General features: G+C 70.3%; 836 protein-coding genes, 7 tRNA genes, 3 rRNA genes, 28 pseudogenes and 3 riboswitches (2 of these 877 only partly in view). Of the genes and pseudogenes, 531 read left to right on the top strand and 343 right to left on the bottom strand.

Annotated features, from left to right (window positions below; all coding sequences use genetic code 11):
- Nucleotides 1-510, top strand: the end of a protein-coding gene (locus tag M2157_RS23000; protein WP_280863540.1) for a right-handed parallel beta-helix repeat-containing protein. The gene continues 552 nt to the left of window position 1, outside the view; 510 of the gene's 1062 nt are visible here — the last part of the coding sequence; the start codon falls outside the window, past its left edge; it ends in the stop codon at nt 508-510.
- Between the two features lie 42 nt (nt 511-552).
- The gene (locus M2157_RS22995) at nt 553-1581 is read left to right on the top strand and encodes a methyltransferase (protein WP_280863539.1); all 1029 of its coding nucleotides are present in this window, start codon (nt 553-555) and stop codon (nt 1579-1581) included.
- A 58-nt stretch (nt 1582-1639) separates the two neighbouring features.
- Here the strand turns inward: M2157_RS22995 and M2157_RS22990 are convergent, their stop codons facing one another.
- The 10 genes from M2157_RS22990 to M2157_RS22945 form a co-directional block, all read right to left on the bottom strand.
- Nucleotides 1640-1972: a TcmI family type II polyketide cyclase gene (locus tag M2157_RS22990; protein ID WP_280863859.1), complete on the bottom strand. Its 333-nt coding sequence runs from the start codon at nt 1970-1972 to the stop codon at nt 1640-1642.
- Between the two features lie 20 nt (nt 1973-1992).
- Nucleotides 1993-2472, bottom strand: a complete 480-nt coding sequence (locus M2157_RS22985; protein WP_062040616.1) for an SRPBCC family protein — start codon at nt 2470-2472, stop codon at nt 1993-1995.
- A gap of 1 nt (nt 2473) precedes the next feature.
- Nucleotides 2474-2731: an acyl carrier protein gene (locus M2157_RS22980; protein ID WP_280863538.1), complete on the bottom strand. Its 258-nt coding sequence runs from the start codon at nt 2729-2731 to the stop codon at nt 2474-2476.
- 42 nt (nt 2732-2773) lie between these two features.
- Entirely contained in the window at nt 2774-4024 is a 1251-nt protein-coding gene (locus M2157_RS22975) for a ketosynthase chain-length factor (protein WP_280863537.1), read from the bottom strand.
- Nucleotides 4021-5289: a beta-ketoacyl-[acyl-carrier-protein] synthase family protein gene (locus M2157_RS22970; RefSeq protein WP_280863536.1), complete on the bottom strand. Its 1269-nt coding sequence runs from the start codon at nt 5287-5289 to the stop codon at nt 4021-4023. The genes M2157_RS22975 and M2157_RS22970 overlap by 4 nt, the downstream gene beginning before the upstream one ends.
- A complete protein-coding gene (locus tag M2157_RS22965; RefSeq protein WP_280863535.1) occupies nt 5286-5747 on the bottom strand; it encodes a cupin domain-containing protein in 462 nt (153 codons plus the stop codon). The genes M2157_RS22970 and M2157_RS22965 overlap by 4 nt, the downstream gene beginning before the upstream one ends.
- Nucleotides 5748-5818: 71 nt before the next feature.
- The gene (locus tag M2157_RS22960) at nt 5819-6976 is read right to left on the bottom strand and encodes a SchA/CurD-like domain-containing protein (RefSeq protein ID WP_280866097.1); all 1158 of its coding nucleotides are present in this window, start codon (nt 6974-6976) and stop codon (nt 5819-5821) included.
- Nucleotides 6977-7129: 153 nt separating this feature from the next.
- Nucleotides 7130-7822 carry a class F sortase gene (locus M2157_RS22955; protein ID WP_280866096.1) on the bottom strand — a complete coding sequence of 231 codons (693 nt, stop codon included), beginning with the start codon at nt 7820-7822 and terminating at the stop codon, nt 7130-7132.
- A 118-nt stretch (nt 7823-7940) separates the two neighbouring features.
- Nucleotides 7941-8306 carry a hypothetical protein gene (locus M2157_RS22950; protein WP_280866095.1) on the bottom strand — a complete coding sequence of 122 codons (366 nt, stop codon included), beginning with the start codon at nt 8304-8306 and terminating at the stop codon, nt 7941-7943.
- A gap of 147 nt (nt 8307-8453) precedes the next feature.
- Nucleotides 8454-10115 (bottom strand): FAD-dependent monooxygenase, encoded by a 1662-nt coding sequence (locus M2157_RS22945; RefSeq protein WP_280866094.1) that lies wholly within the window; start codon nt 10113-10115, stop codon nt 8454-8456.
- 265 nt (nt 10116-10380) lie between these two features.
- On the opposite strand from M2157_RS22945, the gene M2157_RS22940 reads away from it, so the two are divergent.
- From M2157_RS22940 to M2157_RS22860, 17 genes are all read left to right on the top strand, one after another.
- The gene (locus tag M2157_RS22940) at nt 10381-11667 is read left to right on the top strand and encodes an alpha/beta hydrolase-fold protein (protein ID WP_280863858.1); all 1287 of its coding nucleotides are present in this window, start codon (nt 10381-10383) and stop codon (nt 11665-11667) included.
- A gap of 79 nt (nt 11668-11746) precedes the next feature.
- On the top strand, nt 11747-13567 hold the full coding sequence (locus M2157_RS22935; protein WP_280866093.1) for a fatty acyl-AMP ligase: 1821 nt from the start codon (nt 11747-11749) through the stop codon (nt 13565-13567).
- A 106-nt stretch (nt 13568-13673) separates the two neighbouring features.
- On the top strand, nt 13674-15398 hold the full coding sequence (locus M2157_RS22930; RefSeq protein ID WP_280866092.1) for an acyl-CoA dehydrogenase family protein: 1725 nt from the start codon (nt 13674-13676) through the stop codon (nt 15396-15398).
- Nucleotides 15395-17119 (top strand): acyl-CoA dehydrogenase, encoded by a 1725-nt coding sequence (locus M2157_RS22925; RefSeq protein ID WP_280863528.1) that lies wholly within the window; start codon nt 15395-15397, stop codon nt 17117-17119. The genes M2157_RS22930 and M2157_RS22925 overlap by 4 nt, the downstream gene beginning before the upstream one ends.
- Nucleotides 17120-17166: 47 nt before the next feature.
- Nucleotides 17167-17433, top strand: a complete 267-nt coding sequence (locus M2157_RS22920) for an acyl carrier protein (RefSeq protein WP_280863527.1) — start codon at nt 17167-17169, stop codon at nt 17431-17433.
- Nucleotides 17430-18362 (top strand): 3-oxoacyl-[acyl-carrier-protein] synthase III C-terminal domain-containing protein, encoded by a 933-nt coding sequence (locus tag M2157_RS22915; RefSeq protein ID WP_280863526.1) that lies wholly within the window; start codon nt 17430-17432, stop codon nt 18360-18362. The genes M2157_RS22920 and M2157_RS22915 overlap by 4 nt, the downstream gene beginning before the upstream one ends.
- A gap of 16 nt (nt 18363-18378) precedes the next feature.
- Complete coding sequence (locus M2157_RS22910; RefSeq protein WP_280863525.1) at nt 18379-19776, top strand: ATP-grasp domain-containing protein; 1398 nt, start codon at nt 18379-18381, stop codon at nt 19774-19776.
- Nucleotides 19773-21068 carry a type III PLP-dependent enzyme gene (locus M2157_RS22905; protein WP_280863524.1) on the top strand — a complete coding sequence of 432 codons (1296 nt, stop codon included), beginning with the start codon at nt 19773-19775 and terminating at the stop codon, nt 21066-21068. Before M2157_RS22910 ends, M2157_RS22905 begins: the two co-directional genes overlap by 4 nt.
- 34 nt (nt 21069-21102) lie before the next feature.
- Entirely contained in the window at nt 21103-21411 is a 309-nt protein-coding gene (locus M2157_RS22900) for an acyl carrier protein (protein ID WP_280863523.1), read from the top strand.
- Between the two features lie 6 nt (nt 21412-21417).
- Nucleotides 21418-22314, top strand: a complete 897-nt coding sequence (locus M2157_RS22895) for a hypothetical protein (protein ID WP_280866091.1) — start codon at nt 21418-21420, stop codon at nt 22312-22314.
- A complete protein-coding gene (locus M2157_RS22890; protein WP_280863521.1) occupies nt 22311-22970 on the top strand; it encodes a hypothetical protein in 660 nt (219 codons plus the stop codon). The genes M2157_RS22895 and M2157_RS22890 overlap by 4 nt, the downstream gene beginning before the upstream one ends.
- Entirely contained in the window at nt 22967-24127 is a 1161-nt protein-coding gene (locus tag M2157_RS22885; protein WP_280866090.1) for an acyl-CoA dehydrogenase family protein, read from the top strand. The genes M2157_RS22890 and M2157_RS22885 overlap by 4 nt, the downstream gene beginning before the upstream one ends.
- Nucleotides 24120-24836 carry a 4'-phosphopantetheinyl transferase superfamily protein gene (locus M2157_RS22880; protein WP_280866089.1) on the top strand — a complete coding sequence of 239 codons (717 nt, stop codon included), beginning with the start codon at nt 24120-24122 and terminating at the stop codon, nt 24834-24836. The genes M2157_RS22885 and M2157_RS22880 overlap by 8 nt, the downstream gene beginning before the upstream one ends.
- Nucleotides 24837-24963: 127 nt before the next feature.
- Nucleotides 24964-25287, top strand: coding sequence for a hypothetical protein (locus M2157_RS22875; RefSeq protein WP_280863518.1), 324 nt, complete (start codon nt 24964-24966; stop codon nt 25285-25287).
- A gap of 3 nt (nt 25288-25290) precedes the next feature.
- Nucleotides 25291-26577, top strand: a complete 1287-nt coding sequence (locus tag M2157_RS22870) for a WXG100 family type VII secretion target (protein ID WP_280863517.1) — start codon at nt 25291-25293, stop codon at nt 26575-26577.
- Nucleotides 26574-27269 (top strand): hypothetical protein, encoded by a 696-nt coding sequence (locus M2157_RS22865; protein ID WP_280863516.1) that lies wholly within the window; start codon nt 26574-26576, stop codon nt 27267-27269. The genes M2157_RS22870 and M2157_RS22865 overlap by 4 nt, the downstream gene beginning before the upstream one ends.
- Nucleotides 27266-27892, top strand: coding sequence for a hypothetical protein (locus tag M2157_RS22860; protein WP_280863515.1), 627 nt, complete (start codon nt 27266-27268; stop codon nt 27890-27892). Before M2157_RS22865 ends, M2157_RS22860 begins: the two co-directional genes overlap by 4 nt.
- 29 nt (nt 27893-27921) lie before the next feature.
- Here M2157_RS22860 and M2157_RS22855 read toward each other — a convergent pair whose 3' ends face one another.
- Both M2157_RS22855 and M2157_RS22850 read right to left on the bottom strand, forming a co-directional pair.
- Entirely contained in the window at nt 27922-30714 is a 2793-nt protein-coding gene (locus M2157_RS22855) for a PKD domain-containing protein (protein WP_280866088.1), read from the bottom strand.
- Nucleotides 30715-30943: 229 nt separating this feature from the next.
- Nucleotides 30944-31153: a hypothetical protein gene (locus tag M2157_RS22850; RefSeq protein WP_280866087.1), complete on the bottom strand. Its 210-nt coding sequence runs from the start codon at nt 31151-31153 to the stop codon at nt 30944-30946.
- A gap of 86 nt (nt 31154-31239) precedes the next feature.
- Here M2157_RS22850 and M2157_RS49160 point away from each other — a divergent pair.
- Nucleotides 31240-31311, top strand: a pseudogene (locus M2157_RS49160) (VapC toxin family PIN domain ribonuclease); the annotation flags it as partial.
- Between the two features lie 23 nt (nt 31312-31334).
- Here the strand turns inward: M2157_RS49160 and M2157_RS22845 are convergent.
- Together M2157_RS22845 and M2157_RS22840 are read right to left on the bottom strand one after the other, a co-directional pair.
- Entirely contained in the window at nt 31335-31619 is a 285-nt protein-coding gene (locus tag M2157_RS22845; protein WP_280863512.1) for an SHOCT domain-containing protein, read from the bottom strand.
- A gap of 37 nt (nt 31620-31656) precedes the next feature.
- Nucleotides 31657-32082: a DUF6325 family protein gene (locus M2157_RS22840; protein ID WP_280863856.1), complete on the bottom strand. Its 426-nt coding sequence runs from the start codon at nt 32080-32082 to the stop codon at nt 31657-31659.
- A 176-nt stretch (nt 32083-32258) separates the two neighbouring features.
- On the opposite strand from M2157_RS22840, the gene M2157_RS22835 reads away from it, so the two are divergent.
- Entirely contained in the window at nt 32259-33596 is a 1338-nt protein-coding gene (locus M2157_RS22835) for a hypothetical protein (RefSeq protein WP_280866086.1), read from the top strand.
- Nucleotides 33597-33607: 11 nt separating this feature from the next.
- On the opposite strand, the gene M2157_RS22830 is transcribed toward M2157_RS22835, so the two are convergent.
- From M2157_RS22830 to M2157_RS22805, 6 genes are all read right to left on the bottom strand, one after another.
- Nucleotides 33608-34099 carry a hypothetical protein gene (locus M2157_RS22830; RefSeq protein WP_266516236.1) on the bottom strand — a complete coding sequence of 164 codons (492 nt, stop codon included), beginning with the start codon at nt 34097-34099 and terminating at the stop codon, nt 33608-33610.
- A gap of 30 nt (nt 34100-34129) precedes the next feature.
- Nucleotides 34130-34597 carry an SHOCT domain-containing protein gene (locus M2157_RS22825; protein ID WP_280863510.1) on the bottom strand — a complete coding sequence of 156 codons (468 nt, stop codon included), beginning with the start codon at nt 34595-34597 and terminating at the stop codon, nt 34130-34132.
- A gap of 129 nt (nt 34598-34726) precedes the next feature.
- A complete protein-coding gene (locus tag M2157_RS22820; RefSeq protein WP_280866085.1) occupies nt 34727-35371 on the bottom strand; it encodes a DUF308 domain-containing protein in 645 nt (214 codons plus the stop codon).
- 135 nt (nt 35372-35506) lie between these two features.
- A complete protein-coding gene (locus M2157_RS22815) occupies nt 35507-35704 on the bottom strand; it encodes a hypothetical protein (RefSeq protein ID WP_280863855.1) in 198 nt (65 codons plus the stop codon).
- A gap of 109 nt (nt 35705-35813) precedes the next feature.
- Nucleotides 35814-36347 (bottom strand): hypothetical protein, encoded by a 534-nt coding sequence (locus M2157_RS22810; protein ID WP_280863508.1) that lies wholly within the window; start codon nt 36345-36347, stop codon nt 35814-35816.
- Nucleotides 36348-36409: 62 nt separating this feature from the next.
- The gene (locus tag M2157_RS22805) at nt 36410-39085 is read right to left on the bottom strand and encodes a LuxR C-terminal-related transcriptional regulator (RefSeq protein WP_280866084.1); all 2676 of its coding nucleotides are present in this window, start codon (nt 39083-39085) and stop codon (nt 36410-36412) included.
- Nucleotides 39086-39264: 179 nt separating this feature from the next.
- Between M2157_RS22805 and M2157_RS22800 the strand changes: the two genes are divergently transcribed.
- Entirely contained in the window at nt 39265-39567 is a 303-nt protein-coding gene (locus M2157_RS22800) for an amphi-Trp domain-containing protein (RefSeq protein WP_280863506.1), read from the top strand.
- 12 nt (nt 39568-39579) lie between these two features.
- Here the strand turns inward: M2157_RS22800 and M2157_RS22795 are convergent, their stop codons facing one another.
- From M2157_RS22795 to M2157_RS22770, 6 genes and pseudogenes are all read right to left on the bottom strand, one after another.
- Nucleotides 39580-40416, bottom strand: coding sequence for a class II glutamine amidotransferase (locus M2157_RS22795; RefSeq protein ID WP_280863505.1), 837 nt, complete (start codon nt 40414-40416; stop codon nt 39580-39582).
- Nucleotides 40417-40491: 75 nt separating this feature from the next.
- Nucleotides 40492-41907 (bottom strand): MFS transporter, encoded by a 1416-nt coding sequence (locus M2157_RS22790; RefSeq protein WP_280866083.1) that lies wholly within the window; start codon nt 41905-41907, stop codon nt 40492-40494.
- 255 nt (nt 41908-42162) lie between these two features.
- Complete coding sequence (locus M2157_RS22785; RefSeq protein WP_280863503.1) at nt 42163-42942, bottom strand: hypothetical protein; 780 nt, start codon at nt 42940-42942, stop codon at nt 42163-42165.
- Nucleotides 42935-43558, bottom strand: a pseudogene (locus tag M2157_RS22780) (RNA polymerase sigma factor); the annotation flags it as partial. The gene M2157_RS22785 and the pseudogene M2157_RS22780, both read right to left, overlap by 8 nt.
- A gap of 164 nt (nt 43559-43722) precedes the next feature.
- Nucleotides 43723-43902: a hypothetical protein gene (locus M2157_RS22775; RefSeq protein WP_280866082.1), complete on the bottom strand. Its 180-nt coding sequence runs from the start codon at nt 43900-43902 to the stop codon at nt 43723-43725.
- Nucleotides 43903-44552: 650 nt separating this feature from the next.
- A pseudogene (locus M2157_RS22770) lies at nt 44553-44867 on the bottom strand (hypothetical protein); the annotation flags it as partial.
- Here M2157_RS22770 and M2157_RS22765 point away from each other — a divergent pair.
- The 3 genes from M2157_RS22765 (at nt 44837) to M2157_RS22755 (ending at nt 47314) form a co-directional block, all read left to right on the top strand.
- Complete coding sequence (locus tag M2157_RS22765; protein WP_280866081.1) at nt 44837-44977, top strand: hypothetical protein; 141 nt, start codon at nt 44837-44839, stop codon at nt 44975-44977. The pseudogene M2157_RS22770 and the gene M2157_RS22765 overlap by 31 nt on opposite strands.
- Nucleotides 44978-45569: 592 nt before the next feature.
- On the top strand, nt 45570-46376 hold the full coding sequence (locus M2157_RS22760; protein WP_348541801.1) for a sigma-70 family RNA polymerase sigma factor: 807 nt from the start codon (nt 45570-45572) through the stop codon (nt 46374-46376).
- Nucleotides 46373-47314 carry a CU044_5270 family protein gene (locus M2157_RS22755; protein ID WP_280863497.1) on the top strand — a complete coding sequence of 314 codons (942 nt, stop codon included), beginning with the start codon at nt 46373-46375 and terminating at the stop codon, nt 47312-47314. Before M2157_RS22760 ends, M2157_RS22755 begins: the two co-directional genes overlap by 4 nt.
- A gap of 361 nt (nt 47315-47675) precedes the next feature.
- On the opposite strand, the gene M2157_RS22750 is transcribed toward M2157_RS22755, so the two are convergent.
- Nucleotides 47676-50741 carry an FG-GAP-like repeat-containing protein gene (locus M2157_RS22750; RefSeq protein WP_280866080.1) on the bottom strand — a complete coding sequence of 1022 codons (3066 nt, stop codon included), beginning with the start codon at nt 50739-50741 and terminating at the stop codon, nt 47676-47678.
- Between the two features lie 490 nt (nt 50742-51231).
- On the opposite strand from M2157_RS22750, the pseudogene M2157_RS22745 reads away from it, so the two are divergent.
- A pseudogene (locus M2157_RS22745) lies at nt 51232-51673 on the top strand (PIN domain-containing protein).
- A 256-nt stretch (nt 51674-51929) separates the two neighbouring features.
- Here M2157_RS22745 and M2157_RS22740 read toward each other — a convergent pair.
- Nucleotides 51930-52000 (bottom strand) — tRNA-Gly (locus M2157_RS22740).
- 499 nt (nt 52001-52499) lie between these two features.
- Between M2157_RS22740 and dcd the strand changes: the two genes are divergently transcribed.
- The 5 genes from dcd to M2157_RS22715 all read left to right on the top strand — a co-directional run bounded on the left by dcd (nt 52500) and on the right by M2157_RS22715 (nt 55950).
- A complete protein-coding gene (gene dcd, locus M2157_RS22735; RefSeq protein WP_037735257.1) occupies nt 52500-53075 on the top strand; it encodes a dCTP deaminase in 576 nt (191 codons plus the stop codon).
- Nucleotides 53072-53581 carry a phosphoribosyltransferase gene (locus tag M2157_RS22730; protein WP_280866079.1) on the top strand — a complete coding sequence of 170 codons (510 nt, stop codon included), beginning with the start codon at nt 53072-53074 and terminating at the stop codon, nt 53579-53581. Before dcd ends, M2157_RS22730 begins: the two co-directional genes overlap by 4 nt.
- A 372-nt stretch (nt 53582-53953) precedes the next feature.
- The gene (locus M2157_RS22725; RefSeq protein ID WP_280863494.1) at nt 53954-54166 is read left to right on the top strand and encodes a hypothetical protein; all 213 of its coding nucleotides are present in this window, start codon (nt 53954-53956) and stop codon (nt 54164-54166) included.
- Nucleotides 54156-54938 carry a DUF2637 domain-containing protein gene (locus tag M2157_RS22720; protein ID WP_280863493.1) on the top strand — a complete coding sequence of 261 codons (783 nt, stop codon included), beginning with the start codon at nt 54156-54158 and terminating at the stop codon, nt 54936-54938. Before M2157_RS22725 ends, M2157_RS22720 begins: the two co-directional genes overlap by 11 nt.
- Before the next feature lie 535 nt (nt 54939-55473).
- Entirely contained in the window at nt 55474-55950 is a 477-nt protein-coding gene (locus M2157_RS22715; RefSeq protein ID WP_280866078.1) for a hypothetical protein, read from the top strand.
- Between the two features lie 79 nt (nt 55951-56029).
- On the opposite strand, the pseudogene M2157_RS22710 reads toward M2157_RS22715, so the two are convergent.
- The 3 genes and pseudogenes from M2157_RS22710 to M2157_RS22705 all read right to left on the bottom strand — a co-directional run bounded on the left by M2157_RS22710 (nt 56030) and on the right by M2157_RS22705 (nt 58746).
- A pseudogene (locus M2157_RS22710) lies at nt 56030-56910 on the bottom strand (YIP1 family protein).
- A gap of 140 nt (nt 56911-57050) precedes the next feature.
- The gene (locus M2157_RS49155; protein ID WP_348541832.1) at nt 57051-57230 is read right to left on the bottom strand and encodes a hypothetical protein; all 180 of its coding nucleotides are present in this window, start codon (nt 57228-57230) and stop codon (nt 57051-57053) included.
- Nucleotides 57231-57446: 216 nt separating this feature from the next.
- Nucleotides 57447-58746 (bottom strand): annotated as a pseudogene (locus tag M2157_RS22705) (VCBS repeat-containing protein).
- 135 nt (nt 58747-58881) lie between these two features.
- Between M2157_RS22705 and M2157_RS22700 the strand changes: the two are divergent.
- Both M2157_RS22700 and M2157_RS22695 read left to right on the top strand, forming a co-directional pair.
- Nucleotides 58882-59847, top strand: coding sequence for a hypothetical protein (locus M2157_RS22700; RefSeq protein WP_280866077.1), 966 nt, complete (start codon nt 58882-58884; stop codon nt 59845-59847).
- Between the two features lie 13 nt (nt 59848-59860).
- Nucleotides 59861-60353, top strand: a pseudogene (locus M2157_RS22695) (amino acid transporter).
- Nucleotides 60354-60443: 90 nt separating this feature from the next.
- On the opposite strand, the gene M2157_RS22690 reads toward M2157_RS22695, so the two are convergent.
- Nucleotides 60444-62726 (bottom strand): 4Fe-4S dicluster domain-containing protein, encoded by a 2283-nt coding sequence (locus M2157_RS22690; RefSeq protein WP_280863488.1) that lies wholly within the window; start codon nt 62724-62726, stop codon nt 60444-60446.
- Nucleotides 62727-62921: 195 nt separating this feature from the next.
- Between M2157_RS22690 and M2157_RS22685 the strand changes: the two genes are divergently transcribed.
- The 5 genes from M2157_RS22685 (at nt 62922) to M2157_RS22665 (ending at nt 68218) form a co-directional block, all read left to right on the top strand.
- Nucleotides 62922-63953, top strand: coding sequence for an MraY family glycosyltransferase (locus tag M2157_RS22685; protein ID WP_280866076.1), 1032 nt, complete (start codon nt 62922-62924; stop codon nt 63951-63953).
- Nucleotides 63954-64047: 94 nt separating this feature from the next.
- Entirely contained in the window at nt 64048-65895 is a 1848-nt protein-coding gene (gene dnaK, locus M2157_RS22680) for a molecular chaperone DnaK (protein ID WP_280863486.1), read from the top strand.
- Nucleotides 65892-66539, top strand: coding sequence for a nucleotide exchange factor GrpE (gene grpE, locus M2157_RS22675; RefSeq protein ID WP_280863485.1), 648 nt, complete (start codon nt 65892-65894; stop codon nt 66537-66539). Before dnaK ends, grpE begins: the two co-directional genes overlap by 4 nt.
- A 45-nt stretch (nt 66540-66584) precedes the next feature.
- Nucleotides 66585-67766: a molecular chaperone DnaJ gene (gene dnaJ, locus M2157_RS22670; protein ID WP_280863484.1), complete on the top strand. Its 1182-nt coding sequence runs from the start codon at nt 66585-66587 to the stop codon at nt 67764-67766.
- Nucleotides 67767-67771: 5 nt separating this feature from the next.
- Nucleotides 67772-68218: a helix-turn-helix domain-containing protein gene (locus tag M2157_RS22665; protein WP_123762115.1), complete on the top strand. Its 447-nt coding sequence runs from the start codon at nt 67772-67774 to the stop codon at nt 68216-68218.
- 89 nt (nt 68219-68307) lie between these two features.
- Here M2157_RS22665 and M2157_RS22660 read toward each other — a convergent pair whose 3' ends face one another.
- Nucleotides 68308-69963, bottom strand: coding sequence for a PA14 domain-containing protein (locus M2157_RS22660; RefSeq protein WP_280863483.1), 1656 nt, complete (start codon nt 69961-69963; stop codon nt 68308-68310).
- 240 nt (nt 69964-70203) lie between these two features.
- Here M2157_RS22660 and M2157_RS22655 point away from each other — a divergent pair, with 240 nt between their 5' ends.
- Nucleotides 70204-71307: a substrate-binding domain-containing protein gene (locus M2157_RS22655; protein ID WP_280863482.1), complete on the top strand. Its 1104-nt coding sequence runs from the start codon at nt 70204-70206 to the stop codon at nt 71305-71307.
- A gap of 39 nt (nt 71308-71346) precedes the next feature.
- Here M2157_RS22655 and M2157_RS22650 read toward each other — a convergent pair whose 3' ends face one another.
- The 3 genes from M2157_RS22650 to M2157_RS22640 are packed head-to-tail and all read right to left on the bottom strand — an operon-like array spanning nt 71347 to nt 74677.
- Nucleotides 71347-72204 carry a transglutaminase family protein gene (locus tag M2157_RS22650; protein ID WP_280863481.1) on the bottom strand — a complete coding sequence of 286 codons (858 nt, stop codon included), beginning with the start codon at nt 72202-72204 and terminating at the stop codon, nt 71347-71349.
- A gap of 2 nt (nt 72205-72206) precedes the next feature.
- Nucleotides 72207-73139, bottom strand: coding sequence for an alpha-E domain-containing protein (locus tag M2157_RS22645; RefSeq protein WP_266516157.1), 933 nt, complete (start codon nt 73137-73139; stop codon nt 72207-72209).
- Nucleotides 73136-74677, bottom strand: coding sequence for a circularly permuted type 2 ATP-grasp protein (locus M2157_RS22640; protein WP_280863480.1), 1542 nt, complete (start codon nt 74675-74677; stop codon nt 73136-73138). The genes M2157_RS22645 and M2157_RS22640 overlap by 4 nt, the downstream gene beginning before the upstream one ends.
- 307 nt (nt 74678-74984) lie before the next feature.
- Between M2157_RS22640 and M2157_RS22635 the strand changes: the two genes are divergently transcribed.
- Nucleotides 74985-76013, top strand: coding sequence for a LuxR C-terminal-related transcriptional regulator (locus M2157_RS22635; RefSeq protein ID WP_280866075.1), 1029 nt, complete (start codon nt 74985-74987; stop codon nt 76011-76013).
- Here M2157_RS22635 and M2157_RS22630 read toward each other — a convergent pair.
- The 3 genes from M2157_RS22630 to M2157_RS22620 are packed head-to-tail and all read right to left on the bottom strand — an operon-like array spanning nt 75976 to nt 79017.
- Nucleotides 75976-76968 carry a LuxR family transcriptional regulator gene (locus M2157_RS22630; RefSeq protein WP_280866074.1) on the bottom strand — a complete coding sequence of 331 codons (993 nt, stop codon included), beginning with the start codon at nt 76966-76968 and terminating at the stop codon, nt 75976-75978. The two genes, M2157_RS22635 and M2157_RS22630, sit on opposite strands and share 38 nt — an antisense overlap.
- Nucleotides 76965-77963: a helix-turn-helix transcriptional regulator gene (locus tag M2157_RS22625; RefSeq protein WP_280866073.1), complete on the bottom strand. Its 999-nt coding sequence runs from the start codon at nt 77961-77963 to the stop codon at nt 76965-76967. The genes M2157_RS22630 and M2157_RS22625 overlap by 4 nt, the downstream gene beginning before the upstream one ends.
- Nucleotides 77964-77967: 4 nt before the next feature.
- On the bottom strand, nt 77968-79017 hold the full coding sequence (locus M2157_RS22620) for a helix-turn-helix transcriptional regulator (RefSeq protein WP_280863476.1): 1050 nt from the start codon (nt 79015-79017) through the stop codon (nt 77968-77970).
- Nucleotides 79018-79121: 104 nt separating this feature from the next.
- Between M2157_RS22620 and M2157_RS22615 the strand changes: the two genes are divergently transcribed.
- Together M2157_RS22615 and M2157_RS22610 are read left to right on the top strand one after the other, a co-directional pair.
- Nucleotides 79122-79307, top strand: a complete 186-nt coding sequence (locus tag M2157_RS22615; RefSeq protein ID WP_280863878.1) for a hypothetical protein — start codon at nt 79122-79124, stop codon at nt 79305-79307.
- Between the two features lies 1 nt (nt 79308).
- Nucleotides 79309-79644: a hypothetical protein gene (locus tag M2157_RS22610; protein ID WP_028809089.1), complete on the top strand. Its 336-nt coding sequence runs from the start codon at nt 79309-79311 to the stop codon at nt 79642-79644.
- 128 nt (nt 79645-79772) lie between these two features.
- Here M2157_RS22610 and M2157_RS22605 read toward each other — a convergent pair whose 3' ends face one another.
- Nucleotides 79773-80186 carry a TIGR03618 family F420-dependent PPOX class oxidoreductase gene (locus M2157_RS22605; RefSeq protein ID WP_059209025.1) on the bottom strand — a complete coding sequence of 138 codons (414 nt, stop codon included), beginning with the start codon at nt 80184-80186 and terminating at the stop codon, nt 79773-79775.
- Between the two features lie 128 nt (nt 80187-80314).
- On the opposite strand from M2157_RS22605, the gene clpB reads away from it, so the two are divergent.
- Nucleotides 80315-82912 (top strand): ATP-dependent chaperone ClpB, encoded by a 2598-nt coding sequence (gene clpB, locus M2157_RS22600; RefSeq protein ID WP_280863475.1) that lies wholly within the window; start codon nt 80315-80317, stop codon nt 82910-82912.
- A 36-nt stretch (nt 82913-82948) separates the two neighbouring features.
- Here clpB and M2157_RS22595 read toward each other — a convergent pair whose 3' ends face one another.
- Entirely contained in the window at nt 82949-83440 is a 492-nt protein-coding gene (locus M2157_RS22595; protein WP_280866072.1) for a hypothetical protein, read from the bottom strand.
- 140 nt (nt 83441-83580) lie between these two features.
- Here M2157_RS22595 and M2157_RS22590 point away from each other — a divergent pair, with 140 nt between their 5' ends.
- Complete coding sequence (locus tag M2157_RS22590; RefSeq protein WP_059209028.1) at nt 83581-84105, top strand: YbjN domain-containing protein; 525 nt, start codon at nt 83581-83583, stop codon at nt 84103-84105.
- Between the two features lie 432 nt (nt 84106-84537).
- Here M2157_RS22590 and M2157_RS22585 read toward each other — a convergent pair whose 3' ends face one another.
- Nucleotides 84538-85740, bottom strand: a complete 1203-nt coding sequence (locus M2157_RS22585) for a pyridoxal phosphate-dependent aminotransferase (protein WP_280866071.1) — start codon at nt 85738-85740, stop codon at nt 84538-84540.
- Nucleotides 85741-86065: 325 nt separating this feature from the next.
- Between M2157_RS22585 and M2157_RS22580 the strand changes: the two genes are divergently transcribed.
- From M2157_RS22580 to M2157_RS22490, 19 genes and pseudogenes are all read left to right on the top strand, one after another.
- Nucleotides 86066-86602 carry a hypothetical protein gene (locus M2157_RS22580; RefSeq protein ID WP_280863472.1) on the top strand — a complete coding sequence of 179 codons (537 nt, stop codon included), beginning with the start codon at nt 86066-86068 and terminating at the stop codon, nt 86600-86602.
- 237 nt (nt 86603-86839) lie between these two features.
- A complete protein-coding gene (locus M2157_RS22575) occupies nt 86840-87118 on the top strand; it encodes a hypothetical protein (RefSeq protein WP_280866070.1) in 279 nt (92 codons plus the stop codon).
- Nucleotides 87119-87546: 428 nt separating this feature from the next.
- Nucleotides 87547-88071, top strand: a complete 525-nt coding sequence (locus M2157_RS22570) for a DUF2617 family protein (protein ID WP_280863470.1) — start codon at nt 87547-87549, stop codon at nt 88069-88071.
- Nucleotides 88072-88184: 113 nt separating this feature from the next.
- Complete coding sequence (locus M2157_RS22565; protein ID WP_280863469.1) at nt 88185-89825, top strand: polyamine aminopropyltransferase; 1641 nt, start codon at nt 88185-88187, stop codon at nt 89823-89825.
- A gap of 70 nt (nt 89826-89895) precedes the next feature.
- Nucleotides 89896-90669, top strand: coding sequence for an SRPBCC domain-containing protein (locus tag M2157_RS22560; protein WP_280863468.1), 774 nt, complete (start codon nt 89896-89898; stop codon nt 90667-90669).
- A 13-nt stretch (nt 90670-90682) separates the two neighbouring features.
- Nucleotides 90683-91474 carry an aldose 1-epimerase gene (locus M2157_RS22555; RefSeq protein WP_280863467.1) on the top strand — a complete coding sequence of 264 codons (792 nt, stop codon included), beginning with the start codon at nt 90683-90685 and terminating at the stop codon, nt 91472-91474.
- A gap of 10 nt (nt 91475-91484) precedes the next feature.
- Nucleotides 91485-92057: an orotate phosphoribosyltransferase gene (gene pyrE, locus M2157_RS22550; RefSeq protein ID WP_280863466.1), complete on the top strand. Its 573-nt coding sequence runs from the start codon at nt 91485-91487 to the stop codon at nt 92055-92057.
- A 128-nt stretch (nt 92058-92185) separates the two neighbouring features.
- A complete protein-coding gene (gene fbaA / locus M2157_RS22545) occupies nt 92186-93217 on the top strand; it encodes a class II fructose-bisphosphate aldolase (protein ID WP_280863465.1) in 1032 nt (343 codons plus the stop codon).
- A 66-nt stretch (nt 93218-93283) separates the two neighbouring features.
- The gene (locus tag M2157_RS22540; RefSeq protein WP_280866069.1) at nt 93284-94753 is read left to right on the top strand and encodes an MFS transporter; all 1470 of its coding nucleotides are present in this window, start codon (nt 93284-93286) and stop codon (nt 94751-94753) included.
- Nucleotides 94754-94819: 66 nt separating this feature from the next.
- The gene (locus M2157_RS22535) at nt 94820-95233 is read left to right on the top strand and encodes a DUF3151 domain-containing protein (RefSeq protein ID WP_057614715.1); all 414 of its coding nucleotides are present in this window, start codon (nt 94820-94822) and stop codon (nt 95231-95233) included.
- 149 nt (nt 95234-95382) lie between these two features.
- Entirely contained in the window at nt 95383-96225 is an 843-nt protein-coding gene (locus M2157_RS22530) for a tryptophan 2,3-dioxygenase family protein (protein WP_280863463.1), read from the top strand.
- A complete protein-coding gene (gene kynU / locus M2157_RS22525) occupies nt 96218-97414 on the top strand; it encodes a kynureninase (protein ID WP_280866068.1) in 1197 nt (398 codons plus the stop codon). Before M2157_RS22530 ends, kynU begins: the two co-directional genes overlap by 8 nt.
- A gap of 195 nt (nt 97415-97609) precedes the next feature.
- Nucleotides 97610-98533 (top strand): alpha/beta hydrolase, encoded by a 924-nt coding sequence (locus tag M2157_RS22520; RefSeq protein ID WP_280863461.1) that lies wholly within the window; start codon nt 97610-97612, stop codon nt 98531-98533.
- Between the two features lie 329 nt (nt 98534-98862).
- The gene (locus M2157_RS22515) at nt 98863-99765 is read left to right on the top strand and encodes an alpha/beta hydrolase (protein ID WP_280866067.1); all 903 of its coding nucleotides are present in this window, start codon (nt 98863-98865) and stop codon (nt 99763-99765) included.
- A gap of 34 nt (nt 99766-99799) precedes the next feature.
- Nucleotides 99800-101000, top strand: a pseudogene (locus M2157_RS22510) (acyltransferase).
- Between the two features lie 34 nt (nt 101001-101034).
- Nucleotides 101035-102363, top strand: a complete 1329-nt coding sequence (locus M2157_RS22505) for a sensor histidine kinase (protein ID WP_280863458.1) — start codon at nt 101035-101037, stop codon at nt 102361-102363.
- Nucleotides 102360-103043 (top strand): response regulator transcription factor, encoded by a 684-nt coding sequence (locus M2157_RS22500; RefSeq protein ID WP_280863457.1) that lies wholly within the window; start codon nt 102360-102362, stop codon nt 103041-103043. Before M2157_RS22505 ends, M2157_RS22500 begins: the two co-directional genes overlap by 4 nt.
- A gap of 99 nt (nt 103044-103142) precedes the next feature.
- A complete protein-coding gene (locus M2157_RS22495; RefSeq protein WP_280866066.1) occupies nt 103143-104513 on the top strand; it encodes a histidine kinase in 1371 nt (456 codons plus the stop codon).
- Nucleotides 104510-105175, top strand: coding sequence for a response regulator transcription factor (locus tag M2157_RS22490; protein WP_280866065.1), 666 nt, complete (start codon nt 104510-104512; stop codon nt 105173-105175). The genes M2157_RS22495 and M2157_RS22490 overlap by 4 nt, the downstream gene beginning before the upstream one ends.
- Nucleotides 105176-105254: 79 nt before the next feature.
- Here the strand turns inward: M2157_RS22490 and M2157_RS22485 are convergent, their stop codons facing one another.
- Nucleotides 105255-105476, bottom strand: a complete 222-nt coding sequence (locus M2157_RS22485; protein ID WP_280863454.1) for a hypothetical protein — start codon at nt 105474-105476, stop codon at nt 105255-105257.
- 41 nt (nt 105477-105517) lie between these two features.
- Between M2157_RS22485 and M2157_RS22480 the strand changes: the two genes are divergently transcribed.
- From M2157_RS22480 to M2157_RS22470, 3 genes are all read left to right on the top strand, one after another.
- Nucleotides 105518-105718, top strand: a complete 201-nt coding sequence (locus M2157_RS22480) for a DUF397 domain-containing protein (protein WP_280866064.1) — start codon at nt 105518-105520, stop codon at nt 105716-105718.
- Between the two features lie 9 nt (nt 105719-105727).
- A complete protein-coding gene (locus M2157_RS22475) occupies nt 105728-106933 on the top strand; it encodes a cytochrome P450 (RefSeq protein ID WP_280866063.1) in 1206 nt (401 codons plus the stop codon).
- Nucleotides 106934-107019: 86 nt separating this feature from the next.
- Nucleotides 107020-107622: a Uma2 family endonuclease gene (locus tag M2157_RS22470; protein ID WP_280866062.1), complete on the top strand. Its 603-nt coding sequence runs from the start codon at nt 107020-107022 to the stop codon at nt 107620-107622.
- Between the two features lie 11 nt (nt 107623-107633).
- Here the strand turns inward: M2157_RS22470 and M2157_RS22465 are convergent, their stop codons facing one another.
- The 3 genes from M2157_RS22465 to M2157_RS22455 are packed head-to-tail and all read right to left on the bottom strand — an operon-like array spanning nt 107634 to nt 110383.
- Entirely contained in the window at nt 107634-107888 is a 255-nt protein-coding gene (locus M2157_RS22465; protein ID WP_280866061.1) for a hypothetical protein, read from the bottom strand.
- Between the two features lie 33 nt (nt 107889-107921).
- Nucleotides 107922-109490, bottom strand: coding sequence for an ABC transporter permease (locus M2157_RS22460; RefSeq protein WP_280866060.1), 1569 nt, complete (start codon nt 109488-109490; stop codon nt 107922-107924).
- Nucleotides 109487-110383, bottom strand: a complete 897-nt coding sequence (locus M2157_RS22455) for an ABC transporter ATP-binding protein (RefSeq protein ID WP_280863449.1) — start codon at nt 110381-110383, stop codon at nt 109487-109489. The genes M2157_RS22460 and M2157_RS22455 overlap by 4 nt, the downstream gene beginning before the upstream one ends.
- A 74-nt stretch (nt 110384-110457) precedes the next feature.
- Between M2157_RS22455 and M2157_RS22450 the strand changes: the two genes are divergently transcribed.
- The gene (locus tag M2157_RS22450) at nt 110458-110946 is read left to right on the top strand and encodes a MarR family transcriptional regulator (RefSeq protein WP_280866059.1); all 489 of its coding nucleotides are present in this window, start codon (nt 110458-110460) and stop codon (nt 110944-110946) included.
- On the opposite strand, the gene M2157_RS22445 is transcribed toward M2157_RS22450, so the two are convergent.
- Nucleotides 110943-112451, bottom strand: a complete 1509-nt coding sequence (locus tag M2157_RS22445) for an APC family permease (protein WP_280866058.1) — start codon at nt 112449-112451, stop codon at nt 110943-110945. The genes M2157_RS22450 and M2157_RS22445 overlap by 4 nt on opposite strands.
- A 149-nt stretch (nt 112452-112600) precedes the next feature.
- Here M2157_RS22445 and M2157_RS22440 point away from each other — a divergent pair, with 149 nt between their 5' ends.
- On the top strand, nt 112601-113992 hold the full coding sequence (locus M2157_RS22440) for an ethanolamine ammonia-lyase subunit EutB (RefSeq protein ID WP_280863446.1): 1392 nt from the start codon (nt 112601-112603) through the stop codon (nt 113990-113992).
- Nucleotides 113989-114732 (top strand): ethanolamine ammonia-lyase subunit EutC, encoded by a 744-nt coding sequence (eutC, locus tag M2157_RS22435; protein WP_280863445.1) that lies wholly within the window; start codon nt 113989-113991, stop codon nt 114730-114732. Before M2157_RS22440 ends, eutC begins: the two co-directional genes overlap by 4 nt.
- 43 nt (nt 114733-114775) lie before the next feature.
- On the opposite strand, the gene M2157_RS22430 is transcribed toward eutC, so the two are convergent.
- Nucleotides 114776-115624 carry a diacylglycerol kinase family protein gene (locus tag M2157_RS22430; protein WP_280863444.1) on the bottom strand — a complete coding sequence of 283 codons (849 nt, stop codon included), beginning with the start codon at nt 115622-115624 and terminating at the stop codon, nt 114776-114778.
- Between the two features lie 188 nt (nt 115625-115812).
- Here M2157_RS22430 and M2157_RS22425 point away from each other — a divergent pair, with 188 nt between their 5' ends.
- Nucleotides 115813-117096 (top strand): adenylosuccinate synthase, encoded by a 1284-nt coding sequence (locus M2157_RS22425; RefSeq protein WP_280863443.1) that lies wholly within the window; start codon nt 115813-115815, stop codon nt 117094-117096.
- Between the two features lie 148 nt (nt 117097-117244).
- Nucleotides 117245-119053 carry a 5'-nucleotidase C-terminal domain-containing protein gene (locus M2157_RS22420; protein ID WP_280866057.1) on the top strand — a complete coding sequence of 603 codons (1809 nt, stop codon included), beginning with the start codon at nt 117245-117247 and terminating at the stop codon, nt 119051-119053.
- A 102-nt stretch (nt 119054-119155) separates the two neighbouring features.
- On the opposite strand, the gene M2157_RS22415 is transcribed toward M2157_RS22420, so the two are convergent.
- Entirely contained in the window at nt 119156-119443 is a 288-nt protein-coding gene (locus tag M2157_RS22415; protein WP_280863441.1) for a hypothetical protein, read from the bottom strand.
- 101 nt (nt 119444-119544) lie between these two features.
- Entirely contained in the window at nt 119545-120405 is an 861-nt protein-coding gene (locus tag M2157_RS22410; RefSeq protein WP_280866056.1) for an NAD(P)H-binding protein, read from the bottom strand.
- 183 nt (nt 120406-120588) lie between these two features.
- Between M2157_RS22410 and M2157_RS22405 the strand changes: the two genes are divergently transcribed.
- On the top strand, nt 120589-120882 hold the full coding sequence (locus tag M2157_RS22405) for a hypothetical protein (protein ID WP_007383593.1): 294 nt from the start codon (nt 120589-120591) through the stop codon (nt 120880-120882).
- A 3-nt stretch (nt 120883-120885) separates the two neighbouring features.
- Here M2157_RS22405 and M2157_RS22400 read toward each other — a convergent pair whose 3' ends face one another.
- The 3 genes from M2157_RS22400 to M2157_RS22390 form a co-directional block, all read right to left on the bottom strand.
- Complete coding sequence (locus M2157_RS22400; RefSeq protein WP_280863439.1) at nt 120886-121536, bottom strand: hypothetical protein; 651 nt, start codon at nt 121534-121536, stop codon at nt 120886-120888.
- A gap of 130 nt (nt 121537-121666) precedes the next feature.
- On the bottom strand, nt 121667-122368 hold the full coding sequence (locus tag M2157_RS22395; protein WP_280863438.1) for a GntR family transcriptional regulator: 702 nt from the start codon (nt 122366-122368) through the stop codon (nt 121667-121669).
- A 91-nt stretch (nt 122369-122459) separates the two neighbouring features.
- Entirely contained in the window at nt 122460-123815 is a 1356-nt protein-coding gene (locus tag M2157_RS22390) for an aspartate aminotransferase family protein (RefSeq protein WP_280863437.1), read from the bottom strand.
- A gap of 171 nt (nt 123816-123986) precedes the next feature.
- Here M2157_RS22390 and M2157_RS22385 point away from each other — a divergent pair, with 171 nt between their 5' ends.
- The 4 genes from M2157_RS22385 (at nt 123987) to M2157_RS22370 (ending at nt 127051) form a co-directional block, all read left to right on the top strand.
- Nucleotides 123987-124595: a type 1 glutamine amidotransferase family protein gene (locus tag M2157_RS22385; RefSeq protein WP_280863436.1), complete on the top strand. Its 609-nt coding sequence runs from the start codon at nt 123987-123989 to the stop codon at nt 124593-124595.
- Nucleotides 124592-125050: a helix-turn-helix domain-containing protein gene (locus tag M2157_RS22380; RefSeq protein WP_280863435.1), complete on the top strand. Its 459-nt coding sequence runs from the start codon at nt 124592-124594 to the stop codon at nt 125048-125050. The genes M2157_RS22385 and M2157_RS22380 overlap by 4 nt, the downstream gene beginning before the upstream one ends.
- A gap of 50 nt (nt 125051-125100) precedes the next feature.
- Nucleotides 125101-125364 (top strand): hypothetical protein, encoded by a 264-nt coding sequence (locus M2157_RS22375; protein WP_280866055.1) that lies wholly within the window; start codon nt 125101-125103, stop codon nt 125362-125364.
- A gap of 124 nt (nt 125365-125488) precedes the next feature.
- On the top strand, nt 125489-127051 hold the full coding sequence (locus tag M2157_RS22370; protein ID WP_280866054.1) for a substrate-binding domain-containing protein: 1563 nt from the start codon (nt 125489-125491) through the stop codon (nt 127049-127051).
- Nucleotides 127052-127072: 21 nt separating this feature from the next.
- On the opposite strand, the gene M2157_RS22365 is transcribed toward M2157_RS22370, so the two are convergent.
- The gene (locus M2157_RS22365; protein WP_280863432.1) at nt 127073-127798 is read right to left on the bottom strand and encodes an SLATT domain-containing protein; all 726 of its coding nucleotides are present in this window, start codon (nt 127796-127798) and stop codon (nt 127073-127075) included.
- Between the two features lie 240 nt (nt 127799-128038).
- Between M2157_RS22365 and M2157_RS22360 the strand changes: the two genes are divergently transcribed.
- From M2157_RS22360 to M2157_RS22345, 4 genes are all read left to right on the top strand, one after another.
- Nucleotides 128039-128383, top strand: coding sequence for a YbaB/EbfC family nucleoid-associated protein (locus M2157_RS22360; protein WP_069764530.1), 345 nt, complete (start codon nt 128039-128041; stop codon nt 128381-128383).
- A gap of 98 nt (nt 128384-128481) precedes the next feature.
- Complete coding sequence (recR, locus tag M2157_RS22355) at nt 128482-129081, top strand: recombination mediator RecR (protein WP_020124031.1); 600 nt, start codon at nt 128482-128484, stop codon at nt 129079-129081.
- On the top strand, nt 129074-129733 hold the full coding sequence (locus tag M2157_RS22350; RefSeq protein WP_266515966.1) for a DUF5063 domain-containing protein: 660 nt from the start codon (nt 129074-129076) through the stop codon (nt 129731-129733). Before recR ends, M2157_RS22350 begins: the two co-directional genes overlap by 8 nt.
- A 121-nt stretch (nt 129734-129854) precedes the next feature.
- Nucleotides 129855-130292, top strand: coding sequence for an SsgA family sporulation/cell division regulator (locus tag M2157_RS22345; RefSeq protein WP_280863431.1), 438 nt, complete (start codon nt 129855-129857; stop codon nt 130290-130292).
- Between the two features lie 509 nt (nt 130293-130801).
- On the opposite strand, the gene M2157_RS22340 is transcribed toward M2157_RS22345, so the two are convergent.
- Nucleotides 130802-131533 (bottom strand): sulfite exporter TauE/SafE family protein, encoded by a 732-nt coding sequence (locus M2157_RS22340; RefSeq protein ID WP_280863430.1) that lies wholly within the window; start codon nt 131531-131533, stop codon nt 130802-130804.
- Between the two features lie 174 nt (nt 131534-131707).
- Here M2157_RS22340 and M2157_RS22335 point away from each other — a divergent pair, with 174 nt between their 5' ends.
- The 4 genes from M2157_RS22335 (at nt 131708) to M2157_RS22320 (ending at nt 134967) form a co-directional block, all read left to right on the top strand.
- Nucleotides 131708-131947, top strand: a complete 240-nt coding sequence (locus M2157_RS22335; protein ID WP_280863429.1) for a hypothetical protein — start codon at nt 131708-131710, stop codon at nt 131945-131947.
- Nucleotides 131944-134058, top strand: coding sequence for a tetratricopeptide repeat protein (locus M2157_RS22330; protein WP_280866053.1), 2115 nt, complete (start codon nt 131944-131946; stop codon nt 134056-134058). The genes M2157_RS22335 and M2157_RS22330 overlap by 4 nt, the downstream gene beginning before the upstream one ends.
- Before the next feature lie 105 nt (nt 134059-134163).
- Complete coding sequence (locus M2157_RS22325; protein WP_280863427.1) at nt 134164-134355, top strand: hypothetical protein; 192 nt, start codon at nt 134164-134166, stop codon at nt 134353-134355.
- 111 nt (nt 134356-134466) lie between these two features.
- Entirely contained in the window at nt 134467-134967 is a 501-nt protein-coding gene (locus M2157_RS22320) for an SgcJ/EcaC family oxidoreductase (RefSeq protein WP_280863426.1), read from the top strand.
- Here the strand turns inward: M2157_RS22320 and M2157_RS22315 are convergent.
- Both M2157_RS22315 and M2157_RS22310 read right to left on the bottom strand, forming a co-directional pair.
- Nucleotides 134933-136274: pseudogene (locus tag M2157_RS22315) on the bottom strand (HAMP domain-containing sensor histidine kinase). The gene M2157_RS22320 and the pseudogene M2157_RS22315 overlap by 35 nt on opposite strands.
- On the bottom strand, nt 136271-136957 hold the full coding sequence (locus M2157_RS22310) for a response regulator transcription factor (RefSeq protein WP_280863424.1): 687 nt from the start codon (nt 136955-136957) through the stop codon (nt 136271-136273). Before M2157_RS22310 ends, M2157_RS22315 begins: the two are co-directional and overlap by 4 nt.
- 186 nt (nt 136958-137143) lie before the next feature.
- Here M2157_RS22310 and M2157_RS22305 point away from each other — a divergent pair, with 186 nt between their 5' ends.
- The 4 genes from M2157_RS22305 to M2157_RS22290 all read left to right on the top strand — a co-directional run bounded on the left by M2157_RS22305 (nt 137144) and on the right by M2157_RS22290 (nt 141639).
- Nucleotides 137144-138421 (top strand): aspartate kinase, encoded by a 1278-nt coding sequence (locus M2157_RS22305; RefSeq protein ID WP_280863423.1) that lies wholly within the window; start codon nt 137144-137146, stop codon nt 138419-138421.
- Nucleotides 138418-139470 (top strand): aspartate-semialdehyde dehydrogenase, encoded by a 1053-nt coding sequence (locus tag M2157_RS22300; RefSeq protein ID WP_280863422.1) that lies wholly within the window; start codon nt 138418-138420, stop codon nt 139468-139470. Before M2157_RS22305 ends, M2157_RS22300 begins: the two co-directional genes overlap by 4 nt.
- A gap of 457 nt (nt 139471-139927) precedes the next feature.
- Nucleotides 139928-140503, top strand: a complete 576-nt coding sequence (locus tag M2157_RS22295; RefSeq protein WP_057612332.1) for a SigE family RNA polymerase sigma factor — start codon at nt 139928-139930, stop codon at nt 140501-140503.
- Between the two features lie 107 nt (nt 140504-140610).
- A complete protein-coding gene (locus M2157_RS22290) occupies nt 140611-141639 on the top strand; it encodes a hypothetical protein (protein WP_348541800.1) in 1029 nt (342 codons plus the stop codon).
- 51 nt (nt 141640-141690) lie between these two features.
- Here M2157_RS22290 and M2157_RS22285 read toward each other — a convergent pair whose 3' ends face one another.
- On the bottom strand, nt 141691-142503 hold the full coding sequence (locus M2157_RS22285; RefSeq protein WP_280866051.1) for an SURF1 family protein: 813 nt from the start codon (nt 142501-142503) through the stop codon (nt 141691-141693).
- 43 nt (nt 142504-142546) lie between these two features.
- The gene (locus tag M2157_RS22280) at nt 142547-142921 is read right to left on the bottom strand and encodes a nuclear transport factor 2 family protein (RefSeq protein WP_280863419.1); all 375 of its coding nucleotides are present in this window, start codon (nt 142919-142921) and stop codon (nt 142547-142549) included.
- Between the two features lie 150 nt (nt 142922-143071).
- On the opposite strand from M2157_RS22280, the gene M2157_RS22275 reads away from it, so the two are divergent.
- Complete coding sequence (locus tag M2157_RS22275; protein ID WP_280863418.1) at nt 143072-144886, top strand: prolyl oligopeptidase family serine peptidase; 1815 nt, start codon at nt 143072-143074, stop codon at nt 144884-144886.
- 154 nt (nt 144887-145040) lie between these two features.
- Here the strand turns inward: M2157_RS22275 and M2157_RS22270 are convergent, their stop codons facing one another.
- Nucleotides 145041-146903: an NAD-binding protein gene (locus tag M2157_RS22270; protein WP_280863853.1), complete on the bottom strand. Its 1863-nt coding sequence runs from the start codon at nt 146901-146903 to the stop codon at nt 145041-145043.
- A gap of 235 nt (nt 146904-147138) precedes the next feature.
- On the opposite strand from M2157_RS22270, the gene M2157_RS22265 reads away from it, so the two are divergent.
- Nucleotides 147139-148161 (top strand): permease, encoded by a 1023-nt coding sequence (locus tag M2157_RS22265; RefSeq protein WP_280863417.1) that lies wholly within the window; start codon nt 147139-147141, stop codon nt 148159-148161.
- Nucleotides 148158-148868 carry a TIGR03943 family protein gene (locus M2157_RS22260; protein ID WP_280866050.1) on the top strand — a complete coding sequence of 237 codons (711 nt, stop codon included), beginning with the start codon at nt 148158-148160 and terminating at the stop codon, nt 148866-148868. Before M2157_RS22265 ends, M2157_RS22260 begins: the two co-directional genes overlap by 4 nt.
- Before the next feature lie 7 nt (nt 148869-148875).
- On the opposite strand, the gene M2157_RS22255 is transcribed toward M2157_RS22260, so the two are convergent.
- The 5 genes from M2157_RS22255 to M2157_RS22235 form a co-directional block, all read right to left on the bottom strand.
- Complete coding sequence (locus M2157_RS22255) at nt 148876-151974, bottom strand: SAV_2336 N-terminal domain-related protein (protein WP_280866049.1); 3099 nt, start codon at nt 151972-151974, stop codon at nt 148876-148878.
- On the bottom strand, nt 151967-152932 hold the full coding sequence (locus M2157_RS22250; RefSeq protein ID WP_280863414.1) for a MoxR family ATPase: 966 nt from the start codon (nt 152930-152932) through the stop codon (nt 151967-151969). The genes M2157_RS22255 and M2157_RS22250 overlap by 8 nt, the downstream gene beginning before the upstream one ends.
- Nucleotides 152929-155025, bottom strand: coding sequence for a hypothetical protein (locus M2157_RS22245; protein WP_280866048.1), 2097 nt, complete (start codon nt 155023-155025; stop codon nt 152929-152931). The genes M2157_RS22250 and M2157_RS22245 overlap by 4 nt, the downstream gene beginning before the upstream one ends.
- Nucleotides 155022-155996 carry a hypothetical protein gene (locus tag M2157_RS22240; RefSeq protein ID WP_280866047.1) on the bottom strand — a complete coding sequence of 325 codons (975 nt, stop codon included), beginning with the start codon at nt 155994-155996 and terminating at the stop codon, nt 155022-155024. Before M2157_RS22240 ends, M2157_RS22245 begins: the two co-directional genes overlap by 4 nt.
- Before the next feature lie 155 nt (nt 155997-156151).
- Nucleotides 156152-156739, bottom strand: a complete 588-nt coding sequence (locus M2157_RS22235; RefSeq protein WP_280863411.1) for a TetR/AcrR family transcriptional regulator — start codon at nt 156737-156739, stop codon at nt 156152-156154.
- A gap of 108 nt (nt 156740-156847) precedes the next feature.
- Between M2157_RS22235 and M2157_RS22230 the strand changes: the two genes are divergently transcribed.
- The 3 genes from M2157_RS22230 to M2157_RS22220 all read left to right on the top strand — a co-directional run bounded on the left by M2157_RS22230 (nt 156848) and on the right by M2157_RS22220 (nt 159683).
- Nucleotides 156848-157558 carry an NAD(P)-binding domain-containing protein gene (locus tag M2157_RS22230; RefSeq protein WP_280866046.1) on the top strand — a complete coding sequence of 237 codons (711 nt, stop codon included), beginning with the start codon at nt 156848-156850 and terminating at the stop codon, nt 157556-157558.
- A gap of 23 nt (nt 157559-157581) precedes the next feature.
- Nucleotides 157582-158328, top strand: coding sequence for a dienelactone hydrolase family protein (locus M2157_RS22225; RefSeq protein WP_280866045.1), 747 nt, complete (start codon nt 157582-157584; stop codon nt 158326-158328).
- 137 nt (nt 158329-158465) lie between these two features.
- A complete protein-coding gene (locus tag M2157_RS22220; protein ID WP_280866044.1) occupies nt 158466-159683 on the top strand; it encodes an amidohydrolase family protein in 1218 nt (405 codons plus the stop codon).
- Between the two features lie 528 nt (nt 159684-160211).
- On the opposite strand, the gene M2157_RS22210 is transcribed toward M2157_RS22220, so the two are convergent.
- Entirely contained in the window at nt 160212-164201 is a 3990-nt protein-coding gene (locus M2157_RS22210) for an AAA family ATPase (protein WP_280866043.1), read from the bottom strand.
- A gap of 374 nt (nt 164202-164575) precedes the next feature.
- Here M2157_RS22210 and M2157_RS22205 point away from each other — a divergent pair, with 374 nt between their 5' ends.
- Nucleotides 164576-164935 carry a metalloregulator ArsR/SmtB family transcription factor gene (locus M2157_RS22205; protein ID WP_266515913.1) on the top strand — a complete coding sequence of 120 codons (360 nt, stop codon included), beginning with the start codon at nt 164576-164578 and terminating at the stop codon, nt 164933-164935.
- Nucleotides 164936-165704: 769 nt separating this feature from the next.
- Entirely contained in the window at nt 165705-168500 is a 2796-nt protein-coding gene (gene mgtA / locus M2157_RS22200) for a magnesium-translocating P-type ATPase (protein WP_280866042.1), read from the top strand.
- Nucleotides 168501-168506: 6 nt separating this feature from the next.
- Here mgtA and M2157_RS22195 read toward each other — a convergent pair whose 3' ends face one another.
- Nucleotides 168507-168737 carry a hypothetical protein gene (locus M2157_RS22195; protein ID WP_266518621.1) on the bottom strand — a complete coding sequence of 77 codons (231 nt, stop codon included), beginning with the start codon at nt 168735-168737 and terminating at the stop codon, nt 168507-168509.
- 120 nt (nt 168738-168857) lie between these two features.
- Here M2157_RS22195 and M2157_RS22190 point away from each other — a divergent pair, with 120 nt between their 5' ends.
- From M2157_RS22190 to M2157_RS22180, 3 genes are read left to right on the top strand one after another with little or no spacing between them, the layout of a single operon-like run.
- A complete protein-coding gene (locus M2157_RS22190) occupies nt 168858-169184 on the top strand; it encodes a hypothetical protein (protein WP_280863852.1) in 327 nt (108 codons plus the stop codon).
- Nucleotides 169184-170434, top strand: a complete 1251-nt coding sequence (locus M2157_RS22185) for a putative T7SS-secreted protein (protein ID WP_280866041.1) — start codon at nt 169184-169186, stop codon at nt 170432-170434. The genes M2157_RS22190 and M2157_RS22185 overlap by 1 nt, the downstream gene beginning before the upstream one ends.
- A complete protein-coding gene (locus M2157_RS22180; protein WP_280866040.1) occupies nt 170431-170934 on the top strand; it encodes a hypothetical protein in 504 nt (167 codons plus the stop codon). Before M2157_RS22185 ends, M2157_RS22180 begins: the two co-directional genes overlap by 4 nt.
- A gap of 20 nt (nt 170935-170954) precedes the next feature.
- Here the strand turns inward: M2157_RS22180 and M2157_RS22175 are convergent, their stop codons facing one another.
- The 4 genes from M2157_RS22175 to M2157_RS22160 form a co-directional block, all read right to left on the bottom strand.
- The gene (locus M2157_RS22175) at nt 170955-171161 is read right to left on the bottom strand and encodes a hypothetical protein (protein ID WP_280866039.1); all 207 of its coding nucleotides are present in this window, start codon (nt 171159-171161) and stop codon (nt 170955-170957) included.
- A gap of 10 nt (nt 171162-171171) precedes the next feature.
- A complete protein-coding gene (locus M2157_RS22170; RefSeq protein WP_280866038.1) occupies nt 171172-171897 on the bottom strand; it encodes a DUF5994 family protein in 726 nt (241 codons plus the stop codon).
- 39 nt (nt 171898-171936) lie between these two features.
- Nucleotides 171937-172284, bottom strand: coding sequence for a hypothetical protein (locus tag M2157_RS22165; RefSeq protein ID WP_280866037.1), 348 nt, complete (start codon nt 172282-172284; stop codon nt 171937-171939).
- Nucleotides 172285-172497: 213 nt separating this feature from the next.
- Complete coding sequence (locus M2157_RS22160; protein WP_280866036.1) at nt 172498-172758, bottom strand: hypothetical protein; 261 nt, start codon at nt 172756-172758, stop codon at nt 172498-172500.
- Between the two features lie 333 nt (nt 172759-173091).
- Here M2157_RS22160 and M2157_RS22155 point away from each other — a divergent pair.
- Nucleotides 173092-173382 (top strand): annotated as a pseudogene (locus tag M2157_RS22155) (DUF5994 family protein); the annotation flags it as partial.
- Between the two features lie 460 nt (nt 173383-173842).
- Entirely contained in the window at nt 173843-174715 is an 873-nt protein-coding gene (locus M2157_RS22150) for a trypsin-like serine protease (protein WP_280863400.1), read from the top strand.
- Between the two features lie 280 nt (nt 174716-174995).
- Here the strand turns inward: M2157_RS22150 and M2157_RS22145 are convergent, their stop codons facing one another.
- Together M2157_RS22145 and M2157_RS22140 are read right to left on the bottom strand one after the other, a co-directional pair.
- Nucleotides 174996-175532 (bottom strand): transposase, encoded by a 537-nt coding sequence (locus tag M2157_RS22145; RefSeq protein ID WP_280866035.1) that lies wholly within the window; start codon nt 175530-175532, stop codon nt 174996-174998.
- Nucleotides 175529-176067 (bottom strand): annotated as a pseudogene (locus tag M2157_RS22140) (winged helix-turn-helix domain-containing protein). The gene M2157_RS22145 and the pseudogene M2157_RS22140 overlap by 4 nt, the downstream one beginning before the upstream one ends.
- Before the next feature lie 108 nt (nt 176068-176175).
- On the opposite strand from M2157_RS22140, the gene M2157_RS22135 reads away from it, so the two are divergent.
- Complete coding sequence (locus M2157_RS22135; RefSeq protein ID WP_280866034.1) at nt 176176-176778, top strand: hypothetical protein; 603 nt, start codon at nt 176176-176178, stop codon at nt 176776-176778.
- A gap of 454 nt (nt 176779-177232) precedes the next feature.
- Here M2157_RS22135 and M2157_RS22130 read toward each other — a convergent pair whose 3' ends face one another.
- On the bottom strand, nt 177233-177538 hold the full coding sequence (locus tag M2157_RS22130; RefSeq protein ID WP_280863396.1) for a hypothetical protein: 306 nt from the start codon (nt 177536-177538) through the stop codon (nt 177233-177235).
- A 526-nt stretch (nt 177539-178064) separates the two neighbouring features.
- Between M2157_RS22130 and M2157_RS22125 the strand changes: the two genes are divergently transcribed.
- Nucleotides 178065-178343 (top strand): tyrosine-type recombinase/integrase, encoded by a 279-nt coding sequence (locus tag M2157_RS22125; protein WP_280866033.1) that lies wholly within the window; start codon nt 178065-178067, stop codon nt 178341-178343.
- A gap of 47 nt (nt 178344-178390) precedes the next feature.
- Here M2157_RS22125 and M2157_RS22120 read toward each other — a convergent pair.
- From M2157_RS22120 to M2157_RS22110, 3 genes are all read right to left on the bottom strand, one after another.
- Nucleotides 178391-178464 (bottom strand) — tRNA-Pro (locus M2157_RS22120).
- 34 nt (nt 178465-178498) lie between these two features.
- Nucleotides 178499-179284 (bottom strand): Pr6Pr family membrane protein, encoded by a 786-nt coding sequence (locus M2157_RS22115; protein WP_280863395.1) that lies wholly within the window; start codon nt 179282-179284, stop codon nt 178499-178501.
- Nucleotides 179285-179379: 95 nt separating this feature from the next.
- Nucleotides 179380-180306 carry a metallophosphoesterase gene (locus M2157_RS22110; RefSeq protein ID WP_280863394.1) on the bottom strand — a complete coding sequence of 309 codons (927 nt, stop codon included), beginning with the start codon at nt 180304-180306 and terminating at the stop codon, nt 179380-179382.
- A gap of 504 nt (nt 180307-180810) precedes the next feature.
- Between M2157_RS22110 and M2157_RS22105 the strand changes: the two genes are divergently transcribed.
- Nucleotides 180811-181275 carry a GatB/YqeY domain-containing protein gene (locus M2157_RS22105; RefSeq protein ID WP_280863393.1) on the top strand — a complete coding sequence of 155 codons (465 nt, stop codon included), beginning with the start codon at nt 180811-180813 and terminating at the stop codon, nt 181273-181275.
- A gap of 105 nt (nt 181276-181380) precedes the next feature.
- On the opposite strand, the gene M2157_RS22100 is transcribed toward M2157_RS22105, so the two are convergent.
- Nucleotides 181381-183648 carry a transglycosylase domain-containing protein gene (locus tag M2157_RS22100; protein ID WP_280866032.1) on the bottom strand — a complete coding sequence of 756 codons (2268 nt, stop codon included), beginning with the start codon at nt 183646-183648 and terminating at the stop codon, nt 181381-181383.
- Between the two features lie 507 nt (nt 183649-184155).
- Between M2157_RS22100 and wblA the strand changes: the two genes are divergently transcribed.
- Nucleotides 184156-184494 (top strand): transcriptional regulator WblA, encoded by a 339-nt coding sequence (gene wblA / locus M2157_RS22095; protein WP_031043210.1) that lies wholly within the window; start codon nt 184156-184158, stop codon nt 184492-184494.
- Between the two features lie 17 nt (nt 184495-184511).
- Here wblA and M2157_RS22090 read toward each other — a convergent pair whose 3' ends face one another.
- Both M2157_RS22090 and M2157_RS22085 read right to left on the bottom strand, forming a co-directional pair.
- Nucleotides 184512-185909, bottom strand: coding sequence for an ArsA family ATPase (locus tag M2157_RS22090; RefSeq protein WP_280866031.1), 1398 nt, complete (start codon nt 185907-185909; stop codon nt 184512-184514).
- Nucleotides 185906-186883 (bottom strand): ArsA-related P-loop ATPase, encoded by a 978-nt coding sequence (locus tag M2157_RS22085; protein WP_280863390.1) that lies wholly within the window; start codon nt 186881-186883, stop codon nt 185906-185908. Before M2157_RS22085 ends, M2157_RS22090 begins: the two co-directional genes overlap by 4 nt.
- A gap of 118 nt (nt 186884-187001) precedes the next feature.
- Between M2157_RS22085 and M2157_RS22080 the strand changes: the two genes are divergently transcribed.
- From M2157_RS22080 to M2157_RS22065, 4 genes are all read left to right on the top strand, one after another.
- On the top strand, nt 187002-187166 hold the full coding sequence (locus M2157_RS22080; protein ID WP_007383662.1) for a DUF4177 domain-containing protein: 165 nt from the start codon (nt 187002-187004) through the stop codon (nt 187164-187166).
- Complete coding sequence (locus M2157_RS22075) at nt 187163-187633, top strand: RidA family protein (protein ID WP_280866030.1); 471 nt, start codon at nt 187163-187165, stop codon at nt 187631-187633. Before M2157_RS22080 ends, M2157_RS22075 begins: the two co-directional genes overlap by 4 nt.
- A gap of 185 nt (nt 187634-187818) precedes the next feature.
- A complete protein-coding gene (locus M2157_RS22070; RefSeq protein ID WP_280866029.1) occupies nt 187819-188688 on the top strand; it encodes an NUDIX hydrolase in 870 nt (289 codons plus the stop codon).
- A complete protein-coding gene (locus tag M2157_RS22065) occupies nt 188685-189515 on the top strand; it encodes an MBL fold metallo-hydrolase (protein WP_280863388.1) in 831 nt (276 codons plus the stop codon). The genes M2157_RS22070 and M2157_RS22065 overlap by 4 nt, the downstream gene beginning before the upstream one ends.
- Here the strand turns inward: M2157_RS22065 and M2157_RS22060 are convergent.
- The gene (locus M2157_RS22060; RefSeq protein WP_280866028.1) at nt 189508-190332 is read right to left on the bottom strand and encodes a nucleotidyltransferase domain-containing protein; all 825 of its coding nucleotides are present in this window, start codon (nt 190330-190332) and stop codon (nt 189508-189510) included. The two genes, M2157_RS22065 and M2157_RS22060, sit on opposite strands and share 8 nt — an antisense overlap.
- Nucleotides 190333-190694: 362 nt before the next feature.
- Entirely contained in the window at nt 190695-191369 is a 675-nt protein-coding gene (locus M2157_RS22055; protein WP_015658871.1) for a Crp/Fnr family transcriptional regulator, read from the bottom strand.
- Between the two features lie 336 nt (nt 191370-191705).
- Here M2157_RS22055 and nth point away from each other — a divergent pair, with 336 nt between their 5' ends.
- The 3 genes from nth (at nt 191706) to M2157_RS22040 (ending at nt 194777) form a co-directional block, all read left to right on the top strand.
- A complete protein-coding gene (nth, locus tag M2157_RS22050) occupies nt 191706-192626 on the top strand; it encodes an endonuclease III (protein ID WP_280866027.1) in 921 nt (306 codons plus the stop codon).
- Between the two features lie 172 nt (nt 192627-192798).
- Nucleotides 192799-193488, top strand: a complete 690-nt coding sequence (locus M2157_RS22045; RefSeq protein ID WP_280863851.1) for a CoA pyrophosphatase — start codon at nt 192799-192801, stop codon at nt 193486-193488.
- A gap of 89 nt (nt 193489-193577) precedes the next feature.
- Nucleotides 193578-194777 (top strand): MarP family serine protease, encoded by a 1200-nt coding sequence (locus M2157_RS22040; protein ID WP_280863385.1) that lies wholly within the window; start codon nt 193578-193580, stop codon nt 194775-194777.
- A 22-nt stretch (nt 194778-194799) separates the two neighbouring features.
- On the opposite strand, the gene M2157_RS22035 is transcribed toward M2157_RS22040, so the two are convergent.
- From M2157_RS22035 to M2157_RS22010, 6 genes are all read right to left on the bottom strand, one after another.
- On the bottom strand, nt 194800-194985 hold the full coding sequence (locus tag M2157_RS22035; protein ID WP_079072518.1) for a hypothetical protein: 186 nt from the start codon (nt 194983-194985) through the stop codon (nt 194800-194802).
- Between the two features lie 127 nt (nt 194986-195112).
- Nucleotides 195113-196054 (bottom strand): alpha/beta hydrolase, encoded by a 942-nt coding sequence (locus tag M2157_RS22030; RefSeq protein ID WP_280866026.1) that lies wholly within the window; start codon nt 196052-196054, stop codon nt 195113-195115.
- Nucleotides 196051-196554 (bottom strand): phage holin family protein, encoded by a 504-nt coding sequence (locus M2157_RS22025; protein ID WP_280863383.1) that lies wholly within the window; start codon nt 196552-196554, stop codon nt 196051-196053. The genes M2157_RS22030 and M2157_RS22025 overlap by 4 nt, the downstream gene beginning before the upstream one ends.
- A 64-nt stretch (nt 196555-196618) precedes the next feature.
- Nucleotides 196619-198037, bottom strand: a complete 1419-nt coding sequence (nhaA, locus tag M2157_RS22020; protein WP_280866025.1) for a Na+/H+ antiporter NhaA — start codon at nt 198035-198037, stop codon at nt 196619-196621.
- Nucleotides 198038-198183: 146 nt separating this feature from the next.
- Nucleotides 198184-200142 (bottom strand): acetate--CoA ligase, encoded by a 1959-nt coding sequence (gene acs / locus M2157_RS22015; protein WP_280863381.1) that lies wholly within the window; start codon nt 200140-200142, stop codon nt 198184-198186.
- 298 nt (nt 200143-200440) lie between these two features.
- Nucleotides 200441-202852 (bottom strand): SulP family inorganic anion transporter, encoded by a 2412-nt coding sequence (locus M2157_RS22010; protein WP_280866024.1) that lies wholly within the window; start codon nt 202850-202852, stop codon nt 200441-200443.
- A gap of 297 nt (nt 202853-203149) precedes the next feature.
- Here M2157_RS22010 and M2157_RS22005 point away from each other — a divergent pair.
- Nucleotides 203150-204422, top strand: a pseudogene (locus M2157_RS22005) (hypothetical protein).
- Between the two features lie 42 nt (nt 204423-204464).
- Here the strand turns inward: M2157_RS22005 and M2157_RS22000 are convergent.
- Nucleotides 204465-205451, bottom strand: coding sequence for an ATP-binding protein (locus M2157_RS22000; RefSeq protein WP_280866023.1), 987 nt, complete (start codon nt 205449-205451; stop codon nt 204465-204467).
- A gap of 101 nt (nt 205452-205552) precedes the next feature.
- Here M2157_RS22000 and M2157_RS21995 point away from each other — a divergent pair, with 101 nt between their 5' ends.
- The gene (locus M2157_RS21995; RefSeq protein WP_280866022.1) at nt 205553-206377 is read left to right on the top strand and encodes an oxidoreductase; all 825 of its coding nucleotides are present in this window, start codon (nt 205553-205555) and stop codon (nt 206375-206377) included.
- Nucleotides 206378-206713: 336 nt separating this feature from the next.
- Here M2157_RS21995 and M2157_RS21990 read toward each other — a convergent pair whose 3' ends face one another.
- Nucleotides 206714-207547: an HAD family hydrolase gene (locus M2157_RS21990; protein WP_280863376.1), complete on the bottom strand. Its 834-nt coding sequence runs from the start codon at nt 207545-207547 to the stop codon at nt 206714-206716.
- A 609-nt stretch (nt 207548-208156) separates the two neighbouring features.
- Here M2157_RS21990 and ssd point away from each other — a divergent pair.
- From ssd to M2157_RS21955, 7 genes and pseudogenes are all read left to right on the top strand, one after another.
- The gene (ssd, locus tag M2157_RS21985) at nt 208157-209269 is read left to right on the top strand and encodes a septum site-determining protein Ssd (protein ID WP_266561712.1); all 1113 of its coding nucleotides are present in this window, start codon (nt 208157-208159) and stop codon (nt 209267-209269) included.
- A 227-nt stretch (nt 209270-209496) separates the two neighbouring features.
- Nucleotides 209497-210669: a TadA family conjugal transfer-associated ATPase gene (locus M2157_RS21980; protein ID WP_280863850.1), complete on the top strand. Its 1173-nt coding sequence runs from the start codon at nt 209497-209499 to the stop codon at nt 210667-210669.
- A 69-nt stretch (nt 210670-210738) separates the two neighbouring features.
- Nucleotides 210739-211668, top strand: coding sequence for a type II secretion system F family protein (locus M2157_RS21975; RefSeq protein WP_280868262.1), 930 nt, complete (start codon nt 210739-210741; stop codon nt 211666-211668).
- The gene (locus tag M2157_RS21970) at nt 211665-212453 is read left to right on the top strand and encodes a type II secretion system F family protein (protein WP_280866021.1); all 789 of its coding nucleotides are present in this window, start codon (nt 211665-211667) and stop codon (nt 212451-212453) included. The genes M2157_RS21975 and M2157_RS21970 overlap by 4 nt, the downstream gene beginning before the upstream one ends.
- A gap of 76 nt (nt 212454-212529) precedes the next feature.
- Nucleotides 212530-212751 (top strand): DUF4244 domain-containing protein, encoded by a 222-nt coding sequence (locus M2157_RS21965; protein WP_280863374.1) that lies wholly within the window; start codon nt 212530-212532, stop codon nt 212749-212751.
- The gene (locus M2157_RS21960) at nt 212738-213103 is read left to right on the top strand and encodes a TadE family type IV pilus minor pilin (RefSeq protein ID WP_280863373.1); all 366 of its coding nucleotides are present in this window, start codon (nt 212738-212740) and stop codon (nt 213101-213103) included. The genes M2157_RS21965 and M2157_RS21960 overlap by 14 nt, the downstream gene beginning before the upstream one ends.
- Nucleotides 213104-213261: 158 nt before the next feature.
- Nucleotides 213262-213723: pseudogene (locus M2157_RS21955) on the top strand (Rv3654c family TadE-like protein); the annotation flags it as partial.
- A 245-nt stretch (nt 213724-213968) separates the two neighbouring features.
- On the opposite strand, the gene M2157_RS21950 reads toward M2157_RS21955, so the two are convergent.
- Nucleotides 213969-216563, bottom strand: coding sequence for a DEAD/DEAH box helicase (locus tag M2157_RS21950; protein WP_280866020.1), 2595 nt, complete (start codon nt 216561-216563; stop codon nt 213969-213971).
- An 81-nt stretch (nt 216564-216644) separates the two neighbouring features.
- Here M2157_RS21950 and bldG point away from each other — a divergent pair, with 81 nt between their 5' ends.
- From bldG to tmk, 9 genes are all read left to right on the top strand, one after another.
- Nucleotides 216645-216986 (top strand): anti-sigma factor antagonist BldG, encoded by a 342-nt coding sequence (bldG, locus tag M2157_RS21945; RefSeq protein ID WP_024885807.1) that lies wholly within the window; start codon nt 216645-216647, stop codon nt 216984-216986.
- Between the two features lie 119 nt (nt 216987-217105).
- Entirely contained in the window at nt 217106-217543 is a 438-nt protein-coding gene (locus tag M2157_RS21940) for an ATP-binding protein (RefSeq protein ID WP_062049147.1), read from the top strand.
- A 287-nt stretch (nt 217544-217830) separates the two neighbouring features.
- Nucleotides 217831-220239 carry a sodium-translocating pyrophosphatase gene (locus M2157_RS21935; RefSeq protein WP_280863370.1) on the top strand — a complete coding sequence of 803 codons (2409 nt, stop codon included), beginning with the start codon at nt 217831-217833 and terminating at the stop codon, nt 220237-220239.
- A gap of 214 nt (nt 220240-220453) precedes the next feature.
- Entirely contained in the window at nt 220454-221053 is a 600-nt protein-coding gene (locus M2157_RS21930; protein WP_280863369.1) for a small secreted protein, read from the top strand.
- Nucleotides 221054-221236: 183 nt separating this feature from the next.
- Nucleotides 221237-222763 (top strand): class I SAM-dependent methyltransferase, encoded by a 1527-nt coding sequence (locus M2157_RS21925; RefSeq protein WP_280866019.1) that lies wholly within the window; start codon nt 221237-221239, stop codon nt 222761-222763.
- Nucleotides 222764-222956: 193 nt separating this feature from the next.
- Nucleotides 222957-225461 carry a serine/threonine-protein kinase gene (locus M2157_RS21920; protein WP_280866018.1) on the top strand — a complete coding sequence of 835 codons (2505 nt, stop codon included), beginning with the start codon at nt 222957-222959 and terminating at the stop codon, nt 225459-225461.
- A 279-nt stretch (nt 225462-225740) separates the two neighbouring features.
- Complete coding sequence (locus M2157_RS21915; RefSeq protein WP_280866017.1) at nt 225741-225938, top strand: hypothetical protein; 198 nt, start codon at nt 225741-225743, stop codon at nt 225936-225938.
- Between the two features lie 258 nt (nt 225939-226196).
- Entirely contained in the window at nt 226197-229016 is a 2820-nt protein-coding gene (topA, locus tag M2157_RS21910) for a type I DNA topoisomerase (protein WP_280866016.1), read from the top strand.
- Between the two features lie 137 nt (nt 229017-229153).
- The gene (gene tmk, locus M2157_RS21905) at nt 229154-232342 is read left to right on the top strand and encodes a dTMP kinase (RefSeq protein ID WP_280866015.1); all 3189 of its coding nucleotides are present in this window, start codon (nt 229154-229156) and stop codon (nt 232340-232342) included.
- A gap of 18 nt (nt 232343-232360) precedes the next feature.
- On the opposite strand, the gene M2157_RS21900 is transcribed toward tmk, so the two are convergent.
- On the bottom strand, nt 232361-232705 hold the full coding sequence (locus M2157_RS21900; RefSeq protein ID WP_280866014.1) for a hypothetical protein: 345 nt from the start codon (nt 232703-232705) through the stop codon (nt 232361-232363).
- Nucleotides 232706-232909: 204 nt separating this feature from the next.
- Here M2157_RS21900 and M2157_RS21895 point away from each other — a divergent pair, with 204 nt between their 5' ends.
- The 3 genes from M2157_RS21895 (at nt 232910) to M2157_RS21885 (ending at nt 235997) form a co-directional block, all read left to right on the top strand.
- Nucleotides 232910-234106 (top strand): DNA polymerase III subunit delta', encoded by a 1197-nt coding sequence (locus M2157_RS21895; protein WP_280866013.1) that lies wholly within the window; start codon nt 232910-232912, stop codon nt 234104-234106.
- Between the two features lie 96 nt (nt 234107-234202).
- Nucleotides 234203-235816 carry an alpha/beta hydrolase gene (locus tag M2157_RS21890; RefSeq protein WP_280866012.1) on the top strand — a complete coding sequence of 538 codons (1614 nt, stop codon included), beginning with the start codon at nt 234203-234205 and terminating at the stop codon, nt 235814-235816.
- A gap of 107 nt (nt 235817-235923) precedes the next feature.
- Nucleotides 235924-235997 (top strand) — tRNA-Thr (locus M2157_RS21885).
- Nucleotides 235998-236044: 47 nt separating this feature from the next.
- Here the strand turns inward: M2157_RS21885 and M2157_RS21880 are convergent.
- The 14 genes from M2157_RS21880 to M2157_RS21815 all read right to left on the bottom strand — a co-directional run bounded on the left by M2157_RS21880 (nt 236045) and on the right by M2157_RS21815 (nt 247557).
- Complete coding sequence (locus M2157_RS21880) at nt 236045-237442, bottom strand: tyrosine-type recombinase/integrase (RefSeq protein WP_280866011.1); 1398 nt, start codon at nt 237440-237442, stop codon at nt 236045-236047.
- Between the two features lie 64 nt (nt 237443-237506).
- Nucleotides 237507-237692 carry a helix-turn-helix domain-containing protein gene (locus tag M2157_RS21875; protein WP_190171268.1) on the bottom strand — a complete coding sequence of 62 codons (186 nt, stop codon included), beginning with the start codon at nt 237690-237692 and terminating at the stop codon, nt 237507-237509.
- Nucleotides 237693-237992: 300 nt separating this feature from the next.
- Nucleotides 237993-239540, bottom strand: coding sequence for a YfjI family protein (locus tag M2157_RS21870; protein ID WP_280866010.1), 1548 nt, complete (start codon nt 239538-239540; stop codon nt 237993-237995).
- Entirely contained in the window at nt 239537-239728 is a 192-nt protein-coding gene (locus M2157_RS21865) for a hypothetical protein (RefSeq protein ID WP_280866009.1), read from the bottom strand. The genes M2157_RS21870 and M2157_RS21865 overlap by 4 nt, the downstream gene beginning before the upstream one ends.
- 167 nt (nt 239729-239895) lie before the next feature.
- Entirely contained in the window at nt 239896-240789 is an 894-nt protein-coding gene (locus M2157_RS21860; RefSeq protein WP_280866008.1) for a bifunctional DNA primase/polymerase, read from the bottom strand.
- The gene (locus tag M2157_RS21855; protein ID WP_280866007.1) at nt 240786-241481 is read right to left on the bottom strand and encodes an SAM-dependent methyltransferase; all 696 of its coding nucleotides are present in this window, start codon (nt 241479-241481) and stop codon (nt 240786-240788) included. Before M2157_RS21855 ends, M2157_RS21860 begins: the two co-directional genes overlap by 4 nt.
- 689 nt (nt 241482-242170) lie before the next feature.
- Nucleotides 242171-242635: a hypothetical protein gene (locus M2157_RS21850; RefSeq protein WP_280866006.1), complete on the bottom strand. Its 465-nt coding sequence runs from the start codon at nt 242633-242635 to the stop codon at nt 242171-242173.
- Nucleotides 242636-242842: 207 nt separating this feature from the next.
- The gene (locus M2157_RS21845; RefSeq protein WP_280866005.1) at nt 242843-244957 is read right to left on the bottom strand and encodes an ATP-binding protein; all 2115 of its coding nucleotides are present in this window, start codon (nt 244955-244957) and stop codon (nt 242843-242845) included.
- Between the two features lie 146 nt (nt 244958-245103).
- Nucleotides 245104-245271, bottom strand: a complete 168-nt coding sequence (locus M2157_RS21840; RefSeq protein WP_280866004.1) for a pRL2-8 — start codon at nt 245269-245271, stop codon at nt 245104-245106.
- 2 nt (nt 245272-245273) lie between these two features.
- Nucleotides 245274-245591: a hypothetical protein gene (locus M2157_RS21835; RefSeq protein ID WP_280866003.1), complete on the bottom strand. Its 318-nt coding sequence runs from the start codon at nt 245589-245591 to the stop codon at nt 245274-245276.
- A 1-nt stretch (nt 245592) separates the two neighbouring features.
- Complete coding sequence (locus M2157_RS21830; protein ID WP_280866002.1) at nt 245593-245982, bottom strand: RRQRL motif-containing zinc-binding protein; 390 nt, start codon at nt 245980-245982, stop codon at nt 245593-245595.
- On the bottom strand, nt 245982-246848 hold the full coding sequence (locus M2157_RS21825; RefSeq protein WP_280866001.1) for a protein spdB: 867 nt from the start codon (nt 246846-246848) through the stop codon (nt 245982-245984). The genes M2157_RS21830 and M2157_RS21825 overlap by 1 nt, the downstream gene beginning before the upstream one ends.
- The gene (locus M2157_RS21820) at nt 246845-247291 is read right to left on the bottom strand and encodes a Pycsar system effector family protein (RefSeq protein WP_280866000.1); all 447 of its coding nucleotides are present in this window, start codon (nt 247289-247291) and stop codon (nt 246845-246847) included. Before M2157_RS21820 ends, M2157_RS21825 begins: the two co-directional genes overlap by 4 nt.
- Entirely contained in the window at nt 247288-247557 is a 270-nt protein-coding gene (locus M2157_RS21815; RefSeq protein WP_280865999.1) for a DUF6284 family protein, read from the bottom strand. The genes M2157_RS21820 and M2157_RS21815 overlap by 4 nt, the downstream gene beginning before the upstream one ends.
- Before the next feature lie 507 nt (nt 247558-248064).
- Between M2157_RS21815 and M2157_RS21810 the strand changes: the two genes are divergently transcribed.
- The 3 genes from M2157_RS21810 to M2157_RS21800 all read left to right on the top strand — a co-directional run bounded on the left by M2157_RS21810 (nt 248065) and on the right by M2157_RS21800 (nt 250705).
- On the top strand, nt 248065-248832 hold the full coding sequence (locus M2157_RS21810; protein ID WP_280865998.1) for a GntR family transcriptional regulator: 768 nt from the start codon (nt 248065-248067) through the stop codon (nt 248830-248832).
- A complete protein-coding gene (locus M2157_RS21805; RefSeq protein ID WP_280865997.1) occupies nt 248829-249398 on the top strand; it encodes a GNAT family N-acetyltransferase in 570 nt (189 codons plus the stop codon). The genes M2157_RS21810 and M2157_RS21805 overlap by 4 nt, the downstream gene beginning before the upstream one ends.
- Before the next feature lie 203 nt (nt 249399-249601).
- On the top strand, nt 249602-250705 hold the full coding sequence (locus tag M2157_RS21800; protein WP_280865996.1) for a toll/interleukin-1 receptor domain-containing protein: 1104 nt from the start codon (nt 249602-249604) through the stop codon (nt 250703-250705).
- A gap of 524 nt (nt 250706-251229) precedes the next feature.
- Here M2157_RS21800 and M2157_RS21795 read toward each other — a convergent pair.
- Entirely contained in the window at nt 251230-251379 is a 150-nt protein-coding gene (locus tag M2157_RS21795) for a hypothetical protein (RefSeq protein ID WP_280865995.1), read from the bottom strand.
- 459 nt (nt 251380-251838) lie between these two features.
- Nucleotides 251839-252060, bottom strand: a pseudogene (locus tag M2157_RS21790) (hypothetical protein); the annotation flags it as partial.
- A gap of 17 nt (nt 252061-252077) precedes the next feature.
- Between M2157_RS21790 and M2157_RS21785 the strand changes: the two are divergent.
- From M2157_RS21785 to M2157_RS21765, 5 genes are all read left to right on the top strand, one after another.
- On the top strand, nt 252078-252284 hold the full coding sequence (locus tag M2157_RS21785; RefSeq protein ID WP_280865994.1) for a hypothetical protein: 207 nt from the start codon (nt 252078-252080) through the stop codon (nt 252282-252284).
- A 144-nt stretch (nt 252285-252428) separates the two neighbouring features.
- The gene (locus M2157_RS21780; protein WP_280863357.1) at nt 252429-252623 is read left to right on the top strand and encodes a hypothetical protein; all 195 of its coding nucleotides are present in this window, start codon (nt 252429-252431) and stop codon (nt 252621-252623) included.
- Between the two features lie 120 nt (nt 252624-252743).
- Nucleotides 252744-253166, top strand: coding sequence for a DUF3052 domain-containing protein (locus M2157_RS21775; RefSeq protein ID WP_280863355.1), 423 nt, complete (start codon nt 252744-252746; stop codon nt 253164-253166).
- 166 nt (nt 253167-253332) lie between these two features.
- Nucleotides 253333-254226, top strand: coding sequence for a glycosyltransferase (locus M2157_RS21770; protein ID WP_280863354.1), 894 nt, complete (start codon nt 253333-253335; stop codon nt 254224-254226).
- 363 nt (nt 254227-254589) lie between these two features.
- Nucleotides 254590-257919: a BTAD domain-containing putative transcriptional regulator gene (locus tag M2157_RS21765; protein ID WP_280865993.1), complete on the top strand. Its 3330-nt coding sequence runs from the start codon at nt 254590-254592 to the stop codon at nt 257917-257919.
- Here the strand turns inward: M2157_RS21765 and M2157_RS21760 are convergent.
- The 3 genes and pseudogenes from M2157_RS21760 to M2157_RS21750 form a co-directional block, all read right to left on the bottom strand.
- Nucleotides 257920-259606 (bottom strand): annotated as a pseudogene (locus tag M2157_RS21760) (bifunctional 3'-5' exonuclease/DNA polymerase).
- A 74-nt stretch (nt 259607-259680) separates the two neighbouring features.
- Nucleotides 259681-260416: pseudogene (locus tag M2157_RS21755) on the bottom strand (Clp protease N-terminal domain-containing protein).
- 81 nt (nt 260417-260497) lie between these two features.
- On the bottom strand, nt 260498-261127 hold the full coding sequence (locus tag M2157_RS21750) for a LysE family translocator (RefSeq protein ID WP_059209145.1): 630 nt from the start codon (nt 261125-261127) through the stop codon (nt 260498-260500).
- A 66-nt stretch (nt 261128-261193) separates the two neighbouring features.
- Between M2157_RS21750 and M2157_RS21745 the strand changes: the two genes are divergently transcribed.
- On the top strand, nt 261194-262351 hold the full coding sequence (locus M2157_RS21745) for a DUF2786 domain-containing protein (RefSeq protein WP_280865992.1): 1158 nt from the start codon (nt 261194-261196) through the stop codon (nt 262349-262351).
- On the opposite strand, the gene M2157_RS21740 is transcribed toward M2157_RS21745, so the two are convergent.
- The 4 genes from M2157_RS21740 to rpmB all read right to left on the bottom strand — a co-directional run bounded on the left by M2157_RS21740 (nt 262323) and on the right by rpmB (nt 264089).
- Complete coding sequence (locus M2157_RS21740; RefSeq protein ID WP_280865991.1) at nt 262323-262865, bottom strand: DUF4232 domain-containing protein; 543 nt, start codon at nt 262863-262865, stop codon at nt 262323-262325. The genes M2157_RS21745 and M2157_RS21740 overlap by 29 nt on opposite strands.
- Nucleotides 262866-262953: 88 nt before the next feature.
- Entirely contained in the window at nt 262954-263466 is a 513-nt protein-coding gene (locus tag M2157_RS21735; protein ID WP_280865990.1) for a hypothetical protein, read from the bottom strand.
- Between the two features lie 67 nt (nt 263467-263533).
- Complete coding sequence (gene rpsN / locus M2157_RS21730) at nt 263534-263839, bottom strand: 30S ribosomal protein S14 (protein ID WP_280863346.1); 306 nt, start codon at nt 263837-263839, stop codon at nt 263534-263536.
- Between the two features lie 13 nt (nt 263840-263852).
- Entirely contained in the window at nt 263853-264089 is a 237-nt protein-coding gene (gene rpmB, locus M2157_RS21725) for a 50S ribosomal protein L28 (protein WP_280863345.1), read from the bottom strand.
- 62 nt (nt 264090-264151) lie between these two features.
- Between rpmB and rpmG (M2157_RS21720) the strand changes: the two genes are divergently transcribed.
- The 8 genes from rpmG (M2157_RS21720) (at nt 264152) to M2157_RS21685 (ending at nt 267646) form a co-directional block, all read left to right on the top strand.
- Nucleotides 264152-264316, top strand: coding sequence for a 50S ribosomal protein L33 (gene rpmG / locus M2157_RS21720; protein WP_046260352.1), 165 nt, complete (start codon nt 264152-264154; stop codon nt 264314-264316).
- Between the two features lie 5 nt (nt 264317-264321).
- Nucleotides 264322-264570, top strand: a complete 249-nt coding sequence (locus M2157_RS21715; protein WP_266561247.1) for a type B 50S ribosomal protein L31 — start codon at nt 264322-264324, stop codon at nt 264568-264570.
- Nucleotides 264570-265748 (top strand): GTP-binding protein, encoded by a 1179-nt coding sequence (locus tag M2157_RS21710; RefSeq protein WP_280863343.1) that lies wholly within the window; start codon nt 264570-264572, stop codon nt 265746-265748. The genes M2157_RS21715 and M2157_RS21710 overlap by 1 nt, the downstream gene beginning before the upstream one ends.
- The gene (gene rpsR / locus M2157_RS21705; RefSeq protein ID WP_280865989.1) at nt 265748-265981 is read left to right on the top strand and encodes a 30S ribosomal protein S18; all 234 of its coding nucleotides are present in this window, start codon (nt 265748-265750) and stop codon (nt 265979-265981) included. Before M2157_RS21710 ends, rpsR begins: the two co-directional genes overlap by 1 nt.
- Before the next feature lie 65 nt (nt 265982-266046).
- Nucleotides 266047-266418 carry a VOC family protein gene (locus M2157_RS21700; protein ID WP_280863342.1) on the top strand — a complete coding sequence of 124 codons (372 nt, stop codon included), beginning with the start codon at nt 266047-266049 and terminating at the stop codon, nt 266416-266418.
- Between the two features lie 10 nt (nt 266419-266428).
- Nucleotides 266429-266797 carry a metalloregulator ArsR/SmtB family transcription factor gene (locus M2157_RS21695; protein ID WP_057612402.1) on the top strand — a complete coding sequence of 123 codons (369 nt, stop codon included), beginning with the start codon at nt 266429-266431 and terminating at the stop codon, nt 266795-266797.
- Nucleotides 266794-267255, top strand: a complete 462-nt coding sequence (locus M2157_RS21690) for an SRPBCC domain-containing protein (protein WP_280865988.1) — start codon at nt 266794-266796, stop codon at nt 267253-267255. Before M2157_RS21695 ends, M2157_RS21690 begins: the two co-directional genes overlap by 4 nt.
- Nucleotides 267256-267403: 148 nt before the next feature.
- The gene (locus tag M2157_RS21685; protein ID WP_176742548.1) at nt 267404-267646 is read left to right on the top strand and encodes a DUF397 domain-containing protein; all 243 of its coding nucleotides are present in this window, start codon (nt 267404-267406) and stop codon (nt 267644-267646) included.
- 91 nt (nt 267647-267737) lie between these two features.
- Here the strand turns inward: M2157_RS21685 and M2157_RS21680 are convergent, their stop codons facing one another.
- Entirely contained in the window at nt 267738-268238 is a 501-nt protein-coding gene (locus tag M2157_RS21680) for an ATP-binding protein (protein WP_280863339.1), read from the bottom strand.
- Between the two features lie 365 nt (nt 268239-268603).
- Here M2157_RS21680 and M2157_RS21675 point away from each other — a divergent pair, with 365 nt between their 5' ends.
- The 6 genes from M2157_RS21675 (at nt 268604) to M2157_RS21650 (ending at nt 274139) form a co-directional block, all read left to right on the top strand.
- On the top strand, nt 268604-269428 hold the full coding sequence (locus M2157_RS21675; RefSeq protein ID WP_266518607.1) for a helix-turn-helix transcriptional regulator: 825 nt from the start codon (nt 268604-268606) through the stop codon (nt 269426-269428).
- Between the two features lie 141 nt (nt 269429-269569).
- The gene (locus M2157_RS21670; RefSeq protein WP_280865987.1) at nt 269570-271030 is read left to right on the top strand and encodes an aldehyde dehydrogenase family protein; all 1461 of its coding nucleotides are present in this window, start codon (nt 269570-269572) and stop codon (nt 271028-271030) included.
- 117 nt (nt 271031-271147) lie between these two features.
- Entirely contained in the window at nt 271148-271684 is a 537-nt protein-coding gene (locus tag M2157_RS21665; protein ID WP_280863337.1) for a DinB family protein, read from the top strand.
- An 18-nt stretch (nt 271685-271702) separates the two neighbouring features.
- Nucleotides 271703-272344, top strand: coding sequence for a PadR family transcriptional regulator (locus M2157_RS21660; protein WP_280865986.1), 642 nt, complete (start codon nt 271703-271705; stop codon nt 272342-272344).
- Between the two features lie 83 nt (nt 272345-272427).
- Nucleotides 272428-273381 carry an ATP-binding cassette domain-containing protein gene (locus M2157_RS21655; protein ID WP_280868261.1) on the top strand — a complete coding sequence of 318 codons (954 nt, stop codon included), beginning with the start codon at nt 272428-272430 and terminating at the stop codon, nt 273379-273381.
- Complete coding sequence (locus M2157_RS21650; protein ID WP_280863335.1) at nt 273378-274139, top strand: ABC transporter permease; 762 nt, start codon at nt 273378-273380, stop codon at nt 274137-274139. Before M2157_RS21655 ends, M2157_RS21650 begins: the two co-directional genes overlap by 4 nt.
- Before the next feature lie 26 nt (nt 274140-274165).
- Here M2157_RS21650 and M2157_RS49150 read toward each other — a convergent pair whose 3' ends face one another.
- Nucleotides 274166-274549, bottom strand: coding sequence for a hypothetical protein (locus tag M2157_RS49150; RefSeq protein WP_348541840.1), 384 nt, complete (start codon nt 274547-274549; stop codon nt 274166-274168).
- Nucleotides 274550-274763: 214 nt separating this feature from the next.
- Here M2157_RS49150 and M2157_RS21640 point away from each other — a divergent pair, with 214 nt between their 5' ends.
- Nucleotides 274764-275525 carry a MerR family transcriptional regulator gene (locus M2157_RS21640; protein ID WP_280863334.1) on the top strand — a complete coding sequence of 254 codons (762 nt, stop codon included), beginning with the start codon at nt 274764-274766 and terminating at the stop codon, nt 275523-275525.
- A gap of 16 nt (nt 275526-275541) precedes the next feature.
- Here M2157_RS21640 and M2157_RS21635 read toward each other — a convergent pair whose 3' ends face one another.
- Nucleotides 275542-275907 (bottom strand): YbjQ family protein, encoded by a 366-nt coding sequence (locus M2157_RS21635; RefSeq protein WP_266561228.1) that lies wholly within the window; start codon nt 275905-275907, stop codon nt 275542-275544.
- Between the two features lie 132 nt (nt 275908-276039).
- Here M2157_RS21635 and M2157_RS21630 point away from each other — a divergent pair, with 132 nt between their 5' ends.
- Nucleotides 276040-276921, top strand: coding sequence for a VTT domain-containing protein (locus tag M2157_RS21630; protein WP_280865985.1), 882 nt, complete (start codon nt 276040-276042; stop codon nt 276919-276921).
- Between the two features lie 19 nt (nt 276922-276940).
- Here the strand turns inward: M2157_RS21630 and M2157_RS21625 are convergent, their stop codons facing one another.
- Both M2157_RS21625 and M2157_RS21620 read right to left on the bottom strand, forming a co-directional pair.
- Nucleotides 276941-278608 carry a threonine/serine exporter family protein gene (locus M2157_RS21625; RefSeq protein WP_280863332.1) on the bottom strand — a complete coding sequence of 556 codons (1668 nt, stop codon included), beginning with the start codon at nt 278606-278608 and terminating at the stop codon, nt 276941-276943.
- A 101-nt stretch (nt 278609-278709) separates the two neighbouring features.
- The gene (locus M2157_RS21620) at nt 278710-279201 is read right to left on the bottom strand and encodes an inorganic diphosphatase (protein ID WP_059209164.1); all 492 of its coding nucleotides are present in this window, start codon (nt 279199-279201) and stop codon (nt 278710-278712) included.
- 79 nt (nt 279202-279280) lie between these two features.
- Between M2157_RS21620 and dacB the strand changes: the two genes are divergently transcribed.
- The 6 genes from dacB (at nt 279281) to folE (ending at nt 286908) form a co-directional block, all read left to right on the top strand.
- Nucleotides 279281-280918, top strand: a complete 1638-nt coding sequence (gene dacB / locus M2157_RS21615; RefSeq protein WP_280865984.1) for a D-alanyl-D-alanine carboxypeptidase/D-alanyl-D-alanine-endopeptidase — start codon at nt 279281-279283, stop codon at nt 280916-280918.
- Nucleotides 280919-280984: 66 nt separating this feature from the next.
- Complete coding sequence (locus tag M2157_RS21610; protein ID WP_266515601.1) at nt 280985-282112, top strand: zinc-dependent metalloprotease; 1128 nt, start codon at nt 280985-280987, stop codon at nt 282110-282112.
- A gap of 193 nt (nt 282113-282305) precedes the next feature.
- Nucleotides 282306-283349, top strand: coding sequence for a tRNA lysidine(34) synthetase TilS (gene tilS, locus M2157_RS21605; protein ID WP_280865983.1), 1044 nt, complete (start codon nt 282306-282308; stop codon nt 283347-283349).
- A gap of 73 nt (nt 283350-283422) precedes the next feature.
- Nucleotides 283423-283962: a hypoxanthine phosphoribosyltransferase gene (gene hpt / locus M2157_RS21600; RefSeq protein WP_280868260.1), complete on the top strand. Its 540-nt coding sequence runs from the start codon at nt 283423-283425 to the stop codon at nt 283960-283962.
- Nucleotides 283963-284146: 184 nt separating this feature from the next.
- Nucleotides 284147-286180: an ATP-dependent zinc metalloprotease FtsH gene (ftsH, locus tag M2157_RS21595; protein ID WP_280863329.1), complete on the top strand. Its 2034-nt coding sequence runs from the start codon at nt 284147-284149 to the stop codon at nt 286178-286180.
- Between the two features lie 122 nt (nt 286181-286302).
- Nucleotides 286303-286908: a GTP cyclohydrolase I FolE gene (folE, locus tag M2157_RS21590; RefSeq protein ID WP_266561215.1), complete on the top strand. Its 606-nt coding sequence runs from the start codon at nt 286303-286305 to the stop codon at nt 286906-286908.
- Nucleotides 286909-286951: 43 nt separating this feature from the next.
- Here folE and M2157_RS21585 read toward each other — a convergent pair whose 3' ends face one another.
- From M2157_RS21585 to M2157_RS21560, 6 genes are all read right to left on the bottom strand, one after another.
- Complete coding sequence (locus M2157_RS21585; RefSeq protein ID WP_280863328.1) at nt 286952-287437, bottom strand: DUF3180 domain-containing protein; 486 nt, start codon at nt 287435-287437, stop codon at nt 286952-286954.
- 68 nt (nt 287438-287505) lie between these two features.
- Nucleotides 287506-288117, bottom strand: a complete 612-nt coding sequence (gene folK, locus M2157_RS21580) for a 2-amino-4-hydroxy-6-hydroxymethyldihydropteridine diphosphokinase (protein WP_280865982.1) — start codon at nt 288115-288117, stop codon at nt 287506-287508.
- Nucleotides 288114-288473 carry a dihydroneopterin aldolase gene (gene folB, locus M2157_RS21575; RefSeq protein WP_057612423.1) on the bottom strand — a complete coding sequence of 120 codons (360 nt, stop codon included), beginning with the start codon at nt 288471-288473 and terminating at the stop codon, nt 288114-288116. The genes folK and folB overlap by 4 nt, the downstream gene beginning before the upstream one ends.
- Nucleotides 288474-288710: 237 nt before the next feature.
- Nucleotides 288711-289214: a nuclear transport factor 2 family protein gene (locus M2157_RS21570; RefSeq protein ID WP_280863326.1), complete on the bottom strand. Its 504-nt coding sequence runs from the start codon at nt 289212-289214 to the stop codon at nt 288711-288713.
- Nucleotides 289211-290071, bottom strand: coding sequence for a dihydropteroate synthase (gene folP, locus M2157_RS21565; RefSeq protein ID WP_280863325.1), 861 nt, complete (start codon nt 290069-290071; stop codon nt 289211-289213). The genes M2157_RS21570 and folP overlap by 4 nt, the downstream gene beginning before the upstream one ends.
- 50 nt (nt 290072-290121) lie before the next feature.
- Nucleotides 290122-291933, bottom strand: a complete 1812-nt coding sequence (locus M2157_RS21560; RefSeq protein ID WP_280863846.1) for a phosphatidylglycerol lysyltransferase domain-containing protein — start codon at nt 291931-291933, stop codon at nt 290122-290124.
- A gap of 174 nt (nt 291934-292107) precedes the next feature.
- Here M2157_RS21560 and M2157_RS21555 point away from each other — a divergent pair, with 174 nt between their 5' ends.
- Complete coding sequence (locus tag M2157_RS21555) at nt 292108-293235, top strand: alpha/beta hydrolase-fold protein (protein WP_280865981.1); 1128 nt, start codon at nt 292108-292110, stop codon at nt 293233-293235.
- Nucleotides 293236-293356: 121 nt separating this feature from the next.
- A complete protein-coding gene (locus M2157_RS21550) occupies nt 293357-294697 on the top strand; it encodes a hypothetical protein (RefSeq protein WP_280865980.1) in 1341 nt (446 codons plus the stop codon).
- A gap of 30 nt (nt 294698-294727) precedes the next feature.
- Here M2157_RS21550 and M2157_RS21545 read toward each other — a convergent pair whose 3' ends face one another.
- Nucleotides 294728-296071 carry a PH domain-containing protein gene (locus M2157_RS21545; RefSeq protein WP_280865979.1) on the bottom strand — a complete coding sequence of 448 codons (1344 nt, stop codon included), beginning with the start codon at nt 296069-296071 and terminating at the stop codon, nt 294728-294730.
- Nucleotides 296068-296571: a PH domain-containing protein gene (locus M2157_RS21540; RefSeq protein ID WP_280865978.1), complete on the bottom strand. Its 504-nt coding sequence runs from the start codon at nt 296569-296571 to the stop codon at nt 296068-296070. Before M2157_RS21540 ends, M2157_RS21545 begins: the two co-directional genes overlap by 4 nt.
- Before the next feature lie 31 nt (nt 296572-296602).
- On the opposite strand from M2157_RS21540, the gene M2157_RS21535 reads away from it, so the two are divergent.
- The gene (locus M2157_RS21535) at nt 296603-297754 is read left to right on the top strand and encodes an NADH-quinone oxidoreductase subunit D (protein WP_057612431.1); all 1152 of its coding nucleotides are present in this window, start codon (nt 296603-296605) and stop codon (nt 297752-297754) included.
- On the opposite strand, the gene M2157_RS21530 is transcribed toward M2157_RS21535, so the two are convergent.
- Nucleotides 297719-298792 (bottom strand): SAM-dependent methyltransferase, encoded by a 1074-nt coding sequence (locus tag M2157_RS21530; RefSeq protein ID WP_280865977.1) that lies wholly within the window; start codon nt 298790-298792, stop codon nt 297719-297721. The genes M2157_RS21535 and M2157_RS21530 overlap by 36 nt on opposite strands.
- A gap of 118 nt (nt 298793-298910) precedes the next feature.
- Here M2157_RS21530 and M2157_RS21525 point away from each other — a divergent pair, with 118 nt between their 5' ends.
- Complete coding sequence (locus M2157_RS21525; protein ID WP_280863318.1) at nt 298911-300113, top strand: sensor histidine kinase; 1203 nt, start codon at nt 298911-298913, stop codon at nt 300111-300113.
- A gap of 81 nt (nt 300114-300194) precedes the next feature.
- Nucleotides 300195-300866: a response regulator transcription factor gene (locus M2157_RS21520; RefSeq protein WP_057612434.1), complete on the top strand. Its 672-nt coding sequence runs from the start codon at nt 300195-300197 to the stop codon at nt 300864-300866.
- An 18-nt stretch (nt 300867-300884) separates the two neighbouring features.
- Here M2157_RS21520 and M2157_RS21515 read toward each other — a convergent pair whose 3' ends face one another.
- Both M2157_RS21515 and M2157_RS21510 read right to left on the bottom strand, forming a co-directional pair.
- Entirely contained in the window at nt 300885-301991 is a 1107-nt protein-coding gene (locus M2157_RS21515) for a DUF5937 family protein (protein ID WP_280865976.1), read from the bottom strand.
- Nucleotides 301992-302109: 118 nt separating this feature from the next.
- The gene (locus M2157_RS21510) at nt 302110-303321 is read right to left on the bottom strand and encodes a beta-eliminating lyase-related protein (protein WP_280863316.1); all 1212 of its coding nucleotides are present in this window, start codon (nt 303319-303321) and stop codon (nt 302110-302112) included.
- Between the two features lie 173 nt (nt 303322-303494).
- On the opposite strand from M2157_RS21510, the gene M2157_RS21505 reads away from it, so the two are divergent.
- The 10 genes from M2157_RS21505 to M2157_RS21460 all read left to right on the top strand — a co-directional run bounded on the left by M2157_RS21505 (nt 303495) and on the right by M2157_RS21460 (nt 311656).
- A complete protein-coding gene (locus tag M2157_RS21505) occupies nt 303495-304424 on the top strand; it encodes a DUF2520 domain-containing protein (protein WP_280863315.1) in 930 nt (309 codons plus the stop codon).
- On the top strand, nt 304421-305413 hold the full coding sequence (gene panC / locus M2157_RS21500; protein ID WP_280863314.1) for a pantoate--beta-alanine ligase: 993 nt from the start codon (nt 304421-304423) through the stop codon (nt 305411-305413). Before M2157_RS21505 ends, panC begins: the two co-directional genes overlap by 4 nt.
- Entirely contained in the window at nt 305410-307119 is a 1710-nt protein-coding gene (locus M2157_RS21495; RefSeq protein WP_280863313.1) for an L-aspartate oxidase, read from the top strand. Before panC ends, M2157_RS21495 begins: the two co-directional genes overlap by 4 nt.
- A 5-nt stretch (nt 307120-307124) precedes the next feature.
- Nucleotides 307125-308111, top strand: a complete 987-nt coding sequence (gene nadC, locus M2157_RS21490; protein WP_280863312.1) for a carboxylating nicotinate-nucleotide diphosphorylase — start codon at nt 307125-307127, stop codon at nt 308109-308111.
- Nucleotides 308112-308116: 5 nt separating this feature from the next.
- On the top strand, nt 308117-308914 hold the full coding sequence (locus tag M2157_RS21485) for a type III pantothenate kinase (RefSeq protein WP_059209184.1): 798 nt from the start codon (nt 308117-308119) through the stop codon (nt 308912-308914).
- A 147-nt stretch (nt 308915-309061) separates the two neighbouring features.
- Nucleotides 309062-309757, top strand: coding sequence for a hypothetical protein (locus M2157_RS21480; RefSeq protein WP_280863845.1), 696 nt, complete (start codon nt 309062-309064; stop codon nt 309755-309757).
- Between the two features lie 56 nt (nt 309758-309813).
- The gene (locus M2157_RS21475) at nt 309814-309996 is read left to right on the top strand and encodes a hypothetical protein (protein WP_266515543.1); all 183 of its coding nucleotides are present in this window, start codon (nt 309814-309816) and stop codon (nt 309994-309996) included.
- A 152-nt stretch (nt 309997-310148) separates the two neighbouring features.
- Nucleotides 310149-310541, top strand: a complete 393-nt coding sequence (locus tag M2157_RS21470; protein ID WP_328640124.1) for a BlaI/MecI/CopY family transcriptional regulator — start codon at nt 310149-310151, stop codon at nt 310539-310541.
- A 9-nt stretch (nt 310542-310550) separates the two neighbouring features.
- The gene (locus M2157_RS21465; RefSeq protein ID WP_057612446.1) at nt 310551-311099 is read left to right on the top strand and encodes an amino-acid N-acetyltransferase; all 549 of its coding nucleotides are present in this window, start codon (nt 310551-310553) and stop codon (nt 311097-311099) included.
- A gap of 221 nt (nt 311100-311320) precedes the next feature.
- Nucleotides 311321-311656, top strand: coding sequence for an Lsr2 family protein (locus M2157_RS21460; protein WP_280863311.1), 336 nt, complete (start codon nt 311321-311323; stop codon nt 311654-311656).
- A gap of 35 nt (nt 311657-311691) precedes the next feature.
- Here M2157_RS21460 and M2157_RS21455 read toward each other — a convergent pair whose 3' ends face one another.
- The gene (locus M2157_RS21455) at nt 311692-312372 is read right to left on the bottom strand and encodes an SCO3374 family protein (protein WP_280865975.1); all 681 of its coding nucleotides are present in this window, start codon (nt 312370-312372) and stop codon (nt 311692-311694) included.
- A 429-nt stretch (nt 312373-312801) separates the two neighbouring features.
- Between M2157_RS21455 and M2157_RS21450 the strand changes: the two are divergent.
- Nucleotides 312802-315328: pseudogene (locus M2157_RS21450) on the top strand (ATP-dependent Clp protease ATP-binding subunit).
- A 53-nt stretch (nt 315329-315381) separates the two neighbouring features.
- On the opposite strand, the gene M2157_RS21445 reads toward M2157_RS21450, so the two are convergent.
- A complete protein-coding gene (locus M2157_RS21445) occupies nt 315382-318423 on the bottom strand; it encodes an NACHT domain-containing protein (protein ID WP_280865974.1) in 3042 nt (1013 codons plus the stop codon).
- 138 nt (nt 318424-318561) lie between these two features.
- Entirely contained in the window at nt 318562-319194 is a 633-nt protein-coding gene (locus M2157_RS21440; RefSeq protein ID WP_280865973.1) for an HAD family acid phosphatase, read from the bottom strand.
- Nucleotides 319195-319566: 372 nt separating this feature from the next.
- Between M2157_RS21440 and M2157_RS21435 the strand changes: the two genes are divergently transcribed.
- Entirely contained in the window at nt 319567-320115 is a 549-nt protein-coding gene (locus M2157_RS21435; RefSeq protein WP_266515528.1) for a M23 family metallopeptidase, read from the top strand.
- Between the two features lie 12 nt (nt 320116-320127).
- On the opposite strand, the gene M2157_RS21430 is transcribed toward M2157_RS21435, so the two are convergent.
- On the bottom strand, nt 320128-320724 hold the full coding sequence (locus M2157_RS21430) for a TetR/AcrR family transcriptional regulator (RefSeq protein WP_280863308.1): 597 nt from the start codon (nt 320722-320724) through the stop codon (nt 320128-320130).
- A gap of 143 nt (nt 320725-320867) precedes the next feature.
- Between M2157_RS21430 and M2157_RS21425 the strand changes: the two genes are divergently transcribed.
- The 4 genes from M2157_RS21425 to M2157_RS21410 all read left to right on the top strand — a co-directional run bounded on the left by M2157_RS21425 (nt 320868) and on the right by M2157_RS21410 (nt 324357).
- Nucleotides 320868-322433 (top strand): MDR family MFS transporter, encoded by a 1566-nt coding sequence (locus M2157_RS21425; protein WP_280863307.1) that lies wholly within the window; start codon nt 320868-320870, stop codon nt 322431-322433.
- 105 nt (nt 322434-322538) lie between these two features.
- Nucleotides 322539-323033, top strand: coding sequence for a helix-turn-helix transcriptional regulator (locus tag M2157_RS21420; RefSeq protein ID WP_280865972.1), 495 nt, complete (start codon nt 322539-322541; stop codon nt 323031-323033).
- The gene (locus M2157_RS21415; protein ID WP_280863305.1) at nt 323030-323467 is read left to right on the top strand and encodes a VOC family protein; all 438 of its coding nucleotides are present in this window, start codon (nt 323030-323032) and stop codon (nt 323465-323467) included. The genes M2157_RS21420 and M2157_RS21415 overlap by 4 nt, the downstream gene beginning before the upstream one ends.
- Nucleotides 323458-324357, top strand: a complete 900-nt coding sequence (locus M2157_RS21410) for a class I SAM-dependent methyltransferase (RefSeq protein ID WP_280868259.1) — start codon at nt 323458-323460, stop codon at nt 324355-324357. Before M2157_RS21415 ends, M2157_RS21410 begins: the two co-directional genes overlap by 10 nt.
- A gap of 114 nt (nt 324358-324471) precedes the next feature.
- Here the strand turns inward: M2157_RS21410 and cseC are convergent, their stop codons facing one another.
- The 5 genes from cseC to M2157_RS21385 all read right to left on the bottom strand — a co-directional run bounded on the left by cseC (nt 324472) and on the right by M2157_RS21385 (nt 328987).
- Nucleotides 324472-325806 carry a two-component system sensor histidine kinase CseC gene (cseC, locus tag M2157_RS21405; protein WP_280863304.1) on the bottom strand — a complete coding sequence of 445 codons (1335 nt, stop codon included), beginning with the start codon at nt 325804-325806 and terminating at the stop codon, nt 324472-324474.
- A gap of 16 nt (nt 325807-325822) precedes the next feature.
- The gene (cseB, locus tag M2157_RS21400) at nt 325823-326527 is read right to left on the bottom strand and encodes a two-component system response regulator CseB (RefSeq protein WP_280863303.1); all 705 of its coding nucleotides are present in this window, start codon (nt 326525-326527) and stop codon (nt 325823-325825) included.
- Nucleotides 326528-326593: 66 nt separating this feature from the next.
- Nucleotides 326594-327271 (bottom strand): hypothetical protein, encoded by a 678-nt coding sequence (locus M2157_RS21395; protein WP_280863302.1) that lies wholly within the window; start codon nt 327269-327271, stop codon nt 326594-326596.
- On the bottom strand, nt 327256-327798 hold the full coding sequence (locus M2157_RS21390; RefSeq protein WP_069764672.1) for a SigE family RNA polymerase sigma factor: 543 nt from the start codon (nt 327796-327798) through the stop codon (nt 327256-327258). Before M2157_RS21390 ends, M2157_RS21395 begins: the two co-directional genes overlap by 16 nt.
- A 235-nt stretch (nt 327799-328033) precedes the next feature.
- A complete protein-coding gene (locus M2157_RS21385) occupies nt 328034-328987 on the bottom strand; it encodes an A/G-specific adenine glycosylase (protein ID WP_280863301.1) in 954 nt (317 codons plus the stop codon).
- Nucleotides 328988-329333: 346 nt separating this feature from the next.
- Here M2157_RS21385 and M2157_RS21380 point away from each other — a divergent pair, with 346 nt between their 5' ends.
- The gene (locus M2157_RS21380; RefSeq protein ID WP_280865971.1) at nt 329334-330197 is read left to right on the top strand and encodes a hypothetical protein; all 864 of its coding nucleotides are present in this window, start codon (nt 329334-329336) and stop codon (nt 330195-330197) included.
- 45 nt (nt 330198-330242) lie between these two features.
- Here the strand turns inward: M2157_RS21380 and disA are convergent, their stop codons facing one another.
- The gene (gene disA, locus M2157_RS21375) at nt 330243-331367 is read right to left on the bottom strand and encodes a DNA integrity scanning diadenylate cyclase DisA (protein ID WP_037717494.1); all 1125 of its coding nucleotides are present in this window, start codon (nt 331365-331367) and stop codon (nt 330243-330245) included.
- A gap of 80 nt (nt 331368-331447) precedes the next feature.
- The gene (gene radA / locus M2157_RS21370; RefSeq protein WP_266515495.1) at nt 331448-332857 is read right to left on the bottom strand and encodes a DNA repair protein RadA; all 1410 of its coding nucleotides are present in this window, start codon (nt 332855-332857) and stop codon (nt 331448-331450) included.
- 275 nt (nt 332858-333132) lie between these two features.
- Here radA and M2157_RS21365 point away from each other — a divergent pair, with 275 nt between their 5' ends.
- A complete protein-coding gene (locus M2157_RS21365) occupies nt 333133-334809 on the top strand; it encodes a hypothetical protein (RefSeq protein WP_280865970.1) in 1677 nt (558 codons plus the stop codon).
- Nucleotides 334810-334855: 46 nt separating this feature from the next.
- On the opposite strand, the gene M2157_RS21360 is transcribed toward M2157_RS21365, so the two are convergent.
- The gene (locus M2157_RS21360) at nt 334856-335713 is read right to left on the bottom strand and encodes a hypothetical protein (protein ID WP_280863298.1); all 858 of its coding nucleotides are present in this window, start codon (nt 335711-335713) and stop codon (nt 334856-334858) included.
- A gap of 71 nt (nt 335714-335784) precedes the next feature.
- Here M2157_RS21360 and M2157_RS21355 point away from each other — a divergent pair, with 71 nt between their 5' ends.
- From M2157_RS21355 to ilvD, 4 genes are all read left to right on the top strand, one after another.
- Nucleotides 335785-336726 carry a Ppx/GppA phosphatase family protein gene (locus tag M2157_RS21355; protein WP_280863297.1) on the top strand — a complete coding sequence of 314 codons (942 nt, stop codon included), beginning with the start codon at nt 335785-335787 and terminating at the stop codon, nt 336724-336726.
- A gap of 116 nt (nt 336727-336842) precedes the next feature.
- Complete coding sequence (locus tag M2157_RS21350; RefSeq protein ID WP_280863296.1) at nt 336843-337667, top strand: sugar phosphate isomerase/epimerase; 825 nt, start codon at nt 336843-336845, stop codon at nt 337665-337667.
- Nucleotides 337668-337698: 31 nt separating this feature from the next.
- Complete coding sequence (locus tag M2157_RS21345) at nt 337699-338337, top strand: TetR family transcriptional regulator (protein WP_280865969.1); 639 nt, start codon at nt 337699-337701, stop codon at nt 338335-338337.
- Between the two features lie 136 nt (nt 338338-338473).
- Nucleotides 338474-340327, top strand: a complete 1854-nt coding sequence (gene ilvD, locus M2157_RS21340; RefSeq protein ID WP_280865968.1) for a dihydroxy-acid dehydratase — start codon at nt 338474-338476, stop codon at nt 340325-340327.
- Nucleotides 340328-340408: 81 nt separating this feature from the next.
- On the opposite strand, the gene M2157_RS21335 is transcribed toward ilvD, so the two are convergent.
- Nucleotides 340409-342502, bottom strand: a complete 2094-nt coding sequence (locus tag M2157_RS21335; protein ID WP_280865967.1) for a serine/threonine-protein kinase — start codon at nt 342500-342502, stop codon at nt 340409-340411.
- A 182-nt stretch (nt 342503-342684) separates the two neighbouring features.
- Here M2157_RS21335 and M2157_RS21330 point away from each other — a divergent pair, with 182 nt between their 5' ends.
- The 7 genes from M2157_RS21330 (at nt 342685) to proC (ending at nt 347418) form a co-directional block, all read left to right on the top strand.
- Entirely contained in the window at nt 342685-343002 is a 318-nt protein-coding gene (locus M2157_RS21330; protein ID WP_280865966.1) for an SH3 domain-containing protein, read from the top strand.
- 47 nt (nt 343003-343049) lie between these two features.
- The gene (locus M2157_RS21325) at nt 343050-343358 is read left to right on the top strand and encodes an SH3 domain-containing protein (protein WP_280863843.1); all 309 of its coding nucleotides are present in this window, start codon (nt 343050-343052) and stop codon (nt 343356-343358) included.
- Between the two features lie 44 nt (nt 343359-343402).
- Complete coding sequence (locus tag M2157_RS21320; RefSeq protein ID WP_280863291.1) at nt 343403-343912, top strand: EamA/RhaT family transporter; 510 nt, start codon at nt 343403-343405, stop codon at nt 343910-343912.
- A 126-nt stretch (nt 343913-344038) separates the two neighbouring features.
- Nucleotides 344039-344818, top strand: a complete 780-nt coding sequence (locus M2157_RS21315) for a class I SAM-dependent methyltransferase (protein WP_280863290.1) — start codon at nt 344039-344041, stop codon at nt 344816-344818.
- 64 nt (nt 344819-344882) lie between these two features.
- Entirely contained in the window at nt 344883-345716 is an 834-nt protein-coding gene (locus M2157_RS21310) for an ABC transporter ATP-binding protein (protein ID WP_280863289.1), read from the top strand.
- Nucleotides 345713-346498 carry an ABC transporter permease gene (locus tag M2157_RS21305; RefSeq protein ID WP_266515471.1) on the top strand — a complete coding sequence of 262 codons (786 nt, stop codon included), beginning with the start codon at nt 345713-345715 and terminating at the stop codon, nt 346496-346498. Before M2157_RS21310 ends, M2157_RS21305 begins: the two co-directional genes overlap by 4 nt.
- A gap of 107 nt (nt 346499-346605) precedes the next feature.
- The gene (gene proC, locus M2157_RS21300) at nt 346606-347418 is read left to right on the top strand and encodes a pyrroline-5-carboxylate reductase (protein WP_280863288.1); all 813 of its coding nucleotides are present in this window, start codon (nt 346606-346608) and stop codon (nt 347416-347418) included.
- A 16-nt stretch (nt 347419-347434) separates the two neighbouring features.
- Here the strand turns inward: proC and M2157_RS21295 are convergent, their stop codons facing one another.
- Nucleotides 347435-348022, bottom strand: coding sequence for a cysteine hydrolase family protein (locus M2157_RS21295; RefSeq protein ID WP_280865965.1), 588 nt, complete (start codon nt 348020-348022; stop codon nt 347435-347437).
- A gap of 75 nt (nt 348023-348097) precedes the next feature.
- Between M2157_RS21295 and M2157_RS21290 the strand changes: the two genes are divergently transcribed.
- A complete protein-coding gene (locus tag M2157_RS21290; protein ID WP_280865964.1) occupies nt 348098-349147 on the top strand; it encodes a helix-turn-helix domain-containing protein in 1050 nt (349 codons plus the stop codon).
- On the opposite strand, the gene trpS (M2157_RS21285) is transcribed toward M2157_RS21290, so the two are convergent.
- Nucleotides 349051-350112 (bottom strand): tryptophan--tRNA ligase, encoded by a 1062-nt coding sequence (gene trpS / locus M2157_RS21285; protein WP_280865963.1) that lies wholly within the window; start codon nt 350110-350112, stop codon nt 349051-349053. The genes M2157_RS21290 and trpS (M2157_RS21285) overlap by 97 nt on opposite strands.
- Nucleotides 350113-350948: 836 nt before the next feature.
- On the opposite strand from trpS (M2157_RS21285), the gene M2157_RS21280 reads away from it, so the two are divergent.
- The 12 genes from M2157_RS21280 (at nt 350949) to M2157_RS21225 (ending at nt 363837) form a co-directional block, all read left to right on the top strand.
- Nucleotides 350949-352474 (top strand): 16S ribosomal RNA (locus M2157_RS21280).
- A gap of 299 nt (nt 352475-352773) precedes the next feature.
- Nucleotides 352774-355896 (top strand): 23S ribosomal RNA (locus M2157_RS21275).
- A gap of 71 nt (nt 355897-355967) precedes the next feature.
- A 5S ribosomal RNA gene (gene rrf / locus M2157_RS21270) occupies nt 355968-356084 on the top strand.
- The 16S, 23S and 5S rRNA genes sit together here, the layout of an rRNA operon.
- A gap of 62 nt (nt 356085-356146) precedes the next feature.
- A complete protein-coding gene (locus tag M2157_RS21265) occupies nt 356147-356791 on the top strand; it encodes an HAD family hydrolase (protein ID WP_280865962.1) in 645 nt (214 codons plus the stop codon).
- 69 nt (nt 356792-356860) lie between these two features.
- Nucleotides 356861-357544 carry a VC0807 family protein gene (locus tag M2157_RS21260; RefSeq protein WP_280865961.1) on the top strand — a complete coding sequence of 228 codons (684 nt, stop codon included), beginning with the start codon at nt 356861-356863 and terminating at the stop codon, nt 357542-357544.
- Nucleotides 357545-357610: 66 nt separating this feature from the next.
- Nucleotides 357611-358822, top strand: a complete 1212-nt coding sequence (locus M2157_RS21255; RefSeq protein WP_280863282.1) for an MFS transporter — start codon at nt 357611-357613, stop codon at nt 358820-358822.
- The gene (locus tag M2157_RS21250; protein WP_266515454.1) at nt 358773-359945 is read left to right on the top strand and encodes an acetoin utilization protein AcuC; all 1173 of its coding nucleotides are present in this window, start codon (nt 358773-358775) and stop codon (nt 359943-359945) included. Before M2157_RS21255 ends, M2157_RS21250 begins: the two co-directional genes overlap by 50 nt.
- A gap of 104 nt (nt 359946-360049) precedes the next feature.
- On the top strand, nt 360050-360865 hold the full coding sequence (locus M2157_RS21245) for a phosphatase (RefSeq protein WP_280863281.1): 816 nt from the start codon (nt 360050-360052) through the stop codon (nt 360863-360865).
- Between the two features lie 129 nt (nt 360866-360994).
- The gene (locus M2157_RS21240; protein WP_016437488.1) at nt 360995-361204 is read left to right on the top strand and encodes a helix-turn-helix domain-containing protein; all 210 of its coding nucleotides are present in this window, start codon (nt 360995-360997) and stop codon (nt 361202-361204) included.
- A 177-nt stretch (nt 361205-361381) separates the two neighbouring features.
- Nucleotides 361382-361480: an AURKAIP1/COX24 domain-containing protein gene (locus M2157_RS21235; RefSeq protein ID WP_003948845.1), complete on the top strand. Its 99-nt coding sequence runs from the start codon at nt 361382-361384 to the stop codon at nt 361478-361480.
- A 228-nt stretch (nt 361481-361708) separates the two neighbouring features.
- Nucleotides 361709-362770 carry an NAD-dependent epimerase/dehydratase family protein gene (locus tag M2157_RS21230; RefSeq protein WP_069762640.1) on the top strand — a complete coding sequence of 354 codons (1062 nt, stop codon included), beginning with the start codon at nt 361709-361711 and terminating at the stop codon, nt 362768-362770.
- A gap of 14 nt (nt 362771-362784) precedes the next feature.
- Nucleotides 362785-363837, top strand: a complete 1053-nt coding sequence (locus M2157_RS21225) for a lysophospholipid acyltransferase family protein (protein ID WP_280863280.1) — start codon at nt 362785-362787, stop codon at nt 363835-363837.
- Between the two features lie 204 nt (nt 363838-364041).
- On the opposite strand, the gene M2157_RS21220 is transcribed toward M2157_RS21225, so the two are convergent.
- The 3 genes from M2157_RS21220 to M2157_RS21210 form a co-directional block, all read right to left on the bottom strand.
- Complete coding sequence (locus tag M2157_RS21220) at nt 364042-365253, bottom strand: DUF5667 domain-containing protein (RefSeq protein WP_280863279.1); 1212 nt, start codon at nt 365251-365253, stop codon at nt 364042-364044.
- A gap of 233 nt (nt 365254-365486) precedes the next feature.
- Nucleotides 365487-366260 carry an ECF subfamily RNA polymerase sigma factor, BldN family gene (locus M2157_RS21215; RefSeq protein WP_280863278.1) on the bottom strand — a complete coding sequence of 258 codons (774 nt, stop codon included), beginning with the start codon at nt 366258-366260 and terminating at the stop codon, nt 365487-365489.
- 315 nt (nt 366261-366575) lie between these two features.
- Nucleotides 366576-367502, bottom strand: coding sequence for an HAD-IB family hydrolase (locus M2157_RS21210; RefSeq protein ID WP_280863277.1), 927 nt, complete (start codon nt 367500-367502; stop codon nt 366576-366578).
- A gap of 94 nt (nt 367503-367596) precedes the next feature.
- Between M2157_RS21210 and M2157_RS21205 the strand changes: the two genes are divergently transcribed.
- The 5 genes from M2157_RS21205 (at nt 367597) to M2157_RS21185 (ending at nt 373255) form a co-directional block, all read left to right on the top strand.
- Nucleotides 367597-367884: a glutaredoxin family protein gene (locus M2157_RS21205; RefSeq protein ID WP_280863276.1), complete on the top strand. Its 288-nt coding sequence runs from the start codon at nt 367597-367599 to the stop codon at nt 367882-367884.
- 235 nt (nt 367885-368119) lie between these two features.
- The gene (locus M2157_RS21200) at nt 368120-368887 is read left to right on the top strand and encodes a redox-sensing transcriptional repressor Rex (RefSeq protein ID WP_280863275.1); all 768 of its coding nucleotides are present in this window, start codon (nt 368120-368122) and stop codon (nt 368885-368887) included.
- Nucleotides 368884-370596: a glutamyl-tRNA reductase gene (locus tag M2157_RS21195; protein ID WP_280863274.1), complete on the top strand. Its 1713-nt coding sequence runs from the start codon at nt 368884-368886 to the stop codon at nt 370594-370596. Before M2157_RS21200 ends, M2157_RS21195 begins: the two co-directional genes overlap by 4 nt.
- Nucleotides 370593-371552 (top strand): hydroxymethylbilane synthase, encoded by a 960-nt coding sequence (gene hemC, locus M2157_RS21190; protein ID WP_266515427.1) that lies wholly within the window; start codon nt 370593-370595, stop codon nt 371550-371552. The genes M2157_RS21195 and hemC overlap by 4 nt, the downstream gene beginning before the upstream one ends.
- Nucleotides 371549-373255 (top strand): bifunctional uroporphyrinogen-III C-methyltransferase/uroporphyrinogen-III synthase, encoded by a 1707-nt coding sequence (locus M2157_RS21185; RefSeq protein WP_280863272.1) that lies wholly within the window; start codon nt 371549-371551, stop codon nt 373253-373255. Before hemC ends, M2157_RS21185 begins: the two co-directional genes overlap by 4 nt.
- A 64-nt stretch (nt 373256-373319) precedes the next feature.
- On the opposite strand, the gene M2157_RS21180 is transcribed toward M2157_RS21185, so the two are convergent.
- The gene (locus M2157_RS21180) at nt 373320-374723 is read right to left on the bottom strand and encodes an FAD-binding oxidoreductase (protein WP_280865960.1); all 1404 of its coding nucleotides are present in this window, start codon (nt 374721-374723) and stop codon (nt 373320-373322) included.
- Between the two features lie 998 nt (nt 374724-375721).
- Here M2157_RS21180 and hemB point away from each other — a divergent pair.
- On the top strand, nt 375722-376714 hold the full coding sequence (hemB, locus tag M2157_RS21175) for a porphobilinogen synthase (RefSeq protein WP_280863270.1): 993 nt from the start codon (nt 375722-375724) through the stop codon (nt 376712-376714).
- A gap of 293 nt (nt 376715-377007) precedes the next feature.
- Nucleotides 377008-377367 carry a DUF805 domain-containing protein gene (locus M2157_RS21170; protein ID WP_280863269.1) on the top strand — a complete coding sequence of 120 codons (360 nt, stop codon included), beginning with the start codon at nt 377008-377010 and terminating at the stop codon, nt 377365-377367.
- Nucleotides 377368-377397: 30 nt separating this feature from the next.
- Here M2157_RS21170 and M2157_RS21165 read toward each other — a convergent pair whose 3' ends face one another.
- Entirely contained in the window at nt 377398-377565 is a 168-nt protein-coding gene (locus tag M2157_RS21165; protein WP_280863268.1) for a hypothetical protein, read from the bottom strand.
- Between the two features lie 234 nt (nt 377566-377799).
- On the opposite strand from M2157_RS21165, the gene M2157_RS21160 reads away from it, so the two are divergent.
- From M2157_RS21160 to M2157_RS21150, 3 genes are all read left to right on the top strand, one after another.
- Entirely contained in the window at nt 377800-378702 is a 903-nt protein-coding gene (locus M2157_RS21160) for an SAM-dependent methyltransferase (protein WP_280865959.1), read from the top strand.
- Between the two features lie 115 nt (nt 378703-378817).
- Nucleotides 378818-380035 (top strand): PLP-dependent aminotransferase family protein, encoded by a 1218-nt coding sequence (locus M2157_RS21155; protein ID WP_280865958.1) that lies wholly within the window; start codon nt 378818-378820, stop codon nt 380033-380035.
- A gap of 71 nt (nt 380036-380106) precedes the next feature.
- Nucleotides 380107-380946 (top strand): arylamine N-acetyltransferase, encoded by an 840-nt coding sequence (locus M2157_RS21150; protein WP_280865957.1) that lies wholly within the window; start codon nt 380107-380109, stop codon nt 380944-380946.
- A 21-nt stretch (nt 380947-380967) separates the two neighbouring features.
- Here the strand turns inward: M2157_RS21150 and M2157_RS21145 are convergent, their stop codons facing one another.
- Genes M2157_RS21145 through M2157_RS21135 form a run of 3 tightly spaced genes read right to left on the bottom strand, consistent with a single transcriptional unit; the run spans nt 380968 to nt 382829 of the window.
- Nucleotides 380968-381792 (bottom strand): DUF4253 domain-containing protein, encoded by an 825-nt coding sequence (locus tag M2157_RS21145; RefSeq protein ID WP_280863264.1) that lies wholly within the window; start codon nt 381790-381792, stop codon nt 380968-380970.
- A gap of 39 nt (nt 381793-381831) precedes the next feature.
- Nucleotides 381832-382005: a DUF397 domain-containing protein gene (locus tag M2157_RS21140; RefSeq protein WP_280865956.1), complete on the bottom strand. Its 174-nt coding sequence runs from the start codon at nt 382003-382005 to the stop codon at nt 381832-381834.
- Nucleotides 382002-382829, bottom strand: a complete 828-nt coding sequence (locus M2157_RS21135; protein ID WP_280865955.1) for a helix-turn-helix transcriptional regulator — start codon at nt 382827-382829, stop codon at nt 382002-382004. Before M2157_RS21135 ends, M2157_RS21140 begins: the two co-directional genes overlap by 4 nt.
- A 113-nt stretch (nt 382830-382942) precedes the next feature.
- On the opposite strand from M2157_RS21135, the gene M2157_RS21130 reads away from it, so the two are divergent.
- A complete protein-coding gene (locus tag M2157_RS21130; RefSeq protein WP_280865954.1) occupies nt 382943-383344 on the top strand; it encodes an ATP-binding protein in 402 nt (133 codons plus the stop codon).
- Between the two features lie 29 nt (nt 383345-383373).
- Here M2157_RS21130 and argS read toward each other — a convergent pair whose 3' ends face one another.
- Nucleotides 383374-385140: an arginine--tRNA ligase gene (argS, locus tag M2157_RS21125; protein WP_280863260.1), complete on the bottom strand. Its 1767-nt coding sequence runs from the start codon at nt 385138-385140 to the stop codon at nt 383374-383376.
- A 140-nt stretch (nt 385141-385280) separates the two neighbouring features.
- Between argS and lysS the strand changes: the two genes are divergently transcribed.
- Complete coding sequence (gene lysS, locus M2157_RS21120) at nt 385281-387020, top strand: lysine--tRNA ligase (protein WP_280863259.1); 1740 nt, start codon at nt 385281-385283, stop codon at nt 387018-387020.
- A gap of 44 nt (nt 387021-387064) precedes the next feature.
- Here lysS and M2157_RS21115 read toward each other — a convergent pair whose 3' ends face one another.
- The 3 genes from M2157_RS21115 to M2157_RS21105 all read right to left on the bottom strand — a co-directional run bounded on the left by M2157_RS21115 (nt 387065) and on the right by M2157_RS21105 (nt 390283).
- Nucleotides 387065-388330 carry a DUF2637 domain-containing protein gene (locus M2157_RS21115; protein WP_280863258.1) on the bottom strand — a complete coding sequence of 422 codons (1266 nt, stop codon included), beginning with the start codon at nt 388328-388330 and terminating at the stop codon, nt 387065-387067.
- Between the two features lie 104 nt (nt 388331-388434).
- Nucleotides 388435-389328, bottom strand: a complete 894-nt coding sequence (locus M2157_RS21110) for a DUF3558 domain-containing protein (RefSeq protein ID WP_280868258.1) — start codon at nt 389326-389328, stop codon at nt 388435-388437.
- Nucleotides 389329-389461: 133 nt separating this feature from the next.
- Nucleotides 389462-390283 (bottom strand): DUF3558 domain-containing protein, encoded by an 822-nt coding sequence (locus M2157_RS21105; protein ID WP_280865953.1) that lies wholly within the window; start codon nt 390281-390283, stop codon nt 389462-389464.
- A gap of 205 nt (nt 390284-390488) precedes the next feature.
- Here M2157_RS21105 and M2157_RS21100 point away from each other — a divergent pair, with 205 nt between their 5' ends.
- Nucleotides 390489-391682 (top strand): RtcB family protein, encoded by a 1194-nt coding sequence (locus M2157_RS21100; RefSeq protein WP_280865952.1) that lies wholly within the window; start codon nt 390489-390491, stop codon nt 391680-391682.
- 43 nt (nt 391683-391725) lie between these two features.
- On the opposite strand, the gene M2157_RS21095 is transcribed toward M2157_RS21100, so the two are convergent.
- From M2157_RS21095 to M2157_RS21085, 3 genes are all read right to left on the bottom strand, one after another.
- A complete protein-coding gene (locus tag M2157_RS21095) occupies nt 391726-392526 on the bottom strand; it encodes an LAGLIDADG family homing endonuclease (RefSeq protein ID WP_280865951.1) in 801 nt (266 codons plus the stop codon).
- Nucleotides 392527-392722: 196 nt separating this feature from the next.
- Complete coding sequence (locus tag M2157_RS21090; RefSeq protein ID WP_263972861.1) at nt 392723-392848, bottom strand: hypothetical protein; 126 nt, start codon at nt 392846-392848, stop codon at nt 392723-392725.
- Nucleotides 392845-393621: an SDR family NAD(P)-dependent oxidoreductase gene (locus M2157_RS21085; protein WP_280863254.1), complete on the bottom strand. Its 777-nt coding sequence runs from the start codon at nt 393619-393621 to the stop codon at nt 392845-392847. Before M2157_RS21085 ends, M2157_RS21090 begins: the two co-directional genes overlap by 4 nt.
- Before the next feature lie 135 nt (nt 393622-393756).
- Here M2157_RS21085 and M2157_RS21080 point away from each other — a divergent pair, with 135 nt between their 5' ends.
- On the top strand, nt 393757-394194 hold the full coding sequence (locus M2157_RS21080) for a nuclear transport factor 2 family protein (protein ID WP_280863253.1): 438 nt from the start codon (nt 393757-393759) through the stop codon (nt 394192-394194).
- A 10-nt stretch (nt 394195-394204) separates the two neighbouring features.
- Here the strand turns inward: M2157_RS21080 and M2157_RS21075 are convergent, their stop codons facing one another.
- Together M2157_RS21075 and M2157_RS21070 are read right to left on the bottom strand one after the other, a co-directional pair.
- Complete coding sequence (locus tag M2157_RS21075) at nt 394205-394540, bottom strand: YnfA family protein (RefSeq protein ID WP_057608101.1); 336 nt, start codon at nt 394538-394540, stop codon at nt 394205-394207.
- Between the two features lie 62 nt (nt 394541-394602).
- Nucleotides 394603-395418, bottom strand: a complete 816-nt coding sequence (locus M2157_RS21070) for a helix-turn-helix domain-containing protein (RefSeq protein WP_280865950.1) — start codon at nt 395416-395418, stop codon at nt 394603-394605.
- Nucleotides 395419-395497: 79 nt separating this feature from the next.
- On the opposite strand from M2157_RS21070, the gene M2157_RS21065 reads away from it, so the two are divergent.
- The 5 genes and pseudogenes from M2157_RS21065 (at nt 395498) to M2157_RS21045 (ending at nt 400360) form a co-directional block, all read left to right on the top strand.
- A complete protein-coding gene (locus M2157_RS21065; RefSeq protein WP_280865949.1) occupies nt 395498-396094 on the top strand; it encodes a TIGR03086 family metal-binding protein in 597 nt (198 codons plus the stop codon).
- 344 nt (nt 396095-396438) lie between these two features.
- Nucleotides 396439-397531, top strand: a pseudogene (locus tag M2157_RS21060) (LLM class flavin-dependent oxidoreductase).
- Nucleotides 397528-398133: an FMN reductase gene (locus tag M2157_RS21055; RefSeq protein ID WP_280863250.1), complete on the top strand. Its 606-nt coding sequence runs from the start codon at nt 397528-397530 to the stop codon at nt 398131-398133. Before M2157_RS21060 ends, M2157_RS21055 begins: the two are co-directional and overlap by 4 nt.
- Nucleotides 398134-398206: 73 nt before the next feature.
- The gene (locus tag M2157_RS21050) at nt 398207-398935 is read left to right on the top strand and encodes a response regulator transcription factor (protein WP_280863249.1); all 729 of its coding nucleotides are present in this window, start codon (nt 398207-398209) and stop codon (nt 398933-398935) included.
- Complete coding sequence (locus M2157_RS21045; RefSeq protein WP_280865948.1) at nt 398936-400360, top strand: HAMP domain-containing sensor histidine kinase; 1425 nt, start codon at nt 398936-398938, stop codon at nt 400358-400360. It abuts the gene before it with no gap.
- A gap of 503 nt (nt 400361-400863) precedes the next feature.
- On the opposite strand, the gene M2157_RS21040 is transcribed toward M2157_RS21045, so the two are convergent.
- From M2157_RS21040 to M2157_RS21030, 3 genes are all read right to left on the bottom strand, one after another.
- Nucleotides 400864-401727 (bottom strand): PaaX family transcriptional regulator C-terminal domain-containing protein, encoded by an 864-nt coding sequence (locus M2157_RS21040; protein ID WP_280865947.1) that lies wholly within the window; start codon nt 401725-401727, stop codon nt 400864-400866.
- A 62-nt stretch (nt 401728-401789) separates the two neighbouring features.
- Nucleotides 401790-403160: a prolyl oligopeptidase family serine peptidase gene (locus tag M2157_RS21035; protein ID WP_280865946.1), complete on the bottom strand. Its 1371-nt coding sequence runs from the start codon at nt 403158-403160 to the stop codon at nt 401790-401792.
- The gene (locus M2157_RS21030) at nt 403157-404497 is read right to left on the bottom strand and encodes an MFS transporter (protein ID WP_280865945.1); all 1341 of its coding nucleotides are present in this window, start codon (nt 404495-404497) and stop codon (nt 403157-403159) included. The genes M2157_RS21035 and M2157_RS21030 overlap by 4 nt, the downstream gene beginning before the upstream one ends.
- A 149-nt stretch (nt 404498-404646) precedes the next feature.
- On the opposite strand from M2157_RS21030, the gene M2157_RS21025 reads away from it, so the two are divergent.
- On the top strand, nt 404647-405285 hold the full coding sequence (locus tag M2157_RS21025; RefSeq protein WP_280865944.1) for an RNA polymerase sigma factor: 639 nt from the start codon (nt 404647-404649) through the stop codon (nt 405283-405285).
- On the top strand, nt 405282-406328 hold the full coding sequence (locus tag M2157_RS21020) for a CU044_5270 family protein (RefSeq protein WP_280865943.1): 1047 nt from the start codon (nt 405282-405284) through the stop codon (nt 406326-406328). The genes M2157_RS21025 and M2157_RS21020 overlap by 4 nt, the downstream gene beginning before the upstream one ends.
- Before the next feature lie 4 nt (nt 406329-406332).
- Here the strand turns inward: M2157_RS21020 and M2157_RS21015 are convergent, their stop codons facing one another.
- From M2157_RS21015 to M2157_RS21000, 4 genes are all read right to left on the bottom strand, one after another.
- Nucleotides 406333-407364: a LacI family DNA-binding transcriptional regulator gene (locus tag M2157_RS21015; RefSeq protein ID WP_280863242.1), complete on the bottom strand. Its 1032-nt coding sequence runs from the start codon at nt 407362-407364 to the stop codon at nt 406333-406335.
- A 76-nt stretch (nt 407365-407440) separates the two neighbouring features.
- Entirely contained in the window at nt 407441-408277 is an 837-nt protein-coding gene (locus M2157_RS21010; protein ID WP_280863241.1) for an ATP-binding cassette domain-containing protein, read from the bottom strand.
- Nucleotides 408274-409287 carry an ABC transporter permease gene (locus tag M2157_RS21005; protein WP_280863240.1) on the bottom strand — a complete coding sequence of 338 codons (1014 nt, stop codon included), beginning with the start codon at nt 409285-409287 and terminating at the stop codon, nt 408274-408276. The genes M2157_RS21010 and M2157_RS21005 overlap by 4 nt, the downstream gene beginning before the upstream one ends.
- A gap of 129 nt (nt 409288-409416) precedes the next feature.
- Nucleotides 409417-410433 (bottom strand): sugar ABC transporter substrate-binding protein, encoded by a 1017-nt coding sequence (locus tag M2157_RS21000; protein ID WP_280863239.1) that lies wholly within the window; start codon nt 410431-410433, stop codon nt 409417-409419.
- Between the two features lie 215 nt (nt 410434-410648).
- On the opposite strand from M2157_RS21000, the gene M2157_RS20995 reads away from it, so the two are divergent.
- Nucleotides 410649-410969: a putative quinol monooxygenase gene (locus tag M2157_RS20995; RefSeq protein WP_280865942.1), complete on the top strand. Its 321-nt coding sequence runs from the start codon at nt 410649-410651 to the stop codon at nt 410967-410969.
- Nucleotides 410970-411399: 430 nt separating this feature from the next.
- Here M2157_RS20995 and M2157_RS20990 read toward each other — a convergent pair whose 3' ends face one another.
- The gene (locus tag M2157_RS20990) at nt 411400-412659 is read right to left on the bottom strand and encodes an ROK family transcriptional regulator (protein ID WP_280863237.1); all 1260 of its coding nucleotides are present in this window, start codon (nt 412657-412659) and stop codon (nt 411400-411402) included.
- Between the two features lie 159 nt (nt 412660-412818).
- Here M2157_RS20990 and M2157_RS20985 point away from each other — a divergent pair, with 159 nt between their 5' ends.
- The 4 genes from M2157_RS20985 to M2157_RS20970 are packed head-to-tail and all read left to right on the top strand — an operon-like array spanning nt 412819 to nt 417365.
- On the top strand, nt 412819-414135 hold the full coding sequence (locus M2157_RS20985; RefSeq protein ID WP_280865941.1) for a sugar ABC transporter substrate-binding protein: 1317 nt from the start codon (nt 412819-412821) through the stop codon (nt 414133-414135).
- Nucleotides 414136-414140: 5 nt separating this feature from the next.
- Nucleotides 414141-415133, top strand: a complete 993-nt coding sequence (locus M2157_RS20980; RefSeq protein ID WP_280865940.1) for a sugar ABC transporter permease — start codon at nt 414141-414143, stop codon at nt 415131-415133.
- 13 nt (nt 415134-415146) lie between these two features.
- A complete protein-coding gene (locus M2157_RS20975) occupies nt 415147-415986 on the top strand; it encodes a carbohydrate ABC transporter permease (protein ID WP_280868257.1) in 840 nt (279 codons plus the stop codon).
- 20 nt (nt 415987-416006) lie between these two features.
- Entirely contained in the window at nt 416007-417365 is a 1359-nt protein-coding gene (locus tag M2157_RS20970; protein ID WP_280865939.1) for a GH1 family beta-glucosidase, read from the top strand.
- Between the two features lie 25 nt (nt 417366-417390).
- On the opposite strand, the gene M2157_RS20965 is transcribed toward M2157_RS20970, so the two are convergent.
- The gene (locus tag M2157_RS20965) at nt 417391-418422 is read right to left on the bottom strand and encodes an Lrp/AsnC family transcriptional regulator (RefSeq protein ID WP_280865938.1); all 1032 of its coding nucleotides are present in this window, start codon (nt 418420-418422) and stop codon (nt 417391-417393) included.
- A gap of 137 nt (nt 418423-418559) precedes the next feature.
- Between M2157_RS20965 and M2157_RS20960 the strand changes: the two genes are divergently transcribed.
- Nucleotides 418560-420113 carry an AbgT family transporter gene (locus M2157_RS20960; protein WP_280865937.1) on the top strand — a complete coding sequence of 518 codons (1554 nt, stop codon included), beginning with the start codon at nt 418560-418562 and terminating at the stop codon, nt 420111-420113.
- Nucleotides 420114-420163: 50 nt separating this feature from the next.
- On the top strand, nt 420164-421345 hold the full coding sequence (locus M2157_RS20955; RefSeq protein ID WP_280863231.1) for a M20 family metallopeptidase: 1182 nt from the start codon (nt 420164-420166) through the stop codon (nt 421343-421345).
- Nucleotides 421346-421396: 51 nt separating this feature from the next.
- On the opposite strand, the gene M2157_RS20950 is transcribed toward M2157_RS20955, so the two are convergent.
- Nucleotides 421397-422053 carry a hypothetical protein gene (locus M2157_RS20950; RefSeq protein WP_266515282.1) on the bottom strand — a complete coding sequence of 219 codons (657 nt, stop codon included), beginning with the start codon at nt 422051-422053 and terminating at the stop codon, nt 421397-421399.
- Nucleotides 422054-422356: 303 nt separating this feature from the next.
- Between M2157_RS20950 and hemL the strand changes: the two genes are divergently transcribed.
- The 9 genes from hemL (at nt 422357) to M2157_RS20905 (ending at nt 431653) form a co-directional block, all read left to right on the top strand.
- Nucleotides 422357-423676 carry a glutamate-1-semialdehyde 2,1-aminomutase gene (gene hemL, locus M2157_RS20945; protein WP_280863230.1) on the top strand — a complete coding sequence of 440 codons (1320 nt, stop codon included), beginning with the start codon at nt 422357-422359 and terminating at the stop codon, nt 423674-423676.
- Nucleotides 423673-424362, top strand: coding sequence for a histidine phosphatase family protein (locus tag M2157_RS20940; protein WP_280865936.1), 690 nt, complete (start codon nt 423673-423675; stop codon nt 424360-424362). Before hemL ends, M2157_RS20940 begins: the two co-directional genes overlap by 4 nt.
- 175 nt (nt 424363-424537) lie before the next feature.
- Nucleotides 424538-425800, top strand: coding sequence for a hypothetical protein (locus M2157_RS20935; RefSeq protein WP_280865935.1), 1263 nt, complete (start codon nt 424538-424540; stop codon nt 425798-425800).
- A gap of 66 nt (nt 425801-425866) precedes the next feature.
- Nucleotides 425867-426475 carry a TlpA disulfide reductase family protein gene (locus M2157_RS20930; RefSeq protein WP_280863227.1) on the top strand — a complete coding sequence of 203 codons (609 nt, stop codon included), beginning with the start codon at nt 425867-425869 and terminating at the stop codon, nt 426473-426475.
- 1 nt (nt 426476) lies between these two features.
- Entirely contained in the window at nt 426477-427250 is a 774-nt protein-coding gene (locus M2157_RS20925; protein ID WP_280863226.1) for a cytochrome c biogenesis protein CcdA, read from the top strand.
- Nucleotides 427251-427253: 3 nt separating this feature from the next.
- The gene (locus M2157_RS20920) at nt 427254-429032 is read left to right on the top strand and encodes a cytochrome c biogenesis protein ResB (RefSeq protein WP_280863225.1); all 1779 of its coding nucleotides are present in this window, start codon (nt 427254-427256) and stop codon (nt 429030-429032) included.
- A complete protein-coding gene (gene ccsB, locus M2157_RS20915; RefSeq protein ID WP_280865934.1) occupies nt 429029-430129 on the top strand; it encodes a c-type cytochrome biogenesis protein CcsB in 1101 nt (366 codons plus the stop codon). The genes M2157_RS20920 and ccsB overlap by 4 nt, the downstream gene beginning before the upstream one ends.
- A 95-nt stretch (nt 430130-430224) precedes the next feature.
- Complete coding sequence (locus tag M2157_RS20910; RefSeq protein ID WP_280865933.1) at nt 430225-430623, top strand: SRPBCC domain-containing protein; 399 nt, start codon at nt 430225-430227, stop codon at nt 430621-430623.
- A gap of 130 nt (nt 430624-430753) precedes the next feature.
- Complete coding sequence (locus M2157_RS20905; RefSeq protein ID WP_280865932.1) at nt 430754-431653, top strand: transglutaminase domain-containing protein; 900 nt, start codon at nt 430754-430756, stop codon at nt 431651-431653.
- On the opposite strand, the gene M2157_RS20900 is transcribed toward M2157_RS20905, so the two are convergent.
- Complete coding sequence (locus M2157_RS20900; RefSeq protein ID WP_280865931.1) at nt 431650-432924, bottom strand: PucR family transcriptional regulator; 1275 nt, start codon at nt 432922-432924, stop codon at nt 431650-431652. The two genes, M2157_RS20905 and M2157_RS20900, sit on opposite strands and share 4 nt — an antisense overlap.
- A gap of 93 nt (nt 432925-433017) precedes the next feature.
- On the opposite strand from M2157_RS20900, the gene M2157_RS20895 reads away from it, so the two are divergent.
- The 3 genes from M2157_RS20895 to M2157_RS20885 all read left to right on the top strand — a co-directional run bounded on the left by M2157_RS20895 (nt 433018) and on the right by M2157_RS20885 (nt 435353).
- A complete protein-coding gene (locus M2157_RS20895) occupies nt 433018-433467 on the top strand; it encodes a nucleoside deaminase (protein WP_280863221.1) in 450 nt (149 codons plus the stop codon).
- Nucleotides 433460-434434, top strand: coding sequence for a 2-oxoglutarate and iron-dependent oxygenase domain-containing protein (locus tag M2157_RS20890; protein WP_280863220.1), 975 nt, complete (start codon nt 433460-433462; stop codon nt 434432-434434). The genes M2157_RS20895 and M2157_RS20890 overlap by 8 nt, the downstream gene beginning before the upstream one ends.
- Before the next feature lie 91 nt (nt 434435-434525).
- Entirely contained in the window at nt 434526-435353 is an 828-nt protein-coding gene (locus M2157_RS20885) for a hypothetical protein (protein ID WP_280865930.1), read from the top strand.
- Nucleotides 435354-435422: 69 nt separating this feature from the next.
- Here the strand turns inward: M2157_RS20885 and M2157_RS20880 are convergent, their stop codons facing one another.
- From M2157_RS20880 to M2157_RS20870, 3 genes are all read right to left on the bottom strand, one after another.
- Nucleotides 435423-436484, bottom strand: a complete 1062-nt coding sequence (locus M2157_RS20880; protein ID WP_280865929.1) for a hypothetical protein — start codon at nt 436482-436484, stop codon at nt 435423-435425.
- Between the two features lie 29 nt (nt 436485-436513).
- Nucleotides 436514-437935 carry a cytosine permease gene (locus M2157_RS20875; RefSeq protein ID WP_280865928.1) on the bottom strand — a complete coding sequence of 474 codons (1422 nt, stop codon included), beginning with the start codon at nt 437933-437935 and terminating at the stop codon, nt 436514-436516.
- 81 nt (nt 437936-438016) lie between these two features.
- On the bottom strand, nt 438017-438409 hold the full coding sequence (locus M2157_RS20870) for a PLD nuclease N-terminal domain-containing protein (RefSeq protein ID WP_280863216.1): 393 nt from the start codon (nt 438407-438409) through the stop codon (nt 438017-438019).
- Nucleotides 438410-438496: 87 nt separating this feature from the next.
- On the opposite strand from M2157_RS20870, the gene M2157_RS20865 reads away from it, so the two are divergent.
- Both M2157_RS20865 and mqnP read left to right on the top strand, forming a co-directional pair.
- Nucleotides 438497-439948: a menaquinone biosynthesis decarboxylase gene (locus M2157_RS20865; RefSeq protein ID WP_280863215.1), complete on the top strand. Its 1452-nt coding sequence runs from the start codon at nt 438497-438499 to the stop codon at nt 439946-439948.
- Nucleotides 439945-440847: a menaquinone biosynthesis prenyltransferase MqnP gene (gene mqnP, locus M2157_RS20860; protein WP_280863214.1), complete on the top strand. Its 903-nt coding sequence runs from the start codon at nt 439945-439947 to the stop codon at nt 440845-440847. The genes M2157_RS20865 and mqnP overlap by 4 nt, the downstream gene beginning before the upstream one ends.
- 15 nt (nt 440848-440862) lie before the next feature.
- Here mqnP and M2157_RS20855 read toward each other — a convergent pair whose 3' ends face one another.
- Nucleotides 440863-441456 (bottom strand): rhomboid family intramembrane serine protease, encoded by a 594-nt coding sequence (locus M2157_RS20855; protein ID WP_280865927.1) that lies wholly within the window; start codon nt 441454-441456, stop codon nt 440863-440865.
- Nucleotides 441457-441547: 91 nt separating this feature from the next.
- Here M2157_RS20855 and M2157_RS20850 point away from each other — a divergent pair, with 91 nt between their 5' ends.
- From M2157_RS20850 to M2157_RS20820, 7 genes are all read left to right on the top strand, one after another.
- Nucleotides 441548-442231 (top strand): UbiX family flavin prenyltransferase, encoded by a 684-nt coding sequence (locus M2157_RS20850; protein WP_266515232.1) that lies wholly within the window; start codon nt 441548-441550, stop codon nt 442229-442231.
- Between the two features lie 90 nt (nt 442232-442321).
- Entirely contained in the window at nt 442322-442777 is a 456-nt protein-coding gene (locus M2157_RS20845) for an Lrp/AsnC family transcriptional regulator (RefSeq protein WP_057608043.1), read from the top strand.
- Nucleotides 442778-442824: 47 nt separating this feature from the next.
- Nucleotides 442825-443988 carry an aminofutalosine synthase MqnE gene (mqnE, locus tag M2157_RS20840; RefSeq protein ID WP_057608042.1) on the top strand — a complete coding sequence of 388 codons (1164 nt, stop codon included), beginning with the start codon at nt 442825-442827 and terminating at the stop codon, nt 443986-443988.
- 406 nt (nt 443989-444394) lie between these two features.
- Nucleotides 444395-445045, top strand: coding sequence for a UdgX family uracil-DNA binding protein (locus M2157_RS20835; RefSeq protein WP_280865926.1), 651 nt, complete (start codon nt 444395-444397; stop codon nt 445043-445045).
- 58 nt (nt 445046-445103) lie between these two features.
- Nucleotides 445104-445628 carry a GNAT family N-acetyltransferase gene (locus M2157_RS20830; protein ID WP_280863211.1) on the top strand — a complete coding sequence of 175 codons (525 nt, stop codon included), beginning with the start codon at nt 445104-445106 and terminating at the stop codon, nt 445626-445628.
- Between the two features lie 96 nt (nt 445629-445724).
- Entirely contained in the window at nt 445725-446036 is a 312-nt protein-coding gene (locus M2157_RS20825; RefSeq protein WP_280863210.1) for a DUF4229 domain-containing protein, read from the top strand.
- A 46-nt stretch (nt 446037-446082) separates the two neighbouring features.
- A complete protein-coding gene (locus tag M2157_RS20820; RefSeq protein WP_280863209.1) occupies nt 446083-446757 on the top strand; it encodes a TetR/AcrR family transcriptional regulator in 675 nt (224 codons plus the stop codon).
- Nucleotides 446758-446794: 37 nt separating this feature from the next.
- Here M2157_RS20820 and M2157_RS20815 read toward each other — a convergent pair whose 3' ends face one another.
- Both M2157_RS20815 and M2157_RS20810 read right to left on the bottom strand, forming a co-directional pair.
- Complete coding sequence (locus M2157_RS20815) at nt 446795-447733, bottom strand: MaoC/PaaZ C-terminal domain-containing protein (RefSeq protein WP_280865925.1); 939 nt, start codon at nt 447731-447733, stop codon at nt 446795-446797.
- A complete protein-coding gene (locus M2157_RS20810) occupies nt 447733-449013 on the bottom strand; it encodes a 3-oxoacyl-ACP reductase (protein WP_280865924.1) in 1281 nt (426 codons plus the stop codon). Before M2157_RS20810 ends, M2157_RS20815 begins: the two co-directional genes overlap by 1 nt.
- A gap of 88 nt (nt 449014-449101) precedes the next feature.
- Here M2157_RS20810 and M2157_RS20805 point away from each other — a divergent pair, with 88 nt between their 5' ends.
- The 3 genes from M2157_RS20805 (at nt 449102) to M2157_RS20795 (ending at nt 454968) form a co-directional block, all read left to right on the top strand.
- Nucleotides 449102-450388, top strand: coding sequence for an acetyl-CoA C-acetyltransferase (locus tag M2157_RS20805; RefSeq protein ID WP_280865923.1), 1287 nt, complete (start codon nt 449102-449104; stop codon nt 450386-450388).
- A gap of 221 nt (nt 450389-450609) precedes the next feature.
- Nucleotides 450610-452526: an AMP-dependent synthetase/ligase gene (locus M2157_RS20800; protein ID WP_280863205.1), complete on the top strand. Its 1917-nt coding sequence runs from the start codon at nt 450610-450612 to the stop codon at nt 452524-452526.
- A gap of 141 nt (nt 452527-452667) precedes the next feature.
- A complete protein-coding gene (locus tag M2157_RS20795) occupies nt 452668-454968 on the top strand; it encodes an MFS transporter (protein ID WP_280868256.1) in 2301 nt (766 codons plus the stop codon).
- A gap of 44 nt (nt 454969-455012) precedes the next feature.
- Here the strand turns inward: M2157_RS20795 and M2157_RS20790 are convergent, their stop codons facing one another.
- From M2157_RS20790 to M2157_RS20770, 5 genes are all read right to left on the bottom strand, one after another.
- Nucleotides 455013-456605, bottom strand: a complete 1593-nt coding sequence (locus tag M2157_RS20790; RefSeq protein ID WP_280865922.1) for a peptide-N4-asparagine amidase — start codon at nt 456603-456605, stop codon at nt 455013-455015.
- 102 nt (nt 456606-456707) lie between these two features.
- Entirely contained in the window at nt 456708-457805 is a 1098-nt protein-coding gene (locus M2157_RS20785) for a hypothetical protein (RefSeq protein ID WP_280865921.1), read from the bottom strand.
- The gene (locus M2157_RS20780) at nt 457802-458191 is read right to left on the bottom strand and encodes a hypothetical protein (RefSeq protein WP_280863202.1); all 390 of its coding nucleotides are present in this window, start codon (nt 458189-458191) and stop codon (nt 457802-457804) included. The genes M2157_RS20785 and M2157_RS20780 overlap by 4 nt, the downstream gene beginning before the upstream one ends.
- Before the next feature lie 119 nt (nt 458192-458310).
- Nucleotides 458311-458490 carry a DUF397 domain-containing protein gene (locus tag M2157_RS20775; RefSeq protein ID WP_280865920.1) on the bottom strand — a complete coding sequence of 60 codons (180 nt, stop codon included), beginning with the start codon at nt 458488-458490 and terminating at the stop codon, nt 458311-458313.
- Nucleotides 458487-459341, bottom strand: coding sequence for a helix-turn-helix transcriptional regulator (locus M2157_RS20770; RefSeq protein ID WP_280868255.1), 855 nt, complete (start codon nt 459339-459341; stop codon nt 458487-458489). The genes M2157_RS20775 and M2157_RS20770 overlap by 4 nt, the downstream gene beginning before the upstream one ends.
- 117 nt (nt 459342-459458) lie before the next feature.
- Here M2157_RS20770 and M2157_RS20765 point away from each other — a divergent pair, with 117 nt between their 5' ends.
- Together M2157_RS20765 and M2157_RS20760 are read left to right on the top strand one after the other, a co-directional pair.
- Nucleotides 459459-459878, top strand: a complete 420-nt coding sequence (locus M2157_RS20765) for an ATP-binding protein (protein WP_280865919.1) — start codon at nt 459459-459461, stop codon at nt 459876-459878.
- A gap of 37 nt (nt 459879-459915) precedes the next feature.
- Nucleotides 459916-460500, top strand: coding sequence for an SMI1/KNR4 family protein (locus M2157_RS20760; protein WP_280865918.1), 585 nt, complete (start codon nt 459916-459918; stop codon nt 460498-460500).
- Here M2157_RS20760 and M2157_RS20755 read toward each other — a convergent pair.
- Entirely contained in the window at nt 460469-461395 is a 927-nt protein-coding gene (locus M2157_RS20755; protein WP_280863198.1) for a LysR family transcriptional regulator, read from the bottom strand. The two genes, M2157_RS20760 and M2157_RS20755, sit on opposite strands and share 32 nt — an antisense overlap.
- Nucleotides 461396-461551: 156 nt before the next feature.
- Here M2157_RS20755 and M2157_RS20750 point away from each other — a divergent pair, with 156 nt between their 5' ends.
- Both M2157_RS20750 and kstD read left to right on the top strand, forming a co-directional pair.
- A complete protein-coding gene (locus M2157_RS20750) occupies nt 461552-462085 on the top strand; it encodes a DUF6817 domain-containing protein (protein WP_280865917.1) in 534 nt (177 codons plus the stop codon).
- Between the two features lie 66 nt (nt 462086-462151).
- Entirely contained in the window at nt 462152-463882 is a 1731-nt protein-coding gene (gene kstD, locus M2157_RS20745) for a 3-oxosteroid 1-dehydrogenase (protein ID WP_280865916.1), read from the top strand.
- On the opposite strand, the gene M2157_RS20740 is transcribed toward kstD, so the two are convergent.
- Genes M2157_RS20740 through M2157_RS20715 form a run of 6 tightly spaced genes read right to left on the bottom strand, consistent with a single transcriptional unit; the run spans nt 463879 to nt 465885 of the window.
- Complete coding sequence (locus M2157_RS20740; protein WP_280863195.1) at nt 463879-464517, bottom strand: class I SAM-dependent methyltransferase; 639 nt, start codon at nt 464515-464517, stop codon at nt 463879-463881. The genes kstD and M2157_RS20740 overlap by 4 nt on opposite strands.
- Before the next feature lie 31 nt (nt 464518-464548).
- Nucleotides 464549-464863, bottom strand: coding sequence for an AzlD domain-containing protein (locus M2157_RS20735; protein ID WP_280865915.1), 315 nt, complete (start codon nt 464861-464863; stop codon nt 464549-464551).
- Complete coding sequence (locus M2157_RS20730) at nt 464860-464982, bottom strand: hypothetical protein (RefSeq protein ID WP_280863193.1); 123 nt, start codon at nt 464980-464982, stop codon at nt 464860-464862. The genes M2157_RS20735 and M2157_RS20730 overlap by 4 nt, the downstream gene beginning before the upstream one ends.
- Nucleotides 464979-465101 carry a hypothetical protein gene (locus M2157_RS20725; RefSeq protein ID WP_280865914.1) on the bottom strand — a complete coding sequence of 41 codons (123 nt, stop codon included), beginning with the start codon at nt 465099-465101 and terminating at the stop codon, nt 464979-464981. The genes M2157_RS20730 and M2157_RS20725 overlap by 4 nt, the downstream gene beginning before the upstream one ends.
- Complete coding sequence (locus M2157_RS20720) at nt 465098-465220, bottom strand: hypothetical protein (protein WP_280865913.1); 123 nt, start codon at nt 465218-465220, stop codon at nt 465098-465100. Before M2157_RS20720 ends, M2157_RS20725 begins: the two co-directional genes overlap by 4 nt.
- On the bottom strand, nt 465217-465885 hold the full coding sequence (locus M2157_RS20715; RefSeq protein WP_280865912.1) for an AzlC family ABC transporter permease: 669 nt from the start codon (nt 465883-465885) through the stop codon (nt 465217-465219). Before M2157_RS20715 ends, M2157_RS20720 begins: the two co-directional genes overlap by 4 nt.
- A 67-nt stretch (nt 465886-465952) precedes the next feature.
- On the opposite strand from M2157_RS20715, the gene M2157_RS20710 reads away from it, so the two are divergent.
- Complete coding sequence (locus tag M2157_RS20710; protein WP_280863191.1) at nt 465953-466519, top strand: XRE family transcriptional regulator; 567 nt, start codon at nt 465953-465955, stop codon at nt 466517-466519.
- Between the two features lie 95 nt (nt 466520-466614).
- Here M2157_RS20710 and M2157_RS20705 read toward each other — a convergent pair whose 3' ends face one another.
- The gene (locus M2157_RS20705) at nt 466615-466818 is read right to left on the bottom strand and encodes a cold-shock protein (protein ID WP_003992177.1); all 204 of its coding nucleotides are present in this window, start codon (nt 466816-466818) and stop codon (nt 466615-466617) included.
- A gap of 285 nt (nt 466819-467103) precedes the next feature.
- Between M2157_RS20705 and M2157_RS20700 the strand changes: the two genes are divergently transcribed.
- The 5 genes from M2157_RS20700 to M2157_RS20680 all read left to right on the top strand — a co-directional run bounded on the left by M2157_RS20700 (nt 467104) and on the right by M2157_RS20680 (nt 472383).
- Nucleotides 467104-467952 carry a menaquinone biosynthesis protein gene (locus tag M2157_RS20700; protein ID WP_280863190.1) on the top strand — a complete coding sequence of 283 codons (849 nt, stop codon included), beginning with the start codon at nt 467104-467106 and terminating at the stop codon, nt 467950-467952.
- 31 nt (nt 467953-467983) lie between these two features.
- Nucleotides 467984-469792: a serine/threonine-protein kinase gene (locus tag M2157_RS20695; protein ID WP_280865911.1), complete on the top strand. Its 1809-nt coding sequence runs from the start codon at nt 467984-467986 to the stop codon at nt 469790-469792.
- A complete protein-coding gene (locus M2157_RS20690) occupies nt 469789-470517 on the top strand; it encodes an A24 family peptidase (protein ID WP_280865910.1) in 729 nt (242 codons plus the stop codon). Before M2157_RS20695 ends, M2157_RS20690 begins: the two co-directional genes overlap by 4 nt.
- A 71-nt stretch (nt 470518-470588) precedes the next feature.
- Nucleotides 470589-471788, top strand: a complete 1200-nt coding sequence (gene mqnC, locus M2157_RS20685; protein WP_057608017.1) for a cyclic dehypoxanthinyl futalosine synthase — start codon at nt 470589-470591, stop codon at nt 471786-471788.
- Between the two features lie 7 nt (nt 471789-471795).
- On the top strand, nt 471796-472383 hold the full coding sequence (locus M2157_RS20680; protein WP_280863187.1) for a hypothetical protein: 588 nt from the start codon (nt 471796-471798) through the stop codon (nt 472381-472383).
- A 58-nt stretch (nt 472384-472441) separates the two neighbouring features.
- On the opposite strand, the gene M2157_RS20675 is transcribed toward M2157_RS20680, so the two are convergent.
- The gene (locus M2157_RS20675) at nt 472442-473473 is read right to left on the bottom strand and encodes a chitinase (RefSeq protein ID WP_280868254.1); all 1032 of its coding nucleotides are present in this window, start codon (nt 473471-473473) and stop codon (nt 472442-472444) included.
- Between the two features lie 279 nt (nt 473474-473752).
- On the opposite strand from M2157_RS20675, the gene M2157_RS20670 reads away from it, so the two are divergent.
- Genes M2157_RS20670 through M2157_RS20655 form a run of 4 tightly spaced genes read left to right on the top strand, consistent with a single transcriptional unit; the run spans nt 473753 to nt 478351 of the window.
- Complete coding sequence (locus M2157_RS20670; protein WP_348541799.1) at nt 473753-474067, top strand: hypothetical protein; 315 nt, start codon at nt 473753-473755, stop codon at nt 474065-474067.
- 17 nt (nt 474068-474084) lie between these two features.
- Nucleotides 474085-476364: a bifunctional polysaccharide deacetylase/glycosyltransferase family 2 protein gene (locus M2157_RS20665; protein WP_280863185.1), complete on the top strand. Its 2280-nt coding sequence runs from the start codon at nt 474085-474087 to the stop codon at nt 476362-476364.
- Nucleotides 476364-477659, top strand: a complete 1296-nt coding sequence (locus M2157_RS20660) for an acyltransferase (protein ID WP_280865909.1) — start codon at nt 476364-476366, stop codon at nt 477657-477659. Before M2157_RS20665 ends, M2157_RS20660 begins: the two co-directional genes overlap by 1 nt.
- On the top strand, nt 477656-478351 hold the full coding sequence (locus tag M2157_RS20655) for a demethylmenaquinone methyltransferase (RefSeq protein WP_280863183.1): 696 nt from the start codon (nt 477656-477658) through the stop codon (nt 478349-478351). Before M2157_RS20660 ends, M2157_RS20655 begins: the two co-directional genes overlap by 4 nt.
- A gap of 18 nt (nt 478352-478369) precedes the next feature.
- On the opposite strand, the gene M2157_RS20650 is transcribed toward M2157_RS20655, so the two are convergent.
- Nucleotides 478370-478687, bottom strand: coding sequence for a PASTA domain-containing protein (locus M2157_RS20650; RefSeq protein ID WP_280863838.1), 318 nt, complete (start codon nt 478685-478687; stop codon nt 478370-478372).
- 109 nt (nt 478688-478796) lie between these two features.
- Nucleotides 478797-479321, bottom strand: coding sequence for a GNAT family N-acetyltransferase (locus M2157_RS20645; RefSeq protein ID WP_280863182.1), 525 nt, complete (start codon nt 479319-479321; stop codon nt 478797-478799).
- Between the two features lie 122 nt (nt 479322-479443).
- On the opposite strand from M2157_RS20645, the gene M2157_RS20640 reads away from it, so the two are divergent.
- Complete coding sequence (locus tag M2157_RS20640) at nt 479444-480730, top strand: geranylgeranyl reductase family protein (protein ID WP_280863181.1); 1287 nt, start codon at nt 479444-479446, stop codon at nt 480728-480730.
- Between the two features lie 105 nt (nt 480731-480835).
- Here the strand turns inward: M2157_RS20640 and def are convergent, their stop codons facing one another.
- Together def and M2157_RS20630 are read right to left on the bottom strand one after the other, a co-directional pair.
- The gene (gene def, locus M2157_RS20635) at nt 480836-481483 is read right to left on the bottom strand and encodes a peptide deformylase (protein ID WP_280863180.1); all 648 of its coding nucleotides are present in this window, start codon (nt 481481-481483) and stop codon (nt 480836-480838) included.
- Nucleotides 481484-481710: 227 nt separating this feature from the next.
- Nucleotides 481711-482517 (bottom strand): C40 family peptidase, encoded by an 807-nt coding sequence (locus tag M2157_RS20630; protein ID WP_280863179.1) that lies wholly within the window; start codon nt 482515-482517, stop codon nt 481711-481713.
- A 734-nt stretch (nt 482518-483251) separates the two neighbouring features.
- Between M2157_RS20630 and M2157_RS20625 the strand changes: the two genes are divergently transcribed.
- From M2157_RS20625 to recQ, 15 genes and pseudogenes are all read left to right on the top strand, one after another.
- Entirely contained in the window at nt 483252-483611 is a 360-nt protein-coding gene (locus tag M2157_RS20625) for an NADH-quinone oxidoreductase subunit A (RefSeq protein ID WP_007383963.1), read from the top strand.
- Nucleotides 483612-483625: 14 nt separating this feature from the next.
- Nucleotides 483626-484180 (top strand): NADH-quinone oxidoreductase subunit B, encoded by a 555-nt coding sequence (locus M2157_RS20620; RefSeq protein ID WP_018528252.1) that lies wholly within the window; start codon nt 483626-483628, stop codon nt 484178-484180.
- Nucleotides 484177-484944 carry an NADH-quinone oxidoreductase subunit C gene (locus M2157_RS20615; protein ID WP_059204991.1) on the top strand — a complete coding sequence of 256 codons (768 nt, stop codon included), beginning with the start codon at nt 484177-484179 and terminating at the stop codon, nt 484942-484944. Before M2157_RS20620 ends, M2157_RS20615 begins: the two co-directional genes overlap by 4 nt.
- Nucleotides 484941-486263 carry an NADH-quinone oxidoreductase subunit D gene (locus M2157_RS20610; protein WP_280863178.1) on the top strand — a complete coding sequence of 441 codons (1323 nt, stop codon included), beginning with the start codon at nt 484941-484943 and terminating at the stop codon, nt 486261-486263. Before M2157_RS20615 ends, M2157_RS20610 begins: the two co-directional genes overlap by 4 nt.
- Nucleotides 486260-487132 carry an NADH-quinone oxidoreductase subunit NuoE gene (gene nuoE / locus M2157_RS20605; RefSeq protein ID WP_280865908.1) on the top strand — a complete coding sequence of 291 codons (873 nt, stop codon included), beginning with the start codon at nt 486260-486262 and terminating at the stop codon, nt 487130-487132. The genes M2157_RS20610 and nuoE overlap by 4 nt, the downstream gene beginning before the upstream one ends.
- Nucleotides 487129-488479 (top strand): annotated as a pseudogene (nuoF, locus tag M2157_RS20600) (NADH-quinone oxidoreductase subunit NuoF). Before nuoE ends, nuoF begins: the two are co-directional and overlap by 4 nt.
- Nucleotides 488476-490980, top strand: coding sequence for an NADH-quinone oxidoreductase subunit G (locus M2157_RS20595; RefSeq protein WP_280865907.1), 2505 nt, complete (start codon nt 488476-488478; stop codon nt 490978-490980). Before nuoF ends, M2157_RS20595 begins: the two are co-directional and overlap by 4 nt.
- Nucleotides 490977-492341: an NADH-quinone oxidoreductase subunit NuoH gene (gene nuoH / locus M2157_RS20590; RefSeq protein ID WP_266515120.1), complete on the top strand. Its 1365-nt coding sequence runs from the start codon at nt 490977-490979 to the stop codon at nt 492339-492341. Before M2157_RS20595 ends, nuoH begins: the two co-directional genes overlap by 4 nt.
- Nucleotides 492334-492985 (top strand): annotated as a pseudogene (gene nuoI / locus M2157_RS20585) (NADH-quinone oxidoreductase subunit NuoI). Before nuoH ends, nuoI begins: the two are co-directional and overlap by 8 nt.
- Nucleotides 492982-493833 (top strand): NADH-quinone oxidoreductase subunit J, encoded by an 852-nt coding sequence (locus M2157_RS20580; RefSeq protein WP_280863174.1) that lies wholly within the window; start codon nt 492982-492984, stop codon nt 493831-493833. The pseudogene nuoI and the gene M2157_RS20580 overlap by 4 nt, the downstream one beginning before the upstream one ends.
- The gene (gene nuoK / locus M2157_RS20575; protein ID WP_003974374.1) at nt 493830-494129 is read left to right on the top strand and encodes an NADH-quinone oxidoreductase subunit NuoK; all 300 of its coding nucleotides are present in this window, start codon (nt 493830-493832) and stop codon (nt 494127-494129) included. The genes M2157_RS20580 and nuoK (M2157_RS20575) overlap by 4 nt, the downstream gene beginning before the upstream one ends.
- 14 nt (nt 494130-494143) lie before the next feature.
- Entirely contained in the window at nt 494144-496057 is a 1914-nt protein-coding gene (nuoL, locus tag M2157_RS20570) for an NADH-quinone oxidoreductase subunit L (protein ID WP_280865906.1), read from the top strand.
- Between the two features lie 5 nt (nt 496058-496062).
- On the top strand, nt 496063-497634 hold the full coding sequence (locus M2157_RS20565) for an NADH-quinone oxidoreductase subunit M (RefSeq protein WP_280863172.1): 1572 nt from the start codon (nt 496063-496065) through the stop codon (nt 497632-497634).
- Nucleotides 497631-499280, top strand: a complete 1650-nt coding sequence (gene nuoN / locus M2157_RS20560) for an NADH-quinone oxidoreductase subunit NuoN (protein WP_266515105.1) — start codon at nt 497631-497633, stop codon at nt 499278-499280. The genes M2157_RS20565 and nuoN overlap by 4 nt, the downstream gene beginning before the upstream one ends.
- A 234-nt stretch (nt 499281-499514) precedes the next feature.
- On the top strand, nt 499515-501521 hold the full coding sequence (recQ, locus tag M2157_RS20555; RefSeq protein WP_280868253.1) for a DNA helicase RecQ: 2007 nt from the start codon (nt 499515-499517) through the stop codon (nt 501519-501521).
- A gap of 55 nt (nt 501522-501576) precedes the next feature.
- Here recQ and M2157_RS20550 read toward each other — a convergent pair whose 3' ends face one another.
- From M2157_RS20550 to fahA, 8 genes are all read right to left on the bottom strand, one after another.
- Nucleotides 501577-504399: a fumarate reductase/succinate dehydrogenase flavoprotein subunit gene (locus tag M2157_RS20550; protein WP_280865905.1), complete on the bottom strand. Its 2823-nt coding sequence runs from the start codon at nt 504397-504399 to the stop codon at nt 501577-501579.
- On the bottom strand, nt 504396-505163 hold the full coding sequence (locus M2157_RS20545; protein ID WP_280865904.1) for an ABC transporter ATP-binding protein: 768 nt from the start codon (nt 505161-505163) through the stop codon (nt 504396-504398). Before M2157_RS20545 ends, M2157_RS20550 begins: the two co-directional genes overlap by 4 nt.
- Nucleotides 505147-506055 (bottom strand): ABC transporter permease, encoded by a 909-nt coding sequence (locus M2157_RS20540; protein ID WP_280865903.1) that lies wholly within the window; start codon nt 506053-506055, stop codon nt 505147-505149. Before M2157_RS20540 ends, M2157_RS20545 begins: the two co-directional genes overlap by 17 nt.
- Nucleotides 506052-507389 carry an ABC transporter substrate-binding protein gene (locus tag M2157_RS20535; RefSeq protein WP_280865902.1) on the bottom strand — a complete coding sequence of 446 codons (1338 nt, stop codon included), beginning with the start codon at nt 507387-507389 and terminating at the stop codon, nt 506052-506054. Before M2157_RS20535 ends, M2157_RS20540 begins: the two co-directional genes overlap by 4 nt.
- A gap of 16 nt (nt 507390-507405) precedes the next feature.
- Nucleotides 507406-507633 carry a ferredoxin family protein gene (locus M2157_RS20530; RefSeq protein WP_010986276.1) on the bottom strand — a complete coding sequence of 76 codons (228 nt, stop codon included), beginning with the start codon at nt 507631-507633 and terminating at the stop codon, nt 507406-507408.
- Between the two features lie 31 nt (nt 507634-507664).
- Complete coding sequence (locus tag M2157_RS20525; RefSeq protein WP_280865901.1) at nt 507665-508450, bottom strand: GntR family transcriptional regulator; 786 nt, start codon at nt 508448-508450, stop codon at nt 507665-507667.
- A 213-nt stretch (nt 508451-508663) separates the two neighbouring features.
- A complete protein-coding gene (locus tag M2157_RS20520) occupies nt 508664-509605 on the bottom strand; it encodes a M56 family metallopeptidase (protein ID WP_280863166.1) in 942 nt (313 codons plus the stop codon).
- A gap of 154 nt (nt 509606-509759) precedes the next feature.
- Nucleotides 509760-510995 carry a fumarylacetoacetase gene (gene fahA / locus M2157_RS20515; RefSeq protein ID WP_280865900.1) on the bottom strand — a complete coding sequence of 412 codons (1236 nt, stop codon included), beginning with the start codon at nt 510993-510995 and terminating at the stop codon, nt 509760-509762.
- Nucleotides 510996-511242: 247 nt separating this feature from the next.
- Here fahA and M2157_RS20510 point away from each other — a divergent pair, with 247 nt between their 5' ends.
- Both M2157_RS20510 and M2157_RS20505 read left to right on the top strand, forming a co-directional pair.
- Entirely contained in the window at nt 511243-512481 is a 1239-nt protein-coding gene (locus tag M2157_RS20510) for an ATP-grasp domain-containing protein (protein ID WP_280865899.1), read from the top strand.
- A gap of 50 nt (nt 512482-512531) precedes the next feature.
- A complete protein-coding gene (locus M2157_RS20505) occupies nt 512532-513734 on the top strand; it encodes an FAD-dependent oxidoreductase (protein WP_280863163.1) in 1203 nt (400 codons plus the stop codon).
- A 2-nt stretch (nt 513735-513736) separates the two neighbouring features.
- On the opposite strand, the gene M2157_RS20500 is transcribed toward M2157_RS20505, so the two are convergent.
- Both M2157_RS20500 and M2157_RS20495 read right to left on the bottom strand, forming a co-directional pair.
- Nucleotides 513737-514135 carry a hypothetical protein gene (locus M2157_RS20500; RefSeq protein WP_280865898.1) on the bottom strand — a complete coding sequence of 133 codons (399 nt, stop codon included), beginning with the start codon at nt 514133-514135 and terminating at the stop codon, nt 513737-513739.
- 334 nt (nt 514136-514469) lie between these two features.
- Nucleotides 514470-515609, bottom strand: coding sequence for an arabinogalactan endo-1,4-beta-galactosidase (locus M2157_RS20495; protein ID WP_280863161.1), 1140 nt, complete (start codon nt 515607-515609; stop codon nt 514470-514472).
- A 356-nt stretch (nt 515610-515965) separates the two neighbouring features.
- Here M2157_RS20495 and M2157_RS20490 point away from each other — a divergent pair, with 356 nt between their 5' ends.
- From M2157_RS20490 to M2157_RS20470, 5 genes are all read left to right on the top strand, one after another.
- Nucleotides 515966-517303 carry a sugar ABC transporter substrate-binding protein gene (locus M2157_RS20490; protein ID WP_280863160.1) on the top strand — a complete coding sequence of 446 codons (1338 nt, stop codon included), beginning with the start codon at nt 515966-515968 and terminating at the stop codon, nt 517301-517303.
- Nucleotides 517300-518295 carry a sugar ABC transporter permease gene (locus tag M2157_RS20485; RefSeq protein WP_280865897.1) on the top strand — a complete coding sequence of 332 codons (996 nt, stop codon included), beginning with the start codon at nt 517300-517302 and terminating at the stop codon, nt 518293-518295. Before M2157_RS20490 ends, M2157_RS20485 begins: the two co-directional genes overlap by 4 nt.
- Nucleotides 518292-519170, top strand: coding sequence for a carbohydrate ABC transporter permease (locus tag M2157_RS20480; RefSeq protein ID WP_280865896.1), 879 nt, complete (start codon nt 518292-518294; stop codon nt 519168-519170). The genes M2157_RS20485 and M2157_RS20480 overlap by 4 nt, the downstream gene beginning before the upstream one ends.
- Before the next feature lie 31 nt (nt 519171-519201).
- Nucleotides 519202-520230, top strand: a complete 1029-nt coding sequence (locus M2157_RS20475) for a LacI family DNA-binding transcriptional regulator (RefSeq protein ID WP_280863157.1) — start codon at nt 519202-519204, stop codon at nt 520228-520230.
- 236 nt (nt 520231-520466) lie between these two features.
- Complete coding sequence (locus tag M2157_RS20470; RefSeq protein WP_280863156.1) at nt 520467-521279, top strand: HAD family hydrolase; 813 nt, start codon at nt 520467-520469, stop codon at nt 521277-521279.
- On the opposite strand, the gene M2157_RS20465 is transcribed toward M2157_RS20470, so the two are convergent.
- On the bottom strand, nt 521276-521758 hold the full coding sequence (locus tag M2157_RS20465) for a transglycosylase SLT domain-containing protein (RefSeq protein WP_280865895.1): 483 nt from the start codon (nt 521756-521758) through the stop codon (nt 521276-521278). The genes M2157_RS20470 and M2157_RS20465 overlap by 4 nt on opposite strands.
- A 5-nt stretch (nt 521759-521763) precedes the next feature.
- Nucleotides 521764-521937, bottom strand: a riboswitch (cyclic di-AMP (ydaO/yuaA leader).
- Nucleotides 521938-522206: 269 nt separating this feature from the next.
- The gene (locus tag M2157_RS20460; RefSeq protein ID WP_280865894.1) at nt 522207-524201 is read right to left on the bottom strand and encodes a CocE/NonD family hydrolase; all 1995 of its coding nucleotides are present in this window, start codon (nt 524199-524201) and stop codon (nt 522207-522209) included.
- A gap of 306 nt (nt 524202-524507) precedes the next feature.
- Here M2157_RS20460 and M2157_RS20455 point away from each other — a divergent pair, with 306 nt between their 5' ends.
- The 4 genes and pseudogenes from M2157_RS20455 (at nt 524508) to M2157_RS20440 (ending at nt 528883) form a co-directional block, all read left to right on the top strand.
- Entirely contained in the window at nt 524508-525518 is a 1011-nt protein-coding gene (locus tag M2157_RS20455) for a polyprenyl synthetase family protein (protein WP_280863153.1), read from the top strand.
- A gap of 239 nt (nt 525519-525757) precedes the next feature.
- Nucleotides 525758-526994: pseudogene (locus tag M2157_RS20450) on the top strand (sigma-E factor regulatory protein RseB domain-containing protein).
- Between the two features lie 28 nt (nt 526995-527022).
- Nucleotides 527023-528009, top strand: a complete 987-nt coding sequence (locus tag M2157_RS20445; RefSeq protein WP_280865893.1) for an ABC transporter ATP-binding protein — start codon at nt 527023-527025, stop codon at nt 528007-528009.
- Nucleotides 527996-528883, top strand: coding sequence for an ABC transporter permease (locus M2157_RS20440; RefSeq protein ID WP_280863150.1), 888 nt, complete (start codon nt 527996-527998; stop codon nt 528881-528883). Before M2157_RS20445 ends, M2157_RS20440 begins: the two co-directional genes overlap by 14 nt.
- Here the strand turns inward: M2157_RS20440 and M2157_RS20435 are convergent.
- The 3 genes from M2157_RS20435 to M2157_RS20425 form a co-directional block, all read right to left on the bottom strand.
- Nucleotides 528873-529463, bottom strand: coding sequence for an NAD(P)H-dependent oxidoreductase (locus tag M2157_RS20435; protein ID WP_280863149.1), 591 nt, complete (start codon nt 529461-529463; stop codon nt 528873-528875). The genes M2157_RS20440 and M2157_RS20435 overlap by 11 nt on opposite strands.
- A gap of 102 nt (nt 529464-529565) precedes the next feature.
- Entirely contained in the window at nt 529566-530852 is a 1287-nt protein-coding gene (locus M2157_RS20430) for an amidase (RefSeq protein WP_280865892.1), read from the bottom strand.
- Nucleotides 530849-531307 carry a DUF6668 family protein gene (locus M2157_RS20425; protein WP_280865891.1) on the bottom strand — a complete coding sequence of 153 codons (459 nt, stop codon included), beginning with the start codon at nt 531305-531307 and terminating at the stop codon, nt 530849-530851. Before M2157_RS20425 ends, M2157_RS20430 begins: the two co-directional genes overlap by 4 nt.
- Before the next feature lie 162 nt (nt 531308-531469).
- Here M2157_RS20425 and M2157_RS20420 point away from each other — a divergent pair, with 162 nt between their 5' ends.
- Nucleotides 531470-532936, top strand: a complete 1467-nt coding sequence (locus M2157_RS20420) for a hypothetical protein (RefSeq protein ID WP_280865890.1) — start codon at nt 531470-531472, stop codon at nt 532934-532936.
- Between the two features lie 14 nt (nt 532937-532950).
- Here the strand turns inward: M2157_RS20420 and M2157_RS20415 are convergent, their stop codons facing one another.
- Nucleotides 532951-533901 carry a M28 family metallopeptidase gene (locus tag M2157_RS20415; protein WP_280863146.1) on the bottom strand — a complete coding sequence of 317 codons (951 nt, stop codon included), beginning with the start codon at nt 533899-533901 and terminating at the stop codon, nt 532951-532953.
- Between the two features lie 151 nt (nt 533902-534052).
- Nucleotides 534053-534520 carry a VOC family protein gene (locus M2157_RS20410; RefSeq protein ID WP_280863145.1) on the bottom strand — a complete coding sequence of 156 codons (468 nt, stop codon included), beginning with the start codon at nt 534518-534520 and terminating at the stop codon, nt 534053-534055.
- 97 nt (nt 534521-534617) lie between these two features.
- Between M2157_RS20410 and M2157_RS20405 the strand changes: the two genes are divergently transcribed.
- Nucleotides 534618-536078, top strand: a complete 1461-nt coding sequence (locus M2157_RS20405; RefSeq protein WP_280865889.1) for an MFS transporter — start codon at nt 534618-534620, stop codon at nt 536076-536078.
- Between the two features lie 56 nt (nt 536079-536134).
- Here M2157_RS20405 and rarD read toward each other — a convergent pair.
- Nucleotides 536135-536800, bottom strand: a pseudogene (gene rarD, locus M2157_RS20400) (EamA family transporter RarD); the annotation flags it as partial.
- A 184-nt stretch (nt 536801-536984) separates the two neighbouring features.
- The gene (locus M2157_RS20395) at nt 536985-537839 is read right to left on the bottom strand and encodes an SDR family oxidoreductase (protein WP_280863143.1); all 855 of its coding nucleotides are present in this window, start codon (nt 537837-537839) and stop codon (nt 536985-536987) included.
- Between the two features lie 91 nt (nt 537840-537930).
- Here M2157_RS20395 and M2157_RS20390 point away from each other — a divergent pair, with 91 nt between their 5' ends.
- The 5 genes from M2157_RS20390 to M2157_RS20370 all read left to right on the top strand — a co-directional run bounded on the left by M2157_RS20390 (nt 537931) and on the right by M2157_RS20370 (nt 541021).
- The gene (locus M2157_RS20390; protein ID WP_280863142.1) at nt 537931-538341 is read left to right on the top strand and encodes a helix-turn-helix domain-containing protein; all 411 of its coding nucleotides are present in this window, start codon (nt 537931-537933) and stop codon (nt 538339-538341) included.
- Nucleotides 538342-538847: 506 nt separating this feature from the next.
- Entirely contained in the window at nt 538848-539144 is a 297-nt protein-coding gene (locus M2157_RS20385) for a DUF6082 family protein (RefSeq protein WP_348541798.1), read from the top strand.
- A gap of 306 nt (nt 539145-539450) precedes the next feature.
- A complete protein-coding gene (locus tag M2157_RS20380; RefSeq protein WP_280863834.1) occupies nt 539451-539687 on the top strand; it encodes a hypothetical protein in 237 nt (78 codons plus the stop codon).
- Nucleotides 539688-540153: 466 nt separating this feature from the next.
- Nucleotides 540154-540396 carry a hypothetical protein gene (locus tag M2157_RS20375; RefSeq protein WP_280863141.1) on the top strand — a complete coding sequence of 81 codons (243 nt, stop codon included), beginning with the start codon at nt 540154-540156 and terminating at the stop codon, nt 540394-540396.
- A 130-nt stretch (nt 540397-540526) separates the two neighbouring features.
- A complete protein-coding gene (locus M2157_RS20370; protein WP_280865888.1) occupies nt 540527-541021 on the top strand; it encodes a DUF6082 family protein in 495 nt (164 codons plus the stop codon).
- A gap of 73 nt (nt 541022-541094) precedes the next feature.
- Here the strand turns inward: M2157_RS20370 and M2157_RS20365 are convergent, their stop codons facing one another.
- The 5 genes from M2157_RS20365 to M2157_RS20345 form a co-directional block, all read right to left on the bottom strand.
- A complete protein-coding gene (locus tag M2157_RS20365; RefSeq protein WP_280863139.1) occupies nt 541095-542174 on the bottom strand; it encodes a 2-oxoacid:ferredoxin oxidoreductase subunit beta in 1080 nt (359 codons plus the stop codon).
- Entirely contained in the window at nt 542167-544095 is a 1929-nt protein-coding gene (locus tag M2157_RS20360) for a 2-oxoacid:acceptor oxidoreductase subunit alpha (RefSeq protein ID WP_280865887.1), read from the bottom strand. The genes M2157_RS20365 and M2157_RS20360 overlap by 8 nt, the downstream gene beginning before the upstream one ends.
- A 275-nt stretch (nt 544096-544370) precedes the next feature.
- The gene (locus tag M2157_RS20355) at nt 544371-545030 is read right to left on the bottom strand and encodes a response regulator transcription factor (RefSeq protein ID WP_280863833.1); all 660 of its coding nucleotides are present in this window, start codon (nt 545028-545030) and stop codon (nt 544371-544373) included.
- Nucleotides 545031-545721: 691 nt separating this feature from the next.
- A complete protein-coding gene (locus M2157_RS20350; protein WP_280865886.1) occupies nt 545722-547065 on the bottom strand; it encodes a sensor histidine kinase in 1344 nt (447 codons plus the stop codon).
- Between the two features lie 112 nt (nt 547066-547177).
- The gene (locus M2157_RS20345; protein WP_280863136.1) at nt 547178-548401 is read right to left on the bottom strand and encodes a sensor domain-containing protein; all 1224 of its coding nucleotides are present in this window, start codon (nt 548399-548401) and stop codon (nt 547178-547180) included.
- A 221-nt stretch (nt 548402-548622) separates the two neighbouring features.
- Between M2157_RS20345 and M2157_RS20340 the strand changes: the two genes are divergently transcribed.
- The 14 genes from M2157_RS20340 to M2157_RS20275 all read left to right on the top strand — a co-directional run bounded on the left by M2157_RS20340 (nt 548623) and on the right by M2157_RS20275 (nt 563071).
- Nucleotides 548623-549045, top strand: a complete 423-nt coding sequence (locus tag M2157_RS20340; RefSeq protein WP_057607955.1) for an NADH-quinone oxidoreductase subunit A — start codon at nt 548623-548625, stop codon at nt 549043-549045.
- On the top strand, nt 549036-549698 hold the full coding sequence (locus M2157_RS20335; RefSeq protein WP_280865885.1) for an NADH-quinone oxidoreductase subunit B family protein: 663 nt from the start codon (nt 549036-549038) through the stop codon (nt 549696-549698). The genes M2157_RS20340 and M2157_RS20335 overlap by 10 nt, the downstream gene beginning before the upstream one ends.
- On the top strand, nt 549695-551992 hold the full coding sequence (locus M2157_RS20330) for an NADH-quinone oxidoreductase subunit C (RefSeq protein ID WP_280865884.1): 2298 nt from the start codon (nt 549695-549697) through the stop codon (nt 551990-551992). The genes M2157_RS20335 and M2157_RS20330 overlap by 4 nt, the downstream gene beginning before the upstream one ends.
- Nucleotides 551989-552957, top strand: coding sequence for a complex I subunit 1 family protein (locus M2157_RS20325; protein WP_280865883.1), 969 nt, complete (start codon nt 551989-551991; stop codon nt 552955-552957). The genes M2157_RS20330 and M2157_RS20325 overlap by 4 nt, the downstream gene beginning before the upstream one ends.
- Before the next feature lie 2 nt (nt 552958-552959).
- A complete protein-coding gene (locus M2157_RS20320) occupies nt 552960-553529 on the top strand; it encodes an NADH-quinone oxidoreductase subunit I (RefSeq protein ID WP_280865882.1) in 570 nt (189 codons plus the stop codon).
- Entirely contained in the window at nt 553526-554236 is a 711-nt protein-coding gene (locus tag M2157_RS20315) for an NADH-quinone oxidoreductase subunit J (protein WP_280865881.1), read from the top strand. The genes M2157_RS20320 and M2157_RS20315 overlap by 4 nt, the downstream gene beginning before the upstream one ends.
- The gene (gene nuoK, locus M2157_RS20310; protein WP_059204951.1) at nt 554236-554643 is read left to right on the top strand and encodes an NADH-quinone oxidoreductase subunit NuoK; all 408 of its coding nucleotides are present in this window, start codon (nt 554236-554238) and stop codon (nt 554641-554643) included. Before M2157_RS20315 ends, nuoK (M2157_RS20310) begins: the two co-directional genes overlap by 1 nt.
- On the top strand, nt 554640-556634 hold the full coding sequence (locus tag M2157_RS20305) for an NADH-quinone oxidoreductase subunit L (RefSeq protein ID WP_280865880.1): 1995 nt from the start codon (nt 554640-554642) through the stop codon (nt 556632-556634). The genes nuoK (M2157_RS20310) and M2157_RS20305 overlap by 4 nt, the downstream gene beginning before the upstream one ends.
- A gap of 6 nt (nt 556635-556640) precedes the next feature.
- Nucleotides 556641-558215 carry an NADH-quinone oxidoreductase subunit M gene (locus M2157_RS20300; protein WP_280863129.1) on the top strand — a complete coding sequence of 525 codons (1575 nt, stop codon included), beginning with the start codon at nt 556641-556643 and terminating at the stop codon, nt 558213-558215.
- Between the two features lie 14 nt (nt 558216-558229).
- Nucleotides 558230-559774, top strand: coding sequence for an NADH-quinone oxidoreductase subunit N (locus M2157_RS20295; protein ID WP_280868250.1), 1545 nt, complete (start codon nt 558230-558232; stop codon nt 559772-559774).
- A 212-nt stretch (nt 559775-559986) separates the two neighbouring features.
- Nucleotides 559987-560850 carry a zinc metalloprotease HtpX gene (gene htpX, locus M2157_RS20290; protein WP_280863128.1) on the top strand — a complete coding sequence of 288 codons (864 nt, stop codon included), beginning with the start codon at nt 559987-559989 and terminating at the stop codon, nt 560848-560850.
- Nucleotides 560847-561239 (top strand): YccF domain-containing protein, encoded by a 393-nt coding sequence (locus M2157_RS20285; protein WP_266560833.1) that lies wholly within the window; start codon nt 560847-560849, stop codon nt 561237-561239. The genes htpX and M2157_RS20285 overlap by 4 nt, the downstream gene beginning before the upstream one ends.
- A gap of 16 nt (nt 561240-561255) precedes the next feature.
- Nucleotides 561256-562416, top strand: coding sequence for a barstar family protein (locus tag M2157_RS20280; RefSeq protein ID WP_280865879.1), 1161 nt, complete (start codon nt 561256-561258; stop codon nt 562414-562416).
- 85 nt (nt 562417-562501) lie between these two features.
- Nucleotides 562502-563071 carry an SMI1/KNR4 family protein gene (locus tag M2157_RS20275; protein ID WP_280863126.1) on the top strand — a complete coding sequence of 190 codons (570 nt, stop codon included), beginning with the start codon at nt 562502-562504 and terminating at the stop codon, nt 563069-563071.
- Nucleotides 563072-563101: 30 nt separating this feature from the next.
- Here the strand turns inward: M2157_RS20275 and M2157_RS20270 are convergent, their stop codons facing one another.
- Nucleotides 563102-564346 carry an APC family permease gene (locus M2157_RS20270; protein WP_280865878.1) on the bottom strand — a complete coding sequence of 415 codons (1245 nt, stop codon included), beginning with the start codon at nt 564344-564346 and terminating at the stop codon, nt 563102-563104.
- Between the two features lie 211 nt (nt 564347-564557).
- Between M2157_RS20270 and M2157_RS20265 the strand changes: the two genes are divergently transcribed.
- A complete protein-coding gene (locus M2157_RS20265; RefSeq protein ID WP_057607941.1) occupies nt 564558-564824 on the top strand; it encodes a GlsB/YeaQ/YmgE family stress response membrane protein in 267 nt (88 codons plus the stop codon).
- 82 nt (nt 564825-564906) lie between these two features.
- Here the strand turns inward: M2157_RS20265 and M2157_RS20260 are convergent, their stop codons facing one another.
- Nucleotides 564907-565395: a YajQ family cyclic di-GMP-binding protein gene (locus tag M2157_RS20260; protein WP_280863124.1), complete on the bottom strand. Its 489-nt coding sequence runs from the start codon at nt 565393-565395 to the stop codon at nt 564907-564909.
- Between the two features lie 236 nt (nt 565396-565631).
- Here M2157_RS20260 and M2157_RS20255 point away from each other — a divergent pair.
- Nucleotides 565632-565713 (top strand) — tRNA-Tyr (locus M2157_RS20255).
- A gap of 563 nt (nt 565714-566276) precedes the next feature.
- Nucleotides 566277-566489 carry a hypothetical protein gene (locus M2157_RS20250; protein ID WP_280863123.1) on the top strand — a complete coding sequence of 71 codons (213 nt, stop codon included), beginning with the start codon at nt 566277-566279 and terminating at the stop codon, nt 566487-566489.
- Nucleotides 566490-566534: 45 nt separating this feature from the next.
- Here the strand turns inward: M2157_RS20250 and M2157_RS20245 are convergent, their stop codons facing one another.
- From M2157_RS20245 to M2157_RS20235, 3 genes are all read right to left on the bottom strand, one after another.
- On the bottom strand, nt 566535-566921 hold the full coding sequence (locus M2157_RS20245) for a nuclear transport factor 2 family protein (RefSeq protein ID WP_280865877.1): 387 nt from the start codon (nt 566919-566921) through the stop codon (nt 566535-566537).
- A gap of 17 nt (nt 566922-566938) precedes the next feature.
- Complete coding sequence (locus tag M2157_RS20240; protein ID WP_280863831.1) at nt 566939-567595, bottom strand: NAD(P)H-binding protein; 657 nt, start codon at nt 567593-567595, stop codon at nt 566939-566941.
- 219 nt (nt 567596-567814) lie between these two features.
- On the bottom strand, nt 567815-569089 hold the full coding sequence (locus M2157_RS20235) for an amidohydrolase family protein (RefSeq protein WP_280865876.1): 1275 nt from the start codon (nt 569087-569089) through the stop codon (nt 567815-567817).
- Nucleotides 569090-569352: 263 nt separating this feature from the next.
- On the opposite strand from M2157_RS20235, the gene M2157_RS20230 reads away from it, so the two are divergent.
- The 8 genes from M2157_RS20230 (at nt 569353) to M2157_RS20195 (ending at nt 574942) form a co-directional block, all read left to right on the top strand.
- Nucleotides 569353-569425: transfer RNA gene (locus M2157_RS20230), tRNA-Thr, on the top strand.
- Between the two features lie 46 nt (nt 569426-569471).
- Nucleotides 569472-569544, top strand: a tRNA-Met gene (locus tag M2157_RS20225).
- A gap of 90 nt (nt 569545-569634) precedes the next feature.
- The gene (rpmG, locus tag M2157_RS20220; protein WP_018834916.1) at nt 569635-569799 is read left to right on the top strand and encodes a 50S ribosomal protein L33; all 165 of its coding nucleotides are present in this window, start codon (nt 569635-569637) and stop codon (nt 569797-569799) included.
- 102 nt (nt 569800-569901) lie between these two features.
- Nucleotides 569902-570354, top strand: coding sequence for a MaoC family dehydratase N-terminal domain-containing protein (locus M2157_RS20215; RefSeq protein ID WP_057607938.1), 453 nt, complete (start codon nt 569902-569904; stop codon nt 570352-570354).
- Nucleotides 570355-570362: 8 nt separating this feature from the next.
- Complete coding sequence (locus tag M2157_RS20210; RefSeq protein ID WP_280868249.1) at nt 570363-570791, top strand: MaoC family dehydratase; 429 nt, start codon at nt 570363-570365, stop codon at nt 570789-570791.
- 184 nt (nt 570792-570975) lie between these two features.
- Complete coding sequence (locus tag M2157_RS20205) at nt 570976-571545, top strand: TetR/AcrR family transcriptional regulator (protein ID WP_280865875.1); 570 nt, start codon at nt 570976-570978, stop codon at nt 571543-571545.
- Between the two features lie 87 nt (nt 571546-571632).
- Nucleotides 571633-573081, top strand: a complete 1449-nt coding sequence (locus M2157_RS20200; RefSeq protein WP_280865874.1) for an MFS transporter — start codon at nt 571633-571635, stop codon at nt 573079-573081.
- 805 nt (nt 573082-573886) lie between these two features.
- On the top strand, nt 573887-574942 hold the full coding sequence (locus M2157_RS20195) for a UDP-N-acetylmuramate dehydrogenase (protein WP_280865873.1): 1056 nt from the start codon (nt 573887-573889) through the stop codon (nt 574940-574942).
- Between the two features lie 63 nt (nt 574943-575005).
- On the opposite strand, the gene M2157_RS20190 is transcribed toward M2157_RS20195, so the two are convergent.
- Nucleotides 575006-575638: an NAD(P)H-binding protein gene (locus M2157_RS20190; protein WP_280865872.1), complete on the bottom strand. Its 633-nt coding sequence runs from the start codon at nt 575636-575638 to the stop codon at nt 575006-575008.
- A gap of 120 nt (nt 575639-575758) precedes the next feature.
- Here M2157_RS20190 and M2157_RS20185 point away from each other — a divergent pair, with 120 nt between their 5' ends.
- Together M2157_RS20185 and M2157_RS20180 are read left to right on the top strand one after the other, a co-directional pair.
- Complete coding sequence (locus tag M2157_RS20185; protein WP_280865871.1) at nt 575759-576376, top strand: helix-turn-helix domain-containing protein; 618 nt, start codon at nt 575759-575761, stop codon at nt 576374-576376.
- A gap of 36 nt (nt 576377-576412) precedes the next feature.
- A pseudogene (locus M2157_RS20180) lies at nt 576413-577083 on the top strand (hypothetical protein).
- Here M2157_RS20180 and M2157_RS20175 read toward each other — a convergent pair.
- Both M2157_RS20175 and M2157_RS20170 read right to left on the bottom strand, forming a co-directional pair.
- On the bottom strand, nt 577064-578104 hold the full coding sequence (locus tag M2157_RS20175; RefSeq protein WP_266521113.1) for an adenosine deaminase: 1041 nt from the start codon (nt 578102-578104) through the stop codon (nt 577064-577066). The pseudogene M2157_RS20180 and the gene M2157_RS20175 sit on opposite strands and share 20 nt — an antisense overlap.
- A gap of 111 nt (nt 578105-578215) precedes the next feature.
- A complete protein-coding gene (locus M2157_RS20170) occupies nt 578216-579442 on the bottom strand; it encodes a pyridoxal phosphate-dependent aminotransferase (RefSeq protein WP_280863114.1) in 1227 nt (408 codons plus the stop codon).
- Nucleotides 579443-579690: 248 nt separating this feature from the next.
- Between M2157_RS20170 and M2157_RS20165 the strand changes: the two genes are divergently transcribed.
- From M2157_RS20165 to tuf, 16 genes are all read left to right on the top strand, one after another.
- A tRNA-Trp gene (locus M2157_RS20165) sits at nt 579691-579763 on the top strand.
- Nucleotides 579764-579871: 108 nt separating this feature from the next.
- Nucleotides 579872-580156: a preprotein translocase subunit SecE gene (secE, locus tag M2157_RS20160; RefSeq protein ID WP_266521117.1), complete on the top strand. Its 285-nt coding sequence runs from the start codon at nt 579872-579874 to the stop codon at nt 580154-580156.
- Nucleotides 580157-580237: 81 nt separating this feature from the next.
- Nucleotides 580238-581086 carry a transcription termination/antitermination protein NusG gene (gene nusG, locus M2157_RS20155; RefSeq protein WP_266521119.1) on the top strand — a complete coding sequence of 283 codons (849 nt, stop codon included), beginning with the start codon at nt 580238-580240 and terminating at the stop codon, nt 581084-581086.
- Nucleotides 581087-581254: 168 nt separating this feature from the next.
- Nucleotides 581255-581689, top strand: coding sequence for a 50S ribosomal protein L11 (gene rplK, locus M2157_RS20150; RefSeq protein WP_007384044.1), 435 nt, complete (start codon nt 581255-581257; stop codon nt 581687-581689).
- An 83-nt stretch (nt 581690-581772) separates the two neighbouring features.
- On the top strand, nt 581773-582498 hold the full coding sequence (gene rplA / locus M2157_RS20145; protein ID WP_057607926.1) for a 50S ribosomal protein L1: 726 nt from the start codon (nt 581773-581775) through the stop codon (nt 582496-582498).
- A 113-nt stretch (nt 582499-582611) separates the two neighbouring features.
- Nucleotides 582612-583451 carry a hypothetical protein gene (locus tag M2157_RS20140; RefSeq protein ID WP_280865870.1) on the top strand — a complete coding sequence of 280 codons (840 nt, stop codon included), beginning with the start codon at nt 582612-582614 and terminating at the stop codon, nt 583449-583451.
- 90 nt (nt 583452-583541) lie between these two features.
- Nucleotides 583542-584393 carry a DUF1396 domain-containing protein gene (locus M2157_RS20135; RefSeq protein WP_280865869.1) on the top strand — a complete coding sequence of 284 codons (852 nt, stop codon included), beginning with the start codon at nt 583542-583544 and terminating at the stop codon, nt 584391-584393.
- Between the two features lie 284 nt (nt 584394-584677).
- Nucleotides 584678-585208, top strand: coding sequence for a 50S ribosomal protein L10 (gene rplJ, locus M2157_RS20130; RefSeq protein ID WP_266521127.1), 531 nt, complete (start codon nt 584678-584680; stop codon nt 585206-585208).
- Between the two features lie 126 nt (nt 585209-585334).
- Nucleotides 585335-585718 (top strand): 50S ribosomal protein L7/L12, encoded by a 384-nt coding sequence (rplL, locus tag M2157_RS20125; RefSeq protein ID WP_266560781.1) that lies wholly within the window; start codon nt 585335-585337, stop codon nt 585716-585718.
- Between the two features lie 561 nt (nt 585719-586279).
- On the top strand, nt 586280-589765 hold the full coding sequence (gene rpoB / locus M2157_RS20120) for a DNA-directed RNA polymerase subunit beta (protein ID WP_280863111.1): 3486 nt from the start codon (nt 586280-586282) through the stop codon (nt 589763-589765).
- Nucleotides 589766-589865: 100 nt separating this feature from the next.
- Nucleotides 589866-593765, top strand: a complete 3900-nt coding sequence (locus tag M2157_RS20115) for a DNA-directed RNA polymerase subunit beta' (RefSeq protein WP_280863110.1) — start codon at nt 589866-589868, stop codon at nt 593763-593765.
- 386 nt (nt 593766-594151) lie between these two features.
- Nucleotides 594152-594616: a DUF1707 and DUF4190 domain-containing protein gene (locus tag M2157_RS20110; protein ID WP_280868248.1), complete on the top strand. Its 465-nt coding sequence runs from the start codon at nt 594152-594154 to the stop codon at nt 594614-594616.
- Nucleotides 594617-594951: 335 nt separating this feature from the next.
- Nucleotides 594952-595323 (top strand): 30S ribosomal protein S12, encoded by a 372-nt coding sequence (gene rpsL, locus M2157_RS20105; RefSeq protein ID WP_003948652.1) that lies wholly within the window; start codon nt 594952-594954, stop codon nt 595321-595323.
- Between the two features lie 2 nt (nt 595324-595325).
- Nucleotides 595326-595796 (top strand): 30S ribosomal protein S7, encoded by a 471-nt coding sequence (rpsG, locus tag M2157_RS20100; RefSeq protein ID WP_005481264.1) that lies wholly within the window; start codon nt 595326-595328, stop codon nt 595794-595796.
- A 39-nt stretch (nt 595797-595835) separates the two neighbouring features.
- Nucleotides 595836-597962 (top strand): elongation factor G, encoded by a 2127-nt coding sequence (fusA, locus tag M2157_RS20095; RefSeq protein WP_057607918.1) that lies wholly within the window; start codon nt 595836-595838, stop codon nt 597960-597962.
- 155 nt (nt 597963-598117) lie between these two features.
- Nucleotides 598118-599311 (top strand): elongation factor Tu, encoded by a 1194-nt coding sequence (gene tuf / locus M2157_RS20090; RefSeq protein ID WP_057607917.1) that lies wholly within the window; start codon nt 598118-598120, stop codon nt 599309-599311.
- A gap of 70 nt (nt 599312-599381) precedes the next feature.
- Here tuf and M2157_RS20085 read toward each other — a convergent pair whose 3' ends face one another.
- Nucleotides 599382-599762, bottom strand: coding sequence for a phage holin family protein (locus M2157_RS20085; protein WP_280863109.1), 381 nt, complete (start codon nt 599760-599762; stop codon nt 599382-599384).
- A gap of 223 nt (nt 599763-599985) precedes the next feature.
- On the opposite strand from M2157_RS20085, the gene M2157_RS20080 reads away from it, so the two are divergent.
- The 33 genes from M2157_RS20080 to truA all read left to right on the top strand — a co-directional run bounded on the left by M2157_RS20080 (nt 599986) and on the right by truA (nt 620488).
- Nucleotides 599986-601194 (top strand): acyltransferase, encoded by a 1209-nt coding sequence (locus M2157_RS20080; RefSeq protein WP_280865868.1) that lies wholly within the window; start codon nt 599986-599988, stop codon nt 601192-601194.
- A gap of 419 nt (nt 601195-601613) precedes the next feature.
- Nucleotides 601614-601922 carry a 30S ribosomal protein S10 gene (gene rpsJ / locus M2157_RS20075; protein WP_003948644.1) on the top strand — a complete coding sequence of 103 codons (309 nt, stop codon included), beginning with the start codon at nt 601614-601616 and terminating at the stop codon, nt 601920-601922.
- A 17-nt stretch (nt 601923-601939) separates the two neighbouring features.
- On the top strand, nt 601940-602584 hold the full coding sequence (gene rplC, locus M2157_RS20070; protein ID WP_020135811.1) for a 50S ribosomal protein L3: 645 nt from the start codon (nt 601940-601942) through the stop codon (nt 602582-602584).
- Between the two features lie 5 nt (nt 602585-602589).
- Nucleotides 602590-603249 carry a 50S ribosomal protein L4 gene (gene rplD, locus M2157_RS20065; protein ID WP_280865867.1) on the top strand — a complete coding sequence of 220 codons (660 nt, stop codon included), beginning with the start codon at nt 602590-602592 and terminating at the stop codon, nt 603247-603249.
- On the top strand, nt 603249-603668 hold the full coding sequence (gene rplW / locus M2157_RS20060; protein WP_053846787.1) for a 50S ribosomal protein L23: 420 nt from the start codon (nt 603249-603251) through the stop codon (nt 603666-603668). The genes rplD and rplW overlap by 1 nt, the downstream gene beginning before the upstream one ends.
- Nucleotides 603669-603706: 38 nt before the next feature.
- The gene (rplB, locus tag M2157_RS20055; protein ID WP_280863107.1) at nt 603707-604543 is read left to right on the top strand and encodes a 50S ribosomal protein L2; all 837 of its coding nucleotides are present in this window, start codon (nt 603707-603709) and stop codon (nt 604541-604543) included.
- Between the two features lie 12 nt (nt 604544-604555).
- Nucleotides 604556-604837: a 30S ribosomal protein S19 gene (gene rpsS / locus M2157_RS20050; protein ID WP_057607913.1), complete on the top strand. Its 282-nt coding sequence runs from the start codon at nt 604556-604558 to the stop codon at nt 604835-604837.
- A 44-nt stretch (nt 604838-604881) separates the two neighbouring features.
- The gene (gene rplV / locus M2157_RS20045) at nt 604882-605229 is read left to right on the top strand and encodes a 50S ribosomal protein L22 (protein WP_006604878.1); all 348 of its coding nucleotides are present in this window, start codon (nt 604882-604884) and stop codon (nt 605227-605229) included.
- On the top strand, nt 605229-606053 hold the full coding sequence (rpsC, locus tag M2157_RS20040) for a 30S ribosomal protein S3 (RefSeq protein WP_037719146.1): 825 nt from the start codon (nt 605229-605231) through the stop codon (nt 606051-606053). Before rplV ends, rpsC begins: the two co-directional genes overlap by 1 nt.
- A 5-nt stretch (nt 606054-606058) precedes the next feature.
- Entirely contained in the window at nt 606059-606478 is a 420-nt protein-coding gene (gene rplP / locus M2157_RS20035) for a 50S ribosomal protein L16 (protein WP_006140905.1), read from the top strand.
- On the top strand, nt 606478-606702 hold the full coding sequence (rpmC, locus tag M2157_RS20030) for a 50S ribosomal protein L29 (RefSeq protein ID WP_005481220.1): 225 nt from the start codon (nt 606478-606480) through the stop codon (nt 606700-606702). Before rplP ends, rpmC begins: the two co-directional genes overlap by 1 nt.
- Complete coding sequence (gene rpsQ, locus M2157_RS20025) at nt 606702-606989, top strand: 30S ribosomal protein S17 (protein WP_007384073.1); 288 nt, start codon at nt 606702-606704, stop codon at nt 606987-606989. Before rpmC ends, rpsQ begins: the two co-directional genes overlap by 1 nt.
- A gap of 97 nt (nt 606990-607086) precedes the next feature.
- Complete coding sequence (gene rplN / locus M2157_RS20020) at nt 607087-607455, top strand: 50S ribosomal protein L14 (RefSeq protein WP_003998823.1); 369 nt, start codon at nt 607087-607089, stop codon at nt 607453-607455.
- A gap of 2 nt (nt 607456-607457) precedes the next feature.
- Nucleotides 607458-607781 carry a 50S ribosomal protein L24 gene (rplX, locus tag M2157_RS20015; protein WP_003992365.1) on the top strand — a complete coding sequence of 108 codons (324 nt, stop codon included), beginning with the start codon at nt 607458-607460 and terminating at the stop codon, nt 607779-607781.
- Nucleotides 607781-608338, top strand: a complete 558-nt coding sequence (gene rplE, locus M2157_RS20010; RefSeq protein WP_020135807.1) for a 50S ribosomal protein L5 — start codon at nt 607781-607783, stop codon at nt 608336-608338. Before rplX ends, rplE begins: the two co-directional genes overlap by 1 nt.
- Nucleotides 608339-608343: 5 nt before the next feature.
- Nucleotides 608344-608529: a type Z 30S ribosomal protein S14 gene (locus M2157_RS20005; RefSeq protein WP_003948630.1), complete on the top strand. Its 186-nt coding sequence runs from the start codon at nt 608344-608346 to the stop codon at nt 608527-608529.
- Between the two features lie 208 nt (nt 608530-608737).
- Nucleotides 608738-609136, top strand: coding sequence for a 30S ribosomal protein S8 (gene rpsH / locus M2157_RS20000; RefSeq protein ID WP_266521146.1), 399 nt, complete (start codon nt 608738-608740; stop codon nt 609134-609136).
- 24 nt (nt 609137-609160) lie between these two features.
- On the top strand, nt 609161-609700 hold the full coding sequence (gene rplF / locus M2157_RS19995; RefSeq protein WP_280865866.1) for a 50S ribosomal protein L6: 540 nt from the start codon (nt 609161-609163) through the stop codon (nt 609698-609700).
- A gap of 3 nt (nt 609701-609703) precedes the next feature.
- The gene (gene rplR, locus M2157_RS19990) at nt 609704-610087 is read left to right on the top strand and encodes a 50S ribosomal protein L18 (RefSeq protein ID WP_057607911.1); all 384 of its coding nucleotides are present in this window, start codon (nt 609704-609706) and stop codon (nt 610085-610087) included.
- A 38-nt stretch (nt 610088-610125) separates the two neighbouring features.
- Nucleotides 610126-610734: a 30S ribosomal protein S5 gene (gene rpsE, locus M2157_RS19985; protein WP_010354225.1), complete on the top strand. Its 609-nt coding sequence runs from the start codon at nt 610126-610128 to the stop codon at nt 610732-610734.
- Nucleotides 610734-610916, top strand: a complete 183-nt coding sequence (gene rpmD, locus M2157_RS19980; protein WP_005481207.1) for a 50S ribosomal protein L30 — start codon at nt 610734-610736, stop codon at nt 610914-610916. The genes rpsE and rpmD overlap by 1 nt, the downstream gene beginning before the upstream one ends.
- 2 nt (nt 610917-610918) lie before the next feature.
- A complete protein-coding gene (gene rplO / locus M2157_RS19975; protein ID WP_007384079.1) occupies nt 610919-611374 on the top strand; it encodes a 50S ribosomal protein L15 in 456 nt (151 codons plus the stop codon).
- 187 nt (nt 611375-611561) lie between these two features.
- Entirely contained in the window at nt 611562-612875 is a 1314-nt protein-coding gene (gene secY / locus M2157_RS19970; RefSeq protein WP_266521148.1) for a preprotein translocase subunit SecY, read from the top strand.
- Nucleotides 612875-613537 (top strand): adenylate kinase, encoded by a 663-nt coding sequence (locus M2157_RS19965; protein ID WP_057607909.1) that lies wholly within the window; start codon nt 612875-612877, stop codon nt 613535-613537. The genes secY and M2157_RS19965 overlap by 1 nt, the downstream gene beginning before the upstream one ends.
- A gap of 127 nt (nt 613538-613664) precedes the next feature.
- A complete protein-coding gene (map, locus tag M2157_RS19960) occupies nt 613665-614501 on the top strand; it encodes a type I methionyl aminopeptidase (RefSeq protein WP_280863106.1) in 837 nt (278 codons plus the stop codon).
- 154 nt (nt 614502-614655) lie between these two features.
- Nucleotides 614656-614877 carry a translation initiation factor IF-1 gene (infA, locus tag M2157_RS19955; protein ID WP_003948620.1) on the top strand — a complete coding sequence of 74 codons (222 nt, stop codon included), beginning with the start codon at nt 614656-614658 and terminating at the stop codon, nt 614875-614877.
- Nucleotides 614878-614936: 59 nt separating this feature from the next.
- On the top strand, nt 614937-615050 hold the full coding sequence (gene rpmJ / locus M2157_RS19950; RefSeq protein WP_003998809.1) for a 50S ribosomal protein L36: 114 nt from the start codon (nt 614937-614939) through the stop codon (nt 615048-615050).
- A gap of 184 nt (nt 615051-615234) precedes the next feature.
- On the top strand, nt 615235-615615 hold the full coding sequence (gene rpsM, locus M2157_RS19945; protein ID WP_037680379.1) for a 30S ribosomal protein S13: 381 nt from the start codon (nt 615235-615237) through the stop codon (nt 615613-615615).
- Nucleotides 615616-615684: 69 nt separating this feature from the next.
- Entirely contained in the window at nt 615685-616089 is a 405-nt protein-coding gene (gene rpsK, locus M2157_RS19940; protein ID WP_003956432.1) for a 30S ribosomal protein S11, read from the top strand.
- 143 nt (nt 616090-616232) lie between these two features.
- Nucleotides 616233-617255, top strand: coding sequence for a DNA-directed RNA polymerase subunit alpha (locus M2157_RS19935; RefSeq protein ID WP_003966937.1), 1023 nt, complete (start codon nt 616233-616235; stop codon nt 617253-617255).
- A gap of 188 nt (nt 617256-617443) precedes the next feature.
- Nucleotides 617444-617965, top strand: a complete 522-nt coding sequence (rplQ, locus tag M2157_RS19930) for a 50S ribosomal protein L17 (RefSeq protein WP_280863105.1) — start codon at nt 617444-617446, stop codon at nt 617963-617965.
- A 182-nt stretch (nt 617966-618147) separates the two neighbouring features.
- Nucleotides 618148-619569: a hypothetical protein gene (locus M2157_RS19925; RefSeq protein WP_280863104.1), complete on the top strand. Its 1422-nt coding sequence runs from the start codon at nt 618148-618150 to the stop codon at nt 619567-619569.
- Nucleotides 619570-619642: 73 nt separating this feature from the next.
- Nucleotides 619643-620488: a tRNA pseudouridine(38-40) synthase TruA gene (truA, locus tag M2157_RS19920; protein WP_280863103.1), complete on the top strand. Its 846-nt coding sequence runs from the start codon at nt 619643-619645 to the stop codon at nt 620486-620488.
- Between the two features lie 43 nt (nt 620489-620531).
- Here truA and M2157_RS19915 read toward each other — a convergent pair whose 3' ends face one another.
- The 7 genes from M2157_RS19915 to M2157_RS19885 all read right to left on the bottom strand — a co-directional run bounded on the left by M2157_RS19915 (nt 620532) and on the right by M2157_RS19885 (nt 631064).
- Nucleotides 620532-622574, bottom strand: a complete 2043-nt coding sequence (locus M2157_RS19915; protein ID WP_280865865.1) for an acyltransferase family protein — start codon at nt 622572-622574, stop codon at nt 620532-620534.
- 38 nt (nt 622575-622612) lie between these two features.
- Nucleotides 622613-623713 (bottom strand): NDP-sugar synthase, encoded by a 1101-nt coding sequence (locus M2157_RS19910; protein ID WP_280865864.1) that lies wholly within the window; start codon nt 623711-623713, stop codon nt 622613-622615.
- Nucleotides 623714-623728: 15 nt separating this feature from the next.
- The gene (locus M2157_RS19905) at nt 623729-624967 is read right to left on the bottom strand and encodes a hypothetical protein (protein ID WP_280865863.1); all 1239 of its coding nucleotides are present in this window, start codon (nt 624965-624967) and stop codon (nt 623729-623731) included.
- Nucleotides 624968-624989: 22 nt separating this feature from the next.
- Complete coding sequence (locus M2157_RS19900) at nt 624990-626441, bottom strand: glycosyltransferase family 2 protein (RefSeq protein ID WP_280863099.1); 1452 nt, start codon at nt 626439-626441, stop codon at nt 624990-624992.
- A 290-nt stretch (nt 626442-626731) separates the two neighbouring features.
- Entirely contained in the window at nt 626732-628069 is a 1338-nt protein-coding gene (locus M2157_RS19895; protein WP_280865862.1) for a glycosyl hydrolase, read from the bottom strand.
- A gap of 10 nt (nt 628070-628079) precedes the next feature.
- Entirely contained in the window at nt 628080-630098 is a 2019-nt protein-coding gene (locus tag M2157_RS19890; protein WP_280863097.1) for a glycosyl hydrolase family 28-related protein, read from the bottom strand.
- 75 nt (nt 630099-630173) lie between these two features.
- The gene (locus M2157_RS19885; RefSeq protein WP_280865861.1) at nt 630174-631064 is read right to left on the bottom strand and encodes a hypothetical protein; all 891 of its coding nucleotides are present in this window, start codon (nt 631062-631064) and stop codon (nt 630174-630176) included.
- A 339-nt stretch (nt 631065-631403) separates the two neighbouring features.
- On the opposite strand from M2157_RS19885, the gene rplM reads away from it, so the two are divergent.
- From rplM to glmM, 3 genes are all read left to right on the top strand, one after another.
- The gene (gene rplM / locus M2157_RS19880) at nt 631404-631847 is read left to right on the top strand and encodes a 50S ribosomal protein L13 (protein WP_057607896.1); all 444 of its coding nucleotides are present in this window, start codon (nt 631404-631406) and stop codon (nt 631845-631847) included.
- A 42-nt stretch (nt 631848-631889) separates the two neighbouring features.
- Nucleotides 631890-632417: a 30S ribosomal protein S9 gene (gene rpsI, locus M2157_RS19875; RefSeq protein WP_057607895.1), complete on the top strand. Its 528-nt coding sequence runs from the start codon at nt 631890-631892 to the stop codon at nt 632415-632417.
- Nucleotides 632418-632608: 191 nt separating this feature from the next.
- The gene (glmM, locus tag M2157_RS19870) at nt 632609-633967 is read left to right on the top strand and encodes a phosphoglucosamine mutase (RefSeq protein ID WP_280865860.1); all 1359 of its coding nucleotides are present in this window, start codon (nt 632609-632611) and stop codon (nt 633965-633967) included.
- 105 nt (nt 633968-634072) lie between these two features.
- Here glmM and M2157_RS19865 read toward each other — a convergent pair whose 3' ends face one another.
- The 6 genes from M2157_RS19865 to M2157_RS19840 all read right to left on the bottom strand — a co-directional run bounded on the left by M2157_RS19865 (nt 634073) and on the right by M2157_RS19840 (nt 642206).
- Complete coding sequence (locus tag M2157_RS19865; protein ID WP_280865859.1) at nt 634073-634990, bottom strand: DUF389 domain-containing protein; 918 nt, start codon at nt 634988-634990, stop codon at nt 634073-634075.
- A gap of 31 nt (nt 634991-635021) precedes the next feature.
- Nucleotides 635022-635990 carry a type I pantothenate kinase gene (gene coaA, locus M2157_RS19860; RefSeq protein ID WP_167363041.1) on the bottom strand — a complete coding sequence of 323 codons (969 nt, stop codon included), beginning with the start codon at nt 635988-635990 and terminating at the stop codon, nt 635022-635024.
- Nucleotides 635991-636090: 100 nt separating this feature from the next.
- Nucleotides 636091-637035, bottom strand: a complete 945-nt coding sequence (locus M2157_RS19855; RefSeq protein ID WP_280865858.1) for a CbrC family protein — start codon at nt 637033-637035, stop codon at nt 636091-636093.
- Nucleotides 637036-637130: 95 nt separating this feature from the next.
- Entirely contained in the window at nt 637131-637379 is a 249-nt protein-coding gene (locus M2157_RS19850) for a hypothetical protein (protein ID WP_280863092.1), read from the bottom strand.
- Nucleotides 637380-637449: 70 nt separating this feature from the next.
- The gene (locus M2157_RS19845; protein WP_280863091.1) at nt 637450-637884 is read right to left on the bottom strand and encodes an SMI1/KNR4 family protein; all 435 of its coding nucleotides are present in this window, start codon (nt 637882-637884) and stop codon (nt 637450-637452) included.
- Nucleotides 637885-637919: 35 nt separating this feature from the next.
- Nucleotides 637920-642206, bottom strand: coding sequence for an RICIN domain-containing protein (locus tag M2157_RS19840; RefSeq protein ID WP_280868247.1), 4287 nt, complete (start codon nt 642204-642206; stop codon nt 637920-637922).
- Between the two features lie 724 nt (nt 642207-642930).
- Between M2157_RS19840 and glmS the strand changes: the two genes are divergently transcribed.
- Complete coding sequence (gene glmS / locus M2157_RS19835; RefSeq protein WP_280865857.1) at nt 642931-644778, top strand: glutamine--fructose-6-phosphate transaminase (isomerizing); 1848 nt, start codon at nt 642931-642933, stop codon at nt 644776-644778.
- On the opposite strand, the gene M2157_RS19830 is transcribed toward glmS, so the two are convergent.
- The 4 genes from M2157_RS19830 to M2157_RS19815 all read right to left on the bottom strand — a co-directional run bounded on the left by M2157_RS19830 (nt 644779) and on the right by M2157_RS19815 (nt 648619).
- Complete coding sequence (locus M2157_RS19830) at nt 644779-646551, bottom strand: insulinase family protein (protein ID WP_280865856.1); 1773 nt, start codon at nt 646549-646551, stop codon at nt 644779-644781. It abuts the gene before it with no gap.
- Between the two features lie 14 nt (nt 646552-646565).
- Entirely contained in the window at nt 646566-647519 is a 954-nt protein-coding gene (locus M2157_RS19825) for a hypothetical protein (RefSeq protein ID WP_280865855.1), read from the bottom strand.
- A 66-nt stretch (nt 647520-647585) separates the two neighbouring features.
- Nucleotides 647586-647774, bottom strand: coding sequence for a DUF397 domain-containing protein (locus tag M2157_RS19820; protein WP_280863086.1), 189 nt, complete (start codon nt 647772-647774; stop codon nt 647586-647588).
- Between the two features lie 8 nt (nt 647775-647782).
- Nucleotides 647783-648619: a helix-turn-helix transcriptional regulator gene (locus M2157_RS19815; RefSeq protein WP_280863085.1), complete on the bottom strand. Its 837-nt coding sequence runs from the start codon at nt 648617-648619 to the stop codon at nt 647783-647785.
- 201 nt (nt 648620-648820) lie between these two features.
- On the opposite strand from M2157_RS19815, the gene M2157_RS19810 reads away from it, so the two are divergent.
- On the top strand, nt 648821-649222 hold the full coding sequence (locus M2157_RS19810; RefSeq protein WP_280865854.1) for an ATP-binding protein: 402 nt from the start codon (nt 648821-648823) through the stop codon (nt 649220-649222).
- 9 nt (nt 649223-649231) lie between these two features.
- Here the strand turns inward: M2157_RS19810 and M2157_RS19805 are convergent, their stop codons facing one another.
- Entirely contained in the window at nt 649232-649855 is a 624-nt protein-coding gene (locus tag M2157_RS19805) for a histidine phosphatase family protein (RefSeq protein ID WP_280863083.1), read from the bottom strand.
- A 129-nt stretch (nt 649856-649984) separates the two neighbouring features.
- Here M2157_RS19805 and M2157_RS19800 point away from each other — a divergent pair, with 129 nt between their 5' ends.
- Nucleotides 649985-650356: a holo-ACP synthase gene (locus tag M2157_RS19800; RefSeq protein WP_266388044.1), complete on the top strand. Its 372-nt coding sequence runs from the start codon at nt 649985-649987 to the stop codon at nt 650354-650356.
- A 67-nt stretch (nt 650357-650423) separates the two neighbouring features.
- Here the strand turns inward: M2157_RS19800 and M2157_RS19795 are convergent, their stop codons facing one another.
- Nucleotides 650424-650714, bottom strand: coding sequence for a hypothetical protein (locus tag M2157_RS19795; protein ID WP_280863082.1), 291 nt, complete (start codon nt 650712-650714; stop codon nt 650424-650426).
- Nucleotides 650715-651245: 531 nt separating this feature from the next.
- On the opposite strand from M2157_RS19795, the pseudogene M2157_RS49145 reads away from it, so the two are divergent.
- From M2157_RS49145 to M2157_RS19760, 8 genes and pseudogenes are all read left to right on the top strand, one after another.
- Nucleotides 651246-653324: pseudogene (locus M2157_RS49145) on the top strand (DUF6531 domain-containing protein); the annotation flags it as partial.
- A gap of 733 nt (nt 653325-654057) precedes the next feature.
- On the top strand, nt 654058-654636 hold the full coding sequence (locus M2157_RS49140) for an RHS repeat-associated core domain-containing protein (protein WP_348541797.1): 579 nt from the start codon (nt 654058-654060) through the stop codon (nt 654634-654636).
- Between the two features lie 359 nt (nt 654637-654995).
- Nucleotides 654996-656429 carry an NAD(P)H-hydrate dehydratase gene (locus M2157_RS19785; protein WP_280865853.1) on the top strand — a complete coding sequence of 478 codons (1434 nt, stop codon included), beginning with the start codon at nt 654996-654998 and terminating at the stop codon, nt 656427-656429.
- A gap of 122 nt (nt 656430-656551) precedes the next feature.
- Nucleotides 656552-657175, top strand: a complete 624-nt coding sequence (locus tag M2157_RS19780; protein WP_280863079.1) for a M23 family metallopeptidase — start codon at nt 656552-656554, stop codon at nt 657173-657175.
- 76 nt (nt 657176-657251) lie between these two features.
- Complete coding sequence (gene alr, locus M2157_RS19775) at nt 657252-658421, top strand: alanine racemase (RefSeq protein ID WP_280863078.1); 1170 nt, start codon at nt 657252-657254, stop codon at nt 658419-658421.
- Between the two features lie 73 nt (nt 658422-658494).
- A complete protein-coding gene (locus tag M2157_RS19770) occupies nt 658495-659745 on the top strand; it encodes an alpha/beta hydrolase (RefSeq protein ID WP_280863077.1) in 1251 nt (416 codons plus the stop codon).
- A complete protein-coding gene (gene tsaE, locus M2157_RS19765; RefSeq protein ID WP_069762847.1) occupies nt 659720-660223 on the top strand; it encodes a tRNA (adenosine(37)-N6)-threonylcarbamoyltransferase complex ATPase subunit type 1 TsaE in 504 nt (167 codons plus the stop codon). Before M2157_RS19770 ends, tsaE begins: the two co-directional genes overlap by 26 nt.
- 155 nt (nt 660224-660378) lie before the next feature.
- Nucleotides 660379-660549 carry a hypothetical protein gene (locus tag M2157_RS19760; protein ID WP_280863076.1) on the top strand — a complete coding sequence of 57 codons (171 nt, stop codon included), beginning with the start codon at nt 660379-660381 and terminating at the stop codon, nt 660547-660549.
- Nucleotides 660550-660553: 4 nt separating this feature from the next.
- Here M2157_RS19760 and M2157_RS19755 read toward each other — a convergent pair whose 3' ends face one another.
- On the bottom strand, nt 660554-661117 hold the full coding sequence (locus M2157_RS19755) for a hypothetical protein (RefSeq protein ID WP_280863075.1): 564 nt from the start codon (nt 661115-661117) through the stop codon (nt 660554-660556).
- 179 nt (nt 661118-661296) lie between these two features.
- On the opposite strand from M2157_RS19755, the gene tsaB reads away from it, so the two are divergent.
- From tsaB to M2157_RS19735, 4 genes are read left to right on the top strand one after another with little or no spacing between them, the layout of a single operon-like run.
- Entirely contained in the window at nt 661297-661953 is a 657-nt protein-coding gene (gene tsaB / locus M2157_RS19750; protein ID WP_280863074.1) for a tRNA (adenosine(37)-N6)-threonylcarbamoyltransferase complex dimerization subunit type 1 TsaB, read from the top strand.
- Nucleotides 661950-662504 carry a ribosomal protein S18-alanine N-acetyltransferase gene (gene rimI / locus M2157_RS19745; protein WP_280863073.1) on the top strand — a complete coding sequence of 185 codons (555 nt, stop codon included), beginning with the start codon at nt 661950-661952 and terminating at the stop codon, nt 662502-662504. The genes tsaB and rimI overlap by 4 nt, the downstream gene beginning before the upstream one ends.
- Nucleotides 662497-663582: a tRNA (adenosine(37)-N6)-threonylcarbamoyltransferase complex transferase subunit TsaD gene (gene tsaD, locus M2157_RS19740; protein ID WP_280863072.1), complete on the top strand. Its 1086-nt coding sequence runs from the start codon at nt 662497-662499 to the stop codon at nt 663580-663582. Before rimI ends, tsaD begins: the two co-directional genes overlap by 8 nt.
- Nucleotides 663579-663836, top strand: a complete 258-nt coding sequence (locus M2157_RS19735; RefSeq protein ID WP_280865852.1) for a hypothetical protein — start codon at nt 663579-663581, stop codon at nt 663834-663836. The genes tsaD and M2157_RS19735 overlap by 4 nt, the downstream gene beginning before the upstream one ends.
- A 110-nt stretch (nt 663837-663946) precedes the next feature.
- Here M2157_RS19735 and M2157_RS19730 read toward each other — a convergent pair whose 3' ends face one another.
- A complete protein-coding gene (locus M2157_RS19730; protein WP_280863071.1) occupies nt 663947-666259 on the bottom strand; it encodes a glycoside hydrolase family 3 N-terminal domain-containing protein in 2313 nt (770 codons plus the stop codon).
- A 128-nt stretch (nt 666260-666387) separates the two neighbouring features.
- Here M2157_RS19730 and M2157_RS19725 point away from each other — a divergent pair, with 128 nt between their 5' ends.
- The 6 genes from M2157_RS19725 to M2157_RS19700 all read left to right on the top strand — a co-directional run bounded on the left by M2157_RS19725 (nt 666388) and on the right by M2157_RS19700 (nt 673260).
- Complete coding sequence (locus M2157_RS19725; protein ID WP_280863070.1) at nt 666388-667458, top strand: LacI family DNA-binding transcriptional regulator; 1071 nt, start codon at nt 666388-666390, stop codon at nt 667456-667458.
- Between the two features lie 82 nt (nt 667459-667540).
- Nucleotides 667541-668884, top strand: a complete 1344-nt coding sequence (locus M2157_RS19720) for an endo-1,4-beta-xylanase (RefSeq protein WP_280865851.1) — start codon at nt 667541-667543, stop codon at nt 668882-668884.
- A gap of 73 nt (nt 668885-668957) precedes the next feature.
- Nucleotides 668958-669992 (top strand): LCP family protein, encoded by a 1035-nt coding sequence (locus M2157_RS19715; RefSeq protein ID WP_280865850.1) that lies wholly within the window; start codon nt 668958-668960, stop codon nt 669990-669992.
- An 81-nt stretch (nt 669993-670073) separates the two neighbouring features.
- Entirely contained in the window at nt 670074-671465 is a 1392-nt protein-coding gene (locus M2157_RS19710; protein WP_280865849.1) for an FG-GAP-like repeat-containing protein, read from the top strand.
- 125 nt (nt 671466-671590) lie between these two features.
- Nucleotides 671591-671947, top strand: coding sequence for a YciI family protein (locus M2157_RS19705; protein WP_037719081.1), 357 nt, complete (start codon nt 671591-671593; stop codon nt 671945-671947).
- A 104-nt stretch (nt 671948-672051) separates the two neighbouring features.
- Entirely contained in the window at nt 672052-673260 is a 1209-nt protein-coding gene (locus M2157_RS19700) for a sigma-70 family RNA polymerase sigma factor (RefSeq protein WP_280868246.1), read from the top strand.
- A 222-nt stretch (nt 673261-673482) separates the two neighbouring features.
- On the opposite strand, the gene M2157_RS19695 is transcribed toward M2157_RS19700, so the two are convergent.
- On the bottom strand, nt 673483-674676 hold the full coding sequence (locus tag M2157_RS19695) for a class I SAM-dependent methyltransferase (protein WP_280865847.1): 1194 nt from the start codon (nt 674674-674676) through the stop codon (nt 673483-673485).
- A gap of 138 nt (nt 674677-674814) precedes the next feature.
- On the opposite strand from M2157_RS19695, the gene M2157_RS19690 reads away from it, so the two are divergent.
- The 4 genes from M2157_RS19690 (at nt 674815) to groL (ending at nt 678761) form a co-directional block, all read left to right on the top strand.
- Nucleotides 674815-675708 carry a polysaccharide deacetylase family protein gene (locus M2157_RS19690; RefSeq protein WP_280868244.1) on the top strand — a complete coding sequence of 298 codons (894 nt, stop codon included), beginning with the start codon at nt 674815-674817 and terminating at the stop codon, nt 675706-675708.
- Nucleotides 675705-676514 carry a polysaccharide deacetylase family protein gene (locus M2157_RS19685; RefSeq protein WP_280865846.1) on the top strand — a complete coding sequence of 270 codons (810 nt, stop codon included), beginning with the start codon at nt 675705-675707 and terminating at the stop codon, nt 676512-676514. Before M2157_RS19690 ends, M2157_RS19685 begins: the two co-directional genes overlap by 4 nt.
- A gap of 200 nt (nt 676515-676714) precedes the next feature.
- Complete coding sequence (gene groES / locus M2157_RS19680) at nt 676715-677023, top strand: co-chaperone GroES (RefSeq protein ID WP_028807844.1); 309 nt, start codon at nt 676715-676717, stop codon at nt 677021-677023.
- A 112-nt stretch (nt 677024-677135) separates the two neighbouring features.
- On the top strand, nt 677136-678761 hold the full coding sequence (groL, locus tag M2157_RS19675; protein WP_057607862.1) for a chaperonin GroEL: 1626 nt from the start codon (nt 677136-677138) through the stop codon (nt 678759-678761).
- An 80-nt stretch (nt 678762-678841) separates the two neighbouring features.
- Here groL and M2157_RS19670 read toward each other — a convergent pair whose 3' ends face one another.
- The 3 genes from M2157_RS19670 to M2157_RS19660 form a co-directional block, all read right to left on the bottom strand.
- Nucleotides 678842-679531: an ester cyclase gene (locus tag M2157_RS19670; protein ID WP_280863064.1), complete on the bottom strand. Its 690-nt coding sequence runs from the start codon at nt 679529-679531 to the stop codon at nt 678842-678844.
- A 220-nt stretch (nt 679532-679751) separates the two neighbouring features.
- The gene (locus M2157_RS19665; protein WP_280863063.1) at nt 679752-680525 is read right to left on the bottom strand and encodes an SDR family oxidoreductase; all 774 of its coding nucleotides are present in this window, start codon (nt 680523-680525) and stop codon (nt 679752-679754) included.
- Between the two features lie 51 nt (nt 680526-680576).
- Nucleotides 680577-681245, bottom strand: a complete 669-nt coding sequence (locus tag M2157_RS19660; RefSeq protein WP_280863062.1) for an MOSC domain-containing protein — start codon at nt 681243-681245, stop codon at nt 680577-680579.
- A gap of 80 nt (nt 681246-681325) precedes the next feature.
- Here M2157_RS19660 and M2157_RS19655 point away from each other — a divergent pair, with 80 nt between their 5' ends.
- Nucleotides 681326-682222, top strand: coding sequence for a LysR family transcriptional regulator (locus M2157_RS19655; RefSeq protein ID WP_280863061.1), 897 nt, complete (start codon nt 681326-681328; stop codon nt 682220-682222).
- A gap of 56 nt (nt 682223-682278) precedes the next feature.
- On the opposite strand, the gene M2157_RS19650 is transcribed toward M2157_RS19655, so the two are convergent.
- Nucleotides 682279-682605, bottom strand: a complete 327-nt coding sequence (locus M2157_RS19650; protein ID WP_007384136.1) for a WhiB family transcriptional regulator — start codon at nt 682603-682605, stop codon at nt 682279-682281.
- A 381-nt stretch (nt 682606-682986) separates the two neighbouring features.
- Between M2157_RS19650 and M2157_RS19645 the strand changes: the two genes are divergently transcribed.
- From M2157_RS19645 to M2157_RS19630, 4 genes are all read left to right on the top strand, one after another.
- The gene (locus M2157_RS19645; RefSeq protein WP_003948568.1) at nt 682987-683598 is read left to right on the top strand and encodes a response regulator transcription factor; all 612 of its coding nucleotides are present in this window, start codon (nt 682987-682989) and stop codon (nt 683596-683598) included.
- Between the two features lie 311 nt (nt 683599-683909).
- Entirely contained in the window at nt 683910-684497 is a 588-nt protein-coding gene (locus tag M2157_RS19640) for a sigma-70 family RNA polymerase sigma factor (protein WP_007384137.1), read from the top strand.
- 149 nt (nt 684498-684646) lie between these two features.
- On the top strand, nt 684647-686149 hold the full coding sequence (guaB, locus tag M2157_RS19635) for an IMP dehydrogenase (protein ID WP_280863060.1): 1503 nt from the start codon (nt 684647-684649) through the stop codon (nt 686147-686149).
- 106 nt (nt 686150-686255) lie between these two features.
- Nucleotides 686256-687380, top strand: a complete 1125-nt coding sequence (locus M2157_RS19630) for a GuaB3 family IMP dehydrogenase-related protein (protein ID WP_057607856.1) — start codon at nt 686256-686258, stop codon at nt 687378-687380.
- 581 nt (nt 687381-687961) lie between these two features.
- Here the strand turns inward: M2157_RS19630 and M2157_RS19625 are convergent.
- A complete protein-coding gene (locus M2157_RS19625; protein WP_266521226.1) occupies nt 687962-689179 on the bottom strand; it encodes a nucleotide sugar dehydrogenase in 1218 nt (405 codons plus the stop codon).
- A gap of 285 nt (nt 689180-689464) precedes the next feature.
- Between M2157_RS19625 and M2157_RS19620 the strand changes: the two genes are divergently transcribed.
- Entirely contained in the window at nt 689465-691171 is a 1707-nt protein-coding gene (locus tag M2157_RS19620) for a glycerol-3-phosphate dehydrogenase/oxidase (RefSeq protein WP_280863058.1), read from the top strand.
- A 101-nt stretch (nt 691172-691272) separates the two neighbouring features.
- On the opposite strand, the gene M2157_RS19615 is transcribed toward M2157_RS19620, so the two are convergent.
- Nucleotides 691273-692316, bottom strand: a complete 1044-nt coding sequence (locus M2157_RS19615; protein WP_280865845.1) for a serine hydrolase domain-containing protein — start codon at nt 692314-692316, stop codon at nt 691273-691275.
- Nucleotides 692317-692628: 312 nt separating this feature from the next.
- On the opposite strand from M2157_RS19615, the gene M2157_RS19610 reads away from it, so the two are divergent.
- The 9 genes from M2157_RS19610 (at nt 692629) to M2157_RS19570 (ending at nt 708036) form a co-directional block, all read left to right on the top strand.
- Nucleotides 692629-694728 (top strand): serine/threonine-protein kinase, encoded by a 2100-nt coding sequence (locus M2157_RS19610; RefSeq protein WP_280865844.1) that lies wholly within the window; start codon nt 692629-692631, stop codon nt 694726-694728.
- 174 nt (nt 694729-694902) lie between these two features.
- Nucleotides 694903-697743: a protein kinase gene (locus M2157_RS19605; protein ID WP_280865843.1), complete on the top strand. Its 2841-nt coding sequence runs from the start codon at nt 694903-694905 to the stop codon at nt 697741-697743.
- A 188-nt stretch (nt 697744-697931) separates the two neighbouring features.
- Entirely contained in the window at nt 697932-699665 is a 1734-nt protein-coding gene (locus M2157_RS19600; protein ID WP_280868243.1) for a serine/threonine-protein kinase, read from the top strand.
- 58 nt (nt 699666-699723) lie between these two features.
- Nucleotides 699724-701307 (top strand): serine/threonine-protein kinase, encoded by a 1584-nt coding sequence (locus M2157_RS19595; RefSeq protein ID WP_280865842.1) that lies wholly within the window; start codon nt 699724-699726, stop codon nt 701305-701307.
- 75 nt (nt 701308-701382) lie between these two features.
- Nucleotides 701383-702954, top strand: coding sequence for a serine/threonine-protein kinase (locus M2157_RS19590; protein ID WP_280863053.1), 1572 nt, complete (start codon nt 701383-701385; stop codon nt 702952-702954).
- A gap of 21 nt (nt 702955-702975) precedes the next feature.
- A complete protein-coding gene (locus tag M2157_RS19585) occupies nt 702976-703467 on the top strand; it encodes a DUF3710 domain-containing protein (RefSeq protein ID WP_280863052.1) in 492 nt (163 codons plus the stop codon).
- A gap of 75 nt (nt 703468-703542) precedes the next feature.
- Nucleotides 703543-704481 carry a serine/threonine-protein kinase gene (locus M2157_RS19580; RefSeq protein WP_280865841.1) on the top strand — a complete coding sequence of 313 codons (939 nt, stop codon included), beginning with the start codon at nt 703543-703545 and terminating at the stop codon, nt 704479-704481.
- 125 nt (nt 704482-704606) lie between these two features.
- Nucleotides 704607-706220 carry a succinic semialdehyde dehydrogenase gene (locus M2157_RS19575; protein ID WP_280863050.1) on the top strand — a complete coding sequence of 538 codons (1614 nt, stop codon included), beginning with the start codon at nt 704607-704609 and terminating at the stop codon, nt 706218-706220.
- Between the two features lie 40 nt (nt 706221-706260).
- Nucleotides 706261-708036 carry a GMC family oxidoreductase gene (locus M2157_RS19570; protein WP_280865839.1) on the top strand — a complete coding sequence of 592 codons (1776 nt, stop codon included), beginning with the start codon at nt 706261-706263 and terminating at the stop codon, nt 708034-708036.
- A 103-nt stretch (nt 708037-708139) separates the two neighbouring features.
- Here the strand turns inward: M2157_RS19570 and M2157_RS19565 are convergent, their stop codons facing one another.
- Nucleotides 708140-709171 carry an LPXTG cell wall anchor domain-containing protein gene (locus M2157_RS19565; protein WP_280863048.1) on the bottom strand — a complete coding sequence of 344 codons (1032 nt, stop codon included), beginning with the start codon at nt 709169-709171 and terminating at the stop codon, nt 708140-708142.
- 214 nt (nt 709172-709385) lie between these two features.
- Here M2157_RS19565 and M2157_RS19560 point away from each other — a divergent pair, with 214 nt between their 5' ends.
- Nucleotides 709386-710492 carry a hypothetical protein gene (locus tag M2157_RS19560; protein ID WP_280863047.1) on the top strand — a complete coding sequence of 369 codons (1107 nt, stop codon included), beginning with the start codon at nt 709386-709388 and terminating at the stop codon, nt 710490-710492.
- A gap of 576 nt (nt 710493-711068) precedes the next feature.
- Here M2157_RS19560 and M2157_RS19555 read toward each other — a convergent pair.
- Nucleotides 711069-711323 carry a chorismate mutase gene (locus tag M2157_RS19555; protein WP_280865837.1) on the bottom strand — a complete coding sequence of 85 codons (255 nt, stop codon included), beginning with the start codon at nt 711321-711323 and terminating at the stop codon, nt 711069-711071.
- Between the two features lie 315 nt (nt 711324-711638).
- Here M2157_RS19555 and guaA point away from each other — a divergent pair, with 315 nt between their 5' ends.
- Nucleotides 711639-713216, top strand: coding sequence for a glutamine-hydrolyzing GMP synthase (guaA, locus tag M2157_RS19550; RefSeq protein ID WP_266521258.1), 1578 nt, complete (start codon nt 711639-711641; stop codon nt 713214-713216).
- Nucleotides 713217-713219: 3 nt separating this feature from the next.
- Here guaA and M2157_RS19545 read toward each other — a convergent pair whose 3' ends face one another.
- A complete protein-coding gene (locus M2157_RS19545; RefSeq protein WP_280865836.1) occupies nt 713220-713687 on the bottom strand; it encodes a pyridoxamine 5'-phosphate oxidase family protein in 468 nt (155 codons plus the stop codon).
- Nucleotides 713688-713827: 140 nt separating this feature from the next.
- Here M2157_RS19545 and M2157_RS19540 point away from each other — a divergent pair, with 140 nt between their 5' ends.
- Complete coding sequence (locus M2157_RS19540) at nt 713828-714634, top strand: class II aldolase/adducin family protein (RefSeq protein ID WP_280863044.1); 807 nt, start codon at nt 713828-713830, stop codon at nt 714632-714634.
- Here the strand turns inward: M2157_RS19540 and M2157_RS19535 are convergent.
- Nucleotides 714631-715530 carry a DUF4429 domain-containing protein gene (locus tag M2157_RS19535; protein ID WP_280863043.1) on the bottom strand — a complete coding sequence of 300 codons (900 nt, stop codon included), beginning with the start codon at nt 715528-715530 and terminating at the stop codon, nt 714631-714633. The two genes, M2157_RS19540 and M2157_RS19535, sit on opposite strands and share 4 nt — an antisense overlap.
- Before the next feature lie 218 nt (nt 715531-715748).
- On the opposite strand from M2157_RS19535, the gene M2157_RS19530 reads away from it, so the two are divergent.
- Nucleotides 715749-717038, top strand: a complete 1290-nt coding sequence (locus M2157_RS19530) for a hypothetical protein (RefSeq protein WP_280865835.1) — start codon at nt 715749-715751, stop codon at nt 717036-717038.
- Nucleotides 717039-717170: 132 nt separating this feature from the next.
- Entirely contained in the window at nt 717171-717701 is a 531-nt protein-coding gene (locus M2157_RS19525) for a DoxX family protein (RefSeq protein WP_280863041.1), read from the top strand.
- A 99-nt stretch (nt 717702-717800) separates the two neighbouring features.
- On the opposite strand, the gene M2157_RS19520 is transcribed toward M2157_RS19525, so the two are convergent.
- The gene (locus tag M2157_RS19520; protein ID WP_280865834.1) at nt 717801-718058 is read right to left on the bottom strand and encodes a hypothetical protein; all 258 of its coding nucleotides are present in this window, start codon (nt 718056-718058) and stop codon (nt 717801-717803) included.
- Nucleotides 718045-719523 carry a PspC domain-containing protein gene (locus M2157_RS19515; RefSeq protein WP_280863039.1) on the bottom strand — a complete coding sequence of 493 codons (1479 nt, stop codon included), beginning with the start codon at nt 719521-719523 and terminating at the stop codon, nt 718045-718047. The genes M2157_RS19520 and M2157_RS19515 overlap by 14 nt, the downstream gene beginning before the upstream one ends.
- 179 nt (nt 719524-719702) lie before the next feature.
- On the opposite strand from M2157_RS19515, the gene M2157_RS19510 reads away from it, so the two are divergent.
- Together M2157_RS19510 and M2157_RS19505 are read left to right on the top strand one after the other, a co-directional pair.
- Nucleotides 719703-720995 carry an ATP-binding protein gene (locus M2157_RS19510; protein ID WP_280863038.1) on the top strand — a complete coding sequence of 431 codons (1293 nt, stop codon included), beginning with the start codon at nt 719703-719705 and terminating at the stop codon, nt 720993-720995.
- Nucleotides 720992-721717: a response regulator transcription factor gene (locus M2157_RS19505; RefSeq protein ID WP_266560579.1), complete on the top strand. Its 726-nt coding sequence runs from the start codon at nt 720992-720994 to the stop codon at nt 721715-721717. Before M2157_RS19510 ends, M2157_RS19505 begins: the two co-directional genes overlap by 4 nt.
- A 14-nt stretch (nt 721718-721731) precedes the next feature.
- Here the strand turns inward: M2157_RS19505 and M2157_RS19500 are convergent, their stop codons facing one another.
- Complete coding sequence (locus tag M2157_RS19500) at nt 721732-722793, bottom strand: C40 family peptidase (RefSeq protein ID WP_280865833.1); 1062 nt, start codon at nt 722791-722793, stop codon at nt 721732-721734.
- 458 nt (nt 722794-723251) lie between these two features.
- Here M2157_RS19500 and M2157_RS19495 point away from each other — a divergent pair, with 458 nt between their 5' ends.
- The gene (locus M2157_RS19495; RefSeq protein ID WP_266521274.1) at nt 723252-723605 is read left to right on the top strand and encodes a hypothetical protein; all 354 of its coding nucleotides are present in this window, start codon (nt 723252-723254) and stop codon (nt 723603-723605) included.
- Here M2157_RS19495 and M2157_RS19490 read toward each other — a convergent pair.
- Nucleotides 723583-724566, bottom strand: a complete 984-nt coding sequence (locus M2157_RS19490) for a tellurite resistance/C4-dicarboxylate transporter family protein (RefSeq protein WP_280865832.1) — start codon at nt 724564-724566, stop codon at nt 723583-723585. The two genes, M2157_RS19495 and M2157_RS19490, sit on opposite strands and share 23 nt — an antisense overlap.
- A 103-nt stretch (nt 724567-724669) precedes the next feature.
- Nucleotides 724670-725803, bottom strand: a complete 1134-nt coding sequence (locus tag M2157_RS19485) for a C40 family peptidase (protein ID WP_280865831.1) — start codon at nt 725801-725803, stop codon at nt 724670-724672.
- Nucleotides 725804-725811: 8 nt separating this feature from the next.
- Nucleotides 725812-725980: riboswitch (cyclic di-AMP (ydaO/yuaA leader) on the bottom strand.
- Nucleotides 725981-726242: 262 nt separating this feature from the next.
- Here M2157_RS19485 and M2157_RS19480 point away from each other — a divergent pair.
- Nucleotides 726243-727322, top strand: a complete 1080-nt coding sequence (locus M2157_RS19480) for a ScyD/ScyE family protein (RefSeq protein WP_280865830.1) — start codon at nt 726243-726245, stop codon at nt 727320-727322.
- Nucleotides 727323-727385: 63 nt separating this feature from the next.
- Nucleotides 727386-729890 carry a DNA helicase PcrA gene (gene pcrA / locus M2157_RS19475; protein ID WP_280863034.1) on the top strand — a complete coding sequence of 835 codons (2505 nt, stop codon included), beginning with the start codon at nt 727386-727388 and terminating at the stop codon, nt 729888-729890.
- A gap of 23 nt (nt 729891-729913) precedes the next feature.
- On the opposite strand, the gene M2157_RS19470 is transcribed toward pcrA, so the two are convergent.
- Complete coding sequence (locus M2157_RS19470; RefSeq protein ID WP_280868242.1) at nt 729914-731467, bottom strand: M23 family metallopeptidase; 1554 nt, start codon at nt 731465-731467, stop codon at nt 729914-729916.
- Between the two features lie 269 nt (nt 731468-731736).
- Entirely contained in the window at nt 731737-732606 is an 870-nt protein-coding gene (locus M2157_RS19465; protein WP_280863033.1) for an alpha/beta fold hydrolase, read from the bottom strand.
- Nucleotides 732607-732650: 44 nt separating this feature from the next.
- Between M2157_RS19465 and M2157_RS19460 the strand changes: the two genes are divergently transcribed.
- Both M2157_RS19460 and M2157_RS19455 read left to right on the top strand, forming a co-directional pair.
- Nucleotides 732651-732818 (top strand): hypothetical protein, encoded by a 168-nt coding sequence (locus M2157_RS19460; RefSeq protein WP_280863032.1) that lies wholly within the window; start codon nt 732651-732653, stop codon nt 732816-732818.
- Between the two features lie 326 nt (nt 732819-733144).
- Nucleotides 733145-733561, top strand: a complete 417-nt coding sequence (locus M2157_RS19455; protein ID WP_266521285.1) for a cobalamin B12-binding domain-containing protein — start codon at nt 733145-733147, stop codon at nt 733559-733561.
- 199 nt (nt 733562-733760) lie between these two features.
- On the opposite strand, the gene M2157_RS19450 is transcribed toward M2157_RS19455, so the two are convergent.
- Nucleotides 733761-735380: a DUF5691 domain-containing protein gene (locus tag M2157_RS19450; protein ID WP_280868241.1), complete on the bottom strand. Its 1620-nt coding sequence runs from the start codon at nt 735378-735380 to the stop codon at nt 733761-733763.
- 50 nt (nt 735381-735430) lie between these two features.
- Entirely contained in the window at nt 735431-736786 is a 1356-nt protein-coding gene (locus M2157_RS19445; RefSeq protein ID WP_280865829.1) for an SWIM zinc finger family protein, read from the bottom strand.
- A gap of 145 nt (nt 736787-736931) precedes the next feature.
- On the opposite strand from M2157_RS19445, the gene M2157_RS19440 reads away from it, so the two are divergent.
- The 7 genes from M2157_RS19440 to sucD all read left to right on the top strand — a co-directional run bounded on the left by M2157_RS19440 (nt 736932) and on the right by sucD (nt 748639).
- The gene (locus M2157_RS19440) at nt 736932-738062 is read left to right on the top strand and encodes an AAA family ATPase (RefSeq protein ID WP_280865828.1); all 1131 of its coding nucleotides are present in this window, start codon (nt 736932-736934) and stop codon (nt 738060-738062) included.
- A gap of 462 nt (nt 738063-738524) precedes the next feature.
- Complete coding sequence (locus tag M2157_RS19435) at nt 738525-741203, top strand: DUF5682 family protein (RefSeq protein WP_280865827.1); 2679 nt, start codon at nt 738525-738527, stop codon at nt 741201-741203.
- 172 nt (nt 741204-741375) lie between these two features.
- Nucleotides 741376-742752, top strand: coding sequence for a VWA domain-containing protein (locus M2157_RS19430; RefSeq protein ID WP_280865826.1), 1377 nt, complete (start codon nt 741376-741378; stop codon nt 742750-742752).
- Between the two features lie 249 nt (nt 742753-743001).
- Complete coding sequence (locus M2157_RS19425) at nt 743002-744006, top strand: hypothetical protein (RefSeq protein WP_280865825.1); 1005 nt, start codon at nt 743002-743004, stop codon at nt 744004-744006.
- A 182-nt stretch (nt 744007-744188) separates the two neighbouring features.
- Nucleotides 744189-746096 (top strand): hypothetical protein, encoded by a 1908-nt coding sequence (locus tag M2157_RS19420; protein ID WP_280865824.1) that lies wholly within the window; start codon nt 744189-744191, stop codon nt 746094-746096.
- Nucleotides 746097-746554: 458 nt separating this feature from the next.
- Nucleotides 746555-747733, top strand: coding sequence for an ADP-forming succinate--CoA ligase subunit beta (gene sucC, locus M2157_RS19415; protein WP_280863026.1), 1179 nt, complete (start codon nt 746555-746557; stop codon nt 747731-747733).
- A gap of 21 nt (nt 747734-747754) precedes the next feature.
- The gene (gene sucD / locus M2157_RS19410) at nt 747755-748639 is read left to right on the top strand and encodes a succinate--CoA ligase subunit alpha (protein ID WP_046261564.1); all 885 of its coding nucleotides are present in this window, start codon (nt 747755-747757) and stop codon (nt 748637-748639) included.
- 122 nt (nt 748640-748761) lie between these two features.
- Here sucD and M2157_RS19405 read toward each other — a convergent pair whose 3' ends face one another.
- Nucleotides 748762-749652, bottom strand: a complete 891-nt coding sequence (locus M2157_RS19405; RefSeq protein WP_280863025.1) for a sigma factor-like helix-turn-helix DNA-binding protein — start codon at nt 749650-749652, stop codon at nt 748762-748764.
- A gap of 45 nt (nt 749653-749697) precedes the next feature.
- Between M2157_RS19405 and M2157_RS49135 the strand changes: the two are divergent.
- Nucleotides 749698-750976, top strand: a pseudogene (locus M2157_RS49135) (DUF6350 family protein); the annotation flags it as partial.
- Nucleotides 750977-751646: 670 nt separating this feature from the next.
- Here M2157_RS49135 and M2157_RS19395 read toward each other — a convergent pair.
- Nucleotides 751647-752435 carry a hypothetical protein gene (locus M2157_RS19395; RefSeq protein WP_280863023.1) on the bottom strand — a complete coding sequence of 263 codons (789 nt, stop codon included), beginning with the start codon at nt 752433-752435 and terminating at the stop codon, nt 751647-751649.
- Nucleotides 752436-752726: 291 nt separating this feature from the next.
- On the opposite strand from M2157_RS19395, the gene purN reads away from it, so the two are divergent.
- A complete protein-coding gene (purN, locus tag M2157_RS19390) occupies nt 752727-753374 on the top strand; it encodes a phosphoribosylglycinamide formyltransferase (protein WP_266521313.1) in 648 nt (215 codons plus the stop codon).
- Nucleotides 753371-754945 (top strand): bifunctional phosphoribosylaminoimidazolecarboxamide formyltransferase/IMP cyclohydrolase, encoded by a 1575-nt coding sequence (gene purH / locus M2157_RS19385; RefSeq protein ID WP_280865822.1) that lies wholly within the window; start codon nt 753371-753373, stop codon nt 754943-754945. Before purN ends, purH begins: the two co-directional genes overlap by 4 nt.
- Nucleotides 754946-754980: 35 nt before the next feature.
- Here purH and M2157_RS19380 read toward each other — a convergent pair whose 3' ends face one another.
- From M2157_RS19380 to M2157_RS19360, 5 genes are all read right to left on the bottom strand, one after another.
- Nucleotides 754981-756648, bottom strand: a complete 1668-nt coding sequence (locus M2157_RS19380) for a serine/threonine-protein kinase (protein ID WP_280865821.1) — start codon at nt 756646-756648, stop codon at nt 754981-754983.
- Between the two features lie 183 nt (nt 756649-756831).
- On the bottom strand, nt 756832-757137 hold the full coding sequence (locus tag M2157_RS19375; RefSeq protein ID WP_280865820.1) for a hypothetical protein: 306 nt from the start codon (nt 757135-757137) through the stop codon (nt 756832-756834).
- A 100-nt stretch (nt 757138-757237) separates the two neighbouring features.
- Nucleotides 757238-758761: a protein kinase gene (locus M2157_RS19370; RefSeq protein ID WP_280865819.1), complete on the bottom strand. Its 1524-nt coding sequence runs from the start codon at nt 758759-758761 to the stop codon at nt 757238-757240.
- Nucleotides 758758-759498, bottom strand: a complete 741-nt coding sequence (locus M2157_RS19365; protein ID WP_280863018.1) for an FHA domain-containing protein — start codon at nt 759496-759498, stop codon at nt 758758-758760. The genes M2157_RS19370 and M2157_RS19365 overlap by 4 nt, the downstream gene beginning before the upstream one ends.
- Before the next feature lie 140 nt (nt 759499-759638).
- Nucleotides 759639-760298 (bottom strand): RDD family protein, encoded by a 660-nt coding sequence (locus M2157_RS19360; protein WP_280863017.1) that lies wholly within the window; start codon nt 760296-760298, stop codon nt 759639-759641.
- Nucleotides 760299-760538: 240 nt separating this feature from the next.
- Here M2157_RS19360 and M2157_RS19355 point away from each other — a divergent pair, with 240 nt between their 5' ends.
- The 6 genes from M2157_RS19355 to M2157_RS19330 all read left to right on the top strand — a co-directional run bounded on the left by M2157_RS19355 (nt 760539) and on the right by M2157_RS19330 (nt 767025).
- Nucleotides 760539-761393, top strand: a complete 855-nt coding sequence (locus M2157_RS19355; protein ID WP_280863016.1) for a bifunctional methylenetetrahydrofolate dehydrogenase/methenyltetrahydrofolate cyclohydrolase — start codon at nt 760539-760541, stop codon at nt 761391-761393.
- Nucleotides 761394-761952: 559 nt separating this feature from the next.
- Entirely contained in the window at nt 761953-762573 is a 621-nt protein-coding gene (locus M2157_RS19350; protein WP_280865818.1) for a DUF3017 domain-containing protein, read from the top strand.
- A 242-nt stretch (nt 762574-762815) separates the two neighbouring features.
- Entirely contained in the window at nt 762816-763274 is a 459-nt protein-coding gene (locus M2157_RS19345) for a helix-turn-helix transcriptional regulator (protein WP_280863015.1), read from the top strand.
- A gap of 251 nt (nt 763275-763525) precedes the next feature.
- Nucleotides 763526-764710 (top strand): XRE family transcriptional regulator, encoded by a 1185-nt coding sequence (locus M2157_RS19340; protein ID WP_280863014.1) that lies wholly within the window; start codon nt 763526-763528, stop codon nt 764708-764710.
- Nucleotides 764711-765044: 334 nt separating this feature from the next.
- A complete protein-coding gene (locus tag M2157_RS19335) occupies nt 765045-766034 on the top strand; it encodes a malate dehydrogenase (RefSeq protein WP_059204831.1) in 990 nt (329 codons plus the stop codon).
- A gap of 127 nt (nt 766035-766161) precedes the next feature.
- Nucleotides 766162-767025, top strand: coding sequence for a hypothetical protein (locus M2157_RS19330; RefSeq protein WP_280863013.1), 864 nt, complete (start codon nt 766162-766164; stop codon nt 767023-767025).
- A 45-nt stretch (nt 767026-767070) separates the two neighbouring features.
- Here the strand turns inward: M2157_RS19330 and M2157_RS19325 are convergent, their stop codons facing one another.
- Entirely contained in the window at nt 767071-767958 is an 888-nt protein-coding gene (locus tag M2157_RS19325; RefSeq protein ID WP_280865817.1) for a helix-turn-helix domain-containing GNAT family N-acetyltransferase, read from the bottom strand.
- Between the two features lie 140 nt (nt 767959-768098).
- Here M2157_RS19325 and M2157_RS19320 point away from each other — a divergent pair, with 140 nt between their 5' ends.
- The 8 genes from M2157_RS19320 (at nt 768099) to M2157_RS19285 (ending at nt 778816) form a co-directional block, all read left to right on the top strand.
- Entirely contained in the window at nt 768099-769901 is a 1803-nt protein-coding gene (locus tag M2157_RS19320) for a hypothetical protein (RefSeq protein WP_280865816.1), read from the top strand.
- Nucleotides 769888-770244, top strand: coding sequence for a hypothetical protein (locus tag M2157_RS19315; RefSeq protein ID WP_280865815.1), 357 nt, complete (start codon nt 769888-769890; stop codon nt 770242-770244). The genes M2157_RS19320 and M2157_RS19315 overlap by 14 nt, the downstream gene beginning before the upstream one ends.
- A gap of 61 nt (nt 770245-770305) precedes the next feature.
- Entirely contained in the window at nt 770306-771535 is a 1230-nt protein-coding gene (locus M2157_RS19310) for a hypothetical protein (protein ID WP_280865814.1), read from the top strand.
- 187 nt (nt 771536-771722) lie between these two features.
- Nucleotides 771723-773249, top strand: a complete 1527-nt coding sequence (locus M2157_RS19305; RefSeq protein WP_280863008.1) for an aldehyde dehydrogenase family protein — start codon at nt 771723-771725, stop codon at nt 773247-773249.
- A 45-nt stretch (nt 773250-773294) separates the two neighbouring features.
- Nucleotides 773295-774824 carry a GMC oxidoreductase gene (locus M2157_RS19300; protein WP_280865813.1) on the top strand — a complete coding sequence of 510 codons (1530 nt, stop codon included), beginning with the start codon at nt 773295-773297 and terminating at the stop codon, nt 774822-774824.
- On the top strand, nt 774824-775930 hold the full coding sequence (locus tag M2157_RS19295; RefSeq protein ID WP_280863006.1) for a glycine betaine/L-proline ABC transporter ATP-binding protein: 1107 nt from the start codon (nt 774824-774826) through the stop codon (nt 775928-775930). The genes M2157_RS19300 and M2157_RS19295 overlap by 1 nt, the downstream gene beginning before the upstream one ends.
- The gene (locus M2157_RS19290) at nt 775930-777867 is read left to right on the top strand and encodes an ABC transporter permease subunit (protein ID WP_280863005.1); all 1938 of its coding nucleotides are present in this window, start codon (nt 775930-775932) and stop codon (nt 777865-777867) included. Before M2157_RS19295 ends, M2157_RS19290 begins: the two co-directional genes overlap by 1 nt.
- 1 nt (nt 777868) lies before the next feature.
- On the top strand, nt 777869-778816 hold the full coding sequence (locus tag M2157_RS19285) for an ABC transporter substrate-binding protein (protein WP_280863004.1): 948 nt from the start codon (nt 777869-777871) through the stop codon (nt 778814-778816).
- Between the two features lie 6 nt (nt 778817-778822).
- On the opposite strand, the gene M2157_RS19280 is transcribed toward M2157_RS19285, so the two are convergent.
- From M2157_RS19280 to M2157_RS19270, 3 genes are read right to left on the bottom strand one after another with little or no spacing between them, the layout of a single operon-like run.
- The gene (locus tag M2157_RS19280) at nt 778823-779545 is read right to left on the bottom strand and encodes an isocitrate lyase/phosphoenolpyruvate mutase family protein (protein WP_280865812.1); all 723 of its coding nucleotides are present in this window, start codon (nt 779543-779545) and stop codon (nt 778823-778825) included.
- Complete coding sequence (locus tag M2157_RS19275) at nt 779542-779985, bottom strand: carboxymuconolactone decarboxylase family protein (RefSeq protein WP_280863002.1); 444 nt, start codon at nt 779983-779985, stop codon at nt 779542-779544. Before M2157_RS19275 ends, M2157_RS19280 begins: the two co-directional genes overlap by 4 nt.
- Nucleotides 779982-780479, bottom strand: coding sequence for a carboxymuconolactone decarboxylase family protein (locus tag M2157_RS19270; RefSeq protein ID WP_280863001.1), 498 nt, complete (start codon nt 780477-780479; stop codon nt 779982-779984). The genes M2157_RS19275 and M2157_RS19270 overlap by 4 nt, the downstream gene beginning before the upstream one ends.
- A 46-nt stretch (nt 780480-780525) precedes the next feature.
- Here M2157_RS19270 and M2157_RS19265 point away from each other — a divergent pair, with 46 nt between their 5' ends.
- A complete protein-coding gene (locus tag M2157_RS19265; RefSeq protein WP_280865811.1) occupies nt 780526-781914 on the top strand; it encodes a PLP-dependent aminotransferase family protein in 1389 nt (462 codons plus the stop codon).
- A gap of 59 nt (nt 781915-781973) precedes the next feature.
- A complete protein-coding gene (locus tag M2157_RS19260) occupies nt 781974-782462 on the top strand; it encodes a carboxymuconolactone decarboxylase family protein (RefSeq protein ID WP_280862999.1) in 489 nt (162 codons plus the stop codon).
- 61 nt (nt 782463-782523) lie between these two features.
- On the opposite strand, the gene M2157_RS19255 is transcribed toward M2157_RS19260, so the two are convergent.
- From M2157_RS19255 to M2157_RS19225, 7 genes are all read right to left on the bottom strand, one after another.
- A complete protein-coding gene (locus tag M2157_RS19255) occupies nt 782524-783318 on the bottom strand; it encodes an aminotransferase class IV (RefSeq protein WP_280865810.1) in 795 nt (264 codons plus the stop codon).
- Between the two features lie 13 nt (nt 783319-783331).
- The gene (locus tag M2157_RS19250; protein WP_280865808.1) at nt 783332-784501 is read right to left on the bottom strand and encodes an FAD-dependent oxidoreductase; all 1170 of its coding nucleotides are present in this window, start codon (nt 784499-784501) and stop codon (nt 783332-783334) included.
- Nucleotides 784498-786060: an AMP-binding protein gene (locus tag M2157_RS19245; protein WP_280862996.1), complete on the bottom strand. Its 1563-nt coding sequence runs from the start codon at nt 786058-786060 to the stop codon at nt 784498-784500. Before M2157_RS19245 ends, M2157_RS19250 begins: the two co-directional genes overlap by 4 nt.
- Before the next feature lie 80 nt (nt 786061-786140).
- Nucleotides 786141-787667, bottom strand: coding sequence for a benzoate-CoA ligase family protein (locus M2157_RS19240; protein WP_280865807.1), 1527 nt, complete (start codon nt 787665-787667; stop codon nt 786141-786143).
- Nucleotides 787664-789898: an aminodeoxychorismate synthase component I gene (gene pabB / locus M2157_RS19235; RefSeq protein ID WP_280865806.1), complete on the bottom strand. Its 2235-nt coding sequence runs from the start codon at nt 789896-789898 to the stop codon at nt 787664-787666. Before pabB ends, M2157_RS19240 begins: the two co-directional genes overlap by 4 nt.
- Nucleotides 789899-789927: 29 nt before the next feature.
- Nucleotides 789928-790506, bottom strand: coding sequence for an antibiotic biosynthesis monooxygenase (locus M2157_RS19230; RefSeq protein ID WP_280862993.1), 579 nt, complete (start codon nt 790504-790506; stop codon nt 789928-789930).
- 144 nt (nt 790507-790650) lie between these two features.
- Nucleotides 790651-791514 (bottom strand): hypothetical protein, encoded by an 864-nt coding sequence (locus M2157_RS19225; protein WP_280863821.1) that lies wholly within the window; start codon nt 791512-791514, stop codon nt 790651-790653.
- A gap of 222 nt (nt 791515-791736) precedes the next feature.
- Between M2157_RS19225 and M2157_RS19220 the strand changes: the two are divergent.
- From M2157_RS19220 to M2157_RS19210, 3 genes and pseudogenes are all read left to right on the top strand, one after another.
- A pseudogene (locus M2157_RS19220) lies at nt 791737-792031 on the top strand (IS200/IS605 family accessory protein TnpB-related protein); the annotation flags it as partial.
- A 275-nt stretch (nt 792032-792306) separates the two neighbouring features.
- Entirely contained in the window at nt 792307-793158 is an 852-nt protein-coding gene (locus tag M2157_RS19215; RefSeq protein WP_280865805.1) for an LLM class flavin-dependent oxidoreductase, read from the top strand.
- 110 nt (nt 793159-793268) lie between these two features.
- Nucleotides 793269-793358, top strand: a riboswitch (ZMP/ZTP riboswitch).
- 41 nt (nt 793359-793399) lie between these two features.
- Complete coding sequence (locus M2157_RS19210) at nt 793400-794851, top strand: glycine hydroxymethyltransferase (protein WP_280862991.1); 1452 nt, start codon at nt 793400-793402, stop codon at nt 794849-794851.
- A 38-nt stretch (nt 794852-794889) separates the two neighbouring features.
- On the opposite strand, the gene M2157_RS19205 is transcribed toward M2157_RS19210, so the two are convergent.
- From M2157_RS19205 to M2157_RS19190, 4 genes are all read right to left on the bottom strand, one after another.
- Nucleotides 794890-795531, bottom strand: a complete 642-nt coding sequence (locus M2157_RS19205; protein ID WP_280868240.1) for a hypothetical protein — start codon at nt 795529-795531, stop codon at nt 794890-794892.
- A 139-nt stretch (nt 795532-795670) separates the two neighbouring features.
- Nucleotides 795671-796378 carry a hypothetical protein gene (locus M2157_RS19200; protein ID WP_280862990.1) on the bottom strand — a complete coding sequence of 236 codons (708 nt, stop codon included), beginning with the start codon at nt 796376-796378 and terminating at the stop codon, nt 795671-795673.
- A gap of 110 nt (nt 796379-796488) precedes the next feature.
- Entirely contained in the window at nt 796489-797403 is a 915-nt protein-coding gene (locus tag M2157_RS19195) for a hypothetical protein (RefSeq protein ID WP_280865804.1), read from the bottom strand.
- Nucleotides 797396-797956 (bottom strand): RNA polymerase sigma factor, encoded by a 561-nt coding sequence (locus M2157_RS19190; RefSeq protein WP_225886395.1) that lies wholly within the window; start codon nt 797954-797956, stop codon nt 797396-797398. The genes M2157_RS19195 and M2157_RS19190 overlap by 8 nt, the downstream gene beginning before the upstream one ends.
- Before the next feature lie 142 nt (nt 797957-798098).
- Between M2157_RS19190 and trpS (M2157_RS19185) the strand changes: the two genes are divergently transcribed.
- Entirely contained in the window at nt 798099-799112 is a 1014-nt protein-coding gene (gene trpS, locus M2157_RS19185; RefSeq protein WP_057608143.1) for a tryptophan--tRNA ligase, read from the top strand.
- Nucleotides 799113-799297: 185 nt separating this feature from the next.
- Entirely contained in the window at nt 799298-799882 is a 585-nt protein-coding gene (locus M2157_RS19180) for a 2'-5' RNA ligase family protein (protein WP_280862988.1), read from the top strand.
- A gap of 6 nt (nt 799883-799888) precedes the next feature.
- On the opposite strand, the gene M2157_RS19175 is transcribed toward M2157_RS19180, so the two are convergent.
- Both M2157_RS19175 and M2157_RS19170 read right to left on the bottom strand, forming a co-directional pair.
- Nucleotides 799889-800644, bottom strand: coding sequence for a decaprenylphospho-beta-D-erythro-pentofuranosid-2-ulose 2-reductase (locus M2157_RS19175; RefSeq protein WP_280862987.1), 756 nt, complete (start codon nt 800642-800644; stop codon nt 799889-799891).
- 28 nt (nt 800645-800672) lie between these two features.
- Entirely contained in the window at nt 800673-802055 is a 1383-nt protein-coding gene (locus M2157_RS19170) for an FAD-binding oxidoreductase (protein WP_280865803.1), read from the bottom strand.
- Nucleotides 802056-802202: 147 nt separating this feature from the next.
- Between M2157_RS19170 and M2157_RS19165 the strand changes: the two genes are divergently transcribed.
- On the top strand, nt 802203-803114 hold the full coding sequence (locus M2157_RS19165) for a YihY/virulence factor BrkB family protein (protein ID WP_280865801.1): 912 nt from the start codon (nt 802203-802205) through the stop codon (nt 803112-803114).
- Here the strand turns inward: M2157_RS19165 and M2157_RS19160 are convergent.
- Nucleotides 803059-804360, bottom strand: a complete 1302-nt coding sequence (locus M2157_RS19160; protein ID WP_348541796.1) for a D-alanyl-D-alanine carboxypeptidase — start codon at nt 804358-804360, stop codon at nt 803059-803061. The two genes, M2157_RS19165 and M2157_RS19160, sit on opposite strands and share 56 nt — an antisense overlap.
- A gap of 91 nt (nt 804361-804451) precedes the next feature.
- On the opposite strand from M2157_RS19160, the gene M2157_RS19155 reads away from it, so the two are divergent.
- From M2157_RS19155 to M2157_RS19135, 5 genes are all read left to right on the top strand, one after another.
- A complete protein-coding gene (locus M2157_RS19155; RefSeq protein WP_280862983.1) occupies nt 804452-804712 on the top strand; it encodes a hypothetical protein in 261 nt (86 codons plus the stop codon).
- A 6-nt stretch (nt 804713-804718) separates the two neighbouring features.
- Complete coding sequence (locus M2157_RS19150) at nt 804719-806026, top strand: metallophosphoesterase (RefSeq protein ID WP_280865799.1); 1308 nt, start codon at nt 804719-804721, stop codon at nt 806024-806026.
- A gap of 119 nt (nt 806027-806145) precedes the next feature.
- Complete coding sequence (locus M2157_RS19145) at nt 806146-806490, top strand: hypothetical protein (protein WP_280865798.1); 345 nt, start codon at nt 806146-806148, stop codon at nt 806488-806490.
- Between the two features lie 178 nt (nt 806491-806668).
- Nucleotides 806669-808222: an ABC transporter substrate-binding protein gene (locus M2157_RS19140; protein ID WP_280862980.1), complete on the top strand. Its 1554-nt coding sequence runs from the start codon at nt 806669-806671 to the stop codon at nt 808220-808222.
- A 161-nt stretch (nt 808223-808383) separates the two neighbouring features.
- Nucleotides 808384-808782, top strand: coding sequence for an ATP-binding protein (locus M2157_RS19135; RefSeq protein WP_280862979.1), 399 nt, complete (start codon nt 808384-808386; stop codon nt 808780-808782).
- 18 nt (nt 808783-808800) lie between these two features.
- On the opposite strand, the gene M2157_RS19130 is transcribed toward M2157_RS19135, so the two are convergent.
- The gene (locus M2157_RS19130; RefSeq protein WP_280862978.1) at nt 808801-810261 is read right to left on the bottom strand and encodes a HAMP domain-containing sensor histidine kinase; all 1461 of its coding nucleotides are present in this window, start codon (nt 810259-810261) and stop codon (nt 808801-808803) included.
- Nucleotides 810258-810959: a response regulator transcription factor gene (locus tag M2157_RS19125; protein ID WP_280862977.1), complete on the bottom strand. Its 702-nt coding sequence runs from the start codon at nt 810957-810959 to the stop codon at nt 810258-810260. Before M2157_RS19125 ends, M2157_RS19130 begins: the two co-directional genes overlap by 4 nt.
- Nucleotides 810960-811125: 166 nt before the next feature.
- Here M2157_RS19125 and M2157_RS19120 point away from each other — a divergent pair, with 166 nt between their 5' ends.
- Nucleotides 811126-813537, top strand: coding sequence for an MMPL family transporter (locus tag M2157_RS19120; RefSeq protein WP_280868239.1), 2412 nt, complete (start codon nt 811126-811128; stop codon nt 813535-813537).
- Nucleotides 813538-813542: 5 nt separating this feature from the next.
- On the opposite strand, the gene M2157_RS19115 is transcribed toward M2157_RS19120, so the two are convergent.
- The 4 genes from M2157_RS19115 to M2157_RS19100 form a co-directional block, all read right to left on the bottom strand.
- Nucleotides 813543-814295, bottom strand: coding sequence for a TetR family transcriptional regulator (locus tag M2157_RS19115; protein ID WP_280862976.1), 753 nt, complete (start codon nt 814293-814295; stop codon nt 813543-813545).
- An 11-nt stretch (nt 814296-814306) separates the two neighbouring features.
- Nucleotides 814307-814825, bottom strand: coding sequence for a DCC1-like thiol-disulfide oxidoreductase family protein (locus M2157_RS19110; RefSeq protein ID WP_280865797.1), 519 nt, complete (start codon nt 814823-814825; stop codon nt 814307-814309).
- Complete coding sequence (locus M2157_RS19105) at nt 814822-815217, bottom strand: hypothetical protein (RefSeq protein ID WP_020118685.1); 396 nt, start codon at nt 815215-815217, stop codon at nt 814822-814824. Before M2157_RS19105 ends, M2157_RS19110 begins: the two co-directional genes overlap by 4 nt.
- Nucleotides 815218-815334: 117 nt before the next feature.
- Nucleotides 815335-815745: a VOC family protein gene (locus M2157_RS19100; RefSeq protein WP_280862974.1), complete on the bottom strand. Its 411-nt coding sequence runs from the start codon at nt 815743-815745 to the stop codon at nt 815335-815337.
- 126 nt (nt 815746-815871) lie between these two features.
- On the opposite strand from M2157_RS19100, the gene M2157_RS19095 reads away from it, so the two are divergent.
- The 4 genes from M2157_RS19095 to M2157_RS19080 are packed head-to-tail and all read left to right on the top strand — an operon-like array spanning nt 815872 to nt 819626.
- Nucleotides 815872-816306 carry a TM2 domain-containing protein gene (locus M2157_RS19095; RefSeq protein WP_280862973.1) on the top strand — a complete coding sequence of 145 codons (435 nt, stop codon included), beginning with the start codon at nt 815872-815874 and terminating at the stop codon, nt 816304-816306.
- Nucleotides 816278-816718, top strand: a complete 441-nt coding sequence (locus M2157_RS19090) for a DUF2752 domain-containing protein (RefSeq protein WP_280862972.1) — start codon at nt 816278-816280, stop codon at nt 816716-816718. Before M2157_RS19095 ends, M2157_RS19090 begins: the two co-directional genes overlap by 29 nt.
- 50 nt (nt 816719-816768) lie before the next feature.
- On the top strand, nt 816769-817161 hold the full coding sequence (locus tag M2157_RS19085) for a hypothetical protein (RefSeq protein WP_123991239.1): 393 nt from the start codon (nt 816769-816771) through the stop codon (nt 817159-817161).
- Between the two features lie 2 nt (nt 817162-817163).
- The gene (locus M2157_RS19080) at nt 817164-819626 is read left to right on the top strand and encodes a DUF4132 domain-containing protein (RefSeq protein ID WP_280865796.1); all 2463 of its coding nucleotides are present in this window, start codon (nt 817164-817166) and stop codon (nt 819624-819626) included.
- Nucleotides 819627-819645: 19 nt separating this feature from the next.
- On the opposite strand, the gene M2157_RS19075 is transcribed toward M2157_RS19080, so the two are convergent.
- From M2157_RS19075 to M2157_RS19045, 7 genes are all read right to left on the bottom strand, one after another.
- Nucleotides 819646-820926, bottom strand: a complete 1281-nt coding sequence (locus M2157_RS19075; protein WP_280862970.1) for a M48 family metallopeptidase — start codon at nt 820924-820926, stop codon at nt 819646-819648.
- 94 nt (nt 820927-821020) lie between these two features.
- On the bottom strand, nt 821021-821806 hold the full coding sequence (locus tag M2157_RS19070) for a hypothetical protein (protein WP_280865795.1): 786 nt from the start codon (nt 821804-821806) through the stop codon (nt 821021-821023).
- A gap of 126 nt (nt 821807-821932) precedes the next feature.
- Nucleotides 821933-822712 (bottom strand): succinate dehydrogenase iron-sulfur subunit, encoded by a 780-nt coding sequence (locus M2157_RS19065; RefSeq protein WP_280862968.1) that lies wholly within the window; start codon nt 822710-822712, stop codon nt 821933-821935.
- Nucleotides 822712-824466, bottom strand: coding sequence for a succinate dehydrogenase flavoprotein subunit (gene sdhA / locus M2157_RS19060; protein ID WP_280862967.1), 1755 nt, complete (start codon nt 824464-824466; stop codon nt 822712-822714). The genes M2157_RS19065 and sdhA overlap by 1 nt, the downstream gene beginning before the upstream one ends.
- Before the next feature lie 19 nt (nt 824467-824485).
- The gene (locus M2157_RS19055; protein ID WP_057607755.1) at nt 824486-824968 is read right to left on the bottom strand and encodes a succinate dehydrogenase hydrophobic membrane anchor subunit; all 483 of its coding nucleotides are present in this window, start codon (nt 824966-824968) and stop codon (nt 824486-824488) included.
- Nucleotides 824969-824973: 5 nt separating this feature from the next.
- Nucleotides 824974-825354: a succinate dehydrogenase, cytochrome b556 subunit gene (gene sdhC / locus M2157_RS19050; protein WP_280862966.1), complete on the bottom strand. Its 381-nt coding sequence runs from the start codon at nt 825352-825354 to the stop codon at nt 824974-824976.
- Nucleotides 825355-825554: 200 nt separating this feature from the next.
- Nucleotides 825555-826067: a 2-oxo-4-hydroxy-4-carboxy-5-ureidoimidazoline decarboxylase gene (locus M2157_RS19045; protein ID WP_280862965.1), complete on the bottom strand. Its 513-nt coding sequence runs from the start codon at nt 826065-826067 to the stop codon at nt 825555-825557.
- A 155-nt stretch (nt 826068-826222) separates the two neighbouring features.
- Here M2157_RS19045 and M2157_RS19040 point away from each other — a divergent pair, with 155 nt between their 5' ends.
- From M2157_RS19040 to M2157_RS19025, 4 genes are all read left to right on the top strand, one after another.
- Complete coding sequence (locus M2157_RS19040; RefSeq protein WP_280865794.1) at nt 826223-827875, top strand: glycoside hydrolase family 20 protein; 1653 nt, start codon at nt 826223-826225, stop codon at nt 827873-827875.
- 122 nt (nt 827876-827997) lie between these two features.
- Nucleotides 827998-828765 carry a DUF4328 domain-containing protein gene (locus tag M2157_RS19035; protein WP_280862963.1) on the top strand — a complete coding sequence of 256 codons (768 nt, stop codon included), beginning with the start codon at nt 827998-828000 and terminating at the stop codon, nt 828763-828765.
- 86 nt (nt 828766-828851) lie between these two features.
- Entirely contained in the window at nt 828852-829355 is a 504-nt protein-coding gene (locus tag M2157_RS19030) for a hypothetical protein (protein ID WP_280862962.1), read from the top strand.
- 76 nt (nt 829356-829431) lie between these two features.
- Nucleotides 829432-830073, top strand: coding sequence for a hypothetical protein (locus M2157_RS19025; protein ID WP_280865793.1), 642 nt, complete (start codon nt 829432-829434; stop codon nt 830071-830073).
- 27 nt (nt 830074-830100) lie between these two features.
- On the opposite strand, the gene M2157_RS19020 is transcribed toward M2157_RS19025, so the two are convergent.
- The gene (locus M2157_RS19020) at nt 830101-830562 is read right to left on the bottom strand and encodes a DUF1877 domain-containing protein (RefSeq protein ID WP_280862960.1); all 462 of its coding nucleotides are present in this window, start codon (nt 830560-830562) and stop codon (nt 830101-830103) included.
- A gap of 210 nt (nt 830563-830772) precedes the next feature.
- Between M2157_RS19020 and M2157_RS19015 the strand changes: the two genes are divergently transcribed.
- Complete coding sequence (locus tag M2157_RS19015; RefSeq protein ID WP_280865792.1) at nt 830773-831195, top strand: hypothetical protein; 423 nt, start codon at nt 830773-830775, stop codon at nt 831193-831195.
- 89 nt (nt 831196-831284) lie between these two features.
- Nucleotides 831285-832757 (top strand): MFS transporter, encoded by a 1473-nt coding sequence (locus M2157_RS19010; protein ID WP_280865791.1) that lies wholly within the window; start codon nt 831285-831287, stop codon nt 832755-832757.
- A 4-nt stretch (nt 832758-832761) separates the two neighbouring features.
- On the opposite strand, the gene M2157_RS19005 is transcribed toward M2157_RS19010, so the two are convergent.
- Nucleotides 832762-835020 (bottom strand): peptidoglycan recognition protein, encoded by a 2259-nt coding sequence (locus tag M2157_RS19005; protein WP_280865790.1) that lies wholly within the window; start codon nt 835018-835020, stop codon nt 832762-832764.
- Between the two features lie 272 nt (nt 835021-835292).
- Here M2157_RS19005 and M2157_RS19000 point away from each other — a divergent pair, with 272 nt between their 5' ends.
- From M2157_RS19000 to M2157_RS18985, 4 genes are all read left to right on the top strand, one after another.
- Nucleotides 835293-835910, top strand: a complete 618-nt coding sequence (locus tag M2157_RS19000) for an RNA polymerase sigma factor (protein WP_280862956.1) — start codon at nt 835293-835295, stop codon at nt 835908-835910.
- A gap of 38 nt (nt 835911-835948) precedes the next feature.
- Entirely contained in the window at nt 835949-836746 is a 798-nt protein-coding gene (locus M2157_RS18995) for a hypothetical protein (RefSeq protein WP_280865789.1), read from the top strand.
- Nucleotides 836747-837175: 429 nt separating this feature from the next.
- Complete coding sequence (locus tag M2157_RS18990; protein ID WP_280862954.1) at nt 837176-837838, top strand: RNA polymerase sigma factor; 663 nt, start codon at nt 837176-837178, stop codon at nt 837836-837838.
- Entirely contained in the window at nt 837838-838881 is a 1044-nt protein-coding gene (locus M2157_RS18985) for a hypothetical protein (RefSeq protein ID WP_280865788.1), read from the top strand. Before M2157_RS18990 ends, M2157_RS18985 begins: the two co-directional genes overlap by 1 nt.
- A 222-nt stretch (nt 838882-839103) precedes the next feature.
- Here M2157_RS18985 and M2157_RS18980 read toward each other — a convergent pair whose 3' ends face one another.
- Nucleotides 839104-839925 (bottom strand): L,D-transpeptidase family protein, encoded by an 822-nt coding sequence (locus M2157_RS18980; RefSeq protein ID WP_280865787.1) that lies wholly within the window; start codon nt 839923-839925, stop codon nt 839104-839106.
- 123 nt (nt 839926-840048) lie between these two features.
- Here M2157_RS18980 and M2157_RS18975 point away from each other — a divergent pair, with 123 nt between their 5' ends.
- Together M2157_RS18975 and leuE are read left to right on the top strand one after the other, a co-directional pair.
- On the top strand, nt 840049-841629 hold the full coding sequence (locus M2157_RS18975) for a methylmalonyl-CoA mutase family protein (RefSeq protein WP_280862951.1): 1581 nt from the start codon (nt 840049-840051) through the stop codon (nt 841627-841629).
- 17 nt (nt 841630-841646) lie between these two features.
- Nucleotides 841647-842297, top strand: coding sequence for a leucine efflux protein LeuE (gene leuE, locus M2157_RS18970; protein ID WP_280865786.1), 651 nt, complete (start codon nt 841647-841649; stop codon nt 842295-842297).
- Here leuE and M2157_RS18965 read toward each other — a convergent pair.
- Entirely contained in the window at nt 842287-843684 is a 1398-nt protein-coding gene (locus tag M2157_RS18965; protein ID WP_280865785.1) for an FAD-dependent oxidoreductase, read from the bottom strand. The genes leuE and M2157_RS18965 overlap by 11 nt on opposite strands.
- A gap of 70 nt (nt 843685-843754) precedes the next feature.
- On the opposite strand from M2157_RS18965, the gene M2157_RS18960 reads away from it, so the two are divergent.
- Nucleotides 843755-844432, top strand: coding sequence for a TetR/AcrR family transcriptional regulator (locus tag M2157_RS18960; RefSeq protein ID WP_280862948.1), 678 nt, complete (start codon nt 843755-843757; stop codon nt 844430-844432).
- Here the strand turns inward: M2157_RS18960 and M2157_RS18955 are convergent.
- Entirely contained in the window at nt 844398-845279 is an 882-nt protein-coding gene (locus tag M2157_RS18955; RefSeq protein WP_280865784.1) for a class I SAM-dependent methyltransferase, read from the bottom strand. The genes M2157_RS18960 and M2157_RS18955 overlap by 35 nt on opposite strands.
- Nucleotides 845280-845702: 423 nt before the next feature.
- Between M2157_RS18955 and M2157_RS18950 the strand changes: the two genes are divergently transcribed.
- From M2157_RS18950 to M2157_RS18940, 3 genes are all read left to right on the top strand, one after another.
- Nucleotides 845703-846203 (top strand): hypothetical protein, encoded by a 501-nt coding sequence (locus M2157_RS18950; protein WP_280862946.1) that lies wholly within the window; start codon nt 845703-845705, stop codon nt 846201-846203.
- A 97-nt stretch (nt 846204-846300) separates the two neighbouring features.
- Complete coding sequence (locus M2157_RS18945; protein ID WP_280865783.1) at nt 846301-848502, top strand: S1 family peptidase; 2202 nt, start codon at nt 846301-846303, stop codon at nt 848500-848502.
- A gap of 182 nt (nt 848503-848684) precedes the next feature.
- On the top strand, nt 848685-852032 hold the full coding sequence (locus M2157_RS18940) for an ALF repeat-containing protein (RefSeq protein WP_280865782.1): 3348 nt from the start codon (nt 848685-848687) through the stop codon (nt 852030-852032).
- A gap of 48 nt (nt 852033-852080) precedes the next feature.
- Here M2157_RS18940 and M2157_RS18935 read toward each other — a convergent pair whose 3' ends face one another.
- The 4 genes from M2157_RS18935 to M2157_RS18920 form a co-directional block, all read right to left on the bottom strand.
- Entirely contained in the window at nt 852081-853214 is a 1134-nt protein-coding gene (locus M2157_RS18935) for an acyltransferase (protein WP_280862943.1), read from the bottom strand.
- 168 nt (nt 853215-853382) lie between these two features.
- Complete coding sequence (locus M2157_RS18930; RefSeq protein WP_280865781.1) at nt 853383-856046, bottom strand: glycosyltransferase family 4 protein; 2664 nt, start codon at nt 856044-856046, stop codon at nt 853383-853385.
- A 173-nt stretch (nt 856047-856219) separates the two neighbouring features.
- The gene (locus M2157_RS18925; protein ID WP_280862941.1) at nt 856220-857560 is read right to left on the bottom strand and encodes an alpha-2,8-polysialyltransferase family protein; all 1341 of its coding nucleotides are present in this window, start codon (nt 857558-857560) and stop codon (nt 856220-856222) included.
- Nucleotides 857560-858546 (bottom strand): glycosyltransferase family 2 protein, encoded by a 987-nt coding sequence (locus tag M2157_RS18920; RefSeq protein WP_280862940.1) that lies wholly within the window; start codon nt 858544-858546, stop codon nt 857560-857562. Before M2157_RS18920 ends, M2157_RS18925 begins: the two co-directional genes overlap by 1 nt.
- A gap of 198 nt (nt 858547-858744) precedes the next feature.
- On the opposite strand from M2157_RS18920, the gene M2157_RS18915 reads away from it, so the two are divergent.
- The 9 genes from M2157_RS18915 to M2157_RS49130 all read left to right on the top strand — a co-directional run bounded on the left by M2157_RS18915 (nt 858745) and on the right by M2157_RS49130 (nt 870946).
- The gene (locus M2157_RS18915; protein ID WP_280862939.1) at nt 858745-860088 is read left to right on the top strand and encodes a DUF6716 putative glycosyltransferase; all 1344 of its coding nucleotides are present in this window, start codon (nt 858745-858747) and stop codon (nt 860086-860088) included.
- Between the two features lie 35 nt (nt 860089-860123).
- Entirely contained in the window at nt 860124-861374 is a 1251-nt protein-coding gene (locus tag M2157_RS18910) for an acylneuraminate cytidylyltransferase (RefSeq protein WP_280862938.1), read from the top strand.
- A gap of 14 nt (nt 861375-861388) precedes the next feature.
- Nucleotides 861389-862330: an N-acetylneuraminate synthase family protein gene (locus tag M2157_RS18905; protein ID WP_280862937.1), complete on the top strand. Its 942-nt coding sequence runs from the start codon at nt 861389-861391 to the stop codon at nt 862328-862330.
- 119 nt (nt 862331-862449) lie between these two features.
- Nucleotides 862450-863514, top strand: a complete 1065-nt coding sequence (locus M2157_RS18900) for a hypothetical protein (protein WP_280863818.1) — start codon at nt 862450-862452, stop codon at nt 863512-863514.
- A gap of 74 nt (nt 863515-863588) precedes the next feature.
- On the top strand, nt 863589-863987 hold the full coding sequence (locus M2157_RS18895; protein ID WP_280862936.1) for an SseB family protein: 399 nt from the start codon (nt 863589-863591) through the stop codon (nt 863985-863987).
- Nucleotides 863984-864583, top strand: coding sequence for a hypothetical protein (locus M2157_RS18890; RefSeq protein WP_280865780.1), 600 nt, complete (start codon nt 863984-863986; stop codon nt 864581-864583). The genes M2157_RS18895 and M2157_RS18890 overlap by 4 nt, the downstream gene beginning before the upstream one ends.
- A complete protein-coding gene (locus M2157_RS18885; protein WP_280865779.1) occupies nt 864583-869247 on the top strand; it encodes a putative T7SS-secreted protein in 4665 nt (1554 codons plus the stop codon). The genes M2157_RS18890 and M2157_RS18885 overlap by 1 nt, the downstream gene beginning before the upstream one ends.
- Complete coding sequence (locus M2157_RS18880; RefSeq protein WP_280865777.1) at nt 869244-869525, top strand: hypothetical protein; 282 nt, start codon at nt 869244-869246, stop codon at nt 869523-869525. Before M2157_RS18885 ends, M2157_RS18880 begins: the two co-directional genes overlap by 4 nt.
- 770 nt (nt 869526-870295) lie before the next feature.
- Nucleotides 870296-870946: a DUF1266 domain-containing protein gene (locus M2157_RS49130; protein WP_348541795.1), complete on the top strand. Its 651-nt coding sequence runs from the start codon at nt 870296-870298 to the stop codon at nt 870944-870946.
- A 2-nt stretch (nt 870947-870948) separates the two neighbouring features.
- Here the strand turns inward: M2157_RS49130 and M2157_RS18870 are convergent, their stop codons facing one another.
- Entirely contained in the window at nt 870949-872388 is a 1440-nt protein-coding gene (locus M2157_RS18870) for a DUF234 domain-containing protein (protein WP_280865775.1), read from the bottom strand.
- A 270-nt stretch (nt 872389-872658) separates the two neighbouring features.
- Between M2157_RS18870 and M2157_RS18865 the strand changes: the two genes are divergently transcribed.
- Nucleotides 872659-873477, top strand: a complete 819-nt coding sequence (locus M2157_RS18865) for an oxidoreductase (RefSeq protein WP_280865774.1) — start codon at nt 872659-872661, stop codon at nt 873475-873477.
- A gap of 68 nt (nt 873478-873545) precedes the next feature.
- On the opposite strand, the gene M2157_RS18860 is transcribed toward M2157_RS18865, so the two are convergent.
- From M2157_RS18860 to M2157_RS18845, 4 genes and pseudogenes are all read right to left on the bottom strand, one after another.
- Nucleotides 873546-874208 (bottom strand): class I SAM-dependent methyltransferase, encoded by a 663-nt coding sequence (locus tag M2157_RS18860; protein WP_280862929.1) that lies wholly within the window; start codon nt 874206-874208, stop codon nt 873546-873548.
- A 75-nt stretch (nt 874209-874283) separates the two neighbouring features.
- A pseudogene (locus M2157_RS18855) lies at nt 874284-874478 on the bottom strand (DUF397 domain-containing protein); the annotation flags it as partial.
- Between the two features lie 73 nt (nt 874479-874551).
- Nucleotides 874552-874749, bottom strand: coding sequence for a DUF397 domain-containing protein (locus tag M2157_RS18850; RefSeq protein ID WP_280862928.1), 198 nt, complete (start codon nt 874747-874749; stop codon nt 874552-874554).
- A gap of 8 nt (nt 874750-874757) precedes the next feature.
- Nucleotides 874758-875612 carry a helix-turn-helix transcriptional regulator gene (locus M2157_RS18845; protein WP_280865773.1) on the bottom strand — a complete coding sequence of 285 codons (855 nt, stop codon included), beginning with the start codon at nt 875610-875612 and terminating at the stop codon, nt 874758-874760.
- Nucleotides 875613-875827: 215 nt separating this feature from the next.
- Here M2157_RS18845 and M2157_RS18840 point away from each other — a divergent pair, with 215 nt between their 5' ends.
- The 9 genes from M2157_RS18840 to M2157_RS18800 all read left to right on the top strand — a co-directional run bounded on the left by M2157_RS18840 (nt 875828) and on the right by M2157_RS18800 (nt 886055).
- Complete coding sequence (locus tag M2157_RS18840; protein WP_280865771.1) at nt 875828-876235, top strand: ATP-binding protein; 408 nt, start codon at nt 875828-875830, stop codon at nt 876233-876235.
- Between the two features lie 714 nt (nt 876236-876949).
- Nucleotides 876950-878170 (top strand): M20 family metallopeptidase, encoded by a 1221-nt coding sequence (locus tag M2157_RS18835; protein WP_280863817.1) that lies wholly within the window; start codon nt 876950-876952, stop codon nt 878168-878170.
- A 288-nt stretch (nt 878171-878458) separates the two neighbouring features.
- Nucleotides 878459-879517 (top strand): BMP family ABC transporter substrate-binding protein, encoded by a 1059-nt coding sequence (locus tag M2157_RS18830; protein WP_280862925.1) that lies wholly within the window; start codon nt 878459-878461, stop codon nt 879515-879517.
- 200 nt (nt 879518-879717) lie between these two features.
- Entirely contained in the window at nt 879718-881265 is a 1548-nt protein-coding gene (locus M2157_RS18825; protein WP_280868238.1) for an ABC transporter ATP-binding protein, read from the top strand.
- A complete protein-coding gene (locus M2157_RS18820; RefSeq protein ID WP_280862924.1) occupies nt 881262-882389 on the top strand; it encodes an ABC transporter permease in 1128 nt (375 codons plus the stop codon). Before M2157_RS18825 ends, M2157_RS18820 begins: the two co-directional genes overlap by 4 nt.
- Entirely contained in the window at nt 882389-883672 is a 1284-nt protein-coding gene (locus M2157_RS18815) for an ABC transporter permease (protein ID WP_280862923.1), read from the top strand. Before M2157_RS18820 ends, M2157_RS18815 begins: the two co-directional genes overlap by 1 nt.
- Entirely contained in the window at nt 883669-884070 is a 402-nt protein-coding gene (locus M2157_RS18810; RefSeq protein WP_280865770.1) for a cytidine deaminase, read from the top strand. Before M2157_RS18815 ends, M2157_RS18810 begins: the two co-directional genes overlap by 4 nt.
- A 27-nt stretch (nt 884071-884097) precedes the next feature.
- Nucleotides 884098-885375 carry a thymidine phosphorylase gene (locus tag M2157_RS18805; protein WP_280868237.1) on the top strand — a complete coding sequence of 426 codons (1278 nt, stop codon included), beginning with the start codon at nt 884098-884100 and terminating at the stop codon, nt 885373-885375.
- Nucleotides 885376-885470: 95 nt separating this feature from the next.
- Complete coding sequence (locus tag M2157_RS18800) at nt 885471-886055, top strand: Uma2 family endonuclease (RefSeq protein ID WP_280865769.1); 585 nt, start codon at nt 885471-885473, stop codon at nt 886053-886055.
- Between the two features lies 1 nt (nt 886056).
- Here the strand turns inward: M2157_RS18800 and M2157_RS18795 are convergent, their stop codons facing one another.
- Nucleotides 886057-886980, bottom strand: a complete 924-nt coding sequence (locus M2157_RS18795; RefSeq protein ID WP_280865768.1) for an AEC family transporter — start codon at nt 886978-886980, stop codon at nt 886057-886059.
- Between the two features lie 133 nt (nt 886981-887113).
- Between M2157_RS18795 and M2157_RS18790 the strand changes: the two genes are divergently transcribed.
- A complete protein-coding gene (locus tag M2157_RS18790) occupies nt 887114-887500 on the top strand; it encodes an STAS domain-containing protein (protein ID WP_280868236.1) in 387 nt (128 codons plus the stop codon).
- On the opposite strand, the gene M2157_RS18785 is transcribed toward M2157_RS18790, so the two are convergent.
- Nucleotides 887384-888400 carry a sigma-70 family RNA polymerase sigma factor gene (locus M2157_RS18785; protein WP_280865767.1) on the bottom strand — a complete coding sequence of 339 codons (1017 nt, stop codon included), beginning with the start codon at nt 888398-888400 and terminating at the stop codon, nt 887384-887386. The two genes, M2157_RS18790 and M2157_RS18785, sit on opposite strands and share 117 nt — an antisense overlap.
- Before the next feature lie 518 nt (nt 888401-888918).
- Complete coding sequence (locus M2157_RS18780) at nt 888919-890196, bottom strand: MFS transporter (protein ID WP_280862920.1); 1278 nt, start codon at nt 890194-890196, stop codon at nt 888919-888921.
- Between the two features lie 63 nt (nt 890197-890259).
- Here M2157_RS18780 and M2157_RS18775 point away from each other — a divergent pair, with 63 nt between their 5' ends.
- Nucleotides 890260-891210, top strand: a complete 951-nt coding sequence (locus M2157_RS18775) for a LysR family transcriptional regulator (RefSeq protein WP_280862919.1) — start codon at nt 890260-890262, stop codon at nt 891208-891210.
- A gap of 1 nt (nt 891211) precedes the next feature.
- Here M2157_RS18775 and M2157_RS18770 read toward each other — a convergent pair whose 3' ends face one another.
- Nucleotides 891212-891967, bottom strand: a complete 756-nt coding sequence (locus tag M2157_RS18770; RefSeq protein ID WP_059204742.1) for an alpha/beta hydrolase — start codon at nt 891965-891967, stop codon at nt 891212-891214.
- Nucleotides 891968-892080: 113 nt separating this feature from the next.
- Here M2157_RS18770 and M2157_RS18765 point away from each other — a divergent pair, with 113 nt between their 5' ends.
- Both M2157_RS18765 and M2157_RS18760 read left to right on the top strand, forming a co-directional pair.
- A complete protein-coding gene (locus M2157_RS18765; RefSeq protein ID WP_280862918.1) occupies nt 892081-893244 on the top strand; it encodes an adenosine deaminase in 1164 nt (387 codons plus the stop codon).
- 138 nt (nt 893245-893382) lie between these two features.
- Nucleotides 893383-893739 carry an ATP-binding protein gene (locus M2157_RS18760; protein ID WP_280862917.1) on the top strand — a complete coding sequence of 119 codons (357 nt, stop codon included), beginning with the start codon at nt 893383-893385 and terminating at the stop codon, nt 893737-893739.
- An 84-nt stretch (nt 893740-893823) separates the two neighbouring features.
- On the opposite strand, the gene M2157_RS18755 is transcribed toward M2157_RS18760, so the two are convergent.
- The 5 genes from M2157_RS18755 to afsQ1 form a co-directional block, all read right to left on the bottom strand.
- The gene (locus M2157_RS18755) at nt 893824-894024 is read right to left on the bottom strand and encodes a PspC domain-containing protein (RefSeq protein WP_037718826.1); all 201 of its coding nucleotides are present in this window, start codon (nt 894022-894024) and stop codon (nt 893824-893826) included.
- Between the two features lie 92 nt (nt 894025-894116).
- On the bottom strand, nt 894117-894668 hold the full coding sequence (locus tag M2157_RS18750; protein ID WP_280862916.1) for a VanZ family protein: 552 nt from the start codon (nt 894666-894668) through the stop codon (nt 894117-894119).
- A 93-nt stretch (nt 894669-894761) separates the two neighbouring features.
- Entirely contained in the window at nt 894762-895364 is a 603-nt protein-coding gene (locus M2157_RS18745; RefSeq protein WP_280863812.1) for a hypothetical protein, read from the bottom strand.
- Between the two features lie 62 nt (nt 895365-895426).
- Nucleotides 895427-897019: a HAMP domain-containing sensor histidine kinase gene (locus tag M2157_RS18740; RefSeq protein ID WP_280862915.1), complete on the bottom strand. Its 1593-nt coding sequence runs from the start codon at nt 897017-897019 to the stop codon at nt 895427-895429.
- Nucleotides 897016-897693, bottom strand: coding sequence for a two-component system response regulator AfsQ1 (gene afsQ1 / locus M2157_RS18735; RefSeq protein ID WP_037718821.1), 678 nt, complete (start codon nt 897691-897693; stop codon nt 897016-897018). Before afsQ1 ends, M2157_RS18740 begins: the two co-directional genes overlap by 4 nt.
- 229 nt (nt 897694-897922) lie before the next feature.
- On the opposite strand from afsQ1, the gene M2157_RS18730 reads away from it, so the two are divergent.
- Nucleotides 897923-898660 carry a SigE family RNA polymerase sigma factor gene (locus M2157_RS18730; protein WP_280862914.1) on the top strand — a complete coding sequence of 246 codons (738 nt, stop codon included), beginning with the start codon at nt 897923-897925 and terminating at the stop codon, nt 898658-898660.
- Between the two features lie 161 nt (nt 898661-898821).
- On the opposite strand, the gene M2157_RS18725 is transcribed toward M2157_RS18730, so the two are convergent.
- On the bottom strand, nt 898822-899145 hold the full coding sequence (locus M2157_RS18725; protein ID WP_280865766.1) for a DUF6281 family protein: 324 nt from the start codon (nt 899143-899145) through the stop codon (nt 898822-898824).
- A gap of 73 nt (nt 899146-899218) precedes the next feature.
- Complete coding sequence (locus tag M2157_RS18720) at nt 899219-899821, bottom strand: uridine kinase (protein WP_280863811.1); 603 nt, start codon at nt 899819-899821, stop codon at nt 899219-899221.
- Nucleotides 899822-899984: 163 nt separating this feature from the next.
- On the opposite strand from M2157_RS18720, the gene M2157_RS18715 reads away from it, so the two are divergent.
- Nucleotides 899985-900380, top strand: a complete 396-nt coding sequence (locus tag M2157_RS18715; protein ID WP_280865765.1) for a hypothetical protein — start codon at nt 899985-899987, stop codon at nt 900378-900380.
- Between the two features lie 72 nt (nt 900381-900452).
- On the opposite strand, the gene M2157_RS18710 is transcribed toward M2157_RS18715, so the two are convergent.
- From M2157_RS18710 to deoC, 3 genes are read right to left on the bottom strand one after another with little or no spacing between them, the layout of a single operon-like run.
- A complete protein-coding gene (locus tag M2157_RS18710; RefSeq protein WP_280865764.1) occupies nt 900453-901340 on the bottom strand; it encodes an aldehyde dehydrogenase family protein in 888 nt (295 codons plus the stop codon).
- On the bottom strand, nt 901333-902796 hold the full coding sequence (locus M2157_RS18705; RefSeq protein WP_280865763.1) for an aldehyde dehydrogenase family protein: 1464 nt from the start codon (nt 902794-902796) through the stop codon (nt 901333-901335). The genes M2157_RS18710 and M2157_RS18705 overlap by 8 nt, the downstream gene beginning before the upstream one ends.
- Nucleotides 902797-902801: 5 nt before the next feature.
- Nucleotides 902802-903761: a deoxyribose-phosphate aldolase gene (deoC, locus tag M2157_RS18700; RefSeq protein WP_280868235.1), complete on the bottom strand. Its 960-nt coding sequence runs from the start codon at nt 903759-903761 to the stop codon at nt 902802-902804.
- A 110-nt stretch (nt 903762-903871) separates the two neighbouring features.
- Here deoC and M2157_RS18695 point away from each other — a divergent pair.
- Nucleotides 903872-904544 (top strand): annotated as a pseudogene (locus M2157_RS18695) (PH domain-containing protein).
- A 424-nt stretch (nt 904545-904968) separates the two neighbouring features.
- On the opposite strand, the gene M2157_RS18690 reads toward M2157_RS18695, so the two are convergent.
- The 3 genes from M2157_RS18690 to M2157_RS18680 form a co-directional block, all read right to left on the bottom strand.
- Nucleotides 904969-906600, bottom strand: coding sequence for a phospho-sugar mutase (locus M2157_RS18690; protein WP_280862908.1), 1632 nt, complete (start codon nt 906598-906600; stop codon nt 904969-904971).
- Nucleotides 906601-907107: 507 nt separating this feature from the next.
- Complete coding sequence (locus tag M2157_RS18685; protein ID WP_280862907.1) at nt 907108-907932, bottom strand: purine-nucleoside phosphorylase; 825 nt, start codon at nt 907930-907932, stop codon at nt 907108-907110.
- Between the two features lie 120 nt (nt 907933-908052).
- Nucleotides 908053-908490: a gamma-glutamylcyclotransferase gene (locus tag M2157_RS18680; RefSeq protein ID WP_266521562.1), complete on the bottom strand. Its 438-nt coding sequence runs from the start codon at nt 908488-908490 to the stop codon at nt 908053-908055.
- A 96-nt stretch (nt 908491-908586) separates the two neighbouring features.
- Between M2157_RS18680 and M2157_RS18675 the strand changes: the two genes are divergently transcribed.
- The 4 genes from M2157_RS18675 to M2157_RS18660 all read left to right on the top strand — a co-directional run bounded on the left by M2157_RS18675 (nt 908587) and on the right by M2157_RS18660 (nt 913444).
- Nucleotides 908587-910035, top strand: a complete 1449-nt coding sequence (locus M2157_RS18675) for an NAD(P)H-quinone dehydrogenase (protein WP_280862906.1) — start codon at nt 908587-908589, stop codon at nt 910033-910035.
- Nucleotides 910036-910201: 166 nt separating this feature from the next.
- Nucleotides 910202-911164 carry a DeoR/GlpR family DNA-binding transcription regulator gene (locus tag M2157_RS18670; RefSeq protein WP_280862905.1) on the top strand — a complete coding sequence of 321 codons (963 nt, stop codon included), beginning with the start codon at nt 910202-910204 and terminating at the stop codon, nt 911162-911164.
- A 472-nt stretch (nt 911165-911636) separates the two neighbouring features.
- Entirely contained in the window at nt 911637-912665 is a 1029-nt protein-coding gene (locus M2157_RS18665) for a helix-turn-helix transcriptional regulator (protein ID WP_280862904.1), read from the top strand.
- Between the two features lie 80 nt (nt 912666-912745).
- Nucleotides 912746-913444: a hypothetical protein gene (locus tag M2157_RS18660; protein ID WP_280865762.1), complete on the top strand. Its 699-nt coding sequence runs from the start codon at nt 912746-912748 to the stop codon at nt 913442-913444.
- Nucleotides 913445-913531: 87 nt separating this feature from the next.
- On the opposite strand, the gene M2157_RS18655 is transcribed toward M2157_RS18660, so the two are convergent.
- Nucleotides 913532-915304: a biotin carboxylase N-terminal domain-containing protein gene (locus M2157_RS18655; RefSeq protein ID WP_280865761.1), complete on the bottom strand. Its 1773-nt coding sequence runs from the start codon at nt 915302-915304 to the stop codon at nt 913532-913534.
- A gap of 364 nt (nt 915305-915668) precedes the next feature.
- Here M2157_RS18655 and M2157_RS18650 point away from each other — a divergent pair, with 364 nt between their 5' ends.
- Nucleotides 915669-916190, top strand: a complete 522-nt coding sequence (locus M2157_RS18650; protein WP_280862901.1) for a hypothetical protein — start codon at nt 915669-915671, stop codon at nt 916188-916190.
- On the opposite strand, the gene M2157_RS18645 is transcribed toward M2157_RS18650, so the two are convergent.
- Nucleotides 916159-916511 carry the 3' portion of a nucleoside triphosphate pyrophosphatase gene (locus tag M2157_RS18645; protein WP_280865760.1) on the bottom strand. 268 nt of this gene lie beyond the right edge of the window, so only the last 353 of its 621 coding nucleotides appear in the window; its start codon lies beyond the right edge, outside the window — the gene reads right to left on this strand; the stop codon is at nt 916159-916161. The two genes, M2157_RS18650 and M2157_RS18645, sit on opposite strands and share 32 nt — an antisense overlap.

The following is a 916511-nucleotide window of genomic DNA, read 5'->3' as shown; positions in this document are numbered from 1 at the left end:
GCGGGCGCCGCGGACACCGGGGGAACCGTGGTCGAACGCAACCGCCTGGAGGGCAACCGGATCGGCATCACCGTCCGGCGCCTGAGGAACCTCACCGTCGCGGGCAACCACCTCACCGGAAACTGCGCGGGCGTCTTCGTCGTGGGCGACGAGAACAAGCCGAGGGCCGGCGCGCTGACCGTGCGCGACAACATCATCGCGAGAAACAACAAGTCCTGCCCGAAGACGGCACGGCTGGACGCGCTGCAGGGCTCCGGCATCGTGCTGACCGGTGCCGAGGACACCCTGGTGACGGGCAACCGCGTCACCGGCAACGTCGGTGCCTCCCCGCTGTCGGGCGGCATCGTCCTGTTCAAGAGCTTCGTGGGCACCTCGAGCGAGCGGAACCGGATCGCCGACAACGTGCTCGAGGGCAACGCCCCGGCGGACCTCGTCAACACGGACACCGCCAAGAGCAACACCTTCGAAGGCAACACCTGCCGGGCGTCCAGCCCCGCGGGACTGTGCTGACCGGCCGTGGCCACTCATGAACTCGAAGAAGGAAGAGGGCACATGACAACCGCACAGACCGCCCCGCCGCCGTCCATGCGGCTCAGGGAACTCGTGTTCGGGGCGGCATGTGCGGCCGCCGTCCGCGCGGCCGCCCGGCTGGGGGTCGCCGACGCCCTCGAGGACACCCCGCTGGCCGTGGAGGACCTCGCGGCCGCGGTGAAGACCGAGCCGAAGACGCTGCGCCGGCTGTTGCGTGCGCTGTCCTGCTACGGCGTCTTCGCCGAGCGGCCCGACGGGACGTTCGCGCACACCGACATGTCCCGGCTGCTGCGCGAGGACGACCCGAACAGCCTGCGCGCCATCGCGCTGTGGTGCACCGAGCCGTGGACCTGGGACGCCTGGCCGATGCTGGACGAGGCGGTGCGCTCCGGCCGTAACGTCGTACAGGATCTGTACGGCAAGGAGTTCTTCCACTACCTCAACGAGGACGCCCCGGAATCGGCCGACGTCTTCAACCGCGCCATGACGACCTCCAGCGTGCAGTCCGCGCGGGACGTGGCGGAGTTCCTCGACCTGTCGGGGAGCACCTCGGTCGCCGACATCGGGGGTGGCCAGGGGCATGTGGTGGCGAGCCTGCTGGAGAAGTATCCGGCGCTCCACGGCACCCTGCTCGACCTGCCGCGCGTGGTGGAGAACGTCGACCCACGGCTGCGCGCGGGAGGGGCGCTCGCGGACCGGACGCGCCTGGTGCCCGGTGACTGCCGCGAGGCCGTTCCGGTCCGGGCCGACGTGTACATCATCAAGAACATCCTGGAGTGGGACGACGACAGCACCACCCGGGCCCTGCGCAACGTCATCGCGGCGGGCGGCCCGGGAGCGCGGGTCGTGGTCATCGAGAACCTCGTCGACAACTCGCCGTCGATGCGGTTCAGCACCGCCATGGACCTGCTGCTGCTCCTGAACGTCGGAGGGGCCAAGCACACCACCGAGAGCATGACGGGCAGGCTGACGGAGGCGGGTCTGGTCATCGACGACGTCCGCCCGGTCAACCCTTACCTGCACGCGTTCGACTGCACGATCCCCGCCTGACCGACGCTCGCCGGGCACGCGAACACTGCGTGCCCGGCGAGCGGAGGTCCGCGGCGGTTCAGGAGACGGCGTCCCGCTCCCAGCGGTAGAAGCACCGCGCCATCGCGTCCTTCGGTGAACGCCAGGTCGCCGGGTCGTACGCGGTGACGTACGCCGCCAGCCGTTCGCTGATGTCCCGGAACTCGGGGTGTCCGGCCGCCTTCGCGATGGCCGGCCCGGGGTCCCGCTCGGACTCGATGAGGTGCAGGTACACGTCGTCGAACTGGAAGAGACTGCGCCGGGCGACCCCGACGAGGTGCGGCAGTTCTCCCCGGTCCGACTCCTCGAACACCTTGGCGATGTCCAGGGCCGACTCCGGGGCCATCCGGGCGACGATCAGGGACTGATGCATCGTCATGTCCTCCGTCCCGCTCAGTCGGACATCATCGACACGGGCCGGCGTTCTCCGGCGGCCTGCTCGATGCGGTCCCGGATCAGCGCCATCTGGACCTTGGAGTTCCGGTTGATGTTGTCCGTCATCCAGGCGTCGTCGACCGGCGCGTCAGGCCGCATCGCGAAGTCCTGCGTCCACACCATCCGGGTGCCCTCCGGCACCTTCTCGTACTGCCACACGATGTTCATGTAGGCGAAGGGCCCGGTCTCGACACGGCGAGCCCGCACGGTGAGCGTGTCGCGGTCCGGCTCCCGCTCCGAGACCCAGCTCCACACCTTGCCGTCCTGGTCGGGGTGCATGGTCAGCCGGAAGGTGGTCCGGTTGCCCTCCCGGGAGATGATCTCGGCGGAGGCGTACTCGCTGAACAGCTGCGGCCAGCTCTCGACGTCGTTGGTCATGTCCCAGACCAGGTCCAACGGGGCCGCGATGGTGACGTCGTTCTGCGTGTGTCCGGGCATCTCAGGCTCCCGCCAGAAGCGCGCTGTTGACGAGGTCGAGGAACTGCCGGGGGCTCTTGCTCTTCTCCGCGTCGGGAGGCATCGGCGTGCCGTACCGGTTCTCCAGCTCGCCCACGATGCCGAGCAGACCGAGCGAGTCGAGGCCGAAGGCGTCGAAGCCGGACTCCTGCCGCTGCTGGAGCTCCTCCGGGGCGACGGTGATCCCGGCGGCCTTCTTCATGAGCTCGGCCAGCTCTTCCACGGTGATTCGGTCACTCATGCGGTTCCTCTCCTTGCTGGGTGATGTGTGTGTGACGCCCCGCTACGAGGCGTCCGCGGCACCGCGCCGTAGCACCAGCGCCGCGTTCGACCCCATGAGTCCTCGGCTGAGGACCAGCGCCGTGCGCATCTCGGTGGCTCGCGCGCGGGCGGTGACGAGGTCGAGGTCGTGGCAGATGTCGAAGACGTTGGGGGTGGGTGGGATCACCCCGTGCTCCATCGCGAGCACCGCGGCGGCGACGTCCAGCACGGGCGCCGCGCCGCAGGCCCGGCCGATGGCGGTCTTGGGCGCCGTGACGGGGACGCGGGTGCCGTGCGGGCCCAGCGCGTCCGCGATGGCCAGCGCCTCGGCACGGTCGGCCTCCGGGACACCGAGGGCGTCGGCGAAGACCACGTCGATCTCCTCGGGCGCGCACCCGGCCTCGTCCAGGGCGCCCCGGATCGCCTGGGCCAGTCCCTCCCGGGACTGGTCCCAGCGGGAGGCGCCGGTGAACGTCGCCGCGTGTCCCGCCAGGGTGGCCCGCACCGGCACGCCGCGTTCCCGGGCCGAGGTCTCGGCCTCCACGACGACCATGGCACCGCCCTCGGCGGGCACGAATCCGCAGGCCGCGGTGGTGAACGGGCGGTAGGCGCGGTCCGGTTCGGCGACGGTGCTCAGCTCCTCGTAGCCGAGCTGGCAGACCATCGAGTAAGGGGCCAGCGGCGCCTCGGTCGCGCCGGCCACCATCACGTCGGTGCCGCGCCGCACGGCCCGCGCCGCATGCGCCAGGGCGTCCAGACCGCCGGCCTCGTCGGCGGCGACCACCCCGCAGGGGCCCTTCAAGCCGCGCCGGATGGAGATCTGGCCGGTGCTCGCGGCGTAGAACCACGCGATGGACTGGTACGGCCCGACGAAGCGGCTTCCCTTGCCCCACAGTTGCTGCAGCTCGCGCTGCCCGAACTCGCCGCCGCCGGATCCGGCAGCGGTGACCACGCCCACGGAGAACGGCGCGGCGTCGGTTTCGGACCGGGTGAGCCCGGCGTCATCCAGTGCCAGGTCGGCCGCTGCCATCGCGAAGTGCGTGAACCGGTCGGTCTGGACGAGGTAGCGCTCCTCGATCGCCGCCGACGGGTCGAAGTCCCGGATCTGGCCGGCCACCCGCAGCGGCAGGTGCTCGCACCCCTCACGGGTGATCCGGTCCAGGACGACGACACCCTCGCTGGTGGCCTTCCAGAAGGCCTCGGTGCTGTTTCCGTTGGGCGCGACCACGCCGATTCCGGTGATGGCCGCGCGCCGGGGATGCGGTGCGCTCATTCGGTCCTCTCCCTCGGCAGGGTCATGATCACCGCGGACTGGAAGCCGCCGAACCCACTGCCCACGGAGAGCACGCTGCGCAGTTTGCGCTCGCGGGCGACGCGCGGGACGTAGTCCAGGTCGCACTCGGGGTCCGGGGTCTCGTAGTTCGCGGTGGGCGGGACGACCTGGCGGGCCAGGGCCAGGGTGCAGGCGACGACCTCGATCGCCCCGATCGCGCCGAGGGAATGACCCACCATGGATTTGATGGAGCTCATGGGCGTGTCGTAGGCGTGCGCGCCCAGAGCCCGTTTGACCGCTGCCGTCTCGTGCCGGTCGTTCTGCTGGGTGCCCGACCCGTGCGCGTTGACGTAGTCGATCGCCGTGGCGTCGAGCCGGGCCTGGCCGAGGGCGTCCTCGATGGCCCGGGCCATTTCCAGGCCCTCACGGGTCAGACCGGTCATGTGGTAGGCGTTGCCGAAGGTGGCGTAGCCGCCTATCTCGCAGTACACGTGCGCACCGCGGGCCCGGGCGTGCTCCAGCTCCTCCAGGACGAGCACCGCGCCGCCCTCGCCCATGACGAACCCGTTGCGGCGGGCGTCGAAGGGGCGCGAGGCGTGGGCGGGGTCGTCGTTGCTCGGGGAAGTGGCCTTGATCGCGTCGAAGCAGGCCATGGTGATCGGTGAGATCGGCGAGTCCGAGGCGCCGGTGATGCAGACGTCGGCCCTGCCCTCCTCGATCGTGTGGAAGGCGTACCCGACCGCGTCGAGCCCCGAGGTGCAGCCCGTGGAGACGGTCTGCACCGGCCCGCGTGCCTCGAACCGCTCCGCCACCGCCGAGGCGAGGGTGCTGGGCGTGAACGCCCGGTGCAGGTGCGGGTCGGCCTTGCGGTGGTCCACGTCCCAGTGCTGCCCGCGGTCGCTGACCAGGACGTAGTCGTGTTCCAGCCGGGTGGTTCCGCCGACCGCGGTGCCCAGGGAGACCCCGACCCGCCACGGGTTCTCCCCGGCCAGGTCGAGGCCGGAGTCCGCTATCGCCTCCTCCCCGGCGACCAGGGCGAACTGGAGGTAGCGGTCGCTCCGTGCGATCTGTTCCGCGTCCAGTCCGTGGGCCGCCGGGTCGAAGTCGCACTCGGCGGCGATCTGCGAACGCAGCCCGGACGGGTCGAAGAACGTGATGCCGCGGGTCGCCGTACGACCGCTGGTCAGCAGATCCCAGAACGCCGGGACACCGATGCCTCCCGGGGCGACGATTCCTATGCCGGTGACCGCCACGCGCCTCCTCATGAGCGCAGCCGGGATCGTTCGGCCGGCCCGCCCGCACCCGCGTGGGCCGCCTCCGCCGGGATCGGCACGCCGTCGGCGTCCTCGGTGTCGACGTGCCCGAGCGGTGGGCTGGGGGCCAGCGGGCCGAGGTGGAAGACCATGCGGGCCTCCACATTGCCGACGTTGCGGAAGCGGTGCCGCATGTGGGACGGGATCAGGAGCCCCTGCTCGGGTTGGAGCGGGTGGGGCTCGCCGTCCAGGTCCACCTCGAGCTGTCCGCAGACGACGTAGATGAACTCCTCGGAGTACGGGTGGTAGTGCTCGGCGATGCGGTCGCCGGGCTGCACGATGGCCACGCCCATGAAACCGCTGGTGGAGCCGACCGTGGTGGGGGTGAGCATGGCGCGCAGATCGCCTCCGCGCCGGGTGTTGGGCTCGACCTCGCTGAGATCCACCACTCCGGGATGACGTTTGATCACGACGTTCCTCCGAACATGTGCTGCTTCGACATGAGGGCGTGGCCGCCGGTCACGGCCCGGTGGCCGGCGAATCAGGCGCCGGGCGCGCGGCGGTCGGTGACGAGATCCATGCGGGAGACCGCGAGGAGGTCGGCGGGGGTGCTGTCCTTCAGCGCCCGAGCGTCAAGTCCGAGGGCTTCGCCGTCGAGCAGTGCCGTCAGCTCGGCCGCCCGGCCGTGGTCCGTGAGACCGAGCACGGGGCCGGGGTCGCTGTCGAGGGCGCCGCGCACGTCGACCAGCCGCATCACGACGTCGTCGCGCTGGAAGATCGTGCTGCGCAGCACCGGTCCCCGCGGATCGTCCGCCGCCGCCTCGTCCTGCCGGGCGAGCAGCTCGGCCAGCTGCATACCGCGTCCTTCACGGGCCGGGTAGTACAGCGCGTGCCGCTCCGCCTCCGGGCTCTCCTGACCGGTGGTCACATGGTGTACGGCGGGCAGCGCCGCGCGGGTGAAGAAGAGCCGGGCGGACTCGGGGTCGTCGAGGTCCCGGTCCTGCTCGAGATAGGGGTTGATGGCTTCCTCGACGGCCCGTACCTCGGGCTGCCGGGCGACGTGGCGCAGCGCGGCGAGCAGGTCGCCCCGCACCTCGATGGCCCGGACCACCCGGTTGCCGTGCATGAAGAGAGAGGTGCGGCACAGCTGGGTGGAGTCGTCGACCCGCGGCTCCGGTGAGGTGTAGCCGGCGAGGATCTTGGCGACCTTGTCCTCACTGCCCGGCTTGACCGTGAAGGTGAGCGCGTGCCGGATCAGGCCGTCACCGATCCTGGGGGACGCCTGGAGCCGGCGTTTGCCGGGCCCGGTCTGCACCGCCGGGCCGCCGGTCTCGCGGACGATGTGGAAGCGCAGCGACCTGGTGTCCCGGACGCAACTGTGCAGCGGCTCCACCATCCGCACGTGTTCCTCGCTGTTCACCCAGGTGAGGAACGGCGGTGCGCTCTCCCACTCACTGGTGATGAGCCACTGGGAGGGGTTCTCGATGGACTGGCACAGCTGGTCGCTGACATGTCCGGGAACGGAGGCGACCTGGCTGCACAGACTCTCGTACGCCTCGAGGAACTGCTGCTGGGCCCCGTCGTAGACGTCCACCAACAGGACGACACGGAGCCTGGAGCCGTCGAACACGGACTGGGAGACTCGCTGCGAGGCCTGTTGCTCGGGCGCTTTCGAAACACGGTCGGACGTGGTGGTCATCCTGTGTACAACTCCTTCGGGGACAGAGGCGGACGGACGCCGGTCACGGGGGATGACGTCGGCGTTCCTCGATCGTCAGGCCGCCTCCGCGAGCGCGCGACTCGTATGCACCGTGGGGGTGACCGGCGGGCCCGGCGGCCGGGCGGGGCGGGCTCAGAGCAGGTGGGCGAAGACCACGAGGTTGTCGGTGTAGTCCCTGGCCGTACGGTCGTAATCGCCCGCGCAGGTGATGAGCCGGACCTGGGCCGCGGCCGTGTCCTCGTACACGCGCCGACTGGGGAAGTGGCCCTTGTCGAACGTCTCCACGCTGTCGACCAGGAAGGACGCTCTGCGCCCGTCGGCCCGGTCGACGTGGAAGACGTCCCCTTTCTCGAGTTCTCCGAGATCAACGAAGACGGCCGCCGACGTCGCCGTGTCCACATGCCCGGCGATGATCGCCGTGCCCGTCTCCCCCGGGGAGGCGCCCTTGGCATGCCAGCCGACGAGGTTGACGTCGTGGGCGGGAGGCGGCTCGAGACGGCCCGAGGGACCGATGGCGAGGTCCGTGAAGGGGGCGTCGACCGAGATCTTCGGAATCAGCAGACGTACGGGCCTCGATCGCGGCAGATGCCGGCCGGCCGGTTGCCCGGCCGCCTGCCGGGGCGGCGGAGCCGACGCGGACACGGGTGCGGCCCGCGGCGGCACAGGGGCGTCGGACGACGACTCGTCCTGACCGCCGAACAGTCCGAGGGCCAGCACCATGATCGCCACGGCGCCCAGCATCATCTTGGTGTGGGATCCCTGCCCGGTCGGGGCGGGCTCCTCGTGGCCGGGGTTGTCTGCGGGGGTAGGGGGAGGGACTGCCATCGGACACCACCTCACCAGGGGACGGCAGCAGATCGGACGTACGGGCACGGGGAGGGCCGGCCGGGCCGCCACGGCGCACGCGTGTGGCGGCCACGGCGGCTATCGCGTCCGGCATGGCTCAGGCCATGCTTCCGGCGACCTTCTTACGGCGCGTCGCGTACAGACCGGTTCCGGCGACCGCCAGCACGGCGAGCCCGCCCGCGGTCATCGCCGGGGAGGCCAGCCCGCCGCCCCCGGTGTGCATCCCGCCGTGGGGCTTCTCGTGGCTGCCGCTCCAGCCGCCGCCGTCCTGCTTGCTGCCGGAGTCCTGGCCGTGCTCCTTGTCCTTGTAGGTCTCCGGGTCGTACTTGGGGTCCCTGTTCTCCTTGCTGTAGGAGGAGCCCGACGAGTCCCAGTCGTCGCCGGCCGCGTAAGCGCCGGGAGCGCCGAGAGCAAGGACGGCCGAGGCCGCCGCAGTGGTCAGGAGGATGCGAGCAGAGCGCATAAGACGTTCCTTCCGTCGGCGGCCGGGCAGCTGGTGCTTCGTCAGCTGAATTGGGCCCTCCCCCGACGTGATCCACCGTCAGTCAGCCCCGCGCCCGCCACCACTCGGGACGGTCACCCGGGTGAACGCGCCTGGATCGGGCGGGAGTCAGACCGCCCCCAGCAGCGTGGTCAGGACCTGGCGCAGCGCCGACCCGGCATCCGGGACCGGCCCGGGTGATCGCCAGGCCACGAACCCGTCGGGCCTGACGAGTACGGCGCCCTCACGCGTCGTACCGTGGGCGGCCGACCAGTCCGCGTCGCCCTCGGGTGTCAGCTCGGCACCGGAACCGTCGCCCACCCGGTACGAGGTCAGCGGGACGGATGTCTCTTCGGCGAGGCGGACGGCGGCCTCGTGCCAGCCACTTGGGTCATCGGCGTCACTGAGCAGGACGAACGACGTCTCGTAGAGGTCCAGGGTGGAGATCCGTTCACCCCGGTGCCGTACCGCCAGGTGGGGCGCCCTGCTGCCGGGTTCTCCGGACAGGTCGAGGCGTTCCGGGACGACCGGCGTCGCGGGGTCGGTGCCGACGACGGCGCCCTGCGGATAGCGGTAGCCGAGGGCCACGTTGAGGATGCCGCGCTGCGGGCCGGTGCCGCCGCCCGCGCCGGGCGACGGGGCGAAACCGGGATGGCTGTGCTCGACCGACCGTGCGGCGGCGCGGGCGCTGGTCGCCTCCGCGACCGGGCGGCGCTCGGCGTCGTAGGTGTCCAGCAGCGCCTCCCCGGCCCAGCCGCCGATCACCGCGGCGAGCTTCCAGGCGAGGTTGTGCGCGTCCTGGATGCCGGTGTTGGAGCCGAACGCCCCGGTGGGGGACATCTCGTGGGCCGAGTCGCCGGCCAGGAAGACGCGTCCCGCCCGGTAGCTCCGGGCGACCCGCTGGGCGGCGTGCCAGGGGGCCCTGCCGGTGATCTCCACGTCGAGGTCGGCGACGCCGATCGCGCGACGGATGTGTTCGACACACCGCTCGTCGGTGAACTCCTCCAGCGTTTCGCCGCGTTCGGGGTGCCAGGGGGCGTGGAAGACCCAGTTCTCCCGGTTGTCCACGGGGAGCAGGGCACCGTCGGCCGCCGGGTCGGTCAGATAGCAGACGATGAAACGGCGTTCGCCCACGACCTCGGCGAGGCGGCGGGAGCGGAAGGTGATGCTGACGTTGCTGAACAGGTCGCCGGGACCGCTCTGGCCGATGCCGAGCTGCTCGCGGACGGGGCTGCGGGGGCCGTCGGCGGCGACGAGGTAGTCCGCGAGGAAGGTGGTGTGCTCGCCGGTCTCCCGGCTCTTGACCACCGCGGTGACGCCGGAGGGCCCGCTCTCGAACGACAGCAGTTCGGTGCCGTACCGCAGGTCGCCGCCGAGCCGCCCGGCGTGTTCGAGGAGCACCGGCTCCAGGTCGTTCTGGCTGCACAGGCACCATGAGCTGGGGCTGAAGCGGGCCAGTCCGCCGCCCGGGTCGATCTCCCTGAAGAGCCACTCGCCCGCGTCGCCGACCAGGGTGGGTGTCTGCAGGATCCCGTGGTTGCCGGCCAGCGTGGCGGCGGCGTCCCGGATCCCCGCTTCCACGCCGGCCGTCCGGAACAGCTCCATCGTGCGGACGTTGTTGCCCCGTCCGCGGGGGTGGATGGAGGTGCCGGCGTGCCGCTCCACCAGGGTGTGCCGTACGCCCAACCGGCCCAGGAACAGCGAGGTCGACAGGCCGACGAGGGAACCGCCGACGATGAGGACAGGGACCCGGTGGGTCGTGTTGCCGGTCTGGACCTGTTTGTGGTTCATCACTCGCCTCCAGCGCGTCGTGTCCGCCGACTCGTCCGGATGCGGCGGGGAGCTTCATCCATGCCCCGCGGCGCGAACGCGGGCCCAAGCTTCACCCGCTCAACACGCCCGGTTCGCCGACTCGGCAGCTCCACTCCTGTCCCGGGCATGGCCGAGTGGGCGGTTTGACCACCCCTTTTGCGCTAATTGGGGAACGCGGAGGATTCCACACCCCTCCTTCTGTGTGAAGGAAACCGCACAGGTGAGGAAATCGGGGATCAACCGGATGGGTCTGACCAGCGAGACGACCGTGTATGTGATGGCGGCACTCGCCGCCGTGTGTGTGGGACTGCTGGTCTGGTCGTGGCCACGGTTCGCCCGGCAGGGACTGTGGCAGGTGCTCGGACGCCTGCTGGCCATCGGCACGACGCAGGTGGTGATCATCGCGGCGTTCGCGTGCTGGCTGAACTCGTCGTACCAGTTCTTCGGCTCGTGGGGTGAACTCTTCGGCCGTGTCGAGACGGCCCCCGTCGGGGTGACACAGGCGGGGGATGGCGGCATTGGCACGGTGAGCGGCGTCGCCGTGAAGGGGGCGCTGGTACAGCCCGCCGGCGACGAGCAGCTGAGCCGGGTCAGCGGACTGCCCACCGGCCCCGCCGCGGTGAACGGGCGAGTGGAGTCCGTGAAGGTCATCGGCCGCCGCACGGGAGTGGTCGACCCGGCCTTCGTCTACCTGCCGCCGCAGTACTTCCAGAAGGCGTACCAGCGGCAGCGCTTCCCGGTGATCGTCGCGCTCAGCGGTTACCCGGGAAGCATCTTCAACCTCGCGCAGCATCTGCGGGTGTCACAGACCGCCGGTGAACTGCAGAAGAGCGGTCAGATGCAGCCGACCGTCATGGTGATGATCCGGCCGACGATCGCCCCGCCGCGTGACACCGAGTGCGTGAACGTGCCGGGCGGTCCGCAGACCGAGACCTTCCTGGCCAGGGATCTCCCCGACGCCCTGAAGTCCGCCTACCGGGTGGGCCACGACGCCAGTGCCTGGGGTGTCATGGGCTACTCCTCCGGCGGCAGCTGTGCCCTCCAGCTGACGATGCGCGATCCGCACGTGTACACGACGGCCGCCGCACTGTCGCCCGACTACCGGGTCAAGGACGATCCGACGACCGGCAGTCTCTTCGGCAGCGGACCGGACCGCACCGAGCGGATGAACGGCCACGATCTGATGTGGAGGCTCAAGCACCTGCCCGTCCCCCAGGTCTCCGTCCTGGTGGCCGAGAGCAAGCACGGCGAGCGTGGTTATCCGCAGACGCAGGCCTTCATCAAGGCGGTGAAGGCACCCATGCGGGTCGCGTCGATCCTGCCCGAGCACGGCAGCCACAACTTCCCGACCTGGGTCCAGGAGATGCCACCCGCCCTGAAGTGGATGAACCAGCAGCTGACATTCCCTCAGGACGTCGTGCCCCGCCACCACAAGAAGGGCACCGTGGTCGCCGATCCCCCGAAGCCCGGTTCCGACCCGCTGCGCGCCGACGGCCCGGAGCCCACGCCCACCGCCAGGACCCGCAGGTGACTGGCGCAAGCCTCAACTCACCTACAAGTCTTGCCAATTACTCATCCGGCGGCGCCAGAGTGCCGTTTAGGGTGGGGCGATGGAGCACGAGCACGGAAGCTTCGTCGACCTCATGTGTGCGAGGGCGGCGCAGCACGGTGACCGGACCGCCCTGATCTTCAGCGCGGATCCGCTCCGCGCCGAGGCCGACGAGACGGTGACGTACGGGGAACTCGACCGGTCCGCCCGTCAGGTCGCCGCGCTGTTGCAGGATCGGTTCTCCGCCGGTGACCGGCTGCTCGTCCTGCATCCCTCCGGGCCGGGGTTCGCACGGTCCCTCCTGGGCTGCATGTACGCGGGCATGGTCCCGGTGCCCGCGCCGCCGCCCGACGGCCGTCAGCGGCGGCAGGCCGACCGGCTCGCCGCGATCGCCCGGGACGCGGGAGCGGCCGGTGCCCTGGCCGACGGCACGGATCGGGCAGCGCTCGTGTCCTGGACCGAGGAGCAGGACCTCGGGGGCGTGACCGTGCTCGCGCCCCATTCCGTCGCGGACGAACCGCCTCCGCCGAACCGGTGGCGGCCGCCTCCGGCCGACCCGCACGCGCTGGCCTTCCTCCAGTACACCTCGGGGTCCACCGACGACCCCAAGGGCGTCATGGTCGACCACGCCAACCTGCTGGCCAACGCCGGGATCCTCGCGGCGATCGCCGGCATGAACGCCGACCGCCCGGTGGGCGGCTGGCTGCCGCTCTACCACGACTTCGGCCTGATCGGGCTGCTGCTCACCCCCCTCGTCCTGGGCGGTCACAGCGTGCTGATGCCACCGACGGCCTTCCTCAAGCGTCCGCACACATGGCTGACGCTGATCGACCGGCACGACATCGACTTCTCTCCCGCGCCGAACTTCGCCTACGACCTCTGCCTCCAGCGGATCACCGACGAGCAGCTGGCACGGCTGGACCTCTCGCGCTGGCGGTGCGCGGTGAACGGCGCCGAGCCCGTCCAGGCAGCCACCGTCGAGGCGTTCACCCGGCGGTTCGCCGCCGCCGGGCTGCGTCCCGAGGCGATGCTCCCCGGCTACGGCATGGCCGAGACGACCCTGGTCGTCTCCGGTGACCGGCCTGCCCGCCGCGCCGTGATCACCGAGGTGGACACCGCCGCGTTCGAGCGCGGCGAGCTGCTGCCCCCGGCCCCCGGCGCGCCCGTGCACCGCATCGTCAGCAGCGGCCCCGCCGAGCACCTCGACGTCCGGATCATCGACGCCGACGCGGGCCGGACGCTGCCGGACGGCCGGGTCGGCGAGATCTGGGTGCGCGGCCCGAACGTCGCCCGGGGCTACTGGGGGCGGCCCGCCGAGACCCGGCGCGTCTTCGACGCCGTCACACCCGACGGGGAGAGCGGCTTCCTGCGCACCGGGGATCTGGGGATCCTGCACGAGGGCGAGCTGTACGTCACGGGCCGCACCAAGGAGCTGATCATCGTCCGCGGCCGCAACCTCTACCCGCAGGACCTGGAGGCGGCGACGCGGGAGGCCCACCCTGCACTGGAACGCGGGGTCGGCGCGGCCTTCTCCGTCCCGGTGCCCGAGGAGGAGGTCGTGGTCGTCCGCGAGTGCCGGGCCGACCGGGTCACGCCGGACGAGCTGGCCCACGTCGCCGCGCGTGTCCGCGACCGCCTCACCCGGGACGCCGGGGTGCCCGCCCAGAACGTCGTACTCGTACCTCCCGGCACGGTGGCGCGGACCACCAGCGGCAAGATCCAGCGACGGCTGCTGCGCCGGCGGTTCCTCGGCGGCGAACTCCCGATCCTGCACGCGGAACTGTCACCGGCCGTGCGCGCCCGGCTGGGCGGGGCGGCGGGCGGTGACGCCTCGACGGTGACCGCCCGGCTGGGCAACGCGGCCGGGGGTGACGCCTCGTGACGGTGGCCGACCTGCTGATCGACGGGGGCCGTGTCCGCTTCGACGGCTTCGACGGCTTCGACGGCTTCGACGGCTTCGACGGCTGCGGCGCGGGCGGTGGCGTCTCGTGAAAGTCACCGACCCGCTGATCGACGCCGGCCGGGCCGACCTCCGCGGCTTCGAGCGGGCGCTCGGTGATCCCGCCGACCCCGCGGCGCTCCTCTCCTACGCCCGCAGCGCCGAGCTGGACCGCGGCGAGTCGTTCCCCGACGACATCTGCCGGGAGCTCGACCGGATGGGGCTGCCGCGCCTCTACGTGCCGGCCGAGTTCGGTGGGGCGCTGACCCGCTACGACGAGCTCGTCGCGGCCCTGCGGGCGGTGGCGCGCCGCGATCTGACCGTCGCGATCGGGCACGGCAAAACGTTTCTCGGGGGCGTCTGCATGTGGCTGGCGGGCCGTGCGGAGCAGGCGCGCGAGCTCGGCGCCGACATCATCGCCGGGGCACCGGTGGCGTGGGGACTGACCGAGCGCGGCCACGGCAGTGATCTGCTCGCCGGCGAGACGACCGCCACGCCGGAGCCCGGCGAGCCCGGCGGCTTCCGTGTGCACGGCGAGAAATGGCTCATCAACAACGCCACCCGCGGCACGCTCCTCTGCCTTCTCGTACGCACCCGGCCGGAGGGCGGCCCGCGCGGCTTCAGCCTGCTGCTGGCCGACAAACGGCGCCTCCCCGCGGACCGCTGGCGCCCCCTGCCCAAGGTGCCCACGCACGGCATCCGGGGCGCCGACATCAGCGGGATCGCGCTGGAGGACTGCCCGTTCCCGGCCGACGCCCTGATCGGCGAGCAGGGCGCAGGGCTGGAGATCGTGCTCAAGGCGCTGCAGCTCACCCGGACCGCCTGCACGGCCCTGTCGCTGGGCGCCGCCGACCAGGCGGTGCGGCTGGCCGAGGAGTTCGCCGCGGGGCGCGAGCTCTACGGCCGTCGGCTGATCGACCTGCCGCACGTACGCCGCGTGCTCGGAGAGGCGTACGCCGCGCTCCACGCCGCCGAGATCGTGAGCGTGCTGGCGGCCCGCAGCGTGCACACCCTGCCGCAGGAGATGACCGTCATCTCCGCGGTGGCCAAGTCCTACGTCCCGACCCGCGCCGACGAGCTGATCGCCGCGTGCGGCGAGCTGCTGGGCGCCCGCGCGTTCCTCACCGAGGTCCACGAGCACGGCGCGTTCCAGAAGCTGGAACGCGACCACCGGGTGGTCGGCATCTTCGACGGGAGCACCTTCGTCAACCAGCACGTCCTGATCAACCACTTTCCGGTGCTGGTCCGCGGCCATCAGGAGGGCACCGCCGACGAGGAGGCCGTCCGCCGTACCGCCGACCTGTCGGCCCCACTGCCCCCGGCCCGGCTCGACCGGCTGAGCCTGCTGGCGCGCGGCGGGTGCAGCCTCACGCAGAGCCTGCACACCGCGAGCGGTGAACTGCGTGCGCTGGCGTCCACCGGCCGGGCGCCCGCACGCGTGGCCGAACTCGCCGAGGAGCTCACCGACAGCTGCGAACGGCTCCACCACGAGCTGGCGCTGAGCCCGCCCGCCTCCCAGTACGCACAGCCGGAGGCCTTCGCGCTGGCCCGCCGCTACGAGGACTGCTTCGCGGGTGCGGCCGCCCTGAGGGTGTGGCTGCACCACCGCACGCCCGGCGAGGACCCGCTGTGGCTGGAGGCCGTCCTCACCTACGTGCTGCGGTCGCTGCGACCGCCGGGACGGCCCACCGACGGCGAGGTGTTCGACCGGCTCTTCGACGCTCGTACGGCAGGCCGTCCCAGCGCTCCTCCGACCTCGGTGGTCACCTCGTGATCGACGGAACCGGGTCGCGCGACGCCCCTGCGGCCGCCTCCCTCGCCGACCTCGAACGCCGGTTCGGCGACCCCTGGGATCCGGGCAATCCGACCGGCCACGCCGCGGTGCTGGCGGCCGACGAGGCGGGCGAGATGCTCGCCGCGGGCGAACGGCTGCTGGACGACCACGGGTTGAACGCCGAATTCGTCCCGCCCGAACTGGGCGGGCGGCTGACCCGGCTCGACCACCTCATCGAGGTCATGCGGGTCGTCTTCCGGCATGACCCCTGCCTGGGCCTCGGATACGGAGCGAGCAGCCTCATCCCCGCTGTCAACGTCTGGACCGCGGGCGACGAACGGCAGCGCCGCCGGATGGCCGACGTGCTGCTGGCGGGTGGCCGGGCCGTCTCCGGCTACCACGAGCTGGCACACGGCAACGACTTCGCGCGGGCCGAGTTCTCGGCGCTGCCGGGCGCCGACGGGCGGCTACGGCTCAACGGGCGCAAGGAAGTGATCGCCAACGCCCGGCGCGCCGAGGCCATGGTGCTCTTCGCGCGCACGTCCACCGCGCCGGGCAGCCGCAGCCACTCGCAGCTGTTCGTGGAGAAGGCCGACCTGCCCGAAGGCGCGCCGGTCCACCTGCCGCGGTTCCACAGCGCGGGGATGCGCGGGGTCCAGCTCGGCGGGCTGGAGTTCCGGGACTGCCCGATCCCGGCGGACGCCGTGCTGGGGGCGCCCGGGCTCGGCGTGGAGACGGCGCTGCGTTCCTTCCAGGTCACCCGCACCGCACTGCCGGCGATGACCGCGGGCATCCTGGACACCGGCCTGGAGGTCACGGCCCGGTTCGCGGAGGAGCGCGTCCTGTACGGGCGGTCGCTGGCCGAGATGCCGTACATCCGCTCGATCCTCGCCGACGCCTTCACCGACCTGCTGATCTGCGACTGCCTGGCCACCGTGACCGCGCGCTCGGTGCATCTGCTCCCCGGCGAGACCAGCCTGTACGCCTCGGCCGCCAAGTACTTCGTGGCCACCCTCCTGATGGACGCCATGGACGCGCTGTCGCGGGTGCTGGGCGCTCAGTTCTACCTCCGTGACGGCGGCTACGGGATCTTCCAGAAGCACCTGCGCGACCTGGCGCCGGCCGGCTTCGGCCACACCGCACGCGTGGCCTGCCTCAGCACGGTGCTGCCGCAGCTGCCCCGGCTGGCCCGCAAGGGGTGGCTGGACGACACCCAGCCGCCCGCCGGGGTGTTCCGCCTCGGCGCCGACCTGCCACCGCTGCCCTTCGAGCGGCTGTCGGTCGGCTCGGGCGGGCGTGACAGCCTCAGCGCCTCGCTCGCGGCGGCCCTCGGCTCCCCCCAACTGGACGGCGAGCTGCGCCGCCTGGTCTCCGTCATCGCGGCCGAGCAGGCCGACGTACGACGCGAATGCGCCGCGCTGACCCCCGCGGACCTCAGCGTCACCGCCCGGCCCGAGGCGCTGCGGCTGGCGGCGCGGTACGCCGCGGTGCTCGCTGCGACCGCCTGTGTGAACGTCTGGCTCCACAACCGGGAGCGGCACGACGCGTTCCTCAGCGACCCCCACTGGGCCGTCGCGGCGCTGGGCCGGATCGCCGAACGGGTGGGCCGCGACCCCGGGCAGCGATCCCGGCACCTCACCGAACGGCTGTCGGCGGAGGTCCTCGCCCGGCACCGCGACCGCCGCGGGTTCGGACTGTCGAACCGGCGCCTGCCCGGATAGCGCCGCCATGTGACGACGCCGCCGCCATCGATGACAAGGAGAATGGGATGGACAGCCCTGAACTGCGGAGTTGGCTGCGCGCGCGGGTCGCCCACTACGCGCAACTCGACGCCGCCGCCATCGACACCACCGCCACGCTGACGACGTACGGTCTCGACTCGGTCTACGCGCTGATCCTCTGCGGCGACATCGAGGACCACCTCGGCCTGGCTCTGGAGCCGACCGTGGCCTGGGACCATCCGACGATCGACGCCCTGGCGCGGCACCTGGAGGAGACGCTCGCCCAGGCGTCCCCGTCGGGGGAGAGCCGATGACGTCGCTGGAGGAGGTGGCGGCCCACCTGCCGTCGGCACGCATACCCATCGGCGAGCTGAGCGACGAACTGGGCCTCAGCGCCGCGGAGATGAAGGTGTACCGGCGTTTCTACGGCCTGGCGGAGGTCTGCCGCGAGCCCGGCGGCACGCTCACCGATCTGCTGCTGGCCGCCGCGGGCAAGCTCGACGGACTGCGCGGCAGGGAGGAGCGGGTGCGGTACGTCGTCCAGGCGCGGACCATGCCCGTGGTCGTCCCCCATCCGGTCAACCCCGTGCACGAGGTGCGTGACGCGCTCGGGCTCGGGCACGCCACGGCGTTCGCGGTGACCCACCACGCGTGCGCCTCGGGGCTGCTGGCGGTGGACCTGGTCGGCAAGCTGCTGGCGAGCGACGGTGATCCGGACGCGCTGGCCTTGGTCCTCACCGGCGAGAAGACCTTCACCCTGGCCGCACAGACGGTGCCGGGCACGGCCGCCAACAGCGAGGGCGCGGCCGCGGTGCTCGTCGGCACCCGCGACGACCGGGACCGGATGCTGAGCTACGCCGCCCGCACCCACGGCCGTTTCTACGAGTGCCTGTCGCTCGACGACGAACTGGCCGGCGAGTACCAGCAGATCTACACCGAGGCGCTGGCCGAGGTCATGCTGGCGGCCGTCGCGAAGGCGGGCCTGGCGCTGGACGACGTCTCCGTGGTCTTCCCGCACAACGTCAACCGGCTGTCGTGGGCGCGGCTCGCCAGACATCTCGGGCTTCCGCTGGAGCGCATCTTCCTGGACAACGTGCCGGTCACCGGTCACTGCTTCTGCGCGGACCCCTTCATCAACTACCGGACCGCCCTCGATCTCGGCCGGCTGCGCCCGGGGGACCGCTATCTGCTCGCCACGGTCGGTCTCGGCTCGACCTTCTCGGCGATGCTCTTCGAGCACTGAAAGGGGCACGGGCGAGATGACCGGGAACTTCACCGGCCGCCTGAAGGCGGCCCTGACCGGGACCTGCGACGCGGAGCTGGTGTTCCTCGGCAACTTCGAGGTCGAGGACCAGTGGGCCCGCGGCGAACCCGGGCTGCCGAGGCTGACGTTCGGCTCCGGCAGCGTCATCGTCAACCGGATGGACGAGTTCGCCCTGCTGCTCGCGGGCAAGGGCGACCACGTCGTGCTGAAGGGCGAACCCGACCCCGACTACCTGAGCCATCTGGAGGAACTCGGCTTCGACCTGCCGGGGATGCTCGTGGTGGAGCGCCAGGACCCGGGCAGCACCGTCACCCAGGACGCGCTGGAGGACCGGCCGGTGCTGCGCGAACTGGGCAGACTCGGTGCGCGCGGTGGCGTCGTCTGCGCGCACGGGGTCAGCGAGCTGGAGGAGCGGCTGGCCGAACGGGCCGGGATCGCGCTGGCCGCCCCGCCGGCGGCGATCTGCAAGGCGGTCAACAGCAAGATCTACAGCCGGCGGCTGGCCGGTGAGCTGGGCATCCGGCAGGCCCGCGGCTGGACCTGCGCGAGCCTGGCCGAGCTCGACGCGGCGGTCGAGGCCGCCCGCGCGCTGCTCGCCGACGGCCGCCGGGTCGTGTTCAAGGACGCCTTCGGTGTCTCCGGCAAGGGCATCGAGGTGGTCGCGGACGAACGCCGCCTGGACCGGCTGCACCGCATGATCCGCAGCCGGGCGCGGAAGGCCGGGAACGACCGGGCCGGCCTGGTGGTGGAGGAGTGGGTGGCCAAGCGCGCCGACCTCAACTACCAGTTCACCGTCGGCCGGGACGGCCGCGTGCACTTCGACTTCGTCAAGGAGGCCCTGACCGAGGACGGCGTCCACCTGGGCCACCGGATCCCGGCGCGGCTCACCGAGCGGCAGACGGCCGAACTGACGGAGGTCTCCCGGCTGCTGGGCGCGCGGCTGGCCGACGACGGCTACTTCGGGGTCGTCGGCGTCGACGCGATGGTCGATCCCGACGACGGCCTCTACCCGGTCGTCGAGATCAACGCGCGCCACAACATGTCCACCTACCAGGCCTCGATCCAGGAGGCCTTCATCGGGTCAGGCAGCACGGCGCTGGTGCGCAGATATCCCCTGCGGCTCGGCGCGCCGCTGCCGTTCGGGTCGCTCCGCCGGGCCCTGGCGGACCTGCTGTTCGACCCCGCCCGGGGCACCGGGCTGCTGATCAACAACCACGCCACCGTCAACGCGGCCGCGCCGCCCGGCGACCGGGCCCCGGAGACGGACTTCGCCGGGCGTCTCCACGGGGTCGTCGTCGCCGACTCGCCGGACCGGACGGCGGCACTGGACGACGAGGTCGGCCGCAGGCTGGCGGCTCTCGCGGCAATCACCAGGGGAGAGGAACGAGGATGACGGTTGAGTTCCAGGTCCAGGGCGTGCCGGTGTCCGAGCTGGCCCGGCGGTACGGCACCCCGTTGTTCGTCTACGACGGGACGGTGCTGCGGGACCGGTTCCACGGGCTGCGCGACCGGCTGCACCCGGCCATGGAGATCTTCTACTCCCTCAAGGCCAACCCGAACATCTCGATCTGCGCCCTGCTGCACTCGTTCGGCGCGCGGGCCGAGGTCTCGTCACTGGTGGAACTGACGACCGCACTCCGGGCCGGCGTGCCACCGCAGAACGTGATCTTCCTCGGTCCCGGCAAGAGCCGCCAGGAGCTGGCCGCCTGCCTGGACACCGGGATCCACGCCGTCGTATGCGAGTCGATTCCGGAGGTGGCCCTGGTGGACGAGCTGGCCCGGGAGCGGGGCGTGAAGGCGCCGGTCGCACTGCGCGTCAACCCGCGCTTCGCGGTCAAGCGCTCCGGGCTGGCGATGGGCGGCAAGCCGCGCCAGTTCGGTATCGACGAGGAGGAGTTGTTCAGCCAGAACGACCTGGTGAAACGGTTCCCCGACGTCGACCTGATGGGGGTCCAGGTGTACATGGGCACCCGGATTCTCCATGAGAGCGTCATCGTCGAGAACACCACCCGCATCCTCGATCTGGCCGAGCGGCTCTCGGCCGCGCTGAACCTCGAGTTGCGGATGGTCGATGTGGGCGGCGGCCTGGGCGTGTCCTATTTCGACGGCGAGAGCGACCTGGACGCCCAGGTGCTGACCGACGGACTCAACCCCGTCATCGAGGCCTTCACGGCCCGGCACCCCGGCACCAGGTTGATCATGGAGCTGGGCCGCTATCTCACCGCCGAGGCCGGCACCTACGTCATGGGCGTCCGCTACACCAAGACCTCGATGGGGGAGCGCTTCGCGGTCGCCGACGGCGGCACCCACCACCACATGGCGGCCGTGGGCATCGGCTCGTTCGTCAAGCGCAACTTCCCGATGTCGGTGCTCAACCGGCTCGGCGAACTCCCGACCGAGGAGTGGAACGTCACCGGGCCGCTGTGCACCCCGGGCGACACGATCGGCAGGAAGGTCCCGCTGCCGCCGGTGCGTCCCGGCGACCTGATCGGCGTGCACCGTTCCGGGGCCTACGGCCCGACCGCCTCGCCGGGGCTGTTCCTCAGCCATGGCTACCCGGCCGAGGTGCTGGTCCACGAGGGGCGGTGCCATCTGGTCCGGGAACGGGACAGTCCCGACGACCTCCTGCAGCGGCAGCGACTCTACGACCCGACCGCGCACGACGCGGCCGACGTCCCCCACTGACCCCCAGGACCACACGACACACGCGAGGTGAACGATGCAGCACACCACACCGGACCCCGACACCGCCGACCTGTACGGCCGGGCCGTCGCCACGATCACCGGCTCGCTCGCCAAGTCGATGAAGCTCGACCCCGACACCATCGCTGAGGACAGCCGGTTGTTCGACGAACTCGGCCTGGACTCCACGACCGTGCTGGAGCTGCTGATGACGATAGAGGAGGAGCTCGAGATGGAGTTCGACACCGACATTCTCGAGCAGCACCACTTCAAGACCGTGGGGACGCTGGCCACGTTCGTCCAGGAGCAGGCCGCCGAACAGGCCGACGCGCAGGCCGGGGCCTGACCGCCGATGTACCTCACCACGTCTCCCGGCCCGGTCGGCACAACCGCGCCCGCCCGGCGGGCACCGCTGCGCCTGTCGCGGCCGGTCGTCCGGACCTTCACCGGTGGCAGGCCCTTCCTGCCCGATCCGGTGGAGCCGAGCCTGGCCCAGATGCAGGCCGACCTCGTACGCCCGTACCCGGTGGAGTTCCGCCCGGAGCTCCTGGAGCGGGGCGAGCGCAACACCTTCCTCGAGATGACCCGGGAACTGCTCGTGGACCTGCCGCCGCTTCAGGAGCCCCTGGATCTGGTGCTGGTGGCCCACACGGTCCCGGACGCCGACCCGCGCCGCTCCCCGTCCTGCCATCTGGCCGACGTACTGCCCGGCGATCCGCTGGCCTTCAACCTCTCGGACCAGGGGACCGCCGCCGGGTTCACGGCCCTGCGTCTGGTCTCGGAGTACGCCGCCGCCGACGCCTTCCGGCGCGCTCTGGTCGTCCTCCTCGATCAGCGGACCTTCCTGTACGACACCACGGGTGCGCGGGACGTGCCCCGGCAGGACTGCGCGGTGGCGCTGCTCTTCGGCCCCGAGGGCCGCACGGGCGAACCGGTGACGCGGCAGTTCGCCGGCGTCGCGCCGGACGAGGTCAGCCCGACGCTCGAGGCGATGTGGAACGACGGCGGCGGTGCCGGTCGGCCCGTCACCCTCATCACCGGCCAGGGACTCGACGCCGAACGGTTCGGGCCGGCCGTCGACGTGCGCCCCGCGCCGCCGGGCCTTCCGTGCACCGGCCCCTGGTCGGCCCTGGCCGACGTGCTCCCCGAGTTCGAGGGAGCCGGGCCCCGCCGTCTGGTCGTCGCCGAATACGACAGCACGCTGCGGTACCTGTGCACGAGCACCCTGGATCTCGAGGAGGGGACATGACCGGCCGTACGGCCGCCGCCGAGGCATGGATCCGGTACCGGACGACCGCTCGCCGGGACGGCCTCGTCCCGGCGTTGACCCTGCTGTGCGAGACCGTCGGCGACGGTGGGCCGCCCCGCGGTCCGGGCGGGCACATGGTGGTGCCCGCAGGCGTCGCCGGTGCCGGCACCGGGGACGTCGTGACGACCTTGACGGTGGAGGGCGGCACCGTCGTCGCGTTGCGAAGCCGGGCCGAATCGGGCGGGTCCATGACTCCTCGGCGGGAACGGGCGGCATGGGCGCTGGGACTGACCTGCCTGCGCTTCGGCCTCTCGGAGCGGCTGCTCGACGCCGTGCTCGCCCACCTCGGCGGCCGTACCGTCGGCGACGCGAAACTGCTCCACCAGCAGATGGTCAAGGGCGGCGTCGCGGAGGCGGTGATCGAGCAGTTGGAGATCGAGACCATGCTGACCGGCGCCACGCCCGGTGACCTCGACGACGGCGTCCTGGCCGGCCTGAACGCCCAGATCACCGAGACCGACCGGATGCTGCTGCGGCTGCTCGGCGCCGTGAGCTTCCTGGCGGACGGGCCGGGCCAGGTCGCCCGGGTGTCCGAACTGATCGCCGACGTCCACTTCGGGCCGGCCCGCGCGGGGGAGCACGGGGGAGCCGCATGATCGAGCTGGACGACAGGACACGGGCGATCCAGCGCCAGGCCCGTGCGTGGGCGCAGGAGCTCAAGCCCCTCGCCCTGGAACTCGACCAGGACCCGGACGCGATCCACCGCCATCTGGACGTGGCCATCGTGTCGTACCTGACGAGGATGACGGTGCCGCCCGAGTTCAATCCGGACCCGGTGGTCGTCGACGGGCGTCCCTTCTACGGCACCGGGACCCTGGAGCGGGTCGTCTTCGCCGAGGAGGTGGCGGTCGGCGACGCCGGCATGCTGCTCGCGGCGCCCGGGCCGGTGATGTCGGGTGTGCTGGTCGACGCCATGGGCGACGAGCAGCAGAAGAAGTGGTTCTACAGCCGGATCATGGAGAAGCCCACGTGGACCTTCTTCGCGCTGACCGAGCCGGACCGCGGTTCGGACGCGGGGGCGATGAGCACCACCCTGACCCCGGACGGCGACGACCACTTCGTGCTCCGGGGAGCCAAGCGCTACATCGGCAACGCGGCCCGCGCCGACCTGGGCATCGTCTTCGCCCGCACCCGTCCGGGGCCGCTCGGGGTGACCGCGGTCCTCACCGAGACCTCGGCCGCCGGATTCACCGCCGAGCCCCTGGAGACCATCGGGCTGCGCGGCCTGCGCATCACCGCCGTCACCCTCGACGACGTACGCGTGCCCGCCGGCCAGGTCCTCGGCAGGCATCTGCGGGCCACCCAGCGGGGCATGTGGAGCGCGGTGCAGGGGCTGAACCGCCTGCGCCCCGGCGTCGCCGCGTTCGGTCTGGGCATCGCGCGGGCCGCGTACGAGTACGTCCTGGACAACCGGCGCACCCTGAACACAGCCGAACGTCACCGGCTCGACCGGCTCGGCCTCCGCCTGACGGAGCTCAGGCAGCTCATCTGGCGGTCGGCGATCGCCGTGGACGACAACGATCCGGCGGCCGGCTCCCTGGCGTCGGCGGCGAAGGCACGCGCGTCACGCCTCGCCGAGGAGGCCACGCTCGAAGCACTCGCCTTCTTCGGCCCCGGCGCCCGACTTGAACACCCCCTGCTGGACAAGCTCGCCCGGGACGCCCGTGGTGTGGAGTTCATGGAGGGGACCGGCAACATCCAGAAACTCAACCTGTTCACCGGCCTGGTCCAGGGACATCTCCGCCGTGACTGACGGCATCGACGCCCCCGGGGTGGATGTCTGGACGGTGCCGCTGGACGGCCCGCCGGCCACCGTGGCGAGGCTGTCCCGGATCCTGTCGGAGGGTGAGGCCGAGCGCGGCGACCGCTGTCGTTTCGAGAACGACCGCAGGCGTTTCATCGTCGCGCATGGAGCGCTCCGGCTGATTCTGGCCGGCTACCTCGATGTTCCTCCCGACGAACTGCGCCTGCAGCGAGGGCGTCATGGCAAACCACGGCTCGCGGGCAGCTCCGATCTGCGGTTCAACCTCTCCCACTCCGGCGAGCTCGCTCTGGTGGCGGTGACCCGGCACCAGGAGATCGGGGTCGATGTGGACCGGCTGCGGCCGGACCTGCCGGTCGAGCCGTTCGCCGAGCGTTTCTTCCCCGCGTCCGACGCCCGTTTCGTGGCTGCGGCCGCCGGACCCACCGAACGCGCCGAACGCTTCCTGCGGCTGTGGACCCGGAAGGAGGCCGTGGTCAAGGCCGCCGGCGCGCGCCTCGCCCAGGGCCTGGGCCTGAAGGTGCTCACCGACACCGACACCGACACAGACGCCGACGTCGTACGCGATCCGTCCGGGCAGATCCCGGGCGCCTGGTCGGTGTGTGATCTGCCGGTACCGGACGGCTGTCTGGCGGCGCTGGCGGTCGCGGGGCCGTTGGCCCCCAGAATCTCAGGCTCCCACTCCGTGGACGAGTTGTAAGGACCTGAAGAAGCAGATGTGCCTTGTTCGACTCGGTGTCATCGTCCCGGACTTTGCCCGTATTTTAGTCTGATCGCGCGCGCCGGCGGCACGGGCCGGGCTCGCAGTCGAAGAAGGGGGTCGCCACATGGCGGATGAATTTAAGGTCGACCTAAGCCAACTGAACTCTTTTGGCAGGGTGTTGAAGCAGTCCGTGACGGATCTGGAGGAAGCGCGCACAGCGCTCTCCGCCGTCGGTGCCGACCAGATCGGCACTCCCCGGCTGGACGAGGCGTGTGAGTCCTTCCAGAACAGATGGAAGTACGGAACGGGCCAGTTGAAGGACATGATCAAAGCGGTTGACGAAGGTGTGGAGAAAACCGCGCTGAGCTACCAGAAGTTTGAGGAGAACCTCTCGAAGGCCCTCAAAAAGATGGAGGAGACCAACGCCGCGAATACCGGGGGGAAGTAGCAGGTGGCCAACAATCCGTATCCGAGCCTCGGCTGGAACCCGGTACCCGGAATTCCCGAGCAGGTCAGCTCCCTCTACCGCAAGGTGAAGTCCGCGGCCGACACGCTCAACAACTGCCACCGGCAGATCGAATATCTGCTCGGGGCGAGCTCCAGCTGGCAGGGAGACGCGGCGAGCGCGTTCCGGGACACGCTGGACGGCGACCTCAAGACCGCCATGATGAACGCCGGGAACTCGCTCGGCAAAGCCGCCGCGGCGCTGGGCACATGGGAAGGCGATCTGACCTCCCACCGCGACCTGGCCAAGAAGTACGACGATGCCGCGCGCGAGAACAAGGGTGACGTCGACAAGGCCCGGACCCGCTACGACCAGGCCAAGGGAAACCCGGACCTCAAGCTCGCCGGCAAGGAGTACCCCAGCCAGGCGGAGGCGGATGCCGCGACGGAGCGCCTGCGTACCGCCGAGCGCGAACTGAACGAGGCCACCACCCACCTCAACAACGCCAACTCGGCCTACAACGACGTCATCGCGAAGGCGAAGGAGCTGGAGGGCACCCACACCGACGCGGCCGAGGCCGTGGCCCGCAGCCTCGACGAGGCCGACGACAAGCTGGCCCCCAAGGAGCCGGGGTGGTTCAGCAAGGCCCTCAGTGCCATCGGTGAGGGCCTCAAGGCAGTCGGCGAATTCCTCGTGGAGCACGCCGGAACCATCGGAGCCATCGCGGGACTGCTGGCCCTTCTCCCCACCCCGCTGGCGCCGGTCTTCGCCGGTATCGCGGTCGCGGCGAGCGCGGTGTCCATGGCCAAGAACCTGGCCAGCGAGGACTTCAGAGACTCGTTGGCGGGCGAGTACGGCTTGAAGGAAGGCGTGTTCGCCTGGGCCTCGCTGGTCGGTGACGGCCTCGGCATGGTGCCCGGCGTCGGTGCCCTCGCCAAGGCCGGCAGTGAGGCGGGTCTCGCGGCGGCCGTTGCCCGCGAAGGAGGCGAAGCCCTGTCGCTGGGCTCGAAGCTGGGCACGTTCGGCAAGGAGATCGTGCCCGCCTTCAGCTACAAGGCTCTCGACGTGGCGACCTCCCCCACCACCGGAGCCCTCCAGTACGGCATCAACGGCGTCAACGTGGCGGCGAACATGGCGTCGTCCCTGGAAAGCCTGGGCGTGTTGCCGAAGAACGGCCCCGGACATGACGCGTCCGAGATCACGAAGGGTGCGGCTGCCGCGACCGGTCTGAAGGGCGCAAGGGCCGACATCATCACAGGCATCGGCGAACTGATGGGGGCCGTCCGGCTGTGAACGCATTCCTTGACACGGTGGATGCCGAGCCGAAGCCGGAATTCTGGTACGGGCTGCCCTACGGATACCTCCAGCTGGACCTCCAGCCAACACCCGAGGGCATCCAGGAGGTGGCCCGGCAGATCAACGCACTTCCCGAAGACGTCCGGGACCGTGCCGACCAGGTGTTCCGGCTGTACGCCGGCGTCCTGACGATGCTGCGGAGCCAGGAGGTCATGGGGTGCGCGCTCGGTATGCATCCCGACGAACACGGCGGGGCCAACCTGTCCGTCCTCACGGTCTCCACCGTCCCCACGTCGGGAGCGCACCCTGAAGCCGTGCTTCTCCAGATGCTGGGGGACGGGACCGGTCCTGCCGACGGCATCGTGCCCGTGGAACTGCCCGTGGGTACCGGATACGTGCTGGAGACGGAGCGGACCACGCCCGCGCCGACCGCTCCCCCCGAGGGGCAGGACGAGCCCGCGCAGGGGACCGTCTGGCAGGGCACGGTGGCGATCCCGGTTCCTCGCACCTCGTCGATCATCACCGTGCAGCTGGTCACCCCGGCGGTTGAGCTCGCCGACGACTACCGCGGCGTGCTGCTCGGCGTCGCGCGTACGGTGACGTTCGACGACCCGGCGGCGCCGGACCCTGCCGAGGTCCCTTTCCCGGATTCCGGCTCAGGGGCAGACGAAAGGAGCCCGTTCGGATGACAGTGCCAGAACGATGGAAAGACGGTCTGGAGTCGGACACCCCGCCCGCGCCGTACGCGACCGACGGAACGGACTTCCGGGGCGCGGTGCGCTACCACTACGGCGTCGCCCTGAAGAAATTCCTCAAGTTCTTCCCGGTGTTCCTGCTGCTGTGGGTCCAGCTGTTCGTGTTCCACCTCGACTATTTGCTGCCGGTGGCCATCGTCGGAATGTTCGGCATGGTGTGGACGCTGTTCCTTTTTTCCGACCGTCTGAATTTTACCCGGAAGTGCTCGAAGGTGTTCCGGACCTACCCGCTCGAATTCCGCACCCCGGTCGAGAAGATCGGCATGGAGTCGACCCACACGCTCTACCTGCGCTTCGGAGATCAGGACGGCGCCCCCTTCACCCTGCGTGCGAAGCACGCGTTGGGGCGTCGTCGGTGGCCGGCCGGCATCACGGACGGCGTCTGGTTCGCCGGCGACGAGCCCTTCGGCGGCGCGATCATCGTGCCGGGCAGCGGTGAGCTGCTCTTCCTCCAGCCCAGGGACTGGGCCGCGAGGAACGAGGATCGCGAGACCGCCGGACCCGAGCGAACCGAGAAGGCGGGGCGCGCGGGCATCAAGCGTCCCGCTCGTCGCTAGTGGTCCGCTGAGCGGGACCTGCTTTTGCCTCAGCCGTAGTAGCCCTCCAGGTCGGCGACGACATCGACCGAGCCGAGCGCGTTGTGGATGCGGAGGGAGCCGTCGGCCCCGACCGGGACCACGGCGAGGACCGGGCGGGTCTGGCCCGCGGTGAGGTTGTCGTTCGACACGGTCGGCAGGGCGCCGTCGCCGTAGGCCGTCAGGTGGGTGTTGGCGGTCGGGGCGACGCCCGTGAGGTTGACCAGTACGGCGGTGGCTCCCGCCGGGACCTTCGTGAGCTTCACGGTGAGGGTGCCGTTCGCGCCCAGCGGCTTCGCGGACGCGCCCAGGCCCGTGCGGGTGTCGAGGAAACGGGTGGGCGCGGTCGCCACGAACGGTCCGCCGGAGGGGGCGACCCAGTCGTCGGCCGTTCCCGCCTGCTCGTTGGTGTACACCCCCTGGAGGTCGGCGATCAGCTGGACGTGCCCGGCGCTGTTGTAGATGTGGACCTTGCCGGCGTTCACACAGGGGACGGCGAGGTTGGAGGCGGTCTGTCCGGCCCGGTAGTTGAGAGTGGACGTGGCCGGCGTGGGGCTGCTGCAGCTGACGGTGATGTAGCCGCCGCTGGTGCCGCCGGTCACGGTGACGTTGAGGACGGCACCGACCGTCGCCCAGCCGCGGGCGTACTTCGGCAGGGTGAAGGTCGTGGTACTGCCGGGACCGACCGCGCCCTTGGCCGCGCCGGTGCCGTTGCGGGTGTCCAGCACCCGGGTCGGGGCCATGGTGGCCAGGCCGGACATGTGGAGGTCGTCGGTGCCGGACCTGGTGGTGGTGTAGTAGCCCTCCAGGTCCGCGATGAGGTTCACCTTGCCGTGCGCGTTGTACAGGTCGACGTAGCCGTCGCCGCCCACCCGGACGGTGACCAGGTTCGGATTGTCCTGCCCCGCACGGAAGTTGAGGTTCGAGGAGCTCGGGCGGGCAGTGCCGTCCGGGTAGACCGACACATAACTGGACGCCGTGGCGCCCGCGTCGGTGACGTTCAGGGTCACCGCCGTCACCCCGGACGCCGGGACGTAGCCCACGCCGAGGACCTTCAGCCGGACCACACCACCGGCGCCGACAGGCCGCTCGGGCGCGCCCGTCCCGTTCCGGGTGTCCAGCATCCGTACGGGACCGGCGGCGACGAAGGCCGCGCCGACCGTGGCCTTGGCGGTCGCGGTGGTGGTCCGCCCGTCGGAGTCGGTGACCGTCTGCGTGACGGTGTACGTGCCGGGCGCCTTGTAGGTGTGCGGCACCGGGTCACCGGCGGTGGGCACGGAGAGCGCCGCCGAGCCGTCGCCGAAGGTGATCCGGTCACTGGTGATCGAGTAGGGGTCGAGCGAGGTCTCGTACCCGCAGGCGGCGGTGTCGGGCTGAACGGGGCTGGTGGGCCCGCAGCCGATCGTCGTGGTCAGGTCCGGCACCGGCTCGACCCGTTCCCAGTGGTCGGCCGCACCGACCCGCGTGCCGTCGGACCTGTTCACCACCACCGAGGCCTGGACGCCGGTGCTCGACGTGACCTGGGTGTAGGTGTGGGTGGCCGAGCCGGTGGTGGAGGTGACCGTCGTACCGTCCGCGAAGTCGAAGGTGTACGTGAGCCCGGCGAGCGAGTCCGACCACGGGTTGCTCAGCCGTGCGGTGGCGGTGACCGGGACGCCGACGTACCCGGCGCTCATGTCGAGCGCGTTCACCGTGAAAGGGTCCTGGAACTCGGTGGCGCCCCGGTCGACGTGGCCGGTGCCGGTGTCGGCGACCAGGGGGTCGTCGACCCGGGGATGGCCGTCGATGTCCGTGGCAGGTTCCCCGGGGGCGCCGACGTCGCCCGAGTCGACGAGCGCTGAGTGCTCCACGGGCAGGCCGGCCGCGGGGATCGTCAGATCCGTCTGGTCCAGGTCGTGGGTGGCCTGGCCGGTGGCCGCCCGCAACGCTTGGGCCGTGGCGTACGCGGTGCCGGCCCAGTCGTAGTCGGTGCCGGCCGACGACGGGTTGACGGCGTTGTAGTCCACGGTGACCTGGGGAGCGGAAGCGGCGTCCACGGTGATCTCGGCCGGGGTGGTGGTGCACGTCGTGCCGTAGGGCAGCGCGACGGAGTTCTCCACCGACCCGGAACTGCCGTCGGTCAGGCCGACCGCGTCGCCGCAGGCCGTCCAGAAGGTGTCGCCCGCGAGGTCGATGCCCGTGGTGCCCGCGGCGAAGACGCCGCCGTCCTCGAAAAGGTCGTCGGCGAGCGTGACGTTCCGCGCGCCGGCAGCGCTGCGGAAGTCCGGCCCCGACCCGTCGCTCACCCGGAGGCGGAGGAGCGAGATGTCCGAGGAGGCTCCGTCGACCGCGATCGCCGCAGTGGTGGCATCGAGGAGGGTGCTCTGCACGGAGGCGACGCGGTAGGTGATGTGCTGCGATGCCACGACGGCCACCGCGGACGTCTTGGCCGTGCGGGCGAGGATCCCGGCCGTGTCGACGTACTGGGCACCGGAGTACGTGATCCCGCCCGCGACAATGACGGACGAGCCGTCGCCGTACGCGGAGAGGAAGGAGATGGGTGCGTCCGCGGTGCCCATGGACCTGATGGTCACGGGCGCGTAGGCCGTGCTGTTGCCCGCGATGCGCACGGTGTCCCCGGGCACCGCGGCGTCCGCGGCCGGCTGGATCTGGCAGAAGGGCTCCGCCGCCGAGCCGGGGCCGGTGTCGTTGCACCCGGCGGCCTCGTCGTCGACGTAGAGCGTCGTGCCGGCGGCGGTGTCCGCGTGGGCGACGCCCGCGCCGAGGCAGCCGACGAGCAGGACCGAGAGAGCGGCGCAGGCCACCAGCGGTTGTCTCCGCAGTGGTTGTCTCCGCAGTGGTCGTCTCCACCCCACGAACAAGCCCATGTTCATGTCCCCCTCCGGACCCTCGCTGCAACTGGCGGGAGCGTAGGTCAGGTCGGGGACGGCAGATGTCGATGGTGGGCCCAAATTTCTCCAAACCTCGAAAGTTTGCGCGAAGTTTGGCTGGAGCGATGACCACGCAGACCAGCGCATCGACAGGCTTTGACGATCACTTGATGTTCGACAGGAGATCGGCCGCCCATTGGTCGGCGACGACGGCAAGATGCGGGTGCCACTCGACCGGGACGACGTGGACGCCGTGCTCCAGACCCTCACCGACGGCCGGATCTCCACCGCCGCCGGTGATGCCACCCTCGTCCCCGCAGGCCCCGCCCGGCTGGACGCCCTGGCGCTGTCTGCCGGCGCGCTCTACACGCACCAGACGCTGGAGGACAGCGCCTACGGGCCGAGCCAGGTCCAGGTGTCCGACGAGGAGTCGGTCCGTGTCCGCTACCGCGCGCTGGAGACTTCCGGGCCGTACGCCCGTTGGGCCGCCACAAGGCGTTCCGGGTACTCCCCGACAACCTCCCGATCTGACGCGGGCCTGCTGCCGGAGCGGGTCAGGAAGCGAGGAGCCTGCGCTTCTGGTCCTCGAACTCCGCTTCCGTGAGGAGGCCCTGGCTCTTGAGGTCGCCCAGCTGCTTCAGCTGTTCGATCTTGCTGGTCATGTCGGAGGCCGCCGGAGCGGACGGCTCGGCAGGAGGCGCCGGCTGCGGTGCCGGCTCCTGGTATCCCTGCTGGGCCGCCCATCGGCCCTGCTGCCGGCGGGACACGCGGTTCGACACGGCGGTAGCGGTTCCGGCGACGACGGCCGTTCGGGCAACCCCTCGGAGGAGTCCAGGCATGGTGATCTCCCTTCTCGTTTCCCCGTGCCCTCGCTCTTCAGGGCGCGGTTTCCGCCGCGTCGAGCGCGGCCAGAACCGCGGGCACCGGGATTCTCCCGGAGGCGACCAGCTCGGCACCGCCGCGTCGCAGGGCGGCGGCGAAGGGCGCGGCCCAGAGGTTCTCGTAGATCAGGACGCCGGCGGAGTTGCCGGGTTCCAGGGCGGCGGCCGCCTCCACGAGGTCGTCCTGACCCAGCAGGCCGGAGGACGCTCCCTCGAAGACGGCCAGGTCGAGTTCGCCGTCGCCGGTGAGATCGCCGATCTCCAGGCCGGTCACGGATCCGTCGATGTCCTTCCGGATGAACGTCAGGTCGAGGATCCGGATGAGGCCGCGGTCCACCAGATCGACCAGGAGGGGGAAGCCCTCGCCGGTCATTCGGTTGCCGGGGAACTCGACGACCAGATAGTCGATCGGTCCCACCATCTCGCCGGGTGTGTCGACTTCGTCGAATGTGTCGCTCACGGCGTCACCTTCTGAGCTCGTGCGTGCTCCCCCATGCCATTGCATCACCGCACCGGGACGGCCGCACGTCGTGCGCGGTTCACCCGTCGGGCGCACACGGGTCGCGCGTTCGGCACCGCACGGATCTTCTGGTGTCCATGGCCCACACAGGAGACGAGCCGCTCTCGAACCGGGAACGCAGCGAACTGGACGAACTGCGGCACCGCGTAGGTGCCCTGGAGAGCGGCGCGCGCCCGCGGGAGGCACGGCATCACCCTCTCCGGACCACGGGATCCGTCCTGCTGATCCTCTTCGCGGCCCTGCTGTCGCTGCTGTCCGTCATCGCGGTCTGGGCGAACAGCATCGTGCGGGACACGGACCGCTACGTCGCCACGGTGGGACCGCTGGCGTCCGATCCGGATGTGCAGAAGGCCGTCACCAACCGGGTCACCGACGTGGTGCTGGCGCGGATCGACGTGGACGCGTTGGTCAAGCAGTTGCAGGACGCCGTGTCGGAGAAGGGCGTGCCGCCGAAGGCGGCCCAGCTGGTCGGCAACCTGGACGGGCCGATCACGAGCGGTCTGAAGCAGCTGGTCAGCGGCACCGTGGAGCGAGTGGTCAGCAGCAGTGCCTTCGAGAAGGTCTGGGTGGAGGCCAACCGCAGGGTGCACTCGTCCGTCGACAAGGCCCTGACGGGCGAGGCCGAGGGCGCGGTCTCGCTGAAGGACGACGAGGTGGCCATCGACGTGGCCCCGATCGTGGCCCAGGTCAAGGAGCGGTTGGTCGGCGCCGGCCTCGGCGTCGCCGCGAAGATCCCGGACGTCCACACGGACTTCGTGGTGGTCCAGTCGAAGGACATCGGGAAGATCAAGACCTATATGAGGGTCCTGGAGATCCTGGGCAGCTGGCTGCCCCTCATCGCCCTGCTGGTGGCCGCGGCGGGCGTGTACACCGCGTTCAACCGCCGGCACGCGCTGATCGGGGCCGGGTTGGCGGTGTTCCTTGCCATGCTGGTCCTCGGGATCACCCTCACCGTCTTCCGGGACGTCTACCTCGACCATCTGCCCTCCGGCGCGTCCCCGGCCGCCGCCGGAGCGGTGTACGACGCGCTGATCAGGTTCCTGCGCGCCGGTGTACGGGCGCTCGGTGCCGTCGCCCTCATCATCGCGGTCGGCGCTTTCCTCAGCGGCCCGTCCCGGATCGCCGTCCTCGTCCGCAACGGCTGCCGCAGGAGCATCGGCGCCCTGCGCGACGTGGCGGTCTCCGGAGGACTCCGACTCGGGGCGGTCGGGCGGTTCGTGCACCGCTTCAAGCGCTGGATCGGGGTCGCGATCCTGGTGGTCGCCGCGATCGTCCTGTTCACCTGGACCTACCCCACCACGATGGTCGTGGTGTGGACCACGGTCATCGTGCTGGTGGGCTTCGCGATCCGTGAGTTCCTGGACACCGGCTCCGCGCCGGCCGCCCCCGAGTCCCGGACCGCCGCGGCTCCCTGAGACCGCTGTGCTCATGCGGGTCCGTGCGGCGGAGGCGACATCCTGTGCGACTGACGGTCATCGGACAGCGGCTGCTCGTCGGACACGGTGAAGAGGTTGTCGCGCTGGACCACGCACAGGGCCCAGATGATGAAGCCCGAGATCGCGATCATCACGACCGACCACACCGGGTAGTACGGCAGGGAGAGGAAGTTGGCGATGATGACGAGCCCGGCGATGGCCACGCCGAGGACGCGCGCCCATGTCGAGGTCCGGAGCAGCCCGATGCTGACGAGCACGGCGACCGCGCCCAGCGCGAGGTGGATCCAGCCCCAGCCGGTCAGGTCGAACTCGAACGCATAGTTGCGCGTCGTGACGAAGATGTCGTCCTCGGCGATGGCCATGATGCCCCGGAAGATGTCGAGCAGGCCGACGAGGAAGAGCATCACGGCACCGAAGGCGGTCAGGCCGGTTGCCCATTCCTGCTTCGCCGTGTGTGCCGGCTGAGAGTGTGTCGCAGTCATCTTGTGCCTCGATTCTTGGTGTACGTACGCTCAGCGACCGGTCATGCCGGTGGTGGTGGAGCCGGCTTGCTCCGCCGGGCCGTGGCCGGCCAGGACCAGTTCCTTGGCCCTGCGGAACTCCTCGTCCGTGATGTCGCCGCGGGCGCGGATGTCGGACAGCTTGGCGAGCTCGTCGATGCTGCTGGACCGGTTGGTGCCCGCGGCCTCCCTGATGCGGGCGTCGAAGGCTTCCTGCTGTGCTCGGGCCTGGGAGATCTCCCGGCGGCCCATGTTCTTGCCGCGTGCGATCACGTAGACGAAGACGCCCAGGAAGGGCAGCAGGATGGTGAACGCCAGCCAGCCGGCCTTCCCCCAGCCGCTCATGTCGTCGTCACGGAAGATGTCGACGACGACGCGGAAGAGCAGGACGAACCACATGATCCACAGGAAGAACCAGAGCATGCTCCAGAAGACGCTCAGCAGTGGATAGTCGTACGCGAGGTACGTCTGCGCGCTCATGTCACTCCTCCGTCCCGGGCGCTCGCCCGGTCGCCGTTGCGTGCAGTCTCAGCGTGGACACGACCGGGGCCGGGTGGCCTCACCCGACGCGGGTGACCTTGCGGGCGACCCGGCGCTCGTTGGACACAGTCACGCGAGACGATCAGGGTTCGTCCTTCGCAGCGCGGCCCGCCACGCGAGGGCGACCGCCGCCTCGGCCAGGCCGAGCAGGACGAGCCACAGGCCGAGCAGCCGGGTCAGGGCGCGGGCCGACTCCGCCGGCAGGGCGAGCACCACGATTCCCGCGACGATGCCCAGCACCGCGGCGCCCAGGAGGACCCCGCGGTGCGGCAGGTCCTTGGCGGCGATGGCCGTGTAGAGGGTGAGGATGCCGGAAACGAGCCAGACGACGCCGACGATCAGCGAGAGGGCGGCGATGGTCTGCAGCGGGTTCCGCAGGCTCAGAACCCCGGCCAGGAAGTACAGCACGGCCAGAAGCAGCCCTGGGAGCCGTTCACCGTGCTCCTCCCGGCCGAAGACGGCCACGAACCGGAACGCCCCGGTCACCAGCAGGTACAGCCCGATGAGGACGGCCAGGACGTGCAGGGTTTCGTCCGGCCAGACCAGTACCAGGACGCCCGGCACCACGGTCGCGACCGCCGAGCACAGGATCCAGGTCCACGAACGGCCCAGTTTCGCCAGCACGTCCGCGGGATCACTCACCGGGAGGGGGGCCGCCCCGGCGGCAGGGGGTTCTGGCCCGGGGGGCGGCGCCGGATCACGCGACATGGTCATGGCTCCTCCTCACGTGATCGAGCGGGTCGCCCGCGGACCGCCGACGGGGCGGTGTCCGAGGAACGGTGTTCCGGACCGCTTCAGGGTCGCGCCTGTCACCGGGTGCCGGGATCACCCACCACGGGTGATCCCTCGTCACTCCGGCAGCTGCCTCATCTCCAGGACCCGCAGGCCCAGTGACTGGCAGCGTGCCAGCAGTCCGTACAGGTGCGCCTCGTCCACGACCGGACCGAACAGGACGGTCTGGCCGGACATCACCACGTGGCCCAGCTCCGGAAACGCTTTGGCCAGCGTGTCCGACAGGTGTCCCTCGACGCGGATCTCGTAGCGCACGAACTGTCCTCCCATGGGCTGCCTGGGACAGGCGGACGGCGCCCTTCCCTGCGATCGTGCGCCTTCGTGCCGCTGCGGGCCTCACCCGGTACAGGTGACCGCCCCCTGCTCAATGCGTCAGAACGATCTTGAAGGAGACGATCAGCAGACCCAGCAGCAAGTTGACCGACGCCGTGATGGCCAGGAGCCGCCGCGTAGCACCGGCGCGGAGTGCCGCGGCCACGGACCAGCCCACCTGCCCGGCCACGGCGACGGAGAGCGCCAGCCACAGGGCACCTCGCACGTCGAGGCCCAGGAGCGGGCTGACGGCCACCGCGACAGCCGGCGGGACGGCGGCATTGACGATCGGCCACTCGTCACGGCACACGTGGAGTACGACACGGCGGTCCAGAGCCTGTTGCGCCAGCCGCGCCCCGAACAACTGGGCATGCACATGCGCGATCCAGAACGCCAGGCCGGTGAGCAACAGCAGCAGCACCAGCTCGACGCGCGGGAAGGAGCCCAGGGAGCCGGCGCCGATCACCACGGAGGCCGCGAGCATGGATCCGTAGACGCCGCCCGTGTAGTCGGCGTGGGCGCGGCGCTCGGCACGACGCTCCCCGCGGGCCGTGGCCGGGACGGTCCTGGTTCTGGTTCTGGACACCGACGACTCCCTCCGGACTCAGCGCGCCGGATCACAGCAATGGCGCTCTCACCGACGCGCGTTCACAGCAGCCGGAGGTCGCGCGCGCGGCGCACCGCGTCGCCTCGCCGGTTCACCGCCAGCTTCCGGTAGACGCTCTTGAGGTGGGTCTTCACCGTGTTCACCGACACGTAGAGATCGGCGGCGACCTCCTCCGTCGACATCATCCGGGCCAGCCGCTCCAGGACGTCGCGCTCGCGTGCGCTCAGCTCCACCGCGACGAGCGGCGGGGGCTGCGCCTCCGGCCGGGGTCCCTCACCGTGGCGCTGCGGGCCGGGCGTGAGCCAGCCTGCCAGCTCGTGGAGCGGAGCCGTGGCCAGGAGGGGCCGCAGCCACGCCCCCGCGTCGAGGAACGGGCGCCGCAGCCGCTCCCGCCGAGCGTCGAGGAGCGCATGGGCCACGAGCCTGCGGGCCGTGGCGGTGTCTCCCGCCCCCTCCGCGGCCTGAGCCCGCACCAGCGCGGCCCGCACGGTCACCGCCGGCCCGGCGCGGCTCCCGGCGCGGATGCCGTCGAGCAGGTCGATGGCCGCCGCTGTACGGCCGGTGGCGAGCTGGATCGCCGCGGCCTCCACGGCACACGCCGGCTGGTCGGCGGACAGCCCCTGCAGCACCTCGGCCGCCGCGTCCGGCCGCCCCTCGGCCAGGTGGGCGGCAGAGGTGACGAGGGCTTCCTGGCTTGTCGCCCAGGGTGAGGCCTCGGCGGCGGAGACGTCCGGGTCAGCGGCAGCCACGGCGGCTTGGGTCCTGCCCCTGGCCAGCAGCAGGCGAGCCGTGGTGAGGGCTCGTCCCGCCGCCGGGACCGGGTCATGTGTTCCTGTCGGGGTCTGGGCCGTCTCGTCGAGGAGGGCCTGGGCCCGGCCCAGCTCATGGCGGTCGACGGCCACGGCGGCGAGGACCAGCTGCCCGATGCCGGAGCCGGACGGCTGGGGAAGGCCGACCCGCTCCATCTCGGACACCGCCGCCAAGGCCTTGCGCTCCGCCCGGCCGAGCCAGCCGTCCAGATAGTCGAGCAGGGCCAGGTGCTCCAGGGCGTCCTCTCGGGGCAGCACGGTGGAGGCTCCGCCGGGAGCGGCGGCCGCCGTGGTCAGGACAGCGCGCGCGTCCTCGAAACGTCCGGCCCACAGGCGGGCCGAGCCCAGATGGGTCAGCAGGAGAGCGGTGAGTTCGGGATGCTTGTCCAGGAGGCGCGCCGGGACCTCCTGCCGCAGGTCATCGGCCGCTACGGCGGCCCTTTCGGCCCGTGGGGGGCATCCGGCCAGCCGGGCGGCCAGTGCCTCAAGGAGCGCACAGCTCAATCGGGCCGCCGCCACGTCGGGCGCGTCGTCGGCCAGCCGCTCCTCGGCGCGGCGCAGATGTGCCAGACCATGATCGAGGTCGTGCCGGGACAGGTCACGGGCGGCGCGTACGACGTCCGTCGCGGGGCTTCGGGCCTCGGGCCCCATGGGGGAGAACAACTGGGTCAGGTCGTCCGAGCGCAGGCCGGTGAGGAGCTGTCCGATCGCCAGGTCGTCTACGAGGGCGCCGGCGGCGGCATCCCAGTCGCCCGCGGCGGCACAGTGGGCGAGCGTCTCCGGCAGGAATCCGGAACGACGCAGCCACCGCGCGGCCCGCCGGTGGAGTTCCGGCTCCAGGCCTGGCAGACGTACGCGCAGATGGGCCCGGAGTATCTCCCGGAACAGCGGATGGAGCTGGTACGAGGAGTGCCCGAGAAACTCGACGAACGCGTTGTCGCGGTGCAGTCCGGCGAGAAGGGGCTCGGCATCGGTCCGGAGGGTCAGCGCGTTGGCCAGATCGGGGGAGAAACGCTCCAGGACGCTGACACGCAGCAGGAGGCCCTGGGTCTCCTCCGGCTGTCCCCTGAGGACCTCGGCCAGCAGGAAGTCCGCGACCGTACTGCGGTCCGCCTCGAACTCCTTCAGGTAGAGCTCCGGGTCGGCGCTCTCCAGGGCGGCCAGGGCGGACAGGCGCAGACCGGCGGCCCAGCCCCGGGTGCGGTCCACCAGGGCGCGCGCGGCCGGAACCGGGAGGCTCAGACCGTGCAGCTCCAGCAGTGCGACGGCCTCCTCGGAGGTGAACGCGAGCTCGGCGGCGCGGATCTCCGTCAGCTCGCCGGCCGCCCGGTAACGGTGCAGCGGCAGCAGCGGTTCGGTGCGGGTGACGAGGACGAGATGCAGGCCACGCCCGCCGTGGTGCAGGACGAACTCCAGCTGCTCCGTGACCTCCGGATCGGTCACGCGGTCGTACTCGTCGAGCACGAGGACCACGGGCCGGTCGCGATCGTTCAGCTCGGCGGCGAGCGCTGCCAGCAGCTTGCGATCCACCAGGGAAGCGTCCGCGGGGGCCCCGACCGCGTCGGACACCGACGCCCCGCAGGCGCGCAGTGCCTGAAGGACGTACGCCCAGAACACCCCGGGACGCCGGTCCCCCGCTTCGACGGTGAGCCAGGCGACCGGCCGGCGCAGTCCGGCGGCCCAGTCGGCGGCCAGCAGGGTCTTGCCGGCCCCGGCCGGGCCGTTGACCAGCGTCAACGGCGTCACGAGAGCCTGATCGAGGTGCTGGACGAGCCGCTGCCGCCGCAGGAACGTGGCGGGTCGCGCGGGGAGGGCGAACCGGGTGCGCAGGAACGGGTCTCCCTGGGGATCGGCGTACGGTACGGCCGGAACGGTCGTTCCGCGGGCGTTCTCGTAGGTCTCGGCCACGGTCGCTCACCCCTGTCTGCCAGGGTCACGTCACGGGCGGCGCTTCCTCCACCAGCATCCCAGCCTCTCCGCCATGACGCGCGTCACGCCGGTCACCCCGACATGCGCAGCGGACCCGAGAGGACGAGATTGGAGGTAGCCCGACCGCCGAACGTGCCGTATCCGGATCGGAGACATCCATGAAGGACCTCAAGTTCGAACAGAAGCGTTCCCTGTCCCGCCTTGAGGCGGCTGATCAGCTCACGGCGCTCGCAGCCGCGCTGAGGGAAGGTGGCGATGCCGAACTGGATCTCGGTCCCGGAACGCTGAGCCTGCGGATTCCCGACGACCTTCGCAGCGAGCTGGAGGTCGAAATCGGCGAGGGGGAGATCGAGTTGGAGCTCGAGTTCAAGTGGCCGACGGCAGGGCGCAAGAGCGTGCCGGCAAAGACAGGGCGCAGCGCTACGAGCACCAGCAGGAGCAAAGGCGCGAAGCGCCCGTGATCCGCTGACGCGTCACGCCGGTTCCGGGACGAAGCGATGCATCTCGTCGGCTCCGGCATGTACGACGCTGTAGCTGCTCTCCGGCACCTCGTTCCAGGCACCCGGCAGATCACCGAGGGGCTCGGACACGATGAGACGGGTCTCGTCGGACACTTCCCGCAGGAACGCCAGGTCGGGGTGCAGCTCTCTCAGTGTGTCCACGCGGGTGCTGTAGAACAACGACCGGGAAGCGCCCTGGCTCGAGTAGCGGAAGGCCCACAGGCGTTCGCCGTCGGTCACGGCGATCGTCATCTGGACCGGGAACTCCACACCGTGGTCACGGCCGCTGCGCTCCACCACTCCCACCATCCTGGCCACGGCGCTCGGCGGATCCTCGTCCAGGCCGAAGGTGATCGCCAGGTAGAACATCATCTCCGAGTCCGTCGTCCCCTCGATGTCGGAGTACAGCCCGGGGTCGACGAGCAGGGACAGGTCGCGGCGCATGAGGTGGAAATCCGCGATGGCACCGTTGTGCATCCACATCCAGCGGCCGTGCCGGAACGGGTGGCAGTTCGTCTGCTGCACCGCAGTTCCGGTCGACGCCCGTATGTGGGCGAAGAACAACGGGGAGCGGACATGATCCGCGATCTCCCTCAGGTTGCGGTTGTTCCAGGCGGGGCCGATGTCCTTGAGCAGAGCCGGGGTGTCGATGTCTTCCTCCGAGTACCACCCGACGCCGAAACCGTCGCCGTTCGTCGTCTCGACTCCCAGTCTGGAGTGGAGGCTCTGATCGATCAGAGAGTGGGTCGGTCGGTAGAGGATGGTGTCGAGCAGCAGGGGTGTTCCCGAGTAAGCGAGCCATCGGCACATGAGCGCTCACCTCCGTCAGTCCCATTTTCGTCTCCCTCGCCGCGCGTCGCCATGCGGGCGTCGTGTGCAGACACCTCACGTGGGTTCGTGCGGCAGCGAAGGAGTGGTGCTCGATACCGGGCCCCGGGGGAGGAACACCGCGGAAGCGAGGCCGACGAGCCCGAGGACGGCCAGTGTGATCATCGCGGCTCCGTAGGCATGGGTGGTGAGGCCGGCGACGAGGATGGTGCCGGCGATCGCGGTGCCGAGTGAGGAACCGAGGTTGGAGACGCTGCGCGACAGCCCGGAGATCTCGCCCTGCTGCTCGTCGGGGAAGCTCGACTGCACGACGTTGACCGAGGGGGTCAGAGCCAGACCGAGGCCCAGGCCGATCAGCAGCAGCCCGGGCGCGAAGGCCCAGGCACTCGGAGAGCCGCTCGCCAGGGCCAGCAGGACGCCGACTCCGGCGATCGCCACGACGAAGCCCGTCACGATGAGGGTGCGCTGTGCCCACCGCCTCGCCAGACGTTCGGCGGCCAGTGAGGACGCGAGCAGACCGAGCGTGGCGGCGGTGAAGATCACGCCGGTCTGGATCGCGTCGTATCCGCGGACGACCTGGAGATAGGTCGCGACGACGAACGACGTCCCCATGAGCAGGAGCCACTGGATGTTCTGCGTGACGAGACCGAGATTGGAGGTGCGGTTGCGGAACAGGCTCGTCGAGAGGAGTGGCTGTTCGCCGGCCCGCTCCTTGGCGCGTACCGACCGGAAGAACCACCACAGCACGAGCGCACCGAGGACGATCAGGCCGATCATCAGCCAGACGTTGTTGTCGGCTGCCAGGATCCCCGTGACGAGGAGGATGAGGCCGACGGCCGAGAGGATCGCTCCGGCGGTGTCGAAGGGGCTCGTGGGATCCGGTGGCAGGGGGTCCTTGATCCGGCGGCTCAGGATGATGATCAACACGATCACCAGGGCCTGGAACGCGAAGGCCGCCCGCCAGCTGATGGCCGAGGTGATGAGTCCCCCGATCAACGGCCCGGCGGCGGCGCCGATGCCTCCCAGCGCCATGACGGTCCCGAACGCGCGGGCACGGGAGGTCACTTCGGTGAAGAGGAGCGTCGTGAGGATGTAGACGGGCGGGATGAGCAGCGCGGTGCCGACGCCTTCCAGGATCGAGTTGCCGAGGATGAGGACGCCCAGGCCCGGGGCGACCGCGCTCAGCAGGGCGCCGACGCCGTACACGGCGAGACCGGCCAGGAAGCACCGCTTGCGGCCGTAGCGGTCGGTCAGCTTGCCGCCGGGGATCATCAGGGCCGCCATGACGAGGAGAAAGATCGTGATCGCGAGCTGCACTCCCTGCACGCTCGTGTCCAGGTCCTCGCTGATGTCGTTGATCATCACGTTCATGTTCGAACCGGCGAAGCTGCAGATGAACTGGGCCAGGGCGAGGGGCGCCAGCACGCCGTGCGTCGCACCGGACGGGCGTTCGGAGGCAGCCGCATCAGACACCGGCGCCGCTCCTTTCCGGACGCCTGGGGGAAGTCTTGTGCCTGGGCCCCCGGCTTCCGGGTCGCCACTGTGGTTCCCCTGCCCCAAGCGTGCGCTGCGGCGGAGCTCACCGCACTCCGGCCGCGGAGACACCGGACCAGGCCGGCGAGTAGACCTACAGATCGACATGGACGCTGCGAACGTGACAGAAACACGCCTCGTGCCCCCGAACGGCGAACGGCGAACGGCGAGCGGCGCGGCCGATGGTCGCGGGTGCTACTCGCCCTTCCCGCCGCTGGTCTGGCCGTTGCCGGCCGCATTGCCCGCGCCGCCGGAGCCGTTGCCGGGATCCCCGTTGCCCGACGTGCCGGTGTTCCCCGCCGTTCCCGTGCCGGCGTCTGCGGTCCCCTTGCCGGGGGCGCCCGCGTCGACGGACCTGCTGGGCACGGCTGTCGCCCGCGCGAGTTGTTCGGAGCAGTATGCGGCGACCTTGCCCTCGCCGCCCGAGGCCGCGACGAGCCGCTGCCAGGCCGCCGCGTCGAGCGCCTTGCCGCGGTCCTTCGCCTGTTCGTAGGCGCGGCAGTGGGCCTCGATGTCCTGGGCGGTGGCTGGGCCGTTCGCCGTTGCGAGGCCACCGGAGGACGCTGCCGAGGTCTCACCGCCCGGCGGGAGCGGGGCGACAACCGAGGGGTGCGCAGTCCTCCGCCCGGCACCGTCCGCGGACGAGCCGACCGAACCGATGGCCGCGACCGCGACACCGCCCAGGGCGAGACTGGCGAACACGGCGCCGAACGTCGCCTTCACAGGGCGTCCGGCACGCCGCTGGGCGGGCAGCCGCCAGTCGTCCCGGCGCCGGGTACGCGCCCGGTGCAGGCCCGTGCCGCGGGCGTCCCGGAAGGCGGCCGCGGCCCGCTGCTCGGTTTCGGGGTCGAGAGCGCGTGCTCGCAGGACGGCGGCCAGCACCGTCTCCAGCGCGACGTCGTGACGTACGCCCCCCGGGCCGGACACGGCATCGCCAGGGCCCGGAACTCCGTTGCCGCTCAGCCGTTCACCCATGTCCGCTTCCGTTCCTGTCCGACAGGTTCCATTCGTACGGCCTGCCGGACCCTCGGGCCGGTCCTCCGGTCCGCTGCCGCTGTTGTCGTTCATTCCGACTCCCCAGCGTCCGGGAAGCCTCATCCGTCACGCTCCCTCTCCCCTCGCTCTCGACGCCCAGTTGGCGGGCGAGGCGTTTCAGACCTCGGTGGGCGGCCGTGCGCACCGCTCCTGGGCGCTTGCCGAGGACGCGTGCGGCAGCGGGACCGTCCAGGCCGACGACGACCCGCAGGAGCACGGCCTCGGCCTGGTCCTGCGGCAGTCCGCGGACCAGTTCGAGGGCCCGCTCGGTGGAGAGGGTTTCCAGGGCTTGTTCATGGGTGCTGTGCGGGCCGGGCAGGTCCAGCACGTCCTGTTCGTTCGCCCCCGACCGGGGCCGCACACGCTGTCGGCGCAGGTGGTCCACTGCCCAGTGCCGGGCGATCGTCGCGGTCCAGCCGCGGAAACCGGCCCCGTCCCCCTTGAACCGTCCGAGGTTGCGGGCGATCTCCAGCCAGGCGTCGGAGGCCACGTCCTCCGCGTCCTCGCCGACGATTCCGCGCAGATAGCCGAGCAGTCCCGGCTGCATGATCCGGTGACGTTTTGCGCCGGCCGTGCGCTGTGTGAGTCACGGGTCCGCGAACCTCTCTCCGCGCCGCCCGACTCCCCCCGGGAGCGGCGTGGAGAGGGACGAGGCGGCCGGGGCCCAGCCACGCACGGGCCCCGGCCGCCCTGCACGCCCTTCGAACCGACGGCGGCCGGTCAGTCCTTTTCCCCGATGCCTACCGGTCTGTCGTCCCTCAGCTCGGTGAAGAGCCGCTTCGCCTTCGCCGCGTCCCACTTCACGGCGCTGCCCTCCGGCGTGCTGATTCCGAGGCCGGCCACGGGGACGGTGAGCTGCCTGCCGGCTCCGGACGAGACCTGGCTCTTGGGCCGGTACATGGCTGCTGACCTGCACAGATTCATTGTTCCACTGAAGGCGGAAGCGCTTGGTGGCACCGCTGTTGACCGTGGTTGTCCGCTCTGAAGGGCACGGTATGGGCACGACGCGGTGCGGTAGAGGAGTGCCGTGCCCATGTCGCTTTCTCGGTGCCGGGGCTTGTCGATGCGCAGGTCGACCGAGCGGAGTCGTCGCGATTGCACATGGGTGCCGCCTTCGGCCTGGTTCGGAAGATCACAAAATGCCGGTTCGAGCTGCAGGCTTCGATCTCCATGACGGGCAGCCTGGTGCCCAAGGCGGTGAGCGTGGCGCAATACCGCGACTCGAGATCGAGAGACCCTGCAGGATCCGCTCAACCGAGTTTCGACGCTCCCGCTCCTGCTGACCACGGACTCCATGCACTCGTGCGTACGAGTCCTGAGCAGGTGTCGACGGCGCGGCCGGCTCGGAGCCGCCCGGGTCGTCAGACGGGCCCGACATCAGGTGGCCCCAGCGCACGGGTGTCAGACCTGGGCTGGGCAACACTCTCGCTGCTGTTGAAGTGGAAAGTCACCCGCCACACAGGCGAGCACCAGCATCGCTGGGGCGCGACCGGGCCGTGAGCAGTCGGCGATGAAGCGCGTCTTCATCGCCGGCGGCGCCTTTGCAGTCTTCAGTCTTCGTGCGGAGGCTCCAGCTCCTGGGTTCGTTCACCGATATCGTCGGCCCAAGATTGTGCCCACCGACGCAGCTCGGTGATCGCTGGCTCGTCGAGCCCGTAGGCGGCAAACTCCGTGTCGTCGATCCAGTCGGCCCCGACCAACCGTGCTTGAAGCTCGCGGAGGTCGAACGAGTCGCGGGCGTGGCGCCGTCCAAGCTCTTCCAGCTCGATGGGGCTCCAGCGGTCGGCCGCGGCCTGTACGTCGACCAGATCCCTGGCCAGTCCGCGGTCGGCCAGTGCGCGAACCTTGGTGCCGACGACATCTTCTTGCCCTGGACGCGCAGATCACCGCGCACCGCGAACTCATCCAGGCCGCGACTCACCACCGCAGCACACTCGCCGCGCATCTGCTGACCGGCGTTCTGGTCCCCGAATGACGCACTCCTCTCCTTTCAGTCCGTCCGCGAAGGAACCTTCTGTGAATGCTCCGCCGTCCGAGCCACGATCCGGAACGAGGTACCTGTGGCTACTCGTGGCAGCGCTGTTCTCGCTCGTGGTGGCTCTTCTCGCCGGGATCCTGAAGACCAGCACCGGAGCCGCATTCGCTGAGGCAGTCCTTTACGGCGGCGCTGCTTTTGCCACGTCGATGGGCCTCTGCGTGCTTGTCCTGTCTGCAGCCGGCCAACTCTGAACGAGCTGACATGCCTTTCGGGGAAACACCCATACGCGGGCCACAGCTCGACGTCGGACAGAGTGTACGAACGGTGCGAGTTCTCTGGTCGGTCCAGACAACAAAGAAGGCCCGGGGCTTTCGACCTGGGCCTTCTCCATGGAGCGGGTGACGAGAATCGAACTCGCGCTCTCAGCTTGGGAAGCGACGGCGCTTTCGAGGTGAGACAGCCGCTGACCTGGCCGTATGTGCTCTGGCGTGGCGGTCGGGAGTGCGGGATCGCACCGTAGTCGACCGTGGTTGACCGCTCTTAAGAGCACGCCATGGGCACGCGGCCGGTCGGAGGATCCGCTCGTGATGTGATCGTTGCCACAGAGACGACGGGTGCCGAGCGGACAGGGCTGGTTGTGGAACTTTCCCTGCGTGACCGGATACGCGCCGGCGATACGGAAGCCTTCGCCGAACTGTTCGGCGCGCATGCCCGGGCCGTCTACAGCCATGCCGCCCGCCTGTCGGCAGACCGGGGCACCGCGGAGGACGTGGTGTCCCTGACCTTCCTGGAAGCCTGGCGGCTCAGGGAGAAGCTGAGACCCGAAGCCGCGGCCCTGGATGAAGACGCCGACGTGCCCGAAGGCGACGGACTGCGCCCCTGGTTGTACGGCATCGCCACCAACGTCCTGCGTAACACGCGCCGCGCCGCCCGCCGGCACAGCGCAGCGCTGGCCCGGCTCCCCGACCGCCCGGCGGACCGTGACACCCTGCCCGACTTCGCCGACGACCTCGTGGGCCGCATGGAGCACGCCGAGCGGCTCGCTGCCGCGCGTACCGCGCTCGGTCGGCTGCGCAAAGCCGAGCGTGACGTGTTCGCACTGTGCGTCTGGTCGGGACTGAGCTACGCGGACGCAGGTGAGGCCCTCGGCGTGCCGGCGAGCACCGTACGGTCGCGGCTCGCCCGGGCAAGGCAGCGCTTACGGACGTTGTCGGAGGCGGAGTTGGCCCGGCGCACGTCCGCCGGAAGGACGGCCGGGTCCCGAGGCAGGCCGAGTACCGCCGCGACACCGGATGTTCCACCCCCGCAGGAAAGGCCGGGACTCGGCACGCGCACCGGACAGGTACCCGGTGGCCGCCCCGAAACGGCCCGTTCGACACAGGAGAAGGACCGATGAACCCCGAAGAGCGCGAGGAACTGGCCAGGCTGCTGCCGAGCCCGGGTGAGCCGGTCCTGACGAGCGACCGCCACGACCTGCTGAAGGACCATCTGATGAGAGAGCTCACCGAGCAAGCCCCGGAACTCCCCGACACCGCGACGGCTCCCGGCCGGCGAGCGCGCGCCCCCCGCCGCTTCGCCGTCATCGCCGTACCCCTCGCCATGGCGGCGGCGGTCGTCGCCGCGGTTCTCGCCGGCGCCGTCGGGCCCGAGACCGCCACGACCGATGCGGACGCGGTCGACCTCCTCAACCGGATCGCCGAGGTCGCCGCCGCGAAGAAGACCGTGCCCGTCAGGGACGACCAGTACATCTATGTCCGCACTCAGGGCTCCATGAAGTTCTCCGAGAAGGACGTCCGCATCCTGCGCGAAGCGACTTGGACCGCCGTCGACGGCGAGCGTGCGGGACTGCGCCGGGTCACGGTGCTGGTGGGCCCGCCGTTCCGGCCCCGGGACCCGTTCTCCTCGTACTCCAAGGGCACTCACGACATGAGGCTGAGCCCCGACCCGAACGTCACCACGTTCCGTGAACTTCAGGCGCTGCCCACCGACCCCGACGCGCTGCTGGAGGAGATCTACGCCGGCACGAAGGGGGAGGGACAGACCAAGCAGAGCGCGGCGCTGGAGAAGATCGGCGACATGCTGCCCGACGCCACGCTCCTGCCCGAACTGGACGCCGCGCTCTACCGCGCGGCCGCCAAGATCCCGGGCGTCTCGGTCGTCACCGACGCCAAGGACTACACCGGCCGCTCCGGCATCGGCCTGAGTTTCAAGGAGCGCGACGGCCGCACGGTCTGGGTCTTCGACAAGAAGTCCCTCGACTTCCTGGGCTCGGCGGACGAGGCGCTGCTGGATGTCGGGGTCGCGGACAAGGCAGGCGAGACGCCGGCCACATGATTGCTTGTTCCTGGAGAGCAGCCCCCTCTCGCAATTTTCGAGATCGCACCCTTGGAGACCGCTGTGCCCGCTCTGAACGGTACGGCTGGGGCAGGCGAGGTGAGCGGGCGGCTTCTGGGGCGTAGCGTGCCAAGGCCCGTGAAGACTCGATCTCCACCAGAACCGAACTCGTCCATCCGGTCTCCGCCCGTTCGTCGAGCCAGTCGCGCAATGCCTGTGACTCGGACTCGGCGTGGACGAGTTTTGTCGATGCGCGGGGCGACCGAGCGGAGCCGTCGCGACTGCACACGAGAGTCACCTGCGGCGCGGCCGAGGCCGGAGGGCCTCGCGCGGACATCACGTCACGAGCCCACGAGGGGGGTCAGTACATGGCCTTGTAGCCCTGCCACCCAGCGGCGATCCCGGTGCGAGGACCGAAGGAGCCCTTGCCGTCGCCGTTGTTGCGCCACAGCTTGCCGGAGGTGTCGCGGGAGACGACGTCCGTCCTCCCGTCTCCAGTGATGTCGCCGGCGCCCACCACGACGTTGTAGGAGGCACCCCAGTTGTCGGCCACCTTGACCCGCGCCCTGAAGCCGCCGGTCGCCGTGCCCATGTACCGCCACAGCTCGTTCGACGTGTCCTGCGCCAGCAGATCTCCGTACCCGTCACCGTTGAGGTCGCCGACGCCGATGATCTTCTTGTAACCGGACCACTTGGAGAAGATCTTCACCCGTGCCGAGAGCTTTCCGCTGCTTGTGGCCTTGTACAGGTAGACGTCACCGGTGGACGCCTGGCGGGCGATCAGGTCCGCCCGGCCATCACCGGTGATGTCGCCCGGTGAGGTCAGCACGTTGTACTGGTTCCAGCCCGACGTTCCCAGCGCGGTGTACGGCGTGGACGTCGTCAGGGCCTTGCCGCACCCCGGGCGGTACGCCCGCAGCGCACCGCTGCTGAACCGCACGAGCACGTCATTGCAGCGATCACCGTTCAGGTCTCCGAACGGCACCACCGCGATCGAGGCCGGCCATCCCGAAGCCGAGGTCTTCGTCGAGAACTTCCCGGCTCCGTCACCCCGGTGGAAGGAGAGTGCACCCTGGGAGGTGAGCGTGAGCAGGTCACCGATGCCGTCGGACCCGACATGGTCGCGTCTCACCGCAGCACCACCGGTCAGCTTCAGTGAGCCGGACGCCGTCGCCGGCGCACCCTGCTTGTCGGCCGGGGCCACCGTCAGCGTCCAGCTGTACGTGCCGTTCGGCACATACGCGCCCGTCGACGTCCTGCCGTTCCAGGACGTATGGATCGCGTCGTGCGCGGCGCCATCGGACAGCGTGCGCACAGTGGCCCCGGTCGCCTTGTTCCTGAGGACCAGCGTCCATGACGCGGCCGGCTTCGACAGCCACCACGTGCCGTCCCACGAGGACGACGAGTCCACCAGGCTGACCGAGGGTTCCGTCCTCGCTCCCAGGAGCGCGATGTCCGTGGCGGAGACGCCGCTCCGCAGGACGTGGATGTCCTGGGAGGCCGGGTCCACGTAGCCGACCAGGCCGGTGTACGGATCGACGTCCCACCTTCCGGCCTTGGCCGCCAGGGTTCGGCTCACCGCGGAGCCGCTGGTGACGTCCGTGAGGATCAGCGCTCCGGATGTGGAGTCACGCGTGACCAGGAAGCCGTCGCCCAGGTGCGCCTCTCCGCCGGTGGGCACGGCGATGAGCGTCTTCCTGCGGGTGTCGTACACGAAGGCTTTCTGCACGCTGCCCTGGGGAAGATCGCACGAGCCGGACCAGTACACCCAGCGTCCCACCGCCTGGAAGTCGCCCGGACCGCAGCCGCTGCCGCTGCCGACCACCCGGAACGACGTGATCGGGTTGCCCGAACGCACCTCCGTGGCCGTGACACTGCCGTCCCCGGCCGCCGTCCACAGCGTTTCCCCCCACAGGGCGGAGGGGACCGCACCGGCTGCGCCCGTACGGGTGAGCACGACCTTCCGTGTGTCCAGATCCGCCACGACCAGGCCGTCTCCCGCGGGCGAGGGCCCCTGCCAGGCCGCATACCGGCCCTCGACGTCCGCGAGGCCATGGTGGTCCTGGAGGCCGGAGGTCACCACGGTGCCGGGAAGGGACTGACCCCGGTCCAGGACGGAGATCTCCCCGGCCGTGTTCCGGATGACCGCCCGGCCGTCACCCGTACCCATCAGGTCGGGACATCTCCCGTAGTCCCCGGCCATGATCCCGCACCTCCGGGTCGCTCCCCGGTCCGTGCGCGTGCCCGCCGTCAGAGCCTCCGCCGCGGCCGGCGAGCGGCTGTACAGGTGCGTCGCCCCGTCGCCGGACTCGTAGGTCATCAGCTCACCGCCGCTCAGGTCGAGCGACTCGATCCCCATGGGCACGGCCGGAAGGTCCACGATCCGGTGGACCCGGGGCAGACCGTCGGCCCCCGCCTGGACCTTGGCGATGCCGTAGTCCAGAGAGGACTCCCCGCCGGCGAGGACCAGGCCGCCGTCGGGGGTCATGACGGTAGCGGGATCCGCCCGCTTGAACAGGGGCAGCTCCGCGGAGCCGTCGAAGGGCAGTGCAGACACACTCCAGACGGAGGAGCCGCTGCGCCGCGCGACGACGAGCGCGTCACCGACGACGCCGAGGATCGTGTTCTCAGAGGTGCGGGGGAACGCGACCTCGTGCGTGGGCGAGTCGTAGGCACCCTTGGCATACACCCGCACCCGGGACGTGCCGAACCAGCTGACCAGGTAGTCGGATCCGACCACGGCGTCCGAGTTCACCAGTGGAGGCAAGATCGTGGCCGCACCCGTCTCGGCATCCACCCAGGCGTAATGGAGGACATGGTCCGGGCCGTTGTAGTTGACGAGGATGCCGGAGGCGGAACCCCTGGGAAAGAAGGGGAAGACCGTCCCGTCCGGGAATCCGGTCACGGGCTTCTGCACCGTGCTGCCGTTCTCGTTGTGCAGCAGGAACAGCTGAGTCCGTTCCCCACCGGTCGACGTGCTGGTCAGGACAGTACGTCCGTACGTCTGCAGATAGCTCTGGCCTGCTGGGATGGCCACGGTCTCCGTCGTACCGGTTCCCATGTCCCGGAGCATGACCTGCCCACCACTGCCCTGGGTCGGGCGAAGGGCGACGACGTCCGAACCGGTGCCGTACGAACCCGCAGTGCGCGGCCCGAGTCCCTCGCCACCTTCCACCGGCTTCCGGCTGCCGTCGTAGCTGGTCCACCAGAGGCCGGAACCCTCGGCGGTGGAGCGGTACTCGAGGAAACCGGAAGCCCCCGCGCTCTGCAGATACGCCGTGCGCGGGGTCGTGCGCATGGTGGCCGGAACGATGATCTCCGTTGCGGTCTCCGCGTGCGCCGGCGCCACCAGCGGCACGGCGGACACAGAGAGCGCCAACCCGATGATCGTGGCAAGGGAGCCACGCATGAAGGTACGACGAGTCACTTGCTTCCCCTCCCCGACGGAGGGCCCCATCCCCCCCGAACAAGCGGGCGAATACTAGCAGTTGTTCAAGAACGGATGACCTTGCCGAGCCGGTTGGCCGGCCCGTGTGCGGATGGCACGGCCGCCCGCGCGTACAAGCCGCGGAAGATTCCCGCACGGCGCGGTGGGACACGTATTCCCAACACACGGTGCAACCTTCGGCAAAACACAAACCCCAGGCCACTGACCTGGGGATTCTCTCTGAGTGGGTGACGAGAATCTTGGCCGATTCGGCTGTGTGACTGCGAGCGCGCACGCGGGACCGGACCGGGTTGGCTGTTGACGGTATGTCCGTCCAGCCCGACCCATCTCGCGGCCATGGCGAACCGGGTCTGGGACGAGCCGTTTTTCTCGCGGACGTTCGAGGGGCGGGTCGTACGCCGTCCAAGGCTGAGATCCGTGACTGGATCGCTGACGCGGTCCGCCGCGAGACGGACTCCGGAACTGCCGCGTGATCATCGTTGTCGCGGGCACGTCCGGCCTCCTGGCCGTTCTCGACTCGACGCATCCGGAGCACGCAGCGGCGAACGAGGGGATCATGACGGCCGATCTTCTGGTCATGTCCCCGCTCCTGCTGGCGGAACTCGATCACGTGGCCACGCGCGAGCTGGGGCGCGGGGCCGCCGTCAGCGCGGTCGACGACCTGCGGCGCTGGATGAGTGGGGGTCGGGTCGTCCTGCCGGAGGTCATGGAGGACCACTTGGGGCGCCGCAGTCCGTCCGAGTCCGCTACGGCGCGCTCGACCTGGATCTCGCGGACGCGGTGAACGTGGCGCTCGCCGCCGACTACGACACCGACGCGATCCTCACCCTCGACCGCCGGGATTTCGGGCGGTACGACCGTTGGGCCGTCACAAGGCGTTCCGCGTACTGCCTGACGACCTCCCGCTCTGACAGGAGATTCTCTGCGGCCAAGTGCCTGCGCCCACAAGGGACTTGTGTCTCTTCCGTGCGCGCTCCGCGGGGTTCGTCCGGCGCCGTGCGGGACGGGTGGGCTGAGTGCTCTGACCGCCCGAGCCTTCCGATGGTCGACGTGACCTCGCAGTCACCCCCGTCCGGCAACGTGATTCGGGTCCAGGGGTGCCATCAAAACGCCGAAACGGCTTACCAATACACAAGCCCCAGGCCGCTGACCTGGGGCTTCAAGAAGAGCGGGTGACGAGAATCGAACTCGCGCTCTCAGCTTGGGAAGCTGATGTTCTACCATTAAACTACACCCGCGTAACACGCCGGATGGAACCGGTGTCGAACGCAACGTTACCTTACCTCATCCCAGGTCCCCGGCGCTGAAGCCGTGGGGCCTGAGTGCGTTTCAGGGGTGGGACAGGGCTGCGGGCAGCGGGAGTTGGGGCGTACGGTGGAGGCGTGGAAGAGGGTCCGGGCGGGATCGGAGTGCCGCCTGGAGGGCCGTCCCGTTCATCCCGTAACGTGGCTTTTGTCGTCAGGTGAGCAGTAGCCCGACGCGGCTCTTGGGGAAGGGACTCTTGGACTTGATGGAGCGCACCGTCGTCCGTTGTGCCGATGGGCACGTGTTCAGCACCGCTTCGTTCCCGATGCAGCAGGCCGAGCGACTCGGCCCCGGACGGCTCGTCCGCTGTCCTCGCTGTGCGCGGCTCCGGAGCGTCGTTCCGGTGGCCTTGGAGAAGCACTGAGAGATCGGTACCAGGCGCGCGGTCCGTCCGATGGTGGTCGGTTCGCGCGCCTTGCGTATCCTCGGGGCGTGCTTCTCTCAGACAAGGACATCCGGGCCGAGATCGACGCCGGGCGGGTACGGATCGATCCCTACGACGAATCCATGGTGCAGCCGTCCAGCGTCGACGTGCGCCTCGATCGCTTCTTCCGGGTGTTCGAGAACCACCGCTACCCCCACATCGACCCCTCCGTCGAGCAGGCCGACCTCACGCGGCTCGTGGAGCCGGAGGGCGACGAGCCGTTCATCCTGCACCCCGGGGAGTTCGTCCTCGCCTCGACGTACGAGGTCATCACCCTCCCCGACGACCTGGCCTCCCGCCTGGAGGGCAAGTCCTCCCTCGGCCGGCTCGGCCTCGTCACCCACTCCACGGCCGGCTTCATCGACCCCGGCTTCAGCGGACACGTGACGCTCGAACTCTCCAACCTGGCCACGCTCCCCATCAAGCTCTGGCCGGGAATGAAGATCGGCCAGCTGTGCATGTTCCGGCTCTCCTCGCCGGCCGAGTTCCCCTACGGCAGTGAGCGCTACGGTTCCCGCTACCAGGGCCAGCGAGGCCCCACCGCCTCCCGCTCCTTCCTCAACTTCCACCGGACCCAGGTATGAGCGCCGTACGGGAGAACCTGACCTACGAGGCGTTCGGCACCGCCGTCCGTGAGCTCGCGCAGACCATCGCCGACGACGGCTACGAGCCCGATGTCGTGCTCTCGATCGCCCGCGGCGGAGTCTTCGTCGCCGGCGGCCTCGCGTACGCCCTCGACTGCAAGAACATCCACCTGGTGAACGTCGAGTTCTACACCGGCGTGGGGACCACCCTGGAAATGCCGGTCATGCTGGCCCCCGTCCCCAACACCATCGACTTCTCCGACAAGAAGGTCCTCATCACCGACGACGTCGCCGACACCGGCAAGACACTCAAACTGGTGCGCGACTTCTGCCTCGACGCCGTCGCCGAGGTCCGCTCGGCGGTCATCTACGAGAAGTCCCAGTCCCTGGTGAAGTGCGAGTACGTCTGGAAGCGCACGGACGACTGGATCAACTTTCCGTGGAGTGTTCTGCCCGTAGTACGTAGGTCGGGCGAGCCGCTCATGCCCTCGAAGGAAGCGCTCTGACCCAGTCGTGGGTCAACACACACGTGAACGGCCCCTGACCAGGCGATACGGTCAGGGGCCGACGTGCTGCGCCCTGCCGGTTGCGGCCTGTCGTGTCCGGCCCAGGGATCGACATGACTACTCATCCAGTTACACCGGCGGCGAATCCTATTTACTCCTAAAGTGGAGTCGAGAAGAAGAATTTATCGACCAATAGGGTGCAGAGTTAGATGTGTAGCATAATTGATTGAGAACCCATTTCTCAGGTTTTCTGCCTTCGCAGCTCACTCTTTTGCCGCACGCCCTGAAGGAGGGGAGTCGCGTTATCAAGCTATGACGACATCAAGGACCCATGGCCTGCCTCGGCGCACCACGAGGACGGATAATATTTCTGTGGTCCGCGATCTGACAGTGGGGAAGTACACTTTCCAGCCTGGTGCGGAGTACGCGGCGCTGACGTCCGAGCGTCAGGTCACCGAGCCATTGCTTCGCGAGTTCCTCGCCCTGCTGGAGGAAGTCCAGGAGGAACTCAATTCACGATGGAACGGTCAGGAGAACTCCGGCCGCCGCGGACAGCCTGACGGGTCGCATTTTCGTGAATCATGACTATGCCGATCCTGCCTTTGCGCAGCGTGACTACTACTCCGAGGCGTACTCCGACGCGTACTCCTACGGGCCGAGTACCGGCTGGAACGGCGGACATGCCGACAGCGTCCACTCAGGAGTTCCCCTGACCGCACCCGCCGGAGGCTGGGACCCGGTCGAGGAACTCGCCTATCTCCTGCAGGAGTCCGTTCCGCCGGAGCAGACGGCCAGAATCCCGCAACCTCGCAGCGAGCCCGCATCCGGTGGAACCTTCACCGACCCGATGGAGAACCTGGCGCAGATCACCGCTCAGCTGCCGCCCATCCGACGCTCCTCCGCCGGGCACCGGAAGCTGAACGCCCGCAAGACCCGGCTCAAGTGGTTGCAGACCGGCAGCTTCTTCATCGTCGCGCTCGTCGCCGTCATCGTGGCGATGGTCAGCGTCTTCGGCGGCATGGTGGCCTACAGGCCTCTGCAGAACATCACCACCGGGACGGGAGGCGCCATGGTCCCGTCGTGGCCTCTTCTCGTGTACGGCCCCTGGATGGTGGCCTCGCTCTCCATCCTCCGGACCGCCCTGCACCAGCGGCGAGCCGTGCACTCGTGGTTCATCGTCCTGCTGTTCTCCTCCGTCGCGATAATGCTGTGCGTGGCTCAGGCGGACAGAACCGTCACTGGTATCGCCGGAGCATGCCTGCCGGCCCTCGCCTCCCTCGCCTGCTTCCAGCAACTCGTCCGCCAAATCACGCTGACGCTGCCCCCGCGCCAGGGCACGCGGCGCCACCGCCGGTAGCAGTATCGTCCTCGGCGCACGGGTGCCCGTTTCTCCCCGCACGTTTTTGGCGCGACTGAGCACCCCGGTCGGCTCGTCCAGCGAGGCCGTGCCGGTCCGTATGCAGTTTCGCTGCCCAGCAGTAGCCGATGGCGCTACCTCGGTGGACCCTTCGTGATCGGGCAGGCCGGCATCCCAGCAACCACGGGGCCGTCAACCTCGAACAGCGGATCGGTTCTGAGCTGACCTTGAGCCACGTTCGCGGTTTGATCACTATGACGAGACGGTGCTCGGGCGGCCCCGCCCCCCGGTCCGCGTCAGCGGTGGCACCGCCCACTCACGCGGCCCTCGCCGGCCAGTCCTACCGGGGTGGCTGCCACGGCATCGACACCACCGTGACCAGCACCGGTCGGGCACGTTCTGACACCGCCGGAGAAGACGTTCGACTGGAAGATCGACGGCACCCAGGCCAAAGGATTCGCCAAGACGGTCAACAGGGCAAGATCCTGAGTTCGATGGTGCCGGATGCCAAGAACATGACGAAGTGGGGACTGCGGTGACTTCTCTCAAGGAGGCCCTCACGTGGAGCGGACCGGCGGTCGTTGTGCTCTTCACCCTCGGGCGGGCCGAATCCGCCCTGGCTGAGGGTGCGTTCGACCTCGTCGGCACGCGTCCGGACGAAGTCGGCCACTTTCCGGTCTCCACCGAGTCCTGGGACCGGCCCGCGGTCGTCCAGGCCTACGACCTCACCTTCGAGGAAGGACGGGTGGACGATCCGGAGCTCCCCGGCTACCTCCGAGAGTGTCTGCGGAAGGCGTCGGAACACGCCGAGGGAATCGCGTGGCTGACGTTCGAGGGGGCCTTCCACTTCGACCATCTCTTCGCGGACGACATCGCGGACCAGGTCTACGGCTACTGCGTGGCCGGGAGCGAGCCTGTGGTCGTCTGGGATCGCGAGATCATGAAGAGCGATCGATGGAAGCGTGAGATCAGGGAAGTGCGGTCGGTTCTGGACCGGGATTTCCCGGCGTAGCGGACGGCACGAAAGAGAATGGGCTCCCGGTCGGTACCGGGAGCCCATTCTCGTCGTACGTCCGGAGAAGTCCGGAACGCTAGAACGTGCCCAGCTTCACGATCGACAGCAGTGCGATCAGCTGGATCGCGGAGGCACCCAGTGCCTTCGGCCAGGGGAGGTCGTGGGACCTGGACACCATCAGGGTGAGCAGGGCGCCGGCCGCCACCCAGGTCGCCCAGCCCAGGAGCTGGACGAAGGACGCGTCGCCGCCGAAGAACATGGCCACGATCAGGCGGGGGGCGTCGGTCAGGGACATGATCAGCATGGAGAGGCCGACCGTGGGCTGCCACGCGCCGTCGCCGCCCAGCTGGCGGGCCAGGGCGTGGGTGACGACGCCCAGGACGAAGGCCGACAGGACCATGGCGACGGCCGTGGTGAGGACGATCGGGATCGCGTTCGACAGGGTGGCGTTGATCGCGTCCTCGCGGGCGCCCTCGAAGCCGAACACCGCGAGCAGGCCGTAGAGGAAGGTCACGATGAGGGCCGGGCCCCACATCGTGTAGTCCCGCATCTGGAGGAAGGTCTGCTTGGGGGAGAACAGGATCCCCTTCAGGAGTTCCTTCCAGTGCAGGCGGGGGCCCGCCGGGGCCACCGGGGCCGAGCCCGCGCGGTAGGTGCCGCCCTGGTTGTAGGGGTCCTCGCCGACCGAGAACGCCTGGGTGTGGCCCGGGTTGTTGGCCGCGTACGGGTCATGGCCGCCCTGCGGGTGCGGGGCACCACCGGCACCGTCGCCGAAGTACTCCGGCTCGTCGTAACCCCCGCCGCCGCCCTGGGTCCACTGGCCCGGGTGTGGGGCTGCGGCGCGGGGGGATAGCCGTACGGCTGTCCCTGGGGCGCCTGCTGCCCGTACGGAGGTTGTTGCGGTCGCGCGTGAGGAGCGCCGTTGTCCCGGCCGCGTCCGATCCTGAATCCAGCCACGTCTTCGAACGTACCTGGTCCCGGGGAGCGGCGTGCGCGGCCCGGCGTTTCGGGGACGGCTTTGCTGCCGAGCTGTGACATCCCTTAAGGGAGTTCTCATCCGTCCCCTACGGGGCTTCCGCGCTCCGGGGCGAGGTCCGTCAGTCGGCCAGTGCGGCGCCGAAGACGGCACGGTTGCCCAGGCCCAGACCACTCACGGTCAGCGGGGCCGAGCCCGTGCCCGTCGGGCAGGAGGCGGTGCCGGGGAAGAGGTGCAGCCAGCCGATGGCCGGTGCGGCGGCGACGAGTTCGGCGCGGCCGTCGCGGTCGTAGTCACGCAGCAGGACCGAGGTGCCGAACCAGGAGTCGCTTTCGGCGGCCGGGCGCTGGAAGCCGGGCGTGGTGTAGTCGATCTGGCGGGCGTTCGTGCCGGTGAGCCCGGACTTCCCGCCACGCAGGACGGTGACGGCGCCCGCGCGCCAGAACTCGCTGCCGAGCGTTTCCGACGGGAGTTGGGCGACGCCCCCGGCGACACCACCCTGACGCCCCCGCTGACGTCAGGGGCTGAGGAACGCGGACGTGGAGAAGGTGACGGCCGGTTCGGGGCTCACGAGCCCCTTCTTCGCGCCGGGGAAGACGGCGACCGTGTCCTTCGTCTCGCTCCGGTACGTCCGTACCGCCAGGTCCGCCCGGCCGTCGCCGTCGAAGTCGCCGACCGCGAGGACCCGGCTGGTGCCGGTGGCGGGGGGTTCGACGGTGGCCGTCGTCCGAGTGGAGAGCCCTGTCGTACGGCCTGGGAAGATGCGCAGGCGCGAGCCGCTGGAGACCAGGTCGCTCAGGCCGTCGCCGTCGAAGTCGGCGGCGTCCAGGACCGAGCCGGGGGAGTCCAGGGAGCCCCTTCGACGCGGTGGGGAGGTCGTAGCGCAGTGACGTTCCGCCCATGGCGCCGACCGCCGCGTCCAGGGCCTTGCCGCGGCCGAAGGAGCCGAGGGCCACGTCGATGCCGGACGGCAGGACGGCTCCGGTGCGGGTCGGGCCGGCCGGACCGCCGAGGACCACGGCGGAGGGGCCGGTGCCCTGTGCCGTACGGACGATCAGGTCGTCGTGGCCGTCGCGGTCGACGTCGGCGGCAGGACCCGTGGGGACCTCGCCGGGCGACTGGATCGGGGCGTCTGCCTTGCGCGGAGTGCCCTTGCGGGTGAACGGGCCGCGCAGATAGGAGAGATGGCCGCCGGTGGCGTGCAGGACCAGGTCCTTGGCGCCGTCGCCGTCGAAGTCGCCGCAGACCGGCTGGTCGGGCCAGTCGTTGCCGACGCGGGCGGCGGGCGGGACGGTGAGGTGAACGGCCTTGCCCGACAGGCCGGTCGGGGAGCCGAAGAGGATCTGGAGCGGGACCGGGGGCCGGCCCTGGCCGTCGTAGGGCGGGTCGGTGGAGACGACGAGGTCCGTGAAGCCGTCCTTGTCCAGGTCGCAGGTGGCCTCCGCGTCGAACAGGGCGGGGAGTTGGCCGTCGGTGGCCGCGCCCTGTCCGCTCGGGGTGATCAACTGCCGTGCGCCCGGGACCAGTCCGCGCTCGCTGCCGTAGACGATGCCGATGCCGGGGTCGTCGGCGTGGGCCTGTGCCTTGACCAGGTCGCCCAGGACGAGGTCGCGGTGGCCGTCGCCGTTGAAGTCGTCCGGGGTCCTGCTGCCCTGGCCCTTCGGCACCGGGAGCCGGGCCGGGGCGTCGGCGATCGGTACGGGAGTGCGGTCCGCCGATCCGGTGTGCTGGGTGGGGCCGCAGGCGGCGAGGAGGAGGGTGGTGGCGAGGGCGGCGACGGCGGTGACCAGGGTGCCGCCCGGGGGCGCCGTACACATCACGTCTCTCCGCACGATCCGCACGCGCACCGCTCACCTCGTCAGCATCATTGACAACGACCCCGGCAATGATGCACTTGTTCGACATACGGCGACAGCCCTGCGTGCGCCGTCGACGGGGGAGAGGCGGAAAGCGTGCGGTTCGCGCTGGTCTGGACGGTCCGGCTGGGCGGGCTGGTGGGGTGGGTCGCGGCGGCGGTGGCCTGCTGGTGGCTGCTGGGAGTGGCGTCCACGCCCCGGCCGTGGACGGGGCCGCTGGTGTGGGGCGCGGTCGCGGCCGGATGCGCGGTGCTGCGGGCGGGGGCGCTGTGGGGACTGCGGCGCGGGTCCGCGCGTGTGGTCCTGGAGAAGTCCGGGTCCGGCGGCGCTCTCGAGGAGGCGCTGGGGTTCTCCTTCGACTCGGCGGGCTGGATCCGGGCCCGCGGCGGTGCCGTCTGGCTGCTGGTGACCTTCGCGTGCGGTGCCCTCTTCGTCGGGCTCATGACGGCCACGGCGGCGAACGAACGGGTGGCCGAACTGCGGGACGCGGGCGCCGAGGTGAGCACGGCGAGGGTGGTGGAGCGTCCGCGGGCGGTCCGCGCGGACCTGAGCGAGGACGTCGTACGGGGATACATGTCCCGTCTGGTGATCGCCGTACCGGACGGCCCCGCACGGCTCGCCACACGCGCGTACACCCACGACGAGCCGCGCGCCGGTACCGAGGTGGAGGTGCTGTGGGCCCGGTCGGCGCCGGAACTCGGCGGGTACGTCCATGAGCGCGAGGACCTGCGGACGCTCGCCGCGGGGCGCTGGGAGGCGTTCCCGGACGGGGCGAACGGCCGGGACGCGCTGCTCGCGTTCGTGCTGGCCATGGTCACCGTCGGCGTTTTCGCCCTGCTCTTCACCTTCACGCCGGGCCCCCGGGCCCTTCAGGAGCTGGCCTGGTCCGCGCCGGTCCAGACGGTGTACGCCGTCCTGATCACCGCGGTCTTCGCCGGCTGGCGCCCCTTGCTGCTGGGCGACGAGGTGAGCGTGGCGGAGGGGCTCCTCGGGGCGGGCGGCTTCGGGCTCCTGGTGCTGACGTACATGCTGGTGGCGGGCCGGAGTATCGATGAGAGCTGAGGGCGGGCGAGCGGTGGACGCTGACGATGTGCTGCATGTCCTGGACCTGTTGCGGCGGGCCGGCGCGGAGGTCTGGGTCGGTGGCGGCTGGGGGATCGACGCGCTGGTCGGCAGGCGGACCCGGGATCACCGTGACCTGGATCTGATGCACCGGCAGGAGCAGGAGCCGTCCGTCGTGGCGGCGCTGGCCGCCGACGGGTTCGTGGAAAGCCTGGACTGGCGGCCGGTCCGGTTCGTGCTCACCGCCCCCGACGGGCGGGAGATCGATCTGCATCCGCTGGTCTTCGCCGAGGACGGCTCCGCCGTGCAGGCGTCCGGGGAGCCGGAGCGGCCCTTCGGCTATCCGGCCTCCTGTTTTGTGACGGGGACCGTCGGCGGGACGACCGTTCCGTGTCTGTCCGCCGAGCAGCAGGTCTACTTCCACCACGGGTACGAGCCCCTCGGAGCGCGACCGGCACGACATGGCTCAGCTCCGGCGGGTCTTCGGGATCGCCACCCACTTCTGAGCGGAGACCTGAAAAACGCGGCGCCCCCGGGCCCAGTGGGACCCGAGGGCGCCGAAAAGCACCGTCGTATGACCGCTACTTCACCGGCTCCTACTTCACCGGCTCGGGTTCCGGCTCGTTCGCCGTCTCCGCCGCGTCCTCCGGGTCGACCGGGGTCCGCACGGACTCCAGCAGCAACTGGGCGACATCCACGACCTGGATGGACTCCTTGGCCTTGCCGTCGTTCTTCTTGCCGTTCACGGAGTCCGTGAGCATCACCAGGCAGAACGGGCAGGCCGTCGACACGATGTCGGGGTTCAGCGAAAGGGCTTCGTCGACACGCTCGTTGTTGATGCGCTTGCCGATCCGCTCCTCCATCCACATCCGCGCGCCACCGGCGCCACAGCAGAAGCCGCGCTCCTTGTGGCGGTGCATCTCCTCGTTCCGCAGGCCCGGGACGTTGGCGATGATCTCGCGCGGCGGTGTGTAGATCTTGTTGTGGCGGCCCAGGTAGCACGGGTCGTGGTAGGTGATGATGCCCTCGACCGGCGTGACCGGGACCAGCTTGCCCTCGTCCACCAGGTGCTGGAGCAGCTGGGTGTGGTGGATGACCTCGTAGTCGCCGCCGAGCTGCGGGTACTCGTTGCCGATGGTGTTGAGGCAGTGCGGGCAGGTCGCGACGATCTTCTTGGCCGACTTCGGCTTGGCGGACTCCGGGACCACCTTCCCGTCGTCGTCGAGCTCCTCGCCGAACGCCATGTTCAGCGCCATGACGTTCTCCATGCCGAGCTCCTGGAACAGGGGCTCGTTGCCGAGGCGGCGGGCCGAGTCACCGGTGCACTTCTCGTCGCCGCCCATGATCGCGAACTTGACGCCCGCGATGTGGAGCAGCTCGGCGAAGGCCTTCGTGGTCTTCTTGGCCCGGTCCTCCAGGGCACCGGCGCAGCCGACCCAGTACAGGTACTCGACCTCGGTGAGGTCCTCGATGTCCTGGCCGACGACCGGGACCTCGAACTCGACCTCCTTGAGCCACTCCAGGCGCTGCTTCTTCGCCAGGCCCCAGGGGTTGCCCTTCTTCTCCAGGTTCTTGAGCATGGTGCCCGCCTCGGACGGGAACGCGCTCTCGATCATCACCTGGTAGCGGCGCATGTCGACGATGTGGTCGACGTGCTCGATGTCGACGGGGCACTGCTCGACGCAGGCGCCGCAGGTGGTGCAGGACCACAGGACGTCCGGGTCGATGACGCCGTTCTCGTCGGCGGTGCCGATCAGCGGGCGCTCGGCCTCGGCGAGGGCGGACGCGGGCACACCGGCCAGCTGCTCCTCGGACGCCTTCTCCTCGCCCTCCATGGTCTTGCCGCCGCCGGCCAGCAGGTACGGGGCCTTGGCGTGCGCGTGGTCGCGCAGGGACATGATCAGGAGCTTGGGGGAGAGCGGCTTGCCGGTGTTCCACGCGGGGCACTGCGACTGGCAGCGGCCGCACTCGGTGCAGGTGGAGAAGTCCAGCAGGCCCTTCCAGGAGAACTGCTCGACCTGGGAGACGCCGAAGACGTCGTCGTCACCGGGGTCGGTGAAGTCGATCGGCTTGCCGCCGGACGTCATCGGCTGGAGGGCACCCAGGGCGGTGGAACCGTCCGCGTTGCGCTTGAACCAGATGTTCGGGAAGGCCAGGAAGCGGTGCCAGGCCACACCCATGTTGGTGTTGAGAGAGACGACGATCATCCACACGAAGGACGTGCCGATCTTGATCGTCGCGACGAGGTAGACGAGGTTCTGCAGCGCGGAGACGCTCAGGCCCTTGAAGGCCAGCACCAGCGGGTACGAGGCGAAGTACCCGGCCTCGTAGCCCTCCACGTGGTGCAGCGCGCCCTCGAGGCCGCGCAGCACGTAGATGGCGAGGCCGATGGTGAGGATGACGTACTCGACGAAGTACGCCTGACCCGCCTTGGAGCCCGCGAAGCGGGACTTGCGGCCGGGGCGGGAGGGCAGGCTCAGCAGGCGGATCACGATGAGCGCGGCGATGCCGAGCACGGTCATGACACCGATGAACTCGATGTACATCTCGAACGGCAGGAACTCGCCGATGACCGGCAGCACCCAGTCGGCCTTGAAGAGCTGGCCGAACGCCTGCGCGAGGGTCGGCGGCAGCGTCAGGAAGCCGACCGCCACGAACCAGTGGGCGAAGCCGACGATGCCCCACCGGTTCATCCGGGTGTGGCCGAGGAACTCCTTCACCAGCGTCACACTGCGGGCGTAGGGGTTGTCGGTCCTGCTTCCGGCGGGCACGGGCTGGCCCAGCTTGAAGTACCGGACGAACTGGCCGATGGCGCGTGCGAGCAGTGCCACGCCGACCACGGTCAGTACCAGCGACACGATGATCGCGGCGAGTTGCATTTCGGGGCTCCTCGGGCCTGCGAGGGTTCTACGAGCGAGATTACTAAGCGGTAACTTATGCAGTCCGTCTGAGACTACCCCCATCTTCTGCCGCACTGTAGCCGGGCACAGGGTGATCTGAATCGCTGAGGGTTACCTTAAAACCCGATCGTGTTATTCGTGATGAATTGGTGCATACACCGCTAATTTGGGCTTGTGCTCTACGGGATCCTCGCCGCCACCTCCGCCCTGCTCCTCGCCGCCGTGCTCACCGCCGTGCTGCGGGTGGTCGCCCTGCGTCTCGGGATCGTCGACCGGCGATGGCGGCGACCCATGCCGCTGTCCGGCGGCGTGGCGGTGGTCGCCGCCACCTGTCTGGTCGCGGCGGTCGGGGACTGGAAGGGGGTCACCCCCCTGGGGCCCGAGGTCACGCGGCTGCTCGTCGCCGGGGCCGCCGTCGCCCTCCTTGGGCTCGTCGCCGACGTACGGCGGGTCAAGGCGCGGTTCCTCGTGGGCGGTACGGCGGTGGCGGCGGTGTGTGTCGTGCCGTACGAGCAGACGGGGGTGCCCGCCGGGCTGCTCGCGGCCGGCTGGATCGTCTTCGTCGCCCTCGGGTTCAAGGCGCTGGACCACGCCGACGGGCTCGCCGGGACCGTCGGGGTCGTCACCGCCTTCGGGGCCGGGGCCTGTGCGGCGGCCGGGGTGATGGACGGGGTGGCCGTCCTGCTGAGCGTGCTGGCCGCCGCGCTGACCGGGTTCCTGATGCACAACTGGCATCCGGCGCGGGTGGGACTCGGCGCGTGCGGGGCCCTGTTCACCGGGTTCGTGCTGGCCTCCGCGGCCGTGGCGACCCGCGCGGGGCAGGAACTCGGCTCCGGTGCGGGGGTGTTGTTCGCGCTGAACGTGGTGGTGGCCGCCGACGTCGTACTCGTCGTGCTCGCCCGCGGGCTGTCTGGGCGGCCGCTGCTGCGTGCCGCCCCCGACCATCTCGCCCACCGGCTGCGACGGCTCGGGCTCACTCCGCAGGGGGCGTCCGTCGTCCTGGGTGTCGCGGCCTTCGGCGGGGTACTCGTCGGGGCCCTCGTGCACCTCGGGTGGATCGCCGCGACCGCGGCCCTGTGGGTCGCCGGGATCGCCCTGGTCGTCGTGCTCGTACTGCTTCGCGTCAAGCCGAACGTGAAGTCCAACCTGGCGCCGCGCCGGGTATCGCCGCAGGTCACGACCCAGTTGCGTGTAAGGAACGGATAAGAGTTGAGCCCGTACGACTCAGGTCTGTTGACCGAGCCGGGGCGGTCGTGCACACTTGAGTCCGTTCCACTCAAGTCAGCTGGAGGAATCAACCATGGCACGTGCGGTCGGCATCGACCTGGGCACGACTAACTCCGTCGTCAGCGTTCTCGAAGGCGGCGAGCCCACCGTCATCACCAACGCCGAGGGTGCCAGGACCACGCCGTCCGTCGTCGCCTTCGCGAAGAACGGCGAAGTGCTGGTCGGCGAGGTGGCCAAGCGCCAGGCGGTCACCAACGTGGACCGGACCATCCGTTCGGTGAAGCGTCACATGGGCACCGACTGGAAGATGGAGCTGGACGGGAAGCCCTTCAACCCGCAGCAGATCTCCGCGTTCATCCTCCAGAAGCTGAAGCGGGACGCCGAGTCCTACCTGGGCGAGAAGGTGACCGACGCGGTCATCACCGTCCCGGCGTACTTCAACGACTCCGAGCGTCAGGCGACCAAGGAGGCCGGCGAGATCGCGGGCCTGAACGTCCTGCGTATCGTCAACGAGCCCACCGCGGCCGCGCTCGCGTACGGCCTCGACAAGGACGACCAGACGATCCTCGTCTTCGACCTCGGTGGCGGCACCTTCGACGTGTCCCTCCTCGAGATCGGCGACGGCGTCGTCGAGGTGAAGGCCACCAACGGTGACAACCACCTCGGTGGTGACGACTGGGACCAGCGCGTCGTCGACTACCTGGTGCAGCAGTTCAAGTCCGGTCACGGCGTGGACCTCGCCAAGGACAAGATGGCCCTCCAGCGCCTCCGCGAGGCCGCCGAGAAGGCCAAGATCGAGCTGTCCAGCTCCACCGAGACCTCGATCAACCTGCCCTACATCACGGCCTCCGCCGAGGGCCCGCTGCACCTGGACGAGAAGCTCACCCGGGCTCAGTTCCAGCAGCTGACCGCGGACCTCCTGGAGCGCTGCAAGACCCCGTTCTTCAACGTCATGAAGGACGCCGGCGTCTCCATCAACGAGATCGACCACGTCGTCCTCGTCGGTGGCTCCACCCGTATGCCCGCCGTCGCCGAGCTCGTCAAGGAGCTCACCGGCGGCAAGGACGCCAACAAGGGCGTCAACCCGGACGAGGTCGTCGCCATCGGCGCCGCCCTCCAGGCCGGTGTCCTCAAGGGTGAGGTCAAGGACGTCCTGCTCCTCGACGTGACCCCGCTGTCCCTGGGTATCGAGACCAAGGGCGGCATCATGACCAAGCTCATCGAGCGGAACACGACGATCCCGACCAAGCGGTCCGAGATCTTCACCACCGCCGAGGACAACCAGCCCTCCGTCCAGATCCAGGTCTACCAGGGCGAGCGCGAGATCGCGGCGTACAACAAGAAGCTCGGGATGTTCGAGCTGACCGGTCTGCCGCCGGCCCCGCGCGGTGTCCCGCAGATCGAGGTCGCCTTCGACATCGACGCCAACGGCATCATGCACGTGACCGCGAAGGACCTGGGCACGGGCAAGGAGCAGAAGATGACCGTCACCGGCGGCTCCTCGCTGCCGAAGGACGAGGTCGACCGGATGCGCCAGGAGGCCGAGCAGTACGCGGAGGAGGACCACCGCCGCCGCGAGGCCGCCGAGACCCGCAACCAGGGCGAGCAGCTCGTCTACCAGACGGAGAAGTTCCTCAAGGACAACGAGGACAAGGTCCCCGGCGAGGTCAAGACCGAGGTCGAGTCCGCCGTCGAGGAGCTGAAGGCCGCGCTCAAGGGCGAGGACACCGCGGAGATCCGCACCGCCACCGAGAAGGTCGCCGCGGTCTCCCAGAAGGTCGGCCAGGCCATGTACGCCGACGCCCAGGCCGCGCAGGGCGCGGGTGACGCCGACGACGCCGGGGCCTCCCAGGCCAAGGCGGACGACGACGTCGTGGACGCCGAGATCGTGGACGACGAGCGCAAGGACGGTGCCGCGTGACGGAGGAGACCCCGGGCTTCGACGAGAAGCCCGACGTCCCCTCCGGCGCCACCCCCGACGACGCCGAGCCGAAGGCCGCCCCCGAGGAAGGGGCGGCCCCGGCCGGGGACGCAAGTGCCCAGATCGCCGGCCTGACGGCCCAGCTGGACCAGGTGCGCAAGGCGCTCGAAGAGCGCACCGCGGACCTCCAGCGGCTCCAGGCCGAGTTCCAGAACTACCGCCGCCGTGTGGAGCGGGACCGGATCACGGTCAAGGAGATCGCCATCGCGAACCTCCTGACCGAACTCCTGCCCGTGCTCGACGACATCGGCCGCGCGCGGGAACACGGTGAACTTCTCGGCGGGTTCAAGTCCGTCGCGGAGTCCCTGGAGACCGTCGCGGCGAAGATGGGCCTGCAGCAGTTCGGCAAGGAGGGCGAGCCCTTCGACCCGACGATCCACGAGGCCTTGATGCACAGTTACGCGCCCGATGTCACCGAGACGACGTGCGTGGCGATTCTGCAGCCTGGGTATCGCATCGGCGAGCGCACCATCCGCCCCGCGCGGGTGGCCGTGGCCGAACCGCAGCCGGGTGCGCAGACGGTCAAGGCCGAGGACGGATCCGAGGCCGGCGACGACAAGGACAACGGCCCTGAGGAGGGCTGAGGTCGAAGAGAACCATCGGGACACCGGAAAGGGGGCGCGTCGAGGATGAGCACCAAGGACTTCATCGAGAAGGACTACTACAAGGTCCTCGGCGTCCCCAAGGACGCCACCGAGGCCGAGATCAAGAAGGCGTACCGGAAGCTCGCCCGCGAGTTCCACCCGGACGCCAACAAGGGCAACACCAAGGCCGAGGAGCGCTTCAAGGAGATCTCCGAGGCGAACGACATCCTCGGTGACCCCAAGAAGCGCAAGGAGTACGACGAGGCCCGCGCCCTGTTCGGCAACGGCGGCTTCCGCCCGGGGCCGGGCGGCGCGGGCGGCTCCTTCAACTTCGACCTGGGCGACCTCTTCGGAGGCGGCGCCCAGGGCGGGGGCCAGGGAGCCGGCGGCTTCGGCGGCGGACTCGGAGACGTCTTCGGGGGCCTGTTCAACCGGGGCAGCTCCGGAACTACGCGCGTCCAGCCCAGGCGCGGCCAGGACATCGACACCGAGGTCACCCTCAGCTTCACCGAGGCGATCGAGGGCGCGACGGTCCCGCTCAGGATGTCCTCGCAGGCCCCCTGCAAGGCCTGCTCGGGCACCGGCGACGCCAACGGCAACCCGCGCGTGTGCCCGACGTGCGTGGGCACCGGCCAGGTGGCGAGGGGCTCCGGCGGAGGGTTCTCCCTCACGGACCCCTGCCCGGACTGCAAGGGTCGCGGCCTGATCGCGGAGAACCCCTGTGAGATCTGCAAGGGTTCCGGGCGGGCGAAGTCCTCCCGCACCATGCAGGTCCGCATCCCGGCCGGGGTGTCGGACAGCCAGCGGATCCGGCTGCGCGGAAAGGGGGCGCCCGGTGAACGCGGCGGCCCCGCGGGCGACTTGTACGTCACCGTGCACGTCGACACGCACCCCGTCTTCGGCCGCAAGGGCGACAACCTCACGGTGACGGTCCCGGTGACCTTCTCGGAGGCGGCGCTCGGCGGCGAGGTCAGGGTGCCGACGCTGGGCGGCCCTTCGGTGACGCTGAAACTGCCCCCGGGCACGCCCAACGGCCGCACCATGCGGGCGCGGGGCAAGGGCGCGGTCCGCAAGGACGGCACCCGGGGCGATCTGCTGGTCACCGTCGAGGTGAGTGTCCCGACCGAGCTGTCGGGGAAGGCTCGTGACGCGCTCGAGGCGTATCGCGAGGCGACCGTGGGTGAGGATCCACGGGCGGAGCTGTTCCAGGCCGCGAAGGGAGCTTGATCGAGATGGACGGCCGTCGACGCAACCCGTATGAACTGACCGAGGAGACCCCGGTCTACGTCATCTCGGTGGCGGCCCAGCTCTCCGGCCTGCACCCGCAGACACTGCGCCAGTACGACCGTCTGGGCCTGGTGTCACCGGACCGCACCGCGGGCCGGGGCCGGCGCTACTCGGCCCGCGACATCGAACTGCTGCGCACCGTCCAGCAGTTGTCGCAGGACGAGGGCATCAACCTCGCCGGCATCAAGCGCATCATCGAACTGGAGAACCAGGTCGCCGCGCTCCAGTCGAGGGTGGCCGAGCTCCAGGCCGCCGTCGAGGGGGCCGCGGCGGCCATGCAGCAGCGCGAGGCGGCGGTGCACGCGTCGTACCGCCGTGACCTGGTGCCGTACCAGGAGGTCCAGCAGACCAGCGCGCTGGTGGTGTGGCGGCCCAAGCGGGCCAAGGACTAGGCACAGCCACGAGAAGCCACGAGAAGGGGCCCGGAGATCTCTCCGGGCCCCTTCCGCATGTTTCTTCATGCGCCGTCAGCGGCGGTGCGTCAGCGGCCGCTGAAGAACTCCACCGAGGCGCTCTGCGTGCCCTGGCGGCCGTAGGCGTCCACGGCGTACACCTCGGCGACGCAGGGGCCGTTCCAGGGGGCCGTCCAGGAGAGGGTGCCGGTGGTGGAGAACTGGGTGCCGCTGGATCCGCAGGCGCCCGAGATCTCCCACGAATAGCCCTTCAGGACGCGTCCCTCGTCACCCGTGCCGGGAGCTGCCGTGACCTGGATGGGGGAGCGCGCCGGCACCCCGTTCGTGACCAGGGTCAGCTTCGGCGCGGCCGGGCCGGTCGCGGTGGCCGGGGTGAGCCGGTCGACGGTGACCTCGGTGGAGGGCACCGAGTCGGCGCCCTGGGCGTCGACGGCGGCCACGTAGTAGAAGGCCTTGCCCTTCGGGGCGGAGGTGTCCTCGTACGACGTGCCGGACGCGGTGCCCACCAGGCTCCAGGCGCCGTTGACGTCGGTACGGCGGTAGACGCGGTAGCCGGTGGCGTCGGCCGGCGTCCACGTCACCTCGGTGGACGCGTCGGCGGGCGTGCCGGTGACTCCGGTCGGGGCGGGCACCGCCGAGGCGACGGGACGGGTGACGGTGGCCGGGTCGGAGACCGGCGCGAAGTTCCCGGCCGTGTCGACGGCCTGCACCTTGTACGCGTACGCCGTCCCGGCGTCCGCCGTCACGTCCGTCCAGGAGATACCCCAGACCGGATGGGGCCCGTCGGGGTCGGACTGTCCCACGGGCGCGCCCCACACCTCGTAGTGGTCGACGTCCGTGGACGAGGACGCCTGCCACGTCACCGAGTTGCCCGCCGTGGTGCCCAGCGCCGTCGCCCCGGTGGCCGCCGCAGGTGCGGTCCGGTCGGCGGTCACCGCGGCCTGGTCGGGGGTGCCGCCCGACTCGTTGCCGGCCTTGTCGTAGGCGCGGACCTCGTAGTAGTAGGTGTCGCCGGTCGCCGGCAGGGTGCTGTCGGTGTACGACGTGGAGGTGGTCGTCGTGAGCGGCTTGGTGCCGAAGGGGGTGCCCTTCAGGCGCCGGTAGACCCGGTAGCCGGCGAGGTCCATTTCCTTGTTCTTCGCCCAGGTTGCCTTGGCCTTGCCGGTGGCCTTGTCGTACGAGACCGAAGTGCCGGTGGGGACCAGCGGCTTGACCTTGTCGACGTCTGCGGAGGTGCGGGGCGCGTAGGTGACCTTGACCTTGGCGGCGCCGGTCCAGTTGGCGTAGTCGACGCGGAGGGTGTGCCTGCCGGACGGGATCGTCACGTTGGCGGTCTTCTTGACCGTGGTGGAGACGTTCTTCCACAGGTCGATCTTGCGGACGCCGTCGACGTACACGCGCATGCCGTCCAGGCCGGTGGCGCTGAGCGCGAACGGCCCGCCGGAGCCGAAGTCGCGGGTCACGGTCCAGCGGACGCCGAAGTTGTCCTTCGGCAGCCCGGAGACGGGAGCGCCGCTCCAGCTCTGGTCGATCGCGTTGTCGCAGTCGGTCTTCTTCGGCGTGCCGGAAAAGGACGTGTTCGCGTAGAACTGCCGCTTGAACACGGGGGAGGCGCAGCTGACGGCCGCGGAGGCGGGGGCCGTCGTCACGGCGAGCAGGCCGCCGGCGGTGGCGAGCACGACCGCGGCCGCGGCCGCTGGGGTCGTGCGTCTGGCTGACTTCATTCGGTCCTCTGGTCGTACGGGGAACAGCAGTTGTGCGGCTGCTGTGATCACGACTCGCGAGGTGTGAAGTTGGTTGTACTAGTGTTCGCGCCAAGTCTTCACACCATCGGCGGAGAGTGGCGTTGCGCACTCGTTAAGTGATTCCGCTTGACGTCGGTGGGCGGCCCCGCGTTGGCTTTTCAGTCACATGGGCCGCAATGCCGCGCCCGCGTCCTGAATGCACCAGAAGTGAGCAGCCCCATGCGTCGTATCGCCATAGCCGTGGCCGCGTCCACGATGACCCTCTCGCTGGCCGCCTGCGGCGCGCTCGGCGCCGCGAGCGGGAGCGAGGCGAGCCCGACCAAGGGTGACGACATCACCGTGGGTGTGCTGATGCCGGAGAAGACGAACACCCGCTACGAGGAGTTCGACTACCCGATCATCCAGCGGAAGGTCGCCGAGCTCACGGACAAGAAGGGCAAGACCCTCTACGCCAACGGTGAGGCCGACGCCAAGAAGCAGGCCACCCAGATGCAGCAGATGATCGACGAGAAGGTCGACGTCATCCTGCTGGACGCCGTGGACTCGCACGCCATCGCGGGCATGGTGACGAAGGCCAAGGACGCGGGCATTCCGGTCATCGCCTACGACCGCCTCGCCGAGGGCCCGATCGACGCGTACGTCTCCTTCGACAACGAACTCGTCGGCGAGGTGCAGGGCCGCTCCCTCGTCGAGGCGATCGGCTCGGGCATCGACACCTCCGACAAGATCGTCATGATCAACGGCTCGCCCTCCGACCCGAACGCCGGACAGTTCAAGGCGGGCGCGATGTCCGAGCTCAACGGCAAGGTGACGATCGCCAAGACCTACGACGTCGACGGCTGGAAGCCGGAGACCGCCCAGAAGGACATGGCCGAGGCGATCAGCGCGATCGGCAAGGGCAACATCAAGGCCGTCTACTCCGCCAACGACGCCATGGCAGGCGCCGCCATCCAGGCGATGGTGGACGCGGGCATGACGAAGCTCCCGCCGATCACCGGCCAGGACGCCGAGCTGGCCGCGGTGCAGCGGATCGTCGCGGGCGAGCAGTACATGAGCGTCTACAAGCCGTACCCGGGCGAGGCCGAGGCCGCCGCCGAGATGGCCGTCATGAAGGTCCAGGGCAAGGGCATCCAGTTCGACGCCCTCGCCACGGACAGCGTCGACAGCCCCACGAACAAGGGCATCCCGGCCCAGCTCGTCCAGGTCGTCGCCCTGACGAAGGACAACATCAAGAGCACGGTCGTCAAGGACGGCATCTACACGATCAAGGACATCTGCACCGCGCAGTTCAAGAGCGACTGCGCGGCGGCGGGCCTGAAGTAGCCGTGCCGGGGCGGAGGGAACCCCCCTCCGCCCGCCCGCTCACGCCACCCGCGTGAACTCCACCGTGACCTCCGGCGATCCTCCGGGCACGCCCCGGTAGATGCCCTTGTGGGGCGTCACGTCGTCGTAGTCGCGCCCCCGTGCCACCACCACGTGGGACTCGTCGGCGCGGACGCGGTTGGTGGGGTCGTAGCCGCACCAGTCGCCCGCCCAGTACTCGATCCAGGCGTGGCTCTCCCCGGCGACGGGCCGGTGGAGTTCGGCGTCGCGTTCCGGGTGGAGGTAGCCGGAGACATAGCGGGCCGGGAGGCCGGCACCCCGCAGCAGGGCGACGGTGAGATGGGTGATGTCCTGGCAGACGCCGGCGCCCTGCTCCCAGGCCTCCGCGGGGGAGGTGTTCACGCTGGTCGCGCCGGGGAGGTACGACACCCGGTCGGCGACCAGCGCCGACACCGCGACCGCCGTCTCGTGCGGGTCGAGACCGGCCGCCGCCTTCCGGGCCTTCTTGATCAGTTTGGGCGGGACCGTCGTACGGCCCGTCGGGTTCGCGAACTCCAGCAGGCGGGACCCCGCGATGCGTTCGGCCACCTCGTCCCACGTGGGCGCGGCCGGCAGCGGCCCCGGCCGGGACGTCTCGACCAGGCTGGAGGCCGTGATGGTGAGATGGCCGTGCGGGTCCATCAGATCGAAGCCGGTGACCTGGGTGCCCCAATAGTCCCAGTAGGACCAGGTGGGCGTGGTGGGGTTGACGGTGACCCGGGCGTCCAGGGTGGTCTGGGCGGGCAGGGTCAGCGGGGTCATGCGGACCTCGTTGTGGGACGAGGCCGCGGGCTGGGCGTACGAGACCTTCGTGGTGTGCTTGATCCGGAGGCGTCGGGACGCGGGGGTGGTGGTCATGTTCACGCTCCTTCCTGGGCCCACTCGACGGGCCCCTGGTACGGGAAGAACCGCTCCGCCACCGCCTCCGCGGAGGCCATGCAGGCGGTTTGCAGGTCCCCGAGCAGCAAAGGGAGTTGCTCCTCCAGGGCGTGCAGGTCGAGGTATTCGAGACGGGTGCGCATCCGGCCGATCGGGCGGCGCGCGGGGTCCTGGCGGGGCCGGCCGAGCGCGGTCAGGCACTCCTCCGCCGTCGTCAGCGCGTGCAGCGCGGAGCGCGGGAAGTCGCGGTCCAGGAGCAGGAACTCGGCGACGCGCGGGGTGTCGCCGAAGCCGCCGTACACGCGCGCGTACGCCTCGTCGGCGCCCGAGGCGCTCAGCAGGGTCGGCCAGTCGGGCGCGTGGGCCGCGTCCAGGACCCGGACCGACAGCAGCCGTACGGTCATGTCCACCCGCTCCAGGCTGCGGCCCAGCACGACGAACCGCCAGCTGTCGTCGCGGCTCATGGTGGAGTCGGCGAGCCCGAAGAACAGCGCCGCGCGCCGCCGTACCAGTTCCAGATAGGCGTAGGGGCCCGTACGGCGGGCCGCGAGCCGCTGGTCGGCCAGCGCGTGCCAGGTGGAGTTCAGGCACTCCCACATCTCCGAGGAGACGGCCTCACGGGCGCTGCGGGCGTTCAGCCGGGCCGCGCCGAGGGCGCCCTCGATGGAGCAGGTCGAGCGGGCGTCGAAGGCGAGCTGGTCCAGGACCTGCTGCATGTCGACCCGGGCGCCGCCCGCGTCGACGCCGAGGATCGCGTACAGCGACCGGCAGGCCACGTCCTCGTCGCGCCACGGGTCCTCCAGCAGCCGGTGGAGGTAGGCGTCGAGAATGCGGCCGGTGTTGTCCGCCCGCTCGACGTAACGGCCGGTCCAGGTCAGTGCCTCGGCTATCCGCGAGAGGATCACGTCGTTCACTGCTGGGCCCCTTCCTGTACGACGGTGGGGTTGCCGTCGGGACCGTGCTGACGTGGGGCGATGTCCAGGAGGGCGGTCCCGTTCGCGGGCGTGGGCGGCTCCGCGGGACCCTCGGCGAGCACCCAGGTGTCCTTGGAGCCGCCGCCCTGGCTGGAGTTGACGATCAGGTTGCCCTCCTGGAGGGCGACCCGGGTCAGGCCGCCGGGCAGGACCCAGATGTCGTTGCCGTCGTTGACGGCGAAGGGACGCAGGTCGATGTGGCGGGGCGCCATGCGCTCGCCCGCCAGGGTGGGGGAGGTGGACAGGGCGACGGGGCGCTGGGCGATGAAACCGCGGGGGTCCTTGCGAACGGCCTCGCGGGTCTTCTCCAGGGTTGCGCGGTCGGCCTTCGGCCCGATGACGATGCCCTGGCCGCCGGCCCCGTCGACGGGCTTCACGACGAGCCGGTCGATCTGGTCGAGGACGGCCTCGAGCTGGCCGGGTTCGTCGGGCCGGAAGGACTCCACATTGGGAAGAATCGGTTCCTCGGAGAGGTAGTAACGGATCAGGTCCGGGACGTAGGTGTAGAGCAGCTTGTCGTCCGCGATGCCGTTGCCGACCGCGTTGGCGAGGGTGACATGGCCCGCCGTGGCCGCGCCGAGGATGCCCGGGCAGCCGATCACCGAGTCGGGGCGGAAGTGGAGCGGATCGAGGAAGTCGTCGTCCAGGCGCCGGTATACGACGTGGACGGGCACTTCTCCGCGGGTCGTGCGCATCCACACCCGGTTGCTCCGGCACACCAGGTCGTGCCCCTCGACCAGCTGCACGCCCATCAGCCGGGCGAGCAGGGCGTGTTCGAAGTAGGCGGCGTTGCTGGGCCCGGGGGTCAGGACCACGACCCGCGGGTCCTGGACGCCGTCGGGCGCGGCGGCGCGCAGGGCGGCGAGCAGCTTCTGCGCGTAGCCGTCGACGGGAACCACGTGCTGCTCGGCGAAGAGGGACGGGAAGACTCGGGTCATGGCGCGCCGGTTCTCGATGACGTACGACACGCCGCTGGGAACCCGGACGTTGTCCTCCAGGACCCGGAAGTCCCCCTGTTCGTCGCGGACCAGGTCGATGCCGGCGACGTGGATGCGTACGCCGCCCGTGGGCTCGAGCCCGTGCGCGGCGCGGTGGAAGTGCGGGGAGTTCAGCAGCAGCCGCCAGGGCACGACTCCGTCCTCGAAGGCACGGGCGGGTCCGTAGGCGTCGGCGAGGTAGGCCTCCAGGGCTCTGACTCTCTGGCTCACCCCGCGTTGTATGAGATCCCATTCGAGGGCGTCGAGGATCCTGGGCACGAGGTCCAGCGGCCAGGGCCGCTCCTCGCCCGCGAAGGCGTAGGTCACGCCCCGGTCGGTGAAGGCCCGGGCCATCTGGTCGGCCCGGAACCTGAGTTCACTCGGTTCGATCGGCTGGAGTGCGGCCAGCACCGGCTCGTAGGCGGTCCTGACCTCACCCGGCCGCTCGAACATCTCGTCCCACGCGTCGGCCAACGCGTATGCGTCAAATATGTCCGCCATGGCCTGACGTTAAGTGCGGCACGTAACGGGATGATCACTGCGTGATTTCCGGGAGTTGACGCGCGGAGCGGGTTGTTCCGCACGGGGACGGCCCTGGCCGGGCGGGGGAGCAGCTTGTTGCAGACGGACCGACGGAGGCCCGGAGGTAACGGGGTATACCGGCCGTTTTTCCCGGCGTCGGCCCGAGTAGCCGTGTTGCGGAGCGGGTCGGGGCCGCGCATAGTTGCGGAGCCTGGGGGCTTCTGCGCCCCGATGGGGAAACAGCACAAGAGGGCGGTAGACGCGGGAACCGGGGGTGGGATGGGCAATGGCCGGGCTCAGGGCGGACGACCATCCCCACGGTGCCGACCGGCTGTGCGAGGCCGGGGATCGGGTGTACTCCCGGGCCGTACGGCGCGGCCGCGTGCCACGCGCCGACGCCGAGCCGGTGCCCTGTCTGCTGGAACTGGCCCTGCTGCACCCGGACCCCGACGACATGGACTGGCTGGTGCCGACGGCACCGCAGGAGGTCATGACCCGGCTGCTGCGCGGCGTCTACGACGAGGTCAGCACGAGTCAGCAGCGGGTGGGGGACGCGGTCGCGGCGGTGGAGCGGTACGCGGGCCTGGGGCCCAGTGTCGTGCCGGGCGCCGGTGAGGGGACCGCGATCCGGGTCCTCGACGGCCTCTCGCGGATCCAGGCCGCGATGGACGAGGCGACCGAGGCGTGCACGACGGAGGTCCTCACCGTCCAGCCCGGCGGCATCCGCCCCGAGCACGAGCTGACGGAGGGCCTGCACCGGGCGCTGGCGCTGCGCGGCCGGGGCGTGCGGATGCGCGACCTGTACACCCATGTGGCCCGGCACGGCCAAGGGCTGCTGAACTACCTGGAGTTGATGGGCGGCTCGGTCCAGGCGCGGACGCTGGACGAGGTCATCGACCGGCTGATCCTCTTCGACCGCACGGTGGCCTTCATCCCCGCGAACGCCGACCGCACCCTCGCCCTGGAGCTGCGGCACCCGGCGCTGGTGGAGTACCTGCTGACGGTCTTCGAGCGGCTGTGGCGCCTGGCGATCCCCCTCACGGCCCCGCTCCCGGACACCGGCATCGAGGGCATCTCCCACCGCGAGCAGTCCATCGCCGCACTGCTGGCCGAGGGCCACCAGGACGCGGTGATCGCGGAACGGCTGGGGATCAGCGTGCGCACCTGCCGGGCCCATATCGCGCGGCTGTCGGAGACGCTCGGGGCGGCCAGTCGTACGCAACTGGGTGTCCGGATAGCGCAGGTGGGCCTGGACGGCCCGACGGCCGTGCCCTCGATCACGCTTCCCGGTCAAGAATCCCGGACCGTCCGATGAGGTAGCCCAGTTGGGCGCGGCTCTCGCTGCCGAGGGTGGCGGCGAGTTTGGCGATGTGGACGCGGGCGGTGCGGATGTTCATGCCGAGGCGGTCGGCGATGACGGCGTCGGTGTGGCCCTCGACGAGCAGTCCGGCGATGGCCCGTTGGCGGGGAGTGATGCCGTTGAGGCTCGGCCGGTGGACGGTCTGCGGATACATGGGCGTGGCCTGCCACCACAGCCGGTCGAAGGTGGCGGCCAGGAACTCCACCAGGGCCGGGTGCCTCACTTCCAGCGCGACGGTGCCGTCCCCGTCGGCGGGGATGAACGCCACGTCCCGGTCGGCGACGATGAGCCGGTCGGTGACCTCGTCCAGGGAGCGGGCCTCGGCGTCGCCGCGGAGTTGCTCGTAGCGGGCGAGGACGAGCGGCATATGGCGCTGGGTGTGCTGGTACAGGGTGCGGATACGGGCACCGCGGTCCAGGAGCGCCTGGTCCCGGTCCATCGCCACGACCTGGGCGGCGGCGCCCCGCCGGTCGCTGTAGTGGACGTTGGGCTGCACACACAGGAGTTCGTGGACGGCGCCGGCCATGGCCTCGGTGATGGCCTTGTTGATGGGGCCGGTACCGCTGACGACTCTGATCGCCGGGTTCTCCGCGATCGCCGAATCGCGCCCGTCGATCCGCAGGAGCGGCGCGAACGCCTCGGCCAGCCGTTGCTCACGCCGCCGCTCGTGCGCCATGCGGTCCGTGGTGGCGCGGAGCATGCGGTGCAGGGCGAGGGCGGGCGGTACGGCTTCCAGCCGGGCGGGGTCCCGGGCGTCGGGCCGCAGCAGCCCGGTGTCGAGGAGACAGGGGACGGGCGAGGCGTCCTGCCTGTCGATGCCGCCCGCGCGCAGGGCGCGTGCGTAGACCTCGATGCCTTCCGGGCACGGGTCTTCCGGGCCGTGCTCCGGATGGGCTGCCGCCGTGCTCACTCCGCCGTGTCCTCCTGGCCGAGAATCCCGGACTGCCCTATGAGATAGCCGAGTTGGGCGCGGCTCTCGCTGCCGAGGGTGGCGGCGAGTTTGGCGATGTGGACGCGGGCGGTGCGGATGTTCATGCCGAGGCGGTCGGCGATGACGGCGTCGGTGTGGCCCTCGACGAGGAGGGCGGCGATGGCTCGTTGGCGGGGGGTGATGCCGTTGCGCGTGGGCTGCTGCACCGCTTGGGGGTACATCGGGGTGGCCAGCCGCCACAGCCGGTCGAAGGCGGTGACGAAGAAGGAGATCAGGGCGGGGTGACGGATCTCCAGGGCGAGGGTGCGGTCCTTGTTGGCGGGGATGAAGGCCACGGTCCGGTCGACGATGATCAGACGCTCCGTCACCTCGTCCAGGCTGCGGGCCTCCACGTCGCCGTGCAGTCGCTCGTAGCGGGCCACGACGCTGGGCGCGTGGCGCAGGGTGTGCTGGTAGAGCGTGCGGATCCGGCCGCCGCGGTCGAGCAGGGCCTGGTCGCGGTCGAAGGCCTCGACATGCACGGGCGGGGGCGGCTGGGCGTGTCTGTCGCTGGTGTTCGGCTGGACGGCCAGCAGTTCGGAGCCGGCGGCCACGGCCTGACCGATGACCCGGCTGATCATGTCGAGCCCGCTGAGGACGCTGATCATCGAGGAGTCGTCGGTTCCCGTACGGCGGCCGTCGATCCGCATCAGGGGCTCGAACGTCTCGGTCAGCCGTGCCTCACGCTGTCGTTCGTCCGCGATGCGTTCCTCCGCGATCCGCAGCATGCGGTGCAGGGCGACGGCCGGGGCGACCGGCTCCAGCCTGTCCAGGTCCGTGACGGCGGGATGCAGGAGACCGAAGTCGAGCAGGCAGGGCGCTTCCTTGGCGTCGACACCGAGCACGTACCCCTCGCGCAGGGCACGTGCGTACAGCTCGGTCCCTGCCGCGCACAGGTTCTCCACGCCGTGCTCCGGATGTGGCACCGGGATCACTCGTTCACTCCCTCCTGCCTGAGGATTCCTGACTCCGCGTGAGGCTCGCTTGGTCGAGGAGCCCCGACTGCGCGATCAGGAAGCCGAGCTGGGCGCGGCTGCCGCTGCCCAAGGCCGTCGCGAGCTTCGCTATGTGGGCTCGGCACGTGCGCACGTTCATGCCCAGCCGCCGGGCTATCGCCTCGTCCACATGTCCCTCGACGAGGAGCTTGGCTATGGAGTGCTGGATGTCGGTGATGCCGTCCGGCGCCGTTTCGTAGGGAGCGCCGGCGCTCAGCGGGACCGCACGGCTCCACATGAACTCGAAGACCTTGATCAGATAGCCGACGAGGCCGGGGTGCCGGAGCTCCAGTGCGACCTGGCGGTCGTCCCGGACGGGAATGAAGGCCACGGCCTCGTCACAGATGATGAGCCGCTCCACCAGTTCGTCGATGGTGCGGTACTCCACTTTTCCGTCGGCGAACTGCTCCATGTAGGCCAGTCGCTCGGGGCTGTACCGGGCGACGTGCTGGTACAGGGTCCGGATCCGGACGCCCCGGTCGATGAGGGTCCTGTCGCGTTCCAGCCCCTCGATGAGCCGGTTCTCGGGGCGCTGGCCTCGACTCGGCTGGACCGTGAGCACCTCGGACTGAGCCTGGGACGTGGCCAGGTCGAGCGCCGTGTTGATCCGGTCGAGCCCCTCCAGGACAGTGATCGAGTGCGCCGGGGCCACCTGCTGGGCGCTCAGTGCCATGAACGGCTCGAAGGCGTCGGCCAGCTCGATCGACATCCGTCTGCGCTCGGTGATCTCGTGTTCCAGCGGGTTGAGCCGCTGGGCGAGCGCGACCGACGGTGGAACCGGAAGCATCCAGTTCGCGTCGTCCGGGTCGGGGTGCAGGAGGGCGAAGTCCAGCAGACAGGGAACCGACTCCGCGTCCGCGCGGGAGACGCGTCCTGTCCGCAGAGCGTTGGCGTAAAGACGGCCACCTTCCTCACACAACTCGGTCACCGCATGGGGATGTGTCGCCTTAGTCCCATTCGCTACCAAATTTCCACCCCCCAGGGTCCTGAACATGCAGGAACATGATGCACCGTTCGTGTGGCCATGACGTGCCCGAATGAGCCATCGTCTTACTCGACGGGGGAAAAGGGGACCTTCAAGTGAGGACGAAGCCGACTATGCGTAACAGAATGCTTCGCTCGGTGCTTGTCGCCGCCTTCTCCGCCGTTCTGGCTCTCGGCGCACTCGCCGGCCTCTCCGGCGCGAAGAGCGACGTTCATGGAGTGGGTGGCGCCGAGGCCGCAGAGACCGTGGTCGTCGGTGACGAGGCGCAGACATTCCCGGCGGACACGGTCTGGGACTGACATGACTACTCCACCCGACGACCGCTCCTTCCGCAGAGAAATGGCTACCGCCTACCGCTCCGGCTGGCACTTCATCGACCTCGTCACCGCGATCCCCCACCCCGGTGACTCGTTGATGGTGACCGTCTTCGGCGAACCGGTGGTCGTCACGCGGGACGAGGACGAGGACGTGCGGGCGTACCGGTGTCTGCGGCGGCCTCGGGGGGCGCCGCAGCCCGTTCGGTGTGCCATTCGGTACGGAATGATCTTTGTGAATCTGGACCAACGAGACCATCGGCTGGTGGAACCGGAAACCCCCACCCCGCGGACCATCTCAGCCACCCCCCGCAGTGCCTGACGCGATTCCCCCGTCGTAACAGATCGCGCAGGTGCTTCCCCCCGCAGCGGCGTCACCGTGACCTGAACACGGTGACGCCGCTGCAGTTTTTGGGGACATTTCCGGGTATCGGATGGTCGGCCCCTGGCTCAGAAACGTCCCATCGCACCCGTCAGCGAGATCTCGATGACCACCCGCAGCGGGTTCGGCGCCGGGGTCCGTTCGTAGCGCTCGGCGTATCGCCGCACCGCCTCCGCGACCCGTTCCGGCTCCGTGCGGACCCGCGCCCGCCCCTCCAGCGTCGCCCACCGCGGCCCCGCCACCTGGCACACCGCCACCGCCGCCCCGCCCTCGCCGGCCGCCAGCACGTGCCGTACCTTCGCGCTCGTCCGGCTCGCGATCACCCGAGCAAGACGGGCCTCCGGGTCGTATGTCACCCCGACGGGCACCACGTGCGGGCTCCCGTCCGGGCGCGGTGTCGTCAGTGTGCACAGATGCCGTTCCCGCCAGAAGCTGAGGAACGACGGGTCCGGGGCACCCGGATCCTGGGTGTAGGAGGTCATGCCGGGAAGCTAGTCCCCCATTCCTCCCGCACACTGCCTTGAGTGGAATAGACTCAACTTTATGTACGCTGACTGAGTCAGTAACAGGAGTCGGTACAGGAGCTGACACCGAGGAGGAGTACGGACACGTGGATGCCGAGCTGACCAACCGGAGCCGGGACGCGATCAACGCGGCCAGCAACCGGGCCGTGACCGAGGGACACCCGGACCTCACCCCCGCCCACCTGCTCCTCGCTCTGCTCCAGGGGCAGGACAACGAGAACATCGTCGATCTGCTCGCCGCCGTCGACGCCGACCAGGCCGCCGTGCGGGCCGGGGCCGAGAAGGTGCTCGGCTCGCTGCCCAGCGTGGCCGGGTCCACCGTCGCGCCGCCGCAGCCCAACCGCGACCTGCTCTCCGTCATCGCCGACGCGCAGGCCCGCGCCAACGACCTCGGTGACGAGTACCTCTCCACCGAACACCTGCTCGTCGGCATCGCCGCCAAGGGCGGACCGGCCGCCGACGTGCTCACCCAGCAGGGGGCCACCCCGAAGAAGCTGGTCGACGCCTTCCAGAAGGCCAGAGGAGGGCGCAGGGTGACCACCGCCGACCCCGAGGGGCAGTACAAGGCCCTGGAGAAGTTCGGGACCGACTTCACCGCCGCCGCACGGGAGGGCAAGCTCGACCCCGTCATCGGCCGCGACCAGGAGATCCGCCGGGTCGTGCAGGTGCTCAGCCGCCGTACGAAGAACAATCCCGTCCTCATCGGTGAGCCCGGCGTCGGCAAGACCGCCGTCGTCGAGGGGCTCGCCCAGCGGATCGTCAAGGGGGACGTGCCCGAGTCGCTCAAGGACAAGCGGCTGGTGTCGCTCGACCTGAGCGCCATGGTCGCCGGCGCCAAGTACCGCGGTGAGTTCGAGGAGCGGCTGAAGACCGTCCTCGCCGAGATCAAGGACTCCGACGGGCAGATCATCACCTTCATCGACGAGCTGCACACGGTCGTGGGTGCGGGCGCCGGCGGGGACTCCTCCATGGACGCCGGCAACATGCTCAAGCCCATGCTGGCCCGCGGTGAGCTGCGGATGGTGGGTGCGACGACCCTCGACGAGTACCGCGAGCGGATCGAGAAGGACCCCGCCCTGGAGCGGCGCTTCCAGCAGGTGCTGGTGGCCGAGCCGACGGTCGAGGACACCATCGCCATCCTGCGCGGGCTCAAGGGGCGCTACGAGGCCCACCACAAGGTCCAGATCGCCGACAGCGCGCTGGTGGCCGCGGCGGCCCTCTCCGACCGGTACATCACCTCCCGCTTCCTGCCCGACAAGGCCATCGACCTCGTGGACGAGGCGGCCTCCCGCCTCCGAATGGAGATCGACTCCTCGCCCCTGGAGATCGACGAACTCCAGCGCGGTGTCGACCGGTTGAAGATGGAGGAGCTCGCGCTGGTCAAGGAGACCGACCCGGCCTCCCGCGAGCGCCTGGAGCGGCTGCGCCGCGACCTCGCCGACAAGGAGGAGGAGCTGCGGGGCCTGACCGCCCGCTGGGAGAAGGAGAAGCAGTCCCTCAACCGGGTCGGTGAACTGAAGGAAAAGCTGGACGAGTTGCGCGGCCAGGCCGAACGCGCCCAGCGCGACGGCGACTTCGACACCGCCAGCAAGCTGCTCTACGGCGAGATCCCCACCCTGGAACGGGACTTGGAGGCCGCCTCCGAGGCCGAGGAGGAAGTCTCCAAGGACACCATGGTCAAGGAGGAGGTCGGCTCCGACGACATCGCCGACACCGTCGCCGCCTGGACCGGCATCCCGGCGGGCCGCCTGCTGGAGGGCGAGACGCAGAAGCTGCTGCGCATGGAGGAGGAGCTGGGCAAGCGGCTCATCGGCCAGAGCGAGGCCGTGCGGGCCGTCTCCGACGCCGTACGGCGCACCCGGGCCGGTATCTCCGACCCCGACCGGCCGACCGGCTCCTTCCTCTTCCTCGGCCCCACCGGCGTCGGCAAGACCGAACTCGCCAAGGCGCTCGCCGACTTCCTCTTCGACGACGAGCGGGCGATGGTCCGCATCGACATGAGCGAGTACGGCGAGAAGCACACCGTCTCCCGGCTCGTCGGCGCGCCCCCCGGCTACGTCGGCTACGAGGAGGGCGGTCAGCTGACCGAGGCGGTGCGCAGGCGGCCGTACAGCGTCGTGCTCCTCGACGAGGTGGAGAAGGCGCACCCGGAGGTCTTCGACATCCTGCTCCAGGTGCTGGACGACGGGCGCCTGACTGACGGTCAGGGCCGTACGGTCGACTTCCGCAACGCCATCCTGGTGCTGACGTCCAACCTCGGCAGCCAGTTCCTGGTCGACCCCATCACCAGCGAGACGGAGAAGAAGGAACAGGTCCTGGAGGTGGTCCGGGCCTCCTTCAAGCCGGAGTTCCTCAACCGGCTCGACGACCTGGTCGTCTTCTCGGCCCTCACCAAGGACGAGCTGGGCCGGATCGCGCGTCTCCAGATCGACCGGCTCGCCAAGCGTCTCGCCGAGCGCCGGCTCACCCTGGAGGTCACCGACGCGGCCCTGGACTGGCTCGCCGTCGAGGGCATGGATCCGGCCTACGGGGCCCGCCCGCTGCGCCGCCTGGTCCAGACCGCCATCGGCGACCGCCTCGCCAAGGAGATCCTGTCCGGCGAGGTCAAGGACGGCGACACGGTCCGGGTGGACGCCTTCGGCGACGGCCTGATCGTGGGACCGGCGACCGGCAAGACGCTCTGAGCGTCATGGTGACGAGGGGGCGGCGGCGCCCCCTCGTCACAGCGTGAACGCCACGAACCGCACCTCGGACCAGTTCGACCCGTCGTAGGTGACCTCCACCTGTACGGAGGAGCTCTGCCCGGCGACCGGACCCCGGTTCATGCACGCCTCGATGTCGGCGCCGCCGCCGCACTGCACGTTCCGCAGTCCCGGACCGTCCGGGTAGCTGGCCGCCACCCAGGCGCTCACCTCGTCGCGCCGCAGCCGGAAGCGGGCCTCGTACCGGGGGTCCTGCGCGGCCTCCAGCACACACGTGAGGTCGCGCGCCCCGGTCGGCGGCTTCGCCCCGCCGTAGGCGAACGCCTCGGCGCACGAGACCTTCCGGACGCCCGCGTCGACCGAGTCGTCCGTGAACAGCCAGGCGACGAGCAGCGCGATCAGGCCCGCCACCACCAGTGCCGGCACGGCCAGGATCGCCGTGAACACGCCCCATCTGGTCCTGCCCGGCCGGACCTCTTCCGTCACCGTCTCGGTCTGCGCCTGTGCCATGTGTTCCCCGTTTCTTCGACCTCTGTTTTCTGTGGCTGACCGGATCATGTCAGCCCTGGGGGGACCGGTTCCGTCTGGGCTTGCCACCCCCCTCCCCGGATGGGGGAGGATGGCGTAATCCGTACGAAGGGAAATTCACGGTGACCATCGACCCGTCCTCGATTCCGAACTTCGGGGGCCAGCCCGAGCCGCAGCAAGGACCGGCGGGCCCCGTCGTCCCGGATCAGGATCTTGTGAAGCAGCTCCTCGACCAGATGGAGCTGAAGTATGTCGTCGACGACGAGGGTGACCTCGCGGCGCCGTGGGAGCAGTTCCGTACGTATTTCATGTTCCGCGGCGAGGGCGACCAGCAGGTCTTCTCGGTGCGGACGTTCTACGACCGGCCCCACCAGATCGACGAGAAGCCGCTGCTCCTGGAGTCCATCGACGACTGGAACCGGCGCACCCTGTGGCCCAAGGTCTATAGCCACACCCATGACGACGGCACCGTCCGTCTGATCGGCGAGGCGCAGATGCTCATCGGCACCGGCGTCAGCCTGGAGCACTTCGTCTCCTCGACCGTCAGCTGGGTGCGCGCCGCCATCGAGTTCGACAAGTGGCTCGTCGAACAGCTCGGCCTCGAGGAGGACGTCAACGACGCGGAGAAGCCCGAGGACGACGAGTAGGCGTCCTCCCGCTACCGGGGCGTATCGGCGCGACCAGGTACGCACCGTGGGCGAACGACAGCCCGGCCAGGGCGCGCGGCCACCACGGCGGCGTGCCGGGCCGGGCTGTGGCCGTCCGTATCAGCGTTCGCGCTAGCGGCGGCAGCAGCGGGAAGGGTGCGGTACGGGGCGCAGGGAGCCCGGCCGACATCGAGGCGCGAGCCCCAGCGGCGCACGCACAGCACGTAGGCGAGCCGGCCGAGCGGGCCGCCCGCGGGCCCCATCCACAGCCTGTGGGTAACTTTTCGGTTTTCTCGAAGCCACCGTGGGGCCTGACGGGCCCGGCGAGGGCAGCCGCGGGTACAGCGGGAAGGACGCCGTAGAGCTGCGGTCGTACATGTACCGGGAGGCGTTTCCGGGCTGGTCGCGGACGAGAGGGCGGCCTCAGGGGCGTCAATGCGCGAACGCCTTGCGGAGCCGATCCGCCGCGTCCGCCAGGACCTCCGTGCGCTTGCAGAACGCGAACCGCACGAACGGCGCCCCCTCCTCCCGGTGGTCGTAGAAGACCGCGTTCGGGATGGCGACGACGCCCGCGCGCTCGGGCAACGCGCGGCAGAAGGCGAAGCCGTCGCTCTCGCCCAGGGGGCGGATGTCGGTGGTGATGAAGTAGGTGCCGGCCGGCTTGAAGACCCCGAAACCGGCCTCCGCCAGGCCGCCCGCCAGCAGGTCCCGCTTGGCGAGCATGTCGTCGCGGAAGGCGGTGAAGTAGCTGTCCGGGAGGGCGAGCGCCTCGGCGACCGCGTACTGGAACGGTCCGGAGGAGACGTAGGTCAGGAACTGCTTCGCCGAGCGGACCGCCGAGACCAGGCCGGGTGCCGCCGTGATCCAGCCGACCTTCCAGCCGGTGAAGGAGAAGGTCTTGCCGGCGGAACCGATGGAGACCGTGCGCTCCCGCATCCCGGGGAAGGTCGCCAGGGGCAGGTGTTCGGCCTCGTCGAAGACCAGGTGCTCGTACACCTCGTCCGTGACCACCAGCAGATCCCGCTCCACGGCCAGTTCGGCGATCGCCGTCAGCTCCTCGCGGGTGAGGACGGTGCCGGTGGGGTTGTGCGGGGTGTTGATGAGCAGGAGCCGGGTCCGGTCGGTCACCGCGGCGCGCAGCTCGTCGAGGTCGAGACGGAAGCCGGCACCCCCGTCGAAGTGCGGCCGCAGGGTGACCGGGACCCTGGTCCCGCCCGCCATCGCGATGCAGGCCGCGTAGGAGTCGTAGTACGGCTCCAGGGCGACGACCTCGTCACCGGGCTCGACCAGGGCGAGCAGTGCGGCGGCGATGGCCTCCGTGGCTCCGGCGGTGACCAGGACCTCGGTGTCGGGGTCGTAGACCAGGCCGTAGCGGCGCTCCTGGTGCGTGGCGACCGCCGTGCGCAGCTCCGGGACGCCCGGGCCCGGCGGGTACTGGTTGCCCCGCCCGTCCCGCAGCGCCCGTACGGCCGCCTCCCTGATCTCCTCGGGGCCGTCCGTGTCGGGAAAGCCCTGGCCCAGGTTGATCGATCCGGTCTGCAGGGCCAGGGCGGACATCTCGGCGAAGATCGTCGTCCCGAACTCGGCGAGACGGCGGTTGAGCAGGGGGCGCGCGCTGGAGGTCATGCCGGTCATCCTGCGCCCAAGCGCCGCAGTTCCTCAACAACTGTCGTCGTCTGATGGCATCGGCCGCCCTCGGACGGCCCCCATACGGCCCGACGCGGCCCTGCGACGTCGGAGGCCGGTGCCGACAGAAGGCGCGGACAGCCGGCGGTCGAAGATCGACGTCGACCACTGGACGAGCGAGCGCAGCGAGCCTTGTTCGCGTCGGAGCGCTGCGTAGAGTACCTGCGGTCATCGATTGGAGAACACGTTGGACGCGGTCGAGTTCCCTCTCAGCGCTCGGGTGCGTGGGGCCCGGCGGTGGCTCGTGGTCACGAGCGCGGCGGGTGTCGTATGCGTGGGAGCCGCCGTGGCGTCCGTGGTCGCCGACGCCTCCGGCTGGGTGTCGGTGTCGCGGGCGATCCAGGCGGGTTCGGTGCTGGTGACGCTGTTCGTGCTGCCCGTCGTATGGGTGGGAGTGCACGCGGTGTGGGCGCTGCGTGGGCGGGCCGAGCTGTTCCTTGCCGCGGGAGAGCACCCGCGGCGGCGTCCCACCGACCGGCAGTTGGTCGACCACCTGCGCGACGAGCACCCGCTCACGCCACTGTGGTGGATGGTTTCCGTCCTCGGCGGCCTCGGCACGCTCTGCCTCGGGGTCGCGCTTCCGTTCGCCCTGGCGGACGGCGGCGTACTCGCCGGTGCACTCCTCGGGACCGGGCTCGCCGTGTCCCTGGCCGCCCTGGTCCTGGCCGTGTCCGGTATCCGCCGCGCCGCCCGCCAGGGCTCGGAGGACCGAAGGCGGCGTGCCGAGCTGTGGTCCCTGCCCTCCGCTGTCGAACGCCGGCTCACGAACTCCCTTCTCGGCTCCGGCGACGGGGGACACCTCGGAGTTTGAACAATCGTTGGGCAAGATCACGGCCCAGACGGCCCAGACGGCCCAGACGGCCCAGTGACACACGGACGGCCCCTGAACTGCCCTTATGTGCAGGTCAGGGGCCGTTGGCCTGAGAGAAGCCTCTGAAGTTCCTCAACTCTGCTTTGGCCCGTGAGGCAGAGGGGCATCTCCAGCTCACGCAACCGGCGAGGCGCCCACGGGGGGTCGCTTCGGGGGGTAACGGAAGGAGGGTGAGCCATGGTCATCGGCATCATCCTGGCGGTGTTCCTGGTCCTGGTCCTGTGCCTCGTGGGCGTGGTGGCCACGGTGTTCCGGAACGGCTCGACGCGTCGGCGTATGCGGGCCCACAGCGGCGGCGCCGGCGCGGCCGGCAGCAGCTGGTGGGCCGGGGGAGACGGGGGCGGATCGGACTCCGGTGGCGGCGGCCACCACGGTGGGCACTCCTGCGGCGGTGGGTCGTCCTGTGGTGGCGGGTCGTCCTGCGGCGGCGGGGGCGGATGCGGGGGAGGCAGCTGACACGGGGCAGCTGAGCTCCGGCAGGGGGGAACCGCATCCGGAGACGGGGGAGCGGGGGAACGCGGGGGTGTGGGTCCGGACCTGGGTCGGGACGCGCACCCCCGCTTGTCGCGTTGACGCGCGCCCCCGCTTGTCGCTTTTTCACTCCGGTGCTCCGGCGCACGCTCTGGCCGCCGTGGCGCACGCCGTAGTTGAACAGATGAGCTGGGGAGCCCACGGAGGGATGGAAACGCCACGAAGTTGGGTAAAAACGCTGTGGTGGCGCCACCGTTCATGATTCCCTCTAAATCACCAACGCAGCCCCCTCGGACGTCCTACGGACCCGTCCTGACCTCCCGACTGCGCTGACCGGGCCGATCCCCCCACAGTCGCCCGGGTGTGCCGGAACCCCACACCACCCTTTCTTTGCGTGCTAGCGGAGCCGACCCATGCTCACGACCCTGAACACCTCGTACACCGACACGCGCGCGGCCGACCTCGCCTGGGCCCTGGGGCGCGAGCCGCTGCCCGCCCTGGCCACGCTCGACCTCGAAATCGGCGGGGCGAAGCTTCAGTTGAGACTCCTCGGCGCGTCCCACCAAGTGCTCCTGGAGGAGGATCGGGGCATGTGTTCGGAGACGGTCGCGTGCATCGCAGGCAGCAGTACGCCGCTGCCGCTGGGCGTGGCCAAGCGGGTGGGGGACTGGGAGTACGAGTTCGCCGCACGCGTCGAGGCGCTGTCACCGGGTCAGTTCTCGGGACGCGCACAGGAGTTGCTGGCGCTGGTGTCCGACCATCCGAACGGGCTGGCGGGGGTTTTCCCGGGTAGCCCGCTCGCGTTCACGGCGCTGCTCGCCCAGCAGTACGACGGGCAGGTGCACTGGCGGACCTGGCACGCGTATCCGCAGGACGGGCAGTTGGTGGCCACGCGGACGCGGGTCGGTGTCCGGGTCCCGGTCGGGACATCGGGTTGAGCCACGCAAACCCGCCTTCCCCCGGCTGCTCCAAACCCGTGTTCCCCGGTTGCTCCTCAGTTCCACACGTGTGGGTGACGAAGCGTGCCGCATCCGTGACGTACCGTCGCAACGTGATCGAGCCGCACGCCCCCGCCCCGCCCGGCGCTCCGCCGCCCTGGGCCGGGCCTGCGCGGCTGCCCGTCCGCCCCGGCACGGGCCGCTTCCTCGTCCTCGCCTGTGTCTTCGTCTGCGCGGCCTGCGGACTGGTGTACGAGCTCGAACTGGTCGCTCTCGCCTCGTACTTGATCGGCGACTCGGTCACCCAGGCCTCCGTGGTGCTGTCCGTCATGGTCTTCGCGATGGGCATCGGCTCGCTCGTCGCCAAGCGGCTGCGCTGGCACGCGGCGGCCGCCTTCGGCGCGATCGAGGCGCTGCTCGCGCTGGTCGGCGGGTGCAGCGCGATGGCGCTGTACGCCGTCTTCGCGTGGACCGGCGACTGGGGCGGACTGTGGGCGAGCGGTCCGCGCTGGCTCCTGGTCGCCTTCTCCCTCGCCATCGGTCTGCTCATCGGCGCCGAAGTCCCCTTGCTGATGGAGCTGATCCAGCGCATCCGCCGCCAGGACGCGGGCGGCGCGGTGGCCGACCTGTTCGCAGCGGACTACGTCGGCGCGCTGGTCGGCGGCCTGGCCTTCCCCTTCCTCCTGCTGCCGCTGCTGGGCCAGTTGACCGGCGCGATGCTCACCGGCGCGGTCAACGCGGTCGCGGGCGGCGCCCTGGTCCTCGGCCTGTTCCGCCGCGACCTGACCCGCCGGGCCCGCTGGCTGCTGCTGGCCGCCAACCTCGCCGTGCTCGGCGTCCTCGCCACCGCCGCCGTCCTCGTCGACGACTTCGAGCGGGCCGCGCGCGAGGCGGTCTACGGCACGGACGTGCGCGTCGCCCTCCAGACCGGCATCCAGGAGGTCGTCCTCACCGGTGGCACCGACGGCCGCCCCCTCGACCTCTACCTCGACGGCCGCCTGAGGGTCAGCGGTCGTGACGAGCACCGCTACCACGAGGCCCTCGTCGCCCCCGCGATGGACGGTCCACACGCGCGCGTGCTCATCCTCGGCGGCGGCGACGGCCTCGCCGCCCGCGAGGTGCTGAGGTACCCGGACGTACGGCGGGCCGACATCGTCGAGATCGACCCCGCGGTGGTGGACCTGGCCCGCCGCGACCCGGCGCTGTCCCGGCTCAACGGCCATGTGTACGGCGACGCGCGCGTGCGGGTGACCACCGCGGACGCGTTCCGCCGGCTGCGGACGGCGGCGCCCGTGCCGTCGTACGACGTGGTGATCGCCGATCTGCCCGACCCCGGCATCACCGCCAGCACCAAGCTGTACGCGGAGGAGTTCTACGGCCTGGTCCGCCGCGTCCTGGCCCCCGAGGGCCGTCTCGTCGTGCACGCGGGACCGGTCTCCTCCCGCCCCCGGGTCTTCTGGACGGTGGAGTCGACGATGCGTGCGGCGGGTCTGCACACCACCCCCTACCGCGTCGGCGGCCGCGACTCCGGCTTCGCCGCGGGCCCCGACCGCACGGCCCGCGCCTCCCGCGCACCGCGCGACTGGGGCTTCGTGCTCGCCTCGGAGAGAGCACGCCCGGCACTGGGCCTGGCCGCCCGGGGGCCGCGGCCGGTGACCCTGACGCGGGAGTCCCTGGGGGCGGCGCGGAGGGCGGCGGAGGCGACCCGGATCGCAGGGCTGCCGGCGTCGACGTTGGTGCATCCGCGCTACTGAGACCGAAGGGCACGGTCACTTTCCACCAACGGGGGCGCATGACCGTCCCCCCTGGGTAGGCTCGGCAACCATGGAGCATGAGGTGTTCGTTCCGGTTACGGTCGAGCGGCTGAGGGAGGCCCTGGGGGATCCCGTCAGGGTCGCCCGGGCGGTTCCCGGGCTCCAGCAGGACGCCGGCGCGGATCCCGTCGCCGGGCGCCTGAAGGTGCGGGTCGGCAGCCACTCCGTCACCTACCGCGGCTCGGTACGCGTCACCGGCCGTGACGACGGCTCCTACGCCGTCGAGGGCGACGCCACCGAGACCCGCGGCACCGGCTCGGTCACCCTCGCCCTCACCCTCCGCCTGCGCGACACGGAGGGTGGCACGACCCTGACCTTCGACGGCACGGCCACAGCGGACGGCCGCGTCACGGAACTCCCGCAGGACGCGGTGGGCTCCGCGGTCGTACGGCTGCTGAACCGTTTCGCGGAGGCCCTGGGCGAGACGGAAGAGCAGACTGAGGAGAAGCCCGACCAATCGGAGGAGACGCCCGAGCAATCGGAGGAGGATCCGGAGACACCGGAGGCCGTGGAGACTCCCGAGCCCGTGGAGCCCCCGGCACCCCCGGCCGACGACTTCACGGAACCCGCCAACCCCCCGGCCGAAGCGGCCCACGCCCGTCGCACGATGATCGGCCGCAGCGCGGAGGAGGTCGACCACGCGCCGCCGAGGGGCCGCTACGCCCCCGTCCCGGCCCCCCAGACCGTGGCCTCGGGAGCGGCCCTCCGCTGGGCGGCCCCGGCGGCGGCAGTGGTCCTGGCATCGGCGATCGTGGTCACCCGGGTACTGAGAAAACGCCGTTGAGTAGTGTCGTCCCGTGAGCCAAGAAGACATCACACTGACCGCGGGCGACGCGGAAGTGACCTTGCAGCCGGGAAACGGTGGACGGGTCGGGGGACTTCGGGTCGGAGGCGTCGAACTGCTGCGGCAGGGAGAGCGCTTCGGCTGCTTCCCCATGGTCCCCTGGTGCGGCCGCATCCGGGACGGACGGTTCCGTGACGGCGCCGACGTCCACCAGATGCCGCTCAACTCTCCCCCGCACGCCATCCACGGCACGGCCCGCGACGGCGCGTGGAGCATCGCCCGCGCGTCCACCGACGAGGCCGTCCTCACGTACGACCTCGTCAAGCCCTGGCCCTACGCGGGCCGCGTCACCCAGATCGCGGCGCTCACCCCGGACGCCCTGACGCTCACGATGTCCGTGGAGACGTACGACTCCTCCTTCCCGGCCCAGATCGGCTGGCACCCCTGGTTCAACCGCACCCTCGAAGGCGGCGAGCCGGTCCGGCTCGACTTCACCGCCGCCTGGCAGGAGGAGCGCGGCGACGACCACCTGCCCACCGGCAACCGCGTCGAGCCGAAGCCGAGCCCCTGGGACGACTGCTTCGGCATGCCCGGCGGCGTCGACGTCACGCTCACCTGGCCCGGGCAGCTGGAGCTGAAGGTCGCCAGCCGCGAGGAATGGGTCGTGGTGTACGACGAGCAGGAGGCCGCCGTCTGCGTGGAGCCGCAGACCGGGCCGCCCAACGGCCTGAACACCCTGCCGCGCCTGGTCACGCCGCTGGAGCCGCTGGAAGCCACGACCACGTGGACCTGGCGCCGCATCTAAGCTGACAGGCATGACGGACGTCAACGAAGTAATGCCGCCAGGCACACGCGGCGAGCTGCTGCAGCAGATCAAGGACAAGGCCGTGGTGCACGGCAAGGTGACCCTGTCGTCGGGTCTGGAGGCCGACTACTACGTCGACCTGCGCCGCGTCACCCTCGACGGTGAGGCGGCGCCGCTGGTCGGACAGGTGCTCCTGGACCTGACCGCGGACCTGGAGTTCGACGCGGTGGGCGGACTGACCATGGGCGCCGACCCGGTCGCCGGCGCCATGCTGCACGCGGCCGCCGCGCGCGGCAGGCGCCTGGACGCCTTCGTCGTCCGCAAGGCCGCCAAGGCGCACGGCCTGCAGCGCCGGGTCGAGGGCCCGGAGATCGCGGGCCGCCGGGTGCTGGTCGTCGAGGACACCTCCACCACCGGCGGCTCCCCGCTCGCCGCGGTCGAGGCGGTGCGCGAGGCGGGCGCCGAGGTCGTCGCCGTCGCCACGATCGTCGACCGGGCCACCGGCGCCGCCGAGAAGATCGAGCAGGGCGCGGGAGTGCCGTACCGCTTCGCGTACTCGAAGGACGAGCTGGGCCTGGACTGACCGCGGGATGGACCATCCGGCCAAGTCTGGAAAGATGAGGCCGACGATGACGTCGAACCCCCACACAAGGTCTAGGTCAGGGCCGTAAGCACGCAGTACGCCAACCCGCAGATACAAGGAGCGGACAGATGCCCATCGCAACCCCTGAGGTCTACAACGAAATGCTCGACCGGGCGAAGGCGGGCAAGTTCGCCTACCCGGCCATCAACGTGACCTCGACCCAGACCCTGCACGCTGCGCTGCGCGGCTTCGCGGAGGCCGAGAGCGACGGCATCATCCAGATCTCGACCGGTGGTGCCGAGTTCCTGGGCGGCCAGTACAGCAAGGAGATGGTCACGGGTTCCGTGGCCCTCGCGGAGTTCGCGCACATCGTCGCCGAGAAGTACCCGGTCACCGTCGCGCTGCACACCGACCACTGCCCCAAGGACAAGCTCGACGGGTACGTACGCCCGCTGCTCGCCGTGTCCGAGGAGCGCGTGAAGGCCGGCGGCAACCCGCTGTTCCAGTCGCACATGTGGGACGGCTCGGCGGAGACCCTCGCCGACAACCTCTCCATCGCCCAGGAGCTCCTGGAGCGCGCCCGCGCCGCCAGGATCATCCTCGAGGTCGAGATCACCCCGACCGGCGGCGAGGAGGACGGTGTCTCGCACGAGATCAACGACTCCCTGTACACGACCGTCGACGACGCGATCCGTACGGCCGAGGCCCTCGGGCTCGGTGAGAAGGGGCGCTACCTGCTGGCCGCCTCCTTCGGCAACGTCCACGGTGTGTACAAGCCGGGCAACGTCGTCCTCCGCCCCGACCTGCTGAAGCAGCTGAACGACGGCGTGGCCGCCAAGTTCGGCAAGCCGGCCGGGTCCCAGCCGTTCGACTTCGTCTTCCACGGCGGCTCCGGCTCCACGGAGGAGGAGATCCGCACCGCGCTGGAGAACGGCGTCGTCAAGATGAACATCGACACCGACACGCAGTACGCCTTCACGCGTCCGGTCGCCGACCACATGTTCCGCAACTACGACGGCGTCCTGAAGGTCGACGGCGAGGTCGGCTCCAAGAAGACCTACGACCCGCGCACCTGGGGCAAGCTGGCCGAGGCTTCGATGGCCGCCCGTGTCGTCGAGGCGACGCAGAACCTGCGCTCGGCGGGCACGAAGATCAAGTAAGGCCCGTTGCGGCTGTTTACGGTGAGCCCGGTGCTACGGCACCGGGCTCGCTGTATACCTGGGGGCATGCCCGATGTCCGGCTGGCCTCGCCGCAAGGCAAGTGGATCCTGCTCACCACCGTCCTCGGCTCCAGCATGGCGCTGCTGGACTCGACCGTCGTCAACGTCGCCCTGCCGGCCATCGGCCGCGACCTGGACGCCGACCTCGCCGCCCTCCAGTGGACGGTCAACGCGTACATGCTGACGCTGGCCGGGCTCATCCTGCTCGGCGGCTCCCTCGGGGACCGGTACGGCCGCCGCAAGGTCTTCGTCGTCGGGGTGGTGTGGTTCGCGGCCGCCTCCCTGCTGTGCGGCCTCGCTCCGAACGCGCCCGTCCTCGTCGCCGCCCGTGCCCTCCAGGGGGTGGGCGGCGCCCTGCTCACACCGGGTTCGCTGGCGTTGATCCAGGCCTCCTTCCACCCCGACGACCGGGGCCGGGCCGTCGGCCTGTGGTCCGGGTTCGGCGGTGTCGGGGCGGCCGTCGGCCCCTTCGTGGGCGGCTGGCTGGTGGACGGTCCGGGCTGGCGCTGGGTGTTCCTGCTCAACGTCCCGCTGGCCCTGCTGTGCGCGCCGATCGCCGTACGGCATGTTCCCGAGTCCGCGGACGGCCGCGGCGACCACGGGCGCTTCGACGTGCTCGGCGCGGTCCTGGGCGCGCTGGCGCTCGCGCTGGTGACGTACGCGCTGATCGAGGCGCGTTCCGGGTCCCTGCTGGTCGCTGTCACGGCGGTCGCGGGCGTGGCCGCCGGGGTGGCCTTCGTCGCCGTCGAGAAACGCCGTCCCGACCCGATGATGCCGCTCGGGATCTTCGCGTCCCGCCAGTTCACCGCGGTCAACCTGGTGACCCTGTGTGTGTACGGGGCCTTCGGCGGGTTCTTCTTCCTGGGCGCCGTCCAGCTCCAGGTGGTGGTGGGCTACTCGGCTCTCCAGGCCGGTACGGCCCTGCTGCCGACGACCGTCCTGATGCTGCTGTTCTCCGCCCGCTCGGGCGCCCTGGCCGACCGCATCGGGCCGCGCATCCCGCTCACCGTCGGCCCGCTGCTGTGCGCCGCCGGGATGCTGCTGATGCTGCGGGTCGGCCCGGACGCCTCGTACCTGGCCGACATCCTGCCCGCGCTGATGGTCCTGGGCACCGGCATGGTCACGCTGGTCGCCCCGCTGACGGCGACCGTGCTGGGCTCGGTGGACGCCTCGCGGGCCGGGCTGGCCAGCGGCATCAACAACGCGGCCGCCCGGGCGGCGGGGCTGATCGCGGTGGCCGCGCTGCCACTGGTCACGGGGATGGGGGAGGAGGCGTACCGATCGCCTACGGCGTTCGACAATGCGTTCGGGCGGGCGATGACGGTGTGCGCGGGGGTGCTGGTGGTGGGGTCCGTGGTGGCCTTCGCGACGGTACGGTCGCTTCCGGCGGGGTGTCGTCGGCCGGAGTGCCGCACGTACGGGGCCGTGCTGTCGCCGCCGCTGGAGGGCGAGCGGACACGGGGGCGACTGTCGTAGGCCGTCTGCGACCAGCCGAACGCACCCGCAGACGAAACACCGCCTTCCGCGAGGGAGACTGGACCCATGTCGATTCACGAGAACCTTCTCGGGGGCCCGCCCCCGACCCACCTCCCCGACGACCCGGAGCCCCGTGAGCTCCTGGCGAACGGCACCGCCCCCGCGGATGTCGCCGCGAAGTACCCGACCTCCTCGCTGGCCTGGGCCCAGCTGGCCGACGAGGCGTTCGAGCGGGGCAGCGTCGTGGAGTCGTACGCCTATGCCCGTACGGGCTACCACCGCGGCCTGGACTCGCTGCGCCGCAACGGCTGGAAGGGCCATGGGCCGGTCCCGTGGGAGCACGAGCCGAACCGCGGCTTCCTGCGCGCCCTGCACGGCCTCGCCCGTGCCGCCGGTGCCATCGGTGAGCAGGCCGAGTACGAGCGCTGCTCGCAGTTCCTGAAGGACTCCTCGCTCACGGCGGCCGAGACGCTGGGCTGATCCGTCACCGCTTTCCGGGCCCGCCTGTGTGACCAGGCGGGCCTTGCCTTTTCCACGGAGCATGGAAGAAGATGCCCGGCGGGGACCGGGGCCCCGTGTCGGTAACGGCAGGGCGGACCGCTACCCGGAGTACACAACAGGAGACAGCGATGTCGTCCCATGAGGCTCATGAAGCGCAGGAGCCGGAGACCCCGCATCTCGACTTCCAAGGCACGACGCCGTACGAGGACTACGTCAAGGCGGACGTGCTCACCCACCTCCAGCACACCCTCTCCGACGATCCCGGAGAGATGGTCTTCCTGGTCACGACCCAGGTCATGGAGCTGTGGTTCACCGTCATCGTGCACGAGTGGGAGACCGCGGCGGGTGCGCTGCGCTCCGACGACGTGCCCACGGCCGTTGCCGCGCTGAAGCGTTCCGTACGGGAGCTGGAGGCGCTGAACGCCTCCTGGAAGCCGCTCGGCCAGCTGACGCCCGCGCAGTTCAACTCCTACCGCTCGGCGCTCGGCGAGGGCTCCGGCTTCCAGTCGGCGATGTACCGCCGCATGGAGTTCCTGCTCGGCGACAAGTCCGCGTCCATGCTCGTCCCGCACCGGGGCGCGCCCCGGGTCCACGCCGAGCTGGAGAAGGCGCTGCACGAGCCGAGCCTGTACGACGAGGTGCTGCGGCTGCTCGCGCGGCGCGGGCACGCGATCCCTTCCGCTGTCCTGGACCGGGACGTCTCGCGCCGGTACGAGCCGTCGGAGGAGGTCGAGGCCGCCTGGACGGCCCTCTACTCCGGCCCCGAGAACGACGAACTGGCCCGCCTGGGTGAGGCGTTGACCGATGTCGCCGAGCTGGTGTGGCGCTGGCGCAACGACCATCTCGTCGCCACCCGGCGCGCGATGGGCGCCAAGGCCGGCACGGGCGGCTCCGCCGGGGTGGCCTGGCTGGAGAAGCGCGCGCAGAAGAACGTGTTCCCGGAGCTGTGGACGGCCCGGTCCCATGTCTGACCTCACTTTCAAGGCCCAGGAGTTGGACGCGGGTGATGAGCTGGCGGGCGTGCGCTCCCGGTTCGTGCTCGACGACGTGGTGTATCTCGACGGGAACTCACTGGGCGCGCTCCCTGCCGCCGTCCCGGGGCGGGTCGAGGACGTCGTACGCCGTCAGTGGGGCTCACTCAGGATCCGGTCCTGGGACGAGAGCGGCTGGTGGACCGCGCCCGAGCGGATCGGTGACCTCGTCGCCCCGCTGGTCGGGGCGGCGGCCGGGCAGATCGTGGTCGGCGACTCGACAAGTGTCAACGTGTTCAAGGCACTTGTGGGTGCCGTGCGGCTCGCGGGCGGCCCGGACTCCGGTCGCGACGAGGTGATCGTGGACGCGACCACCTTCCCCACGGACGGGTACATCGCCGAGTCCGCGGCCCGGATGACGGGCTGCACCCTGCGGGCGGTGACCCCGGCGGGGGTGCCGGGCGTGCTGAGCGGCCGTACGGCGGCCGTTCTGCTCAACCACGTCGACTACCGCACCGGGCGCCTGCACGACCTGCCCGGTCTCACGGCCGCCGTGCACGCGGCGGGCGCGGTCGCCGTCTGGGACCTGTGCCACAGCGCGGGCGCCCTGCCGGTCGGTCTCGACGCGCACGGCGTCGACCTCGCGGTCGGCTGCACCTACAAGTACCTGAACGGAGGCCCGGGGTCACCGGCGTACCTCTATGTGCGCCGCGAGCTCCAGGACCGCTTCGACTCCCCGCTGCCGGGCTGGACCTCGCACGCCGACCCCTTCGGCATGAGTCCGTCCTACGCACCTGCCGAGGGCGCGCTGCGGGGCCGCGTGGGCACACCCGACATCCTCTCCATGCTCGCCCTGGAGGCCGCCCTCGAGGTCTGGGACGGGGTCTCGGTCGAGGCGGTGCGCGCCAAGTCCCTCGCCCTGACGGACTTCTTCCTGGAGTGCGTCTCGTCGTACGTCGGTGAGGGCCGCGTCGAGTGTGTGACGCCCCTGGCCCACGGGGAGCGGGGCAGCCAGGTCGCGCTGCGCTGCGAGGACGCGGGCGAGGTGATGAAGCGGCTCATCGAGCGGGGCGTGGTGGGCGACTTCCGGCACCCGGACGTGCTGCGGTTCGGGTTCACGCCGTTGTACGTCGGGTTCGCGGACGTGGAGCGGGCGGCGCGGGTGCTGGGGGAGACGCTCGTCCGCTGATCGCTCGGCGTGGCGCGGGCCGGGGGGGCCGTTCCGGTGGTGAGGAGGGCGTGGAACCGTTTGACCCTCACCGAGCGTGACATCCCCGTGTCCGCGCACGTCATCGGCCTGATAGCGTCCCGGCCAACGGCCGGATTCCCTTCCAGGATGCTTTCACGGTCCGTCAGATCCGTTTCACCGCTGAGAGGTTGGAGCATGCCGGACGACGCCGCAGCCCGTGCCGCCGCAGAAGCCCGTGCCGCGGCCGAGGAGGAGTCGGCCTTCTCGCACGCGGCGGTCGCTCCCGACGCCACCGCGGCGTACGGCGCCGACCCCGACCAGGTGATCGACTTCTACGCCCCGCGCGAGGCGCTGTCTCCCGGGGGCGGCCTCGCGCCGCTGGTCGTCGTCCTGCACGGCGGGGCGTGGCGGGCGCCGTACGACCGGCGCCATGTGACTCCGTTCGCGGACTTCCTGGCGCGGCGTGGGTTCGCGGTGGCCAATGTGGAGTACCGGCGGGGCGGGGTGTCCATTCCGGGACAGGGCGCTGCCGCCGGGACCGGTGACGTCGGCCCCGTCGCCGGGCGCTGGCCGGAGACCTTCGACGACGTGGCCGCCGCGATGGACGCGCTTCCGGCGCTCGTACGGGAGTTCCTGCCGCAGGCCGACCCGCGCCGCATGGTGGTCACCGGTCACTCCGCGGGCGGTCACCTCGCGCTGTGGGCCGCGGCCCGGCATCTCCTGCCGGAGGACGCCGCCTGGCGCACCGACCGCCCCGCTCCCCTGCGCGGGGTCGTCGCCCTGGCCCCGATCGCCGACTTCACGGTCGCCGAGAAGCTGGACGTGTGCGGCGGGGCGTGCCGTCAACTCCTCGGCGGGGAAGAGGTGTTCACCGCCCGCTTGCCGTACGCCGACCCCGCCCTGCTGCTCCCCACGGGCATCGCGACCACGCTCGTCCAGGGCCGTGCCGACACGGTCGTCCCGCAGGCGGTCGCCGAGGCGTACGCGGACGCGGCGGCCAAGGCGGGCGAGGTGGTGGGCCTGACGCTGCTGGAGGACGTCGGCCACTTCCCCCTGATCGACCCGGCGGCGGACGCGTGCGCGGTGGTGGCGGAGGAGATCGCTCAGTTGGCGTGGTGACGTCGGATTCCGGGGCCTGGCCGCCCCCTCCGGGCGCTTGTCCGCCCCCTCAACGGCGCCTGTCTGTCCCCTCCCGGTGATACCCGTAATACCTGAGAGCTACGACTCCGAAGAGCTCCCTGGCGTGACGCGGACGACAGCCTCCGCTCCGTAACTTCCCTTCCAGACACGCCCGATGGCCGGGCGGACGGGGAGGGACGGGGACTGTGGGGAGCAGCTGGAGGGGTTGGCGCGAGGGCCGCGGTGACGCGCGGCGGCACAGGGGGGACGGCCGGCGCTCCCACAGATGGCGCCGGGCCCTCCTCGCCACCCTCATCACCGTGGCGGTGGTGGCCCCTCTCTCCGCAGCGGCCCGCCCCGAGATCCCGGCCCCGCCCCCTGCCGCCCTCCCGAAGCCCACCGCCACCAACCTCGACGAGATCTACGCCGCCAACAGCGCCAACGCCACCGAGGCCGCCCGCATGGCCGCGGCCCACGGCGACAACCACCGCGCCGCGATGGACAAGAAGTTGGCCGCCCCCACCCGCCACCTGCTCACCTTCGACGGCCGGGGCCCGGGAAGGGCGACAGAGGTCTTCGGTGACCTCGCCCGCGCCGACCACGTGGCCGTCCTGGTGCCCGGCTCCGACACCTCCCTGGACACCTACGACCGCTTCCGGGCGACGGCGGCTGCCCTGCAGCGGCAACTCACCCGCACCGCCCCCCACGGCACCCGGACCGCGGTGGTCGCCTGGCTCGGCTACCGCACCCCGGACACGGTCAGCACCACGGTCCTGACCACGGACAGGGCGGACGAAGCGGCCCCCCACCTGCGGGCGTTCATACGCCGGCTCCAGGGCGTCGTAGGCCGCCCCACCACCGTCTCCCTCGTCTGCCACTCCTACGGCACGGTCGTGTGCGCCAGGGCCGCGAGCCACCTGGACATCGACGACCTGGCCCTCGTCGGCAGCCCCGGCACCGGCGCGGACACCGCCGCTGCCCTGCACACCCCCGCCCGGATCTGGGCGGCCAGGGGCGTGGACGACTGGGTCGGCGAGGTCCCCCATGTGAGGACCGATCTCTTCGGCGTCACCGTCGGCTTCGGCACCGACCCGGTCTCCCCGGCCTTCGGCGCCCACGTCTTCGCCGCCGGCGAGGGCGGCCACAGCGACTACTTCAGACCGGGCTCGGTCTCCCTGACCAACCTCGCCCGGATCGTCCTCGGAGACACCGTGGAGGTGACCCGTGCCTGAGACCCACCGCACCCGGGGCGGCGTACGCGACGGCATAAGCCACGGCGCGGACGGCATACGCAGGGCCGCCGACCGGATCGACGCGGCGACACCCCCCGAGCGGGACCGTGCCGTCGACGCCCTGCGCGCCTTCGCGATCCTCGGCGTCGTCCTCGGCCACTGGCTGGTGACGGCCCTCGTCGCCGACGGTGGCGCCCTGCACACCGCGAGCCCGCTGCAGCAGATGCCCTGGCTGGCCCCGATCTCCTGGGCCTTCCAGACCCTGGCCGTGTTCTTCCTGGTGGGCGGCCATGTGGCGACACGCGGCTACACCTCGGCACGGGCCCGCGGGACGACGTACGGACAGTGGCTGACGAGCCGTCTTTCGCGGCTCTTCAAGCCGGTGGCCGTCCTTCTCGCCCTGTGGACGGTGGCGGCGACGGCCCTGCTGCTGACGGGAGCTCAGTTCGAGACGGTCCGCACGCTGGTCAAACTCGCCCTGTCCCCGATGTGGTTCCTCCTGGTCTTCAGCGCTCTGACGGCGGCGACCCCGCTGCTGCTGCGGCTCCACCCGCTGTGGCCGCTGGCCGTCGTCCTGCACGTGGACATCGTGCGCTTCGGGCTCGGCGGCCCGGACTGGCTCGGCTGGGTGAACCTGGCGGCCGGCTGGCTGGTGCCGTACACCCTGGGAGCCGCGTGGACGCGGGGCGAGCTGGAGGGGCGGCGCGTCGGATGGCTGCTGTTCGGGGGCGGTGCGGTGGTGACCGCGGTGCTCGTCGGGTGGGCGGGATATCCGGCGTCGATGGTCGGGGTGCCGGGCGCCTCCGTCTCCAACCTGAACCCGCCGACGCTGGCCGCCGTCACCTTCGGGCTGGCCCAGTGCGGCCTCGCTCTGCTGCTGCGCGACCGGTTGCGCCGGGGTATGCGACGTCCTCCGGTCTGGGCGGCGGTGGCGTTCGTCAACCTCTCCGCGATGACGATCTTCCTCTGGCATCAGACGGCGCTGATGGCCACCACGGCCACCGGCCTCGCCGCGGGCCCGGCTGCCCGGCCTGCACACCGTCCCCGACGGACTGGGCTGGGTGGCGGCCCGGTTGGCCTGGCTCCCGGTGTTCGTCCTCGCCCTGGCGGTGTGTTGGTCGGCCTTCCGGTCCTTCGAGCAGGGGCCGCGCAGGGTCGGCGGCCGTCCGTCACGAGTGATCCGTGTCCACCGCCGTACGGAGGCGGCCGCAGCGAAGGAGGCGCGTCGTGCCTAGGGTGGTCGGCGTGAGGGGTACGGGGGTTCAACAGATGGTCGTGGGGCGTCTTCTGCGCTGGCTGCGGGTGCTGCGCACCGACCTGTGCACGCTGCGGGTCGATCCGCTGCCTCCGTCGGTGTGGCTGCGGTGGTTGCCGCACGGTGTGGTGTGCATGGTGGCCTTCGGGGTCACGGTCGGCGCCGTGGGGGAACTCTCGGACAACGGCGGGGTGGGGCTCACGCTCGCCTTCGCGATCGGTCTCGCACAGGGCTTCGCCGTCGTGTTCGCACTGTGGCGGCCCGTCCCGGCGTGGTGGTTCTCGACCATCGCCATGGTGGTCGGCGCCATCGAGGTGCGCCGCCAGCTGCTGGCCGGCGGCGCGCACGACTTCACCTGGCCCTGGAGTTCCGCCGGACTCATCGGGCACATGGCCGTGCTGCTGCTGCTCGCCCTGCGGGTGCCCACGCGCGTGGCCGTCGAGGCGCTGGCGGTGACCCTGCTTCTCACGTACCTCATCGAGGGCGTGCTGGGCGCGGCCGACTTCCAGCCCACCGGGGTGCTCGCAGTCATCCTGTTCACCGTGGTGGTGGTGCTCGGCACCGCCCTGCGCGGCCGACGGGAGGCCAGCACGGCGCTCGTCGAGCAGACCACCCTCACCGCCGAGGAGCGGGCCCGCCGCACCCTGCTGGAGGAGCGCAGCCGTATCGCGCGCGAACTGCACGACGTCGTCGCCCACCACATGTCCGTCATCTCGATCCAGGCCCAGGTCGCCCCGCACCTCGTCGAGAACCCGTCCGCGGAACTCCAGGAGAACCTCGACGGCATCCGGCAGAACGCGCTGGAGGCGCTGACCGAACTGCGCCGGGTCCTGGGCGTGCTGCGGGCCGAGCACCCCGAGACGCCGGAGCAGTCAGCCGACCCCGCCACCGGCACCGCGCCGCACGCCCCGCAGCCCACCCTCGACCGGCTCGACGCGCTGGTGGAGAACACCCGGGCGGCCGGAACGGCCGTCGAGGTCGACGTGCGAGGTGCCCGGCGGCCGCTGCCGCCCGGCGTGGACCTGTCGGCGTACCGGATCGTGCAGGAGGCGCTGAGCAACGTCCTGCGCCACGCGCCCGGCGCGACCGCCTCCGTAGCGCTCGTCCACTACGTGCACGGGGTGGACGTGCGGGTCGTCAACTCACGGCCCACCCGCAGCGTGCCGTCCTCCCCGGGCGCGGGGCACGGCCTGCTCGGCATGCGGGAGCGGGCCGCGATGCTCGGCGGCACCCTGCGCGCCGGCCCCCGGCCCGACGGCGGCTACGAGGTGGCCGCGTATCTTCCGACGGCACCCCCGGGCGTGCCCGCCCAGCTCACCGACCCGAAGGACGACACCGCATGACGAGTGGCACGAGCGACAGCATCCGCGTACTGATCGCCGACGACCAGCAGATGGTCCGGCAGGGCTTCAGCGTGCTGCTGGGCGCGCAGCCCGGCATCGAGGTGATCGGGCAGGCGGTCGACGGGCTCGACGCGATCGCCAAGGTCACCGAACTCGTCCCGGACGTGGTCCTGATGGACATCCGGATGCCTGAGCTGGGCGGCATCGAGGCCACCCGCCGCATCACGGGTGAGCGCCCGGAGATCAGGGTCCTGGTGCTGACCACCTTCGACCTCGACGAGTACGTCTACGAGGCGCTGCGGGCCGGCGCGTCCGGGTTCCTGCTGAAGGACGCCTCCGCGGAGCAGCTCGCCGAGGCCGTGCGGGTGGTGGCGGCCGGGGACGCCCTGCTCGCGCCCGGCATCACCCGGCGGCTGCTCGCCGAGTTCTCCCGCCTGGACAACCGGCCCCGCTCCCCGCTCAAGAGCCGGGTCGGCGAGCTGACCGAGCGGGAGACGGAGGTCCTCGCCCTGATCGCGCAGGGCCTGTCGAACGCGGAGATCGCCGGCCGGCTCGTGGTGGCCGAGCAGACGGTGAAGACCCACGTGGGCCGCATCCTGGTGAAACTGGGCCTCAGGGACCGTACGCAGGCGGCGGTGTTCGCGTACGAGTCGGGGCTGGTGCGGCCGTCGGGCTACTGATCGGCCGCCCTCCGGTACCCGTAGTACCTGAGAGGGACGCCGAAGGACCCGTCTCGTTGGTGACGACGGTGACCGCCGCCCGCGCCTACCTTTCTGACTGTGACCGAGACGACCGAGACATACATGACACCCCCGCACGGCGACAGCGGCGAGTTCGACGCGTACCAGCCCCGCAGCCCGGAGTTCAGGGCCGCCGTGGACGCCCTGCGTGGCCTGCGGCACGACTTGATCAGCGATGCCTTCGCCTATCGCCCGCTGCCCCCGATGCGCGTCGACAGGGGGCTCTCCCGCAGGTTGCCCGGCCGAGCGCGGGAGTACGTGGCCTGGACACCGCACGTGCTGATCACCGCGGCCGGCCTGCTCGCGATGCTCATCGGCTCGGCCAACAGTGACACCGGCGAGGTCACCAGTCTCTTCGTCGGCGTGCTCGCCCTGGCCCCGGTACTGCTGACCATGGTGCGGCCGGTCCTGGCCTTCTGGGTCTCGATGGGCGCGACTGCGGCCACCTACGCGGTGGCTTTCACCGCCTGGGACGAGTGGCCCTGGCTGGACGGCAGCTTCGCCTGCCACCTCATGGTGCTCACGCTGGTTGCCATACGCACCAGGCCGCGCACAGCGGCGTGGATGTGGCTGCTGACCGGGGTCTACGGCCTGGTGTGGGAGGGAGCCTTCAGCGGCGGGCACTACAACAGCTCCGACACGGTGCAGCTGCTGTTCGTCTCCGCCCTGTCCCTGCTCGCCGTCAGCGTCTGGCACATACGCCGTGACGCCCAGGAGACGGTGACCGCCCAGCAGACGGTGACCGCGCACGAGCGCTCCCGCCGCACGCTCCTGGAGGAGCGCACGACCATCGCCCGCGAGCTGCACGACGTGGTCGCCCACCACATGTCGGTCGTCGCCATCCAGGCGGAGGCCGCGCCCTACCGGGTGGAGAACCCGCCCCCGGAGCTGGAGAAGGCGTTCGCCACCATCCGGGAGAACGCGGTGGCGGCCCTGACCGAGCTGCGCCGGGTCCTCGGAGTGGTCCGCGCCGAGGACTACGTAGCACCGGACGCCCCGCAGCCCACCCTCGCCGACCTGGACGCACTGCTCGACAATGTGCGGGAGGCGGGTCTGAGCGTCGACAAGGCGGTCACCGGGGCGGTGCGCGAACTCCCGCAGGGCGTCGAGCTGTCGGCGTACCGGATCGTCCAGGAGGCACTGAGCAACACCCTGCGCCATGCCCCCGGGGCGAGCGCACGGGTCGAGATCGGATACGTCCTCGGCGGTCTGGGCCTGCGCATAGTCAACGGCCCGCGGCCCGAGCTGTCGCTGCTGAAGCCCTCGCCCGGAGCGGGCCACGGCATCACCGGCATGCGGGAGCGGGTCTCCATGCTGAACGGCGAGATGACGGCGGGTGTCACGGACGAGGGAGGGTACGAGGTGGCGGTGTTCCTCCCTGTGCCGCTCAGGGACGAGGGTGAGGCATGACGATCCGGGTCCTGGTCGCGGACGACCAGATGATGGTCCGCGAGGGCTTCTCGGTGCTGCTGAACGCGATGCCGGGCATCGAGGTGGTCGGCGAGGCCGTCAACGGCCGCGAGGCGGTCGACCGGGTCCGTGAACTCGCCCCCGACGTGGTCCTGATGGACATCCGGATGCCGGAGCTGAACGGCATCGAGGCGACCAGGGAGATCGTCGCGGCGGACGGCACGGCGAAGGTCCTGGTCCTGACCACCTTCGACCTTGACGAGTACGTCTACCAGGCCCTGCGTGCGGGAGCCTCGGGCTTCCTCCTCAAGGACGCCTCGGCCGGTCAACTCGCCGAGGGGGTGAGGGTGGTGGCCTCCGGCGAGGCACTCCTCGCACCCTCGATCACCAGGCGCCTGATCACGGAGTTCTCCAAACTCTCCGAGTCCCCGCGCCTCATGACTTTGGCGCACTCGGCCTACGGCGATCTCACCGACCGCGAGACCGAGGTCCTGATTCTGATCGCGCAGGGCCTGTCGAACTCGGAGATGGCCGAGCGGCTGATGGTCGCCGAGTCGACGATCAAGACCCACGTCAGCCGCATCCTGGTGAAGCTGGGCCTCAGGGACCGTACGCAGGCGGCGGTGTTCGCGTACGAGGCGCGGCTGGTGACGCCGGGGTGACGAGGGCGGCCGGCACCGCCGCGTCAGAAATCGGTGCCACCCCCGGCGAAGCGCACGGGTGACACGAGCGCGATGCGGATCAGGCCGGGCTCTGGAGGCGGACGTCCGTGCCTTCGAGGCGGGTCGTATAGACCTTCATGCCTCCGACCGCACTTTGTGCTCGCCGGCCGAGTGTCGGGTTCTTCTCCAGTTCGGCTCGCAATGCCTCGACGGCCTCGAGTGTTCCGCGGCCGATGGCGAGGCAGCGGGCGTGGGCCTCACGGGTGATCTCGGCGACGACCGGCTGCTGGTGGTCGCTCACCGATCGTTGCCCCGAGCGGTACGGATTAAAAAGGAGCTGTGATGCACTGGCGTAAGTCCACGTACTCCGGCGGCGGCGACGGCGACACCTGCGTCGAGATCGCGGAGGCGGGCCCCCGAATAGCCGTCCGCGACTCCAAGGCCCCCGCCCGGGCCGCCCTCTCCTTCTCGGCCCCCGCCTTCACCGCCCTCGTCGACCACCTGAAAGAACACCCCTGGTCAGAAGCACGTCTCCCGGGCTAGCGTCCCCGCATGGCAGCCTTCGATCCCTGGGACCCGGCGTTTCTCGCCGACCCCTACCCCGCCTACGCCGAGCTCCGCGCCAACGGCCGTGTGCAGTACTACGAGCCCACGAACCAGTGGCTCGTCCCTCACCACGCGGACGTCTCCGCGCTGCTCAGGGAGCGCAGGCTCGGGCGGACGTATCAGCACCGGTTCACGCACGAGGACTTCGGGCGGACCGCGCCGCCCGCCGCGCACGAGCCGTTCCACACGCTCAACGACCACGGGATGCTCGACCTGGAGCCGCCGGACCACACCCGGATCCGGCGCCTGGTGTCGAAGGCGTTCACGCCGCGCACGGTCGAGCAGCTGAGGCCGTATGTGACCAAGCTGGCCGGTGAGCTGGTGGACCGGCTCGTCGCGGAGGGCGGCGGTGATCTGCTCACCGATGTCGCCGAGCCCCTGCCCGTCGCGGTGATCGCGGAGATGCTGGGGATCCCGGAGGCGGACCGGGCTCCGCTCAGGCCCTGGTCGGCCGACATCTGCGGGATGTACGAGCTCAACCCGCCGGAGGACGTGGCCGCCAGAGCGGTACGGGCGTCGGTCGAGTTCTCCGACTACCTCCGCGACCTGATCGCCGAGCGCCGCAAGAACCCCGGCGACGACCTCATCTCCGGGCTCATCGCCGCGCACGACGAGGGCGACCGGCTCACCGAGCAGGAGATGATCTCCACCTGCGTCCTGCTGCTCAACGCCGGCCACGAGGCCACCGTGAACGCCACGGTCAACGGCTGGTGGGCGCTGTTCCGCAACCCTGACCAGCTCGCCGAACTGCGCGCGGACCACTCCCTCGTCCCGCGGGCCGTCGAAGAGCTCATGCGCTACGACACCCCGCTCCAGCTCTTCGAACGCTGGGTCCTGGACGAGATCGAGATCGACGGGACGACCATCCCGCGCGGCGCCGAGATCGCCCTGCTCTTCGGCTCCGCCAACCATGACCCGGCCACTTTCCCGAACCCCGAGCGCCTTGACCTCACCCGCACGGACAACCCGCACATCTCCTTCAGCGCCGGCATCCACTACTGCATCGGCGCACCCCTGGCCCGTATCGAACTGGCCGCCTCCATGACGGCCGTACTGGAGAAGGCCCCGACGCTGAGCCTGGCGGCGGAGCCGCAGAGGAAGCCGAACTTCGTGATCCGGGGGTTGGAAGGGCTGAACGTGGAAGTGAGGTGATCACCCGTTCGGATGATCACTCGGAGATCCGGCCCACGTCGGCCGACGGATCGCCACACTGGCCATGACCCGAGAGGGGGTGCACGATGACGGTTATGGCAGAGCGCACGTCGCAGACGTCCCAGATGTCGGTGGAGGAGTTCGAGAGGATCGCCGAGTTCGCGGCCAAGGAGACCGACGACGCCGTCAGGTTCGAGTTCATCAACGGGCGGATCGGGGTCAAGAAGGTGGCCGACGGGGACCACGACACCATCGTGATGTGGCTGGCGCGAAGGTGTATGCGGACGAGGCCCGATCTCGATCTGTATCAGGGCCGCGGCCTGCACGTAGAGAGGTATCGCGACGGCCGGGCGCGTCCTGATGCGACTCTCGTGCCAGAAGCGCACTTCGCCGGTCATGGCGAGTGGGCGGAACCTGATGGAGTGCTCATGGTTGTCGAGGTCACGTCTTACGACTCCGACACCGACCAACGAGATCGTCAGGCGAAGCCTGTTGCGTACGGGGCTGCGGGCATTCCCCTTTACCTATTGATCGACCGCGACGCCTGCACGGTCACGCTGTACGGCGATCCAGATCCTGATGTCGGGTACCGCAGTAGCCGCAAGGAGCCTTTCGGGGCCAAGCTCCTGCTCCCCGAGCCCCTCGGAATCGAACTCGACACCGAGGAACTGAAGCAGTACGTCGATTGACCGCCCCTCGCTCAGCGCGCATTCCGTCGCCGTTCCCGCAGCCGGGCCGACACGGTGAAGGCGAGCAGGGGCAGAAACGCTCCCCCGAGGATCACGAACGGCAGCTCCGTCAGCAGGACCGTGAAGTCCATGCCCTCGTTCTCGAAGCCGCCGCCCAGGTGGCGCTGGGTGCGGGACATGGACAGCCACAGCAGCGGGGCCGCGGTCGCCCCCGCCGCCGACAGCGCACAGCCCCCGCAGGTCACTCCGTCCACATGCCGTTTCATGTCTGAAGGGACGTGCGTTCCCGGACCTGCGGTTCAGGTCGTCAGGTCGCGTCGTCGCAGCCCCGCCAAGCCCCCGGTCACCAGGACCGCCGCAAGAACGAGCAGCACCAGCACCGGCCCCCACTCCATCCCCCCGCCCGGCAGCTTCGGCAGGTGGCCGAAGGGGGACAGGTCCAGGACCGTTCGCGGGACGTCGAGGGCCGGGCCGACCCAGCCGATCAGCAGCACCGCCCCGGCGACCCCCCAGGCCAGGGGAGCGACGCGCGGGGCCAGGCCGTACAGCAGGACCGCCAGTCCGCCGACCACCCACACCGCGGCCACCTGCACCAGGCACGCGCCCAGGACGGGGCCGACCTCCTTGCCGTAGCCCACGGCGAAGCCGAGACCCGCGAGCAGCATGATGAGCGCCGAGCCTCCGAAGGCGATCACCAGGTGGCCGGAGGCCCATCGCAGGCGGCCCACCGCGTTCGCCAGCACCGGTTCCGCCCGCATCGACGTCTCCTCGCCGTGCAGCCGCAGCACCGACGCGACCACGTACAGCGCGGCCACCAGCCCCAGCATCCCGGTCATCGAGGCGAGGAAGGCGTCCGTGATCCCGGACTGTCCGCCCATCCGCTCGAAGATCTCGCGCGCCTTGTCGTTGTCGCCCACCAGGTCGGCCACGCCGTCCGTCAGCCCGCCGTAGACCACCCCGGCCACGAAGAAGCCGATCGACCAGCCGAGCACACCGCCCCGCTGCAGCCGCCAGGCCAGGGCGCCCGCCGTGCCCAGGCGGCCGACAGGGGGTCCGGGGCGCGTCGGCACGAAGCTCATGCCCACGTCCCTGCGGCCCGCCAGGACGTAGGCCAGCGCGCCCTGACCCGCCACCGCCGCCGCGAACAGCGCCAGCACCCACCAGCGTTCGCCCGCGAAGGGGCGCAACTGCGACAGCCAACCGAGCGGCGACAGCCAGGTCAGGACGGACGACCCGTCGGTGGCCGCCGAGTCCCCCGCCGCCCGCAGCGCGAAGGCCACGCCCAACACTCCCGCCGTCAGGCCCCGCGCCAGCCGCGCGCTCTCCGTCAACTGGGCGACGATCGCGGCCATCGTGGCGAAGAGCATGCCCACGGCGGCAAGGCCCAGGCCGAACGCCAGCGCGCCCAGCACTCCCTGGCCCGCCAGACCCGCTGTCACCAGCAGGGCCAGCACACCGCTCGCCACCGCCGCCGCCAGCAGCGCGGCCGTCAGTGAGGCGCGGCGGCCCACCACGCCGGAGGCGATCAGCTCCTGCCGGCCGGTCTCCTCCTCGTCACGGGTGTGGCGTACGACGACCAGGAGACCGGTGACGGCGGCGAGCGCCCCCGCGTAGACGCCGACGCGCCAGGCGGTGAGGGCGCCGAGCGAGTCGTCGAAGACGGGGCCGATCAGCGCGCGGAAGGAGGAGTTGGTGGCCACCTGGTGCAGCAGGTCGGCACGCTCGGCCCCGGTGCCGTACATCCCCTTGAGGGTGTTCGGCATGGACAGGATCATCAGGGTGTTCACCGCCACCCACACCGGGATCATCAGCCGGTCGCGGCGCAGGTTGAAGCGGAGCAGGACGCCCGTGCCCACCAGGGAGGTCATGACGTCTCCTCCTCGTTCTGGTAGTGCCGCAGGAACAGTTCCTCCAGCGTCGGCGGCGTCGACGTCAGCGAGCGCACTCCGGACTCGCTCAACTGCCTCAGCACCGCGTCAAGTTGCTCGGTGTCCACCTGAAGCCGGACCCGATGGCCCTGGACGTCGAGGTCGTGGACGCCCGGCAGATGTGCCAACCCGTTGGGGGCGCCCGCGAGTTCGGCCGTGACGCTGGTGCGGGTCAGGTGGCGCAGGTCGGCGAGGGAGCCCGTCTCGACCGTGCGGCCGCGCCTGATGATGCTCACCCGGTCGCACAACTCCTCGACCTCGCTGAGGATGTGGGACGACAGCAGGACCGTACGGCCGCGCTCCCGCTCCTCCTCGACACAGCGCTGGAAGACCTCCTCCATCAGCGGGTCCAGGCCCGATGTCGGCTCGTCCAGGATCAGCAGGTCCACGTCCGAGGCGAACGCGGCGACCAGGGCGACCTTCTGGCGGTTGCCCTTCGAATAGGTGCGGCCCTTCTTGGTGGGGTCCAGCTCGAAGCGTTCGATCAGCTCGGCTCGCCGGTCACGATCCAGTCCGCCGCGCAGACGGCCGTAGAGGTCGATGACCTCGCCGCCGGAGAGGTTGCGCCAGAGCGTCACGTCCCCGGGGACGTAGGCGATCCGGCGGTGCACCTCGACCGCGTCGGCCCACGGGTCGCGGCCGAGCACCTGCGCGGCGCCGGAGTCGGCGCGCAGCAGGCCGAGCAGGACGCGGATGGCGGTGGACTTGCCGGCGCCGTTGGGACCGAGGAAGCCGTGCACCTCGCCGGTCTCGACGTCCAGGTCGAGGCCGTCGAGGGCGTGGGTCTTCCCGAACGACTTGTGGAGTCCGGAGACGGTGATTGCCTTCGTCATGCTTCAGAACGTACGCTTCCTTCAGAATTTTGTGAAGATAAGGAAGCGCATGAAGTCCCGTTAGGGTGGTGACCATGACGGATGCGGTGGAGCGGGACCCCGAGGTGGTCTCACGGTTCGTGGAGCGGTTCGCGGCGCAGCTCGTCGAGGCGGGGCTGCCGCGTATGCCGGCGCGGGTCTTCTCCGCGCTGCTCGCGTCCGACAGCGGTGCTCTGACCTCCGCGGAGCTGGGCGGGCAGCTTCAGGTCAGCCCCGCGGCCGTCTCGGGGGCGGTGCGCTACCTGGCGCAGGTGCACATGCTGTCGCGCGAGCGGGAGCCCGGCTCACGACGGGAGCGGTACCGGGTCCACGCCGACCAGTGGTACCAGGCGATCACCAACCGCGAGGCGATCATCAAACGCTGGGAGGACGCCCTGCGCGAGGGGGTGGCCGGCCTGGGCGCCGAGACTCCGGCGGGACACAGGCTGGCCGAGACCCTCGCGTTCTTCGAGTTCATCGAGAAGGACGTGGCGGAGATGATGGAACGCTGGAAGTCCCACCGTGCCAGGCTCTTCGGGGCCTAACGCTCCTTCGTCTCCTCCAGCACCGTCCGCCCCAGCAGCAGGTACCGCTCGGGCGACCGCCGCTTCAGGTACTGCGCGTACCCGATGCCCAGCGCCGCGACGGCCGCCACCAGCCACGGCGTGGCCTTCAGCACCAGCGAACCGGACTCCGTGCCGGCCGCCGCGCTCATGTTGGAGACCAGCAGGACGACCACGGCGAGCATGGCGATGCCGCCGATCAGCGGGGCCGTGAGGGTCCGGAACCAGTGGCGGCTCTCCGGGTGGTGCTTGCGGAAGTACGCCAGCACCGCGAAGGAGCACACGGCCTGCACGATCAGGATCGCCATGGTGCCGAGGATGGCGAGCAGGACGTACGTGCCGCTGTACGGGTCCTTGCCCGCCGCCCAGAACGCCAGCAGGAGTACGGCGGTCACGACCGTCTGCACCAGGCCCGCGACGTGCGGAGAGCCGTGCCGGGGGTGGGTGCGGCCGACCGTGTTCTTCAGTACGGGCAGGACACCCTCGCGGCCCAGCGCGTACATGTAGCGGGCGGCGCAGTTGTGGAAGGCCATGCCGCAGGCCAGCGAGCCGGTGATCATCAGCCACTGCATGACGTCGACCGCCCAGTGGCCGACGTACTGCTCGGTGGGGCCGAAGAAGAGCTGGAGGGGGTTGGCGGTGGCGACCTCGACTGCCTTGGACTCGCCGGTGCCCGAGATGGCCATCCAGGAGACGAAGACGTAGAAGACGCCGACGCCCAGGACGGAGATCATCGTCGCCTTGGGGATGATCTTCTTCGGGTTGCGGGACTCCTCGCCGTACATCGCCGTCGATTCGAAGCCGACCCACGACCAGAAGGCGAAGAAGAGACCGAGGCCGGCCGACGTGCCCTTGAAGGCGTTGACCGGGTTGACCGGGTCGAGGCTGAAACCGTCCGGGCCGCCGCCGTGGAAGGCGACCGAGACCGCCATCGCGGCGAGGATCGTCACCTCGGTGGCCAGGAGTACGACGAGGAGCTTCTCGGCGACCGAGACACCGAACCAGGTGCCCGTCGCGTTGACCGCGAGCATCAGGATCGCGAAGGCCCACCAGGGGATGTGCACGCCGGTCTGGTCCTTCAGCGTGCCCGTCGCGAACGTCGAGAAGATGCCGATGAGCGCCGGTTCGAAGACGACGTACGCGAAGGTGGCGAGCAGTCCCGACGCGAGACCCGCTGTGCGGCCGAGGCCGTAGGAGATGAAGCCGTAGAAGGCGCCGGTCGAGGTGATGTGCTTCGCCATCGAGGTGAAGCCGACGGAAAAGATTGCCAGGACGACCATTGCGACGAGGTAGCTCGCCGGCGCGCCGATGCCGTTGCCCGCCGACACCATGAAGGGCACGTTGCCCGTCATCGCGGTGATCGGCGCGGCGGTCGCCACGGCCATGAAGACCACGCCGAGCAGGCCGATGGCGTTGGGCTTCAGCCGGTGAACCGTGCCTTCCTCGTCCGTCTTCGCCGCCGGGGCGACTCCCTCGTCCACTGCCATCGGGTGGCCCCTCTCCTTGTCCGTCCACTACGTGCCGAACCGGAACTCTGTAGACCAAATGAGTCGAGCAAGGGTCTCGGGGCGTTAAATGTTTGTCAACCAGACCTTTAGAAATCTGACGGCAACACGCGGCTCGTAGCGTCGTCGGCATGAGTTACACGTCCGTTCTCGGCGGTCGACACCACCGCTTCGACACCCTCGCCCGTCTGCTCGCCGCCGCGAGTCCCGAACGCTCCGGCGACCGGCTGGCGGGACTCGCGGCCGCGTCCGAACGGGAGCGGGTGGCCGCGCGCTGGGCGCTGGCGGACGTGCCGCTCGCGGAGTTTCTGGCCGAGCCGCTGATCCCGTACGAGACGGACGACGTGACGCGGCTGATCCTAGACATGCACGACGCGGCGGCCTTCGCCCCGGTGGCGGGGCTGACGGTGGGCGAGTTCCGGGAGTGGCTGCTGTCTCCAGGAGCCGACGCGGGGACGCTGGCCGCCCTCGCGCCCGGGCTGACGCCCGAGATGGTCGCCGCGGTCTCCAAGCTGATGGGCAACGCGGACCTGGTCGCCGTGGCCCGCAAGGTGCGCGTGGTCACCGCGTTCCGCTCGACGATCGGGCTGCCGGGACGGCTGGCGACCCGGCTCCAGCCCAACCATCCGACCGACGACCCGGCGGGCGTGGCGGCGGCCCTCCTCGACGGACTGCTGCTGGGCTCCGGCGACGCGGTGATCGGCATCAACCCGGCGACCGACAGCCCCAAGGCCGTACGGGACCTGCTGGAACTGCTCGACGGGGTGATCCAGAGGTACGCGATCCCCACCCAGTCCTGTGTGCTGTGCCATGTCACGACGAGCGTGGACCTGATGTCCCGGGGCGCCCCGGTGGACCTGGTCTTCCAGTCGATCGCGGGGACACAGGCGGCGAACGCGTCCTTCGGGGTGACGCTGGGGCTGCTCGACGAGGCGTACGAGGCCGCCCTCGCCCTGGAGCGGGGCACGGTCGGCCACAACGTCATGTACTTCGAGACCGGGCAGGGCAGCGCCCTGTCGGCGGGCGCGCACCACGGGGTGGACCAGCAGACGGTGGAGGCCCGGGCGTACGCGGTGGCGCGGCGCTACGACCCGCTGCTCGTGAACACGGTCGTCGGCTTCATCGGCCCGGAGTACCTCTACGACGGCCGGCAGATCCTGCGGGCCGCCCTGGAGGACCACTTCTGCGGCAAACTCCTCGGCCTGCCCATGGGGCTGGACATCTGCTACACCAACCACGCCGACGCGGACGACGACGACATCGCCACGATGCTCACGATGCTCGGCGTGGCCGGAGCCTCCTTCGTGATCTGCACACCGGGCGGCGACGACATCATGCTCAACTACCAGTCCGCCTCGTACCACGACGCGTTGTACCTCCGGGAGGTCCTGGGCCTGCGCCCGGCACCGGAGTTCGAGACCTGGCTCGACTCGATCGGGCTGCTGGACGAGAAGGGCGGGATCCGCGAGACCACCGGAGCGGCCCACCCGCTGACGGCCATCGGGAAGGAGCTGGCGGCATGAGCGAAGTGGCCGTACAGGCAAATGAGTTGTGGTCGTCGCTGCGGCAGCGCACCCAGGCCCGCATCGGCCTCGGCCGCGCCGGTTCCGCCCTCCCCACCCGGCACCGCCTGGAACTGCAGGCGGCGCACGCGGCCGCCCGGGACGCCGTGCACTCGCCGTTCGAGCCCGAGGTGATCGCGGCGGGGCTGGCCGGGACGCCGACGGTACGGGTCCGCAGTTCGGCTCCGGACCGGCTCACCTACCTCCAGCGACCGGACCTGGGACGCCGCCTCGACCCCACGGACCGGGCCCATCTGCCCATGGGGGAGTGGGACGCGGTCTTCGTGGTCGCCGACGGGCTGTCCAGCCGGGCGGTGCACGAGCACGCGGCGGCTGTGGTCCGGGAGACGGCGGCCCGCCTCGAGGACTGGCACCTCGCTCCCGTCGTCCTCGCCGAACAGGCCCGCGTGGCCCTCGGCGACGACGTCGCGCAGGCGATGGGCGCCGCGATGGTCGTCGTCCTGGTCGGTGAACGGCCCGGTATGTCGGCGGCGGACTCCCTGGGCGCGTATCTGACGTACCGGCCGACCCCGGGCGTGACGACGGACGCCGACCGCAACTGCCTGTCCAACATCCGCCCTCCGCTGGGCCTGTCGTACGCGGGGGCGGCGGGAAAGCTGGCGGGGCTGATGACCAGGGCCCGGGAGCTGGGCCTGACCGGGGTGGACCTCAAGGACGAGACGGACGCACTGCCGGGGTAGCCCCGACCAGGACGGGGATACATGGCTCCCCCTGGCTCCCCCCTCACCGTCCCGGCAACACCAACCCCAACGCCCCCTCCCGCACGGTCCACGTCCGTCTCCGGACCGGTCCCGCCACCCCCGCGTCCGCCCGGTACCGGAAATCCGCCCCGGTGACGGTCACCGTCCTGCCGGTGGCCAGCAGCGGGGACGCCTCCGCGCCCACCGACAGCCGGCGTACCTCCACCGAGGCCAGGCCGTCGCCGGAGCCGGGGGTCACCGAGACCGCCTCCAGGGGCTGGTCCAGGTCCACCAGCGTGACCCCGTCGACCTCCACCCGCAGCCGCGAGGGCCCGGGAAGGGCGGGCGCGGTCTCCCGGGCGGGACGGGCCGGTACCAGGGTCCGTACGAGGGACTGGCAGGTCCGCAGCCAGGGCCGCGCGGCCTCCCCGGGCTCCTCCCGGCCGACCAGCGCGGGTATCCGCAGTGCGCCGAGGACCACCCCGTCGCTGTCGTCCACCAGCATGTCCAGCCGCCGCTCGGTCCCGTCCAGGACCGCCCGAGCGGCCGCCACCGCTCCCGTCGGCACCCCGAGGGCGTGGGCGACACCGAGCATCGGCCCCACCGGCACCACCGACAGCACACATTCGGCCAGCTCCCGCTGCCGGTGCAGCAGCACCACCGCCCGCATCAGCGCACGGTCGTCGCCGACGACCACCGGCCGCCGCGAGCCGCGGCGTGCCAGCGCCCGGGCGAACTCCTCGGGCCCCTCCGGCAGACACACCTTCGTCGCCGCACCCGCGCTGAGCACGTCTTTCACGATTCGTACGGACTCGCCGTCCGTCTGCCGGGCGACCGGGTCGATCACCACCAGCAGGTGATCGGAAGTCGTGGAAGTCGCCACCTCGGCCATGCCTCGCTTCCTCGGGTAGCATCTTTGTGCAAGAGCCCCTTGCGCTATTGCGCCAGGGGCTTCGTCTATTCCGGGGCATCCGGGTCCGACGGGCAGCGGCCGACGACGGCCGTGGTGCACGCGACGGAGGAACCGTACGCGTACGCCCCCGACCTTGGACATGCCCCGCCCGGAAGGGGTGTACGCGCGTGCCCGCACTTGTGCTGCTCGGTGCTCAGTGGGGTGACGAAGGCAAGGGAAAGGCAACCGACCTGCTCGGTGGCTCGGTGGACTATGTGGTGCGCTACCAGGGCGGCAACAACGCCGGCCACACGGTAGTCGTGGGCGATCAGAAGTACGCCCTCCACCTCCTCCCTTCCGGAATCCTGTCTCCGGGGTGCACCCCGGTCATCGGCAACGGTGTCGTCGTCGATCCGTCGGTCCTGTTCTCCGAGCTGAACGGACTGAACGACCGCGGCGTCGACACCTCCAAGCTCCTGATCAGCGGCAACGCCCACATCATCACGCCCTACAACGTCACCGTCGACAAGGTGACGGAACGCTTCCTCGGAAAGCGCAAGATCGGCACGACGGGGCGCGGCATCGGACCGACCTACGCCGACAAGATCAACCGCGTGGGCATCCGCATCCAGGACCTGTACGACGAGTCGATCCTGACCCAGAAGGTCGAGGCGGCCCTCGACGGCAAGAACCAGCTCCTGACCAAGGTCTTCAATCGCCGGGCCATCGAGGTCGGCCAGGTCGTCGAGGAACTGCTGAGCTACGCGGACCGGCTCAAGCCCTACGTCGCCGACACGGTCCTGGTCCTCAACCAGGCCCTGGAGCAGGACAAGGTCGTCCTGTTCGAGGGCGGCCAGGGCACGCTCCTGGACATCGACCACGGCACCTACCCCTTCGTCACCTCCAGCAACCCCACCGCGGGCGGTGCCTGCACGGGTGCGGGCGTCGGCCCCACGAAGATCAGCCGGGTCATCGGCATCCTCAAGGCCTACACGACCCGGGTCGGCTCGGGCCCGTTCCCGACCGAACTGTTCGACGAGGACGGCGAGGCGCTGCGCCGCATCGGCGGTGAGCGGGGTGTCACCACCGGCCGTGACCGTCGCTGCGGCTGGTTCGACGCGGTGATCGCCCGGTACGCGACCCGCGTCAACGGCCTCACCGACTTCTTCCTCACCAAGCTCGACGTCCTCACCGGCTGGGAACAGATCCCGGTCTGCGTGGCGTACGAGATCGACGGCCGCCGCGTCGAGGAACTCCCCTACTCCCAGACCGACTTCCACCACGCGAAGCCGGTCTATGAGTACCTCCCGGGCTGGAGCGAGGACATCACCAAGGCGAAGTCCTTCTCCGACCTCCCGAAGAACGCCCAGGACTACGTGAAGGCGCTGGAGGAGATGTCCGGCGCCCCGATCTCCGCGATCGGCGTGGGCCCGGGCCGGGACGAGACGATCGAGATCAACTCGTTCCTGTAATTCCCTTTTGTTCGTCAGCTGTTGGGCCGGTCATGGACTTCCTTGACCGGCCCATGGCTTGCTCCTGGTTCCGCGTGCAACCGGCGGGACGGGACTATCTACGCGGGTAGTTCCGTCTCTCCTCCCTCCCTCTTCCAGGAGCCCTGCCATGCCCGTCAGTCCCCTGAACCGTCGCGCGTTCGTGAAGAAGTCAGCGGTCACCGGTGCGGCCGTGGCCGTCGCGGGGACGGCGGGAGCTCCCGCCGCCCAGGCCGCCGAGCGCGAGCCGGTGAAGAAGAACCGCACCTGGTCGTTCTCCGTCCTCGGCACCACCGACCTGCACAGCCACGTCTTCGACTGGGACTACTACCTGGACAAGGCCTACTCCGACAGCAAGGGCAACTCCGTCGGTGTCGCCCGGGTCGCCACGCTCATCAAGCAGCAGCGCGCGGCCAAGGGCGAGGAGCACGTGCTGCTCGTCGACGCCGGCGACATCATCCAGGGCACCTCACTGGCGTACTACTTCGCGCGCGTGCAGCCCATCACCGACGAGGGCGCGCCGAAGCACCCGATGGCCGTCGCCATGAATTACATGCGCTACGACGCCGCCGCCCTCGGCAACCACGAGTTCAACTACGGCATCGAAGTGCTCAGGAAGTTCGAGAGCCAGTGCCGCTTCCCGCTGCTTGCCGCCAACGCCCTGGACGCGAAGACGCTGAAGCCCGCCTTCCAGCCGTACACCGTGAAGCGGATCTGTGTGCCGGGCGCCCCCGACATCAAGGTCGGCATCCTCGGCCTCACCAATCCCGGAATCGCCCTGTGGGACAAGGACAACGTCAGCGGGAAGATGGTCTTCCCCGGCCTGGTCGAGCAGGCGAAGAAGTACGTGCCCCGGCTGCGCGCGCTCGGCTGTGACGTGGTCTTCCTGACCGACCACTCGGGGCTCGACGGTTCCTCGTCGTACGGCGACGAACTGCCGTACGTCGAGAACGCCTCGAACCTCGTCGCCCAGCAGGTCCCCGGCATCGACGCGATCCTCGTCGGTCACACCCACGTCGAGGTGCCGTCGTACACGGTCAAGAACGAGGAGACCGGCGAGGACGTGCTGCTGTCCGAGCCGTACTGCTGGGGCTACCGGCTCAGCGTCTTCGACTTCGAGCTGGAACTCGTGCGCGGGCAGTGGAAGGTGACCAGGAAGACCGCCCAGACCCTGAACCCCAACACGGTCGACGAGGACCCGGAGATCAAGAAGCTCCTGGAGGCCGACCACGAGCTGGTCGTGAAGTACGTCAACACGCCCGTCGGCACCTGCACCGAGGACCTCTCCGCGGCGGACTCCTGCTGGCAGGACGTCCCCATCATGGACTTCATCCACCAGGTCCAGACGGACACCGTCAAGGCGGGCCTGTCGGCATCCGACGCGGCCCTCCCGCTGATCTCGGTCGCCGCCCCCTTCTCCCGCACCGCCGACATCCCCGCGGGCAGCGTCACCATCAAGGACATCGCCGGGCTCTACATCTACGACAACACCCTCTACGGCAAGAAGCTCACCGGCGCCCAGCTGAGGGACTACCTGGAGTACGCGGCGAAGTACTACCACCAGGTGCCGGCGGGCACGGCCGTGGACACCTCGACGCTGACCAACGCCAACAGCTTCTGGGACTACATGTACGACACCGCCGCAGGCGTCTCGTACGACATCGACATCGCGCAGCCGGAGGGCTCGCGGATCAAGAACCTGGCCTGCAACGGGACTCCGGTCACCGACGACCAGGTCTTCGTCGTCGCCGTCAACAACTACCGCGCCAACGGCGGCTCCGGCTACCCGCACATCGCCGCCGCGGACATCGCCTACAGCTCCACCAACGAGATCCGCCAGCTGATGATCGACTACGTGACCTCGAAGGCCACGCTGGACCCGAAGGACTTCGCGGTCACCAACTGGCAGCTGACCCAGGACGGTACGCCCGTGTTCTGACGGGACTCCGGTCGGCGGGCCGGAGTCTGCGGAGGCGTACTCCTTGACGTGGCCCTTGATACCGGGGCCCGAGATGCCGTGGTGGGCCGGTGTAAGGGTGGTTCAGGCGTGGGGGCGCAGGCGGTGGCCGGAGACCTTCTGGTACGCCGCCCCGAGCACCGCCGCGTTCACCACGGCCCCGACGACGATCCCGGCCCAAGCCAGTGCGCCCGGCAGCATCACGAACAGCAGCGAGGCCGGGGCCGTGACCAGGAACGCCCAGACCCCGGCGAGGCTCGCGTCGGCGTGCTCGACGAACAGCGCGTCCACACCGACCCAGCCGACGACGGCGGCCACGACGAGCAGGTAGCCGAGAGCGAGCGGGTTGAGGAAGTAGCGCGAGCCGTTCATGTGGACCCCCAGGTATCGGTCGGTGCGTCTGTGGTCCCCACGATGCCCGGCCCCCGCGACCACCGCCTGAGTCGCGGTACTCAACTCTTCGCGGGACGTACCTAGGCCCTCGGGAACTCCCCCGCGTGCGCTCGCGCCCACTGGGCGAACGTCCGCGCCGGCCGCCCCAGCACCTTCTCGACCGTCGGCAGCACCTCCGAGCCCCGGTCGCCGTCCAGGGTGCGCCGCATGATGGCGTCGACGACCTCGGGAGGGAAGCCGTAGCCCGACATCCCGGCACGGGCGGCTTCGACCGGGACGGAACGTACGCGCATGCCCCGGCCCAGGACCTCGCCGAGGATCGCCAGCTCCTCCGTCGGGGTGAGGGACTGCGGGCCGCTCAACTCGTGGACGGTACCCGCGTGTTCGCCGGAGCTGAGGGCCAGTGCCGCGATCTCCGCCAGGTCCGCCGGGTCGATGCTCGCCGCCGGGCGGTCCGCGAAGGGGATCGCCACCTCGTCGCCGGCCCGCAACTGCCCGGCCCACTGAAGGGCGTTGGACATGAAGCGGCCGGGGCGCAGCAGGGTCCAGTCGAAACCGCGGGCCGGGTCGGTCACCGCCGCCTCCGCCGTTCGCTGCCAGCGGGCGATCGGGTCGTCGCCCGTCCCGCCGTCCAGCGTGGACAGCTTCACGACCCGCCGTACCCCCGCCCGTTCCGCCGCCGCGGCGAGCGCGAGGTCATGGGTGGGCTCGGGGACCGTACCCACCGGCTGCGCCGACATCAGGAAGGCCCCGTCCGCGCCCGCGAAGGCGGCGGCAAGGCTCTCGGGGTCCGCCGCGTCGCCGTACACCGACTCCGCGCCATCGGGGAACCGGGCCTTCGCCGGCCGCCGGGTCATCGCGCGCACCGGCTCCCCGGCCGCCGTGAGCCGCCGTACCAACTCGCTCCCCACATGGCCCGTCGCTCCGGTCACCAGGATCATCGCGGTCTCCCCTCATGGATGACTCGTGGATGACCCCAGCCTGCGCGCGGAGGCGGCGGCCCGACGTCGCACCGGGGGAGGCCGTGCCGTTGCTCCCACGGGAGTAGCCAGGCAGAAAAGCCCTATACCGGACTATTCTGGAAGCGTGCATCTCTGCGTGTCGATCCGGAGAAGGTGAGTGCGATGCGCGTACTGCTCAAGGTGTCCATGGACACGGAGAAGGCGAACGAGGCCATCAGCCACGGCACCCTGCCGAAGCTGATCGAGCAGTCGATGGAACAGATCAAGCCCGAAGCCGCCTACTTCACCTCCGAGAACGGTCAGCGCACCGCCTACATGGTCTTCGACATGCAGGACAGCTCACAGATGCCGGTGATCAGTGAGCCGTTCTTCATGAACCTGGGAGCCAAGATCACCTACACCCCGGTGATGAACTACGAGGACGTGCAGAAGGGGCTTTCTCAGCTGGGGCGCTGACCCTCAGCTGAAGATGATCATCGAGCCCTGGGCGAGGCTCCGGGTCGCCGCCGCGTGCAGGCCCAGCCAGACATGGCGTTCACGGGCGAAGGGGCTGGGGTCGTACGGCGCGGGGACGGCCGGCTCCTCCAGCTCCGTGGGAGCGCGCGGCGGCTCGGGGGGCGCCGGGGGGTTGGCCGGATCGATGCCGATCACGGGGGCCACGAACTCCAGTTCCCGCAGCAGGGCCTGCGAGGAGCCCAACGGGCCGCCGCCCGCGAGGAGTTCGTCGCTCGCCAGCGGGTGCGGGAAGTCGACGGGGACGTACGCGCCCGCATGGTCGTAGTGCCAGACCAGATGGGACTGCTGGGCCGTCGCCTCGAACATCTCCAGCAACTGCTCGTAGTCACCGCCGAGTTCGTCGACCGGGGTGACCGGGAGCCCGCAGACCTGGAGCAGATAGGCGCGGCGCAGGAAGTGCAGGGCGTCGTAGTCGAACCCGGCCACCGGGGCGACCTCGCCGGACAGGCCCGGCATGTACTGGTACACCGGCACCGGCGGCAACCCGGCCTCGGCGAGCACCTTGTTGTATTGCGCGAGTTCCTCGGCGAACGGGTTGTCAGGGGTGTGGCACAACACGTCGACGAGCGGGACCAGCCACAGGTCACAGGCCAAAAGACAGCTCCTCGGATACTCGCGGTGCGCGGATGTCCTCACACGGTGGTCAGGGCAGGGTAATCGCTGGGGCCCCCGGGCGGGGCCCCTTGTGCGGGTCGTGGTGGTCCCTTACCCGTGCCGGAGACCGTCAGTCGGCGGTGAGGCCCTCGATGAGGGTCAGATAGTGGCCGTTGTAGGCGGTGAGGAGCTTGCGAGCGGTCGCGGTGTCCCGTCGGTACAGGGCGTCGGCGACCTCGGGGTGCCCGGACCACAGGCTGCCGCGCAGATCGGTGAGCCGGCGCAGGTGCTGGACCGTGCACACCCAGGTCTGGACGCGCAGCCGGTGCAGGAAGTCGGCGAGGTACGGGTTGCCGAACAGGACGCTCAGCTCGCGCCAGAAGCGCAGGTCGTAGCCGATCAGTACGGTCAGGTCGCCCGCGGTGGCGGCCCGCTGGGCCTCCTCGCCGCGCCGCCGTACGCCCGCCACGGCCGCGGCGGTCCTGGGCTCGTCGAGCTCCTGGAAGATGCGGTGGCCGGCGTCGAGCGCCTGGAACATGCCGTCCGTGACCAGGCTGCGGGCTTCGATCATGCCGCGGAAGTCGTCGAGGGAGTACTCGTGCACATGGAAGCCGCGGTGCTGGTCGGCCTCCAGGAGCCCCTGTGCCGACAGGTCGACGAGGGCCTCGCGCACCGGGGTGGCGGAGACGCCGTACTGCTCGGCGATCTCCTTCACCGTGAACTCCTGCCCCGGCTGGAGCCGCCCGGCCAGCACCTCGTCCCGCAACGCGTCCGCGATCTGCTGCCGCAGCGTACTGCGGGTGACGGCACCGTTGCTGCTGCTGCCGGGCATCGTCGGGCGCCTCCCTCGCGCAGGTGCAGATGGCGTGCTCGTACATATGTCTACGAGCACGCCACCTTACGCGTTCGAAGGCCCGGGGGGTTTACTCCGTGTACTCGTCGGCCACGGAGAGCGCGCTGTCCAGCGCGGCCAGCCCCTCCTTCAGCTCCGCCTCGCTGACGTTGCACGGCGGCACCACATGCGTCCGGTTCATGTTGACGAACGGCCAGATGCCCTGCTTCTTCGCGGCGGCCCCGAACGCGGCCATCGGCGCGTTCGCCTCACCCGCCGCGTTGTAGGGCACGAGCGGCTCGCGGGTCTCCCTGTTCTTCACGAGCTCCAGCGCCCAGAACATGCCGACACCGCGCACCTCGCCGACGCTCGGGTGCCGCTCGGCGAGCTCCCGGAGCGCGGGCTCCAGGACGGCCGTACCGAGGTGCTCGGCGTTGTCGACGACGCCCTCCTCCGCCATGACGTTGATCGTCGCGACGGCGGCGGCACAGGCCAGAGGATGCCCGGAGTAGGTGAGGCCGCCGGGGTACGGCCGTTTGCCGAAGGTCTCCGCGACGGCGCCGGAGATGGCGACCCCGCCGAGCGGCACGTATCCGCTGTTGACGCCCTTGGCGAAGGTCATCAGGTCGGGGGTGACGTCGAACAGGTCGGCGGCGAACCACTCACCGGTGCGCCCGAACCCGGCCATGACCTCGTCCAGGATGAAGACGATCCCGTACTTGTCGCAGATCTCGCGGACACCGGCGAGGTAGCCGGGCGGCGGGACCATGATCCCCGCGGTGCCGGGGATGGTCTCCAGGATGATCGCGGCGACGGTGGCCGGACCCTCGAAGGCGATGGTCGTCTCCAGGTGCTCCAGCGCCCGCGCGGTCTCCTGCTCCTCCGTCTCGGCGTAGAAGCGGGACCGGTACAGGAAGGGCGCCCAGAAGTGCACGACCCCGGCGGAGGCGCTGTCGGAGGCCCAGCGCCGCGGATCCCCGGTGAGGTTGACGGCCTGCTGGGTGCCACCGTGATACGACCGGTAGGCGGACAGCACCTTGGCCCGCCCGGTGTGCAGCCGTGCCATCCGGACGGCGTGCTCGACGGCGTCGGCACCGCCGTTGGTGAAGAAGATCTTGTCCAGGTCCCCGGGCGTCCGCTCGGCGATCAGCCGGGCCGCCTCCGACCGCGCCTCGATCGCGAAGGCGGGCGCGAAGGTCGTCAGCGTGGCCGCCTGCTCCTGTATCGCGGCGACGACCTTCGGGTGCTGGTAGCCGAGGTTGGTGTAGACGAGCCCGCTGGTGAAGTCGAGATAGCGGTTCCCGTCGTAGTCCCAGAAGTACGACCCCTCCGCACCGGCGACGGCGAGCGGGTCGATGAGCTCCTGCGCGGACCAGGAGTGGAACACATGAGCACGGTCCGCGGCCTTCACGGCGGCGCCGACCTCGGGGTGTGGCTGAGGGGTCATACGAGTGAGCGTAAATGTCCGCGATGCGGAAGCGGTATCGGCGTCCTGTCTGTGGACGGCGGCTTTCCACGACAGGTTGTCCAGGGCCTGACCATTGACAGTTTGCTGTCGAAATGACAGCATGTTGTCATCTGGCCGGAACGCAAGGACCCAGGGTCCGAGGAGGAAGCCATGAGCCGCAAGCCCGTGCATCTCGCCGTGTACGACACCTACGCCGACTGGGAGACGGGGCACGCCACCGCCTATCTCGCCCGCGCCGGATACGAGATCCGGACGGCCGGGCCCTCGCGCGAGCCGGTGAGCTCCATCGGGGGCCTGCGGGTGCAGCCCGCGTGCGCCCTGGACGACGTACGGCCGTCCGAGAGCTCCCTGCTGATCCTGCCGGGCGCCGATCTCTGGGACACCAGTGACGACCTCGCCCCCTTCGCCCGCAAGGCGCGGGAGTTCCTCGACGCCGGGGTTCCCGTCGCCGCGATCTGCGGGGCCACCGCGGGGCTCGCGCGCGAAGGGCTGCTGGACGACCGGGAGCACACCAGCGCCGTGTCCTTCTACCTGGCGGCCACGGGGTACGGCGGCGGCGAGCGGTACGTCGACGCGGACGCCGTGACCGACCGCGGGCTGATCACCGCCGGGCCCACCGAGCCCGTGGCGTTCGCCCGGGAGATCTTCCGGTTGCTCGGGGTGTACGAGGGTGAGGTGCTGGACGCCTGGTACCGGCTGTTCCACGACTCCGACGCCGAGGCGTACGCCGTGCTGGAGAAGGCGCAGGCGTCCGGGTGAGCCGGGAGCGGCAGGATCTGCTCAGCCGCAGCGCCCTCGGGGTGTTCCGGCTCAACGGCCAGTTCCTCACCGTCGCCGAGGAGCTGGCCGGTCCGTCCGGGCTCACCGCCGCCTGGTGGCAGGTGCTCGGCGCGGTGCTCGGTCAGCCGCTGCCGGTAGCCGGGATCGCCCGGGAGATGGGCATCACCCGGCAGAGCGTGCAGCGGATCGCCGATCTGCTGGTGGAGCGGGGGCTGGCCGAGTACCGGCCCAACCCCGCCCACCGGCGCGCCAAGCTCCTCGCGCCGACGGAGCAGGGGCTGGCCGCTGTGCGGCGGATCGGGCCGGGCCACGAGGCCTTCGCCGACCGGCTCGCGGAGGCCTTCGGTGAGTCCGAACTCGCCGAGGCCGTAGGGATGTTGGAGCGGCTGTCCAAGGTGCTCGACCAGATCTCGACGGGGGACGGACGGACGTAGACACTGGTCTTCTGGTCGGGCAGGTGTGCGGTCTCGGGGGAGGGCCTGCGATGGACGAGCCGGAGGAACACGCCTCTGCCGAACCCGAACACCACCACTCGCGGGAACGCCACTCGCCCCGTACGTACCTGACCCCCTACGTGCCGGAGCCGGAGCCGGAGGGGGAAGCGGCGCACCGCAGTCGTTCCGTCACGGCCGCCCTCGTCGCCGTCGCGCTGGTGGTCGCCGTGGGTGCCGGCGGCACCGTCTACGCCGTCCTGGGCGACGGCTCCCACGAGACACCGACCGCTCCTTCGGCGCCCGCCTCGCCCTGAAGTCCCCTCCCGCGTACGCCGGTTGAACGTCGGACGAACTTCGTCCCACCGGCCCACCAGGGGCACTCGCACAGTCGTACGGTGATCGTACGAGCGAACTGCGGGAGTTGCGGGGGCACCCACAGTGGAGTGGTTGAGCGCGGAGAACTTCGTGGCGGTGGGTACCGCCTTCCTCGGCATCGTCGCGTCCGGGGTCATGGTCTGGTATGAGCGCCGGGTGCCGCGCCGAAAGCGCATCGGCTACCGCGTCCAGATGGACAACCCGATCGGGGACGACGTGCGGCGGGGGCGGGCCAACGTCAGACTCGGCCTCTTCGACGAGGCACCGGACATGTCGGACGCCACCCTCGTCCTCCTGCGCATCGAGAACGACGGCTCGCAGGGCATCGACCGCGACGACTACACGGGCCCCGAACGGCACGGCCTCACCGCGGTGTTCAGCGACCGCACGGTCCGCGGGGTCTCGGTCACCCAGCCGATCGACACCGACCACCTCATGGACCACTTCACCCCCGACCGGGGCTTCGGCTACGAGGACAACCGGCTGCGCATCCCCCGCGTCCCGCTCAACCGCGGCGAGCACTACAAGCTGCTCGTGCTGCTGTCCGGCGGCGACGTGGGCCGTCCGATCCGGATGATCGGCGGCATCCGGGACGGCGAGGTGCACCCCAACCGCAGCGCCACCCCGGACGAGATCCCGCCCGTCCTCAGTCCGGCGGCACGGATCTTCACCGGGCTGCTCACCCTCTCCGTCCTCGTCCTCGCCACGATCGTCGTCGCCCGTGACGACACCCCGCCCCCGCTCGGCTGCGAGAAGGGCACTCTGACGGTGACCGGCTCCACCGCCTTCGCCCCGGTCATCGAGACCCTCGCGAAGGAGTACGAGCAGGACTGCGAGGGCGCCGACATCACCGTCGAGGCGCGCGGCAGCGAGGCCGGGGTGTCCGCGCTCGCCGCGACCGGTGCCCGGTCGGCGAAGGACGCGCGGTCCGTGATCGCCTTCTCGGACGGCCCGATGGGCGACCGGCTGGGCCTGCACGGCGAGAAGATCGCCCTCTCGGTCTTCACCCTCGTCGTCAACGCCGGCATCGACCTCGGCCCACGCGGCCTGACCCGGGCCGAGGTGGAGCGCCTCTACCGGGGCGAGGTCAGGCGCTGGAGCGACCTGAACGCCTCCCGCCCCGCCGGTCTCCCGCGCCTGCCCGACCTGCCTGTCGTCCTGGTCAGCCGGGACGCGTACTCGGGGACCCGGCAGATCTTCCAGGACCGGGTGCTGGCGGGCGCCTGGGAGATGACCCCCACGACGTCCCTGGACTGCGACCCGCTGACGGACAAGGCGGTGGCCGCCGCCGCCCGCGCCCCCGTCACGCGCTGCGAACTCGCCTCCACGGAGGACGTGCTGGACAAGGTCGCCGCCCAGCCCGGCGCCCTCGGCTACAGCGAGCTCACCCTGGCCACCGGTCACGAGGGCGTACGCCGGGTGCCGCTGGACGGCGAGGCGGCCTCGGCCGACCACCTCGACCAGTACCCCTACCGAGGTGTCGAGTACGCCTACACCCACCGCTCCCCGGCCCCCGGTTCTCTCGCCGCCGGCTTCCTCGCCTACCTCGACGAGGGCACGAGCCAGGACGTGATCCGCGAACAGGGACATCTGCCGTGCGGGCGGGCGGTGGGGCTGTGCGACTGAGCCCGTGCGACCGAGCGAGGGTCACCTGGGCTCGGGCGGCCGCTGCCGGGGCATGTTCGGGCGGGCGGGCGGACCCGGGGGCAGGGGGAACCGGCCCTGGGCGGCACCCGGGTCCTGCCGTCCCCCGGACGTCACCGCCCCCTGGATACCCATAGGAGTGGACCCGTTCCGGAACTCCACGATCCAGTCCGCCGTCTCGACGCGGATCAGCTCCGTCACGTCCTCCGAGAAGCGGCGCAGAACCCCCAGACAGCGCTCGGTCGCCTCCGCCGCCGTGCCCTCCGTCGGCCCGAGCACCTCCCGCACGCTCTCCGAGGCCCAGTCGAACTGCAACGCCAGGAGACGGCGCTGGACGGCCTGTGCGGTGGCCACGTCCCTTATCCAGCCGGAGGTCACCCCGAAGTACCGGTCGACGCCGACACAGGCCACCGCGAGCAGCAGTCCGAGATAACCCCAGGCCGCGACCCCGGCCCCCGCCACCCCCGTCAGATCCAGCAGCGGCAGCACGGCCCCGGTCACCGCCCCCGCCGCGGCCCCGCCCCGCAGGGCCCGCGCGCCCCGTCGCTTCCACACCCGGTCCGCGAGATACCAGGCCGCCGTCTCCAGCGCCCCGTGCTCCACCCACCGGTACAGCTCGTCCAGCCGCACGGCGGGCTCGCCCCAGTCCCCGAGCGGAAACGTCCGCCCGGCCAGATCGGCCCGCCCGTCCTGGGGCAGGCCCTCGGGCTGCATCTCCGGCTGACCCACCCGGCGCTCCCTACTGATCGGTCACCCTGCGTGACGCCTGATGCTGATGTGCCGGACCCTTCCTACCGCCCAATGGGTGGCGAAGGGGGTTCTTTGGTGTCTTTTCCGCTCGGAAGAGGGCCTTGATCAGGTATAGGCCTGTACGCCGACTCACTCGAAAGAGTGCTGGGGCGACGGCCACGTGGAACACGTAGGCTCGTCACAGACGGAAGACCAAGGCGGAAAGCACAGGAGCTGATCGTGATCCCCGGTGGTGGCCAGCCCAACATGCAGCAGCTGCTCCAGCAGGCCCAGAAGATGCAGCAGGACCTGGCGAACGCGCAGGAGGAACTCGGCAGGACCGAGGTCGACGGCCAGGCGGGCGGCGGTCTGGTGAAGGCCACCGTCACCGGCGCCGGAGAACTGCGCGCGCTGAAGATCGACCCGAAGGCGGTGGACCCCGAGGACACCGAGACCCTCGCCGACCTGATCGTGGCGGCGGTCCAGGCGGCCAACGAGAACGCCCAGACCCTCCAGCAGCAGAAGCTCGGCCCGCTCGCCCAGGGCCTCGGCGGCGGCAGCGGTATCCCCGGGCTGCCTTTCTAGGCGAGGGGCGTGTCTTTACCCAGTGCCCGTCTTTCTTTGGCGGGCATCGGCCAACTAGCGTACGTACTGCAAGGAACCCCAGGAAGGACGGCAGTCCGTTGTACGAAGGCGTGGTTCAGGACCTCATCGACGAACTGGGGCGGCTCCCCGGCGTCGGTCCCAAGAGCGCCCAGCGGATCGCCTTCCACATCCTCCAGGCGGAGCCGACGGACGTACGGCGCCTCGCGCAGTGCCTGATGGAAGTCAAGGCGAAGGTCCGCTTCTGCGCGACCTGCGGCAACGTGGCCCAGGAAGAGCTGTGCAACATCTGCCGCGACACCCGCCGCGACCTCTCCGTCATCTGTGTGGTGGAGGAGCCGAAGGACGTGGTCGCCATCGAGCGCACCCGTGAGTTCCGTGGCAAGTACCACGTCCTGGGCGGCGCGATCAGCCCGATCGAGGGTGTCGGTCCGGACGACCTGCGGATACGAGAACTTCTCGCGCGGTTGGCCGACGGGACGGTCACGGAGCTGATCCTGGCCACCGACCCGAACCTGGAGGGCGAGGCCACGGCGACGTACCTCGCCCGCATGATCAAGCCCATGGGCCTCAAGGTCACCCGCCTGGCCAGCGGCCTCCCGGTGGGTGGCGACCTGGAATACGCGGACGAGGTGACCCTCGGCCGCGCCTTCGAGGGGAGACGACTCCTAGATGTCTGACGCCACACTGCACGCGACTGCCCAGGACCCCGACGACTTCGCGGTCCAGATCGCCGACCAGGTCGAGAGCTTCCTGGTGGCCGTCATGGAGGTGGCGAAGGGCGACGAACCCGACTCGGCCGTCCCCTTCCTCCTCCTGGAGGTCTCCCAGCTCCTGCTGGCCGGCGGCCGCCTGGGCGCCCACGAGGACATCGTCCCCGACGAGCGCTACGAGCCCGACACGGGCCCGGACGCCGACGTGGACGAACTCCGCGAGAACCTCGCCCGGCTGCTGGAGCCGATCGACGTCTACTCCGAGGTCTTCGACCCCTACGAGCCCCGCAAGGCCCCGGTCCCGGCCCGGATCTCCGACGACCTGACCGACGTCATCACCGACCTGCGCCACGGCATGGCCCACTACCGCGCGGGCCGCACCTCGGAGGCGCTGTGGTGGTGGCAGTTCTCGTACTTCTCCAACTGGGGCTCCACGGCGTCGGCGACGCTGCGCGCGCTCCAGTCGGTCGTGGCCCATGTCCGCCTGAACCAGCCCCTGGAGGAACTGGACGGCCTCGACACCGACCAGGCGATGGGCGACGAGACGCTGGAGTTCGAGGCGGGCAAGGTGATGGTGGAGGAGATCGCGGCTCCGCTGGGGCTGCGATCCCCGAAGTAGCCTCTGTGTGACGGGAGTCATACGAGAGGGCTTCTGAAACGGCGTAATGCACGGGCACCTGGGGTGGTCTCACGCACAACGGCCACCCCAGGCCCGTGCCCCCGCCGACTTGGAGCCCCTCATGCACGTCACCCTCCAGCAGCCCACAGGCGCCCGCCTGATCACGGCCACGGACCAGGAGCTCGCGATACCCGCGACCCTGCGCTACACCTCCGCCGACCCGCCGGCCGCGCACATCGACTTCCCACCCCATGTCACGGTCGACGGCGAGGCCACGACGTGGACCTTCGCGAGAGAGCTGCTGGGCGAGGGACTGCGCGCCCCGGCGGGCATCGGCAACGTCCGTGTCCGCCCGGCCGGTTCGGCCCACACGTACGTCGAGTTCCACGCATCGCAGGGCAGGGCCGTGCTCAGATTCGCCACGTCGGACCTGACGCGCTTCCTGGCCCGCACGTACACGATCGTCGCCGCGGGCGAGGAGACCGTGGGCGCGGAACCGGACCAGGGGCTGGTGGCGCTGTTCGGGGAGGCGAGGACTGCGCGCGTACGGCGTTCATGACCCCGGCGCCTTCGCGCTCGTCCATGATGGCGGTATGGCGAATCGGTCAAAGGCATTGGTGTGGACGGGAGTCGGGCTCTGCGTCGCGGGGTCCGTGGGGTTGCTGATCGGCGCTGTGCTGGACGTCGACGCCGCGGATCCCTGGGCGAGTGTGGCCGGGGGAGCGGCGGGGCTGATCGGGTTGGCGGTGACGTTGTACGCCTTCCTGGGACCGGGGCCGGGCGCCCCCGCCGGGGCTGCCGCCGTGACGGCGAGCGGGGCGCGTTCGGTTGCCGCGGGCGGCAGCATCGGGTCGGTAGCTACGGGGGACGGGGTCTCTGTGGCGCCGCCGCCCCCGATGCCCTCGTCTTCGCCTTCACGACCGGCGAGCGGACCCGTCACCGCCTCCGGGGAGCGTTCCGTCGCGGCCGGGGGTGACATCGGGTCGGTGTCGACGGGGGATGCGTGAGCGGGGCGGAGGACGCTTCAACCAGCCCGAGGGCGGCAGGTACCGCCACGAGGAGCGGCTTTCACAGGCCCCACAGTCCCTTTCCCACGGCCGTGATCCCGCCCGTCAGGGCAAGCAACAGCACCAGCAGGCGGGCCCGCCTCTCCGGTATCCGGGACGCGAGCCCCCTGCCGACCAGCCCACCCGCCCCCATCGCCCCGATCACCAGAGCCCACTGCACCCCACTGAGCCCCGGGACCCCGTTCGACGCCACCGAGAAGGCGTTCACGATCACCCCGTAGAACATCGCGTTCGGGACGAACTCCCGTACCGTCCAGCCCGCGTTGACGGCGTAGAGCGAGAACGGCGGGCCGCCCACCCCCGCAGCGGAGTTCATGAGCCCGCCCGCCGCACCCGCGAACACCGCGCCGTGGGTGCCGCGCAGAGCGGCGACCCGGGCACCCCTCATGACGAGGAGCACCGCTGCCGTCACCAGGCCGCCCATGACCAACAGGAGCCAGGGCTGGGGGAGCCGGCGGGTCACCCAGGTGCCCGCCGGGACCGTGCAGGCCGCCGCCGCGCACAGGGGCACCATCGCCCGCGGCCTTACCAGCCGCCAATCACCGGCCAGTCCCACGAGGCAGATCGCCCCGGCCGCGCAGTTGGCCAGGACGACTCCTTGTGCCGGGCCGAGCAGCAGGATCAGCGCGGGCACGGCGACCAGGGCGAAGCCCATCCCCGTGAGCCACTGCACCGAGGAGCCGAGCAGCACGATTCCCGCCAGCAGCAGATTGCCTGTCCAACCACCTGTCACAGGTCCGCATCCTCCTGTCGCCGACCCGACACGATCAATGGAGTGGTGCGAGATCCTGGACGGCATGACGGGGGAACACGCCGAGGCGTCGGGAGGGCGGTCGGTCCCTGCGGGGCGGTCGATCGGTCCTCGGACTCCTGACCGATGGTCACCGGTCTCGTACATGATGGTCGGATGGCGAGTAGGTCAAAGGCGTGGACGGGGATCGGACTCTGTGTCGCGGGGGCCGCGGGGCTGATCGGGCCGGCGCTGACGCTGCACGCGTTGCGCAGGGCGGCGGTGACGACGCCCCCGCCGCCCGCCCCCGCTCCCACACCGACGAACGTCACCCCTCCCGCGCGCAACGCCGCCTCCGGTGATCGTTCGATCGCCGCCGGAGGTGACCTCGGGTCGGCGTCCACGGGCGACTCGTGACGGGGGCCTCGAGCGGGGTCGGCGAGGAGGGCTCGGCCGCGGAGCCCTCGGTTTCGGCAGCCGCCTCGGGTGAACGGTCCATCGCCGCCGGTCGGTCCATCCGGCAGGCGATCAGCGGGGACGGCTCGGTCGGGATGTACGCCGAGACCGCGCTGGCGCTGCCCGCGGAGGCGTACGTGCTGCCGACCGCCGCTCCGGAGGGCGTGGTCAACCTGCCCGACGACACGACTCTGTTCGTCGGGCGCGAGCTTGAACTCGCGCGGCTGGACGAGGCGTTCACGGAGTCGGGCGGAGTCGTGGTGCAGGCGGTGCACGGGCTGGGCGGAATCGGCAAGTCCACGCTCGCCGCGCACTGGGCAGCCGGACGCGTGCATTCGTACAACCCGGTGTGGTGGATCACTGCCGAGACCCCGCCCGATCTCGAAGCGGGCCTCGCCGACCTCGCGGCCGCACTCCAGCCGGTGCTGAGGGACGTACTGTCCCGGGAAGCACTGCGGGAAAGAGCCGTCCAGTGGCTGGCCACACACGAGGGATGGCTACTGGTCCTCGACAACGTGTCCGATCCCGCGCAGGTGAAGCCGCTGCTCGGACGGGCTCCGCAGGGACGGTTCCTGATCACGACCCGGCGGGCGAGCGGGTGGCATGGGATCGCCGAGACGTTGTCGCTGGACGTGCTGCCCCTTCCTGAGGCGGTGCGGCTGTTCAGCCGGATCCGCCTGGCCGGGCCGGACGACGAAGTGGGCGCTCTGTGCGCGGAGTTGGGGTGCCTTCCGCTGGCCGTGGAGCAGGCCGCGGCCTACTGCGCCGAGGCCGGCATCTCGGCGGGGCGGTACCGGGAGTTGCTCGCCGCGTATCCGGAGGCGCTGTTCGCGCAGTCGGCGGAGGGGACCGACCGGGCGCGTACGGTCGCCCGGGTCTGGCGGGTGTCGTTGGACCGGCTGGCCGATACGCCGTTGGCCGGGCGGATTCTGGGAATCATCGCCTGGTGGGCGCCGGACGGCATTCCGCGGGCCTATCTCGACGGGCTGGGCACTCCGATCGAGGTCACGGAGGCGCTGCGGCGGCTGGCGGCGCACAGCCTGGTCAAGTTGCACGACGATGCCACGATCTCGGTCCATCGGCTGGTGCAGGCGGTGGCGCGGGCGGAGAGCGGTGACGGGCATGTGGCTGCCGCGGTGCTGGAGCGCAACGCCCCCAGGCGCCTGGGGATCGACCAGGAGCTGATGTGGCTCGCGCACATGGAGGCGCTGGCGGGACACGCCGATCCGGGGGCCGACACCATGGACGAGGCCTGGCTGTTCAACCTGGGCGGGCACAGGTACGGCAGTGACAGGGCCCAGCGTGCGATCGAGCTCCACGAGCGGGCCGTGGCTGCCACGGAACGCGCTCATGGGCCCGACGGCTGGGCAACTCTCCTCATGCACAGGAATCTGGCGCGGTCGCACGGCTATGCCGGTGATCACGAGCAAGCGATCGACCTGCTTGAAGAGAATCTGGCCGACTACGTGCGGACGTTCGGGCCTGACGACCGCCGCAGCTTCGACGCCCGCACCGAACTGGCCAAAGAGGTGATGAAAGCCGGTCGGGTGGCCGACGCGCGGGCGCTGGCCGAGCAGAACGCCGAGAGAGCCGAAGAGGTACTGGGCGATGAGGACCGTACGACCTTGGATGCCCGCGCGGTCTGGACCGACGCGCTCACCGAACTGGCCCTGGAGGGAGAGAGCACTCTCTCGGCCGAAGTTGTGTGCACCATAGAGGATTTGATGGACAAGGCGGCCAGGGCGGAGGGCGAGGACAGCGACATCTTCGACAAATTTCACCGACAGCTCGCCACGGCCCGGGAGGCAGCGGGCGACATCCCCGGTGCCCTGGCACTCCTGGAGGAGAACATCGCGCGCAGGTCGCGGGTCTACGGCGAGACGGACTGGACGACCATGCTGACCCGCACCACCTTCGTGACGTTCGTCTGGAAGCAGGCCGCGGATCCGGACCGGGCCCGGGAATTGGCGATCGCCCTGGTCGCCGACTGGAAACGCCTGCTCGGCAACGACCCTTACGTCCGGCAGTTGCAACAGGACTTCGCTCCCCTCCTCGACCCGCCCGGGGTGTAGCGCCCTACACCATCGGTTCGGGAGAGCACTCCCTCGTGACGGCCCCCGGGAAACGGGATCGTTGATCTCACCAGGTCAGCCACTCCGTACCGAAGGAAAACCGCCATGAAGACCCTGCTCTCCTCCACCCCCGTCCTCTGGTTCCTCTTCCTCTTCAACCTGGCCGTCGCCGCGGCCGCGCCGTTCGTCGTGGACGGAGCGCAGGGCGTCATGACCGCCGTCGGAATGGGCGTGGTGTCGCTCGGTGCCGGGGTCGGCCTCCTTCGCGGAAAGCGACCGAGCGGGCACGGTGCGTGAATTGGGGATCCCCTGTCTCTCCCCTGTATCTCGGCTGCACGGGCCCTAACCAGCGCAAAGAGAGTCTGGAGTCAGTTCAGAGCACAGCCTCTCACCGCACTGGAGACAGCGATGACCCGTCGTTCCATGACCAAGCGCGCAGCCATAGTCACCGCGACCGCGATCGTCGCCGTGGGAACGGTCGGTACCGTCGCCGCCACCGCCGGCACGGACGCCCCGAAGAAGCCCACCAGGACGGCGATCACGGGCCTGTTCAACACCTGGAACGCCGCCCTGCGGACCGGCGACGCCGAGAAGGTGGCGGACCTGTACGCCGAGGACGCGGTCCTCCTGCCCACCGTCTCCAACAAGGTCCGCACCGACCGCGCCGGCATCGTCGACTACTTCCAGCACTTCCTGGAGAACAAGCCGGTCGGCAAGAAGGTCCAGACGATCGTCAAGGTCCTCGACAGCGACTCCGCGATCGACACCGGCGTCTACGAGTTCACGCTCACCGACCCGGACACCGGCGCCAAGCGCGTCGTCGAGGCCCGCTACACGTACGAGTACGAGAAGCGGGGCGGCCAGTGGAAGATCGTCAACCACCACTCCTCGGCGATGCCCGAAGGCTGATCTCCACCTTCAGCCCGCCGCCCGGCGCGTCCGCCAGTGCCACGGTTCCGCCGTCGTCGGTCACCAGCTGTTTGACGACGGCGAGGCCAAGACCCGAGCCGGAGCGTCCGGTCAGGCCCTGACCGCGCCAGAAGCGGTCGAAGGCCCGGGACTTGTCGGCGTCGGACATGCCGGGTCCCTCGTCGAGCACCGACAGCACCACCGTGTCCGCCCGGGACTCGACCTCGACGGTGATCCGCCCGCCGTCCGGCGAGACCTCCAGGGCGTTCGAGAGCACGTTGTCCAGCACCTGGTCGAGGTGACCGGGGCTGGCCAGCACAGACGGCCGGTCGTCGACAACACTCCCCCTGAGCGCGATGGTGACTCCGCGCTCGTCGGCGGCCGGCCTCCACACCGTCAGCCGTTCGTCCACGATCTCCCTGAGCGGCAACGGCTCCGCGGCCGTCACCTTCGCCTCGGCACGGGCCAGGACGAGAAGTCCGTTGACCAGGCGGCTCATACGGACCACTTCCGCCGTCGCCTGCTCCACGTCCTCCCGTACGAACTCGTCGTCGACGCCGTCCGCGATGTTGTCCAGCGACAGCCGCAACGCGGTCAAGGGCGTCCGCAGTTGATGAGACGCGTCCGCCACGAAGATGCGCTGCGAGGCCACCAGCGTGTCCAGGCGTTCGGCGCCCTGGTTCAGGGTGCGGGCGAGCGTCTGTGTCTCCGGCGGGCCCGTCACGGGGGAGCGCGCGGTCAGGTCGCCGTCGCTGAACTTGCTGGCCATCGCGTTGAGTTCGCGCAGGGGAGCGGTGATACGGCGGGCGGCGAACGCCCCCGATCGCGGCGGCCGCGGCCAGCACCAGGACGGCGAGAGCGGCCCGGAAGCCCCAGATCTGCCAGAGCCGCTTGGTCATGTCGGAGGTCGAGTAGACGATCCGTACGGCCGCGTCGCCCTCGGCGGGCACGGTGACCTGCAGGTGCTTGCCCCAGACGAAGTCCGAACCCCAGTCGGTCGTCGGCTCGTTCTTCTCCATGGCCCGGGTCAGCGCCGCGTCCGGGGTGGGAGTCGGCAGCTTCGGGTCACAGTCGGCGGTGGGGGTCACCTCGACGTCGCGGTACGCCTTGGCCACCTTGGTCAGCGCCTCGCACGAGGCCCTGTCACCGTTGCCCAGCAGCAGCGCCATGGTGTTCGCCTCGCGCAGGACCGACTGTCTGGTGTCGTCCCGCAACTGCTTGGTGAGCGTGAAGGCGACCGGGACGGTGAACAGGAAGATGGCCACCGCGACCAGCAGGATGTAGCTCTGGATGAGCTGCCGGTTCATGAAGCTCCGTCGTCCTCGGCGATCTCCAGCCGGAAGCCCACTCCCCGGACCGCCTCGATGACGACCGCCCCGGCGAGCTTGCGCCGCAGGGCCGCCACATGCACGTCCAGCGTCTTGGTCGGCCCGAACCAGTTCGCGTCCCAGACCGCCTCCATGATCTGCTCGCGCGACATCAGCGCACCCGGCTCCTCGGTGAGGAAGGACAGCAGGCCGTACTCCTTGGGAGCCAGGGACACCTCCTCGCCGTCGAGGCGGACCCGGGCGGCCTTGCGGTCGATGGTGAGGCGCGAGCCGTACGCGTCCGGGCCCGCCGCGGCGACCTCGCCGCGGGGCTGGGCGCGCCGCATCACGGCTCGTATCCGCGCGATGACCTCACGGACCCCGAACGGCTTGGACACGTAGTCGTCGGCGCCGAGCTCAAGGCCGACCACCCGGTCCGTCTCGTCGCTGCGCGCGCTGATCACGATGATCGGCACGTCACCGCGCTCGCGCAGTGCCCTGCACACGTCGAGACCGTCGGTGTCGGGCAGACCGAGATCGAGGAGTACGACGTCGTAGGGGCCCTCGTGGCTCAGCGCGGCACCACCGGTGGAGACCCACTCGACCTCGAACCCGTACCGGGTCAGGCCACGTCTCAGGGACTGGGCGACCGGCTCATCGTCTTCCACCAGGAGTACGCGCACAGTCGCACCTTAGTGCTTGAAACTTAATTCACAGGCGCCCCTTGTGACGCTTGGCACTTTTCCCGGAGCCGCTCGGTGGGCATGCGCTGACCTGGGCGCCTGAATCTCACCATGCGATACCGCAAAGGTGGATTTCTTGCGCTCGTTAAACTGAGCCGACACACACGGACTGAGCGAGGAGCGCACGTGGGCCTTGTCGTGCAGAAGTACGGAGGCTCCTCCGTAGCCGATGCCGAGGGCATCAAGCGCGTCGCCAAGCGAATCGTCGAAGCGAAGAAGAACGGCCACCAGGTGGTCGTCGTCGTTTCCGCGATGGGCGACACGACGGACGAGCTGATCGATCTCGCCGAGCAGGTATCTCCCATGCCTGCCGGGCGTGAGTTCGACATGCTGCTGACCGCCGGAGAGCGTATCTCCATGGCGCTGCTGGCCATGGCGATCAAAAACCTGGGCCACGAGGCCCAGTCGTTCACCGGCAGCCAGGCAGGCGTCATCACCGACTCGGTCCACAACAAAGCCCGGATCATCGACGTCACGCCCGGCCGTATCCGCACCGCGCTCGACGAGGGCAACATCGCCATCGTCGCCGGCTTCCAGGGCGTCAGCCAGGACAAGAAGGACATCACCACCCTGGGGCGCGGTGGCTCCGACACCACGGCCGTCGCGCTCGCCGCGGCGCTCGACGCCGAGGTGTGCGAGATCTACACCGACGTCGACGGCGTGTTCACCGCCGACCCGCGGGTGGTGAAGAAGGCGAAGAAGATCGACTGGATCTCCTTCGAGGACATGCTGGAGCTCGCCGCCTCCGGCTCGAAGGTGCTGCTCCACCGCTGTGTGGAGTACGCCCGCCGCTACAACATCCCGATCCATGTGCGGTCGTCCTTCAGCGGACTTCAGGGCACGTGGGTCAGCAGTGAGCCGATCGAGCAAGGGGACAAGAAGGTGGAGCAGGCCATCATCTCCGGTGTCGCGCACGACACCTCCGAGGCCAAGATCACGGTCGTCGGCGTGCCCGACAAGCCGGGCGAGGCCGCGGTCATCTTCCGCACGATCGCGGACGCCGAGATCAACATCGACATGATCGTGCAGAACGTCTCCGCCGCCTCCACCGGGCTGACGGACATCTCCTTCACGCTCCCCAAGGCCGAGGGCCGCAAGGCCATCGACGCCCTGGAGAAGAACAAGGCCGGCATCGGCTTCGACTCGCTGCGCTACGACGACCAGATCGGCAAGATCTCGCTCGTGGGCGCGGGCATGAAGACCAACCCGGGTGTCACGGCCGACTTCTTCACCGCCCTGTCCGAAGCCGGCGTGAACATCGAGCTGATCTCGACCTCCGAGATCCGCATCTCGGTCGTCACCCGCGCCGACGACGTGCCCGAGGCTGTCCGTGCCGTGCACAGCGCCTTCGGACTGGACTCCGACAGCGACGAGGCCGTGGTCTACGGGGGCACCGGGCGATGACCCTTCGTCCGACGCTCGCGGTCGTGGGCGCGACCGGAGCCGTCGGCACCGTCATGCTCCAGATCCTGTCCCAGCACGCGGACATCTGGGGCGAGATCCGACTGATCGCCTCCCCGCGCTCGGCCGGCCGCAAGCTGGCCGTGCGCGGGGAGCAGGTCGAGGTGGTGGCCCTGTCGGAGGAGGCCTTCGACGGGGTCGACGTCGCCATGTTCGACGTACCCGACGAGGTGGCCGCGCAGTGGGCGCCGGTCGCCGCCGCCCACGGTGCCGTCGTCGTGGACAACTCCGGCGCCTTCCGGATGGACCCGGACGTGCCCCTCGTCGTGCCGGAGGTCAATGGGCACGCGGCCCGGATGCGGCCGCGCGGGATCATCGCCAACCCCAACTGCACGACCCTCTCCATGATCGTGGCCCTGGGCGCGCTGCACGCCGAGTTCGGGCTGCGGGAGCTGGTGGTGTCCTCGTACCAGGCGGTGAGCGGTGCGGGCCGGGCCGGTGTCGAGACCCTGAGGCGGCAGCTGTCCATGGTCGCGGGCACCGAGCTCGGCACGCACCCCGGTGACGTACGGCGGGCCGTCGGCGACCACACCGGGCCGTTCCCGGAGCCGGTCGCCCTCAACGTCGTACCGTGGGCCGGTTCCCTGCGCGAGGACGGCTGGTCCTCGGAGGAGATGAAGGTGCGGGACGAGTCCCGCAAGATCCTGGGCCTGCCCGCGCTGCCGGTCGCGGTGACCTGTGTGCGGGTCCCGGTGGTCACCGTGCACTCCCTCACCGTCCACGCCCGCTTCGAGGGCGAGGTCACCGTCCGCAAGGCGCGCGAGATCCTCGCGACCGCTCCCGGGGTCGTCCTCTTCGACGATCCGGCGGCCGGGGAGTTCCCCACGCCCGCCGATGTCGTCGGCACTGATCCCACCTGGGTGGGGCGGGTGCGGCGGGCACTCGACGACCCCACCGCGCTGGAGCTCTTCGTGTGCGGAGACAACCTGCGCAAGGGTGCCGCGCTCAACACCGCGCAGATCGCGGAACTCGTGGCGGCCGAGCTGGTGTGACCCTCGTCCGGCGGCGGATTTGTCGTACGCAGGTCTGCCTACGGTAAAAGTCCTGGCCGTGCCCGGAACCCTTTGTAGGATCTATGTGCGACATGTGGTGCGACTAATGGTCCGTACCACTTGATCCCGGCGCCTTGGCGTCCGAAGATTTTCCTCCCCGCTCTCCGCAACCGTGCGAAGGGCGGGGAGCGTCTTTGCGAACGCCCTTTCAGGGGGCGCGGGGATGCATGCGGGGCGTGGGGACGCCTCGGCCATTCAGGACACAGGGGAAGAGCGGGTAGGGCATGAGCGCGTTCGACGCACGGTCAGTTGTGCTGCCTGAGAGAAGATGGACGGTTGCGTACAACCCTCACCGGGGTGAGCGTGTCCAACTGTCGTGGCTCAGGTACTCGACTTCCCTGCCGCGCCGAGCGGCGCGGCTGTCCTCCGGCCCCGCAGGTCCGGGGCGCCCGGTGGCATGCCGGTGATCGCGCCCATGCCCGCAGCGCGGCCCGCCCGCATACCCAGTCAGCGTGACGGCGCCGAGGAAGCGGCGGCAGCCGGTACCACCGTCGACCACCTCACCGAGACCTACCGGGCGCACTACCGCTCGCTGCTGGGTCTCGCCGCTCTCCTGCTCGACGACACCGCCTCCTGCGAGGACGTCGTCCAGGAGGCCTTCATCCGCGTCCACTCGGCACGCAAACGCGTCCGCGACCCGGAGAAGACCCTCGCGTACCTGCGTCAGACGGTCGTCAACCTCTCCCGCTCGGCCCTGCGCCGGCGCATCCTCGGACTCAAGCTGCTGTCCAAGCCGATGCCCGACATGGCGAGCGCCGAGGAGGGGGCGTACGACCAGCTGGAGCGCGACTCGCTCATCAAGGCGATGAAGGGTCTGCAGCGCCGCCAGCGCGAGGTCCTGGTCCTGCGCTACTTCGCGGACATGACCGAGGCCCAGGTCGCCGATACTCTCGGCATCTCCCTGGGTTCTGTGAAGGCGTACGGCTCCCGGGGGATCGCGGCGCTTCGGATCGCCATGGAGGAGCCGGTATGAGTGGCGAGGGTGACTCCGAGGAACGGCGCCATGAACCGTACGAGTGGCATGAGCCGACGTGGGTCGGCAAGCAAGAGCCGAAGCAATCGCACGCTGGGAACGGAACTGTGAACAACGGCCCCGACGATCTGAGCTCCACGGGGGAGTTCGACTCGGACGAGCTGGCACTGCGACGGATGCTGCAGCAGGCGGTCCAGGAGATGGAGCCGCGTGACGGCACCCTGGACCATCTGCGCAAGGCGGTACCCGCCCGGCGGGCGCGCAAGCGACAGGCCGTCGTCGGCATGGCGGCCGCCGCCCTCTTCATCGGCACCGCGATCCCCGCCGTCGTGCACGTCTCCTCCACCGGCACCAGTGCCAACACCTCCAACGCCGGGCACGCCTCCCAGAGTCAGGGCGGCGTCGACCAGGGCAAGCAGGAGGAGGGCGGCGAGTCCACCTCCGGCGGTTCCGCGGGCAAGACCGAGGACAAGGGCAAGGGCGAGTCCAAGGACGCCGACAAGGGCAAGTCCGCGGGCGCGAGCACCGGAGCGAGCAGCGGCACCGACCCCTCCACCACGACCGCCGCGAGCGCCCCGGTCTGTACGGCCGCACAGCTCGGCACGCCGACGGCGAGCACCGCGGTGCCCGACGCCTCCGGGACGGTCTACGGCACGTTCCACATCACCAACGGCTCCACCGCCGCCTGTACGGTCACCGGTCCCGGCATCGTGACCCCGACCGCTCAGGGCGCGGCCGACGCGAGCAAGATCGGCAGCGCGCGGCATGTCTCCGGCGACGCGGCGTCGGCGGGGCTGCCCGACCCGTCCCAGGAGGTCTCCCAGCTGCTGCTGCAGCCGGGTTCCTCCTACGACGTGAAGTTCGCCTGGGTGCCGTCCGAGACGTGCCCCACCACGGAACCCTCGACCGACCCCAGCCCCGACCCCTCGACCTCCCCGGACGCCTCCACCGGCGAGGGCTCCTCCACCGGCGGCGACACCGGCACCTCCACCCAGCTCGTCACGGAGGACGGCACCGCCGACGGGAGCGTCCTGGTGACGAACACGGCGGAGGGCGGCGGACCGTCGGTGTCGACGACGGTGTCCAACGCGTGCGCGGGGGTCGTGTACTGGACGGGCCTGCTCACGTCGTCGTGACGGCCTGAACGGGCTTCGCCGGGGTGAACGGGCGTCGGGGGACGCCCGGGTTCAGGCGCTCGCCTTCTCCTGGGGCTGCTCCTGGTCCCGCTCTCGCTCTTCGTCGTCCGGGAGGATCCCCAGTTCCGCGTCCCGAATGAACTCCACCTCGCGGCGCAGCAGGCGGAACCACATGAAGACCACGAAGCCGGCGAAGACGAACCACTCACCGGTGTAGCCGAGGTTCTGGAAGGCCTTGAGGTCCAGCCCGCTGTCGGCGGGAGCGGTCGCCGGTACGGCGTTCATCCCGGAGTCACCGGTGTTGAGGGTGACCCACGCGTCGTACACGCCGTACGGCACGAGGTTGATCAGCGAGGCAGCGCTGATCGCCGCGGTCTGCCCGGCCGGAAGACCGCCCTGGGCACTGACGCCGTTGTCGCCGGGGGTCTCCGACGCCTGCAGCGCACCGGTGACGGTGACCTCGCCCTTCGGCGCGGCCGGGACCTTCGCCGGATCGGGGGTGCCGGGCAGCCAGCCCCGGACCACGGGCAGGGCCTTGCCGCTGTCCGTGCGCAGCAGCGTCAGGACGTAGTAACCCTCGCGGTCGCCCAGTTGCCGGTCGGGGACGAGCAACTGCTTGTCGTAGCGCCCGGTCGCGGTGACCTGCTTGCCGGAGGTCACCTTGTCCACCGGCAGCAGCTCGGCCAGCGGTCGCGCGGCCTCCCGCTCGTCCGTGCTGACCTGCTGCTTGGCGTCCCGGCTCTCCGTCATCCGGTCTTCGAACCGGCTCAGCTGCCACGACCCCATGAAGATGCAGAACGGGATGGCGAGCAGCACGAAGACGTTGATGCCAAACCAGCGGGGCGTCAGCAGAAACCGGTACACACTCCCACGGTACGGGGCCGCCCCGGGGCGGTGGGGCGCGGGGTCAGAACCTCTCCGTCAGGTGGTCCCGGCCCGCCGGGGGCTCGTACGGCTCCGGCCAGAAGTCGGTGATGACGGATATACGGCCGCTCTCGTCCCCGGTGAAGAACGTGATGGCGTACATCTCCTCCAGACCCACCGTGAAGTGCGCCCAGGTGACGACCTGGCCCGGTTCGGCGACGATCCGCTCGACCCGCAGATGCCAGTCGCCCGGGTACTCACGGTTGAACTCGACGAACCGCTCCCGTCCACTGATGCGCTCGCGGGTCTGCGGCAGGGTGTAGACGACGTCCTCGGCCAGGGTCTCCGCGAACGCAGTCCAGTCGCGGGCCTCGGCGAAGCCCCAGAAACTCTCGACGGTCTTGCGCAGATCGGTCATGGGGACGAGTCTGCACCCCGCCACTGACAACGGGCCCGGGCCGGCCTTTTCGACCTGGTCGGAAGGGGTTCGGGTAAGCGGCTGGTGAAGTTTTCCACAGGCTGGGGACCTTGTCTGCGCATTGTCTGTGAAGGCAGGCAGTATGGGGTCATGACTGAGAGCAACGGGTCCGCCGCGGCCGAGCGGAAGAACGACATGCCGGACTGGGAGAAGCGCTTCCGGGCGCCCCGGGTGTCCCTCCCCGACTGGGCGGAGGACGCCCCCGACCGCTCCTTGTTCGTCTCCAACGCCACGGGGACGTACGAGCTGTACGCCTGGGACAGAGCGACGGGCGGACAGCGCCAGGTGACGGACCGGCCGAACGGCACCACGGACGGCGTGCTCTCCCCGGACGGCGCCTGGATCTGGTGGTTCGACGACAAGGACGGCGACGAGTTCGGCGTCTGGCGCCGCCAGCCCTTCGAGGGCGGCGCGGACGAGCTCGCCGCGCCCGGTCTCGACGCCTCCTACCCGGCGGGCCTGGCCCTGGGCCGGGACGGCCGTACGGCGGTCGTGGGCTGCTCGACCGACGACGAGGGCACCTCCATCCACCTCGTGCGCACCGGCGAGGACCCGGTGGAGATCTACCGGCACCGCGAGTCGGCGGGCGTCGGCGACCTCTCCCACGACGGCTCGCTGATCGCGGTCGAGCACACCGAGCACGGCGACGCGATGCACTCGGCGCTGCGTGTGCTGCGCCCCGACGGCACGGCGGTGGCCGAGCTCGACGACACCAAGGGCGGCAGCGAGGAACTGGGCCTGGAGGTCCTGGGCTTCGCCCCGGTCGACGGCGACACCCGGCTGCTCATCGGCCATCAGCGACGCGGCCGTTGGGAGCCGCTGGTGTGGGACGTGGCCACGTGCGAGGAGACCGATCTCGACCTGGACCTCCCCGGTGACGTGGGCGCCGAGTGGTATCCGGACGGCACGGGCCTGCTCATCGCGCACAGCTTCGAGGCGCGCAGCGAACTCTTCCGGTACGACCTGGCGAGCGGCGAGCTCGAGAAGGTCCCGACCCCGCCCGGGTCGGTCTCCGGGGCGACGGCCCGCCCCGACGGCAGCGTGGAGTATCTGTGGTCCTCGGCCGCCGAGCCGTCGGCGGTGCGCTCGACGACGGGTGAGGTGGTTCTGGACCCGCCGGGTCTGAAGTCCCCTGGTTCGGTGCCGGTGGAGGACGTGTGGGTGGACGGCCCGGGTGGCCGGATCCACGCCCTGGTCCAGAGGCCCGCGGGCACGACGGGGCCGCTGCCGACGGTCTTCGACATCCACGGCGGCCCGACCTGGCACGACAGCGACTCGTTCGCGGCGGGCCCGGCGGCGTGGGTGGACCACGGGTACGCGGTGGTCCGGGTCAACTACCGCGGCTCCACGGGGTACGGGCGTGCGTGGACCGACGCGCTCAAGCACCGGGTCGGTCTGATCGAGCTGGAGGACATCGCGGCGGTCAGGGAATGGGCGATCGGCTCCGGCCTCGCCGACCCCGAGCGGCTGATCCTCACCGGGGGTTCCTGGGGCGGCTACCTCACGCTCCTCGGCCTGGGCACCCAGCCGGAGGCGTGGGCCCTGGGGATCGCCGCGGTGCCGGTCGCGGACTATGTCACGGCGTTCCACGACGAGATGGAAGCGCTGAAGGCGATGGACCGTACGTTGCTGGGCGGCACGCCGGAGGAGGTGCCGGAGCGCTTCGAGGCGTCGTCCCCTTTGACGTACGTGGACCAGGTCAAGGCCCCGGTGTACATCTCGGCGGGTGTCAACGACCCGCGGTGCCCGATCCGTCAGGTCGACAACTATGTGAAGCGGCTGGAGTCGAGGGGGGCGGTGCACGAGGTGTACCGGTACGACGCGGGCCACGGGTCGCTGGTGGTCGATGAGCGGATCAAGCAGGTGAGGCTGGAACTGGACTTCGTGGCGAGGCACTTGGGGTAGGCGGGAGCGGTTTCGGGTGCGGGGTCGCGCCCCTCAGGTGGGTACAGCTCGGCCGACTTCAGGTGCACCTACCCAGGGGCGCGGGGCTGTGACATCAGCGGCTCCGCCGCGCGGGCGCGCCCAGCCCCCACCGCGCCGCAGCCGCAACGAACGGCTATGTCCCCGCCCGCTCCCGTCCTCTGCGCCCCAGCAACTCCGCGAGCCCCCGCCGGGTCGCCGCCAGCACCACCCGGTCCGTCGCCTGAAGCACATACGTGTCCGGCAGGTCCCACGCCAGTCCCGGAGCGTCCCCGGACTCCTCCCGCGCCAGCACCCGCCAGGACCCCGCCCGGAACGCCTCGCCGACCGTCCTTCCCTCCAGCTGTGGATGCCCGCCCACATCCACCGCCGCGAACAGCAGCACCCGCCGCTCGACCGGAAACGCCCCCAGGATCTGCCGCCCCATCATCGCCCCGGCGAAGGCGGGAGCCGCCAGATGGGAGACACTCCGGCTCCGTGTGGAGGCCCGGGGGTGGGCGGCCCGCAGGGTCCGGTACACCGCCGTCGCGAAGTCGTCGTCGTACAGCCGCAGCACCACCCGCAGATCGGGCCGCACGGCCCGCGCGTACAGCACGGCCTCGAGATTCGTGGTGTCCGCGCTGGTCACCGCGAGCAGCGCATGGGCACGGTGGATCTTGGCGGCCTCCAGGACCCCTTCCTGGGTGACGTCACCGAGCACCACCGGCACCCGCAGCCGTCGGGCCGTGGCGAGTCCGCGGGCCTCGGGATCGGACTCGACGCAGACCACGGGGATGTTCAGCTCCCGCAGCCGCGTCAGGACCCGGGTGCCGATCTTGCCGAGCCCGAGCAGCACGACGTGTCCGCCGAGGCCTCGGGGCGGTTTGCGCAGGGAGGACGCGGTGCGGAAGGTGCCGAGCGCTTCCAGGACCGCCGCGAGGAGCACCGGCAGGAGCAGCAACCCGGCGAGCCCGGACAGCAGTTGGAGGATCTGCCGCCCGACGGACTCCCCGATCGCGGGGTCGTCGATGGCGAACAGATCGAGCAGCGTCAGATAGAAGGCGCGCAGGGGATGGATCCCGGTCACCAGCCAGAGGGCGACGGCGAGCGCGACCACGCATCCCACCATGCCCGCCAGCGACCATCGCAGCCGCCGCGAGAACAGCGAGGCGAACCACGGCATCACACCCCGCCCGTCGGGCAAGGAGGGCCCGGCGTAGGACACCTGCTCCAGCACGACGGTCGCGCGCCCGCCGCCGTCCCGTACCGCCGCCGCGTCCGGCAGCAGCGTCGGCCCCTGGTCGCCGCCGGGCCCGGCACTGTCGGTCGGGGAGAGCAGGGCGAGCGTGGCAAGACCGGGGTCGGCGCTGGTCCCGGCCCCGGACGGCGGCCGTTCGACCGCCCGCAGCAGCAGGCCGCCGGTCTGGAGCACCTTGCTGGTGCCGGTCAGGGCGGTGGCGGCCAGCGCGGGCGCGGCCGTGTCGGCGTCGGAGAGCACGGTCGTGGAGGCGTCGAAGCCGGGACCGTCGGCCGAGCCGCCCGCCCCGTCGCCGGAGGCCAACGCGGCGGCCTGGTCGAGGAGTTCCTCGATGTGCTGGCCGAGGCGCCGGTTGTAGAGCCGCAGCACGAGCCGCAGCCGGGGGTTGAGGCGGCGGGCGGTGAGGGCGGCACGGATGTTGGTCTCGTCGTCGTCGTACACGAGCGCCAGCGCGTGCGCCCGCTCCACGCCCGCCTCGGCGAGCGCGGCCTCGTTGGGCTCGGCGGCCTCCATCAGACGTACGCCGCCCGGGGGTTCGGCGGCAGGGGCGGGGCCGCTGGTGCCGCCACCGTTGCCGGTCAGGCCGGCGGCCGCCGTGACCACTCGGTCGAGCAGCGCGGACGCGGCTCGGGCCCGCACGACCACCGGTGGCCGCACGGACCGTTCGGAGGCCGGCACGACGAGCGTGACCTGTTCGCCGTAGACCCCTCTGAGCTCGGCCGCCAGCCGGTGCGCGAGCCCGTCGTCCCCGCACACGACCATGTGCGCGGCCGCGTCGCCCGGCAGCCCTGGACTCTGGTTCGGAACGCTCCCCACAAGGGAGAAGAGTGCCCCACTGTGACGGTTGGTGCCACGGCCGGGGTCCCGGGTGGTGTCATGTGATGGCCAACCTTCCCCAAGGAATCCCCAAACCCCCGCGCACACTGAACAAACGGACCTGCACCGCCGTACGCACCAGCAGGGGAACCAGCACCTCACCACCGGAGGGAACCCGGCCGTGGCCGTCACCAAAGCACCTCCGCGCACGCGGGACACCGGCGAGGACCCGCGCCCGGCACCGGACCCGGAGGCGCGGCGCCTCAACTCCCCCCTCATGCTGACCCTGCTGATGATCCTGGTGGTGCTGTGCCAGGGCCCGATCCGCGAGGCGCTGGGCGCGCCGGTCATGCAGAGCTGGATGACGGTGTTCGTCGCTGTGCTCGTCCAGGCGCTGCCCTTCCTGGTGCTCGGGGTGCTGCTGTCGGCGGCGATCGCGGTGTTCGTGCCGCCGTCGTTCTTCGCCCGCGCCCTGCCGAAGAACCCCACCCTCGCGGTGCCGGTGGCCGGGATGGCGGGCGTGGTGCTGCCGGGCTGCGAGTGCGCGTCCGTGCCGGTGGCCGGAGCGCTGGTGCGCAGGGGTGTCACCCCGGCCGCGGCGCTCGCCTTCCTGCTCTCCGCCCCGGCGATCAACCCGATCGTGCTGACGGCGACCGCCGTCGCCTTCCCGCGCAACCCGGAGATGGTCGTGGCCCGGCTCGTCGCGAGCCTGATGGTGGCCTGCGCGATGGGCTGGCTCTGGCTGCGCCTCGGCCGCACCGACCTGCTCAAGACCCCGGCCCGGCACGCGTACGAGGGCCAGGGCAAGGGTGCCGCCTTCTGGGGCTCGGTGCGGCACGACGTGATGCACGCGGGCGGCTTCCTGGTCGTCGGCGCGATGGCGGCGGCGACCCTGAAGGCCGTGGTCCCGCAGACGTGGCTGCGTACGGCGGCGGAGAACCCGGTGATCGCCGTGCTGGCCCTCGCGGCCCTCGCCGTGGTGCTGTCGATCTGCTCGGAGGCGGACGCGTTCGTGGCGGCCTCGCTCACCCAGTTCTCGCTCACCGCGCGGCTGACCTTCCTGGTCGTCGGCCCGATGATCGACCTCAAGCTGTTCGCCATGCAGACGGGCACCTTCGGCCGTGCCTTCGCCCTGCGGTTCGCCCCCGCCACCCTCGCGCTGGCGATCGTGGTCTCGGTCCTGACCGGGCTGGTGATGCTGTGAACCGGCAGGCACAGTCGGCGGTCCTGTTCGTCCTCGGCGCGGCCCTCCTGCACGCGGGCCTCACCGACCTCTATCTGCGCTACGTCAAGGCGGGCCTGCGCCCGCTGGTCCTGGCGGCCGGTGTCGTCCTCATCGCGACGGCGCTGGCGACGGCCTGGTACGAGTGGCGGGCCAAGGCCAAGGAGCAGGAGCACGCCCACCGCGAACCCCGGGTCTCCTGGCTGCTGGTCCTCCCCCTCTTCGCCCTGATCCTCGTGGCCCCGCCCGCCCTCGGGTCCTACAGCGCGATGCGCACGGGTACGGCCCTGCAGCAGTCGTACGGCTATGCGAAGCTCCCGCAGAGCGGACCTGTGCGGCTCAGCCTCGCCGACTACGCGGGCCGTGCCGTCTACGAGCACGGCCGGGGCCTCGAGGGACGGCAGATCGTCATCACCGGGTTCGTCGCCCTGGACCACTCCGGCGCGCCCTACCTGGTCCGCATGGCCCTCAACTGCTGTGCGGCGGACGCCCAGCCGGTCAAGGTCGGGCTGACCGGGCAGATCCCGCCGGTCCTCAAGCCGGACGGCTGGCTCCAGGTCACCGGCACCTACACGGCCAAGCGGACCAAGGACACGGTGAACGGCGGCCCGATCCCGTACCTCAAGGTCACCGTCGCCAAGCCGGTCCCGTCGCCGCACGACCCGTACGACGAGACCTGGAACAACTGACCGGCGGTCACCAGGGTCGAGGGTGCGGTGTGAAGTCTTCCGCGACCATCGCCGCCAGGTCGACGTACGCCTGTCGTGTCTTGGGGCGCAGCAGGTCCAGATCGATCTCGGAACCGGCCGCGAGGTGCTCGTCGAAGGGCACCGCGATCGCGCCGCGGCAGCGCTGTTGGAAGTGCGTCACGATGTCCTCGACCTTGATCATCTTGCCGGTCTCGCGGACACCTGAGATGACTGTTATGGACCGCGACACCAGAACCGCGTACCCATGCGCCGACAGCCAGTCCAGCGTGGTGCTGGCGCTGGACGCGCCGTCCACCGACGGCGTCGAGACGATGATCAGCTGGTCGGCGAGGTCGAGGATTCCGCGCATCGAGCTGTAGAGCAGGCCTGTGCCGGGGTCGGTGAGGATGATCGGGTACTGGCGGCCCAGGACGTCGATCGCGCGCCGGTAGTCCTGGTCGTTGAAGGTCGCGGAGACGTAAGGGTCAACGTCGTTGGCGATGATTTCCAGACCGGAGGGGGCCTTCGAGGTGAACCGCCGGATGTCCATGTAGGACTTGAGGTACGGGATCGCTTGGACGACGTCACGGATGGTGGCCCCGGTCTCGCGACGCACCCGGCGGCCGAGGGTTCCGCCGTCCGGGTTGGCGTCGATGGCGAGGATCTTGTCCTGGCGCTCGGTGGCGAACGTGGCGCCCAGCGCGGTGGCCGTGGTCGTCTTGCCCACGCCGCCCTTGAGGCTGATCACCGCGATCCGGTAGCAGGAGAGGACCGGCGTGCGGATCAGTTCCAGCTTGCGCTGTTGCTCGACCCTCCTGGCGGTGCGACCGAAACGGCTGGTCTTCCGTGGCGGTCCGGCCGGCACGTCCGCGGCTACGGGCGCGAGGCCTTCCTTCTTGAGGGCGTTGTCCAGAGTGCTGCGGAGCGCCGGCCACTCCCTTTCCGGAATCCCATCCGCTACGAAGGCCCAATGCACCGTGAAGTCGGTGAGGCGACCCGTGGCCCGGGCTTGCCGGATCAGCTTGTTCACCTGCTCGCGGTGGGCCAGTTCGGGCGGGGGGAACGCGTCCTGCGTGGGCAGTGGACCCCCGGCCGAAACGTCGGTCTCGGTGCGCACGAGCACCTGGATGCCCTCCGACGCCAGCCACTCGCCGAGTGGGCGCCGAATGTTCGACCGGTCGGCGCGCGGGATCGCATCCGCATCGAGCGCACGTTCCAGGTCGGCATTCTCGATGTAGCCCCTGATCTCCCCCGCTCTCACGAGAGCCGCCAGGTGTTCGAACTGGAGGATGTCGGTCACGGACGGCGCGGTTCCGATCACGGATCTCACGGTGGCCGGAGCCCCCGGCTCGGACGTGATGATGCCCCGCTCCTCCAGATGGCTCAGCGCGTTTCCCACGGTCTCCGACGAAACACCGAACCGCTCCGCGAGCGTCGCCTGCGCGGGCAGGGGGGCTCCCACGGCCGGGACACCCGCCCTGATCTCGGCCCACAGCGTCTGCACCACACGCAGTTGGTCGATGTCGATCGGGACAGTCGGATCCTCTTCCGTGTCGGCGTAGGCGAAGGGCTCCTGGTGGGCGGGGAAGTCCTGGACGGACGTGGGGTCGTGCCGTACCGCCAGGATGCCGTCCGGTGCGTAGGGGTGGGTGTCGAGGTAGCGGCTCAGGGCGCGGTGGGCCTGCCGTGTGTCGTAAGTGGTCGCCTCGTCGCGAAGCCGTTCGCGCGCGCCGGGATGCAAGGCCATCACCGGGTCGTGTCCGCTGGTGTCACTGATGGTCAGCAGGCCGCTGGTGAGCAGTTCGGCGAGGTCGGCCACGTCGGCCTCGGCCACCGCCTGTTCGCGGAGCGCGTGCAGGAGCGGCAGGGTGAGCGCGGGCAGCTCCGAGCAGAGGACGGCAAGGCGTACGGCATGGGTGGAGGCGGTGCGCAGGAAGGCGTCCGCGAGGGCGGTGGGCTCCCCGCGGTCGGTGCGCGGGGCGTGGCCGCCCGGCGCCGAGGCGGTCGCGGTGGGGCGCCCGGAGGCCGGGACGAGAATGGCGTCGCAGCCGTGCGGATCCGACCGCATCAGCGCACGCGACCAGGTGCTCAGCGACGTCGGTGTGCAGGAGATGACGGGGAGGGCCGTCCAGCGCTCCCGCTCCGAAGCTCGTCCGGGAAGGCGGCGCAACCGCGCCGGAAGACGGTAGTGCAGCCCGCTGTTGTGCGCACCGGCTTCCGCGGCGGTCACACGGACGGCGGGCAGATTGAGCGCGGAGCGCCTCCACAGGCGACGGGGAAGGGGGTTGGCGAGAGCCACCGGCACCTGGTGCCCCCACGCGTTGAGCAACCGCCACACCTCGGGCTGCTGCCAGCCGGGGGCGGCGCAGTCCGAGAAGACGAGAATCAACCTTCGCCCACGGGATCCGCTGCCGTGGTGCGGTACCCGTGCGGCCTCGACCGGCCGGCCGAGGTGATCCTGGGCGTGCGGCTCCTCGTCCCGCCAGTCCAGCCGCCAGTCGTGCACGGCGCGGAACACACCGAGACCGCGCATCAGTTTCGTCAGTGACCGTGCCGTCTCCTCCCACACCCGCATCGACAGGGAGGTGTCCACCACGACGACGATCTCGAACCACACCTCCGGTGCCGTACCGAACACGGGCACCAGCGGCCCGCCCCGGGCGTAGTGGTCGACGGTCGCGTCGACGTCCAGGCGGGTACGGCTGCCCTGGAGCCAGGGGCGTTGGAACGGCTGGAGCGACCGGCCGATCGACAGTGTCCCACCCAGGGGCTCGGAGCGGCCGATGGACAGCGCGTCACCGCGGACACGGGTGTCCGCGTCGGGATGGCGTACCGACACCGCGGTGCCGGTGGTGGTGTGCTCGTCCCGCGGCTGCGGCTGCGGGAGCGGTTCGGTCCCGGCGGGGTAGACCGTGCTGTCGGGCGCGGCGTCGGCGGAGCCCGGTGGGGAGGGGCTCTCGCCGGGGCCGAAAGGGTCCGCGACGCCGTCGCCCTCGGTGGCGCGGGCAGCTGCCAGCCAGATGGCGTCGGCGAGTGTTCGCGCGTCCGTGTCCGGAGGGGCGGCCGCGACCGCCGCCTCCAGAAGCCGACGGACGGCACTATGCACGAGAGAGCTCGCGGGTGAGCAACTCGTGGAGGCGCTCGCGCTGTTCACCCTCGATTCCCTGGCCGTCCGCCAGCAGGGATACGGCGTTCAGCAGTTGGTCGACGGCGAGATGGTCCCCTCCGGCGACCCGGTCCGCGAACCGCTGGATCAGCTGTTCGCCCGCCTCGCCGAGTTCGCCCTCGAAGTGGGCCTCGACGATGCTGTGGAGGAGGGGGCGGGTCAGCTGCGGCATCGTGTAGCGGATGCAGCGGCGCAGGAAGGGCGGCGGGAAGTCCCGTTCGCCGTTGCTGGTGAGCACGATGAACGGGAACTGGGTGCACTGAACCCTGCCCATCTCGACGGCATGGGCGCTGCGGCTGTCCCAGAGGCGGATCTCCACGCGCGGGCGTCGGTACCGTACGAGTTCGGGAATCTCGTACTCACCGCGCTCCAGCACTTCCAGGAGGTCGCTGGGCAGGTCCAGGTCGCTCTTGTCGATCTCGTCGATGAGGAGGGCCCGGGGGCGCTCCGCGGGCAGCAGGGCGGTGCCGAGCGGCCCCAGCTGCAGGAAGGGCGCGATGTCGTCCCGGCTGCGGGTACCGCCCCTGCCGGTCCGCGGGCCCGGGCGCCGGCCGAGCGCGCTCTGCAGGTTCTGCGCGTGGATCCGGCCCAGGGCGTCGTAGCGGTAGAGGGCTTCGCCGAGGGTGCTGCGCGAGGTGATGTGCCAGCGCAGCACGTCTCCCAGGCCGAGTTCGTGGGCCACCTGCTCGATGACCGTGGACTTGCCCGAGCCGGCGGGGCCGGTCACCAGGAGCGGGCGGCGCAGGTGGATCGCGGCGTTGACGGCGTCGATCAGGTCCGCCGGCGGCTGGTACTGGCGGTGTTGCGGCCTCCGCGGGAAAGTGCGCCACGGGGGCGGTGGGGCCAGGGGCACCTCCCGCTGTTCGCCGTCACCCCGGTAGTAGGGCCTCCAGGTCATGCTTCCTCCTCGGGCGCGGTGACCACACGGTGTTCGAAGGGGCGGCAGAACTCCAGCCAGGCCTCGTCGTGCCAGACCGCGCGAAGGTCGCCGAGGCATGCCGTGCAGTCGTGGTGGGCCTGCCAGCGGCTGCGGTAGGCGGCGGCCAGGCCGTCCGGCAGTTCGTGCCAGCGCTCCCGCACCAGTTCCGGCAGCCGGTGCGCCGCCGGACGGGCGTCGCCGCGGGGCCACAGGACGATGGGGGCGAACGGCAGGAACAGTTCCAGTACCTCTTCGAGGTCCTGGGGGCAGTGATCGACGCCGACGGCCGTGTCGTACTGGCCGATGGACAACCGGTACTCCAGGGCCGAGCGGTCGTCCAGTGCGGCAGGGCCGATCCACTTCACCTGTGCCGGAGCCGCGGCCAGCTTCCTGAGCGCCTTGCGGGCGGCGTCGTTGATCTCCGCGTTGTCCTCGGCTTCGTCGAGGCGGCCGCTCCAGCGCGGGACGACCGAGTACCTGGCGCCGAGCAGGTACCGGCCGACCTTCTCCTCCTCGGGGTGCCAGCGCGCCAGGAGGTGTGCCGGAGCCGCTATGTCGATGTGTTCCAGGAGTTCCGGGTGCGGAAGTTCCCGACGGGCCCAGCGCAGCGCGGCCCCGATGGCCTGCGCCGTACTGTGCGAGCCGCTTGTCTCGCACCGGAAGCGCTGGTGCAGCGGGAGGTCGTCGCCGCCCCGCAGCAGCCACGCGTCCACCTCTTCGGGCCATTCGGTCCAGGCCCCGGCCAGGCTGATGACCAGACGCAGGGCCCGGCGCCGTTGGTCCGTCGCGAACTCGGCGTACGCGTCGGTGACTTCGGTGTGCACGTCCAGGCGCCGGGCCCAGGCCTGGAGGCCGGGATGAGTCCTGGGCAGGCCCGCCTCGTGGAACAGCGCGGTGACGAATCGGGCCAGTCCCTTCCACTGTGCCTCGCGGCGGCGCCTGGTGCGCAGTACGGCGTGCTCCAGCAGGTCGCGCAGCGGGACCGAGCTTTCCACGGCGCCCTCCGTCGCGCCGTCCACGGTGCCTGCCGCGAGGGAGGGGAAGCCGGCGAGCCGGCGGGCGGAACGCAGCAGGTCGCTGGAGAGGGAGTCGGCGAGGGCGTCGGTCAGGAACTCCTTCGTCCGGAACACCTCCAGGAGGCCGGTGACCACGTCCTCCACGTCCTCCCGCGCGTCCGGTCGCCGCTCGTCGTCGACCTGGCCGGAGGTGACGAAGTCCCGTAGTTCGCGAAGGGCGGTGCGGGTGACGCGGCGGGGGGAGCGGTGCGGCCCCCGCCACAGTTCCACGCTGTCCCGCAGGTCCTGGAGCCCCAGCGAACCGACGGTGTCCGCCCGGGAGTTAGCGGTGTGTGCCGGGTTGCGGGCCAGCCACAGCCCCTCCAGCGGGAACGGGTCCTGGTCGTACTCGGCCCGTCCGATCACCTGTCCGCTCACCTGGTCGCGGAGGGTCTCGGCCAGGGTCCGGTCGACGTAGACGGCGGGGCCGGCTCCCGGCACGCCCGTCTTGAGCGTTCTGGTCAGCGACCGGCTGAGGCTCAGGTCGCGGGCCGGCTGGTCGGCGGCCGCGGCGGTGAGCATGGCCAGCCGGGACCGCCCCGCGCGGACGCCGCCCGCCAACCGGGCCGCGTTCGGTACCGCGCCGCCCGCGTGGCAGGTGTCGACGATGGCGATCAGACCGTCCACTCCCGGTTCGTCGGCGGCCTGGGTGAGCAGGTGCCCGACGTCCAGCGCGGAGCGGGGGCTCTGCGGCGTCGAACCGCCGACCATGAAATATAGCTCGGAACTCTGCGGCGGGGTGAAGCCGTGTCCCAGCAGGGCCAGGACGAGCACCGCGCCGTCGGCCCGGGCCTGCTGAAGCGCCGCGTTCACCGACTTGTCCACGTCCTCGGGCGCCAGGTCGTCCCCGGTCAGCAAGGAGGGGTACGCACCGGTGCGGGCCCGGCAGCCGCCCAGGTCCGGGTCGGTCAAGGCGTCGTGCAGTTCCCGGGCGGCTTCGTTCAACCGGGTGAGCTCACCCATCGCGGCGCACTGTGCCGCGATCACCAGTACATGGCGTACGGCCGCGGTGGTCACTGCTTCAGTGCTTCGACGATCGGTCCGGCGACAGCCGGCTGTCTGAGGTACTTGGTCGCCGTGTGCACCCAGAGACCGTCGGAGTCCACCCTGCGCGACAGGGGCAGCACACCGGAGGAGTTGGGCGCCATCCAGTCCTTGATCCGTGGGCGGCACACGACGATGTCGTCGCGATCCCAGAAGTTCAGCCACCGCTCTACGGACCCGGGCGTGCGGGCGGGGTGTGGTCGCACCCGGTGCAGGACCACCCCGGCGGTGGCCAGCGGCGATCCCAGCGTGACGAACAGCCGGGCGGGTTGGGGCAGTTGGTGCAGTGCCTCGTAGGCGACGACGCTGCCGAGCGAGTGGCCGACGACGACCAGCGGCAGCCGCGGATCCACCGCGTCCAGGACGCGGGAGGTGATCCGTGCGTTGAGGGTCGTGCTCTGCGGGGCCGTCACCCGGCGGTCCAGATACCGGCTTACCTGTGCGAGATGCCCCAACAGGGGCCATCCGCTGGCCCATTGCCCGGCCGACCGCAGCCCGGGAAGCTGGAGCAGCGTGGTCAGGATCCGTGCGATTACGCGTAACGGCTCCGCCGCGCCCTGGAGTTCGCGTCGGCCGTCCATGAACTGCTCCCGCGCGTCCTCGACCACGCGCATCGCACGAAGGTCACCGTGCTCCCGTGCCTGTGACCACAGTTCGTCCGTCGTCTCGTGCAGGAGAGCGGCCAGGAAGTCGGTTTGCCCGTCGTCGAGTTGCGCCTGTACGGCCGCACCCTGTTCGTCGGGCTCTGCGAACAGGTCGCTGTAGTTCACGAACCGGATCTCCGCCAGCCACCCCTGGACGATGCCGGAGACGGAGTCGGCGTGCCCGGCGTCACGGGCGCCGTGGGCCAACGCCTCCAGCCAGTCGCGCTTCTCGCGTTCGGTGTTCCGTAGGCCGCCGATGCCGTGCACCAACAGCAACTGAGCTCTGCCAGGAATGCTCATGCGGCGTTCCCCGTCCTGGCCCCCCGGCCCCACGTCAGCGACCGACTCCGTCTACGAAGAGCCGCTGTTTGCCTGATCGCTTCAGAGAACCATAACCAAGTGATCGGCCCCCGGGTGAGGAAACCGGAGGAGCTTGGTGAACGCCTGAGGCACCGTCACCCGAGCGCGGCGAACGCCTCGTCCAGGAGGGCGACCAGGTCGAGGCGGCCGTCCGAGGCGGTCCAGTGTTCCAGGGCGAGGTTCAGGCAGTTCAGGGCGGCGCCGGCGCGCGCGGACTGGGCGAGGGTGGGCGGCTCGTCGGAGCCGGCGCGGTCGGCGAGGGCCTGCGCCAGGGCGGGCCGCCAGCTGTGCTGTTTCTCCAGGTGACGGGCGCACAGGGGCGGGGTGTCGTAGACGAGCCGGGTGGTGGCGAGGGCGCCGGCCGGGTCCTCGTGGTAGCGCCCGACGATGGCGTCCAGGGCGTGCCGCAGCGCCGTCCACTCGTCCTCGTCCGCCGGGCGGGCGCGCAGGGCGTCGGCGACCCGTAGGTCGTGGCCCTCGAAGGCGCCCAGCACGGCGTCCTCCTTGGTGCCGAAGTAGCGCAGGAAGGTGCTGCGCGAGACCCCGGCGGCCGCGGCCAGGTCGTCGAGCGTCACCTTCTCGAAGCCCTCGCGGCGGAACAGCTCGAAGGCCACGGTCGCCAGTTCTGCGCGTACGGCGGCCCGGGCGATGTCTCTCGTGGTCGTACGTCCTGCTTCGGTCACCCGCCGATCGTAACGCCCGGATCGGATCGCACTTGCAGGAGTGGATCTCAGTGGCTAGCATGACACTCAGTTTCACATCCAGCACTTACCTCCAGAAGGCCGTACCTCATGCTCCAGACTGTCGGCATCATCGGCAGCGGAATGGTCGGCGGCGCGGTGGCCCGGCTCGCCGTCGCCGCAGGACTGGACGTGGTGGTGAGCAACTCCCGCGGCCCCGAGACGCTCGCCGACCTCGTCGCGGAACTCGGCGAACGGGCCCGCGCGGCCACCGTCGCGGAGGCCGCGCTCGCCGGTGACCTGGTCGTGGTGGCCGTACCGCTGAAGGCCTACGACCGTCTGCCCGTCGCCGAGCTGGCCGGGAAGACGGTGATCGACGCGATGAACTACTACCCGGACCGGGACGGCGGCCTCGCCGAGCTGGAGGCGGGGGAGCTGACCTCCAGCGCGCTGGTGCAGCGGCGGCTCGCCGGGGCCCGGGTGGTGAAGGCCTTCAACAACATCGACTTCCGCCGTCTGTTCACCAGCGCCCGCCCGGCCGGCGCCCCCGACCGCAGCGCCCTGCCCGTCGCCGGCGACGACGGCTCCGCGAAGGCCGAGGCGATCGCGCTGCTCGACGTTCTCGGGTACGACGCCGTCGACATCGGCACCCTCGCGGACAGCCGGTTCAGCCAGCCGGGCACCCCGGTCCATGTGCAGCCCTATATGGGCGAGCGGCCGGAGGGGCTGGGTCAGGAGGACGCGCAGCGCTGGTTCTTCGAGACGCCCGGTATCCCGGTGCCGGCCGCGCAGGTCAAGCAGCTCGTCGACGCCGCCCGCTGAACCCCCCGTAGGAGACCCCTCGCATGCCCATGATCGACATCCCCACCCGGGACGGCACCGCCGACGCCTACCTGGCGCACCCCGGCGACGGCGCCCCGCACCCGGCGGTCCTCTTCTGCATGGACGCCTTCGGGCTGCGCCCGCACCTGAAGTCGATGGCGGACCGGCTCGCCTCCGAGGGCTACACCGTTCTCGTGCCCAACGTCTTCTACCGGTACGGCCGCGCCCCCGTCGTCGAGCTCCCCGAGTTCATCAACCCCGCCGAGCGGCCGGAGCTCGTCCAGGCCGTGGGTCCGGCCGCGCGGACCCTCACCCCCGAGGGCGCGATGCGGGACGCCGCCGTCTACCTCGACTGGCTGGCCGCGTCCCCGCTGACCGGTGACGGCCCTGTCGGTGTCACCGGCTACTGCATGGGTGCCGGTCTCGCCCTGCGCACCGCGGGCGCCCACCCCGAGCGGATCGCCGCGGCGGCCGGGTTCCACGGGGCCCGCCTCGCCACGGACGCCCCCGACAGTCCTCACCTTCTCGCCGGGCGCATCACCGCCGAGCTCTACTTCGGTCACGCCGACCAGGACTCCGCCAACCCCGCCGACCAGATCGCCCGCCTGGAGAAGGCCCTCACCGAGGCGGGCGTCGAGCACCGCAGCGAGGTCTACGAAGGCGCCCTCCACGGCTTCACCCAGGCCGACACGGCGATGTACGGCGCGGAGCCGACGGACCGCCACTGGGTCGCGCTGCTGGACCTGTTCGCCCGCAGGCTCACCGGCTGAACCCTTCGGGCGCCGAGCCAGGGGCCAGGGCGCGATGGCGGCGGCGTCACGCCGACCCGCCTGGCCCTTGCCCCTGCGGGAACCTCCCCCTAGCCTGCAATCTGACGATCCATCAGATACCGGCTAGGGGGCAGGCAATGGCCGTCACCACCGAGAGCGGAACCCGGGACATCCCCAAAGTCATCAGCGTGGACGATCACGTGATCGAGCCCGCGCACCTCTTCGATACCTGGCTTCCGGCCAAGTACCGGGACAGGGGGCCGAAGCCGCTCACCGCCGGCATCGGGGACCTCGCGTACGTCGGCGGGAAGTACCGGTTCACCACCGATCCCGAAGGCCAGATGACGGACTGGTGGGAGTACGAGGGCGACCTCTTCCCGTACAAGCGGATCATCGCGGCCGTCGGCTTCTCGCGGGACGAGATGACCCTCGACGGGATCACCCGCGAGCAGATGCGGCGGGGCTGCTGGGACCCCAAGGCGCGCATCGAGGACATGGAGATGAACCATGTCGAGGCCTCCCTGTGCTTCCCGACCTTCCCGCGGTTCTGCGGGCAGACCTTCGCCGAGGCCAAGGACAAGGAGGTCGGGCTCGCCTGTGTGCGCGCCTACAACGACTGGATGGTGGAGGAGTGGTGCGGGGACAGCGGGGGGCGGCTGATCCCGCTGTGCCTCATCCCGCTGTGGGACATCGAACTCGCGGTCGCGGAGATCCACCGCAACGCCGCACGGGGCGTACGGGCCGTCACCTTCAGCGAGATCCCGACCCACCTGGGGCTGCCGTCCATCCACTCCGGCTACTGGGACCCGTTCTTCGCCGTCTGCGAGGAGACCGGGACGGTCGTCAACATGCACATCGGCAGCAGCTCCCAGATGCCGGCCGCGTCCCCCGACGCCCCGCCGGCCGTGCAGGCCTCCCTCTCCTTCAACAACGCCATGGCCTCGATGATGGACTTCCTCTTCTCCGGGGTCCTGGTGAAGTTCCCGCGGCTCAAACTGGCGTACAGCGAGGGCCAGATGGGCTGGATCCCGTACGCCCTGGAACGCGCCGACGACGTCTGGGAGGAGCACCGGGCCTGGGGTGGCGTCAAGGACCTGATCCCGGAGCCGCCGTCGACGTACTACTACCGGCAGATCTTCTGCTGCTTCTTCCGCGACAAGCACGGCATCGAGGCCATCGAGACCGTCGGCGTGGACAACGCGACCTTCGAGACCGACTATCCGCACGTCGACTCGACCTGGCCGCACACCAAGAAGGTCGCGTGGGAGCACGTGGCCGGGCTGTCCGAGGACGTGACCTACAAGCTGCTGCGAGGGAACGCGATCCGGATGCTGGAGCTCGGCTTCGACAAGTGACAGGTGAGCCACGAGGTCCACTTCAACGGGCCGGCGCCCGTGCCGGCGGCTGAACGCTCCCATGTGCGGTACGGACCAGCCGCCGAGACTGAGGGAGTTCACGACGGACGCAGAGGGTCGCCGGGTGTGCGCCTGCGTGCGGAGGTCGTTCGCCGCCCGGTGGTCGAGTACGGCGCCCCGCTCGACGTAGCCCTCCGCGGGGTCCCGGGGAAGTCCGGCAGCCGGTCCAGTGACCGCGAGGTCGCCCGGTCGAGCGTGGGATCCGTGTCCAGCGCGGCCAGGTCGCGGGCGGGCGCGATCAGCCGGTGCCACCCATCCCGCGGGTGACTCCTGCGCGCACAGGGAGCCGTGGGCTTTCGGCAGGAGGCGCGGGCGCGGGGTGTGCCCGGGCATGAGAAGGCCCGACCGCTGGCGACGGGGGATGCACCAGCGGTCGGGCTGTGGCCAAGACTAACAAGGCAAATGGAACAGCGGGAGCGGACTGCTCAGCCGGGGGGAGAAGTTGTGATCGGGATCACGTAATGCGCTTCAGTCGCAGGGAGGATCGTACGAGAGCCGCGGCAGGTACTCCTCCCACTCCTGGCGGGTCAGGACGTTCCGGGTCGTGGCGCAGACGCGGCTGATCGCGGCGTCGACGTCCAGGTCCCACAGCCGGATGGTGTCCGCGCCGCTGGAGATCCCGAGCATGCGGCTGTCGGGGCTGAAGGAGAGGAAGCTGCCGGTCTTGGCGCTGGGGCTCATCGACTGCCCGATGGGGCCGGCCGCGGACGGGTCGGTCACGTCCCAGAGCCGGACCGTGTTGTCGTTGCCGCCGCTGGCCAGCGTGGAGCCGTCACGGCTGTACGTCAGCGACACGACCGCCTCGGTGTGCCCGGTGAGCGCCGCGCCCGTCTGCTCGGCGTGCGTGGGGTCGGTCACGTCCCAGAGCCGGACCGTGTCGTCGTTGCCGCCGCTGGCCAGGGTGTGCCCGTCCGGGCTGAAGACGAGCACGTTGACGGGCCCGGTGTGCCCGGTGAGCGGCTCGCGGAGCAGGGTCGGACGGGCCGGGTCCGTCACCTTCCACAGCCGGATCGTGCCGTCCGCGCTGCCACTGGCCAGGGTCCGGCCGTCCGGGCTGAAGGCAAGGCCGTCGATGTACCCCTTGTGGCCGGCGATCGGGCCGTGGGAGACCGGGTGGGCCGGGTCGGTGACGTCCCACAGCTGAAGGTTGCGGCTGTCGTAGGCGGTGGCCAGGGCGCGTCCGTCCGGGCTGAACGCCAGTGCGTCCGGACCCATGAACCGGGAGCGCAGGACGAGCGCCGGACCGTAGGGGACGGGGTGGGCCGGGTCGGTGACGTTCCACAGATGGACCCGGCCGGTGGTGAGCACCGCGAGGGTGTGGCCGTCGGGGGAGAAGAGCACCTGGGAGTCCGGGTCCCGCGCCACCGGTGTGAACGGCTTGCCCAGGGCCACGGGCCGGGCCGGGTCCGTCACGTTCCACAGCCGGATCCGCCCGTCCCGCCCGGCCGTGGCGAGCACCTCGCCGTCCCGCCGGAACGCCCCGCTGCTGCCCACCAGGTCTCCCGCCGGGATCGACCACAGGCGCACCTTGCTGTCGCCGCTGCCGGTCGCGAGCGTACGGCCGTCGGGGCTGAAGCCCAGCGCGTACATCTCGCCGCTCGCCCCGGCCAGTGGCTCACCGACCTGTGAGGGGTACGCCGGATCGCTCACGTTCCACAGACTCGCCGTGCTGTCCGCGCTGGCGGCGGCGAGCGTGTTCCCGTCCGGACTGAAGGCCACGGACCAGATGGGGCCGGTGTGGCCGGTGAGCGGCGAGCCGACAGGGCGCGGGTCGGCCGGTTCGCTCACGTCCCACAGCCGGACGCTGTCGTCCGCGCTGCCGCTGGCGAGTTCGGTGCCGTCCGGGCTGAAGGCGACCGAGTGCACGAGACCCGTGTGACCGGTCAGCACCCTGTCGTACGCCCGGGGCCGCCGCGGATCGGTCGTGTTCCACAGCCGGATCGTGTTGTCGTCACCTCCGGCCGCCAGCGTGTGCCCGTCCGGACTCCACGCCACGGACCGCACGGCGGCCCCGGCACCGGTCAGCGTGGTGGGCGGCCTCTTCGAGCCGTGCGTGTTCCACAGCCGTACGGTCCTGTCCTCACCGGCGGAGGCCAGGGTCCTGCCGTCCGGGCTGAAGGCGATCAGATAGATCGTGCCGCGATGGCCGGTCAGGGGAGCGCCGAGGGGCCTCGGGTGGCCCGGGTCGCTCACGTCCCACCGGCGGATCCTCCCGTCGTCCCCGGCGCTCGCCAGTGTCCTGCCGTCGGGGCTGAAGACCGCGCTGCTCACCCAGCTCGTGCCGCCGGCGAGGGGCTTGCCCAGCGCCTTGGGGCGGGACCGGTCGCTGAGGTCCCACAGTCGTACGGTCCGGTCGTAGCTGGCGGTGGCGAGGAGCTTGCCGTCCGGGCTGAACGAGGTGAGGTAGACGGCCCCGGTGTGGCCGGTGAGCGGGGTGGCCAGCGGCGCGTTGACGATGGAGATCAGCCGGGAGTTGGTGCCCTCGTCGTCGGGCCTGAGGCCGTGTGCGACCAGGTCGATCCGGGCCGACAGCGACGGATCCGTGTACTGGACGCGGTCCGCCTCGGCGACGACCTGCTCGAACACGGCGTCGTTGCGCTGCTGCCAGGCGACCACCGCCGAACCGACGGCCACCATCGCGAGGACCACCAGGGCCGACACCGCGCCCCGGGTGATCAGGAGCGTACGCCGGCGCAGCCGGACCGAGGCGGCCAGGAACTCCACCGCGCTGCGGGTCAGGTAGGTGTCCCCGGCGGACTTCGCCCACGTGCGCGCCTGTTCGAGCCGCGACCCCCGGTACAGCAGCGACGAGTCGCGGTTCGAGCCCTCCCAGGAGCGGCCGTCCTCCTCGATGCGCTGGCGCAGCAGATGGTCGCTGCGGTCCTCGTCGATCCACTCGCGCAGCCGCGGCCAGGCCGTCAGCAGGGCCTCGTGGGTGATCTCCACGGTCTCCGCGTCCAGCGTCACCAGCCGGGCCCGGACCAGGGCTTCGAGGGACTCCTCCGTCTTGCCGGGGTCCGTCGACTCCGCGGCCAGCCGGCGCCGGCTGCCGCGCCTGCGGGTTGCCTGGGTGTCCTCACCCAGGCGTACCAGGCGGAGCAGCAGCAGCCGGGCCGCCGTACGCGCCGCCGGGTCCAGGGCGGACCAGGCCCGCTCGGCGGTCGCCGCGACCGCGCCCTGGATACCGCCGGCCGCGCGATAGCCGGCCAGGGTCAGCCGGCCCGCCTTGCGGCGCTGCCAGGTCGCGAGCAGGGCGTGCGAGAGCAGCGGCAGCACGCCCGCGCCGTGCTCCCCCACGGCCCGAAAGGCAGGGGAGGGGCCCCCACCGCGCGGACCGTCGGCGCTCACCTCGCGGACGATCAGCTCCGCGAGCCCCGGTTCCAGCTCCAGGCCCACGGCCCGGGCCGGACCGGTCACGGCCTCGCGCAGCTCCCCGCTGGTCAGCGGCCCGAGCACCATGTGCCGGTGCTGGAGCGCGTCGGCCAGCTCGGGGTGGTCGAGGCAGCGCTCGTAGAAGTCGGCGCGGATGCCGAGGAGAACGAGGGCGGGCGCGGCCGTGTCCGGGCCGGCGGGCGTGCAGGCGGCGTGCAGTACCTGGACGAACGTACGCCTGGCCGTCTCGTCCGTGCAGAGCGTGAACGCCTCCTCGAACTGATCCACGATCACCACCGGCCGGGCGGTGGCGGCCTCGTGCTGAGCCCACGAGGCGACCGCTTCCCGGACGGCGGGCGCGAATTCAGGAGGATGGTCGGGTTCATGGGCTTCCGTGCCGGCCACGGCGGCTTCCAGCCCGGGTATTCGACGGGTCAGTTCCGCGAGCGGATCGGCGCCCGGCACGAGCTGAAGGATCGGGCGGCGGCCGGCATCGCCGTCACCGTCGAGCGCGCCCTCCTCCAGGGCCGTCACCAGACCGGCGTTGAGCAGCGAGGACTTGCCCGCGCCCGAGGCGCCCACGAGCATCACCAGACCGCCCGTGCCGGTCTCGGCCGCCGAGCGCAGAAGCTTGACGAGTGCCTCGGTGCTCCGCTCCCGGCCGAAGAACCAGCGGGCGTCCTCCTGCCGGTAGGAGGCCAGGCCCCGGTACGGGCAGACCCCGGCGGGGGCTTCCGGCTGGGGCCCCTCGTCCTCGTCCGGAGCCAGCGCGCGCTCCCACAGCCGCTGCCACTGGCCGAGGTCGTACAGTCCGGCCGAGACGGGAGTGGGACTGATTCGCCGTGCTTCGGGAATGAGGATGTGCAGCACGGCCGCGAGGGCGGTGAACTGAGCGGGCACGTTCCGGGCCCGCCGCCAGTCGCTGATCCGCTGTGCGGACACCCGGACGGGACGCCCCCGCTCGTCGACACGCTGGAGCCGGCCGACGCCTTCGGACACCCGCTTGAGGGGCGGATTTCCCGCCTCTCTGTACAGCAGGGCGAGACGTTCCGCGAAGGCCGTGCGTGCCCCTGAGTCGGAACTCAAGGTTCCACCCCTTACTTCCCTCGCGGTTGAATCCGGACCGGAAAACTCACTTTATATGGCTGACCTGCGGTAACGCACTGCTCCTGGCACCGGAACCTCCTCTGTGGGCCCCTTGGCTGGCAGGATCACGACCCTGCGGTTCAGCCATCGGGCGACGCCAATACAGGCCACCAGCCCGGCGCCCCGCATTCCACCCAGCGCGCCGCACGTTCTCGGTCCATTTCCGTCCACGGTCACTCGCTTCCTCCGGTACCGGTCCCCACGAGGGGAGGGACCGGTACCGGACGAAGCGGGACGATCACTGCGCCGCCCCTACACTTGGTCGGGCGGTTCGGTGTGATCGATTCGGTTCGACCCGGGAGGACGAGAGGGCTGTGGCGAAGATCGTCGGCGGTTTCCAGGACCCGTCGTCGGAGGTGCTCGCCGAGGCGGCCGCCGCGTTCGGACTGCTCGCCTCCGCCGCCCGGCTGCACATCATGTGGGCGCTGTCCCAGGGCGAGAGCGATGTCACCCACCTCGCCGACCGGGTCGGCGGCGCGCTGCCCGCGGTCAGCCAGCACCTGGCGAAACTGAAACTCGCCGGGCTCGTCCGCTCCCGCCGTGAGGGCCGCCGGCAGGTCTACTACGTCGACGACCCCGACATCGTGACCGTGGTCCGCGTCATGGTCGGCCAGCTCACGGCCCGGGAAACCTCCTCCGGAACCCCGGACCGACTGCGCGAGGCCGGTGTCTGAGGCGCCGGAGGCGCGGGGGGAGGACGGAACACCGTCTGCCGCGCCTGCTGTGTCGGACGGGGCGGTGGCTGGGGGTGCCGTTCCGGGTGGGCCGATATCTGAGGCCGACGGTTCTTCTGCGTCTGCGTCTGCGTGTGCGTCTGTTGTTCCGGGTCGCTCGGGGTCTGGGTCTGTTGATTCCGCTGGGGTTGGTGGGGCGGCGTCTGTGGGTGGCGGGCGGTTGTCGTCTGGGGCCGCTGGTTCTGGTGGGCGGTCGACTGCGAGTGGTGGGGTGGGCGGGTCGGCGTCTGTTGTTGAAGGGCAGCTGTCGCCTGGGGCCGCTGGTTCCCCTGAGCAGGCGTCTGCGAGTGGTGGGCTGGCCGAGCCGGCGTCTGTGGGTGGCGGGCGGTTGTCGTCTGGGCCCACTGGTTCCGCTGGGCGGTCGTCTGTGCCCGGTGCGGTGGACGGGCCGATGCCTGCGTCTGCTGTTCCGGGTCGGGCGACGACTGGGCCGACTGACCAGGCTGCACCTGAAGGTCCGGCAAGGCCTACGCCTGGGGCCCTCGCCGGGGCTTCACCAACGCCTGCGCCTGTTCTTGAGGTCGGACTGACGGGTGATCCTGCCGTTCCTGGTCCCCCGGCGTCCGCGCCTGGGTTTCGGGTCAGGGCGATGGGTGATCCTGCCGCTGCCGACCCTTTGCTTCCCGCGCCTGTTCTTGAGGCCGGGCTGATGGGTGATCGTGCCGCTGCAGATCCTTCGCTTCCCGCGCTCGTTCTTGAGGCCGGGCTGATGGGTGATCGTGCCGCTGCAGATCCTTCGTCCCTCGCGCCTGTTCTTGAGGCCGGGGCGACGGACGACGCCGCTGCTCCCGACCCTCCGCCCCCCGCGCCCGCGGCCCCCGCACTTCCGCTCGCCCCCGGCACTCCTGCCGCTTCCCCCTCGCCCGCCCCGCCGGTCCTGCGCGCCCTCCCTTCTGTGGTCGGCGAGGACGAGGACGGCGGCGGCCCGGCCGACCCCGGTTCCAGCCCTGGCCCTCGCCCTCACCCCGGCCCGGCCGCCCCCGCCGCCGGCCTCCTCGAAGTGTTCCGCCGACTCGGCACCGGCCCGCGAGGGCTGACCGAGGCACAGGCGGGGGAGCGGTTGGCGCGGTTCGGGGAGAACACGGTTCCGGACGCCCGGGATCCCTCCTGGCCCCGCCTGTTCGCCCGCAGTGTGCGTGACCCGTTCACCGCGGTGCTGCTCTGTCTGGGACTGGTGTCGGCCGCCGTCTTCGCCTGGGGCACCGCGTCGGTGATCCTCCTGCTCGTCGTCGTGAGCTGCGTCCTGCGCGCCTCCGGCGAACACCGCGCCGCCCGCTCCACGGCAGGACTCCGTCGCCTGGTGGCGACCACCGTCACAGTCCAGCGCCGGCTGCACGAGGACACGGCCCCGGTCACCCGTGAGATCCCGGTCGAGGAACTCGTCCCCGGCGACGTCGTACGGCTCGGCCCCGGGGACCTGATCCCCGCGGACGTACGACTGCTGCGGTCCACCGGACTCACGGTCCACCAGGCCGTACTCACCGGAGAGTCCGCGCCGGTGCAGAAGTCCGCGGTCGAGGACCCGCGGGACGACGGCGTCTTCCAGGACCCCCGGCTCTGCTTCCAAGGCGGCAGTGTCGCGTCCGGCAGCGCCACCGCCGTGGTCACCGAGACCGGCGGCGACACCCGTTTCGCCGCCGCCCACCGCCGTACCGGAAGACCCCCGGCGACCACCTTCGAACGCTCCGTCCAGGGCGTCTCCTGGATCCTGATCCGCTTCGCCCTGCTGACCCCGCCCCTGGTCCTCATGGCCAACGCCGCCCTCCGCGGCCGTGGCCTGGAGACCCTCCCCTTCGCCGTCGCCGTGGCGGTCGGTCTGACGCCGGAGATGCTGCCGGTCCTCGTCACCACCTGCCTGGCCCGTGGCGCCGCGCTCCTCGCCCGTACCCACGGCGTCATCGTGCGACGGCTCCCCGCCCTGCACGACATCGGCGCCATGGACGTCCTGTGCGTGGACAAGACCGGCACCCTCACCCAGGACCGCCCGGTCGTCCACCGCGCGCTGGACGCCGAGGGCCACGACGACCCAGAGGTACTGCGCTGGGCGGCGGCCGCCGCCTGGTGGTCGCTCCAACTCGCCGACCTCCCGGCCCCCGACGCCCTGGACGACGCCCTCCTCGCGGCCGCCGACGAGGACGCCCTCATGTCGTACGACGGCATCACGGCCCGCCCCTTCGACCCGGCGCGCCGCCTGGCCACCGTGGTCGTCCGCACCCCCGGCCGGCTCGGCACGCACACCCAGATCACCCAGGGCGCCGTGGAAGCCGTACTGCAACGCTGTGCCCTGTCCGACGACGAGCGCTCCCGCCTGCGTGACCTCGCCGACACGCAAACCACGGACGGTCTGCGCGTCCTCGCGGTCGCCACCACCGCCCGCCCGGCCGGGGCCCGCCCCCAGGAACGCGGCCTCACCTTCCGCGGCCTGGTCACCCTCCGGGACGACCTCGCCCCCACCGCCGCCGAGGCCCTCGCCCACCTCGCCGGACAGGGCGTCACCGTCAAGGTCCTCACCGGGGACCACCCGGGCACCGCGGTCAGGGCCTGCCGTGATCTGGGGGTCCCGGTGGCCGGTGTCCTCACCGCCGACCGCCTCGACACCCTCACCGACCCCGAACTCACCGAACTGGCCCGCCGTACGACCGTCTTCGCCCGCTGCACCCCCGAGCACAAGACCCGGATCACCCGAGCCCTCCAGGCCCGCGGCCACACGGTCGGCTTCCTCGGCGACGGCGTCAACGACCTGCCCGCCCTGCGCACCGCCGACGTGGGCATCGCCCCACGCGACGCGGCCGGGGTGAGCAGGGAGAACGCGGACCTGGTCCTCGCCGGGAAGGACCTCACCGCGATCGGCCACGCGGTCACCGCCGGCCGTCACGCGGGCGGCAACATCGCCACGTATCTGCGCATCACGCTCTCGTCCAACCTCGGCAACGTGATCGCGATGCTCTCCGCGGGCCTTCTCCTGCCCTTCCTGCCGATGCTCCCGGCCCAGGTCCTCGTCCAGAACCTGTGCTTCGACGCGGCCCAACTGGCCTTCGCCCACGACCGTCCCGCCCCGTCCGCCCTGCGCCGGCCGAGCGCCCTGGACCCCCGGGAGCTGCTCCGGTTCATCGTCGGATTCGGTGCCCTGAACGCCGTGGCGGACCTGGCGACCTTCGGTGTCCTGGCGTTCGCGCTGCGGGGCCCGGGCGACGACGAGGCGCTGTTCCACTCGGGCTGGTTCACGGAGAACCTGATGACGCAGGCCGTGGTGATGGTGCTGCTGTCGTTCGGCAGGGGTGGGAGGCGGCCCGGCCCGGTCACCTGGTCGGCCGCCGGACTGACCGGAGTGGGTCTGCTGGTCCCCGCGTCCCCGTTGGGCGCGGCCCTGGGCCTGAGTCCCCTGCCCGGCGTGTACTACGGACTGCTCGCCGTCGTCCTGGCCCTGTACGCCGTAGCCCTGACGGTGGCGAGGACGCGCCACGAGCGCGTCTCGGCAGCCCCAGTTGCGCAACCCGGCGACTGACAGGCCTCAGGGGCAGGCGATGTCGAACCCGTACCGCAGGGGTTCGTCCGGCACCCCGTGATCGAGCCGGTAGACGTAGACCCCCTCCACCCGCACTCCGGGCGGCGCGCCGTCGGCCCGGCAGGGGTACGTCACCTGCACCACCCGCGGCCGATCGGCAACCTTGACCCGCATGCCGTCGGCCGGACCGCCATCGAGAACGGCGACTTCCCACCCGGTCACGTCGGCCGTCTCCACTGTCTCCGTTGCGTCCACGCCGACAGTTTAAAGCTTGCGCAATCATCCGATCCGTGCCCTCTTTGGGTCATGGGGCCCGTTGCTACTCTCCCAGCACTGAGCAGGGAGAGGGTGTTGAGCATGCCGGACGGGTTCTCCGTGGACCTCGACGCGCTCCGCAAGGCCGCCTCCGGGATCAGCACCACCCTGGACGCGATGGCCACCAAGAAGGTGAGCGACATCGACGCTCCCAAGGACGCCTTCGGACACGACTCGCTGGCCTCGGCGGTCGTCGACTTCTGCGACCGGTGGAACATCGGCGTCTCCCACCTGGCCACCGACGGCGCGGAGGTCTCCGACCGGCTGAACCACTGCGTCCAGAGCTATGAGGCGGCCGAGAAGCACATCCAGCTCTCGGCCGAGGGCATTCTTAAGTCCTCGTCGGGAACCGATCCGGGGGCATCCTGATGGCGGCCGGACTCGGAGAGACGTCGGACCCCCGCGAACTCGTCCCCGGCGCACCGGACGCCCTGACCGCGACGGCGCAGTCCCTGCTCGCCTACGGTGACGTCCTCGTCGAGGCCGGCGAAGGACTAGCGAAGATCGACACCGAGAACGGCTGGAGCGGCGACGCCGCCGACGCCTTCCGTGACCGTTTCCACGGTCAGCCGGCCCGATGGGTCGAGGCGGGCGACAACTTCCACGCCGCCGCGAACGCCCTGTACGACTACATCGCCGCCCTGCGCGCGGCCCAGCAGCGTGCGGGCGAGGCCATCACGCAGTACGCGCGCGGGCAGTCGGCCACCGCGACCGCCAAGAACGCCCACGACCAGCAGGTCAACGAGGCACGCGGCAAGGGGGACAACACCGAGATCCCCTTCAACGACCCCGGCGAGGCCGACCGTGCCGCCGCCCGCGGGAGTCTCGACACAGCTCGCGGAAACGTGGACAGCGCGGGACACACCGCGGCCGCGCTGGTGAAGAAGGCCACGGAGTCCGCCCCCGAACGCCCGGGATTCTGGTCCAAGGTCGGCGACTTCGTCGGCGATGTGGGTGAGGACCTGCTGGACGGCGGCAAGACGGTCGTCAACGACCTCGCCTCCTTCGGAAACGCCATGGTCCAGCACCCGGGCGACAGCGCGGCGATGCTCGGCGGCATGCTCCTGGCCGGGGTCAGCGCCGGGGGTGAAGGGCTCGGCGTGGCTCTGGACGCCACGGGTGTCGGGGCGGTCGCCGGCGTACCGCTCAACGTCGTCTCCGCCGCCGGGATCGCCACGGGGGTCGGCCTGGCGGGTGCCGGGGCGGTGGACCTGGCCCAGCACGCCACGAACGACTCCAAGGTCGAACCCCTCCGGATGAACAGCGAGGGGTCGGGAACCGGCGGCTCCGCCCAGCAGCCGGCCTCCGACCTGATCAAGAACGGGCAGCAGTACAAGGGCACCGGCGGTCGCGCGGGGAACAACCTGCCGGTGGAGAACGGTCCCAAGGACGGAACCCTCTTCAAGACGGACCCGCAGACCGGAAAAGTCACCAACTACACGACATACGACTCCGAGGGCCGCGCGGTCAAGCGCGTGGACCTGGAGGGCCGTCCGCACGGCGGGGTGGACACACCGCACGTCGTAGAGTACGTGCGTAACACCAACCCGAAGACCGGTGAGGTCTTCGTGCGCCCATCGAACGACGTGCGCGCCGCGTTCCCCTGGGAGATCCCGTGAGCAGCAGCAGGCCGTCGTGGTCCGACCGGAAGCTGCCGGCCTTCTTCACCCGGTGGCGCGCGGACTGGAAGGACGAGGAACTCACCCCCGCCAACTACCTCGACTTCGAGGGCGGCCTGCGCTTCGTCCTGGCCGCGGCCTGGCTGTTCTGCCCCGAGACGGTCGAGTACCGGGGCTGTGTGTTCCTCAAGGACCGCTTCGGCCAGGACAACATCGACAACTGGTTCACGACCCTCGACGGCGACCGGGAACGCATCGAGGCGGTGGCCAACCACATCGAACTCTGGGCCCTGTTCGGCAACACCCCCCTCACAGCCGACGACCACCTCGGTGAAGAACTCCCCCAACTCGCCCTGGCCCTGGGGGAGTCCTGGCAGGGTGTCCTCTCCACGCGCTATCCCGACCGCGAGGTCACGGTCGAGGTGAGCGACGAGGAGGACGGCTCCTACGGGCCGACGGTGACGTTCTGGACGTCTCCGGCGGCGTCGGTCTTCGGCTAGCGCAGCCGGTCAGCTGCCGCTCACCTGTGGTGAGCAGTGTGGCTGTGGTGCTCCCGCCGTTCGCCGGCGGTCGGCGTCGGCGAGACGCGTCCGCGGCGGCCGGGTCGGGCCGTGCTGTATCGATGCACGGCGATTCTGTCGGCGTGCTGGATGTTGAGCCGGTGGATCACGTATGCCGCAGCCGCGATGAGGAAGATGAAGGCGGTGACCGTCAGGAAGGCGTTCATGGCGGCGGCCTCACAGACCGTCGATCAAGCGGCTGGCCCGACCGGCCGCCTGACCGGCACGACCGGGCTGTCGCGGGACGGCTGTGACGATGGCGGGGGCGCCGCCTTCGTACTCCCATGCCTCGTCCGGGTCCAGTGGCTCCTCGGTCGCGGCGATCGCGTCGACGCCGTGCCGGGCCTCGTCCGCGGCGATGAGCGCGCTCGCGGTCAGAGGCGGGCCGTCGGGGTCGGACGCGGCAGCCATCAGCCGGGCCGCCGACTCCGCCCCGGTCTCCGGCGGGATGATCAGCAGGTCCCAGCGGCCGGTGCCGTAGGAGAGCAGCAGCAGCTTGTGCGGGTCGATTTCCGGGGTGAACCAGCCGACCCTGACGACATGCCCGTCCACGGGAACATGACGGGGGATGACCGGCCAGTACTTCGGGTTGACGGCGACGCGCGTGATGCGCCCCCACAAGGGGTCCAACACGTCGGTCAGGAGGGGCAGTTCACTCAGCAGATCCCGGGAGCGGGGCCACCAGGCACCGTCCAGGAGCCCACGAGAGGTGCCGTCGGTCTTCAGGGCGAGACGAGCGGCCGGGGCTGCGACGGGCTCGGGGTGCGCCAGGGTGGGATGCAAGGTCGCCGACATGATGCGGACCCGTCTCCGGGCCGCCTCTGCGGCGGCCCGGGTTTCATCTCTCGCCGAGAACGACCCGGCGTGAAAGCCGGTGTGCGAAATGCCCTCGGTACCCTCCACACTACTCCGCGCCCCGCTGCGACGCGGAGCAGTGACCGCCTAGAGGTGGAGCAGCCGCTGGGTGATCTCCCGGTACTGCCTCAGCGCGTGCCGGAGTTCGTCGGACTGCGTGTCGGGATCCTGTTCCTGCCAGCCGGCGCGCAGGAGACGCTTGCGTTCCGCGAGGGCGTTCACGAGCTGAGCGGTGGCTTCGTCGAAGGCGCTTTCGGCCTCTTCCAGCGCCTCGATCGGGGTGTCCGCGAAAGTGTTGAGAGCGTGCCCGAGACGTACGGCGATCGCGTCCCGCTCGGTCGACGGGAGCAGCGGCTCCGGCCCCTGAGCGCGGCGTTCGGCGCGGCCCCGGGGTTGGCCCTCGGGCTGCTGGGCGCGTGTCTGGTCGTACATCATCGAGGGCCGCTTCCGTTCCGCCTGAAGGCGTCTTTTGTCCTCCGGACAGCCTCTTTCAGGCTTCCGGAGACTTCCGTGATCCCGCTTGTCATCGTCTGCGCCTGGTTTCTGATGGTCCGTGAAACGGTCATGGCAGGCCTCACTGTCGGAGTTCGCCTCACGGTAGTGCTGCTGCTCGTGCAGTGTCACTCGTGCAGTGTCAGGGGCATCTCCTCACATGTCGTCCAGCTGTGTGTGATCCTCCCGGGAGGACTGGCTGGTCAACAGCCAGGAGCGCACCGGCTCCGCGATGCGTGTGGTGTCCACGGTGAGCTGGAGGCGGGTTCCGCCGTCAGCGCCTGCGGGGTAGCTGCGCGCCTCGGTGGTGGCGAAACAACCACGGAGAATCTCCGCGACATGACGAGCCGCCTCAGGATCCGCGGCGACGATACGAACCTCGGCGTGCCCGGCCGACGGCAGTTCCGGTGACTTCATGGTGACCCCTTGCAGCTCTGTGGACCATGGGCAGCCGGCCCGACGCCGACGGCAGGTGCTCTTCGATCATCGAAGGTTCGATGATCGCGGTCATGAGGCGGACCTGTCCCGACGTGGGTGCCCGGTATGCGAAGTACTCCCGGTTCGTTTCACTCTACGCCGCTCGGCGGCCCCGGGAGCTGGAACGTGCTCGTGAGCAGGCCTTTTGCCGAGAGACCACGAGTCAGACACCGTCGGCGAGCCTGACCGGTGCGCACCGCACGACATACGGTGAGAGGACGAGGGTCCCGGGTTCGGTGGCGACACCGAGTCCCGCAGACAGGCGGACACACCATCACCGAATCCGACCACTCCCGCGCGCCCAGGCTCCTGCCGGACGCGATCCACCGGCCCGCTGAACGCGTAACAGTCCTTCTGCGGCTGGAGACGGCACCATCCCGGGAAGGCAATCCCGACCGCGCGTGGCGGCCGCGTTCCCACGACATCGGCGCGGAGCTGCCCGACCTCATCCACGTGCTGACCGAACACCTCGGCCCCATCACGCGCGTCGGCCTGGACGCCACCGCGTGGGACAACACCGTCCTGATCACCCGTGGCGACCAGGACCACTTCTCCCTTCTCGTGACGGTGGGGTGTGTGCGGGGCGGGTCTCCCTTGAATGTCGAATGAGACGGAGCTCGCGCCTACTGAACTTGAACTCGTGATGTCGGTCGGCTCCTGGTGTCGTACAGATCGGAGACCGCTGGACGCTCGCCGTTCGGGATCAAGAGCGTGGCTGCAGCCAGTGACATGCGGAGGCCAGTGTCCCCTCGATGTCGTCGCTCCATGAACAGACTTCCAGCCACGACACGTAGCCGCCCTGCGCGAAGACCAGAAAGCACACTGCTGCTGCGTGGCTGGTCGAAGTCGGTTTGCCCTCAGGGTGTTCGGCCGCATCGCGCGGCGAGCTGCCCCCCATAGCCCGTACATAGGGAAAACCCTGGAAAGGCGGGCGTGCTCTTGTCGCTGCCGCCTTCAGAGCGCTTCACTGGCGCTGCTCCACCCCCACAGGAGAACACCCGTCCCGTCAGTAGAAGGGTTTCTCTTGACCGCCCTACGCGCCTCCGCCGTCACCGCCGCGGCCTGTGCCGCCGTGCTCGCCACCGCGCTGCCGTCCTCGGCCATCAACTCGTACAACGCGACACCCGCACCCGAGCGCACCGAGGTCGGCGCGCTCGTCGCGACCTGGGACAACGACGGCGACCCCACGACACCCGACCGGGTCGACTGGGTCTGCTCCGGCACCATGATCGACGCGGACACGTTCCTGACCGCCGCGCACTGCACCACCGACTGGCCCGACAACGTGAAGTTCTACGTGTCCCTGGACCAGGACGTGCAGGCCGGCCTCGACGCCGCCGCGAAGAAGTACCCCGGCGATCCGGCCGCGCAGGCAGGCACCGTCGCCGTGCAGGGCACCGCGCACAGCCATCCCGACTACCCTGGGCCCGCGTCCGACCCGCACGACATCTCGGTGATCGAGCTGCCCACGACAAAGGTCAAGGCCCGCTGGACCTTCACCCCGGCCACTCTGCCCACCGCGAACCAGCTCGGCGCGCTCGGCCCGCAGGCGCTGAACTCCACCGACTGGTTCGTCGCCGGATACGGCACCCAGGAGGCCCAGCGCGGCCCCGGCGGCCAGACCCACCCCGGCGGCGGTGTCCGGATGAAGGCGCCTGTCACCTTCAACGCCCTCAACGACGCGTGGGTCCGCCTGGCGATGACCGAACCCCAGGGCAACGGCGGCGCCTGCTACGGCGACTCCGGCGGCCCCAACTTCGCCGTGATCGGCGGCCGTAACGTGCTCGCGGCTACCACGATCACCGGCGACGGCCCGTGCTACGCGACGAACGTGTCGTACCGCCTGGACACCCCGGGCGCCCGCGCCTTCCTGGCGCCGTTCGTGAAGCTGCCGTAGCCCCCTGCCGGGCAGAGCGCGCCACCTCCGCAGCGCCTTGCCGCGCTGCCGGGCCCGCCGTCGACCACGGCTCGGACGAGCCGTGGTCGACGGCGGGCTGATCTCGGACGGTGACGGTGCAGTTCGGCGGGCTGGGCTGCGAGCGCCGTTTTGCTGCCTGACGTGTCGAGTTGACCCAGCCGGCCGCGATGGAGCTGAGACGGACGGGCGGCCCCTTGACCAGGGCGCGAGGCGTGGGGCCGCCCATGCCCTGCCAGTCCTGTCACTACCGAGCTTGAACTCATGAAGTCGTAGGGGTGAGGGACAGCCCGGTTCCGGCGAGGCATCCGTCGATGAGGTGGGGCCGGTACTGGATCTTCCTCATCCCGTGACGGATGGTCTGGATGAGGTGCTCGGGTGTGGTGAAGGCGGTGCTGGACAGCCAGCCGCGCCGCAGCAGCGACCAGATGCCCTCGACGGGGTTGAGGTCGGGTGCGTAGGAGGGCAGCTGGTAGACGGTCAGCCAGTCCTGCCGGTCGATGAACTGTCGCATCCCGTAGGCGAGATGGACGTTGAGGTTGTCCCAGATGAGCACGATCGGTCCGCCGAGCTGCTGATGTGCGGTGATGAGCAGGTCGCGGTAGTCGGTCCAGGCGAAGCTCTTGCGTCCGTCACGTCGGCCGTCGTCACGGCGCGGCCGGTAGATCAGCCGGGCTCGTTGGCCTGGCTTGTAGCAGGTCGGTGCGGCGATCGAGATACGGCGGCGAGAGCGGCCGCGGACCCGGATGACGGGTGTCTGCCCGCGACGGGCCCAGGTGCGGGCGATGGGCGGCGTCATCGAGAAGCCGGCCTCGTCCTCAAAGACGATCCAGGCGTCGAGCGCCGCCGCGGTGCTTCCACCTGCGGCCAGGTCTCCTTCACCCAGCCGGTGACCTGGTCCTCGTTGCGTTCGACAGCACGTCTGGTCGGGATCTGGCAGGAGAAGCCGTGCCGGATCAGCAGCTTGCGCACTCCTTGCAGGGTGTAGCTCTTGTGGAAGCGGCGGCCGGTCACGGTCTTGATCCGCGACAGCGTCCACCGCTGATCCGGCCAGCCATGCGCGACCGGTCCCTTCGCCAACTCCGCTTCCAGCTGGGCGAACTGGGCCTCGCTCAGCCTGGGCGGCGAGGCCGAACCTACCGAGCGCATGCCCGCGGCCCACCCTTGTCCCAGGCCCGCCGCCACCGCTGCACGGACCGGACGCTCACCCGTAACTCCTTGGCGATCGCCGAGCTCGGCTCGCCCCGGGCGAACCCCTCGGCCGCGTTCATCCGGATCCCCTCGCGGAACCGCCGGCGCTCGTCCGACAGACCGCCGCCCAGCGCATACCTCATGACAACGGCCTACCGCGAGGATCAAGCTCTGTCAGCGGCTACGACAACTCGAGTTCAAGCTCAGTAACTCGGGTGACGGTTGGCTGAGGTCGGCGCTAGCGTGCGGCGGTGATCAGCAATGAAGGTGTACGCCTGGGCGCGGAGGCCGCACGTCGCCTGGCACAGACAGGTCTCTATGAGTTCGAGCCGGGTCTGACGGACGCCGAGTTCGCGCGCATCGAGCGCGAGTACGGTTTCGAGTTCGCGGATGATCACCGGGCATTCCTTGCGGCCGGGCTCCCGGTGAATGTCCCTCCCGAGGACGGGCAGACCTGGTCCAGGCCCTGGCCGGAGTGGCGGGGCGGCGATCTGGACAGCTTGCGTCGACAGCTCGACTGGCCGGTCGAGGGTGTTCTGCTCAGCGTTGAGCACAACGGGTTCTGGTACGAGGGCTGGGGTGAGCGTCCAGCCGACGGTACGGCGGCCCTGGCTACGGCGCGGCATCATCTGGCGGAGGCTCCGGTGCTGGTGCCCGTGTATGCCCACCGATACCTGCCTGCCGGCCGGGGAAACTTCGGGCATCCGGTGCTCTCGATGTGGCAGACCGACATCATCTGCTACGGCGTGGACCTGGCCGACTACATGCATCGGGAGTTCGACGAGGTGCGGGGCGAGGTCGACGAGAGCAGGAATCCGCGAGCAACGATCCGCTTCTGGCGGGACCTTCTCTGACTCCTCGGGGGTACGCGGGACAAGCGCCGGACGCGCTCAGCCTGGGAAGCTGTGGGCCTTTGCGACCAGTTGAGAGTGCTGACCTGGGCGAACGGTCGGGCTGGCGCTTCGTCGGGCCCTACTGGCTACACGTAACGGTCGATCACTGGCGGGTCCGTTGTCAGTGCCTGCACTTACGATCTCAACCGCGCGGTCGGCTTCCGGGGGTTCCAGCTCTGTAGGGAATGGTTGCATCCCTGGCCTGTCTGGGGGCGGCCCGGAGCTTCGTCCGGGGCCTAACCGACGGCTGGGCTTCGTCGATGGCCAAGCGGTGACCTGCCAGCGCCGGCCGCGCACGCTTTCCAACAGTGGTGGTGGGACGGTGGGCGTCAGTCAGGCGTCGGCCGTCGCTGTTCGCGCTTGTTGGTGTCAGCTGCTGGTGTCTGCCGCCCACGCGGCCTGACGAGCATTGCCGTCACTCAGCGGATGGCCCAGAGCTGGCCCGATGCCTCACCTGTACAGCCAAGATCAGTGTCGTCGTGACCGCCAGCACAAGGTTCAACGTGTCAGCAGCCATGACGATGGCGAAGGGTGCGCCGACCATGTGCGGCACCTTGGCGACGATCATGCCAAGACCCATGAGCAGGGGCATCCATATCGAGTAGAAGCGCATGCCCTGGCGGGGGCGCGCTCCTTTGCGGATCTTTGCCTGCTCCCACCAGCGGCAGCCGAAACTGAGAAGAACCAGCAAGCAGCCCATCACGATGACGGACCAGTCCATGAACCTGAGCATCGATACCCCTCGTCGGCATGGATCTGCGTGTCACGACATCACCGCGACTCGTTCCCTCAGTGCAGAGAGCCTGTCAGGCCAGTCATCCGACGGGAATGAACCGGTCAGCTCCTTAGTGTGATCTTTACCCCTCTCGCAGAAGTTGCCGAGTGTCCTCCCATCCCGGACGCCATGGACCACGTCTGCTCGGCACTGCCTGGGTCGGCGCTGGACGGCAGGGGAGCTATCCGCGCACGCCGACCACGATGTACGCGTATCGTGCTCACGCTGCTGACGGGAGCCCGCACGGAGGAGCTCAGGGCCGGGCCCTCACCTGGGACCACGTTTTCCTCAGAGGCCGCCCCGATGGACCCGCCGCAACCTCCGCACATCGCCGTGTGGCGCTCGGTCCGGCGCAGCGGGGACACCAAGGCCCGAAAGTCCCGCCGCACCCTCGCCCTGCCGCGCGCTGCGTCGAAGCTCTCTGGCAGCAGTTCGAAGATCAGGGCTGGGACCGACTTGCCGCCGACGACGCATGGGAGGAACACGGCGTCGTCTTCTCCTCGCCCGTCGGCAAGCCGCTCGACGCAGCCAACATCGCCGCGCCTTCCGCCAGGCGCTCAGGGACATAGACGGAGTCAACGCCGACGAGTGGACGCCCCGGGAGCTCCGGCACGGCTTCGTATCCCTGCTCTCCGACCGTGGTGTCCCGCTGGAGGAGATCTCCCGGCTCGTCGGGCACTCCGGTACGGCCGTCACCGAGGAGGTCTACAGGAAGCAGATCCGGCCCGAGATAGACACGCACAACGAGTGAGGACCACTTCCGAAATTTCGGAAGTGGTCCTCACTCGTATTTCACTGTCGGGGTGGCGGGATTTGAACCCACGACCTCTTCGTCCCGAACGAAGCGCGCTGCCAAGCTGCGCTACACCCCGATCGTCGCTGCTCGTCGCGGCGACGTCGTTTACTTTAGCCCACCGGTGGCTTGAGACGAAATCCGGTTTTGCCGCGGTGGCGGGTGGGGTTCGGGCGGGCGTGGTCGAGGGCGATCAGGAGGATCGCGAGGGCGTAGAAGGAGAGGCCGAGGAGGAGGGCGTTGCCGAGGACGTTCTTGTAGCCGTGGAGGTCCACGTCCAGGAAGGGGTAGAGGTAGCGGCCGCCCGTGCCCGGAGGGATCAGTTCGCCTCGGGTGAAGGAGAACAGCAGGTACGCCATGGGGTACAGCAGCCACGACGCCGCCTGGCGCAGGTGCAGGCGGCCGGGGGCCGTCAGCAGGAGCCAGTCCGCCAGTGCCGCCGCGGGGATCACCGTGTTCAGGAGGTGGGTGGTCACCGCGTGCCAGCCCGTCGGGTTCGCCGCCGCGCCCGTCAGAGGAAAGGGGCTCGCCGCGTTCGCCAGCAGCAGGTGGTACACCAGGGCTGTGATCGTGGTGTACAGGAGAGCCGCGCCTGTCACGGACGACGGCAGGGGGTGGCGGGCGGTCCACGCCCTGCGGGCCGACAGCAGGAGCACCATCGCCAGCAGGATCGTGCTCTGGATCGAGAAGTGGCTCAGCGCGCGGATCGGGCTGCTCAGGAGCACTTCGATGGTCACGGCCGCGGCGGCTGTCAGGACGACCAGTACGCGGTAGACGGCGGCCATGGGGTGGCGTGCGGGAGCCACCACCGCCCTGGCGGGGACGGGGGAGCGCAGGAATGCGGGCATGCCCGGGACAGCGGGGAGGTCCGGCATGTCCCTCGGTATCGGCGCGGTCATGCCCTCACGTTAGGCAGAACCGGCAAAACGGGCGATATGGACGGGCCGTGTGGGTTAATCCCCCGGCACGGCCCCAGTCGTACGGCAGCCGGCCCCTACTCCCGGCCCACCAGCGTCAGCAGCGTCACCTCGGGCGGGCACGCGAACCGCACCGGCGTATAACGGCTCGCCCCGCATCCCGCCGACACGTGAAGGTACGACCTGCGGCCCTCCGCCTCGTGCGTGGACAGGCCCTTCACGCGGTCCGTGTCCAGGTCGCAGTTGGTGACGAAGGCGCCGTAGAAGGGGAGGCAGATCTGGCCGCCGTGCGTGTGGCCGGCGAGGATCAGCGGGTAGCCGTCGGCCGCGAAGGCGTCCAGGGCGCGGAGATACGGGGCGTGTACGACGCCCATGGAGAAGTCGGCAGCGCCCGACGGGCCGCCGGCCACCTCCGCATAGCGGTCCCGCTTGATGTGCGGGTCGTCAAGGCCCGTGAGCTCCACCGACACACCCTCGATCTTCAGCATGCCGCGCGTGTTCGTGAGGTTCTGCCAGCCCGCCGCCTCGAAACCGTCCCGCAGGTCCTCCCACGGGTTGTGGACGACCCCCACGGCGGGCGCGTTGCCGTTCAGGCCGTGGCGGCCCTGGGTCTTCTCGAACAGGTAGCGGACGGGGTTACGGAATTTGGGGCCGTAGTAGTCGTTGGAGCCGAAGACGTACGCGCCCGGGAACTCCATCAGCGGGCCCAGCGCGTCCAGGACCTCGGGCACGCCCTCCGGGTCCGACAGGTTGTCGCCCGTGTTGATCACGAAGTCCGGGCGCAGGCCCGCCAGCGAGCGCAGCCAGCGCTGCTTCTTGCGCTGGCCGCCGACCATGTGGATGTCGGAGACCTGGAGCACCCGCAACGGGCGCATGCCGGACGGCAGGACGGGGACCGTCACTCGTCGCAGCCGGAAGGAACGGGCTTCGAAACCAGCCGAGTAGACGAGACCGGCGGCGCCAACCGCCGCGATCCCCAAGGGAACTCCGTATCGCGCGCGCATGCCTCCATCGTGTCAGATCACGAAGCCATCCTTGACCGGGCACCCGCCGCCCCGTAGAGCAGGGCACCCGCCGTCCCGCTAAGCCCAGCGCCCGCCGCCGCCCCGTACAGGCCCGGCCCCCGCCCTCCACAAAGCCACCCTCTGTCCCGCAGAGCCGCCCGCCCTCCGTCCCGTCGAGCCCCCGCACCTCCGCAGAGCCGCCCGCCCTTCGTCCCGTAGACCCCCCGCACCTCCGCAGAGCCGCCCGCCCTCCGTCCCGTAGAGCCCCCGCACCTCCGCAGAGCCGCCCGCCCTTCGTCCCGTAGACCCCCCGCACCTCCACAAAGTCGCCGGCCCTCCATCCCGTAGAGCCCGGCGCCCCCACGAAGCCGCACGCCCCGCCTTCCCGTAGAGCCCGGCGCCCCTCCCCAAAGCCGCACCCCCGCCTTCCCATACAGCCCGGCGCGCCCACCGCCCCGTAAATGCGCGGGCACCCCCCACCCCGCACCTGCGACAATCACACCCATGACCACGCTCAAGTCGAAGCTGCAGGAAGACCTCACCGCCGCCGTGAAGGAGCGCGACGAGCTCCGCTCCTCGACGCTCCGGCTGACGCTCGCCGCGATCACCAAGGAGGAGGTCGCGGGCAAGGCGAAGCGCGAGCTCTCCGATGACGAGGTCCTGAAGGTGATCACCAAGGAGGCGAAGAAGCGCCGCGAGGCCGCGGACGCGTTCGCTCAGGGTGGTCGTGCCGAGTCCGCCGAGCGGGAGAAGGCGGAGGGCGAGGTCCTCGCCGGGTACCTGCCCAAGCAGCTCAGCGACGACGAGCTGAACGACATCGTCGCCCAAGCCGTCGCGGAGGCCAGGGCGGCGGGCGCCGAGGGGCCCCGGGCCATGGGCGCCGTCATGAAGATCGTGAACCCGAAGGTGGCCGGCCTGGCCGAGGGCGGCCGGGTCGCCGCGGTCGTGAAGAAGCTCCTGGCCGGCTGAGACGAGCTCCTGGTCGGCTGAGACCAGCACCTCGCAGTCGTACGAGAGCCCGGTCCCGCGCATTCAGCGGGACCGGGCTCTCATCTGTGTGTACGCCTGAGGGCGTCAGCCGCGCCCGCCCCCGTTGCCGTTCCCGTTGGTCGTGCCCTGGATGAAGTTCTCCGGGATGGAGAAGGTCGGCGTCGGGAAGGTGGTGTTGCCGTTGTCTCCGCCGTTGTTCCCACCGTTGTCGTTGCCGCCGTTGTCATTCCCGCGGTTGTCACCGTCGTCGTTGCCGTCCCCGTCGTCCTTTTCCTTCGGCGGGTCCGGGATGTAGACGAGGTTGAACTGGGGGGCCTCCTTGCCCTCCAGCGCGCCGCTCATCATGTCGCGCCAGATCGGGCCGGGAACCTTGCCACCGAAGACCTTGCTGTACGACACGCCACCGATGCTGATGTTCTGCATCTTGCGCTTGTGCGCGGGGTCGCCGACCCAGACCGCGCCGGACATGTTCGGCGTGTAGCCCACGAACCAGGCCGCGTAGCGCTCGTCGGTCGTACCGGTCTTGCCGGCGCTGGCGCGGCCGCCGCCGAGGCCTGCCTCCGAACCGGTGCCGTCCTCGACCACGCCCTTCAGGAGGGTGTTGATGGTGTCCGCGGTGGTCTCCGACATCGCCCGCGAGCAGGTCGACTTCGGCACCTGGAGGGACTTCGACTGCTCACCGACCCGCTGGGTGATCGACTCGATGGCGACCGGGGTGCAGTACATACCGCGCGAGGCGAAGGTCGCGTACGCGTTGGCCATCGTCAGCGGGGACATCTCCTGCGTGCCCAGGGCGATCGAGGGGGCCTGCTGCATCTTGCCGCCGTCGGCGCGCGCCACGCCCATCTTCGCGGCCATCTCCGTCACCGGGCAGATGCCGATGTCGCTGATCATCGACACGTAGTAGGTGTTGACCGACTTCGCGGTCGCGGTCTTCATGTCGTACGGGCCGACCTCGGAGGTGTTCTCGTTGGTGACCGGGACGCCCTTCTCGTTCCAGATCTTGCCGTTGCACGCCTGGACCGGGGCCGGGTAGTCCATCTTGTACGGCGAGGGGTACATCTTCGTCGCCGGCATACCGCCCTCGATGGCGGCCGCGGCCACGATCGGCTTGAACGTCGAACCGGGCTGGTAGCCGGCCCCGCCGCCCATGGACGCGTTGACCGAGAGGTTGAGCGTCGTCTCGTTCTTCTTGTTGTTGATGCCGTACGGCCGCGACTGGCCCATCGCCAGGATCTTGCCGGTGCCGGGCTGGACGATGGTCGCGGCGGTGGCCACGTCGTCGTCCTGGTAGACGTGCTCCTTGATGGATTTCTGGGCCGACTTCTGGGCCTGCGGGTCCATCGTGGTCTTGATCGTCAGACCGCCCTGGTTCCAGACCTTGGCCCGGGCCTCCTTGGTCTTGCCGAAGACCGGGTCGGTCAGGAAGACCTCACGGACGTAGTCGCAGAAGAAGCCCGCGCCCTTGACCGCCGTGATGCAGCCGTTCTTGGGCTTGCTGACCTTGAGGCCCAGCGGCTGCTCCTTGGCCTTGTCGGCCTCCGCCTGCGAGACGTCACCGACCTCGGCCATGCGCTGGAGCACGGTGTTGCGCCGCTTGGTCGCCTCGGCCTCGTCGTTGACGGGGTCGTAGCGGCTCGGGGACTGGACGATGCCCGCGAGCAGGGCCGACTGCTCGAGGTTGAGGTCCTTGGCGTGCGTGGAGAAGTAGCGCTGCGAGGCGGCCTCGACGCCGTAGGCCTGCTGGCCGAAGAAGGTGATGTTGAGGTAGTTCTCGAGGATCTTCTTCTTGCCGAGTTCCTCTTCGAGCTGGATCGCGTACTTCAGCTCGCGGATCTTGCGGCCGATGGTCTGCTGGGTGGCCTGGGCGACCTTCGTCGGGTCGTCACCGGCCTCCTCCACCGCGACGTTCTTCACGAGCTGCTGCGTCAGCGTGGAGGCACCCTGGGAGACACCACCGCTCTGGGCGTTCTTGTTGAGCGCGCGCAGGACGCCCTTCAGGTCGACCGCGCCGTGCTGGTAGAAGCGCGAGTCCTCGATCGCGACGATCGCCTTCTGCATGTACGGCGAGATGCTCTTGAGATCGACCACCGTGCGGTCGCGCGAGTACACCGTGGCGATGGTGCCGCCCTCGCTGTCGAGGATCGTGGTGCGCTGGCTCAGCGGCGGGGTCTTCAGGTTCGTCGGGAGTTCGTCGAAACTCTCCACCGTCCCCTTGGCCGCGAGCCCCAGCGCGCCGGCCGCGGGCAGCGCGATGCCGGCCATCACCGCTCCCGCGAGAACACTGACACCGAGGAACTTGGCGGCCTGCTGCGTGGGCGACAGACCGCCGCCCGAGCGCTTCTTCGACATAGGGGGCAGCCTAATCCGTACTCATGAGCGTTCAGAGGGAGCCCATGTCACGGCATGGCGACGGAAGGGGGCACGACCGCGTCGGAGCGGGCATGGCGACAGGAGCGCCTACCTTCTCATTCGCCGGACACGCGCACAGGCCTTGGCCTAAGCTGCTCTCAACTGTCACAGCAGTAGGGCCACGTATCAATACGTCCGGCGACCCCGAATCGTTCCGGAGGTTCCCCAACTTTTTTGGTGGGGGCGTGTCCGAATCCGCCTCGTGTGTCATCAGGTGCCCGTTGTGACGCAAGACAAGTGTCCTGGTTTGCCGGGATAGTCATGTATGTCGCGGGCTCACTCCCCCGGGTGATCTGCCGCTTACGCATAGTCCGTTCGGGCCATTCAAGATTGGGCCCGAAGGGGGTGTTGCGCTGTGCCTCCCTTCCGTAACGTCCTCAACTGGCGGCGGTGAATATGCCGCTGCCGCCGTGGGGGAGCCTCGATTCGGGAGAGGACGGCGCCGGTATGGGCTGGGTAGTCGACTGGAGTGCGCAGGCGGCCTGCCGCACTACCGATCCGGATGAACTGTTCGTTCAAGGAGCAGCGCAGAACCGGGCGAAGGCGGTGTGCACCGGATGTCCGGTGCGCACGGAGTGCCTCGCCGATGCGCTGGACAACCGCGTCGAGTTCGGCGTGTGGGGAGGCATGACGGAGCGCGAGCGCCGCGCACTGCTGCGCCGGCGGCCGACCGTCACTTCGTGGCGCAGGCTGCTGGAGACCGCGCGCACGGAGTACGAGAGGGGCGTCGGCATCCTGCCACTCGAGGACGACGAACTCTACGAGAACTACGCGGCGGTGAGCTGAGGAGGACACTCCTCGGGTCAGTCCACGGCAGCCTCGGGCAGCTCCGGCTGCCCGGCCGCGAGCCGGTTTCCGATGTTCCGCAGCCCCGCGAGGTCGTGCACATCGCCGGGCAGCGCGGCCACTTCGGCCACCGCCACCTCGGGGTGGAGCGCGGTGAAGCGGTCACGCGTGCGCTGCTCGCGGGAGAGCAGCTGCATACGGTCGGCGTGCAGTCTCAGCAGGCCTGCGGTGAGCTGGTCGACGGACCGGTCAGCGGGGTCGGCGGACCGCCCCTTCTCCGTGCGCTCCGAGCTCGGGTTCTTCGCGTCGGCGGGGGAGCCTTCGTCAGGAGCCGGTGCCTCGGAAGCGGGAGATTCTGAACTGCCGTACGTGTCGGGAGAGTTACGAAGTCCAGCTTTCCCGCCCTCCTGATCGACAATGCGGGGCTCTTCAAGATTTTCCGCGGCCTCGAGATTTTCCGCGGCGGCGAGCGCCCGCTCGGCCGAGAGCCGGTCTGCGCCGCTGCCGTGGACCCGGTTGAGCACCAGACCGGCGAGCGGCATGTCCTCCGCGGCCAGCCGCTCCACGAAGTACGCGGCCTCGCGCAGTGCGTCCCGCTCCGGGGCCGCGACCACCAGGAACGCCGTCCCGGGGGCCTGGAGCAGCTTGTACGTCGCGTCCGCGCGGGTGCGGAACCCGCCGAAGGTCGTGTCCATAGCGGCGACGAACGTCTGGACGTCCTTGAGGAGTTGACCGCCCAGAAGTTTGCCGAGCGTGCCGGTCATCATCGACATCCCGACGTTCAGGAACTTCATGCCCGCCCGTCCGCCGAGCTTGGCCGGGGCGGTGAGCAGCCGGATGAGCCTTCCGTCGAGGAAGGAACCGAGCCGCTTGGGCGCGTCCAGGAAGTCGAGGGCGGAGCGGGAGGGGGGTGTGTCGACGACGATCAGGTCCCACTCGTCCCGGGCCCGCAACTGCCCGAGCTTCTCCATCGCCATGTACTCCTGCGTGCCCGCGAAGCCCGCCGACAGCGACTGGTAGAAGGGGTTGTTCAGGATCGTGGCCGCCCGCTCGGCGTCCGCGTGCGCCTCGACGATCTCGTCGAAGGTGCGCTTCATGTCGAGCATCATGGCGTGCAACTCGCCGCTCGCGGAGTCGTCGAGACCCTTCACCCGGCGTGGGACGTTGTCCAGCGAGTCGATGCCCATCGACTGGGCGAGCCGGCGGGCCGGGTCGATGGTGAGCACGACGACCTTGCGGCCCCGCTCGGCGGCCCGCAGGCCGAGAGCCGCCGCGGTCGTGGTCTTTCCGACGCCTCCCGAGCCGCAGCAGACCACGATGCGGGTGCCCGGATCGTCGATCAGCGGATCGAGATCGAGCACGGGGGCCGGGGAAAGACGGCGGTGCCGGTCGTGCGCGTCGGCGTCCGGGCTCATGACATTCCCTGCTTCCGCAGCTCGGTGGCCAGTTCGTACAGACCTGCCAGGTCCATGCCCTCGGTCAGCAAGGGCAGTTCGTGCAGCGGCAGACCCAGTTCGCCGAGGGCCGCGCGCTGTTCGTGCTCCAGGTCGTACCGCTCGGCGTACTCCTCGGCCTGCCGGATCAGCGGGTCGACCAGCTTCTCGGCGTTGCCCCCGCGACGGGCGCCGCCGAGTCCGGCCGAGGACAGCGCCTTCGCCACGGCTGAACGCTGTGCGGTCCGTACGAGTTCCAGGTCGGTGCCGTCCAACACCTCCGGACGCACCATGTTCACGACGATCCGGCCCACCGGGAGGTGGGCGGCCTTCAACTCGGCGATGCCGTCCGCGGTCTCCTGGACCGGCATCTCCTCCAGGAGCGTCACCAGGTGGACGGCCGTCTCCTTGGACTTCAGCACCCGCATCACGGCCTGCGCCTGATTGTGTATCGGGCCGATCTTGGCGAGCCCCGCGACCTCGTCGTTGACGTTCAGGAAGCGGGTGATACGGCCGGTGGGGGGCGCGTCCATCACGACGTAGTCGTAGGCGAAGCGGCCGGACTTGTCCTTGCGGCGGACCGCCTCGCACGCCTTGCCCGTCAGGAGGACGTCTCTGAGGCCGGGCGCGATGGTGGTCGCGAAGTCGATGGCGCCGAGCTTCTTCAGGGCGCGCCCCGCCCCGCCGAGTTTGTAGAACATCTGGAGGTAGTCCAGGAGGGCCAGTTCGGGGTCGATGGCCAGTGCGTACACCTCCCCGCCCCCTGGAGCGACGGCGATCTTCCGCTCCTCATAGGGCAGCGTCTCCGTTTCGAAGAGCTGCGCGATTCCCTGGCGGCCCTCTACCTCGACGAGAAGCGTCCGCTTCCCCTCGGTGGCGAGGGCCAGCGCGAGGGCTGCGGCGACCGTGGTCTTTCCGGTCCCGCCCTTGCCGCTGACGACCTGGAGCCTGCTCACGTATTCGAGCGTAACCAGTCGGCGGCGAAGCTAAGCAGGAGGCTGTGGATAACGCCGCACGGACCGTGGGGAGCAGCGGCTGAAAAGCCGGGGGTGAGCAGCGGCTAAAGTCGGCCGCATGACCAAGAAGTGGGAATACGCGACCGTGCCGCTGCTCGTCCACGCCACGAAGCAGATTCTGGACACCTGGGGCGAGGACGGGTGGGAGCTCGTGCAGGTCGTGCCCGGGCCGAACAACCCCGAGCAGCTGGTGGCCTACCTGAAGCGGGAGAAGGCGGCGTGAGCGGGGCGGTCGAGGCGCGGCTCGCGGAGCTGGGGCTGACGCTGCCGTCGGTCGTGCCGCCGCTGGCCGCGTATCAGCCGGCCGTGCAGTCCGGCGTGTACGTGTACACCTCGGGGCAGTTGCCCATGGTCGAGGGCAAGCTTCCGGTCACCGGAAAGGTGGGCGCGGAGGTCACGGCCGAGGAGGCGAAGGCGCTGGCCCGGACCTGCGCGCTGAACGCGCTGGCGGCGGTGAAGTCGGTCGCGGGTGACCTCGACCGGATCGCGCGCGTGGTGAAGGTCGTGGGGTTCGTGGCGTCGGCCTCGGACTTCACGGGGCAGCCCGGTGTGATCAACGGCGCGAGTGAGCTGCTGGGCGAGGTGCTGGGCGACAAGGGCGTGCACGCGCGCAGTGCGGTGGGTGTCGCTGTGCTGCCGCTGGACGCGCCGGTCGAGGTCGAGGTGCAAGTGGAGCTGGGTTCTGCTTGAGGCGGGTGCGTGCGGGGGCGCTGCGGGTTCGGTGGGGGCGGGCGTAGCGCCTGCGGTTTCGTTCGTGGGTTGGCTGCGGCTACCGCCGCGCGGGCACGACCCGCGCCCGCCCGACCACCTGACCTGGCGCCCCCGCCGGGCGCCCGGCCCTCGAACATCCGCTCCCCAAGAGTTAGCCTCCGCCCATGGCAAACGGGCAGTGGTACCCAGCGGAATGGCCGGACCGCATCCGCGCGCTCGCGGACGGCTCGCTTCAGCCGGCCGTGCCCAGACGCGCCGCCACGGTGATGCTGCTGAAGGACGGGCCGGCCGGAACCGTTGTGCACATGTTGCGCAGGCGGACCTCCATGGCCTTCGCGGGAGGCGCCTACGCCTATCCCGGCGGCGGAGTCGACCCTCGTGACGACGAGCACCACATCCACTGGGCGGGCCCCACACGCGCGTGGTGGGCGGCTCGGCTCGGGGTGGACGAGACGACGGCTCAGGCGATCGTCTGCGCGGCTGTGCGCGAGACGTACGAGGAGGCGGGTGTCCTGCTCGCCGGGCCGACGCCCGAGTCGGTGGTCGGTGACACCACGGGCGCCGAGTGGGAGGCGGACCGTGCCGCTCTCGTGGCCCGTGATCTCTCCTTCGCCGAGTTCCTGGAGCGCCGGGGGCTGGTCCTGCGGTCGGATCTGCTCGGGGCCTGGACACGCTGGATCACCCCCGAGTTCGAACCCCGCCGTTACGACACCTGGTTCTTCGTCGCCGCCCTCCCCGAGGGGCAGCGCACACGCAACGCCTCCACGGAGGCCGACCGCACGGTGTGGATCCGGCCCCAGGACGCGGCGGACGGCTACGACAAGGGCGAGCTGCTCATGATGCCGCCCACCATCGCCACGCTGCGGCAGCTCACCGCGTACGGCACCGCCGCCGACGCGCTCGCCGTCGCGCCCGACCGTGACCTCACGCCTGTGCTCGCGCAGGCCCGGCTGGTGGACGGCGAGATCGTGCTCTCCTGGCCGGGGCACGACGAGTTCACCAAACACATCCCGACCGGTGGAGCCTCCGCATGACCGACGCCGCAGCCCTCCCCGGCCAGCCGCGGGGCGGGGTCCTCTCGGGCCCGGCCACCCCGCGGGCCGTCAACGTCCTCGCGCCCAACGCCTCCGCGATGACCCTGGACGGGACCAACACCTGGATCCTGTCGGAGCCGGACTCGGAGCTGGCGGTCGTCGTCGACCCCGGTCCGCTCGACGAGGGGCATCTCCGTGCGGTCGTCGACACGGCCGAGGCCGCCGGCAGGCGCGTCGCCCTCACCCTGCTCACCCACGGCCACCCCGACCACGCCGAAGGCGCCGCCCGCTTCGCTGAGCTGACCGGCACGAAAGTGCGGGCCCTCGACCCGGCGCTGCGGCTGGGGGACGAAGGGCTCGGCGCCGGGAACGTGGTGCGCGTCGGTGGGCTGGAACTCAGGGTCGTGCCCACTCCCGGGCACACCGCCGACTCGCTGTGCTTCCATCTCCCGGCCGATCAGGCGGTCCTGACCGGTGACACCGTCCTGGGGCGCGGCACGACCGTCGTGGCCCATCCCGACGGCCGTCTGGGCGACTATCTGGACTCGCTACGGCGGCTGCGGTCCCTGACGGTCGACGACGGCGTCCACACCGTCCTGCCGGGCCACGGGCCCGTCCTGGAGGACGCCCAGGGTGTCGTCGAGTTCTATCTCGCCCACCGGGCCCATCGGCTCGCCCAGGTCGAGACGGCCGTGGAGAACGGATACCGCACGCCCGGTGCCGTCGTAGAACATGTGTACGCGGATGTGAACCGGGCGCTCTGGCCCGCCGCCGAGCTGTCGGTGCGGGCTCAGCTGGAGTATCTCGAGGAGCACGGGCTCATCTAGGGCTCTTTGTGCCGTGCACGCGCGTGTACTCGTCCGCCAGCCAGGGGCCCAGATCGTCGACGTACGTCCGCAGTACGGCCGTGTCGGCGGTCGGGGCGTGTCCCAGGACGGCTGCCGCCCGTAGCTGCTCGGCGCGCTCCGGGTAGTACGCGCCGAAGACCTCCGCCATCTCTCCCAGATCGCTCGTCCAGCCGTTCCAGAGGGGCATGACCAGGGTGAACGCGGTGCGGACCAGGTGGCGTGACATGAAGCGGACGAGGCGGGTCCGGGTCTCGTCGGAGTCCGCCTCGGCGATCCGTTCGCTCCAGCGGGGGAGCAGGAGGGTGAGGTCGCCGTTCGTCTCGCGGGCCAGGAGGGCGTCGGGACGGTAGCGGGGGAGGTACTCCGCCAGGTCGTCGCCGAGCAGCGGGGTGCACAGGCAGGCCACGAACCAGCCCAGGTCGTGCCGCTCCGGCTCGCTCAGCAGGAGATCCCGGCTGTACAGCAGCGTTCCGACGCCGTCGATCTGCGGGAACTCCTTGTCGAGCGCCTCCCCGAGCTCCCGCACGCCCTCCCGGTCCGCGTCGGTCGGTTCGTCCCGCAGGGCGAGCAGGAGGTCGAGGTCGCTGCGGCCCACCCGCGCGGTGCCGCGCGGAATCGAGCCGTAGAGGTACGCGCTGTGCAGCCTCGGCCCGAACAGATCCAGCACCCGGTCGCGGGCGGCGGCGACGACCGCCCGGAAGGGCTGTGGGATCCGTCCGAGTGATCCCTCGCGTTCGATGTAGCCCTGGGCGTCGAGCCCCTTGCGGGCGGTCGGGGGAACGGTTTCGGCGGCCATGGGATCACTGTGCCCGGGGGCGGGCCGGGGGACAGCTCATTTACGGCCCTGGGCGGGCCGTGTGGGGCCGAACGTGGTCAGCGCCGGTGGAAGGACGCGCAGGCGGCGTGAGGCGGCGTGTAAGCGGCAGGCGGTGGCGATCACGTCATGGACGGCGGCGGCCGGGCAGGCCGGATCCGACACCGACGGCGGGACGGTCGCCCCGGCGATGCACGAGCTGCCTGGGGGGGCGGGCCGGTCCCGGGTCCGGTTCCAGGCGACCGTGTCCATGGCTCGCCTGCCCTCGTGGATGCCCACCCCGGCGACACGAGAAGGGCCCTGCCGCACGGCAGGGCCCTTCGAAGTCGTACGACGATCCGCGCTCAGCGCGAGCGCTTGGCGAGCCTCTCGACGTCCAGGAGGATCACCGCGCGGGCCTCCAGACGCAGCCAGCCGCGCTGGGCGAAGTCCGCGAGGGCCTTGTTGACCGTCTCGCGGGAGGCGCCGACCAGTTGGGCGAGCTCCTCCTGCGTGAGGTCGTGGACGACGTGGATGCCCTCCTCGGACTGCACGCCGAAGCGGCGCGAGAGGTCGAGCAGGGCGCGGGCCACGCGGCCGGGGACGTCCGAGAAGACCAGGTCGGACATCGCGTCGTTGGTGCGGCGCAGACGGCGGGCGACGGCGCGCAGGAGCGCGGTGGCCACCTCGGGGCGGGCGTTCAGCCAGGGCTGGAGGTCGCCGTGGCCGAGGCCCAGCAGCTTGACCTCGGTCAGCGCGGTGGCGGTCGCGGTGCGCGGGCCCGGGTCGAACAGGGACAGTTCGCCGATGAGTTCGCCGGGGCCGACCACGGCGAGCATGTTCTCGCGGCCGTCGGGCGAGGTGCGGTGGAGCTTGACCTTGCCCTCGGTGACGACGTAGAGCCGGTCTCCCGGGTCTCCCTCGTGGAACAGCGAGTCGCCGCGCGCGAGGGTCACCTCACTCATGGAGGCGCGGAGCTCCGCGGACTGCTCGTCGTCGAGAGCCGCGAAGAGCGGGTTGCGCCGGAGGACGTCGTCCACGAGTTCTCTCCTTGTCGACCTGCTCAGGGGATCTTGCTCCCCCTTGGTACCAGGGGACCGTGGTGCCCATTTTGCCGGACGGTCCAAACAGTGTGATCTGTCACAAGGATGCCGCACACATGTCCCGGGGTAAGCGGCAGGGGTCCAATTGGGGGCCGGTCCCCGAGGTCCGGGGCGGATGTCAGTGCCGGGCCCTAGGCTGGCCGGGTGTCCAAAACGCCGGTGAGAGCACAGTCCGAGGGGGCTGGACGGGTGGTTGCACGTCGAGATTCCGCTGTGGGCGAACAGGGCGCCGGGGGCGGAAAGAAAACGGCAAAAGCGGCAGGGAAGGCTCCGGTGGAGAAGAGGACTTCGGCGAAGAAGGCGGCTCCCGTGCGGAAGGCCGCCGCCGTGAAGAAGGCGACCGTCGCTCCCAAGAAGGCGGCGGCCCCGGTGAAGAAGGCCTCGGCCACGAAGACGGTCGCCGTGAAGTCCCCGCGGAACGAGTCGCGGACGGCCCTCGTCCGCCGCGCCCGGCGCATCAACCGCGAGCTCGCGGAGGTGTTTCCGTACGCCCACCCCGAGTTGGACTTCGAGAACCCCTTCCAGCTGATCGTGGCGACGGTCCTGTCCGCGCAGACCACCGACCTGAGGGTCAATCAGACGACCCCCGCGCTGTTCGCCACGTACCCGACTCCCGAGGATCTGGCCGCGGCCAACCCCGAGGAGGTCGAGGAGATCCTCCGGCCGACCGGGTTCTTCCGGGCCAAGACCAAGTCGGTGATAGGGCTGTCCAAGGCCATCGTGGAGAACTTCGGCGGTGAGGTCCCGGGGCGGCTCGAAGACCTCGTCACGCTCCCCGGCGTGGGCCGCAAGACCGCCTTCGTCGTCCTCGGCAACGCCTTCGGGCGGCCCGGCGTCACCGTCGACACGCACTTCATGCGGCTGGTCAGGCGCTGGCAGTGGACCGATGAGACCGACCCCGACAAGATCGAGGCCGCCGTCACCGCGCTCTTCCCGAAGAGCGACTGGACGGACCTGTCGCACCACGTCATCTGGCACGGCCGCCGCATCTGCCACGCCCGCAAGCCCGCCTGCGGCGCCTGTCCCATCACCCCGCTCTGCCCGGCCTACGGCGAGGGCGAGACGGACCCGGAGAAGGCGAAGAAGCTCCTCAAGTACGAGAAGGGCGGCTTCCCGGGACAGCGGCTGAACCCGCCGCAGGCCTATCTGGACGCCGGCGGCAAGGCCGCACCGCCACTGGGGGCCACCGAGTGAGGATGCGGACGGCGCGGCCGGGAGGACCGGCGCGGGTCGGCGGGCCGGACCGGGAGGCCGGGGCCGCCCGCGCGGTGCGAACGGTCGGGCAACCCCGGCACCACCGAGCGGCGCGGCCGGAACGATCTAGGGCCCCTCGGGCGTTGAGCGATGCAGGACGACGGGGGTGGCGATGACACGGGCGAGCCATACGAAGGGCGTGACGCTCAGCAAGGACGGCCTGCCGAGCTGGCTGGACCCGGTGGTGCACGCCGTGGAGACGGTCGAGCCGCGGCAGCTGAGCCGCTTCCTGCCGCCGGCGAACGGCGCGGGCCGGCAGTCGGCCGTGCTGATCCTGTTCGGCGAGGGCGAGCGCGGCCCCGAGCTGCTCCTCATGGAGCGGGCGAGCTCGCTCAGGTCGCACGCCGGGCAGCCGTCGTTCCCCGGCGGCGCGCTCGACCCGGAGGACGGCGATCCCCAGGGCGACGGGCCGCTGCGGGCCGCCCTGCGCGAGGCGGAGGAGGAGACCGGTCTCGACCCCTCCGGCGTCCAGCTGTTCGGCGTGCTCCCCAAGCTGTACATCCCGGTCAGTGGCTTCGTGGTGACCCCGGTGCTGGGCTGGTGGCGCGAGCCGACCCCCGTCGGGGTCGTCGATCCGAATGAAACCGCCCGCGTCTTCACCGTTCCCGTGGCGGATCTCACGGACCCCGACAACCGTGCGACGACCGTCCATCCCAGCGGTCACCGAGGTCCGGCATTCCTGGTCGAATCGGCCCTTGTCTGGGGCTTCACGGCCGGAATCATCGACCGGATCCTGCACTACGCGGACTGGGAGCTGCCCTGGGACCGGGAGAAGCAGGTCCCGCTCGACTGGCGCGCATGACAGGGTGGCGTCCGTGCTGTGTCTTCCCGGGCAGCCCCCGGCCGGCCGACCTGTGGTGAACGCGAAGTGATGAGGCGAGGCTCGAACCGGTGAACGTGCTGGACATCCTGTTGCTGGTCGCCGCCGTGTGGTTCGCGATCGTCGGCTATCGCCAGGGCTTCGTCGTCGGCATCCTGTCGGTGATCGGATTCCTGGGCGGCGGTCTCGTCGCCGTCTACACCCTCCCGGTCATCTGGGACGCGCTGACCGACCAAGCGGAGGTCGGCACGGTCGCCGCCGTCGTCGCCGTGGTCGTCGTCATCGTCTGCGCCTCCATCGGCCAGGCCCTGACCACCCACCTCGGCAACAAGCTGCGCCGGTACATCACCTGGTCCCCGGCCCGCGCCCTGGACGCGACCGGCGGCGCCCTCGTCAACGTCCTCGCGATGCTCCTGGTCGCCTGGCTCATCGGCTCCGCCCTCGCCCAGACCACCATGCCGACGGTAGGCAAGGAGGTCCGTAGCTCCAAGGTGCTCCTGGGCGTGCAGGAGGCGCTGCCGGGCGCTGCCGACACCTGGTTCAAGGACTTCACCTCGGTCCTCGCGCAGAACGGCTTCCCGCAGGTCTTCAGCCCGTTCTCCAACGAGCCCATCAAGGAAGTCCAGCCGCCCGACCCCAAGCTCGCCAACAGTGCCGTCGCCACCCGCGCCCAGCGCTCCATCGTCAAGGTCATGGGCACCGCGCAGAGCTGCGGCAAGGTCCTGGAGGGCTCCGGCTTCGTCTTCGGCGACCGCCGCGTCATGACCAACGCCCACGTCGTCGGCGGCGTCGACGAGCCCACGGTCCAGATAGGCGGCGAGGGCCGCAAGTACGACGCCACGGTCGTCCTCTACGACTGGGAGCGCGACATCGCCGTACTGGACGTCCCCGATCTGGACGCGCCCGCGCTGCAGTTCACGTCCGAGGACGCCGCCAGCGGGGACAGCGCGATCGTCGCGGGCTTCCCGGAGAACGGCTCGTACGACGTCCGCTCCGCGCGGGTACGCGGGCGCATCGACGCCCACGGACCGGACATCTACCACCGCGGCACGGTCAGCCGCGATGTCTACTCCCTCTACGCGACCGTCCGCCAGGGCAACTCCGGCGGCCCGCTGCTGACCCCGGACGGCAAGGTGTACGGCGTGGTCTTCGCCAAGTCGCTCGACGACGCCGACACCGGGTACGCGCTCACCGCGGACGAGATCCAGGAGGACATCGCCAAGGGGCGCACCGCGAACCAGCAGGTGGACAGCGACAGCTGCGCGCTGTGAGGGGTGTCAGGGCGAAGGCGCGTCAGCCTCGGGGATGACGCAGGCGTACCGAGACCCAGCGGGCCCGGCGGCGCAGGATGCGCGGAATGCCCACCCTCAGGTCCGTGCCGCCCGGCAGTTGCGGGGCACCGCCCTGATGGTGGGAGCTCAGGCCACCGCCGGAGCGTCGATTGCGTGCTGCGTCACTGTAGTCGTGCGTCCAGCCCATACCCGGACGTGTGCCCCTGCCCCAAGGTCGATAACCGCCCCCACGCCCCCCAATTGGCCTATGCGCCGGGCAAGTGGCCGTTCGTAGGACACGTGTTCAGGTCCGGGTACCGGACGCGACGAAACGGTCACCGATCGGGTTCGGGATCCTTCAGCCAGTTGATCAGTTCCGTCGAGAAGGCGACCGGGTCCTCTTCGTGCGGGAAGTGCCCCAGACCGTCGAACAGGCGCCAGCGGTACGGCGCTTCGACGTACTCCCCGGACCCGGCGGCACTGCGCGTGCGCATCACCGGGTCGAGCGAGCCGTGCAGATGAAGAGTCGGCACGCGGACCGGCCGCTTCATGCGCCGGTTGAACTGGATCCCGTCGGGACGGGCCATCGAACGCACCATCCAGCGGTACGGCTCGACCGAACAGTGCGCCGTCGAGGGGATGCACATCGCCCTGCGGTACGTCTCCACCGCCTTGTCGTCCGGCTGGCGCGGGCCGGACCAGTCCCGGATCAGCTCGGCGACCAGCGCGCCGTCGTCGGCGGTCAGCTGCCGCTCCGGGACCCAGGGCCGCTGGAACCCCCAGATGTAGGAGCCGGCCCGTGTCTGCCTGACGTCCGACAGCATCGCCGAGCGCCAGCGCCGGGGATGCGGCATCGAGGCGACCGCGAGCCGTCGTACGAGCTTGGGACGCATCGCGGCCGCCGTCCACGCCAGATAGCCGCCCAGGTCATGGCCGACCAGGGCGGCGTCCGGCTCGCCGAGCGAGCGGATCACGCCGGTCACGTCGAGGGCCAGGTTGGCGGGGTCGTAGCCGCGCGGGGTGCGGTCGCTGCCGCCGACGCCGCGCAGATCCATGGCCACGGCCCGGAAGCCGGCGTCGGCGAGCGCCTCCAGCTGGTGGCGCCAGGTCCACCAGAACTGCGGGAAGCCGTGCAGGAACATCACGAGCGGTCCGTCGCCCAGTTCGGCGATGTGGAAGCGCGCGCCGTTGGCGGCCACGTCCCGGTGCGTCCAGGGACCGGCGGGCCGTACGAGAGACGCGGGCTGCTGCGCCGAAGGGGTGGCGGGATCGGTCATGACGACGAGCGTGCCACAGCCTCGATGGCCTTCGTGTTTCGGACCCGCTCCTCCAGGACCTTGGTGTCGTCGGGTCGCGGGTGGGGCTTGGCGTTCTGCAGCACGCCCGCCGTCTCCTTCATCGACGCGGCGACCTTCTGCGGGCCCTTGCTCTTCTGTGCCTTCTTCGCGAAGACGACGCCGATCAGCGCGAGGACGAGCGCGACCAGGACGTTGGCCGCGAAGGACAGCAGGAAGCAGACCGCGAGGTTCCAGTCGCTCCAGGTCCGGATGCCGTACGCCAGCGCGAAGTTCAGCATCGGCAGGGAGAACAGCAGGACTGCGCCGGCCGCGCTGAACGCGCCGCCGCTCGTCGCGCCCCGTTTGAGGTCCTGCTTGAGCTGCGCCTTCGCCAGCGCGATCTCGTCGTGCACCAGCGCAGACATCTCGGTCGTCGCCGAGGCGAACAGCTGGCCGATGCTGCGTTCGGCGCCGACCGGGCTGCCGTCGGGTGCGCTCATCGCGGTCTCTCCCTATTCACTGGGACGCTTGTGTGTGGCGTGTCTTTTGTACCGTCCCGTCAGATCATGCCCGACGGTCGTCCTCCTCGCCTGCCCCGCCCGCTACTTCGGCAAGCCGCTCGGCGGTCTTGAGCTCGGCGATCCGGCGGTGTTCGGCGGCCTTGCGCTCGTGGATGGCCGCCATGCGCAGGTGGTACGCCGGGTCGTCCTCCTCGTAGATGTCCGGGATGCCGGAGTGGTCCTCGTCGCGCTCCTCTGCCTCGTACAGCCTGCGGTACTCGGCGTTGCGCAGCTTCAGCAGCACGGTCGCGAGGGTGGCCGCGATGAGCGAGCCGAAGAGTACGGCGGCCTTGACCTCGTCGGTCAGCGTGGCGTCGCCGGTGAAGGCGAGCTCCCCGATGAGCAGCGAGACGGTGAAGCCGATGCCGGCCAGGGTCGCCACCGCGAACACGTCGGCCCATGCGAGGTCGTCGCTGAGCGAGGCCCGGGTGAAGCGGGCCGTGAGCCACGTCCCGCCGAAGATGCCGAGCGCCTTGCCGACGACCAGCCCGAGCACCACGCCGAGCGTCTCCGGCTCGGTGAAGACGTCGCCGAGCGCGCCGCCGGAGACGGAGACACCCGCGCTGAAGAGGGCGAACAGGGGGACGGCCAGGCCCGCCGAGAGCGGCCGTACGAGATGCTCGATGTGCTCGCCCGGGGAGTGCTCCTCGCCCTCCCGCGTGCTGCAGCGCAGCATCAGGCCCATCGCGACACCCGCGATGGTGGCGTGGATGCCGCTGTTGTACATCAGTGCCCAGATCACCAGCGCGAGCGGGACGTAGACGTACCACCCGCGCACGCCCTTGCGCAGCAGGAACCAGAAGACCGCGAGGCCGAGGGCCGCGCCGCCGAGCGCGGCGAAGTCGATGTCGGCGGTGAAGAAGACCGCGATGATCAGGATCGCGAAGAGGTCGTCGACGACGGCGAGGGTCAGCAGGAAGGCGCGCAGCGCGCTCGGCAGCCAGGTGCCGATGACGGCGAGCACGGCGAGCGCGAAGGCGATGTCGGTGGCGGTGGGCACGGCCCAGCCGGCCAGGGAGCCGCCGCCGGTGAGGTTGGTGAGCGTGTAGACGAGCGCCGGTACGGCCATGCCGCACAGGGCCGCGACCACCGGCAGCGCGGCCGCCTTGGGGTCCTTCAGATCACCGGCGACCAGTTCGCGCTTGAGTTCGATGCCGGCCACGAAGAAGAAGATCGCGAGGAGTCCGTCGGCGGCCCAGTGTTCGACCGACAGGTCGAGTCCGAGGGCCGCGGGGCCCAGGTGGTAGTGGCTGACGCTTTCGTAGCTGCTGTGCAGCGCGGGGACGTTCGCCCAGATCAGCGCGGTGACCGCGGCGATGAGCAGCAGCACACCGCCGACCGTCTCGGTGCGCAGTGCGTCCGCGACGAAGGTCCGCTCGGGGAGGGAGAGGCGTCCGAGGACCTTGCGAGGGGGCGCGGACATGGGGGAGACCTCCGGTCGGTGGGCAGGGCTGAGCTGTTCGCCGACCAGACTTCCCGGCACACCTTGAGGGTCACGCTGTTTTGTTTACTTTAGCTAAAAGGGGCGCCCGGCGCGTTCTCGCGCCGGGCGCCCCCCTCTTTTGAAGGTCAGTCCTCGCTGGGCGCAGCCGGCAGCTTGGCCTGGATGAGGTCCATGACCGTCGAGTCCGTCAGCGTGGTCACGTCACCGAGCTGGCGGTTCTCGGCCACGTCCCGCAGCAGACGGCGCATGATCTTGCCGGAACGGGTCTTGGGCAGCTCGGCCACCGGCAGGACCCGCTTGGGCTTGGCGATCGGGCCGAGGGTGGCGCCGACGTGGTTGCGCAGGTCGGCGACGAGCTTCTCGTCCTCGGCGTTCGCCGTGCCGCGCAGGATCACGAACGCGACGATGGCCTGGCCGGTCGTCTCGTCCGCGGCACCGACGACGGCCGCCTCGGCGACCGACGGGTGGGAGACGAGCGCCGACTCGACCTCGGTGGTCGAGATGTTGTGACCGGAGACCAGCATGACGTCGTCGACGCGGCCCAGCAGCCAGATGTCGCCGTCGTCGTCCTTCTTCGCGCCGTCACCGGCGAAGTACCTGCCCTCGAAGCGCGACCAGTACGTGTCGAGGAAGCGCTGGTCGTCGCCCCAGATGGTGCGCAGCATCGACGGCCACGGCTCGGTCAGGACGAGATAGCCGCCCCCGCCGTTCGGGACCTCGTTCGCCTCGTCGTCGACGACCGTGGCGGAGATGCCGGGCAGCGGCGTCTGCGCGGAACCGGGCTTGGTGGCGGTCACACCCGGCAGCGGAGAGATCATCATCGCGCCGGTCTCGGTCTGCCACCAGGTGTCCACGATCGGCGTCCGGTCGGCGCCGATGTGCTTGCGGTACCAGATCCACGCCTCGGGGTTGATCGGCTCACCCACGGACCCCAGCACCCGCAGGCTGCTGAGGTCGAACTTCGCGGGGATGTCGTCGCCCCACTTCATGAACGTACGAATGGCGGTGGGCGCCGTGTAGAGGATCGTCACCCCGTACTTCTGCACGATCTCCCAGAAGCGGCCCTGGTGCGGGGTGTCCGGGGTGCCCTCGTACATGACCTGTGTGGCGCCGTTGGCGAGCGGGCCGTAGACGATGTACGAGTGCCCGGTGACCCAGCCGACGTCGGCCGTGCACCAGTAGACGTCGGTCTCCGGCTTGAGGTCGAAGACGGCGTGGTGGGTGTACGCGGTCTGGGTGAGGTAGCCGCCGGAGGTGTGCAGGATGCCCTTGGGCTTACCCGTCGTGCCGGACGTGTAGAGGATGAAGAGCGGCTGCTCGGCGTTGAAGGGCTCGGGGGTGTGCTCGGCCGGCTGCCGATCGACGATCTCGTGCCACCACACGTCACGGCTGTCGTCCCAGGCGACCTCCTGGCCGGTACGGCGTACGACCAGCACGTGCTCGACGTTGTCGACCTTGCCGACCGCCTCGTCGACGGCGGGCTTGAGCGCGGACGGCTTGCCGCGCCGGTAGCCGCCGTCGGTGGTGATGACCACCTTGGCGTCGGCGTCCTGGATGCGGGTGGCGAGCGCGTCCGCCGAGAAGCCACCGAAGACCACGGAGTGCGCGGCGCCGATCCGGGCGCACGCGAGCATCGCGACGGCGGTCTCGGGGATCATCGGCATGTAGACGGCGACCCGGTCGCCCTTCTGAACTCCCAGCTCCAGCAGGGCGTTCGCGGCCTTGGAGACCTCGTCCTTGAGCTCGGCGTAGGTGATGGCGCGGCTGTCGCCGGGCTCGCCCTCGAAGTGGATGGCGACCCGGTCGCCGTTCCCCGCTTCGACGTGCCGGTCGACGCAGTTGTACGCCACATTGAGCTCGCCGTCCTTGAACCACTTGGCGAACGGCGGGTTCGACCAGTCCAGGGTCTCGGTCGGCTCCTTGGCCCAGCTCAGTCGGCGGGCCTGATCGGCCCAGAAACCGAGTCGGTCAGCCTTGGCCTGCTCATACGCCTCCGCCGTGACGTTGGCATTTGCGGCCAGGTCGGCGGGGGGTGCGAACCTGCGCTCTTCCTTGAGCAGGTTGGCCAGGCTTTCGTTGCTCACGGCATCTGCCTTTCCCAGGGTGTCCGTTGTGTCCCAGGCCACAGCTCATCACCCCGGGGGCGTGATGACAAGGGTCGACCTGGAATTGGTTTAGACCTGTTGGATGTCGAAGTCCGGCGGCCCCGGTCATCCGTACCCACGTACGCCGACCAGGCGGAGTTCAGCGTCTGTAACGCCTTTCACACTCCCGGGGCGGCGGTGCGTCGACGCGGACCGCACACTGTGGCCGGTCCCAGCGCTCGTGGTGTCCCTCCGCGGGTGTGCGGCCCCTTCAGGACGGGCCGCACACCCCCGAGGCTCACGTCGGGAGGTCCGCTGCCGCTTCCACATGGTCGAACAGCCCGTCCCCGTCCGTCCCCGTGAGCAGATACGCCTGCGCCTCGCCCACGTGGAAGTACATCCCGTGCAGCTCCAGCTCCCCCACGCGCAGGGCCCGGGCGACCGACTCATGGGTGCTCAGATGCTCCAACTGCTGCACCACGTTGGTCAGACAGAGCTGCTCGACCGCGTCGGCGGGCGCCCGCCCGGCGAGTCTCGCCCAGGGCCGGGTGTCGTCGGCCATCCGCTCCAGGCTGGGCAGTCCGTGCCGCAGCCACCGCTGCAGCGGGGTCTGGGCGCCACCCGGCTCGGAGTTGAGCAGCGCCTGCATGGCCCCGCAACCGGAGTGCCCGCACACCGTGATGGAGCGCACCTTCAGCACATCCACCGCGTACTCGATCGCGGCCGCCACCGAGTCGTCCCCGCTCTCCTCGCCGGGCAACGGCACGAGGTTGCCCACGTTGCGCACCACGAAGAGGTCGCCCGGACCACTGGAGGTGATCATCGAGGTGACAAGCCGCGAGTCGGCGCAGGTGAGGAAGAGCTGGTCCGGCTGCTGGCCTTCACGCGCCAGTCGGGCCAGCTCGCCCCGCACGATCGGTGCGGTGTTGCGCTGGAACGCGCTGATGCCACGGGCCAGTTCGTGCCCGCTCGACTCGCGGCCCGCGCTCGGACCCTGGGCCGCACCGGACTCGCCGGACGCACCGGGATGTCCGGCGGCCGACGCGGTGTACGGGCGCTCGCACTGGTGGTTGCGCCAGGGCGTCCAGGGACGGCAGCGGCAGTGGGCGGAATCGGACGGCTCGGCGATGCGCGTGCCCGGTCTGCGCCCGGTCAGCTCGACGGAGCCGCCCTGCGCGGTGTGCGTCTTCTGCCAGTCCTGCAGCGATTCGTACGCCGCGTGGTCCATGAACGACCCGTCCAACTCCACGACCGCGTCCGCCCCGTGGGGGATGAGGTGCAGGGCCCGGCTCAGCCGGGGTACCGCGAGGAACGTCAATTGCCCTCGCACATGTACGTGATGGACCCCTTCCCTCTCGTGGTGCGTGATGCGGGTGCGGGTGAGGCGGTGCAGGGCGACTCCGACGGCGACGGCGACGCCCAGCGTCACGCCCTCCAGGACGCCGAACAGGACCACGCCGAGGGTGGTGACGGCGTAGACCGGGACCTCTCGGTGCCGTGTCACCGTGCGGATGTGGTGCAGGGACACCATCTGGATGCCGACGGCCATCACCAGGGCGGCGAGCGAGGCGAGCGGGATGAACTCCAGGACCGGGACCATCAGCAGTGCGGCGATCACTACGAGAACGCCGTGCAGCACGGTGGAGTTCCGGCTGACGGCACCGGCTTGGACATTGGCTGAACTCCGCACCGCCACACCGGCGACGGGCAGTCCGCCGAGCGTGCCGGAGACGATGTTGGCGGCGCCCTGACCGAGCAGTTCGCGGTTCAGGTCGGAGCGGCCGACGCGGGCACTGCGGCCGGAGCCGGGGGCGCCGGAGATCAGGTCGGGGCGTCCGGCCACCAGCTTGTCGACGGCGACCGCGCCGAGCAGCGACTGCACGCTGCACACCAGGGTGGTGGTGAGCACGGCGGCGGCGAGACCGAGCAGGGGCCCCTCGGGCAGTCCGGCCAGGGCGTGACTGCTCCAGGACGGCAGATCGACCTTGGGCAGGCTCAGTCCGGCGAACGAGGCGGCGGCGGTGGCTCCGGCGACGGCCACGAGCGCGGCCGGGATTCTGCGCAGGAGCTGTCCTGCCCGGCCCGGGAGACGTGGCCAGAGGAAGAGCAGGGCCAGGGTCAGCACGCTCACCGACACCGCGGCGAGCTGCAGGCGCGCCAACTGCGCGGGCAGGCCGTGGAGGTTGTCGAGGACGGAGCTCTGCGGGGTGCCGCCGAGGACGATGTGCAGCTGGGCGACGGCGATGGTCACACCGATGCCGGCGAGCATGCCGTGCACGATCGCCGGGCTGACGGCGAGCGCGGTGCGGGCCACGCGCAGGCAGCCGAGGCCGAGTTGGACCACTCCGGCAAGGACGGTGATGGCGCAGGTGGTGCGCCAGCCGTAGCGGTGGATCAGGTCGGCGGTGACCACGGTGAGTCCGGCGGCGGGCCCACTGACCTGGAGCGGGGATCCGCCGAGCCGGCCGGCGACGATCCCTCCGACGGCGGCGGCCACGAGGCCCGCCTGGAGGGGCGCGCCGGTGGCGAGGGCGATGCCCAGGGACAGGGGCAGGGCGATCAGGAAGACCGCGATCGAAGCCGACACGTCGGCGCCCGCGATGCGGAAGCGGCAGGGCGGGGTCGGCGGTGGGCTGTGGGGTCGGTGGACGCGCCTTGTTCGGTTCGGGTCGCTCGGGTCGGTGGCGCGGGTGGGAACACAGGCTGACATTTTCCCGTCTCCTCCGGGGCAGCGCGGTCGCGGAACAGGTGGTCCCCCGTCGATGGCGGGGGTCGGGTCGCGGCCGTGGGTCACGGCGTGCAGCGGCGGGATGATTCAACGCTTTGTAAACGGATCGTAATGCAGAGTAAAGGACAGGCATAGACTTTCCGGGCAAATGGGTGAACAGCTCACCTAGATGGGTGAAGTGGCAATTTCATCGGCTTGTCGTACTAATTCCTTCTCGAGCCCATGCGAACTTGGCGGCGCTGTCGTTGGCCCCGAGAGAAGGAAGAAGGTGGGCGGAACATGGCCGCCACCCACAGGATTGCCGCGGGAGCCGTGGTCGCCGCGGTCTGCGCCGCCTCGCTCGCCGGTTGCGCGACCGACGTCCCCGAGGGAGGAGCCGCCGGCCCGCAGAAGGCGAAGCCCGGACAGGCCCCGCCCCAAGCGGGTGTTCCGCCTGATCGGCGACGGCTCCACCGCGTACACCGGAGCGCAGCCCCACCTGCCGAGAGCCGAACGCCTCAAGCCCGGCGAAAAGCCCCCGCAGTTCGTGGTGTTCTCCTGGGACGGCGCCGGCGAGGACAGCCAGAAGCTGTTCTCCCACTTCCGTGAGGTCGCCAAGGCGAACCACGCGACGATGACGTACTTCCTGAGCGGCGTGTACATGCTGCCGGAGGACAAGCGCGACGAGTACAAGCCGCCGCAGCACTCCCCGGGCCGCTCCGACATCGGCTTCAACGACGAGCAGGGCATCGCCGACACCGTCAAGCAGCTGCGCCTCGCGTGGCTGGAGGGCAACGAGATCGGGACCCACTTCAACGGCCACTTCTGCGGCAGCGGCGGCGGGGTCGGCCAGTGGTCGGTCGCGGAGTGGAAGGACGAGATCGCCCAGGCGAAGAAGTTCGTGAAGTCCTGGAAGACCAACACCGGGATGACGAAGGCCTCCCCGCTGCCCTTCGACTACGACAAGGAGCTCATCGGCGCCCGCACCCCTTGCCTGGAAGGCCAGAAGAACTTCATGCAGGCCGCCCGCGAGCTGGGCTTCCGCTATGACACCAGCGGTGTCAACGACCAGGTCTGGCCGAAGAAGAAGCAGGGTCTGTGGGACCTGTCGATGCAGCTCGTGCCCTTCCCCGGGCACTCCTACGAGCAGCTCACGATGGACTACAACTTCATGGTCAACCAGTCCGGCACCGCGACCCAGGGCGACCCCAACAAGCACGAGTTCTGGGGCGACCAGATGCGGGACGGCCTGCTCAAGGGCTTCCATCGGGCCTACGACGGCAACCGCGCGCCTCTGATCATCGGCAACCACTTCGAGTCCTGGAACGGCGGCACCTACATGCGCGCCGTCGAGGAGACCGTCGAGCAGGTGTGCAACAAGCCCGACGTGCGCTGTGTCTCCTTCCGGCAGCTGGCCGACTGGCTGGACGCTCAGGACCCCAAGACACTGGAGAAGCTGGGCGCCCTGGGCGTCGGCGAGGCACCGAAGCAGGGCTGGCCGGCGTTCCTGTCGGACCGGCCGGCCCCGGCACCGAAGGGTGTGCCGGGGGCGCCGGCTGCCAAGCGGCAGTAGGCGTCGGTCGGTTGCCGCTTGGCAGCCGGCGGTGCGGCCGCTTCAGACGGTCGCGGCCGCCACCGCACTCTCGCCGAGCACGAACGAGGGGTCGATCTGCGCCGCCAGGTCGGCCCCCGTGCGCTCATTGCCCCAGGACTGGGCGTTCTTCAGGTGAAAATGCACCATCTGCCGGGTGTAGCGCTCCCCGTCACGCAGCTGGTACGTCGCGTCGACGGCCGTCCGCAACTGGTGCAGGGCGCGGCGGTTGACGTCCTCCAGGAGCGCGAACCGGGGCGGTCGGCCCTTCTCCAGGGCACGCACCCAGTCGGAGTGCCCGACCGTCACCAGCAGGTCGTCCCCGACTTCGGCGCGGAGGAACTCGAGGTCGTCCCGGCCCTGCACCTTGTTGCCGACGACCTTCAGGACGACGCCGAAGTCGCGGGCGTACTCCTTGTACTGGCGATAGACGGAGACCCCCTTCCGGGTCGGCTCGGCCACGAGGAACGTGATGTCGAAGCGGGTGAACATGCCGGAGGCGAAGGAGTCGGAGCCCGCCGTCATGTCCACCACGACGTACTCGCCCTGCCCGTCCACGAGGTGGTTCAGGCACAGCTCCACCGCTCCCGTCTTGGAGTGGTAGCAGGCGACCCCCAGGTCGGCGTCCGTGAAGGGGCCGGTGACCATCAAACGGACGATGTCGCCGTCGAGTTCCACCGCCCGTGCGCAGGCCTCGTAGACCGGGTTGTTCTCGCGCACCCGCAGCAGTCGCGAACCCTCGCCGGGCGGAGTGGTCTTGATCATCTCCGCGGCCGAGGCGATCCGCGGGTTCGTGCCGCGCAGGTACTCCTTGATCAGCGGCAGCCGCTCACCCAGGGCGGGCAATGCGGCCGCCTGTGCCTCGTCCAGGCCGAGCGCCGGCCCCAGGTGCTGGTTGATGTCGGCGTCGACGGCGATCACCGGTGCTCCGGTGGCCGCGAGATGGCGGATGAACAGGGAGGACAGGGTGGTCTTGCCGCTGCCGCCCTTCCCGACGAAAGCAATTTTCATGTTCACCAAGCGTAGTCGGCTGATAGCTGTATGTGGCAGGCGTGCGTGAAGAAGACCACTCCATCGAGGGGTGCGGGCCTGGGTTGCGTAGGGTCGTACTCATGAGTACGACAGGCGCGAACGCCGATCCGCTCGCGGCCCTGGGCTCGCTGCCCGGCGTGGCCGAGTCCGTGGAGTCCGTGCGCAAGTCCGTGGACCGGGTCTACGGACACCGTGTCATGCGGCGCCGCAGCAATGAGATCACCTCCGAGGCGGCCCTGCGCGGCGCCCGCGGCTCGGCCGCGCTGTCCGGCGCGGACTGGGCCCTCGAAGAGGTGCGCCGACGCTCCGACTTCGGCGTCGACGGCGAAGCGCGGGTCATGGGTGCCGCGCTGCGGCTGACCGCCGAGGCCGGCCAACTGCTGTCCATCTGGCGGCAGTCGCCCCTGCGGGTGCTGGCCCGGCTGCACCTGGTCGCCGCGGCGACCGACGAGGACGAGATCGGCCGTCCCCGTCAGGCCGGCGAGACCGCCGACGAGCCGCTCATCGAGCTGCCCCTGCCGGGCGCGGCCGAGGTCTCGGGCCGGCTGGAGGGCCTGTCCGAGCTGATCATCGCGGGCAGTTCGGCCCCCGCCCTGGTCTCGGCCGCCGTCGTGCAGGGAGAGCTTCTCGCCCTCAGGCCCTTCGTGTCCCACAACGGCCTGGTCGCGCGCGCGGCCGCGCGGATCGTCCTGGTCGGCAGCGGTCTCGACCCGAAGTCGGTCTGCCCGGCGGAGGTCGGGCACGCCGAACTGGGGCGTGCGGCCTATCTGGCGGCGCTCGACGGATACGTCTCCGGCACCCCCGAGGGCATGGCCGCCTGGATCGCCCACTGCGGCCGTGCGATCGAACTGGGTGCGCGCGAGTCGACGGCGGTGTGCGAGGCGCTCCAGCGCGGGGCGGCGTAAAACCCCCTGGAACAGAGTTGCGGCGGTACGAGGACTCGTACCGCCGCTGGCATGTTCACCGGGTTACCAAGCGTCCTCGATGTATTGCCCATCAGGTCGGGAACTTTGCCCGTCACCTGGTGCGGCTGGCCCGTAATCGACGGGTCGACGTCGCGTGGGTGCTCGATGTCCATGCTCGGTCCGTGGGGCCAAATGCGTTTCTAAGGTGATCCTCTCGGATGTCCTTGGTCTCGCGGGCCGTTAACCCCTTTGTACTCCTGGACCGGAGCAAGCGGAACCCCTGGCCGCCGTTCTTTACTATTATCCGCAAATAGGGGTCAAGTAGGTGGAATCACCTCAGGCCACTGTCGCCCGCCGCCGATTCGCGTACCAGACGAGGCCTGCCGTCGCTGCCGCCGCTCCTATCGCGGCGACCGCGACGAGCGCCGGGCGGTGCGGTACGGCGAATCCGGGCAGCCGTTGCTTCAGCCGGACCGGCCGGTGGAAATCGAGAATCGGCCACCCGCGTGCGAGAGCCTCGCGGCGCAGTGCCCGGTCCGGATTGACGGCGTGTGCGTGACCCACGGCCTCGAGCATCGGCAGGTCGGTCGCCGAGTCGCTGTAGGCGTAGCAGCGCTCCAGGTCGTACCCCTCGGACTCCGCCAGCTCCTTGATCGCCTCGGCCTTGGTCGGGCCGTACGCGTAGTACTCCACCTCCCCGGTGAAGCAGCCGTCCTCGCCCACGACCATCCGGGTCGCCACCACCCGGTCGGCGCCCAGGAGTTCGCCGATCGGCTCGACGACCTCGGCGCCGGACGTGGAGACGATGACGACGTCGCGGCCGGCGGTGTGGTGCTCCTCGATCAGGGAGGCGGCCTCGTCGTAGATGATCGGGTCGATCAGGTCGTGGAGCGTTTCGGCCACGATCTCCTTGACGTGCTGGACGTTCCAGCCGCGCACGAGCGCGGAGAGGTACTCGCGGGTGCGTTCCATCTGGTCGTGGTCCATACCGCCGACGAGGAAGACGAACTGGGCATATGCGGTCCGCAAGGCGGCCCTGCGGTTGATCAGCCCGCCTTGGTAGAACGACTTGCTGAACGTGAGTGTGCTCGACTTCGCAATGACCGTCTTGTCCAGGTCGAAGAAGGCTGCTGTGCGAGGCAAGGAGTGGTTTTCCACGACCCCGAGCATAGGTGCAGCCCATTCGGCGTAAGGTGAGGCGCGTGGGTTTGCCTGAGAGGGGTCTCGGGTACACCATGGAAGTCACGGATCGTTCGCGACCGTGCTAACCCGGTCCGGCTCCTCCCCCCCCGAGTCGGCCGTGGAGACGACCCCCACTCTCCCCCCCGGTGGGGGTCGTCGCATGTCCGGGTGGGTTTTTCCTCTTCCGTTCGCGGTCTCGCGACCGCTCCGAGGCGGCTTCGGCCGCCTCTTCCGGCTGCCCATGATCCGTCACTGTGCGTAGCCGCCGCGCTGCTCTGCGGAAGTTTTGCACAGGCGCTGCGGGACTCACCGGTATGGGTGACGGTGATATTCACAACCGCCGAGTTGTCCACAGTTATCGACCAAGATCCACACGATTTCCGGGATCGCTGCACCGTGATTCCCACACGCCCCGCTCCAGCCGACTTCATGGCCGGTTCTGGTTAGTCGGGTGTGTTTGGCCGGTTCGTATCGGCCGTTCATATGGAGGCCGGTTGCCGGTTCTTCACATGTTTGGGAATCGCGGGGCCGAGGGGCCGCGTGAGAGAGGCGTCGCGTGGGGCCCTGAGTAGGCCTCGCGCGGCGCGGCGAAGGGGGATGGAAACCGTGACCGCAGCCGTCACACACGAGGGACAGCCCGCCGCCGGAGGGCGACCGGGCCGTCCGTTGATCGTCACGGAGGACGAGGACCTGCTCGACGACCTGCTGCGACTGTGCGCGGCGGCCGGGGCCAAGGCCGAGGTGCATCACGGAGTGCCGGAGCCCAGAGGAAGCTGGGAGGCCGCCCCCCTCGTCCTGGTCGGCGACGACGCCGCACGGCGCGTGCGCGGGGCCGCACGCCGGCGCGGAGTGGTGCTCGTGGGCCGGGACCAGGACGACTCCGGGGTGTGGAAGCGGGCCGTCGAGATCGGCGCCGATCACGTCCTGATGCTGCCCGACGGCGAGCAGTGGCTGGTCGACCGCATCGCCGACGTCACCGAAGGTGTCGGTCGGCCGGCCCTCACCGTCGGCGTCATCGGCGGCCGCGGCGGGGCCGGAGCCTCCACGCTCGCGTGTGCCCTCGCCGTCACCTCCGCGCGGGAGGGACTGCGCACCCTCCTGGTGGACGCCGATCCGCTGGGCGGCGGACTCGACGTGCTCCTCGGCGGCGAGAGCACCGAGGGGCTGCGCTGGCCCGCGTTCGCCGCCTCACGCGGGCGGGTCGGTGGCGGTGCCCTGGAGGAGTCGCTGCCGCGGCTGCACTCGCTGCGGGTGCTCAGCTGGGACCGCGGCGACCGCATCGCCGTTCCGCCCCAGGCCGTGCGGGCGGTGCTCGCCGCGGCCCGGCGCCGGGGCGGCACCGTCGTGGTCGACCTGCCCCGCCGCCTCGACGACGGCGTCGCCGAGGTCCTCTCCCAGCTGGACCTCGGGATCCTCGTGGTCCCCGCGGAACTGCGCGCCGTCGCCGCGGCCGGCCGCGTGGCCTCCGCCGTCGGCATGGTCCTGCGCGACCTGCGGGTGGCGGTACGAGGCCCCTACGCACCTGGACTCGACGACCGGGAGGTGGCCCGCCTGCTGGGACTTCCCCTGGTGGGCGAGGTGCCGGTCGAGTCGGCGCTCCAGCGGCCGCGGGGCAGCGACTCGCCTCCGGGGGCGGCCGTAAGAGGGCCGCTCGCGCGCTTCTGCAAGGAGTTCTGGGAGCGGGCGTTGGCGGAGGCGGGAGCGGCATGAGCGTGTTCTCGGGGTTCGAGCGGGCGGATGGCGCGGGGGACGGTGCTGCCGAGGAGTGGCGGTCGGGTGATCCGGTAGCCGGATCCGTTGAGCGGCGGCATTCGGGTGATCCGGTAGCGGGTTCCGTTGAGTGGCGACGGCGGTCGGGTGAGGCGCCGGTCGGTGCCGTCGGGCTGCGGGCCGCCGCGGTGGGTGCCCGTACGGCTTCCTCGGCGCCTGGTGCGGACATGGCTCCCGGGCTGCTGGACGGCGTACGGCAGTGGCTGGCCGAGAGCGGGGCCGAACCGACGCCCGCCCGCGTGGCGCAGGCACTGCGGGAGCAGGGACGGGTTCTCGGGGACGCCGAAGTGCTGGGCGCGGCCGAGCGGTTGCGCTCCGAGCTGGTCGGCAGCGGGCCCCTGGAGCCGTTGCTCGCCGACCCGTCGGTGACGGATGTCCTGGTGTCGGCGCCGGACCGGGTCTGGGTGGACCGGGGCGGCGGACTCGAACTGACCGCTGTCTCCTTCCCGGACGCGGCCGCCGTACGACGACTGGCGCAGAGGCTCGCCGCGGTGGCGGGGCGGCGCCTCGACGACGCGCGGCCCTGGGTGGACGCGCGGCTGCCGGACGGGACCCGGCTGCACGCGGTGCTTCCCCCGGTCGCCGTCGGCTGCGCCTGTCTGTCGCTGCGGGTCGTACGCCCGCGTGCGTTCACGCTGGACGAGCTGGTCGCGGCCGGCACGGTGCCGCCGGGCGGAGACCGGGTGCTGCGGGCACTGCTCGAGGCGCGGCTGTCCTTCCTCATCAGCGGCGGGACCGGCACCGGAAAGACGACGTTGCTGAGCGCGCTGCTGGGGCTGGTCGGGCCGGGCGAGCGGATCGTGCTCGCGGAGGACTCGGCGGAGCTCAGGCCGGACCATCCGCACGTCGTACGGCTGGAGACGAGACCCGCCAACCAGGAGGGCGCAGGACTCGTCACGCTCGAGGACCTGGTGCGACAGGCGCTGCGGATGCGGCCCGACCGGCTGGTCGTGGGTGAGGTGCGCGGGCCCGAAGTCGTGCATCTGCTGGCCGCGTTGAACACGGGCCATGAGGGCGGCTGCGGGACCGTGCACGCCAACGCGGCGGCTGACGTACCGGCTCGCCTCGAGGCGCTGGGCACGGCGGCAGGGCTCGACAGGGCTGCTCTGCACAGCCAGTTGGCGGCCGCGCTGTCGGTCGTACTGCATCTCGTGCGGGACCGGGCCGGGCGGCGCCGGATCGCCGAGGTGCGGGTGCTGGAGCGGGACTCCTCGGGGCTGGTGCGGACGGTGCCGGCGCTGCGCTGGGGAGCGGAGGCGTTCGCGTACGAGCCGGGGTGGGAGCGGCTGCGAGAGCTGCTCGGGGCCGCGATGCGGGGGCCGTCGGGGGAGGGCGGGTGACGTGGGCGGGCTCAATGCGAGGTGACGACGACGAGATGGCTCGGACGACGGGAGGACGCGGTGATCGGGATGGGGGAGATGTCGGTGGGGTCGACGGGTGTGGCCGTGGGGTGCCTCGGGGCGGCCGTGTGGCTGTGGAGCGGGCGACGTTCCGGGGCACGGCGGGCGCAGGTGCTGCTGGCGGGCGGCGGGGTGGTGGGCGTCGGGCCTCCGCCGTGGCGGCGACTGGTGGGGGAGCTGCGGCAGCTTCGTGGGCGACTCGGGTTCGAGTGGTGGGCGGCGGTCGCAGGGCTGGTGATCGCCGTACTGGGAGCCTCGGCGCTGCCGGTCCTCGCGGGGGCCGCCGCGGTGCCGTTGCTGCGGCGGGTGCGGCTGGCGCGGATGGAGCGCCGGGTGCGTGAGCGGCGGGCGGACGAGGTGATCGCGCTGTGCGCGATGGTCGCCGGGGAGGTGCGGGCGGGGCGGCAGCCGGGGGAGGCGCTGGTGCGGGCTGTGCGGGAGTTCGAGGGCGCGGGTGTCGGTGGGGCCGGATCGGGTGCGTTCGGTTCAGGAGCGCCGGAGTTCGGTGGTCTCGGGGAGACGCAGGCCGCTGTGTTGGCGGCGGCCCGGTTCGGCGGGGATGTTCCGGGGGCGCTCGCGGCGGCGGCCCGGCGGCCTGGGGCCGAGGGGCTGTTGGGGCTCGCCGCGTGCTGGCGGGTGGCCGTGGACCAGGGCGCGGGGCTCGCGGCCGGGCTCGATCGGCTCGAAGGTGCGCTGCGGGCCGATCGGGACCAACGAGCCGACCTGCGCGCCCAGTTGGCCGGAGCCCGGTCCACGGCGTGGATGCTCGCCGCGTTGCCGGTGCTCGGGCTGGGCCTCGGTGCCGCCCTCGGCGCCGATCCCCTGCACGTCCTACTGCACACCGGCTCCGGGCTGGGCTGCCTGCTGGTCGGGGGCCTGCTGGAGGGCGTCGGGATGTGGTGGGCGACGCGGATCGTGCGGGGAGCCGAGGCGGCATGAGCGCGGAAGTTGTCCACAGGCTGGGGGCGGTTGCGGGGGCGGCACTGGTGATCACCTGGCTCGCCCGGTGGGCCGCGGCCGTGCGGCACGAGCGCAGGGTGCGGCGGCGGCTCGGAGAGTTGCTGCCCGCTGCGCAGGCCACTCCCGAGGGCCCGCGGTTCGAGGCTCGGGATCACGTGCGGCGCTGGCTGCCCGTGGTCGGCGTCGGGTGTGCCGGGTGGGTGCTGGTCGGCGGAGTCGCCGGTGTCGTGGTCGGGATGGTCGTCGCGACGGGCCTGTGGCGGTGGCGGCTACGGCAGGCGGCCGGCGTGGGTGCCGAGGAGGCCGACGCGCGCGAGGCGGCCCGGCAGCTGCCGCTCGCCGCCGACCTGCTGGCCGCCTGTATCGCGGCGGGCGCCGGTCCCGTGATCGCGGCACAGGCCGTGGGTGAGGCGCTGGGCGGTCCCGTGGGTGAAGGGCTCGCGCGCGGGGCGGCGGAGGTACGGCTCGGCGGCGAACCGGGCGACGCCTGGCGGAGGCTCGCCTCGACACCGGGCGCCGGGGCGCTGGCGCGGCTGCTGGAACGCGCCGATGTGACCGGGCTGCCCGCGGCCGGACCGGCTGCCGCGCTCGCGGCGGACGCCCGAGCCGACTGGGGGCGCACCGCGACGGCACGGGCCCGGCGGGCGGCCGTGCTGGTCACCGCGCCGGTGGGGCTGTGTTTCCTTCCCGCGTTCATCGCCGTCGGCGTGCTGCCGATCGTGATCGGACTCGCGGGTGGAGTGCTGGGAGGGGGTGGGCGATGACGGTCGGCGGCCGGTGACCCGGCGGACGAGCAATTCAGGCGGTACTTCAACAGGACTGATCCTTACGGGGGTTGAGATGTACAAGGCGGTATGGGCGCGGGTGCGTGCCCTGGTGTGCAGGACGACGAGCGGGGCGCGGTCGATGCGCGGGGACAGGGGGATGGTGACGTCCGAGTACGCGATGGGGATCGTCGCGGCGGTGGCGTTCGCGGTGGTGCTCTACAAGGTGGTGACGAGCGGGGCCGTCAGCGCGGAACTCCAGGCCATCGTGAAACGGGCGCTCGATGCGAAGGCGTGAACGGGCGGGAGACCAGGGGTTCGTGACGGCTGAGTCGGCCATGGTGCTGCCCGTGCTGGTGATGTTCGCGATGGCGCTGGTGTGGGGGCTGCTCGTGGTCGCCGCGCAGATCCAGTGCGTGGACGCCGCCAGGACCGGGGCCCGCGCGGCGGCCCGCCAGGACCCCGCCGAGGCGGTCGTCCGGGTGGCCCGGGACACGGCACCGCGCGACGCGCAGGTGACGGTAGCCCGGGAGGGTGACCGGGTCCGCGTGGTGGTCGTGGCCAAGCCGCCCGCGTTGCACGGCCTGCCCTTCGAGGTGCGTGAGGAGGCCGTCGCATGGGCCGAGGAGACGGTGGGGGAAGGAGGATGAGCGGCGGTTCGACGAGGAGCGGATCCTCGGAGCGCGGGGTTGCGGTTGCGCGGCCCCCCGTCCCGCGGCCGGCGAGAGCCCGGTTCGCGGAAGCCGACCTCACCGGCGCACGCCGCGCTGTTGCCCGGTTCGCCGGCGTCCATCCCGCCGGCGCCCGTTCGGACCGTGGCTCCGCCACCGTCTGGAGTGTCGGGGCCATCGCGGTGCTGTGCGTGGTGTTCGGGGTCGTGCTGGCCCTCGGGCAGGCCGTCGTCGTACGGCATCGGGCGTCCGGGGGCGCGGATCTCGCGGCGCTCGCGGCGGCGGACCACTGGGCCGACGGGCCCGAGGTGGCCTGCGCCCTGGCGGAGGGCGTGGCTCGGGACCAGGGCGCGCGGCTCGTGCGGTGCGCGATCGTCGGAGAGATCTCGGATGTGACGGCGGCCGCGGGGCGGGGGCCGTTCACTGCGGAGGTCAGGGCACGGGCGGGACCTGCGGGACCGGTCACGTCGCAGGCTCCGCTTCCGCCTCCTCCGGAATCCCAGGGGACGCCACGTCCTGGAGGTCCGGCGGCTCCTGGAGCCGCGGTCCCGGGGCCTCTGGGAGGTCAGACGCAGTTGGCTCGGCTGGTGCCCGGGTGAGGCTGGGGTCCGGGGTGTCCGTGGGCGTCCGGGTGAGGTCGGGGTCCGGGGCGTCTGTCGGCGTCCGGGTGAGACGAGGGCCGGGGTCGTCTGTCGGCGTCCGGGTGAGACCAGGGCCCGGCGGCTCCGTCGACACCCCGGTGCAGCCAGGGCCCGGGCCCTCCGTCGGCATCCCAAAGGCCCCCGACGCCGTTCGCTCCATCGGCACCCTGGCGGGGCCGGGGCCACGGTTCTCCGTCGGCGTCCTAGGGTGCTCTCGGCGCTGTTCGGTCGGCTGGCGCACCCGTGAGGCCAGGCTGGGCCCTCTCCTCCGGCGGTCCGGGAAGCTCCTCCTCCTCCTCCTCCTCCTCCTCCTCCTCCGGCGGTCCGGGAAGCTCCGCCTCCGCCCCCTCCTCCGGCGCCCCCCGCAACAGCACGGTGAGCAGCCGTACCGCCCCCCTCTTGTGCAGTGGGTCGTTGCCGTTGCCGCACTTGGGGGACTGGATGCAGGACGGACAGCCGGCGTCGCACTCGCAGGAGGCGATGGCCTGGCGGGTGGCGGTGAGCCAGGCGCGGGCGGTGTGGAAGGCGCGCTCCGCGAAGCCCGCGCCGCCCGGGTGACCGTCGTAGACGAAGACCGTGGGGAGCAGCGTGTCGGGGTGGAGGGGGATCGACACGCCGCCGATGTCCCAGCGGTCGCAGGTCGCGAAGAGGGGCAGCAGGCCGATCGAGGCGTGCTCGGCGGCGTGCAGCGCGCCGCCGAGGATCTCCGGGTTGATCCGGGCCTCGTCGAGCTGGTCCTCGGTGACCGTCCACCACACCGCGCGCGTGCGGAGCGTACGAGGAGGGAGGTCGAGTTTCGTCTCGCCGAGTACTTCACCTGTGATCAGACGTCTGCGGAGGAAGGAGACCACCTGGTTGGTGACCTCGACGGAGCCGTAGCACAACCTGCCCTCGCCCCAGGGGACTTCGACGTCCGTCTCCAGGACGGCGATGGACGTCGTGTCGCGGGCGACCGTCGAATACGACGGGCTGGCCTCCTCGACCAGCGCCACCGAGTCCTCCAGGTCCAACGACCGGACCAGATACGTACGGCCCTGATGGAGGTGAACCGCGCCCTCGTGGACGCTGGTGTGGGCGGAACCCGCGTCGACCGTGCCGAGGAGGCGGCCCGTGCCCGACTCGACGATCTGGATGGGACGACCGCCCTCCCCGCGGATGTCGGTGAGGTCGGCGGCCCGCTCCCGGCGGGTCCAGTGCCAGGCCTTGGTGCGGCGGCGCAGGAGCTTCGCGGACTCCAGTTGCCCCAACAAGTTCTCGGTCTCCGGTCCGAACAACTCCATGTCCTCGTCCGTCAACGGCAGTTCCGCCGCGGCCGCGCACAGATGCGGGGCGAGGACGTACGGGTTGTCGGGGTCGAGGACCGTGGACTCCACCGGCTGGTCGAAGAGGGCCTCGGGGTGGTGGACGAGGAAGGTGTCCAGGGGGTCGTCGCGGGCCACCAGGATCGCCAGCGCCCCCTGGCCGGCTCGTCCCGCCCGGCCCGCCTGCTGCCACAGGGACGCGCGGGTGCCGGGGTAGCCGGAGATCAGTACCGCGTCCAGCCCCGAGACGTCGATGCCGAGTTCCAGGGCGGTCGTGGCGGCCAGGCCCAGCAACTCTCCTGAATGCAGGGCCTGTTCCAGGGCGCGGCGCTCCTCCGGGAGATAGCCGCCGCGGTACGCCGCCACACGGCGGGCCAGGGAGCGGCCGACCTCCGCCAGCCGCTCCTGGGCGATCACGGAGATCAGCTCGGCGCCGCGCCGGGAGCGGACGAAGGCGACCGAGCGCACGCCCTGTACGGCGAGATCGGTGAGGAGATCCGCCGTCTCGGCGGTGGCCGTACGGCGGACCGGGGCGCCCTTCTCGCCCTGCATCTCGGTGAGCGGGGGCTCCCAGAGGGCAAACACCAGTTCGCCACGCGGTGAGGCGTCGTCGGCGACCTCGACCACGGGGAGGCCGGTGAGGCGGCGGGCGGCCACCGACGGTTCGGCGGCGGTCGCGGAGGCCAGCAGGAAGACGGGGGAGGCGCCGTAGCGGGCGCAGAGGCGGCGCAGCCGGCGCAGCACCTGGGCGACGTGGGAGCCGAACACGCCCCGGTAGGTGTGGCACTCGTCGATGACGACGTACTTGAGCGCCTTCAGGAAGGAGGACCAGCGGGAGTGGGACGGGAGTATCCCGCGGTGCAGCATGTCCGGGTTGGTCAGCACGTAGTTGGCGTACTGGCGGATCCATTCACGTTCCTCGAACGGCGTGTCGCCGTCGTAGACCGCAGGGCGTACGGAATTGCCCAGCGGTTGTGAAAGTTCCTTCACCGAGCGGCACTGGTCCGCCGCCAGGGCCTTCGTCGGGGACAGGTAGAGCGTGGTGGCGCCGCGGCCGTTCGGGGCCTCCGAGCCGTCCAGGAGCGTGGAGAGGACCGGCACGAGGTACGCCAGGGACTTGCCGGAGGCGGTGCCGGTGGCGACGACGACCGACTCGCCGTCCAGGGCGTGTTCGGCCGCGCGTGCCTGATGGGCCCAGGGGTGCTCGATGCCGCAGGCCTGGACGGCCGCGATGATCTCCGAGCGGATCCGGTCGGGCCAGACGGCATGGCGACCCTCACGTGGGGGCAAGTGCTCCGTATGAGTGATGCGCGCAGCCCGGCTCGGCCCGGCGGCGAGCCGGTCCAGGACCGTGCTCGGCGTGGGGCGGGGACCGGCGTCCGTCGAGGGTCGATCGGATCGGAGATTCTTGGCCATCGGCACCGAGTGTGTCACTGGCGTGACGGACAATGGGACCAAGGCGTCGTGCACGCCTGCCGGTAAGTGATTGAATGCCATCGCGGCTGGCGAACCGTCCGGGGGCTTCAAGCCGAGGTGTCCCGAGGGGCGACCGCTCGATAGCAAGGTGCTGGAGGATCCGTGGACCTGTCTCTGTCGACCGAAACCATCGGCGATCGCACGATCGTCAGGGTCGGTGGCGAAATCGACGTATATACCGCGCCCAAGCTGCGCGAGCAGCTGGTCGAGCTGGTGAATGACGGCAGTTTCCACCTTGTCGTCGACATGGAGGGCGTGGACTTCCTCGACTCCACCGGGCTCGGCGTACTGGTCGGCGGACTGAAGCGCGTGCGTGCCCATGAGGGCTCGCTGCGCCTGGTCTGCAACCAGGAGCGCATTCTCAAGATCTTTCGTATCACCGGCCTCACCAAGGTGTTCCCGATCCACACCTCGGTCGAGGAAGCGGTGGCGGCGACCGACTGACCCGTTCCCGGGCCCGTGCCCGGGTCGGCATCAGGACGCCGGCAGAAGCAAAAAGAAGGGGTCCGGGCTTTCGGCGGCCCGGTCCCCCGACAGCACGCCCGTAGTTCCGAGGGGGACGCATGGCCACCGTTGAACTCCGTTTCAGCGCGCTGCCCGAGCACGTCAGGACCGCCCGACTGGTGGCGGCAGCGGTGGCGCGCAGGTCCGGAGTGGACGAGGCCGTCCTCGACGAGGTCAGACTCGCTGTCGGCGAGGCCTGCTCTCGTGCTGTCGGACTGCACCAGAGCGGCGGCATCAGCGCGCCGGTCCAGGTGCTGCTGATCGATGAGGAGAAGCAGTTCTCCATCGAGGTCGGCGACGAGGCGCCGCGTTCGGCCCCGGGCGACCGGGCTCCGGGCGCCCTGGGTGAGGACCCCGACATGGAGACCGAGGAGGACGAGATGGGCCTCGCGGTCATCAGCGGTCTCGTCGACGATGTCGAGGTCACCGCGGGAGAGCACGGCGGACAGATCCGTATGACCTGGCCGACCACGCCGCCGGCCGCAGTGCTCCCCTGATTTTCACCCGTTCGAATCAGTTTTCTGTTCGACATGCGGAAGGGCCCCACCACACTGGTGGGGCCCTTCCGCATGTCGGCATGAGCTTTCTGTGCCTACAGTGGTCTGGTGCGATGCATATCGTGAATTTGTTCACGATCTAGATATCGGTCTTGAATGCCCCCGGGGCATTACTGCTTTCAGGTTCTGTAAAGGTGAATTCCGTTTACCGCGCACTGTTTTGATCAGGACGTGGTACCTACAATCCGTCCACATCTTGAGCTCAGCCCAAGCGTCAAGGAGGACGAATGGCGGGGCTTTCTACCCCTGATCAGTTGGACCAGCCCACAACAACCCTCGCGGCCGCGGTGCTCACCGACGACAACCGGGTGCTGATCGCGGTCATCGCGGTCGTCGCCCTGGCGGCGCTCGTGGTGGCGGGGGTCCTGGTACGCCAGGTGCTCGCGGCCGGCGAGGGCACCGACAGCATGAAGAAGATCGCGAAGGCCATCCAGGAAGGCGCGAACGCCTATCTGGCACGCCAGTTGCGCACGCTCGGCGTATTCGCCGTCGTCGTGTTCTTCCTGCTCATGCTGCTGCCCGCGGACGACTGGAATCAGCGCGCAGGCCGATCCGTGTTCTTCTTGATCGGCGCCGCGTTCTCGGCGGCCACCGGCTATATCGGCATGTGGCTCGCCGTGCGCAGCAATGTGCGTGTGGCCGCGGCGGCGCGAGAAGCCACTCCGGCGGAAGGTGAGCCGGAAAAGGATCTCACCGCCGTCTCCCACAAAGCCATGAAGATCGCTTTCCGTACGGGTGGCGTGGTCGGCATGTTCACGGTGGGGCTCGGTCTGCTGGGCGCCTCCTGTGTGGTGCTGGTCTACGCGGCCGACGCGCCGAAGGTCCTGGAGGGTTTCGGTCTCGGCGCGGCGCTCATCGCGATGTTCATGAGGGTCGGCGGCGGCATCTTCACCAAGGCCGCCGACGTCGGCGCCGACCTGGTCGGCAAGGTCGAGCAGGGCATCCCGGAGGACGACCCGCGCAACGCCGCGACCATCGCCGACAACGTGGGCGACAACGTCGGCGACTGCGCGGGCATGGCGGCCGACCTCTTCGAGTCGTACGCCGTGACCCTGGTCGCCGCGCTGATCCTCGGCAAGGCGGCCTTCGGCGACGCCGGACTCGCCTTCCCGTTGCTCGTCCCGGCGATCGGCGTGATCACCGCGATGATCGGCATCTTCGCGGTCGCGCCGCGCCGCTCCGACCGCAGCGGCATGTCCGCGATCAACCGCGGGTTCTTCATCTCCGCGGTGATCTCGCTCGTGCTGGTGGCGATCGCCGTCTTCGTCTACCTCCCGGGGACGTACGCCGACCTCGACGGCGTCACCGACACGGCGATCAGCGGAAGGGACGGCGATCCGCGGATCCTCGCGCTCGTCGCCGTGGCGATCGGCATCCTGCTCGCCGCCGTCATCCAGCAGCTGACCGGCTACTTCACCGAGACCAACCGCCGCCCGGTCCAGGACATCGGCAAGAGCTCGCTCACAGGGCCCGCCACCGTCGTCCTCGCCGGTATCTCGATCGGTCTCGAGTCGGCCGTCTACACCGCCCTGCTGATCGGCCTCGGCGTGTACGGGGCGTTCCTGCTCGGCGGTACCTCGATCATGCTGGCGCTGTTCGCGGTCGCGCTGGCCGGCACCGGCCTGCTCACCACGGTCGGTGTGATCGTCGCCATGGACACCTTCGGGCCGGTCTCCGACAACGCGCAGGGCATCGCCGAGATGTCCGGCGACGTCGAAGGCGCGGGCGCACAGGTGCTCACCAACCTGGACGCCGTCGGCAACACCACCAAGGCCATCACCAAGGGCATCGCCATCGCCACCGCGGTCCTCGCGGCATCGGCGCTCTTCGGGTCGTACCGCGACGCGATCACGACCGGCGCGCAGGACGTCGGCGAGAAGCTCAGCGGGGACGGCGCGCCGATGAGCCTGATGATGGACATCTCGCAGCCCAACAACCTCGTCGGCCTGATCGCCGGCGCGGCGGTCGTCTTCCTCTTCTCGGGGCTGGCGATCAACGCGGTGTCGAGGTCGGCGGGTTCCGTTGTGTACGAGGTGCGGCGGCAGTTCCGCGACCATCCCGGGATCATGGACTACAGCGAGGAGCCGGAATACGGCAAGGTCGTCGACATCTGCACCAAGGACGCCCTGCGCGAACTCACCACGCCCGGTCTGCTCGCCGTGCTGGCGCCGATCTTCATCGGGTTCACCCTCGGTGTCGGCGCGCTCGGCGCGTTCCTCGCCGGCGCGATCGGCGCGGGCACCCTGATGGCTGTCTTCCTGGCCAACTCCGGCGGTGCCTGGGACAACGCCAAGAAGCTCGTCGAGGACGGTCACCACGGCGGCAAGGGCAGCGAGGCCCATGCCGCGACGGTGATCGGCGACACCGTCGGCGACCCCTTCAAGGACACCGCAGGGCCCGCGATCAACCCGCTGCTGAAGGTGATGAACCTGGTGGCACTGCTGATCGCCCCGGCGGTGATCAAGTTCAGCTACGGCGAGGACAAGAGCATCGGCGTACGGATCTTCATCGCCGTCGTCGCCTTCCTCGTGATCGCCGGTGCGGTCTACGTCTCCAAGCGGCGCGGCATCGCCGTGGGTGACGAAGACAACGAGAAGAAGGTGGCCAAGTCGGTGGATCCCGCGGTGGTTTCGTAGGTCCTGGCACGAGGCCCAGCTCAAGGGGCGGGCGGGCGGCGCGCGTTCATGCGCCGCACGCCCGCCCTGTGCGTGCGCGCTCCTCGGCCGTGAGGCTTCTCTCTCCTGGGGCGAACGTGGATGAAAGTTATCAATATCTGACATTAAGTGCGTGGGTGTGGTGCGTGTGCTGTGTAAGGTCCGGGGGCTGAGAGCCACGGAAGGGACCGATCCGGTGAACACGAAGCTCGCGGCCGCACTGTCCGGCGGTGCGGTACTGGTACTGGCACTGACGGGATGCGGTGGCAGCGAGGACAACAAGGAACTCGACGCCTGGGCCAAGAAGGTCTGTGACCTGGTGCCGGCCCAGAACAAGAAGATCACGGCGGCCTACGACGCGATCACCAAGGCGGCCGAGGACACCGAGAGCACCCCGGCGGAGCTCCAGAAGGCCGACTCCCAGGCCTTCCAGGACCTTGCCGACGGCTACAAGGCGCGCGCCACGGTCATCAGCACCGCCGGGGCGCCTCCCGGTGCCGAGGACGGTGAGAAGAAGCTCCAGGCCGCCGTCAAGCAGCTCACGGCTCTCTCGGCCGCCTATGCCGACATGAAGACGCAGGTGGACGGGCTCAACACCAAGGACCAGGCGAAGTTCGCGACCGGCCTCAAGGAGGTCTCGGCCGAGATGAACAAGGTGGAGACGCAGCGCCAGACCGCGCTCGCCGCGCTGAAGGACCTGGAGTCGGGCGACACCAAGCAGGCACTGTCCGAGCAGTCCGGCTGCAAGCAGGCCTCGACGTCTCCGGGGGCGTCCGCGTCGGCGACGGACAGCTGAGCGCGCTCGGGGCTGCCGACCACTGAGCGGCCGCGCCGTGGTGCGCCCGCGTACGAGGCGCCGCACGAGGGCGGGCGTCGGCTTCGCCACTGACCCACGGCTCGGCGTCCGCGGTGGCTGAGCGGCGCCGCGAGTGGCTCGGTGAGGCGTGCGGCGCGGCGGGCGCGGGCCACAATGGAGGGCGTGAGTACCTCCAGCCTGCCCCCGCTGCCCGCCGCCCCCGCCCCCGGCCGTCCCGACGTCACCGCCCGGCTGCGGGACGCCCTGATCGGGGCCTCCTTCACCGCCGACGGCCTGCTAGAGCTGCTCGGCGCGCCCGCGTACGCGGCACTTGCGCGCAGCGAGACCGTGCCCGCGCTCCGGGCGACCCGCGGGGACACCCCGCTGGCGGTGCTCGTACGCCTGTTCCTCCTCCAGGAGCCGGTGCCCCACGCGCGCGTGGCGGACGTCGTGCCGGTCGACGCGTGTCTGGAGAGCGGCTGGCTGGTCCGTGTCGGCAGCTCTGAGGTGGCCGCGACGGTGGACGTACGGCCGTACGGCGGACCCGGCGGCGAGGACTGGTTCATCGTGTCGGACCTCGGCTGTGCCGTCGGCGGCGCCGGCGGCATCGGCAGCCGTGACGAGGGTGTCGTCCTCGGGGTCGGCGGTGCCTCCACGACCCTGGCCGGCCTCACCGTCCGTACCCCCGTCGCCTCCGCCCTCGACCTCGGTACCGGCTCCGGGATCCAGGCCCTGCACGCCGTACAGCACGCCACGCGCGTGACGGCGACCGATCTCAACCCCCGCGCACTGCACATCACCGCGCTCACGCTGGCGCTGTCCGGAGCCCCGGCGGCCGATCTGCGGAAGGGTTCCCTGTTCGAGCCGCTCAAACAGGGGGAGACGTACGACCTGATCGTGTCGAACCCGCCCTTCGTGATCTCTCCGGGCGCGCGGCTGACGTATCGCGACGGCGGGATGGGCGGGGACGATCTGTGCCGCTCGGTCGTTCAGGGGGCGGGGGCGTTGCTGAACGAGGGCGGGTTCGCGCAGTTCCTCGCCAACTGGCAGCACGTCGAGGGGGAGGACTGGCAGGACAGGCTCAGGTCGTGGCTGCCGCGCGGGTGCGACGCGTGGGTCGTGCAGCGCGAGGTGCAGGACGTCACGCAGTACGCCGAGCTGTGGCTCAGGGACGCCGGTGACCACCGGGCCGACCCGGCCGAGTACCAGGCGCTCTACGACGCCTGGCTGGACGAGTTCGAGGCACGCAAGGTGCGGGCCGTCGGCTTCGGCTGGATCACCCTGCGCAGGACGGGATCCGCCGAGCCCTCGGTCACCGTGGAGGAGTGGCCGCACCCGGTCGAGCAGCCCCTCGGCGACACCGTCAGGGAGCACTTCGAACGCCTCGACTACCTGCGCGCCCACGACGACGCGGCCCTGCTGGAGGCGCACTTCAGGCTCGCGCCCGAGATCATCCAGGAGCAGGTCGGGCTGCCCGGCGCGGAGGACCCGGAGCACGTGGTGCTGCGCCAGCACCGCGGGATGCGCCGGGCCACCAAGGTGGACACCGTCGGCGCGGGCTTCGCCGGGGTGTGCGACGGCTCGCTGAGCGCGGGCCGCATTCTCGACGCGATCGCCCAGCTCATGAGCGAGGACCCGGTCATGCTGCGCGACCGTACGCCCGCGCAGATCCGGCTGCTGGTGGAGCAGGGGTTCCTGGAGCCCGCGTGACCTGACACCGGCCGGCCACTGCTGAGGCGGGGTCGGCCTCCTGAGGCCCCTGTGTCCGCTCTGGCGGGATTGCTCCGGAAAAGGGCTCCTGTCAGTGGCAGGTGCGAAGCTACCTTCGAGAGACAGAGCTGACGCGTTCTCGGGGGAGGCGCGCTGTCTCGGACCCGGTGCTCGGGTCTCGGGGGGAGGCGTGATGGCGGGGGAGACGCCGGATCAGGGTGAAGGCAGGACCATCAACGGCCGGTACCGGCTGCTGCGGACGCTCGGCGCGGGCGGCATGGGCCGTGTCTGGCTGGCGTACGACGACGAGCTGGCCTGCGAGGTCGCGATGAAGGAGATCGCGCTTCCGGACGCGCCGATGGACGCGGGCGAGACGGCACAGCGCATTGCCCGGGCCCGCAGCGAGGCCCGGCACGCGGCCCGGCTGCGCGGCCATCCCCATGTGGCGACGGTGCACGATGTGGTGGTCCACGAGGGGCTGCCGTGGATCGTCATGGAGTACGTGCCGGACGCGGTCGACCTCCAGGCGGTCGTACGGCGTTCGGGGCCGCTGTCGCCCGAGCAGGCGGCCCGCATCGGCCTCGCCGTCCTCGACGCCCTCACCGCGGGACACCGCGTCGGCATCCTCCACAGGGATGTGAAACCGGCCAACATCCTTCTGGCGCCGGACGCTTCGGGCGACCCCCACGCGCGCGTGCTGCTCACCGACTACGGCATCGCCCTCCAGCCCGAGTCCCGCGAGCCCCGTCTCACCGCGACCGCGGGCATCCTCGGCACCCCGGGCTATCTCGCGCCGGAGCGCGCCCGGGGCGAACCGCCCACCCCGGCCGCCGACCTGTTCTCCCTGGGCGCCACGCTGTACGCCACTGTCGAGGGCCGCGGCCCCTTCGACCGCCACGGCGAGTTCGCCACGCTGACGGCCCTGCTGGGCGAGGATCCCACCCCGCCCGCCCGGGCCGGTGAACTCACGCCGGTGCTGCTGGGGTTGCTGGTCAAGGACCCCGTGCGCAGGTTCTCGCCGGAGACGGTGAAGCGGGGGCTGGAGCGGGTCTTGCAGGGGGGCTGGGGCGCCGGGGGTGCGGCGGGGCCGGGGTACGGCTTCTCGGCGGGAGGGTTCGGGCCGCCTGGCGGTGGCTGGGGGCCGGCGCCGGGTACTCCGCAGACACCGGGGACTCCACAGACGCCGCACACTCCGGTGGGCGCGGCCGATGGCGGTGGCCCGGCCGACGCGACCCCTGCTGGAGCAGGTGCGGCCGACACGCCCCCCGGCCCCGGGGAACCGGCCACACCGGCGGTGACACCCGGCTCGGCGCCGCCGTACAGCGCATGGCCGCCCGCGGCAGGGCAAGCGCCGGAACCGGGCAACCCCTATGCGCAGGGGGCGGGTTCGCCGTATGCAGGCGGCGAGGGCTCGGCCGGGCAACATGTGCGGGGTGAGGCTTCGGCGGATCCGTACGCGCGTGGCGAAGCCAATGCGGGGCCGTATGCGAGCGAGGGCTCCTCGCCACCGTACGGCGGCGGTGGCCCAAGCTCCCCGTACGGCGGCCGTGGCCCAAGCTCCCCGTACGGCAACGGTCGTCCGGGCTCCCCCTACGGCGGTGGAGGTTCGGCACCGTATTCGGGCGGTGGCTCCGCGCAGCCGTACGGGAGCGGGACGCCCGCCGGATACGGCGGCCCGGGTGCGCACGGCAGCCCCACCGTCGCCGGCGCACCCACCGCCTTCGGCGGACCCGTCGGTCCTGGCGGACCCGGAGGCCAGGCGCCGTTCTCGCCGGCCCCACCCCCGCCGCCGCGTCCCGGCGCCAGGAAACGCCTCGCTCTCGTCGCTCTCGTCGTCGGTGTTCTCCTCGTCGTCGCGGGCGGTGCGTGGGGAGTCATGTCGCTGACCGGGGACGACGGCAAGAAGGACACGGCGACCAAGTCCTCGCCGAGCACGAGCGCCCGTTCGTCACAGGGAGCGTCGCCCACCGGGCCCGTGCTGCCGTACGGCGAGGTGGTCGGGTTCGACGAGCCCCTGGAGACCGGGGACTGCGTGCAGGCGGTCTGGTCGGGGACGCCGTTCAAGTCGGCGCCGAACCTGGGGGTCGTGGACTGCGCGGACGACTGGCCGGACGGCCAGGTGGTGGCCGTCGACACGGCCGCCGACTTCGCCGACGCCAGGGCCCAGGGCGCGAAACGCTGCGCGAACCTGAGCAGGGCCGTCGTGGACGCGCTGCCGGACGCGGCCGGGTACGCCGTTCTGCCGACCGAGGAGGGCTTCGGTGCGGCGGGCAGCGGTACGGCATGTCTCGTACTCGGCCGCCATGCCGCGATAGGCGGTGAGGTGGGCCGCTTCCGGGACCTGGGCACCGACTTGTGGGTGGGACAGATGAGCGTCGGCGACTGCTGGGTCTACCAGCAGCTCGACGACGGCTACAAGGCTCCGCTCACCGACTGCTCGAAAGCCCACACCGACCAGGTGATCGGCACTGTTCAGGCCCCGGCCGGAATGGGTTACAAGAAGGGCACCGACAACGCGACCAAGTTGTGCGGCAACAAATTCGAGTCGAGCTGGGCGCCTGACCAGGAGCGTCTCGTGTACGGCTGGGTGGCCGACGAGGACGACTGGAAGAAGGGATTCAACAAGATCGTGTGCACGGTCAGCCTGACCGACAACAAGAAGTCGAGCGGGAAGATACCCCCGCCCGGCGCGGTCTGAATCCGGTCGGTTTCCGCGCGGAATCCGGTCGTGCCCCCTCGGGGAAGCGCGGGATTCGGGTGAGAAGCGAGCGTGAACCGGCCGGACGAGAACCGGACGGGTTCCGTGGCCGACCGGGACGGCCGGAGTGGCGATCGGGCGGTCGGCCGGGGGCCGGTCGGGGGAGTCCGCGGTCGTGTCGGTGCGGCGTTCACCCGGGGTTCGTCTGTCCGCCGCCCGCGCGTGCCAGTCTCCATCGAAGGTGCACGCGCGGGCAGGAGAAAAGGGGCACGGGGAGCCATGGAGAGCGGACCGGCGATCTTCGCGGGAATGATGTTCGCCCTGTTCGGAGGAGGGCTGCTGGTGTGGACCGCGGCCCGGGTGTGCCATCGCGAACCCGTCGCCCACGGTGTGAGTCCCGTCGCATCCGCGACCGTCGCGACCCTCGCCGCGCTCATCACGCTGGCCCTCGCCGCATGGTGCTTCACCCGTCTCTAGGACGGCTCCCGGGACGTCTGTGCGAGCGGGTCGACCGGTAATGGGGAGATCACCCTCCGGATGAGCTCGAAAAGGCCGGTGGGCACTCGAGGCGGCAGGAATGGCGGTAGTCGGGTTACCGTTCGAGTGGCCGTTGCGGGCTTTTCCCGTTTGACACGGGGGCGGGATGTACCGTCACACTCCGCAGCGTCAGCATGACCCGACCCCGGGAACCAAGGCCTGGGGAGACCCCAGTGTCGACCGGAGAGAAGAGCGAAGTTGTCCCCGACCAGCGAGACCGCAAAGGGCGGCCGCCGACTCGTCATCGTCGAGTCGCCTGCCAAGGCGAAGACGATCAAGGGCTATCTCGGCCCCGGATACGTCGTCGAGGCGAGCGTCGGGCACATCCGCGACCTCCCCAACGGCGCCGCGGAAGTGCCGGAGAAGTACACCGGAGAGGTCCGCCGCCTCGGCGTGGACGTCGAGCACGACTTCGCGCCGATCTATGTCGTCAACGCCGACAAGCGGGCCCAGGTCAAGAAGCTCAAGGATCTACTGAAGGACTCCGACGAGCTCTTCCTCGCCACCGATGAGGACCGCGAGGGCGAGGCGATCGCCTGGCACCTCCAGGAGGTGCTCAAGCCCAAGGTCCCGGTCAAGCGGATGGTCTTCCACGAGATCACCAAGGCCGCGATCCAGGCTGCCGTCGCCAACCCGCGCGAGCTGAACCAGAAGCTGGTCGACGCACAGGAGACCCGCCGCATCCTCGACCGCCTCTACGGCTACGAGGTCTCGCCGGTCCTGTGGAAGAAGGTCATGCCGCGCCTGTCGGCCGGCCGTGTCCAGTCGGTCGCGACCCGGCTCGTGGTGGAGCGGGAACGCGAGCGCATCGCGTTTCGTTCTGCCGAGTACTGGGACCTGACGGGCACCTTCGCGACCGGCCGCGCGGGGGACTCCTCGGACCCGTCGTCGCTGGTCGCCCGCCTCCAAACCGTCGACGGCAGGCGGGTCGCGCAGGGCCGCGACTTCGACTCCGTGGGACAACTGAAGAGCGCGAACACCCTTCACCTCGACGAGGCGAACGCCCGCGCCCTGGCCGCGGCCCTGGACCAGACGCGGTTCGCGGTCCGCTCGGTCGAGTCCAAGCCGTACCGCCGCTCGCCGTACGCCCCGTTCCGTACGACGACCCTCCAGCAGGAGGCCTCGCGCAAGCTCGGCTTCGGCGCGAAGGCGACCATGCAGGTGGCCCAGAAGCTGTACGAGAACGGCTTCATCACTTATATGCGTACGGACTCCACAACCCTGAGCGACACCGCCATCACCGCGGCCCGCGCCCAGGTCACGCAGTTGTACGGCGCCGACTACCTGCCGTCGTCCCCGCGCACCTACGCCGGGAAGGTCAAGAACGCGCAGGAGGCGCACGAGGCGATCCGCCCCTCGGGTGATCGTTTCCGTACGCCCGCCGAGACCGGTCTGACCGGCGACCAGTTCAAGCTCTACGAGTTGATCTGGAAGCGCACGGTCGCCTCGCAGATGAAGGACGCGACCGGCAACAGCGTGACCGTGAAGATCGGTGGCACCGCCGCCGACGGGCGGGACGTCGAGTTCAGCGCCTCCGGCAAGACGATCACCTTCCACGGCTTCCTCAAGGCCTACGTCGAAGGCGCCGACGACCCGAACGCCGAGCTGGACGACCGCGAGCGCAGGCTGCCCCAGGTCGCCGAGGGCGACGCCCTGAGCGCCGAGGAGATCACGGTCGACGGGCACGCCACCAAGCCCCCGGCCCGCTACACCGAGGCCAGCCTGGTCAAGGAGCTCGAGGAGCGCGAGATCGGCCGCCCGTCGACATACGCGTCGATCATCGGCACGATCCTCGACCGCGGCTATGTCTTCAAGAAGGGCACGGCACTGGTGCCGTCCTTCCTGTCCTTCGCCGTGGTCAATCTCCTGGAGAAGCACTTCGGCAGGCTCGTCGACTACGACTTCACCGCCCGGATGGAGGACGACCTCGACCGCATCGCGGCCGGTCAGGCGCAGTCCGTGCCATGGCTGAGGCGCTTCTACTTCGGCGAGGGCGCAGCCGCGGGCGGCGCGGCCGACGCCGGCAACGGCGACGGGGACCACCTCGGCGGTCTCAAGGAGCTGGTGACCGACCTGGGCGCGATCGACGCGCGCGAGGTGTCGTCCTTCCCGGTGGGCAACGACATCGTGCTCAGGGTCGGCCGCTACGGCCCGTACATCGAGCGCGGCGAGAAGGACTCCGAGAACCACCAGCGGGCGGACGTGCCCGAGGACCTGGCGCCCGACGAGCTGTCCGTGGAGCTCGCGGAGGAGCTGCTCGCCAAGCCGAGCGGTGACTTCGAGCTCGGTGCCGACCCGGTGACGGGTCATCAGATCATCGCCCGCGACGGCCGCTACGGCCCGTACGTCACCGAGGTGCTCCCCGAGGGCACCCCGAAGACCGGCAAGAACGCCGTGAAGCCGCGTACGGCCTCGCTGTTCAAGTCGATGTCCCTGGACACGGTGACGCTCGAGGACGCGCTCAAGCTGATGTCGCTGCCGCGGGTCGTGGGCGCCGACGCGGAGGGCCAGGAGATCACCGCGCAGAACGGCCGCTATGGGCCGTATCTGAAGAAGGGCACGGACTCGCGCTCGCTGCAGACCGAGGACCAGCTCTTCACGATCACCCTCGAAGAGGCGCTGGCGATCTACGCCCAGCCCAAGCAGCGCGGCCGGGCCGCCGCCAAGCCGCCGCTGAAGGAGCTGGGCACCGACCCGGTCAGCGAGAAGCCGGTCGTGGTCAAGGACGGCCGCTTCGGACCGTACGTGACCGACGGGGAGACCAACGCGACCCTGCGCTCCGGCGACAGCGTCGAGGAGATCACCCCGGAGCGCGGTTTCGAACTGCTCGCCGAGAAGCGGGCCAAGACGCCCGCCAAGAAGACGGCCAAGAAGGCGCCCGCCAAGAAGGCCCCGGCCAAGAAGGCGACGCCCGCCAAGACCGCGGCGAAGAAGACGACCACGGCCGCGAAGAAGACGACAGCGAAGAAGACCACCGCCAAGAAGGCGACAGCTTCCAAAACGGCGTCCGAGGACTGAGTCCGGCCCTGTTTTCGGGCCCGAATCCTCCACTGAGGCTTCGCAATGCGAACGCCCCGGCATCACTTTGGTGTCGGGGCGTGCGCACCTGCGGACGCGCTCCCCGGGCTGTCGGTGGCTCCCGATAGGCTGAATGCATGACCCGTGCCCAGCAGCCAACGGCCCTTGACCCGGCCCCCGACGACGCCCTGGTCGCGGACTCCCGCGAGCGCGCCGTCCGCGCCCTGCTGCGCAGGCCCCAGCTCAAACGCCTGTGGAGCGCCCAGCTCGTCGGCGGGATCGGCGACACCCTCGCACTCCTGGTGCTGGTGCTGCTGGCCCTTCAGGCGGCCATCGCCCAGGGCTCGTTCGGCGGCGGCTACCGGGGCGTGGCGTTCGCAGTGGCGACCGTCTTCGGTACGCGCATCCTGGCGACGCTGCTCTTCGGCGCCGTCCTGCTCGGCCCGCTGACCTCGCTCACTTCGCACGAGGGGCCGCTCGACCGCCGCTGGACCATGGTCGGCGCGGACGGAGTCAGGCTCGCCCTGTTCATCGTCGCGCCGCTGTGGATCGACTGGACGCCGGACAACGCCCTCGCGATGCTCCTGGTGACCGCCTTCGTGACCGGGGTCGCCGAGCGCTTCTGGACCGTGTGCCGCGAGAGCGCGGCGCCCGCCCTGCTGCCGGAACCTCCCCCGGAGGGGGCGACGGTACGACCGCTGCCCGACCACCTGGACGCACTGCGCCGCCTGTCGCTGCGGACGACCTTCCTGGCGATCCCGCTGGCCGGTGCCGCGCTCGTCGCCGCAGGCCTGCTCAACAACCTGCTGGGCTCCGGCCTCGACTGGTTCGGCCAGCACCAGGCGGCCCTCGCCTCGTACGTCGCGGCAGGTCTGTTCGCCGCGTCCCTGTCCGTGCTGACCTTCCTGGAACTGCCCGGCACACGCACCCCGCGCGCGCGTTCGCCGCTGGAGGGGCTGCGCCGGCCCAAGACGGGCACCGGCGTCGACAAGGGCCGTACCGGCGCGATTCCGCTGCTGGTGGCGGCCTGCGTGGCCGTAGCCGGAGCGATCGCGGCCGCCGTGGCCGTCGCCGTGCTGCACGCCAAGGACCTGGGCGGCGGCCCGGTGATGTACGGCCTGATGGTGGCCGCGCTGACCGGCGGTGTCGTGGTCGGTGTCCGTACGGCACCCAAGGTGCTGGTCTCGCTGTCGCGGCGCCGGCTGCTCGCGCTGGCGATCGCCTTCACCGGCATCGCCCTGCTGGCCGCCGGGCTCGTCCCGGACGTCACCACCGTGCTGCTGATCGACGCGCTGGCCGGTGTCGGCGCGGGTGTGGCCGCCAACACCGGGCACACCCTGCTCGACCAGGAGACCGAGGAGTACCGGCGGGCGCGGACCACCGAGCATCTGCACGCGGTCGTGCGGGTCGGCGTGGCGCTCGGCGCGCTCGTCGCCCCCGTGGTGGCCGCGGCGATCGGTCCGCACCGGCTGGTGAACGGCAAGTTCGTGTTCGCGCACGGCGGTGCCGCGTTCACCCTGATGCTGGTCGGCGCGCTCCTGCTGCCGGTCGCCGCGCTGGTGCTGGCCAAGGTCGACGACCGGTCCGGCGTCCCCCTGCGGCACGACCTGCGGGACGCGCTGCTCGGCGGCGACGACCCGGTGACCGTGCCCGCCGACAATGGCTTCTTCATCGCGCTCGAGGGCGGCGACGGGGCCGGGAAGTCCACCCAGGCCGAGGCGCTCGCCGAGTGGATCCGGGCCAAGGGCCACGAGGTCGTGGTGACACGCGAGCCGGGGGCGACCCCGGTGGGCAAGCGGCTGCGGTCGATCCTGCTGGACGTGTCGAGCGCCGGGCTCTCGCACCGGGCGGAGGCGCTGCTGTACGCGGCGGACCGCGCGGAGCACGTGGACACCGTGGTCAGGCCCGCACTGGAGCGCGGTGCGGTCGTGATCTCCGACCGGTACATCGACTCCTCCGTGGCTTACCAGGGCGCCGGGCGCGACCTGTCCCCGACGGAGATCGCCCGCATCAACCGCTGGGCGACGGACGGTCTGGTGCCTCATCTGACCGTCCTGCTGGATGTGTCCCCGGAGATCGCCCGTGAGCGGTTCACCGAGGCGCCGGACCGGCTGGAGTCGGAGCCGGCGGAGTTCCACGCGCGCGTGCGGTCCGGATTCCTCACGCTGGCCGCCGCCGACGCCGGGCGGTACCTGGTCGTGGACGCGGGGCAGGAACCCGAGGCCGTCACCACCGTCGTACGGCATCGGCTCGACCAGATGCTGCCGCTGTCCGAGCAGGAGATCCGGGAGCAGGAAGAGGCCCGGCGCAAGGCCGAGGAGGAAGCGCGCCGCAAGGCCGAGGAAGAGGCCGCGCGCAAGGCCGAGGAGGAGCGCCTGGAGCGTGAGCGCCAGGAGCAGCTGGCCCGGCTGAAGGCCGAGGAGGAGGAGCGCAAGCGGCGCGAGCTGGAGGAGGCCCAGCGACGCGAGGCCGAGCGGCAGGCGGAGGAAGCCCGGCTGCGGGCCGAGGAAGCGCGCAGGCGGGCAGAGGAGGAGCGGGTACGCCTTCTCGCCGAGGAGAAGGCGCGCGCCGAGGAAGAGGCACGGCGCAAGGCCCAGGAAGAGGCCGCCCGCAAGCGGGCCGAGGAGGAGGCGCGACTGCGTGCCGAGGCCGAGGAGCGGCGGCTGGAGAAGCAGCGCAAGGCCGAGGAGGCATTGCTGCGGGCGGAGGAGGCCAGGCGGCTCGCCGAGTCGGCGGCCGCGGCGGCGGAGGCGGGGCCCAAGAAGGCCGCCGCTCCCGCGGCGGGGATGGACGCGGCGACCGTGCCCACGCCTGTGGTGACGCCGACGAACGCGTCGGGCGGGCCGGTGGACGAGACGGCTGTGCTGCCCCGGGTGTCCATGGAGAAGGACGACGAGGATGCGTCCGCAGGTGAGGCTTCCGATGGCTCCGCCTCCGACTCCGACGTGACGGCCGAGCTGCCTCAGCCGCCGGTGCCTCCGGGGGCGGCGGATGAGACGGCGGTGCTGCCGCCGGTGCCTTCGGGTGCGGCCGACGAGACCGCGGTGCTGCCGCCGGTGCCTCCGGGTGCGGCGGACGAGACGGCTGTGCTGCCTCCTGTGACGGGGGACGGGCCCTCGGATCGGGTGCCTCCGGGGTACTTCCGCGACGAGGAGCGGACGCGGGAGCTGCCGCAGGTCGACGAGACGGGGACGCCTCGGCGGAGGGCGCGGTCGGACTGGGCCGAGGAGACGCCGTTGGACGATCTGCCCACGCTCGCCGACGAGCTGCTCGGGCCACATGACGACGAGTACGGGGACGAGCGCGGCCGACGTCGGGGGCGCTAGTGCTCTGACCGCAAAGGTTCACCTGGTTTGCTGCACTCCTGGCGGGGACGACTTCTTGCGCTGGCTCTCGATCTCGGCAGACAGCACGACCATGTTGTGCAGATGCGTGTAGTACTTGGCCGCGTACTCGTCGTCGATCGCCGGAAGGACCTCCCCGAACGCCGACGTCAGCCGCGTCAGTCGTGCGTGGGCCTGTTCGCTGAGCAGGTCTTCGTGTACGCAGGCGGCGTAGGCATAGGCGTCCGAGTCGAGCATCACCATGTCCCGGCCCTCGATGTCCAGGCCGCGGAAGCCGGGCGGGAACGGCCTGACCATGTGCTCTGCCATCATCTGCGCAAGCGCGTCGAGCTTCTCATCAAGCATGGGGAGATCCTGCCAGGCAACCCGGCGAACCTTTGCGGTCACAGCACTAGCGGTTGTTCTGTGGGTGTGGGTGTGGGTGCTGGTGCGTTGTGGCCGGCCCCCCCACCGGCCCGCGGCCGACAACCGACCGTCGGCCGCGTTGTCAGTGGTCGCCCCCACAATGGATCCCGTAGCGCGAAACGTGACGAAAGGGCGGCGTGACCCATGACCGTATGGGACGACCTGGTCGGCCAGGAGCGGGTGAGCGAGCAGCTCGCGGCCGCCGCTCGGGACGCCGACGCCCAGGTCACCACCGGCACCCCGCCGCCCGAGGCGTCGAAGATGACGCATGCCTGGCTGTTCACGGGGCCGCCCGGAGCGGGCCGGAACCAGGCGGCGAGGGCCTTCGCGGCCGCACTGCAGTGCGTCAGTCCGGACCGGGCTCTCGGGGGAATCCCCGGCTGCGGGTTCTGCGACGGGTGTCATACGTCACTCATCGGCACCCACGCCGACGTCACCTCCGTGGCCGCCGTCGGCAGCCAGATCCTCGCCGACGACATGCGGGACACCGTCAGGAAATCGTTCACCTCGCCGGCGACCGGCCGCTGGCAGATCATCCTGGTGGAAGACGCCGAGCGGCTCAACGAGAAGTCGGCCAACGCGGTCCTCAAGGCCGTGGAGGAGCCGGCCCCCCGTACCGTCTGGCTGCTGTGCGCGCCGTCCATCGAGGACGTCCTGCCGACGATCCGCTCCCGCTGCCGCCACCTGAACCTGAGCACCCCCTCCGTGGAAGCCGTCGCCGACATGCTCGTGCGCCGGGAGGGCGTCGAGCCCGCCGCCGCGATGGCCGCCGCCCGTGCCACCCAGGGCCATGTCGACCGGGCCCGCCGCCTCGCCACCGACCCGGCCGCCCGCGAGCGCCGCGCCGCTGTACTGAAGCTGCCCCTGCGCGTCGAGGACGTCGGCGGCTGTCTCAGGGCGGCACAGGAACTCGTCGACGCGGCGGCCGACGACGCCAAACAGCTCGCCGAGGAGATGGACGGCAAGGAGACGGAGGAGCTGAAGGCGGCGATGGGCGCCTCCCAGGGCGGCAGGATGCCCCGTGGCACGGCGGGCGTGATGAAGGACCTGGAGGACAGACAGAAGCGCCGCCGCACCCGCACCCAGCGCGACAGCCTCGACCTGGCCCTGACCGACCTCACCGCCTTCTACCGCGATGTCCTCGCCCTCCAGCTCGGCTCACGGGTGGCGATCGCCAACGCGGACGCCGAGGACGCCCTGGAGCGGCTCGCCCGCGGCAGCTCCCCGGAGACCACGCTCCGCCGTATCGAGGCGATCGGCGCCTGCCGGGAGGCCCTCGACCGCAATGTGGCCCCGCTGCTCGCGGTGGAGGCGATGACGATGGCGCTCAGAGCGGGCTGAGCTCCGGCGGGTGATCACGCGTTGACGGCGTCACTCGTACGGGCCCTCTCGTTCACTGACGGCATGTGATCCAACGCGGAGAGTTAGGCTCGCTCGATGCACATCAGGCGAAACCCCCGCCACGTCGGCCGGAAGCTTCCCGTTCGCAAGGCGCGCACGGCCCGTACCGGCGGCGCCCTCCTGGCCGTCGCCGCGCTGCTCACCTCCGCCTGCTCCGCGGGTGCTTCGACGAATGCGGCCACCTCGGCCGCCGACGTGGCGCTGTCCGCGCTGCCGCGGTCGACACCGGCCGCCCTCACGCCGTACTACGGACAGAAGGCGCGCTGGCACAGCTGCGGGGACCCCGGTTTCGAGTGCGCCACGCTGAAGGTGCCGCTCGACTACGACAAGCCGGCCGACGGGGACGTCCGGCTCGCCGTCTCCCGCACGAAGGCCACCGGGCCGGGCAAGCGCCTCGGGTCGCTGTTCGTGAACCCGGGCGGACCGGGCGGCTCGGCGATCGGCTACCTCCAGGCGTACGCCGGGATCGGCTACCCGGCCGAGGTGCGGGCCCGCTACGACATGGTCGCGGTGGATCCGCGCGGAGTCGCCCGCAGCGAGCCCGTCAAGTGCCTCGACGGGCGGGACATGGACACGTACGCCCAGACGGACATCACCCCCGACGACCCACACGAGACCACCGAACTCGTCGACGCCTACAAGAAGTTCGCGGAAGGGTGCGGCGCGCACTCGGCGAAGCTGCTGCGGCATGTGTCGACGGTCGAGACGGCCCGGGACATGGACATCGTGCGGGCGGCACTCGGTGACGCGAAGCTGAACTACGTGGGGGCGTCGTACGGGACGTTCCTCGGGGCGACCTACGCGGGACTGTTCCCCGGCCGCTCGGGACGGCTGGTGCTGGACGGCGCGATGGACCCCTCGCTGCCCGCGAGCCGGCTGAACCTCGACCAGACGACGGGCTTCGAGACGGCGTTCCAGTCGTTCGCGAAGGACTGCGCGCAGCAGCCGGACTGCCCGCTCGGCACGAAGACCACGACGACCGCGCAGGCCGGACAGAACCTCAAAACCTTCTTCGCCAAGCTGGACGCACACCCGATCCCCACCGGTGACGCGGACCGCCGCAGCCTCGGCGAGGCCCTCGCCACGACCGGCGTGATCGCCGCGATGTACGACGAGAGCTCCTGGGCCCAGCTGCGGGAGGCGCTCGGTTCGGCGATGAAGGAGAAGGACGGCGCCGGGCTGCTGGTCCTCGCCGACAGCTACTACGCGCGGGGCGCCGACGGCCGCTACAGCAACCTGATGTCCGCCAACGCGGCCGTGAACTGCCTCGACCTCCCGCCCGCCTACGACAGCCCTGAGGAGGTCGAGAAGGCCGTCCCGACCTTCGAGAAGGCGTCCCCCGTCTTCGGCGAGGGCCTCGCCTGGGCCTCCCTCAACTGCGCGTACTGGCCGGTCGGGCCCACGGGTGAGCCGCACCGCATCGAGGCGGAGGGCGCCGCCCCGATCGTCGTGGTCGGCACCACCCGCGACCCGGCCACCCCCTACCGCTGGGCCCGCGCCCTGGCCGCCCAGCTCTCCTCGGCCCGCCTGCTCACCTACGAGGGCGACGGCCACACCGCCTACGGCCGCGGCAGCACCTGCATCGACTCCGCGATCGACGCGTATCTGCTTCGCGGTACCCCTCCCGTGGACGGGAAACGCTGCTTTTAGCCTGGTCGCCGGACCGTCCGTGGGTGCCCCGAGGGCTGGTGCGGAGCACCCCCGGAAACTGTGTAGACTTACCGACGTTGCTGATCGCACCATGGTGCGGACGGCGCGCCGCCTTAGCTCAGATGGCCAGAGCAACGCACTCGTAATGCGTAGGTCTCGGGTTCGAATCCCGAAGGCGGCTCTGTGAAAGCCCTGGGACTCACTCGCCGTGACCTGGGGCTTTTGCTTTTACTGGATACGGCGGCGACGCCGGGCGCGTGCCGCGCGGCGGTCCCCAGTCTCAGTTCTAGTCTCAGTCGCGGGCTCAGGTGCCGTCGCTTGGGCGGGCAGGAAGGCGTCTCCCATCCGGCGCATCGCGTCCTTCGAGAGGTGCGAGCGCCCCTTGACGTAGCGGCGGGTCTGGCTGATCTGGGTGTGCCGCAGGATCTCCATGATCGTGGGCATGTCCACCCCCAGCTCGTTCAGGATCGTGCCGGCTGTGTGGCGGCTCCCGTCGTAGAGGCGACGGTCGGCAATGCCTGCCTCCGCCAGTAGTTCCTTGAACTCCTCCCAGTCGTCGCGCGGGTCGATGGGTCGACCGTCGACCCGGGTGAACACGGCCTCGTGCTCCTGCCACAGTTCGCCGGCCGTCTCCCGTAGTTCGTCCTGCTGCGCCTTGTGCGCGAGCAGGTAGGGGATGAACGCGGGCGGGATCGGCACCGGGTTCGTGCTCTTCTTCGTCTTGGGGCGCGTGAAGGCCAGACCACCGCCCTTGCGCTCGGGGCAGATGCTCGCGTGCTTGACGCACGTCTTGGTGCACGGCTTCGGGCAACCGCGCTTGTACCCCTTGTGGGTGGCGCAGTCCGGCGGGCAGGGCTCGAAGCGGTGCAGGCGTGCCCCGCACGCGTGCGCGTTCCCGCAGCCGTGCCGCCACGTGAGCCGCTGAAGTTGCCACCTGGGGTGGAACAGCTCCGCCTGGAGGTCGACGTATGGCCACCGCAGTCCCAGGGTCTCGCCCTGCCGGAAGCCCATCCCGACGCCGACGATCCAGCGCATGAACGTGGGCCGCTTGGCCGCCGCTTCCAGGAAGGCTTTCGCCTCTTCCTGGGTGAAGGGGTTGGTCTCGGTCTCGTCGATGCTGGGCGGGTCGACCAGCATGGCGACGTTCTCGCCGATCATCCGCCGGCGGTGGGCAATCTTCAGTGCCCGCGACAGGATGCGGTGCACCTTGACCACGTGGGACGGGGCCCGCCCGGCGTCGAGCATGGCCCGGTACATCTGCTCAAGGTGCTCGGGGGCGAGCTTGTCGATGCGGTGCTTCCCGACGCCAGGGATGATGTCGTTGCGGGTCTTGGACCAATAGTCGTCCAGCGAGCGGGGCTTGAGCTTCAGGCTCGCGATATCGGTCAGGTAGGTCTCCATCCACTGGCCGACCGTGGGCTTACGGCCCGCCTTTGTCGCGCGGCCCTCATCGCGGAGCTTCTCCAGTTCACGGACTTTGCGCCGCACGGCGGGCTCGGTGCGGGCCATGCGGTGTCGGCGGTCGGGGCTCCCGTCGGGGAGCACGCCCATGGTGACGCGGCCGTGCCACCAGCCGTCATCGCCGAAGTAGATGGTGGATTCCAGGTTCGACTTGCGGGGGCTCATGTGTTTCTCCAAGACAGAGGCGGCCCCGGACGAAAGGTCCGGGGCCGCCTTGAGGGGGCTGGGGTTACAGGCTGTCGACGTAGGCCTTGAGGACGGCCACCTTGATGCGGCGGCACCGACCCTGCTTCACGAAGGCCAGCACGCCATCGGCCATGAGTTCGTAGACCGTGGACCGACCCAGCCGCAGGGCTTCGGCGGCTTCTTCGGGGGTGTAGAGAAGGGGCTCAACGGGGCGAACGGCGGTGCTCATGCTGCTTGCCTCCTCGGCGCTTTCTGACGGCAGGGCCGCAATCCGCTGACAGAACTGACAGAACCTCCCCGACAAGCCGCTGACCTGCTGTTTTGGTACGTTTTGGATCTCTGACAGAACTGAATTAAAACCTGACAGAACCTCTTGGGGGGAGGTTCTGTCACAGGACCCCGGGCGGGGCTGCCGGGAGTTCTGTCAGGTTTTAATTCAGTTCTGTCAGAACTGCGATCACGGTCGTTAGTGCAGGTCAGCGGCTTGGGCGGGGGTTGTGTCAGTTCTGTCAGCGGTCTGGGGGTTCTGTCAGGCTCCGCGTGCGATGCGCGGGTGGGTCTCGTAGCGGGGCGAGGGCGGCCGGCCGCCCTTTCCGGAGCGGGGCGGGGGCGGAAGCTGGCGGATCCATCCGTGTTCTTCGAGCAGGGCGAGGGCGGGGTCAAGGTCGCTGATGGCGGGGAAGTCGGCCGGGCGCAGTGTGCGGAACAGGTCGCGCTTGGTGAACTGTGCGGGGTTGGTGGAGACGAGTTGCGCGAGGACGGTCACCGCGGATTCGTGGGCGGGGTCGGCGCTCATGACGCTGAACACGTCCAGGGCGTGCGTGGTGAAGTAGTCGCCCAGTTCGGTGGCGGCGGCCATGGTGGACGCCTCGATGGGCTTGTGCCATCCGTCCTCGGGGTGGGCGGCGAGGTGCAGGAGTCCGGCCATGCGGGCCACGGCGCCGTCCCGCTTGGACGCCCATTTCACGATCGGCGCGAAACTCCCGTCCGGACCCAGACGCGACTCGGTGACCTTCTGAAAGGCCAGGAGGACCGCGTCGGCTTCCGGGGTGAGCTGGATGAGGGCGGGGTCGGTCCAATCCGCCAGCGCGAGCGTGAGGCCAGCCAGGTGCTTGGCGTAAGTGGCGGCGACCTGCTCGTCCAGCAGGGCGGGGGTCAGGCTGCGGGAGCCGACCAGGGACAGGGGCTTGGAGTAGAGGAAGCGGGCGAGCAGACCGCGCCCGTCAGCCCCGTCGATGCGGCTGAGCGCGTCCAAGACTTCCGGCTGCACCGCGAGGCCGATCGTGACGGCCGGCGAGTCGACGTGCTGGGCGCTGCGGCCCTGCCGGTTGACCCTGAGCATGTCTCCCGCGTGGCCCTTGAGGAACATGCCCATGTTGGGCTTGCCCGTGTAGCGGCCGGCGATGATGTCGAACAGTTCCCCTTCGGCGCTCAGGCAGGAGATGCGTCCGCCCTGCTCGTCCAGGAGAGTCCCGACGTTTTCCGGCGTCACGTCGTCCGCGACGAGTTGAGGTTCGGCGGGAATCCTCATCTTGTCGGCGTCCTGGGCCAGTTGGACGGCTTCGGCGGTCAGGGTGTCGCGGTGTTCGGGCTCCGCGTTGGCCGCCTTGCCAGCGGCTTTCTCGGCTGCGGACTTGGCCAGCCTCGCCAGGGTCTCTGCCTCCGCCCTCACGGGTCCGGAGAGTTCGATGAGGGCCTTCTCCGCATCGAGCAGCGGCTGAACCATGAGGTCGAATACGGCGGACTTGCGGTTACCGGGGGGCAGGGCGATGGCGGTGTAGATGTTCACGGGTTCACGCCAGTGGCCGCGTACGCATACCTTGACCCGCCCGCCGGCGGCGGTGGCGAGGACCGCCAGGGCCAGGCATCCGGCGAGGTCCGCCGGGGTCTGGGTCTCCTCGGCGACACCGCACACCATGCTGCCCAACCAGTCGGGGAGGGTATCCACGGGGAAGCCAGGGAGAGGCGGGCGTACCCGGAGGGGAACGGGTTCGTCCCAGGCGGGGCCGGTGATCTGCTCGGGTTCGATGTGCTCGAACCCTTCCCACAGATCCGCCTTCGCGTCGTTGGTCGTCATGCGGCGGTCCTGCCTTCCGGGGTGGGGTTCAACAGCGGGCATGAGGTGCGGTGTTCGCCGTGCGCGGTGACCAATTGCAGGACGGCGGCACGGCCGATGGCGTTTCGCTCGTAGCCGCAGGTGCACCAGGAGCGGGCGGAGGGGGTGACGCTGAAGGATGGCGGCGCGACGATGTCGAGCCAGGCCACGGGGCGGCGCCCGTCGTCTCGGTGCGGGTCAGGGCGAACAGCAAGGGGGACGCCTTCGGCGACGCCCTTTGGCTCGCCCACGGCTGGCGTGTCCACAGGCTGTGGAGCGACAGACTGCCCGGACGGGGTGCTGGTGATGCTCTTCAGGTGGGGGCGGGAGGGGGCGTTCATGCCGCATCCCGGCGGCGCTGGTTATGGGCAATGGACCAGTTGAGTGCGCTGCGCAGGGTGGAGCGGCACTCGGCGACGGTGAGGCCGGCCGCCTCCCCCGCCTCCTGAAGAGCCTGCTCAACTACATGCCGGGGGAGGTCGCCCCACGCGACGAACCGGCCCAGGGCGCGCGCGGCCCGGAACAACGCGGCCTCCCGTCCGCCGTGTTGGGCCGAGGCGACGGCGCGTGCCTCACTGGCAAGCGCAGTGTCCGCGTATCGACTTGATTGCCCCGATACGGCCACCGAGGGCGCCTGTACGGCCCTAGGGGCCGGTTTCAGGATGCTCAGCAACCACGAGGGCATAGCGGCCGTCATGCGGGCGCCTATGGCTTCGTAGCGTCCGGCGAGTGTGATGCTGCCCGCCGCGACGACGTAGCCGCCCCACGCGCGGGTGTCGACCAGCGGTGCGAGGGTCCCGGCGGTGTTGGCCAGCTGGATCCCGAACGGGCCTTGGAGGTAGAGGTGTTGGCCTCCGCTCGCGGTCCGCACCCGGTAGGTGTCGGGGACGGTGTGCCCGGTGCGCTCGCAGAGCGACTCAAAGGCCGTCACGCCGTCAGGCGTGCCCTCACTGCCCTTCTCCTTGGGCATGTCGAGGTCGACGACGACCAGCCCGGAGGGGCCGGTGGCGATGCCGACGTTGTACGGAGCCCTTGTCCAGGCGGCACCGATGAGGTCGGGGTTGGTGGTGGCGCGCTGTTCCCACTTGGCGTGACCGCTCTCGCACGGGCCGGTGCGGGGGCAGGCGGCCTCACCATGCAGTGCGGGCCGCTTGGTGCCGGGCCGGAGGGGGAAGACGTGCCAGCCGTGGGCGGCGGCGGTCAGGGCGGCTTTCAGCAGGTGCTCGTTCATGCGACGACCCCCAGACGGGCCGGGGTGAGCTGGATGAGGGCGGGCCGGCCGATCCATTCGGTGTAGGCCGGGGGGATGCACTCGCGGATGCCGTCGCGGTTCATCCACGGCACCCCCAGCACGCGGCGGGCGAGGTCGACGCCAGAGAAGTTGCCGACGAACTGGCCGTAGTGGCCGGGCGGGACGGGGCGGCCCATCTTGGCCTGCGGGACCTTGTGAGCAGGATGCTGCGGCTGGTTGAGGGTGAGGCCGCCGCCGGTCTCGAAGTACCGGTGACGGTAGTTGGCCAGGCGGAACATCTGTCCGCACAGCATCACCGGGGCGTGCAGCTTGGGCACCGCGCCGCCGACGTTCTCCATCACCCACGGGCGCCCGGTGGTTTCCAGGGCGGTGCGGGTGGGGCCGATCAGGTCCGGGTGGGCGTTGTTCTGGATGCGCTGGCAGTCGGTGTCGTGCTGGCACGGCGGAGAGGCGTGGATGAAGTCGAACGCGGCTCCGTGGGAGAGGACGAACGCGATCGCGTCCGCCTGCACGAACCGGAACGGGTAGCGGGGCTGCGGATCGATGTCGACGCCGGTCACATCGAACCCGGCGTCGGCGTAGCCCTTGGCCGCGCCGCCCTGGCAGCAGAACAGGTCCAGGAGCGTAGGCCGACGGCCATGCGCTCGTCGGATCAGGGTCGGGTGGGTCATGCTGGAGACCTCCACAGGTCAGGTGATGGCAGGTGGGCAAGGGCGGACCCGTGATCTTTGGCGAGATGAGGGGGTCCGCCTTTGGCGTTTCGGCTTCGTGGGGTGAGTCCTGGCTCCATTGGCACGCGGAGGTGCGTGAGCCGTATCCGCAGGTGCACTCAGGCCGTCCGTGACCGACGCGGCGGAGTCTGGGACGGAGTTCCTTCGGTACGGAAAAATCTACGCAGGAATGCAGGCTTGTCAGCCTGCAGAGTCATGCAATCGTCGTAGCGATCGGTAAATTATGCCCGAAATGTGCGAATGCGAGATACTCGATCAAGCGAACAGGTTAAATCGGTCTTGCCAAGAGACTGCCCGCACTTCCTATAATTTCCCCGGCGTCCGGCTCATGGGCACTTGCTATTCGAGGGTAATCCTGGAATAGTGCTCCTTGTCGTGCGCGCCAACAGCTCCTACCGTTCTCGGTATGGAGCCATTCGCGTTGTACTCGCCCGCTGTTATTTTTATGACGCTTGTCGCTGCGGTCGCGGCCGTTGCCACAGGTCATGACAACCCTCAGGTCCGAGCCGCTGCGCTTCGCGTCTTGGAGATTCTGTGCGGGGGTGGGGCACGCTAAAGAGCTACTAAGAGGGCTCCGGGTGAATAACCCGGAGCCCTCTTCTTTGCTCTTTCTGCCTCAATTTCCACGCCTAGCCGTGGAAGTGGTTGCGCTTGAAGATCGCTTTGCGGATGTTGACCGTGCTCCCGCCCTGCCCGCCGTGCGGCCTGAAGACCTGCACGGCGATCCAGCCGCCGAAGATCACGGCAGCGAGCGTGATGAGCTGAGTGATCAGCGCAGTCAGGGCGGTGATGAAGGTGGTGAGCAGGAGCAGGCCGCCGCACACCGCGAGGAACCCCACGCCCCCGAGGGCGACGTTCACGGCCGCTCGGGAGACGGGCGGCTTGGCCGCGAGGGGTTCGGGCTGTGCGGGGTTGATGGCGTAGCCGGTGACGACACGGCCGTCCGGGAGGACGATGCTCGCGACCGACGGGACGGCACCCGGCTGCACGGCGACCATCGGCGCCGGCGCCATGACGGCGGGGTGAAGTGGGGTCGGCTGGTGGACTTCCACGGCCCGCTCAGCGGACGCGCGGCGGGTGTGCTCGGGGTACATGCGGAATCCCTTCCGGCGGACAGCCAGGGAGGCAGGGACACCCCCTTCAGGGGGTGCTGTGGAGGGGGTTTTCGGGGTCTGACCAGCGGTGCCTCCCTGCCTCCCTGGTTGATCGTTTGTGCAGGTCAGGGCCAGGGAGGCGGGTCAGGGAGGGGATCAGGGAGTTCTCCCTGCCTCCCTGACCCGGGCGGGGTCGGCTCCCTGCCCTCAGGAGGCGGAAGCGGAACCGTCGTCGTCGCGGTTGGCGAGGGCGGCGGTGAGACGGTCACGGCTGACGACCATGACGCCATCGGACTTGTAGGGCTCGGCCCCGGTGCCGTCCAGGACGCGCTTGAGGTCGAGGAACGTCCACCTGCCGTAGGCGCCCTCGTCCAGCGCGGTGAGCCGCTTCAGCACGTCCTGAGTGCGCACCCGGTTCGCGTCGCCGACCACGGAGGCGATGTCGGCGAGCCGGTCGCGCTCCTTGCCCCGCTCGATGACGGTGAGGGTGGTGACGCCGTCGCGCATGGCCTTGGCGCGGTCGGTGATGGCTTCGGCCGCGTCGTCGTCGATGTAGTGCGTGCGCACCGTGATGGACGCCTGTCCGGCCGGGATGTCGATACCGGAGGACGCGAGAACCAACGTGCCCTGATCCAGCCCCGGACGCAGCAGATTGGGGGCGGCGCCGCCATCGACGGCTTTGTCCCCCAGTGCCATGCGGGCCTGGGACTCCGTGCCCAGCGCGAGGGAGGCGCGGGTGTGGGCGCCCTCGCGGACCAGCTTGGGCAGGTTCTCGTTGGTCGGGTCCTGAGTTCCCTGCCACATCAGCACGTTGACCGCACGGCCCTGGTTGTGAATCTTACGAACGGCCATGAAGTACCGGGAGTTGGCCCGTGAGCCGCCGTAGGGGCGCTTCTCGTCGTCCTTGGCCGGGCACATGAACGCCACCTGCGCCTCGTCGACCAGCACGATCAGCGGCGGGAACTGCGTTCCGGGCGGGGACATCAGGCGCCGGTTCATCTCGTCCACGGCGCCCTCGGCCATCTCGGTCACCTGGATCACGTGCTCATCCGTCGGCCCCTGGATCAGGGTGGTGGCGAGCCCGTGGAACATCTTCCAGTCGCCGGCGCCCTTGAGGTCGCCGATGAGGAACTGCACCGACCGGTCCAGGGCGAGCCACAGCGCGAGGGAGCGCAGAGCAACGGTCTTGCCCTGGTTGGACAGGCCGGTGATGAGCAGGTGCCGCTGATACAGGCTCAGCATGGCCGCGTCGCCGCGCAGGTCCTGGCCCCACGGGGCCTTTCCCTTGGCGTAGTCGGCGGTCATCGTGTCGTCGGTGACCAGCGGAGACGGGCCGATCGGCTCGTCCAGCGCACCCGAGTCGGCCACCCACAGCCGCACGGTACGGGCGGCCGTGGGGATCGTGATGAACACCTCGTGCTCGTGCCGGGTCAGGTTCTCCGCCAGCTTGCGGCGCCGCTGCTGCACCTCGTTCGTCGACACCCCCGAGGGCAGGGTGACGTCAACCTCCACACCGCATCCGGCGATCGTGATCGGTCCCAGCATGCTCGCGCCGGCGTCGCCCATCTCCTTGATGGCGTTGCGCATCGCGGGGATGCCGAGATCCCGCAGGGCCTTGACGACGATGGACGGGGTGATCGGTTCACCCTCGCCGGAACGCACGTTGGCCGGCAGAGCCCACTGCGGGGCGGCCTGCTGCTTGCTGCCGACCGTCCACACGGCGAGCAGGGCGAACAGCGAGCCGAGAACCAGCGCTGACGGCCACACGATCTGCACGATGCGGATCAGAGTGGCGATGAAGTCGATGGTCGCCTTCAGCGGGGTGATGACGTCGGTGATGTCGTGGTTGTTGATGGCCATCACGACCCCGAGTGCGACCAGCACGCCGATGCCCATGCCAACGCCGACCCCAACGCTCTTCGCTGCGTCCACCGGGGAGTGGAGCAGGTCCATGCGGCGGCGGTGACGGGCCTCGCGGAAGCGCTGCAGCCGCTCTTCCCACTCCGCCGCGAGTTCCATGTTTCCCGCGGCTTCGGCGGCGCGCATGTAGCGCTCGTAGCGGGAGCCGGTACGGCCGTCCCAGGCGCGGCGGGCCACGATCCGGCCCCCGTTGAACGTGTAGAGGCCATGTCGGACCACCGCGCGCCCGGTGGACTTGGTGCGCTCGTCGGTGGCGATCCGCTTGATGGCGCGCCCCGAGCGCACCCACAGCGGCACGATCGGCGCGGGCGGGGCGTCCGGGACCACCGTCAACGTGGTCACGGACGCGTCCTCATCAGGGGTTTCGGTGGTCTTGCGGAGACTCACGACGTTCTCGGACATGCTGGAAGTACTCCTGACTGCCCCGATCGGGGCGGGAGTTGCGGGAGGGTGCCGGGGTGGCCGGGTCCGTGGCAGGGACGACCACCCCGGCAGGCGAGGCGTACGGGCCGCGCTTCAGGCGGAGGGAAGAGCGCTGGTGGGTGCGGTCACCACCAGCGGGACGGCTTCTTGGGCACGAGGCTCGGGCAGCCGTTGCGCATGTGGTCCACGCACGGCTTGCAGTCCTCGCGCGGCTTGAGGCGGCGGTGGATGCGCGGGTTGTGGGCGTGCTCCCAGCACTGCGGGCACTCACCCGGAGGCGTCTCGCGGGCCATGCTCACCACCACCCCGAGGACTTCTTGGCGGCCTTGGTCTTGGCGGCCTCGGTCACGATGCGCTGCCGCTCGCCCTGAAGCGCGGTGAGTTCGGCGATCAGCCGGGTCTCAGCAGACGTCGAGACCCTGTCCATCTGCTGTTCGGCACGGGCGGCACTCTTGCCACGGGCCACCTTGTAGGAGCCTCCGGCCAGCGCACGCAGCACCTGGCGGCGCTCCTGTCCGGTCAGCGGCCACATCTCACCGTTGCGGACCGCTTCCAACTTGCGCTCCGTCAGCCTGATCTCCTTGTCCAGGCGACGGGTATCGGGCTTACCCATGTCAACTCCCTGTCTGAACAGCGTGGTTGGCGTCGATACACATCCCGCACAGGCCGTAGCGGCGGGAAATGCAGTAACTGAAGGTGATGCCGCACGAGGGGCAGGTGCGGCGGGCGAGCATCGCCAGGGCGAGGGCGCCCCACTTGCGTGAGGTCATCGGCCGTACCGGCAGCGCGAGGTCCTCGCGATACAGGTAGGCGACGCGCGGTGTGCCGGTACGGCGGTTGATCCGCATGGCCTGCGCCGCGATCGGCTGACCGCCCGGACGCAGCCCACGGGCCCGTAACTGCCGGCGCGTAGCGAGCCCGTCCGGGGCCAGGCGCCATGGGTACGTCGGTATCCCGTGGCGGGTCCCGGTGGGGTCGAAGCACTTGCCGTAGGCGCCCGACATCACGCCACTCGCTTCCAGGCCGCCCGCAGGCGGACCTCGGAGGCGGAGTGACCGGACGCGCGGAAGCGGGCCGCCATCTCCCGGTACGACAGGGCCGGTGTCTGGCTGTGCCGGATCCGGTCGACGAGCGCGTCCAGCTCGTTATCGGTGAGCGGGGGCGGCGCGGACTCCAGCGCGGCAACCGACTCGACAGGACCCCACACGGGCAACTCCCAGCGGGGCGTGACGCCGGGTGTGACGCGGCTCGTCACGCTGGTCAGCGCCCTGCCGGTGTCCTCGCCCTGGCGCGCTTCCTCCAGCGTCGACCACGCCCCCGCGAGGGTCTTGGCAGTCTTGGCCTGGACGCGTGCGACGCGGGCTCCGGCGCCCGTCACGGCCGCAAGCCGGGTCTCCTCGGAGGTCGCCTCCGCCCGCAGGCGGGCGCGGGCCACGGCGGCTTCATCGCGGGCCTCCTGCTGAATGCCCCGGATCGCGTCCAGGGCGGCGGTGGTCAGCGCCGTGCGCTCCCACAGGCTGTGGACCAACCACAGGGCCTTGGCCGCGATCGGCAGCCACGCCACCGCCAACCACGCCCCGGCAGACGCCTCAGCGGTCAGCGCATGGGCGATGAGGAAGCCGGTGGCGATCAGGCCGAACAACCAGCCCACGGCGGTCACGACACGGCTGTGGTCGCCCTGGGCGGCCAGGCGCCGTTCGTAGGCGAGGGTGGCCAACCATCCCCCGTCGATCCCGAGACCGACGACCAGGGCGACCAGCCACGGCACGGCCGTGCCCAGCCACATCATGACCACAGCGAGGGTGAGCACCATCGAGACGGCCGTCATCGCTACGGCGGGCAGCACGGTCTTGGTGGTCTTGGTGTTCATGCCGCACCCCCGATCACGATCAGGAGGGCGAGGGCGAGCAGGGCACCACCGGTCAGGGTCAGGTCGACCGCGCGGCGCAGGCCGGCGAATTTGACCACCGCGAGGCGGGACAGGCCCGCGATGTCGGCGGCGAGATCGCTGGAGACGGCCTGGCTGATCTGGTCGGGGGTGAGGGTGGCCCACAGTGGGAAGCCGTGCCGGCCGGACAGGTTGGGCCGTACGGAGCGCAGCAGCAGACCGGCCGCCGCGATCAGCAGCGTCATGCCGAGTCCGCCCACGGCGCAGGCGAGCGGGTTCAGGGGCAGGTCGCGGGCGAGCGTCCATGCTCCGGCCAGCACCGCGCCGACGAACGCCAGCAACAGGGCCGTCTTGTTGTCGGTCCGCGCGATCTCCGCCTTCACCTCAGCGTGCGCGGCCGTCAGCTTCGGGTCGGTGGTGCTCATGCGCCTACCTCCGGCAGCGTGACGCCGGGGGTGCGGTTGGCCAGGGCCCGACGCTCGCTCAGAACGCGGTTGCGGGCGCGGCGGATGCGGCGGGTGTCCAGCTCGTTGGGCAGGCGGTCAAGCATGATGATCTGCGCGTCGATCAGGTCGACGTCCGCCAGGATCAGCGGCATCTCCGCCTCGATGGCGTCCAGCTCACCGTTGGTCGGTTCGATCCAGTCGGCGAACGCGGTAACAGCGTCCTGAACAGTAACGATGTGGTCCATTGGGTCGTGGTCTCCCTTGCAGGTGGAACGGCCCGAACAGCGGCCCCGGAGTTGCACCTCCGGGGCCGCGCGCCGTTGAAGTCGGTCATTCCGGCTCCCCTCAGCGCCGCTCGTTCGAGACGAGCGACGGAGGCAACCGGTCGCAGGAGTGCTGCGAAGAGTTGCGGTCGCGCTGTACCGCGCACGGGACAGAACCCATGCGCGCCCGCCCGCTTGCTTGCGGAGGTGGGACGGGCTCCCCTCAGGACCCATCGACCACCCGTGTGCAGGTAGCTGGGTCCGCACGCTGTTGAGTTCTCAACCAATGCGCGCTCACTTCGTACTCGCCCCTGCGGGCTTTCCTCCGGGCGCTGTCGGCGCAGGCAGGCACACTCAATGGTGTTGCACCACCTGCTCAGCTTGTTGGTACAAGCTGATGCAGTGATGCTGCACCCACGGACAGTGAGTCGTCAAGGGGGTTGGGCCTGCATGTACCAACAAGTTGCGCGAGTGCGTCATGATGAGGGCATGAGCAAGCAGCCGAAGTACCGACAGGTCGCGGACGTCCTACGCCGCGAGATCGCTAACGGCACCTACGCGCCCGGCGCTCGGCTGCCTTCGGAGAACGACCTACAGCAGCGGTTCGACGCGTCGCGGAACACCATCAGGAACGGCCTAAGCCTGCTGGTCGGCGAGGGCCTCATCTCGTCCAGCCAGGGACTTGGCTACGAGGTGAAGTCACAAGAGGTGTTCGAGCTCAACGCGTCCCGCTTCGAGAACCTGACCTTCCCGCAGAACGGTGACGCCTACAGCACGGACGTGACCAACGCGGGGCGACGGCCGCACCAGACGTTCCGAGTCGAGATGCTGCCGGCGCCCCAAGAGGTCGCTGAGCGCTTGAAGGTCGCGCCCGGTACGACGGCAGTATTGCGGTTTTGTCATCGCTACGTGGACGACGTTCCTTGGTCCACTCAGGCGACCTACTATCCATCGTGGCTGGTGGACGCATCACCGCGACTGGCTGAGCCTGGAGACATTGCGGAGGGCACAACCCGATACCTGGCTGCTCAAGGCATCGAGCAGATCGGGTACTTCGACGAAATTGCCGCGCGGATGCCGACCCCGGAGGAGGCACGGCTGTTGGAGGTCGGAGCAGGCGTACCGGTCCTGCTCTGGACGCGAACCGGCTACTCGGCTGACCGCCCGATCCGGTGCACCATCACCACCTTCCGGGGCGACCTGAACCGGATGAACTACGAGATCGGCGATCTGGCCGCCCGGAGCGAGAACACGTGATCATCACGCTTGCTGAGCCGCACGACGTAGCCAAGCTGCTGGCCTTCCGCGAGGAGGCCGCCGCTTGGCTACGCGGTCTCGGCTCTGACCAATGGAGCCGTCCGTATCCGGCTGACAAGCTGCTCGCCACGATCGAATCGGGCACCGTGTTCATGCTCCGCGACGGACACACCACCGCCGGCACTATCACGCTCACCCCGGACGCCGAAGACGGCCTCTGGACTGACGATGAACTGACCGAGCCGTCGATGTTCATCAACAAGCTCACTGTCGCCCGCGAGTACGCCGGGCAGAACCTTGGCGGTCGACTGCTCGACTGGGCGGGCGATCGGGCGAAGCGTGCGGGGGCCCGGTGGATTCGGCTGGACGCATGGACGACGAATGACGCACTCCAGCGGTACTACCTAGAGCAGGGATTCACGCACCTTCGTACGGTACGGGAGGGCTCGGCGGTGAACGGTGGCCCACGGGTCTCCGGTTGGCTCGCACAGCGACCGGCACGGTTGGCAGATCACGGATTCACAGATCGCACGCCGCCCCCATCACGGCTCCCATTCGCGGCCTGAGCGGGAAAGACACCCTGCTGCGAGCTCTCCCTGCCTCGTTGATAGCCACGCACTGAACGGTCGCCCACCGTCTCAACGGTGCGACCTGCTTTTTGCGGAGCCACAACCACTCGCGCTAAAGCAAGCCCTCATCCCGCAGACACTCCACCTGACTTGGCCAAAAGAGCCATTCGATCACGCGCAGTCCCATAGTGTATGACGCTATGAACGCTACAGGGCCTGCCGGTTTTTGGAGCTACACTCATCGCGACGACGAGCTTGACAGAGGGCGCATTCGGCGCCTCGCCGAAGCCATCGCGCACGCTTTCGAGATTACAACAGGTGACGAGCTCCATGTATTCGTGGACAACAACTCAATCGCCTGGGGGGACCAATGGCGAGCGCGACTGGATTCCGCTCTCACCAGTACGACTTTTCTGATCCCAATCATTACTCCCAAATTCCTGAAGAGCCAGGAATGTCGCCGCGAAATCATCACCTTCAGCAGCCACGCCGCGAGCCTTGGCCTCGATGATCTGATCCTTCCAATTCACTACGTTGACGTTCCTCAGCTAACTGCGGATAATCCTACCGATGAGGTTGTCCAGCTAATCTCGCGCCGCCAGTGGGAGGATTGGCGTGAACTTCGCCTAGAAGATGAGGATTCCCCAGCCTATCGTCAAGCGGTTAACCAGCTCGCCCTGCGCTTGAAAGAAATTCTGGAAACGCCTCCTCCCGCCGGCCCCATCACGATCCCCTCAAGCGACTCAGGAGCTGACCAGCCGGGATTCCTCGATTCGCTCGCCGAAATGGAGGTCTCACTACCCCAGTGGGCGAAGACGGTAAACGAGTTCGGCGAGGTCCTTAATTCCCTAAACCAAACAACGCTAGACGCTGCAAGTGAATTGCAGCGGTCCGATGCCAGCGGGGGAGGATTCGCGGGTCGATTGCGTGTAACAAACGCACTAGCGGCAGACCTGAGCGAACCGGTCGACCGCCTGACCGAGCTAGGCAGGAGGTACTCAGCAGAGCTATCACGAATCGATCCGGGGATTATTACGATGATTCGCATGATTGGCGAGGGCGAGACCACACAAGAGGAAGAGGCCACGGCTCGCACGACTTTCGATCAGCTAACGGCGATGATCGGGGCATCGCGAGAGGCCGTTTCAAATTTGCAAGGCCTAAGCGAGGCAACGAAAGTTATGGCCTCTGGGAGCCGGTCCTTGCGCCCTCTGATGAACTCAATCCAGACGTCAGTGCAACAGGTGGTCGATGGGCAGACCATGATCGAAGAGTGGGCGCGGATGATCGCCGAGCTCGATTGACTCGGTACCGCGAGGTGCTACCCGCCACTCGGATCCGGAGGATTGACCACCGGTCGTGAGGCACAACCCACCCTTGTTCGGGCCGTCTGTGGGCCGTCCGAGGGGGGCCGACGACGACAAACGAAGACCGGGAACGACAGGTACCCGGTGCAGCCTCAGATGTTCCACCGCAGGCCGGACCCCATCGACCATGCGGGACTCCCCCGCGAGGAAGCCGCGCCACGAGATGTTAGCGATCTGTTCTCGACCTCAGGCCACAGATGGACGCAGCCCGCTGTACATCTGCCGCCTGCTCTCCTCGTCGGTGGGAGCCATACGGCTGGAGCCAGTCTCAGTTCTAGTCTCGATTGCTGCCCGATCTGGCACAGTACAAGCACGTCCATGGACGTCCGGCACGTCGCCTGACCTGCAATGCGAACCCTGTGGCGGACGCTCATGGACTAGTGCGGAACAAGATCGGACAGCTCGTAATGCGTAGGTCTCGGGTTCGAATCCCGAAGGCGGCTCTGTGAAAGCCCTGGGACTCACTCGCCGTGACCTGGGGCTTTTGCTTTTGCCGCGCGTCCTTGGAGAGGTGTGATCTGCCCTTCACGTACCTGCCGGGCGCGCGGGTCGCAGATCACGCTGGGCTGGTCGAGGTCGAGCAGGTGCTGGGCCGCCGCGTCGGCGCTCATGTGGGGTCGCCGCACAGTCCTGGGGGGCGGGGCCGTGGTCGGCGGTGAGGTAGAGGTGGGTGCGCTTGCCGTCCCGGGTCGGTCGGGTACTGGCATACCTCACCGGTCGTGACGCGTTCCATGTCGGCCGGATTGCAAGTGACGCGGATCTCGAACACAGGCTGGGCTTTCGGGGTAATGGTTGGCCATGACGGATGAACGGCAGGCGGGCGTCCCGATGCGTCCCCGGTGGGTACGCCGCACGGGGCTGTTGGCCATCGCGCTGCTCTGGTTCGCCTGCGCCGCTGTTGGATCCCATCTCTGGACAGGGCAACCATGGGGCTCCGCTCTGCTGTTGGCCGCTCTGATGGCGGTTGCATGGACGCTCTCCATGGAGGCCTGGGAACGCAGGAAGTTCGATCGGAAAGACCGTTGACGGTCAGCCGTGGAAGTGGTTGCGCTTGAAGACCTGCACGGGTGTATGAGCGCGGCGAGCGCGGCAATGAAGGTGGTAACGAGTCCGCCGCACACGGCGCCGAACCCGATGCCCCCGAGGGCGATGTTCACCGTCGCGCGCGAGACGGCCGGCTTGGTCGCGACCGGTTCGGGCTTGGCGGGTTCGAGGGTGTAGCCAGTGACGACCCGGCCGTCCGGCAACACGATGCTCGTCACGGCCGGGATGGTGCCCGGCTGCACGGGCACGAGCGGCGCGGCGTGCGGTGCGGCCCACCGGTTCGAAACTCGACCCGACCGAGGCGGAGTTGTGGTCCGCGCAGAGCGCCGCGTGGGAGAGCGGAACCTACGCCCTGAACGTCACCGAGGCCGACGCCGCCGATCTGACCGAGGGCACCGGCCAGCTACGGCACCCTGCCGTGGATCGCCGTGGATCGCCGTGGATCGCCGTGGATCACCGTGGATCACCGTGATCGGAGCGTCGGCGATGTGACGGCACGGAAGCCCCCGCAGGACCGTCCCGGGCCGTTGTTTACGCGTTACCGCCAATAACCGCCCGCCCGCTTTGGCGGTCCGCTGCCCTGCGCCGCCGATCGGGACCCGGCTAACGTCCCGGCATGAGGCGACGCAAGCGCATCGGAACGAGCCGTGCCGTGTCCTTACGACGCGTGCGGGACAGGTCGATACAGCGCCGGGAGGGCTGCCGGCCCGGCGGCTGGCGCAGACGGTTCGGGCGCCGGGCCGAGCAGGCCCGGCCCTGGCTCCAGTTCCTCGCGGATCTCGCCACGCTGCTCGCGCGCGTGGTGCGGTAGCCGGTTCGGGGACGTCTGGTTCGGGACGCCTGGTCCTGACGCCGTGTCCGGACGGACATCCTCCACCCTGGCCGTCACCATGGGGTGGACGGGGATGGACCAGTACGCGGAGGGTGCCGTATGTCAGGAACCGGGCCGGCGGGCGGCTACTCCGCCACGCCCCTCGCCAAGAAGCTCGGCATCAAGGCGGGGCACCGGGTACGGCTCGACGGCGCGCCCGACGGGTGGGACATCCCCGGGCTGCCCGACGACTGCGATGTGGCCGCAGGCGGCTCACATGGTGCGGATGTCGTCCTCGCCTTCCGTCGCGAGTACGCGCGGCTCGCAGCCGAGGCGGACGGACTGGTCGCCGGCCTCGCGGACGATGCCGCACTGTGGATCGCCTGGCCTCGAAGGGCCGCCGGGCACGTCAGTGACATCACTGAGAACGCCCTGCGGGAGGTCTTCCTTCCGCTCGGTGTCGTCGACGTGAAGGTCGCGGCGCTGGGGGAGCACTGGTCGGGGCTGAAGTTCGTGCGGCGGAGGGAGAACCGGCGGGGGTGAGACGCGGTGGGCTGTTCGAGGGTTTCTGGCACCCGTGCCGAGCGAACCGGCCTACCCCACCCGCCCCGCACCCCGCCCCCACATCCCCATACCTGAGAAGTCCTTACCGTGAACGGCTAGCATCGCGCCGGTTGATGCCCGTCGGACGAGGGGACGAGGTGGGGACATGGGCGCGCCGAGGATCGCCGTCGCCGTGGTGACCATGGGGAACCGGCCCGACGAGGTCGACGCCCTGCTGCGCTCCGTGGCCAAGCAGGACATCGTCCCGGCCCGCATCGTGATCGTGGGCAACGGCTGCCGGCTGCCCGAGTTCGCCGAGCGGCTCTCCCTGCCCGGCGAGGTCACCACCCTCGACATCGAGGAGAACCTCGGCTGCCCCGGCGGCCGGAACGTGGCGCTCGCCCGGCTGCGCGACTTCGGCGACGTGGACGTCGTAGTGGAACTCGACGACGACGGCATGCTCGTGGACGCCGATGTGCTGCGCCGCGTACAGGAGTTGTTCGCGGCCGACGACCGTCTCGGCATCGTCGGCTTCCGTATCGCCGACGAGAGCGGCGAGACCCAGCAGCGGCACGTGCCCCGCGTCGGCGCCTCCGATCCGATGCGCGGCGGCTATGTCACCGGTTTCCTGGGCGGCGGGCACGCCTTCCGCATGGCCATGCTCGCCGAAACGGGGGACTGGCCCGCCGAGTTCTTCTTCGCCCACGAGGAGATCGACCTGGCCTGGCGGGCCGCCGACCGCGGCTGGCACATCCTGTACGCGCCCGAACTGCTGCTGCAGCACCCGAGGACCTCACCGGCCCGGCACGCCATCTACTACCGGGTCAACGCCCGCAACCGCGTCTGGCTGGTGCGCCGCCGGCTTCCTCTGCCGCTCATCCCCGTGCACCTCGGTGTGTGGACGGCGCTCACCCTGCTGCGGACCCGGTCGGCGAGTGGACTGCGCGCCTGGTTCGGCGGGTTCGTCGAGGGCCTGCGGGAACCGGCCGGCGAGCGGCGGCCGATGCGGTGGCGAACGGTGTGGCACCTCACCCGGCTGGGACGCCCGCCCGTGATCTGAGGGCTCATCGTCCCGAGGACAGGACGAGGGTCCCGGTCGTTCACCTCCGCCGACCGGGACCCTCTCGCGTCCCACGGATCCGGCCGCGACGGCGACACTCCCCCGAGTTGCGCGTCGTACGCGCGCGCCCTCGGGCCAGATCCGATGTAGTGATCACATCAGGTTGCGCCAACAAATCGCTAACATTGGCCATTGCATCTACGTTTTGTGGTTCGCCGATTGGCGGGAAGTCGACGGCAGCGATGGGGAACTGACTGTGTGCAGGGCCGGGGGCGGTAGCGGATTCCGGCAGCGGCCTGCGTCGGACGGCTGGCGGGAAACCGCCGTGGAGAGGGCGGAAATCCGCCAGAAGTGGGCGGCGTGATGGGGCGCGGATCGCAGTCGGGGCTGCGGTTCGGACTGCTCGGGCCGCCGATTCTGTACGACGGCCAGGGCGGGGCCGGGGTGCGTGTCGTCGGCAGCCGCAAGCAGCGGATCCTGCTGGCCGCGCTGCTCCTCGAAGCCGGCCGGGTCGTCTCCGCCGAGACCCTCAAGGACGCCCTGTGGGGCGGCACCCCGCCTGCCTCGGCGAAGGCCTCCCTGCACAATCACGTCTCCCGGTTGCGGCGGCTGCTCGACGACCCCGAGCGACTGCAGGCGATGGCCCCCGGATATCTGCTGCGCGTCGCGCCGGGGGAGCTCGACGTCCAGGTCTTCGAGAGCCACGCCGCCCGGGCCCGCGGCGCGCACGCCGAGGGGAACTGGACCGAGACCGTCCAGGCGTGCGCGGCGGCGCTCGCGCTGTGGCGGGGCGCGCCGCTCAGCGGGGTCCCGTCCGAACTCGCCGGATACGCCCTGGTCCAGCGCCTGGAGGAGGCCCGACTGCTCCTCCTGGAGTGGCACTACGACGCCGAGCTCGCCCTCGCCGACACCCGGCCGGGCGCCCTCGTCCCAGAACTCTCCGCGCTCGCCGCCGAGCACCCCCTGCGCGAGTCCTACCACCGCCAGCTGATGCTCGCCCTCCACCGTACCGGCCGCCAGGCCGAGGCCCTCGCCGTCCACCGCGATCTGCGCACCCGCCTGGTCGAGGAACTCGGCGTGGAGCCGGGCCCGGCGGTCCGCGAGACACATGTGGAGGTGCTGCGCGGGGGAGACGGCGCAGGGAGGGCCGAGGCCGGGACTCGGGGGGCGGGTGCTGTTCGGGACGACGGGGCCGACCGGACCGGGGGCGAGGGCTCAGGAGGCCGTTCGGGAAGGGCCGTTGGCTTCGGCGAGCCCCGCGAGGAAAGCCGGTCGACCCCTCCCGGTGCGCTGCACCCAGGCGCTACGCGCGAAGACGCCCCGCCCGCCCACCATTCGTCGCGCCCCGCCGCCGATCCGCCGACCCCCGCCCACACCCCCGAGGCCGCCCCCGCCCCCGAGGCCGAGACCCCCCTCCCCCTGCCCCGCCCCGCCCAACTACCCCCACCCCCCGGCCACTTCACCGGCCGCGCCACCGCCCGCGACGACCTGCGCGATGTCCTCACCCTCGGCGGCGGCCCGGCAGTCGGTGTCATCAGCGGCATGGCGGGCGTCGGCAAGAGCGCGCTCGCGCTGCACGTCGCCCATGGGCTGCGGGAACGTTTCCCTGACGGCCAGCTCTACGTCAATCTCCAGGGCGCCACCCCTGGAATGACCCCCCTCACCCCGGCCCAGGCCCTCACCGCCCTGCTCCGCGACCTCGGCGCCGACCCGCGCAGCATTCCCGAACACCCGGACGCGGCAGCCGCGTTGCTGCGCTCACTGCTCGCGCCCACCCGCACGCTCATGGTGCTGGACGACGCCGCGAGCGCCGCGCAGGTACGGCCGCTGCTGCCGGCCGGCGCCGGCTGCGCGGTGATCGTCACCAGCAGGTCCCCCCTGACCGCCCTCGACGACGCCCACCGCTTCCCGCTCACGCCGCTCTCGGCCGAGGAGAGCGCGGAGTTGCTGCGCGCGGTGTCGGGACGGGACGGCCGGGACGGTTCCGGCGCCGACGGCGGCTCCGCTGACCGCATCAGCCCCGTCACTCCCGTCACCCCCCTCCCTCCCGTCACCCCCGATGCCGATGGCGTCACCCCCGCCACCCCGATAGACGCCACCCACCCCCTCATAGAGCTCACCGGCCGCCTCCCCCTGGCCCTCCGCGTCGTAGCCGCGCGCCTGGCCGCCCGTCAGGCCCTCACCCCCGACGTGCTCGCCGACCAACTGGCCGCCACCGAGGACCGGTTGCGGCACCTGGAGTACGACGACCTCTCCGTCCGCCGCTCCCTGGCCGTCGCCCACGACGCCCTCGCCGCCTCCGGTCGCCGGTCCGACCGCGACGCCGCCCTCGCCCTGTGCCGCATCGGCGCCCTCGACCTGCCCACCTACGGCGTCCCCCTCGTCGCCCGCCTCCTCGGCACCGACGCCACCGACGAGACCCGTGCCGAGGACGCGCTCGACCGCCTCGTCGACGTGGCCCTCCTGGAGGAGACGGCGTACGGCCGCTACGCCCCGCACGGCCTGGTCCGCGACTTCGCGCGGGAACTCGCGGGCTCCGGGCACGCCCCCGACATCGCCCGCACCGCCCTGCGCTGGTACGCGGCCGTCGCCGAACGCGCCCTGACCGCGATCGTCGAGCCCGGCCTCGACCTGGAGGACCGCCGCCGCCCGACCGCCGCGCAGCCGCCGGAGCACGCGGCACATGTGCTGGCCATCCCGCCGTTCCCGTCCTCCGAGAAGGCCTTCGCCTGGGGCGAGTCGGAGCTGGAGAACATCGTCGTCCTGGCCGAACGGCACACGGACACCCCCGACGAGCGCACCGCCGCCCATGTCTCCACCCTGCTGCGTCTGCTCTCGCCCTTCCTCCAGCGCAGCGGCCGGGTGGCCGAGACGGAGGTACTCGGCCGGGCCGCGCTCACGGTGGCGCGGCGGCTCGGTGACGAGGCGGCCGAGGCGTGTGCCCTGGGCGACCTCGCCGGACTGCACTTCCTGACTGGACGGCACAGTGAGGCCCTGGCCCTCAACGACCACGCCCTCGTGATCTGGCGGCGGCTCGGCGCGGACTCCTGGACCCGCCGCTGCCTCAACAACCGGGGTCTCCTGCTCGAAGGCCTGGGCCGGTACGCCGAGTCGGGCGAGGCACTGCGGCAGAGCCTCGCCTACTCACGGCAGTTGAACGACCCCTTCGGCGAGGCAGTGGCCCACAGCAACCTGGGCAACCTGTACGAGCACACCGACCCGCGCGCCGCCGTCGAGCAGCACCGGCGTTCGCTCGCCATCGGCGAGGAGACCGGCAGCGTGGTCGTCCGGCACTCGGCACACTGCAACATCGGCTACGCCCACCTCACCCTCGGCGAACCGGCCGCGGCGATGGCGCACTTCGAGGAGAGCCTGCGCATCCTCGGCAGCCCCGGCGACTGGCACGGCGAGTCGCAGAGCCGCCTCGGCCTGGTCCGCGCCCTGCGCCTGATCGGCCACGGCGAACGCGCCGCCGCCGAGTGCGCGGAACTGCTGCGCCGAGCGGACGCCCGCGCCGACCGCTACACCGGCGCCCTCGCCCGCCACCAGCACGGCCTCCTGCTGCGTGAGCGGGGGAGAGCGGAGGAGGCCCACGAGCAGTGGCGGGCCGCTCTCGACGCGCTGGACGGGACGGACGAGAAGACGGTGCTCCAGGAGCTCATCGCGCTGCTCGACGACTCCGGTTTACGGTGATCACTTCGCGTCCGCATAGCACTCCACCACCGCCGTCGTGAACGGAAACCGCACCGGTGTCTCGCCGAACGTCAGCCGCCCGGCCAGGTCCGACGCCTCCCTGATCGCCGCGACGACCGCCTCGGTCTCCTCCTCGGGACAGTGCACGATCACCTCGTCGTGCTGGAAGAAGACCAGCTCGGCCGCCATCGGAGCACAGGCCTGCCGCAGCGCCGCGAGCAGCAGCAGGGCCCAGTCGGCGGCGCTGCCCTGCACCACGAAGTTCCGGGCGAAGCGGCCGCGGGCGCGGGTGTTGGTGGAGGCGTACCCGGGCCCCCAGCCGTCCTCCACGGGTCGCTCGACCGGGTCGTCCTGCGGGATGCCCGCCTCCTCCGCGTCGCCCGCGCCGGCCGCCGGCGGGCACGTCCGCCCCAGCCAGGTCCGCACCAGTCGGCCCTCCTCGCCCGCGCGGGCCGCGTCGTCGACGTACGCCACCGCCTTCGGGAAGCGGCGTCTGAGCGCGGCGAGGTTCTTGAGGCCGTCGCCGGAGGTCTGGCCGTAGACCGCGCCGAGCACGGCGAGCTTGGCCTGGCCGCGGTCGCCGGAGAAGGCCCGGTCGGAGACGGACTGGTAGAGGTCGGTCTCGCGTCCCGCCACCTCCATGAGCCCGGGGTCGCGGGAGATGGCCGCCAGCACCCGCGGCTCCATCTGGTCGGCGTCGGCGACGACGAGCCGCCAGCCGGGGTCGGCGACCACCGCACGCCGAATGACCTTGGGGATCTGCAGGGCACCGCCGCCATTGGTGACCCATCTGCCCGTGACGGTCCCGCCTGCCAGGAACTCGGGCCGGAACCGCCCGTCCCGTACCCAGTCCTGGAGCCAGGGACCAGCCGTGGGCGACCCAGATGCGGTACAGCTTCTTGTACTCGATCAGCGGCTTCACGGCCGGATGGTCGAGGGACTCGATCTCCCACCGCCGGGTCGACTTCACCTTGATGCCGGCCTGCGCGAACGCCTTGATGACGTCAGCGGGCAGATCGGGCCGCACCCGGCGCCCGAAGGCCTCGGACACCTGGTCGGCCAGCTCGGCGAGACGCCGGGGCTCGCCGCCGCCGGCATACCGCTCACCGAGCAGTTCGTGCAGCACCCGGCGGTGGGTCTCGGCGCTCCACGGCAGCCCGGCGCGGTTCATCTCGGCGGCCACCAGCATCCCCGCCGACTCGGCGGCGGTCAGCAGGTGCATCCGGTCGGGGTGGTCGGTGGTGTCGTGCCGTCGCTGCTGGTCGGCGTAGACCTCGACGAGGTCGGTCAGCGGCAGATGGACGCTCTGCGGCTCGAACAGGGGCGACTGGGAGCCCGGTTCGGCCGCGCGCTGGGGCGGGTCGGGCGGTACGGGGCCGCCGCGCAGCCGGGCCAGGGCGGCCGCGGCCGAGCGGGGCTCGCCGTATCGCCCCGCGTGGCCGAGCAGGAGGGTCTCGGCGTCCTCGATGTCGTAGCACCGCTCCACCCGCACCCCGGCGGCGAGCAGCCGCGGATAGACCTCGGCGGTGGACCGCCACACCCACCGGGCCACCTCCGGCCGCCCCCGCACGGCCGCAGCCGGATCCGCCTCCCACCGCACCGGCCCGGCAGGCAGCCCGTCGGGACCGAGGGCGGCGACCTCCACACCACCGTCCTCGGCCGCAGCGAGAGCCCAGCGGTCGGTCATGGTTGCGAGTGTGACACCGGGGTCTGACAACCGACCTCACCGGCCGCACAGGACCGGTGACGGACCGGGTCTCCTCAGCCCTGCTCCCCCGGCAGCTTCACATACGCGTCCAGCTCCTTGGCGATGACAGCCTCCACCGGCCCCTTCTCGATGCCGAGGCCGGACAGGACCCCCGTGCCGTGTTCGAACTCCAGCAGGGCCAGCAGGATGTGTTCGGTGCCGATGTAGTTGTGGCCCAGCCGCAGAGCCTCGCGGAAGGTGAGTTCCAGGACCTTCTTGGCGTCGGAGCCGTAGGGGATGAGCTCGGGGACCTCGTCGGCGGCCGGCGGGAGCGCCTCGGTCGCGGCCTGGCGGACGGCGTCGAGGGTGACGCCCTGCGCGACGAGCGCCTTCGCGGCGAGGCCCTCCGGATCGGCCAGTAGTCCGAGGACGAGGTGCTCGGGACGGCCCTCGGGGTTGCGGGCGGTGATGGCCGCGTTGTGGGCCGACATCACCACGTTGCGGGCCCGCAGGGTGTACCGGCTGAAGCCCTGGTCGGCCGCCAGGTCCGTCGACTCCTTCGGCACGAACCGCTTCTGCGCCGCCTGCCGGGTGACTCCCATGCTCCGTCCGATGTCCGTCCAGGAGGCACCCGAACGCCGGGCCTGGTCCACGAAGTGGCCGATCAGATGGTCGAGCCACCTCTCCGAGGTGATCGGCGGCGATCACCGCGTCCTGGAGCTGGTCGAGGGGCTCGACATGGACCTTCTTGATGGCCGTGATGAGGTCGTCGAGCCGTACGGATGACGTGATGTTGGGGTTGGTCGTCATGCGTCAACCGTAGGTTGACACATGCGGGGCGTCAACCCTCGGTTGACGTCGGGAGGCGTCCACGCGCGTGTGCCGCTGCCGCTACTTCGGTGAGGACACCACCAACCGCACCGCCAGCCCCGTGAACACCGACCCGCTGAAGATGTTGAGCCCTCGCGCCACCCGCCGACTACGCCGCAGCAGCGCCGAGAGCTTCCCGGAGAGCAGCCCGGTCAGGCCGTCCACCACGACGCCCATCACGGTGATCGTGAGCCCGAGCACCAGGAACTGCCCCCACACGTGGCCCATCTCCGGCGCCACGAACTGGGGCAGGAACGCCACGTTGAACAGGATCACCTTGGGGTTGAGCAGATTGGTGACGGCCCCCTGCCAGAAGGCCCGCCGCATCCCGGGACCGGCCGGCGCCCCGTCCTCACCCGGCACCGAACGGTCCCGGAACGCCTTCACCGCGAGGTACAGCAGATAGGCCGCGCCCGCCCAGCGCAGCACGTGGTACAGCGTCGGCAGGGCCTGGAACAGTGCCGAAAGACCGAGCGCCGCCGCGACCGTGTGCACGAACATCGCCGAGGCCACCCCGAGCGCCGCCATCACCCCCGCGGCGGGCCCGCCCCGTCCGCCCATCGCCACGATGAACATCATGTCGGGACCGGGAGTGACACAGAGCGCGAAGGCGGCGACGAGAAAGGCCGCGTAGAGAGACATGTCCACCATGCCGCCATGCTTGAAGCAGCACGCGCGCGTGGGCGACCGATTTTCGGGGAGTGAGACGATCGCCCCGTGAGCAGCAGTAAAAGCAACAGCGCGAGCGACAGCCCGAGCGGCACCGTCGATCGCGCCTTCCGGGCCGCCCTCTACGCCGACGACGACACCGCCCTGGACACCGGCGCCTCCCTCCTCGCCGCCGACCCCGAGGCGGACACCGAACTGGTGCGGCGCGGCACCGAGTTCGTGGCGCAGGCCTGGCGGCGCGGCTGGCAGCCCGCCGATGTCGTACGGATGGTGCGACGCGAACTGGACGACCCGCACGTGCGCCTCGCCACGTCCCTGATCAGGGCGCAGGCCCCGGACGACCGCCCGCGCGGCCATCGCTGGGCCGCTCAGCTGGCCCAGCTGGAGGATCCCGGCGAGAACACCCCCCGCTCCGACCGCTTCACGCACGCCGCCGCCGTACTCGAGCTGTACCGCCTGCTGCTGCGCCTGCCCGCGCTGGAACCGCTGGAGGAGCCCCGGCGCGAGCACCAGGGCGACACCCGCATGCTCGGCCGTATCCGTGCCCTGCTGGCCAAGGCGGAGGCGACCGGCTTCCCCGAGGAGGCGGAGGCCCTTACCGCCAAGGCGCAGGAGCTGATGGCCCGGCACAGCGTCGACGAGGCGCTGCTCGATGCCCAGGCGCCCGCGAATCACGCCCCCGGCGCCTGCCGGATCGGGGTCGAGCCGCCGTACGAGCAGGCAAAGGCGGTGCTGCTCGACGCGGTCGCCACCGCCAACCACTGCCGGGCCGTGTGGAACGAACCGTTCGCCTTCTCCACGGTCGTCGGCTTCGAGGGCGACCTGGCGGCGGTCGAACTCCTGTACACCTCGCTGCTGGTGCAGGCGCAGTCCGCGATGGCGAAGGCCGAGGCGGCCCAGCGGGCGGGCGGCCGGGGGCGTACCAAGACCTTCCGGCAGTCCTTCCTCGCGGCCTACGCGCACCGCGTCGGCGACCGCCTGCGCACCGCCGCAGAGGCCCCGGTGACCGACGACCTGCTGCCGGTCCTCGCCTCCCGCGAGGTCGCCGTCACCGACCGCATGGACCGGATGTTCCCGCAGACCACCACGACCCGCCTGCGCGGTGTCAGCGACGAGGCGGGCTGGACCGAGGGCGCCCGGGCGGCCGACCGGGCGCAGGTCGGAAACCGGCCCCGGCTCAGTCCCCGGCCTGGGAGAAGGCGCTGACCGAGGCGTTCGGGTCACCGGCGTTGTCGCTCCGGCCCTGGACCGGGCCGTACGACCACTTGTAGCTCTTCGCGGTCCCGGCTCCCGGCAGGGCGATGTTCAGCGTCTTCACGTCGAGGCTCGCCTTGGCGCCGGCCTCGCCGCGCGTGTACGTGAGGGTGAAGGTGGCGGCCGTGCCCTTGGCCAGGGTGAGCTTCGTGGACTTCGCGCCTTGCGCGGGCGAGACGCTCGCCGACGAGTCCGTGGCGTTCAGGTCGATGCCGGGGAAGCCGTCCAGCATGCACTCGGCGCTCTGGTTGGTGAGCGTGACGGGGATGTTGCCGGTGTCCCCGGCGGTGGGGGCCACGTTGGCGGGTCCGACCTCCACGTCCATGGCACCGATGCGGCACGTGGTGCCGTTGCTCGGGCTCCCGGCGGCGCTGTCACCACCACCGGAACCGGAGCTGTCACTGGAGCAGCCGGTCAGGAGCAGGGCCGCGGCGAGGGCGGTGACGGCGAGGGGGGCGGCGCGCATGTGAAGTCCTCTGATGTGAGCGATCCGGTGCATGGATCATCACGCATGCCGGGACGCCACGGTTGCCCGCCCCCACCGAGGTCTTGCGCTACGACCCCGAGCCCACCGTCGGGAACCCGCTCGGCAGGTTGGCGCCCTCGGCCCGGGTGTAGGTCTCGGCGCCGATGCCGCCCTCCCAGTTCACCCTGAGGGTGTTCTTGCCGACCGACTCGACCGTCCCGTCCGCCCGGTCCTTGCTGCCGTCCGTGCACTTCAGCCGGATCGTGTCGGCACTCGCGGAGCCGCTGCACACGGTGCCGCCGGTGACGAAGAGCCCGGCCTGGTCGCCGTTGACCAGCAGTGCCACGGCCTTGCCGCCCGTGGTCGCCAGCCAGCTGCCCGCCACCTTGCCGGACGCGGACGAGGAGGACGTACCGCCGGTCCCCCCGGAAGCGGAGGCCGAGGCGGACGCCGACGAGCCGGTCGTACCGGAGCTCGGCGACGGCTCGTCGTCCGAGCCCCCGCCGCTGCACGCGGTCAGGACGAGCGCGCCCACCAGTCCCGCGGCCGCGAGCCCGGCCCGCCGACGCGGCACAGTGCGCGAGAGGATCGCCGTAGTCACTGGAGGCTCCAAGCTGTAGCGGTCGGCCGGGCGGACCGCAGCAAGCTACCAGCACCACCCGTGAGAGCTACCAGGACGACTTGCGAACACCTGGCAGATATCCCGCGTGCGCCTGCTCCCGCAGTCCCACCCGGGACAGCCCGAAGGCCCGGAAGTAGCCGCGCGGCCGCCCGTCGACCTGGTCGCGGTTGCGCACGCGTGTGGCGCTCGCGTCCCGCGGCTGCCGTCGCAACTCCTCCTGTGCGGCCAGCCGTTCGGCGTCCGTGGAGGAGGGCCGGCGGACGATCTCCTTCAGCTCGGCCCGCCGCTCGGCGTACCGCGCGACGATCTCCTGGCGCTTCTCGTTCTTCGCGATCTTGCTCTTCTTCGCCATACCGGTTCTCCCCTCAGATCCGCACACCGCGCGCGCGGATCCGCGCCACGGCCGCCTCGACGCCGATCGTGTCGACGGTCTTGATGCCCTTCGTGCTCAGCCGCAGCCGCACATGCCGCCCCTCGCTGGGCAGCCAGTAGCGCCTGGACTGGATGTTGGGGTCGAAGCGGCGCGAAGTGCGCCGGTGGGAGCGGGAGATGCGGTTGCCGAAGCCCGGCTGGGCCCCGGTCAGCATGCAGTGGGCGGACACGGGTGATGCACCTCTCTCGGAGCGGATGTGTAAATGGAATTCATTTTCAGTAAGATACCAGCATGGCACGCAACGAACTCCGCCCGGTCATCAAGCTCCGGTCCACCGCCGGGACCGGTTTCACCTATGTGACCCGCAAGAACCGCCGCAACGACCCGGACCGCATGACCCTGCGGAAGTACGACCCGGTCGCCCGCCGTCACGTCGACTTCCGAGAGGAGCGCTGATCCTCGTGCGCCAGGGAATCCACCCCGCCTACGGCCCCGTCGTCTTCCGCGACCGTGCCGCGAACCACGCCTTCCTGACCCGCTCGACGATGACGAGCGAGAAGACGGTCGAGTGGGAGGACGGCAACACCTACCCGGTCGTCGACGTCGAGATCTCGAACGTCAGCCACCCCTTCTACACCGGCACGGCCCGCGTCCTGGACACCGCCGGCCGCGTGGAGCGCTTCGAGCGCCGGTACGGAAAGAAGGGCTGATGCTCTCCGTCGTGATCGTCGGCGGGCTGCACGCCGACGCCCGCAAGGCGGCCGTCGGGCAGCTGCTCGCCGACGTGCCGGGCAGTGTCGCCCTCCACCACGACCTGGCGACGGCCGCGGCCGGCACCGTCGTACGGACGATCCGCGACGCCACCGGCATCCAGTCCGCCGGCGAGACACCCCTGGTCAACGACTGCGCGTGCTGCGCGCTCCGGGAGGACCTGGTCCCGGAACTGCGCCGCCTGGACGCGGCCGGCACGCTCCGCCTCGCGGTCGTCGAGCTGTGGGACTCCGTCGAGCCCAAGGCGATGGCAGAGGTGGTCGCGGCCGGCGGCCTGACGGTCACCGGCGTGATCACCGCAGTCGACCCGGCACTCGTCCTGCCCTGCCTCGGCAACGGCGACGACCTCGCCGAGCGCGGCCTGGCCGCCGCGGCCACCGACCAGCGCACGGTCGCCGACACCTTCGCCCGCCAGCTGGAGTACGCCCCCGTCCTCGCCGTCCTCGACTCCCCGGAGGCCGACGAGGAGGACCGCGAGCTGCTCGTCCAGCTCCATCCGACGGCCCGCCAGGTCCCGATCGGGAGCGGCCGGCCGACGGACCCGGCGGGCACCGCATATCCGGTACGGAACTCCGCGCACTCTCCGCTGGCCCGGGCCGCCCTCGCCGGATTCGACGTGGAGTCCGCCGCGGCGGCCCAGCATCCCGCCTGTGCCCTGCTGCCCGCCGAGGCCGACGCGCACGGTGTGTCCACGCTCGTCTGGCACCGCCGCCGGCCCTTCCACCCGGAGCGGCTGTACGAGGCCCTGGAGGACATCACCTGCGCTGCGGCCCGCAGCCGGGGCCGGTTCTGGCTCGCCGACAAGCCGGACGTGCTGCTGCACTGGGACGCGGCCGGCGGTGCCCTGTGCGTGGAGAGCGTGGGCCCCTGGCTCGCCTCGCTGCCGGACGCGGCCTGGGAGATGGTCCCGCCGGTGCGCCGGGCGGCCGCCGCCATGGACTGGCACCCCGAGCACGGCGACTGCTGCCAGCACCTCGTCTTCACCTCGCCAGGTCTCGACCGCGACGGACTCGAACGGCTCCTGGAGTCCTGCCTGCTGACCGACGCCGAGTACTCCGCGGGGCGCGACGCCTGGAAACGACTCCCGCCCGCCTTCGACACCCTCCTGGAGGTCTGATGCCTCGCAAGCCCGAACGCAAGCCCGTCAAGAACCGGCCCAACCCGCTGGACGCGGCCCAGGTCACCTACATCGACTACAAGGACACCGACCTGCTGCGGAAGTTCATCTCCGACCGGGGCAAGATCCGCAGCCGCCGTGTCACCCGTGTGTCGGCCCAGCAGCAGCGACTGCTCGCCCGTGCCATCAAGAACGCCCGCGAGATGGCACTGCTGCCCTACTCCAGCAGGTGAAGACCTATAGGTAGGAGTTTCCCTACGCTTGACTCGTAGGGAAACTCCTACCTATTCTCCTCTGCATGACCATCACCCACGCCTCCTTCGTCACCCTCCCCGTCTCCGACCAGGACCGCGCCCTGCGCTTCTACACCGACGTCCTCGGTCTGACCGTCACCGCCGACCGGGACCTGCCGCAGGGGCGCTGGCTCCAGGTCGCCCCCGAGGGCGCGCAGACCGTCTTCACGCTCTCCGGTCCGGGCATGGGCGGCTTCGAGCCCGGCTCGGCCCGGGGGATCATGTTGGTCACGACCGACGTCGACGCGGACTGTGAGCGGCTCACGGAGGCCGGGACCCCCGTGCAGGGACCCGACGAGCTCCCGTGGGGCCGCATGGCCTCCTTCACGGACCCCGACGGCAATGGTCTGATGCTGCTGACGGAGGCACACCAGTAGGAAGGCCGGCATGACCGCATCCGGGGCCGTCGAGGCCGGGACCACCGAGGCCGACGCGGACCGCGTCTTCGCCGCGCTCGCGAGCGCCGTGCGCCGCGAGGTGCTGCGGCTGCTGCGCGACGGCGGGCCGCAGCCCGTCCAGGCCCTGGCCGACCACTTCGACATGCGGCGCCCGAGCCTGTCCGAGCATCTGAGGGTGCTGCGGGAGGCGGGCCTCGTCTCCGAGCAGCGCTCCGGGCGGCAGCGCATCTACCGCCTGGAGGCGGCCCCGCTCGCCGAGGTGCAGGACTGGCTCCATCCGTACGAGCGGTTCTGGCGCGGTCGGCTCAAGGACCTGGGCGCGCTGCTGGACCGTATGCCCGACGATGACGTGACATGAGCAACGCACCCGACGAGGACCTCACGGTCATCCGCGTCGACCAGTTCTTCCCGCACCCGCCCGCCAAGGTCTGGCGCGCCCTCACCGAGCCCGGACTGCTCGTGCAGTGGCAGATGCAGGGGGCGGAGGCGTTCCGGCTCGAGGTCGGACACCGGTACACCATGACCTCCGTCCCGCGGCCCAACTCGAACTTCTCCGGAACCGTCGACGTGGAGGTCCTCGCGTTCGAGCCGCAGCGGATGCTGAGCCTCCGGTGGACCGACGTCGATCCGGCCAACTCCGCGGACTGGACCGTCACATGGAAGGTGGAACAGGAAGGGCGCGGAACGCGTCTCTTTCTAGTGCACGAGGGTTTCGATCCCGACGATCCCGCTCAGCTGATGGCCCGGACGATCATGGACGGGGGCTGGCGGACGCATGTGATGCGAGCTCTGGGGCACACGATGGAACGTATCTAGTGCCCCACACGTCACATCTGTAACCACAGGAACACCCCTCGTGCACGTGCATCTGCTCATGCATCTGCACGTGAACAGAGCTATGATCCGGACCAGTTGACCGCTGCATCACTGGCCACAAGGCCACCGCACCACCGGGGAGCGACCTGTGGACCTCGACGTGTACAACGGCATGACGGCCACGGCTCTGCGCGGGGTGGCCTGGCAGAAGAGCCGGCACAGCAACTCGCAGGGTTCCTGCGTGGAGTTCGCGCGCCTGCCCGACGGGGGGGTTGCGGTTCGCAACTCCCGCTTCCCGGACGGCCCGGCGCTCGTCTACACGCGCGCGGAGATCGAGGCGATGCTCCTCGGTATCAAGGACGGCGAGTTCGACCACCTGATAGCGGGCTGAGCCCCGGTCACCTGTGTGTGACCGGGGGTAACTGTGACAGTGCACCGTGTAACGCGCGTAGAACTGTGGCGTCGTAAAAGCCCGCGATGTATCACTCGGTGGAAGCCGCGGCCGGACCGGCGTGCGGCTGGAGCCGGAACAGCGCCCAGACCAGCTTGCCGCCCAGCGCCCCGGTCATCGGATGCCAGCCCCAGCTGTCGCTGAAGGAGTCGACGAGGAACAGCCCGCGCCCGGACTCCGCCGAGAAGTCGTCGGAATCACGCGCGACCGGACTGTCCTGGCTGGGGTCGCGCACCGCGCACACCAGCCGCTCGGTCCACCGCATCAAGTGCAGCCGTACGGGCGGATTCTGGTCCCCGGAGTGCACGCCGTTCACCGGCACCGCGTGCCGCAGCGCGTTGGTGACCAGTTCGGAGACCACCAGACAGATGTCGTCGAACTGGTCGCCCAGCTCCCACTGGTCGAGCGTTCTGCGGGTGAACCTCCGTGCGTCGCCCACCGCTTCGTAGCGGGCGGGCAGAGAACAGGAGGCGGCGTCGGACACGGCCGCAGGATCCAGCGGCGGAAGGCCCTGCCGTAACGGCTCGAGCATGGTCGATCCATTCATCCCCATGCGAGGCACTCCCGGGAACTCGCGGTCGTTGCGATGCAGCGGTTGCGCGGGACCATGGTTTCGGATGAGCGATGCAGATGCAAGGTGCAGATGCACGTGCAGCTGACCGAATTGGACCCACCCGTACCGCTTGTTGGTCATTTTTTCCGCCATCTTCTCCACGACTTCTTGCCTCTTCCTCCTCTCTACCTGTCTCGGGGCTGTGCAGAATCTTTGGCTTCTTTCCATATCTGTAATCGGACGAGTACTGCTCGGAGTGTTTTAGTGGCAGACTTCGGCCCCTGAAGACGTTGGGGAGGCTGGCGAACGTGAGCGCGGGAGAGCCCGGATCGGTGGTGCGGCGGATGCTGCTCGGCTCGCAACTCAGGCGACTGCGTGAAGCGCGGGGCATCACGCGCGAGGCGGCGGGCTACTCGATCCGCGCGTCCGAGTCGAAGATCAGCCGGATGGAGTTGGGCCGGGTGAGCTTCAAGACGCGCGACGTGGAGGACCTGCTGACGCTCTACGGCATCACGGACGAGCAGGAGCGCAACTCCCTCCTGTCTCTCGCCCGCGAGGCCAACGTCGCGGGGTGGTGGCACAGTTACTCCGACGTCCTGCCGAGCTGGTTCCCCACCTATGTGGGCCTGGAGGGCGCCGCGTCCCTCATCCGCGCCTACGAAGTCCAGTTCATCCACGGTCTGTTGCAGACCGAGGCGTATGCACGTGCAGTGGTGCGGCGCGGTATGAAGGGCGCGAGCGAGGCGGACGTCGAGAAGCGTGTGGCGCTGCGCCTGGAGCGGCAGAAGTACCTGGCCGACGACGGCGGTCCCGAGTTCCATGTGGTGCTCGACGAGGCGTCCCTGCGCCGGCCCTACGGCGACCGCCAGGTGATGCGCGGGCAGCTCCAGCACCTCATCGAGATCTCCGAACGCCCCAACATACGGCTGCAGGTCATGCCGTTCGGCTTCGGCGGCCACTCCGGCGAGAGCGGCGCCTTCACGATCCTCAGCTTCACGGAGTCCGATCTGACGGACGTCGTCTACCTGGAGCAGCTCACCAGCGCGCTCTACCTGGACAAGCGCGAGGACGTCACGCAGTACGAGAAGGCGCTCAAGGAACTCCAGCAGGACAGCCCGGGCCCGGACGAGAGCCGGGATCTGCTCCGCGGTCTCCTCCAGCTGTCCTGAACACGCAGGATCTCCGCCAACCCTCCTAGGGTTCTCCCCAGAAGATTGCTCAGCGTGCCCAACTGGCGTGCCGCGCAAGTACGATGACGTGTGATCAGACCGTGACGTTGATCGTGTGTCTGCTAGTGATTTGGGGATCACATGTCGTCGTACTTCACCGACCTGGCCCAGCAGTACATCGACGGTGAGTGGCGCCCGGGTACGGGTTCCTGGGACATCATCGACTTCAACCCGTACGACGACGAGAAGCTGGCGTCGATCACGATAGCCACGGTCGACGAGGTCGACGAGGCGTACCAGGCCGCCGCCCGCGCGCAGAAGAAGTGGGCCGAGACCAACCCCTACGCCCGCCGTGCGGTGTTCGAGAAGGCGCTCCGGCTGATCGAGGAGCGCGAGGGGGAGATCGCCGAGGCGATCATCGCGGAGCTCGGCGGCACCCGTCTGAAGGCCGGCTTCGAACTTCACCTCGCCAAGGAGTTCCTGCGCGAGGCGGTCAACCTCTCGCTGCGCCCCGAGGGCAGGATCATCCCCTCGCCGGTGGACGGCAAGGAGAACCGCGTCTACCGCGTCCCGGTCGGCGTCGTGGGCGTGATCAGCCCCTTCAACTTCCCCTTCCTGCTGTCGATCAAGTCGGTCGCCCCCGCCCTCGCGCTCGGCAACGCCGTCGTCCTCAAGCCGCACCAGAACACGCCGATCGTCGGCGGCTCCCTGGTCGCGAAGATCTTCGAGGACGCGGGACTGCCCGCCGGTCTGCTCAACGTCGTCATCACCGACATCGCCGAGATCGGCGACGCCTTCCTCGAGCACCCGATCCCGAAGGTCATCTCCTTCACCGGCTCCGACAAGGTCGGCCGCCACGTGGCCACCGTCTGCGCCTCCCACTTCAAGCGCTCGGTCCTCGAACTCGGCGGCAACAGCGCCCTGGTGGTCCTCGACGACGCCGACCTCGACTACGCGGTCGACGCCGCCGTCTTCAGCCGTTACGTCCACCAGGGCCAGGTCTGCATGGCCGCCAACCGTGTCCTGGTCGACCGTACGGTCGCAGAGGAGTTCACCGAGAAGTTCGTCGCCAAGGTGCGGACGCTGAAGGCCGGCGACCCGCGCGACCCCGAGACGATCATCGGTCCGGTCATCAACTCCTCGCAGGCGGACGCCATTTCGAGTGCCGTCGAGCAGGCGCTCGCCGACGGCGCGACGGCCCTGGTGCACGGCACAAGGACGGACAACCTGGTCGAGCCGTCCGTCCTGACGGACCTGCCCGCGAACTCGCCCCTCCTCAAGCAGGAGCTCTTCGGCCCGGTCGCCCTCCTCGTCACCTTCGACGGCGAGGAGGAGGCCGTCCGTCTGGTCAACGACACCCCGTACGGCCTCAGCGGCGCCGTCCACACCGCGAACATCGAGCGCGGTGTCGCCTTCGCCAAGCAGATCGACACCGGCATGTTCCACGTCAACGACGGCACCGTCCACGACGAGCCGATCGTCCCCTTCGGCGGCGAGAAGCGGTCCGGTATCGGCCGCCTGAACGGCGACACCATGCTGGACTCCTTCACCACCACCAAGTGGATCTCGGTCCAGCACGGCCGGAGCGGCTTCCCCTTCTGATTTCTCGCGTACGACCGCTGCCGCGCGGGCCCTTGAGGACCGGAACTGTCCGCAAGGGCCCGTAGCTTCGTGGGTGTCGGGGGGAAGGCCCCTCGAGCCCGACGAAAGGCGGCGGTCATGGTCACTCACGTTCCCGCGGAGGAGTACGGCGACGAGCGCGGAGCGCTGCTGTCCTTCCTGGAGGAGCAGCGCGGCGGGATCCGGCGGGCGGTGCTCGGGCTGACGCACGAGCAGGCCGTGAGCCGGCCGAGCGTGAGCGAGCTCTCCCTGGCCGGGCTGGTCAAGCATGTCGCAGAGACCGAGCAGGGCTGGATCGCCCGCGCCAGGGGCGAGGAGCCGGCCGTGCAGCGGGACCCGTCGAACTGGCACGAGTGTTTCGCCCTGGTCGACGACGAGACCGTCGAGTCGCAGCTGGCGTACTGGGAGAAGGTCGCCGCCGAGACGGAGGCGTTCGCCCGCTCGGTGCCGAGCCTCGACGACACCTTCCCGCTGCCGGACCAGCCCTGGTTCCCGCCGGAGGGCCGGGCCTCCGTGCGCTGGGTGCTGCTGCACCTGATCCGTGAGACGGCCCGTCATGCCGGGCACGCCGACATCATCCGCGAGTCCCTCGACGGGAAGACCGCGTTCGAGCTGGTTGCGCTCGCCGGAAAGTGACGTCCTAACCTGGACCGCATGTCAGCGATCCGTCTTCTCGTGCTCGGCGCGGTGCGCCAGCACGGGCGGGCCCACGGCTACCAGGTGCGCAACGACCTGGAGTACTGGGGCGCGCACGAGTGGTCCAACGCCAAGCCCGGCTCGATCTACCACGCCCTGAAGCAGATGGCGAAGCAGGGGCTGCTGATCGAGCACGAGACGGCGCCGTCCACCGCGGGCGGTCCGCCGCGCACGGAGTACGAGATCACCGAGGCCGGCACCGAGGAGTGCTTCAGGCTGGTGCGCGAGGCCCTGACCTCGTACGACCAGAAGATGGACGTCAAGTCGGCGGCCATCGGCTTCATCGTCGAACTGCCGCGCGCCGAGGCCGTGGCGCTGCTGAAGGAGCGGATCCGCGGGATCGAGGCGTGGCGTTCCTCCGTCACCGAGCACTACGTGCCCGAGGACGGCCCGGAACAGCTCGGCCACATCGGCGAGATCATGAACCTCTGGATCCACACGGCCGACGCCGAGGCCGAGTGGACCCAGGGGCTCATCGCCCGTATCGAGGACGGGGCGTACACCTTCGCGGGAGAGGGAGAGCCGTTCGTCGGCGTCCTCAGCGAGGGCGAGGAGAACCCGTACGCGACGGGGGAGCGGCACCCCGGGGACGCTCGCTAATCAAGTTTGACGAATGCGCTCCGCGGCGTTACTTTGAGAGGGTAGTCAAGTTTGACTACATGCTGATCCTGGAGGATGCCTCGATGACCGACGTGATCGTCGCGGAAGGCCTGCGGAAGCGATACGGCGACAAGGCCGCCCTGGACGGGCTCGACCTGAGGGTCGCGCGCGGCAGCGTCCATGGCGTGCTCGGCCCCAACGGCGCGGGAAAGACCACCCTGGTCCGCGTCCTGTCCACCCTGTTGCGCCCGGACGAGGGCCGCGCCGAGGTGGCGGGCCAGGACGTGGAGCGCGAGGCCTATGACGTACGGCTGCGTATCGGCCTGCTCGGCCAGCACGCGGCCCTGGACGAGGAGCTCGGCGGCCGCCAGAACCTGGAGATGTTCGGCCGCCTCTACCACCTGGGCGCCCGCCACGCGCGCGTGCGCGCCGACGAACTCCTGGAGCGCTTCGGCCTGGCCGACACCGGACGCAAGCCGGTCCGCGCCTACAGCGGCGGCATGCGGCGCCGCCTGGACCTCGCGGCCTCCCTGATCCGTGACCCGGAGGTGCTGTTCCTGGACGAACCCACGACCGGCCTGGACCCGCGCGGCCGCGCCGAGGTGTGGGCCGCGGTCCGCTCCCTGGTCGGCGGCGGTACGACGGTCCTGCTGACCACGCAGTACCTGGAGGAGGCCGACCAGCTCGCCGACCGCATCTCCCTCGTCGACCGGGGCCGGGTCGTCGCCGACGGCACGGCGGACGAGCTGAAGGCGCGGACCGGCGGCGACCGCATCGACGTGGTCCTGCGGGACGGGGGTCAACTGGGCGCCGCGGTCGCCCTGTTGCCGCTCGACGCGTCCGGGGTCTCGGTCGACCCCGACCGCCGGCTGCTCAGCGCCCCGGTCACCGACCGGATGGCGGCGCTCTCCGGCGTCGTACGGGCCCTGGAGGCGGCCGGAATCGAGGCGGAGGACGTGGTCCTGCGCCGCCCCACGCTGGACGAGGTGTTCCTGCACCTCACCGGAGACGACCACCGAGTGAAGGAGGCCGTGTGAGCACGTACGCGCTGACCGATTCCTGGACCATGACCCGGCGCGAACTCGCCCACTGGGCACGGCAGCCGGTGCGGGTCCTGGTCGGGCTGGTCTTCCCCGTGATGCTGCTGCTGATGTTCGGCTATCTCGTCGGCGGCGGCCGGGGCGTCGAGGGGGAGTACGTCGACTATCTGGTCCCGGGGATGCTCGCGCTGACCATGGCGTTCGGGCTGGAGGCGACCATGATCGCCGTCACCCAGGATCTCAACAAGGGAGTGATCGACCGCTTCCGGTCCATGCCGATGGCCAACGGGGCCGTCCTGGTGGGCCGTTCGGCCGCCGACATGCTCCAGTCCGTGCTGAGCCTGGCCGCGATGATCGGTGTCGGCCTCGCGATCGGCTGGCGGGTCCACGGAGGTGTCGGCGGACTCCTGGCCGCGGTGGGCCTGTTGCTGCTCTTCCGGTTCGCCATGCTCTGGATCGGCATCCATCTGGCGATGGTCGCCGGGAAGCCGGAGATGGTGCAGGCCGTGCAGATCCTGGTCTGGCCGGTCGGCTTCCTGTCCAACGCCTTCGCGACCCCGGAGTCCATGCCCGGCTGGCTGGGCACGGTCGTCGACTGGAACCCGATGTCCCAGACGGCGACGGCCGTGCGGGACCAGCTGGGCGGCCCCGGCGGCGAACCAGGTCACGTATGGGCCGCCGTCCTCTGGCCGCTGGCCCTTCTGGCGGTGTTCTTCCCGCTGGCCCTACGGCGGTTCGCGCGCCTGAGCCGCTAGAGCCGCAGTGGCACCGGCGTGCCGCCTCACGCGATCAACGTCGGCCGGCGGACCGGGGTTCCGTCCTCGTGCACCTGCATCTGCGGACGCCCGGTCACCAGCAGCCAGGCCGGCAGGGAGGCGATGCACAGCAGCGCGAGGATCGCGGGCGAAGCCACCAGCACGGCGGCGACGAACAGACTCACCGGCGTCCCGAACAGCGCGCCGATCGTCGCCGCCGCCGCCGGCGCCGGCCAGTGGGACAACGTCTTCGGGCCGCTGGCGGCGGCAGCTTCCGGGGCGGGCGGATCTTCCCGGCCGTGTTCGTCGGCGTCGCCTTCGGGCTGTGCGCCCACGCGCTCGTGGACGCCGTGCACCCGGCCCTCGGGGTGGGGGCCGGGGTGCTGGGCATACTGCTCGCCGTCACCCACCCACCCCGACGACGAGAGCAGGGAGGATCAGCGGCAGCAGGGCGCGGGCCGGGGTCGCCGGGGCGGCGGATGCCTGCTGCGCGGTGTCCTGGGCCACGGGCTCACGATAAGCGGACGAAACGGACGGGACATCCGGAGATGTTCCTGCCGGGCTTGCACCTCACGTGGCGTGAGGAGCCACCGTGGAGCGCGTACCGAGAAGGGAGCGGACGAAGTGAGCTACTCCGTGGGACAGGTCGCGGGCTTCGCCGGCGTGACGGTGCGCACGCTGCACCACTACGACGACATCGGCCTGCTCGTGCCCAGCGAGCGCAGTCACGCGGGTCACCGGCGCTACAGCGACGCCGACCTCGACCGGCTGCAGCAGATCCTGTTCTACCGCGAGCTCGGCTTCCCGCTCGACGAGGTCGCCACCCTGCTCGACGACCCGGCCACGGACCCGCGCGCGCATCTGCGCCGCCAGCACGAGCTGCTGACCGCCCGGATCGAGAAGCTGCAGAAGATGGCGGCGGCCGTGGAGCACGCCATGGAGGCACGCACGATGGGGATCAATCTCACACCGGAGGAGAAGTTCGAGGTGTTCGGGGACAAGGACCCGGAGCAGTACGCCGAGGAGGCGGAACAGCGCTGGGGCGGCACGGAGGCGTACGCCGAGTCGCAGCGCCGCGCGGCCCGCTACACCAAGGACGACTGGAAACGCATGCAGGCCGAGGTCGCCGACTGGGGCGAGCGCTACGACGCGCTGATGGCCGCCGGCGACGCGCCGACCTCCGCGGCGGCCATGGACATGGCCGAGGAACACCGGCGGCACATCTGCGCCTGGTTCTACGACTGCCCGTACGAGATGCACCAGGGCCTGGCCGAGATGTACGTGTCGGACGAGCGCTTCAAGGCGTTCTACGACTCCATGCGCCCCGGTCTCGCCGAGCACCTCAGGGACGCGATCGGGGCGAACGCCGCGCGGCACACCTCCTGATCACCTGACCCGGGGTCTACTCCCGGGTCAGGACCACCGCCGTGCCGTAGGCGCACACCTCCGTGCCGACGTCCGCCGCCTCCGTCACGTCGAAGCGGAACATCAGCACGGCGTTCGCCCCACGCGCGCGTGCCTGCTCGACGAGCCGCTCCATGGCCTGGTTACGGGTCTGCACGAGCGTCTTCGTGAGCCCCTTGAGCTCACCGCCGACCATCGACTTCAGCCCGGCACCGATCTGGCTGCCGAGGTGCCGGGAGCGCACGGTCAACCCGAAGACCTCGCCCAGTACTTCCTGGACCCGGTGGCCGGGCACGTCGTTCGTCGTCACCACGAGCACGTCTGGCTGGGGCCCCTGGCCACCGCCGTATTCGTCAATACCCATGGCTCACAGCTTTGTCCCAGACCGAGCACAGTGCATCCTGGGGAGCCGCATGGAACCTGGGCCACCACGGCTGCGTTGATACTTTTGGGCAGCCAGTCCCAGCCCGCACCCACACGCAGGAGCCACAATCCCGTGACCACGCTCGCGCTCGGCCCCGAGTGGCTCAGCCCCGACTATCTGATCGAGACCTTCAGCCTGCCAGGCATCCTGCTGATCGTCTTCGCCGAGTCGGGCCTCTTCGCGTTCCTGCCGGGCGACTCCCTGCTGTTCACGGCGGGTCTCTTCGTGGCCGAGGGGAACTTCATCAGCCAGCCCCTGTGGCTGGTCTGCACGCTCATCGTGCTGGCCGCCGTCCTCGGCGACCAGGTCGGCTACATGATCGGCAAGTTCTTCGGGCCGAGGCTCTTCAGCCGTCCCAACTCCAAGCTCTTCAAGCAGGAGAACCTGGAGAAGGCCCACGAGTTCATGGAGAAGTTCGGCCCCAAGGCCATCGTCCTGGCCCGCTTCGTCCCGATCGTGCGCACCTTCGCCCCGATCGTGGCCGGCGCCGGCCGGATGAAGTACCGCACCTTCCTGACGTACAACGTGATCGGCGGCGTGGCCTGGGGCACGGGCGTCACCCTCGCCGGCTACTGGCTCGGTCAGATCGACGCCATCAAGAAGAACGTCGAGGCGATCCTCGTCCTGATCGTCCTGGTCTCGGTGGTCCCGATCATCATCGAGTACCTCCGGGAGCGCGGAAAGAAGAAGCGGGCGGCGGCCCAGGCCCCGCCCCAGCAGCAGCCGTACCAGCCCATGGACGACGCGACCACCCAGCTCCGCCGCATCCCGTCGGACGACCAGCAGCAGCCCCCTCAGCAGCAGAACGGCTACGACCAGTACTACGGCCAGCAGCAGCAGCCGCAGCAGCAACAGCAGCCGTACGCCCAGCAGTACCCGCAGAACTACGGCAACCAGCAGTACGGCCGGCAAAACCAGCAGAACCAGCAGGACCCCTACAACCAGGGGTACTGAGCCTTGCCGGGGGCGCGGGTCAGAACCCCCGCGTCCTCTTGGCGGCCCGCCGCTTCCCCGCGGAACCGACCCTCAGGAACAACCGGGAGATCTCGGATCCCAGGTTGACCCCGATGGCGATGGCCATGGCGAGCGCCGCCGCCTTCGACAGGGACACCAGCCCTTCGTCGACGTCGTTCCCGGCGATCGACAACAACCCGAAGTACGTGGCGGAACCCGGCAGCAGGGGTCCGATCGCCGCTGTCGTGTACGGCAGCGCGGACGCGAACCGGTACCGGGACAGCAGCTGCCCGAACAGACCGACGAGCCCCGCCGCGACGGCCGTGGAGGCAACCGGGGAGAACTCGCCGGTGTAGTGCATCGCGCCGTAGACACACCAGGCCACGCCGCCGTTCAACGTGACGGCCAGCACGGTGGATCGTTCCTGCTGCAGCAGCACGGCGAAGGTCAGCGACAGCAGCATCGACGCCGCGATCTGCCACAGCGGCCGCGGGTCCGTCGACAGCGCCTCGTCGGGGTTGAGATGCGCCCCCAGCTGCACCCCGACGTAGAGCATCACCAGCACGCCGACCACGATGCCCACGAAGAAGTACATGACCTCGAGGAGCCGGGCCGACGCCGTGATGTAGAAGCCGGTCAGCCCGTCCTGGACGCCCGCCACCAGCGCCCGCCCGGGCAGCAGCGCGAACAGCCCACCGGTGATGACCGCGGACGCCTTCACGTCCACGTGGGCCAGCGTCAGCGCGATCCCGATCGCGGCGGGCGGCATCGCGGCGACCGTGAACTGGTAGAACTCCGGCAGCCCGCGCCCCGCGCACAGCCACGCCAGCCGGTCGCCGAGCATCGCGCCCAGCATGGCCGCGACGAAGACGAGCAGGTCACCGCCGACCAGCACCGAGGCCGCCCCCGCGAGCAGCCCGCTCGCCGAGGTGAGCACCCAGGTCGGATAGGGGTGCCGGTTGCGGCGGATCTCCGCGAGCCGCCGGTAGGCATCCTCCAGGGAGATGGCCGTCTCGGGGTCGCTGAGGTCGTCCACGAGCTGGAACACGGCCGCCAGGCGCGTGTAGTCGGTGCCGCGCCGTCGTACGGTCCTGGAGGCCGTCACGGGATCGTCCACGAGCGACGGCTGGTAGGTGATCGACAGCAGGGTGAAGGTGACGTTGGGCTCGCAGCGGTCCAGGCCGTAGGACCGGCAGACGGCGAACATCGCCGCTTCCACGTCCTCCGCGCCCTCACCGCCCGCGAGCAGCAGCTCGCCGATACGCAGGGTCAGGTCGAGCACGCGCGGGACGGCCGGACCGGCGTCGTCCTCGGACTTGTGCACCGGCTCCGGCGCGGGCCGCTCGGCCACCGGCATCCGCAGCATCGTGCGCATCCGGTCCTGCCAGGGCACGTCCTTGGTGAGGCTGACCACCGGTATGCCGGTCGGCGGGGTGAACGCGGGCGGCGCGTCCTTCGCGCTGTAGGTGCGGGGCGTACTGAACGCCGACCCCTCGGGCTCCGCGGCCGACGGCTGCGGGACGTCCAGCCCCTTCGGGAGCGCGAACTCGGACGTCGTCTCCGGCTCGCCGCCGACGGTTCTGGGCATGGCGAGCCCGTCAGGAACGGCGAACTCCGACGTGATCTCGGAGTCGTAGAAACTCCTCGCCTCGTCCGACTGCGGCTTGCGGTGCTCCGCCTCCGTCACTCCGTAACGCTCCCTGAACGACACATTCCGTAAGCCTCAGTATGCGCGGGCATGCTGACGGGCCGCACGCGTGCGCGTGCGGCCCGTCAGCAGCACAGGGCTCAGTGGCCGCCCGAGTCCTTGAAGCGCTTGTAGGACCGCTCGATCTCGGCCTCGGCGTCGACGCGGCCGACCCAGTCGGCGCCCTCGACGGACTTGCCGGGCTCCAGGTCCTTGTAGACCTCGAAGAAGTGCTGGATCTCCAGGCGGTCGAACTCGGAGACGTGGTGGATGTCGCGCAGGTGCTCCACCCGCGGGTCCGTCGCCGGGACGCACAGCAGCTTGTCGTCACCGCCGGCCTCGTCCGTCATGCGGAACATGCCGATCGCACGGCACTTGATGAGGCAGCCCGGGAACGTCGGCTCGTCAAGAATGACCAGCGCGTCCAGCGGGTCGCCGTCCTCGCCGAGGGTGTTCTCGACGAAGCCGTAGTCGGTCGGGTAGGCGGTCGAGGTGAAGAGTCGACGGTCCAGGCGGATCCGACCGGTCTCGTGGTCCACCTCGTACTTGTTCCGCGAACCCTTCGGGATCTCGATCGTGACGTCGAACTCCACCGGTGGCTCCTCCATGATCAACACATAGTTCTGGTGGTTAAGTGTCCCTCACGCTGGTGTGTGATCGCGAAAGGGGCTGTTGGTCGTGCCTGAACTGAGGCCTTGGCGGGCCGCGAGACCGCATGTGACGCGGGTCGCGAACGCCGTACGACCGCGTCTGGCACGTGCCGCGGGCGCCGTACGTCCAGGACTGACCCGGGCCACGGACGCGGTACAGCCGTATCTCGAACGGACCGCCGCCGCCATGAAACCGCAGGTCACACGGCTTGCACGGATTCGTCGCCCGAAGACCGTCAAGACCTGGCAGTACACCGCGGGCGCCGCCACCGCCGGTCTGGCGCTGGCCGCCACCGTGGCGACCGCCGCCGGTCCGTGGGACTCCTCGGGTCAGCGTACGGCCGAGCGGGACCAGGCGGTCGCCCTCGAGCGGACGGGTGGCACAGATCACGAAGGTGATTCCGGTACGACGGCCGCCGGGCCGCGCCCCGCTCCGAGCGCCCCGTCCGTGCTCGCCGGACTGGGCGCCGCGGCCAACACGGTGAAGTCCGCCCCGACCGGCAAGGCGCTCGCCACCGTCCTCGACCCGCTCCTCGGCAACACCGCACTCGGCCCCCGCCACACGGCGGCCGTCGTGGACGTCGCCACCGGCAAGCGGCTCTACGGCGCGGGTGCCGGCACGGCCCTGACCCCCGCCTCCACCACGAAGATCGCCACCGCCGTCGCCGCCCTGTCCGCCCTCGGCGCCGACCACCGCCTCGTCACGCGCGCGGCCCTGGAAGCCGACACCAAGGAACTCGTCCTCGTCGGCGGCGGCGATCCCACGCTCACCGCCCGCGCGGACGCCGGGGGCTGGGCGAGCCTGCGCGAGCTGGCCGAGGAGACCGCCACGGCCCTGAAGAAGCGGGACATCGCGACGGTCACGCTGTCCTACGACAAGACCCTCTACGCGGGCTCCGAGATCCACCCGATCGGGGTCAACGACAACCTGGCCCCCGTCAGCGCCCTGATGGTGGACGAGGCCCGCACCGACAACACGGCCAGTGGACCGGCGCCGCGTACGACGGACCCGGCGGCGGACGCGACCCGCACGTTCGCCCGCTTCCTGTCGGACAACGGCATCAAAACGACCGCACCGGGGCCCTCCAAGGCGACCGGCCGTTCCGAGAACCTCGCCGAGGTCTACTCGCCGCCCCTGTCGGCCCTGGTCGAACGCATGCTGACCAACAGCGACAACGACATCGCCGAGGCTCTCGCCCGCCAGACCGCCGTGGCGGACCGGCAGCGCGCCGACTTCGCGGGCGGCGGCAAGGCGATCCGTGACCAGCTGAAGAAGCTCGGACTCCCGCTCGCGGGCGCCGACTTCCACGACGGGAGCGGACTCGACCGCGCCGACCGGCTCACCGCGGACCTGCTGACGTCCCTGCTGGTGAAGGCGGCCGACCCGGCCCACCCGGACCTGCGACCCGCCCTCACAGGACTCCCGGTGGCCGGCTTCACCGGCACCCTGACCAGCCGTTACACGGACGGCGCAGCAGGCGTCGTACGGGCGAAGACGGGCACCCTGACCGGGGTGAACACCCTGGCCGGGACGGTCGTGGACCAGGACGGCCGGCTGCTGGCCTTCGCTTTCCTGACCTCGGACACGACCGACCCGGGGGCGGCGCAGAGCGCGCTGGATCGCACCGCCTCGGCGCTGGCGGCCTGCGGCTGTGGCTGACCCGGCGCCCGCCTTGCCCTCCCGCGCGGCCTGCCCCAAGTGGGACCGCTCACGTACGGTTGACGCATGACGAGCATCGGTGGTGCCGAGATGGTCGACTGGAATCTCGCGGTGGCGACCGCGACCCGGCTCGTGCGGCCGGGCCCCGACGTGAGCCGCGACGAGGCCCGGGCCGTCGTCGCGGAACTGCGCCGGCACGCCAAGGCCTCGGAGGAACACGTCCGCGGCTTCACCCGGATGGGGACGGAAGGCGTCCACGACACCCCCGTACTCGTCGTCGACCGCCCCGGCTGGGTCCGGGCGAACGTCGCCGGGTTCAGGGAGATCCTCAAACCGCTCCTGGAGAAGATGCAGGAGCGGCGCGGCAACACCCCCGGCGGCGCGGTCCTCGGGGCCGTCGGCGGCAAGGTGACGGGCGTCGAGCTCGGGATGCTCCTGTCGTTCCTGTCCTCCCGCGTCCTCGGCCAGTACGAGACCTTCGCCCCGGCCACCCGCGAGCTCCCGGCGGGGGAGAACGGCGGCGGCCGACTCCTCCTGGTCGCCCCGAACATCGTGCACGTGGAGCGCGAACTCGACGTCCAGCCCCACGACTTCCGCCTCTGGGTGTGTCTGCACGAGGAGACGCACCGCACGCAGTTCACGGCCGTGCCCTGGCTGCGTGACCATCTGGAGGGCGAAATCCAGTCGTTCCTCGGGGAGACCGAGGTCGACCCCATGACCGTCCTGGAGCGCATCCGGGAGGCCGCCCAGTCGCTGGCCGGCGGGCGTCCCGAGGGCGAGGAGGACGACGACGGCGGACGCTCCCTCGTGGAGATCGTGCAGACGCCGGCCCAGCGGGAGATCCTCGGCCGCCTCACCGCCGTGATGTCCCTTCTGGAGGGTCATGCCGACTTCGTCATGGACGGAGTGGGTCCGGCCGTCGTGCCGAGCGTCGCCGAGATCCGCGAGAAGTTCCAGCAGCGGCGGGCCAAGGGTGCCTCCCGCCTGGACATGGCCCTGCGCAAGCTGCTCGGCCTGGACGCCAAGCTCCGGCAGTACCGCGACGGCGAACGCTTCGTGCGGGCCGTCGTCGACCAGGTCGGCATGGACGGCTTCAACCGCGTGTGGACCTCCCCGAACACGCTCCCGACCAAGACGGAGATCGCCAAACCGGCGGACTGGGTCGCGCGGGTGCACCGCAAGGCCGAGTCGTGAACCGCGTACGGACGTCGTGAGAGGAATCCGGCCGACGGCAGGCGAACGCCCCTTCAATCACCCGTCCGAGGGACCGTGAGCGATGGGTAGGCGTGCAATGCTCGGGGAACGCCCCGGTTCTGTCACCATCTACACACTCTGAGTGACCGAACCTCGGGCTCACCCCCCGAAAACTTCATGAAGGGAACCGGACATGGGTCCCCATCCTGCGGTCGCGGCGATACGCCTGGCGGTCCGCCGCGTCCTCCACGACATCCTCAACGACCATCACGCTTCCGCCGGCCGTCCCGCTTCCGGCGAGCAGAGCCCCGACGAGCGCCCGCCGTCGCCGCTCGTGCTCGTGGCCTGCTCCGGCGGTGCCGACTCCATGGCCCTCGCCTCCGCCCTCGCCTTCGAGGCTCCCAAGCTCGGCATCCGCGCCGGCGGCGTCACCGTCGACCACGGCCTCCAGCCCGGCTCCGACCTGCGCGCCGAGGAAGTCGCCCTCAGGCTGCGCGAACTCGGCCTGGACCCCGTCGAGTCCACCGCCGTGACCGTCGGCCGCGAAGGCGGCCCCGAGGCCGCCGCGCGCGACGCCCGCTACGCCGCCCTCGACGCGGCGGCCGAACGCCACGGCGCCGCCGCCGTCCTGCTCGGCCACACCCGCGACGACCAGGCCGAAACCGTCCTGCTCGGTCTCGCCCGCGGCTCCGGCACCCGCTCGCTGTCCGGCATGGCCGCGGTCTCGGGGGCCGACGGCCGCTATCGCCGGCCCTTCCTCGAACTCGACCGGCAGATCGCCCGCAAGGCCTGCATGGTCCAGTCCCTGCCCGTCTGGGACGACCCGCACAACACCGACCCCGCCTACACGCGCTCCCGGCTGCGCCACGAAGGCCTGCCCGCCCTGGAGAAGGCGCTCGGCAAAGGAGTCGTCGAGGCCCTCGCCCGCACGGCCCAGCTCTCCCGCGACGACGCCGACGCCCTCGACGCCTGGGCCCGCCGGGCCGAGGCCTCCGTACGCGACGCCGCAGGCCTCCTGGAGTGCGCCAAGCTCTACGCCCTGCCGCCCGCCGTGCGCCGCCGCATCCTGCGCCAGGCGGCCATCGAGGCAGGCGCCCCGGCCGGTTCGCTCTTCGCCCGTCACATCGAGGAAGTCGACCGTCTGATCACCGGCTGGCGCGGCCAGGGAGCCATCAATCTCCCGGGCAAGGTCGTCGCCCAGCGGCAGGGTGGCAGACTGGTGATTCGGCAAGGCTGAACGCTTTGCTCCCCTCGGGGAGCGACGGACGGCTGGTGTGACGACCGAAAGTGATGCGGTGGACGCGAAAGACATGGGTGCCGACCTCAAAGAGGTACTCATCACCAAGGAAGAGATCGACGCGAAGCTCGTGGAGCTCGCCGCGAAGATCGACGCGGAGTACGCGGGCAAGGACCTGCTGATCGTCGGCGTCCTCAAGGGCGCGGTGATGGTCATGGCCGACCTCGCCCGGGCGTTGTCCACCCCTGTCACCATGGACTGGATGGCCGTGTCGTCGTACGGCGCGGGCACCCAGTCCTCCGGCGTGGTGCGGATCCTCAAGGACCTCGACACCGACATCAAGGGCAAGCACGTCCTGATCGTCGAGGACATCATCGACTCCGGCCTGACGCTGTCCTGGCTGCTGTCCAACCTGGGCTCCCGCGAGCCGGAGTCGCTCAAGGTGTGCACCCTGCTGCGCAAGCCGGACGCCTCCAAGGTCGCCATCGACGTCGAGTGGGTCGGCTTCGACATCCCCAACGAGTTCGTCGTCGGATACGGTCTCGACTACGCCGAGAAGTACCGCAACCTCCCGTTCGTCGGTACGCTCGCGCCCCACGTCTACGGCGGCTGAGCCACACGGCTCAAGCCCTGTAAGACGATCGGGAACCCCAGCGGGTTTCGCGCCGTTGGAGCATGCAGACGGGTTCGACAGCTCTCCCGTGCGGCTTCGGCCCACAATGCTGGGGTACCGTCAGAAGAACTGTCTTATCAAACTCACTATGGCAGGAGGGACGGGGCGACACCGCTCCGTATGGATGGACGTGAAGCGATACTTCCGTGGGCCGGTCATGTGGATCGTGCTGGCCGTCCTTGCCGTGGTCGTGTTGATGCAGGTCGTCGGCTCGTCCGGCGGCTACAAGACGGTGGACACCGGCCAGGTCGTCCAGGCGATCAATGACAACAAGGTCGAACAAGCCAAGCTGACCACCGGCGACGAGAACACCATCAAGGTGCAGCTCAAGGACGGCGAAAAGGTCGAGGGCAGCTCGAAGATCCAGGCGAGCTACATCGGCGACCAGGGCGTGACCATCGCCAACACGCTGCAGACCAAGTACCAGGACAAGCAGATCCCCGACGGGTACACCGTCTCGCCGACGAAGCAGAACGCCTTCGTCGGGATCCTGCTCTCCCTGCTCCCCTTCGTCCTCATCGTGGTCGTCTTCCTGTTCCTGATGAATCAGATGCAGGGCGGCGGCTCCCGGGTCATGAACTTCGGGAAGTCCAAGGCGAAGCTCATCACCAAGGACACCCCGAAGACGACGTTCTCGGACGTCGCAGGCTCGGACGAGGCGGTCGAGGAGCTCCAGGAGATCAAGGAGTTCCTCCAGGAACCGGCGAAGTTCCAGGCGGTCGGGGCCAAGATCCCCAAGGGCGTACTGCTGTACGGCCCTCCCGGCACCGGCAAGACCCTGCTCGCGCGCGCCGTCGCGGGCGAGGCCGGTGTCCCCTTCTACTCGATCTCGGGTTCCGACTTCGTCGAGATGTTCGTCGGTGTCGGTGCCTCCCGAGTCCGTGACCTCTTCGAGCAGGCCAAGGCGAACGCCCCGGCGATCGTCTTCGTCGACGAGATCGACGCGGTCGGCCGCCATCGCGGCGCCGGCCTCGGCGGCGGTCACGACGAGCGCGAGCAGACGCTGAACCAGCTGCTCGTCGAGATGGACGGCTTCGACGTCAAGGGCGGTGTGATTCTCATCGCCGCGACGAACCGGCCCGACATCCTCGACCCGGCCCTCCTGCGCCCCGGCCGCTTCGACCGCCAGATCGCGGTCGACCGCCCGGACATGCAGGGCCGTCTGGAGATCCTCAAGGTCCACCAGAAGGGCAAGCCGGTTGCTCCGGACGTCGACCTCTCGGCCGTCGCCCGCCGCACCCCGGGCTTCACCGGCGCGGACCTGTCGAACGTGCTGAACGAAGCGGCGCTCCTCACGGCGCGCAGCGACAAGAAGCTCATCGACAACCACTCGCTGGACGAGGCCATCGACCGTGTCGTGGCGGGCCCGCAGAAGCGGACCCGGATCATGTCGGACAAGGAAAAGAAGATCACCGCGTACCACGAGGGCGGACACGCCCTGGTCGCGGCGGCCTCCCCGAACTCCGACCCGGTCCACAAGATCACGATCCTCTCCAGAGGCCGTGCTCTGGGCTACACGATGGTCCTGCCGGACGAGGACAAGTACTCGACCACGCGCAACGAGATGCTGGACCAGCTGGCCTACATGCTGGGCGGCCGCGCGGCCGAGGAACTGGTCTTCCACGACCCGACGACCGGCGCTGCGAACGACATCGAGAAGGCCACCGCAACGGCCCGCGCGATGGTCACGCAGTACGGCATGACCGAGCGTCTCGGAGCCATCAAGTTCGGTGGCGACAACACCGAGCCGTTCCTGGGCCGGGAGATGTCGCACCCGCGTGACTACTCGGAAGAGGTCGCCGCGCTGGTCGACGAAGAGGTCAAGAAGCTGATCGAGACGGCGCACAACGAGGCCTGGGAAATCCTGGTCGAGAACCGCGACGTCCTCGACCAGCTGGTCCTCCAGCTGCTGGAGAAGGAGACGCTGAACAAGGAGCAGATCGCCGAGATCTTCGCTCCCATCGTCAAGCGTCCCCCGCGACCGGCCTGGACCGGCTCCTCCCGCCGTACACCGTCCACCCGTCCGCCGGTGCTCTCCCCCAGGGAGCTCGCACTGACGAACGGTGCCAACGGTGCGACGCCGGCGATCTCCACCGCCAAGGCCACCGCCTCGGAGCCGGTCACGGACGCGGTTCCCGAGGAGCGCCCCGAGAGCTGACGCTCACCCGTCCCGCCCCGGTGACCTCACCGGACCCGGAATGGATGCCGTGCCCCCCAGGGTTTTAGCCTGGGGGGCACGGCGTTTTTCGGCCGTAAGGGACTCTAGGAACGAGGCACCAGATGACCGACCCCGTGACGCTGGACGGCGAGGGCTCCATCGGCGAGTTCGACGAGAAGCGTGCCGAGAACGCCGTCCGCGAGCTGTTGATCGCGGTCGGTGAGGACCCGGACCGGGAGGGCCTGCGGGAGACGCCGGGGCGGGTGGCCCGGGCGTACAAGGAGATCTTCGCGGGGCTGTGGCAGCGGCCCGAGGACGTGCTGACCACGACGTTCGACCTGGGGCACGACGAGATGGTGCTCGTGAAGGACATCGAGGTGTACTCGACCTGTGAGCATCACCTGGTGCCGTTCCGGGGCGTCGCCCATGTCGGGTACATCCCGGCCACCACCGGCAAGATCACGGGACTGTCGAAGCTGGCCCGGCTCGTGGACGTCTATGCCCGCCGGCCGCAGGTGCAGGAACGACTCACCACGCAGATAGCGGATTCCCTGATGGAGATCCTGGAGCCGCGGGGCGTGATCGTCGTCGTGGAGTGCGAGCACATGTGCATGTCGATGCGGGGTATCCGCAAGCCCGGTGCGAAGACGCTCACGTCGGCCGTGCGCGGTCAGCTGCGGGACGCGGCGACGCGCAACGAGGCGATGAGCCTCATCATGGCGCGCTGACCGGCCGGGCTTGTTCCCGGGCCTCTGTTCCTGCGTCGGGGCCTCACGCCGTCGACGCGGCGCCCGTGTTGCGGTCGTCGTCCTCCGGGAGCTTGCACACGCGCTCCAGGAAGATGGCCGCCGCTATCACCGCGATCCCCGCCAGGACCGAGAAGCCGGCGTAGATGGCCTGGTCGCGGCGGGCGGGGATGTCGAGGGATTCCAGAAGGAAGACGCCGGTGCCGCCGTACATGCCGGAGACAAGGGCGGCGACCAGGGCGCTGGCCTGGCCGAAGACGACCGCGCGGGCGGCCATCAGCGGGTCGACGCCCTTCGCCTCGGGGACGCGCTCGCGCTGGGCCTTCAGGCGGGCGCGGATGGAGAGCGCCGTGGCCATGAGCACCACGGCGATCAGGGCGAGAACGATGGGGGCGGCCAACGGGACGCTGGGCAGGGTCCCGACCGAATTCCACAGGCGGGCGCCCGCCCAGGAGAGGACCCCGGCCACGGCGAAGACGCCGGCCAGCAACCTGATGCGCAGCTCTCTCACGGTGCCCCTTCAGCTCCCCCGAGGTCCTTGGGCTGTCCCACGGACTGTGGTCGTCTTGACCTTAACGGCTATTCGGGCAGCTGGAGTTCCAGGTCCTTGCGGGGTTCCACGCCGTTTCGCGTGACGGTGTCGAGGAGTTCGGCGACCGGGCCGCGGCCGGGCAACTGGGCCTCGGGTTCCACGTCGTGCCACGGGACGAGCACGAACGCGCGCTCATGGGCGCGGGGGTGGGGCAGGGTCAGGACCGGATCGTCGGAGACCACCTCGGCGTACGCGACGATGTCGACGTCGAGCGTGCGCGGGCCCCAGCGCTCGTCCCGTACCCGGTTGAAGGCCTCCTCGACCGCGTGCGCCCGCTCCAGCAGGGAGGACGGGGGGAGCGTGGTCTTCAGCACGACGACCGCGTTGAAGTACGACGGCTGGCTGTCGGCCGGCACGCCCCACGGCTGCGTCTCGTAGACGGGGGAGACGGCCTTGATGCGGACCCCGGGCGTGTCCTCGAGGGCGTCGATGGCCCCCTGGAGGGTCTCCAGGCGGTTGCCGAGGTTGGAACCGAGGGAGAGCACGGCCCGTTTCGGGTTGTGGAGGGTGGTGTCGGCGGCGTCCACCTGCTGCACGACGGAGGCGGGCACCGGCTGTACGGTCGGGTCGCTGTGACCCGCGGCGAAGAACGCGGTCATACTCGGCTCCGGGTGATGGTGACGGTCACGTCGTCGAAGGGCACGGTGATCGGTGCGTCGGGTTTGTGGACCCTGACCTCGACCTCCTCTACCCCCTCGTGCTTCAGACAGGCCTGGGCGATGCGCTCGGCGAGTGTCTCGATGAGGTTGACGGGTTCGCCCTCGACGACGGCCACGACCTCCTCCGCCACGATGCCGTAGTGCACGGTCTTCGTCAGGTCGTCGTCGGCGGCGGCCGGCCGGGTGTCCAGTCCCAGGACGATGTCCACGATGAAGGTCTGGCCCTCCTCGCGTTCCTTGGGGAACACACCGTGGTGCCCGCGGGCCTTCAGGCCGCGCAGCGCGACACGATCCACGCGAATCACTCCTGCAATCGTCGGTGACGGCCGGTCCGTACCGCGTGCGGGCGGTACACCGGCCTCGAACGAATCTACCTGCGAGCACTGACAAGGCAGGGCCACGGGGGCGCGCGCCGGTGCCGGGGTCTGGAGTCTTCACCGTGTGTTTCCCCTGGGGAACCCGGCGGCTCACGGGTTGGTAGCCGCCCATACCCAGGGGTTCGTGATTCCAACCACTTCTTGGTTCCGACGGGTTCAGGAAGGGGTTTCCCCGTCCTCGTCCTCGTCGTTCTCGGCCAGCACCGGAGAGGCGTGGTGGGACCACATCTTCCAGCCCTCGGGAGTGCGGCGGAACACGTTCGTGGCGACCACCAGCTGGCCGACGAGCGGTCCGAGCTCCTCGCCGCCCTCGGGTGCCGGGCCGCCGCTGAGGATGTTCTCGGTGCAGGTCACCAGGGCGGTGTCGCCGGTGACGGAGACGTGCACGTCCGTGAGGAAGAACTGGATGTAGTCCGTGTTCGCCATGATCAGTGCGTACGACCTGAGGACCTCGCCACGACCGGTCAGCACGGGCCAGCCGGGGTGCACGCAGGAGACCACGCCGACGTCGGCCGGGTCGTGGTACTCCTCGTCGACGCCCAGGTCGGCAGGGGTGAGCCAGAACGAGGACAGCTCCTCGAAGTCACCGCGCTCCAGCGCCTCGTAGAAGGCGGTGTTGGCGGCTTCCACCTGTTCGACGTCGGTGTGGGGGGCGCTCACCGGGCTCCTTCCACGGCGCGGGCGACCCGTACCGCGTCCGCCGTGGCGCGCACCTCGTGCACGCGCACCGCCCACGCGCCGGCGTGCGCCGCGAGGGCGGAGACGGCGGCCGTGGCGGCGTCGCGCTCGCGCGCGGGCGGCGGGGCGCCTTCCGGACCGGCCAGGACACGGCCGAGGAACCGCTTGCGGGAGGCGGCGACGAGGAGGGGGTGGCCGAGGCCGAGGAGGCGGTCGAGGTGGGAGAGGAGGACCAGGTCGTGCTCGGCGTCCTTGGAGAAGCCGAGGCCCGGGTCGACGACGACACGGTCGGGGGAGATGCCGCCGGCGAGGACGGCCTCCACACGCGCGTGGAGCTCGGCGACGACCTCGGCGACGACGTCGGCGTAGACGCCCTTGACGTTGCCGCCCTCCAGGAAGCCGCGCCAGTGCATGACGACGAAGGGGGCGCCCGCGTCGGCGACGACCGGGATCATCGCGGGGTCGGCGAGGCCGCCGCTGACGTCGTTGACGAGGGCAGCGCCGGCGGCGAGGGCCTGTTCGGCGACGGAGGCGCGCATGGTGTCGACCGAGACGGTGACGCCTTCGGAGGCGAGGCCGCGGACGACGGGGATGACGCGCCGGAGCTCCTCGTCCTCGTCCACCCGGGTGGCTCCGGGGCGGGTGGACTCGCCGCCGACGTCGACGAGGTCGGCGCCCTCCTCGACGAGGGCGAGGCCGTGCTTGACGGCGGCCGTCGTGTCGAACCAGCGGCCGCCGTCGGAGAAGGAGTCGGGGGTGACGTTCACGACTCCCATGACCGCGCAGCGGTCCCATTCCGGAAGACCGGCGACGCGCCCGCGTCCGCTCTGCTTGCTCATGCGTTCAGCCTAGGCCCAGCGTGGGGCGCCGGGACCGCGCGCCGTGTGGCTCAGGCCGCTCTGACGTCCCGCTCCGCGATCGCGTGGGCACACGCGCGTGCGGTGTGCGAGCGGCGGCGCAGGAAGCGCGGCAACGGAAGGGCGAGGTTGACGAAGCCCTCCGCCTGCATGGCGGCGAAGCCGATCCGCGGAAGGTCGCCGGAGGCCCGGTAGACGACGAACCGGGGTTCCCAGCGGGGCTGGAACTTGGCGTTGAACTTGTACAGGGACTCGATCTGGAACCAGCGGGACAGGAAGACCAGCAGGCCCCGCCAGGCGCGCAGCACCGGACCCGCGCCGATCTTCTCGCCGCGCGCGAGCGCCGCGCGGAACATCGCGAAGTTGAGCGACACGCGTGTGATGTCGAGTTTCGGGGCGGCCTGGAGGGCGGCCACGATCAGCAGTTCGTTCATGCCGGGGTCCGCCGAGCGGTCCCGCCGCATCAGGTCCAGGGAGACGCCGTCCGTGCCCCACGGAACGAAGTGCAGGATCGCCTTGAGATCGCCGTAGGGGCCGGGCTGGTCGTCGGCCTTGTGGGCGGTCGCGATGAGGCAGTCGCCGTCGGCCAGGTCGCCGATGCGGCCCAGGGCCATCGAGAAGCCGCGCTCGGTGTCCGTACCGCGCCAGTCGTCGGCGGCCTGCCTCACGCGCTCCAGCTCGCTCTCCCCGAGGTCACGGACGCGCCGCACCCGGGTCTCGTAACCGGCCCGCTCGATGCGCTTGACCATCTGGCGGACATTGCGCATCGCGCGGCCGGCGAGCGAGAAATCCGCGACGTCCACCACCGCCTCGTCGCCCAGCTCGAGGGCGTCCAGGCCGGTCTCGCGGGTCCACACCTCGCCGCCGGTCTCCGAACAGCCCATGACGGCGGGTGTCCAGGAGTGCGCCTGGGCCTCGTCCATGAAGCGCTCGATCGCGCCCGGCCAGGCCTCGACGTCGCCGATCGGGTCGCCGCTGGCGAGCATCACGCCGGAGACGACGCGGTAGGTCACGGCCGCCTTGCCGCTGGGGGAGAAGACGACGGCCTTGTCGCGGCGCAGCGCGAAGTGACCGAGGGAGTCACGGCCGCCGTGCTTGGCCAGCAGGGCCCGCAGGCGGCTCTCGTCCTCCTCCGTGAGCCGGGCGGCCGGGTGCTCGGGGCGGAAGGCGAGGTAGATCGTGGTGATCGCCGTGAGCAGGCCCAGGGCGCCCAGGGAGGCGCCGACGGTCCAGGAGGTGTCGCCCTGGTAGTCGACGGGGCCCTCGAAGCCGAAGAGGCCGTACAGGACGTGCGTGATGCGGTCGGCCAGGCTCGGGTTTCCGACCATGCGGTTCGGGTGTGCGCTGACGATGATCAGCCCGAGCGCGAGTGAACCGGCGCCCATGAGCACGAAGTTGGCCAGCGCGCGCCAGCGGCTGCGCGGGTCGGGCAGCGCCCTGAACTGGTCGCGGTGGCGCAGCAGCGGAGCGAGCAGGGCGAGCGAGATGGCCGCCCCTACGAGTGAGTGGCGGTACGTGAACTGCGCGAGCGCGCCCGCCGGCAGCAGTGCCACGGCCGCCCGCCAGGCCCGGCGCTTGCGGCGCCTGAGGCCGTGGGCGAGCAGCAGCAACAGCACGCCGGTGCTGAGCGAGAGCGCGGCCGCGAACGGGCCGAGCGCGCCGGGCAGTACCTCGGCCATGGTGTGCATACGACTGTGCCGGAAGCGCGGAAAGACGCCGGCGGCGATGTCCAGAAGACCTACTAGGGCGCAGGCTCTGGCGACGAGGACGGGGACGGCCTCGGGGCGCGGTCCGTGCAGTGCACGCCGCAGCCGTGTTGATCGGATCGGAACCCCGCCCGACATTTCCTCATCTGTCCTGACAGACATCGCATCCCATGGTTCTGCGAGTGACTCTGGATCCGGAGCCCAGATTCGGGCATCCGGCGACATTGCGCCCTCTAGGACGGTGTCTCGTGAGGAGAGGTTCACTCATCTCCTCAAAGCCGTTTCAAAGGCCGAGGAAAGCGAAAGCAAGCAATGGGTCTCACGAGCAACAACACGCTGGTGCTGGCGGTCCTTTCCGCCGTGGCGCTGTTCGCCGGCACGGTGTGGCTCTGGCCGCGTCTGGCGCGGCGTGGCTGGCGGCAAGTCGGCGGCCGTATCGGGCTGCTGCTCGCGACGCAGCTCTCGCTCTTCGTGTCGGTGGGGCTCCTTGCCAACCAGACCTTCGGGTTCTACGCCTCCTGGGCCGACCTGTTCGGCCGGGAGACCGACCAGGGCGTGGTGGTCGACCACACCCCCGGCGACCGTTCGCGCGGTCCCCTGAGGGTGACCGAGATCGGGGACGTGCCGGGCAGGGGCGGCTTTCGGCCGTCATCGGTCGGGCAGGTCCAGAAGGTCGACATCGTCGGTCCCACGTCACACATCGCCAGCCCCGCGTACGTCTATCTGCCGCCGGAGTATTTCCAGGAGCGCTATCGCGCGCGCACCTTCCCCGCGGCCGTCGTGCTCACCGGTTATCCGGGCACCGCGCGGGCTCTGGTGGACAAACTCCACTATCCGCGCACCGCTCTTCAACTGACCAAGGACGGCCGTATGCGGCCGATGATCCTGGTGATGCTGCGTCCGACGGTGGCACCGCCGCGGGACACCGAGTGCGCGGACGTTCCGGATGGTCCGCAGACCGAGTCGTTCTTCGCGAAGGACCTTCCGGAAGCGGTGACCGCGCACTACCGGGTGGGCAGGGAACCGGGGAGCTGGGGGATCATCGGCGACTCCACGGGCGGCTACTGCGCGCTGAAGCTCGCCATGCACCATCCCAAGGTGTACGCCGCGGGGGCGGGTCTCTCCCCGTACTACAACGCTCCCGTCGACCCCACCACGGGCGATCTCTTCCAGGGTGACAAGGCGCTGCGCGACCGCGCGAACCTGTGGTGGTGCCTCAAACACCTGCCCGCGCCCGACACCTCACTGCTCGTCAGCAGCAGCAAGGTGGGCGAGGCGAACTACAAGGACACGTTGAAGTTCATAGAGCGGGTGAAGGCCACGGAAACGACCCGGATCTCGTCGATCATCCTGGAAAGCGGCGGGCACAACTTCAACACCTGGCGACGGGAGATCCCGGCGACCTTGCAGTGGGTCAGCGAGCGGCTGAGTGATCGATGAGTGATCAATACGCCGAATTCGGCGCCGTTCCGATTCCTGATGTCGTGTGAAGGCAACGGGGTGGCTGTGTTTTTACGGGGCGGGGCACCACGATTCGCCTACGCGCGGTAAGTTTCTGGCCATGCCACGTGGACGTCACCGCCATTCCCCGCCCTTGCACAGGCTGCTGCCTCCGTCGGCGATCGCTGGCGTCTCCCTCGTCTGTGCCTTCGGCCCCTGGGTGTTCTCGCAAGAGGCCGTGCTGCGCGTGATAGCCGCGGTCGCCGCGGCGGTCGCGGTCGTGGGGGCTGCCGTCATGCGCCGTTGGGACGCGCAGGCGGGCAAGCAGGTCGCGGATCTCACGCGCGCGCGTGCCGGCGACGAGTGGCGGCACGAGGAGCGGGTCGCCGAACTCGAGACCGATCTCGAGGAGTCGCGCGAGCTGCGCGTGAAGCTGGAGCAGCGGCTGCGGGCGAAGCGCGCGGAGCTGGCGGGGCTGCGCAACGAACACGCGGCACTGCTGCGGCGGTACGCCACGGCGGAGACCGAGCGGGCGACCGCCCTGGAGGGCCGTCGGCTGCTGGAGATAGAGGCCGCCCCGGCGCGTGCGCTCCCGGCGGCGCAGGCCGACGCGGAGGCCGTGGCGTTGGCTGCCGAGGACGGGCCCGAGGCCGCGGTCGAGGCGGAGACCGAGATCTCCGGGACGGCGGAGACGGCCTCGGAGACTGCGGGGACTTCGGAGGCCACGGAGGCCACGGAGGAGACTCCGGAACGGCCCGCGATCTTCTCCCCGGAGGGGTCCCGGCTGTTCCTGCGGGCGAACGCGGCGCTCAAGCGGCTCGACGAGGACGGCGACGGGGCCACCACGACGAAGACCGAGCCGAAGACCGAGCCGGAGGCCAAGCCCGGGACCAAGGCCAAGGCCAAGGCTGAGCCCAAGGCTGCCGCGAAGAGCGATCCCAAGGCCGATTCCAAGGCCGATCCCAAGGTCAAGGCCGACTCCAACGGGCAGCCGGTGAACGCGGCTTCCGGCGCGGCGGACGCCGTCGGCACCGAGGCGGAGGCCGCGCAGGAGGACGAGGCGCGGGGGAAGCCCGAGGCGGCCGACGGGCATGAGCGCGCGGCCGCCACCACCACGGGCAGAGCCGTCCAGCCGCAGCAGCAGCCCGCCGGGCACTTCATCGCACCGACCGCGGTCGCGGTCGTGCCCGCGGCTCCCGCGCGGCGCCCCCGGATCGAGGGCGGGTTCGACTTCTTCGGCACGAAGGCGGGTACCTCGCAGGACGCCCTGGAGGCCGTGCAGAACGAGGATCTCGCCGACGTCGTCGGTCAGGAGGCCCTCGCCCTGCACAAGGCCGAGGCGGAGTCGGAGTTCAAGCCGGCCGACGAGGAGTCGCGGGGCGTCGGCCAGGTCATCGACCTGACGGCCCACGACGAGACGGAACAGATCGACCTGAAGGGACTGCGCAGCGCGGTCTCCTGACGGACGCACAGGCGCTCACCAGGGGCACGGTCAGACCATCCAGCGGTCGGGCCGTGCCCCTTTCCGTCCCGTCCGCGACCTCTCCGCCTGCGCCTTGAGCAGCTCCGCGGCCTCCTGGGCGTCCCTCAGGCGGGCCGTGACGGTCTTGTTCGCTCCCGTGTCCACATGGACGTCGGCGACCCGCCACAGCCGCTCCCAGGGCCCTTGCGCGAGCCGTACGCTCTGGACCTTCGCGTGCGGGACGAGTGCCAGGCTGCGCCGCAGCAGCCCCTGCCGCGCCGCGAACACCGCGTCGGTGACGGCGAGTCCGTAGCCGCGCCACCACAGGGGCACGCACCGGCCGGCCCGCCGCGGGGGCCGCGACAGCGCCGAGAGCGGCGGCACGGTCACGCCGGGCAGCACGCGCGCGACGACCGCCTCGGCGACCTCGCGGGGAGCGACCGGCACCAGCACGGAGTTGGACGAACCGGCCACGTCCAGCTCGACCCGAACCCAGCCGCGCCGCCGCCACAGCAGCGGCTCCACGATCCGTACGGTCTGCACCCGCCCCGGTGGCACCGTCTCGTGGCTGCGGTCCAGGAGCCCGTGGTCGATGCGCAGCCCGTCCGGGGACTCGCCGACCGTCCAGTCGTACTCGGTGACGAACCGCCCCACGCTGCTCGCCCCCGCCGCGCCGAGCAGCGGCAGGGCGGTCGCGAGTACCGTCCAGACGCTGTGGGTGGCCATCCACAGCAGCGGCGGTACGACGAGGGCGGCGACCAGGCTGCCCCAGGTGGCGCCCGTCAGCACGAGGGAGAGCGCGAGATCGCGCGGAGGCGTGTGCAGCAGCTCGCGCGCCGGTGCCTCGCCCACCTCGTGCGCCGTCTCGGGGGCGAACCCGGCGGCGCGCGCGAGGAGTTCCGCGCGCAGCGCCCGCGCCTCGCGCTCCCCGAGGAAGGCCAGTTCGTCCTTCTTGTCGGTGCCCACGACGTCGAGCCTGAGCTTCGCGACGCCCGCCACGCGCGCGAGGAGCGGCTGGGTGACGTCGATCGCCTGGATCCGCTCGAGCCGGATGTGCGCGGTACGCCGGAACAGCAGACCGGTCCGGATGCGCAGTTCCGTGTCGGTCACCGCGAAGTGGGTGAACCACCAGGTGAGAAAGCCGTACAGGGCGGCGGCCGGGACGATGACGGCGAGCGCGATCAGCAGCGTGGTGGTCGTCAGCCGGGTCAGCTGGCGCTGCGTCTGGTCGGGGTCGTGCACGGCCCACCCGATGACGACGGCGACCGGCGCCCACGCCCGCCTGAGGGGCGTTATGGGATGCAGCCGCCGCTCGGTGACGGGTTCCTTCTCCGGCTTGTCCTCCACGGCGTCGTCGACGCCCGGCGCCGTCACAGGCCCGCCGATCGGGCCTCGCCGAGTTCGGTGAGCCGGTCGCGCAGCCGCTCGGCCTCGGCCGGGTCGAGGCCGGGGATGGTCGCGTCGGTCGCCGCGGCCGCCGTGTGCAGCTGGACGCTGGCCAGCCCGAAGTGCCGCTCCACGGGCCCGGAGGTGACCTCGACCAGCTGCATGCGGCCGTACGGCACGACGGTCTCCTCACGCCACAGCACGCCCCGGCTGATCAGCAGGTCGTCGGAGCGCTCGGCATAGCGCCAGGAGCGCCAGTTGCGGCCGATCATCACCCAGCCCCAGCCGATGAGGGCGAGCGGCAGCAGCGCGAAGGCCGCCCATACCGGCCCGCACAGCAGCCCGAGCAGCAGCCCCAGGGCCACGGCGAGCAGTCCCAGCCACACCACCAGCAACAGCCGGCGCATCCGCAGCAGCCCCGGCGGCAGCCCGATCCACACCGGTTCGTCGTCGGCGACCTCGGTGTTCTGCCCGCTCCCCGTCTCCATGGGGCCAGCGTACGTAGGAGAGACTGTGTCCATGACTCCTACGACGGAGACCACGGTCGGCATCGGCGGCGCCGCGGAGAGCACCGACATGGTGCTCAACATCGGACCGCAGCACCCGTCCACCCATGGTGTGCTGCGCCTGAGGCTCGTCCTGGACGGCGAGCGCATCATGAGCGCGGAGCCGGTGATCGGCTATATGCACCGCGGTGCGGAGAAGCTCTTCGAGGCGCGCGACTACCGCCAGATCATCATGCTCGCCAACCGCCACGACTGGCTGTCGGCCTTCTCCAACGAGCTGGGCGTGGTCCTCGCCGTGGAGCGGATGCTCGGCATGGAGGTCCCCACGCGCGCGGTGTGGACGCGCACGCTGCTCGCCGAGCTCAACCGGGTGCTGAACCACCTGATGTTCCTGGGCTCGTATCCGCTGGAGCTCGGCGGCATCACCCCGGTCTTCTACGCGTTCCGGGAGCGGGAGGTCCTCCAGAACGTCATGGAGGAGGTCTCCGGCGGCCGGATGCACTACATGTTCAACCGCGTCGGCGGCCTCAAGGAGGACCTGCCGGCCGGCTGGTCCACGCGCGCGCGTGCCGCCGTCTCCGCCGTGCGGTCGCGCATGGACCGCTTCGACGACCTGGTGCTCGGCAACGAGATCTTCCGGGGTCGCACCCGGGACGTGGGCGTCCTCGCGCCTGAGGCCGTCCACGCGTACGGCGTCAGCGGGCCCATCGCGCGTGCCTCGGGTGTCGACTTCGACCTGCGCCGCGACGAGCCGTACCTCGGCTACGGAGAGCTCCAGGACACGCTGAAGGTGGTCACGCGCGAGGAGGGCGACTGCCTCGCCCGCTTCGAGGTCCTGCTGGAGCAGACCCACAACGCCCTCGACCTCGCCGACGCCTGCCTGGACCGGCTCGCCGAGCTGCCGCCCGGACCGATCAACCAGCGGCTCCCCAAGGTCCTGAAGGCGCCCGAGGGGCACACGTACGCGTGGACCGAGAACCCGCTCGGCATCAACGGCTACTACCTCGTCAGCAAGGGCGAGAAGACTCCGTACCGGCTGAAGCTGCGCTCGGCCTCATACAACAACATCCAGGCCCTGGTGGAGCTGTTGCCGGGCACGCTGGTCGCGGACATGGTGGCGATCCTGGGGTCACTGTTCTTCGTGGTCGGGGACATCGACAAGTAGGTCGGCGAGCGGCCCGTCGAGGGTTGCGTGGGGTGCGTCCGGAATCCCGACGGACAGGCCCGCGGGCTGGAGCAGCCAGCCGAAGTCGCCGAGGCCGCCCGCCGCGCTGAGCTCGGCGGCCTCTCCGGCACGCGCGAGGGCGCGCACGTACTCCGCGGGCCGCGTGGTCGCGAGCGTGAGCGGGGGGCGTGCGCCAGCGATGCCCAGGGCGCGCAGCGCGTCGCGTTGGGTCAGCACGCGCCCTCCGGGAAGCGCGCACGCGTCCAGCGCCACATGGGCCGTGAGGTCGCACGACCCGTCCGGTACGGGTGCCGTCTCGCGCCCCTCACGGAAACCGGTGAGCGTCCCGAACAGGGGGCGTGAGGATGCCGTGTGCGCGTAGTCGACGGCGACCGCGAGCCCCCGCTCCACCGTGGTGACCGCCGACGCCCACGCCTCGTCCCGGGGCAGGCCGATCTCGGCCCGCAGCCCCTCCTCGGGCGGCAGCGGCCACCACCGGTCCAGCCACTCTGCCTCCGCCCCGGCGACCGGTTCTCCGAGACGCTCGCGACCGTCCCGTCGTACGAGCACCCGTCGTGGGACGCCCGAGGAGTCCGTCTCGGTGATCTCCACGGGTACGTTGTCCAGCCATTCGTTGGCGAACAGCAGCCCCGTGATGTTCTCCGGCGGCCCGGTCAGCCACTCGATCCGGTGATCGAGGGCATCGGGGCGGTCGGCGATCTCGACGGCGTACGCGCGCGTGCGGGCGGCCACGTCGGCGGGCAGGGCGGCGAGGACGCCGGTGGCCAACTCGCCCCGCCCCGCGGCCATGTCGACGAAGTCGAGCCGTGCCGGCCGCCCCAACGCCTCGTCGACGCGGCACAGCAGCCGGGCCACGGCCTCGGCGAACAACGGCGAGGCGTGCACGGACGTACGGAAGTGCCCGGCCGGGCCCTCCGGCCTGCGGTAGAAGCCGTCGGGGCCGTAGAGGGCGGCCTCGGTGGCGGCCCGCCAGCCGGTCCAGTCGCCCGCCGGCCCGGCCGTCGTGTCATCGGTCACGCCGCCAGGCTAGGCGCACAGGGGAAGAGGGCCTCCACCTTGGGGAGTACGTGCGGGCGGTACGGATCGGTCCTCCGGTTGACCCCTGCACACATCACGCTTCCCTACGCTGGGTTACGTGCAGCGCCTCTATGACTTCCTCCGCAGGCACCCGACAGGGGTCGACGTCTTCTGGGCCGTCTTCCTGTTCGGGATCTCGCTCGCGAGCGAAACCGCCCGTGGGGAGTCCCAGGGGACCGAGTCCCCGTTGGCGATCGTTCCGATTGTCCTGCTGTTGTGCCTGGTGATAGCGCTGCGCAGACGCATGCCGGAGCGCATGCTGCTGCTGGCCATCGCGCTCGGCGTGGTGCAGCTCGCGCTGGACGTGGAGACCACGAGCGCCGACTTCGCCTTCCTGGTGATCGTCTACACGGTGGCCGCCACCGGCACCCGCTGGGCCTCCCGGCTGGCGCTGACGATCGGCCTGTGCGCGGCCCCCGTCGCGCAGCTGCGCTGGCCGAACGAGAACTCCGGTGCGCTCGGCAATGTCGCGATCATGATCTTCCAGACCGTGCCGTTCGCCCTGGCCTGGGTGCTCGGCGACTCGATCCGCACCCGGCGCGCGTACTTCGCGCAGCTGGAGGAGCGCAACGCGCGCCTGGAGAAGGAGCGCGAGGCGCAGGCGAAGGTCGCCGTCGCCGCCGAGCGCGCCCGGATCGCCCGCGAGCTGCACGACGTCGTCGCGCACAACGTGTCCGTCATGGTCGTCCAGGCCGACGGCGCCGCCTATGTCCTCGACGCCGCGCCCGACCAGGCCAAGAAGGCACTGGAGACCATCTCCTCCACCGGCCGCCAGGCCCTCGCCGAGATGCGCCGCCTGCTGGGCGTGCTGCGCACCGGCGAGCACCAGGAGGGCGGCGAGTACGTCCCGCAGCCCGACGTCGAGCAGATCGAGGACCTCGTCGAGCAGTGCCGCGGCTCCGGTCTCCCCGTCGACTTCAAGATCGAGGGCACCCCGCGCCCGCTGCCCAGCGGCGTCGAGCTCACGGCGTACCGCATCGTGCAGGAGGCGCTCACCAACACCCGCAAGCACGGCGGCCCGAACGCGGGCGCGAGCGTGCGCCTGGTCTACTTCGACGACGGCCTCGGCCTGCTCGTCGAGGACGACGGCAAGGGCGCTCCGCACGAGCTGTACGAGGAGGGCGGCGCCGACGGCGCGGGCCACGGCCTGATCGGCATGCGCGAGCGCGTCGGCATGGTCGGCGGCACCCTGGACGCGGGTCCCCGCCCCGGCGGAGGATTCCGCATCAGTGCGCTGCTGCCGCTCAAACCAGCGCATTGACGCCGACGCACGCCCCCTGTTGACACCTGTCACGCCCCCTGGCGACCTGCCGCACGACCCCGAGGAAACGGAAGAGGCCCGATGACGATCCGCGTGATGCTCGTCGATGACCAGGTGCTGCTGCGCACCGGGTTCCGGATGGTGCTCGCAGCCCAGCCGGACATGGAGGTCGTCGCGGAGGCGGGGGACGGCGTGGAGGCACTCCAGGTGCTGCGCTCGACCGCCGTGGACGTCGTCCTGATGGACGTCCGCATGCCGAAGCTCGACGGTGTGGAGGCCACCCGCCGCATCTGCTCGGAGCCCGAACCGCCGAAGGTGCTGATCCTGACCACCTTCGACCTGGACGAGTACGCCTTCTCCGGGCTGAAGGCGGGGGCCTCCGGCTTCATGCTCAAGGACGTGCCGCCCGGCGAACTGCTCACCGCGATCCGCTCCGTGCACAGCGGCGACGCCGTGGTCGCCCCCTCGACGACCCGGCGCCTGCTCGACCGGTTCGCGCCCATGCTGCCCGCCACCGGCAAGGAGCCCCAGCACAAGGAGCTGGAGCGGCTCACCGGCCGCGAGCGCGAGGTCATGGTGCTGGTCGCACAGGGGCTCTCCAACGGCGAGATCGCGGCCCGGCTGGTGCTGTCCGAGGCGACGGTGAAGACCCATGTCGGCCGCATCCTGACCAAGCTGGGCCTCAGGGACCGGGTGCAGGTGGTGGTCCTCGCCTACGAGACGGGGCTGGTGCGCGCGGGCGGGCACGGCTGAGCCACGGCTCGGTCGGGGCTACCTCAATATCCCTTCCAGGAAGTCGCTGCCGAGCCGCGCCACCACGGTGACGTCCAGCTGGTGCAGGACGTACCGGCCGCGGCGGCGGGTGGTGAGCAGGCCCGCCTTCTTCAGGACGCTCAGGTGCCGGGATATCTCCGGGGCGGTCATGCCGTGCACCTGGGCGAGCTCGCTCGTGGTGTAGGCGCTGCGGGCCAGGTGGCGGCACAGCCGCATCCGGACGGGGTGGGAGAGCGCGGTCAGCCGCAGGGTCAGCTGTTCGACCGAGGGCGGGGAGGCGAGCTCGGGGGAGCCGACGGGGTAGTGCAGGGCGGGCTGCCAGCCGTACCGGTGCAGGACGCTCAGGTGCGGCCAGCCCAGGCTCGTGGGGATCAGCAGCAGACCGCCCTCCGCCGTGGCGCTGTGTCCGATGCCCAGCTTGTCGACCGTGATGCGGCCCTGCGCCTCGTCGAGCGTGACCGCCGACGACACCGCGGTGAGCGCCTCCGCGAGGCCCTTGCGGCGCAAGAGGTCCGTCTTGTGGCGGGCGTCCGCCGCGAGCTGGTGGCGCAGCCGCGACCAGGTGTCCGCGAAGAACGCTTCGTCGCAGTCCTCCACGAACTGCCGGAACCAGGCCCGGATCCGCGGCGGGTCGGACAGCAGCCGCTCGGCGAACCGCACCTGTTGCGGTCCGCGCGACGCGGCCAGCTCCAGGGCGCGCCGGTGCAACGCGGCGTCGGAGAGCACACTCGGGCCGTGCGAGGAGTACGGCAGCGCGCAGGTGAACTCCAGGGCCGCGTCCACGAACTGCTCGTCCGTCAGCTTGTCGAGCAGGTCCAGATCCTCGGCGATGGAGGCCCCGGGGAGCGTTGTCCGGCCCGCGATGCCGGCGAAGGGCATGAACAGGTCCGAGAACGTCGTCCGCCACAGGAAGTCCGCCTCGCACATCCGGTCGGCCAGATGCGGGTCGAGCCGGGCGGTCACGCCGGTCACCCAGGCCTGCAGCCCCGGATGGTGCCCCGGTTCGGCCAGCGCGTGCAGCGCCATGCCGAGCTCGGCCAAGGGCGAGGGCACGACGGCGACCCTCTGCGGCCGCAGCCCCGCGATGTCGATGCGCACGCTCATGACCTCATGGTGCACCCCGCCACTGACAACGCCGTCCTCGATTGACGGCGGCCGTCAATCGACGCGACGCGGCCGTCATTCGAGGCGACACGGCTGTCACTTGCGGCGCAGCCTGGGCTCAGCCGCTGACCTCCCTCAGCCGGGCGACGAAGTCCGCGGCCGCCGTCCTCACGTCCGCCGCCGTCCACTCCAGGGCCGCGCCGCGGACGGCGACCTCGGTCATGGACAGGCCGGGGCCCTTCTCGTCCCAGGGGTGGATGAACAGGGCCGTCCCCGTCTCCTCCGACTGCCGGATCGCCGCCTCGGAGAGTTCGTCGACGCCGTACGGCAGCCAGACCTGGAAGTCGAAGGTGTGCGGCACCTCGGGGTGGACCCGCGCCCACGGCACCCCGGCCTCCGCGAGCCCCTCGCGCAGCGCGGCGGCCACCACGCGCGCGTGGGTGACGTACTCGGGCAGCCTGGGCAGTTCCCGCTCCAGCCCGGCGAGGGCCGACAGGACGGTCGGGAACTGCTGGAAGACCGCGCCGCCGTACCGGTGCCGCCAGGTCTTCGCCTCGTCGATCAGGGTCTTCGGGCCGGCGAGTGCGGCCCCGCCGAAGGCTTGGAAGGACTTGTAGAACGACACGTACACGCTGTCCGCGAGGTCCGCGATCTCGGCCAGGGGGCGGCCGAAGTGGACGGTGGTCTCCCACAGACGCGCCCCGTCGAAGTGCACCACGGCGTCGCGCTCGCGAGCCGCCTCCACGACCTCGGTGAGCTCCTCCCAGGTGGGCAGCACGAAACCGGCGTCCCTGAGGGGCAGTTCCAGCATCAGCGCCCCGAAGGGCTCCTCGAAGCCGCGTATCTCGTCGGCCGTGGGCTGCCGTGGCTCGCTCGTCACATGGACCGGGCGCAGACCGGAGACCTCCCGGAAGGCGTCGCGCTCGTGCACCTCGGGATGGGCCAGGGCGTGCAGGGCGACGGTGGGGTTGCCGGTCCGGCCCGCCCAGCAGCGCAGCGCCACCTGCTGGGCCATCGTGCCGGTCGGGAAGAAGGCGGCGGCCTCCTTGCCGAGGAGTCCTGCGACCTTCTCCTCCAGGGCCTCGACGATGCCGTTCCCGTAGAGGTCGGACGGCTCGTCCAGGTCGTAGAGCGCGTCCGCCCCGTCGAGCAGCGACAGGCGCTCGCGGAGAGGTGCGAGCAACCCCAGGCGCGCCAGCGTGCGCGTCGCGCTCCGATACGCGCTGATGCGCCGTGCGCGGCGGCGCAGAAGCCGTTCCGCCTCCGTGAGCTGCTCCGGTCGCGCCTCGTCCGCCGCCTGCCCCGCGCTCTGCTCCGCTGTGTCACTCATGCCCGGATCATCTCGTGCGCCCCGGGCGCGGGCACACGGATTTCCGCACTCCCCGGCCCACAGGGAAACCCACAGCCTGTGGACAACCGAACGCCCCTCGAACCGATCGCGTTAACATGACGAGAAATCGTCCGGTACCCAGATGCGGACTGGAACGGGAAGGCCGCCGTCGCGTGAGTACAGCCCAACAGCCAGACAACAAGGACCGCCCCGCGCGGCTCACCGTAGGCGTCGTCGGCGCCGGCCGGGTGGGGCCGACGCTCGCCGTGTCCCTCCAACTCGCCGGGCACCGGCCGGTGGCCGTCTCCGGGGTCTCCGACGCCTCCCGGCGGCGGGCCGCGCAGATGCTCCCGGACGTCCCGATCGTCACCCCCGCGGACGTCCTGCAGCGTGCCGACCTGGTGCTGCTCACCGTCCCCGACGACACCCTGCCCGGTCTCGTCGAGGGACTCGCCGAGACCGGTGCCGTGCGGCCGGGGCAGCTGCTCGTGCACACCTCCGGGCGGTACGGCGCGAAGGTCCTGGACCCTGCCCTGCGCGCGGGCGCGCTGCCGCTGGCCCTGCACCCGGCGATGACCTTCACCGGCAGCCCCGTGGACGTCGAGCGCCTGGCCGGCTGCTCCTTCGGCGTCACCGCTCCCGAGGAACTGCGGCTGGCCGCCGAGGCCCTCGTCATCGAGATGGGCGGCGAACCCGAGTGGATCGAAGAGGAGAAGCGGCCGCTGTACCACGCGGCCCTAGCCCTCGGCGCCAACCACCTGGTCACGCTGGTCGCCCAGGCCATGGAGCTGCTGCGCTCGGCCGGAGTCGGGGCCCCGGACCGGATGCTCGGCCCGCTGCTCGGCGCCGCCCTCGACAACGCCCTGCGCTCCGGTGACGCGGCCCTCACAGGACCCGTCGCGCGCGGGGACGCCGGCACGGTCGCCGCGCACGTCACGGAGCTGCGCAGGCACGCCCCGCAGACCGTCGCGGGCTATCTCGCGATGGCCCGCGCGACCGCCGACCGGGCGCTCGCCCACGGACTGCTGAAGCCGGAGCTCGCCGAGGACCTCCTCGGGGTACTCGCCACGGGTAGCAACGGCGCCGAGGGAGACGCCCGATGACCACGACCCTGCTGCGCACCGCCGGTGAACTGCACGCACGCGCGCGCGTGGGCCGCCGGGCCGTCGTGATGACCATGGGCGCCCTGCACGAGGGCCACGCCACCCTCATCCGCACCGCGCGCGAGATCGCCGGACCCGACGGCGAGGTCGTCGTCACCGTTTTCGTGAACCCCCTCCAGTTCGGCGCGGGCGAGGACCTGGACCGCTACCCGCGCACCCTGGACGCCGACCTCAAGATCGCCGAGGACGCCGGCGCGGACGCCGTCTTCGCACCCTCCGTCGACGAGGTCTACCCCGGCGGCGAGCCCCAGGTGCGCATCAGCGCGGGCCCGATGGGAGGGCGCCTGGAGGGCGCCTCGCGGCCCGGCCACTTCGACGGCATGCTCACCGTCGTCGCCAAGCTGCTGCACCTCACCCGCCCCGACATCGCCCTCTACGGCCAGAAGGACGCCCAGCAGCTCGCTCTGATCCGCCGGATGGTGCGCGACCTGAACTTCGGCGTCGAGATCGTCGGCGTGCCCACCGTGCGCGAGGACGACGGCCTTGCCCTCTCCAGCCGCAACCGCTACCTCAAGCCGCAGGAGCGGCGCACGGCGCTCGCCCTGTCGCGCGCGCTGTTCGCGGGCCGCGACCGGCACGCGGCACAGGAGGCGCTGCGCGCGCGGGCCCGCGAAGTGCCCGCCACGCACGCGCGTGCCGAGGCACTGAGCGCCCTCGGCGAGTCCCGCGCGGCCGCCGACGCGCACGCCGTCGCCAAAGCCCTTCCCGGTTCGCCCTCGACCGTCCGCGCGGCCGCCCGTCTGATCCTGGACGACGCCGCGCGCCAGGACCCGCCGCTGGCCCTGGACTACCTCGCGCTCGTCGACCCGTCCGACTTCAGCGAGATCGACGACGACTTCACCGGCGAGGCCGTCCTCGCCGTCGCCGCCCGGGTGGGGACGACCCGGCTGATCGACAACATCCCCCTGACCTTCGGAGCCGCCTCGTGACCAGCACAGGCATACGACTGCACGCGCCCGCGCCCGGGTGGTCCATCGAAGCGGACGTCGTGGTCGTCGGCTCCGGGGTCGCGGGCCTGACCGCGGCCCTGCGCTGCGAGGCCGAGGGCCTCAGGACCGTCGTCGTCACCAAGGCCCGCCTCGACGACGGCTCCACCCGCTGGGCTCAGGGCGGCATCGCCGCGGCCCTCGGCGAGGGCGACACCCCCGAACAGCACCTGGACGACACGCTGGTGGCGGGCGCGGGCCTGTGCGACGAGGAAGCCGTACGGATCCTCGTCACCGAGGGACCGGAAGCCGTACGCCGCCTGATCGCGACCGGCGCGCACTTCGACGAGTCCGAAGAGGGCGACCTGGAGCTCACCCGGGAGGGCGGCCACCACCGCCGCCGGATCGCGCATGCGGGCGGTGACGCCACCGGCGCGGAGATCTCCCGGGCGCTCGTCGAGGCCGTACGCGCGCGTGGACTGCGCACGATCGAGAACGCGCTCGTGCTCGACCTGCTGACGGACGCGCACGGCCGGACGGCGGGCGTCACCCTGCACGTCATGGGCGAGGGCCAGCACGACGGCGTGGGCGCGGTCCACGCCCCCGCGGTCGTCCTCGCGACCGGCGGCATGGGCCAGGTCTTCTCGGCGACCACCAACCCGTCCGTGTCCACCGGCGACGGCGTGGCGCTCGCCCTGCGGGCCGGTGCGGAGGTCTCGGACCTCGAATTCGTGCAGTTCCACCCGACCGTGCTGTTCCTGGGTGCGGACGCGGAGGGGCAGCAGCCCCTGGTCTCCGAGGCGGTACGCGGCGAGGGCGCCCACCTGGTCGACGCGGAGGGCGTGCGCTTCATGGTCGGGCAGCACGAACTCGCCGAACTCGCGCCCCGCGACATCGTCGCCAAGGGCATCACACGGCGCATGCAGGAGCAGGACGCCGAGCACATGTTCCTCGACGCCCGGCACTTCGGCGCCGACATGTGGGAGCACCGCTTCCCGACGATCCTCGCCGCCTGCCGCGCCCACGGCATCGACCCGGTCGCCGAGCCCATCCCGATCGCGCCGGCCGCCCACTACGCCTCCGGCGGCGTGCGCACCGACTCCCAGGGGCGTACGACCGTCCCGGGCCTGTACGCGTGCGGCGAGGTCGCCTGCACGGGCGTGCACGGCGCGAACCGGCTCGCCTCCAACTCCCTCCTGGAGGGACTGGTGTACGCCGAGCGCATCTCCGCCGACATCGTGGCGAGCCGTGCCGGGCTCCACGCGCGCGTGCCCGCCCCCGTCGAGCGGCCCGAGAGGCCCGCGCATCCCCTGCTCGCGCCCGAGGCGCGGTTCGCGATCCAGCGGATCATGACCCAGGGCGCGGGAGTGCTGCGCTCGGCCGGGTCCCTGTCCAAGGCCGCCGGTCTCCTGCAGCAGCTGCATTCCGACGCCCGCGACGCCCTCGCCGAGAACGGCAAGACGGCCGAGCCCGGCGTCGACACCTGGGAGGCCACCAACCTCCTGTGCGTGGCCCGTGTCCTGGTCGCCGCCGCCCTGCAGCGCGAGGAGACGCGCGGCTGCCACTGGCGCGAGGACCAGCCCGACCGGGACGACACGGCATGGCGCCGCCACATCGTCGTACGGCTCAATCCCGACCGGACCCTCGCCGTACACACCACCGATACCGCAGACTTCCCCCCGACCCGGCAGCCCCTTCAGGAGCAGTGACAGCAGTGAGCACCGACGACCTTCCCCTCGCCTCCTCCGGCGGCTGCGGCGACGGCTGCGCCTGTGGCGCCGCCTCCGACGCTCCCGACGAGGAATATCTGGAGTGCGGGCTCGACCCCGCGCTCGCGCAGCTCCTGGCCGACGCCGGACTCGACCCCGTGGAGGTCGAGGACATCGCCAACGTCGCCATCCAGGAGGACCTCGACCACGGCGTGGACGTGACGACCGTCGCGACCATCCCCGAGGACGCCGTCGCCACCGCCGACTTCGTCGCGCGGGAGGCGGGCGTCGTGGCCGGCCTGCGGGTCGCCGAGGCGGTCGTCTCGGTGGTCTGCGAGGACGAGTTCGAGGTCGAGCGGCACGTGGAGGACGGCGACCGGGTGGAGGCCGGACAGAAGCTCCTGTCGGTCACCACACGCACGCGTGACCTCCTCACCGCCGAACGCAGCGCGCTCAACCTGCTGTGCCGGCTCTCGGGCATCGCGACCGCCACGCGCGCGTGGGCGGACGCACTGGAGGGCACCAAGGCACGCGTGCGCGACACCCGGAAGACGACCCCGGGGCTCAGGTCGCTGGAGAAGTTCGCCGTGCGGTGCGGGGGCGGGGTCAACCACCGGATGTCGCTGTCCGACGCGGCGCTGGTGAAGGACAACCACGTGATCGCCGCCGGTGGCGTCGCGTCGGCCTTCAAGGCCGTACGGGAGGCCTTCCCGGACGTGCCGATCGAGGTCGAGGTCGACACCCTGCACCAGCTGCGGGAGGTCGTGGACGCGGGCGCCGATCTGATCCTGCTGGACAACTTCACGCCCGGGGAGTGCGAGGAGGCGGTCGCGGTCGTGCACGGGCGGGCCGCGCTGGAGGCCTCCGGGCGGCTGACGCTGGACAACGCGCGCGCGTACGCCGACACCGGGGTCGACTACCTCGCCGTCGGGGCGCTCACCCACTCCTCGCCGATCCTCGACATCGGCCTCGATCTGCGCGAGGCGGAGTAGTCGCGATGCTCCTCACGATCGACGTAGGCAACACGCACACCGTCCTCGGGCTGTTCGACGGCGAGGACATCGTCGAGCACTGGCGGATCTCCACGGACGCGCGCCGGACGGCGGACGAGCTGGCGGTACTGCTGCAGGGGCTGATGGGCATGCATCCGCTCCTCGGCGACGAACTGGGCGACGGGATCGACGGGATCGCGATCTGCGCGACCGTGCCGTCCGTGCTGCACGAGCTGCGTGAGGTGACGCGGCGGTACTACGGCGACGTGCCGGCCGTGCTGGTCGAGCCCGGGGTGAAGACGGGGGTGCCGATCCTCACCGACAACCCCAAGGAGGTCGGGGCGGACCGGATCATCAACGCGGTGGCCGCCGTCGAGCTGTTCGGCGGCCCTGCGATCGTCGTGGACTTCGGTACGGCGACGACGTTCGACGCGGTGTCCGCGCGCGGGGAGTACGTCGGCGGAGTCATCGCGCCCGGTATCGAGATCTCCGTGGAGGCGCTCGGCGTGAAGGGCGCGCAGCTGCGGAAGATCGAGGTGGCCCGGCCTCGGAGCGTGATCGGCAAGAACACGGTCGAGGCGATGCAGTCCGGGATCGTGTACGGCTTCGCCGGGCAGGTCGACGGGGTCGTCGGCCGGATGGCCCGGGAGCTCGCGGACGATCCGGACGAGGTGACGGTGATCGCCACGGGTGGACTGGCGCCGATGGTCCTGGGCGAGTCGTCGGTGATCGACGAGCACGAGCCGTGGTTGACGCTGGTGGGGTTGCGGCTGGTGTACGAGCGGAACGTATCGCGGATGTGACGCCGCCGTCGGCCGCCCGGCAGCCCGGTGACCGGCCGCGCGTCCGGGCGGGTGGCCTGGTCGCGCCACACCCGTCCGCTATGACGAATTTGTCTGATTAGCGCGTACTGTCGCCGCATGCCCACGCCATACGGATCCCGCGGCGGCATGGCGTTCGGCGTGGAGGAGCTGCGCGTGCTCCGCCGCGCTCTCGCCCTCGCCCTGCACCCCGCCCCCGCCTCGGCCGAGGACATCAAGGACTGCCATCGCCTCGCCGAGTCCCTCGACGAGGCGGTGCGTGAGGGTGCCCGGTTGCGCGCCTTCCTGGTGGCCGACCTCGCCCGGTACCGAGCCGCGCTGCCCGGCACCGCCGCCGGTTACCTCACCCTGCTGGAGGAGGCGCTGGGTGCCGGGTACCGGCCCGAGCCCGACGATCTCGCCGCGCTGAGGGCGCTGCGCGGCAACCCGGTCGCGGCAGCGCTGCTGAGCCGCTGCCAGGTGCTGGCCGAGCGGGCCGTACGGGCCCGTCTGGCGGGCTCCACGGCCACCCGGCGTGCACGGGTCGCCCCAGCGGTCCCCGCCTCCCGTACACGCCTCCTGGCGCTGCCCGGTGGCCTTTCCGGATCTCTTTCCGGTGGCTCTTCCGGAGGCCCTTCCGAGATCGCCCGGGGCGGCCCCGCGGACCAGAACGCCAAGGAGCCGGCGAAGCGTCCGGCGCAGCCGCCGGCGAAACCCGCGGAGAAACCCGCCCCCGCCGCCCCCCAGCCCTCCCGGCGGCCCATCCCCACCCCGGGCGAGGTCTTCCCCCGCCGCAAACCGGCCCCGCCCCCGGCGAACCCGCCACAGCACCTGGCCGCGGGCTGACGCGACGGACCGCACCCCGCCCGAGTTGTCCCCGTGCGCCTGGCTACTCTGGACGCATGGACTATGTCTCCGCGCTCGTGCCCCCGGTCGTCATGGCCGTGTTCTTCATCGGCCTGATCCGGGTGATCGTGAAGACCCAGGGCGGGGCCAACAAGGCCAAGGAGGACGCGGCCGTCGACGCGGCGCTCGCGCGCGCGGAGGGGGCCAAGCAGGCCTCCGGGTCCGCGGGCGACGCCTGAGCGATCCGCGGCGCCCTCGTCGGCGTACGACTCACCGAGCCATCGCGCTTTCCGAGTCGTACGCCCTTTTTGTTGCTGTTTGGTGTTGAAAGGGCCGTCCGTCACGCCGATAGCCGGATCTCCCACTATTGTGCTGAGCTGTGCCTCGCCCATTGGGAGAACTCGAAGACGCGGTCATGACGCGGGTGTGGAAGTGGAACCGCCCGGTCACCGTTCGGGAAGTCCTGGAAGACCTTCAGCAGGAACGGTCCATCGCCTACACCACGGTGATGACCGTTTTGGACAATCTCCATCAGAAGGGCTGGGTGCGCCGTGAGGCGGAAGGCCGGGCCTATCGATATGAGGCGGTCTCCACACGGGCCGCCTACGCCGCCGCACTGATGAACGACGCCTGGTCCCAGAGTGACAACCCCGCCGCCGCTCTCGTCGCCTTCTTCGGCATGATGAGCGAGGAACAGCGACTGGCACTCCAGGACGCCGTGCGGATGGTCCAGGGGCCGCCCGCGGAGAACCCCGACTCGGCATCGCGGGGCGGCGGGCGATAGCGTCCGCTCATGTCCGCGAAGAGTCCCTCCGCCGAGAACCCCGAAGTCACCGCAAAAGCCATCACCGTCCGGCGGGCCCGTACCAGCGATGTCGCCGGCATCCGTCGGCTCCTCGACTCCTACGTCCACGACCGCATCCTGCTCGACAAAGCGACCGTGACGCTTTACGAGGACATCCAGGAGTTCTGGGTCGCCGAGCGCGACGACAACGCCGAGCTGGTCGGCTTCGGTGCCCTGCATGTGATGTGGGAAGACCTCGCGGAAGTGCGCACTCTCGCCGTGAAGCCCGGACTCAAGGGCGCCGGGGTCGGCCATCAGTTGCTGGAGAAGTTGTTGCAGACGGCCCGCTGGCTCGGTGTTCGCCGCGTTTTCTGTCTCACCTTCGAAGTGGACTTCTTCGGCAAGCACGGCTTCGTCGAGATCGGTGAGACGCCCGTTGACACCGATGTCTACGCGGAGCTACTGCGTTCCTATGACGAAGGCGTGGCGGAGTTCCTCGGTCTCGAACGGGTGAAACCGAACACCTTGGGCAACAGCCGGATGCTTCTGCATCTGTGATCGCCAGGATTCCGGCGCTCGGCCCTGCCCAGGTTCCCTATGTCCGAAACGCGCATGTTTCCGGACGAGGAGAGCCCTGTCGGTCTCTCCCGGGGGTTTGTGTTTTCCCAGCAAAAGCGGTTTGCTTTCCGACGTACTGCAGTACTGCATATAACAGGGGACGGCGAAACGGCGGACGCCGCAGACCCCCGGCCCTCAAGTATTGGATGAAAGGAAATCCGGTGGCACAGAAGGTTCAGGTCCTTCTTGTCGATGACATCGACGGCGGCGAGGCGGACGAGACCGTCACGTTCGCGTTGGACGGCAAGACGTACGAGATCGATCTCACGACTGCCAATGCGGACAAGCTCCGTGGCCTTCTCGACCCTTACGTGAAGGGCGGTCGCCGTACCGGAGGCCGAGCTGCGGGTGGGCGCGGAAAGGCGCGGGCCACTTCCGGCGGCAGTCAGGACACCGCTCAGATCCGTGCCTGGGCGAAGGAGAACGGTTACGAGGTCAATGACCGCGGCCGAGTTCCGGCGAGCATTCGCGAGGCTTACGAGAAGGCCAACGCCTGATCGAAAGGTCCACGGCGGCCGGGGCCTGCGAATGCTTATGGCCGGGCGCGCCGCAGGCGCAGCCGGTGGCAGTGCGTCGCCACCGTGTTCACGACGCGTACGAGATCGGGGGCGCCCCCATCGCCCCCAAGCGCCGACAAAGTCGGCAGCGAGGCCTCGACCTCGCACCCAGGCTCGGGGGGCCGCAGCCACACGGCGGCCCCCTGCAGGGCGCCCGGTTCCGGACGCGCCGGCAGGGCGAGGGATTCGTCTTCGCCGGGCCCGGTGGGCCGCCCCGACGGCATCTTCCCGAGTCCGCTCACCGCGGGCTCCGGTGGAAGCGGTGCCCGCATCACGCCGCCCGTGCCGATCGCCCGCAGGTCGAGCGCCAGGGTGCCCCACTCCAGCCAGTCCAGCAGGCCCGGCAGCTCCTCCGCGCTGCCCGCGGCCACCAGGAGTTCCATGCGGTCGCCCCGCATCGCCACCGGCGAGGGCCCGGCGAGATGGCGCAGGGCCGCGCGGCCGGCCTCGGCCGGAATGTCCAGGACGTCGAAGCGCAGCCCCAGACGCAGTCGTAGGGGAGATTCCGCGGTGCTGGCGGGCACCGTGGGCCAGCCCAGTTCGTTCTCGTACCAGCGGCGGACCGGATCGTCGCCGAAGACGGCCAGGTCGAGGGGCCGACGGGGGAGCGGGACCGCGGTGAGATCCGTGGCGAGAGAGGGGTGGCTGCCGGACATGCCAAGTGCAACCGCCGAAAGGCACGGGAGTTACGTTGGGTGCACCGGCGTGTGCGAAGAGTGGCCGAAATGGGGGCGTGCGGGGGTGCGCGGTGGTGCAAGGTTGTTCGCCCATAGCGGAGGGACGGGGGGCGTGCGGCATGGAGTGTCGGTCCGCGCGGGTAAGACATCCCTAGTGGGAGGGGGCGACACGCAGGAAAGGCCGTCTCACGTTCGCCATCGGCGTACTGGCGACTGGGGTAACTGCCTGGCCTGCGGGAACATCGTCTCGCACCATCGGGTTGGAGCAGATGTCGGCGTTCGGGGTCAGGAGGCCAAGGACGGTGTCGGCAGTTGGAATGAGCGGTCCCCGCTTGCGGGACTAAGCTGCGGAAGGACAGGGAGGGGAAGTTCCCCCCACTGCCTGACCGCTCTGAGGAGCGATTAACGATGTTCGAGAGGTTCACCGACCGCGCGCGGCGGGTTGTCGTCCTGGCTCAGGAAGAAGCCCGGATGCTCAACCACAACTACATCGGCACCGAGCACATCCTCCTGGGCCTGATCCACGAGGGTGAGGGTGTCGCCGCCAAGGCCCTTGAGAGCCTCGGGATTTCGCTCGAGGCGGTCCGCCAGCAGGTGGAGGAGATCATCGGGCAGGGGCAGCAGGCCCCGTCCGGGCACATCCCCTTCACCCCCCGTGCCAAGAAGGTCCTGGAGCTGTCGCTCCGCGAGGCCCTTCAGCTGGGCCACAACTACATCGGCACGGAGCACATCCTGCTCGGCCTGATCCGTGAGGGCGAGGGCGTCGCCGCCCAGGTCCTGGTCAAGCTGGGCGCAGATCTCAACCGGGTGCGGCAGCAGGTCATCCAGCTGCTCTCCGGTTACCAGGGCAAGGAGACCGCCACCGCCGGCGGGCCTGCCGAGGGCACCACCCTCGACGTCCCTGGTCCTCGACCAGTTCGGCCGGAACCTCACCCAGGCCGCTCGTGAGTCCAAGCTCGACCCGGTCATCGGGCGCGAGAAGGAGATCGAGCGGGTCATGCAGGTGCTGTCCCGCCGTACCAAGAACAACCCGGTCCTGATCGGTGAGCCCGGCGTCGGCAAGACCGCCGTCGTCGAGGGCCTCGCCCAGGCCATCGTCAAGGGCGAGGTGCCCGAGACGCTGAAGGACAAGCACCTCTACACGCTTGACCTCGGCGCGCTGGTCGCCGGTTCCCGCTACCGCGGTGACTTCGAGGAGCGCCTGAAGAAGGTCCTCAAGGAGATCCGCACCCGCGGCGACATCATCCTGTTCATCGACGAGCTGCACACGCTGGTCGGTGCGGGTGCCGCCGAGGGCGCCATCGACGCGGCTTCGATCCTGAAGCCGATGCTGGCCCGCGGCGAGCTGCAGACCATCGGTGCGACCACGCTGGACGAGTACCGCAAGCACCTGGAGAAGGACGCGGCCCTCGAGCGCCGTTTCCAGCCCATCCAGGTCGCGGAGCCGTCCCTGCCGCACACGATCGAGATCCTCAAGGGTCTGCGTGACCGGTACGAGGCCCACCACCGGGTCTCCATCACGGACGAGGCGCTGGTCCAGGCCGCCACCCTGGCCGACCGGTACATCTCGGACCGCTTCCTGCCGGACAAGGCGATCGACCTGATCGACGAGGCCGGCTCCCGGATGCGCATCCGCCGGATGACTGCGCCGCCGGACCTGCGCGAGTTCGACGAGAAGATCGCGGGCGTGCGCCGCGACAAGGAGTCCGCGATCGACTCGCAGGACTTCGAGAAGGCCGCCTCCCTCCGCGACAAGGAGAAGCAGCTCCTGGCCGCCAAGGCCAAGCGGGAGAAGGAGTGGAAGGCCGGCGACATGGACGTCGTCGCCGAGGTCGACGGCGAGCTGATCGCCGAGGTCCTCGCGACCGCCACCGGCATCCCGGTCTTCAAGCTGACCGAGGAGGAGTCCTCGCGTCTGCTGCGCATGGAGGACGAGCTCCACAAGCGGGTCATCGGCCAGGTCGACGCCGTCAAGGCGCTGTCGAAGGCGATCCGCCGTACGCGTGCCGGTCTGAAGGACCCGAAGCGTCCCGGTGGTTCGTTCATCTTCGCCGGCCCGTCCGGTGTCGGTAAGACCGAGCTGTCCAAGGCCCTCGCCGAGTTCCTCTTCGGTGACGAGGACGCGCTGATCTCCCTCGACATGTCGGAGTTCAGCGAGAAGCACACGGTCTCGCGGCTCTTCGGTTCGCCCCCCGGCTACGTGGGCTACGAAGAGGGCGGCCAGCTGACGGAGAAGGTGCGGCGCAAGCCGTTCTCGGTGGTCCTCTTCGACGAGGTCGAGAAGGCCCACCCGGACATCTTCAACTCGCTGCTGCAGATCCTGGAGGACGGTCGCCTGACCGACTCCCAGGGCCGGGTCGTGGACTTCAAGAACACGGTCATCATCATGACGACCAACCTCGGCACCCGGGACATCTCCAAGGGCTTCAACCTGGGCTTCGCGGCCTCGGGTGACAAGAAGACCAACTACGAGCGCATGAAGAACAAGGTCTCGGACGAGCTCAAGCAGCACTTCCGGCCCGAGTTCCTCAACCGCGTCGACGACGTGGTCGTCTTCCCGCAGCTGACCCAGGCCGACATCCTCCAGATCGTCGACCTGATGATCGGCAAGGTGGACGAGCGCCTCAAGGACCGGGACATGGGCATCGAGCTCTCCCAGTCCGCCAAGGAGCTGCTGTCCACGAAGGGTTACGACCAGGTGCTGGGTGCGCGACCGCTGCGTCGCACGATCCAGCGCGAGATCGAGGACACGCTGTCGGAGAAGATCCTCTTCGGCGAGCTGCGTCCCGGTCACATCGTGGTCGTCGACACGGAAGGCGAGGGCGAGACCCAGACCTTCACCTTCCGCGGCGAGGAGAAGGCGGCACTGCCCGACGTCCCGCCGATCGAGCAGGCGGCCGGCGGTGCGGGGCCGAACCTGAGCAAGGAGGCGTAAGCCTCAGGGCGACGCCAGAAGGGGCCGGTGCTTTTCGAAGCGCCGGCCCTTTCTCAGCGCTCGACCAGGGCCACCTCGACTCCGGGGAAGTGCTTCGCCAAGGGGGCGAGCGAGACGGAGAACCCGGTCAGGCTCACCAGGGTCACCGAGCGCAGTGCCGGCAGCCTGCGCGCCAGCGAGGAGAAGTCCTCGGTGCCGTCCAGCCCCGAGATGCGCAGGCTCTCGACGGCCCCCAGCTCCGGTATGGGAGCGACGACGCCCTGCGCGTCCCCCAAGGTCCACGCCTGCAGCTGCAGCTCCGTCAGCCGGGGCAATGCGGCCACCGCCTGCCAGTCGGCGGCTGTCAGCGCGTTCGTCAGCGTCAGACACAGTTCCCGCAGACTCGTCCAGTGCTCCAGCCCGCGCAGACCCGTGTGGTTCGTGCTCAGCCTGCCCAGGGAGAGCCGTTCCAGCGGGGAGCCGACCGGCAGGACATCGGTGAGGCGGCCACCGGGAAGCTCCCGTTCGACCCCGAGCCGTCGTAGCGAGCGCAGTGCCGCCATCCCCTTGAGGCTGGCGATCTCCGCGCAGAAGAGGTCGACGAGAGGCAGCGGGGCGAGCCGGTCGAGGCCGTACGCCCACGGGCAGTCGAGCCACAGCACCTCGAGGGAGCGGAAGGCCAGCAGGGCGCCAAGATCGTCGAACTCCCGATTGTCGATCAGGCGGAGGTGCGTCACCGCCTCGGGTGCCGCCACCGCGGCCACGATCTCCTCGGCGCGGTGGTCGTCCCGGAAGGACAGGTTGCTCCAGGGGCGCATCCCGGCCAGCGCCGCCCGCTGCTCGGCCGACTCGCAGGTGATGTAGAGGTCCTCGTGATCAAGGTGGTCCAGCACCTCCGCCGCGTACTGGTCCGTGGGGAACCGGCCCCAGGTGCCGACCAGTTGCCGCAGCACATCGAGATGCGGGTGCCCGCGGAACTGACGCAGGACCCCCAGCGCCCCTTCCGGTTCCTCCGAACCCAGCGCCGAGGCGGTGATCGTGATGTTCAGTGCTTCCTCGTCCGTCAGGCCCGCGGGGCCGGGCAGCAGTTCGAGGACCAGCGGTCCCGCCTCCGCCAGCGCCTTCGCATCCTCCGCCGACCGCGGCGGGATCAGGGCTCCGGCCCGCTGCTCCACCTCCGCCCGCACCTGCGGATCCAGCGTCGCCGCGTGTTCCAGGCAGGCCAGGGCCAGCAGCGTCAGACGCGGGGTGTCCCAGAGGAGCAACTGCCGTATCAGAGAGGCCCGTTCCCGGGGCCGGGCGTGCGCCACCGCCATGCGGATCACGTCCTCCCATTGGGTGTCGTCCGCGTGGCTGGTGAGGACGTCGAGGTGGCCTTCCTCCACGGCATAACGGGCGCCCAGATAGTCCTGGAAGGTGCGGTGGACGAAGTCCACGGTCCCGTCGGCGGGTTGGCGGAGCAGGCCGCTGCGCAGGAGCAGCGATCGAAGCACCGTCGCGGCGTCCCCCGGCCGGCCGATCGTCGGCAGGCAGCGGTCCACCATCCCCTCGGCCGTGGCGCGGTCCATCTCGGTACGGCCGCTCAGCACCAGCGCGTACGCCAGGCGCTGCAGCAGCTCCAGCTGGGCCTCCGCACCCAGTTCCACCTCGGCCACCGCGCCCATGCCCCGCTCCCGGTCGCGGCGCGAGAGCAGCATCGTGAGGGCGGCGTCGTACAGCTCCTTGCGGCCGGTGGGGAGGTAGCCCCGCCGCTCCCGGTGCAGGGCGCAGATCAGGCCGCACATCAGGGGGTTGGTGGCGAGGCGGGCGAGGTCGCGTTTGGTGCGGAGGCTGTCGAGGAGCGGGCCCTCGTACTCCGGGGCCCGGGCCGCCGTGTGCCAGCGGTGGACGAAGGTGGACACGTCCGCGCGGCGCATCGGGGCCAGGGTCAGTTCGCGAAAGCCCTCCGTGGCCAGCCAGTCGGGGCGTACGGCGGTGGGCCGGGAGGTCAGGAGCCAGCGGTTGCCGGGGTAGGCGTGGATGAGGGCGAGCAGCCAGTCGCGGGTGCGGTGGCGGTCGGCGGCCGGGATCTCGTCCAGGCCGTCGACGAGGATCAGGCCGCGGCCCGCGGTCAGGACCCGTTCCGTCCAGCCTTCGGGAGCGGACAGGGGGCAGCTCACCTGCGTCAGGAAGTCGGCGGGTGCGGGGAGCGAGCCGGTGCGGATCAGGGTGCGCAGGGGGAGGACGTACGGGATGTGCGTGGCCTCGCGCGCGGCTGTGACCGCCAGCCATTGGACCAGCGTCGTCTTGCCGGAGCCCGCGTCGCCGCGCAGCAGGACGCGGTCGTGGGTCAGGAGGGCTTCCTCGGCGGGGAGTTGGACGGTGACGCGGACGGCTCCGGGACGGTCCTCCGGGAGGGCGCGGTCGTCCGGGGCCGTCGCCTCCAGGCTGAGGTAGGCGACTTCGAGGGGCCAGCGGTCCGGGGAGTCGCGCAGGTCGATGCCGTAGATGGTGATGTGGTTGTGGCGGTCGGTGACGTACGGCAGATAGCGGCGTTCGAAGGTGCGGTCCTGGGCGCCGGGGCGGGGGCTGCGGGCGAGCAACTCGTCGATCTTCGCGATGAGTTCGGTCTGGGCGCGGGTCTGCTCGACGAGTGTGCGGGCTACAAAGGTGGAACGCCGGGTGAAGAACTCCAGGATCTGCAGGCAGGCCCACTCGATCGCGTTGTCGAGGAAGTAGCAGGCGTCGGCGGAGAGCCCGGCGGTGGGAGGCGCCTGGTGGCGCAGCTTCCTGGCGAGCTCGCGGTAGCCGAGGCGTACGGCCTGCACGTCGTTCATGTCCAGGTCGCCCAGGGCGAGCAGTTGGCGCGTGAGGGCGTCGGTGACGGCGGCTTCCTCTTCGGCCGGGAAGGGCGGCTCGCCCGGGGAGTCCACGGCCGCGCGGACCATGCTGCGGGCCAGGGCGTGGACCTGCTTCTCGCCGAGGGTGCGCTGCTCGCCTCGGAAGGAGACGAGGGCGGAGAGCCGGACGGGTTTGTCCACCAGGCCGGCGCCGGGACCGTCCGGCCGGAAGAGTTTCCTCACCAGTTGGCCGACCAGTCCGGACGCCAGTTTGCTGCCGAGTACCGCCGGCTCCATCCGCCACCCCCGTGTGCGCTGCGACGGATGGAGCCTAAGGCCGGTCCGGCGGATCAGGCCGACTTCAAGCCACGGTGCCCGATCGGTGCGGGTGAGCGGGGCCGCAGAAGTGCGGTCCGGATTCCGCGCCGTCGGAGGTCAGGACAACTGACCGTTGTAGTCCGGGAGTTTGAAGGTCTTCTCGGCGTGGCCGCCCGACAGGTCGGTGGCGCTGTTGCCGATGTTCGCGATGATCGTGTAGCCCTTGTTCTCGATGGCGACGCGCTGGGCGGTCTTGTAGGCGGCGACGTCCTTGAAGAGGTCGATGAAGTTGCGGACGTAGAGGCCGCTGACCTGGTAGCCGACGTGCTTGAGGTTGTAGTCGGTCACCGAGGCGATGATGTCGGGGCGGGCGGTCACGAAGAACAGGGATACCCCGTGCTCCTGGGCGTACTTCGCGACGTCCAGGACGGGCTTGTTGGCCGGCGCGGGGTAGCTGAAGCCGAAGTCCGTCTCCAGGGTGGTGTTGTCGATGTCGAAGACGATCGCCTGCTTCTCGCCGGGCCTGGTGGCGGCGATACGTGTCTTCAGGTAGGGGAGGGCCTGGCCCATCACGGCCTGGCAGTCGGTCTGCCAGGTGGCGTAGTCGACGTCTTCGGCGGCGGCCGTCGCGGTCGGGGAAGCGCTGGTGGTCGTCGTCGCGGCCTCGGCGGGGACGGCCAGGGCGACGAGTGCGGCTGCGGAGACGGTGCTCACGGCTATGCGGTGCGCCCAGGGGCGTCGGCTTGTCACGGTGGTGGGGGTCCTCTCACGTCCGGAAACGCTGCAGTTGTCCCGTGCATGTTTGTTGGTGAGGGTGGCGCGAGGGGAACCGTAGGGTTACTGATTGGTAGGAAGCCAGAGGCGTGCGTCACATGACATGGCTTTCGCCTTCGGGCTGCCGGTGACTTGCCGCACAGGCGATTTGTCCGTTACTAGGCGGAATAGTGGAGACATTCAGGGCAAGAGGGGGGCTTCTGGCGCAGCCCGCCGAGGCCTATTACTACAGTCCGTCGTAGATGTGCTGTTTGGGGGTTTTTGAACCCCGGGGGTACCAAGGGTTGTCCCATCCGGCCGCCGCTGTGCGCCGGATGGTTTCCTGTCCCCGGCTTTCATGAGGTTCTGATGTTCCAGCGCGCCTTCAACCGCTCTTCCCGTACGTCCCTGCTCCGCACCCGTGTTGCCGTCGTGGCCGCGTCCGTCGGGACGACGGTCGCGCTGGGCGCCGGAGTCGCCTCGGCCGCGTCCTCCTCGGCCTCCTGGGTCGACCCGGTGAAGAAGTACACGCTCAGCGCCAGCTACGCGCAGGCCGGGAGCATGTGGCACTCCACCCACAGCGGGCAGGACTTCGCCGTGCCGAGCGGTACGGCCGTCGTCGCCGCGCACGGCGGTACCGTCGTCAAGGCCGGCCCGAGGGGTGCCGGTGACGGTTCCGCCTACGGCAACGCCATCGTGATCAAGCACGGCAAGGGGAAGTACTCGCAGTACGCCCACCTTTCCCGGATCAAGGTCAAGGTCGGCCAGGTCGTCAAGACCGGCCAGCGCATCGCCCTGTCCGGCAACACCGGCAACTCCAGCGGCCCGCACCTGCACTTCGAGATCCGCACGACCGCCAACTACGGCTCCGCCATAGACCCGGTCGCCTTCCTGCGGGCCAAGGGCGTCAAGGTCTGAGCGGCTGACCGGCTACGCCTTCGCGCTGCTCCGGTGGGCCTGGGTGACCAGGTCCGTCGCCACCTCCAGGACCGCCTTGCGCTTGGCCTCCGGGTCGGCGGTGATGTCCTGGAGGAAGAACATCCCGGCGTGCATGGTGAAGATCGCGCTGACGCAGCGGACCTGGTCGGTCAGGTCCGCTTCCGGATCGATGATGATCTCGCGCAGCCCCTGCATGCGCTCCTTGAAGGTCTCGCCGACGCGCAGTTCGCGGACCGCCGCCTGGTTCTCCTGCATGAAGCGGAACAGCGGTGCCGCGCCGGCCAGGGTCTCGCTGTAGCGCCGGACGATCTCCTGCTTGGTCTCCAGCGTGTGCGGCTGCTTCCTGCCCCACTCGATCAGGTCGAGGATCGGCTGCGTCAGATCGTCGAAGATGCTGACGAGGATCTCTTCCTTGGTCTTGAAGTGGTAGTAGAGCGCCGCCTTGGTCACGTCCAGGTGCTCGGCGATCTCCCGCAGTGACGTCTTCTCGTACCCCTGCTCCGCGAAGAGTCCGAGGGCTACGTCCTGGATGCGCTGGCGCGTGTTGCCGCGCCTCTGCTGCTTCGTGACGTCCATGGTGCCGCCCATCCTCTTGCTCCTCGGCTTTCCATAAAACTTACTTGACGCCCGGCTAGTTACGCCTCTACCTTCCCCAGTGTAGACAACTAGCCGGGCGGCAAGTAAGTGCCCCGGCGGGGGCAGTACCGCAGGACCTCAGGGGAGTGGGAACGATGGCGGACACACAGACGGTCGAGACGGAGCCGGAAAAGAAACAGCGCAGCGTGCGGGTCGTCCTGCTCGCGCTGATGATCACCATGATGCTCGCGATGCTCGACAACATGATCGTGGGCACCGCCATGCCGACGATCGTGGGCGAGCTCGGCGGACTCGAACACCTCTCGTGGGTCGTCACGGCCTACACGCTGGCCACCGCGGCCGCCACCCCGCTCTGGGGCAAGCTCGGCGACATGTACGGCCGCAAGGGCGTCTTCATGACGTCGATCGTGCTCTTCCTGATCGGCTCCGCGCTCAGCGGAATGGCCCAGGACATGGGGCAGCTCATCGGTTTCCGGGCTGTGCAGGGCCTCGGCGCCGGCGGTCTGATGGTCGGCGTCATGGCGATCATCGGTGACCTGATCCCGCCCCGGGAGCGCGGCAAGTACCAGGGCATGATGGCCGGCGTCATGGCGCTCGCGATGATCGGCGGTCCGCTGGTCGGCGGCACCATCACCGACAACTGGGGCTGGCGCTGGTCCTTCTACATCAACCTGCCGCTCGGCGTGGTGGCGCTCGGCCTCATCAGCGTCGTACTGCACCTGCCGGCGAAGCGCGCGCAGGCGCGGATCGACTATCTCGGCGCCGCGCTGCTGACCGTCGGCATCACCTCCATCGTGCTCGTGACCACCTGGGGCGGCACGCAGTACGCCTGGACGTCCGCGCGGATCATGGAGCTGATCGGGATCGGCGTCGCCGCGCTCGTCGGGTTCGTGTTCTGGCAGACCAAGGCCGCCGAGCCGGTCGTGCCCCTGCACATCTTCCGCAGCCGCAACTTCACCCTGATGTCGATCATCGGCTTCATCACCGGATTCGTGATGTTCGGCGCCACCCTCTTCCTGCCGCTGTACCAGCAGTCCGTGCAGGGCGCCTCCGCCACCAACTCCGGGCTGCTGCTCCTGCCGATGCTCGGCGCGATGCTGGTGACCTCCATGGTCGCGGGCCGGGTCACCACCAACAGCGGGCGGTACTACGTCTTCCCGGTCCTCGGCAGCGTCCTGATGGTCATCGGGCTGTACCTGCTGTCGACGATGGACACGGGGACCTCGCGGCTCACCTCCGGCATCTTCATGGCCGTCGTCGGTCTCGGCATGGGCTGCCTGATGCAGATCACCATGCTGGTCGCGCAGAACAGCGTGGAGATGAAGGACATGGGCGTCGCGTCCTCGTCCACCACCCTGTTCCGTACCCTCGGCTCCTCCTTCGGTGTCGCCATCATGGGCGCGCTGTTCAACCAGCGGGTCCAGGACACCATGGCCGAGCGGGGCGGGGCGCTGGGTTCCAAGGTGACCGAGCAGTCCGCGCAGCTGGACGCGAAGAGCCTGGAGAAGCTGCCGGACGCGGTGCGCGAGGCGTACCAGTACGCGGTGTCGGCCGGCACGCACTCGGCGTTCCTGCTCGGCTCGATCGTCGCCGTGGTCGCGCTGGTGGCGGCGGTGTTCGTCAAGGAGGTGCCGCTGAAGGGCGCGGGACCGCAGAAGTCGGCGGACGACGCGGCGCCGGCTCCGCTGGTCGAGGTCTGAGCCGACCCTCCTGAACCGAAGGCCCCCGGACGGTGTCCGCCCCGGGGGCCTTCTTCGTGCGCGCTCGCGGGGTCGATGTCAGTGCCGCGTGCCACCATCGGCCTCATGGACAAGGTGCGGCAGATCCGGCTCGCCAAGGACGCCATGGACCGGGACTGGGCCGATCCGGACCTGGACCTGGACGCCGTGGCGGCGCATGCCGGGTACTCGCGGTATCACTTCCTCCGGGCCTTCAAGGAGGCGTACGGCGAGACGCCCGGGCAGTACCTCACGCACCGGCGGATCGAGCGGGCCGAGGAGATGCTGAGAGGTGCCGATCTGAGCGTGACCGAGATCTGCCACCTGGTCGGCTTCAGCAGCCTCGGCACCTTCTCCGCCCGCTTCAAGGCGCGGACCGGGCTCACCCCGAGCGAGTACCGCACCAAGCACGTGGGCCGCGGCGCCTCCCTGATCCCCGGGTGCTACGCCATGCTCTGGGCCGGCGGATTCCCCACCGCGAGAGACGCGAAGAGGACCGCAACTTTGAAGAAGCGGCCCGGTCCCGGCCCTGCCTACGGTGACGGAGAGGAACCCCCGCACGACAGGAGAGCAGAGTCATGATCCAGGGACTGGGCATCGCCACCGTATGGACCTTCGACCAGCAACGCACGAAGGCCTTCTTCACCGAGAAGCTCGACTTCGAGGTGCGCAGCGAGGTCTCGATGGGTGAGATGACATGGGTCACCGTCAGCGCCAAGGAGCAGCAGGGCGGCGTCGAGCTGGCGCTGATGAGCCTCGACGGCCCGGGTCTGGACCCGGAGTCCGCCGAGGCGCTGAAGAAGCTCGTCGGCAAGGGCGTGATGGGCGCCGGAGCGTTCCGTACGGACGACTGCCGCGGTGACTACGAGACGTTCCGGGCGCGCGGGGTGGAGTTCATCCAGGAACCGCAGGAGCGGCCGTACGGCATCGAGGCGATCTTCCGCGACGACAACGGCAACTGGTACTCGCTGACCCAGCGCCGCGAGGAGCTCGACTTCTCGAAGGACTGGGCGTGACGGAGACCGGGGAGGAACTGGCCGCGGCGGACCACACGGCCGTGCGGGTCGCCCTCTGGCGGGCCCTGCACGTCCGCGCGGATCCGCCGCCGCATGTCCTGGAGGACGAGATCGGGCTGCGGCTCGCGGACCCGGACGACGGCTGGCGCGACCGCCCCGACATGGACGTGGACGCCACGCGTCGCACCCGCGCGTCGATCGTGGCCCGGGCCCGGTTCGTCGAGGACCTGGTCGTCGGGGCGGTCGGACGAGGGGTGGACCAGTACGTCGTCCTCGGCGCCGGTCTCGACACGTTCGCCCAGCGCAGGCCCGAGGTCGCCGCGTCGAGCGGGCTGCGGGTCTTCGAGGTCGACCGGCCCGGCCCGCAGGCCTGGAAGCGGCGGCGGCTCATGGACCTCGGGCTCGGCGTGCCCGAGTGGCTGCGGCTCGTGCCGGTCGACTTCGAGGGGGACTGGTGGGGGCGGCTCGTCGAGGCGGGGCTCGATCCCGCGCGGCCCGCGGTGGTCGCCTCCACGGGCGTCACGATGTACCTCACCCGGGAGGCGGTCGCGGCCACGTTCCGCCTGGTCGCCGGGCTCGCCCCGGGTTCCATGCTGGTCACGACCTTCCTGCGGCCCATGGAGGACGTCGAGCCGGACCAGCGGCCACAGCTCGAGGCCGCCGTCGCGGGCGCACGGGCCGCGGGGACGCCGTTCCTGAGCTTCTTCCGGCCCTCCGAGATCCTGGCCCTGGCCCGCGAGTCCGGCTTCCGCGAGGCCCGGCACGTGCCGTCGGAGGAGCTGGACCGGCGCTACTTCGCGGGGCGGGCGGACGGGGTGCGACCGTCCAGGGGAGAGGAGCTGGTGCTGGCGCGGGTCACGGCAGCATCGGATGGCTTCCGGTGGCCGTAGGGGCGTGCTCCGGCAGCCACAGTACGGCCACCGTGACTTTCGCCGGGGCGTCCTTCGGGGGGCGGGCGGACGGGGTGCGACGGTCCAGGGGAGAGGAGCTGGTGCTGGCGCAGGTCACGGCAGCATCGGATGGCTTCCGGTGGCCGTAGGGGCGTGCTCCGGCAGCCACAGTACGGCCACCGCGCCCTCTGCCGGGGTGCCCTCCGGGGTGCCGACCGGACGGACGTTGCGGAACGTCAGCCGTGCCCCCAGCACCCGTGCCTGCCCAGCCGCGATGGTCAGTCCGAGCCCGTGGCCGTGACCCGCGCGGTCCGCGCTGCCCGTGCGGAAGCGGCTCGGGCCGTCCGCGAGGAGGTCCTCGGGGAAGCCGGGTCCGTGGTCGCGAACGCGGATGACCCGGCCCTCGACGGTGACCTGGACGGGCGGCTTGCCGTGCCGGGCGGCATTGGCCAGGAGGTTGAACAGGACGCGCTCCAGGCGGCGCGGGTCGGTCATGACCTCCGACTCGTGCACCACGCGCACCTCGATCTCCGGGTCCTTGGCCGCCACCCGCCGGGCGACGAACTCCCCGAGCAGGATGTCCTGGAGCTCCGCCCGCTCGGAGGCGCCGTCGAGGCGGGCCACCTCCAGGACGTCCTCGACGAGGGTGCGCATGGCTTTCGCCCGGTCCAGGACCAGTTCCGTGGGCCGGCCCGGGGGCAGCAGCTCCGCCGCCGTCAGCAGGCCCGTCACCGGTGTCCGCAGTTCGTGCGCGATGTCCGCGGTGACCCGGCGCTCGGCTTCCAGCCGCTGCTGGAGAGCGTCCGCCATGGCGTCCACCGCACTGGCGAGGTCGTCGGTCTCGTCCCGTACGACCCCGCCGATCGCGTCCCGCACCCGTACGTCCGTCTCGCCCTTGGCCATCTGGTTGGCCGCGGCCGCCGCCTTCCGCAGCCGCCGCGACAGCTGCCCGCCGATGAGCACGCCGAGCGCGCTGCCGCCGAGGACGACCGCGATGGAGCCGATCACCAGGGCCTGGTCGAGGTCGTTGAGGATGTCGGTGCTGCGGTCGGTGAACCCGGTGTGCAGGGACAGCACATGGCCGCCCTTGACCGGGACGGCCGCCCAGATGTCCGGGCCGCGGTCGGGCCGGTCGGAGACGTAGGTCGCCCGGCGGCCCTCCTCGACCTTCTCGCGCAGCGCGGGCGGCAGATGACGGTCGTCGACCGCGATGCTGGGGAAGTTCGGCTTGCCGGTCAGCTCGTAGTTGCGCTGGGCGATCTGGATCCGTTCGTCCGCGAGGTCGCGCGCGTTGTCCAGCATCGAGACGCGCGCCGCGTTGTGCACGACCAGACTGAGCGCGACCGCCACGAGCGCGCCGACCAGCGCGATGGCCGCGCTCAGCTTCCACCTCAGCCCGGTCCGCACGGCCAGCCGGTCCGCCACCGGGCCCCGAAGGATCCCCCGCATACCCCAGGTCCCCCGCTCAGGCCTTCAACTTGTAGCCGAAGCCACGGACCGTCTCGATCCGGTCCTGGCCGATCTTCGTCCGCAGCCGCTGCACATGAACGTCGACGACCCGGGTGTCACCGCCCCAGCCGTAGTCCCACACCCGCTCCAGGAGTTTGTCGCGGGACAGGACCGTGCCGGGCGCGGAGGAGAACTCGAGGAGCAGCCGCATCTCCGTCGGGGTGAGCGCGACCGGCTGCCCGGCCCTGCGCACCTCCATGCCCTCGGTGTCGATCTCCAGCTCGCCGAAGGACAGCACGCCCCCGGCGGCCGCGCCCGCGCTCTCCTCGCCCCGGTCGGCCCCGCCCGCGTGCCCGAAGCGGCGCAGCACCGCACGGATCCGGGCGACCAGGACGGCACCGTCGAACGGCTTGGTCACGTAGTCGTCGGCGCCGGCCTCCAGACCGAGCACCACGTCGATCGAGTCGGCGCGCGCCGACAGCATGATCACCGGCACGGTGGACTCGTCGCGGATACGGCGGCACAGGCTGACGCCGTCCAGGCCCGGGACCATGACGTCCAGCAGGGCGATGTCGGGGCGGTCCGCCCGGAACGCCTCCAGGCCGGACAGTCCGTCGGGCATGGCGGTGACCGCGAAGCCGTCCCGCTCCAGGGCGAGTTGGGTGGCCTCGCGGATGACGTCGTCGTCCTCGACGAACAGCACGTGGGTCTGGTCTGCCATCCGGGCGCTCTCACTCTTCGGTGTCGATGCGGTCACTGGGGGATCGTTCCGGGCGGCCCGATCGGTTCAGTTGTCGGGCACCGGCGTCGGGTCCGTGCCGACGACATTGCTGTAGTCGCTGTGCGTCTTGTACACGGCGGCGAACTTCCCCGAGGCCCAGCGGTACGTGATCACGTTCTCGCCGGACGGGTCCGACACCGCGTCACCCTTCTCATACACCTGTTTGGTGACCACCAGGTCGCCGCGGTCGATCTCGGCGTAGACCGGAGGCTCCTCGGTCTGGAAGACATTCTGGTACGAACCGCCCTGCTCGCGATACACGTACGAGCCGACGCCCACCAGATCCGCACAGGTCACGACGTTGACGACGACGTCGTCGGCCGAGCCGCCGGTGAGGTCGCCGTAGAACATGTCGACCGGGTACTGGTCGGTGCCACAGGGCTCCAGATCGCGCTTGACCGCCGCGGAGACCTTCGGGTCCGACCTGAGGAGAGCGACCGCGCCCTTCCGGTCCAGACGCGGGGAGGCCAGGGCGGACGGCAGGGCGGAGGGTGAGGCGCCGGCCTCCGCGACCGCGTGTGCCGGACCCTCGTCACGGGTGCCGGTGCCGCCGGTGGCGCAGGCGGAGACGAAAAGGGCGAGGGCGGCCAGCACGACCGCCGCCGTGCTCGCCGCCTGGAAGATCCCCCGGACCGGAGTGAGGTCCGGCCGGGTGGGCCCGGGCTCGGTCAGGCCGCCGTGCAACGCTCCCGCTCCTCACGCTCCAGCGCGCGTGCGTCCAGGTCGCGGGCCTCAAGCTCCTCGCGGAGCCGGGCGAGCGCCCGGTGCAGCGTGCTCTTGACCGTTCCGGCCGACATGCCGAGGGCTGCGGCCGTCTCCTCCGTGGACATCTGCTCCCAGTGTCGCAGCACCACGACACTGCGCTGCTTGGGGGCGAGCACCTTCATGACGTCCATCAGCAGGGCGCGGTCCGCGTGCTGCTCGGTGGAGTCGTCGACCGAGGCGTCCGGGAGCTGCTCGGTCGGCACCTCCTCCAGCTTGCGCGCCCGCCACCACTCCGTGCGGGTGTTGATCATCACCCGGCGCAGATAGGCGTCCGCGAGCCGCTTGTCCTCGATGGTCTCCCAGCGGCCGTACGTCCGCACGAGCGCCGTCTGGAGCAGGTCCTGCGCGTCGACCGGGTCCGGGACCAGACGGCGTGCGCTGCGCAGCAGCGCGTCCTGCCGGGTGCGGACGTACTCCTCGAACTCGAGCACCTCGCCCTGCGCCATGTAGACCGCCTCCTGATCCCCGTTCCGGCAGTCCCTGCCGGTTCTCATCGCATGTGCGCCGCCTGGTGTGCGGCATGGCAATCAAGCTACGGAGCAGTTGTCACGGGGCTGTGCGGAGCAGCGCGCGGCTGGCAATAGGCTGTCCGTCGGTTGTGTAACGGAAGCCGAAAAGGGGTAAACCGGCGCGGTCATTCGCGCCGGTTCAGGGGGATTTGCCGGTTGGCTCCTTGTTGGGCTACGTCAACGGCAGCCGATACAAACCACCCGGCAGGGGCTCCACGAGCCCGTCCGCGACCAGACCGTCCAGCGCCCGTGCCCGCTGTACCGGTTCGTGCCACACCCGGTCGAGAACCGCCTGCGGCACCGGTGCATGGGCCTCCCGCAGCACGGCGAGCAGCTTGCCGCGGACCTGGCGGTCGGTACCGGCGTACGTCTGCCCGCGCCGCGGCGGCCCGTCGTGCTCGGGCTTGCCCGCGAGCCGCCAGGCGCACTGGGCGGCGATGGGACAGCGCACACAGCTCTCGTTCCTGGACGTGCACACCAGCGCGCCCAGCTCCATCGAGGCCGCGGCCCAGCGTGCGGCGGTGCTCTCGTCCTCCGGCAGCAGCGCGCGGGCGAGCTTGCGCTCGGCGGCGGTCGTGGCGTTCGGCGGGTACTGAACGCCGGCCACCGCCCGCGCGAACACCCGCCGCACATTGGTGTCCAGCACCGCGTGCCGCTGCCCGTACGCGAAGGAGGCGACGGCGGCGGCCGTGTACTCGCCGATCCCGGGCAGCGCGAGCAGCTGCGCGTGGCCCGTCGGTACGTCACCGCCGTGCCGTTCCGTTATGGCGACCGCGGCGCCGTGCAGCCGCAGTGCCCGGCGCGGATAGCCGAGCCGGCCCCAGGCACGCACGGCCTCGCCGGGCGCCTCCGCGGCCAGATCGGCGGGCCGCGGCCACCGCGCGAGCCACTGCTCGTATACCGGCAGCACCCGGTTCACGGGCGTCTGCTGGAGCATGAACTCACTGACCATCACCCCCCACGGCCCGGCCTCGGGCCGCCGCCACGGCAGATCCCGGGCGTGCTCGTCGAACCAGTCGATGACGGGGGAGTGCAGGCCTGCTCCGGGAGCAGCGTCGATGATGCCGTCGGCGGGGCTGCTGTGCGGGGGCCTGGGCTGGGGCTGGGGCTTCGTGGGCGCAGTCATGGCCTTCCGATCCTGCCATGCCGGAGGTGGTGGACGAGTGTTCTGAGGGACGGGTCGCTCGGACCGGATGGCCGCCACAGTCGTGGCCAGAGGTGCAAGGCTGCGATCGCGAACATGCCGTACGTCCACGTTCCGGCCGGGGGCCGTCACCCCCGCGGGGGTGACCCTCATGGTCACGGACCGTGAGGAGCGGGCCGGTTCGGTCACGATCCGCTGTCGGCACGTGTCAGGCCTGGCGGAAGTCCCGGGCGGGACTGCCGTTTCCGGAATGATGATCCTGAAAAGTTGTGACGCTCGGCGGCGGGTGAGGGCGGTGAACTCGCCGATCTCTCGTACAGTTTGCGCCGTGGGATCTCTGCGCAATCCGGTCGGGCCGCTTCCCTCCTCCATCTACTGGCGACGGAGGGCCGTCATGCTGTCCGTCCTCGCCGTGCTGGCGCTGCTGATCGCATGGATCGTCAGCTCCGGCGGCGGAGGCGGCAGGAACGGCGCGGACGGGTCCAACGGCAAGAATCCCACCCCCTCGACGATCACCCCCGGGCCGTCCGGTTCCGGTCCCGCGATCAGTCAAGCGCCGGGCGGGCGCGACGAGTCGACGACCGGTGGGGACACCGGCGGCGGTTCGGGATCGAGCTCCGGTTCAGGTTCCGGGGCCGGAACGGGGGGCAGCTCGGGTGCCGGTGGTCAGACCGGTACGGGCGGCTCCGCCGGGGCGGCCGGGGCCGGCGGGTCCGGTGGCGCGGGGAGTGGCGGCGGTACGGGTACCGGAGTGGGAGGGGGCGACACTCTCCCGGCCGGCTCCACGCTGCCCAACTGCACCGCCGGTGCGGTGAAGTTGAGCGTGCGGAGCCTGCGCAACGCCTACGACCCCGGCCAGACGCCCACGCTGTTGCTGACCGCGACCAACTCCTCCGGCAGTGACTGCAAGGTCGATCTCGGGCCGAAGAACGCGGTGTTGACGATCACTCAGGCCGGCGAGGACGACGCTTTCTGGTCGTCCGCCGACTGCCCTGTGACCGCGGGCAACCTCGTCTACCGCGCCCCTGCCGGCAGCAGCATCACGTACACCGTGAAGTGGGACCGCAAGCCGAGTGCGCCGCAGTGTGCGACGCCTGCGGCCGGGTCGGCCGGAGCGGGGACGTACCTGGTGGAGGTCAAGGCGCCGGGGTATCCGACTGGGCAGGCTTCGTTCGTGCTGGAGAACGACTAGCCGGCGAACGGCTTGCCGGCGAACGGCTGAGGGGGTGCCGGCCCCCTAGACGTACCGCTCCAGGATCGAGCTCTCCGCCAGGCGGGACAGGCCCTCTCGGACGCTCCTTGCCCTTGCCTCGCCCACGCCGTCCACCGTCTGGAGGTCGTCCACGCTGGCAGCGAGGAGCTTCTGGAGGCCGCCGAAGTGCTCCACCAGGCGGTCGATGATCGCGCCCGGCAGGCGGGGCACCTTGGCCAGCAGGCGGAAGCCCCGGGGGGACACGCCCGAGTCGATCGCCTCGGGGGAACCGGTGTAGCCCAGGGCGCGGGCGACCGTGGGGAGTTCGAGGAGCTCCGCGTGGGTCAGGGCGTCCAGTTCGTACAGCGCCTCGTCGACCGTGCGGGAGCGCTTCGCCGTGGGTTCGGGGACGTAGTCCCGGACCACCAGTTCGCGTTCCGGCTCCACGCCCGCGATCAACTCGTCCAGCTGGAGGGCGAGGAGGCGGCCGTCCGTGCCGAGTTCGACCACGTACTCGGCGATCTCCGTGGCGATACGGCGGACCATCTCCAGGCGCTGGGCCACGGCCGAGACGTCCCGGACCGTCACGAGGTCCTCGATCTCCAGCGCGGAGAGCGTGCCCGCGACCTCGTCCAGGCGGAGCTTGTAGCGCTCCAGGGTCGCCAGGGCCTGGTTCGCGCGGGACAGGATCGCCGCCGAGTCCTCCAGGACACGGCGCTGGCCGTCGACGTACAGGGCGATGAGGCGCATCGACTGGGAGACGGAGACGACCGGGAAGCCGACCTGCTTGCTCACACGGTCCGCGGTGCGGTGCCGGGTGCCCGTCTCCTCCGTCGGGATCGTCGCGTCGGGCACGAACTGCACGCCCGCCCGCAGGATCTTCGACAGGTCGGACGAGAGCACGATGCCGCCGTCCAGCTTGCACAGCTCACGCAGACGCGTGGCCGCGAACTCGACGTCCAGGACGAAACCGCCCGTGCACATCGTCTCCACCGTCTTGTCGAAGCCGAGCACGATGAGTCCGCCGGTGTTGCCGCGCAACACCCGCTCGAGGCCGTCGCGCAGAGCGGTGCCGGGGGCCACGGCGCTCAGGGAGGCGCGCATCAGGCCATCGGAACCGGCACTCCCACCGGACTTTCCGGGAGCTGCCGCCCGGTCGTTGGCTGCCACTGCTCTCCTCCGGTCGCGGGGTCTTGGACGCTCCCGTGTCGTCATTCGGTTCGTACGGACGGGCGAGACCAGGGCAAAGTCTACCGGCGGTCCTCGTCGTCCCGTGGGGCCTCTCGCCGACGCGAGCGCGGAAGGACCCTCAGGGCGTCCCCTATGTCCGCGACTTCCAGCACCTTCATGCCGGACGGGATCTTGCCGGGATCGCCCGGTACGAGTGCATGGGTGAAGCCCAGACGGTGTGCCTCGGAGAGCCTGCGCTGGACGCCCGTGACCCGTCTGACCTCGCCTGCGAGGCCGACTTCGCCGATCGCGACGAGGTTCTTGGGCAGCGGGGTGTCGCTGGCGGCCGACGCCAGGGCGAGGGCGATCGCCAGGTCCGCGGCAGGTTCCGAAAGCTTTACACCACCGACCGTCGCGGAGTAGATGTCCCGCTTGCCGAGTGCGCTGATCCGGCCTCGCTGCTCCAGGACGGCGAGCATCATCGAGACGCGTGAGGTCTCAAGGCCGGAGGTGGTGCGCCGGGGCGAGGGGATCTGTGAGTCGACGGTGAGCGCCTGGACCTCGGCCACCAGGGGGCGGCGGCCTTCAAGGGTGACGGTGAGACAGGTGCCGGGGACCGGTTCGGCACGACGTGTCAGGAAAAGTCCGCTCGGGTCCGCGAGGCCCGTGATGCCCTCGTCGTGCAGTTCGAAGCAGCCGACCTCGTCGGTGGCGCCGTAGCGGTTCTTGACGCCTCGTACGAGCCTGAGGCGCGCGTGCCTGTCGCCCTCGAAGCTGAGGACCACGTCCACGAGGTGCTCGAGCAGGCGCGGGCCCGCGATCGCGCCGTCCTTGGTGACATGGCCCACCAGGAGGGTGGACATCCCGCGCTCCTTGGACGCCCGGATCAGTGCCCCGGCCACCTCGCGCACCTGGGCCATGCCGCCCGGGGCGCCGTCGATCTCGGGGGACGCCACCGTCTGCACCGAGTCGAGGATCAGCAGGGACGGCTTCACCGCGTCCAGGTGTCCGAGGACCGCGGACAGGTCGGTCTCGGCGGCCAGATACAGGTGGTCGTCGATAGCGCGGATGCGGTCGGCGCGCATCCGGACCTGGCTCGCCGACTCCTCGCCGGTCACATAGAGCGTGCGGTGCTCGTCGCTCGCCGACTTGGCCGCCACGTCCAGCAGCAGCGTGGACTTGCCGACGCCGGGCTCGCCCGCGAGGAGCACCACGGCGCCGGGCACGAGACCGCCGCCGAGCACCCGGTCCAGCTCGGGCACGCCGGTGGAGCGGGCGGTGGCCTGACGGCCGTCGACCTGGCCGATGGGCACGGCGGAGGTGGTGACGCGGCCGGGTGTCGTCGTACGCACCGCGGGCGCGCCGTACTCCTCGATCGTCCCCCAGGCCTGGCACTCGGGGCAGCGGCCGAGCCACTTGGCCGTCTGCCAGCCGCACTCGGTGCAGCGGTAGGACGGACGCTCCTTGGCGGACTTCGTACGGGCAGCCATGCACGAACCGTAACCGCCGCCACTGACAGCCCGGCCGCCGCCCGCCGGACGGCAGGGCCCCGGCATCCGGCCGACCCGGTCTTCGGCATCCGGGCCAACCCCGTCCCCGGCATCCGAATCACCCCACGCCCCGCACGCGAACCGGCCACGTCACGACGGGAACGAGCCACGGAATCCGGGGTTCCTGTCCCCTATTGAGGGATCGTTTCACCCGTACGGAGTAAATGTGCTCGAGGTGCCGGAAGGGGCCATCTTCCGCCCCCTACGGTCCACGGATGATGAGCAGCAGTCCGGAGACCTCGACCCGCACCACCGGCGCGCACCGGGCGCAACGGGAGGAGCGCGACCGCGGTGCCGCGCGCACGCCGGCGCAGGCACCGCCCGCGCTCTACGAGCCGTACCTGGACGGCCTGTTCACCTACTGCCTGTCCGTGCTGTGCGACCACGACGCGGCGACCGCGGCCCTCGGCGACGTCCTCGCGCTCGCCGAGAGGCGCGGCGGCCCTGTCGCGCCCGGCGACCGCAGGGCCTGGCTGTACGCGCTGGCCCGCTGGGCCTGTCTGCGCAAGCTGGCCGAGGCCAAGCAGAAACGTCAGGCCACCCATGCGGCCGGACGTCACGGAGCGTCCCGGAAGTCCGCCGAACCCCCGGTCGCCGAGGACCTGCAGGAGGAGCGCCGCCGCGAACTCGCCCTGCTGGCCTGGCCGGAGGCGGCCGGTACGACCCCCGAGCAGCGCGAGGCGCTCGAACTCGCCGTACGGCACCACCTCGCCGCCCACGAGGTCGCCGCCGTCCTCGGCATGGACCTCGCCGGCGCCCGCGAACTGCTCGCCTCCGCGGCCTGCGAGGTCGAGCGCACCCGCGCGGCCCTCGCCGTCGTCGAGACCGGCGACTGCCCGGGCGTGGTCCGGCTCACCGGCGACAGCCAGTTCGTGCTCAGCTCCGCCCTGCGCCGCGAACTCGTGCGCCATGTCGACGACTGCCCGCGCTGCCGCCGCGGAGCCGAGCGCGCGATTCCCGGACGCTGGCCCGGAGTCATGACCACGCCCGCCGAGCTGCCCGTGCTCGAAGCGCCGCGCGCGGCGCTGCACATGGCGCCGACGCACCCGCCACGCGCGCGTGGCGCCGCCGTGCCCCGCTTCGACCGGCGCGGCTTCCCGATGGATCCCAAGGACCGGGCCGCCCGCCGCGACCGCCTGCGCGCGCGTGCCGTCACCACGACCGTCGTCGCCACCGTCGTCGCCGCTCCCGTGCTCGCCCTGTGGGCCGCCTACCGGGGCGGCCCCGGCGAGGGGGTCGACGGCCACTCCGCGAGCGCCAGCGAGGCGCACGGACCCGGCAGCCTCGACGGGGAGACGGCGAGCGGCGGCTACGAGAACGCCGGCAACGCCCGCACCCAACCCGGCAGCCGCTTCGCCAAGGGCGGCCGCCCCGACGTCTCCGTGGAGGTCGTCAGCGTCGCCGGGGCCGGCAGGAAGGGCGCCGGGCACCTGGAGGTCGGCGCCGACAACAGCGGCGACACCACGCTGATCACCCTCACCGCGACCGGCGACGCCCCGGTCCGCTGGTCGGCCACCACGGGAGCCCCCTGGCTCTACCTCAGCCAGTCCTCGGGAACCCTGAGACACGGCGAGTCGTTGACGATCAAGGTGTACGTCGACCATCTGCGCGAGCCCTCCGGCCCCTGGAGCGCGCGCGTGGCGATCGCACCGGCCGGCGCGGTAGTGACCATCCAGGGCTACGGCACGGCGCCCGCACCCTCGGCCTCCGGCGAGCCGACGACACCCCCGCTCAGCCCCAGCCCCACGTCCTCGGCGCCCTCGGATCCCACGCCGAGCGGCCCTCCGTCCCCGTCTCCCACCCCGACTCCACCCGACCCCACCCCGTCCGACCCGGCAAGCCCCACGCCCCCACCCACGGACAGCGGCGACCCGATGCCGTCCGCGTCGTAGCGGACAGACAGGGACCGGCGTGCGTGGGGCCGAGGGAGCCGGGCGCTCAGTCGGTCGGGTCCGCCGGATGCGGTGCCAGTAGGGGCAGCTGGGAGGCCAGGCGCTCCTCGCAGAGCTCGACGAGGCGGTCGTAGCCCGCCTTGCCCATCAGTTCGATCAGTTCGGGCCGGTAGGAGACGTACACCGGGTCACCGGCGCCGTGTGCCGAGGTCGCCGACGTGCACCACCAGTGCAGGTCGTGACCGCCCGGACCCCAGCCGCGCCGGTCGTACTCGCCGATCGACACCTGGAGCACACGGGTGTCGTCGGGCCTGTCGATCCAGTCGTACGTCCGCCGCACCGGAAGCTGCCAGCAGACGTCCGGCTTGGTCTCCAGCGGCTCACGGCCCTCCTTCAGGGCCAGGATGTGCAGCGAGCAGCCCGCGCCGCCCGCGAAGCCGGGCCGGTTCTGGAAGATGCAGGAGCCCTGGAAGGGCCGGGTCTGCCGGTCGCCGTCCTCGTCCTCCGAGACCCAGCCGTTCGCCGTGCCCTCGTCGTGGTGCTGCCAGAGGTCCGGAGTGAGTCGCGCCACATGCTCGGCGACCCGCTTCTCGTCGTCCTCGTCGGAGAAGTGGGCACCCAGCGTGCAGCACCCGTCGTCCGCCCGGCCCGCCTGGATGCCCTGGCAGCCGCTGCCGAAGATGCAGTTCCAGCGAGAGGTCAGCCATGTCAGATCGCAGCGGAAGACCTGCTCCTCGTCCGCCGGATCCGGGAACTCCACCCACGCGCGCGCGAAGTCGAGCCCCTTCTCGTCGGCCTTCAGAGCCTTCGTGGCCTTCCGTGACTGCTTGGGTGGCTTCACCCGCGAAGGACCGCCGGCAGATTCGGCCGTTTTGTCGTCCTTCACCTTTTTCGTCTTTGGCACGTGTCCAGGGTAAGTCGCCCGAGGCCCCTCCGGAGACAGTCGAACGCCCAGCTGGCAGTAGCGTTCCCTACATGAGACTCGGTGTCCTCGACGTGGGATCGAACACGGTGCATCTGCTGGTGGTGGACGCGCACCCCGGCGCCCGCCCCCTGCCCGCGCATTCGCACAAGGCGGAACTGCGCCTTGCCCAACTCCTCGACGAGGCCGGGGCGATCGGTCCCGAAGGCGTCGAGAAGCTGGTCTCGGTCGTCAATGACGCGCTCCAGGCCGCCGAGGACAAGGGCGTCGAGGACCTGCTCCCGTTCGCCACCTCCGCCGTCCGCGAGGCCAGCAACGCCGACGACGTCCTCGCGCGCGTGCAGGCCGAGACCGGCGTCGAGCTCCAGGTCCTCACCGGCGCCGAAGAGGCCCGGCTCACCTTCCTCGCCGCCCGCCGCTGGTTCGGCTGGTCGGCAGGTAAGCTCCTGGTCCTCGACATCGGCGGCGGCTCCCTGGAGATCGCCTACGGCATCGACGAGGAACCGGACGCGGTGGCCTCCCTCCCGCTGGGTGCGGGCCGCCTCACGGCAGGCTGGCTCCCCGGCGACCCCCCGGATCCGGACGCCATACGGGCCCTGCGACGCCACGTACGCGCCCAGATCGCCCGCACGGTCGGCGAGTTCGCCCGCTTCGGCGCTCCCGATCACGTGGTCGCCACCTCCAAGACCTTCAAGCAGCTGGCCCGCCTGGCAGGCGCGGCCCGCTCGACGGAGGGCCTCTACGTCCAGCGCGAACTGAAGCGCGAGTCCCTGGAGGCCTGGGTCCCGAGGCTGGCCGGCATGACGACGGACCAGCGGGCGGAACTGCCGGGCGTCTCGGAGGGCCGGGCGAACCAGCTCCTGGCGGGCGCCCTGGTGGCCGAGGGCGCGATGGATCTGTTCGGTGTGGAGAAGGTGGAAATCTGCCCCTGGGCGCTGAGGGAGGGCGTCATCCTGCGCAGACTTGACCATATGGGCTCAGCGCAGGGCATGTAGGGGCGCGAGGAATGGCGCGAACAACCCCCACGCACCCGTTCCCGCCCAGTGGCAATCACCACAACGGCGAATAGGCACCCCGCACCCCACCCACGGCAACCCGTAATCTGTCCCCCATGGCAGAGCCAGTCGTACGGATCCCGGATGCGAAGGTCGCCCTGTCGACGGCCTCCGTCTACCCGGAGTCGACGGCGACGGCCTTCGAGATCGCCGCACGCCTCGGATACGACGGCGTCGAGGTCATGGTGTGGACCGACCCGGTCAGCCAGGACATCGAGGCCCTGCGCCGCCTCTCCGACTACCACGGCATCCCCATACTCGCCGTGCACGCCCCCTGCCTGCTCATCACGCAGCGCGTGTGGTCGACGGACCCCTGGGTCAAGCTCCAGCGCGCCCGGGCGGCAGCCGAGAAGCTGGGCGCGAGCACGGTCGTCGTGCACCCGCCGTTCCGCTGGCAGCGCCAGTACGCCCGTGACTTCGTCAGCGGGATCTGGCGGATGGCGAACGAGACGGACGTACGGTTCGCCGTCGAGAACATGTACCCCTGGCGCTACCGCGACCGCGAGATGCTCGCCTACGCCCCCGACTGGGACGTCACCAAGGACGACTACCGGCACTTCACGATCGACCTCAGCCACGCGGCGACCTCCAGGACCGACGCGATGCAGATGGTCGACCGGATGGGAGACCGTCTCGGCCATGTGCACCTCGCCGACGGCAAGGGCTCCGCGAAGGACGAGCACCTCGTGCCCGGCCGCGGGTCCCAGCCCTGCGCCGAGCTCCTGGAGCGCCTCGCACTGAGCGGCTTCGACGGCCATGTCGTCATCGAGGTCAACACCCGGCGCGCGATGTCCGGCGCCGAACGTGAGGCCGATCTCGCCGAGGCCCTGGCCTTCACCCGCCTCCATCTGGCCTCAGCGGTGCAGGTGCCCCGGCGATGAGGAACCGAGCGACCGTGCAGGTGCCCCGCCCGTGAGCGACCTCGAAAGCGCCCCGGCGAACGGCGACGTCACCGCCCGCAGACGCGGCCGGCCCCGCCGTACGGATTCGGACGCGGCCGGGACCCGCGACCGGATCCTCCTCGCGGCCCGTGAGGAGTTCTCCGAGCGGGGCTACGAGAAGACGTCCGTGCGCGGGATCGCCAAGGCCGCCGGGGTCGACCCGGCCCTGGTCCACCACTACTTCGGCACCAAGGAGCAGGTCTTCGAGGCGGCCGTGGAAGTCGCCGCCGCGCCTGCGCTGAGTGCGCCCGACGCGCTCGCCGAGGGTTCGCTGGAGGACGTCGGAGAGCGCCTCACCCGCTTCATCTTCGGCGTCTGGGAGAACCCGGCGACGCGCATGCCGATCCTGGCGATCGTCCGTTCCGCCGTGACCAACGAGACCGCGGCGACCGTCTTCCGCCGGCTCGTCGCCGCCCAGCTGCTGCGCCGCATCGCCGACCAGCTGGACCTGCCGGACGCCGAGCTGCGGGCCGAACTGGCGGCAGCGCAGCTCGTGGGGACGGCCATGCTGCGGTATGTGATCAAGGTGGAGCCGCTGGCGTCGACGGACATCGAGCAGATCATCGCGCGGGTGGCCCCGGTGGTGCAGAGCCATCTGACCGGGCCCTGACTCCGAGACGGCCGTCCCGCATTCCGGACGCCCTGTCCCGACCCCTGGATGACCGGCGTACGCTCGTTAGCAGTCAGAAGTCTCATACGACCGTCTCTGAAGTCTCTGACGACCGTCTCTGAAGGAGCGAGCGACGATGCCCGAGCTGAGGTCCCGCACAGTCACCCACGGCCGCAACATGGCGGGCGCCCGCGCCCTTATGCGCGCCTCCGGTGTACCCGGTGCGGACATCGGCCGCAAGCCGATCATCGCGGTCGCCAACTCCTTCACGGAGTTCGTGCCGGGCCACACCCACCTGCAGCCCGTCGGCCGCATCGTCTCCGAGGCGATCGTCGAGGCCGGCGGCATCCCGCGCGAGTTCAACACCATCGCCGTCGACGACGGCATCGCGATGGGCCACGGCGGCATGCTGTACTCCCTCCCCTCCCGCGACCTGATCGCGGACTCGGTGGAGTACATGGTCGAGGCCCACTGCGCCGACGCCCTGATCTGCATCTCCAACTGCGACAAGATCACCCCGGGCATGCTGAACGCCGCGCTGCGGCTGAACATCCCCACGGTCTTCGTCTCGGGCGGCCCGATGGAGTCCGGCCGCGCGACCCTCGTGGACGGCACGGTCCGCACTCTCGACCTGGTCGACGCGATGTCCGAGGCCGTGAACGAGAAGATCTCGGACGCGGACATGCTCCGTATCGAGGAGAACGCCTGCCCGACCTGCGGCAGCTGTTCCGGCATGTTCACGGCCAACTCGATGAACTGCCTCACGGAGGCCATCGGCCTCTCGCTCCCCGGCAACGGCTCGGTCCTGGCGACGCACACGGCCCGCAAGCAGCTGTACGTCGACGCGGCCGACACGGTCATGGACATCACCCGCCGCTACTACGAGCAGGACGACGAGACGGTTCTGCCGCGCAACGTCGCCACCTTCGCGGCCTTCGAGAACGCCATGGCCCTCGACATCGCCATGGGCGGCTCGACCAACACGATCCTGCACCTGCTGGCGGCGGCCCAGGAGGCGGAGGTCCCCTTCGGCCTCGCCGAGATCGACGCGGTCTCCCGCCGGGTCCCGTGCCTGGCGAAGGTCGCCCCGAACGTCGCGAAGAACCGCACGTACTACATGGAGGACGTGCACCGGGCGGGCGGCATCCCGGCCCTGCTCGGCGAACTGCACCGCGCGGGCCTGCTCAACGAGGACGTGCACTCGGTCCACAGCCCGTCGCTGGCGGACTGGCTGAAGACGTGGGACGTCCGCGGAGGCTCGCCTTCCGCGAAGGCGCTCGAGCTGTGGCACGCGGCCCCCGGCTGTGTCCGCTCCGCCGAGGCCTTCTCCCAGTCGGAGCGCTGGGAGGCGCTGGACGAGGACGCCGCCGACGGCTGCATCCGCAGCGCCGAGCACGCGTACTCCAAGGACGGCGGCCTGGCGGTCCTCAAGGGCAACCTGGCGGTCGACGGCTGCGTCGTGAAGACGGCCGGCGTGGACGAGTCGATCTGGCGGTTCGAGGGCCCGGCGGTGGTCTGCGAGTCGCAGGAGGACGCCGTCCAGAAGATCCTCACCCAGCAGGTCAAGGAGGGCGACGTCGTCGTCATCCGCTACGAGGGCCCCAAGGGCGGACCCGGTATGCAGGAGATGCTCTATCCGACCTCGTACCTGAAGGGCCGCGGTCTCGGCAAGGCCTGCGCCCTGATCACCGACGGCCGCTTCTCCGGCGGCACGTCCGGCCTGTCCATCGGCCACGCCTCCCCGGAGGCCGCGGCCGGCGGCACCATCGCCCTCGTCGAGGACGGCGACCGCATCCGCATCGACATCCCCGGGCGGTCGATCGAGCTCCTGGTCGACGAGGAGGAGCTGGCCCGTCGCGAGGCATCGCTGGGCGGGGCCTACGCCCCGAAGAACCGCGAGCGCAAGGTCTCGGCGGCGCTGCGGGCCTACGCGGCGATGGCCACGAGCGCCGACAAGGGCGCGGTGCGGGACGTGTCGAAGCTGGGCTGAGGTCCGCTCCTCCGCTCCGCGAGAACGTGGGGCCGTCCCTTCGGGGGCGGCCCCTTTTGTTCTGTGCGCTTGTCCTGTGCGCTACCAGTCCGAGGGCTTGCGGGCGTCCACGGCGAAGACGGTGCCGTCGGGGGCGGTGGCGTAGACGTGACCGTCGGCGAGGACGGGCTTGGGCAGCGCGCCGGCGACGGTACCGGAGTTCGAGCCGAGGCGCGCCGGGGTCTGCCCGACGAGGCGCCCCTCGGCGGCGTCGACGGCTAGCAGCCGTCCGTCGGCCGCGGTGAAGTACACATGGCGGGCGTCGGCGACCGGCACGGAGCCGCGGCTCACGGAGGTCTCAAGAGTCCAGAGTCGCTTGCCCGCGTCCGTGTCCACGGCGTCCAGGGAACCGTTCGTCGCCAGCACGTAGACCACGTTCCCGTGCACAGTGGCCTGGGCGTCGGAGCGCGCCACCGGGAGCCTCACCCGGTCCGACGACCTGCTTGCCGGGGTGTAGCGGACGACGGCCTCCGTGTCGCCGTACAGGTTGTCCGTGGCGAGGAAGAAGACCGATCCGTCCCGCACGCCCACGGGGGTCAGGTTTCCGCTCAGCCGCGCGTCCCAGCGCACTGCTCCGGTGGCAGGGTCCACCGCGGTCACCCGGGTGGTCGAGGCGTCCGCGGAGAGGTTCATGCTGTAGACCAGCGGGTCGCCGGGGAACGAGGCGAACGTCGGCATGGGCTGCCCCGGCACCCGTCGGCTCCACTTGGGCGCGCCCGTCGCCGCGTCCACCCCGGTGACCGTCCCGTCGAGGAGGGTCAGCATGAGCATTCCCCTCGCGATCTGCAGGGCGTGATGTGCGGGGAGGGCCCGTCGCCAACGCACCTTGCCCGAGGCGGGATCGAGCGCCTCCAGGCGTCGCCCCTCGTCCACCATGGGCTGTACGAGACCGCCCCCGACGGCCGGTGCCTTGCTCGGGCTCGACTCGGCGACGGAGCGCTGCCACAGCAGGGTGCCGTCCGACGGATCCAGGGCGAAAACCGTACCGGGCCGCGCACAGACCAACTGACGTGCTCCGTACGAGCATTGCACCGCACCCGTACCCTTCGGAACCGGGTTCGCCTGCCAGCCGACGAACCCGGAAGCCGCGGCCGTGGGCTTGTCGCCGCCCTTCGCCGCGGTGCCGCCACCGTCGCCGAGCCCCTGGACACAGGCGAGGATCCCGGCCAGGACGAGCACGGCCGCGACGGCGGCGAGGGCGGCCTTTCTGGGCGGACGCCTCCGGGGCCGTGACGCCGGCTTCCTCGGCCCCGGCTCTGGCTCGTCACCCGTGCGCTGCGCCGGTATGAACGCCTGGGTGTCGTACGAGGCCGCGACCGACCGCAGCTCCCGCATCAACTCGTCCGGCGTGGGCCGGTCCTCGGGCTCCTTGGCGAGGCACCGCACGATGAGCGGTGCGAGGTTCTGCGGTACGCCCGTCAGGTCCGGCTCGTCGTGCACGACCTGGTAGGCGACGACATACGGACTGTCGGAGTCGAACGGCCCGCGCCCGGTGGCCGCATGCACCATCACCGATCCGAGCGCGAAGATGTCCGCGGCGGGTCCCACCTCCCTGGGCCGCCGGAACTGCTCCGGCGCCATGAACGGCGGCGTCCCGATCAACTTCCCGGTCTCGGTGCGAAGTTCGCTGTCCTTTGGCCGAGAAATACCGAAGTCGATGACCTTGGGACCGTCCTCGGCGAGCAGCACATTGCTCGGCTTGAGATCCCGGTGGACCACACCCACCCGATGGATGTCGCGCAGCGCCTCGGCGAGCCCGGCCATCAGCCGCCGCAACTGGGCAGGAGGCATGGGCCCGTTCCGCTTCACCTCGTCCGAGAGGGTCGGTCCGGGAATGAACAGCGTGGCCATCCAGGGCCGTTCGGCATCGGGATCGGCATCGACGACGGACGCGGTGAACGCCCCGCTCACCTTCCGGGCCGCGGCCACCTCCTGCCGAAAACGCCCCCTGAACTCGGGGTCCTTGGCGAACTCGGCATGGACGACCTTCACCGCGAGCTTCATCCCCGAGGCGCTGCGCGCGACGTGCACGACGCCCATCCCACCGGAGCCGAGGCACGACTCCAGCCGATAGTGACCGGCGTACTCGGGAAGTTCCGCTTCCGCGCCCGCTCCGGTGTTGCCCTGTGGCGCCATGGAACCACCCCCGTGCTGATCTTCCGCGCGCGCGACGCACGGAGCCTAGTCGATGACTCGTACGGGACAGAGGCGGCTTGCTAGTCTCCGCGTGCGAGTTGCGTACATGTGTTTCATGGCGTGATTCAGGGGAATCAACGGGGCCCCATGGCAGTCATGGGGACCAACGGGGGAGGATTTTCATGTCTGTTGAGCGCGTGGAAGAGACCGAGGGCATCAAGGAGACCGAAGCCCTGACGGCGACAGCGTCGGTCCGCTACTACTCGATCGCACCCGGCGTCCGTCTCAACGTCCGCAGCGGCCCCGGCACGAGCTACAGCGTCGTGCGGGTACTGCCCGAGGGTTCGAAGGTGCCGATCTACTGCCAGACGCCCGGCACCTCGGTGACCGGCCCCTACGGCACCAGCAACATCTGGGACAACATCAGCAACAGCCAATACATCTCCGACGCCTACGTGCTGACCGGAAGCGACGGCTACGTCGCCGACCGCTGCTCCTGAATCTCCCTGGGGGGATCCTCATGACATCCGTGAAACGCAGATCAGTCATGCTCCTGGCCCTTGCCGGCGCCTTCCTCATGGTGGGCGCCGCCCACGCCGAGGCGGCCGTCCACTACTACGACGTTGCCCCGGATCTCCGACTGAACGTCCGCCGTGGTCCCGGAACGCAGTACGGCATCGTCCGTGTCCTGCCCGAGGGCGCGAAGGTGGCGATCTACTGCCAGACGCCGGGTGAGACGGTGTCGGGCTACTACGGCACGTCGAACATCTGGGACAACATCGCCAACGGCGAGTTCGTCTCGGACACCTACGTCAAGACCGGCAGCGACGGCTACGTGGCGTCACGCTGCGGCTGATCCCCGAAGGGAGCCCGCCCCCGCCCCGGAGCCATAATCGTCCCGTGAGCGACGAATCCGGCACCCAGGACAACCCCGCGGGCTCCCCAGAGGACGGCCCCCGCCCCGAACCGATCCGCTTCTTCGGCACGGCCTGGGTGAACCACGACAACGGCTACCCCCTCCGCCGCGTCGGCGCGGCCACCGGTTCCCTCGCCGCCGCCGTCGCCTCCTGCCTGATCCTCCGCTTCGCCTACGAGGGCCTCCAGATCGCCGACACCGGCAGCTTCGTGACCGTCCTTGTCATCGCGATGTTCGCGATCTGCAGTGCGCTGGCCTTCCGCAACACATGGGACGGCTTCGGCAGGCGCCCCGACCCGGACCGCCAGGCCTCCCTCCGCGGTCTGCTGGCCATCGGGTTCGTCGGGTCGCTCCTGGCCTACTTCTTCCGCTCCCTCATCGAGGCACCGGGCGAGAAGCTGCACCGCGAGGAGTACGAGGCGGCTCGGAGGGAGCACGAGAAGCGGGGCGCCCGCCGCACGGGGAACCCCTCGAAGAAGAAGCGCCGCCGCTGACGCGCTTGGGCAGCCGCAGCATCGCCGCGGATCTACACAGATCCGCGCCCCTTCAGGTATCCCCGCACCTCCCTCTCTCACCGAAAACTCACCGCGCTCCACCCGCACCCCGGCCACCATGTCCCTATGACGGCTTCCTTCCACACCACCCGAGCCCACTCCTTCAACACCGTCGCAGCCCAGTACGCCGCCAACCGCCCCTCCTACCCACCCGCCCTCTTCGACGCCGTCGAAGAGCTCGCCGGCCGGCCACTCGCGGGTGCGCAGGTCGCCGACATCGGGGCCGGTACGGGGATCGCGACCGCTCTGCTGCAGGCCCGGGGCGCCGAGGTCGTCGCGGTCGAACCCGGGGACGGCATGGCGGCGCAGTTCCGCCGCACGCACCCCGCCATCCCGATCCTCAGGGGCGACGGCAACGACCTCCCCCTCCTCACGGACTCCTTCGACTTCGTGACCTATGCCCAGTCCTGGCACTGGACCGACCCCGCCCGCGCGGTCCCCGAAGCCCTCCGCGTCCTGCGCCCCGGCGGCGCGCTCGCCCTGTGGTGGAACACCCACGCCCTCGACGTGCCGTGGATCACCGGTCAACTGGACCGCATCGGGGAGCACTTCAAGCCCTACGGCGCCCACCCGGCCGTCGAGGTGAACGGCAACGGAGCCCGGTCGGCCCTGGCCGACCCCACCGGACGCCTGGACTTCGCCCACCGCGTGGTCCGCTGGAGCCGCAGCGTCCCCGTCGACACCCACCTCGCCAACATCGGCAGCCACTCGCTGTTCCTGGTCGCGGGCGAGGAGCACGCGGGCGCCTTCCTCACCGAGGAGCGGCGGATCCTGCTGGAACTCTTCCCGGACGAAACCGTCGAGGAGACCTACGACGTCGAGCTGCTGCTCGCCGTCAACGCCTGACCCAACGAGCTCCAGGGGGGTGACTCGCTTGACGGTCGGAGCCCGCGAGAGCATTATTCATCGCATGGTGAATAAAGAGTCCGGGCCACCCCACGACAGCGATGACAGCGACGACAGCACGAACCAAGGGGCCGCCATCCCCGCCGTCCACGCCGACGGCCTCACCGTCGTCCGAGGCCCCCGGACCGTCCTGCGCGGCCTCGCCTTCGACGTCCCACGCGGCCAGATCACCGGCCTCCTCGGCCCCTCGGGCTGCGGCAAGTCCACGCTGATGCGCTCGATCGTCGGCACCCAGGCCAAGGTCACCGGCACCCTCGACGTCCTCGGCCGGCCCGCGGGCCACCCCACTCTCCGCACCCGCATCGGCTACGTCACCCAGGCCCCCTCCGTCTACGACGACCTGACCGTCCGCCAGAACCTCGACTACTTCGCCGCGATCCTCGCCCCCGGCCGCGCCGCCGCCGACCGCCGCCACTCCGACGTCACCCAGGCCATCACCGACGTCGACCTCACCACCCACGCCGACTCCCTCGCCGGCAACCTCTCCGGCGGCCAGCGCAGTCGCGTCTCCCTCGCCGTGGCCCTCCTCGGCACCCCCGAACTCCTCGTCCTCGACGAACCCACCGTCGGCCTCGACCCCGTCCTGCGCCGCGACCTCTGGAACCTCTTCCACGACATCGCCGCCCGCCGCGGCGCCACCCTCCTCATCTCCTCCCACGTCATGGACGAGGCCGAGCGCTGCCACCGCCTCCTCCTGATGCGCGAGGGCGAGATCCTCGCCGACGACACCCCCGAGGCCCTCCGCACCCGCACACACTCCGACACCGTCGAGGAGGCCTTCCTCCACCTGGTCGACCAGGCCGTCGAGGCAAGCCGCACCAAGGAGCACACGCGATGACCACGACCACCACGCCGAACCTCGCGCCCGCTCCCACCAGCGCCCTCAGCCTCTCCCGCACCACCGCCACCGCGGCCAGGGTCCTGCGCCAGCTCCGCCACGACCCGCGCACCATCGCGATGATGATCCTGATCCCCTGCGTGATGCTCTTCCTGCTGCGCTACGTCTTCGACGGCAGCCCGCGCACCTTCGACAGCATCGGCGCCTCCCTCCTCGGGATCTTCCCGCTGATCACGATGTTCCTGGTCACCTCCATCGCCACCCTGCGCGAACGCACCTCAGGCACCCTCGAACGCCTCCTCGCCATGCCGCTGGGCAAAGGCGACCTCATCGCCGGCTACGCCCTGGCCTTCGGCGTCCTCGCGATCATCCAGTCCGCCCTCGCGACCGGCCTCGCCGTCTGGTTCCTCGGCCTCGACGTCATCGGCAGCCCCTGGCTCCTGCTGCTGGTCGCCCTGCTCGACGCCCTGCTCGGCACCGCCCTCGGCCTGTTCGTCTCGGCCTTCGCGGCCTCCGAGTTCCAGGCCGTCCAGTTCATGCCGGCCGTGATCTTCCCCCAACTCCTCCTCTGCGGGCTCTTCACCCCCCGCGACAACATGCACCCCGTCCTGGAGACCATCTCCGACGTCCTCCCCATGTCCTACGCCGTCGACGGCATGAACGAAGTCCTCAGGCACACGGACATGACAGCGACCTTCGTACGCGACGCGTTGATCGTGGCGGGCTGCGCACTGCTGGTCCTGGGACTGGGGGCGGCCACCCTCAGGCGCAGGACGGCGTAGCGGCACACAAGGACGCCTTGGTGCTGCGCAAGGTCGGCGACCTCACCCGTGTTCCGCCCACCGGACACCCGCCCTGCACGCTCCAACCCGGTGCCAGACTGAACCGCATGAGTCAGAAAGTCGCAGTCCTCGGCACCGGCAAGATCGGCGAAGCCCTGCTCAGCGGAATGATCCGCGCCGGCTGGGCCCCGGCCGACCTCCTGGTCACCGCCCGCCGCCCCGAGCGAGCCGACGAACTCCGCAGCCGCTACGGAGTCACCCCGGTCACCAACCCGGAAGCCGCGAAGACCGCCGACACCCTGATCCTCACGGTCAAACCACAGGACATGGGCACCCTCCTCGACGAACTCGCCCCGCACGTCCCGGCCGACCGCCTGGTCATCAGCGGCGCCGCCGGCATCCCCACCTCCTTCTTCGAGGAGCGCCTCGCCACCGGCACCCCCGTCGTCCGCGTCATGACCAACACGCCCGCCCTGGTCGACGAGGCCATGTCGGTCATCTCCGCCGGCACCCACGCCACCGCCGACCACCTCGCCCACACCGAGGAGATCTTCGGCGCCGTCGGCAAGACGCTCCGCGTCCCCGAGTCCCAGCAGGACGCCTGCACCGCCCTCTCCGGCTCCGGACCGGCGTACTTCTTCTACCTGGTCGAAGCCATGACGGACGCCGGCATCCTGCTCGGCCTGCCCCGCGACAAGGCCCACGACCTGATCGTCCAGTCCGCGATCGGCGCCGCGACGATGCTCCGCGACAGCGGCGAGCACCCGGTCAAGCTCCGCGAGAACGTCACCTCCCCCGCGGGCACCACCATCAACGCCATCCGCGAACTCGAGAACCACGGCGTACGCGCTGCCCTCATCGCCGCCCTCGAAGCCGCCCGCGACCGCAGCCGCGCCCTGGCCTCCGGCAAGAAGGACTGACGCCCACCGGGGGCGGTCACCCCGCCGCGTCCACCACTTCCTTCGTGGCCACCACACGAGCGAAGCCGCCCCCGTGCAGCGAGACCGCCGACGCCTGTGCCACCTCGTCCGCACTCCGCCGCCAGCCGAACGGGCCCTCCAGATCGAACGTGTGCGTCGCGTCATAGGCGACCACCACGTCGTACCCCAGGTTCCCGCCCATCCGAGCCGTCGTCTCCACGCACATGTTGGTCTGGATCCCGGCCACCACGAACTGCGGGATCCCCTCGCCCTTCAGCCAGGCATCCAGATCCGGCGTCCCGTAGAAGGCCGAGTTCACGGTCTTCGTGACCAACAGCTCAGCCCCACCGACCCCCTTCCCGCGCCGCCGCTCCACGTACTCCTTGAAGCCGTTCCCCTCATAGCCCGTCCGCAGCGGCGACTCGGGCTGCCGTGAGTCATGCCGTACGAACACCACCGGCCGCCCCGTCGCCTGCCATACGTCGATGAGCGAAGCGATGTTGTCATCGGCCTCCGGGTTGTTCCGCGGCCCCCAGAAGTCGGCCTCGTCGAAGCCCTTCTGGACGTCCACGACCACCAGCGCTGCGTTCTCTGTGATCTCCATGCCAACGATCCTGCCGCCGGGAGCCCATCCCACCCAGGGGGTGAAAAGACAGCGATCGATGGTTTACTGCCATCCATGGAGAACACTGGAGAGAAGGAGCATGCGTACCGCGTCGCGCTGGTCGCCTTCCCCGGGATCCGCGCCTTCGACGTCTCCGTCATCACCGAGGTCTGGGGCACCGACCGCACCGATCGCGGAGCCCCCGCCTTCGACCTTCGCCGAGTCGCCCCCGACACCACACCGGTCCCCATGCGCGGCGGCCTCACCCTCCTTCCCGACCGCACCCTCGACTGGCTGCCCCACGCCGATCTCATCGTGATCCCCGGCCTCGACGACCACCTCACCTCCGCACCCACCCCCGTCCTCGACGCCCTTCGCCACGCGCACACCCGCGGCACCACCATCGCGGCCCTGTGCGGAGGCGCCTTCACCCTCGCTCAGGCCTGCCTCCTCGACGGCCGCCGCGCCATCACCCACTGGAACCTGATCGACCTCCTGCGCGCGCACCACCCCCAGGTCACCGTCGTCCCCGACGCCCTCTTCATCGAGGACGACAACATCTGGACCGCGGCCGGCACCGCGGCAGGCATCGACCTCTGTCTCCACCTCGTCCGTCAGGCCCACGGCGCCGAGGCCGCGGCCACCATCGCCCGCTCGATGGTCACCGCGCCCTTCCGCACCGGAACCCAGGCGCAGTTCATCGAGCACCCCACCCCGCGCGCCGACCGCGACTCCGACACCCTCGCCGCCGTACGCGAGCACGCCCTACGCCACCTCCACGAACCGCTCACCGTCGCCGACCTGGCCGCCCGCGCAGGCATGTCCGCCCGCAGCTTCGCCCGCCACTTCACCGCGGAGACCGGCACGACCCCGCTCCGCTGGCTCCTCGACCAGCGCATCGCCGCAGCCCAGAAACTGCTCGAGCGCACCGACCTGCCGATGCCCGAGGTCGCGCGCCGCGCCGGCTTCGGCAGCGAGGTCACGATGCGCCAGCACTTCGCATCGCGCCTCGCCACCAGCCCACGCGCCTACCGGGCAGCGTTCAGCACGACCCCGTGGTCGGCCGCGCCGGTATCCACCGCGACCGGATCGGATGTGGCCGGAAGCAGCCCGATCGCGCGATAAGCGGCATCCACGGTCGGCCGCGCCATCGCCCGCGCTCTCTCCGCGCCATCCCGCAGCACCCCCTCCACATAGCCAGGATCCGCGCACAACTCCTTGTGCCTCTCCTGCACGGGCCTCAAGACCTCGACCACGGCCTCGGCGGTGTCCTTCTTCAAGGCGCCGTACGACTCATATACACCGCTCAGCTCCGATGGGTTCCCACCCGTGCAGGACGCGAGGATCTCCAGCAGATTCGCCAGGCCGGGCCGCGCCTCCAGGTCGTACACGACCTCCTGCCCGCTGTCGGTCACGGCCCGCATCACCTTCTTCCGCACGACATCCGGCTCGTCGAGCAGATAGACGATCCCCGGCCCGGAGTCGTCGGACTTCCCCATCTTCGACAGGGGGTCCTGAAGGTTCATGACCCGCGCGCCCACCTTGGGCAGGGTGGCCCTGGGCACCACGAACGTGTAGCCGTACCGCTGGTTGAACCGAGCCGCGAGATCCCGCGTCAGCTCCACGTGCTGGGCCTGGTCGTCCCCGACCGGCACCTCGTCGGCCCCGTACGCCAGGATGTCCGCCGCCATCAGCACGGGATACGTCAGCAACGAGAGCCGAACACTCCCGCCCCGCGCCCGCTCCCGAGCGGCCTTCTCCTTGTACTGGACCATCCGCCGCATCTCGCCGTCCGTGGCCACACACTCCAGCACGTACGACAGCCGCGCATGCTCGTCCACATGACTCTGTACGAACACGGTGCACAGCTCGGGATCCAGCCCCGCCGCGAGCAGCAGCGTCGCCGCCTGCCGACTCAGCCGGCGTACCCGCGCCGGATCATGGTCGACGGTCAGGGCGTGCAGGTCGACGATGCAGAACAGCGACTCGGCCCGGTGCTGGTCCACCGTGACCCACTGCCGCATGGCTCCCAGGTAGTTCCCCAGCGTCAGATGCCCCGTCGGCTTGACCCCGCTGAAGACCCGCGTCATCTCTCCACCTCCTGGTCGAGGCCGCCGTCCTCGGCCGGCCGACCCTCAGGAGTCCTGGAGGGAGATACGCGAACGGCCGCCGAGGCGGCGGCCGTTGAGTGCATACGTGAGCACGGCCGCCGTCAGGCGGCCCACCACTGCTGGGTGCACGTACGCGTTGTCATGCCTGCCAGCGTACGCCTCCGAGGGTCCGGCCGGACCCGGGTTGACACTCCCCACCCCGGTACGTAGTGTTCTCCGAGTTGTCCGACGTGAGCGCCGACCTCGGTCGGTCCCCGGACAGCCATTCCGCAGGTACCAGCCAAACAAACGACGGCAGTCGCTCTGTCTGCCGTCGCTGCATTGGCGTGCGTATTAGCGAAATGAGGAATCCGCGTTCGAAAGGACGGTGGCCCCCGATTAGCTCGGGAGCCGGGAATCCGCTAAAGTCTCACTCGTCGGAACGGCCCAAGGGCCGGGAAGGCAAGCCCCGCTGACTGGGAATCAGGCCCGAAAGGATCTGATAGAGTCGGAACCGCCGGAAAGGGAAACGCGAGAGCGGGAACCTGGAAAGCACCGAGGAAATCGGAACCGGAAACGGTCTGATAGAGTCGGAAACGCAAGACCGAAGGGAAAAGCCCGGAGGAAAGCCCGAGAGGGTGAGTACAAAGGAAGCGTCCGTTCCTTGAGAACTCAACAGCGTGCCAAAAATCAACGCCAGATATGTTGATACCCCGTCTCCAGCATCTGCTGGGGCGAGGTTCCTTTGAAAAAACACAGCGAGGACGCTGTGAGCGACTGCCTTATTCCGGTGGTCGCTCCGCTCTCGTGTGTGTCGACCGGATTACCGGTAAACATTCACGGAGAGTTTGATCCTGGCTCAGGACGAACGCTGGCGGCGTGCTTAACACATGCAAGTCGAACGATGAACCACTTCGGTGGGGATTAGTGGCGAACGGGTGAGTAACACGTGGGCAATCTGCCCTTCACTCTGGGACAAGCCCTGGAAACGGGGTCTAATACCGGATACCACTACCGCAGGCATCTGTGGTGGTTGAAAGCTCCGGCGGTGAAGGATGAGCCCGCGGCCTATCAGCTTGTTGGTGAGGTAATGGCTCACCAAGGCGACGACGGGTAGCCGGCCTGAGAGGGCGACCGGCCACACTGGGACTGAGACACGGCCCAGACTCCTACGGGAGGCAGCAGTGGGGAATATTGCACAATGGGCGAAAGCCTGATGCAGCGACGCCGCGTGAGGGATGACGGCCTTCGGGTTGTAAACCTCTTTCAGCAGGGAAGAAGCGAAAGTGACGGTACCTGCAGAAGAAGCGCCGGCTAACTACGTGCCAGCAGCCGCGGTAATACGTAGGGCGCAAGCGTTGTCCGGAATTATTGGGCGTAAAGAGCTCGTAGGCGGCTTGTCACGTCGGGTGTGAAAGCCCGGGGCTTAACCCCGGGTCTGCATTCGATACGGGCTAGCTAGAGTGTGGTAGGGGAGATCGGAATTCCTGGTGTAGCGGTGAAATGCGCAGATATCAGGAGGAACACCGGTGGCGAAGGCGGATCTCTGGGCCATTACTGACGCTGAGGAGCGAAAGCGTGGGGAGCGAACAGGATTAGATACCCTGGTAGTCCACGCCGTAAACGGTGGGAACTAGGTGTTGGCGACATTCCACGTCGTCGGTGCCGCAGCTAACGCATTAAGTTCCCCGCCTGGGGAGTACGGCCGCAAGGCTAAAACTCAAAGGAATTGACGGGGGCCCGCACAAGCAGCGGAGCATGTGGCTTAATTCGACGCAACGCGAAGAACCTTACCAAGGCTTGACATACGCCGGAAAGCATCAGAGATGGTGCCCCCCTTGTGGTCGGTGTACAGGTGGTGCATGGCTGTCGTCAGCTCGTGTCGTGAGATGTTGGGTTAAGTCCCGCAACGAGCGCAACCCTTGTCCTGTGTTGCCAGCATGCCCTTCGGGGTGATGGGGACTCACAGGAGACCGCCGGGGTCAACTCGGAGGAAGGTGGGGACGACGTCAAGTCATCATGCCCCTTATGTCTTGGGCTGCACACGTGCTACAATGGCAGGTACAATGAGCTGCGATACCGTGAGGTGGAGCGAATCTCAAAAAGCCTGTCTCAGTTCGGATTGGGGTCTGCAACTCGACCCCATGAAGTCGGAGTTGCTAGTAATCGCAGATCAGCATTGCTGCGGTGAATACGTTCCCGGGCCTTGTACACACCGCCCGTCACGTCACGAAAGTCGGTAACACCCGAAGCCGGTGGCCCAACCCCTTGTGGGAGGGAGCTGTCGAAGGTGGGACTGGCGATTGGGACGAAGTCGTAACAAGGTAGCCGTACCGGAAGGTGCGGCTGGATCACCTCCTTTCTAAGGAGCACTTCTTACCGAGTTCGCTCGGTCAGAGGCCAGTACATCAGCGACTGTCTGATGCTGGTTGCTCATGGGTGGAACGTTGATTATTCGGCACTTTCAGTCATCTCGGGCTGCCAGTACTGCTCTTCGGAGCGTGGAAAGCTGATCACGAGTGGCGAGGGTGTCGGGCACGCTGTTGGGTGTCTGAGGGAATGAACCCCCTCGATGCCGGCCCCAGTGAACTCGCCTGTGAGGGCGGGGTGATGGGTGGCTGGTCGTTGTTTGAGAACTGCACAGTGGACGCGAGCATCTGTGGCCAAGTTTTTAAGGGCGCACGGTGGATGCCTTGGCACCAGGAACCGATGAAGGACGTGGGAGGCCACGATAGTCCCCGGGGAGTCGTCAACCAGGCTTTGATCCGGGGGTTTCCGAATGGGGAAACCCGGCAGTCGTCATGGGCTGTCACCCATACCTGAACACATAGGGTATGTGGAGGGAACGCGGGGAAGTGAAACATCTCAGTACCCGCAGGAAGAGAAAACAACCGTGATTCCGGGAGTAGTGGCGAGCGAAACCGGATGAGGCCAAACCGTATGCGTGTGAGACCCGGCAGGGGTTGCGCATTCGGGGTTGTGGGATCTCTCTTTCACAGTCTGCCGGCTGTGAGACGAGTCAGAAACCGTTGATGTAGGCGAAGGACATGCGAAAGGTCCGGCGTAGAGGGTAAGACCCCCGTAGTCGAAACATCAGCGGCTCGTTTGAGAGACACCCAAGTAGCACGGGGCCCGAGAAATCCCGTGTGAATCTGGCGGGACCACCCGCTAAGCCTAAATATTCCCTGGTGACCGATAGCGGATAGTACCGTGAGGGAATGGTGAAAAGTACCGCGGGAGCGGAGTGAAATAGTACCTGAAACCGTGTGCCTACAAGCCGTGGGAGCGTCGCGTGCAGAGTTTACTCTGTGCGTCGTGACTGCGTGCCTTTTGAAGAATGAGCCTGCGAGTTTGCGGTGTGTTGCGAGGTTAACCCGGGTGGGGTAGCCGTAGCGAAAGCGAGTCCTAATAGGGCGTTTGAGTAGCACGCTCAAGACCCGAAGCGGAGTGATCTAGCCATGGGCAGGTTGAAGCGGAGGTAAGACTTCGTGGAGGACCGAACCCACCAGGGTTGAAAACCTGGGGGATGACCTGTGGTTAGGGGTGAAAGGCCAATCAAACTCCGTGATAGCTGGTTCTCCCCGAAATGCATTTAGGTGCAGCGTCGTGTGTTTCTTGCCGGAGGTAGAGCACTGGATAGGCGATGGGCCCTACCGGGTTACTGACCTTAGCCAAACTCCGAATGCCGGTAAGTGAGAGCGCGGCAGTGAGACTGTGGGGGATAAGCTCCATGGTCGAGAGGGAAACAGCCCAGAGCATCGACTAAGGCCCCTAAGCGTACGCTAAGTGGGAAAGGATGTGGAGTCGCAGAGACAACCAGGAGGTTGGCTTAGAAGCAGCCACCCTTGAAAGAGTGCGTAATAGCTCACTGGTCTAGTGATTCCGCGCCGACAATGTAGCGGGGCTCAAGCGTACCGCCGAAGTCGTGTCATTGCAGCAATACGCCCAACGGCGGCTGTGATGGGTAGGGGAGCGTCGTGTGCCGGGTGAAGCCGCGCCGGAAGGCAGTGGTGGACGGTTCACGAGTGAGAATGCAGGCATGAGTAGCGATACACACGTGGGAAACGTGTGCGCCGATTGACTAAGGGTTCCTGGGTCAAGCTGATCTGCCCAGGGTAAGTCGGGACCTAAGGCGAGGCCGACAGGCGTAGTCGATGGATAACCGGTTGATATTCCGGTACCCGCTGTGAAGCGTCAAACATCGAACCAGGCGATGCTAAGTCCGTGAAGCCGTTCCGGACCCTTCGGGGAATGGAAAGTGGTGGAGCCGGCGAACCAGACTTGTAGTAGGTGAGTGATGGGGTGACGCAGGAAGGTAGTCCAGCCCGGGCGGTGGTTGTCCCGGGGTAAGGGTGTAGGACGTCAGGTAGGTAAATCCGCCTGGCAATAGTCTGAGACCTGATGCCGAGCCGATTGTGGTGAAGTGGATGATCCTATGCTGTCGAGAAAAGCCTCTAGCGAGTTTCATGGCGGCCCGTACCCTAAACCGACTCAGGTGGTCAGGTAGAGAATACCGAGGCGTTCGGGTGAACTATGGTTAAGGAACTCGGCAAAATGCCCCCGTAACTTCGGGAGAAGGGGGGCCATCACTGGTGAGAGGACTTGCTCCTCGAGCTGGGGGTGGCCGCAGAGACCAGCGAGAAGCGACTGTTTACTAAAAACACAGGTCCGTGCGAAGCCGTAAGGCGATGTATACGGACTGACGCCTGCCCGGTGCTGGAACGTTAAGGGGACCGGTTAGTCACATTTCGGTGTGGCGAAGCTGAGAACTTAAGCGCCAGTAAACGGCGGTGGTAACTATAACCATCCTAAGGTAGCGAAATTCCTTGTCGGGTAAGTTCCGACCTGCACGAATGGCGTAACGACTTCTCGACTGTCTCAACCATAGGCCCGGTGAAATTGCACTACGAGTAAAGATGCTCGTTTCGCGCAGCAGGACGGAAAGACCCCGGGACCTTTACTACAGTTTGATATTGGTGTTCGGTTCGGCTTGTGTAGGATAGCTGGGAGACTTTGAACTCCGGACGCCAGTTCGGGGGGAGTCGTCGTTGAAATACCAGTCTGGTCGTGCTGGATGTCTAACCTGGGTCCGTGATCCGGATCAGGGACAGTGTCTGATGGGTAGTTTAACTGGGGCGGTTGCCTCCTAAAGAGTAACGGAGGCGCCCAAAGGTTCCCTCAGCCTGGTTGGTAATCAGGTGTTGAGTGTAAGTGCACAAGGGAGCTTGACTGTGAGACCGACGGGTCGAGCAGGGACGAAAGTCGGGACTAGTGATCCGGCGGTGGCTTGTGGAAGCGCCGTCGCTCAACGGATAAAAGGTACCCCGGGGATAACAGGCTGATCTTCCCCAAGAGTCCATATCGACGGGATGGTTTGGCACCTCGATGTCGGCTCGTCGCATCCTGGGGCTGGAGTCGGTCCCAAGGGTTGGGCTGTTCGCCCATTAAAGCGGTACGCGAGCTGGGTTTAGAACGTCGTGAGACAGTTCGGTCCCTATCCGCTGCGCGCGCAGGAATATTGAGAAGGGCTGTCCCTAGTACGAGAGGACCGGGACGGACGAACCTCTGGTGTGCCAGTTGTTCTGCCAAGGGCATGGCTGGTTGGCTACGTTCGGGAGGGATAACCGCTGAAAGCATCTAAGCGGGAAGCCTGCTTCGAGATGAGTATTCCCACCCCCTTTGAGGGGTTAAGGCTCCCAGTAGACGACTGGGTTGATAGGCCGGATCTGGAAGCCCAGTAATGGGTGGAGGTGACCGGTACTAATAGGCCGAGGGCTTGTCCATATTTGCTCGCGTCCACTGTGTTAGTTCTGAGGCAACGACCGTGTTGTGTTTCCGGTCTAACTTCATAGTGTTTCGGTGGTCATAGCGTGAGGGAAACGCCCGGTTACATTCCGAACCCGGAAGCTAAGCCTTACAGCGCCGATGGTACTGCAGGGGGGACCCTGTGGGAGAGTAGGACACCGCCGAACAATTTTTGAGAAAACCCCCGTTCCATTCGGAACGGGGGTTTTCTGCGTTTAGGCTCGAGACCATGCGCTACGACCTCGTCATCTTCGACAACGACGGTGTTCTCGTCGACAGTGAGCCGATTTCCAATCGGCATCTCGCCGCGTATCTGACGGAGCTCGGGCACCCGACCTCCTACGAGGACTCCATCCGTGACTACATGGGCTCCGCCATGCACCGGATCCACGACCTCGTCCTCGAACGGACCGGGCGGCCGTTGCCGGAGGACTTCGACGACGTCTTCCATGCCCGGGTGTTCGCCGCGTTCGAGCGGGAGTTGCAGCCGGTGGCCGGCATAGCGGGCGTACTGGAGAAGCTGGCGGCGGACGGGGTGCCGTACTGCGTCGCGTCCTCCGGGAGCCATGAGCGGATCCGGGTGGGGCATCGGGCGACCGGGCTCGACCGGTGGTTCGCGGACGAGCGGATCTTCAGTTCGCAGGATGTGGGGCGGGGGAAGCCGGCGCCGGATCTGTTCCTGTACGCCGCCGAGCGGATGGGAGTCGAGCCCGGGCGGTGTGTCGTGGTCGAGGACAGTCCGCTGGGCGTGCAGGCGGCTGTCGCGGCCGGGATGGACGTGTACGGCTTCACCGCCATGACGCCTGCCACCAGGTTGGCGGGTGCCACCCAACTCTTCTCCGACATGGGGGAGTTGGCGGACCTGCTCGTCTGACATTTGTCATGCCGAGGTCCGGACGATCGTTTCTACTGGCACTCCTACGCCGGACGAGACGCTGAGGGCATGACGACGAAGACGAACTCGAAGCGCGCGAACCTGGTTCCTCTGATCGTGGACGTGGCTGTGCCGATCGGGGCGTACTACCTGCTCAAGGAAGGGCTCGGGACGAGCACGCTGATGGCGCTGGGCCTCAGCAGTGTCGTGCCCGCGGTGCGGACCGGCTGGAGTGTGGTGAAGGAGCGAGCGGTCAACGGTCTCGCCGCGCTCATCCTCGTCGTCAATGTCGTGGGGCTGCTGCTCAGCCTCGTCGCCGGCGACCCGCGGGTGATGCTCGCCAAGGACAGCGGGGTCAGCAGTGTGATCGGGATCGGCATCCTCGTCTCCGTCGCGCTCGGGAGGCCGATGATGACCGCGGGGATGAAACCCTGGCTGGTGAAGGGGATCGCGGAGCGGGAGGCCGCCTGGGCGCGGCTCCAGGAAGGGTCGGCGGACTTCCGGCGGGCCGAGCGGCGGTTCTCCGTGGTGTGGGGGGTCGTTCTGCTCGCGGAGTGCGTGCTGCGGGTCGTGGGGGCCTACACGCTGCCCGTGGACACGATGGTCTGGCTCGGGTCCGTCGTCATGATCGTGGCAATGGCGGTGGCCTTCCTGGTCAGCGGGGCGGTGGGCGCCGGACCCATGGCCCGGATGCTGTGCGCCGAGACGAAGGCGGGGGCCGTATCGAGGCCCGAGGTCGCCCTCGCCCGATAAAGCTGAGTTAAATTCATCTTTGGCTGGATCTACCCACGAGTACGCCGGGGCCCTACGCTCACCGCCATGACAGATGTGCTGCGGCGCGGTAGGGCCTCGCTGGCGTTCAGCTTCTTCGCGCAAGGTGTCGCCTTTGCTCTGCTGGTGACGCGGATCCCCGCCATCCAGGACCGGTACGGCGTCTCCGACGCGCTGCTGCCGGCTTTCCTGGCCGCCGTGCCGATCCTCGCCGGGGTCGGGAGCGTCTCGACCGAGCACCTGGTGAAGCGGATCCGGCCCAGCCGGCTGCTGCGATTCGCCCAGCCGGTCGTGCTCCTGGCGCTGCTCGGGGTGGGGGCCGGGGACTCGACGTTCGAGCTGGGCGTCTCGCTCGGCGCCTTCGGGCTCGCCGTGGGCATGCTCGACGCGTCCATGAACATGCTCGGGGTGAGCCTGCAGCGGGCGTACGGGCGCAGCATCATGCTGAGCTTCCACGCGGTGTTCAGTCTCGGCGGGATAGCCGGGGCCTCGCTCGCCTGGGTGGGGGCGCACTGGCATCTCGCGCTGTTCGTGTCCTATCTGCCGGTCGTGGTCGTGCTGTTGCCGCTGTGCCTGGTGGGGAGTCGGTGGTACGTCGACGGGGGCGCCACCGCCGTGGAGGAGAAGGCACAGGGCGGGCAGCCGGTGGTCTTCAAGCTGCTGCTGCCGCTGTGTCTGGTGATGACCTTCGCGTACATCGGGGACTCCACCGTCTCCAACTGGAGTGCGAAGTACCTGGACGATGTGCTGGGGAGTTCGGAGCAGCTGGCCACCGTGCCGTACAACGTGTACATGGTGACCACGCTCATCGGGCGGACCATCGGGGACTTCGGGGTGCGGCGGTTCGGGGCCGCGACGGTCGTACGGCTGGGGTCGCTGGTGGCGGCCGGGGGGTTCGCGGTGGTGGCCGTGGCGCCCGGACCGTGGGTCGGGATGCTCGGGTTCACGCTGCTGGGGCTGGGGTTGTGTGTGCTGGTGCCGCAGACCTTCGCGGCGGCGGGGCGGTTGTTCCCGGGGGCGTCGGATGCTGCGGTCGCCCGGCTCAATGTCTTCAATTACGTGGGATTCCTGGTCGGTTCGCCGTTGGTGGGGGCCTTGGGGGACGCGTGGAGCTATCGCGGGGCCATGCTCGTGCCGATGGTGTTGGTGCTGGTGACGCTGGTGTACGCCAAGTCGTTCGAGGCTCAACCGGACCGATACGGTGGCGGGCATGAGCGGCCGCGCACAGCTGATGTGGGACGAGGCAGTAACGGGCTATGACTTCGGTCCGGACCATCCGATGGATCCGGTCCGGCTCGACCTGACCCGGCGACTGGTGGATGCCTTCGGACTGGACCGGGACGTGGAGGTCGTGTCCGCGAAGGCGGCGGGCGAGTCGACCTTGCGGCTCGTGCACCGGGAGGACTACGTCGAGGCCGTGAAGGCGGCTTCCGTGGACCCGGAGGCGGCCGACCAGTCGTACGGGCTGGGGACCATGGACGATCCGGCCTTCCCGCGCATGCACGACGTGTCCGCGCTGATCGCCGGGCAGTCGGTGGGGGCGGCGGAGGCCGTGTGGCGGGGGCAGGCGCTGCATGCGGTGAACTTCGCGGGTGGGCTCCATCATGCGATGCCCGGCGGCGCCTCGGGGTTCTGTATCTACAACGACGCCTCGCTCGCCATCGCGCGGCTGCTGGAGCTGGGGGCCGAACGGGTCGCCTATGTGGATGTCGACGTGCATCACGGGGACGGGGTGCAGGCGGCGTTCTGGGAGGATCCCCGGGTTCTGACGATCTCGTTGCACGAGCATCCTCGGACGTTGTTTCCGCAGACCGGATGGCCGGAGGAGACGGGGGCGGACTCCGCCGAGGGCAGCGCCGTGAATGTGGCGTTGCCGGCGGGGACCGGGGACGCGGGGTGGTTGCGGGCGTTCCATGCGGTGGTGCCGGAGCTGATCGCCGACTTCCGGCCGGATGTGCTGGTGACGCAGCACGGCGCCGATACGCACTTCGAGGATCCGCTGGCTCATCTCGCGGTGTCGTTGGATGCGCAGCGGGCTGTGCAGGTGGCGTGTCATGAGCTGGCGCACGAGTACGCCGGGGGGAAGTGGATCGCGCTCGGGGGCGGGGGGTACGCCGTGGTGGATGTCGTGCCCCGGTCCTGGACGCATCTGGTGGGGATCGCCGCGGGGCGGCCGGTCGAGCCCGAGGCGATGATTCCCGAGGGGTGGCGGCAGGAAGTGTTCGCCCGGACCCGGCAGTTGGCGCCGGCGCGGATGACGGACGGCCGGTGGCCGGTGGCCTATGCGGAGTGGGATGCGGGGTACGACCCCGCGGATCGGCTGGATCAGGCTGTGCTGGCCACTCGGCGGGCGGTGTTCCCGTTGCGGGGCTTGCTGGCGTAGTAGATCAGCGGCTGCCCGCAGCTGTGCAGGGTCCGTTACGCCAACTGTGCGGTGTTTCCCTGTTCCCATCCCTCCTTCGCCACCCCTCCGCCACCATCACTCACGTGTTGAGCACCGGTGCCCTCCGCGCCCATCTGCTGGCCGCTCGCCTGGCCGGGCCCGTGGCCACCTCCCGGGAGGAGAGTCTGCGGAGTTATCGGTTGTTCGCGGCTCGCGATCCGAGGGTGCTTATCGGAATCGATCCCGAGTGGTCGTGGAATGAACGGGATTTGATCGGTCTCATGGCCGACAAGTGCGGAGTTTCGGGCGATCCGCGGCACACAAGTGGCCATGATGTGATCGATCCTGAGCGAACCCTCGTCGCGCTCGACGCCTTCGCGGAGCGGCTCGAGGCAGTTGCCCAGCGCAAGGGGGCCGTGCTCCTCGGCACCGGCCATCCGCACCGACTGCTCGGCTTCTACGCCGCCGTCGCGGACGCCCTCTCGGCGGCGGGATGTACCGTCCTCACCCCTGCGCATGGTCGCTGTGTCGACATAACGACCCGGTTCGGTCTACGCACGTACAACCTTGACTACGTACGAGGAGTCGCGCTCGTGCGGGAACCCGAGGCGAAGAGCTCCGGTTGTGAGACCGGCGCACACTCGCATTCACCGCTCCCGGTTCGTACCGTGCTGGCGGCCGCGGCGGAGAGCGGCGGGCTGCTTCCCGAGCTCGTGGTCGGGGATCACGGTTGGGTCTGCGGAGCAGGTCAGCTGGGGTTTGAGGCCATTGGGCTCGCGGATACGGATGACCCCGCGCTCTTTGTGGGGGAGGCCGAGGGGGCCGTGTCCGTCGTCGTTCCACTTGATGACGCTGTGCGGTCTGATTACTACCGGCCGCTGACCCGCTACGTACTCAATCGAGCGTGTCTGTCACAGTAGGCCGTTGATGGGTGCACCTCTTCCCCACTTGCATCACCCGCCCCTACATTGGGGAGTGAGCACGCAGCGACGAAGAGTCACCGGAAGGGGAAGCCGGTGGCCGTCGAGTGCGGAAGGTTCAGGTGTGTCATGGCTGCTGAACAGAGGCCTCTGAGCGAGGTTCAGTTCCTTACCGTGGCGGAAGTCGCCTCGGTGATGCGAGTGTCGAAGATGACCGTGTACCGGCTGGTGCACAGCGGTCATCTGCCCGCGATCAGGGTGGGGCGGTCCTTCCGCGTCCCCGAGAACGCGGTTCACGAGTACCTCCGCGAGAGTTATGTGGGGGTGGAGACGGCCTGACGACTACGGACCCGGGGAGGTCCCGAGGGGGCCTCAGGGCACTCGTGGACCCCTGCCTGATCTCCCCGGATCACCTCGATTACGACCTCAGCGCTCGGGCGGGTAGGCTAGCCCGTCGAAGGTCGTATGGGCCCATGGCGCCCAGCACCGAGTGATGAGAAGTGAGCGAGGGTAGTCGTGGGCTCTGTTATCAAGAAGCGGCGCAAGCGGATGGCCAAGAAGAAGCACCGCAAGCTGCTCAAGCGCACGCGCGTTCAGCGTCGCAACAAGAAGTAGGCGACGCCGCGGAAGCGTGTTTGTGGCCCCCCACCCAATGCCGGTGGGGGGCCATACGCGTGTCAGGACGTGCGCGTGGGCTGAATGTCGTCACTTCGCGCAGTGGGCAGTCATCACAGCGCAACATCGAACCGCTAAGTTGGCGGCACACGGGGAACGCGGCACAGGACCAGTGCCGTATCAGGGCGGCACCAGGGCTGGACCACGGGTGGAAGGAAGGCGCTGATCTTGGGAAAGGTCGTGCTCGTGACCGGAGTGGCCCGACAGCTGGGGGGCCGGTTCGTGCGACGCATCCAGCGTGACCCGCAGGTGGACCGGGTGATCGCCGTGGACGCGGTGACGCCGGAGCACCATCTGGGCGGCGCCGACTTCGTCCAGGCGGACATCAGGCAGCCCGGCATCGCGCGGGTACTGGCCGAGACGGCCGCCGACACCGTCGTACACCTGGATGTGACGGCGATGGCGCTCGGCAGCGGGAGCCGGACCACGGTCAAGGAGACCAACGTCATCGGCACCATGCAGCTGCTCGGGGCCTGTCAGAAGTCGCCGAACGTCAAGCGGCTCGTGGTGAAGTCCAGTACGAACGTGTACGGATCGGCGCCGCGTGATCCCGCCGTGTTCACGGAGACCACGCCGCCCAAGTCCCTGCCCTCGGGCGGCTTCGCCAAGGACACTGTCGAGGTCGAGGGGTATGTGCGGGGCTTCGCGCGGCGGCGGCCGGACGTGGCCGTGTGCGTGCTGAGGTTCGCCAACATCCTGGGGCCGACTGCGGACACCCCGCTCGCCTCGTACTTCACGCTGCCGGTGCTGCCGACCGTGTTCGGGTACGACCCCCGGTTGCAGTTCGTGCACGAGGACGATGTGATCGAGGTGCTCAGGATCGCCTCGCACGAACCCGAGCGGGGCACGCTCAACAGCGGCACCTTCAACATCGCGGGCGACGGGGTCCTGTTGCTGTCGCAGTGTTCCCGGCGGCTCGGCAGGCCCACTGTGCCCCTGCTGCTGCCCGCCGTCACCTGGGCCGGGTCGCTGGTGCGGACGCTCGGCATGACGGACTTCTCGCCCGAGCAGATCCGGCTGCTCACCCACGGCCGGGTCGTGTCGACGGTCCAGATGCGTGAGACGCTCGGATTCCGGCCGAAGTACACGACGGCGGAGACCTTCGCGGAGTTCGCGCGCAGCCAGGGACCCGGGCTGCTGCCGCCGGAGGCCCTCGCGGGGGCCGTCGACAGGATCGCCGCGCTGCCCCTCGCGGGCGGCGGCCACCCCCCGACGCAGAGCGCCAACTGAGGAGCGCATCAACGATGGCGGACGCCAAGGTCATTCCGTTCGACGACGACCGGTCCCGCGCAGGCGCCGTACAGCGGCCGGCGCGGCGCCGTAGTGCGGGGAGTCGGCGCAAGGGCTCCGAGCCCTCGCTGGTCCGTGAGGTCCAGCCCCTGCCCAGCAGGGCCTCCGCGCAGGATGATGTTCCTGTGACGCGTGAGGAAGAGCCGCCGCAGCAGGCGAACGACGAAGGCGGCCTTGAGCGGCGGATCGCTGGAGGCCTCAGCTTCCTGCGCCGCCGGCTCACCGGGGACTACGAGGTCGATGACTTCGGCTACGACGAGGAACTCACCGACCAGGTCCTGATGTCCCTGCTGCGGCCGGTGTACGAGAAGTACTTCCGGGTCGAGGTGAAGGGCGTCGAGAACATCCCGGCGGAGGGCGGCGCGCTGATCGTCGCCAACCACTCCGGGACGCTGCCGCTGGACGGCCTGATGATGCAGGTCGCCGTGCACGACCAGCACCCCGCGAACCGGCATCTGCGGCTGTTGGCGGCGGACCTGGTGTTCATGCTGCCGGTGGTCAACGAACTCGCCCGCAAGGCCGGTCACACCCTCGCCTGCGCGGAGGACGCCGAGCGGCTCCTGGGGCGCGGTGAACTGGTCGGTGTGATGCCGGAGGGCTTCAAGGGCATCGGCAAGCCGTTCAGCGAGCGCTACAAGCTCCAGCGCTTCGGCCGGGGCGGGTTCGTCTCCACGGCCCTGCGTCAGCGCACCCCGATCATTCCGTGCTCGATCGTGGGCGCGGAGGAGATCTACCCGATGATCGGCAATGCGAAGACGCTGGCTCGTCTGCTGGGGTTCCCGTACTTCCCGTTGACGCCGACCTTCCCGTGGCTGGGTCCGCTGGGCGCGGTTCCGCTGCCGACGAAGTGGACGATTCAGTTCGGTGAGCCGATCCTGACGGACGGCTATCCGCCGGAGGCGGCGGAGGATCCGATGCTGATGTTCAACTTGACCGACCAGGTCAGGGAGCAGATCCAGCACACGCTGTACAAGTTGCTGGTGCAGCGGCGGTCGGTGTTCTTCTGAGTCGGCGTGCGGACGTGGCTGCCGACGCGGGTTGTCGCCGCGAGGATCGCCCCGCTGCGTGAAGCCGCTGGACGGAGCCCGGCGCAGCCGTGCGAAGCCTGCGCAGCGGGGCAGCGGCGGTCCGTCTTCTTCTGATCTTTTCTGTCGTACGACGACGGGGGCGCCCTTCGTGGGAAGGGTGCCCCCGTCGTCGTACCGGAAGAGTTAGTTCGTGTTCTCGCCGTCGATTCCCAGGCCGGGCAGGAGGCCCGGGAGGAGGGGCGGGAGGGTGACGTCCGGGTCGGACGACGGGGCGGGGGAGGTCGGGGTGGCGGTGCCGGTGGCCTTCGGTGGGTCGAGCAGGCCGCCGGTGTTGCCGCCGAGCAGGCCGTCGTCCTCGCCAGAGGACGTGGCCGACTTGCTGGGGCTGCTGCCGCCGCTGTGCTCGGAGCCGCCGCCGGTGCCCGGAGCCGTGGACCGGCCGGAACCGGTCGAGGTGTCCGAGGACGCCGTCCCGGAGCGCTGCCGCTGTCCCGGGTCACCGCCCCGGGCAGGGGGTTCGGGCAGGAGGGACTGCAGCGGGGCGACCTCTTCGTCTATGGCGTCGAAGACCGAGGACACCTGGCTGCTGACGTCGCCGAGCTGCACGGGCAGCCGCTCGCGGAGCGCACCCCAGGCCTCGCGGTGCGAGCGCGAGAAGCTGGAGAGGGCCTGGATGGGGCCCAGGGACTTCGGGTCGCGGTCGTACGCCTCGTGCAGCAGGCGGTGGCCTTCGGCGGCGTCGTGCTGCATGCCGGACAGGGCGCGGCGGATCTCGCTCAGGGACTCGTGGTCGAGGTGACCGCCCCGGCCGCGCTCCATCAGGCGGCGGGCCTCGCTCAGCCGGGTGGAGGCCTGGTCGAGGTAGGCGACACCGCGCTCGTCGTCACCGTCGGACAGGTAGCTGAGCTTGAAGTCCTCGATGCCGCGCTTGAGGCCGTACAGCGAGTCCCCGGGCAGGGCGTCCGAGCTGGCCGCGGCCACTCCGCCGAAGGCTCCGGCGGCGACTCCGACGCTCAGGCCGCCCGCGGCCAGGCCCTTGGTGAGCCGGGAACGCGGTCGCAGTTTCCCGAGCGGACTCGCCCGGTGGGCGGCGCCCGCCCGATGGGAGCGCTGCTCGGGGACCGCGGTTTCCACCCCGTCGCCCTCCAGCAGCATGGCCTCCATCGCGGCCACCAGCTGGGCGCGCTGGACGACCTTGACCTCGGGGTCCAGCTCAGGCCTGGGCAGCTCGCCAAGACACTCCGCGAGGGTCAACAGGCGGTCCTGACCGGTGTGTTCCCCAGCGGCCGGCTGGTGTCCTTCGGACTGCTCGGCCGCCGGGTCCCGGTCGGACTGCTCCTCCAGGGCCTGGGCGAAGGCGTTCGCCCGCCGGTGCGCCGATACGTTCGCGATCACTGGCGGCACCTCCTCTCGTCATGACGGTCGACTCCCCAGGGGGTCCTGAGGGTTGCACACCCTGACCACAAGCACTCGATCGAGTGATCGAAGTCGGCCAGGGAGTGACCACAGGGAGCCTGCATCCCGCACAACGAGCGGCGTGGCACTTGGGTTACGGACGGCGGATGATCGGATCGGGAAGGCAACGGACTTTCACCGAGAGCGAGTTGACGGTTACCGGGCGTGCGCTCTCAGCGGACGTCGTCCGGGAGAAGGCGGGCCAGGGTGCGTACGGCCCGGTACTGGAGGGTCTTGATGGCGCCTTCGTTCTTGCCCATCACCCGGGCGGTCTCGGCGACGGAGAGGCCCTGGAGGAAACGGAGGGTCACGCACTCCTGCTGCTGCGGGTTGAGCCGGCGGACGGCGTCCAGCAGCGCGGCGTTGGAGAGCGACTCCAGGACGGAGTCCTCGGGAGAGCGCTCGACCTCGTTGGCGTCGAGCATCTCGCCGGTGGTGACCTCGAGACGGAACCGGCTCGACTTGAAGTGGTCGGCGACGAGGTTGCGCGCGATGGTGACGAGCCAGGCGCCGAAGTCGCGGCCCTGCCAGGTGAACGTGCCGATTCTTCTGAGCGCGCGCAGGAATGTCTCGCTCGTCAGGTCCTCGGCGGTGGCCTTACCTCCTACCCGGTAATAGATGTACCGGTACACCGTGTCGCTGTACTGGTCGTACAGGCGGCCGAAGGCGTCGGCCTCGCCGGCCTGGGCGCGTTCGACCAGGTCCATCATGCGGGCGCTGTCGCTGTCCGCAGCCGGACGGCGGGCGGGGGCGGCGCCGGTCGAACGCCCTCGTCTGCCGACGGCCGCGGAACCGTCGGCCAGTGCATAGCACGGGCCGATCGGTGCCGCGGCTGCGGCGAGGGCGGGGACGGCGTACGCGGTGGGGACGAAGCCGCGCAACAGGTCTTGGACCGTTGCGCGCAGCGTAGCCAGGCCCGAGGCGTCAACCCCGACGTGTGGGTACACGGGACTCCCAGAGGCAGAGCTTCCATCACGTGCAGTACGGGACCGTTCACCCGTCGTAGCGACGGAAGGGGTACCGGATTGCGTCTGAGGAGAATAACGCTTAGTGCAGGCCCTGCTACACCCAGTTGCTCTATTCATCGATTACGTCGCATCTGTAACCGATTGGGAGCAGTTCAAGTGCCGGAGAGTGACCGGTTGTTGATCGAAACCGGTCGCGTTCTGCCAGGGAACAGGGCGTGTTGTGGCCGTGTGCAGCCAATGTGCCTGCACACGGGGTTACGCCCGTAAAACCGGTGGATTGGCGTGTTCGCCCGGCTACCGGCGGCGTTTGTGCAGGGCGATCGCCGCCGCCGTACCGCCTGCCACCGCTCCCACGCCGGCCGCCGCCGGGATGCCGACCTTCGCCGCCTTGCGGCCCGTGCGGTAGTCGCGCAGACGCCAGTCCAGTTGCCGGGCGTGCTTGCGGAGCTTGGTGTCCGGGTTGATCGCGTAGGGGTGGCCGACCAGCGAGAGCATCGGGATGTCGTTGTGGCTGTCGCTGTACGCCGCGCAGCGGGACAGGTCGAGGCCCTCCGCCGCTGCCAGGGCCCGGACCGCCTCCGCCTTCGCGGGGCCGTGCAGGGGTTCACCCACGAGCTTGCCCGTGTAGACGCCGTCCACCGACTCCGCCACGGTGCCGAGGGCGCCGGTGAGGCCGAGGCGGCGGGCGATCACCTGGGCGATCTCCACCGGGGCCGCTGTGACCAACCACACCTTCTGGCCCGCGTCCAGGTGCGCCTGTGCCAACGCACGCGTGCCCGGCCAGATGCGCTCGGCCATGTACTCGTCGTAGATCTCCTCGCCGATCGACTGGAGCTCGGCGACGCGATGGCCCTTCACGATGGACAGCGCCGAGTCCCGGGCCTCCTGCATGTGTTCCGGGTCCTCGACGCCGGCGAGGCGGAACCATGCCTGCTGCCAGGCGAACCTCGCGAGGTCGCGGGTCTCGAAGAACTTCCGTTTGTACAGGCCACGGCCGAAGTGGAAGAGGGCGGCGCCCTGCATCACCGTGTTGTCCAGGTCGAAGAAGGCGGCGGCCTTGTCGTCGCCCAGGACCGGGAACTGTGACTCCGGTTCCGTACCAGCGGTCTCCTCGACCTCCTGGGAGGACTTGCGCGCAGCCTCCGCCGAGGCCTCGCCTGCCAACACGCTCCGCGCCGTGGCGGAGCGCCTACGGGGAGTGAGCCATCCGAGAGCGGCCATGGCGTGAGCATAGCCAGTCTGTTCGGTGGTTCCGGAGTCGTGAGGTTTGAAGGGTGTGAACTCTCCGCGACTGTGCCGTTAAGCAAGGGCGAGAATGGCCGACATGAGTCCCATCTTTCGCCGCAGGGCGGCCAGGCTTCCCGGGGAACGGCTCGTCACCCTCATCCGCAAGCCGGGCTGTCATCTGTGTGACGACGCTCAGTCCGTGATCGAGAAGGTGTGTGGAGATCTCGGGGTTCCGTGGGAGCAGAAGAGCATTGACGAGGATCCTCGACTCCACGATCAGTACTGGGAGCAGATCCCGGTGGTACTCGTCGACGGTGAACAGCACACCTTCTGGCGGGTGAACGAAGATCGCCTCCGCAAGGCCCTGACCGACTAGTCCAACTGGCCCGGCAGGTCGCTTAGGATCGATGGCGACTTGGTCTTGGGGGCGGGATTGATGAGGGAAGTGTCTTGTTTTGCCTCCGAGAGGGACGCGCGTGACGCCGGTCACGTTGGCCGGGCAAATCGGACACCATCTTTGTGCACGCGTTCACAAAGACATAGCCTGCATTCGACGGGGCGGTCTGGGGACGCATGACCGCCTACAGCCCCGCTCTACCCGCAGGAGCACCGTGGCAACTGGCCGAACTCACCGACCGGCGACCCGTAGCCGAGGGATTCCCGAGGCCACCGTCGCCAGGCTTCCGCTGTACCTACGAGCCCTGACCGCACTGTCGGAGCGCTCGGTACCCACGGTCTCCTCCGAGGAGCTCGCGGCCGCCGCGGGGGTCAATTCCGCGAAGCTGCGCAAGGACTTCTCCTACCTGGGTTCTTACGGAACGCGCGGTGTCGGCTACGACGTCGAGTATCTCGTCTACCAGATCTCCCGCGAACTCGGCCTGACCCAGGACTGGCCGGTTGTGATCGTCGGTATCGGTAATCTCGGCGCCGCTCTCGCCAACTACGGCGGGTTCGCGTCCCGTGGATTCCGTGTCGCGGCGCTGATCGACGCCGATCCGGCGATGGCCGGAAAGCCCGTCGCGGGCATTCCGGTGCAGCACTCGGACGACCTGGAAAAGATCATCGAGGACAACGGCGTGTCCATCGGTGTCATCGCGACCCCCGCCGGTGCCGCCCAGCCGGTCTGCGACCGGCTCGTGGCCGCCGGGGTCACCTCCATCCTGAACTTCGCGCCGACCGTGCTGTCCGTGCCGGACGGCGTCGACGTGCGCAAGGTCGACCTCTCCATCGAGCTGCAGATCCTCGCCTTCCACGAGCAGCGCAAGGCCGGTGAGGAGGCCGCCGCCGCTGCCGACGGCGCCGGTCCGGTCGTCGCCGGCCGCAGAGACTCCGCCGACAAAGGACCCGACGGGGACGTACCCGCCGTGATGCCGGCATGAGTCTCCTCGTCGTCGGGCTGAGCCACCGCAGCGCGCCGGTCAGCGTGCTGGAGCGGGCGGCTCTCCATGCCGATGCGCAGGTGAAGTTGCTCCAGGACACCGTCGCCGCCGACCCGGCCACGGAGGCCGCGGTGCTGGCCACCTGCAACCGGATCGAGCTGTACGCCGACGTGGACAAGTTCCACGCCGGAGTGGCCGAGCTGTCCACGCTGCTCGCGCAGCACAGTGGGGTGGGGCTCGACGAGCTCACTCCGTATCTCTACGTGCACTACGAGGACCGGGCCGTTCATCACCTCTTCTCCGTGGCCTGTGGGCTGGACTCCATGGTCGTCGGGGAGGGGCAGATCCTCGGGCAGATCAAGGACTCGCTGGCGCGGGCGCAGGAACTGCACACCGCCGGACGCCTGCTCAACGACCTGTTCCAGCAGGCGCTGCGGGTCGGTAAGCGGGCGCACTCCGAGACCGGGATCGATCGGGCGGGACAGTCGCTGGTCACCTTCGGGCTGGAGCAGCTGGCTCTCGGCGCTGAGGTGTCGGACTGGGCGCGAGGGAAGAAGGCGCTGGTCATCGGGGCCGGGTCGATGTCCTCGCTGGCCGCGGCGACGCTGGCGCGGGTCGGGGTCACGGAGATCGTCATCGCCAACCGGACGGCCGACCGGGCCGAGCGGCTTGCCGAGATCCTCAACGAAGGCGGGGACGTGCTCGCCCGCCCGGTACCGATGGACTCGGTGTCGGACGAGCTGACACGTGCAGATGTCGTGGTGTCCTGTACGGGGGCCACGGGGCTCGTACTCAGCGCTGAGGCTGTTGCCGCGGCGCGGGGGTCGGTCGCGCAGCCCGGCGCTGACGAGGTGCCGCCCTTGCGTGGGCCGGGAGCCGGCCAGGCGGCACGACTGCCCGCAAGCTCTGGGACCGACGAGAACTGTCCGCTCGACCTGGCCCCCATGCAGACCACCCCCGGTTTCTCCGTGCTCGGCGAAGCCGCTGTCGCCGGGATGGCCGCCTCCGAGCTGGAGCAGCACGCCGCCTGGGTGGACAACGCGCCCCGGCCGCAGAGTTCCGGGTCGGTCGCGACCGTGCTCGATCCCGTCGCGGAAGCCGACGCCATCGCCGCGCTCGCCGCCACCGCCGCTGTGATCGGGCGCGTGCCGGAGCGGCGCAGGCCCGAGCCCGTCGCCGAGATTCCGCGGCCCACCCCCTCGCTCTTCCTGCTCGACCTCGCCATGCCCCGGGACATCGACGCCGCCGTGCACCGGCTGGGCGGGGTGCGACTCGTCGACATCGAGTCCCTCGCCGACGCTTCGGCCGACGCTCCCATGGCGGCCGACGTCGACCAGGTCCGCCGTATCGTGGCCGACGAGGTCGCCGCCTTCGGGGCCGCGCTCAGGGCCGCGCACATCACGCCGACCGTCGTCGCGCTGCGGTCCATGGCCGCCGAGGTCGTCGCCGGTGAGATCGCCCGGCTCGACGGGCGGCTGCCGGGGCTGGACGACAAGCAGCGCGGTGAGATCACGCAGACCGTGCGGCGCGTGGTCGACAAGCTGCTCCACGCGCCGACCGTACGGGTCAAGCAACTCGCGGCCGAGCCCGGCGGTGCCGGGTACGCGGACGCGTTGAGGACTCTGTTCGACCTCGACCCCGAGACGGTGGCCGCCGTCTCCCGCGCCGAGGACAGCACCACCGATGAGAAAGACCGAGGCTCGTCATGAGTACCAAGGCGCTACGACTAGGGACCAGGCGGAGCAAACTCGCCATGGCCCAGTCGCGGCAGGTGGCGGACGCCGTGAGCCAGGTGACCGGGCGGCCCGTCGAGCTCGTGGAGATCACCACGTACGGCGATGTGTCCAAGGAGGCGCTCGCGCAGATCGGCGGCACCGGTGTCTTCGTGACCGCGCTGCGCGAAGCCCTGCTCAAGGGCGAGGTCGACTTCGCGGTGCACTCGCTCAAGGACCTGCCGACCGGGCAGCCGGACGAGCTGGCGCTGGCCGCGATACCCGAGCGCGAGGACCCGCGGGACGTCATTGTCGCCCGGGATGCCCTGAAGTTCACCGACCTGCCCCGCGGTGCCCGCATCGGTACCGGTTCGCCCCGGCGCATGGCGCAGCTCAACGCGTACGCCCGCGCGCACGGACTTGATATCGAGACGGTTGCGATCCGGGGGAACATCGACACCCGGGTGCGGTTCGTGCGCGATGGTGAGCTTGATGCGGTGGTGCTGGCCGCGGCAGGGCTCACACGCATCGGCCGTATCGACGAAGTGACCGATTTCCTCTCGGTCGACACAGTTTTGCCCGCTCCCGGCCAGGGAGCACTCGCGATCGAATGCACCGCGGACAACGCGGACCTGATCGCAGCGCTCGGCGAGCTCGACGACCCGTTCACGCGGGTCGCCGTGACCGCCGAACGGTCACTGCTCGCCGCCCTGGAGGCCGGCTGCTCCGCCCCTGTGGGCGCGCTGGCCGACCTGCTGGCCGACGGGCAGATTGTCAAGGAAATGCGCCTGCGGGCCGTCGTCGGCACCACCGACGGCTCTCGCACGGTGCAGTTGTCCACCACCGGTCCCGTGCCCGAGACGTACGACCAAGCAATGGCGCTCGGCCGTGAACTCGCGGCCGAGATGCTTGCCCAGGGCGCGGCCGGTCTGATGGGGGAGCGAGCACAGTGAGCCCCACCACCCTTCCCGTCGGTCCTGAACACGGGCACGTCACCTTCCTCGGTGCCGGACCCGGAGATCCGGGACTGCTGACTCTGCGCGCCGTCGAGGCGCTCACGAACGCGGACGTTCTCGTCGCCGGGCACGAGGTGCTCGACGTCGTACGCGTCCACGCTCGATCGGGCGTCGCCGTCGTGGACACGGACACGGAGTCGCCTTCGACTCCGGTTCCGGGCACGGGCGCGCCCCAACTAACGATCGTTGACGGCTCGTCAACAACCGCAGCTGCCCCCGCTGTACGGGATGCCGCACATCTTGTCATGGAGGCCGCGCGGGGCGGCAGGCGGGTCGTACGTGCGGTGTCCGGGGACCCCGGGCTCGACGCGTACGCCGCCGAGGAGATGCTGGCCTGCGCCCGCGCGGGCGTGCCCTTCGAGGTCGTGCCCGGTGTCGCCGCCGCGGTCGGTGTACCCGCGTACGCCGGTGTGCCGCTGCGCGACGCCCAGGGCGCGGACGTGCGGTTCGTGGACGCGCGGACGGCCTCCGACCGGTGCTGGACGGAGGTGGGGGCGTCGGACGGGACCGTGGTCGTGTCGACGACCCTGGACTCCGTGGGTGCCGCCGCCGGGGAGCTGGTCGCCGCCGGGCGCAAGCCCGATACCCCGATGACGGTGACGGTCGCCGGTACGACCACCCGCCAGCGCACGTGGACGGCCACCCTGGGCACCATCGCCCAGACGCTCAAGCAGGCCAAGGTGCTGCCCTCGCCCGAGGGCGGGCGGCCGGTGATAGTCGTGGTCGGTGAGCGTTCGGCCGCCGCGCAGCGCGACCAGCTGTCGTGGTTCGAGAACAAGCCGCTGTTCGGCTGGAAGGTTCTCGTGCCGCGTACGAAGGAGCAGGCGGCCTCGCTCTCCGACCAGCTGCGGTCCTACGGGGCCGTGCCGCACGAGGTGCCGACGATCGCCGTCGAGCCGCCGAGAACGCCCCAGCAGATGGAGCGGGCGGTCAAGGGGCTCGTGACCGGGCGCTACGAGTGGATCGCCTTCACCTCGGTCAACGCCGTCAAGGCCGTACGCGAGAAGTTCGAGGAGTACGGGCTCGACGCGCGTGCCTTCGCGGGGATCAAGGTCGCCGCGGTCGGTGAGCAGACCGCCAAGGCGCTGATCGCCTTCGGTGTGAAGCCCGATCTGGTGCCGAGCGGTGAGCAGTCGGCCGCGGGTCTGCTCGAGGACTGGCCGCCGTACGACCCCGTTTTCGACCCGATCGACCGGGTGTTCCTGCCGCGGGCCGACATCGCGACCGAGACCCTGGTCGCCGGGCTCATCGAGCTCGGGTGGGAGGTCGACGACGTCACGGCCTATCGGACCGTGCGGGCCTCGCCGCCGCCCGCGGAGACGCGGGAGGCGATCAAGGGCGGTGGGTTCGACGCCGTTCTCTTCACGTCCTCGTCGACCGTGCGGAACCTGGTGGGTATCGCCGGGAAGCCGCACAACGTGACCGTGATCGCGTGCATCGGGCCCGCCACGGCCAAGACCGCCGAGGAGCACGGGCTGCGGGTGGATGTGATGGCTCCCGAGCCGTCCGTGCACAAGCTGGCCGAGGCCCTCGCCGACTTCGGGCTGAAGCGGCGGGCGGCGGCGCTCGAGGCCGGGGATCCGGTGACACGGCCGAGCGAGCGGCGGCCGGGGGCTCGGCGGCGGCGGTCGACGACCTGAGCGTGGTGACGATCTGAGTGTTGTGCGGCGCGGTGTCGGTGTGCGGTGGCTGCGGGGGCCTGGTTCAGGCTGACGGAGCCACCGTGTGGCCGTAGCGCAGGAGGTTCTCCGGGTCGTACGTCGACTTCGCGCGTCGCAGGCGGTCGTAGACCTCCGGGGTCCAGGCGCGGGCGCGGTCCTTCTCGTCGCCCGGGGTGCCGTGCAGGTTGACCAGGGTGCGGCCGGTGCCGTACGCGGCCATCGCGGAGTTGAGAGCGTTCGTGGCGCGTTCGACGGCCTCGGCCATGGGGGGTGCCGCCAGGACGCCCACCGCCTCCAGGAGGTACTCGGCGTCCCGGGCGCAGACCGCGTCCGCCACGGCTGCGGGGCGGGACAGAGCCGCGCCCATGTGCCGGATCTCGACCATGAGGAGCGGGAAGTCGCCGGCTCCCGCCGCCGGGCCCACCTGGTCCAGGAACGTCTCGATCGCCTCGGGTGTCAGCTCGCGCAGCAGGGCGCAGGACTCGCGGGCCGGGAGCGGGTCCTGGGGGTCCAGATAGATGCGGTCCACCGCCGAGTAGTCCATCTCCTCCACCGTGTCGATCACGACCGGTGCGGCCTCGCGGAGCGGGGTGAGGAGGTCCTGGCCCGCTGTCGTCTCGCCGGTCCAGGCGAGGCAGACCCTTGACCAGAAGCCGCCCCGGAAGGGTTCGGGGATCTCCGGGAAGGGCGGTAGGCGCAGGATGCTGAAGGTGCTGTTCATCTCCGGCGGGATGTCCTGGGTCCAGGCCGCCCAGGTGGTCAGCAGGGCCTCGGCGTCCTCGCCGGCGCAGTAGATGCCGCCGCCGAGGAGGCGGGGGAGCGGGAGGAGCTCGGTGACCAGGGAGGTCACCACTCCTACGTTGCCCTTGCCGCCGCGCAGGGCCCAGAAGAGGTCGGGTTCCGTGTCGGCGTCGGCGTGGTGGGGCGTGCCGTCGGGGGTGACGACCTCGAAGGAGCGGACCTTGTCGGCGGCGTAGCCGTAGGTCCGGCCGAGGACGGGGAGGCCGCCGCCGAGGGTGTAGCCGACGACGCCTGCGTCGGTGGAGGAGCCGTTCAGGGTGGCGAGGCCGTGGGGGGTGGCGGCGGCCAGGACGTGCCGCCACTTCGCGCCGGCGTCGATTCTCGCGGTGCGGGTTTCTTCGTCGACGTGTACGCCGGTCATGCGGGCGGTGTTGATCAGCAGGCCGTTCTGTATGGGGAAGTTGGCGCCGTGGCCGGTGGCCTGGACGGTGACGGGGGTGTGGGTGGCCGAGGCCCAGCGCAGGGCGGTGACGATGTCCTCGGCGCGGGTGGCGCCGACGACCACGTCGGGGGTGTGCAGGGCGGCCAGGTTGAACCCGGTGACTTCGTCGGCGTAGCCGGGTTCGCCGGGGTGGATGACGGGGCCGTGGATCTCGTTGAGGGTGGGGTGGGTGTCGGGCGTGTCGTGGGTGGGGGTGGCAGCCATGGTGTCCTCCTGCCTTGTTCTTTCAGATTGGACCTGGGGGTGGGGTGGCGCATGTGGGGGTGCGTTCGGCGGTTGAGCGGGTGCGGGTGCGGTTTCGGGTGCGGGTTCGGGTGCGGGTTCGGTGGGGGCGGGCGTTGTGCGCAGTTCCCCGCGCCCCTGGGTGCCTGCGGCGGCCCGTGCCGGTTCGGTGGGGGCTGGTGTAGCGCGTGCGGGTGCGTTGTGGGTCGGGGCCGGGGTGGGGGGTATCCGTCCTCGGTCCGGCGGCTCGGTCCCTTGAGTGGTGCCGCCCGGTAATGGACGCCGGCCGCTGCGGGCGGACACCCCCCACCCCGTCCCCTGCGCGCCGTACGCGGCTACCGGCCCGTCGGGGCGGGCGACTCCCCGCCACGGCCCGTCGGGGCGCGCGAGGTGGCGAACGGTCCGTCGTGGCGCGTGAAGTGGGGATCGGTCCGTTGTGGCGCGTGAGGTGGGGATCGGTCCGTTGTGGCGCGGGGTGTGGCTGACGGTCCACCGGGCGGGCGGTGCGGCGAACGGCCCGTCGTGGCGCAGGTGACTGCAACTTCCCAGGGGCGCGGGGAACTGCGCGACCAGCCACAACGGACCCGCAGCCGCCCGACAACCCGACCCGGCACCCCCATAGGCGCCCTGCCCAAGCCCAGCGCAGCTGCCCGCGGGGAACTGCGCGACCAGCCACAACGGACCCGCAGCCGCCCGACAACCCGACCCGGCACCCCCATAGGCGCCCTGCCCAAGCCCAGCGCAGCTGCCCGCGGGGAACTGCGCGACCAGCCACAACGGACCCGCAGCCGCCCGACGACATGGTGAGGCACTCTCATAGGCGCCCTGCCCAAGCCCAGCGCAGCTGCCCGCGGGGAACTGCGCGACCAGCCCCCACCGGCCCGCAGACGCGCGAGGACCTGGTGTGGCACCCCCGTAGGCGTCTCCCTCCCGACGGGGCGTCGGCAAAGGGGCCCACGAGGCGGGCGTAGCTTAGGTGTATGACGATGTACGGATCTTTTCCCGGCGCGCGGCCCCGGCGGCTGCGGACCAACCCCGTCATGCGCCGCATGGTTGCCGAGACCCGGCTGCACCCCGCTGACTTCATCCTCCCGGCGTTCGTGCTGGAGGGAGCCAGTGAGCCGGTGCCGATCTCGGCGATGCCCGGGGTCGTGCAGCACACGCGGGACAGTCTGAAGAAGGCGGCCGCGGAGGCCGTGGCGGCCGGGGTGTCCGGGATCATGCTCTTCGGGGTGCCGGAGGCGTCGAAGAAGGACGCTCTCGGGACGCCGGGCACCGATCCCGACGGGATTCTGCAGGTCGCCATCCGGGACGTACGGGCCGAGGTCGGGGACGACCTGCTCGTCATGTCCGATGTGTGTCTCGACGAGACCATCGATCACGGGCACTGCGGGGTGCTCGACGCGCAGGGGCGTGTCGACAATGACGCCACCCTGGAGCGGTACGCCGAGATGGCCCAGGTCCAGGCCGACGCCGGCGCCCATGTCGTGGCGCCCAGCGGGATGATGGACGGGCAGGTGGGGGTCATCCGGGACGCGCTCGACCAGATCGGGCGGGAGGACGTGGCCATCCTGGCGTACACGGCCAAGTACGCCTCCGCGTTCTACGGGCCCTTCCGGGAGGCCGTCGCGTCGTCGCTGCAGGGCGACCGCAAGACGTATCAGCAGGACCCCGCCAACGCGCGGGAGTCGCTGCGCGAGCTCGCCCTCGATCTGGAGGAGGGTGCCGACATGGTGATGGTCAAGCCGGCCGGGCCCTACCTCGACATCCTCGCGCGGGTCGCGGACGCCGTCGACGTGCCCGTCGCCGCGTACCAGATCTCCGGTGAGTACTCGATGATCGAGGCCGCCGCCGAGAAGGGCTGGATCGACCGGGACCGGGCGATCCTGGAGACGCTGACCGGAATCAAGCGGGCCGGGGCGCAGAACATCCTCACCTACTGGGCGACCGAGGTGGCTCAGAAGCTCGGCTGACGAAGCCGCCGGACGGCGTGTTGCGGCAACGGTTCGAGCTCGGTCCGGATACGGGCGGAGCTCGTTCCGGCCAACGTCCGGACAACGGCCCCCAGTTCGGACGGTGATCTTCTGGTGATCTGTCCGGAATCCGGCCTGTGGCGTGGTGGATTTGTCGGGGTGCGTCAGGTGCACGACTTGATGGACCGCTTACATCCGTCGAATTGACGAGTTCTCGACATCCTTCATATCTTCTGCGCCTGGCCTGATCCATTCGGAACAGTTCCGAACGTCGATCCCTGGGGGACACCACCATGAACTACTTCCTCGATGTGCTGAAGAAGTACGCTGTGTTCAGCGGCCGCGCGCGCCGCAAGGAATACTGGATGTACACCCTGTTCGTCACGATCATCTACATCGTGCTGGCCGTCATCGGCGTCGTGGCCAAGCAGACGTGGATCCCGATCGTCTTCTACGTCGCCATCCTGCTCCCCAGCCTCGCCGTCCTCGTGCGCCGCCTGCACGACACCGGCCGCAGCGGCTGGTGGGTCCTGTTCGGTCTGGTTCCGCTCGCCGGTGGCATCACCCTCCTCGTCTTCACCTGCCTCGACGGTGAGCCGAGCGACAACAAGTACGGCGCCAACCCGAAGGGCCTCGCCCCGGCGCACGTGTGATGCCGTAGCTCTGCTTCGAAGGCCGCCCGGTCAGTGCCGGGCGGCCTTTTGGTTCTCCACGGGGCTCACCGCGGCCGCCTTGTTCGTGGCCGGGCCCTCGTCGCGTACGCCCTGGCCGTCGTTGCAGCCCGTGAGGGTGAGGAGCACGAGGAGGGTCAACAGGGCGAGGGCGGTGGGGGTGTGGGGTCGGGTGGGCATGGGATCAGGCTGCGGGGGAGCGGGGGCGTTCGCCAGCCCTGGCGGGGGATTCGGGACGGCCATCTGTCGGGGGCTGTGCTGACCTGCGGAGATGCGGCTTCCCGAGTCCCCTTCGTGGGATGCGGGACGGGGCATCTCGGGCACCGGGCACCATCAAGTCGCCCGGGGAGTTAGGTTCTTGACGATCGCGGCGGTTGTCCGTTGAAGGACCGACACATTCACAGGGGAGACGCCATGTCCGGTGACGCGCTGAGCCAGGACCCGGCCGAGCTGGCCAGGAGGATCGACACCACCAGGGCACATCCGGCCCGCGTCTACGACGTCTTCCTCGGCGGCAAGGACAACTACCCCGCCGACCGTGAGGCGGCCGCCGCCGCGCTCGCCGCCAACCCCCGCGGCTACCTCGACGTACGCCACAACCGTGACTTCATGCGCCGGGCCGTCGACAGGCTCGCCGAGCGGGACGGGATCCGGCAGTTCCTCGACATCGGCACCGGGCTGCCCACCGCGGAGAACGTCCACCAGATCGCCCAGCGGATCCGGCCCGACTCCCGGGTCGTGTACGTCGACAACGACCCGGTGGTGCTGGCGCACGCCCGCGCGCTGCTCACCAGCGGGCCCGAGGGGCGTACGGACTACATCGACGCCGACTTCACGAGCCCCGCGCAGATCCTCGAACAGGCCGCCAAGACCCTGGACTTCGACCAGCCGATCGCGCTGTGCCTGGTCGCGATCCTGCACTTCGTCGAGGACGACGAGGCCTATCCGATCGTGCGGGAGCTCGTGGAGGCCCTGCCCGCGGGCAGCCGGATCGTCCTCAGCCATCTGACCGACGAGATGCATCCCGAGCCCACCCGCGCGGTCCAGCGGACCTACACCGAGCGCGGGTTCACCTTCGTGTTCCGGTCCAAGGGGGAGGTGGAGCGGTTCTTCACCGAGGTGCCGGGTGTCTCCCTGGACGAGCCCGGTGTGGTGCCCGCGCATCTGTGGCACCCCGGGCCCGCGCCCGCGCCGCCGGCCATCGACGCCGAGGACTTCGAGTCCCTCGACGACATCGAGAAGATCCGCTACCGGGACATCAACGACGTCACGGACGACGACATCAACGTCTACGGGGCGACCGGCACCAAGGCGTGAGCGGGGTGCGTGACGTCCGTATCGCGGAAAGGTGCTTGTAGGCGGCATTCATTTGCTTAGGCTGCGCTGGACCCAGTCGTCGCAGTCCGCAGTCCGCAGTTGAAGGAGCCGTGCCATGACGGTGCCCACGTTCGCTTCCGTGCCGCCGCTCGCCGCCCGGGCCCGGTCGGTCGGTGGGTCGCCCGTGCGGGACATCCTCGCCGTCACCGCCCGCCCCGAGGTCATCAACTTCGCGGGCGGGCTGCCGGCGCCCGAACTGTTCGACGCCGAGGGGATCGCGGACGCCTTCCGTGCGGTGCTGGAGGAGATGCCCGAGCGGGCGCTCCAGTACTCGACCACCGAGGGTGAGCCCGTGCTGCGGGCGGCTCTGGCGGAGCGGATGTCGGTCCGCGGGCTCGCCACCGGCGCTGACGACGTCCTCGTCACCACCGGATCGCAGCAGGCGCTGTCGCTGCTCGCCACCGCGCTGATCGAGCCCGGGGACACGGTGCTCGTGGAGAGTCCCTGCTATCTGGCGGCCCTCCAGGCCTTCGGGTTCGCGGGCGCCCGGGTGGTGGCCGTGCCGGGGGACGACGAGGGACCCGATCCCGTGGCTCTGGAGGAACTCGTCGTGCGGGAGCGGCCCAAGCTGCTCTACACCGTGCCCACCTTCCAGAATCCGACCGGGCGGACCATGTCCGCGGGGCGCCGGGCCGCCGTCGCGTCCGTGGCCGCGCGGTGCGGGCTGTGGATCGTCGAGGACGACCCGTACGGCGAACTCCGCTTCGAGGGAGAGCGGGTGCCGTGGATCGCCTCCCACGAGGAGGTCCGTGACCGGGTGGTGCTGCTCGGTTCCTTCTCCAAGGTCATGGCCCCCGGGCTGCGGCTCGGCTGGCTGCGGGCGCCCGGCGAGCTGCGGCGGGCCTGCGCGGTCGCCAAGCAGGCCGCCGATCTGCACACCCCGACCGTCAACCAGCTCGCCGCGGCACGCTACTTGGCCGACCGGGACCTCGACGCGCATGTGCGGCGCGTCGCCGGGGTCTACGGGGAGCGGCGGGACGCCATGCTGGCGGGGCTGGCCGACGCCCTGCCCGAGGGATCGACCTGGACCCGGCCCGAGGGCGGCATGTTCCTCTGGGCTCGGCTTCCGTCGTCGTACGACACGACCGCGCTGCTTCCGCAGGTCGTGACGCGGGATGTCGCCTACGTCCCGGGGGCGCCCTTCTATGCCGGTGAACCCGACCGCTCGACCCTGCGGCTGTGCTTCGTGACGCAGACGCCGCAGGAGATCGGGGAGGGGCTGCGGAGGCTGGGGGAGGCGTTCCGGGCGGCTCAGGTCCCGGCCCAGGCCTAGGGCGAAGGTCGGAGAGCTGGTGCTGCTGTGGTCGGCGGACGTGGGACGGGGCGTCTGCCTACGGTGGGGGCATGGCCGATGACACTGTGCGCGACCCGGGGTTCGATCTTGGTGAGTATCTGGCGCGGATCGGGTGGGAGGGGGAGCGGCGGGCCGACCTCACGACTCTCGCCGGGGTGCACCTGGCGCACCTGCGGGGCATCCCCTTCGAGAACCTCGACGCCCTGAGCCGCAGCGCACCCTCCCTCGAACCCGGTGACCTGATGGCGAAGCTGGTGCGGAGCCGTCGCGGGGGGTACTGCTACGAGCACAACACGCTGCTCCTGCTCGCCCTGGAGGAGCTCGGTTTCCGCGTGACCCGGCTGACGGCCCGTGTCGTCATCGGTGCGGACACCGTCGAGAGCCGGCCGCGTACCCACATGGCGCTGCTCGTGGAGATCCCCGGCGACCCGCAGCCCTATCTCGCCGACGTCGGGTTCGGGGCGATCGGCGCGCTGCTGGAACCGGTGCCGCTCCGGACGGACACCGAGTTCCTCGACGCCGGGCGTCTGCACCGGCTGGTGCGGGTGCCGCACCGGGGGCCGCTGGAGCTGTGGGTGCTCCAGGCCCACCAGGAGCAGAGGTGGACGGATCAGTACGCCTTCACCCTGGAGCCGTTCGAGAAGCCCGACTTCGAGGTCATCAACTGGCACATCGGGACCAACCCGCGCTCACCCTTCACCCAGCGGATCTACGTCCAGAGCGTCACCGCCGAACGCCATCTCCTCCTCCACGGCAGCCTGCTCACGGAGACCCGCGCCGACGGCACCGTGAAGAAGCGGGAGCTGACCGGCGAGGCGGAGGCACGGCGGCTCCTGGAGGAGGAGTTCGGGATCAGCGCGCCGGAGGGAGCGCGGCTGCTCCCCGGCTGACTTCGGTCGGTCCCACCAGTTTCAGTCCCACCAGAAGGACCACACCCGCTGCCCCAGCACCGCGTGCTCGGCGTACTCGCGCAGCGTTTCGTGATCCCCCTGGGCGATGTTGTCCGGGCAGAACGCGAAGTGCTCGGCGGCGACGGCCTCCGCCTCGGCCTTCGTCGTGGGCGGGGCGGCGACGGACAGCACCAGCTGGTCGAAGGTGAGCGCGATCACGCGTATGCCGAAGCGGTCCTCCCAGGAGCGGAGGACCGCGCAGAGGCGGGCCACGTCGTTCTCGTAGTTCATCGGTCCCGTCCAGCCGATGGCCGCCGGGATGTCCGCGCTGCGGCGGGCCGGGACCAGTGCGAGGCGCGGCTCCTTGAACCACGAGCCCTCGTCCAGGAGCGCGTCGGCCGTCTCGGCGGCGCGGCGGTCGGGGTCGCTGCTCAGGGACGCGGGGGCCGGGGCAGTGCCGGGCCATGCCTCGTTGTAGGGGGCGATCGTCTCGTCGAGGTCGTCGGGCTCCTCGATCGCGTACGCCCAGTACTCCGCCAGCAGCTCCTCCGGGTCGTGGTCCCCGGGGTACGACATCTCCCCGGGCATCAACTCCCACTCGTCCGGCCCGCCCTGGCTGCCGCCGACCTCTATCAGCACCGGCAGCAGGCCCGTTCGTGCGGCCGGGGTGCCCAGAGCGGTCCACGCGCCGGAGGACGCGGCGTACTCGGCATGCCACAGCAACGGTTCGTGCCACGGACCGTCGTCCGTCTCGTCGATCAGTCTCCCGAGGGGGAGCCCGAGTCCGAGCGAACGACCGCTCGGGTCTGCCGCCAGGGTGGGCAGCGGGTTGGGAAGAGTCGCCATGTCAGTGACTGTAGGGGGCGCCACTGACAATCGCGGTCGCTACTTGAGGGTGGTGGTGAAGGCGGTCCAGGTGGCGGGCGTTACCCGGAGGGTGGGCTCGGGGTTCTTGGAGTCGCGGATGTGGATGGCCTGGGGGCAGAGGGCCACTTCGAGACACTGGCCGCCCTCGCTGCTGCTGTAGGTCGACTTGAACCACTGAAGTGCCGTGCTCATTGCTCTCCTAGCAGACGGTCCAACAGGCGTCTGGAGTCCTCGATGGTGAGGGCCTGAGTTCGCAGCATCGCATATTTGCGCGCGAGGATGGACACCTCATTTGCGTCGGATACCCACTGGCTGCCGCGCTGGGACTCGGTGTAGGCGAGGTGCTGGTGGTCGGGGGTCTCCAGGAGTGTGAAGGGGCCTGCGTCTCCGGCGTGAGAGGTGCGGCCCAGGGGCAGGATCTGCAGGGACAGGCAAGGGAGTTCGGCGCACTCGCGCAGGAAGCGCAACTGATCCAGGTGCGTCTCGCGGCCGCCTGTGGGCATGAGGAGCGCGGGCTCCCAGACGACGAAGCTCAGCGTCGGCGGGACCTTGCGGCCCAGGATCTCCCGTCGGCCGACGCGCGCCGCGACCTTCGTCTCCAACTCGTCCGAGTCGTACGCCGGAACACGTCCACTCAGCAACGCCCGCACGTACGGCTCGGTCTGGAGCAGGCCCGGCACTACCAGGGCGTCGTACCAGGACAGGGCGATGGCCTCGCGCTCGTGCTCGACGTACACCTCGGCCCACATCGGGAACTGGTCGATGTCCGGCAGGTTGGCCACGCCCGCCGCCAACATCCCCTTCGTCTCCAGGACTTCGTCCAGCAGCGTGGCCAGGTCCGGTTTCAGGGTCCGCCTGCCCTGCTCGATCGACGCGATGGTCTCCTCGTCGACGCGGACCAGGTCGGCGAGGGCGGTCTGGGTGTGGCCCGCGGCGCGGCGTGCGGTGCCGAGTTGCTTGCCCAGCATCTTCATGGACGTGAGGTTCTTCGGCCGCGGCGGCTTCCTGGCGCTCATGAAGGTCTCCCTCCCCCTCCGGACACGTACGTCACCGGGTACGAGCCCGTACAAAAAATCTGTACGGGTTCACCGAGTGATCCACGGTAGTCACTCTCCGCAACTATCGTCCCGTGAACGAGACGACCCGACCACCGCTCCTGCGCGAGAGGTTCTTCCGCCGCGAACGCCGATCCGCGCAGGCCGCACGCCGGTTCACGGCCGAGGCCCTGGCCGGCTGGGGCCTCGCCGAGACCGCGCAGGCGGACGACGTACTGCTCTGCGTGAGCGAACTGGTGACCAACGCGCTGCTGCACGGCGTACCGCCCGGGCGGCAGTTGAGGCTGTTCCTGCGATACGACGTGAGCGCTCTGGTCGTGGAGGTGCACGACAGCGGGGGCGGTGTGCCGCAGGTCGTCCACGACGGGGACGAGGGTGGGCGGGGGTTGTTGCTGGTGGCCGCGCTGAGTGACAAGTGGGGGGTGCGGGAGCGGGAGTTGGGGAAGGCGGTGTGGTGCGAGTTCGGGCTGCCGTAGAACACGCGGCCACACCGCCCACGGGACGGTCAGAGGCGCTCGGGCGTCCTGATGCCCAGCAGGGCCATGCCCTGGTGCAGGGTGCGGGCGGTCAGGTCGCACAGGAGCAGGCGGTTCTCGGCGATGTCCTTGGGCGGTGCCGGCTTGATCACCGGGCACTTGTCGTAGAACGACGTGAACAGCGAGGCCAGTTGGTACAGGTATGCCGCCAGCTTGTGCGGGGCGTACTCCGCGGCCGCCTCGAAGACCGTGCTGCCGAACGCGTCCAGGTGCAGGCCCAACGCCCGCTCCGCGTCCGCCAGTTCGAGCTCCGGGTGGGCGGCCGGCCGTACCTCTCCCGCCTTGCGGAGGATCGACTGGATACGGGCGTACGCGTACTGGAGGTACACGCTCGTGTCACCGTTCAGCGAGACCATCTGGTCCAGGTCGAACTTGTAGTCACGGTTCGGCGAGGTCGACAGGTCCGCGTACTTCACGGCGCCGATGCCGACGTACCGGCCGTTCTCGACGATCTCCTCCTCGGTCAGGCCCACCTTCTCGGCCTTCTCGCGGACCACGGCCGTGGCGCGCTCCACCGCCTCGTCCAGCAGGTCCTCAAGGCGTACGGTCTCGCCCTCACGGGTCTTGAACGGCTTGCCGTCCGCGCCCAGGACCGTGCCGTAGCCCATGTTGTGCGCGGTGACGCCGTCGGTCAGCCAGCCCGCCCTCCGGGCCGCCTCGAAGACCATCTTGAAGTGCAGCGACTGGCGCACGTCCACGACGTACAGCAGCGACGTCGCGTGCAGGTCGACCACGCGGTTGCGGATCGCGGTCAGGTCGGAGGCCGCGTAGCCGAAGCCGCCGTCGGCCTTCTGCACGATCAGCGGGACCGGCTGGTCGTCCTTGCCGCGGATCTCGTCGAAGAAGACGACGAGCGCGCCCTCGGAACGCTCCGCGACGCCCATCTCCTCCAGGAGGCGGGCGGTCTCGGGCATGCCCTCGTTGTACGCCGACTCGCCGACGATCTCGTCGTCGCGGATCTCCATGTCCAGCTTCTCGAAGACCGAGTAGAAGTAGACCTTCGACTCGTCCACGAACTGCTGCCAGAGCTCGAGCGTCTCCTTGTCGCCGGACTGCAGGGCGACGACCCTCTTCCTGGCCCGCTCCTTGAACTCCTCGTCCGCGTCGAAGAGCACACGCGACGCCTTGTACACCCGGTTCAGGTTCGACATGGCCTGCTCGCCGTCGACGTCGGACGCGGGGGCCAGCTCGCCGGGGTTCTCGACCAGGTACTGGATCAGCATGCCGAACTGGGTGCCCCAGTCGCCGATGTGATGCCGGCCGATCGTCTTCTCGCCGGTGAAGTCGAGCATCGCGCGCAGCGCGTCACCGATGACGGCGGAGCGCAGATGGCCGACGTGCATCTCCTTCGCCACGTTCGGCTGGGCGTAGTCGACGACCGTGATGCCCGGGTCGGGGGCGTACGGCACGCCCAGGCGGCCCGTCTCGTCCGCGTACCGGGCGGCCAGGGTCTCCGTGATCGCACGGTCGGTGATCGTGACGTTCAGGAAGCCGGGGCCGGAGACCTCGATGTCCTTGATCATGTCGCCCGACTCGACCTTCGCCACGACCTGCGTCGCCAGCTCCCTCGGGTTCGCCTTCGCCTTCTTGGCGAGCGCCAGGATGCCGTTCGCCTGGAAGTCGGCCCGGTCGCTACGTCGCAGCAGTGGGTCCGCGGAGGCCTCCGGCAGGGTGGCGGAGATCGCGGAGCTGAGCTGCTGGTTGACGGAGTCGCTGAGGGACGTGACCGGGGCCATGGGAGTGGGTGCCGTTCTCCTCGGGGGATCAGATAGACACCGTCAGTATCCCACGGGGGGTAAAGCGGTTTTCTCCGGCGCGGGGCTGTCTGGGAGAATGGGGCGTCCATCAAACCTTCAGTACTTCAGTTAAAGAGGACGTGCCGATCGTGGCTCAGAGCACCGAGACCACCGACTGGGTCTCCCGTTTCGCGGATGAGGTCATCGAGGAGTCGGAGCGTCGGGCCCCCGGCAAACCCGTGGTCGTCGCCTCTGGGCTCTCCCCGTCCGGCCCCATCCACCTGGGGAACCTCCGCGAGGTCATGACCCCCCACCTCGTCGCCGACGAGATCCGGCGCCGGGGACACCAGGTGCGCCACCTCATCTCCTGGGACGACTACGACCGGTACCGCAAGGTGCCGGCGGGCGTCGCGGGCGTCGACGAGTCGTGGGGCGAGCACATCGGCAAGCCGCTGACCTCCGTGCCCGCGCCCAGGGGGTCCGCACACCCGAACTGGGCCGAGCACTTCAAGGCCGCCATGGTCGACGCGCTGGCCGAGCTCGGCGTCGAGTTCGACGGGATCAGCCAGACCGCGCAGTACACCTCGGGCGTCTACCGCGAGCAGATCCTGCACGCGATGGCACACCGCGGGGACATCGACGCGATCCTCGACCAGTACCGGACCAAGAAGGCCCCGGCCAAGAAGCAGCAGAAGCCGGTGGACGAGGCCGAGGTCGAGGCCGCCGAGGGGTCCGGCGCGGCCGCCGAGGACGACGGGTCCTCCGGGTCCGCCGGCTACTTCCCGTACAAGCCCTACTGCGGCAACTGCGAGAAGGACCTCACCACCGTCACCTCCTACGACGACGCCACGACCGAGCTGTCGTACACCTGCAACGCCTGCGGGTTCTCCGAGACCGTCCGGCTGAACGAGTTCAACCGCGGCAAGCTGGTCTGGAAGGTCGACTGGCCGATGCGGTGGGCGTACGAGGGTGTCGTCTTCGAGCCCTCCGGTGTCGACCACTCCTCTCCCGGGTCGTCCTTCCAGGTCGGCGGGCAGATCGTCGGGATCTTCGGCGGGAAGCAGCCGATCGGGCCGATGTACGCGTTCGTCGGGATCTCCGGGATGGCCAAGATGTCGTCCTCCCGGGGCGGGGTGCCCACACCGGGTGACGCGCTGAAGATCATGGAGCCGCAGCTCCTGCGGTGGCTCTACGCCCGCCGCAGGCCCAACCAGTCCTTCAAGATCGCCTTCGACCAGGAGATCCAGCGGCTCTACGACGAGTGGGACAAGCTGGACGCCAAGGTCGCCGAGGGGGCCGCCCTGCCGGGCGATGTCGCCGGGCACTCCCGTGCGGTGCGGACCGCCGGCGGTGAGCTGCCCCGGACGGCGCGCGTGCTGCCGTACCGGACGCTCGCGTCCGTCGCCGACATCACCGCGGGCCACGAGGACCAGGCGTTGCGGATCCTCAGCGAGCTGGACCCCGACAACCCGCTCTCGGCGCTGGACGAAGCCCGGCCCCGGTACGACAAGGCCGAGGCCTGGATCAACACCCAGGTGCCCGCCGACCAGCGGACCATCGTGCGCGGCGAGCCCGACGCCGAGCTGCTGAAGTCCCTCGACGAGGCCTCCCAGCAGTCGCTACGACTGCTGCTGGACGGGCTGGCCTCGCACTGGTCGCTCGACGGGCTCACCCACCTCGTGTACGGCGTGCCCAAGGTGCAGGCCGGGTTCTCCGCGGACGCCACGCCCAAGGAGCTGCCGGCCGAGATCAAGACCTCTCAGCGGGCGTTCTTCGCCCTGCTGTACCAGCTGCTGGTCTCCCGGGACACCGGGCCCCGGCTGCCCACGCTGCTGCTGGCCGTGGGACAGGAGCGGGTCCGGGCGCTGCTCGGGGAGTAGACGGTGACGGCAAGGGGCCCTCGCTTTCGGCGAGGGCCCCTTCGCTATGCGATGTGGTCTTCCTGCAGTTCCGCCGTGTGGCGGTTGGTGAATCGCTTGACCATGCGCTCGGCCTCGCGCTGCGGGAGCGTGACGCCGTAGGTCGCCTCCACGTCTCCCCTGAGCTGGCCGGGGGAGGGATAGCTGCCGTCGATCGACTTCTTGAAGACCTGGTAGAAGTCCTCCTCGGTCGGCTCCGGAGTACCGCCGCCCTCGCCCAGTTCACGGGTGCGGCCAGTGGTCACCGGGATCGGGAAGCTGCCGGTCTCCTCCATCGAGGGCTCCCTGGGGGGCTCCTCGTACTGGATCTGCTGCAACGCGTACTGCTCTGCCTCGAGTTGTTCCTCGTACCAGCGCTCGTACTGCTCGGCGGGGTCGTAGTTGGGGTTGTAGCCGCCCTGGTACTCGATCTGCTGGGGTGCCTCGAACCAGGGGCTCGACTCGGGGTCGGGCGCGGTCTCGGCCTGCGGCGGCTGCGGGTTGCCGTTCAGCTCCAGGCGCTGCTCGCCCGGAGCCGCCGCCCGCTGCGGTTCGGAAGCCGCCCCGGCGACACTGCCCGCGACCGCCTGGGGCGCCGGCGGGAGCAGGGCCGGTTCGATTCCCGCCGCTGCCAGGCCCGCCGGAGCCGTCTCCGCCAGCGGGACGCCGTAGCGGGCCAGGCGCAACGGCATCAGGGACTCCACCGGCGCCTTCCTGCGCCAGGCCCGGCCGAAGCGGGAGTGGAGGCGGGCCTGGTAAACCAGCCGGTCCTGCTCGAGCTTGATGACCTGCTCGTAGGAGCGCAGCTCCCACAGCTTCATACGGCGCCACAGGAGAAACGTGGGGATGGGGGACAGGAGCCAGCGGGTGAGGCGGACCCCCTCCATGTGCTTGTCCGCCGTGATGTCCGCGATCCGGCCGATCGCGTGACGGGCAGCCTCCACCGACACCACGAACAGGATCGGGATCACCGCGTGCATGCCCACACCCAGCGGATCCGGCCAGGCCGCCGCGCCGTTGAAGGCGATCGTCGCGGCCGTCAGGAGCCACGCCGTCTGGCGCAGCAGCGGGAACGGGATGCGGATCCACGTCAGAAGCAGGTCCAGGGCGAGCAGGACACAGATACCCGCGTCGATGCCGATCGGGAAGACATAACTGAAGTTCCCGAAGCCCTTTTGGATGGCGAGCTCACGGACGGCCGCGTACGACCCCGCGAAGCCGATGCCGGCGATGATCACGGCGCCGAACACGACCACGCCTATGAGAATGCGGTGCATTCGAGTCAGCTGCATGGGCGCGGACACCCGTACTCCCCTCCCTGTGCATGTTGTTGCGCGCAACAGAGTGGCACATGTGTGCTGCGCACGGGTGACCGGTACGTACCGTCAGTTCTTCTTCAGCTCGTCTTCGCGGCCGACTTGGACGGGGAGGCCGACTTCGACGGCGACGCGGACTGGGACGGAGACGCCGACTTCGACGGGGCCTTCGAACCCGAGGCGGAGTCCGACGGGGCCGGGGTCGCAGCACCCTCGCCGTTCGCCGCCGACACCGCCCTCACCGTCTCCTTGGCGGCCTGCCCCGCGAGCTTCGCGAGGGTGTCCGCACTCGGCGCCTTGTCACCGGCGAGACCCGCGCCGTTGTAGTCGACGGTGACGACGACGTTCTCCACGCGCGTGACGACCGTCTGCTGCTTGAAGGCGCCTTCCTTCTTCTTCAGGTCGTAACGCACCAGCGTCGCCGCGTCACCCGTGCCGGAAACCGGCTGCGACTTGGTGTTCTTCGCACCGGCCACCGACTGGGCGTCCTGGATCTGCTGGTCGTAATACTTCTGCGCCTGCGCCTCGCCGGTACCGCGCGAGGTGTCCGACTCGAAGCGGAGCAGCGAGACGTTGAGCCAGCGGAACTGCGAGCCCTTCACACCGTTGTTGTCCAGGCTGCTCCAGGAGCAACTGCCGCGCGTACCCGCCTCCGCCGTGCCCTTCTTGCCGGACTTCGGAGCCTCCGGGACGAGCGACTCCAGCGTCTTCTTCGACAGCACGTCGCACGCCTCGGGAAGCGACTTGTACGCCGCCGCCTGCACCGTGGGAGCCGCGCTCTCGGAGGCCGACACCGTCGCACCGGCGCCCGCGGCCTTCTCGCCACCGCTGCCGGAGCCGGAGTCGCCGGAGCCGGAGTCGGAGGAGCAGCCAGAGGCGATCAGCATCACGGGGACTGCGGCCGCGCAGACAAGGACGCGGTGAAGACGCTTCGCTCGCTGGGCACCTTGGTCACGCTCTGCTCGTCGCTGCATGGTTCCTTCACTCATGACGCTTGTGGTTCCTGCCGTCGGATCGGGTCCGAGGGGCCACGGTACGCGGTGAGGATGCCGTGCGGTCCAGCTTCGAATGTCCTGTGCGCGCGGGTGAGGGGTGTGTGGAGAGCGCTCAGCCGGACAGCGACCCGGCCAGCTGAGAGGCCAGTTTCCGGGCGTTGTCCTGCATTTCCTTGCTGTCCGGAGTGACGCCGATCGTCGTCGGCTGCTCCTCGTACTCGATGGTCACGATCACGTTGGACGTGCGGAACGCCACAGTCACCTTGCGCTGCTGAGCCGTCGAACCCGAGTTGCTCAACACGTCGTCCAGGAACGCCTCGTCGCCCAGATCGTCCAGAACGCGGGGCTGCAGATCGGTCGGAGTGGCCGAGGCCGAGGCCGAACCGCTCGGACTCGCGGAACCACTCGCGGTGGCCGTAGGGGAGGCCGTCGGACCGGCGGTGCCGGACTCCTCCACGTCCGACGTGGCGCTCGACGTCGCCGCAACCGGCAGATCGGCCTTCAACTCGGTCTGCGCGAAGAGCTGCTCCGCCTGACTGTCGTCGCTGACCGCGTTGTCGTACGACACCACACGCTCGAAGTCGACCGCCAGGTACTCCGTGGAGTCCGTGCCTTCCACCTTCCAACGGCAGCCGACCTTGCGGTCCGTGTCGTAGGTGAGCGTGGCCTGGCCCTCGTAGGCCTTGGCGCGCTGATCCTCGTCGGCGATCTGCTGGATGCCGGGCAGGAGCGCGTCGAGGCTGCTCTGGCCGACCACGCCACACGGCTCGGGGAGAGTGCGGTACTTGCCGGGCTGCGCGGCGGGGGAGGCGGTGCCGGCGGCGCCCGGATTGGCGTCGTCCGTCGGGCCGCCACCGCCCGAACTGCCGGTGCAGCCGGCCAACAGCGCCGCGAGGAGAGCGGCGACGCCGGGTACGTAGGCCTTCCGCTGCACGGTGGGGCTCCTCTCGGAATGTCTCCGACTCGTGGGGAACTCAGTGTCCCCGCAGGTTATTCGCTTGCCGCAACTGGGTGCGCCCTGGAGACAATGTGTATCGCACGCACTGCCGTGAACGCCGGTCCGTCATCCCATTCGTCGACCTTGGCACCGGTTTTGCTATTCGATACTTCTGTTTGTTTTCCGGGGGAATGAGGACGATATGTCGTACGTGGAGATGCCGGGCGCCAAGGTCCCGATCCGTATGTGGACCGACCCGGCGACGGTCGAGGACGTGGCCCTGCAGCAGCTGCGCAACGTCGCGACCCTGCCCTGGATCAAGGGCCTCGCGGTGATGCCGGACGTCCACTACGGCAAGGGCGCGACGGTCGGGTCCGTGATCGCCATGCAGGGCGCGGTGTGCCCGGCGGCGGTGGGCGTGGACATCGGCTGCGGAATGTCTGCGGTGAAGACGTCTCTGACGGCGAACGATCTGCCGGGGGATCTGTCCCGGCTGCGGTCGAAGATCGAGCAGGCGATTCCGGTGGGGCGGGGGATGCATGACAGTCCCGTCGAGCCGGGGCGGTTCCATGGGTTGGGTACTGCGGGGTGGGACGACTTCTGGGGGCGGTTCGATGGGGTCGCTGATGCGGTGAAGTTTCGTGGGGAGCGGGCGGCGAAGCAGATGGGGACGCTCGGCGGGGGAAATCACTATATCGAACTGCTGTTCGATTCCGAGGGTTCGGTATGGCTCACGCTGCACTCCGGTTCCCGGAACATCGGCAAGGAACTGGCGGAGTATCACATTGGGGTCGCCCAGAAGCTGCCGCACAATCAGGGCCTGGTCGACCGCGATCTCGCCGTCTTCGTCTCGGACACTCCTCAGATGGCGGAGTACCGAAATGACCTGTACTGGGCCCAGGAGTACGCCAAGTACAACCGCACGATCATGATGGCGCTCCTGAAGGACGTGGTCCGCAAGGAGTTCAAGAAGGCGAAGCCGACCTTCGAGACGGAGATCTCCTGCCACCACAACTACGTGATGGAGGAGCGCTACGAGGGCATGGACCTGCTGGTCACTCGTAAGGGAGCGATCCGTGCGGGCTCCGGTGAGTACGGGATCATTCCCGGCTCGATGGGCACTAGTTCGTACATCGTGAAGGGGCTCGGAAACGAGAAGGCCTTCAACTCAGCTTCCCACGGGGCGGGTCGGCGTATGAGCCGGAACGCTGCCAAGAGGCGGTTCTCGACGCGCGATCTGGAGGAGCAGACGCGGGGCGTGGAGTGCCGCAAGGACTCCGGTGTCGTGGACGAGATCCCGGGTGCCTACAAGAACATCGACCAGGTGATGGAGCAGCAGCGCGATCTCGTAGAGGTCGTGGCGAAGCTGAAGCAGTTCATCTGTGTGAAGGGCTGAGGCAAAAGGCCTCCGGCGGAGACCGGAGGCCTTACTCAGTGGGTCATCGATCGCTTGGCCGAGGAGCCAGGCCGTTGCGCAGACGCCAGAGGCGGAGATTGCAGCTCTGGGTGGTTCTGCCCAGCACTTCGGCGGCTGCCTTCGGGCTGTTGAGCTCCAGCAGGACCTGGTCCTCGTGCTCGTTCCAACGCTGCCGCGTGTGGGCGACCCGCATGCTCGCAGGGCGAACCCAGGTGGCGAGGGCATTGGCTGCTGTCAGCTTGCGCTCCAGGGACAGGCAACCGGGGTAATAGAGATGGGCGGCCAGCTTCTGGGCCGTCTCCATCGCGTAGAGCACGTTGTAGATCCCATCCCGTGCGTTGCGCTTGAGGATCCGTTCGGCGCCGGTGATCTCCCGCGCGTATTCGCTCAGACGCGTGCCGATGGAAGTGCTGGCGGTGGCGAGGGAGACGAAGGGGAAGCCCTTGGCGGTGTAACCCACCGAACCATCGGCGTCGATGAGGCCTCGCAAATAATCGCGATGTGAGACCTCGACGCTGGGCGGGGCGATCGTCTTCGACTTGCGGCCGTAGGGCAGGCCGAGTTCGTTGAGCTTGGTCCTGGCTTCGAGGGAGCACAGGGTCCAGGTAGCCGAGGTGTGGATCTCGGCGAAGTTCGTGGAGCGGGTGCGCTCTGTGATGCTGCTGTTGTACGGCGTCAGCGTCTGGAACCTGCGCAGGAGATCGACATCCCGTGCGTTGATCTCGACGGTCAACCGTCCCCGCTGCCGGGACTGTTGAGACAGATGTCCGTCCGCCTGCAAGAAGCCGAACATGTACGCGTACTCGGGGACCCTCAGGTCCATGAACTGGGGGGCGTTAGGCTCGCATTCAGCCACAGGGAAGCGCCTACTTCCTTGTCGGTCAGGCCCTCGGCCGGGTTGCCGCCCGGACGAGGGCCGTCGTGTTGATGTTGTGGCTTGAGCCTAGGACGCCAGTTCAGGGGGCGTTCGGGTGATCGAAGAGGTTCATCCCTCTGGGTGACCGCGCTTCAGTTTCCGCTCACTTCGGGGCGTGCATCACCGCGTAGATCATGACGAAGGCCACGATGTGGATGCCGAAGAGGAAGTAGGCGAGCCACCACCACATCTGGCGTTCGTCGTGCGGGTCCTTCTCGTCCCGGGTCACAGTTCGCGGTGGAGCTTCGTGTTGGACGCCTGGGCGCGGGGGCGCAGGACCAGGAGGTCGACGTTGACGTGGCTGGGGCGGGTCACCGCCCAGGCGATGGTGTCGGCCACGTCGTCGGCGGTCAGTGGCTCCGCGACGCCCTGGTAGACCTTCTCCGCCTTCTCCTGGTCGCCGCCGAAGCGGGTCAGGGCGAACTCGTCGGTCTTGACCATGCCGGGCGCGATCTCGATCACGCGGATGGGGCGGCCGACGATCTCCAGGCGGAGGGTCTCCGCCAGGACGTGGGCGCCGTGCTTGGCGGCGACATAGCCCGCGCCGCCCTCGTAGGTGCCGTGGCCCGCCGTGGAGGAGACGACGACGACCGTGCCGTCGCCGCTCGCGTCGAGCTTGGGGAGCAGGGCCTGGGTGAGGTTCAGGGTGCCGATGACGTTCGTTTCGTACATCGAGCGCCAGTCGGCGGGATCGCCGGTGGCGACCGGGTCGGCGCCGAGGGCTCCGCCGGCGTTGTTCACGAGCACGCCGACCGTCTTGAAGGCGGAGGCGAACTCGTCGACCGCGGGCCGGTCCGTCACGTCCAGCTGGTAGGCCGTCGCCTGGTGGCCCGCCGCGTTGATCTCCTCCGCCAGCGCCTCGATACGGTCCTTGCGGCGGGCGGTCAGGACCACGCGGTAGCCGGCCGCGGCGAGCTGCCGCGCGGTCGCCGCGCCGATTCCGCTGCTCGCCCCGGTGACGATCGCGATCCGGGACGCGGGGGACGGGGCGGCGGATGCCATGGCTGCTCCTCGGGCGTGCGTGGGTACGGGCTCCCGCCAGGATAGGTGGGCCGCGGTCCGACGCTCCGGGCGGTCCGGATCGCGGGCCGGTGCGAAGATTGAGGTGGGTGATCCCCTGACATACGGAGGTGGATCATGGGAGAAGCGCGTGAGGTCATGGACCGGCTCACCGATGCGCTCACCACGCACCCGGACCTGAAGGTCATCGCCGAGCTGTACGCGGAGGACGCGGTCGCGCAGACCCCCGACGAGGGCGAGGTCCGCGGTCGCGACAACATCGTCGAGTACTGGCGGCAGATGACGGAGGCGGTGCCCGAGGCCACGTTCGAGACGCTGCACGCCTACGAGGCCGGGGACACGGCCATCGACGAGGGCTTCTTCAGCGGACGCAACACCGGGCCGATCCAGCTGCCCACCGGGGAGACGCTCCCGGCGACGCAGAAGGAGGTCAGGATCCGTGGGGTGGACATCGCCACGGTGAAGGACGGGCGGATCGTGGACTACCGGCTCTACTTCGACGAGATGGAGTTCCTGGGGCAGCTGGGGCTGCTGCCCGACGACGAGACGTCCTGAGTACGGCCGCTCAGTCGCCCCGCGGGGCGTACATGATGACCGCCATGCCCGCGAGGCAGATGAGTGCGCCCGTGATGTCCCAGCGGTCCGGGCGGTAGCCGTCGGCCGCCATGCCCCACAGGATGGACCCGGCCACGAAGATGCCGCCGTACGCGGCGAGGATGCGGCCGAAGTGGGCGTCGGGCTGGAAGGTGGCGACGAAGCCATAGGCGCCGAGGGCGAGGATGCCGCCCGCGGTCCACATCCAGCCCCGGTGCTCCCGTACGCCCTGCCAGACCAGCCACGCTCCGCCGATCTCGAAGAGGGCGGCGACGACGAAGAGGGCGGCGGACCGGGCTACGAGCATGGGGATCAGCCTCGCATGCCCGTCCGCGGGCACCGGTGTCACCTCAAGGACTTCTTTTCAGGTCAGCCCGCGGTCGCTTGTGCGTACGCCGTCGGCGGGACCCCGATCGTCGCCGTGAAGTCCCGGACCAGATGGGCCTGGTCGGCGTAGCCGAGGTCGGCGGCGAGGGTGGCCCAGTCGACCTCGCTGCGGGTGCCGGCGAGCTCGAGGGCCTCGTGGATGCGGTAGCGGAGGATGACCCACTTCGGGCTCACGCCGACGTAGGCGGAGAAGAGGCGTTGCAGCGCTCGTACCGAGAGTCCTGCCGTGTGTGCGAAGTCGTCGACGCGGCGGACGGTGCGGTCGTCGTGGACGCGGTCGACGAGGGCCGTGGCGAGGTCGGCCTGCGGGTCGGGTTCGGCCGGGGTGAGGGGGAGGAGGAAGGCGTCGAGGGCGGCGACGCGGGCCTCGTCGGTGGCGGGGGCCACGACCTCGCTGGCGGTGTCCGTCGTGATCTGCGGGAACACGTCCCGGGCGGCGAGCGTCTCGCCCGTCCAGTGGGACACCGGGTGCTCGGGGGCGTACGGCCGGAACCCGCCGGGGCGGAACTTCACTCCGCAGACCCGGCCCCGGCCGGTGAGCTTCCTGGTGTAGAGGCCGTCGGGGATGCCCGTCAGCTCGGCGTAGGGCGACCCCTCGTCCTGCTGGAAGGTGAGGTGGACGGAGGGGTGCGGGACGACGTGGGAGGCGTAGGGCTCGGGCAGGTCCCAGTCGATGAACCAGTACCGCTCGATGTACCGGCGCAGCGGCTCGGCGGGCTCGTGGCGGCGGAACCTCACCCGGGTCAGCAGCCCGGCCGGGTCGACGATCCCGCGGGTGTCTCGGCGGGGGGCGGCCATGAGGGGATCGTACGTCCGGGTCAGTCGGGCGTCGCGTTTCTTCAAGAAGGGCGGGCTGCGGTCTTCGTACGGTCGGGGCATGGACACGAACGCGGTGAAGAAGACGTACGGCATCGGTGAGCTGCTGGGGATGGCCCGGGAGCGGGCGGTTCCGGTGTTCCGGGGGATCCCGGACGCGGCACTCGGGGCTGCGACGCCCTGTGCGGAGTACGACGTGAAGGCGCTGGTCAACCATGTCTTCCAGGTGATCGTGCAGTTCCAGCGGCTGGCCGTGAAGGAGCCCTCGGAGTTCGGCGAGGCCACCCCGGACCGGGTGGCGGAGGGCCCGGACTGGCGGGAGCGGCTCGCGCGGGAGGCGGACCGGCTGGTGTCGGCCTGGTCCGCGCCCGGCGCGGAGGAGGGCACGACCGGGGCGATGGACATGCCGGCGCGGCTGGTCGGCTCGATGGCGCTGCTCGATCTGACGTTGCATGTGTGGGACCTGGCACGGGCGACGGGACAGGAGTACGGGCCGGCCGACGAGGCGGTCGTGGCGGAGCTGATGGCCGCGGTGGCTCAACTGGCGCCCACGGCTCGGAAGATGGGGATGTTCGGGGAGCCGGTGCCGGTGGGCGAGAACGCGTCGGCGTTCGAGCGGCTGCTGGCGGGGACGGGGCGGGATCCTCGCTGGGGGTGAGGTGCGGGGCGGTCGGGGTGGGGGTGCGGGGTTGTGGCGCGACGGGGGCTAGGAACTCGGAGGGGGTCGGGCTTGTGAGGGCCGGCCGGTTGGAGTGGTGGCGGCTCGGGGGTTGGGGTGATGGTGATCGTGGGTCAGCGGGGTGGGGGGGCAGCGGGCCGGGGTGCGGAGTGAGGGTGGGGCGGCTGGTGGGTGGGTGGGATGGGGTCGGTGGGGCCGCAGGGCGAGGGCGTCGGGTTGTGCTCGGGCCGTGGGGTTCTGTTCGGGAATAGGTCGGCGTGGGGTGTCGTTCTCCGGGTACGCAGTTATAGTTGAACGGTAAACAACCTGGAGGGTGAGCGACCATGCAGTTCGGGATCTTCAGCGTCGGCGATGTCACGCCGGACCCGACGACCGGCCGTACGCCGAGTGAGCGTGAGCGGATCAAGGCCATGGTCGCGATCGCCCTGAAGGCCGAGGAGGTCGGGCTCGACGTCTTCGCGACCGGCGAGCACCACAACCCCCCGTTCGTGCCGTCGTCGCCGACCACCATGCTCGGGTACATCGCCGCGCAGACCGAGAGGCTGATCCTCTCCACCTCGACCACGCTGATCACCACGAACGACCCGGTGAAGATCGCCGAGGACTTCGCGATGCTCCAGCACCTGGCCGACGGCCGGGTCGACCTCATGATGGGCCGCGGGAACACGCGGGCCGGTCTACCCCTGGTTCGGACAGGACATCCGCGAGGGCATCAACCTCGCGATCGAGAACTACGCCCTGTTGCGCCGGCTGTGGCGCGAGGACGTCGTGAACTGGGAGGGCAAGTTCCGTACGCCGCTCCAGGGCTTCACGTCCACGCCCCGGCCGCTCGACGGCGTCGCGCCGTTCGTCTGGCACGGCTCCATCCGCTCCCCGGAGATCGCCGAGCAGGCCGCCTTCTACGGCGACGGGTTCTTCCACAACAACATCTTCTGGCCGGCCGACCACACCAAGAGGATGGTCGAGCTGTACCGGGCCCGGTACGCCCACTACGGGCACGGGACGGCCGAGCAGGCGATCGTGGGCCTCGGCGGTCAGGTGTTCATGCGCCGCAACTCCCAGGACGCGGTGAAGGAGTTCCGGCCGTACTTCGACGTCGCGCCGGTGTACGGGCACGGGCCCTCCCTGGAGGACTTCACCGACCAGACCCCGCTGACCGTCGGCTCCCCGGAGCAGGTCATCGAGAAGACGCTGAAGTTCCGCGAGTACGCCGGGGACTACCAGCGCCAGCTGTTCCTCCTCGACCACGCCGGACTGCCCCTGAAGACCGTCCTGGAGCAGATCGACCTGCTCGGCGAGGAGGTCGTACCGGTGCTCCGCAAGGAGTTCGCGGCGGGGCGGCCCGCGGACGTCCCGGAGGCTCCCACCCACGCGTCCCTGCTGGCCGCCGAGCAGAACAAGGAGGTCGTCGCATGAAGCTCGTCGTCGTGTCCGCGGGCCTGAGCGTCCCGTCGTCCACCCGTCTGCTGGGAGACCGGCTCGCCGCGGCCGTGGGTCGTGCGGCCGAGGTGGACGTGCAGGTCGTGGAGTTGCGGGAACTCGCCGTGGAGATCGCGCAGAACTTCACGAACGGCTTTCCGGGACGGGCGCTGGCCGCCGCGCAGGAGGCGGTGGCCGGGGCCGACGGACTGATCGTGGTGACCCCGGTGTTCTCGGCGTCGTACAGCGGACTCTTCAAGTCGTTCTTCGACGTGCTCGAGCCGGAGGCCCTGGAGGGCAAGCCGGTGCTGATCGCGGCGACCGGTGGCTCGGCCCGGCATTCGCTGGTGCTGGAGCACGCGCTGCGGCCGCTCTTCGCCTATCTGAAGGCCGTCGTCGTGCCGACCGGGGTGTACGCCGCGTCGGAGGACTGGGGTGCCGAGGGGCTGGACGGACGGATCGAGCGGGCGGCCGGGGAACTGGCCGCGCTGATGGCGGGACTGTCGGTCGGACGCGGGCCGCGTGCGGCCCGGGCCGACTCGTTCTCGGCGGTGGTGCCGTTCGAGCAGCAGCTCGCCGCGTTGCGTGCCACGGGGTGAGAGGGCAGTAAGAAGGGCACGAGGTGAGCAGCTCATCACGTCGTACGACTCGGCGGGACGGCACACTGAGGGTGTGCCCCAAAATGTGCTGCTCGCCGAAGACGACCGCGCCATCCGTCACGCCCTGGAGCGCGCCCTGACCCTGGAGGGCTACCAGGTCACCGCGGTCGCCGACGGCGTCGAGGCGCTGGCGCAGGCCCACAAGACGCCGCCGGACGTGCTCGTCCTCGACGTGATGATGCCCGGGATCGACGGACTCCAGGTCTGCCGGGTGCTGCGCGCCGAGGGCGACCGGACGCCGATCCTCATGCTGACGGCGCTCGTGGAGACCCAGGACCGGATCGCCGGTCTGGACGCGGGCGCCGACGACTATGTGGTCAAGCCGTTCGACGTCGAGGAGGTCTTCGCCCGGCTGAGGGCCTTGCTGCGGCGGACCAGCCCGGACGGGATGGCCCCGGCGGCGGGCACGGTGGCGAAGGCTCCCGCGGCCGTACCGCCCGAGGGGCGGATCGAGGCGGCCGGACTGCGCATGGACATCCAGGCACGGCGGGCCTGGCGGGGGACGCGCGAGCTGGAGCTGACCCGTACCGAGTTCGAGCTGCTCGAACTGCTCGTGCGGAACGCGGGCATCGTGCTCGATCATTCGACGATCTACGACCGCATCTGGGGCTACGACTTCGGGCCCGGCTCCAAGAACCTCGCCGTCTACGTCGGCTATCTGCGCCGCAAGCTCGACGACCCCGGTGCCCCGCAGCTGATCCACACGGTGCGCGGCGTGGGTTACGTGCTCCGGGAGGACTGAGTGGGGCGGCTGGCTCGGCTGTGGGCCCGGCCGCGGCCCCGGCTGCTGTCCCTGCGGACCACGTTCGCGGTGTCCTTCGCCGCGGTGACGGCCGCGGTGACCGTGCTGGTCGGTGTGCTGTCCTACAGCGCCGCCGCGCGGCTGGTGCGGGTGGACCAGGAGTCCGTGTTCGACCAGGTCGTGCAGGACCTCCGCGACGAGGTGAGCCAGCACCGGATGACACCGGAGGACTTCTCGTCCTCGGCGCCCGGGCACGACCTGGTGCGTCCCGCCCGTACGGACGTGCAGGTGCTGGGGCCCACCGGGGCGGTCGCCGATCCCGGGCGGCCCGGGCTGCCGGTGATCTCCGGGGACCGGCGGGTCGCGGCCGCCGGTGGGGCCGGGCGGATGGTCCTGCACAAGGAGGTCTCGGTCGGCAGCGACGTGTACCGGATCGCCACCGTCTCGCTGGGTGGCGGGCGGGGCGCCGTGCAGGTCGCCCAGGAGTTCAGTGACACCGAGGATCTGTTGCGGGCGCTTCAGCAGCGGACGTTTCTGCTCATGGTGGCGGTCGTGGTGGGCGCCGGGTTGTTCGGATGGTGGCTGGCCCGGCGGATCACCCGGCGGCTGGTGATCCTCACGTCCGCCGCGGAGGACGTGGCCCGGACCCGGCGGCTGGGCATCGAGGTGCCGGTCACCGGTTATGACGAGGTGGGGCGGCTGGGGCGGGCCTTCGACCGGATGCTGGGGCGGCTCGCGCAGTCGGAGGAGGATCAGCGGCGGCTGGTGCAGGACGCGGGGCACGAGCTTCGGACGCCGCTCACGTCGTTGCGTACGAACATCTCGCTGCTGCGGCGGATCGACGAACTGCCGCCCGCCACCCGCGACGAGCTGGTCGCCGATCTCTCGCAGGAGGCAAGGGAGTTGACCGACCTGGTCAACGAGCTGGTCGACCTCGCGGCGGGACAGTCGGACAACGAGCCGCCGCAGCGGGTGGACCTCGCCGATGTCGCGGAGGACGTGGCGGGGCTGGCCCGGCGGCGGATCGGGCGGGAGGTCGTGGTGCACGCCAGCGGGTCGACGGTGACGGACGGGCGGCCGGGGATGCTGCAGCGGGCCCTGTCGAACCTCGTCGAGAACGCGGCGAAGTTCGACCGCGACGGCACCGCTCCGATCGAGATCTCGGTGTCCGGGTTCACGTTGGCCGGGCCGGTGCGGGTGGAGGTGCTGGACCGGGGCCCGGGGATCGCCGACGCCGATCTTGTGCGGGTGTTCGACCGGTTCTACCGGGCGGCGGACGCGCGGTCGTTGCCGGGGTCGGGCCTGGGGTTGTCGATCGTGCGGGAGGTGGCGCTGTCGCACGGGGGCGCGCCGTTCGCGTTTCCCCGGGAGGGGGGCGGGACGGTGATCGGCTTCACCGTGGGCGGGGATGCCTCCGGCGGTTGAGCGTTTTCGGGTGCGGGTTCGGTGGGGGCGGGCGTTGTGCGCGGTTCCCCGCGCCCCTGATGCCTGCGGCGCAGCTGCGGCCTCGGTGGGGGCGGGTGTAGCGCGGTTCGGTTCGGTGGTTGGGTCGGGGCCGAGGTGGGGGGTGTCCGTCCTCGGCCCGGCGGCTCGGCCTCTTGAGCAGGGCTCGGTGACGGACGCCGGCCGCTGCGGGCGGACACCCCCCACCCCGTCCCCTTGCCGCCGTACGCGGCCAACGGCCCGTCGAGGCGCGCCGTACGGCCGACGGCCCGTCGTGGGGCGGGGTGCGGCGAGCGGCCCGTCGAGGCGCGCCGTACGGCTGACGGCCCGTCGTGGGGCGGGGTGCGGTGCTGGGTCCGTCGTGTGGGCGAGGTGGTGATCGGTCCGTCGTGGCGTGGGTGACTGCAACTCCCCAGGGGCGCGGGGAACTGCGCGACCAGCCACAACGCACCCGCACTCGCACGACAACCCGTCCCGGCACCCCCTCAGGCGCCCTGCCCAAGCCCAGCGCAGCGCAGTGGTGTCGTTTCCAGAGTTGCTCGGGCCGCCTCCAGGGCCGGGTGGGTCTGTTCCGCGACCCGGTGGAAGGTCTCCTGGGCGGTGCGGGCCGGCCAGGCCGGGGGGAGGTGGCGGGCCGGGAGTCTCGGGTCCGTGCGGATGGTCCGGAGCCACTCGCTGACCAGGCGCAGACGGGTGCCGATGGGGTCGTCGTCGGCGCCGTTGCCCAAGTTTACGCTCCAGCGCTTGTCGAAGGTGACGTAGTGGGCCGCGATGGACTCCAGGTCCCAGGTCTCGCGGATCATCCGCTCGATGTCGGTCACCTCCGAGGCCTGGGCGTGGAAGATCTTGACGTGGGCCGTGAGGCCGAGCTCGGTGACCACGGCGGAGACGTCCACGTGGCCGGGGGCGATCCACAGGCCGCTGTACAGGGCCCCGAATCCCGACCAGGTGAGCCGTGAGCGCAGGTCGTGGCGCTGGCGTTTCCAGGAGTCGGGCAGGGAGAAGCCGAGCAGGGTCCAGGAGCCGTCCCAGTCGTCGTTGACGGCGCCCTGCTTCCAGATGCGGGTGCGGCCGTCGATGAGGACACGGGTGGCCTGCGGGGTCAGGCCGAAGAACATCTTGCGGCCCTCGCGCTGACGCTGGAGCAGACCCCGGTTGACCATGCGGGTGAGGGTGGAACGCACGGCCTGCTCGCCCACGCCCACGCGGCCCAGGACGTCGATGATGCTGCCCGAGTAGACGCCCAGGTCCCCCTCCTCCAGGACGTGGTTGCCGAAGAAGGTGAGCATGAGCGACTGCGGGCGCGGCTGCGGCCCGTCCGCGGTGTCCAGGATGTCGTCGTCCTCCACGGGGGCAAGGGTACGACCGCCCGCCGACGGCACGGCGGGCGGTCGTGGAAGGTCGTGGGAGGTCACCGGCCGTCGGCGGGGTGCGCGAGGTCGTACGGGCGGAGGTAGGGGGTGGGGCGGTACGAGACGTAGCGGGTGGGGGTGGTGGGGTCGGCCGCGGTGGCGCGGGCGTTGAGGGACGCCGGGTCGGTGCCCTGCCAGCTGCCGGTGGTCAGGCGGTCCTCCAGGGTGTGGAGCGCGGCCAGTTGTTCGGCGGGGCTGAAGGTGCAGTGGCCGGCGTTGTCGACGTACGCCTGGCGGAGCAGGGGAGCGGAGCCCGCGGCGGACACCGCACGGCGCAGGGCACTCTCCGTCTGGACGGGGACCAGGGGGTCGCCGATCGTGTGGACGGAGAGCTGGGGCTTGGCCAGGCGGCCGGTGAAGGAACTCGTGCCGCTCATCCAGGCGACGGCGGACGGGTCCGCGGTGACGCGCGGGGCGCGGTTGAGGGCGGCGAGGTCCTTGCCCAGGGAGAGGCCGGCCTTCTTGTAGAGCTCGGTGACCTCCTTGCGGACGGAGGACCGGCCGAGCAGTCGCGTGTAGTCGACGCCGGTGTTCCAGGACATGTTGCCGCCCGCCCGGACCTCGGCCTCCTGGCGCCGGTTGAAGGCGGCGATCTTCAGCAGGCCCTTGACGGCGTCGTACTGGTTGGCCTGCTGGGCGTCCCAGTCGGTCGCGGCGGGGCGGGTCTGGGTGGTCGCGTTCCAGACCGGGATGTTGTGGAGGGCGGCGGCGAGGGCGATCCGGGCCCGGCCCTCGGCCGTCGACTGGGCGGAGTCGACCCTTTCGGTGAGGGTGTTCGCCGCGTCGGTGGCGGCCTGCTGGCTCGGGAGGTTCACCAGGGGGACGTCGGAGCCGAGGAGCGTCTTGAGGGCGAACACCGGGTCGAGGGTGTTGTTCCAGTTGGCGACTCCGCCGTGGACCAGGCCGCACATGGAGAGCGAGCCGTCGATCGCGTCCGGGTGGCGCTCGGCGATCGCCGTGGTGACCAGGCCGCCGTACGACCGTCCCCAGGCGAGGGTGCGGGAGGCCTGCCCGAAGCGGGTGGTGAAGGCCTTCAGGGTGGCCATCTGGTCGGGGACCGCGTCGGTGACCGCCCAGCCGGTGGACGCGTACGAGGAGCCGATGAGGGCGTAACCCTGCTGGAGGAGAAGGGGCTTGGTGGCCGCGTCCGGAGCGTCCTGGGCGGGGTTGGCGGGGCCCGCGTTGTAGCCGTGGCTGAACAGGAGGACGGTGCCGTTCCAGTTGGTGGGGACGTCCATCATGTACGTGGCGCCGGAGGGAAGTTGGCCGTCCACGTGGGTGGTGGTGTCGGTGGTGGCCGTCGCCGCGGGTGCGGCGGTCAGGGTGAGCAGAAGCGCCGTCGCGCAGGCGATGCGGGTGCCGTGCCTCATGCGGTGATCTCCTCCGTGCGGGCGGGGGTGGGGAGTTCGGAAGCGGGGTCGGTCAGGGACGTACGGCTCGTCTCACGGACGAACCACACGGTCAGCGCGGTGATCAGCGAGCCGCCGCACAGCAGGAGGGCGACCGGGGTGCCGTTGCCGCTGCTCGCGACCAGGCTGCCGGCGATCATCGGGGAGAAGCCGGCGCCGACCAGCGTGGCGCCCTGGTAGCCGAGCGAGGCGCCGGTGTAGCGGACCTTGGTGCCGAACATCTCGCTGAACAGGGCGCCCAGCGGGCCGTACATCAGCGACTGGGAGATGCCGTGGCCGATGACCACGGCCAGGATCAGGGCCCCCGACGACTTGGAGTCGACCAGTGCGAGGACGGGGAAGGCGGTGGCGGCGGACAGGATCGCGCCGGTGAGGACGACCGGGCGGCGGCCGATCCGGTCGGAGAGCATGGAGGCGCAGGGCAGCACGACCAGGGCGACCGCGGCGGAGACGGTGAGTGCGGTGAGCACCTGCGGCCGGGCGTAGCCGATGCCGGTGGCGTACGAGATCAGGTAACTGGTCAGCAGGGACTGCGCGGTGAAGGCGCCGATGCCGACGCAGCAGGCCAGCAGCACCGGGCGTGGGCGGCGCAGGACGTCGAGGATGGGGAGCCTCGACTCGGCGCGGTCCTTCTTCACCTCGGCGAACAGCGGGCTCTCGACCACCTTGAGACGGACGAACAGGCCGACGCCGAGCAGCAGCACGCTCAGCAGGAACGGCACGCGCCAGCCCCAGGCCGCGAACTGGTCCTTGGGGAGGGTGGAGACCAGGGCGACCACAGCGGCGGAGATCAGGGAGCCGAGAGGGGCTCCCATCTGCGTGAAGCTCGACCACAGGCCGCGGCGGCGCTCGCCCGCGTGCTCCACGACCATCAGGGTCGCGCCGCCCCATTCACCGCCGATGGCGATGCCCTGGACCACGCGCAGGGTGATCAGCAGGACCGGCGCCCAGACGCCGATGGTGTCGTACGTGGGCAGCAGGCCGATGAGGAAACTGGCGCCGCCCATCAGACCCATGGTGAGCAGCAGCATGTTCTTGCGGCCGAGGCGGTCGCCGAAGTGCCCGAAGACGATGCCGCCGATCGGGCGGGCCACATATCCGGCGGCGAAGGTGCCGAACGCGGCGATCGTGCCCACGGCGGGGTCGGCGCCGGGGAAGAACAGTTCGCCGAAGACCAGGGCGGCGACGGTGCCGTAGACGAGGAAGTCGTAGAACTCGACGGCGGTGCCGAGCAGTCCGGAGAGGGCGACTCGGCGGAGTTGGCGGGTGCGTTCTGATGCGGTGGGGGACGGGGGCATCGCGGGCTCCCTTGAGCGGGGGAAGGACACCGTGAAATTAGGCTGTCTGGTGACTGCCGTCAATAAAGTGCACAACATTGACAGGGGAGTGATGGGGGAGTGTGACGTGTGTCACTGGAACTCGGTGATCCCGTCGGGCAGTTGAGTGCGTGACCACAGATATGCGAACCCGGATACGGGCCGGGAATCCGGACGCCTTCGCGGAGCTCTACGACGAGTGCGCCCGCTCGGTGTACAACCACGCCTTCCGGCTGACCGCCGACTGGTCCGTGGCCGAGGACGTCATGTCGGCGACGTTCATGGAGGCCTGGCGGCGCCGGACGTCGATCGAGGCCGACGGGGGCTCGCTGCGGCCCTGGCTGCTCGGCATCGCCACGAACGTCGCCCGGTCCCACTACCGCAGCAACCGCCGCTACCGGGCCGCGGCCGGCGCGGCGGCCGGAGCGGGGATGGCCGAGGTCGCCGACCATGCCGAGGAGACCGCCGGGCGGGTGGACGACCGGCGCCGGATCGCCGCCACGCTGACCGCGCTCGGCACGCTGAGGCGCCCCGAACGCGAGGTCCTGGTGCTGTGTCTGTGGGAGGGGCTGGAGTACGCCGACGCCGCCCGCGCCCTCGGCATCCCCGTCGGCACCGTCCGCTCCCGGCTGTCCCGGGCGCGCGGCAGGCTGCGCAAGCTCGCCGAGGTCGAACTGGCAAGAAAAAGACGGGAACTCATCCCATCGAACCGGCAGATAACAGGTGATCGCGACTACGTGATCCGGTCCGCACAGGAAGGAAACCGATGAACGCCACCCCCTCCCAGCCGCACCCGGCCGAGTGGACGGAGACCCAGGGTCTTCTGCCCTCCGTGGAGCGGGATCTGCCGGCGGGCCGCCACCAGTTCCACAAGGAGCAGATGATGGTCCAGATCCGCGAAGACCTCCGTACCACCGCTGTCGCCCCCGTACGCCGCAACGCGTTCCTGCGCCGGGCGGTCCTGCTGCCCGCGCTGGCCTGCGCCCTGGCCGGCGCGGTCGTGGGCGGCCTCGCCCTGACCGGCGGCGATGACGCGAACACCTCCCTGGCCACCGGGCCCGCCCTGACGACCCGCATCGGCGCCGCCGACGCCCAGGGTGCCGACCGGCTGCTCGACCACATCTCCCTGGCCGCCGCCGACACCTCCGAACACGCCGTGCGCGACGACCAGTTCCTCTACATCGCCTCCAAGGTCGCCAGCACCTATCCGAAGACGGTCGACGACAAGACCACGGTGGTCAGCGAGAAGCTGCACTCCCGCCAGGTCTGGCAGTCCCCCGACGGCAGGAACGGCTGGCTGATCGAGCCGGGCAACACGAGCGAGGACGGCATCACCCTGGCCGGACCGAACCCGCTCACCTCCGCCTACCACCGGCTCACCCAGCTGCCCACCGAACCCGGGGCCCTGCTGCGGAAGATCTACCAGGAGTCGGACGCCGACCGGGACCCCGAAGTCCCCCGCGACCAGGCCGCCTTCGTCGCCATCGGCGACCTGCTGACCGAGAGCTACCCGCCCGCGAACCTCACCGCCGCGCTCTACAAGGCCGCCGCCGAGATCCCCGGCGTCGTCGCGGTGGACGACGCGGTCGACGCGGTGGGGCGCCACGGGGTCGCGATCGCGCGGCTCGACGAGCAGAGCGGGCAGCGCACGGAGTGGATCTTCGACAAGAAGACGTACGCGTTCCTCGGCGAGCGCAATGTGCAGGTCGAGCCGAGCGAGACCTTCAAGAAGGGCACCGTGACCTTCACGATCGCGATCACTCAGCGGGCGGTCGTGAACGAGATGAAGGAGGTGCCGGGGCAGGCGGGCTGACGGGTCAGGCCCGCTGCAGCTCCGGGGCGGGCCGCTCGCCCGAGCCGCGCACGATCAGCCGCGTCGGCACGGTGATGGTCCGGGCCCGGGTGCGGTCGCCGTCGAGGCGGGACAGCGCCGTCGTCGCCGCCGTTCTGCCGATCTCCTCGGGGGCCTGGGCGACGACGGTCAGCGCCGGTTCGAGCGCCTCGGCGAGCGCGACGTCGTCGAAGGAGACGACGGCGACGTCCTTGCGTCTGCTGCGGGCGAGTTCGGCCACTATCCCCAGGGCGACGATGTTGTTGCCGGCGAACAGGGCCGTGGGGGGATCGGCCAGGCCGAGCAGCCGGGAGGTCGCGGCTGAAGCCCCCTGCTGGTCATGGGCGTTGGTGACCAGGGAACGGTCGTACGGCAGGCCGGCCCGCTCGAGGGCCTCGCGGTATCCGGCGAAGCGCTCACGGCGGGTGTAGAGCTTGACCGGCAGGTCGCCGACGAAGCCGATCCGCCGGTGGCCGTGGGCGATCAGATGGGCGACACCGTCGTGGGCGCCGGTGCGGTTGGAGCTGACGACGCTGTCGGCGGCCAGGCCCACTCCGGGACGGTCGATGAACACGACGGGCAGCCCCGTGGCGCGGTGGGTCTTGAGGTGGGAGTGGTCGGCGCCGACGGACGGCACGACCAGCAGGATGCTGACGCGGCGGGCGAGGAACTTGTCCGTCAGGGCGCGTTCCCGGTCCGGGTCGTCCGCCGAGGAGCCCATGAGCAGGGTCAGTCCGCGGTCGCGGACCGTGTCCTCGATACTGCGGGCCACCGCTCCGAAGAACGGGTTGCCGAGGTCGGGGACGACCAGACCGATGGTGGTGTCGGGCCCGCCGACGCGGATGTTGCGCGCCATCAGGTTCGGCTGGAAGCCGAGTTTGGCGACGGCGGCGAGCACCTGTTCCCTGGTCTCGGCCGACGCGGGTCCGTCCTCGTTGAGAACGCGGGAGACCGTCTTGGCGCTGACGCCCACTTCGCGGGCGACGTCGGCCAGGGTCGGGCGGCGGTTCGCTGCCATGGAGGAAACCGTCTCCTGTGCTCGTCGGTTCCGGCCGCGGCCTCGGCCGGATGCCGTCGAGTGTCGAGTGCTGTGGTCAGGTGGCCTGGACGCCCGCGGCCTTCGCGGCCTCGGAATCCGTTACGACAGTACCTCCGGCCTCGTCCACGGTGAGCGCGCCGGTCATGATGGCGACGACCTCCGCCATGGAGTAGTCGGAGGGCTTGATCAGGGCGGCCCGCCGGCCCAGCCGGTGCACATGGATCCGGTCGGCGATCTCGAAGACGTGCGGCATGTTGTGGCTGATCAGGACGACCGGCATGCCCTTGTCCCGGACCCGCCGGATGAGGTCGAGGACCTGTCCGGACTCCTTGACGCCGAGCGCGGCGGTGGGTTCGTCCATGACGACGACACTGCGGGCCCAGGCGACGGAACGGGCGACCGCCACGGCCTGCCGCTGGCCTCCGGAGAGGGTCTCGACCGACTGGGTCAGCGAGCGCAGTCCGATCTTCAGGTCGGCCATGTGCTCGGCGGCCTCCTGGCGCATGCGCTTCTTGTCGAGCATGCGGAAGACACTGCCGAGGACACCGGGCCGGCGCAGCTCGCGGCCGAGGAACACGTTCGAGGCGATGTCCATCGAGGCGGCCACGGCCAGGTCCTGATAGACCGTCTCGATGCCGTGGGCGCGGGCACTTTGCGGTCCGGAGAACTGGATGGGTTCGCCGTTGAGGCGGATCTCGCCCGCGTCGGGCGTCACCGCACCGGTGAGCGCCTTGATGAGGCTGGTCTTTCCGGCGCCGTTGTCGCCGATCACGGCGAGCACCTCGCCGGGCAGCAGGTCGAAGTCGGCACCGTCGATGGCGACGACCTGGCCGTAGCGCTTGACGAGACCGCGGGCCTGGAGGACGGGGGTGGCGGAGGCGATGGCGGTCATCGGGCCTTCTTCCGGGAGATCTGGTCGACGGTCACCGCGAGGATGACCAGGACTCCGGTGATCAGGGTCTGGTAGATCGAGGCGACGCCCATCAGCTGGAGCCCGTTGCGGAAGACCCCGACGATCAGGACGCCGATGAAGGTGCCGAGGACCGAACCGCGGCCTCCGAAGAGGCTGGTGCCGCCGAGGACCACGGCGGTGATGCTGTCGAGGTTGTCGGTCTGTCCGGCCTGCGGGTCGCCGACTCCGGTGCGCGAGATGAGGAGCAGGGCGGCGACGCCGTAGAGGAGACCGGCGACGGTGTAGACGCCGATGGTCAGCCGGGAGGTGCGGATGCCGTTCAGCCGCGCGGCTTCCTGGCTGTTGCCCAGGGCGTAGACGTGCCGGCCCCAGCCGGTGCTGCTCAGCGCGTAGGCGAGCAGGAGGAACAGGGCGATGGTGACGAGGGAGCCGTAGGTGATGTCGGTGTGGCCCATCGGGAAGGTCTGCCCCAGGGCCGTCAGCGGGCCGGGCAGGTTGGTGACCGTCTGCTCCTCGGAGTAGATGTGGGTCAGCGCGAACGCCACGTTGAGCATGCCGAGCGTGACGATGAACGGCGGCAGCGGGATCTTCTGCACCAGCAGCCCGTTCACCAGCCCGAAGCCGCCGCAGACCACCAGGCCGAGCGCGATGGCGACCAGCGGGGGCAGTGAGCCCTCGGCGGCCATCTTGGCGATCACGATGCTGCCGAACGCCATCACCGCGCCGCACGACAGGTCGATGCCCGCGGTGAGGATGATCAGGGTCTGGCCGATGGCGAGGGTGCCGACGACCATGACCTGCTGCACGATCAGCGAGAAGTTCCCGCCGGTGAGGAACTGGTCGGAAGAGACGGCGAAGAAGACACAGGCGAGAAGAAGGGCGACGAGCGGGCCGGTGGTCGGTGCCGTGAGCAGCCTGCGTGCCGTGGTCGGCGCTTTGAGCTCGGCGTACGGCGAGGAGGTGCTCGGAGGCGTGGACGTGGCGGTCATGCGAAGTCCTTGTCGGAAGACAGAAGTCCTGGTGGGACAAGGGGGCGGCCGTCCCCGGGTCGGGGAGGTGCGGGGCCGGCCGCCCCGCTCAGGGGGAGAGGCGAAGTGTTACGTCCGCTGGAGCCGGACTCAGCCCCAGCAGTTCTCCAGGCCGAAGGCGGTGTCCTTGGACGTGACGCCGGTCTGGGCCTTGTCGGTGATCAGGGTGACGCCGGTGTCGGTGTAACCGGACGCCTTCTTGCCGTCCTTGGCGTACGTCACGACGGCGTTGACGCCCTCGGCGGCCATCTTCAGCGGGTACTGCTGCGAAGTGGCCGCGATCTTGCCGTCCTTGACGGCCTGGGTGCCGGTGCAGCCGCCGTCGACGGAGACGATCAGCACGTCCTTCTCCCGGCCCTTGGCCTTCAGCGCGGTGTACGCGCCCAGGGCGGCCGGCTCGTTGATGGTGTAGACGACGTTGATGCCGGGTTCCTTCTGGAGGCAGTTCTCCATCGCCGTCTGGCCCTTGGCCTGGTCGCCGCCCGTGTCCTGGGCGCACGCCACGTCCTTCTCGGTGGCGCCGAAGCCCTTGAGGAACCCGTTGTGCCGCTGGACGCCGACGGAGACGCCGGGCGCGAGGTCGAGGGCGGCGATCTTCGCCGTCTTGCCCTTCATCGCGGCCTTGGCGTACTCGCCGATCAGCTCGCCGGCCTTGAGGTTGTCGGTGGCGAAGAGGGCGTCGACCGCGCTCTCCGGCTCGGTCGGCGTGTCCAGGGCGATGACCAGCACGCCCTTGGCCTTGGCCTTCGCTACCGCGGGCACGATCGCCTTGGAGTCGCTCGGGGTGATCAGGATGCCCTTCACACCGGCGGCGACCATGTTCTCGATGGCGGTGACCTGACCGGCGTTGTCTCCGTCGAACTTGCCCGCCGCGGTCATGAGCTGGACGCCGTCCTCCTTGGCGGCCTTCTCCGCGCCCTCCTTCATCTTCACGAAGAACGGGTTGGTGTCGGTCTTGGTGATCAGCCCGACCTTCACCGTGCCCGATCCGGAGCTCGTGGAGCCCGATCCGGAGCCGGAACCGCAGGCCGTCAGGGCGAGGGCCGCGACCGAGGTGCACGCGGCGACTCTGAGCAGGGAGGAAGGCACTCGAGGGGTGCGAGACATGAACGACTCCAGCGGGATTGCGGGCGAGCGGCGGCATCGGAGCATGCCGCCCCTAGGTGTCATCGTTGACTTATGTCATCGTTGACACTGCCGAGGATGATGACCCCGTCTCCCGGCAACGTCAATGCCCCGCGCTCGTCACAAGTCCGCAACGGTGGCGGCGGGCGCCCGCTTCGTGCCCGTTAGGGGCGCACGTTCGCAGAGAAGAGCAGCTCATGAGCCCACGTCAGACCGCCGTGAATGCGAAGAAGACCCTGCTCGCCGAGTTCACCGCCCGTGAGGGAGCGCAGGACGAGGTCGCCCGCATGATCGTGGAGTACGCCGACAAGGTGCGTGCGGAGGAAGGCAACCTCGCCTTCGACGTCTACACCAAGGCCTCGCACCCACGCGCCTTCTGGATCTTCGAGGTGTACCGGGACGAGGACGCCTTCCAGGCGCACCTGAACGCCCCGTACGGCGGCCCCTTCAACGCCGCGCTGACCCCGCTGATCGAGGAGACCGCGTCCGTACTGACGTTCCTCGACCCGGTGGTCTGACCGGGCCGGCGCAGTGCCGGGGAGGGGGTGTTGATCCGCCGGTGACGCCGACGGCCGTGTCCCGGCCGCTCGCGCTCCGGGGCCGGTCGGCCTCGCCCCGACGTGCTTCAGTCCTGTTGGACCGGTGGTCCCCGTCGCGCTTCAGCTTCGGTCGGCCGGCAGTGTCCCCGGGCTCCGGCTCCGGGTCGGTTCGCTGGCGTCCTCGCGATCCGGCTCCGGTCAGCCGGTCGCGCTCTCGCGGTCCTGCCCGGGTGCGGCGGGCCGTCCGCCCCGGGCGAAGAGGTCGGCGAGGGGTAGGCTCGCCGCGCCGACGGTGACCGCTTGGACCCGTGGTCCCCGTCGCGCTTCAGCTTCGGTCGGCCGGCAGTGTCCTCCGGCTCCGGCGCCGGCTCCGGGTCGGTTCGCTGGCGTCCTCGCGATCCGGCTCCGGTCAGCCGGTCGCGCTCTCGCGGTCCTGCCCGGGTGCGGCGGGCCGTCCGCCCCGGGCGAAGAGGTCGGCGAGGGGCAGGCTCGCCGCGCCGACCGTGACCGCGTCCGGGCCGAGCCTGCCGAGGTCGATGGAGACGCGTTCGGCCGGGTGGCGCAGGGCGTACGCGTCGGCGTACCGGCGTACGGCGGGCAGGAAGCGGGTGCCGAGCTGGAGGCCTGCCCAGCCGCCGATGAGGATGCGTTCGGGCTGGAAGAGGTTGACCAGGTCGGACAGGCCCGCGCCGACGTACTCGGCGGTCTCCTCCAGGACGGTGAGGGCCACCGGGTCGGCCTCGGCGTCCTCGGCCGGGTGGGCGGCGGCGAGCAGCGCGGACAGCGCGGTCTCCTCGTCGGCGCCCACGGGCGGCCGGCCGCCCGCCTCACGCCAGCGGTCGACGATCGCCCCCGCCCCCGCGTAGGCCTCAAGACAGCCCAGGGCACCGCAGCGGCAGCGGCGTCCCCTGACCTGCACGGTCACATGGCCCCACTCCAGAGGGCGGCCGTATTGCACCTCCTCGGTGACGAGACAGGCGCCGATGCCCGAGCCGAAGAGGACGACCACCGCGTTGTGGGAGCCCCGGCCGGCGCCGAACCACAGCTCGGCCTGGCCGAGCGTGCGGGCGCCGTTGTCGATGAAGTACGGGACGGAGTCGGGGAGTTCACAGGTCGAACGCAGCAGGGACTCGAGCGGGACGGCGTCCCAGCCGATCGTCTGGCCGTGCACCACCGCGCCCTGCCCGGGGGTGCGGGCCACGATGCCGGGGACTCCGATGCCGACGCCGAGGAGCTGTTCGGGGGCGATGTCCGTGTCGGCGAGCACCTCGGCGATGCCGTCCCGGATGTGGCCGACGACGACCTCGACGTCGTAGCCGTGATGTTCCAGCGGCCGTTCGGTGCGGGCGAGTTCGGTGAGGGTGAGGTCGAAGAGCTCGACGCGCACGCGGGTCTCGCCGACATCGACGCCGATCATGTGGCCGCCGGAGGGGGCGACGCGCAGCAGGGTGCGGGGGCGGCCGCCGTCGGACTCGACGGTGCCGGCCTCCTCGACGAGGTGGTCCTCGACCAGTTCCGCGACCACGTTGCTGATGGAGCCGCCACTCAGACCGGTGGCCGGGCCCAGCTCGAAGCGGCTCATCGGCCCGTCGAAATACAGCCGTCGCAGTACGGCGGCCCGGTTGCCCCGTCGCAGGTCACGCACCGTCCGCCCGTTACGCCCCGCCATGTGGATCCTTTCCGACGCCGCCTCGACCTGCAAGATACCGCTGCGCCGACCCTTGACGCGACTTTCCTTCGCGTCTTAAATCACACCATAAATTAACTCCGGGACGGCGTTCGAGAAGCGAACGCACCCGGGGTCTCCCCTGGAAGGGACACCAGAGCCATGCGCAGAACCCGAGCCGCGGCCGCCGGTGCGGTCACCGTTTCCCTCATGACCCTTGTGACCGCCTGCGGCGGCGGCTCGTCGACGAGCGGCGGGTCCAACGACTCGCCGAAGACCCTGACCTACTGGGCCTCCAACCAGGGCGCCAGCATCGAGGTCGACAAGAAGGTCCTCCAGCCCGAGCTCGACAAGTTCGAGAAGCAGACCGGGATCAAGGTCAAGCTCGAGGTCGTCCCCTGGTCCGACCTGCTCAACCGGATCCTCACCGCGACCACCTCGGGCCAGGGCCCCGACGTCCTCAACATCGGCAACACCTGGAGCGCCTCCCTCCAGGCCACCGGCGCGCTGCTGCCCTGGGACACCAAGAACTTCGCCGCGATCGGCGGCAAGGACCGCTTCGTCGACTCCGCGCTCGGCTCCACCGGCGCCGAGGGCCAGGACCCGGCCGCGGTCCCGCTCTACTCGATGGCCTACGCCCTCTACTACAACAAAGAGATCTTCGCCGACGCCGGCATCACGAAGCCCCCGGCCACCTGGGACGAACTGATCGCCGACGGCAAGAAGATCCAGGCCAAGGGCAAGTCGGCGCTCGGCGCGGAGGGCGCGAACCTGTCGGAGAACATCCACCACGTCTTCGTCTTCGCCAAGCAGCACGGCGGCGAGTTCTTCACCGCCGACGGCAAGCCCGACTTCACCAACGACAACGTGGTCGCCGCGGTCAAGCAGTACGTCGACCTCATGGCCAAGGACAAGGTCATACCGACCGGCGACGCCGAGTACGCCCAGAACCAGTCGGTGAGCGACTTCGCCAAGGGCAACCAGGCCATGCTGCTGTGGCAGTCCGCCGCCGCCAACCTCAAGTCCCAGGGCATGAGCGAGGACAAGTACGGCATCGCACCGGTGCCCGTGCAGTCCGGCACACCGGGTCCCGGCACCCAGGTCAACTCGGCCGTCATGGGCATCAACCTGGCCGTCTTCAAGAACACCGACAACATCGACGGCGCCAAGAAGTTCGTGAAGTTCATGACCGGCGACGCCGAGCAGAAGATCCTCAACACCGCCTACAGTTCCATCCCGCCGGTCAAGAGCGTGCAGGCGGAGAGCGTGTTCAGCTCGGGCCCCAACGAGGTCCTCAAGAACACCCTCGCCACCAGCGCGGCCGCGCTGCCGCAGGTCGCCGACGAGTCGCAGTTCGAGACGGCCGTGGGAACCGCCGTCAAGGACCTGTTCGCCGACGCGGCCGCCGGACGCGCGGTCACCACCGACTCGGTGAGGGCGGCGCTGGAGAAGGCCCAGCAGCAGATGCCGGCGAAGTGAGCACGATGACCACCACCGCGCCCGCGGAGGCCGCCGTGCACCAGAACCCTTCCGGGGCGGCGCACCCGGGTCCCCGCCGCCGCCCCGGAAGGATCCGCCGCGTCGGCCTGCCGTACCTGCTCCTGCTCCCGGCCCTGCTCCTCGAACTCCTGGTCCACCTGGTGCCGATGGTGATCGGCATCGTGATGAGCTTCAAGGAGCTCACGCAGTTCTACATCCGGGACTGGGGCACCGCGCCCTGGTCCGGCCTCGACAACTACCAGGTGTCGGTGGACTTCGACGCCCCGGTCGGCGAGGCGCTGCTGCACTCGTTCCTGGTCACGGTGGCCTTCACGCTGCTGTCGGTCGCCCTGTGCTGGATCGTCGGGACGGCGGCGGCGGTCTATTTGCAGGACACCTTCCGCGGCCGGGGCCTGCTGCGCGCCCTGTTCCTGGTGCCGTACGCCCTGCCGGTCTACGCGGCCGTCATCACCTGGGTGTTCATGTTCCAGCACGACAACGGCCTGGTGAACCATGTCCTGCACGACCAGCTCCACCTCACCGACAAGCCGTCCTTCTGGCTCATCGGCGACAACAGCTTCTGGGCGCTGCTGACCGTCTCGGTGTGGAAGGGCTGGCCGTTCGCCTTCCTCATCGTCATGGCCGGCCTCCAGAACATCCCCGGCGAGCTGTACGAGGCGGCGGCCCTGGACGGCGCCGGGATCTGGCAGCAGATCCGGCGGATCACGCTCCCGTCCCTGCGGCCCGTCAACCAGGTGCTGCTCCTGGTGCTGTTCCTGTGGACGTTCAACGACTTCAACACGCCGTTCGTCCTGTTCGGCAAGTCGGCTCCGGAGGCCGCGGACCTGATCTCGGTCCACATCTACCAGGCGTCCTTCGTGACCTGGAACTTCGGCACCGGCTCCGCGATGTCCGTCCTGCTGCTGCTGTTCCTGCTCGTGGTGACGGGCGTCTACCTCCTGCTGACCTCCCGGGGAAGGAAGCCGGCCGATGTCTAGCCCCCGCTCGCCCATGGCACCGCCGCGTACATTCTTCTGGTCCCGGCGGATCTTCCTCACCCTGCTCACCGGCTTCGTCCTGGTGCCGGTCTACGTGATGGTCTCCAGCTCACTGAAGCCGCTGGCGGACGTGACGGGCGAGTTCCACTGGCTGCCGAGCCGGCTGACGATCCGGCCGTACATCGACATCTGGTCGACGATCCCGCTCGCGCGGTACTTCGTGAACTCGCTGATCGTGGCGGGCGCGGCGACCGTCTGCTCGGTGGTGATCGCGGTGTTCGCCGCGTACGCCGTCAGCCGCTACGAGTTCCGCGGCAAGCGCGTCTTCACGGTCACCGTGCTGTCCACGCAGATGTTCCCGGGCATCCTCTTCCTGCTGCCGCTCTTCCTGATCTACGTCAACATCGGCAACGCCACCGGAATCGCCCTGTTCGGCTCGCGGGGCGGGCTGATCCTGACGTATCTGACCTTCTCCCTGCCGTTCTCGATCTGGATGCTGATCGGGTACTTCGACTCGGTGCCGCGCGATCTGGACGAGGCCGCGCTGGTGGACGGCTGCGGGCCGTTCGGCGCGCTCTTCCGGGTCGTCGTGCCCGCCGCGATCCCCGGGATCGTCGCGGTCGCCGTCTACGCCTTCATGACCGCCTGGGGCGAGGTGCTCTTCGCGTCGGTGATGACCAACGACGCCACCCGCACGCTCGCCGTCGGCCTCCAGGGCTACTCCACGCTCAACAACGTGTACTGGAACCAGATCATGGCCGCCTCGCTGGTGGTGAGCGTCCCCGTGGTCGCCGGGTTCCTGCTGCTCCAGCGCTATCTCGTCGCCGGGCTGACGGCGGGCGCCGTCAAGTGACCGACCGTGAAAGGACTTTCGTGAGCATCGACCTCGCCGCACTCCCGCACGACTTTCTGTGGGGGACGGCCACGGCGGCCTACCAGATCGAGGGAGCGGTGGCGGAGGACGGCCGTTCGCCGTCGATCTGGGACACCTTCTCGCACACCCCCGGCCAGGTGGCGGGCGGCGACACCGGCGACGTCGCCTGCGACCACTACCACCGCTGGCGCGAGGACATCGACCTGATGCGCCGACTCGGCACCAACGCCTACCGGTTGTCCATCGCCTGGCCGCGCGTGATGCCGGGAGGGGACGGCCCGGTCAACCCCAAGGGCCTCGACTTCTACGACGAGTTGATCGACGCCCTGCTGGCCGCCGGCATCACCCCGTCCGTCACCCTCTACCACTGGGACCTGCCCCAGGTGCTCCAGGACCGCGGCGGCTGGCCCGCACGCGACACCGCGGAGCACTTCGCCGCGTACGCCTCGGTCGTGGCCGGCCGGCTGGGCGACCGGGTGAACCACTGGGCCACGCTCAACGAACCGCTGTGCTCGGCCTGGATCGGCCACCTGGAGGGCACGATGGCCCCCGGTCTGACCGACCTCACGGCCGCCGTCCGCGCCTCCTACCACCTCCTGCTCGGCCACGGCCTGGCCACCCGGGCGATCCGCGCCGCGTCCCCGTCCGCCCAGGTCGGCATCGTCACCAACCTCTCGACAGTCCACGCGGCCACCGACAGGCCGGAAGACCTCGACGCCGCCCGCCGCATGGACGGCCACACCAACCGCTGGTGGCTCGACCCGGTCCACGGCCGCGGCTTCCCGGCGGACATGCGCGAGGTCTACGGCGTCGAACTCCCGGAAAGGGCAGGCGACTCGGCGGCGATCGCGGCACCCCTGGACTGGCTCGGCCTCAACTACTACATGCCGGTCACCGTCGCCGACGACCCCACCGGACCGGCCCCACGGGCCCGCCAGGTGCCCCGCCCCGGCGTGCCCCGCACCGGCATGGACTGGGAGATCGACGCCAACGGCATCGAGACCCTCCTGCTCCGCCTCACGCACGAGTACGGCGCCCGCAAGCTCTACGTCACCGAGAACGGCTCCGCCTACCCCGACGTCGTACGCCCCGACGGGACGATCGACGACCCGGAACGCCAGGAGTACCTGACCGCCCACCTGGCCGCCTGCGCCTCCGCCGCCCGCAAGGGCGCCCCACTGGCCGGCTACTTCGCCTGGTCCCTGCTGGACAACTTCGAGTGGGCCTACGGCTACGACAAGCGCTTCGGCCTGGTCCACGTCGACTACAAGACACAGCGGCGCACGATCAAGGGCACGGGGTACCGGTACGCGGACGTCATCCGGGCGCATGGGGAGAGGGGGCGCAAGGCTGCCTGAGCGGCCGTCGGCCTCTTTCTGCGACTCAGAGCAACGTCGGCGCGTGGAACTCCCCGAGCCCCGACACCCGGTCCCGGTCCAGCCAGTAGCGGCGCGGCTCCGCGAGCATGACGTCGACGCTGACGGTGATGATGCCGGGGATCTTCGCCAACTCGTCGTCGATGAAGCGTGCCAGTGCGGAGCGGTCGGTGACCAGACCGGTGGCCAGGACGGACATGTCGCTGGCCACGTGGGCGGCCAGTCGGGTCTGGGCGAGCTGATCGAGGCGGCGCATGACCTCGGGGGTCTCGCCGGGGGCGACCCGCAGGCGCAGCATGAACGGGGTCTGGAAGCCCAGCCACTCCGACACGATCTCCAGGCGCGGCTGGACCCAGCGTTCGTCCAGGACGCGGCGTACGACGCGGTGGGCGGTCGAGGTGGCGAGGTCGGCGGCCCGGGCGATGCTCGCGGCGGAGGCCCGGCCGTCCTGGATCAGCTGGGCGACGACCGTGCGCTCGGCCTCGCTCAGGGATTTCGCGGGGGGCGTCGCGGTCGCGGTCGCGGTGCCTGCCGCCGGCGCGCCGGTCAGCTTCAGCAGCTCGGCCCGTTCGGTGTCGGTCAGGAACTGAGGGTCCCAGGTGATGCCCCGGCGCAGCGTGCTGAGCGCGGGCAGGGCCTTGACGTGGCGGACGCCGGGGACCGAGAACATCCGGTCGATCGCCTCGCTGGTGGCCGCCTCCGAGGGGGCGTGGACGACGGCGTAGAGCGGATGGTCGCCGGAGATCTGGGCCAGGAGCTGCAGATGGGGCAGGCCACGGAGCCGGTCGAGGACGGCCAGCGGCGTCTCGCCCGCGATGTCCAGGAAAACGTGCACCGGCATCGCCGTGGAGTGCATTCCCCAGTCGGACTGCCCGATCACGCGGACCATCCGGGCCTCCTGCAGCCGGTCGTAACGGCGCTTCAGCGTGCTGGCGTCGGCGGACAGGATCGCGCCGATGTCGTCCCAGGTGGCCCGGGGCGCCAGGTGTAGTGCCCCGATGAGGCGCCGGTCGAGCTCGTCGAGGAGAGGACGGGTCATGGTGTCCCACCTTAGACTGCCGAGGCTTGCCGGTTAATCCCACTGTTACACACCGAGACTGGAGAATCTCTCAATTGGCTGCCATGGTTTGCAGGAACATCCCCGGCAGTCCCCTCTGAATGCACGAAGAGGTACCCATGAGTGCCACCACGACCCAACCCCAGCCGACCGAGCCTCCCTCAAGAGCCCTGCGCACCGCGTTCCGCGCCTTCGCCGCGATCGAGAAGGTCGGCAACAAGCTGCCCAACCCGTTCTGGCTGTTCTGGATCCTCGCGGGGGTCGTGATCGTCCTCAGCGCGATCCTGGCGGCGGCCGGGGTCAGCACCGCGCATCCCGGAACGCACGAGACCATCAAGGTGCAGAGCCTGCTCAGCAAGGCCGGCGTCACGACGATGGTCGAGGGGGCCGTCGACAACTTCGCGACCTTCCCGCCGCTGGCCACGATCCTCATCGTGGGCTTCGGTATCGCGGTCGCCGAGGCGAGTGGCCTGTTCACGACCCTGCTGCGCCGCATGGTCGCCCGCGTGCCGGGCAGGTACCTCACCTTCGCGCTGTCGATGACGGCGATGGTCGCCCACGTCGCGGGCGACGCCGCGTACGTCACCCTCATACCGCTCGGGGCTCTCGTCTTCCGCGCCGCCGGACGCAGTCCCGTCCTCGGCTGCATCGTCGCCTACGTCTCCATCTCCGCCGGCTACGACGCTTCCCCGTCCCTCACCACCACCGACGTATTGCTGTCGTCGATATCCACGGCTGCCGCGCACACCATCGACCCGCACCTCACCGTCACTCCGGTCGCGAACTACTTCTTCGGCCTCGCCTCGTCCGTCCTCGTCGCCCTGGTCATCACGCTCGTCGTGGACAAGGTCATCTCCCAGCGCTCGGACCTGGCCCCCGACGAGCCGGTGCAGGCGCTGAGCGCCGAGGAGCTGAAGGCGGTCGAGGTCACCCCGGTGCAGCGCCGCGCCCTGCGGATGACCGGCCTGGCCGCCGTCGGCTTCATCGCGGTCCTGACCGCGGCCATGATCCCGGTGAACTCCCCGCTGCGCGGCGAGCACGGCTCCCTGGTCGAGTCTCCGGTGATCTCGGGCATGTCGATCGTGCTGTTCCTGTTCTTCTCCCTGCTCGGCTGGGTCCACGGCCGCAGCGCCGGGACCTTCCGCACGGCCGGTGACATCGTCGACGCGCTGGTCGAGGGCACGCGCACCTATGCCCCGATCCTCGTCCTGTTCTTCGCGATCTCCCAGTTCCTCGCTTATTTCAAGTGGACGAACATCGGCAACGTCATCGCCGTCGAGGGCGCGGAGACCCTGAAGGAGATGCACCTGAGCGGCTGGACCGTGCTGGTCGGCATCGCCGTACTGATCACCTTCATGAATCTCGTGATCACCAGCGGCTCCGCCCTGTGGGCGCTGGCCGCCCCGGTGCTCATCCCCATGCTGATGCTCATCGGCATCGAGCCCCAGACCACTCAGGCCGTCTACCGCGTCGCCGACTCGGTCACCAACTGCGTCACCCCGATGAGCCCGTACTTCGCGATGGCGCTGGGCTTCATCCAGCAGCACAAGAAGTCCGCCGGCATCGGCACGCTGGCCTCCTTCACCATCCCGATCGCCGCCGTCGTCTGGGTCGTCTGGGTCGCGTTCTTCGTGGCCTGGTACCTGCTCGGCCTTCCCTTCGGCATCAGCTGACCCGGCCCCGCCGCGACAGCGCCCCGCACCTTCGTACGAGAAAGCAGACCATGACCGCATCGCCCGTCGCCGCCCTCACCGCCCGCGCCCAGGACGTCTCGTCGGAGATCGTCACCGACATCCTGACACTCGTCCGTCAGGAGACCGGCAGTTACGACCTGGCCGCCCTCGCGGAGGGCCTCGATCTCCTCCGTGAGCTGGCCGTGCACCGGCTCGGCCACCCCGACCACGAACACCGGTACCCGGGCGGCGAGTGCGGGGACACCCTCACCCTGACCTACACCGGCACGGGCTCCGGCCACGTCATGCTGGTGGGGCACTACGACACCGTGTGGCCGACCGGCACGCTCGCGGACTGGGAGCAGCCGGAGCCGGACGGCGACGGGCGGGTCAGACTCAGCGCGCCCGGCATCTTCGACATGAAGACCGGTCTCGCACAGGGAATCTGGGCTCTGAAACTGGCCCGCGAGACCGGCACCGGACTCCCCACCGTCACCTTCCTCTTCAACGGCGACGAGGAGATCGGTTCCCTGTCCTCGCGCCCGGTGATCGAGGAGGTCGCCCAGAAGGCCGACGTGACGCTGGTACTGGAGCCGACCGCCCACGGTGCCGTCAAGACCGGCCGCAAGGGCACCGGGATCTTCGAGGTCACGGTCACCGGCGTCGAGGCGCACGCCGGGCTCGCGCCCCAGGACGGGGCGAGCGCGATCACCGCGCTGTCCGAGTTCGTCGTCGCGGCGGCGGGCGTCGCCGCGCCCGACAAGGGCACCACGATCAACACGGGCCTCATCAAGGGCGGCTCCGCCACCAACGTCGTCGCCGGGCGGGCCACCGCGAGCGTCGACATCCGGGTCAGCAGCCAGGCCGAGCAGGACCGCGTCGACGCCGAACTGGACGCCATCGACGTCAGCGACCCCCGCGTACGCGTCAAGGTCGACCACGCCTGGAACCGGCCGCCGATGACCCTGAACGCCGCCTCCGCCCCGCTCCTGGACCTCGCCCGCGAGGTCGCCCGCGAACAAGGCCGTGCGGAGCTGCCCACCGCCGCCGTCGGCGGCGCCAGCGACGCCAACTTCGTCGCCGCCCTCGGCCTGCCGGTGCTGTGCGGCATGGGCGCGGTCGGCGACGGCGCCCACGCCCAGGGCGAGTTCGTCTACCCCGACACCGTGCCCGCCCAGACCGCCCTGGTCGCGGGGCTGCTGGTACGGCTGGCGGAGCCCCTGCGCGGCTGAACACGAAAAGGGCGAGGCCCGAAGACCCCGCCCGCTACCGGTGAGACCCGGTCACGGCCACACAAGGCAATACGGCTGATGTCCCGCCTCGTGCAGCCGATGGCTGAAGTCCTGCCACTCGTGCAGCAGTTGGTACACGTTGAACGCGTCCCTCGGGCCGCCCCGGTCCGGGACCGTCGACCAGATGAAAGCCGCCGCGCCGACCGCTTCCTCGCCTATGCCGCGCAGCGGGTCCACGACCGTCATGGGGAGTTTGACCACCGCGTAGTCGGGGTGCAGGACGACCAGTTCGAGCGGGGGGACCTTGTGCAGGGGGACGCCTTCGATGCCGGTGAGGACCATCGCTGCCATGGTCTCCGGCTTGATCTTGGTGAACATGCCGTTCATCCCGAGCTCGTCGCCGCCGAGTTCCTCGGGGCGCATCGAGATCGGGACGCGGGCCGCGGTCGCGCCGTCGGGCGCGCCGAAGTACTTGTACGTCACCCCCACCCGACCACCATTCCTGCTTCCCGCCCTCAACGGATCGATCCGACGTTCGATACGTCGCTCGTCGCGTTCCGACTCATCCGGGGTGCCCGAGGCGCCCGAGGCGCCCCGCCCCTGACGTGTCTCGGCCGCTTCCTCCGCCTCGCGCCGGTGCCTTCCCCGCCGGGCACGTCGAGGACCCAGGTCATCGGTCCCCTCGCCCAGTCCGCCACCGCGATGCATATCTCCACCCGACTGCTTTTCTAGGACGCGCGACCCCCGCCGCGCAACCCGATCATCGTGTCAGTGACCTCCCCCACGGCCGCCCGCCGAAACGTGCGCTGAAACACCTGTCCGCAGGATCTTCGCAGCCCCTGAACAAACGGCTCCGTGCCATCGTCTCCGTGAGCTGTGTGTATCTGCATCCAGTTTCGCAGATCGCCGGGGACCGGGGGCTTTCGAGGCCTGGCCTACCCTGAGGTAGTCACCGGCAATGGAGTTTGAGAAAGCCGAACGCACCGGAGAAGGTCGGAGTAGTCGCAGGATATGAGTGAATTGCCCTATTCGTACGATGCGCCTGTCTCGCAGGCCCTGTTCGACCGCGCGTCCGCCGTCACGCCCGGCGGCGTGAACTCCCCCGTCCGCGCCTTCCGTGCCGTGGGCGGCACTCCCCGCTTCATGGTGTCCGGCACCGGCCCGTACCTGACGGACGCCGACGGGCGCGAGTACGTCGACCTCGTCTGCTCCTGGGGCCCCATGATCCTCGGGCACTCCCACCCCGAGGTGATCGCCGCCGTCCAGGAGGCGGTGTCGAAGGGCACCTCCTTCGGCACCCCCGGTGAGGGCGAGGTCGCGCTCGCCGAGGAGATGGTCGCCCGCGTCGAACCGCTCGAGCAGGTGCGGCTCGTCTCCAGCGGGACCGAGGCCACCATGTCCGCGATCCGGCTCGCCCGCGGCTTCACCCGGCGCACCAAGGTCATCAAGTTCGCCGGGTGTTACCACGGTCACGTCGACTCGCTGCTGGCCGCGGCGGGCAGCGGCGTGGCCACCTTCGCGCTTCCCGACACCCCGGGCGTCACCGGTGCCCAGGCCGGGGACACGATCGTGCTGCCGTACAACGATCTCGAAGCCGTCCACGAGGCCTTCCACCGGCACCCCGGTGAGATCGCCTGTGTGATCACCGAGGCCTCGCCCGGCAACATGGGCGTCGTGCCGCCGCTGCCCGGGTTCAACCAGGGGCTGAAGGACGCCTGCGCGCAGAACGGCGCCCTCTACATCTCCGACGAGGTCATGACCGGGTTCCGGACCAGCCGCAGTGGTTGGTACGGCATCGACGGCGTCCGGCCCGATCTCCTGACCTTCGGGAAGGTCATGGGGGGCGGGTTCCCCGCCGCCGCCTTCGGGGGGCGCGCGGACGTCATGGCCCACCTCGCCCCCGCCGGGCCCGTCTACCAGGCCGGCACCCTCTCCGGGAACCCCGTCGCCACCGCCGCCGGCCTCGCCCAGCTGCGGCTGCTCGACGACGCCGCCTACGTCAGGATCGACGCCGTCTCCCAGCAGATCCAGTCGCTGGTCTCCGAGGCGCTCGGCAAGGAAGGCGTCGCGCACACCGTGCAGAACGCCTCCAACATGTTCTCGGTGTTCTTCACCGACCGGCCGGTGCGCAACTACGAGGACGCCAAGGCGCAGGAGTCCTTCCGGTTCACCGCCTTCTTCCACTCCCTACTGGAGAACGGCGTCTACCTGCCGCCGTCCTCCTTCGAGTCGTGGTTCGTGTCCACGGCCCATGACGAGCAGGCGGTTCAGCGGATCGCCGACGCCCTTCCGGCGGCGGCCCGAGCGGCGGCGGAGGCCACGGCAGCATGAGCACCTCGACCAACAGCGACATCACCGTCGTCCACCTCATGCGGCACGGCGAGGTCGCCAACCCCGACGGGGTGCTGTACGGCCGTCTCGGCGGGTACCACCTGTCCGAGCTCGGGCGGCAGATGGCCGACCGGGTCGCCGAGCACCTCGCCGCCCGGGACGTCACCTACGTCTGCGCCTCCCCGCTGGAGCGGGCGCAGGAGACCGCCACGCCGATCGCCAAGGCCCACGGCCTCGACATCGCGACCGACGAGCGGCTCATCGAGGCCGAGAACGTCTTCCAGGGCAAGACCTTCGGGGTGGGCGACGGGGCGCTGAAGAACCCCGAGAACTGGAAGCACCTCGTCAACCCGTTCAAGCCGTCCTGGGGCGAGCCGTACGTCGACCAGGTCGTCCGGATGAAGGGCGCGCTGGACGCTGCGCGGGACCGGGCGCGGGGGCATGAGGCTGTGCTCGTCAGCCATCAGCTGCCGATCTGGATCGTGCGCTCGTACGTCGAGAAGCGGCGGCTGTGGCACGACCCGCGCAAGCGGCAGTGCACGCTCGCCTCGCTCACGTCCTTCACCTACCAGGGCGACCGGATCGTCTCCGTCGGCTACAGCGAGCCCGCGATCGATCTTGTGCCGGTTCATCTCCGGGCGGGCGCCAGGCCGGTGAAGGGCAAGAGCAAAGCGTTCGGAGCCTAGCGGTTCGCGGGGAACTGCCGGTCCGTTGTGGCTGGTCGCGCAGTTCCCCGCGCCCCTGAAGGGGCGCGGCGGCGCGGCCCCTCTGTTACCGAATCCGCAAATTGTGCCGGAACCCTCCCCCTCCTCGTCTCCTCTGACTGGGTGACCACCAGAGAACGTGACGAATCGGGGAAGCATGCACTCTCTCACCCGAAGGGGAGCAATAGGTATCGGTGCGGGCGCCGCGGCCGCCGTGGGGCTCTCGGGCTGCGGAACCCTCACCGGGTCGGACGGGGTGACCCACACCTCGGGTTCCAAGCCCACGCACGCGCCGACGCCGACGGCCCGGCCCATCGGTGACGGCTCCACCTCCTTCACCGGCAAGCAGCCCCGCCAGCCCGGCAAACCGGTGCCGCTGGAGCCCGGTCAGACCCCGCCGCAGTTCGTGATCTTCTCCTGGGACGGCGCCGGCGAGGTCGGCAACGGCCTCTTCCCGCGCTTCCTCGACCTCGCCAAGAAGCACGACGCGCACATGACCTTCTTCCTCTCCGGGCTGTATCTGCTGCCCGAGTCGAAGAAGCGGCTCTACGACCCCCCGAACAACCCCCGTGGCGCCTCGGACATCGGCTACCTCACCGACGAGCACGTCAAGGCGACCCTCACCAACGTCCGCCGGGCCTGGCTCGAGGGGCACGAGATAGGCACCCACTTCAACGGCCACTTCTGCTCCGGCTACGGCACCGTGGGCAACTGGACGCCGGCTCAATGGCGCTCGGAGATCGCGCAGGCGAAAGCTTTCGTCAAGGAGTGGCGGACCAACACCGGCTGGACCGACCTGCCCGCGCTGCCCTTCGACTACGAGAAGGAACTCGTCGGCGGCCGCACCCCCTGTCTGCTCGGCCAGAACAACCTGCTGCCGACCGCCCGCGAGCTCGGCTGGCGCTACGACGCCTCCTCGCCCGGCGGCCGTCAGGTCTGGCCCGAGAAGAAGAACGGCATCTGGGACCTCCCCCTGCAGGCGATACCTTTCCCCGGCCGCAGCTTCGAGGTCCTGTCCATGGACTACAACATGCTCGCCAACCAGTCGATCAACTCGACCAACGCGCCCGCCTACAACTACCCGGCCTGGCGCGAGCAGTCCGCCGACGCCTACATCTCCGGCTTCAAGCGGGCCTACGAGACCAACCGCGCCCCCTTCTTCGTCGGCAACCACTTCGAGCACTGGAACGGCGGCATCTACATGGACGCCGTCGAGCGGGCCTTCACCCACATCGCGCAGGAGAAGGAGAAGGGCGCGGACATCCGCATGGTCTCCTTCCGGCAGTTCGTCGACTGGATGGACGTCCAGAAGCCGGAGGTCCTCGCCAAGCTCCGTACGCTCGACGTCGGCCAGGAGCCGGTGGGTGGCTGGAACGGGTTCCTCAAGGACACCTCGGCGACCTCGTCGAACGCCGCCTGAAATGCGGGTTTCCGCCCACAAGGGGGGTGGGCAAGATCCCCAGAACGGGCATGCGAAACTTTTCACATGAGTGCCGCCAGTCGTAGCCGCTCCCGAGTCCGTACCACCCTGCTCACCGCGGGTGCCGCAGCCGCAGCGCTGACCCTGTCCGCCTGCAGCTCGGGCGGCACCTCGGGCGGAGGCGGCGACACCAACTTCATCATGGGCGCGGACGGCATCTCCACCGCCGAGCCGGGGGACCGGGGCACCGCCCCCGACCTGTCCGGCAAGACCGTCGACGGGGGACAGCTCGACGTCGCCGACTTCAAGGGCAAGGTCGTCGTCCTGAACATGTGGGGTTCCTGGTGCGCCCCCTGCCGGGCCGAGGCGCCCAACCTCGAGGCGGTCTCCAAGCAGCTCAAGGGCCAGGACGTGCAGTTCGTCGGGGTCAACACCCGCGACACCAGCGTCCAGAACGCCCGCGCCTTCGAGAAGGACATGGGCATCACCTTCCCCAGCCTGTACGACCCGACGGGCAAGCTGATGCTCCGTTTCGCCAAGGGCACCCTCAACCCGCAGGCCGTGCCCTCCACGCTCGTCATCGACCGGGACGGCAAGATCGCCGCCCGCTCGCTGGCCGCGCTCAGCGAGAGCAAGCTGCGCAAGATGATCAACCCGGTCCTCGCGGAGAAGTGACGTGAGCGCAGTCGTCACGCTCGCCGCCGAAACGGGCTACAACGGCACCGTCCTCAACGGCGCGATGCTCCTCGCCCTGCCCATCGCGGTCCTCGGCGGCCTGGTCTCCTTCTTCTCGCCCTGCGTCCTGCCGCTGGTCCCGGGCTATCTGTCCTACGTCACCGGCGTCACCGGCACCGACCTGGCCGAGGCCCGGCGCGGCCGGATGGTCGCGGGCGCCTCCCTGTTCGTGCTCGGCTTCACCGCGGTGTTCGTCTCCAGCGGGGCGCTGTTCGGCTACTTCGGCCAGACGCTCCAGGAGAACCAGAGCGTGCTGTCCAAGGTGCTGGGCGGGCTCATGATCCTCATGGGCGTCTTCTTCATGGGCCTGATGCCCTGGATGACCCAGCGGGAGTTCCGCTTCCACAACCGGCCCACCATGGGCCTGGTCGGTGCCCCGCTGCTCGGCGCGCTGTTCGGCATCGGCTGGACCCCCTGCATCGGCCCCACGCTCGCCTCGGTGATCGCCCTGTCCTCCCAGCAGGGCAGCGCGGGCCGCGGTGCCATACTGACCGTCGCCTACTGCCTCGGCCTCGGCCTGCCCTTCGTGCTCGCCGCGGTCGCCTTCCGCAAGGCGCTCGGCGCCTTCGGCTGGGTCAAGCGCCACTACGTCTGGGTCATGCGCATCGGCGGCACCATGATGATCGTGACCGGACTGCTGCTGCTGACCGGCGCGTGGGACCGCCTCGTGCAGGACGTCCAGTCCTGGTCCGCCGGCTTCACTGTGGGGATCTGATCCATGAGCAAGACCACACCTGCCACCCGCGCCACCCCCGACGCTCCCGTCGGCGACCAGGACCTCGGCGCCGCGGGCTCCCAGTTGTCCACCGCGCCCGCGGAGAGCCTGAGCATGCCCGCCCTGGGGGTCGTCGGCTGGGCCCGCTGGTTCTGGCGCCAGCTGACCTCCATGCGGGTCGCGCTGCTGCTGCTCCTGCTGGTGGCGCTCGGTGCCATCCCCGGCTCGCTGATCCCGCAGAGCGGGACCGACGCCACGAAGGTCGCCGACTTCGTCAAGAACAACCCCACCCTCGGGGACGTCTACGACAAGCTCGGCCTCTTCCACGTCTACAGCTCGGTGTGGTTCTCCGCGATCTACATCCTGCTGTTCGTCTCCCTCATCGGCTGCATCGTGCCCCGGACCTGGCAGTTCGTCGGGCAGCTGCGCAGCCGTCCGCCGGGCGCCCCGAAGCGGCTGACCCGGCTGCCCGCCTACACCACCTGGCGCACCACGGCCGAGCCCGAGCAGGTCCGCGAGGCAGCGCTCGCCCTGCTGAAGAAGAAGCGCTTCCGCGCCCACCTCACCGGTGACAACGCCGCCGGTGAGAAGGGCTATCTGCGCGAGGTCGGCAACCTCGCCTTCCACATCGCGCTCATCGTGATGCTGACCGCCTTCGCCTGGGGCCAGCTCTTCAAGTCCGAGGGCAACAAACTCGTCGTCGAGGGCGACGGCTTCTCCAACACCCTCACCCAGTACGACGACTTCAAGTCCGGGAACCTCTTCGACACCGGCGATCTGGTGCCGCTCAGCTTCACTCTGAACAAGTTCACCGGCACCTACGAGACCTCCGGCCCCAACAAGGGCACCCCGCGCCTCTACCAGGCCGCCATCACCTACAGCGAGGGCGCCTACGGCAAGGACCACAAGACCCTCGTCAAGGTCAACGAGCCGCTGGAGATCGGCGACGCGAAGGTCTACCTCACCGCCCACGGCTACGCGCCCCTCATCACCGTGCGGGACGGCAAGGGCAACGTCGTCTTCCACGACGCCGTGGCGATGCTGCCGCTCGACTCCAACGTCACCTCCACCGGTGTGATCAAGGTCCTCGACGGCTACAGGAACCCCAAGGGCGTCAGCGAACAGCTGGGCATCTCGGCCTTCTTCCTGCCGACCTACACCAAGGGCAGCGAGACGGCCTCCACCTTCCCCGCGCTGAACAACCCGGTGCTCAACCTCGCGCCGTACCACGGTGACCTCGGCGTCGACTCCGGCATCCCGCAGAGCGTGTACCAGCTCGACAAGTCGCATGTGAAGGAGTTCAAGGACTCCAAGGGCGCGCAGCTCAGGGAGAACCTGAAGCCCGGCCAGACCATGCAGCTCCCGGGCGGCGCCGGTTCGGTCACTTACGAGGGCACCAAGCAGTGGGCGAACTTCCAGGTCGTCCAGCAGCCCGCCAGCGGCTGGGCCCTCGCCGGCGCCCTCACCGCGATCTTCGGCCTCGCCGCGTCCCTGTTCATCCAGCGCCGCCGGGTGTGGGTACGTGCGGTGCGCGGCGCCGACGGGGTGACGGTCGTGGAGATGGCCGGCCTCGGCCGCAGCGAGTCGGCGAAGGTGCCGGAGGAACTGGGCGAACTGGCGGGGGTTCTCTACGACCAGGCGCCCGGGGCACCCGACTCCGACGCAGCCCCCGACACCCCGCCCTCCGCCAAGTCCCCGGTCGCCGACCCCGCCCCGGAGCCGAGCACCGAGCCAACCACCCCCGACCCTCAAGTCGTACCTGCCGAAAGGCCTGAGAAATGACTCTCGCCGCCGCAACCGAGTTGGCCACCGCCACCAACGAGCACCTCGCCAACATCAGCAACACGCTGATCTACTCGTCGATGGCCGTCTACACGCTGGCCTTCTTCGCCTACATCGCCGAATGGCTCCTCGGCAGTCGCAGCAAGGTCGGCCGGACCGCCGCCGCGCTCACCGCCGACGCGAAGGCCAAGGCCGAGGCGCCGGCCGTCACCGTGAACAAGGGCGGCAGCACCGCCGTACTGGAGCGGCCGCAGGTCGTGGTGCGGTCCGCGGCCGGCTCGCGGAACGTGCCCGACGGGCCCGGTGCGCACGGCGGGGACGAGCAGGGCGACCTCTACGGGCGTATCGCCATCTCCCTCACGGTGCTCGCCTTTCTCGTCGAGCTCGCCGGGGTCGTCGCCCGCGCGGCCTCGGTGGAGCGGGCGCCCTGGGGCAACATGTACGAGTTCAACATCACCTTCTCCACGGTGGCCGTCGCCGTGTACCTGGGGCTGCTGACCCTGAAGAAGAACGTGCGCTGGCTCGGGCTGTTCCTGATCACCACGGTCCTCCTCGATCTCGGCCTGGCCGTCACTGTCTTGTACACCGCCAGCGACCAGTTGGTTCCCGCCCTCCACTCGTACTGGCTGTACATCCACGTCTCCACCGCGATCTTCTGCGGCGCGGTCTTCTACGTCGGCGCGGTCGCCACGATCCTGTACCTCTTCAAGGACAGCTACGAGAACAAGATCGCGTCCGGCGGCACCCCCGGCAGGTTCGCGAACTCCGTCCTGGACCGGCTGCCCGCCTCCGCGAGCCTCGACAAGTTCGCCTACCGCGTCAACGCGGCCGTCTTCCCGCTGTGGACGTTCACGATCATCGCGGGCGCGATCTGGGCCGGTGACGCATGGGGCCGCTACTGGGGCTGGGACCCCAAGGAGACCTGGTCGTTCATCACCTGGGTCGCCTACGCCTGCTACCTGCACGCCCGCGCCACCGCCGGCTGGAAGGGCCGCAAGGCCGCCTACCTGGCGATGCTCGCCTTCGGCTGCTGGCTGTTCAACTACTACGGCGTCAACATCTTCGTCACCGGCAAGCACTCCTACGCCGGCGTCTGAACCCACGTGCGGCGAAGGCCGGTTTCCCGTGACCCAGGTCATGGGAAACCGGCCTTCGCCGTGCGGGCAACCGGGCTCCGCGCCACCCTGGTGTCATGAGCGGTTCCGTCGAGCAGGGCAGCAGCCAGACCCACGGCAGCACCCGCATCCTGCACTTCCTGGTGCGGCTGCCGGCCCCCATGGAGACGGTCTGGCCGGCGGTGGCCACCGTGGAGGGGCTGGGGGCCTGGTGGACCGGGGTGGAGGTGCTCGAGCCGCGGCTCGGCGGCGCGGTCGTGCTGCCGGTCCTGGGGGAGGGGGAGGTCACGGCGTGGGACGTGGACCGGGTCGCGGAGTACACCCTGGAGCGGGGCGACCGGGTCCGGTTCCATCTGGAGCGGGACGGGGAGACCGGGGCCGTACTGCGCTTCACGCACGAGTACGAGGGGGAGGGCGAGACCGAGCCCGGGTGGCGGGCGCGCTTCGAACGGCTGCTGGACATCCTGGACGCATAGAAGCGTCCGGTCGGCACGGGAACGGTCAGGGATCCGCGCCGTCTGGACATTCGGCGGCGGATTTTGACACGGTGGGGTGCGCCGGCCCGTAATCGAACACGTGGTCGATGACGCCTTTCGGGAGGCCGTCGTGTCCCTTTCCTTCTACGCCGCCCAGAGCACGTTCTCCGACCCGGGCGATCTCGCTCATCTCTACGGCGACCTGCCGCGCGACGCCGGTCGACTGGCCCGTGTCGTACGGGATGTGATGATCCATCGCGTCGAGGGCGAGCTCTTCGGACACACCCATCCGGCCGACCGCCTGCACAACGACGCGGAGTCCCGCTACATCGACGACGTCCTGCGGATCATCGTCGAGCGGAACGACGCCCCGCTGACCGTGCGCCGCGAGCCCGACGACCGGTTCGTCGGGATCTGCCGCGACTTCACGCTGCTGCACGTCTCGTTGCTGCGCCATGTCGGCATCCCGGCCCGGCTGCGGTCCGGGTTCGCCGACTACTTCTGGCCGACCCGCTTCCACGGTGACCACGTGGTCACCGAGTACTGGGACGAGAAGCGGGGCTGGCTGCTCGCGGACGCGCAGCTGACCGACCCCGGGATCACCGCCAACTGGCCCGTGGACTTCGACCCGATGGATGTCCCCCGGTCACGTTTTCTCGTCGCCGGGGAGGCCTGGCGGGCGATCCGGGAGGACGGGGCGGACGAGACGGAGTTCGGGCTGCACCGGCCGACCGAGGGGCCCTTCTTCGGTGAGCGGTTCGTGGCCGGGAACATCCGGCTCGACCTCGCCGCGCTGAACAAGGTGGAGACGCTGTTGTGGGACGTCTGGGGTGAGGACGACGGCGAGCCGGGGACGCCGTTGCCCGAGGCGTCGCGGGAGTTCTACGACCGGGTGGCGCCTGTGGTGAGCGGGGACGTGTCGTACGAGGCCGCGCGGAAGCTGTTCGCCGAGGAGGATGTGCTGCGGACGCCGTCGACGGTCACGTGTTACGCGCCCTTCAACGGGACGCACCTGGTCACACTGCGTTAAGCGGTTCGTTTGAAGTGCGGCGCCGTGGTGGCTGAACGCGCCCACTCGGAACGCTCCACCACCCGGTGGGCGCATGTCGCCGTCAGCAACTCGCCCAGCAGGTCCGAGTCGTTGATGTCCAGTCCCAGCAACGTCTCTATGCGTTCCAGGCGTTGGTACAGGGACTGGCGGCCGATGTGGAGCAGCGCCGCCGTTCGGGTCGGGGAGCAGCCGTTGCGGAGGTGGGTCTCCAGGGTGCGGACCAGGTCGCTCGGGTGAGCCGCCTCCCAGGCCAGCAACGGCCCCAGGGTGTGCTGCACCAGCGCCGCGAGGCGTTCCCGGTTGGCGTCCACCCCGCCCCGCGTCAGTTCGCGTTCCAGCGCCAGGGCCCGGGACGAGGTCACCAACGGGCCGTCGGGGGAGGCCGGTTCGGCCGCGGGGACCGTCAGCGCCAGCTCCAGTGTCGTACGAGCCGCCCGCAGTGTGTCGCTCCAGCGCAGCCAGCCGCCCTGGGAGACGGAGACGGCGTGTCCCACCGCCACGGTCAGCCCGGGATCGGCGGCCTTGCGGAACGCTTCCTGCACCGCTTTCACGGGGTCACCGGGGCGCGCCCCGGGCAGGGACAGCAGCGCCAGGACGTCACCCGGGAACGCGGCCCGCAGCACGCCCGCACCGCCGAGCAGCCGTACCGCGCGGTCGACCGTCCCGACCTCCCGCGTGCCGTGCAGGGACACCCCGATCAGCCGGGCGCCGGGGCCGGGATGGAAGCCCGCGAGCGCCGCCCGCGCCTCCACCTCCGGCTGATTCAGCGCCGCCCGGTCGGCCAGGTCGGCGAGCAGTGCCGCCGTATGGTCGTCGCCCCATGGCCGTACGACCGAACGGCCCGACAGCCCGCGAGCCACGATCGCCCGGTTGGCGGCCTCCGTGATCCGGACGAAGGGCACGACCCGGTGCATGGCCAGCAGCGGCAGCTCACGGCGGCGGGCCTCGTCGACCACCTCGGCGGGCATCGCCGGCAGGGACCGCCCGACCTCCACGGCCAGCCCGGCGACGCCCCGGGAGGCCAGCTCGCGGACGTAACGACGACGGACCTCCTCGGCGGCGTCCATCAGCCCGAAACCGTTGGTGAGCAGCAGCTCACCGCCGTCCAGGAAGTTCGCGCCCTCGTAGACCTCGCTGGAATGGACCCAGCGCACCGGGCGGTCCAGAGCGGTGTGTCCGGCCAGCAGCTCGGGCTCGGCGGCGCGGACGGGATCGAGGGCGAGGATCTCGCGAAGGGTGAGTGCGGGCATGCGCGCCTCCCGACAGTTCGTCCGGATGTGGGCTGCCGGGAGAGTACTTTCCGCACGTTGCCCTCGTGTTTCGGCCACAGGAGAGTGAGAGACATGGATCAGGCACAGGCTCACACGTGGCTCGCCACCGCCGTCGAGGAGGCCCGCGCCGGGCTCGCCGAGGGCGGCATCCCCATCGGGGCCGCGCTCTACGGCGCCGACGGCACCCTCCTCGGGCGCGGCCACAACCGGCGCGTCCAGGACGACGACCCCTCCATGCACGCGGAGACGGCCGCTTTCCGGGCGGCGGGACGGCAGCGGTCGTATCGCGGTACGACGATGGTGACCACCCTCTCGCCCTGCTGGTACTGCTCCGGTCTGGTCCGGCAGTTCGGGATCGGCCGGGTCGTCGTCGGGGAGGCCACCACCTTCCACGGCGGGCACGACTGGCTGGCCGAGCACGGTGTGGAGATCGTGCTCGTCGACGATCCCGAGTGCGTCCGGATGATGCGCGACTTCATCGAGAAGAACCCGGCACTGTGGAACGAGGACATCGGTGATTGACACCCCCCAGCCCCGCATCCCGACCATCGACCTGCGGCCCTGGCTCTCCGGGGACCCCGACGCCCGCGCCGCCATGGCCCGCACCCTGGACGAGGCCCTCCAGACCGCCGGGTTCTTCCTGGTCACCGGACACGGCGTCGACCCGGCGCTGCGCTCCCGGATCCGGGAGGCCGCGCGGACGTTCTTCCGGATGCCCGCGGACGTCAAGCAGCCGTACTCCGCGAAGGTCGGCGGCCGCGGCTGGCTCGGTCCCGGCGCCGAGGCCAACGGCTACTCGGAGGGCACCGAGACCCCGCCGGACCTGAAGGAGTCGCTGACCTTCGCCACCCACGAGCCCTTCGAGGACCCGGTCGTCGACGCGGAGTGGTACGCGCCGAACGTCTGGCCCGCCGAGGTGCCCGAGCTCCAGACGCTGTGCGAGGAGTACCTGGAGCGGATGGGCGAGCTGGAGAAGCGGCTGCTGTCGCTCCTGGGCGAGGCCCTCGGGCTCGAACCCGACTTCTTCTCCCGGCACATGGACCATCCGACGTACGGCTTCAACATCAACTGGTACCCGGGCACGGAGGTGATCGGGGAGCCGCAGCCGGGCCAGTTCCGCATCGGCCCGCACACCGACTTCGGCACGGTGACGATCCTGGACCGGCAGGCCGGCAAGGGCGGGCTCCAGGTGTTCACGGACGAGGGCGGCTGGGAGGACGCGCCCTTCGACCCGGACGCCTTCACCATCAACATCGGTGACCTGATGGCCCGTTGGACGGGAGACCGGTGGCGGTCCGGACGGCACCGGGTGCTGCCGCCGCCGGCCGACGCGCCCGCCGAGGAGCTGATGTCCCTCGTCTACTTCGGTGAGTGCACCCCGGGCACGACCGTGGAGTCCGTACCGGCACCGATCGGGCGGGTGGCGCACGAACCCGTCGACTCCCACGTGTACTTGAGGGCGAAGCTGGACTCGATCACGGTCGACTGAAGCGATACCAGGGTCCCCCGTAGGCCTTCCGGCTACGGGGGATACAGTGCGACGGCCGTTTTCCGGGGCGGCCGTCGCAGCTGGGGGAGACATGAGGAAGCGCACCGCCGTACAGGGACTGCTGTTCACGGCGACCGCCCTCGTCGCCGCGGCCGCCGGAGTCGGCGGCACCCTGCTCCACCAGCGGATCACCGCCCCGGACACCTCGGCCGTCGACGCGCAGGCCGCCGCGCTCGCCCAGGACCTGCGCCAGGACCTGACCGCCGGCTTCTACTCGGCGGGCGGCGGCACCTACGGCGGGCAGTTCACCGAGGGCACGATCGTCGCGCAGGTCGAGGAACACGGCGGAGCGCTGCTGAGCATCGACGCGGACGGCGCCCTCGGCCACACCGCCGAGGTGATGCTGGGCCTGGTGCCGCCCACCGGCACGACCGTCTCCGCCCGTGCCTACCCCGTCCGCTGCTACCGCTTCACCTTCGCCCGCGGCTCCTTCAGCGTGAAACACACCGACATGACCTGCCCGAACGTCCAGGCCGACGGCCGCCCCGGCAGCCTGGCGGCGGAGATGGGCGGGCTGCTCGCGCGACAGCCCGCCGGCGCCGGCGCCCACCGCAAGATGTCGGCCACCGGCTACGACCACACCCCGGACGGCGCCACACGGTTCCTCAACGACAAGGGCCTGGTCGCCACCAAGGACACCGTGACCGACCTCGCCGGCAAGGAGGCGAGCACCGACGTCTACGCCGTCGCCCTACGCGTCAACGGCGTCTGCCACTACCTGCGCATGGACGCCTCGTCCGGCGCCGCCGACCTGGTTCCGTTGTGGGCGGCCCCGGCCGACGAGCAGAAGAGGTGCCGGGTAGGCCAGGCGGTGACAGCTTCGGCCCTGTACGGAACGGATCCGGCAAAGGAAGGCTGAGCCCAACGCCTTTAGGGGTGCGGGGAACTGCGCGACCAGCCCCCACCAACCCGCACCCGGCAGACAGCCTCAGCCGACCAGCCCGCTCCGCTGTTCGGAAAGATGCTCCACCGCACCACCGTGGAAGTTCTCCCGAGCCACGGCAATCGCATCGTCCAGCACCTGAAGCGCCTCATCGACACGCCCCCGCTCCGCCAGCAGATCGGCCAGCTCGGCAGGCGCGTCCGCATACGCCCGCAGCACGTCGATCGCATCCTCCTGACGCCCCTGCACATCCAACAGGTGCGCCACCTTCTGCCCGGCGAGCCGCAGGCTGTCCTCCGGCTCGTCCGCAGGCACCGCCCGCACCGCGCCCACGGCCAGCAAGGCCACCGCCTCGTCGGCCCGGCCGTCCGCCACGAGCAGGTCGATCAGCAGCCGGAAGACGTGCGCCTCGCCGGCGTCGACGCGGGCGCGGACCACGGCGACGGCCTCGTCCACATGGCCCAGGCGCTCCAGCGTGAGCGCGAGTTGGCGCGCGTGCAATGAGATGTCCTGCTCGGCCAGCCGGCGCAGCTCGTCGAGCATGTCGTGTTCGGCGAAGATCTGCGCCACCATCTGATCGGCCGGAGCGGGCCGGTCCTCGAGGGCCATGGCGTGAACCTCCTCGATCCGCCCCTGCGCGAGGAGCAGATGGGCGCGCAGGGCCCACTCCCGCCACGTGTCGCCCGGGGCGGCCAGCACCGTGACGGCCCGGCCGAGGAGTTCCCGGGACCGCAGCAGCTCGGTCAACTCCTCGCGTACGTCCGGGTCCTGCGCGTACAGCCCGATCTTCAGGAGGGCGGCCGTGACCCAGGCGTCCGCCCGCCCGGCGAGAGCCCCGGCGAGGACGGCGTCCAGGCGCGGGAGTGCGAGGTCCGCGTCCGCCAAGTCCCGTAGCTCGTCCAGTAGTCCGTTCTCCGCGCAGTACCGGGCCAGGTACAGCCGGGCGTACGGCTCGTGGCGGACCTCGGCCCGCAGCGTGTCCCGGCCCTCGTTCAGGAGCCTTTGGGGGTACAGCCCCGGGGGCTGTCTGTCGAGGACGGGCACCAGCGGCAGCCGCCACCGGGGTTCCAGTCGTCCTGCCCCCGCGTTTCGTACGTCCTCATCCATGACGGGAGTCTCCCCGGTCCGAGGGGTGGTCAGTCGGCGTCAGGAACCACTCGAACACCGGCCGCGGGACGGAACCGCCCCCGCAGCGCCGCGTACAGCACCGCGCTCAGCGCGAAGCCGACCACGGGGGTGATGTCCCCGAACGACGGCCAGTGCTCCGGTACATAGCCGACGTAGTCCTCCTGGTTGGAGAAGAGCGGCACGGAGACCGCCACGCCGATCAACAGGGCAGCCAGCCCCGGCCAGTTGGTGAAGGAGCGGTCGGTCAGACGGGCCGCCGACTGCTCCTGGGGCACCCGCGCCCGCAGCCACCGCTCCACCAGGACCACGCCCAGCCACGGCGCCACCCAGTACGCGATCACCAGCAGGAACGCCTCGTACGCCGCCCCCGCGTCCGAGAGCGACGCCCACGCCGCCGCCGTACCGGCGACCCCGGACACCACGACCAGCACGCTCCGGCTCAGCCAGGCGGGCAGGTTGAGGCCGAAGGAGGCGATCGAGATCGCGCCGGAGTACACGTTGAGGGCGTTCGCCGAGACCGCGCCCAGGATGATCGCGAGGAGCACCAGGTCGCCCAGCCAGCCCGGGAGATGGCCGGTGAAGGCCGCCGTCGGGGTCGCGTCCTTCGGGGCCACGATGGTCGCCGAGGCCGCGCCGATCACGGCGACGACGGTGACCGACAGGAACAGGCCGAGCGCCGGGTACAGGACAGTCCTGGCCTTGTTCGCCGTACGGGGGAGATAGCGCGAGTAGTCCGAGGCGTACGGGTTCCAGCCCGCCGCGTAGCCCCAGGCCGCGCTGAACGCGAGCAGGAAGCCGCCGATGCCGCCGCCGGTGCCGCCCCCGCCGAGGTGCGCGTCCTTGAAGGTCCACACCCCGGCCAGCAGGAAGATCACCGCGAGGGCGGGGAAGGCGTACTTCTCGAAGACGTGGACGAAGTTGTGGCCGATGAAACCGATCAGGATCTCGGCGGCCACCACGAGGAGGAGGGACGGCAGCGGCCGCAGCCCGGTCAGGGTGTTGAGCGCGAAGGCCGCGCTCACGCTGTTCACCGCGAACCAGCCGACGCCCGCCACCAGACCGTTGGCCGCGGCGGGCAGGATGTTGCCGCGGTGGCCGAAGGAGAGACGGCCGATCACCATCTGCGGCACCCCGAACCGCGGCCCGTCCAGCGACAGCACGCCCTGGGTGAGCGCGCCGAGCGCGGTGCCGAGCACGATGGCGGCCGTGGCCTGCCAGAAGCTCAGACCGAAGAAGAGGACCGCGATCACACCGATGAAGACGGTCGCGAACTCGATGTTCGGAGATGCCCAGGTCCACAGCAGTTGCAGCGGACCGCCGTGGCGTTCGGACTCGGGGATGGGTTCCGAGCCCGCCGACTCGACGGCGATGACCTTGTCACCATAGGCGGGGGCGAGCGTGCCGGCGGAGTCGGCGGGAGCTGTCGTCATGCGAGGTAAGTGTCCGGTCCGTACCGGCCTGCGCCCAGGGGCGCATTGTCCGTTTCGGGGGGCCCGCCGACGTACACCTTGTCAGGAGGCGTCCTTGGGGTCCTCGCCCGTCTCCCGGCGCTTCAGCTCCTCCTCGCGGCGGCGCAGGTCGGCCTCCCAGTCCTTCAGCAGGGCCTCGTCCTTCTTGTTGTCCGCCTTCAGGGAGTTCAGGAACTCCGGGTTGTCGTCGGGAGCGACGTACTCCATGCGGTGGTTGCGGTGCCACTCCGAGGGGGTGCGGCCGTTCACCGGCGGGGTGCGCAGCTTGCCGGCCGCGAGCCACGCGACGGGGCCGACGATCCAGAACAGCAGGATGATGAAGACCCAGGCGATCTTGGGAAGGTGCTTGGCCTCGTCCTCGGGGGTGTTGAGGCAGTCGATGAACGCGTAGATCGTCAGCGCCAGCGGGATCAGGTACATCAGCAGCCGGAACATGTGCTTTTGGCCCCCAGGGAACGTTGTGTGGAGCCTGTGACAGGCCCCTGACGGGGCCAGGGTAGCGGCTCGGGGATACTGGACCCCATGGCTTACGACGATCTTCGCTCCCTGCTCAGGGCACTGGAACGCGAGGGAGACCTCAAGCGGATCAAGGCCGAGGTCGACCCGTATCTCGAGGTCGGGGAGATCGTCGACCGGGTGCAGAAGGCGGGCGGTCCCGCGCTGCTCTTCGAGAACGTCCGCGGGTCCGCGATGCCGCTCGCCATGAACGTCTTCGGGACCGACCGGCGGCTCCTGAAGGCCCTCGGCCTGAAGTCGTACGGCGACATCTCCGAGAAGATCGGCGGACTGCTGCGGCCCGAGCTGCCGCACGGCTTCGTGGGCGTGCGCGAGGCCTTCGGCAAGCTCGGCGCGATGACCCACGTGCCGCCGAAGAAGGTCAAGGAGGCGCCGGTCCAGGAGGTCGTCCTCACCGGGGACGACGTCGATCTCGACCAGCTCCCGGCCCTGTTCACCTGGCCGCAGGACGGCGGTTCCTTCTTCAACCTGGGCCTGACCCACACCAAGGACCCGGAGTCCGGGATCCGCAACCTCGGTCTGTACCGCCTGCAGCGCCACGACAAGCGCACGATCGGCATGCACTGGCAGATCCACAAGGACAGCCGCAACCACTACCAGGTCGCGGCCCGGCGCGGCGAACGCCTCCCGGTGGCCATCGCCTTCGGCTGCCCGCCCGCGGTCACCTACGCCTCCACGGCACCCCTCCCCGGCGACATCGACGAGTACCTCTTCGCCGGGTTCATCGCCGGCAAGCGGATCGAGATGGTGGACTGCAAGACGGTCCCGCTCCAGGTCCCGGCGCAGGCCGAGGTGGTCATCGAGGGGTGGCTGGAGCCGGGCGAGATGCTGCCGGAGGGACCCTTCGGCGACCACACCGGGTTCTACACCCCGCAGGAGCCGTTCCCGGCACTGAAGATCGACTGCGTGACGATGCGGAAGCGGCCGCTGCTTCAGTCGATCGTCGTAGGCCGCCCCCCGACGGAGGACGGACCGCTGGGCCGTGCGACGGAACGGTTCTTTCTTCCGTTGCTGAAGATCATCGTGCCGGACATCGTGGACTACCACCTGCCCGAGGCCGGCGGCTTCCACAACTGCGCGATCGTCTCGATCGACAAGAAGTACCCGAAGCACGCGCAGAAGGTGATGCACGCGGTCTGGGGGGCACACATGATGTCCCTGACCAAGCTGATCGTGGTCGTCGACGCCGACTGCGACGTGCACGATCTGCACGAGGTCGCCTGGCGGGCGCTGGGCAACACGGACTACGCCCGTGACCTCTCGGTCGTCGAGGGACCCGTCGATCACCTCGACCATGCCTCCTACCAGCAGTTCTGGGGCGGCAAGGCGGGCATCGACGCGACGAGGAAGTGGCCCGAGGAGGGCTACACGCGCGACGGCGGCTGGCCCGACATGGTGCTGTCCGACCCGGAGACGGCGGCGAAGGTCGACCGCCGGTGGAAGGAGTACGGACTGTGAGCAGCGCCTCCGCGGCACTACCGCAACCGGGACGCACGAAAGCCTTCCTGCGGCTGGTGATGATCGAGCACTCGGTCTTCGCGCTGCCGTTCGCGTACATCGCCGCGCTCACCGCGATGTTCGAGTGGGACAAGAACATCCACTGGGGGCGGCTGCTCCTGGTCACGATCTGCATGGTGGGGCTGCGGACCTTCGCGATGGCGGTCAACCGGATCATCGACCGGGAGATCGACGCGCGGAACCCCCGGACGGCACAGCGGGAGCTGGTCACCGGTGCGATGTCCGTGAAGCACGCCTGGACCGGTGCGCTGGTCGCTGTCGTGGTCTTCCTCGGCTCGGCCGCGCTGCTGAACCCGCTGTGCCTGGCGCTGGCCCCGGTCGCCGTCATCCCGATGGTGGTCTACCCGTACGGCAAGCGGTTCACGAACTTCCCCCAGGCCATCCTGGGTCTCGCCCAGGCGATGGGGCCGGTGGGCGGCTGGCTCGCGATCACGGGCTCCTGGTCCTGGGACGCGGTCGTCCTGGGCCTCGCCGTCGGCATCTGGATCGGCGGGTTCGACCTGATCTACGCCTGCCAGGACGTGGAGACGGACCGGGAGATCGGCGTCATGTCGGTGCCGGCGCGCTTCGGTATCCCCGCGGCGATCTGGGGTGCCCGGGTCTGTCACTTCCTGACGATGTCCCTCCTCATCTGGTACGCCGTCGCCACGGAGGCGGGCGGGTTCTTCTGGGTGGGGCTGATGATCGTGGCGAGTGCGTTCGTGTACGAGCACTCGATCGTGCGGCCGCATGATCTGTCCCGCCTGAACCGGGCGTTCTTCAGCGTCAACGGCTTCATCGGGATTGCCCTGTTCGTGTGTGCGTTGCTGGATCTGCTGGTGCGGGGACTGACGGTCTGACCCGGCCCCGCGCCGCTAGGCGGGTTCAGGCGTCCGGCGCTTGAACACGAACGCCGTCACCACTCCCGCCACCAGTCCCAGCAGGTGCCCCTGCCAGCTGACCCCCGACTGCGTGGGCGCCAGGCCCACCAGTATCGACGTGCCCCAGACCGCACCGACCAGCAGGCCCACCAGCACCCCCAGGGGGCGCCGCTCCACGAAGCCGGTGACCAGCAGGTAGCCGAACAGGCCGAAGATCAGGCCCGACGCGCCCGCCGTGTTGGTGTGGGCCGGGGCTATGAGCCAGACGCCCAGACCGTCGGCCACGATGATCAGTGCGCAGACGGCGGCGAACCGGCGCAGGCCGCCGAGGGCCGCGAGGAAACCCATGACCAGCAGCGGGACGCTGTTCGCGGCCACGTGGGCGAAGCCGAAGTGGATGAAGGCGGCCGGGACGACGTCGACCAGCTCGGACGGGGTGCGTGGTGTGATGCCGAGGCCGTCGAGCGCGTGGCCGCTCGCCACGTCCACGACTTCCAGCAGCCACAGCAGCGCGACCCAGCCCACCATCAGCTTGGCCGCGGCCTTCGCACGATCACCGCGCGAGTACTCGAGTTCCCTGCCCGTCATGGCAACCCCCACCACTCACCCGTCCCCCTCCAGGGAACGACCGGCCCCCTTGGCCGGTTCCCACCCTGTGACGCCGGATAGGCTCGGGGGTGTGAACCCAGTCAAGCCAGGAGAGACACGGCGTACGCCTTGGATCGTAGGGGTGTCCGGCGCCTCCGGCACCCCGTATGCCGCGTCCGTGCTGCGTGCGCTCCTCGCCGCCGGTGAGAGCGTCGACCTGGTGGTCTCCCGTGCCTCGCGGCTCACCCTCCTCGACGAGACGGGGATCTCCTTCCGGGACGCGCACTGGCGCGAGGACCTGCGGGAATGGCTGGACCGGGGGGCCGACGGCAAGCCCGGCACCTTCGAGGCGGACATCACCGACGTGCGGTACTGGCACCCCGGGGACCTGGCCGCGGGGCCGTCCTCGGGGTCGTATCCGAGCAAGGGGATGCTGATCGTCCCCGCCTCCACCGCCTGCGTCGCCGGAGTCGCCCTCGGCCTCTCCAAGGACCTGCTGCAGCGGGCCGCGAGCGTCACTCTCAAGGAGCGCCGCAAGCTGGTCGTGGCCGTACGGGAAACCCCCTTGAACGGCCAGACCCTCCGGCACCTCGTCACGCTCGACGACGCGGGCGCGACCGTCGTCCCCGCCTCGCCCGCCTTCTACGCGGGGGCGACCCACATCCAGGACCTGGTGGACTTCGTCGCCGGGCGGGTGCTGGACGCGGCGGGGGTCGGGCACGGGCTGTACCGCCGCTGGGAGGGCGAACTGGGCGGCGGCACGTCGGGTCGGTAAGGCAAGCGGTCAGTAAGGCAAGCGGTCACTAAGGCACGTGGCAGTACCTCTCATCACTTCAGGCACTTTTCAGCGGAAGGCTTCGATCGCATGGACGCGGTGGACAGGCAGCTCATCCAGGCCCTGAGGGAGAACGGCCGGGCCTCCTACGCGGAGCTGGGACGCCTCGTCGGTCTGTCGGGACCCAGTGTCACCGACCGCATCAACCGGCTGGAGGCGGCCGGGGTCATCACCGGTTACCGCGCCACCGTCGACGCCGCCTCGCTCGGCCTCGGCGTCACCGCGCTGATCGGTATCTCGCTGGGGGACGCGGTCGACCACGAGGACGTGGCGCGCCGGCTGAGGGACCTCGGCGAGATCGAGGACTGCTGGTTCATCGCGGGCGACGACTCGTACATGCTGAAGGTCCGGGCGTCGGACGTCGACGGTCTGGAGAAGATCATCCGGCGGCTGTCCGGGACCAAGGGCGTCTCCCGGACTCGTACCACGATCGTGCTCTCCACGAAGTGGGAGAACCGGGTCGGAGAGCTGCCCGAAGAGGCGTAGACGTACGGTTGTCGGAGTCGTTCGGGGTCGTCGGAAGAGGTGTGGGCATGGATGTCGGGCTCAAGCGCGAGCTGGAGGAGAAGGTCGGGGCCGGTGAACGGCTGACCCGTGAGGACGGCATCGCACTGTACGAGTCGGACGACCTGGCCTGGCTCGGCGGCCTCGCGCACGAGGTGCGGACGCGGAAGAACGGCGACGTCGTCCACTTCAACGTCAACCGCCACCTCAACATGACCAACGTGTGCACGGCGTCCTGCGCCTACTGCTCCTTCCAGCGCAAGCCGGGCGAGAAGGACGCGTACACGATGCGCATCGAGGAGGCGGTGAAGCTCGCCAAGGCGATGGAGGGCGAGAACCTCACCGAGCTGCACATCGTCAACGGCCTGCACCCGAACCTGCCGTGGCGCTACTACCCGCGGTCGCTGCGCGAGCTGAAGGCCGCGCTTCCGGACGTCTCCCTGAAGGCCTTCACCGCGACGGAGATCCACCACTTCGAGACCATCTCGGGTCTGTCGGCTTCGGAGATCCTGGACGAGCTGATCGACGCGGGCCTGGAGTCCCTCACCGGCGGTGGCGCGGAGATCTTCGACTGGGAGGTCCGGCAGCACATCGTGGACCACCGGACCCACTGGGAGGACTGGTCCCGGATCCACCGCCTGGCGCACGAGAAGGGTCTCAAGACCCCGAGCACCATGCTGTACGGCCACATCGAGGAGCACCGGCACCGCGTGGACCACGTCCTGCGCCTGCGCGAGCTCCAGGACGAGACCGGTGGCTTCCAGGTCTTCATCCCGCTGCGCTACCAGCACGACTTCGTGGACGTGAAGGACGGCAAGGTCAGGAACCGCCTCCAGGCGCGGACGCGGATGGCGACGGGCGCCGAGGCCCTGAAGACCTTCGCGGTCTCCCGGCTGCTGTTCGACAACGTCCCGCACGTCAAGGTCTTCTGGGTGATGCACGGCGTCCAGACCGCCCAGCTGGCCCTCCAGCACGGCGCGGACGACATGGATGGCTCGGTGGTCGAGTACAAGATCACCCACGACGCCGACAACTACGGCACCCCGAACAAGCTGACCCGCGAGGACCTGCTGGACCTGATCCGCGACGCGGGCTTCCGCCCGGTGGAGCGGAACACCCGGTACGAGATCATTCGCGAGTACGACGGCCCGGACGCGGGCCGCCGGGAGGAGCCGCAGCCGATGCGGCTCTGACCCCGAGGCCGGAGCCCCAGCGGCGCGGAGAACCGCGCGACCGGCCCCCCGCGCCTCCGGCGAAGTGGCTCCCTCCGGTCGCGCGGGCCCCCGGCGGACGGCAGCTGCAGCCCCCTAGGGGCGCGGGGCTGTATCGATGTGCGGCTACCGCCGCGCGGGCGCGGCCGGCCCCCACCGGCCCGCAGCCGCGCTTCCGGCGCAAGTGGTCCCCTCCGGTCGCGCGGGCCCGCCCGCAGCGACGCCGCCCCCTGGCGGACGGCAGCTGCGGCCACTCAGGGGCGCGGGGCTGTATCGATGTGCGGCTACCGCCGCGCGGGCGCGACCGGCCCCCACCGGCCCGCAGCCGCGCTTCCGGCGCAAGTCGTCCCCGTCGTTCGCGTTCCCCGACCCTGGGTACTCGCCCAGCATGGTGAGCACCAAGTCACCCGAAGACGCCTACACCGCTGAACCCTTCGTTCCCGGCCGCGGCGGTCTGGCCGCCCTGCGCGAGGCCGCCGCCGGCTGCCGTGGCTGTCCGCTGCACCGGGACGCCACGCAGACCGTCTTCGGTGAGGGCGCCGCACACGCGCGCGTGATGCTTGTCGGGGAGCAGCCCGGTGACCAGGAGGACCGGCAGGGGAAGCCCTTCGTCGGTCCCGCAGGCAAGCTGCTCGACCGTGCCCTCGCGGAGGCCGGTATCGAACCGGCGGACGCCTATGTCACCAACGCGGTGAAGCACTTCAAGTTCACCCAGGCCGAGCCCCGCAAGCGCCGTATCCACAAGGCGCCCAGCCTCCGGGAGATGACGGCCTGCGGCCCCTGGCTCGCCAAGGAGCTGGAGCTCGTCGAACCGGAGTTGATCGTCGTCCTCGGCGCCACCGCGGGCAAGGCGCTGCTCGGCTCGTCGTTCCGGGTGACGCAGGTGCGCGGCACCGTGCTGGAGGAGGAGATCCACGGCAGACGGGAGCGGCTCGTGCCGACCGTGCATCCGTCGGCCGTGCTGCGGGCCGAGGACAGGGAGGGCGCGTACCGGGGCCTGGTGTCGGACCTGGAGGTGGCGGCCCGGGCGCTGGGGTGACGCATGTGACGCCGGAACCGGGTTGAGGCGCCAGATACGTAATGTCTAACCTTTGCCCATGCCCCTTACCTTCACCCTCGACCCGGCCGTCACCCCCGCCCTCCGCGACGGGATCCTCGACCTGTGGACGGACGTCTCCAACGCGGGCGGCGCCGTCGGTTTCGTGGCGCCGGTGGAACGGGAGACGATCCGCCCCGAACTGGTGAAGCACTTCGTGGAGATGGCGGAGGGACGGACGCGGCTGCTCGTCGGACACGACGAGGACGGACAGGTCGCCGCCACCGCCTTCTTCAGCTTCAACACGCACCGGCTCATGACCCACTGGGTGTGGCTGTACACGGTGATGGTCCACCCCCGCCACCAGGGCAGGGGCTACGGCCGCGACCTCCTCACCGCGGCGGCCGACGCGGGCCGCACCTTCGAGGACATCGAGGCGATACGGCTCACCTGCCGCGGCGGCCTGGGTCTGGAGCGTTTCTACGGCTCCTGCGGCTACAAGGAGGTCGGCCGCATACCCGGCGCGATCCGCGTCGCACCGGGTGACGACCGGGACGACGTGATCATGCTGCTGCCGCTCACCTGACCCGCTTCGGAGATCGGGTGCCCGGCGTGCTTCACTGGACGGTGCCCCTTTGGGGTGTTCGAGCCGTTCGATACGGATACGGAAGAGTGGATTGACATGCTCCGCTACACGCTGATGCGCCTCGGGATCCTGGTGGGCTGCCTCGTGGTCGTCTGGGGCCTCGTCTACTCCGGCCTCGCCCCGCGCGGCCTCGGCGCCTCCAACGGCATGTGGATCGTCCTGCTCTCGCTGCTGCTCTCGGCTCCGATCAGCTTCGTCGTCCTGCGCAAGGAGCGTGACCGCGCCTCCATCAAGGTCGTGCAGCGGGTCGACCGGATGAAGGCCAACCTGGAGGCGAACCGCAACCAGGAGGACGAGGCCGCCGACGAGGCGAGCCGTCCCCAGGGTCAGGCCCCGCAGACCTCCTGAGGTCAACGCCCGCGCTGCCGTGCCCGCGTGACCGTAGGCTTTGGGCATGGGTGTCGTGAAGAGCAAGCGGATGCCGCGTGCCGTGCGGGAGCAGCAGATGCTGGACGCCGCTGTGGAGATCTTCGGGCAGCGTGGGTACATGGCCGCCTCGATGGACGAGATCGCCGAACTCGCCGGTGTGTCGAAGCCGTTGGTGTATCTGTACCTGAACTCCAAGGAAGACCTCTTCACCGCGTGCATCCGCCGGGAGGCGGCCGCGCTCACGGAGGCGGTGCGGACGGGCGTGCGAACCGATCTGCCCGCCGACCGTCAGCTCTGGGACGGGCTGCTGGCGTTCTTCACCCACACCTCGCGGAACCCGCACGCCTGGTCCGTGCTGCATCTCCAGGCCCGTATCCACGGTGAGGCGTTCGCCGCCGAGGTCACCGCGATGCGCGAGGAGATCGTGGAGTTCGTGACCCACCTGATCGTGGTCGCGGCCCGCGAGGCGCACCGCGATCCCGATCTGCCCGAGCGCGAGGTCGCCGGCCTCGCCGAGGCGCTCGTCGGCGCCGCCGAGTCCCTCGCGGCCTGGGCCAACGCGACCGAGGGCGTGACCGCGAGGCAGTCGGCGGCCACCCTGATGAACTTCGCGTGGGCGGGCCTCGGAAACCTGATGGACGGCCGTCCGTGGACCCTCCGGGACACCCCCTCGGAGGGCGATCCCCTTCAGGTCGGCTGACAGCGGCGTCCGCGGCGCGACGAGGCCTGCGCCCGCTTCACGTCAGGGGATGGACGCCCCCGGTCACATGCACGCGGTCCCCGCCGCACAGTTCGAAGCGCTCGCCGTTCGATGCGTACGTCACCGTCCCCGGCAGCAGCACCGGAGCTCTGAACTCCGCCCGCACCAGCACCGCCTGGGGCGTGCCGTGGGCAGCCAGGCAGCGGGCCGCCGTCCACATGCCGTGCGCGATCGCCCTCGGGAAGCCGAAGAGGCGGGCCGTGAGCGGGTACAGGTGGATCGGGTTGCGGTCGCCGGACGCGGCGGCGTAACGCCGGCCGATGTCCCCGGCCAGCCGCCACTCGTCGACTCCGGGCAGCGGTTCATGCCGCTCGCGGTCCCGCTCCCGGTCGGTCTCCGTCGTGCGGTGCCGGGCCAGATACGTGCTCACCGACTCCCACACGACCTCCTCGCCCACCCGCAGCTCGGTGACGACCGCGGCCTCCGTACCGCGCCGGTGCGGTGCCAACCCGTCGACGTACACGCTGAGTTCGTACTCGCCCGTCGCCGCCAGCTCCCGGTACCGCGTGATCTCGATCGACGTGTGCACCAGTCCGAGCAACGGCAGCGGGAAGTCCCGCCCGCTCATCAGACTCATGGCCAGCGGAAAGCCCAGCACGTGCGGGTACGTCACCGGCAACGCGTCCTCCCCGGTCGGGAACCCGCACACCCGCTCGTAGGCGGCGAGCCGCGCGAGGTCCACCCGCAGCCCGGGCAGCACCAGCCGGGTGCGGGAGAAGTCCGCCGTCGCAGCGGGCCGCTTGAAGGGGGAGCGCAGGGCGCCCACGGCCAGGAGGGGAGTGAGGGAGGGAGGTCGAGACAGGACGGTGAGGGGGTGCGCGCCCTCCGGGTGGGAGTTCCCGGGGCGTACCTCCGCGCCCTTCGCCCCCTCGCCGCACGCCCCCCCGGCCTGCCTGTCGTCCGAGTGCATCCCCACTACGCCCCCAGCAGACTCTGGCCGCAGACCCGCACGACCTGCCCGTTCACCGCGCCGGACGCCGGGTGCGCCAGCCACGCCGTCGTCTCGGCCACGTCGGACGGCAGCCCGCCCTGTCCGAGGGAGTTCATCCGCCGCCCCGCCTCCCGGATGAACAGCGGGATCGCCGCCGTCATCTTCGTCTCGATGAACCCTGGAGCGACCGCGTTCACCGTGACCCCGTGCTTGGCCAGCGCCCGGGGCGCCAGGGAGCGCACCAGCCCGACGACACCGGCCTTGCTCGCGCCGTAGTTCGTCTGCCCGGCGTTCCCCGCGAGCCCCGCGATGGACGCGGTGGCGACGATCCGCCCGCCCCGCCGCAGCGTGCCCGCCTCCAGCAGCGCGTCCGTCGTGCGCAGCACGCTCGCCAGGTTCACCTCGAGCACCGAACTCCAGCGCTCCGCGGGCATGTTGACCAGCCGTCGGTCCCGGGTGATCCCCGCGTTGTGGACCAGCACGTCCAGCCCCTCGGGCAGCGCCTGCGCGATCCGCGCGCCCGCGTCCGCGGCCGTGATGTCCAGCGCGAGGGCACTGCCCCCGAGCCGCGCGGCAAGCCGTTGGGCATCCGCCGACGTCCCCAGCACATCGAGTACGACCACCCGGGCCCCGTCCCTGGCCAGCGTCTCGGCGACCGCCGCACCGATGCCCCGCGCCCCGCCGGTCACCAGGGCCGTCCGTCCGGCGAGCGGGAGGGACCAGTCGACGTCGGCCTCCTGCGCCTCCCCGACCTCGATCACCTGACCGCTGACGTACGCCGACTTGGGGGAGAGCAGGAAACGCAGCGTCGACTCGGCCGCGGACGCGTCGGTGAGCCGTACGAGATTGACCGTTCTGCCCCGCCCGATCTCCTTGCCCAGCGAGCGCGTGAACCCCTCCAACGCCTGCTGGGCGGCGGCCTGGTGATGGTCGACGGGGTCGAGCGGCGCCCCCAGGACGACGACCCGCCCGCTCTCGGCGACCGACCGCACGACCGGGTGCAGTGCCGCGTGCACCTCCGCGAGCCCCTCGACGTCCCGCACCCCGGTGGCGTCGAGGAGAATCGCGGCCGGTGTGTCCGACGGGGACGAGAACCCCGGCCCGGAAAGCTGTGACTTCCCCGCGGTGAGATGCAGCACGCCGCCCTCGAACCCCGGGGACCCCTCCGCCCACCGCCGCAGAACAGCAGGCTGCGGAAGCCCCAGGCGGCGGGTGAGGAACCGACCCGGCGCGGTACCGGTGAAGCTCAGATAGCGGTCGGCCATGTCCATCTCCCGGGTCGGTCGCAGATTCCTTACTCTGGAGTAAGGTTACCGTAGGTAAGCCGTTGTCCGAGGTGAGGAGCTGGTGGAAATGAGCCCCCTGAAGCCGCCGGTCGCCCGGCGCGTGGCGATCGTCGCCGGTGCCCGCGTCCCCTTCGCCCGCTCGGACGGCCCGTACGCCACCGCCTCGAACCAGGACATGCTCACCGCCGTCCTCGACGCCCTCGTCGAACGCCAGGGGCTCCAGGGCCCCGGCGCGGTCGGGGAGTTCGTCGCGGGTGCCGTCCTCAAGCACAGCCGCGACTTCAACCTCGCCCGTGAGACGGTCCTCGGCTCGAAACTGGACCCGCGCACCCCGGCGTACGACATCCAGCAGGCCTGTGGGACCGGTCTCCAGGCCGTTGTCGCCGCAGCGAACAAGATCGCTCTGGGGCAGACGGAATCCGCGATCGCGGGCGGCGCGGACACCGCGAGCGACGCGCCCCTCGGCGTCAACGACGACCTGCGCCGCATCCTGCTGGAGGCCCGGCGCGCGAAGTCGGCCGGTGCCCGCCTGAAGGCGCTCGCGCGGATCCGTCCGACCCACCTCGTCCCCGACATCCCCCGCAACGCCGAACCCCGCACCGGGCTGTCGATGGGCGAGCACGCGGCCGTCACCGCCCGCGCCTGGGGCGTGACCCGGGAGGCCCAGGACGAGCTGGCGGCGACGAGTCACCAGCGGCTCGCGGCGGCGTACGAACGGGGCTTCTTCCGCGAGTTGGTGGTCCCCTTCCGCGGGCTGGACCGCGACCAGAACCTCCGCCCCGACTCGACGGCCGGCAAACTCGCCACGCTCAAGCCGGTGTTCGGGCTCAAGGACCCCGACCCGACCATGACGGCCGGTAATTCGACCCCGCTGACGGACGGCGCGGCGGTCGTGCTGCTGGCGTCGGAGGAGTGGGCCGAGGCGCGCGGTCTGGAGGTGCTGGCCTACCTCACGGCGTACGAGACGGCGGCCGTGGACTTCGTACAAGGGGATGTCGTACAGGGGGAGGACGGCCTGCTCATGGCCCCCGCCCACGCCGTCCCCCGCATGCTGGAGCGAGCCGGTCTCGGCATGGACGACTTCGACCTGGTCGAGATCCACGAGGCCTTCGCCTCCCAGGTCCTGGCGACCCTCGCGGCCTGGGAGAAGCAGGGGCTGGCCCCGGTGGACCGGGCCCGTCTCAACGTCACCGGATCCTCCCTCGCCACCGGGCATCCCTTCGCCGCGACCGGTGCGCGGATCGTCGCCACCCTCGCGAAACTGCTGGCCGAACGGGACGGCCCGGGCCGCGGTCTGATCTCGGTGTGCGCGGCGGGCGGGCAGGGGGTGACGGCGATTCTGGAGCGGCCGTAAGCACCGACAGCTGACGAAGTCTCACTTTGCGGTCGAGGTTGCACAGTCCCGGCTCCGGACCATCAACGAACCCGCACAGACCCCCCACTTGGGCCACTTAGGATCACCGTCCTAACCCCAGGTAACCCTTCCAGGCGCACTCGCGGGTGAACGCCCCGGTACGTCCCCTGCGTACCTCATGCAGCGGAACGCTACCGAGCTGCACGTCCCAGGAGCTGACCATGTCCCTCTCGTACGTGTCCGGCCACGACTACGACGGCGCACCCGTGCTCGTGGAACCCGAGATCGTGCGGCTGGACGGTGAGGTCCGCGAGGTGTCGGTGCCGCCGCTGGTCCCGCCGCTGACCCATGGCTCGCTCGCCGACCTGCCCTTCGACAACGCCGAGGCGGCGCCGGAGCAGCGGGTGATGAGCCGCCGTACGGATGACGGCCGCTGGATCGATCTGACGGCGGCGGAGTTCGCCGGGCAGGTGCTGGCCGTGGCGAAGGGCCTGATCTCGGAGGGCCTGATGCCGGGCGACCGGGTCGCGATCATGGCGCGCACGACGTACGAGTGGACGCTCCTCGACTTCGCCGCCTGGGCCGCGGGCCTGGTGACGGTCCCCATCTACCCCACGTCCTCCGTCTTCCAGACCCGTTTCATCCTCCAGGACTCCGGCGCGGTCGCCCTGGTGACGGAGACGGCCGGCCAGGCCGCCGCCCTCGGTCCCGAGCTCAGCCGCCTTCCCGACCTGCGGCACATGTGGATCATGGAGAAGGGTCATGTGGAGCGTCTGGGAGAGCTCGGCCAGGCCGTCCCCGACCAGGAGATCGGCGTACGGCGCGGCATGCTGGGCCCGGGCACGGTCGCCACCGTCGTCTACACCTCCGGCACCACCGGCCGCCCCAAGGGCTGTGTGCTCAGCCACGGCAACTTCCTCGCCGAGGTCGACAACGCGATCGAACTCCTCTACCCGGTCTTCAAGTCGAAGTCGGACGAGGCGGACCTCGCGACCCTCCTCTTCCTGCCCATCTCGCACGTCTTCGGCCGCATGGTGGCCGTCGCCTGCGTCCGCGCCCGCGTCCGCCTCGGCCACGCGCCGAGTCTCCAGGCCGAGGACCTGCTGGCCGACCTGAGCAGCTTCAAGCCGACCTTCCTCCTCGTGATCCCCTACATGCTGGAGAAGGTCTTCAACAACGCCCGCGCCAAGGCGGAGAGCGGCGGCCGGGTGACGGTCTTCGACCGCGCGACCAATGTCGCCGTCCGCTACGGCGAGGCGATGGAGACCCGCCACGCGGGCACCGGCTCCGGCCCTGGCGCGGCCCTCAGAGCCGCCCGCACCTTCTACGACCCGCTCGTGTACCGCCGTATCCGCAACGCCATGGGCGGCAGGATCCGGCACATCATCTCCGGCGGCTCCCCGCTCGGCCGCCGGCTCGCCGCGTTCTACGCGGGCGCGGGCATGGAGATCTACGAGGGCTACGGGCTGACGGAGTCCACGGGGGCCGCGACCTGTACGCCTCCCCTGAAGCCCCGCCTGGGCACGGTCGGCTGGCCCATTCCGGGCACCCGGGTCCGCATCGCGGCCGACGGCGAGATCCTGCTGAACGGCGGTCAGGTGTTCCGGGGTTACTGGGACCCGTACGGCGACGGGGTGGCCCCCGCCTCGGCCGACGGCTGGTTCCCGACCGGCGACATCGGACAGCTGGACGACGAGGGCTACCTCACGATCACGGGCCGCAAGAAGGAGATCCTGATCACGGCCGGCGGCAAGAACGTCGCCCCGGCCCCGCTGGAGAACTGGCTCCGCTCGCACCCCCTGATCTCGCAGTGCATGGTCCTCGGTGACCGCCGCCCCTACATCTCGGCCCTGATCAGCCTGGACATGGACGGCGTCAACCACTGGCGCCAGATGAACGGCAAGCACCCTGTTCCCGCCGAACTCCTCATCAACGACGAGGAGTTGAGGGCGGTCCTGCAACGCGCGGTGGACGAGGCCAACAAGATGGTCTCCCGCCCCGAGTCCATCCGCCGCTTCACCGTCCTGCCGACCGACCTCACCGAGGCGGCGGGCCATCTGACCCCGTCGATGAAACTTCGCCGGGAGGCGGTCATGCGGGACTTCGCGGGGGAGATCGAGGGGCTCTACGAGCGCTGAGCGCCGGGGTCGGTGGAGACCCCATGAAGACATTTGCGTTTCGCTGCAAGTGTGACCTAGGTTTGGTGTACGAAACGGTTTCGGACCGATGTGGGGTCCGAGCAATCCGAGCCCCATGAGGGGAGCACCATCGTGGAAGCCATTCCGGCAGCCACCGCCCAGGTCGTGCCGTCCGGTCAGTCCCAGACCCCGTCGAAACACCGATGGTGGGCACTGGCCGTGATCGGACTCGCCCAGCTCATGGTCGTGCTCGACGCCACGATCGTGAACATCGCGCTGCCGTCCGCGCAGCAGGACCTGGGCTTCGACAACAACGGCCGGCAGTGGATCGTCACCGCCTACTCCCTGGCCTTCGGAAGCCTGCTGCTGCTCGGCGGCCGCCTCGCCGACCTCTTCGGCCGCAAGACGACCTTCATCATCGGCATCGTCGGCTTCGCCGCCGCCTCCGCGGTCGGCGGCGCGGCGAACGGCTTCACCATGCTGGTCGTCGCGCGCGCGGTGCAGGGCCTGTTCGGCGCCCTGCTCGCCCCGGCGGCCCTCTCCCTCCTGACGACGACGTTCACCGAACCCAAGGAACGCGCCAGGGCGTTCGGCATCTTCGGTGCCATCGCCGGTTCCGGCGCCGCCGTCGGCCTGGTCCTCGGCGGTCTGCTCACCGAGTACCTGGACTGGCGCTGGACGCTGTACGTCAACGACGTCATCGCCGTTCTCGCGCTGGTCGGCGCGGTCGTCTTCATCGGCCGCTCCGTACCGGCCGAACGGCCCCGGCTGGACATCCCCGGCGTGGTCCTGGTCTCCGGCGGCCTGTTCGGCGTCGTCTACGGCTTCGCCAACGCGGAGACGCACGACTGGGACAACTGGATGACGTGGGGCTTCCTCGCCGCGGGCGGGGTCCTGCTGGTGGCGTTCTTCCTCTGGCAGGCGCGGGCGAAGCACCCCGTGCTGCCGCTGCGGGTCCTCGCCGACCGCGACCGCGCCGCCGCCCTGTCGACCATCCTCATCTCGTCCGCCGGGATGTTCGGCGTCTTCCTCTTCCTCACCTATTACCTCCAGTCGACGCTGGGCTATTCACCGGTCAAGAACGGCGTGGCCTTCCTGCCGATGGTGGGCGCGCTGATGGTGATGGCGCAGCTGTCCACCAACTGGCTGGTACCGAAGATCGGCCCCAAGATCGTCGTACCCCTCGGCATGCTGGTGGCCGCGGGCGGCATGGTCTGGCTGACCCGCCTCGGCCTCGACAGCAGCTACGCCTCCCACGTGCTGCCGCCGCTTCTGCTGCTCGGCGCGGGGCTCGGCATGTCGATGCCCGCGGCGATGAGTTACGCCACCCTCGGGGTGCAGGCGAACGACCAGGGCGTGGCCTCGGCGGCCCTCAACACCACCCAGCAGGTGGGCGGTTCGATCAGCACCGCGCTGCTGAACACCCTGGCCGCCACCGCCGCCACCCACTACGCCGAGGACCACCTGTCCGACCCGCTGGTCAAGGCGAACGCGGCGCTGCACAGCTACGAGGTCGCCTACTGGTGGTCGGCGGGCTTCTTCGCGGTCGGCGTGATCATCACGGCGCTGCTGTTCCGTGCGAAGAGGAGGCAGACCGCGCCCGCGGAGCAGGTCGAGGCACCGGCCGAGGCCGCGCCCACCGCGCCCATCGCCCCGACGGTCACCGCTCCCGCCGTGGGCACGGCGGCGCCCGTCATCCGCGGGCAGGTGCGCAACGGCACGGGCGTCCCCGTACCCCGCACCGCGATCACCCTGCTCGACGGCTCCGGCCGCCAACTGGCCCGCGCCACCTCCGGCGAGGACGGCACGTACGCCCTGGCCACCGCCGAGCGCGGCAGCCTGGTCCTCATCGGCTCGGCGCCCGGCCACCAGCCCCAGGTCGTCACCCTCAGCGTGAACGGCGCGCCCGTCTCCCACGACCTGGTGATCCTGCCCAGCCCCGGCGGCCTCGCCGGTACCGTGCGCGGCGGGGACGGCGAGCCCCTGCCCGCCGCGCTGGTCGTGGCCACCGACCAGCACGGTGACGTGACAGCCTCCGCCACCGCCGGGACGGACGGCGGGTACCGGCTCGCTGAACTGCTGCCCGGCGACTACACGCTGAGCGTCAGCGCACCCGGCCACCGCCCGGTCGCAGTACCCGCCACCGTCTCCGCCGAGACCGCCCGCCTCGACATCGAGCTGACCGCCGCGGCGACCCTGCGGGGCACGGTCCACACCCCGGACGGACGCGCCCTGGACGACGCCCGGGTCACCCTGATCGACGCCGCGGGCAACGTCGTCGGGACGCGCACCACGAGCGTCGACGGCGGCTACGCCTTCACCGACCTCGCGAGCGAGCAGTACACGGTGATCGCGAGCGGGTACCCGCCGGTGGCCACCCAGGTCACCGTGAACGGCAGCCAGGACGGAGTCGACCTCCGGCTGAGCCACAAGGAGGCGTAGGGGGGTCGTAGGGAGGCGTAGGGACGTACGCGGCTGCCGGGTCCTCAGCAGTCGCGTACGTCCTTTGTCAGCACCCCCTGCTCCGTCGCGAGCGTGTGGTCGTAGCAGGTGCCGGGGGCGCTGAGCCGGTACCGCTCGCTCGTGGTGGCGACCGCGTGCCGGTCCTCGCGGGCCACGCCGAGGGTGAACGTGGCGTCGCCCTGGTAGGTGTCGTCGATGCGGGTGGCGCCCGACCGGGCGTGGTCACCCACGGACATCAGGACCCGCAGCCGGTTGTCGCTGTCGATGGTGGCGCGGCCGTCGAGGGTGTAGGTGCGGTCGGTGCGGGACAAGTGGCCGTCGGACGTGACGAGTTGGTGATCGGTCCACGTGCCGGTCTGGTCGTCCGTGTTCTCGTCGGGCGTCCACTGGTGGTCGATCGCCGTGGTCAGGGTCCGCTCGACGGTCGTGGTGACCCGGCCGTGGGAGGTGTTCAGATACCCGCTGACCTTCAGATGGTCCTTGCCAGAGGTCACGAGGTGCCGCAACGAGCCGTCGGTGAAGGTGTTGCCCACTGCGGGAGCGTCCTTCTTGTACGACGTCACAGCCCCCGTCACCACCGACTTGTGGGCGTCCTGCCACACCAGGACGTTGGTCGGCGCGCTCCACCCGGTCTGCCCGGCCGGCACTCCGATCACCTTGACGTCCACGGTGTGCGCCTTGCCGTCGTTGAGGAGGCCCGCGAACGGGGTCAGGTCGAAGGTGAGCGGACGTACGTCGAAGGCGGTCGGGGACGGAATCACCGACCACAGATACGGCGACCAGCCGCCGGTCCACACGTTCGGGTACGGAGACGCGATCCCCGCGACCTTCCCGTCCACGCTCACCTGCACCTCGCGGTACGGCCCGTCGTCCCCGCCCTGGCAGGAGTACGACGCGGAGGGCGTGGTCGCCGAGTACCAGAACTCCTCGCAGCCGCCACCCGACCCGGTCGCGTACACCTCGGCGAGGATGCGCTCGGAGTTGCGGGGGACGGTGAGGGAGGCGCCGGTGGTGACGCTGTCCTGGTCGCTGAGAGGGATGACCTGGTCGGGGGCGGACGAGGTGCGGCCGGGCCCGGGGGCGTAGAAGGTGAGCGTCACCTTGACGTCCAGCACGCCCGTGTAGGTGTCGTTGACAACGTTGCCGATGAGCATGTCGACGGACTGCGCGCTGCTCAGCGTCTTCGCGTACTCGGTGACGTCCTTCTCGACGGACCAGTCGATCCCGTCCTGCGACGGCTCCGGGGTGGACGTCCGGAACACCTGCACCCCGCCGATGTCGAGGTATCCCAGCCGGTCGTACTGCCGCCCCTTCACGTTGCCGTCCATCCGCAGCACGACCTTCGACCACTGCCCCGGGGCCCCGCAGCCGGTCGGCGGGGTGTACGTCCCCGTGTACGGCGTGAAGTCCTTGAACTGCGCCTGCGCGACCGTGACCGAACACGCCTTGGTGTGGGGGGTGCTGATCGGCGGGGCGGCGGTGACGGGGTCGTGGTAGTCGGTGCCGAACTCGACGGGGACCGTGGTGGCGGACGCCGTGCCCGCGGCCAGGCCCAGGGAGGCGAGGACCGCGGTGAGGAGCACGGCGGTCCGCCGCAATGGGGTGGGAGGTCTCATGCGGCGCAGTGAACACACAGGTCCGCCCGCCCCGCCAGGGGCTTTGGGGGAGGTATGGGCGAGGAATGGGAAGGCCTTGACCTTCCGCGCGCAGCGAGAGTGTCAGAGCTTCGGAGTGCTCTGCTCGGCCCAGTCGACCAGGAGCGGGGTCGCGCAGAAGAGGCCGAGGACGACCGGGAGGCCGATCCACCAGGGGGCGCCGACGCGGAACAGGCCGATCGCGGCCGCCAGGGAGGCCAGGAGTCCGACCGGCCCGATGACGGCCGCGAGCGTCTTTCCGTGCCGTTCCCGGAAACAGCGGGGGCACCAGCGCGACGAGCAGGTTTTCATCGCGACGATCAGCTTCATGCCGCCGACCTTCTTGTAGGTGAAATGCGTACGCTGCAGCCCGCGATGGGAGGGGCGAACGGTGTGGCGGCGCTTGAGCACCCGGCCCGGGGCGTACCCACCCTGATGTCCGGCGGCGGCCGGGGACTGCTGGGTACGGGACAGCGCGGCGACCGGCTCACCCTCCTCCCGCGGTGGCTGTGCGGCGAGCCGGCGGTGGGCCTCGTCGCGTTCGGCGGCGTACTGGTCGGCGCGGGCCCGAGCGGCGGCCGACTCCTGGTCGGCGCGCAGGCGTTCGGCTTCGGCGGCTTCGCGGCGCAGGCGTTCGTCGCGGTGCTCGGCCTCGGAGGCGGCGGCGGAGGCGTAGGCGGCGTCACGCTGACGTTCGAGTGCGGTGAGCTGGTCGGCCTGGGTGGCGAACTGGGCGGTGAGTTCGGCGTTCCGGTGCTGGAGGTCCGTGAGGGCCGTGGCGGAGGAGAGGGCTTGTCTGTCTTCGAGTCTGTCTTCGACAGCGCGGAGCCGTTCGGCCTGGGTCTCGAGCCGGCTGGTGAGTTCGGCGTTGTGCTGCCGGAGGTCGGCCAGGGCGGTGGTGGGGCCGGTGGTCTGCCGGTGTTCGAGTGCGGCCAGCCGCTTGGCCTGCGCGATCTGTTCGGCGGCCAGTTCGGCGGTGCGGTCTCCGAGGTCGGCGAGGATCACCGCGATGTCCGGCAGCGACGGCCCCTCCACCGTCGCGCCGGACGCGGGGTGGATGTGCACCGCCTGGATGTGCGTGACGTGGCTGTCCGAGGAGATCCTGGAGTCCTGGATGTTGCCGTCGGCCGCGACGCTCTTGCGGTCCGCCCGTACGCGGCGCGACCAGCGCCGGGAGGTCATCGGCGGCTGCCGTCGCCGAAGGCGTTGTCCGTGACGTCCCCGCCGGCGGCCACCCCGCCGGGGCCGGCGTGCACCTCGTCCGTGCCGTGCCGGGCGGTCGTCCCGCGCGCGGGAGTACGGGGACCGGACACCTGGGACCGGGCGCCGATGGCGTTGCCGGTGATGTCCCCGCCCGCCGCGATCCCGCCCCGCTCGGCCCGTACGCCCCGCCCCGAGCCGCCGTTCAGGGCAAGCACCGAGAGCACCGCACCGGCCAGCCCGACCACCGCGCCGACGATGCTCGCCGCCTGTCCGGCGGTGTCCAGATCGCCGACCGCGGCGAGCGTCACCAGCCCGGCCGAACCGGCGCCCGCGAGCACCACCGCGGACCACACCGCACCCCTCATCGAACACCCTCCCCGCGCCTCCGCCATGGAGGAGCGGACCCAGGGTGTCATCGCGGGGCCCCAACTGCTGTCAGAACAACGCGATATCGCTCAGATCGGTCAGTAGGTGCCGCTTGCGGTCACTTCCGGGCGCCGACGAGAAAGGCGGACCAGGCGGACGGGGTGACCTGGAGGGTGGGGGCGGGGTGCTTGGAGTCGCGGAGGTGGATGGTGTGGGGGGTGACGGCGACTTCGAGGCATTCGCCGCCCTCGCCACCGCTGTAGCTGGACTTGAACCAGTTGAGCTGCTCGACGGTCATAGCTCCTCCAGCTTCTGCTCGATCAACTTCCGGGACTCCGAGGGGGAGAGCGCCATCGCTCGCATGATCCCATAGCGGTCAGCGATCTTCCTGACCTCTTCCGAGTCGGTGATCAATCGGGGGTACCCCTGTACCTCTGTGTACGCCACCTGCCCATGTCCCTTGGGCGTCAGCAGGTTGAACGCGCCGTCCATGTTGGGGTGTTCCTCCAGCCCGGACGGCATGACCTGAATCTCGATGTTCCGCATACGTCCGACGCGCAGCAGGTGTCGAAGCTGGTCCGGATGTACGCGGCTCCCGCCGATCGGCCGGTCCAGCACGATCTCTTCGAGGACGTAGCTCACCATCGGCGACGGCCAACGCTCGAAGACCTGTTGGCGGGAGAGCCGGTCCGCGACACGCTTCTCGATCGTCTCCTCGTCGAGGAGCGGACGTCGTCTGGCGAACACGGCCCGCGCGTAGTCCTCGGTCTGCAACAGGCCCGGCACCCCATGGTTGGCGTAGAAGTGCAGCTCGACCGCCTCCGCCTCCAACCCGGCATAACTCCGGTACCACTCCGGATGCCGCGTCCGAGTCTTTGCCATCGCCTCCTCGACCTCCGGGAGGACCTCCTTCAACAGGCCCCCGGCGTCCAGCAGTTCGTCCGCCTTGATCAGGACCTCCGGCCGAAGTGTCCGCACCCCCCTCTCCATGGAGGAGACCGCGTCCGGGCCGTATCCCACGAGCTCCCCGAACTCCTTCTGCGTGAGCCCCTTCCGCTCCCGCAAAAGCTTCACCATCTTGCCCAGCGCGACGAACAACCCCGCCGTACCGTCGGCCTCCGCAGGCGTCTCCGCCCTCCGCTCACCCACGCGCCTCACCCCTCCCACGCGACAACCCGTACACCGAACCGACCGCACTCGTACAGCTACTCAGCGTCGCCGAGTCGCACCTGGTCAGCGTAGAGAGAACCCAGCACGCTCAGTGACGTGAACGCCGAAATCTCCACCCCCACCGACGAACTGACCCAGCGTCTGAGCGCCACTCCGCGAGGCGCTCGCCTGGCCCGCAGACTCACCGGCGCCCAGCTCGCCGAATGGGGGCACCCCCACGACACCGACGTCAACGACACCGCGCAGCACCTCGTCGCCGAGCTCGCCGCCAACGCGGTGACCCATGGCCGCGTACCCGGGAGGGACTTCGAGCTGCGTCTCCTCCGGCTCCCGGGGAACACGCTGCGTATCGAGGTGAGCGACGCGCGAGGCGACCGCCGGCTCCGATACGTCGACGACAAGGACGGCGAACACGGCCGGGGCCTGATCCTCGTCACCCTCCTCGCCGACACCTGGGGCGTCACGGAGCGGGACGTCGGCAAAACGGTGTGGGCCGAGATCGGGCTCGGGCGATGATGTGGGGCGAGACAGGGAACGGAAAGGGTGTGCCGCCATGCCACAGGCCGACGAGGTTGGCGCTGCGTGGGAGCGCATCGTCGGGTGGCTCCACAGGCACGCTCCGGCCAGTGCGGAGGCGCTTCGTCCGGGGGCTTCGGATGAGGAGATCGCGCGCCTGAACGAGAGTCTGGGCTTTGAGATTCCGGACGTTCTCGAGGTCTGGCTCCGCATGAACAACGGCAGTACGGCGAAGGATTCCGAGAAACCCATACCCGGCGGGGGGATCGCCCGCCTCCCGCACCGTGACTCGATCATCTTCCCGGACGGTATGAGGTTCCTCGGCTGCAAGGAAATCGCCGGCCGGCACGCGGAGTATCTGCACATCGCCGGGGACATCGGGGACGGCGACTACTGGAAGACGCCGTGGATCCCGATCATGGAGACGAGTGACGGGCCGTACGGAATCCTTCTGGACACGCAGAACCCTCCTGGCTCCTCCTCCCTCCTGAGCTTCAGCGAGGGCGACTACCCGAGTCCCTACCTGCCGTCCCTCGGTGCGTTCCTCCAGCCCTTGGCCGACCTGCTGGAGTCCGGCGGGGCGCCCTCCGTCACCGAGGGAAGGGTCTGCTGGCCGGACTGACCGGCAGTTCGTTGCGACATGTGTCCGTCACGGTGTCCGCGAACGCCCGCGCCGACGGCGACAGCGCGTCCCAGCGGCGTACCGCCCAGCCGACGGAGAGGGGGCGCAGGGCGGGCACGGGAACCAGCCGCACGTTCCCCCGGCCCGGTACGTCGAGGCCCGGCAACGCCGGCACCACCGCCCGCCCCAGCCCCAGCTCGGCCAGCATCAGCGCCGTGTCCCAGTCGGCCACGCTCGTGTCGAAGGCGAACCTGACCCCCAACTCCGCGCACGCCGCGTCCAGATGGGCGGCGGAGGTGGAGTTCGGGGGCAGGCGAATGAGCCGTAGGCCGGACAGGTCGGCGGCGTCGACGTAGGGGCGTCTCGCGAGCGGGTCGTCGGCCCGTACCGCCAGAACCCACGGCAGTTCCCTCACCGGCCGCTGCTCGATGCCCCGCACCGGCGCGCCCAGCGTGATCCACGCCAGGTCGAGACTGCTGTCGGCCAGCGCGTCGAAGCAGGCCCGGCTGGAGCTCTCGGTCCTGAACTCCAGGCTGACGTCCGGGTGTTGCTGCCGGAAGGACACCACCGCGTCCGACATGAAGTGCCGTACGGTCGTCGCGCCCGTCGCCACCCGGACCGACCCGCTCTCCCCGTCGACCAGCTCGCGCAGGCGGCGCAGGGCGAGATCCAGACCCGCGATGCCCTCCGCCGCGGCCGCCTCCAGCACCCGACCGGCCTGCGTCGGTACGACTCCTCGAGGCTGCCGCTCCAGCAGGCTGACCCCCGTCTCCCGCTCCAGCCGCTTCACATGCTGGCTCACCGCGGACTGCGTGCAGTCCAGCTCACGGGCCACCGCACTGAGGCTTCCGGCGCGGCACACGGCCACGAAGACACGCAGGTCGTCGAGGGTCATGACCCCCAAGCTAGCACTTGGGTCAGATGACAAATTCTTAGGATTGACTGGGGCGAGCGCCCGTACGACGATCTCCTCAGGGCCCGGGCGGCAACCCGCTCCCAACCCGGGAGGAGCGGGTGCCGACCCAACCCACGCCCACTGCCGAGGAGTCCGGTGTCCACCACAGACGAAGCCAGAGCCCTCTTACGGCGGCTCGGTGCCGACCGCACGCCCCACCCCGGCGGCACCCTCCTCGCCCACCTCGAACGCGTCCGCATCCAACTCGCCCTCTGGGAGGCCCGCCCCGCCCTCCAGGTGGCCGGCCTCTGCCACGCCTTCTACGGCACCGACGGCTTCCCCACCGGCCTGCTCCCGCTCGACGGGCGTACCGAACTCGCCTCCGTGATCGGCCCGGAGGCGGAGGCGATCGTGCACTTCTACGCGAGCTGCGACCGCGGGGCGACCTACCCCCACCTCCTGGAACCCCGCTTCCGGGACCGGTTCACCGGGCGGACCTACGCCCCCGACCCCCTCCTGCGCAGGGACTTCGCCGAGCTCACCGCCGCCAACGAACTCGACCTCGCCCGCCGGGACCCACTCTTCCGCGAGCGCTGGGGCCCCGAACTCCTCGCCCTGCTGACCCGGTTCAGGCCGCTCCTGAGCCAACTCGCCTGGCGGGACACCCTTTCCGTCCTGCACGCCCCTTGACTTCTCAAGAGCCCCGCGCGACGTTCCGGACCCTTCGTCCATACCAACCGCAGGGGGGACCCGACCATGAGTGTGACCCGAAGACACCTGCTGGCCGCCGGTGCCGGGGCGGCCGTCGCCGCCGGGGTGCAACAGGGTGCGAGCGCCGCCGACTTGCCGACGATCGGGACGTACGACGTCGTCGTCATCGGCTCCGGCGCCGCCGGCATGACCGCCGCGCTCGCCGCCGCCAAGCAGGGCCTCAGCACCGTGGTTCTCGAGAAGGCGCCCACCTTCGGCGGATCCGCCGCCCGTTCGGGGGCCGGGATCTGGATCCCCAACAACCCCGTCATCCTCGCCGCGGGCGTCCCGGACACCCCGGCCAAGGCGGCCGCCTACCTCGCCGCCGTCGTCGGCCCGGACGTTCCCCTCAGCCGCCAACGGGCCTTCCTCGCGCACGGACCCGCCATGATCTCCTTCGTCACGGCCAACAGCCCGCTCCGCTTCCGCTGGATGGAGGGGTACAGCGACTACTACCCGGAGCTTCCGGGCGGTCTGCCGAACGGCCGCTCCATCGAGCCCGACCAGCTCGACGGCAAACTCCTCGGGGCCGAACTCGCCCGCCTGAACCCGCCGTACCTCGAAGTCCCCGCCGGACTGGTCGTGTTCAGCGCCGACTACAAGTGGCTCGCCCTGTCCGCCGTCAGCGTCAAGGGCGCCGCCGTCGCCGCCGAGTGCCTGGCGCGCGGCACGAAGGCGGCCGTACTCGGGCAGACGCCGCTCACCATGGGACAGTCGCTGGCGGCGGGGCTGCGAAAGGGACTCCAGGACGCCGGAGTCGCCGTCCGGCTCAACACCCCCCTCACCGAGCTCCACGTCGAGAAGGGCACCGTCGCCGGAGCGGTGACCCCAGGTGGCCTCTACCGTGCCCGCCGGGGCGTGATCGTCGGCTCCGGCGGCTTCGAGCACAACGCGGCGATGCGGGCGCAGTACCAGCGGCAGCCCATCGGTACCGAGTGGACCGTCGGCGCGAAGGAGAACACCGGGGACGGCATCCGGGCGGGACAGCGGCTCGGTGCCGACGTCGCGCTGATGGACGACGCCTGGTGGGGGCCGGTCATCCCGCTCCCCGACGAGCCGTACTTCTGCCTCGCCGAACGCACCCTCCCCGGCGGCCTCATCGTCAACGCGGCCGGTCGGCGGTACGTCAACGAGGCCGCCCCGTACGGCGACGTCGTCCACACCATGTACGAGCGCAACCCGACCGACCCCGACATCCCGTCCTGGCTGGTCGTCGACCAGAACTACCGCAACCGGTACCTCTTCAAGGACGTCGCCCCGACCTTCGTCCTCCCCGACGACTGGTACGGCTCCGGCGCCGCCCACAAGGCCTGGACGTTCGACGCCCTGGCCGCCTCCATCGGCGTCCCCGCCGCGGCCCTCCGCGCCACCGTGGACCGCTTCAACTCCCTTGCCCTGAAGGGCGACGACACGGACTTCAGACGCGGCGACAGCGCCTACGACCACTACTACACGGACCCGTCGGTCCTCCCGAACTCCTGCCTGGCCCCGCTCTGGCTGCCCCCGTACTACGCCTTCCGGCTCGTCCCGGGAGACCTGGGCACCAAGGGCGGCCTGGTGACCGACGCCCGCGCGCGCGTCCTGCGGCCCGACGGCTCCGTCGTCCCCGGCCTGTACGCCGCCGGGAACGCCAGCGCGGCCGTCATGGGCCACAGCTACGCGGGCGCGGGCTCGACGATCGGTCCCGCGATGACCTTCGGGTACATCGCGGCCCGGGATCTCGCGGGGGTGCTCTAGTCGCGGCGAGCGATCAGAATCGCCTGCTGCGAGACCTCCTCGGGGGCGGGTTCGCGCACTGTCCGCGAGACGAGCGCGAACCCGGCCGCCCGGAGCAACCCGATGATCTGCTCCGGCTGCCGCCTCAGGAAGGTCAGCGCGACGGGGCGCCCCCAGGGCCGGTCGTGATGCCGGTCCTCGTCGCCGGCCTGGAAGGCGACGAGGAGGTGCCCGCCCGGCGCCAGCACGCGGTGGAACTGGGCGAACAGACGGGGGAGTTCCTCCACAGGGGTGTGGATGGACGAGTAATAGGACAGGGCACCGGAGAGCGCCCCGTCCGGAAGATCCAGTTCCAGCATCGAGCCCTGCTCGAATCGCAGCCCAGGGTTCTCCCGCCGGGCGATCGCAAGCATCGACTCCGAGAGATCGAGCCCGAAGACGGACAGCCCGAGGGAGGCGAGGTATCCCGTGACCCGCCCGGGTCCGCAGCCCAGGTCGGCCACCGTCCCGTCCTTGCCCACGAGTTCAGCGAACCCGGCGATCACCGCCCGGTCCAGGGGCGCCTCGGCGAGCCCGTCCCGGAACTGCTCGGCGTAGTCCTCGGCGACGGTGTCGTAGAAGGTGCGGGTGGCGGTCACGAAGTCGGTGTCGGTCATGGCCGTGGACCCTAGCGGCCCCCACTGACACTCAGGCGACTCCGGCCGCCCGCAGTACGGCAGTTGCCGCCGCCGCCCCCAGCACCACCACCACGAACGGCGCCCTCCGCCACGCCAGCACGGCCCCCACCAGGACCCCGGCCGGCCGCGCCCACCCCGCGAAACCGCCGCCCTCCGTCAGCGCCCCCGTCGCCAGCAGCGCCACCAGCAGGACGACCGCACCCGCGCTCATCAACTCCCGCACCCGCTCCGGCAGTTCCACCCGCCCGTGCAGCACCGGCCCGACCAGCCGGAAGGCGTACGTCCCGACCGCCAGCGCCAGAATCATGACGACCGTCGCGCTCACGCCGCCCTCCTGCCACCGTGGAGGACCAGCCCTGCGAGCGCCACCGGCACCGGCCCGACCAGCCGGAAGGCGTACGTCCCGACCGCCAGCGCCAGAATCATGACGACCGTCGCGCTCACGCCGCCCTCCTGCCACCGTGGAGGACCAGCCCTGCGAGCGCCACCGGCACCGGCCCGACCAGCCGGAAGGCGTACGTCCCGACCGCCGGCGCCAGATTCACGGCGACCGTCGCGCTCACGCCGCCCTCCTGCCACCGTGGAGGACCAGCCCCGCGAGCGCCACCGGCACCGGCCCGACCAGCCGGAAGGCGTACGTCCCGACCGCCGGCGCCAGAATCATGACGACCGTCGCGCTCACGCCGCCCTCCTGCCACCGTGGAGGACCAGCCCCGCGAGCGCCACCAGCACCGGCACCCCCGCCGGGACAGCCGGTGTCACCGCCAGGGCCAGCCCGGCGCCGAGCAGCGCGGACCGTCGTATCGCCTCGGACTCGCGCAGGGCGGGCAGCACCAGGGCGACGAGGACGGCAGGGAAGGCCGCGTCCAGCCCGTAGGTGCCGGTGTCGCCCAGGGCGTCCCCGGCCAGGGCCCCGGCCAGGACGCCGGTGTTCCACACGGCGAACAGGCCGAGCCCGGAGACCCAGAAGGCGGCCCTGCGCCGCGCCGGATCGGGCTGGGCGAGGGCGAAGGCCACCGTCTCGTCGGTGACCAGGTGCGCGCCGAGGAGGCGGGCGACCCGCCCCGGGCCGAGGATGTCCGCGACCGCGAGACTGAAGGCGGCCGTACGGGTGTTGAGCAGCAGGCCGGTGACCGCCGCGGCGACCGGACCGCCCCCGGCCAGCAGCACCCCGACCGCGCTGAACTGGGCGGATCCCGCGTACACCACCAGGGACATCACCACCGGCACCCACACCGGCAGGCCACCGGTGACGGCGATCGCGCCGAAGGAGACGCCCACGACTCCGCTCGCGAGCCAGACGAGCGCACTGTCACGGATCAAGGCTGTTCGCTCTGCCGTACGCATGTTCACTACACTGGACGGTAGCCGCCTGTTCGTCAAGGCGAACGATCGTACCGATGGAGCGAACGCCATGTCCGACAGCCTCCCACCCCGGCTCCCCCTGGACTGGATCGCCGCCTCCTTGCGCCGCGAACGCACCCGCGCCGGGATCTCCCTCTCCGAGCTGGCCAAGCGTGCCGGAATCGCGAAGTCCACGCTGTCCCAGCTGGAGGCGGCCAGCGGAAATCCGAGCGTGGAGACGCTGTGGGCGCTGGGGGTGGCGCTCGGGGTGCCGTTCAGTGCCCTGGTGGAGCCGCCGGCGCCGTCCGTGCGGGTGATCAGGGCGGGACAGGGGCCGACCGTGGCCTCGGAAAAGGCCGAGTTCGCGGCCACCCTGCTCTCCGCGAGCCCGCCCGGAGCGCGACGGGACATCTACCACCTGCGAGCCGAACCAGGCGCCGTACGGGAATCGGAGCCGCACATTCCGGGCTCGGTCGAGCATCTGATCGTGGGCACGGGGCGGGTGAAGGCCGGACCGGTGGGGGAGCAGGTCGAATTGGAGCCCGGCGACTACATGACGTATCGGGGAGATGTGGCCCATTCCTACGAGGCGCTCAGCCCCGGCACGACGTTCGTGCTGGTCATGCAGCACATGTAAAAGCAAAGGCAGGAGCCCCGCTACCGTGCGGCGCGGGGCTCCTTGGGTACTGCTTTCAGGTCCGGATCAGAGGCTGGATCGCCAATGAGTCGGGATCAGACGGGGGTGACGTTCTCCGCCTGCGGGCCCTTCGGGCCCTGGGTCACGTCGAAGGAGACCTGCTGGTTCTCCTCCAGCGAACGGAAGCCGCTCGCGTTGATCGCGGAGTAGTGGACGAAGACGTCGGGGCCGCCGCCCTCCTGGGCGATGAAGCCAAAGCCCTTTTCGGCGTTGAACCACTTCACGGTTCCGGTAGCCATAAGCCCTCCTTGGGCCCAAAAGGGTTGCCCTGCTCCAGAACCTGCAAGTGTGAAAACAGTGCCGCACAACTGCATATGTCTGAAAACGACTAGAGCCTGCGGTTACATGCTCCGCAGGCTCTGTACTGCAAGGGAAACCAAACTGCAACTTGCGGCGAGCGTAGCATGCAGGCAGCCGAAAGCAATAGAGGCCAAGATCACGTCACCCGGACGTTTGAAGGTCGTGTGGGGGTTGACTGTGGGGCCGAAGTCCGAAGCGTACCCCAAGGGGTCTACTGTCGCGATGTGGACAATTCTCGCACCCGGCCGCGCGTCGGCCACATCCAGTTCCTGAACTGCCTGCCCCTGTACTGGGGGCTCGCGAGGACGGGCACGCTCCTCGACTTCGAGCTCACGAAGGACACCCCGGAGAAGCTCAGCGAGAAGCTGGTGCAGGGAGACCTCGACATCGGGCCCATCACCCTCGTCGAGTTCCTCAAGAACGCGGACGACCTGGTCGCCTTCCCCGACATCGCCGTCGGCTGCGACGGACCGGTCATGTCCTGCGTCATCGTCTCGCAGGTCCCGCTGAACGAGCTGGACGGCGCCAGGGTGGCCCTCGGGTCGACCTCGCGTACCTCCGTACGCCTCGCCCAGCTCCTCCTCGCCGAGCGCTACGGCGTCCGGCCCGACTACTACACCTGCCCGCCCGACCTCAGCCTGATGATGCAGGAGGCGGAGGCGGCCGTACTCATCGGAGACGCGGCCCTGCGGGCGAACCTCCTGGACGGCCCGCGCTTCGGCCTCGAGGTGCACGACCTCGGCTCACTCTGGAAGGAGTGGACGGGACTGCCGTTCGTCTTCGCGGTGTGGGCCGCCCGCCGGGACTACCTCGAACGCGAGCCGGTCATCACCCGCAAGGTCCACGAGGCCTTCCTCGCCTCCCGGAACCTCTCCCTGGAGGAGGTCGGCAAGGTCGCGGAACAGGCGGCCCGCTGGGAGGACTTCGACGAGAAGGTCCTGGAGAAGTACTTCACGACGCTGGACTTCCGGTTCGGAGGCCCGCAGTTGGCGGCGGTCACGGAGTTCGCGCGAAGGGTGGGGCCGACGACGGGTTTCCCCGGGGACGTGAAGGTGGAACTGCTTCAGCCCTAATCTGCATCTGCACCTTATGGGGGAGGCCGGTATGCAGCCGCTGGGAGTCGACGAGCCCACCGCCGTGGGGCCCTACCGGCTGCTCGGCCGACTGGGTTCCGGCGGCATGGGCCGGGTCTATCTCGGCCGCAGCGCCGGGGGCCGCACGGTCGCGGTCAAGATCGTGCACCCGCACTTCGCGCTCGACGAGGAGTTCCGCGCCCGCTTCCGCCGCGAGGTCGACGCGGCGCGCAGGGTGGGCGGGGCCTGGACCGCGCCGGTCCTCGACGCGGACCCGGAGGCGGCGGTGCCGTGGGTCGCCACGGGGTACGCGGCGGGCCCTTCCCTGGCCTCGGCGGTCACGGACGGGGGTCCGCTGCCCGAGCATTCCGTACGCGTCCTGGGGGCGGGCCTCGCCGAGGCGCTCGCGGCCGTGCACGGACTAGGGCTCGTTCACCGGGACGTGAAGCCCTCCAACGTCCTGCTCACCGTCGACGGCCCCCTCCTCATCGACTTCGGCATCGCACGCGCCACCGACGGCACCGCGTCCCTGACCTCCACGGGCGTCTCCATCGGCTCGCCGGGTTACATGTCCCCCGAACAGATCCTGAGCAAGGGCGTCTCGGGGGCGGCGGACGTCTTCTCCCTGGGTGCGGTGCTGGCGTACGCGGCCACGGGGGTACCGCCCTTCCCGGGGGACTCCTCGGCCTCCCTCCTCTACAAGGTGGTCCACGAGGAGCCCGAACTCGGATCGCTGACCGGCGAGTTGCGGGACCTCGTGGGGGCCTGCCTGTCCAAGTCGGCGCAGGACCGCCCGACTCCGGGGGAGCTGGCCCGACGGCTCGCCCCTGAGGGGGCGGCCCGGCTGGTGGCGGCGGGATGGCTGCCGGGAGCGCTGGTCGAGCAGGTGGGGCGTAGTGCCGTACAGCTGCTGAATCTCGAGGCGACGGGGGAGCAGTCGTCGGGGGTGGTGGGGTTCAGCAGCCCTTCGGTGGGTGGGGGTTCGGCGGGGACGGTGGGGGCGTTCGGGCCGCCGCCGGTGATGCCGGCGGTGTCCGCGGGGGCGCCTCCCGCTGCCGCGGCCGGGCCCCCGGCGTTCCCGGTCACGCCGACGGCACCCACGGGCCCGCCCGCCGTGCCCTCCGTGCCCGAGCCCCGGGACGCGGTGCCGCACGAGACGGTGGTGCCCTCCGACCGCCCCGGACCCGGGCGGCTCTCCGTCTCCGTGGCCGCCACCTCCACGGCGGGCGACAACGGACGCGGGCGCCGGATGAGTTGCACCGTGGCCCTCGCGGTCGCGGGAGCGCTGGCCGCGGTGACCGTGGGGTCGGTGTTCGTGTTCGACCTGCTGCCCGGGCAGGGCGAGGACGACTCGGCGAGTTCCGGACCCGGCAACGACGCCTACTCCTCGGCCCCGACCTCCGTACCGTCGGCCTCCGCGCCGTCCGCGTCCTCCGTGCCGTCCGCGTCCTCCCCACCGTCCAGCGCGGCGCCGAGCGGGCCTTCCGAGGTCCCCGCCCGCTATCTCGGCACCTGGGAGGGGCAGGGCAGCGGTCTCGGCGGGAGCCTGCCGATGGGGACCTTCCGGATCACCGTCAAGAAGGTGAGCCTCGGCGAGGAGTTGGGCAGGCTGCAGCAGACCGACGCGATCGGGGCCGAGTGCACCGACGTCCTCACGCTGAAGCGGGTCACCGAGACGGAGCTCGTCACCACGGCCGTCGGCGCGAAGGACAACCACGCCGGCTGCAACCCCACGGCCCACACCGTCCGCCTCACCGCGGTGGGCGACGACCTGAAGTACACGTCGGAGAGCGAGGCCGAGGGGTACCCCGAGGCGCGGATGTCGAAGGTGGCGCGGTGACGGAGCTGCTCGTCGTCGTCGCGGCACTGTGGGGAGCGGCGGCGGGTTCGCTGCTGCCGCGCGCGGCCTACCGCTACTCCGTCCCGCCCGAGCAACCGTGGCGGGAGACCTGCCCCGCCGGGCACCCGCTGGGCGGCCGGCTCGGGCGGGCGAGGTGCGGGACATGCGGCACACAGCAGTCGTACGGCCCCGGCACTCCTGTCCTCTCCACCGTGACCGCCCTCCTCTGCGCCGCCCTCGCCGCCGCCACCGGCACCCACCCGGAGATCGCCGTCTGGCTGCTGCTCGCCCCCGTGGGTGTCCTGCTCGCCGTCGTCGACCTGCGCGTACGACGACTGCCCGACCCGCTCACCCTTCCCCTCGCGGCGGCCGCACTCGCGCTGCTCGGGGCGGTCTCGCTGGTGCCCGAGCACGCCGGGAACTGGCTGAACTCCCTGTTCGGCGCCCTCGCGCTCGGCGCCGGCTACTGGGTGCTGTGGCGGATCAACCCCGGCGGCATGGGCTTCGGCGATGTGAAGCTGGCGCTCGGGGCGGGGGCGGTCCTGGGCTGGTACGGCTGGGACACCGTGCTCCTCGGCACCTTCGCCGGCTTCCTGCTCGGCGCGCTATACGGCGGTGTCCTGGTCCTGGTGGGCAGGGCGGGACGCAAGACGGCGATCCCGTTCGGGCCGTTCCTGATCACCGGGGCGTACGCGGGGCTGCTGATCGGCGCGTACACGTCCTGAGGTCGGGCTCGTCGGAGGGCTGGCGTAGGCTGGCCGGGACCGCCCGAACCCTTGACGAAAGGCACGCCCCGGTGACCGAGAAGGCCGACCTTCAGTCCGTCCTCGACCGTGCCGCAGAGGGTGGGCGGATCACTCCGGAGGAGGCGCTCGACCTCTACCGCGACGCCCCGCTGCACGCACTGGGCTCCGCCGCGGACGCCGTGCGCCGCCGTCGGTACGCGGGCACGGAGCACATCGCGACGTACATCATCGAGCGGAACATCAACTACACCAACGTGTGCGTCACGGCGTGCAAGTTCTGCGCCTTCTACGCCCCGCCGACCGCCAAGGACAAGGGCTGGACCCGCGACCTGGACGACATCCTGCGCCGGTGCGCGGAGACCGTCGAACTCGGCGGCACGCAGATCATGTTCCAGGGCGGCCACCACCCGGACTACGGCGTCGAGTACTACGAGAAGCACTTCGCGGCCATCAAGAAGGAATTCCCCCAGCTGGTGATCCACTCGCTGGGCGCGTCCGAGGTCGAGCACATGGCCCGGATCTCCAAGGTGAGCGTGGAGGAGGCCATCCAGCGCATCCACGCGGCCGGCCTCGACTCCTTCGCGGGCGCCGGTGCCGAGATGCTCCCCGAGCGCCCCCGCAAGGCCATCGCGCCCCTCAAGGAGTCCGGCGAGCGCTGGCTGGAGATCATGGAGACGGCGCACAACCTGGGCGTGGAGTCCACCTCCACGATGCTCATGGGCACCGGTGAGACCAACGCCGAGCGCATCGAGCACCTGCGGATGATCCGTGACGTACAGGACCGCACGGGCGGCTTCCGGGCCTTCATCCCGTACCTCTACCAGCCGATGAACAACCACCTGAAGGGCCGCACGCAGGCCACGATCTTCGAGTACCTGCGGATGATCGCGATCTCCCGGCTCTTCATGGACAACATCGCCCACATCCAGGGCTCCTGGCTGACCACCGGCCAGGACGCGGGCCAGCTGACGCTGCACTACGGCGCGGACGACCTCGGCTCGGTCATGCTGGAGGAGAACGTCGTCTCGGCGGCCGGTGCCAAGCACCGCTCCAACCTCCAGGAAATGATCGACATGATCCGTACGGCGGGACGGGTTCCGGCCCAGCGCGCCACCACGTACGAGCACCTAGTCGTCCACGACGACCCGGCGAACGACCCGGTCGACGCGCGCGTGATGTCCCACATCTCCTCCACGGCGATCGCGGGCGGCACGGCGCATCCCGAGCTGAAGATCCTCGCGTCCAACTAGGCCTGTCTTGCTGACGATCCACACCGCCGACCTGCTGATCCCGGGCGACGGAAGGTCACCGCTGCCCGGCGGAGCGGTACTGGTCGAGGGGCGGCAGATCGCGGCCGTAGAGGTCTACGAGGAACTGGCCGCCGCACATCCGACGGCAAGGGTGCGCCGCTGGCCGGGAGTTCTCACCCCGGGCCTGGTGAACCCGTACGGCCCGGAGCTGTTGGAGCAGTCCTACCACCCGGACCCACGTGAGGACCTGGGCAGCGAGCCCCTCACGGGGGAGGCGCTGGAGTCCCTGGACATGACGGACACTCGGTGGGGTGCGAGCGCGAGGCGCGGTGTGCAACGGATGCTGGCGCACGGGGTGGTGGCGGTGAGGGGTGAGCTGCGACGCCCCGCGGTGATCGACGCCGTCCACCGATCGGGGCTGACGATCGAGCACCGGTTCACGGATCCGGAGGGCCTGCCTTCACTGACCCCTGGGTCATTCGCCACCCCGTTGCTGCCCCACGGCGAGGCCACCTTCGCGATCTTCGAAACGGCCGAGCTGACCACCTGCGTGGCAACCGTGATCAAGGGCCGCCTGTTGCACCGGCGCAGGTAAGCGCCTTCAGGGGCGCGGGGAACTGCGCGACCAGCCACAACGCACCCGCACCCGAAACTCAACCGGAGAACGCCTCCCCAAACGCCCCCGAACTCTGAGAAACCCCACTGCAATTGGTCAACGGATCATCCTCGTCCGACTTTCCCGCATCGCACTCCTGATCCCGAAACGTCGACCACATCGAGACCCACGCCACCTCCTTGGACTCCGCGAACTCCCGCACCTGAGCCGCGTCGGACAACGTGAACGTCTCCCCGTCCACATCATTCGTCCCGATCATCGAGGTGAGCGCCATGGCCCGCCACGCAGTGGAACCGGACGTACCGAAAACGTCCCGCAACTGAGCCTGCGCCGCCTTCGCCGAAGTGATCGCGTAATCCCCCATGTCCCCGTCGTACGACTCCCCGTAGTTCATCGTCATGATGTTGACGGTCGACACCTGAACCGACTCGTTGTTCGCCGACTCCAGCAACGCCACACTGTCGTCGTCGAGCCCGGACGGCATCACGGGAAGCGTGAACGAGACGGCGAGGTCACTCCGTTCCTCCTGGAGCAACGCGATCGCCTCGGACCGCAGTTCCACCGAGTCGGAGTCGGTCAGCGCGTCCCCCTCGATGTCGAAGTCGGCGAGTGAGGAACCTGCGGCGTCCAGCGCCTTTCCATAGGCCGCAGCCAGTTCCGCCGCGGTGGAGCAGGTCTCGGCCAGCTCCTTCCCGGACGCCCCGCCGAAGGAGACCCGCACCTGAGCCCCGTCCTCCTTCAGCGCACTGATCCGGGACGCGACCGATGAGTCGCCGATGGCGGACGTGCCGTTCCAGGAGGGCGTGCAGGCACTGCCGTCGGCGATCACGAACGCGAGGTTGTACACGGAGGGCGAGCCCGCGGAGTCGTTGCCGGAGGCCTCGGTCGCGCTGACGTACGGCGCGTACGAAGTGACCGACGACGAGGCCGCCGACGTGGCCGACGGTGACGTACTGCTCTGTTTCGCAGGCTCCGCGTCCGAGGCGCTGTCCGATTCGGAGGAGCACCCCGCCGTGGTCAGGGCGAACAGACAAATGACCCCGGCCGTCGGCTTCAGGAAACTCCGCATGCGCATGCACCCGCTCTCTCGTGATTTCTCTTTCCGGAGGGGCGAATGTCTCACACCCGCCTGAGCCTCATGAGGACGAATCGGTCAGGCAAGGCGGACACTCTCAGGAAACGGACAGCATAAGAGGTTTCTCATATGCGCCTCACAAGAAAGTCAAATCCGGACACATAAAGACTGCCTAATGTCTGGGGAATGCATTCCGAGCCTGCCATCGAAAACCGCGCCGACATGCGCGGTCGCCGCCGTAAACGCGGTGGTAACGGGTCCGCCGAGGGCCCGGTGTTCGTTGACAATTCCGGACGCCGCTCCAAGTTGCTGCGCCGGATCGGCCTTCTCCTCGGCGTCCTGTCCCTCGGGTACGCCGTCGTGCTGGGCCTGGCCTTCATGGGCATCGGCGTCTCCAGCACGACGCTGCTGCCCTTCGCGGGCGGCGGTCCCGGCGGTTCCTCGAACTTTGGCCCCGAGGGCATCCAGCCGCAGGGCGGTATCGGCACCCCGCCGTCGAGGCCATCCGGCACTCCGCCCACGGGCACCGCCACCGGCGCTCCGCCGAGCGCCGCCCCGACCGTGACCGCCTCCGCTGCCTCCAACTGACCGGAACGGCCCACCACATGACCACGACGACGCCCTCCCGCGGCCGCCGGCGTGCCCCCACCCGCATTGAGCGGGCGGCGGGCAAGGCCGCGGCGTTGCAGAAACCCCGGGTCATCCTCGCCCTGCTGCTCCTGCTCGGCCTGACCAGCGTGATGCTGCTCGACGGCTATCTGCGCGCCGAGGTCGGCGGCGACGAGCGGGTGCGCGACGGCGCCAGCTCCAGCAAGGTCCCCGACAAGATCCTCAACGGCGGGCCGATCATCAGCTTCCGGGGCGGCCAGGCCACCACGACCTCCGTGCCGGCCAAGACGATCGCGCTCACCTTCGACGACGGCCCGAACCCGACGTACACGCCCCAGGTCCTGAAGATCCTTGAGAAGTACGACGTCCCGGCCACCTTCTTCCTGGTCGGCTCGATGGTCTCGCGCTACCCGGGGATCGTGAAGGACATGGTCGACCAGGGCAATGAGGTGGGCATCCACACCTTCACCCACGTCGACCTCTCCTACCAGAGCGACGCCCGCATCCGGCGCGAGATGACCCAGACGCAGCTCGCCCTCGCGGGCGCGGCCGGCATCACCACCACGTTGTTCCGGGCGCCGTACTCCTCGGAGACGGACGCGATCGACAACTACAGCTGGCCCGTGTACGAGAAGCTCGGCGAGGAGGGCTACACCAGCGTCTTCGTCGACACCGACAGCGACGACTGGAAGAAGCCGGGCGTCTCGAAGATCGTCAAGTGGGCCATGCCGTCCGGGACTTCGGGTGCCTCCGTGCTGATGCACGACGCCGGCGGCGACCGTGAGCAGACGATCAAGGCGCTGCCGGAGTACATCGAGAAGATGCGGGCGAAGGGCTACACCTTCACCACCATCAGCGGGGTCATCGAGGCGCAGAACACGGCTGCCCGCGCGGGACAGCAGACGAACGCCCCCGCGGGCACCGGGGGCGGACAGCTCCGGGGCGGGGACCAGAACGGCACCGACCGCCTCCAGGCCGCGCACCGCGAGGCCACCGGCACCACCCTCTACGAGGGCAAGGCGCTCGTCATGGCCGTCGCCGTCGCCGAGTACACCGTCCCCACGCTGTCGGTCGGACTCGTGATCGTGGGTGTGGCCGTCATGGGCCGGTTCGGGATGATGCTGATCCTCGCCCGCCGCCACTACCGACTGCGCAACAAACGCCGCTTCAGCTGGGGACCCACGGTCACCATGCCGGTGACCGTGATCGTGCCGGCGTACAACGAGAAGGAGTGCATCGCCAACACCCTGGAGTCGCTGGCGAAGAGCACCCATCCGATCGAGGTCATCGTCGTCGACGACGGCTCCTCCGACGGCACCTCCGAGATCGCCCGCGAGGCGGCCCGCACGCTGGGGATGACGAACGTCCGGGTCATCCGCCAGGAGAACGCGGGCAAGCCGGCCGCCCTCAACAACGGTGTCCGCAGCGCCAGTCACGACATCGTCGTGATGATGGACGGCGACACCGTCTTCGAACCGGACACCGTACGGCAGCTGGTGCAGCCCTTCGCGAACCCGGAGGTCGGCGCGGTCGCCGGCAACGCCAAGGTCGGCAACCGCGACACCGTCATCGGCGCCTGGCAGCACATCGAGTACGTGATGGGCTTCAACCTCGACCGCCGGATGTACGACCTGCTGCGCTGCATGCCCACCATCCCGGGCGCGATCGGCGCGTTCCGCCGCGAGGCGGTCCTCCAGGTCGGCGGGATGAGCGAGGACACCCTCGCCGAGGACACCGACATCACCATCGCGATGCACCGCGCGGGCTGGCGGGTCGTCTACCAGGAGCACGCGCGCGCGTGGACCGAGGCGCCGGGCTCCCTGAAGCAGCTGTGGTCGCAGCGCTACCGGTGGTCGTACGGCACCATGCAGGCGCTGTGGAAACACCGCAAGTCCCTCACGGACAAGGGCCCCTCGGGCCGTTTCGGCCGCGTCGGCATGCCGCTGGTGGTGATCTTCCAGATCGTCACGCCGGTGTTCGCCCCGCTGATCGACGTGTTCACCGCATACTCGATGGTCTTCGTCGACTTCCGGGCGGCGCTGTACGCCTGGCTCGCGGTCCTCGGCGTCCAGCTCGTGTGCGCGGCGTACGCCTTCAAGCTGGACAAGGAGAAGTACCGCTATCTGCTGATGATGCCGCTCCAGCAGCTGGCCTACCGCCAGATGATGTACCTCGTCCTGATCCACTCCTGCATCACCGCGCTCACCGGCGGCCGGCTGCGCTGGCAGAAACTGAAGCGAACCGGCGAGGTCGGGACCCCGGCGGGGGTGGGCTGATGAGCTGGGAACAGCAGGGGTATCAGCAGCAGGGCCATCAGGAGCAGGGGTACGGCTATGGGTACGGGTACTCGGGGTACGTAGAGCAGCCGCAGCCGTATACGCAGCCGTATCCGCAGGAGTACGTCGAGTACGGCTACTACGGACAGGGCACGGAGCCGGAGGCGCCGGAGCCGCCGGTTCCCGGAGCCCCCGCTGACGCCGAGGCGGAGGAGGAGAAGCCTCCGTCTCGGCCCCCGGGCCGCGACCGCTACTTCGACACCCTCCGGGCCGTCGCCCTGATCCGGGTCGTCACCTATCACACCTTCGGCTGGGCCTGGGCGGGCATGGTCTTCCCCTCCATGGGGATCATGTTCGCCCTGGCCGGCACGCTGATGGCGAAGTCCCTGGAGCGGCCCGCCCTCACGGTGGTCGGAAGCCGGATGCGCCGCCTGCTGCCGCCGTTCTGGTTCTGGGGCGTCTTCGTGGTCCTCGCGATGATGGTCCACGACTGGATGCCGGGCTGGCAGATCGTCTACTGGATCGTGCCGCTCGGCGATCCGCCGGGCAACGCGTGGGGCGAGCAGGCCTGGGAGATTCTCTGGTACCTGCGGACGTACCTGTGGTTCGTCCTGCTGTCGCCGGTGCTGCTGAAGGTGTTCCGGCTGGCTCCGGTGCCGGTCCTGCTGCTGGCGCTGGCCCCGATCGTGGTCTTCCAGTTCCTGTGGGAGCCGCCCGACAACCGCCTCGGCAGCGCGCTGACGGACCTGGCCACCTTCCTGTTCTGCTGGATCCTGGGCTTCGCCCACCGGGACGGGGTCCTCGAGCGGCTGAAGGCGCCGGCCGTCGTCGCTCTCTCGCTCGCCGCGATCGGGTTCGGCGGCTGGTACGCCTTCACTCATCAGGGTGAGACGGGCTCGTACGACCTTGACGACATCCCCCTCGCGCAGGCCTTCTGGTCGGCCGGGTACGTGACGCTCCTGATGTGGGCCAAGTCGCGCTTCGGGATCGACTTCGGCCGGCTGACCCGCTTCCGGCGGACCGACCGGGTCGTCACGATCTTCAACTCCCGCGCGGTGACGATCTACCTGTGGCACGAGATCGCGCTGATCCTCGCCGTGCCGCTGATCGACCAGTTCTGGAACGTGCCCGCGTTCGAGAAGTGGCTGCCCCTGGAGAGCCAGTGGTTCATGTTCGGCATCGGCTGGATCCTGATCGGGGTGTTCGTGCTGCTGTGCGGATGGGTGGAGGACGTGGCCGGGAAGAAGAAGCCGCAGCTTCTTCCGGGAGGGCGGCCTGCAAGAATGGAGACGTGACCCGCGCTTCCCTGAACAAGCAGCCGCACGAAGTCGCCTCGATGTTCGACGACGTGGCGGAACGGTACGACCTGACGAACGACGTGCTGTCGCTCGGTCAGGACCGGGTGTGGCGCAAGGAGGTCGCCAGGGCCGTCGACGCCCGCCCCGCCCAGAAGATCCTGGACCTGGCGGCGGGCACGGCCACCTCGTCGCTGCCCTTCGCCCGCACCGGCGCCTATGTCGTGCCCTGCGACTTCTCGATCGGCATGCTCCAGGTCGGCAAGCGGAAGCACACCTGGCTGCCGTTCACCGCGGGCGACGCGACGAAGCTGCCCTTCAGGGACGACACCTTCGACGCCGTCACCATCTCCTTCGGGCTGCGCAACGTCCAGGACACCGACACCGCGCTGCGCGAGATGTACCGGGTGACCAGGCCCGGCGGCCGGGTCGTGATCTGCGAGTTCTCGCACCCGACCTGGGCGCCCTTCCGCACGGTCTACACCGAGTACCTGATGCGCGCCCTGCCTCCGGTCGCCCGCGCGGTCTCCTCCAACCCCGACGCCTACGTCTACCTCGCCGAGTCCATCCGCGCCTGGCCGAACCAGCCGGCCCTGGCGGAACGACTCCAGAAGGCCGGCTGGTCGAAGGTGGCGTGGCGGAACCTGACGGGTGGGATCGTGGCCCTGCACCGGGGTGTCAAGGAGAGCTGAGCGGCCCGGCGCGCTCCGTCAGAGTCCCGTGACGCACCGGACCACGTACGGGTCTCCCGGCTCGTCCAGCTCGCGCTGGAGGCCGCCGCTCGGGGGTCTGGGGATGCGGGGCTCGCGGCTGCCCCCGCCACCCTCACCGGGACCGAGGTCGAACCACACGTACACCACCGAGTCCCGCGGCACCTCCGCGCCTGCCTGCGGGTACTGGCGTACGACATAGTCGACGACGGCCTGGTGGAAGTCCTTCCGATCCGGCGCATTGACGAACAGGCCCTGCGCCTGGGCCGTCTCGCGTGCGTCGACGGCCATGAGTCCGACCAGACGCGGTACGCGCACTTCGGGCGTCTTGGGTGTTATGCGCACAGATGTCACCCCCAGCGGTACTGGAAGGGTAACTCCGGCCCGTGGCGGCAGGAAGTGCCGAGTGTCTTTCTGTAGCAGACCGCTACCCTGAGTGACCGCTCTGGAGGGAGAGACGGAAGCAGAGCGCCTCTTCGTTCAACCGGGGGTGCGGGAAGGTCTCCGCGAGTTCCATTCCGAGACGCTTGGCGACCGAGATCGACCGTTCGTTGCCGGGTCTGACCATCGCCACCACGTCCGTGACGCCCGCCGCCCTGAGCCGCTCCAGGGTCATCTGCGCGGCCGCCGTGGCGTATCCCTGGCCCCAGTACGTCCGTCCGAGCCGCCACCCGATCTCGATCTCACCCGTGGGCCCCCAGTCCTGCGGCCACGGCTGGGCACCGGTGAAGCCGACGACCTGCCCGCTCTCGTCGACCATGGTCCACAGACAGAAGCCCCGCTCGGCGTCGTGCCGGCGCTGGCGCGCGGTGAGCTCCTCGTAGACGTACAGCTCAGCGGACCTGCCGCCGTGGAACTCCATGACGTCCGGGTCGTCGAAGATCCGGTGCCAGGCGACGGCGTCCTCGTCGGTGGGGACGCGCAGCCGTACAAGGGGCAGAGCTCGGTTCACTGGGGCAGCCCTTCAGCCGGGTGATCAATTCTGCTGAATAGACTGCCCATGTCCAGTGCCGGTCGGCACGCGGATTCAGAACTTGATTCCGAACTAGATTCCGAGCCTGGGGAGATCCCGCCGTGACCGAGCCCCTGTCCGAGAACACCGCCGATGTCATCGTCGTCGGCGCGGGGCCGGCCGGCTCCACGACCGCGTACCACCTCGCCAAGTCCGGACTCGACGTGCTCCTGCTGGAGAAGACCGAGTTCCCGCGCGAGAAGGTCTGCGGCGACGGCCTCACCCCGCGTGCCACCAAACAGCTCGTGGCGATGGGCATCGACATCTCCGAAGAGGCCGGCTGGCTGCGGAACAAGGGTCTTCGGATCATCGGCGGTGGCGTACGCCTCCAGCTCGACTGGCCGGATCTCGCCTCCTTCCCCGACTACGGCCTCGTCCGCAAGCGCGACGACTTCGACGAGCAGCTCGCCCGCCAGGCCCAGAAGGCCGGGGCGCGGCTGTTCGAGCGCTGCAACGTCGGTGCCCCGATCGTCGACGACCGCACGGGCCGCATCACCGGCGTCCACGCGAAACTCGGTGAGGACAAGCGCGAAGTCACCTTCCACGCGCCCCTCGTGGTCGCCGCCGACGGCAACTCCACCCGGCTCTCCCTCGCGATGGGCCTGCACCGCCGCGAGGACCGCCCCATGGGCGTGGCCGTACGGACGTACTTCGAGTCCCCGCGGCACGAGGACGACTACCTGGAGTCCTGGCTGGAGCTGTGGGACCGCCGCGGCCCCGGCGAGGACCGGCTGCTGCCCGGCTACGGCTGGATCTTCGGCATGGGCGACGGCACCTCCAACGTCGGCCTCGGCGTCCTGAACACCTCCGACTCCTTCAAGGAGCTCGACTGGCGCGAGGTGCTGAAGGCCTGGTGCGCCTCGATGCCGGAGGAGTGGGGCTACACCCCGGACAACATGACCGGCCCGATCCGCGGCGCCGCCCTGCCGATGGCCTTCAACCGCCAGCCGCACTACACCAAGGGCCTGCTCCTGGTCGGCGACGCCGGCGGCATGGTGAACCCCTTCAACGGCGAAGGCATCGCCTACGCCATGGAGTCCGGCCAGATCGCCGCCGACGTCATCGTCCAGGCCCACGCCCGCTCCACCCCCGCGGGGCGTGAGATGGCCCTGCAGCGCTACCCGCGCGTCCTCAAGGACACCTACGGCGGCTACTACACGCTGGGCCGCGCCTTCGTGAAGCTCATCGGCAACCCGAAGGTCATGAAGATCGCGGCCCAGCGCGGCCTGACCCACCCGCTGCTCATGAAGTTCACCCTCAAGATGCTCGCCAACCTCACCGACCCCACGGGCGGCGACGCGATGGACCGGATCATCAACGGGCTGAGCAAGGTGGCGCCGAAGGCGTGACGGGAGCCCCTCGGACGGAGCACCGTGGAGGGATGGACGTAGGGGTCGCGTTACCCGTGTTCGTCATCCTCATCGCGGTGTCGGTGTGGGCGCTGGTCCACTCCCTCAGGCGCTGACGGTGCCCTGACCGCCGTTCAGCGCCTCGATGTTGGCCGCCCGGCGGGCGAACACCTCGTCCCGCCGGTCCGCCACCTGCCGCAGCGCCTCCTTGCGGTCCCGCTTGGACAGCCGGTCCAGATACACGTGTCCGTTCACATGGTCGGTCTCGTGTGCCAGGCAGCGCGCGAAGTACCCGGTCCCCTCGATCACGAGCGGTTCGCCGTCCTTGTCGAACCCGCGGACCACGGCCCGGTCCGGACGCGGTACGTCCATGACGGCGCCCGGCACCGACAGGCACCCCTCGCTGTCGTCGAGCAGCCTGCGTTCGGCCGGGTCGAACTGCTCGAGCACCGGGTTGACGATGTGCCCGACATGCCGGACCCCGTTGTCGTCCGGGCAGTCGTAGACGAAAAGCCGCAGACCGACGTCGACCTGGTTGGCCGCGAGGCCCGCCCCTTCCGCGATGTACATCGTCAGGAACATGTCGTCGATCAGCGCGGCGAGATCGGGCCCGAACTCGGTCACGTCCCGGCACGGCTTGTGCAGCACCTCCTCGCCGACCTCGGTGATGCGCCGGACCTGCCCGCGCCGGGCCTCGGGGGCGAGACGCGGATACGAGTCGGTGGGCCTGCCCTGAACGAACACACTGGGCATGGTGGTGTCTCCTGTTCGATGTGGGTGGTGAGGATGCTGTGGGCGGTGGGTCCGAGAGGTTCACCGGAACCTCTCCTTTCCCTCCGTTGCCCATGACAACAGCACACATCGAACAGCCCCAGGAGCAGACCGGCCAGACCCGCCCCGGGCAAGCGCGAGCAACTCCTGGATGAACCAGTGGGGCCGCAGCCCCCGAGCGGCTGCGGCCCCATCAAGCTGTTCAGGTGTCAGAGCACCCGCACCGCTCCGGTCGGCGGGTCGTAGGACAGCGGCTTCTCGGCGACGCCCGTCGAGGGGTTCTGCGCGCCGACGAACATGCCGTCGCCGACGTACACCGCCACGTGGTACGCGCTGCCGGCGCCGCCCCAGTACAGGATGTCGCCCGGCTGGAGGTTGCTCAGCGAGACCTGGGTACCCGCGGTCGACTGGTCCTGCGAGACACGCGGCAGGTCGACGCCGATCTGGCTGAACGCGGCCTGGACGAGGCCGGAGCAGTCCCAGGAGTTGGGGCCGGTGCCGCCGGAGACGTAGGCGTCACCGACCTGAGCCTTCACGAAGGCGATGACGGCCGCGGCCGAACCGGTGGCCGTGGACGAGCTCGTGGAGACGCTGGCGCTCGCCGAGGCGGACAGCGTGGCCCGCTCGGTGCTGCGCGAGGCGGCTTCCTCGGCGGCGGCCCTGCGGGCTTCCTCAGCCTTCTTCTTGGCCTCAGCCTTCTTCTTGGCCTCCGCGAGGTCCGCCTTGGCCTGCTTCGCGGCCTTTGCGGCGGCCGCGTCGCGCTCGGCCTGCAGCTGGTAGTTGGCGGCTGCCTGCTGCATCGCGTCGGCGGACTCGGCGACCTGGCTGCCCAGATCGGCCGACAGGGTGGGCAGTTCGAGGGTCTGCGTCGTCGACTCGGCGGCGAACGCCGAAGCCGACGCGCCCGCCGCTGCCATGCTGAGCACGCCACCGGCGACGCCAGCGCGGACGGCGATCGAAGTCGTCGCGCTGCGGCGGGGTTTCCGGTGACTGCGTATGTGAGCGGTGTGGGACATGAGACCAACTGGTATCAGGGGCTCCTCCATACCTTCAAGAAACGTGTGCTGCGCCACAGTTGTTCAATCGGTGGCCCGAATCCCCGGCGGCTCACTCTTTATTGACGCCGTAACGGACATTGCGGACGCTCGTGATCAAGCCTGTGATCATGGCCTTTCGCTGTTACGCCCTAATTGCCCCGCATCTACCATCGGTTGAGGCCGATGGCCAAGCCCCCTTCTTAGGAACCTCTCATATGTGTGGCGGAGGTCACGCAACGGTTACGGCGGTGGCTGCGTCCGGAGGTGGCCGGCGCTCGTGAATGTGTGCACGCGTCCACATCCGCCCTCCCGGGTCCCTCCGAGGTGTGAATGCGGTCCACTACCAAGCAGTCGCGTCCAGCACCAATTTGCATGCAGGAGAAGTCTCTTGATATGGAGACGCCTCTCCCGACCTGCGCCGACTAGCGGAAATGTCACCTCTGGTGATCACTCGGACGCTTCTCGTGTGAAGATCACCGCTGATCCGACTTCATGATCCTTCGCCTGGTGGTGGAGATCACAAAGCTTGTGCAATACCCCGTGTCGCAGATCACAGACCGGCAGGCATAGGATGCGGGTCAGTTGGGCTTGTGACCTGCTTCACATGTTCGCGATCTTCGTCGAGGCAGACGGAGGTCAGAGGGACGTATGAGTCGGGTGTGAGTCCGATGCCATCGCCAGCAGTCAGTGCCGACTGAGAGGAGCGAGGAGCGGTGAACGCTTATGCGCCCATCCTCGTACTGGGAGCCCTCGGGGCAGGCTTTGCGATCTTCTCCGTGGTCATGGCCACGCTGATCGGTCCGAAGCGGTACAACCGGGCCAAGCTCGAGGCCTACGAGTGCGGGATCGAGCCGACCCCCACGCCGGCCGGCGGCGGGCGCTTCCCCATCAAGTACTACCTGACGGCGATGCTCTTCATCGTCTTCGACATCGAGATCGTCTTCCTCTACCCCTGGGCCGTCACCTTCGACGCCCTGGGTGTTTTCGGGCTCGTGGAGATGCTGCTCTTCGTGCTCACCGTCTTCGTCGCGTACGCGTACGTATGGCGGCGCGGCGGCCTGGAATGGGACTGAGGGGCCTTTAACTCATGGGACTCGAAGAAAAGCTGCCGAGCGGCTTCCTGCTGACCACCGTCGAGCAGGCCGCGGGCTGGGTGCGTAAGTCGTCCGTCTTCCCGGCCACCTTCGGCCTGGCCTGCTGTGCCATCGAGATGATGACCACGGGCGCCGGACGCTACGACCTGGCCCGCTTCGGGATGGAGGTCTTCCGCGGCTCACCCCGCCAGGCGGACCTCATGATCGTCGCAGGCCGGGTCAGCCAGAAGATGGCGCCGGTGCTCAGGCAGGTCTACGACCAGATGCCGAACCCCAAGTGGGTCATCTCCATGGGGGTCTGCGCCTCCTCGGGCGGCATGTTCAACAACTACGCGATCGTGCAGGGCGTCGACCACATCGTCCCGGTCGACATCTATCTGCCCGGCTGCCCGCCACGGCCCGAGATGCTGATGGACGCGATCCTCAAGCTCCACCAGAAGATCCAGTCCTCCAAGCTCGGCGTGAACGCCGAGGAGGCCGCCCGCGAGGCGGAGGAGGCGGCGCTCAAGGCCCTGCCCACGATCGAGATGAAGGGGCTGCTGCGGTGAGCGACGCGAACGGCACGAGCAACGGCGCGGGCGGGGCGTCGAACGGGGTGAACCCCGAGAAGGATCTCGCCGCCTCCAACCTCCCCGGCCAGCGCGGCGACGGCGGTGAGGAGATCCGCGTCCAGCGCGGCATGTTCGGCGCCAACAACGGCGGCGACACCTCCGGCTACGGCGGCCTGGTCCGCTCGGTCCGCCTCCCGGGACCGGCGGCCCGCCCCTACGGCGGATGGTTCGACGAGGTCGCCGACGAGTTGGAAGGCGCCCTGGAGGAGCAGGGACTGCTCCCCGGCAACGCGATCGAGAAGACGGTCGTCGACCGCGACGAGATCACCTTCCACATCGAGCGCGAGCACCTGCTCCGCGTCGCCCGCACCCTGCGCGACGACCCGGCCCTGCGCTTCGAGCTCTGCACCGGAGTCAGTGGCGTCCACTACCTCCACGACAAGGGCCGCGAGCTGCACGCCGTCTACCACCTGCGCTCGATCACCCACAACCGGCTGATCCGCCTGGAGGTCAGCGCGCCGGACGCCGACCCGCACATCCCGTCGCTGGTCTCCGTGTATCCGACCAACGACTGGCACGAGCGCGAGACCTACGACTTCTTCGGGATCGTCTTCGACGGTCACCCGGCTCTGACGCGGATCATGATGCCGGACGACTGGCAGGGCCACCCGCAGCGCAAGGACTACCCCCTCGGCGGCATCCCCGTCGAGTACAAGGGCGCCCAGATCCCGGCTCCGGACCAGCGGAGGTCGTACTCATGAGCACGCAGCACGCAACTCCGCGTGAGACCACCGAAGGCACCGTGTACACGGTCACCGGTGGCGACTGGGACGAGGTCGTCCAGTCCGCGGCCCGCGCCGACGACGAGCGCATCGTCGTCAACATGGGCCCCCAGCACCCCTCCACCCACGGAGTGCTCCGCCTGATCCTGGAGATCGACGGCGAGACGGTCACCGAGGCCCGCTGCGGCATCGGCTACCTCCACACCGGCATCGAGAAGAACCTCGAGTTCCGCACGTGGACGCAGGGCACCACGTTCGTGACGCGCATGGACTACCTGACGTCCTTCTTCAACGAGACTGCCTACTGTCTCGCCGTCGAGAAGCTCCTCGGCATCGAGGACCAGATCACCGAGCGGGCCGAGATCATCCGGGTGCTCCTGATGGAGCTGAACCGGCTCTCCTCGCACCTGGTGTGCATCGCCACCGGCGGCATGGAACTCGGCGCCACCACGATCATGATCTACGGATTCCGTGATCGTGAAATGATTCTCGACATCTACGAGCTCATCACGGGCCTGCGGATGAACCACGCGTACATCCGCCCCGGCGGACTCGCGCAGGACCTGCCGCCCGGCGCGGTGGACCACATCCGCGAGTTCGTGAAGAAGATGAAGAAGAACCTCCCGGAGTACGACAAGCTCGCCACCGGGAACCCCATCTTCAAGGCCCGTATGCAGGACGTCGGCTACCTCGACCTGGCGGGCTGCATGGCCCTCGGTGCCACCGGCCCGATCCTGCGCTCCACCGGCCTGCCGCACGACCTGCGCAAGTCACAGCCGTACTGCGGCTACGACACATACGAGTTCGACATCCCGACCGCCGACACCTGCGACTCCTACGGCCGCTTCCTCATCCGGCTCGAGGAGATGCGCCAGTCGCTCAGGATCGTCGAGCAGTGCCTGGACCGGCTGCAGCCCGGCCCGGTCATGGTCGCCGACAAGAAGATCGCCTGGCCCGCCCAGCTCGCCCTGGGTCCCGACGGGCTCGGCAACTCCCTCGACCACATCAAGAAGATCATGGGCACCTCCATGGAGGCCCTGATCCACCACTTCAAGCTGGTCACCGAGGGCTTCCGCGTCCCGCCGGGACAGGCGTACGCGGCCGTCGAGTCGCCCAAGGGCGAACTCGGAGTGCACGCCGTGTCCGACGGCGGCACCCGCCCCTTCCGGGTCCACTTCCGCGACCCGTCCTTCACCAACCTTCAGGCCATGGCGGCGATGTGCGAGGGCGGCCAGGTCGCCGACGTCATCGTCGCTGTCGCGTCCATCGACCCCGTGATGGGAGGCGTCGACCGGTGACCACCAGTTCTTCCGAGCGGGGCGTCAGCCTGGGCATGCCCGAACTGCCCGCGCCCGCGTACCCGGACGACGTTCGAGAGAGGCTCGAGAGGGACGCGCGCGAGATCATCGCCCGCTACCCGGACTCCCGCTCGGCGCTCCTGCCGTTGCTGCACCTCGTGCAGTCGGAGGAGGGACACGTCACGCGCACCGGGATGCGGTTCTGCGCGGACGTGCTGGAGCTGACCACGGCCGAGGTGACCGCGGTGGCCACCTTCTACACCATGTACCGGCGCAAGCCCTCGGGTGACTACCAGGTGGGTGTCTGCACCAACACCCTCTGCGCGGTGATGGGCGGCGACGCGATCTTCGCGGAGCTCCAGGAGCACCTGGGCGTCGGCAACGGCGAGACCACCGACGACGGCAAGGTCACTCTGGAGCACATCGAGTGCAACGCGGCCTGCGACTTCGCGCCGGTCGTGATGGTCAACTGGGAGTTCTTCGACAACCAGACCCCGGCGAGCGCGAAGGCCATGGTCGACGACCTGCGCGCGGGCCGTCCGGTGGAGCCCACGCGCGGGGCGCCGCTGTGCACCTTCAAGGAGACCGCGCGGATCCTCGCCGGCTTCCCCGACGAGCGGCCGGGGGCCGTCGAGGCGAGCGGCGGAGCGGGACCCGCGTCGCTGGTGGGCCTCCGCCTGGCCAGGGGAGAGACCGCACCCGCGCGCGTGGTCCATCCGCGCGACGGCGGACCGCACGACGAGCCGCACGACAAGGCCGTCCACGAGCCGTCACCGACGGAGCACCTGAGCTCACACGACGCGCCACAGGACACGTCGGCCTCCGACCCGGCCCACCCGGCCGGGCCCGCCGCCGAGGAGGGGGAGTGATGACCTTGGCACCCGAACTGAAGGACACCAGTCCCGAGAAGCTGCTGGCACCCGTGCTGTCGGCCTTCTGGGACGAGGACAAGTCCTGGTCGCTGGACGTCTACAAGAGGCACGAGGGGTACGAGGGGCTCCGCAAGGCGCTCGCCATGTCGCCGGACGACCTGATCGCGTACGTCAAGGACTCCGGTCTGCGCGGCCGCGGTGGTGCGGGATTCCCGACCGGAATGAAATGGCAGTTCATTCCGCAGGGAGATGGAAAGCCGCACTATCTAGTTGTCAACGCCGACGAGTCGGAGCCCGGGACGTGCAAGGACATCCCGCTCCTCTTCGCGAACCCACACAGCCTCATCGAGGGCATTGTCATCGCGTGTTATGCCATCAGGTCGTCGCATGCCTTCATCTATCTGCGTGGTGAGGTCGTCCCAGTACTGCGGCGGCTGCACGCGGCCGTGAGCGAGGCCTACGCGGCCGGCTACCTCGGACAGAACATCCTGGGCAGCGGCCTCGATCTCGAACTCACCGTGCACGCGGGCGCGGGCGCGTACATCTGCGGTGAGGAGACCGCACTTCTCGACTCGCTCGAAGGCCGCCGGGGTCAACCGCGGCTCCGTCCCCCTTTCCCTGCGGTCGCGGGCCTGTATGCATGCCCGGACTGTGGTGAACAACGTGGAGTCGATCGCGTCGGTTCCCGCGATTCTGACCCGGGGCAAGGAATGGTTCCGGTCGATGGGCAGCGAGAAGTCCCCGGGCTTCACGCTCTACTCGCTCAGCGGCCACGTCGCCAGTCCCGGCCAGTTCGAGGCCCCGCTCGGCATCACTCTCCGCCAGCTGCTTGAGATGAGCGGCGGGATGCGGCCGGGGCACCGGCTGAAGTTCTGGACGCCCGGCGGTTCCTCGACGCCGATGTTCACCGACGAGCACCTCGACGTCCCCCTCGACTACGAGGGTGTCGGCGCCGCCGGTTCGATGCTCGGCACCAAGGCCCTGCAGTGCTTCGACGAGACGACCTGTGTCGTGCGCGCCGTCACCCGCTGGACCGAGTTCTACGCCCACGAGTCCTGCGGCAAGTGCACCCCGTGCCGAGAAGGGACGTACTGGCTCGTGCAGTTGCTGCGCGACATCGAGGCCGGCAAGGGCGTCATGTCCGACCTCGACAAGCTGAACGACATCGCCGACAACATCAACGGCAAGTCGTTCTGCGCCCTCGGTGACGGCGCCGCCTCGCCGATCTTCTCCTCGCTCAAGTACTTCCGCGAGGAGTACGAGCAGCACATCACGGGCCGCGGCTGCCCCTTCGACCCGGCCAAGTCGACGGCCTGGGCCGACCGCACGGAGGTGAACGCATGACTGTGACCACCAACGCTCCCGCAGGCGGGGGAGAGGCGGCGGTCCCGCCGGAGGATCTCGTCACGCTGACGATCGACGGCGCCGAGATCAGCGTGCCCAAGGGCACCCTGGTCATCCGGGCCGCCGAAGAACTCGGCATCGAGATCCCCCGGTTCTGCGACCACCCCCTCCTCGACCCGGCCGGCGCCTGCCGCCAGTGCATCGTCGAGGTCGAGGGCCAGCGCAAGCCGATGGCCTCCTGCACCATCACCTGCACCGACGGGATGGTGGTGAAGACGCACCTCACCTCGCCGGTGGCCGAGAAGGCCCAGCACGGTGTGATGGAGCTCCTCCTCATCAACCACCCGCTGGACTGCCCGGTCTGCGACAAGGGCGGCGAGTGCCCCCTGCAGAACCAGGCGATGTCCCACGGCCAGGCAGAGTCCCGGTTCGAGGGCAAGAAGCGGACGTACGAGAAGCCCGTCCCGATCTCCACACAGGTGCTGCTCGACCGCGAGCGGTGCGTGCTGTGCGCCCGCTGCACCCGCTTCTCCAACCAGATCGCGGGCGACCCCATGATCGAACTGGTCGAGCGGGGCGCGCTCCAGCAGGTCGGCACCGGTGAGGGCGACCCCTTCGAGTCGTACTTCTCCGGCAACACCATCCAGATCTGCCCGGTCGGCGCGCTGACATCGGCGGCGTACCGGTTCCGCTCCCGCCCCTTCGACCTGGTGTCCTCCCCGAGCGTGTGCGAGCACTGCTCCGGCGGCTGTGCCACCCGCACGGACCACCGGCGCGGCAAGGTCATGCGCAAGCTCGCGGCCAACGACCCCGAGGTCAACGAGGAGTGGATCTGCGACAAGGGGCGCTTCGCCTTCCGGTACGCGCAGCAGCGGGACCGGCTGGAGCACCCGCTGGTCCGCAACCCCGAGGGTGAGCTGGTGCCGGCCTCCTGGCCGGAAGCCCTCCAGATCGCCGCCCAGGGACTGCTCGCCTCGCGCGGCCGGGCGGGAGTCCTCACCGGCGGCCGCCTCACCATCGAGGACGCCTACGCGTACAGCAAGTTCGCGCGCGTGGCGCTCGACACCAACGACATCGACTTCCGCGCGCGTGTGCACAGCAGCGAGGAGGCCGACTTCCTGGCCGCGCGGATCGCGGGCCGCGGCCGTGACCTCGACGGTACGGGCGTCACGTACTCCGCTCTGGAGAAGGCACCGGCGGTCCTCCTTGTCGGGTTCGAGGCCGAGGAGGAGGCGCCCGGCGTCTTCCTGAGGCTGCGCAAGGCCTGGCGCAAGCACGGACAGAAGGTCTTCTCGCTCGCCACCCACGCCACCCGCGGCCTGGAGAAGGCCGGCGGCACGCTGCTGCCCGCCGCTCCCGGCACCGAGACCGAGTGGCTGGACGCGCTGGCCGGCGAAGTCGGGCTGGAGGGCGACGGCAGCAGGGCAGCCGAGGCGCTGCGCACGGCGGGCGCGGTGATCGTCGTCGGTGAACGGCTCGTCGCGGCGAAGGGCGGACTGACCGCCGCCGTACGGGCCGCCTCCGCGACCGGCGCGCAGCTGGTGTGGATTCCGCGGCGGGCCGGAGAGCGCGGCGCCCTCGAGGCGGGCGCGCTGCCCTCGCTCCTGCCGGGCGGCCGTCCGGCCACCGACCCGCGCGCACGTGAGGAGGTCGCCGCGGTCTGGGGCGTGGCCGATCTCCCGCACCGCTACGGGCGGGACACCGGTCAGATCGTCGAGGCCGCCGCATCCGGCGAGCTCCAGGCCCTGCTTGTCTCGGGCGTCGAGATCGCCGACCTGCCCGATCCGGCACGCGCGCGTGAGGCGCTCCAGGAGGTCGGGTTCGTGGTGTCGCTGGAACTGCGGCCCGGTGAGGTCACCGAGCTCGCGGACGTCGTCCTGCCGGTGGCCGCGGTCGCCGAGAAGGCCGGCACCTTCCTCAACTGGGAAGGCAGGGTGCGCTTCTTCGAGGCCGCGCTCAAGCCCGACCAGATGACCCGCAACCTGGCGCCCACCGACGCACGGGTCCTGCAGATGGTGGCCGACGCCATGGACGTGCACCTGGGCCTGCCCGATCTGCGCACCACGCGCGCGGAGATCGACCGGCTCGGTCCCTGGGACGGGCCGCGTGGCACCGACCCCCTGGAGACCGGGGCGCAGTTGCCGCGGCCCGCCGCCGGAGAGGCCGTACTGGCCGGGCATCGGCTGCTGCTCGACCAGGGTCTCCTCCAGCAGGGCGACGAGGCGCTCGCCGGGACCCGGCACGCGGCACGCGCGCGTGTGTCGGCCGCGACGGCCGCCGAGGTGGGCGTCAAGGAAGGCGACCTCCTCGCCGTGACCGGCAAGACCGGAGTCGTCGAGCTGCCGTTGCAGATCACTGAGATGCCCGACCGCGTGGTCTGGCTCCCGCTGAACTCCACCGGCGGCGGCGTCGCCTCCGACGCCGGGGTGCTGCCCGGTTCCCTCGTCCGCATCGGCCCGGCCACGCTCGCCGCCGAAGCCCCCAAGGAGGTGGAGGCATGAGCCCGTACCTCGCTGCGGAAGACCTCTCGATGTTCGGCACCGACCCCTGGTGGCTCGTCGTCATCAAGGCCGTCTTCTGCTTCGCCTTCCTGATGGTGACCGTGCTGTTCTCCATCGTGTGGGAGCGCAAGGTCGTCGCCTGGATGCAGCTGCGCATCGGCCCCAACCGGCACGGCCCCTGGGGCATGCTCCAGTCGCTCGCCGACGGCATCAAGCTGATGCTCAAGGAAGACGTCATCGTCAAGCGCGCGGACAAGGTCGTCTACATCCTCGCGCCGATCGTCGCGGCCATCCCGGCCTTCATGGCGATCGCGGTGATCCCCTTCGGCCCGTCCGGCAACGAGGTCTCGATCTTCGGGCACCGCACGGCGATGCAGCTCACCGACCTGCCGATCGCGATGCTCTACATCCTCGCGGTCGCCTCGGTCGGCATCTACGGCATCGTCCTGGCGGGCTGGAGCTCCGGGTCGACGTATCCGCTGCTCGGCGGTCTGCGCTCCTGCGCGCAGATGATCTCGTACGAGATCGCCATGGGTGCCGCTTTCGCCTCGGTGTTCCTCTACTCCGGGTCGATGTCCACCTCGGCGATCGTCGAGGCCCAGCAGGACCGCTGGTACATCGTCCTGCTGCCGGTCTCCTTCATCATCTACGTCATCACGATGGTCGGCGAGACCAACCGCGCCCCCTTCGACATGCCGGAGTCCGAGGGCGACCTGGTCGGCGGCTTCAACACCGAGTACTCGTCGATCAAGTTCGCGCTGTTCATGCTCGCCGAGTACGTGAACATGGTGACGGTCTCGGCCGTGACGACCACGCTCTTCCTCGGCGGCTGGCGGGCTCCCTGGCCCATCAGCACCTTCTGGGAGGGCGCCAACCACGGCTGGTGGCCGCTCCTCTGGTTCGTGATCAAGGTGCAGCTGCTGCTGTTCTTCTTCATCTGGCTGCGCGGCACGCTCCCGCGGGTCCGCTACGACCAGCTGATGAAGCTCGGCTGGAAGGTCCTCATCCCGGTCTCCGTGGTGTGGCTGATGCTCGTCGCGACCGTGCGGACCCTGCGCAACGAGAACTACGACTTCGCCGACATCGCCCTCTACGTCGGTGGCGGGGTCCTGGTCCTGCTGCTGCTCTCCTTCGTCGCCGACATGTTCCGCGAGAAGTCGAAGGCGGCAGCGCAGCCCGCCGAACAGCCGGCCGGATTCGACCCGATGGCCGGCGGATTCCCCGTCCCGCCGCTGCCCGGACAGGAGTTGCCGCCGGTACCGCGGCGCCCCTCGCGCCAGGAGCGGGAGCTGATTGTCAGTGGCGGGCCCGATACTCAGAGTGACGGATCTCTGGATGGAAAGGAGGCGTCCGATGGCTGAGGAACCCAAGGAGGCCGGGCCGATGAAGCCCGGCTTCATGAACCCAGTCGCCGGCTTCGGCGTGACCTTCAAGGCCATGTTCAAGAAGCGGCTGACCGAGCAGTACCCGGAGCAGCAGAAGACCACCGCTCCGCGGTTCCACGGACGGCACCAGCTCAACCGCCATCCGGACGGCCTGGAGAAGTGCGTCGGCTGCGAGCTGTGCGCCTGGGCCTGCCCCGCCGACGCCATCTATGTGGAGGGCGCCGACAACACCGACGAGGAGCGCTACTCGCCGGGCGAGCGGTACGGCCGCGTCTACCAGATCAACTACGCCCGCTGCATCCTGTGCGGCCTGTGCATCGAGGCGTGCCCCACGCGCGCGCTCACGATGACCAACGAGTTCGAGCTGGCCGACAGCAGCCGCGCCAACCTCATCTTCACCAAGGAGCAGCTGCTCGCCCGGCCTCGAGGACGGCATGGTCGACTCGCCGCACGCCATCTATCCCGGCACGGACGAGCAGGACTACTACCGGGGCCTGGTGACCGAGGCCGCGCCCGGCACCGTCCCCCAGGTCGCCGTCTCCAAGGGCGAGGTGGTCCAGGAGTCCGACTCCACCTTCGGTGAGGACGAACCGGCGTCGGAGAAGGTGATCGGGCGATGACCGCACCCCTTCAGCTCGCCACCACTCTGTCCGCCGGCACCTCCACCGGCGAGGCCTTCCAGTTCTGGGTCCTCGGCACCGTCGCCGTGATCGGCGCCCTGTGCACCGTCTTCATGAGGAAGGCCGTGCACAGCGCGCTCTGTCTCGCCGGCACCATGATCATCCTGGCGGTGTTCTACCTCGCCAACGGCGCCTACTTCCTCGGCGTCGTGCAGATCGTCGTCTACACCGGCGCGATCATGATGCTGTTCCTGTTCGTGGTGATGCTCGTCGGCGTGACCGCGGCGGACTCCCTGAAGGAGACCATCAAGGGGCAGCGCTGGCTGGCCCTGCTGTGCGGGCTCGGCTTCGGCATCCTGCTGTTCGCGGGCATCGGCAACGCCTCCCTCAATCAGTTCAACGGCCTCACCCAGGCCAACTCCGGCGGCAATGTGGAGGGCCTCGCCACCCTCATCTTCACCAAGTACGTCTTCGCCTTCGAAATCACCGGCGCCCTGCTGATCACGGCCGCCGTCGGCGCCATGGTGCTCACCCACCGCGAGCGCACCGAGCGCGCCCTGACCCAGCGTGAGATGGCCGAGAAGCGCGTCCGCGACGGCAAGCACCTCCCGCCGCTGCCCGCGCCCGGCGTCTACGCCCGGCACAACGCGGTGGACATCGCGGGCCTGCTGCCCGACGGCACCCCCTCCGAGCTCACGGTCAGCAAGACACTGCGCCAGCGCGGTCAGATCCGTGACGTGTCCGCCGAAGCTCTCAACGACCTCAAGGCGTTGGAGCAGCGCGCGGAGGAGCGCCTGGAGCGGACCGAGATCGAACCGGCCACCTTCAAGAGGGAGGCGTCGAAGTGAACCCGGTCAACTACCTCTACCTCGCCGCCCTGTTGTTCACGATCGGCGCCACCGGCGTGCTGATCAGGCGCAACGCCATCGTCGTGTTCATGTGCATCGAGCTCATGCTCAACGCCTGCAACCTCGCGTTCGTCGCCTTCTCCCGGATGCACGGCAATCTCGACGGCCAGATCATCGCCTTCTTCACGATGGTCGTCGCCGCCGCGGAGGTCGTGGTCGGGCTCGCGATCATCGTGTCGCTGTTCCGCTCCCGCCACTCGGCCTCGGTCGACGACGCCAGCCTGATGAAGCTGTAAGGGGTCGCTGAATCGTGGAGAACCTGATCGCGCTGCTCATCGCGGCGCCCCTGCTCGGAGCGGCGGTCCTGCTGACCGGCGGCCGGCGGCTGGACGCCGTCGGCCACTGGATCGGCACGATCCTCGCCGCCGCCTCCTTCGTGTTCGGTGCCATCCTCTTCGCCGACCTGCTCGGCAAGAGCGCCGAAGACCGCACGCTCATCCAGCATTTGTGGACCTGGATCCCGGTCGAGGGCTTCCAGGCGGACGTCACCTTCCGCCTCGACCAGCTGTCGATGACGTTCGTGCTGCTGATCACGGGTGTCGGCTCGCTGATCCACCTGTACTCGATCGGGTACATGGAACACGACGAGCGCCGCCGCCGCTTCTTCGGCTATCTGAACCTGTTCCTCGCGGCGATGCTGCTGCTCGTCCTCGCCGACAACTACCTTCTGCTGTACGTCGGCTGGGAGGGCGTCGGTCTCGCCTCCTACCTGCTGATCGGCTTCTGGCAGCACAAGCCCAGCGCGGCCACCGCGGCGAAGAAGGCCTTCCTGGTCAACCGCGTCGGCGACATGGGCCTGTCGATCGCGATCATGCTGATGTTCACGACGTTCGGCACCTTCGCCTTCGGCCCGGTCCTCGGCAGCCACGAGAAGCCCGGACTCGTCGAGGGCGCCTCCGAGGCCACGCTCACCGGCATCGCCCTGATGCTGCTGCTGGCCGCCTGCGGCAAGTCCGCCCAGGTGCCGCTGCAGTCCTGGCTCGGGGACGCGATGGAGGGCCCAACCCCGGTCTCGGCCCTCATCCACGCGGCGACCATGGTGACCGCGGGTGTCTACCTGATCGTCCGCTCCGCCAACATCTTCAACCTCGCTCCGGACGCCCAGCTCGTCGTCACCGTCGTCGGTGCCGTCACGCTCCTGTTCGGTGCGATCGTCGGTTGCGCGAAGGACGACATCAAGAAGGCACTGGCCGGATCGACCATGTCGCAGATCGGCTACATGGTCCTCGCCGCGGGCCTCGGCCCCATCGGCTACGTCTTCGCGATCATGCACCTGGTGACGCACGGCTTCTTCAAGGCCGGGCTCTTCCTCGGCGCCGGTTCGGTCATGCACGGCATGAACGACGAGGTCGACATGAGGAAGTACGGCGGCCTGCGCAAGTACATGCCGGTCACCTTCGTCACCTTCGGCCTCGGCTACCTCGCCATCATCGGCTTCCCGGGCCTGTCCGGCTTCTTCTCCAAGGACAAGATCATCGAGGCGGCCTTCGCCAAGGGCGGCACCGAGGGCTGGATCCTGGGCGGCGCGGCCCTGCTGGGCGCGGCCATCACCGCCTTCTACATGACGCGCGTGATGCTGATGACGTTCTTCGGCGAGAAGCGCTGGCAGCCGGACGCCGAGGGCCACGAGCCGCACCCGCACGAGTCCCCGAAGTCCATGACGATCCCGATGATCGTGCTGGCGTTCGGATCGGTCTTCGCCGGTGGGTTCTTCAGCATCGGCGACCGCTTCCTGCACTGGCTGGAGCCGGTCACCGGGCACTCTCACGGCGACTCCCCGGTCAGCGCCCTCACGGTCACCCTCGCCACGATGGTGGTCCTGGTGATCGGCGTGGCGATCGCCTACGCCCAGTACGGCCGCCGCCCGGTCCCGGTCGTCGCCCCGCGCGGGTCGCTGCTCACCCGGGCCGCCCGGCGCGACCTGCTCCAGGACGACTTCAACCACGTCGTCCTGGTCCGCGGCGGAGAGCACCTCACCCGCTCCCTGGTCTACGTCGACCACACCCTGGTCGACGGCGTGGTCAACGGCACGGCGGCCTCGGTCGGCGGCCTCTCCGGGCGGATGCGCAAGCTGCAGAACGGCTACGCGCGGTCGTACGCGGTCTCGATGTTCGGCGGCGCGGCGATCCTCGTCGCCGCGACCCTGCTGATGAGGGCGGTCTGATACCGATGTCCTTTCCTCTGCTGACAGCGACGGCGGCGCTCCCGGCGATCGGGGCGATCGCCACGGCCGCCGTGCCGGCCGCGCGACGCACCGCCGCCAAATGGCTGGCGCTGCTCGTCTCACTCGCCACACTCGCCCTCGCGATCACCGTCCTGGTCCGCTTCGACCCGGACGGCGCCCGCTACCAGCTCACCGAATCGCACGCCTGGATCGCTGACTTCGGGGTGCGGTACGAACTGGGCGTGGACGGCATCGGAGTGGCGCTTCTCGCGCTGACCGCGCTGCTGATCCCGTTCATCATCCTGGCGGGCTGGCACGACGCCGACCCGCTGGAGACCGGAAGCAGGCGGTGGCGGCCGACACAGGGCTTCTTCGCCCTGATCCTGGCCGTCGAGGCGATGGTGATCATCTCCTTCGAGGCCACCGACGTCTTCCTCTTCTACATCTTCTTCGAAGCCATGCTCATCCCGATGTACTTCCTCATCGGCGGCTTCGGGGACCGTGCCCACGCGGGCTCCGACGAGAAGGCGGCGGCCCAACGCTCGTACGCCGCCGTGAAGTTCCTCCTCTACAACCTGGTCGGCGGTCTGATCATGCTGGCCGCGGTGATCGGCCTCTACGTGGTCGCCGGGAACTTCAGCCTCCAGGAGATCGCCGAAGCGCGCGCCAACGGCTCGCTCGACATGGCGACCAACACCGAACGCTGGCTGTTCCTCGGGTTCTTCTTCGCCTTCGCGGTGAAGGCGCCCCTGTGGCCGCTGCACACCTGGCTGCCCAACGCGATGGGGGAGGCCACCGCCCCGGTCGCCGTGCTCATCACGGCGGTCGTCGACAAGGTGGGCACCTTCGCGATGCTCCGCTTCTGCCTCCAGCTCTTCCCGGAGGCCAGCAAGTGGGCGACGCCCGCGATCCTGGTCCTGGCGGTGATCAGCATCATCTACGGGGCGCTGCTCGCGGTCGGCCAGCGGGACATCAAGCGACTGGTGGCCTACGCGTCGATCTCGCACTTCGGCTTCATCATCATGGGCATCTTCGCGATGACCAGCCAGGGTCAGTCCGGCGCGACGCTCTACATGGTCAACCACGGGATCTCGACGGCCGCGCTGATGCTGGTGGCCGGCTTCCTGATCTCGCGGCGCGGCTCGCGGCTCATCGCCGACTACGGCGGAGTCCAGAAGGTCGCCCCGGTGCTCGCCGGCACGTTCCTGATCGGCGGTCTGGCGACCCTGTCCCTGCCGGGACTCGCGCCCTTCGTGAGTGAGTTCCTGGTCCTGGTCGGCACGTTCGCGCGCTACCCGGTGATCGGCATCATCGCGACCTTCGGCATCGTGCTCGCCGCGCTCTACACCCTCGTCCTCTACCAGCGGACGATGACGGGACCGGTGAAGCCCGAGGTTTCCGCGATGCCCGACCTGCGCGCGCGTGAGCTCCTGGTCGTCGCCCCGCTGGTCGTCCTGTTGATCTTCCTGGGCGTCTACCCGAAGCCCGTCACGGACATCGTGAACCCGGCGGTGAAGTCGACCATGTCCGACGTACATGAGAAGGACCCCAAGCCCGAGGTGGAGGCGGCCAAGTGAGCGCAGTAGCCGTCCACAGCCTGTGGACAACCGCGGCCGACCCGATCTCCAAGATCGACGCGCCGAAGATCGAATACGGACAGTTGTCGCCCACCCTGATCGTCGTGGGCGCGGCGATCATCGGAGTGCTGGTCGAGGCGTTCGTCCCGCGCAAGTCCCGTTACTACGCCCAGCTGTTCGTGTCCGTCGTGGCGCTGTGCGCCGCCTTCGCGGCGGTCGTCGCGCTCGCGAGCGACGGGTACGCCACCACCAAGGCGGGCATCGCGGCGATGGGCGCGATCGCCGTCGACGGACCGGCCCTGTTCCTCCAGGGCACGATCCTGCTGGCGGGACTGGTCGGCCTGTTCACCTTCGCCGAGCGCCGGCTCGACCCCGAGACACACGGCAACCGCGTCGACTCGTTCGCCGCGCAGGCCGCGTCCGTGCCGGGCAGTGACAGCGAGAAGGCCGCCGTGAAGGCCGGGTTCACCACCACCGAGGTGTTCCCGCTGCTGCTCTTCGCGGTCGCCGGCATGCTGATCTTCCCGGCGGCCAACGACCTGCTGACGCTGTTCGTGGCCCTGGAGGTCTTCTCGCTGCCGCTGTACCTGCTGTGCGCGCTGGCCCGCCGCAAGCGGCTCATGTCGCAGGAGGCCGCGGTCAAGTACTTCCTGCTGGGCTCGTTCGCCTCCGCGTTCACCCTGTTCGGCATCGCGCTGCTGTACGGCTACGCGGGCTCGGTGTCGTACGGCACCATCGCCAAGGTCGTCGACGGCACGATCACCACCGTGGACCCGGCGCTCGTGGACACCATGGGCAACGACGCGCTGCTGCTGATCGGCGCCGCGATGATCGTCATGGGCCTGCTGTTCAAGGTCGGCGCCGTCCCGTTCCACATGTGGACGCCGGACGTCTACCAGGGCGCGCCGACCCCGGTCACCGGCTTCATGGCGGCGGCGACCAAGGTGGCCGCCTTCGGCGCGCTGCTGCGCCTGCTGTACGTCGTCCTGCCGGGCCTGCGCTGGGACTGGCGGCCGGTCATGTGGGCGGTCGCGATCGTCACCATGCTCGGCGGTGCGATCGTCGCGATCACGCAGACCGACATCAAGCGGCTGCTGGCGTACTCGTCGATCGCGCACGCGGGGTTCATCCTCGCGGGTGTCATCGCGACCACGCCGGACGGGGTGTCGTCCGTCCTCTTCTACCTGGCGGCGTACTCGTTCGTGACGATCGGCGCGTTCGCCGTGGTGACGCTCGTGCGCGACGCCGGCGGTGAGGCGACGCACCTGTCCAAGTGGGCGGGCCTGGGCCGTCGTTCGCCGCTGGTGGCCGCCGTCTTCGCGGTGTTCCTGCTGGCCTTCGCCGGTATCCCGCTGACCTCCGGCTTCGCCGGGAAGTTCGCCGTGTTCAAGGCGGCGGCGGAAGGCGGCGCGGCGCCGCTCGTCGTGGTCGGTGTGATCTCTTCGGCCATCGCCGCGTTCTTCTACATCCGGGTGATCGTGCTGATGTTCTTCAGCGAGCCGCGCCCGGAGGGGCCGACGGTCGCCGTGCCGTCACCGCTGACGATGACGGCGATCGGGGTCGGCGTGGCGGTCACGCTGGTGCTCGGTGTGGCACCGCAGTACTTCCTGGACCTGGCGAACCAGGCGGGAGTGTTCGTGCGCTGATCCGCCCTGCCTGAACCGCGTTCATGCGGCGGGCCCCGGTTCCCCGCGAGGGAGCCGGGGCCCGTTGCGTACGGGGGCGCCGGTCCGTGGCCCGGGGGCGGGCCTCGTATGACAGCGGCCGATCGAATGGCCACGGAACGTCACGGTCCCGGCCTGTGGATAACTCCGACGCTGTCGGTCCCGGCACCTATCGTGGAGGCAGTGGTCGAGGGACGACGTACGGGGGACGGGACTATGGGCGGGATGGGCGGTATCAGCGAGATGCCAGGGATCACCGGGACACCGGGCGCGAGCGACAGCGAGGCACTGGCCACGCTGCACCGGGTCTTCGGATACGACGCCTTCCGCGGCGAGCAGGAAGAGATCATCGAGCACGTGGTGGCCGGCGGCGACGCCGTCGTGCTCATGCCGACCGGCGGCGGCAAGTCGCTGTGCTACCAGATTCCGTCCCTGGTCAGACCCGGCACGGGCATCGTCGTCTCACCGCTCATCGCGCTGATGCAGGACCAGGTGAACGCGCTCAGGGCGCTCGGCGTGCGCGCCGGGTTCATGAACTCCACGCAGGACTTCGACGAGCGCCGCGTGGTGGAGGCCGAGTTCCTGGCCGGAGAGCTGGACCTGCTCTACCTCGCACCGGAGCGGCTGCGGCTGGACGCCACCCAGGACCTGCTCTCCCGCGGCAAGATCGCGGTCTTCGCCATCGACGAGGCGCACTGCGTCTCGCAGTGGGGCCACGACTTCCGTCCCGACTATCTGACGCTGTCGGTGCTCGGCGAGCGCTGGCCCGACGTCCCGCGGATCGCGCTCACCGCGACGGCCACGCGTGCCACGCACAACGAGCTCACCCAGCGGCTGAACATGCCGACGGCCCGGCACTTCGAGGCGAGCTTCGACCGGCCCAACATCCAGTACCGGATCGTGCCGAAGGCCGACCCCAAGAAGCAGCTGCTGGCCTTCCTGCGCGAGGAGCACGCGGGCGACGCGGGCATCGTGTACTGCCTCTCCCGCAAGTCGGTGGAGGCCACGGCCGAGTTCCTCTCCCGCAACGGCATCGAGGCGGTCCCGTACCACGCGGGCCTGGACGCGGGCACCCGTGCCGCCCACCAGTCCCGCTTCCTGCGCGAGGACGGCCTGGTGGTGGTGGCGACCATCGCCTTCGGCATGGGCATCGACAAGCCGGACGTCCGCTTCGTGGCCCACCTCGACCTGCCCAAGTCGGTCGAGGGCTACTACCAGGAGACGGGCCGCGCGGGGCGTGACGGCCTGGCGTCCACGGCCTGGATGGCCTACGGCCTCAACGACGTCATACAGCAGCGCAAGATGATCCAGTCGAGCGAGGGCGACGAGGCGTTCCGGCGCCGGGCCGCCGCCCACCTGGACTCGATGCTCGCGCTGTGCGAGACCGCCCAGTGCAGGCGCGGACAGCTCCTGAACTACTTCGGCCAGGAACCGGAGCCGACGGGCTGCGGCAACTGCGACACCTGCCTCACACCGCCGGAGACCTGGGACGGCACGGTCGCGGCCCAGAAGGTGCTCTCGACGGTGGTGCGGCTGCAGCGGGAGCGCGGGCAGAAGTTCGGGGCGGTGCAGATCGTCGACATCCTGCTCGGCAAGCGCACCGCCAAGGTCATCCAGTTCGACCACGACCAGCTGTCGGTGTTCGGCATCGGCGAGGATCTCTCCGAGGGCGAATGGCGAGGCGTCGTACGGCAGTTGCTGGCCCAGGGGCTGCTCGCGGTCGAGGGGGACTACGGCACGCTGGTGCTGACCGAGGCGAGCGGCGCGGTGCTGCGGCGGGAGCGGGAGGTGCCGCTGCGCAAGGAACCGAAGAAGCCGGTGAGCGCCAAGTCGGGCTCCTCGTCCTCTTCCGGTCGGGGCAAGGCCAAGGCCGTGGTGGCCGAGCTGCCCGAGGCGCTGGTGCCGGCGTTCGAGGCACTACGGGCCTGGCGCGCCGAGCAGGCCCGTGAACAGGGAGTTCCGGCGTACGTCATCTTCCACGACGCCACACTCAGGGAGATCGTCACGGTGTGGCCCACGTCCGTGGCGCAGCTCGGAAGCGTCGGCGGGGTCGGTGAGAAGAAGCTCGTTACCTACGGGGAGGGTGTGATCGAGGTACTCGCCGGGCTGGCCGACGGCGGTGCGGCCGCGAAGACACCGGACCAGGCCGGTGACGCGGATCCCGGCGCGGACCACTGGCCCGAGATGGACGCGGAGTCGGCGCCCGAGGACGACTGGATATAGCCGCCACCGGGCGCCGGCGCGGGGGCGACGGCTGTGGCGCGGGCCTTACATCACGTCACAGGGCCCGCGCCGCATACGCCCTCACGTCCGCGTCCGAGTCCGTCGTCGCCGTGGCCAGGGCCGCGCGGGCGTCGTCGGCGCTCGTGTGCCGGGTCAGGGCGAGGACGGCGGCCTTGCGGACGTCGGCGTTCGGGTCGGCGAGGGCCATGGCGAGGGCGGGGACGGCCACATCGGGTTCGGCGGCGGACAGCGCCGTCGCGGCACCCGACCGGACCTGCCAGGCGGCGGCCGACAGGGCGGCGACGGCGCGGGAGGCGAGGGGGGCGGGGCAGCCGGTGGTGCCCAGCGCTGCGTAAGCGGCCCCCCGTACCAGGGCGTCGGGGTCCTCGGTGAGACGGGACAAGGCGTCGAGGACGACGTCGAGCGGGCGTTCCGCCGACACCGTGGCCAGTGCCTTGGCGATCGTCACGCGGACCTCGCGGGAGGGGTCGGTGGTCGCCGCGCGGGCGAGTTCCACGGCGGCGTCCACGGAGACGAGGGCGCGGACGGCCTCGATGCGGACGGCGATGTCCGAGTCGCTCAGGGAGCCGGCGAACAGTTCCGTGTCGCCGAGGTGCAGGGCACGCAGCACGTCCAGGGCGGCGGCGCGGACGACCGGGTCGGACTCGGCCAGGGCGGCGGCGAGACCCTCGCGGAGGGCGGGTTCCGGCGGGAGCGTCTCGACGAGTTCGCGCAGGGACGCCGCCGCGGCGGCGCGGACGCCGGGGTCGCGGTCGGTGAGGGCCGTGGCGAGGACCGGTCCGGTCCCTGGTGGCGCGGTCTCCGTCAGGACGGTGACGGCCGTACGGCGGACAGCGGGCTCGGGATCGGACAAGTAGGTCCGGATGACGGCGAGTTCGGGTTCCTGCTCGGCGAGAGCGAGGAGTCCGAGCAGACGGGGTGAGACCGGGGCGGAGGAGACGGGGGCGGAGGAGACCGGGGCGGGTGAGTCCGGGGCGTCCGTCACGGTGTCGGCACCGGGACGGTCGGCGGCCGTGTCGTTCGTGGCACCGAACTGCCCGACCGCGACCGGGGCCACCTCCCGCGCCCCCGCCGTCGCCACCACCTCGGCGTGCACCTCGCCGAGGTACCGGGAGGCGCCGCCGACGGGGGTGAACTCGTCGATGGGGACCAGATAGGGAGCCACGGGACGAGCCGTGAACTCCATCGCACCGGAGGGGGACTTGTGCAGGTCGAGATGGTGGAACCAGGAGGTGTCGTCGCGATGGGGGTGGTCGAGACGGTCGTGGTACAGGCCCCAGCGGGACTCCGTTCGGGCGAGGGAGGCGCGCGCGGCCATCTCGGCGCAGTCGCGGATGAAGGAGACCTCGGCGCAGCGCATCAACTCGTGCGCGGTGCGGGCACCCATCGAGGCGATGTCGGTGCGCATCCGCTCGAAGGACTCCAGAGCCAGCGACAGCCGCGCCCCCGACTTCGGCGGGGCCACGTAGTCGTTCACGAAGCGACGGAGCTTGTACTCGACCTGTGGCTGCGGCGGGCCGTCCGGGTTGCGCAGCGGGCGGTAGATCAGTTCGTGCGCCTCGCGGAGCTGGTCGGGCGGCAACTCCCCTTCGTACGGCGAGTACCGGGAGGCGTCCGCGCCGGCCAGGTCACCGAAGACGAAGGCGCCGATCATGTAGTTGTGCGGGACGCAGGCCAGGTCGCCGGCGGCGTAGAGGCGGGGGACGGTCGTACGGGCGTGGTCGTCGACGCGGACCCCGGAGGCCGAGTGGCCGCCGCACAGGCCGATCTCGGAGATGTGCATCTCGATGTCGTGAGTGCGGTAGTCGTGACCGCGGCCCTCATGGAACGTCCCCCGCGTGGGCCGTTCCGTGGAGTGCAGGATCGCCTCCAGGGACGAGATCGACTCCTCGGGGAGGTGGCTCAGCTTCAGGTACACCGGCCCCCGGTCGGACGCGATCTCCGCCGCGAACTCGGCCATCATCTGGCCGGACCAGTAGTCCGAGTCGACGAAGCGCTCGCCGTGCCGGTTGACCTGGTAGCCGCCGAAGGGGTTGGCGACGTACGCGCAGGCCGGCCCGTTGTAGTCCTTGATCAGCGGATTGATCTGGAAGCACTCGATACCGGTGAGCTCGGCGCCCGCGTGGTAGGCCATGGCGTAGCCGTCGCCCGCGTTGGTCGGGTTCTCGTAGGTGCCGTACAGGTAGCCCGAGGCGGGCAGGCCCAGGCGGCCGCAGGCACCGGTCGCCAGGATCACCGCGCCCGCGCGGACCGTGACGAACGCGCCCGTACGCGTGTTGAAGCCGACCGCGCCCACCGCACGCCCGTCCTCGGGAGCGGTCAGCACCCGCACCGGCATCACCCGGTTCTCGATGCGGATCCGCTCCCGCATCTCGCGCCGCCGCAGCTGCCGGTACAGGACCTTCTTGACGTCCTTGCCCTCCGGCATCGGCAGCACGTACGAACCGGAGCGATGGACCTGGCGGACCGCGTAGTCGCCGTGCTCGTCCTTCTCGAACTTCACGCCGTACGACTCCAGACGCTGCACCATCCCGAAACCGCGGGTGGCGGTCTGGCGGACGGTGGACTGGTCGACGATGCCGTCGTTGGCGCGGGTGATCTCGGCGACGTAGTCGTCCGGTTCGGCGCGGCCGGGGATGACCGCGTTGTTGACGCCGTCCATGCCCATGGCGAGGGCGCCGGAGTGCCGGACGTGGGCCTTCTCCAGCAGGATGACGTCCGCGCCGTGCTCGGCGGCGGTCAGGGCGGCCATGGTGCCGGCGGTGCCGCCGCCGATGACAAGGACGTCGCAGGTGAGTTCCTCGGCCTCGTCGAGGGCCGGAATCTGCAGAGGGGTGTCCACCAGGGTGCCTTTCACGTACCGAGCGAGGAGAGGACGTCGCGCCGCAGCGCCAGGTGTGCCTGGTCGTCGTGGGCCGCGCGGTCACGCGGGCGGGGCACGTCACGTACGGCGACCAGGCGGCCGGAGCCGATGAGCGCGACCCGGTCGCCCAGGAAGAGGGCCTCGTCCACGTCGTGGGTGACGAAGACGACGGTGGCCCCGGTGCCCCGCAGCACCTCGACGAGGAGGTCCTGCATTCCGGCGCGGGTCTGGGCGTCCAGGGCGCCGAAGGGTTCGTCCATGAGGACGGCGCGCGGCGCTCCCGCGAGGGCGCGGGCCAGCTGGGCGCGCTGGCGCTGTCCGCCGGAGACACGGTGCGGCAACTGCCCGGCCTGGTCGGCAAGTCCGACGCGCTCCAGCCACGCCTGTGCCTGCCGCCTGCGCTCCGCACGCGGCAACCCCTTGATCGCGAGCGGCAGTTCGACGTTCGAGCGCAGGGTGCGCCAGGGCAGGAGGGCGTCCTCCTGGAAGATCAGGGCGCGGTGGGCGGCGGGGCCCGTCAGCGGGCGTCCGTCCTGGCTGACCTCTCCGGCAAGCGGCGACAACAGTCCGGCGAGCGTGCGCAGCAGCGTCGACTTGCCGCATCCGGAGGGCCCGACGAGGGTCAGGATCTCGCCGGGAGCCACCACGAGGTCCACTCCGTCGAGCACGGGCACGTCGGGCCGCCCGAGAGCGGCGCCGCGCAGCGCCAGTGCCGCGCCGGCGCGGGCGGGCGAACGGACGTCAGACGAGCTGGTCATGGGGCACGCCCTCCCGAGTCGTGGGGCTCACCGGCACCGCGGCCGCGGCACGGTCCACCCGCCGCGCCGGCCGGCCGGCAGCGACGTACGACGTCCTCGGCAGCCATCGCGTCAGGCGGCGCCCCAGGAGTTCCACGGCCGTGGAGGTGAGCCAGCCGAGGACGCCGATGGTGACCATGCCGACGAAGACGCCCGCGTAGTTGACGACGGTGTAGTCCTGCCAGGTGCGGTAGCCGACGCCGTACTGGCCGGAGATCATCTCGGCGGAGATCACACAGATCCACGAGACGCCGATGCCGACGGACAGGCCGCCGAAGATGCCGGGCAGGGCGCCCGGCAGCACGACCGAGGCGAGGATCCACCAGCGGCCGCCGCCCATGGTCAGCACCGCCTCCTCCCATCCGGGGGTCAGCGCGCGGACCGCGTGCCGGGTGGAGACCAGGACGGGGAAGAAGGCGGCGGTGAAGGTGATGAAGACGATGCCCTGTTCGTTGGAGGGGAACAGCAGGATCGCGACGGGGACGAGGGCGATCGCCGGGATCGGGCGGACGACCTCCAGGACCGGGCCGAGCAGGTCCTCGGCGAGACGGGAGCGCGCCACGAGCACGCCCGCCGCCACACCGAGCACCGCGGCCAGCAGGAAACCGGTGAGGATGCGGGTGAGGCTGTCGGTGAGGTCCGTCCAGTAGTCCGGGCCGGACAGCCGGTCGGCGAAGGTGCGGGCCACGTCGGCGACCGTGGGGAACTGCGAGAAGCGCAGCCACATATCGATGTCGAGGCTGGTCAGCAGCTGCCACCCGCCGAGGGCGACCGCGAGCGAGCCCGCCCGCAGCGCGTACCGGCCGAGCCGGGGCACCCCCCGGCCCCGGCTTGCGCGCGCCTTCCCGCTCACGACGCCCGCTCCAGCGCCTCGGCGTACGTGACGACCCGGGCGCCGCCGTGCGCGGAGACGTAGGCCTGCGCGGTCTCCGGCGCCACGAAGGGCAGCAGTTCGTCGCCGTCGGCCACCCAGACCGCCTTGTCGGCGAACCAGAGGGTGCCGGTGGTGGCGTCGGGGACGTAGGCGGCGCGGACGCCGTCCTTGTGCGCGGAGACGTACGCGAGGAGTTCGGCGGGCGTCTTGAAGCTCTGCGTCCTGGAGGCGCCCTTGGGCCAGACCTCGCTCGCGGAGGCGGGCGGATTCAGGGCGAGGCGACCCGCGTAGTCGGACCCGAGGGCCTTCTTGACGTACTGGTCGTCGACGAAGGAGTCCACGTCCACGTCACCGGTCAGCTTGGCCGCCTTCAGGACCGAGACGTCCTTCTTCAGGGCGGAGACCAGTTGGGGCTTGATCGCCGGGTCGAAGGTGGCGATGCCGTGGGCGCCGTTGTAGAGGTAGACGACCTCGGCGGGCAGGCCGGTGGCCTTGGCGACCGACTCGGCGGCGCCGACCGGGTGGGCGTTGAGGTAGTCGGTGGCCTCGGCCTGGGCCTTCAGGAACGCCTCCAGGACCGGCGGCCGCCGCTTCGCGAAGTCCTCGCGGGCGGTGACGCCGTGGAAGGTGGGGAGGTCGAGCTCGGCACCGTCGTAGAGCGCCTTCGCCTTGCCCTGGTAGGCGAGCAGACCGGGCCAGGCGACGAACTGCGACAGGGCGTCCGCGCTGCCCGCCGACAGGGCCGAAGCACCCACCGCGGGCTGCTGGTTGAGCTTCTCGATGCCCTTGTCGGGGTCGATGCCGGCGCGCTGCAGGGCCCGTACGAGAGTGCCGTCGGCGGCGGAGCCGACGCTCGTGGAGACCTTCTTGCCGCGCAGGTCGTCGAGTGAGGCGAGGTCCGAGCCGGGGGAGGTGACGATCGTGTTGAGGCCGCCGCGCAGGTTGTAGCCGGTGACCGAGACCAGGCGGGTGGGCTTGCCGAGCTGCTTGCCGCGGGCCGCGTTGATGAGCAGCGGGAAGTCGCCCATCGAGCCGATGTCGATCTTCCCGGCGGTCATCTGCGCGGTGATGGGGGCGCCGGTGGCGTAGTCCTGCCAGTCGACCTTGTAGGTGTGGCCGTCGTGGAGGGAGTTGAGCTGCTTCTCGAAGTAGCCGAGCGAGCGAAGCAGCGTTCCGGCCGTGACCGTGTTGATGGTCTTGGACTGGTAGCCGACGGTGACGGTGACCGTGGAACTGTCGCCCGCCTGGGCACTGCCGCAGGCCGTCAGTGGCGCGAACAGCAGCAGAGCGGCGACAACCGGTTTGTGTTTCATGGGAGTTCTGGACCTCTCACCGGAGCAGATAGGGCATGTTGACCGTGACGGCTCCGGTGGGACAGCGGGCCGCGCACGGGCCGCAGTACCAGCACTCGTCGACGTGCATGTAGGCCTTGCCGTTGCTCTCGTCGATGGCGAGGGAGTCCAGCGGGCACATGTCCACGCAGAGCGTGCAGCCGTCGATGCACTTCGACTCGTCGATGGTCACGGGCACGTCGGCCCGCTGGGGCGCCAAGGGCATGGCTGTCTCCAGGAAACGGCTCGGAAAGAGGTCAGAGGGAGCGGTGCAGCAGGCCGCTCATCGTGATGCGGTCGCCGCGGAAGCGGATGAACTCCAGGTCGACGGGTCGGCCGTCGGCGAGGTGGGTGAGGCGTTCCAGCATCAGGACGGCCGCGCCGCGCGGGGCTTCCAGTACGGCGGCGGAGTGGGCGTCCGCGTTCACCGCCTCCAGGGTGATCTCGGCGTGGCCGAGGCCCTGGCCGGTGATCGTCTCCAGGAGGCGGAAGACGTCGGTGTTCTCGAGGTCGGCGCCGAGCAGGGCGGTGCCGATGTCGAGGGGGAGGTAGGTGAGGTCGAGGGAGAGGGGGAGGCCATTCAGGCGGCGCAGGCGTTCGATGTAGAGGACGTCGGTGCCGGGGGCGATCTGGAGGCGCCGGGCGACCGGGTGGGGGGCGGCGGCCGGGCCCATGGTGCGGACCTCGTTGGTGACCGTGCCGTGTTCGTGCAGGGTTTCCGCGAGACCCATCAGACGGTCCAGGCCATGGGGGTACTTCTGGCCCACGACCACGGTGCCGACGCCGGGGAGGCGTTCGACCAGGCCTTCGGCGCGAAGCAGGTCCAGGGCTTGGCGGACCGTGTTGCGGGAGGCGCGGTAGTCGGTGGCGAGGGTCGTCTCGTGGGGGAGGGTGCCGTCCTCGAAGCCGCCGGTCAGGAGCTGGTGGCGCAGAAGGTCGGCGAGCTGTCGTGCCTGGTCCGCACGCAGCCGGCGCCGGGCGCGGGCGGCGACGGTGGTCGCGCCTTGGCCGGCGTGGTCCCGGACACGGTCGGTGGATGGCATGGCCGGAACCATACCGAGCCGGTAGGAAAAGCTGTGTTGCTGGATTGTTGCGCCACCTGACGCAGTGACGGATCCGTGTCTGACCTGCGGTTTCAGGCGCCGTGGGGTGACATGTGCCACCTGCCGAAGAAAGCGAGGGCGGCTGCAACCCACCCAGGGGCGCGGGGAACTGCGCGACCAGCCCCACCGGGCCCGCGGCCGACAACCGACCGCCTACACCAGCGCCGACAACCCCGGCCCGAAAACGATCAGCAGCGGCAGCAACGGCACCAGCGCCGCCGTCGCGGACGTGAGCGCCCGCTGCCGCCGCAACAACCGCGGCGGCGGCTCCAGCAACCGGTCCACCCGCTCACCCAGCAGCCGATGACTGGAGGCGCACGACAGCACCCCCCGATGCTGGTTCAGCTCGATCAGCGCCAGCGCCGTCGTCAGGTGACCGCACCGCCGCGACGCCGTGTCGTCCGCCGCCAGTTCCACCAAGCGGTGCGTCTGGTCGCAGAAGTGGGCGAAGAGCGGCACCCGGGGAAATCCCGTGGCCAGCGCCGTCGACAGATGGAGCAGCCAGTCGTGGCGGGCCCGCGCATGCCCGCGCTCGTGGGTGAGGACGGCGTCCAGCTGGTGATCGGTCAGCCGGTGCAGCGCACCGGTCGTCACGATCAGCTGCGGCGGATTCCCCGGCATCCACCAGGCGTCCGGGTACTCGTCCTCCAACACCAGCAGCGGACCGCGCGCGACCGCACCCAGCCCGGCCGGCAGATCCGGCGCCCGCTCCCGCAGATGCTCACGGGCGAGCCCCTGGCGCCGACGGGCCTCGACCAGTTCACGGGCCAGCATCGCCGTGGTCCACGCGGCCCCGCCCGCCAGCAGCAGGGTCAGGGTGACCGCCCAGACCGGCGCCGCCGAGAGGTCGTACGCCGCGGTCACGGCCGGCGGCGCCGGGGCGAACACATGGTCGCGGACGGTGTGGAAGACCGCCGCCGCTCCCAGCACCAGCGCCGTCAGGCAGCACAGCAGCACCGTGGCGACCAGGCACTGCCACACCCACAGCCCGACCACCGGTTCCCGTTCGGGCCACGCGGACCGGGTGAGCGCGCGCGGCACCGGCACGGCGGCCGCTACGGCGACGGTGCTCAGCAGGAGCAGGCAGAGAGTCATGCCACGGGCTCCGCATCCTGATCGGAGACAGGGAAGGTGGGGCTGGGTGGTGAGGTGCCGCAGGGCGGTCGGTACGTCGTCCCACGTATGCCGCCCGCCGCCAGTATGCCGTGAGCGGACGCCCAACGGCAGGACTCGAACAGCACCGGACGCCTCACACCTCCCCGGAGACCACCCGCCCCACCACCTCCCCCAGCCCCACCCGGACCCCGCCCGGACCGGGAGCCCACGCCGACAGCGTCACCACGTCCCCGTCCTCCAGGAAGGTCCGCTTGCCGTCGGGGAGTTCGAGCGCGTCCCGGCCGTTCCAGGTCAGCTCCAGCAGCGACCCCCGCTCGCCCGCCGAGGGCCCGCTCACCGTTCCCGAGCCGTACAGGTCACCCGTCCTCAGCGAGGCCCCGTTCACCGTCATGTGGGCCAACTGCTGGGCCGCCGTCCAGTACATGGAGGAGAACGGCGGCTCCGACACCACGTGGCCGTTGACCGCGACGGAGATCCGCAGGTCGTAGCCACCCGGTTCCACGTCGGAAGCGGTGTCGTCCAGATACGGCAGCAGCTCGTGCGTCCGCTCCGGCGGCGCCACCCGCGCCTCCTCCAGGGCGTCCAGCGGGGTGATCCATGCCGACACCGACGTGGCGAAGGACTTGCCGAGGAACGGGCCGAGAGGGACGTACTCCCAGGCCTGGATGTCCCGTGCGGACCAGTCGTTGAGCAGGCACAGCCCGAAGACGTGCTCCCGGAAGTCGCCGAGCCCGACGGGCCGGCCCAGCTCCGAGGGCGTCCCGACCACGAAACCGACCTCCGCCTCGATGTCGAGCCGCACGGACGGCCCGAAGACGGGAGAGGCGTCGGCGGCGGCCTTCCGCTGTCCCGACGGCCGTACGACATCCGTCCCCGACACCACCACCGTGCCCGCGCGGCCGTGGTACCCGATCGGCAGGTGCTTCCAGTTGGGGGTCAGGGAGTCGGCGGCGTCGGGCCGGAACATCTGGCCGACGTTTCGCGCGTGGTTCTCGGAGGCGTAGAAGTCGACGTAGTCCGCGACCTCGAAGGGGAGATGGAGGTCGACCGACGACAGCGGATGGAAGAACCCCGCCACGGCCTCCTGGTGCGCCGGCACGGTCACCCACGCGGTGAGCGCGCGCCGCACGTCCGACCAGGCCGTGCGGCCGGCGGCGAGGAGCGGGCCCAGGGAGGGCCGGGCGAGCAGGGAGACGTACGGAGAACCGAGGGCGGCGGCCGCCGCGCCCGCGTCGAGGACCTGGTCACCGAGGCGGACGCCGACGGTCCGGTCGGACGAACCCGGAGGCGAGAACACTCCGTAGGGAAGGTTGTGCGGGCCGAAGGGGTCGCCCTCGGGCACGTCGAAGGGGACATCGAAGGGGGGCATGGGGTGCTGCCTCACTCTCGCGCATGCCGTGCGGTGCAGGTGGTCGCGGCACACGTTACGTCCGAGTCGTCTGTCGCGGCAGTGCCTCGAGGGACAGCAGAGTGACTAAAGAGTTCGCAATGTCCCGTTACGGGATACTCGGAGGCTTCCATTCCGGCTTAGCGTCCTTTGCGAGTACGGACGGGATGGGTGGGATCGCGTCCGTTGGGGGACGCGTGGGGGGACCGTGGCCAGAAGCGCGAGCAGTGTGCCATTCGAGGCCGATCGTGAGGTGCCGGCCCTGATCGTCAAGTTCGGCGACTACCCGCTGCACCACGGCGGAGTCGGCGCGATCCGCAGTCTGGGCCGCCTGGGCGTGCCCATGTACGCCATCACGGAGGACCGCTACACGCCCGCGGCCGCCTCCCGGTACCTCACCCGCGCGTTCGTCTGGCCGACGACCGGCACCGAGGACCCGGGCCGGCTGATCGAGGGACTGATCCGGATCGGGCGCCGCATCGGCCGCCCCGCCGTCCTGGTACCGACCGACGAGGAGGCGGCGGTCCTGATCGCCGAGCACCAGAACGACCTCTTCGGCCGCTTCCTCTTCCCGCGCGTGGAGCCCGGCCTGCCCCGCCGGCTGGCCAGCAAACAGGGCCTGCACGAACTGTGCGTGGAACACGGGATCGCGAGCCCGGAGGCCGCCTTCCCGCAGTCGTACGAAGACATCGTGGACTTCGCCGAGAAGGCCCGTTTCCCGGTGGTGGCCAAGAACCGCGAGGCGTTCGTACGGCGCCGGCGGCCCGCGGTCAGCGGCACCACGCGCATCGCCACCCGTGAAGGGCTGCTCGCCCTCGCCCGTGACTGGGGTGAGCGGCCCGGGGTGATCCTCCAGGAGTACCTGCCGCGAGAGGAGGCCGAGGACTGGATCGTGCACGCCTACTTCGACCGCGACTCCACACCGCTGGCCATCTTCACCGGCGTCAAGGTCCGCTCCTGGCCGCCGCACGCGGGCATGACGGCCAACGCGTACGTCGTCGACAACCCGGAACTCGCGGACCTCGCCGCACGGTTCATCAAACAGATCGGCTACACCGGCATCATCGACCTCGACCTGCGCTTCGACCGGCGCGACGGTCAGTACAAACTGCTCGACTTCAACCCCCGCATGGGCGCCCAGTTCCGGCTCTTCGAGAGCGAGTCGGCGGTGGACGTCGTCCGCGCCATGCACCTGGATCTGACCGGACGTGCCGTTCCGGAGGGGGAACAGCGGGCCGGTCACCGCTATGTCGTGGAGAACATCGACCTGCCCGCCCTGCTCGCCTACCGCCGCAGCGGCTATACGACACCGCACGCGCCGAAGCGGCCCAGCGGGACCGAGCTGGCCTGGCTCGCGGGTGACGACCCGCTGCCGTTCCTCACGATGCTCGGGCGCTTCGTGCGGCCGGGTGCCAAGCACCTCTACCAGCTGTGGCGGGCCAACCGCCGCGGCGGCACGACCAACTGAACAGCGGAACCACCACGAAGTGACGAAGTGACGTCCTGGGGAGGGACTTCGTGATCCATCCGGTAGCAGTCATCGGTGCCGGGCCCTTCGGCCTGTCGACCGCGGCCCATCTGCGGGCGCGCGGCATACCCGTGCGCGTCTTCGGCGACCCCATGGTCAGCTGGCGCGACCACATGCCCGCGGGCATGCTCCTCAAGTCGACCCCGGCCGCCTCCAACCTCGACGCGCCCCAGCACGGGCACACCCTCGTCGACTACTGCGACGCGGCGGGGATCCCCCGGCTGGTCACGGACGAGGACATCGTCCCCGTGGAGACCTTCATCGCCTACGGCCAGTGGTTCCAGCAGAAGCTGGTGCCCGAGCTGGAGCAGGTGCGGGTGGTGGCCGTGGACCGGAGCGAGCAGGGGGGTTTCCAGCTCAAGCTCGACTCGGGGGAGTCGTTCACCGCGCGGGCGGTCGTCGTCGCCACCGGTCTGTCGGGGCTCTCCCACCTGCCCCCGGAGCTGGCCGCCGCCGCACCCGACGGACCCGCCCCGACCGGCCCGGTCTCCCACAGCTCCCAGCACCACGACCTCACCCGCTACTCCGGCAAGGAGCTGATCGTCGTCGGCGCCGGCCAGTCGGCGCTGGAGACGGCCGCCCTGGCGGCGGAGGCGGGCGCGCAGGTCAGGGTGGTCGCCCGCGGCCGCGGCAGCGTGGCCTTCGGCGCACCGCCGTGGAAGCAGCCCAGGCTGCGCCCCGAGTCGCCCTTCGGCCGGGCCTGGTCGCTGTGGGCCCTGACCTACTACCCGCACTCCTACCGCCACCTCCCGGCCGGCGCCCGCCACTTCCTGGTCCGACGGGTCCTCGGCCCGCTCGGCGCGTGGTGGCTGCGCGACCGCTTCGAGGGGAAGGTGCAGGTCACCGAGGTGGACCGCATCCTCAAGGCGGACGCCTCACAGGGGCACCCGAGCCTGGAGGTCCTCACCGGCACCGGGGCCATGGACCGCCTCGCCGCCGACCACGTCATCGCGGCCACCGGCTACCGCGTCGACCTCGCCGCGATGGACTTCCTCGGGCATGAACTGCGCACCGCCCTCGCCGTCAGCCGGGGCACGCCCAGGCTCGGCGCCGGATACGTCTCCTCCGTTCCGGGCCTGTACTTCACCGGCCTGCCGGCGGCGGCGTCCTACGGCCCGGTGATGCGCTTCGTGTGCGGCACGGAATTCGCCTCCCCGAGGCTCGCCCGCCACCTGGCGGCGGCCCACGGCTAGCCTCACGAGGTGCAGACGTCCTTCAGCCGGTCGGCCGCCGCGTCGATCCTGCCGGTGTCCGGGTGGGTGTCTCCGTCGAGGATGGACTTGTTGTAGTCCTCGATCGCCTGGTCGAGGTCCTTGACGGCCTTGTCGACCTCGCTGCCGGCCGAGTCGCCTTGGGCCTTGTTGATCTCGTCGACGTTCTTGTCGATCGTGGCGATGGATTCGTCGGTCCTCGAGGGGTCCTTCACCGCGTCCCAGCCGGCCTCGTGGATGGCCTTGACGCTGTCGGCGATGGTGTCGGCGTTCGACACGCAGTCCAGGGAGTTGTCCACGTCGTCGGGGTCGCAGCCGGTGGCGAGGACGGCGGTGAGGGCGACGGCGGTCAGGGCGGTGGCGATGGTGAGGCTACGGCGCATGGCTGTGGCCAACCCTTTCTCGGGGCGGATTCGATACCGTCCACGATTCCGCCGCCCGCCGACCGCCACGAGGGAGCTGCCCGGCGTATGCGGGGTGTAGCCCACTACACCTTTCCTCCTGACTGAGCAGGAGTGAGTCCGGCTCGGCCGCACGCCCCGAACGGTCCATATGGGTACGGCCAGAGGCGACGGGGAAGCCCCGAACCATCACTGCGGTGGAGCGGGGGCCCCGCACGCAGGCGCCGTACCGGCGTCCCAGATCGCACGATCGCCGTCGAGCCAGTACGGCGCCATGTACGTTCTTCAACGAACCGTTGTAACCCCGTGGCCCGTCCTACGACCGGTAGCGCCCCAGCGTCCGCAGCCCCGGCAGCGCCCGGTCCTGGAAGTCGAACAGCGCCAGGTTCTCCCATGCGTTGCCCGAGGAGGAGTCCGTCGGGTCCCAGCCGCTGCCCGCGCGGTAGGTCCACAGGCCCTCCCAGTAGCAGTAGCCCAGCCCCTGCCCGTCCGGCACACCGGCCGCGAGGTCGGCCACCTCGCGCAGCCACGCGGCCTGGCCCGCCGGCGTGGCGGGGAAGCCCTCGGTCAGCTGCGAGGGGTCGTTCAGGATGTCGTTGACGTCGTCCTCGCTCTCCAGCGTGAACGGGTACGCCGTCTCGGCTATCACGCACGGCTTGCCGTAACGCGCGGTGATGTCCGCCATGTTGGCGGCCGCGTTCGTGATCGGGCCGTGCCAGAACGGGTAGTACGAGAGCCCGATGATGTCGAAGTCGACGCCGTACGCCACCATGTTGTCGAACCACCAGCGGTACAGCCCGTTGTCGCCGCCGTTCGCCAGGTGCAGGATCGTGCGGATCCGCGGGGTGGTGTCGCGGGCCGCGCTCAGACCGGCCTTGAGGAAGGCGGTCATGGTGTCGAAGTGCTCCCAGTTGCCCTCGGGCCAGATCAGGCCGCCGTTCAACTCGTTGCCGATCTGCACGAGTTGAGCCGGGGTGCCCTGCCGCTTCAGCGCTCCCAGGACGTCGGCCGTGTGGTCGTACACCGCGCGCGTCAGGCCCGCCACGTCCAGGTCCGCCCAGGCGGCCGGCTTGGTCTGGTGGGCGGGGTCGGCCCAGCTGTCCGAGTAGTGGAAGTCGATCCAGATGCCGACCCCGGCCCGCTTGAGGCGCCGGGCGAGCGGCAGGATGTGCGCCTTGTTGTTGTAGCCGTCGGCCGGGTTCACCCACACCTTGAGGCGGGCGTGGGTGACGCCTGACTGAGCGAGCAGGCGGACCGGGTCTTCGCGGCGGCCGTCGGCCGTGCGGTACACGGCGCCGTGGTCCTCGTTCTTCGGCAGCGAGGAGATGTCCACGCCCCGGATCTCCAGACGGCCCCGCCGGACGGTGGCCGGTGCGGCGACGGCCGGTGCCGCCCCCAGCACGGGAACGGCGAGCGCGGCGGCTCCGGCAGCGGAGAGGACAGTACGTCTGCGCATGTCAAAGGGTCCTTTCGCGGACGGTCACGGGGATACCGGCCCGGTGGTGACCTCGGCGGCCGGGGGGAGGCCTGGGAGCGGGGCGAGGGGAGTCGGCGTAACGCCTGACGATCACAAAAAACCCTCATTTTCTGTGATCGTGCACAGCTCCCCTCGCCCCTGTCATCGGCGAGCAACAAGTAGGTAACCCCACGCCCCCGCCATTGACAAGGGGCGGAAACAATTCTCTACTGTGCACGATCACAGAGCCGCGCGGCCCTCGCGCACAGCCTCTCGGTCACGTCCGCAGAACCTCCCCCCACGGCGGTTGCCGCGTACGCGGGACGTGCGGGACGGCTGGTTCCAAGTCAGGGGAGATGAAGATGTCGATCAACCGCCGCCAGATCAGCAGGCGCAGCATCCTTGCCGGGGCCACAGCCCTCGGCCTCACGAGCACCCTCGCCGCCTGCGGCGGTTCCGACGACAAGGACTCCGGCGGGAGCAGCGGGCCGGTCAAGCTGACCTACTGGTCGTGGGCTCCGAACATGGAGAAGGTCGCCGCGATCTGGAACAAGAAGAACCCGGACATCACGGTGACCGTGTCCAAGCAGGCCAGCGGCGGCGAGATCGTCTCCAAGCTGATCACCGCGAAGAAGGCCGGCAACGCCCCCGACCTCATCCAGGTCGAGTACCAGTCCCTGCCGACCCTGGTCTCCAACGACGTCCTGGCCGACATCACCAAGTACGCGGGCGACACCAAGTCCAGCTTCGCCGAGGGCCTGTGGGGCATGGTCACCCTCGGCACGGACGCGCTCTACGCGATCCCGCAGGACGCCGGGCCGCTGATGTTCTACTACCGCGAGGACCTCTTCAAGAAGCACGGACTCAGCGTCCCGAAGACCTGGACGGAGTTCGCCGAGACCGCCCGCGCCGCCAAGAAGGCCGTCCCGGACGCCTACTTGACCACGTTCTCCTCCAACGACCCCGGTCTGTTCGCGGGCCTCGCCCAGCAGGCCGGCGGCAAGTGGTGGACCGTCGACTCGGCCGGCAAGTGGAGCGTCGGCATCGACGACGCGGCCACCAAGCAGGTCGCCGAGTTCTGGGGCGGCCTGGTGCAGGAGGGCGTCATCGACAACCAGCCGATGTACACCCCGGCCTGGAACAACGCCCTCAACAAGGGCACCCACCTGGCCTGGGTCTCCGCCGTCTGGGCGCCCGGTGTGCTGGTCTCCTCCGCCCCCGACACCAAGGGCAAGTGGCGCATGGCCCCGCTGCCGCAGTGGAAGTCCGGCGAGAACGTCACCGGCAGCTGGGGCGGTTCCTCCACCGGTGTCTCCACCGACTCCCAGCACGCCGAGGCCGCCGCCAAGTTCGCCACCTGGCTGAACACCGACCCGGAGGCGCTGGCCGCCCTGGTCAAGGAGGTCGCGATCTACCCGGCCGCCACGAAGGGCCAGTCCGGGAACGTCCTCACCACGCCGGAGTTCTTCTCCAACCAGGCGGACTTCTACACGACGGCCGGCGAGATCGCCGCGACCACCGCCGCCGCAGCCTGGGGCCCCAACGTCAACACGGCCTACACCACCTTCCAGGACGCGTTCGGCAAGGCCACCAAGGCGAAGAAGGAGTCCCAGTTCGACTCGGCCCTGGCCACCGTGCAGTCGAAGACCTTCGCCGACATGAAGAAGCAGGGCTTCGAGGTGACCGAGGCATGACCAGCGCTCCGCTCAAGGGCTCCGACCTCACCGAGGTCGGGCCCTTGGCGGACGGCACCGGCGCCGCCCAGTCCGTCCGCCCCAGCCGCCCCCGCCGCCGTGGCCGCAGCGCACCGTACTGGTTCCTGGTGCCCACCCTGACCCTTTTCGCCGCCTTCACCGTGGTGCCCATCGGGTACGCGATCTGGCTGAGCCTGCACAGGGTCCAGGTCAAGGGCATCGGCCTCGGCAAGGGTGCCCGCTCACAGGTCTGGAACGGCATCGGCAACTACACCGACGTCCTCAAGGACTCCGAGTTCGGCGACAGCGTGCTGCGCGCCGCCGGCTACGGCCTCATCGTCATCCCGACCATGCTGGGCCTCGCGCTGCTGTTCGCGCTGATGCTGGACACCCCGAAGGCGCGCAGCGCGCCCTTCGCCCGGCTGATGATCTTCCTGCCCTACGCGGTGCCGGGCATCATCGCCGCCCTGATGTGGGGCTTCCTCTACCTGCCGGACGTCAGCCCCTTCTACTACCTGCTCGACAAGTTCGGCCTCCCGCAGCCCGACCTGTTCGACGGCGGCAACCTCTACCTCTCCTTCGCGAACATCGCGGTCTGGGGCGGCACCGGCTTCAACATGATCGTCATCTACACCGCCCTGCGGGCGATCCCGCCGGACATCTACGAGGCGGCCAGGATCGACGGCGCGTCGAACCTCGACATCGCCCTGAAGATCAAGATCCCGATCGTGATGCCCTCCCTGGTGCTCACCTTCTTCTTCTCGGTGATCGCCACCCTCCAGGTCTTCACCGAGCCGATGGCCCTCAAGCCCCTGACCAACGGTCTGCCCAGCTCGTGGAGCCCCCTGATGGCCATCTACGACAAGGCCTTCCTGCAGTCCGACATCTACGGTGCCTCCGCCACCGCGGTCGTCCTGGCCCTGGCCACGTTCGTCCTCTCCTTCACCCTGCTGCGCATCTCCGACCGCTACACCCGGGAGGACCGGGCATGACCCCCCTCACCCTCACCGCCGACACCACCGGCAGGGCCGCCAAAGCACGGCGTACGGCCTGGGTACCGACGATCGTGCTCGTCCTCGGCGCCCTGTACTGCCTGATCCCCATCGCCTGGGTGGTCATCGCGGCGACCAAGGACCGGTCGGAACTCTTCTCCACCTTCACCTTCGCCCCCGGCAGCGGCTTCCTCCAGAACCTGAGCGACCTGACGGACTACCGCGACGGCATCTTCTGGAAGTGGATGGCCAACTCGGCCTTCTACGCCGGTTTCGGCGCCCTGCTCTCGGCCGCGGTCTCCGCCGCCGGCGGCTACGCGCTCGGCCGGTTCGCCTTCCGGGGCCGTGAGGCCATCTTCAAGATGATCCTGGCCGGCGTCCTGGTGCCGTCCATCGTGCTCGCCGTACCGCAGTACCTGCTGCTGTCGAAGCTGGGCATGGCCGACTCGTACTGGTCGATGCTGCTGCCGTCGATCCTCTCGCCGTACGGCGTCTACCTGGTCCGCATCTACGCGTCCGCCTCGGTGCCCGCCGAGCTGATGGAGGCGGCCCGCATGGACGGCGCGAGCGAGTGGAGGATCTTCTCGCGGATCGCCGTACCGATGATGATGCCGGGCCTGATCACGGTGTTCCTCTTCCAGTTCGTCGGCATCTGGAACAACTTCCTGCTGCCCTACGTGATGCTCGCCGACGACGAGAAGTTCCCGATCACCCTCGGCCTCTACACGCTGCTCGCGCAGGGCGCCTCGCAGCCGGCCCTCTACACCCTGGTCATCACCGGCTGTCTGCTCGCGATCCTCCCGTTGATCGGGCTCTTCCTGGTGATCCAGCGGTTCTGGTCCCTGGACCTGCTCAGCGGCTCGGTCAAGGCCTGAGGCCCCGGACCCCCTTTCACGAACGAGGAACATGACCACCAGCGCGAACGGACGCCGAAGGCCTCCGACCATCCACGACGTGGCCCGGGAGGCGGGCGTCTCGCGGGGCACCGTCTCCCGCTTCCTGAACGGCGGCCACTACGTCTCGCCCGCCGCCCGGCGGGCCGTGGAGGCCGCCATCAGGAAGACCGGTTACGTGGTCAACCGGCATGCGCGCAGCCTCAGTACCGGCCGGTCGGACTCGGTGGCGTTCCTGCTGACGGAGCCCCAGGAGAAGTTCTTCGAGGACCCCAACTTCAACGTCCTGCTGCGGGGTTGCACCGAGCGGCTCGCCCAGCACGACATCCCGCTGCTGCTGATGCTGGCCGAGAGCGACGACGACCGGCGCCGGCTGACCCGGTACATCACTTCGGGTCATGTCGACGGCGTGCTGCTGCTCTCCAACCACAGCGGCGACCCGGTCGCCGCCGAACTCCACGACGCCGGGATCCCGTTGGTGGTCTGCGGCAAGCCGATAGGGCTCGGCTCCAAGGTGAGTTACGTGGCGGCCGCCGACCGCGAGGGCGCGCAGGAGATGGTCCGCCATCTGCTCACGGGGGGCCGGCGCCGTATCGGCATGGTCACCGGGCCGCTGGACATGCCGGGCGGCCCCGACCGGCTGGCCGGCTACCGGGACGTGCTCGCGGAGGCGGGCCTGCCCTACGACCCGGCGCTCGTGGTCGAGGGCGACTTCCGGCGCAGCGGCGGTGAACGGGCGGCCCGCCGCCTGCTGGCCCAGGCCCCCGACATGGACGCCGTCTTCGTCGCCTCCGACCTCATGGCCCTGGGTGTCGTCAACGTCCTTCAGCAGGCCGGGCGTTCGGTCCCCGGCGACATCACCGTGGGCGGCTTCGACGACTCACCCGCGGCCACCGCCGGCGCCCCCGCCCTCACCACCATGCGCCAGCCCTTCGACCGCATCAGTGCCGAGATGGTCCGCATGCTCCTCGCCCAGATCGCCGGCGAGGACACGGCCGGGGTGATCCTCCCGACCGAACTGGTGGTCCGGGACTCGGCGTAGGCGTTCCGCCGGCGGCGCGGTGTGACGGGTGAGCCGTACGACGCAGGTGGGGGCACGGCGACGCGGCGCACGCCGGCCTGGCCGTTCCGCACCGCTCCCCGGCCGGCCGCCGCGTCAACAGGGCGGAGCCGCACGGGACATGCCCAGGAACCGGAACTGCGGTCAACGGATGTGAAAGCAGCAGCCGTCCGGTTCGCGTCGAGTCGCAGGGGGCCAACCATCCGTATTCTCTGATCATGGCCGCCTCCCCCGCATATTCACTCATCGCCACCGACCTGGACGGCACGCTGCTGCGCGCCGACGACACCCTCTCCGACCGGTCGTTGGCCGCGCTCGCACGGGTGGCCGCGGGTGGGGCCCAGCATCTCGTCGTGACGGGACGGCCGGCACCCAGAGTGCGGCCGCTGCTCGACGACCTGGGCAGCACGGGGCTCGCGGTGTGCGGGCAGGGCGCGCAGGTGTACGACGCCGGCGCCGACCGTCTGCTGTGGTCGGTGACCCTGGACCGGGAGCTGGCCGAGACCGCGCTCGGCAAGATCGAGGCCGAGGTCGGACAGGTGTACGCGGCCGTCGACCAGGACGGTGTCGACGGGCTCACGCTCATCGAGCCGGGATATCTGATGCCCCATCCGACCCTGCCGGCCGTGCGGGTGGGCCGGCGCGACGACCTGTGGTGCGAGCCGATCAGCAAGGTGCTGCTGCGCCATCCCTACCTGTCCGACGACGAGTTGGCGGTGACGGCGCGCTCGGTGGTGGGCTCGCTGGCCACGGTCACCATGTCGGGGCCCGGGACCGTCGAACTCCAGCCATGTGGCATCACCAAGGCGACGGGCCTCGCGCTGGCCGCCGAACACCTGGGCCTGGGGCCGGAGATGACGATCGCCTTCGGGGACATGCCCAACGACATCCCCATGTTCGACTGGGCGGCCCACGGCGTCGCGATGGCCAACGGGCACCCCGAACTCCGGGCCGTGGCCGACGAGGTGACCCTGTCGAACGAGGACGACGGCATCGCCGTCGTCCTCGAAAGACTGTTTCCCGAGGCCTAGTAGGCGCCCCAGACATTGTCGATGGACCCGTACCGCTGGGCCGCGTAGTTGCAGGCCGCGGTGATGTTCGCGACCGGGTCGTACGGGTCCCACGACGTGTTGGCCACGTGGTAGGCGTTGAAGGTCGGGTCGATCACCTGGAGCAGGCCCTTGGAGGGGGTGCCGGCGGCCGCGTTGGAGTCCCAGTTGTTGATGGCCCAGGGGTTGCCGGAGGACTCACGGATGATGTTGCGGTAGATGCCGTCGTAGGAGCCGGGAATCCCGTGCTCCGCCATGACGGCGAGGGAGGCGCGGATCCAGCCGTCCAGGGTGTTGGGGTAGCCGAGCGTGGCCGCGGTCTGCATGGGCGGGGTGGCCGCCGACGCGCTGGTCGCGCCGATGAGGGGGAGCGCGAGTACGGCGGCTCCGGTGCCGGCGACGGCGAGCTTGCGGACGAGACGGCTGGTACGGGTACGTCGGTGCTGAGCGGCAGCGGACATGGCGAAGTTCCTCTCCGGCGCCTGCGAGGTGAGCTGTCGGGTTCGGGCTGGAGTTGCCCGGACACGCCTACGAAAGGCGTGACTTCACCCCAAGCCGTACCGGTATGTCCGAAGACGCCCGGTCCGGCGGCTTACCTGGGTCCCCCGCTCCTGCCCTGGTTTCTCGGTGGGTGTACGGGCGGTGGCAGGATTCGGCGTCCGCCCGACAGGCCGGGAACGTATGCGAGAGCACATGTCCGGAACAAGTGGCGAATTCACATGCGATGCCTATTGACCTTGGTAGGAGGCATTTGGGGCACTTGATCCTTTGCGGTCGCCAAGCCTCAACTGAGGTTTCGGCAAAGGTGGATCGGCAGATTCCGGATCGGCGTCCGTCCGCCTGTCCGCGTGGGCCAAGTCACAGCCGAGCGCAAGAGGTGTAAAACGGTCAAGAGTGCCCAACTCGTGGTCAACCGGCCGTCCGTGGGATCCGCTTCTCCCATGTCCGGTGGAAGACCACCTCGCCGCCGTCGGTGCAGACGACCTCGTTCGAGGTGTGGAAGTCCGTCGCGTCGCAGGTGATCTCCGAGCGGGTCCGGACGGTCGCGTCCCAGCCGAGCTCCGGGCGGTGCAGCCGGATCGACCAGTCCGAGCGGGTGCGGGCGGACAGCGGGTCGTTCTCGTCGATCGTGTACGTCTCCAGCGCGTCCTCGGTGCACTCCAGACCGTCGGGGTACACGCGCGTGCCGCCGTACCGCGGGTCGACCTCGAGACGCCACTCACCCTTGGCCACGTCACGGACGACCAGGCGCTCGGGGCGCGGCTCGTCGAAGGTCGCGGGGTGGCTCACGCCGAGCGGCTCGGACTGCTCCGGCTCCTCGAACGCGATGTCCGAGGAGGCTTCACGCGCGCGTACCGGCAGTTCGAGGAAGCTCCCCGCAGGCTCCAGCGCGAATCCCGCCTGCGAACCGGGCTGCGGCCAGATCCACGGCCAGTACGCCGAGGAGACGGCGAGCCGGATGCGGTGGCCGGGCGGGAAGGCGTGCCCGACGCCGTTCAGTTCAAAGCTCACCTCCTGCGTCGCGCCCGGCTCCCAGGGCACGGCCCGGTCCCGCCCATGGCGTGCCGAGAGGTTCAGCACGCCCCGCGTGACCAAGGTCGACGACCCGTCCGGGGCGACATCGCACAGCCGCGCGACGACCTGCCCGCGCGTCACCTCCGAGGTCACCCTGAGCCGCACCCGCGGCCGTCCGAGGACCCACGTCTCCACACCCACCGCGAACTCGAAGCAGGCCGAACGCGCGTCCTCCTCCCGCTGGTCCGGCGGCAGGTCGGCGTCGTTCCCGACCGGGAAGAAACGGCCTGCGTCCACGCCCGTGTGCTGCGGGGAGCGGACCAGGACGGGGGGACCCTGGAGGCCGTACGACACCGTCGTCACGTTCGGGGAAGGCCACGCCGGCTCGCCGACCCAGCGGCCGGGCAGGGTGTCGTAGACCGTGGCCGGGGGGTGGGAGTCGCTCACGTAGGCCCTCAGGAGCGGTTCCCGCATGACGCCGGTGTCGACGCCCTTCAGGTGCTGGTCCCACCAGCGCAGGGTCTCCTGGAGGAAGCCGATCGCCGGGCCGGGCGGCAGGCCGCGGTCCGGGTACTGGTGGGACCACGGACCGATGAGCCCCCGTACGCGCTCGACGGGCAGGTGCTCGACGAGTCTGAGGACCGTGTCGCGGTACGGGTCGTGCCAGCCGCCCACCGCGAGGACGGCCGCGACGATCGCGCCGTAGTCCTCGCAGACGCTGCCGGCGCGCCAGTAGACGTCGCGCGTCTGGTGGTCGAGCCAGGTGTGGAGGAACGGGTCGACCTGTTCGAGCCGTCCCAGCCACATGTCCCGCCACACGTCGCCGACATGGAGCGGATCCGGCGGCCGGGAGGCGAAGGCGAGCATCGTCGCCGCCCAGGCGTGCATGTCCACCGCGAGGACGGAACCTCCCATGTAGTGCGCGTCGTTGTCGTAGCGGTCGTCGGTGGAGCAGACCGTGACGACCGCCTTGAGCGGCTCGGGTGCCAGGGCCGCGACCTGGAGGGAGTTGAAGCCGCCCCAGGAGATGCCGAACATGCCGACCCGGCCGTCGCACCAGGGCTGCGCGGCCAGCCAGCCGACGACCTCGGCCCCGTCGGCGAGCTCGGTCGCGGAGTACTCGTCGCCCGGCACGCCCTCGCTGTTGCCGTGCCCGCGCACATCGACACGCACGGAGGCGTAACCGTGGCCCGCGTACCAGGGGTGGCGCTGCCAGTCGCGGGGAGCGGTCCAGTCGGTGAGGCGGTACGGCAGGTATTCGAGGATCGCGGGTACCGGTTCGGGGGTGAGGGGCCGCCACACGCGTGCGTACAGGAGCGTCCCGTCCGGCAGCGGGATGCGGACGTCGTCGTGGGTCGTCTCGTAGGGGAAGGACGTACGGATGTGCATCGGTGGAGTCCCGTCGGTTTCAGAGCACCGGGTGCATGGTGCGGCGCAGCCAGGCCGCGGCGGCCGTCGTCGCGATCTCGACCTCGGTTCGGGACACGGGCGGCTACTTCCCTACAAGTCGATAGATATCCCTTCTTTTCAGGTGATCAAAAACATACCGGTCGTGATCCGATACCGCCTGGCATGGACGGGGCGGGCGCTATCGGTGATCCAAAGATGACCGGATACGCTGACTTGAGTGATGGCAGCGACGTATCGACATTCCGTATAACCGCCAGTGGGACACCAGCAGACAGGAGACCCCTCGTGACCGTCGTCGGGCCGTTCGGGCTGAGCGTGCGGGACCAGGCTCTGGAAGCCGATGTCCAGGCCGCAATGGCGGCTGTCGAGGAGGGATTGCTCGAGGCCACCAAGAGTGAGGTTCCCTTCATCACGGAGGCCGCCCAGCATCTGGTGCGCGCGGGTGGAAAGCGGTTCCGTCCGCTCCTCGTGATGCTCGCCGCCCAGTTCGGGGACCCCTATGCGCCGGGCGTGGTGCCGTCGGCCGTGGTGGTGGAGCTGACCCACCTCGCGACGCTGTACCACGACGACGTCATGGACGAGGCCGAGGTCCGACGGGGTGTCGACAGCGCCAACACCCGCTGGGGCAACTCGGTGGCCGTGCTGACCGGCGACTTCCTGTTCGCCCGCGCCTCGCACATCCTGGCCGACCTCGGGCCGGAGGCGGTCCGGGTGCAGGCGGAGGCGTTCGAGCGCCTGGTCACCGGCCAGATCCTGGAGACCGCCGGGCCGCAGGACGGCCGGGACCCGGTCGAGCACTACCTCGACGTGCTCGGCGGCAAGACGGGCTCGCTGGTCGCGGTCTCGTGCCGCTTCGGGGCGATGATGTCCGGCGCCGACGAGACGGTCGTGGACGTCCTGACCCAGTACGGCGAGCGCCTCGGCGTCGCCTTCCAGCTCGCCGACGACGTCCTGGACATCGCCTCCGACTCCCACGAGTCCGGCAAGACGCCGGGCACGGACCTGCGCGAGGGCATCCCCACGATGCCGGTGCTGCGGCTGCGCGAGCGGGCCGCCCGCCTCGGTCTGGCCGAGGACATCGCCCTGTGCGAGCTGCTCGACTCCGACCTCACGGACGACGCCCGGCACGCGGAGGCGCTGGCCGCCCTGCGTACGCACCCCGCACTGGAGCAGGCCCGCAAGGACACCGTGCGGTACGCCGAGGACGCGCGCGCGGCCCTGGCCCCGCTGCGGGAGTGCGATGCGAAGGCGGCGCTGATGGAGCTGTGCGACGCGGTGGTGCATCGCGCGGGCTGAGGCCTGCTGACCTTTCGGCAGAGCGGCGCCCCCTACGGGTAGTAGGGGGCGTCCGCATGTCGTGTCATACCCCAGGTGTACATGGAGTTGGCCCCGAGGGCTGACGCATGCTCATGGCCGATTTGGTCAGATGGACATCACAGAAAACACCACTCCTCACCGATTCGGGTGAGAATGGCGGCTACAGGGTGGACGCACGGGAGTTGACAGCCGCCGCCGACGACGGAGGTAAGGCACACATGGCACCGTACGAATCCGACGACAACGCGACCGCCGCGGACGCCGAAGAGCTGCGCTCCGCGCGCCGCCGCAAGGCCGCGCGATACGTCGTGCCGGCCACGGTGGTGGGCATCGCGGCGGCGACGATCGGGCTCGTCCCGGCGCTCGCCGACTCCGGCGATCCCGACCTGCCGAAGATCAGCGCACAGGAACTCATCGAGAAGATCGCCGCATCGGACGTACAGCAGCTGTCCGGCACGGTGAAGATCACCACGGATCTGGGGCTGCCGGACCTCGGCGGCCTGGAGAGCTCGCTCGGCTCCGCCGCCGGGCCCTCCGGCTCGGGCGACGGCTCCTCCGCCGACCCCTCCACCAAGCTGACCGAGCTGGCCTCCGGCACGCACACGCTGCGTGTCGCGGCCGACGGCGAGAACAAGCAGAAGGTCTCGCTGCTGGAGAACGCGGCCGAGTACAGCCTCATCCACAACGGCAAGGACGTCTGGGGCTACGACAGCAAGTCCAACTCGGTCTTCCACACCACGGCCTCTCGAGCGCGACGGGAAGCAGAAGGAAGAGCTCCCGGCCACGCCCAAGGACCTCGCCGAGGAGGCTCTCAAGGCCGCCGACAAGACCACGTCGGTGACGGTGGAGGGCACCGCGCAGGTCGCGGGGCGGGACGCCTACCGGCTCGTCATCAAGCCCAAGGACGAAGGGTCGACGGTCGGCCAGATCACCGTGGCCGTGGACTCGAAGACCGGGCTGCCGCTGAAGTTCACGCTGACGCCGGCGAGCGGCGGTTCCGCCGTCGTGGACGCGGGCTTCACCCAGGTCAGCTTCGCCAAGCCGGCCGCCTCGACCTTCGACTTCACTCCGCCGAAGGGCGCGAAGGTCGAGGAGGGGGACGCCGCGAAGGCGCCCGAGCACTCCGAGCGTTCCGAGCGCCCCGGGGACTTCGGCAAGGGTTCGGCCCCCGAGCTCGGCAAGGAGGGCCCCGAGGGTCTGAACGTCATCGGGGACGGCTGGGACTCCATCGCCACCTTCGACACCGGCGGCCAGGGCGTCCCGTCCGGCTCCGAGGTCGGCGGTGACGTCGGCGGCTTCCTGGACTCGCTCGGCGACAAGGTCTCCGGCAAGTTCGGCGAGGGCACCGTCTTCAAGACCCGCCTGATCAACGCCCTGATCACGGACGACGGCAAGGTCTACGTCGGCGCGGTCACCAAGGACGCGCTGGTGAAGGCGGCCGACGCGGCGAAGTAGGACTCGGCACGACGAATCGAGGGAGCCGATGGACCAGCCGTCCGCCACGGAGCCGGATCCGGAGGGGGCGGGCGAGGGCGCGGGTGACGGCGTCATCCACACCCACGCCCTCACCAAGCGCTACCGCGGCGGACAGCTCGCCGTGGACGGTCTCGACCTGACCGTCCCGGCGGGCAGCGTCTTCGGCTTCCTCGGCCCTAACGGCTCCGGCAAGACCACCACCATCCGCATGCTGATGGGCCTCATCGCACCGACCTCCGGCTCGGCGCGTGTCCTGGGCCACCCCATGCCGCGCGCCTCCCGGACCGTACTCCCGCACGTCGGCGCGCTCATCGAGGGCCCGGCCCTCTACGGCTTCCTCTCCGGCCGCGACAACCTCATCCGCTACGACGCCGCGGACCCGACCGCCGACCCCCGCACCCGGGGCGCCCGCGTGGCAGCGGCCCTGGACCGGGTGGGCCTGGCGGCCGCCGCCGGCAAGAAGGCGAAGGCGTACTCGCTGGGCATGAAACAGCGCCTCGGCCTGGCGGCGGCCCTGCTCCAGCCCCGCAGACTCCTGGTGCTGGACGAACCGACCAACGGCCTGGACCCGCAGGGCATGCGCGAGATCCGTTCCCTGGTGAGGGAGCTGGCCTCGGACGGCACCACCGTCTTCCTCTCCTCCCACCTCCTCGACGAGATCGAACAGGTCTGCACCCACGCAGCCGTGATGGCCCAGGGCCGCCTGATCACCCAGGGTTCGGTGAGCGACCTGGCGGCGGGGGCGAGGGGCAGGCTGGTGGTCACGACACCGGACACGGCGGACGCGGCGCGGGTTCTCAAGGAACAGGGGGTCGGTGACGTGGTCATCGACGAGGACCGGGTGACGTCCGACCCTCCGGAAGGCGAACCGGCCGCGATCAACGCCGCGTTGGTGACAGCGGGAGTACGGGTACGGGGCTTCGGTGTCGAGCGAGCCTCCCTGGAGGACGCCTTCGTGGCACTGACGGGGGAGGGCTTCGATGTCGCAGGCTGAAGCAGGGGCTTTTCATCCACAACCGGCCCGCAGCCGCCGTACGACCTTCCGGGCCACCCTCTTCCGCAACGAACTGCTCACCACCTTCCGCCGCTGGCGAACCCTCGCCCTGCTGGCCGTACTCGCAGCCGTCCCGATCCTCGTAGGCATCGCGGTGAAGATCGAGACCGGCGACGGCGGCTCGGCCGGCGGTGGTGGTGGCGGCCCCGCCTTCATCTCGCAGATCACGAACAACGGCCTCTTCCTGGTCTTCACCGCCCTCGCCGCGACCCTCCCCTTCTTCCTCCCGATGTCCATCGGCGTCATCGCGGGCGACGCGATCGCGGGCGAGGCCAACGCCGGCACCCTGCGCTATCTCCTGGTCGCCCCGGCGGGCCGCACCCGTCTGCTCCTCACCAAGTACACGACGGTGATGGCCTTCTGCCTGGTCGCCACCCTCGTGGTCGCCCTCTCGGCGCTGGCGGTAGGGGCGATCCTCTTCCCGCTCGGCGACCTGACGACGATCTCCGGCACCCGGATCACCTTCGCGGAGGGCCTGGGAAGAGCCCTGCTGATCGCCCTGGTGGTGGCCGCGTCACTGACCGGGGTGGCGGCACTGGGACTGTTCGTCTCCACGCTCACCAACAGCGGCATCGCGGCGATGGCCACGACGGTCGGCCTGCTGATCACGGTCCAGATCCTCGACCAGATCCCCCAGCTGCACGCTCTTCAGCCGTACTTCTTCTCCCACTACTGGCTGTCCTTCGCCGACCTGATGCGCGAACCGGTCTACTGGGACGACCTGGTGAAGAACCTCGGCCTGCAGGCCCTGTACGCGGCGGTGTTCGGCTCGGCGGCGTGGGCGAGGTTCATGGCGAAGGACATCACGGCGTGAGCTGTTCATAGGGGAACCGCGCGAGCGGGGCCTCCTGCTCGAAGAACGTCTTCGCGCGGGCGAGGGCCTCGGTGTCCCTCAGCACGTCACCGGGCTTGCTGCCGTTGCCGAGCAGCACCCCGCCGAAGCGCATGCCCATGTACGCGGCCGAGTTGTTGAGGGTGCCGACCAGCGGGTCGGCGACCTCGGCCTCCTCGTGGGCCAGCGCGGTGACCCCCCACAGCGTGCGCCCCGCCATGGTCGCCTTGAACTCGACGCCCGGAGTGCGCAGCCAGCCGGCCCAGTGGTCCAGGTAGCGCTTGACGTGGGCGGAGACCGAGTACCAGTACAGCGGAGAAGCGATCACGATGTCCGTCGCCGCGAGCGTCGCATCGAACAGCAGCGCCGTGTTGCCGATCGTCGGACGCACGTGGTCGGTGTCGTGGCGGAGGTCCTCGAAGTCGGGCAACGGGCGCTCCGTGAGGTCGATCCACTGCTGCTCGACATCAGGGGGCAGTTGCTCGGCGGCCCGGCGGGCCAGCAGCTCGGTGTTGCCGTCGCTGCGGCTGCTGCCGAGCACGAACAGGAAACGGCGTGTCATGGAGATCCCTCGGATGATCGGCGGAGATGGCGGTGATCGGCGTACGTCAAATACTCGCACATGCATTATATGCGTGCGCAATTACCTGTCCAGGGGTGAGCCTCAGATGTACGCCGGTGCCGCCCGCGCCACCTCCAGCAGCAGCGCTTCGCCGCCGTGCCGGGCCACGAGCTGCAGTCCGACCGGGCAGCCGTCGGGGCCGAGGCCGGCCGGGAGGCTGAGTGCCGGGTGCCCGCTGAGGTTGAACGCCCAGGTGAGGGCGGTGGAGTAGCGCTCACCAGGGCCTTCGTGACCGTGCGGCGGATGGGGGGTCGTGGGCGTCAGCAGCAGGTCGGTGTGGTCGAAGAGCTCGTGGAGGCGATGGTCGTTGGCGGCCCGGATCCGGTCGGCGTCCCGCAGGTCGGAACCGGGGGTGCGCAGGGCGAGCCAGGCGGGGGCGGGGTCGTGCAGGCGGAGGGGGGTGCGGGGCGGAGCCAGCCGTACGACACCGGCGTCGGCCAGCCGCCCGGCCGCCGCGCGGGTGATCCGGACGATGTCGGGGTCGGGGTCGGCGAAGCCGAGATCGGGGGACCAGACGGCGGTGAAGGGAAGGGCGGCGGGGGGTTCGGTGAGGCCCCCGTCCCCGTAAATGGCCCCGTGGCCATACAGGTCCCCGTCCCCGTCCCCCTCCCCGTCGGCAGAGATCGCGTGCCAGTAGGCGGCGGCGTCGGCGGCGTGGCGGGCGAGGATGCCGGGGGTGGTGAGGTTGGGCCGGCCGGAGTTGGCGCCGAGGGAGCCTGAGCGGGTGATCGTGCGGTCGTTATCGGCGTCCGACTCGGTATCGGCATCGGTATCGGTAGCCAAGCGGCCGGAGTTCGTGGTCTTCAGGCCGATCACCCCGCACCACGCCGCCGGGATCCGTACCGACCCCGCCCCGTCGCTCCCCGTCGCCATCGGGACGAGTCCCGCGGCCACCGCGGCCGCGGAGCCCGCCGAGGAGCCGCCCGGGGTACGGTCGGCGCGCCAGGGGTTCACGGTACGGCCGTGGGCGCCGAGTCCCCAGGTCTGCCAGGGAGTTCCGGGACCGGGCACGGAGGTCGCGCCGACCGGGACGCATCCGGCCGCGAGGAGCGGTGCCGCGCCGCGCAGCCCGTGCCGACCCTTCACCCCGAGCGGCACCCCGGCGAGCGGCGGCCGCTCACCCGCGTCGACACGGAGGTCGACCTCGCGTGCCCGCCGTAGCCCCTCCTCCTCCCACACCTCGGCGAACGCGCACAGCTGCGGATCCACCCGCCGGATCCGCTCCAGGGCCAGGGCGACGACGTCGACGGCCCGCAGCGAGCGGGCACGTACCGCTGAAGCGATGTCCCGGGCGGAGAGGAAGGCCAGGTCGGAGTCGTCGGCCGTCACGGGGAGGCGGCCCGGGTGAGCCGGATCAGCGCCTCGGTTCCGCGAGGCGGGGTTCCGCTCACGTCACCGAGGCGCCACGCGGGGACCCAGGGCACGCGGTACACGTCCACCGTGGACTCGATCTCCTTGAGCTGCCGGGCGAGCGGGCGCGGGAGTCGGCCCGGTGCGTCCGCGACGAGGACGACGGCGTCGAGGTCGAGCCCGGGCGGGTGCTCACCGCGCCGGAAGAGCTCCAGGCCGCGGCGGGCGGCGAGCAGACCCGCGGCGTGCGTGCGGGCGACGAGCAGGACGGAGGTCGGAGCACCGGGGCCCGGCCAGTCGCGTCCGCTGTCGTGGCCGCCGTAGACGGCCGCCAGGGTGGAGACGCCCGCGCCGCCATGGGTGCCGACCCACGCGAACCGCCTCCCGGGCGGGGCCACCGGCCCCCGGATCCAGATCTCCGGCCCCTGCTGCACACTCTCCGCCTCTCGCCGCACGTCGGTCCGCCTGCCCGCGCCCCGACCCTGTCATCCCACTCGCCCTCCACCTGCTGGGACAGGCCTGTGACATCACGGTGACGTGAGAACCGGGGGCGAGCGGAGAGACTCGACAGTACGTGCACGACCGTGAGGGATGAGATGTCTCGACTCAGCCGCGAAAAGAAGCGCGACCAGCAGCGGGGTGCGACCCCGATCGACGTCCGCGTCCCCCTGACGGGTGAGTCCGCGACGGTGGCCGGAACAGCGGTCACCGCCCCGCCCGGCGAGGAACTCCACCAGACCGTCCTGACCCACCTCCACCATCTCGCCCTCTCCAGTGGCCGGCCCGTCCACGCCACGGTCCACGACGCCCGCATCGGGTACGTGGTCCCGCTGGAGGTCACGACGGACGGCTCCAGCCGCTTCACCGCGGAGCCGGTACTGATGGCTGCCCCGGAGGGTCCGCCGCTCGCCGGGAGCGAGGAGCCCGCGGAGAAGCCCTGGCCGTCCGCGGGCGCCGGCCCGCACGAGGAGTCCCCTCAGCTCCCGGGGTCACTCGACGAGCCCGCGCGGGATCCGGCTCCCACGTTCCGGCTGCGGAACCTGCCCGAGCCGCAGCCGGCGGACGCCGAACCGTCCCCGACCCAGGTCCTACGACAGTTGCCGCACCCTCGGCGCACCGGCCCGGCTCCGGCTCAGCCCCCCGGGACGGTCGCACCCCCGACGGGCGAGTTCGGCCCGCCGCCCGTCATGGACACGAGCCCGACCCCCGCCCCGCTGTCACCGACCGACTTCGCCTACGCCCCCAGGTCCCTGCCGGAGCCCGGCCCCGGCCCGACACCGGCCCCGCCGTCGGACGCCGTCCCCACTTCCGACCCGCCGCCGTCGGACACAGTCCCGACCCCCGTACCGCCGCCGTCGGACGCCGTCCCCACCCCACAGCCGACAAGCGACTCGGCGCCGGTGTCCGCGCCCAAGCCCCTGCCCTCGGCCGGTTTCGCCGCTGTTCCGCAGCCGCTCCCGTCGGCGTCGCCCGCCTCTCGTCCCGCCGCCCCGCTCATCGATCCCGTCCCCCTCCTGGACGACCCCGGTCCCAAGCCGACCCCCGTGCGAGGGTTCGACGCCGTGGCCGAGGCCGTGCTGGGGGAGGGGCTGGTGGTGGAGGACGGCGCCGTTCTCGCGGAACCCGTCGGGCGGATCAGTGAGGCGGTGCGGGAGGGGCGGACGGACGTTGCCGCCGAGTTGGCCGAGCGGGTGGTCGGTGAGGCGTCCGAGACCCTGGGCGCCGAGCATCCCGACGTGCTGCGGGTGCGTGAACTCGCCGCGTACATCGCCTACTTGGGCGGAGAGCCGGTCCGGGCCGCGGAGATCTCCCTCGAACTGGCCGACATCCACCACCGCGCCGGAGACGCCGAGGCGGCCTACGGCAACGTGCACAGCGCGGCCACCGCGTGGAAGGCCGTACGGGATCCGCTGCGGGGTCTGGAACTCGGACGCGACCTGCTCACCCTGTGGACGGACCTGGCCGCCGGAGAAGGCCCGGCGGCCGAGGACCCCGACAAGCTGGAGTCGGCCCGCGCCCGCATGCTCCGCCTCGCGGAACGCGCACGGAAGGCCGACCAGTAGCCCGGGAAGCCGTGTTACCGGGACAGCTCCCACACCGCGTACGCCACCGCGTCACTGTTGCGGTCCAGGGCCGTGTCGTTGATGTTGGCCGTGGTGTCGCACGACGAGTGGTAGCAGCGGTCGAAGGCCAGCCCCGAGGTACCGCCCCACTTGGCCGCCTGCGCCGCCGTCTTGACGTAGTCCGCCCCGCTGAACAGCCCGCCCACCGGCACGCCCGCGTTCTTGAAGGGCGCGTGGTCGGAGCGGCCGTCGCCCTCGGTCTCGATCTCGGTCGCCACGCCGAGGCCGGCGTAGTACGTCTTGAAGGTCTTCTCGATGGCCGGGTCGTCGTCGTAGACGAAGTACCCGGGGTTCGGCGAGCCGATCATGTCGAAGTTGAGGTAGCCGCTGATCCGTGAACGGGCGGCGGTGGAGAGGCTGTTGACGTAGTAGCGGGAGCCGACCAGGCCCAGCTCCTCCGCGCCCCACCAGGCGAATCTCAGATGCTTGGTGGGCTGGTAGCCGGCCCGGGACACGGCGAGCGCGGTCTCCAGAACGGCCGCCGAACCGGACCCGTTGTCGTTGATGCCCGCGCCCGACGTCACGCTGTCGAGGTGCGAGCCGGACATGACCACCTGGTTGGTGTCGCCGCCCGGCCAGTCGGCGACCAGGTTGTATCCGGTGCGGCCGGACGAGGTGAACTGCTGGACCGTCGTGGTGAATCCGGCGGCGTCCAGCTTGGCCTTCACATAGTCGAGCGAGGCCTTGTAACCGGCGCGGCCGTGCGCGCGGTTGCCGCCGTTGGCGGTGGCGATGGACTGCAGCTGCGTCAGATGCGCCTTCACGTTGGCCACCGGGATGTCCGGGGCCGCGGCCACCGCGGGCTGTCCCGCGGGGGCCGCGCCGGCTATGGATCCGCCGGCCAGGAGGGACACGGTGGCGACGACGGCGGTGGCCGTGACGCGTCCGGGAACCGAGAGCTTCATGTGGGGGGCTCCGAATTCCATGGGAATCCCTGAAGTCACAGGGATTCCACAGCGAATGGGTGCCTGGATCGTGAAGCTGAGGCTGACTCACCGTCAAGGGCGGAATCCGGTCACGCCTGTTCGCATAACGGACCCCATCGCTCTCAAGGGCTCATTGCACGCAGAACTCGTTCCCCTCGGGATCCGCCATCACCACCCATTCGCCGCCCTGCTCCTTCACCTCCCGCAGCACGCTCGCCCCGAGTCCCGTCAGCCGCTCGACCTCGGCCGCCCGCTGTCCGTCGGCGGCGTGCACGTCGAGATGGAGCCGGTTCTTGACCGTCTTCGCCTCAGGCACCCGCTGGAACAGCAGCCGCCGGCCGAGGCCCGTGCCGCTGTCCTTGTCGTACGGGTCGTCGGGATGCCGTACGGCGATCAGGTCCCGGAAGGCGAGGCGCGCGTGGTACTCGACGGTGGCCTCGCGCGGCAGCGCGCCGAGCTCCAGCAGCCGCTGGATGAGCGCGTCGTTGTCCTCAACCACGTAGTGCAGAGCGGCGGCCCAGAAGTCGGCCTGTGCGTGCGGGGCGCCGGCGTCGACGACCAGTTTCCAGTGCAGGGGTGTGGGTGTGGTCTGCGTCATGGAGCCACTTATAGCCGCGGATCAGGTCCCGTAGTGTCCTGAATGGCTTCCGCCGCCCGTCTGCAGTCGAGTAAGCCCCTACCGAGGGAGCGTGGTCATGGGTGCACGCGCCTGGGCGCTGTTGCTCGTCCTGTGCGGAACGATCTTCCTGGAGGGCGCCGACATCGCGATGATGGCCGTCGCGATCCCGTCGATCCGGTCCGATCTGGGGCTCGCGACCGACACCGCGGCCTGGGTGGTGAGCGCCTATGTGCTCGGCTACGCCGGTTTCACCCTCCTGGGCGGGCGCGCGGCCGACCTGCTCGGCCGCCGCCGGATGTTCCTGATCTGGCTGACGGTCTTCCTCGCCTTCTCGGGCCTCGGGGGCCTGGCGACCGAGGGCTGGATGCTGGTGGTCGCCCGCTTCGTCACCGGCGTCTCCTCCGCCTTCATGACCCCGGCCGCGCTGTCCCTGATCACCACCTCCTACGAGGAGGGCCCGCGGCGCACCAAGGCCCTGCTGGTCTTCGCCGGCACCGGAGCCGGCGGTTTCTCCCTCGGCCTGGTGATCGGCGGCCTGCTCACCGCGCTCGGCTGGCGCTGGGTGTTCTTCGCGCCCGTGCTGATGGCCGCTGCCCTGCTCCTCGCGGCCTTCCGCCTGATCCCGCGCCGGCCCGTCCCGACGCCGACCGGGCACGGCTTCGACCTGCTCGGCGCCCTGACCGCCGCCGGCGCCATGCTGCTGGCCGCCTACACCGTCGTACGCCTGGAACACGGCCTGGACGCATGGTGGTCGACGACGGCGTCCGGGCTCGGGGCGCTGCTGCTCGGGGCCGCCTTCGTCGGTGTGGAACGCAGGGCCGCGAACCCCCTGGTCCGGCTCGGGATCCTGCGCACGGGACCGGTCGTACGGGCCGACCTCGGGGCGCTGCTGTTCGTCGGCGCCTTCTTCGGCTTCCAGTTCGTGGTGACGCTCTATCTCCAGGAACTGCGCGGCTGGTCCTCGGTGCAGACCGCGATCGCCCTGGTGATCATGGGCTGTGACGCGGTCCTCGCGCCCACCCTCACGCCGCGGCTCGTCGCCCGCTTCGGCAACACGCGCGTGATCGTCGGCGGTTTCCTGCTGGCGGTGCTCGCCTACGGCCTCTTCCTGCCGGTCGGCATGGACTGGCCCTACCTGGCGATGTTCCCGACGCTGATCATCGCGGGCACCGCCTTCGCGCTGGCGTACGGGCCGCTGACGATCGCGGCGACGGACGGGGTGGCCGAGTCCGAGCAGGGCCTGGCCGGCGGGCTGCTGCACACGGCGACACAGTTCGGCTCGGCGATCGGTATCTCCGCGGTGACGGCGGTCTACGGCCTGGCGCTGGGCGAGGCCGGCGACTCCGGACCCGAGGCCAGACTCTCCGCCTTCCGTACGGCGCTGACGGTGCCCGTCGTCATGGTGGTGCTGGGCCTGGTGATCTCCCTCCTGAGCGTCCGCGCGGTGCGCAGGGCGTCCCAGGTGAGCAGCGTCAACGCCAGCCAGACCAGTGCGAACCCGGCCCAGCGCTCGGGTGGCATGGCCTCGCCGAAGTAGAAGATGCCGAGCAGGAACTGGAAGACCGGGGCCAGGTACTGGAGCAGTCCCAGCGTGGACAGCGGCACGCGGATCGCCGCCGCGCCGAAGCAGACCAGGGGGAGCGCGGTGACGATGCCGGTCGAGGCGAGCAGCGCCGCGTGCCCCGGCCCCTCGGAGGCGAAGCTGAGGTTGCCGTGCGAACTCAGCCACAGCAGATAGCCGAGCGCGGGCAGGAACTGGATCGCGGTCTCGGCGGCCAGCGACTCCACGCCGCCGAGGTTCACCTTCTTCTTGACCAGTCCGTAGGTGGCGAAGGAGAAGGCGAGGGTGAGGGAGATCCACGGGGGCCGGCCGTATCCGACGGTGAGGACGAGCACGGCGGCGGCGCCCACCCCGACCGCCGTCCACTGCACGGGCCGCAGCCGCTCCTTGAGCAGCAGCACGCCCATGGCGATGGTGACGAGCGGGTTGATGAAGTACCCGAGGGATGCCTCGACGACATGTCCGCTGTTCACGGACCAGATGTAGACGCCCCAGTTGACGGTGATGACGGTGGCGGCCACGGCGACCAGCGCCAGCCGACGCGGCTGCCGCAGCAGCTCACCGGCCCACGCCCAGCGCCGTACGACGATGAGCGCGACGGCGACGAAGACGAGCGACCACACCATCCGGTGGGCGAGGATCTCCGCGGCCCCGGCGGGCTTGAGCAGCGGCCAGAAGAGCGGGACGAGACCCCACATGCCATACGCGGCGAAGCCGTTCAGCAGACCTATGTGCCGCTCGCCCCTCGACTTCACGGACTCTCCTCCTCGCACCGCCCTCGCCTGCAAGAAGGTAACGCCGAGTACCCCCGGCTGTCATGCCCGTATCGCTATACGGTCATGACAGCCGGGGGTGCCGGCCCCAGGGGCCCGCTGGGGAGTGTCAGCCCTTGAGCGCGACCGCGATCGACTCGGCGATCGGGGTGGCCGGACGGCCGGTCAGCCGGGACAGGTCACCGGAGGAGACGACCAGCTCACCCTTCTCGATGGAGGCGTCGACACCCGCGAGGGTCGCGGCGAGCGGGGCCGGCAGTCCTACGCCCGTCAGGATCCCGGTGTAGGCCTCGACGGAGACGGCGTTGTAGGCGATCTCCTTGCCGGTCTGCTTGCTGAGCTCGGCCGCGTACTCCGCGAAGCCCCAGGGCTCGTCGCCGCCCAGCTCGTACGTCGTGTTCTCGTGTCCCTCGCCGGTCAGCACGGCCACGGCGGCGGCCGCGTAGTCGGCGCGCGAGGCGGAGGAGACGCGACCGTCGCCGGCGGCCTGTACCACGGCACCGTGCTCCAGGACGGGGGCGAGGTTCTCGGTGTAGTTCTCGTTGTACCAGCCGTTGCGCAGCAGCGAGTAGGTCACGCCGGAGGCGAGGAGGGCCTCCTCGGTGGCCCGGTGGTCGTCCGCGAGCGCGGCCGTGAGGCTGCCCGGGGCGCTGGTGTACGCGAGGAGGGCCACGTCCGCGGCCTTGGCGGCGTCGATGACGACCTGGTGCTGGGCGGGGCGTCCCTTGTCGAACTCGTTGCCGGAGATCAGCAGCACCTTGTCGCCGGCCGCGAAGACCTTGTCGAAGGTCTCGGGGCTGTTGTAGTCGGCGACCGCTATCTTCACGCCCTTGGCGGCGAGGCCGGCGGCCTTCTCCGGGGTGCGGACGACGGCGGTGATCTGCTCGGCCGGGACCTTCTCGAGCAGCTGCTCGACGACGTGGCGGCCGAGGTGTCCGGTGGCTCCGGTGACGACGATGCTCATGATGTGCGATCTCCTTGTGGGGTGCGGTGCCACTAACCATAGGTGAAGCGCTAACTCTGCGAAAGTACCCACTTTGAAGTAAGGTACTGGCATGGCAGTAAGTGCTCAGATGAAGACCCTGGAGATGTCGGGCGAGGCGATGTGCCCCCACCGCCTCGTCCTGGAACACGTGACGAGCCGATGGGGCGTCCTGGTCCTGATCCAGCTCCTCGACCGCCCGCACCGCTTCAGCGAACTCCGCCGGGCGATCGGCGGCTTCGGCCGCGACGTCAGCGAGAAGATGCTGACCCAGACCCTCCAGACCCTGGAGCGGGACGGCCTGGTCCACCGGGACGCCAAGCCGGTGATCCCCCCGAGGGTCGACTACTCGCTGACCGACCTCGGCCGCGAGGCGGCGGAACAGGTGCGCGGGCTGGCGGAGTGGACCGCGAGGAGGATGGCTGCGGTGCAGGAGGCGCGGGAGGTGTACGACGCGCGGAAGAGGGGCTCTGAGCAGGGGTGATACGCCGGACTCGGACCGGCTGAAGGCATGTACACGGCGCCAGGGGGCACACATGTATCAGGGCGTCGGTCGACATGCGAGGCCCGTCCACCCATGCGCCCCCTCTCCGCCTCCCGCGCCGACTTGAGTCGGCGGGCACGCTGGATGCGGAGTGCCCACGCCCACCGTGTACCGACCCGCCACGCCACTTCTCGGCGCACGGTCACCGGATCCAGGGGGATGCCTTGACATGGCCACACAGACTCCGGCCGTCCATCACAGCAGGATCGGTTCTGCTGTCGCCTCGGGGCGCGGCCTGATGCGAGCCTTCTTCACTCGGGGCTCACGCCGCCGACGTCAGGAGGACATCTTGCTGGAGTTACTCGGCCAACTCACGCTGATGACGGAGGAGATCCATCGGGCGAATCTGATCCAGCAGTATCGGCTGACGCTGGATCAGATGGAGCCGGGCGATCGACGATCCCGCTCTGGCCGACGCGGCGAGCACGCTGACCGGTCTCTCCGAGGTGAAGCGCCGTCAGATGATCTTCGCCAATCGGCAGTACGGGAATCTGCTCATGGCTCACCGGGTCGGTGTGTACAACTGGGACGAACTCGTCGGGCATCTGCGAGTGCTCTGCCGCAACGAACTGTTCGCAGAGTACTGGGACCGCACAGATGAGCATCGCAGGTCGCTGCCTACGGACTCGACGGAGGCGAGGGTCGGAGCGGTGGTGGACGTGATGATCGAAGAACTGGGCGACGATCCTGAGCGGTGGTGGGTGGTGGGGCCAGGGCCGCAGGGGTCAGGGCTGGGGCCCTGAACGGCGCGTCGGGAAACTGTCGACCTGCCGACTTGGCCATCGAGGGTTGACATGCCGACATGGTTACAGGTAGTTACGAAATTTCGTCGACGTGTGGCAGGGTGTCACGGGTCGAACGTCTAGGGGCGTGAGCCACCGCCGACGCGGAAGGCCCTCCTGCGCGTGCCGACGCTTCGTCAGATTCAGTGGTCCTTCTCCGCTGTGTGCTGCCTGCTTTGTTGCTCAGCGGACCAGGATGTGCCGCTGCGTCAACGTCCGTAGCGGCCCAGGGTGAGGAGGGGTGAAAGAGGGAGTCCCCGCGTGTCGTTGAACATCGCTCGTCGTCTCGGAGATCCACCCAAGGTGCGGGGCAGTGGATCGATGGAGACCTGTCCGGACATCTTCGAACTCAGTGACGGCCGTTTCGCCGTTATCGGTACTGAGGCCACCGTGGATCTCGACCCCCTCCTTCCCCCGGATGCAGCGCGCGCCGACTATGAGCGAATCGTCGTCATCGATCGCCAGACACTTGTCCGTGCCAAACGAGATATTCCCGACGCTTGACATCATCCCCCGTCGACATGCATGTGAAAAGGGTGGGGCATGCGTGCTGGTTGCCCCATCCATCCAAGCATCCCTTTTCCGCATCGTGATGCCCTGCAAAGGTGTAGGAAGAATGGACCGTCTGGCCTGCTCAGAGGCCTGTGGCGGTCGCCGATCATCACGTAGGGGCTGAGGTCTGGTCAGATCTACCCGAACAGAGGCTCCGGCTTTTCCCGAATTCTAATCCGCGGTACTAGCTCATCTTTATCGCCCGCGGCGTCGATATGATCGACCGGAGTGAACTGGTTCAGCATTTGAACGTATTGCGTGCCGATGCTGTTTTCAAGAAGTACTGGCAACGGTCGGGCGCAGCTCGGCAGGGACATCAACGCCACCATTTAGGGGTTTCATCGAGACGGAAGAGCGATTCCTGCTAGCTTCTGTGCCCACGCTTCGCAACTAGGGAGAATTCGTGTTCAAGGAGCTCATGCCCCCTCACATAGCCCGCCGTCTCGGGGACTCGCCCCACCAACGCGGGTGCGGGACGGGCGAGACGTGTCCTGACCTCTTCGAGTTGAGTGACGGCAGCTTCGCGGTCATCGGAACTGACCGCACCGCCGAGCTCGAGGCGCAGCTCCCGGTCGACACCGCCCGCGCGGACTACGAACGCATCGTCGTCATTACCCGCGACACACTCCTCCGCGCCAAACGGGACATCCCCGACGGGTGATAGCGACGGAAGCGCGCATCGCGCGAGCCTCTCACGTCAATGTGCCTGAACTCCTCCTTTTCCGAGCGCGGTGTGGCTTGCACGCTGGAAACCTACGTGTCGACGTTCGGCGGACCCCCGGGGGTGGAGCATGACGGTACCGAACCAGGGTGAGTGGCTGGCAGAGCTGCTTCGGCAGGTTGCCCAGCAGCTCGGCCGGATGGCAGACGGCTACGACCGGATCGCCACCGAACTGCATCGGGCAAACCTGATCAAGCTGCAAAGTGTCTTCGTGGAGCGTCTGGACCGGGCGATCGACGACCCAACGCTCGCTTTGAGCAGCATCACCGGCTTGTCCGACGAGAAGCGCCGGCAGATGCTCAACGCCAATGCACAGTACTCGCTCATCCTGATGGCTCACCGGGTCGGACACATCGATCGAAGTGAACTCCTCGGATATCTGAAGGTGTTACACGGCAACGACGCCTTCGCGGAGTACTGGGAGCGGTCGGCTGCGGCACGCGGGAACCTCCCCTCGGATTCCTTCGAGGCCCGGGTCGGCAGGGCGGTCGACGCCATCATGGATGAGCGACTCGAGGACATTGAGGAGTGGTGGGTGGTGGGCCCGGAGGCTGATGGGGCATGACGCCGACCGACGTGTGGCCCGGAGGGCCGGGCAGCCGTACGGCACCCGGACCTCCGCACGCCGGGACTGACCGTCAGCCCACGACCGTCCAGGTGTCCCCGCCGGCCAACAGCGCCCCCAGATCCCCCTTGCCGTTCTGCTCGATCGCGGTGTCCAGCTGGTCCGCCATCTGGGTGTCGTACACCGGCCGGTCCACCGACCGGAGGACCCCGATCGGGGTGTGGTGGAGGGTGTCCGGGTCGGCCAGGCGGGACAGGGCGAAAGCCGTCGTGGGGGACGATGCATGCGCGTCGTGGACGAGGATCTGCGCCTCGTTCGACGGCGTCACCGGCACCACCTTCAGATCGCCCGTCGCCGGGTCCCGGACGACCCCCTTCGACAGGTCCGTCCCGAAGCGGATCGGCTTCCCGTGTTCCAGGCGGATCACCGCCTCCTCGGCCTGCTGCTTGTCCTTGAGGGCCTCGAAGGCGCCGTCGTTGAAGATGTTGCAGTTCTGGTAGATCTCGATCAGCGCGGTCCCCGGATGGGCGGCCGCCTCCCGCAGCACCTGCGTCAGGTGCTTGCGGTCCGAGTCCACCGTCCGCGCCACGAAGGACGCCTCGGCCCCGATGGCGAGGGACACCGGGTTGAAGGGGGCGTCCAGCGAGCCCATCGGTGTCGACTTCGTGATCTTGCCGACCTCGGAGGTGGGGGAGTACTGGCCCTTCGTCAGGCCGTAGATCCGGTTGTTGAAGAGCAGGATCTTCAGGTTCACGTTCCGGCGCAGGGCGTGGATGAGGTGGTTGCCGCCGATGGACAGCGCGTCTCCGTCACCCGTGACCACCCACACCGACAGGTCGCGGCGAGACGACGCCAGGCCCGTCGCGATCGCCGGCGCCCGTCCGTGGATCGAGTGCATGCCGTAGGTGTTCATGTAGTACGGGAACCGCGACGAGCAGCCGATGCCGGAGACGAAGACGATGTTCTCCTTGGCCAGCCCGAGCTCCGGCATGAAGCCCTGGACGGCGGCGAGGATCGCGTAGTCACCGCAGCCGGGGCACCAGCGGACTTCCTGGTCGCTCTTGAAGTCCTTCATGCTCTGGCGGGCCTCGGCCTTGGGGACGAGCGTGAGTGCCTCGATCGTGCCCGTGCCTTCCGTGGACGTCTCAGCCATCGATGGCCTCCTTGAGAGCCGTGGCGAGCTGTTCGGCCTTGAACGGCATGCCGTTGACCTGGTTGTAGCTGTGCGCGTCGACCAGGTACTTCGCCCGGATGAGCGTGGCGAGCTGTCCGAGGTTCATCTCCGGGATGACGACCTTGTCGTAACGGCTGAGCACCGCGCCCAGGTTGCGCGGGAAGGGGTTGAGGTGGCGCAGATGGGCCTGAGCGATCGACTCACCGGCCGTGCGCAGCCGGCGGACGGCGGCGGTGATCGGTCCGTACGTCGATCCCCAGCCCAGCACCAGCGTGTGCGCCTCGTGCGGATCGTCCACTTCCAGATCCGGTACGTTGATCCCGTCGATCTTGGCCTGGCGGGTGCGGACCATGAAGTCGTGGTTGGCCGGGGCGTAGGAGATGTTGCCCGACCCGTCCTCCTTCTCGATCCCGCCGATGCGGTGTTCGAGACCGGGTGTGCCGGGCACCGCCCAGGGGCGGGCGAGGGTCTGCGGATCGCGCTTGTAGGGCCAGAAGACCTCGGTGCCGTCGTCCAGGGTGTGGTTCGGGCCCTGCGCGAACTGCACGCTCAGGTCAGGGAGTTCGTCCAGCTCGGGGATGCGCCAGGGCTCGGAGCCGTTGGCCAGGTAGCCGTCCGAGAGCAGCATCACCGGCGTGCGGTAGGTCAGCGCGATCCGGGCCGCCTCCAGCGCCGCGTCGAAGCAGTCGGCCGGGGTGCAGGGGGCGACGATCGGCACCGGCGCCTCGCCGTTGCGCCCGAACATCGCCTGCAGCAGGTCCGCCTGCTCGGTCTTGGTCGGCAGCCCGGTGGACGGGCCGCCTCTCTGGATGTCGATCACGAGGAGCGGCAGCTCCAGGGAGACCGCGAGACCGATGGTCTCCGACTTCAGGGCCACGCCAGGGCCCGAGGTCGTCGTCACCGCCAGTGAGCCGCCGAAGGCCGCGCCCAGCGCCGCGCCGATGCCCGCGATCTCGTCCTCGGCCTGGAAGGTCCGTACTCCGAAGTTCTTGTGCTTGCTCAGTTCGTGCAGGATGTCCGAGGCCGGCGTGATCGGGTACGAGCCCAGGAACAACGGCAGGTCCGCCTGGCGAGACGCGGCGACCAGTCCGTAGGACAGCGCGAGGTTCCCGGAGATGTTGCGGTAGGTGCCGACCGGGAAGGCCTTCGTCGCCGGGGCGATCTCGTAGGAGACGGCGAAGTCCTCGGTGGTCTCGCCGAAGTTCCAGCCCGCCCGGAAGGCGGCCAGGTTCGCCTCGGCGATCTCCGGCTTCCTCGCGAACTTCGTCCGCAGGAACTTCTCCGTGCCCTCGGTGGGCCGGTGGTACATCCACGACAAGAGGCCGAGCGCGAACATGTTCTTGCTGCGCTCGGCCTCTTTGCGACTGAGGTCGAAATCCTTGAGGGCCTCGACGGTCAGCGTGGTCAGAGGGACCGGATGAAGGCTGTAACCGTCGAGCGATCCATCAACGAGCGGCGAGGCCGCGTACCCCACTTTCTGCATCGCCCGTTTGGTGAACTCGTCCGTGTTGACGATGATCTCCGCACCGCGCGGCAGGTCGGCGATGTTGGCTTTGAGGGCGGCGGGGTTCATGGCCACCAGCACGTTGGGCGCGTCACCCGGCGTGAGGATGTCGTGGTCGGCGAAGTGCAGCTGGAAGGAGGAGACACCCGGCAGGGTTCCGGCAGGGGCCCGGATCTCGGCGGGGAAGTTGGGAAGGGTGGACAGGTCGTTGCCGAAGGACGCGGTTTCCGAGGTGAAACGATCCCCGGTGAGCTGCATCCCGTCGCCGGAGTCTCCCGCGAAACGAATGATCACCCGGTCGAGGCGGCGGACGTCCTTCGCGCCGGCCTCTTTGCGCTGCTCTCCTACGACGGCTTCGTCGGCCTGCTCCGCTGGGCTGCTGACCTGACTGGTCACTGAACTGGACCTCCCTCGAGGCGGCTGTTCGGGAGCGGCCTTCCCGCAGGCCTTCCCAGGATCAACCCTACGACCGCAGGGGTCGCCTTCCCTCGGCCATTCGCATGATGGACGTGCTTTTGAGACGGTACGACGCCCTGACTTGTCATGATTTACTCGCCCCCCGGCGCTTTCCTTGAAGACGCTCCCTCATGGTTCTTTGGTTCTCGGTCCCGGGCGGCCCCTCCGTCTCCCTGACTGGCCGCCACGGTGATATCTGACACGGTGTCAGATAGTCAGGAGTTCAGGTAGGTCAGCACCGCCAGCACCCGCCGGTGGTCCCCGTCGCTCGGTGACAGCCCGAGCTTCAGGAAGATGTTGCTGACATGCTTCTCCACGGCCCCGTCGCTCACGACGAGCTGCCGCGCGATCGCCGAATTGGTGCGCCCCTCGGCCATGAGTCCTAGGACCTCCCGCTCCCGGGGCGTGAGATTGGCGAGCACGTCCTGCTTACGGCTGCGTCCCAGCAGCTGAGCGACCACCTCGGGGTCGAGGGCGGTCCCTCCCTCGGCCACCCGCACCACCGCGTCCACGAACTCACGCACCTCCGCGACCCGGTCCTTGAGCAGGTACCCCACCCCGCGACTGGACCCGGCCAGCAACTCGGTGGCGTACCGCTCCTCCACGTACTGCGACAGTACGAGTACCCCGAGTCCGGGATGTGCCTTGCGCAGTTGTACGGCGGCTCGCACGCCCTCGTCCGTGTGCGTCGGAGGCATCCGCACATCGGCGACGACGACGTCGGGCAGCTCGCCCTGGGCGTCCAGCTCACCGATGGTCTTGATCAGTGCCTCCCCGTCGCCCACACCGGCCACGACGTCGTGCCCGCGGTCGGTCAGCAACCGGGTCAGGCCCTCCCTCAGCAGCACTGAATCCTCGGCGATGACCACCCGCACCCTGTCCTCCACGACTCTCGGCCCCCCAGCCCACTACCTGCCCACCCGCCGGACAAGTCCAGCATTCCAGCATTCGGATCCGGGCGGGCGCGGGCAACGGGATTAGGCCCCAGGAATACGAACAAGGACCCGATAACACGGGGCCACACTCGACATCCGGCCATCTTCGCCACGGGGGAGTCCGCCGGGGGCGGGAGACGCCGGTGGCTTGGGGAGGGTGGGGGCGGGGTTTTGCGGGTGCCGGCCGGGTGCTTCGGAGGGCGTCGGTCTTGCAGTGGGTTCAGGGGTGCGGTCCTGGGCGGGGCGCAGGGGGTGGTTGGCCCGAGCCCCGGATGCAACCCCGGAGCGTGCGGGGGAGGGAGCCTTTGCGGGGGTTGGGGGCGGGGCTCCGGTGGGTTCAGGGGTGCAGGCCTGGCGGGGGCGGGGTGGGGAAGTCCGCGGGGGTGCGGGGCGGAGCCCTGGCGGCCGCGGGGAAGCCCCGGGCGGCTCGGGGCGGGGTCCCGGCGGAGTGCAGAGGGTGCAGCCCTGTGGGCAAGGGGTAAGAGGGCGGCCGCACCCCTAGGCGGAGTCCGCCCGGGGCTGACCCGCGCAGTCGCCCTCGCGGGCGAAGGGGCGGCAGCCCAAGGGGATGGGAATGGGTGAGGGCGGCGAGGGCGAAAACGACCCCCACCGCCCTCTCACTCGGTACCCGTCACACCCGCTCGCTCCGCCACGGCAACTCCGCCGTCACGCGCGTGGGCCCCCCGACCGGCGAATCCACCACCAGGATCCCGTCCACCGCGTCCAGCCGCTCCGCCAACCCCGCAAGCCCGGACCCGGAGGACACATCCGCCCCACCGACCCCGTTGTCCACGACCTGCAGCATCAACCGGTTCTCCACCCGCCACACATCCACCGCGGCGAGCGTCGCCCGAGAGTGCTTGCTGATGTTCTGCAACAGCTCCGACACCGTGAAGTACGCGATCCCCTCGATCGCCGGCGCAGGCCGGGCCGGAAGATCCACCTCCACCTGCACCGGCACCGTGCACCGGGAAGCCACCGCCGACAGCGCGGCGTCCAGCCCCCGGTCGGTCAGCACCGCCGGATGAATCCCCCGCGCCAGATCCCGCAGCTCCTGAAGCGCCGTCTTCACCTCACCGTGCGCCTCGTCCACCATCCGCGCCGCTGCGGCAGGATCCTCCGTGAGCTTCTCCTTCGCCAGCCCCAGATCCATGGCCAGCGCCACCAGCCGAGCCTGCGCCCCGTCGTGCAGATCCCGCTCGATCCGACGCAGATCCGCGGCCGCCGTGTCCACCACGACCCCCCGGTCGGACTCCAGCTCCACCACCCGCGCCGACAGCCGGGTCGGCCCGAGCAGCCCGTGCACCATCGCCCGGTCCACCGTCGTCAGTGCCCGCACGATCCACGGCGTGGCCAGCGTGAACAACAGTCCCACCAGCGCGGTCACACCGATCTCGAACGGGTTGTCCAGGTAGATGTGGTGGGTCTGGTCGCCGTAGAGCTGAAGCCCGTCCTGACCGACGTACGCCGGGAAGACCCAGAACCACAGCGGATACGTCAGCAGCGCCCAGCCGTACACCCAGAAGTTCACCGCGACGACGAACGAGAACGTCGCCCACGGCAGATGCAGCACCGAGTACAGCAGAGTCCGCCACGACGTCCCGCTCTTGAGCACCGCCCCCACCCACGCCATGAACCCGGACTTCCGCATCCTGAGCGGCTCCGGATCCCCGACCTCCAGACCCAGCAGCCCCCGAGCCCGCGCCCGCTCCAGCGCGCCGAGCCCACGGCATCCGGCGAGCCCGGCCGCGAAGACCGGAATCCCGAGGAAGGTCACGAGGAGGCCCGCGCCGAGCGAGATCATCGTGACGGCGTACGTGAACATCACGATGCTGATCGGCAGGCTCAGCAGCACATAGCCGAACTCCCGCCAGGTCCGCCCCTCGAACGGCGCCCGCAGCCCGGCCGGCACCCGGTGCCGCCGTACCGTCTCGGGGAACCCGAGCCCACTGTCGTACCCGTAGTCCGTGGCCATCGACGTCGTCCTTCTTCTCTCGTCCCGCGCCTGTGGTGTCGTATCTCCACCCTGCTGGGCCGCAGCTCAACGGACCATGGAGTCCGTCGGCCTCTTGAAAGGGGGGTTTTCCCTACCCCTTGTCCAGGCCACGGTCCCGCCACGGCAGCTCCGCCGTGACGACCGTCGGACCGCCCGGCGGCGAGTCGATGACGAACAGCCCGTCGACCGCGTCAAGGCGCTCCGCGAGCCCGCGCATACCGGTGCCGCCGTCGAGCCGGGCTCCGCCGCGGCCGTCGTCCCACACCTGGATGAGCAGCCGGTTCTCCGAGCGCCACACGTCGACCGACGCCGACCGGGCCCCGCTGTGCTTGCTGACGTTCTGGAGCAGCTCGGAGACGGTGAAGTAGGCGATCCCCTCGATCGCCTGGACCGGGCGCGCGTCGAGGTCGGCGGTCACCTTCACCGGGACCGTGCACCGCGAGGCGACACTGGACAGCGCCGCGTCGAGGCCTCGGTCGGTCAGTACGGCCGGATGGATGCCCCGCGCCAGATCCCGCAGCTCCTGAAGCGCCAGCTTCACCTCGCCGTGCGCCTCTTCGACCATCGCCTGCGCGTACTCGGGGTCCTCCAGGAGCTTCTCCTTCGCGAGGCCGAGACCCATGGCCAGGTTGACCAGCCGGGCCTGCGCCCCGTCGTGCAGATCGCGCTCGATACGCCGTAGATCGGCGGCGGCCGTGTCGACCACGACCCCCCGGTCGGACTCCAGTTCGGCGATACGGCGTTCCAGCTCGTCGGAGGGCGACAGCAGACCGCGCACCATCACCCGGTCCACGTTGGCGAGCCCCCGCGCGATGAACGGCAGGACCGGCCACAGCACGAACAACGAGGTCAGCGTGATGGTGAAGGTCAGCACCCCCCAGGGCAGCCGGATGAAGTCGTACAGCACCGTCCGCCAGCCCACGGGGTCCTTCACCCCCATCCACAGCTGGGCGAAGAAGCCGTTGCCGCCGTTCTTGGTGCGCCACGGCAGACGGCTCGGTTCGTCCACCCGCACTCCGAGCAGCGCCCGGGCCCGCGCCCGCTCCAGCTTGCCCAGCTGCCGCGCGCCCAGCAGACCCGCCGCGAGCAACGGGAATCCGATCACCGTGACGGTCAGCCAGAAACCGGTGAACAGCACCGTCACGACGTAGGTGAAGCCGAGGATCGACACCGGAAGGTTCGCCAGGAGATGCGCGATCTCCTTCCAGGTGTGCGAGTCGTAGGCGAAACGGGCCGGCGGCGGCCGGCCGTCGTCGGTTCCGCCGTGTCTGCCGGTGGTCACGGCGCGGCTCGGGGACGAATGGCGTTCGGTCATATGGGCTAGCGTGCCGCCCCGGACCGCCGCGCGCCATGAGGCGGGCCGCCGCGGCTTACTGGGGAAAACCCCACCCCGGCCTTTCGGATGACTTTCCCGCGGTGACGGGCTGCTTACCGTCCCTTTATCAGGGCCTAGACTCCGGTGCGTACAGATCGTCGAACAGTGTTGTTCAGCGTAAGCACTGTGTTCAGCGTGCTCACAGGGAGTGAGGGGCGGACGTGCCGGAACCGACCGTCGTCGATGCAACCGTCGTCGATCCGACCGTCGTCGCGGCGGACTACTTCCAGTCGTACTCGGTCGTCGGACTGCTCGCCGTCGTCGGCGTGCTGTTCGTCGCGGTCGCCTTCGGCGCCGGCCGTCTGCTGCGACCCGTGGTGCCCACCCCCGAGAAGCTCCTGACGTACGAGTGCGGAGTCGACCCCGTCGGCGAGGGCTGGGCCCACACCCAGGTCCGCTACTACGTCTACGCCTTCCTCTACGTCATCTTCGCCGTCGACTCGATCTTCCTGTTCCCCTGGGCGACGGTCTTCGCGGCTCCCGGCTACGGCGCGACGACCCTCGTCGAGATGTTCATCTTCCTCGGTTTCCTCGCCGTGGGTTTGCTGTACGCGTACAAGAAGGGTGTCCTGACATGGACGTGAACCCTGCGGTCGACTCCGCTGTCACGGGGCCCGTTCTGCTCCCGGAGCCGCAACGGCTGGGCGCCCTCGCCCGCCTCGCCCCCGAGCCGATGAAGGTGATCCTCAACTGGGGCCGCCGGTACTCCCTGTGGGTCTTCAACTTCGGTCTCGCCTGCTGTGCCATCGAGTTCATCGCCGCCTCGATGGCCCGCCACGACTTCATCCGCCTCGGCGTGATCCCCTTCGCACCGGGCCCGCGACAGGCCGACCTGATGGTCGTCTCCGGCACGGTCACGGACAAGATGGCACCGGCGGTGAAACGTCTGTACGAGCAGATGCCCGAGCCCAAGTACGTCATCTCCTTCGGCGCCTGCTCCAACTGCGGCGGCCCGTACTGGGACTCGTACTCCGTGACGAAGGGCGTCGACCAGATCATCCCCGTCGACGTCTACGTCCCCGGCTGCCCGCCCCGCCCCGAGGCCCTGCTCCAGGGAATCCTGAAGCTCCAGGAGAAGATCGCCCGGGAGTCGCTGGAGGAGCGGTACGGGTCGTCCACGGCGCGTCCGTCGGCGGCTGCGCTGCAGAGCGGGTTGGTCAAGCCTCCTGGGCCTGCGTCGTCTTCGTCTTCGTCTCCGGCTTCGTCTTCGTCTGCGGGCGAGGGGGAGTCACAGTGACCGCCGTCGGTTGGCTCCCCGCGCCCGCAGAGGAACTCTTCGGCCCCGAGGCCGGCGCCGAGGAGTCCTACGAGGTCCTGACCGTGGACGTCCCGCCCACGACCTGGCTCACGGCACTGCGCGTCGCCCGCGACGAACTGGGCTGCACCTACTTCGACTGGCTCAGCGCCGTCGACGAACCGGGCACCGGCTTCCGCGTGGCGGCCCACGTGGCGGCACTCTCCCCGGTACGACGCCTGCTCCTGCGTACGACGATCCCCCACGAGACCCCGGTGCTGCCCACCGCCGTCGACATCTACGCGGGTGCCGCCTGGCACGAGCGCGAGACCCACGAGATGTTCGGCGTCACCTTCGAGGGCCACCCCTCCCTGAACCACCTCCTCCTGCCGGAAACCTTCGAGGGCCACCCCCTCCGCAAGGACTTCGTCCTGGCCGCCCGCGTCGCCAAGGCCTGGCCCGGCGCCAAGGAACCGGGCGAGTCCGAACACGGCGGCCCCAAACGCCGCCAGATGCTCCCCCCGGGAGTCCCCGACCCCAACGAATGGGGCCCCCTGAAGGGCCAACTCCCCCCGGCCCCGACCCGCCCGACCCGCACGGCAGGCCGCCCGACCGAACGCCCACCCCGAGCCACGGGCGACCGCCCGGTCCGCCGGGCACGTTCGGCGGCGGAGGGTTCGGCGAGTCAGGCGGAGGTGTCTGGGGCGCCGAGTGCGTCGGATGCGGCGGGCGGCTCGGGGGCCGGGCCGCGGAGGGCACGTTCGGCGGCGGAGGGTTCGGCGAGTCAGGCGGAGGTGTCTGGGGCGTCGGATGCGGCGGGCGCTGAGGGGGCCGGTTCGCGGCGGGCGCGTTCAGCGAGTCAGGCGGAGGTTTCCGGGGCATCGGATGCGGCCGGGGCTCCGGGGGCGGGTTCGCCGCGGGCGCGTACGGCGTCCGAGGGTTCGGCGAGCCAGACCAAGCCCGGGGCGACGGAGGGGGCTCCCACCGCCTCGCCGACTGGCGTGACCCGGCGCTCACGTAGCGCTGCGCAGGGCTCGGCCAGCCAGGCGGCACCGGATGCCGAAGACACCGGCGCCGGTTCCGCAGTCCCAGCCAGCGGCGCACCCGAGTCCGAAGCTCCAGCAACCGGCTTGCCCGCGTCCTCGTCGGACACTCAGGGGAAGGGTTCGCCCGCCCCCGCCTCGGACACTCAGGGGGAGGGTTCGCCCGCCCCCGCCTCGGACTCCCCTGCGGCGTCTGCCCCGGCACCTCAGCGTTCGGGAGCGACGGGCGGTGCACCGGCCGGACCTCGCCGGGCGCGTACCGCCTCGAGCGGTTCCGCGAGTCAGCGCGCCGCGGAGGCCCAGACCGAGCCGTCGACCGACGACGCGAGCACCAACCCCGCGCCGCCGAAGCCCCCCACCACCCCTCGCAGCCCGGACGCACCGTGGCACCACGCCCGCCCGGCCTTCGACGACCCGGAACCGCATCGGCCTCCCACGAGCGGGGATGCTGGTGACTCCGAGCGGTCTCCCACACTCGGGGATGCTGGTGACTCCGAGCGGTCTCCCACACTCGGGGACCCCGGTGACTCCGAGCGGTCTCCCACACTCGGGGATGCCGGTGACTCCGAGCGGTCTCCCACACTCGGGGACCCCGGACACTCCGAGCTACCTTCCCCATCCGGGGACAGCGGAGTCTCCGAGCGACCCGAGGACAGCGGAGTCTCCAAGCACCCCGAAGGCCGCGAGGTCTCCGAACGCCCCGAGGAGCCCGAGGCGCGCAAGGCCTCCCAGAAGCCCACGGTTTCGGGAGCCTCCACGGCCCCAGAAGGCCCCGGAGGTTCCGAAGGCCTCGGGGTTCGGGAGGAGCCGTCGGCTTCCGGTGGACGCGGGGTTCGGGAGGAGCCGTCGGCTTCCGGTGGACGCGGGGTTCGGGAGGAGCCGTCGCCTTCCGGTGGACGCGGGGTTCGGGAGGAGCCGTCGGCTTCCGGTGGCAGCGAGGTTCCGGAAGGGCCGCCGGCTTCCGATGGTCCCGAGGTTCCGGAGAAGCCGCCGGCTTCCGAGGAGCCGACCTCCGAGGAGTCCACGACCTCCGAGGGATCCAAGGCCCCCGAGCAGCCCCAGACTCCCGGGCGCCCCCCGACTTCCGAGGTTCCTGAGGCTCCCGAGGACTCCCAGGACCCGCCACGCCCCGATGGCACCGACCCGAGCCCCGACCGCGCCACCCAGGCCTCCGAGGACCCGGACCCTGACAAGCCCTCCACCCCCGACACGCCCACCCCCCATCCCGACAAGCCCGCTGGAGGCCCGCAGTGAACGACGCTCTCGACGTCGCCCTGCGACTCCTGATCGTCTTCGTCGTCTTCCTCACCTTCCCCTTGATCATCGGTCAGACCGAGCACAAGGTGATGGCCCACATGCAGGGCCGCCTGGGCCCGATGTACGCCGGCGGCTTCCACGGCTGGGCCCAACTCGTAGCGGACGGCGTGAAGTTCGCCCAGAAGGAAGACGTCGTACCGGCGGGCGCGGACCGCCGTATCTTCCAACTCGCTCCCGCCGTCGCCCTCCTGCCCTACCTCCTCGTCCTCCTCGCCATCCCGATCGGCCCCGGCGAGGGCGCCGTCGGCGAGGTCGTCGACGCCGGCGTGTTCTTCGTGCTCGCCGTGATGGGCGTGGGCGTCCTCGGCTCCCTCATGGCCGGCTGGGCCTCCGCCAACAAGTTCTCCCTCCTCGGCGGCCTGCGCACGGCCGCACAGCTCCTCGCCTACGAACTCCCGATGCTGCTCACCGCCGCCTCGGTGGCGATGGCGGCCGGTACCGTCTCCCTCCCCGGCATCCTCGACGCCTTCGAGTGGTGGTGGCTGCCCTGGCAGATCGTCGGCGCGATCGTCTTCTTCGTCGCCGGTCTCGCCGAACTCCAGCGCCCTCCCTTCGACATGCCGGTGGCTGACTCGGAGATCATCTTCGGCGCCTACACCGAGTACACCGGCCTGCGTTTCGCCCTGTTCCTCCTAGCCGAGTACGCCGGAATCGTCGTCCTGTGCGGCCTGACCACCGTCCTCTTCCTGGGCGGCTGGCACGGCCCATGGGGCGCCGACGGGCTCGGCTGGGTCTGGACCCTCCTCAAGGCGGCCGTGCTTGCCTTCGTCGTCATCTGGCTCCGCGTGACCTATCCCCGCCTGCGCGAGGACCAGCTCCAGAAACTCTCCTGGACCCTCCTCGTCCCCCTCTCCCTCGCCCAGATCGCCCTCACCGGCATCGTCAAGGTGGTGATCCAGTAACCATGGCCCCCATTCCTGGCTCGGGTCTGGCCAAGGGCCTGGCCGTCACCCTGCGCACGATGACGAAGAAGACCGTCACCGAGCAGTACCCCGACGCCCAGCCCGACCTCCCGCCCCGCACCCGTGGCGTGATCGGCCTGTTCGAGGAGAACTGCACGGTCTGCATGCTGTGCGCCCGTGAGTGCCCCGACTGGTGCATCTACATCGACTCCCACAAGGAGACGGTCCCGGCGGCGACCCCCGGTGGCCGCGAACGCAGCCGCAACGTCCTCGACCGCTTCGCCATCGACTTCTCCCTCTGCATGTACTGCGGTATCTGCATCGAGGTGTGTCCTTTCGACGCCCTGTTCTGGTCCCCCGAGTTCGAGTACGCCGAGACCGACATCCGCGACCTCACCCACGAGCGGGACAAGCTCCGCGAGTGGATGTGGACCGTCCCGGCCCCACCGGCCCTCGACCCCGGCGCGGAGGAACCGAAGGAGATCGCCACCGCCCGCAAGACTGCCGAGAAGCTGGCGGCGACCCAGGCCGAGCCGACCCCGTCGGCCGACCCTCAGGGGGAAGAGTCGTGACCCTCGCCCAGGCAGCGCACGGCTTCCTCTCCCCGACCGGCGTCGAGATCGCCTTCCTGCTCGTCGGCCTGGTGACCTTCGGAGCCGCGATCATCACCGTCACCACCAAGCAGCTGGTACACGCCGCCCTGTGGCTGGTGGTGGCCCTCGGAGGCCTCGCCGTCGAATACCTTCTGCTCACCGCCGAATTCATCGCGTGGGTGCAGGTCCTCATCTACGTCGGCTCCGTCGTCGTCCTCCTTCTGTTCGGTCTGATGCTCACCAGGGCCCCCATCGGCCGCTCCCCGGACGCCGACTCCGGCAACCGCTGGGCCGCCCTCGTCGTGGCCCTTGCCGCAGCGGCCGCTCTGGTCTGGGTGGTCGTCGACGCCTTCCGCACCACCTGGATCGACCTGGACGGCCCCGCCGCCGGCTCCACCGAGGCAACCGGCTCGAGCCTCTTCCAGAACTGGGTTCTCCCCTTCGAGGCCCTCTCCGTCCTGCTCCTCGCGGCGCTGGTCGGCGCGATCGTCCTGTCCCGCAAGGCGAAGGCGGAGTCGAGCTCTCCCCCTGTGAACTCCCGAGCCACGACCGGTAGTTCCCCATCCGTCCCCGATTCCCGTAATCACACGATCGGGCGAAATGAGCCGGTCGCGGGAACCGGGTCGGCCAAGGGAGCCGAGTCGGCCAGGGGAACCGAGTCGACCGAGCAGGAAGGCGCCCGCTGATGCACCTCGCCTATCCCGCCGTACTCTCCGCCCTCCTCTTCTGCACCGGCCTCTACGGCGTCCTGGCCCGCCGCAACGCGATCCTCGTCCTGATGTCGGTCGAGCTGATGCTCAACGCCGTCAACCTGAACCTGGTCGCCTTCGACGTCTGGCTCAGCAGGGCTGCCGAGGAGACCCTGCACTCCGGCCAGGCCCTGACCCTGTTCACCATCGCCATCGCCGCCGCCGAGATCGGCATCGGCCTCGCGATCGTCCTCGCCGTCCACCGCAACCGCGGCACCGCCGACATCGACAAGCTCCGCGACACGGCCGAGGGCCACGACCCCGACACCTCCGACGACGACGCCCGCACGGCCGAACAGGCCGCAGAGTCCGGGCGGACCGGGAAGGCTGAGGCCACCGCGTGACCACGACCACCCTCGCCGTCCTCGTCCCCCTCCTTCCCTTCCTGGGCGCCGTGGCCGGCCTGCTCCTGGGCCGCACCGCCCCCGGCTTCGTCCGCCCGCTCGCCATCCTGCCGCCCCTGGCCGCTCTTGCGCTCGCCGCGGTGGTCGCCGTACGCCAGGGCGGCGACCAGACGGTGAACGCCGCCACCGAACTCACCCCGACCGGCTCGGTCCCGATCGAACTCGCCCTGTACATCGACGGCTTCGCCGCCCTCGTCGCCGTCCTTGTCGCCTTCGTCGCCACCTGTGTGCAGATCTACTCGACCGGCTATCTGCGCGACGACCCGCGCTACCCCTCCTACGCCGCTCTCGTCTCCCTCTTCACCTCCGCGATGCTGCTCGTCGTCTACTCGGGCGACCTGATCGTGCTGCTGGTCGGCTGGGAGATCATGGGCATCTGCTCGTACTTCCTGGTCGGCCACTACTGGGAGACCCCGGAGGCCCGCGCCGCCTCCCTCAAGGCATTCCTGGTGACCAAGCTCGGTGACGTCCCCTTCCTGATCGGCCTCTTCGCCCTGGCCACCGACGCCGGCTCCTTCCGGATCACGAAGGTCCTCGACGCCGTTGCGCACGGCGCACTCGACCACCCGACCCTGATCGCCCTGCTCCTCCTCGCGGGCGTGGCGGGCAAGTCGGCGCAGTTCCCGCTGCACACCTGGCTCCCCGACGCGATGGCGGGCCCCACGCCCGTCTCCGCGCTGATCCACGCCGCGACGATGGTTGCCGCCGGTGTCTACTTCATCGCCCGTCTCCTCCCGGTCTTCGAGGCCTCCCAGGCCGCGATGGTGGTCCTCGCCGTCATGGCCGCCGTCACGATGATCGGTTCGGGTCTCGCCGCGCTCGCCCAGGACGACATCAAGCGTGTCCTCGCCTACTCGACGATCGGCCAGCTCGGCTACATGACCGGCGCTCTCGCCGTCGGCGACCGCGGTGCCGCCGTCTTCCACCTCCTGTCCCACGGCGCCTTCAAGGCGCTGCTGTTCCTCGCGGCCGGCGTGATCATCCACGCCGCCGGCACCAACTCACTGGCCGCCATGTCCCGTATGAAGGACCTGAGCGCCCGTGTCCCCGACGCCTACTGGACGATGACCGTGGCGCTCCTCGCGCTCGCCGCGATCCCGCCCTTCAGCGGCTTCTTCTCCAAGGAGTCCGTCCTCGGCGCGGCGGAGCACGTCGCCACCGGCCACACCGAAAACGCCCCCGGCGCCGCAGGCTGGATCACCCTCGTCGCCGGCCTCCTCACGGCCCTGCTCACAGCCGCGTACGCGACGCGGCTGTGGCTGCTCGCCTTCCGCGGGCAGGGCACCGAAGCCCCCGACCACGGACGCCAGCCGCTGACGATGACGGTGGTCCTCTGGGTCCTCGCGGCCCCGTCCCTCGCCCTCGGCGCGTTCTCCTACCGCGTGCTGCCCGACTGGTTCGACGGCCGCGACCTCACCCCGACCCTCACCACCTCCGTCGTCGGCACGGGCGTGGCCCTGATCGGCGGCCTCGTCACCTACGCGGCCTGGCGGCACACCAGTGCGGTCACGGCCCGCGTCCCGCTGGGTGCGGTTGCCGCCCACCCCGAGGGCGACGCCGGACTGGTCGAGGCCGAGGCCATCGCCACCCACGAGCCCGCATACGGAGACCTGGCCTACGCGCCCGACCCCGCGGACCCCGGACGGTTGCTGCTCGGCCCACTGCACCGCCACGCGGCCGTCGGCTTCCACATGGACGCCCTGTACACGGCCGCCTTCGTCCGCCCGGTCCAGGCCGGAGCCACCCTCGTCCGGTTCCTGGACCGCGAAGTCGTCGAGACCTACGTGCGCGGCGCGGGAACGCTGCCCCGCTGGCTTGGCACCGCCGTACGACGGGCCCAGACCGGCAATCTGCAGACCTATGTGAGCGCGCTGCTCGCCGGCACCGTCGTCCTCGCGGTCGCCGTCGTCCTCGTCGCCACGGGAGCGTGAGCAGGCGTGATCGATATCAACGAGTCCGTGATGCAGTTCCTTCTGGCGTTCGTCGTGGCCGGCCCGCTCCTCGGCGCCGTCACGGCTCTGCTGCCGGCCCCACCGGGACTGAAGGGAAAGTCACCTGACCAGGCCGTACTGCGGCACGGCGTCACGGTCACCGGCGTGATCCTCATCGCCGCGATCGTCCTGGCGCTGGGCTTCGACCACGACCATCCGTCGAAGATGCAGGCCACGACCGACATCAGCTGGATCCCCGCACTCGACGTGCGCATCCACCTCGGCATCGACGGCATCTCCCTCCCTCTTCTGGTCCTGACCGCGCTGCTGACCTTCCTTTGCGCGCTCTACTCGTACTTCAAGATGCCCGCAGGCCCCACCCCGAAGGCGTTCGTCGCACTGCTGCTCATGCTCGAGTCCGGCACCCTCGCGACCTTCGCCGTCCTCGATCTGCTGCTGTTCTTCCTCGCGTTCGAGATGGTGCTCATCCCGATGTACTTCCTCATCGCCCGCTGGGGCGGCGAGGACCGCCAGGCCGCCGCCTGGCGCTTCATCCTCTACACACTGCTCGGCTCGGTCGTCATGCTGCTCGGCCTGCTCCTGATCGGGATCAAGGCAGGCACATTCGACATGGTGGCACTCGCCACTGACAACGGCCGGTCGCTGTCCTCATCCGTGCAGGTCATCGCCGTTCTGGCGATCGGGATCGGGCTCGCGGTCAAGACCCCGATGTGGCCGCTGCACAGCTGGCTGCCCGACGCCCACACCGCCGCGCCGACCGTCGGCTCGGTCCTGCTGGCCGGCGTCCTGCTGAAGATGGGTACATACGGGTTCGTCCGGATTTTGCTGCCGATCGCCCCCGACGGCTTCCGCGACTTCGCGCCCTACCTCGCCGCTTTCGCCGTGGTCGGGATCATCTACGGATCCCTGGCCTGCCTCGCCCTGGCCAAGCGGGGCGCGAAGGGCGATCTCAAGCGCCTCATCGCCTACTCCTCCGTCGGCCACATGGGCTTCGTCCTGCTCGGCATCGCCACCATGACCCCGACCGGCGTGAACGGCGCCCTGTTCGCCAACATCGCCCACGGCCTCATCACCGGCCTCCTGTTCTTCCTGGTAGGCGCCCTGAAGGACCGCACCGGCACCACCGACCTCGACACCTTGGCCGAAGAGACCGGCGCCGCCCTGTACGGCAAGGCCCCGCGCCTCGGCGGCCTGCTGGCCTTCGCTGCGGTCGCCTCGCTCGGCCTGCCCGGCCTCGCCGGATTCTGGGGCGAGATGCTGGCCCTGTTCGGCGCCTTCAAGCCCGCCGACGACCTCAGCCGCCCCGCCTTCCTCACTTTCATGGCGATCGGCGCGTTCGGCACCCTCCTGACGGCCGCTTACATGCTCGTCGTGGTCCGCCGCGTCTGCATGGGCGCCGTACCCCAGGACGCCCCCCAGTTCGCCGACGTCCACACGTACGAGTTCGCGGCCTGGACGCCGCTCGTCGCCCTCACCGTCGCGGCGGGCCTGTGGCCGAAGGCCCTCCTCGGCCTCACCGACCCGGCCGTCCAGCAGCTCCTCGCAGGAGGCACCCGATGAGCACCCTGGCCGCCATGGCTCAGCCATTGGCTTCGTCGGCCGAAACGCTGCCCGCGACGGCCGCGAACGTCGTGCAGTCCGTCGACTGGCTGGCGATCGCGCCACCCACCCTCGCGGCGGTCGTCGGACTCGTCGTTCTCGTCGCAGACCTGTTCGTCGGCGAGCAGCGGAAAGCCCTGCTCGGGTGGGTCTCGGTCGCGGGCCTGGCAGCCTCCGTGCTCCTGCTGCTGCCTCTCCTGGACGGCGACCGCAGCACCTTCTGCCTGACCGGCGACGCCGACGTGTGCAGCTACGCGGCCGACCGCTTCACGCTCGTCATCCAGTTCCTCGTCCTTGGCGGCGCCCTTCTGGCGGCCCTCCTGTCGGTCACCACCCTCAAGGACGCCGACAAGAGACTCCCCGAAGGGGAGTACTGGTTCCTGCTGCTCTCCTCTGCCGCCGGCGCCGCACTCCTGCCCGCCTCCCGCGATCTGGCGACCCTCGTCGTCGCCCTGGAAGTCGCCTCCCTGCCCGCCTTCGCCCTCGTCGGCATCCGGCATGGCGACAGGAAGTCATCCGAAGCGGCCCTGAAGTTCTTCCTGTCCTCCGTCACCGCGACCGCGGTCAGCCTCATGGGCATCAGCTTCGTGTACGCCTCCACGGGCACCCTCTACCTCACACAGGTCGCCGACCGCATTCAGAACGTCGACGGACAGCTCCACACCCTCGTCCAGACCGGCGTCGTCCTCACCCTCGTCGGCTTCGCCTTCAAGACGGCTGCCGTCCCCTTCCACTTCTGGGTGCCCGACACCTACGTCGGCGCACCCCTCCCGATCGCCGCCTACTTGTCGGTCGTCGGCAAAACGGTCGGCTTCTCCGGCCTGATCCTCGTCACCGTCGTCGCTCTGCCGTCGTACGCGGACGTCTGGGGCCCGGCGCTCGCCGCGCTCGCCGCCCTCACCATGACCGTCGGCAACGTCGGCGCCCTCCGACAGCAGGCCACGCGCGCGTACAGCGCCGTACGGCTGCTCGCCTGGTCCTCCGTCGGCCAGGCCGGCTACCTCCTCGTCCCGATCGCTGCCGCCGCGTACTCCGACGACGCCGAACGGTCCGTCGGCTCCACCGTCGCCTACGCCCTCATGTACGCCGCCGTGAACCTCGGCGCCTTCGCGGTGGCCGCGCTGGTGGGCCGAACGAGGGCAGCGAACCGCATCACCGACTACCGCGGCCTCTATGCGACCAACCCGCTCGCCGCCCTCCTGCTGGCCTTCTTCCTGCTCTGCCTGGCAGGGCTGCCGCCGGGCATCATCGGCCTGTTCGCCAAGGTCACCGTCTTCTCGGCGGCCGTGGACGCGGGCCTCGGATGGCTCGCCGTGGTCATGGCCGTCAACGTCGTGATCGCGCTCTTCTACTACCTCCAGTGGACGACGCTGCTGTTCAGGGCCCCCGACGGCGAACCCGCCGCGCACCGCGTCCCCGCCCCCCTCACCGCCGCGCTCGCCCTGACCGGCGTCCTCGGCGTCGCCCTCTCGGGCGCGCCCCAGCTGGTGCTGCGCTTCACCGACACCGGACTCTTCTGAACCGGCCCTCCCGAATGTGAACAGCCGCCCTTGAACCATCACCCGGACGGCCCACCTGGGCCTCCGCGCGCACAAGGGAACTAGTGACCCTCGCCTGGCGTTGAGCAAAACGGGAGGGTCCACTGGACGTGACATCACGGACGGTGGCATCGGAAGACATCGGAGATCAGCAAGCAAAGGGTTCCCCTGCTGCACCACTTGGAGGGCGTACCGTGCACCGCCGGCACAACGGGCTCAGGACCGCAGTCCTCCTCGGGGGACTGTCCGCACTCATCATCGTCATCGGCAGCTTTTTCGGCCGTATGGGGCTGGTTGTGGCCGTCCTGATCGCGCTGGGCACCAACGCGTACGCGTACTGGAACAGCGACAAGCTGGCTCTACGCGCGATGCGTGCCCGCCCGGTGAGCGAGTTCGAGGCACCGGCCCTGTACCGCATGGTCCGCGACCTCTCCACCCAGGCCCGTCAGCCCATGCCGCGCCTGTACATCTCGCCGACCGAGGCACCCAACGCCTTCGCGACCGGCCGCAATCCGCGCAACGCCGCTGTGTGCTGCACCGACGGCATCCTGCGCATCCTGGACGAGCGCGAACTGCGCGGTGTCATCGGCCACGAACTCAGCCATGTCTACAACCGCGACATCCTGATCTCGTCGGTCGCCGGCGCCCTCGCCTCCGTGATCATGTTCCTGGTCAACTTCGCATGGCTGATCCCGATCGGCCGCTCCGACGACGATGACGGCCCGGGCCTCCTGGGCATGCTGATGATCATGATCCTCGGGCCGCTCGCGGCCGGCCTCATCCAGATGGCCATCAGCCGCTCCAGGGAGTACGAGGCAGACGCGTCCGGCGCCCAGCTCACCGGCGACCCCCTCGCGCTCGCCAGCGCCCTGCGCAAGCTCGAAATGGGCACCAAACAACTGCCGTTGCCCCCCGAACCGCGCATCGAGACCGCTAGCCACATGATGATCGCGAACCCCTTCCGCCCTGGCCAGGGACTGTCCAAGATGTTCTCGACGCACCCGCCGATGGCGGAGCGCATCGCCCGGCTCGAGAAGATGGCAGGTCGCCCCCAGTGAAAACCATCCTGAACGTCATTTGGCTCGTCCTGAGCGGCTTCTGGCTGTTCCTCGCCTACCTGGCCGCGGGCGCGCTGCTCTGCATCACCATCATCGGCATCCCGTTCGGCCTAGCGGCCTTCCGCATCGGCGTCTACGCCCTGTGGCCCTTCGGGTACACCACGGTCGAGCGCCGCGACGCGGGCGCACCCTCCTGCGTCGGCAACGTCCTGTGGCTGGTCCTCGCCGGCTGGTGGCTGGCCCTGGGCCACATCGCGACGGGCCTCGTCCTCTGCGTCACGATCATCGGTATCCCGTTCGGCATCGCCAACTTCAAGCTGATCCCGGTGTCCCTGTTCCCACTGGGCCGCGAAATCGTCCCCACGGACGAGCCGTTCGCGACCCGCTGACGGACGGACCGGGGGAGTGGGGGCGCCGAAGTACGTCCTGCTGTCGTACGACCGGGAAGCCGAGTTCGAGGGCGAGGAGGGCTACGAGGAGACATGGGCGTTGTGCGAGGACGCCGCGGATCTCTTCGCCGACCCGCCTCCTCCCCTCCGGGGCGTCTACGAACTTCTCGGCTGCGCTCCCGAGGGCCGGTTGAGCGAAGCCCTCACACGCGCGCGTGCCGAGGGATCGGCGCCTCTCGGGTCTCTCACCCTGGAGATCCTCGACAAGACCGGCGCGGCAGTCGGTGAGTGGCATCTGGAAGAGGCGCACCTCATCGGCGACCGCCCCTGTGCCCGCGACCTGACACTGCGGGACGTCACGATCGAGGGAACGGAACCCGACCACAACCCCTACGACTGTCCGCGGCGCCCGCCGCTGTCCCCGGGCTACCGCCTGCTGGGTGCCCACGGTGAACCGCACGGCACCTGCCGCGACCTGGCGTGCGTGCGCGAGGTCCCGGAGGAAACCATGGAACCCCCACTGCGCCTGCTGGGCTGCTCTCCACAGGGCGCCCTGCGGACCGCGCTGGACGCGGGGGAGGAGGACCTCGGTCATGCCAAGGTCCTGCGCATCGACACCTCCGGTCGGCCCCTGCAGTCCGCTGCCGAGGGTGAGCTGCGGGCCTGGATCCCGTCGGCGCGCGGTCCCGGTCTGGTGGACCTCACCCTGGACCTGTGGTCGGAGCGGCCGCCCTTCGCGGCCGGCGAGGTGTGGGAACTGTGGACCGAGGGACGCCCGACGGATTCCAACCGCTGGGCGCGATGCGACAACGAGGGACGGCAGTTCTGGCTTCGCACGGCGCTCGACAACCATGTGCACGGCGGCCAGGACCGGCCGCCCGGCACGACGTACCACCTCGACGGCCGCCACATCACCGACCTGCCCGGCTTCTTCTGCGCCCTGGGCGAGGCGGTGAACGGCCCCGGCGGCTACTTCGGCTGGGGCCTGGACGCCCTGGACGACTGTCTGATGGGCCGCTGGGGCGCCACCCCGCCCCTCAGCCTGGTCTGGCACGATTCCGAAGTCGCCCGCAGATCTCTTGACGTCATCTCGCAGGTCCTCCACGGGCCGCCGGCCTTCGAGGAACTGCTCGCCTTTCTCGCCCAGGGCGATCGCGTCGACGTCCACCTCGCCTGAGCCGAGGTTCACCCGAGGTTTTCCACAACCCGGAGGTTGTCCACAGGTCTGCCCGGTTGTCAGTGCCGCCCTGCATCATGAATGCATGACCGAGAGCGAGCAGTTGCTGGCACGGGTGGCGGACAAGGCCCGCAACACCCGGCCGTGGGGCTGGGCTTCCCTCCCCGAGCCGGTGGAAGCGGACACCCTGACCCGCGCCGAGGCAGCGCTGGGCTTCCACCTGCCCCCGCTGCTCGCCGACCTCTACCTGCGTATAGGGGACGGCGGATTCGGCCCGGAGTACGGCCTGCTGCCCCTGCTCGACAGCCCTCCCTCCGGCGAGCCCGCGGCCGTCGTGCAATACCTGGCCAACCGCAAGAGCAGCCGTAAGGACCCCGACTGGCCCTGGCCCGAGGGCGTCCTGCCGATATCCCACTGGGGCTGTGCGATGTACGCGTGCGTGGACTGCCACAGCCCGGAAGCCCCCGTTCTCCTCTTCGAGCCGAACGCCGGTGACTGCGACCACTCCTGGTTCGTGGACGCCCCCACCCTCACGGACTGGCTGCAAACCTGGGTCGACGGCACGGGCTGGTACGAGGAGATGAACGAGGAGTTGGAGATGACTCCCTGGGCACAGTTCCGGATACGCACGGCACCGCCGGCCCACGCGTCCTGACGCTCCCTTGAGCGGTACGCGGCCGCCGACCTACCGCCCCGCCCACCGCTTCCGTACGCCATACGCGCCCGCCCCGACTGCCAGCACCCCCGCGCCCGCGACCACCGAAACCGCAGGCAGCGCGAACGCCAGCACCCCACACCCGAGCAGCCCCACCGCAGGTACCAGCCGGGCCGCCGGAGCCGAACCGAGTGTCCACGCCGACGCGTTGGCCACCGCGTAGTACGCGAGCACACCGAAGGAGGAGAAACCGATCGCGCCCCGCACGTCGACCGTGGCGGCGAGGATCGCGACCACCGCGCCCACGGCCAGCTCGGCCCGGTGCGGCACCTGGAAGCGAGGGTGGACGGCCGACAGCGCGCCCGGCAGATGCCGGTCCCGGGCCATGGCCAACGTCGTTCGTGAGACGCCGAGAATCAGGGCGAGCAGCGAACCCAGCGCGGCCACGACGGCACCCACCCGCACCACCGGCACGAGCCCCGACACCCCGGCCGCTCGCACCGCCTCGGCCAGCGGCGCGTCGGCACGGCCCAGAGCAGCAGCGCCCAGTACGGAAAGGACAGCCACCGCCACACCCGCGTACACCGCCAGCGTGATGCCCAGGGCCAGGGGGATCGCACGGGGGATGGTGCGCGCGGGATCCCGTACCTCCTCACCGAGGGTCGCGATGCGCGCGTACCCCGCGAACGCGAAGAACAGCAGACCGGCCGCCTGCAGCACCCCGCTCACGCCGCCGGAGACCCCAGCGTCCAGCCGCCCGGCCTCCGAGGCCCCGGACCCAAGACACACGACCACCACGGAAGCGAGGACAGCGAGGACCACCGCCACGATCGCCCGGGTCAGCCAGGCGGACTTCTGGATCCCGCCGTAGTTCACCGCGGTCAGCGCCACCACGGCAGCCACGGCCACGGCATGGGCCTGCTCCGGCCAGACGTACGCACCCACCGTCAGCGCCATCGCCGCACAGGAGGCCGTCTTTCCGACCACGAACGACCAGCCCGCGAGATAACCCCAGAACGGCCCGAGCCGCTCCCGCCCGTACACATAGGTGCCGCCCGAGGCCGGGTACAGGGCGGCCAGCCGTGCCGAGGACGTGGCGTTGCAGTAGGCGACCACGGCGGCGACCGCGAGCCCGAGCAGCAGCCCGGACCCGGCGGCACGCGCCGCGGGGCCGAGGGCGGCGAAGATCCCGGCACCGATCATCGAGCCGAGACCGATGACCACGGCGTCGCCTGTGCCCAGCGTGCGCCGCAGTTCGGCACCGGAATCTGTCATGCGCCGCACCCTACTGATCTCTGCAACCGCGAGGTGCAGTACGGACGTCCTCTTCATCAACGGGACACGAACACCCGCACGAAGAGCACCGCACGCGCGTCGCACGAGCACGTCGTCCAACCCAAGCGCTCCAGCACACGCACAGTCGACCGGGACGTAGATCACAGACCACGGACAGTGCGGGCACAGCGCGGAAGGGCAGGTTCAGGGCATGAGCATCATCGGCTGGATCATCCTGGGGCTGTTGGCCGGAGCCATCGCCAAGTTCCTGTTGCCGGGCCGGGACCCGGGTGGCTTCATCGGGACGACCCTCATCGGCATCGCGGGCGCGTTCATCGGCGGCTGGATATCGGCCCGTTGGCTGGACCACCCGGTCACCAAGAGCTTCTACGACGGGACCACCTGGGCCGCCGCGATCGGCGGCTCCCTCGTGCTGCTGATCGCCTACCGTCTCCTCTTCGGCAACTCGCGCGACTGACCCCCGAACCGCAGCCAGCAGGCGAGAAGGGTGGGCACCGGCCAGGTGCCCACCCTTCCTCGTATTTCGCTGTATCAGCGCCTCACCGGTAGTTCACGAACTGGAGCGCGAAGTCGAAGTCCTTGCCCTTCAGCAGGGCGATGATGGACTGCAGGTCGTCACGGCTCTTCGAGCTGACCCGCAGCTCGTCACCCTGGACCTGGGCCTTCACGCCCTTCGGACCCTCGTCACGGATGATCTTCGCGACCTTCTTCGCGTTCTCCTGGGAGATGCCCTCCTCGATCGACGCGAAGATCTTGTACTCCTTGCCGGAGAGCTGCGGCTCACCCGCGTCGAGCGCCTTCAGGGAGATCCCACGCTTGATCAGCTTGGACTGGAAGACGTCGAGGACGGCATTGACCCGGTCCTCGGAGTTCGCCTCCATCAGGATCTTGTCGCCGGACCACGAGATCGAGGCACCCACGCCTTTGAAGTCGTAGCGCTGGGAGATCTCCTTGGCGGCCTGGTTGAGGGCGTTGTCGACCTCCTGCCGCTCGACCTTCGAGACGATGTCGAAACTGGAGTCGGCCATGTCCTGTGGCTCCTTGTATCGGGGTGCGTGTCGGCGTGCGTACGGATGCGTATCGGCGTACGTGGGGGCGGGCGCCGAGCCCGGCGTGGACCCGGGCCGCATCCGCCCAAGCCTAGTCACCACATGCCCTCCGGGCGCAGATCAATCGGGTGGCGAAGCACCCCTCGGCATCGGGTATTGTTTACGTCGTTGCCACGGAGCACCGCCGAAAGACGGTTCGAAGGGCAGCAAACCCCGGCGGTGTGCCCGAGCGGCCAAAGGGAGCAGACTGTAAATCTGCCGGCTCAGCCTTCCCAGGTTCGAATCCTGGCGCCGCCACGCTGAGAGAGACCCCCTCCGAACTGCGGAAACGCAGAGTGGAGGGGGTCTCTTCGTGTTTCGGGATGTTCAGGCGCTCCATCACGCGGCCGGGCCGGATGATGTGTCTCACCGGCGGGCCGGTGGAGTCAGGACACGCGTCCGTGTTCCTCGCGCAGCGCTGGGCGCAGGCCGTGATCAGACCCATGATGCCCAGGCTGTAGGGCACCCTCCGGCCCGTGCGTTCAAGCTGCTGTCAGTCGGTCGTCGACCAGCCGTCGCATGAACGCCCACCTCGCGATGCCGGATCCTGCGGTTGAGCTCGGCGAGGCCGCGGAGGTCGGTCCTGCCGCACGGCTTGCCACGACGTTTCTCGGCCAGGGCCGTGATGGTGATGGCGGCGTACAACAGGCTGCGCGGCGGAGCGATTACCAGACGCGAGGCGTCCCGTGCCCTCAGGCGCGCCCCCTCCCGCCCCCGGACGCCGCCCGCCCTTGAGCTCCGCCGCCCTTCCCGCGCGCCCCGCCAGGCCCAGCTGCCCGCTCGGGACGCACAAACGTCGCCCGTCCGGGCACACTGACTGCATGTCCAGTCGTCGCAGGCTCTGCCCCGAATGCCGTCGCGAGATCGCCGTCGTCGCCGGCCGCTTCGCCCGGCATGACCCGCCCGGAGCACGCGCGAGAGGTCAGCTGGTCTCCTGCCCGGGCTCCCGCAAGCAGGCGGAACTCGGAGCGGCCCAGCCGTCGTTGGACGGGTACGCACTGCCCCTCGTCCCCGGACAGCTGCCACTGTTCTGAGCGTCCGGCTGCCCTACGACCCGTCAGAGCCCACCGCGCCGGATTTCAGCCGCCGTACGACCCCGACTCAGACCCCTCCCGCACATCCATCCGAACCACGAGCCCGTCCTCAGCGAACCGGTACACGTGCTCGACCGTCTCCCCGGCCCACCCCTCGCCCGACGCGTCGCGCACCCCGAGCCGTACGGTCAGCACCACCGCCCCGGCGAGCTCGTCCGACCTCAGCCCCTCCAGCCGTACGAGGGGATGCCCCGCCGCGAACTGCCGTGCCCAGTAAGCCCGTACCGCTTCACGTCCGTGCAGGCGGCCGCCGTCCAGCATGTTCGGCCAGTCCACGTCCGGGGCGAGACAGTGCGGTACGAAGGCGTCCCGCTCGTCCGTCGCGAAGACCTCGTACATCCGCCGCAGCAACGCCTCTTGCGCGGCGGGCACCCCCTCGGCGGCCATCCTCAGTTGCCCGCCACCGACTTCACCGCGACCGAGACCGGCGTGGAACCGCTGATCAGCTCCAGTGTCAGCCCTGCCGTCGCCGGCGTGTCCAGCAACTCCGCCAGTACGGCGGCCACGTCGTCGCGCGGAATCGGACCGCGGCCGGTGTGCGCCTCCAGACGTACGAGACCGTTGCCCGCGTCGTCCGTGAGCGCGCCGGGACGCAGAACCGTCCAGTCCAGGGCGTCCAAGCCGCTCACATGGGCGTCGGCTTCGCCCTTGGCGCGCAGGTACACATCGAAGATCTCGTCACCCTCGTGCCGTGCGTCCGCGCCCATGGACGACACGATCACGAAGCGTCGTACGCCCGCCCGGACCGCCGCGTCCGCGAACAGCACCGCCGCGGCCTTGTCCACCGTGTCCTTGCGGGCCGCGCCGCTTCCCGGACCCGCGCCCGCCGCGAAGACCGCCGCGTCCGCGCCCCGCAGAAGGGCGGTGACCTCCTCGACCGAGGCCGACTCCAGGTCCAGCACGACCGGTTCGGCACCGACCTCCCGCAGGTCGTCGCCCTGTTCGGCACGACGGATGATCCCCGCTACCTCGTCCCCGCGCGCGGCGAGCAGTCGCTCCAGCCGCAGCGCGATCTGACCATGACCACCAGCGATGACAATGCGCATGTCTTCGACCGTACGCCCGTCCAGGCGCATCTGCCGCGTGGGTCCGGCGCCCCCAAGGGGCGCAGGGTGAGGTCGAGGAGCGGCAGCGGGTCCGTCGTGGCTGGTCGCACGTTCCCCACGCCGCCTGCGTCCCCAAGGTGTTGCAGGCAGCGCGCGCCACAACGCACCCCCGCCACCCCCACCGAACCCTCAGCGACACCGCAGGAACCCACACTCGCCCTACGACACACCTCCCCGCCCCTGCCGAGGCAGCCCCGACTCCGCGGCCGCCGCCGAGGAGTTGCAGTACTCCCGTACCGCGCTCGTCCGTGCCACCACGCGCCCCCGGTGCACCACGATCCGGCTGTACGCCAGGGAGAGCGCGCCGGCGAGGCGGTCGCCGCGTACCGCGAGCAACTCGGCCGGGAAGCCCGCCTCCACGCGGACCTCGGGCAACCCGAGCACGGTCCGCGCCGACGTGCTCACCGCGTCGTAGGCGTCGTCCGGTCGCAGCCCGTACCGGGAGGCGAGCAGGTACGCGGCCTCCAGGGGGTCGCCGCGGCCCACCGGGTTGCAGGCGTCCCGCAGTGCGCCGCTGCCGGCGGCCACCCGGACCCCGGCCGCGCGCAGCAGCCGTACCGGAGCCGTGCCCCGCCGGTCGACGCCCGCGCAGCCGCCCTGCGGCAGGCACACCACGGAGACTCCGGCCGCCCCGAGCTGGTCGGCGGTGCGGGAGACCACCTCGGAGGGGAGGCGGTCGAGGCCCGCGCAGGGGCCGAGGGTGACGCCCGGCCGCAGCCCGCCGGCCATGGCGGCGAGCCGGGCGAGCCGGGCCGGATCGGTGGCGTCCGTGTGCAGGTCGACGGGGCAGCCGTGCTCCGAGGCGACCTCCAGGACCGCCTCCGCGTAACCCGTCGGATCGGGGTCGAGATCCGGACAGCCGCCGACCACCGAGGCACCCATCTTCAGCGCGTCCCGCAACAGGGCGAGCCCCTCTGCCCCGGCCACCCCGGTCAACACCCGGGGCATCGCCACGGCCGTCAACTCGGTGAGCCCGTGCAGCGACCGCCGCGCCTGCAGTACGGCGGCCAGCGCGCCCAGTCCCTGGACGTCCCCCACGCGCACATGTGCCCTGAGCGCGGTCGCCCCGTGCCCGAGCTGGAGCAGGGCGGCCTCCGTGGCCCGGCGCTGGATGTCGTGGGGGTCGTGTGAGACCGGCCCCTCGGCGTCGGCCGACAGCGCGGTGTCGCCGTGGGCGTGCGGCTCGGCCGGGGCCGGCAGGAGCAGATAGCCGCTGAGGTCCACCCGCGCACCGCACGCGCGCGTGCCGCCCACGGTCAGACTGCCGGCCGTACCGACCGCCTCGATGCGCCCGCCGCCCAGCCGTACGTCCACGGTCCTGCCGTCGGTGAGCCGCGCTCCGCACAACAGGAGACCGGCCCCCTCGGACCGGCCCGACGACGAGGCGCCCGACGAGGACGAGGAGTGGGGCGGCTGCGGCTGGCTGTCGGGCATCGCGCTCCAGGGGCTCGGGATTACGCAAGCTCAGGACTGCGCGAACCCGGGCTGCGCAAGGGGACGCAAGATCACGCAGAGTGAGTCGAGCCTAGGGTGGCGGCGCTCCTATGACGGGGAGGAGCGCAATAGTCGTACCGGTGTGGTCCGCCGTACCGGAGAGGCAGTTGAGGCCTCCGGGAACCCCGTGGATCAAGGCGTCCAGGGCACCGCGAAACGGATTTGGGCGAACGGCGGCGGAGCGTGTAATGTCTTCATCGCTCGCCCCAATAGCTCAGTCGGTAGAGCGTCTCCATGGTAAGGAGAAGGTCTACGGTTCGATTCCGTATTGGGGCTCTGGTGTGAGAGGTTCCCGCCGCGAGGCGGGAACCGATCGCATCACAGCGGTGTAGCTCAGTCGGTAGAGCAAGCGGCTCATAATCGCTGTGTCACCGGTTCAAGTCCGGTCACCGCTACTGACAGTAGCCGATTGCGGGGTCGGTCCTTCGATCGGCTACTCTTCTATGCGTTGAACCCGTCCTATCCGTTCGTCAAGGAGCACTCACGTGGCTGCCACCGACGTCCGCCCGAAGATCACGCTGGCCTGCGTGGAGTGCAAGGAGCGGAACTACATCACCAAGAAGAACCGGCGTAACAACCCGGATCGAATGGAGATGAAGAAGCACTGCCCGCGTTGCAACGCGCACACCGCGCACCGCGAAACGCGATAAATCAGGCTCGTACGCGAGGCCGTCCCCGAGAGATCGGGGGCGGCCTCGCGTCGTTGAAGGACCCGATACCGGTCAGTAGAGCAACCAGGAGGTGCCGAGCCCATGGCGCTCGACCAGTCCTTCGTGGGGCGGACCTACCCGCCCACCGACCCCTATGAGGTGGGCCGGGAGAAGATCCGCGAGTTCGCCGAGGCAGTCGGGGACTCCAACCCCGCGTACACGGACCCGGAGGCCGCCAAGGCGCTCGGCCACCCGGACGTCGTCGCCCCGCCGACCTTCGTGTTCTCGATCACCTTCAAGGCCGCGGGACAGGTAGTGCAGGACCCGCAGCTCGGCCTGGACTACAGCCGCGTGGTGCACGGCGACCAGAAGTTCGCCTACGTCCGCCCCGTGCGCGCCGGTGACCGTCTGACCGTCACCTCCACCATCGAGGCGATCAGGTCCATGGCCGGCAACGACATCCTGGACATCCGCGGCGAGGTCCACGACGAGGCCGGCGAGCACGTCGTGACCGCCTGGACCAAGCTCGTCGCACGCGCGGCCGAGGAGGCGTGAGGAAGAAGATGACGGCGAAGATCGCATACACCGACGTCGAGGTCGGCACCGAACTGCCGGCCCAGACCTTCACCGTGACCCGCGCCACCCTCGTCCAGTACGCGGGCGCCTCCGGGGACTTCAACCCCATCCACTGGAACGAGAAGTTCGCCAAGGAGGTCGGGCTGCCGGACGTCATCGCGCACGGCATGTTCACCATGGCCGAGGCGATCCGCGTGGTGACGGACTGGGTCGGCGACCCGGCGGCCGTCGCCGAGTACGGCGTCCGCTTCACCAAGCCCGTCGTCGTGCCCAACGACGACCAGGGCGCCACGATCGAGGTCAGTGCCAAGGTCGCCGCCAAGCTCGACGACAACACGGTCCGCGTGGACCTCACGGCGACCAGCGCGGGGCAGAAGGTGCTGGGGATGTCGCGGGCGGTCGTACGACTGGCCTGAGGGGCGGATACGGCTGCTGATGTAAGGGGTGCTCTCCATGGTGGGGCGCCCCTTACGGTGTTGTGGCCCCCTGCCTGCGACAACGCTCGGTGGTGGTGGGACGTTCCGACGGGAGCCGGCGAGGGCCGGCGGTAGGCGGACCCGGCGTCTTGCCAAGTTAGTGATTGAGTACTAACTTAGGTGCATGGCCAGGATGAGTGCAGAAGAGCGGCGCGAGAGCGTCATCCGTGCGGCGACGGCCGAGTTCGCCCGCGGTGGCTACCACGGCACATCGACCGAGGCGATCGCCAAGCGGGTCGGGGTGTCGCAGCCGTATCTCTTCCGGCTCTTCCCCGGCAAGAAGGCGATCTTCCTGGCGGCGGCCGAGCGCTGCGTGGAGGACACCATCCGCACCTTCGGGGAAGCCTCGAAGGGGCTGGAGGGCGAGGAGGCCCTGCATGCCATGGCGGACGCGTACACCCGGGTCATCGCGGAGCGGCCCGAGTGGCTGATGATGCAGATGCAGATGTACGTCGCGGTGGGGGCCGCCGAGCAGGACGGTGACACCGAGTTCGGAGAGGCGGTGCGGGCCGGCTGGATGAGGCTGTGGGACACCGTCCACCTGCCGCTCGGCGCCGACCCCAACGAGACGACGACCTTCCTGGCGTACGGGATGCTCATCAACTGCCTGACGGCGATGGGCTTTCCGCCCGGGCACCGGGTCTGGGAGGGCATGTACCCGTCGGCGCGGATCAAGGGTCGACTGGAGCACTGAGCACAACGAGGCGTCATGGGCGCCTTTTCATGATCGAGAAACTTAGTAATCACTAACTAATTACCGATCACACCCGCTGGGGGAGCGATGTCACAGCAAAAGCAAGCCACACCGACCGCAGGCCGCGGGGGAGCCGTCTGGGCCCTCGTCATCACCAGTGTCGCCGGATTCATGGCGGCCCTCGACAACCTCGTCGTCACCACCGCCCTGCCCTCCATCCGCGAGGACCTCGGCGGGGGGCTGCACGACCTGGAGTGGACGGTGAGCGCGTACACGCTCACCTTCGCCGTCCTGCTCATGACCGGCGCGGCGCTCGGGGACCGCTTCGGCCGGCGACGCCTCTTCCTGACCGGCCTCACGATCTTCACCGGCGCGTCGGCCGCCGCGGCACTGGCCCCCGGCATCGACTCCCTCATCGCCGCCCGCGCCGTCCAGGGCGTAGGAGCGGCGATCATGATGCCCCTCACGCTCACCCTCCTCACGGCGGCCGTGCCCGCCGCCAAGCGCGGGATGGCGTACGGCATCTGGGGCGCCGTCAACGGACTCGCGGTGGCCTCCGGGCCACTGATCGGCGGCAGCCTCACCGAGCACATCTCCTGGCAGTGGATCTTCTGGTTGAACGTCCCGCTAGGCGTCGCCCTGCTGCCCCTCGCCCGCCTGCGCCTCGCCGAGTCCCACGGCACCGGCGCGCGCCTCGACATCCCCGGCACACTGCTCGCCAGCGGCGGTCTCTTCGGCATCGTGTACGGCCTGGTCCGCGGCCCGTCCGACGGCTGGACCGACACCGTGGTCCTGATGGCCCTGTTCGCCGGGGCCGCGCTGCTCGCCGCGTTCGTCCTCTACAGCACACGGGCCAAGAACCCCATGCTCCCCATGCGGCTGTTCCGCTCCCGGGCCTTCTCCGGGATCAACGCGGCCAGCCTGCTGATGTTCCTCGGGATGTTCGGCTCGATCTTCCTGCTCAGCCAGTACATGCAGGGCGTGCTCGGCTACTCGCCCACCGAGGCGGGGCTGCGGATGCTCCCCTGGACCGGCATGCCGATGCTCGTCGCGCCGATCGCCGGGATCCTCTCCGACCGCATCGGGGGCCGGCCGGTCGTGGCCACGGGCCTCTTCTTCCAGGCGGCGGGGCTCGCGTACATGGCGTCCGTGGTCACGGTCGACGCGTCCTACTCCGCGCAGCTCCCCGGGCTCATCCTCAGCGGCATCGGCATGGCGCTGTTCTTCGCCCCCGCGTCCAACCTGGTCATGTCGAGTGTCCGGTCCGAGGAGCAGGGGATCGCTTCCGGGGCCAACAATGCGCTGCGTGAGGTGGGTGGAGCGCTGGGGATCGCGGTCATGGCGTCGATCTTCTCCTCACAGGGCGGATACGAGAGCGGGCAGTCCTTCGTGGACGGCCTGCGGCCGGCCCTGGTCACGGGCGCGGCGGTGGTGGCGGTCGCCGGGGTCGCGGCTCTGCTGATCCCTTCGGGGAAGAGGGGCACGGTGGTGACGTCCTCCGAGCGGGCGCGGTCACTGGAGACGGTGACCGGCTGACAATCGCGTGCGCTGGGCTTGGGCGGGGCGCCTATGAGGGTGCCTCGCCCGGTCCTTGTGCGGCTTCGGGTGAGTGGGGGCTGGTCGCGCAGTTCCCCGCGCCCCTGGGGAGTTGCAGTCACCGGCGCCACGACGGACCGATCCCCACCTCGCCCACCACGGGAGCTTGGGCCGGGCGCCTACGGGGGTGCCGGGTGGGGTTGTTTGCGCGTCTGCAGGCCGGTGGGGGCTGGTCGCGCAGTTCCCCGCGCCCCTGGGGAGTGCAGTCACCCGCACCACGACGGACCGATCCCCACCTCGCGCACCACGACGGACCGATCCCACCTCGCGCACCACGGCGGGCCGGTAGCCGCACCGCGCGCCACGATGGGCCGTTGGCCGCGTACGGCGGCAAGGGGACGGGGTGGGGGGTGTCCGCCCGCAGCGGCCGGCGTCCGTTACCGAGCCCTGTTCAAGGGACCGAGCCGCCGGACCGAGGACGGATACCCCCCACCCCGGCCCCGACCCACCCACCGGACCGCAGGCGCTACGCCCGCCCCCACCGAAGCCGAAACGGGCCGCCGCAGGCATCCAGGGGCGCGGGGAACTGCGCACAACGCCCGCCCCCACCGAACCCGCAGCCACCCGCCCCCACCGAACCCGCAGCCACCCGCCCCCACCGAACCCGCAGCCACCCGCCCCCACCGGCCCGCAGCCACCCACCCCCACCGGCCCGCAGCCACCCACCCCCACCGGCCCGCAGCCACCCGCCCCCACCGCCGGAGCCCCCCGTCCCACCGCCGGAGGCCCCCGTAGGCTGTACCGCGTGCAGGAACGACACGACGCCCCCCTCGCCCCCCTGACCACCTTCCGTCTCGGCGGCCCCGCCACCCGGCTCGTCACCGCGACGACCGATGCCGAGGTGATCGAGGTCGTCCGCGAGGCCGACGCCACCGGTACGCCGCTCCTCGTGATCGGCGGCGGCTCCAACCTCGTCATCGGGGACAAGGGGTTCGAGGGCACCGCACTCGTCATCGCCACCAAGGGGTTCGAGCTCGCCGGCACCCACCTGGAGCTCGCCGCGGGCGAAGTGTGGACCGACGCCGTCGAACGCACCGTGGACGCCGGACTCGCCGGTGTCGAGTGCCTCGCCGGCATCCCCGGTTCCGCGGGCGCCACCCCCATCCAGAACGTCGGCGCCTACGGCCAGGAGGTGTCCTCCACCATCACCGAGGTCATCGCCTACGACCGCCGCACCGGAGCCACCGTCACCCTCACCAACGACGACTGCGCCTTCTCCTACCGCCACAGCCGCTTCAAGGAAGACCCCGCCCGCTACGTCGTCCTGCGCGTCCACTTCGACCTGGAAGACGCCGACGGCCTCTCCGCGCCGATCAAGTACGCCGAAACCGCCCGCGCCCTGGGCGTGGAACCCGGCGACCGCGTCCCCCTCACCGACGCCCGCGCGACCGTCCTGAAGCTGCGCGCCGGAAAGGGCATGGTCCTGGACCCCGACGACCACGACACCTGGTCGGCAGGCTCCTTCTTCACCAACCCCATTCTCACGGCCGCCCAGTTCGCGGAGTTCCACGCGCGCGTGAAGCACCGCCTCGGCGAGGACACCGAACCCCCCGCCTACCCCGCGGGCGAGGGCCACACCAAGACCTCCGCGGCCTGGCTGATCGACAAGGCGGGCTTCACCAAGGGCTACGGCACCGGCCCCGCCCGCATCTCCACCAAGCACACCCTGGCCCTCACCAACCGGGGCGACGCCACCACCGAGGACCTCCTCACACTGGCCCGGGAGGTCGTGGCGGGCGTGCGGGACACCTTCGGGATCACGCTGGTCAACGAGCCGGTGACGGTGGGCGTCAGCCTGTAGCCGACCAGGTCCGAAAGCGTCAACACCGTCAGACCGCCAGAACCGCCAGAACCGCCAGAACCGTCAGTACGCCACCCCCACCCCCTGCTTCACCACTCCCGCGTCCCCGATCATCCCCAGCATCGCGTGCGCCACATCCGCCCGCGAGATGAACCGCCCCCGCGCCGGAAACCCTCCGGTCACCACCCGGTACACCCCGGTCACCGGCTTGTCCTGAAGACGCGGCGGACGTACGACCGTCCAGTCCGTACCGCTCGCCGCCAGCTCCGCCTCCATCTCGCTCAGATCGGCGTAGACGTCCTTCAGTACGGCGGACACGAGCCCCCGCATCCACCGGTCCACCGCCCCCTCGTTCACCGGCGCCGGCCCGACCGGCCCCGCGCTGACGGCCAGCACCCGCCGGACCTGTTCCGCCTCCATCGCGGCCAGCACCACGCGGGTCAGCCGCGCCGCGATCCCGGCGTCCTTGCGGGCGCGCGGCCCGAGCCCGGACAGCACCGCGTCCCGCCCGGCCACGACGGGCCGCAGCACCTCCGGGTCGGTGAGGTCCGCACGGACCACCTCCAGCCGTTCGCCCGTGACGGTCAGCCGGGCAGGATCCCGTACGACCGCCGTGACCTCATGGCCTGCCGCCAGGCCCTGCCGGACGAGCTCGCGCCCTATGCCCCCGGTGGCACCGAAAACCGTGAGTTTCATGGGGTACTCCCGTACTCGAAGGAGGTGGGTGAGTATTCACTCACCCCTGTCTCCCTCTAGAGTGGGTAAGTACTCACCCACCCGTCAAGCCCGCCACCCGACTCAAGGGGACCGAACAGCATGGAGCCCAAGCCCGGCCCGGCCCGCGTCCGCATCCTCGACGCCGCCCATGAGCTGATGCTCACCGTGGGGCTGGCGCGTGCCACGACCAAGGAGATCGCGAAGGCGGCCGGCTGCTCCGAGGCGGCGCTGTACAAGTACTTCGCCAGTAAGGAGGAGGTGTTCATCCGCGTCCTCGCGGAACGCCTCCCGAGACTGGCCCCCCTGCTGCACGCCCTTGCCGCCGAGCCGGGCAACCACACCCTCGAGGAGAACCTCACCGAGATCGCCCGCCAGGCCGCCCTCTTCTACGAGCAGAGCTTTCCGATCGCCGCCTCGCTGTACGCCGAGACCCAGCTCAAGCGACGCCACGACGACGCGATGCGCGAGATGGAGTCCGGCCCGCACAAGCCGATCGAGTGGCTCGACGCCTACCTCAAGGCCGAGCAGTCCATCGGCCGGGTCGCCCCCACCGCCGACACCTTCGCCGCGGCCTCCCTGCTCCTGGGCGCCTGCGCGCAGCGGGCGTTCGCCTACGACGCCACACAGGACGGCGTACGCCCGCCGGTGGAGGAGTTCGCCGCCCGGCTGGCCCGGACCCTGCTGGGCGGAATCTCGGTAGCCGGGGAATCGGCGTGACCGTCACGCTGGGCCCATGACATCCAGGACCCCCGAATGCGGCTGAGGCTCACGGAGTTCAGACCCCGCACCGGCCCCCATGAACACCGCGTCGTCCAGCCCCGCCACACCCTGCGCCACACGTCGCTGACCGCACCGGAACCGATCGGCCTGCTCCTCGGCGACCACGACGGACTGAACCGGCTCGCGGGCCTGTTCTCCTTCGCCGCCTACTCACGCCACACGATCGTCCATGTACCGCTGCGGGACGGGATCCCGCCGGACGAGGGCGGGGGGGGGAGCGCGTCGACCTCGTCCTCGCACACCACTCGTACGGGCTGCGCCCCAGCAAATGGCCCGAGCTGCGGCGCTCCCTCAAGGCCGGTACCCCCCTGTCCGTACGCACCGACGAGGCACGCACGCACAAGGACGCCGGAGCCTGGAGGCAGCGACGCACGCGCGCGGACTTCCGGGACGAACTGCGGCACGCCACGCACGCGCGCACGTTCTTCCTGTTCGGCAGCCGGGATGCCTTCGCCCTGGCGGCCGTGAACTTCGCGTACGCCGCGGGCTGGGGACCACGCCAGAAGGGCGTCGCCAAAGGGCACTCGGCCATGCTGACGGGCATCTGGCTGAAGGACGAGCCCGGCGGCGGGCATCCCCGCGAGGTGCTGGTCTGCTTCAAGCCCTACCCGCCCTACGCCCACTTCAAGAGGCCGGGTGGCTGAGCCAGTCGTCCACTCCCGACAGCAGCTTGGCCTTCATGTCCTCCGGTGCCGCCGAAGCCCGTACCGACTGCCGGGCCAGTTCCGCGAGCTCAGCGTCCGAGAAGCCGTGGTACTGCCGGGCGATCTCGTACTGCGCGGCCAGCCGGGACCCGAACAGCAGCGGGTCGTCGGCGCCCAGCGCCATCGGTACCCCGGCCTCGAACAGCTTCCGCAGCGGCACGTCCTCCGGCTTCTCGTACACACCCAGCGCCACATTGGACGCCGGGCACACCTCGCACGTCACCTGCCGGTCCGCCAGCCGCTTCAGCAGCCGCGGGTCGTCCGCCGCGCGCACCCCGTGCCCGATCCGGTTCGCGTCCAGGTCGTCGAGACAGTCCCGTACCGACGACGGTCCGGCCAGCTCGCCGCCGTGCGGCGCCGACAGCAGCCCGCCCTCGCGCGCGATGTTGAAGGCCCGGTCGAAGTCCCGTGCCATGCCCCGGCGTTCGTCGTTCGAGAGTCCGAAACCGACCACACCCTTGTCCGCGTACCGCACCGCCAGCCGGGCCAGCGTGCGGGCGTCCAGCGGATGCTTCATCCGGTTCGCGGCGACCAGTACCCGCATCCCGAGCCCGGTCTCGCGCGAGGTCGTCTCCACCGCGTCCAGGATGATCTCCAGCGCCGGGATCAGCCCGCCGAGCCGGGGCGCGTACGACGTCGGGTCGACCTGGATCTCCAGCCACCCCGAGCCGTCGCGCACATCCTCCTCCGCGGCCTCCCGCACCAGCCGCCGGATGTCCTCGGGCTCGCGCAGACACGAGCGGGCCGCGTCGTACAACCGCTGGAAACGGAACCACCCCCGCTCGTCCGTCGCCCGCAGCTTCGGCGGTTCCCCGCTGGTCAGTGCTTCGGTCAGCGCCTCGGGCAGCCGTACGCCGTACTTGTCGGCCAGTTCCAGAACCGTCGCCGGGCGCATCGACCCGGTGAAGTGCAGGTGCAGATGGGCTTTCGGCAGCTCAGAGACATCACGTACACGCTCCATTCCAGGATCCTGCCGTACGTCACTGGTGTCCCGGTAGCGCTTTCCCCTTTAGTGGTCTTGCTCGCACAAAAAAGCACCCCCTCATGGGAGGGGGTGCCTTGTCGCGGCGGCTCAGTCCTGCGCCTCCGCCAGCAGCTTCTGGATCCGCGAGACGCCCTCGACGAGATCCTCGTCACCCAGGGCGTACGACAGCCGCAGATAGCCCGGCGTGCCGAAGGCCTCGCCCGGGACGACCGCGACCTCGGACTCCTCCAGGATCAGCGCGGCCAGCTCGACGGTGTCCTGCGGGCGCTTGCCGCGGATCTCCTTGCCGAGCAGGGCCTTGACCGAGGGGTAGGCGTAGAAGGCGCCCTCGGGCTCCGGGCAGAGCACGCCGTCGATCTCGTTGAGCATCCGCACGATGGTCTTGCGGCGGCGGTCGAAGGCCGTGCGCATCTCCGCCACCGCGTCGAGGTTGCCGGAGACGGCGGCGAGGGCCGCGACCTGGGCGACGTTCGACACGTTGGACGTGGCGTGCGACTGGAGGTTGGTCGCGGCCTTGACGACGTCCTTGGGGCCGATGATCCAGCCCACCCGCCAGCCCGTCATGGCGTACGTCTTCGCGACACCGTTGACGACGATGCACTTGTCGCGCAGCTCGGGCAGGAGCGCGGGCAGCGAGGTGAACTTCGCGTCGCCGTAGACGAGGTGCTCGTAGATCTCGTCGGTCAGCACCCACAGGCCGTGCTCGGCCGCCCAGCGGCCGATCGCCTCGGCCTCGGTCTCGCTGTAGACGGCACCGGTCGGGTTGGACGGGGAGACGAAGAGCACGACCTTCGTCTTCTCGGTGCGGGCCGCCTCCAGCTGCTCGACGGAGACGCGGTAGCCGGTCGTCTCGTCGGCGACGACCTCCACCGGGACACCGCCGGCCAGCCGGATCGACTCCGGGTACGTCGTCCAGTACGGCGCCGGGACGATCACCTCGTCGCCCGGGTCGAGGATCGCGGCGAAGGCCTCGTAGATCGCCTGCTTTCCGCCGTTGGTCACCAGGATCTGGGACGCGTCGACCTCGTAGCCGGAGTCACGCAGCGTCTTCGCGGCGATCGCGGCCTTCAGCTCGGGAAGACCGCCGGCCGGGGTGTAGCGGTGGTACTTGGGGTTCGAGCAGGCCTCGATGGCGGCCTGGACGACGTAGTCCGGGGTCGGGAAGTCGGGCTCGCCGGCGCCGAAGCCGATCACCGGACGCCCGGCGGCCTTGAGGGCCTTGGCCTTGGCGTCCACGGCGAGAGTGGCGGACTCGGAGATCGCGCCGACTCGGGCGGAGACCCGGCGCTCGGTGGGAGGGGTTGCAGCGCTCATGGAGCCCATCGTTTCAGACTGGAAACTCCCCCGGCACGCGGGTTTCACAGACTGAACAACTGCTGAACAACCGTCCGGATTCGCCTCTCACGCTGGGCGATCTTCCGTCCCCAAGGCCCGTACGGGCGCTTTCTGTTCGACGAGGGCCCGTGGACCACGTACACTCTCACCTCGTCGGCCTTCAGCAGCCCACCCAGCCGGTGCACACCGAGCACCCGGTCGGATGCGGTACGTTGGGGGACGCACAAAGGGTCGTAGCTCAATTGGTAGAGCACCGGTCTCCAAAACCGGCGGTTGGGGGTTCAAGTCCCTCCGGCCCTGCTACACACACCTTCGCCAGGATGTGTGCGCATGTACGTACAGCAATGCACCGCCGTGCGGCTCCAACCGGGCGCGGCACGGCCACGACCCGGGAACAGGTGAGGACGAATGGCGGACGCCGTGGGCTCCATTGATACGCCTGATGCCCAGGATGAGGCGCCGGAGTCCAAGAAGACCCGCAAGGGCGGCAAGCGTGCCAAGAAGGGCCCGCTGAGGCGCCTCGCGCTCTTTTACCGGCAGATCGTCGCAGAGCTCCGCAAGGTCGTCTGGCCGTCGCGGAACCAGCTGACGACGTACACGACCGTGGTGATCGTCTTCGTCCTCGTCATGATCGGCCTGGTGACCGTGATTGACTATGGACTCAACCACGCCGCCAAGTACGTATTCGGCTGAGCACAGAGCGAAGGGCGCCGAGGTTACCGGCGCCCCTTTTCGCATGTTCCACCCCAAAGTATCCAGGAAGAAGCAGCCACCGTGTCTGACCAGAACCTGAACGACGCCATCGAGCCCGACGAGTCTGTCGACGACGAGCTCGACATCGTCGAGGGCGCGGACGAGGACCTGGACGAGGTCGAGGCTGCCGACGCCGAGGCGGGCGAGCCCGCCGAGGAATCCGCCCTCCACGTCGAGGACGAGTCCGGCGGTGACGTCGAGGCCGTCGAGGACGAGGACGAAGAAGAGGTCGAGGAAGAGCCGGCCGAGCCGGTCGACCCCGTCGCCGCCCTGCGCGAGGAACTGCGGACCCTTCCCGGCGAGTGGTACGTCATCCACACCTACGCCGGCTACGAGAACCGCGTGAAGACCAACCTCGAGCAGCGTGCCGTCTCGCTGAACGTCGAGGACTTCATCTTCCAGGCCGAGGTGCCGCAGGAAGAGGTCGCGCAGATCAAGAACGGCGAGCGCAAGACCATCCGCCAGAACAAGCTCCCCGGCTACGTGCTGGTGCGCATGGACCTGACGAACGAGTCCTGGGGCGTGGTCCGCAACACCCCCGGCGTCACCGGCTTCGTGGGCAACGCCTACGACCCGTACCCGCTGACCCTGGACGAGATCGTCAAGATGCTCGCCCCGGAGGCCGAGGAGAAGGCCGCCCGCGAGGCCGCCGAGGCCGAGGGCAAGCCCGCTCCGCAGCGCAAGGTCGAGGTCCAGGTGCTGGACTTCGAGGTCGGCGACTCGGTCACCGTCACCGACGGCCCCTTCGCCACCCTCCAGGCCACGATCAACGAGATCAACGCCGACTCGAAGAAGGTCAAGGGCCTCGTCGAGATCTTCGGCCGCGAGACCCCGGTCGAGCTGAGCTTCGACCAGATCCAGAAGAACTGAGGTTCTGCGGACCGCATGCTTCCGAGCAGGTCAGACGGGCTTACGCAGCCCGTCTGACCTGCTCGGTTTTTGGCCGCGCATCTATACCCGCTATCGTTGTGCGGTATGCCTGCGTCCAGAGGAGCAATCTGGGCCCGGGTAGGACCCGAAGAGAGGAACCGGAGAGCTATGCCTCCCAAGAAGAAGAAGGTCACGGGGCTCATCAAGCTCCAGATCCAGGCCGGTGCCGCCAACCCGGCTCCGCCGGTCGGCCCCGCGCTGGGTCAGCACGGCGTCAACATCATGGAGTTCTGCAAGGCGTACAACGCCGCGACCGAGTCGCAGCGTGGCTGGGTGATCCCGGTGGAGATCACGGTCTACGAGGACCGCTCCTTCACCTTCATCACCAAGACGCCGCCGGCCGCCAAGATGATCCTCAAGGCCGCGGGCGTGGAGAAGGGCTCCGGCGAGCCGCACAAGACCAAGGTCGCCAAGATCACCCAGGCGCAGGTCCGCGAGATCGCCACCACCAAGATGCCCGACCTCAACGCCAACGACCTGGACGCCGCCGCGAAGATCATCGCCGGCACCGCGCGTTCCATGGGCGTCACGGTCGAGGGCTGAGCCCCAACCCCCCGTACAAAGCAGAAGTGGCAGGGCCTGCTCGGCCCGTACCACGACTCCTTTCAGAACACACAGGAGCAGTTGTGAGCAAGCGCAGCAAGGCCCTTCGCGCTGCGGACGAGAAGATCGACCGGGAGAAGCTGTACGCCCCGCTCGAGGCCGTCCGTCTCGCCAAGGAGACCTCCACGTCCAAGTTCGACGGCACCGTCGAGGTCGCCTTCCGTCTGGGTGTCGACCCGCGCAAGGCCGACCAGATGGTCCGTGGCACCGTGAACCTCCCGCACGGCACCGGTAAGACCGCCCGGGTCCTGGTCTTCGCGACCGGTGACCGTGCCGAGGCCGCTCGTGCCGCGGGCGCCGACATCGTCGGCGCCGACGAGCTCATCGACGAGGTGTCGAAGGGCCGTCTGGACTTCGACGCCGTCGTCGCCACCCCGGACCTCATGGGCAAGGTCGGCCGCCTCGGCCGCGTGCTCGGTCCCCGTGGTCTCATGCCGAACCCCAAGACCGGCACCGTCACCCCCGATGTCACCAAGGCTGTCACCGACATCAAGGGCGGCAAGATCGAGTTCCGCGTCGACAAGCACTCGAACCTGCACTTCATCATCGGCAAGACGTCGTTCGACGACACCAAGCTGGTGGAGAACTACGGCGCGGCGCTGGAGGAGATCCTCCGTCTGAAGCCGTCCGCCGCCAAGGGTCGCTACATCAGGAAGGCCGCCATCAGCACCACGATGGGCCCCGGCATTCCGCTGGACTCCAACCGCACCCGCAACCTCCTCGTCGAGGAGGACCCGGCCGCGGTCTGAGACACCGGCAGGTTCCCGGGCCCCGCACCTTTCCAGGTGCGGGGCCCGTTCCCGTGTGCGGGCGCTGTGCTCTGGGTTAGCGTGCGAGCAGGGCACTTGCACCAGGGGGACGCATGAAGAGGACGACGGTCTGGGTCGCGACGGCCGCCGCGCTGACGGGACTGGCCGCCTGCACGTCCTCGGGCTCCTCCGAAGCGCCGGAGGGCGAGCGCACCGCCTCGGCGCCCGCCGCCCTCCCGGCCCTGCGCACCGCCGAGCGCTCCACCCAGCGGGCCGAGACGGCCCGGGTGAGGTCCACCACCGTGATGGGCACCCAGCTGTCCCTCACCGCCGACGGCGTCCTCGCCTGGCGCGACGGCCTCTCCGGCAGCCTCACCATCGACTACACCGGCGGCACCGCGGCCGAGACGATGCGCGGCCTCGGCGTCACCTCCATGGAGGCCCGCTACCTCTCCGACGCCTACTACGCGCGCATGGGCGACACCTTCGCCGCGAAAACGGGCGGCAAGCACTGGCTCAGGTACGCCTACGACGACCTGAAGACCCTCGGCGGCGGCGCCGGCCTCGCCGACCAGATGCGCTCCACCACCCCCGACCAGTCGGTGAGGCTGCTGCTGGACTCCGGGGACGTGCGCGAGCTCGGCCGGGAGACCGTGGACGGCCAGGCCGCCACGCACTACGCCGGCACCGTGCGGATGGAGGACGTCACCGACACCGAGCTCCGGCGGCGCCTCCAGGACGCCAAGGTCACCGCCGAGACCGTCGACATCTGGATCAACGAGAAGAACCTCCTGGTCAAGAAGGTCGAGAAGACCAGCACGACGAACGGCAGGGTGACCCAGACCGCCCACTACAGCGACTACGGCGTCGCGGTCGCCGTACAGAAGCCGCCGGCCGCCGACACCGAGGACTTCAAGACCCTCCTGTCACAGTCGAGCACCAACCCCACCTGAGCCACAGGGAATTCGCGGATCCCTGGCGCCCCTCTCGGATAGGCTCGCGGTCTTGCTGTGAATCGACCATGTGTTCCTTGGGGGGAATCAATGGCTACTTCTGTACGACGTTCCGTGCGCGGTCGGACCATCGGCGCCGGGCTCGCCGCCGTGGCTCTCGCCGCGGGTGCGGTGAGCTGTTCCAAGGGGGGCGAGGAGTCGCCGGAGATGACTCCCGCGGCCGCGGTCGCCAAGGCGGCGAAGAACACCGAGGACATCACCTCCTTCCACTACCGGATGAAGGGCGAGATGCCCGAGCAGGGGCAGGTCCAGGCCGAGGCCGCCATGCGGACCAAGCCCGACATCGCGATGAGCATGAAGATGACCGCGGCCGGGCAGGGCTCCGCGGAGATCCGTCTCGTCGACAAGGCCATGTACATCGGCGGCAACGCCGAGCTGGCCAAGGAGATGGACGGCAAGAAGTGGATGAAGTTCGACCTGTCCGGGCTCGACAAGGACGGCGGCCTCGGCGCCACCGCGCCCGGCGCCGGCCAGGCCGACCAGAACCCGGCCTCCATGTCCACCTTCCTCAACGGGGCCAAGGACGTGAAGAAGGTCGGCACCGAGACGGTCGACGGGGTCAAGACGACCCACTACGCGGGCGACGTCACGCTGGCCGAGCTCAAGGCATCCTTCAAGGACGCCGACAAGTCGGTCCGCGAGCAGCGCGAGAAGAGCACCGAGCAGCTGGAGAAGCTGGGCCTGGACAAGTTCACGATGGACATGTGGGTCGACGGTGAGGACCACGCCAAGCAGTTCCGCATGCAGGGTGACGCGGACAAGGGCAAGTTCGACATGACCTTCACCTTCCTCGACTACAACAAGCCCGTGACCGTCACGGCCCCGCCCGCGAAGGACACCGCGGACCTGGCCGAGATGATGAAGGAACTCCAGAACGGCTGAGCGTCGTAGGGCCGGATTTGCTTGACAGGGATCCGGTCACGTACGCTCCTACAGAAGCCAAAGACCGCTGGTCGTTGCTGTGTTCTCGCTAGAGGGCGCAGTGGCCGAAGGATCCGCTGAAACCGCGGACGACCCGCGCAGGTGAATGTGGAAGTCGCTCCTGGACCACATGCATTGCGTATGTGATGCCGGTCGAGCTACGCCCCGTGCGCCTGCGCCGGGGCGTTTCGTTTGTTCAGCCCCTTCTGAGCGGTCCTCATCACCCGGAAGGAGGCCGACGCTCTATGGCAAGGCCCGACAAGGCTGCCGCGGTAGCCGAGCTGACGGAGCAGTTCCGCAGCTCGAACGCCGCCGTGCTGACCGAGTACCGGGGTCTCACCGTGGCGCAGCTCAAGACGCTGCGTCGTTCGCTCGGTGAGAACGCCCAGTACGCCGTGGTGAAGAACACGCTGACCAAGATTGCGGCCAACGAGGCCGGGATCACGACGCTCGACGACCTGTTCAACGGTCCGACGGCGGTCGCCTTCGTCACCGGTGACCCGGTGGAGTCGGCCAAGGGTCTTCGTGACTTCGCCAAGGACAACCCGAACCTCGTCATCAAGGGCGGTGTCCTTGACGGCAAGGCGCTGTCCGCCGACGAGATCAAGAAGCTTGCGGACCTCGAGTCCCGCGAGGTTCTGCTCGCCAAGCTGGCGGGCGCCTTCAAGGGCAAGCAGACTCAGGCTGCTCAGGTCTTCCAGGCGCTCCCGTCGAAGCTCGTCCGCACCGTGGACGCGCTTCGTGCCAAGCAGGACGAGCAGGGCGGTGCCGAGTAATTCGGCTCCCGAAATGATCGCTGCCTGAGGCGTCCCGCCTGAGGTGACGGTCGTCGCGGGCCGAACGTACGCCCGCCAGACATGTACATACCGGCACCAGCCGAATTAGTGGAAGGATCGCCCATCATGGCGAAGCTCAGCCAGGAAGACCTGCTCGCGCAGTTCGAGGAGATGACCCTCATCGAGCTCTCCGAGTTCGTGAAGGCCTTCGAGGAGAAGTTCGACGTCACCGCCGCCGCCGCGGTCGCCGTCGCCGGCCCCGCCGGCCCGGCCGCTGCCGCCGAGGTCGCCGAGGAGCAGGACGAGTTCGACGTCATCCTCACGGGTGCCGGCGAGAAGAAGATCCAGGTCATCAAGGTCGTGCGTGAGCTGACCTCCCTGGGTCTGAAGGAGGCCAAGGACCTCGTGGACGGCGCCCCCAAGCCCGTTCTCGAGAAGGTCGCCAAGGAAGCCGCCGAGAAGGCCGCCGAGTCCCTCAAGGGCGCCGGCGCCTCCGTCGAGGTCAAGTAACACCTCTCACAGGTCCCGCTGGACCTGTAACGCGCAAGCACCGAAGAGCGATCATCCATCCGGGTGGTCGCTCTTCGGCGTTCCTGGGGGCGCGGCCACGGTTACCTTGTCGCCTCCTGGGCGGGGGGTATGGTGATCTTCGTCGTGTCTCCCGAACGCCCCGGTTCGGGCTGGGGGGCCTTGACGAACCGCACGCAGCGCGCAATTCTCAGGACGCGTCGCCAGAACGGTCCGAATCCGAGGCATGGATCGGTGACGAAGAGGGCAGTATCAACGTGCGTTGAGGGCAGGCATGCCGAGGACGTTGAGGGCAGCGAGAGTTTTTGAAGACTGGGCAGAAAAGCAGGGCTGGACATCAGTGCGCCGACTGGCTACACTGACCCTTTGCGCTGCCTGTTAGCTGCCCCCTGCCCGTCACCAGGGGTCTGCCCTCGCCTGAGCATCGATGATCGGACCATCTCTGACCTGGCCCTTCGGCCGAATCGGAGATACCTGTCTCTGTGCCGTGGGTGAGGGTCCGGGGAGCGCGTAGTGAGTCCGAGCCCTCGGAAGGACCCCCTCTTGGCCGCCTCGCGCACTGCCTCGACCGCGAATACGAACAACGCCGCCAGCACCGCCCCGCTGCGCATCTCTTTTGCAAAGATCAAGGAGCCTCTCGAGGTTCCCAACCTGCTCGCGCTGCAGACCGAGAGCTTTGACTGGCTGCTCGGGAACACCGCTTGGCAGAGTCGGGTCGAGGAGGCTCTGGAGTCAGGTCAGGACGTCCCCACCAAGTCCGGTCTGGAGGAGATCTTCGAGGAGATCTCCCCGATCGAGGACTTCTCCGGGTCGATGTCGCTGACGTTCCGTGACCACCGTTTCGAGCCGCCGAAGAACAGCATCGACGAGTGCAAGGACCGCGACTTCACGTACGCGGCCCCGCTCTTCGTGACGGCCGAGTTCACCAACAACGAGACCGGCGAGATCAAGTCCCAGACGGTCTTCATGGGCGACTTCCCGCTCATGACCCACAAGGGCACCTTCGTCATCAACGGCACCGAGCGTGTCGTGGTGTCGCAGCTGGTCCGCTCGCCGGGCGTCTACTTCGACTCCTCCATCGACAAGACGTCCGACAAGGACATCTTCTCGGCCAAGATCATCCCCTCCCGGGGTGCCTGGCTGGAGATGGAGATCGACAAGCGCGACATGGTCGGTGTCCGTATCGACCGCAAGCGCAAGCAGTCCGTCACCGTGCTCCTGAAGGCTCTCGGCTGGACCACCGAGCAGATCCTCGAGGAGTTCGGCGAGTACGAGTCGATGCGCGCCACCCTGGAGAAGGACCACACCCAGGGCCAGGACGACGCGCTTCTCGACATCTACCGCAAGCTGCGTCCGGGCGAGCCCCCGACCCGTGAGGCCGCGCAGACGCTGCTCGAGAACCTCTACTTCAACCCGAAGCGCTACGACCTCGCCAAGGTCGGCCGCTACAAGGTCAACAAGAAGCTGGGTGCGGAGGCTCCGCTGGACGCGGGCATCCTGACCGTCGAGGACATCATCTCGACGATCAAGTACCTGGTGAAGCTGCACGCGGGCGAGACCGAGACGGTCGGCGACAGCGGCACGAACATCGTCGTCGAGACCGACGACATCGACCACTTCGGCAACCGTCGTCTGCGCAGCGTCGGCGAGCTCATCCAGAACCAGGTCCGCACGGGTCTGGCTCGTATGGAGCGCGTCGTGCGTGAGCGCATGACGACCCAGGACGTCGAGGCGATCACGCCGCAGACCCTGATCAACATCCGGCCGGTCGTCGCCTCCATCAAGGAGTTCTTCGGCACCAGCCAGCTGTCGCAGTTCATGGACCAGAACAACCCGCTGTCGGGTCTCACCCACAAGCGCCGTCTGTCGGCTCTTGGCCCGGGTGGTCTCTCCCGTGAGCGGGCCGGCTTCGAGGTCCGTGACGTGCACCCGTCCCACTACGGCCGTATGTGCCCGATCGAGACGCCCGAAGGCCCGAACATCGGTCTGATCGGTTCGCTCGCCTCCTACGGCCGCGTCAACGCGTTCGGCTTCGTGGAGACGCCGTACCGCAAGGTCGTCGAGGGCATCGTCACCGACGACGTCGACTACCTGACGGCCGACGAGGAGGACCGCTTCGTCATCGCGCAGGCCAACGCCACGCTCGACGACGACATGCGCTTCACCGAGAACCGCGTCCTGGTCCGCCGCCGTGGCGGCGAGGTCGACTACGTCCCCGGTGACGACGTGGACTACATGGACGTCTCGCCGCGCCAGATGGTGTCGGTCGCGACCGCCATGATCCCGTTCCTCGAGCACGACGACGCCAACCGTGCCCTCATGGGCGCGAACATGATGCGCCAGGCCGTGCCGCTCATCAAGTCCGAGGCCCCGCTCGTCGGCACCGGCATGGAGTACCGCTCCGCCGTCGACGCCGGTGACGTGGTCAAGGCCGAGAAGGCGGGTGTGGTCCAGGAGGTCTCCGCGGACTACATCACCACCGCCAACGACGACGGCACGTACATCACGTACCGCCTGGCCAAGTTCGCCCGTTCCAACCAGGGCACCTCGGTCAACCAGAAGGTCATCATCGACGAGGGCGACCGCGTCGTCGAGGGCCAGGTCCTCGCCGACGGCGCGGCCACCGAGAACGGCGAGATGGCGCTCGGCAAGAACCTGCTCGTGGCGTTCATGCCGTGGGAGGGTCACAACTACGAGGACGCGATCATCCTGTCGCAGCGCCTCGTGCAGGACGACGTCCTCTCCTCGATCCACATCGAGGAGCACGAGGTCGACGCCCGTGACACCAAGCTCGGCCCCGAGGAGATCACCCGGGACATCCCGAACGTCTCCGAGGAGGTCCTCGCCGACCTCGACGAGCGCGGCATCATCCGTATCGGTGCCGAGGTCATCGCCGGTGACATCCTCGTCGGCAAGGTCACGCCCAAGGGTGAGACCGAGCTGACGCCGGAGGAGCGCCTGCTGCGCGCGATCTTCGGTGAGAAGGCCCGTGAGGTCCGTGACACCTCGCTGAAGGTGCCGCACGGCGAGACCGGCAAGGTCATCGGCGTGCGTGTCTTCGACCGCGAGGAGGGCGACGAGCTTCCCCCCGGTGTGAACCAGCTGGTGCGCGTGTACGTGGCGCAGAAGCGCAAGATCACCGACGGTGACAAGCTCGCCGGCCGACACGGCAACAAGGGTGTCATCTCCAAGATCCTGCCCATCGAGGACATGCCGTTCCTCGAGGACGGGACCCCGGTCGACATCATCCTCAACCCGCTCGGTGTGCCGTCCCGAATGAACCCGGGACAGGTTCTGGAGATCCACCTCGGCTGGCTCGCCAGTCGCGGCTGGGACGTCTCCGGGCTCGCCGAGGACTGGGCGCAGCGGCTTCAGGTGATCGGCGCCGACCAGGTCGACCCGGGCACCAACGTCGCCACCCCGGTGTTCGACGGTGCGCGTGAGGACGAGCTCGCGGGTCTGCTGAACCACACCATCCCGAACCGCGACGGCGAGCGCATGGTGCAGCCGACCGGTAAGGCGAGGCTGTTCGACGGCCGCTCCGGCGAGCCGTTCCCGGAGCCGATCTCGGTCGGCTACATGTACATCCTCAAGCTCCACCACCTGGTCGACGACAAGCTGCACGCCCGGTCGACCGGTCCGTACTCGATGATCACCCAGCAGCCGCTGGGTGGTAAGGCCCAGTTCGGTGGCCAGCGCTTCGGTGAGATGGAGGTGTGGGCGCTGGAGGCATACGGCGCCGCCTACGCCCTCCAGGAGCTGCTGACCATCAAGTCCGACGACGTCACCGGCCGCGTGAAGGTCTACGAGGCCATCGTCAAGGGCGAGAACATCCCCGAGCCCGGCATCCCCGAGTCCTTCAAGGTGCTCATCAAGGAGATGCAGTCCCTGTGCCTCAACGTGGAGGTGCTGTCCTCGGACGGCATGTCCATCGAGATGCGCGACACCGACGAGGACGTCTTCCGCGCGGCGGAAGAGCTCGGCATCGACCTGTCCCGGCGCGAGCCGAGCAGCGTCGAAGAGGTCTGACGGGAGTCCGGCCGGAGGACCTGGTGAGGAACCTCCGGCCGGCCCCTGGACCCCCGTTTCAGACCCCAAGACTTACAACCCTGAGAGGGATTGACGCATAGTGCTCGACGTCAACTTCTTCGATGAGCTCCGGATCGGTCTGGCCACCGCTGACGACATCCGTCAGTGGAGCCACGGCGAGGTCAAGAAGCCAGAGACCATCAACTACCGCACCCTCAAGCCCGAAAAGGACGGACTCTTCTGCGAGAAGATCTTCGGTCCGACCCGGGACTGGGAGTGCTACTGCGGCAAGTACAAGCGTGTCCGGTTCAAGGGCATCATCTGTGAGCGCTGCGGCGTCGAGGTCACTCGCGCCAAGGTGCGCCGTGAGCGGATGGGCCACATCGAACTGGCCGCCCCCGTCACGCACATCTGGTACTTCAAGGGCGTTCCGTCGCGCCTCGGCTACCTGCTCGACCTCGCTCCGAAGGACCTGGAGAAGGTCATCTACTTCGCGGCGTACATGATCACGTACGTCGACGAGGAGCGCCGCACCCGCGACCTGCCCTCCCTGGAGGCGCACGTCTCCGTGGAGCGTCAGCAGGTCGAGAACCGGCGTGACGCCGACCTCGAGGCCCGTGCCAAGAAGCTGGAAAGCGACCTGGCCGAGCTGGAGGCCGAGGGCGCCAAGGCCGACGTGCGCCGCAAGGTGCGCGAGGGTGCCGAGCGTGAGATGAAGCAGCTGCGCGACCGTGCGCAGCGCGAGATCGACCGTCTCGACGAGGTGTGGACCCGCTTCAAGAACCTCAAGGTCCAGGACCTAGAGGGCGACGAGCTGCTCTACCGCGAGCTGCGTGACCGCTTCGGCACGTACTTCGACGGTTCGATGGGTGCCGCGGCGCTGCAGAAGCGCCTGGAGTCCTTCGACCTCGACGAGGAGGCCGAGCGCCTCCGCGAGATCATCCGTACCGGCAAGGGCCAGAAGAAGACCCGTGCGCTGAAGCGGCTGAAGGTCGTGTCTGCGTTCCTGCAGACCTCCAACAGCCCCAAGGGCATGGTTCTCGACTGCGTCCCGGTCATCCCGCCGGACCTTCGCCCGATGGTGCAGCTGGACGGTGGCCGCTTCGCGACCTCCGACCTGAACGACCTGTACCGCCGTGTGATCAACCGGAACAACCGCCTGAAGCGGCTTCTCGACCTCGGTGCCCCCGAGATCATCGTGAACAACGAGAAGCGCATGCTTCAGGAGGCCGTCGACGCGCTGTTCGACAACGGTCGTCGTGGTCGCCCGGTCACCGGTCCCGGTAACCGCCCGCTGAAGTCCCTGAGCGACATGCTCAAGGGCAAGCAGGGTCGTTTCCGTCAGAACCTGCTCGGCAAGCGTGTGGACTACTCCGCGCGTTCCGTGATCGTCGTCGGTCCGCAGCTGAAGCTGCACCAGTGCGGTCTGCCGAAGGCGATGGCGCTGGAGCTCTTCAAGCCGTTCGTGATGAAGCGCCTGGTCGACCTGAACCACGCGCAGAACATCAAGAGCGCCAAGCGCATGGTGGAGCGCGGCCGCACGGTCGTGTACGACGTCCTCGAAGAGGTCATCGCCGAGCACCCGGTTCTGCTGAACCGTGCGCCCACCCTGCACCGCCTCGGCATCCAGGCCTTCGAGCCGCAGCTGGTCGAGGGCAAGGCCATCCAGATCCACCCGCTCGTCTGCACCGCGTTCAACGCGGACTTCGACGGCGACCAGATGGCCGTGCACCTTCCGCTGTCCGCGGAGGCGCAGGCCGAGGCCCGCATCCTGATGCTGTCCTCGAACAACATCCTCAAGCCCGCCGACGGCCGTCCGGTGACGATGCCGACCCAGGACATGGTCCTCGGTCTGTTCTTCCTCACCACCGACGGCGAACTGCGTGACACCAAGGGCGAGGGCCGGTCCTTCGGCTCCACGGCCGAGGCGATCATGGCGTTCGACGCCGGCGAGCTCGCGCTGCAGTCGCCGATCGACATCCGCTTCCCGGTGGGCACCATCCCGCCGCGCGGCTGGATGCCTCCGGCGCGCGAGGAGGGCGAGCCCGAGTGGCAGCAGGGGGACACCTTCCGCCTGCGCACCACCCTGGGCCGCGCGCTCTTCAACGAGCTGCTGCCCGAGGACTACCCGTTCGTCGACTACTCGGTGGGCAAGAAGCAGCTCTCCGAGATCGTCAACGACCTGGCCGAGCGCTACCCCAAGGTCATCGTGGCGGCGACGCTCGACAACCTGAAGGCGGCGGGCTTCTTCTGGGCGACCCGTTCCGGCGTCACCGTGGCCATCTCCGACATCGTCGTTCCCGAGGCGAAGGTCGAGATCGTCAAGGGCTACGAGGCCCAGGACGAGAAGGTCCAGAAGCAGTACGAGCGCGGTCTCATCACGAAGGAAGAGCGGACTCAGGAGCTCATCGCGATCTGGACCAAGGCGACCAACGAGGTCGCCGAGGCGATGAACGCGAACTTCCCGAAGACCAACCCCATCTTCATGATGGTTGACTCGGGTGCCCGAGGAAACATGATGCAGATGCGGCAGATCGCCGGTATGCGCGGTCTGGTGTCGAACGCCAAGAACGAGACGATCCCGCGTCCGATCAAGGCGTCCTTCCGTGAGGGCCTGTCCGTGCTGGAGTACTTCATCTCCACCCACGGTGCCCGTAAGGGTCTGGCCGACACCGCCCTGCGTACCGCCGACTCGGGTTACCTGACCCGTCGTCTGGTGGACGTCTCGCAGGACGTCATCATCCGCGAGGAGGACTGCGGCACCGAGCGCGGCCTCCGGCTCCAGATCGCGGAGATCGGCGCGGACGGTGTGCTGCGCAAGGCGGACAACGTCGAGACCAGCGTGTACGCACGTGCGCTGGCCGAGGACATCACCGTCGACGGCAAGGTGCTGGCCCCGGCCAACACCGACCTCGGCGACGTCCTCATCGACGAGCTCGTCAAGCACGGTGTCTCCGAGGTCAAGACCCGCTCGGTCCTGACCTGCGAGTCCGCCGTCGGTACCTGCGCGATGTGCTACGGCCGCTCGCTGGCCACCGGCAAGCTGGTCGACATCGGTGAGGCGGTCGGCATCATCGCCGCCCAGTCCATCGGTGAGCCCGGTACCCAGCTGACGATGCGTACCTTCCACACCGGTGGTGTGGCCGGTGACGACATCACCCAGGGTCTGCCGCGTGTCGTCGAGCTCTTCGAGGCCCGTACCCCGAAGGGTGTCGCCCCGATCTCCGAGGCCCAGGGCCGCGTGCGGATCGAGGAGACCGAGAAGACCAAGAAGATCGTCATCACGCCGGACGACGGCAGCGACGAGACGGCGTTCCCGATCTCGAAGCGCGCCCGACTCCTGGTCAGCGAGGGCGAGCACGTCGAGGTGGGCCAGAAGCTCACCGTGGGTGCCACCAACCCGCACGACGTGCTGCGCATTCTGGGCCAGCGTGCCGTCCAGGTCCACCTGGTCGGCGAGGTCCAGAAGGTCTACAACTCGCAGGGTGTGTCGATCCACGACAAGCACATCGAGATCATCATCCGGCAGATGCTGCGCCGCGTGACGATCATCGAGTCCGGCGACGCCGAGCTGCTGCCCGGTGAGCTGGTCGAGCGCTCGAAGTTCGAGACCGAGAACCGTCGTGTGGTCCAGGAGGGCGGTCACCCGGCCTCCGGTCGTCCGCAGCTGATGGGTATCACCAAGGCCTCGCTGGCGACGGAATCCTGGCTGTCGGCCGCCTCCTTCCAGGAGACGACCCGAGTCCTGACGGACGCGGCGATCAACGCCAAGTCCGACAGCCTCATCGGCCTCAAGGAGAACGTCATCATCGGTAAGCTCATCCCGGCCGGTACGGGTCTGTCCCGCTACCGCAACATCCGGGTCGAGCCGACCGAGGAGGCCAAGGCCGCGATGTACTCGGCCGTCGGCTACGACGACATCGACTACTCGCCGTTCGGCACGGGCTCCGGGCAGGCTGTGCCGCTGGAGGACTACGACTACGGGCCGTACAACCAGTAAGCGGGTTGCTTGAGTCGGAGGGGCGGTCACCCTGTGGGGTGGCCGCCCTCCGGCGTGCCCGCGCGTGGGCGTCGGCGGGGAACGAGCGACAATCGGCCGCCATGGCTGATGCGCGTACCGTCGACAAAGGCACGTAATGCCGCATCATGGAGGAATCTCGGGGGTTCGGGAGGTGCTCCGTGTCGCATTCGTCGTGGCGGCCCTGGGAGGGCGAGGACGAGTCGTCGGGCAGTGGTGTGCCGGGCGACGGGCAGGGAAGAGGTGGACCGCGGCCGGGACCCGGTGCGGACGCTCCTGTCGCGCGCCCCTGGACCGGCGCCTACACCCCCGTAGCGCGCCCCTGGCCCGCCTACCCCGCCCCGCAGGTCCCGCCGAGCGCCTCCGGCATGCTCGCCTCCCACGCCGACCGTGAGCGGGCCGTCGATGTGCTTCGGGCCGGCTTCGGGGAGGGGCGGCTGGAGAAGGGCGAGTTCGACAAGCGGGTGGAGCGGGCGTGCGGCGCCCGTACGGTCGGGGAGCTGGCGCTGCTCGTGTCCGATCTGCCGCTCGGGCCCGTGCCCCAGCCGGCGCCCGTCACCGCCGTACCGCGGACCTTTCTGCCCGCCCCGCGGCCGCGGGCGAACGGGAAGGCGGTCGGAGCCGCGGTGTGCGGGCTGCTGTGTGTGCCGAGCCTCGGGTTCACCGGGATCCCGGCGGTGATCCTCGGGCACGCGGCGCGCGCGGAGATCGAGCGGACGGGAGAGAGCGGCGACGGGCTCGCGCTGACCGGGCTGGTGTTGGGCTGGCTGTCGATCGCCTCGTGGTCGATCCTGATGACGCTGCTGATCGCCGTGGGTCTCGCCTCCGGGTGAGCCCCGTGGGCGGAGCCCGCTTCCACGTGTGCGCAGTGTGAAATCGAAGATCATCCACGGCGTAGGGGCTTGACACCGGTCGCCCCGAGAGGTTGCCGCCGTCCATTTGTTTTGACCGCAGCGAATCAGCTGGGTACGCTCAGACCTTGTGCCTGGGGTGTGCCCTGGCTCTCGTGCGTGCCTTCAACCGCACTAGGGGAGCCTCGAGCGGCCACCGTAATCTGCGCCCTTTTCGCCTCACGGCGGGAGTCCGCCGGATTCGACACACCCGACCGCGTGGGTCGGCGAAGTTCCAGGTTAGCTTCACCATTCGGCACACAGAAACCGGAGAAGTAGTGCCTACGATCCAGCAGCTGGTCCGGAAGGGCCGGCAGGACAAGGTCGAGAAGAACAAGACGCCCGCACTCGAGGGTTCCCCTCAGCGTCGTGGCGTCTGCACGCGTGTGTTCACGACCACCCCGAAGAAGCCGAACTCGGCCCTGCGTAAGGTCGCGCGTGTGCGTCTGACCAGCGGGATCGAGGTCACTGCTTACATTCCGGGTGAGGGACACAACCTGCAGGAGCACTCCATCGTGCTCGTGCGTGGCGGTCGTGTGAAGGACCTGCCCGGTGTTCGCTACAAGATCATCCGCGGTTCGCTTGACACCCAGGGTGTCAAGAACCGCAAGCAGGCCCGCAGCCGCTACGGCGCCAAGAAGGAGAAGTAGAAATGCCTCGTAAGGGCCCCGCCCCGAAGCGCCCGGTCATCATCGACCCGGTCTACGGTTCTCCTCTGGTGACCTCCCTCATCAACAAGGTGCTGCTGAACGGCAAGCGCTCCACCGCCGAGCGCATCGTGTACGGCGCCATGGAGGGCCTGCGCGAGAAGACCAGCAACGACCCGGTCATCACGCTGAAGCGCGCGCTGGAGAACATCAAGCCGACCCTCGAGGTCAAGTCCCGCCGTGTCGGTGGCGCGACCTACCAGGTCCCGATCGAGGTCAAGCCGGGCCGTGCGAACACGCTCGCCCTGCGCTGGCTGGTCGGTTACTCCCGCGCCCGTCGCGAGAAGACCATGACCGAGCGTCTGCTCAACGAGCTTCTCGACGCTTCGAACGGCCTCGGTGCGGCCGTCAAGAAGCGCGAGGACACCCACAAGATGGCCGAGTCCAACAAGGCCTTCGCGCACTACCGCTGGTAGTCGCAGACCCCATCGAGACCGAGAGAAGACCGAAGCCTTATGGCTACCACTTCACTTGACCTGGCCAAGGTCCGCAACATCGGGATCATGGCCCACATCGACGCGGGCAAGACGACCACCACCGAGCGGATCCTCTTCTACACCGGCGTCAGCTACAAGATCGGTGAGGTCCACGACGGCGCTGCCACCATGGACTGGATGGAGCAGGAGCAGGAGCGTGGCATCACGATCACCTCTGCTGCCACCACCTGTCACTGGCCGCTCGAGGACAACGACTACACGATCAACATCATCGACACTCCCGGGCACGTCGACTTCACGGTCGAGGTGGAGCGTTCGCTCCGCGTGCTCGACGGTGCCGTCACGGTGTTCGACGGTGTCGCCGGTGTCGAGCCGCAGTCCGAGACGGTGTGGCGTCAGGCCGACCGTTACGGCGTGCCGCGCATCTGCTTCGTGAACAAGCTGGACCGTACCGGCGCCGAGTTCCACCGCTGTGTGGACATGATCTCGGACCGCCTGGGCGCCGTCCCGCTCGTCATGCAGCTGCCGATCGGCGCCGAGATGGACTTCAAGGGCGTTGTGGACCTGGTCCGCATGAAGGCGCTCGTGTGGTCCGCCGAGGCGGCGAAGGGCGAGATGTACGACGTCGTCGACATCCCGGCCACGCACACCGAGGCTGCCGAGGAGTACCGCGGCAAGCTGGTCGAGGCCGTCGCGGAGAACGACGACGAGATCATGGAGCTGTTCCTGGAGGGCCAGGAGCCCACCGAGGAGCAGCTGTACGCCGCGATCCGTCGCATCACCATCGCGTCCGGCAAGTCCGACGGCGTCACGGTCACCCCGGTGTTCTGTGGCACGGCGTTCAAGAACAAGGGCGTCCAGCCCCTGCTCGACGCGGTCGTGCGCTACCTGCCGACCCCGCTCGACGTCGAGGCCATCGAGGGCCACGACGTCAAGGACCCCGAGGTCGTCGTCAAGCGCAAGCCGTCCGACGAGGAGCCGCTGTCGGCGCTGGCGTTCAAGATCATGAGCGACCCGCACCTCGGCAAGCTCACCTTCGTCCGGATCTACTCCGGTCGCCTGGAGTCCGGCACCGCGGTGCTGAACTCCGTCAAGGGCAAGAAGGAGCGCATCGGCAAGATCTACCGCATGCACGCGAACAAGCGTGAGGAGATCGAGTCGGTGGGCGCCGGCGACATCGTCGCCGTGATGGGCCTGAAGCAGACCACCACCGGTGAGACGCTGTCCGACGACAAGAACCCGGTGATCCTGGAGTCCATGGACTTCCCGGCGCCGGTCATTCAGGTCGCCATCGAGCCCAAGTCCAAGGGTGACCAGGAGAAGCTGGGTGTCGCCATCCAGCGTCTCGCGGAGGAGGACCCCTCCTTCCAGGTCCACTCGGACGAGGAGACCGGCCAGACCATCATCGGTGGTATGGGCGAGCTGCACCTCGAGGTGCTGGTCGACCGTATGCGCCGTGAGTTCAAGGTCGAGGCCAACGTCGGTAAGCCGCAGGTCGCCTACCGTGAGACGATCCGCAAGGCCGTCGAGCGCGTCGACTACACGCACAAGAAGCAGACTGGTGGAACCGGCCAGTTCGCCAAGGTGCAGATCGCGATCGAGCCGATCGAGGGCGGCGACGCCTCGTACGAGTTCGTGAACAAGGTGACCGGTGGTCGTATCCCGAAGGAGTACATCCCTTCGGTCGACGCCGGTGCGCAGGAGGCCATGCAGTTCGGCATCCTCGCCGGGTACGAGATGACGGGCGTCCGCGTCACGCTTCTCGACGGTGCCTATCACGAGGTCGACTCCTCCGAGCTCGCCTTCAAGATCGCCGGCTCGCAGGCCTTCAAGGAGGCCGCTCGCAAGGCCAGCCCCGTGCTGCTCGAGCCGATGATGGCCGTCGAGGTCACCACGCCCGAGGACTACATGGGCGATGTCATCGGCGACATCAACTCCCGCCGTGGTCAGATCCAGGCCATGGAGGAGCGGGCCGGTGCCCGCGTCGTGAAGGGCCTCGTGCCCCTCTCGGAGATGTTCGGCTACGTCGGAGACCTCCGCAGCAAGACGTCGGGTCGCGCAAGCTACTCGATGCAGTTCGACTCCTACGCCGAGGTTCCGCGGAACGTCGCCGAGGAGATCATCGCGAAGGCCAAGGGCGAGTAACGCACCGCGTTCGCACGCTTTAGGCTTGACTCCGGAGCCCGGAGGGGCATTCACCCGCATTTGCGGGGGGAGTGCCCCCGGGCCGAGGCTTTCCAGCAAAGATCACCTGGCGCCGATGAAGCAAGGCGTTCAGAACCACTCCACAGGAGGACCCCGTGGCGAAGGCGAAGTTCGAGCGGACTAAGCCCCACGTCAACATCGGCACCATCGGTCACATCGACCACGGTAAGACGACCCTTACGGCCGCCATTACCAAGGTGCTGCACGACGCGTACCCGGACCTGAACGAGGCCTCGGCCTTCGACCAGATCGACAAGGCTCCCGAGGAGCGCCAGCGCGGTATCACCATCTCGATCGCGCACGTCGAGTACCAGACCGAGACGCGTCACTACGCCCACGTCGACTGCCCCGGTCACGCGGACTACATCAAGAACATGATCACGGGTGCGGCGCAGATGGACGGCGCCATCCTCGTGGTCGCCGCCACCGACGGCCCGATGCCGCAGACCAAGGAGCACGTGCTCCTGGCCCGCCAGGTCGGCGTTCCCTACATCGTCGTCGCCCTGAACAAGGCCGACATGGTGGACGACGAGGAGATCCTGGAGCTCGTCGAGCTCGAGGTGCGTGAGCTCCTCTCCGAGTACGAGTTCCCGGGCGACGACCTGCCGGTCGTCAAGGTCTCGGCGCTCAAGGCTCTGGAGGGCGACAAGGAGTGGGGCCAGACCGTCCTCGACCTGATGAAGGCCGTCGACGAGTCCATCCCGCAGCCCGAGCGTGACGTCGACAAGCCGTTCCTCATGCCCATCGAGGACGTCTTCACGATCACCGGTCGCGGTACGGTCGTCACCGGCCGTATCGAGCGTGGTGTCCTGAAGGTCAACGAGACCGTCGACATCATCGGCATCAAGACCGAGAAGACCACCACCACGGTCACCGGTATCGAGATGTTCCGCAAGCTGCTCGACGAGGGCCAGGCCGGTGAGAACGTCGGTCTGCTCCTCCGTGGCATCAAGCGCGAGGACGTCGAGCGCGGCCAGGTCATCATCAAGCCGGGCTCGGTCACCCCGCACACCGAGTTCGAGGCGCAGGCCTACATCCTGTCCAAGGACGAGGGTGGCCGCCACACGCCGTTCTTCAACAACTACCGTCCGCAGTTCTACTTCCGTACGACGGACGTGACCGGCGTGGTGACCCTCCCCGAGGGCACCGAGATGGTCATGCCGGGTGACAACACCGAGATGAAGGTGGAGCTCATCCAGCCCGTCGCCATGGAAGAGGGCCTGAAGTTCGCCATCCGTGAGGGTGGTCGCACGGTGGGCGCCGGCCAGGTCACCAAGATCAACGCCTGATCTTGACCCGGTAGGTCTCTGAAGGGGCCCGTACGACTTCGGTCGTACGGGCCTTTTCGCATCCCCGGGCTCATCCTGCCTGCGCCTCCGGTACCGGCTGCGGGCCGAACGCCATGAGGGCGAGGGTCAGGCAGCGGACGATCGCGCCGGCCAGCAGAGCCGTGACGAACGAATCCACGTTCATGCCGTAGTCCAGCCGTGAGCTGATCCAGGAGACGAGCAGCCAGACCAGCGCGTCCTGAACGATGCCGATCGCGCCGAAGAGGATCCACGGGGACGTCCTGACGGCGCTCGGATAGCAGTGGATGAGCTGACCGACGATCAGCAGGACCGAGCCGCTGAGGAGGAAGTCCCAGGACGGGGTGTCGGCCACGGGGGAGACACCGGGGAGCAGGCCGGCGGCGAGGGCGGCTCCGGCGTAGGTGCCTGTGACGCGTCTTCGTTTGTACATGGCTGAGATCATCGGGACGGGCGTGGCGTCCTGACAAGACGTCAAGTGAAGTCTGGGGGAACTCTGTGAAGCGGTTCGGCGAGGTTTGCGGCAACTCCCCGGCGCCGGTGGGGGAATTGTTCTTGTCTGGTCGCTGTGGGGTGGTTGTGAGGGTCGTAGCCTGAGGCGTCCGGTGGCCACTCCCGGCCCGGCATTTCCCTCGCGAGGACGGGCGGACACGCAGGTGTCGATGCAGGATGCGGAGCGCGGAACGTCGATACCCAGACGGGTCGTCAGCGGCCTGCAGCAGCCGCTTCCGCCCCTCACCGTGCCCACCCCGCCGGGACAGCCCATCCGCGCCGCCCGGCACGCCGCCGTACGGGGCCGCGCCGGCCGCCGGCTCTACGCCATCGACGGCATCCGGCTCCTCGCCGCCCTCATGGTCGCCATGCACCACTACGCCGGCACCAACCGCGTCGACCAGCCGGGCAATCACATCTGGGACCGTCCGGTCTCCGACATCATGCCGACGGTCTTCCGGTTCGCCTCCTACGGCTGGATCGGCGTCGAGATCTTCTTCGTGATCAGCGGCTTCGTGATCTGCATGTCCTGCTGGGGCCGTACCCCGAGGCAGTTCTTCGTGTCCCGGGTGATCCGGCTGTACCCGGCGTACTGGTTCGCCATCGCGTTCACCACCACCGTCCTGATGCTGCTGCCCGGGGTGTGGGACCGCCTGCGCATGCGGGACGTACTCCTCAACATCACGATGCTCCAGTCCGGTTCGGGCGTCATGAACGTCGACGGCGTCTACTGGACCCTCTGGTCGGAGTTGCGCTTCTACCTGCTGTTCCTGGTGGTCGTGTGGAGCGGCCTGACCTACCGCAAGGTCGTCGTCTTCTGCTGTGTGTGGGGCGCCGCGGCCATGCTCGCCCCGATCTCGAAGCTGCCCCTGCTGGAACTGGTCGCCAACCCGGAGGGCGCCTGGTACTTCATCGCGGGCCTGGCGCTGTACCTGATGCACCGCTTCGGCCAGGACCTGCTGCTGTGGGGCATCCTCGCGATGGCCTGGCTGATGGGCCAGCGCGAACTGGGCATCCGGATCGACGAGGTCGAGCACGTGTCGGGGTGGCGGGGGAGCGTGGCGATCTTCACCGTGTTCCTGCTCGTCATGGTCGCCGTCGCCCTCGGCGCCACGGACCGCATCCGCTGGAAGTGGCTGGTGACGGCGGGCGCGCTGACGTATCCGCTGTATCTGATGCACTACGCGGCCGGTACGGCGGTCATCAACCGCCTGCGCGACACCATGGACGCCCGTCTGCTGGTCGTCTGCGTCATCGCCGGGTTCATGCTGCTGAGCTGGCTGGTGCACCGGTTCGTGGAACGGCCGGTGGCCCGGCTGCTGAAGCGGGGCCTCGACACGTCGTTCGCACGGCTGCGGAACGCGAACGCCTGAGCCCCGTACGGACCTTCCCGGTCCCTCGGTCACTCCGACCGGTGTTTGATCTGTGTCACTCCCGGGGTATTGTCTCCGGCTCGATTGGCCAGGCCCCTGCCCCGTATGGCAGACTAGCGGGGTTGCTCGGTCGAGTGTTGATGCTGCGCGCCTCCCGCCGGGAGGCCTGGAAGCGAGTCCCACAGTACTCGTCGCCCTAACTGCCTTACGGCAGCGCTGGGGCGGACGTACGGGAATCTTCCGGGAAGTGGAGTGCGGCACTGGCCAGGCGCCCGGTGTACCTCTTTCCCAGATCAGGGATGTTCGAACAAGGGACATCTGTGTCAGTGAGAGTGCGACACGCCCGACCGCGTGGGTCGGAGGAAGTCACGGAACACCGGGTTCCAGAGCTGTAAAAGAGACAGGACTACGGAGTAGCCATGGCGGGACAGAAGATCCGCATCCGGCTCAAGGCCTACGACCACGAGGTCATCGACTCCTCGGCGAAGAAGATCGTCGAGACGGTGACGCGCACTGGTGCGTCGGTCGCGGGCCCGGTGCCGCTGCCCACTGAGAAGAACGTGTACTGCGTCATCAAGTCGCCGCACAAGTACAAGGACTCGCGCGAGCACTTCGAGATGCGCACGCACAAGCGTCTGATCGACATCCTCGACCCGACCCCCAAGACCGTTGACTCTCTGATGCGACTCGACCTCCCGGCCGGTGTCGACATCGAGATCAAGCTCTGAGGCCGGTGATCTGAACGATGGCTAAGCAGATCAAGGGCATCCTGGGCGAGAAGCTCGGCATGACGCAGGTGTGGGACGAGAACAACCGTGTTGTTCCGGTCACCGTCGTCAAGGCCGGCCCCAATGTCGTGACCCAGGTCCGTACGAACGACGTCGACGGGTACGAGTCCGTCCAGATCGCGTTCGGCGAGATCGACCCGCGCAAGGTGAACAAGCCCCTCAAGGGCCACTTCGCCAAGGCCGACGTCACTCCCCGCCGCCACCTCGTCGAGATCCGTACCGCTGACGCCAGCGAGTACACCCTCGGCCAGGAGATCACCGCCGAGGTGTTCGAGGCCGGCATCAAGGTCGACGTGACCGGCAAGAGCAAGGGCAAGGGCTTCGCCGGTGTCATGAAGCGTCACAACTTCAAGGGCCTCGGCGCCGGTCACGGCACCCAGCGCAAGCACCGCTCTCCCGGTTCCATCGGTGGCTGTGCCACCCCGGGCCGCGTGTTCAAGGGCCTCCGCATGGCGGGTCGTATGGGCAACGAGCGGGTCACCACCCAGAACCTGACCGTTCACGCCGTTGACGCGGAGAAGGGCCTGCTCCTCATCAAGGGCGCGGTTCCTGGTCCGAACGGCGGCCTCGTCCTGGTCCGCACCGCGGCCAAGGGGGCCTGAGGACTATGAGCACCATTGACATTCTGTCGCCCTCCGGCGACACCGCCGGGACCGTTGAGCTCCCGGCCGAGATCTTCGACGTTGAGAAGATCAGCATTCCGCTGCTTCACCAGGTCGTCGTCGCGCAGCTGGCCGCCGCCCGTCAGGGCACGCACAAGGTCAAGCGTCGTGGCGAGGTCCGCGGTGGCGGCAAGAAGCCCTACAGCCGCCAGAAGGGCACCGGCCGCGCCCGTCAGGGTTCGACCCGTGCGCCGCAGTTCGCCGGCGGTGGTGTCGTCCACGGCCCCACGCCGCGTGACTACTCGCAGCGGACCCCGAAGAAGATGAAGGCCGCGGCTCTGCGCCACGCCCTCACCGACCGGGCCCGCAACAACCGCATCCACGTCGTCTCCGGCGTCATCGAGGGCGAGTCGCCTTCGACGAAGGCCGCGAAGACGCTCTTCGGCAAGATCAGCGAGCGCAAGAACCTGCTGCTCGTCATCGACCGTGCCGACGAGGCCGCGTGGCTGTCCGCTCGCAACCTGCCCCAGGTCCACATCCTGGAGCCGGGCCAGCTGAACACGTACGACGTTCTCGTCTCGGACGACGTGGTCTTCACCCAGGCCGCTTTCGAGTCCTTCGTGTCTGGCCCCAAGGCCGCTGACACCGAAGGGAGCGAAGCCTGATGGCTACGCGTCACCCGAGCATCGCCTCGAAGGCCGCCAAGGCAGCCAAGGCCGCGCGCGTCGCCAAGGCCCGCCGCCACGCCGCCGAGGGCAAGAACACCGTCGTCACTCCGGCGAGCAAGGCCTTCACGGACCCCCGTGACGTCCTGCTGAAGCCGGTCGTGTCCGAGAAGAGCTACGCGCTTCTCGACGAGGGCAAGTACACGTTCATCGTGGCCCCCGGCGCCAACAAGACCCAGATCAAGCAGGCCGTCCAGGCGGTCTTCTCGGTCAAGGTCACCGGCGTCAACACGATCAACCGCCAGGGCAAGCGCAAGCGGACCCGCACCGGCTTCGGCAAGCGTGCCGACAGCAAGCGCGCGATCGTGACCCTTGCCGAGGGCGACCGTATCGACATCTTCGGCGGTCCGACCGCGTAAGCGGGTCGGATCGTCCGATATCGGACGAGGACTGAGAAATGGGAATCCGCAAGTACAAGCCGACTACGCCGGGCCGTCGTGGCTCCAGCGTCGCCGACTTCGTCGAGGTCACGCGGTCCACGCCGGAGAAGTCGCTGGTCCGCCCGCTGCACAGCAAGGGCGGCCGTAACAACGCCGGTCGTGTGACCGTTCGCCACCAGGGTGGCGGACACAAGCGCGCCTACCGAGTCATCGACTTCCGTCGCCATGACAAGGACGGCGTGCCGGCGAAGGTCGCGCACATCGAGTACGACCCCAACCGCACCGCGCGCATCGCGCTGCTGCACTACGCGGACGGCGAGAAGCGCTACATCCTCGCCCCGCGCAACCTGAAGCAGGGCGACCGCGTCGAGAACGGTCCCGGGGCCGACATCAAGCCGGGCAACAACCTGGCGCTCCGCAACATCCCGGTCGGTACCACGATCCACGCGATCGAGATCCGTCCGGGTGGCGGCGCCAAGTTCGCCCGCTCCGCCGGTGCCTCCGTGCAGCTGCTGGCGAAGGAGGGCACGATGGCCCACCTTCGTATGCCCTCCGGTGAGATCCGCCTGGTCGACCAGCGCTGCCGCGCCACGGTCGGCGAGGTCGGCAACGCCGAGCAGAGCAACATCAACTGGGGTAAGGCCGGCCGCAAGCGCTGGCTGGGCGTCCGCCCGACCGTTCGCGGTGTGGCGATGAACCCGGTTGACCACCCCCACGGTGGTGGTGAGGGCAAGACCTCCGGTGGTCGCCACCCGGTCAGCCCCTGGGGTCAGAAGGAGGGTCGTACTCGTTCGCCGAAGAAGGCTTCGAACAAGTACATCGTCCGCCGCCGCAAGACGAACAAGAAGCGCTAGGAGCGGGTTTAGATGCCGCGGAGTCTCAAGAAGGGGCCCTTCGTCGACGACCACCTGATCAAGAAGGTGGACGCCCAGAACGAAGCCGGTTCCAAGAACGTCATCAAGACCTGGTCCCGTCGCTCCATGATCGTGCCGGCCATGCTCGGCCACACGCTCGCGGTGCACAACGGCAAGACCCACATCCCGGTGTTCGTCACCGAGTCGATGGTCGGCCACAAGCTCGGCGAGTTCTCGCCGACGCGCACCTTCCGGGGTCACGTCAAGGACGACCGGAAGTCGAAGCGCCGCTAAACGCGGATCGCATTCAGACACGTAAGTAACTGAGAGGGACAACCATGGAAGCCAGGGCCCAGGCGCGGTACATCCGCGTTACGCCCATGAAGGCCCGCCGCGTGGTGGACCTTATCCGTGGCATGGACGCCACGGAGGCTCAGGCGGTCCTGCGATTCGCTCCGCAGGCCGCCTCCGTGCCCGTCGGCAAGGTGCTCGACAGCGCCATCGCCAACGCCGCACACAACTACGACCACACCGACGCCGGCAGCCTCGTCATCTCCGAGGCGTACGTCGACGAGGGCCCGACCCTGAAGCGGTTCCGTCCGCGCGCCCAGGGCCGTGCCTACCGGATCCGCAAGCGGACCAGCCACATCACCGTGGTCGTCAGCAGCAAGGAAGGAACCCGGTAATGGGCCAGAAGGTAAACCCGCACGGGTTCCGGCTCGGCATCACCACGGACTTCAAGTCCCGTTGGTACGCCGACAAGCTGTACAAGGACTACGTCAAGGAAGACGTCGCCATCCGTCGGATGATGACGTCCGGCATGGAGCGCGCCGGCATCTCGAAGGTGGAGATCGAGCGCACCCGTGACCGTGTGCGTGTGGACATCCACACCGCGCGTCCGGGCATCGTCATCGGCCGCCGTGGCGCCGAGGCCGACCGCATCCGCGGTGACCTCGAGAAGCTCACGGGCAAGCAGGTCCAGCTGAACATCCTCGAGGTCAAGAACCCCGAGACGGACGCTCAGCTGGTTGCTCAGGCCGTCGCCGAGCAGCTCTCCTCCCGCGTCTCCTTCCGCCGCGCCATGCGTAAGAGCATGCAGTCGGCGATGAAGGCCGGCGCCAAGGGCATCAAGATCCAGTGCGGTGGCCGCCTCGGCGGCGCCGAGATGTCCCGCTCGGAGTTCTACCGCGAGGGCCGCGTGCCCCTGCACACGCTCCGCGCGAACGTGGACTACGGCTTCTTCGAGGCCAAGACGACCTTCGGCCGCATCGGTGTGAAGGTCTGGATCTACAAGGGCGACGTCAAGAACATCGCCGAGGTCCGCGCCGAGAACGCTGCCGCCCGTGCGGGTAACCGCCCGGCTCGCGGTGGCGGTGCCGACCGCCCGGCCCGTGGTGGCCGTGGTGGCGAGCGGCGCGGTCGCAAGCCGCAGCAGGCTGCCGGCGCCGAGGCCCCCAAGGCCGAGGCTCCCGCCGCCGCTCCGGCTGAGAGCACCGGAACGGAGGCCTGACCGACATGCTGATCCCCCGTAGGGTCAAGCACCGCAAGCAGCACCACCCGAAGCGCCGTGGTCAGGCCAAGGGCGGTACGACGGTCTCGTTCGGCGAGTACGGCATTCAGGCCCTCACGCCGGCGTACGTGACCAACCGCCAGATCGAGGCGGCCCGTATCGCGATGACCCGCCACATCAAGCGTGGCGGCAAGGTCTGGATCAACATCTACCCGGACCGCCCGCTCACGAAGAAGCCTGCCGAGACCCGCATGGGTTCCGGTAAGGGTTCGCCGGAGTGGTGGATCGCGAACGTGCACCCGGGCCGGGTCATGTTCGAGCTGTCCTACCCCAACGAGAAGATCGCCCGTGAGGCCCTGACTCGCGCAGCCCACAAGCTGCCGATGAAGTGCCGGATCGTCAAGCGCGAGGCAGGTGAAGCGTGATGTCGGCCGGTACCAAGGCGTCCGAGCTGCGCGAACTGGGTGACGAGGAGCTTCTCAACAAGCTCCGCGAAGCCAAGGAAGAGCTGTTCAACCTCCGCTTCCAGGCGGCGACGGGTCAGCTCGAGAACCACGGTCGGCTCAAGGCCGTCCGTAAGGACATCGCGCGGATCTACACCCTGATGCGTGAGCGCGAGCTGGGCATCGAGACGGTGGAGAGCGCCTGATGAGTGAGAGCAACGTGACTGAGCAGACTGCAGAGGCCCGCGGCTTCCGCAAGACCCGTGAGGGTCTCGTCGTCAGCGACAAGATGGACAAGACCGTCGTCGTCGCCGTCGAGGACCGCGTCAAGCACGCGCTGTACGGCAAGGTCATCCGCCGTACCAACAAGCTCAAGGCGCACGACGAGCAGAACGCTGCCGGCGTCGGCGACCGGGTCCTCCTCGCGGAGACCCGCCCGCTGTCGGCGACCAAGCGCTGGCGCGTCGTCGAGATCCTCGAGAAGGCCAAGTAATTTCCTGCGAGGCACCCCTCGCAGGACAGTTCCGCCAGGCTCCGGGGGCCGTTCCTGAACGGCCCCCGGGGAACCGGCAGACAAACAGGAGATAGACGTGATCCAGCAGGAGTCGCGACTGCGTGTCGCCGACAACACTGGTGCGAAGGAGATCCTTTGCATCCGTGTGCTCGGTGGCTCCGGTCGCCGCTACGCGGGCATCGGTGACGTCATCGTCGCCACCGTCAAGGACGCGATCCCCGGTGGCAACGTGAAGAAGGGTGACGTCGTCAAGGCGGTCATCGTTCGCACCGTCAAGGAGCGCCGCCGTCCGGACGGCTCGTACATCCGCTTCGACGAGAACGCCGCCGTCATTCTGAAGAACGACGGCGACCCTCGCGGCACCCGTATCTTCGGCCCGGTGGGCCGTGAGCTGCGCGAGAAGAAGTTCATGAAGATCATCTCGCTGGCTCCGGAGGTGCTGTAAGCATGAAGATCAAGAAGGGCGACCTGGTCCAGGTCATCACCGGTAAGGACAAGGGCAAGCAGGGCAAGGTCATCGCGGCCTTCCCCCGTGAGGACCGTGTCCTGGTCGAGGGTGTCAACCGGGTCAAGAAGCACACCAAGGCCGGCCCGACCGCTCGCGGTTCGCAGGCCGGTGGCATCGTCACGACCGAGGCGCCGATCCACGTCTCCAACGTCCAGCTGGTCGTTGAGAAGGACGGCAACAAGGTTGTCACGCGTGTCGGTTACCGCTTCGACGACGAGGGCAACAAGATCCGCGTTGCCAAGCGGACGGGTGAGGACATCTGATGGCTACCACCACGACTCCGCGTCTCAAGACGAAGTACCGCGAGGAGATCGCGGGCAAGCTGCGTGACGAGTTCAAGTACGAGAACGTCATGCAGATCCCCGGCCTCGTCAAGATCGTGGTCAACATGGGTGTGGGCGACGCCGCCCGCGACTCCAAGCTGATCGAGGGCGCCATCCGCGACCTCACCACGATCACCGGTCAGAAGCCGGCCGTCACCAAGGCCCGTAAGTCCATCGCGCAGTTCAAGCTGCGTGAGGGCCAGCCGATCGGTGCCCACGTCACGCTTCGTGGCGACCGCATGTGGGAGTTCCTGGACCGCACCCTGTCGCTCGCGCTGCCGCGCATCCGCGACTTCCGTGGTCTGTCCCCCAAGCAGTTCGACGGCCGTGGCAACTACACCTTCGGTCTCACCGAGCAGGTCATGTTCCACGAGATCGACCAGGACAAGATCGACCGTACCCGGGGCATGGACATCACCGTGGTGACCACGGCGACCAACGACGCTGAGGGCCGCGCGCTCCTTCGTCACCTCGGCTTCCCCTTCAAGGAGGCGTGAGCGAGATGGCGAAGAAGGCTCTGATTGCCAAGGCTGCTCGCAAGCCCAAGTTCGGTGTTCGCGGCTACACGCGCTGCCAGCGCTGCGGCCGTCCGCACTCCGTGTACCGCAAGTTCGGCCTGTGCCGCGTCTGCCTTCGTGAGATGGCTCACCGTGGCGAGCTGCCGGGCGTGACCAAGAGCTCCTGGTAATCCCCCTTTTAGGGATTCCGGAAGCTCTCGGTAAGCAATGGGCGTGTCAGGCGCCCACCCTTCCATGGCTTAGGCTTGGAGGGTTGGGCGCCTGACGCCCGTACGACTTACTACGCCGTAGGTCCACCGCACCGCACCCGCCTCGTCTCGGATCGAGGAGAGGGATGGGCACCTGGAAACCCCGGCGAGAGAGGCCGAAGGCCAATTCATGACCATGACTGATCCGATCGCAGACATGCTTACGCGTCTGCGCAACGCGAACTCGGCGTACCACGACTCCGTGGCGATGCCGGCGTCCAAGATCAAGTCTCACATCGCGGAGATCCTCCAGCAGGAGGGCTTCATCACGGGCTGGAAGGTCGAGGACGCCGAGGTCGGCAAGAACCTCGTTCTCGAGCTGAAGTTCGGCCCGAACCGTGAGCGCTCCATCGCGGGCATCAAGCGGATCTCCAAGCCCGGTCTCCGGGTTTACGCGAAGTCCACCTCCCTGCCGAAGGTGCTGGGCGGCCTCGGCGTGGCGATCATCTCCACGTCGCACGGGCTCCTCACCGACAAGCAGGCCGGCAAGAAGGGCGTGGGTGGGGAAGTCCTCGCCTACGTCTGGTAGCGGAAGGGAACGGAGGAAACAGCTATGTCGCGTATTGGCAAGCTCCCCATCACGGTTCCCGCCGGCGTGGACGTCACCATCGACGGCCGTACGGTCTCGGTCAAGGGCCCCAAGGGTGCCTTGAGCCACACCGTCGCTGCGCCGATCGACATCGCCAAGGGTGAGGACGGCGTACTCAACGTCACCCGCCCCAACGACGAGCGTCAGAACAAGGCCCTGCACGGCCTGTCCCGCACGCTGGTGGCGAACATGATCACCGGCGTGACCCAGGGTTACGTGAAGAAGCTCGAGATCAGCGGTGTCGGTTACCGCGTGACGGCCAAGGGTTCGAACCTCGAGTTCGCTCTCGGCTACAGCCACCCGATCACCGTCGAGGCCCCCGAGGGCATCACCTTCAAGGTGGAGGCCCCCACCCGGTTCTCGGTCGAGGGCATCGACAAGCAGAAGGTCGGCGAGGTTGCGGCCAACATCCGCAAGCTGCGCAAGCCCGACCCGTACAAGGCCAAGGGCGTCAAGTACGAGGGCGAAGTCATCCGCCGCAAGGTCGGAAAGGCGGGTAAGTAAGCCATGGCATACGGACAGAAGATCCTCAAGGGCGACGCTTACAAGCGTGCCGCGATCAAGCGTCGCCACATCCGGATCCGTAAGCACATCTCGGGTACGGCTGAGCGTCCGCGCCTGGTCGTGACGCGCTCCAACCGCCACATCGTGGCCCAGGTCATCGACGACATCAAGGGTCACACCCTGGCGTCGGCGTCGACCCTGGACACCACGATCCGCGGCAACGAGGGCGACAAGTCCGCGCAGGCCAAGTCGGTCGGCGCCCTGGTTGCCGAGCGCGCCAAGGCCGCCGGTGTCGAGGCTGTCGTATTCGACCGTGGTGGCAACCAGTACGCCGGGCGCATCGCCGCCCTGGCGGACGCCGCCCGCGAAGCCGGGCTCAAGTTCTGAGCCGCTTCCGTAGCTAGCGGAAAGAGAGAGGTAATCCAATGGCTGGACCCCAGCGCCGTGGAAGCGGTGCCGGTGGCGGCGAGCGGCGGGACCGGAAGGGCCGTGACGGCGGCGCTGCTGCCGCCGAGAAGACCGCGTACGTTGAGCGCGTTGTCGCGATCAACCGCGTCGCCAAGGTTGTGAAGGGTGGTCGTCGCTTCAGCTTCACTGCGCTCGTCGTAGTGGGCGACGGTGACGGCACCGTGGGTGTCGGTTACGGCAAGGCCAAGGAGGTGCCGGCCGCCATCGCCAAGGGTGTTGAGGAGGCCAAGAAGCACTTCTTCAAGGTCCCCCGTATCCAGGGCACCATCCCGCACCCGATCACGGGTGAGAAGGCGGCGGGCGTCGTCCTGCTCAAGCCGGCGTCCCCCGGTACCGGCGTTATCGCCGGTGGCCCGGTGCGTGCCGTGCTCGAGTGCGCCGGCGTTCACGACATCCTGTCGAAGTCGCTCGGCTCGTCGAACGCGATCAACATCGTGCACGCGACCGTGGAGGCCCTGAAGGGCCTGCAGCGTCCCGAGGAGATCGCGGCCCGCCGTGGTCTGCCGCTCGAGGACGTCGCTCCCGCGGCTCTGCTGCGTGCGCGTGCCGGGGCTGGTGCTGCGTAATGGCACAGCTCAAGATCACGCAGACGAAGTCGTACATCGGCAGCAAGCAGAACCACCGTGACACCCTGCGCTCCCTTGGTCTCAAGGGCATCAACACGCAGGTCGTCAAGGAGGATCGTCCCGAGTTCCGCGGCATGGTGCACACCGTCCGCCACCTCGTGACGGTCGAGGAGGTCGACTGATCATGGCGGAGAACAACCCGCTCAAGATCCACAACCTCCGTCCCGCCCCGGGCGCCAAGACCGCCAAGACCCGTGTGGGTCGTGGTGAGGCGTCGAAGGGTAAGACGGCCGGTCGTGGTACCAAGGGTACGAAGGCCCGTTACCAGGTTCCGGAGCGCTTCGAGGGTGGCCAGATGCCCCTCCACATGCGTCTTCCGAAGCTGAAGGGCTTCAAGAACCCGTTCAAGACCGAGTTCCAGGTCGTGAACCTCGACAAGCTGGGCGCGCTGTACCCCGAGGGTGGCGAGGTCACCGTCGAGGACCTCGTGGCCAAGGGTGCCGTTCGCAAGAACAGCCTCGTCAAGGTCCTCGGCCAGGGCGAGATCTCCGTGGCGCTGCAGGTGACGGTCGACGCCGTCTCCGGCTCCGCCAAGGAGAAGATCACCGCCGCCGGCGGCACGGTCACCGAGCTCGTCTGAGATCCGCAGGCGTCTCGATGACGTAAGCAGTCCCGACCGGGGATACCTCACAACGGGGTATCCCCGGTTGGTCGTTCCACCGCAGGCCTTGTCGCCGGTAAGGTGGCCTGCACTGCTTTCCCACATATTCGTCGAACCTCAAGACCGTCACCCTTGACGCAGTAGCGCGGGGGTCGCAGGAGGCACCGTGCTCACCGCGTTCGCCCGGGCGTTCAGGACGCCCGACCTGCGCAAGAAGCTGCTCTTCACGCTCGCCATCATCGTGGTGTACCGCGTGGGTACCCACATCCCGATCCCTGGCGTGGACTACAAGTCCGTCCAGGAGTGTGTGGACCAGGCGTCCGGCAACCAGGGACTCTTCGGTCTGGTCAACATGTTCAGCGGTGGCGCGCTGCTGCAGATCACGATCTTCGCGCTCGGCATCATGCCGTACATCACGGCGAGCATCATTCTGCAGCTGCTGACCGTGGTGATCCCACGCCTGGAAGCCCTCAAGAAGGAGGGCCAGGCCGGTACGGCGAAGATCACGCAGTACACCCGTTATCTCACGGTGGCGCTCGCCATCCTGCAGGGCACGGGCCTGGTGGCCACCGCCCGCAGCGGCGCTCTCTTCTCCGGCTGCACCGTCGCGTCGAGCATCGTCCCGGACCGGGCGATCTTCACCACGATCGTCATGGTCATCACGATGACCGCCGGTACGGCCGTCGTCATGTGGCTCGGTGAGCTCATCACCGACCGCGGTATCGGCAACGGCATGTCGATCCTGATGTTCATCTCGATCGCCGCCACCTTCCCGTCCGCCCTGTGGGCCATCAAGAAGCAGGGCACCCTGGCCGACGGCTGGATCGAGTTCGGCACCGTCATCGCGGTCGGCCTGGTCATGGTCGGCCTGGTGGTCTTCGTCGAGCAGGCCCAGCGCCGCATTCCGGTGCAGTACGCGAAGCGCATGATCGGCCGTCGTTCCTACGGTGGTACGTCGACGTACATCCCGCTGAAGGTCAACCAGGCCGGTGTGATCCCTGTCATCTTCGCGTCGTCGCTGCTCTACATCCCGGCACTGGTCGCGCAGTTCTCCAGCGGGACCTCGGGATGGAAGACCTGGATCGAGGCCAACCTCGTCAAGGGTGACCACCCCATTTACATCAGCATGTACTTCCTGCTGATCGTTTTCTTCGCGTTCTTCTACGTGGCGATCTCCTTCAACCCCGAGGAAGTCGCCGACAACATGAAGAAGTATGGTGGCTTCATCCCGGGCATCCGGGCTGGCCGACCGACCGCTGAGTACCTGTCGTACGTACTCAACCGGATCACCTGGCCGGGTTCGCTGTACTTGGGTCTGATCGCACTCGTACCGACGATGGCGTTGGTTGGCTTCGGGGCAAGCCAGAACTTCCCGTTCGGTGGGACAAGCATCCTGATCATCGTGGGTGTGGGTCTCGAGACGGTGAAGCAGATCGAGAGCCAGCTCCAGCAGCGCAATTACGAAGGGTTCCTCCGCTGATGCGTATCGTCCTCGTCGGGCCGCCGGGCGCCGGTAAGGGAACGCAGGCCGCGTTCCTCGCCCAGAACCTGTCGATCCCGCACATCTCCACGGGCGACCTGTTCCGCGCCAACATCAGCCGGCAGACGGACCTCGGCAAACTCGCGAAGTCCTACATGGACGCGGGCAACCTGGTTCCGGACGAGGTCACCATCGGGATGGCCAAGGACCGCATGGAGCAGCCCGACGCCGAGAACGGCTTCCTGCTGGACGGCTTCCCGCGGAACGTCTCGCAGGCCGAGTCGCTCGACGAGATGCTGCAGCACGAGGGCATGAAGCTGGACGCGGTGCTGGACCTCGAGGTACCCGAGGAGGAGGTCGTCAAGCGCATCGCCGGCCGCCGCATCTGCCGCAACGACTCGGCGCACGTCTTCCACGTCTCGTACAAGGCGCCGAAGCAGGACGGCGTCTGTGACGTCTGCGGCGGCGAGCTGTACCAGCGCGACGACGACTCCGAGGAGACGGTCCGCAAGCGCCTGGAGGTCTACCACACCCAGACCGAGCCGATCATCGACTACTACAAGGCCCAGGGCCTGGTGGTCACGATCTCGGCGCTCGGCAAGGTGGAGGACGTCACCGGCCGCGCCATGGAGGCGCTCCAGCACGAGGGCGACGCCGCATAGCGGTTTTTCCGAGTACGACAGCCGCGGTTCCCTTCCGAGGGGGCCGCGGCTGCTGTGTGGGTGCACGTATCGTTGAGGGCGCCCATTCCCCTGCCAGTTTCCCCGGTTTCAGAAAGGCCCCCGCCGCATGGTGCAGATCAAGACCCCCGAGCAGATCGCCAAGATGCGCGAGGCGGGACTGGTCGTCGCCGCCATCCACGCGGCGACCCGAGAGGCCGCGGTGCCCGGGGCCACGACCAGGGATCTCGACCAGGTCGCGCGCAAGGTGCTCGCGGAGCACGACGCGAAGCCGAACTTCCTGGGGTACGGCGGTTTCCCGGCGACGATCTGCACCTCCGTGAACGAGGTCGTCGTCCACGGCATCCCGTCCGACGAGGTCGTCCTCAAGGACGGCGACATCATCTCCATCGACTGCGGCGCGATCATCGACGGCTGGCACGGCGACGCGGCCTTCACGGCCTTCGTGGGCTCGGGCCATGCCCCGGAGCTCCTCGAGCTCTCGCGGGTGACCGAGGAGTCCATGTGGGCCGGTATCGCCGCGATGAAGCAGGGCAACCGGCTCGTCGACGTCTCCCGGGCCATCGAGACGTACATCCGCCGCCAGCCGAAGCCGGGCGGCGGCCGCTACGGGATCATCGAGGACTACGGCGGTCACGGCATCGGCACCGAGATGCACATGGACCCGCACCTGCTGAACTACGTCGACCGGCGCCGGGGGAAGGGGCCGAAGCTGGTCACCGGGTTCTGCCTGGCGATCGAGCCGATGGTGTCCCTGGGCACGCCGAAGACGGAGGTCCTGTCGGACGACTGGACGGTCATCACGACGGACGGCACGTGGTCCTCCCACTGGGAGCACTCGGTGGCCCTGACGGACGAGGGGCCGCTGGTTCTCACGGCTCCCGACGGGGGCCGGGCGAAGCTGGCGGAGCACGGGGTCACGGCCGCTCCCGACCCGCTCGCTTAATGATCTACGTTCCCGGGCATCCTTCCTCGATTCGTCTTTCGGAGTGCCCTGACGTAGACTGACTCGTCGGCTCTCGTGCACCCGCATGTCCGCATGCGCCCCTCAGGGGAAAGGCAGGGGAGTCGATCAAGGTAGTCGATTCGAAGGGCGAAGCGTGGCCAAGAAGCAAGGTGCCATCGAGATCGAGGGCACTGTCGTCGAGTCTCTTCCGAACGCCATGTTCAAGGTCGAGCTCCAGAACGGCCACCAGGTCCTGGCTCACATCAGCGGAAAGATGCGTATGCACTACATCCGTATCCTCCCTGACGACCGGGTCGTGGTGGAGCTGTCTCCGTACGACCTGACGCGTGGCCGGATCGTCTACCGGTACAAGTAGATCTTGCCCGCATCCCGCTGCGGCGGGGTGGTGGCACTGACCCGGAGAACCTCAATCCCATGAAGGTCAAGCCGAGCGTCAAGAAGATCTGCGACAAGTGCAGGGTGATCCGCCGTCACGGTCGGGTCATGGTCATTTGCGAGAACCCGCGCCACAAGCAGCGCCAGGGCTGACGCACGACCGACCCTCTGCTCTCGCAGAGTTTCGCGCGACGCAAGTTGAACAGTTCATACGCAGAGCCCAGACGTGTTTCGTCTGACACCCCCGGTTCGGAGGCCGGGGACCCAGTTCGTACCTGGTACGGCGGCTGGGAGCCGGTTCTGCGGAAGACCTCCGAAGATCACCAGGAGCCATTGAATGGCACGCGTTTCCGGTGTTGACATCCCGCGCGAAAAGCGCGTGGAGGTCGCCCTGACCTACGTGTTCGGTATCGGCCGCACTCTGTCCCAGCTGACGCTGGCCGAGACCGGCATCGACCCGAACACCCGCGTTCGCGACCTCTCCGAGGAGCAGCTCGTCGCGATTCGTGAGTACGTCGACAACAACATCAAGACCGAGGGTGACCTCCGTCGCGAGATCCAGGCCGACATCCGCCGCAAGGTCGAGATCGGCTGCTACCAGGGTCTGCGGCACCGCCGTGGTCTGCCCGTCCGTGGTCAGCGCACCAGCACGAACGCTCGTACCCGCAAGGGCCCGCGTCGCGCCATCGCCGGCAAGAAGAAGCCGGGCAAGAAGTAGTCCTCAGCGGACAACGCTTCATCAGCGGTCTTCGCTGTAGGACCGACCACCTCCCCGTAGGAGAAGTAGATGCCCCCCAAGGGTCGTCAGGGCGCTGCCAAGAAGGTGCGCCGCAAGGAAAAGAAGAACGTCGCTCACGGCCACGCGCACATCAAGAGCACGTTCAACAACACGATCGTCTCGATCACGGACCCCTCGGGCAACGTGATCTCCTGGGCCTCCGCCGGCCACGTCGGCTTCAAGGGCTCGCGCAAGTCCACCCCCTTCGCCGCGCAGATGGCCGCCGAGTCGGCCGCCCGCCGCGCGCAGGAGCACGGCATGCGCAAGGTGGACGTGTTCGTCAAGGGTCCCGGCTCCGGCCGTGAGACCGCGATCCGCTCCCTCCAGGCCACCGGCCTCGAGGTCGGCTCGATCCAGGACGTCACGCCCACTCCGCACAACGGCTGCCGTCCGCCCAAGCGCCGCCGCGTCTGAGGCCAGGTTGTCTTGAGGTCGCGGGCGGTACGGCTCTTCGGGGCGGTACCGCCCGTACCCTTGCAGTACCCGCACTTTTCACCGGGTGCGGTCCGTCGGGCGTCAAATAGCGGGCGTCCACGAAAGAAGGATCTGATCCACACATGCTGATCGCTCAGCGTCCCTCATTGACCGAAGAGGTCGTCGACGAATTCCGCTCCCGGTTCGTGATCGAGCCGCTGGAGCCGGGCTTCGGCTACACCCTCGGCAACTCCCTCCGCCGCACCCTCCTCTCGTCGATCCCCGGCGCTGCTGTCACCAGCATCCGCATCGACGGCGTTCTGCACGAGTTCACCACCGTGCCGGGCGTCAAGGAGGACGTCACCGACCTGATCCTCAACATCAAGCAGCTGGTCGTCTCCTCGGAGCACGACGAGCCGGTCGTGATGTACCTGCGCAAGCAGGGCCCGGGTCTGGTCACCGCCGCCGACATCGCGCCCCCGGCCGGTGTCGAGGTGCACAACCCCGACCTCGTCCTCGCCACGCTCAACGGCAAGGGCAAGCTGGAGATGGAGCTCACGGTCGAGCGTGGCCGCGGTTACGTCTCCGCCGTGCAGAACAAGCAGGTGGGCCAGGAGATCGGCCGTATCCCGGTCGACTCCATCTACAGCCCCGTGCTGAAGGTCACGTACAAGGTCGAGGCGACCCGTGTCGAGCAGCGCACCGACTTCGACAAGCTGATCGTCGACGTCGAGACCAAGCAGGCGATGCGTCCCCGTGACGCCATGGCCTCCGCCGGTAAGACCCTGGTCGAGCTGTTCGGTCTCGCCCGCGAGCTGAACATCGACGCCGAGGGCATCGACATGGGCCCGTCCCCCACGGACGCCGCCCTTGCCGCTGATCTGGCGCTGCCGATCGAGGAGCTCGAGCTCACCGTTCGGTCGTACAACTGCCTCAAGCGTGAGGGCATCCACTCCGTGGGTGAGCTCGTCGCCCGCTCCGAGGCCGACCTTCTGGACATCCGCAACTTCGGTGCGAAGTCCATCGACGAGGTCAAGGCGAAGCTGGCCGGCATGGGCCTGGCCCTCAAGGACAGCCCGCCCGGATTCGACCCGACCGCCGCCGCGGATGCCTTCGGCGCGGACGACGATGCAGACGCCGGGTTCGTCGAGACCGAGCAGTACTAAGAGCTCGGGACCGACTGCCGGTCCTTGGCTGCGGGGCCGTTGTGGCTGGTCGCGCTCGCGCGGCGGTAGCCGCATATCGACACCGCCCCGCGCCCCTTTGGGGCGCGGGTCTCCGACGAGCAACCCGCTCGCTCGGATACTGACCTCGGTACCTGATACGGCCGGGGCAGACACCTAGGAGAGACACCATGCCGAAGCCCACCAAGGGTGCCCGTCTGGGCGGCAGCGCCGCGCACGAGAAGCTGCTCCTCGCGAACCTCGCGAAGAGCCTCTTCGAGCACGGCCGTATCACCACCACCGAGGCGAAGGCGCGCAAGCTGCGTCCGTACGCCGAGCGGCTGATCACCAAGGGCAAGAAGGGCGACCTTCACAACCGCCGTCAGGTGCTTCAGGTGATCACGGACAAGAGCGTCGTCCACACGCTCTTCACCGAGATCGGCCCGCGCTACGAGAACCGTCCCGGTGGCTACACCCGCATCACCAAGATCGGTAACCGCCGTGGCGACAACGCGCCCATGGCTGTCATCGAGCTGGTCGAGGCGCTGACGGTCGCGCAGGCTGCGACGGGTGAGGCCGAGGCCGCCACCAAGCGTGCCGCCAAGGACGCCGAGGCCGCTCCGGCCGCCGAGGAGACCAAGGTCGACACGACCAAGGCCGCCGAGGCCGAGGACGCCACCGAGGCTCCGGCCGAGGAGTCGAAGGACGCCTGACGCTCTCGCGTTGTGACGTTCTCGCGTTGTGACGTTCTCGCGTTGTGACGGGCCCGCCCCTTTCGGGGCGGGCCCGTTCGCGTTGTGCGGGTGAGGGAGGGCAACCTCACAGCGGGCTCATAGGTCATGCATACGCGTCGCCGATCCGGGGGCGCGCCAGATGTCTGACTTACGGGGGTCCCATGACGTCTCTCGCCGCTGTGCGGCGCACCATCTCCGCCTTCGCGCTGGCCGCGCTGGCCGGTACGGCGCTCGCCGTTCCTGCCCAGGCCCGGGAGGAGCCGTTGCCGGTCTCCGTCACCGGACCCGACAGCGTGAACCTCTCGCTGCAGCCGGAGTCCGGCGAACCCGGTGAGCCGGGCGAGCCGCAGGTCGAGCTCGGACTCCGGGCGCCCGGCGAGCCGGTACCGGACGAGAACGGAGTCATCTATCCGATCCACCAGGGCGACTACACGGTCACGGTGGACGCGAGCTCCCTGGCCGGTGTCGCCGCTGTCGACTTCTCCCGCCTCGGAGGGTGGCAGGGGTGCTCCGTCGAGGGGCTGGTCGCGACCTGCAGTGACTACGAGATCTACGCCGGCCAGGACTACAACGACCTGGGCGGCATCCGTCTCGACGTGACCGACGAGAGCGCCGCGGGCGACGTCGGCACCATCTCCGTCACCGCCGCGGGCGAGGGGCTGGCCTTCACCGGGCACACGGTGGACGTACTGGTCGGCGGCCCCGAGCTGCGGATGAAGCAGCTGGCCGAGCCCGAGGGCTTCCAGGCAGGCGACACCTTCCAGGCACCGCTGAGCTTCCGCAACCAGGGCGGGCTGGGCGGCAAGGGCGTCGTGCTGCGGGTCTCCGGCACCCGGGGCCTCTCCTTGCCCAGCACCTTCGGCAACTGCTGGTACGACCCGCGTGACCCCGACGAGGTGCTCGGGCGTTCCACGGCACTGTGCGTCTTCGACAGCGAGTTCGCCGCAGGGGCGGCCTACGGGCTGAGTGCCCCCTTCCCGATCGGGACGGCCGGCTTCGCGCTCTACGACTCGATGTACTACACCTTCACCGCGGTGCCCGCCGACCAGGTGGCGGACCTGCTGGCCGAGGGTGACTACCAGCGGGGTGCCGGGCCGGAGCTGGGGCTGGTGCGGCTGCCGGACGCCGATCCGGCGGACTACACGCAGTACGCGGAGATGGACTTCCCGACGAAGAACACCTTCGACCTCGACCTGACCGGTGAGCGGTTGCGGGCCCGCAAGGGGCAGACCGTGTCGGTGGACGTCGGCTTCGCCAACCACGGCCCCGCCTGGCTGGCCCTGCTCCGCTCCGGCGGCGAGCCGATCTCCTTCTGGGTGGACCTTCCCCCCGGGACCACGGCCACCACGGTCCCCGAGAGCTGCCGGCCCGCCGACTGGGAGGGCGCCGAGGGCGACTACCTCTGCAACATCGACACACCGATCCTGGAGGACGCCTCCCGCACCTTCACCTTCGGTCTCCGCGTCGACGAGGTGATCAGGAACGCCACCGGCCGGGCGTTCTTCGCGTACACGATGCCGAACGAGGGCAATCCGGCGAACGACGCCGGCCAGATCGTGCTGAACCCGAGGGGCGGGCACTGATCGTCGACGGCTTCGGTCGTACGGGCCCGCCCCTCGGGGCGGGCCCGTCTCGCGTTCCTGAGAGGATCCAGGGGTGAGCGACGAAGTACAGCCCGGTTACGTCCGTGTCCGCCTCGACCTCTCCTACGACGGAACCGACTTCTCCGGATGGGCCAAGCAGGCCGGGGGACGGCGGACCGTACAGGGTGAGATCGAGGACGCGCTGCGGACGGTGACGCGGTCCAAGGACGTGACGTACGAGCTGACCGTGGCCGGGCGGACGGATGCCGGGGTGCATGCGCGGGGGCAGGTGGCGCATGTGGATCTGCCCGAGGGGCTGTGGGGGGAGCACCGGGAGAAGCTGCTGAAGCGGCTGGCTGGGCGGTTGCCGAAGGATGTGCGGGTGTGGTCGCTCCGGGAGGCTCCGGCGGGGTTCAACGCGCGGTTCGCCGCTCTGTGGCGTCGGTACGTCTACCGGGTGGGGGACCGGCCCGGTGGTGTGGATCCGCTGCTGCGCAACCATGTCCTGTGGCACGACTGGGAGTTGGACGTCCCCGTCATGGACGCCGCCGCCAAGTCCCTCGTCGGGGAGCACGACTTCGCGGCGTACGCGAAGAAGCGTGAGGGGGCGACGACGATCCGCGAGATCCTCGACTTCGGGGTGCGGCGGCGGGCGGACGGGGTCGTCGAGATCGAGGTCCGGGCCGATGCCTTCTGCCACAACCAGGTGCGGTCCATGGTCGGTGCGCTGCTGTTCGTGGGGGACGGGCACCGGGGCGTGGAGTGGCCGCGGAAGGTGCTGGACGCGGGTGTCCGGGACAGCGCCGTCCATGTCGTACGGCCGCATGGGCTGACCTTGGAGGAGGTCGGGTATCCGGCGGACGACGAGCTCGCGGAGCGACAGCGGCAGGCGCGGCGGGTGCGAGTCCGGGGGCAGTGACGCGTCCGCCCCGGCCGGAGGCCGGCCGGGGCGCGACGGCGGACTATGCCTCGTCCAGGATCTTTTCCAGGGCCGGCTGGAGGAAGGGCTTCAGGGTCTTCGAGTACGACGACGTGATGTGGCTGTTGTCGAAATAGACGACCTGGTCACCGATGACCGCCGGGCACACGTCCACGGCGCAGAACGCGGGTGCCGTGTCGATGATGTCGGCACCGTACTTCTCGGCCACTTGCCGCTCCATGGCGCGGACGTCCGTGTACTCCAGCGCCTGCCACTGCTTGCGGTTGCAGAGGGTGGTGTCGTCGATGTGTGTGGCGAGGCAGTCGGGGATGTTCTGTCCGGGCTCCGGGGTGTCCGTCATGAAGACGAGCTTGGCGCCGGTCTTCTTGAGCACCTTGAACGAGGCCTCGGCGCCGTCCCGCTTCGCCTCACCGCGCGCTCGGTCGGTGATGACGATGACATCCGGACGGATCTTCTCGAGCTCTGCGAATGCCGACTGGCGCCAGCTGTCGCACTCGGTGTATTCGCGGTTCAGCTGAGGGTTGAAGATGCGGTAGATCTGCGGCGAGCAGCCACCCTTCGCCATGGTCACCACCCGTACATGGAGTTCCTTGCCGATCGTGTCGTAGACGTCGTTCCACTGCCAGGCGTGGGAGTCCCCCATGAGGACAAGCGTCTTCGAGCCCTTCGGGTCGCCGATGACACAGTTGTCTCGCATCACGAACTTCGGGACCTCGAAGTCGTCGATGCAGCCGTGCGTGGCCATGTTCTTGGACGCGCTCTGCAGAGTGCCCTGCACGGCCGTGGACAGCTTTGTGCGCTGCACGGACTCCGCGACCGATGCCTCGCTGGTGAACCCGGCCGCGACCGTGGTCGACGAGGACGACACCGCCAGGTGCAGCGGGACGAGCGTGGCCAGGACCATCGCCCCGGCCGTGCCCGCGGTGGTGAACCCGCCGGTGAAGACGCCCTTCCAGGGGCGGGCCACCAGCGACACGTTCTTCTTGAACCTGCGCTCGACGGCGTAGTGGAGGGCGACGGCCACCAGGAACGAGAGGACGACGACGCGCATGCGCTCCTCGAACGTGAAATCCCGGTCGGTGATGTACGGCCAGAGCACCAGGAGCGGCCAGTGGGTCAGGTACCAGCCGTAGCTGACGTTGCCCACGAAGTCGAGGACGGGATTGTCGAGCAGCCGCTCGGCTCCGAACCGGGGATTGGCGCAGCCGCCGGCGATGACCATGACGGCACCGATGACCGGGCCGGCCACCGCGTAGCCGGGCAGCGGCGTGTCCTCGGAGATGAGCATCGCGGTGACGAGCACGGTGCCGAGCCCCAGCCACGAGACGACCGCGGCCAGCCCGGTGTTCATGCGGGAGACGAGCGGAGCGGCGAGGGCGAGCAGGACGCCGCAGGTGATCTCCCAGATCCGGGTGTGGGTGCCGAAGTACGCGAGCGGCTGGTTCTCGGGGGTCTTCGACCAGCCCAGATAGAACGATCCGGCGATGGCGGCCATCAGGAACAGCGCGACAAGAGCACGGTTGCGGAAGATCTTGCGGCTGATCCAGACCATCACGACGAGGATGATCGGGGCGGCGACGTAGAACTGCTCCTCGATGCCCAGCGACCAGAAGTGCTGGTAGGGGGACTGCGTCCCGTCGTTGGCGAAGTAGTCGGTGCCGGTCTCGACCAGGCGCCAGTTCAGGAAGCTGAGGGAGGCGCTGAGGCCGTCCTCGATGTAGGAGCGGAACCTGAGCGGGCTGCCGTACAGCCAGGCCAGGATCGCGGTGCCGACGATGACGACGGCCATGGGCGGGGTCAGCCGCCGGAAGCGGCGTGCCCAGAACTTCGTCAGGGAGACCTTGCCGGTCTTGTCGATCTCGGCAAAGAGCTGGCCGCCGATGAGGAAGCCGCTCAGCACGAAGCTGACGTCCACGCCGCCGTGGATGTCCAGGATGCCGCAGTGCATGCTGACGACCATCATGATGGCCACGGCACGCAGGCCCTGGATATCCGGCCGGTACTTGCGAAGACGCTCTGTCTGCGCGGCCGGTGCGCGACGGCGGGTGCGGGTGTCGGTTGTCAAGGAACTCTCCGGTCGAGCACGCTGGCAGGCAGACGACTTCAGTGGACCGTCGGGCAGGCGGCAGCCGTACCGCTGACGCGTACCCCTTGGGCGGGAATGCGGATGCCGCACGACAGCCGCAGTTGGGCGGGCAGTTCGTTGTCCGCGCCGATGTGTGCGTGGCATCCCACGACCACTTCGCGCAGGAGCGAGGCCCTGCCGATCGTGGAGTCGTGGTCCACCACCGACTCATGGATCCGGGCGTCCTCGGCCACGGCGACACCGGCCCCGATGATGGAGCGGTCGACGACCACGTGCGGGCCGATCACGGCGTGCGGGCCGATGGTCGAGCCGCCCGTGACGCGGGAGGTCGGGTCGACAAGAGCGGTGGGGTGGATCAGGGCGTCCGACGGCGGACCCACCAGGGGCGAGGTCGCGCGGCCGGTGACCAGGTCGGCGGAGCCGTGGACGAAGGCGAGTGGGGTGCCGAGGTCACGCCAGTACTCCTCGGTCGTGTGGCCGTACACCCGTCGTCCCGCTGCGACGAGCTGCGGGAAGGTCTCCTGCTCGACCGAGACCTCGCGGTCGGCCGGTATGGCGTCGAGGATCGAGCGGCGGAAGACGTAGCAGCCGGCGTTGATCTGGTCCGTGACGCACTCCTCGGGCGTCTTCGGCTTCTCGAGGAAGGAGAGCACCCGTCCGGACCCGTCGGTGGGGACCAGGCCGAAGGCGCGTGGGTCGGGGACGCGGGTGAGGTGCAGCGTCACGTCCGCCGCCCGCTCCTCGTGGCCCTCCAGGAGGGTGGGCAGATCGACGCCGGAGAGGATGTCGCCGTTGAGGATCAGCACCGGCGCGTCCGGGGAGGTGCCGTGCAGGAGACGGGCCGCGTTGCGGATCGCTCCGCCCGTGCCGAGCGGCACCTCCTCGACGGCGTAGGAGATCTTCAGGTCCTGGGAGAAGTCCTTGAACTCCTCCTCGAAGAGGCTGGCGAGGTACGAGGTCGCGAAGACCACGTGCCCGACGCCCGCATCCATCAGCTTGGCGATCTGGTGTCGGATGAAGGAGGAGCCCGCGACGCCGAGCAACGGCTTCGGGGTGTGGTTGGTCAGGGGGCGCAGGCGGGTTCCCTTGCCGCCCACCAGAATGATGGCTTCCTGCATGACTGCCTCCGCTCGTCAGCTTGCGGTGTCGGTCCCGGGTCCTGCGTAGTCAGAGGTGAAACAGGACTTGATCGCCTTTTCGGAGAGAGGGCGTCCGGCGAAGTCGAGCCGGGAGGCAACCTTGTCGTCGGGCTTGGTGTTGGGGTCGTCGTCGAACCAGAGCGACCACCAGTAGATGCCCTGCATCTTCCGGTCCTGGACGACTTCGCAGACCGCCTTGTACCAGTTGGCCTGCACCTTCGGGTTGAGGGCCCGGCGGGCGTAGAAGTCACCCGGCGCGTGGTAGGCGCCGTTCATGGCGCCGATGCCGGTCTCGGAGACGAGGATGTTCGGGAGCGGGCCGGTGGCCTTCTTGTCCAGCCAGGTGTTCCAGCCCTCGACCAGGTCGGAGACCGGGGCCGTGTCCGGCACCTTGACCGGGAAGTAGGCGTCGACTCCGAGGTAGTTGACCGGCATGTTGATGCGGCCGGTGACGTAGTTGTCCCAGTTCGCGTCGTAGGACACCTCGCCCGGGAAGGTCTTCTCGGCGGAGGCGACGAGGGTGTCCCAGCCGGGGTCGCCCTCCAGCGAGTTGAGCTCGGTGCCGATCACGAAGGTGTTCGTCTTCGTCTCCTCGGCGGCCTTGAGATACGGCGTGAGGAGCTTCTTGTACGACGCGAACCAGGCCGAGCGTGAGTTGGGCTCGATGTTGCCGCGCCAGCCGTTGTTCTGCTTCAGGTTGCCCTCGTCCAGGATCGGGCGGAGCGTGGTGCGGAACCCGGCGTCCTTGAAGACCTTGAGCACCCGTTCGAGGCGCTCGGGGGACGGCGTCTTGGCCCCGGCCGACAGTTTGTCGGACGTGGGACCACCGATGAAGTAGGGGAACGAGAGCGACACCGAGTTCGCGCCCAGCCCGATGAGGTACTTCGCGTGCTTGCGGGCCTGGTTCTCGATGAACGTGTCGGATCGTTTCTTCGTCTCCTCCTCCCAGTAGAGCTGGACGCCCCACTGCGGCATGCCCTTCTTCCAGGGCTTGGCGACCTGGAGGGCGTTGGTGGAGGAGGAAGAGGAGGAGGAAGGGGAATCGGAAGCCGAGGAGTCCGACTTCTTCCCGGACGGGGTGGCAGAGGTCTCCGGGTCACCGATGACGACCTTGGGTAGGGCCGAACCCGCCTCCCAGCGGACCGGGTGGTCGCCGAGGACGAAGGGGGCGCCCAGCACGAGGCTGAGAACGGTCACAGGGAAGATCGCGAGCAGGGGCAGTCGTGAGCGCATGAGTCAGCTGTCTTCCGGGCGGTCAGGCGGGCTTGGCGATCACGACGAACTTGTTCTCCTCGCGCCGGATGAATCTCAGGAAGCCCTTGAAGCCACCGACACCCTCCAGCACCGAGAAGACGGGGATGCACACGACCACCACGATCGGCTCCCACCACTTGCGCCGGCCGCTGAGCGACGCGAGCGCGTTCAGTCGCAGACCCTCCCAGTAGGTCCAGATGACGTAGGCGAAGTTGAAGGCCCACAGGATGGTGATGGACTGGGTCACCGGCGAGGTGTTCATGTCGTTGAAGAGCCAGCCGATGAGCAGCACGGCACCGATGTGCTGGAGCGGGCCGAGGATCCAGGTGGTCACGCAGATCGACAGGAACCAGCGGTAGCGCCACGGCACGGCCTTGTTGAAGCAGAGGGCCACCAGACCCCAGGCCCACCGGTCGCGCTGCTTGATGAAGTCGGACGCGGTGGCCGGGGAGGCGCCGTAGCAGCGCCCGTTGAACCAGTCGCTCCTGCCCGGGTACTTGCGGCAGAACGTCAGGGCGAGACGGGCGTCCTCGACGATCTCCTTGGGGCCGAAGTCCCAGCCGATGGTCGCCTCGATGGACGCGCGCAGTACCAGCAGCTCGCCGTGCACGCCGGCGGCCGGCGTGCCCATGCCGGTCAGGGCGCGGAAGCGGGCGATGTCGTCGGCGGGGCGCACCGCGTCGGCGAGCCAGGTGAACATGTTGACCGCGTTCTCGCGGGGGTAGGTGAGGATGCCCTGGGCCATGTGCTTGGCCTCGTCCGGGTGGGCACGGCGCTGGCGGTTGATGAACTGGGCGAGCGAGGACGCCGTGTCGGGCCCGACACCGGTGTCGTCGTCCATGTGCAGCACCCAGACGTAGTCGAGGGCTTCGCCCTCCGCGATGCGCAACTCGTGGGCGTAGTGGTTGGCGCGGGCCTTGAAGCGGGTGCCGTTGGCCGGGACGTAGTCCTTGGGCACGGTGATGACCCGGATCAGCGGGTGGGAGTCGGCCAGCCGGTCGATGTCCGCCCCGGCCTCGCAGCCCTCCTCGGTGAGGATGTCGACGCGCATGTACGGAAACCACTCGGGCAGGTGCTCGACGTACGAGAGGATCGAGCGCTCCAGGGCCGGGTAGGTGTCGTTCCGCCCGATGGTCGGGCAGAGGACGATCAGGAAGTCCTCTTCCGCCGGTGCGGGAGGGATCATCCGGTCGGCCTTGCGGACCCGGCGGCGGATCAGCAGCGCTCCCTGGATGCCGACCAGGACGCCGACCACCGGCAGCGTCCAGACGACGGAAAGTGCCCAGCTCAGCACGGACGAACTGGGGCGGTAGCTCCACAGTCCGAAGACGACCAACAGGATGAAAGGCAGCAGGAAGGGGAGGATCCCCGGCTTCCACGCCGCGGTGCGTTTGGCGAGTTTCTGATTGTGCCGCGAATGCGGCACACCCCCGTCGACAACTGTCGATGCCATGACGACTGCGGAACTCCCGTGAGATCGGCGGCGCGTTGAGGCAACGACGGATCTCGGTCACGGCATGGGTATAAACCGTGACGACTGGTCTGGTTCCGGGTCCATCCCCCTCAACGCCTTCTTTGGCGCTTTCGGACAGCCGCGCTCAGATGCCCCCCCAGGCGCCCGAAGACTGACCGAACAGAACACAGATCCTTACACATATGCGTGAGACTGGAAACGCTTGTGAGAAGGATGTGTTCAAAAGTTGACCAAGTCACGTCTTGTGTGGTGATCTCGGCTCACGGCTTCTATACGAGGCGTCCGCCAGTGATTACCCTCGGTGACCCGTATGTCCGGTTCACGTCGGCCGCGGTGTTCTTCCCGCGCGGTTCCGAGACGTTGTCGTACGTCAGTGCCTGGCCCCACACCGTCCACAGCACCCACGGTGTCCGGGACAGCGTCCGGGGCTGGTCGGCGTTGAGCGGTACATGGAAGGACTCGGCCACGATGCGCGGCCTGCGGTACTCCTCCAGGCCGCGGTACCAGACCTCGGTCCAGGCGCCCTCGCCGAAGGGCTTGGCCGGGGTGTCGCTGTAGTCGTCGACTCCGACGACGTCGACGTGATCGCCGCCCGGGTAGTACGGCTGGGGGTCGCGGCCGTAGGGGCCGTCCCAGGAGTTGGGCGCCCAGACGAAGATCAGATTGTGCAGGCCGCGACGGTTCACGAGGTAGTCGTACGTCAGTCGCCACAGCCTGTGGAACGCGGCCGGGTCCTGTCCCGCCCACCAGAAACCGTGGCCCGGCGCGGTGTTCATCTCGTGGTACGGCCGCAGCAGCACCGGCACCCCGCGGCCGGCGAGGTAGCCGAGGTGGTCCGCGAGGAAGGCCAGGTCGTGCAGCAGGGCCTGGTGTTCTGTGGTGCCCTCGGTGACCACCCGGCCGAACCAGCCGCGGTCCTTCGCGCCGGGGGAGTTCCGGTGCAGGGTCTGCGCGTAGCCCTTGACCGGGCTGCCGGGGTAGGGCTGGTGGAAGGAGAAGCCGACCATGCCCGCGGGTGCGCCCCCGTTGTGCGGGAGGGAGACCTCGGTGCCGGTCGCGCACTCCGTGTGCGTGCCGGAGGGGCGGTACGAGCCGTCGGCCGCCCGGGGCAGCCCCGCCCACACCCCGACGGCGAGGTCCACGGCGTCCTCGATGTACCCCCAGTAGGGGCGGCAGGCCGGCCAGGCCTTGGAGTACGAGCGGGCCGTGCCCACCGCCCAGCCCGGTTGCCCGTAACCGGGCCCGAGGTCCAACTCCACGAAGCCGGGCAGCTTCCCGGTGATGTCCCGGGCCTTGCGGTAGTAGTAGCCGGGCTGCTTGGGGCCCCGGTAATCGCCGTACGCCTTGTTGTACCGCTCGTTGTGCAGCTCCACGTGCTGGCCGATCACCGTGCGGGACGGGTGGCCGCGGCGCGCGTCGTTCTCCAGGCCGGCCAGCATCGCGTAGACCCGGCGGGCCGCGGGGGTCGCCGCGGGGTCCCGCTCGTGCAGGTCGGTGGGGACGAGCCGGGGCGCCTGCGCGCTGTGCTCGGACCAGGCCCACACCCCCAGCGGAGCCAGCAGTGCCGCCCCTGCCGCGGCCCCTATGACTCTGACCCGCCCTCGCATGTCCAAGGCGCTACGCCGGTTCCACGATGAGCCACGCGACGGTCGAGGTGTCACCGGTGACTCCCTTGACGCTGAAGGACTTGCCCGCCGTGCGGCCCGCAACGTAGGCGACACCGGCCGGGGTGCCGCCGGGGGCCTGCACGGTGAGGAAGACGCGGCTCGTGGCGGTGACGGCGGTGGTCGCCACCTCGACCGCTGTGGCGCCGTTCAGGGTGAGCGTCCCCATTTTGGCGTCCGTGCCCTCTTTGATGCGGAGGCCCTTTCCGGCCATGCCTGCCACGATGTCCGAATCACCGCTGCCGATCCGGGCCGCGCCGAGCCGCCCCCAGCTGGTGTCACGCCCCGCGGAACCGCCCGGGCCGAAGCTCTGGGTGCCGTCGATGCCGAGGGCGAATCGGTTCACGGAGTCGCCCGTGACCTGGGACTGGAAGGCACGCGAGGAGGTGTCGGCGCCGGTGACCGCGTATCCCTGCCCGGCGCTCTGTGTCTGGACCAGGTTCAGGCCGGGGCTGGCGGAGGCGTTGACCGTGGCGCCCGGGGTCGTGAGGGTGACGCGACCCGAGGCGCGGCTCACGCTGATCGGTGTGTCGAGAGTGGTGCCGTTGTCCGCGTACCGGACCAGGGCGAAGTCGGAGCCCTGGTTGGAGCCCGATTCCGTGCCGGCCGTGGCCCGCAGCGCCCAGCGGACGTTCGCCCCGCGGCTGCGGAACTCCACGTCACGGACCGTCCCCGCGGCCCCGGACACCATGTGCACGTCGGACTTGTCCCACACGATGCCCGAGTCGGTGTGCGTGCCCGCGGTGACACCGCTGTGCCGTACGACGACCGCGCCGACGTCGTTGAAGGGGCCTGCCGTGCCGACGTATTCGCCTCCGACGACCGACACACAGCTCGCGGAGTTCAGGGCGGAGGTGGTGATCCCGTACGACGGCGAGTAGGAGCCGGTGTTGTCGTCGTCGCGGCCGGTGGAGGTGGAGCAGCCGGTGAGTACGACGCCCTCGGCGGCGGTGCCGGTGACGCGGAAGCCCGCCGAGCCCGTGGCCGCCTCTCGGCCGTCCCGCTTGGCGAGGCAGCCCAGCAACTGGAGGAAGCGGCCGCCGGCCGACGTGGAGAGGTGGAAACCGTCCTCGCCGTTACGGTCGGTGTTGCAGCCGACCATGACCATCGAGTAGTTGATGCCGGTGACGTGGTAACCATGGGTGTCGTTCCACTCGGCGCGGCAGTCGACCATGGTCACGGCGTTGGGGTTGAGGATGTCGTAGCCGTTCCTGCCATTGCCCTGCGAGTAGCACTGGAACAGGTCGGCGTCGACCAGACCGCCGCCGGTGCCCTGCGAGTCGCCCCAGGTGAAGCCATGGCCGTCGTTGCCGACGCAGTGCACCTGGTTGAGCTGGAAGGCGGCGGCGTTCTGGGCGTTCACCCCGTCACCGGTGAAGCGCCACACCGTCACCTTGTCCATGCCGACGTCCTTGACGCCGGGGGTGACGCGGATGCCGTCGATGCCTGTGCCCGCCGCGTTCTGCGCCTTGATCGCCTGGTCGTCGTAGCACCCCCGCAGGGCCAGGCCGTACAGCCGGGGCCCGCCCCGGTAGGCGGACTTGTAGTACGAGTCCTGCACCGGGGCCGGGTCGATGACGATCAGCGCCTCACCCTCGAAGACACCGCCGTAGGCAGGGCGTATGAAGGAGTCCGCCATGAACGTGCGGTCCGGGAAGTGGGGGTTCCAGTCGCCGCGCAACGTCACACCCAGGGAGAGCCTGAGCGGCGAGGCGATCCGGTACCGGCCCGGCGGGAGGTAGACGGTGCCGCCCTGGCCCGCCGCGTCGATGGCCCGTTGGATCGCGGGCTGGTCGTCGGCGGAGTTGTCGCCGAGGGCGCCGTACGCCGGATCCCGCACGTTCAGCCAGCCTGCCCCGGTGTCCGCGGCGGCTGCCTCGCCCGCGGTGGCGACTGTGGCGGCGAGGGCGGTGCCGCCGAGGCCCGCGGCGGTGGTGAGCAGGTGGCGTCTGGACGGGTGGTACGCGGCCATGGACAGGTCCCCCCAAGGACTGCTGATCAGCGCGTGATCGGAAAGGGGGAGGCTCTCACACGGCCGCGGACCGTGTCATTCGCTCGCAGCCGTGGAAGCCTGCACCTCACCGCGGCGGTGGATCTGGCGGAAGGTGAACTCGGCCAGGTTGTCGCCGATGCTGAAGACCGCGGTGTCCTTCTCCGTGACGTTCTTGCCGCTGGCGAAGCCTGCGATGGTGAAGTAGGCGTAGCGGCCGTAGGAGTTCGAGGTCGTTCGGCAGATCGCCGAGTTGCAGAAGGCCTTGACCGCGCCGCCGGACAGCGACTTGACGATGTCCTTCTTGGTGTTGACCTGGCTCTTCGCCTTCGCCGCCTGGGTCTGGGTGTCGAAGACGGCCACGCCGACCGTCACCGAGACGCCGTCCTTGGTGTAGCTGACCCGCATGAACTGGGTGCAGCTGTTGGCCTTCAGGATCTTTCCGAGGCTGGGCTGGACCGTGTCGCCGGCGGCGCAGTTCTTCGTGTCGGCCGTCGTCCCCTTCTTGTACACGGTCGAACCCATGGTCAGCTGGGTGCCCGGGAAGAGGATCTGCGCGCTGAGCGGGGCCGTGTCCTTGGCCTTGCTGGCGATGAAGTCCCTCGGGTCCAGCGGCGGCGGGGCGCTGGTCGGCGCGAACGACGGCGTGGTCCCGGTCGCGCTCGGGATGTCGGCGGTCGCCGGCAGCGACGAGGTCGGCTTGTTCGCCTGATCGTCGCCGTTCGCCGACACGACGGCCATCGCCACGGCGGTGCCTATCGCGACCGTGGCGGCCGCGCCGCCGATGATGAAGAACAGCCGACGGCGCCTGTTGCGGATCTCGGACGCCTCGGCGAGCGCGGCCCAGTCCGGGGTCTGCTCGCCCCCGTCGCTGCCCCACGGCTGCTGCGACTGCGGTTTCCAGGGATCCCACTGGGACGGGGGTCCCCCCTGCTGCCCAAAGCTCATGGGGCGCATCTTAGACGGGGGACGGGAGGTGCTGTGGGGCCTGTGGACACTGGCCCGGGGACCTTTCCGGCAGGGGTGTACATCTCGGTACCCGAGGTGCTGTGACGCTTGCCGCGACGGACTCGTTTTGACCCGTCCGGGGCCGCACGGGTAACCTTGCGGTTTGTTATGCGTATCGGCTTGGTCGTTCTCACGCGAGAGGCCCTTACGTAGGTTCCCTGGAGCAGTTACCAGTGGGCGGCATACGGGCATCGTTCCCGGCACTGTCGTCCCCAGCTGCACGATCGCTTCAGTGATGCCATGTGTCAGCACCCATCCACTGAAGAAGAAGGCTGCGAAGTGCGTACGTACAGCCCCAAGCCCGGCGATGTGACTCGCCAGTGGCACGTCATTGACGCTCAGGACATCGTCCTGGGCCGTCTGGCTACCACCGCTGCGAACCTCCTCCGTGGCAAGCACAAGCCGACCTATGCCCCGCACATGGACATGGGCGACTTCGTCATCATCATCAACGCCGACAAGGTTCACCTGTCCGGCAACAAGAAGACCCAGAAGCTGGCGTACCGCCACTCCGGCTACCCGGGTGGTCTGCGCTCCGTCCGCTACGACGAGCTGCTGGCGAAGAACCCCGAGAAGGCCGTCGAGAAGGCCATCAAGGGCATGATCCCCAAGAACTCCCTGGGCCGTCAGATGATCAGCAAGCTGAAGGTCTACTCGGGCGACCAGCACCCGCACGCTGCGCAGCAGCCGGTGCCGTTCGAGATCACCCAGGTCGCGCAGTAGTTCCGGCCACCCCCTAAGACAGAAAAGAATCTGAGGAGCATCGTGGCCGAGACCACTGTTGAGCAGCCGGTCGAAGAGACCGAGACCGAGCTCGTCGACATCGACAGCTACACCACCGAGTCCGAGGTCCCCGTCGAGGGCGAGTACACCTCGGAGTCCATGGCGTCCCGCTTCGGCGACCCGCAGCCGGCCGCCGGCCTGGGCCGTCGCAAGAACGCCATCGCCCGCGTCCGGATCGTCCCGGGCACCGGCAAGTGGAAGATCAACGGTCGCACCCTTGAGGACTACTTCCCCAACAAGGTGCACCAGCAGGAAGTCAACGAGCCCTTCAAGGTGCTCGAGCTCGAGGGCCGCTACGACATCATCGCCCGCATCGCGGGTGGCGGTGTCTCCGGTCAGGCCGGTGCGCTCCGTCTCGGTGTCGCCCGCGCGCTGAACGAGGCCGACGTGGACAACAACCGCGGCGCCCTCAAGAAGGCCGGCTTCCTCCGCCGCGACGACCGTGCGGTCGAGCGCAAGAAGGCCGGTCTCAAGAAGGCCCGCAAGGCCCCGCAGTACAGCAAGCGTTAATCTTCGCTGCCTGTTCTGCTTCGTACCTGCTCGTTCCTGCGAGTCAGCAGTACGTACGTTCGCCCCGGCGGCACGCCACAGTGCCGCCGGGGCGTTCGTTTATCACAGCCTTAGGCGTATAACGGCACAAGGCGCTCAAAGGCTTATGTGATCGGATGATCTCCGTAACTGACGCTTCCTCAGGAGGACAAGTGGGACGACTCTTCGGCACGGACGGCGTGCGCGGCGTCGCAAACGCGGATCTGACGGCCGAGATGGCACTCGGTCTGTCGGTCGCGGCGGCGCACGTGCTGGCCGAGGCGGGTACGTTCCAGGGCCACCGCCCGACGGCGGTGGTCGGGCGGGACCCGCGCGCGTCCGGGGAGTTCCTGGAGGCCGCCGTGGTGGCGGGCCTCGCGAGCGCCGGCGTGGACGTGCTGAAGGTCGGTGTGCTGCCCACGCCCGCCGTGGCGTATCTCACGGGTGTGCTCGGCGCCGACCTCGGCGTCATGCTCTCCGCCAGCCACAACGCCATGCCCGACAACGGCATCAAGTTCCTCGCGCGCGGCGGGCACAAGCTCGACGACGAGCTGGAGGAGCGCATCGAGGCCGTCTACGAGGAGCACAAGGGCGGTGAGCCCTGGGAGCGGCCGACCGGCGGCGGTGTCGGCCGGGTCCGCGAGTACACCGAGGGCTTCGACAAGTACGTGGCCCATCTGATCGCCGTACTGCCGAACCGGCTCGACGGGCTGAAGATCGTCCTCGACGAGGCGCACGGCGCTGCCGCCTGGGTGTCACCGGAGGCGTTCTCGCGGGCCGGCGCCGAGGTGATCACCATCGGTGCCCAGCCGGACGGGCTCAACATCAACGACGGTTGCGGCTCCACGCATCTCGGACTGCTGAAGGCCGCCGTCGTCGAGCACGGGGCGAACTTCGGCATCGCGCACGACGGGGACGCGGACCGGTGCCTCGCCGTCGACCACACCGGTGAGGAAGTGGACGGCGACCAGATCATGGCCGTGCTCGCGCTGGCGATGAGGGACCGGTCGGCGCTGCGGTCCGACACCGTCGTCGCGACGGTCATGTCGAACCTGGGGTTCAAACTGGCGCTGGAACGGGAGGGGCTCCGGCTCGTCCAGACCGCCGTGGGGGACCGGTATGTGCTCGAGGAGATGAAGGAGCACGGGTACGCCCTCGGGGGCGAGCAGTCCGGGCACGTCATCATCCTGGATCACGCCACGACCGGCGACGGCACGCTGACCGGGCTGATGCTGGCGGCTCGCGTCGCGGAGAGCGGGCGGTCGCTCAAGGAGCTGGCTTCCGTGATGGAGCGGCTGCCGCAGGTGCTGATCAATGTGCCCGATGTGGACCGGTCGAAGGTGTCGACGTCCGGGGAGCTGGCGGCGGCGGTGGCCGAGGCCGAGCGTGAACTCGGGGCGACGGGGCGGGTGTTGTTGCGGCCGTCGGGTACCGAGCCGTTGGTTCGGGTGATGGTCGAGGCGGCTGATATCGATCAGGCGAGATCTGTTGCCGGGCGGCTTGCCGATGCGGTGAAGTCGGCGCTGGGCTGAACTGGCGGGTAGGGGCAGGGGGTTCTGTGCCTTGCGGGCCGCGGGTCCGTCGTGGCTTGTCGCGCCCACGCGGCGGAGCCGCATATCGGACAGAGCCCCGCGCCCCTAACTACGTTTCCAGAGCCACTTCTGGAAAAGCAGCGTAAGAGTGCCTGCCAGAACGATGCCCAGCAGGTTCAGCAGGAGTTGGTTCGTGGAGCCGACCGTCTGACCCATGTCGCCGTAGGCCAGGGCCACCGCCGCGTTGGCCGCCGCCGGGACCGTGGTGACCGAGATGGCCACTCCCACCAGGGCCCCCGACTTCGCCGAGGTCAGGCTGAGGGTGCCGGCGATTCCCGCCAGGACCGCCACCACGAACGAGAAGGCGTCGGGGGCGTAGACGAAGGCGGTGTTGGGGCGGTCGCCCTCCAGGTCGGACTTGTGGAAGAGGTCCGCGGCGTCCATGAACCAGGTGAAGCCGACCGTCACCGCCATCGCCACCGCGAAGCCCACCAGCAGGGCGATCAGCGAGCGCACCGCCAGGCGCGGGTGACGCTGGACGATCGCCGTGCTGAGGGCGGCCAGGGGGCCGAACTCCGGGCCCACCGCCATCGCGCCCACGATCAGGATCGCGTTGTCCAGCACCACACCGCAGGCAGCGATCATCGTGGCCAGTGTGAGGAAGGCGAGGTAGGTGATGGAGAGCGTCGACTCCTCGTGCGTCGCGTCGGTCAGGTGCTCCCAGATGACCGCGTCGACGCCTTCGCCGGGTGCGTCGTCCTCGGCCTTGTCCGCGCGCTCGGAGAGCGACAGGTCGATGTTCTCGACGGCGATGGAGCCGGACTTGTCGAGGTCCAACTCCCGCAGGGCGCCGATGAGTTCGTCGCCCGCCTCGCGGGCCACGTCGCACATCACGACGTCGCCGGCGGGGTTGCGGGCGGCGCCCGGCATCACGACGAGGTGCGTGGCGCCGACCGTGTTCTCGATCAGGCGGACCACGTCGTCGGTTTTCTCGGCCGGGGCGATCAGGCGCAGGTGCAGCATGGCGCCTATCTAACAGGCCTTCGTCACGTGGTCACAGCTTGCGGAGGCTGAGCTTGCGCACCTTGTGGTCCTGGCCCTTGCGGATGACGAGGGTGGCGCGGCCGCGGGTGGGGGCGATGTTCTCCACCAGGTTGGGCTTGTTGATGGTGCGCCAGAGGGTGCGGGCGTAGTCGACCGCCTCCTCTTCCGAGACCTGGGTGTACTTCCTGAAGTACGAGTCGGGGTTCTGGAAGGCGGTCCGGCGGAGCTTCTTGAACCGGCTGAGATACCAGCGCTCGATGTCCTCGGCGCTCGCGTCGACGTACACGCTGAAGTCGAAGTAGTCGGCGAGACCGACACGGGTGCGGCCGTCCGTGCCGGGGAGGGCGGGCTGCAGGACGTTGAGGCCCTCGACGATCAGGATGTCGGGGCGGCGGACGGTGAGCCGCTGGTCCGGGACGATGTCGTAGATCAGGTGGGAGTAGACGGGGGCGGTGACCTCGTCCTTGCCCGCCTTGATGTCGGCGACGAAACGGGTCAGCGCGCGGCGGTCGTACGACTCCGGGAAGCCCTTGCGCGACATGAGCCCGCGGGCCTCCAGCTCGCGGGTGGGGAGCAGGAAGCCGTCGGTCGTGACCAGCTCGACGCGGGGGTGCTCGGGCCAGCGGGAGAGCAGGGCCTGGAGGAGGCGGGCGACGGTCGACTTCCCGACGGCGACCGATCCCGCGACGCCTATGACGAACGGGGTGCCCGACTGGGAGCCCTGTTCGCCCAGGAAGGTGTTCAGGGCGCCTCGGAGGCCGTCCGTGGCGCCGACGTAGAGGTTGAGGAGCCGGGACAGCGGGAGGTAGATGTCCCGCACCTCGTCGAGGTCGATGACGTCACCGAGGCCGCGCAACTTCTCGACCTCTTCGGCGTTCAGCGGGAGCGGCGTCTTCTCGCGCAGCGCGCTCCACTCGGCGCGGGTGAGGTCGACGTAAGGAGTCGCCTCCGGCTTGTGCCGGTGGGCGCTCCGGGGCATCGGGGAGACCGGAGAGATCACAGTCCATTGTTAACGGAGTTTGAACGGGGTGGGGGGTGGGGTGGGTCACGTCGGGCCCCGGCCGCCCTTGGCGGGGTGGTCAGGTGAAGTCCGCGTAGGCGAGGTGGGTCGCGCAGGCCCGGCAGCGGAAGAGGTACGCGGTGGGCTGGTCGTCCTTGTCGAGCGAGCCGAGGAAGTCCTCGACCTCGTCCGCCGGCCAGGCCCACTCGGCGCATCGCCGGCGGAGGTCGTCGACGGCGTCCGGGTACCTTTCGAGTTCCTTCGCCCCGGCGAGGCCGAGGAACTCGGCGCCGTCGCCGCAGTGCGTGAGCCACGTCGGGGACTGCCATGCGAGGAACCCCGGGGTGTGCCTGAGGACGGCCGTCACGACGTCTTTCTGTACGTCCCCCTCGATGGCCTCGGCGAAGGTGGCGTCGTAGCGCTCGGCGGCCTTGCCGAACGCGATGCAGTACGGGCAGATGCCGCTGTCCGGGCCGCCGACGGAGCGGACAGGGCCGGTGTACACCCAGCCGCGTTCCTGTCCGCAGCACACGCAGGGGACGTCGGAGGTGGTGACGGAGCCGGTGGCGACGGGGTTCGGGTGGTACGGGAACCGGGGGAGGGCCGGGCGTCGGCGGGGCTCCGGCTGCGGGGAGATCAGCAACTGGATCGCGCTTCCGGTGAGAGCGGCGGGCGCGAGCACGATCGCCTCCGCGCGGAGGCTCTCCGGGAGGTGTCTCCGGTCGGCCTCGCTCGTGAGGATCACCGGGCAGTCGAGCGGTAGGACGGCGGCACCGGTGCGGCGGGCGAGTTCGGCCACGCGGTCCAGGATCTGCCCGGGAGAGAAGCGGTTGAAGGTGAGGCCGAGGGCGTCGCCGTAGACCTCGGACCCGCCGTCCTCGGCTTCGAGATCCCAGGAGTCCGGGAGACCGGTCGGCGGCATGCCGCCGACGGTGACGGGGCCTAGGACGTCGCGTATCGCGGGCTCGTCCATGGGGGCGGGGTGTCCGTCGGCGAAACGGCAGAGGTACAGGCTGTAACTCATGTGGTTCCTTTGAATGCGGCCGGCCCGCCGGAGCCGGTGTGGCCTGACTTCGGCGGGGCCTGAAAGGCCTGTGGGTCAGGAGCGGCGAAGACCTCTCACCTGGACCAGAAATCCGTACGCGCGCCCGTCCGGTTCTTCGAATCAGCGATGCTCTTTTCGAAGAGATCGAGGACGGCATTCCGCAACTCCGCGCCGGTTTCCCAGTCCACGAACGCCCCGTCCCCGATGAAGGGATCTACGTGCGCCTCCGCGCCAGGCTGCTGGTGCGAGCCGCCGGTGAGGTCGTTCCGCCTTTTGCTGGCCCTCGGGCGTAGGTCGGGCAGGTTGAATTCTGCTTCGGCCATGGGTCTCTCGCTCTGGGGGCGCACGCTCAGCGTGCGCCCCCCTGACCGGTGTCTCCATCTATGGAGACGGTTAGGTCAGGTTCTGCTGACACTCCTTGAGTACGAACTCTCCGAAGCTGTCCGCGATCTTTTCCATGAGCCCGCCGTCGAGGACACCCGGGTTCCACGCAAACACGGGATACTCGCCGTCCTCGTCTGGCTGGGACGTGTCGAGTACGGCAAACAGCCACACGTCGTCGAGCATGACCACCATCAGTTCCTGAGGCATGCCGACCTCGGCCCGGGCGTCGAGGGTCTCGGCCACGGATCCCAGAAGCACGTCTCCGGCGGCTTCGGTCTGGTAAATGCCTAGAAATTCACTGGACGACACGTCCCACGAGCCGAACTCCTCGATCAGAAGCCGGTACGAGGGCGGGAACGTGAGTCCGAGCTCCCGCTCGGCTCGGGCGATGATCTCTGGGGAACAGCCCCGGCCGTGCTGTGCGGTGTCCTCGTTGGCGCGCACCAGGTCGATGACCTGCCGACTCGCTTCCATCCCCGTCATCCGCCGAAGCCCTTCGCTCGGTTTTCCCAGTAGCGTTCCCGCCACTTTTTGAAGGCCGGGCGGTCGATCCCGCTGGGAATCTTCGTCCCGGATTTCCAATGGATGATCTTACTGTTCGCCGAGTGGAACGAACCGGTCACTTCGGCGATCGGACCTTCCTGTGTCTGCAACATGTGGTGAAGCTGCATCTGTTTGTCGTCGGCAGCATACGGCGGCCTGCCCTTCTTCATCAGTTCCAGGTTGCTCAGTCCGTCCTTCTGCTTGGGCGACGTGTAATTGGGGTCGATCAGATCGTCCCGCTGGTAGACACGCTGACCTTCGAAGTCGGTGAGCTTCCAGAACTTGCACGGCAGCCCGTTCGGTGCCGCCGCGGCCAGCGCCCTGGTCATCCGGGCGACACCATCGAAGGCCCGGCAGGCCTCCGCGACGTCGTCCTCGAACGCGGCCACAGTACGGCTGATGTTGGCGACGGCGCCGGGGTCCATGTCCAGCGCCCGCAGCGCCTTGAAGGCGTCGGCGATGCCTACCCCGGTGCGCAGTGAGGCGTCGAGGGCACGGATGCCCTCGACCACGGCCTGGGTGATCTTGCCGCCGAAGAGGAAGGCCGCGACGTCGAAGGCGGCCCAGCCGCACCCGCCGAGGCTTCCGCTCGCGCCGCCCGGGGCCACCTTCTCGGCGCAGTCGATCCAGTGCCCGACCAGGATGTCCACCGGGTCGATGCCCGAGTTGAACTCGGTCATTGAGAGGGTCTTGGTGACCCTCTCCGTTTGGGGATCGACCGGCTGCGTTCCGAGGAACAGGGTCTCCCAGTCCGGGCATCCGGCCTGCGTGGCGGGCAGGTCGAGAGCCGTGCAGAGGTAGACGTCGATCTCGACCTTGTACGTGATGGTGGCCGTGACCGTGCAGTCCCCAAAGTGGATGATGACGTTGCAGTTGTCCCTCTTGACGTCCTTCGGGTCACCGATCGCCTCGATGCGGTCGACGTAGAAGACGTTGCCGATGCCACCGGCTGACGTGCCCTTCTGGATGCTGCTGTTCTTGTCCGCCGTCTCGGTGCGGGAGGCGGCCTCCTGGGCCTCCTTCGCGTACTTGTCGGCGTCCTTCGCCGCCTCCTCCGCCTCCGTCGCCGCCGCGTCCGCGCGGTCGGCCGCCGCTCGGGCGTCCTTCGCCGCCTGTTCGGCCTCTGCCGCTGCCGCGTGGGCCGCTTCCGCGTCGAGGGCGGCCTGGTCGGCCGCCGCGCGGGCGGAGGTGGCGTAGCCCTCGGCGCGGCCGGCTGCCGCGTCGGCGGCGGCCGCGTCCACGGTGGCCTGGCGGTCGTACTCGACCGTGCGGGCCAGCGACTGCGTGGCCTTGGCTGCGGTACTCGCCGCGTCGGCCGCGTAGCCCAGGGCCTCCTTGGCGTAACCGCGGGCGTCCCTGGCGTAACCGGCGGCGTTGGCAGCGTGCTGGTAGGCGGCCTTGGTGTCGTCCTTCGCCTGGTCGGCGAGGGATTTGGCCGCGTCGGCCTCCGCCTGGGCGTTCTTGGCGTGGGCGTCGGCGACGGCCTTCTGCTGCTCGGCGATCGACTTCGACGCCTGCCCTGTCAGGACGACGAGGCTCGCGGCGGAGTCGGTGTCCACATAGGGGGAACCGAGCTGGATCGCGTCATTGGCCGGGTTGGCGACCTGCGCGGCCGCCTTCCCCGCGTCCACGGCCGCCTGCGCGGTGACGTGGGCGAAGCCCACGGCCTTCGCCGAGGCGGCCATGGCTTTGGCGACCTCGGCCCGCGCCGCGTTCGCCTGGGACTTGGCGGTCCTCGCATGGGCTTCGGCCTCGGCAGCGAGCTGGACCGCCGTCTTCGCTTCGGAGGCGGCGTGCTGGGCGGCGGCGATCGACTCCGCCACGGCGGCGGTCGCGGTCCGCACTGCGGCGTCGGCCTTCAGCTTGGCGGCCTGGGCGGCGTCCGAGTTCGCGCGAGCCCGCTCGGCGGCGGCCTCGGCACGGGTGGCGGCCGCGTCCGCCTCGGCCGCTGCCCGGGTGGCCGCGTCGGCTTCGGAGCGGGCCCGGCCGGCCGCCGCCTCGGCGTCGCTCGCGTGCCGGTCGGCCTCGTCGGCGGCGGCGCGCGCCGCGGTCGCCGCGTCGCCGGCGTCCAGCGACTGGGCGTAGGCCTCCTTGGCGTCGGCCTTGGCGCGCTGGGCGTCGGCCTTCTGCTCGGCCTCCCATGCGTCGTCGCGTTTGGCCTTGGCGTTGTCTCGGGCTGTGACGGCGTCGTTCTTGCGTGCGATTGCCGTCTGCTCGGCGGCTTCGGCCTTCTCCTTGGCGGTCTGAGCGTTGGCCGCCTCCGTTTGCGCGTTCTGCTTGTGCTGGTTGGCCTCGGCCTGCTTGGCCGCGGCCTTCTCCTTCTCCGCCTTGGCCGTCTTCTCTTCGGCCTCCGCGGCCAGCCGCTTGGCGTGGGCGTCGGCGGCGGCCGCCTTGGCGTCGCCCTCGGCCTTGAGGGTCTCGGCGAGCTTGGCCTCCGCCGTCTCCTTGTCCTTCTTGGCGTTGTCTCGGTGGAGTCTGGCCGCGTCTGCCGCGGCCTTCGCCTGCGCCTCGGCCACCGCGGCGGCGGCCTTGCGGAACTCGGCCTTCGACTGCGCCGCCTGTGCCAGCGCCCGCTGGGTAATCGTCTTGCTGTCCCCGGCGGAGGCCCGGGTGGCCGCCTCGGCGGTCTCAGCGGCCTTCGCCAGGGCCTCCAGTCCGGCCACGGCCCCCTTCGTGACCTGGGCCTTCTGCTGACCCGCCAGCAGTCCTCGGCCGCGCGGGGCACCGCCCGCGTCCGCGATCCGGTAGGCGGCCTGCTCTGCGGTGTCACTCGCGGTGGCGGCCTTCTTCGCCGCGGCCAACTGTGCCTTGATGGCGTCGAGTTGTTTCTTTGCCTGGGTCTGCGCCGCGGTGATGCCCGCCTTGGCCTTGTCGAACTGGGCCTTGTCCGGGTAGCTCAGGCTGTCCGTGCCGTTGTGGCCCTTGGGGACGATCCGGAACTTCTGCGGATTGGTGCCGTTGCACGTCCACAGCCACGAATCCTGGCTGTTGTCGAAGGTGTGCAGGTCCAGGCACTTGCCGGTGACGACGTTGCGGAGCTCGTCTGCCGCGCGGACGTCGAAGTTCCACTGCTGGGCCTTACTGCCGTTGCAGGTCCAGATCTGGATCTTCGTGCCGTTGGCGGGGTTGCTGCTCTGGACGTCGAGGCACTTCTGGGAGTTGACGTTGACCAGGGCGTAGGCGTCACCCGACGCTTCCCACTGCCACTGCTGTCCCGCGGTGTTGTTGCAGGTGTACAGCTGAACGGGGGTGCCGTCGGTCTTCTTCGCACCGGCCACGTCGAGGCACTTGCCCTGAGCCGCCTCGACCTGGATGACCGCCGGGGAGTCACCGATCCAGCCGAGGCCACCGGGGGACCAGTAGTCCTGCCAGCGGGCCAGGTGATCGGCGATCCACGACTGGCCGAGCAGATCGGCCATCGACTCGGCGCCCTTGGTCAGCGCTGTCGTGGCGTCGCGGTTGGCGGTGAGGATCTGGTTGCGCTGGGTGGCCTGGGAGGCGATCTCCTGCTGCCACTCCCCCGCGGCGGTGTCCTCCACCTGGCGAAGCGTCTTGTTCGGGTCGATCGGGTCCCGCCACCCGCAGGACGCGAAGCGGGTCTTCATGTCCTCGACGGCGATGCGGTACTCGACAGTGCCCGGCTGAGGGGCGGTACGAGGGAAGCCGCCGGAGGCCAGGAAGAGCCGGGCGTCGTCGGCGCCCTTGCCGTGGAAGGTGTCGAACAGTGCCTCGAACGCCCGCTGTTCGTCATATTGCCGAGCCCGCTCCTCACCAGGGAGGGAGGGGTCGTAGGGCTTCTCGCCGTAGAGCGGAGTACCCAGGTCCTTGAGGGCTTTGACGGTCAGATCGTCGGCCTCGGGGGTCGGGTCGTAGAAGTTGAACTCTTCGTTCCAGTCGGGGCCGCCGGCCCACTTGCCCAGGCCGGTCTGGTCGTAGAAGTCCTCGCCGTCGTGGACGCCGGGCACCCACTGGAACTCGGTGTCGCTGAACCCGCCCGGGGTCTCCAGACCGTCGAGGGGCTTCTCCCAGGCGTTCCTTTTCGCGTAGAGGCGTTCCCAGTTGGCCTTCCAGGCGCTCTCGTCCTTCTCGTGGGCCTGACGCAGGGGCCCGTCGAACGCGCCGTCCATGCTGGCGAGTTCGCGCAGCTTCTGCGGCGTCTGGTTCAGGGCGTCCTGGGCCAAGCCGTACATGCCCGGTCCGCCCAGGCGCACGGCGTCGGCCATCAGGCACTGGTCGAACCGCAGCTGTTCGTCGGTCGTGGTCTCGAACCAGTCGTCCGGCCTGTCACTGGAACTGGTCGAGGTATCACCCGCGAAGAGTCCCGCGAGCTCGGGCCGCACGGCGAGTGTGGCCAGCACCGCGACCGCGGGCAGGAGAAGTACGACACGGGCGAAGAGCCCTTGCCTTCCCGACGTGGGTGTCAGGAAGGCGGGTGGTCTGGAACGCAAGAGCGCATCCCTTTCGTCGCAAGGAACCGACCGGGAGCCTGCCGATGGCGGCTCAGGGGCGTGGAGACTGGCGAGTTGGCCTGGCCCAGGCGTCAGGGACGCCTGGGCCAGGCGGGCGTGGGACACGCGGATTGCAGGTACTGCGGCACAGAAGGTCCCTCCCCCGTAGCGACACCGTTCCCCTGGTCGCTGACTGACGTGCACGCACTCCCGGAGTGGTCATGATCCGGTCAAGCGCGGGTCACTCTAGGCAGGGTCCCTTCGGTGTGTGCAAGGGCTTTCCGCTGCCTGGCGTAAAGCCACCCCAAGTCTGGAGCGGTCATGCGGAGGGTGCGAACCCCGTGCGCGCAAGGGAATGATGTGTCCTTTCTGTGGCGAGTTGGTGAGGGCTTTAGGGGCAGAGTGGATCGAGTTGGCTCGATTCAGCCCCTGCCGCGATATCCGGAATCGGGCACGAAGTGCCGTGTTTCGACGTCCGATGACCCCTAGGCTGCCGCGCATGTGCGGAATCGTGGGATACGTGGGGTCGCAGTCGGCGCTCGATGTCGTGATGGCCGGGCTGAAGCGACTGGAGTACCGGGGGTACGACTCGGCAGGCGTCGCCGTGCTGGCGGACGGCGGGCTGGCGGCGGCGAAGAAGGCCGGGAAGCTGGTCAATCTGGAGAAGGAGCTGGTGGACCGGCCGTTGCCGACGGGGCTCACCGGTATCGGGCACACGCGGTGGGCCACACACGGCGGGCCGACGGATGCCAACGCGCATCCTCATCTGGACAACGCGGGCCGGGTGTCCGTCGTCCACAACGGCATCATCGAGAACTTCGCCGTGTTGCGGGCCGAGTTGGAGGACCGGGGACACGAGCTGGCCTCCGAGACGGACACCGAGGTGGTCGCGCACCTGCTCGCCGAGGAGTTCTCGGTGACGGCCGACCTCGCGGAGGCGATGCGGCTGGTGTGCCGGCGCCTGGAGGGGGCGTTCACGCTGGTGGCCGTACACGCCGATGAACCGGACGTCGTCGTGGGCGCCCGGCGGAACTCGCCGCTGGTGGTCGGCGTCGGCGAGGGCGAGGCGTTCCTGGCGTCCGATGTGGCGGCCTTCATCACCCACACCCGCTCCGCGATCGAGCTCGGCCAGGACCAGGTCGTCGAACTGCGGCGCGACGGCGTGACGGTGACGGGCTTCGACGGCCGCCCCGCCGACGTCCAGCCGTACCACGTCGACTGGGACGCCTCCGCGGCGGAAAAGGGCGGCTACGACTACTTCATGCTCAAGGAGATCGCCGAGCAGCCGAAGGCGGTCGCCGACACGCTGCTCGGCCGTATCGACGCGGCCGGGTCCCTGACGCTGGACGAGGTCCGGATCTCCGCCGCCGAGCTGCGGGAGGTGGACAAGGTCGTCATCGTGGCGTGCGGTACGGCCTTCCACGCGGGGCTCATCGCCAAGTACGCCATCGAGCACTGGACCCGTATCCCCTGCGAGGTGGAGCTGGCGAGCGAGTTCCGCTACCGGGACCCGATCCTGGGCCCGCGGTCCCTCGTGATCGCGATCTCCCAGTCCGGGGAGACCATGGACACGCTCATGGCGCTACGGCACGCCCGCGAGCAGGGTTCCAAGGTGCTGGCGATCTGCAACACCAACGGGTCGACGATCCCCCGGGAGTCGGACGCGGTGCTGTACACGCACGCGGGGCCCGAGGTCGCCGTGGCCTCGACGAAGGCGTTCATGACGCAGCTCGTGGCGTGTTACCTGGTGGCGCTGTACCTGGGGCAGGTGCGGGGGACCAAGTGGGGCGACGAGATCTCCGCCGTCGTCCGGGACCTGTCGCACATCTCCGGTGAGGTCGAGCGCGTGCTGGAGACGATGGAGCCGGTGCGGGCGCTGGCGCGGTCACTGGCCGGCAAGAAGACCGTGCTGTTCCTCGGGCGCCATGTCGGATATCCGGTCGCCCTGGAGGGCGCGCTGAAGCTCAAGGAACTCGCCTACATGCACGCCGAGGGTTTCGCGGCGGGGGAGCTGAAGCACGGGCCGATCGCGCTGATCGAGGAGGACCTGCCGGTCGTGGTGGTCGTGCCCTCGCCCCGGGGGCGGTCGGTGCTTCACGACAAGATCGTGTCCAACATCCAGGAGATCCGGGCCCGGGGTGCGCGCACGATCGTCATCGCGGAGGAGGGGGACGAGGCGGTGGTGCCGTACGCCGATCACCTGATCCGGATTCCGGCCACGCCGACCCTGCTGCAGCCGCTGGTGGCGACCGTGCCGCTGCAGGTCTTCGCCTGTGAGCTGGCCACGGCCCGGGGCAACGACGTGGACCAGCCGAGGAACCTGGCGAAGTCGGTCACCGTGGAGTAGTCACTGTGGAGCAGTCGGCTGCCCGGTCCGGTAGAGGTTGCGGGCGGCGTGGAGCAGCCAGAACTCCAGCGCGAACCCGGCGAGCGCGGCGATGCCGATCCCGGGTTCGTGGATCCCGTTGACGAGGAGGGTGACGAGGAGCACGGGCCACAGCGTGGCCAGCGCGGTCACGAAGACGAAGTGGCCCGTCACCCGCCCGGCCGTTCTCCGGCCTTCGGCCCGCTTGGACTCGTCCGCCGGGGTCCGCGGGGCGGGGGCCGTCCGTTCACGCGGCTGAGGGATCTCCCCTGCCGGGCGGGCCGGAAGGGGCACGACCGCGGCGGCCGGAACAGCCTTGTCCAGTACGGCGATCCGCTCGGCCGTGACATCCCCGTACAGGGTCGGCTCCACGTCCACGCGGAAACCGTCGAGGCCGGTCAGGCACCGGGCCCCGTCGGGGCGGGTGGTCATCGCGGCACAGCCGTCGTACCGCACGGTGACCAGGCCGCCCGGCGTCGACAGCGTCACGCCCGCTTCCCCGATGATCAGCGTGACGTCCTCGTCCTCCAGGGACGGGTGCAGGGTGCCGGAGACCCCGGACGGCGAGAATCGGGGGGCCGGGGTGAGGCCCGCCCAGTCGGCGCCCCGGGTCGGTACCTGGAGCAGCCCGCCGTCCCACGCCTCACGGGCGACCTCGCGCAGATCGGCGACGCCGACCGCCTCGAGCTCGGCCCTGTGCTCCTCAGGAGTCAGGATCCGGTGGCCGGTCAGCAGGCTGAGCGCGTACGACGGCAACAGGGCCGCGCCGAGATCGGGGGCGTCGTAGCGCTTGAGCACCTTCCCGCGCGCGGAGTTCAGTTCGGCCTGCTCGATACGGCCCGCGCGCAGCCGGGCGAAGACGTCGACGAAGCCGCCGACCGCGGCGTCCTGCTTCTGCGGCAGCGCGTCGGCGTACGCGGTCAGGGTGGCGAAGTCGGCGTCACGAGGGGAGTAGTCGGCCTCCGCCGAGTACGAGTAGCCGCCCTTCTGGCGCAGGTCCTGGAAGAGAGCGCGGCCCAGCACCTCGGCGAACACGGCGGCCGCGGTGGAGCGGCGCAGGACGGAGGTGAAGACGAGGTGGCCGTCCTCGCCGCGGAGGTAGGCGGGCGTGACGGGGAGCGCGCTGGACGCGGCCGGGGTGGGGAAACGGCGGCCGGTGGGCAGGGTGAGGTCCAGGCCGTCGGGTATGCGGTCCGCGGTGAGGAACAGCACGGCGTTGTCCCGGGTGAAGCGGGTCTCGGCCCAGTGGCGCACCTGGTCGGGCGTCAGGGTCCGGGTGCCGAGCTCGTCGTAACTGGACAGGCCGTGGCCCTGGGCGCCGTACCGCCACAGCGGCATCTGGGACAGCGCGCCCTTCCCGCGGCTGCCCGCCTCCGTGCGCAGGATCTCCTTCTCCGTCTCCAGACGGTCCATCGGCAGGTCGCGCAGCGCCTCGCAGACGCTGTTGAGGTACGTGACCACCTCGTCCTCGTCGCCGGTGACGTGGAAAAGGGTGTACGTGCTGGCCGTGGCGCCGTTGTAGTGCAGGTCGGACAGGCCCAGGCGGTACAGGGCGAGGTGCTCGACGAGGTGGGTGATGCCGGAGGTGGGCAGGGTCTCGTCGGCGTGGCCCACCCGGAAGACGAGACCGGCGGTGATCTCGCCGGGGCGCGGGGCGAAGAGGGTGGGGATGCCGTGGACGGTGGTGTGGCCGACGATGCCGTCGAGAACGTGGAGGGTGTCGAGGGCGGTCGCGGAAGTGTCGTGGGTGGTCATGGGCGTCTCCTCCCTCAGAGTGTCGCCAGCGCGGCGGTGCGCTGCTGCGTGAACCGGGTCTTCCAGTCGGGCAGGTACCGCCAGAAGGACTCGGAGGCGGTGTCGCCCAGGGCGGTGAAGTGCCGGGCGGCGTCCTCGAGATGGCCGCCGAGGGAGAAGGCCAGGGCGAAGGTGCTGTGGGTGCCGGCCCAGTGCCAGTCGCGGCGGTGGTCGGGGTGCAGGACGGACGCGCGGGCGGCGCGGCGCAGTTCGTCGCGGACCGATACGTTCCGCAGGTACTCCGCGGCCTGGGCGCCTTCCAGCTCGGTGCACTGCTCGATGTGGGCCTCGGCGACCAGGACGCCGGCGTGCGAGCCGTCCGGCGCGGCGCTCGCGCACTGCTGGGCGAAGCCGTGCGCTGCCTCCCACGAACCGCCCCACTTGGGGCACAGCTGCTGCAGCAGGTGCGACTGCGCGCGGACGTGGTCCGGGTGGTGCTCCGCGAGCCGGTCGTAGCGCCGCCGGGCCTCGGACTGCCCCAGCACCAGCCCGCGGGCGGTCGCCAGTCGGGCGGTCCACGCCGGGGCGTACGCCGGATGCTCGGCACACACCTCGATCAGCAGCAGTTCCGCCTTGCGCAGCCAGTCGTGGAACTGCTCGGCCCGGTCCCACGGGACGTCCTCGCCGCGGGCGTGGCCGCGGGCACGCCAGCCGAGGTGGATGTACCGCTCGGCGAGCAGGGTGCGGGGGAGTGGCTCGGTGGGCTGTGCCTTCGCGGCTTTCTCCAGGAACCACTCGGTCCGCTCGACACCGGCGAGGAGCGCTGCCGCGAAGGAGACGTCGACGGTGGAGGGGATCTTCTTGAAGAAGGCCTGCGTGGCTTCCCAGTCGCCGTCCCAGGCGGCGGCGCGGAGCGGGGCGAGTTCGGGCACGGCGTCGAACGGGTCGGTCACCGGTGGTCTGGACCCGCCGACAGTACTTTCGCCCATACGACGGTCCCCCTGGCCTGGTCGATACGCGGTGCTGCGCAGGCTAGCAGGAGGGGTTACGGGGGGTTACTGAGATTCGGGGGCTGTCTTGAGGGCGTCGATGAAGGCGGAGAAGGGGGCGGGCGGGAAGGTGAGGGTGGCGGTGGTGGGGGTCTTGGAGTCGCGGATGGATATGTGGGTGGGGTGGGTTGCGATCTCGACGCAGTTGTTGCCGTCGTCCGGGCCTGAGTAGGACGACTTCCGCCAGTTCTCCATGGGGGGCCTCACAGCTCTTTCGCCAGCCGGTTGATGAAGTCGCGCGACTGTCCGGGGTCGAGTGATGCGGCTTCCACCTTACGGAAGCGCGTTCGAAAGGCAGTGAGTTGAGCCTCGGAGTCGATGAAGGCCGACCCATGGGGTACGTCACGCACCACGGTGTCCAGTCTGGGAAGGGGGCCACCGGCGTAGGTCATGGTGCTGGCGGCTGAGGCGAAGCCGTCCAGGTCGAAGGGGATGACGCGAATGGTGATGTTGTCCGCTTCGGAGATTTCGAGGAGTTGGAGGAGTTGGGCCCGGGAGGCGGCGCGGTCACTGACTCTGATCCGCAGGGCCGACTCGTGGATCACCGACTTGTACGCGAGGGTGATCTGCTGGCGCCTCATGCGGTGCTGTACGCGCAACGCGAGCTCGTTTTGGGTGAGTTCGGGAACCCTGGCCGAGAAGACGGCACGGGCGTAGTCGTCCGTCTGGAGCAGCCCCGGCACGTACAGGATCGCCACCTCGTGCAGGAACGCGGCGTGGTGTTCCAGCTCGGCGAGGTCCAGGAACGAGGTGGGCAGCCGCCCCCGGTAATCCTCCCACCAGCCGCGTGTCCGGTCGGTGGCCATCGCGACCAGGGCGTCGATGAACTCCTGGTCCGTGCAGTCGTAGTGGGATGCGAGGCGGCGCAGCCGTTCGTCACTCACGCCTGCGAGTCCGGATTCGATCTGGGTGATCTGGACTCGATTCGCCCCAAGCAGCGCTGCTGCCTCGATGGTGGTGAGTCCCGCCCCCTCGCGGAGCCGTCGTAGCTCGACCCCCAGGCGCATTTGACGCGCAGTTGGTTCGCGCCTCAGGACCATCGGTTGCTCCTTGGATCAACATGCCCGCCGACGTGGCTCGTTCGGGGGCAGATTACGCGATCCGCTTGCTCTGTATTACATGAAAGCCCTACCGTCGGTGACATAGCGCACACTCTGCGGAAGCGCACCGCTCCGTCCTGCCGTGACGGCCGCGGCACTGCCACCGCGCCCAACCACCCATCAAAGAACCGGAGTTGACGTATGCCCGAAAACGAACCCTGGGAGTACACGCTGTACATCCCGAACGACGTCCGAGCCGTCACCGTGGCCCGCCGCACCCTCCGCTTGATCCTCACCCTGCACGGCCTGATCCGCCTGACGGACACCGCGGAGCTGCTCGCGGCCGAGCTGGTCTCGAACGCCGTACGCCATACGAAAGGACCGGCCGCGCTACGGGTGCGCTGGACGGCGGGGGTACTGCGGATCGGGGCGTGGGACGCGGACCCCGAACCTCCTGAGCCGCCGGGTGAGTTGGGGGTGCTGGGGGAGGAGGGGAGGGGGCTGGCGTTGGTGCGGGCCTGCGCGGATCTGTGGGGGTTGCAGCCGTTGGCCAGGCACGGCAACCGGGGGAAGTACGTGTGGTGCGAGCTGGCCGCGGCCTGACCGGCGCGGTCAGATGTGCGACTCGGCAGGGAAGCCGGTCCAGCGCAGCTCGGTGGGCAGGTGCCGCATGTCGTTGGAGACGAGGACGGAGGCGGCTCGGCCGGGTGCGTAACGGATGACCGTGAGCGCCGCGTTCCCGTGGTTGAGGCCGAGCCAGCGCCACTTCGGGGCGTGCATGGCGTCCCGGACGAGCCAGGCGACGAGGAAGTTGTGGGTGACGACCAGTTCGTGCCGGTCCGCTTCGCCGTCCACCGGTCCGGTGAACAGGTCGAGTGCCTGGCGGGCCAGCGCGGCGCCCTGCTCCCGTTCGTCGTCGGTGGTGTCGGCGAGGAAGCGGAGGTAGTAGTCGGCTGCTTCGGGCGGGAGTTCGTCCTTCCGGGGAACGTAGGGCACGTAGTCCCCCGCGACCTCCGAGGCGCGCAGGGGGACGTCCTTCAGCTGGTCGTGGATCAGGCGGGCTGTCTGTGCTGCCCGCGGCAGCGGGCCATGGTGAACGGCCGTGAAGGGGATGTCCTGGAGCCGTCGGCCGAGCAGTGTGGCCTGCTGCCGGCCGGCCCGGGTCAGCCCGCTCTCGTCCGGCAACGCCTCGCCGTGCCGGGTGAGGTAGAGGTAACGGGTGGCTGTGCCGGTCATCGCAGGCTCCTCTGTGAGCGATCTCGGGTCGCAGCCGGTCCCTTCGACTGCGGCATGCGCCTGCACATCACGGCGCGCCCTTCAGAAACGATCTCGTGACCGGCGCCGGGCGGATCGTAAAGTGCCCGGATGAGCATCATCGGCGTCGGTATCGACGTGGCGGAGATCGACCGGTTCGCGGCGTCCCTGGAGCGAACGCCCGGCCTGGCCCAACGGCTTTTCCGGGACGACGAGTTGCTGCTGCCGGGCGGGGAGCGGCGGGGTGTCGCCTCGCTGGCGGCGCGGTTCGCCGCCAAGGAGGCGCTGGCGAAGGCGCTCGGGGCCCCCGCGGGCCTGCACTGGACGGATGCCGAGGTCTACGTCGAGGACAGCGGGCGGCCCCGGCTGCGGGTGACCGGGACGGTCGCGGCGCGGGCGGCGGAACTCGGGGTGCGGTCCTGGCATGTGTCGCTCAGTCACGACGCGGGGGTGGCGTCGGCGGTGGTGATCGCGGAGGGGTGACGAACGGGCGCGGGGTGGCGGGCGTTTGCTCGGGCCGCGTTGTCGTGGCGGGCACGGGCGCTCGTGTTCAGGCGGCCTGGTCCCACTCCGCGTGGACCTCCTCGTCGGTCTGTGGGTCGTCGGCACCGCCGCTCAAGACGTACTTCTCGCGGGCGCGCAGCACGGCCCAGAGCAGGGCGGAGGCGACCGTGGTGTACCAGGGCAGCGGCCACAGGGTCTGCCACCAGGAGGTGCGCGGGGCGACGGTGAGGTCGACGGCGGCCGTGGCCATGCCGGCGCCCAGGCTCCAGCACAACAGGCGCGCGGCCCAGCGGACGGCCAGGGCAAGGGGCCAGACGGATCTGTCCGGATCGGTCATCGCGGGAAGGTCCTCCACGGGATGGGCGACGGCCGCGGACGCGGCGGCGCTCGCCGAACGCCCTCAGTGTGCGATTTGTGAAGGGTCGTGCACAGGGGGGTTCTGTGGCGGACGGGATATCTGAGTCATCCTCAGGTTTGGGCATATGCCAAAAAGTGCCTGATCGTGCCTGGTAAGCGCTTCCTTCGCACGTGAGGAAGGGTGTCGAACTTGGCCGGAAGTGATCGCCTTGGGTCGGTGGGTGAAGGCTTGACCTGGGATGTCGTGCACTTCCGGCCATCCGGACAGTTCGCTCCCTGGCCGGAATTGATCATTCCCTCCTCCTGTAGGGGGTGAAGGTGCCCATTTGTCACGTTATCCGGGCGCAGGGGGCCTTAAAGGGGTAGGGCCGATTCCGGCTCGCATGCGGAACGGGTTCGGGGGCACGGCGCGCCGATTTGTGCGCTTCCTGTGGCAACTTGTGCGGCACTTGTGACCGCTGGGGTCACTGGTTCTGACTTCCTGTTTCTGACTTCCTGTGGGGGGAAGCTGATGCATTCGCGTGCCGCGCGCACGCCGTCTCGGCGTGCACGGAGATCAACCAGAATCGTTCTCACCGCCGCCATCACCACAGCGGCGTTAGTGGTGGCCGCCGCACCCGGTCTGGCGGCCCCTGCCGAACCGCCCCTGCCCAAGCCGGAAAGCCCGTGGACGAAGCCGACGAAGGTCGACGTCCCGGCCACCCCGGCGGGCGTGACCAAGGCCCCGGCTTCGAGAGCCGAGACCGAGCCGCCGTCCGAGGTCGCCGCCTGGCGGACGGCGCAGAAAGCCCGTACCAGAGGCGGGACGGCCACGGCGGGGACGACCACGGCCGGGACGGCCGGCACCGCTGCCGCCGCCGACATCCCCCCGTACGTGCCCGAGGGCCAGGGTGACGTGCCCTGGCACCGCATCCTCGACACCCGCCTCGACGACGCCCTCGTCGCGCGGGTGAATCTCTCCGACGGCAACCTGATGCTCGCCGCCACCGACTTCGACATCGCCGGCGTCGGCCAGAAACTCCAGCTGGCACGGACGTACAACAGCCTGGAAGCCCCCTGGGGCAAGGTCTCGCAGCGCTGGTGGCAGGGGTACGAGCGCTACCTCCAGATCAGCGACACCGAGGTCGACGTCCTCGACGCCACCGGCGCCGGGCTGCGGTTCAAGGAGCCCAGCACCGGCGGCTTCACGACCCCGACCGGCTACTCCAAGGACCTGACGAAGAACGCGGACGGCACTTACACCCTCACCGACCGCAAGTCCGGCAGCCGGGACACCTACGACGCGAACGGAACCCTGACCAAGGTCACCGACAAGAACAAGGGCACGATCACCGTCGACCAGCACGACGAGGGCGACGAGCACAAGGGCTTCAAGCTGACCGGGACCCGCTCCGGGCGATGGATCGACCTGGTCAAGACGTACCCGAACCAGTGGCAGGCCAAGGACCACACGGGCCGCACAGCCGTCTTCGACCTGGACGCGGACGGCAACCTGGCCAAGGTGACCGACACCGCGGGCAAGGCCACGGGCTACGAGTACGACGGCGACGGCCGGGTGACGAAGGTGACCACGCCGGAGGGCACGGTCACCGTCTTCACCTACGACGACCAGAACCGCGTCACTTCCATGCTGCGCGCGACCGAGTCCACGGGCAGCGGCCACACCGGGCCGACCTGGCGTTACGACTACTCGGCCGCCACCCCGGAGGACGCGGGCACGACCACGGTCACCGACCCCGACGGCGACAAGACGCTCTACATCCACAACGCGGACGGCGAGGTCACCAAGGTCACCGACCCGCTCCAGCACTCCCGCCACGCCAAGTACACCAATCACCTGACCCAGACATCCACGGACGCGATGGGCACCGGGGCGGACGGCACCGGCGGCAACACCACCACCTACGGCTGGGACAGCCGCAACAACCCCAAGTCCGCCACGCTCCCGATGGGAGCCACCGCCTCGGTGACCGCGTACCAGACCATCGCGGGCACCGACCTGCCCAACGACTTCACCAGCGCGGACGGCCGCAAGGACACCTTCAAGTACGACACCAACGGCAACACGATGTCGGTGACCACGTCCGGCACCGCGGGCGCCACCCGCGAGTACACGTACAACAAGGCGACCCCGACCTGCGGCGGTTTCGAGGGCCAGCGCTGCACCGCCAAGGACGGCAACGGCAAGGTCACCTCGTTCAGTTACGACGGCAAGGGCAACCTGTCCAAGGTCACCCCGCCTGCCCCGCTGGGCCCCACGACGTACACCTACGACGCGCTCGGCCGGGTGGAGACGGCCACCGACGGCCGCGGCATCAAAACCGTGTACGTCTACGACACCCGCGACCGCGTCAAGACGGTCTCCTCCACCAACTCCACGGTCACCTACTCCTACGACGGCGACGGCAACGTCAGGTCCCGCACGGACGTCTCCGGCACCACGAAGTGGGACTACGACGAGCTCAACCGGGAGAGGGTGCGCACGCTGCAGAACGGCGCCCAGACCGCCCTCGCGTACACCCCGGGCGGGGACGTCGACCACTACACCGACCCGACCGGCAAGACGGACTACACCTGGGACGCCGCGGGCCGCCTGGACCACCTGACCGCCCCGGACGGCAAGAAGACCGACTTCGACCACGACTACAACGACAAGCGCACCAAGACCATTTACCCCGGCGGCACCACACAGTCGTTCACCATCGACAAGAACGGCCGCCCGTCGGCCGTCACGACGACCTCGGGCACGACGACCCTGGTCGACCTCACCTACAGCTACGCCAGTGCGGGCAAGGACACCACCAAGATCCGCACCCGCACCGACAACGCCACCGGCCGCAAGACGACGTACACGTACGACAGCCAGGAGCGGCTGTCCTACGCGCTGGAGGCCGACTCCGCCGGCACCCGTACGGCGTCGTGGCTGTACTGCTGGGACAAGGCCGGCAACCTCACCTCCCAGGACGGCACCGCCGCCACCTGCCCCGGCAGCGCGGCCTTCACCTACAACGACGCCAGTGAGCTGACCGCGCAGACCGGCTCGGCGACGCCGTGGGTCGTACGACAAGACCGGCAACGAGACCGCGGGCGGGCGCACAGCAGCGACCGCGCGCACGAACGAGACGTGGACGGACTACAGCCAGCTGTCCGGCATCACGCAGGGCGGCACGAACCACGACCTGGTGCACGCGGGAACCGACAACTCCGAGCGTACGAAGCTGGGTTCGACGTGGTTCCACCACACGGCGCTGGGGCTCGCGTCCACGACGACGAACGGCGTCGACACCGGATTCATCCGGGAACCGGCGGGCACGTTGAATTCCATGACGACTGGGGGGAAGTCCTACTACTACCTCACCGACGCCACCGGCAACGTGCTCGGCCTGGTCGACGACGCGGGCAAGCGCACGCACACGTACGCCTACGGTCCGACGGGCCTGCCGCGCACGACCCCGACGGAGGCGGTGCCCCAGCCGTTCCGCTACACCGGCGCCTACCTGGACCCCACGGGCCTGTACAAGATGGGCGCCCGCTACTACGACCCCCAACTCGGCCGCTTCAACCAGCCCGACCCCTCCGGTCAGGAGAAGAACCCGTACCTGTACGCGGGCGGCGACTTCATCAACAATGCCGACCCGTCAGGACTTCTCAGCATCGGAGGCGTCCTTGAAGGACTCGGCAAGGGAAGCGACCTGATCAATACAGGCATCGCTGCTTTTCAGGGCGACACCCGTGCGGCTTGGGCGAGCGTGGCCGGCTGGGCCGTCGGCACCGCAGCCGGACTTACGTGCGGAGCGCTGACTGCCGGGACAGGAGTGGGAGCGGCAGCAGCTCCGGCCGTGTGCGCGGGCGTCGGCTACTACGCCGGTGAAATCGTCTCAGGTGCCATCAAGGGCGACTGATCTGCTGGTGAGAGGGGGTGCAGCCCCCTCTCACCGGTACTACGGAAACGGAGGAATGAGCATGGGGCCGGGGAGCTTCACCCACGCCGACAGAACCCGTAGAAACCTGAGGTGGGCGACCATTGCCAGTGTCCCCTGCGCCTTGTTCCTGATCTACCTGATAGCGGCACAAGGGATTACCGAAGCTTGGGTCGGTCTGGTCATCCTGGGCGCACTCTGGGCTCTTGTCGTTTGGCGCTTCAAGGGGGTCGGCGGTAAAGGCCTTCCTCCTCAACGTTGAGACCGTCGAGCGGTGACGCGGGAGCTGACCGTTTTCCACCCTTCGCGTTTCACGGCAGCTCTGCGGCAGACTCGATCACATGCGTACTGCGTACAGCGTGGAGACGGTGAGGGCCGCCGAGCGGGAGCTGATGGCGCGGCTTCCGGAGGGGGCGTTGATGCAGCGGGCCGCGGCCGGGCTGGCCGCCGCCTGCGCGGACCTGCTGGGGCGGGTGTACGGCCGTCGGGTCGTGCTGCTCGTCGGCAGCGGGGACAACGGCGGAGACGCCCTCTTCGCGGGCGCGCGGCTCGCGAGGCGCGGGGCCGGTGTCACCGCCGTGCTGCTCGCGCCCGAGCGGGCCCATGGCGGTGGGCTCACGGCGCTGCGGCGCGCGGGGGGCCGGACGGTGGCTCCGGGCGGCGCCGAGGAACTCATCGAACGGGCCGACCTCCTCCTCGACGGCATCGTCGGGATCGGCGGCAAGGGCGGGCTCCGCCCCGACGCGGCCCGGCTGGCCGAGGTCGCCGAACGGTCCCGCGCCGCCGTCGTCGCCGTGGACCTGCCCAGTGGCGTCGACGCCGACACCGGTGAGGTGCGCGGGGCAGCCGTGCGGGCCGACCTCACCGTCACGTTCGGGACGCACAAGCCGGGCCTGCTGATCGATCCCGCGCGGGAGTACGCCGGGTCGGTGCGGCTCGTCGACATCGGGCTCGCCCTTCCCGACGAGGCCGAACTGGAAGCCCTCCAACACGCCGATGTACGGCGGCTGCTGCCCGTGCCGACCGGAGAGAGCGACAAGTACCGGCGAGGTGTCGTCGGGATCGCCGCCGGATCAGCGCGGTACCCGGGGGCCGCCGTGCTCGCCGTGTACGGGGCGCTGCGGGGCGGCGCCGGGGCCGTGCGGTACGTCGGGCCCGCCGGGGACGCCGTGATCGCCCGCTTCCCCGAGACGCTCGTCTCCGACCGGGGGCCCGAGCACGCCGGACGTGTGCAGGCGTGGGTCGTCGGGCCGGGGGCCGGGGACGACGCCTCGGCCGTCGGAGAGGTGCTGGCGTCCGACGTGCCGGTCCTCATCGACGCGGACGGACTGCGGCTCGCCGACCGGGACGCCGTACGCGCGCGTACCGCGCCGACCCTCATGACCCCGCACGCCGGAGAGGCCGCCGCGCTCCTCGGGGTGCCGCGCGAGGAGGTCGAGGGGGCCCGGCTGGCGTCGGCGCGGGAACTCTCCGGGCGCTACGACGCGACCGTGCTGCTCAAGGGCTCGACCACGCTCGTCGCCGACGCCGGCGGCGGGGCCGTACGCGTGAACCCGACCGGGACGGCATGGCTGGCCACCGCCGGCAGCGGGGACGTCCTGTCCGGTCTCGCCGGGTCCCTGCTCGCGTCCGGGCTGAGCGCTCTTGACGCCGGCAGCGTGGGCGCCTATCTGCACGGGCTGGCCGGACGGTTCGCGGCGGACGGAGCACCGGTGGGGGCGCACGACGTGGCCGAGGCCGTACCGGCGGCCTGGCGGGACGTCAGGGACGCGTGAGGGCGGGCGGACGGGTGACGGCGAGCCGGTATACCGGCGCGTAACCGCGAACTAGTACCTGATGGGACCAATACCGGTCGGTCAAATATGCGGAGCCGAAAGGGCGATGTTTCGCTGGCCGCATGGATGAGCCAAATATACGAGGCACCACCCGGCGCGAGTTGCTGGGAGGTGCGGCAGTCGTTCTGGGGAGTCCCGTTCTCGGTTTCCGCGAGGACGCCCCGGAACCGTTAGAGGAAGAGCCCGGCGGTAACTGCGGCAGCGACTACGACGCGGAATACGAGGAGCTGTTCGAGGCCGCCGAGGACCTCGAGGTCGACGACCGCTCCCTCGCAGCCGCCAAGTGGAGCCGCCCCATCCGGAAGCGGGCCAGGGTGACGATGCGTTACCGGGTGCGGGGGAGCTGGCTGGCCGGCTATCACACCGGAGTGGACCTCGCCGTGTCGAAGGGAACCCCGGTCTACGCGGTGGGCACCGGCGTCGTCGTCCTGGCCAGTTGGTCCGGGTCGTACGGAAAGGCCGTGACGATCAAGATGAGCGACTCCCGATATGTGCTCTACGCACATCTCTCGCGCATCTCGGTCGCGCGCGGCGCCAAGGTCAAGGCCGGCACCCGCATAGGCAGCAGCGGCGCCACCGGGCGCGCCACCGGCCCGCATCTGCACTTCGAGGTCCGCTCCCGCCGCCCGTACGGCTCGGACATCGACCCGGTGAAATACCTGGCCCGGCACGGTCTGAGCCTCTGACCCGCGTGCGTGTGCGCGTCCCGAGGGGGACGTGCTCATCGGCGGTGTCAGTCGCCTCTGAGACACTGGGGGCGCCATGAACGAGACAGCAACTGCCCCGACCGCACCGCTGCGCGCCCGCGCCGAGATCGACCTGGCCGCGCTGCGGGCCAACGTGCGGGCCCTGCGCGCCCGCGCGTCGGGAGCCGCCGTCATGGCCGTGGTCAAGTCCGACGCCTACGGCCACGGCGCGGTGCCGTGCGCCCGCGCCGCGGTCGAGGCGGGCGCGAGCTGGCTCGGGACCGCCACGCCGGAGGAGGCTCTCGCGCTGCGGAAGGCGGGACTGCCGGGGCGGATCATGTGCTGGCTGTGGACTCCCGGCGGGCCCTGGCGGGAAGCGATCGAGGCCGACCTCGACGTGTCCGTCAGCGGAATGTGGGCGCTGCGGGAGCTCGTCGCCGCGGCCCGCGAGGCCGGCCTTCCCGCGCGCGTGCAGCTCAAGGCCGACACCGGACTCGGGCGGAGCGGCTGCCAGCCGGGCGAGGACTGGGCCGAGCTGGTCGCCGAGGCCCTGCGCGCCCAGTCCGAAGGCCTCCTGCGCGTCACCGGCGTCTGGTCGCACTTCGCCTGCGCCGACGAGCCCGGGCATCCCTCCATCGCCGCCCAGCTCACCCTCTTCCGGGAGATGCTGGCGTACGCCGAAGGGCAGGGCGTGCGCCCCGAGGTGCGGCACATCGCCAACTCGCCCGCCACGCTCACGCTTCCGGAGAGCCACTTCGACCTCGTCCGGACCGGGATCGCGGTCTACGGCATCTCGCCCAGCCCCGAGCTCGGCGGCCCCGCCGACTTCGGACTGCGCCCGGTGATGACGCTGTCCGCGTCGATCGCGCTGGTCAAGCATGTTCCGGGCGGCCATGGCGTCAGTTACGGCCATCGCTACGTCACCCCGGGCGCCACGACCCTCGGCCTGGTGCCCGTCGGTTACGCGGACGGCATCCCGCGGCATGCCTCCGGCGCCGGACCGGTACTGGTCGAGGGCAAGTGGCGGACGGTCGCCGGGCGGATCGCCATGGACCAGTTCGTCGTCGACCTCGGCGGCGACGAGCCCGCCACCGGCACCCGGGCCGTGCTCTTCGGTCCCGGCGACCGGGGCGAGCCCACCGCCGAGGACTGGGCGCAGGCCTCGGGCACCATCGCGTACGAAATCGTGACCCGCATCGGAACGCGCGTCCCCCGCGTCTATGTGAATGAGGAACAAGCGGGGTAAGCGCAACAGTGCGCGCGAGAACAGCGAGTCCGGCCACACCGGTATCACCCGACCCAGCGAACAGGAGCGGTACGTGAGCGAGAGCAGTGCGGAGGCCGTCGTCGACGCCGCCGCTTCGGTGGCCCTCGCCTCCGCGACGGGGGCGGGCGCCGGATGGCGCCGGGCGACCGGGATCGCCGGCGCCGCGATAGGCGTGATCGCCGCGGGCGCCGCGGCCGGTGTAGCCGTCGAGCGGCTCACCGTCGGGCGCGGGATGCGGCAGAAGGCGCGGCTCGCCCTCGACTCGACCGGGCCGTACGGCTCGCTGCGCGGCACCCCCGGCAAGGCGCAGGCCGACGACGGCACCGAGCTGTACTACGAGGTCGACGACGTCGACCCGGAAGCCGTGCCCGCGCTGTCGCCGCGCCGGCGCCGGCTGTTCGGGCGCAAGGCCCCCGCCCCCGTCACCGTCGTCTTCAGTCACGGCTACTGCCTCAGCCAGGACTCCTGGCACTTCCAGCGCGCGGCGCTCAGGGGCGTCGTACGGACCGTGCACTGGGACCAGCGCAGCCACGGGCGGTCCGGGCGGGGCACGCGGCAGGTGCGGGACGGGGTGCCCGTCGACATCGAGCAGCTCGGGCGCGACCTGAAAGCCGTCATCGACGCGACCGTCCCCGAGGGGCCGATCGTGCTCGTCGGACACTCCATGGGCGGGATGACCGTCATGGCGCTGGCCGACCAGTACCCCGAGCTGATCCGCGACCGGGTGGTGGCCGTGGCCCTGGTCGGCACGTCGTCCGGACGGCTCGGGGAGGTCAACTTCGGGCTGCCCGTCGCCGGCGTCAACGTCGTACGACGAGTGCTGCCGGGCGTCCTCAAGGCGCTGGGACAGCGTGCCGACCTGGTGGAGAAGGGGCGGCGGGCCACCGCCGACCTGTTCGCCGGGATCATCAAGCGCTACTCCTTCGCGTCCCGGGACGTCGACCCGGCCGTCGTGCGGTTCGCCGAGCGGATGATCGAGGGCACCCCGATCGATGTGGTCGCCGAGTACTACCCGGCGTTCGACAACCACGACAAGACCGCCGCCCTCGCCCACTTCGCGGACAAGCCGGTCCTCGTACTGGCCGGGGTCGGGGACATGGTCACGCCCAGCGAGCACAGCGAGGCGATCGCCTCCCTGCTGCCGGAGGCGGAGCTGGTGCTGGTCCCGGACGCCGGGCACCTGGTCATGCTGGAGCACCCGGAAGTGGTCACCGACCGCCTCGCCGACCTGCTCACCCGCGCGGGTGCGGTGCCCGCAGGGGCTACCGTTGGCGGTTATGGAAGCACCGCGCAACCCGGTTGAGACCGAGCTGACCGTCACCTCCCCCGAGCAGATGCGCGAGCTGGGCCTGAAGCTCGCCAAACTGCTGCGCGCCGGCGACCTGGTGATGCTCAGCGGAGAGCTCGGCGCGGGCAAGACGACGCTGACCCGGGGTCTCGGCGAGGGGCTCGGGGTGCGGGGGGCCGTGACCTCGCCGACCTTCGTGATCGCCCGCGTGCATCCGTCCCTGGGGGACGGGCCGCCGCTCGTCCACGTCGACGCGTACCGCCTGGGGGGCGGGCTCGACGAGATGGAGGACCTCGATCTCGACGTGTCGCTGCCGGAATCGGTGATCGTCGTGGAGTGGGGCGAGGGCAAGGTCGAGGAACTGACCGACGACCGGCTCCAGGTGCAGATCCACCGCGCGGTCGGTGACACGACCGACGAGGTGCGGCACGTGACGCTGACCCCGGTCGGGGAGCGGTGGACCGCGGCCGACCTCAGCGTGCTCACGGCCTGACAGCCCGCCGCAGGCTCCCCCGGACCTTTTGTGTGAACGTTCCGACAAACCGTCGGCAAGATATTGCGTTTGCCGTCCTGTGCGTGGTCACATGATACCCAGCCCGTAGTTAGGTGTGCCTAACTACGCCCGCCCCCGAACTTCAGGAGGCGTCCATGTCGGCCACCGAGAACCGGCCCCGTCCGCAGCCGTACGCGCTCGTCGGCGGCGTGTCCATGCGTGATCTGCTGGCGTCCTGTGCGGCGGCGGAAGCCGTCTCGACACCGCCGCGGATGCCCGATCCGGAGACCGTGCGGGCGGCCGCGGAGCGTCCGAAAGCAGCCTGAAGGCTTACGGGATCACCGCGACCGTCGCGCCGATCGTCGCGAAGGTCCACATCACGTCGCCGTCCGCACGCGACTCCCGGATGCCGCCCGTGCGCACGGTGGTCGGGGTGAAGTCGGCGGGAGGCGCCGCGTCCCGCACGGCCGCGCTGAAGCCGATCGCCACGCCGTCGACGCTGGTGAAGCGGACCACGTGTTCGATGGGGGTGCCGTCGGTGCCGGTCACGGCGTTGGAGCGGGAGGTGACCGCGTAGACGCCGGGGGCGGGGGCGATGTTTCCCGGGGTGACCTTGAAGGTGCGGATCACCTTGTCGCCGAGTCCGACCAGCCAGACGCGGTGGCCCCTCAGGGAGTACACGACGCGGGCGCCCGTGCCGGAGCCCGGCGGCAGGAGGGCGGCGTTCTTCCCGCCCCCCGGGGCCTTCGGGGCGGTGATCGCCGGGGTGCCGTTCGCGCGGGCCTTGGTGAGGTGGGCGGGGGTCGCTGCGTAGGCCTGGTATCCGAGGAAGCCGACCGTCGCGAGGGCCGCTGTGGTGAGGGCGGTTACGAAGCCTGCGCTGCTGGATGCCACCGGTTACCTCTTGAGTATTTAGTCCTAATTTGTGGTGACGGTAGCAGGTTGTGGGCCGGGTGCACCGCCGCTGCGGCCGGTCGCGCCCGCGCGGCAGAGCCGCATGTCGATACCGCCCCGCGCCCGTCCCTGTGCGGCCTGCGGCCGCCTCGGGCTCCCCGGAGCCGTAGGCTGTTTGCGTGCTCTTGCTCGCTCTGGATACCGCCACCCCCGCCGTGACCGTCGCCCTGCACGACGGGCGTGATGTCGTCGCCTCGTTCCGCCAGGTGGACGCGCGTCGGCACGGGGAGCTGTTGTTGCCGGCCGTAGACCGGGTGCTCGCGGACGCGGGGGTGAAGCTGGACGCGGTCACCGCGATCGTCGTGGGGACCGGGCCCGGGCCCTACACCGGGCTGCGCGTCGGGCTCATGACCGCCGACACCTTCGGGCTCGCCCTCGGGATCCCCGTGCACGGGATGTGCACCCTGGACGGACTCGCTTATGCGGCCGACCCCGGCGAGGGCCCCTTCGTCGTGGCGACCGACGCGCGGCGCAAGGAGGTCTACTGGGCGCGGTACGAGAACTCCCGTACCCGGACCGGTGAACCCTCCGTCGACCGGCCCGCCGACATCGCCGAGCAGGTCAAGGGGCTGCCCGCCGTCGGCGCCGGGGCGCTGCTCTACCCCGACACCTTCCCCGACGCCCGCGAGCCCGAGCACGTCTCCGCGGCCGCCCTCGCCTCCCTCGCCGCCGAGCGGATCGAGGCCGGGGAGGAACTGCCCGCGCCGCGGCCGCTGTATCTGCGGCGGCCCGACGCCCAGGTTCCCAAGAACTACAAGGTGGTCACCCCCAAGTGACCACACCTGTGACTCCCGTGCTGCGCGAGATGCGGTGGTGGGACATCGATTCCGTCCTGGAGCTGGAGAAGGACCTCTTCCCGGAGGACGCCTGGTCCCGGGGCATGTTCTGGTCCGAACTCGCGCACTCCCGGGGCCCCGAGGCCACCCGGCGGTACGTGGTGGCCGAGGAGGGGGAACGGCTCGTCGGATACGCCGGACTCGCCTCCGCCGGCACTGCATCCGATAGCGGCTCCGCCGCGGGGGCCGACGTCCAGACGATCGCCGTCGCCCGCGACCACTGGGGCACCGGACTCGGCTCGGTGCTGCTGACCGAGCTGCTGCGGGCCGCGACCGCCTTCGAGTGCGCCGAAGTGATGCTGGAGTGCCGGATCGACAACATCCGCGCCCAGAAGCTCTACGAGCGCTTCGGCTTCGAGGCCATCGGGTTCCGCCGCGGCTACTACCAGCCGGGCAACGTGGACGCCCTGGTCATGCGACTGACCACAGCATCCGACAGCGGCTCCGCCGCGGTGTCGACATCCGAACGAGGAACCGAGATCAATGGCTGACGAACCGCTTGTCCTGGGCATCGAGACCTCCTGTGACGAGACCGGCGTCGGCATCGTCCGGGGGACCACCCTGCTGGCCGACGCCATCGCGTCCAGCGTCGACGAGCACGCCCGGTTCGGCGGCGTGGTGCCGGAGGTGGCCAGCAGGGCGCACCTCGAGGCGATGGTGCCGACCATCGAGCGCGCCCTGAAGGAGGCCGGGGTGAGCGCGCGTGACCTCGACGGGATCGCCGTCACCGCGGGTCCCGGACTCGCCGGCGCGCTGCTCGTCGGGGTCTCCGCGGCGAAGGCGTACGCCTACGCTCTCGGCAAGCCCCTCTACGGCGTCAACCACCTCGCCTCCCACATCTGCGTGGACCAGCTGGAGCACGGCGCGCTGCCCGAGCCGACGATGGCGCTGCTCGTCTCCGGCGGGCACTCCTCGCTGCTGCTGTCGAGCGACATCACCTCCGACGTACGGCCGATGGGCGCGACCATCGACGACGCGGCCGGCGAGGCCTTCGACAAGATCGCCCGGGTGCTGAACCTCGGCTTTCCCGGCGGTCCGGTCATCGACCGGTACGCGCGCGAGGGCGACCCGTCGGCGATCGCGTTCCCGCGCGGTCTGACCGGGCCGCGCGACCCGGCGTACGACTTCTCCTTCTCCGGCCTCAAGACGGCGGTCGCCCGCTGGATCGAGGCGAAGCGGGCCGCGGGCGAGGAGGTGCCGGTGCGTGACGTGGCGGCCTCCTTCCAGGAGGCGGTCGTGGACGTGCTGACCCGCAAGGCCGTGCGGGCCTGCAAGGACGAGGGCGTCGACCACCTGATGATCGGCGGCGGTGTGGCCGCCAACTCGCGGCTGCGGGCCCTGGCCCTGGAGCGCTGCGAGGCCGCCGGGATCCGGCTGCGGGTACCGCGGCCCAAGCTGTGCACGGACAACGGCGCGATGGTGGCGGCGCTGGGTGCGGAGATGGTCGCCCGGGGGCGGTCCGCGTCCAGCTGGGACCTCTCCGCCGACTCCTCCCTCCCGGTGACCGACCCGCACGTGCCGGGCCACGACCATGTGCACGAGGTCAGCAAGGAGAACCTCTACTCGTGACGGTCGCGCTGATGTGGGAGGCCCGGGCTGCCGAGGGGCGGGGCGAGGAACTGCTCGCCTGGGCCCGCCGACAGGAGCTTCCCCTACGGCCGTTGCGGCGCGAGACCTTCCGGGCGCCGCAGGACCGCGTCCTGGTCGTCACGTGGTGGGACGCGGCCCACGACGCCCAGCTCCCCGAACTGCCCGAGCCCGATGGCGGGTTGGCCGCCCGGCCGGTGCACCGGTGGCGGTTCGAGTCGCTGGGCACGGACTGAGCTCAGTCCGTCAGGCAACGCAGCCGACGGTCCGGTCCCCACTGCGGTGACGCGGTCCATGACGCCCAGCTCCCCGAACTGCCCGTGCCCGGCGACGAGTTGGTCGGAGCTCACTCCGTCGGCGACACCTCCGTCTCGCAGCGCAGCCGGCGGTCCGGGCCCAACTCCCGTACCGGGCCCGTCAGATGCAGCAGTGCCGTGTGCCGGACCTCCGCGCTCGACGCCGCCAGCCGCAGTTCCAGGTCGCCCGGTTCGACGACGCGGCGGCCCTTGCGGTCGGTGAACGCCGACAGTTCGGCGTGGAAGCGGAAGGTCACACGACGGGACTCGCCCGGCTCCAGCTCCAGCCGCTGATAGCCGATCAGACGGACGTCCGGGCGGGTCACCGAGGCGACCGGGTCGTGCAGATACAGCTGGACGACCTCGGCGCCCGCCCGTTCCCCCGCGTTGCGCACGGTCAGCGACACCTCGTGGGTGCCGTCCGTGCCGATCTCCTCCCGTGCCCCGCCGCCCGTGAAGTCCTCCCACACGAACTCCGTGTAGGAGCGCCCGTGTCCGAACGCGTACAGCGGGGTCGGGTCCAGGTTGCTGACCTCGCCCGCGAGGCCGAGCGGCGGCTGCAGGTAGGTCCACGGCTGGCCGCCGGGCACCTGCGGGACGCTCACCGGGAGGCGGCCCGAAGGGTTGACCCGGCCCGACAGCACTCCGGCGACGGCCGGGCCGCCCTCCTCGCCGGGGAAGAACGCCTGGACGACCGCGCCGAGCCGGCCCTGCCAGCGGCCGAGCGCGTAGGGACGGCCGGTCAGCAGGACCAGCACGACCGGGACACCGGTCGCGACCAGTGAGTCCAGCAACTCCCCCTGGACGCCCGGCAGGCTCAGGTCCGTCACATCGCAGCCCTCGCCCGACGTGCCCCGGCCGAAGAGGCCCGCCCGGTCGCCGAGCACCGCCACGCAGACGTCCGCCTCCGCGGTCCGGGCCACCGCCTCCTCGAAGCCCCCGGTGTCCGGCTCGTCGACCCCGCAGCCCTCGGTGAACGTCACCTTGGCGTCGGGGAGTTCGGTGCGCAGGGCCTCCAGGACCGTGGGGATCTCGATGCCCATCGGGACGTCGGTGTGGTGGGTGAGGACGTGGGAGGGAAAGGAGTAGCAGCCCAGCATGGCGAGGGCGTCGGCGGCGCGGGGGCCGACGACCGCGATCCGGGTGTCGGGGGCCAGCGGGAGCAGGCCGTCCGGGTTGTCCAGCAGCACCACCGACTCCTCGGCGAGGCGGCGGGCCAGGGCGCGGTTCGCCGTCGAGTCCAGGTCGATCCGCTCGGTGGGTTCCGGGTTCCAGTCCTCGTCCAGGAGGCCCAGCTCGCACTTCTGCAGCAGGACCCGGCGGGCCGCCCGGTCGATCAGGGACTCGGGGATCTCGCCCGCGCGGACGGCATCGATCAGGGGGGTGCCGTAGCACTTGAGGGTGGGCAGTTCGACGTCGAGGCCCGCCGCGAGGGCCGCGTGGGCCGCGCCCGCCTCGGTGCCGGCGATCCGGTGCTGGCTCTGGAGGAAGCCGACGCCGAAGTAGTCGGCGACCACCGTGCCGGTGAACCCCCATTCCTCGCGCAGGAGTTCGGTCAGCAGGCCGGGGTCGGCGGAGGCCGGGACGCCGTCCGTGTCGGTGTACGCGGCCATCACCGAACGGGCCCCGCCCTCGCGCAGGGCGAACTCGAAGGGCGGCAGGGTGATGTCGGCGAACTCCCGTACGCCCGCGCGCACGGGCGCGAGGTTGCGGGCGCCGGCCGAGGAGGCGTACCCGGCGAAGTGCTTGAGTGTGGCGACGATGCCCGCCGACTCCAGACCCCGCACGTACGCGGCGCCGATCGTGCCCACGAGATACGGGTCCTCGCCGATCGTCTCCTCGACCCGTCCCCAGCGCGGGTCGCGGACGACGTCCAGAACGGGGGCCAGACCCTGGTGGACACCGACCGCGCGCAGGTCGCGGCCGATGGCACCGGCCATCTCCTCGACCAGGCCGGCGTCCCAGCTCGCGCCCCAGGCGAGCGGGACCGGATAGGCGGTGGCCCGCCAGGTGGTGAAGCCGGCCAGGCACTCCTCGTGGGCCAGTGCCGGGATGCCGAAACGGCCCGCTTCGGTGATACGGCGCTGGGCGCGGGCCAGTGCCTGCGCGCCCAGCGCCGGGTCCACGGGGGCGGTGCCGAAGGGGCGGGTGAGCTGGCCCAGGCCCCGGGTGATCAGCTCGTCCCAGTCGTAGTCGGCGGTCATCTCGCGCTGGAGGGGGGCGACTCCGTCCCCGTCCGTGCTGGCGCCCACCCACACGCCGTAGAGCTGGGCGGTCTTCTCCTGAAGGGTCATCCGGGAGAGGAGGTCGTCGACGCGGGCGGAGGCGGTCAGGGCGGGGTCACGCCAGGGCGCGGTGGTCATGTAACTCCTGTCGGGCTCGACTGTCGGGCCGACTTCACGAATGTTTCGATATGTAATCCGAATGTTTTGGGAACCTAGGGCCGCCAGGAGGGTTCGTCAAGAGGTCGCGCAGGGATACGATCGCCGCCATGACACCCCCGGAGCCCGCAGAAACCCGGACGACTTCCCCGACATCCTCGACGGCCGGCCGGTCGCCGCAGACCGCCACGCTCGCCGAGATCGCCCGGGAGGCCGGCGTTTCGGCGCCGACAGTTTCGAAGGTCCTCAATGGCCGGGCCGACGTCGCGCCCGCGACCCGCGCCCGCGTCGAAGGCCTGCTGCGCGCGCACGGCTACCGGCGCCGGCGCGCCGAGGCGAGCCGTTCGCCCCTGATCGACCTGGTCTTCCACGAGCTGGAGAGCGCGTGGGCGATGGAGGTCATCCGGGGCGTGGAGAACGTGGCCCGTGACGCCGGGCTCAGCGTCGTGCTGAGCGAGAGCGCGGGACGGCTCACCCCCGGGCGCACCTGGGCCGACCAGGTCGCCGCCCGCCGCCCCTACGGCGTGATCCTCGTGCTGTCCGGGCTCGACGAGTCCCAGCGCGCGCTGCTGAGCAGCAGGTCGATCCCGTTCGTGGTGATGGACCCGGCCGGCGATCCGGGCGCCGACGTGCCCTCCATCGGCGCGACCAACTGGCAGGGCGGGCTCGCCGCGACCCGGCACCTCGTCGAGCTCGGGCACCGCAGGATCGGGGCGATCACCGGCCCCTCCCGCATGATGTGCAGCCGTGCCCGCATCGACGGCTACCGGGCCGCCCTGGAGACAGCTGGGCTGCCCGTCGACCCCGGGCTGATCATGGCCGGCGACTTCCACCACGAGACCGGCTACCGCCAGGGCCTGGACCTCCTGCGCCGCCCCGACCGGCCCACCGCGGTCTTCGCCGGAAACGACCTCCAGGCGCTCGGTCTGTACGAGGCGGCCCGCGAGCTGGGGCTGCGCATCCCGGAGGACCTGAGCGTGGTCGGGTTCGACGATCTTCCCGTGGCGCCCTGGGTGGGGCCGCCGCTCACGACCGTACGGCAGCCGCTGACCGAGATGGCCGAGGCCGCGGCGAAGCTGGTGCTGGACCTGGGGCGGGACGGCGGGAGCCCGGCGGCGACCCGCGTGGAGCTGGCGACGAGCCTGGTGGTGCGCAGCAGTACGGCTGAGGCCGAGGGGTGAGCCATTGACGGGTGGGGTGCGTGCACCCACACTCCTCCGAAGCCAATCGGTTGCACGACCGAAACTTTCGGAGGCACCCGCAATGAGATCTCTGAGAACCGGCTTATCCCTTGTGTCCCTCTTGAGCGGCCTAGTGCTGCTCGCCCCGGCCCCCACGGCGAGCGCCGCCGACGTACCCCTGCGCGACCTCGCCGCCGCCAAGGGCAAGGTCATGGGCACGGCCGTCACCGGCTCCAAGCTCACCGGCACCTACGGCGACCTCGCCGGGGCGCAGTTCAACTCGCTGACTCCCGGCAACGCCATGAAATGGGGCTCGGTCGAGCCGGCCCGGGGCAGCTACGACTGGGCCGAGGCCGACCAGATCGTGAACTTCGCCGAGGCCCACGGTCAGCAGGTGCGGGGCCACACCCTGGTCTGGCACAGCCAGAACCCGGGCTGGCTGACGAACGGCACCTGGACCGCGGCCCAGCTGGGCCGGCTGATGAACGACCACATCGCGCTGGAGGTCGGCCGCTACAAGGGCCGCCTTGCCGCCTGGGACGTCGTCAACGAGCCCTTCAACGAGGACGGCTCCTACCGCCAGACCCTCTGGTACAACGGCCTCGGCACCGGTTACATCGCCCAGGCCCTCACCGCCGCCCGCGCCGCCGACCCGGCCGCCGAGCTGTACATCAACGACTACAACGTCGAGGGCGTCAACGCGAAGTCCACGGCCCTCTACAACCTGGTCAAGTCGCTGAAGGAGCAGGGCGTCCCGATCGACGGGGTCGGGCTCCAGGCCCATCTGATCGTCGGCCAGGTCCCCTCCACCCTCCAGCAGAACATCCAGCGCTTCGCCGACCTCGGAGTCGACGTGGCGATCACCGAGCTGGACATCCGGATGGCGCTGCCCTCCGACAGCACGAAGCTCGCGCAGCAGGCCGCCGACTACAAGGCCGTCATGAACGCGTGCGTGGCGGTCGCGCGCTGCGCCGGCGTCACCGTCTGGGGCTTCACCGACTCCGACTCCTGGATCCCGAGCACCTTCCCGGGGGAGGGCGCGGCGACGCCGTACGACGAGAACTACGCGCCGAAACCGGCGTACCACGCGATCGCGGAGGCGCTCGGCGGCACGACCACGCCTCCGCCGACCGGCGCGTGCACCGCGGCCTACAGCGTGACCAGTCAGTGGAACACCGGCTTCACGGGACAGGTGAAGATCTCCTGCTCGGGTGCCGCACTCTCGTCGTGGAAGGTCGGCTGGACCTACGGCGCCGGGCAGCGGATCACCCAGGCCTGGAACGCGGCCTGCACCCAGTCGGGGACCGCGGTCAGTTGCGCGAACGCCGCCTACAACGGGACCGTGCCGGACGGCGGTTCGGTGACCTTCGGATTCAACGCCTCGTGGAGCGGCGGCAATCCGGTACCGGCCGTGACGCTGGAATGAGAAGTCTGAGATTTTCCGAAGAAAGCCGCCCAGGAGGCCTTCCTCGTAATAATTCGGACGTACGTTCCTCCCTGTGACGGGAGACGACGAGGACAGACGAGTGGGTCGGCGGCCGAGGGTACTGAAGGCCGTCGGCCTCACGCTCGCGGGCACGCTTGTCCTGGGATGCGCCGCGGCGGGCTGGGCGTACTGGCACCTCAACAGCAACATCAAGAGCGTCGACATCAACAGCGCGCTCGGCGACGACCGCCCCGTGAAGCCGACCCCGACCCCGTCGGCCTCGCAGGAGGCACCGCTGCCCACGGAGGCGGTGAACATCCTGGTCCTGGGCTCCGACTCGCGCAGCGGCAAGGAGAACCAGGCACTCGGGGGCGGCAGCAGCACCGGCGCCCGGTCCGACACCGCGATGGTCGTGCACATCGACGCGGGCCGCACCGCGGCGACGGTCGTCAGCATCCCGCGCGACACCCTCGTCACCCGTCCGTCGTGCCCCCTGGAGAGCGGGGGCTCCACCTCGATGGCGTACGGCGCGATGTTCAACAGCGCCTACTCGGTGGGCGGTCCGGTGTGCGCGGTCAAGACGGTCGAGTCGATCACGGACGTCCGCATGGACCACTACATCGAGATCGACTTCTCGGGCTTCGCGAAGCTGGTCGACGCGCTCGGCGGGGTCACGGTGACCACGGACGAGGACATCGACGACGACGACAGCCACCTCACCCTGAAGGCGGGCACCCACCACCTGAACGGCAAGCGGGCCCTCGCGTTCGCCCGCACCCGGCACGGCATCGGCGACGGCAGCGACCTGGGCCGCATAGGCCTCCAGCAGAAGCTGGTGAGGGCGCTGCTGGAGCAGATCTCCTCGACGAACCTGCTGACCAGCCCCACCAAGCTGTACTCCGTCGCCGACGCGATCACCGGCAGTCTCACCACCGACACGGGCCTCGACTCCCTGACAGAGCTGATGAGCCTCGGCGAAAGCCTGAAGGGCCTGTCGAGCGACGAGGTGAAGACGGTGACCATGCCGGTCGTGACCGCGCCCTCGAACCCCAACCGGGTGGTGGCGAAGGAACCGGCGGCGAGTGAGCTGTGGGAGTCCCTGCGCTGAAGTGAACCGATGGATGCAACCATCGGGCGCCCCGGACGGTCTCTTGCGGTGATCGCACTGCCGTAACCAGGGGGATTTCCGATGTCCATGTCGCGTTCGTACAAAGCCTTGTCCGTGCCGCTCGTCGCCGGTGCGCTGGCGCTCGGCGGTATCCCCGCCCTGACGGCCAGTGCCGCGGCGGCCGCCCCGAACTCCGTCCAGGACGACTTCAACGGCGACGGCTACAAGGACCTCGCCGTCGGCGCCCCCACCGCCACGGTCGGCGGCCAGAAGGGGGCGGGCTACGTCGCCGTCATGTACGGCGGCCCGCACGGCCTGACCAAGGACCACCGGACGATCATCAGCCGCGCCACCAGCGGCATACCGGGCAGCCCCGCAGCGGGCGAGGACTTCGGCATCCAGCTGTCCAAGGGCGACCTGGACGGTGACGGACGCACCGACCTGGTCATCGGGCAGAGCTCCCCCGTCCGGGACGCCGTCGTCGTCTGGGGCGGCAAGAGCGGCCTGTCCGGCGGTGTGTCCGTACCCGCCGCGGTCACCCAGGCCGGCGACTTCGACGGCGACGGCAAGCAGGACCTCGTCCTGTTCCGCGGGGGCCGCTCCCAGGTGGACGACCCGTTCGGCACCACGGCCACCGTATGGAGGGGCCCGCTCTCCCGGACCGGCAAGCCGGCCGCCACGAAGGCCTTCGGCCCGAAGGACTTCCAGTTCGCCGACGTGCTGGACACCGCGGCCGGGGACGTCAACGGCGACGGCCGCGACGACCTCGCGCTGAACCTCTACACCGGCGACGGCGGCTTCGGCTCGAGCTTCTACCTGGCCTCCGCCTCCGGAGACACCTTCACGTCCGCCGAGGCTCCCCGGGGCTTCGGCGGGGTGACCTTCGGTGACGTCAACGGCGACGGCTACGACGACCTCGTCCGGGGCGACGAGGACCGGTCGACGATCACCGTGGCCGCCGGCTCGGCGTCCGGCCTCTCGGCCGCGTCCACCTGGAAGACGTACAGCCAGAACACGGACGGCGTCCCCGGCGGCAAGGAGAGCGAGGACTACTTCGGCGCCGCGGTGGCGGCCGGTGACGTCAACGGCGACGGCTACGACGACGTGGCCGTGGGCGCGCCCGGTGAGGAGCTCGGCTACGACGACGGGGCGGGCATGGTCAGCATCCTGTACGGCAGCCGTGGCGGCCTGACCGGCAAGGGCGCCCAGGGCTTCACCCAGAACACCAAGGGCGTCCCCGGTGCCGTGGAGCCGAGCGACAGCTTCGGCGGCACGGTCAGCCTCCTCGACATCAACCGCAACGGCTACGCGGACCTCGCGGCGGCGGCGCCCCACGAGAACTCCGGTGACGGCGCGGTCTGGTCGCTGCGGGGGCGTCCGACGGGCATCGTGACGGACGCGGCGTTCACCTTCGGCGGGCGGACGATCGGGGCGCCGTACGCGAAGGCGTGGTTCGGCGGGTCGCTGTCGTAGCAGGTCAGGGCCCTGGGAAAAAATCTCCGGAGAAATCCGCGGAGTCTGTCGATCCCGGCCTCTCCCGATCGACGCTCTGGTGAGAGGCCGGGAAGGACCGGCCCCGTAGTGACCGAGGAGTCACCATGCCGCGTTACCTGTCGATGGTCCAGATCGACGAGAAGACCGCCCCCGCCGAGGGCCCCAGCGACGCGCTGATGCAGCGGATGGGCGAGCTGATCGAGGAGATGACGAAGGCCGGGGTGCTGCTGGACACCGCCGGGCTGACGCCGACCGCGCAGGGGGCGCGGGTGCGGTGGGAGAAGGGGCAGCTGTCGGTGACCGACGGGCCCTTCACCGAGGCCAAGGAGGTCGTCGGGGGGTACGCCATCGTCCAGGCCAAGGACATGGCCGAGGCGATCGAGTGGACCAAGCGCTTCCTGAAGGTGCACGAGGAGCACTGGACGGTCACCTGCGAGGTGCGGGAGATCGCGGAGGGCTGAGCCCTCTTCCTTGGCTGCGGGGCCGTACGGGTGTCGAATGGGGGGCTGTGACCACACAGCCCCCCGAAGCCGACGCCCGTGCCTCCGTCGAGACCGTCTTCCGCATGGAGTCGCCGCGCATCATCGCCGGTGTCACCCGTGTCGTCAGGGACGTCGGCATCGCCGAGGAGCTCGCCCAGGACGCCCTGGTCGCCGCGCTGGAGCAGTGGCCGCGCGACGGCGTCCCCGACAACCCGGGCGCCTGGCTCATGGCCATCGCGCGCCGACGGGCCGTGGACCTGGTCCGCCGCCGGGAGAACTACGCCCGCAAGCTGGCCGAGATCGGCCGGGACCTGTCGGAGACCGCGCCGCCGGAGGAGCCGTCCGACCCCGAGGACATCGACGACGACCTGCTCAGGCTCGTCTTCACCACCTGTCACCCGGTGCTGTCCGCCGAGGCCCGCACCGCTCTCACCCTGCGGTTGCTCGGCGGCCTGACCACTCCCGAGATCGCCCGCGCCTTCCTCGTCCCGGAGGCGACGGTCGCCCAGCGCATCGTGCGCGCCAAGCGGACCCTCGCCACGAAGAACATCGCCTTCGAGGTGCCCTACGGCCCCGACCGCGAGGCCCGCCTCGGTTCCGTCCTGGACGTCATCTACCTGATCTTCAACGAGGGGTACGCGGCCACGGCAGGCGACGACTGGCTGCGCCCCTCCCTGTGTGAGGACGCCCTGCGGCTGGCCCGCCTGCTGTCCGCCCTCATGCCCAAGGAACCCGAAGTGCACGGCCTCGCGGCCCTGCTGGAGTTCCAGGCCTCACGCACGGCCGCCCGCACCGGACCGCGGGGCGAGCCGGTCCTCCTCAAGGACCAGAACCGCAGCCGCTGGAACCGCATGCTCATCGCCCGCGGCATCAAGGCCCTGGGCCGCGCGGACGCCACGGCCGCGGGCGCCCCCGGCCCCTACGTCCTCCAGGCCGCCATCGCCGCCTGCCACGCGCACGCGTACTCCTACGACGAGACCGACTGGCCGGCCATCGCCACCCTCTACGCCCTGCTCGCCGCCCGCGCCCCCTCCCCGGTCGTCGAACTCAACCGCGCGGTCGCCGTCTCGATGGCCGAGGGGCCGGGCCCGGGCCTGGAGATCGTCGACGCCCTCACCGGCGAACCCGCCCTGGCCGACTACCACTTGCTGCCGAGCGTGCGCGGCGACCTCCTGGCCCGCCTCGGACGTACGACGCAGGCACGGGCCGAGTTCGAGCGGGCGGCCGCGCTGACCCGCAACGAACGGGAGCGGGAACTGCTGCTGGACAGGGCGCGGGAGTGCGGTCGGTGATCCGTTGCCGAACGCGGCGAGCACCACCGCGGTCGCGAGCGCCGCGGCGGCACTCCGCGAGCGCCTCGATCGCCGCGAACGGCGGGCCGTGCACGGCGCACCACAACGGCGACGAGCCCGCGAGCACCCGGATGAGCAGCCAGGCCCTGCGCGCCGACGACGGCCGGTCCGCCACCGCGGCAAGGCTGGGGCCGGTGGGCGCCGACCCGCACCTGAAGCCGCTCAGGACGATCCGGCGCCGGTGACGGCCCTCGCGGGGGCGCCGATCAGCATGGTCGGCGCCCCCGCGACCCGGGTCAGGAACACGGTCACGGAGTGCGGTCCCTGCGGCTTCGGAAGGGCCTTGCGCCGCAGCTCCTCCGGCTCGACGGCCGACCCGCGCTTCTTCACGGTCAGGATCCCGACCTCCCGCTCCCGCAGCAGCGCCTTCAACTTCTTCACGTTGAAGGGGAGTCGGTCGGTGATCTCGTACGCCGTGGCATACGGGGTCTCGCGCAGCGCGTCCGCGGTGACGTAGGCGATGGTGGGGTCGATCAGCCCGCCGTCGAGCTCCTCGGCCGCCTCGGCCACCAGATGGGCCCGGATGACGGCGCCGTCCGGCTCGTACAAGTACCTCCCCACGGAACGGACTTCGGGGTCGGGGAGCCCCCGGCCGAGCAGGCTCCGCGGTCCCGGCAGCAGCGTGGCCCGGACGGCCCCCGGCGCCGTGCCGAACCACAGCACCGCCTCCTTCACGTCCCCGCCGTCGGAGATCCACTCCGCCTCGGCCTCCGCCGGAACCGCCTCGTGCGGGATGCCGGGCGCGACCTTCAGCGCGGCGTGCGGGGCCTTGAGAGCCGCCCGGACCGCCCACGACAGGGGCGGCGAGTAGGCCTCCGGATCGAAGATGCGGCCACGCCCGCCCCGCCTCGCCGGATCCACGAACACGGCGTCGTACGAGGCCGTGTCGACCTCCGTGACGTCCGCCTCCCGTACGTCGATCAGGCCGGCGAGTCCCAGCGCGTCCGCGTTCGCCCGCGCGGCCGCCGAAGTCAGCGGATCCCGGTCCACCGCGAGGACCCGGATGCCGGCCCGGGCCAGCGCGATCGCGTCCCCGCCGATCCCGCAGCACAGGTCGGCGACGGAGGTGACGCCCAGTGCCCGCAGGCGCTCGGCGCGGTGGGCCGCCACGCTCGCCCGGGTCGACTGCTCGACGCCGTTCGGCGTGAAGAACATCCGCTCCGCGTCCTCGGCCCCGAACTTGGCCGCTGCCCGCTGCCGCAACCGGGCCTGGCCGAGCGCCGCGGAGACGAGTTCTGCGGGATGCCCGCGGCGCAGCCGGGTGGCGACGGCGAGTTCGTCGGCGGGGGCGGTGCCGCGCACTTCGTCGAGGAGGGCACGGCCCTCGGGGGTGAGGAGGGGGGCGAGGTCGTTCACCGGGTCATTGTGGGCCAGTCGGTGGACGGTCCGCTTCCGGCGGCGGTGTCGGCCCAGGTGCGATGCCGTGACCTGCGAGGATCCGGCCTCATGGGAACAGTAGGACAAAAGTATAAAAAGGGTGCGTTGGTGGCGTCGGTGTCCATCCGTGGCGGCCTCGTCCTCCTGGCGGTGGCCGCCCTGGTCTCCGGCTGTGCCGACCCGGCCGGAACCGGCGTACGGCCGCAGCGGCCCCTCAAGGCACCCCCGGCACCCGCCGCCGACCTCCAGGCCGACAAGACCCGTATCCGGGCCGCCCGGCTCCGCGCCGAGCAGACCCGGATCGCCGCCGCCAGGCATTGGGGCCTGAAGGAGGTCCCGCTGACGGCCCCGCCGGCGCCCGTGACCAAGCCCCGCATCACCACCCGCCACGGCTTCGAGGTCGACGGCCACGAGGAGAAGGGGCTGCCGCCGGTCTTCACCACGGTCCCCACCGAGCAGAAGATCGTCTTCCTCACCATCGACGACGGCGCCGAGAAGGACCCCGCGTTCCTTCGGATGATGAGCGAGTTGAAGATCCCGTACACCGCCTTCCTCAGCGACTACCTGGTCAAGGACGACTACGGCTACTTCGCGAGGATGCGGGACGCAGGGGTCGTACTGAACAACCACACGCTCCACCACCCCTACCTGCCCGCGCTGTCGTACGCCCGCCAGCGGCGCGAGATCTGCGGGATGCAGGACGTCATCGAGAAGCGGTTCGGCAAGCGGCCCACGCTCTTCCGCCCGCCCTACGGCAACTACAACGAGGACACCCTGCGCGCGGCCAGGTCCTGCGGCGTCAAGTACGCGCCCATCTGGAACGAAGAGGTCTTCGTCGACCGCTGGGAGTACCGCGAGTGGGACCAGGACATCCACCCCGGCGACATCGTGCTCAGCCACTTCCGGGGGCGGAAGGACTGGAAGGGCACGATGCCCGACATGGTCCGCCGCTTCCTGAACAGGATCACGGCCGAGGGGTACGCGGTGGCCCGCCTCGAGGACTACCTGTGAGAGCGCGGGCACTGGTCGCCGGGGGGCTGGCGGCCGTACTGCTCACCGGCTGTGCCCAGTCCGTCGATCCCATCGAACGGCTGGGCAGGAAGGCGGCGCAGCGGGCGGGGTCGTACGGACCGGACGGACCCGGCGGGGAGAGCAGGGCGGACGGGCGGCCGTACCGCCATTGGGGTCTCCTGGCCCCGCTGAAGGCGCCCCCGCGGGTGGCGGCGCGCGCGGCGGCGCGCCGGGACGGCCTGCCGCCGGTCGTGAGGCGCGTCGGGACGTCCGACAAGGTCGTCTTCCTGACCTACGACGACGGTGCCGAGAGGGATCCGCGGTTCGTCGACATGGTCCGTGAACTGCGGCTGCCGGTCAGCCTGTTCCTCACGGACAGTGTCGTCGGCCCCGGGTACGGCCACTTCGCGCGTCTCCAGTCGGTCGGCGCCGGCATCCAGAACCACACCCTCGACCACCCCGCCCTGCGCGGTCTGCCGTACCCCGGCCAGCGCGCCGAGATCTGCGGCCAGCAGGAGAAGGTGCGGTCCCGCTTCGGGATCCGGCCGCGGCTGCTCCGGCCGCCCTATGGCACGTACGACCGCACGACCCTGCGCGCGGCGGCCGACTGCGGACTCTCGGCCGTGGTGCTGTGGAGCGTGTCGGTGGAGGGTGGCGCGCCGCAGCGGCCGCTGCGGGCGGGTGACATCGTCTCGGTGGCATCGGGGGAGGCCTCGGGACCGACGCTGACGGAACGGACGACGACGGTGCTGCGGGAGATCGAGCGGCGCGGGCTGACGGTGGGACGGCTGGAGGACTATCTGTAGGCGCTCCGGCGGCGTGGCCGGAGACGCGATTGGCACTCCGCTTGACCGAGTGCTAATCACGGTCATAGTCTCGGGTCTGGCACTCCCCCCTGGAGAGTGCCAACACAGCGACGGGCAGGTCCGGCACCCGCGACGACGGATCCACCTGGTCGCCACCTCAGACAGTCAACCCCGTGATCTCCGAAGGGGGAGGTCGGATCGTGACGACCACCAGCTCCAAGGTTGCCATCAAGCCGCTCGAGGACCGCATTGTGGTCCAGCCGCTCGACGCCGAGCAGACCACCGCCTCTGGCCTGGTCATCCCGGACACCGCCAAGGAGAAGCCCCAGGAGGGCGTCGTCCTGGCCGTGGGCCCGGGCCGCTTCGAGAACGGCGAGCGCCTGCCGCTCGACGTCCAGACCGGCGACATCGTGCTGTACAGCAAGTACGGCGGCACCGAGGTGAAGTACAACGGCGAGGAGTACCTCGTCCTCTCGGCTCGCGACGTGCTCGCGATCATCGAGAAGTAATTCACCCCAGCATTTCTTTGAGCTGCGCCCCTGGCCCCCGCGACCACTAACAAGCCGGGCGCCCGGGGCGCAGTCTCTTTTCACCTAGATTTCCGAGAGGGCTCACGCTCCCATGGCGAAGATCCTGAAGTTCGACGAGGACGCCCGTCGCGCCCTCGAGCGCGGCGTCAACAAGCTTGCCGACACGGTCAAGGTGACGATCGGCCCCAAGGGCCGCAACGTCGTCATCGACAAGAAGTTCGGCGCTCCCACCATCACCAACGACGGTGTCACGATCGCCCGTGAGGTCGAGATCGAGGACCCGTACGAGAACCTCGGCGCCCAGCTGGTGAAGGAGGTGGCGACCAAGACCAACGACATCGCGGGTGACGGCACCACCACCGCCACCGTGCTGGCCCAGGCGCTGGTCCGCGAAGGCCTGAAGAACGTCGCCGCGGGTGCCTCCCCGGCCGCCCTGAAGAAGGGCATCGACGCCGCGGTCAAGGCCGTGTCCGAGGAGCTCCTCGCGACCGCCCGCCCGATCGACGAGAAGTCCGACATCGCCGCCGTCGCCGGTCTGTCCGCCCAGGACAGCCAGGTCGGCGAGCTCATCGCCGAGGCGATGGACAAGGTCGGCAAGGACGGTGTCATCACCGTCGAGGAGTCCAACACCTTCGGTCTGGAGCTGGACTTCACCGAGGGCATGGCCTTCGACAAGGGCTACCTGTCGCCCTACATGGTCTCCGACCAGGAGCGTATGGAGGCCGTCCTCGACGACCCGTACATCCTGATCAACCAGGGCAAGATCTCCTCGATCCAGGACCTGCTGCCGCTGCTCGAGAAGGTCATCCAGTCGGGTGCCTCCAAGCCGCTGCTGATCATCGCCGAGGACGTCGACGGCGAGGCCCTGTCGACCCTGGTCGTCAACAAGATCCGCGGCACCTTCAACGCGGTCGCCGTCAAGGCCCCCGGCTTCGGTGACCGCCGCAAGGCGATGCTCCAGGACCTGGCGGTCCTCACCGGCGCCACGGTCATCTCCGAGGAGGTCGGCCTCAAGCTCGACCAGGTCGGCCTGGACGTGCTCGGCACCGCGCGCCGCGTCACCGTCACCAAGGACGACACCACGGTCGTCGACGGTGCCGGCGACTCCTCCGAGGTCGCGGGCCGCGTCGCCCAGATCAAGGCCGAGATCGAGAACACCGACTCCGACTGGGACCGCGAGAAGCTCCAGGAGCGCCTCGCGAAGCTGGCCGGCGGCGTGTGCGTGATCAAGGTCGGCGCCGCCACCGAGGTGGAGCTGAAGGAGAAGAAGCACCGTCTGGAGGACGCCATCTCCGCGACCCGCGCCGCGGTCGAGGAGGGCATCGTCTCCGGTGGTGGCTCCGCTCTGGTCCACGCCGCCAAGGTGCTCGAGGGCGGCCTCGGCAAGACCGGCGACGAGGCCACCGGTGTCGCCGTCGTCCGCAAGGCCGTCGTCGAGCCGCTGCGCTGGATCGCGGAGAACGCCGGCCTCGAGGGCTACGTCATCACCGCCAAGGTCGCCGAGCTCGACAAGGGCCAGGGCTTCAACGCCGCGACCGGTGAGTACGGCGACCTGGTCAAGGCCGGCGTCATCGACCCGGTCAAGGTCACCCGCTCCGCCCTGGAGAACGCCGCCTCCATCGCCTCCCTCCTTCTGACGACCGAGACCCTGGTCGTCGAGAAGAAGGAAGAGGAGGAGCCGGCCGCCGGTGGTCACGGCCACGGCCACTCCCACTGAGCCCAGCGCTCGCAAGGAGGCCCCCGTTCCCTCTGAGGGAACGGGGGCTTTCCCCTTCGCGGGTCACAGGGATCGGGCCGTCATTCGCCGAGCACCCCCAGCTGTTCCATCAGCCCCGCACGGTCGTACTGCCACCAGCCCTCGCAGATCCGCCCGTCCCGGAACCGGTGCCAGGTGGTCCCGGTCATGGTCACGTTCTGCCCGCTCGCCGGGATCCCCACGAACTCGCCGGTGTGCTTGCCGGCCCAGGTCCAGCGGGTGCACACCCGGTCGTCCTGGGCGATCTGGTCGTCCACGCGGAAGGTGAAGGCGAAGGCCCGCCGCCACCCCTCGTACTCCTCGCGCGCGCCCGCGAGCCCCAGATCGTCCGCATTGGCCGGATCGTGGTCCATGTAGTCCTCGGTGAACCGCGTGAACAGCTCCGCGGTCCCGGCCCGCCCGGCCTGCTCGAAGAACTCCCGCGCGACGGCCGGGTTGAGCTGCTCGTCCCGCACCACGTCCAGATCGGTGAAGGTCGGCGCCTCGTCACACAGCGCGAGCATCCCCTGGAAGATCCGCTCCGTCTCCGGCAGCCCGGAATTCCGCATCGCCTCCTCGTACGACGGAAACTCCACGATCTCGACGAAGTGCGACGCGTCGGACCGGTCCTTGCCGACCACCGCATGCGTCGCGGTCCGCTTTCCCTTGGTCTGCTCGACCCACGTGTCCATCAGCCGGTCCATCTCGTCGAAACGGCTGGTCCTGCAGTCGATGAGCTGTACGAACGTCATCTCGCCATCGCCTCCGACCCCCCTGGGTCCGGCTCGAACATCACCATTGTCCGCCCTTGGGCGTCATGTCGGCATGCGCTGGCCGTCACCGGCGAGCGGAGGCGTGGGCGGGCTGCACCCGCGGTGGATCGTGCCGTTCTTCGTCGCGGTGGAACTCGGTGGGCTGTGGCCCATGTCGAACCCCGGGCCGTCCCGTGGATCGGCGAGGCCCTCCGGGCCCCTACTGCGGCCCGTACTTCCGCCCCGTCCTGGACGTGATCCCGCCCAGCAACCCCCGGGGCGCCACCTTCACCAAGCCCATGAGCGCCTTGTAACGCGGGTCCGGGATCGACAGGGTCTTGCCGCGGGACAGGTCGGTGAGGGCCGCGGCGACCAGTTTGTCCGCGTCGAGCCACATCCAGCCGGGGATGTTGTCCGTGCCCATCCCGGCCCGCTCGTGGAACTCGGTCCGCACGAAGCCCGGGCACAGGGCCATCAGACGGACCCCGCTCCCCGCCAGATCCCTCGCCGCGCCCTGCGTGAACTGCACGACCCACGCCTTCGAGGCGCCGTACGTCCCACGAGGCACGAACGCGGCCACCGACGCGACGTTCACGACACCCCCGCGCCCCCGCTCCCGCATCGCCTCCGTCGCCGCCGACGTCAGTCGCAGCACCGCCTCGCAGTGCACCTTGAGCATCTTCAGCTCGTCGGCCATGGAGACGTCGAGATAGCGGCCCTTGTTGCCGAAGCCGGCGTTGTTGACGAGGAGGTCGACGGGGGACCTGCGGTCGGAGAGGCGGGCGGCGACCGCCTCGATGCCGGGGTCCGTGGCGAGGTCGGCGGTGAGGACCTCGGCCTCGATGCCGTGGCGGTCGTGGAGTTCGGTCGCCTGTTCCTGGAGCCGCTTGGTGTCGCGGGCCACCAGCACCAGGTTGTGCCCGTCAGCCGCCAGCCGTCGTGCGAACGCGGCACCGATGCCCGCGGTCGATCCCGTAATCAATGCCGTTGTCATGGCGCAAGGTTAATGACCGGGACGGACAGCGTCCGCTTGCGGAGGACGCTGTCAGGCGCCGTATTTCTCCACATACTCGAGCGCCCACTTCCGCACCTCCGGATGGAGTGCGTCACCCGCCGCCAGCAGCCGTGGCTGGAGCGGCCGTTCGGTGGTCATCGCCCGGAACGCCAGGGCGACCGTCACGTCGTGGTCCGGCCGGTGCACGATCTCGATCGGGTCCCCGGCCCGGATCTCGCCCGGCTGGATCACCCGTAGATACGCCCCGGGCGCGCCCTTCTGCGTGAACCGCTTCACCCACCGCTTCTCGTCCATGTGGCCCTGGAAAGTGCCGCACGGGATGCGCGCGCTCGTGACCTCGAGCACCACCTCGGGGCCGATGCGCCAGCGCTCGCCGATCAGCGCGCCGGAGACGTCGATGCCCCGCGTCGTGAGGTTCTCGCCGAAGGCGCCGTTGGCCGGCGAGCGGCCCAGCTCGCCCTCCCACTCGTCCAGGTCCTCGCGCGCCATCGCGTACACGGCCTGGTCGTCGCCGCCGTGGTGCTGCTTCTTGCACACCGCGTCCCCGGCGAGCCCGCTCCCGCCGATGCCCTTGGGACCGGGCGCGGCCACCCGCACCGGTCCGTCGACCGGTCGCTTGTCGATACCGGTGACGCCCTCCGGGTTGTCCGTGTACGCAACGGCCTTGGCGCGGCCCAGATTCACCGACAGAAGCTCCATGGCGGCACGGTAGGGGACCAGAACCCAAAGACGCCATACATTATTCGGCTCCGTACCAAAGGAGGGCTTATCCTCGAAAGGTGATCGAGGCCCGACATCTCCGTGTTCTGCGTGCCGTCGCCGCGACCGGCTCCTTCTCCGCCGCGGGACGTGAACTGGGCTGCACCCAGCCCGCCGTCAGCCAGCAGATGAAGGCCCTGGAGACGTCCGTGGGCACGCCGTTGCTCATCCGCAGCGGACGCGAGATGCGGCTGACGCAGGCGGGCCAGGCGCTGGTGCGGCACGCCGCCGGGATCCTGGCGGGGCTGACGGCGGCGGAGGAGGAGGTCGCCGCCATCGCCGGCCTGCGGGCCGGGCGCGTCCGGCTCGTCTCCTTCCCCAGCGGCAGTTCCACCCTCGTCCCCACCGCCCTCGCGGCCCTGCGCGCCGCCCACCCCGGCACCCGCGTCTTTCTGGAGGAGGCCGAACCCCCGCAGTCCGTCGGCCTGCTGCGGGAGGGCGACTGCGACATCGCGCTCGCCTTCCGGTACGAGGGGGCCGGCGGCGGGGACGAGTGGGACGACCTCGTCGTGCGGCACCTGCTGACCGACCGGCTCGTCGCCCTCGTACCGGAGCGGCACCGGCTCGCGAGCGCGGGGTCCGTGTCCATCGGGGAGCTCGCCGGGGAGTCGTGGATCGCCGGATGCCCGCGCTGCCGCGGCCAGTTGGTCGAGGTGTGCGAGGGCGCAGGCTTCACGCCCCGCATCGACTTCGCGACCGACGACTACCCGGCGGTCGTCGGCCTGGTGGGCGCGGGCCTCGGCGTCGCCGTCCTGCCCCAGCTCGCGGTCGAGTCCGTACGGCCGCGAGGTGCACGCACGGTGACGCTGGAACCGGCGGTCCGGCGGGAGATCGTCGCGCTCACGCTGCCCGATCTGGCCCAGGTGCCGGCGGTGGCGGCGACGCTGGAGCAACTGGCGCGTGCGGCCGACCGGTAGGCCGAAAAAACAGGGAAGGGCACGCGCGTGCGTGCCCTTCTAGGAGAAACGTTCCTTCAGTTGTTCGATGCACCGCTTCCCACGGACGACGCGGACACCAGCCGGTGCCGCGCCCGCCCCATGAGCTCCTCGCGCTCGTCCTCGGTCAGCCCGCCCCATACGCCGTACGGCTCTCTCACCGCGAGCGCGTGCGCCGCGCACTGCGCGCGCACCGGGCACCTCATGCAGACCTCCTTGGCCGAGTTCTCGCGAGCGCTCCGGGCCGCACCGCGCTCGCCCTCCGGATGGAAGAAAAGCGAGCTGTCCACCCCGCGACAGGCGGCCAGGAGCTGCCAGTCCCACAGGTCCGCGTTCGGTCCGGGAAGGCGGGAGAAATCTGCCATTGCGTGACCCCTTGTAGCCGTTCTGGGCGGATACGGTGTCCACGACCGTACATCTACGATCTAAGGAGATGAAAATATGACTCATTGCGAATCTAGCCTCAGACACCAGGAAATGGGAAGAAAAGGGTCTGAATGGGGCATGGGTTGTGATGAAACGTTGTGGGTCCGCCGTGCATGTCTGCACCGTGTCCGGGCCCTCACGTAGAGTGCCGAAGACAGCGCACAGCCCCGTAACTCTTTCGGGTGACCGTCGTTGAGAGTGCGGAGGCGGTTGAAAACACAAGCGCTCGGACAGGCGTCCGAGTCGGTCGACCGCACAGGTGACGATTTCGTACCAGCCTGGAGGCTCAAGGTGACGTGCATCAGCTGCGGAGGACGGCCATGACATCCGTCCTCGTCTGCGACGACTCCCCGCTTGCCCGAGAGGCGCTCCGCCGCGCGGTCGCGACCGTGCCCGGCGTCGAGCGCGTGACGACCGCGGCCAACGGCGAGGAAGTCCTCCGCCGCTGGGGCGCGGACCGTTCGGACCTGATTCTGATGGACGTACGCATGCCCGGTCTGGGCGGCGTCGAGACCGTGCGGCGGCTGCTGTCCGCGGACCCCGGTGCGCGCATCATCATGCTCACCGTCGCGGAGGACCTCGACGGGGTCGCTCTCGCGGTGGCCGCGGGCGCCCGGGGCTACCTCCACAAGGACGCCTCCCGCGCGGAGTTGCGCGCCACGGTGACGCAGGCGCTCGCCGACCCGACCTGGCGGCTCGCCCCGCGTCGGCTGCGGTCGGCGGAGATGGGTGCGGCGCCCACTCTCACCGCGCGTGAGATCCAGGTGCTCGAAGGCATGAGTCACGGTCGCTCCAATGCGGAGATCGGGCGTGAGCTTTTTCTCTCCGAGGACACCGTCAAGACACACGCCCGGCGGCTGTTCAAGAAGCTCGGGGCTTCGGACCGGGCGCACGCCGTGGCGCTCGGATTCCGGTGGGGCCTGGTTCGCTAGGAACTCGGTCGGATCGGTCGTCGTATTGGTGCGGGCCCGTTGTGGCTGGTCGCGCCCACGCGGCGGGAGCCGCAGATCGGTGCCGCCCCGCGCCCCTGACGGGGCGCGGACGAGCGGCCCCTTCAATGCCCCGCTGCTTGTTTCGTGGCGGATGCCGCATCCTTGGAGATGTGGAGTCTCTCGGGGACGAGTCGGTCGAGCGGAAGGGGAGGGCGCAGGGTATGGGTTCCGGCGCACCTGCTCATAACGCTTCGGTGCACAACAACCAGCGCGATGCCACGGATCCAACGACGCCAGGGCACCATGGACCGATGCGCGACGACGAGGCGGCTCATCCCCATGGGGCGATCGGTGCGCTCGTCCACAGTGCCGTGGAGGGAGACGAGCAGGCCACGCACGACCTGCTCGCCCATGTCCACCCGCTGGCCCTGCGCTACTGCCGCACCCGGTTGTCCCGTCTCCCGGGTGACGCCAGGCACTTCGTGGAGGATCTCGCGCAGGAGGTCTGCGTAGCCGTCCTCCTCGCCCTGCCGCGCTATCGCGACACCGGCCGCCCCTTCGAGGCGTTCGTCTTCGCCATCGCCGCGCACAAGGTCGCCGACCTGCAGCGCGCGGCCATGCGCCACCCCGGTTCGACGGCGGTTCCCTCCGACGAGATGCCGGAGCGGCCCGACGACTCGCTCGGCCCCGAGGAGCGGGCGCTGCTCAGCAGCGACGCCGAATGGGCCAAGAAACTGCTGGCCAACCTCCCCGAGAACCAGCGCGAACTGCTGCTGCTGCGGATCGCCGTGGGGTTGACGGCGGAGGAGACGGGCCAGATGTTGGGAATGTCACCCGGTGCGGTCCGTGTGGCGCAGCACCGGGCGCTGAGCAGGTTGCGAGCGCTGGCCGAGCAGTAGGGCGCGCTCCTGAACGGGCGGCGCGCCGTTTCCGTACGAACATACGAAGCCCGGAGCGGGTCCGAACCGTGGAATCCGTGGAATTTGCCACCCTTGCTTCCCGTTAGCATGGACATCCGCACCGATCAAGGCCATTTGGGGAAGGTGTCATGACTGCAAACGTCGACGGAGTGCCCGACAAATTCGCGACGCTCGGGCTGACCTACGACGACGTGCTGCTGCTGCCGGGAGCGTCCGCGGTGCTCCCGAACGCGGTCGACACCTCGTCCCGCATCTCCCGCAACGTCCGGGTCAACATCCCGCTGCTCTCGGCGGCCATGGACAAGGTGACCGAGTCCCGCATGGCCATCGCGATGGCCCGCCTCGGTGGCGTCGGGGTGCTGCACCGCAACCTCTCCGTCGAGGACCAGGTCAACCAGGTCGACCTGGTGAAGCGGTCCGAGTCCGGCATGGTCACCGACCCGATCACCGTGCACCCGGAGGCGACCCTCGCCGACGCCGACGCCCTGTGCGCCAAGTTCCGCATCAGCGGTGTCCCGGTCACCGACCCGGCCGGCAAGCTCCTCGGCATCGTCACCAACCGTGACATGGCCTTCGAGTCGGACCGCAGCCGCCAGGTGCGCGAGGTCATGACGCCGATGCCGCTGGTCACCGGCCAGGTCGGCATCTCCGGCACCGACGCCATGGACCTGCTGCGCAAGCACAAGATCGAGAAGCTGCCGCTCGTCGACGACTCCGGTGTCCTCAAGGGCCTGATCACCGTCAAGGACTTCGTCAAGGCGGAGAAGTACCCCAACGCCGCCAAGGACTCCGAAGGCCGCCTCCTCGTCGGCGCCGCCGTCGGCGCCAGCCCCGAGGCCCTGGAGCGCGCCCAGGCGCTCGCCGAGGCCGGTGTGGACTTCCTGGTCGTGGACACCTCGCACGGCCACAACAGCAACGCCCTCAGCTGGATGGCGAAGATCAAGTCGAGCGTCGGCGTCGACGTGATCGGCGGCAACGTCGCCACGCGTGACGGCGCCCAGGCGCTGATCGACGCCGGTGTCGACGGCATCAAGGTCGGTGTCGGACCGGGCTCCATCTGCACCACGCGCGTGGTCGCCGGCATCGGCGTCCCGCAGGTCACCGCCATCTACGAGGCCTCCCTCGCCGCCCGCCCCGCGGGCATCCCGCTCATCGGCGACGGCGGCCTGCAGTACTCCGGCGACATTGGCAAGGCGCTCGCCGCCGGCGCCGACACCGTGATGCTGGGCTCGCTGCTCGCGGGCTGCGAGGAGTCGCCCGGCGAACTGCAGTTCATCAACGGCAAGCAGTTCAAGTCGTACCGCGGCATGGGCTCGCTCGGTGCCATGCAGTCCCGGGGCCAGGGCAAGTCGTACTCGAAGGACCGCTACTTCCAGGCCGAGGTCGCCGCCGACGACAAGCTCGTGCCCGAGGGCATCGAGGGCCAGGTGCCCTACCGCGGCCCGCTGTCCAGCGTCCTGCACCAGCTCGTCGGCGGGCTGCGTCAGACCATGGGCTACGTGGGCGCGGCCACCATCGACGAGATGGAGTCCAAGGGCCGCTTCGTGCGGATCACCTCGGCGGGCCTCAAGGAGAGCCACCCGCACGACATCCAGATGACGGTCGAGGCGCCGAACTACAGCCGTAAGTAGTCGCCACGCGCGCGTGAGGGCGGTCCCGGAGCATCCGGGGCCGCCCTTGTCGTACCCGTCGGCGATACTGGAAGACGCTGAACGCATCAGGGAAAGGCCACACATCGTGACTGAGATCGAGATCGGGCGCGGCAAGCGCGGCCGCCGGGCGTACGCATTCGACGACATCGCCGTTGTCCCCAGCCGTCGTACGCGCGACCCGAAGGAGGTCTCGATCGCCTGGCAGATCGACGCCTACCGCTTCGAGCTGCCCTTCCTGGCCGCCCCCATGGACTCGGTCGTCTCCCCGGCCACCGCGATCCGCATAGGAGAACTCGGCGGCCTCGGCGTCCTGAACCTCGAAGGCCTCTGGACCCGGTACGAGGACCCGCAGCCGCTGCTCGACGAGATCGCCGAGCTGGACGTGGAGGCCGCGACCCGGCGCCTGCAGGAGATTTACTCCGCCCCCATCAAGGAGGAGCTGATCGGCGCGCGCATCAAGGAGGTGCGCGACTCGGGTGTGGTCACCGCGGCCGCGCTCTCCCCGCAGCGCACGGCGCAGTTCTCCAAGGCAGTGGTGGACGCGGGCGTGGACATCTTCGTCATCCGCGGCACGACGGTCTCGGCGGAGCACGTCTCCGGTTCGCACGAGCCGCTGAACCTGAAGCAGTTCATCTACGAGCTCGACGTCCCGGTGATCGTCGGCGGCTGCGCCACGTACACCGCCGCCCTGCACCTGATGCGCACCGGCGCGGCGGGCGTCCTGGTCGGCTTCGGCGGCGGCGCCGCGCACACCACGCGGAACGTACTGGGCATCCAGGTCCCGATGGCGACGGCCGTGGCCGACGTGGCCGCCGCCCGCCGGGACTACATGGACGAGTCCGGCGGCCGGTACGTGCACGTCATCGCGGACGGTGGTGTGGGCTGGTCCGGCGACCTGCCCAAGGCGATCGCCTGTGGCGCGGACGCCGTGATGATGGGTTCCCCGCTGGCCCGTGCCACGGACGCGCCCGGCCGCGGCCACCACTGGGGCATGGAGGCCGTCAACGAGGAGCTGCCGCGCGGTAAGAAGGTCGACCTCGGCACGGTCGGCACGATCGAGGAGGTGCTGGCGGGCCCGTCGCACATCCCGGACGGCTCGATGAACTTCTTCGGTGCGCTGCGGCGGGCCATGGCCACGACCGGGTACAGCGAGCTGAAGGAGTTCCAGCGGGTCGAGGTCACGGTGGCCGACTCGCAGCACAAGCGGTAGGGCCTACGGCGGGAAGGGGGCCGGTCACCTGGTGGTGACCGGCCCCCTTTCGTGTGCCCGGGGCTTTGCGAGGCGGGCGGCGCGTGGGGTGGTGCGGGGGCGCGCAGGTTCCTGGAGCGCCCCCTTCCAAGGATTTGGTTCCGGACCCCGCTCCTCGGGGCCCGGCCCGATTTCCGACGGACCGTCCACCGGGCTACTGGGCGGTGTCGTGGAAGGGGGCGTCCATGGGACGTCACCGCAAGCCCACTCGCTGGGACCGACTCCGTCTCCGGATGGTGAAGTGCCGGAGGAGGTGGATCTTGCGGATTTTCGGATGGCGAGCGGCCGCCCCCAGGAGAACTAGGGGCGGACACTCCGTGAACCATCAGGAGCCTGCCGCAGTGCCCTCTGCGGTGGGCTCCACCTTGTTGGTGTGATGGTGAGCGGCCGCCCCCACGAAACCTAGGGGCGGACACTCCGTGAACCATCCACGAGTCTGCCGCAGTGGCCTCTACGGCCGACCCCACCTGTCTCCGTAAGGTACCCGCGCCCCGCCCCGCATGCCACCGGCTCCGGAGCCGGGTCCACCCGTGCGCCCCCCTTCACAACCGATGCGCCGCCCCCGTAGGCGTGGCCCCCCGTGTGTCCAGCAGCAGCTGGGCCTTCACCGACAGGCCTTGCAGGTCGTACGTCCGGTGCTGCTGGAGCAGGATCGTCAGGTCCGCGTCGGCCGCCGCCTCGTAGAGGGAGTCCGCGCGCGGGACCGGGCGGTCCAGGACGCTCCAGGACGGGATGTGGGGGTCGTGGTAGCTGACGGCGGCGCCGAGTTCCATCAGGCGTACGGCGACCTCCTGGGCGGGGGTGCCCTGCTGGTCGGCGAGGTCGGGCTTGTAGGTGACGCCCAGCAGGAGGACGCGGGCACCCCGCGCGGACTTGCCGTGCTCGTTGAGGAGAGCGGCGGCGCGCTGGACGACGTAACGGGGCATCTGGTCGTTGACCTGCCGGGCGAGTTCGACCATGCGCAGGGTGCGGCCGCCGCCGAGGCTGCCGCCGGTCAGGTCGCGGGGGACCGCGTGACCGCCGACGCCCGGGCCGGGGCGGAAGGCCTGGAAGCCGAACGGCTTGGTCTCCGCGCAGCGGATGACGTCCCAGAGGTCGACGCCGAGGTCGTGGCAGAGGACGGCCATCTCGTTGACGAGGGCGATGTTGACGTGCCGGAAGTTGGTCTCCAGGAGCTGGACCGTCTCCGCCTCCCGCGGGCCACGCGCGCGTACCACCTTGTCGGTGAGGCGCGAGTAGAAGGCGGCGGCCGACTCCGTGCACGCGGGCGTGAGGCCGCCGATCACCTTGGGGGTGTTGGCGGGCGTGAAGTCGCGGTTGCCTGGGTCGACGCGGCTGGGGGAGTAGGCGAGGTGGAAGTCGCGGCCCGCGCGCAGACCCGAGCCCTTCTCCAGGAGCGGGCGCAGGAACTCCTCGGTGGTGCCCGGGGGCACGGGGGACTCCAGGATGACGGTGGTGTGCGGGCGCAGGTGTGTGCTCAGCGTGCGGGCGGCCCCCTCCACCTGGCTCAGGTCCAGGCCGCCGTCCGGGGCCGGTGGGGTCGGTGCGCAGATGACCGCCGTACGGACACGGCCGAGCTCGGCCGGCCCCGCGGCCGTCCGGAAGCCCCCCGAGAGCATCCGGCGCAGTTCTGCGGGGCTGAGGGAGCCGGCCTCGGGGCCGGTGCGGTAGCCGAGGGTGGAGATGCCGGCGGCGACAGCGGCCTGGGCCAGGGGCAGTCCGTAGGGGCCGAGGCCGATCACGGCGAGATCTGCGGGCATGGCGTGGGCCGTCCTTCCCAGTAACCGAAGCGGGACAGGTGCGCAAGCCCTGTGGACTGGACGAGCGAGCGCAATGTCAGACTAGGAGTAAATATGACCGAAATACGCCATTGATTCCGTGTGTCTTCCTGCAGGGTTGTGAGCCCGAGTGGCCTTCGGGGTACGCGGCGGTGAAAGTTATCCACAGGCTGAGGGCGACTGGTGGCCGAAGTCGGGCAAGCCGGTCAGACTTTGGGCACGGGCGGGTACGTGTGAGACCAGCGCGATCGACAGCGGGAGGCAGTGGTGAGGACAGCGACACTGGGGCCGGCACAGCGTGCCGAGTCACTCGCATCAATGGCCGAGCGCGAACTGGACATCCTGGTGGTGGGAGCCGGCGTGGTCGGTGCGGGTACCGCGCTCGACGCGGTGACCCGGGGCCTGTCCGTGGGGCTGGTCGAGGCGCGTGACTGGGCGTCGGGCACCTCCAGCCGCTCCAGCAAGCTGATCCACGGCGGTCTGCGCTATCTGGAGATGCTCGACTTCGCCCTCGTCCGCGAGGCGTTGAAGGAGCGCGGACTGCTCCTCAAGCGGCTCGCCCCGCATCTCGTGAAGCCCGTGGCCTTCCTGTACCCCTTGCAGCACAAGGGCTGGGAGCGCCTGTACGCCGGCTCGGGCGTCGCGCTCTACGACGCCATGTCGATGGCCCGCGGGCACGGCCGGGGTCTGCCCGCGCATCGGCACCTGAGCCACCGTCACGCCCTGCGCGTGGCACCCGCCTTGAGGAAGGACGCGCTGGTCGGGGCGCTTCAGTACTACGACGCCCAGATGGACGACGCCCGCTTCGTCGCCACCCTCGTGCGCACGGCGACCGCCTACGGCGCCAAGACCGCCAACCGCGCCCGGGTGACCGGGTTCCTGCGCGAGGGCGAGCGTGTGGTGGGGGCCCGGGTGCAGGACGTCGAGGCGGGCGGGGAGTACGAGATCCGCGCCAAGCAGGTGGTCAACGCGACTGGGGTGTGGACCGACGACACCCAGGCGATGGTCGGCGAGCGGGGACAGTTCCACGTCCGCGCCTCCAAGGGCATCCACCTCGTCGTGCCCAAGGACCGCATCCACTCCTCGACCGGGCTGATCCTGCGCACCGAGAAGTCCGTGCTGTTCGTCATCCCCTGGGGCCGGCACTGGATCATCGGCACCACCGACACCGACTGGGACCTGGACAAGGCCCACCCGGCCGCCTCCAGCGCGGACATCGACTACCTGCTGGAGCACGTGAACTCGGTACTCGCGGTGCCCCTGACCCGGGACGACGTCCAGGGCGTGTACGCCGGCCTCAGGCCCCTGCTCGCCGGGGAGTCGGACGCCACCAGCAAACTCTCGCGCGAGCACACCGTGGCGCATCCGGTGCCGGGACTCGTCGTGGTGGCGGGCGGCAAGTACACGACCTACCGGGTCATGGCCAAGGACGCCGTCGACGAGGCGGTGCACGGACTCGACACCCGGGTCGCCGAATGCGTCACGGAGGACGTGCCGCTGCTGGGCGCCGAGGGCTACCGGGCGCTGTGGAACGCGCGGGCGCGGATCGCGGCGCGCACCGGGCTCCATGTCGTCCGCGTGGAGCATCTGCTGAATCGGTACGGCGCCCTTGCCGAGGAGGTCCTCGACCTCATCGCCTCGGACGCCACGCTGGGCGAGCCGCTTCAGGCCGCCGACGACTATCTGCGCGCCGAGGTCGTCTACGCCGCCTCGCACGAGGGCGCGCGGCACCTGGACGACGTGCTGACCCGGCGCACCCGGATCTCCATCGAGACCTTCGACCGGGGTGTGCGCTCCGCCCGCGAGGCCGCCGAGCTGATGGCGCCGGTGCTCGGCTGGGACAAGGACCAGATCGAGCGCGAGGTCGAGCACTACGAGAAGCGGGTGGAGGCGGAGCGCGAGTCGCAGCGGCAGCCGGACGACCTGACCGCGGACGCGGCGCGGTTGGGGGCGCCGGACATCGCGCCGCTCTGAAGCCCGGGTGAGTTCGGCTGCGGCTCGACCGAGTGTCACTGCTCCGCGCATCACTCGAACGAGTGTCGTGAGCCGGGATCTTCGTTCGGAACCCGGTCGTTCTACGAGGTGCGGGGGCAGAACTCGGCGGCGAGCAGGGCCGGTTCGAGGTCGGGGTCTGCCATCGACGTCGTGTTCACGCGGAAGGTGAGGACGCGACGGCCGCCGACCGTGGCTGCGGTGCGCACGTAGCTGCCGGTGATGCGGCCGTTGTGCCCCCACACCGTCGTGCCGCACGGCAGCTTCACCGGGAACAGCCCCATGCCGTACAGGCCGTGTGCGGTGCGGGTGTCCGTCATCTCGTGCAGCCAGTGCGGGGACAGCAGCCGTCCGCCGAGCAGCGCCGCGTAGAAGCGGTCCAGATCGGCGAGGGTGCTCACCAGCTCGCCCGCGGCCCCGGCCACCCGCGGGTCGAGCGCGGTGATGTCGGACCCGTCGGCGGTGTAGGCACGGCCGTGCGGAGAGGGGAGAGACGTGCGCGAACCAGGAAAGGAGGTGCCGGTCAGGCGCAGCGGGGCGATGATCCGCCGGTCGGCCTCGACCGCGTAGGAGTCGCCGGTGACCTGACGGATCACCATGCCGAGCAGGACGTAGTTGGTGTTCGAGTAGGAGTAGCGGCCGGGGTCGGCCGGAGGGTGGGTGAGGGCGATACGGACGGCTTGGACAGGAGTGAGGGGGATCAGGCCCCGGGTGTCCGCGGTGAAGTCGTTCAGGCCGCTGGTGTGGGTGAGCAGGGCGCGCAGGGTCAGCGCGCGGCCGTCGTTGCCCGCTCCGCGCACCAGGCCGGGCAGGTGCCGTTCCACGGTGTCGGACAGCTTCAGCCGGTGCTCCGCCGCCAGTTGGAGGACGACCGTCGCGATGAAGGTCTTGGTGATGCTGCCGGCGCGGAAGTGGTCGGAGCGGGCGATTCCCGGGCCCGCCTCGGCGTAACGGTTCCCGCTCTGCTCCCGGGCCAGGAGCGCCGCGGCGGGAGCGCCGCCCCGCGCGACCAGCAGCGGGAGCGTCGCGTCCGTGGGCGGGGCCGAGGGTGCGGAGGAGGCCGCCGGGGCCAGGGCGAGCAGCGCCAGGGACACAGGAACGACCAGTAGTGTCCGAAGCGGCGGCATGGCGGGTCCTTCCTTGTCGGAGCCATCATGCAGGGTCGCGGTACAGGGGCTGCACCCGGTCCAGGCCGGAGGGGTGCCGGAGGCCGGGTGGCAGCTGGGCGCCGACGGGTGCGACCGGTGTGCGGGGCCGGTGCGGCGGAGGAGGCCCTGAGGAGCTGTGGGCCGAGGGGTGCCGTGGGCCGACGGGGCCTCTGTGCCGTCATCGCCGGGCCGTGCCGCGGGCGAGGTGGAGCCAGGGGCACCCTGGGCGTCGGGCACTTGTCGGGTGAGGGACAATGGAGGCTCTGTCAGGGCGGGTTCATGAGGGGACGCATGTCGGACGCGGAGCGGGCGGGAGCATCCCGGCAGGACGAGAACGGCCGTCTCCTCGCCGGACGGTACCGGCTGGGAGGAGTTCTCGGCCGCGGAGGCATGGGCACGGTGTGGCGTGCCGAGGACGAGACCCTGGGCAGGACGGTGGCCGTCAAGGAACTGCGGTTCCCGTCCAGCATCGACGAGGACGAGAAGCGCCGGCTGATCACGCGCACGCTGCGTGAGGCCAAGGCGATCGCGCGGATCCGCAACACCAGCGCGGTGACCGTGTACGACGTGGTCGACGAGGACGACCGGCCCTGGATCGTGATGGAGCTCGTCGAGGGCAAGTCGCTCGCCGAGGTCATCCGGGAGGACGGCCTGCTGGAGCCGAAGCGTGCGGCGGAGGTGGGCCTCGCGATACTCGACGTGCTCAGGTCCGCGCACCGCGAGGGCATTCTGCACCGGGACGTGAAGCCGTCCAACGTGCTGATCTCCGAGGACGGCCGGGTCGTGCTCACCGACTTCGGCATCGCCCAGGTCGAGGGCGACCCGTCCATCACCTCCACCGGCATGCTCGTCGGCGCCCCCTCCTACATCTCCCCGGAGCGGGCCCGTGGGCACAAGCCGGGGCCCGCGGCCGACCTGTGGTCGCTCGGCGGGCTGCTGTACGCAGCGGTCGAGGGCGCCCCGCCGTACGACAAGGGGTCCGCGATCGCGACGCTCACGGCGGTGATGACCGAACCGCTGGAGGAGCCGAAGAACGCCGGACCGCTCAAGGACGTCATCTACGGCCTGCTCACCAAGGACCCCGCCCAGCGGCTCGACGACGGCCGTGCCCGGACCATGCTCACCGCGGTGATCCACGCGCCCGAGCAGAAGCCGGCCGAGCCGGAGCCCGCGGCGGACGCGACCCGGGTGGTGCCGTTGCCGGCGCAGCCGGAGGAGCGTGCGGGCGGGGAGGGGCTGCGCGGAGCACTGCGTTCCGTGCGCAAGGCCGCCGGGGCCGCGGCGACGTCCGCGGCCGCGACGCGTACCAAGTCCGGGAGCGGTACTGCGGGTTCGGGTGGCGGAAAGGTGCCGGCCCAGGCTTCCGAGGCTGCGTCGGCGGCTCCGGCTGCCTCGGCGGCTCCCGCTGCCTCGACCTCTCCGGCCCCCTCGGCTCCTGCCGCGTCGCAGGAGAAGGGCGCGAAGGGCGCGGCGAGTGCGCCGTCCGAGTCGGCTGTGACGTCGGCATCGAGTGCGGCGGCGGGGGTCCGGGACGGGAAGACACAGCAGGCCAACGCGGTCTCGGACGGGCGGAGTTCGGGGTGGCCCGTGATGACGCCACCGCCGGACATGGCGCCGAGGCCGGTGCCCAGGGCGCCGCTGACCGATGTGGTGCCGCGGCGGACCCTGGTGATCATCGCGGTGGTCGTGGCACTCGCGGTCATCGGTACCGTGCTGGCCCTCACGCTCGGCGGGGACGACAGCGACGGGGCGAAGGGCGGCGGCTCCAAGGTGACGGCGGGCGCGAGCGCCAGTGCCGACACCAAGGAGGACGAGAGCGGGGGCACCCGGACCGACGGGGCCACCACCGGGTCCGCCTCGCCCGAGGGCGGTGCGGGTGCCGGGAACACGCCGAGTACCGAGGAGAGCGGCCAGAGTTCGGAAGGGTCCTCCGGTTCGGGGGGTTCCGCCGGCGACGGCGCGGTGGCCTCGACGCACAAGGGGAGCCAGGGGTACTCGATCGGGCTGCCCGAGGGGTGGAAGTTCCAGACCAGCAGTTCCGCGGGCGACCGGTTCGCCGGGCCCGACGGGCAGAAGCTGCTCGTCGCCTGGACCACCACGCCCAAGGGCGACCCGGTGGCGGACTGGGAGAACCAGGAGCGGAGCATGCGCCGCTCTCAGTACACCAAGATCCGAATAGAGCAGGTGAACTACCGGGGCTGGAACACGGCCGACTGGGAGTTCACCTATGTGGACAGCGGGACGAAGTACCGGACGATAGACCGTGGATTCGTCGTGAACGACCATCTCGGATATGCGTTGATGTACACCGCGAAAGCCGCGAACTGGGGCACTGAGCTGCGCAAGGACACATGGCAGACGCTCGCTCGCACCTTCGAACCGAAGTCGTGACGCGCTGTGCGGTAAACGGTCATGTGTTTGGGCCCTGAGATCTGGAATCCCCTCTTTGCGGGTTGCCTCCGGCACGTATCGTGAGTGTTTGTGGACCGTCCGCATCCAGGTCTGGGTACGGAACGAGCCGCAAGGCGAACGGAATTGACCAACCGGGCGGCCGGGGGAGGCAACGTGGACGACTATGCGGGTCGGGTGCTCGCCGACCGCTACCGCCTGCCGCTGCCTCCGTCCGACGAGTACGAACTCACCGAGACGCGCGCCTTCGACACCTACAGCGGACAGGAAGTCCTGGTCAGGCAGGTGCCGTTGCCCGAGGTCGTCGAGGCGGAGGTGCTCGACGCGGAGGGGCTGCCCGACGGGTTCACGGCCCGGGATCCCCGGGGTGCGCGCCGGACTTCGGGCCGGGGCGGTACCCGCCGGCCCACGGAACCTGCCGTGCGGCGGGCCGTCGAGGCGGCGCAGGCCGCCGCCCGGATACCCGACCATCCACGGCTCGACCAGGTCTTCGACGTGTTCGCCGAGGGCGGTTCGCTGTGGATCGTCAGCGAGTTGGTGCCCGCGCGGCCCCTTGCGGCACTGCTCGCGGAGAAGCCGCTGACGCCGTACCGGGCGGCCGAGGTCGCCTCGGACGTGCTCATGGCGCTGCGGGTGCTGCACGCGCACGGCTGGGTGCACCGCAACATCACCGCCCGTACGGTGCTCGTCTGCGACGACGGCCGAGTCATGCTGACCGGCCTCGCGGTCGGCGCGGCCGAGGAGGCACTGTGCGGGTACGACCCGGTGCCGGTCGAGGCGGGTGAGTGGGGCGCCGGAGACGGGGAGTCCGGGGCCGGGACTTCTGACGGTCCGGCCGGTGGACGTGCGGGTGCGGGACCGCGTGAGTCCGCCGTGGGCCCGGGTGCTGGGATCGGTGGCGCCGACGGGCGTGGGGGACCTGGTGGATACGGGGTTCCCGGGCAGTCGACGGGTCCGGCCGGTGGGTTCGGCGCTGCGGGCAGGAGCGGTGGTGCCGGGGCACCAGGCGCGGCGGGTGGTGCTCGTACGGCCCTCGGAAACGGTGGCCCCGGTGCGGCCTTCGGGCTGGACGCGCGGAGCGCCGGCCCTGGCCCGGGTGGTGCGCTCACCTTCGGTGGCGGTGACCCCGAGGCCGCCAGGCGGGCCGCGATCGAGGCACGGGAGGCCCGTGGGCTGCCCAGTGCCGGGGTGGAGGCGGCGAACGGGACCGGGGCTTCGGCCGAGCTCGTCCGCAGGGAGCCCGACGGCGGTACGGACATCCGCGCGGCGCGGGCCGGCGCGATCGCCGCGTATCGCGCGGGGGCACGGGCCGCGGCCCGGGTCCAGGAGGCTCAGAACAGCAGGGCCGCCCTGCCAGGAGCCCGCCCGGCACCGGAGGCCGACCCCGCCGCACGAACGTACGGCGACGAACCCGGCGTAGCGGCCGACGGGTTGGCGCCGCCGCCCTATCCGTCGGGGAATGGCGTGCCGCAGCCGCCGTATCCCTCGGCCAACGGCGTTGCACAGCCCCCGCAGCCGACTGCGAACGGCATCGAGCAGGCGCCCGGGGCCGGGGCTCCGGGGCAGATCGCCGATCCCTACGGAGCGCGCCCGGCCCCCTGGCACGGTGCCGTGCCGCGCGGCGGGGGTGCGGCGCCCGTGGGTGACGTTCCCCCTCTTGACGCTGTGCCTGCCGTTGAGCGGGTGTCCGCGTCCACCCGCTGGGAGGACCTCTCCCCTGCCGATGCCCCACCTGCCGATGCCCCCGCCCGCCGTGGTCCCGCCACCGCGCTCGCCGCCGAGCGGGCGCGGCAGGCCCGGATGGCCGTGGTGGGACCCGTCACCGAGCGCTGGGCGCCGGAGCAGGCCGGGCCGGTGCATGAGAACTGGCAGCTCGCCGCGCCCATCGGGCCCGCGACCGATCTGTGGGCTCTGGGAGCGTTGCTGTTCCGGGCCGTTCAGGGGCATGCGCCCTATCCCGAGGAGTCGACGGCCGAGCTGGTGCAGTTGGTGTGCGCCGAGCCGCCCGCCTTCGCCGAGGAGTGCGGTCCGCTCAGGCCGGTCGTGGAGTCGCTGCTGCGGCAGGACCCGACCGAGCGGCTGGACTTCGAGGAACTGCGCGGCTGGCTGCGGTCGCTGGTGCGGTCCGCGCCCGAGCCGGAGGCCGGCGCTCATGTCGTCGCCGCGCCCCCGGTGGACACGAGCAGGCTGCCGATCGTGCGGCGCCGGGGCGAGTTGGTGCGCAGGCGGCGCGCCGGGCTGCCGGCGACGCACGGACGGCACAAGCGGGCCCGGGAGGAGGCCGTCCCCTCACCGCGCCGGCTGGGCCGCAATCTGCTGCTGCTCATCCTGCTGGTGATGGCCGCGGCGATCGTGTACGCCATGTACTTCATGCCGAAGGCGGACCCCGGCGACGAGGGCGCCGACCAGCGGACGGGTTCCACCAGTCAGGCCGGTCCGGCGCAGTCCCCGGAGGCCGGAAGTGAGCCCCGGCCCGAGCCGACCACCCCCGAGCCGTCGCAGTCCAGCGGTGCCGCCGAGACCCAGACCGCCGGGCCCGAGGTCGCCGACGGCTTCACCCTGCGCACGGACGCCGAGGGCTTCAAGGTCGCGGTGGCGGGCGGCTGGGACCGCACCCCGAGGAACGGCCGCGGTCAGGTGGTCTACTCCCAGGGCAACTTCGAGCTGATCGTCGTCCCCGGGCGGGACACCGCGGCCGCGAACGGCAGCGACCCCATGGTCTATCAGCGGGAGAAGGAGCCCGAGCTCCAGCCCTACCGCGACTCCAGCTGGGCCACCGCCACCGGGCTGAAGTCGATCCAGGTGGGCACGCGGAGCATGGCCGAGGGGCAGTTCACCTGGACCGGCGACGACGGGCGCGAGCTGTACGTGCGCAATCTCGCGATCCTGATCGGCGGGAAGTACCACGTGGTGCAGGTACGCGGCCCGGAGGCGGAGCGGGACGAGGTCACCCGGCTGTACGAGCAGGCGTCGGCCACGTACCAGGTGACCGGCTGAAGGGACCGCTCCGAAGGCCCGGTTGGACGGCGTTGACGGACGCCGTACCGGCGGCGCAGGTTCACTCGTACTTCGCGGAAGCGACAACCGTCACAGTGAGGTCTCCTTGACGCCCCCCTGGTTCCCCTCGGCGCGGGCCGGTCCTTAGTCTGACTGCGTCAAGAGCATTGCGGGGAAACGTGAATCAGATGCAGGGCCTGCTCCTTGCGGGGCGCTACCGGCTCGCCGACCCGATAGGCAAGGGCGGCATGGGCCGCGTCTGGCGTGCCCATGACGAGGTGCTGCACCGGGCCGTGGCGATCAAGGAGTTGACCGCCGCGCTCTACGTTTCCGAGAGCGACCAGGCCGTGCTGCTCGCCCGGACCCGCGCCGAGGCGCGCGCGGCCGCCCGGATCAACCACTCGGCCGTCGTCACCGTGCACGACGTGCTCGACCACGACGGCCGGCCCTGGATCGTGATGGAGCTGGTCGAGGGCCGCTCGCTGGCGGACGCCGTCAAGGAGGACGGCCGTATCGAGGCGCGCGAGGCGGCCCGGATCGGGCTGTGGGTGCTGCGGGCCCTGCGTGCCGCGCACTCCGCCGGGGTGCTGCACCGGGACATCAAGCCCGGCAACGTCCTTCTCGCGCAGGACGGCCGCGTCCTGCTCACCGACTTCGGCATCGCCCAGATCGAGGGCGACACCACCATCACCCGCACCGGAGAGGTCGTCGGCTCGGTCGACTACCTCGCCCCCAAGCGGGTGCGCGGCGCCGACCCCGGCCCGTCCGCCGACCTGTGGGCGCTGGGCGCCACGCTGTACACGGCGGTCGAGGGACGCTCGCCGTTCCGCCGTACGACCCCGCTGACCACCATGCAGGCCGTCGTGGACGAGGAACCCGCCGAGCCGCGCCACGCCGGCCCGCTCGGGCCCGTCATCGCCGCCCTGCTGCACAAGGATCCCGCCGTGCGGCCCGAGGCGGCCGAGGCCGAGCAGATGCTCGCCGAGGCGGCTGAGGGACGGCGGCCGAGCGCGGCACAGGCGTATGTGCCGACGCAACATGTGCGTTCCCGCCATGAGCCGGGGGTGCACAGCGGGTCCCACAGTGGGCTCGGCACACCGACGACGGGCACACCGGTCAGCGGTACGTCGTATGTCTCGGCCACGGGACCGTCGTACGCCTCGGGCTCGGGCGGGACGTACCCCCCGGGCACCGGGGCGCCGTATCCCCAGGCGACCGGACCCACGGCCGTCGGTCACCCCTCCCACACCGGCACCGGCCCCATGACTCCCGCCGCCCCGCCCAGGCGGCGCCGCCTGCGGTCCTTCGCGCTCGTGGTCGCGCTCGCGGCGCTCGTGAGTGCCGGAACCGCGTTCGGCCTGCAGAAGTGGGACGAGGGGCGGGACTCGGGCGGTACGTCGAGTGCGTCGCCCAGTCCCACACCGAGCCCGCGGACCGGGGGAGGCGCCACGGACGGCTGGAAGCAGTACCCCGATCCCGTGGGCTTCAGCGTGTATCTGCCCAGGGGCTGGGAGCGGTCGGTCTTCGGGACCCCCGCCGACGGGCTGACCCAGATCGACTACTCGCCGGACGAGGGCAAGCACTTCGTCCGGATCGCCGTGGACACCTCGCCGGACTTCTTGGATCCCCTCGCCCACCAGCGCAACCTGGAACTGCAGATCGACGGGCTCAAGGACTACCACCGCGTGGGCATGGTCGAAAACACCTACCGTGACCGGCCGGGCGCCCGGTGGGAGTACACCTGGACCGCGCTGCCCAAGGACATCGCCTTCCCCGGGCCGCGCCGGGCCGTGGAGGAGACGTACATGTCCCGGGACGGCGTCGAGTACGTGATCTACATGTCGGCGCCCGCGAAGGACTGGCCGACCACCAGCAAGCAGTTCACGAAGGTGCTCCAGGGCTGGAAAGAGCCGAACAGCTGACGGAGTTGGCCGGTCACCGTCCCGGAGGGCATCCGTCCGCTGCGGCATGATGGGGCGCATGGGGACCGAGGGGGAAACCTTCCGTGTGATCGCGGGCCGTTATCGCCTGGAGGCGAGGATCGGGCGCGGCGGCATGGGCGTGGTGTGGCGGGCGACCGACCAACTGCTCGGCCGGCAGGTGGCCGTCAAGGAGATCCCCCTCGACGAGACACTCTCCGCCGAGGACGCCCGGCTCCAGCGCGACCGGACCCTGCGCGAGGCCGGCGCGGTGGCCAGGCTGTCCCACCCGCACATCATCGTGGTCCACGACGTCGTCGAGCAGGACGAACGGCCGTACATCGTCATGGAGTTGATCGACGGCGGCTCCCTCGCCGACCGGATCTCCGCGCACGGCCCGGTCGACGCCGCCGAGGCCGCCCGGATCGGCGCCGACCTGCTGAGCGCGTTGCGCGCGGCACACACGGCCGGTGTGCTGCACCGGGACATCAAGCCCGCCAACGTGCTCGTCGAGTCCGGCACCGGCCGGGTCGTGCTCACCGACTTCGGCATCGCACAGGTCGCGGGCGCCACCACCCTCACCGAGACCGGCTCCTTCGTCGGCTCGCCCGAGTACACCGCGCCCGAGCGGATGTCGGGGGTCAGGACCGGCCCGGAGGCCGACCTGTGGTCCCTGGGAGCGTTGCTGTGCACGGCCCTGAGCGGTGAGTCGCCGTTCAGGCGGGACTCGTTGGGCGGCATTCTGCACGCCGTCGTCATCGACGAGATCCGGCCGCCCGCGCAGGCCGAGCCGCTCCTTCCCGTCGTACGGGGACTGCTGGAGCGGGACCCCGAGCGGCGGCTGGACGCGGTGGAGGCGGAGCGGATGCTGCGGGCTTTCCGGGAGACGGGCCGCACGCCGCCGCGCCGGGCACCCGAGCGGGCGTACACGCCGACCCAGCGGGATCTTCCGCTACGGCGGTCCCCGGCGCCGGAGCGGGCCGGGCGCGGTGGGCTCATGGCACCGGTGCGGTGGCGGCGGGGCGTGCTCGTGGCGGTGCTGCTGGTCGCCGTGACGGCGGGAGCGGGGGTGTCGGCGGCGGTGCTGCTGATGGACCGGGGCGGGGATGACGGCCGTACGACCGCCGGTAGTCCGGTGCCCGGGACACCCACCGGCAGCCGGACCGGAACGGCGAAGCCGGCACCCACCGTGAGCCTCCCCTCCGCCCCCTCCGGTTACCGCGTCGCTCAGGACCCCGCCGGGTTCGCGCTCGCCGTGCCCGACGGGTTCATCCGTGAGCCGCAGGGGGAGCGGGTCTTCTACCTGTCGGCCGGGGAGACCTTCCGGCTGGGCATCAAGGTGACCGATCCCCAACCCGGTGGCCCCATGGGCGTGATGCGGCGCGCGGCCGCCAAGGGCCCGGAGACCAACCCCGGTTACCGTGACGGCCGGGTCACCTCGGTCACGCACCGCGGACAGCCCGCCGCGTTCTGGGAGTTCACCTGGGACGGCTTCAGCGCGGCCGAGGGCGCCCGGCACACCTACGACGTGTGCTGGGAGGAGGACGGCCGGCTGTACGACGTCTGGGTGTCGGCGCCGGCCGGGAAGGTGCGGGAGGCCAAGGAGTACTTCGACGTGGCGGTCGACACGTTCACTCTGCCGTAGAGATACGTCACGGGTGTGTGACCGGAACGCGTCACCTCTGGATGCCTGTGGGTCTGGCGCGATATGGATGAACCCATGAGCAGCAGCGGGGGAGTCGGCCACGAGTCCGACGAGACGACGAGTTATGTACTGCAACCTCCCAGGGCCCCTCAGCCGGAGCCGGGCGTCGGCCGGCTCATCGGGGGCCGATACCGGCTGCTCGCCAAGCTCGGGCACGGTGGCATGGGCACGGTGTGGCGGGCCAAGGACGAGACGGTGGACCGCGAGGTGGCCGTCAAGGAACCCCGCGTCCCGGACCATCTTCCCGAACGCGAACGAGCAAACGCCTTCGAGCGGATGCGTCGTGAGGCACGCGCAGCCGCCCGGCTGGACCATCCCTCCGTCGTGAACGTGCATGACGTGGCGGTCGTGGACGGCCGGCCGTGGATCGTGATGGAGCTGGTGCAGGGCCGTTCGCTGGGCGACGCGTTGCAGGAGGGCACCCTCGGGGCGCGGGAAGCGGCGAGAATCGGCCTCGAGGTGCTCGGCGCGCTGGAGGCGGCGCACGCGGGGGGCATCCTGCACAGGGATGTGAAACCGGACAACGTCCTGCTCGGCCGGTACGACCGGGTCGTCCTCACCGACTTCGGCATCGCCCAGATCGAGGGCGAGACCAACCTGACCGACACCGGCGGCTTCGTCGGCTCGCCGGAGTTCATCGCCCCCGAGCGGGTGCTGGGCCAGCGACCCGGCCCCGCCTCCGACCTCTGGTCCCTCGGCGTGGTCCTGTACGCGGCGACGGAGGGCGTCTCGCCGTTCCGCCGCAGCAACACCCCCGCGACCCTCCAGTCCGTCCTCAACGCCACGCCCGCGCCGCCCGCCGCCGCGCACGGCCCGCTCGCCGAGGCCATCAACGGCCTCCTCCAGAAGGACCCGGCGCGCCGCCCGAACGCCGCGCAGGTCAGGGCGCTCCTGGAGGCCACCGCCCACCCGCCCGTCCCCGAGCCCACGCAGATCGTGCGGACCGTGGAGGTCCCCGCGGGCGGCGGCCTCCGGCTGGGCCGCAAGGCGTGGCTCGGGCTCGGCGCGGCGGTCGTCGCGGCCGCGGTGGCGGCGTATCTGGTGATCGCGGACCCGTTCGCGGGACCGCTGCCGGACGGCTGGACCAAGAAGCACACCAAGGACGTCGCCGCGACGCTTGCCGTGCCCGCGGACTACCAGCCCACCACGCCCGACCGGAAGACGGACAAGACCCACTGGATCACGTACGCCGACTACAGCGGCAGCATCTGGATCGAACTGACCCTGGACCGGAAGGCCGAGGACACCGCGAACAACATCGCGGGGTCCGCGGCCGCCGAGATGTACGACGACGACAGTCGGTTCAAGGAGAGCGGCGAGTACGACCTCAGCATGCCGGACACCGCGAAGACCCGGCCGGAGGACCAGACCTACCAGGGCCGCAAGGCCGCCAAGAACACCGTCACGTACAAGACCACGGACACGCAGAATTCCCGCCCGCGCGAACTCCAGATCTTCTACTACCGGACCTCCACCGGCGACATGTACAAACTCACCGTCAGCTATCCCGGCAAGGGGGACTTCACCGGGCGGGGGCGGGAGGTGGCGCGGACGGCGCTCGCGAATCTGGGCGTGGACAGGCTCTGACGGGATCGGCTGGGGGGACTGATGGTGTCTTTGGTTGACCTCGGGGGTCTGTTGGTGCCGACCGGGCCCGGAGTGAGGATGGAGTTGATGACATCCCGTGGCGACGGCTCCCTCGTGGCCGTCACCGTCCTCCGTGGCCGGACGGCGATCCAGCTCCAGGCATTCCGCATGCTCCCGGACACCTCCTGGGCGACCGTCCGTGAGCAGCTGGCCCGGTCGATACGCAGGTACGGCGGTTCCGTCGAGGAACGCGTCGGCCGCGCGGGAACCGAACTCCAGGCCGTCGTGCGGATCCAGGGCCCTCCCGGCAAGGACCGGCAGACCGTGCGGGCCCTCGGCTCCGACGGCCCGGGCTGGCTTCTCCGCGGTTTCGTGTCGGGAGTCGGGGCAGCGCCCGACAGCGAGGAGGAGTGGCCCTACGACACCTTCCAGGGGACCGTCGTACGCATGTCCTCCGCTCCCCGGCGCACCGACACGCTGATCGTCCTGAGGCCGCCACAACTGGACGCCTGAGCCCGGGTCATGGGCTGACGGGCCTCTGACCCCGTCACTTCGACAACGGCACGATGCGCACGGTACTCATGTGCCATGAGCGAAGACGGCGAACACTCGTCCGACGGGCGTCTGATCGGTGGGCGTTACCGACTGGTCGAACGGGTCGGCTCCGGGCCGAACGGCACGGTGTGGCGGGCTCGCGACGAGCAGGACGAGCGCTATGTCGCCGTCAAGGAACCCCTTCTGACCGGGGATCCGGAGGACGAGGAGCGGCAGCGGGCCGCGCACCGGCTGCCGCACGAGGCCCGTGCCGCCGCGCGGGTCGACCACCCGGCGGCCGTCGCCATCCACGACGTACTCCTCGAGGACGAACTTCCCTGGATCGTCATGGAGTGGGTGGAAGGGGAGTCGCTGGACGCCGCCCTGGCCGGACGGGGGCCACTGGCGGACGCCGAGGCCGCCCGGATCGGGCTCGCCGTCCTCGGCGCGCTGCACGCCGCCCACCGCGTCGGCATCGTCCACCGCGACCTGAAACCGTCCAACGTCCTCCTCGAAGCCGCCGGCGACCGTGTCGTCGTCACCGACTTCGGCATCGGAGCCGCCGGGCAGGGCAATGCCGAGGAGGCCGCCGTCGGTTTCGTCGCCCCGGAGTGCGTCTCGGGGCGGGGCGCGGGTCCCGCCTCCGACCTGTGGTCGCTGGGCGCCCTGCTCCGCTCGGCCGTGGCGGGCGGCGAGGTCGCGGAGAGCGGTTCCCTCGGCCGGCTGCTGGAGCGGCTCCTCGCCGCCGAACCGGAGTCGCGGCCGGCGGCGGCGGAGGCCGCCGAGGTACTGGCCGAGGTTGCCGGTACGAGCCTGCCGAAGTGGGCCGCGGAAGCACTCGCTTCCCCTCCGGCCGTGGAAGCCCCGGCACCCACCCCCGTGCGGCCCCCGGCCGACGCCACCGAGCCGACCACCGCGACCCACGAGCCCCGCCGTCTCACGGCCCTCTCCGCGCTGGGCCTCCTGCTCCAGAAAAAACCCGAACGCGGCTGATCATCCTCGTCCAACGCCCTGATCAGCACATTCACCGCCAGTCATCACTGGCAAGGTGTGTGTACTCCGTGAACGCCCGTTACCGACGGGTACCCAAAGCCCCCGCTCCCGAATACCCTGCGGCCATGACGGACGCGCAGGCCCAGGCCAAGACCGGCACGAACCCCCTCGCCCCCGCCCCGGAGGGCGCCCGTACCGCGGCCGACGTGGTCACCCCGGAGCTGGTCGCCCAGCTCACCAAGGGCGTGACCGGGTCCGGTCGTACCGCCAACCACACGCCGTTCACCGGCGAGAAGCTGGCCGACCTGCCCGAGTCGACGCCCGAGGACGTGGAGAAGGCCTTCGAGGCGGCCCGCAAGGCGCAGGCCGTGTGGGAGCGGACCCCGGTACGGCAGCGCGCCGCCGTCCTGCTCCGCTTCCACGATCTGATCCTCGAACGCCAGGCCGAGGTCCTCGACCTCATCCAGCTGGAGACCGGCAAGGCCCGTCTGCACGCCCACGAGGAGGTGCAGGCGGTCGCCGTGGCGGCGCGGCACTACGGCCGTAAAGCGCCCGCCTACCTCAAGCCGAAGCGGCACACCGGCGCCGTGCCGACCCTCACCAAGGTCACCGAGCTGCGCCACCCGCGCGGGGTCGTCGGCCAGATCGCCCCCTGGAACTACCCGCTGGAGCTGTCCGTCGGCGACGCGCTCCCCGCCTTCGTCGCGGGCAACGCCGTCGTCATGAAGCCGGACACCGAGACCTGCCTGACCGCCCTGTGGGCCCGCGACCTGCTCGTCGAGGCCGGCCTGCCCGCCGAGGTCTTCCAGGTCGTGCTCGGCGACGGTCCCGTCGTCGGCCCCGAGGTCGTCCGGCACGCCGACTACGTCTCCTTCACCGGCTCCACCCGCACCGGCCGCGAGGTCGCCCAGGGCGCCGCCGCCCGGCTGATCGGCGTCTCCCTCGAGCTCGGCGGCAAGAACGCCATGCTGGTCCTGGAGGACGCCGACATCGAGAAGGCCGCCGCCGGTGCCGTCCGCGCCTGCTTCTCCTCGGCCGGCCAACTCTGCATCTCCATCGAGCGGTTGTACGTCCACGAGTCGATCGCGGACGTCTTCCTCGAGCGCTTCGCCGCCCGCACCAAGGCCATGCGGCTCGGCAAGTCCCTCGCCTACGGTGCCGACATGGGCTCGCTGGTGGGGGAGCGGCAGCTGGAGACGGTCACCCGCCATGTCGAGGAGGCCGTGTCGAAGGGGGCCAAGGTCGTCGCCGGTGGCGTCGCCCGCCCGGACATCGGCCCCTACTTCTTCGAGCCGACCATCCTCGACGGCGTCACCGAACCGATGGCCGTGTGCACCGAGGAGACCTTCGGCCCGGTCGTCTCCCTCTACCGTTTCAAGACCGAGGACGAGGCGGTCGAGCTCGCCAACTCCACGCCGTACGGCCTGAATTCCTCGGTGTGGACGAAGGACGGCAGGCGCGGCCGCGAGATCGCCTCACGGGTCCGGGCCGGCACGGTCAACGTCAACGAGGGGTACGCCTCCGCCTACGGCAGCGTCCAGTCCCCGATGGGCGGCATGAAGGACTCCGGCCTCGGCCGCCGCCATGGCTCCGAGGGCATCCTCAAGTACACCGAGGCCCAGACGGTCGCCCAGCAGCGGCTGCTGCCGATGGCGCCCTCGCTGGGGATGGACGACGAGAAGTACGCGCAGTTCATGAGCCGGAGCCTGAGGCTGATGAAGGCCTTCCGCTTCAAGTAGAAACACCCGTTCTCAACGACGTTCTCAACGAGGAGAGCACGTGCCACAGGACACCTACGACTACGACGTCATCGTCGTCGGATCAGGCTTCGGCGGCAGCGTCACCGCCCTTCGCCTCACCGAGAAGGGCTACCGCGTAGGTGTCCTGGAAGCCGGCCGCCGTTTCACCCGCGAGACCCTCCCCAGGAACTCCTGGGACCTGAAGAACTACCTCTGGGCGCCGAAACTCGGCATGTTCGGCATCCAGCGCATCCATCTCCTGGGCAACGTCATGGTCCTCGCGGGGGCGGGTGTCGGCGGCGGCTCGCTCAACTACGCCAACACCCTCTACGTCCCCCCGAAGCCGTTCTTCGAGGACCCCCAGTGGCGTGACATCACGGACTGGCAGGAGGAGCTGAAGCCGTTCTACGACCAGGCCCGCCGCATGCTCGGGGTACGGCTCAACCCGACGATGACCCCCTCCGACGTGCACCTCAAGGCGGCCGCGGAGCGGATGGGCGTCGGCGACACCTTCCACATGGCCCCGGTCGGCGTGTTCTTCGGCGACGGCGAGGACGCGGACGGCGCCGCCAAGGCCGAACCCGGTGAGCAGGTGGACGACCCCTACTTCGGCGGCGCGGGCCCCGCCCGCAGGGCCTGCACCGAGTGCGGCGAGTGCATGACCGGCTGCCGGCACGGCGCCAAGAACACCCTGAACGAGAACTACCTCTACCTCGCCGAGAAGGCGGGCGCGGTCGTGCACCCCCTCACCTCCGTCGTGTCGGTCACCGACGACTCCCAGGGCGGCTACGCGGTCGCGACCCTCCCCACCGACGAGCGCCGCGCGAAGGGCCGCACCTTCAAGGCCCGCCATGTCGTCATCGCCGCCGGCACCTACGGCACCCAGACCCTCCTGCACCGTATGAAGGCGGGCGGCCAACTGCCGTACATCTCGGACCGGTTGGGCGAGCTCACCCGCACCAACTCCGAGGCCCTGGTCGGCGCCCAGACAGACAACCGCCGCTACCGCAGGGCCACGGGTGCGCCCAAGGTCGACTTCACCCAGGGTGTCGCCATCACCTCGTCCATCCACCCGGACGACAACACCCACATCGAGCCGGTCCGCTACGGCAAGGGCTCCAACTCGATGGGCGGCCTGTCGATCCTCCAGGTGCCGTACGCCGAGGGCTCGTCGAGGGTCATGGCCTGGCTGGCGAACGCCGCGAGGCACCCGCTCCTCGTCCTGCGCTCCCTCTCCAACCGCCGCTGGTCGGAGAAGACCATCATCGGCCTGGTCATGCAGTCACTGGACAACTCCCTGTCGACGTACCTGAAACCGGACGGCGTCGGCAAGGGCCTGCTCACCGCCCGGCAGGGCCACGGCGCCCCCAACCCCAAGCAGATCAGGGCCGCTTCCGAGGCCGCTTCCGCGATCGCCGCCGACATCAACGGCTTCGCCGGCTCCAACGTCGGCGAGCTGATGGGCGCCCCGCTCACCGCGCACTTCCTCGGCGGCTGCCCGATCGGCTCCTCCCGCGACACCGGCGTCATCGACCCGTACCACCGGCTCTACGGGCACCCCGGGATCTCGGTCGTGGACGGCGCCGCGGTCTCCGCCAACCTCGGCGTGAATCCCTCGCTGACGATCACCGCGCAGGCGGAGCGGGCGATGTCGTACTGGCCCAACAACGGCGAGCAGGACCCGCGTCCGGAGCAGGGCGAGGCGTACGAGCGGCTGAACCCCGTCGAGCCCACGTCACCGGCGGTCCCGGCGGAGGCCTTCGGCGCGCTGAAGCTGCCGTTCCTGGGGATGCCGGCGGTGCCGAAGAAGTCGTAGAGCCCGAAAACGCCAAAGAGAAGGACCTGCACCCCCCTCCGAGCGCAGGTCCTTCTCTTTTTCTCGCGTCAAGCTGTGTGTACGGCTTTCACGGCCCTACGACTCAGGCGTGGGCGCCGGTCGCACCCTTGCGCCGCTTCACCGCGAAGACCACACCGGTACCGGCGACGACGGCGAAGCCGCCGACGAGGCCGAGGACCGGCAGGGCCGAGCTGGAACCGGTCTCGGCGAGCTGACCGTCCACGTCGACGTTGTTGACGTCGGAGATGGCGCCCTTGCCGCCGGTCTGCGGCTTGGCGTCGTTCGGCTTGCCGGGGTCGGAGCCGGCCGGCAGGACCTCGAAGTAGTAGATGCCGTAGTTCTCGTCGCTGGAGACCCAGCAGCCCTTCTCGTCCGAGTACTCGGCGAGACCGATGGCGATGCCGATCGCGCTCGGGACCTTGCGGTCGACCTTCACCCGCAGCTGGTAGCTGAGGGAGTCGCCGCCGTCGAGGGTGAAGGCGTTGAACGAGCCGCCCTCGCCGAACTGCGTGGACACGTCGACCCAGGAGCCGCCCTGCTTCACCTGCACGGTGACCAGGTCGCTGTAGTCCTCCTCGAAGTCCCAGTCGACCGCCCCGACACCGACGAAGGGCTGGATGTCCTTGATCGTGTCGTCACCGGAGTTCTTCACGTTGAACTTGAAGTTCGTCCAGCCGCTGCCCGCCACGATGCTCTCGGGCAGGCCGGTCAGCGAGCTGTGCAGCGCGTCGCTGTCGTTGATGACCGGGCCGCCGTCCTCGTCGACCTCGCACTCGTCGATGGGCTCGCCGCTCTCGCTCGGCGAGGGGCTGGCGCTGGCGGAGGCAGAGCCGGACGGGCTCGTCGAAGGGCTGCTGCTGGTGGTGGCCGAGCTGGAGGCAGTCGTGGAGGGCGAGCCGGTGGCGGGCGTGCTCGCCGGGTCCGCCGGGGTCGTCGCCGGGTCCGTCGGAGTGCTCTCGGGGGCCGTCGTGGTGGCGTCGGCGGGCGTGCTCTCCGTCGCGGTCGGAGCGGGGGACTCGGACTCGTCCGCGAACGCGGTCGGCGCGGCGAACAGGGCCAGCGGTGCTATCGCGGCGGTCGCGGCCGCGGCGGCCAGTGCACGGCGAAGCTTCATGAAGACCTCGGAAGTCAGGTGTGCCGCGTTTCCCGCAGCACGCGTCAGGGAGAGGCCTCCGCGTGTGGGGCGCGGGTGGGGCCCGTGGTTCGTGAGGTTTGATCCACGAGACCTGTGAATGGTTGTGCGGGCATTCACAGGAAACTTATGTGGGCTGAGTCACACATGAGTTGTTCTTGTGAACGGGCTTTCCCAGGCTCTAGAACTGACCCACGTGTCAGAAGACCCCAAGATCCCCGACGACGTCTGGGAACGGTTCGCCCGTGACTCAGAGCGGGACATCCGAGACTCCGCCCCCAAGGAACCGTCCGCGCGGGCCCGTGAGGTGACGGAGCGACTGCGGCGACAGGAAGCGCGCGGCGAACTGCCGGAAGGCTGGCGGACCGGACCTGCCGGGCAGCAGAAGAAGAGCCGGCGCGGCCTGTGGGGCGTCCTCGGTGTCGCCGTCGCGGTCGTGGTGGCCGTCGTGGCGGTGAAGCCCTCGCTGGTGCCGGGCGACCCCTTCGGCCGGGGAACCTCCTTTGAGGCCGCGTCCTCCCCGCTGCCCGAGGAGACGGCGGCGCCCACCGCCGCGCCCTCCGCGGAGGCCTCCGCGATCCCCACCCTGGACGACCCGTTCGCCGGCTCGCCCGCCAAGCGCTGGGCCGACGGTGCCGCGGGGATCGCCGTACCGGAGGCGAAGGCCGTCGGCGGCCGGTCCAAGGCGACGACCGAGCAGGCACTGGAGCTGACCAGGAAGCTCCTGGTCGAGTCCAACCTCGACCCGGGCACCCTGCGCGGCGAACACCCGAAGGCGGCGCTCGACGTCCTGGACCCGGTGCAGAAGGAGGTCCGTGGGCTCATGGAGACCGCCCTGGGCAAGCCGGACCGGAAACACGACCCGCTGTGGATGTTCAGCCGCTTCGACCCCAAGGAGGTCCGGCTGGTCGGCGACGTCGTGAAGACGCGCGGCCGGATGACGTTCAAGGCCGGTGACCACGCTTCGGTCGCCGTGCACGCCGACTACACCTTCGTCTACCCGGTCGTCCAGACCAACGGTTCCACGGAGGTCACCCGCACGATCATCCGCCGTGTCCTCGACGTCGAGATCTCCGACCCGGCCAGGTATCAGGTGACCCCGGGCAAGCTCACGGTCGTGAAATGGGACCAGGACATCAACAACTCCGCCTGCGAGGTCTACGACGGCTTCCTGCACCCGGACTTCGCGTCGTCCGAGCCGACCGGGCCTGCCCCCTCGGGACCGACGAAGGACCCGTACGACCGCAGCCAACCCCTCGGCCCGAACCGTGACGAAAGCTGCGGAACGGTGTCCCGAGTCTGAGTCCACGCAGGCGAAGGGCCCCACGGGACGGATCCGTGGGGCCCTTCTTTCGTCAGCACCGACGTCAGGGCTGCGCCGGTGCCTGGGAGCGGCGCCGGGGGGTTGCGCCGCTTGCTCACGATGCTGTTGTGCGCTGCGTCCCTGCCGCCTGCCGTGCTCCCGGTCGGCGCCCCGGCGCACAAGGGGCGCGCGAATGGTCTGGACCTCTGGCAGTACGTGGACGCAATGCGAATGCAGTTGTCTGCGGAGGGACTTGGGGGCTTTCTAGGCATCGTGCTGGATGGACGCGGCCTCCGCAACCGTTTGGCCCAGCCTTGTGCCGGTACTTGTCCCGCCGGTCGGCCCCGGGCGTCCCCGGAGCCGGCCGTTCTCTTGGGTGACCGGGCTGCTGTCCCCTGCCGTCCGGTCACTTCCTGGAGCGAGGTCCCACGACGCACGGCAAGATCCGTACGTCTCATCGCTCCAGCGAGCCACGCGTGGTTCTGGCGGGCCCGCCCCTGGCTGGCACGGACACCACCACCAACGAAGCGCCCCGGGGCTCGGTCACGCGCCGTACGGGTGAGACCGGACCCGAACTCAGATGCGACCCCTGCACAGTTCGAGCAGCGTCATGGCGAGGGAGGTCCCCGGCTTGCCGAGCGCCTCGCGGTAGCGGCCGAGGATCTCCATCTCGCGGGCGAGGTGGACCCGTCGGCCGCCGGAGGCGATACGGGTCTGCTGGACGACGGACGAGACGGCCATCCGTTCCTGGATCAGACCGATGATCCGGTCGTCGAGGGCGTCGACGCGCTCACGGGCGTCCGCGATGGTCGCTTCCGGTGTGGTGGTCACGTGGGCTCCTGGGTGGGGTGGGTGCCCCGGAGCGGCAAGGTCCGGAAAACACCAGGCGCCCCGGACCTTGTCGGCCCGGGGCGCCTGGGAAGTCGCTTGTCAGTTGCTCAAGCAGCACGACCATGGCAGCCGGCGGGCCGGGTGCCATAGGTAAACAGGAAGGTCGTCTGCGTGAGCATGGGAGCAGTATGCCGGGCCCTTCGGGAGCGTCCAACCCGGTTCGCATCCTGAGACGGAGCTCGGCCCCGGTCCGGGCCCCCGGCTCCCGGTAGACTCGGCCCCACACACACCTCGCTCACCGCCGGAAGGCAACCCGTGTCATCAGCGAACCCCGCCGCCGCCCCCGACACCGTCCTGGTCGTCGACTTCGGTGCGCAGTACGCCCAGCTCATCGCCCGTCGTGTCCGCGAGGCCCGGGTCTACAGCGAGATCGTGCCGAGCACCATGCCGGTCGCGGAGATGCTCGCCAAGAACCCGGCGGCGATCATCCTCTCCGGCGGTCCCTCGTCGGTGTACGCGCAGGGCGCCCCGCGCCTGGACCGCGAGCTGTTCGAGGCCGGCGTCCCGGTCTTCGGCATGTGCTACGGCTTCCAGCTGATGGCCACCACCCTCGGCGGCACCGTCGACAACACCGGCGCGCGCGAGTACGGCCGTACGCCGCTGCACGTCTCGAAGTCCGGCTCGACCCTCTTCGAGGGCACCCCGGACGAGCAGTCGGTGTGGATGTCCCACGGCGACGCCTGCTCCGCCGCCCCCGAGGGCTTCACCGTGACCGCGTCCACGGACGTCGTCCCGGTCGCCGCCTTCGAGAACGACGAGAAGAAGCTCTACGGCGTCCAGTACCACCCCGAGGTCATGCACTCCACGCACGGCCAGCAGGTCCTCGAGCACTTCCTGTACCGGGGCGCGGGCCTCAAGCCGGACTGGACCACCGGCAACGTCATCGAGGAGCAGGTCGCCGCGATCCGCGAGCAGGTCGGCGACAAGCGCGCGATCTGCGGTCTGTCCGGCGGTGTGGACTCCGCGGTGGCCGCGGCCCTGGTCGCGCGCGCCATCGGCGACCAGCTGACCTGTGTGTACGTCGACCACGGTCTGATGCGCAAGGGCGAGACCGAGCAGGTCGAGAAGGACTTCGTGGCCGCGACCGGCGTGAAGCTGGTCGTCGTCGACGCGGAGGAGCGCTTCCTGACCGCGCTCAAGGGGGTCTCCGACCCCGAGGAGAAGCGGAAGATCATCGGCCGGGAGTTCATCCGGGTCTTCGAGCAGGCCCAGGCCGAGATCATCGCGGACGCGGGTCCCGAGGTCGCCTTCCTGGTCCAGGGCACGCTCTACCCGGACGTGGTCGAGTCCGGTGGCGGCACCGGCACCGCCAACATCAAGTCCCACCACAACGTGGGCGGCCTCCCCGAGGACCTCGAGTTCCAGCTCGTCGAGCCGCTGCGCAAGCTGTTCAAGGACGAGGTGCGGATGGTCGGCCAGGAGCTCGGGCTCCCGGACGAGATCGTCCAGCGCCAGCCGTTCCCGGGTCCCGGCCTCGGCATCCGGATCGTCGGCGAGGTCACCAAGGAGCGCCTGGACCTGCTGCGCGACGCCGACGCCATCGCCCGCGAGGAGCTGACCGCGGCCGGCCTCGACCGCGACATCTGGCAGTGCCCGGTGGTCCTGCTCGCCGACGTCCGCTCCGTCGGCGTCCAGGGCGACGGCCGGACCTACGGCCACCCGATCGTCCTTCGCCCGGTGTCGAGCGAGGACGCCATGACCGCCGACTGGTCGAGGCTGCCGTACGACGTCCTCGCGAAGATCTCGACGCGGATCACCAACGAGGTGGCCGACGTCAACCGTGTGGTGCTCGACGTGACGTCGAAGCCGCCGGGGACGATCGAGTGGGAGTAAGCCCTAGGTGCGCTTGATCGTGCGCAAGGGCTGACCGGGCTTCCAGACCTGGAGGACCAGGTACTTCTCGTCCTCGACGTAGGTCCGCACGACCTCCGTCAGCTCGGTGCGGAAGAGGTGGAACGGCTCCGGCGGTTTCACCTCTTCGCCGTATGCGGCCTTGGTCCCGGGGTCGGTGACCTCTCTCGCGTGACCGCTGATCCGGACATCACCGCCGCCCATGCTCTGGCCCTTGCCGGGGTTCGCCTGGAGACAGAAGCGGGGGTCGCGGTGCAGGTCCCGCGCCTTCAGCGAGTCCGGCATCATGCCGAGCCAGAGTTCGCCGTGCAGGAAGCGGACCTCCAGCCCGGTGGTGCGGGGGGAGCCGTCCTTGCGGAGGGTGGCGAGGACATGGTGGGTGAACGCACCGAAGCGTTCTTCGACGGTCTCGGCCAGATCGGGTTCCGCGGAAGTGAAAGCAGCCCAGTTCATACCGGTCAGTGTTCCGTCGATACCCGACATCTGCTGTCAGGTATCAGCTGTGTGCGCCATCTTTACAAACCACCCCTGTTCTCTTGCGCTGACCGACGGTAACTTCCGCCCCGTAAAGCAACCCAGTGCTGGAGGAGCACATGCACGAGACGCCCCTCGGGCCCACTCCGCCGATGCCGCTGCCCACCGAGAAGCTGCAGTTCGCGATGCCGCCGATGCACGACTCCCTCGAGGAGGAACGCCGGCACCGCAAAGAGCGGCTCGCCGGCGCGCTGCGGATCTTCGGCCGGCTCGGCTTCGAGGACGGCGTCTCCGGGCACATCACCGCACGCGACCCGGAGTTCACCGACTGCTTCTGGGTCAACCCCTTCGGCATGCCGTTCAAGCACGTCACCGTGAGCGACCTCGTGCTCGCCAACTCCGACGGGCAGGTGCTCGACGGCCGCTACCACGTCAACCAGGCGGCCTTCACCGTGCACTCCCAGGTGCACGCCGCCCGCCCCGACGTCGTCGCCGTCGCCCACTGCCACTCCGTGCACGGGCGGGCGCTGTCCACGCTCGGTGAGCTCCTGGACCCCCTCACCCAGGAGAGCTGCGCCTTCTACGAGGACCACGCGCTGTACGAGGCCTACACCGGGGTCGCCGTCGACGCCGACGAGGGCCGCCGGATCGCCGCCGCGCTCGGGTCCCGGAAGGCGCTGGTGCTGCGCAACCACGGGCTGCTGACCGTCGGGGACTCGGTGGACGCGGCGGCCTGGTGGTTCCTGTCGATGGAACGGTCCAGCCAGGTGCAGCTGCTGGCCCGGGCGGCGGGACGGCCGGTGCTCATCGACCACCGGGCGGCGGTGGCGACCCGGGAGCAACTGGGCGGAGATCTGGTGGCGTGGATCAACTATCAGCCGACGTGGCAGGACATCAGTCGCAGCGAGCCGGACCTGCTGAGCTAGAAGCCTCGCAGCACGGCGGCCTTCGTCATCGCGAACTCCTCGTCCGTGAGCACCCCGTCCCGGTGCAGCTCACCCAACTCCCGCAGTCTGCGCAGGAGTACGTCGTGATGGTCGGCCTGCGGGGGAACGGCGGCCGCGGCGAGCCGGGGACGGTGGGCGCCTTCGTCGTCGTACGCGAGGTCGCCGCGGGTGGACGGGTGCGGCAGCCGGGCCGTGACCGCCGTCGCGACGAGGGCGGTGAGCAGATCGCGGCGGGTGCTGCCCCACAGGTCGAGGGCGTAGGGGTCCTTCTCCGGCGGCAGTTTCGAGAAGGACGTCTCGCGGGTCACGAACCGCATGAAACCGTCCTCGTAACCGGAGTTGGGCAGCCACTCGACCTGGACGAGGTCCCCGACGTCGATGATCCGCGGGCCGGTCGCGCGCTTGACGCGGTCGGAGGTGTCGGCCCAGTCGATGCGGACCTGGGTGCCGTCGAAGGAGACCGTGCCGTCGGAGGACCGCACCGAGACCGGGACCGGTGGGCCGGGCAGCAGATACGTCTTCGTCGGCTCCTTGGGGATCTGGTCGAGGAGGAGGGCGCGGCGGATCTCCTCGGCCACGTACTCGGCGACCCCGGCGCGGTCGACGTCCACGATCAGCCGATAGGGATCCGCCGGGTCCGGCAGGCGTCCGCCGGTCGCGTGCAGCAGCGGATCCGCGCCCTCGCGCAGCCGCATCCGCAACCGGCCGCGCTTGCGTTCCGGTTCGAACGCCACGCCCGAAATGGCCTCCAGGGGCACGGCGACCTCGCCGTACGTCTGCCGGAACAGCGGCACGGAGCGGTGGAGTCCCGGCGTGATTCTGACCGTTGTGCCGTCGAAGGCCCAGGTCCCGTCACGCTGGATGATCTCGGCCATACGGAAATTCTCGCAGCAGGGTCAACACGGCGGGCCCCGCTTCACCCGCGCTGACCAGACCTGCCGGACGGGGACGGTGTGCCGTAGGGCACAATTCGCTGTCGCCGGGGAGTTGTCCGGGGTTCTTCGTGAGGGTTTGTGGATCGTGCGGTCGGTCCGGCCGCGAGGTCATGTGGGGTCAGAGGGTCACGAGGGTCGTGGGAAGGCAGGCGTCGGGCGTGGCGGTGCAGGAAGCGAGACAGGGCGCGGACGGGGGCGAGCCCCGGGGTGCGCACGAAGGCGGCTGCACCTGCGGGGACTGTCCGCACGGGGCACGGGCCGGGCATCGGCGCGCGGTGGCCGAATTCCTCCTGATGAGGGACGGGTTCGCGGCCGGGCAGGGGCTGCCCGCGGCCGTGGCGCACTCCGCGTCGGCCTCCCGGCAGTGGGTCTCGGAGGAACTGACGCAGTCCGCGGAGGCCGTGGCCGAGCGGGGGCGGGCGGAGGGTGCCGCCTGGCTCGCGCGGCTGTGGCGGCGGACCGCGTATGCGGTGTGGGCCTCCGTCGTGGTGCTGCTCCTCGTCCAGGCGCTGACGGCCATCGGGGCGGGGTGGACCGCGGCGCGCACGGCCGGGCTGGTCGCGGCGCTCGTGGTGGCGGGGTCGCTGACCGCGGCGTCCTGGTTCCACCGGGCGCGGGGCGGGGTGCTCGCGCCGGTCATCGGTGAGGACAACCGGCTGTCCACCTCGCGGGCCGTCGCGGTGGCGTGGACGCTGTTCGTCGCCTACGCGGTGCTGCTGCTGGTGGGCCGGCTGGCCGCGGCCTCCGACGGTCGTGAGCGGGACGCGCTGCTCTCCGGGCTCGAACTGGCCCGCGGCGCGGGCGTCGTGACCGTGCTGGCCGTGGTCTGCGGGATCGCCGTGCTGGTGCGGCGGGTGGTCGGGCTGCGGGTGCTCGGGCAGCGGTTGCAGAAGGTGCGGGCGGATCGTCCCCGCGCCGCCGACCTGCTGACGGACGACTCCGGGCGGGGGACCTTCGCCGACATCCAGTACGTCGTGATCGGCGCGGTCGCTCTGCTGTTCGCGGGTGTACGGCTGGCCCGGCGGCCGGATCAGTTGCCGGATCTGCCGTGGGGGCTGGCGGTGGTGGTGCTGGTGTCCGCGGCCACCTATGTGGCGGGGAAGTACGCGGAGGGCGGGCGGCCGGTGATCCTGTCCGTGGTGCGCTCGCGTGAGGCCGGAGATCTGGACGGGCCGATCCGTACCGGCGACGACATCGAGATCCGCGGCGCCGGGTTCGTGCCGCCGGGGGCGCAGCGGGCGGATCGGCTGTCCCGGATGGTGGTACGGATCGGGCCGGTGAACGTGCATGTGCCGCTGGTGCCGGTGGCCGGGGGCTTCAGCAACCCCACGGACGAGGTGCTCACCGTGCCGGTGCCGGCGGATGTGGAGCCGGGGCGGGTGGAGGTGCAGGTGGTGACGGCCGCGGGGGCGGAGACGAACCGGTACGCGATCGATGTGACGGACTGAGCGGCGAGGGTTCGCGTCGTCCGAGGTGAGAACTGCGCGCACAAACTCGACATCGCATTGAGCACCGGGGCCCCTTCGTGCGTATCGTCTGGTGAGGGGTCTCGGCATGCTGGTGAGAGGCGGCTCGGAGCGATGACTCACAGTTTTCGTACGGACACGCACGCCCCCTACTACGGCGAAGAACGGTCCTGGCGGGACAGCATCAGCCAGTACGCCCTGGTGCCACTGCGCATTTTCCTCGGTGTCACCTTCATCTACGCGGGCCTGGACAAGCTGACCGACAGTGCCTTCATGAAGAGCTCCGGCTCGGGCTCCGTCGGCGACATGATGCGCAGCGTCCGGGACTCCTCGGCCATCCCCGCACTGGTCGACCTGTCCCTGAAGAACCCCGTCGGCTTCGGCTATGCCATCGCCTTCGGCGAGCTCGCCGTCGGTATCGGCACCCTGCTCGGCATCCTCGCCCGCCTGGCCGCTCTGGGCGGCGCGCTGATCTCGCTCAGCCTGTGGCTGACCGTGAGCTGGGCCTCCGACCCCTACTACTACGGCAACGACCTCGCCTACCTGATGGCCTGGCTGCCCCTCGTCCTCGCGGGCGCCTCCGTGTTCTCCGTGGACGCCGCCTTGCGCGCCCGACGACGGCAGCGGGCGGGAAGTTACCGGTAGCTCCGGTCGGCGGAGCCACCGGTGGCGGGGAGGGTCGGTGGCCCGGTGCGGGTCGTCTCCGTACCGGGGAGGCGTCCTGACCAGCCGTCCTGCTCGTGATCAGTGGGGTACGGGCGGCTGGGGCGTCTGGTCGACCTCCGGTGGCGTGCTCGTACGGCGGCTGTCGCGTCGGTTGCGGACGGCGCGGGTCAGCAGGCCCACCACGCCTGCCAGGCACAGGCCGCCCACGACCATGGGGATCACCGCGAACCACGGAGTGTCCCAGGCGTCGCCCGCGTCACCGGCGTAGGTGATGCCCGCGATGGTCAGGAAGAACCCGGCGACCAGCTTTCCCGGCCGGAACTCATGACGCAGCACGGCTCACCTCCGCCTGGCCGATGCCGACCCGCAGATCGAGGTCGAGGGTGGCGCTGTTCTTGGCGCCCGAGACCGGTGTCAGGGTGACCTCCTTGCGCTTGCCCGGTGCCACGTCCACGTCCTCCTGGTCGTCGCCCGGCAATTGAATGTCGCCCACGCCCACGTCGATGACCGCCTGCACGGTCACGTCGGCCGGCACGATCACCACCAGCCGGCCCACTCCTACGTCGGCCTGGGTCGTCACTGTCCGGCCCTTCGTGAAATCGAGGTGGGACAGGTCCAGGGTGCCCACGCCGGTGCCGAGTTCGTACTCCGGGCGGATGTCCTGCACGGCTGCCGGTGTCCAGTTCGTGCGGACCCAGTGGGTGGTGATGTCCTTCGGGAGAGCGGCCGCGGTGGCCAGCAGGCCGGCCGTGACGATTCCCAGGAAGATCGAGCCCGCTCCTGTGCGGCCCAGGAACGAACTGATCGCTATGCCCAGGCCCAGGACGATCAGCGCGCAGGACAGACCGGTCTGCAGGCTGGTGCCCAGGGCGTGGTTCTCCCAGGTCGCTCCGGTGCCGAGGCCGCCCGCCAGCAGGGCGAGGAGGAAGACCCAGCCGCCGATCCAGCGGGGACCGCGCGGCTTCGGCCCGCGGGTGTGGGCCGCGCGGACGTCCTCGCGTCGGCTCCAGGAGGCGCCCAGGCCGATGTTGACGGCCGCCGCGATGTCGCGGTCCCGGGAGTCCCCCGGCCCCCACAGATAGCCCGTGCCGCCGACGTGTGTGCCGTCCTTGACGATGGGGTCGCGCCACCAGGACGGGTAGCCGGCGGGCACCGGCGGGGCCTGGGCCTCCGGCGGAGCGTCGGCGACGGCCTGTGCGGAGAGCGGGTCGGGGTCGGGGGTGCCGCGGTTGCGCGACCAGTACCCGGCGCCCGCGAGCAGCAGGGAGAGGACCACGGCGAAGGTCAGCACGCCGGTGTTGCTCAGCATGGTGAGGAACACCCCGCAGCCGACCAGGGCGAACAGCACGCCGGTCAGGGCCTGGCCGTCCACCCGGCCGGTGAGCAGCTTGCGCACCTCGTTCTCGTCCTCGTCGTCATAGGGGACGAGGAGCCAGGCGAAGCCGTAGAAGATGAGGCCGATGCCGCCGGTCGCCGACAGCACGGCGAGCGTGATCCGGAAGATCACCGGATCCATGTCGCACTGCCGCCCGAGCCCGGCACACACCCCGGCGAGCAACTTGTGCCGTCGGTCCCGCCGGAAGCGGAGGGGGGCGGAGGGCGCGTCCTCGGCGGGGGCCGTGTCCTGGGCGGTGGTGGGCGGGGCGGGGGCGTCTGCCGGTGTCCGGCCCCCGAGGGTCTCGGTGTGCCTGCCCGCCGGTGTGCCTCCTTCTTCTTCCTTCCGCATGCCCGCGCCGGGGCCGGTGCCCGGGTCCGGACCTCCGCCGGATCCGGCGCCCGCGGCGTGCTGGTGATCTGTCATGTGTCCATGGTGACGGTCGCGGGGGCGTGGCGGGAGTCGGAACGACCCTGGCCGGACCCTGATATCGGCCCCGAGAAGGGGGGAGGGAAGCGTTCGGGCGGCACGCCGATCGAAGATCAGGGGAGTCTCGGGGGCCAACCCTGATGCCCCCGCACCCCGGCCGTGTGACCATCGATGGCATGCCGGAAGCCGCCACAGCGCCACTCGTCGAACCGCGGCCGCCGCGCAAGCTCTACCGCAGCAGTGACGGACGCTGGCTGGGTGGTGTGGCGCGGGGGCTCGCCGGGCATCTCGGGCTGCCCGTGATCTGGGTGCGGCTCGTCTTCGTGGGCCTGTTCATGGCGGACGGGCTGGGTGCGCTGCTGTATGCCGCGTTCTGGTTCTTCGTGCCGCTCGGCGTGGGCGGCGTCGGCGGCCAGCGGCCCCCGTCCCTGGTGTCCACCGAGACCTCGCCGGACGGCCGCCGCAGACTCGTCGCCCGCCGCCCCGACAAGGGCCAGATCGTGGCCCTGCTCCTCATGGTCGTGGTGGCCATGGTCTTCGTCGGCAACGTCAACGTGGGCAATGGCGCCAAGGCCTACCTCTGGCCGGTCGTCCTCGTCGGCGCGGGGGTGGCCCTCGTCTGGCGCCAGGCGGACAACGCCCGCCGGGCCCGCTGGATGGAGGTCGGCCGCCGCCGCCGCACCCTGACGCTGCTGCGTGCCGCGGGCGGTGTCCTCCTCGTCACCGCCGGTGTCTCCGGGGTCTTCGTCCTGCAGGGCTCCGCCGCCCACCTCGGCTCCGTCCTGCAGGCGGCCCTCGCCGTCCTCGTCGGGATAACACTCCTCGCGGGGCCGTATCTCGTCCGCATGACCCAGGACCTCTCCGAGGAGCGCCTGATGCGCATCCGCGCCCAGGAGCGCGCGGAGGTCGCGGCCCACGTGCACGACTCGGTGCTGCACACCCTGACCCTGATCCAGCGCAACGCGGAGAACGCGAACGAGGTGCGCCGCCTCGCCCGCGCCCAGGAGCGCGACCTGCGCACCTGGCTGTACAAACCCGAGGGCACCGGCAAGGACGAGGCCGACGAACCCACCGACCTCGCCGACGCCGTGCGGCGCAATGCCGCCGAGGTCGAGGACAAGCACGGCGTCCCCATCGAGGTCGTGGTCGTCGGTGACTGCCCGCTCGACGAGAGAACCGGCGCGCAGATGCAGGCCGCGCGCGAGGCGATGGTCAACGCCGCCAAGTACGGTGGCGAGGGCGGCGCCGTACAGGTCTACGCCGAAGTCGAGGGCCGGACGGTCTTCGTGTCCGTCCGGGACCGGGGCCCCGGCTTCGACCTCGACTCGATACCCGCCGACCGGATGGGTGTCAGAGAATCGATCATCGGCCGCATGGAGCGCCATGGCGGCACGGCCCGGCTGCGTGCGGTGCCGGGCGGCGGCACGGAGGTCGAGCTGGAGATGGAGAGGGCGGAGAAGACGTCATGAGCGACCCCACCGGGGCGAACACGGACCCCGCAGAGCCGACGCCGGCCGGCGTCGCGGGCGAGCGGCACGTGCGCGTGGTCCTCGTCGACGACCACCGCATGTTCCGAACGGGCGTCCAGGCCGAGATCGGCCGGACCGAGGAGACCGGCGTCGAGGTGGTCGGCGAGGCCGCGGACGTCGACCAGGCAGTCACCGTCATCACCGCGACCCGCCCCGAGGTCGTCCTCCTGGACGTCCACCTCCCGGGCGGCGGCGGGGTCGAAGTGCTGCGTCGCTGCGCCCCGTTGATGGCCGACGCCGAACAGCCCGTCCGCTTCCTCGCCCTGTCCGTCTCGGACGCGGCCGAGGACGTGATCGGAGTGATCCGGGGCGGTGCGCGCGGCTATGTGACGAAGACGATCACCGGCACGGACCTCGTCGACTCCGTCTTCCGCGTCCAGGAGGGCGACGCCGTCTTCTCGCCGCGCCTGGCCGGGTTCGTCCTGGACGCCTTCGCCTCCACCGACGCCCCGCCGGTCGACGAGGACATGGACCGCCTCACCCAGCGCGAGCGGGAGGTCCTGAGGCTCATCGCGCGCGGTTACGCCTACAAGGAGATCGCCAAGCAGCTGTTCATCTCGGTGAAGACGGTCGAGTCCCATGTCTCGGCGGTGCTGCGCAAGCTGCAGTTGTCCAACCGTCACGAGCTGACCCGGTGGGCGACGGCACGGCGGCTGGTCTGACGTCTGCCCCACGCTCACACCGCGCGCGTGGCGCCCGCGAACGGCATCTCGTCGATCGGTGCCACCCGCACCGGCGCCGACGGGTTCGGGGCGTGGATCATCCGGCCGTCGCCGATGTAGAGACCGACGTGAGTGATGCCCGAGTAGAAGAACACCAGGTCGCCCGGGAGGAGTTCGGAGCGGGAGACGCGCTGTCCCGCATCGATCTGGGCGTAGGTCGTGCGGGGCAGGGAGATGCCCGCGGAGCGGTAGGCGGCCTGGATGAGGCCCGAGCAGTCGAAGGCGTCCGGGCCGGTGGCGCCCCACACATAGGGGCTGCCCAGTTTGGAGTAGGCGTAGGAAACGGCCGCCGCGGCACGGGAGTTGGGGGCTGCATCGGTGGCCGCGCCGGGGGCCGCCAGTTCCTCGCGCCCGCCCGCCGTGGCCCGGGAGGCGCGATCCCCGCCTGATGGCAACCCCGCCTGTTCCTCGGCCGTCAGCTGGGACATCAGCCTGCGGGCCGCGCCCAGTTTGCCGGTGATCGTCTTCTTGTGGCGCTTCAGCTCCGCCTGACGCGACTGCAGCGAGGCCAGCTCGATGTGCGCGGCCCCGCGCAACCGCTCGATCTCCCGCAGCTGCCGGCGTACGTTCGCGACGGAGGCGGCCTGGCGGGCACCTGCCCGTTCGACGAACTCGGCGCTGTCCAGGTACCGGTCGGGGTCGTCGGTGAACGCGAGCTGCATCGCGGGGTCGAGGCCGCCGCCGCGGTACTGCGCCGCGGCGATGGTGCCCAGCGCCTCCCGCTCCTCGTTGAGCTGCTCCGTCCGGCGGGCCGCCTCGTCCCGCAGGGTGCCCAGCCGGGTCTCGGCCGCCTCCGCCTTCTCCTTCGCGCCGTTGTACTTCTCGGTGGCGGCCTCGGCCTCCTGGTACAGCTGGTCCACCTTCGCCTTGACCTGCGTCGGTGTGAGCTGCGGCTCGGCGTGTCCGGTCCCGTCGAAGCCCGTCGCCGTCGCCGCCCCCGCGAGGGCGATCGTCGCCGCCGTACGGACCGTATGGCCGCCGGTTGAGCGCCTGCGGGACTTGCGGTGCTCTGCCACGTGGACTTGCACGTCCTTTCCTCGACCGCCCGCCCGCCCCGGGCTTCAGGGACGTACGAACGCCAGGGGGAGCGGCCGTACGACCGCCCGGGGCGGTGTGCGCGTCCGGCGACGGCCTGCACAGGGGGAGCGGGCCGCCGCCGGACCTTCTCGGCGGTGGTGGCCGACTGCCGCCCCTGGCCCGGGCGGCGGTGGGGAGCCGGTCACCTGGTGGAGGACGCTAAACCTGACCGTGACGGGGAGGTAACGCGTTGTGCGGAACTGCCGCCAGGGGACCGCGGGGTGACCGAAGGTGACCGTGATCGCGGGCCGGCTCCGTCGACTTCGCGCGGTGCGCTGACCGAAGTCGGGATTCCGGGACACGTGGCGGGTGCCGAGTGCTATGGGCCGCATATATGCAAGGTCTCTCGAGGGGCCGGTGCGGGTGCTCCTCGGGGCCCGGCATAGGCTCCGGCCTCATGGACGTACTCATCCATCTCTTCGTCGGCCTGCACATCATCGGCATCGCCGCGCTGCTCGGCGGCTTCCTCACGCAGATGAAGGCGATGGGCCGGGGCACCGCCCGGTTCGTCCCCGCGATGCTGCACGGTGCCGCGACGATGCTGGTCACCGGGGTGATCCTGGTCGGCCTCAACCAGGCCGACGACCAGCACGTCAACAACATCAAGATCGGCGTGAAGCTCGCCCTGCTGATCGTGATCCTCGGCCTCGTCTATGTGAAGCGGGACGACGAGAAAGTGGACAAAAGCCTGTTCGGCCTGGTCGGCGCGCTGACCACGGCCAACATCTTCATCGCGGTGCTGTGGACCTGACGGCGGCACGGGCGGCGTCGACCGCCCCCGCGGCGACGGCCGACCAGGCCGCCACCGAGATCCACAGCAGCACCTCACCCGGAGTCCCGAGCCACGGGACATCCACGTCGGCGGCGACCGACAGGGTCGCCACCGCGGTCATGCCCATGGGGAACACGGTGGCCCAGCGGCGCGCGTCGTAGCGCGGGCGCGGGCGTACGAACTCGGCCACCAGCAGTACGGCGTACCAGGCCAGGCCGAGCACCAGCAGCGCCACGGTCACCGCACGCAGGACGCCGCGGTCGTCGTCGTTCCACAGGTACAGGCGCGCGCTGTCGGCGGCGATCAGCTGCGCGCCGGCGAGCGCCGAGAGGGCGAGCGCGCCGCCCGCGATCCACTGGTCGCCCGGCCCCTCCAGCACCTGGCGCGGGTCGAAGCGGAAGAGCGCGACGCCGTAGAGGACCAGGCCGAGCCAGAACAGTACGAGCGCCGAGTGCGCAAGCCATGCCGCCGACTCGGCAGCGGCGAGCGTGGCGCCGAGGACCGCGAGGCCCTGGGTGGCCACACAGCCGAGGAACACCCCGCCGGGCATCCGCCGCTTCCAGTTCCCGACGACGAGCACGATCAGCACCGGCCACAGCAGCGCGGACAGTGCCAGCAGTGCCTCGGCGAGGGTCTGCCGGCCGAGCGCGGAGAAACGGGTGCCGAGCACGGTGGTCGCCGCCACGGCCGTCAGGGCGCCCGGTGTCCCGGCGTCCGCGAACCATCGCGCGCGCTCCCGCAGCAGTCGTAGGGCGAAATCGGCGGCCAGCCCCAGCCAGGCCGCGCAACCGAGCACCAGGGCGATCCGGGACAGCGTCTCGTAGCCGGTCAGATGCAGCCCGACCGACACGATGCCGGTCGCCATCACGGCGGCCCCGGCCGCGGGCGGGCGCTGCGTCCACCGGACGCGCAGGGGAGAGTGCGGAGAGGTGCCGGACATGTGCCGATGCTAGGAAGCTCAGCGTGCCGTGCCGGCGGGACGCGCACGCGCGCGGGCGGAAAGAGCCGAAATACGCCCGCGCGCTTGTCGTGACCGGCGTGCCTCAGGCCGGGCGCACCACGCTGTGGATCGCCGACTCGCCGTCGTAGTAGATCGACTCCTCGCGGACGTACGCGCCCGGCTTGGGGGCGTGGATCATCATGCCGTTGCCGATGTAGAGGCCGACGTGGCTGATGTCGTCGTAGAAGAAGACCAGGTCACCGGGCTGAGCGTCGGCGAGGGAGACCGTGGTGCCGGCGTTGACCTGGTCGTAGGTGACGCGGGGGAGGTCGACGCCGGCGGCCTTCCAGGCGGCCTGGGTGAGGCCTGAGCAGTCGTAGGAGTCGGGCCCGGTGGCGCCCCAGACGTACGGCTTGCCGATCTGCGCGCGGGCGAAGGCGAGGGCCTTGGCGGCCTTGGTGGCATACGAGGAGTCGGTCGGCGTCGACGTGCTCTCCTGCGGGGCGGTGGCCTCCTGCGCGGCCTCCGCCGCCGCTGCCTGCTGCTGCGCCAGCTCCGCCGCCTTGCGGGCCGCCTCCTCCTGCTTCTGCTTCTCGATCGCCGCGAGGCGCGCCTTCTCCTGGGCCGTCAGCTCCGACAGGATCTCGCGCGCGTCGGAGAGCTTCTTCTGGACGGTCGCCTTGGCCGTCTTCAGGTCGCTCTGCGTCTCGGTGAGCGTCTGAAGGCTCTGGGAGGCCTCCTGACGCTTCTTCATCGTCGCGGACTGCTCGGAGACGTAGTCGTCGACCGCGCCCTTCTGGCGGTCCGTCAGACGCGCCATCAACTGCGTCTCGTCGAAGTAGTCCTGCGGAGTGTCGGCGAGCAGGAAGGTCGCCGTGCCGGAGGCCCCGGCGCCGGTGCGGTACTGGGCGGCGGCGAAGGAACCGAGCTCCTCCCGCGCCTGGTTGAGCTTCTGGGTGCGCTGGGCGACGTCGTCGAGGAGCGTGTCGACCTGCTTGCGCTGCTTGGCCGTCTTCTCCTTGGCCGCGTTGTAGTTGTCGGTCGCCGACTCGGCCTGGCGGTAGAGGTCGTCGACCTTCTTCTCCACCTCTTCGAGACTCGGCCTGTCATCGGCCGGCGCGGCGTTCGCCGACTGGGACAGCAGGGCCACGGAGGTGAGGGCGGCCGTCGCGAGGGCCGGGGTCCGTATGCCTGCTACGCGCGTACCCACAGGACGCGACTTGCGGTGCGACGCCAAGGGAGGCGACTCCTTCCGTGCTCCGCCTGCCGAGTTAGCTGTCGGGTTCGGGCGGCATGCTTCGGAAGGTTTGCCCTACGGCGCTCCCTGCGCGGGAGTCGGCCGATTCACCCCAGGTATCGGTGGGTCCCCGGCTCCGGGCGCGCGGCGGCGCTGCGGACTCGGCGGAGGCCGTGCGGCCCGGCGACGTTCGCCGGTGGGGGTCGTACGGCCTGCCCGAACGGTAGCCAACGGGTGTGGCCCCTGTGAAGGTTGATGTTCGATATGCCCGATACATTTTCGTGACCTTGGCCTCGTGCATAGCTCCACGTGGTCAATCCGGAGTGATCTGCAACGACTTGTGCGTATTTTCGCCGGAGTGACGGCGTCCGCCCGCTTCGTGGGTCTAACTTCCAGCCAACCGCGGTGGGGTGCCGCGGCCGGTGGGAGGGGTACGGCCATGAGGATGCGCACAGGACTCGTCGTCGCCACGTCGGTCGCGCTCGCCGCCGCCGCGGGAATCGCGCCCGCGACAGCGACAGCGGGGCACGGCGGAGGCAAGCCGGTGATCCGCGTGATCGCCAAGGGCCTCGACAACCCGCGCCAGCTCTCCTACGACGACGGGCATCTGTACGTCGCCGAGGCGGGCCGGGGCGGCAGGAAGTGCGTCGGCGAGGGCCCCGAGGGGCCGACCTGCGTCGGACTCAGCTCCGCCGTCACCAAGATCTACTGGGACGGGGGCGCGTGGAAGCACCGCCGGGTGGTGCAGGGGCTTCCCTCGGGCGCCGCCCCCGACGGCGGCTTCGCGACCGGCGTGGACGGCGTCTCCGCGCTCCACGGCGAGGTCTGGGGCGTCGAGACCTACGCCCCGCCGGAGGCCGGGGTGCCGACGAAGCCGCCGTGGAACGCGCTCGGCAAGCTGCTGCGCGTCGGCCACGGCACGGCGCGGATCGCCGCGGACATCACCGCCGTGGAACTGAAGTACAACCCGCACAAGGCGTCGGTGGAGTCCAATCCGTACGCCGTCCTCGCCCTCCCCGACGGCCGCCGGATCGTCGCGGACGCGGCCGGGAACGACCTGGTCGTCGTCTCGCCGCACGGCAAGGCGCGGCCCTTCACGGTCTTCCCGGACCACGACGGGAACCAGTCCGTCCCGACGTCCCTGGCGCTCGGCCCCGACGGCAAGCTCTACGTCGGCGAACTGAACGGCGAGGCGGCGAAGCCCACCGCGCGCGTGTGGCGCGTCGACCCCTGGACCGGCAAGATCCTCGGCTGGAAGTCCGGCTTCGGCTCGATCACGGGCCTCGCCTTCAGCGACGACGGCGGGATGTACGTCAGCCAGCTCTTCGCCGGCGTCGTGACCAAGGTCTCGCACGGCAAGCGCACGAACGTGAAGGTGCCGTTCCCGGCGGGCGTCGCCGTCGACTCGTACGACGGCAAGGTCTACGTCTCGGCCTGGTCGATCGCGGACCGTGACGGGACGGTTCTGGAGGGCAGGAAGACGCCGGGCGGCCAGGTCTGGAAGATCATCGGCTTCTGATCCGAGTGGATGTTCTCGGGGCGGCGGCGGTGTGTCAGTGGGGCACCCTAGACTCGGAGAGCGATGAGCAGCCTCTTTGACGACAGCTTCCTGGCGGACCTCCAAGCCCCTCGGGCCCATGGGGAAGAACCGCCGCCGCCCGAGGACGAGCACGTGCCGGAACCCGTTCCGGACGATCTGTTCGGTGGGAAGTTCGACGTGCCCCCGGACCGGGACGCGTACTACCGCGACGGCGCCCCCCGCCCGGTGGTGGACCCGGCCGCGCTCCTGGACGGGCTGAACGAGAACCAGCGCGCGGCCGTGGTGCACTCCGGCACCCCGCTGCTCATCGTGGCCGGCGCCGGCTCCGGCAAGACCCGGGTACTCACCCACCGCATCGCCCATCTCCTCGGCGAGCGCAACGTCCACCCGGGCCAGATCCTCGCGATCACCTTCACCAACAAGGCCGCGGGCGAGATGAAGGAGCGCGTCGAGCACCTCGTCGGGCCGCGCGCGAACGCGATGTGGGTGATGACCTTCCACAGCGCGTGCGTGCGGATCCTGCGGAGGGAGTCGAAGAAGCTCGGGTTCACCTCCTCCTTCTCGATCTACGACGCCGCCGACTCCAAGCGGCTGATGGCCCTGGTCTGCCGCGACCTGGACCTCGACCCCAAGCGGTTCCCGCCGAAGTCCTTCAGCGCCAAGATCAGCAACCTGAAGAACGAGCTGATCGACGAGGAGGACTTCGCCGCCCAGGCCGCCGACGGCTTCGAGAAGACCCTCGCCCAGGCCTACGCCATGTACCAGTCGCGGCTGCGCGAGGCGAACGCCCTCGACTTCGACGACCTGATCATGACCACGGTCAACCTCCTCCGGGCGTTCCCCGATGTCGCCGAGCACTACCGCCGCCGCTTCCGGCACGTCCTCGTCGACGAGTACCAGGACACCAACCACGCGCAGTACGCGCTCGTGCGCGAGCTGGTCGGTACCGGCGAGCACCCCGTCGACGTACCGCCGGGCGAGTACGACCTGCCGCCCGCCGAGCTCTGCGTCGTGGGCGACGCCGACCAGTCGATCTACGCCTTCCGCGGCGCGACGATCCGCAACATCCTCCAGTTCGAGGAGGACTACCCGGACGCGACGACGATCCTCCTGGAGCAGAACTACCGCTCCACGCAGACGATCCTCACCGCCGCCAACGCCGTCATCGAGCGCAACGAGTCCCGCCGCCCCAAGAACCTGTGGACCAACGCGGGCGCGGGCGCGCGCATCACCGGCTATGTCGCCGACACCGAGCACGACGAGGCGCAGTTCGTCGCCGACGAGATAGACCGTCTCACCGACGCGGGCGACGCGAAGGCCGGCGACGTGGCCGTCTTCTACCGTACGAACGCCCAGTCCCGCGTCTTCGAAGAGGTCTTCATCCGCGTCGGCCTGCCCTACAAGGTCGTCGGCGGCGTCCGCTTCTACGAGCGCAAGGAGGTCCGGGACGTCCTGGCCTACCTGCGCGTCCTCGCCAACCCGGAGGACTCCGTGCCGCTGCGCCGGATCCTCAACGTCCCCAAGCGCGGCATCGGCGACCGTGCCGAGGCGATGATCGACGCCCTCTCCCAGCGCGAGAAGATCAGCTTCCCGCAGGCCCTCAAGCGCGTCGACGAGGCGTACGGCATGGCCGCGCGCTCCACCAACGCCGTGAAGCGGTTCAACGTGCTGATGGAGGAGCTCCGGACCATCGTCGAGTCCGGCGCGGGCCCCGCGACCGTCCTGGAGGCGGTCCTCGAACGCACCGGTTATCTCGCCGAGTTGCAGGCCTCCACCGACCCCCAGGACGAGACCCGCATCGAGAACCTCCAGGAACTCGCCGCCGTGGCCCTGGAGTTCGAGCAGGAGTCCGGTGCGGCCGGGGAGCCCGCGGAAGGCGAGGCGCCGGCCCCGGTCGGGCTCGCGGCGTTCCTCGAGCGGGTCGCCCTGGTCGCCGACTCCGACCAGATCCCCGACGAGGACGAGGACGGCTCCGGCGTCATCACCCTGATGACCCTGCACACCGCCAAGGGCCTGGAGTTCCCGGTCGTCTTCCTCACCGGCATGGAGGACGGCGTCTTCCCGCACATGCGCGCTCTCGGCCAGACCAAGGAACTGGAGGAGGAGCGGCGGCTGGCCTACGTCGGCATCACGCGTGCGCGTGAGCGGCTGTATCTGACCCGGTCCGCCCTGCGCAGCGCGTGGGGGCAGCCGTCGTACAACCCGCCCTCCCGCTTCCTGGAGGAAATCCCGGCGCAGCACGTGGACTGGAAGCGCACGGGTCCGACAGCCGCTCCCGCGGGACCGGTCTCAGGTGTCGCCGCCTCGCTGTCGTCCTCCCGTTCCCGCTCCTCGGCTTCGGGCGCGTCCGGCTTCGCGACGCGCAGGACCTCGGAGAAGCCGGTGGTGTCACTGGCCGTCGGCGACCGTGTCACCCACGACCAGTTCGGGCTCGGCACGGTGGTCGGGGTGAAGGGCACGGGGGCGAACGCCGAGGCGACGATCGACTTCGGGGAAGCGAAGCCGAAGCGGCTGCTGCTGAGGTACGCGCCGGTCGAGAAGCTGTAACCGCGGGGGCTGGGCCCGAGGTTCTACGTCGGGTCCAGCCCGTGGCTGCGCAGCCACGGCAGCGGGTCTATGGCCGAACCGCCCGCCGGGTGCACCTCGAAGTGCAGGTGGGGGCCGGTCGAGTTGCCGGAGTTGCCGGAGTACGCGATCGGGTCGCCGGCCTTGACCGTCGTACCGGAGGCGACGCGGTAGCTGGAGAGGTGGCAGTACCACGTCTCGGTGCCGTCCTTCGCCGTCACGACCATCATGTTGCCGTACGCGCTGTTCCACTGCGTCCGGACGGTGCCGTCGGTCGCGGCCATCACCGTCGTGCCGTACGACACCGGGAAGTCGATGCCGGTGTGGACGGACATCCAGTTGATGCCGGCCTGGCCGAAGTAGGCGCTGAGGCCCCGCTGTGCGACCGGAAGCGCGAACTTCGGGCGCAGCCGCTCCTTGCGGGCCGCCTCCTCCGCCGCCTTCCTCTTCTCGGCCACCTGCTGGGCCTTGAGGTCGATGCGTTCCTGCGTGCGGCTGGCCCGGTCGGCGAAGTCGTCGGCACCGGCCGAGAGGCTCTCGAGCTGGGTGTCCAGCTTGTTGTTCGCGACGGCCGGCTTGACGGCGGTCGGGTCCGCCAGGGTCGTCGAGGTCTCCTGGCCGTCGCCGGTCAGCGTGCCGACCGAGGCGGCGGCGATCCCGGCGACACCCATGACGCACGCCGAGGGGACGGCGATCGTCAGCAGCGCGGAGCGCTTGGCGGGCATACGGCGGCGGGAGCGGTTGGCGTTGCGCGCGGCCACGCGGGAGCCCTGGGCGGGGATCGGCGCCGGACCGGCCTCTTCCTGGTCGTCGAGGAGCGGGGCGTCGGCCTCGTGGACGGCGGGCATCTCGCCGGTGGCCGTGGTGGCGGTCGACTCGCTGTCGTGCGGGGCGTGTTCGGCGTAGGCGTCGCCGTGCGGATTCGCCTCGTCGTACGCGTGGTTCTCGTCGTATGCGTGGTTCTCGTCGTAAGTGGGGGTCTCGCCGTACCCGACCTGCTCGAAGGTGGCCGTCGCCTGCGGGTCGGCCGCCGTGCCGTCGGAGTTCCACTGCGTGGCGTCGTACGTACCGGTGTCGAAGGACTGCGTGCCCCATTCCCATTGCTGGGTCTGGTCGGCCGGGCCGGCGGAGTGGTCCGGCTGGCTCCAGGTGCTCGCGTCCCACTGGCCGCTGTGGTCGGTGCTGCCCGACTGCGGAGGGACCACGGAGAGCAGCTGGTGCTCTGCGCCGCCCCACTGCGTGGCGTCGTACGCGCCGGTGTCGTAGGCGGCGTGGTGCTGGGCCGCGTACATGTCGTAGTTCAGGGTCTGATGACCGCCCGTGGCCCACGTCGAGGCGTCGTACGAACCGGTGCCGTCGCCCGGCATGTTGCCGAAGAGCGGGTCCGTCTCGAAGGTGCCGGTGGCGTGCGCGTCGGCGGTGCCAGTGGTGCCTGTGGCGTCGAAACCAGTGGCGTCATAGGCGCCGTACGTGGTGAAGTCGCCGTACTGGGCTTCCTGGGTGCCGTACGACGCGTAGTGCGACGAGTCGGCGTCGGAAGCCGGAGTCGGGGTGGTCATGGTCCCCGACGGGTGACGGTCGTTCACCAACTTCTCTTTCGCCTCGACAACAGGGGCTGCCAGAGCAGTGCGGCGACTGTACCCGGCGGTATGCGGGCGCGACAATCTTCAACTGGTTTCGGTCGCGCAGGAAACGGGCATTCGACCGTGATTCGGGGGACTGTGGGCGTGACTTTGGCTCTGTGTTCGATGGTTGTTCGATGTCGGTTCGCGGTCCGACGGCTGTCGAGGAGCTGTTGGCGGCCTGTGTCCAGTGGTCGATACGACCGTTACGCCACAGTCAGTCCCCCGGCCCGGCCGGCCGTCTCCTCCCCGGCCCGCGCGGTGTCGAGCACCTGCCGTATGCCGCTCGCGACGGCGGGGTGCACGGGCAGGGCGAGATGTCCGATCCCGCTCACCCGGACGTTCTGCGCCATCAGGTCCGCATGGTCGATGCAGGCGGTCTCCAGCGGGTCCATCAGGTGGTCGAGGTCGCTCCAGAAACTGACGAAGTGCGTACGGCAGCCCGGGGCCGGCCGGGTGAGCTCCTCGAGCAGATCCGAGCCGGGGCGCATCTGACGCACGATCGGGTGCGCGTTCGCGAGCGGCACCACACGGGTGCCGGAGTGCGGGGTGCCGAGCGTCACCAGCGTGCGGACCCGGGTGTCGCCGCCGAGGCGCTGCACGTAGTACCGGGCGATCAGGCCGCCGAGGCTGTGCCCCACGATGTCGACCCGCTCGCTGCCCGTGCGCTCGCAGATCCCCTCTATGTGCCGGCCGAGCAGCTCCGCCGCGGCACGGATGTCGCAGGTCAGGGGGGAGTAGTTGAGCGACTCGATCTGCTGCCTGCCGTGCTGGGCGAGGCTGCGGCGCAGGAGCACGAAGACCGAGCGGTTGTCGATGAAGCCGTGCAGCAGCACGACCGGGGGCTTCGCCTCCGTCGGCAGCTGTGCTGCGCCGTTCTCGGGCGAGGGGAGCGCGGGAAGGGGGGAGCGGCGCTCCTGGGTGATGCCGGAGGGATAGAGGAGGAGATGCCCCGCAAGGATCGCCAGCTCGAGCGCGGTCGCCTTCAGAAGGGCCAGGGAGAGTCCCGCCAGCCTGCCGGGAAGCAGACGCTGACAGAGTGGGAGAAACGGCAGCGCCGCCTTGGTGACCTTCATGGCCGACCTCCTGTCGGCACACGGAGGACAGCTCCGTCCCCCGTGTGCGCTCATGGGAAGTCGCGGCGGAGGTCGTCGTCGGCGCGGCGCGAGAGGGGCGCGGGATGTGGGTGCGGCGGCGCGGAGTTCCGGGGCGGCTGCGGCTGCTGGCCAAGCCGACGGAACGGGTGGAACGGATGGAACCGGTAGTGCTGGTGATGCCACTGATGTGAGTGGTGCTGGTGCTGCGCCGGTGACGTGACGAGCCCCGTCGGTGTGGCGACGAGGCTCCCCGCTGTCGTGCCTTACCTGTCCTACGTGCCCTTCGTGCCGTCGCCGGCGCGCCGCACCACCGTGGCGCGCGGCCTGCGGCGCGGCGGTGCGGCGACCTCGTTGCGGCTCCCGAACGTGTCCCACGTGTGATTTCCCCCTCGGCGTCCGCCGTGAAACTGCGTGGTGCGTGAAGGTGGCGATAACGTTCGTTCACATTCCGGTCCGTGCGGTACTAGTCGGTAGGAATGGGCGTAGGAATGGACGCAGTCGCTTCATGGAGGCAGTGATGGGTGTGACAGCCGGTCCGATCCGCGTGGTGGTGGCCAAGCCGGGGCTCGACGGTCACGATCGCGGAGCCAAGGTGATCGCGAGGGCGCTGCGCGACGCGGGCATGGAGGTCATCTACACCGGCCTCCACCAGACCCCCGAGCAGATCGTCGACACCGCGATCCAGGAGGACGCCGACGCGATCGGTCTCTCCATCCTCTCCGGGGCCCACAACACGTTGTTCGCCGCGGTGATCGACCTGCTCAAGGAGCGGGAGGCCGAGGACATCCTGGTGTTCGGCGGCGGGATCATCCCGGAGGCTGACATCCCCTTGTTGAAGGAGAAGGGCGTCGCCGAGATCTTCACGCCGGGGGCGACGACTCGCTCGATCGTGGACTGGGTCCGGGAGAACGTCCGGCAGCCTGCGGGGGCGTAGCCGCTGCGCTCGGCCTCAGCGGGTCGAGTGGGTCGAGTGGGTCGAGGTGCGTTGGCGGGTGCGGGTGTGTTGTGGCTGGTCGCGCCCCGCGGCGGAGCCGCTGATGTCACAGCCCCGCGCCCCTAGGTAGGTCTCGGCCGCTGTCTGCTGCTCGCTGACCGCCGGTGCGGGTGGGCGACAACCCGCCCCCGCACACGAGCTACGCCATCCCCCGCTCCTCCGCCGCCTCCAGCTCGTCCGCCATCGTCGCCCGCAGCCGCAAGGTCGTCACCAGTCGCTGGAACGCCTCCGCCCAGTAGCCCCCCGCCCCGGGACTCGCGTCCTCGCCCTCGTCCGGCACCGCCATCAGCCCCTCCAGCCGCCCCGCCTCGGCCGGATCGAGACACCGCTCCGCCAGCCCCATCACCCCGCTGAAACTCCACGGATAACTCCCCGCGTCCCGTGCGATGTTGAGCGCGTCGACCACCGCCCGCCCGAGCGGCGCGGCCCACGGCACCTCACACACCCCGAGCAGCTGAAACGCCTCGGACAATCCGTGGGTCGCGATGAACGCCGCGACCCACTCGGCCCGTTCGGCGGAGTCCAACGTGCTCAGCAGCCTGGCCCGCTCCGCCAGTGACACCGCCCCCGGGCCCCCGGCCTCCGGCGCCGCGGGTGTCCCGAGCAGCGCCCGAGCCCACCCGGCGTCGCGCTGCCGTACGGCAGCCCGGCACCATGCCGCATGCAGTTCGTTCCGCCAGTCGTCCGCCACCGGCAGCGCCACGATCTCCTCGGGCGTCCGCCCACCGAGCCGCCCCGGCCACACCACCAGCGGCGCCGCCTCCACCAACTGCCCGAACCACCACGAACGCTCCCCCCGCCCCGAGGGCGCCTTCGCTACGACGCCGTCGCGCTCCATGCCCGAGTCGCACTCGTGCGGCGCCTCGACGACGACCGTCGGCCTGTCCTGGGTGTGGTCGACGGCCACGCACGCCCCGGCCCTGACCGCCATCCGCGCCGCCAGCGCCGATCCCGGCAGCGCCGACAGCAACTCCGCGGCCGTGGCCCGTACGTTGCGGCTCCGGTCGGCCAGTGCCTGCTCAAGGAACGGCTCGTCGTCCGCCTCCAGGCCGGTCCGCAACGAGTCGAGGAACATCAGCCGGTCCTCGGCCCGCTCGGTCGCCCAGGTCGTCGCGAGCAACTCGCGTGCCGTGGCGGGCTCCCGGGCGCGTATCGCGGAAAGGAGGGCCACCCGCTCGGCGAACAGCCCTTCCTCCCACAGCAGTCGGACGCCCGCGGTGTCCTGCGGCGACGGCAGGGCTGCTCCGCCGCCGGGTGTCGCTCGCAGGGCGAACCGCCAGTCCGGGTTCAGCCGGGCGAGCCAGGTGGCACGCGAACCCGCGAACGCCAGCGCCGCCGGCCGCAGATCCGTACGCCCCCGGGCCGCGTCCAGCAGGGCGGGCAGCACCTGCGGAGGCGCCGCGTAACCGCGGGCGTTCGCCGTCGCGAGCCACTGCGGCAGCAGCTCCATCAGGTCCGGCGCCGTACCCCTGCGGCCGCCGCCGCCCGTGCCCGGCCGGTCGGCGAGCAGCATCGCGAGTCTGCGGGCCGCCGCCGCGGGCAGCGGAGGGCGCGTGTCCTCGGGCGCCGGCTGCGGCCGCTGGGACGCGCGCGTGGGCCGCAGCCCGGCCCGCCGCCGTACGGTCTCCACGGCCGCCGCGTCAAGCAACGCCACCGGTGCCTCGGGACCGGGCGCGACGCCGGGCGGCGTACGGCGTGCGGTGCCGAGCAGCGCCGAGGTGACGAGCTCCTCCCAGGCGTCCGGGGCGGGAGCGGCGATCTTGTCCACGGGGTTCCTTTCCGTCCGGTCGGGGGCTCGGTCAGTTCCGTTCAGCACAGCGGCACCGCCTCGCCCGCCCCCTCCGGCCAGGCCGTCAGCGGGGTGAAGCCGCGGTGGCCGCACTCGCCGAAGACCTTGACCGGGGCGCCGCCCGAGAGCGCGACCAGACGCCACAGGCCCGGGCGGGAACGGGCGGAGGCGGTGAGCGGCAGGGCCGAGTCGCCCTCGGTGTCCGCCAGTTGCCAGGAGTCACCGTCCGGGGCCGGTATCACCCGGTCCAGGGTGACGGGGACGGAATCCAGCCACGGGTCGTCCCGCAGTGCCTCGCCGTAGCGGGCGGCCGCCTGCTCGGTCGTCACTCCCGGTGGGCGGGTCGCCGTGGGGGAGGGCGGTGCGAACTGCTCGCCGAGCGCTGCCCGCAACTGACCGGTACCGGGATAGGCGGACACCTCCGCCTCCAGCTCCAGCCCCACCGGCAGCGCCAGTTCGGGGGCGCGGCCGGCGGCGCCGTAGGAGAGGAGCAGTGCCGTACGGCTCGAGTCCGTGCCGTGCAGCCAGATCCGGCGGGTCGTCAGACGGGCGTCCGCCGTGTCGTACTGGGCGAGGACCAGCCAGCGGTCCCGTATCGCGGGGCCGTCCGCCGAGGCGGGCAGGCCGATCCGGGAACGCACCGTCGACGCGAGACCGTCCGGCAGCCGCTCGCGGCGCAGCCAGCCCTGGTCGAGGAGGTGGATGAGGGCGCACTCCTCCAGCAGCCGCACCGGCCAGCCCGGACCGGACGAGGGGATAGCGCCCAACTCCCGCACCCGGGCGGCGAGTCCCGGTGCCTGCGCGTCGACCATGCGGGCCGCCGTCTCCTCCCACATGCCGTACCCCGCCTGCTCCGCCCCCGCCAGGCCGCCGCGCAGCAGGTCCGCCAGCCGCTGCTCCAGCTCCGTCGCACCCGCCGTGATCCGCACGGCCCGGCGCTCCGCCCTGCGCCGCGCCGCCTCCGGATCACCGGACCCGGCGGCTGCGCCTCCGGCGCCCGCCTCCCGCTTCTCCTGCGCGCGCTGCCTTCTCCCCTCTATCCACTGGTCCGCCCAGTCCGGCGTCGGCCCCGGCGGCACCGCTCCCTCCCCGCCCGCCCAGAGCAGCAGCAGCCCGAGCGCGTGCTTGCACGGGAACTTGCGGCTCGGGCAACTGCACTTGTACGCGGGCCCTGCCGCGTCCGCGATGTCGATGACCGTCTGATACGGCTTGCTGCCACTGCCCTTGCACAGTCCCCACACCGTCCCCTCGTCGGAACTCCCCGCCTCGGACCATGGCCCGGCCGCGCCGAGTTTGCTTCCCGCTTTGCGTGACGAGGCGTCAGGCGCCAGTGCCAGCACCTGATCCGCCGTCCAGCGCACCCCCTGCTGAGTCATGACATCGAAGGTAGATCCCCCCACTGACAATCGGCCCCGAGCCGACCCTCGTGAGCACGTTTCCGCAGGTCGGATCGCATTGTCAGTGGCGTGGTGCACGGTTGGTGACAGATCCGAACCGGCCGAGCTGGAGGGGGCCTCAGCCATGACTGTGTCTGTTGAACCGACGTCCGTGGAACCGAAGCAGGGGGAGCCGGACGAGGCGTTGCGGCCGCATGCCGAGGACGCCTTCGCCGGTGAACTCGCCGCGCTGGCCGCTCAGGACGACCGCCCGCGCCCGGTCCGCTGGAAGCTGTCGCCGTGGGCGGTGGCGACGTACCTGCTCGGCGGCACCCTGCCGGACGGCACGGTGATCACTCCGAAGTACGTGGGGCCGCGCCGGCTCGTCGAGGTCGCCGTCACCACCCTCGCCACCGACCGCGCCCTGCTCCTGCTGGGCGTGCCCGGCACCGCGAAGACCTGGGTCTCCGAGCACCTGGCCGCGGCGGTCAGCGGCGACTCGACGCTGCTCGTGCAGGGCACCGCGGGCACCCCGGAGGAGGCGATCCGCTACGGCTGGAACTACGCCCAGCTGCTCGCCAACGGCCCGAGCCGCGACGCCCTCGTGTCCAGCCCCGTGATGCGGGCCATGGCGGAGGGGATGACGGCCCGGGTCGAGGAGCTGACCCGTATCCCGGCCGACGTGCAGGACTCGCTGATCACCATCCTGTCCGAGAAGACGCTGCCGATACCGGAGCTGGGCCAGGAGGTGCAGGCGGTCCGCGGCTTCAACCTCATCGCCACGGCCAACGACCGCGACCGTGGGGTCAACGACCTCTCCAGCGCTCTGCGCCGCCGTTTCAACACGGTCGTGCTGCCGCTGCCGGAGAGCGTCGAGGCCGAGGTCGACATCGTCTCGCGCCGCGTCGACCAGATCGGCCGCTCGCTCGATCTGCCGGCCGCGCCCGACGGCGTCGCGGAGATCCGTCGTGTCGTGACGGTCTTCCGCGAGCTGCGCGACGGGATGACGTCCGACGGCCGTACGAAGCTCAAGTCGCCCAGCGGCACGCTGTCGACGGCCGAGGTCATCTCCGTCGTCACCAACGGCCTCGCCCTCGCCGCCCACTTCGGCGACGGCGTCCTGCGGGCCGGGGACGTCGCCGCGGGCATCCTCGGCGCCGTCGTCCGCGATCCGGCGGCCGACCGGGTCATCTGGCAGGAGTACCTGGAGGCGGTCGTCCGCGAGCGGGACGGCTGGAAGGACTTCTACCGGGCTTGCCGGGAGGTGAGCGCGTGAACGAAGACCTGGGGATGGGCCGCACGGGCGGGAATCCAGGCGGGTGGCGCGGGGGCATGTGGGCGGGGGGTGACTCGTCGGTCGTGGGCGTACGGGGTGGCGGGGACGGGGGCGGGGCTTTGATGCGGAGGGCCGGGGACGGTCGCAGGGGCTCGGTTCGGACTGCGGGGAGGGCCGCGAGGGCTTCGATTCGGATGGCCGGGGTCGCGGAGGCAAGGGGGACGGGTGTGGCAGGGCTTGAGCGGGACGGCGGCAAGGGCGGGATCGGGACGGTCGTCGAGGACGACTCCAAGTGGCCCCGGAGGGGAGGGGGACGGTGTGACGGGCGTAGGTGAGGTCGGGAGCGGGAGGACTGGCGGCTCCGGGGGGTTCGGGAGTGCGGGGACGTCTGGTGCCGGCGGCCCGGGAAGCGGGGGTGCGCGCGACGGAGGGAGGGACTCCCGCGCGTCGGCTGCAGAGGGAATGGACGGAGGCGGTGTGTCCAGGAGCGGGGGAGTGACCGGCGTCGGTGTTCACGGGAGCCGGGGGGCCGGTGCGGGGCCGTTGCTGCTCGGGGTGCGGCATCACGGGCCCGGGTCGGCGCGGTCCGTGCGGGCGGCGTTGGACGCGGCCCGGCCCCGGGTCGTACTGATCGAGGGGCCGCCCGAGGCCGACGCGTTGATCCCGCTGGCCGCCGAGGAGGACATGCGACCGCCCGTGGCCCTCCTCGCCCACGCCGTGGACGAGCCCGGCCGTTCGGCGTTCTGGCCGCTTGCCGAGTTCTCCCCGGAATGGGTGGCGATCCGCTGGGCGCTGGACCACGACGTCCCGGCCCGTTTCATCGACCTGCCGGCGACGCACACCTTGGCGTGGCGGAGGGACGAGGGGGACGAAGGCCCGGCGGGCCGACCGGACGACCCCGCCGGCGAGATGCCGGAGGCGAGTCGGTCCGAGGCGCCCCAGGACGCTCAGGGCACCGGCCCGTCCGGCGAGGACGCTGCGGAGGACGGGCCCGCCGCTCATGCCGCCGTCCGTGTCGATCCGCTCGGTGTGCTCGCCGAGGCCGCCGGATACGACGATCCCGAGCGGTGGTGGGAGGACGTCGTGGAGCACCGGGGGACGGGGCAGGGGGACGTCTTCGAGCCGTTCACCGTGCTGGAAGAAGCGATGGGGGTGCTGCGGGAGACGTACGGAACCGGCGGACATGACCGGGACCTCGTGCGGGAGGCGTACATGCGGCTCCAGGTGCGGGCGGCGCAGCGGGAGTTCGGGGACGACGTGGCCGTGGTGTGCGGGGCCTGGCACGTGCCCGCGCTGCGGCGGAAGAGCACGGTCGCCGGCGACAAGGCGCTGCTGAAGGGGCTCCCCAAGGTCAAGGCGGACATGACGTGGGTGCCGTGGACGTACCGCAGGCTCTCGCGGCACAGCGGCTACGGCGCGGGGATCGACTCGCCCGGCTGGTACGGGCATCTGTTCGGCGCGCCGGACCGGCCCGTCGAGCGGTGGCTGACCAAGGTGGCGGGGCTGCTGCGGGACGAGGACCGGATCGTGTCCTCGGCACACGTCATCGAGGCCGTACGGCTGGCCGAGACGCTGGCGGCGATGCGCGGCCGTCCCCTGCCCGGCCTGAGCGAGACGACCGACGCGGTGCGGGCGGTGATGTGCGAGGGCTCGGACGTGCCGTTGGCGCTGGTGCACGACCGGCTGGTGGTGGGGGACGTCCTGGGGGAGGTGCCGCGGGCGGCGCCCGCGGTGCCGTTGCAGCGTGACCTCGACCGGATCCAGCGGCGGCTTCGGCTCAAACCGGAGGCGCTGGAGCGGGAGTTGGAGCTCGACCTGCGCAAGGAGAACGACGCCGAGCGCAGCAGGCTGCTGCACCGGCTGCGGCTGCTGGGCGTGGCGTGGGGTGAACCGGCGGCCTCGCGGGGGAGCACGGGCACGTTCCGGGAGACATGGCGGCTGCGGTGGGAGCCGGAGCTGTCTGTGCGGGTCGCCGAGGCGGGGGTGTGGGGCACGACCGTGCTCGCCGCCGCGACGGCCAAGGCGGAGGCGGACGCCGTCTCCGCGTCGGGACTCGCCGACGTCACCGCTCTCGCCGAGCGCTGTCTGCTGGCCGAACTCCCGGACGCCCTGCCCACGGTGATGCAGATCCTCGCCGACCGCGCCGCGCTGGACGCGGACGTCGGCCATCTCGCCCAGGCACTGCCGGCCCTCGTCCGTTCCCTGCGCTACGGCGATGTGCGCGGCACCGACACCGGTGCGCTGACGGAGGTCGCCGCGGGCCTCGCCGAGCGGGTCTTCGTCGGCCTGCCCCCGGCCTGTGCCGCGCTGGACGCGGAGGCGGCGGAGGAGATGCGGCGTCATGTGGACGCCGTCCATGGGGCGGTGGGACTGCTGGGCGAGGTGGCGCCCCCGGGACAGGACCCGCCCGGGGGTTCGGGGCAGGGTGGCGGCGATGCGAGTGGCCCGTCCGCGACCGTAAGGGGGAAGGACGGCCCGGGCCCGGCAACGGCCGTACCGGGACAGGATCTTCCGGCTGCCACCGCCGTGGCCGGGCCGGACGACACGGGAGATGCCCCGGCTCCGGCTCACCGCGGCCTCCGTGGCCGTTGGCAGGCCGTGCTCAAGGTGCTGTCCCTGCGGGACACCGTGCCCGGTGTCATTCGGGGGCGGGCTGTGCGGCTGCTGCTGGACGACGGGGAGCTGGCGCAGGACGAGGCGGCGCGGCTCATGGGTCTCGTGCTCTCGCCGGGGACGGCGCCGGGGGACGCGGCCGCGTGGATCGAGGGTTTCGTCGGTGGTGGGTCCGGCGGCGGGATGCTTCTCGTGCACGACGAGCGGCTGCTCGGACTGGTCGACGCCTGGCTGACCGGGGTTCCGGCGGAGGCGTTCACCGATGTGCTGCCGCTGCTGCGGCGCACGTTCTCGGCGTACGAGCCGGGAGTACGCCGGACCCTGGGCGAACTGGTCCGGCGAGGGCCGGGGCAGCGGGGGACTGCGGCCGGGGCGGGGGCCGGTATACCGGGTTTCGGGGCCGACCTCGACGTTGACCGGGCGGACGCAGTGCTGCCGGTGCTGCGGCTGCTGCTCGGCCTGGACGACGACCACGACGACGATGTGGCGAACGCCGACGACAACGACCTTGCGGGGGTGGCGGGATGATGACCGAGGTATCGCGGACTCCGGGAGGCGGGGGCGACAGGACAGCCACCGCTGTCGAGGGCGGGCGCGGAGAGTCGTCCGGGCACAGGGCCGGGTCCCGGGCGAAACACGGCCCGGTGACCGGCGTGGCCGTGGTCCCGCTCTGGGACCGGTTCCGGACGGGAGCACGGGGATGACGACCGAGCCGAACGACCTGACGACGCCGGAGACGACGGATCCGGCCAGGAGCCCGCGCCCGCGGATGAATCCAGCGCGGCATCCGAGCAAGGGCCCGGCGTCGGCCCCGGCGCTGGTTCCGGTCAACGCCCTCACCGCCACCTCCTTCACTGCCTCCTCCTCCGCCCCTGCCTCCTCCGCCTCTTCCTCGCCGGCCTCCTCCGCCCCCGCCTCTTCCACCACAGCCCCCGCGGACGAGCGGTTGCGGCGTTGGCGGCTTGTGCTGGGTGGGGAGGCGGCCGATGGGACCGGGTGCACGCTCAATGGGCAGGATGCCGCGATGGACGGGGCGTTGACCGCGCTCTACGGCAGGGGGGACGGGAAGGGACAGGCGGGGAAGGACCGTTCGGCGGGACTCGGGGCCTCGGCGCCGTCCGTGGCGCGGTGGCTCGGGGACATCCGGACGTACTTCCCCTCCTCCGTCGTCCAGGTCATGCAGCGGGACGCCATCGACCGGCTCGGGTTGTCCACCTTGCTCCTCGAGCCGGAGATGCTGGAGGCGGTGGAGGCCGACGTGCACCTGGTCGGCACGCTGCTGTCGCTCAACAAGGCGATGCCGGAGACGACGAAGGAGACGGCACGGGCCGTCGTGCGCAAGGTCGTCGAGGACCTGGAGAAGCGGCTCGCCACTCGCACCCGCGCCACGCTCACCGGTGCCCTCGACCGCAGCGCCCGGATCAGCCGGCCGCGCCACCACGACATCGACTGGAACCGCACGATCTCGGCCAATCTCAAGCACTACCTCCCGGAGTACCGGACGATCGTGCCGGAGCGGCTGATCGGATACGGCCGGGCCTCCCGGTCGGTGAAGAAGGAGGTCGTTCTCTGCATCGACCAGTCGGGGTCCATGGCGGCGTCCGTCGTCTACGCATCCGTGTTCGGTGCGGTCCTGGCCTCCATGCGGTCGATCGACACGCGGCTCGTCGTCTTCGACACGGCGGTCGTCGATCTCACCGATCAACTCGACGACCCGGTGGACGTGCTGTTCGGTACCCAGCTCGGCGGCGGCACGGACATCAACCGGGCGCTGGCGTACTGCCAGTCGCAGATCACCCGGCCCGCGGAGACGGTGATGGTGCTGATCAGCGACCTCTACGAGGGCGGCATACGCAACGAGATGCTGAAGCGGGTCGCGGCGATGAAGGCGTCCGGGGTGCAGTTCGTCACGTTGCTCGCGCTGTCGGACGAGGGGGCGCCCGCCTACGACCGGGAGCACGCGGCCGCGCTCGCCGCGCTGGGCGCACCGGCCTTCGCCTGCACTCCCGACCTGTTCCCGGAGGTGATGGCGGCGGCCATCGAGAAGCGGCCGCTTCCGATACCCGACCCGGTGTGAACCCCGGTCGCTCGTGGTGATTTGTCGACCCGGTGACCTGCGGCTTCGCCCAGCAAAACGGACATGCCTACGCATCGGTAACAGGGGACTTGCGCGACCTCGGGCACCCCGTGCAAGGATCGGCGTCTCCACAGTCTTCACCCTTCCCCACCGTTTCCCTTTCGCCTCCGTTCCCCTCCGTTCCCCTCCATTCCGTTCCATTCCGTTTCGCTTCGCTTTGTTCCGTCGCACGGAAGGACCCGCCCCCTCTTGACCTGGTCAGCAGCCTTTCCCGGTGCCGCGGTGCGCGTGCTGCGCGCGGCGGTTGGGCGGCGTGCGCTGCAAGTGGGGCTGCTGGTGGGTGGGTTGTTCGTGCTCGGTTTCCTCTGCGGGGAGCAGGCACAGGCGGCCGACGGCATCGGGGCGTTGCCGGGCCAGGCGGCTGGGCAACTGGTGAAACCGTCGGCCGAGCCGATGGCGAAGCACACGACCACCGCCACACCCACCGCCACCGCAACCGCCACACCCACGTTCACGGACACGGCCACGGCCACGGCAAAGGGCAGCTCTCCCGCGCCGGTTGCCCCCAAGCCCGGCGCCGACGCCCTCACCCACCCGGCCGACGACAAGGTTCTCCGCCCGGTGACCGAGGACGTCGTCGGGGCCGTGGCCGGCGGTGTCGTGCGGCCGGTCGGTGATCTGGTCGAGACGGTGACCACGGGGTTGACCGAGACGGTCGGAATACCGGCGGGTTCCACCCTGCCGGGGTGGCCGACGCTGCCGTCGTTCCCGGAGGCCCCGTCGTGGCCGACCCTGCCCACGGTGCCGGGTCCCCCTACGGTGCCGGGCCTGCCCGGGATCCCGGTCGGGACTCTGCCCGCGCCCGCGCCGGTCACCTCGGCGCCGCAGCCCCAGCCGGGTGATCACGCGGCGACGAAGCCGACCGACGACGAGGGCTCCGCGGGCGACGGCGCCGTCTACGGGCCGCGGTTCGCCGGTCACGGCACCGTGACCGGGGCCGCCGCGCACGACTCCGCCCACCGCACCACGACCTCCACCGCCCACGCGCCCGCGCACCAGGCGCCCTCCGACAACCAGGGCGGAGCCCTGGGCGGCAAGTCGGCAGTGGACAACGGCTCGCCGCGACACGGCGACGCGCACGCCGTCACCCTCGAGAACCGGGCGCCGCTGCGGCTCGTGCCCGGTGCTGCCGCGAGCGTCGACGCGGCCGGGACCCGGGACAGGCACCGGGACATCCCCGTCTTCCCCGGCTAGGGCAGACCTTCCCCCGCAGCTGACCTGCCGCGCGGGGGCGGAACAGGTCTGCCCCGGCCGTTCGGACACCCCCCAGATCTCTTCAGATCTCCGGACGGATCCCCCTGCCCCCAGGAGCCTCGTGGCTCCAGATGTCCCCATGCCTCTCCAGGCACCCCAAGATCCAGGGATCTGACGCACTCATGAACAAGAACATCCGCCGTTCCATCGTCATAGCCGCCGGTGTCACCGGTGCGTGGGCACTCGGTTCCGCCGTGGCCAGCGCGGACGAGCTCCCGGCCACCTCCCTCTCCGCGACCGACACGGCGACCGACACGGCGACGGACACCGCGTCCGACACCGTGACCGACACGAACACCACGGTCACCGACACTCTCGGCACGGTCACCGACACACTCGACGGCACGGTCGACGGCGTCGTCTCCGACCTCACCACCACCGTCGCCGACACCACCGGCACCGCGCAGAAGGCGACCGCCGACACCACCGAGGAGGCCCACCGTCACGCGGACACGAAGGCCACGGTCCCGCGGGTGTCCCAGGCCGCCGAGGCCAAGGCGTCCAAGGTGAAGGGCGCCGCGGCCATCCAGGGCGCGAAGGCGGCCCGGGCCGCGCAGGCCGAGGCGAAGGCCAACGCCGCGCAGGCCGCGGCCGTCAAGGCCTCCGACGTCGCCGCGCCCACCGCACCGAGCACACCCACCGCTCCCGAGCACGGCGTCGACTACCTCTTCGGCCCCCTCGCGGCCTTCGCCCCCGAGGTGGAGCGGGCCCTGGCCGGCGCCCAGACGAAGCTGCAGGGCGCCCAGTCGGCGGCCCGTTCGCAGGCGCAGGGCGTCGACGGTGTCGTACGGACGAAGAAGCAGCACACCGTCGCGGGCGCGACCGGCGCCGCGCACGCCACGTTCGCCGGAGCGCAGAGCCGGATCGCCGGCGTCTCCGACGCGGCCGGGGCCGAGGCCACCGCCGTCACGGCCGCCGCCGGGGCCACGGTCTCCTCCGTCCCGAGCCACATCACGGGCACGGTGAGCGGTGTCCATGGACAGGCTCTCGGCACCGTCGCGGGCGTCCCCGGGACCGTCACCCCCGTCGTCGACCAGACGGTCGCCGCGGTCGTGCCGCCCGTCGTGACCGCCACCGTGGACGGAGTGGTGCCGGTCGCCGCGCAGGCGGTGGACGGTGTCGCGCCGGTCGCCGAAGGGGTGGTACCCGCCGTCGGGCGGACCGTGGGCGGAGTGACCCCGGTCGCCACCGGCGCGGTGGGCGGCGTGACGCCCGTCGCCGAAGGGGCCGTGGGCGGGGTCGCGCAGATCGCCGGACACGCCGTGGGTGCCGCGACCGCGCTGGCGTACGGAGTCGTCGGGGACGTGTCCCCGGTCGTGGGCGGCACCGTCCAGGGCGTGCGGCCCGTCGCCGATGGCGCGGTCGCCGGAGTCGGGGGGATCCAGCACGGCGTGGCCGCGTACGCCACCGGCACGGTCGCCGGCGTGCTCCCGGTCGTCGACGGTGTCGTCGCCGGCGTGCCGCCCTACGCCACCGGTCTCGTCGGGCAGGTCGCCCAGGACACCACCGACGCCGTGCTGCCCCCGGTCGTGAACACCGCCGTGCACGGCGTGGTGCCGGTCGCCGGGCAGGCCGTCGCGGACGCGACCACCCTGGCGTACGGCGTCACGGGGGACGTCCACCCCTTCGCGTACGGAGTCGTCGGCGACGTGACGCCGCTCGCCTACGGCGTCGCCGGACACACCACCGACCTGGCGTACGGCGTCGCGGGTGAGGTCCCGGCCTTCGCGCACGGTGTCACCGAGGCTGTCCAGCCTGTCGTCGACACCGTGACCCGGACGGTCGAGCCGGTCGCCGGCAGTGCCACGACGCTGGCGTACGGCGTCACGGGCGACGTCACGCCCTTCGCGTACGGCGTCGTCGGCGAGGCCGCTCCCGTCGTCGGGCAGGTCGGCCCCTTCGCCGGGGATCTGACCGGGACCGTCCAGGACACCGCCGGACCGCTCGCCGGGCACGCCGTCACCGGTGTCCAGGGCGTGGCCGAGTCCCTCACGCCGGGTTACGCGCAGGACATCCAGTACCGCGCCTGAGCGTCACCCGCCGAACGACTCCGTGAGGTGACGGGCCCCGGACGGCCGAAAGCCGTCGGTCTGTCCTGCCGGAACCTCACGGACGGGGCGAAGAGGTCCCCATTGGGGTGGGGATCGACCGCCCGGGCCCCTTGAAGAAGAGGCCGCACAAGGGGCCTCACCGGGTCGACCCCAACCCGGTGAGGCTCTTCCCCATGCCCCGTCGAAGCGTCCCGGCGCCCTCACACACGGCACGCCGTGCCAGTGAGCGCGGCATCATGTGACAGGTATCACCGCTCAGGTGTGACCCTCGATTTAGGGGCCTCCCGCAAGCAGCGATAACCTGCGAGACGGACATGCCGCGCGCTCGGACACCGTGTGCGCCTCCCTTGTGACAGACACGGTCGGACGTCACGTTGCCCTCGCGGCACGCCCACGCAGACAACGAACCGCGAGATCACTGATAGGGACGGAAGCGCGTGGACCTGTTCGAGTACCAGGCGAGGGACCTCTTCGCCAAGCACGATGTACCGGTGCTGGCCGGTGAAGTCATCGACACGCCTGAGGCGGCCCGCGCAGCCACCGAGCGCCTCGGTGGCAAGTCCGTCGTCAAGGCTCAGGTGAAGGTCGGTGGCCGCGGCAAGGCCGGCGGCGTGAAGCTGGCGGCGACCCCCGACGAGGCGGTCGAGCACGCGACCAACATCCTCGGCATGGACATCAAGGGCCACACGGTCCACAAGGTGATGATGGCCGAGACGGCTCCGGAGATCGTGGAGGAGTACTACGTCTCCTTCCTCCTGGACCGCGCCAACCGCACCTTCCTCTCCATCGCGTCCGTCGAGGGCGGCATGGAGATCGAGGAGGTGGCGGAGACCCGCCCCGAGGCCGTCGCCAAGACGCCGATCGACGCCAACGTGGGTGTGACCCCCGAGGTCGCCCGCCAGATCGTCCAGGCCGCGAACTTCCCGGCCGAGGTCGCCGACAAGGTCGAGAACGTCCTCGTCAAGCTGTGGGACACCTTCATCAAGGAGGACGCCCTCCTCGTCGAGGTCAACCCGCTGGCGAAGGTCGCCTCCGGTGACGTCATCGCCCTGGACGGCAAGGTCTCCCTCGACGAGAACGCCGAGTTCCGTCAGCCGGGACACGAGGCCCTCCAGGACAAGGACGCGGCCAACCCGCTCGAGGCCGCCGCCAAGGAGAAGAACCTCAACTACGTCAAGCTCGACGGCGAGGTCGGCATCATCGGCAACGGCGCGGGTCTCGTCATGAGCACCCTGGACGTCGTCGCGTACGCCGGTGAGGCGCACGGTGGCGTCAAGCCCGCCAACTTCCTCGACATCGGCGGCGGCGCGTCCGCGGCCGTGATGGCGAACGGCCTGGAGATCATCCTGGGCGACCCCGACGTCAAGTCGGTCTTCGTCAACGTCTTCGGCGGCATCACCGCGTGCGACGAGGTCGCCAACGGCATCGTGCAGGCGCTGCAGCTGCTCAAGGACAAGGGCGAGGACGTCACCAAGCCCCTCGTCGTCCGCCTCGACGGCAACAACGCCGAGCTGGGTCGCAAGATCCTCTCCGACGCCAACCACCCGCTGGTGCAGCGCGTGGACACCATGGACGGCGCGGCCGACAAGGCCGCCGAGCTCGCGGCTGCGAAGTAAGGAAGAGGGACAGATACAGCCATGGCTATCTTCCTCAACAAGGACAGCAAGGTCATCGTCCAGGGCATGACCGGTGCCACGGGCATGAAGCACACCAAGCTCATGCTGGCCGACGGCACCAACATCGTCGGTGGCGTGAACCCCCGTAAGGCCGGCACGTCCGTCGACATCGACGGCAACGAGATCCCGGTCTTCGGCACGGTCGCCGAGGCGATCGAGAAGACGGGCGCCAACGTGTCCGTCCTCTTCGTGCCGCCGGCCTTCGCCAAGGCCGCCGTCGTCGAGGCCATCGACGCCGAGATCCCGCTCGCGGTCGTCATCACCGAGGGCATCGCGGTCCACGACTCGGCCGCGTTCTACGCGTACGCCGTGTCGCAGGGCAACAAGACCCGGATCATCGGCCCGAACTGCCCCGGTCTCATCACGCCGGGCCAGTCCAACGCCGGCATCATCCCGGGCGACATCACCAAGCCGGGCCGCATCGGCCTGGTCTCGAAGTCCGGCACGCTGACGTACCAGATGATGTACGAGCTGCGGGACATCGGCTTCTCGTCCGCCGTCGGCATCGGTGGCGACCCGATCATCGGTACGACGCACATCGACGCGCTCGCCGCGTTCGAGGCCGACCCCGACACCGACCTGATCGTGATGATCGGTGAGATCGGCGGCGACGCCGAGGAGCGTGCGGCCGCGTTCATCGCGGAGAACGTGAAGAAGCCGGTCGTCGGCTACGTCGCGGGCTTCACCGCGCCCGAGGGCAAGACGATGGGCCACGCCGGCGCCATCGTCTCCGGTTCCTCCGGCACGGCCGCCGCGAAGAAGGAGGCCCTCGAGGCCGCCGGTGTCAAGGTCGGCAAGACGCCGACCGAGACGGCGAAGCTGGCGCGGGAGATCCTGGCCGGCTGAATCACCCAGCCGGCTGTACGTCGATGGGCTCGCTCCGTGGGTTGGAGCGGGCCCATCGGCGCGTCCCGGGGTGCCGGTCCGGTTGTCGGACGGGTGCGGGTGCGTCGTGGCCGGTCGCGCGGTCAACGACCGACCGGTACCAGCCTCTGCGGACCGCTCGTCGTCTCCTCCCGCAGCTTCTCGCGCAGTTTCGTCTCCGCCCCCGACAGCGACCCCGGCGCCACCCGCGCCGGCACCCCCTGCACCTCCGCCCCGGGCGCGATCGGCGGCTCGTAGTGCGTCGGAGCCGTTCGGATCGTGAGCGCCGTCGTGCCGATCAGCGCGACCGTGAACGCGATCGCGGCCCTGGTCCAGAGGCGGGCCCGGCGCTCACTGTCCGCCCGCACCGCGGGCGGCTGCGCGGCACGCAACCGCTCCCTGGAGGCCAGCGAGACCAGGCGCTCGTGCAGGGCGGAGGGGTCGGCCAGGTCGGGAAGCCGTGCCGCGATCGCCGAGCGCGCGTTCATCAGCCGGTTCGCCGTCGCCCGGGTGCTCGCCTCCGTCTCCGCCGCCATCTCCGGAAGATCGAGCCCTACGCCGTCGTACAGCAGGAGTGTGCGCCGCTGTGACGGCGGGAGTTCCAGGAGCACGGCCATCAGCGCGCGGTCGGACGGGTCGGCGACGGGTGCCTCGGGGCTGCGGTAGCGGGGCCGGAAACGGTGCCAGGGGGAGAGGGCGTACTCGTACGTCATGACCCGTACCCAGCCCGCCGGGTCCCGGTCCACCGCCACCTCGGGCCAGCGCTGCCAGGCGAGTTGGAAGGCCCGCTCGACCGACTCGCGGGCGAGCTCGCGGCGGCCGGTGAGCAGGTAGGCCTGCCGGACGAGCGCGGGGGCGCAGAACGCGTACAGCGCGTCGAAGGCCTGAGCGGGTGTCAGGGGGGTGGCCGGGAGCTCCTCGTGCTCCTGCTGAGGAACCGTCACAAGGCGCCCCTTCGTACGAAAAAGTACATAGATGTATATTGAGCGACACATCGGAGCTTCGCCTGTTACGACGGGAAAGCGCGTGTCGTTGGGAGCATGGCGGTCGTGATCCAGATGACCGCTCGCCGCACCCCGTTGTCCCCCCTGCGCGCCCGCCTGCGCGACCGGAGGCCCGGCTTGGCCGCCGGCCTCCTGGGTGGCGCGGTGGCCGCCGGGCTGGGGCTCGGTTCGTTCGCCGTGCTCGTGATCATGCTGTGGATCAGCTCGCCGTATCCCGACAGCGGTCCGGGTGGCGCGCTGCACGTGGCCGCGGCGCTGTGGCTGCTCGCGCACGGGGTCGAGCTGGTCCGGACGGACACGCTCTCCGGGGTTCCGGCGCCCGTGGGCGTCACCCCGTTGCTGTTGCTGGCGCTGCCGTTGTGGCTGGTGCACCGGGCGGCGCGGGACGCGGCCTCGGAGGACGAGGACTCGCCGACGGCTTCCGGGCGGACCGCGTGGGCGGGGGTCGTGCTCGGGTACCTTCCGGTCGCCGCGGCCGCCGCGCTCTACGCGTCCGGCGGGGCACTGCGGCCTTCCTGGGTGTGGACCTGCGTGTGCCTGCCGGTGCTCGTCATGGGCGCGGCCGGCGTGGGGGTGTGGACGGCGTACGGCCGTCCCTCCGACGCCGTGGACGGCGTACTGGGTGGTGCTGCCCCGCGGGATGCGACGGCTCGTTCCCGGAGCGGACGCCCGGGCCCGGTTCTCTGTGGCGGCACGAGCCGCGGCGGCCGGGATCTCCGTGCTCGTCGGGGGCGGGGCGGTGCTGCTGGGGGTGTCGCTGGTGGCGCACGGCGCGGCGACGCGGGTCTCCTTTCTGCAGCTGACGGAGGGCTGGTCGGGACGGTTCGCCGTCCTGCTGCTGTGTGTGACGTTGGTGCCGAACGCCGCGGTGTGGGCGGCGGGATACGCCGTCGGACCCGGGTTCGTCCTCGGCACGGGGCATGTGGTGGGGCCGCTGTCCTCGGATCCCGCACCGATGCTGCCGCAGTTTCCGCTGCTGGCCGGGGTGCCGGAGGCGGGGCCCGGGGGGCCGGCGCACTGGGCGGCGGGGGTGGTGCCGGTGGTGGCCGGGGCGGTGGTGGGGTGGTTCGTGGGGCGGGCCGCGGCCACGGGGTGGTCACGGGGGCGGACGGCGGGTGCGGTGTGCTGGGCGGCGGTGCTGTGCGCCGGGGCGGTCGCCGTGCTGGCCGGGCTGGCCGGCGGGCCGCTGGGGGTGGGGGCGCTGGCCCGGTTCGGGCCGGTGTGGTGGCAGGTGGGTGGAGCGGTGGTGGGCTGGATCGCGGGGGTGGGACTTCCGGTGGCGCTGGCGGTACGGGCCTGGCGGGGCCGCTCGCGAGGCGGGCCGCGGCAGTGGGTGCCGTCGGTGCCCAGGCCCTCGCGTCGCGAGGCGACGGGCGCGGCTGGGACCGCCCCCGGCGCCAGTCTCGGCCCCGGCCCGGGTACCGGCCTTGGGACAGCCCCCGGGGGCAGTCTCGGCCCCGGCCCTGGGACCGGCCTTGGGACAGCCCCTGGGGCCTCCCCCGGGGCCTCCCCTGGGACGGGCCTTGGGGTCGCCCCGGGGATCGGCTCTGGGACCGATCCCGGTGTCGGCTCGGGCCCCGGCCCGGGTACCGGCCTTGGGACAGCCCATGGGACCGGCCTTGGGGCAGCCCCTGGGGCCTCCCCCGGGACAGGCCTTGGGGTCGCCCCGGGGATCGGCCCTGGGACCGATCCTGGGACCGATCCCGGTGTCGGCTCGGTGGAGGTGGCTGGCCCGCAGGAAGACCCCCACGACCAGCACGACACCTACGCCCGCCACGACCAGGACAGCATCTACGCCCCCCACTACCGGGACGACACCTACGAGCCGTACGACTTCCTGCCCGCCGTGCCCCAGACGGAGCCGGTGCCTTCGCCGACGCCCTGGTACGACGACACGTCGCACGAGACCCGCTGGGCGGCCCTGAAAGAGGCGGCCACGCCGCCGGAGGAATCCCCGGAGAAGCCCCCGCCCACCGACTGACGCGTCAGTTGTTCTCGGCCAGCAGGCCCCGGAGTTCCTTCGGGAGCAGGTCCGCGCACGCCTTCTCCGCCTGGTTGGTGAGGGCGTCGTTCGTGCACGTGTAGTACTCGTCGTAGACGAGCCGCGCGGTGAAGACCCCCGCCACCAGGGCGATGGCCAGGGAGGCGGTGACCAGGCCGCTCACCGCGGCGGTGGTCTGGGGGCGGGCCGACTGCGGCGGAACGGGAGTGTCGGGGTCCGGGGTGCGGGGCTTGGCGCGCAACGCGCTGATGCCCCAGTACAGGGCCAGGGCACCCAGGAGCAGGGCCAGATACAGCCAGCCGAAGAGGGCGAAGAAGAAGGCCCACATGCCGGAGAGCAGGGCGTAGCGGGCGCGGCGCTGAGCGGGGTCCGTCGGGTCCCAGCGCGGGCCCGGACCCGCGTTGCCCTGTCCTTCCGGGCCGCCGCCGGGGCCGGCGCCCGGGCGGTTGCCGAAGCCGCCGTCGGAGCGGCCCGGCTGGCGGTCGCTCCACTGACTGCCCCACGGGGTGCGTCCTCGGGTGCCGTCGTCCTGGCCGTCGTCCGAGCCCTCGGGGCGGCGCGGCTGCCACGGGCGGTCCGGGGCGCCCTCCGGCGGCGGCGCGAAGGGGTTGTCGTCCTCGGCCGTACCGCCCCGCCCCTCGTCGTTCTTCTTGTCGGAGGAAGGAGCGTCCGGCGGCGAGGCGGGCTGCTCCCGCAGCAGCATGCCGCTGCGCACCCCTCCCTGCACCGACTGCTGGGGGAGCGTGAGGAGTCGCAGGCTGCGGTCCGACATCAAGTGAGCGTCTTCCCCTTGAAGGATGTGACTTGCACGGTTTGCGTGGATGGAACGGTTCGGTGGGCCCGTCGGCGCGGGCCTCACCCCGTGAACGCACCGCGCACCACCCGCGTTCCCGGACCGGTCCCTCCCAGACGCTACCTTCCGGCCACGCCCCCGTCCCGTGGGGGCCTCCCGGTGTGCCGGTATCGTTGCTGACGTTCGGCCGCTTCGTAGACTTCCCCGTATCCCGGGGCTCGAAGCATTCGTACGACCGTACAAACGCTCCCCCCGAGAAAGGGCCCCGCCGTGGCCGCCAAGCCCGTGGCCGAGCAGGCCAGGCCGGTCAAGCGACTGGTCGTGCTGGTCTCCGGATCCGGTACGAACCTACAGGCGCTCCTTGACGCCATCGAGACGACCGGCGCGGCGGCCTACGGTGCCGAGATCGTGGCCGTGGGGGCGGACCGCGAGAACATCGAGGGGCTCGCGCGGGCCGAGCGGGTCGGGATTCCCACCTTCGTCCGCAAGGTCAAGGACTTCGAGACCCGCGAGGAGTGGGACGCCGCCCTCGCCGAGGCCGTCTCCGCGTACGAACCCGACCTCGTGGTGTCCGCCGGGTTCATGAAGATCGTGGGCAAGGAGTTCCTCGCGCGCTTCGGCGGCCGGTTCGTGAACACCCACCCCGCGCTGCTGCCCAGTTTTCCGGGGGCCCACGGAGTGCGCGACGCGCTCGCGTACGGAGCCAGGGTCACCGGCTGCACCGTCCACTTCGTCGACGACGGCGTCGACACCGGACCGATCATCGCCCAGGGCGTGGTGGAGATCCGGGACGAGGACGACGAGAGCGCTCTGCACGAGCGCATCAAGGAAGTCGAGCGAAGGCTGCTCGTCGAGGTCGTGGGGCGGCTCGCCCGCAACGGCTATCGCATTGAGGGACGAAAGGTAGTTATCCAGTGACCGCCGAGAGCATCGAGAACGGCAAGCGGGCCATCCGTCGCGCGCTCGTCAGCGTCTACGACAAGACCGGGCTCGAAGAGCTTGCCCGCGGGCTGCACGAAGCCGGCGTCGAACTCGTCTCCACCGGGTCCACCGCGGGCCGTATCGCCGCCGCCGGCGTCCCCGTCACCAAGGTCGAGGAGCTCACCGGCTTCCCCGAGTGCCTGGACGGCCGCGTCAAGACCCTGCACCCGCGCGTGCACGCCGGCATCCTCGCCGACCTGCGGCTCGAGGACCACCGGCAGCAGCTGGCGGAGCTGGGCATCGAGCCGTTCGACCTGGTCGTCAGCAACCTCTACCCGTTCCGCGAGACCGTCGCCTCCGGTGCCACCCCCGACGAGTGCGTCGAGCAGATCGACATCGGCGGCCCGTCGATGGTCCGCGCGGCCGCCAAGAACCACCCGTCCGTCGCGATCGTCACGAGCCCCGCGCGGTACGGCGACGTCCTCGCCGCGGTCAAGGACGGCGGCTTCGACCTCACCACCCGCAAGCGGCTCGCCGCCGAGGCCTTCCGGCACACCGCCGAGTACGACATCGCGGTCGCCGGCTGGTTCGCCAGCTCCTACGCCCCCGTGGACGAGTCGCTCTTCCCCGACTTCCTCGGCGCCACCCTGGAGCGCCGCAACACCCTGCGCTACGGCGAGAACCCGCACCAGCCCGCCGCGCTCTACGTCGACGGCACGGGGGTCGGCCTCGCCGAGGCCGAGCAGCTGCACGGCAAGGAGATGTCGTACAACAACTACACGGACACGGACGCCGCCCGCCGTGCCGCGTACGACCACACCGAGCCGGCCGTCGCGATCATCAAGCACGCCAACCCCTGCGGCATCGCGATCGGCGCGGACGTCGCCGAGGCGCACCGCAAGGCACACGCGTGTGACCCGCTGTCGGCCTTCGGCGGGGTCATCGCCGTCAACCGGCCGGTCAGCAAGGAGATGGCGGAGCAGGTCGCCGAGATCTTCACCGAGGTCATCGTCGCGCCCGACTACGAGGACGGCGCCCTCGAAGCCCTCGCCAAGAAGAAGAACCTCCGGGTCCTGAAGGCCCCGGCCGCCCCCGCGCACCCCGCCGAGGTCAAGCCCATCGACGGCGGCGCGCTCCTCCAGGTCACCGACCGCCTCCAGGCCGAGGGCGACGACCCGGCGAACTGGACCCTGGCGACCGGCGAGGCCCTGAGCGCGGACGAGCTCGGCGAGCTCGCCTTCGCCTGGCGGGCCTGCCGGGCCGTCAAGTCCAACGCCATCCTCCTCGCCAAGGACGGCGCGTCGGTCGGCGTCGGCATGGGGCAGGTCAACCGGGTGGACTCGGCGAAGCTGGCCGTCGAGCGGGCCGGCGCCGAGCGCGCGCAGGGCTCGTACGCGGCCTCGGACGCCTTCTTCCCGTTCCCGGACGGCCTGGAGGTCCTTCTGGAAGCCGGTGTGAAGGCGGTCGTCCAGCCGGGCGGCTCGATGCGTGACGAACTCGTCGTCGAGGCCGCGCAGAAGGCCGGCATCACGATGTACTTCACGGGGACGCGGCACTTCTTCCACTGACGGAACACCTCACAGGGCGGCGCCGCGATCGACATCTACGTCGAACTACGCAGCGCCGCCCACGTGTTGGGCCCCACCTGCCCGTCCACCTCCAGCCCCTTGGCGCTCTGGAACTGCTTGACCGCCGACTGGGTGTCCCTGCCGAACTCGCCGTCCACGCCCGAACCGCCCACGCTGTAACCGCGCTTGGTGAGCATGCACTGCACCTGCACGACCCGCTGGCCCTTGTCGCCGTAGTCGGTGAGTTCGGTGCCGGAGTAGTAGGTGCAGCCGGAGATCCAGGCGGGGGTGGCCGGGGGCGCCGCGGTCTTGGTCACCGTGGCGGTGGGGGTGGGGGCGGTGCTGTTTCCGCCGCCCGTGCCGCCGCCGTTCCGGGTGGCCGTCGCGGACGGAGTGCTGACCGGCGCGCTGCTGCTCTCCTCCACGGGGGCCGCCGTCTGCGCCTCGCTCTTGTCCTTCTTCTTCCCGCCGGCGTCCTTGCCGGAGGGTGAGGCGGAGGCGCCGGTCCCGGAAGAGGTCGGTGCGGCGGAGGCGCTGACGCTGCCGGAGCGCGTCGGTGCGGCGGCGGCCGGGGAGTCGAGGCCCGGACGGGTGAGCAGGAAGGCACCGACGGCCACGGCTCCGACGGCGATCCCCGCGACGGCGGCCAAGAGGGGCCTCCGCCGCTTACCGGAACCGGTGGCCGGGGCGGGGACCGGTGAGAGCACCGGCTCCGTGGGCGTGCGGAAGTGGGGGGACTGCCGGACGGGCACGCCCTCCAGCACGGCACACCCCTGCTGCCGGTCCAGGAGCCGGGCGGCCAGCGGGTCGTGCCAGTGGGACGCGCGGCCGTGTCCGGCGGCCGTGGCCGCGTCGATCAGCTGCCGCGGGGCGGGACGCCCGGCGGGGTCCTTGGCGAGACAGGCGGACAGCAGCGCGGCCAACGCGGGGTCCGCCTGTGCGAGTTCGGCCATGACCTCGGTGTCGGGTGCCTCGAAGGCGACCCGGTGCATGACGTCCACGCCGGTCCCGTCGCCGAAGGGGGCGTGCCCGGTGGCGGCGTAGACGATGGTGCAGCCGAGGGAGAAGACGTCGGAGGCGGCGTCGCAGCGGCCCTCGCGCAGGTACTCGGGCGCCATGTACGCGGCCGTGCCGACCCGGTTGCCGGTCGTGGTGATCGCGCTGCTGTCGGCCGCGCGGGAGATGCCGAAGTCGATGACGTGCGTGCCCCGGGGGGACAGGATCACGTTGGACGGTTTGAGATCCCGGTGCACGACCCCGGCGGCGGCCAGCGCCGACAGGGCCTCCCCGAGTTCCGCGACCAGCCGCCACACCCCGGCCGGCTCCAGCAGCCCGCACTCGCGGACGGCCTCGGCGAGGTTGAGGCCGGGCAGGTACTCGGTGGCCATCCACAGCAGCGCGTCGTCGAATCCGGTGCCCAGCAGATGCGGTGCGCGCGGTGTGCGCACCCGGCCGTGCACGGAGGCCTCCCGCTCGAAGCGCCGCCGGAAGTCCGGGCCTTCGGCGTACTCGGGCCGGATCACCTTCACGGCGGCGAGTCCCGGGGCGTCGTCGGCGCGCCGGGCCAGATAGACCCGGCCCATGCCGCCGCTGCCGAGCAGCCCGAGCGGGACGTAGGGTCCGATACGTCCGGGATCGGCGGGCAGCAGCGGGGCCGCGCCCGCCTGCCGCAGCGCGTCACCGGCCGCCGGTATGTCTGTCACGGTCCCCCCGACCTGCCTTTTCTTTCCTCAACGTGCACTCAGGTCACGCCAGTTGACTGAGGAGAGGCTAGCGCCCCGCTGCGGGGGAGTGCCGGGATACGGGGGGAACGCGGCCCGCGCATACGTGAGCGCGGTCTCCGGCCCTCCCCCGAAGGGGCCGGAGACCGCGCGGTCCGCGCCGGGTCAGGTCACCCGGGTGCCGTCGGGCTGGACGCCGGTGACGCGCGTGCCGTCGCTGTGGTAGCCGCCGGTCACCCGCGTGCCGTCCGGGTGGTAGCCGCCGGTCACCCGGGTGCCGTCCGGTGCGGCGAGGTCCCGGTCGTCCGGGGCCGCCCAGTCGCGGTTGGCGTCCGTGACGACGGTCACGCGGGTGCCGTCCGGTGCGGTGCCCTCGCGCGAGTCCGGTACGGCCGCGGACGCGGCCGCCGCGGAGCCGGCGACCAGTGCCCCGGCCGCGAGCAGCAGGGCGGCGGGCTTGATGATGTTCACGTCGATACCCCCAGGTGAACTTCGGTGGTGGTGCCGCCTAAACGGCATGCGCCCACCCTGCCGGTCCGTCCCCCGCGCGGGTACCTGAGAAGTCTCAGGGTCACTTCGCGCCGGGCGGCGTGTACTCCTTGAGGTGGCGTGCGACCCGGGACGCGTAGCCGCGGTACTTCTCGGGGACCCCGCCCGCTTTGTTCACCGTCTCGTAGGAGGTCCGGTACCCCGCTGCGATCAGCACCCGGCGGTCGCCCGGCAGACCCCCGTCCAGGCGGGGCGCGATCCAGCACAGGTAACGGGCCATCGCCGGGATGGACTCGGCGGGCGGGAAGGGGGGTTCGGGCACGGTGTCGGCGGGCGTGCCGTCCGCGTTCATCCAGTACCGCAGCACCCTCGGGGTCCAACGGGCGATGCCGTACTCGTCGTCGGCAGGGTCGGAGAGGTCCGGGTCGAAGTTGCTCTCCGTCTTCAGCATGGCGGCGATCAGGGCGGGGGTGACGTTCTCCTGCGCGCAGTCGTGCGCCGACTCGACGATCAGTACCCGGTAGGTGGCCGGGACGTCCTTGTCCGTACGGAGTTCGGCGGCGCCGTAGGTCGCCGGTGCGGAGGCGTCGCGGGTGGGGCCGTTGTCGCCGGAGGTCCAGTCGCTGATGCCGTAACCCAGCGCGGCCAGCGCGCCGGCGGCGAGCGCGGCCGCCGTGATCGTCGTACGACGGAGGCGGCGCGCGAGGAACGGGCGAGGCGAGCGGGCGGTTCCGGCCGCCGTCTCCACGCGGCGCAACAGCGGCTCGACGGTGACGCGTTCGGCGTGCGTGCGGGTGAGGCAGTCGTGGATGATCTCCCGCCAGTCGTCGGGGAGTTCGGGGGACAGCCGCAGTTCGTCGGTGCCGCGGGCGTAGGCGGCGGCCGCGTCCCGGCGCGCCGTCGGGGTGCCGCCGGGCAGCGGGAAGGTGTCGGTGAGGACCAGGTGCGCGAGGACGCCGAAGGCCCAGATGTCGGCGGAGGGGCGGATCCGGCGGCCGCGTTCGCCGATCTCCGCCCAGAGGAGTTCCGGCGGGGTGTAGTCGGGTGTGGAGAAGGCGGGGGTGTAGGCGTGGGTGCCCTCCAGCTCCGCGGCCATGTTGAAGTCGGCGAGCCGGGCCGAACCGTTGTCCATCAGCAGGACGTTGGCGGGCTTCAGATCGCCGTGCACCCAGTTCGCGCGGTGCAGCTGGGCCAGTCCCTCGCAGATCTGGGCGAGCAGGGCGGGGCCGGACGGCGGGCGGGGCCGGGTGGCCAGCAGGGCCGACAGGGAGGTCTGCGCCTTCTCCAGTACGAGGACGGTGGCGCCGTCCAACTCCGGGCGCTCGGGGTCGTCGACGACGAGGGTGTCGTACATCCGGATCAGACGGGGGCGCCTGAGGCTGCGGTACAACCGCACCTCGCGCTCCACGAGTTCACGCAGATGGGTGAGCCGGCGGGGCGTCCCGGTGCCGGTGGGCAGGAACTTCAGGGCGGCCGTCGCGGGCTGCCCGTCCCGCCGCCGGCCCTCGTACACGCTCCCGAAGGCGCCCGTGGCGATCGGCTCGCGTACCTCCCAGCCGCCCACCCGGTAGCCCCGGGGTACCGGCACGGCGTACGGCTCGGTCACCGGGCCGCCCCGCCGGAACCCGTCAGCACCACCAGGTCCTCCTCGCGGACCAGGTCGAAGCGGAGCGCCAGGGAGACCAGGGACTCCTTCTTGCCGTTCAGCCGCGGGCCCGGGTCGGCCTCCTCCGGGCCGGGCTTCAGGCGCAGCTTCACCGCCAGGTAGTCGATGTTCCACTGCACCGAAGTGCGGGAGGCCGCCGCCCAGTTGGGGCGCAGCCGCTCGACCACCTGGTCCACGGTGGGCAGCGGGGCATGCGGTTCGCCGCGCAGCCGGGGCTCGCACAGGGCGGCCAGGACCGCGAAGTACCGCTTGGTCCGGTCGACGGAGAAGGCGGGCGCGGTGGTCGTCCCCTCGATGTCGCCGTCGGCGCGCAGATAGTCGTGGCGCGGCGCCCACACGTCGATGGCGATCAGGTCGCCCGCGGCCGGCAGCACGATCCGCGAGAACTCGAAGGGGACCGGCGCCTCCAGGCGCCCCGGCCCGACCTTGATGTGCTCGCCCGCGCCCTCCGGGTTCTCCACGACGTACGTCTGGCGCCCGGACAGGTTGCTCAGCGCCCAGAACGCGCCCTGCGCGGTGATCTCGCCGGCTCTTCGGGACACCCCCTCATGGGGGATCCGCACCGCGCAGGCGGCGCTGCGTCCGAAGGTCAGCCGCTCGCCCGGGGCGAGTCGCAGCTGCAGTGGTGTGGTCCGGTCCTCCGTGGTCGGCGGAGGTACCACGATGATGCTGTACACGGTCCGTCTCCCCGTCCCCGCGTGTCTACGAGCCAGGGTGGGTGACGCCCCGGGGCCGTGTCACGACGTGACACGGCCCCGGGGGAAGTATGGCGAGAAGGCGACGTGGCGATCCGCCGCCGATTGTGGTGAAGCGGTGCTCAGTTCGTACGGATGACGATGGTCGAGCAGACCTTGTCGGCGAAGGTCTGACGCTTGGCGTCCCAGGCCGGCCACAGCCAGCCGAGGTAGCACGCGAGGCTGTCCAGGAAGTGCGCGAGACGGCGCACGAAGGCCATGCCGACGCCGAGGGGCTGCCCGTCGCTCTCCCGCACCAGGCGGATGCCGAGCGCCTTCTTGCCGAGCGTCTGGCCGGTACGGCCCTCCATGATCAGCAGCCAGATCGCGATGCCGATGATGCCGAGGTAGCCGATGATCACCAGGGCCGCCGTCTTGTTGGCCGCTCCGACGCCCACGATGATGTACGGGACCACGAACACGAGCATGTCGACCAGGGTGCCGAGGAAGCGCTGGCCCCAGTTCGCGTACGGGGGCTGCGCGCCGTAGCCCGGCTGCTGCGGGTAGCCGTAGGCGGAGGCCGGGACCTGCGGAGCCTGCGGGTAGCCGTAGCCCGGCTGCTGGGGGTATCCCTGCTGCGGCGGTACGCCCTGGGGGGCCTGCTGCGGCGGCTGCTGCGGGTAGCCGTAACCGGGCTGCTGCGGCGGCTGCTGCTGGGGGTAGCCGTAACCGGGCTGCTGCTGCGGCGGCTGCTGGGGGTTCTGCGGCTTCTCGTAAGGGTTGTTGGGCGAGCCGAAACTCATGATGATCCTCCGTGGGCCAAGCTGGGGACAATGCGGACTGCGCGGAGGAACATCACGGTCTGAGCGGTTTGCCCCCCGAACATCAACCGCGATACTGCGCCAGACATCGTTCTAGGCAGGTGTGTTGTTGTCCAGCCTCATTCGGTATGTGTTGTGCAAGTGCAACCTCGCCGATCTTGAGCGGGGCAATCGTGGAACCCGGATTGGAACCGGGGCCGGGTCATCCGCGAGGATGGGGACATGACCGCCCAGATTCTCGATGGCAAGGCCACCGCAGCCGCGATCAAGTCCGATCTGACCGCCCGCGTGGCGGCGCTGAAGGAGAAGGGCGTCACGCCCGGCCTCGGCACGATCCTCGTCGGGAGCGACCCCGGCAGCCAGAAGTACGTCGCCGGCAAGCACCGGGACTGCGCGGAGGTCGGCATCGCCTCCATCCAGCGTGAACTGCCCGAGACGGCCACGCAGGAGGAGATCGAGGCGGTCGTCCGCGAGCTGAACGACGACCCGGGCTGCACCGGTTACATCGTCCAGCTGCCGCTGCCCAAGGGCATCGACGAGAACCGCATCCTCGAACTCATGGACCCGGACAAGGACGCGGACGGGCTGCACCCGATGAACCTCGGGCGGCTGGTCCTCAACGAGCCGGCGCCGCTGCCGTGCACGCCGAACGGTGTGCTGACGCTGTTGCGCCGGTACGGCGTCGAGATCAAGGGTGCGGAGGTGGTGGTCGTCGGCCGTGGCGTGACGATCGGCCGCTCGATGCCGCTGCTGCTCACCCGGCGCAGTGAGAACGCGACGGTGACCCAGTGCCACACCGGCACCCGTGATCTGTCCTTCCACCTCAAGCGCGCGGACATCATCGTCGCCGCCGCCGGTTCCGCCCACCTGATCCGTCCCGAGGACGTGAAGCCGGGCGCCGCCGTCCTCGACGTCGGCGTCTCCCGCAACGCCGAGGGCAGGATCGTCGGCGACGTCCACCCCGGCGTCGCCGAAGTCGCCGGCTTCATCTCCCCGAACCCCGGCGGCGTCGGCCCGATGACCCGCGCCCAGCTGCTCGTCAACGTGGTCGAGGCGGCGGAGCGCAGTGTCGGCTGAGGCACGGGGCCCCGAGAAGCGGGGAGCCGGGACGAGGGGCTCCCGGGAGGCGGGCGCGGAGTCGGCCGGGGCAGGCGGGTCGCGGATGGCGGGCGCGGAGTCGGCCGGGGCAGGCGGGTCGCGGGCGGCGGGAGCGGATGCCGCTGAGGCGCAAGGGCATCGGAAGGCGGGTGCGGCCGACGTCGGGCCCCAGGAGTCGGTGGCCGGGGCGCCCGGGGCCGAGAAGCGGGGAGCCGGGACGAGGGGCTCCCGGGAGGCGGGCGCGGAGTCGGCCGGGGCAGGCGGGTCGCGGGAGGCGGGTGTGGACGGCGTCGGGCCCCAGGAGTCGGTGGCCGAGGCGCAAGGGCATCGGAAGGCTGGTGCGGCCGGCGTCGGGCCCCAGGAGTCGGTGGCCGAGGTGCCCGGGGCCGAGAAGCGGACGGTCGGCGAGCGGGCGGCCCGGACACCCGGTACGAGGGCGACCGCGGCGCGGGGCTCTCAGGATCAGGGCGGGGCGTCGGCCGGATCGGGCGCGTCCCGGAAACCGGGTGCCAGGGCGGCCGAGACAGGGGAGCTCCGTATGTCGGATGCCAGAGCCGCCGAGGCGGGGAAGGTCCGTGAACCCGGAGCCACGACCGCCGAGGCGGGGGAGGCCCGCGAGCCCGGTACCACGGTTGCCGCGGATCCCCCCGCTGGGACCTCGGACGGCCTCGACGGCGAGTCGGACAAGGCGTCGGATCCCGAGTCGCAGGCCGAAGTCGTCGTGCGGGACGCGATCAGTGCGCCCGATGTGGACGGGCGGCCCCGACGGGCGACCCGGCGGTTTCCGCTGTTCACCAGGGACACCGCGCGGCCCGAGGGCGGTGGCCGGGCCGCGCCGCGGGACGCTCCGGCGCCCGCCCGGCAGTGGCCGGTGCTCGCCGTGCTGGCCACGGTGGGGCTCGGGCTGCTGCTGACCGCCCTCGACCAGTTCCGCTACGGCACGCTGCTCATCGGCCTCGCCCTGCTCGCCGGCGCCGTGCTGCGCTGGCTGCTGCCGGACGTCGGCATGCTCGCCGTGCGCTCCCGCTTCACCGACATCGCCACCTACGGCGTGCTCGGCACCGCGATCGTCCTGCTGGCGATGATGGTGCAGCCGAACCCGTGGCTGGTGATCCCCTTCCTCAAGGACACCCTGCACTTCACGGTCAGCAGCAACTGACCCGAAGCAGGCACGGGACGGCGGTCCGCCCCCACCCCCGATGAGGGACGGACCGCCGTCACGGCTCAGCCTCCCGTGCCGCGAACTGCCTGTTCAACGGCTGTCAGTTTGCTGTGGCACAGCCGTGACCGTTCCGGCACGGTGTGCGCGACCAGCCACAACCGCCCCCGGACCAGGAACCGATCAGGCCTCTGACGTCGTCAATTGCCTGGAAGCAGGTGAGGACGCCGTGGAGGTGGGCGATGAGTGGCTGGCAGGCGCTGCCCGACGATCTGCCGCCGGAGGTACGGCACTTCGTGGAGCAGCTCAGACAGCTCAAGGACCGCACGGGGCTCAGCCTGGTCGCGCTCGGCGCCCGCACCGCGTACAGCAAGTCCTCCTGGCACCGCTATCTCAACGCCACCCAGCCGCCACCCCGTCAGGCCGTCGCCGCCCTGTGCCGGATCGCGGGTCTCGACACCGCCGACACCGACCGCTTCGGTGTGCGCTGGGAACTGGCGGTCCAGGCCTGGCCCCGCCCGGCGGCGGCGCCCGCACCCACCGCCAGGGGCGAGGAGTACGAGGACGACCCGACCCTGCCCTGGTGGGACGAGCGCCCCGAAGAGGGCGCCCGCGGAATGAACCGCTTGTTGCTTTTCGCCGTACTTCTGCTTGTCCTCCTGCTGTTGGCCGGGGTGGCCGGTGCCGTGGTGTCCGGGTGAGCCGGGAACTCCCGTGGCGGGCGTTATTACCGGTGTGTTCCTCCTGTGACGATGTATTGACAACTTCGCGCATTTGACACAGAACCGTTCGACAGCGGAGCTAATGTGTCGAACTTGCCGACGCCCCCGTGCGTCTCCACGCCGGGAGCTGAGATCCTTGGCGGACGCACTCCCGTGGGGGGCACGGGGGAGCGGGGAACAACCAGCACCGACCGGGGGAAAGAGGGGGAGCAATGCCTCGCTGGAGGGCTTTGCCGGATGAACTGGATCCGCAGGTCAGAGAGTTCGCGAGCCAGTTGCGGCGGCTCGTGGACCGCAGCGGCCTGAGCATCGCGGCCGTCGCCGACCGCACGGGTTACAGCAAGACGTCCTGGGAGCGGTATCTCAACGGCCGGCTGCTCGCGCCGAAGGGCGCGATCGTCGCCCTGGCCGAGGTCACCGGCACCAATCCCATTCACCTGACGACGATGTGGGAGCTCGCCGAACGGGCCTGGAGCCGTTCGGAGATGCGCCACGACATGACCATGGAGGCCATCCGGATCTCCCAGGCGCGAGCCGCGCTCGGCGAGTTCGGGGCGCCGCCCGCCAGCGCCAAGGGCAGCAAGACGGCCCGCAGGAGCAGCAGCGCGACGGCGACGCCGGGAGTGGCGGGACCTGCGGGAGTCTCCCCTACGGTGCCGCCGCAGCCGACGGCGGCGGAAGCCGACAGCGTCGAGACACGGCAGGGCTCCTCGGGCGGGAACTCCTGGGGCGTGGCCGGATATCAGGGGCCCTCGCAGCCCTCTTCTGGGCGTACGGCCGCGGCGGCGCCCGTCCCCGCCGGCGGTGCGGGGTGGACGCCGGAGGCGCCCGGGCCGTACGACGAGCCGCAGGACGCGCGGCCCGCGAACGGCTCCTCCGGTGGCGCCGGTGGGTCCGCCGAGTCCGGTGGCTCCGGTGGGGGGAAGCGGCGGCTGACGATGTTCCTCTCGGGGGTCGTCGGGGTGCTGGTCGTGGTCGCCGCCGTGTTCTTCCTGACCGACGGGGGCGGCGACAAGAAGAACGCGGGGGCCGGCAAGTCGTCGTCGCCGTCCGCCAGCGCGTCCGTCTCGCTGCCCGCCGGGGTGAAGTGCAGTGGTGCGGGGTGCACCGGCAAGGACGCCGAGGCCATGGGGTGCAGTGGGAATCTCGTGACGACCGCCAAGACCGCGACGGTGGGCGCGACCGTGGTCGAGGTGCGGTACAGCGAGACCTGTGGCGCGGCCTGGGGGAGGGTCACCCAGGCCGGGCAGGGGGACAAGGTCGAGGTGACCGCGGGGAAGGCGACCGAGCAGAGCGGGAACATCACCGAGGCCGGGGACACGATCGCCTATACGCCGATGGTGGCGGTGAAGGACGCCGGTGGGGCGAAGGCCTGCGTGACGCTGGCTTCCGGGCAGTCGGGGTGCACCGACTGAGGGGGTTCCCGCCCCCTCGGTGGGTAAATCTTCAGCGACCGTGCATGGGCTGATGAATCGGGGGCACGCGAACCGTACCCCCACGGGAGTCCGGAAATCGGTACCCCCATACGGCGGCCGCCTTCGTCCTCCCTCTCCCGGACGGGCGGCCGCCTCTTTTGTCGGTCGTTCGCGGAATGGTTGCGGGGTCGTTGTGGGGTGGGCCACACGGGGCCGGACGTCCGGCATCCCGGATGCGCGATAGCCTGACCGCTGGATCTCTCTTGACGCCAAGAGATCGATCAAACGTCCGGGGCAGGGACGCCCCACCGCCAGCTGTCATACGGAGAACGCCATGACCCGCACTCCCGTGAACGTCACCGTCACCGGCGCGGCCGGCCAGATCGGTTACGCCCTGCTCTTCCGCATCGCCTCCGGCCAGCTGCTCGGCGCGGACGTGCCGGTCAAGCTTCGCCTCCTGGAGATCACCCCCGCGCTGAAGGCCGCCGAGGGCACCGCCATGGAGCTCGACGACTGCGCCTTCCCGCTCCTCCAGGGCATCGACATCACGGACGACCCGAACGTCGCCTTCGACGGCACCAACGTCGGTCTGCTCGTCGGCGCCCGCCCCCGCACCAAGGGCATGGAGCGCGGTGACCTCCTGGAGGCCAACGGCGGCATCTTCAAGCCGCAGGGCAAGGCCATCAACGACCACGCCGCGGACGACGTGAAGATCCTGGTCGTCGGCAACCCGGCCAACACCAACGCGCTGATCGCCCAGGCCGCCGCCCCGGACGTACCGGCGGCGCGCTTCACCGCGATGACCCGCCTCGACCACAACCGCGCGCTGACCCAGCTCGCGAAGAAGACGGGCACCACGGTCGCCGACATCAAGCGGCTGACCATCTGGGGCAACCACTCCGCCACGCAGTACCCGGACATCTTCCACGCCACGGTGGCCGGCAAGAACGCAGCCGAGACCGTCAACGACGAGAAGTGGCTGGCCGAGGACTTCATCCCGACCGTCGCCAAGCGCGGTGCGGCCATCATCGAGGCCCGTGGCGCCTCGTCGGCCGCCTCCGCCGCCAACGCCGCCATCGACCACGTCCACACCTGGGTCAACGGCACCGCGGACGGCGACTGGACCTCCATGGGCATCCCGTCGGACGGTTCCTACGGCGTCCCGGAGGGCCTGATCTCGTCCTTCCCCGTCACCACCAAGGACGGCGTCTACGAGATCGTCCAGGGCCTGGAGATCAACGAGTTCTCCCGCGCCCGCATCGACGCCTCCGTCAAGGAGCTGGAGGAGGAGCGCGAGGCGGTGCGCGCGCTCGGCCTCATCTGAGTCTTCTCGACGGCTCTGTCACGAGCCTGCACGGGCCCTGTTCCGGTTCCATCCGGAACAGGGCCCGTGGCCGTTTTTCGCCCTACGGTCTGAGCAGTACCCGGTGGGGTGATGCGGGGGGTTCGCGATGAACGGCTGGAACGGCTACAGCTCCGGTTCCGGAGCGGAACACGAACCGAGCGAGGAGAGGGGCCGCGCGGCCTGGAGCTCGGGGGACACGGGGACCGCCCCGCCGTGGGCGTCCGCCCAGACGCACACCTCGCTCGCGCCTCCCTGGGCGACGGCCGGGACACCGGCTTCCCCCACCCCGCCCTGGCCACCGGTGGCGCAGGCTCCCGCGGGTCCCCCGCACGCGCCCCACCGGGTCCGACGGGTGCTCGCCGCCCTCGCGGTGGCCGTCCTGGTCGGGGTCTCGGTCGGGGTCGGTGTCTGGTGGCTCATCCGCGACACCTCCCTCGGATCCGGTTCCGGGCGGGGCGCCGGTCCGGCCCAGGGCGTCACGGCCACGCCGTCCCCGTCGCCTTCCGTCTCCACCGCCTCGGGGTACCGCCGGGTCCAGGATCCCGTCGGCTACACCGTCGACGTTCCCCGGGGCTGGACCCGCACCGAGAAGCAGGGGCAGTCCGCTCCGGTCGTCGTCTACGACGCCCCCGCCGACGGCCGCCGGCTCCAGGTCTTCCGGCTCGCGGAGGACACCCCGGCCCAGTCCCTCGGCCTGGCCGAGAACGACCCCGGCTACGGTTTCTCGCGCCTGCCCGGCTACCAGGTCCTCGACCGGGCCTCCGGCACCGCCTGGGCCGAGCTCGCCTACCGCTACGACGACACGGAGCTCGGCACCCGCCAGGTCGTCGACCACCGTTTCCGGTCCGCCGACGGGAGGCTCTACGCGATCCGCGCCTCCGGCCCCGCCGCCCTCGCGCCCGCCCTGGTGCGCGAGCCTCTCACCAGGGCACTGGCCTCCTTCTGCCCGGCGGACACGGAGTGCGGCTGAGCCGGTGCGCAGTGAGCTCTCGGGTCCGTCGGTGCCGACCTGCGATCAGCCGGTCAGCCGCTTCTCGAACCAGTAGTCGCCGTAGACGTGATCCACGTAGGGCGGGATCTCCCGGTAGCCGCACGCCCGGTACATCGTCCGCGCCTCGGTGAGCGAGGCGTGCGTGTCGAGCCGCAGGACGGCCAGGCGGCGGGCGGCGGCCTCCGTCTCCAGGGCCGCCAGGATCCGCCGGGCGAGGCCGAGGCGGCGGGCGTCCGGGTGCACCCACACATGGCGGATCTCGCCGACGCGCGGCTCCAGCCGGCGCAGCGCGCCGCAGCCCACGGGGCGGCCCTCCTCGTACGCCACGAAGAACGCGCCCGCGTTCCCGGAGACCTCCTCGGGGCGCACCAGGTCGGACTTGTCGAAGCCCTCCGGGAAGCGGGCGTCGATGTCGGCGGCGTAGGCGTCGAGGCAGGCGCGGGCGTCGGGGGCGGCGCCGTCGACCGGGGCCACGGTGATGCCGGCCAGGCGCAGCAGGCGCTGGGCGGTGCTCATCGCCTCGGTGAGCCGGTCGCGCTGGGGCCCGGTGAGTCCGTCGAGCAGACCGGCCGCGAGGACGTCGGCCCGGCGGTTCTGCTCGTCGAGTTCGATTCTTCCGGCGCGGGTCAGCTCGACCATGCGCAGCCGGCTGTCGCCCGGGTGGACGCTGACCCGGACCATGCCCTGCGCCTGCAGGGTCTTCACCATCCGGCTCAGATATCCGGCGTCCAGACCGAGCCGGGTCCTGAGCTCGCGCAGCGAGACCCCCTCGCCGATCTCGAACAGCAGCCGCGCCTCGCCGAGCGGGCGGTCCTGGCCGAGGTAGTGGTCGTCCAGGGCGCCGATACGGCGGGTGAAGTAGCGGTTGAACCGGCGGAACTCCGCCACGTGCTGTGCCGACACCGGGTCCATAATCTTTGACTCTAGTCAAATGAATCTGCCGCTGTCCACAGGTCGGCATTCCGGTTTCCCGGCCCCACCCGCACCTCTATGCTGATTGGTTGTCAACAACAGCACTGAGCAAGGCCATTGCACGCATCGGGGGAAGTGGCGTGAGTACTGCATTCGTGCCTCAGCAACCGCAGCCGACATCGGGCGGCGCACCACCGTCGTCGGCACCACCTGGACCGGCCACACCACCGCACGCCAGTGAGGCGACCCGGCTGCTGTGCGCGGGCACCTATCTGGATTCCGGTTACCGCGACCGGGTCATCGAGCAGCTGCACCTGAACGAACAGCGGATCGTGGCGCCCTCGCTCGGCCTCGACGCGGCCCGGGTGCTCGCACACGCGCTGCGGGCCCGGCGCCAGGAGCTCCTGTGGGCCGGGCTGATCCTGGGCCTGTGGGTGATCGGGCTGCCGCTGACCGGCGGGCTCCTGTTCGTGTTCCTCGGTCCCAGCCTGATGCTCGCGGCTGCCTCATGGATCCGGGGCAGGAGCGCGAACCCGCCGCTGTACCGGCGGGTGCCCGCCTTCTTCGTGCGCTGGTGGGGGCGGCTCGTCTACGCCGCGTTCCTGATCCTGGCCCTCGTCGTCGCGTTCGGCGGAGGCGACGACGACTCGTCCTCCTACGGTGACTCGGGGTCCTTCGGCGACTCGTACGGCTACGGCGACTCCTACGGGGACTCGCCCGGCCTGTCCGATCTGCTGTTCCCCGACTTCGACGGGGTCAGCGGGCTGATCGGGCCCCTGCAGGCCTGGCTGGTGATCGTCGTCTTCGCGCTGATCGCGGGGTGCGTGGCCGCACAGCGCGGACAGTTCGCCAGGGCGATGGGCGCCGAGCTGTCCCCGCAGCGCTTCCCGGACGCGGCCGGCGACCCCGCCGAGCGGGCCGAGGGACAGCGGTTCCAGCGGCTGAGGCAGCGCATCCGGATCGAGCAGCACGCGCCACTGGTCATGTACCACGAGAAGCGTCCCTTCTGCGGGGCCGGGGCCGCCTACGAGACCTGGGTGCTCGCCGTCGAGCTGCGGCCCGACGAGGCGAAGAAGGAACAGCTGCCGCTGAACAACCGCGCGGTCCTGGAGAAGATCCGCCCGCTGCTCGAACAGCTGCGGCTGCCCTCCGAGTTCGCCGGACACACGGTCCGCGACCGGCTGCGCTGGCTGGAGATCGACGAGTGCGTGTTCCTGCCCGCGGAGGGACTGCGCCGGCGCGAGGAGGCGCCGTACCACCCGCAGGCCTTCGAGGACCACCGGGCGCGTGCGGTCGAGGAGGGCGCCGAGAAGCGGCGGCACTTCCTGCGGATCCGGGTCGGCGGCTGGGAGGAGGAGCTGGTCGTCACGGTCTTCGTGCGGGTCCACACCCAGGGCCGGATGCTCATGCTGGAGATCGCCCCGCATGTGCTGCTGCCGGTGCGCGAGGACTTCAAGGACGCCGACCGCACGGCCCACACCTACCGGCACAACAACGTGGTCGGGAAGGCGGCCTGGGCGGTGGCCCGGGTGCCGGGCTCCGCGGCCCGCTCCCTCGTCACCCTCGGCAGGGGCGTGGGGTACGCCTGGAAGCTGCTGACCGGCGGCCACGCGGGCGCGCTGCCCGACGGTCCGGCGCTGTCGGTGCGGGAGCTGGGCTCCATGGACGAGGGGTCCCGCTTCCAGGAGATGGACGCCTCCCGCTACCTCAGGAGCGTGCAGGACCGGGTCGCGCACGGCGTGCTGACCGCGCTGGCCGAATCCGGTTACCAGACCGGCGAGTTCGTCCAGAAGATCGTGAACATCAGCAGCGGCGGCGTGAACGTCGAGGGCGGTGTCCACGGCAGCACGTTCGCGGTGGGCAAGAACGCCACCGCGTCCTCCGCCAACGGCGGCGCAGGGTCTGTGCCACAGAAGGGAACCAGCGGCAATGGCAACGGATGAGCCAGGCGTCAGCATCAGTGGCGGTGTCCACGGCAGCACCTTCGCCATCGGCAGCCACGCGCACGCCGAGAGCCACCACGGTACGGCGCCCCAGCGGGACGAGGCCGCCGAGGCGCTCCTGACCGCCGTACGGGAACTCCGCGAGGACCTCACGCGACTCAGGGCCACCGACGAGACGGCGGCACTGGACAGCGCGCTGGCCGAGACGGAGGAGGAGATCGTCACGACGGGGCAGGCGGGGCCGACCCGTCGGGAACGCCTGCGGGCGCTGCTGGACGACTCGCAGGCACTGGTCGGTCTGGTCGCTTCGGCGGGGGCCGTGGCGGGGCTGCTGGGGTTGTGAGAGGGCGCGATGCGGTAAGTGCCGGTCCACGGGGGGCCGCGGTGAGTGGGAAGGGGACGCCATGAGCGGGGGCGTGCGGTACTGGAACGAGGAGACGCAGCGGTGGGAGGACGGGGACGGCAGCGGGACCGCGACCGGTCCGGTCACTCCGCCGCCACCGGCCCGGCCGGGCGCTGTGCCGACGTGGCCGCCGGGGGTGCCCGGGGCCGCGGACGGCGCGCCGCCGGCTGACGGGACCGCCGCCACCCCCACGGCTGAGCCGGTCGCGCCCGTGTGGCCGCCGGCGGCCGGATCGGTCGGGACGGAGGAAGCCCCCGACGAAACCGTGGGCGCGGCTGCGGGGTCCGGCTCCGCCCCCGCCCCGCCGCCCCCGCTCTCCCCGCCCGCCGGCTGGCCCGGAACCGGAGGCGGCGGCAGCACCTGGCACGGACCCGGCGCTCCCGGCGCCCCCGACAGCGGCTGGTCCTCCGTCGAGCAGATCGGTGGCGGATCCGCGCCGTCGGCCGAGTGGTCGGGGACTTCCTGGTCGACCGCCGATCACACCGCCGCCCAGACGCCCGTCACCACGCCGCCCACCGGGACGAACCGCCGGCTCGTCTGGTCGGTGCTCGGCGGTGTCGCCGCCGTCGGTGTCGCCGTGACCCTGATGCTGACGCTGGTCGGCGGCGGGGACGAGGACGACAAGGCCGGTGACGCGAGCCCGACACCCACGGGGGTCGTCTCGCAGCAGAGCGGTCCCGACGAGTCGCCGACCCCCTCACCGACCGGGGACACCGCGTCCCCGCTCGCCTCGGCGCCCGAACTCCCCGCCGGGTACGAGCTGTACGAGGACGAGGAGGGCTTCCGTGTCGCACGGCCCGCGGGCTGGTCGCGCACCACGGTGGCGTCCAAGTACGGCATCGACGTGGTCAACTACCGCAGCGCGGACGGCGAACGCCGGCTCCAAGTGTACCAGGTCGCGGAGGAGTCCCCGGAGGCGTCCTTCGAGCTCTACCTCTCCGCCGACACGCCCAAGCCGGACGGCTTCGAGCAGCTGGACCTCCAGCCCGTCGAGGAGGACGGGTTCACGGGCGAACGCCTGGAGTACCGGGCCGACTCCCTCAGCGGTGAGCCGGACGTGGGCCCCTGGCACGTCTACGACGAGCGGTTCGTCGCCCAGGACGGCCTCATCTACGCGATCGCCGCGTACGGCCTGGAGAACGACGGCGGCCAGGACGAACTGGAACTCCTGACCACCGCTCTCTCCGGCTTCTGCGCGCCCTACGCCTGCGACGCGGCGTCGATCGACTGAACCGGCGTCCGGCCGCATCCGCCGCCGTACCTTTCGTCCTGTTTTGCCCTCATGTTCAGTGAGCCAGCCCACTTTCGGCCACCGATTGCGCATGCAATCGAGGCGCGGGGGCAGGCGACGACGGTCCCCGTGAGTGACACGTGTGTGACACAGGGGAACTGAACAGGAACGGAAGGCAACACCGATCATGGCCGGACAGCAGGCGCGGCAGGAGCCGCAGACCATCCACGCGGGCGGCGAGTGGCGCGCAGCCGTCTCCGGGGCCACTCGTGAGATCCTCGACCCCGCCGACGCGCGGCCGTTCGCCGTTGTCGCCGAGGGGGACGAGAAGGACACCGACCTGGCGGTCGCCGCCGCCCGCCAGGCCTTCGACTCGGGACAAGGCCCCTGGCCGCTCACCCCCGTCGCCGAACGCGCCGCACTTCTGCGCCGCGTCGCCGATCTTCTTGTACGCGACCGCGAAGAGCTCGGCCTCCTGGAGAGCCGTGACGCGGGCAAGACGGTGGAGGAGGGCCGGGTCGACATCGACTGTGTCGCCGACGCCTTCCGCTACTTCGCCGACCTGGTCGCGGGCGAGGCGCCCGGCCGGGTGGTGGACGCCGGCTCGACCGACATCCACAGCGTCGTCGTCCACGAACCCGTCGGCGTGTGCGCGCTGATCACGCCCTGGAACTACCCGCTCCTCCAGGCCAGTTGGAAGATCGCTCCCGCGCTCGCGGCCGGCAACACCTTCGTGGTCAAGCCGAGCGAGATCACCCCGATGACGACGATCGCGCTCATCGAGCTGCTGGTCGAGGCCGGTCTGCCGGAAGGTGTGGCCAACATCGTCACCGGGCCCGGCCACACGGTCGGCGCCCGGCTCGCCGAGCACCCCGACGTCGACCTCGTCTCCTTCACCGGTGGCCTGGTCAGCGGCACGAAGGTCGCACAGGCGGCGGCCGTCTCGGTGAAGAAGGTCGCCCTCGAACTCGGCGGCAAGAACCCCAACGTCGTCTTCGCCGACGCCTGCGCCACCCCCCAGGGCTTCGACACCGCGGTCGACCAGGCCCTCAACGCCGCCTTCATCCACAGCGGTCAGGTCTGCTCCGCGGGCGGTCGCCTCATCGTCGAGGAGTCCGTCCGGGACCGCTTCGTCGCCGAACTCGCCCGCCGGGCCTCGAAGATCCGCCTCGGCCGCGGCACCGAGGACGGTGTCGAGTGCGGGCCGCTGGTCTCCGATCAGCAGCGCGCCAAGGTCGAGTCGTACGTGGCCTCCGCGCTCGCCGAGGGCGCGGTGCTGCGCTCCGGCGGACAGCGCCCCGAGCCGTCGGCCGAGCGTCCCGCCGACGGCTACTTCTACGAGCCGACCGTCCTCGACCGCTGCCACCGCGAGATGCGGGTCGTGCGGGAGGAGGTCTTCGGACCGGTCCTCACCGTCGAGACCTTCCGCACCGAGGCCGAGGCGATCGCCCTCGCCAACGACACCGAGTACGGCCTCGCCGGCGCCGTCTGGACCACCGACGCCGGACGTGCCCGCCGGGTCGCCGGCCGTCTCCGCCACGGGACCGTCTGGATCAACGACTTCCACCCCTACCTCCCGCAGGCGGAGTGGGGCGGCTTCGGAAAGAGCGGAGTGGGCCGCGAGCTCGGCCCCGCCGGACTCGCCGAGTACCGCGAGAGCAAGCACGTCTACCAGAACCTCGCGCCGAAGCCGGTCCGCTGGTTCGCCGGCTGAGACCACTCGCCCCCCTCTCGCTCAAGACTTCCCTGGAGTACCCCCATGTCCGACCCCAAACAGGAGTACGACTACGTCGTCGTCGGCGGCGGAACAGCAGGCTCCGTCATAGCCTCCCGCCTCACCGAGAACCCCGACGTCACCGTCGCCGTCATCGAGGGCGGCCCCAGCGATGTCGGCAGAGACGACGTCCTCACCCTGCGCCGCTGGATGGGCCTGCTCGGCGGCGAGCTCGACTACGACTACCCCACCACCGAGCAGCCGCGCGGCAACTCCCACATCCGGCACAGCCGCGCCCGGGTCCTGGGCGGCTGCTCCTCCCACAACACCCTGATCGCCTTCAAGCCGCTGCCCTCCGACTGGGACGAGTGGGAGGAGGCGGGCGCCAAGGGCTGGGGCGCGGTGCCGATGGAGGCGTACTACGCCCGGCTGAAGAACAACATCGTCCCGGTCGACGAGAAGGACCGGAACGCCATCGCCCGTGACTTCGTCGACGCGGCCCGGAAGGCGCTGGACGTGCCCCGCGTCGAGGGCTTCAACAAGAAGCCGTTCGACGACGGCGTCGGCTTCTTCGACCTGGCCTACCACCCGGAGAACAACAAGCGCTCGTCGGCGTCGGTGGCGTATCTGCACCCGGTGATGGACGAGCGGCCCAACCTCCGCCTCTTCCTGGAGACCTGGGCGTACAAGCTGGAGCTGGACGGCACCCGTGCGGAAGGCGTGCACGTGCGGACGAAGGACGGCGAGGAGACCCTGATCAGGGCCCGCCGAGAAGTCCTGCTGTGCGCCGGTGCCGTCGACTCGCCCCGTCTGCTGCTCCACTCCGGCATCGGCCCCCGTGCGGACCTCGAAGCACTCGGCATCCCGGTCGCGCACGACCTGCCGGGCGTCGGCGAGAACCTCCTCGACCACCCCGAGTCGGTGATCGTCTGGGAGACGGACGGACCGATCCCCGAGAACTCCGCGATGGACTCCGACGCGGGCCTGTTCGTGCGCCGCGACCCCGAACACCGGGGCCCCGACCTGATGTTCCACTTCTACCAGGTCCCCTTCACGGACAACCCGGAACGTCTCGGCTACGAGCGCCCGGCGTACGGCGTCTCGATGACCCCGAACATCCCCAAGCCGAAGAGCCGCGGCCGCCTGTACCTCACGAGTGCGGACCCGGCCGTCAAGCCCGCCCTCGACTTCCGCTACTTCACCGACGAGGACGACTACGACGGCCGCACCCTCGTCGACGGGATCAGAATCGCCCGCGAGATCGCGCGGACCGAACCGCTCGCCGGCTGGCTGAAGCGGGAGGTGTGCCCGGGCCCCGACGTCACCGGTGACGAGGAGCTGAGCGAGTACGCCCGCAAGGTCGCCCACACCGTGTACCACCCGGCGGGCACCTGCCGTATGGGTGCCGCCGACGACGAACTGGCCGTGGTGGACCCCGAGTTGAGGATCCGGGGCCTGGACGGCATCCGCATCGCCGACGCGTCCGTGTTCCCGACCATGACCGCCGTTAACCCGATGATCGGAGTGCTCATGGTCGGCGAGAAAGCCGTAGACCTGCTGGGAGGTGGTGCGTGATGAGTACGACCGCGACCATGGAGAAGCCGCCGACGACGGACCAGGCCGTGTTCTCCGTCGACGGCCTGTGGAAGGTCTTCGGCCCCAAGGCGGACCGTGTTCCCGAGGACGCCGAGCTGTCCGCCCTCGAACCCGCCGAGCTGCGCGCCCGCACGGGCTGCACGGCGGCCGTCCGCAACGTGAGCTTCGACGTCCGCAAGGGCGAGGTCTTCGTCGTCATGGGCCTGTCCGGCTCCGGCAAGTCCACGCTGGTGCGCTGTCTGACCCGGCTCATCGAGCCGACCGCGGGCACGATCTGCATCGACGGCGAGGACGTCCGCGCGATGGACAAGTCCCGGCTGCGCGAACTGCGCCGCCACCGCGCCGCGATGGTCTTCCAGCACTTCGGCCTCCTGCCGCACCGCACGGTCCTCGACAACGTGGCGTACGGCCTGGAGATCCAGGGCATGGGGAAGGCCGAGCGCCGGGCACGGGCCGCCGAGGTCGTCGCCAAGGTCGGCCTGGAGGGCATGGAACAGCGCAGGCCCTCCCAGCTGTCCGGCGGCCAGCAGCAACGCGTCGGCCTGGCCCGGGCGCTGGCGGTGGACCCGCAGGTCCTCCTCTTCGACGAGCCGTTCAGCGCGCTCGACCCGCTGATCCGGCGGGACATGCAGGAGGAGGTCGTCCGCCTGCACCGTGAGGAGGGCCGCACGATGGTCTTCATCACCCACGACCTGAGCGAGGCCCTCAAACTCGGCGACCGTATCGCCCTGATGCGTGACGGCAAGGTCGTCCAGCTGGGCACCCCGGAGGAGATCGTCGGCTCCCCGGCCGACGGCTACGTCCGCGAGTTCGTCCGGGACGTGCCGCGCGAACAGGTGATGACGGTCCGCAGGGCCATGAAGCCCGGCGACTGCGCGGGCCCGACCCACCCGGGCGCACTGGCCCCGGACTCCGTCGTCGCCGACGCGATCAAGGTCGTCGCCGGCAGCGGCAGGCCGGCCTGCGTCGTGGAGAACGGACGGTGCCTCGGCGTCGTCGACCACGAACGCCTGCTCGGCGTCGTCGCCGGAACGGAGCTCGGCAAGGGAGCCGCCGGAACGGAGCTCCGCAAGGAGGCCGTCTGATGGCAACCGTCACCGCGTCCACGCCCCGCGCCCTGCCCACCGGACTGCTCAGGCACCGGGCGGTCCACAAGCTCCTCCTCATCGCCCTCGCCGCCGCGGTCCTCGTGCCGCTCGCCAACGCCCGCTGGGCCAGCGGCAGCTGGCCGCACGCCCTCACCGTCGACCTCACGAGCCCGCTCTCCAAGGCGAGCGACTGGATCATCGACAACCGGGACAGCCACCCGCTGTTCCTCTACTTCTTCGGCTACGTCAGCAACGCCGTCGTGATCTCCGTACGCGCCGTGTATCTCGTCCTGCTCGGCGCGGGCTGGGCCGGCGTCACCGCGCTCGGCGCCCTGGTGGCCTGGCGGGTCGCCGGCGTCAGGCTCGCCGTGGGCACGACGGCGGCGTTCCTCGCCTGCGGTCTGCTCGGCATGTGGGTCCCCACCATGCAGACCCTCGCCCTGATGGTGGTCGCCGTCCTCGCCTCGGTCGTCGTCGGTGTCCTGCTGGGTCTCGCCGCCGGGCTGTCCCGCCGTATGGACAAGATCCTGCGTCCGGTCCTGGACACCATGCAGGTGATGCCCGCCTACGCCTACCTCCTCCCGGTGGTCCTGGTGTTCGGCATGGGGGTGCCCGCCGCCGTCCTCGCGACCGTCGTCTACGCCGCCCCGCCCATGGCCCGCCTCACCGCGCTCGGCCTGCAGGGCGCGGACAAGGAGGTCCTGGAGGCGGTCGAGTCGCTCGGCACCACCGCCCGCCAGCGGCTGCTGACCGCCCGTATCCCGCTGGCCCGCAAGGAACTCCTCCTCGGCCTCAACCAGACGATCATGATGGCGCTGTCGATGGCCGTCATCGCCTCCGTGATCGGCGCCGCCGGCCTCGGTGACCGCGTCTACCAGGCGCTGGCCTCGGTCGACGTGGGCGCGGCGCTCGCGGCCGGCATCCCGATCGTGCTGCTCGCCGTCGTCCTCGACCGGGTGACGGGCGCGGCGGGCGACGGCACCGAGCCACGAGGGCGCGCGGGATGGGCGTACGCCCTCGCCGGAGCCGTCGTCGTGGCGGTGGCCGGGCGTCTGCTGGGCCGTCTCGACTGGCCGGACAGCTGGACCCTGAACATCGCCGAGCCGGTCAACCGGGCCGTCGACTGGATGACGGCCCACCTCTACTCCGGTGTCCCCGTCGTCGGCGGCACCGCCGACTGGGCAGGCCACTTCACCACCTGGGTCCTCGACCCGGTCCGCGACGGGCTCCAGGGGCTGCCCTGGTGGTCCGTGCTGCTCATCGTCGCCACCCTGGCCTGGCTGATCGGCACCTGGCGCACCGCGCTCACCGCGGTCCTCGCCATGGCCGCGATCGGCGTCCTCGGTGTGTGGACACCCGCGCTGGACACGTTGTCGCAGGTTCTCGCGGCCGTCGCCGTCACGCTCGTGCTGGGCTTCGCGACGGCCGTCGCGGCGGCCCGCAGTGACCGCGTCGAGCGGCTGCTCCGGCCCGTCCTGGACGTCTTCCAGACCATGCCGCAGTTCGTGTACCTGATCCCGGTCGTCGCGCTGTTCGGCGTGGGCCGCGCGCCCGCCGCGGCGGCGGCCGTCGTCTACGCGCTGCCCGCCGTCGTCCGCATCACCACGCAGGGCCTGCGGCAGGTCGACCCGGCCGCGATGGAGTCCTCGAGGTCCCTCGGCGCGACCAGCTGGCAGCAGCTGCGGCAGGTCCAGCTCCCGCTCGCCCGGCCCGCGTTGCTGCTCGCCGTCAACCAGGGCGTGGTGCTCGTCCTCGCCGTCGTCGTCATCGGCGGCCTGGTCGGCGGAGGCGCGCTCGGCTACGACACCGTCTTCGGCCTGGCCCAGGGCGACCTGGCGACCGGCCTGGTCGCGGGTGCCGCCATCGTCTGCCTCGGTCTGATGCTCGACCGGGTCACCCAGCCGACCGAACGCCGCACGGGAAAGGGAGCCTGACATGCGAGTACGTGCGATCGCGGTGGGCGGCGCCCTCCTGCTGCTCACCGGCTGCGGCGCCGCCGACATGACCAAGCAGGCCTCGCCCTTCGCCAACGCGCAGGGCGCCAAGTCGGTGACCCTGTCCGTCCAGTCCTGGGTCGGCGCGCAGGCCAACGTGGCCGTGGCCCAGTACCTCCTCGAGCACAAGCTCGGCTACCGCGTCGACACCGTCCAGGTCGACGAGGTCCCTGCCTGGGACGCGCTCAGCCAGGGCCGGGTCGACGCCATCCTGGAGGACTGGGGCCACCCCGAGCAGGAACAGCGGTACGTCACCGACAAGAAGACGATCACGCGGGGCGGCGGGCTCGGTGTCACCGGGCACATCGGCTGGTACGTCCCGACGTACTTCGCCAAACAGCACCCGGACGTCACCGACTGGAAGAACCTCAACAAGTACGCCTCGCAGATGCGCACCGCGGAGAGCGGCGGCAAGGGCCAGCTGATGGACGGCTCCCCGTCCTATGTCACCAACGACAAGGCACTGGTGAAGAACCTGGACCTGGACTACCAGGTGGTGTTCGCCGGTTCGGAGGCCGCGCAGATCACCCAGATGAAACAGTTCGCCAAGGAGAAGAAGCCCTTCCTGACCTACTGGTACGCCCCCCAGTGGCTGTTCAAGAAGGTCCCCATGACGGAGGTGAAGCTGCCCGCCTACAAGGAGGGCTGCGACGCGGACCTGGCGAAGATCACCTGCGCCTATCCGCACACCCCGCTCCAGAAGTACCTCAACACGGACTTCGCCAAGTCCGGCGGCAAGGCGGCGGCCCTGCTGAAGAGGTTCAAGTGGACGACCGAGGACCAGAACGAGGTCTCCCTGATGATCGCCGACCAGAAGCTGACGCCGGAGGAGGCGGCGAAGAAGTGGGTGGACAGCCACACGTCGACATGGAAGGCGTGGCTGTCCTGAACGCCCCTATCGCTGGAGGCGGTCGGCACTCTCTCGCAACTGCTGGGCCATCCTCCGCTGCAGCCCCGGTCCGAAGGTGACGCGAGTGGCCCCGAGTTCACCGAGTTCGGTGGGCGAGGGGCCCTCGCCGTCCAGCCGGCCGAACACGTTGACCGGCCCCTGGATACCGGACCGCAGCAGGGGGAGCACGCCAGCCGGGGCGCCGATCGGATAGACGCAGTCGGCGCCCGCGGCGACGTACAACGCGGCTCGCTCGATGGCCCGTTCGGGATCGCTGTCGCCGTACGAGAAAATGTCCACGCGGGCGTTGACGAACAGCTGGTCACCGGCCGCGTACCGCACCTCGGCGAGCCACTCGGCGTGCTCGCGCGGGTCCTTGAGGACACCCTGGCGGGAGTCCTCGAGGTTGCAGCCCACGGCACCCGCCTCCAGCAGCCGCTCCACCAGCTCCTTCGGCGCCAGACCGTACCCGCCCTCGACATCCGCCGACACGGGGATGTCCACGGCCCCGCAGATGCGCGCCACCGCGGCGAACATCTCATCGGCCGGGGTGGAGCCGTCCGTGTGCCCGAGCGCGGCCGCGATCCCCGCGCTGGGCGTGGCGAGCGCGGGGAACCCGGCCTCCTCGCACACCCGGGCGCTGATGGCGTCCCAGGGGCCGGGCAGCACCAGCGGATCGTCCGGGAGGCGGTTGCGGTGCAGGGCGCGGAAGACCTCCACCTTCCTCACGGCCGGTAACCCCCAGGCGGGATCCGGCGAGCGACCATCACCCGGTTCCAGTTGTTGATGGCGACGACCAGACCGATGAGGTGGGCGAGTTGCCCGTCGTCGAACTGCTTGGCGGCGGTGGCGTACACCTCGTCCGGCACGAACCCGTCCGTCAGCACGGTCACCGCCTCCGTCAGCGCGAGCGCGGCCCGCTCCCGCTCGTCGTAGACGCCCTCCGCCTCCTCCCAGGCGGCGAGCAGATCGAGCTGCTGCTCGCTCACCCCGTGCTCGCGGGCGATCCCGAGATGCATGTCCAGGCAGAAGGCGCAGTGGTTGAGCTGTGAGGCCCGGATGACGACGAGTTCGGCGAGGGCGGGGTCGCCGAGCCCTCGTTTCGCGGTGGCGCTGAGCGCGGACAGGGCCCGGCCGACCTCGCGGTCGAGGACCTCCGTACGGCTCACTGGTGCTTCCCCGCCTCGTAGTGGCCCGGGACCATACGGCAGGTCACGCCGAACCGGTTCCACGCGTTGATCACCGTGATCGCGGCGATCAGCTGGGCCAGCTCGGCCTCCTCGAAGTGCTTGGCCGCGTGCTCGTACACCTCGTCCGGCACGAATCCGTCGGTGAGTACCGTGACCGCGTCGGTCAGTTCGAGGGCCGCGGCCTCCTTCTCCGTGTAGAAGTGCCGCGACTCCTCCCACGCGCCGAGCTGGATGATCCGCTCGACGCTCTCACCGGCCGCGAGGGCGTCCTTGGAGTGCATGTCGATGCAGAAGGCGCAGTGGTTGAGCTGCGAGGCGCGGATCTTCACCAGCTCCAGCAGCCGGGGGTCGAGGCCACGCCGGGCGGCCGTGTCGAGGCGGAGCATCGCCTTGTAGACCTCTGGGGCGTGCTGGGCCCAGGACAGACGGGGGGCGTGCTCGGGGGCGTACGGGACGATTGCCTCTGTGGTCATGTCTCGACCCTAGAAGCCAGGCAGCCCAAGGGTATGGTCCACTTCCATGGCGAAACCCCGGGCCACTTTCGGCGTCGACCTGCACCTGGAACCCACCGGAGGGGGCGTCCGGCGTGGCCTCACCGACGCCCTGCGCGAGGCCGTCCGCACCGGCCGCCTCGCGCCCGGCACCCGGCTGCCCTCCTCCCGCGCCCTCGCCGCCGACCTGGGCATCGCCCGCAACACCGTCGCCGACGCCTACGCCGACCTGGTCGCCGAGGGCTGGCTCACCGCCCGCCAGGGCTCGGCCACCCGCGTCTCGGACCGTACGGTCGTCCCGCCGGCCGGCGCCCCGCCCCGGCCCCGCGAACCCGGGCGCCCCACCCACAACCTCGTCCCCGGCACCCCCGACCTCGCCTCCTTCCCGCGCGCGCAGTGGCTCAAGGCCGCCCGTCGCGCCCTCGCCACCGCCCCCTACCAGGCCCTCGACTACGGCGACCCACGGGGCCGCATCGAACTGCGCACCGCCCTCGCGGGCTACCTCTCCCGCGCCCGCGGGGTGCGCGCCGACCCCGAACACATCCTGGTCTGCGCCGGGTTCTCGCACGGCCTGCGCCTCCTCGGCGCGGTGCTGCGGGCCCGGGGCGCTCGGACGGTCGCCGTGGAGTCGTACGGCCTCGACGTGCACTGGAACCTGCTCGCGGCCGCCGGTCTGCGGACCGTCTCCCTGCCGTTCGACGAACGCGGCACGGACCCGGGCGAATTGACCGACGAGGCCGCGGTCCTGCTCACCCCCGCCCACCAGTTCCCGATGGGCGGCACCCTGCACCGCGACCGGCGGGCGGCCGTCGTCGAGTGGGCGCGCCGCACCGGCGGCCTGGTCGTCGAGGACGACTACGACGGCGAGTTCCGCTACGACCGCCAGCCCGTCGGCGCCCTCCAGGGCCTGGACCCCGACCACGTCGTCCACGCGGGCACGGCCAGCAAGTCCCTCGCCCCCGGCCTCCGGTTGGGCTGGCTGGTGCTGCCGCCCGGCCTCATGGAGGAGGTGCTGGCCGCCAAGGGCGGCATCGACTCCTGCGGCTCCCTCGACCAGCTGACCCTCGCCGAGTTCCTCGTCTCCGGCGCCTACGACCGTCACGTGCGCGCCGCCCGACTGCGGTACCGGCGACGCCGTGACGCCCTGGTCGCCGAGCTCGCGCGGCGGGCCCCGAGGGTCCACGCCACGGGGATCGCCGCCGGTCTGCACGTGGTGCTGCGGCTCCCGCCGGGCACCGAGCAGTCGGCGCTGCGGGCGGCGGCCTGGCAGGGCCTCGCGGTCCACGGGCTGCACCGCTACCAGCACCCCGAGGCCACCGTCGAGCGGCGCGACGCGCTCGTCGTGGGCTACGGGACACCGCCGGACCACGCCTGGTCGGGAGCGCTGGAGGCGCTGTGCGCGGTGCTGCCCGAATAACGCCGCCCATTTCAGCTGTTCCCCATTCCCGAATACGGTCGCGTGGATAGAGTCGTCCCATGAGCAACAATGCATCCATATCCCGTGTGGCCCTGAAGAAAATCACCCCCGAGGTGTCAGGGGCGATGGGCTCCCTGCACGCCGCCGCCGTTTCCGCGGCCGAGGACGCCAAGGTCGAACCGGAACTCCTGGAACTGATCCGGATCCGCGCCTCGCAGATCAACGGCTGTGCGTTCTGCCTCGACATGCACACCAAGGACGCCCGTGCGGCGGGCGAGACCGAGCAGCGCGTCTACGCCCTGAACGCCTGGCGGGAGACCCCCTTCTTCACCGGGCGCGAGCGCGCCGCACTGGCGTTGACCGAGGCCGTGACCCTGGTGCACGACGGTCAGGTGCCGGACGCGGTCTACGCCGAGGCCGCGGAGGTCTTCGACGAGACGCAGATCGCGGCACTGATCTGGGCGGCGACCGTCATCAACGCGTACAACCGGATCGCCATTGCCACGCGCATGGTGCCGGGGGGTTATCAGCCGACGCCGAAGAATTGAATTCAGACACCTTTGAATGCGCCGGACCGTAAATGGTCCGGCGCATTTTCCGGTAGCGAATTCACCTGCTCGGCAGCGGCTCCATGAGGCTGTCCAGCCACGCCCGCCATTCCGGGGCGCGCCGCGCCGGTGCCGCCCGCAACGGCTCTCCGGTCCACCCCGTCACCTGCCGGATTCCGTGCAGCGCGTTGACCAGCCACACCTCACGGCCGTCCAGCCCGGCCACGGTCCGCTCGCGGTGGGCGACGGCGATGCCCTCGCGCCGGGCCCGCTCCTGGACGAGCGCGACGGTCACCCCGGGCAGGACCGGCAGCCTGGGCGGAGGCAGACACAGCGTGTCGTCCTCCCACCACAGCACGCTGGCGGTGGCCGCCTCCAACACGGACCCGGAGGGCGCGACCAGCACCGCCTCCTCCGCGCCCTGACCGAAGGCCCGCTCGCGCACCCGGGCTAGGGCGCCGAGGTCCGGTCCCTTGCGGCGGGGCACGGTCCGTGGATCGGCCTGACCGGTCGCCCAGACCCGCACGCCGGTCCCGAGCGGGGGAGCGTGCCGCAGCAACAGCCGCAACTCCAGGGAACCGGCGGCGAGTTCGACGCGGGGGAACCACTCGCCCGTACGGGGCAGCGCGTCGGTCATGTCCCGCCAGAACTCCAGCAGCCGGCGCAGCGGTGGCCCGCCCACCTCGCCGCAGGTCCGCAGGAACCGCTCCCGGTGGCGTTCGAGCCCACGCACCCTGCCGTCCCGCACCAGCCAGGAGTCCGCGACGAGCAGGGGTGTCGTCGGCTCCGCGGCCGGGGTCAGCCCACGGGCCGGTGACCACGCCGACAGCCCTTCCACGACGACCGGTTGTGTCACAGCCGCTCCTTCCTCAGTACTTGCGGCCGGCGTTCACCGGCGCTCCGTGCCGTGGACCGTACGGCGCGTGCTCCAGCCACGAGCCGCACCACGGCAGCACCGGCGCGAGCGCCGCCGCCGCCCGCTGACGGGCCTTGACGATCCGGCGCCGGGGCCGCAGATGGTCCAGCGCGGCCCCGGCGGCGGCACTGTTGAACAGCGCCGCGGACCGCCGTACATCGGCGAAGGCCTCGACCGTCCCGCCGGCGATGGCCGCGGCCGCGGCCGCCGCGTCCGCGATGCCGCTGTTCATGCCCCGCGCCCCGAACGGCGGGAACAGATGCGCCGCCTCCCCGACGAGCAGCACCCGCCGGTGCGGATCGGTGAACGAGGCGGCCACCTTGCGCAGGAAGCGGTACGTCGACACCCACAGGATCCGCTCGCCGTACCCCTCGCCCACCACCGACGGAAGCCATCGCCGTACGGCCTCCTCGGTCCCGAACTCCTCCTCGGGGTCGTCTTCCCGGCACTGCAGGTCGACCTGGAAGCCCCCGGTGAACGGCACCCGCATCACACTGCGTCCGCCGGCGCCCGGATGCTCGTAGTGGAAGATCCGCTCGGGCGGCGGCTCGGCACCGGGGGTGTGGGCCACGTCGACGACCACATGGAAGCCCTCCCCCCGCTCGCCCTCCATGGCGATGCCCAGCGCGCCCCGCACGGCGGACCGGGCACCGTCGGCGGCGACGGCGTACGCGCAGCTCCACTCCCGGCCGTCGCCGCAGCTCAGCCGGACCCCGGTCGCCGATGTGCGGACGTCCAGCACCCGCGCGTCCCACACGAACTCCACTCCCGCCCCCTCACACGCGCCCCGCAGGAAGCGCTCGGTGTCCACCTGGCGCAGGCTGGTGAAGGGCGGCGGGCCCTCCTTCGGCGGATAGGTGCGGGAGTACACCTCGCGCCCCCGGTAGAGGGTCCGCCGGGTCCGCCAGGTCTGCCCGTACGCGGTGATCTCGCCGGCCAGTCCCGGCCGCATCCCGTCCAGCAGCGCGAGCGTCTCGCGATGCACGAACAGGGCCCGGCTGCCGGGCCGTTCACGGTCCTTCGGCTCCGCCTCCAGCAGCACGACCTCCTGCCCGCGCGCCCGCAGAGCGAGCGCCGCCGACAACCCCACGGGGCCGGCGCCGACCACCACGACCGGTGTCACGCGCGCGCACCCTCCGCGAGCATCCGGGTGATCTCGACCCGCTTCACCTTCCAGGTCGCGGTCATCGGCAGCTCCTCGAACCGCCACTGCCGCGGCTCGGCCATCGCCGGCAGATCGGCCGTCGCCTCCCGCCAGCGCCCGAGGTCCAGCGGCTGCTCCCCGCGCACGCACACCACCGGCACCGGCTCCCGGTCCGCACCCGGCACGATGACGACCTCCCGGAGCTCCTCCAGGCGCTCCATCAGGGTGTCCTCGACCTCCAGATTGCTGTGCACCGAGTCGATCCGGTCGATCTCCCGGTCGATGAGGTGCAGGGTGCCGAGGCGACTGCGGTAGCCCATGTCACCCATCTCCCACCAGCCGTCGTTCAGTTGACGGTCGTAGCGGTCCTGCATGCCGAGGTAGGTGAGGATGCGGCCCCTGGTACGGGCCTCGATACGGCCGCTCGTCCCGGCGGCGACCCGCTCACCGCCCGGCCCCGTCACGCGCACGCGGGTGAAGCCGGGAATGCCGATCCCGACCCGCCGCCCGTCCGCGCGTGCGGCACTGCGCCGTGTGAAGCACTGGAAGGCGACCGGGCCCGTCTCGCTCTGCCCGTACAGCTGGATCAGCCAGGGTGAACGGCGCTTCGAGGCGCCCAGCAGCCGCCGTACCGTGCGTGGATGGATCGCGTCGAACGTCGAGCCGTAGGACCGCACCCGCGACAGCGGGGCACCGGGCGCGTCGGCCAACTCCTCCCACAGCACGAAGGTGTTGGGGTGGGTCTCCACGATGCCGGGCCGGTGCCTGGTCAGCAGCGGTCCCACGGCGGCCGGGTCCGGGTCGGTGATCAGTACCAGCGGGCTGCCGAAGTGCAGCAGGACGCCGAGCAGATGGTAGAAGCGCGAGTGCACGAACGACATGTGCAGCGCCGCGGTCTCCCCGCGCGTCGGCCAGCCCATCGCCTTCTGCGGAACGAGCCGGTTCCACATGGTGTTCGCGCAGTGCACGGCGAGTTTGGGGAGACCGGTGGTGCCGGAACTGTGGGTGATCAGCGCCGGTTCGCGGGGATGGAGGCGTACGAGTGGCGGGGGCTCGGTACCGGAGTACTTCTCCAGGCGCTCGGCGCCCGGCGTGTCGTCCACGGCGAGGACCTGCCGCACCCGGAGTCCGACCCCCATCAGGGGTCCCTCCATCTTGGCCCGGTCGGTGACCAGCCACGGGTGCCTGAGCCGCTCGATCAGCTCCCCGACCACCTCCCCGGCCAGCCCGGGGGAGAGCAGCACCGGCACCGCGCCGATACGGGAGACCGCGCAGGTCAGCAGCACGATGTCGACGTTGTCCGTCTTGTGCACGACCACCTGCTCCGACGGCCTCACCCCCGCCTCCCACAGGCGTCCGGACAGATCCTCGACGACCTCTGCCAACGCCGGGTAGGTGAGATCGACACCGAGTGCGGGATGGGTGTCCAGCGGCCGGTCCAGGGTCACGAAGACGGCGCCGTGCCGGTCGGCCGCCCGGCGGAACACCGGGCCCAGGTAGAAACCCCGGTCGGTGAAGGGGGGTTGCTGCTCTCGCATGGGGCCGTTCCTCTCTGCGGTGCGGCTACGGTGCTCGTGCGGTGCCTGTGGGGCCTGTGGGGCCTTTTTGCCGTGGTCGGTCACCAGGCGCCCCGGCGGACCAGGTGGCGGCGGAGCTTGCCGGTCGGGGTGCGGGGGAGCGACGGGACCAGGCTCACGCTTCTGGGCACCTTGAAGGCGGCCAGCTGTGCGCGGGCCAGGCCGAGGAGGTCCTCCTGGAGGCTTCCGTCGGGGACCGGGGCGACGGGGACGACGAACGCCCGCAGCCGACCGACCCCCCTCCCGTCGGTGACGGCCACGACCGCGGCCTCCTTCACCGCCGGGTGGGTGCGCAGTACGGCCTCGACCTCCAGCGGGGAGACGGTGATGCCGCCGACCATCTCCATGTCGTCGGCGCGGCCGAGGTGCCGGTAGGTGCCGTCGGCTTCGCGGACCGCCCGGTCACGGGTGGCCAGCCAGCCGCCGACCAGGGTGCGCTCGGTCTCCTCGGGCCGGTTGAGATAGCCGGGGGTCACCGTCGGGCCGCGCACCCACAGCTCGCCCTCCGTGCCGTCCGGTACCGGGTGGCCTGCGCGGTCGCGCAGCTCCACCTCGAAGCCGGGCACGGGGCGGCCGACGGTGCCCGGGCGGTTGTGGCCGAAGCTGTTGGCGCAGAAGGCGTGACCGGCCTCGGTGGAGCCGATCTGCTCCAGCACCGGCGCACCGAGCAACCCGGTGACCTGTCCGCCGAGCCCCTCCGGCAGGCCCTCGCCGGCCGACACCGCGGCCCGCACCGAGGCGAAGCAGGCCTCGTGCCCGCTGCCCCGGTCGGCCACCAGCGCGGCGTACGCGGACGGCACGGAGTACAGCAGGGTCACCCGGTGCCGGGCGACGAGCTCGTCCACGGCGGCCGGGGTCGGGCGCCGGTCCACGAGCACGGCGGAGGAGCCGGAGAAGAGCGGGAAGACGAAGGCGTTGCCGAAGCCGTAGGCGAAGTACAGCTTCGACACCGACAGGGTGACGTCGTCCTGGCCGACCCGCAGCAGCCGCCGGCCGATGAGGTCGTGGTACGCCTTCGGGTCGCCATGCGTGTGCACGACCCCCTTGGGACGACCCGTGGTTCCCGACGTGTACTGGACGTACAACGGCGTGTGCGCGTCGACCGGATGGGCGGGGGCCGGCTCGGCGGAGGCGGTGAGCGCGAGCAGCTGGTCGGCACCGAGCCGGGTCCGCCCGGCGAACCGGTCTTCCAGACCCGGCCCCGTCACACACAGCGCGGCGTCCGCGTCCGCGGCTATGAACGCGTGGTCGGCCGCGGGGAGTTCGGGATTGACGAGGACGGCGACGGCCCCGAGGCGCGCGACGGCGAGGAAGGCCGTCACCCAGGCGATCCCGTCCGGCAGCGCCAGCACCACCCGGTCACCCGGCCTGGTGCCGTGGCCGGCGAGCACGGTGGCCGCCCGGGCCGCGAGCGCGTGCACCTCGCCGTGGGTCCAGGTCCGGTGGCCCTGATGGAAGGCGGGCCGGTCCACCCAGCCGCGCCGCTCGGCGAGATCGGCGAGCTGGGCGGCGAGATTGCCGGGGGCGTCGAAGCCGGCCGAAGAGAGCATGGGCTGCGCAGTCGTCATCGGACCGGCTCCTCGGTGGCCGTGTGTCCTCCGCGGACGTCGGCGCGGACGGCTGTGTGCCGCCGCTGCTCCGCTGTCCGCTCCGCGGTGTGCAGGTGCAGCGCCTTCATCTGCGCCGCCGTCTTCAGCAGCATCTCGTCGTACTCGGCGACCGGATCGGAGTCGAGGACGATCGCCCCTCCGGCGCCCAGCTGCATCAGCCCGTCGGCGAACACGGCCGTACGGATGACGATGTTGAGATCCGCGCCCCCGCCGCATCCCAGGTAGCCGAGGGCGCCGGAGTAGACCCCGCGGGCCTCGGTCTCCAGGGAGTCGATGATCTCCATCGTGCGCAGCTTCGGCGCCCCGGTCATCGAGCCACCGGGGAAACAGGCCCGCACGCACTCCACCGCGTCGGTCCCCTCCCGCAGCCGCCCCTCCACGGTGGACACGAGCTGATGCACGGTCGCGTACGTCTCCGTGGCCATCAGCCGGGTCACCCGCACCGACCCGGTCCGGCACACCCGCCCCAGGTCGTTGCGGAGCAGGTCGACGATCATCAGGTTCTCGGCGCGTGTCTTGGCGTCCACCGCCAGTGCGTCCCGCAGCCGGGCGTCCTCCTCCGGCCCGGCCCCGCGCGGTGCGGTGCCCTTGATGGGCCGGGCCTCGGCGGTGCCGTCCCGGGTGATCCGCAGGAACCGCTCGGGGGAGGAACCGGCCACGTCGACGTCCCCGAACCTCAGGAACGCCGCGTAGGGGGCCGGGTTGACCCGTCGCAGTACCCGGTAGAACTCGTACGCGTCCGGTGGGGCGGGTAACCGGGCCGCGTTCGTCAGACAGACCTCATAGCTGGTGCCCGCCCGCAGCTCGCGTCCGCAGGACTCGATGTCGGCGAGATAGGTCGCCCGGTCCCGCACCAGCCAGGGCTCGGCGGCACCGAGATCGGGGTCGAGGCCGGGGTCGGTGGGCCCGGGGTCTGTCGGCAGCGCGGGTGTCGCCGTCGGGTCCGGTTCGGTGGCGACGAAGGTCAGCTGGGCCAGCGTGCTCTCCAGCCAGTCCTCGGCCTCCCGCGCGGCCTGCGGGGTGTCCTCGGCCAGGCAGACCGCGTAGGTGAACCTCTTCTGATGGTCCACGGCGATCAACCGGTCGGCGAACAGCCAGCAGGCGTCCGGGACGTCGGAGGTGTGCCGGTTCGGTGAGCCGCAGTCGGCCTTCATCTCGTAGCCGAAGTAACCGACATAACCGCCGGTGAAGTCGAAGGGCAGCCCGGCGCCGTCCACCCGGCGGCTCGTCAACTGCCGTCCGAGATAGTCGAAGACGCTCGCCGCGACCTTCCTCGTCGGCCGCCCGGCCCGCTCGATCTCGCACTTTCCGCTCTCGATGTCGTACCGGACGAACTCCGCGAGCGGACCGCTGTCGTCACCGAAGAACGAGAACCGCGAACGCCCGTCCTCGACCAGCGCGCTGTCCAGCCAGAAGGCCCGCGTCGACGCCGCGTACATGCGGGTGAAGGCGGCCTCGGTGTCGACCGCGCCGGCGATGCGCCGGGTGTGCAGACGGTAGGCGGGCGCGGCCTGCCGGGGGCGCGGGACGACCCGCGTGGGCCGGGGGATCACCGCCTCGGGCGGGGGCACCGCGGTGTTCTTCGTACGCGTTCTGCGGGCCCGTTCCGCTGTGAGGTTGCGGAAGTTGACGAGCATGCGGTGGCCGTAGTCGGTGAGCACGGACTCCGGATGGAACTGCACGCCCCACAGCGGCCGGCTGCGGTGCCTGAGCCCCATCAGCACGCCGTCCTCGGCCCAGGCCGTGGCCTCCAGCGTCTGGGGGAGCGGCTCGGACACGGCCAGCGAGTGGTAGCGGACCGCGGTGAAGTCCTGCGGCAGCCCCCGGAACAGGTCCCGTCCGTCGTGCCGGACCGTCGACAGATGACCGTGCCGCGGCTCCGCGGCGGGTGCCACCCGGCCCCCCTCGCCGAGCCCGATGCCCTGGTGCCCCAGACAGACGCCCAGCACGGGGATCGGTGACTGGGCGAGCACGGCGGTGCTCAGTCCGAAGTCGCGCGGCTCGGCCGGGTGCCCTGGGCCGGGCGAGACCACGACATTGTCGAATCCCGCGAGGTACGCCCCGAGATCGGGAAGTGCGCCGACCGCGTCATTGGGGACGACGACCGGTTCCTCGCCGTTGACCTCGGCGACCAGCTGGAACAGGTTGTACGTGTACGAGTCGTAATTGTCGATGAGCAGGGTCTTCACCCGCCCACCTCCCTCGGTTCGTTCCGGACCTATGCGGTCCGTCTTTTGTGCCGTCCGCGAAGGGCCTGGAGCGGCGGATACAGCCATTTCCTGAGGAAACGCTGAAGCCGGGGCATGAGAATCCAGGTGACGAGAGCCGTCACACAGAGGCACAACAGCAGCGTGCGGACGAGCGGATTGAGTCCGCCGAGATAAGGAAGAACGATCAGATTGAACATGAGCACCGGTGGAAATACCGCGCTCATGTTCACGAACCACAGTTTCCATTTCGCCGGCGGGGCGGGCGGCTTCGGTGTGGTGGTCTGTGAGTCGAACCACATCCTGGAGCCCCGCACGCTCCTGCGCTCCGTCTGCCGGGCGAAGCCCGCCGCCCGCTCGTCCCACTGTGTCCGGGCGGGCGAATCCTCCCAGGCCCGGGCCGTTCCCTCGCTGGCGAAGCGATAGACGACATGCCACTCCGCCTCTTGGTCGACAAGGACGCCACCTCCAAGAAAGCCCGGCTGCTGCGAACTCGCGGCCAGCATGGCCCACCCCCAGGAGTGGAAGTCGGCCTCACGGCCCGGCACCACGTGATAGGCCACGGTGACGGTGACGGGATTACTGCTCACGCCGTCGTATACGCAAAGCCTTCACAGCGCGTTCAAATATTCAACGAACCTTTTTTCGGCTGTCCGGATCGTGACTCTTTATCGGTCTTTCGGTCGGCATGGCTCATTCTGTCGAACAGTGCCGGAAGTAAATCGAGTAACCCCTCACGGAATTCGGGCAGGTGAATGCGGGGCGGAATGTTCCGGGGCCTCCCCGAACCTGGCCAGCGCCAACGCCCCCGCGACGGCCACGGCGAAACCCAGCACCGCCACCCACGCCAGCCCCTCCCGGGTGCGGTCCCCGAGCCACACCACCCCCACCAGCGCCGGCCCGATCGTCTCCCCGATCACCATCCCGGCGGTCGCCGTGGTCACCGACCCCCGCTGCAGCGCCGAGGTCAGCGACAGAAAGGCCGCACCACCGCCGACGAGGAGCGCGTACGTCGCCGGGTTCGCCAACAGCGCCGACGGCGCGAGCGAGTCGATCAGGCGTACCGCCACCTCGACCACTCCGAACCCGAACCCGGCCCCCAGCCCGAGCGCCAACGCCCGTCCCCGCTCCGGCAGTCGCCCACCCAGCAGCGCGAGTCCCAGCACGGCCAGGGCCGTCCCGAGCATCGCGTACTTCAAGGCCGCCGGCCCGCCCCGGTCGCCCTCCGTCCCGGACGCGATCCCCAGCAGCGCCATCCCCGCGCACACCACCCCGACGGCACCCCACTCGCCCCCGCTCAGCCGGACCCGCAGCAGTCGTGCCGACACCACCGCGGTCACCGCGAGACTCGACGCGAGCGCCGCGCCGACCGCGTAGATCGGGACCGACCGCAACGCGGCGATCTGCAGCAGAAACCCCACTCCGTCCAGCGCCAGCCCCGCCAGATACCGCCACTGCCGCACCGCCCCCAGGAACAGCGTCACCGCGAACGCCGTCCCCTCGCCGTCGCGACCGCCGGTGTCCGCCGCCCGCGCCGCCATCGCCTGCAGCACGGTGGCCGTCCCGAAACAGACGGAGGCACCCAGAGCACACACCATTCCGAAGAGCACGAAGTGACCTTAGGGGAGGTGGTGAGGGGTTTGGAGCTGCTGCTGCTGGAGTGCGCTCAAGAGCGTTTTGGTGAGCGGGAGTGAGTGCTGCTGGTCTGTGTTGTGTCACGCGCCTCGGTGGTGGTGTCGGTTTCAGCGGGGAACTTACGTTCCCTCATCGAATGCGTGACCTTCATGGGTGGTGCTCGTTTCCCATGGCGACGGGATCTTCGAGCCGATGCTGCTGCCGTGACGATCGGAAGGCGCGCCCAGGGACACCCGATCCGGCGACGGACGGCACCGCCCCATGCTCACCGGAGTGATGAGCAGGGGCATCGGACCGCCCAGGCCGGACCAGGAGCTCCTGGGCGTGAGGGAACCCGCCCCCGCATCCCCGGACCACGGACACGATCCGTCGGCGCCCGGATGCGGAGCGAATGCGGGCAACCAGAACGCCCAACACCGTCCGGGGCGTTCGGCTGAGCATGAGACCTGGCAACAGGACTCACTCCCGCTCAGTCCCTAGGAACGGTGGGTCGGTTTCGGACCAGCTCTCACTGATCTCTAGCTGTCCGCCGGACACGAGCCGCATCCCCGAGGCCGGGTCCGCGAACGGTCGGCGAAAACGCGTTGTCGCACCCCGTCCGATCGCGTTACGGTCGGCGCACTCTGAAGCACACGCTCTCTGGAACCATCGCCGCAGAACGGGAGCAGGTCCGCGCACAGCGCGCGGCACCACGGAGGGGCGGCACCGGATCCGGCCGACCGGCGGATCTCGTATGCCCTCCGGAGGACTCTCCCATGAACATCGGCCTCGGCCTCCCCATCGACGACCCCGCCCAGTTGCTCACCTGGGCCCGGCGCGCCGACGCGAGCCCCTTCAGCACCCTCGGTCTGCTCGACCGCCTCGTCTACGACAACCCCGAGCCCCTCGTCACCCTTGCGACCCTCGCCGGCGCCACGTCCCGCATCCGAGTCCAGACCGAGGTACTGCTCGCGCCTCTCCACAACACCGCCCTGCTCGCCAAGCAGACCGCGACCCTCGACTGCCTCTCCGGCGGCCGCTTCACGCTCGGCATCGGTGTCGGAGGCCGCGAGGACGACTGCCTGGCCGCCGGCACCGACCTCCACCGCCGAGGCCGCCGCCTCGACGAACAGATGACCCTGCTGCGCCGCACCTGGTCCGGCGAGCCGTACGGCGAGGACATCGGCCCCATCGGCCCCACCCCCGCCACCCCCGGTGGCCCGGAAGTGCTGTTCGGCGGCTTCGCCCCCGCTGCCCTCGCACGCGTCGGCCGCTTCGGCGACGGTTTCCTCGGCGCCGCCCTGCCGCCATCCTTCATGTCCGACCTGTTCCGCGCCGCCGAAACGTCCTGGCAGAAACACGACCGCTCCGGCAGCCCCCGCCTGGTCGCCCAGGCGAACGTCGCTCTCGGCCCGGACGACACCCTGGACCGGGCCCACCGCAACCTCAGCGACTACTACGCCTTCAGCGGCCACGTCGAGTACATGGAGGCCGGCCTGCTCACCACACCGCGGCAGATCCGCGAGGCCGCCGACGCCTACGTCGGCATCGGTGCCGACGAGGTGATGCTCTACTGCTGGGCCTCGGACGCCCACCAGATCGACCGCCTCGCCGACGCGCTGTTCTGACGTCCTGCACCGCCCCGGCTTCGAGGCCCGCGGCCCTTGGCCCGGCCTCGAAGCCGTCGCTCGCATGGTGGACGCCGCACCGGAGCCGTTCCCCGTGCCCGGTAGGCTGGCCGACAGGCCGTGACTGGCGCGCTGGGATGGGACGGACCATCGGGGAGCGGCCTGTGAGTGACCAAGTGCCGTGCGCCTGGGCCGAACCGTGATCCGTGACCGCTTCAAGCCACGCAGCCCGGAGGCCGCCATGTCAGAGCAGCAGCCCCTGTCCACCGAGTCCACGGCCTTCCGCGCCGCCCTCGACGTGATCCGCGCCGTCGAGCCGCGCGTCGCCGACGCCATCGGCCAGGAGGTCCACGACCAGCGCGAGATGCTCAAGCTGATCGCCTCCGAGAACTACGCCTCCCCGGCCACCCTCCTTGCGATGGGCAACTGGTTCAGCGACAAGTACGCCGAGGGCACCGTCGGCCGCCGCTTCTACGCCGGCTGTCGCAACGTCGACACCGTCGAGTCCCTGGCCGCCGAGCACGCCAGGGAGCTCTTCGGCGCCCGGCACGCCTACGTCCAGCCGCACTCCGGCATCGACGCCAACCTCGTCGCCTTCTGGTCCGTCCTCGCCCAGCGTGTCGAGGTCCCCGCCCTGGAGAAGGCCGGCGTCCGCCAGGTCAACGAGCTCTCCGACGGCGACTGGGCCGAACTCCGCAAGGCCTTCGGCAACCAGCGCATGCTCGGTATGTCCCTGGACGCCGGTGGCCACCTCACCCACGGCTTCCGACCCAACATCTCCGGCAAGATGTTCGACCAGCGCTCCTACGGCACCGACCCCTCCACCGGTCTGGTCGACTACGACGCGCTGCGCGTCTCGGCCCGTGAGTTCAAGCCGCTGATCATCGTCGCCGGCTACTCGGCCTACCCCCGTCTGGTGAACTTCCGGATCATGCGCGAGATCGCTGACGAGGTAGGCGCCACGCTCATGGTCGACATGGCGCACTTCGCCGGTCTCGTCGCCGGCAAGGTCCTCACCGGCGACTTCGACCCGGTCCCGCACGCCCAGATCGTCACGACCACCACCCACAAGTCGCTGCGCGGCCCGCGCGGCGGCATGGTGCTGTGCGACGACTCCCTCAAGGACCAGGTCGACCGCGGCTGCCCGATGGTCCTCGGCGGCCCGCTCCCGCACGTCATGGCCGCCAAGGCCGTCGCCCTCGCCGAGGCACGTCAGCCCTCCTTCCAGGACTACGCCCAGCGGATCGTCGACAACTCCCGCGCCCTGGCCGAGGGCCTGATGCGCCGTGGCGCCACCCTGGTCACCGGCGGCACCGACAACCACCTCAACCTGATCGACGTCGCCTCCTCCTACGGCCTCACCGGCCGCCAGGCCGAGGCCGCCCTGCTCGAGTCGGGCATCGTCACCAACCGCAACTCCATCCCGGCCGACCCCAACGGTGCCTGGTACACCTCCGGCATCCGCATCGGCACCCCCGCCCTGACCACCCGTGGCCTGGGCACCGCCGAGATGGACGAGGTCGCCGGTCTCATCGACCGCGTCCTCACCACCACGGAGCCCGGCACCACCACCAAGGGCGCCCCCTCCAAGGCCCAGCACATCCTGGACCCGAAGGTGGCGGACGAGATCTCCCACCGGGCCACCGACCTCGTGGCCGGTTTCCCGCTGTACCCGGAGATCGACCTCGGCTGACACACGTCCTCTCTTGAGTTGTCAAAGACCGGTGACTCCTAGAGATCGATGAGTTCCTCTCGTGGCTCATCCCGCGGCGGTCCGGCTCCTGGCCCGGCCGCCGCGCGGCGTATCAGACGCGTGCCGCCGACTCCCGCTGCGAATCCCGCGACGAGCCCCGGCACCGCCCACCACACGCCGTGCTCCGGGCCTGTCTCGGCCCCCTCTTCATCCCGCCCCTCCCCGGCGCCGCCCACCAGGCCCGCCCGGTCCAGCTGATCGAAAACCGCCCGCGGCGCTCGGTGCCAGCGGATGTCGTCGTCCTCCCGCTCCGGCGCCGGATCCGAGCGCACCCACGGCGTGCCGTCCCCCGTCAGGAACAGCTGGTCCTGCCGCGCCACCGCCACATCAGCCCCGGGTGCCGAATCCGTCCGAGGCCAGCCGCCGACACCCGTCAGTCCCCACACGACGGTGAACCGCACCGCCGGATACCGGCCCTCCTCCCAGGCGCCCGGCACCCGCTCCGTGCCCGAGTACGTCGGCTGCAGCAGCTGCCACAGGCGGGTGAAGTACGGCTCGTCGGAACGCACGGTCTTCGTCCCGCCCGAGCCGCCGGTGACGATCATGGCCAGGTCGGGCCGGTCGAGGCCCACTCCCCGCGTCGGCTGTGTCGCCGCGTCTGCCGCCGGCGCCCCGAGCACGGTCACCGCGACCACCGCTGGTGCCAGCGCTGCCAATGCCCTGCGCGGCCCGAGCCGTATCCCTGTGTGTCTGCTCCGCACTGCCATCCCCCTCGATCGACGAGCCTCGCTGTCTCCAGCTCGCGGGCCCCTCCTTTCGTCACAGATCACGCAGTTCTTGCCGAGGCCCCGGCTCCCGGCGCACACGGGCCCATCGCATCCGGAGAGCGAACGGCCGCAGCACCAGGGCCAGTACGGCTCCGGCCGCAAGCCCCGGAAGCGCCCACCACCACTCGGTGCCGTCGTCCGTCGTGGAGGACGGGCCCACAGCCGCCTCCGTGGCCACCGCCCCCGCATCGCTTCCCGGCTCCTGCCCGGGCGCCGGGAGGATGGCATGGCCCTCGCCGGAGACCTTGCCCATCACCCCCAAGTCCTTCAGCAGAGCGCGCAGTTGGGGTGGGTTCTTTGTGCGGTGCCAGTGGCCGTTCACCGACTCGGGGACGTGCTCTGCGGTGTGTATCCACACCTCGTCCGTGTCGGCCAGCGGGAAGACTTGGTCCAGCCGCCACGGTGAGACGTCGTGCGCCATCCAAGTGACGTTGATCTGCCGGGCGGCAAGCAGATTGGCCTCGGGTGGTTTGGTGCGGGCGCCCGCACCCGGAGGGCCGAGCAGACGCTCCAACTCGCCGTACTCCTCGTCGGAGTAGTAGAGCGACGCCGTCTCCCCGCTCTCCGGCGAGACCACGAGCACGCTCGTCGGTCCGCCCGCCGACGCGGTGGGCGCACCCCATACCGTGAGCGCGAGCGCCACCGCCAACGCGCCCGATCCCGCCGCCAGTTCACGACAGCGGCTCCTTCGTCCAGCCACACGCCTCTTCATGCCGGCCCCCTACAGACGATCCCCGTGCGGCCCGTCCGCGAGCCGCGTGTCACTTCTGGTACACCGCCCGGCCCGTCGGGGTTCCCACCCCGCGCGCACTAATCCGAGGACTTCTCGGCGCCCTCGTGCCCCGGCTCGCCGAGGGACTTCGCGATCTCCACAGCGCGCGCCTTCGACGCGACCCCTTCCAGCCGCAGCGTCACGTCCGGCACGTCCGGGACACCCGACCCGTGCATCCACAGCAGCGTCGGCCCGGCGGTCCGCCGCTCGCGGGTGTAGTGGGAGCCGGCCGCGTCCACCAGCCAGAAGCTCAGCAGGTGGGGCCGCGGAAACCACAGAGCCGTGTCATGGGCCCCACCGAGCTCCGAGGAGGACCCGTCCAACGAGAGCCACTCCGGCTGTTCCCGCACCGCCTTGGCGAAGCCGATGTCCAGACGGGCCCGGTACTCGTCCAGCCGTATGGTGTCCCCCCGCTCACGCCAGCACAGGCTCACCAGAGACCGCCCCCGCGGCTCGGCCGTCACCGTCACCACGTCCGGAGCGCCGAGCGCGGACGGCACCAGCGGTGCGAACCCCGCCCGCCGCTCGGCCTGCGCGAGCGACACCGAGCGACCGCAGCCGGGCACCTCGGCCCCCGGCGAGGGCACCGCCGACGGGTCGTACCGCACCTCGACCCCGCCGAATTCGAACCAGTCCAGGACCGCCGCCCGCACCGGAGGCGTGAGCGCGAGGACCGCCAGCAGCCCGCACAGGGTCGCGGCCAGCGAACGCCACCGCATCCGCGTCCACCGCCGCACCGCCCGCAGCCGCTCACCGGGACCCGGCGCCTGGGCCACCGGGACCGGCAGCCGCTCGGCGAGTATCTGTTCCAGCACCCGCTCCACCATCGACTCGGACCCCCCCGCACCCGGCGCGTCCAGCGAACGCCCGAGCGCCCGCAGCTCCTCGGGCAGCCCGGACGCACGCTCACGCCCGCTTCCGTCCGGGCCGTCACCGCCGTAGGACTCACTCACGCTCATCACCCCCTTCCCGAGGCTCGAAATCCGGCAGCAGTTTGCCGAGCTTGCGCAGCGCGCGGTTCAGCCGGGACTTCACCGTCCCCCGGGGCCAGCCCAGGGCCTGGGCCGTCTCGGACTCGTCCATCTCCAGCAGATACCGGTAGGTGACGACCAGACGGTGCTCCTCGCTCAGCTTCTCCAGCGCGGATCCCAGCGCGGCGCGGCGCTCTATCTCCACGGCCGCGACCGCCGGGTCCGCCGATTCCGGTATCAGCGGCTCGGCCTCGGCGAAGGCCGCCTCGCGGCCGGCGAGCGTGCGCTGGCGCGCCGCCGTCCGCACTGTGTTCCTCGTCTCATTGGCCACGATCGACATGAACCACGGCTTGAACGCCGAGCCCTCCTTGAAGCGGCCCAGCCCGCAGTACGCCTTGACGAAGGCCTGCTGCACCACGTCCTCCGCGTCCGCACCCGCCCCGAGCGCGGCGGCCGCTCGCATGGCGAGGCCCGTATGGGCCCGCACCAGCTCCGCGTACGCCTCCGGGTCTCCGGCGCGTACGCGTGCGATCACCGCGGCCTCATCGACGATGCGGCCCCCCTCCCGCGTCCTCACACGATTGGTACACCGCCCGGGCCGAATCGGTTCCCACCCGTGGCACATCTGTTTCCGACTGGTTCCGGATCGGCCCCCGACACCTGAGAGAATGGTGAGCATGGCCTCTGATCGACCCCGCGTGCTCTCCGGAATCCAGCCCACCGCAGGCTCGTTCCACCTCGGCAACTACCTCGGCGCCGTCCGCCAGTGGGTGGCCCTGCAGGAGTCCCACGACGCGTTCTACATGGTTGTCGACCTGCACGCGATCACCGTTCCGCAGGACCCGAAGGAGCTCACGGGCAACACCCGCCTGGCCGCCGCGCAGCTCCTCGCCGCGGGCCTCGACCCGGAGCGCTGCACGCTCTTCGTCCAGAGCCACGTCCCCGAGCACGCCCAGCTCGCCTGGGTGATGAACTGCCTCACCGGATTCGGCGAGGCCTCCCGCATGACCCAGTTCAAGGACAAGTCCGCCCGCCAGGGTGCCGACAGCGCGAGCGTGGGCCTGTTCACGTACCCGATCCTCCAGGTCGCGGACATCCTGCTCTACCAGGCCAACGAGGTCCCGGTGGGTGAGGACCAGCGCCAGCACGTCGAGCTGACCCGTGACCTCGCCACGCGCTTCAACGGCCGCTTCGGCGAGACCTTCACGATCCCGAAGCCGTACATCCTCAAGGAGACGGCGAAGATCTACGACCTCCAGGACCCGTCGATCAAGATGAGCAAGTCGGCGTCCACGCCGAAGGGCCTCATCAACCTCCTCGACGAGCCGAAGGCCACTGCCAAGAAGGTCAAGAGCGCGGTCACGGACACCGACACCGTCATCCGCTACGACGCCGAGAACAAGCCGGGCGTCAGCAACCTGCTCACCATCTACTCGACCCTGACCGGCACCGGCATCCCCGAGCTGGAGCAGCAGTACGAAGGCAAGCTCTACGGCGCGCTCAAGACGGACCTCGCCGAGATCGTCGTCGAGTTCGTGACGCCGTTCCGGGAGCGCACCCAGCAGTACCTGGACGACCCGGAGACGCTGGACTCGATCCTGGCCAAGGGCGCGGAGAAGGCGCGCGCGGTCGCCGCGGAGACCCTCTCCCAGACGTACGAGAAGGTGGGCTTCCTGCCCGCGAAGCACTGATCGCCGCCGGCCGGCGGTACCTCCCGCCGGTCACCGGGGCGTACCACCGCACACCAGCACCACCGGGCAGAGCGCTGCACATCACTACGCCTGCGCCTGCCCACAGCACAGCCGTGGCCGTACAGTCGATAGCCGGACGGCTGGGAACGAATCCGACAGGACGACAGGGACGAACAGGAGACGACGTGGGGACCGTAACGATCGGTGTGTCGATCGCGGTCCCGGAGCCTCACGGCAGCCTGCTCCAGGAGCGGCGCGCGGGCTTCGGCGACGCCGCGGCTCACGGCATCCCCACCCATGTCACCCTGCTGCCGCCCACCGAGGTCGCGGACACCGCGCTGCCCGCCATCGAGGCGCACCTCACCGAGGTCGCCGCGACGGGCCGGCCCTTCCCGATGAAGCTGTCCGGCACCGGCACCTTCCGGCCGCTGTCACCGGTCGTGTACGTCCAGATCGCCCAGGGTGCCGAGGCCTGCACCTGGCTCCAGAAGCAGGTCCGTGACGCCTCCGGGCCGGTCGCGCGGGAACTGCAGTTCCCGTACCACCCGCACGTCACCGTGGCCCATGGCATCGACGAGGCGGCCATGGACCGCGCCTTCGAGGAACTCGCCGAGTTCGAGGCCGAGTGGCCGTGCACCGGATTCGCGCTCTACGAGCAGGGCGCCGACGGGGTGTGGCGCAAGCTGCGCGAGTTCACCTTCGGTCGCTCGACCGTGCCGCCCCAGGCGGGCCACGTCGACCGCGGCTCCCTGCCCACAAGCCAGCTGTAACCACGGTTACAGCGGCAGCAGCCGGAACACCGCCCGCGGCAGATGCCGCACCGCCGCCATCACCACCCGCAGCGCCCCCGGCACCCACACCGTTTCCGAGCGGCGCCGCAGACCCAGCTCGATCGCCGTCGCGACGGCCTCCGGAGTGGTCGCGAGGGGTGCCTCCTCCAGACCGGCCGTCATCCTCGACCGCACGAACCCGGGGCGTACGACCATGACGTGGACGCCCGTGCCGTGCAGGGCGTCGCCCAGCCCCTGGGCGAAGACGTCGAGGCCGGCCTTGCTGGAGCCGTAGATGAAGTCGGCGCGGCGGGCACGCTCGCCGGCTACGGAGGAGAGCACGACGAGCGAGCCGTGCCCCTGGGCCTGCAACGCGCGCGCGGACACCAGTCCCGCCGACACGGCGCCCGTGTAGTTGGTCTGCGCGACCCGCACCGCCGCTACCGGCTCGCGCTCGTCGTAGGCCTGGTCCCCGAGGATCCCGAAGGCGAGCAGCACCATGTCGATGTCGCCCTCGGCGAACACCTTGCCGAGCACGGTCTCATGGGACCCGGGGTCCAGCGCGTCGAAGGCGACGGTGTGGACCTCGGCCCCCAGAGAGCGCAGGTGCGTGGCGGCCGACTCCAGGGCAGGGGACGGGCGCCCCGCCAGCCACACCGTGCGGGTGCGGCGGACGACGAGGCGCCGGGCGGTGGCCAGCGCGATCTCGGACGTACCGCCGAGGATGAGCAGGGACTGGGGAATGCCGAAGGCGTCCTTCACGAGCAGCTCCTTGGAGGGCCTGGGATCTTCAGAGGACTTGGAGAGTCAGACGGCGGGACAGGTCCGAGGTGAACACCCCGCGCGGGTCCAGCTCAGCGCGCAGCGCACGGAAGTCGTCGAGGCGCGGGTACATCGCGGTGAGCAGTTCCGGCCGCAGACGGGAGTCCTTGGCCAGACAGACCCGCCCGCCGGCCATGGCCACCTCCTCGTCCAGTTCGTCGAGGAGGGCGCCGAGACCGGGCAGAGCGGCCGGGAGGTCCAGGGCCAGGGTCCAGCCGGGCACCGGGAAGGAGAGCCACCCGGGGTCGGCGTCCCCGAACCGCTTGAGCACGGCGGGAAAGGACGGGCACCGCTGCCCGGAGACCCGCCGCACGATCCGGCGCAGGGCCTCCTCCTGGCCCCGTCCGACGGCGAACTGGTACTGAACGAGGCCGCCGCGGCCGTAGATCCGGTTCCAGTGGGGCACGGCGTCGAGGGGGTGGAAGAACGCGGAGATGCTCTGCAGCCGGCCGGTACGCGCGCGGGGCGCCTTCCGGTACCAGAGCTCGTTGAACAGCCCGACGGTCGTGCGGTTGAGAAGTCCCTCGGGGAGGAAGGGGGGCGGGGCCGGGAAGCGCGGGGTCCCGAAGGCCAACGGGGCTCTACGCGCGCGCGTGCCCCTGGCGAGCAGTCCCGGTGTCGCCAGCGCTTCCAGCGCCACGTGATCGCCCCGCGTGAGAACCGCCCGCCCGGTCGCAGCCCCGCGGGCCAGCAGGTCGACCCGGGCGACCGAGTAGCGGTACTGGTGATCGGCCGCCGTCAGACGGGCCATCAGGTCGTCGAGGTCCCGCGCGCGTTCCGTGTCCACCGACATCAGGGACGTCTCGACCGGCTGGAGCTGGACCGTCGCGGTGAGGATCATCCCGGTCAGACCCAGGCCGCCGGTGGTCGCGTCGAACAGAGGTGTGCCGCGGCGCACGGTGCGGATCTCGCCGTCGGCGGTGAGCAGTTCGAACGACAGCACATGGCGGGAGAAGGAGCCGGACACATGGTGGTTCCTGCCGTGGATGTCCGCGCCGATCGCACCGCCGACGGTGACGTACCGGGTGCCGGGGGTCACCGGCACGAACCAGCCGAGCGGCAGCAGTACCTCCATCAGCCGGTGCAGGGAGACGCCCGCGTCGCACAGCACGCTGCCGCCTTCGGCGTCGATCGCGTGAACGCGGTTCAGGCCGGTCATGTCGAACACCGCGCCGCCCGCGTTCTGTGCCGCGTCCCCGTACGCCCGTCCCAGGCCCCTCGGGATGCCGCCACGGGCCCCGCAGCCCCGGACGGCGGTCACGGCCTCCTCGTAGCTCCGTGGACGGATCAAACGGGCCGCGGTGGGGGCGGTGCGCCCCCATCCCGTGACGGGAACGGTGTCGGCAGACATGCCGGTGACCGTATCGCCGCTGTAGCGGCAATTCGATCTTAAACATCGCTTATCTCCCCGAAATGGGTGATTAACGGTACTCGACGCCGTCCCGCGTTTTCGGGGTACTCACACATCGGTCTTCCACGTGGAGGGCAAGATCCGATCATGGACTGGCTGAAGAGACTCCCCGTCGTCGGGCCCCTCTGGGTGCGCCTGACGGCCACGCACGCGTGGCGGTCGTACGAACGGCTGGACCGGGTGAAGTGGACCCGGCTGGCCGCGGCGATGACGTTCACCAGCTTCGTCGCGCTGTTCCCGCTGCTCACCGTGGCCGCAGCGATCGCCGCCGCCACGCTCAGCACGGATCAGCAGAACGACCTCCAGGACAAGATCGCCGATCAGGTGCCCGGCATCTCCGAGCAACTGAACATCGGCGACCTGGTGCAGAACGCCGGCACCGTCGGCCTCATCGCCGCCGCCGCCCTGCTGTTCACCGGCATCGGCTGGGCCGGCTCGATGCGCGAGTGTCTGCGCGCGGTGTGGGAGCTGCCCGACGAGGACGAGAACGCCATCCTGCGCAAGGGCAAGGACCTGGGCATCCTGGTCGGGTTCGGCGGCGCGGTCCTGGTCACGCTCGCCATCTCCACCGTCGCCTCCGCGCTGGTCGACTGGATCGGCGGGGAACTGGGCCTCCAGGAGGGCGGCGCGGGCCGGGTCCTGCTGCGCGTCGCCGCGTTCGTCATCGCCGTACTCGCCGACTTCCTGCTCCTGCTGTACGTCCTGACCCTGCTGCCCGGGGTCGAGCCGGGGCGCCGCCGGCTGTTCGTCGCCGCGCTGACCGGCGCGATCGGTTTCGAACTGCTGAAGCTGCTGCTGAGCGGCTATATGCAGGGCGTGGCGACGAAGAGCATGTACGGCGCGTTCGGCGTCCCCGTCGCCCTGCTGCTGTGGATCAACTTCACGGCGAAACTGGTGCTGTTCTGCGCCGCGTGGACGGCGACGGGGAGCAAGGAGCAGGAGCTCACGGACGAGACGAGCGACGACGTACCAGATCCGGCAGCGGCCAGCGGCGGTTGACGAGGAACGCGGCACCCGCGAGCAGCACAAGGAGGCCGCCCGTGATCGCGAGGGCGGTCTCCATGCCGCGGGAGCCGCCGTCTGCCGTGGCGGACGCGACGGGCTTCGCCGAGGCCCCTGAGCCCGCGGAGTCCCCGGAGCCACCCCCGGCCTCGCCGGAGTCCCCCGGCTGGCCGCTGGACTGCGCGGCGCCCCTCGGCGGCACCAACTCACCCACCGGCTGCACCTTGCCGGCCGCCTTGAAGCCCCAGTCGAAGAGCTTCGCGGTCTCCTTGTAGACCTCGTTGTGCTCGTCCTTGGACGGGTTCATGACGGTGACGAGCAGCACCCTGCCATTGCGCTCGGCGACACCGGTGAAGGTGGCACCGGCGTTGGTGGTGTTGCCGTTCTTCACACCTGCGATGCCCTGGTACTGCGAGATGTCGGAGTCGCCGCTCAGCAGTCGGTTGGTGTTCTGGATCTCGAAGGGCTTGCGGACGATCTTGCCTTTCTTGTCCTTCTTCGTCTCACCGGGGAACTTCGCGGTGACCGTCGAGCAGTACTCGCGGAAGTCCTTCTTCTGCAGGCCGGAACGGGCGATCAGGGTCAGGTCGTAGGCCGAGGAGACCTGGCCGGGGGCGTCGTAGCCGTCGGGGCTGACCACATGCGTGTCGAGGGCCTGGAGCTCCTCGGCGTGCTCGTTCATCTCCGTGACGGTCTTGGCGACGCCCTTGTTCATCGCGGACAGGACGCGCACGGCGTCGTTGCCGGAGCGAAGGAAGACGCCGAGCCACAGATCGTGGACCGTGTACGTCTCGCCCTCCTTTATCCCGACCAGGCTGGAGCCGGCGCCCATGCCCGCGAGATCGGAGGGGACGACCTTGTGCTTCTCGGTCTTGGCGAACTTCGGCAGCACGGTGTCCGCGAAGAGCATCTTCATGGTGCTCGCCGGGGGCAGCCGCCAGTGCGCGTTGTGTGCGGCGAGCACATCGCCGGACTCGGCGTCCGTGACGATCCAGGAGCGCGCGGTGATGTCCTTGGGCAGCACCGGGACCCCGCTCGCGAGATTGACCTGCGTGCCCGCCCGGCCGAGCCGCGAGCCGCCCACGGTCGACATGTTCGACGGGGGAGTGGCGCTCGGGGACGCGCTCGGTGACGGACTGGGAGCCGCGAGAGCGACCGGCGCGGTCAGCGCGAGGGACGACAGGGCGGCGGCGGAGGTGACCAGCAGGGATCGCCCGGCGGTCTTCTTCTGGGGTGCGGACACGCTCAGGAACGTACATGGCGCGGAGGGTGAAGTCCCGGCACCCTCCCCACCCCGGCCGCCGAACCGGACAACGGCCCGCGATACTGGACCCATGAAGCTCAGCCGCCCCGTCTCCTGGTTCCTGCTCGCCTTCGGGGTGTGGAGCTGGATCATCTGGATCACTTTCGTCAAGAACCTCGTCAAGGACGCCAGCGGGCTCGCGTTCGACGACGCGGGCGACCCGACGGGGTACTTCTGGGTGCACCTGCTGCTGGCCGTCGTCTCCTTCGTATTGGGGACGGTCGTCGGGCTCATCGGGTTGCGTGGAGTGCGCGCACTGCGCCGGAACTCACAGCCGTCCCTCGAGAGTTAGCAGACCGTGGTCATCGTCTTCGCACTGCTCGCCCTGGCCGTCCTGGTGACGGCCAACTGGTACCTGTGGCGCCGTCTGTTCCGCGACACCACCGGCGGCCCCGGCCGGGCCCGCCGCGTGGGCGCGGTGCTCATCGGCGGCGGCTGGGTGCTGGCGGTCGGTGCCCTGGTCGCGGAGCGCACCGGCGCCCCCTTCTGGCTCCAGCGCGTGCTCGCGTGGCCGGGCTTCCTGTGGCTGGCGCTGTCGATCTACCTGCTGCTCGCGGTCGTGGCGGGAGAGGTCGTACGCCCCCTGCTGCGGCGTTTCCTCGAACGCCGGGACAGGCGCGGCGAGTCCGCCGTGGCCGCCGTACCGCACCCGGAGCGGGTACCGGCAGGAGCACCTGCCGACAAGCCGCAGGAGGCCGGCAGCCCGCCCCGGAAACCCGGGCAGGGCGGACCGGCGTCCGAGGAGCCGCCGTCACCCGGCGGCTCCACCCTCGTCGCCGCCCCCTCCCGCCGCCTCTTCGTCTCCCGGGTCGTCGCCGGAGCCGCCGCCGCGGCCGCCGTGGGAACGGTCGGCTACGGCACATATGGCGTCCTGCGCGGGCCCGGGGTCAAGCGGGTCACCGTGCCGCTGGCGAAGCTCCCGCGCGCGGCGCACGGCTACCGGATCGCGGTGGTCAGCGACATCCACCTGAGCCCGGTGCTCGGCCGTGGGTTCGCCCAGAAGGTCGTCGACACCATCAACTCCACCCGGCCGGACCTGATCGCGGTCGTCGGCGACCTGGTCGACGGCAGCGTGAAGGACCTCGGCCCGGCGGCAGCCCCCCTCACCCAGCTCGAGGCACGGCACGGCTCGTTCTTCGTCACCGGCAACCACGAGTACTTCTCCGGTGCCGAGCAGTGGGTCGAGGAGGTACGGCGGCTCGGTCTGCGCCCGCTGGAGAACGACCGTACGGAACTGGCGTGGTTCGACCTCGCCGGCGTCAACGACATCGCCGGCGAGAGCGAGGGCCAGGGCCCCGACTTCGCCAAGGCCCTCGGCGACCGGGACACGGCACGCGCGTGCGTGCTCCTCGCCCACCAGCCGGTCCAGATCCACGACGCCGTCGACCACGGCGTCGACCTCCAGCTCTCCGGCCACACCCACGGCGGCCAGCTCTGGCCCGGCAACCTCCTCGCGGAGGCCGCGAACCCGACCGTCGCCGGCCTGGAGCGCTACGGCGACACCCAGCTCTACGTCAGCCGGGGCGCCGGCGCCTGGGGCCCGCCCACGCGCGTGGGCGCCCCGTCGGACATCACGGTGATCGAACTGGCGTCGAAGCAGGCCTGAACAGCGGCTCGGCCCGTCGTACGGCTGCGCCCGGCCCGTCGTACGGCTGCGCCCGGTGCGGAGTCGGCGTACTTTGACCACGACGGCTCTCCCTGGGCCGCCCGGGGGAGGGCTCGCGCATGATGTCCGACACGTCCCTCCAGCGCCTCGCCCGCACCAGGCCGGTTCTGTTCGCCCTGTACGAGACCCTGCTCACCGGTGGCTGCGCGCTGTTCTGGTTCGCGGTCGCGGGATTGCTGCATCTCGAGAGCGCGGCTCACGACCCCTGGGAGCCCGCCTACCCGCCCGCGCGGCAGTTCTTCCTCCTCGCCTGCGTGTCCGCGCTCTCCCTGCCGGTCACGTGGCTGCTGAGAGGCGTTCCGGTCCCGTGGCTGCGGCGGATCGTGGGCCGGGCGATCATGGCGCGAGCGGTCGCGTCGGTCATGGTGTGCGCCGGGGCGGTCGTCTACGTGATGGTCCATTGATCGTCGGCCCAAGCTCCTGTGGGAACGCTGTGAAACATGGCCGAAATCCCTTGCGGTAACGTCTTGCCCAACTCGACAAATCCCTCTTCCCCCAGGTGAAACACCTGTGATTAGGTGATCCGCGCCACTAGGGGGTGGCATGTGCACTGGGGCCCATGGGGTCCGGGGAGGGCAACCGATGCGGTCGGTTCGCGTGCGGATTCTCGCGACGCTGCTTGTTCTGGGGGTCGTGGGAGTAGGCGGCTGGCAGTTGCTCCCGTCCGAGGGGACGGGCAGGACGATCAGGGTGGGGACGACGGACGAAGTCACCTCACTCGATCCGGCCGGCGCCTATGACGCCGGTTCCTGGGCGCTGTTCAACAACGTTTTCCAGTCACTGCTGGCCTTCGAACCGGGCAGTGAAACACCCGTGCCCGACGCGGCCGAGAGCTGTGCGTTCGAGGGCAGTGATCTGCGCACGTACCGCTGCGTGCTGCGCGAGGGTCTCAAGTTCCCGAGCGGCCGCGAGATGACCGCCAAGGACGTCAAGTACTCCTTCGACCGGGTCAAGAAGATCAACTCCGACGTCGGCCCGGCCACGCTGCTGGACACCCTCCAGTCGGTAAGTGCCAGCGGCCGGACCGTCACCTTCAGGCTTTCCTCGTCCGACGCCACCTTCCCGTTCAAGGTGGCCACGGGAGCCGGCGCCATCGTCGACAGCACCAAGTACCCCGCCGGCTCGCTGCGCACCGACAACGGCGTCGACGGCACCGGGCCGTACGAACTGACGGCGTATACGAAGGGCAAGAAGGCGGTCCTCGCGCCCAACGGCGACTACAAGGGCGAGATCAACAGCACCGGCCGCCCCGTCGAACTCGACTACTACGGCGACTCGGACAAGCTGAACAGCGCCTGGAAGGCGAAGCGGATCGACGTCGCCTACCGCCAGCTGCCGCCCGACGTCCTCGCCGGACTGAACCCGAGCGACCCCAGCCAGCGTGTCTCGGAGGCCGACAGCTCCGAGATCCGCAACCTCTACCTCAACACCCGCGCGGGCAGGCCCCTGCACGACACCAAGGTGCGTCAGGCCATGGCCTGGCTGATCAACCGCGAGCAGCTGGCCGCCTCGGTGTACGAGGGGACCGTCGACCCGCTCTACTCGCTGATCCCGACCGGCATCACCGGCCACACCACGTCGTTCTTCGACACCTACTCGGAGCCGAGCGTCAAGAAGGCCCGCGCCCTGCTCACCGAGGCCGGCGTCACCACTCCGGTCAGCTTCACCTACGGCTACGGCCTCACCAGCGGTTCCGCCGCCGCGGAGGCCAAGGAGCTCAAGAGGCAGCTGGAGGCGAGCGGCCTGTTCAAGGTGACGCTCAAGGGCTACAAGTGGACCGACTTCCAAAAGCGCTGGGCGACCGGGAAGCTGGACGCCTACGCGGTGGGCTGGGTGGCCGACTACCCCGACCCGGACACCTACGGCTCCCCGCTCGTCGGCACCGATGGCACCATGAACACCGGCTACAGCAGCAACGAGGTCGACCATCTGATTCAGGACAGTCAGCGGTACGCCGACCGCGCTGAGGCCGAGCAGGACTTCCGCGATCTCCAGGCGGACATCGCCCGCGACGTCCCGGTCATCCCGCTGTGGCAGGCCAAGGACTACGTCGTGACCAGCGAGGACGTCGGTGGTGGCCAGTACCTCTCGGACGGCACCGGAGTCTTCCGCCTCTGGCGCCTCAGCTGGATCTGAACCCGACGCCCTGGATCTGATCCGACGCCCTGGATCTGGGCACGACGTCATCGCGCCGTATCCGACGCATTCCCATGGAACTGACATTCGCCCGAGTGACGCCGGGCAGCCACTCAACGCAGCACCATGTGATGGAGGTGTGCGCGGGGTGAGGAGCAAACGTGCTGAGACGCAACTCCTTCCGGCTGCCCCGGCATCCGGCTTCCGTCGGTCTCGCCCGGCGGCGAGTCCGGGACCACCTGGCCGACTGGGGCCACGGACCGGACGATCCGGCGGTGTCCGACGCGGTTCTGCTGGTCTCGGAACTGGCCACCAACGTGGTGCGCCACGGGCCGCTCCTGGAGCGGGAGTTCGAGGTCGCGGTGACCGCACTCGCGGACGGCTCCTGCCTGATAGAGGTCTCCGACGAGGGCCTGCTGGAACCCCGGCTGCGGGTGGTCGGCGAGTGGGAGGAGACCGGCCGCGGTCTGCATCTGGTGGAGAACATCGCCGCCGCGTGGGGGGTGTGGGGCCGGGGGCGGCACGGCAAGACCGTGTGGGCCCTGGTGATGGCCGACTGAGCGGACGTACGCCTGGGGTCACTGACCCTCGGACACCCGCGTCGGCAGGCTGACCGTCACCGCCAGCCCCTCGCCCGGAGCCGTGCGGACCGCCACCTCGCCGCCGTGGGCCCGCACCACGCCCTGCACGATCGCCAGACCGAGGCCGCTGCCCGCGCCGCCCCCGACCCGGAAGAACCGGTCGAAGACGCGTGCCGCGTCGTCGGCGTGCAGCCCTGGACCCTCGTCCGCGACACACAGCCGTACGACCCCGTCCTCACGCTCCACCTCCAGCCGCACCGGCACCTCGGCGGGCGTGTGCGTGCGCACGTTGGCCACCAGGTTGCCCAGGACCTGTCTGAGCCCCGACTCGTCCGCCCGCACCAGCAGTGAGCCTTCGGCGGAGACCTCGACGGGCCGGCCGGGCTGCTGCACCCGCAGATCATCGGCCGCGTCCCGCACCAGCCGGCTCAGGTCGACGTTCCTGAACCGCAGTTCGGGCTGCTGGTCGAGGCGGGCGAGGGTGAGCAGCTCGTCGACGAGCCGCCCCATCCGGTCGGTCTCCGCGAGCACCCGGGCCCAGGCGCGCTTGCGGTCGTCCGGGTCGGACAGCATGCCCTTGTCGTACAGCTGGAGGTAGCCGCGTATCGCGGACAGCGGGGTGCGCAGCTCGTGCGAGGCGTCGGCGACGAAGCTGCGCAGCTGGGCCGCGCTCTGCTCGCGTGTGCGGTACGCCGACTCGACCTGGTGGAGCATGGAGTTGAGGGCGACCCGCAGCTGCTCGACCTCCAGGGTGGCCTCGCGGCTGGAGGGGACGCGCCGGGTCAGATCCCCCTCGGCGATCGCCGACGAGGTCTCCACCATGTCCTCCAGCGGCCGCATCCGGCGCCGGACGCTGAACATCGTCAGACAGGCCAGCAGCGCGAGCAGCAGGCTGCCGATCGCGAGGTCGAGCCGGACGGCCTTGGCGACGCCCTGGTGCAGGACGTCGGTGGGCGTGGCGAGCAGGGCGTAGGAGCCGTCGCCGAGCCGGGCCGCCGTGGCGCGGTACGGGGAGCCGTCCAGAGTCACGTCGTGCGGCTCGGAGTCGGCGGCGAGCGCGCGCGGGTCGCCGGTCGCCTCCGCCAGGCCCTGCTGGGCATCGGTCGGGTCGAAGCCGAGGATCCTGATCGGCTCGCCCCGGCGGTCGACGACCGCGAAGACGGTCTCGGTCGAGCGCTCATCGCTCGATTCCTGCTGTGCCGGCATGAGCCGGTCGCGCACGAAGCCAAGCATGCTCAGCGAGTCGATCTCCCGCAGGGTGATCTGTGAACCGCCCAGGGAGTCCCGGGTCTTGATGAGTTCGCTGTCGATCTGGTCGAGCAGGTAGTACCGCATGCCCATCACGCTCACGGCGGTCGCCGCGACGATACCGATCGCGAGCAGCGCCACATTGGCCAGCGTCAGCTTGCCGCGCAGCGAATGGATGCCGTGTCGGCAACGAGGCAGGCGGACCTTCATGCGAGCCCGTACCCGACACCCCGCCGGGTGGTGATCACCGGCGGTCCCAGGGCGTCCAGCTTGCGTCGCAGATAGCTGATGTAGGTCTCGACGACGGTCGACTCGGGCGGGGTGTGCTCGTACTGCCAGACGTGGCGCAGGAGTTGCTCCTTGGGCACGATCCGGCCGCCGTTGCGCACCAGGAAGCGCAGGAGTGCGTACTCGGTGGGGGTGAGCTGGACCGTGCGGCCGTCGCGGTGCACCGAATATGTCGTCTCGTCCAGCTCCAGGTCGCCGTAGCGCAGGGGCGGGCGCTGCGGCAGGACGTCGGCCGGGCGGGTGCGGCGCAGGACCGCGGTGATCCTGGCGACGACCTCGTCGATGTTGAACGGCTTGGTGATGTAGTCGTCGCCGAAGCCGAGGGCGCCGACGATCTCGGCGGGGGAGTCCCGCGCGGTGAGGAAGACCAGGGCCAGATCGGGCCGCCGCTCGCGCAGTTCACGGCCGAGGGCGCGGCCGTCGCCGTCGGGCAGCATCACATCGAGCAGGGCCGCGTCCGGGCGGGTGCGGTCGGTGAGCGCGAGCGCCTCACGGACGGTGCCCGCGACCATCACCTCGAACCGGTGGTAGCGCAGGGCGATGGCGAGCACGTCGGCGATGCTCTCCTCGTCCTCCACCACCAGCACGGTGCCCGGATTCTTCGTCTCTCCCCCAGTCATGCCCCCAGTATCGGCCGGGCCACTGACAGTCGGGCCGGTTCGCTCTTTGGAGTTCCTTGAGAGTCATGGGCGTCTCATGTCCACGCGCGTGTGCCACCGCCAATCCTGTTGCGAGGACCTGGGGGACCGACCGACTACCGACAGGGGAGTGTGGAGCGTGGCGGTATTGGCACGCTGGTGCTATCGGCACCGGCTGGTGGTCCTGTTGCTGTGGGTGGGGGCGTTGTTCGGGCTCGGCGCGGCGGGCACGTCCGCGGGCACGAACTACGCGGACGTCTTCTCGCTGCCCAACACGGACTCCAAGACGGCGTACGACCTGATGGCGAAGGCCTTCCCGGAGCGCGCGGGCGACACCGACACCGTGGTGTGGAAGGTCGAGGAGGGATCGGTGCGGGACCAGGCCGTACGGTCCCGGCTCGAGCCCGTGCTGAAGGAGATCGGCGCGATGAAGGGCGTCGGCGAGGTCACCGATCCGTACGGGGCACAGGGCGCGGCGCAGATCAGCAAGGACGGGCGGATCGCCTACGCCCAGGTCACCTTCGCCGAGCAGGCGAACGCGGTACCGAAGGATCTGGTCCAGGACGTCGTCGACACGGCGGAGCACGCGCGCGGTGACGGCCTCCAGGTCGAACTGGGCGGCCAGGCCATCACACGCGTCCAGGAGCCGCCCACCGGCACCGCTGAGATCGTCGGCATCCTCGCGGCGGCCGTCGTGCTGTTCCTGGCCTTCGGCTCGCTCTTCGCGATGCTGCTGCCGATCCTGGTCGCCCTGTTCGGCGTGGGCACCGGCCTGTTCTCCACGACGCTGATCAGCCATGTCACCAACGTGCCCGAACTCGCCTCGCTGCTCTCCACCCTGATCGGCCTGGGCGTCGGCATCGACTACGCCCTGTTCATCGTCACCCGGCACCGCAAGGGCATCCAACGCGGCCTGGACCCCGAGGAGGCGGCGGTCACCGCCCTCAACACCTCCGGGCGTGCCGTGCTGTTCGCGGGCGGCACCGTGTGCATCGCGCTGGCCGGCATGCTGGTGACCAACCTGCGCTTCCTGGACGGCGTGGTCATCGGCACCTCGCTGACCGTCGTCCTGAGCGTCCTCGCGGCCGTGACCCTGCTGCCCGCGCTGCTCGGCCTCCTGGGCCACCGGGTGCTCAGCCGCCGCCAGCGGCGCAAGCTGGCCGCGCAGGGACCCGACACGGACCGTCCGAGCGGCCTCGCCGCCCGCTGGTCCGCGACCGTGGAACGCCGCCCGCGCACGGTGGCCGTCCTCGCGGTCGCCGTGATGGCGGTGCTCGCCCTCCCGCTCCTGTCCCTGCGCCTGGGCACCGTCGACCAGGGCAACGACGAGGCCTCGTCGACGACCAGGAAGGCGTACGACCTGCTCGCCGAGGGCTTCGGCCCCGGCTTCAACGGTCCGCTCCAGGTCGTCGTGAAGGGCGACGCGGGCGAGTCCCTGGTGACGGCGATCCGGCAGACGGAGGGCGTGGCCCAGGCGGGCTCCGCGCCCCCTGCCAACGGCGTCACGGTCATCCAGGTCGTCCCGACCACCTCACCGCAGGCCAAGGAGACGGACGAACTCATCGACACCCTGCGGGACGAGGTGATCCCGGAGGCGGGCGTCGAGGCGCACGTGGGCGGCGTCACGGCGGTCTCCAAGGACTTCGCGTCGGTGACCGCCGACCGGCTGCCGTACTTCATCGCCACGATCATCGGCCTGGGCTTCCTGCTGCTCCTGATCGCCTTCCGCTCGGTGGTGGTCCCGCTCACGGCCGCCCTGATGAACCTGATAGCGGCCGCCGCCTCCTTCGGCGTCCTGGTGGCGATCTTCCAGTGGGGCTGGGGCCTCGACCTGCTCGGCCTCGGCAAGGAGGGCCCCATCGCGGCCTTCCTTCCGATCATCATGCTCTCGCTCCTGTTCGGCCTCTCCATGGACTACCAGGTGTTCCTGGTCAGCCGGATGCACGAGGAGTGGGTGCACACGAGGGACAACGCGCGCGCGGTGCGCGTGGGCCTCGCCGAGACCAGCCGCGTCATCAACTCCGCCGCCCTGATCATGGTCTGCGTCTTCCTGGCGTTCGTGCTCAGCGGCGACTACGGGGCCGCCATGGCGGGTGTGGGACTCGCCGCCGCCGTCGCCCTGGACGCCTTCATCCTGCGCACGGCCCTGGTGCCGGCCGCGATGCATCTGCTCGGCGACTCCAACTGGTGGCTGCCGCAGTGGCTGGAGAAGCGGCTGCCGCACCTCGCGGTGGAGCCGAAGGAGGAGGCGGCTGCCGCGACGGAGGCCCCCTCGGGCGGCGGCCCGGCATCGGCCGTCCACGGCTTCGTCCGCACGGCGGAAGGGGAGCCGGTGGAGGGCGCCGCCGTCTCGCTGCTGTCGGCCGGGGGCCGTCAGCTGGACCGGGTGGAGTCGCTGGCCGACGGCTCGTACATCGTCTCGGTCCCGGCACCCGGGACGTACCTGCTGGCGACCACGGCTCCGGCGTACGGCTCACGCGCGCGGCACGTCGTCGTGGGGGAGGGGCCCCTGGTGTACGACGTCGAACTGGTCGAGGGCGAGGTCGACGCCGTCAACTGACGTGACTACGCCTTCCTGCCGGGGGCCGGCATCACCTTCGTCATCCCCGGCAGGAAGTCCGTGAACAGTTCGTGCACCTCCCGTACGAGCGGCCTGAGCACCCGGAACCGGGCCAGCGACACGCCCCTCGCGGTGAGCCTGGCGCCGCGCTCGGCGAGCCGGTAGCTGCGCTCGCGGCCCTCCGTGCGGTCGAAGATCCAGTACAGGACGAGCCCCATCTGGGACAGCCACATCAACTCGGGGAGGATGTCCCGGAGTTCCTCGGGCACCTTGGTCTTCGTCGCGCCCCGCAGCACCTCGCGGTGTACGGCGATCGCCTCCACGCGCGCGTGCTCCGACTCGGGCGAGAACGGACTGAGCGGGCTGTCGGGATCGGCGGCGTTCTTGAAGAACTGCACCGCGAACTCGTGATACGGCTGCGCGATGTCCAGCCAGACCTTCAGCACGCCCGCGAGCCGAGCCTCCAGGTCGCTCTCCCGGGCCAGGACCTCCCGGACCGCCGCCTGGTGCTCGGCGGCGATCCGGTCGTAGAAGCCCTGGATCAGGTGCTCCTTGCCGGCGAAGTAGTAGTACGCGTTGCCGACGGAGACCCCGGCCTCCTGGGCGATGGCCCGCATGGTCGTCTTGTCGTACCCCCGCTCCTGGAACAGCCGCATCGCCGTCTCCAGGATCAGGGCGCGCGTCTGTTCGGACTTGCTCGTCTGTTCGGACTTGCTCGGGGTACTGCCCTCGTCGGGGCCGTCGTTGTTCGCAGGCACGGAAAGAGAGCCTAACCAGTGGCGCGGCCACCGCTGTCGCACCCCGGCGGGGTGTGGACCCAGCCCCTGCCGGGGTCGTACGCCCAGCCTTCCGAGCGGCGGTACGCGGGGCCGCCCCACTGACCGCCCTGCCACTGCGCGCCCCGCCATTTCGCGGCGGCGAGCACGGCGCCCCTCGCGAGCCGTGCCCCGGACGGGGTGCTGAGCCGGTGAGCCAGCGGCCGGTGCTCGCGCAGCGCCCACAGGGTCACGATCCAGGCGGCGGTGTCGCGGTAGACCTGTCCCGCGTCGCCGACGACGGTGATCTCCTCGAGGGTGGCGCGGTGATCGAGCCCGGGGAACCTCAGCCGGGCCTCCTGCGACCCGGCCGGCACCAACTCCAGCGGCACCAGCTGCGGCTGCCGTACGAGCCAGTCGCGCAGGAAGGCGCACAGGGAGCAGCCGGCGTCGTACAGGACGGTGAGCCGGCGGACCGGGGTGCGGTCCGCCGGGACGCCCGCACCCACCGTGGCACCTGTCGGGCCTGTCATGCCCGGACCCAGTCCTGCGGCGCGACCGGCGGCACCTGCTCCCGCTCCATGGCACCCCGCCTGCGGATCCGGTTGAGGACGTACACATTGGCCAGGTGCATCACTCCGAGCACCAGCAGCACCACGCCCAGCTTGGTCGACAGGGCCTCGAAGACACCGCGAGTGTCCTCGATCGTCCCGTCGCCGCTGAGGTACAGCGCGACGAACCCGAGGTTCACCAGGTAGAAGCCGACCACCAGGAGGTGGTTGACGGCCTCGGCGAGCTTCTCGTTCCCGCGTAGCACGTCGGCGAGAAAGATCCGCCCGTTCCTGCTGAGCGTGCGGGCCACCCAGACGGTCAGGGCGATGCTGACGACGAGGTAGATGACGTAGGCGACGACCGTACGGTCCATGCGCCTCCCCCTTCTTGAACGCGTTCAAAACGCTGACGGGAGAGACTCTAGACCTGTATTTGAACGTGTTCAACTCGCTTGCGGAGAGGCCTGCGTCACGTGCGTGCCCGCAATTCCTCAGGCCCGCCGGCCGAGCTCCGGACGTTTGGTGTAGTCGGTGAACCCGAGGACGTTCCCCCAGGGGTCGGCGATCTCGACGGTCCAGCCGGTGGCCACGGAGAAGGGCTCGTCGAGCAGTTCGAGGCCGGTAGCGCGCAGCTCCCGGGCGGCGGTCCTGGCGTCCGGCACCTCCAGCCACACGCGCGTGGCGGGCCACGGCGGCGGCCGGTGCCCGAGTGCCTCCTCCTGTCGGAGCAGGATCCCGGGCGTCTCGCCGCCGACCTTCAGCAGTGCGATCCCGGCTTCGTCGAGCCGGAAGCCCACCGTGAAGCCCGCGCGCTCGTAGAAGGAGACGGCCTCGCCGAGGTTCCCGACGGGCAACAGCACGTTGTCGAAACCGAGCAGTTCGTACGACTGGTCATCTGACATGTCGTCAGATTAAGCCGGGGGTGACGGAACGGGCTTCTGCGACGCGGTGTCCGTCGGGCATGATGACCGGGCTCATTGTCTTTTTTTCGCGGGTCCTCCCGCTTCGGTCCCCAGGAGCAGTCCCCCTTGAGCGAGCAGCCGGGTCACGAACAGCACGGTCACGAACAGCAGGAGAGCGGGCAAGGCCAACAGCAGCAGGGATACCAACAGCAGCAGGGCTATCCGCCGCCGGGATACCCGCCCCCGGGGTACGCGCCTCCCGGCTACCCGCCGCCGGGCTACTACCCACCCCCGGGGACATACACGGGAGACCCCAACGCGCCCTACGGCTACGACCCGTACGGACGGCCGTACTCCGACAAGTCGAAGGTCATCGCGGGCATCCTCCAGCTCACCCTCGGCGGCTTCGGCGTGGGACGCTTCTACCTGGGCAACGTCGGAATGGGACTCGCACAGCTCTTCACCTGCGGCGGCCTGGGCATCTGGTCGCTGGTCGACGGCATCCTCCTGCTCACCGGGAACGACCACACCGATGAACACGGCCGGATCCTCCGAAGCTAGGGCGGAGGGCGCCCCGGCCTCCGTACGGCGCTCCCCGCTCCGCCACCCCGCGACGGCACCCTCGGCGGTGCTCGCCGCGGGAGCCGCCGGTGCCGTCTACCTCTACCGCACCGACCCGCACGACCCCGGCCACCTCCTGCCGCAGTGCCCGTTCCGCATGCTCACCGGCCTGCTCTGTCCTGCCTGCGGCGGCACCCGCATGGTGTACGACCTGATGCACGGCCACTTCACCGAGGCGTGGCTGGACAACCGGGCCCTGCTGCTCGCCGCGCCGTACGCCCTGGTCCTGCTGGGCCGTTGGGCGTGGGAGGGCCTGCACGGCCGCCGCTGGCGCCCCACGCTGAGCCCCCGGGCGCAAGTGGTCGTCCTCGCGGTGGCCGTGGCCTGGACGGTGGTCCGCAACATCGTGTGACCCACTGCGAGCCGGGCCCGTTGTCAGTGGTGCCTCGTACTGTCTTCGGTATGGGAATCGTGATGTTCGTCGACGAGACGACGAGCGGGAGCCGCAGTGACGGCTGGGGCCTGGAGATCGCCGAGGAGCGGCTCGCCGTGCGCGAGTTGATCCGCCGCCGGGTCTTCCAGGAGGTCGCCGAGTACAACGCGCGCACACCCGCCGTCTTCCAGGGCCTGGTCCAGCCCGAGGACACCGAACGCGTGCTGAACGGCTACGCGTTGCGCACGCCCCGTCGCATAGACCCCGAGACCCAGACCGAGCTCGCCCTCAAGGCCTTCGCGGGCAACGGCTTCCTGGTGCTGGTCGGCGACCGCCAGGTGACCGAGCTCGACGAGGAGATCGACCTCGTGCTCGGCACCGAGGTCACCTTCCTCAAGCTCGTCCCGCTCGTGGGGGGCTGACCATGGGGGAGATCCAGAAGTACAAGGACCTGATCCGGCAGCGGGCCGACGACGGTGACCTGGAGGAGCTCGCCGCCGACCTGCTCAAGGCCGCGGTCGCCAACAAGGGCAACTGGGCCGGCCTGTGGGACGGCGTGCTGGCCCGGCTGCTCGAACTGCCGCCGGACGCGCGGTCACGGATCGCCGACGGCCTCGTGACGCAGTACCACTCGGAACAGGCGGGTCCGAACGCCCGGCAGAACGCGCTGATCCTGCTGGGCATCGTCTCCCGCGACCTGCCGCCCCACGACCGCCTGACCGCGGAGCGTCTCTCCCTGCTCGACGGGATCTCCCGGCAGCACTCCTTCTGGTGGGGCGCCCGCTACGAGAACCTCATCGAGGCCGAGCTGGCCGCGGGCCGCCCGGTCGCGCCCGCTGTCGTCGCCACGGTCCGCCGCTCGGTCCTCCACGCCTACCAGAACGAGGACCTGCCCAGGACGGCCAAGAAGCTGACCGAGCCGCCCCTCAACGTGGGGGAGGAGTGGGCCGAGGAAGCCCTGCGCGAGACCGGCCCCGCCTGGCAGCAGCTCCTGACCCACATGACGACCGCCACCGCGGCCAAGCCGTCCCCCAAATGGGACAAGCAGGCAGCCGCCTTGGTCGACCCGCTCGGTCCCGACCGCGTCCGCGAGGCGGTGATCCGCTGGCTCGCCCTGGTCGGCCGCCCCCGCACCTTCGAGCTGGAACGCGGGCCGTACGAACCCGACGTCAACAGCGCCTACGACCCCTACAACGCGAACGCCCTGCGCGGCCTCGCCTGGCTTCTCTCCCTTCTCCCGGCGCACCCCGACACCGCCCGCGCCCTCGGCGCCCTCGTCGAGACCTCCCTCAAGAAGGTCGCCGGCCTCGGCCCGCGCAACCCGAAGGTCGCCAACGCCGGTGTCAACGCCCTCGCCCGCATCGACAGCGAGGCAGCCCTCGCCGAACTGGCCCGCCTGGCCACCCGGGTGACGTACAAGAACACCGCCAAGCTGCTCGACGCGGCCCTGGAGGCACGCGCCGTCGCCCTGGGCCTCAGCCGCGAGGAGATCGAGGAACTGGCCGTACCGTCATACGGCCTGACCGAGGTCGGACGCGTCGAGCACCGGCTCGGCGAGAACACGGCCGCCCTCGAAGTCCAGGGCTCCAGGGCCGTGTTGACCTGGAGCAACGCGAGCGGGAAGCCGGTCAAGAGCGTGCCGGCCGCCGTGCGACGGGACCACGCGGAGGAGCTGAAGGAGCTCAAGGCGGCCGTCAAGGACGTCGACAAGATGCTCTCGGCCCAGAGTGAACGCCTGGACCGCCAGTTCCTGGCCGACCGCACCTGGTCCTACGACACCTGGCGCGAGCGCTACCTCGACCACCCCCTCGTCGGTACCCTCGCCCGTCGCCTCCTGTGGACCGTCGACGGCACGACGGCCGGATACGCCGACGGCTCCCTGCGCACGGTCACGGACACCCCGGTCACCGCAGGCACGGAAGTCCGTCTCTGGCACCCGGTGGACCGCACCCCCGCCGAGATCGTCGCCTGGCGCGACTGGCTGGAACGCCACCGGATCACCCAGCCCTTCAAGCAGGCCCACCGAGAGGTCTACCTGCTGACGGACGCGGAGCGCACCACCGGCACCTACTCCAACCGCTTCGCGGCCCACGTCCTGCGCCAGCACCAGTTCCACTCCCTGGCGGCGGCCCGGGGCTGGCGCAACAGACTCCGCCTGGCCGTCGACGACGAGGCCCCGCCGCCCAGCCGGGACCTCCCGCGCTGGGGCCTGAGAGCCGAGTACTGGATCGAGGGCGACGGCGGCGAGGACTACACGGACATCACCGACTCCGGCACCTTCCTGCGCCTGCGCACCGACCAGGTCCGCTTCTACCCGATCGACGCCCCGGAGAACTCGGCGCACTGCGCCGGCGGCGAGTACCGCATGTGGCTGCGCGACGGTGCCGAGCCGGTGGACCCCCTGCCCCTGACGGAGATCCCGCCGCTGGTCCTGTCCGAGGTCCTGCGCGACGTGGACCTGTTCGTCGGCGTGGCCAGCATCGGCAACGACCCCACCTGGCAGGACGGCGGCCCCGACGGCCGTTTCCGCGAGTACTGGACGTCGTACGGCTTCGGAGAGCTCAACCAGAGCGCCGAGACCCGCCGTCTCCTCCTGGACCGCCTGATCCCGAGGCTCGCGATAGCCGACCGGTGCACCCTGGAGGGCCGCTTCCTCCATGTGAAGGGCGACCGTCACACGTACAAGATCCACCTCGGCTCGGGCAACATCCTCCGCACCCCGAACGACCAGTACCTGTGCATCGTCCCGAAGTCCAACCCGTCAGCATCGCAGGCCGGTTACCTCCCCTACGAGGGCGACCGCATGCTCGCGGTCATCCTCAGCAAGGCGATGATGCTGGCCGACGACACGAAGATCACCGATCCGACGATCCTGAGCCAGCTGTGACCGGCCCGACCCGGGGGCGTCACTGGTCTCCGTAACCGTCCCTGACGACTTCACGGGCCAGCGTCCCGCGCACGTCCGCCAGTTCACCGCCGATGCGCTCGGTCCGGGCGGTGTCCGCCGTCACAGCGGCGGGCACCGGCGTACCGTCCAGCAGGAGCCGGCGGCGCAGATGGGTCGGCGGGTGGCTCGCGTCGACGCTGTGGCCGCGCAGTGCCCCGACCCGGCGCCGGCGTTCGAACTCGGACTCCGGGACGGAGTCCAGATGGGCGACGAGCGCCTCCCACAGGCCGTCGCCGTTCTGCTCGCCGCCCCGGCCCGTACCGCGCAGCCGGCGGCTGTTGGTCTCGCGCTGCAGGGTGGTGACGATCGAGTCGGTGACCATGAGGCGGTCCATCAGACCGACCGCTCCCTCGGTGGACCCGGTGCGGGCGGCCGTGGCGTCGGCCAGATACTCACCTCGTTGGGAGGCCCGCGCGGTCAGCAGGTCGAGCAGCGCCATGACGGCGGTGATCAGCAGGCGGAGCGGGACGCAGGCCAGGTTGGTGACGGCCTGGACCACGTTCGGGTTCGGCATCGGCCGTACGTAGTAGAGCCAGGTGCTCAGCGATCTGAAGGCGGTTCCCACGACCATGCCGTGCCGGGTGTCGCCGTGGGTGAAGTGGCCGAGCTCGTGGCCCAGGAGCGCGATCCGCTGCTGGGGGCTCAGCACCTCCCACAGCGGCAGCCCCAGCGTCAGGAGCCGGCGCCGCAGCCCGAGATGGGTGACACTCGCGTTGGCCTCGACGTCGACGACGACGGCGTCCACGCTCCGGGTGCCCAGCGTGGCGGCGACCTCGTCGACGAGCGCGAACAGCTCGGGCGCGTCGCCTCGCAGCAGGACGCGGTCGTCGTCGGACAGCCGGTTCAGCCGCGGCCGCAGCGACCAGGCAAGCGCCAGCAGGAACAGCCCGAACGCCATACCGAGCCCGCCCCAGCCACGGACCAGGCCCCACAAGCCGACCACGGCCAGGACGACGGTCAGCCCGTGCACGGTGAGCGCGAGCGCGTAGGCGAGCGGACCGGACCAGGTACGCCCGCTCCTCTCCCCGCCCCCACCCCTCAGCTCGTCGAACAGCCGCGCGCCGTACCGCTGCGCCAGCCCGCGGCGCACCCTGTCCAGCCCGCGCTTCTCCTTGCCGGCCCCCTGTGGGTCCACGTTCCACTCGCAGGCGGCACACCATGTGGTGAACCGTCTGTCCGTACGGATCTCCACCCCGCACTGCGGGCACGACGACACGATCTCTTCTCCAGCGGTACGCACCGCTGCCTCCCCTGTCCCCCGGCCCCTCCCCAGAGGCCCCCAGCTCATGACCGCCGAAGTGGATCACGCCCGGCACACGGGCGCAATCCCTGGTTCAGCTCCCCTTTCCGCAGCCGCCCACGCGCCGCGTGCCGAGCGCGATGTCGTCCATACGGATGTCGTACGACGACGGCGTCGGGTCGGCCTGATAGAGCTGCCAGCCCAGCTTCAGCTTGTCGAAGGCGGGGAAGACGAAGTCGTCCGCGGTTCCCCCGTGCACTTTGGTGGACACCGTCAGCTCGGACCGCTCCACGCCGTCCAGGTACACGGTGACCCGATTGTCGGTGGCGTCCAGATGGAACTCGACGCACTGCCAGGCCCCGCCGACGGCCGGCGAGGAGGTCTTCCAGGAGGTCCAGTCCCCGGTGGGCCCGAGATCGGACCCGACGCCCCAGAAGTTGGCGCCGTCCGTGGGCGCGTACTGCCCACCGAGCGGACGCACCAGCGTCGGCGAGCCCGCCCCCGACGCCTCGGCGATGGTCCAGTGCGCCCAGTCGGGCGCCGTGGGGAACCCCCCGACCCGCAGCCGCACCCGCCCCCAGAAGCTGTTGCCGGGCGGGGCGAGCTCATCGAACACAAGGAAGGCCCGACCGTTGCCCTCGGTACGAATCCGCAGCTCACGCCCGTGCCCCGAAGCACTGGGGGCGACGCTCAGCGTGCCGTCGGCCGTATCGGCGGTCCATCCGCGCCCCTCGGTGACCGGGCCGAGGGGGAGACGGTCGAAGTTCTCCCGGGCCAGGGTCCCGTAGGGAGCGGGGGTCGCGGAGGCAGTGGGGGGTATCGCGAGCAGTACCGCTGCGGCGGCGCACAGCGCGGCGGCGGATTTCCTCAGGAGTGCCATGAGGCCAGTCTGCAACTCAAACCCCACAAGTCACAGTGACCACACGAGAGTTGGCCGGGAACGAGTGTGGCCCCGCCCCGGCGCGAACCGGGGAACGGGGCCCAACTCACCGTAGGAGAACGGAGATCAGTAACGCCGAGTGATCAGCGCCCTCTTCACTTCCTGGATCGCCTTCGTGACCTCGATGCCGCGCGGGCACGCGTCCGTGCAGTTGAACGTCGTGCGGCAGCGCCACACGCCGTCCCGGTCGTTGAGGATCTCCAGTCGCTGCTCGCCCGCCTCGTCACGGCTGTCGAAGATGAAGCGGTGGGCGTTGACGATGGCCGCGGGGCCGAAGTACTGGCCGTCGTTCCAGAAGACCGGGCACGAGGACGTGCAGGCCGCGCAGAGGATGCACTTCGTCGTGTCGTCGAAGCGTTCGCGGTCCTCGGCCGTCTGGAAGCGTTCGCGCGTCGGCTCGTTCGTGTCCTTCGTGATCAGGAAGGGCATCACGTCGCGGTAGGCCTGGAAGAACGGCTCCATGTCGACCACGAGGTCCTTCAGGACCGTCAGGCCCTTTATGGCCTCGACCGTGATCGGCTTCTCGGGGTTGAGGTCCTTGATCAGGGTCTTGCAGGCGAGGCGGTTCTTGCCGTTGATCCGCATGGCGTCCGAGCCGCAGATGCCGTGCGCGCAGGAACGGCGGAAGGTCAGCGTGCCGTCCAGCTCCCACTTGATCTTGTGGAGGGCGTCGAGGACGCGTTCCTTCGGGTCGATCTCCACCTGGAAGTCTTCCCAGGTCGCTTCAGCCGAGACCTCCGAGTTGAAGCGGCGGATGCGGAAGGTGGCCGTGATGTACGGGGAGTCGGCGAAGCCGGGCTCGGGCGTGCCGGCCGCGTCCGCCTTGTCCAGGGTCGGGGTTGCCATCAGTACTTACGCTCCATCGGCTGGTAGCGGGTCTGGACGACCGGCTTGTAGTCGAGACGGATGGACTCGGTGCCGTCGTCGCCCACCTCGCGGTACGCCATGGTGTGGCGCATGAAGTTGACGTCGTCGCGGTTCGGGTAGTCCTCGCGGTAGTGACCGCCGCGGGACTCCTTGCGGGCCAGCGCGGAGACCGCCATGACCTCGGCGAGGTCCAGCAGGTTGCCGAGCTCGATCGCTTCCAGCAGGTCCGTGTTGAAACGCCGGCCCTTGTCCTGGATCGAGACGTTCTTGTAGCGCTCGCGCAGCTCCGCGATCTTCTCGACCGCCGTCTTGATCGTCTGCTCGGTGCGGAACACCATGACGTTCGCGTCCATGGTCTCCTGCAGCTCGCGGCGCAGTACCGACACGCGCTCGGTGCCGGTGGCGTCGCGGAGCCGCTCGACCTGGTCGAGCACCAGCCGCGCCGGGTCCTCGGGCAGCTCGACGTAGTCGGCCTTCTGGGAGTACTCGGCGGCGGCGATACCGGCCCGCTTGCCGAACACGTTGATGTCGAGGAGCGAGTTCGTGCCGAGGCGGTTGGCGCCGTGCACGGACACGCAGGCGACCTCGCCGGCCGCGTACAGGCCCGGGACGACCGTGGTGTTGTCCGCCAGCACCTCACCCTCGACGTTCGTCGGGATGCCGCCCATCGCGTAGTGCGCGGTGGGCTGGATCGGGATCGGGTCCGTGTACGGCTCGATGCCCAGGTAGGTGCGCGCGAACTCGGTGATGTCGGGCAGCTTGGCGTCCAGCTGCTCCGGGGGGAGGTGAGTCAGGTCCAGGTAGACGTGGTCACCCTCGGGGCCGCAGCCCCGGCCCTCGCGGATCTCGGTGTAGATCGACCGCGATACGACGTCACGGGACGCGAGGTCCTTCATGACCGGCGCGTACTTCTCCATGAAGCGCTCGCCGTCCTTGTTGCGGAGGATGCCGCCCTCACCGCGGGCGCCCTCCGTCAGCAGGATGCCCATGCGCCAGATGCCGGTCGGGTGGAACTGGAAGAACTCCATGTCCTCCAGCGGCAGCCCGCGACGGTAGACCGCGGCCTGGCCGTCACCGGTCAGCGTGTGCGCGTTGGACGTCACCTTGAAGAACTTGCCGCAGCCGCCGGACGCGTAGATCACGGCCTTCGCCTGGAAGACGTGGATCTCGCCGGTGGCGAGTTCGTACGCGATGACACCGGCCGAGCGCTTGACGCCGTCGACCTCGGTGATCAGCTGGTCCAGGACGTAGAACTCGTTGAAGAACTCCACGCCCTCCTTGACGCAGTTCTGGTACAGCGTCTGGAGGATCATGTGGCCGGTGCGGTCGGCCGCGTAGCAGGAACGGCGGACCGGGGCCTCGCCGTGGTTCCGGCTGTGACCGCCGAAGCGGCGCTGGTCGATCGTCCCGTTGGGCGTGCGGTTGAACGGCAGGCCCATCTTCTCCAGGTCGAGGACCGAGTCGATGGCCTCCTTCGCCAGGATCTCGGCGGCGTCCTGGTCGACCAGGTAGTCACCGCCCTTGACCGTGTCGAAGGTGTGCCACTCCCAGTTGTCCTCCTCCACGTTCGCCAGCGCGGCGGCCATGCCGCCCTGCGCGGCGCCCGTGTGGGAGCGGGTGGGGTAGAGCTTGGTCAGCACGGCGGTGCGGCTGCGCTTCGTCGACTCGATGGCCGCGCGCATGCCCGCGCCACCGGCGCCGACGATGACGGTGTCGTACTTGTGGATCTTCATGATTCTCGCAGCCCCGTGCCTAGCGGATGTTCGGGTCGAAGGTGAAGATCACCAGCGTGCCGAGCAGGATGGTGAACACCGTGGCGGTGTAGAGCAGGCCCTTGAGCCACAGGCGGGTGTTCGGGCGCTCCGCGTAGTCGTTGATGATCGTGCGCAGACCGTTGGCGCCGTGCAGCATCGCGAGCCACAGCATCAACAGGTCCCAGACCTGCCAGAACGGGGACGCCCAGCGGCCCGCGACGAACGCGAAGCCGATCTTCGACACGCCGCCGTCCAGCACCAGCTGGATCAGCAGGTGGCCGATGACCAGGACGACCAGCACGACACCCGACAGACGCATGAACAGCCATGCGGCCATCTCGAAGTTGCCGCGGGTGGAGCGAGGCGTCTTCTTGGTGCGCTTGCGCGGGGCCTCGATGAGGGGCGCCGGGTTGTCGACGCCGTAGCCGGAGTCGCCCTCTACGGGGCCGATACCGGAAGCGGTGGTTTCAGTGGTCGCCATCGGTGTCAGCTCCCGAACAGTTCACGAGCGGCGTGGCCGAGGACGGGGTAGATCGCCCCGATCATGAGCACGACCCACAGGCCTACGACGGACCAGAACATCTGCTTCTGGTAGCGCGGGCCCTTCGACCAGAAGTCGACGGCGATGACGCGCAGGCCGTTGAGCGCGTGGAAGAGGATGGCCGCGACGAGGCCGTACTCCAGACACGCGACGAGCGGGGTCTTGTACGTGGCTACGACCTTGTCGTAGTCCTCGGGGGAGACACGGACGAGAGCGGTGTCCAGCACGTGAACGAACAGGAAGAAGAAGATGAGGACGCCGGTGACTCGATGAGCCACCCAGGACCACATTCCTTCCCGGCCGCGGTACAGCGTTCCAGCCGGCACGGAAGTCCCTCCGGGAGCGATTATCGGGGCCTGCCGGCTTGTGCTGTCGGTCGGGCCCGGCCGGGTACGGTCCACCGGCCCCCAGCATCGTAGCGATGCGCTGCCGCTGGGCTTAGCCGGGGCCTACCTGTGTGATCAAAGTGGCACGCAGATGGGGGTACTCGGAGGCTAATGGGGTGGTCTCGACGCTTATGTGCCGACTACAGCCCCGCGCCCCTGAGGGAGGACACCAACCGGCCCCTCGCGATGCGGCGGAGTTCCTCTGCCGCCACCACTCGCTCGTCCTCCGGATCGTTTGTCAATCGTGACCGGATGCCTGCCAGTGCATGGTCCAAGGCCTCAGCGGCGGGCAGGCCGTCCAGGCAGATGACGAAGGCGTGGCCGAAGCGGGCCGCGTAGGCAGCCTGGGCTGCGTCCATGGCCATGTGGGCTGCCGAATACGCCCCCTCGGGCACCACGGGGAGCTTCTCGGCCGCCAGGGCCTCGGAGAGATCCGACACGGTCAGGTCGTACGCCGCCTCGTCCGACGCGGCCAGCAGCGCTTCCACGGTCGGATAGGGGCGGTGGGCCGTGACCCGCTCCGCCCAGCGGAGGCTGCGCAGGCAGTCCAGGAGAAGGAGCCTGGCCTCGTCGGCGGGCGCGATGTTGAAGGCGTCCAGGACGGTGGGCAGGCACGGTATGGCCAGTCGGCCAGGAGAATGTGTGGGCGTCACGTGTGTTTCGGCAGGGGAAGCTGTGAGCGGTGTGACGTTACGTTATCGAGAGTGGACATGATCTGTCCGACGGATGCCCGAATTTCACCCGCACGGGGGAGTTTCGGTACGGGTCCGGGACGCGGTCCTCACTCACAAGGCCCTAGGTTGGCGATGTGAGCCAGCACAGGAAGCGAACGGAGAAGCAGGCACGAGGGCTGATCGTCGGGGCGGTCGCCGTCACCGTCGCGGCCGGGGTGGGTCTCGGTCTGTGGGCGGGCAGTGACAGCGGCCCGGCCGGATCGGCCCGGTCCCAGGCCGAGTCACCCATGGGCGGCAGAGTGGAAGGCGCGCCGACCCCTTCGAGGGCCCCGAGCCCGACCCCCAGCCCCACCCGGTCGTACCCCCTGTCCAGCACACCCCGCACCATCCCGGCCGTGCGCGTCCACACCCCGGAGCGCGGTCCCGGTTGGCGTCCCGCCCCCGGCCGGCGCGTGGTCGTGAACAACGCCGGCCTCGCCGACGAAGGGCGTCTCCTCGCCGGTGAGCTGGGGCTGACGTACGCCGGGCGGAAGGACGACATACGCGCCGGGGACGTACGCCTCTCGGTCAATGCCGGGAAGGGCGCGAACCCGGAGTCGTACCGCATGACCGTGCGCGGCGGGCGGGTCGCCATCAGCGGGCCGGACGACGCGGGGGTGTTCTACGGCACCCGCACGCTCAAGCAGGCGGTGCACGGTGGCGCCACGGCGCCGGAGGGCGTCGTGCGCGACGAGCCCGCCAAGCCGGTGCGCGGGTTCCTCCTGGACATCGCGCGCAAGAACTTCACGGCCGGCTGGATCGAGGACCGGGTCCGGGAGCTGGGCGACCTGAAGTTCAACCGGCTCCAGCTGCACTTCTCCGACGACCAGGCGTGGCGGATCGAGTCCGACTCGCACCCGGAGATCGTGTCGAGGGAGCACCTGACCAAGGCGCAGGTGAAGAGGATCGTCGCCCTCGCGGCGCAGCGGCACATCACCGTCGTACCGGAGATCGACTCGCCCGGACACCTGGGGGCCGTCATCGCCGCCCACCCGGAGCTCCAGCTGCGCAGCGGGGCGGGGAACGTGGCGCGCGGGGCCGTCGACATCTCCAACCCCGCTTCCGCCAAGATCGTCGACGACCTGCTGAACGAGTACGCCGGCCTTTTCCCCGGCGCCGACTGGCACCTCGGCGGCGACGAGTACCGCGCGCTCATGGTGTCCGACCCGGAGGCGACCTACCCGCAGCTCGCCGCCGCCGCCAGGGAGGCCTACGGCGCCGGCGCCACCGTCGAGGACCTGACCACGGGCTGGCTCAACGACCGCGCCGACACCGTCCGGGCGCACGGCCGGGCCCCGATCGCGTGGAACGACGGATTCTTCCGGGGGACGTCCGTCCGCGCCGCCGACGACATCCGGGTGGGGTACTGGACGGGCAAGGAGATAGGCGCCCGGCAGCCGGTGGAGTATCTGAGCGCGGGGCGCAAGGTCGTCAACTACAACGACAAGTTCCTCTACTACGTCCTCGGGCAGCCCAACCAGTTCTACTATCCGACGGGACAGCGGATCTACGAGGAGTGGACCCCGCGAGTCATCCGCGGAACGACACCCGTCCCCTCGAAGTACGACAGCCAGATCCTCGGCGGCTACTTCGCGGTGTGGTGCGACTTCCCGAACGCGCAGACGCAGGACCAGGTCGCGACAGGCATCCGGATGCCGCTGCGGGCGACCGTGCAGAAGCTGTGGGATCCGGGGAAGCCCGCCCTGACCTGGACGCGGTTCAAGGCGCTCGCGGACCGGCTGAGCTGAGGAACCGCGGATTCCTGTGGACGTACGGGGCCGTCGAACCGTATGTTCCGCATGCCGCGCGTGAGGCTCTGGGGAGAACCCGCGCGGTCTGCTGATCATCCGCACCTCGGGGGGACCTCACCATGCTCTGTACGCGCTGCCTGCATGCCGAAGCGGCACCGGACGGCGTTCTGTGCGCCGGGTGCGCCACGCCCGCCGGGTTCGCGGCCCCGCCGGCCGGTGTCACACCGAAGATCTGGCTGCGCTCGCCGGTGGGGCTCGGGCGCGCCACCGCGGTACTGCTCGGAGTGATGGCGGCCGTCGACGCGTTCGCCCTCGGCGCGGACTTCCTCATGTACGACGTCACGGGCGACCTCGCCGTGGGAGACACCGGGGGCGCCGTACTGGACCGGGCCGACCTGGCGGACACACTCACCGGCGTGGCCGGTGCCGCCCAGGGGCTCATGCTGGTCGTCTGCGCCGTCGTCTTCGTGATCTGGCTGTGGCGGGTCCGGCGCAACGCCGAGGTGTTCGCCCCGGACGGACACCACAAGGCGCGGGCCTGGGTGATCGCCGGCTGGGTCGTGCCGATCGCGAGCCTGTGGTACCCGCGCCGGGTCGTGGTCGACATCTGGGACGCGAGCAGCACGGGGGACAAGCCCGGCGGGCATGCCCTGATCAACGTCTGGTGGACGCTGTGGCTCCTCTCCCAGACCATCGGGCGGGTCCTGTACACCGCGTTCGAGGAGGCCGACACCTCCCAGGAGATCCGCGACTCCATGACGCAGCTGATGGTCGCCGACGGTCTCGACCTCGTGGCCGCCCTGGTCGCCGCCGCCGTCGTGCTCCGGCTCACCCGGATGCAGGACGAGAAGGCCCGCCAGGGACCCGCGGTGCCCGTCGCCGTATGACGGATTTGGTCCATCCTGCTGCGAACTGCCGTACGAATGTGGTGTATTCGGGCCCGAGCCGTACCGAGCAGCCAGGGGGACCGGGGATGGGCTACTGGGGTTACTTCGTCGTGGGCCGCGGGGAGCGGCCGCTCGCCGAACTGGACGCGCTGGCCGGAGCCGAGGGCATGGTCCTACGCGAGTCGGCGCCCGACGGATGGCAGGTCTGGGAGTACGCGAACGGCGAGGGCGATGTCGGCAACATGAACGCCCTTGCCCTGGAGAGTGGTTCGCCCGCGCTCTTCGGATACGTCATGGACAGTGCGTCGGTCGTCCTGGAGGCGGCCGGGCCGGAGAGCGGGGCCTGGACGACCTGTCTGGCCCGTTCCGCCATGGCCGAGTACATCGGGGGCGGCGAGGAGGGGCTGACCCTGGAGGACTACTTCCTCGAACCCCGGGACGCGGCCGCGCGGGCCGTCGCCTGGGCGGCGGAGGCGGGCCGCGAGGTGGCCGAGGAGCCATTGCTCGACGTACTGAGCGCCGATCCCGACCCGTTGGCCGAAAACCTCTTCTTCCGTATGCTCGACCGGCTCGGTGTGGTGCCCCTGTGACACTCCCGGGCCATTGCGCGCAGTAAGGGGAAGTGCGGGTTCCGTTAGGGGATACCGCTCGGCGAGGGAGGCGTGGATGAGTCTGGTGGAGCTGATCGGCCAGGCCGACGAACGCGGACTGGCCGCCAGCGGGTTGGCTTGTTTGGATCGCTGTGTACCGCTGCTCGGTGGCGACGACGAGGTTCTCCGGCCCCTGTGGGCGGGGCTCGCGGAGGACGCCGGGGCCGCGGAGTGGGGCGAACGGCTGGAGCAGGTGCGGGGGAAACTGGGCGGCGAGTTCGGAGCGGCCGACGGAGGCGGCGGGGAGCCGGACGCGGGTGGCTCCGGCGACTTCTCCGGTTCCGGCTCCGGTTCCGGTTCCGGCTCCGGTGAGGACGAGGCCGTGCTGCTGGCCCGCCGGATGCTCGCCGCCGCGCCGGTGGAACGGTCCGCCGCCGGGGTACGGGTGTGGGCCGACGCCTGCTCGGTCGCCGCGCTCCGGATCCACGGGCTGCTCGACCCCCTGACGGGCGCCGGCGACTCGGTCGACGCCCGCCGCGAGGGCCGTACGGAGGGCATGTCTCCCCTCGTCGCCGCCGAACTGCGCCGCCAGATCACCGTCCTGGAACTCCTCGCCGGCCACGGCCCGGCAGGCCTGCGTCCGGCCCTGGAGGTGTCGACGGAAGGCCGCCGGGTGCTGCGCGCGGTGGTGTCCCGGAGGAGCCGGCGGCGAGGGTGACGGAGGGCGGCCCGGTGGAGGAGCGGCTCACTGGACGAGCCACTTGACCACCGCGTCCCCGTACCGCGCCGTCTGGTCGTAGAACGCCGTCAGATCCCGGTGCGCCGCCGCGAACACCCCCCGCGCCTCCCGTTCCGCGGCCGCACCGCCGTGTCTCGGCAGCAACTCCTCGCGGACGACCAGCCACAGGGCCTCGAAGTCGGCCGAACCGAGGTACGCCGAGACACGGTTCGCCCGTGCCGCCGTCAGGAGCAGGAACGGGGGCTTGTCGTGGTCGCCCGGGTAGACCGGCAGCCCGCCGAGGACCACCTCGGCGCCGGCGTAGAGGAGTTCGTGGTCCAGGTAGGACTTGTCCAGCACCTCCTCCCGGTGCCGTCCGATGCGTTCGCGGACGGCGTCCCAGTCGTCCTCGAACAGCCGTTGCATCCAGTTCGCGCTGTTGCGCAGTGCCGAGGGCGGCACCGCGCGGAGATGGAAGTAGTCACTCATCAGAGACAGGAGCGCAGCGGAGGGCCGAATCGTCACTCCGGCGTCAACCTCGCGACGGAGAGGGTCCTGTGACCGTCCGGAGAGGGATACGGCGAAGGTGGGTCGGTCCTGCACCGGTCCGCGCGAAGGCCCCGATCCGGGTGACGAAACACCTCGCTGACACGCTTTCCCCAAGTGATGACTGATGTGACGGCTCATACGACGGCTCATATGACGACCCGCCAGGCACCCATGCCCGCAACCAGGCCCTCCGCCGCAACCAGGCCCTCCGCCGCGACCAAGCCCGTGCGCTGGGCGGCCGACGCGGTGTCGGCCCTGCGCGAGGGCGCACGCGTCCGGCTCGACTACTCGGCGCAGAGCCTGTGGCGCGTCGACCGGCTGATCGAGGAGATACGGCGGGAGGGGGCGCCGTACGCCGCCGTGGAGACCGTGCTGCGCGGGCTCGGCGCCTACGCCGGTGAGGTCGTCGTCCGCCAGGCCGGTGCCGAGTGGTGGACGAGCGGCGGCGACCACTGGGTCCGCACCCCCGACGGACGGCTGTGGGACCCGGTGGACGAGGCCCGCCGCTGCTTCGCGGGGGACGGCTCGCTGCGACTGCTGTGCCGGGACGCGACGGGCGCCGTGCGGAGCTGACCGCGGAGGCGGCGGCACCCGAGGCAAAAACACCGTAATAAGAGACGCTGCCGTTCCCAAGGGAGCGGCGGCAGGCGCACGATGGGGTCATGGCCGACAACCGTCGTTGGTGGGCGCTGGTCGTCATCGCGCTCGCCCAGTTGATGGTCGTGCTGGACATGACCATCGTCAACATCGCCCTGCCGTCCGCCCAGGCCGACCTGAACATGTCGGACGGGAACAGGCAGTGGGTCATTACCGCCTACACCCTCGCCTTCGGCGGACTGCTGCTGCTCGGCGGCCGGATCGCCGACCTCGCCGGGCGCAAGACCACCTTCATGATCGGGCTCGTCGGCTTCGCCGCCGCCTCCGCGCTCGGCGGGGCCGCGACGGGGCAGGGGATGCTGTTCGGGGCGCGGGCCCTGCAGGGCGTGTTCGCCGCACTGCTCGCACCGGCCGCGCTGTCGCTGCTCGCGACGACGTTCACCGATCCCAAGGACCGCGCGAAGGCCTTCGGGGTGTTCGGGGCGATCGTCGGGGCGGGCGCCGCGATCGGGCTGCTCGCGGGCGGTCTGCTCACCGAGTATCTGGACTGGCGCTGGTGTCTGTACGTCAACGTGCCCATCGCGCTGGTCGCGTTCGCGGGCGCGTGGGCGATCCTCGCGCCCGGCGGACGGCACCCCGACGCCCATCTCGACGTGCCGGGCGCGCTGCTCGGCTCGGGCGGCATGGTGTCCCTGGTGTACGGCTTCTCCGAGGCGGCGTCCCGGGGTTGGGACGACGGGCTGGTGGTGACCCTGCTGGTCGCCGGAGTTGTGCTGCTCGCCGCCTTCGCGGTGTGGCAGACCCGGGCGCGGGTGCCGTTGCTGCCGATGTCGGTGGTCAAGGACAGGCAGCGCGTCGGCGCCTTCCTGACCGTGCTGTTCGTCACCGTCGGGATGTTCGGCGTGTTCCTCTTCCTGACCTACTACCTGCAGGGCGTCCTTGGATGGTCGCCGCTGAAGACCGGGCTCGCGTATCTGCCGATGACGGCCGCGATGATCGTCGGCTCGACGCAGATCGCCGCACGGCTGCTGAGCAGGGTGCCGCCGAGGACCTTGATCGTGCCCGGACTGCTCGTGGCCGCGGGCGGGTTGGCGATCATCGCGCAGGTCGGCGTCGAGCCGGCGTACACCTCGCACGTCCTGCCCGGGATGCTGATGCTGGGTCTCGGCATGAGTACGGCGATGATGACCTCCATCTCGCTGGCCACCGGCAGTGTCGCGCCGCGTGACTCGGGGGCGGCCTCGGCGACCTTCAACACGGCCCAGCAGGTGGGCGGTTCGATCGGTACGGCGCTGCTGAACACGATCGCCGCGAGTGCGACCGCGACCTACCTGACCGCGCACGCCGGACCCGGCGTCGACAAGCGGCTGCTCCAGGCCGAGGCCACGGTGCACGGCTTCAACGTGGCCACCTGGTGGGCGTTCGGGGCGCTGCTGCTGGCCGCGCTGATCGCGGGAGTCGTCGTGAACGCGGAACGGGCGCCCACTCCCCAGGGTGCGGGGGAGCGGGCGCCCGAGCCGGTGGACACGCTGGGCTGAGGCGCTACTTGATGTAGACCAGGCCGTCCGTCGTGATCGTCGGGCGGCCGCTGGTGCCCACCACCACGATCTTCACCGTGTGCTTGGCGCTGCTGGACCACGACTTGGTCCAGATCGCCTGGCGGTAGGCGGTGGTCGAGGACTTCAGGTCGACGGTCGCGACCTTGGTGCCGTCCACGTACACGTACGCCTGCCCGGAGGTGGACGCCCGCGAGACCACCCACGCGGCGGACCGGCCGGTGAACGTCCAGGTCAGGCTCGCGCCCTTGGAACCGCTGGAGTACGACTTGCCGCCGAGGTAGCTGGTGGAGGAACGCGTCGTCCAGCTGCCGGACTTGGTGGCCGAGGTCTCCTGAAGGATCATCGGCGTGTACGAGGGGGACGACGTACGGGTGTTGCCCGCGAAGTCGTACGCCTTCATCGACCAGATGCTCGCGGTACCCGGCTTGGCGGTACGGCTGGAGCTGGTGGTGGTCGGGCCGAAGGTGGCCGTCGTCGGGGACAGCAGGCTCACCTGCTTCAGGGCCTGGGAGTCGGCGGCCTTCCAGCCGAGGGTGACCGGGACGGCGGTGGTGTTGACCGTGCCGGTGCGCAGGGTGATCTTCGGGGTGGTGGAGAAGGTCGGCGCGGTGGTGTCGGTCGCGACCGTCAGCGCGGTGGTCGTCGCGGTCTTGCCGGACTGGTGCACGGCCCGTACGGCGACCTTGTGGCTGCCCGCGGCCAGGGTGGTGCCGGCCGAGGTGGCCGTACCGGACGTGGTCGCGACGACCTTGCCGTCGACCAGCAGCTCGAACTTCGAGATCAGCGAACCCGGCGTGGTGGCCGACCACTTCGCCGTGATCGCGCCCTTGGTCCAGTACGTCGAGCCGGACAGGGCCGCGCCGGTCAGCGAGGTGAGCTTCAGGCCCTGCACCGGGCCGGACGCCCAGGCGCGGATGGTCGGCAGCTGGGCGTACAGGGAGTTGCCCGGGCACTCGGTGGCGTAGCCGTCGCGGTGGCCGGAGATCCGGTTGAAGGTGTAGAGACTGCCCCCGGTGAAGCTCGTACCGGCGAGGTTCTTCTGGGTCGCGCCCGCCTTCAGCTGGACCGTCGAGTTGGGGTCGACGCCGTACTGGCCGAGCTTCCAGGCCGCGATCCGGGCGACCGAGGTGAGGGCGGCGTTCGAGGCGCCCGCGGCGGTGTAGTTGCCGAGGATCGCGATGCCGGTGGACTCACGGTTCCAGCCGTAGGTGTGCGCGCCGAGGACCGGCAGGGCCACGCCGCCCTTGCGGCCCTCGAAGATGGTGCCGCACTTGTCGACGAGGAAGTTGTAGCCGATGTCGTTCCAGCCGTTGGTCTGCGTGTGGTACGCGTAGATGCCGCGCACGATCGCCGCGGAGTCGGCGCACGAGTAGTCGTTGGAGCCGTCCGTGTGGTGCACGAAGACGGCCTTCACATCGGCGTTGTACTCCGACGGGTCGGGGCTGAGCGACTCGTCGGCGCCCCAGCCGGCGCGGGAGACCATCGAGGGCTCGGGGACCGTCGACGGGGGCGCGGTGGGGATGGTGGCGGTGGGCGTGGGGGTCGGCGTCGGGGAGGCGGTGACCGAAGCGGACGCCGAAGCCGAAGCCGACTCGGAAGCCGAAGCGGAGACCGTGGCCGTCGGTGACGTCGAGTCGGTCGGTGACGTCGAGTCGGTCGGCGACGTCGAGTCGGTCGGAGTCGGTGTCGGCGTCTCGTCCGCGGCGAACGCCGCCGGGTCCGTGTCGTCGCCGGCGTTCTTCTGCTCGGCGGCGGTCGCGATGCCCGGGTCGACGAGGTTGACCTCAAGTCCCTTGGGAAGTCCGGCACTTGTGGTGCCGTCCTCGTGGACGACCTGCGCCTGCACGCCGTCCGAGGGACCGACCCACAGCGGTTCGGACGCGCCGCGGGCGCCGCTGCGCTCCTCGGGGTCCTCCGGCGGGTCGATGTTCGTCTCCAGGTCCTGCCAGGCGGTCCACTCGCCCGTGTCGCTGCTGCGGGTACGGACCTGCGCCTTGCCCTCCAGCGGTTTGGTCACCCCCGTCCAGGAGACACCGAGCAGCGAGAACTCCTTGGTCTCGGTGCGCGGCAGCTCCCGCTTGCCGGCCGCGGTGCCCTTCAGCGTCAGGTCGTAGACCTTCACCGGCCGCTTGGGCTGCACGTCCCCCGCGGCGTCGTTCGACGGACTGGCGGCGGCGTAGGTCGCGATGCCGCCGCCTCCCAGAACCACCGCGCCGAGTGTCAGCCACGCCCTCCGCTTCATGCTGAGCGGTCTGTACGCACGGCTTTTTCGACGACTCACTACCCCACCCCTGAATTTGGTCACAGAAACACCACCTGTCACACAGGTGGCATCTACACAGCGTACGAACACTGCCAGGTGTCACAGGTGTTCGAGGCTGGGTGCCCGGTATGTCCAAGCTGCTGTGACACTTCCGTGAGGTCCGGCGCTGTTGACCGTGGGGGACATGGGCAAGGGTGTGACCGCGCCGAACGGTGCGGAATCGCCACGAACCGGTACGGACAGGAAAGTTCTTGGGCCAGGGAGGGGAACCCCGCCGCGTGCAGGCGTACGACGGGGAACTGGGCGCGGCCGTCGCGCTGGCCCAGGAGGGCGACGAGGCCGCCTTCGCGGTCGCCTACCGGCTGGTGCAGCCCGGACTGCTCGGGTATCTGCGCGGGCTGGTCGGGGAGGACGCGGAGGACGTGGCGTCGGACGCCTGGCTGGAGATCGCCCGGGACCTGGGCCGGTTCAGGGGTGACGGGGCGGGCTTCCGCGGCTGGACCGCGACCATCGCCCGGCACCGGGCCCTGGACCATCTGCGCCGGCAGCGGGTGCGGCCCCGGTCGGCGGCGCTGGAGCAGGACATGCTGGACCTGCCCGGCCCGCACAGCACCCACGACCAGGCGCTGGAGTCCCTCTCCACCGAGTACGCCCTCGAACTGGTCCGGGGGCTCCCGCGCGACCAGGCAGAGGCGGTGTTGCTGCGGGTCGTCGTCGGACTGGACGGTCCCGCGGCCGCCCGCGTCCTCGGCAAGCGCCCCGGCGCGGTGCGTACCGCGGCGTACCGGGGGCTGAAGCGGCTGGCGCACCAGTTGGGCGCCGAGAGTGTGACGGATGATGGCCCCCGGACGCTGGGGGAGTCGACATGACAGGCGAGGACGCCACGTCGGACAGGGATGGACACGGCATGGGTGACGAACGGAGCGGCGATGCCTCCGGCCGTCGGCATGCGCGCCGGGAGGAGACCCTGCGGGGCCGGCCGGCACGGGATGGGCGGCCGCCGTACGACGAGGCTGCCCACGATGACGGTCCCCTCAAGGCCCTGCTCGTCGCGGCCCTCCGTGGGGAGTCCGACGGCGAGGGGGAGTTGCGGGCCGTGGCCGCCTTCCGGGCGGAGCGGGACGCCGGGGCGCACCGGGCGCGGACCCGGCGGCGGGACGACTGGCGGCCCCGCTCGCAGCGGCGCCGGGCACGTTCGCTGAAGGCGACGCTCTCGGTGCTCCTCGCGAGTCTCACCCTCGGCGGTGTCGCCTACGCGGCGATCGACTCGGCGGGCAGTGGTGGGGCCAAGGGCGCGACGGGCGGGAAGGACGTACGCCCGAGCGTCTCGGCGAGCACCCCGGCCGATTCGCACAGCAGCGCGAGGCCGACCCCGTCCGCCCCGGCCGAGCGCCCGCCCACCGCGAAGGACACCCTGGCCCGCTGCCGCGCCTACGAAAACCTCCGGGGCCGGGGCAAGGCACTGGACTCCACGGCGTACCAGCGGCTCGTGACGGCGGCCGGCGGCGAGGGGAACGTGCGCGCTTACTGCGCCAAACTGACGGGCACGGACGCGGGGACGGCCGGCGCGAATGACGCGGGCGGTGCGGGGGCCGCAGGTGACGCGGGGGCCGCGGGTGACGCGGGTGGCGCGAAACCGGGGAAGCAGACGGCCGGGGCGAGCGACCCCCAGAACGCGGACAAGAACAAGTCCGGGAAGCAGTGACCCGTCGCGGCCGAGTCCCGCTGACCGCGTTCAGCCCGCTCAGCCTGCGGCGATGACAGCCTGGATCAGGATCTCCGGTTGGACCGCGCCAGAGCCGACCGGCGGAGCCGTAGACGCCGCGGAGACGGCCGGGGCCGCCACCCCCCACAGGAGAGGCCCCGGCCGTCGCGCGGTACGGGCCGCGCGGCGGCCCGTACTTCCTTCAGCGCCAAGAGTGCGGTTTCTGTCACACCCTGCAGAGCCCGCCACGGATCACGAGGTAGTTGCATTTTGTACGGACATGGACGAGCAGCGGTTTCAGGTCGTAACGTGCCTTTCGCGCCGGGCGCGGAAGTTGAATGATCAGCGCGACTCTCGAGCGATCACCACAACCCCTCGACGGCTCGAAGTGGCGACCATCGATCGCGACCATGTATTGAGGATTCACGGGTGCTGGGGGACGACGCGGAGTTGACTGCCGCGGTGCTTGCGGCACAGGACGGGAACGAGACCGCGTTCCGGACTGTGTACCGCGCGGTGCACCCGCGGCTGCTCGGATACGTCCGGACGCTGGTCGGTGACCCGGACGCCGAGGACGTGGCCTCCGAGGCCTGGCTCCAGATAGCCCGTGACCTGGACCGGTTCGACGGGGACGCGGACCGCTTCCGCGGCTGGGCCGCACGGATAGCCCGCAACCGCGCCCTCGACCACATCCGGATGCGCGGCCGCCGGCCCGCCATCGGCGGCGACGAGACCGAGCTGACCGGAAAGCCCGCCGAGTCGGACACCGCGGGCGAGGCCATCGAGGCGCTGGCCACCGGCAGCACCCTCTCGCTCATCGCCCGGCTGCCCCAGGACCAGGCCGAGGCGGTCGTGCTGCGCGTGGTGGTCGGCCTGGATGCCAAGACCGCCGCCGAGACCCTCGGCAAGCGTCCCGGCGCGGTACGCACGGCCGCGCACCGAGGTCTGAAACGGCTCGCCGAGCTCCTCGGCGAGGATCCGGAATCGGCCGGTGCGCTCGATGCCCTGCCGCCCCAGCGAGAACCGCAGGACAGTGCGGTGACGTCCGCGAGTGTGACGCATATGCGTCCGCGGACGCAGAAGGACATGTGATGGCCGACGAGAGCTACGGGTGGCTGGACCTCGAGACAGCGGAGCGGTTGCTGCGCGGCGAGTCACTGGAAGCTGTCGACGCGGCCGACCGCGACCACGCCGAACGCCTCGCGAAAACGCTGGAGGCGCTGACCGCGGAACCCGCGCCGACCAGCGGCGGACTTCCCGGCGAGGAGGCCGCGCTGGCCGCGTTCCGCAAGGTGCGCTCGGATCGTGCGGACGACTGGGTGAGCCCGGTCGCCCGGGGCCGGCACCGGTCCGGAGCAGGCCGCACCGATGCCGGTGTCGTGCGGATCGGCGCACCGGACGCGGGGGCCGGCCGTCCCCGCCGGCGGCGCCCCACGCACCTCGGACTGGCCGCCGTACTGGCCGCGAGCATGGTCGGCGGAGTGGCCGTCGCGGCCGGAATCGGAGTCCTGCCGCACCTCGGGGACGGCGAACCGGAACCCGCCGCGTCGGTGTCGGCCGCCGCCACCCCGGACACCCCGCTCGTCTCGCCCTCGGCCCCTCAGGTCGCGCCCTCGCCCGAGAACTCCCCCTCCGGCGGGGCCGGCTCCCGGGACACGGCACGCGGCGACACCGGCGCGGCCCCCGACACGGGCTCCGAAGGCCCGGGCGTACGACCCCGCAGGGACTGGAACGGATCCGCCTCGGCCTGCCGGGACATGCGCGACGGCAAGAACCTCGACCCCACCCGCAAGCGTGCCCTGGAGGACGCGGCGGGCGGCACCTCGCGGGTGTGGAAGTACTGCCGGGGTGTCCTGTCCGGCGCCGACACCCGGGGCGAGGCCCAGTCCGCCCCCGGCGACCGCACGGGCGACGGCAAGGGCGACGGCAAGGGCGAGGACACCGGCAGCAGCGAGGACAACGACAAGAGCGGCCACGGCGACCGGAACGGCCACGGCCACAACGACAGCCGGTTCACGTCCCCTCGCAAGAACCACCACGCCCCCGACGGCGGCACCTCCGACGCCCCGCTCGCCTCGCCCCGGGCAACGATGTCACCGAACCCGGGGCCGAGCCCGTCGTACAGCGCGATCTGACCGCTCGCCCCATAGCTGACCTGCACTTTTCTCACCCACCGCGGTTTCGGTCGCGGTGGGTGTGACGTTTTCGGCCGCTGTAGCGCAGTACTGAGTGAGCCGACTGGTCATCGGCCGTCGCACAGAGCCGGGGTTCCCCCCGTACCTACGGCTCGTGCACCTGGCGCGGGCGGGACACGTTCCCCCGGTCCCGTCCGCGCCCCTAACTCCTCCTCGCGGAACTCACCAGTGGACGACGACCTTGTCGCCGTTCCGTACCTGGGCGAACAGGCCGGCGATCGCCGCCTCGTCCCGCACATTGACGCAGCCGTGCGAGGCACCCGCGTATCCGTGGGCCGCGAAGTCGGCCGAGTAGTGCACCGCCTGGCCGCCGCTGAAGAACATGGCGTACGGCATCGGCGAGTCGTAGAGCGTCGACACATGGTGCCGGGACTTCCAGTAGACGCTGAACACGCCCTCACGGGTCGGCGTCCCCACCGAGCCGAAGCGGACCGGCACGGTCCTCACCGTCCGGCCGTCGATCATCCAGCGCAGTGTCCGGCTCGTCTTGCTGATGCACAGCACCCGCCCGGTCAGACAGCGTGCGTCCGGCGCGTCGGCCGGCTGCCCGCCCATCAGATACAGCTCCCACTTGCCCGGCTCGTGCGTCATGTTCACCAGCCGCTTCCAGGTGACCGTGTCGGTCTTCCCGGTCCTCGGCAGCCCGCGCTTGCCCTGGAACCCCTCGACCGCGCGCTCGGTGAGGTCGTCGTACGACCCCGTCGGCCCGTCGTAGAGCCACGCGACCTGCCGTAGCCGGGCCTGCAACTCCCGCACATCCCGCCCGGAGTCGCCGCGCGACCACAGCACGGCGGCGGGCGCGGCGGCCGGAGCGGACGGTGTCGCACTCGGCTTCGGGTCGTCGTCCGCCGGTGGCGTACTGCGCTTCGGGACCTCGATCCGTACCGGTAGACGCCGCTTGCCGTCGCCGTCCCCGTCGGCGGTCTGCACCGTACAGCCGGAGGCCAACGCCAGGACCAGCAGTGCGGCGAACGATCTCCCCATGCCCGTAGTACGCATCCGGACCCCCTGTCGTCTCACCGGCATCCCCTGAGATGTCTCCCCCCGGACGGCCGGTTGCGAACGACCCGGCGGCGCTTCGCCCGAGACCGCAATACGGTGGTGGGCATGACGCGTGAGTCGGAGTCCGGACTGCCCATCGAACCCGTCTACGGTCCCGAGACCCTTCAGGGCTGGAGCCCCGAGGAGAAGCTCGGTGAGCCGGGCGGGTACCCCTTCACGCGGGGCGTGTATCCGTCGATGTACACGGGCCGCCCCTGGACGATGCGCCAGTACGCCGGTTTCGGCACGGCCGTGGAGTCCAACGCCCGCTACCGGCAGTTGATCGCCCACGGCACGACGGGCCTGTCGGTCGCCTTCGACCTGCCCACCCAGATGGGCCACGACTCCGACGCCCCGATCGCGCACGGCGAGGTCGGCAAGGTCGGTGTCGCGATCGACTCGATCGACGACATGCGGGTGCTGTTCGGCGGGATCCCGCTGGACCAGGTGTCGACGTCGATGACGATCAACGCCCCCGCGGCCCTTCTGCTGCTCCTGTACCAACTGGTCGCCGAGGAGCAGGGCGTCGGCGCCGACCGGCTCACCGGCACGATCCAGAACGACGTGCTGAAGGAGTACATCGCGCGCGGCACGTACATCTTCCCGCCGAAGCCGTCGCTGCGCCTGATCGCCGACATCTTCAAGTACTGCCAGGCCGAGATCCCCCGGTGGAACACGATCTCGATCTCCGGTTACCACATGGCGGAGGCCGGTGCCTCGCCCGCGCAGGAGATCGCGTTCACGCTGGCGGACGGCATTGAGTACGTGCGCACGGCGGTCGCGGCCGGCATGGACGTCGACGACTTCGCTCCGCGCCTGTCCTTCTTCTTCGTGGCGCGTACGACGATCCTGGAGGAGGTCGCCAAGTTCCGTGCGGCCCGCCGGATTTGGGCGAGGGTGATGCGGGACGAGTTCGGCGCGCGGAACCCGAAGTCCCTGATGCTCCGCTTCCACACCCAGACGGCCGGGGTCCAGCTGACGGCCCAGCAGCCGGAGGTCAACCTGGTCAGGGTCGCCGTCCAGGGCCTCGCAGCCGTCCTCGGCGGCACCCAGTCACTGCACACCAACTCCTACGACGAGGCCATCGCCCTGCCGACCGACAAGTCCGCCCGCCTGGCCCTGCGCACCCAGCAGGTGCTGGCCTACGAGACCGACGTGACGGCGACGGTCGACCCGTTCGCGGGCTCGTACGTCATCGAGAAGATGACGGACGACGTCGAGGCCGCGGCACTCGATCTGATGCGGAAGGTCGAGGACCTCGGCGGTGCGGTCGCCGCCATCGAGCACGGCTTCCAGAAGAACGAGATCGAGCACAACGCCTACCGCATCGCCCAGGAAACCGACTCGGGCGAGCGGGTGGTCGTGGGTGTCAACCGCTTCCAGCTTGACGAGGAGGAGCCCTACGAGCCCCTTCGCGTCGACCCCGCCATCGAGGCCCAGCAGGCGGAGCGGCTGGCCCGACTCCGTGCCGAGCGCGACCGGTCCGCGGTGGACTCGGCCCTCGCCGCCCTGAAGAAGGCCGCCGAGGGCGAGGACAACGTCCTCCACCCGATGAAGGACGCGCTCAAGGCCCGCGCGACGGTGGGCGAGGTGTGCAACGCGCTGCGCGAGGTGTGGGGCACCTATGTCCCGTCGGACGCGTTCTGAGTGCGACACTCGTTCCCATGTTCGGTGTCATCGACCTCCCCACTTATCTGGCCGGCCTCGTCCTGATAGTCCTGCTGCCCGGCCCCAACTCGCTGTACGTCGTCTCCGTCGCCGCGCGGCGGGGAGTACGGGCCGGGTACACGGCGGCGGCGGGCGTCTGGTGCGGGGACGCCGTGCTGATGACCCTGTCCGCGGCCGGGGTCGCCTCGCTGCTCCAGGCCAACGCCGTGCTGTTCGGGATCGTGAAGTACGCGGGGGCCGGGTATCTGACCTGGCTCGCGGTGGGGATGCTGCGGGCCGCGTGGGGGATGTGGCGGGCCCGGCGGGAGCAGACCGCCGAGGAGGCTCCCGTCGCCGGGGCCGGTGACGAGCGGCCGTGTCGCAGGGCCCTCGTGATCAGTCTGTTCAACCCCAAGGCGATCCTGTTCTTCGTCGCCTTCTTCGTGCAGTTCGTGGATCCGGGATACGCCTATCCGGCGATCTCGTTCGTCGTCCTGGGAGCCTTCGCCCAGCTGGCCAGCTTCCTGTACCTCACCGCGCTGATATTCGGCGGGACGAGGCTGGCGGATGCCTTCCGGCGTCGGCGCAGGTTGTCGGCGGGGGCGACCTCGGCGGCCGGGGCGCTGTTCCTCGGGTTCGCGGTGAAGTTGTCGTTCGCTAGCGCGTGACCGTTCGGCCGGCATAACTCACCAGCGTCGCGGCGTCCTCACCCGCCCAGCCCACATAGCCGTCCGGACGCACCAGGAACAGCCCCTTCCCGTACGACGGCTGGTCCTCGCCGGTGACCACACGCACGGACTCCGGCAGCTCCGGTGCCTCCACGCCCACCGCCACCAGCGTCCAGTGCGGGCCCCGGAACGCGTCGAAGAGGCGGACGCCGTCCAGCTTGCCGTCGGGGGCGCGGTCGCCGGCGCGGAGCCCGCTCGGTGCCGTGCGCGTCTCCTCCGTGAGGGACGAGTCCCGGTACCCCAGGCCCAGTTGGCGGGTCGCCTCGCCGCGGCGGACCTCGCCCCGGTGCACGCCCGTCGAGATGCCCAGCATGTGCGCGGCGATGGGCCGGCGTTCCTCCTCGTAGGTGTCCAGGAGGGCGGCCGGGGCATCGCCCCGCAGCACCGCGCCCAGCTTCCAGCCCAGGTTGTACGCGTCCTGGACGCTCGTGTTCAGGCCCTGCCCGCCCGCGGGGGAGTGGACGTGGGCCGCGTCACCGGCGAGGAAGATCCGGCCGGAGCGGAAACGGTCCGCGAGGGCCGCGCGGGGCCGGAAGTCGGAGGCCCAGCGCACCTCGGTCACCGACTCGGCGGCCAGGTGGGAGCGTGCCGTGACGACCGCGCGGATGGCGTCGGGGGACAGGTCCACCACCGTGCCCTCCGGGAACTGGGCCACGACCTGGAAGTCCTCGGTGCCGGCGAGCGGGCAGACAGCGAGGTAGCCGCTCTCGCCGCGCGGCGGGAAGACGTGCCAGTTGTCCCGGTCGAGGCCGGTGATGCGGACGTCCGCGACGAGGAGGGGGTTCGGGTCGACCGTCTCGCCGGTCATGGCGATGCCGAGTGTCCGGCGGACGACCGAGCGTCCGCCGTCGGCGGCGACCACGTACCGGGCGCGGACGTCGGCGCCCGCCGCGAAGCGCACGGTCACCCCGTCGGCGTCCTGCTCGAACCCCACGACCTCCCGGCCGAAGGACACCCGCCCGCCCAGCTCCTCCAGCCGTTCGAACAGCACCTGCTGGGTGCGCCACTGCGGCACCATCCAGGGCGCGTTGTACGGCGAGTCCTCCGTCGCCTCGGCCGGGTCGAACATCCGGTGCTCGCCGACCCGCTCGCCGTCCTGCCAGACCATGCCGACCGGGTAGGTCCCGCCGACCGCGAGGATCGCGTCGAGCACGCCGAGGTCGTCGAAGACCTCCATCGTGCGTGGCTGGAGGCCCTTGCCGCGTGAGCCCGGGAACAGCCGGTCCGCCTTCTCCACGACCAGCGCGTCCACGCCCCGCCGGGCGAGGTCGATACCGAGGGCGAGACCGGTGGGGCCGGCGCCGACGACCAGTACGTCCGTGTTCATACCCATCTCCTTAACGCTGTTAAGTGCCGTCAACCTCGAGAGTGCCCTTAACGCTGTTAAGCTGTCAAGCGTGAGTACGGAGAAACGCCCGCCCCTGGACCGCGCCCGGGTCGCCGACACCGCCCTGAAGCTCCTGAACGAAGTGGGCCTCGACGGCCTCACCCTGCGGGCCATCGCCAGGGAACTCGATGTCAAGGCCCCCGCCCTGTACTGGCACTTCAAGGACAAGCAGGCGCTGCTCGACGAGATGGCGACGGAGATGTTCCGGCGGATGGTCGCCGGGACCGAGCTCGACCCGTCCGACACCTGGCGCGAACGCCTGCTCAAGTCCAACCGCGGCCTGCGCACCGCCCTGCTCGGCTACCGCGACGGCGCCAAGGTCTACAGCGGCTCACGCTTCACGGGCCTGGTCCACGTCGAGCAGATGGAGGAGACCCTCCGTCTCTTCACGGCCGCCGGCTTCACCCTCGCCCAGGCGGTCCGGGCCACGTCGACGTCGTACCTCTACACGCTCGGCTTCGTCACCGAGGAGCAGGGCGTGGAGCCACTGCCCGGCGAGCGCCGCGAAGGCTTCGACGTGGCGGAACGCGCCCGCCTGATGGACGGCTTCCCGTTGTCGGCGGCGGCGGGCGCGGAGATCTTCCAGGACTTCGAGCGGCATTACGAGGAGGGGCTGGCCCTGGTGCTGGCGGGAATCGAGAAGCAGTACGGGCCTACCGGGCCCGCACCTTCCGCACCGCACGCGTGACCACGGGCGGCAGCAGATCCACGGCGATCCGCCGGGCCGGAGACCGGCGAGACTTGGGAGCGGGGGCAGGCGCGGGGGCAGGCGCGACATAGTGCCGTGAGCGTGGGAACGGCGGCGCCTGCATCTTCTGCGCCCGCGCCCGAATCAGCCGGTGACCGGCCGCCTCCTGCACACTCAGCCCGACGTCCGTGCGCCCCCGCAGCATCTCCAGCAACTCCTCCTGAACGGGCTCCGGGTCCCCCCACGTCCCGTACAGCTTCTGCGTGCTGAGACAGATCGGGCGCAGCCCGCGGTTGAGCACGGCCTCCCATACGGCGACGGAGACACCGGGGGTGTGCTCGGAGCGGAAGTCGTCCAGGACGACGACACCCTCGGGCCGCAGGATCTCGCGGGCCGCGCCGATGTCGCCGTACACGTGCTCGTACAGGTGCGAGGCGTCGACGTGCACGAACCGGCAGCTGCCCTCGGCCACTTCGCCGGGCACGACCGAGGTGGGACCCTCGATCACCCTCGGCAGGGTGTCGTGGAAGGAGAGGTAGTTCCGCTCGAAGGCCTGCCGGGTCAGAGAGGCGTACGACTTGGAGGTCTCGGCGCTGTTGGCGCCGTCCGGCGCCTCGCCCCCGAACAGGTCGCAGACCGTGAACCGCTCCCCGTCCCGGAGGTGCTGCCCGAGCAGGATCGCGCTCTTCCCCATGTAGACGCCCAGTTCGAGCAGGTCCCCGCCGAAGCCCTGAGACCGTTGCCGGTCCAGGAACCAGGTGAACAGCACCTGGTCCAGCGGGGGAAACCACCCGGGGACGTCGGCGAACTGACGGGGTAGCGCATGGGTCTGCTGTGAATCGGCCATGAGCCACTCTTGCTCGTCGAGGTGCCCGTCGAACACCTCCGCACACGCGAAATTATTCATTTCACCTGTCGGCCTCCGTTTATTGCCCTTCATTTGCCGTTCTGTTTCCGGCGGTTCATGAAGGATTAATTCGGTGTCCTCAGTGCGTGGATTCCATGACGTCGCCGAGGGTGGGGCGAAGAGGGGCGGCGAGCAAGCGCTTGCGCGGTCACTCTCTCCGGCCCCGGCGTGAGTGCTTTTCATGCGGGCTGTCGAGTGACTGCCGACGGGGGTGACGTTATGAACGCGCTTTTACGGAAATCTCTGCCTTCATATGGTGAATCCACGGCCCAGTCCCCTTCGGTCCCGCGTCCGGAACCGACGACGAGGACTGTGATGAGGGAAAGATCTGCGGATTCGCCGCGGCCGAAGAGAAAGAGATTCATGCGCCGCGCGCTGGGCACCGCGGCGGTGGCCGCGCTCGCCTGGGTCGCGGTGGCGAACGGCACGTCCGGGGCGTCCGCCCGGCACGGCGGTACCGCCCCGCTCGGCTCGGTGGCCGACGAGGCGCCCGGCTACGCGGTCGAGGACTTCGCCTATCCGGGAGCCGACAAAATCCTCGCGGAGCAGGGCATAACCCTCAAGCGGGGCGACGGCCACATCGTTCTCGCCGAGTGCGGCCCGACCGGTCTGCTGGAGGTCTGGGCCCGTGACCGGGGCGAGAAGGTCTGCTTCCGGGCCACCGGGAATTCCGGCTATCTGGCACTGGAGATTCCCTCCGTCTATGCCATCCGCGGCAACGACTACACGACCCAGGTCGACATGACGGTCGGTACCGAGGAGCAGTCGTACGACATCAGTCAGAACGCCTGGACCCCGGTGGGCGAGAGCGCTGACGAAGAGGGGCGCGAATTCATGCTCGTGGAGATCAGGACCTCCAAGTAGCGCCCGGGGCGCGTAAGCCGCGCCCTGTCGAACCTCCGCCATCAGCCACTTTGCCGTCCCGCATCCGCCGGGCGGCAGACCTCGACCCAAGGAAGTCATGGTCACCCAACACGCCAGACGCGCCCGGCTCACCGCGCTCGGAACGGCTCTGCTCACGGTGCCCCTCACGCTGACGGCCCTGCCCGCGCAGGCCGTCACCGGCACCGCCGCGTCCGACGCCACCTACGGCTACACCGCCCGCCTCGACATCGGCGACGGCACGCGCGCCTGTTCCGGCACCCTCGTCGACACGGAATGGCTGCTGACCGCGGCCAGTTGCTTCGCCGACGACCCGGCCACGAGCACGACGGTGCCGGCCGGCAAGCCGAAGCTGACCACTACCGCGACCATCGGACGCACCGACCTGACCACCACCGCCGGGGTGGTCCGCACGGTCGTCGAACTGGTCCCGCGCACCGACCGCGACCTGGTCCTCGCCCGACTGAACCGCCCGGTCACCACCGTGACCCCCGTCGCCCTGGCGACCACGCAGGCCGCCGCGGGCGAGACGCTGACCTTCACCGGATACGGCCGTACCCGGGACGAGTGGGCGCCGCTCAAGCTGCACACCGGCACGCTGTCGGTGGACTCCTCCGACGCCACCACCGCCACCGTCACGGGTCAGGACGCCGCCGTGTGCGCGGGCGACGCAGGCGGTCCCGAGATCCGTGTCAGCGGCGGCAAGGCCACCCTGGTAGCCGTCAACAGCCGCTCCTGGCAGGGCGGTTGCTTCGGCACCGACACCACCGAGACCCGCACCGGCGGCATCGCGACCCGCGTCGACGACCTCGGCGACTGGGTCGCCTCCAAGGCCGGCGCGACCCGGATCACCGACTTCGACTGCGACGGCGTCGAGGACACCGCCGTGGGCGATCCGCTGGCGTCCGTCAACGGCCTGTCCGAGGCCGGCCTCGTGAAGGTCGTCTACGGCGGTGGCCGGACGTCCGCCGTGCTCCACCAGGACCTCGACACCGTGCCCGGCGGCGCCGAGGCGGGCGACCGCTTCGGTGAGACGCTCGCCGTGGTCGACTGGGACGAGGACGGCTGCTCCGACCTCGTCGTGGGCGTCCCGCACGAGGACATCGGCGAGGTCGCGGACGGCGGCCTGGTGACCGTCCTCTACGGCTCGCCCGACGGCCTGGGCCAGGGCAGGGCCGCGTTCAACTACCAGCAGGGCACCGGCACCGGCGCCATCGACGCGAACACGTCGGTGGAGGGCGACGGGATGGGCTCCGCGCTGGCCGCGGGCACCGCCGCCGACGGTGAGCCGTACCTGGCGATCGGGGTGCCCGGCAAGAACCTCAAGGGCTATGTGGACGCCGGCCTGGTCTTCTACCTGCGCGGCTCCACCAACACCTCGATCCACCAGGACGACACCGGAGTGGTCGGCGTCATCGAGGCCGGCGACCGTTTCGGCGCCGCCCTCGCCGCCTCGCCGAACAACCTCGCCATCGGCGCCCCCGGCGAGACCTCGGACTCCGGTGCGGCGGACGCCGGTTCCGTGACGATCTTCAAGCACGCGCTGAGCGCGGCCGGCATCCCCACCCCGGTGGCGACCGTCGACCAGGACAGCAGCGGCATCAGCGACGCGGCCGAGGCCGGCGACCGGTTCGGCGCCGCGCTCTCGATGATCGCCTACCGTCCCGACGGCGCGGCCTCCGCGACCGACTCGATCCTCGCGGTCGGCACTCCCGGCGAGACCCTGTGGGTCGGCACGACCTCCTACGCCGACGCCGGCCAGGTCTCCACGCTGCGGATCTCCGCCTCCGGCACGGTCAGCGAGCTGGCCACCGTCCACCAGGGCGTCGCCGGGGTGAGCGGAGCCTCGGCGGCCGGAGACGGGTTCGGCACCGCGGTGGCCGCGGCGAACACGGCCCCCAGGGCGGTCGGAACCACCGCCACGCTGCTGCTCGCGGTCGGCGTGCCCGGCAAGGACATCGACACCGCCACCGATGCGGGCATGGTGCAGACGTTCTCGCTTCTCGGCGCGCCCGGCGACTCCGACCACTGGATCCAGGCGGGCAACGAGCGCGGCCTGCCGGGCACCCCGGGCGCCGCACAGAAGGTCGGCGCGTTCCTGAACGCCACCGGCACCCACCTGTGGATCGGCATGCCGTACGGTCCCGCCGAGCGCGGCGCCGTCCACGGCATCCCCTGGTCCAACGCCATGGGCGGCACAGGCGCCACGGTGACGACCTATCAGCCCGGCGTGGGCGCTCTGCCCCTGACCGGCAAGGCCTTCGGCATGGCGATCCGCTGACGGTCCGGCAGCCGACGGGTCACTGATCACAATCGGTGGCCCGTCCCGCCCTGTTCCCGCACCGCTTTCCGCACCACACCCCCCACGCCGCACCACAGCATGCCGACGGGCTCCCCCCGTCGCTCCCGCCTGCCCGGCGATCCGCCGTGCGCCTCGCCGGGCATCGAACCCGAAGGACCACTGTGGACACCACCCACTGGAGCAGACGGCGTCTCCTCGCCGTCCTCGCGGCCTCCACGGCCGCGGCCGCCACCTCCAACCTCGTCTTCGGCCCCACCCCGGCCCGCGCCGACGACTCGGCCACCGGCGACGATCCGTTCAGCCTTCCCGACACCGACCGGAGCAAGGCCGTCCAGGCGTGGATGATCGGCGGTACGGCGGTCCGCGCCGCAGCGGAGACCGCGCTCGCAGGCACCGACGCCGACGTCCGCACCTTCCTGTCGACCGGTCTGGCCGCGGCCGGCGCCCAGGACAAGCGGGAGGCCGTCCTCGCCGCCCTGGCCGGTGCCGGCAAGGGCACCCGGCGGGAGGCCGCCGCCGCCCTCGCGGCCGGTGACACCGCCATCGCCGACTTCGTCTCCACCGGCTACCGGTCCGCCTTCGTGGAGGACATGCAGGCCGCCACCTCCACGGTGATGGGCACCGGTGGCAAGGCCCTGCTGCGCGCCGGCAACACCGCCCTCGACACCGGTACCCAGAGCGCCCTGGAGACCTTCCTGGAGACCGGCCAGTACGACGCGCGCGAGGAGGACATGCGCGTCGAGGTGTCGAGCCTCATGGTGTCCGCCGGCCCCGAGGTGCGGAAGTACGCCACCCGGGCCCTGGACGGCACCGCCTCGGACATCGCGTGGTTCCTGGAGACCGGCCAGTTCATCGCCCGCTCCCGTGACCAGGAGGCCGCGACCATCGCCGAGTTGGTCGCCGTCGTCGTACGCGAGGGGAAGAACGCGGACGCGCGCACGCAGGAGGCCGTGGAGGCGTCGGCCCGCGCGGAGGAGTCCGCCGCGAAGGCGAAGGACGCGGCGCTCGAGGCCGCGGCCGAGGCCAAGGCGGCCCAGCAGGACGTGGCCAAGTCCGCCGCGGCGGCCCGCAAGGCGGCGCAGGCCGCGTCCGGCGCCGCCGACTCCGCCCGGGTGGCCGTCCGCGCCTCCCAGGCCTCCGTCCAGGCGGCCCGCCGGGCCTCCTACGCCGCCACCGCCGCGAGCCAGGCCGCGGCCACCGCCGGATCGGCCGCCGCGAAGGCGTACAACGCGGCGATCGCCGCGTCCAAGGACGCCGCCCAGACATCGGCCGCCAAGAACGCCGCGGTCGCCGCCCGCAACGCCGCCGCCAAGGCCCGCAGTGCCGCGGCCGCGGCGGACGCCGCCAACGCCTCGTCCCGGCAGTCCAAGGCCGCCGCCGCGTCGGCCGCCTCGGCGGCGAACAACGCGGCGGCCGCCGCGAGCGCCTCGGCCGAGGCCGCGGCGGCCTCCGGCGTGGCCCAGGCCGAGGCCGCCGAGGCCAAGCGGCAGGCCACGATCGCGAGCAACAACGCGGCGGTCGCCACCAGTGCCGCGGCGAGCGCCCAGGCGCTCGCGGACCAGGCCGCGGCAGCGGCGGCAGCCGCCCGCGACGCCGCCAACGACGCCGCAGACCACGCGGACGCCGCCGCGGACGCCGCCGAGTGGGCGGTCACGTACGCGGGACAGGCCCTCGACTACGCCAACAAGTCCACCGCGTTCGCGAACGCGGCCACCACCGCCGCGAACGCCGCCGTCGCCGCCGTCGAGAAGGCGGTCGAGGTGGAGGAGCAGGCGCGGGACGCCGAGCAGCAGCGCCTGGACGCCGACATGAAGGAGGCGATGGAGGAGTGCCGTCAGCTCTCGGAGCAGGAGGCACAGAGCCGGGCCGAGTACGCGGACAAGCGCAGCCAGACCGCGCAGACCGTGCAGGCCACCAAGGACCTCGTCATCCAGGCCGAACAGGCACTTCAGGACGGTGACACGGACCGGGCCGCCTCCGTCGGACGCCGGGCCGCCGTCGCCGTGATGAACGCGACCGGCACCTGGTCGCGCGAAGCCGCACGCTACGCCCTGTCCGGCACGGACGCCGATGTGCACGCCTGGATCGACACCGACCGGCTGCTCGCGCAGCGGCAGGACGACCGCGAGACGGCCGTCTACGTCGCCCAGACCCTCACCAGCCCGGACGTGGCCAACGCGGTGGTCACGATGCTGGCCGACTCCGACCCGGACGCGGGCACCGCCTTCCTCGACACCGGTCTGTTCGAGGCGGCCGCCGCGGACAACCGGGTCAGGGCCACCGCGATTCTCGCGCAGAACCCGGGCAGGGCCGTGACCGAGGCGGTGAACGCGGCGCTGGACGCCGGCACCGCCGACGCCCTGCGCGAGTTCTTCACCACCGCCTACGAGCAGGCGCAGCAGGAGGACGACACCGAGGCGACCTCCGCCCTGCTGGCCGACGCCGGCCCGTACACCAAGGCCTATGCCCAGGCCGCGATGGAAGCCCCGGCCTGGATACGCCGCAACTTCATCGCCAAGGTGCGGCACACGACCGCGCAGCTCGACTACGACTGGGCGGCCCACGTCTCCGCCATGCAGGGCGCGATCGCCGCCGCCGCGAAGGTCGCGCAGAAGGCACAGGCGGACGCGTGCACCGCCCAGAAGGCTGCCGCCACGGCTCGCGCGGCCGCGGCGGAGGCGCAGCAGTGGGCCGACAAGGCGCTGGCGGCCGCCGCGCAGGCCGACACCTACGCGACGCAGGCCGACGCGAACGCGGACTCCGCCGAACAGTCCGCCAAGGACGCGCAGGCCGCGGCCGACCGGGCGGCGACCGCGGCGAGCACCGCTCGTAAGGCCGCGCGCGCGGCGAACTACTCGGCGAACAAGGCGGTGTCGGCGGCCGCCAGTGCCATCGCCTCCGCCAACACGGCCCAGGCGTCGGCCACCGCGGCCCGGGCCGCGAAGCTCCAGGCGCAGGCGGACGCGGCCACCGCCGCCACCGCGGCCAGCGAAGCACGCCAGTTCGAGGTGCAGAAGCGGAACGCCGAGCTGGCGGCGAAGGCCAAGCAGGCGGCCATGGACTCGCTCGACGACCGGCAGTCCGGGTCCTACCCCGCCGACTCCGCGGAGAACGACACCGTCGAGGACGAGCCCTCCGAGACGCAGGAGTCGGCCCGCGAAACGGCGGAGCAACTGGAGAAGACGGCCGACGCCTTCACCAAGTGCGCCGTCATCATCGGGCTCTCGGGGCTGGTTCTCGGACCCGAGGTGGAGCCGTTCGCCGCTGGTTTCGCGATCGCCGGGATCGCCGCGTCCGGTCTCGCCACGATCTACACCGGAATCGGCTACGGCTTCGACAGCAGTGAGTTCTGGACGGCCGCCGGCAACACCGCTCTCGAACTGTTCTCGTTCGGCGCGAGCCGGTATGTCGGTGGGCTCGACGGCCTCACCCACACGGCGTCGACCATCGGATCGTCCGCGGCCCACGCGGTCTCCCCGGTCTTCCACGCGCTCGGGGACCTGTTCTAGCAGCACGCCGTTCTCCGGGGCGGATCACCGCCTCGGAGAACGGCCGGCTCAGCGCGCCTTGTTCAGCGCCGTGCGCAGCCGCGGGGTCAGCCGGTCCTCGACGAAGCGGTTCAGCAGCCAGGCCAGCGTCAGCATCGACGCCAGAGTCAGTGCGAAGGTCACGGCCGACGGCAGGTCCAGGTCACGGTGGAGGACCTTGATCACCACCCAGCCCAGGTGTTCGTGCACCAGGTAGAAGGGGTACGTCAACGCCCCGGCCACCGTCAGCCAGCGCCAGTTGGCCCACTCCAGCCAGCCGAGCGCGATCGCGGCGACGGCGAGGAACCCGAAGGCGACGACCAGGACGATGCCGTACGACGTCCGGTGGGCGAAGGCGTTCGGGTCCGAGACGTTCCACAGGTCGCGCACCGCGTAGTGCTGGCCGATCAGGAAGCTGACGGCGACGATGCCCCACGCGTAGACGTCCTTGCGGTCGCGGTGGACCAGGTAGAGGCCCATCCCGCCGATGAAGAACGGCGCGTACTCCGGCATCAGCACGATGTCCAGCACGGGCATCTTCGCGCCCTGGGCGATCGCGGCCGCCAGCGTCCAGCACGCGCAGAACATGACGACCCGGCGCCGGCTCGCCCCCGGCAGGACCACGACCAGGGCGAACAGGGCGTAGAAGCGGATCTCCGCCCACAGGGTCCAGTCGACGCCGAGCACCCGGTCGACGCCCAGCGGCTGCTGGAGCAGGGTCAGGTTCACCAGGGCGTCGCTCGGCGAGACCGTCTTGTAGACGACCCACGGGAGGGCGAACACCCCGGCGACGAGGAGGACGGCCGCCCAGTACGCGGGCATCAGCCGGGACACCCGGGAGGCGAAGAACGAGCGCAGCGGACGGCCCCAGCCGCTCATGCAGATGACGAAGCCGCTGATGACGAAGAAGATCTGGACGCCGAGACAGCCGTAGGCGAACGGCGTGTGCAGGGTGGGGAACTGCTCCTTGGGCGAGCTGCCCCAGGCCTGGGTGACGAAGCCGCCGCGCCCGCCGTAGTGGTAGAGCGCCACCATCAGCGCGGCGACCAGCCGCAGTCCGTCCAGCGCGCGAAGCCGGCCCCCCGCGCGCTTCACCGGCACGACCTGAACGGGTGCAGCCGTGACGGACTGCGGCTTGGTGGTGCTCACGACCGTCTCGGTCACGGTGGTACCCCTAGCAGGGAGAAGTGGCGTCCACCAGCAGGTTAGGCACCACCCTGAGTACTTTTGTTCGAGCAGATCGCTCTTCGCTCAGCTCTCTCCAAGGGTTCACCTGGCTGTCGTACAGGATTCCCGTAGTGTTCCCGGCTCCCCGGAGCAACCCCTCACCGCCTACTCCGACTTCAGCAGCCGCGCGGAACGGTTGCCGACCTGGATGCGGACCGCCTCCTTGCGGGCGAGCTGGCGGATGGCACGCCCCCGGGTGCCGAGCAGTCCGGCGACCCGGGCCACCTCGGTCCACACCCTGGCCCGCTCGCCGCCTGCCAGCACCGCCGCCGACAGCAGCCGGCACGCCTCCCCGGTCTGGCCGCGCCGGGCCCGGATCTCCGCCATGCCGAGGAGGATGTCGACGGGCTGTCTGCGGCGCAGGATCTCGGTGCCCACGCGCAGGGCGTCGTCGTGCCGGCCCTTCTCGAAGTGCCGGGCGAAGTCCTCCGCGAGGTACTTGCCGTGCCGGGAGAGCACCGCGGAGAAGGCCGGCGTGTCCCCTTCGCCGGCCCCCTCCTCGGGGTCGGTGACGGTCATCGGCCGCCCGCTGTCACCCGGTCCGGGCAGGCCGAGCGCCGTCGTCATCCGGGCGGTGAACGCGGGGATGTCGAACAGGTCCTCGACGTCCTGGTAGTCGGTCTCCGAGACCTCCTCGTCCAGCACCCGGCGCAGCGCGTCGAGCGCCGCCTCCGGCGTGTACTCGGCGAACGAGCGGTAGCCGGCCACGCCCTCGAGGACCTCCCGGGAGCCCACCCGGTGGTAGGTGACCGCGCGCAGCCGCTGCTGCACGGCCTCCACCACCGACAGCGGCATCGGGTCGTCGACGCTGGAGAGGAAGAAGACGTCCGAGGCGGCGAGTTCCTCGCGCACCCGGTCCCGTGAGAGCGCTCCCATCCACTCGACGCGATCCGACAGCAGCGTCGAGGGGCCGATCCGCCACGTCTTGTGGCCGATCCACGCGAACCGCCACGGCAGCCCCTGCGTGTACGCCAGCTCCGCGACCCGCGAGAACAGGTCGAGGCCCTTGCGGTCCTGCATCGAGCCGACCATCACGATCCGCGGCCGCTCGCCCGGAGTACGCCGGGCCCGGGCGCGGTGGGTGTCGCGCGGAACCGTGTTGTAGACCACGACCGGGTCGCTCACCCCGAGCGCGCGGAACATGTCGGCCTGGGAGGTGGAGACGCACAGCACCTTGAGCTTCGGCAGCAGCTTGAGCATCTCCTGGTGGCGCAGGGTGTGCTGGCCGCCCTCGAAGTTCATGACGTACTCGGTCTCGTGGGCGTACAGCACCACGGACTTGCCGGCCTCCTGCAACGCCTGCACCAGCTCATTGGCCAGCGGCGAACGCCAGAACGGCGCCAGGCTGTTGACCAGCACGACCTCGGTCCCCTCCAGTTCCGCCATGACGTCCTCGGCACGGCTGTAGGCGCCTAGGTCGAAGTAGCGGATGTCGACCGGGCTCTGCGCGAGCAGTGCCTGGGTGTAGGTGAGGACCGGGATCGCCACTCCGGTGACGTACGAGAACCCGAGGCCCAGCACGGCCAGCGAGCGCGGCCGGACCACCCGCCGCTGGACGGCGTGCAGCGCCCGCTCGGCCCGCGACACACCCACGTGCGCGCCCTCGGCGGAGGTCCACCGCGGGGCCGGCGGCTCGGCGGGCACGGCGGCCTTCTCGACGATGCCGAGGACCCGCTCGGGGACGTCGTCGTGGAAGCTGATGAAGTGCTCGACGGGCTCGCCGTGCACGTTGGCCGTGAACTTGCCCGAGCGCTGCAGATCGGCGACGACGTCGACGAGCTCGCCGACGGTTCCCACGTTGCGCAGCAGGGGGTGGTTGATGGTCGGGAAGACGATGTTCAGCGGCGGCGGGCTGAAGAGGATCAGCGGAGTGCCTGCGCGCAGCGTCTGGAGGTAGGTGGTGGAGAAGAAGGTGACGGCGAGGTCGTAGCCGTCGAGCGCCTCGGCGTCCAGGAGCGCCTTCTCGTCGAGGACCGTCACGTCGGGCAGGGTCCGCAGCCAGTCGAGGTGGCCGCCGAGGGTGGAGGGGTGCGGCTTGATCTCGACCGTGCCGAACTCGGCGAGGGCCTCGCACAGTTCGGTCAGCTGGGTGCGGTGATCGCTGCGGGAGAGCTTGTTCTGGTTGCTCAGCGGCTGGTCGAGGACCACGATCCGCAGCGGCTCGCCGGGGTCCTTGGCGTGCCGGTGGGTGGTGGAGCGGGCCGCACGCAGCAGGGCCGGGTCGTCGCTGTGGCCCAGCGCGCCGGTGATGTGGACCGGCGGGTCGGCGTCCCCGGTACGGAACGTCAGATGGTTGGCCGTGGCCGGGCCCCAGACGCAGACGGCGGCGGGGGACGAGGAGCCGTAGTACCAGTTCTGGTCATGCAGTCCGGCGTCGGTCTTCTTGAAGTGGAAGTCCAGGTGGCCGTCCTGCACCAGGACCAGCGGGACTGAGCGGCCTAACGCTCCCGCGACCCGTCTGCCGCGCTGCGACTGGTCGTTGAAGAACACCAGCCGGTCGATGTCCTCCCGCTCGGCGAACGCCCGTAATCGGTAGCCGAGTTCCTCCAGGAACTCGTCGGCGCTGAACGCCTCGTCGACCGTGAAGAGGTTGCGCACCGCGAGACCGTCGAACCGGGCCGCGGCCTCCTCCTCGATCCAAGCGGCGACATCGCCGTCCCGGTCGGCAGTGACCAGGTGGAAGGAGTGGGAGCCGGCTCCGGGAGCCTTCATGATCTCGGAGGCCAGACCGACACCGTTCCGGTTCTCGACGAATACAGCGATACGCATGGATGTACCTGCCCACAGTTGGGGATAAGTCTGCAACTTCGTGAATGAAATACGACCTTTCTATGACCATGCCCAACCTGGAGCGAACGGTTGGTGAACAACGGCTCGGAACAAACACGAACGGGGCGTGACGGAAGTCCGTCACGCCCCGTTCGACCGGGAGTACTTGTCGCCTATCGCCGTACGGCCTTCTTCAGGGCCCGCGCCCTGCGCACCACCCGGCGCGCGGTCGCGTTGTGCGGCAGGAACGCCAACCGCTCCGGAATCCCACCCGGCAGCCCGAGCGAGGTCAGGCGCTTCCTTCGGAAGTAGCGCCGGGTGCGTGGGCCGAAGTGCTCGGAGAGATAGCGTTCCGCGGCCGGGCGCAGCGGTGGGTGGATCTGCGCCTGCATCGTGAAACTCAGCGCGGTCACCAGGGCGTTCAGTGTGTCCGCGGGCACCGCCTCCTCGCCCTTGCGCCCCTCCAGGTCCGCCAGCACCGCGTCGGCCAGCACCACCGGGACCCGGTTGCTGTTCTGGTACGGCGTCAGCCGCTCAAGGAGCAGCTCGGTGCCGATGCGGGCGGTCGGCAGGTCGTAGAGGGCGGAGGCCGTGAACAGCGCGGTGGAGAAGCAGCCGACGACCAGCGCGGGCCGTGCCTTCTCGAACAGCACCTCGGCGAGCACCGGGGTGTCCAGGACGGTGAGGTCCACGCCGAGCTTCTCGGCCTCGGCCTCCAGGGCACGGCTGAAGCGGGCCGGCGCGCTGGGATGCGGCTTGAAGACGATCGAGCGGTGCCCCTTGGCGACCGCGCCCTTCAGCATCCGTACGTGCAGGTCCTCCTCCTCGACGGGGGAGAGGATGTCCAGCGCGGAGAGGTACTGGCCGAGCAGCAGCGCCGCGTTGTCCGGCAGCGGCGGCAACTCCTCCACGGCGGTCAGTTCGCCCATCGCCTTCAGGAAGGCGGACGTCGGCACCACGACCGGCGGTACGCCGAACTCGGTCAGCAGCATCGGCGTGAGCCCCGCGATCAGGTCCAGGTGGAGCAGCCGCCGCACGCGCGTGCCGACCAGCGGGTCGAGCTTGTTGCGGGTGGGGCCGTAGCTCATCAGGCCATCGGCGTAGACGTCCACCGGGGCGCCGGTGAAGATCTGCGCGACGGTGAGGGCGGGGGCGACCTGGAGGGACTCCAGGACCAGTTCGACACGGTCCTCGCCGAGGCCCCACAGCAGCCGCAGATAGCGCTCGAAGAGGGGGATGTCGTCCGGGCGGGGGGCCCAGGAGCCCGGGTGGAAGGGGCGGATGGCCTCGTTCCAGGAGAGCACCTCGTCGAAGTGGTCGCGCAGCGGCGCGAAGCCCGGCATCGCGTCCAGCGGCAGCGAGGTCTCCGGCGTCGCGGTGTTGTTGAACACCAGCAGCACGCGCCGCTCGGCGTCCTCGAAGAGGTCGGAGTCGATCGCGGCGGCCAGGGTGACCGCGCCGTACAGCGTGGAGGCGCAGAAGATCTGCGTGGTGCGGGGGGTACGGGGGGACATCACGCGGCCGCCTTCGCTGTGGTGATCCGCCGCCGCAGCCGCCGCAGCTTGGCGGAGCGGCGCAGGTCCATGGTGTCGAGTACGTCACCGAGCGCGTCCTGCGGCATCCGCTGTATGGCCGCCGCGCTCATCGCCCGCAGCTGCTTGGCCACGGACGGCTCCCACTTGGAATCGTCGGAGAGATGGTGGGCGATGATCGCGCAGTAGGTGCGCACCGCCTTGGGGAGCAGCTTGTCGGCGTCCCGGTCGGCCGCCGTCTCCTCGATGACCTGGTCGAAGGCGCGGATGAAGTCGAGCTGGCGGGCGTCGCCGATCTGGGTGAGGGAGGAGGCCACCCCGCGCCGGTAGAACACCCCCAGCAGACTCACCACGGCGAACGACTCGGCCTCGCGGTGCAGCTTCCAGATCCACGGCCGGTCCTCGGCCGTGCGCAGCCCGTCGGTGAAGTGCAGCAGGCCCTTGTCCAGCAGGCGGCGGTGGTAGGCGCCGGCCCACGCGTACGCGTAGTCGACGGAGGTCGACCGGTCGGCGGGCAGGATCGCGTCCCGCGGGTTCATCACCTCGCCCCGCCGCCCGATCGGGACCCGGTGCACGGTGCGGGCGCGCGCGACGGTCTGCACATGGTCGGTGCGGACGAAGTCACAGCCCAGGTCCTCGATGGCGGTGACCAGTTCCGTGAGGTAGCCCGGCGCGAGCCAGTCGTCGCCGTCCAGGAAGGTCAGGTACTCACCGCGCGCCGCGTCCAGGCCGGTGTTGCGCGCGGTGGCGAGCCCTCCGTTCGTCTCGTGGTGGAGGACCTGCACCTGGGCGACGTCCGAGAGCTCCTCGGCCGCACGGTCGAGAATCGCCGGAGTTTCGTCCTTTGATTTGTCGTTCACCAGCACGAACTCGAAATCTTTCCGCGCATTCATGCGAAGACTTCGGAGGGTGTCCGGGGCGTATTGCTGCACGTTGTAGAACGGCACGATGACGGAGAGCTTTGGCACCCGAGAAACGCTAGAAGGCGGTCCGGCAGCGGAACTTTCGGGCAGAAGGACTGTGGGTGAACTCGATGTGTCGGAACGGTGCATCCCGTGTACTTCCCGGTCTTCGGCGGGCCAGTTCGGCTCTCGGTGGGCTTTTGTTAACTTCTCGTTGATTCGCGGTTGGGCAGGACCTAGAAATTGCTTCCTAGCGTCTTCGTTGTGCCGCCAAGTACAACGAAGTCCCTTCGAATCGCCGTCCTCGCGGACTCCGACACCCGCTGGAAATGGGGTGCGCTGACCGCCGACCGCATCGCTCCGGGTCCGTCCATGGAAGCCGGACCGCGAGGCGGGGCGCAAGTCGGCCTCGCGCTGGACGGATTCCTGCTGCGCGGCCGGGCCACACCCACCGCACGCCAGCTCGAAGAGGTCGGTGTGCGTGCGGACTCCCTGCGGGAGGTCACCGCCGTCGAGTTCCTGCGCGCCATGGCCGAGACGTCGTACGACATCGTCGTGCTGGCCCTGGTCGGCGGCGGGGTCCAGGCCATGCTGCACGGCCTGGCGCGGGTCTGGGACGGTCTGGAGAAGCGGCCCGTGGTCGTCACCGGCTATGTCGGCGTCGTCTACGAGAAGCTCGCCGACGGCCTGCTCCTACGGCACGGAGCCGACCTGGTCCTCGCCAACTCCCGCCAGGACGCCGAGCGTTTCCGGGCGGTGTACGAGGGCGTCGGCGCGGATGCCTCCGCCGTGACCGAGGTGGCGCTGCCGTTCCTGGGCGGTGCGGCCTACGAAGGTGAACACGACCCGTACACCGTGGTGTTCGCGGTCCAGCCCTCCGTGCCCGACAACCGCAGGGACCGGGTGTACCTGCTGGAGCGGCTCGTGGGCCACGCCCGGCTGCACCCCGAGCGCGAGGTGCTGCTCAAGCTGCGCTCCAGGCCCGGCGAACACACCACGCACATCGAGGAGTTGCCGTACCAGAAGCTGATCCAGCGGCTCGATCCGCCGGCCAACTTCCGTCTGGTGTACGGCAACATGGGCGAGGTCCTGGACCGGACCGACCTGCTGGTCACCATCAGCTCCACGGCGGCCCTGGAGTCGCTGCACCGGAGCGTCCCCACGGCGGTCCTGACCGACCTGGGCATCCGCGAGGTCCTCGGCAACCACCACTTCGTCGGTTCCGGCTGCCTCGCCTCCTGGGACCAGCTGGACGCGGGCCACCGGCCGGTGCCCGACGAGGAGTGGGTGGCCCGCCAGGGCGTGGTCGCGGACGGCTCGTACGCGCACGCCTTCGACGGGGCGCGCGAGCGCATCACCAAGCTGCTGGCCTCGCCCGAACGGCCGCCGCTGACCCCGTACTACACACCCGTCACCGCCCCCGGCTACCTCCCCGGCATCCTCGCCCGCCACCACCTCGGCCCCGACGGCACACCGTTGCCCGGCGCCCCCGCCCACGACAAGGAGCCGGGCCCGGTGCGGCAGATCGTCCGCCGCGCGGCCCGGGGCGCCTACCGGCACGGGGTGCAGCGGGTGGCCCCGGTGATCCGGCGGATGGGGGAGCTGTGACGTCTTTCCAGTCGCTATTCAAGGAAGTGGACCCCATGTCCAACCCGCAAGCGGGCCAAGGCGCTTCGGTGCGCCGGGTGCTCGCGGTGATTCCCGCGCGCGGCGGCTCCAAGGGTGTGCCCGCGAAGAACCTCGCCCCCGTGGGAGGTGTGCCGCTGGTCGCGAGGGCCGTGCGCGAGTGCCGTGCGACCCGGCTGGTGACGGACGTCCTCGTGTCCACGGACGACCAGGCGATCGCCGCCGCCGCCCGCGAGGCCGGCGCCGAGGTCGTGATGCGTCCCGCGGCCATCGCCGGTGACACGGCCACCTCGGAGGCCGCCGTCCTGCACGCCATGGACACCCACGAGGCCCTGCACGGCGCGGCCGTCGACGTCGTGGTGTTCGTGCAGTGCACCAGCCCCTTCATCGTCCGCGAGGACATCGACGGGGTCGCCGCCGCGATCGTCGAGGACGGTGCCGACACCGCTGTCACCGTGGCCCCGTTCCACGGCTTCATCTGGCGGGACACCGAGTCCTCCCAGGAGGCGGCCGACGCGGCCACCGGCGGCGGCCAGGGCGTCAACCACGACAAGTCCTACCGCCCCCGCCGCCAGGACCGCCCCCAGGACTTCCTGGAGACCGGCGCCGCCTACGCGATGGACGCGCCGGGCTTCCGCAAGCACCAGCACCGCTTCTTCGGCCGCACCGAACTCGTCCGCACGGACCCCGCGCGTGTGCTGGAGATCGACGACCCGCACGACCTGGCCCGCGCCCGCGCGCTGGCCCCGCTGTTCGACGCGGACCGCGCCGGCGCCCTGCCGTCCTTCGACGACGTGGACGCGGTCGTACTGGACTTCGACGGCACCCAGACCGACGACCGGGTGCTGATCGACGCCGATGGAAAGGAGTTCGTCTCCGTGCACCGCGGAGACGGACTCGGCATCGCCGCCCTGCGCAGGTCGGGCCTGAAGATGCTGACCCTTTCCACGGAGCAGAACCCGGTCGTCGCCGCCCGTGCACGCAAGCTCAAGATCCCCGTGCTGCACGGCATCGACCGGAAGGACCTCGCGCTGAAGCAGTGGTGCGAGGAGCAGGGCATCGCGCCCGAGCGCGTGCTCTACGTCGGCAACGACGTCAACGACCTCCCGTGCTTCGCCCTCGTGGGCTGGCCCGTGGCGGTCGCGAGCGCCCACGACGTGGTACGCGGCGCCGCCCGTGCGGTCACCACCGTCCCCGGTGGCGACGGCGCGATCCGAGAGATCGCCAGCTGGATCCTCGGCCCCTCTCTCGACTCCCTCGACAAGTAAGGAACGTTCCCGTCATGTCTGTTAACTCCCGCCTCCGCACGTTCGGTACCGAGCGCATCGCCGGTCCCGGCCAGCCCGTCTACATCTGCGGCGAGATCGGCATCAACCACAACGGCGAGCTGGAGAACGCCTTCAAGCTCATCGACGTGGCCGCCGAGGCCGGCTGCGACGCCGTCAAGTTCCAGAAGCGCACGCCCGAGATCTGCACCCCGCGCGACCAGTGGGACATCGAGCGCGACACCCCCTGGGGCCGGATGACCTACATCGACTACCGCCACCGCGTGGAGTTCGGCGAGGACGAGTACCGCCAGATCGACGAGTACTGCAAGGAGAAGGGGATCGCCTGGTTCGCCTCCCCGTGGGACACCGAGGCCGTCGCCTTCCTGGAGAAGTTCGACGTCCCGGCCCACAAGGTGGCGAGCGCCTCCCTCACGGACGACGAGCTGCTGCGCTCCCTGCGCGCCACCGGCCGCACGATCATCCTGTCCTCCGGCATGTCGACCCCGAAGCAGATCCGCCACGCGGTCGAGGTCCTCGGCTCGGAGAACATCCTTCTGTGCCACGCCACTTCGACCTACCCGGCGAAGGCCGAGGAGCTCAACCTGCGCGTGATCAACACTCTGCAGGAGGAGTACCCGAACGTCCCGATCGGCTACTCCGGCCACGAGACGGGCCTGCAGACCACCCTCGCGGCGGTCGCCCTCGGCGCCACCTTCGTCGAGCGCCACATCACCCTCGACCGTGCGATGTGGGGCTCCGACCAGGCCGCGTCGGTGGAGCCGCAGGGCCTCACCCGCCTGGTCCGCGACATCCGCACCATCGAGGCCTCCCTCGGCGACGGCGTCAAGAAGGTCTACGACTCCGAGCTCGGCCCCATGAAGAAGCTGCGCCGCGTCACCGGTGTGGTCGCCGAGGCGGAGATCGCGGCCGCCGCGGGCGAGCCGGTCTCGGTCTGAGCCACACGGCGTCGAGTCCTCAGGTGCCGGGTCCTCAGGCGTCAGCTGCCTGAGGACCCGGCGCGCCCCCTGCATACGAGCGCCGCATGAGCGCCTTACGACGGGACGGTCGTACGTCGATGAGCCCCCGCGCCGGGAACACCGGCCCCCACACTCTCGCGTTCGTCGAGAGCCCGGTCCAGCTGCTGAACGTGCTGGAGTGGGCGCACGCCCACGCTTCCGGCGCGGAGCTCACCCTCGTCGTGCTGTCCCCGACCGACCCGATGACCCGCGGCCAGCTGCGCCGGATGGCGGAACTCGCCCGCCAGGAGGGCCACGAGGTCCGCTGGGAGGAGGCGAGGGGTGGCCCCGCGGCCCCCTTCCAGACCATCGGGGGCCTCGCGGGCATGCTCCGCAAGGCGGACCGCGTGGTCCTGGGTGACCCCTTCTCCCGCTATGTACAGCTGCTCCTGACCATCACCCGCGCCACCGACCTGGTCGTGGTCGACGACGGCACGGCGACGATGGAGTTCGTGTCCCAACTGGCCCGCGGCGAACGCCTGGTGCGCTGGCACCGCAAGGGTGGCCGCCCGAGCCCCCGGGACCTGGCCTTCGCCCCGATCTCGGCGGCGGCCCGCAAGCGCCTGACGCCGGGGGCGGGCCGGGGAGTCGAGATATTCACCTCGATGCCGATGGAGGAGGCGCCGCCGGGAGTGACGATGTCGGTGAACTCCTTCGCCTGGACCCGCGGCCGCTTCGGCCCGCCGCGCATCACGAAGGGCGCGGACATGGTCGGCACCTCGCTGGTGGAGACAGGCGTGGTGGACGCCGACCGCTACCTGGAAGCGGTCACCCGCCTGGCCAAGACCCACGGTGCGACCCGCTACTTCGCCCACCGCCGCGAGGCGACGGAGAAGCTCCACCGGCTGGCCGTGGAGACGGGGCTGGAGATCGTCCGCCCGGACCTCCCCCTGGAGCTGATCGCCCGCCGCGGCCCGATCGGCCGTACGATCCTCAGCTTCCCGTCGACCGTGGTCCACACGCTGCCGCTGGCGCTCGCCGGTACGGAGGTCCGCGTGGCGGTCTGCGACATCGACCCGGACTGGCTGACGGAGACGGCTTCCCCGCGGGCGCAGGGATTCCTGTCGGGGGTCACTGGGACGGCCCGGGATGTGCACCGGCTGTCGGCGGTGGCGACGGGCTGACTCTCAGCTGCGTCGTCTAGCATCGTCGTTCACTTGTGCGACGTTCGATGAGGGCTACGACGGGGGCGGCTGGCGTGAGTGCCGAGGCGTTGCGGGAACGGCTGACGAACCTGGCGGCTGCCGGGCAGGGCAACCTGCGAGAACTCGTAGGGGAGTTCAGGCGCGGTGAGGTGCTGGTGCCGGTGGTGGACGGTTCGGTGCTCTCGGTGGAGGCGGGCGGGATTCGCTGGCTGTTTGCGTTCACGGATCTCGCGGCGCTGGAACGGTTCGCCGAGGCGCGGGGCGAGGCCGTACCCGGGTGGGTGCCGGTGTTCGGGGCGCGGTTGCTGGACCAGGTGGTGCCCGCGGTGGGCGGAACGGTGGGCGTCGCCGTGGACGCGGGAAGCGAAGCGGGTCTCGTACTGCCCCCGGTGACGGGGATCGTGCCGGACGCGGTGGCCGTGGACGTCCCCTCGAAGGAGTCGGCGGCATGAGCGACGGCTACCAGGTCGATCCGGAGGCGATGGAACGGATCACCCGCGGGATCAACCAGGCGATGGCGGAACTGAAGGAGTTCGGCTTCGACATCGAGGCGAACCTGGGCCGCGGCTTCGACGACCTGTCGATGACGGGCCTGGAGGTCGGCGACGACGGCCTCCAGCAGGTCTTCGCCGACTTCTGCGACCGCTGGGGCTGGGGCGTGCGTTCGCTGATGCAGGACGCGAACGAGTTCGCGGGCCGGCTGGGCCTGTCAGCGGGGATTTACCACGAGCAGGAGCAGTACGTCTCCGACACCCTGAAGTCGGTGTGGACGGCGGGCACGGGCAACCCGTACCTCTCTCCGGACGAGGTGAAGGAACGTTCCTGGTCGGAGACGCTGAAGGACAACCCGGTCTCCCAGGTGGCGAACGCCGACTACAGCGCGGAGTCCTTCACGTCCGGCCAGGACGAGGTGAAGGCGGCCTGGTCGCAGGCGGCCGAGGACGTGGAGACGTCGACGGTGACACCGGACGCGCTCTTCGATCCCCGCACGGACTGGCAGTGGAGCGGGCCCCCGTCTGCGACCCCTGACGGGGAGGGCGAGGGCTGATGGGCTTCGGGGATCTGGTCGACGACTTCGGCGACGGCCTGGAGAGCGCGGCCGACGGCCTGAACAAGGGTGTCGGCGAGGCGGTCGGCTGGGGCACGGACAAGACGGCGGGACTGCTGTCGGACGTGGGCGCGGACGGCGCGGCCGAGAAGGTCCGCGACGTCGGCGAGAGCGTGAACAACCGCCTGGGCGGCACGGTCGCCGAGCGCGCGCTGGGGGAGAGCGAGGACCCGAAGGAACTGGTCCACGGCAGTGAGCCGGCGCTCAGGGAACGGGCCGGGCATCTACGGAAGTTCGCGGCCGCCTTCGAGAACGTCGGCCAGGGCATGCGCTCCCTCGACCCGGGCGAGTGGCGGGGTCAGGCGGCGGACGCGTTCCGCGCGAAGTTCGACGTACAGCCGAAGCAGTGGCTGACGGCGGCGGACGCGTGCACGGCGGCGGCCACCGCACTGGACGCGTACGCGGACATGGTGGGATGGGCACAGCGGCGGGCACAGCTGGCGATCGACACCTACCGCCGGGCGCAGGACGCCTCCCGGCGGGCGGCGGACGCGTACGACGCGCAGGTGTCGGCGTACAACCGGGCGGCCGAGCGGTACAACGCGACCGCCGAGACGGGCGGCGACCCGGGCGTGAAGCCGACGAAGCCCGGCGATTTCGTCGACCCCGGGACGACAGGCCGCCAGGAGGCGGAGGAGATCCTGTCCCACGCCCGCAGCCAGCGCACCGAGGTGGCGCAGGATGCCCGCCGCAAGATAGCCACCGCCCTGGAGTCCGCTCCACCGAAGCCGGAGTTCACCGACCGCCTGGGCGCGGGCGCGGCGGACCTGTTCGTCGGCACCCAGCTCAACTCGGTCCACGTCCTGGGCGGCCTGCTGCGCGGCGGCACGGACGTCCTGAAACTGGCCCGCACGGTGAATCCGCTGGACCCGTACAACCTGACCCACCCCGGGGAGTGGGGCAAGAACTCGCAGTTGCTGCTGGCAGGTCTGGTGGGGACGGCGGCCCACCCCGAGCGGCTGCCGATGTCGATCCTGGGCACGGGGTGGTCGAGCGACCCCGGGGACGCGATGGGCTATCTCGCGTCGAACCTGATCGGGGGGAAGGGCGCGGGAGGGGTGGGCCGGGCGGCTGCGCGTGATGCTCTGCGCGGGGTTGCCAAGGACGCGGCGAGGGGAGCCGCACGCCAAGGCACGCGCCGGGGACTCATGGACGTCGCCCGGGAACTGAAGTGCAAGCTGTTCGGCGGCGACCCGATCGACATGGCCACCGGCCGCATGTCCCTCCCACAGACGGATGTGACGCTCCCGGCCCGACTTCCACTGATCTTCTCCCGCCAGTTCGAGTCGTCGTACCGGGCGGGGCGCTGGTTCGGCCCGTGCTGGACGTCGACGGCGGACCAGCGCCTGGAGATCGACGCCGAGGGAGTCGTCTTCGTCCGCGAGGACGGCTCGTTGCTGGCGTACCCGCACCCGGCGCCAGGCGTCCCGGTGCTGCCGACGGCGGGCGCTTCCTGGCCGCTGACGGTGGACGAGCGGGGCGACTACACGGTCACCGACCCGGAGTCCGGCCGCGTCTGGGACTTCGCGGGCCCGGGCGGCGACGGCACAGCCCTGCTTTCCCAGCTGATCGACCGCTCGGGCAGCCAGTGGCTGACCTTCGAGTACGACGACGAGGGCGCCCCCACGGGCATCGTGCACTCGTCCGGCTACGACCTGAGGATCACGACCGAGGGCGGCCGGATCACGGCCCTGCACCTGGCCGACGACATCGAATTGGTCCGCTTCACCTACGACACGCACAGCCACCTGTCCACGGTGACGAACTCCTCGGGCCTGCCGACCCGTTTCGCCAACGACGCGATCGGCCGGATCACGGCGTGGACGGACACGAACGACTCCTCGTACCACTACGCCTACGACGACGAGGACCGGTGTGTTTCTCAAGGCGGCGAGGCGGGCCACCTGCGCAACACGTACACCTACGGCGACCCGGACCCGGCCACCGGTCGTCGAACCGTCACAGCGGTCAACTCGCTGGGCCACAGCACCCGTTACGAGGTCAACGGCGACCTTCAGGTGGTGGCGGAAACCGCCCCGGACGGCGCCACGACCCACACCACCTACGACCACGCGCACCGCCCGCTGACCGTCACCGACCCACTGGGCCGCACGCGTGGCTATGCCTACGACGGGGCGGGCCGCACGGTCCTGGCGGTCCGCCCGGACGGCCGCTACACCAGCATCGCCTACAACGGCGGCGGCCTGCCCGTCGCGGTGACCGGCGCGGACGGCACCCACGTCACCCAGCAGTTCGACGAGTTCGGCAACCGCACGGCGGTGACCGACGCCTCGGGGACGACGACTCGCTTCACGTACGACGACCAGGGTCACCTGGAGTCCGTCACCAACGCCCTGGGGGACACCACACGGGTCCACTGCAATGCGGCGGGCCTTCCCCTGGAGATCACCGACCCCCTGGGCGCGGTGACCCGCTACGAACGCGACGCCTTCGGCCGCCCGGTGACGATCACGGACCCGACGGGCGCTGTGACCCACCTGGAGTGGACGGTGGAGGGCCGCCTGTCCCGCCGTACGGCGGCGGACGGCACGGCGGAATCCTGGACGTACGACGCCGAGGGCAACTGCACGGCCCACACGGACGCGTTGGGCGCGGTCTCCCGCTACGAATACACCCACTTCGACCTGTTGGCGGCCCGCACGGGCCCGGACGGCGTGCGCTACGAGTTCGCCCACGACACGGAACTGCGCCTGACGAAGGTCACGAATCCGCAGGGTCTGACGTGGAGTTATGAGTACGACCCGGCGGGCCGCCTGATCGCGGAGACGGACTTCGACGACCGCACGCTGACCTACACGCACGACCCGGCAGGCCAACTGAGCGCCAGCACCACGGCATCCGGCGACCCGCTCACCTTCTCCCGTGACGTCCTGGGCCGGGTGACCCGCAAGGAGGCGGCCGGGGCGGTCACGACATACGCCTACGACCCGTCGGGCGCCCTGGCGGAGGCGACGGGCCCGGACGCGGTCCTGAGGCTGCACCGGGACGAGGCGGGCCGGGTGCTGTCGGAGACGGTGAACGACCGCACGCTCACCTACACCTACGACGAGCTGGGCCGCAGAACGGGCCGCACCACCCCCACCGGCGCGACGACGAAGTGGTCGTACGACGCGTCGGGCAACCGCACCGGAATGGTGGCCTCGGGCCGCACCCTCACCTTCACCCACGACGAGGCAGGCCGCGAACTGACCCGCCACATCGGCGAGTCGGTGACCCTGAGCCAGGCCTTCGACCCGCTGGGCCGCCTGACGAAACAGGACCTGACCGGCCCGACAGGCCACCGCCTCCAGCACCGCGCATACACCTACCGAGCCGACGGCAACCTCACCGCCATCGACGACGACCTGAACGGCACCCGCCACTTCGACGTCGATGCGGCGGGCCGGGTGACGGCGGTCCACGCGGCGAACTGGACGGAGACGTACGCGTACGACGAAGCGGGAAACCAGACACATGCGTCCTGGCCGGCCGAACACCCGAGCAGCGAATCGGTCGGCGCCCGGGAGTACGTGGGCACCCGTATCACTCGCGCGGGCGCCATCCGTTACGAACACGACGAGGCGGGCCGCATCACCCTCCGCCAGAAGACCCGCCTGTCCCGCAAGCCGGACACCTGGCGCTACGAGTGGGACGTGGAGGACCGCCTCACTTCCGTGACGACTCCGGACGGCACTCGCTGGCGCTACCGCTACGACCCGTTGGGCCGCCGGATCGCGAAGCAGCGCCTGGCCCCCGACGGCGAATCGGTCCTGGAACAGGTCGACTTCACCTGGGACGGCACAACCCTTTGCGAACAGACCACGACGTCCCCGTCCCACCCCAACCCGGTCACGCTGACGTGGGACCACCAGGGCCTGCACCCGATCGCCCAGACGGAACGCATCACGGCGGCCGATGCCCCCCAGGACGAAATCGACTCCCGCTTCTTCGCCATCGTCACGGACTTGGTCGGCACTCCGACCGAACTCATCGACGAGGCCGGCGACATAGCCTGGCGCACCCGCACCACCCTCTGGGGCACCACGGCATGGGCTGCGGACAGCACGGCATATACCCCGCTCCGCTTTCCGGGCCAGTACTTCGACCCGGAGACGGGGCTCCACTACAACTACTTCCGGCACTACGACCCCGAAACGGCCCGGTACCTCACTCCTGATCCCCTCGGTCTCATCCCCGCACCGAACCCCACCACTTACGTCCACAATCCGCTCATCTGGGCCGATCCACTCGGCCTCACACCCTGTGAACCCGGCGAGGGCGAGCAGAGCCTCTTCAAAGCACCGCAGAGAGGCCAAGGTCAGCATCAGTACGAAAATGGCTACCTAGCTTCAGACTTCCCGGGTGGTCCGGACGACCCGTATATGAACGGCATGGCCTACTTTGCAAAGGAAAGGGAGCTGGCCGAGCGCTATGCCTCTCATTACAAAGAGGGCATAATCGAGGTGCGGATACCCGTGGGCGACTATGAAAAGTACTTTGCAATATTTGAGCATCCGTATGAAGGGGGGCCACTAACGGAACTGGAGATACCAAATACCGCAGTGGAGCGTCTGAATAATTACCCCAGGGAATGGCATAAATGAACGATGAAGAGGAATGGCGGCGCATTAAGGAGACCCATACGGTGGGTTCACCTGTCACAGGCATCGTTGCGGCACGTTTCCCCTTTGGCTTCTTCGTGAAATTGGACGGAATTTCGAAGGCGCAAGGATTTGTCGACGTAATATCCTATAATCCCCCTGGGGAATCTTCTGATCCTGAGGATTGGCCAGAGGTGGGAGAGCGTATCGATGGTGTAGTGGCGGATCTAGTTGATCGCGACCATCAGGTAAGAATACGAGTGGGACCTCCGAGGCAATGAATAGGTGACTATCAACTCTCACCTTGGCTGCCTTTCTTGGCAGCCCGAAGGTGTCCTGTATCGGGTACCAGGCCGCCAGGTATGCCGGGGGCGGACATGGGGCCCGGCGGACATGCTCGAAGCAATAAGATGCGTTCAATTTCCTGAGAAGCAACAGGTGAAGAATGTCGTTCGGTCCGGCTCCCGCGGGCTTCGGTCCTCCCACTCCGCCTTCCTGGAACCCTCCCTCAGAAGTCGAGCAAGCGCTGCTGGACGCCAAGTCTCGTGACGACTGGCCCGCGTACTTCGATGCACTTGCGCAGACTCGGGTGTACTTCGAGATCCAGCGCGACAAGGTGGACGCCAGGGCCACTGATATTCGCCCCCTCTTCGAGTCCGACCCCCGAGTCGCCGGTGGGAGGATCTGGGCTGTCTACACCGAGGGCATGTTGCCCGTGCCCGAACCGCATCGCGTGTTCGACTGGTATCCGCTTTCGTGGTTCGCGAAGGTCTGGGATCCGACCGACCCGCCGATGATCGTTGTCAATCCCAGGACACCGTGCGAGGCATTCCTTCCCTCCGCGCCGCCGCACGCCCACGCCTGGGGCCAGTACACCGACCGAAAGAAGGGCCCCTCGGACGAGGCAGCACTGCGGACTCTTCGGGTGGGCGGCCCATTGCACGGACCCGTGGCCCATGGGCTGGCTTGCGGTGCCCACCTCATCGTCCGCCAAGGCCTACCGTGGAACGCCCTGGCGTACCACGGTCAGGGCTACCCCGCGGAACGCGAAATGCTGCGAACCTCGTGGGGCATAACAAGCCATCAGCAGTGGCAGGCCCAGCAGCACGCCCTGCTGTCCACCGACGGCGCCAACCCGGTCTGGGAATTCGCCCTCGGTCTGCGCCGCGTCATCGCCCGTGACTTCGGCGGTTACGTCGAGACCGCCTTCTGGAGGGACTCGGCCGCGCGGGTTCTGCGCCAGCGTGCGGAGGGCGAAACCCTTCTCACCCCGGACGGCATCACGAAGACCGAACCCGTCCCTGCGGCGGAGACCGAGGCGCGCATCAAGGGCGTCCAGCACCTCATTGGCCGTATCACCCGCTACGAGGCCCGTATGCGCGCCGACGGCATCCTCGGTGACGGGCAGTACGTCACCTCCGCCGACGCCTGGGACCTGGGCCGCGCCTCCTGCATGGCCCGCTGGGGTCTGAGCACGCGCTACTGCGACCTGCCGGAAGCGGAGGCAGCCGTCGTCGAGGCCGGGTACAACTCAGCCCGCTGCTATGAGTCCTGGGAGGACTTCTCCGCCGCCTTCATCCTCGGCCGCTGTCTGCAGTTCGACAACGAGAAGTTCGGCAGTTGGTACCAGGACATGGTCACCGTCCACAGGATCCTGACCTCGGACCCAGGCAGTCCCTGGCTCAACATTCCCTTCCGATAGGGCTATCGGGGCTGCCATGCCCGTACGAGATCCTCCGGCCCCCAATGCGCGGTCAGCGGCAGACCGTCTGCCACCCCGCAGCGTGAGACCACGACACGTGCGGTGTCGGGATCGGCGCCGGGGACGGCAAGCATGTCCCGGACGAGTGCGTCGTACTCATGACGGCCGAAGGGCTGGTTCTCGAGCCACTTGATCGACCCGACAAAGTGCACCTGCCGGGCCACCGGCTCACGGTCTGCGCCGATGAGGTCGATCTCGGGGTTGTTCTGCCGGTTCCACCAGCCGCCGATGGCCTCGGTCTCGGTCCATTCACCGTCCGGAAGCAGGCGCAGCAATGACTCGCGAATCAGCGGCTCGACCGCACGACCACGCCAGGTGGTCCAGGATCGTTCGATGCGTTCCAGTGCCACGTCGCCACGCCCGCGCTCGATGAGCGGGATCGCGCGCTGCAGGAACGCCAGCCAGAACCGCAGGTACGGGTCAGCGATCCGGTAGCGCTTGTTCTTGCTGTCGGGTTTGACGGAGAGCGGGAGATCGGCAGTCAGAACCCGCTTGGCCTGCAGAGTGGTCAGCAGCGGCGAAAGTGTGCCGGACGGCAGCGCTCCGCCACCACCGGCCTGGGCCGCGATCGCGCTGAACGTGCGCTCACCACTGCCGATCGCTTCCAGTACGGCCCGTGAGTGCGACGCTTCCGGGAACTCACCCAACAGGGACAGCTCGCCGGCCACCAACAAGGCAGAGAGGGGGGTGGCGACGGAAGCCCGGAGGAAGTCGATGCGACTCATTCCCGGACGCCACGACTGCACGATCTCCGGAAATCCTCCCGTGATCAGCTGGGCATCCACGGCGTCTGCCGCGTTCAGCTCGGTCATGGCCTGCACGTCGGCGAGGTTGAGGGGATGGACGGTCATCTTCGCCGCCCGACCGAAGAACGGCCGTCCGTACGACTGCAACGCCTCCATCACCGACACATCGCTGCCGACGAGCAGGAGCAACACCGGCTTGGAGGACAGATGACGGTCCCAGACGGTCTGCAGTGCGCCCTCGAACTCCTGATCCTGCTCGACCAGCCATGGCACCTCGTCGATCACCGCGATGCTGGGTGAGTCATCGTTGATCGCGAGCGCCAGCGAACGCAGGGCCTGGTTCCAGTCCTGTGCCTGGAGACCGGCGACCAGCTCCGCCGCCGGCAGCGGAGAGTGCGCAAGAGCTGCGGCAAATTCGGCACGCTCCGTCACGGGATTACGCCCGCGCGTGGCCTGAAACACCACGTACGGCACTCCCGAGCGGTCGCAGAACTCCTGAACCAGCCGCGACTTTCCCACCCGGCGCCGACCAGTCATGATCACAGCTCGCCCCCGAGTGACCCCACTACCTTCTGTCACCGACGCGAGCTGCTCAGTCAACCGTTCGAGATCTGTGGCCCGACCATGAAACTCCACGTGACGACCTCCGCAACTAACGCAGATCCACTCTTACGTAGATTGAATCTTACTTTGTCCTTGGTTGCCTTTCTGGCACGCCGAAGTGGTCCCAACGTGCCGGGCGACGCTGTCCTGCGCCGGTTTCCTCGCCACCAGGAACGCCCTGGCCGGCTTCTCCTCGCCGAGGGGCTCTCACAGCCGAAGACCCCTTGCCAACCATCCGTCCTCCTGGTTAGTCTTATGACCGTAAGACATACGAACGTATGGCAATGGGTTTTGGAGGCCGCAATGACTACGACAAACCGACCGGTGGCACTCGTGACAGGCGCGTCCACAGGTATCGGAAGGGCGGCCGCCCTCGCGCTCGCCGCAGCGGGGTTCGAGACGGTGGGCACGAGCCGGAAGACCTCGGGAGCCGACCGTCGCGACGGCGTGACGTTCCTCGCCCTCGACGTGGGCAGCGACGATTCGGTCACTGCCGCGGTCGGGCAGGTGATCGAGCGGTTCGGGCGGATCGACGTCCTGGTCAACAACGCGGGCATCGGCTCCTCGGGCGCCGCCGAGGAGAACTCTCTCGAGCAGGCCCAGCGCCTCTTCAACATCAACCTCTTCGGTGTGATGCGCATGACCAAGGCCGTTCTCCCGCACATGCGCGCCCAGGGAAGCGGGCGCATCATCAACATCTCGTCCGTCCTCGGGTTCCTCCCGGCGCCCTACATGGCCACCTACTCGGCGTCCAAGCACGCGCTCGAGGGGTACACCGAGTCCCTGGACCACGAGATCCGCGAGTACGGGGTCCGCGCCCTCATCGTCCAGCCGGGGGGTACCAAGTCCGCGTTCGAGGCGAACACTGTCGAGCCCGACATGCCCATGGACATCTACGCGGAGCAGCGGCGCATCGCCGACAAACTGGCGGTGGCGGTCAACGAGGACGGCGACGACCCCGCCACCGTCGCGAAGGCGATCGTCGCGGCCGCCACCGACTCCAAGCCGAAGGTGCGGTACACCGCCGGCCGGCAGGCCCGGCTCGTCAGCGCGGCGCGCCGTATCCTTCCCGCCGGGGTCTTCGACGGACAGATCCGCAAGACGAACAAGCTCGCCGGCTGAGATCTGCAGAGACTTTCGCGAAAGCCGGGTCGTGTCGTGTTTCGGCTCAGCGTGCGGGCGGATGCGTCTTACGCCGCCGGTTTCCTTGCCACCAGGAACGCCCGGGACAGCTTTTCCTCGCCGAGGGGCTCCCTGAGTACTCGGACGATCACCTCGAAGCCTGCCTTGATCAGCGGTTCGACCACTGCCTCCGGTGCGCGTAGGTAGTAGTCCAGGGAGATCTTGTGGCCGAAGCGTTCGTCGAGGTGCATGTGGGTGCCGCCGGGCTCGTACTGGAAGCCGATCAGAGCGTGGGTGCCGGGAGCCAGGACGCGGTGGAACTCTGCGAAGGCCGTGGGGAGGTGGTCGTCCGGGACGTGGATGATCGAGTACAGCGCGGTGATGCCGCCCAGGGTTTCCGACGGTAGGTCGAGCGACGTCATCGAACCCACGTGGAAGCGGAGGTCCGGATGGGCTCTGCGGGCCAGTTCGACCATCTTCGGGGAGACGTCCACGCCGAAGACCGGGATGCCGAGTGCGGCGAGTTGGGCGGTCACGTGGCCCGGTCCGCTGCCGATGTCGGCCACGGGGCCCTTGCTCTGCTCCTTCACCAACTCCGCGAAGCCGGTGATCTGGGTTCTGTCCAGCGTGGGGATGCCGGCCCACTCGGAGAACTGCTCGGTGTAGGGCTCGGCGATCGTGTCGTACGCGGTTCGGGTGGCCCGTATGAAGTCGGGGTTCTCGGCGTTCACGGGCTGCACCCTAGCGGGGGGTCTTGGAGCGGCGGGTGGGAAGTTGCGGGGTGCCGCGAGGAGTTTGCCTGGCGGTCATCGGGCGGTGGGGTGCGGGGACTTGAGGGCTTCGAGGAAGGCGGTGAAGGTGCCGGGCGGGAAGGTGAGGGTGACACCGGCCGGGGTTTTGGAGTCGCGGATGGCTATGTGGGTGGGGTGGGTTGCGATCTCCACGCAGGAGTCGCCGTCGCCGGGGCCTGAGTATGACGACCTCCGCCAGTTGTCGGGGGTGGTCGCCTGTGCCTCACAGCTCCTTGGCCAACACGTTGGTGGGGAGTGCCGCGCGGAGTTCCCCCGGCGGTCATCAGACGGTGGGGTGCGGGGACTTCAGGGCTTCGAGGAAGGTGGTGAAGGTGTCGGGCGGGAAGGCGAGGATGGCGCCGGTCGGCGTCTTGGAGTCGCGGATGGCTATGTGGGTGGGGTGCGTTGCGATCTCCACGCAGGCATTGCCGTCGCCGCCGCCGGAGTAGGACGACTTCCGCCAGACTTCGCGCGTGCTCATAGGGTGCCTCACAGTTCCTTGGCCAGATTGTGGATCAGGTCGCGTGACTGTTCGGGATCGAGTGACGACGCCTCTACTCTACGGAAGAGTGTTCGGAATACGCCGAGTTGGGCCTCCGCGTCGATGAACGCCGTGCCGTGCGGAGCGTCGCGGACCACAGTGTCCAACCTCGGGATGCCGCCACCGGCGTAGATCATTGCGCTGCCCGTGTCGTCGAAGCGCTCCAGAGTGAACGGGATCACTCGGACGGTGATGTGGCCTGCTTCGGAGAGCTCCAGGATTCGGGCGAGTTGGGCCAGCGAGGTGGCCCGGCCGCCGACCCTGATTCGTAGTGCTGCCTCGTGGATCAAGGCCTGGTAGGGAATCGGTGTGGGCCTTTCGAGGATTGCTCGACGCTGCATGCGATGCCGCACACGCAGCTCGCGGTCGGTATCGGGGAGCTCAGGGATGCGGGTCGAGAAGAGAGCCCGTGCGTAGTCCTCGGTCTGGAGGAGGCCCGACACATGCAGCAAGTCCACGTCCCATCGGAAGGTGGCGTTGTGTTCCAGCTCGGAGAGGTCCAGGAACGGCGTGGGCAACTGCCCCCGGTACTCCTCCCACCAGCCGCGGGTCCGGTCGGTGGCCACGTGTACCAGGGCTGAGATCAACTTCTCGTCGGAGCAGGAGTAGTTGGCCGCCATGCTGCGCAAGCGTTTCTCGCTCACGCCGGTCAGGGCGGATTCGATCTGGCTGATCTGGCCGGAGCTCACGCCGAGCAGGGCAGCCGCCTCGCGTCCGGTGAGGCCAGCCTTCTCCCGCAGTCTGCGCAGTTCGGTTCCCAGTCGCATCTGCCGTGCGGTCGGTTCAGGCCTCAGTCCCGCCATGGAGTGCTCCTCGGATCAACACGCCCACAGGCGTGGCTCGTTCGGGGACAGATTACGCGATCAGGTTGCTAGACCTCGAATTGCAGGTCTACTGTCAGTGACGCGACGCACACTCTGTGGAATCGCCGGGATCCCGGAAGCGCACCGCCCCGTCCTGCCATGACGGCTGCGGCACTGCCACCACCCGAAGCCCCCTCCAGAACTGGAGTTGACCCATGCCCGAAAACGCCCCCTGGGAGTACGCCCTCTACATCCCGAACGACATCCGAGCCGTCACCGTCGCCCGCCGCACCCTCCGGCTCATCCTCACGATGCACGGTCTGATCCGCCTCACCGACACCGCGGAGCTGCTCGCGGCCGAGCTGGTCTCCAATGCCGTACGGCATACGAAGGGGCCGGCCGCCCTCAGGGTGCGCTGGTCGGCGGGGGTGCTGCGGATCGGGGCCTGGGATGCGGACCCTGCACCTCCGGAGCCGCCCGGTGAGTTGAACAGCATGGGGGAGGTGGAGGAGGGGCGGGGGTTGGCGCTGGTCAAGGCGTGCGCCGATCTGTGGGGGTGGCAGCCGTTGGCCAGGCACGGCAATCGGGGGAAGTTCGTGTGGTGTGAGCTGGCCGCCGCTTAGGAGGAGCCGTGGGGCCAGGGGGCGCCCGCTTCTTCGTCACGGTCGTGCTTCCGCGAGCCGCGTCAAGGGCGCTCCGCGTCGGCTGCGCCGATGGCCGTCCGGGCGCACTCCAGACGCGGCTCGCTTCAGCACGGGGGAGAAGCGAGCGGGCGGCCCGAGGGGAGCGGGGCCAGGTCCATGGGGTCAGAGTCCGCTGCGTCACGGTCCGGCGTCGCCGGGGCGCGGTCGCGTGGCGTATGTACGCCGGGTGGGGTGGTGGCTTCGGCGGCGTCGGCCGGTTCCTGGGGGTGAGATCGAGTGGTCAATGGGAGCCGGGGCCCGCGGAGCGCAAAGCGTGGCCACAATCACAGGCGCCGACTTCCAGCATCTCGGCGCGGCTCCCGGCAGAGTTCGGCGGACCTGTAAGCCAGGTGCGGCTTTCCCGAGGTCCCGCCCCCCGCCCACCACCGCCGATCACTCCATGGAGCCGCACCCGCACCCGACGGTGATGACCCGAACCCGCCCCCACCCGGTCCCAATGTCGTTCCGACAAATGAACAGAGCCGCCGGACGCAGGCGCAGCATGGTATGTGTGGGAAAAGAGGTTCCTACCCACCTCAAATCTCATCCATGCGTCGAGCGGCCATATTTTCTTCCCCCGGCGGGTTGAAGTTTTGTTGATCGCGGGTCGGTTGGTCGCCCCGGCGTCCTACCCTTTAGAGGGTGAAGCAACTGATGTCACTGGAGTCCGAGGTCGATCTTCCCGGGGAAGCCGTGCTTCCCGGCGTGCTGAGCGAGGAACTGCACGCCGAACTCGTAGTGTTCCGACGCGACTTGCACATGCACCCGGAGCTCGGCAACCAGGAGTTCCGAACCACCGCGGCGATCAAGGAACGACTGGAGAGGGCCGGCCTGAAGCCGCGCGTGCTCGCCGTCGGCACCGGGCTCGTGTGTGACATCGGGGAGTGGGACGGCGAGCGGCCCATGCTCGCCCTGCGCGCCGACATCGACGGCCTGCCCATCCCGGACACGAAGAGCGAGTGCTCGTACCGGTCGACCGTGCCCGATCGGGCGCATGCGTGCGGACACGACGTCCACACGGCCGTGGTGCTCGGGGCCGGGCTCGTCCTCGCCGACCTGCACAGGCGTGGGCTGCTGCCGCGGCCCGTGCGGCTGCTCTTCCAGCCCGCCGAGGAAGTGCTGCCCGGCGGTGCCGCCGACGCCATCGACTGCGGGGTGCTGGAGGGCGTCGGGAAGATGCTCGCCGTGCACTGCGACCCGCGGGTCGACGCCGGGAAGATCGGGCTCAGGACCGGTGCCATCACCTCCGCCTGCGACCGGCTGGAGATCTCCCTCGACGGGCCCGGTGGGCACACCGCCCGGCCGCACCTCACCACCGACCTCGTCACCGCCGCCGCCCGCGTCGTCACCGACGTGCCCGCTATCGTCGGGCGACGGGTGGACACGCGGGCCGGGCTCGCCGTGACCTGGGGGCGGATCGAGTCGGGGCACGCACCTAATGTGATCCCGCAGCACGCCGAGCTCTCCGGGACCGTGCGCTGCCTGGACCTCGACACCTGGCGGCAGGCCCCGGACATCGTGGTCGCCGCGATCGACGAGGTCGCCAATCTGCACCGGGCCAAGTCCGAGATCAACTACGTGCGTGGGGTTCCGCCCGTCGTCAACGACGCGGGCGTCACCGAGCTGCTCCGGGACGCCATGACCGTCCGGCGCGGAGCCGACTCGATCGAGGACACCGAGCAGAGCCTGGGCGGCGAGGACTTCTCCTGGTATCTGCAGCATGTGCCGGGTGCCATGGCGCGTCTCGGGGTGCGCACGCCGGGGGAGCGGACCGTGCGCGACCTCCACCAGGGCGACTTCGACGCCGACGAGTCCGCCATCACCGTCGGTGTGGAGATGTTCACGGCGGCGGCCCTGCTGGATGCCGCACAGTGATCCGAGCGTGACGGACGGCCCCCACGGGGGCCGTTCCGCCGACCGGCGCAACATGCTCGTAAGCCAATTGTGCGCACATCGAAATCCCGGTGTGCGAGGGCGGCAGAGCCTCAGTTCAGACGCTGTTTGCCTCGAATCGATAACGGCTTCGGAAGAGGTCTGTTTCCGACATCTACGCGCGTTACGATGCCGCGAAGCCAACGCCGCAGGGGCGTACAGGCCCGGGCACTGGCATGGTGCTCACATGAAGCGCCGACAAGGCGCTCAGGTCAGGTGAAGGAGCCTCCCGTGCGCCGGGTAGCCAAGCTTTCCGCTGCGTGTATCGCCACCGCAGCTCTCGCACTGACTGCCACAGCCTGTGGCAGCACCTCCTCCGAGGACGACAGCTCCTCGTCCGCCTCCGCGGGCAGCGGCAAGGGCGGTATCAAGATCGGTCTCGCCTACGACGTCGGCGGCCGCGGTGACCGTTCCTTCAACGACTCCGCCGCGCGCGGTGCCGACAAGGCCGAGAAGGAGTTCAACGGTTCCATCAAGGAGCTCACCGCCAAGAGCTCCGACACCGAGGCCGACCGTGAGCAGCGCCTGACCGACCTGGCGGACGCCGGTTACAACCCGATCGTCGCCGTCGGCTTCTCCTACGCCACCTCGGTGGACAAGGTCGCCGCGAAGTACCCGAAGGTCAACTTCGGCCTCATCGACTCGGTCGCGACCGCCAAGAACGTCGACAGCATCACCTTCACCGAGGAGCAGGGCTCCTACCTCGCCGGTGTCGCCGCCGCGCTGAAGACCAAGAAGTCCCACGTCGGCTTCATCGGCGGTGTGGACACCCCGCTGATCAAGAAGTTCGCGGCGGGCTACGTCCAGGGCGTCAAGGACACCAAGCCCGGCGTCAAGGTCGACGTCCAGTACCTGACCCACGGCTCCGACCTGTCCGGCTTCGCCAGCCCCGACAAGGGCAAGGAGGCCGCGTCCGGCCAGCTCGACGGCGGCGCCGACGTGATCTACACCGCGGCCGGCTCCTCCGGCAACGGCGCCATCGAGGCCGTCTCCGGCGTCAAGGGCGCGTGGGCCATCGGCGTGGACTCGGACCAGTACAACATCCCGGGTCTGAGCAAGTACAAGAACTCGATCCTGACCTCGATGGTCAAGAACGTCGACGTCGGCGTCTACGACTTCGTCAAGTCCGTGCACGACGGCAAGCCGCTGACCGGCAACCAGATCTACTCCCTCGCCAAGGGCGGTGTCGGCCTGGCCACCAGCGGTGGCTTCATCGACGACATCCAGCCGCAGCTGGACGCCGCGAAGAAGAAGATCGTCGACGGCACCGTCAAGGTCAAGACCAGCTGACCTGACGGTTCCCGCCGGAACCCGGGCTCGACGAGGGGGCCTCGACAACCCCCTCGTCGAGCCATAACAATGTGTCAACTCTACGCGTGTAGCACGGAGTTGCCGCGCTAGCGTCACCGACGCCTGCCCTCCCCTACGCAGCCCCTTTTCCCCGAGGAGAGTGCGCCATCAACGCGTCCAGCCCTCCCGCTGCCGTCGAACTGCGCGGCATCACCAAGCGATTCCCCGGCGTCGTCGCCAACAAGGACATCGACATCACCGTCCGCACGGGCACCGTGCACGCCCTGTGCGGTGAGAACGGTGCCGGCAAGTCCACCCTGATGAAGATCCTCTACGGCATGCAGCAGCCGGACGAGGGCACCATCACGGTGAACGGCGAGACGGTCACCTTCCACACCCCCGCCGACGCCATCGGCCGCGGCATCGGCATGGTGCACCAGCACTTCATGCTCGCCGACAACCTCACGGTCCTGGAGAACGTCGTCCTGGGCGCGGAGAAGCTGTACGGCATCGGCGCCAAGGCCCGCGCGAAGATCAGGGAGATCTCCAACGCGTACAGCCTGAACGTACGCCCCGACGTCCTGCTGGAGGAGCTCGGCGTCGCCGACCGCCAGCGCGTGGAGATCCTCAAGGTCCTCTACCGCGGCGCCAAGACGCTGATCCTCGACGAGCCCACCGCCGTCCTCGTGCCGCAGGAGGTCGACGCCCTCTTCGACAACCTGCGCGAGCTCAAGGCCGAAGGCCTCACCGTCATCTTCATCTCGCACAAGCTCGGCGAAGTCCTCTCCGTCGCCGACGAGATCACGGTCATCCGGCGCGGCACCACCGTCGGCACGGTCAAGCCCGCCGGCACCACCCCCAAGCAGCTCGCCGAGCTGATGGTCGGCAGCGAACTGCCCACCCCGGAGACCGAGGAGTCCACGGTCACCGACGTCCCGCTGCTGAAGCTGGACGGTCTGCGCCTGGCCCAGACCGACCTCGACGGCATCGAGCGCATCATCCTCGACGACATCTCGTTCACCATCCACAAGGGCGAGGTCCTCGGTATCGCCGGTGTGGAGGGCAACGGCCAGTCCGAACTGGTCGAGGCCATCATGGGCATCCGCAACCCCGACTCCGGCACGGTCGTCCTCGACGGCACCGACATCTCCCACGCCCCCACCCGCCGCCGCCGCGAGGCCGGCGTCGGCTACATCCCCGAGGACCGCCACCGCCACGGTCTGCTCCTCGAGGCCCCGCTGTGGGAGAACCGCATCCTCGGCCACGTCACCGAGAAGCCCAACTCCCGCGGCCAGCTGCTCGACATCAAGGCGGCCCGCACCGACACCGAGCGCATCATCAAGGCGTACGACGTCCGCACCCCGGGCATCGACGTCACCGCCGCCTCCCTGTCCGGCGGCAACCAGCAGAAGCTGATCGTCGGCCGCGAGATGAGCCACGCGCCCACGCTGCTCATCGCCGCCCACCCCACCCGCGGTGTGGACGTCGGCGCGCAGGCCGCGATCTGGGACCACATCCGCCAGGCCCGCCGCGAGGGCCTGGCCGTGCTGCTGATCTCGGCCGACCTGGACGAGCTCATCGGCCTGTCCGACACCCTGCGGGTGATGTACCGGGGCCGACTGGTCGCCGACGCCGACCCCGCCACCATCACCCCCGAGGAGCTGGGCTCCGCGATGACCGGTGCTGCCACCGGGCACCTGGAGCACGCAGAGGACTCCGCAGCGGACGACGAGGACGACGCCCGATGAACAAGCTGACCCAACGCATCGACAAGGAGCGGCTGCTCCTCGGCATCGCGGCGCCGCTGCTGGCGGTCGTCGCCGCACTCGTCGTGACCACCCTGGTGATCCTCGCCACCGGCAAGAACCCGGGCGCCGCCTTCAGCGACATGCTGACCTACGGCTCCGCCAGCGACAGCCAGGTCTACATCCTCAACAAGGCGACGACGTACTACCTCGCGGGTGTCGCGGTGGCCATCGGCTTCCGCATGAACCTGTTCAACATCGGCGTCGACGGCCAGTACCGCATCGCCGCGTTCTTCGCCGCCGTCCTCGGTGGCGCGCTGACCACGCCCGGCTGGATCTCCATCCCGCTGATCATCCTGTGCGCCATGGGCACCGGTGCCGTGTGGGCGGGCATCGCGGGCGTTCTGAAGGTGACCCGCGGCGTCAGCGAGGTCATCTCGACGATCATGCTCAACGCGATCGCCACCGCGATCATCGCCTATCTGCTCCAGCCCGGAAAGCTCGCCGAACTCCAGGCCGGCGGCACGGTCGTCTCCACCAAGCCGCTGCCGTCGTCCTCGTACTTCTTCCAGATCGACACCGGCGCCGCGGGCGTGCTGTGGGGCTTCATCGTCATCGCCGCGCTCGTCGGCATCGCGTACTGGTTCGTCCTCGGCCGCACCCGCTTCGGCTTCGACCTGCGCACCGTCGGCCAGTCCGAGAGCGCCGCAGCCGCGAGCGGTGTCTCGGTGAAGAGGATGATCGCCACCAGCATGCTCATCTCGGGCGCGGTGGCCGGCCTGATCGGCATGCCGACCCTCCTCAACGACAGCCACCAGTTCAGCAACGACTTCCCGACCGGCATCGGCTTCACCGGCATCGCCATCGCCCTGCTCGGCCGCAACAACCCGGTCGGCATCGCGCTGGGCGCGCTGCTGTGGGGCTTCCTGGAGCGCACGACCAACCACCTGGAGTTCGAGGGCTACGACAAGGAGATCCTCGGCGTCATCCAGGGCGTCATCGTCCTGTGCGTCGTCATCGCCTACGAAGTCGTACGCCGTTACGGACTCAAGCGCCAGCAGCAGCGGGTCGGCGCCGAGCTCGCCGCCCAGGCCGCAGCCACGACCCAGAAGCAGGAGGTGGCGTGATGACTGCCACGATGACCGACACGCCGCCCCCCGCGGCACCCAAGGCGGACACCGCCACCCGGTCGGGCCGTTCGCTCGGCCAGATCCTCATGATCGTGGCCGGTGCGCTGCTGCTCGTCGCGGCGGTCCGCGTCATCTCCGGCTCCGACCAGCTCACCTCCGAGGGCCAGGTCTCCGCGGCGCTCAGCCTGGCCGTGCCGATCGGCCTCGCCGGTCTGGCCGGTCTGTGGTCCGAGCGGTCCGGCGTGGTCAACATCGGCCTCGAGGGCATGATGATCCTCGGCACCTTCGGCGCCGGCTGGATCGGCTGGCAGTCCAGCCCCTGGCTCGGCCTCCTGTGCGGCGTGGGCTTCGGCGTCCTGGGCGGCCTGCTGCACGCGGTCGCGACCGTCACCTTCGGCGTCGACCACATCGTCTCCGGTGTCGCGATCAACCTCCTCGCGCTCGGCACCACCCAGTACCTCGCCAAGCTCTTCTTCGTGGACGGCAAGGCGGAGGAAGCGGGCGGCAACCCCAAGCAGTCCCCGCCCGTGGACTCGCTGCCCAGCTTCGACGTCCCGGGCATCTCGAGCGGACTGCACTCCATCGAGAACCACCACTGGTTCCTGATCTCCGACATCGCGGGCATCCTCGGCGGTCTGTTCACCGACCTGTCCATCGTGACGGTCCTGGCGGTCGTGCTGTTCGTCGGCAGCTGGTGGCTGCTGTGGCGCACCCCGTTCGGCCTGCGGCTGCGCTCCTGCGGTGAGAACCCGATGGCCGCCGAGTCCCTCGGCGTCAACGTCTACAAGTACAAGTACATGGCCGTGGCCGTCTCCGGCGGCCTCGCCGGCCTCGGCGGCGCCTTCCTGGCCCTGGTCACCTCGCACACCTACCTGGAGGGCCAGACCGGCGGACGCGGCTACATCGGTCTGGCGGCCATGATCTTCGGCAACTGGCGGCCCGGCGGACTCGCCATGGGCGCGGGCCTGTTCGGCTACTCCGACGCGCTCCAGCTGCGCAGCGGCGGCGAGACCGTCCACGCGCTGCTGCTCCTGCTGTTCGTGCTGCTCCTGGCGATGGCCGGCTGGAAGCTGTACAAGAAGGCCCACTGGCAGGGCGGCATCAGCCTCATGGTGGCCGCGGGCGTCCTGGTCTGGTACCTGGTCACCGACGAGGTCCCGAGCGACTTCGTGGGCGCCACCCCGTACGTCGTCACCCTGCTGGTGCTGTCGCTGTCCGCGCAGCGCCTGCGGATGCCCAAGGCGGACGGCATGCGTTACCGGAAGGGCCAGGGCAAGTGACCCCGCGGTCCGACGTCGACTGGGAGTCGCTGCGCGAGCGGGCCCGGGACGCCATGTCCCGGGCGTACGCCCCGTACTCCGGCTACCCGGTCGGCGTGGCCGCCCTGGTCGACGACGGCCGTACGATCACCGGCTGCAACGTCGAGAACGCCTCCTACGGCCTCGGCCTGTGCGCCGAGTGCGGTCTGGTCTCGGAGCTGCAGAACACGGGCGGCGGCCGCCTCACGCACTTCACCTGCGTCGACGGCAGGGGCGAGATCCTCGTCCCCTGCGGCCGCTGCCGGCAGCTGCTGTACGAGTTCGGCGGCCCCGACCTGCTCATGGAGACCCCGGCGGGGATCCTGCCGCTGTCGGAGATGCTGCCGCAGGCCTTCGGGCCGGGGCATCTCACCAAGTAATTCCCGGAAGGAAAGCCCTGCATGGCCATGGACGCCATCTCCGTCATCCGCACCAAGCGGGACCGCGGTGAACTCAGCGACGAGCAGATCGACTGGGTCATCGACGCGTACACCCGCGGGGAGGTCGCCGACGAGCAGATGTCCGCGCTCGCGATGGCGATCCTCCTCAACGGCATGAACCGTCGCGAGATCGCCCGCTGGACCGCCGCGATGATCGCCTCCGGCGAGCGCATGGACTTCTCGTCCCTGTCCCGCCCGACGGCCGACAAGCACTCCACGGGCGGCGTCGGCGACAAGATCACACTCCCGCTGGCGCCCCTGGTGGCGGCCTGCGGCGCGGCCGTCCCCCAGCTCTCGGGCCGCGGCCTCGGCCACACCGGCGGCACGCTGGACAAGCTGGAGTCGATCCCGGGCTGGCGCGCGCTGCTGTCGAACGAGGAGATGCTCAACGTCCTCGACACGACCGGCGCGGTGATCTGCGCGGCGGGCGACGGTCTGGCTCCGGCCGACAAGAAGCTGTACGCCCTGCGTGACGTCACGGGAACGGTCGAGGCCATCCCCCTGATCGCCTCCTCGATCATGTCGAAGAAGATCGCGGAGGGCACGGGCTCACTGGTCCTGGACGTGAAGGTCGGCACCGGCGCCTTCATGAAGACCATCGAGGACGCGCGCGAGCTGGCGTCCACGATGGTGGGCCTGGGCACGGACCACGGCGTGAAGACGGTCGCGCTCCTGACGGACATGAGCACGCCCCTCGGCCTCACGGCGGGCAACGCGCTCGAGGTCCGCGAGTCGGTCGAGGTCCTCGCGGGCGGCGGACCCTCGGACGTGGTGGAACTGACCCTCGCGCTGGCCCGCGAGATGCTCGACGCGGCGGGCGTCCGCGACGCCGACCCCGCGAAGGCCCTGGCCGACGGCTCGGCGATGGACGTCTGGCGCCGGATGATCGCGGCGCAGGGCGGCGACCCGGACGCGGAACTGCCGGTGGCCCGCGAGCAGCACGTGATCAAGGCGGGAGCCTCGGGTGTGCTGACCCGTCTGGACGCCTACGGCATCGGCGTCGCCGCCTGGCGCCTCGGCGCGGGGCGTGCCCGCAAGGAGGACCCGGTCCAGGCGGGCGCGGGCGTGCAACTGCACGCCAAGCCGGGCGACACGGTGACGGAGGGCCAGCCCCTGCTGACCCTGCACACCGACACCCCGGAGCGCTTCGAGTACGCCCTCCAGTCGATCGAGGGTTCCTACGACATCGGGGCGGCCGGGACGGTCTTCACGACGTCGCCGGTGGTGCTGGAACGTATCGCCTGACCTGGGGTTTCCTCTTCCGGGTGAACGGGATCGGTGGACCGCCACCGGTCCCGTTCGGCATGCTGGGATCGGTGACGCACCGATAGGAGACCGCCATGAGCGCACTCACCGTGGGCCACGATCCCGGCCAGAGCTGGGACGACCTCGTCCAGCTCTGGGACGAGATGGAATGGCCCGAGGGCAGCAAGGTGGAGATCATCGAGGGGATCATCACCGTGTCATTTGCTCCCGCGCCGCGTCACAACGTGATCGCGGAACGTATTCAGCGCCGCCTTTACTCCGTGATCCCCGATGACTGGGGGGTGTTCCAGACCCAGGCCATCGCTGTTCCGTCGCGGTTGGGGATGTTCATCCCGGACATCCTGGTCGCCCCGATCGAGGAGTGCACCGACGCGGAGACCTACTTGCCGGCCGCCGTCGCCGAACTCGTCGTGGAGGTCACCTCCAGGAAGAACGCCCGCCACGACCGTGTGAGCAAGCCGGCCGCCTACGCCTCCGCGGGCATCCCGCTCTGCCTCCTTGTCGACCGCTGGGCGCCCGAAGGCCCCACGGCGACGCTCTACGGAGAGCCTCAGGGGGATGTCTACCGCCCCCTGGCCGTCGCCAAGTTCGGCGAACTCCTCACCATCCCGGCGCCCTTCGATCTCGTCATCGACACCGGCGAATTCCCCGAGACGTGAGTCAGCCGAGGAGCGCCGCCACCCCCACCAACACCGGCACCGACAGCACCGTCGACACCAGGATCGAGTCCCGGGCCAACCGCTCGCCCACGCCGTAGGTGGAGGCGTAGGCGTAGAGGTTCTGCGCGGCCGGCAGGGCCGAGGTCACGACCACGTCGAGGAGTTGGGCCCCGTGCAGGCCGAAGACCCCGGCCGCCAGTGCCCAGGCCGCCGCGGGCTGGCCCACCGACTTCAGCGCGACCGAGAGCAGGACGAGCTGTCGGTCCGGGCCCCGGCCGGGCATCGTGCTGCCGCACAGGGAGATCCCGAAGGCGAGGAGGACGGCCGGGACCGACATGCCGCCGATCAGGGTCAAGGGGTCCATGACCGGGGCCGGGACCTTCAGACCGGCCGCCGAGACCGCCACGCCGGCCAGCGAGCCCACCGCGATCGGATTACGGAGCGGGGTCAGCAGTCGCCGCCGCAGCGGGCCCTTCTCCCCCTCGCCCGACGCCAGGTCCAGAACCGTCAGCGCGACCGGGGTCACCCCCACCAGCTGGAACAGCAGCACCGGCGCCACGAGCGACGCGTCCCCGAGGACGTACACAGCGATCGGGATGCCGAGATTGCCGGAGTTGACGTACGACGAGCACAGCGCGCCGATCGTCGTACGGCCCAGCCCCCAGCCGCGGACGGCACCCACCGCCACGAAGATGCCCGCCGCCGCTGCCGTGCTGAGCGCGGTCACCAGCAGGCGGCTGGAGAAGATCACCGACAGGTCGGCCCGCGCCAGCGTCGTGAACAGCAGGGCCGGGGACGCCACATGGAAGGCCAGCTTCGTCAGGACCTCCCGGCCATGGTCGCCGAGGTAGCCGCGCAGACCGATGAGATAACCGACCCCGATGACCACCGCGATCACCGCGAAGCCGGTCAGCACTCCCTGCACGGGGACTCCTCAAGCGTGAGGAGGGCGTGGCGTATCCAGGGAGGTGCTGATGGGTGGCGCATACAGGCAACCCTGGTGGGAAGGCGGCCCGCAGGTCAACGTGATCCTGCACGCGCGGACAGGGCGTCGGCCGATGAGTTACGCCCACCCGTCCGGTCTACCGATCGTGGACGCCATGACACCCGCTGTACTCGTGCTGGTCGGCCCCGTCACCCGGGACGAGGTGACGGGGCTGAGCGACGAGGTCCGGGCGCTGCTGCGGACGACCCGTGCCGGGGTGGTGGTGTGCGATGTCGCCGGGCTCGGGCCGCCGGGGCTCGGCACGGTCGATCTGCTCGCCCGGCTCCAGCTCGCGGCCCGGCGCGCCGGGGGCCGGATCAGGCTGCGCGACCCCGACCCCGGGCTACACGCCCTCCTTGACCTCGTCGGCCTCCGCTTCGAGGTGGAGGGGCAGTCCGAACAAGGGGAACCAGCGCTGGGTGTCGAGGAAGAAGTGGAACCCGGTGAGCCGGCCGTCTGAGATCTCCAGCACCTGTACCGCCCAGGGGGTGTGACCGCCCTTCTCCGGGTCCGGCTTGTACTGGGCGAACCCCGGCAGGCCGTTGACCTGCACCGGCACCAGACGTGAGCCCTCGCAGGCCGAGCCCAGGGTCGTCATGAAGCCCGTGATGTCGTCGTGGCCCGTCAGCCAGAGGTCGAACGGCGGCATCGTCATGATGGCGTCCTCGTGGAGGAGGGCCGTCAGAGCCGTCATGTCGTACCCCTCGAACGCCTTCACATAGCGGTCCAGGAGTTTCTGCTGCTCCTCGTCCAGCGGGTCGGACACGGCCGCGTCGGCGCCATGCTCTTCCCGCTCGGCGAGGGTGGCGCGGGCTCGCTGGAGGGCGCTGTTGACCGAGGCGACGGAGGTGTCGAGCAGTTCGGCGACCTCGCTCGCCTTCCACGCCAGCACCTCGCGCAGGATCAGCACCGCGCGCTGCTTGGGCGGCAGTTGCTGCAGGGCGGCCATGAAGGCGAGCCGCACGGTCTCCTTGGCGACCGCCGCCTCCGCCGGGTCCTCGACCGTCGGCAGGATGCGGTTGTCCGGCATCGGCTCCAGCCAGGTGTGGTCGGGGCGGGGGGAGAGGGCGGCCTGGGCGAGGGGGGTCGACTCGGAGAGGTCCATGGGGCGGGCGCGCTTGTTGCCCGCGGTCAGCATGTCCAGGCAGACGTTCGTCGCGATGCGGTACAGCCATGAGCGGAGGCTGGAACGGCCCTCGAACTTGTCGTAGCTCCGCCAGGCCCGCACCATCGTGTCCTGCACCGCGTCCTCGGCCTCGAAGGAGGAGCCGAGCATGCGGTAGCAGTACCCCGTCAGCTCGGTGCGGTGTTTCTCGAGCCTGAGGTCGAGGTCTGTCGTCGTCGCCGTACTGTCCGTCATCGTCCACCCACCCCTGTGGCCGTGCTGTGCCGCGCCTTTGCGCCCACTACTTGGAAGCTACCGCACGCCACTGACAATGGCGTCCGGGGTGGGAAAGGGGCAGCTCAGAGGCGGTGTTTGCCGGTCCCGTAAAGCGCTCAGCGGCAGTCGGCTCGCTGCCGACCGAGCGTCTCGGGCCCCTGTCTACCGCAGGGGTGTCAACTGCCGACGTTTGTTGCCGTGCGGCTTGCACAGCGCTCGCCACTGGATGTGACGCCACGCTTGCGTCCAGCTGCTCCGGTGAGCAGCAGGGGCGATTGACGGCGCCCCGCACCTGCGCGGTCAGGCGTCACCGTGCAACCGGGTCCACCGGCATAGCCGGATCTGTGCCTTCGGGTGACTCCCGCGTGGGGCGATCAATCTAGCGTCACCAGATGGAGTCGAGCAACTACTAACTGCCATCCCGTAATTGTGGCTGTCGGACATGAAGAATCCCCCTGACCGGCCGACCCCGGCCAGGGGGAAGCAAAACGTGCGGCTCAAGCCGTAGCGAGCCGCTGCTGGGCCCGGGCCGCACGTGTTCCGAGGACGGTGATCGACACCACGCCGAGCACCGCCAGCAGTCCGACCCCGACCGTCCCGGTCCAGCCGCCCGCGTGGAAGGCGAGCGCGCCGACCGTGCTGCCCGCGCTGGAGCCGATGTAGTAGGCGGACTGGTAGAGGGCCGAGGCCTGGGCGCGGCCGTGGGTGGCCGTCTTGCTGACCGCCGAGGACGCCACCGCGTGTCCGGCGAAGAAGCCGCCGGTGATCAGGACCAGGCCCAGCAGGACCAGCCACAGAGAGCCGGCCAGGGAGAGCAGCAGGCCCGTCGCCGTCGTACCGCCCGCCGCGTACAGCGCGCCCCGGCGGCCCAGGCGGCCGACCAGCCGGCCCGCCGTCGACGCGGACACCGTGCCCACCAGGTAGACCAGGAAGATCGAGCCGACGATGCCCTGGGGGAGCGAGAAGGGCGCCTCGGTCAGCCGGTAGCCGATGACCGTGTACACGCCGCCGAAGACCGTCATGAACAGCGCGCCGATGGCGTAGAGGCGGCGCAGCAGCGGGTCGCCCAGGTGTCCGCGGACCGTGCCGAGCAGCACCCGCGGCCGCAGCGAGCCCGCCACGAAGTGCCTCGGCGCCGGCAGCAGCAGACGGAACGCCACCGCGCAGGCCACCGCGATCGCGCCGATGACCCCCACGGCCACCCGCCAGCCCCACTCCTGCGCGACCCAGCCGGTGATGACCCGCCCGCTCATTCCGCCGACGCTGTTGCCGGCGACGAACAGTCCGATCGCCGTGACCAGCGCCTTCGGCCTGACCTCCTCGGCGAGATACGCCGTCGCGGAGGCCGGCAGCCCCGCCAGGGCCGCCCCCTGCACGGCCCGCAGCACGACCAGCGCGGTCAGCGAGGGCGCGAAGGGGACCAGGAGACCGACCGTCACCGCGACCGCCAGCGACGCCGTCATGACCGTACGGCGTCCGAAACGCTCCGACAGGGCGCTCATCGGCAGCACGAACAGCGCCAGACCACCGGTCGCCGCCGCCACCGTCCAGCTCGCCTCGCTCGCCGCCACCCCGAACTCGCCCGAGATCAGCGGGAGAAGGGCCTGCGTGGAGTACAGCAGCGCGAAGGTCGCGACACCGGCGAGGAAGAGGGCGAAGCTCATCCGGCGGTAGCCGGGACCACCCGGCGTCAGACGGGAATCGACGGCGGCGGAGGCGGCAGAGGCGGGAGATGCGGCGCCCACGCGGGTGGGCGCCTCGGTACTGGCAGGCATGCTTCGAAGTTACGTACGACTCCGCTCATCCGTCCAATGCATGGATTCGCCATAATCGTTCCCATGGAGCATCAGCAGAGGTCACAGGCGCGCCTGTCACCATCCAGTGACACAGAAGACATGGTGATGTTGCTGGCCCCGCGGCTCGCCTACTTCGCCGGAGTGGCCCGCACCGAGCACGTCACCCGCGCCGCGCAGGAGATGGACGTACCCCAGTCGACGCTCTCGCGCGCGATGGTCCGCCTGGAACAGGACCTCGGCGTCGACCTGTTCGCCCGCATCGGCCGCACGGTCTCCCTCACCCCCGCGGGCCGCACCTTCCTCGCCTCCGCCGAACGCGCCCTCGCCGAGATCCAGCGCGCCGCGGACGAGGTCCGCGCGGACGCCGACCCGGCCACCGGCAAGGTCGCCTTCGGCTTCCTGCACACCATGGGCTCGGAAACGGTCCCCGGCCTCATCCGCGCCTTCCGCGCCGACCATCCCCGCGTCCGCTTCAGCCTGGTCCAGAACTACGGCGAGGCGATGATCGAACGCCTGCGCGCAGGGGAGCTGGACCTGTGCCTGACCTCCCCGGTCCCGGACGCACCCGACCTCGTGGCCCGCCGCCTCGACGAACAGAAGCTACGGCTGGTGGTCCCCGCCGATCACCCCCTCGCGGCCCGCAGGCGCGTACGCCTCGCCGAGGCCGCCGAGGAGTCCTTCGTCACCCTGGAGCCCGGCTACGGCCTGCGCCGGATCACGGACGACCTCTGCCAGGAGGCCGGCTTCAAGCCGAGGATCGCCTTCGAGGGGGAGGAGGCGGAGACGCTGCGGGGGCTGGTGGCGGCAGGACTGGGTGTCGCCCTCCTGCCCCCGCCGGCCTTCCCCCGCCCAGGAGTCGCGGAACTGACGGTCACGGCCCCCCGGGCGGCCCGCGAGATCGGCGTGGCCTGGCTGGACGGCCACCCGGACACACCCCCGGTGGCCGCCTTCAAGAAGTTCCTGCTGTCGAGAAGGGGGAACCTGCTGCCCTGACCTACCGTCTGCGCCCGAACCCGGAGGCGAGCGGCATCCGCAGCCCCAGCGGCGGAGGCGCGGCCAGCGCGTCCTGCACAGGCCGGGACAGCGCCCGCCCGAACAGCGCTCCCATGACGAAGTCCTCGGTCAGCGCCTGCACTTCGGCCCGGTACTGATGCAGCCCGTGTCCGTCGGAGTGCACCTCGAACCGGCACACCTCCCGGTTCGCCTTCTTCGCCCGGGACGCGAGCCGGAACGACAACTCCGGGTCCGTCTGCTCGTCGTTCGTGCCGTGCACGATCAGCACCCGCCGCCCCACGAGCTGCTTCACCGGTTCGGGGGTGGCCGCCACGTCCTCCTCGGGCAGCCAAGGGGCGACCGCCACCACGGAGTTGACGGCCTCGTGCCCGCCCGCGCGCAGTGCCGCCCGCGCGCCCATGTCGACGCCGACCAGGGACACGGGGACGTCGCCGTATCGCCGTACGATCTCGTCGGCGGCCCAGGTCGCGTCGTGCGCGAGATGCGCCTCGCTGCCGTTCCAGCCGCGATAGCGGTAGTGCACCAGGTGTGCCGCCAGCCCGTCCGCGTGTCCCGACCGGGCGAGCCGTCGTCCCAACGCCCGTACGGCGGAGGGGAGTCGCATCGAGGCGGGCCTTCGCAGAGAGGTTTCGTCGCCGCCCGGGAGGAGCAGCACCACCCCGCTCACCGCCGCCGGCTCCGGGCCGAGTGTCCTGCCCAGTCGGGCGCTGCGAACCGGCGTCGCTTGCTGTGCCATGACAGAACAGTGTCAGAAGCACGGGTGTACGACACGGGGCGGGGCGGTCACCGTTACGTATCGGCGGATTCGTACAACGCGCCATCTACGCGCGTAGGCGTTAGAGTGCCAAGATGACGAGCAAGACTGACCGGATGGGGAACCCCCCGAGCTCGGACCAGATCCGCCGGGCACCCAAGGTTCTGCTGCACGATCACCTCGACGGCGGGCTGCGCCCCGGCACGATCGTCGACCTCGCCCGGGACAGCGGGTACTCCGGGCTCCCCGAGACCGACGCGGACCGGCTGGGCGTCTGGTTCCGCGAATCCGCCGACTCCGGTTCGCTGGAGCGGTACTTGGAGACCTTCTCGCACACCGTCGGCGTCATGCAGACCCGTGAGGCGCTGGTGCGGGTGGCCGCCGAGTGCGCCGAGGACCTCGCCGAGGACGGCGTGGTCTACGCCGAGGTGCGCTACGCCCCCGAGCAGCACCTGGAGAAGGGCCTGACCCTCGAAGAGGTCGTCGAGGCCGTCAACGAGGGCTTCCGGGAAGGGGAGCGCAGGGCCAGGGCGAACGGCCACCGCATCCGGGTCGGCGCCCTGCTCACCGCGATGCGGCACGCGGCCCGTGCCCTGGAGATCGCCGAACTCGCCAACCGGTACCGCGACCTGGGCGTCGTCGGCTTCGACATCGCGGGCGCGGAGGCCGGTTACCCGCCCACCCGCCACCTCGACGCCTTCGAGTACCTGAAGCGCGAGAACAACCACTTCACCATCCACGCCGGCGAGGCCTTCGGGCTGCCGTCCATCTGGCAGGCCCTGCAGTGGTGCGGCGCCGACCGGCTCGGGCACGGTGTGCGCATCATCGACGACATCCAGGTCCACGAGGACGGCACGGTCAAGCTCGGGCGGCTCGCCTCCTACGTCCGGGACAAGCGGATCCCGCTGGAACTGTGCCCCAGCTCCAATCTGCAGACCGGGGCGGCCTCGTCGTACGCCGAGCACCCGATCGGGCTCCTGCGGCGCCTGCACTTCCGGGCGACCGTGAACACCGACAACCGGCTGATGTCCGGCACCAGCATGAGCCGGGAATTCGAGCACCTCGTCGACGCGTTCGGCTATGCCCTCGACGATCTCCAGTGGTTCTCCGTCAATGCGATGAAATCAGCGTTCATTCCTTTCGATGAAAGACTCGCGATGATCAATGACGTCATCAAGCCCGGATATGCCGAGCTGAAGTCCGAATGGCTGTTCCAGCAGACCGCCTCCACCAGCGGTTCTGTGGCCGAGGAGAGCTGACCGAGCACGTTCTTGGGTACGAAATGCGGGCGGGTGTTCACCATTCGTCCGCATTTCGATGTTTGCGGCGGGTGGGTCCGCGTGTTTACGGTCGTGGACCGCTTACATCCCGGTAAAACCATTTCGAGGACGCATTTTATGAAGCAGTCTGCTGCCAAGACCCTCGGTGTCGCCGCCCTCGGTGCCGCCTTCGCCGCCACCGGCGCGGGTGCCGCGAACGCCGCTCCGGCGGCCCCGGACGCCACTCAGGCGCTCGGCTCCGTCTCCAAGGGGCTCCCCACCGAGAACGTCACCCAGGCGCTTCCGGGTGGCGGTTCGGCACTGGCGCAGGCCCAGCCGGCGCTCGGCGCGGGGCTCGCGACCGCGCAGCCGGCCGTCGCGAAGGTGCTCGCCGACGGTCCGGCCGCGCCCGTCGCCGGTCTCCTCGGCGGCCTGCCGGTCGGCAAGCTCCTGCTGGGCAGCGACACCAGCCTGAACGGCCTGCCGCTCGGCTGAGGTCCGGCACTCCTCGCACGCGCCGGTGGGGCGCACCCCGTGGTCTCGGGTGCGCCCCACCGGCGTACGCGCGTAGGGGGTTGGTTACCAGGCGGCCTGCGCCTTCTCCTCCGAGGGGAACAGGATCCACAGCGCTATGTAGAGCAGGAACTGCGGGCCGGGCAGCAGACAGGACACCAGGAAGATCACGCGCATCGTGGTCGCGGAGGTGCCGAAGCGCCGTGCCAGCGCGGCACACACTCCGCCGATCATGCGGCCGTTGGTGGGGCGGGCAAGGCGGGACATTGCGGCTCCTTCGTGAGCGTCGGTGGTCGGGTCCGGGTGACCCTCTCCAACTGTCCTCAACGCTACGGAGACGAACGGCACAAAGCGTCGCTCTACGGTGCGATCCCGACCCTGGGAATCGTCGGGGTCCGACCCTGAGCCGGCTCCTCCTGGCGGACGGCGGTGCGCCTGCGGCGCTCGGTCCCGCGGCGGAGCCAGTGGCGTGCCGCCGGCACGACCGCGACGTGCGCGAGGGCCACGCCGGCGGTGTTCAGGAGCAGCGAGTCGATGTCGACGACCTGGCCGGGGACATCGGTCTGCAGGAGCGCTATGCCCAGCGAGATCAGGGCGCCCGCGGCGGACGTACGGATCAGGGAGCCGAGCGGAGAGGCCCACAGCCTGCCGTGCGCCATCGGGAGCAGGAAGCCGAGCGGGGCGAGCAGGGCCAGTCCCTCGCCGATACGGCGGGCCGCCTCCTGCCAGCCGAGCGCGAGGTCGGCGCGGATGCCGGCCAGGGGGTGCAGGTTGGCCGGGACGACCCAGGGCACGTCCAGCGGCCGCAACGTGAACCAGGCGACGAACGCGAGGTGTGCGACCAGGAGGGCACCTCCTGCCACACGGACGCGAAGGGCGGCACTGCCGCCGACGAAGCCTTGACGCTGCACGACCCCCTAGACGCCCCGCTCGCCACGATCGGTTCCGGAACACCCCGAGGTACCTGGGTGAGGTCTGCGCCACACGTGGTCGTCGGACCGGCGTCAGCCGTCCGTCACCTCGCTCGACGCGGGCTGCCGGCTGCCCGGCTGGGAGCGGACCTCGTCCGTGCAGTCGTAGCGGCGCAGAGGGGTGTTCGTGGGGCCGCCGAGGATGACGGAGCCGTCGCCCTCGGCCGCGGCCGAGTCGGAGAACGTGCACACCACCTGGGCGAGCGCGTAGGCGGAGAGCTCGGTGGGCGGGGTGCTCAGCCGGAAGGTGTCCTCGGGATCCTTGGCGCGCGGCCCGCTGACGGTCATGCCGCCGCGCACATACGTCTGATACCCGGCCTCCCGCTCGGCCGCCGACGGTGTCTCGGCGAGCTGGTCGAGGAGCCCCTGGGCGACCAGCACCCTTCGCGCGGAGTCCGCGGTCCCGTCCGGGACCCTGAGGCTCCGGTCCACGGCCACCAGCGACGACCCGCACAACAGGAACACCTGCACGGCCAGCCCCCGCGAGGCCTGCGTCGTCGTGTCCGGCTCCGACAACGAGCACCGCACCCGCGAGGGCGCAGGCCCGAAGTCGGTGGGCACCTCGGTGGAGCGGATCCCGCACCCGGCGACCAGCAGCCCGAGCAGGGGCAGCGCCAGCAGCCGGCGTACGTTCAGCCCGGCGCACGCACCCTCCGCCCGTACCGCACGCCCCCGGCGGTGTCGCCTCTCGGAGCTCATCAGGCGTCCCCCTTCTTCGACACGCCGTTCTTCGACACGCCGTCGTCCTTCTTGGCCTCCAGGAGTTCCTCGGCCAGCGCCGAGGCGTCCCGGGGGAGCCGGAGTGTGAAGACGGCGCCTCCGTCGGGGGAGTTCGCCGCGGTGATCTCACCGCCGTGGATGTGGGCGTTCTCCCGGGCGATGGACAGGCCGAGGCCGCTGCCCTCGGAACGCGGGCGGGAGGCGCTGGCCTTGTAGAAGCGGTCGAAGACGTGCGGCAGGACGTCCTCGGGGATGCCGGGGCCGTGGTCGCGGACCCCGATGACCACCTCGTCGGCCGCCGCGCGCACCGCCACCCGCACCGGGGAGCCGCCGTGCTTGAGGGCGTTGCCGATCAGGTTGGCCAGGATCACGTCGAGGCGGCGCGGGTCGAGGCGGGCGTGGATGCCGCGCTCGGCGTCCAGCTCCACCGCGTCCAGCCACGCGCGCGCGTCGATGCACGCGGTGATCTGGTCGGCCACGTCGACGTCGTCGAGGACCAGCCGGGCCGTACCCGCGTCGAAGCGGGTGACCTCCATGAGGTTCTCGACCAGGTCATTGAGCCTGCGCGTCTCGCTGACCACCAGCCGCACGGCCGGCTCGATCATCGGGTCCATCGAGCCGGACTCCGCCTCCAGCTCCTCCTCCAGGATCTCCGTGACGGCGGTGATCGCGGTGAGCGGTGTACGGAGTTCATGGCTCATGTCCGCCACGAAGCGCCGTGAGGCGTTGTCGCGGGCGGCCATGTCGTCGACCCGCTTCTCCAGGGCCTCGGCCGCGTGGTTGAACGTCCTCGAGAGGTCGGCGAGTTCGTCGGTGCCCGACACGCTGAGCCGGGTGTCCAGCTTGCCCTCGCCGAGCCGGCGCGCGGCGATCCCGAGCCGGTGCACCGGCTTCAGTACGGTCGTCGAGGCGGCCTGCGCGAGCAGCGCGGAGCCGATCAGCGCCAGCCCGGTGGCGATACCCAGCGACCAGGCAAGGGAGTTGAGGTCCTTGGCCTCCGGCTCGAGGGACTTGAGCATGTAACCGGTCGGACCGCCGCCGATCACCCTCGTGCCGGCGACCAGATACGGGGTGTCGTGGTCGACGGTCCGCTGCCAGTACAGGTGATAGGCGTACTTGTTGGCGGAGTCGACCTTCTGCTTCTCGTTCACCGCCTCGCGCAGCGACACGGGCACGTCCTCGAGCGTGAAGCCGTCCAGGGCGCCCGAATTGCCGTACACCGTCCTGCCGTTGGCGTCGTCGGCGACGAGCAGCACGCTGAAGCGCTGGCTGCTGCCCGCCATCTGCCCCGCCGCCTGCTGGAGTTCGTCCTGCGTGGGGTCCTCCGGCAGGGCGCCCGCTCGGTTCTGCATCTCCTGCTGGAAGTCGCGCAGCACCGCGTCCTGGGCGCGGGTGAGCACCGCCTCGCGGTTGAGCCAGTAGGCGATCCCGGACACGGACACGGCGGCGGTCAGCGCCACCAGGCCGAAGACGACCACGAGCCGCAGGCGCAGACTGGTGAAACGCAGCCGTGACCACACACCCTTGCGAGCCGCGAACCAGCCGCGGAACCCCCCTTGCGCTTGGGTCACTGAGGCGTGTCCAGCCGGTAACCCACGCCCCGCACGGTACGGATCAGCGTCGGGGACGACGGCACGTCCTCGACCTTGGCGCGCAGCCGCTGCACGCAGGCGTCCACCAGGCGCGAGTCACCGAGGTAGTCGTGCTCCCAGACCAGCCGCAGCAGCTGCTGCCGCGACAGGGCCTGGCCGGGCCGCCGGCTCAGCTCCAGGAGCAGCCTGAGCTCGGTGGGCGTGAGCTGTAGGTCCTCGCCGTTCTTCGTCACGGTCATCGCCGCGCGGTCGATGACCAGGGAGCCGAAGCTCGCCGCGTCGGTCGACTCGCGTTCCCCGCGCCGCAGCACGGCCCGGATCCGGGCGTCCAGCACCCGCCCCTGGATCGGCTTGACGACATAGTCGTCGGCACCGGACTCCAGTCCGACGACGATGTCGATGTCGTCGTTGCGCGCGGTCAGCAGAATGATCGGCAGCTGGTCCGTGCGCCGGATGCGCCGGCACACCTCGAACCCGTCGATGCCGGGCAGCATGACATCCAGCACGATCAGGTCCGGCCGCTGCTCACGCAGCAGCTTCAGGCCGTCCTCGCCGGTGGCAGCGGTGGCAACCCGGTGGCCCTGGCGCGTGAGGCTCAGCTCCAGGGCCGTACGGATGGCGTCGTCGTCCTCGATCAGCAACAGGGAAGGCACGGGCTCATTCTGGCCCATGGAGGGGGTGCGGTTCGACCTGTGGGGACAGGCAGTCCTTACGGCACCCGTCCGTGGGTCCGCTGTGCAATTCCTGAGACGGGCCCCTGTGACAGGTCTGTGACAGTCGGCGGACACGGCCATGAAGGTGCGAGGGCAAGCTTCTCGGCACGGGCAAGGCAGCACCGCCCGAGCAGACCGAACACCGGAAGTCCACGACGGGGGGCGCGAGATGAACACGCTGCACAGCATCAGCACCAGCGCAGTGGTCACGCGGCTGCACGACGTGACCCGGGGTTCCGAGAAGTCCGGTGCCGTGAGCGGGCGGGGGTGCGCTCGCGGCACCGGGCGTCAGCACACCGCGTACATGTCGGTGGTTGACACCATCACGGGGGAATCGCACGGGGGATCGTCGTACAGGGAGGACACGGGGGAGCGTCGTTCGCTGTCGGAGGCGGAGTTCACCGCCTACGTCCAGGAGCGCCGCGCCTCCCTGTACGCCACCGCGTACCACCTGACCGGTGACCGCTTCGAGGCCGAGGACCTGCTGCAGAGCGCGCTGTTCTCGACGTACAGGGCATGGGACCGGATCAGCGACAAGGCCGCGGTCGGGGGCTACCTCCGCCGCACCATGACGAACCTGCACATCAGCGCGTGGCGCCGCCGCAAGCTGAACGAATACCCGACCGAGGAACTGCCGGAGACGCCCGGCGACACGGACGCGATGCGCGGCACCGAACTGCGCGCGGTCCTGTGGCAGGCGCTCGCCCGGCTCCCCGAACTCCAGCGCACGATGCTGGTCCTTCGTTACTACGAGGGCCGCACCGACCCGGAGATCGCGGAGATCCTCGACATCAGTGTCGGCACGGTGAAGTCCAGCATCTGGCGGTCGCTCCGCCGGCTGCGCGAGGACGAGGTCCTCAGCTTCGGCCGTGACGAGGAGAACGCCTTCGGGGAGCTCGTCGCCTGAGGGTTGGGGGAGGAACGGGGGATCAGGGGTACCGGCTGGGGGGCCGGTACCCGGGGGGGGATCAACGGGGGTCACGGGGGACCCACGGGGACTGCGGGGGAAGCACCAAGAAGCGGGACTGGAGGGCCGGGGGGTCCGTCCAGTCCCGCTTCGGTGTGTGCTCAGCGGATCTCCACGAGCCTCGCCGAGACGGGCGAGTCACCGACGGCGACGGCCTCGGCGGGGTCCCTGCCCTCGACGAGGTACGCGTTGGTCGTGCCTTCGGGGATGGCGACGTCGGGATCGTTCGGCGTGTCGTCGCACTCCGCGATGCGGGCGGTGCCCAGGCGCTCGCCGACGGTGAAGCCCTCGTCCTGGGTGGGCAGATAGTCACGGTTCTCGTGCGTCACCACCCCCGCGCAGGAGTCCGCGGCTTCGCCGCCGGACGAGCATCCGAGGACCACCGCCAGCATCGCCACCGTCATGACCAGCCGTGCTGTCGTCATCCGCTTCCTTCCCGAGGTGACCGTTTTCCGGTCCTACGACGGAGAAGGCGCCGAAGTCGTTCGGCCGGGCCGCTCAGGCCGCCGGAGCCGCCGCCGGCCGGTGCCCCGCTGCCGCCGCGGACAGGCGGGTCAGGGCCTCGTCCTTGTCGCAGGGGTGGGCGCCGAGGGCGGTCTGGCGGGCGACGATCGAGCGCTCCAGGCGCATCAGCCGCCAGCCGCGGCGCAGCAGGAACGGCACCGACTTGCGGCCCTCGCGCAGATCACGCAGGAACCGGCGGCGGAACGTCCGCACCGGACCGCGGCTCAGGCACAGCGCGTCGGCCAGTACGCCGAGCTCCCGGCAGCGGGTGACGATCTCGGCGGCGAAGATGCCCTCCGCGATGAACAGCGGGGTCCGGCCCATGTCGACCGACTCCTCGCCGGTGCGGGCGCTCAGGGAGATGTCGTAGACCGGGATATTCGTACGGCCCGTGCGGCACAGTTCGACGATCGCCGCCACGGCGGTGTCCGCGTCCCAGGACTCGGGGTGGTCCCAGTCGATGTCGGAGCTCCCCGCCACCAGCGGCAGCGTCGGGTCGTTGCCCTCCTTGTAGAAGTCGTCGAGCCGGAGGACCGGAAGACCGGACCGGGCCGAGAGGAGGGACTTGCCGGAGCCGGAGGGGCCGCAGAGCAGCACGACTCGCGTCGGTATGGGCGGTTGGGAACTCACGGGACACCAGTGTGGGGCATTCACCTGCTGTTCATCGACCCCGCGGGTTGACTTTGAAGCGTGCGTCACACCTCAACTACCCTTCGTGTCGACACGATTACCCAGTGCACGGAAAAGGTGGCAGAAAAACATGGCACGACACGCGAACCCGACAGCCCGGCGCACGCTCACCGCCCTCGCCACCGCGGGCGTCGCACTCGGCGCGGGCGCAGGGGTGGCCGCCGCGGACACCGAGCCGGTCGTCGGCATGGTGGGCGCCCGGCCGACCTCGCTGGGCAACATCGACCCGCAGGCCGGAGTGCAGTCGCTCACCGGCTCGGTCAGCTACGTCACCGGCCCGGTCGCCGGTCTCAAGCCGAACCCGCTCGCGGGGACGGGAGTGGATCCGCTGGACAACGGGGTGGCGACGCAGCTCGGCGACTCCCAGCCGGTTGCCTCGCGGGCGCTGTTGGGGCCCGTCGCGCAGGCGCAGTCGATCGGGAGCATGCCGGTGGTGGGACAGGTGGTGGGGTTGCCGAACAGCTGATTCCGGTACGACGGCAGGAGAGCCGCGTCTCCCCCGGACGGAGGGGAGGCGCGGCTCTGCGGTGCGGACGGATCAGTACGACGAGCCCGACGCCCCCAGCGAACCCGTCGGGTGCCAGACCGTCTTCGTCTCCAGGAACGCCGTCAGGCGGTCGGTGCCCGGAGTCGCCGTCCAGTTGTCCACAGGCTGTGGACGCAGGACTCGCTTCAGGTTGTCCGCCGCCGCGATCTCCAGATCCTTCGCGAGGACCTCGTCCGCGCCCGCCAGGTCGATCGCGTTGACGTCCTGGTGGGACGCCAGGGGGGTCGCGATCTCGGCCGTACGGCCCGAGAGGACGTTGACCACGCCTCCGGGGACGTCCGAGGTGGCCAGGACCTCGCCCAGGGACAGCGCCGGGAGCGGGGACTTCTCGCTCGCCACCACGATCGCCGTGTTGCCCGTGGCGATCACCGGGGCGACCACCGAGACCAGGCCCAGGAACGACGACTCCTGCGGGGCCAGGACGGCCACCACGCCCGTCGGCTCGGGGGAGGACAGGTTGAAGTACGGGCCCGCCACCGGGTTTCCGCCGCCCACCACCTGAGCGATCTTGTCGGTCCAGCCCGCGTACCAGACCCAGCGGTCGATCGTCGCCTCGACCTGCTCGGCCGCCCTGGACTTGGACAGACCCTCGGCGTCGGCCACCTCGTGGACGAACTGCGCCTTGCGGCCCTCCAGCATCTCCGCGACGCGGTAGAGGACCTGGCCGCGGTTGTAAGCCGTCGCGCCGGACCAGCCGCCGAACGCCTTGCGCGCGGCCACGACCGCGTCACGGGCGTCCTTGCGGCTCGACTGCGGCGCGTTGGCCAGCCACTTGCCCTTGGAGTCGGTCACTTCGTACACCCGGCCGCTTTCGGAGCGGGGGAACTTGCCCCCGACGTACAGCTTGTAGGTCTTGAGGACACTGAGTCGGTCAGACATCGAGGTACGCCTCCAGGCCGTGGCGACCGCCCTCGCGGCCGAAGCCCGACTCCTTGTAGCCGCCGAACGGCGACGTCGGGTCGAACTTGTTGAACGTGTTGGACCAGACGACCCCGGCCCGGAGCTTGTTCGCCACCGCCAGGATCCGCGAACCCTTCTCCGTCCAGATGCCCGCCGAGAGGCCGTACTGGGTGTTGTTGGCCTTCGCGACGGCCTCGTCCGGGGTGCGGAAGGTGAGGACCGACAGCACCGGGCCGAAGATCTCGTCGCGGGCGATGGTGTGCGCCTGGGTGACGTTCGTGAAGAGCGTCGGGGCGAACCAGTAGCCGGAGGAGGGGAGTTCGCACTCGGGAGACCAGGGCTCGGCACCCTCGGCCGCGCCCTTCTCGACGAGTGAGGTGATCCGCGAGAGCTGCTCCGCGGAGTTGATCGCGCCGATGTCGGTGTTCTTGTCGAGCGGGTCGCCGAGGCGCAGGGTGGACAGGCGGCGCTTGAGGGAGTCCAGCAGCTCGTCCTGGATGGACTCCTGGACGAGGAGACGGGAGCCCGCGCAGCAGACCTGGCCCTGGTTGAAGAAGATGCCGTTGACGATCCCCTCCACCGCCTGGTCGATCGGGGCGTCGTCGAAGACGATGTTGGCGCCCTTGCCGCCCAGTTCGAGCGTGACCTTCTTGCGGGTGCCGGCGACGGTCCGCGCGATCTCCTTGCCCACGGCGGTGGAGCCGGTGAAGGCCACCTTGTTGACGTCCGGGTGCGCGATCAGCGCGGCGCCCGTGTCGCCGTAGCCCGGAAGGATGTTGACGACACCCCGGGGCAGGCCGGCCTGACGGCAGACGTCCGCGAAGAACAACGCCGACAGGGGGGTCGTCTCCGCCGGCTTCAGGACGACGGTGTTGCCGGTCGCCAGCGCCGGGGCGATCTTCCACGCCAGCATCAGCAGCGGGAAGTTCCAGGGGATGACCTGGCCGGCCACGCCGAGGGGCTTCGGGGAAGCGCCGCTGTGCCCATTCGTCGTCCTCCGGCCGAACCCGGCGTGCTCCAGCTTGTCGGCCCAGCCCGCGTAGTAGAAGAAGTGCGCGGCGACCAGGGGGAGGTCGGCGTCGCGGGTCTCCTTGATGGGCTTGCCGTTGTCCAGGGTCTCCAGGACGGCGAGCTCGCGGCTGCGTTCCTGGATGATCCGGGCGATGCGGAACAGGTACTTGGCGCGCTCGGAGCCGGGCAGCGCCGACCACTTCTCGAAGGCCTTGCGGGCCGCCTTCACCGCGCGGTCCACGTCCTCGGAACCGGCCTGGGCGACCTCGGAGAGGACCTCCTCGGTGGACGGCGAGACGGTCTTGAAGACCTTGCCGTCGGCCGCGTCCACGAACTCGCCGTCGATGAACAGGCCGTAGGACGGCGCGATGTCGACGACCGAGCGGGACTCGGGTGCGGGTGCGTATTCGAATGCCGATGCCATGGTGATCAGTCCACCGTCACGTAGTCGGGGCCGGAGTAGCGGCCGGTGGCCAGCTTCTGACGCTGCATCAGCAGGTCGTTCAGAAGCGAGGAGGCGCCGAAGCGGAACCAGTGGTTGTCCAGCCAGTCCTCGCCCGCGGTCTCGTTGACCAGTACCAGGAACTTGATGGCGTCCTTGGACGTCCTGATGCCGCCGGCCGGCTTCACGCCTACCTGGATGCCGGTCTGCGCACGGAAGTCACGCACCGCCTCCAGCATCAGCAGGGTGTTCGCCGGGGTCGCGTTCACCGCGACCTTGCCGGTGGACGTCTTGATGAAGTCCGCGCCGGCCAGCATGCCGAGCCAGCTCGCGCGGCGGATGTTGTCGTACGTCGACAGCTCGCCGGTCTCGAAGATGACCTTGAGCCGGGCGGCCGTTCCGCAGACCTCGCGCACGGCGACGATCTCGTCGTACACCTTCATGTACCTGCCGGAGAGGAACGCCCCGCGGTCGATGACCATGTCGACCTCGTCGGCGCCCGCGGCCACGGCGTCGCGCACGTCGGCCAGCTTCACGTCGAGGGCGGCGCGGCCGGCCGGGAACGCGGTGGCCACGGAAGCGACCTTGACGCCGGAACCGGCCACGGCCTCCTTCGCCACGGGCACCATGTCGGGATAGACGCAGACCGCGGCCGTGGCGGGGGTCGTCCGGTCGGTCGGGTCGGGGCGGACCGCCTTGGCGCCGAGCGCCCGGACCTTGCCCGGGGTGTCCGCGCCTTCCAGCGTCGTCAGGTCGACCATCGAGATGGCGAGGTCGATGGCGTACGCCTTCGCGGTCGTCTTGATGGAACGGGTACCGAGCGAGGCGGCACGCGCCTCCAGGCCGACCGCGTCCACGCCGGGCAGCCCGTGAAGGAACCGGCGCAGCGTGCTGTCGGACGCGGTCACGTCCGTGAGCGGGTGTGCGGCTGATGCAGTGGTGGGCATGGTCACCAGACGAGCATATCTACGCGCGTAGCGGCTGTACACCCCGGGGAGCGGGTTCTGATGGCACCCGCACACCGACACGAACCCGGGCGGCGCTTAGGATCGGCCTCATGACGACCGCACCCCCCGAGTCCAGGGACCGCATCTACCGCTCACCCATGGCACTGATCGGCGGCTCCCTCGTCCTCGTCATCATCGGCTGGCTCGGCATCGACGCCGTCGTCTCCGGCACCGGCCGCACCCCCTGGCTGGCCCTCGCCACCCTCATCCTCGCCGTCCCGCTGGTGGTCGCCTTCACGCTGCGCCCGGCCGTCTTCGCGAACCACGACCGCCTGCGCATCCGCAACCCCTTCCGCGTGATCGTCGTGCCGTGGGGCGAGGTCGAGATGCTGCGCTCCGGCTACTCGAACGAGGTGTTCGTCAAGTCCGGCGCGAAGTACCAGCTGTGGGCGATCCCGGTCTCCCTGCGCGGCCGCAAGAAGGCGGCACGGCAGACGGCCCAGCAGACCCGCCCGGCAGTCGTCGGGGCGCGGTTCCACCAGGGGCCTCGGCCTGTTCGGCGGCGGAATGCAGCCGGACGGCTTCGGCGGTCGTACGCCCGTCCCGGAGGGACCCACCCGGGCCGAGACCGACAAGATCATCGACGAACTGCGCGAGATGCTGGAGGCCCGGGGCAAGGCACAGACCTCCCAGGGCGAGGTGACCGTGCGGTGGGCGTACGAGATCGTCGGGCCGGCGGTGGCCGGGGCGGTGCTGCTGGCGATCCTGGCGGCGCTTGGGTGACGTGTTCCGGGGTGCCACGTGGTGTCGTGTGGCGTCTGCCGCGCTGATGCGGCCGGCCGCGCGAACGTGGCGGAGCGGCAGCACATCGGCGGGTCGGCTGAACGGGTGAGGGACGGCCCGGACGGGGCCGCCCCTCGGTTCAGGTGGCGGGTCGCGGTGGTGACGTGGTTGGGTGCCGGGCTGGGCCGGCGTGTTCAGGTGCCGGCCGGTGCTGACAGGTCAGGTGCTGGCCGGTGCCGGCAGCTTGAGATGCCTGCCGCCGCTGCTGACAGCTTTTGACGCCGGCCGCTGCTGACACCTTCTGACGCCCACGGTTGCCGGCAGCTTGAGATGCCTGCCGGTGCTGACAGGTTCAGATGTCCGCCCGGCAGACAGTGTCAGACGCCGGCCGCCGACAGGTTCAGACGCCGCGGTGTTGACCGGTTCAGATGCCCGCCGCTGCCGACAGGTCTCGCTTGATGGTGGTCAGGAGGTCGGTTGCTCTGGCGTGGGCCGTGGGGAGGTCGGCGTGTGTGGCGACGGGGACGACCACTTCCAGGTAGCACTTCAGCTTCGGCTCGGTGCCGCTCGGGCGGACGACGACCCGGGCGCCGTCCAGCGTGTAGCGCAGGCCGTCGGTGGGCGGGAGCCGGTCCGTGCCCTGCGTCAGGTCCTCGGCCTTGGTGATGACCAGGCCCGCGAGCTCGGTCGGCGGGTGCTCGCGCAGCTGCTCCATCGCTCGGGCGATGACCGACAGGTCCTCCACACGGACCGCGAGCTGGTCCGTGGCGTGCAGGCCGTGGTCCACCGCCAGGTCGTCGAGGAGGTCGAGGAGCGTGCGGCCCTGTTCCTTCAGCTCGGAGGCGAGCTCCGTGATGAGGAGGGCCGCGGTGATGCCGTCCTTGTCCCGTACGCCCTCGGGGTCCACGCAGTAGCCGAGGGCCTCTTCGTAGCCGTAGCGCAGGCCCTCCACCCGGGCGATCCACTTGAAGCCGGTGAGGGTCTCCTCGTAGGGAAGGCCCGCCTTCTCGGCGATCCTGCCGAGGAGGGAGGAGGAGACGATCGACTCCGCGAAGGTGCCGTGCGCTCCGCGGCTCACGAGGTGGGCGGCGAGGAGGGCGCCCACCTCGTCGCCGCGGAGCATGCGCCAGGTGTCGTCCCGCTTGGCGGCGACCGCGCAGCGGTCCGCGTCGGGGTCGTTCGCGATGATCAGGTCGGGATTCGTCTCGCGGGCCTTCGCGAAGGCCAGGTCCATCGCGCCGGGCTCTTCCGGGTTGGGGAAGGCGACCGTCGGGAAGTCGGGGTCGGGGTCGGCCTGCTCGGCGACGAGTTCCGGGGCGGGGAAACCTGCGCGGTCGAAGGCGGCGAGGAGAGTGTCCTTGCCCACGCCGTGCATCGCGGTGTAGACGGTGCGGGCGGTGCGGGGGGAGCTCTTGGCGAGTACGGCGTCCGTGCGGGCCAGGTAGGCGTTCAGGACGGCGTCGTCGAGGGTCTGCCAGCCGGTGTCCGGGCGGGGGACGTCGTTCAGGCTCGCGATCGCTGCGATCTCGGCGGCGATGTCCGCGTCGGCGGGCGGGACGATCTGGGAGCCGTCGCCGAGGTAGACCTTGTAGCCGTTGTCGCGGGGCGGGTTGTGGCTGGCGGTGACCTCTACGCCTGCCACCGCGCCGAGGTGCCTTATGGCGAAGGCCAGGACGGGGGTGGGGAGAGGGCGGGGGAGGACGGCGGCCTTCAGGCCTGCGCCGGTCATCACCGCTGCCGTGTCCCGCGCGAAGTCGGCGGACTTGTGGCGGGCGTCGTAGCCGATGACCACGAGTCCGCCGGTGCTGCCGTGCTTCTTGAGGTACGCGGCGAGACCGGCGGCGGCTCGGATGACGACCGTGCGGTTCATGCGCATCGGCCCTGCGCCGATTTCGCCGCGCAGGCCGGCGGTCCCGAACTGGAGGGTGCCGCTGAAGCGTGCGGTGAGCTCGGTGACGTCGCCGGCGTCGAGGAGCTCGGCGAGCTCGTCGCGGGTGTCCGGGTCGGGGTCCTCGGCGAGCCAGGTCCTGGCCCGGGCGATGAGGTCGTCGTGCACGGTTGCGTCAGCCTCTCGTTGTGTGTCGGATGCGGGTGCCTGCGGCGGTTGGGCGGGTTGCTGCGGGTTCGGTGGGGGCGGGCGTTGTGCGCAGTTCCCCGCGCCCCTGAGTGCCTGCGGCGGCCTGTGCGGCTTCGGTGGGGGCGGGTGTAGCGCGTGCGGGTGTGTTGGCGGTCGGGGCCGGGGTGGGGGGTATCCGTCCTCGGTCCGGCGGCTCGGTCCCTTGAGTGGTGCCCGGTATCGGACGCCGGCCGCTGCGGGCGGACACCCCCCACCCCGTCCCCTTGCCGCCGTACGCGGCTACCGGTCCGTCGTGGCGCGCGGTGCGGCGAACGGTCCGTCGTGGCGCGCGAAGTGGCGAACGGTACGTCGGGGCGCGTGAGGTGGGGATCGGTCCGTCGTGGCGCGGGTGACTGCAACTCCCCAGGGGCGCGGGGAACTGCGCGACCAGCCACAACGGACCCGCATCCGCCATACGACAGCACCCGGCACCCCCTTGGGCAATCGTCAGATCCGCCCGAGCACCTGCGCCAGCAGCGAACCCATCCGAGTCGCACTGTCACGGCCCGCCTGAAGAACCTCCTCGTGGTTCAGCGGCTCACCCGTCATACCCGCGGCGAGGTTCGTCACCAGCGAGATGCCCAGAATCTCCGCCCCCGCCTCGCGCGCGGCGATCGCTTCGAGGACCGTCGACATGCCCACCAGGTCCGCGCCGATGACGCGGGCCATGCGGATCTCGGCCGGAGTCTCGTAGTGCGGGCCGGGGAACTGGGCGTAGACGCCCTCCTCCAGGCTGGGGTCGATCTCCTTGCACAGGGCACGCAGGCGGGGCGAGTAGAGGTCCGTGAGGTCCACGAAGTTCGCGCCGATGATCGGGGATGTGGCCGTGAGGTTGATGTGGTCGCTGATCAGGACCGGCTGGCCGGGGCGCATGCCCTCGCGGAGGCCGCCGCAGCCGTTGGTGAGGACGATGGTCTTGCAGCCGGCGGCCACGGCGGTGCGGACGCCGTGGGCGACGGCGGCGACACCGCGGCCCTCGTAGTAGTGCGTGCGGCCCAGGAAGACCAGCGCCCGCTTCTCGCCGATCTTGTACGAGCGGATCTTGCCGCCGTGCCCCTCCACCGCCGGCGGCGGGAAACCGGGCAGTTCGGTGACCTGGAACTCGGCGTCGGGGGCACCGAGGGCGTCCACGGCCGGTGCCCAGCCGGAGCCCATCACGAGGGCGACGTCGTGGGTCTCGGCGCCGGTCAGTTCACGCAGGCGCGCGGCGGCGGCGTCAGCGGCGGCATGCGGGTCGCCCTGGATGTCGTCCGGAAGAAGAGATGCGTTCACGCGGATGAGGGTAGCCGGTCCGGGCCTACGCGCGTAGATGACAGAGCTGACGGGATGGCGATCGTTGTCTTGTCGTTTCCAACCAACGGTGTGACGCCGGTGACCTGTGTGGTTCAGCGGTCAGCAGGGGCGCTTGCGGAGTTCCATGACGTAGTCGTGGGGCGCGCCCGCCGATTCCGCCGCGTCGGCCACCTCGCCCAGATAGCGGGCGGAGGGCAGGCCGCCCTCGTAGCCGTTCAGGACGTACGTCCAGGCCTGCTCCTCGCCCTCCAGGGTGTGGACGCGGATGCGGGTGCGGCGGTAGATGTCCAGGCCCACGCCCTCCCAGCGGTCCATCGACTCGTCGTCGGCGGGCGCGATCTCGTAGAGCGCCACGAACACCTGGGAGAGGGGGTCCTCGACGATCGTCGCGAGTGCGCCCTCCCAGCCCATGTGCTCGCCCCCGAAGGTCAGCCGCCACCCGTTCAGCCACCCCGTGGCGCGCATCGGCGAGTGCGGGGCGCGGCGGGTCATCAGCCGCGCGTCGAGGTTGCCGGCGTAAGCGGCGTAGAGCGACATGGGTCGAGGGTACGGCAGGCTTCCCCGGCGTCTCTCCCGTAACAGTGGCATCTCGGGGCGCCCCCCGGGCCGTAGCACCGTGGGTCGTGCGGGACAATGGAGTACGTGACTCGGATCGTGATCATCGGTGGCGGACCCGGCGGATACGAGGCGGCCCTGGTGGCCGCCCAACTCGGCGCGGAGGTGACCGTCGTCGACTGCGACGGTCTGGGCGGAGCGTCGGTACTGACCGACTGCGTGCCGTCGAAGACCCTTATCGCGACGGCCGAGGTCATGACGACCTTCGATTCGTCGTACGAGGAACTGGGGATCATCGTCGCCGACGACACCCCACCGCTGGAACAGGCCGCCCGGGTGGTCGGCGTCGACCTGGGGAAGGTCAACCGGCGTGTGAAGCGGCTCGCCCTCGCGCAGTCGCACGACATCACCGCCTCCGTGACGCGTGCCGGTGCCCGGGTGCTGCGCGGGCGTGGGCGCCTCGAGGGCATGCAGGCCCTCGACGGGTCGCGGAAGGTCGTGGTGCGGGCCGCCGACGGGAGTGAGGAGACCCTCGTCGCCGACGCCGTGCTCATCGCCACCGGTGGGCATCCCCGTGAGCTGCCCGACGCCCAGCCCGACGGCGAGCGCATTCTCAACTGGACCCAGGTCTACGACCTCACCGAGCTGCCGGAAGAGCTCATCGTGGTCGGGTCGGGTGTCACCGGTGCCGAGTTCGCCGGCGCCTATCAGGCGCTCGGCTCCAAGGTGACGCTGGTGTCCTCGCGGGACCGGGTGCTGCCCGGGGAGGACCCGGACGCGGCCGCGGTTCTCGAGGACGTCTTCCGCCGCCGCGGCATGAACGTCATGGCGCGCTCCCGTGCCCAGTCCGCCAAGCGGGTCGGGGACCGCGTCGAGGTCACGCTGGCGGACGGGCGGGTCATCAGCGGGTCGCACTGTCTGATGGCCGTGGGTGCCATTCCGAACAGCGCCGGGATGGGGCTGGAGGAAGCGGGCGTCAAGCTGCGCGAGTCCGGGCACATCTGGACCGACAAGGTGTCCAGGACCACGGCTCCCGGTGTGTACGCCGCCGGCGACGTGACCGGGGTGTTCGCGCTGGCGTCGGTGGCCGCCATGCAGGGGCGTATCGCCATGTACCACTTCCTCGGTGACGCGGTGGCCCCGCTGAACCTGAAGACGGTCTCGTCGAACGTCTTCACCGACCCGGAGATCGCCACCGTCGGCTACTCGCAGGCGGACGTGGACGGCGGCAAGATCGACGCCCGGGCCGTGAAGCTTCCGCTGCTGCGCAACCCGCGCGCGAAGATGCAGGGCATCCGCGACGGCTTCGTCAAGATCTTCTGCCGGCCGGGCACCGGAATCGTCGTCGGTGGTGTCGTCGTCTCGCCCCGCGCCTCGGAACTGATCCATCCCATCTCGATCGCGGTCGACAACAATCTGACCGTCGAACAGATCGCGAACGCTTTCACCGTTTACCCCTCCCTTTCGGGGTCGATCGCCGAGGTGGCACGGCAGCTGCACACGCGCAAGGAGACCGGGGGAGCCTGACGGCCGAAAGCGATTCCTGCCTGGTCACAGGGAGTTGCCGACCATTCGTGCGGCATAGGCGGGGGGATTAGGCCCTATACCACTTCCCGCCCTCGTGTGCGAACATCTTCTGCTATTCGGCGCAAACAGCTGAAAGCAGACGGTCGTTGGCGTTACTGTCAGTTTCGTGTTCGCTGCAGAACGTCGCCAATTGATCCTCGAAATGGTGCGAGCCAACGGGGCTGTATCGCTCCGTGAGCTCGCCCGCGTCGTCCAGACCTCCGAAGTGACCGTACGGCGGGACGTGCGCGCACTGGAGGCAGAAGGACTCCTCGACCGCCGGCATGGCGGTGCGGTATTGCCGGGCGGGTTCACGCGGGAGTCCGGCTTTCCGCAGAAATCGCATCTCGCGACCGCCGAGAAGACGGCCATCGCCGATCTCGCCGCGGGTCTCGTCGAAGAAGGCGAGGCCATTGTGGTGGGGGCGGGTACCACCACGCAGGAGCTGGCGCGCCGGCTCGCCCGGGTTCCCGGGCTGACCGTCGTGACCAATTCCCTTCTGGTGGCCCAGGCGCTCGCCCATGCCAACCGGGTGGAGGTCGTGATGACCGGCGGTACTCTGCGCGGTTCCAACTACGCCCTGGTGGGTTCCGGGGCGGAACAGTCGCTCCAGGGGCTCAGGGTCTCGCGGGCCTTCATCTCCGGGAGCGGGCTCACCGCCGAGCGCGGTCTCTCCACGTCCAACATGCTGTCGGCGTCCGTGGACCGGGCGCTGGTGCAGGCCGCCGCGGAGGTCGTGGTCCTCGCCGACCACACCAAGCTCGGTACGGACACGATGTTCCAGACCGTGCCCACGGACCTGATCACCCGGCTTGTCACCGACGAGCCCCCGGCCCACGACGACCGGGCCGCCACGGAACTCCAGGCGCTCGCCGACCAGGGGGTGCAGATCACCGTTGCCGGCGCGTCGGGAGCGCCGGGGGGTGATCAGGTCCCGGCGCGGCAGCAACAGCGCCGGGACGTGCCCCTGCCGGGGCCCCGCCGCGGCCAGGTCCCCTCACCGGGCCCCGCTCTCCGAACGGCCACTGCCCTGGGGGAACCGATTCCGGGTGCGGAACGGGCACGGGTGGCGGATCTGCGCCGCCGCTGAGCTCTTTCGGCCCGCGCTGTGCCGCCGGGTTGCTTGAGGGGCGGGTGCGTGTGGAGGCGTGGCTGCACCGTGGGCGCCGGTGCGCGGGGGCGGGGGTGTCGTGCGGCTCGACCGCCGTGGGGTGGGACCGGCTGGAGGCGTGGGGCCGTGGACGGGGTTGATGTCTCGGGACGGCTCCCGGCGCAGACCTTTTTCCGGCGTGGGGCAAGCCCCGGCACACCCGGACGCTCCCGGCCCGCAGGCCGACTCGACCCCGTGCTTGAGACGGTGCCGAATGTCCGGCCCGCCCAGGACGCGCCGTGAGCCTCCCCAGCTCAACTCGCCTTCCGTGCGCCCCCGTCGGACCTCCACCCAACCCCGGCAATCGGCCCTGGACGCTTCACGTAGCGGCCGGAAGCCGTAGGTTCTTCTCAAGGGGGATTTTTGCTCCCCAAGAGGAAATCTCTGGCGAGAGCAGCGCCGGGAGAGTGGCATGGAGATCAGCGGGGCGGACGCGCGTCGTGTGGTGGAGCTGGGGCGGGAGCTGGCGGACGCCGCCCGGCCGGAGGAGCTGTGGGAGCGGGCGCTGACCGCGGTGATGGGGCTCGTGCCCGCCGACGCCGGACAGCGGTACCGCCTTCCGCTCGACGGGCGCGGAGTGTTCGTGCTCAACGTGCCCGCCGACTCCTTCCACGCCGACCCGATGGTGATCTACGACCATCCCCTGGACCACCCCCTGACCGACCTGATGCTGGACACCGTGACCCCCGGCGCCTGGCGTGTCAGCGACGTCGCCGGCGGCCGCCAGTGGCAGCGCACCCACTGCTACAACCTCGACTTCCGCCCCTTCGGCCTGCGCCACCACCTCGTCGCCTCCGCGGGCACGGACACCGCGACCGCGGTCGAGGGCTACGCCCTGGTCCGCTCCGGCACCGACTTCACCCCACGGGAGCGCGACCTGCTCGGCCTGGCCCAGCTCCAACTCAACACGGTGGAAAACCAGTTGGCCGAACGCCGACGCCTCGTCACCCTCTCCGCCGCCGCCCTGCGCCTCGCCGAGGGCCAGGGCTGCGGAGTCGCGAGCATCGACGACACCGGCCGCCCCCACCCCCTCAACGCCGTCGCCGCCGACCTCCTGACCGCACTGCGCGACGACCCCCGCCTCACCGCCGAAGTCTCCTTCGCCACCCGCCACATCGAGGTCCGGCACCTGCAGGCCACCCCCGGCCTCCCCGCCCTGCTCCTCCTGCACGACCTCTCCCGCGCCCGCGCCGTGGCCCGCCTGTTCGGCATCACCGAGCAGGAGCACCGCACCCTCGTCCATCTTCACGACGGCCGTACGGCGACGGAGACGGCACACCGGATGAGACTGTCCCCCGCGACCGTGCGCGGCTACATCGCCTCCCTGCACCGCAAGCTGGAGGCCGGCCACACGGCGGCCCTGCTGCGCCGGGGCCGCGACCTGGGCCTGCTCACGGACCGCACGGTCCAAGACGACATGTCGCGACCCCCTCAGAATTGACGGATGGTCATCGGCCACCCCTTCTCGCTTCACTGACCTAGGGCGCTCCGCACGGGGGCAGACCGCCAAGGGGGACTCTCATGACCACCACGCCGTCACGCACGCCCACCGCCGCCGCGGAAGGGGCCACACCCGGCACCGCCCGCCTGCTCGCCGCGATCGCGGCCACCCTCGGGCCCCTGCTGTTCGCGGCGGCGGGCCTCGTGGCGCCGTACGACACGGACGCCTCCAGCAAGGAGATCGCCCGGGAGATCGCCGGGAGCCAAGGGGCCACCGAACTGTCCGTGTGGCTGTGGACGGTGGGCACCGTGCTGTTCCTGCCGGGGCTGGTCGCCGTGGCCCTGCTCGCCGTGGCCCGCTCCGCCCGGCTGGGCCTGTGGGGCTCGGTCCTCTTCGGCACCGGGCTGATCGCGGTCAACGCCACGCCGAACCTCGACATCGTGGCGCTCGGGGGCTTCGAGAAGGGCGTGAGCCAGGACTCCCTGGTCCGGATCGCGGACGGCGTCAACGAACTCGCCGTCGTGAACGGCCCGATCCTCTACTTCGTCGCCGCGCACGTCGTCGGCGCGATCCTGCTCGGTGTCGCCCTGCTGCGAGGCCGCGCGATCCCGGCCTGGGCCGCCTGGCTGCTGATCCTGTCCATGCCGCTCAACGTGGCCGGATACGTCATCGGCATCGCGGCCCTGACCGCGCTGTCCTTCGTCATGGCGGCCGTCGCCTTCGCCTACGTCGGCCTCGCCCTGGTCCGCCACGGCACCGGCTGGGCGCGCATCCCGTAAACCACCGGCACGGGGGACGGGGAAACGAGACGCCCGGCGGACTGACTGCTCCAGTCCGCCGGGCGCCTCGAGATGTCGTACGACTGCTCAGTCCTTGATCTCGCAGATCGCGGCGCCGGAGGTGATCGAGGCGCCGACCTCCGCGGACAGGCCCTTGACGGTGCCGGCCTTGTGCGCGTTGAGGGGCTGTTCCATCTTCATGGCTTCCAGGACGACGACGAGGTCGCCCTCCTTGACCTCCTGGCCCTCCTCGACGGCGATCTTGACGATGGTGCCCTGCATCGGGGAGGCGAGGGTGTCACCCGAGGCCGCGGGGCCGGACTTCTTGGCCGCGCGGCGCTTGGGCTTGGCCCCGGCGGCGAGGCCGGTGCGGGCCAGCGACATGCCCAGGGAGACCGGCAGGGAGACCTCCAGGCGCTTGCCGCCGACCTCGACGACGATCGTCTCGCGGTCGGTGTCCTCGTCGGCCTCGGTTTCGGTGGGGGCGGCGAAGGGCTTGATGTCGTTGACGAACTCGGTCTCGATCCAGCGGGTGTGGACCGTGAACGGGTCACCGGAGCCGGTCAGCTCCGGGGCGAAGGCGGGGTCGGTGACCACCTTGCGGTGGAAGGGGATGGCGGTGGCCATGCCCTCGACCTGGAACTCGGCCAGGGCGCGGGCGGCGCGCTGGAGGGCCTGGGCGCGGGTGGCGCCGGTGACGATCAGCTTGGCCAGCAGGGAGTCCCAGGCGGGGCCGATGACGCTGCCGGACTCGACACCGGCGTCCAGGCGCACGCCCGGGCCGGAGGGGGCCTCGAAGCGGGTGACGGTGCCGGGCGCGGGCAGAAAGCCCCGGCCCGGGTCCTCGCCGTTGATGCGGAACTCCAAGGAGTGGCCGCGCAGTTCGGGGTCGCCGTAGCCGAGCTCCTCGCCGTCGGCGATGCGGAACATCTCGCGCACCAGGTCGATGCCGGCGACCTCCTCGGTGACCGGGTGCTCCACCTGGAGGCGGGTGTTGACCTCGAGGAAGGAGATCGTGCCGTCCATGCCGACCAGGAACTCCACCGTGCCGGCGCCGACGTAGCCGGCCTCCTTCAGGATCGCCTTGGAGGACGAGTACAGCTCGGCGACCTGGGCGTCGGACAGGAACGGCGCGGGGGCCTCCTCGACCAGCTTCTGGTGGCGGCGCTGCAGCGAGCAGTCACGGGTGGAGACGACGACCACGTTGCCGTGGGTGTCGGCCAGGCACTGGGTCTCCACGTGGCGCGGCTTGTCGAGGTAGCGCTCGACGAAGCACTCGCCGCGGCCGAACGCCGCCACCGCCTCACGCACCGCGGAGTCGTACAGCTCGGGGACCTCTTCCAGGGTGCGGGCGACCTTCAGGCCGCGACCGCCGCCGCCGAAGGCGGCCTTGATGGCGATCGGCAGGCCGTGCTCCCGGGCGAAGGCGACGACCTCCTCGGCACCGGAGACCGGGTCCGGGGTGCCGGCCACCAGCGGGGCGCCGGCCCGCTGGGCGATGTGCCGGGCGGCGACCTTGTCACCGAGGTCGCGGATGGCCTGCGGGGGCGGGCCGATCCAGATCAGGCCCGCGTCCAGGACCGCCTGCGCGAACTCGGCGTTCTCGGAGAGGAAGCCGTAACCGGGATGGATGGCGTCCGCGCCCGACTCGCGCGCGGCGCCCAGGACCTTGCCGATGTCCAGATAGCTGGTGGCCGGAGTGTCACCGCCCAGGGCGAACGCCTCATCCGCGGCGCGGACATGCAGAGCGTCCCGGTCCGGGTCGGCGTACACGGCCACGCTCGCGATACCGGCATCCCGGCAGGCCCGGGCAACGCGGACAGCGATTTCGCCACGGTTGGCGATGAGCACCTTGCGCACGATTGAGGCTCCCTCCTTGAAACAAGCCGAGTTTAGGGACTGCCGACACGCCTCTTCGACCCATCCCCTGTGGTGAGCTTCCCCACACGGAGCGTGATGCGGGGTTGGCCCGACCCGCGAAATCCCTTGTCGCACCTCGTTACGCAGGACTCCTCCCGGAAACCCTAGCCCTCCTCTGTGGCCAAGGTCTCTGTGAGAGCGTGCTGCGGACCACTCCGTTTCTTTGTGGAGTCCCTACGAATGGCCCAATGAATCTTTGCTTGCGGCCGAACCCTTGTCCCGGGGTTTACCCGTTAGTAGCGTTCGCGCTGTATTGAACGTACGTCGGGTGTCCGGAGCATGGCTCGAAAGTGGGTGGGGACCGGTGATCCGCAGGCCGGTGGCGTGGGTCGTGGCGGTCGTTCTCTTCGCCGAGGCTCTCGGCGTGGCGATGCTGAACTGGGTCATGGGCGATCTCGTCGACGCGCAGAACATGTCGCTGGCCGGTCTGGACCCGGACGCGATGTCGATGTCGTCGAAGATCGGCGGGGTCGTCTTCGGCCTCTACTTCGCGCTGTGCGCGCTGGTCGCCCTGCTGGTGGCGGTGCGCGACCGGCAGCCCGCCGGGCTCGGCCGGGTCCTGCTGATCAGCGCGGCCGTGGTGCACGGCCTGCTGGGCGCGGTCGCCTGGTCGCTGATCGGCCGGCCCCAGTTCCTCTTCATGGTCGTGATGCTCGGGCTGATCGTGCTCGTGCTGGTGACCTACGACGGACAGCGCGGGCCGGTCGCGGCGGAGCCGCAGGACGCGCGGGGTCCGGGCGGCCCGGAGGGGGCCAAGGAGCCGGAGGGCCCTCAGGGGGCCGACGGCCCGCCGCTCACGTCCCCGCCGGCGCCCACAACTCCGTGATGCCGACGCCGAGATCGGCCAGCAGCCGGCGCAGCAGCGGCAGGCTGAGGCCGATCACATTGCCGTGGTCGCCGTCGATGCCCTCGATGAACGGGGCCGAGCGGCCGTCCAGGGTGAACGCCCCCGCGACATAGAGGGGTTCGCCGGAGGCGACGTAGGCGGCGATCTCGTCGTCGGTCGGCTCGCCGAAGCGGACGACGGTCGAGGCGACGCCGGAGACATACCGGCCGCTCGTCGTGTCGTAGACGCAGTGGCCGGTCTGCAGGGTGCCCGCGCGCCCGCGCATGGACTTCCAGCGGGCCGTCGCCTCCTCGGCGTCGG

The sequence above is a fragment of the Streptomyces sp. SAI-127 genome (assembly GCF_029894425.1).
GTDB lineage: Bacteria > Actinomycetota > Actinomycetes > Streptomycetales > Streptomycetaceae > Streptomyces.
The sequence above is the reverse complement of the archived record's forward strand: the minus strand, read 5'-3'. Positions and strand labels throughout refer to the sequence as shown.

Excerpts from the sequence above, each read along its gene's own strand:
- M2157_RS22995 (WP_280863539.1), top strand. The coding sequence starts at position 553 with ATGACAACCGCACAGACCGCCCCGCCGCCGTCCATGCGGCTCAGGGAA.
- M2157_RS22990 (WP_280863859.1), bottom strand. The coding sequence starts at position 1,972 with ATGCATCAGTCCCTGATCGTCGCCCGGATGGCCCCGGAGTCGGCCCTG.
- M2157_RS22985 (WP_062040616.1), bottom strand. The coding sequence starts at position 2,472 with ATGCCCGGACACACGCAGAACGACGTCACCATCGCGGCCCCGTTGGAC.
- M2157_RS22980 (WP_280863538.1), bottom strand. The coding sequence starts at position 2,731 with ATGAGTGACCGAATCACCGTGGAAGAGCTGGCCGAGCTCATGAAGAAG.
- M2157_RS22975 (WP_280863537.1), bottom strand. The coding sequence starts at position 4,024 with ATGAGCGCACCGCATCCCCGGCGCGCGGCCATCACCGGAATCGGCGTG.
- M2157_RS22970 (WP_280863536.1), bottom strand. The coding sequence starts at position 5,289 with ATGAGGAGGCGCGTGGCGGTCACCGGCATAGGAATCGTCGCCCCGGGA.
- M2157_RS22960 (WP_280866097.1), bottom strand. The coding sequence starts at position 6,976 with ATGACCACCACGTCCGACCGTGTTTCGAAAGCGCCCGAGCAACAGGCC.
- M2157_RS22955 (WP_280866096.1), bottom strand. The coding sequence starts at position 7,822 with ATGGCAGTCCCTCCCCCTACCCCCGCAGACAACCCCGGCCACGAGGAG.
- M2157_RS22950 (WP_280866095.1), bottom strand. The coding sequence starts at position 8,306 with ATGCGCTCTGCTCGCATCCTCCTGACCACTGCGGCGGCCTCGGCCGTC.
- M2157_RS22945 (WP_280866094.1), bottom strand. The coding sequence starts at position 10,115 with ATGAACCACAAACAGGTCCAGACCGGCAACACGACCCACCGGGTCCCT.
- M2157_RS22940 (WP_280863858.1), top strand. The coding sequence starts at position 10,381 with ATGGGTCTGACCAGCGAGACGACCGTGTATGTGATGGCGGCACTCGCC.
- M2157_RS22935 (WP_280866093.1), top strand. The coding sequence starts at position 11,747 with ATGGAGCACGAGCACGGAAGCTTCGTCGACCTCATGTGTGCGAGGGCG.
- M2157_RS22920 (WP_280863527.1), top strand. The coding sequence starts at position 17,167 with ATGGACAGCCCTGAACTGCGGAGTTGGCTGCGCGCGCGGGTCGCCCAC.
- M2157_RS22915 (WP_280863526.1), top strand. The coding sequence starts at position 17,430 with ATGACGTCGCTGGAGGAGGTGGCGGCCCACCTGCCGTCGGCACGCATA.
- M2157_RS22910 (WP_280863525.1), top strand. The coding sequence starts at position 18,379 with ATGACCGGGAACTTCACCGGCCGCCTGAAGGCGGCCCTGACCGGGACC.
- M2157_RS22905 (WP_280863524.1), top strand. The coding sequence starts at position 19,773 with ATGACGGTTGAGTTCCAGGTCCAGGGCGTGCCGGTGTCCGAGCTGGCC.
- M2157_RS22900 (WP_280863523.1), top strand. The coding sequence starts at position 21,103 with ATGCAGCACACCACACCGGACCCCGACACCGCCGACCTGTACGGCCGG.
- M2157_RS22895 (WP_280866091.1), top strand. The coding sequence starts at position 21,418 with ATGTACCTCACCACGTCTCCCGGCCCGGTCGGCACAACCGCGCCCGCC.
- M2157_RS22890 (WP_280863521.1), top strand. The coding sequence starts at position 22,311 with ATGACCGGCCGTACGGCCGCCGCCGAGGCATGGATCCGGTACCGGACG.
- M2157_RS22885 (WP_280866090.1), top strand. The coding sequence starts at position 22,967 with ATGATCGAGCTGGACGACAGGACACGGGCGATCCAGCGCCAGGCCCGT.
- M2157_RS22875 (WP_280863518.1), top strand. The coding sequence starts at position 24,964 with ATGGCGGATGAATTTAAGGTCGACCTAAGCCAACTGAACTCTTTTGGC.
- M2157_RS22860 (WP_280863515.1), top strand. The coding sequence starts at position 27,266 with ATGACAGTGCCAGAACGATGGAAAGACGGTCTGGAGTCGGACACCCCG.
- M2157_RS22845 (WP_280863512.1), bottom strand. The coding sequence starts at position 31,619 with ATGCCTGGACTCCTCCGAGGGGTTGCCCGAACGGCCGTCGTCGCCGGA.
- M2157_RS22840 (WP_280863856.1), bottom strand. The coding sequence starts at position 32,082 with ATGGTGGGACCGATCGACTATCTGGTCGTCGAGTTCCCCGGCAACCGA.
- M2157_RS22835 (WP_280866086.1), top strand. The coding sequence starts at position 32,259 with ATGGCCCACACAGGAGACGAGCCGCTCTCGAACCGGGAACGCAGCGAA.
- M2157_RS22830 (WP_266516236.1), bottom strand. The coding sequence starts at position 34,099 with ATGACTGCGACACACTCTCAGCCGGCACACACGGCGAAGCAGGAATGG.
- M2157_RS22825 (WP_280863510.1), bottom strand. The coding sequence starts at position 34,597 with ATGAGCGCGCAGACGTACCTCGCGTACGACTATCCACTGCTGAGCGTC.
- M2157_RS22820 (WP_280866085.1), bottom strand. The coding sequence starts at position 35,371 with ATGACCATGTCGCGTGATCCGGCGCCGCCCCCCGGGCCAGAACCCCCT.
- M2157_RS22800 (WP_280863506.1), top strand. The coding sequence starts at position 39,265 with ATGAAGGACCTCAAGTTCGAACAGAAGCGTTCCCTGTCCCGCCTTGAG.
- M2157_RS22795 (WP_280863505.1), bottom strand. The coding sequence starts at position 40,416 with ATGTGCCGATGGCTCGCTTACTCGGGAACACCCCTGCTGCTCGACACC.
- M2157_RS22785 (WP_280863503.1), bottom strand. The coding sequence starts at position 42,942 with ATGGGTGAACGGCTGAGCGGCAACGGAGTTCCGGGCCCTGGCGATGCC.
- M2157_RS22775 (WP_280866082.1), bottom strand. The coding sequence starts at position 43,902 with ATGTACCGGCCCAAGAGCCAGGTCTCGTCCGGAGCCGGCAGGCAGCTC.
- M2157_RS22755 (WP_280863497.1), top strand. The coding sequence starts at position 46,373 with ATGAACCCCGAAGAGCGCGAGGAACTGGCCAGGCTGCTGCCGAGCCCG.
- M2157_RS22730 (WP_280866079.1), top strand. The coding sequence starts at position 53,072 with ATGAGCGCCGTACGGGAGAACCTGACCTACGAGGCGTTCGGCACCGCC.
- M2157_RS22690 (WP_280863488.1), bottom strand. The coding sequence starts at position 62,726 with ATGCAACTCGCCGCGATCATCGTGTCGCTGGTACTGACCGTGGTCGGC.
- dnaK (WP_280863486.1), top strand. The coding sequence starts at position 64,048 with ATGGCACGTGCGGTCGGCATCGACCTGGGCACGACTAACTCCGTCGTC.
- dnaJ (WP_280863484.1), top strand. The coding sequence starts at position 66,585 with ATGAGCACCAAGGACTTCATCGAGAAGGACTACTACAAGGTCCTCGGC.
- M2157_RS22665 (WP_123762115.1), top strand. The coding sequence starts at position 67,772 with ATGGACGGCCGTCGACGCAACCCGTATGAACTGACCGAGGAGACCCCG.
- M2157_RS22660 (WP_280863483.1), bottom strand. The coding sequence starts at position 69,963 with ATGAAGTCAGCCAGACGCACGACCCCAGCGGCCGCGGCCGCGGTCGTG.
- M2157_RS22655 (WP_280863482.1), top strand. The coding sequence starts at position 70,204 with ATGCGTCGTATCGCCATAGCCGTGGCCGCGTCCACGATGACCCTCTCG.
- M2157_RS22650 (WP_280863481.1), bottom strand. The coding sequence starts at position 72,204 with ATGACCACCACCCCCGCGTCCCGACGCCTCCGGATCAAGCACACCACG.
- M2157_RS22640 (WP_280863480.1), bottom strand. The coding sequence starts at position 74,677 with ATGGCGGACATATTTGACGCATACGCGTTGGCCGACGCGTGGGACGAG.
- M2157_RS22635 (WP_280866075.1), top strand. The coding sequence starts at position 74,985 with ATGGCCGGGCTCAGGGCGGACGACCATCCCCACGGTGCCGACCGGCTG.
- M2157_RS22620 (WP_280863476.1), bottom strand. The coding sequence starts at position 79,017 with ATGTTCAGGACCCTGGGGGGTGGAAATTTGGTAGCGAATGGGACTAAG.
- M2157_RS22615 (WP_280863878.1), top strand. The coding sequence starts at position 79,122 with ATGCGTAACAGAATGCTTCGCTCGGTGCTTGTCGCCGCCTTCTCCGCC.
- M2157_RS22610 (WP_028809089.1), top strand. The coding sequence starts at position 79,309 with ATGACTACTCCACCCGACGACCGCTCCTTCCGCAGAGAAATGGCTACC.
- M2157_RS22605 (WP_059209025.1), bottom strand. The coding sequence starts at position 80,186 with ATGACCTCCTACACCCAGGATCCGGGTGCCCCGGACCCGTCGTTCCTC.
- M2157_RS22595 (WP_280866072.1), bottom strand. The coding sequence starts at position 83,440 with ATGGCACAGGCGCAGACCGAGACGGTGACGGAAGAGGTCCGGCCGGGC.
- M2157_RS22585 (WP_280866071.1), bottom strand. The coding sequence starts at position 85,740 with ATGACCGGCATGACCTCCAGCGCGCGCCCCCTGCTCAACCGCCGTCTC.
- M2157_RS22575 (WP_280866070.1), top strand. The coding sequence starts at position 86,840 with ATGGTCATCGGCATCATCCTGGCGGTGTTCCTGGTCCTGGTCCTGTGC.
- M2157_RS22570 (WP_280863470.1), top strand. The coding sequence starts at position 87,547 with ATGCTCACGACCCTGAACACCTCGTACACCGACACGCGCGCGGCCGAC.
- M2157_RS22560 (WP_280863468.1), top strand. The coding sequence starts at position 89,896 with ATGGAGCATGAGGTGTTCGTTCCGGTTACGGTCGAGCGGCTGAGGGAG.
- pyrE (WP_280863466.1), top strand. The coding sequence starts at position 91,485 with ATGACGGACGTCAACGAAGTAATGCCGCCAGGCACACGCGGCGAGCTG.
- fbaA (WP_280863465.1), top strand. The coding sequence starts at position 92,186 with ATGCCCATCGCAACCCCTGAGGTCTACAACGAAATGCTCGACCGGGCG.
- M2157_RS22540 (WP_280866069.1), top strand. The coding sequence starts at position 93,284 with ATGCCCGATGTCCGGCTGGCCTCGCCGCAAGGCAAGTGGATCCTGCTC.
- M2157_RS22535 (WP_057614715.1), top strand. The coding sequence starts at position 94,820 with ATGTCGATTCACGAGAACCTTCTCGGGGGCCCGCCCCCGACCCACCTC.
- M2157_RS22530 (WP_280863463.1), top strand. The coding sequence starts at position 95,383 with ATGTCGTCCCATGAGGCTCATGAAGCGCAGGAGCCGGAGACCCCGCAT.
- kynU (WP_280866068.1), top strand. The coding sequence starts at position 96,218 with ATGTCTGACCTCACTTTCAAGGCCCAGGAGTTGGACGCGGGTGATGAG.
- M2157_RS22520 (WP_280863461.1), top strand. The coding sequence starts at position 97,610 with ATGCCGGACGACGCCGCAGCCCGTGCCGCCGCAGAAGCCCGTGCCGCG.
- M2157_RS22505 (WP_280863458.1), top strand. The coding sequence starts at position 101,035 with ATGGTCGTGGGGCGTCTTCTGCGCTGGCTGCGGGTGCTGCGCACCGAC.
- M2157_RS22500 (WP_280863457.1), top strand. The coding sequence starts at position 102,360 with ATGACGAGTGGCACGAGCGACAGCATCCGCGTACTGATCGCCGACGAC.
- M2157_RS22490 (WP_280866065.1), top strand. The coding sequence starts at position 104,510 with ATGACGATCCGGGTCCTGGTCGCGGACGACCAGATGATGGTCCGCGAG.
- M2157_RS22480 (WP_280866064.1), top strand. The coding sequence starts at position 105,518 with ATGCACTGGCGTAAGTCCACGTACTCCGGCGGCGGCGACGGCGACACC.
- M2157_RS22475 (WP_280866063.1), top strand. The coding sequence starts at position 105,728 with ATGGCAGCCTTCGATCCCTGGGACCCGGCGTTTCTCGCCGACCCCTAC.
- M2157_RS22470 (WP_280866062.1), top strand. The coding sequence starts at position 107,020 with ATGACGGTTATGGCAGAGCGCACGTCGCAGACGTCCCAGATGTCGGTG.
- M2157_RS22465 (WP_280866061.1), bottom strand. The coding sequence starts at position 107,888 with ATGAAACGGCATGTGGACGGAGTGACCTGCGGGGGCTGTGCGCTGTCG.
- M2157_RS22460 (WP_280866060.1), bottom strand. The coding sequence starts at position 109,490 with ATGACCTCCCTGGTGGGCACGGGCGTCCTGCTCCGCTTCAACCTGCGC.
- M2157_RS22455 (WP_280863449.1), bottom strand. The coding sequence starts at position 110,383 with ATGACGAAGGCAATCACCGTCTCCGGACTCCACAAGTCGTTCGGGAAG.
- M2157_RS22450 (WP_280866059.1), top strand. The coding sequence starts at position 110,458 with ATGACGGATGCGGTGGAGCGGGACCCCGAGGTGGTCTCACGGTTCGTG.
- M2157_RS22445 (WP_280866058.1), bottom strand. The coding sequence starts at position 112,451 with ATGGCAGTGGACGAGGGAGTCGCCCCGGCGGCGAAGACGGACGAGGAA.
- M2157_RS22440 (WP_280863446.1), top strand. The coding sequence starts at position 112,601 with ATGAGTTACACGTCCGTTCTCGGCGGTCGACACCACCGCTTCGACACC.
- eutC (WP_280863445.1), top strand. The coding sequence starts at position 113,989 with ATGAGCGAAGTGGCCGTACAGGCAAATGAGTTGTGGTCGTCGCTGCGG.
- M2157_RS22430 (WP_280863444.1), bottom strand. The coding sequence starts at position 115,624 with ATGGCCGAGGTGGCGACTTCCACGACTTCCGATCACCTGCTGGTGGTG.
- M2157_RS22420 (WP_280866057.1), top strand. The coding sequence starts at position 117,245 with ATGCCCGTCAGTCCCCTGAACCGTCGCGCGTTCGTGAAGAAGTCAGCG.
- M2157_RS22415 (WP_280863441.1), bottom strand. The coding sequence starts at position 119,443 with ATGAACGGCTCGCGCTACTTCCTCAACCCGCTCGCTCTCGGCTACCTG.
- M2157_RS22410 (WP_280866056.1), bottom strand. The coding sequence starts at position 120,405 with ATGATCCTGGTGACCGGAGCGACGGGCCATGTGGGGAGCGAGTTGGTA.
- M2157_RS22405 (WP_007383593.1), top strand. The coding sequence starts at position 120,589 with ATGCGCGTACTGCTCAAGGTGTCCATGGACACGGAGAAGGCGAACGAG.
- M2157_RS22395 (WP_280863438.1), bottom strand. The coding sequence starts at position 122,368 with ATGCCCGGCAGCAGCAGCAACGGTGCCGTCACCCGCAGTACGCTGCGG.
- M2157_RS22390 (WP_280863437.1), bottom strand. The coding sequence starts at position 123,815 with ATGACCCCTCAGCCACACCCCGAGGTCGGCGCCGCCGTGAAGGCCGCG.
- M2157_RS22385 (WP_280863436.1), top strand. The coding sequence starts at position 123,987 with ATGAGCCGCAAGCCCGTGCATCTCGCCGTGTACGACACCTACGCCGAC.
- M2157_RS22375 (WP_280866055.1), top strand. The coding sequence starts at position 125,101 with ATGGACGAGCCGGAGGAACACGCCTCTGCCGAACCCGAACACCACCAC.
- M2157_RS22350 (WP_266515966.1), top strand. The coding sequence starts at position 129,074 with ATGTCTGACGCCACACTGCACGCGACTGCCCAGGACCCCGACGACTTC.
- M2157_RS22345 (WP_280863431.1), top strand. The coding sequence starts at position 129,855 with ATGCACGTCACCCTCCAGCAGCCCACAGGCGCCCGCCTGATCACGGCC.
- M2157_RS22335 (WP_280863429.1), top strand. The coding sequence starts at position 131,708 with ATGGCGAGTAGGTCAAAGGCGTGGACGGGGATCGGACTCTGTGTCGCG.
- M2157_RS22325 (WP_280863427.1), top strand. The coding sequence starts at position 134,164 with ATGAAGACCCTGCTCTCCTCCACCCCCGTCCTCTGGTTCCTCTTCCTC.
- M2157_RS22320 (WP_280863426.1), top strand. The coding sequence starts at position 134,467 with ATGACCCGTCGTTCCATGACCAAGCGCGCAGCCATAGTCACCGCGACC.
- M2157_RS22300 (WP_280863422.1), top strand. The coding sequence starts at position 138,418 with ATGACCCTTCGTCCGACGCTCGCGGTCGTGGGCGCGACCGGAGCCGTC.
- M2157_RS22295 (WP_057612332.1), top strand. The coding sequence starts at position 139,928 with ATGCCGGTGATCGCGCCCATGCCCGCAGCGCGGCCCGCCCGCATACCC.
- M2157_RS22280 (WP_280863419.1), bottom strand. The coding sequence starts at position 142,921 with ATGACCGATCTGCGCAAGACCGTCGAGAGTTTCTGGGGCTTCGCCGAG.
- M2157_RS22275 (WP_280863418.1), top strand. The coding sequence starts at position 143,072 with ATGACTGAGAGCAACGGGTCCGCCGCGGCCGAGCGGAAGAACGACATG.
- M2157_RS22270 (WP_280863853.1), bottom strand. The coding sequence starts at position 146,903 with ATGGTCGTGTGCGGGGACGACGGGCTCGCGCACCGGCTGGCGGCCGAG.
- M2157_RS22250 (WP_280863414.1), bottom strand. The coding sequence starts at position 152,932 with ATGACCTGGAGGCCCTACTACCGGGGTGACGGCGAACAGCGGGAGGTG.
- M2157_RS22240 (WP_280866047.1), bottom strand. The coding sequence starts at position 155,996 with ATGAGCATTCCTGGCAGAGCTCAGTTGCTGTTGGTGCACGGCATCGGC.
- M2157_RS22230 (WP_280866046.1), top strand. The coding sequence starts at position 156,848 with ATGCTCCAGACTGTCGGCATCATCGGCAGCGGAATGGTCGGCGGCGCG.
- M2157_RS22225 (WP_280866045.1), top strand. The coding sequence starts at position 157,582 with ATGCCCATGATCGACATCCCCACCCGGGACGGCACCGCCGACGCCTAC.
- M2157_RS22220 (WP_280866044.1), top strand. The coding sequence starts at position 158,466 with ATGGCCGTCACCACCGAGAGCGGAACCCGGGACATCCCCAAAGTCATC.
- mgtA (WP_280866042.1), top strand. The coding sequence starts at position 165,705 with ATGGGTGATCGTGCCGCTGCAGATCCTTCGTCCCTCGCGCCTGTTCTT.
- M2157_RS22190 (WP_280863852.1), top strand. The coding sequence starts at position 168,858 with ATGCCGGACGGGTTCTCCGTGGACCTCGACGCGCTCCGCAAGGCCGCC.
- M2157_RS22185 (WP_280866041.1), top strand. The coding sequence starts at position 169,184 with ATGGCGGCCGGACTCGGAGAGACGTCGGACCCCCGCGAACTCGTCCCC.
- M2157_RS22175 (WP_280866039.1), bottom strand. The coding sequence starts at position 171,161 with ATGAACGCCTTCCTGACGGTCACCGCCTTCATCTTCCTCATCGCGGCT.
- M2157_RS22165 (WP_280866037.1), bottom strand. The coding sequence starts at position 172,284 with ATGATGTACGACCAGACACGCGCCCAGCAGCCCGAGGGCCAACCCCGG.
- M2157_RS22160 (WP_280866036.1), bottom strand. The coding sequence starts at position 172,758 with ATGAAGTCACCGGAACTGCCGTCGGCCGGGCACGCCGAGGTTCGTATC.
- M2157_RS22145 (WP_280866035.1), bottom strand. The coding sequence starts at position 175,532 with ATGACGCCGCCCATCGCCCGCACCTGGGCCCGTCGCGGGCAGACACCC.
- M2157_RS22130 (WP_280863396.1), bottom strand. The coding sequence starts at position 177,538 with ATGGACTGGTCCGTCATCGTGATGGGCTGCTTGCTGGTTCTTCTCAGT.
- M2157_RS22125 (WP_280866033.1), top strand. The coding sequence starts at position 178,065 with ATGGGAGGAACACGGCGTCGTCTTCTCCTCGCCCGTCGGCAAGCCGCT.
- M2157_RS22115 (WP_280863395.1), bottom strand. The coding sequence starts at position 179,284 with ATGACCGCGCCGATACCGAGGGACATGCCGGACCTCCCCGCTGTCCCG.
- M2157_RS22110 (WP_280863394.1), bottom strand. The coding sequence starts at position 180,306 with ATGCGCGCGCGATACGGAGTTCCCTTGGGGATCGCGGCGGTTGGCGCC.
- M2157_RS22105 (WP_280863393.1), top strand. The coding sequence starts at position 180,811 with ATGACCACGCTCAAGTCGAAGCTGCAGGAAGACCTCACCGCCGCCGTG.
- M2157_RS22100 (WP_280866032.1), bottom strand. The coding sequence starts at position 183,648 with ATGTCGAAGAAGCGCTCGGGCGGCGGTCTGTCGCCCACGCAGCAGGCC.
- wblA (WP_031043210.1), top strand. The coding sequence starts at position 184,156 with ATGGGCTGGGTAGTCGACTGGAGTGCGCAGGCGGCCTGCCGCACTACC.
- M2157_RS22090 (WP_280866031.1), bottom strand. The coding sequence starts at position 185,909 with ATGAGCCCGGACGCCGACGCGCACGACCGGCACCGCCGTCTTTCCCCG.
- M2157_RS22080 (WP_007383662.1), top strand. The coding sequence starts at position 187,002 with ATGACCAAGAAGTGGGAATACGCGACCGTGCCGCTGCTCGTCCACGCC.
- M2157_RS22070 (WP_280866029.1), top strand. The coding sequence starts at position 187,819 with ATGGCAAACGGGCAGTGGTACCCAGCGGAATGGCCGGACCGCATCCGC.
- M2157_RS22065 (WP_280863388.1), top strand. The coding sequence starts at position 188,685 with ATGACCGACGCCGCAGCCCTCCCCGGCCAGCCGCGGGGCGGGGTCCTC.
- M2157_RS22060 (WP_280866028.1), bottom strand. The coding sequence starts at position 190,332 with ATGGCCGCCGAAACCGTTCCCCCGACCGCCCGCAAGGGGCTCGACGCC.
- M2157_RS22045 (WP_280863851.1), top strand. The coding sequence starts at position 192,799 with ATGACACGGGCGAGCCATACGAAGGGCGTGACGCTCAGCAAGGACGGC.
- M2157_RS22035 (WP_079072518.1), bottom strand. The coding sequence starts at position 194,985 with ATGGGCTGGACGCACGACTACAGTGACGCAGCACGCAATCGACGCTCC.
- M2157_RS22030 (WP_280866026.1), bottom strand. The coding sequence starts at position 196,054 with ATGACCGATCCCGCCACCCCTTCGGCGCAGCAGCCCGCGTCTCTCGTA.
- M2157_RS22025 (WP_280863383.1), bottom strand. The coding sequence starts at position 196,554 with ATGAGCGCACCCGACGGCAGCCCGGTCGGCGCCGAACGCAGCATCGGC.
- nhaA (WP_280866025.1), bottom strand. The coding sequence starts at position 198,037 with ATGTCCGCGCCCCCTCGCAAGGTCCTCGGACGCCTCTCCCTCCCCGAG.
- M2157_RS22010 (WP_280866024.1), bottom strand. The coding sequence starts at position 202,852 with ATGTCAGCCTGTGTTCCCACCCGCGCCACCGACCCGAGCGACCCGAAC.
- M2157_RS22000 (WP_280866023.1), bottom strand. The coding sequence starts at position 205,451 with ATGAAAATTGCTTTCGTCGGGAAGGGCGGCAGCGGCAAGACCACCCTG.
- M2157_RS21995 (WP_280866022.1), top strand. The coding sequence starts at position 205,553 with ATGAGTACGACAGGCGCGAACGCCGATCCGCTCGCGGCCCTGGGCTCG.
- M2157_RS21990 (WP_280863376.1), bottom strand. The coding sequence starts at position 207,547 with ATGCTCGGGGTCGTGGAAAACCACTCCTTGCCTCGCACAGCAGCCTTC.
- ssd (WP_266561712.1), top strand. The coding sequence starts at position 208,157 with ATGGAAACCGTGACCGCAGCCGTCACACACGAGGGACAGCCCGCCGCC.
- M2157_RS21980 (WP_280863850.1), top strand. The coding sequence starts at position 209,497 with ATGGCTCCCGGGCTGCTGGACGGCGTACGGCAGTGGCTGGCCGAGAGC.
- M2157_RS21975 (WP_280868262.1), top strand. The coding sequence starts at position 210,739 with ATGGGGGAGATGTCGGTGGGGTCGACGGGTGTGGCCGTGGGGTGCCTC.
- M2157_RS21970 (WP_280866021.1), top strand. The coding sequence starts at position 211,665 with ATGAGCGCGGAAGTTGTCCACAGGCTGGGGGCGGTTGCGGGGGCGGCA.
- M2157_RS21965 (WP_280863374.1), top strand. The coding sequence starts at position 212,530 with ATGTACAAGGCGGTATGGGCGCGGGTGCGTGCCCTGGTGTGCAGGACG.
- M2157_RS21960 (WP_280863373.1), top strand. The coding sequence starts at position 212,738 with ATGCGAAGGCGTGAACGGGCGGGAGACCAGGGGTTCGTGACGGCTGAG.
- M2157_RS21950 (WP_280866020.1), bottom strand. The coding sequence starts at position 216,563 with ATGGCATTCAATCACTTACCGGCAGGCGTGCACGACGCCTTGGTCCCA.
- M2157_RS21940 (WP_062049147.1), top strand. The coding sequence starts at position 217,106 with ATGGCCACCGTTGAACTCCGTTTCAGCGCGCTGCCCGAGCACGTCAGG.
- M2157_RS21935 (WP_280863370.1), top strand. The coding sequence starts at position 217,831 with ATGGCGGGGCTTTCTACCCCTGATCAGTTGGACCAGCCCACAACAACC.
- M2157_RS21920 (WP_280866018.1), top strand. The coding sequence starts at position 222,957 with ATGGCGGGGGAGACGCCGGATCAGGGTGAAGGCAGGACCATCAACGGC.
- M2157_RS21915 (WP_280866017.1), top strand. The coding sequence starts at position 225,741 with ATGGAGAGCGGACCGGCGATCTTCGCGGGAATGATGTTCGCCCTGTTC.
- tmk (WP_280866015.1), top strand. The coding sequence starts at position 229,154 with ATGACCCGTGCCCAGCAGCCAACGGCCCTTGACCCGGCCCCCGACGAC.
- M2157_RS21900 (WP_280866014.1), bottom strand. The coding sequence starts at position 232,705 with ATGCTTGATGAGAAGCTCGACGCGCTTGCGCAGATGATGGCAGAGCAC.
- M2157_RS21895 (WP_280866013.1), top strand. The coding sequence starts at position 232,910 with ATGACCGTATGGGACGACCTGGTCGGCCAGGAGCGGGTGAGCGAGCAG.
- M2157_RS21890 (WP_280866012.1), top strand. The coding sequence starts at position 234,203 with ATGCACATCAGGCGAAACCCCCGCCACGTCGGCCGGAAGCTTCCCGTT.
- M2157_RS21880 (WP_280866011.1), bottom strand. The coding sequence starts at position 237,442 with ATGAGCCCCCGCAAGTCGAACCTGGAATCCACCATCTACTTCGGCGAT.
- M2157_RS21875 (WP_190171268.1), bottom strand. The coding sequence starts at position 237,692 with ATGAGCACCGCCGTTCGCCCCGTTGAGCCCCTTCTCTACACCCCCGAA.
- M2157_RS21870 (WP_280866010.1), bottom strand. The coding sequence starts at position 239,540 with ATGACGACCAACGACGCGAAGGCGGATCTGTGGGAAGGGTTCGAGCAC.
- M2157_RS21860 (WP_280866008.1), bottom strand. The coding sequence starts at position 240,789 with ATGAACGAGCACCTGCTGAAAGCCGCCCTGACCGCCGCCGCCCACGGC.
- M2157_RS21855 (WP_280866007.1), bottom strand. The coding sequence starts at position 241,481 with ATGACCCACCCGACCCTGATCCGACGAGCGCATGGCCGTCGGCCTACG.
- M2157_RS21850 (WP_280866006.1), bottom strand. The coding sequence starts at position 242,635 with ATGTACCCCGAGCACACCCGCCGCGCGTCCGCTGAGCGGGCCGTGGAA.
- M2157_RS21845 (WP_280866005.1), bottom strand. The coding sequence starts at position 244,957 with ATGTCCGAGAACGTCGTGAGTCTCCGCAAGACCACCGAAACCCCTGAT.
- M2157_RS21840 (WP_280866004.1), bottom strand. The coding sequence starts at position 245,271 with ATGGCCCGCGAGACGCCTCCGGGTGAGTGCCCGCAGTGCTGGGAGCAC.
- M2157_RS21835 (WP_280866003.1), bottom strand. The coding sequence starts at position 245,591 with ATGGGTAAGCCCGATACCCGTCGCCTGGACAAGGAGATCAGGCTGACG.
- M2157_RS21830 (WP_280866002.1), bottom strand. The coding sequence starts at position 245,982 with ATGTCGGGCGCCTACGGCAAGTGCTTCGACCCCACCGGGACCCGCCAC.
- M2157_RS21825 (WP_280866001.1), bottom strand. The coding sequence starts at position 246,848 with ATGAACACCAAGACCACCAAGACCGTGCTGCCCGCCGTAGCGATGACG.
- M2157_RS21820 (WP_280866000.1), bottom strand. The coding sequence starts at position 247,291 with ATGAGCACCACCGACCCGAAGCTGACGGCCGCGCACGCTGAGGTGAAG.
- M2157_RS21815 (WP_280865999.1), bottom strand. The coding sequence starts at position 247,557 with ATGGACCACATCGTTACTGTTCAGGACGCTGTTACCGCGTTCGCCGAC.
- M2157_RS21810 (WP_280865998.1), top strand. The coding sequence starts at position 248,065 with ATGAGCAAGCAGCCGAAGTACCGACAGGTCGCGGACGTCCTACGCCGC.
- M2157_RS21800 (WP_280865996.1), top strand. The coding sequence starts at position 249,602 with ATGAACGCTACAGGGCCTGCCGGTTTTTGGAGCTACACTCATCGCGAC.
- M2157_RS21795 (WP_280865995.1), bottom strand. The coding sequence starts at position 251,379 with ATGAGCGCCGACGCGGCGGCCCAGCACCTGCTCGACCTCGACCAGCCC.
- M2157_RS21780 (WP_280863357.1), top strand. The coding sequence starts at position 252,429 with ATGAGGCGACGCAAGCGCATCGGAACGAGCCGTGCCGTGTCCTTACGA.
- M2157_RS21775 (WP_280863355.1), top strand. The coding sequence starts at position 252,744 with ATGTCAGGAACCGGGCCGGCGGGCGGCTACTCCGCCACGCCCCTCGCC.
- M2157_RS21770 (WP_280863354.1), top strand. The coding sequence starts at position 253,333 with ATGGGCGCGCCGAGGATCGCCGTCGCCGTGGTGACCATGGGGAACCGG.
- M2157_RS21765 (WP_280865993.1), top strand. The coding sequence starts at position 254,590 with ATGGGGCGCGGATCGCAGTCGGGGCTGCGGTTCGGACTGCTCGGGCCG.
- M2157_RS21750 (WP_059209145.1), bottom strand. The coding sequence starts at position 261,127 with ATGGTGGACATGTCTCTCTACGCGGCCTTTCTCGTCGCCGCCTTCGCG.
- M2157_RS21740 (WP_280865991.1), bottom strand. The coding sequence starts at position 262,865 with ATGCGCGCCGCCCCCCTCGCCGTCACCGCCCTCGCCGCGGCCCTGCTC.
- rpsN (WP_280863346.1), bottom strand. The coding sequence starts at position 263,839 with ATGGCGAAGAAGAGCAAGATCGCGAAGAACGAGAAGCGCCAGGAGATC.
- rpmG (WP_046260352.1), top strand. The coding sequence starts at position 264,152 with ATGGCACGCAACGAACTCCGCCCGGTCATCAAGCTCCGGTCCACCGCC.
- M2157_RS21710 (WP_280863343.1), top strand. The coding sequence starts at position 264,570 with ATGCTCTCCGTCGTGATCGTCGGCGGGCTGCACGCCGACGCCCGCAAG.
- rpsR (WP_280865989.1), top strand. The coding sequence starts at position 265,748 with ATGCCTCGCAAGCCCGAACGCAAGCCCGTCAAGAACCGGCCCAACCCG.
- M2157_RS21700 (WP_280863342.1), top strand. The coding sequence starts at position 266,047 with ATGACCATCACCCACGCCTCCTTCGTCACCCTCCCCGTCTCCGACCAG.
- M2157_RS21695 (WP_057612402.1), top strand. The coding sequence starts at position 266,429 with ATGACCGCATCCGGGGCCGTCGAGGCCGGGACCACCGAGGCCGACGCG.
- M2157_RS21690 (WP_280865988.1), top strand. The coding sequence starts at position 266,794 with ATGAGCAACGCACCCGACGAGGACCTCACGGTCATCCGCGTCGACCAG.
- M2157_RS21680 (WP_280863339.1), bottom strand. The coding sequence starts at position 268,238 with ATGCTCGAGCCGTTACGGCAGGGCCTTCCGCCGCTGGATCCTGCGGCC.
- M2157_RS21675 (WP_266518607.1), top strand. The coding sequence starts at position 268,604 with ATGCTGCTCGGCTCGCAACTCAGGCGACTGCGTGAAGCGCGGGGCATC.
- M2157_RS21670 (WP_280865987.1), top strand. The coding sequence starts at position 269,570 with ATGTCGTCGTACTTCACCGACCTGGCCCAGCAGTACATCGACGGTGAG.
- M2157_RS21665 (WP_280863337.1), top strand. The coding sequence starts at position 271,148 with ATGGTCACTCACGTTCCCGCGGAGGAGTACGGCGACGAGCGCGGAGCG.
- M2157_RS21660 (WP_280865986.1), top strand. The coding sequence starts at position 271,703 with ATGTCAGCGATCCGTCTTCTCGTGCTCGGCGCGGTGCGCCAGCACGGG.
- M2157_RS21655 (WP_280868261.1), top strand. The coding sequence starts at position 272,428 with ATGACCGACGTGATCGTCGCGGAAGGCCTGCGGAAGCGATACGGCGAC.
- M2157_RS21635 (WP_266561228.1), bottom strand. The coding sequence starts at position 275,907 with ATGGGTATTGACGAATACGGCGGTGGCCAGGGGCCCCAGCCAGACGTG.
- M2157_RS21610 (WP_266515601.1), top strand. The coding sequence starts at position 280,985 with ATGACGAGCATCGGTGGTGCCGAGATGGTCGACTGGAATCTCGCGGTG.
- tilS (WP_280865983.1), top strand. The coding sequence starts at position 282,306 with ATGGGTCCCCATCCTGCGGTCGCGGCGATACGCCTGGCGGTCCGCCGC.
- hpt (WP_280868260.1), top strand. The coding sequence starts at position 283,423 with ATGGGTGCCGACCTCAAAGAGGTACTCATCACCAAGGAAGAGATCGAC.
- ftsH (WP_280863329.1), top strand. The coding sequence starts at position 284,147 with ATGGACGTGAAGCGATACTTCCGTGGGCCGGTCATGTGGATCGTGCTG.
- folE (WP_266561215.1), top strand. The coding sequence starts at position 286,303 with ATGACCGACCCCGTGACGCTGGACGGCGAGGGCTCCATCGGCGAGTTC.
- folK (WP_280865982.1), bottom strand. The coding sequence starts at position 288,117 with ATGACCGCGTTCTTCGCCGCGGGTCACAGCGACCCGACCGTACAGCCG.
- folP (WP_280863325.1), bottom strand. The coding sequence starts at position 290,071 with ATGAGCAAGCAGAGCGGACGCGGGCGCGTCGCCGGTCTTCCGGAATGG.
- M2157_RS21560 (WP_280863846.1), bottom strand. The coding sequence starts at position 291,933 with ATGTCGGGCGGGGTTCCGATCCGATCAACACGGCTGCGGCGTGCACTG.
- M2157_RS21555 (WP_280865981.1), top strand. The coding sequence starts at position 292,108 with ATGGGTCTCACGAGCAACAACACGCTGGTGCTGGCGGTCCTTTCCGCC.
- M2157_RS21550 (WP_280865980.1), top strand. The coding sequence starts at position 293,357 with ATGCCACGTGGACGTCACCGCCATTCCCCGCCCTTGCACAGGCTGCTG.
- M2157_RS21540 (WP_280865978.1), bottom strand. The coding sequence starts at position 296,571 with ATGGAGACGGGGAGCGGGCAGAACACCGAGGTCGCCGACGACGAACCG.
- M2157_RS21535 (WP_057612431.1), top strand. The coding sequence starts at position 296,603 with ATGACTCCTACGACGGAGACCACGGTCGGCATCGGCGGCGCCGCGGAG.
- M2157_RS21520 (WP_057612434.1), top strand. The coding sequence starts at position 300,195 with ATGACGATCCGCGTGATGCTCGTCGATGACCAGGTGCTGCTGCGCACC.
- M2157_RS21515 (WP_280865976.1), bottom strand. The coding sequence starts at position 301,991 with ATGAGCGTGCGCATCGACATCGCGGGGCTGCGGCCGCAGAGGGTCGCC.
- M2157_RS21510 (WP_280863316.1), bottom strand. The coding sequence starts at position 303,321 with ATGAGTGACACAGCGGAGCAGAGCGCGGGGCAGGCGGCGGACGAGGCG.
- panC (WP_280863314.1), top strand. The coding sequence starts at position 304,421 with ATGACCACGACCCTGCTGCGCACCGCCGGTGAACTGCACGCACGCGCG.
- M2157_RS21485 (WP_059209184.1), top strand. The coding sequence starts at position 308,117 with ATGCTCCTCACGATCGACGTAGGCAACACGCACACCGTCCTCGGGCTG.
- M2157_RS21480 (WP_280863845.1), top strand. The coding sequence starts at position 309,062 with ATGGCGTTCGGCGTGGAGGAGCTGCGCGTGCTCCGCCGCGCTCTCGCC.
- M2157_RS21475 (WP_266515543.1), top strand. The coding sequence starts at position 309,814 with ATGGACTATGTCTCCGCGCTCGTGCCCCCGGTCGTCATGGCCGTGTTC.
- M2157_RS21465 (WP_057612446.1), top strand. The coding sequence starts at position 310,551 with ATGTCCGCGAAGAGTCCCTCCGCCGAGAACCCCGAAGTCACCGCAAAA.
- M2157_RS21455 (WP_280865975.1), bottom strand. The coding sequence starts at position 312,372 with ATGTCCGGCAGCCACCCCTCTCTCGCCACGGATCTCACCGCGGTCCCG.
- M2157_RS21445 (WP_280865974.1), bottom strand. The coding sequence starts at position 318,423 with ATGGAGCCGGCGGTACTCGGCAGCAAACTGGCGTCCGGACTGGTCGGC.
- M2157_RS21435 (WP_266515528.1), top strand. The coding sequence starts at position 319,567 with ATGTTCCAGCGCGCCTTCAACCGCTCTTCCCGTACGTCCCTGCTCCGC.
- M2157_RS21430 (WP_280863308.1), bottom strand. The coding sequence starts at position 320,724 with ATGGGCGGCACCATGGACGTCACGAAGCAGCAGAGGCGCGGCAACACG.
- M2157_RS21425 (WP_280863307.1), top strand. The coding sequence starts at position 320,868 with ATGGCGGACACACAGACGGTCGAGACGGAGCCGGAAAAGAAACAGCGC.
- M2157_RS21420 (WP_280865972.1), top strand. The coding sequence starts at position 322,539 with ATGGACAAGGTGCGGCAGATCCGGCTCGCCAAGGACGCCATGGACCGG.
- M2157_RS21415 (WP_280863305.1), top strand. The coding sequence starts at position 323,030 with ATGATCCAGGGACTGGGCATCGCCACCGTATGGACCTTCGACCAGCAA.
- cseC (WP_280863304.1), bottom strand. The coding sequence starts at position 325,806 with ATGCGGGGGATCCTTCGGGGCCCGGTGGCGGACCGGCTGGCCGTGCGG.
- cseB (WP_280863303.1), bottom strand. The coding sequence starts at position 326,527 with ATGGCAGACCAGACCCACGTGCTGTTCGTCGAGGACGACGACGTCATC.
- M2157_RS21390 (WP_069764672.1), bottom strand. The coding sequence starts at position 327,798 with ATGGCGCAGGGCGAGGTGCTCGAGTTCGAGGAGTACGTCCGCACCCGG.
- M2157_RS21385 (WP_280863301.1), bottom strand. The coding sequence starts at position 328,987 with ATGACTGCGCCCACGAAGCCCCAGCCCCAGCCCAGGCCCCCGCACAGC.
- radA (WP_266515495.1), bottom strand. The coding sequence starts at position 332,857 with ATGGCTGCCCGTACGAAGTCCGCCAAGGAGCGTCCGTCCTACCGCTGC.
- M2157_RS21365 (WP_280865970.1), top strand. The coding sequence starts at position 333,133 with ATGATGAGCAGCAGTCCGGAGACCTCGACCCGCACCACCGGCGCGCAC.
- M2157_RS21355 (WP_280863297.1), top strand. The coding sequence starts at position 335,785 with ATGAGACTCGGTGTCCTCGACGTGGGATCGAACACGGTGCATCTGCTG.
- M2157_RS21350 (WP_280863296.1), top strand. The coding sequence starts at position 336,843 with ATGGCAGAGCCAGTCGTACGGATCCCGGATGCGAAGGTCGCCCTGTCG.
- ilvD (WP_280865968.1), top strand. The coding sequence starts at position 338,474 with ATGCCCGAGCTGAGGTCCCGCACAGTCACCCACGGCCGCAACATGGCG.
- M2157_RS21335 (WP_280865967.1), bottom strand. The coding sequence starts at position 342,502 with ATGGCGCCACAGGGCAACACCGGAGCGGGCGCGGAAGCGGAACTTCCC.
- M2157_RS21330 (WP_280865966.1), top strand. The coding sequence starts at position 342,685 with ATGTCTGTTGAGCGCGTGGAAGAGACCGAGGGCATCAAGGAGACCGAA.
- M2157_RS21325 (WP_280863843.1), top strand. The coding sequence starts at position 343,050 with ATGCTCCTGGCCCTTGCCGGCGCCTTCCTCATGGTGGGCGCCGCCCAC.
- M2157_RS21315 (WP_280863290.1), top strand. The coding sequence starts at position 344,039 with ATGACGGCTTCCTTCCACACCACCCGAGCCCACTCCTTCAACACCGTC.
- M2157_RS21310 (WP_280863289.1), top strand. The coding sequence starts at position 344,883 with ATGGTGAATAAAGAGTCCGGGCCACCCCACGACAGCGATGACAGCGAC.
- M2157_RS21305 (WP_266515471.1), top strand. The coding sequence starts at position 345,713 with ATGACCACGACCACCACGCCGAACCTCGCGCCCGCTCCCACCAGCGCC.
- proC (WP_280863288.1), top strand. The coding sequence starts at position 346,606 with ATGAGTCAGAAAGTCGCAGTCCTCGGCACCGGCAAGATCGGCGAAGCC.
- M2157_RS21295 (WP_280865965.1), bottom strand. The coding sequence starts at position 348,022 with ATGGAGATCACAGAGAACGCAGCGCTGGTGGTCGTGGACGTCCAGAAG.
- M2157_RS21290 (WP_280865964.1), top strand. The coding sequence starts at position 348,098 with ATGGAGAACACTGGAGAGAAGGAGCATGCGTACCGCGTCGCGCTGGTC.
- trpS (WP_280865963.1), bottom strand. The coding sequence starts at position 350,112 with ATGACGCGGGTCTTCAGCGGGGTCAAGCCGACGGGGCATCTGACGCTG.
- M2157_RS21265 (WP_280865962.1), top strand. The coding sequence starts at position 356,147 with ATGCGCTACGACCTCGTCATCTTCGACAACGACGGTGTTCTCGTCGAC.
- M2157_RS21260 (WP_280865961.1), top strand. The coding sequence starts at position 356,861 with ATGACGACGAAGACGAACTCGAAGCGCGCGAACCTGGTTCCTCTGATC.
- M2157_RS21255 (WP_280863282.1), top strand. The coding sequence starts at position 357,611 with ATGACAGATGTGCTGCGGCGCGGTAGGGCCTCGCTGGCGTTCAGCTTC.
- M2157_RS21250 (WP_266515454.1), top strand. The coding sequence starts at position 358,773 with ATGAGCGGCCGCGCACAGCTGATGTGGGACGAGGCAGTAACGGGCTAT.
- M2157_RS21240 (WP_016437488.1), top strand. The coding sequence starts at position 360,995 with ATGGCTGCTGAACAGAGGCCTCTGAGCGAGGTTCAGTTCCTTACCGTG.
- M2157_RS21225 (WP_280863280.1), top strand. The coding sequence starts at position 362,785 with ATGGCGGACGCCAAGGTCATTCCGTTCGACGACGACCGGTCCCGCGCA.
- M2157_RS21210 (WP_280863277.1), bottom strand. The coding sequence starts at position 367,502 with ATGGCCGCTCTCGGATGGCTCACTCCCCGTAGGCGCTCCGCCACGGCG.
- M2157_RS21205 (WP_280863276.1), top strand. The coding sequence starts at position 367,597 with ATGGCCGACATGAGTCCCATCTTTCGCCGCAGGGCGGCCAGGCTTCCC.
- M2157_RS21195 (WP_280863274.1), top strand. The coding sequence starts at position 368,884 with ATGAGTCTCCTCGTCGTCGGGCTGAGCCACCGCAGCGCGCCGGTCAGC.
- hemC (WP_266515427.1), top strand. The coding sequence starts at position 370,593 with ATGAGTACCAAGGCGCTACGACTAGGGACCAGGCGGAGCAAACTCGCC.
- M2157_RS21180 (WP_280865960.1), bottom strand. The coding sequence starts at position 374,723 with ATGGCTGCCACCCCCACCCACGACACGCCCGACACCCACCCCACCCTC.
- hemB (WP_280863270.1), top strand. The coding sequence starts at position 375,722 with ATGACGATGTACGGATCTTTTCCCGGCGCGCGGCCCCGGCGGCTGCGG.
- M2157_RS21170 (WP_280863269.1), top strand. The coding sequence starts at position 377,008 with ATGAACTACTTCCTCGATGTGCTGAAGAAGTACGCTGTGTTCAGCGGC.
- M2157_RS21165 (WP_280863268.1), bottom strand. The coding sequence starts at position 377,565 with ATGCCCACCCGACCCCACACCCCCACCGCCCTCGCCCTGTTGACCCTC.
- M2157_RS21160 (WP_280865959.1), top strand. The coding sequence starts at position 377,800 with ATGTCCGGTGACGCGCTGAGCCAGGACCCGGCCGAGCTGGCCAGGAGG.
- M2157_RS21155 (WP_280865958.1), top strand. The coding sequence starts at position 378,818 with ATGACGGTGCCCACGTTCGCTTCCGTGCCGCCGCTCGCCGCCCGGGCC.
- M2157_RS21150 (WP_280865957.1), top strand. The coding sequence starts at position 380,107 with ATGGCCGATGACACTGTGCGCGACCCGGGGTTCGATCTTGGTGAGTAT.
- M2157_RS21145 (WP_280863264.1), bottom strand. The coding sequence starts at position 381,792 with ATGGCGACTCTTCCCAACCCGCTGCCCACCCTGGCGGCAGACCCGAGC.
- M2157_RS21140 (WP_280865956.1), bottom strand. The coding sequence starts at position 382,005 with ATGAGCACGGCACTTCAGTGGTTCAAGTCGACCTACAGCAGCAGCGAG.
- M2157_RS21135 (WP_280865955.1), bottom strand. The coding sequence starts at position 382,829 with ATGAGCGCCAGGAAGCCGCCGCGGCCGAAGAACCTCACGTCCATGAAG.
- argS (WP_280863260.1), bottom strand. The coding sequence starts at position 385,140 with ATGGCCCCGGTCACGTCCCTCAGCGACTCCGTCAACCAGCAGCTCAGC.
- M2157_RS21115 (WP_280863258.1), bottom strand. The coding sequence starts at position 388,330 with ATGCAGCTGACTCGAATGCACCGCATTCTCATAGGCGTGGTCGTGTTC.
- M2157_RS21110 (WP_280868258.1), bottom strand. The coding sequence starts at position 389,328 with ATGCAGCGACGAGCAGAGCGTGACCAAGGTGCCCAGCGAGCGAAGCGT.
- M2157_RS21100 (WP_280865952.1), top strand. The coding sequence starts at position 390,489 with ATGTCGTACGTGGAGATGCCGGGCGCCAAGGTCCCGATCCGTATGTGG.
- M2157_RS21095 (WP_280865951.1), bottom strand. The coding sequence starts at position 392,526 with ATGGACCTGAGGGTCCCCGAGTACGCGTACATGTTCGGCTTCTTGCAG.
- M2157_RS21085 (WP_280863254.1), bottom strand. The coding sequence starts at position 393,621 with ATGGCATCCGCCGCCCCGTCCCCCGCGTCCCGGATCGCGATCGTCACC.
- M2157_RS21080 (WP_280863253.1), top strand. The coding sequence starts at position 393,757 with ATGGGAGAAGCGCGTGAGGTCATGGACCGGCTCACCGATGCGCTCACC.
- M2157_RS21075 (WP_057608101.1), bottom strand. The coding sequence starts at position 394,540 with ATGCTCGTAGCCCGGTCCGCCGCCCTCTTCGTCGTCGCCGCCCTCTTC.
- M2157_RS21070 (WP_280865950.1), bottom strand. The coding sequence starts at position 395,418 with ATGGCCGCCCCCCGCCGAGACACCCGCGGGATCGTCGACCCGGCCGGG.
- M2157_RS21065 (WP_280865949.1), top strand. The coding sequence starts at position 395,498 with ATGGACACGAACGCGGTGAAGAAGACGTACGGCATCGGTGAGCTGCTG.
- M2157_RS21055 (WP_280863250.1), top strand. The coding sequence starts at position 397,528 with ATGAAGCTCGTCGTCGTGTCCGCGGGCCTGAGCGTCCCGTCGTCCACC.
- M2157_RS21035 (WP_280865946.1), bottom strand. The coding sequence starts at position 403,160 with ATGAGGCACGGCACCCGCATCGCCTGCGCGACGGCGCTTCTGCTCACC.
- M2157_RS21030 (WP_280865945.1), bottom strand. The coding sequence starts at position 404,497 with ATGCCCCCGTCCCCCACCGCATCAGAACGCACCCGCCAACTCCGCCGA.
- M2157_RS21020 (WP_280865943.1), top strand. The coding sequence starts at position 405,282 with ATGAACGCCACCCCCTCCCAGCCGCACCCGGCCGAGTGGACGGAGACC.
- M2157_RS21015 (WP_280863242.1), bottom strand. The coding sequence starts at position 407,364 with ATGGCAGCGAACCGCCGCCCGACCCTGGCCGACGTCGCCCGCGAAGTG.
- M2157_RS21010 (WP_280863241.1), bottom strand. The coding sequence starts at position 408,277 with ATGACCGCCATCGCCTCCGCCACCCCCGTCCTCCAGGCCCGCGGTCTC.
- M2157_RS21005 (WP_280863240.1), bottom strand. The coding sequence starts at position 409,287 with ATGACCGCCACGTCCACGCCTCCGAGCACCTCCTCGCCGTACGCCGAG.
- M2157_RS21000 (WP_280863239.1), bottom strand. The coding sequence starts at position 410,433 with ATGTCTCGCACCCCTCGAGTGCCTTCCTCCCTGCTCAGAGTCGCCGCG.
- M2157_RS20995 (WP_280865942.1), top strand. The coding sequence starts at position 410,649 with ATGAGCCCACGTCAGACCGCCGTGAATGCGAAGAAGACCCTGCTCGCC.
- M2157_RS20990 (WP_280863237.1), bottom strand. The coding sequence starts at position 412,659 with ATGGCGGGGCGTAACGGGCGGACGGTGCGTGACCTGCGACGGGGCAAC.
- M2157_RS20985 (WP_280865941.1), top strand. The coding sequence starts at position 412,819 with ATGCGCAGAACCCGAGCCGCGGCCGCCGGTGCGGTCACCGTTTCCCTC.
- M2157_RS20980 (WP_280865940.1), top strand. The coding sequence starts at position 414,141 with ATGACCACCACCGCGCCCGCGGAGGCCGCCGTGCACCAGAACCCTTCC.
- M2157_RS20975 (WP_280868257.1), top strand. The coding sequence starts at position 415,147 with ATGGCACCGCCGCGTACATTCTTCTGGTCCCGGCGGATCTTCCTCACC.
- M2157_RS20965 (WP_280865938.1), bottom strand. The coding sequence starts at position 418,422 with ATGACCCGTCCTCTCCTCGACGAGCTCGACCGGCGCCTCATCGGGGCA.
- M2157_RS20960 (WP_280865937.1), top strand. The coding sequence starts at position 418,560 with ATGAGTGCCACCACGACCCAACCCCAGCCGACCGAGCCTCCCTCAAGA.
- M2157_RS20955 (WP_280863231.1), top strand. The coding sequence starts at position 420,164 with ATGACCGCATCGCCCGTCGCCGCCCTCACCGCCCGCGCCCAGGACGTC.
- M2157_RS20950 (WP_266515282.1), bottom strand. The coding sequence starts at position 422,053 with ATGCATCGCGGTGGCGGACTGGGCGAGGGGACCGATGACCTGGGTCCT.
- hemL (WP_280863230.1), top strand. The coding sequence starts at position 422,357 with ATGAGTGAATTGCCCTATTCGTACGATGCGCCTGTCTCGCAGGCCCTG.
- M2157_RS20940 (WP_280865936.1), top strand. The coding sequence starts at position 423,673 with ATGAGCACCTCGACCAACAGCGACATCACCGTCGTCCACCTCATGCGG.
- M2157_RS20935 (WP_280865935.1), top strand. The coding sequence starts at position 424,538 with ATGCACTCTCTCACCCGAAGGGGAGCAATAGGTATCGGTGCGGGCGCC.
- M2157_RS20930 (WP_280863227.1), top strand. The coding sequence starts at position 425,867 with ATGAGTGCCGCCAGTCGTAGCCGCTCCCGAGTCCGTACCACCCTGCTC.
- M2157_RS20920 (WP_280863225.1), top strand. The coding sequence starts at position 427,254 with ATGAGCAAGACCACACCTGCCACCCGCGCCACCCCCGACGCTCCCGTC.
- ccsB (WP_280865934.1), top strand. The coding sequence starts at position 429,029 with ATGACTCTCGCCGCCGCAACCGAGTTGGCCACCGCCACCAACGAGCAC.
- M2157_RS20910 (WP_280865933.1), top strand. The coding sequence starts at position 430,225 with ATGAGCGGTTCCGTCGAGCAGGGCAGCAGCCAGACCCACGGCAGCACC.
- M2157_RS20900 (WP_280865931.1), bottom strand. The coding sequence starts at position 432,924 with ATGCCCGCACTCACCCTTCGCGAGATCCTCGCCCTCGATCCCGTCCGC.
- M2157_RS20895 (WP_280863221.1), top strand. The coding sequence starts at position 433,018 with ATGGATCAGGCACAGGCTCACACGTGGCTCGCCACCGCCGTCGAGGAG.
- M2157_RS20885 (WP_280865930.1), top strand. The coding sequence starts at position 434,526 with ATGAGGAAGCGCACCGCCGTACAGGGACTGCTGTTCACGGCGACCGCC.
- M2157_RS20880 (WP_280865929.1), bottom strand. The coding sequence starts at position 436,484 with ATGGATGAGGACGTACGAAACGCGGGGGCAGGACGACTGGAACCCCGG.
- M2157_RS20875 (WP_280865928.1), bottom strand. The coding sequence starts at position 437,935 with ATGACGACAGCTCCCGCCGACTCCGCCGGCACGCTCGCCCCCGCCTAT.
- M2157_RS20870 (WP_280863216.1), bottom strand. The coding sequence starts at position 438,409 with ATGTTCCGGCTGCTGATGTACCTGATCCCGCTGGCGCTGACGATCTAC.
- M2157_RS20865 (WP_280863215.1), top strand. The coding sequence starts at position 438,497 with ATGGCTTACGACGATCTTCGCTCCCTGCTCAGGGCACTGGAACGCGAG.
- M2157_RS20855 (WP_280865927.1), bottom strand. The coding sequence starts at position 441,456 with ATGACGGGCAGGGAACTCGAGTACTCGCGCGGTGATCGTGCGAAGGCC.
- M2157_RS20845 (WP_057608043.1), top strand. The coding sequence starts at position 442,322 with ATGGACGCGGTGGACAGGCAGCTCATCCAGGCCCTGAGGGAGAACGGC.
- mqnE (WP_057608042.1), top strand. The coding sequence starts at position 442,825 with ATGGATGTCGGGCTCAAGCGCGAGCTGGAGGAGAAGGTCGGGGCCGGT.
- M2157_RS20835 (WP_280865926.1), top strand. The coding sequence starts at position 444,395 with ATGGTGAGCACCAAGTCACCCGAAGACGCCTACACCGCTGAACCCTTC.
- M2157_RS20830 (WP_280863211.1), top strand. The coding sequence starts at position 445,104 with ATGCCCCTTACCTTCACCCTCGACCCGGCCGTCACCCCCGCCCTCCGC.
- M2157_RS20825 (WP_280863210.1), top strand. The coding sequence starts at position 445,725 with ATGCTCCGCTACACGCTGATGCGCCTCGGGATCCTGGTGGGCTGCCTC.
- M2157_RS20820 (WP_280863209.1), top strand. The coding sequence starts at position 446,083 with ATGGGTGTCGTGAAGAGCAAGCGGATGCCGCGTGCCGTGCGGGAGCAG.
- M2157_RS20810 (WP_280865924.1), bottom strand. The coding sequence starts at position 449,013 with ATGGCCGACCGCTATCTGAGCTTCACCGGTACCGCGCCGGGTCGGTTC.
- M2157_RS20805 (WP_280865923.1), top strand. The coding sequence starts at position 449,102 with ATGAGCCCCCTGAAGCCGCCGGTCGCCCGGCGCGTGGCGATCGTCGCC.
- M2157_RS20800 (WP_280863205.1), top strand. The coding sequence starts at position 450,610 with ATGTCCCTCTCGTACGTGTCCGGCCACGACTACGACGGCGCACCCGTG.
- M2157_RS20790 (WP_280865922.1), bottom strand. The coding sequence starts at position 456,605 with ATGAGACCTCCCACCCCATTGCGGCGGACCGCCGTGCTCCTCACCGCG.
- M2157_RS20785 (WP_280865921.1), bottom strand. The coding sequence starts at position 457,805 with ATGACCTCCCGGCGCTGGTCGCGCCGCGTACGGGCGGACCGCAAGAGC.
- M2157_RS20780 (WP_280863202.1), bottom strand. The coding sequence starts at position 458,191 with ATGAGGGGTGCGGTGTGGTCCGCGGTGGTGCTCGCGGGCGCCGGTTCG.
- M2157_RS20775 (WP_280865920.1), bottom strand. The coding sequence starts at position 458,490 with ATGACCGTCGAGCAGCTCAACTGGTTCAAGTCCAGCTACAGCGGTGGC.
- M2157_RS20760 (WP_280865918.1), top strand. The coding sequence starts at position 459,916 with ATGCCACAGGCCGACGAGGTTGGCGCTGCGTGGGAGCGCATCGTCGGG.
- M2157_RS20755 (WP_280863198.1), bottom strand. The coding sequence starts at position 461,395 with ATGACCCTCGACGACCTGCGTGTCTTCGTGGCCGTGTGCCGCGCCGGA.
- kstD (WP_280865916.1), top strand. The coding sequence starts at position 462,152 with ATGAGTGTGACCCGAAGACACCTGCTGGCCGCCGGTGCCGGGGCGGCC.
- M2157_RS20740 (WP_280863195.1), bottom strand. The coding sequence starts at position 464,517 with ATGACCGACACCGACTTCGTGACCGCCACCCGCACCTTCTACGACACC.
- M2157_RS20715 (WP_280865912.1), bottom strand. The coding sequence starts at position 465,885 with ATGCGTACGGCAGAGCGAACAGCCTTGATCCGTGACAGTGCGCTCGTC.
- M2157_RS20710 (WP_280863191.1), top strand. The coding sequence starts at position 465,953 with ATGTCCGACAGCCTCCCACCCCGGCTCCCCCTGGACTGGATCGCCGCC.
- M2157_RS20705 (WP_003992177.1), bottom strand. The coding sequence starts at position 466,818 with ATGGCTACCGGAACCGTGAAGTGGTTCAACGCCGAAAAGGGCTTTGGC.
- M2157_RS20695 (WP_280865911.1), top strand. The coding sequence starts at position 467,984 with ATGCAGCCGCTGGGAGTCGACGAGCCCACCGCCGTGGGGCCCTACCGG.
- M2157_RS20675 (WP_280868254.1), bottom strand. The coding sequence starts at position 473,473 with ATGCGGAGTTTCCTGAAGCCGACGGCCGGGGTCATTTGTCTGTTCGCC.
- M2157_RS20665 (WP_280863185.1), top strand. The coding sequence starts at position 474,085 with ATGACCACGACGACGCCCTCCCGCGGCCGCCGGCGTGCCCCCACCCGC.
- M2157_RS20660 (WP_280865909.1), top strand. The coding sequence starts at position 476,364 with ATGAGCTGGGAACAGCAGGGGTATCAGCAGCAGGGCCATCAGGAGCAG.
- def (WP_280863180.1), bottom strand. The coding sequence starts at position 481,483 with ATGCCCAGTGTGTTCGTTCAGGGCAGGCCCACCGACTCGTATCCGCGT.
- M2157_RS20630 (WP_280863179.1), bottom strand. The coding sequence starts at position 482,517 with ATGTCCCACACCGCTCACATACGCAGTCACCGGAAACCCCGCCGCAGC.
- M2157_RS20620 (WP_018528252.1), top strand. The coding sequence starts at position 483,626 with ATGGGACTCGAAGAAAAGCTGCCGAGCGGCTTCCTGCTGACCACCGTC.
- M2157_RS20610 (WP_280863178.1), top strand. The coding sequence starts at position 484,941 with ATGAGCACGCAGCACGCAACTCCGCGTGAGACCACCGAAGGCACCGTG.
- M2157_RS20595 (WP_280865907.1), top strand. The coding sequence starts at position 488,476 with ATGACTGTGACCACCAACGCTCCCGCAGGCGGGGGAGAGGCGGCGGTC.
- nuoH (WP_266515120.1), top strand. The coding sequence starts at position 490,977 with ATGAGCCCGTACCTCGCTGCGGAAGACCTCTCGATGTTCGGCACCGAC.
- M2157_RS20580 (WP_280863174.1), top strand. The coding sequence starts at position 492,982 with ATGACCGCACCCCTTCAGCTCGCCACCACTCTGTCCGCCGGCACCTCC.
- M2157_RS20565 (WP_280863172.1), top strand. The coding sequence starts at position 496,063 with ATGTCCTTTCCTCTGCTGACAGCGACGGCGGCGCTCCCGGCGATCGGG.
- recQ (WP_280868253.1), top strand. The coding sequence starts at position 499,515 with ATGGGCGGGATGGGCGGTATCAGCGAGATGCCAGGGATCACCGGGACA.
- M2157_RS20545 (WP_280865904.1), bottom strand. The coding sequence starts at position 505,163 with ATGACCAGCTCGTCTGACGTCCGTTCGCCCGCCCGCGCCGGCGCGGCA.
- M2157_RS20535 (WP_280865902.1), bottom strand. The coding sequence starts at position 507,389 with ATGAAACACAAACCGGTTGTCGCCGCTCTGCTGCTGTTCGCGCCACTG.
- M2157_RS20530 (WP_010986276.1), bottom strand. The coding sequence starts at position 507,633 with ATGCCCTTGGCGCCCCAGCGGGCCGACGTGCCCGTGACCATCGACGAG.
- M2157_RS20525 (WP_280865901.1), bottom strand. The coding sequence starts at position 508,450 with ATGCCATCCACCGACCGTGTCCGGGACCACGCCGGCCAAGGCGCGACC.
- M2157_RS20520 (WP_280863166.1), bottom strand. The coding sequence starts at position 509,605 with ATGACTCTCTGCCTGCTCCTGCTGAGCACCGTCGCCGTAGCGGCCGCC.
- fahA (WP_280865900.1), bottom strand. The coding sequence starts at position 510,995 with ATGCCCCCCTTCGATGTCCCCTTCGACGTGCCCGAGGGCGACCCCTTC.
- M2157_RS20500 (WP_280865898.1), bottom strand. The coding sequence starts at position 514,135 with ATGCGCCGTAGCCTCACCATCGCCACCGCCCTGACCGCCGTCGCCCTC.
- M2157_RS20495 (WP_280863161.1), bottom strand. The coding sequence starts at position 515,609 with ATGCGCAGACGTACTGTCCTCTCCGCTGCCGGAGCCGCCGCGCTCGCC.
- M2157_RS20490 (WP_280863160.1), top strand. The coding sequence starts at position 515,966 with ATGAAGATGTCGATCAACCGCCGCCAGATCAGCAGGCGCAGCATCCTT.
- M2157_RS20485 (WP_280865897.1), top strand. The coding sequence starts at position 517,300 with ATGACCAGCGCTCCGCTCAAGGGCTCCGACCTCACCGAGGTCGGGCCC.
- M2157_RS20480 (WP_280865896.1), top strand. The coding sequence starts at position 518,292 with ATGACCCCCCTCACCCTCACCGCCGACACCACCGGCAGGGCCGCCAAA.
- M2157_RS20475 (WP_280863157.1), top strand. The coding sequence starts at position 519,202 with ATGACCACCAGCGCGAACGGACGCCGAAGGCCTCCGACCATCCACGAC.
- M2157_RS20470 (WP_280863156.1), top strand. The coding sequence starts at position 520,467 with ATGGCCGCCTCCCCCGCATATTCACTCATCGCCACCGACCTGGACGGC.
- M2157_RS20465 (WP_280865895.1), bottom strand. The coding sequence starts at position 521,758 with ATGTCCGCTGCCGCTCAGCACCGACGTACCCGTACCAGCCGTCTCGTC.
- M2157_RS20460 (WP_280865894.1), bottom strand. The coding sequence starts at position 524,201 with ATGCACATCCGTACGTCCTTCCCCTACGAGACGACCCACGACGACGTC.
- M2157_RS20445 (WP_280865893.1), top strand. The coding sequence starts at position 527,023 with ATGGACCAGCCGTCCGCCACGGAGCCGGATCCGGAGGGGGCGGGCGAG.
- M2157_RS20440 (WP_280863150.1), top strand. The coding sequence starts at position 527,996 with ATGTCGCAGGCTGAAGCAGGGGCTTTTCATCCACAACCGGCCCGCAGC.
- M2157_RS20435 (WP_280863149.1), bottom strand. The coding sequence starts at position 529,463 with ATGACACGCCGTTTCCTGTTCGTGCTCGGCAGCAGCCGCAGCGACGGC.
- M2157_RS20420 (WP_280865890.1), top strand. The coding sequence starts at position 531,470 with ATGTCTCGACTCAGCCGCGAAAAGAAGCGCGACCAGCAGCGGGGTGCG.
- M2157_RS20415 (WP_280863146.1), bottom strand. The coding sequence starts at position 533,901 with ATGAAGCTCTCGGTTCCCGGACGCGTCACGGCCACCGCCGTCGTCGCC.
- M2157_RS20410 (WP_280863145.1), bottom strand. The coding sequence starts at position 534,520 with ATGACGCAGACCACACCCACACCCCTGCACTGGAAACTGGTCGTCGAC.
- M2157_RS20405 (WP_280865889.1), top strand. The coding sequence starts at position 534,618 with ATGGGTGCACGCGCCTGGGCGCTGTTGCTCGTCCTGTGCGGAACGATC.
- M2157_RS20395 (WP_280863143.1), bottom strand. The coding sequence starts at position 537,839 with ATGAGCATCGTCGTCACCGGAGCCACCGGACACCTCGGCCGCCACGTC.
- M2157_RS20390 (WP_280863142.1), top strand. The coding sequence starts at position 537,931 with ATGGCAGTAAGTGCTCAGATGAAGACCCTGGAGATGTCGGGCGAGGCG.
- M2157_RS20375 (WP_280863141.1), top strand. The coding sequence starts at position 540,154 with ATGCCCCCTCACATAGCCCGCCGTCTCGGGGACTCGCCCCACCAACGC.
- M2157_RS20370 (WP_280865888.1), top strand. The coding sequence starts at position 540,527 with ATGACGGTACCGAACCAGGGTGAGTGGCTGGCAGAGCTGCTTCGGCAG.
- M2157_RS20365 (WP_280863139.1), bottom strand. The coding sequence starts at position 542,174 with ATGGCTGAGACGTCCACGGAAGGCACGGGCACGATCGAGGCACTCACG.
- M2157_RS20350 (WP_280865886.1), bottom strand. The coding sequence starts at position 547,065 with ATGGCCACGGACTACGGGTACGACAGTGGGCTCGGGTTCCCCGAGACG.
- M2157_RS20345 (WP_280863136.1), bottom strand. The coding sequence starts at position 548,401 with ATGACCGAACGCCATTCGTCCCCGAGCCGCGCCGTGACCACCGGCAGA.
- M2157_RS20335 (WP_280865885.1), top strand. The coding sequence starts at position 549,036 with ATGGACGTGAACCCTGCGGTCGACTCCGCTGTCACGGGGCCCGTTCTG.
- M2157_RS20320 (WP_280865882.1), top strand. The coding sequence starts at position 552,960 with ATGGCCCCCATTCCTGGCTCGGGTCTGGCCAAGGGCCTGGCCGTCACC.
- nuoK (WP_059204951.1), top strand. The coding sequence starts at position 554,236 with ATGCACCTCGCCTATCCCGCCGTACTCTCCGCCCTCCTCTTCTGCACC.
- M2157_RS20295 (WP_280868250.1), top strand. The coding sequence starts at position 558,230 with ATGGCTCAGCCATTGGCTTCGTCGGCCGAAACGCTGCCCGCGACGGCC.
- M2157_RS20275 (WP_280863126.1), top strand. The coding sequence starts at position 562,502 with ATGACCGAGAGCGAGCAGTTGCTGGCACGGGTGGCGGACAAGGCCCGC.
- M2157_RS20270 (WP_280865878.1), bottom strand. The coding sequence starts at position 564,346 with ATGACAGATTCCGGTGCCGAACTGCGGCGCACGCTGGGCACAGGCGAC.
- M2157_RS20265 (WP_057607941.1), top strand. The coding sequence starts at position 564,558 with ATGAGCATCATCGGCTGGATCATCCTGGGGCTGTTGGCCGGAGCCATC.
- M2157_RS20260 (WP_280863124.1), bottom strand. The coding sequence starts at position 565,395 with ATGGCCGACTCCAGTTTCGACATCGTCTCGAAGGTCGAGCGGCAGGAG.
- M2157_RS20250 (WP_280863123.1), top strand. The coding sequence starts at position 566,277 with ATGTCCAGTCGTCGCAGGCTCTGCCCCGAATGCCGTCGCGAGATCGCC.
- M2157_RS20240 (WP_280863831.1), bottom strand. The coding sequence starts at position 567,595 with ATGCGCATTGTCATCGCTGGTGGTCATGGTCAGATCGCGCTGCGGCTG.
- M2157_RS20235 (WP_280865876.1), bottom strand. The coding sequence starts at position 569,089 with ATGCCCGACAGCCAGCCGCAGCCGCCCCACTCCTCGTCCTCGTCGGGC.
- M2157_RS20215 (WP_057607938.1), top strand. The coding sequence starts at position 569,902 with ATGGCGCTCGACCAGTCCTTCGTGGGGCGGACCTACCCGCCCACCGAC.
- M2157_RS20210 (WP_280868249.1), top strand. The coding sequence starts at position 570,363 with ATGACGGCGAAGATCGCATACACCGACGTCGAGGTCGGCACCGAACTG.
- M2157_RS20205 (WP_280865875.1), top strand. The coding sequence starts at position 570,976 with ATGGCCAGGATGAGTGCAGAAGAGCGGCGCGAGAGCGTCATCCGTGCG.
- M2157_RS20200 (WP_280865874.1), top strand. The coding sequence starts at position 571,633 with ATGTCACAGCAAAAGCAAGCCACACCGACCGCAGGCCGCGGGGGAGCC.
- M2157_RS20190 (WP_280865872.1), bottom strand. The coding sequence starts at position 575,638 with ATGAAACTCACGGTTTTCGGTGCCACCGGGGGCATAGGGCGCGAGCTC.
- M2157_RS20185 (WP_280865871.1), top strand. The coding sequence starts at position 575,759 with ATGGAGCCCAAGCCCGGCCCGGCCCGCGTCCGCATCCTCGACGCCGCC.
- M2157_RS20175 (WP_266521113.1), bottom strand. The coding sequence starts at position 578,104 with ATGGAGCGTGTACGTGATGTCTCTGAGCTGCCGAAAGCCCATCTGCAC.
- M2157_RS20170 (WP_280863114.1), bottom strand. The coding sequence starts at position 579,442 with ATGAGCGCTGCAACCCCTCCCACCGAGCGCCGGGTCTCCGCCCGAGTC.
- secE (WP_266521117.1), top strand. The coding sequence starts at position 579,872 with ATGGCGGACGCCGTGGGCTCCATTGATACGCCTGATGCCCAGGATGAG.
- rplK (WP_007384044.1), top strand. The coding sequence starts at position 581,255 with ATGCCTCCCAAGAAGAAGAAGGTCACGGGGCTCATCAAGCTCCAGATC.
- M2157_RS20140 (WP_280865870.1), top strand. The coding sequence starts at position 582,612 with ATGAAGAGGACGACGGTCTGGGTCGCGACGGCCGCCGCGCTGACGGGA.
- M2157_RS20135 (WP_280865869.1), top strand. The coding sequence starts at position 583,542 with ATGGCTACTTCTGTACGACGTTCCGTGCGCGGTCGGACCATCGGCGCC.
- rplJ (WP_266521127.1), top strand. The coding sequence starts at position 584,678 with ATGGCAAGGCCCGACAAGGCTGCCGCGGTAGCCGAGCTGACGGAGCAG.
- rplL (WP_266560781.1), top strand. The coding sequence starts at position 585,335 with ATGGCGAAGCTCAGCCAGGAAGACCTGCTCGCGCAGTTCGAGGAGATG.
- M2157_RS20110 (WP_280868248.1), top strand. The coding sequence starts at position 594,152 with ATGCTCGCCTCCCACGCCGACCGTGAGCGGGCCGTCGATGTGCTTCGG.
- rpsG (WP_005481264.1), top strand. The coding sequence starts at position 595,326 with ATGCCTCGTAAGGGCCCCGCCCCGAAGCGCCCGGTCATCATCGACCCG.
- fusA (WP_057607918.1), top strand. The coding sequence starts at position 595,836 with ATGGCTACCACTTCACTTGACCTGGCCAAGGTCCGCAACATCGGGATC.
- M2157_RS20085 (WP_280863109.1), bottom strand. The coding sequence starts at position 599,762 with ATGTACAAACGAAGACGCGTCACAGGCACCTACGCCGGAGCCGCCCTC.
- rpsJ (WP_003948644.1), top strand. The coding sequence starts at position 601,614 with ATGGCGGGACAGAAGATCCGCATCCGGCTCAAGGCCTACGACCACGAG.
- rplC (WP_020135811.1), top strand. The coding sequence starts at position 601,940 with ATGGCTAAGCAGATCAAGGGCATCCTGGGCGAGAAGCTCGGCATGACG.
- rplD (WP_280865867.1), top strand. The coding sequence starts at position 602,590 with ATGAGCACCATTGACATTCTGTCGCCCTCCGGCGACACCGCCGGGACC.
- rplW (WP_053846787.1), top strand. The coding sequence starts at position 603,249 with ATGGCTACGCGTCACCCGAGCATCGCCTCGAAGGCCGCCAAGGCAGCC.
- rplB (WP_280863107.1), top strand. The coding sequence starts at position 603,707 with ATGGGAATCCGCAAGTACAAGCCGACTACGCCGGGCCGTCGTGGCTCC.
- rpsS (WP_057607913.1), top strand. The coding sequence starts at position 604,556 with ATGCCGCGGAGTCTCAAGAAGGGGCCCTTCGTCGACGACCACCTGATC.
- rplV (WP_006604878.1), top strand. The coding sequence starts at position 604,882 with ATGGAAGCCAGGGCCCAGGCGCGGTACATCCGCGTTACGCCCATGAAG.
- rpsC (WP_037719146.1), top strand. The coding sequence starts at position 605,229 with ATGGGCCAGAAGGTAAACCCGCACGGGTTCCGGCTCGGCATCACCACG.
- rplP (WP_006140905.1), top strand. The coding sequence starts at position 606,059 with ATGCTGATCCCCCGTAGGGTCAAGCACCGCAAGCAGCACCACCCGAAG.
- rpmC (WP_005481220.1), top strand. The coding sequence starts at position 606,478 with ATGTCGGCCGGTACCAAGGCGTCCGAGCTGCGCGAACTGGGTGACGAG.
- rpsQ (WP_007384073.1), top strand. The coding sequence starts at position 606,702 with ATGAGTGAGAGCAACGTGACTGAGCAGACTGCAGAGGCCCGCGGCTTC.
- rplX (WP_003992365.1), top strand. The coding sequence starts at position 607,458 with ATGAAGATCAAGAAGGGCGACCTGGTCCAGGTCATCACCGGTAAGGAC.
- rplE (WP_020135807.1), top strand. The coding sequence starts at position 607,781 with ATGGCTACCACCACGACTCCGCGTCTCAAGACGAAGTACCGCGAGGAG.
- M2157_RS20005 (WP_003948630.1), top strand. The coding sequence starts at position 608,344 with ATGGCGAAGAAGGCTCTGATTGCCAAGGCTGCTCGCAAGCCCAAGTTC.
- rpsH (WP_266521146.1), top strand. The coding sequence starts at position 608,738 with ATGACCATGACTGATCCGATCGCAGACATGCTTACGCGTCTGCGCAAC.
- rplF (WP_280865866.1), top strand. The coding sequence starts at position 609,161 with ATGTCGCGTATTGGCAAGCTCCCCATCACGGTTCCCGCCGGCGTGGAC.
- rplR (WP_057607911.1), top strand. The coding sequence starts at position 609,704 with ATGGCATACGGACAGAAGATCCTCAAGGGCGACGCTTACAAGCGTGCC.
- rpsE (WP_010354225.1), top strand. The coding sequence starts at position 610,126 with ATGGCTGGACCCCAGCGCCGTGGAAGCGGTGCCGGTGGCGGCGAGCGG.
- rpmD (WP_005481207.1), top strand. The coding sequence starts at position 610,734 with ATGGCACAGCTCAAGATCACGCAGACGAAGTCGTACATCGGCAGCAAG.
- rplO (WP_007384079.1), top strand. The coding sequence starts at position 610,919 with ATGGCGGAGAACAACCCGCTCAAGATCCACAACCTCCGTCCCGCCCCG.
- M2157_RS19965 (WP_057607909.1), top strand. The coding sequence starts at position 612,875 with ATGCGTATCGTCCTCGTCGGGCCGCCGGGCGCCGGTAAGGGAACGCAG.
- map (WP_280863106.1), top strand. The coding sequence starts at position 613,665 with ATGGTGCAGATCAAGACCCCCGAGCAGATCGCCAAGATGCGCGAGGCG.
- rpmJ (WP_003998809.1), top strand. The coding sequence starts at position 614,937 with ATGAAGGTCAAGCCGAGCGTCAAGAAGATCTGCGACAAGTGCAGGGTG.
- rpsM (WP_037680379.1), top strand. The coding sequence starts at position 615,235 with ATGGCACGCGTTTCCGGTGTTGACATCCCGCGCGAAAAGCGCGTGGAG.
- rpsK (WP_003956432.1), top strand. The coding sequence starts at position 615,685 with ATGCCCCCCAAGGGTCGTCAGGGCGCTGCCAAGAAGGTGCGCCGCAAG.
- M2157_RS19935 (WP_003966937.1), top strand. The coding sequence starts at position 616,233 with ATGCTGATCGCTCAGCGTCCCTCATTGACCGAAGAGGTCGTCGACGAA.
- rplQ (WP_280863105.1), top strand. The coding sequence starts at position 617,444 with ATGCCGAAGCCCACCAAGGGTGCCCGTCTGGGCGGCAGCGCCGCGCAC.
- M2157_RS19925 (WP_280863104.1), top strand. The coding sequence starts at position 618,148 with ATGACGTCTCTCGCCGCTGTGCGGCGCACCATCTCCGCCTTCGCGCTG.
- M2157_RS19910 (WP_280865864.1), bottom strand. The coding sequence starts at position 623,713 with ATGCAGGAAGCCATCATTCTGGTGGGCGGCAAGGGAACCCGCCTGCGC.
- M2157_RS19905 (WP_280865863.1), bottom strand. The coding sequence starts at position 624,967 with ATGCGCTCACGACTGCCCCTGCTCGCGATCTTCCCTGTGACCGTTCTC.
- M2157_RS19900 (WP_280863099.1), bottom strand. The coding sequence starts at position 626,441 with ATGGCATCGACAGTTGTCGACGGGGGTGTGCCGCATTCGCGGCACAAT.
- M2157_RS19895 (WP_280865862.1), bottom strand. The coding sequence starts at position 628,069 with ATGCGAGGGCGGGTCAGAGTCATAGGGGCCGCGGCAGGGGCGGCACTG.
- M2157_RS19890 (WP_280863097.1), bottom strand. The coding sequence starts at position 630,098 with ATGGCCGCGTACCACCCGTCCAGACGCCACCTGCTCACCACCGCCGCG.
- M2157_RS19885 (WP_280865861.1), bottom strand. The coding sequence starts at position 631,064 with ATGAGCTTTGGGCAGCAGGGGGGACCCCCGTCCCAGTGGGATCCCTGG.
- M2157_RS19865 (WP_280865859.1), bottom strand. The coding sequence starts at position 634,990 with ATGCTGCACCTGCGCCTGATCGCCCCGGCCGAGAAAACCGACGACGTG.
- coaA (WP_167363041.1), bottom strand. The coding sequence starts at position 635,990 with ATGCCCCGGAGCGCCCACCGGCACAAGCCGGAGGCGACTCCTTACGTC.
- M2157_RS19855 (WP_280865858.1), bottom strand. The coding sequence starts at position 637,035 with ATGAGTTACAGCCTGTACCTCTGCCGTTTCGCCGACGGACACCCCGCC.
- M2157_RS19850 (WP_280863092.1), bottom strand. The coding sequence starts at position 637,379 with ATGGCCGAAGCAGAATTCAACCTGCCCGACCTACGCCCGAGGGCCAGC.
- M2157_RS19840 (WP_280868247.1), bottom strand. The coding sequence starts at position 642,206 with ATGGCCGACGCCGTGCGCCTGGGCGGACCGGGCATGTACGGCTTGGCC.
- glmS (WP_280865857.1), top strand. The coding sequence starts at position 642,931 with ATGTGCGGAATCGTGGGATACGTGGGGTCGCAGTCGGCGCTCGATGTC.
- M2157_RS19830 (WP_280865856.1), bottom strand. The coding sequence starts at position 646,551 with ATGACCACCCACGACACTTCCGCGACCGCCCTCGACACCCTCCACGTT.
- M2157_RS19825 (WP_280865855.1), bottom strand. The coding sequence starts at position 647,519 with ATGGGCGAAAGTACTGTCGGCGGGTCCAGACCACCGGTGACCGACCCG.
- M2157_RS19820 (WP_280863086.1), bottom strand. The coding sequence starts at position 647,774 with ATGGAGAACTGGCGGAAGTCGTCCTACTCAGGCCCGGACGACGGCAAC.
- M2157_RS19815 (WP_280863085.1), bottom strand. The coding sequence starts at position 648,619 with ATGGTCCTGAGGCGCGAACCAACTGCGCGTCAAATGCGCCTGGGGGTC.
- M2157_RS19810 (WP_280865854.1), top strand. The coding sequence starts at position 648,821 with ATGCCCGAAAACGAACCCTGGGAGTACACGCTGTACATCCCGAACGAC.
- M2157_RS19805 (WP_280863083.1), bottom strand. The coding sequence starts at position 649,855 with ATGACCGGCACAGCCACCCGTTACCTCTACCTCACCCGGCACGGCGAG.
- M2157_RS19800 (WP_266388044.1), top strand. The coding sequence starts at position 649,985 with ATGAGCATCATCGGCGTCGGTATCGACGTGGCGGAGATCGACCGGTTC.
- M2157_RS19795 (WP_280863082.1), bottom strand. The coding sequence starts at position 650,714 with ATGACCGATCCGGACAGATCCGTCTGGCCCCTTGCCCTGGCCGTCCGC.
- M2157_RS49140 (WP_348541797.1), top strand. The coding sequence starts at position 654,058 with ATGACGACTGGGGGGAAGTCCTACTACTACCTCACCGACGCCACCGGC.
- M2157_RS19785 (WP_280865853.1), top strand. The coding sequence starts at position 654,996 with ATGCGTACTGCGTACAGCGTGGAGACGGTGAGGGCCGCCGAGCGGGAG.
- M2157_RS19780 (WP_280863079.1), top strand. The coding sequence starts at position 656,552 with ATGGATGAGCCAAATATACGAGGCACCACCCGGCGCGAGTTGCTGGGA.
- alr (WP_280863078.1), top strand. The coding sequence starts at position 657,252 with ATGAACGAGACAGCAACTGCCCCGACCGCACCGCTGCGCGCCCGCGCC.
- tsaE (WP_069762847.1), top strand. The coding sequence starts at position 659,720 with ATGGAAGCACCGCGCAACCCGGTTGAGACCGAGCTGACCGTCACCTCC.
- M2157_RS19760 (WP_280863076.1), top strand. The coding sequence starts at position 660,379 with ATGTCGGCCACCGAGAACCGGCCCCGTCCGCAGCCGTACGCGCTCGTC.
- tsaD (WP_280863072.1), top strand. The coding sequence starts at position 662,497 with ATGGCTGACGAACCGCTTGTCCTGGGCATCGAGACCTCCTGTGACGAG.
- M2157_RS19730 (WP_280863071.1), bottom strand. The coding sequence starts at position 666,259 with ATGACCACCGCGCCCTGGCGTGACCCCGCCCTGACCGCCTCCGCCCGC.
- M2157_RS19725 (WP_280863070.1), top strand. The coding sequence starts at position 666,388 with ATGACACCCCCGGAGCCCGCAGAAACCCGGACGACTTCCCCGACATCC.
- M2157_RS19720 (WP_280865851.1), top strand. The coding sequence starts at position 667,541 with ATGAGATCTCTGAGAACCGGCTTATCCCTTGTGTCCCTCTTGAGCGGC.
- M2157_RS19710 (WP_280865849.1), top strand. The coding sequence starts at position 670,074 with ATGTCCATGTCGCGTTCGTACAAAGCCTTGTCCGTGCCGCTCGTCGCC.
- M2157_RS19705 (WP_037719081.1), top strand. The coding sequence starts at position 671,591 with ATGCCGCGTTACCTGTCGATGGTCCAGATCGACGAGAAGACCGCCCCC.
- M2157_RS19700 (WP_280868246.1), top strand. The coding sequence starts at position 672,052 with ATGGAGTCGCCGCGCATCATCGCCGGTGTCACCCGTGTCGTCAGGGAC.
- groL (WP_057607862.1), top strand. The coding sequence starts at position 677,136 with ATGGCGAAGATCCTGAAGTTCGACGAGGACGCCCGTCGCGCCCTCGAG.
- M2157_RS19670 (WP_280863064.1), bottom strand. The coding sequence starts at position 679,531 with ATGACGTTCGTACAGCTCATCGACTGCAGGACCAGCCGTTTCGACGAG.
- M2157_RS19665 (WP_280863063.1), bottom strand. The coding sequence starts at position 680,525 with ATGACAACGGCATTGATTACGGGATCGACCGCGGGCATCGGTGCCGCG.
- M2157_RS19660 (WP_280863062.1), bottom strand. The coding sequence starts at position 681,245 with ATGGAGCTTCTGTCGGTGAATCTGGGCCGCGCCAAGGCCGTTGCGTAC.
- M2157_RS19650 (WP_007384136.1), bottom strand. The coding sequence starts at position 682,605 with ATGGCAGATTTCTCCCGCCTTCCCGGACCGAACGCGGACCTGTGGGAC.
- M2157_RS19645 (WP_003948568.1), top strand. The coding sequence starts at position 682,987 with ATGACATCCGTCCTCGTCTGCGACGACTCCCCGCTTGCCCGAGAGGCG.
- M2157_RS19640 (WP_007384137.1), top strand. The coding sequence starts at position 683,910 with ATGCGCGACGACGAGGCGGCTCATCCCCATGGGGCGATCGGTGCGCTC.
- guaB (WP_280863060.1), top strand. The coding sequence starts at position 684,647 with ATGACTGCAAACGTCGACGGAGTGCCCGACAAATTCGCGACGCTCGGG.
- M2157_RS19625 (WP_266521226.1), bottom strand. The coding sequence starts at position 689,179 with ATGCCCGCAGATCTCGCCGTGATCGGCCTCGGCCCCTACGGACTGCCC.
- M2157_RS19615 (WP_280865845.1), bottom strand. The coding sequence starts at position 692,316 with ATGCCGCCGCTTCGGACACTACTGGTCGTTCCTGTGTCCCTGGCGCTG.
- M2157_RS19610 (WP_280865844.1), top strand. The coding sequence starts at position 692,629 with ATGTCGGACGCGGAGCGGGCGGGAGCATCCCGGCAGGACGAGAACGGC.
- M2157_RS19600 (WP_280868243.1), top strand. The coding sequence starts at position 697,932 with ATGCAGGGCCTGCTCCTTGCGGGGCGCTACCGGCTCGCCGACCCGATA.
- M2157_RS19595 (WP_280865842.1), top strand. The coding sequence starts at position 699,724 with ATGGGGACCGAGGGGGAAACCTTCCGTGTGATCGCGGGCCGTTATCGC.
- M2157_RS19590 (WP_280863053.1), top strand. The coding sequence starts at position 701,383 with ATGAGCAGCAGCGGGGGAGTCGGCCACGAGTCCGACGAGACGACGAGT.
- M2157_RS19585 (WP_280863052.1), top strand. The coding sequence starts at position 702,976 with ATGGTGTCTTTGGTTGACCTCGGGGGTCTGTTGGTGCCGACCGGGCCC.
- M2157_RS19580 (WP_280865841.1), top strand. The coding sequence starts at position 703,543 with ATGAGCGAAGACGGCGAACACTCGTCCGACGGGCGTCTGATCGGTGGG.
- M2157_RS19575 (WP_280863050.1), top strand. The coding sequence starts at position 704,607 with ATGACGGACGCGCAGGCCCAGGCCAAGACCGGCACGAACCCCCTCGCC.
- M2157_RS19565 (WP_280863048.1), bottom strand. The coding sequence starts at position 709,171 with ATGAAGCTTCGCCGTGCACTGGCCGCCGCGGCCGCGACCGCCGCGATA.
- M2157_RS19545 (WP_280865836.1), bottom strand. The coding sequence starts at position 713,687 with ATGAACTGGGCTGCTTTCACTTCCGCGGAACCCGATCTGGCCGAGACC.
- M2157_RS19540 (WP_280863044.1), top strand. The coding sequence starts at position 713,828 with ATGCACGAGACGCCCCTCGGGCCCACTCCGCCGATGCCGCTGCCCACC.
- M2157_RS19535 (WP_280863043.1), bottom strand. The coding sequence starts at position 715,530 with ATGGCCGAGATCATCCAGCGTGACGGGACCTGGGCCTTCGACGGCACA.
- M2157_RS19525 (WP_280863041.1), top strand. The coding sequence starts at position 717,171 with ATGACTCACAGTTTTCGTACGGACACGCACGCCCCCTACTACGGCGAA.
- M2157_RS19515 (WP_280863039.1), bottom strand. The coding sequence starts at position 719,523 with ATGACAGATCACCAGCACGCCGCGGGCGCCGGATCCGGCGGAGGTCCG.
- M2157_RS19510 (WP_280863038.1), top strand. The coding sequence starts at position 719,703 with ATGCCGGAAGCCGCCACAGCGCCACTCGTCGAACCGCGGCCGCCGCGC.
- M2157_RS19505 (WP_266560579.1), top strand. The coding sequence starts at position 720,992 with ATGAGCGACCCCACCGGGGCGAACACGGACCCCGCAGAGCCGACGCCG.
- M2157_RS19495 (WP_266521274.1), top strand. The coding sequence starts at position 723,252 with ATGGACGTACTCATCCATCTCTTCGTCGGCCTGCACATCATCGGCATC.
- M2157_RS19490 (WP_280865832.1), bottom strand. The coding sequence starts at position 724,566 with ATGTCCGGCACCTCTCCGCACTCTCCCCTGCGCGTCCGGTGGACGCAG.
- M2157_RS19480 (WP_280865830.1), top strand. The coding sequence starts at position 726,243 with ATGAGGATGCGCACAGGACTCGTCGTCGCCACGTCGGTCGCGCTCGCC.
- pcrA (WP_280863034.1), top strand. The coding sequence starts at position 727,386 with ATGAGCAGCCTCTTTGACGACAGCTTCCTGGCGGACCTCCAAGCCCCT.
- M2157_RS19470 (WP_280868242.1), bottom strand. The coding sequence starts at position 731,467 with ATGACCACCCCGACTCCGGCTTCCGACGCCGACTCGTCGCACTACGCG.
- M2157_RS19465 (WP_280863033.1), bottom strand. The coding sequence starts at position 732,606 with ATGAAGGTCACCAAGGCGGCGCTGCCGTTTCTCCCACTCTGTCAGCGT.
- M2157_RS19455 (WP_266521285.1), top strand. The coding sequence starts at position 733,145 with ATGGGTGTGACAGCCGGTCCGATCCGCGTGGTGGTGGCCAAGCCGGGG.
- M2157_RS19445 (WP_280865829.1), bottom strand. The coding sequence starts at position 736,786 with ATGACTCAGCAGGGGGTGCGCTGGACGGCGGATCAGGTGCTGGCACTG.
- M2157_RS19440 (WP_280865828.1), top strand. The coding sequence starts at position 736,932 with ATGACTGTGTCTGTTGAACCGACGTCCGTGGAACCGAAGCAGGGGGAG.
- M2157_RS19435 (WP_280865827.1), top strand. The coding sequence starts at position 738,525 with ATGGACGGAGGCGGTGTGTCCAGGAGCGGGGGAGTGACCGGCGTCGGT.
- M2157_RS19430 (WP_280865826.1), top strand. The coding sequence starts at position 741,376 with ATGACGACCGAGCCGAACGACCTGACGACGCCGGAGACGACGGATCCG.
- M2157_RS19420 (WP_280865824.1), top strand. The coding sequence starts at position 744,189 with ATGAACAAGAACATCCGCCGTTCCATCGTCATAGCCGCCGGTGTCACC.
- sucD (WP_046261564.1), top strand. The coding sequence starts at position 747,755 with ATGGCTATCTTCCTCAACAAGGACAGCAAGGTCATCGTCCAGGGCATG.
- M2157_RS19405 (WP_280863025.1), bottom strand. The coding sequence starts at position 749,652 with ATGTGTCGCTCAATATACATCTATGTACTTTTTCGTACGAAGGGGCGC.
- M2157_RS19395 (WP_280863023.1), bottom strand. The coding sequence starts at position 752,435 with ATGTCGGACCGCAGCCTGCGACTCCTCACGCTCCCCCAGCAGTCGGTG.
- M2157_RS19360 (WP_280863017.1), bottom strand. The coding sequence starts at position 760,298 with ATGAGTTTCGGCTCGCCCAACAACCCTTACGAGAAGCCGCAGAACCCC.
- M2157_RS19355 (WP_280863016.1), top strand. The coding sequence starts at position 760,539 with ATGACCGCCCAGATTCTCGATGGCAAGGCCACCGCAGCCGCGATCAAG.
- M2157_RS19350 (WP_280865818.1), top strand. The coding sequence starts at position 761,953 with ATGTCGGATGCCAGAGCCGCCGAGGCGGGGAAGGTCCGTGAACCCGGA.
- M2157_RS19345 (WP_280863015.1), top strand. The coding sequence starts at position 762,816 with ATGAGTGGCTGGCAGGCGCTGCCCGACGATCTGCCGCCGGAGGTACGG.
- M2157_RS19335 (WP_059204831.1), top strand. The coding sequence starts at position 765,045 with ATGACCCGCACTCCCGTGAACGTCACCGTCACCGGCGCGGCCGGCCAG.
- M2157_RS19330 (WP_280863013.1), top strand. The coding sequence starts at position 766,162 with ATGAACGGCTGGAACGGCTACAGCTCCGGTTCCGGAGCGGAACACGAA.
- M2157_RS19325 (WP_280865817.1), bottom strand. The coding sequence starts at position 767,958 with ATGGACCCGGTGTCGGCACAGCACGTGGCGGAGTTCCGCCGGTTCAAC.
- M2157_RS19315 (WP_280865815.1), top strand. The coding sequence starts at position 769,888 with ATGGCAACGGATGAGCCAGGCGTCAGCATCAGTGGCGGTGTCCACGGC.
- M2157_RS19310 (WP_280865814.1), top strand. The coding sequence starts at position 770,306 with ATGAGCGGGGGCGTGCGGTACTGGAACGAGGAGACGCAGCGGTGGGAG.
- M2157_RS19305 (WP_280863008.1), top strand. The coding sequence starts at position 771,723 with ATGGCCGGACAGCAGGCGCGGCAGGAGCCGCAGACCATCCACGCGGGC.
- M2157_RS19300 (WP_280865813.1), top strand. The coding sequence starts at position 773,295 with ATGTCCGACCCCAAACAGGAGTACGACTACGTCGTCGTCGGCGGCGGA.
- M2157_RS19295 (WP_280863006.1), top strand. The coding sequence starts at position 774,824 with ATGAGTACGACCGCGACCATGGAGAAGCCGCCGACGACGGACCAGGCC.
- M2157_RS19290 (WP_280863005.1), top strand. The coding sequence starts at position 775,930 with ATGGCAACCGTCACCGCGTCCACGCCCCGCGCCCTGCCCACCGGACTG.
- M2157_RS19285 (WP_280863004.1), top strand. The coding sequence starts at position 777,869 with ATGCGAGTACGTGCGATCGCGGTGGGCGGCGCCCTCCTGCTGCTCACC.
- M2157_RS19270 (WP_280863001.1), bottom strand. The coding sequence starts at position 780,479 with ATGACCACAGAGGCAATCGTCCCGTACGCCCCCGAGCACGCCCCCCGT.
- M2157_RS19265 (WP_280865811.1), top strand. The coding sequence starts at position 780,526 with ATGGCGAAACCCCGGGCCACTTTCGGCGTCGACCTGCACCTGGAACCC.
- M2157_RS19260 (WP_280862999.1), top strand. The coding sequence starts at position 781,974 with ATGAGCAACAATGCATCCATATCCCGTGTGGCCCTGAAGAAAATCACC.
- M2157_RS19245 (WP_280862996.1), bottom strand. The coding sequence starts at position 786,060 with ATGCGAGAGCAGCAACCCCCCTTCACCGACCGGGGTTTCTACCTGGGC.
- M2157_RS19240 (WP_280865807.1), bottom strand. The coding sequence starts at position 787,667 with ATGACGACTGCGCAGCCCATGCTCTCTTCGGCCGGCTTCGACGCCCCC.
- M2157_RS19225 (WP_280863821.1), bottom strand. The coding sequence starts at position 791,514 with ATGGTGTGTGCTCTGGGTGCCTCCGTCTGTTTCGGGACGGCCACCGTG.
- M2157_RS19215 (WP_280865805.1), top strand. The coding sequence starts at position 792,307 with ATGAACATCGGCCTCGGCCTCCCCATCGACGACCCCGCCCAGTTGCTC.
- M2157_RS19210 (WP_280862991.1), top strand. The coding sequence starts at position 793,400 with ATGTCAGAGCAGCAGCCCCTGTCCACCGAGTCCACGGCCTTCCGCGCC.
- trpS (WP_057608143.1), top strand. The coding sequence starts at position 798,099 with ATGGCCTCTGATCGACCCCGCGTGCTCTCCGGAATCCAGCCCACCGCA.
- M2157_RS19170 (WP_280865803.1), bottom strand. The coding sequence starts at position 802,055 with ATGTCTGCCGACACCGTTCCCGTCACGGGATGGGGGCGCACCGCCCCC.
- M2157_RS19165 (WP_280865801.1), top strand. The coding sequence starts at position 802,203 with ATGGACTGGCTGAAGAGACTCCCCGTCGTCGGGCCCCTCTGGGTGCGC.
- M2157_RS19155 (WP_280862983.1), top strand. The coding sequence starts at position 804,452 with ATGAAGCTCAGCCGCCCCGTCTCCTGGTTCCTGCTCGCCTTCGGGGTG.
- M2157_RS19145 (WP_280865798.1), top strand. The coding sequence starts at position 806,146 with ATGATGTCCGACACGTCCCTCCAGCGCCTCGCCCGCACCAGGCCGGTT.
- M2157_RS19140 (WP_280862980.1), top strand. The coding sequence starts at position 806,669 with ATGCGGTCGGTTCGCGTGCGGATTCTCGCGACGCTGCTTGTTCTGGGG.
- M2157_RS19130 (WP_280862978.1), bottom strand. The coding sequence starts at position 810,261 with ATGAAGGTCCGCCTGCCTCGTTGCCGACACGGCATCCATTCGCTGCGC.
- M2157_RS19125 (WP_280862977.1), bottom strand. The coding sequence starts at position 810,959 with ATGACTGGGGGAGAGACGAAGAATCCGGGCACCGTGCTGGTGGTGGAG.
- M2157_RS19110 (WP_280865797.1), bottom strand. The coding sequence starts at position 814,825 with ATGACAGGCCCGACAGGTGCCACGGTGGGTGCGGGCGTCCCGGCGGAC.
- M2157_RS19105 (WP_020118685.1), bottom strand. The coding sequence starts at position 815,217 with ATGGACCGTACGGTCGTCGCCTACGTCATCTACCTCGTCGTCAGCATC.
- M2157_RS19100 (WP_280862974.1), bottom strand. The coding sequence starts at position 815,745 with ATGTCAGATGACCAGTCGTACGAACTGCTCGGTTTCGACAACGTGCTG.
- M2157_RS19090 (WP_280862972.1), top strand. The coding sequence starts at position 816,278 with ATGAACACGGCCGGATCCTCCGAAGCTAGGGCGGAGGGCGCCCCGGCC.
- M2157_RS19085 (WP_123991239.1), top strand. The coding sequence starts at position 816,769 with ATGGGAATCGTGATGTTCGTCGACGAGACGACGAGCGGGAGCCGCAGT.
- M2157_RS19080 (WP_280865796.1), top strand. The coding sequence starts at position 817,164 with ATGGGGGAGATCCAGAAGTACAAGGACCTGATCCGGCAGCGGGCCGAC.
- M2157_RS19070 (WP_280865795.1), bottom strand. The coding sequence starts at position 821,806 with ATGGCACTCCTGAGGAAATCCGCCGCCGCGCTGTGCGCCGCCGCAGCG.
- M2157_RS19065 (WP_280862968.1), bottom strand. The coding sequence starts at position 822,712 with ATGGCAACCCCGACCCTGGACAAGGCGGACGCGGCCGGCACGCCCGAG.
- sdhA (WP_280862967.1), bottom strand. The coding sequence starts at position 824,466 with ATGAAGATCCACAAGTACGACACCGTCATCGTCGGCGCCGGTGGCGCG.
- M2157_RS19055 (WP_057607755.1), bottom strand. The coding sequence starts at position 824,968 with ATGGCGACCACTGAAACCACCGCTTCCGGTATCGGCCCCGTAGAGGGC.
- M2157_RS19035 (WP_280862963.1), top strand. The coding sequence starts at position 827,998 with ATGCTCTGTACGCGCTGCCTGCATGCCGAAGCGGCACCGGACGGCGTT.
- M2157_RS19030 (WP_280862962.1), top strand. The coding sequence starts at position 828,852 with ATGGGCTACTGGGGTTACTTCGTCGTGGGCCGCGGGGAGCGGCCGCTC.
- M2157_RS19025 (WP_280865793.1), top strand. The coding sequence starts at position 829,432 with ATGAGTCTGGTGGAGCTGATCGGCCAGGCCGACGAACGCGGACTGGCC.
- M2157_RS19020 (WP_280862960.1), bottom strand. The coding sequence starts at position 830,562 with ATGAGTGACTACTTCCATCTCCGCGCGGTGCCGCCCTCGGCACTGCGC.
- M2157_RS19015 (WP_280865792.1), top strand. The coding sequence starts at position 830,773 with ATGACGACCCGCCAGGCACCCATGCCCGCAACCAGGCCCTCCGCCGCA.
- M2157_RS19010 (WP_280865791.1), top strand. The coding sequence starts at position 831,285 with ATGGCCGACAACCGTCGTTGGTGGGCGCTGGTCGTCATCGCGCTCGCC.
- M2157_RS19005 (WP_280865790.1), bottom strand. The coding sequence starts at position 835,020 with ATGAAGCGGAGGGCGTGGCTGACACTCGGCGCGGTGGTTCTGGGAGGC.
- M2157_RS18995 (WP_280865789.1), top strand. The coding sequence starts at position 835,949 with ATGGGTGACGAACGGAGCGGCGATGCCTCCGGCCGTCGGCATGCGCGC.
- M2157_RS18985 (WP_280865788.1), top strand. The coding sequence starts at position 837,838 with ATGGCCGACGAGAGCTACGGGTGGCTGGACCTCGAGACAGCGGAGCGG.
- M2157_RS18980 (WP_280865787.1), bottom strand. The coding sequence starts at position 839,925 with ATGGGGAGATCGTTCGCCGCACTGCTGGTCCTGGCGTTGGCCTCCGGC.
- M2157_RS18975 (WP_280862951.1), top strand. The coding sequence starts at position 840,049 with ATGACGCGTGAGTCGGAGTCCGGACTGCCCATCGAACCCGTCTACGGT.
- leuE (WP_280865786.1), top strand. The coding sequence starts at position 841,647 with ATGTTCGGTGTCATCGACCTCCCCACTTATCTGGCCGGCCTCGTCCTG.
- M2157_RS18965 (WP_280865785.1), bottom strand. The coding sequence starts at position 843,684 with ATGAACACGGACGTACTGGTCGTCGGCGCCGGCCCCACCGGTCTCGCC.
- M2157_RS18955 (WP_280865784.1), bottom strand. The coding sequence starts at position 845,279 with ATGGCCGATTCACAGCAGACCCATGCGCTACCCCGTCAGTTCGCCGAC.
- M2157_RS18950 (WP_280862946.1), top strand. The coding sequence starts at position 845,703 with ATGCGCCGCGCGCTGGGCACCGCGGCGGTGGCCGCGCTCGCCTGGGTC.
- M2157_RS18945 (WP_280865783.1), top strand. The coding sequence starts at position 846,301 with ATGGTCACCCAACACGCCAGACGCGCCCGGCTCACCGCGCTCGGAACG.
- M2157_RS18930 (WP_280865781.1), bottom strand. The coding sequence starts at position 856,046 with ATGCGTATCGCTGTATTCGTCGAGAACCGGAACGGTGTCGGTCTGGCC.
- M2157_RS18925 (WP_280862941.1), bottom strand. The coding sequence starts at position 857,560 with ATGTCCCCCCGTACCCCCCGCACCACGCAGATCTTCTGCGCCTCCACG.
- M2157_RS18910 (WP_280862938.1), top strand. The coding sequence starts at position 860,124 with ATGTCCAACCCGCAAGCGGGCCAAGGCGCTTCGGTGCGCCGGGTGCTC.
- M2157_RS18905 (WP_280862937.1), top strand. The coding sequence starts at position 861,389 with ATGTCTGTTAACTCCCGCCTCCGCACGTTCGGTACCGAGCGCATCGCC.
- M2157_RS18900 (WP_280863818.1), top strand. The coding sequence starts at position 862,450 with ATGAGCCCCCGCGCCGGGAACACCGGCCCCCACACTCTCGCGTTCGTC.
- M2157_RS18890 (WP_280865780.1), top strand. The coding sequence starts at position 863,984 with ATGAGCGACGGCTACCAGGTCGATCCGGAGGCGATGGAACGGATCACC.
- M2157_RS18885 (WP_280865779.1), top strand. The coding sequence starts at position 864,583 with ATGGGCTTCGGGGATCTGGTCGACGACTTCGGCGACGGCCTGGAGAGC.
- M2157_RS18880 (WP_280865777.1), top strand. The coding sequence starts at position 869,244 with ATGAACGATGAAGAGGAATGGCGGCGCATTAAGGAGACCCATACGGTG.
- M2157_RS49130 (WP_348541795.1), top strand. The coding sequence starts at position 870,296 with ATGCTGCGAACCTCGTGGGGCATAACAAGCCATCAGCAGTGGCAGGCC.
- M2157_RS18865 (WP_280865774.1), top strand. The coding sequence starts at position 872,659 with ATGACTACGACAAACCGACCGGTGGCACTCGTGACAGGCGCGTCCACA.
- M2157_RS18850 (WP_280862928.1), bottom strand. The coding sequence starts at position 874,749 with ATGAGCACGCGCGAAGTCTGGCGGAAGTCGTCCTACTCCGGCGGCGGC.
- M2157_RS18845 (WP_280865773.1), bottom strand. The coding sequence starts at position 875,612 with ATGGCGGGACTGAGGCCTGAACCGACCGCACGGCAGATGCGACTGGGA.
- M2157_RS18840 (WP_280865771.1), top strand. The coding sequence starts at position 875,828 with ATGCCCGAAAACGCCCCCTGGGAGTACGCCCTCTACATCCCGAACGAC.
- M2157_RS18835 (WP_280863817.1), top strand. The coding sequence starts at position 876,950 with ATGTCACTGGAGTCCGAGGTCGATCTTCCCGGGGAAGCCGTGCTTCCC.
- M2157_RS18820 (WP_280862924.1), top strand. The coding sequence starts at position 881,262 with ATGAACAAGCTGACCCAACGCATCGACAAGGAGCGGCTGCTCCTCGGC.
- M2157_RS18815 (WP_280862923.1), top strand. The coding sequence starts at position 882,389 with ATGACTGCCACGATGACCGACACGCCGCCCCCCGCGGCACCCAAGGCG.
- M2157_RS18805 (WP_280868237.1), top strand. The coding sequence starts at position 884,098 with ATGGACGCCATCTCCGTCATCCGCACCAAGCGGGACCGCGGTGAACTC.
- M2157_RS18800 (WP_280865769.1), top strand. The coding sequence starts at position 885,471 with ATGAGCGCACTCACCGTGGGCCACGATCCCGGCCAGAGCTGGGACGAC.
- M2157_RS18790 (WP_280868236.1), top strand. The coding sequence starts at position 887,114 with ATGAGTTACGCCCACCCGTCCGGTCTACCGATCGTGGACGCCATGACA.
- M2157_RS18785 (WP_280865767.1), bottom strand. The coding sequence starts at position 888,400 with ATGACGGACAGTACGGCGACGACGACAGACCTCGACCTCAGGCTCGAG.
- M2157_RS18780 (WP_280862920.1), bottom strand. The coding sequence starts at position 890,196 with ATGCCTGCCAGTACCGAGGCGCCCACCCGCGTGGGCGCCGCATCTCCC.
- M2157_RS18775 (WP_280862919.1), top strand. The coding sequence starts at position 890,260 with ATGGAGCATCAGCAGAGGTCACAGGCGCGCCTGTCACCATCCAGTGAC.
- M2157_RS18770 (WP_059204742.1), bottom strand. The coding sequence starts at position 891,967 with ATGGCACAGCAAGCGACGCCGGTTCGCAGCGCCCGACTGGGCAGGACA.
- M2157_RS18765 (WP_280862918.1), top strand. The coding sequence starts at position 892,081 with ATGACGAGCAAGACTGACCGGATGGGGAACCCCCCGAGCTCGGACCAG.
- M2157_RS18760 (WP_280862917.1), top strand. The coding sequence starts at position 893,383 with ATGAAGCAGTCTGCTGCCAAGACCCTCGGTGTCGCCGCCCTCGGTGCC.
- M2157_RS18755 (WP_037718826.1), bottom strand. The coding sequence starts at position 894,024 with ATGTCCCGCCTTGCCCGCCCCACCAACGGCCGCATGATCGGCGGAGTG.
- M2157_RS18730 (WP_280862914.1), top strand. The coding sequence starts at position 897,923 with ATGAACACGCTGCACAGCATCAGCACCAGCGCAGTGGTCACGCGGCTG.
- M2157_RS18725 (WP_280865766.1), bottom strand. The coding sequence starts at position 899,145 with ATGACGACAGCACGGCTGGTCATGACGGTGGCGATGCTGGCGGTGGTC.
- M2157_RS18715 (WP_280865765.1), top strand. The coding sequence starts at position 899,985 with ATGGCACGACACGCGAACCCGACAGCCCGGCGCACGCTCACCGCCCTC.
- M2157_RS18710 (WP_280865764.1), bottom strand. The coding sequence starts at position 901,340 with ATGTCTGACCGACTCAGTGTCCTCAAGACCTACAAGCTGTACGTCGGG.
- M2157_RS18705 (WP_280865763.1), bottom strand. The coding sequence starts at position 902,796 with ATGGCATCGGCATTCGAATACGCACCCGCACCCGAGTCCCGCTCGGTC.
- deoC (WP_280868235.1), bottom strand. The coding sequence starts at position 903,761 with ATGCCCACCACTGCATCAGCCGCACACCCGCTCACGGACGTGACCGCG.
- M2157_RS18680 (WP_266521562.1), bottom strand. The coding sequence starts at position 908,490 with ATGTCGCTCTACGCCGCTTACGCCGGCAACCTCGACGCGCGGCTGATG.
- M2157_RS18675 (WP_280862906.1), top strand. The coding sequence starts at position 908,587 with ATGGAGTACGTGACTCGGATCGTGATCATCGGTGGCGGACCCGGCGGA.
- M2157_RS18665 (WP_280862904.1), top strand. The coding sequence starts at position 911,637 with ATGGAGATCAGCGGGGCGGACGCGCGTCGTGTGGTGGAGCTGGGGCGG.
- M2157_RS18660 (WP_280865762.1), top strand. The coding sequence starts at position 912,746 with ATGACCACCACGCCGTCACGCACGCCCACCGCCGCCGCGGAAGGGGCC.